The sequence below is a fragment of the Conexibacter sp. DBS9H8 genome (assembly GCF_023330685.1).
GTDB lineage: Bacteria > Actinomycetota > Thermoleophilia > Solirubrobacterales > Solirubrobacteraceae > Palsa-465.
Genome location: NZ_CP097128.1, coordinates 2599494 through 3498491, shown reverse-complemented (window position 1 = coordinate 3498491; position 898998 = coordinate 2599494). Strand labels below are relative to the sequence as shown.

The following is an 898998-nucleotide window of genomic DNA, read 5'->3' as shown; positions in this document are numbered from 1 at the left end:
ATTGTCAGGTGCTGCGGGCGGGCCGGACCGGACGGCTGCTCGGCGGGTGGATGCCGGCGCCCTCGACGCTGGGCACGTTCCTGCGCGCGTTCACCTTCGGGCATGTTCGCCAGCTCGACAAGCTGCTCGGCGACACGCTGGCGCGTGCGTGGCGGGCCGGCGCGGGCCCCGGCCACGCCCGGCTGGTGATCGACATCGACAGCTTCGTCGGGGAGGTGTGCGGCCCACTGAAACAGGGAGCGGGATACGGGTACACCAAGCTGTTTGGATATCACCCGCTGCTGGCGACCCGGGCCGATACCCGCGAGGCGCTGCACATCCGACTGCGCAAGGGATCAGCGAACACGCAAAAGGGTGTCAAACGGTTCTGTGAGGAACTGATCGCCCGCGTCGAACGCGCCGGTGCGACCGGGCAAAAGCTCGTGCGCGCAGACTCGGGGTTCTGGAACATGAAGGTGTTCGAGCTGCTGGAGGCCAAGGGCTGGCAGTACTCCATCGGGGTGCGCAACATCAAGGCTGTGACCACAGCGATCCATGGGATCGCAGATGGTGACTGGCAGTCGATTGAGTACCCCGACGGCGGTGAAGCCCAGATCGCCGAGACTCTCTACAACAACCGGCGTCTCATCGTGCGCCGCACCCGCCTGACTGACCCTGAGCAGCTCATGCTCTGGCCGGACTGGCGACACTTCTGCTTCATCACCAACCGCACCGACGCGCTCGCCCTGGTCGAGGCCGAACACCGTGACCACGCCGTCGTGGAGCAGGTCATCGCCGACCTCAAAGACCAGGCTCTTCAGCACTTTCCCTCCGGTCACTTCTACGCGAACGCCGCCTGGACCGTGCTCGCCGCACTCGCGCACAACCTGCTCAGATGGACCCAGATCATCGGGCTGCCCAACAGCACCATCCGCGCCGCCCGCACCCTGCGGCGCCGACTGATCCAGATCACCGGACGGCTGACCCGACACGCACGCGGCTGGACCCTGCACCTCCCCGCCCGCTGGCCCTGGCACGGCGACTACCTCGCCGCACTCGCACGGATACGCGCACTCCCAGCCGCCTGACCGGCCGACCGGCCGGTCCCGGCCTCACTGAACTCCCGCCGACCTTCCGCTCACCCCGGGCGCGATCACCGCCGCCCCAAACCGACCCCGAAAACCGCTTTGGACCCGATAGCCGAGAGACCTGGCACCCCGTTCAACCCCGCCAGCACCTCCCATCAAGCAAGAACCGGCCCAGCGACCGCAAAAAAGAACTCTGACCCAGCCCATCGGTGGATCAGGGCTAAATCAGCGCATCCGCACTTGACCGCCCAGCAGTTGTACTGTATGGTGGTACGATCGTACCGGATCGTGGTTCGGAGAGAGGGTCGAGGACGTGAGAATCCACAGGGTCGTCCATCCATGACGCTGGCCATTGGAGTCGATGTCGGTGGCACGTTTACGGACATCATCTCGATCAACGACGCGGGCGAGGTCAGGACGAGCAAGGTCCCGACGAGCGTGGCCGATCAATCAGCCGCATTCATGGCAGGCCTCTCGTCACTCGGATATGACGACCTGTCGACCGTCGACCTCATTTCACACGGCACCACGGTCGGGACAAACGCGGTTCTCGAGCGCAAAGGCGCCGTTTGCGGTTTGATCACCACACGGGGCTTTCGGGATACCATGGAGATCGGACCCCGAACTCGGCCCCACAACTACGGCCTGACCGGGGAGTACGTTCCGCTCATCCCGCGCCATCTCCGCGTTGAGGTTGATGAACGTGTGAATGCGGCGGGGGAAGTCGTGATCCCGCTTGATGAGGACGGCGTACGCGACGCGGCGAGACATCTGCTGAGGCTCGGAGCCGAATCCGTCCTGGTCATGTTTTTGCACTGCTACGCGAACCCGGTGCACGAACGCCGCGCGGCTGCGGTGATACGTGAGCTCTGGCCGACCGACTATGTGACCGCCTCTCACGAGATCCTCGCGGAACATCGAGAGTTCGAGCGGCTCAGCACGGCGGCGGTGAGCTCATACGTGCAGCCCGCGATCGACAAATACTTCTCCCACCTGGTCGCGCGGTTGGCTGCCGCCGGATATCAGAAAGAGCTTCTGATCATGAGATCAAACGGTGGAGTGACCACCGAGCGGATCGCGTCACGAGCTCCGGTTCAGACCGTCCTGAGCGGACCAGCCGCTGGGGTGACGGCCGCTGCGCGGATCTGCTCGGAGACCGGGCACATGCGATGTGTCACCGCCGACGTCGGTGGCACGAGCTTCGACGTCGCCCTGATCGTCGATGGTGAGGCGATCACGACATCGCGTCACGAGCTGGCCTACAACGTGCCGGTCCAGCTTCCGATGATCGATATTCACACGATCGGCGCCGGTGGAGGCAGCATCGCCCGGATCTCCAGCCAGGGCCTCCTGCAGGTCGGCCCCGAGAGTGCCGGTGCGACGCCCGGGCCAGTCTGTTACGGCCGTGGCGGAGACCGGGCGACGCTCACCGACGCAAATCTCCTGTTGGGCCGACTGAATCCGGAACACCTCATCGGCATGTCCGGAGCCGTTGACGTGGAGTTGGTGGAGGCCGCCATGCAACGCGACGTCGGACAGCATCTGGGTCTCGACGCCGTTCAGTCGGCGCAAGCCATCATTCGCGTGGCCAACGACCTGATGGCGGGCGCTGTGCGCTCTGTGCTTCTGTCCCGCGGACACGATCCGCGAGATTTCGGGTACTTCGCCTTTGGCGGCGGGGGAGCGCTCAACGCAGTTGAGATCGCCCGCGAACTGGCGATTCCGACCGTCATCGTTCCCTACCGGCTGGGCATCACCTCTGCGCTCGGGACGCTGGTGGCCCAGTCGCGCTACGACTACGTGCAGACCGTCAACCGTCTTACAGCCGCGGTTGAGGTGCAAGAGGTCACGGCGATCGCCGAACGGCTATCGGTCGAAGGACTGGCTCTGCTCCACGACCAGGGAATCGAGCCGGAGAAGATCCGTGTTCGGCGCGTGCTGGACATGCAGTACGACGGCCAGACCCACGTCGTCGAGGTGCCATTCCTCGACGGAGATGATTGGGAGGCCCTGGAGACTCGATTTGAGGAGTTGCACGAGGCCTCCTTCGCCTTCGCGGCTCCGGGCGCGATCGCCAGAAAGCTCGTGAACGTGAGGTGTGCCGTCATCGGCGAAGGACAGCCGGTGGACTTGGAATTGATCCCCCGTGCCGGCCGCCCCGCGGCAGATCTTCAGGGCGCTGTCACAGGAACCCGGCAGGTGGCCTTCGGTGAGAGCTGGCTCGACGCGACGATCCTGAGGCGAGAGCTGATCCCGATCGGGGCGCGGTTCGGCGGACCCGCGGTGGTGGAGCAGGATGACGGGACAACGGTGATCGACGCTGGCTGTGCCATCGAGGTAGACCGGCTCGGCAACTTGGTGATCGATGTGACCGGAGGTGGGGCGTGATCGACACGACGACACTGACGGTGATTACCAACGGCTTGCAGCAGGTCTGCAATGAGATGGACATCACGATTGAGCGGACATCGCTCTGCCCGATCGTCTCGGAGTCTCGTGACCGGTCCAGTGGGATCTATGATGTCGACGGCGAGCTGATCTCCCAGGGAGAGACCGGGTTGCCGCTGTTCGTCGGCTCGATGCAGTTCGCCGTTGAGGCAGCGCTGGCCGACATCGACGAATGGCACGAGGGTGACGTCGTGATGATCAACGACCCCTACACCTCGGGCACCCACCTCATGGACATGAAGCTCGTGAAGCCGATCTTCGTCGATGGTCGCCTGTTCTGCTTCCTGGCCGACACCGCGCACTGGACCGACATCGGCGGAATGGTTCCAGGCGGGTTCGCCCCCACCGCCACCGAGGTATTCCAGGAAGGCATCAGGGTACCTCCGATCAAGCTGTATGAGCGGGGAGTTCTGCAGCCTGGCGTGCGCCGGCTGTTGATGGCGAACATCCGCATTCCGCACGAGCGTGAGGCCGACCTACGTGCGCAGTTGAGCGCCATGGCGGTGGGGGAGACACGCCTGCGAGCGATCCTTGCCCGTTACGGCGCCGGCACGGTGCGTGAAGCCATTAATCAGCTTGCTGATCGCTCAGAGGCGCAGATGCGGGCGATGATCGCGACGGTCCCCGATGGCACCTATAGCCATGTCGAACATCTCGACAGTGACGGTGTGAACCAGGAGCCCTTGACGTGTGCGATCACGATCACCGTGGCCGGCGAACTCATGACGTTCGACTTCGCGGGGAGCTCTCCCCCGGTGCGCGGCCCGTTGAATACCTCTTACGCTGCCGCGGCATCGGCGGTCTACCTCTACATGAAGCACATCTTCCCCGAGGTGCCCAACAACGGAGGTTGCTTCCGGCCGCTGGAAGTCAAGCGTGCCCTGGGCACTTTCCTCGACGCCGCGTATCCCCGGGCGGTGAGCGGCTGCGCTTCTGAGGTAACTGTCCGGATCGGCGATGCGGTGTTTGGGGCATTGCAACCAATCCTGCCGGGGCGGATCGGAGCCGGGGCGTACGGCACGATTTGCAACTTTACGATCTCCGGTTACGACGAACGCCGTGACCGGCCGTTCATCATGTTCTGCTTTACGGGCGGCGGCTACGGAGGCCACGAGCACGGTGACGGGCTGACGAATGCTCCGCCCCCCATCAGCATTGCCCGCTCCTCACCTGTCGAGGTGCTGGAGAGCCAGAACCCGGTGCTGTTCGAGCGTTATGCACTTCGCGAGGACTCGGCCGGCCTGGGCCGGCACCGGGGCGGATTTGGCGTGGATCTCAGTGTCCGGATGCTCGCCGATGAAGCGACGTCCACCGTTCTGGCTGATCGCGGCCGCTTCGCTCCCCGGGGCGTGATGGGTGGCCACGATGCGGCAATGACCGAGATCGAGTGGGAGCTCGAGGGCCAAGCTTTTATTCCGCCACACACCACCAAATGCACTGGAGTAGTGATGAAGAGAGGCGATCGCCTAGAGGTTCGTTCACCCGGCGGCGGCGGCTACGGCGACCCGTGCGACCGTGATCCCGAGGCTGTAGATCGCGACAGGGTCGAGGGCTACTTCCCTGGGCGAAGCCCTGGCGGACCGGATCTGGCGAAGTTGAGCGAGGTCACACGATGATCGTGCTGGTCTCCGGTGGTGCCGGATTTATCGGGCGCAGCACCTGCAAGGCCCTGGCCGAGCTGGGACATGAGCCGGTCGCCTTCGATCGCTTCATTCCGGACAGCTTCGCCGGAGCGGCGATCCAAGGCGACATCAGCAACAAGCAGGCGGTACGGAAAGCGATCGATGAGGTCAAGCCAGACGCGGTGATCCATCTGGCGGCTCTGCTCGCCTCCGACACCCTCGCCGACCTGAACGCCGGCCTCGAGATCAACGTGGTCGGGATGCAGAACGTCCTAGACGCGGCAGCGCAGGCGGGGGTCCGGCGGTTTGTCTATGCGAGCTCGATAGCGGTGTACGGAGACCAGCCTCAATGGGGCGAACACGCCGTCACCGAGGAGGACCACGGCCAGCCGTTCTTCCTCTACGGCTACCACAAGCAATTAAACGAGGCCACGGCTGCCGCCTACCAGGCGACACTGGGGATCCGCTGCGTGGGCCTGCGGATTTCAACCGTGTGGGGGCCCGGTCGCAAGACAGGGTTCTCCGCACCGGTCAACGCGATGCTCGAGACGGCGTTGACCGGGCACGCCACATGCCCGTTCGGACCCAACGCCGACTCGTGCATGATCAACGTCGACGACGTCGGCGTGGAGTTTGCCACCCTGGCGACCGCGCCAGCGCCTCAGTACGACGTGTACAACGCCGGCGGCGAGTTCTCCACCATCGGGCAGTTGGCGGACGTCATTCGGTCAGTCCACCCCGACGTCGAAATCGAGCTGGGTCCAGAGGACCAACGTATCCCTCACGTTTCGCTCATCGATTTCTCGCGCATCCGGGACGAGTTCGGCATCGAGCCTCGCAGCTTTCTTGGCTGGGCAAGGGACGCACTCGTGTCCCAGCAGCAGGTCGCGAGATGAGCACCGCGGTTCTCGACAGTCGAGAGCGCGCGGTTCTGATTGAGAGCGCGCGCGACTTTGCCCGCAAGGAAGTCGCGCCACAGGTGGGCACGTATGATCGCGAGGAGCGGCTCCCGGCCGACCTGATCAGAGCGACGGCGGGTCCCGGATGGCTCGGGGCGGCGGTCCCGGAGCAATATGGGGGTTCGGGTCTGGACTGGGTCTCCTTCGCGAGCCTGATCGAGGAGTTGTCGCGCGTCTGTCACATCATCGGGCTCGCGGTGTCGATGCCGAGCGGGCTCGTGGGAGGCGGGATTCTCCGGTATGGCAGCGAGGCGCAGAAGCAGACCTACATCCGGCCGCTCGTCGCCGGTGAGACATTCGCCGGGGCTGGCGTCACCGAACCTGGCAGCGGCACTGCGGTGGCTGATATGACCACAACCTGCCGCCATATCGACGGGGGATACGTGATTAGGGGGGCCAAGGCATGGATCAGCATGCTCGAACACGCCGCCTGGTTCCTCACGTTCGCGCGGCTCGAAGGGACCACTGGACGCCAGGGGGTCTGCGCGTTTGTTGTGGAGGCCGATAGTGATGGCCTGGGCCGGGTGCCCTACAAGAACAAGCTCGGCTTCCGCCCTCTGTCAACCGGCGACCTGGTGCTCGATGACGTGTTCGTTCCGGCGGCCAACCGCGTCGGGGAGGAGGGGCAGGGCTACGCGGTGGCGATGGCCGCCGTGGAGACTGGCCGGCTGTCGGTCGCGGCCCGCGCACTCGGACTCGCCCAGGCGAGCCTCGATGCGTCAGTCAAATACGCCACCGAACGCACGGTGATGGGTCAGCAGATCGGCCGCTACCAACTGGTTCAGGGCAAGATCACCGAGATGGTCACGGGAGTGGAGTCCGCACGCCACCTGATCGCGGATCTCGCGGCTGATAAGGATGCCGGCATTGAGCGTCCGCGACGCAGGGCCAGCCTTGCCAAGATGCATGCCTCCAACGTCGCCATGGCCGCTGCGACCAGCGCCGTGCAGATCCACGGAGCCTATGGAATCTCTGAGGATTATCCGGTCGCCCGGTACTTTCGCGACGCGAAGGTCTTCCAGATCGTTGAAGGGAACAACGAATTGCATACCGCCATGATCGCCGAGTACGCGCTCGGATATCGGGAGCAAGACCGGTGAGCACCACCAGCAGCACAAGCAGCACGTCCGACTTGTGCGTCCGCGTGGAGCGGTGGCGCACAGACACCCTGGAGCCGTCCGTCAAGCGCATGGGAGTACAGCCGCACGAGGTGACCGCGGAGCCAAATTCCCCTCTCGGCCTCGAGGATTTCGATTTTCTCCGTGACGTCGGCCTGCCGGGGGAGTACCCGTTCACCAGTTGGCTGTACCCCACACCGGCACAGGTGCTCGGCGGAGAGACAATGCACCGCCACCGGGCCGGCCGGTACTCGGGATTCGGCGCCTCCGTGGACTGCCGTGACTACTACCGCAGCATGCGCGACCAGGGGATGCGGATTGGCGGGGCGAACATCGCCTCCGATCTGCCGTCCCAACTCGGGTGGGACTCTGACGACCCGCGTGCCGCAGGTGAGGTCGGCCAGGTTGGGGTCGCGATCGATTCGCTACGTGATTTCGAGATCATTTACGAGTCGTTCACGGGCGACCACGGTTTGGATAAGGTCGCGTCCAACTGGACGATCAACGCGCCGGCGAGCGTCTACATCGCGTTCTACTGCGCGCTTGCGGCAAAGCGGGGAGTGAGCACCCAGGCGCTCCGCTGCACGCCCCAGAACGACATTCTCAAAGAATTTGTCGCCCGCGGGCTCTACATCTTTCCGGTGCGTGAGTCACTGCGATTGGTCCGGGACACCATCGTGTTCATGGACGAGTACATGCCGCGGGCCAACAGCATCAGCATCTGCGCCGAGCACATGCGTTACGCCGGAGCGAGCACCGAACAGTCCCTCGCCTTCGGCTTCTGCAACGCGCGTGAGTACGTTCAGCTCGGGATCGAGGCCGGGCTGGATGTCGATCGCTTCGTCCAGCGCTTCACGTTTCGCGGCTTCGGCGACTCGTCGCTCGCCTTCCTCCCGGGAGTTGCTGCCCCCCGTGCGGCGCGACGCATCTGGGCACGCATCATGCGGGAGGAGTTCGGTGCGAAGCTGGATCGGACCTGTCTGCTGCGGGGAGGCGAGCACGCCTGGGGAAACGCATATACGAAGATGACCGCCCACCGGTACATCAACAACATCGTGCGAGCCACGATTGAAGCGATGATCCAGGCAACGGCTTCAGGTGAGGTGACCGGGGGTCTGTCGCCGTTCGACGAGCCGCTCGGTCTCGGCCACAGCATCGAGGCCCAGCAGGTCAGCCGCGATATCAAGCGGATCATCTTTCACGAGGCCAAGCTGGGACGGACGCTCGACCCGCTGGGTGGTTCCTACGCGGTTGAGAAGCTGACGCGCGAGATCGAAGAACGGACCCTGGCCGAGATGGAGACGGTTGCCAAAGGCGGCGGTGCTATCTGGGGCGTCGAGAGCGGACACTATCGCGCCGCCATCGCGCAATCCGCGTGGGAGCATCAGAGCGAGTTGGAAAATGGACAAGAAGTCTGGGTTGGTGTCAACGGCTACACGTCTGACCAGGAGATCGACGTGGAAGTCAATCGCACGCCCGAGTACGACCCGGCGCTCTTGGCCACAGCCGAGGAACGCCAGAAAGCCGAGTTGATGGCGCTCCGGCGCGAGCGCGACGACCGTCTGGTGGCCGCAACTCTGACCGCTCTGAAACAGGCGGCCCGGGATCCGGGCGCGAACCTGATCCCGCCGATGATCGAGTGTGCCTTGGCCTACGCGACCATCGGCCAGATCTGTCACGTCCTGCGGGAGCAGTTCGGTGAGGCCATGTACTCATGAGCACCCAGACTGCGGACATGCTGTTCACACGTCGTGCGCGTGAGGTGCTGACCGTCACCCTGAATCGGCCGGCGGTGCACAACGCGCTGCATCCTGAGCAGCTCGGACAGCTGCTTGAGATTGTCCGTGCCGCCTCGGCCGACCCCACGCTCAGGCTCCTGGCCGTCACGGGGGCTGGAACGAAGGCCTTCAGCGCAGGGTTCGACATCCGGGCGCTTCAGATCGCAAAGTCCGAGACGCCGCCTCCGTCCCAGATCCTCTTTGCCGTCACAGCTGCGCTTATCGCATGCCCGGTTCCCACGCTTGCCTTGGTGCGCGGATACTGCGCCGGGGCCGGACTCGACCTTGCCATGTCCTGCGATCACCGCATCGCCACCGCCGATGCGACGTTCTGGCTGCCCGCAGCGAACTTGGGCACCGTCTACGAGCCACGCTCGCTGGAGCGGTTTCAGGCGATCCTCGGCCCGTCGGTGGCGAAGCGACTCTTCATGTGCGGCCACCGTCTTGAGGCATCTGAGGCGCTGCGAGTCGGCCTGATCGATCAGCTGGTCGAGGCGGCCTCGGTGGACGATCGAGTTGACAACTGGGTTGCCGCCAGCCCAGCGCTCGCGCGCTCGCACAAGCACATCCTCGATGAGTTCGCCAAGCCAGCTGACCGGTCGGAGCAGTTCTGGGCGCCCTTGGATCGGCTGCGCCTGGAATCGACGCGGTCTGCGGAGCGGGCACGAGCGCTCACAGATTTCGTCACCACGAGCGACAAGGAGCATGGCGATGCATGACGGCCTCAGCGGCCCTCGCGGCCGGGTGATCCTCGCCAAGGCAGGACTCGACGCCCACGAGCGCGGGGTTCACGTGGTCGCGCACGGACTCCGCAATGCCGGATTCGAAGTCATCTACCTCGGTCTGCGCAGGACGCCTGAGCAGGTGGTTGCCGCCGCACTGCAGGAGGACGCTGACGTCATCGGTCTGAGCAGCCTGGCCGGTGGGCACCGTCATTTCTCCAAGGCGATCCTTGACCTGCTCGAGCCGGTTGACACGCCGCCGCTCGTTGTCGTGGGCGGGCTCATACCGCCCGATGACGAACAGGAGATGCTCCAGGCGGGTGTTGCCCTGGTGTTCAACGTCGAGTCCCCGGTCAGCGGAATCGTTGTGGCCCTCAAGGAGGCCGTATCCGAGCGGAGGAGGCTGTTGCATGCTTGACGAAAGCACAGACGCAAGGAGGGAGACGGGCGAGAGTCCAGGCTCCGGTAGGTCTCGCGGAGGGCCGTTGGCGGGCGTGACCGTGCTCGACCTGTCATGGCACTTGGCCGGCCCCTACTGCACGATGTTGCTGGCCGACCTGGGCGCCGACGTCATCAAGATCGAAGCTCCTGGCTCCAACGCCGGGTACGACCCGGGCGGAATGGTCCGCCACTACTACAAGGGTCAGGACGCCCATTACCTGGCGCTGAATCGCAACAAGCGGAGCATGACCCTGAACCTGAAGTCCGATGTCGGGCGAGAGCTGTTCCTGGGGCTGGTGGCCAAGGCTGACGTCTGCTTCAACAACTTCCGTCCCGGTGTCATGGATCGTCTCGGTCTGGACTACGAGGCTCTGAAGGCGGTCAATCCGAACCTGATCTACGCCCAGCTCAGTGCGTTCGGGCAGACCGGCCCGTACCGCGATCGGCCGGGGGTCGACCTCATCGCCCAGGCGCTGTCGGGCGGCATGAGCATGACCGGGCATCCGGGGCAGCCGCCCGCCCGCATGGGTCTTCCGGTGGCCGATCTCGCGGGTGGGATGTGGATGGTCATTGCGATCATGGCGGCGCTGCGAGACCGAGAGCAGGACGGGCCACCGTCTGCGGCCATCGATATCGGCCTCCTCGATGGACAGATCGCGATGGTCCCGTACTTCTCGGCGTACTACTTCCTCGACGGCGCCATACCCGGGCCGCAGGGGTCGGGCGGACACAGTCCGTCCTATGCCGCGTACAAGTGCGCTGATGACGCCTACATCGTGATCGCGGTGTACGACCAGAAGAGCTGGGGTCGCCTGGTCGAGGTGATGAACCAGCCTAAGTGGCTGACCGACGAGCGCTTCAGTGAGCCCAGGTTGAGGGCCGCCCACCAGTCCGAGCTGATGGAGCTGATCGCCGCCGTCTTCCTGGAGCGCACCAGTGGGGAGTGGTTGACCGATCTGATGGCGTCTGACCTACTCTGTGCCCCGGTCAACCGGCTTGACGAAGCGCTGGCCGACCCCCAGGTTCAGGCGCGCGGGATGACCGTCGAGATCGAAAACAAGCTGGGCGGAACGCTGAAGTTCGTCGGTAACCCAATCCGCATGACCAGCCACGAGTGGGAGTACCGCAGCGCCCCGATCATCGGCGGCGATGCGGGCGAGGTCCTCGGCGAGCTACTCAACGTCAGCCCCGAGAAACTCGACGAGCTGAAGAAGGATGGTGTGGTGTGAAGCGCTTCTCGCTGTACATCGGCGGCGAATTCGTCGACGGAAACGGACCCACGATCGCCAGCGAGAATCCGTACTCGCGCCGGACCTGGGCGGAGTTCAACTCCGCCGACACCGGCCAGGTCGACGCCGCAGTGAACGCGGCGCAGGCTGCGTCATCGCAATGGCGCAGATCCAGCGGGGTCACTCGCGCCGCACTCATGTTTCGGCTGGCCGAGCTGCTTGAGCGGGATGCCGACGAACTCGCGGAGATCGAAACCCTCGACAACGGAAAGATCATCCGGGAGACGCGGAATCAGATCCGCTTCGCCGCACGCAACTACCGCTACTACGCCGGGCTCGCGGACAAGATGTACGGGGAGACCAAACAGCTCGACAACGTCGACATGCTCAATTACACGGTGCGTGAGCCGCACGGCGCGGTCGCTCTCCTCACCGCATGGAACTCTCCCATCTCGTTGCTGTCGAACAAGCTGCCGCCGGCGCTGGCGTGTGGCAACACAGCCGTCATCAAACCTTCGGAGTTCGCCTCGGTGAGCACCTTGGCGATGGCACAGCTCGTTGCTGAGGCGGGCTTTCCGGCTGGCGTGATCAACGTATTGGCGGGGACTGCCGACGTCGGCAGGGCACTGGTCAGCCATCCGAAGATCAACATGGTCAGCTTCACGGGGAGCGTGGGCGTCGGGCGGGCGATCGCCCATGCTGCGGCCGAGTCGCTGATCCCGGTCGCCCTCGAGCTCGGCGGGAAATCGGCGAACGTCATCTTCGCCGATGCGGTGATTGAGAACGCCGTGTCCGGCGCCGTTGCGGGCATCTTCGCAGCTGCCGGGCAGACGTGTGTCGCGGGCTCTCGGCTGCTCGTCGACGAGCGCGTCTACGACGAGGTCACAGAGGGTGTGTTGAACCGGGCGTCTGTGATCAAGCTCGGTGACCCGCTGGACGAAGCCACGGAGATGGGGCCGATTGCCACCGTGCCGCAATACGAGCGCATTCGCCAAGCCATCAGTGATGCTGTGTCAGAAGGAGCGACCCTGGCATTGGGTGGAGCTGAGGCCAACGTCGACGGCGAGCCTCTGTTCGTCCCGCCGACCGTGCTCACGGGCGTGAGCTCGGAGATGCGGGTTGCCCAGGAGGAGATCTTCGGACCGGTCCTCAGTATTCAGAGCTTCACGACTGAGGCGGAGGCGGTCGAGATCGCCAACGCAACCCCGTTTGGTTTGGCCGGAGGGGTCTGGACCTCCGACCTGAGCCGCGCACATCGCGTCTCACGTGAGCTCGCCTGCGGAATGGTCTGGGTGAACACCTACCGGGCAACTGCAACGCAGGCGCCGTTCGGTGGGTTCGGACATAGCGGTTATGGGCGCGAACGCGGCACCGAGGCCATCGAGAGCTACACCCGGATCAAGAACACCATGATCGACACCTCGGGGGCGGCTCGTGACCCGTTCCTGCTGAAGACGTGAGGTCGCCAGTATGAGCATCGCTCCGCCCCATACCCACACTCCGACCGAGATCCTCGCCCAACATGTGTTGAGCGGGATTCACGCCGACCAGCTCTCCGACGAGACGGTTCAGCGAGCCGGCTCTGTGCTGCTTGACGCGATCGCCAACGGCCTGTTCGGTGCCACTCAGGACGCCGTGCAGATGATCGACTCCGAGGTGAGAGCCCGGTATCGGCGCGGGTCTGCGATCAGCTGGGCGTCGGGCGCGGATGTGCATCCGGCCGGGGCCGCGAACATCAATGCGGCGGGTGCGCACGGTTTTGAATTCGACGACTACCTCCCCGCGGGCAAAACCCATGTGGGGGCGGTGATCGCGCCCGTCATCTTGGCCCTCGCCGATGACAAGATGACCGGTCACGAGCTCCTTGAGACCTTGGTCGCAGCCTACGACGTCATGGGGAGGGTGAGCATCGCCGCCGGCGGTAGCTCGGTACGGTCGCGGGGCTGGCATATCACGGGTCTCGTCGGTCCGTTTGGAGCGACAGCGGCCGCCGGCCGGTTACTTCGGTTGGACGCCGAGCAACTTGCCCGTGCCTTCGGGGTGGCCGCGTCGACGGCCGCGGGCACGTTCTCCTTCAGCGCTGAGGGGGCGATGACAAAATGCTTCCACGCTGGCCGGGCCGCTGAGGCCGGGATTCTCGCGGCTAGCCTGGGCAAGCGCGGCTTCAAAGGCCCGCTGCTCTCGCTTGACGCCGCAGACGGCGGTCTGCTTAGCGCGATCTCTGACGCTCCGCGGTTTGGCGAGCTAACCCGGGATCTTGGCCACCGGTTTGATCTTGACTCGGTCGCGATCAAGCCATACCCATGCTGTGGGAGCGCCCATTCGTCGATCGACGCGCTCCTTGCGCTGCGTGAGAGGCACGGTCTCGAACCTCATGCGGTGACCCAGATCAACGTGGCGAACGCCGAAAGCGTGCTACTTCAGTGCGGTTATGAATACAGCGGCAACGGCGGCCGGGTTGAGGCGCAGATGAGCCTTCAGTTCTGCCTTGCCGCGGCGCTTGCCGACGGAGATGTCACCGTGCAGCATTTCCTCGGCAAGCGGCCGGCCGATCCAGATTTGCTGAGCATTGCCGGTCTGGTCACCTTTGAGCATGACGCTGTGATGGATCGGATCTATCCCGCCCACTTCCCCACCCGAGTCACGGTGAGCACTGAAGGCGGGGAGACGTTCCAAGCGGAGGTGGAGGACCCGAAGGGCAGCCGAGCCTGTCCGATGACTCGGGCGGACGTCGAACGCAAAGCCGCGACGTTGCTCGAACATCTCGTCGATCCCGAGCTCTCCACGCAGCTGACCACCTTGACCCGGGATCTGCGCGATCTGCCGAACGTCGGGCAGCTCAAGCGTGTGATTGAGCACGCCGTCACTGCCCGCTGACACTGTGGAGACAGCCTCAGCGTCCACGCGAGCCAGCGGTCTGGCTCGACGTCTCCTTGAGGGCGACCGCTCTGCGCTGGCCCGTGCGATCACCCTCGTGGAGGCCGGCACGCCCGAGGGCTGTGAAATCGTACGGATTGTCTATCCGCATACCGGGAACGCGGCGATCGTGGGATTCACCGGGCCCCCCGGGGTTGGCAAGTCGACGCTGGTGGGCGCGGTCACCAAGCTCGAACGCGAGCGCGACCGCACAATCGCGGTATTGAGTGTCGATCCGTCGAGCCCTTTCACGAACGGGGCGCTGCTCGGGGACAGGATCCGGCTGACGGAGCACTTCCTCGACCCCGGAGTGTTCATCCGCAGCATGGCCAACCGCGGGGCACTCGGGGGATTGGCGGAGGCGGCACTGCAGGCTGTACTCCTGATGGATGCGTCGGGCTGTGACTCGGTGCTCGTTGAAACGGTAGGGGTCGGTCAGGCGGAGGTCGACATCGTTCACCATGCTGACACGGTAGTCCTAGTGCTGGTGCCAGGCTCTGGAGATTCGGTCCAGGCGCTGAAGGCGGGAGTGATGGAGATCCCCGACGTCATCGTGGTCAACAAGGCGGACCACCCGCTGACCCAAACGATGGTGAGAGAGATCAAGGGCGTCCTCGCTCTCCGATCCAGGCAGGGCTGGCAGGTCCCGGTCCTCCTCACCCAAGCCGCCAGCGGCGTCGGCGTTGCGATGCTGCTCGACACGATCGCGGAGCACCGGGCCCACCTTGACGCAGCGGGCACTTTGCGGGACCGGAGGCGGCACAATCTGACCACTGCCGTGGTTGCGATCGCGGTTCGCCGGCTCCGCAATGACCTTGAGACGATAGCCGCGAACGACCCGGTCGCTCGACAGGTTTTGGACCGGGTCGCCGCCCGCACATTGGATCCCGCCTCTGCCGCTGCCATCGTCCAACGGCAGCTCACGTCCGCGCCGAACCCGTGATGCCGTCCCCCGATATCGCGCCACCGATTCAACGGGCGCCTTGGATGAGTGAGGATCGCCCCAGCGCCAAGATCCGGGCAACGTTTGCCACGGCACGATGCGGTGACGCGCTCGTTGAGCGGGCGCTGCGAGGAGAGGCGAATCTCAGCGTGGAGGTGAGGGTGTGCGGTCGCCTCCCGTTCCGGTTCCACATTTCATTCCGACGGCCGAGTGGCGGCCTACGAGCACGTGTCGACCTGCAGAGCCACCGCGTTGGATCAGGCAGGGAGCAGGAGCTCGGCTGTCCCGTCGATGGCCCGAGCTCTATTGGCTACGTCGAGCCAGACCCGACAGCTGAGCCACGACCGACCTCCCTCACGTCGCTCAGTGAGAACCTCTCCGCCGGCGATGACCCGATCCCCCTCTCGCACGTTTGCCAGCAGACGCACCGACAGCTGTTCGACGGTTGCGTCCGGAAGTGTGTACCGGAGCATGTTGTAGATGTACGCGATGTTTGCGGGACCTTGGTTGATCAGGGCATCCCCCATCCCGAGCGCACCTACCGCTGCGCGGTCCAGATGGATTGGGTTGGGGTCCTCGAAGACCTCTGCCAGCGTCCGCATGTCGGCGGCGCCGACGTGATCAAGGGCCCAGGGTCCCAGTGTGGCACCAGGACCGATCATGCCGCCACGGGTGTTTTGACGGTCTCCATGTCGACTGCATTTAGCCCTGATCCACCGATGGGCTGGGTCAGAGTTCTTTTTTGCGGTCGCTGGGCCGGTTCTTGCTTGATGGGAGGTGCTGGCGGGGTTGAACGGGGTGCCAGGTCTCTCGGCTATCGGGTCCAAAGCGGTTTTCGGGGTCGGTTTGGGGCGGCGGTGATCGCGCCCGGGGTGAGCGGAAGGTCGGCGGGAGTTCAGTGAGGCCGGGACCGGCCGGTCGGCCGGTCAGGCGGCTGGGAGTGCGCGTATCCGTGCGAGTGCGGCGAGGTAGTCGCCGTGCCAGGGCCAGCGGGCGGGGAGGTGCAGGGTCCAGCCGCGTGCGTGTCGGGTCAGCCGTCCGGTGATCTGGATCAGTCGGCGCCGCAGGGTGCGGGCGGCGCGGATGGTGCTGTTGGGCAGCCCGATGATCTGGGTCCATCTGAGCAGGTTGTGCGCGAGTGCGGCGAGCACGGTCCAGGCGGCGTTCGCGTAGAAGTGACCGGAGGGAAAGTGCTGAAGAGCCTGGTCTTTGAGGTCGGCGATGACCTGCTCCACGACGGCGTGGTCACGGTGTTCGGCCTCGACCAGGGCGAGCGCGTCGGTGCGGTTGGTGATGAAGCAGAAGTGTCGCCAGTCCGGCCAGAGCATGAGCTGCTCAGGGTCAGTCAGGCGGGTGCGGCGCACGATGAGACGCCGGTTGTTGTAGAGAGTCTCGGCGATCTGGGCTTCACCGCCGTCGGGGTACTCAATCGACTGCCAGTCACCATCTGCGATCCCATGGATCGCTGTGGTCACAGCCTTGATGTTGCGCACCCCGATGGAGTACTGCCAGCCCTTGGCCTCCAGCAGCTCGAACACCTTCATGTTCCAGAACCCCGAGTCTGCGCGCACGAGCTTTTGCCCGGTCGCACCGGCGCGTTCGACGCGGGCGATCAGTTCCTCACAGAACCGTTTGACACCCTTTTGCGTGTTCGCTGATCCCTTGCGCAGTCGGATGTGCAGCGCCTCGCGGGTATCGGCCCGGGTCGCCAGCAGCGGGTGATATCCAAACAGCTTGGTGTACCCGTATCCCGCTCCCTGTTTCAGTGGGCCGCACACCTCCCCGACGAAGCTGTCGATGTCGATCACCAGCCGGGCGTGGCCGGGGCCCGCGCCGGCCCGCCACGCACGCGCCAGCGTGTCGCCGAGCAGCTTGTCGAGCTGGCGAACATGCCCGAAGGTGAACGCGCGCAGGAACGTGCCCAGCGTCGAGGGCGCCGGCATCCACCCGCCGAGCAGCCGTCCGGTCCGGCCCGCCCGCAGCACCTGACAATCATCGATGCAGTCCGCGCCGAGGACCATCGCGAACAGGACCGCCATGACCTTGCGGCCCGCGTTCGCCGCCCCCGGACGGTCAGACCGCAGAGAGATCAGCCGGCCGGCGAGTGACTCGACCCCAAGGCGCCGCGTGAGCGTGCTGACCAGCGCGATCCCGGCGTCAGACACCGCCCGCTCATCATCAAAAACGACCTGGACGCCGTCCAGTCCGACCGTCGTGGCATCGTTCACCATGAAGGTGACCTCCTGATCGCAGGCCGCGACCGCCGGAATCGGTCGCTTTTAACCTGCTCAGGAGGTCATTCTTCACACGACCCCGGACAGAACCACCCCACAGAATCAGTGGATCAGGGCTTAGACCCGCCATCAGTGGGCTATCAGAGCTGGGGGATTTCCGTGATCGGCTCATCCGCCGGTGACCGGCCGCCGGGCCAGGCCAATTGAGCCCGATCTTCGCTCCCAACCCCGACCCAACGGTGGATCCAGGCTTAGCATCGTCGTGGGAGTACGTATACGTTGGTGATCTCCGCTGTCGGAGTGCCGTCCGGCGCGGTGAGCTGCTCTTGGACGGTCATCAGATCAAAGGGCCCGGTGCTGGCGCCGACCTTGTGCTCAAGGCCGACGACCTTCCCGCTCACGTGGTAGATGATCTCGACCCGCAACGGTTGTGAGATTGTGATCGTGCAGGCGCCAAGCATGGGCCCTTCCTCCATCGTGAAGCCGATCTGGGCGAAGATGCCGCCCAGGCTAATGCCGATACCTCGCTGCGTTGCCGCGTAGACGTACACCGGATGCGCGAAGCCGTCGGGCAGTGGGTCAGCGTGGACCGCCGCGACGAAGCGATCGTTCTCCTCTGTCCTGATGCGAAATTCCCCGCTGGGAAGCTCGGTGCCAACGAGCTGATCGGTGGGCGGGATATTCATCAGAAGGAGCGGGGCAGTCCAAGTTGCTCAGCGATGATGTTGCGTCCCATCTCGTTGGTGACCGGCCCGATCTGCCAGAGGCGTGCGTCGCGCCAGTACCGCTGCATGTCGGTCTCGGCCGAGTAGCCCATGCCGCCGAGGATCGAGATGCCCATGTCAGCGGACTTCACCGCCGCGTCGGAGGCGATGACCTTAGCCATAGTCGTCTCGCGGAAGCACTTCTCGCCCTGACTCAACCGCGTGGATACGTCGTTGAGGACGAGATCTATTTGGTACTGCATCATCGCGATTTCGGCGACGTAGTGCTGGAGGGCCTGGAAAGATCCGATGGGGCGACCGAAGGCCTCGCGTTGCTGCATGTACGCGAGCGCGTCCTCGAGGACCCCGTCGATGATCCCTAGACAGAACGCCGCTAGGAGAATGCGCTCGTTGTTGAGCGTCGGCAGCAGCATGTGCCACGCCTGGCCGGGCTCGCCGAGGACGAGGTCGTCCGGCACGAACGCGTCCTTGAGGCTGATCTGGCACGAGCTCAGGCAGCGGAGCCCAAGCTTGGGCAGCGGGGTAACCTTGACGCCCTCGCTCTTGCGCGGAAGCAGGAACAGCGTCACACCAAGGTGGCGTTTGCTGGCGCTGCGGTCCGTTCGAGCGAGGAGCAGGATGTAATCCGACGTCGACGCGCCTGTCGACCACGTCTTGTCGCCGTTGATCACCCACCCGCCGTCGATTTGGGTTGCGAACGTGTTCATGGCGCCGAGCAGGTCGGTGCCGCCCGTCGGTTCGGTGAAGCCTATCGAGAAGCGCAGTTCCCCTGCGGCGATCTTCGGTAAGAACCGCTCTTTCTGCTCTGGGGTGCCGTAGATGCCCACGGACTTTGAGCCAGCGAAGGAGGTCAGGCCCCAGACCCACGAAAGGCCGGCGAGGGTTCGTGATAGCTCGCGAGCGAGGATCGTCTGGTCGCGGACGTCACCGCCCTGACCGCCGTATTGCTCATCGATCCCCACGCCGTGCCACCCCGCGGCAGACATCCTGTCCCACAGGCCCTCGGGAAACTCGTGTTCCTTGCCCTCGAGTTCACGCGCATAGTCCTTCGGCGCTTCTCGGGTAACCCACTTACGAGCGGTGCTCTTAAACCGACGGAGTTCGTCGTCACGCTCGGCATCCATCGGGTTCCTCTTCCCTCTTGTTGCGATCGATCATTTATTAGCCTACCGAAAGGAAGGTGAAAGAAACGCCCGCGGCGCTCTCCGCTGCCGAAACCCCGTCTTCCCTCAGGCAGCTCGCCGCGCGAGCCGGTGGTCATTCGGGCTCGCGGGGTTTGCGCCGCGGAGGCTCGAACTCCATAACCTCGGACCGGTCAACGCCGCGGGCGGCCAGTTTGTACTTTTCCACGCGGGCGCTGGGAGTTTTAGGCATTGCCTCAAGCGCCTCGAGGTACCGTGGGATCATGTACCGGGGTAGTCTCTCGGCCAGCCAGGCGTGGAACTCCGCGAGGTCCAGGTCGCCGCTAATGGTCACGTCGATCTTGACTTCGTGACCGGCCAACTCCGAGGGCACGGCATAGGCGGCCGCTTCGACGACAGCCGGGTGGCTGGCGGCAACAGTCTCAAGCTCGACAGCTGAGATGTTCTCGCCGCCTCGGCGGATCGTGTCTGTCATGCGACGGAGGTAGTGGACAGCGCCCTCTTCGTCGTAAAAGCCAATGTCGCCTGTGTGGAACATGAAATTCCGGAGCGCGGCGTTCGTGGCGGCTTCGTCCTTGTAGTACCCACTGAACATCGCGTGGGGGAGTCGCGGTCGGTACACAAGCTCGCCTGGCTCTCCCGGACCCACGAGTCGATCGTTCTGGTCAACGACGCCGTAATCGAACCACTCCGGTGCGAAGCCGCAACAGGTGGGGGCCTTGTTCTCGATGCGTCGCTTGGAGGGCAGATGTGGGAACGTCTCAGTCAGCCCGTAGCCCTGCCAAACTATCGTCGTCTTGAAGCGTTGTTCGAACTCGAGGCCCGGGTAGGGCACGGAGTACATGTGAGCGAGCCGGTGAGTTGGCACGCTCTCCACGGTCTTGAGCAGGATCGCCGGCATCTGTCCCATGAGCATGCAGAAGGTCGCGCCGTCCCGGGCGACGTCGTCCCAGAACCGTGACGGGGAGAAGAACGACTTCATGTGCGCGGTGCAGCCGACCTGCAGCGCTGAGTTCGCGATCACCTGTAGCCCAGCGACGTGGCAGGCCTGCAATGGGGTGGTCAATACGTCCTCGGGGGCGTGCGCGAACGAATCCGAGACCGCGGCCGAAAAGAGGTAGAGGTAGTGGTTTGAGGACACCGCTGCCTTTGACCCGCCTGTTGTGCCCGAGGTGAATATGATCGCGCCGGGATCCACTGGCGATGGCATGCGTTCCGGGGGGGTTGCCGGCTGATCCTCGATGAAGCGATCGAAGGAGGTCACCCGGACGCCGTGCATGGTGTCGGGGATCTCCCCCGAACCACAGGCGACGACCAAGCGGATCGTGGCGAGCGAACGGAGGCCTGAGAGGAGCGGGAGGAGATCTGTGCGAACGAGAAGGATGTGGGCTTCGCTCTTAGCCCTGATCCACCGATGGGCTGGGTCAGAGTTCTTTTTTGCGGTCGCTGGGCCGGTTCTTGCTTGATGGGAGGTGCTGGCGGGGTTGAACGGGGTGCCAGGTCTCTCGGCTATCGGGTCCAAAGCGGTTTTCGGGGTCGGTTTGGGGCGGCGGTGATCGCGCCCGGGGTGAGCGGAAGGTCGGCGGGAGTTCAGTGAGGCCGGGACCGGCCGGTCGGCCGGTCAGGCGGCTGGGAGTGCGCGTATCCGTGCGAGTGCGGCGAGGTAGTCGCCGTGCCAGGGCCAGCGGGCGGGGAGGTGCAGGGTCCAGCCGCGTGCGTGTCGGGTCAGCCGTCCGGTGATCTGGATCAGTCGGCGCCGCAGGGTGCGGGCGGCGCGGATGGTGCTGTTGGGCAGCCCGATGATCTGGGTCCATCTGAGCAGGTTGTGCGCGAGTGCGGCGAGCACGGTCCAGGCGGCGTTCGCGTAGAAGTGACCGGAGGGAAAGTGCTGAAGAGCCTGGTCTTTGAGGTCGGCGATGACCTGCTCCACGACGGCGTGGTCACGGTGTTCGGCCTCGACCAGGGCGAGCGCGTCGGTGCGGTTGGTGATGAAGCAGAAGTGTCGCCAGTCCGGCCAGAGCATGAGCTGCTCAGGGTCAGTCAGGCGGGTGCGGCGCACGATGAGACGCCGGTTGTTGTAGAGAGTCTCGGCGATCTGGGCTTCACCGCCGTCGGGGTACTCAATCGACTGCCAGTCACCATCTGCGATCCCATGGATCGCTGTGGTCACAGCCTTGATGTTGCGCACCCCGATGGAGTACTGCCAGCCCTTGGCCTCCAGCAGCTCGAACACCTTCATGTTCCAGAACCCCGAGTCTGCGCGCACGAGCTTTTGCCCGGTCGCACCGGCGCGTTCGACGCGGGCGATCAGTTCCTCACAGAACCGTTTGACACCCTTTTGCGTGTTCGCTGATCCCTTGCGCAGTCGGATGTGCAGCGCCTCGCGGGTATCGGCCCGGGTCGCCAGCAGCGGGTGATATCCAAACAGCTTGGTGTACCCGTATCCCGCTCCCTGTTTCAGTGGGCCGCACACCTCCCCGACGAAGCTGTCGATGTCGATCACCAGCCGGGCGTGGCCGGGGCCCGCGCCGGCCCGCCACGCACGCGCCAGCGTGTCGCCGAGCAGCTTGTCGAGCTGGCGAACATGCCCGAAGGTGAACGCGCGCAGGAACGTGCCCAGCGTCGAGGGCGCCGGCATCCACCCGCCGAGCAGCCGTCCGGTCCGGCCCGCCCGCAGCACCTGACAATCATCGATGCAGTCCGCGCCGAGGACCATCGCGAACAGGACCGCCATGACCTTGCGGCCCGCGTTCGCCGCCCCCGGACGGTCAGACCGCAGAGAGATCAGCCGGCCGGCGAGTGACTCGACCCCAAGGCGCCGCGTGAGCGTGCTGACCAGCGCGATCCCGGCGTCAGACACCGCCCGCTCATCATCAAAAACGACCTGGACGCCGTCCAGTCCGACCGTCGTGGCATCGTTCACCATGAAGGTGACCTCCTGATCGCAGGCCGCGACCGCCGGAATCGGTCGCTTTTAACCTGCTCAGGAGGTCATTCTTCACACGACCCCGGACAGAACCACCCCACAGAATCAGTGGATCAGGGCTTAGTCAGTCCCCGCTCGAGGATCTCCCCACGCAGTTCAGGATTGAGCGGTGCGGCAGCGCTACCGTGGGCGATAGCGCCGATGAAGGCGGGGAAGAACTCCACCTGGTTGCGCAGCAACAGCGCGACTCGATTCGGTTCGTCGACGACGGTACGCATGGCGTGGGCGAACTGGCAGGCACGCGCATATCCCTCCTGGAAGGTCAGAACGTCGGTGTCGTCGAAGATGAGCCACGGCTTATCGGGAATCTGCTCCGCTTGGTGGCGAAGCACGTGAAAGAGTGTCCGCTGCTCAAAAGGGAACTTTCTGAACAGGGGGCCGAATCCTCCGCCTGTCCCTCGTAACAGTCCCTCATCGGCCACGGCGTCGTTGCCCTCAGCAGTCGCCTTGGGCTCGATTGAATTGGTGTGTCTCATCTTTGGGCTCCCCTCACGCGAAGAGGATGTCCCGGTCGTCGTTGTGCGGTGACGGCCTCTCCGGGATGGTGTGTCAGGGGGTGACCATAGCGGTCTTGGTGGAGGGACGGGGTTGGGTTGGGGATGGTTGAGGTGGCGCTCCACAGTCAGGGCGAGTGCGACGAGCTCGGCGCGACCTTTGACGCGTCGGAACCACTTTTCGGCGCCGAGCATCCCGGCGGCGGCCCAGGGCATCGCCACGTCGCCAGATTGTGAGTCCTTCACGTTCGGAGCGGAGCGACGCACGCACCGGCACGACGCCGGCTCTAGAGTCTCCGTGAGACCCAGCCTGCCTCATTTCCGGGCGGTTGCTAAACGATCGGTTTGGGATGTAGAGTCTGGGTACCGAGGACTTGCGCGCACTCCGATGAATCGGATCAGCACTACCACCGCTCAGCGGCGCACCTGTCGCCGTCGAGGGAAAGAGAGATACCATGGAGAGACGCTTCGCCCACGTTTGTCTGCTTGTTCATGACATCAAGCAGGCCATCGAGGACTACCGCGCGATCTTGGGCGTGGTCGACCCCCAACAACTTGAGGACGAACTCGTCTACTACGAGGACTTCGGCATGGGAAACGAGCGTCTTGCGTTTGCGACGTTCCCCTCAGACGGTTGCGAGATCCAGTTCATGCAGCCAAAGACTCCGGGGACGCCGCTCTGGGAGCGCCTGCAGTCTCGGGGTGAACACGTTCACCATATCTGCTTCACCTCGCCAAATGTCGACAATATCGTCGAGCAGCTAAAACAGGCGGAGGTCGACATCGTGCCCCAGGGCATTAGCCACGACCCAGACATGCCTTTCCAGAGATGGACGTTCGTGCATCCCGAGCGCTCTCACGGCGTGCTGGTCGAGCTTGCTAATGACTATGCATCGGTCGACGGGAGGTGGGCAGCGGCCGAGTCCGCTGAACAGCTCGGGTCTTGAATCCCTCCTCACCGACGGAAAGGCGGAAAGGCGGCAACGGATCGCGATATGGACGCCCATTGGTGGCCGTCCCCGGCACAGTGGAGTTCCCGCAGTTTTGTAGCCATTTGAGCGCTTAACTATGTGAACGCAGTGAAGAACTCGCCGGCTGGCGGTCCTGCGTCGCGGGATTGAGTGCCGGGTCGGTCAACGGCGCCCTGCGACCGTTCTCCTTGCCGTTGCTCATCGCTCAACTTCGTTCCGGTGCGCCCCCCCACCAGCGGGCCGACGCCGCGCTGCGCACCCGGACGATCAGCGACTCCGGCAGCCGAACCGTGAACACCACGGCACGCTCGGGCACCTGCATACCCGCCGGGCAGCGGCGCGCCGCCTGCACATACCGGCGCGCCTGAGGCTTCGACAACCCGTGCTCGACCGCCGAGCGCTCGAACCGCGACCGCCGGCCGGCGCACCCCGAGCAACGCCACCGGCCGCTTGAACCGCACCGCATACTGGTCCGCGGAAGCTCGACGCTCCGCCATCGGAGATGACCATTCTCCGCCTCACTGGCGATCCCTCTCCGCAGGAGCGGGCACTAGGCACCGGCAAACTCGTCCGCCTCCTCACCCTCGACCCCCACGAGCCTGGCCGCGCTCAACCGGCCTCCCCGGAGGGGACCTGAGTACGCGCATCAGGGGATCACGCGCCGGCAACGGCCGGTGGCCGGCGGCCCAGCAACGAGGTGATGATCGATGCAGCCACGGCGACCGAGCTTCCGATCCAGAGCGCCACAATGTAACCGTGGCGCGTCGGCAGATGACCCGGTGAGGCGATGTAACCCGCGAGAATTGACGCCGTCAGGGCGCTGCCGACCGAGAACCCGATTGACCGGATGACCTGATAGAGCCCCATTGCGCTGCCGGTGTCGCGTTCTGGGACCGCCTGGGTGACGATCCCGGGAATCGCAGCAAAGCTGAACCCGTAGGCGACACCGAGGATCGCCGTCGCAACGAAGGCCTCCCAGAGCGCACCGTGAGCGAGGGCGAAGAACGCCCCTGAAGCGGCCGTCAGTATCGCCCCGACGAACAAGACCCAGCTCGCGCCGAAACGTACGGTCACCCGGCTAGTGAACCGGCTGGCCAGGAGGCTGATGATCGAGAACGGAACGAGGACGAGCCCCGCAACCAGCGTTGATGCGCCAAAGCCGTAGCCGGCACTCGCGGGCGCCTGGATGAACTCGGTGATGATGGTGAAGTACATGTAGAGCGTCACCCCTAGGGTGAGCGCGGCGGCGTTGGCGCTGAGCACAGCGTGGTGACGGAACTGCCTGAGGTCCACGAGCGGCTGGTCGCGATGGAGCTGGGTGAAGACCCATATTCCGAGCACCACGACAGCGACAGCCAGAGCGCTCAGCGTGCGCGTGGACGACCAGCCCCAGCTCTGCCCTTGGGCGATGCCAATCAGCAACGCGGTCAACCCGGTCGCGACCGTGATGACCCCGCGCACATCAAGCGGGATCGGCTCGCTGTGGCGGTTCGATGGCACCGTCAAGATCGCTGCAATGGCCACGGCACCGCTCAGGACGCCACCGAAGAAGAACGCGGCGTGCAGGCTGACGTCGTCCGCGATCAGGCCGCTGATCGGATACCCGGCCCCGACGCCGGCAGCTGCCATCACGGACAAGGTCGCAATGACGTCGCGTGAGCGTGCAGCGGGCAGATGGGCCCGGGCGGCAGCCATTGCGACCGGGGCGAGCCCAAGGCCGGTGCCCTGCAGGGTCCGCCCGACGATGAGAACGGGCAGTGATGTGGCAAAGCCCGCGATGACGCTGCCGACACACACGATCAGCAGCTCGCCGACGATCGCCTCACGGCGGTAGCGACCATCGCCAAGACGGCCGAGGGTGGGTGCCGACACGGCGCCCGCCAGGAGCGCGACGGTCAGGGACCACTGCGCACTGTCGAGCGATATCGCCATCGTCCGAGCGATTTGGGGCAGCAGCGGAGCACCCAGGCTGCTGACGATTCCCACGACCATGGTCACCGCCATCAGTACGAACACGAGCGATTTGGTCGCCGGAGCGCCTACCGGCGGCGACCTGCTTGTGGAGGGGGCACGCGAGCAGCCGCTGGGCTGAGTCCCGGCGTCATCTTTCCTTCCGACAGCCGTCGGCTCGGATGAATCAATCACCGGCTCGATGGGCCGTCAACTGTGTGCGGGAAGGTGGACATTGATCTCGTGCTCAGCCAGTGAGGAGTGCTCGGAAAGGCAGCTGCGCGCCACGGCGGCGATCACTCCAGCGGGGGCCAGGCACGCCGCGCAGGCATCGGGGGTAGCGGTGACCTCAAGCAGGATTGTGTGTCCGTCCGCTGAGAGGTCTGCGACGAGCGCGTAGCCGTCTGCTGCCAGCATCGCGCGCAGCGGTTCCAGCTCCGAGGTCAGGTTCGGCGACGTACTCACGCGGTCACCGCCCGCGTGACCGCCTGGGAGTTCGAGAAACCGGGCAGCATCGTCGCGTGCAGACTTCCAAGGCCCCCGCACACGAAGATGTGGATGTCCTCGGGCGATTCCACGAGGTAGGCCTGCCCGTCGGCGTCGATCCGCCCACGACGTTCCAGCCCCGGACGACAGGGCTCGGGGAAGTCGCTGAGCGGCCGCCGGGCAAAGCGCCAGAGCAGCTCGCTCACGTCCTCGAAGTTCGGTATGTCCCGGGCGATGATCTCGTTGGCCCATACGGGGTTGATCGCGACCATCTGGTCGGCGAACACCGTGCCTCCGACAAAGCCGTTATTGCCCATGTAGGCGAGTGAGCGCCCGATCACCTCGAGCAGCTCGACGCCGGTGGCGCCCTCGGAGTCCACGATGTTGCAGGTGCCAACCGTCCCGTAGACGGTGACGGCGTCGCCGGCGACTCCTCGTCGCTCGGCCAGCGGCGCCCAAGGTGAGCGTTCTTCCCATTCGCCGGCCACGATGCCTATCACCCGTGCGGGTTGTCCAAAGACGGACTCGCTCGTGCGCCCGGCCACCTGGCCGGCAACGTTGCGCATCACCAACCGCATCGCACGGCCGATGGCGGGCGCGGGGGACGCCATGCCGCCGAGGGCCGAGTACGCGTACGGGATCTGCAGGCGATCGCGGATGGGTCCGTTGACGATGACCGCGGGGATCACCGCGGCGGTGGTCGCGTTGATCCCGTCGAGCCAGAGCGGGGAATCGATCATCGCCGCCAAGGATGAGCAGATCAACGCCATCGACTCCACGGGCGCTCCGGCCATCACCGCGTTGATCGCGACCTTCTCTACCGTGCACTGAGCGCGGGAAGGTGGAATCCGTCCGAGGCTGGCGTCGGCGCGGCGGCCGCTGTGGGCGATGAACTCCGCGACGAGATCCTCGGTTGGGGGAATGAGCGGCAGGCCGTCCCCCCAACCCTCCGCCAGCGCGTCGGCGCTCATCTGCCGAGGGTCGGCGTCGACCTCGAGTCGCCGGCTCGCCAGCGCGCTCACCGTATCGCTCCGAGGCTGCTGAGCAGGGAGGGATAGGCCTGGCGCGCGATCTGGCGGATGCGTGCTTCGGGCAGCCCCTCGAGCGGGTAGGGCAGGACCGCCATGCGGATGTCTGTCCAGCCCGCTTCCGCTGTGAGGACGCGCGCGAGGCGTTCGAAATGCTCGGTGGCGACAAAGACGGTGGGGAATTCACGCTCGAGCGCGGCCATCCCGGCACGGACCGCGACGAACGTACACGACCCGCAGTTGGCCAGGCCGGTCACAATCGCGTCGACGGCCGTCGCGAACTGATCGAAGTCGGCGACTGAGAGTGGCGTCGCGACCCCCTGGGGCATCGGTTCTCGCCAGATGACCGTCTTGGCGCCATCAGCCTCGAGCAGTGCTGCCCACTCCTCCGCGACGTAGTCCCACGCGAACCAGAACTCGTCGGTCTTCAGTCCCACGGTCTTGCCGGCGAGCAGACCCAGATCTGGGCCGTTCCCGCGGGACTCCTCGAGGTCCTCGGCACGGGGGTCCAGCACCGTCACAACATCGGCGAGCATCTCCACGACCTCCTCCTCGACCTTGCTTCTGCAAACAGTTGGGTGCATCATACACCTAATGTTCGAGTCGGCGGGCACCACAGGTGAACCGAGATATGGCAGCGCTGCCGGTGCGAGAATCCCGTTGATGAGCCCGCCCGGGCAAGGCGAGACCGCATTGCTCGAGGAGATGCTCGCCCTCGTCCGCGGAATCGACCGGGTGCATAGCAGCGGCACGCTCATTGATCGTTCCGGGATCCGACTGGAGCGTGGCCTGCACCCGGTCGTCATGACGATCGCGAAGCTCGAACCGGTGCGGACCGGTGAACTCGCACAGGCCCTCGCACTGAAGAGCTCGACGGTGAGCCGTCACCTGGCGCGGCTGGAGGCGCTTGATCTCGTGCGCCGGATCGCTGATCCGGACGACAAGCGCGCGTCGTTGTTGACGTTGTCACCAGGCGGCCGCCGGACCCACGCTCGGCTGAACAACGCCTGGGCGGAGATCCTCTCTGAGCAACTCAACACCGCGGGCAGTGAGGACGCCGACGCGATTGCGACGCACCTTCATCAGCTGGTGGCAGCGCTCGAGCTCATCCCCCTGGACGCTGAGTCGTGACCGCCGTCGCAATGGCCATCATCGGGTCCTCCGGCCACGCCTCGCGGATCGTCGCGCCGGTCATTGCCGAGGCTGCCGGCGCGCGGCTCGCCGGCGTTCTGGGCAGCACGCCAGAGCGGGGTTCCGCGCTGGCTCAGCGATACCCCGGAGCGCGCAGCTACGAAAGCCTGGAGGCTCTGTGCGAGGACTCGATGGTCGACGCGGTGTGGGTGGCGGGACCCAACGATCGTCACGCCGAGCATGCTCATGTGTGCCTGAGTGCCGGCAAGCACGTCCTGCTCGAAAAGCCGATGGCGACGACCGCCGAGGCGGCACAGCGATTGGCCGAGGTCTCCGTCGACACCGGGACGTGCCTGCTCGTCGGCTTCCAGCATCGCTTTCGTCCGGGGCATGCGTGGCTGCGTGACGCGGTGCAATCCGCGCGCTTCGGCGAGATCGGCCTGCTGCGCATCCACCGGTTCTGGCCATTTCCCTACTTCCCGGAGATGTCAGGCGACCCGGCGGCCTCGTGGCGGTCATCGCCGGCTCGTAGCGGAGGCTGGGTGCTCAACGACATCGGCGCTCATCTGCTCGACCTCGCGCGTTGGGTGCTTGACGTACCGCTGGAACTAGTTTGCGCTCGGACAACCAACGTGCGCTTCACCGACGTAGATGCCGAGGACACCGCGGTGCTTGTCCTACAGGCGCCTCCGCGCGTGACCGTGGTGATCGAGACAAGCAACGCGATGTCGAGCTTTCCCGGCGCAGTCGAGTTGCACGGCACCGCCGGATGGGCCCGTGCCGGCGGAACATTCGACGGCGGGGGTTGGATTGACACCGATGCCGGTGAGCGGCTGGACTTCGCAGCGATCACGGCATCGGAGGTCTACGGCCGCGCGCTCGCCGACTTCCTCGGCGCGCTGTCCGGCGCTCCCCCGCACGGGGCAAGCGCGACGGAGGCTGCGGAGACGGTCGCGATCGTCGAGGCGGCCGTCGCGGATCGAATGACCGCGCCGGTTGAACAGGTGCCGGTGGACTGATGCTGGTCAACAGCGATGACTTTCGCGCTGCCGCGCGTCGCCGCCTACCTCGTGTCGCCTTCGATGCCATTGATGGGGGTGCCGGGGATGAGGTGACGCTGCGGCACAACCGTAGTGCCTTTGATGAGATCGCCCTGCGCCCACGGGTATTGGCGGACGTCCGCGAGCGGAGCATCGCAACGACCGTGCTGGGCTGTCCGGTATCGATGCCGCTGCTCGTCGGACCGGCTGGCTTTGCGCGGATGAGGCACCGCGCTCACAACCGCGAGGGAGGGTTGGCCGTTACGCGCGCGGCAGCTGACGCGGGCACCGTCTATGCGTTGAGCACGGTGGCAAGTGTCCCGCTGCAGGACGTCGCGCGGGCAGCTGACGGGGCCAAGTGGTTTCAGCTCTACCCGCCGAGTGACCCGGGTGAGTGCCGGAACCTACTGGGATAGGCCTGCGCCTCCGGCTACCGGGCAGTGATCGTCACCGTCAATACGGCCGTGGAGGGGCTGCGTGAGCGCGATCGGCGCCACCGCCTGACCGTCCCGATGCGGATCACCGCAAGGCTGGTCGTCCTGGCGGCCACTCGCCCGCGCTGGGCATGCGACTATCTGCGCGGTGGAGCCGGCCGCGGACGCCAGGGCATGGACGCTGCGTTCCTGATCGAACGCGGCCCGCGTGCGACGCCTCGCTCGCTCAAGGACATGGGGCGCGCGATCGCGGGAACCGCACGCTCGATCACAGAAGACGAGCTGCGTTCTTCAGGGAGGTCTGGGCCGCGCCACTGCTGGTCAAGGGAGTGACGCGAGCCGATGAGTGCTGGCGGCTGATCGAGCTCCGAGTTGACGGGATCGTGGTCTCCAACCACGGGGCGCGCCATCTCGACGGGGTGCTGGCGGCAATCGAGGCCCTCCCCGAGGTAGTTGACGCGGTGGCTGGAGATGCGGAGGTCTTGTCGACGGAGGCTTTCGCCGCGGCACAGACGTCGTCAAGGCGCTCGCCCTGGGCGCCCGCGCCGTGCTGGCCGGCCGGCCGGCCATGGCTGTGCGCGCTGGCGGCCGGGGGTCAGGACGGGGTCGGTCAGTGGCTGGAGATCATACGGAGAGAGATCGACCAGGCCATGGCGCTGCTGGGTTGCGCCTCAGTCGCGGAGATCGACGCTGCGACGGTTCACCTCCGCCCAGGCTTCGCAGGCCGTCGTCCGCAGATGCTGATGCGCGGCTGAGATGGGAGATGACGAGCCGATCATCGACGCCCACGTCCACGTCTGGCGGCGACCACATCTGGACGCAGCGTCACTCTGGCAGCGCCCGTATCTCGTGGAGTCGCTGCTGCAGACGCTCGACGACGCCGGCGTCACAGCCGCCATCCAGGTGACCCCGAGTCCCGAGGGGTATGACAACACGTACGGCACTGAGGTCGCCGGCGCCCACCCTGACCGGGTGCGGATCTTTGGCCGCTTTGATCCGACCGCGGACGATCCTAACGGACGGCTCCAAGCGTGGATGGGATCGCCGGGGGCTGCCGGCATCCGGCTGACCGCGTTTGGCCGGTCCGCAGCACTCGCCGGGCGCCTTGACGCGCTCGATCCGTTCTGGGAGGCGTGCGAGCGACTGGCGGTGCCGGTCGCCGTCTTCGCTCCGGACGAACTCACCGCCCTGCTCGCGGTGATCGAGCGGCGTCCGCAGTTGTGTCTGATCGTCGATCATTTGGGCCTCGGTGTCTACCCGGGCTGTCGGGACCCGCTCGCCGGCTTGAAGGTGCTGCCCGAATTCGCCGCCTTCCCGCAGGTGCGCGTCAAGATCTCCGGGCTGCCCGAGGTCAGCCACGAGGGCTTCCCCTTCCCCGACGTTCACGAGCATCTCGCCGGTGCACTTGAGCTGTTCGGGGCTGACCGGCTGATCTGGGGCTCCAACCATCCAGTGGTCCTTCAATGGTGCACCTACGCAGAGTCGCTGACGTACCTTGAGGCGTGCGAATTCCTGAGCGCGAGTGACCGTCACTGGCTGTTGTCGGGGACCGTCGAGCAACTGCTGAACATGCCCCGGGAAGGGGTCAGACAGCAAGCGCCTGACTGACGCTGATGAAGTCGAGAATCTGGGGGTAGATCTCAGCGTCAAAGCGCTGTCCGTTGAACACGCCGTAGTGACCCACGTCCGGTTGGAGATGGCGGCGCTTGTACTCGGCGGGAATCCCGGGGCACAGATCGTGGGCCGCGGAGGTCTGACCAGGTGGGCACATCTCGTCGCGCCCGCCCTCGATCGTCAGGAGCGCGCTCTTAATGTACGAGGGCTCTACGAGGCGCCCTTTCCATGTAAAGCACCCGCGGGCAAGTTCGTGGTCGCGGAACACCCGCTGAGCTGTCTCCAGGTAATACTCCTCGGTAACGTCGAGCACCGCGAAATATGAGCCCCTGAAAATGAGCGATGAGGACTGGTACAAGGTTCTGGCCGTCAATCTCTCCGGGGCGTTCTTTATGGCTCAGGCCGTGCTGCCGCACATGCTCCAACGAGGCTCGGGACGCATCATCAATATCTCCTCCCTGGGAGGCTGTCGCACAAAGCGGCCGTTCCGTCCGACCGGTTTAAGACAGTTCGGGGATGGCGCAGAACTTCTTGTCGTGTGATCGTGACCAGTCGTATTTGATGCCGCCATCGCTGCGGGACTGGCTGGCTGAGGGCGAGCTGGCGTGGTGTGTGCTGGACGTGGTGGCCGAGATGGACCTGAGGGCCATCTTTGGGGACTATCGGGCTGATGGTCATGGTCGGGCGGCGCATGACCCGGCGATGATGACCGCCTTGTTGTTGTATGCCTATGCGGTCGGGGAGCGTTCCTCGCGTGGGATTGAGCGGCGCTGTGGGGTCGATGTCGCCTTTCGGGTGATCTGTGCGAACCAGCAGCCTGATCACGCGACGATCGCTCGGTTCCGGGTGCGGCATGAGGAGGCGCTGGCGGGCTTGTTCTCTCAGGTGCTGGGGCTGTGTGCCCGGGCGGGGCTGGTGTCGTTGGGGGTGATCGCCTTGGACGGGACCAAGCTTGCCGCCAACGCCGCAGGGATGGCGACGCGCAGCTATGAACAGATCGTCAAGGAGATCCTGGCTGAGGCCGACGCGATCGATCAGGCTGAGAACGGGCGCTTTGGTGAGCTGCGTGGGGACGAGCTGCCCCCCGAGCTGAGCGATCCGCGGTCACGGAGGGCGCGATTGGCTGAGGCCAAGCGCCAGCTCGAAGACGAGCATCAGGCCGAGTTAGATGCCCATCGTGAGCATCTGGAGGCTCGGGCTCGCCGCGAGGCCGAAGAGGGCAAGAAGTTGAGAGGCCGCAAGCCCACAGCACCGTCGCGACAGCCAGTCGGGAAGGTGAATATCACCGATCCGGACTCCCGGCCGGTCAAGACCCGGCAAGGCTTCATTCAGGGCTACAACGCCCAAGCGGTCACAACCGCCGATCAGATCATCGTTGCCGCCGAGGTGCTGGTCGGCGGCCAGGACCAAGGTCAGCTCGAGCCGATGATCCGCCACACCATCACAGAGCTTCAGGGCGCCGGGATCGCCGCCAAGCTCGAAGTGGCGCTCGCTGACGCCGGCTACTGGAAGGGCGAGCAGATCCAGCGGTTGTGGGCTGAGGGGATCCAGGCGCTGGTGCCACCTGATAGCCGAGACGACGGCAAGACCGCAGATCATCAACGGCGCGGAGGGATCTATGAGCACATGCGTCGCGTCCTTGCCAGCGACCGTGGGAAAGAGCTCTACCGACAACGTGGTCAGACGATCGAGCCGATCTTCGGCCAGACCAAGCACAACCGCCGCGCGGACCGCTTCCAGCGACGAGGCCTGAACGCCTGTCGCTCAGAATGGCGGCTGATCACCGCCACGCACAACCTACTGAAGTACTGGAAGGCCACCACGGCAGCCGTCGCCTGACTGACGGCCGCTGGGCCTCGCAGGCATCAATCTCCTCAGCAGCCCAACCACGCCAGCCGGCTCACCCGCCGGCCCGGTGACCTCAAAACCAACGCCTCGCCGGTCGCCCCGGTCCATCCGGCAGGACCTGACCTTTCTGCGACGGCCTCCTGGCGGGCGAGATTGGCAACATCGGTCAGGCGAACTATTCCGCCTCCAAGTCCGGTCTGTTCGGCTTGACCAAAACGCTCGCGCGCGAGGCCGCGATGCAACTGGACCGAGGCGGCAAGCTGACCGAGGACTCGATCGGGAGCGCCGTCAACACCGTGGCGCCCGGCTACATCGCCACCGAGATGGTCGAGGCAATCCCCGAGAGGGTGATAGAGGGAATCAAGCTGCAGATCCCGGTGCGACGGCTCCGCCGCCCGGATGAGATCGCTCGGGTGGTGCACTTCCTCGCCTCCGATTACTCCTCCTTCATCACCGGTCAGGTGTGGGGGATTAACGGTGGACAGATCATGTGAAGGCCAAGAAGGTCTGCCTCCTCCGGCTACAGCACAATCGACTCCGCCGTAGCGGCCCGGAACTCCGCCGGGCTCAGGTCACCGGCCCCGGATGGAATCGCCCCGAGCAACGGCACACCGCAGCGTGAGAAATAATCCCGGTTGGAGAGCTCAGTCTCACTCGGTCGGGCGGGCCACGTGCCGATGATTAAGCCCGCCACGACACAGCCCCGGTTCCTAAGGGCCTCGAGGGTCAGCTCGGTGTGGTTGAGCGTCCCGAGCGTGGCGCGGCAGACGACGATGTAGGCGCTGTCGGGTACCGCGAGGTCGGCGAGGGTACCGCCGTTGTCGTCGAGGTGGACGAGCAGCCCGCCGGCACCCTCGACGAGGGTGATGTCGTGGTGGGTGGCCAATGCGGCGACCGTGGCGCGGTGCACACTCAACGGCACCAGGGCGACCCCCTCGCGCGCCGCGGCGGCCACCGGCGCCATCGGATACTGGAGGCGGATCCCCTCATGGACGGACTCGATGCCGCCGAGCCGGCGCACGACGTCGATGTCGCCGTCGCCATCCTCCAGACCCGCCTGGGTCGGCTTGTAGACGGCGACCGTGCGGCCCACGGCCGACAGCGCTGCGGCGAGCGCGGCGGTGGCGATCGTCTTGCCGACGCCGGTATCGGTGCCGGTGATGCACAGAACCGGCGGCAGGTTCACGCCGGGACTCATGCCGGAACCACGACCGCTGCGGCGAGGGCGGCGGCATCGGCGGCGAGACCGGGGTCGACGGTCGCTCGGGCGGTCAACCGCAGCCGTGAGATGCCGTCGGGGACGCTGGGGGGCCGGAAGCAGCCGACGATGATCCCGCTCTCCTGGAGACACCGGGCCGCGTTGAAGGCGACCTCGGGCTCGCCGACGCAGATCGACTGCACGGCACCGGCGGCCACCTCGATCCCGGCCGCCCGGGCGATCGCGGCCGCGACCTGATGGAGCGCGACGACCCGCTCGGGCTCGGCGGCGATGACCCGGCAGGCCTCCGCGGCCGCCGCCGCGGCCGCCGGGGCGAGGCCGGTGTCGAAGATGAAGCTGCGGGCCGTGTTGATGAGATGCTCCCGCAGCGCCGCGGACCCGAGAATCGCGCCGCCCTGGGAGCCGAGGGCCTTGGACAGAGTCGCGGTGACGATGACGTGATCGGCCCCGGCGAGGCCGGCCGCCCAGACCGCACCCCGGCCGGCGCCGGCCACCCCGATGCCGTGGGCCTCATCCACGACGAGCCAGGCGCCGTGCTGCGCACACAGCGCCGCCGTCGCGGCGAGGTCGCAGGCATCCCCAAGGACTGAGTAGATCGACTCGACGACGACGATCGCCCGGCTCTCCCGGCGACCGGCGAGCGCCTCGGCCAGCGCGGACAGATCGCCGTGCGGACAGATTGCCACCGGCGAGCGCGACAGCCGCGCCGCGTCGATCAGCGACGCGTGGATGTGGGCGTCGGTGATGAGCAGGGTGTCGGGATCCCCGAGGGCGGTGAGGACCGCCAGGTTCGCGGTGTAGCCGCTGGAGAAGACGAGGGCGGTCGGCGCGCCGGTGAGCGCACAGAGCTCGCCCTCGAGTTCCTCGTGGACGGCCATCGTCCCGGTGACGACCCGGGAGGCCCGAGCGGAGGTGCCGAAGCGGTCAAGGGCGCGGGCGGCGGCGGCGCGCAGTCGCGGGTCTCCGGCGAGTCCGAGGTAGTCGTTGGAGGCGAGGTCGATCAGGCCACCGTGGGTCTCGGGGTTGCGCGCAGAGTCGGTGCTTCGGACCCGCCCGAGCCGCTCACGCTCGGCCGCGGCGTCCGCGAGCCACTGTGCGAGGCGGTCCATCAGACGCCCGCCCGATCACTCTCAGACCCGTCGCCGTGCACGTCGGTGACGGCGGCGACCATCGCCGCGCCGATCGTCGCGATCTCCGCCCCCGAGCAGAGGTACGGGGGCATCGTGTAGACGAGGTCACGGAAGGGCCGCAGCCACACCCCGTGCTCGAGGGCGCGGCGGGTGACCGCGGCGACGTCAACGGGACCGTCGAGCTGGATCACCCCGGTCGCCCCGAGGACACGGACGTCCCTCACCGACCCGAGCTGGCGGGCGGGTGCGAGCGCCGCCGCGAGCTCACCCTCGATCGCCGTGACGCGGTCGAGACAGCCCTCGTCGAGCAGTGCGAGGGAGGCGAGGGCGACCGCGCAGGCGAGCGGGTTGGCCATGAAGGTCGGGCCGTGCAGGAGCGCCCGCTGCTCGGACGCGGTGATCGCCGCGGCGACTCCAGGACGACACAGCAGCGCGGCGAGGGTGAGATAGCCGCCGGTGAGCGCCTTGCCAACGCACATCACATCCGGCACCACCCCGGCCCAGTCGGCGCCCCAGAAGCGGCCCGTGCGCCCAAAGCCGGTGGCGATCTCATCGGCGATCAGCAGCAGACCGTGAACGTCCGCGATGCGTCGCAGCGCGAGCAGACACTCGGGCGCGTACATGAACATGCCCCCCGCCCCCTGGAGGACCGGCTCGACGATGATCGCGGCGACCTCATCGGCGTGCGCGCCGACGAGCGCCTCGGCCGCGGCGATCCAGCGCGCCACCGCTGCGTCATCGCGCGCGCCCAACCCGCCGGCAGCACCGGCGCTCCCGCCCGAGCCGCCGGCCCCACAGGCCGGCGGCCGCTCGAGGAACAGCTGCTCGGCCACCAGGCCCGGGAACAGCGCGTGCATCCCGTCGACGGGATCACAGACGCTCATCGCGCCGGTCGTGTCGCCGTGGTAGCCGCCGCGCAGCGCGACGAACCGTCGCCGCTGCGGTCGTCCGACCGCCGCCTGGTACTGGACGGCGAGCTTGAGGGCGACCTCGACCGAGACGGACCCGGAATCGGCGAAGAAGACGTGGGCGAGATCCCCGTGGGTGCGCTGGACGAGCGCCTCGGCGAGGGCGACCGCCGGCTGATGGGTGAGGCCGCCGAACATGACATGACTGAAGTGCGCCGTTTGGTTGTGGACGGCGGCATCGAGGACCGGGTGGCGGTAGCCGTGGATCGCACACCACCACGAGCTCATCCCGTCGATCGCCTCAAAGCGCGCGCCGTCCTCGGCGGTGAGGGAGAGACGGACCCCGGAGGCGCCCCCGACCGCATACGGGGCCGGACCGTCGAGGGGACCGTAAGGGTGCCAGACCAGTCCACGGTCGCGGGCCAGCAGCGCGGCGGCCCCGGCACCGGCCAGCGCGGTCATGCGTTCGGTGCGACCTCGGTGCCCGCGCCGCGGCGGCGCAGCGCCACCTTCGGCTGGCGCTCGGCTGGTCCGGTGAGCTCGCTCTCGGTGTGTCCGTGCTCCGTCTCGTGCCGCTCGGACAGCACTCGGAAGCCACCGTCGGCGATCATCGCGAGGTCGGCTTCGGCGGCCTGGCCCTCACTGGTGAGGTAGTCGCCGAGGAACAGCGAGTTGGCCAGATGCAGGGCGGGCGCCTGCAGCGAGCGCAGATGCAGCTCACGGCCGCCGGCCATGCGGATCTCCGTCGCGGGGCAGGTGAAGCGCGCGAGGGCGAGGATCCGCAGGCACTTCAGCGGGTTGAGCAGTCGGGTGCCCGCCAGTGGCGTGCCGTCAAAGGGCATCAGGAAGTTGACCGGAATCGAGTCCGAGCCGAGGGTCCGCAACGCGAAGATCGCGTCGATCAGCTCATCGTCGGACTCGCCCATGCCGACGATCACGCCCGAGCACGGGGAGAGGCCGGCGGACTTGGCCTTCTCCACCGTCCCAACCCGATCCGCGTAGGTGTGGGTTGAGCAGATCTCGCCGTAGCGTTCCTCGCTCGTGTTGAGGTTGTGGTTGTAGGCGTCGACCCCGGCCGCCTTGAGCTTCTCGGCCTGGCCCTCACGGAGGATGCCGAGACAGGCGCACACCTCGACGTGAGGGTTCTCGGCCTTGAGCTCATCCACCATCGTCGCGACACGCTCGACGTCATGGGCGCTCGGACCGCGGCCGGAGGCGACCATGCAGATCCGCGAGGCGCCGCCGCGGATCCCCGCCCGGGCCTGGTCGAGGGCCTCGTCTTGGGGCAGCCAGCGGTACGTGAGGACGTCGGCCTCCGAGCCGAGGCGCTGGGAGCAGTAGCTGCAGTCCTCAGGGCAGAGGCCCGACTTCAAGTTGACCAGATAGTTGACCTTGACCCAGTTGCCGAAGTACGCGCGGCGGAGCCGTCCGCCGGCGGCCACCAGCTCCATTACTTCGCGGTCGGGGGCGCTGAGGATCGCGCGCGCGTCATCGCGGCTCAAAGTGCCGCCGGTGAGCTGTTGCTCGGCTAGGTCAAACCAGTCTTTGAACACCGTTCAAAGACTACCGTTAGGGTGCCGGCCGTGTCGCTGGACCGCGCCCGTATCATCGCCGCCGCGTCCACTGCGCTGCGTGACCGCGGGCTCGCGGGCCTGTCGATGCGTACCCTGGCCCAGGACCTCGGGGTCCAACCCGGCGCGCTCTATCACTACGTCGCCTCCAAACAGGAGCTGCTGGTGGCGGTCGGGGAGCAGATCCTGGCCGACAGCGCCGCGGCGATCTCGACGGCCGATCCCGCCCAGGCCGCTCTGGACATCCGCGCCGCGCTGCTGCCGATCCGGGATGGAGCCGAGGTGCTCTCGTTCGTCCACGCATACAAGCCCGACGCCGTCGGCCCATTCCGAGACCTCCACCGCACGCTCGCACCGCCCCTGGACGAGCCCGCTGCCCGTCTCGTCGCCGAGGCGCTGATCCGCTACGTGCTCGGCTGGGTTGCGGTCGAGCAGAACCGTGCCGAGCTCGTCCGCGCTCGGATTCTCGACCCGGAAGCGGCCCGGCCAGCCTCGGCGGACACTGCGGCATTCCGCTTCGGCGTCGACGCGTTGCTTGGAGGCCTCAGCTCCCGAACCCGATGACGCCGGGGCCACGTACAGGGGCGCCGCGGTCGGGCTGGCCGGCCCCGGCGCCGGGGATCGCCTGCTCATGGAGCAAGCTACAAACGGGAGCGGGCGATCGGGGCAAGCTCCGGGTGGGGGCAATGCATACTTGGCCGGGTGAGCCCCGAAACACCTCGGCGGACGCTGACGCTGTTCCCTTTACGCCGCGCGGCAAAGTTCTCGTCTGTCGCGCTCGTCCGCAGAGTCGCCACCCCACGTCCACCGCTGGAGACACCATGAAAATCGTCGTACCGCTGAAGGTGGCCGCCTCACCGGATGAGTCCGCCAAGATCGAGGGCAACGCCCTGGATGAGTCCTCGCTGGAGTGGAACTTGAACGAATGGGACACTTTCAGCGTCGAAGCCGCGCTCCAGCTGTCCGAGGCCCATGGCGGTGAGGTGGTCGTCGTCAGCCTCGGTGGTGATGAGGTCGAGGATGGCCTGCTGACTGCTCTGGCCATGGGGGCGGACCGGGCCATTCAGATCAACGTCGAGGACGAGACTCACAAGCTCGACGCGATCTCTACCGCCCGGGTTCTCGCCAAGGCGGTGGAGTCTGAGTCGGCGGACCTCATCCTCTGCGGGGTGATGAGCTCCGACGGAGTCTCCGCCGGGGTCGGCACTGCACTGGCCGCGCTGCTTGACCTGCCCCGTGTCGCGGTGGTCAACCACATCGACTACTCCGACGGGCAGTTGAGCGTGCGGCGTGAACTCGAGGGCGGGCTGCTCGAGGAGATCTCCCTTGTCACACCAGCGCTGCTGACGATTCAGACGGGCATCAACGAGCCGCGTTATGCGAACCTCCGGGGCATCCGCGCCGCCAGTTCCAAGCCCCGCGAGGAGCTGACGATCGAGCGCCTGGGCCTGGATGAGGATGCCCTCGCTGACGGTTCGGCGACCGTCCAGGCTCTCGCTTTGCCGCCGGTGAGTGAGGGGGCAGAGATCCTTGAAGGAGACGCCCAAGACGTGGCGGCACGGATTGCACAGATCATCAAGTCAAAGGTGGGGTCATGAGTGGCGTCCTGGTCATTGCTGAGGCCCGTCAGGGAGCTCTGCGCGACATCAGCTTCGAGCTGATCACGGCAGCCCGAGAGATCTCGGCCGCCGGCTCGATCACGGTTGCGCTGATCGGCTCTGATCCCGGGCTCGCCGCACAGCTGAACGCGACCGGGGTCTCGGAGGTCATCACGATCGCCTCGCCGGTGGACCACTTCGAGCCTCATGTGAGTGCGGCGGCGGTCGGTCGGCTGGTGGACGAGCTTTCGCCCGCTGTGGTGCTCGCCGGGCACACGATCGATTCGCTCGGCTTCGGCGCGGCGGTCGCGGCGGTCAAGGACGCGGGCTTCGCTTCGGATGTGACCTCGCTGGCCTGGGATGGCGCCCTGACGGTTCAGCGCGGCCTCTACGGTGACAAGTTTCTTCAGACACTCACCTTTCCGGGCAAGGAGACCGTTGTCATCCTTGTGCGGCCGGGCACCTTCGGGGCGACTTCCCCCGGGAACGGGTCGGCGAACGTCCGTCCGGGTGCGGATGTCGACGCTTCTGCCGTCAGGTCCCGGCACACCGGCTACCGGGAGCCGGAGGTCGGTGATGTCGACATCACCAAGGCCGACTTCCTGCTGGCGATCGGCCGGGGGGCCGGCGCCGAGGACGAGTCAGATCTCGAGCCCTACTACGAGTTGGCTGAGAGGATCGGGGCGACGCTCGTCTCCTCCCGCCCCCTGGTCGACGCCGGCCTGGTTCCGTCCGCCCGTCAGGTCGGACAGTCCGGCAAGACGGTCGCCCCGAAGGTGTATCTCGCCCTCGGGGTCTCTGGCGCCGTTCAGCATCTGATCGGTATGCGCAAGGCCGACACGATCATCGCCGTGAACACGGACCCGTCCGCACCGATCTTCGGTGCCGCTCACTACGGCAGCCATGCGGACCTCAGCGACGTCGCCGATGCGCTCAAGGACGCCTTCTCCTAGCTCCGGTGCCCCTCACCTTGGCAGCGCTCTCCCCGGCGACCCAGAAGCTGATCGCCGCGGGTGAGACCCGGCAGGTGTTTGCCGGCTTTCCCCTCTGGCTTCACATCTTCTGGCTCGTGCTGGCCGCCCTCTCGGTGGTCGTCTTCTGCTACGGGGCGTCGCGGCCCCTGCTGCGATACCGGCGCGCGGCCCGCACGGGCCTGCCGTCGCGCGGAGAGTTCGCCGTAATGGCCGGACGGGGACTACGGTCGCTGCTGACACATCGGACGATCGGTAGCCGAGCGCGGGCTGCCGGGATCGCGCACGCCGCCGTCTTCTACGGGTGGCTGACCCTGTTTGCCGCCACCGTTGTGCTTGCCGTCGACACGGACTTCATGTCGCCGATCTTCGGCGTCGACTTCTTCACTGGCGGGTTTTACGAGTGGTATTCGCTGATCGTCGATCTGATGGCGACGGTCCTCACCGCCGGTCTCCTCTACCTGATGGTGCGGCGCGCGCTCGTCAAGCCCGCCCGCCTCGACTACCGGCGGCCCGACCGGGAGCCCGAGGATCCCGCCCAGCGTGACCGGCGTGTCTACCAGTGGGGAGACTGGTTCTTCGTCGGCGGGTTGCTCTACCTCATGGTCACGGGCTTCCTGCTCGCAGCCCTGCGGGTCGCGGCCACTCACCCGGCCCGCCAAGGCTTTGACCCGGTCACGTGGCTGATCGCCCAGATCTTCTGGAGCTGGAACCGTGGCCTGCTCGACACGCTGCACATGATCGTATGGTGGGCCCACGGCCTGGTGGCGATCTGGCTCGTCGCGGCGATCCCGTGGTCCAAGGCGGCCCACATGTTGACATCGTTCGCGTCCCTGATGCTCAGGGATCCGCTGGCCGGCAAACGTCTGCGCCCGATCGCGGATGAGTTGGCGGAGGCGCCGGCCGGCTACGGGATGTTGGGGGACATCTCGGCCCTCCATCTGCTTCAGCTCGACGCCTGCACCAAGTGCGGTCGCTGTCATGAGGCCTGTCCGGCGAATGCGACCGGCAAGCCGCTCTCACCGCGTGACGTCATCCTCGAACTGCGTGAGGATGCCCATGCGGTCGCCCCGGCCGGGTCCAGGGAGATCGATGCGATCAGCGGTGTACTCGGCGCGCTGCTGGCCACTGGCCGGCCAATTCATGGTGAGGGTGGGCTTGATCTGACCGCCACCGGGGCCGAGGACGTCGCCGAGCCCGAGACGCCGCTGGTCTGCGCTGACCGGATCCGTCAGGACACGGTCTGGGCGTGCATGCAGTGCAACGCCTGTGTGGAGGCATGCCCCGTCGGGATCGAGCAGGCGCCGATCATCAACCAGTTGCGCCGGCGCCTGGTGGAGGAGGGCGAGATGCCCGCCGAGCTGGCCAAGACGTTGCGGACGATCACCAAGAGCGGCAACTCCTTCGGGGAGAACAAGAAGCGGCGCGGCCGCTGGACCGATGCTCTGGAGTTTGAGATCACGGACGCGCGTCAGAAGCCAGTCGACGTGCTCTGGTTCGTGGGTGACTACGCGTCCTTTGACCCTCGATCCCAAACGGTGTCCCAGACGATCGCCCGCATCTACCGCGCCGCAGGCGTGGACTTCGGGATTCTCTACGACTCAGAGAAGAACGCCGGCAATGACGTCCGCCGGATCGGTGAAGAGGGGCTCTGGGAAGTTCTGGCCGAATCGAACATCGAGCAGATCAAAGAGACCCAGCATCGGCGGATCGTCACCTCCGACCCGCACTCACTCAACACGATCCGCAACGAATATCCGCTCAAGGGCGGCCAGTTCGATGTCTCCCATCACACGACATTTCTGCTCGAACTGTTCCAGACCGGCAAGCTTCAAGTCCAACGGCCGCTCGGATACAAAGTCACCTACCACGATCCCTGCTACCTGGGGCGCCACAATGGTGAGTACGACGCGCCGCGGGAACTGCTGGAGTACTTGGGCTGTGAACTGATCGAGATGCCACGCAACCGCTCCAACAGCTTCTGCTGCGGTGCCGGTGGCGGACGGATCTGGATCGCCGACGAACCCGGTGCCGCGCGGCCGTCGCACAACCGTATCCAGGAGGCCGTCGAGCTTGGACCGATCGATTATTTCGTCGTCGCCTGCCCCAAAGACGCCGCGATGTTCAGCGACGCAGTCAAATCCACCGGCAACGAAGACAAGTTCGCGGTCAAAGAGATCACCGAACTGATGGCAGAAGCGCTGTTCCCCGAACCAGGGGTGGCGGGAGCCCAGGTCGGCCCCGAGACCGGCCGCACCACCCCGGACATCGGTGAGGCAAACCCGCGGGCTCGAGATGGCTCTGACTGAAGGGCGGTGCCCGGCGCGTAGCTCCCGCTCACCGGAGTCAGCCATCGCAGGCGGCCGGAAGCGCTATGACACGACTTCGGCCGGAGTTGCCGCTCGGCCGAACCGCAGCGCCGGATCGGTCACCGGCGTGTCGATCAACCGCCTGCGGTCCGCCGCGTAGCTCATCGCGATCGTCCACGGCTCCTCGCTGCCCTGCTTGGGGAACTGGGCGACGCCGCGCTGGACGTAGCCGGCCTGGAAGTCGAGCAGGGGGCGCAACTGCAGGGGGCGATCCGGGACCGGGGTGAAGGTGTCGGTGCCGGTCGCGTCGAGGTGGTGGAGGAGGCGGCAGAGGTGCTCACAGACGAGGTCGACCTTGAGGGTCCAGGACGCGTTCGTGTACCCGATCGAGAAGGCGAAATTCGGGATGTTGCTCAGCAGCATCGCCCTGTAGGCGACCGTGTCGGCGGGGTCGACGGGGGTGCCGTCGACGCTGAGGCTGACGCCGCCGAACAGGAACACGTTGAGGCCGGTGGCGGCGACGACGATGTCAGCAGGCAGCAGCGAGCCGGACCTGAGGCGGATTCCGTCCGGGGTGAAGGTGTCGATCTGGTCGGTGACGATCGATGCGTCGCCGTGGCGCAGCGCCCGGAACAGGTCGCCGTCGGGGACGACGCAGAGCCGCTCATCCCACGGGTTGTACCGCGGCTTGAAGTGGACGTCGACGGGATAGTGCTTGGGCAGCTGGGCCTTCGTCTGGGCGCGGATGATCGTGCGCATCAGCGCGGGCTGGCGCTGGCAGAGGGTGTAGAAGATCGCCTGGCGTTTGATGTTGAGCGCCCGGGCGATCCGGAAGGCGCGCTGCTCGGACATCACCCGTTTGAGCCCGGCGATGATCGGGTCCTCACTCGGCAGGCTGATCACATACGTCGGCGAGCGCTGGAGCATCGTCACGTGCGCGGCGGTCTTGGCCATCGCCGGGACGAGGGTGACCGCGGTCGCCCCCGAGCCGATCACGACGACGCGCTTGCCCGCATAATCGAGGTCCTCGGGCCAGTGCTGGGGGTGCACGAGCGTGCCGGCGAACTCCTCGACGCCGGGGAACGGCGGGAGGTAGCCCTGCTCGTAGTTGTAGTAGCCGGTGGCGGCGAAGAGAACCGAGCAGGTGAGCTCGAGCTCCTCCCCGTCGCGGTGGCGGACCTGGACGGTCCAGCGGGCCCGGTCGCTGTCGAAGTTCGCGCCCAGCACCTGGTAGCCGAAGTGCATCTCCTCGCTGAGGTTGTACTCGGCGACCGTCTCGCGCAGGTAGTCGAGGATCTCATCGGCGGGGGCGATCACCCGCTCCCGGGTCCACGGCTTGAACTGATAGCCGAAGGTCTGCAGGTCCGAGTCCGAGCGGATGCCCGGGTAGCGAAACAGGTCCCAGGTGCCGCCGATGCCGTCCCGGGACTCGAGGATGGCAAACGTCTTCTCCGGCGCCTCCCGGCGCAGGTGACAGCCACAGCCGATGCCGGAGATCCCGGCACCGACGATCAGCACGTCGACGTGGGCGGGTGGGGTCACATCACGCATGCCTTGAGCTCCTCACCGGCGCCGACATCGGCGCCCTCTCTCGATTATCTCCGTTCGGGGCGACCGGGACGCCGGTGCTGCCCCCCGGCTGCCGTCCGCCGAGCCGGCCGGCGTTGTGGTCCTCGATCAGCGAGCGGACCGTCTCCTGGGCGTCGGAGCGGTTCGTTCCGAGGAACCCGCTCGGTCCGCGCTTGATCCAACCGGTGACGTAGGTGCCGGGCAGCGGCGCGCCGGTCGTCGGGTCGATCACCCGCCCGGCGGCGTGGGGGACCGTGTGGGATTCGGGGTCAAAGGGCAGCCCGGGCACCGGCACGGCGCGGTAGCCGATCGACGTGAGCGCAAGCCGGGCCGGGACCGTCTCGGTCACCCCGTCCGGGGTCGAGAAGACGACAGCACCGAGGTGAGGGCCACCCTCGGGCCCGGCGAGGAACCGCTCGGGCGTGAGCCCGAAGCGCAGGCGCACCCGGCGGCGCCCGGCCCGGACCGCCGCGGGCAGGCGCTCGAGCCACTCGAGCTTCGTCCCCGCCACGTCAACGTCCGGATCGAGGCACAGCTCGACGCCCGGGGCGCTGGCGAGCCCGAGCAGCTCGGGCAGAGTGAAGGCCGCCGCCTCCGGACCGCGCCGGCTCGTGACGATCACCTCCTCCAACTCACTCGCGGCCAGCGCCGCGAGCGCCGCCGGGGCGATGTCGGTCTCGGCGAGCCGGTCCGGCTCGGTCGTGAGGATCCGGGCGACGTCGAGGCCGACGTTCCCGTTGCCGATCACCACCGCGCGCGGGCCCGAGAGATCGAAGGTGGCGTCGCCGGCGTCGGGGTGACCGTTGTAGAAGGCGACCAACCGCGTCGCCGAGCTCACCCCGAGGAGGTCGGCGCCCGGAAGGGTGAGCGGGCGATCCGCCGCCGCCCCGACCGCGTAGATGACCGCGTCAAAGCGCCCGAGCAGCTCATCCCGGGTGACGTCGGTGCCGACGTCAACTCCGAGCTCGAAGGAGAGCCCGCGGGAGCGGCGGATCTGGGCGAACTGGGTGGAGATCCGCCGGGTACGCCGGTGGTCGGGGGCGACCCCGAAGCGGGCGAGCCCATAGGGTTCCGAGAGCCGCTCGAACACGGTCACCCGGGCCCCCGGGACGGTGAGGATCTCATCCGCCGCATACAGCCCGGCCGGCCCCGAGCCGACGACCGCGACGCTCGGCGGCGGGGCGCTGGCGCGCACCTGCAGGCGGGCGGGCGGGCGGGCGAGCAGCGGCCGGTCGACGACCCCGGCTTGGGCCCGGCGGACGTGGTAGAGCCGGTTGATCTCCAGGAACGGGATCTCCGCTTCCGTGAGGGCCCGTTCAGGTTTGATCGCCTCCACCGGACAGGCGCTGACGCAGGCGCCGCAGTCAACGCAGGTCGTCGGGTCGACACAGAGCATCTCCGCGGTGAGGAAGTCCGGGTCATCCGGGGTCGGCTGGATGCAGTTGACCGGACAGGCATACGTGCAGGAGGCGTCACTGCAGCAGGACTGGGTGATGACGTGGGGCATCGTCGGGCGTCGGGCGTCGGGCGTCTGGGGGAGAGGGGTGCGCCCCGCGCCGCTCAGGCGACGAGCTCGGCGGTGCGGTCGGGCTCGCCGCGGAACCGGGAGGGCTCCCCGGAGATCCCCAGGCGCCGCCACATCGCCCGGCCGGTGCGGGTCATCAGGCCCGTCTCCTCACACAGCCGGCGCATGTCTGCGAAGTAGGAGGCGAGGATCGCGTCGTGGACGGCTCCGCGGCGCAGCGCCTCCCGGTAGACCCGGCGGGGCATCCCGGTCCCGGCGAACAGGGAGAAGCTCGGACGCATGATCTCGTCGGCGAGGACGGCCATGGTGACCGGGAACAGCACCGTCAACACCCCGCGGGTCAGCCGCGAGCGGCGCGGCAGGTGGAAGCGCAGGAACGCGTCGGCGAAGGAGATGTGGCGCGCCTCCTCGGCGATGTGGATCTGCATCGCCCGGGCGAGCGTCGGCTGCAGCGACCGTCCGGTGCGCATCAGCGACTTCTGGTAATGGTCGATCGGCTCCTCCCCGCCGAGGATCCCGATCATCAGCAGCAGCGGCAGATAGCCGGCGAGGAATCCGATGACGGGCATCAGCGTCCGGAACCGGCGCCGCGCGCCGGGCACGTCGTCCCCGATCCGGTTGACAAGCTCCTGGAACATCTGGATGTGGTTGCACTCCTCGGTCATCTCGTGCATGCAGTAGCGGAACTCGGGTGACCCGTTGGGGAGGGTCATCGCGTAGTGCATGAGACCGCGGATGAGCACGCTCTCAAAGGCGGCCCCGACCTTCACCGCGTTGGCGACCCGGCGCCGGCCGATCTCGATCTGCACCTCCAGCGGCTGGGCCTGGTACCACGGGTGGGCGCCGAGCGGGTCGACCTCGGGGTCGAGCACCCAGCGCGGGTCGGTCCGGTCGACGGCAAGCTCCGGCCCGTCCCAGTCGATGTCCTCGTAGGGGTCGAAGTGGGTGTGCACCGACCCGGCCGAGAGCACCTCCAGCATCTCGCGGTAGTCCTCGGCCAGGTGGCCGGCCCGCTGCTCCATCAGTGCGCTCACCGTCGGTTCCTCCTTTGACGAACTTCAACAACTCGGTGTCGGTACACCGCTGCCTACGCAAATGTTACAACTTATCTACGGAGCTGTGACAACTTGGGCGACGCCGGACTCGGTCCGGGCTGGGTGGCGGAGCCCGGACCGAGTCCGGGTTCAGTCGCGCAGCACGGCCCGGCGGTCGGGCTCGCCGCGGTAGCGCGAGGGTTCGCCCCAGATCCCCAGTCGCTGCCACAGCCGCTGGGAGACGGGGTTGATCAGCCCCGTCTCGCTGACGAGGCGGCGCATGTCATTGAAGTACCCGGCCATCAGCCGGCGGCCGGTCCGGCCGGTGAGGAACGCCTCGATGTAGACGTCCTTGGGCACCCCGACCCGGGCCATCTCGCGGTAGGGCGGAACGATGATCTCGAGCGCGCCCATCCGCATCACGATTGGGAACCACAGCGACACGCCGAAGCGCTTGAGCGCGTTCTGGCGCGGCAGGGTGTGGCGCAGCCACGCGTCGGCGAAGGAGATGTGGCGGGCCTCCTCGGCGATGTGGATCTGCACCGCTCGTCGGACGAGGTCGGGGGCATCTCCGTCCGCGCGGATCACCGCCTTCTGGTAATGATCGATCGGCTCCTCTCCGGCGAGAACGGTGATCATGAACAGCGTCGGCATGTAGCCGAAGAGCAGCGAGATGATCGGAAGGGCGCGACGGAGGTGCCGGTGGGGCCCCTGCACGTCGTCACCGACGGAGTTGACGAGCTCCTGGAACATCTGGATGTGGTTGCACTCCTCCGTCATCTCATGGAGGCAGTAGCGGAACTGCGGGTCGAAGTTCTCGAGCGTCGTCACGTAATGCATCATCGACCGCACGAGCAGGGTCTCGAACACCGCCCCGGTGCGGATGACGTTCATGAACCGGACGCGGCCGATCTCGACCCGCCGGTCCAAAGGCTGGGCCTGATACCAGGGGTGGGCCCCGAGCGGGTCGTTCTCGGGGTCGAGCACCCAGCGCGGGTCGGCCGGATCGGTCGCCACCGTCCAGTCGATGTCCTCGTAGGGGTCGAAGTGGATGTGCACCGATCCCTCTGAGAGCACCTCGAGCATCTGGCGGAACTCCTCAGAGAGCTCGCTCCGGGGTGCGGTCACTGTGCCCATCACGAGCACCTCCTCCTCAACACGGTTGACGTGGACGCCGGCGGCGCCGGTGCCTACGACAACGCTACAACAGACTACGTGCCTGTGACAAGGGGGGCCGACCCGGGAGCGCGCGGGGGTCGGCGGCCCGAGGGCACCAGGCCGCCGGCGCGGTCAGTGCGAAGACCCGTGTCCGGGAGCGGCTTCGGCGGGGGCCCGGCCCGGCAGCCGGGCCCCCGGCCGGCGACGTCCTACAGGCCCATCGTGCGGCCGATCAGCTCCTTCATGATCTCGTTCGTCCCCGCGTAGATGCGGTTCACGCGCGCGTCCACCCAGGCGCGGGAGATCGGGTACTCCTCCGTGTAGCCGTAGCCCCCGTGCAGCTGGAGGCACTTGTCGGTCACCTCGCCGAGGAGGTCGGTCGTCCACCACTTGGCCATCGCCGCCTCGGGGACGGTCACCTCGCCGCGGGTGTGGCGGTCGATCAGGGAGTCGACGAAGGTGCGGGTGATGGTCAGCTTCGTCTGCAGTTCGGCGAGCACGAAGCGGGAGTTCTGGAAGCTCCCGATCGCCCGCCCGAACGCCTTGCGCTCCTTGACGTAGTCGAGGGTGATCTCGAGTGCCCGCTCGGCGCCCGCAAGCGAGCTGATCGCGAGGGTGAGCCGCTCGGGCACGAGCTTGTCGACCATCTGGAAGAACCCGGTTCCCTCATCCCCGAGCAGGTTCTCGGCCGGGACGATGCAGTCGTCGAAGAACAGTTCGGCCGTGTCGGAGGCGTGCTGGCCGATCTTGGCGATCTTCTTGCCGCGGCTGAAGCCGGGGGAGTCCGAGTCGATCACGATCAGGGAGATCCCGCCGTGGCCGGCGTCGGGGTCGGTGAGGACCGCGGTGATCACCTGGTCGGAGTTGATCCCGTTGGTGATGAACGTCTTCGCGCCGTTGACGACGTAGTGGTCCCCGTCGCGCCGCGCCCGGGTCTTGATCCCGGCGAGGTCCGAGCCGGTGCCGGGCTCGGTCATCGCGATCGCGAGGATCTTCTCGCCCTTGGCGATCGCCGGCAGCCAGCGGGCCTTCTGCTCGTCGTTGGCGCCCTTGAGGATGTAGGGGAGGCAGAGATCGGTGTGGACCTGGGGTCCGGCGAAGGCGTTGGCGACCATCGCGCGGGCCGCCTCCTCGCCGAGGACCGCGTTGAAGCGCATGTCATCGACGCCCTCGCCGCCGTACTCGGTCGGCACCGCCATCGCGAGGAAGCCGTGCTCGGCGAGCTTGGTGAACAGCTCACGGGGGACGATGCCGGCCGCCTCATACTCCTCGTAGTGGGGGACGACCTCGCGCTGGAGGAAGGTGGCGAAGCTCTCACGGTAGGCGTGGTGCTCGTCCTCGAAGATCGCGCGCTTAGTCGCGGGCGGCGGTGTGGTGGTCGACATCGGGGTCGGATCCTCCCGGGTTGGTCCTAGGTTTGGCGGAACCTGCGACAGAGTACCGGAGCGTGTAAAGCTGGCACACGCGGGGCGGTGGCGCTGCTAGGTTCGCAGGCAGCGATGACCGCCCCGACCGCTCCGCGTCAGACCTCGCCGCTGCTGACCAAGCTGCTGAGCGGCACGGTGACCAAGACCGAGGAGGCGCGCGATCGGATCCTCGCCACGGCGATCGATCAGATCTCCGACTTCGGGGTGCGGCGGTTCACCGTGGATGAGCTCGCCCGCCGGGTCGGCCTCTCGCGGGTCACCATCTACCGCCACTTCCCCAGCCGCGAGGGCGTGCTCGAGGCGGCGCTGCTGCGCGAGCTGCGCGGGTTCATGGCCGAGATCGACGCGGCCGTCCGCCCCTGCGACGGACTCGAGCAGCGCGTCGTGGAGGGGTTCGTCTTCACGATCCTCCGCCTGCGCGAGCACGCGGTGCTCCAGCGGCTGCTGCGGACCGAGCCGGAGCTGATCCTTCCGCTGTTGACGACCGGCGGCGGTCCGGTGATCGAGACCGGGCGGGAGTTCATCGCCGCCTTCGCCCGGGGCGGGACGGCGGCTCCGGGAGCCATGGCCGCCCTTCCCGAGCCCGAGCTGCAGGTGCTCTCCGAAATCCTCGCGCGGATGATCCTCTCGCTCGTGCTCACCCCCGACTCGGTCGTCCCGCTCGCCTCCGAGGCCGAGCTACGCGCCTACGCGCAGCGCTACATCGGCCCGATCATCCGGGCCTTCACCGGGCCGGACCGGGATCCCGCACCGGCCGGCCGCGAGCCCGCGGGGCGTCGGCTCGACGCGGACTGACACAACTGACCGTCGCCATCGCCCCCCGCCGCGTGTCACATTCCCGGGGTGAACTTCGAACTGACCCCCCGCGCCGCCGAGCTCCGCGCCCGCCTCGAGGCGTTCATGGACGAGCGCGTCTACCCCGCCGAGCCGATCTGGGCCGAGCAGGTCCGGGCCGCCGCCACCCCTCACGTCCACGCCCCGATCATCGAGGAGCTCAAGGCCGAGGCCCGCGAGCGCGGGCTCTGGAACCTGTTCCTCCCCGACGCCGAGCACGGCGCCGGGCTGAGCAACTGCGAGTACGCGCCGCTTGCGGAGGTGATGGGCCGCACGAAGATCGCCGCCGAGATCTGCAACTGCAACGCGCCCGACACCGGCAACATGGAGGTGCTCCAGCAGTTCGGCACCGAGGAGCAGAAGCAGCGCTGGCTGATCCCGCTGCTCGACGGGGAGATCCGCAGCGCCTTCGCGATGACCGAGCCGGACGTCGCCAGCTCGGATGCGACCCAGATCGCCACCTCGATCGTCCGCGACGGCGACGAGTACGTGATCAACGGGAGGAAGTGGTGGACGACCAACGCGTTGCACCCGAACCTCGCGATCCTGATCGTGATGGGCAAGACCGACCCTGAGGCGGCCACCTACGCCCAGCAGTCGATGGTGCTCGTGCCGATCGACACGCCCGGGGTGACCGTCAAACGCAGCCTGCCCGTGTTCGGCTACCACGACACCGAGGGCCACGGCGAGCTCGAGTTCGCCGACGTCCGTGTCCCGGTGTCGAACATCCTCGCCGGGGAGGGGATGGGGTTCATGATCGCCCAGGCCCGGCTCGGGCCGGGGCGGATCCACCACTGCATGCGCGCGATCGGCCTCGCCGAACGGGCGCTCGAGCTGATGTGCGCGCGGGCGGACGCTCGCTTCACCTTCGGCAAGCCGATCTCGGCGAACGCGAACATTCGCGACTGGATCGCCGAGTCCCGGATCGAGCTGGAGATGGCCCGCCTGCTCGTGTGGAAGACCGCGTGGCTGATGGACACCGTCGGCAACCAGCACGCCCGGATCGAGATCTCGGGGATCAAGTTCGCGGTGCCCGAGATCTGTCTGCGGATCCTCGACCGGGCGATCCAGGTGCACGGCGGCGGCGGAGTTTCGGACGACTTCCCGCTCGCGATGGGCTGGGCGATGCTGCGCACCCTCCGTCTCGCCGACGGGCCCGATGAGGTGCACAAGCTCTCCCTCGCCCGTCAGGAGCTGCGCCGGCAGCGGGAGCGCCGGGGCGATGTCAGCGCCTGAGGGCGGTCGCGGGCCGGTGGCGGCGGGCGCCGATCCCGACCCCCGCCTGCGTGAGGTGCGCAGCGAGGATGCGCTCGATGCCGCGGCGCTGGGCAGCTGGCTGACGGCTCAGCTGCCCGACCTCAACGCCGAGATTCCCGAGATCCGCCAGTTCTCCGGCGGCGCCTCCAACCTCACCTACCTGCTCAGCTTCCCCACCTCCGGACGGGAGCTCGTGCTGCGCCGACCGCCGCGCGGAGCGCGATCGGGGGCGGCACACAACATGGCCCGCGAGTACCGGGTCCAGCATCGCCTCGGACCGGTCTTCCCCTACGTCCCGACCGTCGTCGCCCTGTGTGAGGACGAGTCGGTGCTCGGCGCGCCCTTCTATGTGATGGAACGAGTGCCCGGTGTCGTCTGCGGGCTGCCGGTTCCGCCCGAGATCGGCACCACCCCGGAAGCGCTCGACGCGCTCGGCGAGGCGTTCATCTCCGTCCTCGCTCAACTCCACTCCGTCGACGTGGACGCCGCCGGGCTCGCCGACCTCGGTCGCGGCCCCGGCTACGTCGCCCGCCAGGTCGCCCAGTGGAGCGACCGGTTCGTCAAGGCGCGGACCTGGAACGTGCCGAGCTTCAAGGGGGTGATGCGCTGGCTGGAGGAGAACCAGCCCGATGACGTCGGCACCTGCCTGATCCACAACGACTTTCGCCTCGACAACATGGTCTTTGACCGCTCGGCGCCGCTCAGCGTCAACGCCGTCCTCGACTGGGAGATGGCGACCGTCGGTGACCCGCTGATGGACCTCGGTGGCGCGCTCGCCTACTGGATCCAGGACAACGATCCGTTCCTCCTGCGGCGCTTTGCCCGCCAGCCGACGCACCTGCCCGGCGCCCCTCGCCGTGAGGACATCATCGCCCGCTACGGCGACCTCACCGGCCGGCCGATGGACGGCATCGCCTTCTATGAGGTGTTCGGGATCTTCCGGCTCGCGGCGATCATCCAGCAGATCTACCACCGCTACTCGACGGGGGCGACGACGAACCCGGCGTTCAAGCACTTCTGGCTGATGGTGCGCGCCTGTCACGCGGAGGCGCGCAAGCGGATCTCCTGGGCGGGGTAGGGTCCGGGGGGCGACTGCCCCGGATGGTTGGGCAACGCCCACTCCGCGTCAGCAGCCAGGGGGCGCAACTTTCGCTCCGGCGGCGTGTTTCGGGCCGCAGATCCTCCCGGCTGCGAGCAGGGCCGGCGGCAGCGGGGGGGCACGCTCTTCCCGCAGGGGATCCGGCGAACTGACCACGGATTGGAAGCCATGAACATGACCTCACGTCGTTTTATCCTGAGCGCATTCCTGGCGCTCCTCGCCTCCGCGGGTGCGGTGTTCGTGACGACGCGGCCGGCGCAGGCCGGGTCGGCGCAGCGCCCGGCTCCTGCGTTCGTCGCCGCCGTGCAACGGGCCGCCGACCAAACGGCGCTGCGCGCCCAGGCCGCCGCGGTCCGTCCGCGGCTGATCAGTGCGGGGCGTGGCTTTGACCGCACCGGCATGGCTCCGAAGGTGCCGGCGGGTGCCCTCCGCCTCTCCGGCGTGGCGGCAGACACGCCGATGCAGGTCGATCTCGCGCTTGTACCGCGAGACCCGCAGGCGCTCGCCCGGTTCGCCACCGACGTGTCCACACCCGGGAACGCCGACTTCCGTCACTTCCTCAGCGGTCCGCGCTTCGCCGCCACCTACGGCGCCACCCCGGCCACTGTCGCCGCCGTCCGGTCGGCGATGGCCCGCGCCGGCCTGCACGCGGACCCGGCGAGTGCCAACCGGCTGGAGATCAAGCTGACCGGTACGGCCGGGCAGTTCGAGCACGCCTTCGACACCCGCCTGGTTCAGTTCCGCCTGGCGAGCGGTCGGATCGTGTTTCTCAACACGGCCGCCCCGCGTGTGGCCGTCTCGGTCGCGCGGGACATCAGCGCGGTGATCGGGCTCGACAGCCTCTGGCATCTCACCCCCCAGCTCGGTGCCACCGCCACCAATCCGCTTCTGCCCGCGCCACTCGGGGCCGGCAGCCTGCCTGTGAGCGCCTCGTCGGCCGCGACGGCCACCTCGACGACCCCGACCGCGACGCCCGGTCCGACCCCGACGACGACCAGCCCGGCGACCCCGACCTCCTACGCCAACGGCCCGACCCCGTGCGCCCAGGCGGTCAGCACCGCTGCGGCGGGGACGACGAATCTGCTGCCGATCGGGGGGACGCCCGTCTCAGAAGATCCCCCCTTCCAGTCCATCCTCTACAACTACAACTCGTTCTCGAAGGCCTACAACTTCAACCCGCTCTACCGCGAGGGGTACCTCGGCTCGAACCCGACGACCGGTGCCTCGGTGCCGGTGGGAATCTTCGAGCTGGAGGCGAACTTCCCGACCGACCCGCAGGGTTTTGACAACTGCTACGGGATCGGGACGAAGGTCGGCTACGTCGAGGTCGACGGCGGCAACGGGGCGGCCAGCAACACGCCGACGAACCAGTCGGGCTTTGAGACGGCGCTCGACATCGAGACGATCTCAGCGCTCGCTCCCAACGTCAACATCACCGTCTATCAGGGCAACGCCAACGCGAACACCGGCTGGCTCGACACGTTCAACACGATCGTCTCCGCCGATCATGACAAGGTCGTGTCCGTCTCCTACGGTGCCTGCGAGCAGCTCGCGGGTGAGCTGGTCGGCAGCGCACCCCAGGCCGAGCTGCCGCTGTTCGAGGAGGCCGCCGCCCAGGGGCAGACCTTCGTCGTCTCCGCCGGCGACTCCGGGGCGGAGGGCTGTCGACTCGCCACCGACACGCAACTTCCCGCCGTCGACGACCCCGCAGCGGACCCGTACGTGACCGGGGTCGGCGGGACGGCGCTGGAGTCGGTCGGCAACCCGGCGGCGAGCACCCCGACCGCGCCGACTGAGACGGTTTGGAACGACGGTGCCGCGCTCGACGCCACCGACCAGGGCGGCGCCGGCGGCGGGGGCCTGTCGACGCTGTGGCTGATGCCCTCGTACCAGACCAACGCCCCCACCTCCCTCGGCGTGATCAACTCCGAGTCTCAAGGCTTCGAGATGAACGCCGGCGCGGTCTGCTCGGGGGCCGCCGACAACTACGTCGGCAGCCTTCCCAGCTACGCCTACTACTGCCGTGAGGTGCCCGACGTCTCCGCGAACGCGAGCCCGTACACCGGGTACAACGTCTACTACGACGGGGCGTGGGCCGGGGTCGGCGGGACCTCGGGGTCCGCGCCGCTGTGGGCGGCGATGTTCGCGCTCGCGGACTCGGTGCCCGGATGTCAGGTCGGCTTTGCCAACCCGGTGCTGTACCAGATCGCGGGTACCAAGCGCTATGGGACCGACTTCAACGACATCACCGTCGGCTCCAACGACATGGGCGTCTCCAACGGCGGCTACTTCAACGCGCTGACCGGCTATGACATGGCCAGTGGCCTGGGCACGCCCAACGCCGCCAACCTCGTGCCCGACCTGTGCGCGAATGAGACCTACACGCGGACCGGTTCCGCCGGGAGCACGACGGTCACCCAGACGACTCCGGGGACGACGACGACGGTGCAGAACGGCACCACAACGACGGTGACCCAGCCGGGGACGACGACGACGGTGCAGAACGGCACCACGACGACGGTCACCCAGACGACCCCGGGGACGACCACGACCGTGCCCCAGGGCGCCGTGCCGCCGGCCAAGCACAGCTGTCGCCGCGATGCAGCTCTTCGCTTCCCCCAGCCCTCACGGGGGGGGATCCGAGAGGTGCGCGCCGAGGTCCTCATCGACGGACGGGTCGTGCGGCGCCTCTCAGGTCATCAGATCAGGCTCATCACGGTCAGGGCGCCGACCATGACGAGCTTCACCGTTGAGGTCATCTCGACCTTCTCTGACGGCGAGGTGATCGACCACCAGCTCACCTACCACGGCTGCAAGGCGCCGGCGTCCCGGTACCGGACCCTGCACCCAGCCCGGCGCGGTCACCGCAACGCCCGCTCCCAGCATCGCGGTAGGTCCCGACGTTGACGGCCCGGCGTGCTCCGGTTCGGTGCTGAGCGCCGGAGCACGCCCCGCTTCGTTCAGAGAAAAAGCGCCGCTGGTCGACGCAGCGCAGCTGATCGAGATCACTGGGTCAGTGACCGTCAAAGGACGGCAGGCGCCAGATCTGCTCGGCGAGGTCTCGCTGGACCTGGTGGACGTAGGCGCGGCCGATCGGCGTGTCCCAGCGGCCCGAATCCCAGAAACCGAGGCTGAACCAGAGCTCGTGGGGGCCGTAGCGGGCGCCGTTTCCGGAGACGGTGTTCAGCCAACTCTGCGTGCCGTCGTAGTAGGAGCGGATGATCGCGCCGTAGTAGTCGGCGTCGAAGGCGGTGTCTCCGGCGGCGAGGTCAGCGCAGCAGTGGTAGCGCGCATCGAGCTGAAACAGGCCAAAGGCGTGACCACCGTCGCCGCGGGTGGACATCTCCCACCAGGACTCGACCGCGGCGACGGCCCGCAGCAGATTCGGATCCAGGCCCCACTTGATCGCCGCCCACGCGATGATCTGGCTTGTGCTGCCGCGATAGTCGCCGGTGATGCGGTCCAGGTACCAGCGCGGCATCGAGTGGTCGTGGGCACGGAAGGCGCGAAGCTGCGCCTGGGACGGAACCCGCCGGTTATCGGCCCGGTTCCCGGCACGAATCTCTGCGATCGGGCCGACCAGGCGGGCGGCCTCGGCGCCGGACATGATCGCCACCACCTGAGTGGGGGAGGTTGAGATCGGCGCCGGCCCGCGCACGCTGCGTGCCTGTGCGAGCGGGATGCCGAGCAGGCCGCAGGCGAGGGTCACGGCGAGGGCGGAGACCCCAACGCGGACCATCTGGGCGGCCGGGTACCCCCGGCGGCGAGGTGGCCGCGGGGCGTCTCGCCCGCGAGCGCGACGGGTCGGCAACGACGGTGCCTGCGCAGAGGAGCTGAGCGCGGTCACCCTGTCCTATCGGCCGGTCCGGCGGTAAAGCTGAGCGCCGGCTCGGCCGACGGGGCTCAGGGACGGTTGCGCCCGTGCGCGTCGTGGGCGGTGACCCACTCCTCCGCGACGACGGCTGCCCCGAGCGACAGCTCGCCACAGAGTACGGTGGCGGCGATGATCTCGGTCAGCTTGAGCACCCCACCGGCGCCGTAGCAGCCGAGCATCTCCAGGCACTCGCGCTGGGTGGCCAGGCCGGTTCCCCCGCCGTAGGTGGCGACGATCAGGGACGGGATCGTGATCGAGAAGTAATAGTCGCCGTTGGCACGATGCTCGGCGTACACGTAGGCGGTCGAGGACTCGGCGACGTTGGCGACGTCCTGGCCGGTGGCGATGAACAACGCGGTGATCCCGTTGGCCGAGTGGGAGCCGTTGTTGTTCACTCCCGCCATGAACCCGCCGAGCTGGGAGATCTGCCGGGCGTCGAAGAGCTGGCGGGAGGAGGCGCGCATCAGACCCCTGAGCAGGGCGTCGGGGATCGTCGCCTCGGCGATCACCCGCTTGCCACGGGTGCGCAGCATGTTGATCTGTGAGGCCTTCTTGTCCGTCGCCATGCTTCCCTCCAGCTGGAAGCGCTCGATCGTCCCCGGGTAGTTGGCGACGATCCAGTTCGCGGCGTGGGAGGTCGCCTTGCCGGTCATGTTCTGTCCGGCGGCGTCCCCGGTGGCGTAGTTGAACCGGGTGTAGAGCAGCCGTGCGGCCGGATACTGCTCGATCTCGAGCAGGCGGCCGCTCGAGGTCGTCTCGGCGGCGACGGCGGCGACCTCGCTGAAGTGCTCGCCCAGCCAGAGCCCGAAGTCGCGGGCCTCCCGGGCGCTGGCGAAGACGAACGCGGGCGCGCGCTGCATGTGGTCCTTGACGACCGTCGTGGTCACACCGCCGGCCTCATGGAGCAGTCGCATCCCACGGTTGTAGGAGGCCACGAGCGTGCCTTCGGTCGTCGCCATCGGCACCCAGAACTCGCCTTGGGCGTGCTCGCCGTTGACGAGCAGCGGGCCGGCCAGTCCGATCGGCACCTGGGCGGCCCCGAGGAAATGCTCGACGTTCCCGCGCGTGATCGCCGGGTCAAACGAGTAGGCGCCCACATGCGCGAGCGCGACCCCGGTACGCTCGGCGACGAAGTGCGTGCGCGTTGTCGCTGCCGCACGGGTGAAGTCGTCGTCGGGGTCGCGGGGGACCGGGGTGCGGGTCGTGGACGGGGTCGGGTCGAGGCTCACGCGCCGAGGCTATCGCGACCACGCCGGCGGATGCGTCGCATCACCTTCGTTGGACCTTGACGTCGGACATTCTCAGGCCGTCGCCGGCCCGGACAGGAGCGCGCCATCCAGGTGGCCGCGGCGGTCGTGCCCGCAACGGTCAGGCAGCGAGGGCGAGCCGATCGATCTGGGCGTACACGCTGTCGCCGTGCACAGACACGGGGAAGGTGGCGACACACAGGCTGCCGCCGGCCTCACGGCCGTCGCGGAGCGAGAACCGCCGCTCATGCAGCGGGCAGATGACGCTGGCGTCGGCGACGATCCCGTCCGCCAGCGGTCCGCCGCGGTGGGGGCAGACACCGTCGGTCACATACCAGCCCGAGGCAGCATGGAAGACGGCCAGGTTGCGGCCGTCGACCTCAATCGCGCGTCCCTCTCCGGCGGGAACGTCGTCGACGGCACAGACTCGGATCATCGGGTACCTCCGGTCGGCGGTCCGACCAGTTCGATTCGTGGGGTGGACAGTCCGCCGGGTTGCGGTTCGGCTGTGATTGGGTCGAGGTCGTCGAACTGGCGGTCGTGGTAGGGGTGCTCCCGTTCCAGCCACGGGTCGAGCACCGCCGCCTTGGCAATCCGGAACCGTTCAAGCAGGGTCGCCACCCGGTTCGGATCCATGAGCAGGGTTTGGATGCGCTCGAGGCCGACGCGTGGCACATAGTCGTAGGTGCGCTCGCGGTAGTCGGCCTCCTCGCGGTAGAGCTGCAGGAACGCGGTGGCCAGCCGAATCGCCTCCGGCCGGGTCGTCACGGTCGCCAGGATGTCCCCCTCGCGGACGGTCGCGCCCGCCGCCCCGCCGACCCGCACCTGCCAGCCGCCTTCCACCGCAACGAGCCCGACGTCCTTGACGGTCGCCTCCGCGCAGTTGCGGGGGCACCCAGAAACACCGGACTTCACCTTCGCCGGGGTGTGCAGCCCCTCCCACGCGTGTTCCAGCTCGATCCCGAGGCCGACTGAGTCGCCGATCCCGAACCGGCAGAAGTCCGCCCCGACACAGGTCTTGACCGTGCGAACCGCCTTGGCGTACGCGTGTCCGGAGGGCATGTCAAGCTCGCGCCAGATCTTCGGCAGGTCGGCTTTGGCGACGCCGAGCAGGTCGATCCGCTGGCCCCCGGTGACCTTGACCATCCGCACCCCGTAGCGCTCGGCGACGTCAGCGATCCGTCGTAACTCGTCCGGGGTGGTCACCCCTCCGTACATCCGCGGCACGACGCTGAAGCTTCCGTCGTTCTGGATGTTCGCGTGGACCCGATCGTTGATGAACCGGGCGTGGCGCTCCTCTCGGTGTCGGTTGTCGTTGAGCTCGGAGACGAGGTAGGCAAGCGCCGGCTTGCAGGCCCCGCACTCGCGCCCGGTGCCGAGGCGCGCCGCGACCTCGGAGACCGAGCCCAGCCGCTCCTGGCGGATCGCCGCCGCGACCGACTCGCGGGTCTGGCGGGCACAGGCACAGAGAAAGTGCGGTTCGACAGACGCCCCGCCCGCAGCCGTCACGATCTCGACCACCGCCGCCCGGCAGGAGCCACAGCCCGTGCCGGCCCGCGTCCGCGCCATCACCTCCCGCGGCGTTCCACAGCCGTCGATCTGCACCGCCGCGAGGAGCGTCCCCTTGCAAACACCGTTGCAGTTGCAGATCTGGGCGTCATCGGGCAGCTCGGCGACCGTCAGTGCGGCCGCGGCCGCGAGCCGCTCGAGTGGATCAGAGACCTCGGTCGCCGCGCCGATCTCAGCGAGCAGCGCCTCATGGCCGCGGATGTCCCCGAGCAGGACCGCGCCGGCGGCCCGCCCGTCGGCGACCACGAGCTTGCGGTACACCCCCGCCCCGGTGTCGGCGCTGATCGCTTCCGCGTCCCCCTCGGCGGCGCCGATTGCGACAAGGTCGATGCCAGCGACCTTCAGCTTCGCCCACGGCAGCGAGCCGCGGTAGGGGCCGGGGCGCGGTCCCGTCCCGCCGAGCGCGTGATTGACTGCCGCGCCGAGCACCCGCGCCTGATCGTGAATCGGTGCGACGAGCCCGTGGACGGTGCCTGCGTGCTCGGCACACTCCCCCAGCGCCCACACCCCCGCCGCGGAGGTGGCCAGCCAGTCGTCGACGACGATCCCGCGGGCGACCTGCAGGCCTGCACCGCGCGCGAGCGCGACCTGTGGCCGGATCCCGATCGAGACGACGACGAGGTCGGCCCCGAGGCGGCTGCCGTCCCCAAAACAGAGAGCATCTGGAGTGATTTCGACCGTGTCGCGCTCGAGCGCGACGGTGACGCCGAGCGCTTCGAGCTTGGGGAGAAGCATCTCCGCAGCGCCGGCGTCGAGCTGGCGTTCCATCAGCCGGTTGAGGAGGTGCACGACGGTGACCGCCGCGCCCCGCGCGACGAGCCCGCGAGCAGCCTCAAGCCCGAGCAGGCCACCGCCGATCACTGCCGCCCGCACCCCGGGGCGGGCCGCCGCGCCGATCGCCGCGCAGTCGGCGGGCACCCGAAAGGCGTGGACGTGAGGGAGGTCGATTCCCGGCAAGCGCGGCAGCAGCGGCACCGACCCCGTCGCAAGGACGAGCGCGTCGTAGGCGAGGACCGTCGCGTCGCTGAGTCTCACCGTTCGCTCGGCCGTGTTCACGGCCGTCGCCGCGACGCCGGTGCGCAGCTTGACATCGTGATCGGCGTACCATTCGGCGGGGCGGAGGGCAAGGTCCCCGGCGCCGAGGCTGTCGGTCAGCAGCTCGGAGAGGCGCACGCGATCGTAGGGGGCGGTCGCCTCCGCGGCGACGATCGTCACCGACACGGCACCGTGGGCGCATCCGGCGAGGACCGACTCGGCCGCCGCCTGTCCGGCGATCCCGCCGCCGATGATCACCACGTGCGCAGAACTCATGATCGCATCGTCCCGGTCAGCGGTTTCCCCAACGGGTCAGAGATGTTGCGGGCAGATGAAATGAGCGCGGCCAGCTCGGGCCGGCAGGAGCCACACCCGCTGCCCGCTCCGGTCTCACGACCGAGCGCCGCGATCGACCCGGCTCCCGCACCGATCGCCGCGTTCAGCGCGCTTCGCCGGACCGCGTTGCAGGTGCACACGAGCGGATCCGGGTCAGGGTCGATTGCTTCCGGATGCGCGCCATCTGCGCGGGCGTTCCCGTCGAGCAGGTGTGCGGGCACCGGGTCGCCGGAGCTGAGCAGGTCCGACAGCGCACGGGCGTCGGGCACTGACCCGAGGACGATCGCGCCGATCAGTCGGTCACGCTCGAGCAGAAGGCGGCGGTAGCGGCCGGTGCGGGTGTTCGCGTCGACCACCTGGTCATGGTCCCGGCCGGCCTCCACCTCGCCGCCTGCGAACAGATCGATCCCGGCGACCTTCAGTGTCGTGGCTGTGCGCGCTCCCGTCCAGGCATGCGGGTCGCCGACGATGACCGCGGCTGCCGTCCGTGCCTGGGCGGCCAGCGGTGCCCACAGGCCGTAGACCTGTCCGGCGTGTTCGGCGCACTCCCCGACCGCCCAGACCGACGGGGCACTCGTCCGCAGCTCGTCATCCACCTGCACGCCGCGGGCGCAGGCGATTCCGGAGGTCCGCGCGAGTTCGGTCTCCGCGACGACGCCGGCCGCCACCACGACCACGTCCGCAGGCAGATCCGTGCCGTCGTCCAGGCGTACCTGCGAGCGGTCGATTCCGGTGACCGCACAGTCGATCCGGACATCGATCCCGAGGGCGCTGAGGCGGCGAGCAAGCAGCTCCGCGGCTCCGGCGTCGAGCTGCTGGGGCATCAGCCGATGTCCCCGTTCAACGACCGTCACTGCCGCGCCGTGGCCAAGCAGGCCGGCGGCCGCCTCGAGGCCAAGCAGTCCCCCGCCGATCACCACGGCGGTGCGCGCACCCGCGCGCACCGCCGCTTGCAGCGCCGTGGCGTCGGCAATCGTCCGGAACGGGTGCACGTGGCGGTGCTCGATGCCGGGCACCGGCGGCAGGAACGGCCGCGAGCCGGTGGCGAGCACGAGCGCGTCATAGCGGTGGCGGCCCCCGGAGTCGTCCTCAACGATCCGCCCCGCGAGATCGAGACCGACGCAGCGAACCCCGGCGCGAAGGTTCACGTGGTGGGCTGCGAACCAGTCGGCCGGCAGGAGCGACATCGACGCCTCCGTCACCGTCCCCTCCAGCAGACGTGACACCTGCACACGGTTGTAGGGGAGGCCCGCTTCCGCCGCCAGCACGGTGACCCGCCATTCGGTGTTCGAGCGCCGCCGCGTGACCTCGGCCGCGACCGCCATGCCGGCCATCCCACCGCCGACGATCACGAGCTCGCGGGTGAGCCGGGCGACGGTATGGGTATCGGTGGAGCGGACCGGCCGGTCTGCGGACGTCGGGGCGACCGACACCGGACAGAGCTTCAGCTCCGGCTGTTGGGACACCGGATCAACACGATCGCCGGTGAGCCCGTTGAGCGCTCCGGCACCCGCCGGCGCGTGCAACGCGCCCCAGTGAAACGGGGCGAACACGACCCCCGGGCCGATCGTGTCGCAGACCCGGGCACGCAGGCGCACCTCGCCGTGGACGGAACGCACGAGCACGAGGGCCCCGTCGTTGATGCCGTGGGCGCTCGCATCGGTCGGATGGATCTCCAGGACAGGCTCACCGGCGGCGGCCCTCAGCCGCGCCGACTTGCCTGTCCGGGTCATCGTGTGCCACTGATCGGCGATCCGGCCGGTACTGAGCAGCAGGGGAAACCGCTGGCTCGGGCCCTCGCCGGCCGAGTGCGGCGTCGCCACGGCGAGGCTGCGCCCATCCGCCGTTGCGACGGTCCCACCTCCGTAGAGTCGCGCGGTGCCGGGATGGCCGGGTGCCGGGCAGGGCCACTGGATGCCCTGTCCGCTGCGGGCGAGCCGCGCGTGCGTGATTCCGCTCACGTCGCAGGGACGCCCGCGGGTGAGTTGGGCGAACTCGTCGTAGACCTCGGCGGCGTCCCGCCACCCGAACGCGGATCCGTGGCCGAGATGGGCGGCGAGCGCGGCGATGATCTCCCAGTCGGCCCGTGCCTCCCCGGGGGGCGCGAGCAGGCGGCGCACGAGGTCGACCCGCCGCTCTGAGTTCGTCATCGTCCCCTCCTTCTCCGGCCAGGCGGCCGCCGGGAGCACGAAGTCGGCCAGCGCTGAGGTTTCCGTCGGATGGTGGGCGTCCTGGACGACCACCAGCTCACAGCGCCGCAGCGCCTCCCGGACGACCGCGGTGTGGGGCATCGAGACGACCGGGTTGGTCCCGATGATCCAGAGCGCCTTCACCCGCCCGGCTGCGGCGGCGCCAAACAGCTCGACGGCGGGCAGTCCGGGGGCCGGATTGAGTTCAGCGACGCCCCAGGCGGCAGCGACCTCGGCCCGGTGGGTGGCGTCGTCGACGCGGCGGTAGCCGGGCAGCAGGTGGGCGAGGCCGCCGACCTCCCGGCCGCCCATCGCGTTGGGCTGTCCGGTCAGGCTGAAAGGGCCGCTGCCGGGACGGCCGAGGTTGCCGGTGGCCAGACACAGGTTGATCAGGGCGCGGTTCTTGAGGGTGCCGACGGTCGACTGATTCGCCCCCATCGACCACAGCGCCATCGCCGCACCCGCCGACCCGAAGCGGGCCGCCGCCTCGCGAATGAGCGCAGCCGGCACGCCGGTCACCTTGGCCGCGCACTCCGGGGGGCACTCCCGGGCCGTCGCCAGGACCGCCTCAAAGTCCCTGACGTGGGCGCTGAGGAACCCCTCGTCAAGCAGGCCCTCGGCCTCGAGGGCGGCAAGCATGCCGTTGAGCAGAGCGAGATCCGTACCCGGTCGCAGCTGCAGGTGCAGGTCGGCGGCGTCCGCCGTCGCGGTGCGCCGCGGATCGATGCAGATCACCGTCGCCCCCTCCCGTTGGCGGGCGAGGATGCGCGAGAACAGGATCGGATGGCAGGCCGCGGCGTTGGAGCCGAGCAGGAGGAGACAGTCGGCCAGCTCGATGTCCGCGTAGGCGCCCGGCGGGCCGTCGGCGCCGAACGCACCCGTGTAGCCCGCCACGGCCGAGGACATGCACAGGCGCGAGTTCGCGTCGACGTGGTTGGTCCCGAGAAACCCCTTGGCGAGCTTGTTGACCGCGTAGTAATCCTCGGTGAGCAGCTGTCCGGAGATGTAGAAGCCGATCGCGTCCGGGCCGTGGCGCTCCCGGATCGCGCGGAGGCGTCCGGCGATCTCCGCCAACGCGGCATCCCAGCCGGTGGCCACCAAGCCACCGGCTGGGCCCGAGCGCGCGAGCACCGTCCCGAGGCGGTCGGTGGCGTGAACGGCGCTGGCGAGCTCACGCGGCTTGGCGCAGGCACGGCCGCGGTTGACCGGATGGTCGGGGTCACCGCTGACGGCGCCGATCCGGCCGGCGTTCACGGTCACGCGCAGGCCGCAGCCAACGCCGCAGTAGGGGCAGAGAGTTGTCGTTTCGGGCACGCTGGAGATCGTCAAGGGGTCGCGTTTCCCGGCCGCGACGCTGAGATGAACGGTGTGTGAACAGGTCGCCCGTTTCGCCACATGGCCAATGACAGGGGCCCTGGGGTGCTGTCAGCCTCGACGCGGAATGGACATGGAAACCGAGATCACCACGCGAGGTCGGGCGGACGCGAACCGTCAGTACGTGCTCGCGACCGTGCGTGAACGGGGGGTGCGATTCATCCGGCTGTGGTTCGTGGACGTGCTCGGGATGCTCAAGAGCTTCGCCGTGCCCGTCACCGAGCTCGAGTCCGCCTTTGACGAGGGGGTGAGCCTCGACGGTTCGGCTCTGGAAGGCTTCGCGCGGCTGGCCGAGCGCGACGTCAACGCCCACCCGGACGCGAGCACGTTTCAGGTCCTTCCGTGGCGCCCGGGGGCAGCGGTCGCCCGGATGATGTGCGACATCCGGCTACCCGACGGTCAGCCGTTCGCCGGGGATTCCCGGCACGCGTTGCGCCGAACCCTCTGCCAGGCGGCCGAACTCGGGCTCACGCTCGCCGTCGGCACCGAAATCGAGTTCTTTCTCTTCGCCGATGAGGACGACCTGAGCCGGCCGCCGCAGCCGCTGGACCGCGGGGCCTACTTCGACCTCACCCCGCTCGACGACGGGTCTGACTTCCGGCGAGCGACGATTGAGTACCTCGAGCAGATGGGCATCCCGGTCAAGGCCTCCCACCATGAGGTCGCACCCTCACAACATGAGATCCGCCTCGCCCACACCGACGCCCTCGCCATGGCGGACGCGGTCACGACCTTCCGCCTCGCCGTCAAGGAGGTCGCCCGCGAGCAGGGGGTATACGCGACCTTCATGCCCAAGCCCCTCGAACATGAGTCCGGCTCGGGCATGCACGTCCACCTCAGCCTCTTTGAGGGGGAGCGCAACGTGTTCTTTGACCCGCAGGGGCAGGCACCCCTGTCGGGAACCGGTCAGGCGTTTCTCGCCGGGGTGCTCGCCCACGCCCCGGAGCTGAGCGCGGTCACCAACCAGTGGGTCAACTCCTACAAGCGGCTCGCGGACGGCTTTGAGGCGCCGGGCCGGGTGGACTGGACCCGCACCGGTGCGGCCGGACTCGTGCGGATCCCTTCGGCCCGTCCGGAGCGGCCGAGCGCCGCGCGGATCGAGCTGCGTTCCCCCGACTCGGCAGCCAACCCGTACCTGTGCTTCGCGCTCGTGCTCGCCGCGGGCCTACGGGGGATCGAACGGGGCTACCAGCTTGGTGCCGAGACCGTCGGCGACCTGACCGCACCGACTGCGCCGCGGCTGCCCGAGGATCTCCGTGAGGCCGTCAACGTCTTCCAGGATTCCGAGCTCGTGCGCGACACCCTTGGCGACCGCCTCGTCGAGTGGTACGTCCGAAACAAACGGGCTGAGTGGGACGACTACCGCCGCACCGTGACGGCGTTTGAGTGGCGCCGCTACCTGCGCAGCCTGTGAGGACGGTCATCGGCATGGGAGACGCCTGGATCTACAGCCCGCAGATCGACGCCGCCGATCCGCTCGCACGGATGCTCGCCGAACTCGGCTTCAGCCCGCGTCGGGTCGCCTCCGGGGAGCCTGCCCTGCGTCCCGACGATCCCGGCGGAGTCGGACCCGCCCTCCCCGAGGTGGCGATTGTCCTCGACGACACGAGCGTGTGTGACCGGCTCCGGGAGGACGAGGACCTCGCCGAGGTGCCGATCCTCGTCAGCGTCGCCGACTGCGACCTGCTGCCCGCCAACGGGGTCCTCGACGCGACCGAGCTGATCGTCGCCCCCTTCAGTGCCGCCGAGCTGGAGACCCGCATCGCCCGCGCCCGACGGGCGGTGCACGGCGTCGAGGACGGCGACATCGTCCGGGCCGGCGGGCTCGAGCTCAACCTCGCGACCTACCAGGCCACCGTCGACGGCGACCCGGTCGACTTCACCTACCTCGAATATGCGCTGTTGAAGTTCCTCATCACCCACCCGCGGCGGGCCTTCAGCCGTGAGGCGCTGTTGAGCCGCGTGTGGGGATACGACTTCTACGGCGGGGCGCGAACCGTCGACGTGCACGTGCGGCGGGTGCGGGCCAAGCTCGGTGCTGAGCATGCCGAGAAGCTGCAGACGGTCCGGCGCGTCGGCTACCGGTTCGACCCATGAGACCGGACGCTGACCGCCACTCGGAGACCGACGCCGACGGAGGCCCGGTGGGAGATGAGCTCACCCGCACCCTCGCCGACGCCGAAGGCCGCCACCACTACGACGGCTTCCGCCAGACGATCAAGATCGTCGGAACGGGTCGGCGGGGCAGCCGCGCCCTCACCTTCGCGGAGGCCCGCCAGGCGATGTCCGACCTCCTGACCGGCTCGGTGTCCGATGCACAGGCCGCCGCCTTCCTGATCGCGATGCGGATCAAGGGTGAGGAGGCCGACGAGCTCGCCGGACTCGCTCAGGGGCTGCGGGACGTCATCCCGGCTCCCCCGTCCGGCGGTCGGGACCGTCCGCTCGTTGCCTGCGTCGGCGCCTACGACGGCGTGGCTGACGCGCCGGTCCTGTCCCTCGCGGTCGCCGCCGCCGCGGCCGCCTGTGGGGCGGGGATCGTCCTGCACTGCGGGGACCGGCTGGGCCCCAAGTACGGGGCGACGGTCGCCGAGGTCCTGGCCGCTCTCGGCGGACCGGGCGCGCCGACGCTTGAGGAGTCCGCGGCGATGCTCAAGCGATCGGGTCTCTGTGTCGTCCACGCGGGGGTCGCGCTTCCCGGCTGGCGTCGCCTTGCGGCCATCCGCGACGAGATCGGATTGCGTGGCCCGGTGCACTCGGCCGAGAAGCTCGTCGACTGGTTCGGCGCCGACCGGTTCGTCGTTGGCCACACCCACGGCCCCTACGCCGAGCGGTTGACAGCGGCGCTGACCCGGCTCGGGGCGGTGCGCGCGGTCGCCGTGCGTGGCATCGAAGGCTCGGACGTGCTTCGGCCCGGGCGGCCTGTGGCGGTGGCGGCGATGGCCGCCGGCGCGGAGGCGACGCCGCTTGAGCTGCCCGAGATGCTCGGTGCGCGGGTCAGCGGCGGCGGCGGGGCGGACGCCTCAGCGTGGATCACCCGCGTGCTGATGCAGGGGGAGGCAGATGATCTGCTCTCCCACACGGTCGCGCTGTCGGCCGGGCTTCGTCTCTGGGTGGCCGGCCTCGCCGCCGATCCGCTCCGGGGTGCTCGGGCGGCCCGGGCGGCGCTTGCGGATGGCACCGCCGGGCAGGCCCTTGCGCGTGCGCTCGGTGCCTGAGGCTCACAAACGAATCTACCTGAGGCTCAGAAACGCCCTCGAAACACGGGGATCATCGGACCGTCACGGCGGCGTCATCGTCCGATGACCGGCCGGCCCTAGCGTCCCCGCCAATGACGACAACCACTGATGCACTCCCTTCTCAACCGACTGCCGCGCCGGCCCTCGACACGGTTCGCCGGGGCCGGCGCTGGATCACCGACTGGACCCCGGATGACCCGACGTTCTGGGCGGCGACCGGTCGGCGGATCGCCGCACGCAACCTCGCCCTCTCGGTGTTCTCCGAGCATCTGGGGTTCTGTCTGTGGGTGCTGTGGACGGTGATCGCCGTCAACCTCGTCAATGTCGGTATCCGGCTGAGCGTGCCCGAGCTGTTCTGGCTCACGGCGGTGCCGAACCTGATCGGCTCGATGCTGCGCATCCCCTACACGTTCGCGATCGCCCGTTTCGGTGGCCGGCGCTGGACGATCATCAGCGTCCTTGCCCTGCTCGTCCCGGCGACGCTCGTCGCGGTCGTTGTCCCGAGTGGCTGGCTCGCCCACCAGTCCCATTCGGTGCAGCTGTGGGTGCTGCTCGCCTGTGCGGCGGCCGCCGGGGTGGGGGGCGGGAACTTCTCCTCCTCAATGGCCAACATCTCCTTCTTCTATCCCGAGGGACGCAAGGGGCTCGCGCTCGGCATCAACGCCGCCGGTGGCAACCTCGGCGTCGCGGTCACCCAGCTGCTCGTGCCTCTGCTGATCGTGGTCGGAGTACCGGCCGCCGCGGTCGCTCTCCCCGTCCACCCGGTGCATCTCGCTGTCGCCGGACTCATCTGGATGCCGTTCATCATCCTCGCCGCCGCACTGGCCTGGTGGCGGATGGACTCCCTCGCCACCGCCCACACGGACACGCGGGCCTACCGCCAGGCGCTCACCAACCCTCACACCTGGATCGTCTCGGCGCTCTACGTCGGCACGTTCGGCTCGTTCATCGGGTTCAGCTTCGCTCTGCCGCTCGTCATCAAGACGAGCTTTCCGGGCTGGCTGGCGCACCATCCGGTGATCGCCACCGACCTCGGGGCGCTCGCCTTCGTCGGCGCGTTCGTCGGCTCGCTCACCCGCCCACTCGGCGGCTGGCTCGCCGACCGGATCGGTGGTGGCGCCATCACCATCGCCGCCTTCCTCGGAATGGCCGTCGCCGTGCTGCCCGCCATCGTGGCGGTCAGCCGGGGAGACTTCAGCCTCTTCCTCGCCGCGTTCATCGTCACCTTCGCCCTGTCGGGAATCGGGAACGGGTCGGTGTACCGGATGATCCCGTCGATCTTCAGCGCCCAGGCCCGCACCCGGGCGCGGCGGGAGCAGCGCGACGTCGGTGCGCTGCTGGCCGCCCACCGCCGCCAGGCCGCGGCGGTGATCGGCATCGCGGGGGCCGTCGGCGCCTTCGGCGGGTTCATCGTCCAGGTCATCTTCCGCCAGGCCTCCCTGGCGACGACGACGCTGCTCACCCGAGCCCAGCGGACCGCCGCCGCTGACCCGCACCAGCTCGCGCTGGTCAAGGCCCACATCGCGGCGGCCCACCGCGACTGGTCGCTGCCGGCACTGTGGGTGTTTCTCGCCCTCTACGTGGTCCTCGCCGGGCTCACCTGGACCGTCTACCGACGGCCGGTCGGCGTCGGGGCGGATGCGACCACCGTGTAAGGAGAATCCCGGGCGCGGACGGGCCGCCGCCGGCCCGTCCGCGTTCAGCTCACCCGGAAGTGCCGGGCGGTGTCGCGGAACGCGTTGGCGAAGATGAGCCCGTTGAGCGGCGCCCCGGGCTTGCCGAGCGCGGACGGTTCGATCCCGATCCGCCAGGTGAAGCGGCAGCGGTCCTCGGCGAGCGGCTCAACCACGTAATCCTCAACGAGGGCGTTGAACAGCGGAAGGTTCATCGACGCGCCGTAGAAGGTGTGGCGGCGGTTCTCCTCCCAGATGAAGAAGTGCTCCTGCACTTTGACGAGGCCGAGCACGGTCGCCTGACGGGTGCTGCCGACCCCGAGCGGCGCCGGTGAGGTCCAGGCGATGTTGAGGCCCCGGCACCAGTAGAGGGGGCGGTCACCGACGAGTTGGGTCCAGACCTGGTCGGCGGGCTGGGTGATCTCCCAGCTGTGGGAGAACCGCTGCGGGGCGGTCTCCAGGAAGCTCTCATCAACGGCTTTCAAGGTGGTCATCGCCGCCATTGTGCCGCCTGACACAGGATCAGTGCGCGTCGCCCACCATCGGCTCGACCCCGGCGGCCACGGCAAGCGCGGTGAGGGACTCCCCCGTGGCGACCGCGAGTCGCTGGAGGTGGGGGATCGTGTCCCGGCAGCCGACAAAGCCGAGGCCAACCGTTCCGGCGTAGCTCTGCATCGTGATGTTGAGGGCCATGCTGTGGATCGGGATGCTCACCGGATAGGAGGCCTCGAGGCGGCTGCCGCGCAGGTACAGCGGGTCGGCCGGTCCGGGCACGTTGGAGAGACAGAGGTTGAAGTTCGTCGGCATGCCCGCGCCGATCCCCGCGAGCGCTCCGAGCGCCTGGAAACCGGTGGGCGCCATCAGGTAGGCGCTGTAGGCGAGGATCGCCTGGCGGCTCATGCCTTCGAGCTGGTGCTTGGCCGCCGCCGTCGACGCGCTCACGGCGGCGAGGCGCTCGACCGGGTCGGCGATGTCGGAGCCGACCTTGGCGAGGATCGCCCCGATCGCGTTGCCCCCGCCGCCGTCATCCTTGGCCCGCACGTTGACGGGGAGGAAGGCGACGAGTGATTTGCGCGGCAGCTCGTCCAGTTCGGTGAGGAAGCTGCGCAGTCCGCCGCCGACGATGCTGATGAAGACGTCGTTGAGGGTCGCGTCCTGCGTCTTGCCGATCCGCTTGAGCACGTCAAGGGAGTACTGCTGGGTGGCGAAGCGCCGGTTGCGTCCGATCCGTCCGTTGAGGATGCAGTAGGGCGCGCGGATCCCGGAGGCGAGCTCGGGCCGGACCTTGGTGAAGGGGAGGAGAGGGCCGGCGATGCGCCGGCCGAGGGTGGCCGCCGAGCCGGTGTGGCTGGCGATCTCCCCGGCGAGCTGGCCCACTCCTGCGAGCAGGCCCGCACCGGCGTCGGTCGGCGTGCGTCGACGCCGCGGCGGCAGGCCGATACTGAAGAACAGCGGCTTGTCCATCTCCTCCGCAGTGATCGACAGGCTGGCGACGAGCAGTTTCATCGCGCTGTACCCGTCCACGAGCGAGTGGTGGATCTTCACGTAGATGGCAAAGCGGCCGCCCTCGAGTCCCTCGATGAAGTGCATCTCCCACGGCGGACGGGACATGTCGAGGGCGTTGGAGTGCAGCCGCGAGACGAGGACGCCCAGTTCGCGCTCCCCGCCGGGACTCGGCAGGGCGGAACGGCGGACGTGATAGTCGAGGTCGAGCTCGTCATCTGTGACCCAGGATCGGAACGGGGTCGGGACGAGTCCGGTGCTCTGGAGCTTACGGTTCCACGGAACCTTGACGTCGCGGTTGGCGAGCGCCTCGTCGACGAGGTCGCGCAGGTAGGTGATGTCAGCCCCCTCCGGGGGGGCGAAGATGAGCAGCCCGGCGACGTGCATCATCGTGTTCGGTCGCTCGCCCCAGAGGAACAGCGAGTCGAGCGCGGACAGCGGTTTGAGCTCGGGCACGACGACCTCCTTCACACGCGCCCGGGCGGGTGCGGGCGCGGCGGGTTGTGGAACCGTGGCGACATCTGCTCACACTACGGGGTCGGGTTGGTGGGGGCGCCGATCCGCGCGGGCGCTCGGTCCGGCCCGCGTTCGGCCGCCGCGGCAGTCGCCGCCTCAGCGCCCCTGGAACGACGCCTTGCCCGGACCGTCGGTGAGGAACGAGTGGACCGCCCCGCGCAGGTCTTCGCTGTCGAACAGGGCGCCGGAGACCTCGGGGACGATCGCGTCCGCGGCCCGGGCTGACCCTCGCACCGCGGCGGTGACGATTCGCTTGGTCGCGGCGTGGGCGAGCGTCGGGCCCTCGGCGATCCCGAGAGCGAAGGCACGGGCCGCGTCGGTGAAGTGGTCGTCGGCGAGCACGCGGTTGACGACGTTCCAGCGCTCGAGCGTCGCGGCCCCGAACAGCTCGCCGGTGAACACGAGCTCCTTGGCTCGGGCCGGGCCGGCGCGCTCGACGAGCCGCTGGGTGCCGCCCATCGACGGGGTGAGCCCGACGACGCGCTCGACGAGCCCGAAGCGGGCCGACTCCGCGGCGAGCAGCAGGTCGCAGGCGAGGCTGATCTCGAACGCGGCGGTGAGGGTGAGGCCGTGGGCGGCGAAGATCGTCGGCATCGGCAGGTCCTCGACCCGGTGGGTGAGGGCGAGCAGGCGCTCCCACAACTGAGCCCCCCGGGCGCCGTCGATCCCGTCGAAGACCTTGCCGACGTCGACGCCGCCGCTGACGACCTTGCCCTCGGCGCGCACCAGCAGCGCCCGCGGGGCAGCTCGCTCGGCCTCAGCGAGCGCGGCGTCGAGCGCGGTGCTCAGCTCATCATCGAACAGGTTGAGCGGCGGGTGGGCGATGGTGATGATGCCGAGCGGGCCGGCGCTCTCAAAGCGGGTCATGTCCGGGATCCTAGGCGGCGGGCCTGGGCTGGGCGCGGGTGGCGGCTCAGGGGCGCACCCCGTCCTGCCTGTGCGTGCCGCCCACCGGTTCTGTGAGACTGCTCTCGTGCCGCTCCCGAGGGCGGGTGGCCCTCGGGCCCCGGCCTATCCTTAGCCCATGGCGGTTGCGACAGGGTCGCCGGCGGCGACAGAACACGAGTTTGACCCCGAGGCCCTCCAGCGGATCCTCGATGGGCCTCACCGCGACCTGCGCGAGCAGATTCGCGGAATCCTGTCCCGGCCGGAGTTCACTCCGAACCCCGGACTCGACATGGACGGCTACCGCGAGCAGGTGATGGCGTGGATGCGCACGATCGCCGACTCCGGGGTCGGCGTCCCCGGCTACCCGTCCGCCTACGGCGGCTCCGACGACCCGGCGGCCAACGTTGTCGCCTTTGAGACGATCGGCTACGGCGACCTCAGCCTGCTCGTCAAGTTCGGCGTCCAGTTCGGTCTGTGGGGCGGCGCCGTCCACCAGCTCGGCACCCGGATCCACCACGACCGTTACCTCGCCCAGACGGCACGGGCGGAGATGCTCGGCTGCTTTGCCATGACTGAGGCCGGGCACGGCTCCAACGTCCAGGCGCTGGAGACGACCGCCACCTACGACCCCTCGACGCAGCAGTTCATCGTCCACACGCCCAGCGATGATGCGCGCAAGGAGTACATCGGCGGCGCCGGGCGGTCGGCGCGGATGGCCGCCGTCTTCGCCCAGCTGATCGTCGCCGGGGAGAAGCACGGTGTCCACTGTCTCGTCGTACCGATCCGCGACCAGTACGGCCGTGATCTCCCCGGGGTGCGGACCGCCGATGACGGGCTCAAGGCAGGCCTCAACGGGGTCGACAACGGGATGCTGTGGTTCGACAACGTCCACGTTCCCCGTGAAGCGCTGCTCAACCGCTACGCCGACATCTCCCCCGACGGTGTGTACTCGAGTTCGATCGAGAACCCGAACAAGCGCTTCTTCACGATGCTCGGCACCCTTGTCCAGGGGCGCGTCTGCGTCGGCGCCGCCTCGCTGTCGGCGGCCAAGACGGCGCTGACGATTGCGATCCGCCACAGCCTGCGCCGCGTCCAGTTCGGACCCTCTGAGGACGTTCCGGAGGTGCCGCTGCTCACCTACCGCACCCACCAGCGGCGGCTGTTGCCGCTGCTCGCGCGCACCTACGCGCTGCACTTCGCCCAGCAGGAGCTGACCGAACGCTTCGCCGCCGTCATGGCTCAGGGGGATGCGGCTTCCGACGATGACCGGAGGGCCCTGGAGACGTTGGCTGCCGGGCTCAAGGCGGCCAACTCCTGGCATGCGATGGAGACGATCCAGGCCTGCCGTGAGGCCTGCGGCGGGGCGGGGTACATGGCCGAGAACCGTCTCGGCGGGCTCCGGGACGACATCGACATCTTCACCACCTTCGAGGGTGACAACACCGTGCTGACGATGCTGTGCGCCCGTGGCCTGCTCAGCGACTACGCCCATGACTTCGGTGGCCTCAACCCGGTCGAGCTCGTCGGCTTCGTCGCCGGGCAGGCGGTGGAGACGGTCGTTGAGCGGCTGTTTGCCCGCCAGGTCGGCCAGATCATCTCCGACTGGATCCCGACCCGGGGTGGTGGCCAGCACGGTGACGGCGACGAGCGCTCCCTGAGTGACCCCGCCTATCTGCTCGACCTGTTCGAGTGGCGCCAGGGCCACATCACCGCGGCGGTGGCCAACCGCTTCCGGCGTGGCCTCGCCGAGAACGCCGAGCCCTTCGAGGTCCTCCGACGCGTGCAGGATCACCTACTGCTCGTCGGCAGCACCTACATCGACACGTTCGCCTTCCGGGCCTTCCGCCGGGCGGTCGACGGCTGTGAGGATCCGGCCGTCAAGGACGCCCTGGCGGCGCTGCTCTCCCTCTACGGGCTCGCAAGCGTCGAGGCGGACAAGGGGTTCTTCCTCGAACACGGCCGGCTCATCTCGACCCGGACCAAGCAGGTGACCCGCGAGGTCAACCAGCTCTGTGGCACGATCGCCGCCCAGGCCGGCCCGTTCGTCGACGCGTTCGGGATCCCGGACGCGATCCTGGCCGCACCGATCGGGCTCAGACACGCCGCCTGAGCCCGATCGCGGCGAGCGGAGAGGACTACTTCTTCAGCACCTTGAGGGCGACCTTCGCCGGCTTGGCCCCTGCGGCGGAGACGGTCAGGCGGTAGAGCCCCGCCCGGGTCCGCGTCGTCGTCTTCAGCTTGAAGACCAGCGTGTGGTGGGACTTGGCCGCCGGCGCCTTGACGAGCTTGCAGCTGTGCATCGGGGCAAGCCCCTTGCGAGCGCTGAGGCAGACCTTGACCGCCTTGGTGGCGGCCGCTCCGCTGTTGGTGAGCGTCACCTTCACCGTCGCGGTCTGTCCGGCGCGGACCGGGTGCGAACGGGCGGCGTGGAGGGCGAGCTTGGGTGTGACACTCGCGATCGCCTGGGCGGGCGTGATCCCGCGCGACACCCAGATCCCGCCGGGCCCGGCGACGAAGCTGTCGATCTCCGCACAGCCGGGACCGGTGCCGGGCGGCAGCGTCGACCAGGCGGCTCCGAAGGCACCGTCGCCGGTCGCCACACCGGTCGGGCCCGCCGGGAACCGGATCCCGGGGAGCGGCTTGGTCGCCGAGGTCGTCAGGGTGAGCGTGCCCGTGTTGAGCGTGCAGCTGCCGGTGAGGGCCGTGTTGATCGTCGTCAGGAAGTCCGCGGTCATCGTCACCGCGCCGGTCGCGAAGTCGACCGTCCCGGATGCCTGGCTCGCGAGGCTGAGGGTCGCCGTGCCGGGGGTCGGGCTCGTGAACGAGTAGGTCGGGACCGAGAAGGTCGACGGGTCGATCGTGAAGGCTCCGGTGGTCGGGTCGACCTGGGCGGTCGCTCTGACCGGCGCGGTCTTCGGGGTGACGACCTGAGCGTCACCGGTCACCGGCGTGTCGAGAACCAGGTGGTTGAAGGACAGGTTGACCGGGACGGTCTGGGCAAGCGCCGGCGCGGCGGCGAGAGCCATGGACGCGGCGACAGTGACCGCGCCGACGGCGAACTTACTGGGCACAACAACTCCTCTCATGGGGTACGCATGAGGGCGAGCCCCGCCTCACGACCGGTCATCCCGGACGCCTCCTCCCTCGCGTTGACGCTAGCGCACCTGGGAAGACGGAGCGGCAGCCGCCCGCCGCGCCCGGGTCTGGCAACCTTGCCGCACCGATGCTGACCGCAGAGGAGATCCTCACCATCCCCGCCCTGCTGCCCGACGGGCTGACCGACGCGGTGATCGCCGGCCTGCCCGCCGGCACGCCGCCCGCTCCATGGCGGTCCCGGATCGAGACTGCCGCCTGGGGGTTCCCCGCGACCCGGGCGAGCCTGGACGCGCTACCCGCCCCGCTCACGCCCGGGCCGCCGATCGGCGTCGCCGCCTTCATCTCCTACCTCGACGGCGCGGTCGGCCCCTACCACGAGATCCTTGCCAGCCCACGGGCCGTCCACGGCCCCGGCCTACCGCGCCTCTGCGGCCACGTGCCGTTCATCGCCGTCGACTCGCTTCCCAGCATCCACGGCGGCCGCACCAACTGGGCGCTGCCGAAACTGCCGGCCCGCTTCAGCGGCGAGCCGACGCGGGACCGGCGCCTCGTCGGGCACGGTGAGGCCTGGAGCGTCGCCGCCACCGTCCGGTCGGTCGGCCCGTGGCTCCCCTTCCGGGCCGCCGGTGCCAGCGCCCAGCCGTGGCCTGACGGCGGCGTGCGCAGCTTCTGTTCCCACTTCACCGGACGGATGCGCGCCGCGCTTCTCTTCGTCGATGTCGGCGGTCCACTCGAGCTCACCTCCGTCCTGCCCTCCGGGCGCCACCTCGGGCTCGTCATCCGCGGCGAGGTGACCGTCGGCGCGCCGCGCTGACGCCGGTCTGCCGCGGCATTTGACGGCGCCGGTTCCCGCGCCTAGGGTTCGGGTCCGCCCCCTCGCCGTCTCACACGACCGGGCGTGAGACGCCGCACCGACCGCCGCCCAGGAGCCCCATGACCGCCACCACCGGACCGCTGCCGCTGCAGTCGACGCTCATCTCCCGCCGGGATCTGCGCTTCCTCCTGTACGAGTGGCTCGACGTCGGTGCACTCAGCACCCGTCCCGCGTTCGCCGACCAGTCCGCGGACATCTATGACGAGGTGATCGCCCTCGCCGAACGGATCGCCGCTGACCGGTTCGCTCCCGCCAACCGGGACGGGGACGAGCACGAACCGCACCTCGCCCCTGACGGCACCGTCGTCCTCGCCCCCGGGCTCGCGCCCGCCCTCGACGCCTTTCACGCCGCCGGCCTCGGCGGGGCGAGCGCGCCGCCTGAGGTCGGGGGGATGGGCCTGCCCCAGGTCGTCGCCACCGCGGCGATGAGCCTCTTCCATGCCGCCAACACCGCCGCGACCGCCTACGCTCTCCTCAGCACCGGCGCGGCGAACCTGCTGCTCGCCAACGGGTCGCCCGAGCAGGTCCGCCGCTACGTCCCGGCGATGCTCGAGGGGCGCTACAGCGGCACGATGTGCCTGTCCGAGACCCAGGCGGGCTCCTCCCTCGCCGACGTCACCACGCGCGCAGTCCCCCAGTCCGACGGGAGTTTTCGCCTGTTCGGCTCGAAGATGTGGATCTCCGCCGGCGACCACGAGCTGACCGAGAACATCATCCACCTCGTCCTCGCCAAACTGCCGGACGCCCCCGCGGGGGTCAAGGGGATCTCCCTGTTCGTCGTCCCGCGCTTCCTCGTGCGCGCCGACGGGACGCGCGGGGAGCGCAATGATGTCGTCCTCGCCGGGCTCAACCACAAGATGGGGTTCCGGGCGACCGTCAACACCGTCCTTGGGTTCGGGGAGGGCGTGCACCGCCCCGGCGGGGCGGCCGGGGCGGTCGGGGAGCTCGTCGGCGAACCCCACCGCGGGCTCGCCTACATGTTCCACATGATGAACGAGGCCCGGATCGGGGTCGGTCTCGGGGCGACCGCGGTCGGCTACACGGGCTTTCTCAAAGCGCTCGCCTACGCCCGGGAGCGACCTCAGGGCCGTCCGGTGCAGGCCAAGGATCCCGCCGCCGCCCAGATTCCGATCATCGGCCATCCGGACGTGCGGCGGATGCTGCTGGCCCAGAAGAGCTTCGTCGAGGGCGCGCTCGCGCTGATCCTCTACTGCGCCCGGCTCGCCGACGACGAGCAGACCCTCCCCGAGGCGGCCGACCGTGAGCGCGCCCACCTGCTGCTGGAGGTGCTCACGCCGATCGCCAAGGCGTGGCCCGCGCAGTTCTGTCTCGAGGCCAACTCGCTCGCGATCCAGGTGCTCGGCGGCTACGGGTATGCCCGCGACTATGAGGTCGAGCAGCACTACCGCGACAACCGTCTCAACGCGATCCACGAGGGCACGAACGGGATCCAGGGCCTTGACCTGCTCGGTCGGAAGGTGACGATGGCCGGCGGGGCCGGCCTGCGGGCACTCGCCGAGCTGATCGGCGTCACGGTCACGCGCGGCCGTGCCCTCGGTGGGGAGCCCGCCGAACTCGCAGCGGCGCTCGAGACCCAGCTCGCCCGGCTCGGGGAGGTGACCGCGGCGATCTGGGCCGAGGGGCCCGAGGTCGCCCTCGCCAACGCGTCCCTCTACCTGGAGGCGGCCGGTCACACCGTCATCGCCTGGATCTGGCTCGAGCAGGTGATCGCCGCCGCCGGGCGGGACGGTGACTTCTATGCGGGCAAGCGGGCGGCCGCCCGCTACTTCTACCGTTACGAGCTGCCGGGCACCGGGCCGCTGCTCGATCTCCTCGCCGCCCGGGACCGGACGACCCTGGAGATGGAGGACGCTCACTTCAGCGTCTGAGGCGACCGTGTGGCACAGCGCCCCCGGGGTTGGGGGCGCCTCCACACGCCAGGAGGTGACCTCAGCTCGTGAGCAGCGCCCGGGTCTGGGGCGCGGCGAAGAACGGCGCGAGCCGGCGGCGCAGGAACGCTTCGAGCATCCCGTTCTCGGCGAGCAGGGTGAGGATCGGCGGGGCGAACCGGTGCGCCTCCTCGATCAGATCGGCGCGGCTGACCCCGAACTCCTCGAGCAGGCCCAGCAGCGTCATCTCGCCGTAGCGGTCAAACACGAACGCGACGCCCTCGGCGAGCAGCGCATGCAGGTAGGCGGTCTCCCGGAAGGCGAGCCAGAAGTCATAGCCGAGGACGATCAGGTCCTCTAAGTCCTCCTGGGTGACGGCGTTGCGCAGCGCGCTGACGGGGCGGTCGGCCTGCTGCTCCCAGACGCTCAGGACCGTCTCCTCGATCCACCGGTCCTCGGGGTTCTGCACTCCGCCCTTGGCGCGTCGCAGGAGCATCCGCGCCGCCTGGGTGGCCAGCTCCTGGAGGCGGACGTCGAGCTCCCGTCCGGCTTCGGGCGCGACGCTGCCGAGCAGCTGGCCGCCGGCCCCCAGCAGGGTGGAGAGACCCGGGATGCGCCCGGCGAGCTCCCGGTTCTGGGCGGCCGCCTCACTGGCGGCGCGGTAGAGCAGCTCGGCGAGGACCTCCACGACGAGCGGGCTCTCCAGCAGCCGCTCCTGCACGAGCGGCAGGGCGAGCAGCTTGGCCGTGAACGCCCGCACGTGCCGGCCGGCGATCACCTCCTCAAGCCGGTGGGCCTCCTGGGCGGGGTGCTCATAGAGCCGCGCGGCGATCTCGGAGGCGAGCTCAGGGATGGACCCGGGGATCTGCATCGCCACGACGTACTTGGTCGCGACGGCGGTGATCTGCTCGGCGCTGACGACACTCCCAAGGGTGAGCGTGCTCGCGGCCTCGAGTCCCGCGTCGATCTCCGCCTCAAGCAGCTGCGCAAGCCCGGCAGGCCCGAGCTGGGCGGCGAGGAAGGCGACCTGGGCGTCAAGGAGCGCGTCGGCGAGCGCGTCAGCGGAGTCGGCCATGCCCTCAGGCTAGACCGAGTTCCCCTGGGGGACCTTCGGTCGAGCGCGTGACCGGCCCCGGCCCGCGCCGCTGCGCCTGGCGCTCATCCCCGCGCCGGGCGAAGCGAGTGCGATTTTTCGTCGTATCGACGAATCCGTGAACCCGCTCGGCGCGCGTCCCCACGGTTGACGCGTCGGGATCAGGGGCGGAAGTGCCCCGGCCAGTCTGCGAACCCGATCCGGTCGATCACCTCGACCGTCCCGACGTGGCCCCACTCGTTCGCGCCGAGCCGGGCGATCGGGTCGAGCAGGTCGATCGCGGGCCGTCCGTCCCGCAGCGCCGCTTCTGCGACAGCGGCGTGCACGATCCTCCCCATCACCACCGTGCTCGCCCCGAAGCTGACGGTGTGGTGGAGCACGCACTCGAGCGCGACCGGGGAGGCGGCGACCCGCGGCGGCGCGACCCGCAGGCTCGGCTCGCGCTCGATCCCGACCGCGTCGAACTCACTCATCTCGGCGGGAAAGTCGGTGCCCGTCGCGTTCACCTCGGCGATCAGCGCCGCCGGGGTCAGACAGACGACGAACTCCCCGGTCGCCTCGATGTTGACCAGCGAGTCCTTGCGTCCGACGGAGGTGAACTGGATCACCGGCGGGGCGACCGAGCTGACGGTGAAGAACGAGTGCGGGGCGAGGTTGTCGACCCCGTCGGCCGAGCGCGAGGACACCCACGCGATCGGCCGCGGCACGACGACCGAGTTCATCAGGAAGTAGAACGCGATCGGATCGAGGCTGGCGGGATCGAAGTCACGGCGGGCCATCATCGAAGTGTGACAACGGTACGCTCCCACAGCATGGACGCTGCGGACAGCCCATCGGACCTGAGCCTCGCCGCGCTCTGTGACTGGGTTGCCGCCGGCGCGCACTGGCGTCTGCTTGACCACCACGGCGACCGGGTCAGCCTGCAGCTCTGCAGTTGCCTCGGCGAGCCGGTCGAGGCGGTCATCAGTACGGACCCGGCGCTGATCGCCTACCTCGGCGCGGCCCGCAGCGACGAGGATCTCGCGGAGTGACGGTGGGGCGGGCCTGTGAGCCCGCCCCACCGCCGGGCGTCGCCGGCCGCCGGGGACAGCAGCCACCGCCACAGGACGGCCAGCCACGTGGCGCCCAGCAGCCAGCCGCCGAGCACGTCACTGGGGTAGTGGACGCCGAGGACGACCCGGGAGACGCCGATCAGGACGAGAACGCCGAGCAGGGCGAGGATGAGCAGGCGGCGGATCGCCGGTCGCGGACGGGTGCTCAGGCCACACAGCACCAGCCCGCCGTAGAGGCCGGTCGTTTCGGTCGCGTGGCCCGAGGGCCAGCTGCCGCCGGTCCCGGTGGTGAGGTGGTGGCCGAGCGGGCGGGGGCGGTCGACCCAGCCCTGGATGAGGTGGTGCATCAGCACGACCCCCGGGCTGGCGAGGAGCAGGAAGACCGCCCAGCGCCAGCGGCGGGTGAGCAGCAGCGTGATGAAGGCGACGGTGAAGACGGTGTCGAGCCAGACCGGGGAGCCGAAGAAGGTGATCTGGCGCATCACCGCGGTGAAGGCGCCGTGAGCGGAGGCGTGCAGGTCGGCGACGATCGGGCCGTCAAAGCGGGGGCCGGCCGCCATGATGATCCGCCCGACCCCCCAGCCGGCGGTGAGCAGGACGAGCCAGACGGCGAGCAGCGTGCCCGCGGGGCTGTGCAGGAGCTCTGCAGGGCGAGGGCGGCGGGCCGGCATCGGCCGGCAGCTTAGTGCGGATCGTCGCCGATCGCCTGGGGATGTGAAGGAGTCAGAACCGATGTTCAGCGAGCGAACATCGTCGCCGTCAAGGTCCTCACGCGCGGCCCGCAGAGCCGCCCCACCGGTCCTGACGAGAGCCGGGACGGTGGGACGGGTTCTCGGTGCGGCCGCAGGTCAGGTCGTTACGGCCCGCGGGTGAGAGGCGCTGGGCTCCCGCCTCATCAACAGCGGCCAGCCTGCCAGGAGCACCAGCAGTACGCCGGGCACGAGGAAGAACCACGTGAAGAGCCGGAAGTTGACCAGACTGTCGATCGCCGCGTAGTTGGCCACATTTGCGGTCATCGTGGCGACCAGCGGCTTGTAATGGTCCAGCCCCGGCGGGACTTTGGTGAAGATCGGCACCAGTTTGGGCAGGCTCGACAGCAGGCCGCCCATCGCCGGAAAGCTGGTGGCGAGGAACTGCTCGACGCCAGCAGGGGTCATGTGCAGTGGCTTGGCGAGCGCGCTCACCATTTTCGGAACCTCGGCAGCCGCCTGCGTGCCTCCGATCGCGACCGCCCGCAGTGGCACGAATGTCTGTGAGTAGTAGGCGGCAGTCTGACGGACGCTGGCCGGCTGCATGATTGGGTGAAAGTTGTTCATCATTCGTTGCCCGGCCGCCGCTTTGCTCGGCAGGGACATGGCAAAAGGCGCGATTACCATCGCGACGCCGATCAGCAGGATCGGCCACAGGAACGCCCTCGGCTGTTTCATCCTCACTCCCTCACTTCGGTTGGTACTGCCGTGACTAGGGGCAGGCCCGCCCTCCACGGGATCCGCTCCGGGATGGGAGATGCATGACACAGTCGCGCTGGCGACGGGGTCCTCTCCCGACCTTGTTTTACCCTACAGAAAGTTACGCAGATGGGAAAATTACTTTCCCATCTGCCGGGCGGCGCGTACGCGACCGCTTTGGCCGCTCAGGCTCCGTGAGGATGATCTCCTGAGCACCTGGACCCGGCATCGGGTGAACGAACCCCTGCGAACGGTCCGGTGTCACCGGGCCCATGCCTCTGATCTGCGTGAGGTGGAGGGGTGGGTTCACCCGTCCGGACCCGAGCTCGGTTCAACGTTCGGGGCCGCGCCGGCCGGCGCGACGGATCGGGATCAGGAGGCCGAGGATGATCCCGGCGATCACGATCCCGACGATGATCTGGGCGAGGACGACGTTCACGACCGACCGGAGTGTAGGGAGGGCCGATCGCGTCGTGGGCGCGATCGGTAGCGTGGAGAGCGACATGCTGACGTTGTTGAGAGGCCGCCCGCAGAGGGGACGGGCGTGACGATCTCCGACCGTGAGAGTCGGATCGGCGCAGCGGAGCGGCTCGCGGGCGCGTGGGGACCCGGGCGGGTCGGGCCGGCGGATTTCGCCCATGCACGCGCCGGGCACTGTGCCTCGGGCAGTCTGCGGGACGTACTCGCCTTCTGCGGCCTCGACTACGGGGCCGGGCCGCTGTCGGAGGGGATGTGCTTCGGACTCGGCAGTGGCCTCGGTTTCCTCTACGCCGACGTGCCGGGCGTCCGACCCCCCGTCTACGTCGTCGGGCGGACCGAGGCGCTCGAGGAGAGCTTCGCCGCCAACCTCGGCGTGGGGTTGGAGATCGAGGAGACCGACGATCCGGCCCGGGGGCTTGCCAGGGTCGTTGACGAACTCGCCGCCGGGCGGCCCCCGATCGTCTGGGCGGACATCGCCGAGCTCGAATATCTCCGGGTGCGGATGTCGAACACCCGCCACGCGATCGTCGTCGTCGGCGTCGACCCGGGTGAGGGCGTGGCCTGGCTCGCCGACAACGATCGAGACGGCCTGCAGCCCTGCTCGCTCGCCTCTCTCGCCCGTGCCCGCGATTCCCAGGGCTTTCCCGGCCCGAACCGTCACCGTACGTTCCTGTACCGGTGGCCGGACCGGCTCGGAGATCCGGCCGTCGCGGTCGCCCGGGCGGTGAACGGGGCAATCACGAACATGCGCGACGGCGGGTCGCGCCTCGGTGGGATCGACGCGCCCGGCGGCCTCGCCGGGGTGGCGGCGTTCGCCGCCGCCTACCGGGACTGGCCGGCCCGGTTTGGCGAGCACTGCGGCGAGCTGCTCGGCGCCCTGTCGATCTTCATCGTCAAGGCGGGGACGGGCGGGGCGATGTTCCGCTCTCTCTACGCCGAGTTTCTCGCCGACGCCGCCGCGTTGCTCGATGACCGCCGGCTCGAGGAGACGGCGGAGGTCGCCGCGGCACTGGCCGGCGACTGGCGGGCGTTGGCCGCGACCGCGCGGGCGGGTGAGCATGGCGCCGGGCTGGCGCCGCTGGCGGCGATCGTCGCGGGCGAGCACCGGCTCGTCGAGGCGCTCGAAGGGTGGATCGGCGCGTGAGTCGACCGGGCAGGGAGAGTGACGCGGTGGGTCGGACGGACGGGCCTGGCCGGGTCGACGGGCCACCCACGCCCGACGATCTCGCGCCGACGTACTTCCTCGACTTCGAGGCACCCGAGCTCGCGTCACTGATCGAGGCGTCCGTGGCGGAGGCGGGCTCACCGACTGAGCGTCTCGCCCGCTGGTTCGAGACGGTCCGGGACGGGGTCCGCTATGACCCCTACAGCCTCGCGACCGATCCCCGGTCCTACCGGGCGAGTGCCGTCGCGGCCCGCGCTCGCGGCTACTGTGTGCCCAAGGCGATCCTGTTCGTCGCCGGCTGCCGGTCGCTCGGTCTGCCGGCCCGGCTCGGCTTCTCGGACGTCCGCAACCACCTGCAGACCGAGCGGCTCGCGCAGCAGATGGGCACCGACCTCTTCCTCTACCACGGCTACGGCGTGGTGTGGGTCGACGGCCGCTGGGTGAAGGCGAGCCCGGCCTTCAACCGGGAGCTGTGTGAACGCTTCGGGGTGGCGCCGCTGGCCTTTGACGGCCACACCGACGCTCTGCTGCATCCGTTCTCGGCCGACGGCAGCCGGTACATGGAGTACATCGCCGACCGCGGCTTCTATGCCGACCTGCCGTTGGCGGAGATCCTCGACACCTACCGCACCCACTACGGGCTGCTGCTCGACGCCCCCGTCTGAGCCGGGCGTGCCAGGCGGGCGCCTCCTCACGGGGGTGACGGGCGGGCGTCAGGTCGGCAGGCGGGTGCGGAGGACGTTCGGTCCGTGGTGGCCGGGGTGGAGTCCGTCGGGCTCGAGGGTGATGCCGAGCATCCGGTAGCCGCCCCGGTGGGCGGCGGCCGCGAGGGTCACCTGCACGTGGCCGCTCGCTCCGACGGTGAACGTGCCGGCGCTCATCCGTCCGTGGGGGGAGACGAACCACGCCTCATAGATCTCCTTCCCGCGCGTCGGTGCGAGATGCTCGACGCTGAGATCGACCTGAGTTCCCCACGGCCGGTAGCGGACGAGCGCAACCGCGCTCGCGTGCGGCTGGAGCCCGGAGCTGGCGAGCCTCAGCCGGAATCCGGCCGGGGTGGGGCTCCCGGGCCCAGGGACGGTGACGGCGAGGATCGCGATCAGGACGGCGGCGGCGAGGACGGGAACGAGTCGGCGTCGCGGTGACCGGCGGCTCGTCGCATGCGGGTGCTCTCCGCGGTTGCGGCGGCGCGGACGGAACGTGCCGGTGTGTGGGATCGCCGCGAGCACGGAGGCCTCGAGCATCGCCGGCGGCTCCGGGGTGGCGGCCTCGACCCCGCCGGCGAGATCGAGCAGCGGACGCAGGCGCTGTACCTCCGTGACCGCTTCCCGGCAGCGGGGACAGCCGGGCAGGTGGGCCTCGAACCGGGCTCGCTCCGCCGCCTCGAGGGCATCGAAGCCGTACCCGGCGACGAGGTCTCCGTAGCGGTCACAGCCGGTCATGGCAGCACCTCGAGCTCCTGCAGGGCCAACCGGAGGTTCGCGCTCGCGTAGTGCAGGCGGCTCTTGACCGTCCCGACCGGAAGGTGGGTGAGCTCGGCGACCTCGACGAGGGAGAGGCCGCGGAAGTGGACGAGCTGGATGACCTGCCGGTGGTCGGCGGTCAGCCGGGAGACGGCGAGGTGGATCTGGTGGCGCAGCAGGGCCGTCTCGATCGGCTCATCCGGATCGGCGGGGTCGCCCGGATGTTCGCCGGGTTGGACGGGCGGCCGCCGGCCCCTCCGGCGCTCGGCGTCGATCAGCGCGTTGCGGGCGATCGCGTACAGCCAGGTCCGCACCGACGCCCGCGCGGGTTCGTACCGGTCACTGTGATGCCAGGCGCGGGTGAAGACGTCCTGCACGAGCTCCTCGGCCAGCCCCGCATCCCCGAGTCGGCGCACGGCGAAGCCGTACAGCTCCGCGCCATAGGTGCGGTACAGGGCGCGGGTGGCCTCCTGGGAGTTTCGTCCCCGGAGGCCGGCCACCGTCTCCGCTTCTGTCTTCACCTTCAGGGATACGGCGGAGCGCCACGATTCGTTCATCGTCGCTGATCAGGATCACAGGTCGGCGCTCTCAGCTGACCACTGGCGCCTTGGCTGCACGCACCGGCCCGTCGGCCGTGGGGGCGAGGAAGAGATCGCCCGCCACGCTGCCCCACACCGTCTGTATGGCCACCGTGAGCCACGCGGCGAGCAGTGCCACGAACGCGATCAGCGCCGCCCAGCGGAAGGCGGGCAGGCCGGTGTGGATCGCGAGCCCCGTGACTCCCGTGACGCACGTGCCGACGGGGAAGGTGAAGCTCCACCAGGTGAGCGCAAAGGACATACCGCCGCGGATCGCGCGGACGGTCAGAGCTGCGGCGAGGACGCTCCAAAGTAACGCGAAGCCGAACACCGGAACCCCGTAGAGAACGGCAAAGGTGCTGAGGGCCGAACTGAGCGCCGGACCGACCGCGAGATGGGCCTCCGTTCCGAGGAGCCCGACGGCGGTGATCGACTGACCGAGGGGACCCAGGACGATCCACAGTGTCGGTACTCGACTTGATCCCGAGGTGCCGTAGTGGGCGAGTCGGCTCCAGATGAGCGTGATCACGATGAAGGCGGTCACCAAGCTCATTCCGAACATCGCGTAGCAGCCATACAGCATGGTCGCCTGAGCGTGGGCGCCATGGAGGTGCGGGATCAGGAGGGCACCGTTGGCGGCCGACACCATTGGCGGCACGATCGGCATCAACCAGCCGCCGAAGGCACCGTCCGGTTGCACCTCATGCTGCGTGAAGAGGAGATAGGGAATCGCTGCTGTGCACAGGAGCCCGGTGACCGTTCCGAGGCTCCAGAGCACCCAGTCGACGTCCAGTGCGGCGGCGCCGCCGATGACGACGCGGCCAAGCAGCAGGGTGCCGGTTCCGACGGTCATCAACGCCATCGGAGGCGCGCCGTAGAACGGGGCCATCGTCGGGTTACGGGCATGGCTGCGCGCGGTGGCAGGGAACCGGACCCAATGCAGCACCACGGCGATCGTGACGAGAATCAGCAGAAGCGCGGCGATCACCCAGACGGCGACCGCGAACGGGTGGAAGGTGCTCTTGCCGATCGGCAGACGGGCCGCCGCGGTGGCGACGATTCCCGTGCCCATCACCGACGCGTACCAGTTCGGTCCGATGAACCCGAGTGCGTCACCCGGGGAGGCGAGCGCACGGAGCAGTCCGGGGCGGGCTGGGTGACCCGGCCGTGGCGACCGGCCGGAGTGTTGGGCGCTGTCGGCGCGGGCGCGGGCGCGGGCGCGGGCGCGGGCGCGGATCGGGGCGCGGCGGGGTCGGGCTGAGCGACTGGCTGATGGCATTGGGCTCCCTGGTGAGATGACGGAACTCCGTCAGCGTCAGCGACGCGAGCCGATTGCGCCAGTCGACTTGCCCCTCCGAATATTCCGTTCGGGAATACCCGGAGGGGCGGGCTTGGGTTGGGCCCCAGGTTCGGGGGATCGGCGCCGGGCGGGGTGGGCCGGGGGTCCAGTCCACCCCGCCCGGCGCTCAGCGGCGTCAGCCGGTGATGTTGAACGGGACCTTGACGACGTTGGAGATCGGGGTGACCGATCCCGGGGTGACGACCGCGGGGGCGGTCCCCTTGACGACGAACACCGTCAAGGTGCTCGGGCCGGCGCCGAACATCGCCTTGCCGACCTGCCAGGTGCTCCACTCCTCGTTACGGCCGCCGCTGACGAGCGCGTTGCCGTTGATCTGGAACAGGCCGGCGAGGTTCGTGTTCGGGCCCTGGAAGGGGGTGCCCGGCTTGTCCGGCGTGCCCGACAGCTCGACGACGAGTCCCGGCGCGCCCGGGTCGGCACCCGGGTGGAAGCTGCTGCCGCCCGGCGTGTTGTAGTACGGGCCGTACCCGGCGGCGTGGGAGATGAGTGGGTTGTCCTTGGCCGTGGTCGCGTCGATGGCGAGATCGACGACGAAGTTCGCCCCCAGCGAGCCTGAGTGGTCGCCCGCACCGGGGGAGAAGACGGTTACGGTGACCGGTTCGGAGGTGTTCTGCGAGCTGCGGTGGGCGATCGCGGGAGCGGCGCCGAGCAGCGCGAGGGTGCCACCGCCGAGGCTTGCGGCGACGCCGGCAGCCGCCGCTCCACGCAGGAGGCGCCGGCGCGGCGGGCGGGCGGGCGAGGGGCCAGAGTGGCGGGCGACGCGGGAAGGTTCGGTCATCAGGGAACTCCTTGAGGTCAGGGTGGCGGGGGCTCTGTCTGTCTCCCCGTCCTGACCGGGTCTACGCCCGACCGGGACCGAAGGTTCAGATCCGGTCGGCGGTCAGCACCGACAGCGCCTCAGCCGGAAGCCGGGCTGCAGCCATCAGCACCCGTCCGTCGCGCATCGGCGTCCCCTCCGCGGCGAGCCGGCGACGCTGCTCCTCCCCCCGGGCGAGGCTCCCGTCGGCGCGCACCACCCGCCACCACGGCAGGCCCGGCGGAGCCGCGGCGAGCATCCGTCCCGCGTGCCGAGGCGCGCCCGGGCAGAGGTCGCCGTAGCTGACCACCCGACCCGGTGGGACCGCCCGGACTCGGTCATAGATCGTGGCCGGAGTGCGGTTATGGCCGGCCGTACGGTCAGCTGCTGCCGGCGCTCTGGCCATCCTGCTCAAAGGTGGTGTCGAACTGGTCGGCGGACCAGCGGGCGACGAAGAAGAAGCGGTCGCCGCGCACGAGGCTGTGACGCCACTCGATCGGCCGTCCGTCCTCGAGGCCAAAGCGCTCGATCTCAAACGCGGGCTGGCCTGCGTCGATCCCGAGCGCGTCGCGGGCGGGGCGGTCCGGCACGGCGGGACGGATCCGCTCCCAGCCGCTTGTCAACCGCACCCGGCAGCGGCGTCGCAGCTCCTCATAGAGCGCGGTGTGGCGAAAGTCGACCGCCAGCAGCGGCTCGGCGACCGCAGCGGGCAGCCAGGCGGACTCGAGGGCGATCGGCTCGCCGTCGGCGAGCCGGAGCCGCTCGAGGTAGACAAGCGGCTCACCGACGCAGCCGAGCATCGCCGCCGCCTTGTCATCGTGGCGGCGCTCGAGCACCCGGACGATGCTCTCCTGGGTGGCGCCGGTCGCCTCGACGGACCGGAACAGGCTGTACATCGTCCCGAGCGGCTGTTCGATCGCCGGGCCGACGAGGAACGACCCCTGTCCGCGGCGGCGTTCGAGCAGGCCCTCGTCCTGCAGGTGGCGCACCGCCTCCCGCACCGTGTGGCGGCTGACGCCGTAGTGGCTGACGAGCTCGGCGTCCCCGGGAAAGCGCTCCCCGAACTCACCGTCGGCCATCCGCCCACGCAGATCGGCCAGCACGCGCGCCCAGAGCGGAAGGTGGGGGTCAGCCGTGGACGCCACGGCCGGAGTATGGACGCAACCGCGGTCGGGTCACCCGCGATCCACACAGGTTGCGGGCAGCCCCGCTCGGGCATCTGGGCCCCCGAGCATGCGCGGCCGGGGCGCGCTCCGGGTCCTGAGTCATTGATGCGTTCCGTGAGCGAGCGCACTCAAATGTCCGGACATATGCGGTAGTATGCAACAAATGTCCACGGAAGAGGTGTGTGCGTCGTGCCCCATCTGATCCTCGCGTCGATCAGCGGAACGCGCATCCTGCTCGGCTCGCCGCTCGGCTTCCTCATCGGGCTCTCCCTCGGCGCCCTCGGCGGAGGGGGATCGATTCTCGCCGTTCCGGTCCTCGTGTACGTGGTCGGGCAGGGCGCGAAGGCCGCCACGACGACGTCCCTCATCGTCGTCGGGGCCGCCTCACTGATCGGGATGATCGGCCACTACCGCGGGGGTCGCGTCCGGCTCAAGGCCGGACTTGCGTTCGGATTGGCTGGTCTTGGCGGCTCGTTCGTCGGGTCGGAGCTCAACAAGCTCGTCCCCGGGAACGTGCTCCTGCTCGCCTTCGCCGGGCTGATGTGCGTTGTCGGCTGGCGGATGTGGTCCAAGGGGCGCGCCGACGACGCACAGGTGAGTTCTGTGGCGTCGGTCCCCAATGCGGCACGGGTCGCTGCCGGGGCGGTCCCGGCGGTCGCCGGCCTCGGTGTCAGCCCCGCCGCGGCGGTGGCCGGCGCGAGCGTGACTGCTCCCCTCGCGACCCGGGTCAGCTCGCGCGGCCATGCGGTCGGCCTCGACCCCACCGTGGAGTCGGAGTTCACCTACGGCGACAGCGTCGGGGATGACGTGGGGTCCGCCTTCCCGAACGTGCCCGACTTCGCGCCGGTCCCGGAGCCTCGGAGGCGTGGCGGCGCGAACCTCCGCGTCCTGCTCGTCGGCACCGTCGTCGGTTTCCTCACCGGCTTCTTCGGGGTCGGGGGCGGCTTTGTCATCGTCCCCGGACTCGTGCTCGCCCTCGGATATGACATGCCGGTGGCGGTCGGCACCTCACTGCTCGTGATCGTCGTCAGCTCGATTGAGGGGCTCGCCTTCCGGCTCAGCACCGCGTCGATCGACTGGGGCGTCGCGCTCCCGTTCGCGGCCGTCAGCATCGTCGGCGTCATCGTCGGCAACCTCGTCGCCGGCCGCGTGCCCGCGGCCAAGCTCAACCGGTGGTTCGTGTGGCTGCTTGCCGGACTGGCGATCTACACGGCCACCGAGTCCCTGATCAAGCTGCTCTGAACCGCAGTCTCGCTCGTTGATCGAGTGACTCCTCACGTGCTCTTCAGGAGTACTCGTAGCCTGGATCAGCGTGAGTGACCTCCCCGATCACACGCGGTCTGAAGCCCGGCGGATCCCCTCCGGCCGGATCGCCCGTACCGCCCGTGTCGGCGGTCTCGCCGCCGGGCAGGGGGTGCGCTGGGCGGGGATGCGGGCGGCGAACCGCGTCCGCTCACCCGAGCGCGCAGAGGCCGCCGAGCGCGTGCGGACCGTGGCGCTCGTCAACGAACTCGTCGACCAGCTCAGCCGCATGCGCGGCGCCGCGATGAAGGTCGGACAGATGCTCTCGATGGTCGAGTTCGATGGCCTCGAGCCCGACCAGCGGGAGGAGCTCTCCCGGCGGCTGGCGACCCTGCGCGACGACGTGGCGCCCGTCCCGTTCGCCCGGCTTGAGCGGCTGATGGTGTCCGAGTTCGGCGCGCCGCTGGCCCAGGTCTTCTCGGAGTTCGACGAGCGGGCCTTCGCCGCCGCTTCGATCGGCCAGGTCCATCGCGCCCGCACCCGGGCGGGGGTCGACGTCGTCGTCAAGGTCCAGTACCCCGGGGTGGCCGAGGCGGTCGACACCGACCTGCGCAACGCGAAGCTGCTCGTGCCGCTGCTGTCCCGCCTCGCCCCCGGACTCGACGCGCGTGCCCTCGCCGATGAGCTCGCCGAACGGATCGCGGAGGAACTCGACTACGAGTTGGAGGCCCAACACCAGCGACGGATCGGACGGCTCTTCCGGGGGCATCCGTTCATCGTGGTGCCGGCGGTCGACACGGCGCTCTCAACCCGGCGCGTCCTCGTCTCCGACTACCTCGACGGTGAGCGCTTCAGCGCCGTCCAGGCCCGCGGGCAGGCCGACCGCGACCGCTACGCGGAGATCGTCTTCCGCTTCTTCTTCGGCCTGCTCTACCGGGACCGGATCGCCCTCGGGGACCCGCACCCCGGCAACTACCTGCGCCTTCCCGACGGCCGGGTCGGGTTTCTCGACTTCGGGCTGCTGCGGGAGGTCACGCCTGACCGCGTCCGCGCGGAGGCGGCGATCGCCGCCGCGGTGGCTGCCGCGGATGCGGACGCGCTCACCGAGGCCCTCATCGGGGCCGGCTATCTCCCCCGTGAGCGGGCCGGCTCCGTCGACGGGGCGTTGCTGCTGGGTCTGCTGCGCCGAGCGACCGGCTGGTACGCGGTCCCCGGGATGGCCGCCCGGACCGGTGCGCCCGACCCGGATGAGGTGCCCGGGGATCGGGATCTGGTGGATCCTCTCGAGACCGGCGGGCGGATACCGGCCACCGCTGCCCGCCGTGAGGCGATCCGCCATCAGATCCGTCAGCTCACCCTGCCACCGGAGGTGGCTCTCATCCGCCGGATGCATCGGCTCGTCGCGCTCGTGCTCGAGAACCTCGACGCGCACGGCGACTGGGGGGCGATCGCCGCCGAGTACCTGCATGGCGCGGCGCCGGCCACCCCGCTCGGTGATGAGGAGGCTCCCGTCGTTCTCCGTCGTCGTGGTGCGGGCTTTCCCCCACATCCCTGTGGTCCTCCCGCGGCCGATCTGCCGCCGGGTACGGGCGACCTTCGAGCCTGACACGCCGAGACTTGGAACTGCAGTTCAGGCGGGGCACAACGACCCCCACGATGTCTGAGATGACGACCACCTCCACGACGCCCACCACGTCCGACCGCGCCCGTTCACCGGGACGCCCGGGCGTCTCGGTGAGCGTCGTGGTAACGACCCTGAATGAGGAGGAGTCGGTCGGCTGGGTGCTGGCGAACCTCCCCGCCTGGGTTGATGAGGTCGTGCTCGTCGACGGGCTGTCGGTCGACGGGACCGAGTTGGTCGCCGCCGACGTGCGGCCGGACGTGGTCGTCGTGCATCAACGCGCCCGCGGTCGGGCCGCCGCGCTCCGGGCCGGGTACCTCGCCGCCACCACGGACCTCGTGGTCGCCGTGAACCCCAACGGCTCCACCGACCCGCGTGAGCTCGCCAACGTCGTCGATCGTTTCCTCGGCGGGGGCGGACCTCCCACTCGGTCGAGGTGGCCGGCTGGCGGCGGCCTCCTCAAGGGACGCGTTCGTGCCGGAGCGGAGATCCTCGCCACCTGTGGACGTCATCCGTCGAGCCTGTGGGGGCGATCAAGCTCCGGCCCGTCACAGGCGGCTGGGTTCGGTCCGGCGACCTCAGACACCCTGCGGCTCATCCCGATGCTCCTGCCCGCCTATGACTCGGGGCGTTGGCTGCCGGCCGGGTCCGACACCCGCAGCTGGTCAGAGCTCCGCGATGGTGACGATCTGATGCAGGTCCTCGTCGCCGTCGACGGGGCCGATCCGCGCCTGCGTCGGGCGATCGCCCTCGGCGACCTCGACACGCTGCAGGCGCTCGCCCGCTGACGGCGCGGCAGGCCCAGAGTGATCTGACCGGCGCCTCCGCGACGTAGGGCGAGCGGTGCCCCCTCCTCCCTCCGCCCCCGCCGGTCCTCGGCTCCTCGGCACTCACATTCCCGACCGCCCCGAGGGCGTCGTGCTCGTCCTGCACGGTGGGGCGGCCCGGGGGCCCCGCACGCCCGTCCGGCCCCAGCAGCTCGCGGTCCTGCGGATGATCGCGGTCGCCTCCGCGATCACGCGGGCCGGCGGCGGCCGGCTCGCCGTGCTGCGCCTGCTCAACACCTGGCGGGGGTGGGAGCCAAGCCACAGCCCCGTTGACGACCTCGACTGGGCCCTGCGGGAACTCGCCGGGCGGTTCGGATCGAGCTGCCCGGTCGCGCTCGTCGGCCACTCCCTCGGGGGGCGGGCGGCGCTCGTCGGCGCCGGCCGGTCCGGCGTGGCCGGGGTCGTCGCGCTCAACCCGTGGCTCGACCTCGACGAGCAGATCGACCTTCGCGGCGCGAGGCGCGTGGTCATCCTCCACGGGGACCGCGACGCCGTCGCCCGCCCCAGCCGTTCCCTCCGCCTTGCCGAGTCCGCCGCCGCGTCAACCAAGGTGACGTACGTGACCGTCACCGGCGGCCGGCACGCGATGCTCGGCCGCCGTGACGGGTTTGACGGTCTCGCCGGCGCGTGTGTCGCCTCGATGCTGCTCGGGGTCGCTGCGGACCCGCGGCTGGCCGCGATCGCCGCCGGCGGCAGCGGCCTGCGGATCTGAGGCCATTGACCGGCGCCCGGCCGGGTGGAAGACTGCGATCAAGAGACCAACGTGGCCGCCCGGCCTGGGGGCCGACGACAAGGAGCGCCAGGGTGTCGTTTCTCCCGGGACCGCACGTACCGCCGCCCGACCGGGCACACCATGAGACCACCCCCCACGAGCGGGTGATCAGCGCCCGGCCGGCCCCGCCGCTTCCCGTCCACCGCCAAGCGCCCGGCGCCACGCCGGGACAGACGCCGGCGGGCGCCCCGACTCCGGCCGGCGCCGGCGCCACGTCGCGCGCGACCGCCGGGCCGATCCCGGGCCCTGCCGGCCCGCCCCGGCCGCGCCGGCATCCCGGTTCGACGCTGCCGGGGATCGCCGTCGCCTACGTCATTCCCGAGCGGGAGACGTGGGTGCGCCAGCGCCGTCTCGGGGATCCGCTCGGCTGGGACTGAGCCGGTAGTCGCGCCAGCCGCCGAAATCGGTGATGTCCTCGGCGCCCTCCAGTCCGGCCGGTTCGCAGAGAAAGCCGGTGACGAGGCGACCGTCGGCCAGGCGAACCGGGCCGAGCGCCATCGGCGGCGGCAGCGCGGCGAGCAGGCTGCCGAGCCCGCCCGGGTCGATCGCCCACAGCTCCCCGCGGATCGCCGCGCCACCGCCGGCGGCACCGACCCGGACGAGTCCCGGCTTGGGCGGATCGGTGTCGAGGGCGTAGAACCGGTATGCGGCGGCGGTGCTCACCTCCCCGAGCAGGCGGGCGCCGCGGTCGGTGAGCTGATGGTTGAGCGCCATCCCGGACAGGTGGGCGCCGACGACGAGCAGGGCGACCGTGTCCGGCCCTTCAGAGAGAGTGTCGGCGTGGCGCGGGGCGACGGTTCCGATGGCCGCGGGCCCGGCCGCCTCGGACCCCCCCGGGAGGTGCGCGAGCGCCCACTGCGCGATGCCACTCAACGAGCCGTCGGTCTCCCCGGGTGCGAGCAGGCTGACCCCGAAGCAGCCGCCGTCGGCGGTCCCGGCCGGGATCGCGTAGGCGGCCAGGCCGAGCAGGTTCGCGAACGTCGTGAAGGCGCCAAGGCGCCGGTTGACCGCGACCGGCTCCGCCGTCACGGCCGCGAGCGTCGGCTGAAACGGGACGGTCGGAACGAGCAGGGCCTCACAGCCGGCCAGCGCCTCCCGGGCGACGCGGACGAGCTCGTCGAGCGCCGCCCGGTCTGCCACATAGTCGGCGCCCGAGACGGACGCTCCGGCGAGGATGATCGCCGTCACCGTCGGATCACACGCCTCCGTGTGGGCGGCGATGAAATCCCCCACCGCTGCGTAGCGCTCGGCGATGAAGGCGCCCTCATAGAGCAGGCGGCCGGCGGCGAGGAACGGCTCGGCGTCGACCTCCGTCAGCGCCGCACCTGCCTCCGCCAGCGCCGCGCAGGTCCGGTCAAAGGCGGCCCGATACCCGGCTGACAGCGCCTCCAGGCCGGCGGGTGCGAACACGGCGAGCCGCGGCGGCCCGTCCGCGGGCGCGGAGGCGACCGGGTGGCCCTGGCCCGCCATTACCGCGACGGCGAGCTCGGCAAGGGCGACGCTACGGGCAAACACACTCACGCAGTCAAAGGACCGGCAGGCCGGCACCACCCCGGCGCTCGACAGTCGCCCCGGGGCCGGCTTGGCGCCGACGATCCCGGCAAAGGCGGCCGGCACCCGGCCCGAGCCGGCCGTGTCGGTCCCGAGCGCGAGGTCGACCTCCCCGGCGGCGACGGCGACCGCCGATCCGGAGGAGGACCCGCCCGACACGTACGCGGGCCGGCGCGCGTCGAGCACCGGGCCGTAGGGGGAGCGGGTGCCGACCAGCCCGGTGGCGAACTGGTCCATGTTCGTCTTGCCGACGATCACCGCCCCGGCCGCCCGCAGCCGGGCGACGACGTCTGCGTCCCGGTCCGGCACGTACGCATACGCCGGGCAGGCGCACGTCGTCGCGATCCCGGCGACGTCGATGTTGTCCTTGACCGCGACCCGCAGCCCCGACAGCGGTCCGTCGCCGGCGCGCCGGGCGGCGGCGACCTCGGCGGCCACCTCGGACTCGGGGCGACGGTGAATCCACACGGTCATGGCTGGGGGGCGAACTCTCCGGCCCGCTCCCAGGCGGCCCGTTCGGCCGTGAAGGCGTCGGCCTGGCGGGTGCGGAAGGCGGCGATCGGCTCCGCCTCCGCGGCGAGCATCGCCCGGTACTCGGCAAGGGCGAACACCCCCTCGGTTACCCGCGGCATGAACGGCCGGGCACGCAGTTCGGTCAGTTCCTCCGCCGACACCTCATACCAGTGGATCCGGTCAAAGAAGCGCAGCAGCCACGGCGTCTGCTCCGAGTCACGGTTCCACACCGGGACGGTCCGGCCGACGAACTGATACCCGCCGGGACCCTCCATTCCGTACACGCACAGGTACGCGCCGCCGATCCCGACCGCGTTCTCCGGGGTCCAGGTCCGCGCCGGGTTGTACTTGGTCGTCACGAGCCGGTGGCGGGGATCGAGCGGGGTGGCGACCGGTGCGCCGAGGTACACGTCCCCGAGGCCGAGCACGAGGTAGGCGGCGGCGAAGACGATCTGATGGACCTGATCGACCGAATCGAGGCCGTTGATCCGGCGGATGAACTCGATGTTCCAGGGACACCACGGCGCGTCCGCGCGGACGCCGGTCATGTACCGCTCGATCGCCCGGCGGGTGCTCGGGTCATCCCAGCTGAGCGGCAGGTCGACGCGCCGGCTCGGCACGACGAGCGCATCCGGGCTCGGCAGTTCCCCTTCCACGGCGCGGGCGAGGTCGAGCACGGTCGCCCCCGACAGAACCACCGGGTCGAAGTGCACCTGCAGCGACCGGATCCCGGGGGTGAGGTCGAGCACCCCGGCAAGCCCCTCGGCGGCGAGCCGCTCGGCGAGCACGTGGACCCGCATCCGCAGGCCGAGGTCGAGCTCCATCGCGCCGTACTCGATCAGCAGGTTGTCGTCTCCGCTGCGCCGGTAGGTGACCGCCGGAGTTTCCCCGTCCCCCTCGGTGCGGGCGAGCACGCCGTCGTCACGTAGCCCGCCGCGGGGCCGGAAGCGGATCCGGTCGCCGGGACGCAGCTGCCCGAGCTTCCAGCGCTCGTCGGTCGGCAGCGTCGCCGGGCAGACGAAGCCGCCGAGGCTCGGCCCGTCGGGCCCGAGCAGGATCGGGGTGTCCCCGGTGAAGTCGACCGCCCCGACCGAGTACGGGGTGTCGTGGATGTTGGAGGGGTGCAGGCCCGCCTCACCGCCGTCATCGCGCGCCCACTGCGGCCGCGGACCGATCAGCCGCACACCCGTCCGGGCCGAGTTGAAGTGCACCTCCCAGTCGGTGCCGTAGAACATCTCGATGTCCTCGCGGGTGAAGAACTCGGGTGCCGCGTGGGGGCCCTCGAGCACCTCCACCTCCCAGCGCGCCCCGAACACCGGACGGGCCGCCGGCGACGGTGGTGCCGGCACCGGCTCACGGGCCGGTGCCGGCCCGGGCGCGCAGCTGAGGATGTCGCGCCGCTGCAGGGGCCGGCCGGCGCGGCCGCCGAAGCGGCCGAGCGTGAACGTCGCGGCGCTGCCGAGGTAGGTCGGGAAGGCGAGCCCGTGCTCAAAGAGGATGTAGGCGCGCATCCCCGGTCCGGTGATCGCGCCGACCTGGAGGGTCCCGCCCGCGGGTACCTCGATCGGCTCCCACATCGCGACTGGCGCGCCGTCGACGGTGACCGGCACGGGCGCCCCGCTCACGCACACACGGGTCGGGGCGCTGAAGAGAAGCGTCGGGCCCGCCAGCAGGCACTCGAGTCCCGGGACGCCCTCCGGGTTGGCGAGCGCGCGGTTGCCGAGGCGGAAGCTGAGGTCGTCCATCGGGCCGGACGGCGGCACCCCGACATGCCAGTAGCCGCGCCGGCCCGGCCAGTCCTGCACCGTCGTCATCGTCCCCGGGGTGAGGACCTTGATCGTGCTCATGGCGCGGTGATCGTCAGGCGGACCGGGCTCGGGGCGAACCCGTTGCACGGGTTGTTGATCTGCGGGCAGTTGGAGATGAGGACGAGCACGTCCCGTTCGGCGGCGACGGTGACCGCCAGGCCGGGGGCGGAGATGCCGTCGACGATGCCGAGGGTGCCGTCGGCCTCGACCGGCACGTTCATGAACCAGTTGACGTTGGAGACGAGGTCGGCCTTTCCCAGCCCGTGGGCGGCCCCGGCGAGCAGGAAGTTCTCGACACAGGCGTGCTGGTGGCGGGTGTGCTGGCCGTAGCGCAACGTGTTGGACTCCTTCGAGCAGGCCCCGCCGAGGGTGTCGTGGCGGCCGCAGTCGTCGGCGATCACTGACATCAACGGCTCGCCGTCAGCGCTGTAGAGCACCGAGCCGATGGTGAGGAAGATGTTCTGCTGGGCGGCGATCGTCTCGGCGGCGCTGTAGCGCACCGTCGTGTCCGGGTCTCCGAAGACGAGGAAGTCGACGGCCTGGTTGCCCTCGAGGTCGACGATCGCCAGCTCCTGGCCGGCTTTCAGCCGGGCGCTGAAGGGCGCCCGGGCGGGGAGGACGACGTCAAGCAGCGGAGTCGGGGTGGTGATCATGCGATGCCTCGCGCGTGGAGGTAGTCGGCGGTGTTCTCCAGCGCCCGGGTCACCTCGGGGGTCGACCGCCACAGCGGGTCCTCGGGCCGGGTCGGGTTGCCGTGCCAGGCGAAGATCTGCAGCGGCGAGCAGGTGTAGGTGGGGCGCTCGTCGAGGCGGTGGGGCGCGTTGGCGAGCAACACGATCAGAGCCATCTCGGCCCGGATCTGCACGCTCGCCCCGGGGGGCGCGGTGGCGGAGAAGCGCAGGGCGCCGTCGGACTCGACCCGGACGGATTTGAAGAAGCTCAGCGACGGCGCGAGGTCACGGACGCCGAGGTCGTGCTTGGCGGCCGCGAGTCCGAGCAGCTCACGGGCGGCCGGCGTCGGTCCCCAGGCGCTCCCGTCCCCGTAGCGGCGGGCGTGCACGGCGGCCGGTGCGGCGCCGCAGAGCGCGTCATGGTGGCCCTCGGCGGTGTCGGTGAGGATCGTCGCGAGCGCCCGGCCCCGGTCGGAGAGGAGCGGATGGCCGGCGGTGAGGTAGACCTGCCAGGGGACCTTGACGGTGTCGGCGACGTTGAGCCGCTCGCCCGGCTGGTCGGCGTTGTAGAGGAGCAGGTGGGCGCACGCCTCCCCCTCGAGGTCGGTGAGGAGGAGGGTGCTTCCCCGGGCGAGCACCTTCGTGCTGTAGCTGCCCGGCGCGACCGTCTCGGCCCAGCTGAGGTCGGTCGGGGTGATCCCGGCGGGCGGGTTCGGGTGGGTGTGCGCGGGCACGGTCGCCATCGTCGTGACGGCATGGTCCGCCTGGGCGCGCGCGTGCTCACGCGCACCCAGGGGCGTGTCGGTCGCGGGCATCGGGCTCATACCGACACCGTCGCGAGATTGGTCTCGGGCGCGTGGGCGACACTGACGAGCCGGTCCCCACGGCGCAGGTAGAGGAACGCGATCGTGCCGAGCACCGCGGTGCCGCCGAGCAGCAGCACCGAGAAGTACTGCAGGTACCAGACGGGGGTGCCGGGCGAGTAGACCGACGGCCGCGGCCAGGCCATGTTCACCGTCATCGCCGCGCCGTAGAGGACCGCGGCGACGTTGACGGGGACACCCCAGCGGCCAAGGCTGAAGGTCTTGCCGTCGGCGGACTCGCCGCCGAGATTCCCCTGGCGGAGGCGGCGGAGAAGGGCGGGGATCGTGACGAACAGGTAGGCGGCATACAGCATCACGATGCACGCGCTCGTCAGGTCGGTGAACACGGTCGGCTTGCCGAGGTTGACGAACAGGAGGCCGAGGGAGAGCACACCGGTGAGCAGGGCCGGGGCGATCGGGGTGCCGGTGAGGCGGTTGACCGTCGACAGCGTCCGGGAGAACGGGAGGGCCCGGTCACGGGCCATCGAGAACATCATCCGCGTCGAGGCGGTCTGGATCGCGAGGGTGCAGACGGAGATCGCGATCGTCACGTCACACAGGAACAGCTTCCCGACCGTCGTCCCGAGCCGGCTCGTCAGCACGTAGGGGAGGCCCTGGCTGGCGAGGTCGCCGTTGGTGAGGCTCGGCGCGGCCATGATCGCGGCGAGCAGCAGCAGGCCGCCGCCGAGTCCGGAGGCACACAGCGCCTTGATGATCGCGCGGGGGGCAGTGCGGCGCGGGTCGCGGGTTTCCTCTGAGAGCTCACCGGCGGAGTCGAAGCCGACCATCACGTAGGCGGCCATCAGCGCGGAGATGATGAACAGGCCGAAGTAGGAGCCCTTCGGGGCACCGGTTGCGTGCAGGACCGCCCCCGGGCCGCGCTTGGCATGCACGAACAGCAACGTCACGAGCAGGGCGACGCCGATCAGCTCGCAGGTGACCCCGATCGAGTTGATCCGCGCCATCACCTTCACCCCGACCGCGTTGATCGCCGTCGTCAGGGTGATCAGGATCGCGCCGAGGATGCAGGCGTTCGTCGCGCCGCTCGTCGTGCTGAGGGACGGGTTGTGGCCGACGAGCTGGAAGCCGGACCAGATCGTCGGCATCACGACCTGCAGGGCGATCGCCGCCGCGGCGATCGTGACGATCTGGGCGACGAGCATCGTCCAGCCGGCGAACCAGCCGATCGTCGCGTTCGACAGTCGGCGCGACCACTGGTAGATGCAGCCGGAGATCGGGTACCGGGAGGCGAGCTCGGCGAACACGAAGGCGACGAGCAGCTGGCCGCCGAACACGAGCGGCCAGGTCCAGAAGAACGCCGCTCCGCCGAAGGAGAAGCCGAGCCCGAACAGCTCGAACACCGTCGTGAGGATGGAGACGAACGAGAATCCGGCGGCGAAGGAGGCGTAGGAGCCGAGCTTGCGGTGGAGCTGCTGGGCGTATCCGAAGGCCGCCAGATCGGCGGCGTCGGTGGTGTCAGACGGCGGCTGAAAAGTCATAGGTACAACCTTTCAGATGGCGGGCGGCCTGTCTTTGGCCCCGGGGACAGAGTCAACTGGCCCGGTGGTGAAGGCGCTGCTCAGTCCGGTGGGGGTCGCCTTGGGCTCAGTGGCCGCGCCGGAGCGGGGAGAGACGGGCCCGGGCGACGGCGGCGACGGATCGGCCGGGTCAATGTCCGCGCCGGAGCAGGGAGAGACGGACGAGACGGTCGACGACGCAGACGACCGACAGGGCGATCCGCTCGTGCTCGGCGTTGAAGACGACCTCGCGCAGCTGGATGTAGGGGGTGCCGGGAGCCATCTCGAGCTCGGCCGGGGTGGTTGCGGTCGCGACGAGCGGGATGATCTCGGTCGTTGCGTAGTCGGCGGTCGTGTCGGTGTTGGCCTCGAGGAACTCGAAGGTGGTGCTGGCGGCCCGCAGCCGGCTCGGTGCGACGGTGAGGCGGTCGGCGCAGATCACGTCGGTGATCGTGATCACCGGTGCGTTGTCTGCGCGCAGGAGCCGGAAGACGGTGAGCACCTCCGTGTCGGGGGCGATGTCGAGCGCGACGGCCTCATCCGGGCTGGCGGGTCCGGTCTGCTGTCGGCGCGGATCGACGCTGGCGACATACCCGCTCTGCTCGACGAGGGAGACGAATGAGACGAGCCGGTTGAGCTGCATCGAGGAGCGCAGCACGTGGGCGTTGACGTAGGTTCCGTGCCGGCGCCGGCGGCTGACGATCCCGTCGGCCTCCAGCGACTGCAGCGCCGCTCGCAGGGTGCCGCGGCTCACCCCGAGCTGGTCGGCGAGGGCCGCCTCGGGGGGCAGGCGGCCGTCCGGGAACCGCTCCTCGCGGATCGCGGTGAGCAGCGCGTCCCGGGCCCGGTCGACGAGCGGGCGAGCCCGCAGAGTCGGGACCGGGTGGCGGGCCGAGGTCATCGCCCCATCAATGTAAGGGGCGGGGCGACTGAAACGGGGGGCGGAGTTCGGCGGCTGGGTGCAGGGAGCCGGGGTTTGGGGGCTGGGGTTTGGGGGCTGGGGTTTGGGGGCTGGGTGCAGGGAGCCGGGGTTTGGGGGCTGGGGGCTGGGGGCGGTGTCCGGCGGTGTCCAGCGGTGTCCAGCGCACCAAATCGTGCACGCACTCTCGATCGCGGCGGTCCGTTCACGATCGGGGTCGCTGGGCGCACCAAATCGTGGTCGCACGCCGGAGGACGGTGCTCATTTCATGATTCGGGTCGTCGGGAGCGAATCGAGTGGCGCCGTGAGGGTGTCCGGGGGCCTTCGCCACACCGGGGCGGCGCCGCCGTAGCGGGCGGGCGGTCCGGGCCACGCCAGGGCAACGCCGTTAAGGGCGCCCGGCGGGCGGACCGCGGTGACGTGTGGCCCGAGCCGGACGAGGTAGGGCGACGGGTCAAGCGGCAGATCGCTCGCCGGCGGGCCCGCAAGGACCGCCTCGGCGGTGGCGGCCAGGGACAGATGGGAGACGTGACCGCCGCCCTCCCGGCGCTGGCGCAGCACGCCCTCGAGTGCGGCCGCGGCGATCATGTAGCCGGTGACGTGGTCGAGCAGCTGGCAGGGCAGACCGGTCGGGGGTCCGGCCGTGTCGGTGAGGCCGGTGGCCGCCTGGACGAGGGAGTCAAAGCCGCGCCGGTCCGCGAACCCCGGGGTCGAGCCCCACGCTGAGAGGGTGATGACGACCGCGCCGGGATGGCGGGCACAGATCGCCTCCGGGGTGAGGCGGAACCGGTCCAGCGCGCCCGGCCGGTAGCCGAGGACGATGACGTCCGCCGCAGAGAGCAGTGCCTCCAGTCGTGGGTCATTGAGGTGCAGGCGCACGCTGCGCTTGGCGAGCAGTCCGTCGACGCGGTGGAGGGGCAGCTCGGGCCGGCCGGGCGGGTCGATTCGCAGCACGTCCGCGCCGAGGGTGCCGAGCATCCGGGTCGCCACCGGCCCGGCGATCACCCGCGTGAGATCGAGGACGCGGAGCCTGCCCGTGGCTCGCGGCGGGGCGCCCGGGATCGCTGCGCTCTCCAGGAGCGGGACCGGCGGTCCCGCAAGCGCGCGCCACTGCGCCCGCGTGCGGACCGCGACCGCGAGCCCGCCGGCGGCGCTGACCCGGTCCTCCACTGCGCGGGCGGGCAGCGCCGCGATCGTCCGCTCGAGCCGCTCCGGGGTGGTGTCGAGTGCCGTGAGCAGCGCCGCCCGGTGCCACGGATAGTTCGCGTGCGTGCGGACCCACCCGTCGGCGGTCGGCCAGAACCGGGAGAGCGGGTGAAAGCCCGGTAGTGGGCGACCATTGACGCGGAGCAGCCGTTCGCTGCGGATCGCCGCGCGGACGTGGACGGGATCGACGCTGAACTCGCTCGCCCCGGTCCAAGCGGCCGCGGCGCTCAGCAGCCGTTCCAGCGCGACCGTCGCGAGGTCCTCCGCGTCCGGTTGGGCCTCAGTGCGGCTCGACGGGCGGCCGGGCACGTGCGTCCCCGCTATCCGACCGGGGAGACCCACCAGGTGACACTTGAGATGGTGACCCCGTTGTCGCAGGTGAGGACCACTTGGGTGCCCGCGGCTACCTGGGTGATGCCGCTGAAGGAGTATCCGGCGGCCGAGCTGAGAGCGGGAATGTCAAAGGCACCCTGGAGGAACGTTCCGGGGCTGCCGGCGTTGTCGATGGCACAGCTCCCCGTCTGCTCCAGTGCGTTCGGATTGGCGAGGGTGGCGACGGCGTCGATCAGGTACGTCCCCGCCGTGGTGAGGGTCGGCCCGGGGTTGCTCGTCGTCTGCGTGAACTGGTACCCGGCGCCAGCCGGTCCCTGAGGGCCGGTCGGGCCGGTCGCGCCGGTTGCGCCGGTCGCGCCGGTTGCGCCGGTCGCGCCGGTTGCGCCGGTCGCGCCGGTCGCTCCCTGTGGACCGGTCGCGCCGGTCGCTCCCTGTGGACCGGTCGCGCCGGTCGCTCCCTGTGGACCGGTCGGGCCCTGCGGGCCCGTGGCGCCGGTCGCGCCCTGTGGACCGGTCAGGCCCTGTGGGCCTTGTGGGCCGGTCGCGCCGGTCGGACCCTGTGGACCCGTGGCGCCGGTCAGGCCCTGTGGACCAGTCAGGCCCAGTGGGCCTTGTGGGCCAGCGGCGCCGGTCGGTCCGGCCGAGCCCTGGGGGCCGGCGGGGCCGGTCAGGCCCTGAGGGCCGAGCGGGCCCTGTGGACCGGTCGGGCCTGCGGGGCCCGACGGCCCCTGGTGTCCGGCGGGCCCGTCAGCGCCACGGGGCCCCTGCGGGCCGACGGGCCCCTCAGCACCCGCTGAACCCGGCCGCCCCGCGGGGCCCGCTTCCCCCTGAGGTCCGGGAGCACCGGCGGGGCCCTGGGCGCCCTGCGGCAGCTGGTGGGCTCGAAAATCGGAGGCGAGCAGGGAGTGGGCGATCAACTGCGCGGCCCCGACGCTGTGGCGGGCGAGCTTGGCCCCGGTCACGGCCCCGTCCTTGAGCTGTGGCGTCCCCACGCTGTTGCGCGGGAGAGTTACGGCGGCGTAGGCGCCGCCGGCCATCGCGACGAACAGTGCGACCCCGGCGAGGACAACGGCTGGAGATGGTGCCTTGGGGAGGTGTGGCCGGCGCATGGTTCTCTCCGTGAACTAGGTGATCCGAGCGCCACACAGCCTGACAGAACCGCTGACGATGTGCACCTCTTTTCAGGCGCGTCATGGAGGTTCCGGGCCGGGGGGCTCGCGTGTCCCCGCGGTCGTGGCACTGCTAGCGTCGCTTGGCGGTCCCCCCACCCTCGGCCCGACGGCGTGGTCGCCTGCCATGCCCCACCGATCCTCGAAGGAGCAGCAGATGAGCGACACGAAGCCCGCGATCGTCAACACCCAGCAGGAGCAGTTCTGGAATGACGTCGCCGGGCCGCTCTGGGTGGCCGCCGAGGACCAGACCGAACGCCAGACCGCACCCTTCGGTGAGGCAGCGCTCGCGCGGGCCGCGCCGGCTCCGGGCGAGGCGGTGCTCGACGTCGGCTGCGGGTGCGGCGCGACCACGGCGGCGCTCGCGGTGGCCGCCGGTGTGGCCGGACGCGTCGTCGGGGTCGACCTCAGCGCGCCAATGCTTGCTCGTGCGGCCCAGCGGGTCGCTGACCAGCCGGGGGTCGCCCAGGTCGAGTTCCGCCGGGTCGACGCCCAGGTCGCCGACCTCGGACCTGACGCCTTCGATCTCGTCTTCAGTCGCTTCGGGGTGATGTTCTTCGCTGACCCGGTCGCGGGCTTCGGCAACCTCCGGCGTGCCCTGGCGCCCGGGGGCCGGCTGGTGTTCGTGTGCTGGCAGACGCCGACGGCCAACCCGTGGATGGCCGTCGTCAACCGTGGCGCGGCGGAGATCTACGGGTTGGAGGCGCCGCCCCATGACGCGCCGGGCCCGTTCTCCCTCGCCGACCGCTCACGGTTGGAGCGGATCCTGAAGGCGGCCGGGTTCGTGGAGGTGGAGGTCGCCCCCCACGAGTTGGTGCTGCACCTGGGTGCCGGGCAACCCGTCGGGGACTGGGTGCACGAGCGTCTCATGATGGGGCCGGCTCGCACCATGTACCTCGAGGAGAGCCCCGACCGCCAGCGTGAGGTGCGAGATCTGTTGTCGGTCCGCGTCGATCCGTTTCGGATCGACGCGGCTGACTTGACCGCCGGCCTCGAACTCCCGGCGGCGGCGTGGATCGTTGAGGCCCGGGCACGGTAGTTGGCAAGACCCCTGCTGTGAGCCCCCGCCTCCGGCTGGGGCCGAGCTGGCCCGGTGCGGTGCCCCCCGCCGTGCACGGGACGGCGCCACGGGTGGACTGCGCTGCGGAGCGGAGGGGGTTCGGCCGCGGGGGTCCGTATCCATGGCCGGCCGCGCCGGCCGGCAGAACCCGCGGCTGCCCGCCGCGGCGCCCGCGCCGGCGTCGTCCGCCCTGTCGCCACGGTCCCGACCGCCACATCGGGAACGGACTCGGTGGCCGCCCCACCTGAGCGCGCGACGGTCTGCAAACGGACGGAGGCTCGTCAACCCCCACCGCCTCGTTTACCATGCCTTGAGGACCGGGACGTTCACCGCGGGAAATTCTTCAAGCTGCATCAGCGGCTGCCCGTTCAGTAGTTGCCCTCGGGGCGCTTCGGTCGTCCGGCCGCCCGCCCGATCGCGGGGACGAATGCCCCCACGTCGATGACCGTTCGCGCACCCCGCTCCCGCACAGACAGAGTGATTCCGGCTCCCTCGAAAATGGCGTACGGTCGACGGCGGGCTGCCGCACCGCGGCGCCCGGTCGTGAACGGATCGTCTTGCTAGACGCGGGACCCATCCCCTCGGGCTCGACGGGAGACGGACCGGACGACCACGCGCTCGTGGCAGCGGCCCGTCGGATCGGCGTTGACGTCGCCGCTGTCCATGCCGACGACGTCGACCATCACGGCCGGTTTCCCGTGGAGGCGATCGCCGCGGTGCGCGCCGCCGGCCTCTTGGGAGCGCTGCTTCCCGTTCAGCACGGTGGCGCCGAGGCGACGCTCGCTGAGGTCGCCCAGGCGGTCACCGCGCTTGCCGAGCACTGTGCGGCGACCGCCCTGACCGTGGCCATGCACAGCATCCAGGTGGCCTGCATCGCCCGCCACGGACACCCCGTCCTGCTTGAACGCGTCGCTCCCGGGCTTGTCGCCGGTGAACTGCTGCTGGCGAACGCGAACAGTGAGGTCGGTCTCAACGGGGAGCGCCGGACGAGCATCTGCGCGCTGGAACCGACGGCGGACGGCTTTCGGCTCACCAAGCAGGCGTCGACGGTCTCCTACGGTGAGCACGCCGACGGGGTTCTGGCTACTGCCCGGCGCCACCCGGACAGCCCCGCCGCTGACCAGGTGATGGCAGTCTGCCTTCCACCGACGATGTCTCTGGAACCCTGCGGGGAATGGGACACGCTGGGCCTGCGCGGGACCTGCAGCCGCCCGGCGCTCCTGTCCGCCACGATCGAGCCGGAGTTCGTCATCGACAACTACGCGGACGTGTTCGTGCAGACGTCCCTGCCTGTCAGCGCGATTCTGCTCAGCTCCGTCTGGTTGGGTCTAGCCGAGGGCGCCGCCAGCAGGGCCCACGCCGCCGTCCGCGACCAGGCGCGCGCCGCGCGCCGCGCCGACCCTGACGCTCCCGCTCCGACCAGCGCGTTGAGGCTCGCGGAGGCGACGGTCTGCCTGCATCAGATCCGCTCGATGGTTGCTCATGGTGCGGCCGAGTACGAGCGTTGCAAGGACGGACCGGAGGTTGCCACGCTCCGGTTCGCGTCGATGATGGACAGCGTCAAGATCGCCACCTCGACGCTGGCTCCCGACGTCGTGCGCCGCGCGATGGCGATCTGTGGCCTGGCCGGCTACGGGAACGCGTCGCCGCGCAGCCTCGCGCGGATCTCCAGGGATATCGCGGCGGCACCGCTGATGGTCGGCAACGACCGCGCCCTGCTCGCATCCGCCCAGGCCCTGCTCATCCGCAAGGAGTTGTGATGGCGCGCCGGATCGCCGTCGTTCACGATCCGCGATCGTTCTTTCCGCTCGATCTCAGGGCCGGGTTCGGTGATGCCGCTGAGATCCTCTGGGTTCTGCCCGACGGTCGCTTTGACTCCATCGCCGAGCGCGTTGTCGCCCGGTTCGGCCCTACCGTCAGGATCGCGCCGGAGGACCCGGGTGCGGCGGCGGCCGCCGTCGCCGCTCACGCGCCGCAGGGGATCGTCACCTTCGTTGATGACCACCTGGTGTTGACGGCGGAGATCGCCGCACGGCTGGGACTTCCCTTCCATACCGTCGAGGTCGCTCGGACGCTTCAGGACAAGCGGTTACAGCGTCAGGCGCTGCGTCAAGCCGGGGTGCCGGGGCCGGACTTCATCACGTTGGACCCGGGTCTCGACCCTCGGGCGGTGGCCGACCTCACCGATGGATTGAGCTATCCGGCCGTCTACAAGCCGGCGCGGGGAAGCGGCAGCCGAGGGCTGCTCGCCCTGAGCGGCCCGTCCGACTTGATCGCCGCCTACGAGCCTGCTTCGGGAGCGGTGGTCGAGGCGTTCCTGCCCGACGATTCCTGCGGCGATCCCCGGTTCGCCAGCTACCTGTCCGTCGAATCGGCCGTCAGCGCCGGCCAGGTCAGCCACCTTGCGCTCACCGGCCGCTTTCCGCTGGCCGAACCGTTCCGGGAGACCGGGAACTTCACGCCGGTACCGATCGGCGACGATCTGCGGCGGGAGCTCGTGGCGTTGACCGATGCGGCGATCGCCGCCCTGGGGATCCGGACCGCGATGCTCCACACTGAGATCAAGCTGACCCCGGCGGGGCCGATGCTGATCGAGGTCAACGGGCGGCTGGGTGGCCGTCCCCCGTACGTGCTGCAACGCGCGGCCAACGTCAACCTGTTTCGGATGGCCTGCGCAGTCGCGTTCGGTGAGCGCTGTGCGACCGCTGAGTTCGTTCCCTGCCATGGCGTCGCCTACTACCGGATGCTGCAGGCCCCCTGCTGGGCGGGCCGCGTCAGCGCCGTGCATGGGGTGGGGGCGCTCACGGGGCCCCATGTCGACTCGGTGGCGCTCAACCGGGCGCCGGGGGCCGCTGTCGACTGGCGCGAGGGCACCGACGGGAAGGTCCTGACGATCAGCGGCTGGGTGCCCGATCACGTCACGCTCGCGCAGGTGATCGATTGGATCGACCGAACCGTGGAGTTCGAGTTCGACCCGTGCCCGGACGGTGACGGGGCCCCCGAGCCGGCTCGCGTGTCGGTTTCCGACGCGATCCGCCAAGGCACGTGATCAGATTGATCTGAAGAGATTCGGGCTGTGACGCGGTTGATCGCCACTGGCGCCGCGCCGCGCTTCTCTGACGTGCTGCACAGGGGCTCCGGCGGAGAGAAGATCGAGACCTCGCGCAGCGGCGTCTCGGGGGCACCGTGATCTCGCCCGCCCCAAGGGAAGCTGATATCTGCAGCCCGCTTCCGTGAGCTGATTGCCGCCGCACCGATGCCGGACGCTGAGTTCGACTGCGACGCTGAGTTCGACTGCGACGGTGAGTTCGACTGCGACGGTGAGGCCATCCGGGGCCGTCGTGGGCCCCGAGGAGCCGTGCCCAGCTTGATCGATACGCGGTACCACTTCCCGCGCGTTGCCGGGCACAAGGGTGTCCCGCTTGAGATGCTCGTTGCTTGGCGAGAGCAGGTCTGGGTTACGAGGCCCAGGGCTCCGAGCCTGCCTGGAGCACCGCGGCGATGTCTGCGACGTCCTCGCGCGCGCCGGTCGCGACACTGATGACCAAGTCGTAGGCCTCATCGTTGCTGAACGTGAGGCGGATGCCGTTCATGCCGAGAAATGCGATGGTCGCCGTCAGCGCGATCCGCTTGTTGCCGTCGACCAGCGCATGGTTACGGGCGAGTGAGTGCAGCAGCGCGGCTGCCTTCTGATGAATGTCGGTGTAGGCGTCCTCGCCGAACGCGGATGCCTGTGGACGTGCAAGCGCCGATTCGAGCAATCCGTAGTCGCGGACCGCTGGCTCGCCGTCGAGCGTTCGGCCGGCCACGTAGAGGAGCGACTCGAGGTCGAGGAAGATCACTCGCCGAGGCGCCGCAGCGCCTCGGCGTAGCGAGGCAGCTCCTGATCCAGGATCCCGTCCAACAACTCACGCCGGCTCGTGCGGTCGATGTACTCGCGCACGGCGGTCCTGGCGACGTCTTGCATCGAGCGTCCCTCGCGGCTAGCGCGGAGCCTCAACGCGTCAGTCTCATCGTCGGTCAGTCGCAGAGTCATCGCCATCCGCCGATGGTATCACTACTGATACCGAAATTGCTCTGGTTGGTGGCGCGCCAGGATCGTCTCGAGCGAAGCGAGAACGCAGCTGAGACCCGGGAGGCACCCGAGCTCCAGCCAGCCTGAGACACCAACGACAACACGCACGCGACAGCGTCGCTGGCGGTGAACGGATCCGCTCTGGCCAGTGCGTCGACGGGGTCGTTCACGGCACGGGCAACCCGGCGTCGGGACATGGTCGCGCCTACCCGGTGCCGTGTCCGCGATGACCGATCAGCTGCCTGACGTCCTCGCGGGGACAACCATGCTGATATGAGGGGCGTGGCCGGTATGGGTTACGAACGTCCTGGTGGCACTTGGTGAGCCGACCGTAACCTCAAGTGTGTAGCGGCCGGGAAAGCCCGTCGCGGCCGTGAAGCGGACAACGGAAGCCCGACGGGGCATCGTGAGTGCTCCAGACTGATCAACAACATGGTGGCTGCCGAAGAACGTCCAGCGCACGATGTAGCGGCCACCTTCATGGTACCGGGTCGAACCGCAACGCAGGGTGACGAGGACTCCACTGCACAGGGCGTCACCACAGCCCCCGCCGGGGGCTTGAGCACCACACCCGGTAAGGCCAAAGGCGCCAGCAACGAGTGCCAACCAGGTCGGCAGCACACGAGCGAGTCTCATCAGAACCCATCAAGATAGGTGTTGACCGAGCCTGTCGTGACAACACCCTTGCCACGCCTGCAATGCGGCCATCAGGCGGGTCCACGATTGCATTCACTTCAGCCCGGGTCAGGCGCTGCGCCACTCCGATGGCGAGGATGTGATGCGGGGATCGAGTGTCGGAGGGTTGGTGCTTTCGCGGTTTGGTGTGACGGCGGATGGTCAGCCGGTTTGGCGGACGGTGTGTCCGGCGGTGTGGATGGTGGTTTTGGGGGTGCCGGCGATGGTGGCGTGTACGGGGTGGGGTTGGGCTGGGCGTTGGAGTGGAAGCCAGCCGCGTCCAGTGGCGGTGATGATCAGGGTGCCGGTCGGTGCGCCGAGGAACGTCAGGTCTGTTCCGGCGCCGCTGAAGACGTTCAGCTCGAGCGGGGCGAGGTCTGTGGTGATCGTGTGGACGTCGCCGACGAGTCCGATCTCTGAGATGCCGAGGAACTCGCTGGGGTTGAACGGGTCATGGCGGCCGTTTTCGCCGTGGCCGTGGTGGGCGATCAGTTCGACGATGTTGTCGACGGGGTCGTGGAAGTAGATCGCGTCGGCGTTCCAGGCGTCGAAGTGGACCGGGTCGGTGAGGGTGTGGACGCGCTGGCGCGCCCAGTTGGTGGCGGCGGTGAACCGGTCGCCGGGGAGTTGGATGGCGAAGTGGTAGAAGGGCGTGCCGGTGTGGGGTTCAAAGGCGAGGGTGCTGTGGCCGATCTCGTGGGCCGCCTCGGCGGTTGAGCTGAGGCCGAGTGTGCTGGCGTAGAAGTGCGTGACCGCCCGCCGGCTGGATGCCGGCACCTGCAGTTGCACACGGAGAAGGTCCATCCTCTGTTCATCCTATGCGGGTGCGCGCAGAAGGGAGGAGGCCTCCGGGGCGGCTCTTGACCGGCAGGCGGCCGGTCCGTGGTGTGTGCTCGGCGCCGGGGTGCGCACGGGCGGTCGCGTTCGCGCCAGACGAGCGCACCGCAGCCAGGGCGCGTGCCACGAGCCGCTCGGCTGATCCCGCGGTCCGAACGCGAACGTTCGATCGATGCCAACGCCCACCGCAACCTCGGCGACCTCTGACGGGCACGGCGATGAGCACAGCGAGAACACGTGCGGCCAGCGGCATCGAGGTCCGCCATCGTCGGAACTGTCCTGCTCGGGACGGTGGGCTCTGTAGCTGCTCCCCGGGCTACCGGGCGACCATCTGGAGCGCGCGGGACGGAAAGCTCATCCGCCGCTCCTTCCGCACAGAGGCGGAAGCGAAGCTCTGGCGTGAGGATGCCCGGGTGGATCTGCGCCGTGGCGCGCTGGTCGCGCCCAAGCCCATCACCGTCGAGCAGATCCGCCCTCGAGCGGTGGTGAGCGGTCCCGAGCGACGAACCGCCCGACCGCCACGCCCACCCCCGGCCGGCGCATCATCCCTGCGCAGGGGAGCATTCGGTTGGGCAACAGCGGAGAGGGGGGGATTCGAACCCCCGATGGACTGAAAGCCCATACCGGTTTTCGAGACCGGGATGTTCGGCCAGAAACCCCTATGAACACTGGATCTTTAGGTCCGAGGGAATGAAAAAGGGAATGAAACCTCATCGAGCTGCACGCTCCGCCTGGTGCGCGGTCAGGTACGCCGCGAACGTATCGCGCGCCTTGAGGATGTCCTCCGGCAGCGCGTGGGTGTACCGCGCGAGGGTGATCTGCGCCGCGCCGGCTTGGCGTTCAGGTGTCGCGTGGCCCATCAAAACCGACGCGATCTTAGGCGGCACCCCGGCAGCATCCAGCCATGTGGCGGCGGAGTGGCGGGCCTCCTGTAGTGAGATCGGCTCGAGCTTGCTGGCCGCCCAGATCAGCTTGACGCGCTTGGTCAACCAGCCGGTGTTGAGCATCCCGGTGCTCGCCCACTCGGCATGGGGAGGACAGACGAGACCCTCCTTCGGTCGCCCCTGTTCGAGGTATGCGCGCTTCAGCAAGGTATGCAGCTGCGGGACGAGCGGCACGACGCGGCGTGAGGCGTCGTACTTGCGGGCCTCCCATTCGACGCCCCACTCGAGCGCGCCGGTCTTCAGGTCGACCTCGGTCCAACGCAAGCGAATGATCTGCGCGCGGCGACCCATCCCGTAGCCGGCCAGCGCGTAGGGGAGGGCATCCTTGGTGTCGAGGGCCGCGAGGAGCCGCTCAAACTCATGCGGGGTCGCGATCCGCTCAACCGGGTTGGCGTTCATCGCCGGCAGTCGGACCAGCGCGGCCGGATCGTGCATCGCAAGATCGCGGTCCTGCGCCCAGCGGTACAACGAGCGCAGCCCATTGACGATCGAACGGATGCGGCTGCCGGACATGTGTGGCGTCAGTTCATCGACGATCTTCTGCACGTCACCGCGGCTGATCGTGGAGAGCCGTTTCGTCCCGAGCGTCGGCTCTATGTGGACCCGCAAGACCTCTTCGACGTTGTCGATCGCCCGCGGCTTGTACCGCAGCCCGCGCTTGTTCAGTGCGCGGCCCTCGCGCGCGGACTTCACGAACCGCTCGCGCGCCTCAGCCAGGCGGATGCCGCCGCTCTCGGGCAGTTGCCCGGTCTGGAGCGCGCGGATGAGGTCGTCGCGAGCGCTGCGGGCGGCGGCGATCGACTGCTGCCGCCGCGTCTTGACGTATCGCTTGCGATCGCGGTCGTAGACGGACGCGAAGTAGCTGGGGCTGCAACTGCACCTGCCGCCGCTCTCCGTCCTGCAGCCGACCTTGTGACGCGCGTAGACGCCGGGATAGCGAGTTCTGATGTCGCGGTCGGGCATCTCCACATCGTCTACCACTTGTCGAGTGCGCTTGAGATGTTCGCGTCCGTCCAGCGTTCGAGCTCGGCCACCGGGTAGAGGCGCAGCTGGCCGGAATGGATGCAGCGGAGCTGCGGCTGGACGTGGCGCTGGAAGTGCCGCAGCGACATGCCGAGCGCCGCGGCGGCGTCTTTGCGACTGAGCGCCAGCGTTGGCGTGGAGCTCGCGGCGGGCCGTCCGCGATGGTCCGTGCTGGATTGGGGTCGCTCGGCGCCGCCCATCAAGGGACCAGTTGACCATGGACGGCCTGAGCGTAGGTGTCGACATGGCGGCGATGCATCCCGTATGCATGACTTGCATACGGGATGGCGGCCCGTCGGGGCGGGGGTTAGCCTTCAATAGCGATCGTCGAGATGGTCGAGGCGTGGTGTCAATCACCGGCAGTCCTCGAGGCTGTCCAGCAGGGCGACACCGGAACGGTGATCCGGCTGGCTCGGCGCGCCAAAGGGGAGACTCAACGCCAGACCGGGGACGCCTGTGGATACAGCCAGTCGGAGATCTCACGCATCGAGAATGGCCGTGCTCGCCTCTACGACATACGCACGCTGGGTCGCCTGGCCGAGCACCTCGACATCCCACCAAACCTGCTCGGCTTGGCGGACGACGACGTGAGGCGCCGGGACTTCCTCAGGGAGGCGGCCGCCGGAGCAGCGGGAGCGATGCTTTCGGTTGACCTGGCTGGTTGGGGAGGCCTGCGCCTTCGCGGAGCTACCCCGACCGAGCCACCAACGCTCGCTGGGCTTGACGAGCGCATCGCTCGCGCACACGCGAGCTACCAACGCGGCGAATACCAGCGCGTCGCCGACGTACTGCCATCCCTGATCGGCCCGACGACGGACGGGATGGTTCTGGCAGAGGATGAACGGAGCCGGCGGCGGGCCCTCGCCGCCCAGGGCTGGACGTTCGTCCTCGCCGCCAAGGTCGCGACGAAGCTCCGCCAGACACCGACCGCTCGACTGGCGGCGGATCGCGCCGTCACGGCCGCGGCGTTCAGCGGCTCCTCTGCGCTGCGCGGTGCGGCGACATATCAGCTCGCATGCGCACTCGAGGCGGCCGGCGAACCCGCGCACGCGGAACAGGTGGCGGCCATCGGCGCCGAGCATCTGGCCGATGCCAGCCGCCGCGACCCTACCGTGCTGTCGGTGCGAGGTGCGCTCTTACTGATCGCGGCGATCACTGCGTCGGCACAGGGCGACGCTGCCTCGTCCAGCCGCTACCTCGCCGAGGCCCAGCACCTCGCCGATGACCTCGGCACGGACCGCAATCACGCCTGGACGGGGTTCGGCCCCACGAACGTGCGCACTCATGCGCTCGCCGCGGCCGTGCGTCTGGACCAGCCGGACCGGGCGGTTGAGATCGCCGACCAGATCGAAACCGATCGCTTCCCGCCCGGGCTCGTCGGCCGGCGGTGTCAGGTCCACCTCGACGCCGCGCTCGCCCACGCTCGCCAGGGACGCGACGCAGAGGCCGTCGACCGACTTCTGCGCGCCGAACGCATCGGACCCCAGGTTCTGCGCGTCAACCTTCCGGCGCAGCGACTGATCGGTGACCTGCTGCAGCGCGGCCAGCGATCCGCGGTGCCCGGTCTGCGCCTTCTGGCTCCCTACGCTACGTCGGTCGCCTGATGACGGCCGGACCCGCGCGACCGGCGGTCCTCTACTGGATCTTGTGCGCTGCGCCGCCGGCGCTGGCGTGGGAGGAGCCGCTGCGACAGCTCCAGGAGGACGGGTGGGACGTCTATGCGGTCCCCACCGAGACGACGGCTTCGTGGCTTGACATGGACCATTTGGCGCAGGCCACCGGCCACCAGGTGCGAGTTCGGCCTCGGAGGCCCGATGAGGCCGACGAACTGCCGACAGCCGATGCGCTGCTTGTCGCGCCGGCGACGTTCAACACGCTGAACAAGTGGGCGGCTGGGATCAACGATTCCCTCGCCTTGGGGCTGCTCAACGAGATGCTGGGGCTCGGGGTGCCGATCGTGGTGGCGACGTATTGCAAGGCGGCGCTTGCAGCCCACCCGGCTCACCCGACGAATCTGGCTTTGCTGCGACGGGCTGGCGCGGTGGTGCTCGAAGGGGAGGAGTCGATCACCGTCACGGATGGCGGCTTCTCCTGGAGGCCTGTCCGCGCGGCGCTCGGGCAAGTCCAACCATCTGGCGACTCCTGAACACTCGCGCAGAAGATGCCAGGTCCCTCCTTCGGCGCCCGACGCTGGAGGACGCCTTCGTCTGGCACATCGGGTGGGGCGAACCGGATCGTCGGGCAGTGGCTCAGCCACCTGTGAAGGTTAGGTCGCTGGTCGCTGGCTGGTCGGAAGGCGAACGATGAATGTGGCGCCGTGGCCGATGCCGTCGCTGTGGGCGGTGACCGTGCGGAAGCTGTGAACCGAGTCGTCTAGGTCGGCTATGTCCCGGCTTCGAGCTGCATTCCGAGCTGCTCGAGCGATGCGGCGTCCAGCGACTGCTCGATGTACGGGAACAGCTCGCGCTCCTCGAGCTGCACATGCGCACGCAGGCGGGCACCGAGCGACGCCGTCAGCTCGACTGTCGGCTGCAGGCGCCCCTGCCTGAGCGCTCCGGCCGTTTCACGCAGGTGCTCGTGGTCGGCACGCATGCGCTCCGCCAGGAGGCGCGCCCGTTCGCCCGGTGGAAGCGTCGGGAGCAGGAGCGATTCCTCGAGCGCGAAGTGCCTGGCCTCGTGGTCGGCGATGAAGTCCGCGAACAGCATCGCTGATGAGTAACAGGTTCCCTCGCCGGCGCGGGTGAGCGCGCTCGCGACGACGAGTGCGTGGTGGTGGTCGCGTGACAGAGGCGCGAGCGCGGCGCTTCGCTTCATCAGGCCCGTACGGTCACATGGCCACGCATGTACCCGTCATGCACCATCGCCCAGGAGTCGCATGGCAGCGCACACCACCAGGCATAGCTCCCGGTGGTCGCGGGTGCCGTGAACGCGAAGGTCGTCTTGCTGGGTGAGCTCTCCGAGCCGGCGGGGATCGTCGCGTCCACGCCGAGCGCGGATGAGGTGAACGAGTGCGGCATATCGTCGTAGTTGTAGACGGTGACCGTAACCCTGCGGCGCGCCTGCACGGTGAAGTCGGCCGGCAGGAAGGCGTCGTGCCAGTTGCCGTCGGACCCGCGAAGAGCGTGCTCGGCATCCGAGCGCACGACCAGCGTCAGCGCCTGCGATCCGCGCGCCTTCGCCGCGCCGGAGCCCGAACGACTCCCAATCGACGCTCCCGTACCGCCCATCATGCCGTAGCCGCCCCCGGGTCCCATCCCGGAGCCCCCGGACCCCATCATCCCGTAGCCGTATCCCGCGGGTCCGCCCGCGGCCGCGCCGTAGGGGGTCTGACGAGCGTTGCCGAAGACCGCTGAGACCGCGACTCCGGCGAGCGCGAGGATCAGGATCGTGGCGCCCGCAGCGCCAATGACAACCCTACGTGAACGTTGCATTGGTCGATCGTGACGAGGCTGCGGACTGCCTGCCTCCGTGCTCGCCTGCGACGAAATAGCGGGAACGCCGCAGCACGCAGCGAGGCAGATCACGGTGTGAGCGGCGACCCCCCGGGCGATACTGCCCTAGGGTATGCGCTATACCCTGTTGGGGTACCTTTGAAAGGAGAAACCATGGCCGAGACGATCACCTACAGCGTCCCCGGGATGACCTGCAACCACTGCAAGGCGGCGGTGACGGAAGAGCTTTCCGGCGTCTCCGGGGTGGAGTTGGTCGCCGTCGACCTCGACACCAAGCTCGTGGAGGTCAGCGGTCAGAAGCTCGACGAAGGCGCCTTGCGCGCAGCGATCGTCGAGGCGGGCTACGAGGCGGCGTGATGTCGGTCTCGACCGAGCCGGCCCCCGTCGAGGCCCGGGACCGGCCGTCCGGGCAGGTGGAGCTGGCGATCGAGGGTATGACCTGCGCGTCGTGCGCGACGCGGATCGAGAAGCGCCTGAACAGGCTGGATGGCGTGAGCGCATCAGTGAACTTCGCCTCAGAGCACGCTGCCGTCAGCTTCGACGCCAGCAATCTGTCCGTTGCCGATCTGATCGGCGCCGTCGAGGCGGCCGGCTACCACGCCTCACTTCCCCAGGAAGCCACGCAGCAGGATGACCCTGCCCGCATCTGGCTGATCAGGCTGCTCATCGCCGCCGCGCTCTCGGTGCCGCTGGCGTTGCTCGCATGGGCGACGCCGCTGCAGTTCTCGGGTTGGCGGTGGGTGTCGCTGGCACTCGCAACCCCGGTCGTTGCATACGGCGGCTGGCCGTTTCACCGTGCCGCCGCGTTGAATGCCAGGCATCTGGTGGCGACGATGGACACGTTGATATCGGTCGGCACGCTCGCGGCCTGGATCTGGTCGGTGGTGGTGCTGGTGACGGGCCTGCACGAGGGCATCTACTTCGATGCGGCCGCCCTGATCACCGCCCTGATCCTGCTGGGCCGCTACTTCGAGGCGCGTGCTAAGCGCCGCTCGGGGGAGGCGATCCGCAAGCTGCTCGAGCTCGGCGCCAAGGAGGCGCGTGTCCTGCGCGACGGGCAGGAGGTGCTCGTGCCGGTCGAGCAGCTGCAGGTCGGTGAGCTGTTCGTCGTGCGCCCGGGTGAAAAGGTAGCCACCGACGGGATCGTCGAGAGTGGCTCCTCCGCCGTCGACGCATCGATGCTGACCGGTGAGTCTGTCCCGGTCGAGGTGGCCGCCGGCGATCAGGTCGCCGGCGCGACGATCAACACCTCCGGCAGGCTCGTCGTGCGCGCGACCAGAGTCGGGGCGCAGACCGCACTCGCGCAGATCGCACGGCTTGTGAGTGACGCGCAGGCCGGCAAGGCGCCGGTGCAGCGACTCGCGGACCGGGTCTCAGCGGTCTTCGTCCCGGTCGTGATCGCGGTCTCGCTGCTGACGCTCGCCGGCTGGCTGGCGTTCGCGGCCAGCGCCGCCGCCGCTTTCACAGCGGCTGTGGCGGTGATCGTGATCGCCTGTCCCTGCGCCCTCGGCCTGGCCACGCCGACGGCTCTGATGGTCGGCACCGGACGGGGCGCGCAGCTCGGGATCGTGATCAAGGGCCCGGAGATCCTCGAGCGCACGCGCCAGGTCACCACGATCGTGCTCGACAAGACAGGCACAGTGACCGAGGGCAGGATGGCCGTCAGCGCAGCACTGGCCGCTCCCGGCACCGAGCAGACCGAGCTGATCCGCCTCGCAGCGGGTGCCGAGGACGCCAGCGAGCACCCGATCGCCCGCGCGATCGCGGAATACGGCCGCGCGCAGCTGGGCGCGCTCCCCGAGGCGGAGGGCTTCGCCAACCAAGCCGGGCTCGGTGTCCAGGCGGTGGTCGACGGCCACGCCGTCTTGGTCGGCCGCCCAGCCTTCCTCGCCGAGTGGAGCGTCAAGCTGCCCGACGACCTCAATGCACAGGCCCAGCGGCTCGAGGAGCAAGGCAACACGGTCGTCGTGGTCGCCTGGGACGGCGCCGCCCGCGGGGTGGTCGCCGTCGCCGATCAGGTCAAGGCCAGCAGCGCGCAGGCGATCGCTGAATTCAAGGCACTGGGTCTGCAGCCCGTGCTGCTGACCGGTGACAACGAGCGTGCCGCCCGCGCGGTGGCCGATCAGGTCGGCATCGAGCGTGTGCTCGCCGGTGTGCTGCCCGACCAGAAGGCGGCCGAGGTCACACGGCTGCAGCAGCAGGGAGAGGTCGTGGCGATGATCGGCGACGGTGTCAACGACGCGCCCGCGCTCGCCCAGGCCGACCTCGGCCTGGCGATCGGAACCGGTACCGACGTTGCGATCGAGGCCTCGGATCTCACGCTCGTCTCGGGCGACCTGCGCGCCGCCGCGGACGCGATCCGGCTGGCGCGCCGCACCCTGACGACGATCAAGCGCAATCTGTTCTGGGCATTCGGCTACAACGTCGCCGCCGTCCCGTTGGCGGTCGCTGGCCTGCTGGACCCGATCATCGCCGCCGGTGCGATGTCCTTCTCGAGCGTGTTCGTGGTCAGCAACTCGCTGCGGCTACGCCGTTTCCAATCCCGAAGGGAGACCCTGTGACGGACATAGCCACGACGCCAACCTACGGCTACACGGCTGAGAAGGAGGCGCTCGCCAAGCGGCTGCACCGCATCGAGGGGCAGGTCCGCGGAATCGAGAAGATGGTCAACGACGACCGCTACTGCATCGACATCATCACCCAGATCTCGGCGATCACCACCGCGCTGGAGTCCGTCGCTTTCAAGATTCTCGACCAGCACGTCAACCACTGCGTGGCCGGAGCACTGGCATCTGGCGACGAAGAGGTCGCCGCTGAGAAGAGCCGCGAGCTGCTCGACGCCGTCCACCGCTTCACCCGCAGCCGCTAGCGGTCACACCAAGTGAGCAACAGGGCGCCCGAACGATGAGCACGCCGCGGTTCGCAACGACACTGATCTCGCACGTCGGGGACGCGCTGTCGTTCTCGTTCGGGATGTTCTGGGAGATCCTCTGGGCGCTGATCCTCGGCTTCGCGCTCTCCGCTGCCGTGCAGGCGGTCGTCAGCAAACGCCAGATGCGAGAGCTGCTGCCCGACGACTCGCCGAGGACGCTCGCGATCGCCTCTGGCCTGGGGGCAGCTTCATCCTCCTGCTCCTACGCCTCGGTCGCGCTCGCGCGATCTCTCTTCCGCCGCGGCGCCGACTTCACCTCCGCGATGGCGTTCCAGTTCGCCTCGACCAACCTCGTAGTCGAGCTCGGGATCATCCTCGCGGTCCTGATCGGCTGGCAGTTCACCGCCGGCGAGTTCCTCGGCGGACCGATCATGATCGCGCTGATGGCGCTGCTCTTCCGGCGCTTCCTGAAGCCCTCGATCGTGCAGGCGGCACGCTCAGAGGCCAACCGCGGCGTCCTCGGCCGCATGGAGGGCCATGCCGAGATGGACATGAGCGTCGGCGACAGCGGCACGATCTGGCAGCGGCTGCGCTCGGCGGACGGCTTCACGGCGACCAGCAACTACTTCGTCATGGACTGGGGAGCCGTGTGGATGGACATCTTCGGCGGCCTGCTGATCGCCGGCGCGCTCGCCGCATGGGTCCCCGACTCGTTCTGGCGCGGCCTGTTCCTCCAGCACCACGGCGTCCTCTCCACGATCTGGGGCCCGCTGATCGGACCGCTGGTCGCGATCATCTCGTTCGTCTGCTCGGTCGGCAATGTGCCGCTCGCCGCCGTGCTCTGGAACGGTGGCATCAGCTTCGGGGGCGTGCTGGCGTTCATCTTCGCCGACCTGATCATCCTCCCGATCCTCAACATCTACCGCAAGTACTACGGCCGCCACGTAGCCGCCTTCCTGCTCATCACCTTCTACGCCACGATGGCCGCCGCCGGCCTGATCGTCGACCTGATCTTCAACGCCGCCGGCCTGGTCCCCACCGGCGCACGCCATGCCAAGGTGATCCAGGCGAGCGTGACGCTCGACTACACCACGGTGCTAAACGTCCTCTTCCTGACGCTCGCAGCGATCCTGGTCGCCCGCTACTTCCGCATAGGCGGCGGGCTCCCAATGCTGAGGATGATGAACAAGCCGATGGGCAAGCACGCTCACGGCTCACCCCACGCGGCCTGACTCCGACGCCACCGGCCCACTGGCCGTGGCCCCACCGCGCCCGTGGGCGCTGGTCGACCCGTGCAGCGCAACCGCTACACGCACGTTCGCACGGACGTTAGAATGAGCGTGTGGATAAGGACACGTGCGAGCTGCTGTGCATGGACCTCCCGCGCGCGGAAGCGCTGCGCCGTTCCCGCCGGCCGATCGCCGAGCTTGAGCTGGCCGCTCGGGTCGCGAAGGCGCTGGCCGACCCGACCCGGCTGGCGGTCGCGCTGGCCTTACGTGATGGCGGCGAGTTGTGCGTCTGCGATCTGGCGTGGGTGTGTGAGCGCTCGGACAAGCTCGTCTCCCACCACGCCCGTCTGCTGCGCGCCGCCGGGCTCCTCGTCTCCCGCCGGGAAGGCAAGATGGTCTTCTATTCGCTGACCTCGCGCGGCGAGCGGCTGCTTGACGCGATCACCGTCGCGGACGCGAAGGCCGCGCGGTGAGTCCGCCGACGGCGCCGGCCGCGCTCCCGGCGGTACCCGTAGAACCCGGGCCGGGACGCGATCACGGATGGGTGCGCTCCGCGCGGCAGGCGAAGCTGCTGGCATGGGCGAGCCTCTTCTGGATGACGCTCGAGGGCGCGCTCGGCCTGCTCGCAGGAATCGACGCCAACTCGATCAGCGTGCTGACCTGGGCAGCGTCATCGGCGGTCGAAGGGCTCGCCTCAGCGATCGTGATCTGGCGCTTCACCGGCCGCCGCAAGCTCTCAGAGCACGCCGAGAGCCGCGCGCAACGGTTGGTCGCCGCGAGCTTCTTCCTGCTCACTCCGTACTTCCTCTACGAGGCGGTCGACCGGCTGATCAACGGCACCCGCGCCAACGCCGCGCCGTTCGCGATCGCGCTGACCGCCTCAAGCATCCTGCTGATGCCGTTGCTGGGGTCCGCAAAGCTGCGACTCGGGCGGCGGCTTGACTCGGGCGCGACCGCAGGAGAAGGGATCCAGAACCTGCTGTGCGCCGCGCAGGCGCTTGCCGCGTTGGTCGCCGTGATCGCCGCCGGTGCCGGTGTCGCCTGGATTGACCCGCTCGCGGCCCTAGCGATCGCCGCCGTCGCGGCTAGAGAGGGCCTGGAGTTGTGGCGCGGCGAGGAGTGCGACTGCCACGCGGTCCCGGGGCTGGACGCTCGGGCTGACGGCTGCAATGACGACTGCTGCGCCGGTTCGTAGAGACCTCGCTGTTCACGATCCGACCTCACAGGTACGCACAGCCGCCGCTCCCACAGGCCTCCGCGAACGCGGACACCACATGGCTGGCGGCCGCACTCGCCGAACGCTCTGATGCGCGTCGAGATCATCGCGAGCGCGCTCGTGCGCTCCCTCGCGCCGCTCTCAGACGCAGCGCGCATGCTCACCGACACTACCGCCATCGGCCCAGCCCTGATCGCCGGGCAGCTGGTCGGCTGGCTGGCGGCCCACGGCGCGACCGCGCGACCAGGTGCGAGTTCGGCCTCGGAGGCCCGATGAGGCCGACGAACTGCCGACAGCCGATGCGCTGCTTGTCGCGCCGGCGACGTTCAACACGCTGAACAAGTGGGCGGCTGGGATCAACGATTCCCTCGCCTTGGGGCTGCTCAACGAGATGCTGGGGCTCGGGGTGCCGATCGTGGTGGCGACGTATTGCAAGGCGGCGCTTGCAGCCCACCCGGCTCACCCGACGAATCTGGCTTTGCTGCGACGGGCTGGCGCGGTGGTGCTCGAAGGGGAGGAGTCGATCACCGTCACGGATGGCGGCTTCTCCTGGAGGCCTGTCCGCGCGGCGCTCGGGCAAGTCCAACCATCTGGCGGCTCCTGAACACTCGTGCGCAGGATTCCAGGCGCTTCCGGGAGATGTGCCAGGCGGATTCCATTTCCGACGATCGACCGCGCACCTCGGCGGATGCACAGTGTGCTTCGAGGCGCCAGGCAGGGACGGATCTCTGCGTTGGCGAGGTCGTAGACTCGGTGGATGGAGAGCGAGCCGCTCGGATGGGTGCAGTTCTCGGTGATCGAGGCGGTCCATCGTGGCGCGCTTCGCTCCCGGCAGACGGCGCGGCAGGTCGTCGCTCTGAGGCCGGAGCCGGCGGGTGACGCGTTGCTGCACGAGGCTCTGCGCCGTTGTGAGCACGCCGGCCTGGTTCGTAGCGCGCGTGACCGTTCAGGGCGCGGGTACGAGGTGACGCCAGCGGGTCGCGCGCGGCTGCGCGCCGAGCGACGGTTTCGCGCCGCGCTGCTCGGCGTGCTGCTGCGGAGTTGAGGCGGCCCGGAACGGTCGGGGAGCGACCGGCCAGACGCGCACGCTTGCGATATCGCGTCCCGGCAGGGGTCGCGTAGCCTGAGAGCACGATGCTGACGCTGTTCGGTGCGTGTGCGGTGACGTTCATGATGGCGATGTACGCGCTCGAGCGCCGCGGACGGCGGTTCGTGCTGGCGTTCGCGGGTGGCTGCGTGCTGTCGAGCAGCTACGGATTTCTCGCAGGGACTTGGCCGTTCGGGATCATCGAGGCGATCTGGGCTGCCGTCGCGGTCAAGCGCTTCCTGGAGCTCCGTCCACCGGCCGCTGACAGCGAGCCGCCGTTCAGCGCGACGATGGCGTCGAAGGCCTCGACCCGACCGCGTTCGGCCGGCGCGGCCGATAGCCCTTGACTCGGTACCCAGGTACAGGGTTAGGCTGCGTTGATGCGCAGCTCCGAGCTCGCCGAACGGGCCGGCGTCAACGTCCAAACTCTCCGCTATTACGAGCGCCGGGGTCTGCTGCCGGAGCCCGAGCGACTCGACTCGGGCTACCGTGCCTACGGCCCTGACGCCGTTCAGATCGTGCGGTTTGTACGCCGTGCGCAGAAGCTCGGGTTCAGCCTCGAGGAGATCGACACGTTGCTGGAGCTCTCAGCGGGAGGGCCGGCGAGCTGCGAGGCCGCGCGCGAGCTTGCGGGCGCCAAGGTCGCCGAGCTTGATCAGAAGCTCGCGAGCATCACCACTATGCGCGACTCGCTGCTGCGATTGATCGACACCTGCGCCCTGCCCCGCGACCGCCGCGAATGCCCGCTGCTGCACGCAATCGAAACCGAAGACCAGCCTGGAGGTACTAACGATGACTGTTGAGACGCACCACGACGAGGTCGCCAGCTTCGGATCCGAGCTGCCCGGGTTTGACGTTGTTCCCCACCTGGTTCGTGCGATCGCCAAGGGCGCGCCTGTCTCGATCCAGGAGCTTGCCGACACCGCGTCACTGCCGGTCGGCGACGTCGAGCGGATGCTGCGGGATCAGCCGGGGACCGATTGGGACGAGCACGGGCGGCTCGTGGGGTTCGGCCTGACGCTGCGGCCGACCGCCCATCGGTACAGCGTCGCGGGCCGTGTCCTGTACACGTTTTGCGCTACCGACACGCTGCTGTTCACACATATTCTGGGAGAGCCAGCGGTCGCGGAGTCGAACTGCCCGACGACCTCGATCCCGATTCGGATCGAGCTGACCCCGAGCGCAGTGGCGTCCATCGACCCGCCGGCGGCTGTCGTCTCGCAACTGTTCAACCCCTCCCTGATCACGGACCTCAGGCGCAACGTCTGCGATCACGGGCATTTCTTCGCCTCTGACGGGGCCGCTAGTGACTGGGTCAGCGAGCACCCGGACGGACGTGTTCTCGCGGTCGCTGATGCGTTCGAGCAATCCCGCCGCGACATCGAGCAGCTGGGCTGGCTGCCACAACCGGCGAGGGCAAGATGAGCGGCGCGCCCCCAGCGCTCCTCGAGAGCGACGATCCGGGCCAGACCGCGCCTCCCGTTCAAATCCGGCTGCTTCACGTGCCGGACTGCCCGCTCGTGGAACGGGTCAGAGCCACACTCAGACACAGTCTCTCTAACACGGATGTCCGAGTGACGATCGAAGAGGTCGAAGGGCCATACCCCTCGCCGACGCTTCTGGTCGGCGGCATCGACGTCACCGGCCGAACCCCTGCAGCAGGACCGTCCTGCCGTCTGGACCTACCCACCGAGGAGCAGATCGTCGCCGCGCTCGCAGCCGCCTCGATCCCTGAGCAAGCACGATGACCAGGCCAGCCACACAGCCTGCGGGCCGCGCCAGCGGACGGTCGCGAGGAGTCTTCTGTTCACCGCCGCGCCTGAGCGCGGACACCGGCGTGAAGCGCTTGATTGACCGGGTGCTGCCGACCGGCGCTTGGCGCTGCGCGTTCTTCATCGTGATCGCCGTCGGCATTAGCGCCGCCGGCCAGCTGCCGACCACACCCGGCCTCGTCCTCGGCGCCGCGACCACCCTCGTCGCGAGCGGCTATTGCCTGCTGAACTTCTGGCGCTGCCGAGAGGCGCACTGCATCATCAGCGGCACCGGGTGGGCCGCGCTCGGTCTCTTCGAGACCGCAGAGCTCGCCGTCGGCCACAGCCTCATCCACCGAAACGAAGGGGCCGTGTTCATCGCGATACTCGTCATCGCAGCCGCTTTCGAGGCGTACTGGCGAACACGACACGGCACCAACGCCGTCAGAGCCACCGGCAGCTACCAGAGCTGACAGACACCAGCCGAGTCGGGGTCTGGTGTCGCGATTGGGAACGGCGCTGACGGCCCTGGCGGGGTGGCGCGTATCGTCAGAAGCGTGCTCCCGCCGCTACCTGACCGGCTGCGAACCCAGTTCCTTGGCCTCATCGGTGAAGGGATCGGTCCGTGGATTGACGGCCTGCCGGACCTGGTCGCCCGACTGTGTCGCGATTGGGACGTTGAGCTGCAAGCGACGCTCGACGACGGATGGAGCGCCTATGTCGCATCCGGGGTACGCCACGGTCAGCCGGTTGTGTTCAAGGTCGTCCCACAGGCCGCCGAGGGTCGCGCTGAGATCGCCGGGCTGCTCGCGCGCGACGGTCGCGCCGTACCGACCCTGCTCTGCCACGACCTCACGGCGCCGGCACTGCTCCTGCGCCACGTGCCAGGACGCGCCCCCACGCAGGGCGAGCTCAGCGCTCGCGGGGTCGCCGGGCTGCTGAGCCGCCTTCACCTGCACGTCGAGCGACCGCCCGCGCACGCGCCGCAACTCATCGACCGCCTGGCGGCGCACTGGCAGTCACGTCTCACTGCTAACCGTCCCCTCCCGAGCCCGCTGCCGGACCGCCTGGTCGCGGACGCCGCGGCCAGCGTCGAGCGGCTGTGCGGGTCGTGGCCTCGACCAGTGCTCGTGCACGGCGACTTCGAGGCGCGCAACATCCTGCGCTCAGATGACGACCTGATCGCGATCGACAGCCCGGCGGCGGTCGGTGACCCGGGCTACGACGCCGCCTGTTGGATCCTCTCCGAGCATGACGGCAATCCCGACGCGCTCCGTCACCGGACAACGGAACTCGCCGACGCCCTCGACTATCCGACGCAGCGCATCTGGCAGTGGGCGTGGCCGCTGGCCGTGGACGAGCTCCTGGACAAGCTCGACCAGCCGGGATGGTCGCAGCAGAGCATCCACGACGCGCTCACACTCGCGCGGACTGTCGCACCCACCACCGTGCTGGACTGCCATAGCGCCCCGCCCGCGGAGCTGCTCGTCTCGCGCACCTAACCTGCGATCCGAATCGCCTGCCCGCCCGTGGCCGAAAACGGCGGCCCTGCCGCTGCGATGGCGCTCGCGATAGCGTTCTTGGCAACCCGATAGCGAGCCGTCGCGCGCCGAGAACACGACTGCGATTGCGCGGGATGCCACGCTCGGACGCTCGGACTTGGGCGGATGCGTAAGCGCCACCAACGGGGACGCTACGGCCATTTACCTAGGCAGCGCAGCGGCACGTCGCGCCTAGCGTCTCGGCCCTGCTGGCCGCGCTGAGCAGGTGCGACCGGAACCGCAGCCTCAGACCTGCTCCCAGAATTTGCGGGTCTCCGGGTCTGTCCGGCAACTGCCTGTGACGCACGCCCTGGTTTCGTGAAAACGCGCGACTCCAAGTCGACGGTCGCGACGACGACCTGCCCGATGACGGCGCCGGTTGCGCTGCTGAGGAGGAGGGAACTGGCCGGCGGTCGTGAGGCTCTTGCTTTCGTGCGGCGGCGAGACTCGTCGCCGGCGGTTTGTTCCAGAGCGCCAGCGCGGCTGGCGTGGCGCGGATCTTCTGCTGCGGCTCGCTCGTGACCTGCTGGGATGTTGCAGGTACCGGCCCCATGCGTGCCCGACTTCCGCGCGCAAACGAGGGACGTTCAACGATCGCGACAGGATTGCGCGTCGCGTCGCGAATGTAGCTACGGCTGCAGGGTCGGCGCGCGCGGCGTGAATCCTCGGGCGCCTGTGGCCTGTCATAGGGGTACAGCGCCGACTTGTCGGGTGGCGCGTAGCAACTTCGATAGAGGACGGCGGGATGGAACGTGAATTCGATGTGGTGGTGATCGGCGCCGGGCCGGCGGGGGAGGTGCTCGCTGGCCGCTTGGCGGAGCGCGGAGGTAAGCGGGTTGCGATTGTGGAGCGGGAGCTGGTCGGCGGCGAGTGCTCGTTCTACGCGTGCATGCCGTCGAAGGCGCTGTTGCGACCGGGCGAGTTGCTGCGCGAGGTCGCTCGCGTTCCGGGTGCGGCTGAGGCGGTTACGGGATCGCTTGACGCAGGGGCTGTTCTCGCCCGACGTGATCAGATCGTCAACAATCTAAGCGACTCCGAGCAGGTGCCGTGGCTCACGGCTCGCGGCATCGAGCTGGTGCGAGGCAACGCCCGGCTCGACGGCGAGCGCCGCGTCCGTGTCGGCGAGGACGTGTTGATCGCGCGTGACGCGGTGGTCATTGCGGTCGGCACCGCCGCTCTGATCCCGCCGATCCCCGGGCTGGCAGACGTGGACGCGTGGTCGAACCGTGAGATCACGACCGCCAAGGAGGTCCCGGGGCGGTTGATCGTGCTCGGTGGCGGTGTGGTCGGTGTCGAGATGGCGCAGGCGTGGGCGTCGCTCGGGTCGCAGGTCACGGTGATCGAGGCGCTTGATCGGTTGGTGGGGCGCGAGGAGCCGTTCGCCGGCGAGCTGTTGCGCGACTCCCTGGAGAGCCTGGGGGTTCGGGTCCTGACGGGCGTACGAGTGAGTGCTGCGAGCCGTAGCGGCGAGGAGGTAACTGTTGCGCTCGAGAATGGCGGGGCCGTGAGTGGTGACCAGCTTGTGGTCGCGATCGGCCGCCGGCCGCTGACTGAGGATCTTGGGCTTGAAACGGTTGGCCTCGCTCCGCGTGGGTACGTCGATGTTGATGATCACCTTTGCGTGATTGGCGTGCCGGGCCTGTACGCGGTTGGTGATGTCAACGGCCGCTCGCTGTTGACGCACTCGGGCAAGTACCAGGCGCGGATCGCCGCCGACCACATCCTGGGCATGCCCGCAGCGGCGAGGACTGATGGGCCGGGTGCGCCGCGGGTCGTGTTCACCGATCCGCAGATCGCGGCGGTGGGACTCACGCTCGAGGCCGCGGAGCAGGCGGGCATCGCTGCGCAGGCGTTCGACCTACCGACCGGTGGGACCGCCGGCGCCAGTTTCTATGGCCGCGATGCGGCCGGGACGACCCGGTTCGTCGTCGATCGCGACCGCGAGGTGCTTGTGGGCGCGACCTTCGTCGGTGCCGAGGTAGCCGATTTCCTTCAGGCCGCTACGATCGCGATCGTCGCTGCGGTGCCGCTGTCGATGCTGGCGCATGCGATCGCCCCGTTCCCGACCCGTAGTGAGCTGTGGCTCAAGTTTCTCGAGGCCTATGAGGCCGAGCGGGAAATCTCACTGCATGCGACGCGGGCGCTGGTTGCAGTCGGGCGCTGAGCGGATCGGGGTGCCCACGCGCGAGAATCTTTGGATCCTTTCCTCGCAATCGAGCGTCGAACAGTCATGACGATCAACCCCATGGCGCGCCACCGCGCCCGCTGCCGGGAGACCCGGGCACAGATGTCCGACTATCTCGACGGCGATCTTGCCCCGGAGGCCGTTAGGCGCCTGGAGCGCCACACGTCTTGGTGCCCGAACTGCGGCAGGATGCTTAGGAACCTTCGTAGGACCGTCGGCGGCCTGCAGGCGTTGCGGGATGTCGAGCCAACGGACATGCCGCCGGTCAGCTGACGTAGCCGCTGGCGAACCAGTCGTCGAGCGCGGCCCGTAGCGCCTGTCGCCCGCGGTGAACGCGGCTCTTGAGCGCGCGCTCTCCTATCCCAAGGGTCTCGGCTGCCTCGGCGGTTGAGAGGCCTTCGACATCCCGCAGCACGACCGCGGTGCGGTAGTCGACCGGGAGCGCTGCCAGCGCCGCGTCGACGGCGGCGAGAAACTCGCGGGACTCGAACACCTGATCAGGGCGGTTTCCCCACGCTGGGATCCGCTCGCCGATCTGGTCGTCGAGCTCGAGTGTCTGGGGTCGCGACGGTCGCACCGCGTTGTATGCCTCGTTGATCCCGATCCGGGTCAGCCAGGTGCAGAACCGCGAGCGCCCCTCGAACCTCGCGAGGTTCAGCCAGCCGCGGGTCATCGCCTCCTGGAGCGCGTCGTCGGTCTTGTCGGCGTCACGGGTGATCCGCCACAGGACGCCGCGCAGGCGTGCAAGGCAGGGCTCGGTCAGCCGAGCGAAGGCGCGCTGGTCGCCCTGCCGTGCCTGCGCGACAAGCTGTGGCTCATCCACGGGCGTCATTCTTGCGCCGAATCCTTCGCCGCGGTTTCGTGGTCCAATGAGGCATGAAGATCGAGCTTCTCTACTTCGAAGGCTGCCCGAGCTACCAGGCGTTCCTGCCCCGGCTGAGGGAGCTTCTCACTAGCGCCGGGGTCGCTGACGCGGTGCAGCTGCACAGGATCGAATCTGACGCGGACGCGACCGCCGCGCGGTTCCTTGGGTCGCCGACCGTGCGGGTGGACGGCGTCGACGTTGAGCCGGGCGCCGACCAGCGTGATGATTTCGGGATGAAGTGCCGGCTCTACCGGACACCCGACGGACTCAGCGGCACCCCCGCCGAGCAGTGGGTGATCGACGCGCTGGCGACCGGTCCCGATGACGCTGCGGCCTAACGCCGACCATCGTCTCGGCGGCCGCGGGGTAGCTGTGTGGGACGCCATCGTGTTCTGCGCGCGATCGGGCAATCTGCGGCGGACGGTGCGGATTGCGTTGGTGGTCGGTGTCGTGCTGACCGTGATCAACCAGAGCGGCGCGTTCACGTCAGGGCACATCACAGTCGCGACCTGGATCCGTTCGGGCCTCAACTTCGTTGTACCGTTCCTCGTCTCAAACGCTGGCCTGCTGAGTGGCCGCCGATGAAGGACGCCTCACCGGGTGCTGAGAACGCACAAGCTTGGGTAGCCGGACACATTCCACCGCACGGTCCTCGCGCTGAACCCGGCCGCCGCCAGCGCGGCATGTGGATCGAGCGCATGCAGCCCGCCGAGGTGCACCGGGCTCGCCCACGCAGCCCGCTCTAGCACGGCAGCGACCCTGCGCGCGAGGCCGCTGGGAGGTACGGCAGGCGTCACGGTGACAAGCCTGCCGCCCGGCCGCAGGACCCGCCGCAGCTCGCTGAGAGCGACTGGCAGGTCACGCGATGGCAGCAGGTGTAGAACGTAGGAGGCGATTGCGGCGTCGAAGCTCGCGTCGGGGCGCGGGATCTCTCGGAGATCCGCGAGCTCAGACGTCCAGCCGATTGGCAGACCAGGGAGCCGGGCGAGCATTCGCGGCGAGAAGTCGACGGCTGTCACCGCACGCGGCCGATCCCGCGCGCGGGCGAGCTGGCGCAGCGCCTCGCCGGTGCCGGCGCCGGCGTCCAACAGGCGTTCGTTCGGTTGTGGCGCAAGCAGCTCGAGTGCGGCGCGGACGGCGTGACGTTCGAGCCGCAACTGCCGGTGGTAGGAGGCGGCACGTCGGTCCCAGACCTCGGGACCGCCAGCTCCGCGCCACTCCCGGGTGCGGCTCACGATTGCGCCAGGTGACTGGTGATCGCTTCGAGGCTCATGCCGCGGGCCTCGAACCCGCGCAGCCACCAGACGCCTGCGGCAACCGCACCGATCGCCCACAGCCCGGCGAGCGTCGCGAACGCGCTGAACAGCCCGAAGCTCGAGGCGACCTGGGCGAGCACGACCGCGCCAAGGATCGCGCCGATCCGGCCGACCGCGACGCTCGCGCCGACGCCGGTCGCCCGCAGGTGCGTCGGGAACAGCTCGGTGAACGTCGGGTACGCGGACACCCAGGCTGTCGTGGCGAAGAATACGGCGACGGTGAACGCGGCCAGTGTCAGCCCCGGGGAGCCGCTGACGGCGGCGGCGGCGACCAGGATCGACGAGGCAGACGCCGCCGTATACCCGAAGAGCACCGTCGGGCGTCGCCCGACCCGGTCAAGCGCCCAGCTGACCAGCAGCCCGCCCGCCAGCGCGCCAACGTTGGCTACGACGTAGTAGTACGGGACGGTGCCCGCAGGAACGTCGACCACGCCCTTGGTGAGCACGAACACGGAGACGAACGTGAACAGCCCGTAGTAGGCGGATGCCTCCGAGAAGTCGAGGATCATGCCGAACAGGAGACGGCTGCGATGCTCGCCCCACAGCTCAGCAAGTTGTGATCGCATCGACGTGTTGAGCTCGGCCGGCAGGTATTCCGCCCGGTCGCGTGCGATGCCGGTGACCTGTTCGATCACGGCGTTGGCCTCCTCGAGTCTGCCCTGGGAGGCGAGCCACCGCGGCGATTCGGGCACGAGCCGACGCACGTACAGGCCGTAGGCGGCGCTGAGTGCTCCGAACAGCAGCGCGACCCGCCAGCCGCTGGTTCCCAGCAGCGTCGAGACGAACAGGATCCCGACGAGCCCGGCCGCGATCCCGCCGAGTGACCAGAAGTTCATGACCAGCGCGTTGGTCCGCCCGCGACCGCGGGCAGGCATGAACTCCGAGATCGCCGAGGCGACCGCGGAGTATTCGCCGCCGACCCCAAGGGCGGTCAGGAACCGGAAGACCATGAAGAGGCCGTAGCTTGGCGACGCCGCGGTCGCCAGCGCTGAGACCGAGTAGAGCAACAGCGTGGCGACGAACAGCCGGCGGCGGCCGATCCGGTCTGCGAGGTAGCCGAACAGCGCGGCACCTATCCCCAGGCCGACGAACCAGACCACGAACACGGCGATCTGCTGGCCTTTGGTCAACGCGAACGTCGCGGCGATCGCCGGGATCACACTGCCGATGATCTGTACCTCGAAGGCGTCCAGTCCCCAGCCGATGCCGAGCGCTCCAGCGATCCGACGGTGAGCGGGGCGCCACGCGGCGCGGTCGAGGCGGTCAGACAAGGTCACTTCCTCCTAGCGGATGACGGGATAAAGACGGGCAAGCCATCTCGCCGGTACGCCGGCGAGGTACAGCCAGCGGATCGCCACCCAGGCGGCGATCGTGCGCACGAGGCCGTGGTGGCGCCAGCGGCGGGCCGAGGTCACCGCGGGCCCGGGCAGGCAGACGGTCTGTCCGGCGCGTTCGAGCCGACGGACGAAGTCGTAGTCGTCCATGATCGGCAGCTCCCGGAAGCCGCCGAGCGCCTCGAACACCTCACGCCGGCACCACACCCCCGAGTCGCCGTAGTAGACCCCGGTGCGGCGCTGCAGCGCGTACCAGCGGCCGAGCAGTGCGCTGAAGGCGTCGCCACCGTCGAAGCGCAGTGCGAAGTTGCCGCCGACGACCCGGGGGTCCCGCAGGGCGCGCTCGATCGACCCGGCTGCCCCGCTGGGCAGCCGGGTGTCGGCGTGCAGGAAGATCAGGACGTCCCCGCGGGCCGCGCGGGCGCCGGCGTTGAGCTGCCTGGCGCGGCCGCGTGCCACGCAGAGCAGCCGCGGAGCCTGTGGGTGGGCGCTCGCCAGCTGGCAGGTGCCGTCGGCGGAGCCGCCATCGACGATCACCACGTCATGGAAACCGTCGAGGTGATCAAGCAGCGCCGGTAGTTGCGCCGCCTCGTCGAGGGTCGCTACGACCACCGAGACCGTCATGCCAGCACTGCCTGCAGAGCGGGCGGACAGCCCGGATGCTGTCGCAGCGCCAGCGCGTCGGCCGGTGTGTCCAGGTCCGGCAACGCCGGCAGCACCGCTGCCCGTAACCCGGCGCGGGTGAGCGCTGCGAGCGTCAGCGCGAACACGTCTGACCCGCCCCACGCGTCGACCGGGATGTCGAACGCGGCCGGGTGCGGGATCGCCAGCGCGATCAGCACGTAGCCGCCGTCGTGCGCTGGGATAAGGCATGCGTCGGCACCATTCTCGAGCTCGGCAAAGGCGGCCCGGACGTGGCTCGGTCCGAGCAGAGGCGCGTCGGTGCCGACCACCGCCACCGGACCGACATCGCGCCCGGCCACATCCGCGCAGGCCGCGCGCAGCCGTGCGCCCAGGTCGACGCCACGCTGAGGAAACAACGCCACCGCCGGCGGCACAAGCGCGGCGAGCGCCTCGCCCGCATCAGCAGGCGCGTAGGCGAGCGACGTGACGTCCGCGGCCTTCACAGCCCAGTCGACCGTGTGGCGGATCAGCCGGCCCTGGAGCTCGGCGCAGCGAGCGTCGCCCAGCAGCGGTGCGAGCCGCGTCTTCACCGCACCAGCGATCGGGGCCTTGGCCATGATCAGGAGCGCGGATCTCATACCGCGCACCGGAAGGCCGCAGGCAGGCTCCCGTCGGCTTGGCGAAGCCTCAGGAACCGTTCGGTGACCAGGCGCTTCGCGTCAGCAAGCGAGACCTGCCCGGGTGCGACCAGCATGTCGGGGCTGGAGTCGAGATCGCCGCCGAGCGGGTGCCAGTGGATCCCGTCGGCGGTCACCGTCAGCTCCGGCGCGACGACTGAGTCATCGAACTCGCTCGCGTCCTCGAGCTCGGCCGCGAACCCGCGGCGGACCAGCGGTCTGACTGCGAACGCGTCGCCGGTGACACCGTAGTGTTCGAGCATCCGGCGTAGCTCCGGGATCTCGTGACGGTTGTCCGGGGTTTCGGTCATCGCGACCCGCACCGGCAGCCCGAGCCGGTTGGCATACGCGATGCCGGATAGCGCCCTGGTGAACGAGCCGCTGCCGCGCCAGGCGTCATGGGTGCCTGCGGTGGCGCCGTCGAGCGAGGTCTGGATCACGAGCTGGTCGTGACCGGCGAGTCGGGCGAGCTCATGCCGGCGCCGGCCGGTGAACACGGTCGCATTGGTCAGCACGACCGTCGGCAGCCGCTCGGAGCAGTACTCGAGCATCGCCACGATGTCGGGCTCCAGGAACGGCTCACCGCCGGTCAGGTAGATCTCGGAGAAGCCCTCGGCGGTCGCCTCGTCGACCAGCTCGCGGACCCGCCCGGGCCCGAGCGATCGCCGCCGCGCGCGCGGCGAGGACGCTACGACGCAGTAGTCGCAGGCGAGGTTGCAGTGAAAGTTCGTGTAGAGCCACAGGCGGGCCGGGAACGCAGCGGTCCCGAACAGCTCGACGACCGGCCGCTCGCCGGGCGCCAGCTCGGGGCCGTCGGCCCAGCCGAGCTCGCCTGCGGGGATCAGTGCTGCGATCGCCGCCCGGTACAGATGAAACCGTCCCCGCGCGCGTTCAAACGGCGGCACGATCTCCAGGCAGGTTGTCCACCAGCCGGTCTCGATCGTCTCCACGAACGGCTCCGGCAATCCGGCGGCGCGCATCGATGCGGCCTGAGCGCGCCAGTCGTACTCGACCCCGATCAGTTCAGCGGCGGCACTGCCGGCGTCGAGGTCGAGCACCGCGTACCAGGCATCGGTACGGCCGTCGTTGGCGGGACGGCCGACGACACCGACGTTGACGACCAAGGTGCCGTCGATCCGGCGCTGCCACGGGATCCCTGTGTGTGTGCACAGCAGTACGTCGGCGCCGCTGGCGGCGAGGCGCTCCCGCAGCTCGTCGTCGTGCAGCGATTCCCACATGAAGTCGTTGATCTGAAGCGGGGAGCCGTGGACCATGTGCACGTCGACGCCGCCGATCGTTTCGCGGTGGTCGGTTTCGAGCGTCCGCATCCATGCGGCGAACTCGGCGCTCGTGTGCTCGAGCGTGTAGTCGTAGAGCAGCTGCGCGTAGTGGTTGTCGCGCTCGTCGGCGTAGCCGCAGCCGCAGTCCGGGTCGCCGCGGCCGATCGCAACGTCGTAGTTGCCGGCGATGCATTCGATGTCGTTGTCGAGCAAGAGCGGCCAGACGGCGTCGCACTCGGCCCCGAAGCCGCCGAGGTCTCCGAGGCAGAAGATCCGCTCGCAGCTGCGCCGCTGGGCGTCGGCCAGCGTCGCCTGGAGAGCGTAGGGGTTGGCGTAGGGTCCACCGAGTACGGCGATCCGAGTCATCGACGGTTGGACGCCAGCTCGGGAGCAAAGGATTCAGACGTTGCGCGACCATCGCGTGGCGCTCGGCGCCGGGGTGCATGCCGGCTGAATCCTTTGACACCGCCCGCGCCTCCAACGCCATCGAAACATCAACTCGCAACGAGAGGACTTCAGATGGCACAGAACGCAGACCGGAGTATGACTCCCGGTGGGATGGCTGCGATGGCGAGGCGGGTCGGGATCGGTGGGATGGCCGCCGGGATTGTCGGAGGCTTGGCGATGATCGGCCTGATGATCGTCGTGATGGGTGCCCAGGGGAGCGGCTACGCGAGCCCGCTGAACCTTGGAATCCCGGCCTTTGTCAAGACGATCACGCCGCCGGTCCCGATGCTCCCGACGCTGATGGGGATGATGGGAATCCATCTCCCGGCGTCAGCGATGGCGAAGGTCGGACCGGCGTTCGCCAGCGGCCACATCTCCCCGGCGACGATGAAGATGCTGTCCGCGACGCTGATGTCGATGCACATTCCGACCGCCAAGCTCAGCGTGATGAACGCGCTGATGACCGGGCATGCGAGCAACACGATGATGGCTAACCTCCTATCCGGCATGACACCGGCGGCGCGCAGCGCCGTGATGCATGCAATGCCGGTCACTGTCGCGCACGTGGCGATCGGCGCGATCACGCACTTCGCGCTGGCTGCGGCGTTGGGGATGGGGTTCGCGATGATGATCATCGGGGTCGGAATCGGACAGCTGGACCTAGCGGTCCTGCGCACACCGGCGGGCATCCTCGCCGCGACCACGCTCGGCGCAGTGGCCGTGTATGTCGTCAACCGCTGGGTGATCCTGCCGGCGATCGACCCGATGATGCGACTCGTTCCCGAGGGCTGGTTCCTGGTCAGCCACCTTCTGTTCGGGGTGGTCGCCGGCCTCGGAATCACGATGGTCGCCTCGCGCGAGGGAGCGCTCGCCGGTCACGACCGCCCGGCCCTCGCAATCGCGTAGCCGCCGACGCACCAACCAATGCGCGGGCTACCCGGCTGTGCCGCCCACCCGCGGCACAGCCGGGACCCGTCCACAGCCGCCTTCCGTGCCGTCACCAAGACCTTTGGGCGCCGGTGAATCCTTAGGGCAGCACCGAGCGTCTGAACTCTCAAAACGGCAGCGAACGGAGACGAGATGATGAGCATGATCAGTCAACGACTGCGGCGAGCGTTTGCCGGCCCAACCGCACAGACCGGGCCAGTCGAAGCCGTCTGGAACGGCGTCGTGATCGCTCGCAGCGACAGCACCGTCGTGGTCGAGGGCAACCACTACTTCCCGCCCGAGGCGATCAACCGCGACTTCTTCGAGCAGAACGGCAAGCACACCGTCTGTCCCTGGAAGGGGCGGGCGAGCTACTACGACGTTGTCGTCGGTGCAGACCGCAACGCGGCGGCCGCCTGGTACTACCCGCATCCAAGCCCGACCGCCGCGAGGATCAAGAACCACGTCGCGTTCTGGGGCGGGGTGGACGTGCGGTCGGTACCCGGCGCATGATCGGCCAGCGGCTGCGCGCGCTGTGGAGCGCTTCGCGGCCTGTCCACCCGGACACGGCGGCGGCGCTCGAAGCACGCTGGAGCGAGCTCCCCGTCACGGCGCGCACCGCAGCGCAGTTGCTCGGCCGGCACAGCACCGGATGCGAGGGCACGCACGGCGTGTTCCCGCGGTGCAACCTGACCTGCACGCCGTGCTACCACGCCCGAGAGGCGAACTCGATCCGCACCGACGCCGACCACACCGTCGCGGCGGTCGACGCGCAGATGGCGCTGCTGCGGCAGCAGCGCGGGACCGGTCAGCACGCCCAGCTGATCGGCGGCGAGGTGACGCTGCTCGGCCCCGACGGTCACGCCAGGGCGCTGGAGGCGATGGAGCGCCACGGTCGCAAGCCGATGAGCATGACCCACGGCGACTTCGACTACGACTACCTGCAGCGGCTCGCGATCGGCCCCGACGGCCGCCGACGGTTCGCTCTGCTGCGGTTCGCTGGACACTTCGACTCGCTGATGCTCGGCCGCCGCGGTGTCGCACGACCGCGCTGTGAGGCTGACCTGAACCAGGCCCGCCGCGCGTTCGTGGCGAGCTTTGAGCGGCTGCGCCGCGAGCACGGCGTGCGCTTCGACCTCGCGCACAACATGACCGTCACTCCACGCAACCTCGGCCAGGTCGCGGACGTGGCGCGGACCGCGATGGAGATGGGGTACGGGATGGCATCCTTCCAGCCCGCGGCCTACGTCGGCAATCCAAAGCGCTGGCGCGAACGCTACGAGCCGATCACGATCGACCGGGTATGGACGGAGATCGAGCGTGGTGTCGGCTGCCGGCTGCCGTACTCGCACCTACAGATGGGCGACCCGCGCTGCAATCGCAGCGCCTACGGGATCATTGCCGCGGGCCGGTGGGCACCATTGCTCGACGACCAAGATCCACGAGACCTGCGGGTACGTGACCTGTTCCTCGACGCGGCTGGTGGCACTGACATAGCCAAGCCGGCACTTGTGCTCGCGCTGATGATCCTGCGCATTGTCGCCGACAGGCCCGCCGTGGCTCCAACGGCGGTCGGCTGGGGCTGGCGGCTCGCCCGACGGCTTGGACTGCGGCGCCTGCTGTGCGGCCGCCCGCGAGGGATGACGTTCGTCGTGCACGCGTTCATGGATGCGGCGGTCGTACGACCAGCTTGGGAAGCCATGGAGCGCGGTGAGGTGGCCGACGCCCCCGAGCTCCAAGCCGCGCAGGAGCGCCTGCGGTCATGCTCCTACGCGATGGCGCACCCCGACACCGGCCGGCTCGTGCCCGCCTGCGTCCAGCATTCGGTGCTCGACCCGGAGGAGAACCTCATGTTGCGAGAGCTTCTGCCGATCGGGCCCGGGCAATGACGCGCCGCTACGACCTCGTGGTGGTCGGAGGCGGCGCCGGCGGGCTCGTGTCCGCGCTGATCGCCGCCCGCGTTGGCGCGCGGGTGGCGCTGATCGAACGCGGCAGGCTCGGCGGCGACTGCCTGTGGACCGGGTGCATGCCGTCCAAGAGCCTGCTCGCCGCCGCCGACCTCGCGCACCGAACCCGCCATGCCGATGACGTCGGGCTCCCGCCCGCAGAGCCCGCGCTCGACTTCACGACCGTGATGGGCCACGTGAAACGTGTGATCGCAACGATCGAGCCGCACGACTCGGCCGAGCGTCTGGAGCGCGAAGGCGTCGAGGTGATCGCGGGCGACGCGAGGTTCGCCCGGCCGGGTCGGCTGCTGGTCGGCGAGCGGGCTCTCGGCTTCCGCGCCGCGATCATCGCGACCGGCTCCGCGCCGGTGCTGCCGCCCGTCCGTGGCCTCACCGACGCTGCGGTGCTGACCACCGACACGCTCTGGGAACTCGAGGCGCTGCCGGCCCGGCTGGCAGTGCTCGGCGGCGGACCGATCGGCTGCGAGCTCGGCCAGGCGTTCGCGCGGCTCGGCTCCGAGGTGACGATCGTTGAAATGGCAGAGCGGCTGCTGCCGCATGAGGAACAGGCCGCCGGAGAGCTGCTCGCCGCCCGACTGGCGAGCGAGGGAGTACGGGTGCGGGTCGGGACACGCGTCGACGCGGTAGAGCCGGCTGCCGCAGCCAGCACGCTCGTACTCAGCACGGGCGGGCGGCTCGCCGCCGACGCGATCCTGGTCGCCACCGGCCGCGCGCCACGCACCGAAGGGCTCGGCCTCGACGCGGCGGGCGCGACCGTCGACAGGCGCGGCGCGATCGTCGTCGACAGGCGGCTGCGCACAGCCGCACGCGGGATCTACGCTGTCGGCGACGTCACCGGGCTGCTCCCGTTCACCCACGTCGCCGCCCACCACGCTCGCGTCGCCGTCCCCAACGCTCTGTTTCACGCGCGCGCCAAAGTGTCGCCGACGATCCCGTGGGTGACGTTCACGGACCCCGAAGTCGCCAGGGTAGGGCTGACCGAAGCCGAGGCGCAAGCACGCTGGGGGCAGCGCGTCCGTGTAGCGAGCCACGAGTACGCCGAGCTCGATCGAGCGATCGCCAGCGGCCAGCCCTACGGCTTCGCGAAGCTGATCGCCGACCCCCGCGGGCGCCTGGTCGGCGCGACCCTCGCCGCCCCCGCAGCCGGGGAGGCGATCGGCGAGCTCACCGCGCTGATCGCCAACCGCGGCCGACTCGCGGACCTGTCACGCACGGTCCACGCCTACCCGACCCTCACCGAGGGACCAGTCCGCGCCGCCGACTCCGACCTCGCCGCCCGCTACGCAACGCCCGCGGTCCGCCGAGCCGCCCGCGCCGCCCTCATCGCCCAGCGGCTCCTGCGACTGTGAACCGACACACCGAAGGTGAGGAATGGGCGGCCGCCGAGCTCAGGCAGCTGCGCAACCGGCGCTTCGCGCCACACGCCTGGGCTCGCTTCATCGCCAACTCGTTTCACCGTGCCGCACGGACGAGGGCCGCACGCCCCGCGCTCGCGCGTCAGGCTCGACGTTGGTCCTTGGTTGGTGGCGCCACGAGCGTTGCGCTCTGCGCGGTCAACCCGCGCCTGCGGCGGCACGCGCTCGGATCCGCTGGCTGGTGGGTGGCACTCGCGGCGATGCTCGATTGGCACCTCGGCATGGTCCAAGGCCCGGCCGGTGAATGCCGTGACCGGCTTTCGCCGGCCGACGCCGTCACACTGACTCGGCTGTGGGGCGTCCCATTTCTCGAGGGCGCCGACGAGCCAAACAGTTTCACGGTGCTGATCCTGGGTGCGGCGCTCACCGACACGCTCGACGGGCCGCTCGCCCGACAGCTCGGCCCAACCCGCCTGGGCCGCGATCTCGACCGCACCGCCGACCTCATGGTCATGCTGGCCGCGGCCTCGAGCGCGCGGCGCCTCGGCTGGCTCAACCGTCCGGTCGCAACGCTGCTGCTCCTCCGCGCCACGCTGCCGATCGCCGTCGTCGCCGGCTCCTACTTCCTGCGCGACGCTGCGCCGAACGCCGATGAGTTCGGCAGCTACCGGCTGCTCGCACCCATGCTGACCGCCGGTCTGGCCATCGCCCCGACCGCGCCGCGCGTCGGCAACACACTCGTGGCCATCGCTGCCGCCAGCCCGCTGACCACGGCGACGGCGAAGATCAGTCGCCGGCTGCTCGTGTTTGCGAACGACCGTCCCGGAAGCTCACCGGCCCAGAAAGCCTCACGTGCGCACGCCCTGGAACCGGGCGGTTGGATTGCCTGCGCCAACAGAACTGCAAGACGCAACCAGCAGACGACCGAGACACACGACGTTTGCCATTTCCGTGCGTCTCGATGACGAACGGCGACGGCCGCGTTTCGTGGCCGCTTGAGTCGGGCACGAGGCGCCTCGCTGCGATACGCATCGCGGCTGCTGCCGGCAGGAAGGATCGATCCGAGATAGCCGACCTGCCGCCCGCTCGCCTGTGCTCCCGATCGCGGAGCGAGCGTCTCCGTCGCCCAACCCGACGTTGGCCGCTTGTGGGGACCAACGGCAGTCACATCGGATCGATCGCGAGTTTCGCTTTCATCGTCGCACGCGCATCCTGGCGCGATCGTGAAGTCCCCTCGTATCCGCGGGTTCCGTGCCCGAGCGGCCGGGATCCGGCGCTGCGGCATGCTCCGGAGCCGTGAGCGCCCCGCTGGCCCGCGCGAACCAGGTCGCGCAGCCCTGTTCCCTGGTATGCCGGCGAGCCAGAGCTCTCGCCGCGCCGAAGCACACGTGAGCGCCGCCACTCAAGTTGAGTGAGGGAGGGGCGCGATCGCGTCGGACACCATGTCGGCCCCGGCGGATATGCGTGCGTGAATTTCGCATAGCCCTCGCCGCTCATGACGGGCTCCCCGGCTCGCGCTGCTCTCCCAGCAACGGGTCCGGCAGTGTGCTGCAGTGGAGCGCGTCGAGCGCCTCGGGCTCGGTCGCGAAGCCTTGCATTTGGGTGATGTGGCCGTCGTGAACCTCGGCGAGCACGAACCGCTCGGCCCGCGGCGGCGCGTCCTCATTGGTGTCCTCGTGCTCGTCCTCGTCGATGTGGTGGACGTGCGCGAGCACTCGATCCCCGTCCTCGACGAACGCGCTGACCGAGACCCGCCCACCGGCGAGCAGCCCGACCCGCATCCGCTCGATCGCCTCCGCGCGCCCCACGCAGCGCGGCACCCCGCCGTCCGGCTCGGGGATCCCGCGCCAATCGATCTCCGGGGAGACCATCTCGGCAAGGTCCTCGAATCGCTGCTCTGAAACGGCGGTGAACGCAGCAGCGACCGTCCGCATCGCCGTGCCCGGCACCACCGGCCGCTCCGGCCGGTCATCAGCCGTATCAACCTCGCTGCCGGAAGCCGTGACAGCGTCAGCCTCCTGCTCGGTTCGCTCCAGCGCGCGCAGCAGCGCGAGCGCCTCGGGCTGCTCGTGATGCTCGGCCCACCCGGCCGGGGTCGCGTCATACCCCGTGTCGTGGAGACTGGGGTCGGCGCCGTGCTCGAGCAGCAGCCGGATCACCGCCAGGTTGCCGCGCATCGCGGCTTCGTGCAGCGGCGCGGTCCGCGACCGTGCGTTGACATCGAACCCCAACTCGATCAGCAGCGCGACCGCTTCATAGCTGTCCTGCTCAGCGGCGCGAACCAGCTGATCGGGGCTGCGTTCGATCGCGCGCTCACGCAGCCCGGGATCGGCCACGAGCAACCGCTCCACGCCGCCGCGGTCGCCGGACATAGCGGTCGCGACCAGCTCGTCGACCCCGTCATGCTCCCAGACCGCGCCCGCGTCGACCAGCATCGCCACGATGTCCATGTGGCCGTTCAACGCCGCCTCCTGAACCGGTGAGCGCCCGCGATAGATCGGGTGCTGGATGAGCTCGCCCCGAGGATCGACACCGCGGTCGAGCAGCCGGCGGACCCGGTCGGTGAAACCGTGCTTTGCCGCGGCGATCAGCAGATCCTCGAGCATCTTCCGGGGCGAGTCCTGCCGCTCCCCGAACCGGCGGCGCCACGGCCCGCCGTCACCGGCGCCGAGCCCGAACTCGAACAGCAGCTCCAACCACTCCTCACCGGCGCTCTCGCCCCAGCCCTGGTTGTAGAGCGCCTGCCCATCGTTCGCGTCAGCACCAGCCTCGAGCAGCAGCCGCGCGAGCGCAAGCTCCTGCGGATGCTTCGGGATCGAGCCACCACCGCCGAGCGCGCCCGTCAACGCGGTGAACGGCGGGATCAGCCCCTCCCACAGGTAACCGGCGTTCGGATCAGCGCCATGCTCCAACAACAGCCGCGCGACCGCCAGAGGCGACCGGCCCGGGCCCAGGGGCAGTCGTGCATAGGTGAGATACAGCAGCGGCTCCCAGGCGAACGGGCCGCCGACCCGCGCCGCAGCAGCGGGATCATCGGCCAGCAGCTGGCGCGCGGCGTCGACCTCGCCGGTCGCCGCAATCGTGTACACGTCCGCGGTCGCCAACCACTCATGCTCATCCAGCATGCCCGCGGCACGCCGCAGCCGATCGGGATCATCGTCGCCGTAGTTCAGACATGCGAGCCGAAGGAACTCGCTGGCGATCGCTGCCCGATCGGGCAGCGGGCCGCCGACCGGCTCGTGGTGCGGCGAGCGGGCCAGGTCAGCGATTTGCTCCAGGTGTGCCTTCAGCTTCGGCCAGCTCTCAAACCCGAACTGGCGGGCGACGACCAGCAGCGCGTCCGCACGCGTGAACGCGCTCAGCTCCGGAGAGCCTGGCTGCGCCGAACCAAAGCGCGGATGGAACTCGCTGACAACCTCGGCGGCGCCAAGGTCACCGGCACGGACGGCGCGCTGAAACGACTTCGCTCCGTTCCGGAGCTGCTCGAGGTTGGCATTGCCGGGAAGACCGCGTGGTGGCACAAAGGCCTCCTTTCACCAGGCCCGGAGTCCGCAATCACAGGCCGAAAGGAGACACCGACCACAAGCACAACCCAACCATCCGTGCAGGTGGGCTTAGCCCTTTCCGCGGACCGGCAGCGCCCTGTGCGCACAACGATCATAACCCGCCCTGTCAACCAGTACACCCAGCGCGCTCAGCCCGCGAGAGATCGTGCCTGGTCCCCCTCCCACGCGAGATCAGGCGACGCGGCGTGAGACGCGGTTTGCGCTCATCTGAGGTCCGCCGGCGACGTTCGTCAGGCGGCGGGGGTCCCTGGTTTTCGCCATCCGCGAGACCGCCGGCATCATCGACGAGTTGGTCGTCGTTGCGACGCTCCGAAGCACCCGCTTTCGTTCGGCGGCGTGTACGAGCGGCCGCGCGCGTCGCGACCGATCCACATGCCCGCTTTCATGCGGCGAGACGATTCCCGGCTGAGATCGGAGCGGCCCTCCTCCTCGCCAGATCCGGAACCGCCACCCGCATCTGCGCGACCGCGGTGGGCGCGGTAGTGGCCTAGGCACTGCGCGATTCAGGTCGCTGCTTAGTGGCTGCTGGATTCGCCCAAGTCCGAGCGTCCGTCCGCGCCCCTCCGCACGACCGCTGCCCCAGTCTGGGCGCTCCACGGCTTGCTATCGCAACGCTGCGAGAGCGTTCGCCAGCAGGCCTGGGTCGTTGCGGTTCGCGGGCATGCGAACGGACTCGCTGGCTGGCTTGTCTCCCGGAGCGCGCAGCGCTAGGTTGCCGATGTGCGCATCGCTGGAGGTTTGAAGCTTGTACTCGAAGGTGTTGGGCGTGACGATCGCCGCGTTCGGTTCGCGGACGTCTCGATTTCTGGGGGCGATGGCTCTGAGGACGTGTCTCTCGTGACCGACGCCGAGGGTCGGATGCGCTATCGGCTTGCTGGCGGCGAGTATCTCGTCCGCCTGGATGGGCGTACGTCGCATTTCACGGTCCGGGACGGGCGCTGGACGACTGTCCGCCTCAGCCTGCGCTAGCCGTGACCCCCCGTTGGCTGCGGGTCATGACCGGCGCGGCGAGGGACGCGACTGCGGTCGGGTGCACGACGATTGGGTCGACCGGGGCGGCGAGGCGCCCGGCCCGGCCGCGACTCGTCGTGATCTGAGTGATCGCGTGCGGCGCGACGCGGGTGAGCGCGTTCGTGGGCGCGGGAGCGAGGCCCCGGGGTTTCAGTGGCGTTCGAGCATCTCGCGCGCGGCGTCTTGTCCGAAGTGTTGGGCCCAGCCGGCTGGTGTTGAGTCGAACCGGTCGTCTCGTACGGTCGGGTCCGCGCCGGCCTCGAGCAGCATTCGGAGCGCATCGGTTCGACCGTGGCACGCGGCCTCGTGCAGCGGCGTCGCGCCGATGTTGTGGATCGTCTCGCGGCGGTTCGGGCCGGCGCCGTGCTCCAGCAGCAGGGAGATGATCGCGATGTCACCGCGGCCGGCAGCAGCGAACAGCGCGCTGGACGGGTAGCTCTGCGCGTCGATCCGCGCGCCGCGCGAGATCAGCGCGTTGAGAGCGTCGGCGCGTCCGTTGATCACGGCCCAGAGGAGCCCTTCGTCGAGAGTCTCCTGCGGGTCGTCGGAGGGTCGCCATGCCGGGAAGCCGCTGTGCGGCCGGTAGAAGGCGCGGTGCTCGCGTGCCTCGGGCGCGAGCTGCCCGTCGGGTGCGATGAGCCGCTCGATCAGGTCGAGGCGGCCCAGCCCGGCGGCCGTGCGGAGGTTGAGCGGGACCAGCTGCTCGTCTGCGAGCAGCTCGGCGGTGTCGCGGTGGCCCCAGAACAGCGCGATGACCAGCGGCGTCCCGCCATCCCCGCGGGCCGAGACCTCGACCGGGGCACCGGCGTGGAGGAGCACGCGTGCGAGCAGCGGCAGCCCACGGTAGGCAGCTTGATGCAGCGCCGTCCAGCCGTGCGCGTTCGCGTGTGCCGGGTCCGCGCCGCGCTTGAGCAGCAACGCGACCAGGCGCTCGTCGCAGGTGGCCGTGGCCATCCCCAACAGGTCGTTGCCGTTGGTGCCGCGAGCATCGACGAGATGGGGGAAGCGATCGAGCGTGTCGCGCAGGCCATCGACGTCGTGGCGCTCGACCTGTTGGTAGGCTCGCGCGAACGGCTCTCCGCTGTCGCGCAGCAACCGGACGTGATCACGCAATGCACGCCAGCCCGGGAACCCATGCTGGCGTGCGATCACAGCGCGCGCACCCGCCTCGCTCAGGCTCATTCCCCAGCGCTCGAACGCCGCGATCGCAGTGTCGGTCCCGTCCGCAGCCGAGGCGAGCAGCCCGTTCGCGCGCCCTTCGTAGTAGCCGAGGTCGTCGTGATAGGCATGCTCCGTCGCCGGCCCGTTACGTTCGACCCGCGCGACGTAGGCGCGCAGCAGGGGCCAGCTCGCGAACCCGTACTCGCGTGCGATCACCAGCTGGGCATCGGACAGCTTCAACGGATCCTGCGGGCCTGGGTGGTGCGCGTCGATCCGCGCACGCGCAGCCTGCGCGCCCGCGCGAGCGGCGCGCAACAGATCCTTGGCCTGCTTTCGCAACTGCTCCAGACTGGGAGCGGCGGGCAGCGATGCGTTCACGGCAGCCTCCTTTCCGGGGTGCCCGCGGTCCGCTGACGCTGGGCGGAAAGAAGGATGCGAACTCACGGCAACTGCACCAGGGTGGGCTCGGCCCTTCCTGCGGACGGGACGCGGCCCGGGCCGCGCGCCACGGATGCTATCGCTATCGCCATGCCAGACAAGTGAGCCGGGAAGTCCGCGCGCCCGTCTGGCCGGTCCGGTCGCCGGCGACGCACAGGTGGCATGCTCAGACCGATGGCCGTTGTGCTGGTTGTGACGGGCCCGGTTGGGGTCGGCAAGAGCGCGGTACTGAACGAGGCCGAGGTGATGCTTGGCGACGCTGGCGTGCGGCACGCCACCGTTGTGCTGCAGGAGATCGCCCGGTGCACTGATGCGGGGCTGGGTGATCCTTTCAACGAGCAGATCATGTGGCGCAACCTGGCGTCGCTGTGGTCCAACTACTCGGCCCTGGGGATCGACCGGCTGATTGTGGAGAAGCTCGTCGAGCAGCGCGAGCAACTGCGGCCGCTGAGCCAGGCGGTCCCGGGCGCGAGACTCACGATCGTGCGTCTCCGGGCTCCGCTCGAGCTGATCGAAGCTCGCATCGCCCGTCGAGAGCCCTACCCGGACGGGGAATTGAGCGCCGCGCGCTGGCTGGCGCCCCGCATGGATCGATGGCGCTGCGAGGATTTCCTCGTCGACGCGTCGGGGACCTCGGTCCGTGAGATCGCGGCCGAGGTCCTTCGGGTCGCCGGCTGGCTGCCGGCGGGTGAGCGAACGTGAGCGCGCCCCGAGCAGACGGTTCTGGGCGTCGCATCTGACCGCTGCTGTCCAACCGATTCCCGCGTCCACCCGCGCCTACACTCGCTGGGTGTGGTGGCTCTCGATCAGGTCGTACGGGACAACCTTGTGCGCTCCGAAGCCGGGGCAGCGTGGATCGCAGACCTAGAGAGCGTCGTTGCCAGAGTCCGCGAGGAGTGGAAGCTCGACCGTCTCGGTCCGCCATATCCGGGCGGCTCTCACGCGCTCGCGGCCCCCGTGAGGCTGCCCGACCGCTCCGCGGCAGTGCTCAAGGTCCCGTTCCTCGACGAGGAGAACCGCCACGAAGCCGAGGCGCTGAGGCGCTACGACGGCGACGGGGCCGTCCGTCTGCTCGCGTTCGACGATCGGTCAGGCGCGATGCTGCTCGAGCAAGCACAGCCCGGAACGCCGCTCGAAGATCATCCCGATCGCCGGGATGCGATCGTGATCGGCTGCGCGGTGCTGCGGCGTCTGCGCCGTCCCGTGCCCGCACCCCACCCGTTCACGCTGGTCACCGACAAAGCACGAGCATGGGCCCGCGAGTTCGACGCGCAGCTCGAGCAGACAACCGACCCGGCCACACGGGCGCTGCTCACCAACGCCGCAGCCGCGGCACGCGAGCTGTCATCCGGCTCGGGGCCGGCCTATCTGGTCAACAGCGACGCGCACCTCGGCAACGTGCTCGCATCCCAGCGCGAGCCGTGGCTGCTGATCGACCCCAAGCCGCTGGTCGGCGACCCCGCATTCGACGCCGGCTACCTCGTCGACTGGCTGATCGGCGACGACCCGTCGGCGCGCAACGCCGAACGGATGGTCACCGCCGTCGCGAGCGAGCTCGACGTCCCACGAGACCGAGTCCGCTCTTGGGCGATCGTGCGCGCGATCGACAACTACCTCTGGTCCCTGCGCGAGCACGACGAGGATCCAACGCCATACCTCGCCGAGGCCACCGCCCTCACCACCAGCGGTTAGAACGTCGCTTCCGCTGGGTGATCGGGCGAGGCAGCGCGAGGCGGGTAGCGCGGCTCAGCACCCGGTTCCGACGACTGGCTTGCCCTCTGCGAGCCCGGCGGGTCCGCCGGCTTGCTGGAGGAGGTTGCTCATCGCCTGTCCGCAGTAGGTGCGGTTGCTGCCGGCGTCGCCGGTGCCTTGGGCTTCCTGGTTGAGTTGTGCGGCGCGGGTCGTGACTGGGTTGCCGGGTGCGGCGGCCCAGCCGGTTTCGATCCCGCCGCCGGGGATGAAGGTGGCGATGGTCTGGCCAGCCTGCACCGTCTGGCCGGTGGTGACACTCGGCTTCATGCCCTCGCAGACGTAGACGTAGCGCTCCGTAGGGGTGGGTGGCGCGTCGAGCGTGTAGTTGACGCAGTTGGGTTGCCAGCCGCCGCCTTGCGGGCCGGCGTAGGTGACGGTGCCGGAGCCGATAGCGGTGATCGGCTCTGCGGCTGAATCGGCGTAGTCGACGCCCATGTCGATCCGTTCGGCGACGACGTGGGTGTCGCCAGCCAGCGGATTGGCGAAGCTTCCGCTCACCGCTTGGCAGCCGGCAGCGATGGCTGTGGTGCCGTTGCCCTGGTAGCTCTCGGCATCGGCGATGACCCGTTGCCCGTACGCGGCCGCGCTCACCCCGGTGCCGTTGTAGGCGGTGACGTACGGAAGGTATGCCGGGATCTGCGCGTCCTGGGGTGCGCCCTTCAGCTTGAGCAGCGTCAGCGCCGCGAGCTGCACGGCGGTGGTCGGGTCGTGCGGCCCGAGCTGCGGGTTGGCGAGATAGGGCTGGAGGCGCTGGTAGGTGTCGCCTGAGGCACCGCCGATGCCGATCTGCATCAAACCGGACGCGCCAGCGGAGTTGGCGTCTCCCGGTCCGGTCGCGCCGGGCTGAAGAGTGCAGGACGGATCCGAACTTCGGCCGAGGTCGCATTCATTGGCGGCGATTCCGGCGAGCACTTCCCACGGGATGTGGTACCTGGCACCGACCTGCTGGAAGATTGGAAGCAGCTGCCGTGGAATCTGCGCGCGAGCGGCCTGTGACGGCGTGTCAGCGATCCCGGTGCCGCCCAGACAGGACGCGGCGCCGCCGGTGACCGCGCCGACCAGCAGGATCCCCCCGATCGGCGTGCCAAAGATCAGCGTCACCCAGCGCAACGACCGCCGGCGTCGAGTGCCCATTCAGGACCCCTGGTAGAGGCTGTAGACGAGCCAGTGGCCGGCCGTCAGTCGTTCCTCGACGGTGAAGCGGACCAGCGCTCCGTTGCTGCGTGTGGTGGTGTAGATCCACGCCTCGTGCGGGTGCGCCGCGGTTGGCGGCATCCCGGCGGGGATGAGGCTCACGATCGCAGCGACTTGTCGTCTGGCGCCGGGCGGCACGTTGTTGACCGTCGCTCGTAGCGTGGCGGCGTAGCGCCGTGTGACGTGAGGCGCCTGCCGCGCTGTCGACTCGCCGGCGAGCCAGCGATCGAACCACGTCACGAACGGCCGGGCGGCGGAGACCGCCGCGGCCTTCCACGGCGCGGCGCGGGGTGGTTGAAGCGGCGGCCGGCGACTCTGTGGCGACGTGTGCGACGGGGCAAGGCTCGATGCCGCAGAAGCCGGAGCCGGCGAGCGTGTGGCAGCGGAGGTACGGCTCGCCGCCGCGGTTGGCGCCTGTGTGCCCTTTCCCCCGCCGCCCCTACCGTGGGGCGCGAGAGCAACGATCACAGCCACGACCAGCACCGCGGCGAGCCCGTACAGCACCAGTTTTCGGCGCGCAGAGTTCATCGCCAACAGAAGCTAGGACGCTGGTCGGCGGAAACCCCCCTGCGTGTGTGGCCCCTCGGCGGTCCTCCGGGTCGACGCGCCACCGGGGCGACCGCACACATCGCGGCTGGCGCCGCCGAGAAGCTGCCCGCTCGGCCGTTCGCTGAAACCCCAGCTGGCTGCCTGGCAAGTCGGCTGACGGGAAGGCGGAGCGCTAAGTGCCTCGGCTGGCAGGTCCGTCATCCCACCCACCCGCAGGCTTACCAGTTGGCTTACATGTTGGCTGACAAGCCCACCGACGCTGCCCGCCGGGGCGCCAGGCAGGTCCCGGTCGGGCGCCGGGCGACAGCCGGCGCGCTTACGGGAGCGAGGCGGCGTAGCGCTGCGCGAGCTCGAGCGCCGGCTGCAGGGCAGTGTCGGGGTCCGCGAGGCGGTGGGCGGCCAGTCCGACCGTGATCGAACTCCAGAGCAGGGCCAGCGCGTATGGGTCGTGATCGGCGCGCACGATGCCCCGCCCCTGTAGTTCTCGGATCATCTCGGTGAGCTTGGCAAGCCAATCTACCCATCCGCTGGCCTGGTCTGCCTTGAGCTCCGGCATCTGGCGCGCCTCCGTGAGTAGCCCGAGGCTGACCTGGAAGTGGTCGTGATCTTCGGCCAGCTTGGCCAGGGTTGCGGGAAGCTCGTCTGCGGCTTTCACCGCGAGTAGTGCCCGGCGCACGCGGTCCAACAGGTCGCGCTGCTCGTAGCGGGCGACGTAGATCAGGAGGCGCTCGCGGCCGCCGAAGTAGTAGCGGATCGTGCCGAGCGGGAAGCCCTTGCGACCCCCCGGGCGGGTGGCGGTGTCGTGGATGCGCTTGTCGGTCGCCCATTCGGGCCCGCCCTCGGCGAGCAGCCGGCGGGTCGCTTTGATCAGCGCCTGTGCCGCAGGGGCCTGTGCGCGGCGCTCGGCGAGCTCGGGGGTGTCGGGCGCCGCCGGGCGCGTTTGCCCCCGGCTGGTGGGGGTTTCTTTGTTCCGTCCAGGCTTCGAGCTACGGTCCCGTGAGTTCATCTGTCGCTGAAATAGGTTAGGAGGGTTGGTGAGCACCAAAGACCCAGAGAACCTAGACGACCCGGCTGCATCGGGGGAAGCGGTGATCACCGCTGACTCCATCTATGCGGCGGAGGATGAGGAGTGGGTCGAGCTGACGCCGCTCGGCGTTCCATCGGCGGGCGACTACGGCGGCACGGACACCGGTTCGCCGGATGCGCAGGTGCGGGACGACGCCAACGGCCCGGGCCGGCTGCTGTCAGCTCGGCCTCAAAGTGCGCCTGCGGCTTTGGCTGTGCCTCCTCCGCAGGACTCCCCACCGACCAGAACGCCGTCCGGCAACCGGCCGGCGCTTCGGCACCGGGCGCGGGCGCTGCTGACCGACAAGCTGGTGGCGGAGGAACGGGACTGCGACGCACAGCTTGCGAGGCTGCGCGTGCGGGGGATGTCACGCAGCGTGGTGCTGGCGGTCTCCTCGATCAAGGGCGGGATCGGCAAGACGACGATCGCCCGCTCGCTCGCAGACGCCTTCCAGGGTGGGCTGCGCCAGAACACGCTGCTCGTGGATCTCGACCTCGAGTGGGGGACGGCGGTCGCCACGGCGCCCGCGGAGGCGCAGCGCGAGTCTTCGATCCTCGACGTGTACCGCCGGCGTGACGAGATCCACGATGTCGGCGATCTGCTGCCTCACCTGATGTCGTTCGGCTCCGGGGCGCTGCTTCTCAGAGCGCCGCGGGAGCCGCGTGAGATCGACGCGGTCACGCCCGAGGTGCTCGACGGCGCGCTGGCGACCGTCCGACGGTTCTTCCAAGTCGTGCTGCTCGATCTGCCGCCCGGCGCCGGGATCAAACACGAAACGTGCCGCTGGGCCTACGCGGCAGTGGACGAGGCGCTGGTCGTGACCACCCCGACGATGGCGACCGTCGACTACCAGCTGCGGCACATCCTTCAGTTCCTGCGGGAGAGCTACCCGGCTCTACCGCTTCAGGTCGCGCTGAACGTCGTCCCCAACCGACCGTCACGGAACGTTCGGGAGGCGCTTGCGATGGCCGACGGGATCCTCGACTCACGCCGGGTGCTGCGCGTGCATCGTGACGACGCGCTCGCCAGCCAGATCGACCAGGCGGCGCTCGACATCAACCAGCTCGGCGTGCGCACGCGGGTGGACATCAAACGCCTCGCGGCGAGCCTGGCCGAGGGGTGGTGCCGATGATCGCCCGCTGGCTGTCCGAGCATCGCCGCCTGCTCGGAGCCACAAGCGTGCTGCTGGCCGTCGCAGCACTAGCACTGGCAGCTGTAGCCGGCTCTTCGGCCGCGCCGCCGCGGCGCCATCGCGCCCCGTCTGCACTGGTAGCTACGCGTCGCCAACTGGTCGTCGTACAGGGAGAGCTCCAGCGACTGCAGGGATTGAGTAACCGGCAGGAAGCGGAGATCACGCGCTTGCGGAGACTGAGTTCCCGGCGAGCAGCGGAGCTCTCGCGCTTGCACGCGGAGCTTCGCGGGCGCCGCACCCATCACCGAACCCGCCACCACAGGAGGTAGGAGATGCATCACATTCTCGCGTTCGCGTTCAGCGTCAACGCCACCCCGAAGATCGGGCCGATCGACAAGCCTCTCCAGGATCTGCTCGACACGCTCGTCGCCACAGGGCTGATACTCGCCGCGATCGGCTTCGTGTTCGGCGGCGCGATGAGTGCCGTCGGTGGTCACGGCGGCAACTACGGAGTCGCCACCCGCGGCCGGAGCATGATGGGCTGGGCCGCAGCGGGAGCGGCGTTGATCGCCGGCGCCACGGCAATCATCAACTGGTTCTGGGGCCTCGGGCTGTTGATCTGATGTCTGGCCGCGGCCCGATCCCGAACCGCCCTGCGCACAGTGGCGTGTCGCGCCGCGGCGGCCTGGCCGCGGGTGCGCTCGTGATCGCGGTGGTCGCCGGGCTGATCGGGTGGCTGGTTCACACGCCTGGCACTAGGACGGTGACCAGGACCGTCGAGCAGCCGCCGGCGAGCATCCATCAGGACACGCGGGCGGGGGCGCTGGCCGCGGTCGCCTTGGCGCTGAATGGGGCGGCCAGCGGGCCGCCCCACAGCGGGCACGGCGAGCTGAACTACAGCGGCGATCTGCTGTATCGGATCAAGCAGTACTCAGCGAACGCGGCGCTGATCGAGACCTGGCACTTCGCGATCGCGGCAGGGAACCCGCTGGGAGTGATCAGCGACTGGTCGCTCACTGATGTGCGCGCCAAGTGGGATGGAACGGAGTGGCGCGCGAACGGGCGGATGCAGACGGCCGTCGCTGACGCCACACCTCCGGCAAACGGCACGACCGGTCAGGCGAGCCGGTCGTTTGGCGCGCTGCTGAGCGACTTCAGGAGATTCCCCGGTGCCCCATAGCGTGCAGCGGCTCGGCGTGGCAGCCATGCTCACGGCCGCCGTCTTCTGCGTGACGCTGATCCCGCGCCCGGCGTCCGCTCAGGCAGATCTCTGCGGCATCCCGGTGATCGGCGTCGCCTGCTCGATCGGGAACGGCATCGGCTGGTTCGTCTCCAATGGCTCAACGGTTGCCGTCAATCTCGGAAAGGGAACAGTCAGCGTCGCCGGCACCGTCGTGGGCAAGGTGGTGAGCGTCGGCGGCTCGTTCGCATGTAAGACGTTCACCGACGGCTGGGTCGCGAAGCCGTGCAGCTGGCTGGCGAACAAGATCGGGAGCGGGGCGGGCAGCGCCCTTTCGAGCAGCGGCAGCTCGGGGTCGGGCTCGGGGTCGGGGCCGCCCGGTTCGACGACGGGGCAAGCTGCGGTGCCGGCCGACTCGCCGCAGTCGTACTTGCGCACATCAGCCATCGCCGCCGGTGCGGCGTTCTTCTCCGAAACGATCGCCCACACCATCTCGAAGGGAACGAGCGCGGACCTGAGCGCGCCGTGGTACCACGACCTCTACCAGCGGGTCGCGATCTTCGCCGCGGGGGTGGCGGCGTTCGCGTTGTTGATAGCGCTGCTGGAAGGGGCGGTGGCCGGCGATGGGGCGCTGGTTGCAGGCGCGCTGCGCGCGGTGCCCTTCGCGGCGGTGATGACGTTCGCGGCAACGGCGCTGGTGATGGCGGCGTTGAAGATCGTCGATGCGGCCAGTGGCGACATCGCCGGTCCGAACTTGCAGGAAGCGACGCACGTGTTGCATATCGCGGCTGCGCTGTTCCTCGCGTTGGGCGCAGTCGCGAAGGCTTCGGCGATGGCGGCAGCGCACGGTGGTGTGCTGGTGAAGCTCGGGATGATCGCAAAGCTGGCGGCGTTCCCGGCCGCAATGTTCGCCATCTTCGGGGTGATCGCCGCGGTGGCGGTGGCGGCGGAACTGCTGCTGCGGGAGATGGCGATCTACGCGGCGGTCCTGTTCCTGCCGCTGATCCTGGCGGCTCGGATCTGGCCGCGGCTGCGCCACGCGGGCGAGCGACTGGGCCGATTGCTGGCGGCCGTGATCCTGTCGAAGTTCGTGCTGGTGCTGACGTTGGCGGTGATCGCCGGTGAGATCCTGCACGGCGGGCTGACGGGCTTGGCGGTGGGGATCGGCGGACTCTTCGTGGTGGCGCTGGCGCCGGGGTTGTTCTATGGGCTCTTCGTGCTGGCCGAGCACGGGTTCACGCGCTCGGCGACGCCGCTGCCCGCACCTTTGGGTGCCGCAGATCGGATGGCGCAGGTCGTCGGCTGGCACACGGCGCAGGTCAACGAGGTGCGCCAGGTGGCGCCGGTCGTGCCGCCAGCTCAGTCCCCGCCGCCCGCGTCGGCCCCGCCGCCGGCGCAGCCACCTGCTGCTGCGGCGGCGTCCCGGATCAGTCCCGATGCAGAGGAGGTGGGCAGTGGCGACGAGTGAGCAGCAGCGACAGACCTATCGGCTCGGTCCGCGCTCAACACGCGGGCTGTTCGGGTACATCACCGCCATCCAAGCGGGAACGGTCGGGGCTGGCGCGATCGCGGCGATCGGGCTGCTGGCCAGCAGCCATTCTGTGCTGGCGCTGATCCTGGCAGGGGCGATCGCGGTGGCCGGCGTCGTCGCGGGGTTCTGGCCGGTCGCGAACCGCACGATGGCGCAGTGGGCCCCGGTACACCTCACCTACCTCACCCGTGCGGTCCTTGGCGGGACGCGCTGGAGCTCACCGGCGGTTGGCACCGGTGTGAGAGTCGGACGCGCTGGCGAGCTGCAATACCCGCTCGCGCTGCCGGCGCCGCTTCAGGGCGTCGAGGTGATCTCAGCGCGGCGGCCTGGCGGTGAGGTGGGACTGGTGTTCGACCGCCGGCAGCGGACGCTGTGCGCGGTGCTGCGCGTGCGGTTGCGGTCGTTCGGGCTGCTCTCAGACGCCGACCAGGAGCGGCGGCTGGCGTCGTTCGGCGCGCTGCAGAACGAGCTGGCCGGCGACGGCTCACCGGTGCAGCGGCTGATGCTGATCAAGCGCACGGTGCCGCGCAGCAGCAACGAGCTGGCCGCGTACCTGAAGGAGCAGTCCGGCGGGCGGATGGACAGTGCCTCGGTCCGCGCGATGTTCGAGGTGATCGACAACGGCCAGGAGCTTGCGCGTGAGCACGAGGTGTTCGTCGCCATGCAGCTGCCGGCAGCAGGGCTGTCGCGGTCGGCGCGGCGGCGGCTGAGCGAGGTCGAGCAGCGCGAGTACGCGGGCGCGCAGGCGGTCGACCAGCTGGACCAGGTCGCCCGGCACCTGGAGGCCGCGGAGATCACGATCAAGTCGGTTGACGGGGCGCTGACCCCCAGGGCGCTTGCGCGGATGATCAAGGACAGCTTCGACCCGTTCGGGCGGCTGCTCAGAGACCGGCGCGATCTGCTCGCCCCCGCCCAGGCGGGCCTCGAGCCGGCGCATGCATGGCCGGGGTCGACCGTCGACTTCCGCGACCGCTACCGGGCCGACTCCGCCGACCACGTCGTCTGGCACATCCAGGAGTGGCCGAAGGTGCCGGTGACCGCCGGGTTCATGCAGCCGCTGACGCTGCGGCCGGATCTGCCGGTGCACACGATCGCGATCGTGCTGGAGCCGATCCCGACCGGGCGGGCGATGCGCGAGGCGGAGCGGCGCCGCGTCTCAGACGAGGCGGCGGCGCAGACCCGGGCGAAGATGCGCCAGATCGAAACCTCCGAGCATCGTGCCCGGGCGGAGCAGGGCGACCGGGAGGAGCGCGAGATCGCCGCCGGCCTGAGCTCGTGGCGGTGGGAGGCCTACATCTGCGCGTCGGTACCCGCTGGCGACGAGGACCAGCTCGAGCATGCGGTCCGGCAGATCGAGTCGGCCTGCACCCGGTCCTTCATGCTCCCCACCCGCCTCTACGGCGAGCAGGAGCGCGCATTCACCTGGTGCCTTCCGCTGTGCCGGGGGCTGCGATGAGAAGCCTGCTCTCAACGCCGGTTCAAGGCGAGCCCACGCCCGCCGGCCCCGCTGGGCCGGCGGGACTGCTGCAGCGCGTGCTTGCGCCGGACGGCTATCCCGGGATGCGTGCGACGACCGCGCACACCTGCGCGCTCGGGCTGTTCGACTCGACCTCGCCACTGTTGACCCGGGGCGTGCCGATCGGCGATGTGCTCTCCGGCGGCGGCCTGTTCGTGTACGACCCGTTCGAGCTCTACGCGCAACAGGACTTGACCGGCGTAAGCGATCCGAACATGACCGTGCTCGGACTGCTCGGCAAGCGCAAGAGCACGCTGATCAAGTGCTATGTGAACCGTCAGCTCGGGCTCGGGCGCAGCGTGTGCGTCGTCGACGTCAAGCCGCTGCGGGGCGAGCATCCGCCGGGCGGCGAGTACTCACGGCTCGCCCGGCAGGTCGGCGGCAGTGTGATCCGCCTGGCACCGGGGTCAGGAGTCAGGCTCAACCCGCTGGTCGACCCGGAGGATCGCCACCGGCTGCTGCGGGCGGTCGCCCGCGCGGTGCTGCCCCGCCCCTTGTCCGAGCGCGAGCCCGGGCTGCTCGGCGTCGCGCTCGACTACGTCGCACGTGACGGGCAGGAGCCGACGATCCCGCAGGTCGTCGGCGCCCTGTTCAGCCCCAGTGAGGAGATGGCCGACGCCGTGGTCACGACACCGGAGGCGTTCGCGGCCGAGGCCAGGGACGTCGCGATGGCACTGCGGCAGTTGTGCGAGGGCGATCTCGCCGGCATGTTCGACGGACCGACCAGCCCTGGGATCGACTTCGACGCGCAGCTGGTCGTGCTCGACCTTTCGGCGACCTATCACTCGGAGAGCGTCGGGATCCTGATGAGCTGCGGCACCGCACTGATGCAGGCCGCGCGCGCCCGCCGGCTGCGGGCCGCCGAGCAGGCCGGGGATCCGCCGCCGAAGACGATCCTCGTCCTCGACGAGGCGTGGCGCGTGTTCTCCGTGCCCGGGATCGGCGAGTGGCTGACCAGCCAATACAAGATCTCCCGGGCCGAGGGGCAGCAGAACATCATGGTGATGCACCGCTTCAGCGACCTCAGCGCCGCCGGGGACGACGGTTCGCGGGTCGAGAAGCTCGCCAAGGGCCTGGTTCAGGACTGCCAGACCTTCGTGATCTTCCGGCTCGACGGCGACGAGCTGGAGGAGGCGGCGCGGATCCTGTCGCTGTCGGACACTGAACGCGACCGGATCGGGCACCTCCAGGCCGGGCAGGCGCTGTGGAAGGTCGGGGCACACCGGCAGATCGTGCAAACAGCGGTGTCGTCGATCGAGATGCCGCTGGTCAACACCGACGCCGCGATGGCGGTAAGGCGATGACCCTGACGGCCAAGCTCAGAGTCGAGGCGGGTTGGGTGACGGGCAGACGCACGGGATCTGTGGTCGAGCTGGGCTCGCCGCCCACCTGGCCGGCGAGCGAGTTTTCGCGAGTCCGCCGCGAGGCCCGTCGCCTCGCGAAGGCGCGGGCGCAGCGGCGGCTTCCTGGCGTGGTCGGGCTCGTAGCGGTCGTGGGGGTTGCGCTCGCAGTGCTGGGCGTAAGCGTGCTCGAAGCGGCGGCCGCCGCGGCTCTCGGGCCCGTCGCGTGGTGGCTGCACGACTCTTTGACCGAGCAGCCAGTGGTGGCGCGCTGGCGCACCTGGGCGCACGGCCGTCACGTGGTGGAGCGCGAGTTGCGACTGCTCGGACCTGACTGGCGGCTGCTGTGGGACCGGCGCGTGCGGGGGCTGCCAGCCCCGGTGATCGTCGCGGTCGGGCCGTCCGGGGCGTGGGCGCTGTGGTGGCCGGAGCCGGGTATCGACAGCCACGCGGACGTTGAGGCCGCGGCGACTGCGGTCTCCGAGCTCGTGGGGCTGCCGGCCGGCGCGTACGTGTTGCAGGGAACGCCGCAGCAGACCCAGACGTTCGTTCAGGAGATGGCGTGCGCTCCGCGGGTCGCTTCGCGCAGCGACGTTGACCGCGCCGCGGGCCGGCTGCACTCGATGCTGCTCCAAGAGCCGGTCGGGGTGGACCTCTGATGGCGGGCGGCGACGTGCGCGGGTTCTACGCGGCGCTCGGGATCGAGCTGCCCGGCTGGGCACAGACCGAGGCGCCGGTCCGGTGCTTCGTCGACCCCGACGCCCACAGCCGTCAGGACCACAACCCGTCCTGCTCGGTGAGCCTGGACTCGGGGGCGTTCAACTGCCACAGCTGCGGCGCCGGCGGGGGTGCGTACGACGCGGCGGTCGCACGGCATCGGACACCACGCGCGGCGATGGACCTGCTGGTCGCCTTCGGGTTGGCGGACCGACGGCCTCCCGGGCTCTCGGCGCGGCCGGCCCGACGGGCGCCGTCGCGCCCGCTGGCGCGACATCCGGCACCGACTCCCGCGCTCGCGATCGCAGCCGACCACGTACAGGCGTGGGCCGAGCGGCTGCAGCGGTCCTCGGCGCTGATCCGACGGCTCGAGCGCGAGCGGGGGTGGAGTCGCCGCGCCCTGGTCGACCTCGAGGTCGGGTTCGACGGAGAGCGGATCACCGTGCCGATCTGGTGTGCCGGGGAGGCCGGCCGGTCTGGACATCGGCGTGCGGAACTACAGGGGCTCCTGCGACTGCGGGTCGACGGCTCGCAGCAGCCGAAGGTCATCGCTGCCCGCGCAAGCCGTCTGGGGCTGATGCCGCTGCCTGCCTGGACGCGCGAACGCCGCGTGCTGCTTGTCGAGGGTCCCAGCGACCTGCTCGCCGCCTGCTCGGCCGGGCTGCCGGCGATCGCCGTGCCCGGCGCCAACGCGTGGCGGCCCGAGTGGGCGTGCCAGCTGGACGGCCGCACCGTGGTGGTCGCGATGGATTGCGACCGGGCAGGCAGGCAGGCGGCCGCCAGGATCATCGGGGATCTCGAGCGTCGCGGCATCGCCGCCGCGATCCATGACCTGGCGCCAGCCCGCGATGACGGCTACGACCTCTCCGATTGGCTCAGAGAAGGCAACCCGGCCACCCGGCTGCTGGGCTCGCCGCAGGCCCCGCCGGCGAGCGTGCATCGGCGACTGCCCGCACAGGGTCGGACCGCTCATCCCACGCGCTCATCTGCACTCGAGCATCCCACCGCGACCACGGCCAAGAAGCAGGCATGCAGACCGTTCTGATCATCGAGGCCGAGGAGTGGCTGCTGCGGGAGCGCGCATACCAGCTGACGCTCGACGGCTACGACGTGCACACCGCACAGGCCGACCGGCAAGCCCGGATGAAGCTCGCCGACAAGCCGGACGCGGTGGTGCTGTGCGACGTCGGCGGCGTCGCGGAGACGCTTCGGCTGCTGCGTGAGTTGCGCGTCGGAGAGATCGCCGGCGCCGATCCTCGTGTGCCGGTGCTCGCCGTCAGCGCCGTCGACGAGACCGCGGCGATCCGCCTGTATCGCGCCGGCGCTGACGTCGCGATCCCGACTCGGAGCTCGCCACTGCTCGTGTCCGCTGGGCTCGAGGCCCTCGCCGGACGCCTCGACGCCGAGCAGCAGCGCCGCTCCGTGCGGCGGATCGGGAACCTCACGATCGACTACAAGGCGCGCACCGTGGAGGCGAACAACCGTCCGATCAAACTCGCCCGCCGCGAGTTCGACCTGCTGAGAGCGGCCAGCGCCAAGCCGGCGGAGGTACTCACCCGCGCCGAGCTCACGCGCGAGGTGTGGGGATTCGATCCCGACTGCGCCACACCTCGGCTCGTCGACAGCGCCGCACATCGGCTCAACCGCAAGCTCCAGGAGGCGGGCGCCGAGCCACGCCTCGAGGTCGTTCGTGGAATCGGCTACCGCCTGATGCGATGACACACGCGTGCGACAAGACGGTGACCGTTCTGCACCAAACCCGGGATCCGCGCCTGATCCTGCCGTCGGCGGGGGAACGATGAGCAGCATGACCGAGTTCCAGCAGATCGAATACAACGACCAGGTCGTCGCGGTCGTCGTCGGCGACCAGGCGATCATCCCGAACGGGATGCCCACCGCAGACCACCAGACGGTGAAGGCGATGTGCCTCTACGCCTTGGAGGTGATGGCAGGCACCCAGCCGGGCCCGTACACGACCGAGCGCGCGCTGGAATACGCCGAGCAGGCCGCGGCCGAGCGATCACCGTGAACCAGCGCAGCCGTGGAACGGGGGAGCTTGGCGGCTTCGAGCGAGCCGTCCTGGTCGTTGCCGCGGTCACCATGCTGGTCGGCGCGGCCGTGTGGGCATGGGCCGGGGTCGCCGGCGTCCTGTTCGGTGGCGGCTGGCCACACCTGACCGCCAGCGCGCTACAGCACGCGATCGTTCGTCTGCCCGCGCATCTCGGCGATCCGCGGCTCGCCTTCCCACGTGCCGCCCGCTCGCAGCTTCCGGGCGCCGTCGGCTTCTACACCGCGCTCCTGCCGGTACTGATAGCCATGGGGTTTGGAGTGTGGCTTGCGGCGCGGCTCTGGCGCCGGCACGGCGGCTGGGGCGGTGACGGCAAGAGCACCGGTGCGCGCTGGGCCAGCGGCGGGGACCTCGATCGGCTCCGTCGCAGGCAGCTCGCGAGGTCCGAGCACGTGCCAGGCGCAGCCGCGCGCGGACTGTCGCTGGGTTATCAGGGTGGCGGCGGCCGCCTGTTGCGGGCCGAGGATCGGCACGCGCTTGTCGTGTTCGGACCGACGCAGTCAGGCAAGTCGGCCGGCATCGCGATCCCCAACATCCTCGAGTGGCCCGGCCCGGCGATCGTCGTCTCGATCAAGCCCGACCTGCTCGACGCGACGCTCGCCGCCCGCGCCGGCCGCGGCCAGGTGCTCGTCTACGACCCGTTCGACCTATGGCACGGACGCTCCCACACCTGGTCCCCGCTCGCCAGCTCGGCAACCTGGAACGGAGCACTCGAAACCGCCCAACGGATGGCGGCGGCAGGCGACATGGACATGAGCAGCGTGAAGGGCGGCAGCTTCTGGTCAAAGGCCGCGGAGCAGCGGATGGCGCCGCTGCTCTATGTCGCCCGCCGCTCGGGACGGACGATGGAGGACGTGGTCAGCTGGGTGTACGGCGCCGGCGGCGGCGACCTTGACCGCCTCATGCACGAGCTGGTCGACCACGCTCGCGATGCGGCGGAGCGCGCCGATGCGCACCACGCACTCGACGCGCACCTCGCGTTCGCCGCGCTGGCCGGCGAGACGCGCGGCGCGATCGAAGGCGCCGCCCAGGTCCTGATGTCCGCGTACCGCTCGCCGACCGTCGTCCGCTCAGCGAGCGGCTCGGAGATCACCGGCGAGCAGCTGCTCGCCGGTGACAACAGCGTCTACCTGATCTCCGACGCGCGCCGGTCCAAGCTGCTCCGACCGTTGCTGATCGCGCTGCTCACCGACCTGCTGGACCACGCCTACGAGACCGCGAACAACTCTCCGGGGCGGCGGCTCGCGAGTCCTCTCCTGGTCTGCCTGGACGAGCTCGGGAACGCGGTGCCGATCCCGAACCTCGCGGAGATCGCCTCGACAGCCGCCAGCCACAACATCCAGCTGATCTCGATCTTCCACGACATCGCCCAGGCCCGCGAGCGCTACGGCCAGCAGGCGCTGACCGTGATCAACAACCACCGCGCGCGCATGCTGATGTCCGGCGTCGCCGACATCGAAACGCTCCGCTACTTCTCCGACCTGGTAGGCGATGAGGAGGTCAAGGACCGCTCCGAGCGCGACGCGCCGATCCGCCGCCGCCCGCTCGCGCCGGCCGACGAGCTGCGCCTGATCAAGCCCGAGCACGGCCTGCTCGTCTACGGCGCCCTGCGACCCACGATCCTCAAGCTGCGGCTGTACTTCAATGACCGCCGGCTACGCGACCTCGCGGCCGGTCAGCAGTCGGAGGCAGCGTGACCTCGATCAGCGAGCGCGGCATCGCAGCGGAGCACCTCGACCTGCTCCCAGGTCCCGACGTGGCGATCGCCGGCTGGCGAGGCCTCGACCCGGCACAACGCTGGGACTGGTTCCAGCAGCTCTACGCAGCCGCCGGCCACCTCGACACTCGCTACCGCCTCGGCATCCGCAGCGGCTGGTGGGAAGACGACGTCCAGGTGGAGCTGCTCGCCGCGCTCGCCTCCTGGGTCAGCATGTTCGACTATGCCAACTGGACCGACCCCGAGGGCAAGGCCCGCCTCCTGCTACAGCTGCCGTCCTTCAGGGAGGTGTTCCGCGGTGGCGCCAGCACCTTCAACCCAGAAGAGGATCGGGCGCGATTCGAGGAGCACCTGGGTGCGCATCGAGGGTGCGAGCAGCCCCGGGCGAGACAGCTCCCGTAGAACGCGGCCATCGGTCGAGATCTCGCAGGTAGAGAACGGCTTCGGTCGCCGCAGCAAGGGGCTAACAAACAGGCTCGGCACGTGGTCGCCGAAACGAAGGCCGCCGGGTGGCCGCGCTGATGGCGAGAATGCTCGTGGGCTGCTCGGCGGCGGATCGGCGCCAGATCGGCCTGGTAGCACGGGCGGTTGCGCGAGTTTCTCATCGGGTGCGGTGGCCGGTCGACGGATAGCATGCGCCCGGTGACCAGCGTTGTCCAACGCGTCAAGGAGGTCAAGCAGCCCCGGGGTGGATACATCAATCCGAAGATGCTGGAGGCTCTGTTCCTGGGCGGCGATGGCCCGATGCCGCTCGACCACACGACTGAGAACGTATCTCCCGGCCTGGTGGGTATGGCGGTTGATTACCTCGCACGCTTAGCGAACGGAACCGAACCACAGGACGCGTTCAGCATCTCGCTGATGGGCGCTACAGCCCTCGGCCCTCCGGAGTTCTACCGCGCAGAACAAGCCCTAGAAAACCTCACACCCGGGCGCGTGGATGAGGAAACGATCCGCCTCGCGTGTTGGCTGGTCAACTTCGACGTCGTCTGCCGTGCGGGGCAGCAGTTCTACAACCCGAACGCCGCGACCGCACCCGATCAAACCACGATCGATCACATATCCGCGATGGTGACCCGGTCCCTTGCGTTCTTCGACGAATATGGGCCGATCGTGCTCGATGGGTTCACGTTCGAGGGTGGCTACACCGCGACTGTCCAAACAGGTGATGGCGACTTCCTTACCGCGGACACGCTCTGGGACTTCAAGGTCTCAGCGGCTCCGCCGAAGTCCGACCACACGCTGCAGGTATTGATGTACTACCTCATGGGCAAGCACTCGATTCATCCCGAGCTTCGGGCGCCGACTCATCTCGGGATCTTCAACCCCCGATTCAACACCGCCTACCGAATCGCGGAAGCTCTGATTCCCGAGGACACGATCGCTGACGTCGAGCGGCACGTCATTGGCTACAGCTAGCGGCGAGAACTACTGAATCGCAGCCGACGAGCTGGCCGCCGCGCGGTCATCCGCTCGGGACCGCGAGCGAGTTGAAAGCGGTTGCGGGCTGCCGATTCGACTACCTGGATCGGCGCCGAAGCAGCTGCCGCTTCAGATAGGCCTGATGCGTCCACCACGGACTCGTCGTTGTCTGCGCCCGCGCATGGACGTCGAGCGCGAGCTGGCACGCATCGTGCTCTGAGCGCTTGATGCTCTCAATCATCGCTGTCGTCACATCGGCGGCGCACTCACGACCGAAGCCGTCACGCATTGCCTTCGGATCAGTGAGCGGTCGCTGGCATTTCACGCACGCTATCCATTCCCAATCGGCGCCACCCCACCAGCGAATGTAGTCGCCTTGCCAACGCGGCCGATTGGGACGGTTACCGATCACCGCCCGATCGTAAACAAGCTGCCGATCGTCACCACGATCCCGGTCGCCGAAGGTCGCCAACGTCGCGGGATCCGGTGCCCAGGACAAAGCAATAGAGCAGCCACGCGAGCTGCTATGCTTTCACGAATGCTCGTTACATCGTGGAAACCGACGGCGACCTATCTCACTGAGAACATCATGACGAGCGAGGCGGACGTTCCCTGGAGCCGACCATGAGCGGCACTCCTCGTCCGATCCGAGCCGTTGAGGTGTCCAGCACCGACGCCGAAGGCGTGTTGGAAGTGCGCGCACTCCCCGACACTGGCCTGCGGTCGGAGTGGGACTCGATTCGAGTCCCGGAGCAGCAAAAGAACCGGCTTCTCTCGATGGCTGTGCTTGCCACGACGGTGCGCCCGCGAGTGCAGCGCTCGAGAGTGCCGTTGCACGGGTTCATCCTGCTGGTCGGGGCGCCGGGGACCGGGAAGACGACGCTCGGTCGCGGTCTCGCGACGCGGGTTGCTGAGAGTGTTCCGAGCGCCGGCAATTGGCGGTTTCTCCAGGTTGAGCCGCACGCGCTGGTGAGCGCTGGCTTGGGTGGTAGCCAGAAGAAGGTACGGCGGCTCCTCGGCGAGACCGTCGCGGAGTACGCAGCCGCCGGACCGTTGGTGGTATTGCTCGACGAGGTGGAGACGCTCGCGGCCGATCGCTATCAGATCAGCCTCGAGGCAAACCCCCTGGATGTGCTTCGGGCGACCGACGCCGTGCTCGCGGGCCTTGATGAGCTCGCCGAGCGGTTTCCCGGCTTACTGGTCGTGGCCACGAGCAACTTCGTCGGGTCGGTTGATGCGGCACTGCTGTCGCGCGCGGATCTGGTGGAGACGATCGCGGTCCCTGACCGAGACGGCGTGAAATGGATCGTGTGCGACACGCTCGCGGAGCTGTCACGGACGTGGTCCGCGATCGGCAAGCTCCCGAGCGCGCCCGGATTCGCGAAGGTGGTCGATACGGCGGTTGGCTTGGACGGCAGGCAGCTGCGCAAGGCCGTGGTCGCCGCCTGTGCCGGAGATCCGCAGAGCGCGCTGGATCCCGGGAAGGTGTCGGTCGAGGCGCTTGAGCACGCGATGCGACAGGCACGAGCCGACACGGAGCCACGAAAGTGACGGTGACGCGGGTTCGACGCACATTCGCCGCCACGCCCGTCCGCTCGGCGGCGGCAACCTGGGGCGCGATCGTCGACACGATCGCACCGCTCGGCGCCAACGAACGCGCGACGCTGACCAGCGCCACCGGCGTTGCCGCCTCGTTGATCGCCGCCGAGGCCTGGGGCGCGACGCCGGTGATCGTCTCGGGCGTGGGGCCGCAACTGCGGATCTACTGCAGTTACGGCGAGGACGCGATCCTGGGCGAGGACACCAACGAGGAGTCGCTCTCGTGGGCGCCTACCGAGGGCGACTGGCGCATCGAGATGCCCTGCCCACCCGAGGACCTTGAGTGGGTCAAGGCGGCACTCGCGGACTGCTCCGCCCGCTTGGAGGCCGTCGACATGACCACCAAGCGGGGAAGCGCCACCTTGGAGGCAGCCGCCTCCCCAGTCCCGACGATCGACGTGGAGGCGTTCCTGCGCGGATGAACACGATCGCGATCGTCAACACCTATGCCTACAGTGTCAATTACCTCGCGGACAACATGCTGCGTGGGTTGCAGGAGCTGATCCGCGAGCTTGGTCTCAACCCCCGCAAGTTCACCGACGACTGGCCCTCCAGCGACCGTGCAATCTCGACCTGGCTGTCGAGCCGCCACCTGTACAAGATCGAGCTCGAGATTTACGCCCCGAAGAAGCCCGCCGAGGCGCTGCTGGTGCTGGAGTTCGAGGTTGAGTACGGCACCAGTGGCGATGATGATGGTTCGTTTTGGGTCGACAGCGAGGCGATGCGCTACGAGATCCTGAAGACCGGGACGCTGCCAAAGGACTGTGCCTACAGCCTGATCTGCTTCAACCATCCCGGCCGTCCCGATGTGCACGGCTGGGGGCCGGCGGACAGCCGGCCGCGCGATGGAATGCACAGATACGTCGGGGGCAAGACGATCGCGGCGCCTGGGTTGTCGGCCAACTCGGCGATGTGGGCACGAGCATGATCTCGCTCGAGGAGGCTTTCAAGAAGTTCCTGGGCCGGCTCGAGCTCACCGACCGCGAGCAGAAGGACGTCTCCGCTCGACACACCGCGATCCGCGAGATCGTACGCGCCGGTATCGGCGTCGATCGCGACATCCTCTCCGGCTCATACAAGCGCTTCACCAAGACCAAGCCGCTTAAGGACGTCGACATCTTCTTCGTTCTCAAGGCGAGCGAGTCGGCGTGGCTGCAGCGCCCGCCCGAGGAGCTGCTTGTCCACACCCGCGGACTTCTGGTGCCCAGCTATGGCGAGCATGCGGTGGCGCTCGGCAGGCGCTCGGTCAGGGTCGATTTCGGCGTTCGCCCGCTCCTCGACGAGACCGACGAGAAGGTCATCAGCAACGACGTCGTCGTCGCCTTTGCCGATTGCGATAACTACCTGATCCCGGACCGCACGATCGGGGACTGGGTGCGCACCAACCCGGAGATCCACGCCCAGCTCGCGACCGACGCCCACGCTGCCTATAACCAGCGCTGGAAGCCGCTGGTGCGGATGATCAAGAAGTGGAACGACTACCACGACCGTCCCGTGAAGCCGTCGTTCCTGCTCGAGGTGATGGCACTCGACATCCTCAACCGCGGCTTCGGCGGCCACTACTCGCTCGAGCTGCAGACGTTCTTCGCCACGGCCGCCGCGCGCATCACCGAGACGTGGGAGGACCCTGCCGGGCTCGGCCCGCCAGTCAGCGACCGGCTCGCAAGCGACCCCATTCAGCAGCTCAAGGCCAGGCAGGCGCTGGAAGCGGCGGCGGAGAATGTGTCGACGGCAAGGCGGCTCGCTCGGGAGGGCCGGAACGGCGATGCCCTGAAGTACTGGCGCGAGGAAATCTTCGGGCCGCTGTTCCCGCTCTCCTGAACAGATGGCACGCCCGGTATTCCTCTCCTACGCCTGGGACGATGCCGCAGAGGTCGACGAGCTCGACACGCTGCTGCGACTGCGCGGCGTGCCGGTGTGGCGCGACCGCCGCGAGATGCAGTTCGGCGGCTACAACGAGAACCTGGCGTGCCGAACGATTCTCGAGGACGCAGCCGGCTTCGCTCTGTACCTGACGCCGGCGGCGATCGAGAACTCGTGGTTCATTCCGAAGGTCGAGTTGCGCGCGATGGACCGCCGCCGTAACCGCGGCGACAGCTTCTTTGCCGGCGCGGTATTTCGCGGCTACGGCGTCGAGGCGGGCAAGAAGGCGGTGTTCGACGCGACCGGCATCGACCTCGGCGCGACGCTCGGGGCACCGGTCGAGGAGGCCAAGTTGCTCGACGGGCTGCGCGACGCAGCCAACTCGATTCTGCGCGCGCATCTGAACACCGAGTGGAGCTCGGGTCCGGCATCGCTATGCGTCGAGACGCGCGATCCGATCCCCGCCGCCGAGGGCTCGCTGGTGCAGCTCTCGTTCTCGCCGCCGCTCACCCACGACCCGGACCACTACGACGTTGCAGTCTGGGACTCCCAGATACAACCGGCGCTGGCCGACCTCCAGCAGGCGCTGCACACCGTCCAAGGCGCCGATGGCGCCCGCGAGCGGACCCTCGATGTTCACGGGGCGGCGCACCTGTCGGCGGCACTCGCGCTCGGCTATCACTTCCGGGAACCGACCCGCTGGCGACTGCGGATCCACCACTTCGACCAGGTTTGGGAGACAGGCCGCGAAGCTCCGGACCTCGACGACTGGGAGGCTCCAGAGGCGCGCTCAGGCTCAGAGCCCCACGGCGATCTGGTGGTGATGGTCCACGTGAGCGCCGACGTGACCGACGCAGCCCGCGCCTCCGCCGGCGGCCCCGCGCGCGCCGAGCTGCACTTCCGCCCGCCCGGAGGCCCCGACCGGCTGGCGCTCGACCCGACGAAGGCGAACTCGGCCGCGGCTGGGATCGCGAAGACGATCCGCGACGCTCGCGCCACATACGCCCCCGCCCAGACGCGCCTATACCTGGCGGCGCCGTGGCCGTTCGCTGCGCTGTTGGGCTGGCACCTCGGCTCGGTCGGCGCAGTGGTCATGCACGAGGCGACGGTGGAGCGGGACTCCTACCGGGTCTCGTGCGTGTTGCGCTGAACCTCCACGCTCGCAGGCGGGCGCGCAAGCTCCGCATCCTCCAGAGACGCGACCACATCCAGCACTCGACGTAGCGGCTTGACCAACGGGTGCTCGCGCACCAGTCGGTAGCCGTCCTGATCGCGCGTCAGTAGTCCGAGCTGCGCCAGCGCCGCCAAGTGCACGTCCACGCTGCCCTTGGCGTGCAGCCCTGCGACTCGGGCGAGTTCGGCCTCGGACCACGCCCGTCCCTTTCCGGACAGCAGCGCCTCCAGTAGACGGCGCTTCCCGCCGGCTCCGAACAGCCAGTCGCGGCAACGCAGCTTCGGCTTTGGCATCGCCATCCGAAGGGTAGGACATAATCCTACTCATGGAGATCACGACAAGCCGTGAAAACGCTGATAGCCTCCTTGGTGTGAAGATCAACATGGCGCAGTTCGGCACCGGCGCGGTGCTCACAGGCGCCGATGCGGGCACCGGCGCCCAAGCGGAGATCGAACGACTGGTCGCCACGCTCGTCGACGACCAACCGGTCTTCCTGGACTTCAGCGACGTGCTGGCGGTCTCGGTGCCGTTCGTCGACGCCTCGCTCGGACGGCTGCTTAGCGGAAGAGTCGCCGGCTACTACGAAACACACCCGATCGCCGTCTTCGGCGCAAGTAACGATGTGCGCCAGACAATCGACGCCGCCCTGCGGCTGCATCACCTCTACGCGCTCGCCCTGGGCTCACCAGGGCCCGAGCTACTCGGCGCCGACGAGGTTCTCGCGACGACGATGCAGGAGGCCGTGAGGCTCGTCAACTTCAACGTGCATCAGCTCGCCGAAAGCCTCGACCTCTCGCCCCAGGCCGCCAACAACCGTTTGAGGCTGCTGTTGCGCAGCGGCGCGCTGCAACGCGATCGGGCCAAACCCGAACGCGGTCGCGGAGGCCGGGAGTTTCGCTACCGAGTTCCAGCTGCCGCGTAAATCATCTATGCGGGCACCCGCGGCGACCCGGCCCTGGCCGATGGCGCCGATCAGACAGCTCACAGGAATGTCGCGAGGCTTCGCTTGCGGCGCGAGCGCCGACACGACCGAAAGGCCGCTCTGCCGCGAACGCACCTAGCTGCTCCTCGAGACCTCAAACGCGACGACGGCTGAAGGACGTGGTCCCCGTCAGGCGGGGTCACGGTCGCATCGTGCGGCTGGCGATCCGGCGCGAGGCCGGTGGCGGGTCGGTCGGGGCCTGCGGGCTGGCTGCCCGCTTGGGCGAGGCCGGAGGAGCGGGCTGCAGTCCTCCGGGGCGCGTTGGCAGTGACTCGAGGCGTTGCGCTTCTCGCTGCCAGCGTTCGCGTGCCACGCGGTCCTCAGGCGGTGGGCCGAGTGCGCGGAGCAGATAATCGGGCGGCTCGGCGGGTGTACGGTCGAGGTGGTCCTCCGGCCGAGCGCGTCGTTCGTGCACGGCGTCGTCCACGGCTTGCGTCGGAGGTGCTGCGTCATCGCAGGCCGGCACGGTGACGGTCGTTGGGGTCGTGGCCTGCGGTCGCGCTACGTCCGCGCGCGGAGTTGTCGGATCGGTTGGGAGCGGCTGCGGTTCGGGCAGGTGAACAGAAAGCAGCACGGTCGGGTCAAGAGCGGACCGGATGCTCGCCTGCCGCTGGCGGTTGTCGGAGATTCGCTGTGCGTAGCGGCCCATGCGGTCTTCGTCGGTCCCGTCGGTGCCGAGGTCCTCGCGGGCGACGTGGACGGTGTGGCGGTAGATCGCGCGGGTGTCGCCGACGTAGGTCTCCTGCTTGGCTTGGGACCAGTGGCCGGCGAGAGTCGCGGTGCCGCTGACGGTCGCGCCTTGGGCAGGGAAGCTATGTAGCGCGTAGTTGAGCCGGATCGCGGCGGCGCGTTTGCCGGCGGCGTGCTCTACCCGTAGGCGTGACTGATCGACCTCGACGAGCCGCGGTTCCGCGCCAGGCTCGCGGAGCAGGAGCGTGAGTGTGTCGCGGTTGGGATCGACAGAGTCGATGATGGCAATTTGGCCATTCTCGACCCGTTTCGGCCGCGGTTGGCCCGGCTGGGCTGGAAAGGCGTACGCGGCGTTGCGGACCGCGACCACGTCGCCTGGGCGCAGCAGGTAGTCGCGGTCGACGGCGCGGATCGCCTGCTCGCCGAGCTCGCCTGCCTGGAGTCGTTTGCGCTGGGCAAGCTCGTTGACGAGATCGACATCGGAGTTGGGGCCGTGGATGATCAGCGCCGTTTCGGTTGGCGGGTAGCCTCGCCGCCACTCATCCCATTCTTCGACCATGCCGCCCATCGCCTTGGCGCGGGTGTCGTAGAGCCTGAGCGCCTGGTGTTTCTGGAGGATCGCGACAGCGTCAATACCGCGGCCCTCGTCGACGGCGATCTGGTAGTCGCGCAGCCACGGGTGCCCCTGCTCGGGGTTTTCAGGGTTGCGGTGCCGCCGGATCTCACATAGCTCTGCGGTAGGGATCCGCGGGTCGCGGAGCATCTCGGCGAACAGGCCCGGGAGCCGGATCGCGTCGTGCTGCCCGTCGTGCCCGACCGCGCGCATGGAGCCGCCGCGGTGCTCGACGCAGGTGGCAAGCTCTGCCCAGTGGCCGACATCGAGCTTGGTTGCCTCGTCGACGAACAGCACCGTCCGCTCGTCGACCTCGATCGCGCCGGCCCGAAGGCGGACCCTGAGCTGCTCAATGGTCAGCGCCGGTGCGGTGCCGCCGAGTTGCGCGGCCATCCGTCGGGCGGTAGTCCCGTCCATCGCGCACGCGAGCACCCGCCACCCGGCGGCCCGGTACGCCTCGGCCGCGGCGTGCAGCGTCGGACCCTTCCCAGTCCCTGCCCTGCCGGTCAAGCACACCCAGCCGCTACCGCTGGTGAGCAGCTCGAACGCGTCGCGCTGGTCGCGATCGAGGTGCTTGTCCTCGCCGAGCGCTGCCTCGGCAGCCGCCACCCCGGCCTCCAGCTCCGAGGCGTCAGCGCTCCCGACGGGATCTTCTCTCCCCGCCGCTCGCACCGCGACGTCGAGAACGTGTTGCTCGAGCTGGCGGATCTCGCGCGAGGTGATCCGCCCGCCGGCGAGCGTCAGCAGCTCGCCCTGTGGGCATTCCATCTGCGCCAGCAGTCGGGTGGCGTGCTCAGCGGACAGGCGGCCGGCGGCGGCCTCGAACACAAGCGCGCGGGCGCGAGCGAGGCTGACCGTCGGTCCCTGCTCGCGCAGTTGCGCGAGCACCACGCTTCGAGTCGCAGCCACGGTTCCCGCCTCCCTGGTGTCGGTCTGAGGCTCGTATCGGCGCAGTTGGCTGCCGGAGCCGGGGCCGAAGTCGTGCTCCTGCCCGAGCGCGTCCCACACGTCGCGCAGCCGCTCGGGCTTGAGGTCGTGGTCCTTGGCCTGCCGCGTTTCCTTCGCCAGGACCGCGAGCGCGCCGCCCTGCAGCCTGACGCCGAGTTCTTTCTCGACCTTGGCGCGCGCCTGAGCGACCTCTCGCGAACGCGGCGACATCACCTCGCACAGGCTCTCTGGCACGCCGTTCACCTCGAAGTAGCGGCCGCGATCGCCTGTGCCCGAGCGCACCGCCCACCCGGCGCTTACGAGCGCGTCGGCTACCTGGGCGCGAAACAAGGCGCCGCCCTCCAAGGCGGCGTCGTGGCGAAACCACTCCCACGAGTCCGCCGCCACCAGCCGCCCGTCCGTGCGGGTAACGCCGATCACGAGGTTGTGGACATGCAGCTGCGGCGCCGGCGCCCGATCACCCCGCGCTCGCCGGGCAGTCACATGAAGCGAAGAGGCGACCGCCGCCCCAGCGGCGGCCTCGCGGATCCGCATGCCGTCCTTGCCGCGGCGGTGAACGACCGCCTTGTTGCGGGCCATGTACTGGACCGTGCGCTCCGCCGCCATGAGCAGCGCGTCTTCGATCACTCGTCGGTCTGAGCCGTCGGCCATCGCCCACAGCACCGACACCGACTTCGGGACCGACAGCGTCATCTCCACGTGCGCGACGCCGGTCACCCGCTCGACCACCGGCCGTCCCTCGTCATCAAGCACGGGCTGGCCGTGCTCGTCGCGCGCCTGGCGCTTAAGCGCTCCGGGGCGACGGAGCTGCTCGCCGCTCTGAACGTGCTGACCCTGGAGCACAGCGATCAACTGCTCACGCTCGATCGCATCCCCGCGTCTGACCCCGAACTGGCCCAGCGCGCCATCGGCGCCCAGCCACAGCGAGGAGCTCCGTCCAGTCCGGCGCTCGAGCGCCTCGCTCTCGAGCTGGTAGTCGGTGCGCGCGAACGCTTCCGGCGCCGCCTCGGCCTCGAGGCGGTAGTCGCCTGCGCGTGCGGCGTCGGCGTGGTTGCCGACCTCGACGACTACTTTTGAGAGCGTCAGCACAGGCCTCAGCCAGCCAGTTCAGTGCACGATGAACTCACGGTGGCCAGGGTGGCACGACACCCGGACGGGACGGAGGACGCAGTCCGTTTAGTCTGGTGCGACGAGCGAAGCGAGGAGCGACGCCTTGTTGATGATGCTCGGAGTGTCGCCTCGTCGAACGGACTCGTAGGGGAAGGCTCGGAGGTGTCAAGGGTCTCGGCAGCCTCTTCGACGTGAACGTGAGGCGCCGGAGATTGGCTGGCTCGACTTCGGGCTCCTCGGCACCGGACTGGCGGCGCTCAACCTCGACGGCAGCGTTTCAGCCAGCGGCGACGCGGATGACCTCGTCGAACTCGTCACTGTCCCACCACCGCTGGGGCCAGGCGAGGGATACGGAGCCGAGCCCGAACGGGTCATCGGACACGGCCTTCAGCTTGCCAGTGGGACCGTGAGGTGGCCGTGGCAGGACCGATGTGCGTACCTGGATAATATGCCTAACCGGTAGCTCGGCGCGTATAATCGAGGCGTGGAGGATTCTCCAACTTTTCGAGCCGTGATGCGCCTGGCGAGCGAGCGGCCCGAGTGGGTGCCCGTACTCCAGGCCGCATGCGTGTGTGCGGAGCGGGCCGAGCAGTTCGACGGTGAGTTCGCCGGGGCGTGGGTCCTTTCCGAGTTGAAGCAGGCGACGGGTGAGGGGTGGCGCCCGGGTCTGCGGACGCTTGCCACCTACGGGCTCCTAGAGAAATCCGGGGAGTCGGTCCGTGGCGGTCGCCGTGCGTACTACCGCATGACGGATCGGCTGGGGGTTGAGTCGGTGCTCGCCGAGCTGCAGCGCAGGAAGATCATCGGTCAGCCGACCGCTCGACAAGGAGCCTCCGGATGAACGCGCGCATCCCACTCCTCAAGGCAGCGGACATCGGAAGCAGGCAGGTAGTCCGGATCGGGCTGTGGTGGTCACGGGGACAGTTAGCTCCCGGGTTCGAGGCGTACAACGCAGGATTTGAAGAGGCGAGAGAGCTTCTGACGGCGGCAGCGGGACGCCACCCGGCGACGGTCACGGTGTACGACGCAGTCACCGAGGACGAAGGACTAGACCTGTACGAGCAAAGCGTGAAGCCGAGTGCCTCGCCGGGCGAATCGAGCTGGTGGGACTACCGGATCAGTGGCGTGTTCGGTTCGAGGCAGCATCCCGGATGTTGGACGGGGCGTGCTGTGCCTCTTCTGCTGATGCACTTCGACGGCGCTCCCGCGCCATACGCAGTACCACATGAGGAGCGCCGAGAGCACGACGGCTCCCACGAGCGCCAAGTCCGCACGATCCTCGACGTGCTCCGGATGCTCAACCCTGCCGAGCAGGAGCGGCTCTTCGGGACGCAGCTCCTTCCTGGCGGTGGGGGAGGGTAAGGATTGCACCTGCTCGTCGCTGGCATCCCAGGGGCCGGCAAGTCCACGTTTGCTCGATGGCTCGTATCTGAGCACGGGTACGTGCGGTGTCCTTCCGGCGAGGAACCCGGAACGAATTTCTTTCGGGACATCGATGAGGCCAGGCAGACGAGTGAGAAGGTCGTCATCGACTGGGGGTTTCCAGTTGGCATGCTCGACACGGTACGTTTGTTGATCGCAAGCGGCGTGGAGCCGTGGTGGTTCGACGGGGATCGTGATGCTGCACTGGAAGCCTTCCTCGCCCGGACAGGCCATCCTGCAACGAGGGCTGCGTGGGACGTGCAGCTCGGGAGCATCGAGGAGCACTGGGACGACCTGGCTAGCACCTTCGAGGGACGAATACTCGACGTCATTTCGACCGGGCCCGTGCACGTCTCGAACGTGGAACGGTGGCAGCGGATCCAAAGCCACCGCGATGCCTCGCTTTCACGGGATGCTGAGGTGTGATGACGGACAACGGCACGGTGGCTGAACAGAGTGCAGTGAGCATCGCGATCGACCTTGGCTGGCGGTTCGCTGAGCTGTACGACGCTGAAAGGCTGCCCGGACCGAGTGGGAAGCGGCCGCACCTCCCTGAGTACCTTCCGGGCCTTGGCGAGATGACGGCGCACGAGAAGGCACGTGCTCTGAGTGCGCGTGTGGGGGCAGACCTGGCAGTCCTCGGGAAGGCAACGGGCGGAAAGCTTCCGGACGCGTCCACGATCGACCGTGCTCTAGCGATCCCGGGGCACAAGCGAGATTCGGTTCGCTCCGCTGTCCACGACCTCTACCTCGAGGTTCGGGATGGTCTTGCTGGTGGCGATCCCGCTGTCGCTCTAGCTTTCGGGCTCGGACGAATGCTGGCGGACACGACGCTCCTCCCGTCATCGAAGTCCCCGGCCGTGCTAGTGAGAGAGTTCGACAAAGGGCGGATTAGCAACGCGTTCGAGTGGCTCGATGACCTTGACTCTGCGCTCCCGCCTCGTGCAGCAGCAGCCGTGGAGATGTCGCTGGGAGCCTGGGAGGACTGGGTCGCCAAGGCGATGAAGGGCGACGCGATACCTCCAGGAAAGGTCGATGGACTTGCCATCCGGGCGCTACGCCGACAGGGGAAGATGTGGCGCAGGCTCCTCACCGGGGAGCAGCTCGCAGAGCATCTCCTCGATTCCAAGGCGTACATCGGTGCAGCAGCGAGCTTGCTCGCCAAGTTGCGCAAGCTGACGTTCCACTACGCCTGGAAGTGGTTGTGGGCGATCGTCCTGGCCCTGGGAGCGATCGCAGCGGCGGTGTGGGCCTCGGTGACCTACGCCCCTGCCGGGAGTGCTCGGGTCGCAGCCGTCATCGCCTCGGCAGCCGGGTTCCTTGGAGTGTCATGGACGGGTATCCGGGCCACCCTGGGTCGTGCCCTTCGCCAAGCGGAGTCAGCCATGTGGGACGCTGAGGTGGTAGCCGCGATCGGGAAGGCTGCGACCATCCTGCCGAAGTCGAAGCTGGACCGGCCCGAACCACCGAAGGTCGAGGAGCCGGAGGACGAGGACGAGGATGCCGGTCCGGCGGGAGCGGCATAGGCCTCACGGTGCTCACGGGGCAGATTTGGGCGGACTGGCAAGCCTGCAGTCGATCGCTTCGCCGCTGCCGGATTCCGCGGAGCCTCTGGCGATAATCGGGGACCGAGATGGCTGAGCTGAACAACCACGCGAACCTGATTTGGGGGATAGCGGAGCTGCTGCGCGGCGACTACAAGCAGTCCCAGTACGGTGACGTGATCCTGCCGCTTGTGGTGATGCGGCGGCTAGACCAGGTGATGGAGCCAAAGCGCGACAAGGTAATCGCTCGCGCGGAGCAGCTTGCGGGGATCGGTGTGGAGCATCCAGAGGCGGCGCTGTCGCAGGTCGCCGGCGTGCCGTTCTACAACACGAGCAAGCTCCGCTTCCACGAGCTGCTAAACGACCCCGGGCATGTCGCCGGGCACCTCGAGCACTACATCGATGGGTACTCGCCGATCGCGCGGCAGGTCATCGAGAAGTTCGACTTCGACAAACAGATCGAGAGGCTCCGGTCCGCGAACCTGCTGTACAAGGTGATCGCCCGGGTGTGTGAGGTCGACCTGCACCCCGACCGGGTCTCAAACGCGGAGATGGGCGCGATCTTCGAGGAGTTGATCCGGCGGTTCGCGGAGGCGTCGAACGAGACGGCGGGCGAGCACTTCACCCCGCGTGAGGTCGTGCGGCTGATGGTCAACCTGCTGCTCGACGGCGACGAGGCGGCGCTATCCGGGCCGGGTGTGCGGCGCAGCGTGTTCGATTGCGCGTGCGGGACCGGCGGGATGCTGTCGGAGGCGGACGCGCAGATCCACCGCTACAACGCGGCGACCGAGGTGCTGCTGTACGGGCAGGAGCTGAACCCGCAGTCGTACGCAATCTGCCTGGCGGACATGCTCGTCAAGGGGCAGGATGCGAATCGGATCGTGTTCGGCAACTCGCTGTCGGACGACGGTCACAAGGGCGAGCGCTTCCACTACTGCATCGCGAATCCGCCCTTCGGGGTCGACTGGTCGAAGGTCGAGACCGAGGTCCGCGACGAGTACGAGCGGCTCGGGCTGGACGGCCGGTTCGGGCCGGGGCTACCGCGCAAGTCTGACGGGCAGCTGCTGTTTCTGCTCCACCTGATCTCGAAGATGCGCGCGCCCGAGAACGGCGGTGGGCGCGTCGCGATCGTTCACAATGGCTCGCCGCTCTTCACCGGCGGTGCCGGCTCCGGCGAATCGAACATCCGGCGGTTCATCCTCGAGAACGATCTGCTCGAGGCGATCGTTGCGCTGCCCGAGCAGATCTTCTACAACACCGGGATCGCCAGCTACGTCTGGCTGCTGTCGAACCGCAAGGGCCCGAAGCGCCGTAGCTTCGTGCAGCTGATCGACGCCCGCGAGATGTGGGCGAAGATGCGCAAGAGCCTCGGGGAGAAGCGCCGCTTCCTGACCGACGAGCAGATCGCCGAGATCACGCGGATCCACGGCACTCTCGAGCAGAGCCATCGGTCGAAGCTGATCCCGACCGTCGAGTTCGGTTACCGGACGATCACCGTCGAGCGGCCATTACGTGCGCACTGGGAGGTCGGGGCCGACACGTTCGCCAGAGTTGAGTCCGAGAAGTGGTTTGCGAAGGTGCCGGTGGGCGTGCGTGCCGCGGTCGCCGCTGCGCTGCGGTCGATGCCGGATACGCGGTTCGGCAACGAGGACGCGTGCAAGACCGAGCTTCGCCGGGTCCTCGCCGCGGCCGGCCTATCAGGGCCGGCAGCGGCGCTGCTGCGGAGCCTGGGTTCGGTCTGCCTCGTCCGCGATGCGGCCGACGCGATTGTCACCGACGGGAAGGGCGCCCCGCTCCCCGATCCGGAGCTACGCGACGCCGAGAACGTCCCGTTGACCGAGAACCTTGACGACTACCTCGCGCGCGAGGTCCTGCCCCACATCCCCGACGCCTGGGTCCCCGAGCCGGAAGGCAAGATTGGCTACGAGATTCCGTTCACGCGCGTGTTCTACACGTACACGCCGCCCCGGCCGAGCGCCGAGATCAAGGCCGAACTGCGGGAGCGTGGGGCGAGGATCCGGGAATTGCTGGAGCAGGCGCTCACGTGAGGTTGAAGTACGTCGTTTCGGAGGTCGACGACCGCAGGCGGCTCGATGGCTCACTCCCGCTCCTTACGGTTTCGATCCACCGTGGGGTTCAGCCTGCGCCGTCCGAGCAGGCGGGCGGCGACTCTGAATACAAGGTCTGCCGGGCCGGGCAGCTTGTGCTGAACCGCATGCGAGCTTTTCAGGGCGCGCTCGGTGTGGCGCCCGTGGATGGCCTCGCGAGTCCCGACTACGCGGTGCTTGAAGTGTCGGCGGAGCACTCCCCCGATTTTGTCGCGTACCTCCTGAGGTCACCCTGGGGCGTGGCCGCGATGGCCGCGCGCATTCGCGGGATCGGAGGAGTCGAGAACGGGAACGTCCGGACTCCGCGGATCAACGTCCAGGACCTTGGCGAGATCGAGTGCAGCATGCCGAATGCCCACGACCAGCAGAAGATCGCGGACTTCCTCGACTGTGAGTGCGCGCGGATCGATGAGCTGCAGGCGGAACTGCGGAGCGTTGCCGTCGCCGCGGAGGAGGGTGCGCGCGAAGCGCTGCGAGGACTGATCTTTGACGGGCAAGTTCCGCTCGCCCCGATCAAGTTCTATGCCAGGACCGGAACGGGGCACACGCCATCACGGACGCACCCTGAGTTCTGGATAGAGAAAGACCGGGTCGTTCCCTGGTTCACCCTCGCGGATGTGAACCAGATCCGAGATGGCAGGCGGGTCGTCGTTACGGACACTGCCGAACGAATCACGCATGTGGGGATCGCAAACAGCTCAGCTGTGCTGCATCCTGCTGGGACCGTCGTTCTGTCTCGTACTGCGTCCGTCGGGTTCTCGGCGATTATGGGTGTCGACATGGCTGTTTCCCAGGACTTCATGACCTGGACCTGCGGGCCGCACTTGGAGCCCCGGTATCTGCTCTGGACGCTCCGCGCGATGCAGCCGGAGCTCCGGGGACTGATGTACGGGTCGACGCATAAGACGATCTATATGCCGGACTTGGAGGCGATCCGGATCCCTCTTCCCGGACTTGGCCGCCAGCATGAGATCGTCCTCGAGGCAGAACGCAATGCCGCTTCAACGGTGCCTCTCATCGATGAGATCGCCGCCGCAGACGCGGGCCTCGCCGAATACCGCGCCGCTCGGATCACCGAGGCCGTGACCGGCAAGGTTCAGGTCTCCGCATGACAGCCAAGATCGCGCATACGGAGGAGACATTTGAAGCGCTGATCGTGTCCGAGATGACCGTCGACGGGAGCTGGATCACTGGCGATCCGCACGGCTACGACCCGACCCTCGGCTTGTACCCGGAGGACGTGCTCGCGTTCGTGAAGCAGACGCAGCCGAAGAAGTGGGCTCGGCTGGTCGGGCTGGCGGGTGGCGAGAAACCGGCCGAGACGAGCCTGACAAAGCGACTTGCGTCGCAGCTCGACAAGATCGGCGCGGTCACCGTCTTGCGTGATGGGATCTCGGAGCGCGGCGTGAACTTGAGTCTGTGTCAGCTCAAACCGGCGCACTCGATTGACCCGGAGACGTCCGAGCGGTACGCGCAGAACCGCCTGCGGGTGGTGAGGCAGGTTCGCTATGACCCGGACTCGGGGAATGCGCTGGATCTGGTTCTGTTCGTGAACGGGACCCCGACGGCGACGGCCGAGTTGAAGAACCGCTGGACGGGGCAGACGTATCGGGAGGCGCTGCACCAGTACCGGCACGACCGGGATCCGACGAACGTGCTGTTCGCGCGGCGGGCGTTTGTGCACTTCGCGCTTGACGCGGAGGAGGCGTACATGACCACTCGCCTGAGCGGTGAGAGCACCCGATTCCTGCCGTTCAACCAGGGCAGTCACGGAGCCGGCCAACCTGGCGGAGCTGGCAACCCGGGCGACCCGGACGGTCATCCGACGTCGTACGTATGGCGCCAGTTGTGGGATCGCGACCGATGGCTTGAGCTGATCCAGGGTTTCGTGCACGTCGAGGCCGGGCCCAAAGGAGGCCGTGCCTCGATCGTATTCCCGCGTTTCCATCAGTGGGATGTCGTGCTGGAGTGTCACGCCCATGCGCGGGTTCACGGTCCGGGGCAGAGCTATTTGATCCAGCATTCGGCGGGGTCGGGGAAGACCAAGGAGATCGCGTGGCTCGCGCACGACCTCTCGACACTGCACACCGACGAGGATGAGAAGGTGTTCTCGAAGGTCATCGTGATCACCGACCGGCGGGTACTGGATCGCCAGATGCGCGATCAGATCCGCCAGTTTGAGCAGACGGCCGGCGTGTTCCGCTCGGTGACCGACAGCTCAAGCGAGTTGCTGGAGGCGTTGCGGTCACACGAGGCGCAGATCGTCTCGACGACGATCCAGAAATTTCCGTTCGTGCTGGAGAAGCTCGATGAGGACGACGACCTGAAGGCGAAGACCTATGCGTTGATCGTCGATGAGGCGCACTCCTCCCAGAGCGGCGAGGCGGCGACCGACCTGAAGGAACTGCTCGGGTCCAGAACCGTCGACGACCTGGATCTTGACGAGGACGACGGCACTCCCGCGGCGCTGCTCGCGCGGCTGGCAGCGAGGGGTCGTCAGCCGAACCTGAGCTTCTTCGCGTTCACCGCAACCCCGAAGGGCAAGACGCTCGAGCTGTTCGGGACCAAGCGGCCGGACGGCCGGCCCGCGGCGTTTCACACCTACTCGATGCGGCAGGCGATCGAGGAGGGGTTCATCGTCGACGTGCTCAAGAACTACACCACGTACGAGCAGCTCTACCGGCTCGAGAGCGCGGCCGGCGAGCAGCTCGAGGTGCCCTCCAGCGAAGCCGCGAGGCGGCTGGCGCAGTTCGCGCAGCTGCACCCGTACGTGAAGGCCCAGAAGGCGAAGGTCGTGATCGACCATTACAAGCGAGTCGTGCGGCCGCTGCTCGGCGGGCACGCGAAGGCGATGGTGGTCTGCGAGAGCCGCGAGGAGGCCGTCCAGTGGAAGCGGGCGCTTGACCAGGAGATCGAACGCCACGGCCACAGCGACGTCAAGGCGCTGGTGGCGTTCTCCGGCGAGGTGACCGTCCGTAACTCTCAGGCCGACAACGTCGGCATGACGTATACCGAGCCGGCGATGAACGCGATCGACGGCAAGCCGCTGCCTGAGACCAAGCTACCAGACGAGTTCAAAAAGCCCGCTTACGGGATCCTGATCGTCGCCGAGAAGTACCAGACCGGGTTCGACCAGCCGCTATTGAGCGGGATGTATGTCGACAAGACGCTCACCGGCGTCAACGCCGTGCAGACTCTGTCGCGACTGAACCGCGCCCACCCAGGTAAGGAGAACGTCTACGTCCTCGACTTTCGCAACACAGCCGAGCACATCCGCGACGCGTTCCTCCCGTTCTACGAGCGCACCGAAGCGACGCCGACCGACCCGAACGTGCTCTTCGACGCCGCCGATCAGGTCCGCGGCTTCGCCGTGATCTCCGACGATGACCTCGCCGCGTTCGCGGATGCCTACACGACTCTGGCCGGGCTAGCGCCGGAGAAGCAGCACGCTCTGCTGTCGAAGCTCACCCAGGCGGCGTTTGATCGCGCGGGCGAGTTAGACGCGGACGGCCGCCGGGAGTTGCGGGACGCGCTCGACCGCTTCATCCGCTTCTACGGGTTCCTAGCCCAGGCGCTCGCATGGGTCCCGCCAGACACCGAGTTGCTGTACCAGTTCAGTCATGCGCTCCTGCCGCGCTTACGGGACAGCGGCGCCGGAGGCGGGCAGGTCGATCTCACCGGAGCGATTGTGCTCACCCACCACCGACTCGAGCAGCTCGCCACCGAGCACATTGAACTCGACGCCGATGAAGCTAAGCCGCTGACCGCTACCGCCGGGGACGGCACCGGCAAGACCTCAGGACAGGGCGAGATCCCGATGGGCATGCTGGGCGAACTGGTCGAGTTGTTCAACGAGCGATACGGCAAGGAACTGTCCGACGCCGACGCCCTCCGGGTCCTAACTGACGTTCGAGACAACGTCGCCGCCGCCAACCCGCAACTCGTCGACCAAGCCGGCGCGAACACACGCGAGGATTTCATCGCCAACCGCGACGCGATGCTGATCGACGCTGCTATGGACACCGGCAGCGACCGCGACCGCCAGGGCGAAGTGCTGAAGGCGTTCCTCGATGACGACGACTTCCGGAAGCGAGCCGGATCGCTGATCTTCGGGTCGATCTACGACAAGATGGCCAACACTTCGTTCTGAGTACGTCGGAGACCGCTACTCAGCGGAGAGCGGCAGATAGAGGACTTCGAGACCTGGATCTGTGATCCGGGCTTGATCCTGATCGCACGTCAGCAGCGCATGCCGTCGCGATCCCGCCGTTGCCGCGATCCAGAGGTCGTTATCCCCGACGTTCCAGCCATTCTGCTTGCTCAGCGTCTTGAGCCGTGCCCACTCGTCAACGACGGACATGTCCAGTGGCAGCTGAAGGAACCCAGCTATGCGTTGCTCTTCGCGGGCGATCTTGGCTGGCCCCCAGTTAGCGCTCGCGAACCCGAATCGAGACTCGGCGAGCGTGATCACGCTGATCGCCAGGATCGCGGACTCGATCCGAGCGATGGTCTGCTGTGGCCAGTGCGCGAACTGATCCGGATGGGTTGCCCGCTTCGCTGTGGCACCGACGAAGCTCGAGTCGCACACGACGACCTCGGGCACCGCGGAAGGCGCGCTCATTTCTCCAGCAGGGCGGCCAGGTACAGGTCGTCGCTTGCGTCATTCCAGTCGGTCACGCCCAGCGATGAAAGGCCCTGTGGCGCTGAGATCCCTTGGCGCGACGCGAGCACCTGCTCGTCGATCTGCTCGGTCGTGAACAGCGATGACTGCTCAAGATCAACCGGCTCAATGCGCTCGATCGTCATCGTTCCGCGAAGCGGACTGGTCAGCGTCCCGCTGCCTGTGACCCAGACGATTCGGTCGAGCATCGTCTTGACGCGCTCCTCGAGCGGTTCGGGGTACTTGCAGGACCATTCGACGCCGGCCGCCGTCCGAATCCCGAGCCGATCGGGTTCTAAGTCGAGCAGGTGGAGGCGACCCGAGATCGTCGTCACTTCGCTGGGCTCTGGTTCGGTCGTGGCGTTTGCCACGCGATCGAGGAGCTCCTTGTCGACGAGCAGCGGGCGTGAGGCCGAGCCTGGCAGCGCGATGGATAGTGAGCCATCGCCGCCGGCTGCCCGGCAAGCCTTCCCGAGGGACTCGATCACGGACGGAGGAACGGCTCGCACCGCTGAGAGGTCCGCCGTAAGCGCCTTGAGGGTCGTGAGCGAGATGGGCTCCTCGTCGAACAGTGCTTCCTCATCGTCGTCTTCGCTGATGAGCTCGGGTTCGAGCGTGGCGATCCCGCTGCCGGTCCTAAACCCAACCAGACGGAAGGCGGTGACGGCCTCGGCACGCCGATCGGGGTGGCCCGACTTCTTCGTCTGTTGGCCCCGGCCGGCTCGATCGTAGTCGCGGAGGGCGGCGAGGAAGTTGTCGACGAAGGACTCGAAATCGGCCAGGCTGACGCCGCGCTCGGCCCGAGCGCCCTTCATTGTCAGCGTGATCTGATTGTCGCCGGTGTCCGTCATCGCCTCGCAATCTTCGCTGTGACGCGTGCAAGTCCTATCGTCGCACGCTCGGGGGCAGATGCAGGGCGACGGCATGCGCGGTGCAGCCGATCGTCGGTCCTCGCAGGTAGGTCGTGGGTGGGGCAGGGTTGATCGCATGGCCACAGGAGTCGAAGGCCTCGAGCGGTGCGCACCACGACCAACCGCCCGCGCAACTGGCAGGTGCAGCTGTAGTCGTCCACGACGGGTATTCCGGCGGCAAGACAGGCGCGGACGGCGCGGTCACGCTGAGCTGAGCGCGTCATCTGCGCACCTCCCACGGGATCCCGGTGCCGTAGCGCCGCAGCGGCTTGTAGCCGTCGGGCAGCTGCGTGTGGCCGTGCTTGGTCAGGCGGAAGTGGATGGCGCTCTCGATGAGCCCCTCCTGCTCGAGTTGGTCGAGCAGCTGGAGCAGCGATCCGTTCGTCCGGTCGTCCCACTTCAACGTGTCGCGGAGTTCGGCCTCGCAGATGTGAAGGCCGCCGCTGTCGATGCGGGCGAGGATCTCCCGTTCCACTTCGACGGGGATCTGGCGTCGTCGGGTGTTGAGGGCGACGGTGGTCATCGGCCGGCCTCCTTCGGGCGGACCAGGAACGAACCCCCGGCGCCGTCGGCGCACTCGGGGCAGCTGACCTGCCGGCCGCGGCCGTGAGTGTGCTCGTGGCCGCAGACCACGCACACCTCTGTGGCGTGTCGGGTTCGGATCGTCGTGTCGGCCGGCGACGGGTCGACGGCTGTTGGGTTGAGTCGAGTGTGCATCTGGTTGGACTCCTCTGGGGTCGGCGCTGGCGTGGCGGCGCGGCTGGGGTTGTGTGGGGACGCGCTTCGGATTGGGATCACCCCTTCGCTTGCTTGGTCAGCGGGTGGCGGCTGCTGCGGCGTCCGTGGATGCGGGCGTCGTCGGCCCGGTCGACGAGCGCGGCGATGTGGTCGGCCGGCTGGTCGAGTAGCTGCGTAATGGCTGCCGTCGCCATCAGGCCGACCGGCAGCCGGAGCTCTCGGGCGGTGTCGCTGAGTTCGGCGAGGAGCTCGTGCGGGAGTCGGAAGCTGCCGACGCCGGTCGGCCCGCTCCATTCACGCCACACGCCGTCGCGCGGTTCTGTCTGGGCCTGGTCGCCAGCCCGCTTCTGGCCTCCGGCAGCGCGTGGCGTCGAAGGCGGAGCCGGCTTGCGGCGAGTGGTCTTTCCGGGCGCAGCGCTCGGTGCCTCGGGTGCTGGCGTGGCGCTCGGCCCGAGTGGGTCGTCGAGCTGGAGCCCTCGTTGCCTGATCGAGGTCATGCGATCACCCGCCGTGCGTCGAGCTGCTCGGCGAGCTGGCGGTATGCGAGCGTCACTGCGCTGTCTGGCGCCGAGAGCGCGATCGGCGTCCGGGCGACGTCGGCGTGCTCGACCGCAACCCGATCGGGAACGCGCGCGACGGGCTCCAGCCCAAGCGCTGCGAGTGCGCCGTCGATCACATCGCTCATCACCCGCCTCGGCTTCGCCTTGGTGACGATCACCGACAGGTCAGGCAGCGGCTGTCGGAGGCGGCCGAGCTTCGCGATCGTGCCGCGGAGCTCGGCGACGCCCTGGGCGGCTCCTTCGTCGTCGGCTGCGACCGGCGCGACGACGACGTCGGCTGCGACAAGGGCGTTGACCGTAAGGAGCCCGAGGTTCGACGGCGTATCGATGACGATCGCGTCGTAGTCGAGGACCTCGAGCGCGGCACGCAGCACGATCTCGCGCCCGACCTCGCCGGCCAGCGCGAGCTCGACGCCGGCGAGCTCTCGTGTCGCCGGCATCACATCGATCCCATGGACGTCTGACACGATCGGCTCGTCAGGGTCGACCCAGCCAGCGAGGACGTCGACGACGGTGGCCTTGAGCGCGCCCAACTCGATCCCGAGTCGCCGGGTCAGAGCGAACTGCGGGTCGACGTCGACCGCCAGCACGCTGCGGCCCGCCTGGGCGAGTAGCATGGCCACGTTGATTGCTGACGTCGTCTTGCCGACGCCGCCCTTCTGCTGCGCGCAAACGCAGATCATCACGACACCTCTCTTTGTTGGTTGTGGGCTTGCGTGTAAGCGGACGGGTCAGCCATCGCGCCGATCATCAGGTCGGGCAACGACCGATCCGGGGTGATCTGCCGGTTCTGGTGGCGAACCGTTGACGAGCCGTCACAGAGCCGTGGTGTCCCGTCACAAAGCTGTGCGGCGACCGCGCGCTCGACCTCGTCGGCGATCCGCAGCGATCGCCCGATGCGCTGGGCGGCCGCGTCGAGCAGCCGGCCGAACCGTGATCGGACCCAGCTAGCCGTAGCGGCCGGTGCGGCGATGACCAGCGTCCCGCCGTCGACGGCGATCAGCTCCAGTGGAGCTAGCCAGATCTCGAACTGGCTCTCACCAGCCGCGTCGAGCAAGAACGCGCGAATCTCCGACCAGACGGCGCGGTCTGCTCCGTTCTCCGCCGCCAGTCGTTCACGGATCGCAGCGAGGTCGACGACGACCTGGCGTCGGCGCTTGCGACCGCGGTCGGTGACGTAGGTCTCCTCGACGAGGATCGAGTCGGGGTGAAGCCCCCCTGCAAGGGGGGTTGGGGGGCGAGCAGTTGTTCTGGGGTTCTGGGGTTGCCTTCCCGCGCGCACGTGGGGCGCCGGGGTTTGCGCCGGGGTTTCTGCCTGCGATTGCGGCCAAAGGGTCTGCGCCTGGCAGGGGTTCCGGGTCGAATCCCCTGACAACGGTGGACGCTTCTCCGCCGGAACCGTCTGGTCCTGACAGGTGTTTCCGCTCTCAACCCCCGACAACGCTGGACGGTTCTGCGGCGCGGCGGGTGCAACCAGCGGCCGCGCGCCGGTCGGCGGCGCCACCCGGCGCGGGGTGACCGCCACGGCGCCCGCCAAGCCACGCGCTCGAGGATCCGTGACCACCCAGCGGTTCAGCCGGCCGCGACCGCCACAGGAGCTGTCAACCGCGACCTCGCCCGAGGCGACAAGCGCTCGACAGACCCGACGGTAGGTCCGGTCGCTGATCCCGGCGGCCGCGCACAGCTGCTCAGTCGTCAGACCGTCGACGCTGCCCTCGACGTCTGCCAGGGCGGACAGGGCTGCAACCAGTAGCCGCGCCGAGCCCCGAGCCCTGCTGTACCCGAGCGCGGACTCGAACAGCTTCGCGTTGATCTCCCCGTCCCACCACGGTCCCTCAACAGCGAATGGCAGCGCCAGCACGGAAGCGCGGCCGCGCCCGGTCGCCGCCGTCTCCACGACCACAAGCCCGCGCTGCGCCAAACGATCGCGAGCCTGCAAAACCGCGCTCCGTGCCAGGCCGGCCCGCGCCGCGGCCGCCGGCGTTCCAGGCCAACAGCGGCCCTCCCGATTGGCGAACGAGGCCAGCGAGAACGCCGCCAGCCGCTCGCCGGAGGACAGGTCACAAGGCAGCGCCAGCGCGGCGGCGATCGCAGTGTGGCTCATCGACCCGCTCCGGCGACCGAGGCGGCCGAGGGGACCAACGTGGGGGTGTGGCTAAATGCCATCGCCAGTCCCGGCGCAACGAGACGCAGGAGCTCGCGGAGGCCTCAGCTCACCGCCAGAAGAAGGCGCAGCAGTCCCCGGCCACCCTCGAGATCCGTCCGAGACCCGGGTAGACTGCGCAGCAGATCACTTGTTCGGCGCGGAAGCGCCTATGAAGGACCAAAAGACCTGGGCGGCAACCCGGGTCTTTCTCGTTTATGCCAACGGAGCGGAGGGCCGCGCGCCCGTTCCCGCCGCCTCAAACGCGCGCCCAGACGGCGCTCGTCGAGGCTCGAAAAAGGGAATGAAAAGGGAATGAACTGCGTGAAACGGGGGCCTACGCTGGCCCGCGTTGACCCACGCGACCCACCCTCTGCAGCGGTCTCCCGACCGCCCCGATCTCCGGCCGATGCAGGGGAAACCCCGGAACTAAACGGAGAGGGGGGGATTCGAACCCCCGATGGACTGAAAGCCCATACCGGTTTTCGAGACCGGCGCATTCAACCGCTCTGCCACCTCTCCGGAAGCCATACGGCGCGCCCCGGGGTCGGGGCGGGCCGGCGAGCGACCTGCGAGGTTAGAACACGGCGGCCCGTCCCGTCCCGGACGGACCCAGCTGGGCTGGAGACCTCAGTCCGCCGTCGTGTCCGCCAGCTCCGCCAGGCGGGTCGCGGCGGCGTCGAGCACCCCGGCGCGGTTGCGATGGGCGCGCTCGAACAGCTCGACGACGGCGAGTTGGGCGGCGTCGGCCTCGCTGAGGCGGGCGATGATCGCCTCAGCGCCGGCGGAGCCATACCCATGCCACGGCTCGGGCAGGTGCACCTCGGCTCCCGCCCCATCCTCCGCGCCGGGCTCCGCGACCTCCGCGACGAGCTCGTCCTCGTCATCGATGGTCTTGACCGCCGCCTGCTGGGGCGTCAACGGAGAACGGGCACCGCCCGCCTCGAAGCTGTCGGGGGCACCCCTCCCGCCGTCGTCGGCGCCACCTCTGCCGTCGCCGGCGGCCCCCACGCCCTCGCCCGTCTGTTCGACCGCACCCGCACTCGCGTCCGGCCTCGTGCGAGTCGCCGCCGGATCGTCGCCGCCGGCGCTTCCTGTCTTCCGGGAACCTGGCGCTGGCCCCGCGGCCCCACCGTCGGGCGGCGTCCACACGACGCCGGCCACTCCGCCGGCGATCCGCCCGGCGATCTTCAACGACACGCCGAGCCCGATGCGCGTCACGCGCAGCCCGATTCGAACCGGAACCCACAGCACATTCGTGTTCATGAGATCCGTGTACCCCGCAGGCGGACCGCCCACGCCTTCAGGGTCGGTGACCGGGAGCCCACTGTGGGGTGGGCATCCCGGCCGGGGCGCCCCGGGGGGTTCGACTGAGCGGTGCCCGCCGTCTGTCAGTGGGTGACCGTCTCCCGCGGGGCGGCGGTGGCCACGTCGGCATCCCCATCGGCGGCGGGCGTGGCCGCAACCGGCGCGTCCTCAGCGGACTTGGACCTGGTCGCGACGCGCTCCTCATAGGCGCGGCGTTTGCTCGCGTCGATCTCATCGAGGATCGAGTCGGCTTTCAGCGCGTGGGTGAACTTCTCCCGCCAGCTGCGGGGCAGCAGGGTCATCACCGTCTGAATCGGGCCGATCGACTTGGGGACATAGACGTCGAAGTGCGGGCGCTGGAGCGCCTCGACGATCGCCGCCGCGACATCCTCGGGCTGGGCGTTCTTGACTCCGCGGGCCTCCCCGAGCCCGGCCGACAGCTCGGTGTTGACGACTCCCGGCATCACGCAGGAGACGTGGACGCCGACCTCCCGTGCCTCGAGCAGCAGCGCCTCGGAGAAGACGACGACGAACGCCTTGGTACCACAGTAGGTCGCGCCCCCGACAAAGCCGCCCTTACCGGCGGTGGAGGCAATGTTGACGATGTGGCCCCGGCGGCGGGCACCCATCCGCGCCAGCGCCTCCTTGCTGCCGTGCATCACCCCGCGCACGTTGACGTCGAGCAGCAGGTCCGCTGTGCGGTCGCTCTCGGAGACGACGCGGCTGAGCGGCATGATCCCGGCGTTGTTGACGAGCACGTCGACGGGGCCGAGTTGGGCCTCGGCGGCATCGAGGAACGCGGCGAAGGACTCCCGGGAGGTGACGTCGAGGGGGAGGGCGATCGCCCCGTGGCCGATCTCGGCGGCGGTCGTCTCGGCGGCGGCGAGGTCGAGCTCGCCGATGGCGACCTTCATCCCGCACCCGGCGAGGGCTCGAGCGGTGGCGGCGCCGATGCCGCGTCCGGCGCCGGTGATGGCGACGACGCGGCCGTGGAGGGGGAGGGCAGCTGGAGTCATGACCGTACCCTACCGTATGGTCGACCGGCGGCGGGTCGGATCAGGGGCGGGTGAGCAGGTCGAGCAGGGCGACGCGCATCGCGGCGTTCTCGGGTTCGCCGAGGACGCCGGTGTGGACCCGCCCGACGCCGGCGTAGTAGAGCGATTTGGCTCGCAGCTCCGCCTCATCGGCGCTGAAGCCGAGCTCGATGAAGGCGCCCTTGACGACCCCGTGGGCCCAGTGGTCGACCTCCCAGACGTGGCGGGCAAGCCGCGCGTGTCCGTAGGCCCAGCCGCGGAAGGTGCGCTCCAGGCGGGCGGTCTCGGGGGCGGAGGTGTGGTGCATCAGCGCGAGCAGGCGCGCCCGGGGGGGCATCGGCGCGGCCGGGTCGAAGGCGGCGAGCTCCACCCGCTGGCGGGCGATGAAGCCGTCCACGAGCGCCTCCCGGAACACCGCGAGGCTCTTGAAGTGCCAGTAGAAGCTTCCCTTCGTCACCCCGAGGCGGTCGGCGACGGTGTCGATCTTGAGCGCGTCGAGCCCCGCCTCGCCGAGCAGCTCCAGGCCGGCCTCCACCCAGTCGGCGACCGACAGGCGGCTGCGTGGGACCTCGGTGGGTGCGGGTGCGGAGGCGGTCGGCATCGTTGGAATGGTGACAGAGGCGGCGCCCGCGTCCGCCGACCATACTCGGTGGTATGGTCGGCGGGGAGTTCCTCTCCGAGCCGGACCCGTCGATGCCCGAGACCCTTCCCGTCCACGTTCCCGCGACCACCGTGGCCCGGCTGCGCGCCGAGGCTCGAACCGAGCGCGCGCTGTCGGCGCCCCTGCCCCCGGGGGAGTTGTCCTTCAGCCTCCGTCGGGGGCGGCGGATGCTCGAGGATCCGCTCGGACTGCTGCTGCACTGCCACCGTCGTTACGGGCCGGTCTTCTCACTCCGTCTCCTGACGCTGCCGACCGTCTGGATGATCGGCGCCGAGGCCAACCACTTCCTCACCGTCAGCGGCCGCGACCACGTGAGCTGGCGCGACGGCCTGATGGGGGAGATGATCCCGCTGATCGGGGACGGTCTGTTGACGACCGACGGAGAGGCCCACGACCGGGCCCGGCGCCTGATCCAGCCGGTCTTCAGCCGCCGGGCGCTCGAGGGGCAGATCACGCTGATGGTGCAGGAGGTGGACGCGGCGCTGGCGGCGCTCGGGCCCACCCCAGGCACCGTCGACATCTACGCCTGGACCCGCCGGCTCGCACTCGGGATCGCGCTGCGCGGACTGTTCGGGCTCCCCGCCGACGCGGCCCGGCGCGAGCGGCTCGGCGACAGCTTCGAGGCCGGACTCGGGTTCTTCTACCACCAGCAGTGGACCCAGATGCTGCGCGGCCCGGGGTCCCCGTGGGCGCGGATGGTCGCCCAGCGCCGCCGTCTCGTGGCCCTGATCGACGAGGAGATCGCTCGGCGCCGGCGCGAGGGGGCGGCCGGGGAGGACGTGCTCTCGCGCCTGATCGCCGCCGGTGAGGCGGGCGCCGATCGCCTCAGTGACACCGAGATCTGCGACCAGGTCCTCACCCTCCTGTTTGCCGGCCACGACACGACGACCTCCACCGTCAGCTTCCTGCTCTACGAGCTCGCCCGTCACCCCCGCGAGCTCGAGCATCTCCTCGCCGAGATCGACGGGGCGCCCTGTGGACCGGAGGCCCTCTTTGACGGTCTTCCCCACCTCGAGGCGGTCCTCGCGGAGACTCTGCGCCTCTATCCGGCGGCCTGGTGGGGGCCCCGGCGCGTGCGAACCAGCTTCGACTTCGCCGGCCACACCGTGCCGGCCGGGGCGATGGTCCAGTACAGCTCCTGGGTCACCCACCGCCTGCCCGAGCTCTTCCCCGACCCGGAGGCGTTTCTCCCCGACCGGTTCCTCAGCGGTGCGGTCGCCGCGCTGCCGGTCGGTGCCTATGCGCCCTTCGGCGCAGGGCCGCGGATCTGCGTCGGCAAGCGGTTCGGCGAGCTGGAGATCAAGGTGATCCTCCTGCGCCTCCTCGCGCGCTACCGGCCCGAGCTGGCGGCCGGCTACCGGCTGGGAATCCGCCAGGCGCCGACGTTGAGCCCGCGGGAGGGGATGCCGGTCCGCCTCCTGCCCCGGGACTGAGGCGCCGCGCTCGCCCCGGCGTGTGGAGGGCGCGGCGGCCGGGGTCCCCGACGGGCATCGCGCGCGGCCGGGGTCCCCGACGGGCATCGCGCGCGGCCGGGGTCCCCGACGGGCATCGCGCGCGGCGCCGCTCAGCGCCCCCGCCGGCTGGCGAAGAACGCCCGCAGCAGCGCGGCCGACTCATCCGCGAGGAGGCCCCCGGCGACCGCCGGACGGTGGTTGAGGGCCGGCAGGTCGAGCACGTCGATCACCGACCCGGCCGCCCCCGCCTTGGGATCGTTTGCGCCGTACACGACACGGGGTATCCGTGACAGGACGATGGCGCCCGCGCACATCGCACAGGGCTCTAATGTCACATACATCACCGAGTCGAGAATCCGCCAGCTGCCCAGACGGGCGGCGGCCTCCCGCAGAGCGAGGATCTCTGCGTGGGCGGTCGGATCCTTTCGCAGCTCCCGCTCGTTATGGCCGGCAGCGATGACCTCTCCGTCACAGACGACGAGCGCCCCGACCGGGACGTCCCCGTGCGCCTCCGCGCGCTCGGCCTCACGGAGGGCCAACGCCATGAAGTACTCGTCGCGCGGGAAGAAATGGGTGGCCACGGCGGTGATGGTGGCAGCCGGCGCCCTCGTCCTCGGTGCCGGGGCGGCAGCCGGGACCGCCCGTGCCTCTGCGACGGTTGGCGGGGGGCCCACCTGGATCCCCAACGACCCGGGCACCTCGTCGGTGGCGGGCGGCTGGCAGGCCCTGCAGTGGAACTTCGCCGACACCGCCGACGGCGTTCATGCCCCCCAGGCGTGGGCGAACCTCATCCGCGCCGGTCGCCCGGGCGCCGTCGGGGTGCGGATCGCCGTCCTCGACACCGGGGTCGCCTACCGCAACTGGGGGGATTTCCGCAAGTCCCCCGACTTCACGGGCACCCACTTCATCGACCCGTGCGACCTCGTCGACGGGACGATCCGGCACGGCCGCTGCACCGACCCCTTCGCGCTCGATCGCGAGGGGCATGGGACGTTCGTCACCGGGACGATCGCTGAGGCGACGAACAACCGGATCGGGGTGACCGGGCTCGCCTACGGGGCGACGATCATGCCGGTGCGGGTGCTCAACGCCGAGGGCTGGGGCTACCCCGACACCGTCGCCGAGGGGATCCGCTACGCGGTCGCCCACGGCGCCCAGGTGATCAATCTCAGCCTCTCCTTCTATCCGGGGCTGGCGGCCGCCCAGATCCCGACGCTCATCTCCGCGCTCGCCTACGCCCATGCCCGCGGGGTCGTCGTCGTTGCCGCCGCAGGCAACGACGGGGCCGACCGGCTCGCCTACCCCGCCGCCGACCCGTTCGTCATCTCCGTCGGGGCGAGCACCCGCGACGGCTGTCTCGCCTCCTACTCCAACTACGGCCCCCACCTGGACCTGCTCGCCCCCGGCGGCGGAGATGACGCGCCGCTGGCAGAGCCCTTCTGCCACGACAACCGCAACCTGCCCGGGATCGCCCAGATGGGGTTCACGACCCCGAACAATCCCGACCGGTTCTCGGTCACCGACCGCTCCTACGGCACATCGATGGCCGCGCCCGAGGTCTCGGCGGCCGCGGCGATGGTGATCGCCTCCGGCGTCCTCGGTCCCCACCCGTCGCCGGCGGCGATCCTCACTCGGCTCGAACAGACCGCCACCCAGCCGCTCCCCGGCCCCGTCGACCACCGCAACGACCTCTACGGCTACGGAATCCTCAACGCCGGGGCGGCGACGAGCCCGCTCGCCGATGCGGTGACCCGCCGGCGCTGAGGCGAACGGAGCCCGCCGCCCGCCCTCCGGGCCCGACGCCCGCACTCCGAGCCCGCCGGGCCCCCTGCCCGTCAGCTCGTGCGAACGATCAGGACCGAGCAGGGTGCGTGGTGGGAGACCTTGTTGGGCACCGATCCGAGCAGGAACCGGCGAGCGCCGGCCATCCCCCGGTTGCCGACGACGATCAGGTCACAGCCCTGCTCCTCAGCGACGTCGATGATCGCGTCCGCCGCATCCCCCTGACGGGCGAAGGTCGCCACCTCCGTCACTCCGGCGGCCGTGGCACGCTCGGCGGCGGACTCGAGCAGCGCGAGGACGTCCTCGCGGGCGCCGATCATCCACTGCACGTCAGTGGGGGCCTCGAGCGCCTCGGCTCGCAGTCGCTCGCGGGCGACCGGCTCAAAGGCGGAGACGATCACCAGGCGGGCGCCGAGTTCGTGGGCGAGAGTGACCGCATGGCCGACCGCCGCCGACGCGGTCTCGGAGCCGTCCGTGCCGACGAGGATTGCGCTGAAGGACGCCACCGCCGGACCTCAGGCGAGCCGGATCGCCGCGATCACGATCCCGGCGAGCACGAACACCACGATCAGCGCCTGTGTGTAGAGCCAGAACTTGGGCATGTCGGGCGAACGCTAGCGGACCCGGGCGCAGCCATCGGTGCGCCGGGCGGCACGGACCCGGCTGGCGCCTTCAGAAGAGACGGTCCGCGCGGGGGATCCCGTCGTCACCGATCCGCACGACCCCGCCCGGCCAGTAGGCATGTCGGCGTCCGCCGCGCCCGACGAGCAGCTCGTCGAGCACCCAGGATCCCGTGTTGAGAAACCGGGTCGGCAGCGTTCCGGGGGCGAGCTGGCGCTGCCAGTGCCGGGGCGCGTCCGGCGCCGTCGGGCCGAGGCGGTGCAGGTGGCCGAAGATGACGTGCTCGGCCGATACGCCGAGCGCCTCGAGGGCCCGCGCGAGCGCCGGCACGCCGCGCCGGCGCAGTTGCAGTTCGAGCACGCGCGTGGTGAGCGGAGCGAGGCCGGGGGAGAGGACCCGGGCCTGGATCCGGTGCAGCGGCGAGTCGACCCCGCCACGCTCACGCGTCCGCTCGTAGGCGGCGGGACGGTCGGGGGCAGGCCGGGGACGCAGGCCGTGGGGACCCTCGGGGGCGAGCACGACGTCGAGGTAGTGGCCGTGGGTTGCCCACGCCCGCGGGCTGAGGCGCACTCCCGGATAACGAACGCTCACGCGCGCCCCACCCGCGCCGAGCGCGTCGACGACGGCGCCGAGCAGCGGAGTCGCCGCCGCCGGCACCTCCTCCTCGAGCTCGAGTGCGTCCCCCCGCGCGCGGATCCACGGGGTGATCAGCGGGCGGTCGTGGTTGCCGGGGACGAGGACGATCTCACCGACGGCCCCCGCCAGGGCCCCGAGTGCCGGGGTGGCGACGGCGAGCACCTCAGCGGCGGGCCGCCGTTCGCGCAGCTCGAGCAGGTCCCCGAGGATCACGAGGCGGTCCACCTCGCCGAGGGCGCGACAGAGCGCCTCGACCGCGGCCGGCCGCTCCAGCAGGCTTGGGGCCGTCCGCGAGCCGATGTGGGCGTCGGAGAAGATGAGCGTGCCCGGCACGCGGCGTCACATTAGGCGACCGGGGCGGGGAATCGCGGTCCCCGGTGGCGCTCCTCCGGCCCACGGGGGCCGGAGGAGCGAGCCGACGCGGCGGGGGCGCGTCAGCCCTGGCCGTCGACGGCGATGTAGGCCGCCGCGTTGCCGTTCGGGTGCACGAGCACGATCGGGGCGAGGCAGCCGCCGCTCGGCAGGGTCAACTGCGTGTCGGTGATCGTCGCATTCCCGGTGCTCGACAGCGGCACCTGGGCGGTCGTCGCGACCGGGGTGCTGCTTGAGTCGGCGCCGCAGTACAGGGACGCGTCGACGGTCTTCACCGCGCCGGTGCCCGTTCCCGGGATGAGCAGTCCGTGGACGCGGAGGTGGAGGTGCGTCGTCGTGACGACGACGTGTCCGTTGCTCAGCACCCACGGGTTCGTGCCCGGGGCGACCCCGTGGAGGGTCGGGTCGGTGGGGGTCGACGGGGCGAGCGTCGAGTTGAGGATGAGGTTGTGGCGGTACATCATCCACGGACCGCCGGGGTGGTGGCGTCCGTCCTTCATCCACTGCTTGTTGTGCTTCATCCCCATCGCACCGGGGTGGTGATGCTTGTGGGGATGGGGCTTGGCCTGGGCGGCGGCGCCGCCGAAGGCGAGGAGGGCGCCGCCGGCGGTGAGCGAGCCGGCGGTGAGGACGGTGGCGATGGTCTTGGTGGCGGGCATGGGGTCCTTTCCCTGCGGTGAGGATTCGCGCCGGGATCTCAGTGGCTGACAGCCCGGCTTCTCCATTCTTACCCGCACACCGCCGCTCTCCGAACCCGATCGGGCCGACCTAACCGGACCGCTACCGAGTTGAGGCAAACCTTCACGTTCGCCGGGTCGAGGCCGAACGAGCTGAGATGAACCTTCACGTTCGCCGGGGCATTGGCGTGGCGGGGGCGCCGTCCGAGGCGACGCCCCCGCCACGCTCAGGCGAGGTAGAGAGGGTCAGGCGACGTAGAGGGGTGAGCGGAAGTCGAGGGCGACGCCGGAGGCGACGACGAGGACGGGGGCTCCCGCCTCCTCCTCAATCGTGATCTCGCTACGGGCGGGTAGAAGGACACGGCCCTCACCGGCCTGGGCGCGGGAGCCGAAGATGAGCAGGTCGACCCCGTGCACCTTGTCGGTCACCGTCGCCCCGTGCGCGCTGGCGATCGCGTGAGCCGTGTCGATCGCGGCGTGATCGTTCAGCTCGGCGGTGAGGCCGATGTTCCTGAGCGGACGCGGGGTGTAGCCGGCCGGGGCGATCGCGACCGCGGTCGGTCCCCCGTCGAGCAGCTGCTGGGCGCTCTGCTGGAAGCCGACGCGGCCCGCCGGGGTCCGGTAGGCGGAGCCGAAGATGATCAGTGAGGCGCCCTCGGCGGCGGCGAGCCGGCGCAGCCCGTCACTGGTGGAGGGGTTGACGACGATCCGCGTCTCGGCGTGATCGATCGTCTCGGCGCCGGCCGCCAGCATCGTCTCCGCGGCCGCGCGGTCGCCATCGTGGTGGCTGACGTAGGCGAGGACGGTGCGGGCGCCGAGGTCAGCGAAGACGCGGGCGAGCCCGAGGGCGTCCTTGTCGCCGGCGGTGCCGTCATAGGAAACGATCGTGGTGAGGGACATGGTTGGCTCCGGATTCTCAGAGGGGAGGGACGGGACGAAAGCTGATGACGGAACCATCCCACCCGCGTAGAATCACAGCAAGTGAACCTGATCATCCTGATGATTAGAATTACTTATGTCAAGTCGGGGAAGGACCGATGATCAGTCTCACCCGGCTCCGTGTCCTGCAGGAGGTCGTCCGCCGCGGGTCCTTCAGCGGCGCCGCCGACGCCCTCCAATACACCCAGTCGGCCGTCTCCCAGGCGGTCGCCCGGCTCGAGGCCGAGCTCGGCACCGCGCTCGTCGTGCGCGACCGCCGCGGGGCCCGGGCGACCCCCGCCGGGGAGACCCTGCTCGCCCACGCCGAGGCGATCTTCGCCCAGGTTGAGGCCGCCGAGGCCGACCTCCACGCGATGCTCGGTCTCCGCGGCGGGCGCCTGCGCATCGCCGTCTTCCCCTCCGCCGGGTCGACGCTGATGCCCGAGGCGATCGCCGCGTTCCGGCGCCGCCACCCGGAGGTCCAGCTGTTCCTCGTCGAAGGGGAGCCTGAGACCGTCGTTCCGCGCCTGCGGGCCGGTGAGGTCGACCTCGCGCTGCTGTTCGCCTTCCCCGGCGCCGACGATCCCGTCGCCGGGGCGCTCGCCCACGGGGGTGGGCTCGAGGTCACCCCCCTCCTCGAGGACGTCATGCACGTCACGCTCCCGTCCGAGCATCCGCTCGCCGGCGCCGCTGAGGTCACCCTCTGGGATCTTCGTGATGAGGACTGGGTCCAGACGGCCGAGCCGAGTCCGTGCGCCCGTCACGTCGTCCGGCTGTGCCGGACAGCCGGCTTCGAGCCCCGGGTCACCTTCGAGTCCGACGATTACGAGACGATCCAGGGGCTCGTCGCCGCCGGGGTCGGGGTCGCCCTCATCCCCCACCTCGCCCTCACCCGGGTCCACCATGGGGTGAGCGTCCGTTCGCTCGCCCCCACACGGCCCTCCCGCAGCGTCGTCGCCGCGACGGCGGGGGGGGCGGGGGTGGCCCCGAGCGCCGCGGCGATGCTCGAGATCCTCACCGTGATCGCGCCCGACTACGCCGACGTGCGCGGCTGGGGCTGAGCCCGGCTCGCCGCGGCCCGCGCGGGGTGTGGGTGGCCGGCAGGCCACCTCCGACCCTCCGCCCTTCACGTGGGGGCGTATCGGCGGTCGGTCGGGAGGGCGTTCGGGCGGGCGGGGTGGACAGGGCAGACGGCGCGGATGGGAGGTCGGACGGAAGGGGCGGGACGGAGCGCGAACAGCCGTGTGATGGAGCGCGCCCGGCGGAGCGGGCGTCTCTCACGGCCCAAACCGTGAAATGTCTTCCCGTCGGGAACACTCGTGCACGATTTGGGTCGCTGGGCGCACGCAATCGTGCACCGGTGCCCCGCTGGGGCCATGAATGCACGATTTGGGTCGCTGGATGGCCGGCCCTCCCGGGACGACCACCCGCGCCCCGTCCCCGGGACGACCACCCGCGCCCTGTGCCACGACTGCACGGGATTCCGTGCGCGTGATCGCGGGCGCTCGTCGCATACGGCCGCTCAACGGTGACGGCGGGAGGGTCGCTCTCTCGCGCGACGATGCGCGAGGACGGGATCGTCGACTTCGACCCGCGCGGGCGACGACCGAGATCTCACCCGGAGGCAGACAGAGACGGCACGCACAGAGGGGAATCACTCGCGCCGGAGTTCGGCGCCCGTCGGGGTACGGGAGCGCCGGCAGTTCGATGCCCGATTCGGCCCCCGTCGTCGCCCCGCTCGCGGACGTCCCGTCGGTCGAGCAGTGGGACTCCTGGACCGAGTACGACCCGGCCGCGTGGCCGAAGAAGGTCAAGCGGGCGGACATGCTCGGCCCGACCGTCTGCGTCAACTGCGAGTCGGCGTGCGGCCTCACCGCCTACGTCGAGAAGGAGACCGTCGAGATCAAGACGCTCGAGGGCAACCCGCATAACTCCGGCTCGCGGAGGCGCAACTGCGCCAAGGGCACGGCGAGGATCAACCAGAGCCACGACCGCGAGTGGATCCTCCACTGGCGCCCGCCCCGCGGGGGGATCGCGGGGACCGGCGCCCGCGCGTCCACGCCGCCGGCGGAGGCCGGAGGTGGTGAGATGGGCGCGCTCGCCGGTTCAGCCGGCTCACGGGCCGGCTGAACCGCCACCAGCTGCTTCACTGCCAGCGGTATGGAACCGGACCGGCAGGGCGCGAGCGCCGAGCCTGACGAGGAGGCGGAGGGGGAGGCGACGCTCGCGCGGGATGTGCGCTGGTACTCCCATCAGCCGAACCTCAGCGGCCAGGGGATCATCGCCGCCTACAGCGGCCGCTTCTGGGTGCTGACGGTCCTGCTCGGCGTCGTCTGCGGGGTCGGCGCGTCGGTGATGATCGGCCTGCTCAACCTCGTGGAGAGGCTCGCCTACGGCAGCGGCGGTTCCGGGTTCCTCGGCGCGGTCGCGCGCACGCCGGCGCTCGGGCACATCGCCGCGCTGATGATCGCGGCGGTGATCGTGATCGTCGGCCTGCGGGTGCTCAAGCGGCTGCCGACCTCGGGTGGCACCGAGGTGTCTGATGCGCTCTGGCTCCAGGGCGGTCACATGGCCTGGCGGGGCAGCGTCGCCCGTGGCGTGCTGTCGATCGTCACCGTCGGGCTCGGCGTCTCCCTCGGCCGTGAGGCCGCCCCCCAGCTCGTCGGCGCGGCGACTGCGAGCAAGCTCGCGACCTGGGCGGACCTGCCGACCTGGCAGCGGCGCCTGCTCGTCGCCAGCGGTGCGGGGGCGGGCTTTGCCGCCGTCTACAACGTCCCCCTCGGCGGGACGCTGCTGGCGATGGAGGTGATGCTCGGAACCCTCGCTCTGCCACTCGTCCTGCCCGCGCTGATCACCTCGGTCACCGCGACCGCGGTCGCCTGGATCACCCTCGGCACCCACCCCAGCTACGCGGTCCCGACATATGCCTTCCATCCGACCCTGCTGCTGTGGGCGGTGCTGATGGGGCCGGTGATCGGGATCGTCGCCGTCGTCTGGGTCCGGCTCATCTCCGGGGCGGCCGCCCGGCGCCCCCGGGGCCGGCTGCGCTGGGTCGCCCCGCCGTTCGTCTTCCTCGCCCTCGCGCTGCTGTCGGTCCAGTACCCGACGCTGCTGGGCAACGGCAAGGACATCGTTCAGCTCGCCGTCGTCGGCAAGCTCTCCCTCGGCCTGCTCGCGGTGCTGTTTCTGCTCAAGCCGCTCGTCACCGCCGCCTGCATCACCTCAGGCTCGCCGGGCGGGCTGTTCACCCCGACCTTCTCGGTCGGCGTGCTGTTCACGAGCGCGACGGGGATCCTCTGGTCCCACATCTGGGGCGGGGCGCTGCCGGGCAGCTTCGCCCTCATCGGCGGCGGGGCGTTCCTCGCCGCGTGCATGCAGGGCCCGCTGTCGGGGGCGGTGCTCGTGCTCGAGCTGACCCGCCACTTCGACGCGCTGATGGTGCCGACCCTGATCGCCGTCGCGGAGGCGACGATCGTCGCCCGGCGGTTCGGGTCGGCCTCGATCTACTCGGCCCGTCTGCGCCTCAACCCGGAGGCGAGCGCGTCCGCGAGCGCCGCGGCCCTCGCCACCCTGCACGCCCTCGATGAGACCCTCCCCGCGGACTTCCTCCAGGCGCCGGTGAGCGGCAGCTCGGTCTGAGGCGAGCCCCGCCGCTGCTGGCGTGCGGGGTCAGAGGGCGTGCGTAGGATGAGCTGATGGCCCCCAACCCCGCCGACACGCTCCAGGCCGACCCGGCCCAGACGCTCGCCTCGGTGCGGGCGGAGCTCGCCAAGGTCCGCGCGAGCGTCGCCCGGATCGAGCGCGACCTCGGGCTGTTGGAGGCGACCCAGCGGGGGGCGGGAGGTACCGGCCGGGAGCGGCCCGACCGGTATCTGCAGGTACTCGTCGACGTCTATGACCGCGGCGGACGCCACGGCCTCGACCCGGACGGCTTCGCCGCCGTCGGGGAGCGCCACGGCTATGACCGCCGTGGGCTCGGCGGGTTCTTCACCGGCGGCCGGGCGCCGTTGCGCCGTGACCATGAGCGGATCCTGCTCACCCCCTACGGTGAGCAGCTCGTCGACCTCTACCTCCAGCGGCTCGCCCCGTGAGCGTCGGCGGCCCCCTGATCGACGGCGACTGGCTGCAGGCCCGCCTCGGCGATCCTGACCTCGTCATCCTCGAGATCGACGAGCGTCCGCTCATCTACCGGGTCGGGCACATCCCCGGGGCTCACTGCCTCGACTGGCGCACCGAGCTGCAGGACCCCGTCACCCGCGACCTTCCCGACGCCGACGCGATGGCCGGGCTGTGTGCCCGGGTTGGGATCACCGCCGCGAGCACGGTCGTCCTCTACGGGGACAAGAGCAACTGGTATGCGTGCTTCGGCTTCTGGCTGCTGCGCCACTACGGGATCGCGGATCTGCGCCTGCTCGACGGCGGTCGCCAGGCCTGGCTGGCGGAAGGGCGGCCGCTGTCGGTGGATGAGCCGGAGGTCCCGGCCGGGCGCGAGACGGTGCTCCCGCGGGCCGGGACCGGTGTGCGGGCGATGCTCGCCGACGTCCAGGCGGCGATCGGCGGCGCCGTGCAGCTGCTGGACGTCCGCACCGCCGCCGAGTATCGCGGGGAGGTGCTCACCGAGCCCGGCTACCCCCAGGAGGGCGCCCAGCGACCCGGGCACATCCCGACGGCGATCAACGTCCCCTGGGATGTCGCGGTCGACCAGGACGGCCGGGTGCTTCCGGAGGCGCGCCTGCGTGAGCGTCTGCGTGAGCACGGGGTCGACCTGAATCGCCCGGCGATCACGTACTGCCGGATCGGTGAGCGCAGCGCCCACACCTGGTTCGTCCTCTCCGAGCTGCTCGGCTTGAGAGCGCGCAACTACGACGGCTCATGGACGGAGTGGGGCAGCATGGTCGGGATGCCCGTCGCGGTGGGCAACGGGGAGCGGCCCGCCGCCGCCGCGGACCCTGCGGATGCGGGCGTCGGGACCGGCGGGGCCGGGGCGGTGGATCCGCCGTCGAACTGAAGAACTCGCCCGTACTTGGGCAAAAGCATCTTGCTATCCCAATAGCTTTGTGTTACTCCTTCGGTTGAGGATGCCGCTCGAGGGAAGCGGCGTCACCAGACACGAGGGAGAACATCGTGAGCATCAAAGATGCGCAGTCACCGCTCTCGGCCGCCCCAGCGGCCAGGACACGCCACCATCAGGTCGTCATCGTCGGCGGCGGTAGCGCCGGTGCGACCGTCGCCGCTCGGCTCTGCCGCGCGCTGAAGGAGCCTGACGTCGCGGTCATCGAACCGTCCGACGTCCACTACTACCAGCCGCTGTGGACGCTCGTCGGCGGTGGTGTGACCAACAAGGAGACGACCCGCCGGCGTGAGGCTGACGTGCTCCCGTCCAAGGCGACGCTCGTCCGTAACGCCGCCAAGGAGTTCATCCCGAGCGAGAACACGGTCGTCCTCGACGACGGCTCGAAGGTGACCTACGACTACCTCGTCGTCGCGATGGGCATCAAGCTCAACTGGACGGCGATCAAGGGGATGAGCCCGGACCTGATCGGCCAGCACGGGATCTGCTCCAACTACCTCTACGAGGGGTGCGAGCAGACCTGGAAGACGCTGCAGGCCTTCAAGGGCGGCAACGCGGTCTTCACCATGCCGGTCCCGCCGATCAAGTGCGCGGGTGCCCCGCAGAAGATCATGTACCTCGCCGACGACCACTTCCGCCGCAGCGGGGTGCGGGAGAAGGCGACGGTCAGCTTCTTCTGCGGTGCGCCGAGCATCTTCTCGGTGAAGGAGTACGCGGAGACGCTCGCCGGCATCGTCCAGCGCAAGGGGATCCAGACGCACTTCAAGTACCAGCTCGCGGAGATCCAGCCCGACTCTCAGACGGCGATCTTCCACAGCACCGGTGAGGAGGATCCGATCGAGATCCACTTCGACATGATCCACATCACCCCGCCCCAATGCGCCCCCGACGTGCTCAAGGGCAGCCCGATCTCCGATGCGGGCGGCTGGGTCAGCGCCGACAAGTTCACCCTCCAGCACCCCGAGTTCCCGAACATCTTCTCCCTCGGTGACTGCTCGAGTCTGCCGACGTCCAAGACGGGCGCGGCGATCCGCAAGCAGGCTCCCGTCGTCGCCGAGAACCTGATGAAGACGATGCGGGGCGAGCCGACCGCCTCCTTCAAGCGCTACGACGGCTACACCTCCTGCCCGCTGGTCACCGGCTACGGCAAGCTCATCCTCGCCGAGTTCGACTACGACCTCAAGCCCAAGGAGACCTTTCCCTTCAATCAGAACAAGGAGCGCTGGTCCATGTATCAGCTCAAGCGGCACGGGCTCCCGGCGCTGTACTGGAACGGCATGTTGAAAGGACGCGCATGATCTTTCGCCAAATCATCCATGACGACCTCGGCTGTGCCTCGTACCTGATCGGTGATGAGAAAGCGGGGGTGGCCGCCGTCGTCGACCCGCGCTTTGAGATCGACGAGTATCTCGACCTCGCCCGCTACATGGGGGTGTCGATCGACCACGTCTTCGAGACCCACAACCACGCTGACCACGTCTCCGGCCACGGCCGGCTCGCGGCCGCGACCGGAGCGACGATTCACGTCCACAAGCTCAACGGGGCCGACTACCCCCACGAGGCCTTCGAGGACGGCGACGAGTTCATGCTCGGGACCCTCAAGCTCACCGTCATGCACACGCCCGGGCACCGGCCCGAGCACTGCTGCTTCCTGCTCGCCGACACCCGTCGCGGGGAGGAGCCGTGGGCGCTGCTGAGCGGCGACACGCTGTTTGTCGGGGATACGGCACGGACCGATCTGGCGATCGAGAAATCAGAGGGGGCGCAGGGGATCTTCGACTCCCTGCACAACAAGATCCTCACCCTGCCGGACAAGGTGGAGGTCTGGCCCGCCCACCTCGGCGGCTCGATGTGCGGTGGCCCCGGCATGGACATGAAGGTCAGCTCGACGATCGGGTTTGAGAAGGAGCACAACCCGGCGCTGTCGATCGAGGATCCGGAGGAGTTCGTCTCCCTCGCGATCGCCAAGCTCGGCGCCCAGCCGCCGAACTTCCACGCGATCGTCGACATCAACCACGGTCCCCTCGTCACCGAGGGCGTCGAGTTGATGCCGCTCTCCCCGCGCCAGGTCGAGGAGCACCGCCGCCACGGCGCCCTGCTCGTGGATGTTCGCACCGACCTCCAGTACGACGACGCCCACATCGAAGGGTCCGTCTCGATCCCGATGATGAAGGCCGGCTTCGGCTCCAAGCTCGCCTGGGTCGCCGACCGGGAGCGCCCGATCGTGTTCGTCGGCCGCGATGACGAGGACGGTCGCCGGGCGGGCAAGCTCGCCCTCGCGATCGGCCTGCGCAACTTCGCCGGCTACCTGCACGGTGGGATGACGAGCTGGCGCCAGGAGGGCCGTCCGGCCCGCCGGACCGAGCGCATCCCCGCCGCCGAGTTCCCCGCCCGCGTCGCCGCGACCGCTGAGGAGGATCTTCAGATCCTCGACATCCGCGAGACGAACGAGTTCGCGGACTTCCACATCCCCAACTCGGTCGGGATTCCCTGGCATGACATCACCGAGTTCCCGGACAGTCTCGACGCGTCACGCCCGATCGCCGTCGTTTGTGCTTCCGGGAACCGCGCCGGCACCGCCGCGAGCCTGCTCGAGCGGTTCGGCGCCAGTGAGGTCATTCACGTCGTCAGCGGTGGAGTGGGAACCTGGCGGGATCTCGGAAACCCGGTGGTTTCCGATTCCGCCCCGGTGACGGCCAACGTCTGACGGCTCTCCCTCACCCGCGGTGTGGACGGCTGGGGCTGCTCCGCACCGCACAACCGAAGGGGGGATCGGCGCGGTGTGCCGGTCCCCCCTTCACCTTTGGCGACTGACCGCCCGGCCTGGGGGCCCACGTTGTACGGTGAGGGCGGTGTCCGAAATCGATGAAGCCCGCCGCACGAGCTTCGGCTCGGTCGCCGAAGCCTACGATCGCGTCCGCCCCTCCTACCCGGCGGCGATGGTCGCCGAGATCCTCGACTATGCGCACGTCCGGCCCGGAGGGTGCGCGGTGGAGGTCGGTGCCGGCACCGGCAAGGCGACCGCGCTGTTTGCCGCCGCCGGACTCAGCATCGACGCGATCGAACCGAGTTCGGAGATGGCGGCGGTCGCCCGTGAGAACCTGTCGGGGCCGGCCGTACGCTTCCTGACGACGAAGTTCGAGGATGCCGACCTCCCCTCCGATCACTACCGGCTGCTGTTCAGTGGTCAGGCCTGGCACTGGGTCGAGCCGATCACCGCCGAGCGGATCGCCGCCCGGATCCTCGTTCCCGGCGGTGCGCTCGCCTGCTTCTGGAACCGCATCGACTGGAGCCACTGCGCGCTGCGCGCCCGCCTCGATGACGCCTACGCGGCGATCGGCTGGGCGCCGGTCGGGCTGATGACGCCCCGCCAGGCGCGGCTTGAGTTCGCCGAGCAGTGGCGGGAGCGGATCGCCGCCGCGCCCGGCCTCAGCGCCGCCGAGGACCGCACCTACGAGTGGTCACAGACCTACAGCACCGCGCAGTACATCGCCCTGCTCGGCACCCACTCCGACCACGTCCTCCTCCCCGAGTCCCAGCGGATCGAGCTGTTCGGGGCGGTCGCGACGGTCATTGACGAGGCCGGCGGCAGCCTCGAGCTCGTCTACTCGACCCAGCTCTGCCTCGCCCGGGCGGCGGGGTGAGCGCTGCCCGGCGGGCCCCCTCGCACTCAGGATTCGATGAAGTAGGCCTCGGACCCCTGCCCGTCACTGTAATAGCGGCTCGTGATCGTCTTCTTGCGCGTGTAGAACTCGACCCCGTCACGCCCGTGGGCGTGGAGGTCCCCGAGGAAGCTGTCCTTCCATCCGGAGAACGGGAAGAACGCGACCGGGGCGGCGACACCGATGTTGACGCCGATCATGCCGGCTTCAACCTCGTGCTGATAACGGCGCACGCTCGCGCCGGACTCGGTGAAGATCGACGTGCCGTTGCCGAACCGGCTCGCGTTGACGATCGCGATCGCCTCATCCAGGGACGCGACGTGGATGACGGCGAGCACCGGGCCGAACACCTCCTCCCGGGCGATCTCCATCTCCGGGGTGACGGCCTCGACGATCGTCGGCCCGATGAAGGCGCCCTCAGGCGACAGTCCGGAGGCTGGCCCGGGCAGTGAGCGGCCGTCGACGGGGAGGCGCGCGCCCTCAGCGAGCGCCCGTTCGAGATACCCCTCGATTCGGTCGCGCGCCGCGCAGGAGATGACCGGCCCGACGTCCGTCGCCTCCTCGAGCCCGTTCCCGACTGACAGCCCCTCCGTGGCACGGACGAGCGCCGGAAGCAGCCGCTCGTGGGCGGCGCCGACGGTGACGAGGACCGAGCCGGCCATGCACCGCTGTCCGGCGGCCCCGAAGGCCGATCCGATGATCCCCTCGACGGTCTTGTCGATCACCGCGTCCGGCATCACGACCATGTGGTTCTTGGCGCCGCCGAGGGCCTGCACACGCTTGCCCGCCCGGGCGGCACGCTCGTAGACGATCCGGGCCACGGGCGCCGAGCCGACAAAGGAGATCGCGTGAATGTCGGGATGCTCGAGCATCGACTCGACGACCTCCCGGCCCCCGTTGACGAGGTTGACCACCCCGGGGGGCAGGTTGAGGGCGTGCAGCTCCTCGAAGGCGATCTGCTGGGTGAGCGGAACCTGCTCGGACGGTTTGAGGACGAACGTGTTGCCACACGCGATCGCGAAGGGCAGGAACCAGAAGGGCACCATCGCCGGGAAGTTGAACGGGACGATCGCCGCACACACGCCGACCGGCTGACGGATCGTCATCGCGTCGATCCCCCGGCTGACGTCCTCGAGCACGTATCCCTGCATCGTCGTCGGGATCGCGGTCGCCGCCTCCACCATCTCGATCATCCGCGCGACCTCCGCGCGTGCGTCCGCGATCGTCTTGCCCATCTCAGTGCTGACGCTGCGGGCGAGGTCCTCCCGGCGGGCGTCGAGTCGGGCGCGGAGGGCGAACAGCGTCTGGGCCCGGGCGATGGTCGAGACGGCGCGCCAGCTGGGAAGGGCGGCGGTGGCGGCGCTGACCGCCGCGTTGAGATCCTCAGAACCCGACAGGGGCACGCGGGCGAGCGGAGCGCCGGTCGCCGGGTTGATCACGTCGAGGGTGCCGGAGGCGTGGGCGGCCGGACGCCACGCGCCGGCGACGTAGTTCTCCAGCAGCCGGGGGGCCGCGGCCGTGTCGGTCATCTCACCACGATAGGCGCCGGCGCGGGGTCTGTCGCCCGTCAGCGCGGCCAACCCGTCGGCCCGGTGTTGTGTGGGGTGGCACAGGCTGCCCGCGGCCTTCTGCCGGGGGCCGCGCGGGAGCGCTCAGCCGGGAAGGGCGGCGGAGAGCTTGGTCAGCACCTCCGCGTAGATGCGCTTGAGTCCGAGCGGCGCGAACAGTCCCTCGAAGATGCCGGGGATCCCGCCGGCCCCGTCCCAGGAGCCGGTGAGGGTGACCGTCGACCCGCCGGCGGCCGGGGTCACCTCCCACACGTTCGTGAAGGAGGAGAGCTCATCCTTCTCGGTGAGGCGGTGGCCCGTCAGCTCAGAGACGAGGCGGTAGTCGCGCTCCCGGCCTCCCGCGGCGAAATGGAAGCTGAGCACGTCCCCCGGCTCGACCCGGAAGGCGCTGTAGTTGTCGGTGAGGATGCGCGGGCGGGCCCCGTAGTCGCGCAGCAGTCCGATGACCGTGTCCGGGTCGGCGTGGACGGTGGTGCTTGCGCGTGCGGTGACTTTACCCATGGTCGGTCATGTTATGAGGTGGTGGAGTTTCCGCGCGAAGTGGCCGAACCCGTTGTGGGCGTGGGAGGCGACGCCGGTGGCGCCGAGGATGATCACGAACAGTCCGGCGAGGGTCAGGACGAGCGCGAAGATCGGCGCCCAGTTACGTTGCACGATCTCCCGCGCCCGGTTGAGCACCGCCCGGGCGTGGTGGGGGGAGAGCCACAGAACGAGCACGATGGCGATCAGCGGCAGGATGAAGCAGACGTTGTAGAGAACGAGCAGCAGGACCGCGTGCGTGACCGAACGGGCCGAGCCGACGACCGTGGCGATCGCCGCGAAGTACGGGAACGCGGTGGGCATCTCGACGAACATGATCCCCGCCCCGAACAGCACGGTCGAGCGCCGGCGGGTGGTGCTGAGTGTCGGCAGCTCCCGCGCGGAGAGGACTTTGCGATAGCGCCACAGGAGCATGCCGCCGACGAGCAGGACAGCCCCGGCGAGAAGCTCCAGCCAGTAGCCGAGGATCGGGCGGGGGTGGGGGACGAGGTGGATCAACAGCTCTCCCGGCCCGAGGGCGACGATGAGGCCGCCGAGCAGCGAGGCGCCAAACACGCCGAGCGTGAACTCGAGCACCCGGACCTTCGCGTGTTCCCCCGCAGCGAGATAGAGCGCGGGCGCGAGCGTGGACGGGTTGACGGAGTCCGCCAACCCGATCGACATCACGATCCCGATCAGCCGGAGCACCGCGCCACCGTATCGTGCCGCCGCGCCGCCGACCAGCGCCGGCCCGAATCTCGCTCCGGGACCGGTGGAGGTCGACCGCCCGGGGAAACGGCAACCGGTAGGTTGAGTCCGTGCGGATCGCCGTGCTCGACGACTACCAGGGACTCGCCCGCGCGATGGCCGACTGGGATCGGCTCGCCGCCACCGTCGACTTCTTCGGCGACCCGATCCCCGCCGAGTCGCTGGCGGCGACACTCGCGCCCTATGAGGTGATCGTGCTGATGCGGGAGCGGACCGCGCTTTCGGCCGACACGCTCGCGCAGTTGCCGCGCCTTACCCTCGTCGTCAGCACGGGGATGCGCAACGCCTCCCTCGACGTCGCCCACCTGCAGCGCCGCGGCATCCCGGTGTCGGGGACCGGGGTGGCCGGACCTGGGAGAACCGGTCCCGGGGGGCCCGGCGCCGGACCCGGGGAGGGGCCCGGATCCGAAGCCGGGGGAGGGGTCTCCTCGACCGTCGAGCTCGCCTGGGCGCTCATCCTCGCGCTCACCAAGCACGTGACCTCGGAGGACCGGGCTCTCCGCGCGGGCCACTGGCAGACCGCCCTCGCCGGCGGACTGGGCGGCAGGACCCTCGGCCTGCTCGGCCTCGGCCGGCTCGGGGCGGAGATGGTCGCCCCGGCCCGGGCCTTCGGGATGGAGGTGATCGCCTGGTCGGCCCACCTCGATCCCGCGCGAGCGCACCGCCTCGGCGCCACCCCGGTCAGCGCGGATGAGCTCTATTCCCGCGCCGACGTCCTCTCGATCCACCTCGTCCTCTCCCAGCGCACCCGTCACCTCATCGGGGCGCCTGAGCTCGCGCGGATGCGCCCGAGCGCCGTGCTGATCAACACCTCCCGGGCCGGGATCGTCGACACCGACGCCCTCGTGGCGGCGCTGGAGGCCGGGGAGATCGCCGGGGCGGGCCTCGACGTCTATGACCAGGAGCCCCTGGGCGCCGACGACCCGATCCTCACTGCCCCGAACACCGTCCTCACGCCCCACCTCGGTTACGCGACCGAGGCGACACTGCGCGAGATGTACGAGCAGGTCGTCGAGGACATCGCCGCGTATCTGTCCGGGGCGCCGATTCGCCTGATCGAGGCGTGAGGGGCGCGGTGCCGCTTCCTCCCGCCGACGCGTGACCGGCAGGGCACCGACCCGATCACGCTATCCTCTACCAAGCGCCGCGGGCGTGCGTAAGCACGTCCTCACCTCCGGCCCCGCGAACTTCAAAAGGACTGACGAATGGCCCGTGGAGACGTGCGGATCGCTGCGACCCTCGCCTGCGAGGAGTGCAAGCGCCGCAACTACCAGACCAACAAGAGCAAGCGCAACAACCCCGAGCGCCTGCAGCTGCGCAAATACTGCCGGTGGTGCAAGGCCCACACGCCGCACCGCGAGACGCGATAGGCCCGTCCGGTCGGTCGTGGCCCAGCGCAACCGCAGACGTGCCCGGAACGCCGGGGCCGGAAAGGCCTCCGGGTCCGGCCCGGACAAGGCCCGCCCTGACGGCACCGGCCACGTTCCCGGACCGCTGGAGTCCGGTGACGAGCTGATCTCGGAGGCGCAGCTCGCCTTTGGGCGTCCGTCCGCGGAGGAAACCCCGAGCCCTGAGGAGCTCGTCGCCTTTGAGCAGCAGGAAGCGGCTCGGGATGCCGCCCCCGCGTTCGGTGCGCCTGCCGGGGCGCTCGCGACCACCGCCTCCGCCACCCGGACCGACGCGCCCGCCCGCCGCGAGGAGCGGGTCAGCCTGCCCGGTCAGCTCGTCGGCTTCCTCAAGGGCAGCTGGCGGGAGCTCCAGCGAGTACAGTGGCCGGACCGCCAGCAGGTGTTCCAGGCCACCGGAGTGGTCCTTGGGTTTGTCATCGTGGCGGGAGCCTTCCTCGGCGTGGCGAGCTTCGCCGCCCAGAAAATCGTCAACTTGATCCTCTACGGACACGGGTAAGTCATGTTCCGCTGGTACGTCGTCAACACATATTCCGGACACGAAAACAAGGTCAAGAGCAACCTGGAGCACCGGGTCGTCTCGCTCAACCAGCAGCGCGCTGTCCGCCAGATCGTCGTCCCGACCGAGACCGTCTCGGAGATGAAGGACAACCAGAAGATCTCCGTCGAGCGCCGCACGATGCCCGGCTACGTGCTCGTCAACATGGACCTCAACGAGGACTCCTGGCAGCTCGTCAAGGGCACGCCGGGTGTGACCGGCTTCGTCGGGGCGGCCCAGGAGCCGGTGCCGCTCACCCAGTCCGAGGTCGACCGGCTCCTGCACCGCGGTGAGCCGGCCGCCGCCTCCGGCGACGGAAGCGTCTCCCGGCGCCCGCGCGCCCAGTTCTCCATCGGTGAGTCGGTCAAGGTCGTCTCCGGTCCGCTGTCGGACTTCTCCGGAGAGATCTCCGAGGTCAATGAGGACGGGCAGCGCCTCAAGGTGCTCGTGTCGATCTTCGGCCGGGAGACCCCGGTGGAGGTCGGCTTCGACCAAGTCAAGAAGCTTTAGGACCCCCGACCCTGACCGTCCCGCTCCTCCGTCGCGTCCGCGACGGTCGCGGCCCGAGGGGACTCAGTCGGTGTCGTCGCCGTCGTCCGGCAGCGCGCCCTGGCTGCGTAGCCAGTGTTCGAGCATCGGGTCGGTCAGCCGCAGGCGGCCCTGGGCGTCCACCACGTCAGCCTTGGCGCGCAGGCTGTCCACGGCGCTGCGGATGCTCGTGCGCTTGATGCCGACGAGAGCGGCCGTCTCATCGCTGTAGAGCGGGGCGGAAGAGGTCGCCAGGGCCCGGGCGACTCGCCGTTCGTTGAGTGTCAGGGCCCGCCAGATCGCCTGCATCAGCAGGCCGGTGTCAGCGCTTGCCTGGTCCAGGGCGGCCAGCCAGGTCGACTCATCAGCCGTCTCACCGGCGGGCGTTCGCTCCCACAGGTAGTGGGCCAGCATCATCGAGCGCTGCGGGTGTCCCCGGGCGAACGCCAACAACGGGTCCATCGCGCGGCCGGGGTCGCGCCGGCTCGCCTGAAAGCGCGTGATCACGTAATCGGCGACCTCATTGAGGGGCAGTGGCTCGAGGTGGCGCGGTACCGCCTGCTCGAGCAGCGGCCGGCTCGGATCGGAGAACAGCCGGTTCATCATGCCGGGCGCCGAACCGGCGAACGCATACGTCGCGGCACGGCCCTGATGCTGGATGACGCTGCGGATCTTGCCGTCGGCCCCGGGCACGTTGAGCACGTCCTGGATCTCGTCAAAGACGATCAGGCTCGGCGTGCCGTTGCGTTCGAACAGCGCCTCGGGGATCTCCAGGACCCGCAGCAGCACCGCCTCGGGGTTGGTGTTGGGGTTCTCGCGCAGGGAGGCGGTGAATCCGGCGGCTCCGAGTGAGACCCCGAGGTTCCAGGTCCGCAGCAGGTCCTCCACATGCCGGCGGACCGGCCCCTTCAGCCGTTTGTAGGCGCTCTCCAGTCTCACGACGATCTCGGAGATGGAAAGGACATCCTGGAGATCGACCAGGACGGTGGCGGTCCCGTTCGCCTCAGCGGCCGCGAGGACCCGGCGCAGCAGCGTCGTCTTGCCATAGCGGCGGGGCCCGATCAGGCGGAAGGAGTGCGAGCCCATGGTCAGGCGCAGGAGGTCGTCCGCCTCGGCGTCCCGGTCGATCATGTCCTCGGGTTCCAGCGGGCCCGAGAAGCGAAAGGGGTTGATGTCGAGCCTGGGCAATGTTGGATGCAAGCCTACAGATAGGTAGGTTCAAAGTCGACGAGATTGTTGACTTATCACCAACATTCCAGCAGGCTTGAGCGAGAGACGGTGTGCGGAGGGTGATCGCCGACCGCCCGAGGCGTGGGACCGCGGCGACCGCCCGAGTAACCTGTAGCGCTGATGGCCGGTCCCAAGACCGGCCACATTCATCCACTAGGAGGCAGCCGGTCGGGCTGTCGCTCGTACTAGGAAAGGCACATGGCCAAGAAAGTCCTCACCAATATCAAGCTGCAGGCCGTCGGCGGCCAAGCCAGCCCCGCCCCACCGGTCGGTCCCGCGCTCGGTCAGCACGGCGTCAACATCATGGAGTTCGTCAAGGCGTTCAACGCCCAGACCCAGGCGGACACCGGCACCGTGATCCCGGTCGTCATCACCGTCTATGAGGACCGCTCCTTCACCTTCGTCCTCAAGAGCCCGCCGGCCGCGGTCCTGATCAAGCAGGAGCTGGGGCTCAAGAGCGCCTCGGCGGAGCCCCACCGCATCAAGGTCGGCAAGCTCACCGACGCGCAGCTCACCTCGATCGCGGAGAAGAAGATGAAGGACCTGAACGCGAACGACATCGACGCGGCGAAGAAGATCATCGCCGGGACCGCCCGTTCCATGGGCATCGAGGTGGCATAGGCATGGCTTCCCACGGCAAGGCATACATCGACGCCAAGCAGCGTTATGAGCGGACGCGTGAGTACACCCCGGCGGAGGCCGTCGAGCTCGTCAAGCAGCTGTCGACGGCCAAGTTCAACGAGTCCGTCGAGGTTCACGTCAAGACCGGCCTCAACGTCCGGCACGCCGACGAGCAGCTGCGCGGCACCGTCGCGCTGCCCAACGGCCTCGGCAAGGAGGTCAAGATCGCCGTGTTCGCCCAGGGTGACAAGGTCCGGGAGGCGGAGGAGGCCGGCGCGGACGTCGTCGGCGGCGAGGACCTCGCCAAGCGGATCCAGGAGGGCTTTGACGACTTCGACGTCGCCATCGCGACCCCGGACATGATGCCGATCGTCGGCCGCCTCGGCCGGATCCTCGGTCCGTCGGGCAAGATGCCCAACCCGAAGGTCGGCACCGTGACGATGGACGTCGCCAAGGCGATCGAGGAGTCCAAGGCCGGCAAGGTCGAGTACCGGACCGACCGCAACGCGATCGTCCACCTCGTCATCGGCAAGCGCGACTTCGAGGAGCTCGCGCTGCTGGAGAACTACCAGGCGGTGATCGAGGAGCTGATCCGCGCCAAGCCGTCGGCCGCCAAGGGCCGCTACATCCGCAGCGTCACCTTCGCCTCGACGATGGGGCCGGGTGTCAAGGTCGACCCGACCCTCACCCGCGACCTGGTCGGCGAGCCCGCCGCCGCCTGACCCGAGCCGGGTCGGCGCTTCGGCGCCCACGTCTGTCCGGTGCGGCCCGGGCCCTCGATCCGATCGGAGGGCCCGGGCCGCCCGCCGTTTCGGGGTGGCAGGGGGGCCACCCCGGTCCGTCACGGGTGCGTTCGCTCCTCTGCCGGCGCTGAAGAGCTCGAGAAGTTTGCAGGTCAGCTGCGGTTCGACTCCGCGAAAACGGGCAGTTCTTCCTGTGCAACCCGTCCACAAGGAGGACTCCCATGACTGCTGCAACGCGCGACGATGCCCGAAGCCGCACCACCGAGGTCCGGTCGGTCGAGGTCGACGAGCCGAGGCTCTCCCCCGAGCTCAATGCCGAGCTCACCGACGAGCTGCGTGAGGTGGTCGGCGAGGATTCCGTCTGGGTTCCGCGCGATCGCGTCCACCCCAGCCAGGGCGACGCCGTCGAACATCCCGGAGTCAGGGGGATGCGAGTGCCGCGCAACTGGATCGTCTCCCAGGTCGCCGCCACGTGGGTGATCGTCGGCCTCATCGCGCTGATCACCGTCGTGTCGGGCGCCGGCGCCTGGTGGGTGATGGGCGCCGCCGTGCTCGGTCTGCTCGTCACCATGGGTCTCCTGATCAGAACGGCGTTCCGGATGATGGCCAACCCGGAGCGGCCGGCGGCGACGACGGTCGCGCGGATGGAGGCCGAGGGCGTGCGCGATCCCGAGCGCCACTTCTCCGACCTCGTGAGCGAATTCACGGCGGGCGCGAAGCCCCGCTGACCCCCTAGAGTGGTCGCCAGATGGCGGCCACTCTCACCGACTCGGGCCGCGCGCGGCTGCGCGATCGGTTCATCGCCGAACCCGACCGCCGGGTCAACGCGCACCCGGCCGCGGTCCGCACCGCGATCATCACCGGCGTCATCTTCATCCCGGCCGGACTCGTCAAGTTCGTCTTCCACCACTGGGAGCTCAACGCGTTCATCAGCTTCGGGTTGCCCTGGCCGGCCGGCATGGAGATCCTCGCCGGGGTGCTCGAAACCGTCGGGGGCGTGCTGCTGATCCTCCGGCGCGCCATCGTTCCGACCTGTCTGCTGCTCGCCGCGACGATGATCGTCGCGATCGCCGTCTCCGGGGTCGCCCTCGGTGAGGTGATCCCGAGCCTCACCCTCGCTCCGGCCCTCCTCGTCGCGGTCCTCTCCCTGCTCTGGTTCGCCCGGGCCTGATCCGGCTCCGGCCTGCCGGGCCGGACCCGGACCGAAGCGCGCAGGCGCTCCGGCGGTGGTCCGGGCCGGCCTCGCGCGGCCGAGACACTTGCCGCGCGCGACGAGCCGCGCGCGACGAGCGCTCAATGAGGGGGGACTTTTGTGTCGCCACGACGCAAAAGTCCCCCCTCGTCCTCGAGACGGGCGCCGGCCGGGCCTGCCGGGCCGGGTTGGGACCTCCGCCGCCCCGCTACACTGCCCCGCAGTCTTTCGCCCGAGACCCCCGGCCGAGCATGCGTAAGTCCAGGGTAGGTGGAGCGTCCCGTCGGCTCGTCTGAGCGTGGCTGGTCGGCTCGCCGTGGCGGGCCCAACCAGAAAGCGACGAGATGAACAGAGACGAGAAGGCGGCGGTGATCGATCAGATCGCCGAGGACATCGGCGGGGCCGAGGCGATCTTCGCCGTCGACTACCGCGGGATCACCGTGGCTCAGATCAAGGAGCTGCGGACCAAGCTCGGTGACGCGGACGCGTCGCTACGGGTGGCCAAGAACTCGCTCGCCGAGCGCGCGGCCGACCAGGCCGGGACGCCCGAGCTCAAGCCGCTTCTCGTCGGTCCGACCGCCCTGGCGTTCGTCCGCGGTGACGCCGCCGCCGCCGCGAAGGTGCTTGCAGACACCGCTCGCGTGCTGCGCGGGCCGCTTGCGAGCAAGGGCGGCCTGCTCGGCGGCGAGCTGCTGACGGCCGCTCAGGTTGACGCGATCGCCAAGCTGCCGAGCCGCGAGGTCCTCTACGGCCAGCTCGTCGGGATGGTCGCCGCTCCGCTCACCGGGGTCGCCCGCGGCCTCAACGCGCTCATCCAGGGTCTCGCCATCCAGCTCGGCGCGATCCAGGAACAGGGTCTCGTCGGTTCCGGCGCGCCCGACGCCGCAGCGCCCGAGACCACCGAGGACGCTCCCGCCGCCGAGGCGGACGCGTCCGCGCAAGCTTCCGCCGCCGAGCCTGACGTTGAGGCGACGGCCCCTGAAACCGACGCGTCGGATGACGCGACCACCCCCGACGCGTAAGCAAGGAGAACCACATGGCAACCACTGAAGAATGGATCGAGGAGCTCAAGGGCATCTCCGTCCTCGAGCTGTCCGAGCGGATCAAGGCCCTCGAGGAGACCTTCGGGGTCTCCGCCACCGCGGTCGCGGCTGCGGCGCCCGCCGCCGCTGCCGGTGGCGCCGCTGAGGAGGCCGAGGAGGAGTCGAGCACCGTTGACGTCATCCTCGCCGCCGCCGGCGACAAGAAGATCCAGGTGATCAAGGTCGTCCGCGCCGCGACCGGCCTTGGCCTCAAGGAGGCCAAGGCGCTCGTCGATGAGGCCCCCAAGCCGGTCAAGGAAGGCATTGACAAGGAAGAGGCGAGCAAGCTCAAGGCTGAGCTGGAAGAGGCCGGCGCCACCGTCGAGTTCAAGTAGTTCCGCGTCTCCCAACCTGTGTTGGGTCACGGCCGTCCCCGGACTCGGGGGCGGCCGTCGCGCGTTTCGGGGCGGGTGCCGCGCGGACCGGATGGGCCGGGCCGGCCGGTGCGCCCCAGGGCCTGGTCGCTGCTCGGCCGCTACCGGCCCCACCCGGATGACCGGCGGATCCTCTTCCTCGCCCTTCCCGCCCTCGGGGCGCTGGCCGCCGAGCCGCTCTATGTGCTCGTGGACACGGGGATCGTCGGGCATCTCGGGGTCGCGCCGCTCGCGGCCCTCGCGCTGGCCGGAACGGTGATCGCCACCGTCACGACGCTGTGCAACTTCCTCGAGTACGGGTCGACCCCGACCGTCGGTGCTCGCTACGCGCGGGGCGACATCACCGGAGCGCGTGCGCTGGGCAACCAGGCGCTGTTGCTGGCCGGCGCCCTCGGGGTTCTGCTTGCGGCACTGCTCGCGCTCCTCGCCGGCCCGGTGATCGCGGGACTCGGCGGGACACACCGGACCGGCGAGCTGGCAGTCCGCTACCTGCGGATCTCCAGCGTCGGGCTGCCCTTCAACCTGATGGCGGTTGCGGCCAGCGGCTACTTCCGGGGGATCGCCCGACTCCGCTCCCCGCTGGTGATCCTCGTCCTCGCCAACCTCCTCAACGCGCTGCTCGAGTTCGCCCTCGTCGACGGGCTCGGGTGGGGGATCACCGGATCGGCGGCCGGGACGGTGCTCACCCAGATCCTCACGGCCGCCTGGTATGCGCGGGCGGCCGGATTCTCGCTCGTCGCCCCGCGCCGGCACGTGCTCGCCGGCCTCGCCGGGATCGGGGCGGAGATCTTCGTCCGCAGCGCCGCCCTGTATGCGTCCTTTCTGCTCGCCGGGGCGCTGCTCGCGCGGATCGGCAGCGCCGCCCTCGCCGCCCATCAGATCGTCTTCGGCATCTGGAACGCGCTCGCGCTCATCCTCGACGCGCTCGCGATCGCCGCCCAGGTGCTCATCAGTCACGCGCTCACGGCGGGCGCCACCGCGGAGGCGACGGGCCTCGCGCGACGGGTGATCGTCTGGTCGGTGGCGGCCAGGGGTGTCCTCGGTGCGGGGTTGCTCGCGCTCGAGCCGGTGCTCATCCCGCTGTTCTCGAGCGCGCCGCGGGTCGTCGCCGACGCCCGCGCGGTCTGGCCGATCTGCGCGCTGATGCAACCACTCAACGGGGCCGCCTTCGCGCTCGACGGCATCTTGATCGGGGCGCGCGACACCCGCTACCTGATGTGGGCGATGCTTCCCTGCACCCTGGTCGTGTTCCTGCCGCTCGCGCTGCTCGCGTTCCTCGACGGTGGCGGGATCACAGGGATCTGGCTGGCGATCCTCGCCTTCATCGGCGCTCGCACCCTGCTCACCGGCTGGCGGCTCACCCGGCCGGGGTGGACGCGGGCCGCGGCGGCGCGATGACCCCGCCCGCACCGGGGCGCAGATGAGAATGTCCGTTGGACTCAACGGATGACCCATGAGCTGCCGATACCCCGGGCATGGCGGTCACAGCAGCCCCCCATCCTGGTCCCCGGCGCGCGTTCGCACGCCCCGGCTCGGGTGCGACGCGGCGAGCGGATCTGTCGGGAGCTCACGGACGGAGACGGGCGCCCGACGCGGCCGCGAACGATCCGCGCCCACCCGGCCGGCTGTGCATCGTGTGCGGCCGTGACCAGAAACGGCAAACCCCTCGTGAGAGGGGGGCGCACAACGAGGGGCCTCGTGTCGAGGCGGCCCAGTTGCCAAAGGAGCGTTCATGATCAGCACGAAGCTGGCTGCCGGTGGACCGGCACTTGTCACCGGTGTGGTGGCCCTCAGCGGGGCGTTGCCCGGCGTTGCACAGGCCCACACCACCCGCCGCTCGGCGGTGAGCAAGGCCGCCGTCATCCACGAGGTGGCGGTCGCCAAGGCCGAGCTGAAGCTCGTCCGGCGGGACGCCCGGGCGCGGGCCGCCGCAGCCCGCCAGGCGATGGTGCGCGTGTCCACCGACACCCATCGGGCCGCCGTGACCGCCCTCGATCTGTCCAAGCGCACGAACCTCGTCGCTGCCTCTGCGCTCACCTCGGTCGCCGGCCTGCTGGGGACGGAGGCAAGCACCTACACCTCGCTGATCGGCCACACCTCAGGGGCGACTCAGCTCGCCCTCGCCCAGGCGATCAAGCCGGCGATCACCGGACAGAGCTTTCTCACGACCCTCCTGGAGGACCTCACCGCCACGACCAGCTCAACGGGCGGTTCGACCACCACGTCCGGTTCGACCTCGACGGCGACCAGCACCGGCTCGACCTCAACGACCGCCACGGCAACCGGCACCGACACGCTCGGGAGCATCGCGACCCTGCTCAACCAGGCCGCCGGTGATCTCTCCCAGATCTCCGGGCTGCTCACCAGCGGCGGGCTCACCACCCAGCTCGAGTCGGTGCTCGGCGGGGCTCTCAGCACGACGAGCGGCGCCGTCGACCAGCAGATCACCCAGCTCGAGGCGCTCATCCCCGACCTGCCTGGCGCCGACCAGGCGTCCGCCACCCAGCTGTTGGGCCAGCTGCAGTCTGAGTACACCTCGACGAGCTCGACGCTGCAGAGCGTCACCAACACGGTCGCCGGCCAGCTCGGCGCCCCGATCACCCAGCAGCTCACCGAGCTGACCAACTGGCTGTCGGGCCTGCTCGGCGGGATCTCCAACACCCTCAGCGGAATCGGCAGCGGGATCAGCCCCACCGGCTCGTCGAGCACGACGGGCACGACCGCCACGACGGGCACAAGCACCGCAACCTCCCCGGTCACCTCGCTGACGGGCCTCGGCAGTGGCAGCGGCAGCCCGGCCGGCGGCGGGGGTCTCTCTGGTGTCCTCGGGAGCCTGTTCGGTGGCGGCAGCAGCACCGGGGGCTTGGGCGGGCTGCTTTAACGCTGGGCCCATCGCTTCGCACCGCGGCGCGTGAACACGGTCTGAGCGGGCCCGGTCGCCCGCTCAGACCGCCGTGCGCTCAGGCCGCGTTGGGCCAGAGCGCCGGAGCGGGTAGGTTCTCGACCATGAGCTCTCACCTCGCCGACTACACCGTCGTCTCACCCGACGCCGCCGCCGACCACTACGCCGACAGTGACGTTCCCGGCGAGTTCCGTCCCCTCACCGAGCTGCTCGGCGCCGAGCAGCTCGCGCTCACCTGCATCCGGGTTCCCGCCCACTCCGACTTCGAGCAGGGCACCGGCCACTACCACGAGGAGATCGAGGAGCTCTACCTGGTCACCCGCGGGACCCTGACGATGCGCTTCGGTGAGGAGATCCGCCACGTCAGCGCGCCCGCAGCGGTTCGCGTCGGCGCCCACACCCCGCGCTCGCACCGCAACGAGGGAGACGAGCCGGTGGAGATGTGGGCGGTCTCGCGCAAGCGCGGGAACCCGGATGCGGTCAAGCTCGACGCGTTCTGGGAGGCTTCGCCCTCAGCCGCCCAGCATCGCTGACGGCGAGCCCGGGGGGAGCCCCCCGGGCGGAGCTGACCGAGGGTTGGCGGGTCAGCTCGCCGCGGCCGAGAACGCGGCGAGCGCCGCGATCGCGATTCTCTCGCCGTGCTCCTGGGTGAAGTGGCCGGCCTGTTCGAGCACCAGCGGCTCCGGGCAGCCGTTGATGAGGGCGGCGAGCCGGTGCATCACCGGGGCGCCGAGCACCGGGTCGCGCAGGCCGATCGCCATGAACGTCGGCCCATGCCATTCCTTGTTCCAGAAGCGGGCGGCCGCGCGGCTCACGTCGACCCCGTCCATGTCCGGGCGGGTCATCACCAGCTCGGGAAAGCGACGCACCCCTGCCTTGTAGGAGCGGTCGGGGAACGGCGCGTCGTAGGCGGCCGCCTCGGCGGCAGACAGAGAGGGCTCTGAGCGGGCGAGCAGGGTCCCGACGGCGAGATCGTCCTGGCCGGCGTTGTAGGCCCGCCAGGCCTCGAAGCCCTCGCTGATGGGGACGCCGACGGCGAGGCCGGTGTTCATCACGAGCAGGCGGCTGATCCGCGGGGCGATGTCGGGCTCGACCGGGAGGGTGAGGCCGAGGACCCCGCCCCAGTCCTGTACGACGAGTGTGACGTCCCGGAGGTCGAGGTGGCGGATGAGCGCGAGCAGGCTGTCACGGTGGAAGCTGAAGGTGTAGGCCGGCTCCTCGAGGGGTTTGTCGGAGCGGCCGAACCCGAACAGGTCGGGGGCGACGACCCGGGCGCCGGCGGCGGCGAAGACCGGAATCATCTTGCGGTAGAGGTAGCTCCAGGTTGGCTGGCCGTGCAGGCACAGGAAGGTTGGCGCGCCCGTGGAGGGCCCCTCGTCGACACGGGCCATCCGCAGGCCCTCGTACCCCGGCAGATCCTCGACATAGTGGGGGGCGTAGGGGAAGTCGGGCAGGTTGGCAAAGCGCGCCTCGGGGGTGCGCAGGGCCGTGGGCGTCATGAGTGGCCTCTTGGGGCGGGAATGGGCGGGGAGCCGAGAACCCTATCCCGCGGTTGCCTTCGACAGGCCCAGCGCATACACTGCGTGACGTCAGCCGATAGTCGTAGCCGCCCTTCAGCGGGGACCGCGCCACATACGCGGTCACCCCGGGCGGGGTCCGTGAGAGCTGGACGTACCCTTCACGGGGCATGCCGCTGGTCCGTGCCAGCCGACAGGTGCCCTGTGCTATCGTCGTGTGTCCGCGCCTCGTGTCACGCTCGGCGGGATCCTCAAACCGATCCCACTCCCCCGAGCACGACGCCCTGCGCGGAGACCCTGTCTCCCCTCAGCCTGAGGAGTCGCCGCCTTGGCAACCGCTGAAGCCCCCCGCACGCGTCGTAGCTTTGCGCGTCTGCAGAACGCGCTGGACGTTCCGAACCTGATCGACATTCAGCGTCGATCCTTCGCCTGGCTCACCGACCCCGAGCGCGGAGGGCTCCGCGAGACCATCGATGACGTCTCACCGATTGAGGACTACACGGGCAACCTCGCCGTTCAGTTCGGCGAGTTCTTCTTTGACGAGCCGATCGCAACCCTCGAGCAGTGCCGGGAGAAGGACCTCACCTACGCTCGCCCGCTCACGGTCACCGTCGCCTTCATCAACCGGGAGACCGGGGAGATCCGCGAGCAGTCCGTGTTCATGGGCGATTTCCCGTGGATGACCGACCGCGGCACGTTCGTCATCAACGGGACCGAGCGGGTCGTCGTCACCCAGCTCGTGCGCTCCCCCGGCGCCTACGTGATGGAGCCCAAGGACCGGGACAAGCAGGTCTTCGTCGCCAACCTGATGCCCGCGCGCGGTAGCTGGCTCGAGCTGGAGATCGACAAGAAGGGCCGGGTGTACGTCCGCATCGACCGCAAGCGCAAGCTGCCGGTCACCGTGCTCCTCCGGGCGATGGGGTACTCGACGGATGAGGAGATCCTCGCGATGTTCGAGAACTCCCTCTACATCCGCCTCACCCTCGACGCCGACGCCGAGGTGACCAGGACCGAGGAGGGCGCCCTCATCGAGCTGTTCAAGAAGCAGCGCCCGGGCGAGCCGCCGTCCGTCGACGCCGCTCGCTCCCTGCTCAACCAGCTCTTCTTCGACCCCAAGCGCTACGACCTCACCCGGGTCGGTCGCTACAAGCTCAACAGCCGGCTCCACCTCGACACCGATCTGGACACCCGCACCCTCACCCACGACGACATCATCGCCCTGATCAAGGAGCTCGTCTCCCTGCCGCGGATGCTCGGCATGGAGGAGAACCCGGAGATCGAGGTCAAGGACTACGCCGCCGAGGCGGCCGGGATGCCGCGGGACCCGATCGTCGATCACCTCGACGAGTACGAACACTTCGGCAACCGCCGCCTGCGCACCGTCGGCGAGCTGATCCAGGAGGCGTTCCGGATCGGTCTCTACCGGATGGAGCGGGTCGTCCGCGAGCGCCTCACCACCGAGGACTCCGACACGATCACCCCCCAGACGATCGTCAACATCCGGCCCGTCGTGGCGGCGCTGAAGGAGTTCTTCGGCTCCTCCCAGCTGAGCCAGTTCATGGATCAGAACAACTCCCTGTCGGGCCTCACCCACCGCCGGCGCCTGTCCGCGCTCGGGGCCGGCGGCCTGACCCGGGAGCGTGCTCCGATCGAGGTGCGTGACGTCCACCCGACCCACTACGGCCGGATGTGCCCGATCGAGACGCCGGAAGGTCCGAACATCGGCCTGATCGGCTCGCTCGCCACCTACGCGGAGATCTCCGAGCACGGGTTCGTCACGAGCCCGTACCGGGTCGTCAAGGACGGCGTCATCACCGACGAGATCGTCCACCTCGACGCGACCCAGGAAGAGCCGCTGAAGATCGCCCAGGCGAACGCGCCGCGGGATGAGAACAACCGGCTGACGGAGACGGAGATCCTCTGCCGGACCCTTGCGGGCCAGTACATCACCGTGCCGCCGTCAGAGGTCGACCTCATCGACGTCGCCCCCCAGCAGGTGTGGTCGGTCGCGACGGCGATGATCCCGTTCCTCGAGCACGACGACGCGAACCGCGCCCTGATGGGTTCGAACATGCAGCGCCAGGCTGTGCCGCTGCTCGTCACCGACGCGCCCGTGGTCGGCACCGGCATGGAGTACCGCGCCGCCGTCGACACCGGGGACGTCGTCGTCGCCCGCAGTGAGGGGACCGTCTCCTACGTCGACGCCGAGCGGATCGTCGTCGACACCGCCGAGGGCCCCGAGGAGTACCTGCTGCAGAAGTTCATGCGCTCCAACCAGGGCACCCTGATCCATCAGAAGCCGATCATCAGCGTCGACACGAAGGTTCTCCCGGGGACCGTCCTCGCGGACGGCTCCTCCTCCGATCAGGGGGAGATGGCCCTCGGCAAGAACCTGATGGTCGCATTCATGTCCTGGGAGGGCTACAACTTCGAGGACTCGATCATCCTCAACCGTCGCCTCGTCTCCGATGACGAGCTGACCTCGATCCACATCGAGGAGTACGAGATCGATGCGCGGACGACGAAGCTCGGCGACGAGGAGATCACGCGCGACATCCCGAACCGCTCGGAGGAGTCGCTGCGCAACCTCGACGACCGCGGGATCGTGCGGATCGGCGCGGAGGTCACCTCGGGCGAGCTGCTCGTCGGCAAGGTCACGCCCAAGGGTGAGACCGAGCTGACCGCCGAGGAGAAGCTGATCCGGGCGATCTTCAAGGAGAAGGCGCGTGAGGTGCGCGACACGAGCCTCAAGGTGCCCCACGGCGAGGGCGGCGTCGTCATCGACGTGAAGACCTTCAGTCGGGATGACGGGGACGATCTGCCGCCCGGGGTCAACGACCTCGTGCGCGTGTTCGTCGCCAAGAAGCGCAAGATCTCCGAGGGTGACAAGCTCGCCGGCCGCCACGGCAACAAGGGCGTCATCTCCAAGATCGTCGACCCCGAGGACATGCCGTTTCTCGAGGACGGCACCCCGATCGACGTGATCCTCAACCCGCTCGGCGTGCCGAGCCGGATGAACCTCGGCCAGATCCTCGAGACCCACCTCGGGTGGGCCGCCGTCAACGGCTGGTATGAGGACGGGTCCCGCGCCAAGGCAGAAGCGGTCAAGGTCGCCCGCAACGCCGTCGACGGCGCCGGCGCGAAGGTGTACACCGCGACACCGGTGTTCGACGGCGCGAAGGTCGCCGACGTCGACCACGCGCTCGTGCAGTGGCAGAAGGAGCACACCGCGGCCGGCGGCAAGATCCGCATGGACGTGGACGAGAGCCGTCGCCCCGGCGAGCAGGCCTCGGGCAAGGTGCGCCTCTACAACGGCCGGACCGGGCAGCCGTTCGCCCAGAACGTCACCGTCGGGTACATGTACGTGCTCAAGCTCCACCACCTCGTCGACGACAAGATCCACGCGCGTTCGACGGGCCCCTACAGCCTCGTCACCCAGCAGCCGCTGGGCGGCAAGGCCCAGTTCGGCGGTCAGCGGTTCGGGGAGATGGAGGTGTGGGCGCTGGAGGCCTACGGTGCCGCCTACACGCTGCAGGAGATGCTGACGATCAAGTCCGACGACACGGTCGGGCGGGTCAAGGCCTATGAGGCGATCGTCAAGGGCGAGAACATCGCCGAACCGTCCATCCCGGAGTCCTTCAAGGTGCTCCTCAAGGAGATGCAGTCCCTCGCCCTCGACGTCAACGTCGTCTCCGAGGAGGGCGAGCGCGCCGAGATGCGTGAGGACGACGACGACCTGCTCCGTGCCGCGGAGGAGCTCGGCATCGACCTCTCCGGGGTGCGGGCCGACACCGGTGGTGCGGATGAGGCCATCGAACATGAAGGGGAGACCGTCGAGGCCTCCGCGGAGGAGATCGAGAACTCCGCCGGTGAGGAGGACCTGGACGCGGGCGAGGAGCTCGAGGCCGAGGACTTCGCCACCGTCACCGATCCGATGCTCGAAGTGGACATCGACGAGGCCTGAGTCGAAGGAGAACACGAAAACCATGATCGACATCAACAACTTCGACGCCATCGAGATCGGTCTCGCGTCCAGCAAGCAGATCCGCAGCTGGTCCTCAGGGGAGGTCACCAAGCCCGAGACGATCAACTACCGGACCCTGCGGCCGGAGAAGGACGGGCTCTTCTGCGAGCGCATCTTCGGTCCGACCAAGGACTGGGAGTGCTACTGCGGCAAGTACAAGCGGGTCCGCTACAAGGGCATCGTCTGTGAGCGCTGCGGCGTGGAGGTGACCCGGTCCAAGGTCCGGCGCGAGCGGATGGGCCACATCGACCTCGCCGCCCCCGTCTCGCACATCTGGTTCTTCAAGGGCGTGCCGAGCCGGATCGGCTACCTCCTCGACATGGCGCCCAAGGAGCTCGAGAAGGTCCTCTACTTCGCCGCCTCCATCGTCACCTGGGTCGACGACGAGGCCCGTGAGCGGGACCTCGACACCCTCCAGACGCAGGTGAACGAGATGCTCGACAGCATCGCCGCCGAGCGTGAGGAACGGGTGCTGGAGCTGCGCGAGAGCCTCGAGCGCCGGGTCGAGTTCATCCAGAGCGCGAAGACGAGCCGCGACTTCTCTGACGACGATCACCTGTGGGCCGACAGCCTCGACGTGAACGTCGCGAAGATGTCCGAGGAGGAGCGCGAGAAGCTGCTCAAGGACACGCGCAAGAGCCTCACCGCCGACATCGACGACACCGAGGCCTACATGGAGGACGCCGCCGAGCGTCTGCGCCAGGTCTGGGACCTGTTCAAGTCGATGAAGAGCAAGGACGTCGTCAACGACGAGACGCTGTTCCGTGAGCTCAAGGACCGGTTCGGGTCGCCGTTCGGGTTCGGTGAGTACTTCCGTGGCGGAATGGGGGCCGAGGCGGTGCGTGACCTGCTCGAGCAGGTCGACCTCGAGGCCGAGGCCGCCGACCTGCAGGACCAGGTCAAGACCGCCAAGGGGCAGAAGCAGGCCCGTGCGGTCAAGCGCCTGAAGGTCGTCACCGCGTTCCTCAACTCGGGCAACCGCCCGGAGATGATGGTGCTGGAGGCCGTGCCGGTGATCCCGCCGGAGCTGCGCCCGATGGTCCAGCTCGACGGCGGCCGCTTTGCCACCTCTGACCTCAACGACCTCTACCGGCGGGTGATCAACCGCAACAACCGGCTCAAGCGCCTGCTCGACCTCGGGGCCCCGGAGATCATCGTCAACAACGAGAAGCGGATGCTTCAGGAGGCCGTCGACGCCCTGTTTGACAACGGCCGCCGTGGCCGGCCGGTCACCGGCCCGGGCAACCGTCCGCTGAAGTCCCTCAGCGACATGCTCAAGGGCAAGCAGGGCCGATTCCGCCAGAACCTGCTCGGCAAGCGCGTCGACTACTCGGGCCGTTCGGTGATCGTGTCGGGCCCGAGCCTGAAGCTGCACCAGTGCGGTCTGCCGAAGCTGATGGCCCTCGAGCTGTTCAAGCCGTTCATCATGGCCCGGCTCGTGGAGCGCAAGTCCGCCCAGAACATCAAGGCGGCCAAGAAGATGGTCGACTCGATGATCCCGGAGGTCTGGGACGTGCTCGAGGAGGTCATCCACGAGCACCCGGTGCTGCTCAACCGTGCACCCACCCTGCACCGCCTCGGGATCCAGGCCTTTGAGCCCAAGCTCGTGGAGGGCAAGGCGATCCAGGTCCACCCGCTCGTCTGCACCGCCTTCAACGCGGACTTCGACGGCGACCAGATGGCCGTCCACCTGCCCCTGTCGGCTGAGGCCCAGGCGGAGGCGCGGATCCTGATGCTGTCGGCGAACAACATCCTCTCCCCGGCCCACGGCAGCCCGCTGGCGGTGCCGTCCCAGGACATGGTGCTCGGTGCCTACTACCTCACCTACGGTCCCGATGAGGCGGCGCTCGCCAAGGTCGACCCGGCCACCCACGAGCCGCGGCCGCACATGTTCCGCACCGCCCAGGAGGCGGAGTGGTCCTATGACCACGGCGCGGTCGGCCTGCACGACCTCGCCGAGTTCCGGCCGATCGGCCGCGAGGGTGGTCACATCCTCACGACGGTCGGACGGATCATCTACAACGACCGGATCGAACGGGCGGTCGAGGAGGCGATGGGCGATGACTTCGATCCCGCGCTGTATGAGTTCGTCAACCGGTCGATGCGCAAGAAGGACACGACGCGCCTCGTCGACGACCTCGTCCAGAAGTACGGGGCGGCCTCGATCAGCCAGGTGCTCGACGCGTTCAAGGAGCTCGGTTTCCAGTTCGCCACCCAGTCAGGGGTGACGGTGTCCAAGAACGACGTCCAGACCCCGGCGGCGAAGGAGGAGATCCTCGCCCGCTACGACGCCCAGCTCGCCGACATCGACGAGCAGTACGAGAACGGTGAGATGGACGTGGAGGAGCGCCATGAGGCGGTCGTCGCGCTGTGGAACGAGGCGACCGAGACGGTCGCCCAGGCGATGGTCGACAACCTGGACGAGCTCAACCCCATCTTCATGATGGCCAACTCCGGGGCGCGTGGCTCCTTCCAGCAGATCCGCCAGCTCGCCGGGATGCGCGGGCTGATGGCGAACCCGAAGGGTGAGATCATCGAGCGGCCGATCAAGTCCAACTTCATGGAGGGACTTGACGTGCTCGAATACTTCATCTCCACCCACGGGGCCCGCAAGGGCCTTGCCGACACGGCTCTGCGGACCGCGGACTCCGGGTACCTCACCCGGCGCCTCGTCGACGTCTCCCAGGACGTGATCATCCGTCAGGAGGACTGCGGCACGAAGGAGTTCATCCTCTCCTCCGTCTACAAGACCGACGTCGACCGGGAGTCGCGGGAGCTCAAGCCGACCGACGAGCCGAACGACAACCTGATCGGCCGGATCGCCGCGGAGGAGCTGTGTGCGCCGGACGGGACGGTGATCGTCGCCAAGGGCGTCGAGATCGACCGCGCCCAGTTCGCCCAGCTCGCCGACGCCTACCGGGCGGAGGCGGAGGCCGGGACCGTCACCTGGCTTCCCGTCCGCTCGGTGCTCAAGTGTGAGGCCCCGACCGGGGTCTGCCAGGCCTGTTATGGCCGGAGCATGGCGACGGGCAAGGTCGCCCAGATCGGGGACGCGGTCGGGATCATCGCGGCGCAGTCGATCGGTGAGCCGGGGACGCAGCTGACGATGCGGACCTTCCACACCGGCGGTGTCGCCGGCGCGGACATCACCCACGGCCTGCCGCGCGTCGTCGAGCTGTTCGAGGCGCGCAAGCCCAAGGGCCTCGCCCAGATCAGCCCGGTCGCGGGTACCGTCACCCTCGAGGAGGCTGACAAGGGTGTGACCGTCGTGATCACGGACGCGGGCGGTGAGGAGCACCGCTACAGCTTCCCGCGGCGGACGCTGCTCTATGTCCGCAACGGTCAGCACATCGAGATCGGCCACCCGCTCAACGAGGGGTCGCTCTACCCCCATGACATCCTCGCCCACGCCGGCCAGACGCCGGAGGAGCGCCGGACCGCGACGGAGCTGTACCTCGTCCGCGAGGTGCAGGAGGTCTACAAGTCCCAGGGCGTGGACATCAACGACAAGCACATCGAGCTGATCGTGCGCCAGATGATGAAGAAGGTGCGGGTCGACCAGAAGGGCGACACCGACCTGCTGCCCGGCCAGTTCGTCGACCGTCACGACTACGCCCGCATCAACGCGGCCGTGGAGGAGAACGGTGGCGAGACCGCCCAGGCCGAGGAGATCATCCTCGGGATCACCAAGGCGTCACTCAACACCGACAGCTTCCTGTCGGCCGCCTCCTTCCAGGAGACGACCAAGGTGCTGACCGACGCGGCGCTCGAGGGCAAGATCGACCGGCTCAACGGGCTCAAGGAGAACGTCATCATCGGCAAGCTGATCCCGGCGGCGACCGGCCTCAAGCGCTACCGCCGGATCGAGATCGAGCCCGCCGAGCCGCTGCCCCGCGGCATCGATGAGGTCGGCCTGCTCGACCACGACGACCTCACCGCCGAGCTGTTCGCGGACGGCGAGGGCCTCGGCGGCTTTGCCAGCGTGGAGGCCGACATCGCCCACCTGGAGGGTCTCACCGCCTCCGGTGGCGGGTCGAGCTTCGGCTTCGGCGACGAGTTCGGCGACCTCGACCTTCCCGTCGACGGGGGTTCAGAGCGCGCCTAGCGTGTCTGCCGGGGTGGTGGCCCGCTGGCCACCACCCCGGACCCCGCGGCCCGTCAGATGGCCGGCCGGGGGCTGCGCGACGGGATCGCCGGCGCGGTCAGCTTCTGGCGGACCATGGACAGCGGGGCGGCGATGTCCTCGAGGGACCGCCCTTCGGCGTCGACGGCGAGCACCGCGGCGATGACTCCGCCGAGGATCATCAGGCCCGCGCCGAGGATGTAGCCCCAGAACAGGTGGTTGGGGTTGTAGTGCGGGCCGTTGCCGATCAGCGACCCGTACAGGTGGGTGCCGAAGGACCCGAACAGCTGGGCGATCGCGAAGAACACGGCGATCGCCTGGGAGCGCACCTCGAGCGGGAAGATCTCCGAGGCGGTGAGGTAGGCGGCGCTGGCGCCGGCGGAGGCGAAGAAGAAGATCACCGTCCAGGCGATCGTCTGCGTGGTGGCGGTGAGGTCGTGGTCCTTGAACAGGATCGCGGAGATGACAAGCAGGGCGCCGGAGAGCAGGTAGGTGCCGGAGATCATCTTGCGACGGCCGAGGGTGTCAAAGAGCCGTCCGATCGTCAGCGGCCCGACGAGGTTCCCGACCGCGAAGGCGAAGAAGTAGTAGGCCGTGTCGGATGACTTGACGCCGAAGAAGTCCGATAGGACGAGCGCGTCAGTGAAGAAGATCGCGTTGTAGAGGAACGACTGGGTGGCCATCAGGACGGCGACGAGGGTCGAGCGTCCCGGATAGTTCTGAAACAGCACGCGGACGAGCGCGAGGTAGCCGAGGCGGTCCATCGGGCGGATCTCAATCTCGGCGCCCTCCGGCAGCGGCGCGAGCGGACCGTTGGAGGCCTCGACCTCCGCCTCGATCGCGGCGATGTTCGCCTCCGCCTCCGCGGCGCGGCCGTGCATGATCAGCCACCGCGGACTCTCGGGCAGGTTCTTGCGCACGTAGATGATCACCAGGCTGAGCACCGGGCCGACGAGGAACGCGATCCGCCAGCCGAGGTCGGGGGAGAGCTTGTTGAGCAGGAACAGCGTCGCGGCGGTCCCGAGCAGCGCCCCGCCCCAGTAGGTGCCGTTGATCGCGATGTCCATCCGTCCCCGGTAGCGGGCGGGCATCATCTCGTCGATGGCGGAGTTGATCGCCGCGTACTCACCGCCGATGCCGGTGCCCGCGAGCACCCGGGTCGCGTAGAGGAAGACCACCCAGGCACCGCCGGCCTGGGTGGCGGCGGTGAGGCCCGAGCCGATCAGGTAGACGCCGAGGGTGATCGTGAAGAGCCGTTTGCGTCCGAGGGTGTCGGCGAGACGGCCGAAGAAGAGCGCGCCGATCACCTCACCGATGAGATACCAGGTGGCGATGTTCGCCGCCTGGCTTGTGCTCAGGTGCAGAGTGTCGTGCTGGGTGAAGACCGCGGCGAGGTTCGAGGCGATCGTGATCTCGAGGCCGTCGAGGATCCAGGCGACGCCGAGGGCCATCACCATCCGCGTGTGGAAGCTCGACCATCCCAGCCGGTCCAGCCGGGCCGGGATCGAGCTGCGGATCGTCTGAGGGTTCTTCTCCGCCTCGACCGCCGTCATCACGCTCACCTCACTCACGTCGTTCCGATGATTCACCGCTCCTACCCCGCTGTGACAGGACTTAATCCCCACCGGAGCCGGGCCCTTGCCGGAGGGGGGACAATGGGCGACGGTGGCTGTCATCTGCGTTCGAGGGCCGATCCGTCGCCTGGCCGGCGATCAGGCCGAGCACGCGCTCGCGGCCGGGACCGTGCGTGAGGGGCTGTCCGCGCTCGAGCGCACCCACCCGCCGCTGCGCGGGTGGATCCTTGACGAGCAGGGGCGGGTTCGCCGCCACATCAACATCTACGTCAACGGCGAGCGGGCGGAGGCGGCGACCGCGCTGGCGCCGAGTGACCGCGTTGACGTCGTCCCAGCGATCACGGGAGGCTGAGTGCGATGACCGAATTGGCCGTCGGAACGAAGAAGGGCCTGTTCCTGCTCGACGACGGCGATCCCGGGGGGAGCTTCCGCATCGGTGCCCGCGCGTTCCCGGGTGAGCCGGTCGACTTCACCGTGCGTGACCGGCGCAGCGGCCGTCTCTTCGCCACCGTCACCTCCCCCTTCTACGGCCCGAAGATCTTCTTCTGCGACGGTGACCCGGGCGGCGAGTGGACCCAGGCGGCCGGGGTGAGCCTGCCGGAGGGGTGCGGGCAGGCGCTCGAGCGGATCTGGGTGATCGCCCCGGGTGAGGCGGAGGGGACGCTGTATGCGGGCGGGGACCCGGGGGTTCTGTTCGAGAGCGCCGACGACGGTGCGAGCTGGACGGTCAACGAGGGCCTGTGGTCTCAGCCCTCGCGCCCGGACTGGCAGCCGGGCGGCGGCGGTCTCTGTCTCCATTCGATCTGCCCGTGGCCGGGGGACCCCGACCGGCTCGCGGTCGCCATCTCCGCCGCCGGGATCTGGCTCAGTGACGACCGCGGCCGCACCTGGCGGCGGGGCAACCGGGGCCTCTCCCCCGAGTACGTGCCGGAGGAGGCGCGCGAGGACGAGGACACTCCGCGCTGTGTCCACCACGTCGAACGCGCGCCCGGGCGGCCCGAGCGGCTGTTCATGCAGTTCCACGGCGGGGTGTACCGCTCCGATGACGCGGGGGAGAGCTGGAGTGACGTCGGTGCCGGTGGGTTGCCCTCGCGGTTCGGCTTCCCCCTCGCCGTCGATCCGGCCGATTCCGACAGCGCCTACCTGATCCCGCTCGTCGCCGACTCGGACCGGACGATGCCGGAGGGGCGCGTGCGCGTGTGGGTGACCCGGGATGCGGGGGTGAGCTGGTCCCCGCTCGGGGACGGGCTGCCCGCCGAGCACGCCTACCTCACGGTGCTGCGCCAGGCGTTCTGCCGGGCCGGGGCGGGAGATGAACTCGGGCTGTTCTTCGGCGCCACCTCCGGGGAGCTGTTCGGCAGCGCCGACGCCGGTGCGAGTTGGCGCTCCCTCGCCCACCGGCTGCCCCCGATCTACTCGGTCACCGCGGCATGAGCGGCCGCTGAGGATGTGCCGCCTGTTCGGAATGGCCGCGGGGCCGCGGCCGGTGACGGCGACCTTCTGGCTGCTGGACGCGCCCGACAGCCTCGCCCACCAGAGCCACGAGAATCCCGATGGCACCGGCGTCGGGTTCTTTGACCCGGGCGGGCATCCCCACGTCGAGAAGCAGCCGATCGCCGCCTTCAGTGACCGCCGGTTCGCCGCTGAGGCCCGGGAGATCCGCTCGCGCACCTTCGTCGCCCACATCCGCCATGCAACCACCGGGGGTCTCAGCGTCGCCAACACCCACCCGTTCATCCTTGACGGGCGGATCTTCGCTCACAACGGTGTCATCGACGACGTCGCCGCGCTCGAGCGCCGGCTCGGGCCCGAGGGGATGGCCCTCGTGCACGGTGAAACCGACTCGGAGCGCTACGGGGCGCTGATCACCGTCGAGATCGCCCGCGCCGGCGGGGACGTCGGGGCGGGCCTGCGACGGGCGGCGGAGTGGGTCGGCGCACACCTGTCGCCACGGTCGATCAACTGCCTGCTCGCGGACGCCGACGGGTTGTGGGCGCTGCGCTACCCGGAGACGCACTCCCTGTATGTCCTCGAGCGGTCCGCGGGCGGCGCCGGCCCGGCCCCGGCGGCCTTGGAGGCCCACAGCCGGCACGGGACGCGGGTCCGCAGCGATCACGGGTGCGCGCATCCGCTCGTCATCGTCGCCTCCGAGCGGCTCGACGACGACCCCGGCTGGCGCGAGCTCGCCGTCGGCGAGCTGATCCGGGTCGGCCCGGACCTGAGCGTCCACAGCGAGTCGCTCGCGCTCGGGGGCGGCTGAGCTCAGGCGGCCGGGTCGAGGGTCACCTGACGGGGATCGAAGGCGACATAGCCGCTGTAGTCGGAGCCGACCCGGGCAAAGGACGCCGGGTAGGGCTCCGGGTAGCTCCAGGCGGCGTCGGCGTGGCGCTGTCCCGTGACGGTGACGTCGTGGTACTGGCAGACGCCCTTCCACGGGCACGTGTAGGGGGTGGGGCTGTCTGAGAGCACACCGTCACTCAGGGACGACGGCGGAAAGTACGGGTTACCCTCAATCATGATCAGCTCGGACTCGGCCGCAGTGGCGATCACGGCACCGTCGATCTTCGCCTGCATTCGTCAACCTCCTCTGGGGGATGGGGATCGTCATTGTCCACGAGTGGGGCGCTCAAACCGGTGGAAGCTGCGCAACCCGCGGCGCGGCTGCGCGTTTGAGTGCGCACAGCCCGGGTACAGAAGGTTCGTCACCCTCACCGTCGGCCGCCCGCGAGCGCACGCGTTCTCGGTCAGTCGGCGTGGGCAACTTCCCCCAGGCCGGACAACTCTCAAGCAGCCCTGGGGGGGAAAGGCGGCCGCGCCGAGGTGAGCGATCATCTCGGGGCGGCTGTCAGTACGCCGCCGGGCCGGTTCAGGAGCGCCAGCCGCCTGCTCCGCTGAGCAACGTCGCGGGATCGGACCATTGGCGTTGGTGGCCGGGCCCGTGGGGGCTGATCGCGTCGAGGCCGAGCCGTCGGCGCCGTGGACCCCGGGGGCGGGTGCCGCCCCAACGGCCCGGCCAGTGGACCCACGCCCCGGGCCCGGCCACGTCGGAGGCCACGTCGGAGGCCGCGTCGGAGGCCGCGTCGGAGGCCGCGTCGGAGGCCGCGTCGGAGGCCGCGTCTGACGGTGTGTCGCTGAGCAGCTCAAGCGCGGAGTCGGGCGTGGCGCCAGCTCCGTCGGCCCGGTCCCACCAGGTCCCGGTCCAGTGACGGCCCGGGCGGGTGTGGCAGCCGTGGGAGCCACGGGCGACAAACAGGATCGGCTGTTCGCCGGCGCGCCACACTCGCCCCCAGGGCCACGCCTCGACGCGGGCGTGGACGGCGCAGAGGAGCAGCTCGGGCGCGCCGTCCGCGTCGAGACGGACCTGCACCATCTCCCAATCCCCCTCGTGACGTCCGACGGGCAGCCGCTGGCCGAGCAACGGATAGTCGTTGTAGGGGTAGAAGAACCAGTAGGCGAGCCACAGCCGGCCGTCGCCGCCAACGGCCGCACGTCCGTGGATCGGAGTCGCACCGACCGGTCGCTCGCGCCGCCACGCGTCGGCCGCCGCCGCCGGGTCCCGCGCGACCAGCCGATCCTCCCGGCTGGCCTGAACCCCGTCCGCGTAACGCTTCGCGCCCAGAAAACTCAGGCTCAACTCGAGGTTGAGGTCTGGGCCGGATGCGTCGAGGCCAGGGCCATCGTGGCGCTCGAGCCTGACGGCGAAGTCGGCGATCCACGCAGCCGGTCCCACCGCGAAGTAGCGCTCGCCCGAGTCGTAGATGAGCCGGGGCAGATGGCGGGTCAGGATCTCTGCCCCGTCCGCGTCGGCGATGTCCCTGGCGGTGCTCATCGAACTGTCCGCGGGGTAGGGACCTCACCTAGGCAAAACGCGGACCAGCGCATAGGATTGACGGTGGTCGCCACGGTGGTCAGGAGGAGCAGGCTGGGCGTGGCCGCAGGGAAGCTGATCGACCCACGGTACAAAAGGTAGGGCTCGCAGACGGTGCCTTCAGACGTCTGGCCCGGTGAACGCACTGAGACCTCACCGGTCCCGCAGATCCACACTCCGGTGCTTCGCACCTACGCGCAGCTGCTTCGTGACGTCCTCGACGAGATCTCGGAGGCGGTTGTCGTCTTCGAACGCAGCGGTGAGGTCATCCTCTCCAACCGGGCGATGGAGCGGCTGCTCGGGGACGCTCCCCACCAGCGCGAGAGCCACCACACCGTCGGGGAGCTGTTTTCCGCGCTCGGAGCCCGGGTCGACGCTTCCACACTGGCGATGCTGATGGGACGGTCGATCTCGCAGGCGACGATTCAGCTCGAGGGCGGCGGGGCGCTCGAGTGCCGGGTGAGTCCGCTTGCGGTGCACCCGGGCGAGCAGCGAGGGCTGATGACCTTCCAGGAGCCTGTCCCCCCCAGCGACGAGCTCAGTGACCTGCGCCGCCGGGCCTTCCACGACCGCCTCACCGGCCTGCCCAACCGTGAGCTGCTGCTCGACCGGCTCAACCAGGCACTCACCCGGCGGGCGCGGGATGGCGGGGCGGTCGGCGTGATCTTCCTCGACCTCGACGGCTTCAAGCAGATCAACGACCGCTACGGGCACGCGACGGGGGACCGGGTCCTCGTGGAGGTCGCCGCCCGGCTCAACAACGCGATGCGCCAGGCCGACACGGTCGGCCGCCTCGGCGGGGACGAGTTCGTCGTCGTCTGTGACGGGCTCAGCCGCGACCACTCGATGGAGGAGATCTGCGAGCGGCTGCAGAGCGTGCTCGCGACCCCCTTCACCGTCGACGGTGCGTCTCTCAGCCTTGGCGGAGTCAGCGTCGGCGCGGTGCTCGAATCGGCCGCGAGAGCCAACGCCCCTGAGCTGCTTGCCCGCGCGGACGAGCTGATGTACCTCGCCAAGCGCAGCGGCAGCCAGGTCGCCATCGAAACCGAACCCGAGCGCGTCCCGCAGCGCCCTTCGGCCGGGCTGTTGCACGGCTTCACCCAGGCTCTGGAGTCGGGCGAGCTCCAGCTCGTCTACCTGCCGCTCGTGTCGCTTGACCCCCGCCGCGTCGTCGCCGTCGAGGCGCTGCTGCGCAGCACGCGGCCCGAACTGGGCGGGCAGGGGCCCCTCGAGCTGCTCGCGCTCGCTCGGGAGGCCGACCGTGTCCATGCCCTCAGCCGGCTCGTGCTCCATCGGGCGGCCGCCGCCGTCGCCGAGCTCAGCCTCGGGGCCCGGGAGGACCCGTTGAGCGTCATCGTCAACCTGTCCGGTGACCAGCTCGCCGACCCGGCTCTCAGTCAGCTCGTCACCTACGCGGCGACGGCCGCCGGGATCGACCAGCGGCTGCTTGGCTTCGACATTCCCGAGGGCGTGCTGATGCGCGACCACGCCAACCTGACGCCTCAGCTCGAGGCCCTCCTCGCCCTTGGCTGTCAGCTGTTCGTTGACGACGTCAGCGGGCCGGGCCTCAACCTCGACACGCTCCGTGAAATCGGTTTCAGCGGCATCAAGCTCGACGTGAGCGTCGTCGCGACGCTCACCGCCGGAGTTGAGGTGCCAGACTCGATCACCGACCTGATCAGCCGCGCGCACGGCGCCCGGCTGTCGGTCGTCGCGGAGGGCATCGCCAATGAGAACGGTCTTGAGGCCGCCCGCCGCCTCGGCGTCCTCGGTGGCCAGGGCTACGGATTCTTCGGGTTCCCCCGTCCGCTGCCCGAACTCAAGCGGCTGATCGCCTGAGCGGCCGGTCAGACGGCGCGCCCACGTTCCGGCGAAGCCGCTGCACGCCCGCGATGAGTTCCGAACGGGAATGCACCTCGAGCTTGCGCATGATGTTCTTGACGTGCGTGCGGACCGTCTCGGCGCTGAGCACGAGCTCATCGGCGAGCTGCTCGGTGCTGTGGCCGAGGCAGAGGAGGTCGGCGACCTCCCACTCGCGCGGGGTGAGCGGGCTCTGGACCGGTCGCATCCCGATCCCCGGTTCGGGCAGCTCCCGGAGTCGATGGACGAGGTGGGTCGTGAGGCCGCGCGGAATCGCAGCGATCCCGGCGCTGACGTCGGCGACGATCCGGGGGAGGGCACGAAGGTCATCGAGATGGACGATCCCGAGCGCCCCGTGGCGCAGCGCGAGCACCCCGAGCTCGGGGTCGCGGCGAGCGGTGAGCAGGACGGTCCGGCTCGAGACGAGCGGATCACCGCGGAGCTGGTCGAGCGTGCCCATCCCGGCGAGATTGGGCAGTCCCGGCTCAGGCAGGCCGAGGTCGACGATCACGATGTCAGGCCGATGGTGCCGGGCGAGCCGCACGACGTCGGTGGTCGACGTGGTGGCGCCGACCACCTCGATCCCCGCCTGGCCGAGGATCGTGATCGACTCCGTGCGAGCGCGCCGGTCGGCGACGGCCACGAGCACACGAAGGCGTTCCCGGGTGTCGATCAGGTGAGCCGGTGGTCGCATGCGCTGTCTGTCGATTCCCCGTGAGCCAATACTCAGACGTTCGTATTCTGACCTTCAGCTTATCGAGATGTCCTGTCTTTGCGGGAACTTTCAGGGAATCGCCCGGAACATCCGATGTACCCACGAGTAAGAAATCAAACATGCACGTAAGTGGGCTCTCATTACACATAATGACCGTCTAGCTGGGGGCGGGGATGACGCGGGCGCCGAGACGGACGTGGCGTCGACGGCCGAGTCCGCCGCGCGGGCGGCTCTGCTCGCGTCGCTGCGCGCGGCGATCGACGCCCTGCTCGTGTGTGCCGACCATCTCGAGGCGATGATCGAGCAGACCGATCGGCTGCTCGGCGCCCACCGGCCCTCCGCACCGGTGCCCCCGCTCAGTGAGATCAGCCACGGTGGGGGGCCGAGCCCGCTGCTCGCCGACGGCCCGGGCCCCGAGCGGGTCGACCAACCGGCGCCCGATCTCGGCGTGAGGATCCCCGGCAGGCCGCCGCTCTCCCCGACCGGTGCTGCGTCTCCGCCTGCCATCCCGGCCGCGCCGGCGACGGCGACGGCGACTGGGCCGGCCGTCGACCCGACCGGGTTGCCGGCGGAGGTCTCGGCGAGTTCGGCGCTGCTCGTCGCCGTCGACCTCGCCCACCGGGGCTACAGCCGGGAGGAGATCAGCGAGCGGCTCAACGAACGCTGGGGATCTCGGGCCGCTGAGCTGCTCCGGCGGGTGATGGACTGATCGCGACCACGTGGTACCGTCACGGCGCTTCGGGGGTGTCGTCGCGACCACCGAGTTCCGCCGCGGCGGCGCTCGCGAGCGCGAGGATCTGATCCCGAACCCGCTCGCGCAGGCTGCGGACGTCAGCCTGGGCCTCGGCGACGGTGTCGTCCCGCAGTTTGGCGGCGTCGGCCCGGGCCGCATCGAGCAGCGTCTCGGCTGCCTGGCGGGCCTCCTCCCGGATCGTCGCCGCGGACTGTCGGGCCCGGGTCTGCAGCGCCTCCGCCTCCGTGATCACCTGCTCCATCCGGGCGGCCATCGCATCGACACGCCGGGAAACCTCATCCTGGATCGCGGCGACCTCAGTCTCAAAGCGGCGCCACATCTCCTCGCGCTCCTGCTCGGCCGCGGCCCGTTCCTCGATCACCCGCTCCCGTTCCGCCGCCGACTCCCGCTGGGCGCGCTCCTGCTCGGCCCCCGCCTCCCGGCGAGCGGTCTCGAGCGTCACGTCGGCCTCGCGGTGGGCGCTCGCCAAGATCATCTCGGCCTCGCGGCCGGCGGTTGCCAGGATCGCCTCGGCCTCCCGGCGGGCGTCCGCCACGATCGTCCCGGCGCGGGCCCGTGCCTCTGAGGCTGCGATGGCCATCAGGTCCTCCGGCTCGCTGCTGCCGTTGCGGCGCTCCCCCTCGGGTGCGCGGAGGGCAGGCTCGGTCATCTGAGCCGACGTCAGAGCGGACTCTGGGGTCGGGCCAGGCGCCGCGGGAGGGATCGGGGCTCGGTCGGGGACGCGCGCCGAGGTCGGCGGCGCCGGAACGACTCCGCGCGCCGTCTCGGTGCCGGCGCTGGCCGGGCGGATCCGCCCCGGCAGCTCAGCGGCCTCGAGCTCGGCGAGCTTGGCCTGAAAGGCACGGATTCGAGCCTCGAGCCGTTCGAGGTGGTCGCCGGCGGCCGCGCGGGCGGGACTGCGGACCGGGGTGCCGCCCTCGGAAGACCGGTCGGAGGCTTCATGCGGGCTGGGCATCATCGCGGTGTGAAGATCGGTGTGAGGTGATCGAGCGCGAAGTCGGCGCCTGCGCGCACCGCGGACTATTCCACGTGAGGCGCCAAAGTCCAGCCGAGTGGGCCGGGTGAGAGAAAACATCCAGACCGCCGGTGCGGCATCAGCGGCTGCTGGCGGGGCCCGCGCCGGCTCCCGGATGGCTCGGCGGTGTTGGCGCATCGGCCCGCTCGACGCGCTGGGCGACGGTCGCCTGCACGGCGGCGATTCCGGCGCGGAGGGCAGCGAGGGTGTCACAGCCGGCCCCCCGCACGGAGGGGGTCAGCCGGTCCGCCAGCGTACTGAGCGCGTCGACGGCGGCGAGCAGCTCACGATCCTCCACCGATGCGTGGCGTCTCCGCCTGGCCTCGAGGCTCGGCGGTCGCCCCTGCTCCGCCGCCGCGTCCTGCTCTGCCGCCGCACCCTGCTCCCCCCGGACGGCACGCCGGAGGGCACGGAGATGGCCGGTCTGGTCGGCGGCGAGCCCGAACAGGACGTGGACCCGGCCCTCCCGGCTGCGCCAGAGCAGGTCACTCGCATCGTGTGCCTCGTCGTAGATGGCGGCGATCAGCTCGTGGCCGTCCGGGGTCACGTCCGCGAGGTGCTCGATCGCCGCCAACAGCGGCCGGAGGTGCTCCGGGCCCGCCGCCTGATCGGCAGCGGGGACAGGCGCCGGCTCGGATCGTCGTCCCCCCAGCGTGAGATCGAGTCCGCTCAACTGCCGGGCGATCGGACCCGGAAACGCGCCCGCATCCGGACCCCCCGCCTCACCCGCGCTGTCGCTCCCCCGATCGCCCACGATGGTGGATTACCGCAGTCACGCCTCCCCCTAACCTAAAGCCTCACTAATGGTTGGTAAGTCGGTGGGCCGGGTGCTCAAGGCCGCCTTCAGACACGCCGATGAGATCTGTGCGGAGGCCTCCACCTCCGTTCGTTCTCAGCAGGCTCGCCGCCTCACCCACGGACCTCTCTCGCGGACGCTCGCACGCGCCCGTGCTCTCTCCGCCCGCGCGTGGGCGGAGCGGGACGATCCGAGCCTGGGTGAGGCGGTGGAGTCCCGGGCACCGTTCACTCACCCGGTCGCCGCGCCGGCGGCCACCCGATGGGACCGCTGTGGTGCCGGCGCGAGCCGGGGCTAGGCCTTCACCGGAGCCTGGGTCCAGAGCGAGCGGGCCGGGATCTTCTCCATGTCACAGCGGGCCCGGTACTTCTCCGCGATCTCGGTGACCTCCTGCATCAGGCCCTCGGCGAGGGTGATCGGCTGCAGGCCGAGGTGGAGGAACTGGTCGTTGGCGACGTGAAGGTCGTTCTCGGCCGCCTCATTGCGCGGGTTCTCGACGTAGGCGATCTCCGCGCCGGTGAGCTTGGAGACGAGCGCGGCAAGGTCAGACAGCCGGTGGGTCTCGGTCATCTGGTTGAGGATCCGCACCCGATCGCCCCGCGCGGGTGGGTCCGAGATCGCCAGCTCGATACAGCGCACCGTGTCCTGGATGTGGATGAACGCCCGGGTCTGGCCACCGGTGCCGTGCACCGTCAGCGGATGGCCGACGGCGGCCTGCATCAGGAACCGGTTGAGCACGGTGCCGTAGTCCCCGTCGTAGTCGAACCGGTTGATCAGGCGCTCGTCCCGCTCGGTCTGGGCGGTCTGGGTGCCCCAGACGATCCCCTGGTGCAGGTCGGTGACCCGGAGCCGGTCGTTCTTGACGTAGTAGGCGAACAGGAGCTGGTCCTGGGTCTTGGTGAGGTGATAGATCGAGCCCGGGTTGGGCGGATAGAGGATCTCCTGCTCGACCTCACCGTCGGGGGTGTCGACCTTGACCCGCAGGTAGCCCTCGGGGATCTTCATGCCGGCCGTCCCGTAGCCGTACACGCCCATCGTCCCCAGGTGGACGACGTGAGCGTCGATCTCGGACTCGACGACGGCGGCGAGCAGGTTGTTGGTCGCGTTGAGGTTGTTGTTGACCGTGTAGCGCTTGTGCCAGCTGCTCTTCATCGAATAGGGCGCGGCGCGCTGCTCGGCGAAGTGGACGACGACGTCGGGCTCCCACTCGCGCAGCAGCGACAGCAGCCGGTGGTACTGCTCGGCGACGTTGAAGCGGTGGAAGGCGATCGTCTTGCCCGACAGCTCGCTCCAGGCCCGCAGCCGCACACCCATCGGCGCGATCGGCGTGAGCGAGGAGACCTCCAGCTCATTGTCGATGTTGCGGCGGGACAGGTTGTCGACGATCTGCACGTCATGGCCGATGTCGGACAGATGCAGCGCCGTCGGCCAACCGCAAAAGCCGTCACCGCCAAGAACAAGAATCTTCACGTTTGCCTCTGGAGCTCGGGGTCGGGGAGGGTCGTTGGCGCCACCTTAGAAGACGGTCGGTCAGGTCGCGGTCAGTGCGCGGTCCCGACGAGGGGACGTCCCAGGGGGCGGCGGTCAAAGCGCAAATAGTAACCGCATCGGTGGAGATTGCCGGTGGGGCGCACCGACAAGGGCTACAGCAGTCCGGCCCGGCGCAGCTCGGCGACCCGCACGTTCGCCTCGAGCAGCTCGTCGTGTGAGGTGCCGGCGTCGATCCACCAGCCCTCGAGGATCTCGCAGCGCAGTGACCGCTCGGCGACGTAGAGGTTGTTGAGGTCGGTGATCTCCAGCTCGCCGCGGGCTGAGGGGGCGAGCCGGTCCATGAACGAGAAGACCCGCTCGTCATAGAGGTAGATCCCCGTCTGGGCGAGATTGCTGCGGGGCGCCGCGGGTTTCTCCTCGATCCCGAGCACATGCTCGCCGTCGAGTTCGACGACCCCGTAGTGCTGGGGTTCGGCGACCTCCTTGGCGAAGATCACCGCGCCCCGCTCCTGCGCGCCGAAGCGCTGCACGGGGGGGCGAAGGTCGTGGGTGAAGATGTTGTCTCCCAGCAGCACGAGGATCTTCGACCCGCGGGCGAACGGCTCGGCGAGTCCGACCGCCTGAGCGAGCCCGCCGGGCTCCTCCTGCAGCTCGTAGGTGACGCGCAGACCGAACTCGCGTCCGCTGCGGATCAGGTTGAGGAAGTGGCCCGAATACTCCGGATTGGTGATCAACAGCACCTCTTCCACCCCGGCGCGCGCCATCGCCTCGAGTGGATAGAAGATGAGTGGCTTGTCATAGATCGGCAGCAGGTGCTTGTTCGTGACCTGCGTGAGGGGGCGCAGACGCGTCGCCTTGCCGCCGGCGAGGATGACCCCCTTCATGTCCTGAGGTGGTGGTCGCACGCACTCATGGCCGGGAGGGTAAGGCCTGAGGCCGCGGCGGGAGGCCCTCGGCTCGGGGACCACGCCCCGCGTGGATCTGACGCGCTGGCGTCCGTATCGCGGCCACGTCCGCCCGGGCAGTGCACGTTGGCCGTGAACCTGGGATCATCGGGGCGATGTCCGCCAGCGAGTTCGAGCTGCCCCGCCGCGTGGAGAAGCCCTGGGGTTATGAGATCTGGTATGGGGTCACCGAGAACTACGTCGGCAAGATCCTCCACGTCAACGCGGGCCACCGGCTCTCCCTCCAGTATCACGAGCACAAGGATGAGAGCAACTACCTCCTCAACGGCCGGCTCAAGCTGATCAAGGGCGACCGGGCCGACGCCCTCACCGAGGTTCTGCTCGAGCCCGGGGCGGTCTGGCGAAACCGGCCCGGCGACATCCACACGATCGAGGCGGTCGCCGACGCCGACGTGCTCGAGGTGTCGACCAACCACCTCGATGACGTCGTCCGGCTCCGGGACGACTACGGCCGCGAGGGCACGAGCGCGCCCTGAGTGCTGCCTACGGGTAGGCTGGTGACAGGTACGACTGAGGGAGTGAGCTGATGGCGACGACGGAGATCCACGACCCGGCCCGTGAGGTGCTCAACCAGGCGCCGTCCCTGCAGCCGGTCAACTACTTCGACGTCGACGTCGCCCTGCAGGAGGGGCTCGCCCGGGAGGGCGGCGGCTGGGGGGCCGACCGGGCCCGTGAGGCCGGGGCGGTCGCCGGCAGCCTTGAGGCGTTCGCCCACGCCGTCCGGGCTGAGCAGAACACCCCGGTGCTGCGCACCCACGACCGCTGGGGGAACCGGATTGACGCGGTTGAGCTCGACCCCTCCTGGCACTGGCTGCTGGCGGGGGCGATCGAGCGGGGGATCTCCGGACTCCCGTGGCGGGAGGAGATCCCCGGCGCCCACGTTCTCCGGGCGGCCCTGTTCACGCTGTGGGGGAACGCCGACGACGGGGTGATGTGCCCGGTGTCGATGACCTACGCGGCGATCCCCGCGCTCCGGGACGGCAACCCCGAGCTCGCCGCCGAGTGGGAGCCGCGCCTCAGCGCACCCGACTACGCGCACGGGGCCCTGGCCGGGATGGCGATGACCGAGCGCCAGGGTGGCTCGGACGTCCGTGCGAACATCACCCGCGCCGACGACGCCGGGGACGGCTGGTGGGAGCTGCAGGGCCACAAGTGGTTCTGCTCCTACCCGCCCTGTGACGTCTTCCTCGTCCTCGCCCAGGCGCCGGCCGGGCTCTCCTGCTTCCTCGTCGAACGGGGGCCGGGGATGGAGTTCCAGCGACTCAAGAACAAGCTCGGCACCCGCTCCCTGCCCTCCTCCGAGGTCGAGTTCCGCGGCGCTCGGGCCCGCTTGGTCGGAGAGGAGGGACGCGGGGTCCAGGCGATCATCCGGATGGTCAACCACACCCGGCTGGACTGCATGCTCGGCGCAACCACCGGCTACCGGCGGGGCACCCTCGAGGCGATCCACCACGCCCGTCACCGCCACAGCTTCGGCGCGCGGCTCGTCGACCAGCCGCTGATGGCCAACGTCCTCGCCGACCTCGCCCTCGACTCGGAGGCGGCGACCGCGGTCTCCCTTCGGATCGCCCGCGCCTATGATGAGGGGGCCTTCAACCCTGAGGCCGCCCCGTTCCGGCGCTTCGGGACGGCGGTGATGAAGTACTGGCTGTGCAAGCGCGCCCCCGGCCACGCCGCCGAGGCGCTCGAGTGCCTCGGCGGGAACGGCTACGTCGAGGACTCGCGGCTGCCGAACCTCTACCGTGGCGCCCCGCTCGGATCGATCTGGGAGGGGTCGGGCAACGTCGCCGCCCTCGACGTCCTGCGAGCGCTCGTCAAGGAACCCGACGGGCTGCCCGCCTTCCTCGCGGAGGTCGAGCTCGCCTCCGGGGCCAACGCCACCTTCGACACGCACCTCGAGCGGGTCAAAGGGTCCTTCGCAACTCTCGACCAGTTCGCCGCCCGCCGTCTGGTGGAGGACCTCGCCCTCACCCTGCAGGCCTCACTGCTCATCCGCCACGCCCCCGCGTACGTCTCGGACGCGTTCTGTGCAACGAGGCTCGGCGGGCAGGGCGGCCGGGCCTACGGGACCCTGCCGGCCGGCGTCGACACCCGGGCGATCATCGACCGTGCCCTCCCCGCCTGAGGCGGTCACCGTCGACCGGGACGGGGCGGTCTGGACGGTGAGCCTGCACCGGCCGGCGCGGCGCAACGCCGTCGACGGACCGACCGCCGCGGCGCTCGCCGACGCCTTCCGCGCCTTTGACGCCGACCCGGAGGCGGCGGTCGCCGTCCTCTGGGGGGCCGGCGGCACCTTCTGTGCCGGCGCGGATCTGCAGGAGGTCGGCGGCGCCCGCTCCAACGCGGTCCATGACGTCGGCGCCGGCGACGGCCCGATGGGTCCGACCCGGATGGCACTCACCAAGCCGGTGATCGCCGCGATCGAGGGGTACGCGGTCGCGGGCGGCCTCGAGCTCGCCCTCTGGTGTGACCTGCGGGTCGCCGCCACCGACACGTCCCTCGGGGTGTTCTGCCGGCGGTGGGGGGTGCCGCTGATTGACGGGGGGACCGTCCGGCTGCCCGCGATCGTCGGCTACGGCCGTGCGCTGGAGCTGATCCTCAGCGGCCGTGAGGTGACCGCCGCGGAGGCGGAGGCGATCGGGCTCGTCAACCGGCTCGTTCCGCCCGGGGAGACGCTCGGTGCCGCCCAGGCGTGGGCGGCCCAGCTGGCCGCCCTCCCCCAGACCTGCCTGCGCTCAGACCGGGCGGCGATGCGCGCCGCGTGGGGGGCGGCCGATGAGGCGGAGGCGCTCGCGCTCGAGCTCACCCACGGCCGGGCGGCGCTTGCGGCGATGGCCGCCGGCGTCCAGCGCTTCCGGGACGGGGCGGGCCGTCACGGTGGGGAGGCGCCGGCCTCCGGGTGACCGTCGCCGCCCGGGCCCGGCGCCGGCCGCGTGCCCGCAAGCCGGTTGACCGCCTCAGCGAGGTGGAACGGATCAACCGCGGGGAAGCGCTCCAGCTCAGGGCGGATCGCGCCGAACAGCTCGGCAAGCCGGCCGGGGAGGACTCCGCCCCCGGCGATGTTGACGCCGAGGCGCTCCTTCACCGCGGTGATGTGCCCGAAGAAGACGCCGTCCGGCTCGGCTCGCAGGTCGAGGTCGACCGTGGAGGCACGCCAGCCCTCGATGACGGCGGTCGCCCCGCCGACGAGGTAGATCCGGGCCGGGCCGGGAACGAGGCGCCCCAGCTCGGCTGCGACGGCACGGACCGTCTCAGCGTTGACTGGCGAACGCACGTGCGCGGGCGTAGCTGAGTACGCGCCGCAGGAGCGCGTGGTGGCGGCTGTGGGCTGCGTCGCCGAGTTCGGTCGCGAGCTGGCGGTACAGCGCGAGGGAGGCGCCGGGCTCATCGAACCCGGTGGGCACCTCGACGCCGGACAGCCGCAGGCGCGGAGCTGCGGCGAGGACGGTGAGGGCCGCCACCGTGAGCTCACCGCGGCGCAGAGCCTCCAGGCCGGGTTCGACGATCTCCGCTCCGGGCAGACACTCCTGCGAACTCACGCCTACTAGCGTACGGGCTCATGAGCGAGCCACCCCCCGCCGAGCCGGGCTCGCACCGGCACATCGTCGAGACGCTCCTGGCCGATGCGGCGGCTGCCCACGCGACGCTGCTCGCGGGCCTGCCCGAGGACCTCGCCCGCGTGCTCCCCGTCGACGCCCAGGGGATCCAGGCGGCGATCGACCATCTCGCCCGGGCGGCGGACCTGGACGCGGAGGAGCAGCGGGCGCTGATCCGGCCCCACGCGGTGAATCCGGCGGTGCTCCACGCCCGCGTGTTCGGGGCACAGCGGCTGACCGACGCGACCGTTCACGCCGCCTTCAGTGAGGGGGTCCGCGTGCGCGCCCTCGCGCTCGGAGCGCTCGCGGACCGGATCGGGGGGGGAGGCGCTCGGCGTCTCGGTCCGGCGGCTGCTCAACGAGCATCCCCCGCCGTCCGCTGAGATGGCCGATCATGACGCGACTCTGCGGGCCGCGCACGCCGCCCAGGAGCGCGCGGCCGTGGTGATCGCCGCCGCCGCGGACCTCCTCCGCTGAGCTCGAGCTTGAGGAGCCGCCACCGACCGGGTAGGCTGATCGGCTCCGTCGATCAGGGCGGGGCGAGAACGCGAACAGGGGATTGGCGGATGACGCGGCGGTGGGCAGGGATGCGGCGACGGATCGGGGTTGGGATCATCGGCGCGGCGGTGGGGCTCGCGATCGTCGCGGCCCTGTTGGCCGATCGGACGGTTCAGGGGGTCCGTGTCCGGCCGGTCAGTGAACGGATCAGCGCGACCGCGACCGCGCCGGCCGTCGGCTTCTCCCACGGAGTGATCGTCGACGAGCAGTGGCCCGGCTTTGAACCCGACGTCAACGTCAGTCCGAACGGGACGATCTACACCTCGACCCCTCAGGGGTTCGTCGGCACGATCAGCCCGGTGTGGTCCTCACGGGACGGCGGGAACTCCTACCAGATGGTTCCCGGCAACGTCTTCTCAGGCAAGCAGCAGACCTGTGTGGGCGGCGGAGACACGGATCTCTTCACCGACGCCGGGAACGAGCTGTACTTCTCTGACCTGCAGGGCCTGACCAACATCTCCATCAGTGACAGCGCCGACGGTGGTGCGACCTGGTCGACCAACTGCACCGGAGCACCGAACACCCCGGATGATCGGATGTGGTTCGCCGGGATCGGCAGCCTCGCCGCCGGCAACCTCGTGCTCTTCAACGACTATGACTCGGTGGCCACCGGGGTGAACCCGGCAAGTCCCGTCAGCAACCAGCTGGTGGAGACCGTGTCCACCAACGGCACGACGTTCCTGCCGGTGATGAACAACAACATCACCACCACGGGCACCGGCGACTGTGCCGGCGGGGCACTGCAGGACTGCGTCACCGACAATGAGGGGATCTCGGGCAACCAGATCGTCGATGCCCTGCATTCGAACGCCAGCCAGGCGAACGTCTACATCGCCCACACGACGAGCACGAATGAGACGGGCGTGCGCGTCGCGGAGGGGCAGGTCACCCTCACCGGCTCGGTTCCGACCGCCAACTGGACGGAGAGCCCGAACCTCGCCGGACCGCTCTGTCCGACGAGCGTCAAGACGAGTGACGGGAGTCTCAGCTGCTACAGCTCCGCCGGCTCGCCGATGGCGACGATCGGCGAGAACTTCGCTTCCATCGCCGAGGATCAGGCCGGCTACATCTACGTCGTCTTCACCTACGCTCCGCTCAACTCCGCCGGGACCCAGACCGGGCCGGAGGAGATCTACCTCGTTCACTCGCTCGAGCCCGCCCCGGCGGACCCGTCCAAGATCACCTGGTCAGCCCCCCAGCTGCTCACCGGATCCGGCATCGCCCAGGGCACGAACGTGTTCCCGTGGATCGCCGCGGGCAGCCAGGGTCGGATCGACGTCGCCTACTACCACTCCGACGAGACCAACGACGCGGGCAAGTACGGGGCGAGCAACCTCAACAACGCCGACTGGACCGTGCAGATGGCCCAGAGCATCGACGCCCTTGATCCGACACCGAGCTACACGACCACGCAGGTGAGTGAGGGGCCGATCAAGTACGGCCAGATCTGCACCAACGGTGTCGGATGCACCACGGGCGGGGACCGCAGCCTCGGCGACTTCCTGCAGGTCAAGGTCGACGCAACCGGGGCGGCGCTCGTCAGCTACGTCTTTGACACCTCCGCCGCGTCCACCTCCTCGGCCGCGATCGGCCCGGAGGCGATCAGCCGCCAGATCAGCGGGCCGAGCCTGTACGCGTCGGTCGGGGACGTCAGCCAGGGCAGCGGCCCGGGCGTGCCGATGGGATCGGTCACCGACCCCAACGGCACAGCCGATTACTCCAACCTCGGGACGCGCACGCCGGCCACCGACAACCTCAACCTGACCGGCGCGTCCCTGCAGAACGGGACGACCTCATCCGGGGCGCCGGCGCTGATCGCGACGATCAACGTCAAGAGCCTCGCCTCCCTCGCCACCCCCAGCAGCGAAGGCGGTCCCGACGGCAGCTGGATGATGCGCTGGACGGTGATCCAGCCCGGTCAGACCGGCAACGGCCACATCTACTACGCGGGTATGGACAATGACGCGGGAGCGGGCACCCAGACGGCCGGGCCGACCTTCTTCGTCGGCGACCAGACGACGGTCAACCAGCAGCCGGCCCTGTTGACCTACCCGCAGACGACCCTGCTGAGCTCGAGCCAGGCCTCCTACAACGCCACCACCGGGACGATCACGATGACGATCCCGCTCAGTGACGTCGGCAGCCTGGCAGCGGGGACGGTGCTCTACAGCATCACGGCGTTCACGGCGACCTCGACCCAGCAGCAGTCCGCCAACACCGAGTTCAACCAGATCGACGCGACCACGCCGTTCGATCTTGTGGTCGGGACCCCCGGAACCGTCGGCAGCCCGCCGGTCGCGCCGTCATCGGTGATGACCGTGACCACCCCGGGGAGCACCGGGACGACCACGACGACGGCGAGCACGACGACCCCGGTCAGCACCACCACCCCGACGACCACACACCCGCGCCCGCGGCCCCGTCCGCGCCCGCGTCCCCGGCCGCGCTGCGCGGTGGCCGGCGGTGGGATGACCCCGTCCCGGCTCGGTCCGCTCGCGCTGGGCATGACGAGGCGGGCCGCGCGCGGCCGCGACCACCGCTACGGCACCCACGGGCGCCGGGAGATGGACTTCTTCTGCTTCCGTCCGACCGGCATCCGGGCCGCCTACGGATACCCGCGGGAGCTCCGGGTGCTCGGTCGCTCCGGTGCCCGCCTGCGTGGACGGGTCGTGCTTCTGCTCACCTCCGATCGACGCTACGGGGTGGCCGGACTCCACGTCGGGGACCGGCTTGCGGCGGCGGCCAAGCGGCATCCCCTCGGTCCGATCACCGTCGGGCGCAACCGCTGGTACGTGATCCGCTTCGGCGCCAACGCCGCGATCCTCAAGGTGCGCGGGGGCCGGATTGAGGAGATCGGGATCGCCGTGCGCGGGCTCGTCGCCAACCGGGCCCGGGCGCACGCCTTCTTCCGCGAACTCATCTGAGCACCGTGGCGGACCGGGCGCGGACATCCCGCACGGAGCCGCACACGCCGATTCGTACAAGGCGGTTCGCGGTGAACGTGCCGAGCGGCCATGGGATGGTCCCCAAACTGTCGACTACGCTTGTACGGAACGTCGAAGGAACGCGGGACCTCTGAGGGCGATCTGAGTCGCCCACGGTCCCGCCCAGCGCGGCCCGAGGTCTGGAGAACACACAATGTCAGCGACAGTCGAGAACCCCACGTCTGCCGGGCAGACGATGAGCCTGCAGGAGCAGGCCCGCCGGCACCTGTGGATGCATTTCACCCGGATGGGCGGCTACGACGACGCCCACGAGATCCCGATCATCGTCAAGGGCGACGGCTGCTACGTCTATGACGAGCACGGCAAGCGCTACCTCGACGCCCTCTCCAGCCTGTTCTGCGTCAACATCGGTCACGGCCGCGCCGACATCGCCCAGGCGGGCGCCGACCAGGCGCGCGACCTCGGTTTCTTCACCAACTGGTCCTACGCCCACCCGCGCTCGATCGAACTGGCGACGAAGATCGCCTCCCTCGCCCCCGGCGACCTCAACCGGGTCTTCTTCACCAGCGGCGGATCAGAAGCGGTGGAGTCGGCGCTCAAGCTCGCCCGCCAGTACCACAAGCTCACCGGCAACCCGCTGAAGACGAAGTTCATCGCCCGGGAGGTCGCCTACCACGGTACGAGCCTCGGGGCGCTCGCCGCGACCGGCGTGACCGGCCTGCGGACCCCGTTCGAACCGCTCGCCCCGGGCGGCTGCCATGTCCCCAACACGAACCTGTACCGCCTGCCGGAGGGCCACCACCCCTCCGAACTGGCCGAGGCCGTCGCTGCGCGGATCGAGTTCGAGGGCCCGGAGACGGTCGCCGCGGTGATCATGGAGCCGGTTCAGAACGCGGGCGGATGCTTCACCCCGCCGGAGGGGTACTGGCAGCGGGTCCGCGAGATCTGTGACTTCTACAACGTGCTGCTCATTTCTGACGAGGTGATCTGCGCGTGGGGTCGCCTCGGCGAGTGGTTCGGCGCCCAGCGCTACGACTATGCCCCGGACATGATCACCACCGCCAAGGGGATCACCTCCTCCTACGCGCCGATGGGCGCCCTGATCTGCTCCGACCGGGTCGCCGAGCCGTTCCTGTCCGGGACGAACTCCTTCGCCCACGGGATCACCTTCGGCGGGCACCCGATCGCCTCCGCCGTCGCCCTCGCGAACATCGCCGCGTTCGAGAACGAGCAGATCCTCGAGAACGTGCGCGCGAACGAGCCGGTGTTCGGCGCGATGCTCGGCCGCCTCAAGGCGCTGCCGATCGTCGGCGACGTCCGCGGCGCCGGTTACTTCCACGCGATCGAGCTCGTCAAGGACAAGGACACCAAGGCGTCCTTCGATGACGCCGAGTCCGAGACGCTGCTGCGTGGCTTCCTCTCCGGGGAGCTCTACCGTCACGGTCTCATCTGCCGCGCCGACGACCGCGGTGACCCGGTGATCCAGCTCTCGCCGCCGCTCATCGCCGGGCCCGAGCAGTTCGAGGAGATCGAGGCGATCCTCACACCGATCCTGATCGAGGCGGGCGAGCGGATGAAAGTCCTCGGCCACTAGCGCCCGCGGGTGCGGTGGGGGAGCCCGGCGGGAGGAGTGGGCCGATGCTGACCGTCCGGGAGCTGCTCTCGGACCTCAACGTGAGTGTGCTGGCCGGTCACGCCGGACTCGACCGGCCGATCCGCTGGGTCCACATCTCCGAGCTCGCCGACCCGACCCCGTGGTTGGCGGGAGGTGAGGTGCTGCTCGTCAACGGGCTCATCCCGCTCACCACGGCCGCGCAGCAGACCGCCTACATCAACCTGCTCGCCGACCATCAGATCGCCGCGCTCGGGTTCGCGACCGGGTTCGGTTACGCCGAGGTGCCTGAGGCGATGGTCGCCGCCGCCGCCGACCGCGACCTGCCGCTGTTTGAGGTCGCCTACGACGTCCCCTTCATCGCGATCACCGAGGCCGCCTTCTCCCGGCTCGTCAACGAGCAGTACGCCCTCCTGCGCCGGGCGTTGGCCGCCCAGGAGCGGCTTGAGCGGATCGTCCTGTCCCAGCGTGGTCTCGGCGCGGTCGCGGCGGCGCTCGCGACGCTGCTGGAGGCCCGGATCCTCGTCTTTGACCGCCGCGGCGAGGCTCTCGCCGAGCACGGGTATCGGGCGCCCGCGGACGCGGACGTGATCGCCACGGTCACCGCCGAGCTGCGGGCGCGGATCCGCCGGCGTGACGGTGGTCCGTTCCGGCCGGGGTTGGAAGATCCGAGCCGGGCGCTCGCGCTGGCGGTCGCCGGGGACGGCGCCGGGCAGGCCCCACCGGAGGCGTGGCTGGTGGCGATCAAGGACGCCGCCGCGCTCAGCGACTTTGACCGGCTCGTGCTGCGCCAGGCGATGACGATCGTCGGGCTTGAGCTGCTGCGCAGCCGGGTGGCCGACGACACCGAACGGCGCCTTGCCGGGGACGTCCTCAGCGCCGTCCTCGCCGCCGAGCTGCCGACGGCGGAGCTTGCCCGCCGCCTCGCTCCATTCGGGCTCGCCAGCTCGCTCGCGGTGCTTGTCAGCACAGCCGACCTCGGCGGCGCCCTCCGTGCGGAGGGGGAGCGGGGACTGGTCGCCCGGCACGACAACCTCGTCTGCGCGCTCGTGCCCGGGCGGGAGGATGACGACCTGATCCGGCTCGCCGAACAGGTCGCCGCCCGGGTCGACGGCGTCGTCGGGGTGGGCCGCACGGTGGAGGTCGAGCGGACCCGCCGGGCGTTCCATGAGGCGCGCTGTGCGCTTGAGAGCGTCACCCTCGGACTCGACCCCAACGGCCACCCGACCACCGCCCGCTCCGGCACCGGCCCGTCCGGGACGACGGCGACCCTGACCGCCCCGCGTGTGGCGACCTACCGGGATCTCGGCTCCTACCAGCTGCTCCTGTCGCTGCAGGAGGACGCCGCTCTCGCCCTGTTCTGTGACTCGGTGCTCGGGGCGATCGAGCGCTCCGACGGTCACTACGGCGGCGAGCTGATCCGCTCCCTGGAGGCGTTCATCGAAGAGAACGGCCAGTGGGAGCGGGCGGCCAAGCGGCTCTACTGCCACCGTCACACGCTCCGCTACCGGATCAAACGGGTGGAGGAGCTGACCGGCCGCGACCTCAGTCTCGCCCGTGACCGGATCGAGTTCTGGCTCGCCCTGCGCGGGCGCGAGCTGGTCAACTGAACGAGCCGGCGGGAACCGTCCTGGCCAACCGGGCACGCCCACGCCTGCCGCGATGTCTGAAAACCTCGCCACCGACACGCCAAAGCGCCCGTCGGGCCTTGGCGGACGCCCGCTCGGCTTCTAGGGTGGGACGGGACCGGCAAGCCCGTGGCCACCTCAGGAGGGTGAACCAGCAATGACTGACACGAAGTTCTGGCACCCCTTCGCCGCGATGGGGTCGGTCCGCTCCAGTGAGCTCGTCATCGACCACGGAGAGGACGTCTGGGTCTGGGACGAGCAGGGCAACCGCTACCTCGACGGCACCGCCGCGCTGTGGTACGCGATGGTCGGGCACGGACGCCGGGAGATCGCCGAGGCGATCGCCGCCCAGGCGGCCAAGCTCGAGTCCTACTCGACCTTCGGCGACTTCTCCAACCGTCCGGCGATCACCCTGTGCGAACGTCTCGTCGACCTCGCCCCCGGCGATGACTGGCGGGTCTTCCTCACCAGCGGCGGCGGTGACAGCGTCGACACCGCGCTCAAGCTCGCCCGCCGCTTCTTCGCCGCCCGCGGGGAGGCCGACCGCCTCCATGTGATCAGTCGCAGCGCCGGCTACCACGGCACCCACGGCTGGGGGACCGCCGCGTCGGGAATCCCCGCCAACCGCGAGGGCTTCGGTCCGCCGGTGGCGGAGACGACCCAGGTGCCCCGGGACTCGCTGGAGGCGCTCGAGGCCGCCTTCCAGGAGATCGGCCCCGAGCGGGTCGCGGCGGTCATCTCCGAACCGGTGATCGGCGCCGGGGGCCTGTACCCGCCGCTGCCCGGATACCTGCAGGGCGTTCAGGAGCTCTGTCACCGCTACGGCGCCCTGTTCATCGTGGACGCGGTCATCTGCGGATTTGGCCGTCTCGGCAGCTGGTACGGGTTCGAGCGGCTCGGATTGGATCCGGACATGGTCACCTTCGCCAAGGGCGTGACGAGCGGCTATCTGCCCCTCGGCGGCGTGCTCATCTCCGAGGCGGTCGCCGAACCGTTCTTCGCCTCCGACGGCCCGATCTTCCGGCACGGGGCGACCTATGCCGGCCATCCCACCTGTGCCGCCGCCGCGCTCGCCAACCTCGAGATCCTCGGTCGCGAGCACCTGCTCGACCGCGCCCGAGAGCTCGAGGGGCCGCTGTTTGCGGCGATGAGCTCCCTCACCGAGCATCCGCTCGTCAGCGAGGCCCGTGGCGGCCTCGGTTTCCTCGCGGCGATCGACCTCCGTGAGGAGGCACGCACCGAGCGGCCCACCGTCGTCGCAGAGGTGTTCCACGCCGCCCGCGAGCGCGGCCTGATCGTCCGGCCGCTCGCCACCGGGCTGGCGGTGTCCCCGCCACTGACGGCGAGCACCGCCCACATCGACCTGATCGTCGAGACGCTCGCCACCTCCCTCGACGCCGTCGCCGAGGCCGCCCAGCTCAGCCTCGATCCCTCCTGACGGGCCGCGGAGGACCTTCCGGCCGGCCGTGGTGGAGACTCTCCTGGATCATGAACCGTGACTCGTCCAGCTCGTCGGAGCGCTCGGTGCGCTCCAGCGCGTGCGCGAGGTCCAGCAGCTCATCGGCGGGGATGGCCGCTTCGATGACCGCAAACAGCTGGCGCTCCTCCAGACGCACGTGCTCTGACAGGGTCGCGCCGAGGTCGTGCAGTCGATCGGGGTTCGGATCTGGCGCCCGGGCGAGCTGGTCGGCCTGTGCGCGGATCGCGACGTGGTCGCCGAGCACCTGCAGGACCAGCGGATGGTGAGCATCGCCGTGGACGGCGTAGGCGGGCAGCAGCAACTCCTCCTCGAGCCGGAAATGGCGGCGTCCGTCGCGGAGCCAGAAGTCGAGAAAACGTCGGCGCTCCTCGCGGACCGTTTCCGCGGTGGCGCGCCGTAGCCTGTGTGCGACAAACAGCGCCTGATGATGATCGCGTGAGAGGATCGCCAGAGCCTCGGTGCGCTTCACGGCGTCTCCTCGACTGCGGGCGCCTGCCGGGCGAGCGGGCCGCGCACCCGGATCAGGCAGCCGGCCGAGCCGGGATCCTGAGGCTCAAAGCCGACGAGGCGCGTATCCGGATCGAGGGTCTCCAGCAGCCCGCTGGTCAATCCGCGGTGGAGCCCGCACACGAGCGGCTGGCGTTCGTAGACGGCTTCTCGGTACGGGCAGTTGCGGAGCCGGTAGACGAGCCGGTCCTGGCCCAGCGGTTCACGTTCGGGAGCGAATCCCAGCGCGGCCAGGATGTCGAACAGCTGCTGTTCGACGGTGCCTGCACTGTCGTGCTCGCCCGCCAGCCCCCGCCCGATCCGGCGCCCGACCGCCTCCATGTCGTCCACCTGCGCGCCGGTTGCGACCAGCGAGCCCACGAGCCACCGCGACAGCTCCGCATACCCGGTCGGTGGATCACCGGCGGGCTGGGCGTCCGGGCTGATCGCCCAGGTGTCACGGGGACGTCCGCGCGCGATCCGCTCCCGGCGACGGTCGACGAGGCCCGCGGCGTGCAGGCGCTCGAGGTGCAGGCGGACGCCGTTGGGATGCAGTCCGAGCTCCTCGGCCAGCTCCTCGGTGCTGGCGGGGCGTCTCAGCGTGCCGAGGAGCGCGAACGCGCGCGCCCGCGTCGGCTGGGCCAGCGCGTCCCCGGGGCGGATTGGAATGTCCATCGTCATCGAGGCTTGCACACTGAGACGAGGAAAACCATGTCCGGGGGACGGGCGCCGGCACCGGCCCGATGGTCGGCGTTGATCTGGGCGTAGTGACGCCACTGCGGCGGCAGCTGGTCCTCCGCGAAGATGGCGTCGACCGGACACGCCTCCACGCACGCGTCACAGTCGATGCACTCCTCCGGGTCGATGAACAGCTGTTCTGCCTCCCCGTAGCCCGGCTCGCCGGGTGTGGGGTGGATGCAGTCGACCGGGCAGACCTCGACGCACGAGGTGTCCTTGACGCCGATGCACGGCTCTGCGATCACGTAGGTCATCGATGGCTCCTTGAGGCAGCGGGTGCGCAGAGTTTACACATGAGTCATGTGTAAATGGAGCGGCCGGCGTTCCGACCTCGTGGAGGCGGCCCGTCAGGTCCCCGTCCGGCTGAGCGGGAGCGGCTGGGCGCTGACGGTCGCCCGCATCACGATGCGGGTCTCCGTCGCCGCCGCGCCGCCCTCACGGCGGATCGCCCGGACGGTGGCGTCGAGGTCCTCGGGGCCCCGGCAGGCGACGCGCAGCTCGAAGTCGTAGCGTCCGGTGACGAAGGCGACCTCGCGCACCGCCGCCAGGGCGAGGGCGAAGCTCTCGAACGCCTCCGATGACGTGCTCGGTGCGAGCCGCACGTCGATGAAGGCATCGAGGGTTCGGCCGACGTTGGCGAGTTCGACCCGGGCGCTGAAGCCGGTGATCACCCCGTTGCGCTGCAGTCGTCGGACCCGGTCGGCCGCGCCGTGGGGGCTGAGGCCCACCGCCTTGCCGAGATCGGAGAAGGACGCCCGGCCGTCCTCCATCAGCCGGTTGATCAGGGCGAGGTCGACGTCATCGAGGGTGGGGGACTCGGGGCTCACCGGGGCCGACCCGGGGTGACTTCCGAATCGGTGAGCGTGGTCGCAGATTCAGTTGTCTGCGGGGCCATAAAGTGCATAAACGTGATTATTCCACGCCTTTGCTTGCGAATTCACCGACCGAAGCCCACCATCACTGTGACATTCACGTACCACGGCGGAGAGGTTTGCGATGACGAGGGTCGGCGTTCCCAGTGAGATCAAGACGGACGAGTACCGGGTCGCGCTCACCCCGGCCGGCGTGCGTGAGCTCGTCGACGCCGGGCATGAGGTGCTCGTGCAGGCCGGCGCGGGCCTCGGCTCGTCCCTGTCGGATGAGGCCTACACCGCCCAGGGCGCCCGGATCCTGCCGGATGCCGCGGCGGTGTTCGCGGAGGCGGAGATGATCGTCAAGGTCAAGGAGCCCCAGCCGGGTGAGGTGGCGATGCTCGAGCCCCACCACCTCCTGTTCACCTACCTTCACCTCGCCGCCGACGTCGAGCTGACCCACGGCCTCGCCGCCAGCGGCGCGACCTGCATCGCCTATGAGACCGTTGAGGACAGTCGCGGACGGCTGCCGCTGCTCGCCCCCATGAGCGAGGTGGCCGGTAAGCTCGCCGCCCAGGCGGGCGCATTCATCCTCGAAAAGCCGTTCGGTGGCCGCGGGATCCTGATCGGGGGCGTCCCCGGGGTTCCGGCCGCGCGGGTGCTCGTGATCGGTGGCGGCGTCGTCGGCATGAACGCCGCCTTCATCGCGATCGGGATGGAGGCGACCGTGACCGTCTTTGACCGCAACATCGACCGCCTGCGGGAGCTTGACATCGCCTTCGGCGGGCGCGCCGACACCGTGTTCGCCTCCACCCTGGCGATCGAGGAGGCGCTCCCGGAGGCCGACCTGGTGATCGGCGCGGTCCTCGTCAAGGGGGCCAAGGCCCCGCATGTGATCACGCGGGCCCAGCTCGGCCTGATGAAGCCCTCGGCGGTGCTCGTCGACGTCTCCGTCGACCAGGGCGGCTGCTTTGAGACGACGCACCCGACGACCCACACCCACCCGACCTACGACGTGGACGGGATCACCCACTACTGCGTGGCGAACATGCCCGGGGCGGTGCCGATCACCTCCACCTACGCGCTCACGAACGCGACGCTGCCCTACGTGCTCGACCTCGCCGACCACGGTGCGGTCGCGGCGGTGCAGAGATCCCCCGGCCTGCGGGCGGGCGTCAACGTCGCCCACGGCCAGGTCACCTATGAGCCGGTCGCCTCCGTCGCCGGCGTTCCCTACGTGCCGGTGGAGGAGGCGCTCGGGCTCACCAGCACCGTCTGAGCGCGGTCGCTCGAGGAGAAGGTTGCCCGCGCCGGCGGGTCGACACCGGCGGGAGCCGCCGGGCACGCCGGGACTGTGTCAGCCTGTGTGCACCCGAGCTCTTTCCGTCGGGACCTGCCCGCATGCCTCGAATCCCCCGCCGCCCACCGCACCCGCACGTCCGCGCTCGCCTCTGGCTCGTGCCCCTGCTCGCGCTTGTCTGTGCCGGGTGCGGTGCGAGCACCCAGCTGGGCGCCACGGGCCGCCGGGCCCTGCTCACCGACATCGGCGCGGCCCAGGCGGGGCTGGGCCGGCGCGACGCCGCGGCGGTCCGCGGCGCCGTCCGCCAGTTTGAGGGGGAGGTCAGCCACCTCCGCGCCGCCGGTGAGCTGACCACCGCGCGGGCTGCCGAGCTCACCACCCAGGCCCAGACGGTCCTCGCCGAAGCACGCTCCCTGAGCGCTGGCGCGGTGAGCGCGACGACCCGCCGGCAGACGACGACGACCGCCACCCAGACGAACACGACGCCGACGGCCTCCACGGCTGAAGCGGTGAGCGCCACCCCGGTGCCGGCGACCCCGGCCCAGCCGTCGCAGCCGCCCCACGGCCACGGCCACGGCCACGGCCCCGGCGGGAACGGGCCGCCAGGGCAGCACCAACCCGGGGGCCCGGGCGGCCCCCCCGGCCACGACAAGGGCCAGGGGAAGGACAATCAGGGTCCGGGCAATCAGAACCAGGGCTCGGACAACTAGCGGGACCAGATGAGCGACCTCACCCAGGAGCCCTTCACGCGCGGAACGCGGCTGGCCGACCGCTACCGGCTCGAGCAGATCGTCGGCAGCGGCGGGATGGCGGTCGTCTGGCGTGCGGCGGACGAGACCCTCGGGCGCACCGTCGCGCTGAAGGTGATGTCGGATGCGCTTGCCGCCGACCCTGCCTACGTCGCTCGCTTCGCCCGGGAGGCGCGCCTGGCGGCGAGCATCAGCCACCCGAACCTGGTCGAGATCTACGACTACAGCGCGACCGCCGCCCGGCCCTACCTGGTGATGGAGTTCGTCCCCGGCGGCACGCTCGCCGACCGCCTCCGCGACGGCCCGCTCAGCGTGCCCGTCCTGCTCACCGTCTGCGCCGATCTTCTCTCCGCCCTCGGGGCCGTCCACGCGCAGGGGGTCCTGCACCGTGACGTCAAGCCCGCCAACGTGCTGATCGGCCCGGACGGACGCGCCCGGCTCACCGACTTCGGCGTCGCGCTGCTGCAGGAGGGCACCCAGCTCACCCAGCCCGGCCAGGTCGTCGGCACGCTGCGCTTCATCGCCCCGGAGCTGCTCGGCGGGGCCCCCCCGAGCTGCCAGAGTGACCTCTACTCGCTCGGGAAGGTGATCGAGGCGGCGGCCGGCACCCATCCGCCGGACGAGATCGCCGCCTTCAGCGCCTGGCTGTGTGCCACCGACCCGGCCGACCGTCCCACCGACGCCGCCGCCGCGCTCGTCCGGCTCAGCGATGTCAGCCCGACCGTGCCGCTCACCGAGCCGACCCGGATCGCCCCGGCGCCGGTTGAGCCCCTCACGGAGGCGCCGACCGTCGTCGCGCCGGAGCGCGGAACCCGGGGGCCGCGTGGTCTCGCCCGCGGCCCGGTGGCCGCGGGCGAGCGGAGGCTGATGTGGTTCGTCGGTTCGCTCACGGGCGCGGTCGTGCTCGTCGTCCTCATCATCGTCCTCGGGGCGTCCGGGGGCGGCTCACCGGCCCCGAACCGCTCCCGCACCGTCTCCGGGGCGACTCTCTCGACGGCGGCGCACCCGGGAACCGCCGGGCGGATGCGGGCCCAGCTCCGTCAGCTGAGCCGGGAGATCCCCGCCGCCGGCGGGTCCTGATCCGCCCGCTCGTCGGTGCCCGGCGCGCCGGCGGGGACCGGGGGGGCGTCCGCGCTTCGGCCCGGCATCCCGGCCGCGGAGTAGGCGTCGCTCTCATCGAGGGTCTCGTCCTGCAGCAGCGCGCGGGCGAGGGACTCGAGTTGGACCCGGTGCGCGCCGATCAGCGCGCTCACCTCACGGTGGGCGCTGTCGATCAGCAGACGGACCTGCTCGTCGACGACCTGCTGGGTCGCCTCGGAGGTCTCACCCTGCCCGCTGATGAACGGGCCGCGTGCCTCGGCGGAGATGACGCTGACAAAGCCGATCGCCTCACTCATCCCCCACCGACCGACCATCTGGCGGGCGATCGCGGTCACCCGCTCGATGTCGGATTCCGCTCCGGTGGTGATCGTCCCGTAGACGGTCTCTTCGGCGACGCGGCCGCCGAGGGCGACCTTGATCTTGCCGATCAGGTCCTCACGCGTGTAGGAGACCTGGTCGTCGTCGGGGGCGGCGAGGGTGACGCCGAGCGCGAGCCCGCGCGGAATGATCGACACCTTCCGCACCGGGTCCGCGCCGGGCGTGAGCATGCCGACGAGCGCGTGCCCGGCCTCATGGAAGGCGGTCCGTTCCCGGTCCGCGGTCGACAGCACGATCCCCCGCGGTGCGCCGAGCAGGATCTTCTCGAGGGAGTCGGTGAAGTCGGCGGTCTGGACGGTGTGATGGTTCCGGCGGGCGGCGAGCAGCGCCGCCTCATTGGCCAGTTGGGCGAGGTCGGCGCCGACCATGCCGGGTGTGCTGGCGGCGAGCGCCTCCAGATCGATGCCCGCCGCAAGCGGGATCGACTTGGTGTGCACCTCGAGGATCTGCTTGCGGCCCTGACGGTCGGGCGGCTGCACCGCGACGCGACGGTCAAAGCGCCCCGGGCGCATCAGGGCCGAGTCGAGGATCTCCGGGCGGTTGGTGGCGGCGAGCACGATCACCGCCTCAGCGGGCTCGAACCCGTCAAGTTCGGTGAGGATCTGGTTGAGAGTCTGCTCACGCTCGTCGTTGGCGCCCGCGAGGGACACCGAGCCCTGGCGGGAGCGCCCGATCGCGTCGAGCTCGTCGATGAAGATGATCGCCGGGGCCGCCTCCTTGGCCTTGGTGAACAGGTCGCGGACCCGCGAGGCGCCGACGCCGACGATCGCCTCGATGAACTCGGAGGCCGAGATCGAGAAGAACGCCGCGTGAGCTTCGCCCGCGACGGCGCGCGCCAGCAACGTCTTACCGGTTCCGGGAGCGCCCGAGAGCAGGACGCCGTGGGGCATCCGTCCGCCGAGGCGCCCATAGCGGGTCGGGTCGCGGAGGAAGTCGACGATCTCGGTCAGCTCCGACTTCGCCTCATCGATCCCCGCGACGTCCGCGAACGTCGCCCGGATCGTCGCCGGGTCGACGCGCCGGGCTTTGGAGCGGCCGAAGCTGCTGAGTGCTCCCATGCTGCCTCCGGCCTTGGCTGCGCGGCGCATGAACACGATCACGACACCGACGATCAGCAGCGTCGGACCGAAGCCGAGCAGCAGGGAGATGAGCAGGGAGGTGCTCTGGGTCGTCGACTGGGCGTTGATCTGGGTGCCGTGGGCCTGCAGCAGCGCGGACAGCTGATCGTTGTTCCAGAAGCTCGGGACCTCCGTGCTGAAGAGCGTCGTCGACGCGGACGTCGCGGTCGTGCCTGGGATGTGCTCGGGCGATTTCAGCGTGCCGTCGATCGCGTCACCGGTGGAGGTGATCGAGGCGACCCGGCCGGCCGTGACCTGGGTGATGAAGTACGGGCTGAAGGGCACCTTCACCCGAGGTGGGGCTGCGGGGGAGAACAGCAGCACGGAACCGAAGTTGATCACCAACAGCGCGAGGGCGAAGACGAGGAAACCGCGGGAGCGGTGCGGTGCGCGCGGGGCCGGTGAGTCGGGCCGTCCCCGTCCGTCGGGGGCGGGCGCCACCCGCCACCCCCGGACGTCCCGGTGCATCGGCTCGTGCGGGTGTGGCCTGGAAGCCGCCCGCCGAGACCCTTCCTCCGCGGGCGCCATCAGGCTCCCGCCGTCACGGTCAGGCCATCGGGGCCGGCCGCCGCGGCGCGCAGCCGACCGCCGTCACTCTCCCAGCGCTCGAGTTCCGGTGTCGCCCGTGGGGCGCCACACTTCCAGCAGCTGTCCTCCACCGGGTCCATCGGCGCGCCGCAAGCGCCGCAGAGCCGCGGGATGTGTCGGTTCTGACGCGCGCGTGGCGCGCCGCCGCCGGGGTGGCTGGGGACGGGCGTCTGCAGGTCGGGCATGGCTGACTCCTCGGGCGTGAGAGTGGTGCGGGCCACGGGTGGCGCGCACCGACGCCGGCCGAAGGTCAGGGCCGGGGACGACGGCAGCTTGCCGAGGGCTGGGGCAAGCGCCCCATCTACGTTACTCCCGCAGTCGGTGATCACCCGGTCCTCACAACCGGTCGGTCATACAATCGCCGCGTGGGCCCTTCCGGTGAGGGTGGCGAACGCGACCACCTGCGTGTGTTGATCGCCAACGAGCGACGGGACCGACTCGCTCTCGTCGCCCCGCTCGTCGTCGCCCTCGGCCATGAGGTGATCGCCCGGGAGATCGCCGTCGAGGACGTCGGAGCGGTGACCGCGCGTGAACGTCCGGATGTCGCCCTCGTCGGCCTCGGGGACAGCTCCGCGCACGCGCTCGCCCTGATCGACACGATCGTCCGCGAGGCCGCCTGTCCGGTGATCGCGCTCCTGCACGCTCCCGACCCCGCCTTCATCAGGGAGGCGTCCAAGCGCGGGGTGTTCGCGCACATCAGTGACGATGACGTCGAGGACTGGCAGAGTTCGATCGACATCGTCCTGCGCCGGTTCACCGAGTACCACGATCTCCAGGGCGCGTTCGGACGCCGGGCGACGATCGAGCGGGCCAAGGGGATCCTGATGGAACGCCACGCGGTCGACCATGAGGCGGCTTTCGCGATGCTGCGCGAGCACTCGCGCAGCGCCAACCGCAAGCTGATCGACGTCGCGACCGCGGTCGTGGACGGGCATCGCCTGCTGCCGCGGGACCCCGGCGCGACCCGGCATCGCCCTGCGGGATGAGGTGCGCTGGGGCCGCGCCAGGGACGGGTGCTAGTGTCGAAGCTGGAGAGCATCGAGGCCGGTCGGCCAGTGCCGCTGTCGCAGTCCCGGTTGAGGTCGGTCCGGTGCCGTCGCAGCGGAAGTCAATCCCGTCAACCGGCTCCCCCCGGGAGTCAGATCGGATGCGCCCATGAGTGCTCATGCCCGCCCGCACGTCGTTGTGCTCGGAAGCAGCTTCGCCGGCCTGACGACGGCGCGCTACATCCACCAGAAGGCCGGTGACCACGTCCGGCTCACCGTCGTCGACCCGAACCCGTACCTGATCTTCGTGCCGAACCTGCCGATGGAGGTCTTCGCCGACCACGATCCGCTCGTGACGATGCACATGGAGACGGTCCGCTTCCACGACTCCGACGGGACGACGTTCATCAACGCAGCCGCGACCGAGATCGACCTGGACAACCGGCGCGTCACGATCGTCCCAACCGATCGGGCGGGGTCGGCGCCGGAGAGCCTCGCCTATGACATGTTGGTGATCGCCACCGGCAACCGCCTCGCCTACGACCAGATCGAGGGCTTCGCCGAGCACGGGGACACCGTCTCCAGCGGCCACTACGGCAACAAGCTGCGCCGCAAGCTCTTCCACGACTACAAGGGTGGCCCGGTCGCGATCGGCTCCGCACGCTTCCATCAGGGCCTCACCGGGAAGCCGGACTGGCTGCCTGAGGCGGTGGCGGCCTGTGAGGGGCCACCGCTGGAGATCGGCCTGACGATGGCCCACTGGCTCGGGCAGCGCGGCCTCGGGGATGCCCACAAGATCACGCTGTTCACCCCGGGAGAGAAGATCGCCGAGGACGCCGGTGACGCGATCGTCGACCAGTTCCTGCAGATCGCGACGGAGATGGGCTTCGGGTATGCCAACAACACCCAGGACATCAAGGCGATCACCGCCGACGGGATCGAGTTCGCCAACGGCACCAGCCTGGAGGCCGAACTCAAGATCGTTCTGCCTGACTGGGTTCCCCACGCGTTCCTCGCCGGCCTGCCGATCAGTGACGAGCGCGGATTCGTCCTCACGGATCTGCGGATGCGCAATCCCCTTCATCCTGAGGTCTTCGCCGTGGGTGATGCGGCGGCGCTGACGGTTCCCAAGCTCGGTTCCCTCGGACATCAGCAGGCGGAGATCGTCGCCGACCAGATCGCCCTGCAGTCCGGTGCGATCCCCGAGTCGAAGGTCGGTGAGGCCTTCCATCCCGCCATCCTGTGTTTCGGCGACATGGGTGGCCACAAGGGTTTCTACATCCACTCCGACACCTGGTATGGCGGCACCACGAGCGTGTTCAACATGGGCTATGCGGCCTATGCGATGAAGATGGCGTTCAAGGAGATGTACTTCCGGACCGGCGGCAAGCCCGTCTCGTGGGGGATGCCCTTCACCGAGTTCACGATGGATCACGGCCTCTCACGGATCTGAGCCTCAGATCGCCCTCCACTGTGGGACCGCCACGACTCGTAGGCGAGCCGGGGCGGGGGGAGAGGGGGGGGGTGTCCACCGTGGCCGGGACGAGAGGCGATCTTCACAGCTGGAGCCCGGTTCGATGTCAGACATCCGGGTATATAACTCGGTCATGCCCTCACAACCGATCTCGGCCAGACGTCGTCTCCGCCCCGGCTGCTCGGCGATCCTGCGGTTCTCAGGGGGGCGGTGGCGATGACCGCCCGCGACCTGAGCGAGGACCTCGAACCGAGCCTTCCCGAGTTTCCCGTCGTGCTGCGCGGATATGACCGCCCATCCGTCGAGCAGTACATCAGCGACCTGCACGAGCGCCTCGCCGAGACGGACGAGCGCCGGCGCCGGGCGGAGAGCGAGCCGTCCACCCAGGCCTACCGGGAGGTTGGTCCGCGGGTGGCGGAGATCTTCGCCCTCGCCGAGGCGGAGGCGGCCGACATCGTCTCGGGGGCCAAGGCGGAGGTGCAGGACGCCTTGGACGGTGCTCGCTCCGAGGCGGAGGCGATCGTCACCGCGGCCCGCACGGAGGCCCGGGCCCAGACCGCCCGTCAGCAGCGCGACTGGGAGGCCCTGCTCGCCGCCTATGAGGCCGACCGCGACCGCATCCGCGCGGAGGTCGACGCGCTCAACACGCAGAAGGCGACCGTGCTCGGTGAACTGCGGCGCCTCCGTGACGCCCTCGGTCAGGCCCCCGGGCTCGTTGAGGCGCTCGCCATCCCCGCAACGGCCCCGACTCCGATGCTCGGTGACGACCCTGACGTCGTGACGCGCCGGCACGAGCTGCCCGCCCCTGAGGCGGAGGCGGTCACGCGCATCGTGAACCGGATCACCCCCGACGATGATGAGGAGGCGACGCGTGTGCTCCCCGCAGGCCGGCGGCCCGACGCCCCGCCCACTCCCCGGCCTGAGGTTGCCGCGAGCCGTGAGGACGATGAGGACGATGAGGACGACGAGGACGACGGCGATGACGAATTCCTCGACGTCCCCGAGTTCATGGCAGCGCCGAACCTCGAGGATGAGCCGGAGTTCGATGAGGACCCCGCGTTCCGTCCTCAACCTCGCGTCGAGGACGAGTCCGAGTTCGACGACACCGTTCCGGTCGATCCCGAGCCGACACGCGCCTACACGATCGCCGAGCAGGCCGAGCTCACCGACGAGCCGTGAACGCACCCCCGGAGAGCGCCCCGACCGAACCCGGGTTGGCGACGAAGGTGCTCCGGAGGCGATCGCGGGGATCTTTGCGAGCATCACCGCCGACCCCCGCCACCACAACCTGCGTCTGCTCGCCCGGCGGCCGATCGCGCGGCGCCGGTTTTCACGCTGGAGCATGGGCTTTGAGCATCCCCAGGCCGATCGGCTCGCTGACCGTCTCCCCGGTTACCGGCCGACGATCGACTATCCGCTCGCCTCCGGCGAGCTCGTTCCCAACGCCGAGATCGCCGAGGCGCTGTTGGTGATGAGCGCCGGCGCCTGAGGATCAGGCGGCGCGCTTTCAGAGGGCTGCGTCCGGCTCACGGTCAGAGGTCGCCTTCGGCTCCCCGGCGGGAACCGGTTCTGGCGCTGGCGGGGCGGGCTCGGCCGGGGGCAGCACCTCCAGCAGCTCCGCGACCCCAGCCAGGGCGAACAGGCGATTCGGCTGGGCGTGGCGGGAGCGACGCAGGGTCAGGCGCGCGCGCTCCTCCGCGGACCCGGCGGCGATGAGAATCGCGCCGAGGCCCATGCTGTCGATGAACGTGACCGCGGAGAGATCGAGGATCTGGCGCCGGCCGGCGCGGAAGTTGGCGATCAGCGCCGCCCGGACCCGGTCGGCGACGGCGAGGTCGACCTCGCCCCGCAACGCCACGCACACCCCGTCCGGGCCCTCGCTCTCGGTGAGTGAGAAGTCCGAGGCCGGCGGCACCCTCACCGACCTCCGGCGGGGCGAACCGCCGGCCACACGACGCTCAAATGCCCTCGCCTTCGCCGTGGGGTCGCAGCGTGAAGCGCAGCTGCACGCTCGAGCCTCCGTGCTCGCGCTCCCGGAACAGGGCCTGGGTGGCGGTTTCGCGCATCACCGTCAGGCCAGCGCCGAGCCCGGGGGTGCGGGCCGGTGAACTGAGCCCGCGCCCGTCATCCTCGACGATGACGACGAGCTGGTCGCCGCCGATCACCGCGAGGACCCTGAAGGACCCAGTGGTGTGCTCCTCATAGGCGTGGACGACGACGTTGGTCGCCGCCTCCGACACGGCGAGGCGGACATCATCGACGCACTGAGGCGAAGCGCCGTGCGCCTCGGCGATCGCCGCGACCGCGTTGCGAGCGGCGCGCACGGAGGCGGCCACCGCTGGGTAGACCGCCATCACGAGCGGACGGTCGAGCGCGGGATGGGCTCTGTCGTCATTGTCACCGACCACCATCACAGCTCACTTACCCGCGGTCAGTCCTCTCACACATACTCTCAACAGATTGTCGGGCCCACGCGCGCTCAGGCGGCCTCTTCGTCCACGGCGGGGGCGAGCCCGCGTCGGGCGAGTAGCGGCTCGATCGGGGCCGGACGGCCCCGCCAGGCCCGATAGACGCCGAGCGGCTCACGGGTCCCTCCGATGCTGAGGACGTGGCGGCGATACAGCTCGCCGTTGGCGCGCGTCCGTCCGCCCTGTTCGATGAACCACTGCTCGATGTCTGCGTCATAGACCTCCGCCCAAATGTAGGAGTAATAGCCGGCCCCGTAGCCACCGGCGAAGATGTGGGCGAACGTACTCGTTCCGTAGCGGGGCGGGATCGCCGGATTGTCGAGGCCGACGGCGCCGAGCGCCGCCGCCTCAAAGCCCGCGATCGCCTCCACGTCGGCGGGCACCTGCTCGGGGGTGAGCTGATGCCAGGCCATGTCGAGCACCGCGGCCGCGAGATATTCGCTCGTGGCAAAGCCCTCGTTGAAGGTCTGGGCGGCCGCCAAGCCGGCGACGAGCTCAGCCGGGATCGGTTCGCCCGTCTGATGGTGGACGGCGAATTCGGCGAGCGTGTCGGGCCACAGCAGCCACATCTCATTGGCCTGAGAGGGGAACTCGACCCAGTCGCTGGGGACGCTCGTCCCCGACAGCTCCGGGTAGCGGGAGCGGCCGAGCAGACCGTGGAGGGCGTGGCCGAACTCGTGAAAGAGGGTCCGGGCCTGCTCGAAGGTGAGCAGCGTCGGCTCGCCCGGCGCCGGCTTGGGGACGTTGAGGTTGTTGACGACGACGGCAGTGACGGTCCCCGTGAGGCTCGCCGCGTCGACGAGCGAGTTCATCCACGCGCCGCCGCGCTTGGTCTCGCGCGCATACAGGTCGAGCAGGTAGAGGCCGACCGGGGCGCCGTCCTCCTCGGTGACCTCGAAGGTGCGGACGTCCGGGTGGTAGCCGGCGAGGTCGTGGCGCTCTTGGAACCGGAGCCCGTAGAGCCGGGACGCGCTGGCGAACACCCCGTGTTCGAGGACCCGCTCGGCCTCAAAGTAGGGGCGCAGCGCCGTGAGGTCGAGCGCATAGTCGGCGGCCCGGACCTGTTCGGCCCAGTACGGCCAGTCGGCGGCACGGACGGGAGCGCCGGCCCGCTGCTCGAGCCGGGCCTGCTCGGCTTTGGCGTTCGCGGCGGCGGGGGCGGCGAGGCGGGTGAGCATCTCCATCACCGCCTCCGGGGTCCGGGCGATCCGGTCCGAGGTGACGACCGCTGCGTGGTTGACAAACCCCAGCAGCTGGGCCCGCTGCGCCCGGAGGGCGACGATCTCCAGGGCGATCGCCCGCGTGTCATGGTCGTTGCCGCGGCGTCCGCGGGCCTGCTGGGCGGCCGCGAGCCGGGCGCGGGCATCCGCGCTGGTCAGCGTGCTGAGGTATGGGTGGGCGGTCGGCAGGACGAGTGAGATGAGGTAGCGGCCGGGGTGGCCGCGGTCCTCGGCCGCCTGCCGGGCGGCTGAGAGCTCACCGGCGCTGAGCCCGTCGAGGTCCTCGGCGGCGTCGAACAGCACCGCGAGGTCATTGCTGTCGGCCTGGAGGTTGACCTTGAAGGCGGTCGACAGCTCTGAGAGGCGGCCGTTGATCGCCTTGAGCCGCGCCTTGTCGGCGTCCTTGAGACCGGCCCCGGCGAGCCGGAAGGCACAGAGGATGCGCTCGAGCAGGTAGGCCGCCTCGGGATCGAGCTCCTCCCCGGCGGCGGCGACCGCCTCGATCCGCCCGAACAGGACCGGGTCGAGCAGGATCGCGTCGGAGTGGGCGGCAATCTCGGGGGAGAGCTCCGCGTCGATGGCATCGATCTCCGCGGTCGCGTCGGCGGAGGCGACGTTTTCAAAGATGGCGAGGGCACGCCGCAGGGCGACGCCGCTGCGCTCGAACGGCTCGAGCGTGTTGGCAAAGCTCGCCGGAGCGGGGTCGGCGCAGATCGCGTCGATCGCCTCTCGCTGGCGAGCCATCGCAATCCGGATCGCCGGGGCGTAATCGCTGACGGCGATGCTGGCGAACCGCGGGAGCTGATAGGGAAGGTCGCTGGGGTCAAGCAGCGGGTGGAGGGAGTTCTCGGACGCCATCGCCCGAAGATAGTCGACCGCTCAGGCGCGATCAGCAGCGACCGTTCCGGCGCCCGAGGGTTGGTTCGGCGGCGGTCGCCGGGCCGGGCAGCGCGATCACGGCGGTCGCCAGCGCGGCTGCCGGACCGAGCGCTGCCCGGCCGAGACGGTGCGATCTGCGGTCCATCCTTCTCTCCTCGCTCACAGTCAGGCCATGATCGCGGCTGATGGCCGGAGGTCGCGGTGTGCGCCCACGCCGTCCCCGTGCTCAGGCAGGGTACAGGGAACCTGACCGTTTGCCCAGGGAGGGAGCCGCCCGCGTCCCCGGACATCGCGGACCGGGGTCCGCCCTGGGGTCCGCCCCGGGGTCGCCGGAGAGGTCGCCCGGGGGGCGGGAGTGCTCGGTGGGGCCCCTGCTACTCTCGGCGTTCGCATGCCGACCACCAACCAGCTTGTCAACAAGGGCCGTCAGAAGCCCGCCAAGAAGCTTGCGACTCCGGGCCTGAAGTCCGGCAAGGGCCGCAAGAAGAAGGTCGCCGCACCCCAGCGCCGCGGCGTCTGCACTCGCGTGTACACGACGACGCCCAAGAAGCCGAACTCGGCTCTGCGCAAGGTCGCCCGTGTCCGGCTCACCAACGGTATGGAGGTCGGCGCCTACATCCCCGGAGAGGGTCACAACCTGCAGGAGCACTCCGTCGTGCTCGTGCGTGGTGGCCGCGTCAAGGACCTCCCGGGGTTCCGTTACAAGGTGATCCGCGGAACTCTCGACGCCGCCGGCGTCGCGGACCGCAAGAAGGCCCGCAGCCAGTACGGCGTCAAGGCCAAGTAGCCACTCTGGAGATCTTTCGATGCCCCGTCGCGCAGCCGCACAGATCCGGCCGGTCGAGCCGGACCCCGTCCACCGCAACCGGATGGTCACCCAGATCATCAACAAGGTGATGCTGGACGGCAAGAAGTCGACCGCCGAGCGGATCGTCTATGACGCCCTCGCGATCCTCGCCGAGCGAACCGGACAGGACCCGCTTGAGGTGCTTGAGGCTGGCGTCAAGGCACTCACCCCCGTGCTCGAGGTCAAGTCCCGGCGCGTCGGTGGCGCGACCTATCAGGTTCCCGTTGAGGTTCCGCCCCGGCGGGCGCGCACGCTCGCGGTGCGCTGGCTCGTCACCTTCGCCCGTCAGCGGCGTGAGAAGACGATGGCCCAGCGGCTCGCCCATGAGCTGCTCGACGCCCAGCAGCAGCAGGGCAGCGCCTACAAGCGCAAGGACGACGTCTACCGCATGGCCAAGGCCAACCAGGCCTTCGCTCACTACCGCTGGTAACCGTCCCGCGGTCACGGATCTCCGTCACCGTACACCGCGCAGTTCCCCAGGCCCGGCTCGTCCGGGCCTGACGCGTTTTCGGGGTTCTGAGCCTGAGGAGGCGACCGGAAGGTCGGCCGGGAGGCGACCGGAAGGTCGGCTCCGCGGTCATCGCGGGAAGGTGAACGCGAGGGCCGCCCGCTACACGGGACCGGGGGCTGTAGCAGACAACCCTCGCGGCCACTGAGACTAACAGCCCGCCTGCCCAACCGTGCCCGCTCGCCCGCGCGCCCGCTCCGAGTGTCAGGCTTCAGACAGAACCTGAACGGGGTCCGGCCCGCCGGGACGAACCCGCGCGCGCACCCCGTGTCGAGCGCCGGAGCGGGCCGGGAGAGCGCGGCCCCGCCGGGGCGAGCGCGTCTCCACCGAGCAGGAAACCCAGCCCGCTCGCGCCGAGCAGGGCGAGGGCGCCGGCGAGTTCGACGTACAGCCCGACGCCGACGACGTTGATCGCTGTCTGGTAGTGCCCGGCGACCAGGCCGAACCCGTGGCTGCGGGCGGCGGGAAGGTCGTGGCCGAGGCAGACGGCGAGCGCCGCGACGGCCACGACCCCGATCAGCAGGAGCGCGGCGCGGCTGCCGCTGATCAGCACGCCGGCGGCGAGCAGCAGTCCGAGCACGGCGAGCACGAGCACCCCGTAGGCGTGCGCGGCACCGACCGTCTCTGACCCAACGGGGAGCCCGCGGGCGCTGGTGAAGGTGTGAAAGAGCGGGAGCGCCTGGGACAGCGCGAGGACGAGCGCGCCGGTGCCCGCGAGCCCGGAGATGGCCTTTCTCACGTTGCTATATTCGCTTGCTGGCTCCGGTGATGCGCCGATCCTCGGCGTGCGGACACTTTCCTCCCGGTAGCCCGTCAGATTCCCTCCCATGGAGAAGCCGAACTCAAACTAACTGCCTGTGGCGACAGCCGTGTCGTGACACAGGGCCCCGAGGGGCCCTTTTTCGCGCCCGCAGCCACACTGAGCGAGAGTTCGCACGACCGCAACCGTCAGAGAAAGATGCCCCGCAAGTTCAGTCTCAAGAACACCCGCAACATCGGGATCATGGCTCACATCGACGCCGGTAAGACGACGACGACTGAGCGCATCCTCTTCTACACCGGCCGCACCTACAAGATCGGCGAGGTGCACGAGGGCGCGGCGACCATGGACTGGATGGAGCAGGAGCAGGAGCGCGGGATCACGATCACGTCCGCGGCGACGACCTGTGAGTGGAACGGGACGCGGATCAACATCATCGACACGCCCGGCCACGTCGACTTCACCGTCGAGGTCGAACGTTCGCTGCGGGTCCTCGACGGCGCCGTCGCCCTGTTTGACTCCGTCGCCGGGGTCCAGCCGCAGTCAGAGACCGTCTGGCGCCAGGCCGACAAGTACCACGTTCCGCGGATCGCGTTCGTCAACAAGATGGACCGCATCGGCGCCGACTTCGAACACGCCGTCCAGACGATGGTCGATCGTCTCGGCGCCCACCCGGTCCCGATCCAGCTGCCGATCGGCGCCGAGGCCGAGCTGAAGGGCATCGTCGACCTCGTTGAGAACCACGCGATCATCTACAAGGACGACCTCGGCAAGGAACATGAGGTCGCTGAGATCCCCGCCGACCTGGTTGATGCCGCCGCCGCCGCCCGCGAGCACCTGCTCGACGAGGTCGCCAACTACGACGACGAGCTGATGGAGCTGATCCTCGAGGAGGGTGAGATCCCCGTCCCGATGCTCAAGGCGGCGATCCGCAAGGCGACGCTCTCCTCTGAGTTGACCCCGGTCCTGTGCGGCTCGGCGTTCAAGAACAAGGGCGTCCAGCCGCTGCTCGACGCCGTCCTCGATTACCTTCCCTCGCCCCTTGACGTCCCGGCGATCACCGGCGTCGTCCCCGGCAAGACCGACGCGGAGGGCAACGAGGTCCCCGCCGAGCGCCACGCCGACGACTCCGAGCCCTTCAGCGCCCTCGCGTTCAAGATCATGGCCGACCCGTTCGTCGGCAAGCTCACCTTCTTCCGGGTCTACTCCGGTCACCTCGAGGCGGGTGGTCGCGTGCTCAACGTCTCCACCGGCAAGACCGAGCGGATCGGGCGGCTGCTGATGATGCACGCCAACGACCGCGAGGAGCTCACGGAGGTGTGGGCCGGTGACATCGCCGCCGGGGTGGGGATCAAGCAGGTCGTCACGGGGGACACGCTGTGTGACCCGGCCCAGGCGATCAAGCTCGAGTCGATCATCTTCCCCGAGCCGGTGATCAAGGTCGCGATCGAGCCGAAGACGAAGGTCGACCAGGAGAAGATGGGCGTCGCCCTCCAGCGGCTCGCCGAGGAGGACCCGACCTTCCAGGTGCAGACCAACGAGGAGACCGGCCAGACCGAGATCTCCGGGATGGGCGAGCTCCACCTGGAGATCCTCGTCGACCGGATGATGCGCGAGTTCAAGGTCGAGGCGAACGTCGGTCGGCCCCAGGTGTCCTACCGTGAGACGATCCGCGGCACCGCCGAGAAGGTGGAGGGCCGCTTCGTCCGCCAGACCGGCGGCTCGGGCCAGTACGGGATCGTCTACATCGACATCGAACCCAACCCCGGCAAGGGTTATGAGTTCGTCAACAAGATCAAGGGTGGGTCGATCCCGACCGAGTACATCCCGGCGGTCCAGAAGGGCCTTGAGGAGGCGCTCGACAACGGCCCCCGGGCGGGCTACCCGCTCGTTGACGTCAAGGTCACCCTCCAGGACGGCAAGTACCACGACACCGACTCCTCCGAGATCGCCTTCAAGGTCGCGGGCTCGCTCGCGATGAAGGAGGCGGCCAAGCGCGCCAAGCCGGTGCTGCTCGAGCCCGTCTTCGCGATCGAGGTCGTCACCCCGGAGGAGTACATGGGTGACGTCATCGGTGACCTCAACCGACGCCGCGGGCAGGTGCAGGGCATGGAGCAGCGCGGCAACGCCCAGATCGTCTCCGCGTTCGTGCCGCTCGCGGAGATGTTCGGCTACGTCACCGACCTGCGCTCCAACACGCAGGGCCGGGCGACCTCCACGATGCAGTTCGAGCGGTACGAGGAAGTGCCTCCCAACATCGCCGAGAAGGTCATCGGCGATCTCGGGCAGGCCGCCTAGCAGACCAGTCGGACGGCAGTTAGTACCCTCTCTGAGTTCGCCCGTCGCCGGGCGACAAACCCACGGAAAACCAGAAGGAGCACCCCAAAGTGGCGAAGGCCAAGTTTGAGCGCGGTAAACCCCATGTGAACGTCGGCACCATCGGTCACATCGACCATGGCAAGACGACGTTGACGGCGGCCATCTCCAAGGTGCTCCACGACAACTTCGGTGGCACCAACGAGGTCAAGGCATTTGACCAGATCGACAACGCCCCGGAGGAGAAGGCGCGTGGTATCACCATCGCCGCCTCTCACGTGGAGTACGAGACGGCCAACCGTCACTACGCCCACGTCGACTGCCCCGGGCACGCCGACTACGTCAAGAACATGATCACCGGCGCCGCCCAGATGGACGGAGCGATCCTCGTCGTCTCCGCCGCCGACGGCGCGATGCCCCAGACGCGCGAGCACATCCTGCTTGCCCGCCAGGTCGGTGTCCCCTACATCGTCGTGTTCCTCAACAAGGCCGACATGGTCGATGATGAGGAGCTGCTCGAGCTCGTCGAGGTCGAGATCCGCGAACTGCTGTCCGAGTACGACTTCCCGGGCGACGACATCCCCTTCGTCGTCGGTTCGGCGCTCAAGGCGCTCGAGGGCGACGAGACGTACACGAAGAAGATCCTCGACCTCGCCGAGGCGCTCGACTCCTACATCCCCGAGCCCGAGCGTGACCTCGACAAGCCGTTCCTGATGCCCGTTGAGGACGTCTTCTCGATCACCGGCCGCGGCACCGTGGCGACCGGCCGTGTCGAGCAGGGCATCGTCAAGACCGGCGACACCGTCGAGATCGTCGGGATCCGTCCGACCACGTCGACCGTCGTCACCGGCGTTGAGATGTTCAAGAAGATCCTCGACCAGGGTCAGGCCGGCGACAACGTCGGTTGCCTCCTGCGCGGCACCAAGCGTGAGGACATCGAGCGCGGCCAGGTGCTCTGCAAGCCCGGCTCGATCACCCCGCACACGCAGTTCAAGGCCGAGGTGTACGTCCTCAAGAAGGAGGAGGGTGGCCGTCACACGCCGTTCTTCACCGGATACCGCCCCCAGTTCTACTTCCGCACCACCGACGTGACCGGTGTGGCCAACCTGCCCGAGGGCACGGAGATGGTCATGCCCGGTGACAACGTCCAGATGGAGATCGAGCTGATCCAGCCGATCGCCATGGACACCGGCCTGCGCTTCGCCATCCGCGAGGGTGGCCGCACCGTCGGCTCCGGCGTCGTGACCGAGGTCATCAAGTAGTTGACGACCGGGGGGCGGCCTGTGAGCCGCCCCCCGGACCATCCGCAGTGCCCGTTGTACCCTGTAGGTCCCCCGGGCTCCCGGGGCGCAGTATCCTGATAGCCCGCTGAGCCACGCAGTTCGTCGGCGCTCAGCAGCCCGCAGGACCGTCGTCCGAGCCGGCCAGCCCTGACCGGCCAGCCGTACCGAATTTTGAGAACCGCGCCGTCGTGCGCGCACACAGAAAGAACGCGCAGAGGCGCCCAGCCCCACCAGCCATGGCCACCATCGCCCAAAACAAGATTCGCATCCGCCTGAAGTCCTATGACCACACGGCGATCGAGACGGCGGCAAAGGAGATCGTCGAGACCGCGACGCGCACCGGCGCGACGGTTTCGGGCCCGGTCCCGCTGCCGACCGAGAAGAACGTGTACTGCGTGATCCGCTCCCCGTTCAAGGACAAGGACTCGCGCGAGCACTTCGAGATCCGCACGCACAAGCGGCTCATCGACATCCACCAGCCCACCCCCAAGACCGTGGACTCGCTCCAGCGCCTGGATCACCTTCCTGCCGGCGTGGACATCGAGATCCGCCTCGCCTCCTAGCGATGCCTGCGATTCTCGCCAAGAAGATCGGGATGACCCAGCTGTTCCTGGAGGACGGCAAGGTCGAGCGCGTCACCGTGCTCGAGGCCGGCCCGTGTCCGGTGACGGCCATCCGCACCTTTGAGAAGGACGGCTATGAGGCCGTGCAGCTTGCCTTTGACGCGTGCAAGGAGAAGGCGCTGACCCGGCCGGAGCTCGGCCATCTCAAGAAGGCCGACGCGGGTCCGCACCGGGTCCTGCGCGAGTTCCGGGATGAGGCCGCCGAGCTGCTCGTCGGTGAGACGGTCACCGCGGAGGCGTTCGCCAGCGGGGACAAGGTGAAGATCTCCGGGACCTCGAAGGGCAAGGGCTTCCAGGGGACGATCAAGCGCCACAACTTCAAGCGCGGACCCAAGACCCACGGCTCCCACAACTATCGGGCCCCTGGTTCGATCGGCGCCTCGGCCTGGCCGGCGCGGGTCATGAAGGGCATCCGCGGCCCCGGTCACATGGGGGACGAGCGCGTCACCCAGAAGGGCCTCACCGTCGTCGACGTGATCGCCAAGGAGAACCTGCTGCTCGTCCGGGGCTCGGTCCCCGGAGCCAAGGGCGGGATCGTGGAGGTACGGACTGATGCCTAGCGCCCCCCATCTCCACGGAGCGACCGTCGAGCTCGATCCGGTCGCCTTCGGCGCCGAGTTCAATATGGCCCTCGTGCACGAGACCGTGCGGGCCGAGCTCAACGCCCGCCGTCAGGGAACGAGCTCGACCAAGACCCGGGGGAAGGTGTCCGGCGGTTCGGCCAAGCCGTGGCGTCAGAAGGGCACTGGCCGGGCTCGCGCCGGTTCCTCGCGCTCGCCCATCTGGGTCGGCGGCGGCACCGTCTTCGGTCCCCAGCCCCGTCATTACACCTTCAAGGTCAACCGCAAGGCCCGCCGGGCCGCGCTGCGCTGCGTCCTGTCGGTCCACGCGACCCGCGGCAGTGTCGCGCTGCTCGACGGTGCCCTGCTCACCGAGCCCTCGACCAAGGCCGCGCTTGCGCTGCTCACCGGCTGGGAGCACAAGGGGTCGGTCCTCGTCGTGCTCGCCCGCACGGAGGAGGCCGCTTACCTGTCCTTCCGCAACCTCGAGCGGGTCACCGTGCTCGAGGCCGAGGATGCCGGCGTCGCCGACATCGTCGGGGCGGCCAACCTGCTCGTCTCGGATGCGGCGCTCGGCCTGCTCGTCGCCCGCGCCACCGGGACCGGCGCGGAGAGCACTGAGGAGGTCGAGGCGTAATGGACGCTTCACAGATCATCATCCGTCCGGTCGTCTCGGAGAAGACCTATGTCCTCGCTGAGGCCGGCCGCTACACCTTCCGGGTCCACGACAAGGCGCACAAGACCCAGATCCGCCAGGCGGTGGAGGAGCTCTTCGACGTCAAGGTCGTCGAGGTTCGCACCGCCTCGGTTAAGTCCAAGCCCAAGCGCCGGGGCGTCTACAACGGCCGGACGCGTACCTGGAAGAAGGCCTACGTCCAGGTCGCCGACGGCCAGAGCATCCCGATCTTCGGCCAGGGACTGGGGGAGTAAACAGTGGCCATCCGTAAACCCAAGCCGACGTCCCCGGGTCTCCGGTTCGTCTCCTATCCGGACTTCGCCGAGCTGACGCGCTCGACCCCGGAGAAGTCGCTGACCGTCGGGCTGCACAAGTCCGGCGGGCGCAACAACAACGGGCGCAAGACCTCGCGGCACCGCGGTGGCGGCGCCAAGCGCCAGTACCGGATCATCGACTTCAAGCGGACCAAGGACGGGGTCCCCGCCAAGGTCGCCCACATCGAGTACGACCCGAACCGGTCCGCCTACATCGCGCTGCTGCACTACGCCGACGGGGAGAAGCGCTACATCCTCGCCCCGGCGCGACTCAGTGTCGGCCAGACGGTCGAGTCGGGTCCCCAAGCCGACATCCGCGTCGGTAACTGCCTCCCGCTCGCCGCGATCCCCGCCGGTACGGTGCTCCACAACGTCGAGCTCACCCCGGGCCGGGGCGGGCAGCTCGGTCGCGCCGCCGGGACGAGCATCCAACTGCTCGCCAAGGACGGGGATTACGTGACGCTGCGGCTCCCCTCCGGTGAGATGCGGCTCGTCCGCGCGGAGTGCCGTGCGACGATCGGCACGATCGGCAACTCCGATCATCAGAACGTCAAGATCGGCAAGGCCGGTCGCAAACGTCATCTCGGCGTCCGCCCCCAGACGCGCGGTACCGCGATGAACCCGGTCGACCACCCGCACGGTGGTGGTGAGGGCTCGACGACCGCCGGTCGTCACCCGGTCACTCCGTGGGGCAAGCCGACGTTGGGCTACCGCACACGCAAGAAGGGCAAGACGTCGGACAAGTACATCGTCCGCGGGCGTAAACGAGGTAAGAAGCGATGAGCCGTTCATCCAAGAAGGGCCCGTTCGTCGAGGAGCGCCTGATGGCGCGGATCGAGGCGATGAACAAGTCGGGCGAGAAGAAGATGCTGAAGACCTGGAGCCGCACCTCCACGATCTTCCCGGACATGGTCGGCCACACGATCGCCGTCCACGACGGGCGCAAGCACGTCCCCGTGTTCGTGTCCGAGTCGATGGTCGGGCACAAGCTCGGTGAGTTCGCCCCGACGCGGCTCTACCGCGGCCACGTCGCCTCAGGAAAGAAGCGATGACCGACGAGACCAACGACACCCCGGTCGAGCCGGAGGTCGAGAGCCCGGACAGCGAGACGGAGACCGCGGCGGAGCCCGGGGTGACCGCGCCGACGGCGGCGGCCGACGCTGAAGCGACTGACGCTGAAGCGACTGACGCTGAGGCCCCGGAGCCCGAGCTGGCGACCGACGCCGTTGACGCAGACGCTGAGATCGCAGCGCCGGAGACGGACGACGACGACGATGATGACGACGACGACGATGAAGAGTCGGTGGCGGCGCCCGCCCCGCCGAGCTTCGCACGGACGAGCGCGCCGGCCCCGGTCCGCAAGCGTGACCGTAAGCGTGACCCCAACGCGCCCAAGCCGATCGTCCGCGCCCAGGCCAAGTACGTGCGCTCCTCCGCCCGCAAGGCGCGGCTCGTCTGCGACAACTTCCGCGGCAAGAGCGTACCGGAGGCCCGCGCTATCCTCGCCGTCACGCCTCGCGCCGTGGCGCGGGACTGGAGCAAACTGCTTGAGTCGGCTGTTGCCAACGCCGAGCACAACCACGATCTCGTGGGCGAGGATCTCGTCATCAAGTCCGTTCAGGCGGATGAGGGACCCACCATCAAGCGCTTCCGCCCGCGCGCCCAGGGGCGCGCGACGCGCATCCGCAAGCGCACTTCACACCTGACGATCCTGCTCACGCCGAAAGACTGATTAGACAGACCATGGGTCAGAAAGTTCACCCCGAATCCCTCCGTGTCGGGTACATCCACGACTGGAAGTCCAACTGGTTCAACGAGAAGAACTTCGCGGACTACCTGCACGAGGACACCCAGATCCGCGAGCACATCCTTGGCCGCCTGAGCCACGCCGGTCTGTCGGACATCACGATCCGCAAGAACGCGACGGAGGTGGAGGTCAACATCCACACCGCCCGTCCGGGCATCGTGATCGGCAAGTCCGGCTCTGAGGTCGACCAGCTGCGCCGTGATCTGCACCGGATCACCAACAAACAGGTGAAGGTCAACATCCTCGAGATCAAGCGACCCGAGCTGGACGCTCGGCTTGTCGCCCAGTCGATCGCCGAGCAGCTTCAGAACCGCGTCGCCTTCCGCCGTGCGATGAAACGCGCGCTCACGAGCGCGATGCGCTCGGGAGCCAAGGGCGTCAAGGTCCAGGTGTCCGGCCGGCTCGGCGGCGCCGAGATGGCGCGGACCGAGGGCTACTCCGACGGCCGGGTGCCTCTGCACACGCTGCGGGCGGACATCGACTACGGCTTCCATGAGGCGAAGACCACCTTCGGCCGCATCGGCGTCAAGTGCTGGATCAACAAGGGCGAGATCATGCCCGAGGGCTACACCGGCGCCGATCTCACGATCATGGACGAGCCGTCCCCGCAGGCCCCCGACCGCGGCGGCCGTGACGGCCGCGACGGTGGGCGCGGCCGCGGTGGACGTGGACGCCGTGACGGCGACGGTCCCGGAGCCGGTGGCCCCGGCGGACCCGGTCGTGGACGCGGCGGCGCGGCCCCTGGCCGTGGCCGTGGCGGCCAGGGCGGCGGGTACCGTGGCGGCACCGGTGGTGGCGCCGGCGGCGGCGGTGGATACCGCGGCGGCCAGGGCGGCGGGACCGGCGGACCCGGCGGCGGCGGTGGATACCGCGGCGGCCAGGGCGGCGGGACCGGCGGACCCGGCGGCGGCGGTGGATACCGCGGCGGCCAGGGCGGCGGCACCGGCGGACCCGGCGGCGGCGGTGGATACCGCGGCGGCCAGGGCGGCGGCACCGGCGGACCCGGCGGCGGCGGTGGATACCGCGGCGGCCAGGGCGGCGGGACCGGCGGACCCGGCGGCGGCGGCGGATACCGCGGCGGCCAGGGCGGCGGGACCGGCGGACCCGGCGGCGGCGGCGGATACCGCGGCGGCCAGGGCGGCGGCACCGGCGGACCCGGCGGCGGCGGAAACCGTGGCGGCCAGGGCGGCGGCGGTGGCTACCGCGGCGGCCAGGGTGGGACCGGCGGGCCGCGTGGACCCCGTCCCGAAGGTACCGGCGGCCCGCGTGGGCCGCGTCCCCAGGGTGGTCCGGGTGGTCCTCGCGGCCCACGGCCCGAAGGCGCTCCCCGCGGCCCTCGTCCCGAGGGCGGCGCGGGTGGTTCCGCACAAGGTTCCGACGGGGGCGCTGCGCCCCAGGGTGGTCAGTCCTAAATGCTTGCTCCTAAGCGTGTCAAGCACCGGAAGGTGCACCGTGGCCGCCGTGCGGGTCTCTCGCGCGGCCAGGTCAAGGTTCAGTTCGGCGAGTACGGGCTCAAGGCCCTGGACGCCGGCTGGATCACGAACCGCCAGATTGAGGCGGCCCGTATCGCGATGACCCGCAAGATCCGCCGTGGCGGAAAGGTGTGGATCAACGTCTACCCCGACAAGTCCTTCACCAAGAAGCCCGCCGAGACCCGGATGGGCTCGGGGAAGGGCTCGCCCGAGGGGTGGGTGGCCGTCGTCAAGCCGGGCCGGGTCATGTTCGAACTGGCCGGCGTGCCGGAGCCCCTCGCCCGTGAGGCGATGCGTCTGGCCGGCCACAAGCTGCCGGTTCGCACCAAGTTCGTACTGCGAGAGGACGGCTGAGGAAGATGGCAAAGCCTATCGAGCTGAGAGAGCTGCCTGAGGCTGAGCTGCGCGCGCACATCGCCACCGCGCGGCGGGAGTTGTTCGGGCTGCGGTTTCAGCACGCCACCGGCGAGCTCGAGAACACCGCCGGGCTCAAGGCGGCCAAGAAGGAGATCGCGCGCGCACTGACCGTCGCGCAGGAACGTGGAATCGAGATTGTGAATGGCTGAGGAAGACAACATCCAGACAGCGCCCGAGGCGCCCGCCGACACCGACACGGTGTCGGTCACGGCTGACGCGGCGCCCGCGCCGATCACCGCGGTCACCACCCCGAGCGAGCGCAAGGCCGCCCGTGAGCAGGCCAGGCTGGCCGCCTCCGGGGCACGCGACAGTCGCAGCGCGGAGGAACGCCAGGCCGAGCGGGACGCAGTGCGTCGCGACAAGGCGGCCGCCCGCCGCCGTGGACGTGAGCAGAGCCGCGCCAAGTACCGCGCCTCCGAGCACGAGCGCGTCCCGACGCCTGCGCGTGAGCACGTCGTCGGTCTCAAGAAGACCCGTCAGGGGATCGTCGTCTCTGACAAGGCGGCCAAGACGATCACCGTCCGGATTGACGTCGCCCGCCCGCACCGCAAGTACAAGAAGATCGTCCGTACGTCGATGACCCTGCACGCCCATGACGAGCGCAATGACGCCCGCATCGGTGACACGGTCGTCGTGCAGGAGAGCCGTCCGCTGTCGGCGACCAAGCGCTGGCGCCTGGTCGAAGTCGTCGAGCGGGCCAAGTAGCCCCAAGCGAGGACTTTTCCCATGGTTCAGAACGAAACCCGACTTAAGGTGGCCGACAACACGGGCGCCCGTGAGATCCTTGTGATCCGCGTGATGGGCGGCCACCGCCGCCGTTACGCCTTCGTCGGCGACACGATCAAGGCGACGGTCAAGCAGGCCAGCCCCCAGGGCTCGGTCAAGAAGGGTGACGTCGTCACCGCCGTCGTCGTGCGCACCAAGAAGGGGTATGGACGCGAGGACGGCACCTACATTGCCTTTGATGAGAACGCCGCCGTGATCATCGACAAGGACAACAACCCGCGCGGCACGCGCATCTTCGGCCCGGTCGCCCGGGAACTGCGCGAGCGCAACTTCATGAAGATCGTCAGCCTCGCCCCGGAGGTCCTCTGACATGCCGGCACGGATCAGAACCGGTGATCAGGTGATCGTCATCTCCGGCAAGGACAAGGGCAAGCAGGGTGAGGTGCTGCGCATCGACCCGGCCAAGGCCAAGGTCTACGTGCAGGGGCTCAACATGGTCAAGCGTCACCAGAAGCCTCAGCAGACGATGCAGGGGATGCAGGGCGGCGGCGTGATCGAGAAGGAGGGCCCGATCCACATCTCCAACGTGGCGCACGTCGACCCCAAGGACGGGAAGCCCACGCGCGTGGGGATCGAGTTCATCGACGGCAAGCGCCACCGCATCGCGCGGCGCAGCGGAGCAAGGATCGACTGATGTCACAAGCACGCCTGAAGACCCGGTACAACGAGCAGATCCGGCCTGCGCTGATCGATCGGTTCGGCTACAGCTCCCCGATGCAGGCCCCCCGCATCACCAAGGTCACCGTCAACATGGGCGTCGGCGACGCCAAGCAGGACTCCAAGGTCCTTGAGGCCGCCTCCGAGCAGCTGTCGGCGATCACCGGCCAGAAGCCGAACGTCCGCCGCGCCCGCAAGTCGATCGCCCAGTTCAAGCTCCGTGAGGGCATGCCAGTCGGACTGTCGGTGACCCTCCGGGGGGACCGCCAGTATGAGTTCCTCGACCGCCTCTTCTCGGTCGCGATGCCCCGGATCCGAGACTTCCGCGGCGTCAAGCCCGGCGGCTTTGACGGGCGCGGGAACTACAACCTCGGTGTCCGCGAGCAGACGATCTTCCCGGAGATCAACTACGACGAGATCGACGCGACCCGTGGTCTGGACATCGCCATCACCACGACGGCCGCCCACGACTATGAGGCCTACGCCCTCCTGGAACTGCTGGGGATGCCCTTTGCCAAAGACGGCAAGCGGCCTCTGCCTCCAGAGCCGGTCGGGACCGCCCAGGCCCGCGAGAACTAGGAATCAGAGAGAACCATGGCCAAGACCTCACAACGGGTCCGTCAAGCACGGCCCGCGAAGTTCAAGACCCGGGAGTACAGCCGCTGTCGCCGGTGTGGCCGCAGCCGCGCCGTCTATCGCAAGTTCGGCGTCTGCCGGATCTGCCTGCGCGAGCTCGCGCACAACGGGTACATCCCCGGCATGACCAAGAGCAGCTGGTAGGAAGCGGGATATCGATATGTCTATGACTGATCCCGTCGCGGATTTCCTCACCCGGCTGCGTAACGCCGCCAACGCCCAGCACCACGACGTGACGATCCCGTCCTCGAAGCTCAAGCGTGAGCTTGCTCGGATTCTCAAGGAGCAGGGCTACATCGAGTCGTTCGTCATCGTCCCGGCGGGTGCCGGCTTCCCGGGTGAGCGGATCACGATCACCCTGAAGTACACCAACGACCGTCGCCCCGTCATCTCCGGGATCCAGCGCGTGTCGCGTCCCGGTCAGCGCTACTACGTCCCCCACACCGCCATCCCGAAGATCCAGGGTGGTATGGGCACGGCGATCATCTCCACCTCCCAGGGTGTGATGACCGGCCATGAGGCGCGGGCGGCCGGCGTCGGCGGAGAGGTGGTCGCAAAGGTCTGGTAGCCGCCGCTGATCCCCGCGGTGCCACACCGCGGGGGCGGAACCCACGATCGAGCGTCCACTCACAACACAGACAAGAGAAACCGTACATGTCCCGAATTGGCAAACAACCGATCCCAGTGCCCGCAGGGGTGACTGTCCTGATCGAGCCTGAGCTCATCACCGTCAACGGCCCCAAGGGCGAGCTGCGCGAGCGCATCAAGCGCGACATCACCGTCACCCAGGACGGCGACCAGCTCGTCGTCACCCGGCCCACGGACCGCGGCGAGCACCGTGCCCTGCACGGGCTCACGCGGACGCTCGTGGCCAACATGGTCACCGGCGTCACCCAGGGATTTGAGAAGCGCCTGGAGATCCAGGGCGTCGGCTACCGAGCCGCGCTGAGGGGTCGTGACCTCGAGCTGCTGCTCGGCTACAGCCACCCCGTCAGCGTCCCCGCTCCCGACGGGATCGAGTTCGAAGTTCCCCAGCCGACCCGCATCACCGTTCGCGGTGCGTCCAAGCAGCAGGTCGGTGAGATCGCCGCCTTCATCCGCAAGCAGCGCAAGCCCGAGCCCTACAAGGGCAAGGGCATCCGCTATGAGGGTGAGTTCGTGGCCCGGAAGGTGGGTAAGCGCGCATGAGTGTCAAGACCAGTCAGGCGGCCCGGCTCAAGCGTCGGCGTCGCGTCCGGGCGAAGGTGTCCGGTACGGCCGAGCGGCCCCGGATCTCCGTGTTCCGATCCAACCGCGGCGTCTCCGCCCAGCTCATTGACGACGTCAGCGGCGCCACGCTCGCCGCGGTCAACTGGACGGAGCCCGAGTTCAAGGGCCTCAGCGGCGTCGAGCAGGCGGCCCGGGTCGGCGCGGTGCTCGCCCAGCGCGCCCAGGCCACCGGGATCAGCAGCGCCGTCTTTGACCGCGGCGGATACCAGTACCACGGGCGCGTCAAGGCGCTCGCCGACGGGGCCCGTGAGGGCGGGCTGAGCTTCTAGGTCCTCTAGGGGCCCATCCACCCACGCTACCCTGGACAGGCACATTCAATGGCATCACGTGAACGCACAGTTTCAGCAGCCGGATATGACTTGCAAGAGCGGGTCGTCGAGATCAACCGGGTCGCGAAGGTCGTCAAGGGCGGCCGTCGCTTCTCCTTCACCGCGCTCGTCGTGGTCGGAGATGAACGGGAGGTCGTCGGCGTCGGCTACGGCAAGGCCAACGAAGTTCCGGTCGCGATCCAGAAGGGCGTCGAGCAGGCGAAGAAGAACCTCTACCGGGTTCCCAAGCACGGCGCGACGATCACCCACCAGACGACCGGCATCTTCGGGGCCGGCCGCGTCTTCCTCAAGCCTGCGGCCCCCGGTACCGGGGTCATCGCCGGCGGTGGGGTGCGCGCGGTCCTCGAACTGGCCGGCATCTCCGACATCCTTTCCAAGAGCCTCGGCTCCCAGAACCCGATCAACCTCGTCAAGGCGACGATGGCCGGGCTGGAGTCGCTGCGCACCCCGGATGAGGTCGCACAGCTCCGCGGCCTCTCCGTCAACGCGGTGCTGGGCCTGAACCACAACCCCGAGGAGTCAGCGGGGGAGAGCCTGGAGGCGGATTCCGTCTCTGAGGAGAACCCCGCGGAAGCTCCCGTCGAGGAGACCGTTGAGGCATGAGTACGTCATCGACTTTGAAGGTCACCCAGTTCAAATCAAAGAACGGATCTGACCAGAGCCAGCTCGACACGCTGCGTTCCCTCGGCCTGCGCCGCATCGGCCAGACCGTGGAGGTTCAGGACAACGCCGCGACCCGCGGCATGTTGCACAAGGTCCGCCACCTCGTGGAGGTCCACGACTCATGAGCACCCCGGAAGAGATCAAGGCCGAGGACATCGGCCTGCACAGCCTCAGGCCCGCCCCCAACAGCCGGCGTCCGCGCAAGCGGGTCGGCCGGGGGGAGGGGTCGGGCACCGGCAAGACCTCCGGTCGTGGGCAGAAGGGCTACGGGAGCCGCTCAGGCTCGAAGGACCGGGCCCGGTTCGAGGGCGGTCAGATGCCCATTCACATGCGGATGCGCAAGCTGCGCGGCCCGCACATGAAGAAGTCGATGCCCTTTGAGCCGTTCCGGACAGAGACCCAGCCCGTCAACCTCGATGACATCGAGGCGCGCTTTGAGGCCGGCGCGGATGTCACCGTCGCGGCTCTGCAGGCGGCCGGTCTTGGCACCCGCAAGGGCGTCCCGATCAAGGTGCTCGGCCGCGGTGAGCTGACCAAGGCGCTGACCGTCCACGCCCACGGCGTCTCCAAGTCCGCTCAGGCGGCGATCGAGGCGGCCGGCGGCACCGTCGTCCTGGAAGCCATCAAGGCGCCTGCGGGCGTCTCCGGCGCCAGCGCCGGAGACGACGCCGGCGCCTGAGCCGAGGCTGCACCGCCGCCATGATCACGACCATCCTCGGTGCCTTCCGCACCCGGGAGATCCGCAACAAGGTCCTGTTCACGGCGGCGCTGCTCGCCCTCTACCGGCTCGGCTCCTACATCCCAGCCCCCGGCATCAACGCCGGCGCGGTCAACCAGATCCAGAAGGAGCTCGGCGGCCAGTCGATCCTCGGGCTGCTCAACACCTTCTCCGGCGGCGGTCTTGGCCGGATCGCGATCTTCGCGCTCGGGATCATGCCGTTCATCACGAGCTCGATCATCTTCCAGCTCCTGCAGGTCGTCGTCCCGTCGCTGGAGCAGCTGCGCAAGGAGCCAACCGGCCAGGAGCGGCTCGTCCAGTACCAGCGCTACCTGACGGTCGGGCTCGCCTTCGCCCAGTCGATCGGCTACGTCTTCCTGTTCCGCAGCTTCGAGACCCAGGCGGGCGTGACGCTGATCGCCAACTTCAACGTCGCGAAGGTGTTCCTGATCGCGATCACGCTGACGGCCGGGACGATCCTGCTGATGTGGTTCGGCGAGCTGATCACCCAGCGCGGGATCGGCAACGGGATCAGCCTGCTCATCTTCGCCTCCATCGTCTCCCGGATCCCGTCCGGGATCGCCTCCTGGTGGAACTCCAACGACTCGACGTTCAAGGTGATGATGCCCTTCATCGTCATCGCCGTCGTCGCTGCGATCGTGTTCGTCCAGGAGGGCCAGCGCAAGATCCCGATCCAGTACGCCCGGCGCCAGATCGGCCAGCGGATGGTGTCGGGGCAGCAGACCTTCATGCCGTTGCGGATCAACATGGCCGGTGTGATCCCGGTGATCTTCGCCGCGACCGTGATGACGATCCCCCCGACCGTCGGTCAGCTCATCGGACAGAACCGCCGGGGGTTCGGGACGTCGCTGTATGACTTCTTCGCACCCGGAGGCTGGCACTACGTCGTCGGGGAGTGCCTGCTGATCATCGTCTTCACCTACTTCTACACGGCCGTGACCTTCAACCCGGTGGAGCAGGCCGACGAGCTGCGCAAGGCCGGCGGGTTCATCCCCGGCGTCCGCCCGGGCCGTCCAACGGCGGAGTTCCTCGACCGCGTCCTCGCGCGCCTCACCCTGCCCGGCGCGATCTTCCTCGCCCTCGTCGCCGCGCTTCCGACGATCCTGATCGACCAGACCGGCGCAAACTTCGCCTTCGGCGGCACGGCGCTGCTGATCGTGATCGGGGTCGCCCTCGACACGATGAAGCAGCTCGAGGCCCAGCTGATGATGCGGAACTACGAGGGCTTCCTCAAATAGCCCTCGCCCGGCCCCCGGACCGGCCGCGATGGGTTGCGGGACACCGGCGCGGGGTTGAGCAAACCCTTCAGTTCACCGAACACTAACCTGATGCACATGTGGGTACCTCTGAGAGGGTGTCCCGTCCGGCAATGCCTCCCCGGCGACTGGGCCGCCGGCCCGTCCTCGACGGTGTCCGCGGCGTCGCGGTCCTCCTCGTCGTCGGTGAACACACCGGCCTGCTTGGGCATGGTTTCATCGGTGTTGACGTCTTCTTCGTCCTCTCCGGGTTCCTGATCACCACCCTTCTGTTGGAGGAGGCGGAGCGCGCGGGGCGGATCTCCCTGCGCAGCTTCTATCTGCGCCGGGCCCGGCGACTGCTGCCGCCCCTCGCCCTGCTCGGTGTTCTCGCCCTCAGCGTGGATGTCCTCGCCTACCGGCTCACCGGCTGGGGGATCGGTCTCAAGCTGCTCAGCACCGCCGGCTTTGCCAACAACTGGGTGGCGGCGCTCAACCTCGACCACGGCGGAGCGCTCGGCGCGCTCAACCCGACCTGGTCCCTGGCCCAGGAGGAGCAGTTCTACCTGCTCTGGCCCCTCGCGCTGATGCTCGCCCTCCGCCTCAGCTGGGGTCCGCGGCGCCTGCTCGGCCTGCTGCTCGTGGCGATCGCCGCCCTCCTCCTGCTCGGCCCCGTCCTCATCGGCGGACTGCCGCGCTTCAACGCGTACTTCTCGCCGCTGGACCGCGGCGCCGAACTGCTGCTCGGCTGTCTGGGCTCGCTGGTCTGGCGGTTCCGGATGCTCGACCTCCACGCCGGCCGTCGCCTCACCGAGCTGACGATGCTCGCCCTGCTCGGCGCGTTCCTGTGGCTGCTGCTCGGAGCCAACCCGGGGAGCCCCCGCGGCATCTATCTCGGCGCCGCGGCGCTCGCCCTCCCGGCGCTGATCCTGCTCGTGGAGGTGCCCGACACGCTCGTCGGACGGCTCATCAGCGCGGCGCCGCTGCGTGCGATCGGGCGGGTCTCCTACTGCCTCTACCTCATCCACCTGCTGCTGCGCAACCTGCTCGTCCAGGAGCTCGGGCCCCTCCCGCCGGTGGCGGTGTTCGCACTCACCCTCGCCACCGCCCTCCCGCTCGCGGCGCTCTCGGACCGGTTCATCGAAACCCCGATCCGGACGGGCAGGCGACCCGGCTGGTTCGCCGGTGAGGATCGCCGTTCCGGTCGGCCAGAGCCGGCCCGGGAGGGCCTCCGGCGCCTACCGGCGCATCGGCCCCGTACGAGCCCGATAAGATCGTCCGCCTGATGTCGGAGCTGAATCTCATTCTGATCGGTCCACCCGGGGCCGGCAAAGGCACTCAGGCCGACAAGTTGCGCGACGATTTCAAGTTGCCCTACGTCGCGACCGGGGAGATCTTCCGGGCCCACGTCCAGAACGAGACCGAGCTCGGGCGTGAGGTCAAGGCGATCATGGCCGACGGCGGCCTCGTCCCGGACGAGCTCGTGTTGGAGCTCGTCGCCAGCCGCCTCGACGAGGACGACGTCCAGGACGGCTTCATCCTCGACGGCTTCCCTCGCACGATCCCCCAGGCCGAGGCGCTGTCGGAGCGGCTCGAGTCCGAGGGCCGTCATCTCACCGCCGCCCTCCTCATCGACGTCCCTGATGAGGAGGTGATCAAGCGCATCTCCGGACGCCGGGTCTGTGTGAAGGCCGAACACCTCTACCACGTCGACTACGACCCGCCCAAGAACGACGGTGTCTGTGACCAGGACGGCAGCCGCCTGATCCAGCGCGACGACGACCGTCCCGAGGTCGTCCGCAACCGCCTGGCCGAATATCACGACAACACCGAGCCGCTGATCGCCTACTACGACGAGCAGGGCATCCTCCGCCGTGTCGACGGCACCCGTCCCCCGGTGGCCGTGCACGACCACATCCGCGCCGTCATCGCCACCCTGAAGCTCGAAGACAACGTCTAACCCGTCCGGCGGCGGTTGCCCGTGGCGATCATCACAAAGTCAGCGGCGGAGATCGACGCGATGGCCGCCGCCGGGGCGGTCCTCGTCCAGACGATGGACCTCCTCGCCGCGAAGATCCGGCCCGGGGTGAGCACGAGCGCCCTGGATGAGGCCGCCGAGAGATTCATCCGCTCCCAGGGCTGCGTCCCCGCGTTCAAGGGCTACCGTGGCTTTCCCGGATCGATCTGCGCGAGCCCCAACCACATGGTCGTCCACGGCATCCCCGGCCGCTACAAGCTCAAGCGCGGTGACATCCTCTCCGTCGACATCGGGGTCGTCAAGGACGGCTGGGTCGCCGACGCCGCCCGCACCTTCCCGGTCGGACCGATCTCCGCCGAGGCCCAGGCGCTGCTGGAGGTGACCGAGCAGTCGCTGCTGCTTGCCGTGCAGGAGTGCCGGCCCGGCCGTCACCTCGGTGACATCGGCCACGCCGTCCAGCGCCACGTCGAGGCCCACGGCTTCAGCGTCATCCGCACCCTCGTCGGGCACGGGGTCGGCCGGGCGATGCACGAGGACCCCCAGGTCCCCAACTACGGCCGACCGGGGGCGGGCATCCGGCTCGAGCCGGGGATGGTGCTCGCGGTCGAGCCGATGGTCAACGTCGGCACCCACACCGTCCGGGTCGACCGGGACGGCTGGTCGATCTTCAGCACGGACGGCTCGCTCGCGGCCCACTTCGAGTTCACGATCGCCGTCACGGAGACGGGGCCGCGGATCCTCACCCCCTGGCATGAGAGCGCCGGGAGCCGGGCCGCCTGAGGAGGCGGCCCGGCGTGGGCGTCTGGGGCCGGGCGTTAGGACTCGGCCTTGACGGCGTTGACCACCTGGGTGTAGGTGGGGATACCGGCGGTGACGAAGGAGAGGCCCTTCTTGCCGGACACGAGGACGCTCGGGGTCGAGGCGCCACCCGCGCCGGCCTGGACGTCGAGCTTCGTCCCCCGCGTGACGTCGGCCTGAACCTGGGCCTTGAGCGAGGACAGGGTGAGGTCGTGCTTCCACAGGCTGTAGTTGAGCCCGGGGATCTGCTTGGCGATCCCGTCCAGGTAGCTCTGGTTGACGTAGTTGGTCCCCTCCTGCCCCTGCTCGTTGTAGAACAGCTCGATGTAGTTCCACGCCTTGTTCTGCAGGCCGGCCGCGTAGGCCGCGACCTGCTGGGGCACGAACTCGTTCGGGGTGACGCCGTTGGAGGTCGCCGTGTCCAGGGCGTCATAGACGAACTTCGCCTTGCCGGTGCGGACGAGTGAGTTGATGATCTGGTCCTCCACCCCGCTGCCCGGCGTGCCGTTGGACGTGTTGACGTTGGTCGGGAGCGCGAAGGCGTCACAGACCGAACACTCGAGGTCGCCGTACTCGATGATCGTCACCGGTGCGTTGGGCTTCCCGAGCACGTTGTCTGACTCCTGGGGGATGCCGGCGAGCAGCGCGTTGACCCGCTGGTCGGTCGCGAGCGTCGTCTTGGAGGTGAGTTTGGTCGCCGCACCCGCGCTCGTGCTCTTGCTGGAGGAGCTGATCGCGATCGCGACGACCGCGACGACGACCGCGACGACGATGACGCCGCCGATCATCGCCAGGCGCTTGCGCCGGGCCTCCGCGGCGGCCTGGGCCTGCTCTTGGGCGAGGCGTTCGGCACGGAGTTGCGCCTTCTGTTCGGATCTGCTGGCCATGGTCGGTTAATCGTCTCCCGTGTATCTAAGAGTTGCGACAGAGCCCATCGGCCCCGCGTTGCGGTCCCGCTCCGCCTCCTGAACGTCTAGCATGAAGGGTTCGCTGGGGCGGCGCAGACGGCGACAAGCCTGCTGCTACTATCCCCGGATGCGTCGGCTGCGCGGTTTTTGCGCTGTCACCACATCCCAGCGCCGGTAGCGGCAGCCGCAACGGTTGCCAGAGCCGGGCCGGGATCCATTGTCACAAATCCTCACGACGAGAGAGACGACGTGAAAGTAAGACCGTCGGTCAAGCCGATGTGTGAAAAATGCAAGATCGTTCGCCGGCACGGTCGCGTGCTGGTGATCTGCTCCAACCCGCGACACAAGCAGCGGCAGGGCTAGCTCGATGGCGCGTATTTCAGGAGTGAACATCCCGCTCAACAAGCGGGTGGAGATCGGCCTCACCTACATCTTCGGCATCGGCCGGCCGACGTCGGGCAAGCTGCTCTCCGAACTCGGGATCGAGCCGGACCGCAAGGTTCGTGACCTCACCGAGGACGAGGTCGTCCGCCTCCGCGATCTGATCGACAATTCCCTGGTGGTGGAGGGCGACCTCCGCCGTGAGCGCAGCCAGAACATCAAGCGCCTCCAGGAGATCGGCTGCTATCGCGGCCTGCGCCACCGGCGTGGCCTGCCCGTCCGCGGCCAGAACACCAAGACGAACGCGCGTACGCGCAAGGGGCCCAAGCGCATGCAGGTTGCCGGTAAGAAGAAGGCGGGCAAGAAGTAATGCCCGCCGCCAAACGTCCCCGTGCGGGTCGGCGTCGAGTTCGCAAGAACATCCCCGTCGGGCAGGCGCACATCAAGACGAGCTTCAACAACACGATCGTCTCCCTCACCGACCGGGACGGCAACGTGATCGCCTGGGAATCCGCCGGCGGTGCCGGGTTCAAGGGTTCACGCAAGTCGACCCCGTTCGCCGCTCAGGTGACCGCGGATGCGGCTGCCCGCAAGGGGATCGAGCACGGCCTGCAGAAGGTCGAGGTCTTTGTCAAGGGTCCCGGGTCCGGGCGGGAGACGGCGATCCGTTCCCTGCAGGCGGCCGGGCTCGAGGTGACGGGCGTCAAGGATGTCACGCCCCAGGCTCACAACGGTTGTCGTCCGCGCAAGCGCCGGAGGGTGTAGAGAATGGCTCGAGATACGGGAGCTCAGTGCAAGCAGTGCCGGCGTGAGGGCCAGAAGCTGTTCCTCAAGGGCGAGCGCTGCCTCACCGACAAGTGCGGTGTCGAGCGGCGCGGCTACCCGCCCGGAGAGCACGGGCGCGGGCGCCAGAAGCAGTCCGAGTACCGGGTGCAGCTGCGCGAGAAGCAGAAGGCCAAGCGCTACTACGGCGTGTTGGAGAAGCAGTTCCGCATCTACTACGACAAGGCGTCGCGCCAGCCCGGGATCACCGGTGAGAACCTGCTGCGCGCCCTTGAGCTGCGCTTCGACAACGTCCTCGTCCGCCTCGGCTTTGCCGTCTCGCGCCGCCAGGCGCGCCAGTTCATCCTGCACGGGCACTGGACCGTCAACGGTCGCCGCGTCAACATCCCCAGCTACCAGCTCCGGGATGAGGACGTGATCGCGATCCACCAGGCCTCCGTCGACAGCAGCATCATTCAGGTGATCCGGGACGCGACCGAACTGACCGGTCAGATCCCCGCCTGGCTCCAAGCTGATCACGACGGCTTGACGGCCAAGGTGCTGCGTAAGCCCGAGCGTCGTGAGATCGCCGCTCCGGTTCAGGAGCAGCTGATCGTCGAGCTCTACTCGAAGTAATCCGATTTGAGGCGCGTGCGGGGCGTTCGTTGGCCGTCCCGCCGGCGCCGACTCTGCCGTCCGCCGGGCAGCGCGGCGGCGCCTTAACCACCACAGCTAGGAACACGCGCGAATGCTTGACTTCCAGGTCCCCAGAATCTCCACCGAGTCCGTCGAAGAGAACCGTGGTTCGTTCACGATCGAGCCGCTGGATCGGGGCTTTGGCTACACCTTCGGCAACTCCCTGCGTCGCGTCCTGCTCTCCTCGCTCGCCGGCGCCGCCGTCACGAGCGTCCGGATTGAGGGTGTCCAGCACGAGTTCTCGACGATCTCCGGGGTCAAGGAGGATGTCACTGACATCGTTCTCAACCTCAAGGGGATCGTCTGCCGCATGCACTCGGACGCGACCGAGGTTGAGGCCCCGCTCGTCGTGAGTGGTCCCGGTGAGATCACCGCCAAGGACATCGACCTTCCCTCCGGCGTGGAGATCCTCAACCCGGAGGCGCACATCGCGACCCTGGAGAAGGGGACCAAGCTTGAGGTGTACCTGACGATCGGACGGGGTCGCGGGTACCGGCCGGCGGAGGAGAACAAGTCTGCGGACCAGCCGATCGGCGTCATCCCGATCGACTCGATCTTCTCCCCGGTTCGCCGCGTCGCCTACAACGTCGAGCAGGCCCGGGTCGGCCAGAAGACCGACTTTGACAAGCTCACCCTCGACATCGAGACCGACGGCTCGATCGACCCGCACGCCGCGCTGCGCGAGGCGGCGGAGATCCTCATCCAGCAGCTGGCGATCTTCACGGATGAGGACGCGGTCCTGCGGATCCGGGAGGGGGCGACCGGAGCGGGCGCGCTCGACACCGGCATGCTCGGCGGGGTCCCCGGGGCCGGGGTCGCCAACGGCGCGCCCGGTGGCCGGACGCCCAACGCGATGGATGACATCCTGATCGAGGAGCTCGAGCTCGGGGTGCGTTCGTATAACTGCCTCAAGCGGGCGGGGATCCAGACCGTCGGTGACCTCGTCAACAAGACCGAGGGCGAACTCAACGCGATCCCGAACTTCGGCAAGAAGTCGATTGACGAGGTGATCGAGACCCTTCACTCGCGCGGCCTTGGCCTGCGTGAGGGCTGACCTCAGACCCCTGTTTCCACGGAGCGACCGACATGCGTCACCAGAAGAACCGCTATCAGCTGAGCCGCAGCGCCAGCCACCGCAAGTCGCTGCTGATGAACCTCTCCAAGGAGGTCATCGAGCACGAACGCATCGAGACGACTGAGGCCAAGGCCAAGGCCGTCAAGCCCGAGCTGGAGAAGCTCATCACGCTCGCCAAGCGCGGTGACCTGCACTCGCGCCGCCTCGCCCTGTCCGCCCTCGGCCAGGACAAGTTCACCGTGTACAAGCTCTTTGAAGAGGTCGCTCCGCGCTACAGCGAGCGGCCCGGCGGCTACACCCGGATCCTCAAGCTCGGCCCGCGCCGCTCCGACAGCACTGAGATGGTGCTGCTCGAGCTCGTCTGAGATCCAACCCGGCGCCCCGCGGAGTGCCTGGTCTGCGTCCGCCACGACGGGCGGACGCAGTCGGCGAGCCCTGACGGGCTCTTCTGCGCTGATGGCCACGACGCGCCTGATCATCGAGTATGACGGCGGCGGCTTCTCCGGATGGGCCGCCCAGCCGGGCGTGCGCACCGTCCAGGCCGAAGTCGAGGCGGCCCTGTCCGTCCTCCTCCCCGAGCCGGTCACCCTCACCGTCGCCGGCCGCACCGACCGGGGCGTCCACGCCCTCGCCCAGGTCGCCTCCTATGTCGGTCCGCCCGTCGCGGCCGACGGGCTCAACGCCCTGCTGCCCGCCGATGTCGCCGTGCTCGCCGTGGAGGCGGCCCCGGACGGGTTCAACGCCCGTTTTGACGCGACCTCGCGGGCCTACACCTACCGGGTGCTCGCCCGCCGGGGCCGTAGCGCCCTGCTCACCGGCCGTGTTCTGCACTGGAGCTTCCCGGTCGATCTCGACGCTCTGCACGCCTGCGCCGCCGCGCTGGTGGGTACCCATGACTTCCGCGCCTTCACCCCGAGCGACACCTACCACGTCCGCTTTGACCGTGACGTCTACGCGGCCGGCTGGGAGGTCCGCCCCGGCGGCGAGCTCGTCTTCTCGATCGAGGCCGACACGTTCATGCGCCACATGAACCGGATCCTCGTCGGCACGATGCTCCAGGTCGCCCGCCAGCACCGCAGCGTCGAGGACTTTCGCGCCCTCCTCACCGGCCGCCCCCGGGCCGAGGCCGGCCCGACCGCCCCCGCGCACGGCCTCTACCTCGCCGCGGTCGGGTACGGCGGGGCCCGGGTGCTCGGCGGCAGGGTTGACACCTGACGGTAGCCTGCAATACTCACATTTCGTGGTATCGGGACCGAGCGGGCAGTGGGGCGGTCACACGAGGTACCATCAATGACGATCAACGACGTCCGTGGCCAGAACGCCTTGGCTCGCGGAGGGAGGAAGTTCCTTGCGCCTTTTGACTGCACGTAGGCTCCGCCTGCTGGGCCCCTCAGCGGCGGCGATCGCCCTTGCCACCGCCGGTCCTGCCATGGCGGCCGGGTCCGGGTACGGGGGGACCGGCACTTCGAGCGGCACTCCGACCGGGTTCTCGGCGGTGCTCACCGTCAAGACCTTCGGGCCCAAGGGCGGGAGGTTCAAGGTCAGGCACGGCGGTGGCACCCTCGTCATCTCCGAGCCCAAGGGGGCGGCCAAGCACCTCCAGATCGCGATCACCGGCGGCAAGATCCCCGTCATCCGGCGGGACCTTCCCAAGTACCTGCAGCGCGACAAGATCATCACCGCCTTCGGGATCCAGCTGCGCCAGGGCGCCCGGTACACGTCGGTGAAGAAGCCCGTCACCGTCAGCTTCTCGAGCCGCGCGATCAAGAAGGGTGAGAAAGTTCTCGTCTTTGATACGAAGACCGGTCACTTCCGTGTCCTCGGGACCCCGCAGCGTAACGGCCACTTCGTGATCCGCCTCAAGGCCGGGGAGACGGTCGCGGTCGTCCAGACGCCGGCTCCCAAGAAGCACAAGAAGTAGTCGTCTCGTTCGGCGCCTCTGAGCGGTTGTCCTCGATGCGCGCTCGGGCGGTCACGCTTGCCGCTGCGGTGATGGCTCTCGCCATCACCGCCTGCGGCGGCGGTTCCGCCACCCCCACGGCGACCACCCGCGCCGCCGGGGTCAAGCCGATCCGGATCATCCCCGGTCCGGCGGGCCTGCGCTCGGCCGGCCCCCCTCAGCCGAACGGGACGATCTGGACGCTGAGCGGCAGTGGCCGAGTGCGGACCCTGCAGGCGCTCAGTCTCGCCACCGGGGACGCCCAGAAGGCGGTCGGGGCGCCTGCCAGCGCGACGGCGGTGGGCCAGTCGACGACTGGTCTGCTCGCCCTCGGGCTCGGCACCGCCTCCACCGGCGCGGTCGACATCCTCAACGGGGCCAACGGCACCGTCCAGGCGACCGTTCCGGTTGGCGCACCGGTCCGGGCCCTCGCGTTCGGCAACAACGGGGTCACCGTCTACGCCCTGGACGCCAACGCCAAGAGCGCGAGCGTGACGGTGATCGACGCCGCCACCCACAAGGTCACCAAGACCGTCCCCGTTCCGCTGGATGCGACCGCGCTCGTCCCCTCGACCAACCAGACGGCGGTGTGGACGGTCCAGCGCTCAGGCACGGTGCAGGAGACGTCCCTCGCCAACGGGCGCGCGATGGTTGCCTTCCCGGTCGGCGATCCCGGCATCGGGGTCGCGATCACGCCGTCGGGCAGCACGCTCTATGTCCTCAAGGGGACAGCCGCCTCGGCGAACATCGCCGTCGTCAACCTCGCCACCGAGTCCATCCAGAAGGTCCTTCCCGCCGCCGCGCACAGCGTCGGTCTCCAGCTCGCCCTCAACGGCAGCGAGCTCTATGACGTCGTCGGCGCGGGCAGTTTCGGGAACATCCAACTCCTGGCACCTTGACGGTGCTCTCCCTCTCCCGCCGGCCCGGCCGCGCCCCGTCCGGCGCGCCCGCGGGAGCCGGGAGCGCCGCTGACCCGGTCTGGTGGCAGCGGCTGCTGTGGCTGCTCGTCGCCTGTGCGTTGATCAACTGGTCAATCCAGATTCTCGGGGCGGCGACGAGCTTCACCTGGGTCGGTGTCCTCGTCGTCCTCGGCGGGGCCTGGGGCCTGGGAACCGCCGTGGTGGCGACTCTTCCCGCCCCGCGGCTCGCCCGGCTCGGCGCGCTCGGCGGAGTGGCCGGCTGGCTCACCGCCGGCGTGCTGATCGTCCTGTTCGTCGCCTGGACCTACGTCCAGGTCCGCAACGGCCCCGGGTACGGGACGGATGAGCTCGCCTTTGACCAGTACGCCGCCCAGCTCGCCGAGCACGGGCTCAACCCCTACGTCCACTCGATGGCGCCCGCCTTTGCCCTCTTTCAGGTCTCCCCGGACGGCTACTCCTACAACCTCGCCGGCCAGGCGGTCACCCAGCTCTCGTACCCGGCCCTCGCCTTCCTCGTCTACCTGCCCTTCCTCGCCCTCCACATCACCGGGCAGCTCGCGGTCGCCGTCAACGTCGGCGCCTGGGCGCTGACCGTCGTCCTCCTGTTCGCGCTCCTGCCCCGGCCGCTGCGGCCGGTCGCCCTGATCGTCGCGAGCGTCGCCGTCTACGGGTCCTATGCGGTCGGCGGCGTCACCGACGTTCTCTACCTGCCGTTCCTCGTCATCGCCGCCTACCGCTGGGACCGGTTCGGGGAGACCCGCCTCAGCCTGCTCGGCCCGGTCGCCCTCGGGTTGGCGATGGCGGTCAAGCAGACCCCGTGGCCGCTGCTGGCCTTCCTCGTCTGTGGGCTGGCCGCCGACACCTACGCCCGCGCGGGCGCGCGGGCGGCCCTGCGCCGCGCCGGCGCCTACCTGCTCATCAGCCTCGGCGCCTTCCTTCTGCCGAACCTCCCCTACCTGCTCAGCACGCCGGGGGCGTGGCTGCGCGGGATCGTCGTGCCGATCACGAGCCAGCTCGTCCCCGCCGGGCAGGGGGCGGTCGGCCTTACCCTGTTCGCCGGTGTCGGCGGCGGCTCCCTCAGCGCGTTCACCATTGCCACCGGGCTGCTCGGGGTCGTGCTGCTGCTCGTGTTCCTCGGCACCCGGCCGCTGCTGTGGCCGGCCACCTTCGTGCTGCCGTCGATCATCCTCTTCTTCGCCTCCCGCTCCTACGGCAGCTACCTCGTCTCCCTCCTGCCCGTCCTTGTCATCTCCGCCGCCACCGTCCGCCACGCTCCGGCATCGCGGGTCGCCTCGGAGTCCCCGGGCGAGCCGGCGGACGGGGGAGGGGTCCAGCCGCACTCGAATGTGGACGGAGCCCCGGAGGTGTCCACACCATCGCGCCGCCCCCGAGGACGACGGATCTGGGCGGCAGCGCTGCTCGCCGCGACGCTCGCCTTCGCCGCCGCCCTCACTGACGCGCTCGCGGCCGGGGCGCCGCTGGGCCTGCGGATCACCAGCATCCGCACGACCGGCCAGCTCGCCACGATCCAGCAGCTCACCCTCGCGGTGTCCAACCACACCGGCCGGCCGTTGCGGCCCGACTTCACCCTCGATGAGGGAGGCCAGGTGACGACCTTCTGGCTCCGCTCCGCGGGGCCGGCGGTGATCGCCCCCCACCACACCGCGAGCGTGAGCATCATCGCCCCGAACTTCCCAGCTCAGCCGCCGATCACCGGCGGCTTCTCCGTGATGGCGTTCACCCAGGGCCCGAACACGGTCAGCGTCACGGGTCCCTACATCCCCGCCAGCCTCCACCTTGCCCTGCTGCCGGCCGCCGTGAACGCTGAGATTCCCGTCGGGCGCGAGATCACCGTCCGCGCCCAGTTGTTCAACCACCTCGACGCACCGGTCGCCCGCGCCAACGAGCCCGTCTACCTCGGCCAGATCATCTACGACCAGGGAGGCCTGATCCTCTCTGAGGCCCAGATCAACAACGCCAACCCCGGCCAGACCCCGGTACGGGCCTACACGAACGCCCACGGCGTCGCGACCTTCCACATCCGCGACAGCCAGCCCGATCTCGAGCCCGTCTACTTTGAGGCCAACCTCGTGAACGCCACGAACTTCTACCCCTACGGCTACTCGAACATCCTCCCGATCCGTTTCATCGGCCGATGAGCACCCTCACCGGAGATCCAAACCTCGGCACCCAGGCCGCCACCGACCGCCCCGGCTGGTGGCGCCGGCGCCTGCACGCCTGGCAGACCGCCGAACCGCTCTCCCCGCCGCCGCGGTCTGAGTGGCCCGCCTCGGTGCACTGGGCCCTTGGGCTCGGCCTTGCGGTGATCGTCGCTCAGCTTATCGCGCTGTGTGCTTGGAGCGCGTTTGAGGTGCACCGCTTTTCTCTCACGCCAGATTTCACTACGTTTGCTCAGCCTCTCGCCCTGATCTTGCGGGGCGACCTCTCGCCGTATCTGTCGTACTTCGGCCATTCCTTCATCCGCGACCATGGCGTGTTCTTGGAGTACCTCCTGGCGCCCGTCGTCTGGCTTGGGCCCCATGCTGTGCTGATCAAGTGGGCTCAGGCTGCCGCACTCACCGGCGCTGAAGCGCTCGCACTTCTCTGGTTGACGGAAATCGTCGTCTCAGTTTCCCCAGGTTCGGATAGCAGCAGAATGAGCGCTCTCATCATCGGCGCTGCGGCGGTTGTTCTTGTCGCGAACCCGTGGACGTTCTGGGCGGAGGCGTTCGACGCACATGCAGGCACCTTCGCAACCCTCTGGGCGGTGGGCGCACTCCGCGCCGTCGCGCTCAATCGGAGATCGAGGTGGCTGTGGTTCGCTGCAGGCCTGCTGACCGGAGATGTGAGTACGAGCTACCAGCTTGCCGTAGGCATCGGCGCCTTGCTGAGCAGTCGCCGTACAGCGCAGACTGGTCTGGTGATGAGCATGGTCGCCGCCACTTGGTATGAGGGGCTGCACGTAGCGGGACTGACGTTGAGCAGTGGCGTTGGCATTTACGGGGATCTGCTGCCCGTGAAGGTTGGGCCGAGCAGCGCCCGTGGGGTCGATGTGGTTTCAGTGCTCACCGCGATGCTTGCCCACCCAGCTCGTGTGCTGCGCGTTCTCCAGGGCAATGCGGGGCGGCTGTGGGCCAACGTTTCTCCTGGCGGTGCGATCGGGGTCTTCTACCCGCCCGTTTTGCCGCTGGTTGTCCTGGCACTGGCAGAGAGTCAGCTCGCCAGTCCGTCGACTGGCTTCGCTCTTGCCGGCTTTCAGAGTTCGGTCCTATATCCGGTCATCACGGTCGGAACCTTCGCGCTGGCGATTCGGCTGCTCCGCGTCCACCATCGGGGCCTGGTTTACGTTCTCATCGCCGCGGTGTGTGTCAATGCTCTCGCATGGTCAGCTCTCTGGCTGCCGCAGTTGAGCGCAACCTGGGTTCGGGTTCCGGCGCCAGCGGCGCGGACTCTGGCTTCCGTACGGCGACGCATCGGGCCACAAGCCGAGGTCGTTGTTTCTGGAGGTGAGATTGGCGCGTTTGCGGATCGTCGGTGGGTGTTTCGCATCGCCCCCGGAGTCGGGGTTGTGCCCCGCAGGGCGCAGACGGTTTGGTTCATCGTCACGCCCTTGATTGGGATTGAGACCGCTCCGGTCAGCGCCTCAGACGGCCTGATCAGCCGCCTTGTCTCCACCCCCGGCGTCCACGAGGTCGCCGACGCGAATGGCGTCTGGGCCTTTCGCTGGACGCCACCTCCTTCCGTCCACACGATCCGCCTGACCGCCCCCGCGCGGGTTCCGGCGTGGACGGTGAGTGGCAGCGCGGGCACCGTCGTCCACCAGGGCCCCCCGGCTGACTGGTTCGTCGCGAGCAACGGCAAGCCGGGATATGTCGTTGCCCACGACTACTTCCGGGAGCTGCCGGGCACCTATACGGCCACCGCTCGCCTCGCCGCGTCCGGCCCGGTGCGGCTCGAACTGTGGAACGCCGACACCTCGACGCTGCTGGCCCGGACCGATTTCCCGGGGGCGAACACGCCGGTGACGGTCTCGGTGACCGGGGTGCTGCGCCACATCGCCCGACCGCACCAGTTCAGCGGCTTCGGACCCTGGTCCGAGCAACAGCCCCTTCCGGCCGGAGGGGACCAACTCGAGCTCCGGGTCTGGTCCCCGGGCGGCAATGATGCCGTCTCGGTCTACAGCCTGCTGCTGCACCGTGATGGCGGCCCCTGACCGCCTCGGTCCTCTCCCGGGCGGACCGCAACCACCCGTGATGAACGGCCCCGACCTCACAACCGCCGGGAATGACGCGGGCCCAGCAGGGACGGTGCCGCTGTGGGTCGTGATCCCCACCTACGACGAGGCGGAGAACATCGGCCCGCTGCTCACCGCGGTCGCCGAGGTGCTCGCGGTGGCGAGGCCAGCGGGGTTTCGGATCCTCGTCGTTGACGACGGCTCTCCGGACGGGACCGCCGAGCAGGCGCGGGCGGCGGCGAGAACGCTCGGGTGCGTCGAGGTGCTTGAACGCCCCGCCAAGGACGGGCTTGCCCGGGCCTACGTCGCGGGTTTCCGTCACGCGCTGGCCGCCGGGGCGGAGGTGATCGTGGAGATGGATGCCGACTTCTCCCACAACCCGGCGTACCTGCCCGATCTCCTTGCGGCGCTGGAGGGCGCCGATCTCGTGCTCGGGTCCCGGTACATCAGCGGCGGTGGGGTGACTGACTGGGGGCTCGGGCGCCGGCTCCTGTCGCGGGCCGGCAGCGCCTATGCGCAGCGAAGGCTCGGCCTCCCGGTGTGCGACCTCACCGGCGGCTACAAGTGCATCCGCCGGGAGGTGCTCGAGCGGATCGGGCTCGACGCGATCGCGGCGGACGGGTTCGGCTTCCAGATCGAGGTGACGGCGCTTGCCTGCCGGGCGGGCTTCCGGGTGCTGGAGGTGCCGATCGTATTCGGCGAGCGCCGGGCCGGGGCGAGCAAGATGTCCTGGCGCATCCCGCTGGAGGCGCTCGTGCTCGTCACCCGGCTGCGCCGGCGGCTCGCGCGCCTGGATGGCCCGCCGGAACTGAGCGAGCAGGTCACCGCGGCGGTGTAGCCGGGCGGCCGGTGGGCGGCGCGGCCCGGCAGGCCGCGCCGGCCATCACGGCCAGTGGGCCGGGTCGACCGACACTGTGGCTGCCGGGGGCTGTCGTATGATGACGACAGATGTCCGCCACTGGCTGTGATCTGCGCCAGCCCGCCGTGGTCGAGCGTGAGCTCGCCGGCGCGAACGCGCGGCTGGCCGGGAGCGCGGAGACCCCGGCGGCGGTGATCGGGCTCGTGGAGGACCTCGCCGACGCGATCGGTGCGGGGGACCGTTCGAGCGTCGCGACGGTCAACCCGTGGCTGTGGATCCAGGTGCAGGGGGCCGCCCTGCGCGCCCAGGCGGCGCTGCGGGAGGAGGATCCCGTCCGGCGGCGCGCGCTCCGTCTCGCCCTCGAGCAGCTCCGGTTCCTGTTCGCCCGGATCGCCGAGCGGGCCCCCGTCGGGGAGGCCGAGCCCGCTGGGGCGATCGCCCGCTGGCTGGAGGCGACGCTCGCGGCGGTGCCCCAGGCCCAGAAGGCGGCGCTTGTCGGGGTCAGCCCGCGCACCTACCAGCGCTGGATCGCCGCGGGTGAGGCCGTGCACCTCGGCGCCGAGGAGGAGCGGCGCCTGCGGGTGCTCGCCCGGCTCGTCAACCAGCTGCGCCACAGCCTCACCGCCCCCGGGGTCATCGACTGGTTCGACACCCCTCGACAGGACCTCGACGGTGCCGCTCCGGGCGAGCTGCTCGGCGACCCCGCCCGCCTCGAGGCCCTGCTCGGGGCCGCCGCGGCCTCCCGCGGCCACGTCGCCGCCTGAGCCCCAGCGGCGGTGCTTGAGCTGACGACCTTCCGCATCGCCAACTACGAGACGCCGCTGTGGGCGGTGGAGAACTTCGCGTCCGGCCGCTACAACGTCGCCGACCGTGGCCACACCCAGTACCTGTGCCTGCACCCGCTCACCCCGTGGGCGGAGATGCTGCGCAACGAGGACCGCCGCACACCGGAGCGCGCGGCGCTGATGCGCGCGCGGATATGGGTGATCCGGGCGACCCTGCGCGAGCCGCCGCTGCAGCTCAGCTTCGCCGGCGCCGCCGCCCACGGGCTCGCCCCCGCCGACCTGGTCGGCGATGACCACCAGCCCTGCCAGGCCCTCGCCGACCGGCTCCGCGCCGCCGGGGTGGAGGCCTTCCTCGCCCCGTCCGCCGCGCTCGCGGGCACGACCAACCTTGTCGTGCTCGCCCCCCGGGTGCTCTGCGGGTGGCAGCAGACGCCGATCGATGCGCTCGACTGGCCCGGCAGCGTCCTTGCCGACTCCGCCCACTGCCCGTCCGGGGTGCCCGCGCTCGTCCACCACCGCGGCGCCGGCGTGCCCCACCGGGCCCTGGCGGCGTGGGAGGCGGGCGCTGAGAACCGGTTGGAAGAGCGAATGGACCCATCTCACGTTTGGTCGACGGCGCCCGCGTCAGCGGCGCCGCCACCATACGAGAGGTAGGGTAAAGTCCGGGAGGTGATCAAGACAACGGTGTATCTCCCCGACGAGCTGCACCGTGAGCTCAAGCTCGCGGCGAGGGATCGCGGTACGAGTGAGGCGGAACTGATCCGCACAGCCGTCCGCCATGAGCTGCTCGGCGCGCCCGCGGGACAGGCTGAGCGGGCCACCCGTCGTGCCCGGCTGCTGCAGGCGATCGGGTCCTCGGATCCCGCCGTCTTCCCCCCGGGCTACCTCGATGACGTCCGCTCGGGTTGGCGCGGCTGATCGTCCTGGATGCGAGCGTCGCGATCGCGGCGCTCACAGCCGGCGATCCACACCATCGAGCGGCAGCTGGCGCGCTCGCGCGGGCGACCCATGATGAGCTGGTGATCGCGGCGACCACGCGCGCGGAGATCCTGGTCGGCCCGTCGGCTGCGGGGGCCGCCCAGTTATCGGTCGCCCGTGACTTCGTCGATGGGTGCGAGACCGTTCCGGTGACGTCCGAGATCGCGGACGCCGCCGCGCGATGGCGGGCCGCTCATCGGGCGCTCAGTCTTCCCGATGCCATCGCTCTCGTGGTGGCTGACCTGATCGACGCGGATGAGATCTGGACCTTTGACGCCCGGTGGTGCACGGCACATCCGCGAGTGGTCGTCCCAGCCGCACATCTGTGACGAGCCGCGTGTCCGCCCGCCGCTGTCGGCCGGACGGCCGCCCCGGGCGCGCTCGTGGTCGCCGGCGTGCTCGAAGTCGCGCAGCAGCGCCTCCAGGTAGGGTCGCTCGCGGTCAGAGGCGGCGGCCTGGCGGGGGGTGAGTCCGCCGAGGGCGGGGACCGGCTCGTCCGGCCAGCTGGCCAGCCAGGCGGCGGCGACCTCCGGCGGTGGGCTGCCGGCCCCGATCGCGCCCGCGCGGATCGGCGCCATGTCAAGGCTCGGGTCGATCACATCCCGGCGCGCGATCTCAAACGGGATGCCGAGCCCATCCAGCAGGGCGCAGAACCGCTCGAGGCGCTCCTCGGAGTTGACCGACAGGCGCAGCGCCCCGTCCGCAGGCGCGACGGTCCCGCGGATCCAGCGGCGCGGCCCGTCCGGCTCGGTCACCTCAGTGCTCTCACCACGCCGGCGCAACTCGGCCTCCAGCGCCACCGTCATCATCATCCACCCCGTCGGCGGGCTCAAAGTCCGGGTGGCCCGACAGCGCGGCCAGCGCCCCGGCCGGATCGGGGGTGGCGAGCGTCGCCTCAATGAGCACGAGGGGATCCCCGTCGGTGTTGGCCAGTCGCGGGGAGGCGCTCCGCATCTCCGCGACCAGGTCGATCAGCGTCGGCAGGCCGGCGCCGATCACCTTGGACTGAAAGTCGCTCACCTCCGGTGCGGCCAGTTCGTAGTCGTCGATGAGCACGCCGACCGGTTCGGGACGCTCGGGCCGCTCGGGCCGGCCCACCCGTTTGCCGCTCCTGAAACTGGCTTTCCGGGATCGCGGCGTAGTGCTCGATTCCGGTGCAGAGATCGACGAGCCACACCCCGGGGGAGGGCGCCGTCGTGCGGACCCTGCCAGAGGCCGTAGGTGAGCGTGTCCAGCCAGCGGTGGGCGAGCTCGGCGTCCTCCGGGGAGGTCGACTCCGCGTGGGCGAAGCGCTCGAGCGGTCCGGGGGCCTCCTCGGCCTCCTCACCCTCCTCATCCTCGCCCCCGACGATCCAGGCGTGCTCGACGGCCAGGCCGCGCAGGTCTCCGATCAGGAGCGACCTCTACGCTACAGAAAGTGACATCACGGCGCTACAGAAAGTGCAGCACGGCGCCGCTTGCTCGGAGCGTTCTCTAGGGTCTGGGGGTATGGCACTCTCCACCGCACCCATCACCGCCGGCTCCCTGATCGGGGGCTACCTCGTCGCCCGCACGACCCAGCAGCGCCAACTCGGCGGCGCCGTCCTCGCCCTCGGTGGCGCGCTGTCGGCCCGCCAGTGGCAACGCCACGGCACCCCGACGACGGCGGTGCTGCTCGGCACCTACCTCGGCGGCTTCGGGATCTCGCACCCGCTCGCCAAGAAGATCGGCGCCTGGCCGGCCGTGCTCAGCGTCGCCGCGGTCTCCGCCGGGGCCAGCCACCTGCTCGCCGACCGTCGCGCCGACGTCCACACCGCCTGAGGCGCCGATCACAGGACGGTCGCGGGAGCGGCCGCCGCCACGGTTAGCATCGAGATCGTGCGCGTACTCCTCACCAATGACGACGGCATTGAGGCCGAGGGCCTCCAGACCCAGCGCCGGGCGCTGCTCGAACACGTCCCCGGGATCGACCTCGTCGTCGTCGCCCCGGACGGGAACCGGTCGGCGATGGCGCGGTCGATCACCACCCGGCGGCCGCTGTGGGTCAAGGAGGTCACCTTTCCGGACGGGACGGTCGGCTTTGCCACCGACGGCACACCGGTTGACTGCGTGCGGCTCTCGAGCCTCGGGATCGTCGCCGGCTGGACGCCGCAGCTCGTCGTCTCCGGGATCAACCACGGCTCGAACATCGGAGATGACATCACCTACTCCGGGACCGTCGCCGCCGCCCTGGAGGGGATCATCCTCGGCATCCCGGGCGTCGCCGCCTCCCAGCAGTCGACCGCCCTGGAGCTCGACTTCTCAGACGCCGGCGCCTTTGACTTCGCGCCGGCCGCCCGGTTCATCGCCCGGCTCGTTCGTGACCTCGAGGACGTCCCGCTCCCACCGGCGACGCTGCTCAACGTCAACTTCCCCGGCCGTCCGGCGACCGGGGTGAGGGTCGCGCGCCTGGGCAAACGGGTGTACCGGGACGAGCTGTCCCTCGTCCGCCAGGACGAGCGGGAGGGCCGTCACTACCGGATCTATGGGGACGCCGGGGCGGACCCGGAGGAGACGGGGACCGACATCGCCGCGGTGTCGGCGGGGGAGATCGCGATCACCCCGCTGCACTTCGATCTCACCCACCACGAGGCGATCGACGTGCTCAGCGCCCACGGGCTCGAGCGGCTCCTGCATGAGTGAGGCGGCGGCCGATCCGGCCGCCCGGGCGGCGCAGCTGCGGGCTGAGCTGAACCACCACGCCCGCCGCTACTACGAGCTCGACGATCCGGAGATCGCCGATGACGCCTATGACGCGCTGCTGGACGAGCTGCGGGGCATCGAGGCCGAGCATCCGGAGCTGGTCAGTGAGGATTCGCCGACCTGCCGGGTCGGCGCCGCACCGGTGTCCGACCTCGTCAAGGTCGCCCACCTCCAGCGGATGCTGTCGCTCGCCAACGCCCACAACGGCGAGGACCTGCGCGCCTGGGTGACACGGATGCGCAACCACCTTGCCCGGGAGGGGATCGCCGACCCGTCCTTCCGCTTCGTCGCCGAGCCGAAGATCGACGGGCTGGCGATGTCGCTGATCTACCGGGACGGAGTGCTCGAGCGGGGCGCGACCCGCGGGGACGGGGAGATCGGGGAGGACGTCACCCACAACGTCCGCACGATCGCGGTGATCCCGCCCCGGCTCGTCCTCGCCCCCGGGGAGACGCCGCCCGCCCTGGTGGAGGTCCGCGGAGAGGTGTACATGTCCCTGTCGGACTTCACCGCCCTCAACGAACGCCGGGCCGAGGCGGGCCTGTCGACGTTCATGAACCCGCGCAACTCGGCGGCCGGAACGATCCGCCAGCTCGACCCGCGCCTCACCGCCCAGCGGCCCCTCTCCTTCTGGGCCTACCAGGTCGGGGTCACCGACGGGCTCGAGCTGCACTCCCACACCGACGCGCTCGCCTGGCTGGCCGCCCACGGGTTCCCGGTCAACCCGGACATCACCACCCTCGACTCCGCGGAGGCGGTGATCGCCCAGTGTGAGGCGTGGGCGGCCCGCCGGGGCGCCCTCGACTTCGAGATCGACGGGGTCGTGATCAAGGTCGATGACTACGAGCTCCAGCGCCGGCTCGGGGTTGTCGGCCGCGACCCGCGCTGGGCGATCGCCTGGAAGTTCCCGCCGACGACCGCCAAGACACGGCTGCTGGCGGTCCGCTGGAACCCCGGCAAGTTCGGGGATCTCCACCCCTACGCCGAGCTCGAGCCCGTCCGGGTGGCGGGGGTGACGATCAAGCTCGCCACCCTCCACAACGAGGAGGACCTCGCCCGCAAGGACATCCGCCCGGGGGAGGACGTGATCGTCCTGCGCGCCGGGGACGTCATCCCCCAGGTGCTCTCCCCGGCCCCCCACGTCGTCGAGGCGGCCGACCGGCCGCCGCGGCCCCAGGTTCCCGCCCGCTGTCCGGTCTGTGAGACGCCGACGGTCAAACCGGAAGGGTCGGTGTTCACCCGCTGCCCGAACCGGGACTGTGCCGGGCGGCGCTGGCAGCTGCTGACGACCTTCGCCGGGGTGATGGACATCGTCGGGCTGGGGGAGAAGCTCGTCAGCCGCCTGATGGAGCTCGGCTGGGTGCGCAGCGCCGCGGACTTCTACCGCCTCGACGCGGCCCGGCTCGCGCAGCTCGACGGGTTCGGGGCCCGTTCGGCGGAGAAGCTCATGACCGCGATCGAGGCGTCCAAGGCCCAGCCGTTCGGGCGGGTGCTGTTCGCGATCGGGATTGAGGAGGTCGGTGCGGTCACCGGGGAGAACCTCGCCCGCCAGTTCCGCAGCATCGACGCGCTGCTCGCCGCCGGGGAGGAGGAGATCAGCCAGACCCCGGGGGTCGGACCGAAGATGGCCGCCGCCATCTGCGCCCAGCTCGCGGACCCGAAGATGGTCGCCCTGATCGAGGACCTGCGCGAGCTCGGGCTGCGCTTTGTCGAGGACGGACCCCCACCGGGGGAGGGGGCCCTGTCGGGGCTCACGTTCGTCCTCACCGGCACCCTGCCCGAGCTCACCCGTGAGGAGGCGACCGCCCTCATCCAGAACGCGGGCGGCAAGGTGACCGGCTCGGTGTCGAAGAAGACGAGCTACCTGATCGCCGGTGAGGCGGCCGGCTCCAAGCTCGCCAAGGCCGAGAGCCTCGGGGTGCCCGTCCTTGATGAGGCGGGGCTGGTGGAACTGCTCGCGACAGGGCCTGCCGCGGACAAGGAGAGCTGAACAGCCCGGTCACCGCCGCGGCGGCTGCGAAAACCCTCACGTTCAACGTGAGGGTGTTCCGCGGAACGCGGTTCAGGTCGCGCGGACCTCGGGTCCCTCGGCGAAGCTGAGCGGCTCGCCCGCGTGCTCGAGAGTCGCCTTGAACAGCGTCTTGTCGATCTTCCCGTGGAAGATCGGGACGCCCAGTGCCACGCACTTGCTGATCACATCCTGGCGGTCGATGCCGGCCTCACGTGCGAGCTCGGTGGGCGTCAGGTGGTTGGTCATAGGACTGTCCTCCTTTGTCGAGGTCCCTACCCGGATGATCATCTGAGTCTCCCACCAGAGACGGACGCGATCAACCCCGGGCGCTGAAGTCTCCGAACGGCTAAACGGTGTAAACTTGATCGAGTTACGACAGTTTTCTACGCCCGGATTGAGGAGGACGCATGCCCCTGACGATCGGTGACGACGCCCCTGACTTCACCGCCACGACCACAGCCGGTGAGATCCGGTTCCATGACTGGATCGGAGACAGCTGGGCCGTGCTGTTCAGTCATCCGCGCGCCTTCACCCCGATCTGCACGACCGAGCTGGGCTACATGGCCTCCATCAAGCCTGAGTTCGACCGTCGCGGGGTCAAGATCATTGCGATCTCGACCGATCCGGTCGACGGGAGCGCCAGGTGGTCTCAGGACATCGAGAAGATCCAGGGAACCGCGGTCAACTACCCGATCATCGCCGACACCGATCATGCCATCAGCAAGGCCTACGGCATGCTCCCCCCCGACGTGTCCGGCGATCCCACCGCGCGCACCGCGGCCCAGAACGCGACGCTGCGCAACGTCTTCGTCATCAACCCGGGCAAGAAGATCGCACTCGTATTGATCTACCCGATGACGACCGGGCGCAACTTTGACGAGATCCTGCGCGTGATCGACTCACTCCAACTCACCGCCGCACATCAGGTCGGCACGCCGGCGCAGTGGCAGCCCGGTGAGGACGTGGTGCTCGCCGGTTCGGTCAGTGACGAGCAGGCCCGCGACCGGTATCCGGAGGGCTGGCGCCAGCCGCTTCCCTACATGCGGATCGTCCCGGCGCCCTGAGCGTTCGGCTGCTCCCCGTTCCCGACCCCGGTGCGAGCACCGCCCCGCGTACCCTCAACCTCGCCTTGAGTGTGTTCCGCGGAACGCGCATTCGCGGCGAGCGTCCTACACTGGGCCCGACTCGGGGCGTGGCGCAGCCTGGTAGCGCGCACCGTTCGGGTCGGTGAGGTCCCCGGTTCGAATCCGGGCGCCCCGATTGGCTCAACCACTGCCGACCCAATATGAGCCAGATGACGTCCAGCGATGGCAAAGTGAATCCGTTAGGTACGACGGGCGCTTGCCCTCACTGCGTTTCGGGATGCGATAACGGACTCTGCATGTGCGAGTCGCGTGAACCCGCATTTGTCCGCACCGCAATTCCCGGCCTCGGCAGGGTCGCGATTCCTTGTCTCGCCGATACCGAACCCAGGGCATGGCGACCCGCTGTTTACCGGGCCGGTGGAAGCGGTATCGATAGCTGGCGGCAGATCCCACGAGCGGTGGGAGCCTTGATTTCACGGTGACGCGGAACAACCGAGCGGTCACCAGTAGTGGGGTTCTCCCACATCTCGTGGTTGGCGCCCTCTCGTAGGAGCCGACAGCCGTGTTCCTGAAGATATCGCTCGAGGTCGCGCTTCTTCACGCAGCAATCTCAACGGATTCGACCAGCGCCCATCCCGGCTCCGGGATGCTCTCGCCGCGAGCGCGACGCTCGTCAAGAACCATCGAGATCGCATCAAGCACCATCGACCGTGCCTGCTCGAGGTCTTCGCCCTGCGTCTGAACCTCGGGCAGTTCGGGCACGTGCGCATAGACCCAGCCCTCGCCCGCGTCCTCGTAGACCACGTTGAACTTGAGCGCGCTCATCTGCGGAACGGTACCGCAGCACCTACCGGCGTCTGAGGCTTACCTCGACCAGGGCTGGGGGGCACGACGATCGCGTCCACCTGCGACCGTCTCAACCCCTCGCCATTGGTTTGGCGACCGAGCAGGCCGCGGCTACGTGAACGCTCCGTTTGTCGCATGGCGACGGTGATCCCTCAGCGCGAGCTGCGCAACAACGACGCCGAGATCCTCAATCGCGTCGAGGCGGGTGAGAGCTTCACCGTGACCCGCCATGGGGTGGCCGTCGCTGACGTGGTCCCCCATACGGGGACTCCCAAGCCGCCACGGTTCCCCAAGACCGCAGATCTCGTGTGTGCGCGGCGGCAGCTGCCGGCGCTGGAGTGGCAGACCTGGGTCCACGACATTCGTGCGAGCGACGGTTTCCTCGACGGCGATCTGACCTGATGCTCACGTCGGTGGCCCGCGCAGCGTGCCCCCGGCTCCCGCCGTCAGGGCTTCGGGGCGGAGGCCGCCGAACTCAGGTCCCACAGGGAGAGGCGCTCGATCTCCTGCACGTGGAGGGCCGACAGCTCCTCCAGCCGCTTGGCTCCCTCGGCGGTGAGGGAGAGGCGGACCGCCCGGTGGTCTGCGTCGTCGCGGGTGCGGGTGACGAGGCCGGCGGCGTCGGCGCGATCGACGAGCCCAACGACCGAGTTCTGGCGCAACAGCAGGTAGTCGGCGACCTCACCGATCGTCGGCCCGCGCGGATCGGCGTGGCCACGGATGGCGAGCAGGAGCTGATGCTGAGCGGCGGTGAGCCCGGCCGCAGCAGCCTGGACCTCGCTCCAGCGGAGGAAGTGGCGCAGGCCGGTGCGGAGGGCGAGCAGGCGCGTATAGGTCGCATCGTCGAGCGGCTGATCTCCCACGATATGATCGTAACACGATATATTTGCGGAGCGGTGGATTTCCCGGGCCGCCCGCCGCCCCGGCTCTCACCCGCCGAGGAAGCGGCGGATCAGCGCCTCGGTCTCCGGGGTGCCGGCGGCGGCGCTGATCGCCGCCGCCTCCGCGTCGAGGTGCTCGGCCAGCGGCCGGCTCCAGCTCTCACGGATCAGGCGGCGGGCGCTGGAGAGGGCGTGGCCGGGCCGGGCGGTGAGGGCGGCCGCGGCCGCCCGGGCATGGGTGAGGGACTCCCCGTCCGGGCAGACCGTCGAGACGATCCCGAGCGCCTGGGCGGCCTCAGCACCCAGCGGGGCGGCGGTGAGGATCAGCTCGGTCGCCCGGCGCTGACCGACCGCGCGGGGCAGCAGCCACGACATGCCGCCGTCGGGGGTGAGCCCGACGCTCGTGTAGGCGGTGACGAACCGCGCCGAGGTCTCGGCGATGACGAGGTCGGCGGACAGCAGCAGCGACAGGCCGATCCCGGCGGCCGCCCCCTGCACGGCGGCGAGCACCGGCTTATCGGCGCGATCGAGGGCGAGGACGGCCCGGTGGGCGGTGTCGGCGAGCTCGCGGATGAACGCGGGCCGGTCCGGCGCGGCCGCCATCGCGCTCAGGTCACCGCCGCCACAGAACCGCGCCCCCGCACCGGCGAGCAGCAGCACGTCCGCGGCCGGGTCGCCGAGCGCCCGGAGGATCGCCTGCTCGAGGGACCGGGCGACGTCGAGGTCGACCGCGTTGGCCTGGGCGGGCCGGTTGAGGGTGATCGTCGCCACCTGCTCAGAGGCCGCATAGAGCACAGGCGAACCGGCAGACATTGGCTGGGCCTCCTCGGTTGGGGGTTCGGATCAGGGGAATACGGGCCGGTTGCCGGCGGGCCTCATGCGGGGACGAGCCCGGCGAGGCGGGTGTGGATGATCTCCTCCGCCTCGGTCATGATCCGCTCGACGAGCTCCTGGCAGGTCGGGACGTCGTGGATGAGCGCCTGGGAGAGCCCGGCGCTCCAGATCCCCGCGTCCGTGTCCCCGGTCTCATAGACGAGGCGGCCGCGCTGGCCCGAGACGAGGTCGCGGACGTCCTCGAAGCTGCCGCCCGCCTTCTCGATCTCGACGACCTGCTCGGAGATCTTGTTGCGGGCGACCCGGGCGGTATTGCGGAAGGAACGGAAGATGTGCTGGGTCATCCGCTCGTCCGCGTGGACGAGGTGGGCCTTGACCTGCTCGTGGATCGGCGATTCGGCCGTGCACATGAACCGCGTGCCCATGTTGACCGCGTCGGCCCCGAGGGCGAGGGCGGCGACGAGACCGCGGGCGTCGGCGATCCCGCCGGAGGCGATCAGCACACAGTCGAGCTTGTCGGCGGCAGCGGGGATCAGCACGAGGCCGGGGACGTCGTCCTCACCGGGATGGCCGGCGCAGTCGAACCCGTCGATCGAGACGGCGTCGACCCCGAGCGACTGGGCCTTGAGCGCGTGGCGGACCGTCGTCGCCTTGTGGATCACCTTGATCCCCGCCGGCTTGAAGATCTCGAGGAACGTCGTCGGGTCGTTCCCGGCCGTCTCCACGAACGGCACGCCGGCCTCAACGATCGCCTGGGCGTACTCCATGTACGGCGGCGGGGTGATCGACGGGAGGATCGTCAAGTTGACGCCGAAGGGCCTGTCGGTCAGCTCGCGGCAGCGGGCGATCTCCCGGGTCAGGTCCTCCGGGGTCGGCTGGGTAAGCGCCGTGATGTGCCCGAGGGCGCCGGCGTTGGCGACGGCGGCGACGAGCTCGGCCCGTCCGACCCACTGCATCCCGCCCTGGATGAGCGGATGCTCGATCCCGAACAGCTCCGTGAAACGCGTTCTCATCTGCCCATTCTCCTCAAGGTCGGTCGGTGGGGTCAGCGCGGCGCCATCCGCAGCGCGCCGTCGAGTCGGATCACCTCGCCGTTGAGCATCCCGTTGGTGACGATGTGCTCGACGAGGTCGGCGTACTCCTCGGGACGGCCGAGGCGCGGCGGGTAGGGCACGGTCCCCGACAGGGACGCACGGGCGCTGTCGGGCAGTCCGGCGAGCATCGGCGTGTCGAACAGGCCCGGCGCGATCGTCATCACCCGGACGCCGCGGCCGGCGAGCTCGCGGGCGACCGGGAGGGTGAGCCCGACGACGCCGCCCTTGGAGGCGGCGTAGGCGACCTGGCCGATCTGACCGTCGTAGGCGGCGATCGAGGCGGTGTTGACACAGACGCCGCGTTCGCCGCTCTCGCCCTCGGGCGGGTTCTCGACCATCGCCCCGGCGGCACAGCGCAGCGCGTTGATCGTGCCGAGCAGGTTGACGGCGATCACCTTCGCGAAGCTCTCCAGCGGCGTCGGTCCCTCCCGGCCGATCAGCTTCGCCGGGGTGCCGAGCCCGGCGCAGCAGACGGCGATCCGCAGCCCGCGCGGCGTCGCCGTGGCGGCGTGGGCGACCGCGGCGGCGGTGCTGTCGGGGTCGGTGACGTCACAGCCCACGGCGCTGGCGCCGATCTCATCGGCGAGGGCGCGGGCGCGGTCCTCGGTGAGGTCGGCGACGGTCACCGCCGCGCCCTCGGCGGCGAGCCGGCGGGCGGTCGCCTCACCGAGGCCGGAGGCGCCGCCGAAGACGATCGCCCCGGCATCCTTGATCTCCATCGTGGGCTGCTCCTGTCGGGTGGGGTCGGGGTCGGGGTCGGGGTCGGGGTCGGGGTCGGGTCGGGCGTGTCGGGGCGCGGGCGGGCGGGGACCGACGGCGGTCAGTCGCGCGCGAGATGGCGGGCGATCACGAGCCGCTGAATCTGGTTGGTCCCCTCAAAGATCTGCATCACCTTCGCCTCGCGCATCATCCGCTCGACCGGGAAGTCGAGGGTGTAGCCGGCGCCGCCGAGGACCTGGACGGCGTCGGTGGAGACGCGCATCGCCGTGTCGGTCGCCACGAGCTTGGCGATCGAGGCCTGGCGGCTGAAGGGCAGTCCGGCGTCACGGCGGCGGGCGGCCTCGAGCATCGTCGCTCGCGCGCTCTCCACCCCGGCGGCCATATCGGCGAGGAGGAAGCCGAGCCCCTGATGGTTGATGATCGCCGTCCCGAAGGTCTCGCGCTCCTTCGCGTAGGCGACCGCGTGGTCGAGGCAGGCCTGGGCGAGCCCGACGGCGACCGCGGCGATCCCGAGCCGGCCGGAGTCGAGCGCGGCGAGGGCGATCCCGAGGCCGTCCCCCTCGGCCCCGATCAGCCGGTCAGCCTCCAGGGTGACGTCGTCGTAGGTGAGCGTCGCCGTCGTCGAGCCGGTGAGCCCCATCTTGCGCTCGGGCGGATCGACGCTGAGCCCGGGCGCGTGGCCGGGGGAGAGGAAGCAGGAGATCCCCCGGCGCGGATCGTCGGAGGTACGGGCAAACAGCGTGTAGAAGTCCGCCTCACCGCCGTGGGTGACCCACGCCTTCGCGCCGGTCACCCGGTAGCCCCCACCGTCGGGGTCGCGGCGGGCGCGGGCACGCATCGCGCCCGGGTCTGAGCCGGCATCGGCCTCAGACAGGCAGTAGCCGCCGAGCAGCCGGCCGCCGAGCATCTCCTCCAGCCAGCGTTCCTTCTGGGCCTCGGTGCCGTAGGTCGCCAGCGCCCAGCAGGACATCACGTGGACGCTGAGGCCGACGCCGACGCTCGCCCATGCCCCGCCGATCTCCTCGAGCGCCTGCAGATAGATCTCATAGGGCAGCGCCGAGCCGCCCCACGCCTCCGGGTAGGGCATCGCGAGCAGGCCGAGCTCCCCGAGCCGGCGAAAGACCTCGCGAGGGAAGTCGTGGCGCTCCTCATGGTCGGCGGCGATCGGGGCGAGCTCACGCTGGGCGAAGTCGCGGGCAAGCTCGACGACCGCCCTCGCCTCCGGGGACTGAATCAATCGCGTCGCTCCCATACGAGGGACGGTACCACAGTACGTACTGTGGTACTACCGTACACTCGCTCGCGTGTCTCCGGCCGCCTCGGAACGTCCGTCCCGGCAGTCCGACCTGCTCGGGCACCTGCTCGACCTCTTTCTCGCCGAGGGGTTCGCCGGCTTCACCCTCGCCGATCTCGCCGACCGGCTCCACTGCTCCAAGAGCACCCTCTACGGGCTCGGGCACTCCAAGGAGAGCCTCACCGTCAACGTCGTGGTCGCGTTCTTCCGTCAGGCGACGGAGGCGGTGGAGGCGGCGACGGCCGCACAGTCGACCCCGCCGGACCGGCTCGTCGCCTACCTGCGGGCCGTCGCCAAGGCCCTCCGTCCCGCCTCGGCGGTCTTCATGGCCGACCTCGCCGCCCATCCGGGCACCGCCGCGGTGTATCAGCAGAACACCGAACTGGCCGCGCGGCGGGTCGGGGAGCTGATCGAGGAGGGGATCACCGGTGGCGCCTTCCGGCCCGTGCACGGCGCCCTCGTCGCCGACGTCGCCGCGGCGACCATGCGCCGGATCCAGACCGGCGCGCTCGGGAGCGCCACCGGGATGGGGGACGCCGACGCCTACGATGCGCTCGCGGACCTCATTCTCCACGGGGTCAGCGCCTGACCGGCGCCGGCGGCCCCGCTCGCTCTTACCAAGTCCTGCAGTTGACGGCATAGCATTCAGCTCCTGATGGCTGGCCCGAAGCATCTGTGGTCTGGAGACTGGGAGCGGGAGTCCGGGGCGCGGGCGCCCGGAGAGTCCTCCACGGCGACGCCGCCGCCCACCTGGCCGGCCGCCCCGCCGCCGCCCGAACCACCCGGAACCTCGCGGCGCCGCCGTCAGCTCAGCGCCGCCGCGCTCGTCACCCTCGGCGTGATCGTCGCCGTCGTGATCGCCGGCCTCGCGGTCGCGCTCACCTCCGGGTCGGGTGGCTCCGCCGCGCGGACCTCCGCCCAGGTGCCCGCCCCGACGGTCGGCCCGAACGGCTCCGGGGGCGCGACGATCCTCCCCTCAACCCCCCAGACGACCCCGCCGCAGACGACGCCGGCGCCGACGACCCCGGCCGCCGCCGCGCGCGTCAACGTCGGCCCGACCTACACCTGGCTGGGGATGGCGCTGACCGACAGCTCCTCCGGGGTCACCGTCGACACGGTCGCCGGCCGATCACCGGCCGCGAGCGCGGGCGTCGACCCCGGTGACGTGCTCCAGACCGTCGGCAACCGGCCGGTCAACACGGTCGGTCAGCTGCGGTCGGTGACGGCGGCGCTCAAGCTCGGCCAGCGCGTCGCGCTCACCGTCAACCGGGGCACGACCCTGGTGACGGTGACGGTCACGCTCACGGGCCGCCCCGTCCGCCAGTCGTGAGCTTTGGCGCACCGCTCGTCCTGCTCGGTCTGCTCGCGCTCCCGGCGCTCGCGCTCCTTTACCTCGGCGAACAGCGCCGCCTCGCCCGCGCCCGGGCCGCCTTCCTGCGCCCGGCCCTCACCGCCTCGGTGCTGCCGCGCCGCCCCGGCGCGCGCCGCCACGCCGCCCCGATCGTCCTCGCGGCCGGCCTTGCGCTCGTCATCGCCGCCGCCGCCCGCCCACGCCATCACGTCCGGGTGCCGGTGAAGGCGGCGACGGTGATGCTCGCCAACGACGTCAGCGACTCGATGGCCGCCCGGGACGTGTCACCGAGCCGTCTCGGGGCGGCCCAAAAGGCCGCCATCGCCTTCACGCACAGGGTGCCTGCGACGATCGCCATCGGCTCGCTCGACTTCGCCCGCCGCCCGGCGCTGCTGCAGGCCCCGAGCCGGGACCATGCGCTCGCCCGGGCCGCCGTCGCGAGCCTGAAGATCGGCGGTGGCGGGACGGCGATCGGGGAGGGGATCCTCACCGGCCTCAGCGCGATCGCGACCGCCCCGCGAATCGATCACCATGAGCCGCCGGGGGCGATCATCCTCCTCTCGGACGGGACCTTGAACGTCGGCGTGAGCCCGCAGAGCGCCGCGGCGACCGCACGGCGCCGGCACGTGCGGATCTTCACGATCGCCGTCGGGACGGCGGCGGGGACGATCCGCGGCCGCGTGCACGGGAAGGAGGCGACGATCCCGGTGCCCGTCGACCCGAGCGAACTCGCCCAGATCGCCGCGATCTCCGGGGGCCGCTTCTACCGGGCGCCCGACGCGGCGCGGGCCGGGGCGATCTACGCGCTGCTCGCCCGCCGGCTCGGGTTCCGCACGGTGACACGCGGGCTCGCGTGGCTGTTCGCCGCGGCCGGGCTCGCCCTCGTCCTGATCGCCGGCGGCCTGTCCCTGACCTGGTTTGGAGAGCTCGGATGAGTGAGAACGGAGGACACATGGACGCGGTTGAGGCCGGTGCGGAGCGGGAGCGGGCGCGGGCGGCGATGGCGGCTGCGCTCGCGGAGATCAAGGGGGTCATCGTCGGCCAGGACGCGATGCTGGAGCGGCTGCTCGTCAGCCTCCTCGCCGGCGGCCACGTGCTCCTGGAGGGTGTGCCCGGCCTCGCCAAGACGCTGACGGTGAAGACGCTCGCGGCCGTGCTCGGCGGCAGCTACGGTCGGATCCAGTTCACCCCCGACCTCGTCCCCGCCGACCTCGTCGGAACCCGGATCTGGCGGCCCGACAGCGCGAGCTTCGCCACCGAGCTCGGGCCGGTGTTCGCGAACTTCGTCCTCGCCGATGAGATCAACCGCGCCCCCGCGAAGGTGCAGTCGGCCCTGCTCGAGGTGATGCAGGAGCAGCAGGTGACGATCGGCGGCCAGACCCACCGGGTGCCGATGCCGTTCATCGTGATGGCAACCCAGAACCCGATCGAGTCCGAAGGCACCTACCCGCTCCCCGAGGCCCAGGTCGACCGGTTCCTGATGAAGATCGTCGTCGGCTACCCGAGCGTGGAGGAGGAGAGCACGGTGGTGACGCGCAGCCTCGGCACCTCGCCGACCCTGCGCACCTGCCTCTCCCTCACCGACCTCGAGGCGCACGCCCGCGCGGTCGGAACCGTCACCGCGGACACGACGGTCGTGCGCTATGCGGTTGCGCTCGCCGACGCGACCCGCCACCCCGATCGCTACGGCCTGGGCGAGCTGGCTGGGCTGATCGCCTTCGGGGCGAGCCCGCGGGGGCCGATCGGCCTCGTCCAGGCGGGACGGGCGCTCGCGCTGCTGCGAGGGCGCGAGCGTGTCCTCACCGAGGACATCACCGACCTCGCCGCTGACGTTCTCCGCCACCGACTCGTGCTCTCCTATGACGCGCTCAGTGAGGGGATCACCGCCGATGAGCTGCTCGAGCGGATCCTCACCGCCGTGCCCGCCTCCGGGGCCGCCGCCCCGGGCGCCGTCGGCCGTTCGGGTACCGGGGACGGACCGGATGAGGTCCGGATGGCTCGCGGGTGAGCACGCTCGCTGACCGGCGGCGTCTCGTGCCCGATCCGGGGCCGCTCGCAGAAGGTGACCGGCGGGGCGGGCGGCTCGCCTACGGGCCGACCGCGGGGCTCCGGGTCCCCGCTGCGCGCCAGGGACCGGGGCCGATCTCGGCCGCGGCGGTCAACGCGCTCGACCCGGTGATCAACCGGCTCGTCTCCCGCTCCCTGCCCGGCGGGCGCCTCGCCGCCGGGGTCGGGCCGGGGACCGAGCTGGCTCAGCTGCGGCCCTATGAACCGGGGGATGACGTCCGCTACCTCGACCCGGCCGCAAGCGCCCGGACCGGGACGATGCACGTCCGCCTCCACGTGCCCGAGCGGGCGATGACGAGCTGGATCGTCCTCGACCTGTCCGCGTCGATGGCGTTCGGGACCGCCGGGCGGCTCAAGGCGGACGTCGCGGAGGGGGTCGCCGCCGTCATCGGCCGGCTCGGGGTCCGCCGGGCCGGGAGCGTCGGGGTCGTCGCCTGGGGCGGCGGGCGGCTGCGGACCCTGCCGCCGCGCGGGGCCAAGCCGGCGCTCGTCGCCCTCGGTGCCCTGCTCGCCGCCGGGGTCGCTCCGGACGCGCCCGAGCCGGCCCCGCGCCGCTCGGTGCCACCGCAGACCCACGCGGTCGGGCTCGCGGAGGCGCTCAGCCGCACCCTCACCCTCGCCGACCGTGCCGGCCTGATCGCCGTCATCTCCGACTTCCGCGACGAGGCCGGTTGGGAGCGGCCGCTCGGGGCGCTCAGGCTCCGTCACGCGGTGATCGCCGTCGAGGTCGAGGACCCGCGGGAGCGGGAGCTTCCCAACGTCGGCCGCCTCGCCGTGATCGATCCCGAGACCGGCGAGCTCGTGCGCGCCAACACGGCCAGTGAGCGGCTGCGGCGCCGGTTCGCCGCGCTGGAGGCGGCCCGCCGGGAGCGGATCGCCGGCGAGCTGCGTCGCCTCCAGGTCCGCCACGTCCGCCTCAGCACCGACGCGGACTGGCTCGCCGCGCTCGGAGGCGGCCTGCGATGAGAGGCGGCGCGGTGCTCAGGATCGCCCGCGGGAGCCGGCGGCGATGAGCTTCGCCGCCGCCGACTGGCTCGCCGCTCTCCTCCTGGTGCCCCTCGCGTTGGCGCTCGGGCGCCTCCGCCGCCGGCAGGCCCGCCGCTACGCGCTGCGCTTCAGCGCCGCCGGAACGCTCGCCCGGGCCGCCGGTGAGGATCGTCCCGGCCGCTGGCGTGCGTGGGTTCCGGCGGCGGTGATGCTGCTCGGCGCCACCGTGCTCGTCCTCGCCCTCGCCCGGCCGCAGATCACCGTGCGGGTGCCGGTGCCCAACGCGGCGGTCGTGCTCGTCCTCGACCACTCCGGCTCGATGGCCTCCACCGACGTCGCCCCGGACCGGATCGGCGCGGCGATCGACGCCGGCAACACGCTGATCGGCGAGCTGCCCGCCGAGGTGCGGCTCGGCTTTGTCGGCTTTGGCACCACGCCCGACGTGATCCAGGCCCCGGTGAGCGACCACGCGGTCACCCGCCGGATCCTCGACGCCCAGCTCCCGGGCGGTGGCACCGACACCGGCCCCGCCCTTCAGGACGCCCTCACCCTCCTGCACGGTGGCGATCCCCACCACCCTCCGGGGGCGATCGTCCTCCTCTCCGACGGGGCGGCGAACCTCGGGGTCAGCCCGGTCACCGTCGCCGCCCAGGCCCGCCGGGAGCGGATCCCGATCGACACCGTCGCCCTCGGCACCCCGAACGGCGTGCTCGACGTCGGCCCGTTCAGCCAGCCGATCCCGGTCCCCCCGGATCCGGCCCTGATGGCGGCGATCGCCCGCACCTCCGGAGGCCGCTCGTTCACCGCCCGCACCGCCGGGGCGCTCAGCTCGATCTACTCGGGGCTCGGCTCCCAGCTCGGCAGCGTCCCGGTGCGACGCAGCATCGCCCCGGAGGTGCTGCTCCTCGCCGGGCTGCTGCTCCTCACCGGCCTGCTCAGCAGCGTCCGGACCCGCACCCGGGTCGCCTGAGGTCGCCTGGCCTGTGGCGGGGTGGCCGGCCAGTGAGCCGGCCACCCCGGTGGGGCGCGTTCCTCCGACGGATCAGCTCTGACGGGCCCCACCGGGCGATGGTCTCGGCTGGGAGCGCCGGCGGCGTGCGGTTCTCAGACGGCTACCGGATGCCGCTGACGGGCGTGCTGAATCCGGTTCCGCTGCCTGCCGTGCTACCGGTCCCGCTGCCTGCCGTGCTGCCGGTCCCGCTGCCCGACGTGCTGCCTGCCGTGCCACCGGTCCCGCTGCCCGAGGTGCTACCGGCCCCGCTGCCTGCTGGGGCGGAGCCCGTCCCGGCGCCGGATGGGCGGGAGCCGCCGCCAGCGGAGCTACCGGCGCCGGCCGCAGCAGGCGGCGTGGGGCGATTGCTCTGCATGGCGCTGGCATCGCCACGAGCCTGGGTGATGATCGAGGTGACGAAGGCGCGGACCGATGCGGGCATCCGAGCCGACAGGTGGCTGAGGATGTTGGCGATCGACCCCTGTTGAGATGTCACCTGCCCGTACGCGGTCTCGAGGCCTGACGCCGCCGCGGCTGGCATCGAGCCCGATGCGATGAGGGCAGCAAGCTCAACTGCGGCGGTCGCCTGGGTTTTGACCCCGGTCGCAACCGCGGAGAGGAGCTCGGTCGCGCTCGTCGTGCTCTCACTCGGGCTACTTGCTGCTGTGGCTTCGGCGCTCACCTCGCTCTGGGTGGCGGTGGAGATGGCCGAGATCGCGTGAGCGAGTCCGACCTGAGCTTGCGCCGGCGCCTGAAGCTCGAGGGCGGAGAGCACGGCCAGCGCTCGTGCCTGACCTGTCGTGTCGTTGAGGGCGGCGTCGGCGATGGCATTCTGGACGCGGCTGGTGGTGTCGGGGGCCGTCGCGGCGAGCGCCTTGATCGAGACCTCGTCCTGGTGAGCCACGGCGATCTCAGCCTTGGCTGCCTCCGTCTTCGCCGCCGCGGTGTGGGCCTGGGCCTGGAGCCGTCCGGCGGTGGCCTGGGCGAGGCCAAGTTGCTTCTGGCTGATCGTGAACTGCGTGGTGCCGCGGGCCTCGTTGCCGTGCTTGAACGCCGCCACCGCCCGCTTGAGCGCGGCGTCGGCGTGCGTCGTGTGGGTTTGAACGGCGCTGACGCCGGTCTGGATGTCGGATGCGGACGCCGGCACCGGTGCGGCGAGGACGGCGATCGCAGCCAGGGCGGTGATCGAGAGGGACCGAACGTGTGCGGTCCCGGGCAGCTGGGTCATGGTGTCTCCTGAGAGCAACTGGGCGGCCTACGGGGTGTAGGTCCCTGGTTTTGCGTGCCCGTCTCGCGGCGGGGTTGCCTTTGTCGCTGAGATGACGCCCCAGCGCCGCCAATGTCAGGTCCGGTTCGAGGGACCGGACGAATGGTGGAGAGACCGATCGGTGCGGTCGCGCCGCGCCGCGCTCAGGGCCGCTCCGGAACACCGGAGCCGGGGCAGGGTGGGGCCGCGTCAGTGAGGTGGGTGCGGATGAGAGCCGCCACCTCGTCAGGGTGGTCATGGGCGACGTCATGGGTGCCGCCTGCGATGACGTGCAGATGAGCGTCCGGGAGCATGTCGGCGAGGCGTTCACCCACCGCCGGCGGGCTGATCGGGTCCGCATCCCCCCAGATCAGCAGTACCGGCACGGTGATCTGAGAGAGGTGCGCGCGGAAGTCGGGGCGCTCCTGAGTGACCCACGCGGCCGCATCCGGAAAGGTCCGGCGATACTCCCCGCGCCAGTCGGTCACAGCGGGCAGGTCGAACGGCAACCCGCCGGAGGTGGCCACGAGCACGATGCGCCGGACCTTCTCCGGGAACGCGACGGCGACGCCGATGGCGATCACGCCGCCCATCGACTGGGCAACGAGATCTGCGCCGGGGGTGAGGCCCACCCCAACCTGGGCGATGAGATCGCCGTACCCGGAGATCCCCGGATCAGCGGGCTCGTTCCCGGCGCCGGGCCAACGCAACCGCGAACAGGTCCAATCGGCGGGCAGTCGGTTCGCGACGGGCTGCCAGAACTCATCCGATCCCGAAGCGCCGGGGAGGAAGGACAGATGTGGGGGTGACATCATCGTGCGGGCTCCTGCGCTGGTGAGAACGTGGGGGCCGATGGTGCCAGGCGCCCGGCACCCCCCCGCGCGGCCGCCCCCGGCGACCTGGCCTGTGCCCGCTGACGATCGTGCACGGTCCGCGTCAGAGGTCGAGCACGAAGCGGAGGGCTTGGTCGACGGCGTGTTGCTGGTCAGGCCCGATCCTCCCGCGGCGGGAGATGAGCCGCGCGGTTGAGATCACCCTCAGCTGATCGCAGCGTGCGTATGAGGTGTGGTCCAAACCACTTGCCTCGGGTTCAACCGTGATATGGCTGCGCAGTCCATAAGCGGTGGTCGTCAACGGGACGACCACGACGAGGCCGCCAGGACCGTTGTTGAGGATGTCCGCCGAGACCACGACCGCCGGCCGCGTGAATCCCGGTTCGTGGCCGACGGGCTGACCGAGGTCGACGTCGTGAACGTCGCCCCGCCAGATCACGCCAGGGGATCCCACTCGCGTCGCTCGGCAAGATGCTCCTGCCACAGCGCGGGATCCTCGCGCAGACGCTGATAGTCCCCGCTGAGGCCGCGCAGGAACTCCTGGCGCTCGAGCGCATCGATCGCGGAGTGCAGCACCTCGACGACCGTCGTATGACGAGCCTTGGCGAGAGACTGGAGACGTTCGGAGTCTGGCCGGCGGACGCGGACGGTTGTGGTGTCTCCGGACGCCATCCCGTCACTGTAGACGAAATGTAGACACTGCGTCCCGCTCGACGACCCGCCTGCGGGCAGGCTCGCCCACGATCCCGGCGCGACCTACCCTGTGCCCTGCCGATGTTCACCTTCAACCCGGCCGACCTCACCGCCGAGCAGCTCGCGATCCGGACCCTCGGGGAGGCGCGGCACCGTTCTCCGCTCAGCACCGCCCACGTCCGGCGGCCGAGCTCGCTGCACTGGGTGGACACCGAGGACCGGGTGCTCTTCGACGACTCGCAGATGATGGCGGGCGCCCGCGGGGCGACGGTGTCCGAACTCCCGTCGCTCGAGCCGGGTGGGCCGCGCAGCCACCTGTTCTTCAACCCGGCGGAGACGAACGTGGCGATCGTCACCTGCGGTGGGCTCTGTCCCGGGATCAACGACGTCATCCGCGGCCTCGTGATCGCCCTCACCGAGCAGTACGGGGTCCGCAGCGTGCTCGGCTTTCGCAACGGATTCCGCGGGCTCGTACCGCCGGACTGTGAGAACCCGATTCCCCTCAGCGCAGACGGCGTGCGCGGGATCGACCGCCGCGGCGGCTCGCTGCTGGGCACCTCCCGCGGGGCCCAGGATCCCGGCGCGATCGTCGACACCCTCGGCACCGAGGAGATCGACGTCCTGTTCGTCGTCGGCGGTGACGGCAGTCTCCGCGGGGCGTCGGCGATCGCCGCGGTCGCGCGCGAGCGCGGGCTCGACATCGCCGTCGTCGGGGTGCCCAAGACGATCGACAACGACATCCCGTTCATCGACTACAGCTTCGGCTTTCAAACCGCCTTCAGCCACGCCGCCGAGGCGATCCGCGCCGCCCACGTGGAGGCGGAATCCCACCACAACGGGGTCGGGGTGGTCAAGCTGATGGGCCGCCACTCGGGGTTCATCGCCTGCTATGCGGCGCTCGCCTGCCACGAGGCGGACGTCGTCCTGATCCCGGAGGTGCCCGTCGGCCTCGAGGGACCCAACGGCCTGCTCGAATACGTGCACCGCCGCGTCGATCATCAGGGCCACTGCGTCGTCGTCGTCGCCGAGGGGGCCGGTCAGGATCTGCTGCCCCGCGGACAGGGGACCGACGCGTCCGGGAACGCCCGGCTCGCGGACGTCGGCGCCCTCATCCGGGAGCGGCTGATCGCGAGCTTCGCCGCCTACCGCCGGGAGCTCAATCTCCGCTACGTCGACCCTGGGTACGCGATCCGCAGCGTCCCCGCCGCCGGATATGACGCCGTCTACTGCACCCGGCTCGCCCACGCCGCGGTGCATGCCGCGCTGTCGGGCCGGACCGACATGATCGTCGCCGGCTGGCACGGCCGCTTCGTCCACCTGCCGATCGGGCTCGTCACCTCCGGACGTAACGTCGTCGACCCGGGTGGTGACCTGTGGCTCGCGGTGATCGAGACGACCGGGCAGCCACCCGTGTTCCGGGCGGCGGTGAACCTCAACTTCTGACCGGGAGCCCGCCTCGAGGGGAGGGACCGGTCAGTGGGCGGAGGAGCCGATCAGTGCACGAGCGCGAGCAGCAACGCGACCGGGAGGGCGAAGTAGGCCACCGCGAGCAGCGCCATCAGCGGCCGTGACCGCGGTCGGCGCCGTTCGAGCTCCCGCCCGTACACGGTGTAGGAGGGGCGCTCGGCCCGGTCGGGGCGCTCCGCGCGGGCGGGACGTTCAGCGCGGGCGGGACGCTCAGCCCGGGCGGGACGTTCAGCCCGGGCGGGACGCTCAGCGCGGGCGGGACGTTCAGCGCGGGCGGGACGCTCAGCCAGGGCGGCCCGGGCGGGACGCTCGGCGCGCCCGGCCGGCGCGGCCGCGGCCGGCACCTTCACCGGCGCGGCGGGCGTCGCCGGACGCCGTCTCCGGCGCGGCGCCGGCGCGCCCACCCCATCCCCGCGAGCCCGCAGGGCGGCGCCCGCCTCGGCCGCGAACTGCGCCGGGCTGGCCTGGCGCTCGGCGGGGTCTTTGGCGAGCGCGCGCTGGACGACCGCGTCGAGGGCGGCCGGAACGCTTGGGACGACCGCCTGGGGGGAGGCGATCTCACCGGACAGGTGGGCGTACATCTTCGCGGCCGAGCTCGGCCGCGGGTAGGGGACCTCACCGGTCAGGGCGAGGTAGAGGATGCAGCCGAGCCCGTAGATGTCGGCCGGGGTGTCCGTCTCCGCGCCGCTGATGTACTCCGGCGGGATGAAGTCGTAGTTCTCGAGCAGGCGGTCATGGAGCGTGATGCCGGTCATGTCCGTGTGCCGGCGGGCGAGACCGAAGTTCGTCAGGTAGGTGGTGCCGCCGGCGCTGACGAGCACACTGGAGGGGCGCACCGCCCGGTGGATCACCCCGAGCTGGTGGGCGGCGTCGAGGGCGGCGGCGACCTGTTCAATGATCGCGACGGCCTCTGCGGCGGGAAGCGGCCCGCGGGCGGCGACGAGGTCGCCGAGCGACTCTCCGTCCACCCAGCGGCTCGCGATGAACAGTCGCCCGTCACTCTCGCCGGTCTCATAGATCGGGAGCACGTTCGGGTGCTCGCAGGCGGCGAGCAGCGTCGCCTCTCGGTTGAGGCGCGCGCGGGTCACCGGGTCGCGGGCGAGGTCGCCGCCGACGACGCGCAGGGCGACGGTCCGCGGCAGACGGGTATCCCGCGCGCGGTAGACCGCGCCGAGCTCGTCCTCGCCGACGAGCGTGTCAATTTCGTAGTTGGCAAAGCGGTTCGTTGTCGCAGTCATCTCGGAGATGCATTTCCTCCGCCGCTGCCTGGTCAAACCCCCTCACCGCGATCGTCCGGTGAGCGGACGCTCATGCATAACCGCGGGGCCCAGGGGGCACAACCTCCTGCGGCAGAACGCGGCTCGCTGCGCGCCGCTCGCGTACCTGCCATCTCCTCGGATCTGTCCTCTCTCTTCTCTCATCCTCGGACCTCTCTTCCCTTCTCTCATCTGATGGCGAACTCTCCACTCCTTCCTCCGCCGGTACGCCCGGCATCTGAGCACAGTCCCGCACCGACGGTCGTCGCCGAGCCTTTCCGGCTCAGCCGGCGCGCCCGCGCGCGCCTTCCGTTCGCGCGGGAGACGTCGCGTGGCCTCGTCATCGCGACCGTCCTCCTCGCCACGCTGATCGGCGCGGCGATCCGCCTCACCCTCACCCGCGGGCTGTCGCTCGATGAGATCCGCAACCTCGACGCCGCCGGCCTCTCCGTCTCCTTCACCAGCCTCATCCACCACCTCGCCCACGGTGGCGTCACCCCGCCGCTCGCGCCGATCCTGCTGTGGCTGTCGGTCCGGCTGCTCGGTACCGGCGTGCTCGCCGTGCGGATCGTCTCGATCATCGCCGGCGTCGCGCTCGTGCCGGTGACCGGGTGGTTCGCCGGTGAGCTCTACGGCCGGCGCACAGCGCTCATCACCGTGCTCGTCAGCGCCTGCGCGCCCGTCCTCGTCTGGTACAGCCAGGAGGCGAGCCCCTACATCCTCGCCGCCCTGTTCAGCACGCTCGCGCTGATCGGCGCGCTCCGCGCGGCCCGGACCGGCCGGCCGATCGACTGGGCCCTGCATACCGTCGCCGCGACGCTCGCCCTGTGGTCGGATTGGACTGCGCTGCCGGTGCTGCTCGTGAGCGAGCTGATCCTCCTCTCCGGGGCGCGCGAGCGCCACGCCGCTCGCGCGGAGCTGATCCGCTATCGCCGTGCCTGGGGGCTCGCGAGCGCCGCCCTGCTCTGGCAGCTGATCCCCCTCGGCGTGTTGTTCGCCACCCAGTTGCAGTACAGCGGCGGCTTGGCCGGCGTGTTCGGGGTCTCCGCCTCCGGCGTGTCGTTCTACACGGTCGCTTCGAACGCCTCCTGGCTGCTGTTCGGCTTCCATCCCGCGGTCGTCACGAGCACCCTGTCGGCCGTCTGGCCCCTGGCGATGCTCGCCTCCCTCGCCGCGCTCGGCCGTGGCATCGCTCCCCGCAGCTGGCTCGCCCTCGGCGGCCTGCTCGCCGCCGCGGTCGCGCTCCTCGTCCTCGGCCTTCTCGTTCCCGGCGCCTTTGACGTGCGCTACATCGTCGTCGCCGCGCCCGTGCTGATCGTGCTCGTCGCCCGGCTCACGGTCGCCTGGCCCAAGAGCGCCCGCGGCCGCGCCCTCGCCGGGGCCGTGCTCGTCCTCGTGCTCGCAGGCGCCCTCGTCGACCAGCAGATCGACCCGAACAACCCCCGCCGGGACGCCTACGGTCCAGCGCTGGCGGTCGTGCGCGCCGACGCGGTCCGGCGGGCGACGGTTCTCTATGAGCCGCACGCCTTCAACGTCGTCATGGCTCGCTTTGCGCCCGGGCTCCGTGCGCTGCCACTGTCGCGCCGGCTTCCCGCGCCTCGGACGACGCCGGCGATCTTCGTCGTCACCTCCTTCCAGAACGATCCGGCCGCCCTCGCCCTGCGCAACCGTGAGATCGGCGCGCTGAAGGCGACCCGCCACCTCGTCCGGCACTGGACTTTCACCGGCGTTCAGGTGTGGTGGTTCCGATGAGCGTCGACCCGATCGATATCCGTCTGCGCGCCCCGACGTGGAACCCGCTCCCGGCGGGGATGCCGGTGCGCACCCGCGTGCGGATCGCCGCGGTGATCGGCGCTCCGCTGATCGCCTTCTACCTCTACTGGCTGCTTGACCCGGTGCGGATCGGCAACCCGGTCCTCTACGTCCTGCTCGTCATCGCCGAGCTGCTCAACGTCATTCAGGCGCTCGGGTTCTGGTGGACCTGCGCGCACGAGCGCATCCGCGAGCCGATCGCTCCGACGCAAGCCGTCGCCGTCGACGTCCTCATCCCCCGCTATGACGAACCCGCTGAGATCGTCGAGCTCACGGTCGCCGCCGCCGCCGGGCTGCGCGGCCACGACGTCCGCGTCTGGCTGCTCGACGACGGCGACGATCAGGAGATGGCCGACCTGGCCGCTCGGCACGGTGTCGGGTATCTCACCCGCCCCAGTCACGAGCACGCGAAGGCGGGCAACATCAACCACGCCCTCGGGTGCGTCGACGCCCCGTACGTGGCGATCATCGACTGTGACCACGTCGTCTTTCCCGAGTTCCTTGAGGCGACGCTCGGCCACTTCGAGCAGGACCCCCGGCTCGCCTTTGTCCAGACCCCCCAGTACTACGCCAACGGCAGCCAGCCGGGGGTGCCCGGGGCGGCCTGGCATCAGCAGACCCTGTTCTTCGGGGCGATCGCCCGCGGCAAGGACGGCCTCGGGGCGACCTTCTGCTGCGGCACCAACGTGATCTTCCGCCGCGCCGCCCTCGATGAGACCGGCGGCTTCCCGACGCACTCGATCACCGAGGACTTCGCCCTCTCGATCAACCTGCACGAACGCGGCTGGCACACCGCCTACCTCCCCAAGGTCCTCGCTTCCGGGCTCGGCCCCGAGGACATGGCCGCCTACAGCACCCAGCAGCTGCGCTGGGCTCGAGGCTGCCTCGCCGCGATCCCGCAGATCCTCACCGCCCGCCTGCCCTGGCGGCTGCGGGCCCAGTACCTGCTCTCGGGCCTCTACTGGCTGTCGGGCTGGACGGTGCTCTTCTACATGGCCTTCCCGGCGCTGCGGCTGCTGTTCGGCATCCAGCCCCTGAGCCACCTCACCGCGCCCGCCTTCCTGCTGCACTTCTCCCCCTACTTCCTCGTCGCCCTGTCGACCGCCGCCCTTGCCGGCGCGGGGTCCTACACCTTCACCGCCCTCGCGCTCGCGGAGACGTCCTTCTGGATCTTCATCGTCGCCTCCGTCCTCACCCTCGCCCGCCGTCGTGGCTCCTTCAAGGTGACCCCGAAGACCGGCGCGGGTGCCCGCCAGCCCCGGGCGGTCGCGCCCGCCCTCGCGGCGATCGTCTTCCTCGCCGCGGTGTCGGTGTGGGGGCTCGCGCACAATCAGGGTTCGGCCACCTTCAACAACGTCGCCTTCGCGTGCTTCCACATCACGATCCTGTCGACCGGCTGCTGGCCGGCCCTGCGCCGGCCGCGGCCTGTCGCGTCCGAGCCACCGCGCACCCCCGCGCTCAGCGTCGACCCGTCCGCGCTGTGAGACGCTGGGTTCTGGTGATGCTCGGTGTCGCGATGCTGATCGCCGGCTGCGGTGCCGCCTCCGGTCAGAGCGCGGTGACCGGTGGCGGCCGGGGTGGCCACCGGGCCACCCCGGCCGAAGCAGCGCTCGCGGCGGTCCGCTTCTTCTTCGACCACTACGTCAGGCCGGACGGGCGGGTCGTGCGGGTCGACCAGGGGGGCGACACCGTCAGCGAGGGGCAGGCCTACGGGATGCTGATGGCCGCCGCGGTCGGGGACTCACAGCGCTTCCACACGATCTGGCGCTGGACGCGGATTCACCTCCAGCAGCCGGACGGGCTGTTCGCCTACCACTGGGCGGACGGGCATGTCGTGGACGCGACCCCGGCGACCGACGCGGACCTCGAGACCGCCCGGGCGCTGTTGCTCGCCGGCCGGCGCTTCCATGACCAGTACTACATCGCCACAGCGCGTCGGGTCGCGGAGGCCATCCTCACCCATGAGACCGCCCGGGCGGGCTCGCTCAGCGTGCTGATCGCCGGACCGTGGGCGAACAAGGGGTCCTACCTCGTCATCGATCCCAGCTACATCGATCCGGTCGCGTTGCGTCAGCTCGGTCAGCTCACCGGCAACCCGAGCTTCGGGGCGCTCGCCAGCAGTGGGGAGACGCTCGTCAACGAACTCACCACTCCGCTGCCGCCGGACTGGGCGACCGTCAACACTCAGACGGGGGTGGCGACCCCCGTCTCGGGGCCGTCGGCGACGAGCGGACCGGGGGCGTTCACCTTCGACGCGCCCCGCGCGCTCGTGTGGTTCGGCGTCTCCCCCCGCGCATCGGACCGGGCGGCCGTCGCGCGAGCCTGGAGCGTGTTCTCGGCGACCGATCCGATTGACATCGTCACCGAGCACAGCCTGAGCGGGGCGGTGATCGGCTCAGACCACAACCCGGTGACGGTGATCGCCGCCGCGGCGGCTGCGGTGGCGGCCGGGGACCGCTCCGCGGTTCCGGGGCTGCTCAGCGCCGCCAGCCGCCTCAACGCCGAGCATCCCACCTACTACGGCTCGGCCTGGGTCGCGCTCGGGCGCCTGCTGTTGAGCACGAACCGGCTCGGACCGCCCGCCGCCGCCTGAGTCGGCTCAGCTCAGGGCCGCTGACCGGTGGCGCGGGCGATCTCCGCGAGCGCGGTCTCGCCGTCGATGCCGAGCGCCTCCAGGGTCTGGCTGGCCCCACCGTGGCGGTTGGTGAGCAGCGCGCGCAGCAGATCGATCGCCGCGAGCGGCTCGCCGCCGCCGGCACGCTCGCTGAGGGCCCGGTTGAGGACGGCGGCGGCCAGCTCGGAGAGCCCGACCCGGGCTGCCGCCTCCGGGGCGGCCGCCTTCGCCCGCGCGGCGGCGACGTCGGCGGGCATCTCCACCGTCGCCTCGAGCCGGTCCCGTGTCGCCTCGAGCCCGACGCCGAGCCGGGTGAGGACACCGGCAGTCAGCGGCTCCTGGCACTGCAGCAGCCCAAGCAGAAGGTGGCCGGAACCGACCGTCGCCGCGCCGAGCAGTGCCGCCTCCCGCCGGGCGATCCGCACGGCGCTGCGGACCTCCGGGGAGATGATCACCGCCCGTCCGCCCTGCTCACTTGAGGCGGCCCGATCGAGTTCGCGCACGTTGCGGCTGTGGCGGTGGTGAGCCGCCTGCTTCGAGGTGCCGAGCGCCTCCCCGATCTCCCGCCAGCTCATCCCGGCCGCCAGTCCGTCCGCGACGGCCGCCGTCTCGAGCTCGTCGAGCTCCCGGCGCAGGGCCGGGATCGCCCGCAGACGATCCGTCGGTTTCGGCCCGGTGAGGATCGTGTGAAGGAGGCCAGCCAGGCGGGAGCGGCGGTTCACGCGCCGAGCCTAGAGGATCGCTCCGGCGGGCCCGGCTCGCGCCGGACGGGACGGCGAGGACGGTGACGTGGGCGGCTGCGCAGGCCCGGCGGAGGCGGTGGGCGTGGCGGAGCATCCGCTCGTCGGCGACGAGCGCGTCGAAGCTGCCGCCGGCGATGAGCCGCCGCAGGTCGCCACAGCCGTCACGCCCGAGCACGATCGTCGTCAGCGGCAGCGCCTGGGGCACCGCCTCGGCGTCCGCGCTCAGTTCCCGTCTGGCGCTGAGCTGAGGGTCCTCCTCAGCCGGCAGGTAGATCCCGCCGGCCCCCAACGGGGTGCACCAGACACACCACTGGGCGAACGAGACGACCTGGACGAGGGTGAGGCGCGAGTGCTCGCGCTCGGCCAGCTCGACGGCGGCACTGAGAATCCCTTCGCGGCGATCGGATGCGCCGCCGAGTACGCCAAGCACGTCACGCATGCTCATGGCCGATCCACGCCGGCTTCGAGGTGGTGGACGAGCTTGTCGATGATCTCGACCGCGCGGGCGAGCGTCTGCACCTCCTCATCCGCGAGGGAGGCCATCTCCTCGTGAAAGAACGCGCGGTACTCGGCACGGACGGCGTGGAAGGCGGCCCGGCCGGCCGCGGTCGCCTCCACCCGGACGGCGCGCCGATCGCTCGGGTCGGGTCGCCGCAGCAGCCATCCGCGTGCCTGGAGACGGTTGACGAGCAGCGTGATCGCCGGTTGGGTGACTCCCTCGGCGGCGGCGAGGTCGGTGATCCGTTCGGCTCGCTGCGAGGTCGCGCTCAGCACGCCGATCTCGGTGCGGGTGAGCGTGTGCGCGCTGCGGGCGAGAAACAGCCGGGTGAGCTGGCCGGCGCGCGCCGGCAGCGCCTCGGCGACGTCGTCGAGCTGGCGCTGGCGGATCGGAAGGGGGAGCGAATCCATCACTCACTTATATTAGTTACTGAAGAATTCTTGTCGCTGCGAGGGTGCGCTGTCAGGATGATCCCCAGACGTGGCCGATGACGTCATCACCGTTGAGAACCTGCGCGTCCGCTACGGGGAGAAGGTGGCCGTGGATGGGGTCTCCTTCACCGTCGCCGAGGGCGAGATCTTCGGCATCCTCGGCCCCAACGGCGCGGGCAAGACGACGACGGTCGAGTGCATCGGCGGGCTGCGCATCCCGGACGGCGGCACGATCACGGTCCACGGGCTCGATCCCCGCCGGGATCGCCGTGCGCTCGCGGAGCTCGTCGGCATCCAGCTCCAGCACGCCGAGCTTCCGGACAAGCTGCGGGTGGGGGAGGCCATCGCCCTGTTCGCCTCCTTCTACCGGACGCCGGCGGACCCGGAGGCGCTGCTCGCTCAGCTTGGGCTCGAGGACCGGCGCGAGACCCCGTTCGCGAAGCTGTCGGGCGGCCAGAAGCAGCGGCTGTCGATCGCCCTCGCGCTGATCGGCAATCCGCGGATCGCGATCCTCGACGAGCTGACCACCGGCCTTGACCCCCAGGCGCGGCGGGATACGTGGGGGCTGATCGAGGGGGTCCGTGAGCGCGGGGTGACGATCATCCTCGTCACCCATTTCATGGAGGAGGCCGAGCGGCTCTGTGACCGCGTCGCCCTGATCAACCGGGGGCGCGTGGTCGCCACCGACAGTCCGTCCGGGATGGCCGGGCGCGTCCACGGGGAGTTGCACTTCCACTTCCAGCCCTCCGCGCCGATTGACGCGGTCGGCCTAGAGCGATTCGAGGAGGTGAGCGCCGTGCATGTCCGCGGCTCCGACGTCGAGGTCGTCGGGCACGGCAACCTGCTCGGGGTGGTGGTCGGCGAGCTCAACGCGCTCGGGGTCGTCGCGCAGCGGCCCCGGATCGACCAGGCGAACCTGGAGGACGCCTTCGTCGAGCTCACGCGGGAGGATGCCCTCAACACCCCGATGGTGGCCGAAGCGGTGGCGCGGTGAGTCACATCTCCGGCATCCGGGGCCGGCGGCCCGGTCCGCGCCGCGCCGCCGGGCGCGGGCTCGGGTCCGGATCTCCCGGGTTTGGCACGCTCGCACGGACCGAGCTGCGGATGTTCCTGCGGGAGCCGCTCGCCCTGTTCTGGGGGGTCGTCTTCCCGCTCGTCCTGTTGATCGTGATCGGGACCGCGACGGGGAACAAGCACCGGGCGATCTACGGCGGGCTGCGCTTCATCGACGTCTACACGCCGGTCCTGATCGTGTTCGTGTTCGGGATCGTCGGGCTCCAGGCGATGCCCGCGACACTCGTCAGCTATCGCGAGAAGGGGTATCTGCGGCGGCTCTCGACGACGCCGATCGGGGCCGCCCGGCTGCTGCAGGCCCAGTGGCTGATCTACACGACCCTGTGTCTCGCGGCGGCCGTCGTCACCGTCCTCGTCGCGGCGATCGCCTTCAGCGTCCATCTGCCCACCCAGTTCCTCGGGTTCGTCGTCATCCTCCTGCTCACCGCCGGGGCGATGCTCGCGATCGGCACGCTGATCGCCTCGATCGCGCCGCAGCCGCGGGCGAGTCAGCTGATCGGCGCGCTGCTGTTCTATCCGATGATGTTCTTCGCCGGTCTCTGGGTGCCGCAGGCGTCGATGGGGGAGACCCTGCGGACGATCGGGCACGCGACCCCGCTCGGGGCCGCCGTCGATGGGCTCTCCTCGACGCTGGCGGGACAGTGGCCGCCGGGGTGGTGCTTCCTCTGCCTGATCGCCTGGACGGTGATCGGCGGGCGGGTCGCCGTGCGGGTCTTCCGCTGGGAGTAGCACGAGTCGGGCACCACGCCCGCCGCCGGCGAGCCGCTGCGCCCGACCAGCGGCGAGCCGCCGCGCCCGACCAGGTAGCGTGCCTGAGGTGACCTACTCAATCGTTGCCCGCGACCCCGACACCGGTGAGTTCGGGGTCGCCGTCCAGTCCCACTACTTCAGCGTCGGCCCGGTCGTGCCGTGGGCCCGGCCAGGGGTCGGGGCCGTTGCCACCCAGGCGATGGCCGAGCTCAGCTTCGGGCCGCGCGGGCTCGATCTGATGGCGACCGGCGTCGGTGCGCCGACCGCGCTCGCCGCGCTGCTCGTCTCTGATGAGGGGAGCGCCTCACGTCAGGTCGCCCTCGTCGACGCGACCGGAGAGGTCGCCGCCCACACCGGGGAGAACTGCATCGTCCACGCCGGACACGCGATCGGGGCGGGGGTGAGCTGTCAGGCCAACATCATGGTCAGCGATGCGATCTGGGGGGCGATGCTCGAGGCCTACGAGCACGCGCGGTCCGAACAGGCGAGCATGGCCCGCCGGCTCCTCGCCGCCCTCAACGCCGCGGAGGCGCTCGGGGGGGACGCCCGCGGCCGCCAGTCGGCCGCGCTCCTGGTCGTCCCGGCCAGCGGGGAGCCGTGGGAACGTGAGGTCGACCTGCGCGTCGAGGACGACCCCGAGCCGCTCCAGGAACTCGAGCGGCTGCTCGTGATCTCAGAGGCCTACCGGTTCGCGTCCCGTGCCGACGATCAGCTCGTCGGCGGTGACACGGAGGCGGCCGGAGCGCTGTTCGAGGCCGCCCTCGAGCGCCTGCCCGACAGCCACGAGCTGAAGTTCTGGGCGGGCCTCAGCCTCGCGCACGCCGGTGACGTCAGCGCCGGCGCCGCGCTCGTCAAGGAGGCGATCGCGGTTCAGTCCGGATGGTCCTGGCTCCTGCCCCGGCTCACCGAGCAGCAGGCACCCGGTGCCACCGCGGTGAGCGCCCATCTCGGTCTCTGAGCGCGCTCCGGCCGCGGAGGCCGTCAACCCCGCCGCGCGCGGATAGTGGCCGCTTAGCGGCGGGGGCGATGCTGTTTCTCACCGGCCCGCCGGCCGGTTCCAGCTCACCATGGAGGTTCACCAATGTCTTTGATCACCAGACCCGCCGTTCTCGCCGCCTGCGCGGCGCTCGCGGCCGGTGGCGGCACGGCCGCCGTGCTTGTCACCAGTGCCGGCGCGGCGACCGTCAGCACCGCCACGACCGCGCCTGGCACCGGCCACGGCACCGGCACCGTCACGTTCACCGGCCCGGGCGGCAAGAGCCATACGCGCACCGGGGCCGTCAGCTGCCGGGTCGCCAACGGCCACTACATGCTCACCAGCGTGCGCAAGCTCGCCCACGGACGCCGGATTCTGCGCGTGATCGTGCCGGGCTACACCGGCGCGGGCAGCTACCACGGGACCGTCGTGATGATGCGCCGCCACGCCAACGCGTTCCGGGGCCGCGACCTGCGGCACGTCCCGGTGACGCTCACCACCACCGGCGGTAGCTTCAGCTACTCCAAGACGCTGAATGGCACGCACCACCACGCGCTCAAGGGCAAGACGGTCAGTGCCCGCGCAAGCTGGACCTGCTCGGCCTAACGGGGCCCGAGCAGGCCGGCAACGGCCGTCGCGGGGAGCCTCGGCTGATGAGCGACGGCCCGGCGCCGAAGCCTCCGGCGGGCCGTCACAGGCCCGCCGGAGGACGGCGTCCCGGGACGGACCCAGGATCCGGACCCACGATCCACACCTCAGATCCGCACCCGAGATCCCCGCCTAAGATCCGCACCCGAGATCCCCGCCTAAGATCCGCACATGGGACCGCGGGTGCTCATTGCCGAAGACGACCAACGTCTGCGCGCGATGGTACGGCGGGGCCTGCACTACGCCGGCTTTGAGGTGATCGAGGCCGGCGACGGTGAGACGGCGCTGGCGCTGGCGCTCGAGCAGCGGCCCGACCTCGTGATCCTTGACATCGCGATGCCGAAACTGGACGGGCTGGCGGTCTGCCGGGCGCTCCGGCGCTCCAGCCGGGTGCCGATCCTGATGCTCACCGCCCGCGGGGAGGTCGCCGACCGGGTGTCGGGGCTGCGGGAGGGGGCCGACGACTACCTCGTCAAGCCGTTCGCCTTCCAGGAGCTCGTCGCCCGGCTCGAGGCGCTCGCCCGCCGCAGCGGGCTCGAGCTGGCGGAGGTGCTCACCTGGGGGGACCTGCGGCTCGTTCCGGAGGACGGCGAGGTGACCCGCGGTGAGCGGCCGGTCGAGCTCACGCCACGCGAGCGTGAGCTGCTCGAGCTGCTGATGCGCCACCCCGGCCAGGTGCTCAGCACCGGGCTGATCTGGGAGCGGGTCTGGGGTGAGGATCGCAGCGGCAGCTCCAACGCGCTCAACGTCGCCCTCAGCGGCCTGCGGCGCAAGCTCGGGGATCCCGCTCCGGTCGAGACCGTCCGCGGTGTCGGCTACCGGCTCGGGGGCTCGCGGCCGTGACCCGCCGGGTCGCCCTCACCGGAGTGCTCGCCGTCTGTGTCACCGCGCTGCTCGTCGGCGGGCTCGCCTACGTCCTCGTCTCCCGGGACTCCCGCAGCTATCAGGACCGGCTCCTGATCAGCCTCGCCTTCCATCCCCGCGGGCTGCTCAGCCCGAAGGCGACCTACGTCGACTTCGGCCAGCTGACGACCCCCCGCGACACCGTCCGCTACCAGACCGCCGCGCTGGCGAGCCTCGGCCGGCTGCCGCTCCTCCCGCCGGGCTTTCGCACCCTCACCGTCGGAGGACGGACCCTGCGCACCTTCACCCGCGTGCTGCCGCGCGGGTCGGTGCTCAGCGTCGGCGTGTCCGACGCGGCGGTGCGGGCGAGCCTCGCCCGGCTGCGGCGAGGCGTGCTGATCGCGATGGGGGCCGGCGCTCTGCTCGCCTCCCTGCTGCTCGTGTGGATCACGCGTCGTGCGCTCGCGCCCGTGCGGGAGACGGCGACCCTCGCAGACCGGATCGTCTCCACGGGGGATCTCAGCGGCCGGGTCCCCGAGCGGGCCGGGGACGATGAGATCGCCAGCCTCACCCGTTCGCTCAACCGGATGCTCGGTCACCTCGAGTCCTCGGACGCGGCTCTGCGGCGGCTCGTCGCCGACGCCTCCCATGAGCTGCGCTCACCGGTGACGACGCTCGTCGGCAACCTCGAGCTGCTCGCGGAGGCGCCGATGAGCGACTCCGACCGGAGCGAGGCGCTCGCCGACACGCGCGCGGAGGCGGGCCGGCTGGCCCGGCTCGTTGAGGCGCTGCTCAGCCTCGCCCGGGCCGACACGGTCACCGCCCGGACACCGGTGCACCTCCCGACCCTGCTCGAGGATGCGGTGCGAGGCACTTCCGCGCGGCTGGCGCCCGTCCCCCCCGAGTGCACGCAGGCGAGGGTCGAGGGGGATGAGATCGCCCTCGCGGCGCTCGTGCGCAACCTCGTCGAGAACGCCGAGCGCTACGGCGGAGGCGGGGCCGAGGTGACCCTCGACGCCGACCGTGAGGGGTGGCAGATCACCGTGGCCGACCACGGCCCCGGCATCCCGGTGGCGGAGCGGGAGGCGATCTTCGATCGGTTCCGCCGCGGCAGCCGGGCGGCCGGAACCCCGGGCAGTGGGCTCGGCCTCGCGATCGCCGCCGCGAGCGCTCGCGCTCACGGCGGGCACGTGCGCATCGTCGACACCCCCGGTGGAGGGGCGACCTTCCGCGTCACGCTCCCGCGCGGGTGATCGGGGGGAGCGTCTGCGGGGCCGGGCGTCTGGGGGCGCGAGCGTGTCAGCGCCGCGCGGCGCGCCGTGCAGCGATCCGCTCGGCGCGGGGTGGACGCAGCGACAACGGCTGCCCGTGGTGGCGGCGCAGCAGGAGGAAGGCGACCGTTCCCCACATCGCCGGCACCCACAGGGAGATGCCGTGGTAGACGACGGTTGCCGCCGTCGCCCGGGTCGCCTTGACCCCGAACAGCACGAACATCCCGACAAAGCTGCCGTCGAGGATGCCGACCCCGCCGGGGATCGGGACGAAGTTGGAGAGGTAGCCGATCTGGTACGCGAGGACGATCGTCGTCAGCGGCGGGTGCACGCCGACTCCCCAGAAGCAGATGACGAGGACGAAGATGTCGGCCCACAGGTAGATCCAGGCGCCGAGGATCCGCCAGTCCCAGCGAAACAGGATGCGCTCGGTCGCCCGCACGGTCTCCCCGGTCGCACGCAGTGCGACCGCGATCCGGCCGGCCCGGTCGCCGATGAACCGGTCGACGATGCGGGGCAGGGCCATGAATGCGCACCAGACGATGACGCCAACGGCACCGGGGAGCAGGCTCAGCAGCGGGTCTCGGTCCCCGGGAAGCAGACCGATCCACAGCCCGAGCCCGATCCCGGCGAGCGTGATGATGTTGATCGCGGAGGTGAGCAGGAACAGCACGGCGGAGCGTTCGGCCGCGTGGCTCGGGCTCGCGCCGCGTTCGACGAGCAACAGCGCCCCGACGGCGATGCTGCCGGCGCCGCCGAGGGAGACGGCCGCGCCGAAGGCGAGCTCGCTCATCGCCACCCGTGCGCCGAAGCGGACCGGCGCCCGGTCGAAGACCTGGAGGAAGGCGACGATGTAGCCGACGCAGGAGAGCAGCTCGAGCCCGACGGCGATGACGATCCAGCCCCCGTCGATCTTCGCGACGTCATGCCCGACCCGGTGCAGGCCGGGCACGGCGAGCAGGAGGCCGACGACGAGGGCCACGAGCACCCCAAGGGAGATCAGTCCGTGCAGGAGGTTGCGGGTCGCCCGCGCCTCCTCGGCGACGAACCCACCGTCGGCCCCGGCGGTCCCGTCCGGGTCGGTCGCTGCCGGCGACGTCACGCCGCGTGCGTCGGCCGGTTGCCCTGCTGCGTGAAGACCGGACACAATGGTTCATTCAAGCAACCCGGCCCGCCGCGCCGGTCGGGCGGGCACGGCGTGGGCCGGCCGAGGTGGAACGAGAGGTGTGACCAATGAGCGTGATCGCGGTGGCGGGGGTGGACGTGGTCGGCATCCGCGCCGACAACCCGGGTCCGCTCACCCTCACCGGCACCAACAGCTGGGTGATCGGGCGTGACCCCGCCTGGCTGATCGACCCGGGACCGTCCCTGCCCGCCCACGTCGCCGCCCTCACAGCGGAGCTGACCGCCCGCGGCGGGCTCGGGGGCATCACCCTCACCCACGCTCACCCCGATCACGCTGAAGCGGTCCCGGAGCTGCGCGAGCGTTTCCCCGACGCCGTCACGGGCGACGGTCAGCTTGAGGCGATGGCCCTGCCGGGCCACAGTCTCGACCATCGCGTCCTGATCCACGGGGACGTCGCCTTCAGCGGAGACGCGGTGCTGGGGGAGGGGAGCGTCTTCATCGCCGCCGACCCCGGGGCGCTGAGGGCCTACCTCGCGGGACTCGAGGCGCTCGCGCGCCTCCCCCTGCGGATCATCGCGCCCGGGCACGGCCCGCTCGTCCATGACCCGGCGGCAAAGCTCGCCGAGTACCTCAGCCACCGCCGCGCCCGAGAGGCCCGACTGCTGGCCGCGCTCGCGGACGGCGCCCGCAGCGTCGATGAGCTGCTCGACGCGGCCTGGAGTGAGGTGGCGGCCGAGCTGCGCTTCGCCGCCGCGATCACCCTCGCCGCCCACCTCGACAAGCTCGCGGAGGAGGGTCGCCTGCCTGACGGCGTCGAGCGTCCCGCCTGGCCTCCGGAGGGGTTCCCGGGCTGAGCCCCGCCTGGCGGCGCTCGCGGGCCGGGCCCCGCCCAGGCGGGTCAGGCGGGGACGGTGGCGGGATCGAGCGCGGCGCGAGCGAGGGTCATCGCCGCCGCGAGCGTCGTCGTGTCGTCCGCCTCGGCGGTGTCGCAGATCCGGTGGATCGTGTCGGCGATCCCGGCGACGGCCCGGTGGGCGGCGGCGGCGTCATAGACGCCGCCGCGCTCCTGGGCGATGTTGATGATCCCGCCGGCATTGGCGACGAAATCCGGCGCCCAGAGGATCCCGCGGATCTTCAGCAGCTCGGCGATGTGGTCGCCGGCGAGCTGGTTGTTCGCCGCCCCGGCGATCACCCGGCACTGCAGCCGTGCGACGGTCTCCTCGGTCAGTATCCCGCCGAGGGCGCACGGCGAGACAACGTCGACCTTGGCGACGAGCGCCTTGGCGGGGGTCATCCAGCGGGCTCCCAGTTCGACGGCGAGCTCACGTTTGGACGCGTCGACGTCAGCGAGGATGAGCTTGGCGCCCTCCTTCGCGCACAGCTTCGCGATCCGACCGCCGACGTGGCCGGCGCCGATGATCGCGATTCGCCGGCCCTCGAGAGACGAGCTGCCGAAGCTGCGCGCGAGCGCCGCTCGGATCGCGTTGACGACTCCGGCCGCCGTGAACGGGCTCGGGTCCCCCGAACCGCCCTTCTGGCGGGACAGGCCGGCGACGTGGCGCGTCCGCGTGGCGATGACGCTCATGTCACGAGAGGACGTGCCGACGTCCTCAGCGGTGATGTAGCGGCCCCGGAGCACGTCGATCGTGTCGCCGATGTCGAGCAGGGCGTCCCGGCGCCGCTTGGGGGAGATCTCCTCCCCCTCCGGCAGGACGATCACGCTCTTGCCGCCGCCGAGGGGAAGCCCGGCCACCGCGGACTTGAAGGTCATCGCCCGGGACAGCCGGAGCGCGTCATCGAGGGCACGGGCGGTGTCGGGGTAGTGCCACATCCGGCAGCCCCCCAGCGACGGACCCCGGCGGGTCGAGTGGACGGCGACGATGGTGTCGAGGCCGGAGCGGGTGCCCCTGCGGATGATCGCCTCTTCGTGCTCGATTGGCTCCATAGAGCCGGTCAGTCTGTCACTGGGTTGAGCCGGAGGCGCCGCCGCCGGTGCTGTCGGTGGTGGCAGTGGGGGAGGTCGTCGTCCCCGCTGTGGTGCTCGCCCCCGACGGCGACGACGTACCGCTGGGCGTCGTCGAGGTGCTGGTGGTGCTCGTCCGGTCCGGCGTCGTGGCGCTCGCAGTGTCGGTCCGGGCCGTCGTCGTCGATCCGGTGCCCGTCCCGCCGGTGGTCGTGCCGCTCGAGTCCGTGCCGCTGCCCGTGATCGGAGCCGTCGTCGTCGCGCCGCTCGTCGATCGGTCAGGGCTCGAACCGCCGCTCGCCGTCGTGGCCGTGCCCGCGTTTCCAGTCGTCGTCCGCGCGCCGGTCGTCGTCAGCCGTGTCGTCGCGGTCGCTGTGGTGAGTGACGCGGTCGCGGTCCGCACCGTCGTCGTGCCCGCGGCCGTTCGCGCCGGCATCGTCCGGCGGGCGTTGGGGCGCCGCGCCCCAGACGCCGTGCCGCGGCGGACGGTGTGGGCGGGGACGCTCAGCGGGGTGCCGGCGGGAACGCTCACCGGGGCGACTCCGGCAGCGGCCGCCGAACTGCCCGCGCTGATCCCCTGACTGACGGCGTGGGCGACGATCGCGGCGGCGGGAAGGTGGGCGGCGCCCGCGCTGCGGGGGTGGGCGCCCTGGACGGAGACGGCGACGGCCCCGCCGGCGGTGGCGGCTGCGGCGGCGGCGATGAGGGCGGCGAGGTGGGTGGCGGTCATCCCGCCGGTGATCGCACCGCCGGTGATCGCACCCCCAGCGAGGGCGGTCCCGGCCGCGGCCCCACCCGCGGCGGCCCCACCCGCGGCGGCCCCACCCGCGGCGACGGCGCCGGTACCGGCCGCGCCGACGCTCCCCGCGAGCGCGCCGCCGGCCGTCGTGCCGCCGGAGGCGGCGGTCGCGCTCGTTCCCGCCGCGCCGCCGGCGGTCGACACGGCGCCGGCGCCGGCTCCGATGAACTTGCTCGCGAGCAGAACCGGGCCGGGGATGAGCGCGGCGAGGCTGCGTGAGATGCCGCGCACCGACTCCCGGTACGCCCGGCAGGCGGCGCAGTCACCGAGGTGGCGGCGGACGAGCGCGTTCGGGCGAACCCCCCGCTCGTGCGACTCGATGATCTCGACCCGGATCTGCTCACAGTCGGTGTCCCGTGCCTCCGCCGCCGCCGCGAGCCCGCCGCGAGCCCGGACGAGCAGCGACTTGATCGCCGGAATCGTCAGGTCGAGCGAGTCGGCGAGCTCCTGGTAGCTCATTCCCGACAGCTCGCGCAGCAGCAGCGCCGAGCGCTGCTGCTCGGGCAGGCGCTGTACGTCGGTGACGAGCTTGGCGAGCGCCTCGCGCTGTTCGGTCGCCGCGATCGGGTCCGTCGCGACATCCCGGCTCGTTGCCTCGAGCTCGTCGGTCGGGATCGGCGTGTTCTTGCGCAGGTGATCGACGCAGCGGTTGTGGGCGATCCGGTACAGCCACGCGCGGAGCGCGACGTGGCGGTCACTCGCGCGCAGCCCGGCGTAGGCACGGATGAACACGTCCTGCAACGCGTCCTCGGCGTCCTGGCGGCTCTGGGGCAGCATCTGGCGCGTGTAGGCGAACAGCCGCGTCCGGTAGCGGTCGTGGATCGCACGGAACGCCTCATCGTGCCCGGCGCGGAACAGCTCCACGAGCTGCTCGTCCGAGCGCAGGCGCAGAAACGTCGCGCCGGCGGAGCCGCGCAGCCGACTGACGCCGGGTGGTGCGTGGAGGGCGGACGCTTCCATCAGGTCTCAGCCAACGATAACGGGTGCCCTCCGCGTGAGTTGCGGCCCGCCGCCGGAGGCGCGGGCCCCGCAATCTTTCACCCGCCGACGCGGATCAGCTTCTTGTTGACGAACTCGTCGGCGCCCCAGCGGCCGAGTTCGCGCCCGAAGCCCGACCGCTTGGTGCCGCCGAAGGGCAGCTCAGGCGCGTCGGCGCCGACGATGTTGACATACACCATTCCGGCGTCGATCCGGTTGGCGACCCGCTCGGCCTGGGCGGGATCGGTCGTGTAGAGATAGGAGCCGAGGCCGAAGCTCGTCGCGTTCGCGAGCGCGACCGCCTCCTCCTCAGACCTGACGCGGTAGATCTGGGCGACCGGTCCGAAGAACTCCTCAGAGAAGGCGCTGTTGTCGGGGGAGACGTCGGTGAGCACGGTGACCGGGAAGAAGTTGCCCTCCGGCTCGCCTCCGCCGGCGACGATCCGCGCGCCCCCGGCGACGGCCCGCTGGAGCTGGTCGCGCAGGCGTTCGGTCGCCGTGTCGGAGGAGAGCGGACCGATCTGGGCCGATTCGGCCATCGGGTCGCCCGGCGTGACCGCGGTCGCGCCGGCGCAGAACCGCTCGAGAAACCCGTCGTAGAGCTCGTCGATGACGATGAACCGCTTGGCGGCGTTGCAGGACTGACCGGTATTGTCGAGCCGCGCGGACACGGCGTCCCGGACGGTCTTGTCGAGGTCGTCGGTGGAGAGGAGGATGAACGGGTCCGAGCCGCCGAGCTCGAGCACGACCTTCTTGAGGTGCCGGCCGGCGAGCTCGGCGACGGCGGCGCCCGCCCGCTCGGAGCCCGTCAGCGACACCCCCCGCACGCGCGGATCGGCGATCACCGACTCGATCTGCTCGTTGGCGGCGAAGATGTTGACGTAGGCGCCCTCCGGGAAGCCGGCGTCTCTGAAGATCGCCGCGAGCTGCTCGGCCGACTGCGGGCACTGGGGCGCGTGCTTGAGCAGGATCGTGTTGCCGATCAGCAGGTTCGGCCCGGCAAAGCGCGCGACCTGGTAGACGGGGAAGTTCCAGGGCATGATCCCGAGCAGGACGCCGAGTGAGCTGCGCCGGACGACGGCGCTGCCCTGCCCCTCGGCGATCTCGATCGGCTCATCCGCGAGCAGCACCTCGGCCCGCTCGGCATAGAAGCAGTAGATGTCGGCGCTGAAGTCGACCTCCGACAGGGCCTGCTCCAGCGGCTTGCCCATCTCCGTGACGATCGTCGCGGCGAGCTCCTCCCGCCGCTCCCGGTGCAGCTCGGCGACCCGGGTGATCAGCGCCGCCCGCTCGGCCGGGGTCGAGGCGATCCCCCAGGCCCTGTGGGCCGCGTCGGCGGCGGCGATCGCGCCCGCCAGGGCGTCGTCGCTGATCGTCGGGTACTCCCTGAGCACCGCTCCGGTCGCTGGGTTCACAACAGCGTAGATGCTCATCTCACCCTCCAGTGGACGTCGGTGCAGGCCGGTTTCCCGGCCAGCCTAGCGACGCGGAGGCGGCGCGGCGGGCGCCTGCGCCGGGACGACCAACCCGCCGCGCCGGGACGCGCCGAACTGGCGGGTCCGGTGACCCCGAGCGCACGCGGTGCGCGCGTTCAGGTGTCGGAGTTGAGGTTCGGCAGATGCAGGGTCTGCAGCCAGCCGTCGACGGTCTGGTTCAGCGTCGTGAACTCCCCGCTGAAGATGAGCACCCCCATCCCGATCAGGATCACCCCACCCGCTCCGATCACGATCGGGTAGTGGCGGCGGACGACGGCGAGCAGCGCGGTCATCTTGCCGAACGCGAGTGCGGTCAGCAGGAACGGGACGGCCAGGCCGCAGCAGTAGATCGCGAGCAGAAACGCCCCGTGGTACGCGCTCGCCGACGTGCCGGCGGCGGTGATGATCGCCCCGAGGGTCGGGCCGGTGCAGGGCGTCCAGGCGAGCGCGAAGGCGGCCCCGGTGAGGACCGGCCCGCTCTTGCCCGCCCGCTGCATCAACGGGGCGACGTGGTAGGCGCGGGCGAGCCGCGGGATGATCGGGCTGAGCACGAACAGCAGCCCCATGGCGATGATGATCGCCCCCGAGATCTGCTGGGCGGTGTGGCCGGTCAGGGTGGCCCGGAGCGCCTGCTGGCCGAGCAGTCCGAGCGCGATGAAGATCGCCGAGAACGTGCCGACGAAGGCGAGGGCGGGCCCGATCACCCGGCGGGTGCGGATCTCCTCCGGGTTTCCGCCGGCGATCGCCGAGACGTACCCGGGGACGAGCGGGAGGACGCACGGAGAGAGGAAGGAGACGAGCCCGGCGCCGAAGGCGACCGGAATCCCGATACCGGCAGCGGCATTCATCGGCTCAGAGAGCGTACCGGTCCGGGCCGGGCGGCCGGGTGGCGGCGGCACAGTGCCGCCACCCGGATGAGACCGCGAGGCCATCCCGAAAGGCGGTCGGGACTGGGGGGTGGGCTGGGATGCGCATGCGTTGACGGGGGTTGCGGTGGTCAGCGCGAACGCTCCCTCGGGAGAGGGATCTGGGGGGTCCGGTAGGCTGGCGCGAGCATGAGCCCGTCGATCACGCTTCCACCCCACGACGTGCCGCTGATCGGGGAGTCCCCCTTCCCGCTGATCCAGGATTACGCGTTCCTGTCGGACTGCCACACCGGGGCGCTCGTCGCGCCGGACGGCTCGATCGAGTGGATGAGCGTTCCTCGTTTTGACTCCCCGTCGATCTTCGGCGCCCTGCTCGACCGCCGCGCCGGTTCCTTCCGGGTCGGCCCCTACGGCATCCAGGTACCCCTGTCGGTCCGCTACCTGCCCGGCACGATGATCCTCGAGACCTCATGGATGTGCCCGTCCGGTTGGCTCGTCGTCCGCGACTGTCTCACGATCGGGCCCTGGCACGACGGTCACGCCGACGAGTCCTCCCACACCCGGCCGCCGACCGACCATGACGCCGATCACATGCTCGTCCGCGTCGTCGAGTGCGTGCAGGGAGAGGTGGAGGTCGAGGTCGTCTGCGAGCCGATCTTCAACTACGGGGCCGAACCGGCCCAATGGGAGGCGCTCGGCAACGCCTGGTCCTGCGCCGAGGCGTCCGCCGGGGAGGAGAAGCTGCGGCTGATGACCGACCTGCGGGTCGGCATCGAGGGGTCCCGCGCCCGGGCGCGGCACACGCTCGTGGAAGGGGAGCGGCGGTTTGCCGCGCTCGCCTGGTCCCACGGCCTCGCAGGTCCCGACGACCTCGAGGACGCCGTCGCGCGGATCGCGGCGACCGAGCACTACTGGCGCGGTTGGCTCGCGGGCGGGCGCTTCCCCGATCATCGCTGGCGCTCCTTCCTGCACCGCAGCGCGCTCACCCTCAAGGGTCTCACCTACGGTCCGACCGGGGCGACCGTCGCGGCGGCGACGACGTCCCTGCCCGAGACGCCGGGCGGTGAGCGCAACTGGGACTACCGCTACTGCTGGATGCGGGACGCGACCTTCACCCTCTGGGGGCTGCACGCGCTCGGCTTCGACTGGGAGGCCGACGACTTCATGCAGTTCCTCGCCGATCTCGAGCGGGTCGAGGACGGTGGCCTGCAGATCATGTACGGCATCGGCGGGGAGCGGGATCTCACCGAGCGGACCCTCGATCACCTCAGCGGCTACAACGGTGCGACGCCCGTGCGGACCGGTAACGGCGCCTACAACCAGCGCCAGAACGACGTCTACGGCGCCGTCCTGGATTCGGTGTACCTCCACACCAAGGCGGGCGGGCACATTCCGGGCCGGCTGTGGCCGGTCCTGCGGGCCCAGGTCGAGTGTGCGATCAGCTGCTGGAAGCAGCCCGACCAGGGGATCTGGGAGGCGCGGGGCAAGCCCCAGCACTACGTCTCCTCCAAGCTGATGTGCTGGGTCGCCCTCGATCGCGGCGCCCGGATCGCCGAACGCCAGGGTGAGGCCCAGCTCGCTGAGAAGTGGCAGGCGATCGCCGATGAGATCCGCGAGGACATCCTCACCAAGGGCGTCTCCGAGCGCGGCGTCTTCCGCCAGCACTACGACACCGACGCGCTTGACGCCTCGACGCTGCTGCTGGTCATCAACCGCTTCCTCGAGCCGACGGACGAGCGGATCCGCAACACCGTCGAGGCGATCCGCACCGAGCTGACCGAGCACGGTTTCGTGCTCCGCTACCGCACCGAGGAGACCGACGACGGCTTGGAGGGCGCCGAGGGCACGTTCCTCATCTGCTCCTTCTGGCTCGTCTCGGCCCTGTCGGAGATCGGTGACCGCGACCACGCCCGCAACCTGTGTGAGCGGCTGCTCTCCCACGCCTCCCCGCTCGGCCTCTACGCCGAGGAGCTCGACGCCGCCACCGGGCGCCACCTCGGCAACTATCCCCAGGCGTTCACCCACCTCGCGCTGATCAACGCGGTGCTGCACGTGATCGCCGACGAACAGCAGCTCAACTGACGTCGGGGCGCCGGGCGCTCCCGCGTCGGTCTCTCCCCGGTCTCCGCGGTCACTCCGGCGCCGGCGCCCCCGGGACGACGATCCGTGGCGAGCCGCCGTCCCGGACGATCTCCGGCTCGACGGTGACGACCGGTGTCTCACGGGCCGTCGCGAGCGCGGCGGTCGCACTCGGCTGCCGGGCGAGCAGCTGCAGCTGCGTCCGGGTCGGGAAGGCGAGGGACCCCGGGTCGGCGAGCGCCTCGGCGGGGGAGAGCCAGCGCGCGGCGACGATCTCGGAACCGTCGACGACCGCGGTGCTCGCCGCGAGCGCCCCCTCGGCGTGGACGAGGAAGAACCAGGTGTCAAAGCGCTTGGGCAGTCCGAGCGGGGTGATCCAGCGAGCGAAGGGAACGAGCTCGCTCGCCTCCGGCAGGACGATCCCCGTCTCCTCGGCGAGCTCCCGCCGCGCCGCCGCCTCCGCGGAGCCGTCCTCAGCGTCCACCCTGCCGCCGGGGAACACCCAGAAGCCGCCCATGAAGGCGAGGTCCTGGTGCCGCTTGACCATCAGCACCTCAAGCGGGTCGCGGAGCAGGATCACGGTGGCGGCCGGGTGGGGAAGCATCCGGCGACCATAGTCCTCTACTCTCAAGCCCAATGAAGTACCTGTGTGAAAGCTGCGGCTACATCTACGACCCTGCCGAAGGTGACCCCGACGGGGGTATTCCCCCGGGCACCGCATTCGAGGACATTCCCGAGACGTGGTTCTGTCCCGTCTGCGGCGCCCGCAAGGGCGACTTTGTCCCCTATGAGGACTGAACCGAGTCAGCGCCGCGGCGGGCGGCGAGCGCGCCGCGGCGCGCTCACGCTTGCGAGCGTCGCCGCCGTCGGCTCGCTCTGTGCGGGCTGTGGCGGCACCTCAACCGCCGCGATCACCACGGCCGTGCACGCATCCCGGGCGGCCTCACTCAGCCCGACGACGCTCACCGGACCGACGACGAGCACCCCGGCGACGGCCCGTGCGGACGTGCAGGTCGGCACCCCCGCGCCGGTCGCCCCGACCTCGGCCGCCCAGGGGTTCGTCGGGATCGCCACCGAACTGAGCACGATCACCCACCTGTCCGGATCGGCCACCCATCAGAACGGCGCCTTCGTCCAGCTGCTGCGCAACCTCTCCCCGGGCTCGCCGCTGCTGCTGCGCCTCGGCGGGGACTCCTCCGACTGGAGCTGGTGGGCGGTGCCCGGGATGGCCAAACCCCGGGCGATCCGCTACACGATCACGCCGCAGTGGGCGGCCGCGGTCAAATCGCTGCTCCAGGCGGTCGGAGGCAAGGCGATCCTCGGGGTCAACCTCGAGCTCGACTCCCCGCGCGTCGCCGCCTATGAGGCGCGCGAGTACGAGCGAACGCTCGGACCCCAGCTGATCGACGCGCTCGAACTCGGCAACGAGCCCGAGCTGTACGCCGCCTTCAACTACTACCGGCTGCCGGACGGCCGCGGCGTCAAGGGCCGCGTGTTCGGCCACTACACGATCGCCGACTACGGCCGCGACTTCAGCCACATCGCCGCCGGTCTCGGCTCGGACCCGATCGCCGGGCCGAGCTCGGGCTCGCCGACCTGGCTGCCCCAGCTCGGTTCGCTGCTCAACGGGCTTCCGTCGCGGCTCAAGCTCGTCACCGTCCACGCCTACCCGCTCAAGCGCTGCTCGGCGAGCACCCACCTCAACGTCTCGGACTTCTTCACCGGCGCATCGATCGGCGGGCTCGCCGGCTCGGTCGCCCACATGGCCGCCGCCGCGCGCGCCCACCACAAGCCGCTGCGCGTCGATGAGATCAACGGGATCAGCTGCGGGGGAGAGGCGGGCGTGTCGAACACCTTCGCCGAGGCGCTGTGGGCGCTCAACGTCCTTCCCGCGCTGTGGCGGGCCGGGGCCGAGGGCGTCAACTTCCAGACCGTCAACGGCAACCTCAACGAGATGATCAGCGCGACCGACACTCGCGCGGGGTGGCGGATCGGCGTCCAGCCTGAGTACTTCGGCCTGCTGACCTTCGCGGACGTCGCCCCCGCCGGCTCCCGGCTGCTGCAGGTTCGCGCGCCCGCCGTGTCCGGTCAGTATGCCTACGCGGTCCGGGACACCAGCCACGTCGACCGGGTCGTGATCACGAACATCACCCGCGGCGCGCGGACGGTCACGGTGTCCGCCGCCGGGGCGACCGGGACCGGGGCCGTGTCACTTCTCACCGCCCCGTCATTGACGGCCACCGGCGACACGACCCTCGGCGGCCAGAAGCTGTCGGCGGCGACCGGCCAGCTCATCGGCCACCCCCACGACACGCTCGTCAAGCCCAACGCCGCCGGCGTGTACGCGGTGCGCGTCCCCGCGCACTCGGCGGTGATTCTCACCGTCAACTCCTGAGTTCGCCGCCGGGCGCTCCGTGGGACGGTCTCTCCCCATCCCGAGCCTCAGCTGGCGGCGCGGGCTGCTCAGCACCGTCGCGGCCCTCGCGCTCGTCGTCTCCGCCGTGCTCCTGCTCAGCGAGCAGCCGGCCGCCCACGGCCGCCGGCTCGCCTCGATCTTCGAGGATGACGCGCTGCTCGTCGATCAGCCGCTCACTCCGGGCGGGAACGCCGTTGTCGCCCACACGCTGGCGACGCTGAAATCGCTCGGAGCGACCCGGGTCCGCGTGCTCGTCATCTGGCGCGGCGTCGCGCCGGACCCGACGGCCCGCGCGAGCCCGCACGGGTTCAACCCGGCCGATCCGGCCGACTACGGGACCGGCTGGTCGGTCTATGACCGGATCGATGTGGCCGCCGTCGCCGCCGGCCTGAAGGTCTACTTCGACCTCACCGGACCCGCCCCACGCTGGGCGACGACCGCCCAGCCGCCGGGGACCAACGCCCTCGCGGCCAAGGACGCCGGCGGGTTCCTCCCCTCCGCCGCCGCGTTCCGGGCGTTCGTGACCGCCGCCGGACGCCGCTACGACGGCCACGACAGCCCGCCGGGCGCGGCCGGTCACCCCCTCCCGCGGGTGAGCTTCTGGTCGGTGTGGAACGAGCCGAACCAGCCCGGCTGGCTCGCCCCCCAGCAGAACCCGGTCACCGGCCACCCGCTCGCGCCAGCCGTCTACCGCTCCCTCGTCGACGCCTTCTGGGCCGGCATGGCCGCGAGCGGGCACACGCCGGCGAGCGACACGCTGCTTGTCGGCGAGCTTGCCCCGGAGGGGTGCGTGACGGGGGTACCCTGCGCGTTTGCCCCACTCGGGCCCGGATATGCGGCGACACCGCCGCTGCCCTTCCTCGATGACCTGTACTGCGCGACCCCGGTCGGCGCCGGCCAGTACCAGCCCCTCAGCGGCGCCGCCGCCCGGGCCGCCGGCTGCCCGGCCAACCCGGTCGCCTCCCGCTTCGTCGCCGCCCACCCGGGCCTGTTCGCCGCGACGGGGTTTGCCGAGCACCCGTACTCCTTCAGCCTGCCCCCCAACGTCCCCTTCGCCGCGCCGGCCGACAGCGGCTTCGTGCCGCTCGCGAGCCTCCCCAAGCTCACCTCCGCGCTCGACGGGATCTTCAACGCCTACGGGGTCAACCGGCGACCGCCGCTCTACCTCACCGAGTACGGCTACGTCACCAACCCGCCGAACCCCGACTACCACGTCACCCCCGCCCAGCAGGCGCTCTACCTCGATGAGGCGACCTACATGGCGGCACAGAACCCGCGGGTCGCCGCCCTCGCCCAGTTCGAGCTCGAGGACTCGAACCCGGCGGTCGTCTGTGGCTGCCGGCCCGGCAGTCGCGGGTACTGGCAGAACTTCGAGTCCGGACTCGAGTTCCTCGGCGGACGGCCCAAGCCGGCGTTTGCCGCCTACCGGCTGCCGATCTTCCTCCCCCAGCTCGAGGCGCCGACCCGGCCCGCCCCGCCGGGCGGGCTGACGACGGTGTGGGGGATGCTGCGCCCCGCACCCACCCGACGGACCGAGACCGCCCAGATCCAGTTCGCCACCGCTCCGCACGGGCCGTTCCGAACGATCGCCACCGCCGAGACCCGCGATGACAGCGGCATCGTCACCGCCTCGGTTCGCCTCCCCGGCAGCGGTGCGGTGCGGATCGCCTGGACGCCCCCGGGTGGTCCGCCGATCGACAGCCGGGCTGTCGCGGTGACCGTGCGCTGACCCGCCCGTTGGCGTCGTCAGGGCACCGCGGAGGGTCGCGTCAGCGGGGATCCTCCGCGGCGCGAGAGCTCAGCGTCGCAGTCGGTCGCTGAGGTCGCTCCAGCCGGCCCCGATCCGGTACTCGGCCTCCCGCAGGGAGTGGGCGAGGGCCCGCAGCAGACGCGGGTCATAGCCGAGCAGGCGCACGGCGAGGGAGACGAGGACCACCACCACCGTGACGGCGGCGAGGAGGAACAGGGCGACGAGGACGGCCGGCAGCGGCGCGGACGGCGCGGCGCTCACCGAACCGGGCAGGTGGCCGCTGGCCCCCCGCACCGTCGCACCGGCCCCGACACCGCCTCGGTGCCCCCCCGGGGTGTGGGCCCGGCAGGCGCCGTTGGCCTGGGCGGCAAGGGCGGCGGCGATCGCGTTGCTCACATCCGACTGGTACTGGTAGTCATACCCGGGCGCCTGCCTCAGCGCGGTGGTGAGGATCGTGCTGGAGAACTCACACGGCGGGAGTGCCCCGGTCCCCGCCGCGCTGAAGGCGGCCGACACCTCGCCGTAGTCGTTGGCGAGCGCGCTCGCGGGCAGCGCGAGGGCGACCGCGAGCGCGGCCGCGAGCAGCCCGGTGCGCCGCCGTCGGGTCATCCGCGTCACGGTCGTTCACCGCCCCCGCCACACCGGGGCGCGCTTCTGCGTGAAGGCGGCGACGCCCTCACGGAAGTCGTCGGAGGAGAAGCAGGCATGGCGGAGGGAGACGAGCGCGGCCTCCGCGGTCGGGTCCATCGCCGCCGCCGCGTCAAGCAGTGCGTTGATGACCTGCTTGTTGCCGCGCTGGGAGAGCGGGGCAAGCTCGGCGATCTCCGTCGCGAGGGTGAGGGCCGCATCCGCGAGCGCGTCGGCGGGGACGACCTCGTTGACGAGCCCCCACGCCGCGGCGGTGGCGGCGTCGATCCGGCGGGCGGTGAGAAACAGCTGTCGGGTCCGGGCGGCGCCGATCGTGTCGATGAACGCGCGGATGCCCGTATGGGAGTAGACGAGCCCGAGCTGGGCGGGGGGCATCCCCAGCCGGATGCCGGCCGCGGCGATCCGCAGGTCACAGGCGACCGCGAGCTCGAGGCCGCCGCCGATCGCGGGCCCGTTGAGGGCGGCGACGGTCGGCATCGGGCAGGCCGCGATCGCCTCGATCGCCGCGGTGAACGGGTGGGCGATCAGCGCCTCGGCCTGCCCGGCGAACGCCGCCTCACTGACCCCGATCAGGTTCGCTCCGGCGCTGACGAGGTCATAGCCGGCGGAGAAGATCCGCTCCTCCCCGGTGATGATCAGGCAGCGGTGGTCGAGGTCGGGCAGAAGCGCGACGAACCGGTCGAGGATCGCGTGGTCAAGCGCGCCGCGCTTGGCCGGGTTGGAGATCGTCAGGCGGGCCACCCCGGGGGCCGGCTCGTCGAGCACCAGCCGCCCCGTCTCCGGGGTGCCCGAGTCAGTGCAGGACAACGAGGATCTCACCCTCGGACACGGACTGGCCCTCCACACAGCGGATCTCGCTCACCGTCCCCGCATCCTCGGCCTCCACGGGCATCTCCATCTTCATCGACTCGAGGACGACGACGGTGTCACCCTCGGCGACCGCGTCGCCGACGGCGACCTCGATCTTCCAGACGGTGCCCGTGATGTGCGCTTCGACGTTGGCCATGGCCGGTTCCTCCTCACGTTGGGCGCCCGAGGATATTGGGCCACCGCCCCGCTCGCTCGCCCGGCCACCGCGCGGCGCCCCGGGCGCGGTGGCCGGGGTCCCGTTCTCGGTGAACGGGACCCCGGAGGGGCGCTTCCTAGCTGTGGCCGAAGGTCACGTTCGGGAGCACCCGGCGCGCCCAGCGCGGGAGATACCAGGCGTGGCGGCCCATCAGGCGCAGCAGCACCGGCAGCAGCAGCAGCCGGATCAGCGCGGCGTCGAGAAGCACCGCGACCCCGAGGATCGTCCCCATCTCCTTGGGCGGCAGCGGGCCCGACAGGGCGAAGGTGAAGAACACCGCCACCATCACCCCGCCGGCGGCGAAGATCACCCGGCCGGAGTGGGCGAGCCCGCCGACCATCGCCGCCTTCGCGTCATGGGTGTGATCCCAGTGCTCCTTGGCCGCCGACAGCAGGAACACGGTGTAGTCCATGGAGATCGCGAAGATCATCGCGAAGAAGAACACCGGTCCCCAGGCGTCGAGGAAGCCCTGGGGGGAGAACCCGAGCAGCGAGTGGAGATCGCCGTTCTGGAAGACCCACTTGGAGACGCCGAAGGCGGCCCCGGTGGCCAGCAGGTTCGTCAGCACCCCGGCGGCGGCGAGCAGCGGCGCCTGCAGGGCGAGCAGCAGCAGCAGGAACCCGAGCCCCATCACGACGCCGATCACCAGCCACGTCTTGGTTTTCAGCGCCTGCTGGAGGTCGTAGTCCTCCGCGACGGCGCCGCCGATCAGCGACCCGTGGGGCAGGTGGGTCCGCAGCCGGGCGATCGTCGCGTCGACCGCCGGGTTCGACGGATCCTGCTTGGGGATCGCCGTGATCAGCGCGTAGCCGTGGCTCACCTGGGTCGGCATCAGCGCGGCGACCCCGCGGTCGGCCCGGGCCACGGCGGTCGCCGCGGCGAGGTTCGCCGCCGGGGTGACGATCTGCAGCGGCCCGGTCGCACCGGGACCGAACGCCGACGTGACCTCCTGATAGCCGATGTAGGAGCTGTCGTTGGTCGGCACGACCTTGATCGACGGCATCGCCGTCTTCAGCGAGAACACCGGGATCGCGAGACCGGCGAGGATGAGGACGGCGGGGATGCCGTGCCGGATCGGCTTGGTCCACAGCCGCTCACCCCAGCGGGCGAACCGCTCGGAGCGGTGCTCACCCGAGTGGGCCCACGGCAGCGCGAGCTTATCCACCCGCGGTCCGATCCGGCCGAGCACGGCCGGGAGCAGGGTGAGCGTCGCGGCGAGGACGAAGACGACCGCGAGCATGATGCCGATGCTCATCGACCGGAACGCGGGGGAGGGGACGAGCATCACCGCGCTGAGGGAGATGAGCACGGTGAGGCCTGAGAAGGCGACGGCCTTGCCGGCCGTGTCCATCGTCACCGCGACCGCCTCCACCGGGGTGAGGTTGTGCCCGAACAGGGCGCCGCGGAAGCGGTGGACGACAAACAGCGCGTAATCGATCCCGAGGGCGAGGGCGAACATCAGCGCGAAGTTCATCGCCCAGATCGAGATCGGCAGCAGATGGGTGCCGAGCTCGAGCAGACCGGCGGCCGACAGCAGACCGACCATCGTCAGCATCAGCGGCAGGCCGGCGGCGACGAGCGAGCCGAAGGCGATCAGCAGGATGCCGAGGGTGATCGGCCAGGAGATCACCTCGGACTTCAACATCGCGCTGCGGTTCGCCGCATTGAAGTCCGACCACATCCCGGCCGCGCCGGTGAGGTCGACCCTGACCCCGTGACCCGACAGCTTCGCGAGGGTCACCTTCAGCGTGTTGGCTGCCTTCACCATCGCGTTGGGGCCGAAGGCGGCGCCGGCCTGCACCACCGCGGTGCGTCCATCCCGGGAGATGGAGATCCCCGGCCGGGGGGCGACGACGGTCTTGACCGCCCGCGAGCCGCGGAGGATCGCCTCGGTGTGGTGGATCGCCGCGGCGAAGGCGGGCGTCGACGTCGTCGCCGAGCCCGAGTGGATGACGACCATCAGGCCGTAGCTGGAGAGCCCGCTGAAGTCGCGGTTGATCAGGCCGCGGGCCTGCACCGATTGGGAGCCGGTGACGTCCCAGCCCGCGCCGGACAGGGCCGTCTCGACCTTCGGCGCGAAGATGCCCAGTCCGACGGCGACGATCAGCCAGGCGATCAGGGTCCCGCGGAAATGGCCGGCGACAAACCGGCCGAGACGGCCGACCGGGCCGACGTTCGCCGCGTGCGGGTAGGTTTCCGCGGTGAGGACGTCCTCGGTCAGCGGGGGTTGGATGGCGGTCATCGCGCCGGTACCTCCTGAGCCGGGGTGGGCTCGTTCTCGTTGGCGGGTGGGTCGAAGATCGGTGACTTCAGGGCGCAGGTGCGCTTGAGCAGAATCGACGCGGGGCAACGGCCAGTCACCGCGAACAGGAGCTGGTTGGCGCCGACGAGGCCGGTGAGGATGAGGAAGCGGCGGGAGACGGTCGCGGCGAGGACCGCCGTCGCCGTCGTCACCGTGCCCGCGATCACGAACAGCACCCGCTCGAGGGGCCAGCCGGGGCGATCAGACCGCATGGGCCACCGGTGGGGTCGTCGTGGTTCGGGCGACGACGCGGTCGACGGCGGAGACGAGCTGCTCGGCGGACATGGTTCCGGCCTGGGCGGCAACGGGCTCGCCGTCGGCAAACACCATCAGCGTCGGGATCGACCGAACCTGGAAGCGCGCAGCGAGCTCGGGCTCGGCGTCCACGTCGACCTTCGCGAACCGGTACTGGGGTGCGAGGGTCGCGGCCTTCTCGAACTGGGGGGCCATCGCTCGGCAGGGACCGCACCAGGCGGCCCAGAAGTCGACGACGGTGATGCCGTCGCGGACGGCGTCCGCGAACGCCGCCGTGTTGAGGTGTTGTATCGGTGCTTGCATCGTCTCTTTCCTGTCTGGGAGTCGTCGTGGGCGCGTGGCGGAGGCGTCCGGCTTCCTCGGTGTCTCGGAATGGCGGTAAGGGCACCACCCCCGAGAACAAACCAATGGCCCCGTTCACAACTGTAGAGATGTGCAGCGTAGCAAGTTGTCGAGTTTGGGTGACGTGACGGCCCTGGAACGGGCGTGGCAGCGCGGCCGGCGCGCGCGACGCGGGGTGCGCGGGTCAGGCGGTGCGCGGGTCAGGCGGTGCGCGGGTCCGGCTCGGTGAGCGCGGCGAGCCGGACGCGCTGGTCGGCGTCGATCCGTTCGATCCGTGCCTGCCCGAGCGCGCCGATCACGCCGATCGCAGCCTGGAGCGTCGCCGGACAGCGCGGGCAGTGGGCGAGGTGGGCGGCGAGGTCGGGTGAGTCGGTGTGAAAGTCCAGACCGGCATCGGCGACCGCTCGCCGGGCGAGCCGGCAGGACGGGTCGGCCGGGGTGATCGGGCCGGCGTTCGCGAGGGCTACGAGCAGGTGCGCGCGGCCGCGCTGGATCCGCTTATGGACGGCGCCGGTGCTCGAGTCGAGCAGGGCGGCGATCTCGGCGGCAGGCCAGCCCTCGGCGTCGTGGAGGACGAGCGCGAGCCGCTCCGCCTCGGGGATGCGCCGCAGGGCGGCCCGGAGTTGAAGCTCGTCCTCGGCCGCGATGATCAGGCTGAGGGGGTCGGCCACGTCAGGCAGGAGCGCCTCGAGGGCCTCCTCCGGGAGCGGCTGAGCGGGCGGGCGCCCACGGGCACGGTCGACGACGGTTCGGGCGAGGATGCGTCGCAGCCAGGCACCGGTCGCCTCCGGGGCGCGCAGCTGGTCTCGGCGCGTCCAGGCTCGCTCCAGCGTGTCCTGCAGGGCCTCCTCGGCCTCCTGCCCGTCGCGGGTGAGGCGGACGGCGAGGGCGAGCAGCCCGGGGCGTGCCCGCTCGATCGCCCCGGTGAAGCCTGGGTCGCGGTCGGGATCTGTCCACTTTGACGCTCCGGCCCCGTCTTGGGAGAGAGAACCATTCAACCGGAGGTCGACTATGTCGTTCGTCTCTTTCATGTCCAGCACCGCGGGCCGGATCGCTCGCGTCGTCGTTGGCGTCGTGCTGATCATCGCAGGAATCGCCGTCGGCGGAACGGGCGGGATCGTGCTGATCATCGTCGGCCTGCTGCCGATCGGCACCGGCGTCGCCAACGTCTGCCTCCTCGGCCCGCTCGTCGGCGCCGGCCTCAAGGGGGACGGCAGGGCGCACGCCTGAGCCCCTCGGGGAATCCGGTCGCCCCGCTGCGCGCGCTCGCCGCCCACGGAGGGTGGCGGGCGCACCTCGCCACGGCGGCGGGCGCACCTCACCACGGTAGCGAGCCGCACAGTTGTATCGTTGTGCAATGGAACACGGCTCAGCGTCGGATGGGATGTCGGGTCCGCGGCGCTGGTCGGCCGCCGAGGACGCCCGGTTGGCCGACCGCTATGCCGCGGGGGTGTCTGTCGTGGACATCGCCGCCGAGCTCGGGCGCACTCCCGACTCCGTGACGGCACGACGCCGGGCCCTCGCGATCCCGGTTCGGCGGGACGGTTGGACGGCGGCGGAGGACCGCCTCCTCGCGGCCGGAACGGCAGCAGGCCATTCGGTCGCTGGGCTCGCCGCGCGGCTCGGTCGCAGCCCGGAGGCGGTGCGGTACCGCCGCCGGCGCCTGGGGCTCGGCGAGCCGCGTACGCCGGGACGCTTCGCCGCGCACGAGGATGCCCGGCTTCGGGCGGCGTGGGTCGGCGTGGTCGACCTACCGGCTCTGGCGGCCGAACTGGGGCGGAGCCCGGAGTCGATCCGCCGGCGCGCGACCCGGCTCGGGCTGCGCAGCCCGGGAGAGCATCGCCGCTGGACCGAGGCCGAGGACGACCTGCTGCGTGACGGCTACTCCTCCGGCCGCTCGCTGGAGGATATCCTCCTGGACCTCCCCGGCCGGACGCGGGGCTCGGCCGAGGCGCGTGCCGCAAAGCTCGCGATCATCGAGGCCGGTCGCGTCTGGTCGGCGGCGGAGGATCGGGCGCTCACCCGGATGGTGCGCGAGCAGATGACGATGGACGCGGTCGCCCATGGCCTGCGCCGCTCCCCGGAGGCGGTGCGGGCCCGCTGCCGGCGCCTCGGGGTGCGCCGGCCCGCGCGCGGCGCCCCTTCATCCCCGGGGCCCTGGTCACCGGCGGAGGATGCCGTGCTCCGAGCCTGGGCGGACGCCCCCGTCGCACGGCTCGCGCTCATGCTCGGGCGCTCGGAGGCGGCGGTCCGACGCCGTCTCGCGCGGATCGGCGTTCCGGCTGGGTCGCCCATGGCAGGGGTCGGCGGCCGGTCGGAGCGGGGCGCCCATCGGGCGATCGCAGACGAGACAGCCGCCCGCTATTGACTTTACAACTGCGTAGCCGTATAGTGGTGATATATCCGCCTTTCCCTTCTGAAGGAGTCAGCGATGACGACAACGAGCACGATGACGAAGTCCGAGCAGTCCGAGGATTCTGAGGCGCGCGGGATGATCCTGCTGCCGGTGATGATGATCGCCGCGGGTCTCGTGCTCGCCGTCGTCTTCGGACTCACCTATCACCCGGAGGCGTGGCTCACGGCCTTCGGCGCGGTCCTGCTGACGGCCGTCATCATCGGCGGGGTTCGCTGGATCATGCCGATCCTCGCCGACGGGGAAGGCGACGCCCTCCCCCATCCCGCCCACTGAGGGCACACGGCGCGTCGCGCTCTTTGGCGCGCTAGGCACGATGGCGGTGTCTGACGGGCCAAGGTTCGCCGGGCACTTGTTCTCCCGGGGTGCCCGGAGCCCGCCGACACATTCGCCCGCCCCTCTGGGCGCCTCGCCGGCGCCCCCGGCGACCTACGAGGGTGACGCGACGCTGAGGGGGAAGCCGAGCGTCACCCAGTCGTGGATGCCGCCGCGGTAGTAGAGGATCGTCGCCGGTCGGCGTCCTGCCGCGAGCAGGATCCGGACCGCGTCCGGGGTCGCGGGACACTGGGGTCCGTTGCAGAAGAGCACCGTCGGGCGGTCGGGGTCGATCTCATCGAGTCGGGTCGCGAGCTCGGTGTGCGGGATCGCCCGCGCGCCGGGGATCGTGCCGGCGATGACGTGCTCGGCGAGTCGCGTGTCGATCAGCGGTCCACCCGCACGGAGGTGAGCGATCAGCTCGAGCTCGCCGACGGTCTCGACCCCTTCGGCGAGGCGCATCGGTTGCACGATGCCCCAGGTGGCGTCGACCTCAACCCGCCCGTCACCGAGGGCCCGGGGGAGGCGCTGAGGGTGAGCGCGCCGGCTGGCGCGTTCGAGTGCCGGAGTCGTGGGCGCCCGAGTGTCCGCGTCGGTCGAGGGTGTCGGCGCAGTCTCCATGGCCGGTCAGCCTCACACCCGCTCCGCCGAGGCCGGGTCAGGCCTGGAGGAGCGCATCGAGGTCCGCCACGCGCTGTCGCACCCCGCCGCAGACCTGGTCGCAGAGCTCGAACACGGTCGGGTCATCGATCGCGTAGACGACGCTCGTCCCCCGTTTGGTTCGGCTCACCAGCCCCGCGCCGTGCAGGATCCCGAGATGCTTGGAGACGTTCTGCTGGGAGGCGTGGAGGGCGGTCTGGAGTTCGCCGACCGTCGCCTCACCGTCGCGCAGGTGATCGAGGAGGCGGATGCGCATCGGCTCGCCGAGTACCCGGAAACGCTGGGCGACCAGGTCGATCAGCGGCTCCGGGAGGGGGTGGGGAGCCGGGGGGGTGGCCATGGTCCGACATTAGCACAAGTACCCGGTTGTAGAGTAGGTTTGGTCCCATCGACAACTCACAAGTGGAACGTTGTACAATGGGAGATCGTAGAAAACCCGCCGATGTCGTGGAGGTCTCGGATGTGTCGTCAGGTCAAGTGCAAGCAGTGTGGAAAGATCACGTGGGCGGGGTGCGGAATGCACGTTGACCAGGTGATGGCGTCGGTCCCGACGGCACAGCGGTGCCCCGGCCACGCCCAGGGGCGCGCGGCCAAGCCCGCCTCGACCGGTGGGACGGGACTGCTGAGCCGCATCTTCGGTCGCTGACCCGGGGGGCCCGCAATTTGCGGGTTCCGTCCGCGGCGCCTGGTTGACTCTCAGTCGGTAAAGCGGTCTGATCGATCGAGGGTGTCCATGACCGAGAGCAAGCTGTTCGTCAGTTCGTGCAGTCGCCGGGAGTTGGCGCTCAGACGCCGCCACTCTCGACTCGTCAGCCTGGCGGTGAGCGTCGAGCATCCGCGGCTCACCGCATGCCTGTTCGCCTTCGTCTGCGTCGGCGCGTTTCTGGCCGGCCGCGGGGGTTTCTGAACAAACACGCGCTGCGGGCGCCTAACGACGCGGCACCGCGCCGGGTTGCTTAGGATCGCCCGGCATGATCCTCGCCATCGACCAGGGCACGACCGGGACGACCTCTCTCGTCTTCGACCTCGAGGGAGAGCTGATCGGTCGGGCCCAGCGCGAGTTCGCCCAGCATTTCCCCCAGCCCGGCTGGGTCGAGCACGACCTTGGGGAGATCGCCGCGGTCACGGACGCGGTCGTCGGCGCCGCGCTGGCGGACGCGGGGGCTCGCCCGGGGGATCTCATCGCCCTCGGCATCACCAACCAGCGGGAGACCGTCTGTGTCTGGGACCCGACCACCGGCGAACCGCTGCACCGGGCGATCGTCTGGCAGGACCGCCGCACCGCGGCACGCTGTGACGCGCTGCGGGCAGCCGGCCACGAGGCTCAGGTCCGAGCCATCACCGGTCTCACCCTCGACCCGTACTTCTCGGCGAGCAAGATCGAGTGGCTGCTCACCCACGTCGACGGGCTGCGGGCGCGCGCGGAGCGGGGACGGGCGGTGTTCGGGACCGTCGACGCCTGGCTGATCCACCGGCTCAGCGGGGAGTTCATCACCGACCCCACGAACGCGTCGCGCACGCTCCTCTACGACATCCATCGCGGGGCCTGGTCGGAGGAGCTGCTCACCCTGTTCGGGGCGATCGACCCGGCGTGGCTGCCCGCGGTCGGCCCGAGCGCCGGGCTGCTCGCCCACACCCGCCCGGCGTGCTGTCACGGCCACGCCGTCCCGATCGCCGGTGTCGCCGGCGATCAGCAGGCGGCGCTGTTCGGCCAGGCCTGTCTCGATCCGGGGATGGCCAAGAACACATACGGGACCGGCTCGTTCCTGCTCCTCAACGCGGGCACGCGCGCTCCCGGGTCCACCCCGGGGCTGCTCACCACCGTCGCCTCCGGCATCGGCCAGCGCGTCACCTACGCCCTCGAGGCCTCGATCTTCGTCACGGGGGCGGCCGTCCAGTGGCTGCGGGACGGCCTCGGGATCATCGCCGCAGCGGCGGAGACCGAGGCGCTCTCCGCCGGCCTGTCCGGCAATGACGGCGTCTACTTCGTCCCCGCCCTCACCGGGCTCGGCTCCCCTCACTGGGACCCCTACGCCCGCGGGACGATCGTCGGGCTCACTCGCGGCACCGGCCGGGCTCACCTCGCCCGCGCCACGCTCGAGGCGATCGCCTATGAGAGCGCGGACGCGGTGTCGGCGATGGCCGCCGCGGGCGGCGCGCCCCTCGAGCAACTCCGGGCGGACGGCGGCGCGACGGCCAACGCGTGGCTGATGCAGTTCCAGGCCGACATTCTCGGCGTTCCCGTCCTCCTTCCGGCGATCACCGAGACGACGGCACTCGGCGCGGCCTCTCTCGCCGGCGTCGGCGTCGGCCTGTGGACCCTCAGCGGCGTCGCCGAGCGTTGGCAGGAGCGCCGGCGCTTCGAGCCAACGATGGGGGAGGATGAGCGCGCGAGCCTGCTCGCGGGCTGGGGACGCGCGGTCGCCCGGGCACGCGACTGGGTGGAGAGGTAGTCTGCGGGCCAGCTATGGACCCTGAGGAGGACGTTCCCGACTTCGATCTCGTCGCTGCAGCCCTGCGCGCCGACGCCGGCGACGTCGTCACCTTCATGGAGACCCTCGCGACCAAGCTTGAGGACACCCTCCCCGGACTCGTCACCGTCACCCGCGTCAAGAGCGGGTTCCGCGGCCCCAAGCGCGTACAGGCGATCGCCCTCGACTCCGGGACCGACCGGCTCGAGCTCGCGCGCAGCGGGGCCGGACTGGAGGCGGTTCGCTCGCGCATCTCCGGTGGGATCGTGCTGCGCCGCGAGCGACTCGACACGGACGCGTGGCTGGGGGCCCTCGCTGAGGTCCTCTCCGACCAGGCCCAGCGCAGCCAGCTGACCCGGCAGGCGCTCGCGCGCATGCTCGACGTCTGACCCGGCCGCCCGCACAGCCCGCCGCCCGGACCGCCCCGCACAGCCCGACGGCGTCCGGTCAGGAAACGGACGTCGGATCGGCAGGCTGCCGCACCACCTGCCGGGCGCGGTGACAATGCCGCGATGCCATGGCGCGGTCGCTTCCGGATCCTCGCGCGACGCGACCTGCGGCGCGTCTTCGGGGCGACCGTCGTCTCCAACCTCGGGAGCGGAATCGTCAGCGTCGCCTTCGCCTTTGCCGTCCTCGACCTCACGCACTCGGCGACCGACCTCGGGATCGTCCTCGCCTGCCGCACCGTCGCTCAGGTGAGCGGGCTGCTGCTCGGCGGGGTCGTCGCGGACCGCACGAGCCGACGCCGGGTGATGATGGGTGCCGACCTCACCCGTCTCGCCGGGCAGGCCTTGATCGGGATCCTCCTCGTCCGCCATCAGGCGACGCTCGTCGAACTCGCCGCCTCCCAGGTCATCCTCGGCGCCGCCGGAGCGTTCTTCCAGCCTGCCGCTGCCGGGCTGCTGCCCGCCGTCGCGGGTGACCAGCTCCAGGAGGCCAACGCGCTGCGCGGGATCGCGAGCGCCGCCTCGAGCGTGATCGGCCCCCTGCTCGGTGCGCTCGTCGTCGTCGCCGTCGGACCCGCCTGGGGGCTGCTCGCGGACTCCCTCAGTTACGGGCTCAGCGCGCTGTGGTTGCGCCGTCTCACCCGCGGGGTCGGCGACGCGCCGATGCCGGCCGAGGGCCGCCAGACGATGCTGTCGGATCTGCGGGGCGGTTTCCGGGAGGTGACGAGCCGCACGTGGGTGTGGTCCCTCATTCTCGCCTTCGCCGTCGGCAACGCGCTCGGCGGGACCTGGGACCTGTTCGGTCCCCTCGCGACCCGGCACTGGTACGGGGGCGCGCCGACCTTCGCGCTCCTGTCGGTGCTGTGGTCGGCTGGCTCGCTGCTCGGCGGCATCGCCCTCCTGCGCTTCAAGCCGCGGCGCCCGCTGCTGGTCGGAACGCTCCTGTGTGCACCGTTCGTCGTCCCGAGCCTGATGGTCGCCCTGCGCCTGCCCGTCCTCGTCATCGCCCCCTTCGAGCTGCTTGCGGGGATCGGGCCGATCGCCTTCAACACCCTGTGGTGGACCGCCCTGCAGCAGAACGTCTCTCCGGAGGTGATCTCCCGGGTCATCTCCTACGACTTTGCCGGCTCCTACCTGTTCATCCCGCTCGGCATGGCGCTCGCGGGGCCGCTCATCTCGGCGATCGGGCTCGCCCCGGCGATGCTCGCCTACAACCTCGCCGGCTTTGTCGTGATGATGTCCGTCCTCGCCGTCCGGGACGTGCGCGGACTGCGCGCCCAGCCGGCAGGTGCCGATATCGTCTCGGCGTGAGCTCCCGCCCACCCGGTCCATCCGGTCCATCCGGTCCATCCGGTCCGCCCGCTCCACCCGGTCCACCGACGCCGCCGGACCCGCCACGCCCATCCGGCCCGTCCGCGCCGCGGGACCTGCCGATCAGCGCTCAGGTCTACGCCGACCCCCGCGACGCGGCCCTGTTCGCCCCCTACCACGAGCGCAGCCGCGACCACGAGCCCGAATGGGTCTATGAGGCGGTCCGCCTGCTGCTCGTGCCGGTCGTGCTCGGGCTCTTCCGCACGCGTGCCTCCGGGTCAGAGAACGTGCCGAACGGTCCGGTGATCATCGCTCCCAACCACGGGTCCTTCATGGACCACTTCCTCGCCGGGGCCTTTCTTCGCCGCCACATCCAGTTCATGGCCAAGTCCCAGATGTTCTCCCCCCGCCGGCCCGCCACGTGGGTCCTCACCCACGGAGGCATCTTTCCCGTCCGGCGTGGCCACCGGGATGAGGATGCCTTCGCGACGGCTGCGGCGATCCTCGCCCGCGGCGGCTGTCTCGGGACGTACGTGGAGGGCGGACGCAGCCGAACCGGCACGGTCGGAACCCAGGCGCGGCCCGGAATCGGGCGGATCGCCCTGGAGTCCGGGGCGCCGGTCGTCCCGGTCGCGATCGTCGGTTCCCACCGGATCCGCAACTGGCGGCGACTGCAGTTCCCGCGCGTCCGCGTCTACTACGGCGAGCCGGTCGCCTTCAAGCCGATCCCTTCCCCGAGCCGGCCCGAACAGCAGGCCGTCGCCGACGAGATCCTCCGCCGCATCCGACTCCTGCACGCCCGCCACGAGGCCGGAGCGACCGGCGGCTGAGCGCATCGCCGGTGCGGCCGGCGTCAGCCGGCCCGCTCAGGACCGAACCGCCTCGAGAAACAGCGACCACTGCCGGTGCTCGAGCCGGTCCAGATCGGGACAGCGGCCCTCCCGGAACGCGCACTCGGCGACCTCGACGAAGCCGGCGGCCCACAGCCGCCGGCTCAACGACCCGGCGTTGTAGTGCCACCAGTGGCGGGCGTGGCGGTTGTCCCGTGCGCCGCGACCCTGGAAGACCCCGTCGAGGAACGCGTCCGGGTCGGCGGGGTCATAGTGGCTGACGATGTCGTCGAGGTTCGGCACGACGATCCGCAGCACCCCGCCGGGCGCGAGGACCCGGTGGCACTCCGTCAGAGCCCGTTCGGCTGCGTCGACGTGGAGGTGCTCGAAGGTGTGGGAGGTGTAGATCGCCCCGACACTCCCGTCGGGGAACGGAAAGCGCCGGCGCAGATCGAGGTAGCGCAGGCGGGCAAAACGGCCGTCGCAGTAGGCGGCCCAGCGCTCGTCACTGAGCCGGCCGGCGCCGTGCAGCAGGCGGGGAAGCCCGGGGATCCGGGCGAGCAGGAGGTGCGGGGTGACGTCGGTGTTGATCCACCCCTCAACGGCCTGATCGAAGGCGCCGAGGTGCAGCTTGGGGCGCGCGCTCATTCAGAGGCGATCCGCAAGCCAGGCGACGACCATGTCGAGGACGAGGTCGCCCTCGGGTTCGAGGAAGATCTCGTGGTAGAGGCCGTCGAAGCGCTCGCAGGTGAGGTCCTCGGCGCCGAGGGTGGCCGCGAGCGCTTCGGATCCCGCCGGCGGGCAGAGGCCGTCGGCGCCGCCCCACAGCAGCATCGTCGGGACGCGGATCCTCGGCGCGTCGGTGAGGATCGTCGCCGCGTGAGTGAGGAACTCACGCCCGGTCAGGGCCGGGATCGGCAGGTGACGGACGAGCGGGTCCGCCCGGTAGGCCTCGACAACCCGTGCGTCCCGGCTGATCAGACTCGGGTCGAGCCGGACGACCGGCGCCCAGGGCAGCAGGTGGGCCAGCACCGTGCCGACGAGCTTGACCATCCCCGGAGCGTCGGCGCGGACGAGCGGGCCCGACAGCACGAGCCCGCGCAGGCGCTCCTGGTGGGCGAGGGCGTAGCGCAGGGCGATCGCGCCGCCCATGCTGTGTCCGAGCAGGAAAACGGGAAGGTCCGGGTGGATGGCGACCTGGGAGTCGATCACCGCGTTGAGGTCGGCGACCGCGTCCGCGAACCGGATCTGGCCTCGGGGGCCGCCCGAGCGGCCGTGGCCGTGATGGTCGGGGCCGACGACGAGGAAACCGGCGCCGGTGAGGCGGGCGGCGACGTGGCTGTAACGGCCGACGTGCTCACCCCAGCCGTGGGCGAGGATGACGATCGCCCGCGGGGAGTCGGGCGTCTCCCAGACGGTCACCGCCAGCGGCGGCCCCGCCGCGGAGGTGAGGGTGAACTCAGGCATGCGGGGAGACCTCGATCTGGAGTGGAGCCGGGGCGTGTTCGACCTGCAGGGTCGTGTGGATGATCCCGAACTGTTCGGCGAGCAGCGCCGAGAGTTCGGCGCGCAGCTGATGGCAGTCCTGTCGGGCGTCGACGACGATGTGGGCCGACAGGGCCGGAAAGCCGGAGGTCACCTCCCACACGTGCAGGTCGTGGACTTCGCTGACGCCGGGCCGGGCGGCGAGCCGGAGCCCGATCTCGCTCGGGTCCAGGCCGGCGGGGGCGGCCTCCATCATCACCCGGACCGACTGTTTCAGCAGCGGCCAGCCGCCGGCGATCATCACGCCGCTGATGAGCAGCGCGACGATCGCGTCGGCCCGCCGGAACCCGGTGGTGAGGATGACGACCCCGGCGATGGCCGTCGCGATGAACCCGATCAGGTCGGTGGTGATGTGGGCGAGTGAGCCGGCGACGTTGAGGCTGTGGTCGGGGTGGTGCTCATGAGCGCGCCCTTCGCCATGTTCCTGCGCGTGCCGATGCCCGCCGCCATGCCCGCCGCCGTGCCCGTGCCCGTGCCCGCCGAGCAGCCTGACGATCGCCAGGTTGACGACGATCCCGGCGACCGCGACGATCACGACGGGCCACCCCTGCACCGGCAGGGGGTGGATGAGGTGGACGATCGCCCCGTACAGGATGAGGCCGGCGAGGACGAGCATCGTCACCGCGTTCGCCTGGGCCGACAGGATCTCCGCGCGGCCGAGCCCGAAGGTCATCGTCGCCCCCGCCGGCCGCATCACCAGGTGGGCGGCGAGCAGCGCGACGGCGAGCGCGAGCGCGTCGGTGAGCATGTGCGCGGCGTCCGACAGCAGCGCGAGCGAGTGCGCGCTCACCCCGACGAAGATCTCGACGGCGAGGAAGCCGAGCAGCAGGGCGAGTCCACGCCACAGGCCGCGGATCTCCTCGCGGCGGTCGGGACGGATCGGGTGCGCCGGCTCAGCTTCCACGCCAGGGATCCTAGAGCCCGCCTCCGGATCTCCGCCCTCCCCCGACCAGCCCCGGGACGGCGGACCCTTGCGGGGTGGCGTCAGTTGTTCGACGGGTCGGGCGGCATCCGCGCGACGAGCGCGTAGCTGCCCCCCTTGCGCACGAGCACCTCGGACCACAGCTCACTCGGGTCGGGTCGGAACGGATCCTCGCTCCGGGCCGGCTCGAGGATCCAGTCACCGCGGCTCAGTTCGCTGTCGAGCTGTCCGGGACCCCAACCGGCGTGCCCGGCGAACGCCCGGGCGCGCCGGACCGCACCGACGAGCTCGCCCGGCTCGGAGTCGGCGCCCATCACCCCGATCGCGTCAAAGGAGATGAGGGCCGCGTCCGCGGGCTCGAGGAAGTCGGCGAGGACGATCACCGAACCCGGCGCGACCGGCCCGCCGACGAGCACCTCCTCGGCGGGATCGACGAGGGCCGTGAGCTGCGGGAGCACCTCCCCGACGGTGCTCTCGGACGGACGGTTGAGCACGAGCCCGAGCGCCCCCTCGGCGCTGTGTTCGACGACGAGCACGACGGCCCGCCAGAAGTTGGGGTCCTGGATCGCCGGTCCGGCGATGAGCAGCTGGCCGCGGGTCGAATCCACCAGGAACACATCATTCCACGCGGCGGCTGAGGTCCGGGCCCACCGGGGCCCGGACTCAGGCGAGCAGTCGCTGGAGCTGCGGGTCACCGTCGCGCAGCAGCATGTCGACGTACAGGACGACGGACACGGCCGCGGTGAACGGGGTGAAGAGGACCGACACGACGGCGTTGAGCGCGCCGGAGATCGCCAGGTCGGCCCCGACCGACCGCGGGTCGACCGCGCTGACGACCGATCCGGCGAGGGAGGAGAACAGCAGCTCCCCGGCGATGAGGACCGCGCCGGCGATCACGGTCGCGCCGAAGACATGCCAGAAGCGGCCGCGCACGAGCTCCCGGGAGCGGGCGAGGGCGGCGAGGCCGCGGCGGTCCTCGGCCATCAGCACGGGAACGGCGATCGCCAGGGTGATGGCCAGGTAGATGCCCGGGAGGATGAAGCAGAACAGTCCGATGAGGACGACGACGCCGGTGAGGATCGACACCCACAGCAGTCCGAAGGTGCGGTCGAGGGCGAAGTTGATTGACGTGAAGATGTCAGCCGGGTGGTGGAGGTGGCGGCCGAGCAGGATCCGGTAGGCGGCGCCGATGGACACGAGGAAGATGAGCGCACCGATCACCGACCCGAGGAAGCTCGTGATCAGAAACCCGTTGCCGCCGACCGCCGGCACGTCGATCGTGCCCTGGGCGAGCACGGACCCGGGCGGCAGGGTGATCGCCCGCAGCGCGAACACGAGCGCCTGCAGGGGAACGGTGACGAGGGCCATCACCTGCCACAGCCGCCCGAGGTCTGCCCCGTAGAGGCCGGCTGCGGTGCGGACGGTGGCGAGCACCCCGAGCGGTCCGGGCACACCGGGCGGGCCGGCCGGAGACGGCGAGAAGGCGGAGGTCCCCATTGACGGCCGGACCTTAGCGGTTGGCTTCGCGGCCGGGACTCAGACGCCGAGGCTGCGACCGAGGATCTCCTTCATGATCTCGTCGGTGCCGCCGCCGATCGGCCCGAGACGGGCGTCACGCAGCACCCGCTCGACCGTGTACTCGGTCATGTACCCGGCCCCACCGTGGATCTGCAGGCAGGCGTCGGCGACATCGACGGCGGCCCGCTGGGTGAACAGCTTCGCTGCGGTCACCTGCGCCACCGCGTCGACCCCGCGGACGTAGGACCCGAGCGCCTGGTAGGTGAGCGCTCGGGCGGTCTCGAGTGTCGTCGCCATCTCCGCCAGCTTGTGGGCGATCACCTGAAAACCGCTGAGCGGTCGACCGAAGGCGACCCGTTCACGCGCGTAGGCGAGGGCGCGGTCAAGGCACCACTGCATCGACCCGACCGCCCCGAGGGCGAGCAGCAGCCGCTCCCACTGGAAGTTGGCCATGATCAGGTAGAACCCCTCGTTCTCGGCGCCGAGCAGGTTCTCCGCCGGGACGAACACGTCGTCGAAGCTGATCAGGGCCGTGTCTGAGGCGTGCCAGCCGAGCTTCTCGATCGGGGCGGTGCTGATCCCGGTCTCCGCCGCGGGTCGGCTCGGGTCGTTCTCGATGATCAGGAAGGAAAGGCCGTTGTGGCCGCCGTCGCTCGTCGTCTTGACCGCCGTGACGAGCGTCCGGGCCCGGCAGCCGCCGGTGATGAACTGCTTGGCGCCCGAGACCATCCAGCCGTCGTCGACGGGGCGAGCGGTCGTGCGGATGCCCGCGACGTCAGACCCCGCGCCCGGTTCGGTGATCGCCAGTGCGGCGATCCGTTGGCCGGTGATCCCGGGCGTCAGATAGCGGCGCTTCTGCTCGGCCGTCCCGAACGTCGCGATCGGCGGCAGGGCGATGCCCGCGTGGGCGCCGATGCCCGCCGCGACACCACCGGACTCACAGCGGGCGAGCTCCTCGACGAAGACGGCGTCGGCGACGGGGTCTCCGTCCCCGCCGTCGGCGGGATCGAACTTCAGACCGAGGTAGCCGAGCTCCCCACAGCGGGTGAGGACCGAGTCGGGGAACCAGTGGGCGGCCTCCCATTCGCTGGCGTGGGGGGCGAGCTCGGTGGCGACGAAGCGGCGCACCGCCGCCCGGAACTCCTCATGCTCGGGGGTGAAGGGCGGCAGCGGCGAGCGGGGCGAGCTCACGCTCGCCCCCGCCTTGGCCGCCAGATCGCTGGCGCTCACGCGTGTTCTCTGGGTATCTCGGACGGCGCCGCCGGCCTAGATCCCGAAGGATTTGCCGATCACCTCGAGCATCACCTCGTCGGTTCCCGCGCCGATCCGGTTCAGGCGCATGTCCCGCCACACCCGCTCGACGCCGTACTCGCGCATGTAGCCGGCGCCGCCGTGGATCTGGATGCACTCATCCGCGACCTCGACGGCGATCCGCGACACGTACAGCTTGGCCATCGAGATCTCCCGGACCGGGTACTCCTTGTTCTGGAACCGCCACGCGGTCGTGTAGGTGAGCGCGCGGGCCGCCTCGATCTTGGTCGCCATCTCCGCGAACTTGTGCCGGGTGACCTGGAAGTTGGCGATCGGACGGCCGAACGCCTTGCGGTCCTTCGCGTACTGGAGGGTCTTCTCCATCACCAGCTGGGCTCCGGCGACCGCGCCCGCGCACATGATCAGCCGCTCCCCCTGGAGCTCCCACATGATGTGGTAGAAGCCCTTGCCGACCTCACCGAGGACAGCGCTGGCGGGGACGCGGACGTCCTGGAAGGCGAGCAGGGCGGTGTCGGAGGAGCGCATCCCGAGCTTGTCGAGCTTCTTCTCCTTGATCACCCCGGGGCTGTCCATCGGGACGAGGAACAGGGTGACTCCGTCATAGCCGGCGTCCGGGTCGGTCTTGGTCACGAGCAGGATCACGTCGGCGCGGTGGCCGTTGGTGATGTAGGTCTTGGAGCCGTTGATCACGTACTCGTCGTTGGCGGCGTCATAGACCGCCCGGGTCTTGATCCCGGCGACGTCGGAGCCCGCGTCCGGCTCGGTGATCCCGAGGCAGAGGATCTTCTCGCCCTTGATCGCGGGCACGACCCACTCCTGCTTCTGCTCGGGCGTGCCGAAGGCGATGATCGGCGGCATCGCCATGTCGGTGTGGACGGCCACCCCCATCGCCATCCCGCCCGACTCCGAGCGGGCGAGCTCCTCCGACAGGACCAGGGACGTGTAGTAGTCGCCGCCCTGCCCGCCGAGCTCCTCGGGCTTGTCGAGGCCGAGGAAGCCGAGCTCGCCCATCCGGTGAAAGACCCAGTCGGGGAAGGTCGTCTCCTCCCACTCCTCGGCGTGGGGGCGCAACTCCTTCTCGACAAAGCGCCGGATCGAGTCACGCAGCTGGTCGTGCTCGTCGGTGAAGATGAAGTGCTTGCGGGAAGCGGTGAAGTCGGGCTTCACCACGGTGTCGGTGGCCATCGGCGGCTCTCCTCGGTCGGCTGATCGGACGCGTCAAAGTGAATAGTAGGACTTTCTACTTGCCACGGGTGGCCGAGGTCGTCCGCCGGGAACCCGCCGGGGCGTGGGGGTGGGCCGCGCACCGCGGACGGGCGTTAGGATCCCCGCCGATGCAGGTCGATCTCGGCGGCTACTACGACACGGTCCTGGCGGCCGCGGCGGGGGCGGCCCGGGCCGAGGCCGACGGCTATGACGGCTGGTGGGCGCCCGAGACCCAGATCGACGCGCTGATCGGCGCGGCCGCGGCGGCGACGGCGACGCAGCGGATCGCCGTCGGGACGGGCATCACCGTCGCCTTTGCCCGCAACCCGATGACCGTCGCCATGGCCGCCAATGACCTCCAGGTCCTCTCGGCCGGACGCTTCCACCTCGGCCTCGGCTCCCAGGTCAAGGCCCACGTCGTCCGCCGCTTCTCGATGCCCTGGTCGCACCCGGCTCCGCGGATGGCCGAGTTCATCGCCGCGCTACGGGCGATCTGGGCGGCCTGGGAGACCGGGGAGAAGCTCGACTTCCGCGGCGACTTCTACGCCCACACGCTGATGACCCCGGCCTTTGCCCCGCCGCCGCACCCGCACGGGCCGCCGCCGATCCTGCTCGCCGGGGTGGGGGAGAAGATGACCGCGACGGCGGCCGAGGCCGCCGACGGGTTCATCTCCCACGGCTTCCAGACCGAGCGCTACCTGCGGGAGGTGACCCTGCCCGCCCTTCGCGCCGGCCGCGCCCGGGCCGGCAAGAGCCTCGAGGGCTTTGACATCGTCCTGCCCGTCTTCGCCTTCGCGTCCGACTCGGAGACCGAACGGGAGCGGGGGGCGACGCTGATCCGCAGCCAGATCGGCTTCTACGGCTCGACCCCCGCCTACCGGCCGGTGCTCGATTGCCACGGCTGGGGCGACTTACAGGATGAGCTCAACGCGCTCACCCGGGAGGACCGCTGGCTTGCCCTCCAGGAGCTGATCGGCCCGGAGGTGCTCGACGCCTTTGCCGTCATCGGCACCCCTGAGGAGGTCGTCGCCGAGCTCGTCCGCCGCTACGGGGACATCGTCACCCGCCTGCAGCTGAGCCTGCCCGCCGACCTCGACCCCGACCGCCGGGACGCCCTGATGGCGGCGCTGCGCGCCTCCGCTCCCGCCTAATCTGGCGGCCATGTCCGCCTTCTCCACCCTCCGCTACGACGTCGCCGACGGGGTCGCCACCGTCGCCCTGGACCAGCCCGACACCCGCAACGCTCTCTCGGTCGAGTTGCTCGGTGAGCTGGAGGCGGCGCTGCTTGCCGCGCGGGCGGACCCGGAGGTGCGTGTCGTCGTGCTCGCCTCCACCCATCCGACCGTGTTCTCCTCCGGGGCGAACCTCGGTGCCTTCGGGGCGGAGGCATCGGTGCTGGAGAAGCACGCCGGGACTGAGCTGCTGCCGCGGATCTTCGTCCTCCTCGGGGAGCTTGGCAAACCGTCGATCTGTGCCGCCTCCGGGCATGTGCTCGCCGGCGCGCTCGGGCTCGCGCTCTCCTGTGACCTCGTCATCGCCCGCGAGGGGGCCCGCTTCGGGGCGCCGGAGATCGGGGTCGGCACCTTTCCGTTCATGGTCTCGGCTCTGCTCATCCGCAACGTCGGGCGCAAGCGGGCGACTGAGCTGCTGCTCCTTGGCGAGCAGATCTCCGCAGAGGAGGCGGTGACCCTCGGGCTCGCCAACCGTGTCCTCAGTCCCGACGCCTTCGATGCGGGCGTGGCCGAGTGGGCGGCCAAGCTGGCGGGCCGCTCCCCGGCGATCATCAAGCTCGGCAAGGACGCGCTGTGGCGCTCGGCCGACCTCGATCTCGAGGACGCCCTCGACTACCTGCGCAGCCAGCTCGCCCTCGCCCTCTCGACCGAGGACATCGTCGAGGGGGTGCGGGCGTTCTTTGAGAAGCGCCCGCCGGTCTGGACGGGCCGCTAGGCATGCGGCGGCGCGGGCGGGCCCGTGTGCACGGCCAGGTGATGAGCGGAAAGTAGTACTCTCCACTTTCCACATGGGGAGCACCGTGACAGAACCGACCACCACCCGCCTGCGCGGACTCGTTGACGACCTGACCGCCCGCCGGGAGCGGGCCCGGCTCGGCGGCGGCGCCGAGAAGATCGAGCGCCAGCACGCCCAGGACAAGCTCACCGCGCGCGAACGGCTCGACCTGCTGATCGACTCCGGCACCTGGGTCGAGATCGGCCTTCACGCCGGGCCGAACTTCGCCTTCGTCGCCAACGCGGGCAAGGAGGCCGCCGCGGACGGGGTGATCTGTGGCTATGGCCGCGTCGACGGGCGGATGGTCGCCGTCGCCGCCTATGACTTCACCGTGATGGCCGGCGCGATGGGCGCCTCCGGGGAGCACAAGGTCACGCGGCTGCGCCGGCTCGCGCTGGAGCGGCGGATGCCGTTCATCTGGCTGCTCGACTCCGCCGGAGCGCGGATCCAGGAGGCGGTCGGATCGCTGTTTGCCGAGACCGGCTTCCTCTTCCGGGACGAGGTGATCGCCTCCGGGGTGATCCCGCAGATCGCCGCGGTGATGGGCCCCTGTGCAGCCGGGACCGCCTACATCCCCGGTCTCGCCGACTTCGTCCCGATGGTCCGTGGCCGCGGGTCGATGGCCCTGGCGGGCCCCCACCTCGTCCGCGCCGCCGTCGGGGAGAACGTCAGCGCCGAGGAGCTCGGCGGCTCGGCCGTTCACGCCCGCCGCTCCGGGGTCGCCGACCTCGAGGTCGACTCAGACGAGGAGTGCATCAACGCGATCCGCGTCTACCTCTCCTTCATGCCCTCCAGCTGCGACCAGCCGCCGCCCCGCCAGCACTGCACCGACCCGATCGACCGGGCCGAGGAGTCGCTGCTGGAGGTCCTGCCGCCGTCCAACCGCCAGCCCTATGACATGTACCGGGTGATCGAGGCGATCGTCGACGACGGTGCCTACTTCGACCTCAAGCCCGACTTCGCAACCACGGTGATCACCTGCCTCGCCCGCTTCGGCGGCCGCCCGGCGATGATCATCGCCAACCAGCCCAAGGTGCTCGGCGGGATCCTCGACAACGACTCGGCCGACAAGGCCGCCCGGGCGATCAACCTCGCCAACGCGTTCGGGATCGCCCTCATCTACCTGATGGACGTCCCCGGGTTCATGGTCGGCACCCAGGTGGAGGCGGGCGGAATCATCCGCCACGGGGCCAAGATGCTGTACGCGACGGCGAACGCGACCGTCCCCAAGGTCACCGTCATCACCCGCAAGGCCTACGGGGCCGGCTACTACGTGATGTGCGGCAAGGGCTATGACCCGGACACGATCGTCGCCTGGCCGACGGCGGAGATCAGCGTGATGGGGGCCGAGGGCGCGGTCGAGATCATCTTCCGCAAGATCGTCGAGGAGGCGGAGGACCCCGCCGCCAAGAAGGCCGAGCTGATCGCCGCGATCAACGAGACGATCGACGTCTACATCGCCGCCAAGAACGGGATGATCGACGACGTGATCGACCCGCGTGAGACCCGCCAGACGATCGCCCGCGCGCTGGAGATCGCCGAGACGAAGCGGATCGAGCGCCCATGGAAGCGCAACGGGGTCGTCCCGGTATGACCGAGTGCGATTTTTCGTCGTATCGACGAAAAAGTGAACACGCTCCCCGGGGCCGGCCCGCCAGCGCGGCCACTCCCGCGAGCGCGGCCACTCCCGCGAGCGCCGCCACCCCGGACCGCGCCCCCGCCACCACCCCGACCCCGGAGCCCGCTGATGGCCCTCGATGACCCCGTCGTCCTCACCTGCGCCATCTCCGGCGCCCTCGCCAACCGCGCCCAGTGCGTGGCGATCCCCTACACCCCTGCCGAGTACGCCGCCGAGGCCCGCCGTGCCGTCGACGCCGGCGCCGTCCACATCCACATCCACGCCCGCACCCCCGACGGCACCCCCTCCACCGCCGTCGAGGACTTCCTCGCGATCAAGACCGCGATCGTCGACGAGATCGCCGATCAGGCGATCATCAACTTCTCTACCGGCACCATCGGCGTCGACGTCGCCACCCGCGTGCGCTACCTCGAGGCTGGCCGGCCGGAGGTCGCCGCCCTCAACATGGGCTCGATGAACTACGCCAAGTACAGCGCCAGCCGCAAGGCGTTCGTGTTCAACTTCGTCTTCTCCAACCCGTGGGAGGAGATCCTCGAGCTGCTCGAGGCGATGCGCCGTCTCGAGATCAAGCCCGAGCACGAGTGCTTCGACGTCGGCCACGTCGCCAGCCTCGCCCCGCTCGTCGACATGGGCCTGCTGTCGGCCCCCCTGCACGCCGACTTCATCATGGGCGTCCTTGGTGGCATTCCGCCGACAGCGGCCAACCTCAAGACGATGGCCGACAACTACGCCGCCATCGACGGCGCCGCCCACTGGGGGGTGATCGGGATCGGCCGGATCCAGTGGCAGATGATCGCCGCCGCGCTCGTCCTCGGCGGCTCGATCCGGGCCGGGGTGGAGGACAACTTCTACCTGCCCGATGGCAGCGTCGCCCGTTCCAACGGCGACCTCATCGCCAAGGCGGCCCAGATGGCGACCGACTGTGGCCGCCGCCTCGCCACCGTCACCGAGGCCCGCCGGATGCTCGGGGTGCGGGCCCAGCCCGCGCCCGCCGGGTGAGCGCCACGCAGACATCCGGGCTGTTGAAGATGGCCGAGCTCGCCGAACGCTCGGGCGTCCCCGCGGCGACGATCAAGTACTACCTGCGTGAGGGGGTGCTCGGCCCCGTCGACGGGGTGATCCGCACGAGCCGCAACATGGCCTGGTATCCGCCCGAGTTCGTGGAGCGCATCCAGCTCGTCAAGCGCCTCCAGGAGGAGCGCTACTGGCCCCTGCGGCTGATCCGCGACCTGATGCGCTCCTCACCCGAGGAGGTGGCCCGGGTGATCGAGGTGGAGGACCGCATCCTCACCCGCGCGGTCGAGGCCAACGACTCCACCCGCATGTCCCGCACGCGCGCCCGCGAGACCTATGACCTGCCACGCGACGTGCTCGACCGGCTCGAGGCGATCGGCGTGCTCACCCCGACGAGTCGCGGCTATGACCGCGACGACGTCGCGATCATCGAGGCGATCTCCCGCTTCCGCGCCGGGGGCTATGAGCAGTCCCTCGGCTTCACCGTCTATGACACCCTCCGTTACCGCGACGCGATGGCCGCCCTCGTCGTCGAGGAGGTGACGACGCTCGTCACCCGCGTCGCCACCCAGGTCGACGCCGACCGCGCCCTCGAGATCATCCAGTCCGCCGACGGCCCCCTGCGCGACCTGATCGGGGCGATGCACTCGAAGATGCTGCTCGCCGAGATCGCCCGTCGGCGCGCCGGATAGCGGTGGTCCGGGGGTGGTCTCACAGGACCACCCCCGGAACGGACACGCCTGCTCAGGCCGGCGTCACGGCGGCCCGCGTCACCCGGACGGGAACGCCGCACAGCACGGCGGTGCCGGTGAGCGGCTCGAGCTCGAGGTCGTCGGAGAGGACGTTGAGGTTGACCCCGGGATGGGCGTTGGCGACCCGCTGGCGGGTGTCGTCACGGCCGTGGCCCCAGCCGTGGGGGAGGCTGAGCACGCCCGGCATGATCGCGTCGGTCACCTGGGCGGGGGCGGTGATCGCACCGACCCGCGACCGGACGGTGACCGGGTCACCGTCGGCGATCCCCGCCCGGGCCGCGTCGGCCGGGTGGATCTGCAGCCGGCAGCGGAGCGGGCCGTCGACGAGCTTGTCGAGGTTGTGCATCCACGAGTTGTTCGAGCGCAGGTCCCGGCGGCCGATCATCAGCAGCTCCCCGTCCGGTCCGGGGGCCGGACCGGTGAGGCGCGCGCGGAGCCGAGGGAGGTCGGCGAGGATCGGGGCGGGGGCGAGCTCGATCCGGCCTGACGGGGTGCGCAGGATCTCGGGGAGGTGGGGGCGCAGGGGGCCGTAGTCGACGCCGTGGGGGTGGGCCTCGAGGTGGGCGAGGCAGGTCTCCCCGGGGCCGGGGGCGTCCAGTTCGGGAAAGCCGAGGCCGTAGGGACCGGTGCGCAGCATCAGGTCGAGCATCCGCTCAGCTCCGGTTCGCGGGGCGAGCGCGGCGAGGATCGCCTCCGGGTCGAGCCCGTGGGCGGGGGAGCCGGAGGTTGCGCTCTCCCGCTCGGTGAGGCCGAGGGCGATCGCGGCGTCGACGGCGCCGGGGTCGGCATCGGCGCCGAGCCCGGCGGCGATCGCGCTCAGGCGCAGCAGTGTCTCGTCCTCCTCGGGCATCCCGTCGGGGCGGGGAAGGGTCGCCGGGGAGTAGTGGGCGACATCACGGATGCTGAAGCCGGCGATGATCAGCTCGTAGTGGGCCTTCTCCAGCGGCGAGGGGACCGGGAGGATCACGTCGGCGTGCCGGGTCGTCTCGTTGAGGTAGAAGTCGACGCTGACCATGAACTCGAGGTCACCGAGGGCGGCGTCGAGGCGGTCACCGTTGGGGAGGGAGAGGACCGGGTTGCCCGCGAGGGTGATGAGCGCCCGGACCCGGCCTTCGCCGGGGGTGTCGATCTCCTCGGCGAGACAGGCGGCCGGCAGCTCGCCGAGGATCTCCGCCTGGCCACGGACCCGGGAGTGGAACCGCGGGGGCCGGGCGCCTCGGCCGCTTCCGGCCGGCCCCTTGCTGCCGGCGTGGCCGACCGCCGGCCACGGGAACATCGCCCCGCCGGGGGTGTCGAGGTTGCCGGTGAGGATGTTGAGCACGTCGATCAGCCATGAGGCGACCGTGCCGAAGCTCTGGGTGCTCGTGCCAAAGCGGCCGTAGACGGCTGCGCTCGGGGCGTCAGCCAACTCCCGCGCGAGCGCGCGCAGATCCGCGGCGGGAATCCCCGTATGCGGGGCGACCGCCTCGGGCGTGAACGGGGCGGCGAGCTCGTCGAGGGCCTCGAGTCCGTTCACCATCGGCGCGAGCCGGCCGAGGTCGCTGCGGCCCTCGGCGAGGATCACCTGCACGAGCGCGAACAGCGCGAGCGCGTCCGTGCCGGGGCGGATGAAGTGGTGGCGGTCCGCCGCCGTCGCCGTCTGGGTCCGGCGCGGGTCGATCACGATCAGACGGCCACCCCGGCGTCGCAGCGCGCGCAGGCGCCCCCGGGTGTCGGGGGCGGTCATCAGCGACCCGTTGGACGCCCACGGGTTCGCGCCGATCAGGAGGAGGAAGTCGGTGCGGTCCAGGTCGGGCACGGCGACGCTCAGTGGAGCGCCGAACATCAGGGCGCTCGCGTACATCTTCGGGAACTGATCCACCGTTGAGGCGGTGTAGAGGTTGCGGGTGCCGAGCGCCTTGGCGAGGACACGGCCATATAGCGCGAGGGCGAGCGCGTGCGCGCCCGGGTTGCCGGTGTACATCGCCACGGCGTCCCGGCCGTGGGCGGCCTGGACGCGCCCGAGGCCGTCGGCGACCGCAGCGAACGCCTCCTCCCAGCCGCACTCGGCCAGACTCCCGTCCGGACCTCGTCGCAGCGGCATCCGGAGGCGGTCGGGGTCGTGGTGGAGGCTGCCGATCGAGGCGCCCTTGGGACAGATGAACCCGTGGCTGAAGACATCCGCCGCGTCCCCACGGACCTTCAGCACCCGATCTCCGTCGAGGGTGAGCTCGAGCCCGCAGCTCGCCTCACACAGGGCACAGCTGCGATAGCTGACCCGGGTTGATCCGTCGCTCATCGCCACACTCCGTTTCCCTCGCCTCTGGGTTCTGACGGGTCGAGACCCGAGACGGAGCTTACGCGCGTGCGCAGCGGTGTGGGGTCCGGAATGTCCGGCGGGCCGCTGCGCGGCGGCGGGCGCTGAGCGACACGCCGCGTGCACCCGGGGGGCAGCCCGGGCGGCAGTGGTGGTGCTGAGCCCTCGGGTGCTGCGAGGCGTCACCCGAGGAGCACGCGTCCCGGTCAAGAGTCAAGCTAAGGTCGAGGCTGAGTGTGTTCTGCGGAACGCCTGGAATCTCGGGAGCTGGACGCTCGCCCCAGGCGCGTTGAGCGGTGGCGGGTGGGAAGACACCAAGCCGACCGATATGCTCCCTTGACTGACCAGTCAATCAATGAGTCCACGTGCGGGCCGCCCCCCGCTTCGGTACCGGGTGAGCGGACCGCTGGCCGCGGACGGTCTGCCCACCGCGGGATCGACAACGACGACGACGTGACCGACGCGAAGACTATCCGAGCCGCTGCGGTGCAGATGAACAGCACCGGGAACGTGGCGGCCAACCTCGAGACCGCCGACCGGCTCGTCCGTGCCGCGGCCCGGGACGGCGCCGAACTTGTCGTTCTCCCGGAGAAGTGGCACGTCCTCGCCGGGGCCGAGGTGATGGCCGCCCACGCCCAGCCCCTCGACGGTCCCGCGGGAGGGTGGGGCGCTGCGATCGCGGGCGAGCTGGGGATCGATCTGATCGCCGGTTCGATCCTCGAGCGGCGTCCGGGACAGAACCGGTATGCGAACACGTCGGTCCACTACGGCCCCGACGGGGGGGTGCGGGCGGCCTACTCCAAACTGCACCTGTTCGACGTCGAGGTCGACGGGGTCCGCTATGCCGAGTCTGACATGGAGGAGGCGGGGGACCGGGTCGTCTCCTCGGTCCTCGCCACCGGCGCCCGGATCGGTCTCAGTGTCTGCTACGACCTGCGCTTTCCCGAGCTCTACCGCGCCTTGGCCGGGGTCGAGGTGATCGCCGTTCCGTCCGCCTTCACGCTCGCCACGACCCGGGACCACTGGGACGTGCTGCTTCGCGCCCGGGCGATCGAGAATCAGGCGTTCGTCGTCGCGGCGAACCAGATCGGCGCGTTCCTGCCGGGCCACCGGTCCGGCGGCCGCTCGGCGATCGTCGACCCGTGGGGCGTCGTGCTGGCCCGTGCTCCCGACCGCGAGACCCACGTGATCGCCGACCTCGATCTCACCCAGCTCGAGCGGGTGCGGCGGGAGCTGCCGGCGCTCGCCCACCGGCGCCTGGCACCCTCGATGCGGCTGGAGCCCTGATGGCGACCGCGACGGACCGGCGCCGCCAGATCCTCGACGCCGCGATCCGGGTGTTTGCCGATCAGGGCTTTCACACCTGCCGGGTCTCCGACATCGCCGACGCTGCCGGGGTCGCCTACGGGCTCGTCTACCACTACTTCACCTCCAAGGAGCAGATCCTCGACACGCTGTTCCTCGAGCGTTGGGACGTGATGCTCGACGCGATCGCGGAGGCCGACGCCTCCGACCTCCGCGCCCGGACCAAGCTCGCGACGGTCGCCGCCTTCATCCTCGAGTCCTACGGGCACGACCCGGCGCTGATGAAGGTGATCATCGTCGAGGTGACCCGGGCGGCGAACAGTTTCGGACGGACCCATCGCGAGAAGATCGAGCAGGCGTTCGCCGGGGTCGCCTCGATCGTCGATGCCGGCCGGCGTGCGGGGGAGTTCCGCTCGGGGATCGATCCGACCTTGGCCGCACAGGCCTTCTTCGGCCTCGTCGAGCAGGTCCTGACCACCTGGATCTTCGCCGGGGAGCCGCGTCCGGCGGCGGAGATCAACCGGGCCAAGCGGGAGATCGTCGAGATCATCTGCGGCGGTCTGGAGGCGTGAAGCGGTGCTGCGGAGTCGCTGCCCCGGCCCCTTCCGCTCCCCGGTTTGCTTGAATCGGACCGGTGAAGGAGAGCCCGTTGGTCAAAAAGCTGCTCTGGTCCGCGCTGTTGGCTGGCCTCGGAGCGGGTGCCAGTATCGCGACGACCAAGCTCGCGGAGCTGATCTGGAAGCGCGCGTTCGGTGAGGATCCGCCCGAATGAGTGATTCAGCCCCCGTCAGCCGATCCGTCACTGCCGAGCATCCCGAATACCTCGTCGGGGCGGCTCTCGTCGCCGGAGTCCTCGTCGCCAAGGTTGTGAAGCGCCTTGCCGCGTAACCGACCCGGTGCTGGCCAGCGCGGGACCAACGGCAACGAGAACTTCGCCGCCGCGCTCGCCGAGGTCTCCGATCGCCTCACACGGCTCGTGCAGGATGAGATCGAGCTCGCCAAGACCGAGGTCATCCAGAAGGCCACGAGTCTCGCCCGCGGCGCGGCCGCCGTTGCCGTCGGGGCGGTCTTCGGCATCTTCGCCGTCGTCTTCTTCCTGCTCACGCTCGCCTGGGTGTTCGACGGCATCTTCGTCAGTGGCGCCGGGTCACTGTGGCTCGGGTTCCTGATCGTCCTGATCATCCTCCTCGTCCTGACCGTCGGGTCGTTCCTGTTCGCATGGCGCAAGCTCAAGGTCGGCGCTCCGACCCCGAAGATGGCGATCTCGGAGGGAAAGAAGATCAAGGACACGGTCGCCGCCTTTGGCGGTCCGGGGACGGCCGCCCACCTGCGGGAGGGCGTGGCCAACGCCATGTCGGCCACCGTCACCGCGCCTTCTGCCTCTGAGTCGACCTCTGCCACACCGTCCGCGTCGGCGGCGGCTGTGGCGCCAGAGCCGGTCGCGCCGACCCCGACGACGCCCGCGCCGACTCCGACGACGCCCGCGCCAACCTCGCCGAGGGCATCGGAGGGCCCGGCCACCGCCGCCGAGCCGACCTCGACCGTCGAGCCCGAGCCCGAGCCCGAGCCGTCCGCGCCCGAGCCCGAGCCCGAGGCGGCTCCGACACACCCGGCGGCCGACACCCTGCCGCCGTCACCCTGGGCAGCGACGCCGTCACCCTGGGCACCCGCCCAGAGCACCGGCTCGAGCGAGCCGGCCGCCACTGAACCGCCGGCTGGCGCCGAACCGCCGGCTGGCGCCGAACCGCCGGCTGGCGCCGAACCGTCGGCTGGGGCCGGGCTCCCTCTCGGACCGCCGGCTCCGTGGGTCCCGCCGACCCCCCCGTCCCAGTGGCTCGTCGACTCCCCCCCGGCCAATGGCGCTGGTGAGTCCGAGGTCGAGCCGGCCCCGCAGTTCGTGTCCGAGCCGATTGCTCGTCCCCACCTCGAGGAGGGGGAGGCGACCACCTCCAACGAGGTCGATCCCGTCCGGGACCAGCCCCGCCTGCTCGCCGACGAACCTGCCCCCGCGGACGAACAGCCCACCTTCCAGTTCGAGCGGATTGATCCGGCGAGCGTTGATGCCTCGTCCCCGAACCCCGACGTGGAGAGGTAGATGCCCTCAAGCACGAAGCGGACGCCCGAGGAGATTCGGGCCTCGATTGAGGAGAACCGGGTCGCGCTGGGCGAGTCGCTCGGCAAGCTGCGTGAGGAGGTGAGCGACTTGACGGACTGGCGCTCCCAGGTGCGCGCGAACCAGGAGACCCTGATGGTGGCCGCCGCGGCCGGCGGCTTCGTGCTCGCCGGCGGGATCGGGGGCGTCTTCGGCCTGCTGTTCGGCCGCCGCCGCCGCAAGGCTCGTCGCGGTCAGGCGCGGGCGGAGAAGATCCTCGCGGAGGCCCGCAAGGCCGAGCGCAAGGCGGCCAAGCTCGCCGCCAAGGTCAAGACCAAGTCCCGCTGACCAAGCCCCGCTGAGACGGCCAGATCCGCTGAGTCGGACCGCCCTCCGGGGCTCACTCCCGGGGGCGGTCAGGTGACGAGCGCGGTCGGGATCGCGCCCGCGCCGATCAGCCCGGGGCCGACGTGGGTGCCGATGACCGGACCGATCTCGGACACGAAGAGCGGTTCCCGGCCAAAGATCGCCCGGCCGCGCTCGACGAGCGCGTCGGCGTACTCGGGGGCTTGGATGTGCTGGACCGCCCAGCCGTCCGCGCCATCGGCTCGCGTCTGCTCGAGGAGGGCGACGAGCCGGTCAAAGGCGCGCTTGGTCGTCCGCACCCGCTCGACCGGCGTGATCTCCTCCGCCACGGACAGGATCGGCTTGATCTTCAGTGCCGTCCCCAGCCACGCCTGGGCGCCGCCGATCCGCCCCCCGCGGCGCAGGTACTCGAGCGTGTCGACGACGAACCAGAAGCGCATCGCCGCGTGGACTTCCCGCACCCGGCTGACGACGGCGTCGAGATCGCCGCCGCGCTCGATCGTCTTGGCGGCGGTCTGCACCATCAGACCCTGGGCGCCCCCCGCGACGTGGGTGTCGATCACACGGACGCGGTCCGCGGCCCCACCGAGCTGTTGGCGGGCCTGCTCGGCCGTGTGGACGGTGCCCGACATGCCGCCGGCGAGGTGGAGGGAGACGATCTCATGGCCGGCGTCGATCAGCGGCTCATAGACGGCGAGGAAGTCCCCGATCGAGGGCTGGGAGGTCGTCGGCAGCTCGCTGGCGGAGCCCAGCCGACGGAAGTAGTCCCCGTAGTCGGTGATGTCCGCCTCTCGGATCGCCTCCCCGCCGATGTGCACGTAGAGGCTGACCACGGCGATGTTGAACTGCTCGATCACCTCGGGCGGCAGGTAGGCGCAGGTATCGGTGACGACCGTGATGGGCACGAGCGCGTGACCCTAGCAGCGGGTGCCGCCATCACCTACAGTCTCGCAGAGGACCGGACCCCCCCCAATCCGCCTGAGTCGCTGACCGTCCATGGCCGTTCTCTATCGTTGCAGCACCCCGACTGACCGCCTGTGTCCCTGCGGAAGGGTCGCGCGCCGGCTCCGTCGCGCCGGCGTCGCCTTCACCGAGGTGACGGTCCCGCTGCGCCGGCGCGAGCGGCCGGAGGTGGTCGCCCTCAGCGGGCAGAATCGGGTCCCGCTGCTGGTGATCGACGCCGAGGTCATCTGCGATTCCCGCCGAATCCTCGAACACCTGGAGTATCTGTGCCACGCCTCCGAGCTCGACTCACCCTGATCGCCGCCGGCCTCTGTGCCGCACTGGGCATCGCCGTCACTGCGGTCGCCGCACCGGCCCCGACCCGTACCCAGAGCGCCCAGGCGCCCCTCGCCCACGGCGGGACGGTCCGCGCCCAGCTCACCTACCGGGCGACCAGTCCGGTCGTGAACCCGCACATCACCCTGTCGATCACGCGGGCGGGGCGGCGCCTCTATGACGCGCCGGTGACCGCTCGGGCCTGCGGCGCCTACTGCGACGTCGCCTACGGTCACGCCGTGCAGGTCCTCGACCTGCTTCCCAACAGGGAGCCGAACGTGCTCGTCAACCTCTACACGGGCGGCGCCCACTGCTGCAGCGTCTCTGAGATCTTCACCTACGACCCGGCCACTCGGCACTACCGGATCCTCACGCACAACTTCGGCGATCCCGGCTTCCGGCTGGCGCACTTCGGTCCGACGACGGTGTTCCAGACCGCCGACGATCGCTTCGCCTACGCCTTCACCGACTACGCCGCCTCCGGGCTGCCCCTGCAGCTGCTGCACTTCAACGGCAGCGCCCTGATCAACGTGACCCGCCACTACCCGAGGTTGATCGCCCGGGATGCCGCCACCTACCTCGCCGCCTACCGCGCCCAAGCGCGGCAGCACTGGTCCGACACGGTCGGCATCATCGCCGCGTGGGCCGCGGATGAGGACGAGCTCGGAAACAGCGCTCAGGTCGCGCACTTCCTGCACACCCAGGCACTCGCCGGTCACCTCAACTCGGGAATCCCGGGGCTCGCTCACGGACTGAAGTTCGTCCGCAAACTCACCACCTTCCTGAAGGAGACCGGCTACCTCGGCGGGCCGGTCGCCAAGCGGGCCAGCTGAGCGGCGGGCCCGGCAGGCCCGCCGCTCAGCGGCTGTCAGTTGAGCCGGTTCTCGATCGACAACGGAGCCGACCCGCCGGGGGTCGGCTCCGGGACCGCTCCGGCGGCCGGGTCGACCCCGAGCAGGGAGGCGAGCTCCCCGGACTCGTACATCTCGGCGACGATGTCGGCGCCGCCGACGAGCTCGCCGTCAACGAACAGCTGGGGGATCGTCGGCCAGCCGGAGATCTGGGTCAGCTCCTGACGGATGCGCGGGTCGGGGAGGACGTCCACGGCGGCAAAGGGGGTGTCGAGCTGGCGCAGAACCGAGATCGTCCGCGCGGAGAAGCCACACGCCGGCGCCTCCGGACTCCCCTTCATGAACAGGATCACCGGGTTGTCGGAGATCGCGGACGCGATCGCGTCGCGCATCTCGTTGGTTGCGGGCTCGGTCATCTCAAAGCCTCCGTGGTTGGCGTCGTCGTCTTGATCGACAGGGCGTGGATACGGTCACCGATCTCATCACCGAACACGGCGTAGACGAGCTGGTGCTGGGCGATCCGGCCAAGGCCGGCGAAGACGGGGGAGGTGACCTCGGCGCGGAAGTGGTGGCCGTCTCCGGTCACCTCGGCGACGGCATGCGGGATCGCCGCTTCAATCCGCTGTCTCAGCTCCTCCGGGGTGACGGACATGGCACAAGCGTAGCGCCATGCTTTACCGAATGAAGCGGTCTCGGGGATGCTTTACAATCAGCTGGACCATGATCACTCTCACCGACAGAGGTGCCGAAAAGGTCCGCGAGTTCCTCGCCAGCCAGGAGGCCGTGGTCGAAACGGCCGGCCTGCGGGTCGGGGTGCGCGGGGGCGGATGCTCGGGCTTTCAGTACGCGCTCGCCTTTGACGAGCAGCGGGACGGGGACGAGGTCTTCGAAGATCGCGGCATCCGTCTGCTCGTTGACCGCCCGAGCCTTCCCTACGTCCGCGGATCGGTCATCGACTTCGTCGACGGCTTACAGGGCGCGGGGTTCAAGGTCGAGAACCCGAACGTCGTCGCCGCCTGTGGTTGTGGCTCCTCCTTCCGTGTCGCGGAAGAGGAGCCGGTGTCAGCGGTCTAGAGGAGAGCCACCATGCACCTGCCCAGTACGCTCACGCGCCGCACCGGTGCGATTGGTCTCCTCGGCGCCGCCGCCCTGGCGATCGCCGGATGCGGCTCGGCCGCCCACCACAGCACGAGCGCGTCGGCCGGCTCCTCCGGGGTCGGCGGAGCCGTGATCGCCAAGGCCGCTGACATCTCCGGCGCCGCCAAGGGTGAGCGCGTCGCCTACACGCTGACGGAGTCACTCCCCTCGGTCGGCACTGTGCAGGTGGCCGGGACCGGGGCGTTCAATGCCAAGCCGGCTGAGGGGCAACTCAACCTCACCGTCGCCGCCCCGAACGCCTCCGGGCTCGGACTCGCGGGCACCCTGCTCGCCCACCTTCCGCTCTCCCTCGTGCTCGCGAACAAGACGGTGTACCTGAAGATCCCGAGCTCGGTGCAGAGCCTTGTCGGGTCCTTCACCCACAACAAGTCGTGGATCTCGATCAACCTCGCCGACCTGGCGGGCGCCTCGAAGATCCCCGGCCTCTCGAGCGTCCTCAACGGCCAGACCAACCCGACGGATCCGGCGGCCGAGCTCAAGCAGTTCGAGGCGGCGGCGACCAACGGTGTGACGAAGGTTGGCAGCGCGACCGTCAACGGGGTTGCGACGACCGAGTACAGCGGGACGCTCGACCTCGCCAAGCTGAGCCAGCGCCTGCCGGCCGCCCTCCGCAGCGCGATGTCGCACCAGCTCGCCAGGGCCGCCAAGGCGATCGGCTCGACCAAGCTGCCCTTCACCGTCTACATCGACTCGGCGAACCTCATTCGCCGGCTCGACCTCAGCTTCAGCGGTAGCCACGCTGGGTCCGCGGTCAAGGCGACGATGCAGATGGACTTCCTCGCCTACGGGCCCCAGCCCGCGCCGACGATCCCGCCGGCGGCGGACACGTTCGGGATCAACGGTCTGCTCGGCTCGCTGAAGTCGCTCGCCGCGAGCGCCGGCGCCGGCCTCGGCGGCTGAACCCGACCCTGGGGCGGGGGTCGCGATCCCCCGCCTCAGCCTCCGCCCCGCCTCAGCCTCCGGGACCACCACGTCCCCGCGCTCAGGCGAGCGCGGGGAGGGCGACCCCGTCGAGGGCGGCGAGCGCCTTCTCAACGCTCGCCGACAGGCACGTGAACGTCGGGGTGTCCCGCAGCGTGTAGGCGGAGGACTCGGTCGGGCGCAGCCGCTGGACGAGATCGAGGAAGTCCGCCGGGTTGTCGGTGTTGAAGGCGATCACGAACTCCTGATCGTCGAGCCCGAAGCTGTAGGACGTGTTGATGTCGACGGTCGGGAACTCCTTGCCGACCCGGATGTGCTCGGCCATGATCCGTCCGCGCTCGGCGGCTTCGAGCCCGTACCAGGCCCGCGTCTTGATGAACGGGTAGACGAACAGATAACGGTTCTCGTGCCGGCGAAGCGACAGTCGCGCCTCATCGGAATACTCCGACGGCTTGGTCATCGCCAGGTAGCTGTAGGGCAGCGTCACCCAGGCGGCGAGCCCCGCCTGGTTGAGGATCACGTGGAACTCGTGCAGCCGTTCGAGGTTCTCCGCCTGGGTCTGGAGCATCAGGTCGGTGTCGCCGCGCGTACCGACGGTGCTGTAGGCCGCGAGGTAGTGGTCTTCTGCGAAGTTCTCACACGCCGCGGCGAATTCGCGCTTGTGCAGCTCGCGCTCGGCCGGCGGCAGCCGCCGCCACGCCGGGTCGACCTTGAAGAACGTGTACTTGACGAAGACGCGATCGGGCATACCCGGAGATGATGACAGTCCGGACTCTCCCGCGGGTGTTGCGCAGGAACCTAACGATTCACGCGGTAACATGGCGGCGATGAGGATCGCCCTCGTGTCGCCGTACTCCTGGACCTATCCGGGCGGCGTGACGCGGCACATCGCGGCCCTCGCCGACGAGTTCGTCGCGGCTGGACATGAGGTCCGCGTCCTCGCCCCCTATGACCCGGCCGACCGGTTCGCGACGCTCACTCACCGCGGCGCCGTTCCCGAGGCGCTCCCTGCCCCCGCGTACCTGACGCCGATCGGACGGACCGTCGGCTTCGCCGCCAACGGCTCGGTGTCGAACCTGTCGATCGGGCCGCGGGCTCAGGCGCGCCTCGCGCGGGAGCTGCGCAGCGGCGACTTCGACGTCATCCACATCCACGAGCCGGTCGCCCCGCTCGTCGGCTGGATCGCCTCTCTCGTCCCCGATGTCCCGCTGGTCGGGACCTACCACTCCTACTCGGTCAAGGCGCTGCCCAACCACATCGCCACCGCCTTTGGCGCGCGGGCGATGATGAACCATCTGCACGCGCGGATCGCCGTGTCGGAGGCGGCCGCCTGGACGGGACGACGGTGGTTCGGCGGCCGTTACCGGGTGATCCCCAACGGCGTTCACGTCAACCCGACGGCCCTCAGCGCCCGGGTCGAGGCGCTTCCGGTCGAGGACTGCACCGCCGCCGGCTGTCCCGCCGGCAGCGGGGAGGGTCCGATCTTCGAGGCGGCCCGGCCGCTCAATCTCCTGTTCATCGGGCAGGCGGTGGCCCGCAAGGGCCTGCCGATGCTGCTGCGCGCGTTCGAGGCGGTCCGTGAGCACGTCCCCGCCGAGTTGACCGTGCTCGGTCCGAGCCCCGACGAGCTCGAGCCGCTGATGCTCGACGGTACCGGCGTCCGCATCCTCGGCAAGGTGTCCGATGCGGTCAAGCAGTCCGAGCTGGCCGCCGCTGACGTCCTCGTCGCCCCGTCTCTGGGCGGCGAGTCCTTCGGCATGGTCCTCACGGAGGCGATGGCGGCCGGCACGACGATCGTCGCCTCCGACATCGCCGGGTACCGGGACGTCGTGACCGACGGTGTCGACGGGCTGCTCGTTCCCGCCGGGGACGCCCACGCCCTTGCCGAGACCCTGCGCGAGCTCTACTACGACCCGGCGCGGCGGGGCCGGCTCGCGCGGGCGGCCGCGGACACCGTGGCTCGGTTCGCGTGGGAGCGGGTTGCCGCCGAGGTGCTCGACGTCTACGCACAGGCCCGCGCGGTCGCCGCCCCCGACTCGGCGCTCGGCCAGTTCGCCGTCCGGATCGGCGCGCTCCCCGCCGACGGCCTTGCGTCCGTCCGCCCCCGGCGGCTCGCCTCCCTCGACCCGCCCGCTCCCGGGGTGCGCACGGGCCGGCGCTGGGTGGCGCCGCTGCGCCGCGGGGTGGTCGCGCTCGCCGCCCTCGCGGCCGTCTGGCTGGCGTACCTCGCCGTCCAGCAGATCGGCATCTCCCACATCACCTCGTCGCTGATCAACTCGAGTCCGATCGACGTCGTGCTCGGGCTCGTCGTGATGTGCACGGCGATGATGATGCGGGCCGTGTCCTGGCAGGCGATCCTCACGGCCGCCCTACCGGACGTGAAGGTGCGGCTTGCCGATTCGACCCAGGGGACGATGATCGGCGTGCTGATGTCCTCGACGCTGCCGGCCCGGCTTGGTGAGCCCGCTCGTGCTCTCGTCGTCGCCCGCCGCACCGGCCGGCCGCGCGAGCACCTGCCGATCGTCCTCGGCACGATCGTCTCCCAGACCCTGATGAACCTGCTCGCCCTGCTCATCCTCGCGGCGATCATGTTCAGCTCGGTCAATTTCTTCAGCGGGCACGAGTCCGCGCTGTTGTTCGTGGCGGTCGCCCCCGCCCTGCTGCTGCTCGCCGTCATCGCCGCGCCCGCGCTGCTGCGCTACGCCCGCCAGACCGGCCGCTTTGCCCGTCTCCGCCGGGCCCTCGAGTCCGGCTACGGGGCGATGGCCCGGGTGCGCGTCGGTCTCGCCGTCTACCGCCACCCGCGGCTCGGCATCCAGGCAACCTTCTTCCAGCTCCTCGCCTGGGCGCTGCAGGCACTCTCCTGCTACCTGCTGCTCGCCGCCCTCGGCCTTGACACGCGCACCGGCTTCGCCGGCGCCGCCGCGGTCCTGTTTGCCGTCAACGTCACCGCGGTCCTGCCCGCCACGCCGGCCAACCTCGGGGTGTTCCAGGCCGCGTGCGCGACCGTGCTGCACACCGGCTGGCACATCGGCTTTGGCACCGGCGTCGCCTACGGGGTGATCCTGCAGGCCGTGGAGGTGGTGACCGCCATCCTCCTCGGCACCCCGGCCCTGCTCAAGGAGGGGATGTCCTGGCGGGAGGTGCGCCTGCGGGCGATGCACACAAGCCCGGTGACGCTCGCCCCGCGGGTCGTCGGCTCCCCGTACGCCGCCGCCCCGCGCGCCGTCGAACGGATCTAGCGTCTTGCAGCGGTCCGGGTGAACGCGGGCCGACGAACCCGGGCGCCCGCGCGCCCTGGGGCGGTCCGGTCAGACCTCGGCGCCGACCCGCGGCCGGCGCGGGGGAGCCGGATCGAGCTCGTCGGGGTGGAGCAGGATCGCGCCCTCCCCGGTGCTGTAGGCCTCCTCGCCGTGCTGGAGCACGTCCATTCCGAGCGCCTCGCCGGCCGGCTCGACGCGGAGGGGCATCACCCTGCCGACGAGCTTGAGCAGCGCGAACGTGGCGAGGAAGGCGTAGGCCGGGCCGGCGGTGGCGGCGATCGCCTGCCAGAGGAGCTGGCCGAGGTGCCCGAACAGGGCGCCGTTGGCGACCCCGTTCCAGGAGCGTTGGGCGAACAGGCCGATGAAGATCATCCCGCAGAACCCGGCGACCCCGTGTGCGCCGAGCACGTCGAGGGACTCATCCAGGCGGGTGCGGGGTCGCCACAGGATCACCGCGTAGCTCGGCAGCGCGGCGAGGGCCCCGAGCAGGAGGGCGGCGACCGGGCTGATGTAGCCGGCCGCCGGGGTGATGCCGACGCAGCCGACGACGACGGCGGTCGCGGCGCCGATCGCGGTCGGGCGCCCGTTGGCGCGGAACTCGAGCGCCAGCCACACCGTCAGGGTCGCCGCCGGGGCGAGCAGCGTGTTGACGAAGGCGAGCACGGAGGCGTGGCCGGTCGAGAACCCCGAGCCGCCGTTGAAGCCGAACCAGCCGAACCAGAGCAGGCCGGCGCCCATCAGCACGTACATCCCGTTGTGGGGAAGCAGTGCCTTGCGGCCGTAGTCGTGGCGGGCGCCGACGGCGATCGCCGCCGCGGCGGCGGCGAATCCGGAGCCCATCTCCACCGGGACGCCGCCGGCGAAGTCGAGGACGCCGTGCTGGGCGAGCCAGCCGCCGCCCCACACCCAGTGGGCGAGCACCGGGTAGACGAGCAGCGACCACAGGGTCATGAAGACGAGGAAGGCGGGGAAGCGAACCCGTTCGACGACCGCGCCGGAGACGAGCGCCGCGGTGATGATCGCAAACGTCGCCTCAAAGGCGAAGTAGACGAGCTGGGGGATGTGGGTCCCCGGCTGGGCGCCGAAGCCGACGTGGGCGAGCAGGGCGAAGTGGAACCCGCCGATGAACCCGTTGGCGGTGTGGGAGAAGGCAAGCGAATACCCCAGCAGCGTCCAGGTGATCGTGACGATCCCGAGCGCCACGAGGCTCATCATGAACGTGTTGAGCGTGCTCTTGGCCCGGACGAGGCCGCTGTAGAAGAGGCCGAGCGCCGGAGTCATCATCATCACGAGCGCCGTCGCGATGAGCATCCACGCGGTGTCCCCGGCGCTGACGGAACCGTGTCCGGTTCCGGCGGCGGCGATGAGCAGACCGCCGGTCACAACGTCCCCTCCGCGTCGATCCGCAGCTGGGCACCGGGGCTGCGCGCCGTCACCGGCGTCACCGCCTCCACGTCTGTCTCCCCGGTGCGGATCCGCACGGCCCGTTCGAGGTCGACGACGAAGATCTTGCCGTCCCCGACATCCCCGGTGCGCGCCCCGACGGCGAGGGCGTCGACGGCGACATCGACAAAGCCGTCCGAGACGGCGATCTCAAAGCGCACCTTCTCTGATAGACCCATCTTCACCGTCGTCCCCCGGTAGGTCTCGACCCGCTCGAGCTCGCCCCCGTGTCCCTGTACCCGGCTGAGGGTGATCCCCTTCACCTCCGCGCGGTAGAGCGCCTCGAGCACGTCATTGGCCTTCTCCGGCCGCACGATTCCGATCACGAGCTTCATTCGGCGCCTGAGGCTAGACCGCCTTTAGCCAGATGGCCTTATCCAGTTGGATAGATATGGCCAGCCATGTCGGTCATTACTTGGCCAGAGGGCCAAGTCAGTCCGCGCGCGGCTGAACGGTCCGCGCGCTCAGGCCGGGTCCGCGCGCTCAGGCCGGGTCCGCGTCCGTCAGCCGCGTGAGCTGAGTCGGATCCTTCTCAGACCCGGCGATCACCTCATCCGCAGCCTGGCGGGCGTTTCGGGGCAGGGTTCCGTGTCGCATCGTGAAGTAGTCGGCCTGGGGGTGGTGGGCGACGAGCGCGAGCGTCGACTGCTCGGGCTCGAGGGCGAAGCCGCCGCTGAGGCGCAGCCCGATCTGCGGGGCGTCGAGGAGCCGGAACACCTTCTCATGCTCGGACTGGTCCGGGCAGGCGGGGTAGCCCCAGCTGTAGCGCCGCCCCTGGGTCGGTCCGATCCCGAGTTCGGCGCGGGCACGGGCGTGCAGCCACTCGGCCATTCCCTCCGCACACTGGGTGCCGAGGCCGTGGACGAACAGCTGCTCGGCGAACTCGCCGTCGGCCTCCAGGGCGGCCATCCGCTCGGTCACCTCGTCCCCGGCGGTGACCGCCTGGATCGCCGCGACGTCGACGCCGGCTCCGAGCGGCCGGTAGAAGTCGGCGAGACAGATCCGCTCGCCGCCGGGCTGGCGCGGGAAACAGAGGCGCTCGAGCTCACGGGGGGCGTCGGGATCGAACCCGTCTGGATCCCAGACGATCAGTTCGTTGCCGTCCGCGTTGACGGGGAAGTAGCCGAGCAGGGCCCGCGGATGCAGGTAGTCCTGGGTCGCCCACATCCGCTCCAGCCGCGGCTTGAAGTCCTCGGCGACGAGCGTGTCCCACGCCTCGCCCTTGACCCCGCGACCGCCCCAGTGGAGCTTGAACAGCACGTGGGTGTCGAGGTGGCGGTACACCTCGGCGAGGTCGACGGGAACCTCACGCACCCCCCAGTAGGGCGGAGTCGGCACGGGCACGTCGGTCGCCGCCGGGCTGCGCACCGACGCGTCGGTCGTCGGGGGCAGGTTCGAGGGCGCTTCGGGGGGACGCTCGCGCAGGGCGGTGGCGGCGGCCCTGGTCTGTTGGACCAGGGCCGTCCGTGCCTCGTCGTCGACGAGCCGGTCCATCACCGCGAGGCCCTCGAAGGCGTCCTTGCAGTAGAAGACGCCCGGGGCGTAGATCTCGTCGGAGTCGCGGCCGTGGGGGTAGAGGATCCGCAGGCCGAAGTTGCGGTTGATCGCCGCGCCGCCGATCAGGACCGGGAACTCGAGGCCCGCGGCGTGCAGCTCCTGGACGGCGAGCGGCATCTGCTTTGAGGTGCTCACCAGCAGCGCCGACAGTCCGATCGCGGTCGCCCGATGCTCCTGGGCGGCTTCGAGGATGCGGGAGATCGGCACCTGCTTGCCGAGGTCGACGACGGTGTAGCCGTTGTTGGAGAGGATCGTGTTGACGAGCGACTTGCCGATGTCATGCACGTCCCCGAAGACGGTGGCGATCACCACCGTCCCCTTGCTGTAACCCTCGATCCGGTCGAGGTAGCGCTCCAGCTGGGCGACCGCGCGCTTCATCACCTCTGCGGACTGGAGGACGAAGGGGAGGATCAGTTCGCCGGCTCCGAACTTGTCGCCGACCTCCTTCATCGCCGGCAACAGCACATCGTTGAGGGTTGGGACGGCGCCGATCTTCTCCACGCACGCGTCGATCCACGCCTCGACGCCCTCCTTGCGCCGGCGGAGGATGTGGAAGTGCAGCGCCGCCTCGGGCTCCATCCCCTCGGTCGGGTCCGCGCGGGTGGTCGCCTCCTCCGTCGTCCCCTTCGACTCGAAGTGGCCGATCAGGCGCTCGAGCGCGTCCTCACGGCGGTTGAACACGAGGTCGTCGGCGAGCTCGCGCTCGAGCGGCGGGATCTCGCCGTAGGGGATGATGTGGTTCGGGTTGACCATCGCGAGGTCAAGGCCGGCCTCGACGCAGTGGTGGAGGAACACGCTGTTGATCGCCTGGCGGGCGGGGAGGCCGACGCCGAAGGAGACGTTGGAGACCCCGAGGCTCGTCTGTACCCCGGGGATGTGCGCCTTGATCAGCCGGATCCCCTCGATCGTCTCGACCGCGGAGGGACGCCACTCCTCATCCCCGGTCGTCAGGGTGAACGTGAGGCAGTCGAAGATGAGGTCCTCGGGGGCGAGACCGTGGTGGCCGACGAGTTCGACGATCCGCTCGGCGACCTCGAGCTTGCGCTCGCGCGTCTTGGCCATCCCGACCTCATCGATCGTCAGGGCGATCAGCGCCGCCCCGTGCGCCTTGGCGAGCGGAGCGACGACGTTGAGCTTGTCCGGGCCGGCCTCGAGGTTGACCGAGTTGACGATCGCCCGCCCGGGGATCTGCTCGAGCGCCGCCTCAATCACCTCCGGCTCGGTCGAGTCGATCTGGATCGGGGCCGGCTGGGTGAGGCAGATCCGCTTGACGAGCTCGCGCATCTGGGCGGCCTCGTCCTGGCGTTCGGTGAGCGCGACGCAGAGGTCGAGGACGTGGGCGCCGCCGGCGACCTGATCCTCGGCGATCTGGACGAGGCCGTCGTAGTCGTCGGCGAGCAGCAGCTCCTTGGCGGCGCGACTGCCCTGGGCGTTGACCCGCTCGCCGACGAGGGTCGGGCGCGGATCCTGGACGAGCGGGGTGGCGGCGATCATGCTCGACAGCTGGTGGGCCGCCCACCGCTCACGCCGGGGCGGGGTGGGGGTGAGGGAGCCGACCCGCTCGCGGATCGCGGCGATGTGGGCGGGGGTCGTCCCACAGCAGCCGCCGACGATCCCGACCCCGTAGCGCTCCACGTACTCGCCGAGCACCTCCGCGAGCGGCCCGGGCTGCTCGGGGAAGATCGTCTCCCCGTCCGGACCCTGCAGCGGCAGGCCGGCGTTCGGGATGCAGTGGACGGGCAGGTGCGAGTGCTCGCCGAGGAAGCGGATCGCGTCCCGCATGTCCTCGGGGCCGGTCGAGCAGTTGAGCCCGATCACGTCGACCTCGAGCGCGCTCAGGGTGCTCAGCACACTCGCGATGTCGGTGCCCAGCAGCATCTTCCCGCCGTTGGGGAGCAGCGACACCGACGTCTGGATCGGCAGGCGCCGACCGGTCTGCGTGAACGCCTCCCGTGCGCCGAAGATCGCCGCCTTGACCTCCAGCAGATCCTGGGCGGTCTCGATGATGATCAGGTCGGCCCCGCCCTCGATCAGTCCGCGGGCCTGTTCGGTGAAGACGTCGACGAGGGTGGCGAAGGAGATGTCGCCGAGGGTCGGGTCATCGGAGGCGGGGAGAAAGCCGGTCGGGCCGATCGAGCCGGCGACGAAGCGGTGCTCGCCGACCGCTCGGCGGGCGATCTCCGCGGCGCGCCGGTTGATCTCGGTCGTGTGCGCCTCGAGGCCCCATTCGGCGAGCCTGAGCCGCGAAGCCTGGAAGGTGCAGGTTTCGACGACCTCGGCGCCGGCGTCGACCATGCTCGCGTGCACGCCCTCGATCACGTCGGGCCGGTTGAGCACGAGTGCCTCATGGGCCCGGCCGGGGAGCCGGTAGTCGTTCTCGAGGCTGAGGTCGCACATCTCGAGGGTGGCGCCCATCCCGCCGTCGAAGACGATCACGCGGTCACGGATGGCGGCGAGGAAATCACGCATGTCAGTCAGGGTACTGAAACCTTGACGCTCTCCTGTCAAGGTTGGGTGCGGTGGGGAACGTCAGCCCAGCCCGTTTCACTCCCGCGGCAGCAGCCGGGAGAGGACGACCTGGGTGCGGGTGCGCTCGAGCACCCCGTCGCGCTGGAGGTCGCGGATGAGCCGCTCGAGGTCGCGGTTGTCGGCGGTGCGGACCCGAGCGATCGCGTCCGCCTCCCCGGTCACCGACCACGCCTCGAGCACCTCCGGAAAGTGGGCGAGGCGGGCAGAGACGGCGTCGAGCTGGGTGCCCGGGGCGAAGAACAGCTCGACGAGCGCCTCCGTCGTCGCGCCGAGCGCGGCGTGGTCGACGATCGCCGTGAACCCGCGGATCGCCCCCTGCTCGCGGAGCCGGTCGACCCGCCGTTTGACCGCCGGAGCCGACAGGTTGACCTGCGCGGCGATCGCGTCGTAGGTGCTGCGGCCGTCCGCGAGCAGGAGCGCAAGAATCTGCCGGTCAACCCCGTCCATTGCAATAGATTCTTGCACAGACTCGCAGATAATCGGCGTCGAAATCCGTACTGGCTCCGCTTAGGCTTGTTCTCATGCGCGTGATCTTCGATGAGGCCCATTCGGAGGCCTGGACCATCCGGCCGGACCTGGCCATGACAATGCAGCCGTCCCACCCCGCCGACGCCTCCTACGCGACGGCGGCCCGCGTGCTGGCCGACCGCGGGGCGGTCGTCTCCGCGCACGCGGACGGGCTCCTCGACGCGGACAGGCTCGCCGACGCCGACCTGCTCGTCATCGCCCACCCGTCCGCACCGGAGTGGGAGGCGACGACCGGCGTCGGCTCACCGCAGCTCAGCGCGGGGGAGCTCGACGCGATCGAGGCCCACGTCCGGGCCGGCGGTGGCCTGATCGTCCTCGGGGAGACCGAGCAGGCCAAGTACGCCAACAACCTCAACGAGCTGCTGCACCGCTTCGGGGTCAGCCTCGCCAACCACACCGTCCAGGACTACGAGCACCACGCCGGTGCCACCCCGAGCTGGGTCCGCGCGCGCCTTGGCGACGGTGGCCGCGGGTCCGGTGGCGACCTCCTCGCCCGGGTCGACGAGGTCGTCTTCTACCGGGCGACGACGATCGAGGCACCGTCCGGCGCCCGGGTGCTCGCCCGCACGTACCCGACCGCGTCGGTCCCGAGCGCCGCGCTTGCGGTGAGCGTTGAGGCCGGGCGGGGACGCGTGGTTGTCCTCGCCGACTCGGACCTGTTCGGCGACGACTGCATCGGGGCCGGTTCGCACCGCCAGCTGTGGGAGAACCTCTGCCTCTGGGCGGCGCGGGTCGCCGGCGTCGACGGGGCGGCGGATGCCGCGTCGGGGGTACTCGCCCCGGGGGTTGCCGCCCCGGAGGTCGCCCTCCCCGAAAACTGGGGGGTGCTGCGGGATGCGACCAATGCCCTTGGGCTTCTCCAGGCCCCGGACGGCTCGCTCGCCGAGGGGGCTGACGTGGCTGAGGCCGCCGCGCACGTCGAGGTGATCGCCCGTGAACTGCGCGCCGCCGCGCAGCGCATCCCCGACCAGGCCGAGTACCTGACCCTCGCCGCCGCCGACCTCGAGCGCTGGCGCACCGAAGGGTTCGCCCGGCCCGACTTCAGCGCCTCACTCGAGGCGTTCCGTCCCGACACCGACCGGGCCAACGGACGCCTCCACCTCGTCTTCTTCCCGATGTACAAGCAGAACGGGTCACGCGACACGTGCTTTGAGACCCTCGTCGTCCGGGTGCCGTGGCCGGACTGGATCGCCGAGCTGGAGGCGACGCGGTTTGACAACCCGAAGTTCGTGCCCGTCGAGCTGATCGACGCGACCCGCGGCTATGACTCCGACTGCGCGGTGCTGTTCCCGGAGATGGTCGCCACCTCCGACCGGCCGCCCAACCACTTCGGGGCGATCTTCTGTGACCGCGAGTCCGCCCGTCTGCGCCGGGTGGCGACGGCGGCGGCGGACCTGCTGGCGCTCAACCTGCCCCCGGATGCCGCCCGGATGCTCGCCTCCCCCGGAATCGCCCAGGAGGCCTACATCCTCTGGGACCTCATCCACGACCGCGCGCACTCCCACGGCGAGCTGCCCTTCGACCCGTTCATGATCCGGCAGCGCTCGCCCTACTGGATGTACTCACTCGAGGAGCTGCGCTGTGACCTCACCGCCTTTGCCCAGTCGCTCGAGCTGGAGGCCGACGGGGTCAGCTTCGCCCGCTACGTTCAGTACGCGATCCTGCTGGACCGGTTGCTGCGCTTCCCGATCACCGGCTCCCGGGTCCGTAACTACGACGGGCTCGGCGGCCAGCTCCTGTTCGCCTGGCTGCACCGCCGCGGCGATCTCAGCTGGGCCGACAACCGGCTCACGGTCGCCTGGGAGCGCGTCGGCGCCGGGGTGCTCGCCCTGCGCGAGCAGATCGAGGCGCTCTACCGGGCGGGGATCGACCGGACGAAGCTTCAGCACTGGTCCGCCGCCCACGATCTGATCGCCGCCGTCGTGGCACCGGCGACCGGATCGCGCTGGGTCGCCGGGGTGCGCGACTTCACCGAACTGGAGGATCCGCGGCCATACTGTGACCTCGTGCTCCCCGACGAGTTCCCCCTCTCGATCTTCTACGCGACGCTGAAGGCCAAGCTCGACGTGTCGGTCGCGGCCGGCGCGCCCACCGTGTCCGCGCAGGCGACCGGCGGGACCGCCGCCGCGACCGCTCCGTCCGACGCGCCGGCCGCGCCGCCGGCGCCGGCTCCCGTGACGACCCCGGCGCTCGCGTGAGCGGGGCACCCGCCGAGGCCGGCGGCGAGCCCCGTCGCGGCTTCGCCTCCGACAACACGGCGACGATCCACCCGGCGGTGCTCGAGCGGATCGCCGCCGTCAACGCCGGGCATGCCTTCGGGTACGGGCATGACCCGTACTCGACCGCGGTCGCCGCGCGGGTCGCCGCCGAGCTCGGCGGGACCGAGGCGTTCTTCGTCTTCAACGGATCGGGGGCCAACGTCGTCTCCCTGCGCGCCTGCTGCCGGCCCTGGCAGGCGGTCGTCTGCTCCGAGCACGCCCACATCCACACCGACGAGTCCGGCGCGCCCGAGGCGGTCGGCGGACTCAAGCTGCTCACCGTCACCGCCCCGGACGGGCGCCTGTCCCCGGATGCGGTCGCCGACCTGCTCGCCTTCCGCGAGGCGGACGAGCACGCGGTGCTTCCGCGTGTCCTCTCGATCACCCAGTCGACTGAGCTGGGGACCGTCCATTCCCGGTCTGCGTTCGCCGCGCTCACCGACCTCGCCCACGAGCACGGGATGCTCGTCCACGTTGACGGCGCCCGCCTCGCCAACGCCGCCGTCACCCGCGGCGTGTCACTCGCCGAGCTCGTCGAGGGGGCCGACATCGTCTCCTTCGGCGGCACGAAGAACGGACTGATGGGGGCGGAGGCGATCGTCGTGCTCAACCCCGCCCTCACCGAGGGCATGCTGTGGCTGCGCAAGCAGAGCCTGCAGCTCGCCTCCAAGATGCGCTTCCTCGCCGCCCAGTTCGACGCGCTGCTCGACGACGGGCTGTGGCAGGCCAACGCCGCCCACGCGAACGGGATGGCCCAGCGGCTCGCCGCCGCCGTTGGCGACCTCCCCGGCGTGCAGATCACCCGCCCCGTGGAGGCGAACGCCGTGTTCGCCGTGATCGCCCGCAACGCCCGGGAGCGGCTGCTGGGCGCCTTTGACTTCTACCCGTGGGATGAGCGCACCGGCGAGGTGCGCTGGATGTGCTCCTGGGACACGACCGCTGCGGACGTCGACGCCTTCGCCGCTGCGGTCGCCGACGCCACCGCGGTCGCGCGCGTCTGAACGCCGCCGGAGCGCCGGGAGGCCGGGCCGCCGGGCCGCCGGGAGGCCGGGCCGCCGGGCCGCCGGGCCGCTGAACCGCCGGGCCGCCGGGAGGCCGGGCCGCCGGACCGCCGGGAGGCCGGGCCGCCGGGAGGCCGGGAGGCCGGGCCGCCGGGCCACTGAACCGCCGGGCCCCCCGGCCGTCAGGCCGCCCCGTCAGGCGGCCTGACGGAGGAACGCTCTCAGGTCGTCGTGCACGCCGCCGCGGTCGAGCTCGAAGCGCGTGTCGGTGACCCGCAGGATGCGCATCCCGCGCCGCTGGACGTAGGCGTCCTTGGCCCGGTCCCGCTCGATGTCCGCGCGCGCCTGGTGGTAGGCGCGGCCGTCGAGCTCGAGCACGAGCGCCTGGGCGTACCAGACGCCGTCGAACTCATACGGGCCGACCCGGAGGTTGGTCACGTCCGGGGGTGGCAGGTCGGCCTGGGTGGCGAACCACGTCCAGAAGGCCCGCTCGAAGCCGGAGTTGTAGAGCTCGGTGCGGAGGTGACCGGCGAGCAGCCCGCGCAGACGGCCGCTCCCACGGCGGCGGGGGTGTCGGGCGAGGATCTCCGCCACCGCCTCTAGGCTGCCGCGCCGCTCCCCGGCGGTGATCAGCTCGGCGAGTTCCGCCTCTGGGCCGGTGGCGGCGAGGTCGAGCAGGATCCGGGGGAGGGTGGCGACCCGGACGCCGCGGTCGATGCTCACCTCGCCGGGGCCCGGAGGGGCGCTGCGGTGCACGGTGATCCCGGCGATCTGCGGGGTCGAGGTGGCCACGACCGTCACGTGGATGTCACGGGGGTTGATCGGGCGGTAGCGGCGGGCGGCGGCGGCGCTGGCGTGGCTGAGGAAGGCGTCCGGCCCGGCGGCGAGCAGGCCGGCCTTGAGCCGGCACCACGGGGTGGGTGCGCTGCGCCCGTCGACGTAGACGCCGCGGTGGAGGCGGAGGAGGTCGCCGTGGGTGACGAGCCCGCGAATCTCGGTGGGGGAGAACCCGTACGACGTGAGCTCGGCGGTGCTGATGACGAGTTCGCGCCTGAGCCGCACGGTGAGGACCCGGTCCCGGTCATGACGGGGGACTAATGCGTCGCTACGACGCATTTCTCCCCCCTCGTTCGTCTCGGCTCGTCCCATACCCGCCGATCGTGCCAGCCAGCCCCCGGAACGGGCCGATCCGTGACCGAACCGTGAGGGTGTCGTGACGGTTCTGTGAGGGTTGGGCGGTCGGGTGGGCGAGGTGGTCGACCGCGGGGCGCCGTCCGCCTGGCCCGGGAAGGCGGCGGGACCCCGGGGGGCGACGCCTCCCGGCGGGCGGCCCAGCGTGGCCCGGCGGACGGCCCAGGCGGAGCGGCGCCGTCGCGCGGACCGCCCGAGCGCGGGCCACCTAGGTCAGGTGGGCGGCCCGGTGGGCGGCGACCTCGGGGGAGGGGATGACGAGAACCGGCCGGTCGGCGTGGTGCAGCAGGGCGCCGGAGACGCTGCCGAGCAGGAACGCCTTGACCGAGCCGAGCCCGCGTGAGCCGACGACGATCACGCGCGCGTGGCGGCGCCGCGCCTCAGCGAGGATCGTGTCCGCCAGGGTGGTCGTCACGCCGAGGGCCGCCGCGGTCGTCTCCCCGAGGCCCGCCTGGCGGGCGAGGTCGGCGCCCTCCTCGGCGCGGGCGGTGGCCTGCTGCTCGGTTTCGTGGTCGATCGTGTCGTAGTCGACGACCATGCCGATCCCGGCCCCGGCCCGCGCCATCGTGTCGAGGAAATGCTGCCAGGCACAGACGACGGTCGCCGCGTCTCCGGGGAACAGGCGCCCCGCCTCGACGATGGCCGCCTTCGCGTCATCGGATCCGTCGTAGGCGATGAGAATCACGGTCGTCTCCTTCTGGGGCTGGTCTTGCCGATCATAGGCAGGCCCGCGCCCGCCCGCCGCACGGACGCTCCCAGCCGTTGGCCGGCCCGACCCCGGCAGCCATAATCGCCCGACGATGGCTGCCCCCAGCAACCCCCGACCCGCCCCGGCGGACGACTCGATCTACCGCCACGGCTTCATCCGGCTCGCCGCCGCCGTCCCCCGCGTCCGGCTCGGGGACCCGCTCGCGAACGCTGCCGCAACCGTCGCCCTCGCCCGCGAGGCCGACGCCGCCGGCGCGGCGCTTGTCGCCTTCCCCGAGCTCGGCCTCACCGGCTACAGCAGCGAGGACCTCTTTCACCAGCAGGCGCTGCTGCAGGCGACCCTCGCGGCGCTCGCGCAGGTACGGGCGGCAACGGAGACGCTCAACGGGATCGTCATCGTCGGCGCACCGCTGATGGCCGAACACGGTCTCTACAACACCGCGGTCGTCCTCCACGCCGGTGAGATCCTCGGGGTCGTGCCCAAGAGCTTTCTCCCCGAGTACCGCGAGTTCTACGAGAAGCGCCAGTTCCGGGCCGCCCGGGACGCGATTGCGCCGACGGTCGAGATCGACGGGCGGCGCGTTCCGTTCGGCAGCGACCTCCTCTTCCGCGCCACCGGTCCGGTCGCGTTCGCCTTTGCGGTCGAGATCTGTGAGGACGTGTGGGTGCCGATCCCGCCGAGCACCTACGCCGCCCTCGCGGGTGCGACGGTGCTCGTCAACCTGTCGGCCTCCAACATCACCATCGGCAAGTCCGACTACCGCCACAGGCTCGCTGCCGCGCATTCCGCGCGGACCCTGTCGGCCTACCTCTATACGGCCGCGGGCGCGGGCGAGTCGACGACCGACCTCGCCTGGGACGGTCAGGCGATGATCTATGAGAACGGTGACCTGCTCGCCGAGTCCGAGCGGTTCGCCGACGCGGCGACGCTCACCTACGCGGACGTCGACCTCGACCGCCTCAGCGCGGACCGGGCGAGCACGAGCAGTTGGGGCGACAGCGTCCACGACCACCGTGACCGGCTGATCGCCCTCCGTGAGGTCGGCGTCCCCGTCAACCCGCCCCCGGGCCCGGTCCCCCTCCGGCGCGCGCTCGAGCGGTTCCCCTACGTCCCCGCCCGTCCGGAGCGTCGCAACGAGCGCTGTGAGGAGGTCTACCGGATCCAGGTGAGCGGCCTGCAGACCCGGATGGAGGCGACCGGGATCGAGCGGATCGTGATCGGGGTCTCCGGCGGACTGGACTCGACCCACGCGCTGATCGTCGCCGCCCGCGCCTGTGACCGGATCGGCCTGCCCCGCACCCACATCCTCGCCTACACGATGCCGGGGTTCGCGACCTCGGCGACGACGCTGGCGAGTGCCCGTGAGCTGATGGCCGCCCTCGGGGTGAGCGCCCATGAGCTCGACATCCGCCCGGCGGCGACGGCGATGCTCGCGTCGATCGGTCACCCCGCTGCGGACGGTACCGCCGCCTATGACCTCACCTATGAGAACGTCCAGGCGGGCGAGCGCACCTCCCATCTGTTCCGGCTCGCCAACCACCACGGGGCGCTCGTGCTCGGTACCGGCGACCTCTCCGAGCTCGCGCTCGGCTGGTGCACCTATGGCGTCGGGGATCAGATGTCCCATTACAACGTCAACGCCTCGGTGCCCAAGACGCTGATCCAGTTCCTCCTGCGTTGGGCGATCGACACCGACCAGTTCGGCCCGGCGGCCGGTGCGGTGCTCGAGCGGGTGCTCGCGACCGAGATCTCCCCCGAGCTCGTACCCGCGACCCCCGCCACATCCACCGACCCCGCCACATCCACCGACCCCGCCACGTCCACCGACCCCGCCAGGTCCACCGACCCCGCGAACCCCACCGGCCGCACGGACCCCGCCCCCGACGGCCCCGGGCAGCGTTCGGAGGCCACGGTCGGCCCGTATGAGCTCCAGGACTTCTTCCTCTATCACGTGCTCCGGTTCGGGTACGCACCGTCCAAGGTCGCCTGGCTCGCCGAGCAGGCCTGGGGGGACCGTGAGCGGGGCCCCTGGCCTGACCTGATCCCGCCTGACCGGCGCAACGCCTACACCCCCGAGGAGATCCACCGCTGGCTCGGGGTGTTCCTCGAGCGCTTCTTCGCCACGAGCCAGTTCAAACGCTCGGCGATCCCGAACGCACCGAAGGTCGGCTCGGGCGGATCGCTCTCCCCGCGCGGCGACTGGCGGGCCCCGAGCGACGGTGGTGCTGCCGCCTGGCACTGGGAGCTGCGCCACAATGGCCCCTTGCATGACTGACCTCTCCGTGACGGACACGATCGCCCTCGCCGCCGAGAAGATGCGCGCGGCCGGGCAGAGTGAGGAGGCGCTGAGCGCCTTCAGCTCCGCCCTCACCCGGCTGGAGAACGGGGCCCAGACGCTGCTGCCGACCCGGGAGCTCGAACCGGTCCCCGACGTCCCCGGCCTCCACGATCTGCCGGCGGCCGACGCCGCCGACGCGCTCGCCGCCGTCGCGGTGATCAAGCTCAACGGCGGACTGGCCACCTCGATGGGCCTGCGCGAGCCCAAGTCGCTGATCGAGGCCCGGCAGGGGATCACCTTCCTCGACATCATCGTCGGCCGGATCCTCGCCCAGCGGGCCGCCGCCGAGGTCCGGCTCCCGCTGGTGCTGATGAACTCCACCGCGACCCGTGAGGCGACGCTCGCCGCTCTCGCCCGCCACCCCGAGCTTCCCACCGACGGGCTCGAGCTCGACTTTCTCCAGAGCATGGTCCCCAAGCTCGAGGCCGACAGCCACCGGCCGGTGAGCTGGCCACCTGACCCGCACCTGGAGTGGTGCCCGCCGGGGCACGGTGACGTCTACGCGGCCCTGCGCGGCAGCGGCATGCTCGCCGCGCTCCGGGCCGCCGGGTTCCGCTACGCGATGATCTCCAACGCCGACAACCTTGGGGCGACCGCCGACCCGCGGATCGCCGCTCACCTCGCCCGGGAGCAGATCCCGTTCCTGATGGAGGTCGTCCGCGGAACCGCCGCGGACCGCAAGGGCGGTCACCTCGCCCGCCGCGCCGACGGCCGGCTCGTGCTCCGCGAGACCGCCCAGACCCCGCCCGAGGACGAGGCGTCCTTCCGGGACTACGAGCACTGGCGCTACTACAACACGAACTCGATCTGGGTCGACCTCGATCGGCTCGAGGAGGTGCTCGACTCCCCCGGCGGCCTCGAGCTGCCGGTGATCGTCAACCACAAGACCGTCGATCCGCGGGACAAGGGCTCGACGCCGGTCCTTCAGCTCGAGGCGGCGATGGGTGCGGCGATCGGCTCCTTCCCCGGCGCCCGCCTGATCGAGGTGCCCCGCACCCGCTTCGCGCCGGTCAAGACGACCGACGACCTGCTTGTGCTCCGCTCCGACGCCTACCGGCTCACCGACGCCTTCGAGGTGCTGCCGGCGGACCCGGAACGGCTCGCCCTCGTCGAGCTCGATTCGCGCTTCTACAAGCTGATCGACCAGTTCGAGGCGCGCTTCCCCGGCGGCGCGCCCTCTCTCGCTGAGGCCGAGCGCCTCACCGTCCACGGCGACTACACCTTCGCGGCCGAGGTCGCTGTGCGTGGAGCGGTCGAGCTCGCCGATCGCGGCGCCCCGATCGTCGTTCCGGCCGGCACGATCCTCACCCCAGACGGTGAGGTCGGCGATGGCGGTTGAGATCGAACGTAAATGGCTCGTTCCGGGCCCGCTCCCCGGCATCGTCGCCGCCGTGGCGGCCGAACCGATCGAGCAGGGGTACCTCGTGATCGCCGAGGACGGATCGGAGGCGCGGCTGCGGCGCAAGTCCGGCCGTCCGGTGCTGACGGTCAAGTCCGCCGGCACCCTCACCCGCCAGGAGACAGAGATCGATCTCAGTGAGGACCAGTACGCGGCGCTGTGGCCGGCGACGGCGGGCCGCCGGCTGACCAAGGACCGCCACCGGCTGCCCGACGGGATCGACGTCGACGTCTACACCGGCGCGCTCGCCGGCCTGATCGTCGCCGAGGTCGAGTTCGCCAGCGAGTCCGACGCCGACGCGTTCACGGCCCCCGACTGGTTCGGGACCGACGTCACCGCCGACCTCGCCTACAAGAACCACCGGCTCGCGACCCGCGGCCGCCCGGACGGTGCCTGAGTTCGCCAACGAGCCCCTGCTCGAGCTCCGCCGCGCTGACGAGCGGGCCCGTTGCCGCGAGGCCCTCGCGGCCCTCACCCCACGCCTGCCGTTGTCGGTCCCGGTGATCGTCGCCGGGGACCGTCGCCATGGCGCCGACCTCGTCAGCCCCGACCCGTCACACCCGGCTCGGAAGGTGGCGCTGGCCTGCCGGGCCAGCGCCTCTGACGTCGACTCGGCCGTCTCCGCCGCCACCGCCGCCCAACGCGCCTGGGGGGCCATCCCGGTCGGCGCCCGGGCGGCGATCCTGCGCGCCGCCGCCGCTGAGCTCGCGGCCCGCCGCTACGAGCTCGCTGCCCTCGAGGTCGCCGAGTGCGCCAAGCCGTGGCCGGAGGCGGCCGCCGACGTCGCTGAGGCGATCGACTTCTGTCGCTACTACGCCCACCGCGCCGAGGTGGAGGCGGCCGGACCCGAGTTGCTCTCCCCGCCGGGGGAGCGCAACCGCCAGTTCCGCCGCCCGCGCGGGGTGTGTGCGGTGATCGCCCCGTGGAACTTCCCGATCGCGATCGCCTGCGGGATGACCGCCGCCGCGCTGGTGACCGGCAACGCCGTCTGTCTCAAGCCGGCCGAGCAGTCGCCCGGCTGCGCGCTCGCGATCTTCGACGCGTTCGCCGCCGCCGGGCTCCCGCCCGGCGTGCTCAACCTGCTGCCCGGGGAGGGGGAGACGGGAGCGGCGCTCGTCGTCCACCCGGGCGTGTCGACGGTCGCCTTCACCGGGTCCGCGGCGGTCGGCCTCGAGATCATGGCCGCCGCCGCCCGGCCGGCCCCGGGGCAACGCCACCTCACCCGGGTCGTCGCCGAGCTCGGGGGCAAGAACGCCATGATCGTCGACGCGGACGCTGACCTCGACGACGTCGTCCCGGCCGCGCTCACCTCCGCCTTCGGGTTCGCCGGGCAGAAGTGCTCGGCGACGGCGCGGCTGCTCGTCCACGAGCGCGTCGCCGCCACCCTGAAGGTGCGTCTGATCGGCGCTCTGGCCACCCTGGCCGTCGGCCCCGCTGAGGCGTTCGGCACCGACGTTCCGGCGGTGATCGAGGCCGACGCCCAGGCCCGGATCGCCGCGGTGGTCGCGGCGGCTGCCGGGGAGGCGCACTCCGGCGGCCCGCTCCCGGACGACGACGGCTACTACGTGCCCCCGACGCTCGTCTTCGACCCGCCCGCCGGCAGCCACGTCACCTGCGAGGAGATCTTCGGGCCCGTGCTGAGCGTCGAGACGGTCCCGAGCCTCGCGGCGGCCTGTGACCGGGTCGACGAGCAACCCCAGGCGCTGACCGGGGCGGTGTTCACCCGCAGCCCGGACACGGTCGCCTACGTGAGCGCCCGCACCCCGGTCGGGAACCTCTACGTCAACCGCCCGAGCACCGGGGCGATCGTCGGTCGCCAACCCTTTGGCGGCAACCGCCTGTCGGGCACCGGGTCCAAGGCCGGCGGCCCCGACTATCTCGCCCACTTCAGCGACCCGGTCGTCGTCTGTGAGGACCTCACCCGGCACGGGATCCCGGCGTGAGTGGCCCCGCCCTCGAGCCGGAGATCCGTCGCGTCGGCCGCCGGCTCGCCCGCGCCGCCGGCGGCGGCGGGCTCCGCGCCCGCGGTGAGGATCGGCTGATGAGCTGGCTGAGTGGCCGCCCGGAGCTGCGGGCCGCGCTGTTTCGCACCGTGGACGTCGCCCCCGCCTGTGTGAGCCCGGACGAGCTTGCCGCCCACCTGATCGCGTTCCTGCCGCCCGGCCGGCTGCGGAGCGGGCTGTCGCGCCCGCTCGGCCGCCGCGCCGCGGGGTGGCTCGGGGGCCGGGCGGTCGCGGAGATGGCCGGCCGGTTCATCATCGGCGAGTCGGTCAGCGCCGCCGCGCCCGAGCTGGGCGCCCTGTGGGAGCAGGGGATCGCCGTGACCGTCGACCTGCTCGGGGAGCGGACGGTCACCCCGGCGGAGGCGGCGGCCTACGCTCGGCGCTGTCATGACACCCTGGATGCGCTCGCGGTCGCCGCTGAGGCTTGGGCCCCGCGTGCGGACGCCGAGTGCGACGGGGCCGGCGCGCTCCCGCGGGTCAACCTGAGCGTCAAGGTGACCGCGCTCACCCCGCTCGTGCGGCCCCACGCCCCCGAGCGAGGCGCCGAGGACGCCCGCCCGCTCCTGCGCGAGCTGCTGGCCCACGCGGACCGGATCGGCGCCCACCTGCACATCGACATGGAGTCACTCGACTCCCGTGCGCTCGTGCTCGAGCTCGTCCTCGACCTGCTCGCCGAGCCGGAGTTCACCGACGGCCCGTCGGCCGGGATCGTCCTCCAGGCCTATCTGCGCGACAGCGGGGAGGTGCTCGACCGGGTGATCGCCTGGGCGGCCGACCCCGCCGCCGGGGGGCGCCGGACGGTGCCGCTCACCGTCCGCCTCGTCAAGGGCGCCTACTGGGATCATGAGACGATCCTCGCCGCCCAACACGGCTGGCCGGTCCCCGTGTGGAGCGCCCAGGCCGACTCCGACCGCGCCTTCGAGACCCTCAGCGCCCGGTTGATCGGCGCCTTTCCGACCCTGCGCACCGCGATCGCGAGCCACAACCTCCGCTCGGTCGCCCACGCGATCGCCTGCGCGGAGGCGGCCGGGCTCGCCCCCGGGGACGTCGAGTACCAGGTGCTGCGCGGGCTCGGCGACGACCTTGGGCGGGCGCTCGCCGCCGAGGGGCTGCGCTGCCGCGTGTACGCGCCCGTCGGGGACGTCGTCGCCGGGATGGCCTACCTCGTCCGGCGCCTGCTCGAGAACACCGCCAACGATAGTTTCCTCAGCCGCCGGGCGGGCGGGACCGCGCTCGGCGCCCTGCTCGCCCCGCCATGACCGCGGCGGTTCGGGCCGGGAGCCGCGGGCCGGGACGTGCAGGCGAGCGAGGGGGGACTTTTGCGTCCTGGGGACACAAAAGTCCCCCCTCGTGCGACCGAGACCGGATCAGCCGCGCACCTCAGCGACGACCGCACCGTGACGCACCACCCAGGTGATCTGGGGGAGGGGCACCTTGAGCAGATCAAGCCAGGTCTGCGGGGTGACGATCCCGCTCACGGGAAGGCCCGCCTGGGCCTGGAAGGCCGCCACCGCCTGCTCGGTCTCCGGTCCGAAGCCGCCGTCGATGGTCACCCGCTCCGGCGTGTTCCAGAGGTGTTCCTGGGCGAGCACGACGAGGTCCCCGATCGCGCCGCGGCCGAGGCTGGCCACCGTCCGGTCCGCGTGGAAGTCGCGGATCGGTCCGGTCCGGGTGGAGATCGCGTCGAACTGGCGCAGACCGGCGGACTGCCAGTCCCACCAGCTCAACCCGGTGACCCGGTAGGCGAACCCGACCGAGCGGAAGCGTCGCACGGCGGCGGTCGGGGGCGCGCTGAAGAGCTGGCCGAGCGGGTAGATCGGCCGCTGGTAGAGCTCGTTGAAGGTGAAGGTGTGGGCGTAGACGGCGTCGACGGATGTGCCGATGTCCTGCCAGTACATCTGAGGCAGGTTGTACTGCGCGCCGCCGGGGCCGAGGAAGACCGAGTAGGGGAAGGTCGGGTGGTAGTCGACGTAGGCGAGCCCGGCGAGGGCGACCGGGAATCGCGCGCCGATCCGCGCCCGCAATGCGCGGACGTATTTCTGGGCCTGCACGTACTTGCCCTGATACTCGCTCTCGGCATCGATGACGAGGCAGTCCGCGCCGTCCCGGACCGCGGCGGCACCGACCTCGGCCTCGAGGACGGGTTCGTTGCCGTACACGTACTGCCAGGCACAGACGTGGAGGTGGGCGGCGTGGAGGGCGTTGACGAGGTTCGGATTGAACTGGGACCAGACCGCCGTCCCGTCGCCGCTCTTGAGGTAGATCGTCCCGATCCCGTAGCGGTGGGCCTGGGCGATCACCGCGGACAGGCTGCCGCCGTCGGTGGCGGGCAGCTCCCAGATCCACATGCCTCGCCGGGTGAACGGGTTGCCCGGCGGGGCGGGGATCGGGGCGGGTGGCGGGACCGTGCAGTCGCCGCTGGTCGTCGAGCCGGGGGGCGAGCTGCCCGCACCGCCCGTCGTCGAGCCGGGGGGCGAGCTGCCCGCACCGCCCGTCGTCGAGCCGGCACCGCTCTGTCCCGATCCCGACCCCGCCGTGGTGACCGTCCCGACCGCAGGCTCGTTGCAGGTCGTCGTGGTGGTGCCCGCCGCAGACGTCGTCGTGGTGGAGGCGATCAGCGTCGTCGTCCCGATCGTCAGGCTTCCGCCCGTCGTGGAGGTCGTGATCAGGCCTCCGCCGCCAGAGGGCGGCCCACCCTGGGCATCGCCCGCGGCGGCGATCGCCGCGAGTGGCCCGAGCCCGAGCGCGAGCAGGCAGAGCAGAAGCGGCGTGAGCCGTCCTCGCCGGGGCGGTCGCTGACCGCCGTCGTCATGCCTCGGTGCCGCCGCCATCACGTAAACCTAACCGAGAACGGAGGCCACAACGACAAGTTGCGCTGCAGAAACCGCCGTGCCGGGGCGGCGCCGACGGGGGATCTGACCCGGTGGTCAGATCCCCCGACACCGAGCGTCTACTTGATGAACAGGATCTCCGAGTACTTCGGCAGCGGCCAGAGATCGTCGGCGACGAGCTTCTCCAGTTCGTCGCCGACCGTGCGGACGTCGGTCATCGCCGGGATCACCGTGTCGCGGAAGTACACGGCGTGGTCGAGCACGTCCTCGGACTTGGGGTGGTTCTCCTCGAGGTTCGCCTCCTCGAGCTTGGTGATCGCGAACACGAACTCGTCGATCTTGGCGCGCAGTTCGGCGGCGAGGGTGCCCATCTCCGCCGCGCTCAGCTCGGTGAGGTAGCGAACGGCGGCGGGGAGGATCTGGGTGCGGGCGATGCCCGCCGTCGTCTCCGACTCGATGTTGAGCTTCGTCACGTACTGCTCGGCGAACACCTCATAGCGTGACTCCAGCTCGCGCTGGTTGAGCACGCCGTACCTGGTGAACAGGGCGATGCTGACGTCGCTGATCAGCTCCGGCAGCGCCTCCGGGGTGCTGGGCAGGTTTTTGAGACCGCGCTTGGCCGCCTCCTTGTGCCACTTCTCCGAGTACCCGTCACCGTTGAAGATGACCGCCTTGTTCTCCGAGTAGGCCTGCTGGAGGATCGACGCCAGCGCCGTCTCGAGCTTCGCCCCGCGCTTGGCGAGAGCCGCCTCGAGCTCATCGGAGAGCTCGTCGACCGCCTCGGCGACGATCGTGTTGAGCACCGTGTTGGGCAGGCCGAGGGACTGGTTGGCCCCGAGCGCGCGGAACTCGAACTTGTTGCCGGTGAACGCGAACGGGCTCGTCCGGTTGCGATCGCCGCCGTGCATCGGCAGGGCCGGCAGCACCGGGGTGCCAAGGCCGAGGAAGCTCTGGGGAGTCGACTTGGCCGCCCGCCCCTTCTCGAGGGCGTCGAAGACCTTCTGCAGCTCGGCCCCGAGGAAGATCGAGATGATCGCCGGCGGCGCCTCGTTCGCGCCGAGGCGGTGGTCCTGGCCGGCGGAGGCGACGCTCGCCCGCAGCAGGCCGGCGTGCCGGGCCACCGCCTTGATCACCGCGGTGCAGAAGAACAGGAACTGCCAGTTCTCCCCGGGGGTCTCCCCGGGCTCCATCAGGTTCTCACCCTCGTCGGTGCCCATCGACCAGTTGTTGTGCTTGCCCGAGCCGTTGAGGCCGGCGAACGGCTTCTCGTGCAGGAGGGCGACGAGCCCGTAGCGGCGAGCGACGTTCTGGATCAGCTGCATCGTCAGCTGCTGGTGGTCGGCTCCGACGTTGGAGTTCTCGAAGATCGGGGCGATCTCGTACTGGGACGGGGCGACCTCATTGTGCCGGGTCTTGATCGGGATCCCGAGCTTGGCGCACTCCTCCTCGAGCTCGAGCATGAAGGCGAGGACCCGCTCGGGGATCGAGCCGAAGTAGTGGTCGTCGAGCTCCTGGCCCTTGGGCGGCTTGGCCCCGAACAGGGTGCGCCCGGTGATGATCAGGTCGGGCCGCTCGAAGTAGTACTGCTCGTCGATGAGGAAGTACTCCTGCTCCGGTCCGACGGTCGTGAAGATCCGCGCGACGCTGTCGTTGCCGAACAGCCGCAGGGCGCGGATCGCCGCCTTGGAGAGCGCGTCCATCGAGCGCAGCAGCGGGATCTTGGAGTCGAGCGCCTCACCGGTCCAGGAGACGAACGCGGTCGGGATGCAGAGCAGTGCGCCGTTCGGGTTCTCGAGGATGAAGGCGGGGCTCGTCGGGTCCCACGCCGTGTAGCCGCGCGCCTCGAACGTGGCGCGGATCCCGCCGTTGGGGAAGGAGGAGGCGTCCGGCTCGGCCTGGATCAGCTCCTTACCCGAGAAGGAGGCGAGCGCGGTGCCCTCCCCGGTCGGCCCGTAGAAGGAGTCGTGCTTCTCGGCGGTGAGGCCGGTGAGCGGCTGGAAGACGTGGGAGTAGTGGGTGGCGCCCTTCTCCAGGGCCCACTCCTTCATCGCCAGCGCGACGGCGTCGGCCAGGGTCGTGTCGAGCGGCTCGCCCTTGGCGAGGGTCTGGGAGAGCCGCTTGTAGACGTCCTTGGGGAGGCGCTGACGCTGGACCGCCGGCGAGAACACGTTCTCACCGAAGATCTGGTTGTCGGAGTTCGTCAGGTCGCGGAGGCCGATGCTGGCACCGGGGCTCCACTGGGCAGCCATGACGTTCTGCTGGCGAATCGGGGACATGTGTGTGGTTGTTCCTTCCTGTCGCATCCAGGGCGCGGGGCGATCACCGGCCGCACGGAGACGTGTGAGGGCGTGAGCGGGCGGAGACTATGGAATCTCCCGGGTTCGTTCATTGTCCCTATGGACAAACCGGAACGGTCTGCGGTGGCCTGATGGCCGCCGGGCGCGGCCGGGGCCGATCGGGGGTGGCCTCAGCCGCCGCCGCTTTCGACGACCTGCCCGGCCGCGTTGACGAAGGCTTGGCGCGGGGTGCTGGCGATCGCCACGTGCAGCGCCCCGGCGGTGGTCGCGCCGACCGCCGGCGCCTTGCCCGACAGCCCGGCGGCGACGCGGTAGGCGACCGTGTAGGCGCCCGGGGCGAGTGCGGTGAGATGCCACTCGAAGGTTGCGGTGTGGCCCGGTCTGAGTCTGCCGAGCGCCCACGTGTTCGTGTAGGAGGTGACGGCCGCCCCGGGGCCGCCCTGGTGGCAGCTGTAGCCGCACGGTCCCGGCCCGCGGTCGATCACCCACACCGCGCGGGAGCGGCCGGCGAGGATCGGCTGACCGGGCGCGGGGGCCGCGATCAGCGTCCCGAACGCCTGGGCGCCGGGGGCGGCCGGGTTGGAGATCGTCACGGCGACGTTCGGCATCACTCGCGCCCCGGTGTTCGTGACGGCGATGACGAGCTGGGAGGGTTGGGCGAGATGCTGGCGGACGGGGAAGCGGACCTGCACCCGGGCGGGGAAATCGCCGGTCGCCTGGGCGGCCTGGTCCTCGTTGGCCGTGTTCGCGCCACAGGCGGCGAGCGCCAGCGCGGCGGTCGCGGCGGCGATGCTCGGCGCGAATCCTCTCCTCACGCGGGCGAACATACACAACGCGCCCGCGTCCGTGTGCCGCCTCCGTCACTGCCGCCTCCGTCCCGCGGGGGCCTGCAGTGGCGCACTGACCCCCGGGCCGGATACGCTTGGCGTCCATGGAGCTCGGAGCGGCCGCTTCGAGGAGGGTGAGGAGAGCATGAGGCTTGCAGTTGAGAGGGCGTTGGCGCCGACCCGCGGCGTGTTCGAGGAGGCGGGGGAGATGGTCGTGCTCACCGGGCGCACGATCGTTTCGGCGCTGTCCCCGCCCTACCCGTACGGCCCCGAGTTCGTCGGCCAGTTCATGTTCGCGATGCGGCTGTGCTGGTTCCCGCTGCTCGTCTCGACGATCGCCTTCGGGTACGAGGCGCCCGGGTTGCAGGGAGCGAACTTCCTCGTCCTGTTCGGTGCGCTCGACCGGCTCGGAGGCTTCTTCGTCCTCGCCTCGATCCGCGAGTTCGCGCCCTTCGTCGACGCGATCGTGCTCGCGGGCGTCGCGGGCACGGCGATCACCGCCGACCTCGGTGCTCGCCGGATCCGCGAGGAACTGGACGCGCTCGAGGTGCTCGGGGTCGACCCGATCAAGAACCTCGTCGTCCCGCGGTTCCTTGCGCTGATGCTCGTGACCGGTCTGTTCGACATCTACGCGCTGCTGTTCGGGATCTTCGGCGGCGTGCTCGCGACGCTCGTCAACCACGCGCCGCTCGGGCCGTTCTGGGCGACGTTCTTCAACAACGCCTCGACGACCGATCTGTGGGGGTCGGTGATCAAGACGACGCTGTTCGGGGCGATCATCGCCGTCGTCTGCTGTTACAAGGGAATGACCGCCGAGGGCGGGGCGGAAGGGGTCGGTCGCGCGGTCAACCAGGCGGTCGTCATCGCCTTCCTGGCGATCTTCGCGTTCAACTACGTGTTCACGCAGGTGCTGTTGGCCACCCATCCGGCGCTGACGACGATCGTGCGGTGATCAGTGAACGTCACCGGCTCGCTTGAGACCTTCGGCGACATCGTCGTCTTCGTCCTGTCGATCCTCGGACGGCTCGCGAACCTCCGGGTGTTCCGCCACTTCGGGGAGGTGCTGCGCCAGGCGGGGATCCTGATCCTCTCCTCGACCCTCGTCATCTGGGGGCTCGTGTTCATCATCGGCCTGCAGTGCGGGATCGAGGGCGCCTACTTCAATCGCAGCGTCGGCGCGCCCGCCTACGCCGGCGTGTTCGCCGCCTGGTGTGACCTCCGTGAGCTCGTCCCGCTCTGCTTCGGCTACATGATGGCCGCCAAGGTCGGGACCGGGATCGTCGCCGAGCTCGGCTCGATGCGGATCTCCGACGAGATCGACGCGCTCGAGGTGATGGGGATCAGCGGAGTCACCTTCCTCTGTGCGACCCGCCTGCTCGCGGCGCTGATCGTGCTGCCGTTCGTCTACCTGTGCGCGATCGGGGCGGGGTTCTTCGCCTCCTACCTGGCGGTCGTGCAACAGATCGGAGACGTGTCCTCCGGCGGCTTCTTCCTCATCTTCTGGGAGTTCCAGAATCCCCCGGATCTCCTCTACAGCTTGATAAAGGCGATGGCGATGGCCATCATTATCGTTCTTGTAGGCTGTTACTACGGTTACAACGCGAGTGGAGGGCCGGTGGGAGTGGGCACCGCCACCGCGAAATCGATGGTGTTCAACATCGTGGCCGTGCATATTGTCGGAATGCTCGGGACCCAGCTGTTCTGGGGAACCAACCCCCGGGCGCCAATCGGAGGGTGAGAGGAAGAGATGCGGTTCACACGAGGCAAGCGCGGGGGCGACTCGCAGCCGGCACGGGGGCTGAGCACCGGGAACGGGTCCGACACGGGAGCGCCCGCCCCCGGGACGGGCGCGTGGAACCCGGGGGCCGCAGCGGACGCGGCAACCGCTCCCTGGAACCCGGCACCCGCCGCGGACGCCGCCTCGCCGAGCACCACACCGGGCCCAAGCCAGAGCGGGTTCGATTTCGACCGGCCCGCGCCGCTGACCGAGAACGGCCATGGCGGCGATCGCCGCCAGCCCGAGGCGGCCCCCGTCCCGGGGGCGACGCCCGTGCCGACGCCGCGACCGGCTCCCCCCGAGGACGACTTCACCTTCGAGCACCCGATCGCCGAGCACCGGCCCGCCCGGGCGCATGCCGGCGACGGGGACGGCGGCGTCGGGCCCGCGTCGAGCTCCCGCGTGTCGGTCGTCGACGAGCAGGGCCCGCGGCCCGAGCCCCCCGCCGGCGCGACCGAGGAGGAGTACAAGTGGCACACCTACCGGGTCTACCCCTCAGGGCGTCCGGACGCGGTCGAGTTCATCGACACCTACCGTGCCTTCGGCAAGAACCGGATCCTGCGCGGGCTCAACATGGGTCTGCCCGAGGGCATGGTCTCGATGATCCTCGGCCCCTCCGGCACCGGTAAATCGGTCTGCATCAAACATATGGTCGGTCTGCTCTATCCCGATCAGGGTGACGTCCTCGTCCACGGCCACTCGGTGCCGAACATGGTCGACGACGAGCTGTTCGAGATGCGCAAGAAGTTCGGCCTGCTCTTCCAGGACGGCGCCCTGTTCGGCTCGATGAACCTGTATGACAACGTCGCCTTCCCACTGCGCCAGCACACTGAGAAGGGTGAGGACGAGATCGAGGACATCGTCATGCGCCGGCTCAACGAGGTCGGCCTCGGACACAGTCGCGACAAGTACCCGAACGAGCTCTCCGGCGGCATGCGTAAGCGCGCCGGCTTTGCCCGCGCGCTCGTGCTCGAGCCGGACATCGTCCTCTTCGACGAGCCCGACTCCGGCCTCGACCCGGTCCGCACGTCACTGCTCGGCGAGCTCATTCTCGAGGTTCACCGCGACATGATGGACGAAGCCAAGGCCGCCCAGAAGACCCACCTCCCGACCTTCTGCGTGATCACCCACAACGTGATGATGGCCCGGCGCACCGCCGACTACATCAACGTCCTGTGGAAGGGCCGGATCGTCGAAGCCGGACCGACCGAGGACATGCTCAACTCACCGAACCCGTTCATCCGCCAATTCCTGGCCGGTGAGTCGATGGGCCCGCTGACGATGGACTGAGACCGGGCGCGCCGCCGTCGCTCCCGCCCGCCGGGTGGGGCGACGGCTCCAGCACCCTCCTCGCACCGTACCTGCAGATGACCGAGCGGCTGGATGCGCTGATCGGGCTGGCCCGGCGCCGGCCGCGGTCGGTCCTGGTGATCGTCGGCATCGTCGCGTTCGCATGCGCGATCGCGGCGCTCGGGCTGACGCCGTCCTCGAACATCGACACGCTCGTCTCGAGCTCGTCGGCGGACTATCGGGCCACCCAGCAGGACGCCGCCGCGTTCGGGGCGGCACCGGTCGTCGTCCTCGTGCGAGCGCCGCTCAGCACCCTGCTCGGCGCCCACGACATCGGTGTCCTCTCCCAGCTCGAGGCCTGTCTCGCCGGTCAGCAGGTCAGCTACTCGAGCAGCCTCTCGGCGTTCGTCCCCGTCCCGGCTGTCCGGGCGACGCCCTACGGCGGCCGCCACAGCCCCTGCGGGGCGCTGATGGCGAGCCGGGTCGTCAAGGTCGTCTACGGGCCCGCGACCTTCCTCAACCAGGCGGTGCGGGCGATCAGCCGCGAGCTCACGACGCTGCTCGGATCGGTCAAGTCCGCCGTCACCGCCAAGGAGCAGGAGGCCGCCGCCCTCGCCCGGCGTCAGAGGCTGTCGGCCGCCGATACCCGCGCACTGATCCAGGCGGCCGGCGCGGAGGAGCAGAACATCCAGGAGCAGCAGCTCGTCAAGCTCGCCGCCTCCGCCGGCCTGTCGCTCGCTGACCTGCCGTCGATCACCAACAGCGCGCTGATCGACAAGATCGTCTTCGCCGGCGCCGGGTCGAGCACGCCCAAGGCCCGCTTCTCCTACCTGTTCCCGAGCGCGGACGCGGCGCTCATCCAGGTGCGGCTGCGCGGCGACCTCGACAGCGCCCAGACCGCCGCGGCAATCCGAGCGATCCGTGCCGTCACGCGGATGCCCCGGTTCAGGCTGAGTGGCGCCAGCTACCTCGTCAGCGGGGAACCGGTCGTCCTCAACGACCTTGCCGCCTCCCTCTCCGGGCAGGTCGCCGCGCTCCTCGTCGGCGCGAACCTCGTGATGGCCGTCATGCTCGCGGGCATCTTCCGCCGCCGCCTCGCGCTGCTGCCCCTCGCCCTCGCCCTGATCGCCGCGGCGATCACCTTCGGGCTCAGCGCGCTCGCCGGCGGCACCCTGACGATGGGTTCGATCGCCGTGCTCCCGGTCCTGATCGGGCTCGCCGTCGACTACGGGATCCAGTTCCAGTCCCGCGCGAGCGGCGCGGCGACGATCGCCGCGGCCGCCCTCGCCACGGCGACCGGGTTCCTCGTGCTGCTGCTCTCCCCGGTCCCGCTCGTGCGGGGGTTCGGCCTGCTGCTCGTGCTCGGCGTCGCGGTCGCCTTCCTCGTCGTCCTCACCGCCGGGGCGGCCGTGCTCGGACTCGGGGCGAGCCCGGGTGGGGGACGGCGCTCGGGCCCGCTCTCGCTCCCCGGGTGGCTTCGAGGGGCCGCGGACCAGCTCGGCGCCTCCGTGCGCGGGGCGGGGGAGATCCTCGCCGGCGCCCGTCCGCGACGGCGAACCCCGACCGCCGAGCGACAGCTCGGGCGACTCGGTCACTCGCTTGGGCGGCGCGGGTGGTCCCTGGCGGGGCTTTCGGGTCCGAACCTCGACCCCGTCCGCCTCACCCGCCGGCCGCGGACGGTGCTCGCCGTCGGTCTCGCCCTTGCCCTTCTCGGCTGGGTCGCCGACACACAGACCGCCGTGCAGTCCGACATCACCAAGCTCGTGCCGGCCAACCTCCCGGCGCTGCATGACCTCAACGTCCTCGAGCGGACGACGGGCACCTCCGGGGAGCTCGACGTGCTCGTCCACGCCGCCGACGTCGCGACGCCGGCGACCCTGTCGTGGATGGTCGCCTACGAGCAGGCGATCGTCCGTCACTTCGGCTACCGCTCCGCGACCGGCTGCTTCATCGCGAGCGTGTCGGTGTGCCCGGCCCTGTCCCTGCCCGACCTGTTCGCCGGCACCGGCTCGAGCGTCAACGTGGCCACGATCACGTCGGCGCAGGTGTCGACGCTGCTGGCGACGATCCCGCCCTACTTCTCCCAGGCGGTGATCACCCCCAACCGGACCTTCGCAGCGCTCTCCTTCGGGATCCGGCTGATGCCCCTCGCCAAGCAACGTCGCGTGATCGCCTACATGCGCGCGCACCTGCACCCGCCACGGGGGGTGACCGCCCGGCTCGCCGGCCTGCCGGTCCTCGCCGCCGACGCCGAGGGCGCGCTCGCCTCCCCGAGCCGCCGGCTGCTGACGCTGGTGGCCGGCTTGGCCGCGGTCGCGGTGATGCTCACGGTGATCTTCCGCCGGCCCCGTCGGGCGCTTGTCCCGCTCGTCCCGATCGTCCTCGCCACCGGCTGGTCGGCGCTCATCGTGTGGCTGATCGGGATTCCGCTCAACCCGATGTCGGCCACCCTCGGGGCGCTCGTGATCGCGATCTCGACCGAGTTCAGCGTCCTGCTGTCGGAACGGTTCCGCCGTCAGCGGATCGACGGGGACGCGCCGGCCGCCGCGCTCACCAACGCCTACCGCTCGACCGGCCGGGCCGTGCTCGCCTCCGGCGTGACCGCGATCGCCGGCTTCGCCGTGCTGATCGTCTCGAACGTGACGATGCTGCGCGACTTCGGGCTCGTCACGCTGATCGACATGAGCGTGTCCCTGCTCGGAGTCCTCGCTGTGCTGCCCGCGGTGCTCACCCTCAGCGACCCGGACCGGTCCGCCGTCGCGGCGCTGGGCCGGGGGTGGTGGCGCCGGCCGGGCCGACCGAGGCCCGGCCGGCCCGGGGACGGCTCCGGCGGGCCGGGCCGGCGGCATGGTCGCGCCGGCGCGCATGAGGTACCGGCGTGAGTGGCCCCGGATGGGAGGGGTTCGGTGCCTCGGATCCGGACGCGCGTGACCCCGAGCCGGCGCCGGAGGCGACCCCGCCGCGTACGGCCCCGGTGATGATCGACACGCGCCGCTACCAACGGATGATCGCCGCGTTCGGGATCCTGCTCGTCGTCGCCTTCAGTGTCTATCTGTGGGCGCAGGGGGGTGGCGCGAGCACGACGCCCGGCATCCCGGCCGGCCACCGGCTGCCCCGGTTCGTCGCACCGCTCGCCACCGCGAACCTCGCGAGCGTCGCCGCCAACCCGCACCCGGTCTGCAACCCCGCCCGGCCAGCCCGGCGTGGCCTCAACGTCTGTGACCGCCGACCGCTCGTGCTCGCCTTCATCGCCCTGTCCGCCCCGCCGTGCATCCGCCAGGTCGACGCGCTCCAGCGCCTGTCGGCCCGGTTCCCGCACGTGCAGTTCGCCGCGGTCGCGATCAGCGCATCGAAGGCGGCGACCGCCCGGCTCGTGCACCGGGAGCATTGGACGAGGGTCGAGGTCGCCTACGACCTCACCGGCGTCGTCGGCCAGCTCTACGGGGTGGAGGTGTGCCCGCTGCTCGAGGTCGCCCGCGCCGGCGGCACGGTCACCCGGGAGCTGATCGGGGAGCACTGGCTCACCGCCGCGGCGCTCACGCCCGTCGTCTCTGCGCTCGCGCGCTGAGCGTCGGTAGCGGGGCTCCGGCGGCGTCGGGGGTGGTCTTCGCCGCGGCGCAGACCACCCCCTCAGCGTCGGTCAGGCGAGGACGAGCTCGCGGTCGCGAGCCGAGTCGGCGGAGCCGACGCAGGCGACCTGGAGCTGGGCGGCGAGCATCCGCCGCTGACGGTCGGTGAGTTGCCCGATCGGCTTGATCTCGGACACCCCGTTGCGTTCGAGGAACTTCCGGCAGCGGGTTGCCCCCCACCGCCGTTGGGCCATCAGCAGCTCCGCCACCGTCCAGCGCTGGGCGGCGTCGGGGCAGGTGAGGATCACCTCCGCTGCGGAGACGTCCCCCTCCGTCACTCGCCGCTTCAGTTCCGCCCGCGCGAGCCTGATCTGGTTGGCCTGCTCCAGCGCCCTCAATCGCTGGGGCGCTGCGGGGGTCTGAGCGTATTCCGGCATCAATCATCCTCTCCGTGATGAGCGTCAATCGGCCCCGGTCGGGGCGTCGTCTGTCACCGCGCCACCGGCGCGGTGAGTTTAATCCTGTTCCCACAGGCGTCCGACCGTCACGATGGCCCCTGAGTCGCCGCGGCGCCTCACAGCAGGAACCTGTGAGGCGTCGCCACACCCCCAACCATCTCGGACGAACATGACCGTAGCGTGGCGCTCCCCGGCCGGGCAACCCACCCGCCGGTGAACCGTGTGCTCCTAGCGTGATTTTTCTGTGATCGGCCCGTGACCGTCCGGTGAACCCCGGACGGCTCCGAACATCCGTCCACGGTGAGGAGCCGCGAGCGCGGTCAGGCGGCGGAGGGCAGCGGGCCGTGCTCGGCCTCGAAGGAGCGCTTGGCCGACGCGAAGATCTCCAGCGCCCGGTCGAGGGTCGGCCGGTCATGGGTCGCCATCACGCTCGTGCGCAGCAGTGCTCCGCCGGGCGGCACGGCCGGGTGGATCGCGACGTTGACGAACACCCCGGCGTCATACAGCGCCTTCCACAGGAACACGGCCTTCCAGTCCTCCCCGACGGTCACCGGGACGACCGGCGTGACGATCGGCGTCCCGTCGGGCAGGTGCGACTGGCCGGTCGCCTGAAACCCGAGCGCGATCAGGCCGGCCCGCAGGTAGGCGGCGTTCTCCAGGACCCGGGCGAACAGCTCACGCCCCTCGGGGCTGCGGGCGATCCGCACCGCCGCGAGCGTCGCGCCGACTGCCGCCGGCACCGCCGAGGCGGTGAAGATGAACGGCCGTGAGGCGATCCGCAGGTACTCGATCACCTCGGCAGAGCCGGCGATCACCCCGCCGCAGGAGGCGAGGGACTTTGAGAAGGTCCCCATCCGCAGGTCGACGCGGTCCTCGACCCCGAACAGCTCGCTCGCCCCTGCCCCCCGCGGACCGAGCACCCCGAGGGCGTGGGCCTCATCGACCATCACCCGGGCGCCGTGCCGGGCGGCGATCTCGATGATCTCCGGCAGCGGTGCGACGTCCCCCTCCATCGAGTAGACGCCGTCGACGACGACGAGGATCCCGCCGCCGTCCCGCTCGGCCGCTGCGAGCCGCTTTTCGAACAGGTCGAGCCGGTTGTGGCGGAAGGCGCGCAGCTTCGCCTGGGAGAGGAGGATCCCGTCGAGGATGCTCGCGTGGTCGCCCGAGTCGGCGACGACGGTGTCCCCCGGACCGAGGATCGTCCCGAGCGCCCCGAGGTTCGCCTGATGGCCGGTCGTGAAGACGAGCGCGTCCTCGGTCCCCATCCAGTCTGCGAGTTCACGCTCGAGCTCGACGTGCAGCCCGATCGTGCCGTTGAGGAAGCGGCTGCCGGTGAGACCCGTGCCGTAGCGCTCGAGCGCGTCCCGGGCGCCCTGCTTGACCCGCTCGTCCCCGGTCAGCCCGAGGTAGTTGTTGGAGCCGAGCATGATCCGGTCGGCTCCCTCCATGTGGACGACCGGGAGGGTCGGGCCCTCGAGGACCCGGAAGTAGGGGAGCGCGCCCGCAGCGCGGGCCGCGTTGAGCTGGGGGATGCGCTCGAAGTCCCGCGCTTTCTGGAAGACGTCTGACACGCGGGTCATGCTGTCACCATTGCCCGATGGACGCCGATTTGGAGATCGTCGATGCGGAGGTGGTGGAGGAGCTCGAGCCGGCCGGCGGGCCCGGCGGCCTTCTGAGGCGGACCCGCGCCGTCGCGGCGAACCCGCGTGTGCAGGGGGCGCTCGCGGCGACCGCGGGGATGCTCGCCGGGGCGACCGCGCTCGCGCTGGTGCGCCGTGTCGGAGCGGTCAGCCCGGTCGGGCCGCAGCCCGGTTCGGGGGATCTCGGCCGCCCCTCAGATCCCGGCCGTCCCGGCCCGGGCCGGCCGCTGATGACGCCGGGTACCTACATCGTGCACGTGCGGGCGGTGCGGGTCGTCCCGCCCCCCGGGTGAGGACGCGTTCGACGGACGGCCGCGAGGCGCGGGTCGAGGTCCTGCCCCCGTGGCCGTTCCGGCTCCGCACCGCCGGATCGATGGACGGTCTCACCCGGGTCACCAACGGCGTCGTCCACCGTCTGCTCCACGTTGACGGGCGCCCGGTGCTCGTCCGGGTCGCGCAGCTCAGCTCCGGGGCGGTCCTGTTCGGCGCACGGGAGCCGGCTGCGATCGCTCGGATGCGTCGCGCCCTCGGGGTCGACCTCGAGCTCGCCGCCTTTCACCGGCGCTTTCGCGCCGACCCGTGGCTCGGTCCCGCCCTCCGGGCTGACCCGACCCTACGCCCGCCGGGCCGCCCCGGCGGGTTCGAGGCGCTGCTCGCCGCCGTCACCGAGCAGCTGATCGAATACGAGCGGGCGGTGGCGATCCAGCGGTGCATCCACGCCCGTCACGGACGCCCCGACGGGGACCTGCGGGACGCGCCGGCCGCGGCGAGCATCGCCGCGCTCGCGCCCGCCCAGCTGTGTGCCTGTGACCTCAGCCCGGGACGGGCCGCCAGCCTCATCCGCGCCGCCCGGGAGGTCGCCGCCGGCCGGATCGACCTCGACAGCCCCGACCCGGCGCTGCAGGAGGCCGGCTGGCGGCGGCTGCGCGCGATCCCCGGGATCGGCGCGTGGACGGTTGAGATGGTTGCGCTCACCGGACAGGGCCGGCTCGACCAGCTCCCCGCCGGCGACCTCGGCTTCCTCAAGCTCGTCGGCCGCCTCCGCGCCGGCGGGGACCCTCACGCGCGGGCCGACGAGGCGGCCGTCCGCGCCCACTTCGCCCGCTACGCGCCCTGGCAGGGGCTCGCCGGCGCGTACGCGATGAGCGCGTCCGGACCGGTTCGCAGCGCCCTCTCGGCCCGGCCGGAGCGGGCGCCGGCGCGATGACAGGAACGATCCTCTACCGGCCGCCCGCCGGCCGCTGGGATGAGATGCTCGAGCCCGACGGCCGGCCCCGGCCGCACGTCGGGCCGATCCTCGACGCCATCACCGGGCCGGGGCCCGGGGGGCTCGAGCGCCGCCGTGGGGAGGTCAGCCGCCTGCTCGCCCAGGACGGCGTCGTCTACGCCGGCGGCCGCTGGCGGCTCGATCCCGTCCCCGCGGTCCTCCCCGCCCGCGAGTGGCGCCGGATCGAGACGGGGTTGAGGGAGCGCGCCGAGCTGCTCTCCCTCGTGCTCGACGATCTCTACGGGCAGCGGCGCCTGCTGACCCGCCGGTTGCTGCCCGCCGAGCTGATCCTCGCCGATCCGCGCTTTCTCCGGCCCGGTGACGGGATCGGCCTGACCGGCGCCGGCCGGCCCAGTGCCGGCCTGCTCAGCTACGCCGCCGACCTCGGGCGTGACGCGGCCGGCGAGATGATCGTGCTCGAGGACCGCGCCGAGACGCCCGCCGGGGTCGCCTACGCGCTCGCGAACCGCCGCGTGCTCTCCCAGGTGCTGCCCGCCCTCCACCGCGACAGCCAGGTTCAGCGGCTCGCGCCGTTCCTGCGGACCGTGCGCGCCGCGCTGCAGGAGGCCGCCCCAGCCGGGGTCGAGGACCCGCGGATCGTCGTCCTCACCCCCGGCCCGCTCAGCGCGACCGCCTACGAGCACGCCGCGCTTGCCGCCACCCTCGGCTTTCCGCTCGTGCAGGGGCGCGATCTCACCGTCCGCGGCGAGCGCGTGTGGATGCGCTCGGTCGGACGCTTCGAGCCCGTCGACGTGATCCTGCGCCGGGTGCACGGTGACTTCTGTGACCCGCTCGAGCTGCGTGGGGACTCTCAGCTCGGGGTGCCGGGGCTGCTCGAGGCCGCCCGCGCCGGGCGGGTCAGCCTCGTCAACCACGTCGGCGCCGCGATCCTCGAGAACCCGGGCCTGATGGCCGCCCTGCCGCGCGTCGCGGAAGCCCTGCTCGGCCGGCCGCTGACCCTCGCCGGCCTCCCCACGTGGTGGTGTGGGGAACCGGCGGCCTGCGCCTACGTGCTCGAGCATCTCGACACGTTGGGCCTGCTCGGCCTGCGCGGCCCGCGGACGGCGGACCCGATCATCCCGGCGCAGCTGAGCGTCGCCGCCCGGGGCGAGCTGATCGCCCGGATCCGCCACGATCCCGCGGGCTGGGTGGCCCGGGAGGAGCTCTCACCGGCGTGTGCCCCCGTCCTCGGCCCGACCGGCTGGGCTCCGCGAGAGAGCGTGCTGCGGGCCTTCGCGGTCGCCCGTGGGGGCGAGTTCACCGTGCTGCCGGGCGGGCTCACCCGGCTCAGCGGCCCCGGTCCGGGCGAGGGCGTCAGTGCCGAAGGCAGCGCCGGGCTCGGCGCGGAGACGGTCACCCGCGACACCTGGGTGCTGTCGGCCGCCCCCGAGCCGGTCTCGGCCCTGTGGCTGGCCGCTGGGCGCACCGGCAGCGGTGTCGGCCCGATGGCCTCGATCCCCGCCGCCGCCGCCGAGTCGCTGTGGTGGCTGGGCCGCTACGCCGAGCGGGCCGAAGCGCTCACCCGCCTCACGCGCACGGTGAACGACCGCTACAACGACTTCGCCAACGCTGACAACCCGGCCGGCCGGGCCTGCCTGTCGGTGCTCGAGGGCGCGCTCGAGCAGATCGCCGAAGCCGGCGGGCGGCCGCTCCGGGAGGCCGCCGGACCGGCGATCGCCGGGGCGCTGCGGGCGATGCTGGAGAACGCCGAGGCGGTCCGCGACCAGTTGAGCCGCGACACGTGGCTGGTGATCGGTCCGCTGGAGAGCGCGATCGCCCAACTCGAGCCGACCGGGGGTATCGACGACCCGGCCCAGGCGGCGCTCGCCCAGGTGATCGCCTCCCTGCTGGCCCTCAGCGGCCTCGGTGTCGAGTCGATGGTGCGTGACCTCGGCTGGCGGTTCATGGACGCGGGGCGGCGCCTCGAGCGATCCCTGCAGCTGCTCGTCCTGCTCGAGGCGACCCTCACCCGCCGCCACGGCCGCGCCGCCGACAGCCTCCTGCTCGAGTCGGTCCTGTCCGCGAGCGAGTCGATCATCACCTACCGCTTCCGCTACCGCTCCCAGGCCCAGGTCGAGACGGTGCTCGACCTGCTCCTCTGTGACCACGACAACCCGCGCTCCCTCGCCCACGCGCTGGGCCGCCTCAGCGCCGACCTCGACGCTCTGCCCGAACCGCCCGGCGGCCGGCTCGCCACCGAGCAGGGCCTCGTCCTCGAGGCGACGACCGCGCTCGCCCTCGCCGAGCCGGCGACGCTGCTGAGCGCCGGAGCGGAGGCGGACCATCCGGCCCTTGCCGCGCTCCTGGGGCGCCTCCGCGCCACCCTCACCGCGGTCGGGGCGGCACTTGAGGCGACCCACTTCACGCACGTGACGCCGAGCTTCACCCGGCTCGACGCCTCCGGGGTCACCGTTGACGCCACCGCCACGTCCGCCACGTCGGTCCCCGCCACCGCCCCGCCCGCCACGACCGCCCCGTCCCGATGAGCCCGCGCTACCGCGTCTCCCACACCACCGAGTACCGCTACAGCGCCCCGGTCAACCCGTCCTACGGCCTCCTGCACCTGCTGCCCCGCGACCTGCCCGGACAGCGCTGTGAACGATCGGAGGTGAGCATCAGCCCGACCCCCGAGCTCACCCGCGAGCGCCGCGACTTCTTCGGGAACCGGGTGATCAGCTTCGTCCTCTCCGCGCCCCACACCCGGCTCCGGGTCGCCGCCGAGTCCTGCGTCGTCGTCGAGGACGCGACCGCCGCGCCGCCGCTCGGCGCCGACGCCCCCTGGGAGACGGCCGCCGAGCCACACGAGCTCCCGCTCGACGTCCTCCAGTTCCGGCTCGCCTCTCCGCTCATTCCCGCCCCCGGGATGGCGGGCGCGCAGCTCGCGCTCAGCTACGCGCGGGAGTGCGTCACCCCGGGCATGAGTGTGATCGAGGCGGTCTGCGCGCTCACCCACCGGATCCATGCCGATTTCCGCTACGCGCCGGGGGCGACGACCGTCGCCACCCCCCTCAGCGCCGTGTTCGCCGGCCGCGCCGGGGTCTGCCAGGACTTCGCCCACGTCGGGATCGCCTGCCTCCGGGCCCTCGGTATTCCCGCCCGCTACGTCTCGGGCTACCTGGAGACCGATCCGCCCCCGGGCCGGCCGAAGCTCACCGGAGTCGACGGATCCCACGCCTGGTTCGCCGCCCACGTCCCGGGTGCCGGGTGGGTTGGCGCGGACCCGACGAACGACCAGACCGTCAACGCCCGCTACGTCACCACCGCGATCGGACGGGACTACAGTGACGTCCCTCCGATGCAAGGGGTTCTCTACAGCGCCGGGACGACCGAGGCGCTCAGCGTCGCCGTCGACGTCAGCGCGTTCCCGCCGGCGCCGGCCGGCGCGCCAGCCGACCCGCGCTCGCCGGGTGGGCGCTGAGCCGCGTGCGTGCCTTCACCTGCCACCGCTGTGCCCAGCGGCTGTTCTTCGAGAACAGCGTCTGCCTGCGCTGCGGCGCCGAGGTCGGGTTCGCCCCGAGCCGCGGTGAGCTTGTCGTCCGCGCCGACTCCCCGGGCCTGCGTCCGTGCGCGAATGCCCGGATCGCCGGCTGCAACTGGCTCGTCGACGCGGGGGCGAGGGCCGCGAGGGAGGACGACCCGGGGGAGGGGGCCCTGTGTGCGAGCTGCCGGCTCACCCGCACCCGCCCGGGGGACGGTGACTCCGCCGGCCTCGCCGCCTTCGCGGTTGCCGAGGCGGCCAAGCGCCGGCTGCTCTTCCAGCTCCGCGACCTCAACCTCCCGATCGAGTCCGATCTCGGCTTTGACCTGCTCTCCTCCGCCCACGGTCCGGTCAGCACCGGCCACGCCGACGGCCTGATCACGATTGACCTCGCCGAGTCCGATGACGCCCGCCGGGAGGCGCGCCGTCAGCAGCTCGCCGAGCCCTACCGGACGCTGCTGGGCCACTTCCGGCACGAGATCGGCCACTACTACGAGCCGATCCTCGTCGACCGCGGCGGGCACAGCGAGGCCGCGCGGGCCCGCTTCGGGGACGAGCGGGCCGACTACGGGGCCGCGCTCGAGGCCCACTACGCCGCAGGGCCGCCCGCCGACTGGGCGCAGCGCCACGTCTCCGCCTACGCGACGATGCACCCCTACGAGGACTGGGCCGAGACCTTCGCTCACTACCTCCACATCCGCGACACGCTGCAGACCGCGGCCGCCTTCGAGCTGCACGTCGGCGGCCCGACCCCGTCGCTGCGCGCCGACCCGACCGACGCGCTCGCGCCCGACCTGCCCTTCAGCGCCCTGCTCGCAGACTGGCTGCCGCTCACCTACGCCCTCAACCAGGTCAACCGCAGCATGGGTCACGACGACCTCTACCCGTTCACGCTCGCCCCGGCGGTGATCGACAAGCTCACCTTCGTTCACGCGTGTGTCACGGGCGCTGGGGCGGCCAGTGGTCCACCGGGACCACTGGCCGCGTGAACGGCCCGGCGGCCCGGTCAGCCCGCTCGGAGGCGACGGTCCCTACACGCCCTGGCCGGCGAGCAGCTCGTTGGTGACCGCGTCCGGGGTCGCGTTGATGTTCGAGATGAGGTGGTGGTCGAGCATCCAGGACCCGAAGGCGTTCCAGTCCGCGACGGTCTGGAAGCCCCACGGGCGCGTCGTCGTGGCCGCGGTGGGGAAGAAGTCGGCCAGTGAGGCGCGGATGCCGGTGAGCTGGGCGGTGACGTTGAGGGTCGGGTCGGCGTCGACGAGGGCCGCCGCCGCGGCGGCCGGGTCCGCACGGACCGCCTCATAGCCGCGGGCGAGCGCCTGCACGAACCGGCGCAGAACCGGGGCGTGGTTGACGATCTCGTTCTCGGTGACGACGAGGTTGAGCCGGTTATAGGTCGGCGCCTGGCGGTAGGCAGGGTCGGGGTGGGCGTCGCTGACGGCTCGGCAGCGGAGTGGGCGCAGCGGCGGGTGCGCGCGCGGCGCGGTGGTCAGCGCCGTCGTGGTCACCGTCGCGGTGGCCGTGTGGGTGCCCGTCCGGCGCGGGCCCGTCCGCGTCCGGTTCGCAGCGGGGTGAGCGGCGGCGCCGCAGCGGACGCTCAGCTGCTCGGGGCCCTGCAGGAGCGCGGCGACGGCGGCGACGGCGATGTGGCGGTTACGGGTCAGCAGCACCGCCGGTTCGCTCGCGACCGCGATCTCCGCCCGCCCGTCCTCGATCGCCTTGAGTGGGTCGGCGACCATGAGCAGGCGGACGTGGAGGTCGGTCTGGGCGAAGTCTCCGCGCACGCGCGCTTCGTAGATCCCGGCCTGGGTGAAGTTCGGTGGCCCCGCGAGGGCCACCGTGAAGGGGGTGGCGGTCCCGGGGGGCGGGGTGAGGGTGTTGGTGATCTCCCCGCAGCCGGTGAGCAGGCCGGCGGCGAGCAGCGCAGCGGCCGCCGTTCTCAGTCGCGTCATCGTCAGGGGATGGTAGGGGGCCGGCGCGATCCCCGCCCGCGTCCGCTCACACAGGTGCCTCAGCGACGGGCCGGTGTCGACCGGGGACGCAGGCGCCGCTGCAGCGCGCCGGGGAGGAGGGCGACGATCGCGAAGGCTGCCAGGAGGGTGACGGAGGCCCGGGCGGCGAGCCGGGCGCCGGTGAACCGGCCCGGGAGGGCGGCGCGCGGCGCGGGGGGGGCGGACCTCACGGGTCGAACGCGCATCCCCGCTATCAGGCTGAGACCCGCCCGCAGGCGCGCGGTGACAGCGCGGAGATCGCCCCGGGGCGGGCACGGGTTCACGAGCTCAGCGAAAACGGGCGGAGAGGCAGGTCGCTCCCGAGCCTGTGGTAGCCCGCGAGGGCCCGGGTGAGCCGGGGGGCGTGGATCTTGTCGGCGGGGTCCCAGAGCGGGACCTCGGAGACCTCCGAGCTCACCGGCCAGGCTCCGATCAGCCGCGCACGGAGATAGAGCGGCCGCACCGGACCGAGCAGGATGCCGTGGACGACGGGTTCGAACGGTGCCTCGGGCACCTCGACGCCGGCGAGGGCGGCAATCGCTCGGGCGGCCGCCTCGGCCTGAGCTGCGGCGATGCCCCCCTGCTTGACCGGGAAGCTCGTGATGTCCCCGGCGGCGAAGACGCCCGGGAGATGGCGCACCCGGCCGCTCGCGTCCGTCGCCATGAATCCGCGCAGGCCGGTCGCGGGAACGCCGGCGACGCCCGGGCCCCGAAGTTCCGGGAGCGTGATCACGTAGTCGGCGATGAGGTCCCGGGCCCGGTCCTCGATGTGGACCTGCCCGGGCGCGCGAACGTGGGCGACCGCGGCGGAGACCAGGGTGATCTCCGCGTCAGCGAGCGCGGCCGCCACCGCCGCGCTCGCGGCCTCCCCGAAGACCGCGAGCGGGACCGGCTCGGGGGTGACGAGGGTGATCTGCGGTGCCATCCCCATCTCGTGGGCGCGGGCGGCGGTCATCAGGGCGAGCTCGTAGGCCGGGAGGGGCCACGTGCGCCCGGGCGGGATGACGAAGACGAGGCGGGTGATCGAACCGGCCTCCACGTCGGCGACGATGCCGCGTAGTTGCGCGTCGATCCGGCGTGGATCGATCGTCAGCGCCCGCGGGAAGCGGTGGTAGGGCCGGGCTCCGAGGGCGAGCAGGATCGCGTCATAGCCGAGCGTCACGCCGTCTGTGGTGTGGGCCTGGCGGGCTCGGTGGTCGAGCCAGCGCAGTGCGCCGCGCGCGTGTGCGATCCCCGCGTCGGTGAGGAGGTCGGTGACCGGGAAACGCGATGCGCGGGCCCGGCCGAACGGTTCACGGACGCTCATCGGCCGGTCCACGTAGGCGTCGTCGGGGGCGAGGACGGTCGTCGCCACCGCGGTCGGCGCGACCTCACGCAGACACAGTGCCGCCTCGAGGCCGGCCACGCCCGCCCCGACGATCAACGCGGAGTAGGGTCGCTGTGGTGTCGTGTCCATCGTGATCGAGTCCTCTCAGGAGTCGGTGCTCCGGCGGCGGCCCGTCCCGTGATCGGGCGGGCACAGATGACCCTAGATCGACGGTGGCCCCGTGCCCACCGCAGAGCCCCGCCGTCCCTGTGCGGCAATGTGCGCGGTGTCCGGCGCGGTTTCTCCGCGGATGGGGGATCCCACCGAGTCCGGATCGGGGTTTTCCCGCGGCGCCGGCGCGGGGCAGATGAACGATCCCAGCGGGGCCCTACCGATCCGGCGGCGCACGCGTCGACCTATCCTACGAACGTGGACAAGGAGCTGTAGCAGAGCCGGTCGGGGGCGACTGACGGTCGCCCCCGACGGCCGGTCCGCTCCGCCCTCGGCGGCGTCCGGGGCCGTCCCATGGGATGATCTGATGAGACCGTGACGCGCTCTCTTCGTTCTCCGGCCCCCCGGCACCTCGAGGCCGACACGTTGGCGCGGTTGATCGACGTCGGGGGCCGCCTGCTCGACGACCTCGACCCGGACACGGTGCTCGAGCGGATTCTTGACGCCGGGCGCGCGATCACCGGGGCCCGCTACGCGGCCCTCGGCGTGCTCGACCCCGAACGCCGTGAGCTGACCCGCTTCCTCACCTCCGGGATCTCTCCTGAGCTCCGGCAGGAGATCGGGGAGCTCCCCAGAGGCCGTGGCGTCCTCGGGGTGGTCATCGAGGACCGCCGGCCGCTGACGCTCACTGACGTCGCCAGCCACCCCCGGAGCTTCGGGTTTCCCGCCGGTCACCCCCCGATGCGCACGTTCCTCGGCGTGCCGATCATCATTCGTGGCGAGAGCTGGGGCAACCTCTATCTCACGGAGAAGGCGGACGGGGCGCCGTTCAGTCCCGCGGATGAGGACGCGGTCGTCGTGCTCGCCGGCTTTGCCGCCACGGCGATCGAGACCGCCCGGCTCTACGACACCGCCGAGCGCAGCCGGCTCCAGCTCGCCCGTGCGGTCGAGGGACTTGAAGCGGCGCGCACGGTGACCGACGCGATCGGCGCCGGAACCGATCTGCCGGCGGTGCTCACCCTCGTCGTCGAGCGCGCCCAGACCCTCGTCAGCGCCCGGTCGGTGTTGATCCTGCTGCGAGACGGTGCCGAGCTCGAGGTCGCCGCCAGCGCCGGCGTCACGTCCGGAGCGGCGGGGCGGCGCATCCCGATCGGCGCGTCAACAGCCGGAGGTGTGCTCCTCAGGGGTGTGCCGGTCCGGGTGACTGACGTCCGCCACCAGCTCCAGCTCCCCCCGGAGCGGCTCGGTGTGCCCGGGGCGGAGAACGCCCTCTTCGTGCCGATGGCCCACCGGGGGGAGGGACTCGGGGTGCTCGTCGCCTTCGACCGCAGGCCCGACCAGGCGCCCTTCACCGCCGCGGACGAAGAGCTCCTGCGTGCGTTTGCCTCCTCGGCCGCCAACGCCGTGGCGATCTCGCGCACGGTCGCGGCCGACCGGCTGGCGACGGCGATCTCCGCAGCCGAGGACGAACGCCGGCGCTGGGCGCGGGAGCTCCATGACCAGACGCTGCAGTCCCTCGGCGGGGTCCGCGTGCTGCTCGACCGCGCGCGCCAGCATCCGAACCTGACGGACCTGCCCGAGGTCGTCTCGCGCGCGGTCGACGACCTCGATTCCGAGATCGCAAACCTGCGCGGGATCATCGCGGACCTGCGCCCGTCGATCCTCGATGACCTCGGCCTGCGAGCCGCCCTGGAGGCGCTCATCGAGCGGCGCCGAGAGGATGGGCTGCAGATCCGCGCGGACCTGCGGGTTCCCGGGCCCGACCGGGCCGGCGAGCTGCTGTCCCCGCAGCTGGAGATGACGCTCTACCGGTTCGTCCAGGAGGCCCTCACCAACGTCGTCAAGCACGCGCACGCCGACCGGGCCTGGGTGTCGGTCACCCTCGCCGGCGAGGTCGCCTCCGTCGATGTCCGGGATGACGGGGTCGGCTTTGATCCGGCGGCCCCGCTGAGCGGGTTCGGTCTCAGCGGCCTGCGTGAGCGCGTCTATCTCGCGGGCGGTGAGGTGAGCGTCAGCTCCGACGCCGGCGGAACACGGGTGCGGGCGACGATCCCGGCGGGGGTCGGGACGCCGTTGGGGCCGCCGGGCCCGGCGGCTCGATCGCGGCGGTGAGCCTCACCGGGCTCGGCGAGGGTCGCCCTCACGCGGTCGGGTCGACGAGGCCGTTCTGGAAGGCGTAGGCGACGAGCCCGCGCCGGTCGGTCACCCCGAGCTTCTGCTGCAGGTGGGCGCGATGGGTCTCGACCGTGCGGACCGAGATGTAGAGCTGCTCGGCGATCTGGGCGTTCGTGTACCCGAGGGCGAGCATGCTCATCACCTGCAGCTCCCGGTCCGACAGTCCTCCGGGGGCGCCGTCGGTGCTTTCGGAGGCGAGCTTGGCTCCGAGTCGGGGGTTGAGGAAGCTCTCTCCCCGGACGGCAGCCCGGACCGCCGTGACGAGCTCTTGGGCTGCGGCGTCCTTGAGTACGTAGCCGAGGGCGCCGTCCTGGAGGGCCCGGCGGGCGTAGGCGGGCTCGTTCTGCATCGTCAGGACGACGATCTCGGTGTCAGAGAACTCGCTGCGCAGGTCCGGCAGGACGTCCAACACCGCTTCACCCGGCATGTTGAGGTCGATCACGAGCACGTCCGGATGGTGGCCGCGCACGTACCGTCGGGCCGAGTCGGCGTCCTCGGCCTCGGCGACGACCTCGAAGTCGGGCTCGTTCTCCAGCAGTTCCCGCAGGCCCCGGCGGAAGATCGGATGGTCGTCGGCGATGACGATACGGATCATGGCTCTCTCCTCAGGCACACCGTCCACGCTAGGGGACCGCGCCATTGGCGCCATCGGGGCCTCCTCCGTGCCGGCGCTGCGGATTTCTACGCGGTCGGTCGGGTGGCGGTGGGTGAGCGTCCCATCAGCTCGGCGAGTGGAGCGGCTCAGCGGACTCCGGGTCGGGTGAGTGCCTTGACGAACTCCTCGAGGTGGCCGGTCGTCCAGCACTCGAACGCCTCGCAATACTGGGCGTAGGCGGAGATCACCGAGTCGCCGTAGTTCCAGTACAGGTGGGGTTCGGGGTTGAGCCAGAACGTGCGGCCGGCCTTGGCGGCGATCTCGGCGAACAGATCCTCGCGGGGTGGGCGACCGTTCGTGCGCGCATCCCCGAGCACGATGACGGTCGCCCGCGGGTGCAGCTCGTCCTCGATCAGCTGCTTGAACTCGCTCCATACCCGGCCGTAGTCGGTGTAACCGGAGATGTCGGCGACGCCGGCGTCGGCGGCGATCGCCGCCGCCGCGGCACGGAAGTCCCGCTCGCGCGCGAGCACGTCCGTGACCTCGGAGATCCGTTCGATGAACACGAACGACCGCATCTTCGCGAACGCGTCATGGAGGGCGTGGAGTACCGAGAGAAAGAACGTCGAGGCGGAGGTGACGGAGGTGGACACGTCACAGAGGACGAAGATCTCTGGCCGTCGCGGGCGGACCGGACGGAACTTCAGCTCGACCGGAACCCCTCCGGTCTGCAGGGAGGCGCGCATCGTCGCGCGCACGTCCACGTGGGCGTGGCGGGCGTGTCCGCGCAGCTCATGGCCCTGGGTGGCCAGGCGGCGCTTGAGCTGGGCGACGACCTTGTGCACCTGGGCGAGGTCCTGGACCGGTCCGCCGGGCAGGTTGCGATCGAGGTCGCTGAGCGGGCGTTTGGCCGGCAGCTCGCTCGTCCGCTCGATTTCGGAGCGCTCGAGCTCGCGCCGCAGTTGCTGTTCGAACTTGCGCAGCTGGTCACGGGGCAGGCCATGACGCCGGGGGTCATCGGCGGGCAGGTCGGCCTGGGGTTCAGAGCGCAGGCCGAGCGCCCGGCGGATGCGCTGGACGTCGACGCCGAGCACCCCCGAGCCCTGGCCGGTCCCGAACGCGGCGATCGCGAGCCGGGCGAGGTCCCGGATCTCGGAGTCACCGGCCTCCTGCAGCGCTTGGGCGATCTGACGGCGCAGCTCCTCGAGGTCGTTGGCCTCCCCGTCGAGCCGGGAGCCGGGCTCGTTGATCTCCAGGCGGACCGCCTGGGCCTCGGCGGCGCGGAAGAAGAACCGGTCGAACACGAGATCGAACACCCGCCGGTCCTCCGGGGACTTGGCGATCGTCGCGGCGAGCGCCTCCCGGAACTCCTGCGGGTCGGTCCAGTCGATGTGAGCGAGGGCGCGGAAGGCGTCGAGCAGCTCGGAGGTGCCGACCGCCATCCCCTCGCTGCGCAGCTCCTCGCCGAAGCCGATCAGCTCGCCGTCGATGCCGCGCTGCTCGCCGGCGGGGCCGATCCGGCGCGGCGGGGTCGGCCGGTGCCGGTCCTCGAGGCTCACGAGGCCGGGCAGCCCGAGCCCGTAGTGGTTGGGAGGTACGTAGGGACGGTCCTCACCGTCGGCCATCAGGCCGGACTGGGTGCGGGGGATGCGAGCTTGACCCCGACCCGGTCCGCGACGATGTCGAGGTCGGTGCGGTGTTTGATGATGACCGACATCGTGTCCCGGAACACGGCCTGGTCGATGTCGGCGGCGCCGAGCAGGAGCAGGGCCCGGGCCCAGTCGATCGACTCGGCGATGCTCGGGGGCTTCTTGATGTCGAGGCTCCGCACCATCCCGATCACCTCGACGAGCTTGCGGGCGACCGTCTCGGGTAGGTCCGGGGTGTGCATCCGCACGATCGCGAGCTCGTGTTCGGCCTCGGGGTAGTCGAGCCACAGGTAGAGGCAGCGGCGCTTGAGCGCCTCGGTCAGCTCCCGGCTGTTGTTGGAGGTGAGCAGCACCACCGGGTGCGTCGTCGCGTCGATCCGCCCCAGCTCGGGAATCGAGATCTGGAAGTCCGAGAGGAGCTCGAGCAGCATCGCCTCGAACTCCTGGTCGGTCTTGTCGATCTCATCGATCAACAGCACGACCGGCTCGGGGGAGGCGATCGCCTCGAGCAGCGGCCGGGAGAGGAGAAACTCCTCACCGAAGATGTCGTCCTGCAGATCGCTCCAGCCGTCCTGGCCGCCCGCTCCCGCCTGGATGCGCAGGAGCTGCTTGCGGTAGTTCCACTCATACAGCGCCTTGGCCTCATCCAGGCCCTCGTAGCACTGCAGGCGTACGAGCCGACGTTCGAGCAGCTTGGCGAGGGCCTTGGCCAGTTCGGTCTTGCCGACTCCTGCGGGCCCTTCGACGAGGACGGGCTTGCCGAGCTTGGCGGCGAGGAAACTCACCAGGGCGGTCGACTCGCCGGGCAGGTAGCCCACCTCGCGCAGGCCCTCGAGGACCTCAGCGACGGATGCGGGCTCGGTCGGCATGTCCCGCAACTATGACAGAGGCCTTGTCGGTTCCGGCGGCCGGCCGGTGGGCGGGGGGAGGCCGGCATCGTTCGCGGCCACTAGGGTTCGCACGCGGTGCCCCTTCTCCTTGCCGCCGTCTCCGATCACGTGCTCACCCTCGCCGCCGCTGCGGTCGCGCTGGCCTTCCTCGCCGGTAGCTACGGCCACGTGATCGGGTCGCGGACGCTCGTCCTCGCGGCGATCCTGACGATCGCCGCGATCTGCCTGTTCTTCGTCGCCAGCGGGGAGATCCAGACCTTCGGCTGAGCGGGCGGCGTCTGCGCTCGCTTCGGCGCGCTCAGCGCTTGCGGACCCGCAGCGGATGTTGGCGGTACCACTCGATCGTCGTCGCCAGCCCCTCCTCGAGGCTGAACGTCGGTCGCCACCCGGTGAGGTCGGTCAGTTTCGTCGGGTCGACCCACTGGCGATCGATCTCGCCCGACGGTGTTCCGGATCCCTGCACGTCGGGCTCGAGCCCGCTGCCGGTCAGGCGGCAGACCGTCCGGACGACGTCGAGGACTCGGTGGGGGCGTCCGCCCCCGGCGTTGAACGCCTCCCCGGACGCCCCTCCGGACCCGAGCGCCTGCCAGATCGCGAGGTAGGCTGCGACCGCGTCCTCGACGTAGAGGAAGTCCCGTTCGGGGGATCCGTCGGAGCGGATGACCGGGCGGCGGCCGGCGAGGCTGGCGGTGATCGCCTCGGGAATGAGCCGCGAGCCGTTGAGGTCACCGCCCCCGTAGAGGTTGGCGAACCGGGTGACCGCGACCGGGAGCTGCCAGGTGTGCCAGTAGGCGCGCGAGATCAGGTCCGCCGCGGCCTTGGAGGCATCGTAGGGATAGCGTGGCGTGAGGGCGTGATCCTCCCGGTAGGGGAGGTCGGTGTGAGGGCCGTAGGCCTTGTCGGAGGAGGCCACGACGACCCGTTCGGCGCCGTGACGGCGGCAGGCCTCCAACAGGATCCAGGTGCCCCGGATGTTCGCATCGAAGGTGGACGCCGGCGCGTGGTTGGCCGTCGGCACGAGGGTTTGGGCGGCAAGGTGAAAGACGCTGTCGACCTCATATTCGGCGAGCGCGCGCTCGACGAGTCCGTCCGTGCAGATGTCTCCGTGTACGACGTTGACGGCGTCGGCGAGTCCGAGGGAATGCAGCGCGGAGTGGGCGGCGCTGTCACGTCGGATGACCACCACCTCAGCCCCGCCACTGAGCAGCGCGCGAACGAGCCAGCCGCCGAGCAGTCCGTAGGCGCCGGTGACGAGGACCGACCTGCCGTTCAGTTCCACAGCTTCCACGGAGCCTCCCCGGCCATCCACAGATCGTTGAGCATCAATTCGTCCTTGAACGTGTCCATGCAGTCCCAGAACCCCTCATGCCGGTAGGCGCGCAGGCGTCCGCCGGCGGCGAGCTGTTCGAGCGGCTCGCGTTCGAGGATCGCCTCGTCGTGGAGCAGGTCGAGGAGGGTGGGTTCGAAGCAGAAGAACCCGCCGTTGATCCAGTGCTCACTCCGCGGCTTCTCGACGAACCCCTGCACGAGTCCGTCGCTGTTCAGCTCCGCGACGCCGAAGGGCAGTTCCGGCCGGACGACTGTGACCGTCGCACTCGCGCCCGTGCGGACGTGCTGAGACAGGAGAGCATCGAGGTCGATGTCGGCGACGCCGTCCGCGTAGGTGACACAGAACCGCTCGTCCGCAAGCTCCGTCCCGGCGAGCTTCAGGCGCCCGCCCGTCGGCGTGTCGACACCGGTGAACAGGCAGCGCACGCGTGTCGGGGCCGGCCACCGCTCCTCCGCGGCGAACCGCTCGATCTGCTCGGCCATGTAGCCGGTCAGAAGCAGGAAATCGGAGAACCCCTGGGCGAGATAGATCTGGATGACGTGCCAGAGGATCGGTCGTCCGCCGATCTCCACGAGCGGTTTGGGCACCGACTGCGTACGTTCACGCAATCGGGTGCCCCGGCCCCCGCAGAGGATCACGACCTTGGGCTTCTCGGCAGGCATCGGCGGGCAGGTTACCCGGGTACGTCGGATCAGAGCGAACGCCGGAGCGCATTCGCCGCCCCGTCCCTGACGAGCCGGCCGACGAGATCGGGCTTCGGACCCTTACTGATCGCGATGGCGGTCCCGTCCCCGCGCCGTGCCCGGGGCGCGCGTCGTGTCGTCCGGGCCCGCCGGGAGAGGGGAAGCCCGGACGACAGCGAGCGGGTGTGAGCTGATCGGGGCTCGCTAAGCCAGGCTCGCCTCTGCCCCGGCGAGCGCTGAACCGAGTTTCAGTTGGGCCGCCTCCCCGGAGACCTGCTCGAGGGTCTGGCCCGCCGGTTCGGGCAGCAGGGTCGTGAGGAGCAGCCCGATCAGGGCCATGCCGGCGGAGAACTCCATTGCCCCGCTCACCCCGAAGGACTTGGTGAGGTGTGGGAACAGGTAGACGCCGATGAACGCGCCGAGTTTGGCGATTCCCGCGGAAATGCCATGACAGGTCGTCCGCGCCGAGGTCGGGTAGACCTCTCCGGCGAGCACGAACGTCGTCGTGTTCGGTCCGAACTCGGCGAAGAAGTAGCTCGCCCCGAACAGGATCAGGAACGGCGCGATCGCGGTGGTCACGCCGGGAATGACCCCGATGAGCAGAAACATCACTCCCATCAGGACAAACCCGACCATCTGCAGCCTTCGGTGGCCGATGCGGTCCATGTAGTTCGCCGCGAGGTAGTACCCGGGCACGGCCGCCACCGAGAAGATGAGCAGGTTGAGCGCGAGGGACTGCTGGGTCGTCGCCCCGGCCCCGAGCACGGTCTTGACGATCAGCGGCGCCGACACCGAGTTGCCGTAGTAGGCGTAGTCAAAGACAAACCACGAGCCTGCGGTGCCGAGCAGCAGCAGCAGCGTCCGACGGTCACCGAGCACCTCGGAGAGACGCAGTTTCAACGGCTTGATGCGACCGACGACCGGCGGTGCGAACTGACCGTCGGAGAAGGCGGCAAGGCTCGTGGCCGCGCCGCTCTCGTCACCCTCGACGAACAGCTGGTAGCGCGGGGATTCGGGCATCCGGCGGCGCGAGTAGAGGACCATCGCCGCCGGGATCGCCCCAAAGCCGAGCAGGAGGCGCCAGACCCAGTCGGGGCTGATCACGCCGGAGCTGAGCAGGGCAAGGCCGGCCGCGTACCCGGTGAGCGTGCCCAGGGCCTGCATCGCGAACACGAGGCCGACCATCTTGCCGCGGTTGGCCCGGTTGGCGTACTCGGTCATCAGGACGGCGGAGACGGGGTAGTCGCCTCCGACGCCAAGCCCGAGAATGAAGCGGAAGACGACGAGGAAGATGAAGCTGGGTGAGAGCGCGCAGGCGATCGCGGCGACCATCATGATCAGCGCTTCCAGGCCGTAGATCCGTTTGCGCCCGACGAGGTCGGCGAGTCGCCCGTACCCGATCGCGCCGACGAACGCCCCAAGCAGGGTCATCGAGTTGATCAGGCTGACCTGGCTCGTGTTCAGGTTCCACTGCTTGGCGATGAGCGCCGAGGCGGTGCCGATGATGAACAGGTCGTAGGCGTCGGTGAAGAAGCCCATTCCCGAGACGAAGATCGCCTTTGAATGAAACCGGGACGCCGGGGCTTCGTTGAGCGAGTCGACCAGGTCTGTCGCCGTGGCGGACACAGTGCCTCCTTTGCAGGTAGTGGTGGCGCCTGGGGGGGCACCGCGGGAGTCCGTTGGCCGCGAGGGGATGCGACCACGCGGCCAGTATGGTCTGCAGATCACCTGCGCTTGTGAAAGGGCTGTAACCCCGGCGGCTGGGCCCTCGCCGCCGCTGATCGGTCGGCTGCTGGTGCTTGCCGCCCCCGTGAAGGTCAGCCGAGAGAAGCGCCGCCGCTGGATGGTGCCCCGGAGCCGGACCCTGAGTCACCTGCCGACCCCGAACCCCCCGCCGAGCCCGAACCCCCGTGATGGGTGGCCGGGGTGACGATGGCGAGGGTGCCCCGCACGCTCGCGTAGTTACCGGCGAGATCGGTCGCCGACAGTTGCACGCGGTATGTGCCCGCGGCGAGCTTGCCCACCGTCCAGTAGTCGGTGCCCGGCTCGCAGTTCGCACTCGTGTAGAGGACGTCGCGCCCGCGGGCGTTGGTGACGATCACGCCGACGTGGGCGGGCTTGTCGAGGGTGAAGAGGAGGTCGAAGCGACGGTGGGGACGAGCCGCCAGGGTGAGCTGGTGGATCACCGGTGGCGTGTGCAGGTCGGCGTTGAAGGCCTGCCCGGTGCTGCAGTAGACCGGCGTCCCGGTGAGACCGCACAGCGTCTGGAGGAACCCGGTGACGAGCTCGTGGTAGCCGAGGTCGTCAGGCACGCCGGGCTGATAGAGGGACCAGCCGCCGAGGTTGAAGGACGGCAGCACCGCCTCGGCCTGGGCGTTGCCGGCGGAGAACAGGGCGGTGGCCTGGGGATCCTTGGCGACCCGGGCGTAGTCGTCGAGCCCGATCAGCGTCTGCAGGAACGCGTTGATGATGTCGGTCTGGGGCGCGAAGCTGTACTGCAGGAACGTCTCGCCCAGCGGCGTCCTGACCCCGACGCCGGTCGGCGGCGGGGTCGAGAACAGACCAAGGGCCTGGTGGGCGACCGCGAGGTAGCGGGAGTCGTGGCTGGCCCGGTAGGCGTTGGTGAGCGCCTCCAGACCGGTCGCCTGGGCCATCGCTGACACCCACGGCGGGCTGCCGCCCTCCCAGTCGAAGTAGTACTCCCAGGCGATTCCGCCGCCCCGTTGCACCGCGAGCGGGATCATCTCGTTGACGAGGCTGATCAGCTTCGGCCAGTCGGCCCGTCCGGCCTCATAGAAGCCGTCGGCCTCCCCGAAGCTGCCGAGGACCTGGAGCTGGATCCCCTCGTTGGTGTAGTACTCCCACTCGAGCTCCGAACCGCGGAACTGCACGCGCTGTCCGTAGCCGAGCAGCGGACCACTGCGCCACCACTGCGCGTTGCGTTCGAGGGTGAGAAAGAGCACCGGCAGACGGCTCGCGGTCATCGCACCCGACACCGCCAGCGCATGCAGCAACTCGGTGACGTCGGCAAGCTGTCCGGCCCGCGCCGGGCTGAGCCGCCGTTCCTCCGCCAGCGCCGCCCGCCACTGCGCGAGATAGCCGCGGGCGCGGATGGGGGAGAGCGCGTGCCCGCTGACGAGCCGGTGCAGAACCTCCGGCACCGTGATCTGCGCTCGGGGGTGACGGACCGGCCGGTGCGCCGGCGGCGTCCGCACGAGCGCCCCCCGATCGCTCCCGCGGGACGGGCCGCTGAGGACCGCGCCCGCACCCGCGCCCGACGGCGTCGACCCTGCGCCCGTCAGCGCCATCCCCGGGCTCGAGGGTGCTGACCCCGGGCCCACGGTGGCCGGCAGAAACCGGGAGTCGACCCGGTGCACGCGCCCGTGGGGGCCCATCACGAGCACGGGGGTGGCCTGCGCACCCGCACACAGAACGGTGGCGGCCGTCAGCCACACGGTGACCACGGCCGCGAGGAGGCGGCGCCCGTCCATCCCGAGCCATCCTAGGTGCGGCCTCTGCGCGGACTGCAACGGGCGTTGCGGGGAGGCGGGTGCGAGACGGTGCGCGGGGGATCCGAGACTGTGCGCATGCATCGGTTCTGAAACTCACGCGCCAACCCGAAGGTTGCGCGGCTGACGCCGGGCTGACAGGCCGCCCCGGCGGCCGGAAGTCAGTCCTCCCGGCCGGGATCCTGCTCGTCGTCGTCGAACTCGTCCTCTTCCTCGTCGTCGCCGTTGTCCTCGGCGTTGCCGGCGTGGTAGTGGATCTGGAACTTCTCCAGCAGCTCGTCGCGCTGGTGCTCGTCGACGGGGACCTCTTCCGAGATGAGCACCCAGTCGGCGCCCTCGAGATCCTCGAAGTTGAAGATCTCGGCATCCAGTTCCGGCGAGTCGTCGACAACGATCAACACTTCGGTCTGGGGGTTGAAGTACGTGCCCGGGCGGTTGACCAGGTCTTCCAGCTCGACACGGCGTGGGTCTGCCATGCCGGTGAGCCTAGCTTGTGGCGCTGACGCCGTGTCCCCAGCACCACGACAGGCCGGCGGTATGCGCCTGAGCGGGCCCGGGCGCCCCGGCGCCCCGGACGTCGCAGCAGCCCCTGTACGTCATCGACACTTCCCGATACCGTATGGCGCCACCGCAGTTGACTGACCAGTCAATCGGCCACATTGATCCCCCCAAGGAGCCCCACCGACCGTGTCTGTTGTGTCTGTTGACCACACCGCGCTCACCGATGAGCAGAAGGCCATCCGCGAGATGGCCCACGACTTTGCCGAGAAGGAGATTCGTCCGATCGCCTGGGAGTGCGACCGTGACGGCACCTTCCCCACCCAGGTGTTCGAGAAGGCCTGGGAACTCGGCCTGATGAACAGCCACGTTCCGGCCGAGTACGGCGGACCCGGGATGGGCAACCTCGACGGCGCGATCATCGAGGAGGAGATGGGCTGGGGCTGCTCGGGCATCGCCACCTCGCTCTCCTGCAACGGTCTCGCCGTCGCCCCGATCACGATCGGAGCGAACGAGGAGCAGAAGAAGAAGTGGCTGGGCCGGCTCACCGAGGCCCCGCTGTTCGCCTCCTTCGCCCTCACCGAGCCGAACGCCGGCTCGGACGTCTCGGGCATGAAGACGACCGCGACGCGGGTCGGTGACAAATACGTCATCAACGGCTCCAAGTGCTTCATCACCAACGGCGAGTACGCCGACTTCTACACCGTCTTCGCCAAGACCGACAAGGACGCCGGCCACCGCGGCATCTCCTGCTTCGTCGTCCCCCGGGACGCGGGCGTGATCATCGACAAGCACGAGGACAAGATGGGCCAGCGGGCCTCCAACACGGCGACGATCACCTTCAACGACCTGGAGATCCCCGCTGAGAACCTGATCGGTGAGGAGAACAAGGGCTTCAAGCTCGCGATGGCGACACTCGACTCGACCCGCCCCGGCGTCGCGGCGATGGCGACCGGCGTCTCCCGCGCGGCGATGGAGTTCGCGATCGAGTACTCCCGTGAGCGCGTCCAGTTCGGTGTGCCGATCGCCATGCACCAGGCGATCTCCTTCATGATCGCCGACATGGCGACGAAGGTGCACCTCTCCCGCCTGGCCACCCACCACGCGGCTCGGCTGATGGACGCGGGGATCCGCTCGACGCTCGAGTCCAGCCACGCCAAGCGGTACGCGGCCGATTCAGCGATGGAGGTCACCACCGACGCCGTCCAGGTCTTCGGCGGCTACGGCTTCATCAAGGAGTACAAGGTCGAGAAGCTGATGCGCGACGCGAAGATCCTCCAGCTGTATGAGGGCACCGCCCAGATCCAGCGCCTCGTGATCGCCCGCGAGACGCTGCTGCCCCGCCAGTAGCGCAGCGGCGGTGGGGCCGACCACCGGGTCGGCCCCACCGGGACGCGCCCGCTCCGCACGTCTCGCGCAGGGCTGGCCCGTTCCGGCACGTCTCGCGCCGCACCCGCCGGTACGGTCAGTCGCGCTGGAACGCCCCTCCGGCGTAGATCACCCGCTCGGAGCCGTCGGCGAGGGTGGCGGTGACGGTCCGGTCACTCGTCGAGATGATGTCGACGTGGATGGCCGAGTCGTTGTAGCCGAGCACCTCGCGGGTCGGTCCGTCGAGGTGCTCGACGGGGCCGGTGTAGGTCTCCGTGTAGGAGCGGCCGACGGCGATGTGGGTGTTGCCGGTCGGGCCGCCGCGGTTCTCGTCATAGAGGGTGTCGGCCATGAACCGGGTGAGGCGGGAGATCCGTCCGTCGGTGAGGGAGAACTCACCGACGCGGCCGGCGCCCGCGTCGACGCCGACCAGCGCGAGCAGCTCCGCCTCACCCCGGGTGGCTGTCGCGGCAGTGACGCTCCCGTCGCAGAAGGTGAGGACGATCCCCTCGATCACCGTGCCGTTCCAGTACAGGGGCTCGGAGAAGGCGATCGTCCCCTCGGTGCCCCGCCAGTCCGGGCTCGTGTAGATCTCGAAGCTCGGGATGTTGACGGACCCGCCGCCGAGCCAGCGGCGCTCGGCGCCGAGAACCAACCACAGATCGGTTCCCGGCGCCTGGACGTGGAGGCGGTCGATCGCCAGGGCGTTGAGCCAGTCGACGGTCGCAGCGATCGTCGCGTTGGACTCCCGCAGGCGTGCGACCGGGTCGGGGTCATCGAGGAAGCAGGCGGCGATCACCTCCTCCCAGTACTCGGCCAGGGTCATCTGCGCCTCGGCGGCGACCGCCGCGGTCGGGTAGCCGGCCAGGCACCAGGTCAGCTTGCCCGCCCGGACGCGGTCGAAGCGGTGGCTGAGCTTGGGCCCCTGGGCCCGCTCGTGGCGGTAGATGCGCTCGGGGTCGACCCCGGCGAGGCTGTGGGGGTCCCGGTTGGCGCCGACCATCAGGTAGTGGTCGAGGCTGGCGAAGTAGCTGCGCCACCACGCATCGGGAAAGAAGTCGAGCTGCGCGTCGGAGGCGAGCTCGAAGAAGGCGCGCTGGAGGTTCCAGTCCGCGTCGTCGGCCGGGAACAGGGTCGGGATGAGGTGGCCTCCGGCCCGCCACACCGCCTTGGCGACCTCGAGCAGCAGCGGCTTGGCGTCCTCGCTCACCTCGACCCCGACGACGTCCCCGGCGGCGATCCCCGCCCCGTCCCCGAGCCCGAAGTGGACGAGGACGTTCGCGTAGGCGGCGAGGATCTCCCCCGGCGGGGTGAAGGCGCTCACTCGCCGTCCCCGAGGGTGAAGCGGCCGCCGGCGTAGATCACCCGCTCCGTACCGTCGGCGAGGGTGGCGGTGACCGTCCGGTCGCTCGTCGCGACGATGTCACAGTGGATCGCCGCGGTGTGGTTGAAGCCGAGCGCCTCCCACTCGGCGTCGCTGACGCTCGCCTCATCGCCGGTGAAGCACTCGGTGAGGCTGAGCCCGATCGCGAGGTGGGTGTTCCCATAGGGGCCGCCGACGTTCTCGTCATAGAGGGTGTCGGCCATGAACCGGGTGATGTTCGACAGCCGGGCGTCGGTGAGTGAGTACTCCCCGACGCGGTTGCCGCCGGGCATCGCGACCATCGCCGCCAGCTGCTCGGCGCCCTCCTCCGCGTGGGCGGCGCTGACGAGGCCGTCGGTGAACTCCAGCCGGACGCCCTTGATCAGCGCGCCCTGATAGTAGAGCGGCTCGGTGAAGGTGATCTTCCCTTGAGTGCCGCGCCAGTCGGGGCTCGTGAAGATCTCGAAGCTCGGGATGTTCGCCCCGCCGCCCCCGAGCCACTTGCGCTGGCGCCCGAGGGTGAGCCACAGGTCGGTGCCGGGCGCCTCGACGTGGAGGCGGTCGATGTTGAGGCCGTTGAGCCAGTCGCGGTAGCGCTCGATCTTCGCGGTCGTCTCCTTCCAACGGGCGACCGGGTCGGGGTCATCGAGGTGGCAGGCCGCCCGGATCTGGGCCCAGTACTCCTCGAGGCTGATCCCCGCCTCCGCGGCGAGCGCCTCGGTGCCCCACAGCACGATCGTCCAGTGCAGCTTGCCCGCTCGCTCCTTGGGGTTACGGATCGCCCAGTACTTCTCGGCCGTCGGCGCCTCGGTCGCCTTCTTGGCCGGGTCAACGTCCTTGGCCGCCGTCGGATGGCGGTCACCGAGCAGGAAGATGATGTGGTCGGCCTGGTCGATCAGGCCCCGTGTGTAGGCCTCGGGGAAGTGGGTGAGCTGCGCGTCGGAGGCGAGGCGGTAGTAGGTGGCCGAGAAGTTGTAGGGCTCCTCATCCTCGGGCCGGAAGTTGTGGATGACGTTGCCGCCGCGGCGCCAGATCTCCGCACAGACCTCGTAGTAGAGCGGCTTGGTGTCCTCCTGCCCGTAGACGATCACCGTCTCCCCGGGCTCGATTCCCTTCCCGTCCCGCAGCCCGCACTCGACGGTCAGGCGCGCGTAACGCTCGAGGATCGTCTTCTCCGGGACATAACCCATCTCTGCACCTCCACAACTCGGTCGGCCCGGCCGATTCCGAGCGCCATGCGCCCGCGTGCGGGCATCCGACTGGAGGGTAGTGACGGCGCCGCCACTTCAGGAGGACGTCCGACAGAGTAGGGTGCCCGGCATGGAGACCTCGGCCATCGCCGCGGTCGCCGCGGGTGTCTTCGGTGGCTGGTGACCTCCTTGCCACCGCCCTCGCTGACGTGACCCCGGTGGCCTGAGCGCCCCGCGCCGGTCACGCCTCCCACGGCGGCCGGTGGCCGAGCATCCCCAACTCGTCGAGCTCCCGCCGGACCTCGGTCTCCTCATCGAGCGGGTCCAGACCCTTGCGGGCCCGCCGCTGGTTGCGCAGCGCCACGAGCGCGCGGACCTCCTCCTCGACCTCCGGGTCCGGGCGGCCGGTTCCCGGGTCCGGTCCCGTCGGCGCCGTCCCGCTGAGCCGCGCGACCTCCGCCTCCACCTCCCGGGCCGGCTCTCCGCGGCGCAGGCGGCGGGCGTTGGCGGCCTCGACCATCTGGCGGATCTCCGCGTCCCGCTCAGCCGCCGCCCGGGCCGCGTCCGCCGCCGGCTCGCCGGGCCGCCGCCGGCTCTCCATCACCAGGCCGCGGGTGCGGTAGCGCTCCCATTCGCCGTTGGTCCCCGCGAGCGCCCAGATGGAGGCGAGCACCCCGAACACGAGGACGATCCACAGCACATCCCGGAACAGCGCGTGCATCGATCCCCTGCACCGCCTCCGTGCAGAGCCTCACTCGGTGGCCGAGAACTCGGCGACGGCGATCGCGAGCATCACCGCGCCGAGGACGGCGATCACCGCCACCTCCAGAATCGCCGGCATCCGCCAGCCCCACCAGGACAGGCCCGGGTCGAGCACGCGGCGGGCGGCTGCGGAGATCTGCAGGTGGCTGAAGACGAGCCGGCGCATCGGGTCGACCGCGTAGGCGAGCGGATCGATCCGGTTGAGAACGGTCAGCCACGTCGGCAGTCCCCGGGCGGGGAAGAGGGCGCCGGAGATGAAGTACATCGGCATCACGACCATCTGCATGACGCCCATGAACGACTGCATCTGCTTGATCCGGATCGCCACCATGATCCCGAAGGAGGTGATCGCGAAGGCGAGCAGCACCTGGATCCCGACCACCCCGAAGATGAGCCCGAGGCTGTAGGGGATGTGGACCGCCCAGGCGAGGCAGAGGACGATCAGTCCCTGCACGGTCGCGACCGTCGCCCCGCCGAGCGCCTTGCCGATGACGATGCTCGACCGGCGCACCGGGGCGACCATCATCTCGCGCAGGAAACCGAACTCGCGGTCCCAGACGATGCTCGCGGCGCTGAACATCGCCGTGAACATCACGGTCATGCAGAGGATGCCCGGATAGATGAACGTCTTCAGGTCGACGCCGTGGGTGCCCGCGGCCGACAGCTGCTGGAGGCCGCTGCCGAGGACGAACAGGAACAGGAACGGCTGCACGAGCGAGGTGACGATCCGCATCCGGTCGTTGACGAAGCGGACGAGTTCGCGCCGCCAGACGATCTTGACCGCCCGGTACTCCGAGCGGGCCGAGCGCTGCGGAACGTGGACGCGGACGACCTCGATCGGCTCGGCGGGCGGGGTCGGGGCGGGGCCGCCCCCCGCCAGCGATGTCGTGGTCGACGGGCCGCCGGCGGGCGCGACGCTCGCGCTCGCGGTGATGACCATCGGCTCGGGTCCGCTCAACCGGTGCTCGCGGCTCATCGTCGGGCGCCTCCCATCATGCGCATCATCGTCCGGTTTCGGGCCTTGGCGGGGTCCTCCTCGGCGTCGCGGATCGTCGAGCCGGTGTAGGACATGAACACGTCGTCAAGGGTCGGCCGGCTCACGCTCACGCCCGTGACGGGCACGCTGAACTCGCTGAACAGCCGCGGCACGAACGTCTCGCCGCCGGCCACCCCGAAGGTGACGTGACCCTCGACGATCCGCGCCTCGACGCCGAAGTCGGCGGCGAGGGCGGCGATCGCCGCCTCGTTGTCATCGGTCTGGATCGTCACCCGGTCGGTGCCGACACCGGCCTTGAGCGTCTCGGGCGCGTCGAGGGCGACGATCTGACCCGCGTCCATGATCGCGATCCGGTCACACCACTCAGCCTCATCCATGTAGTGGGTCGTCATGAAGATCGTGATCTGCTCGCGCTCCTGCAGCTCGCGGATGTAGGTCCAGATGCTGCGCCGGGTCTGGGGGTCCAGCCCGATCGTCGGCTCGTCGAGGAACAGCACCCGCGGGGAGTGCATCAGCCCCCGGGCGATCTCCAGGCGCCGGCGCATCCCGCCGGAGAAGGTCTGGACGACCCCGTCGCGGCGGTCCCACAGTCCGACCATCTGGAGCACCTGCTTGGCGCGGGGGAGGACGAGCGCGGACTCCACGCCGTAGAGCTCGGCGTGGAGCCGGAGGTTCTGCAGCGCGGTGAGGTAGCCGTCGAGGGTCGGGTCCTGGAAGACGAGGCCGATGTTGCGGCGAACATCGTCACGCGCGCTCACCACGTCATGCCCGGCCACCTCGGCCCGTCCCGAGGTGGGCCGGGTGAGCGTGCAGAGCATGTTGATCGTCGTCGACTTGCCCGCGCCGTTGGGTCCGAGAAAGCCGAACACCTCCCCCTGGCCGACCTCGAAGCTGACCCCCTTGACCGCCTCGAAGTCGCCGTAGCGCTTGAGGAGATTGTCGACGGTGATCGCTCGGGTGCCCGTCACGTCCATACGCTCAGTCTATGGTGGCGCGGGGTGTCAGCTCGGCTCAGTCCTCGTCCTCGGCGAGCAGCCGGTACAGGTCCTTGCGGGTCTGGTTGAGGATCTCCAGCGCGCGGGCGAGCTTGGCCGAGTCGTTCTCCTGGGCGACCTGCGCGGCCGCCTTCACCGTCCCGCCGATCGCGCGGCGGAAGCTGAGGTGTGACTCGGCGCCCTCAGGCTGCTCCCAGGGGGCGGTGACCTCGCCGAGTTCGGTGATGTAGGTCTGACCGGCCTCGGTCAGGGTGAACGTCGTCCCGGTCGCGCCCTCCTGGGGCACGCCGGCGATCAGGCCCTCGTCCTGGAGTTGGGAGAGGGTCGGGTAGACCGACCCGGGGCTCGGTGTCCACATGCCGTCGGTCCGCGCCGACAAACCCTGGATGAGCTGGTAGCCGTTGGCGGGCCCGTCCTCCCTGAGCAGGAGCAGCACGCCGAGGCGGACATCGCCGCGCCGGCGGCGGCCGCCGGGGCCGCCGAAGCCGCGCCCACGCGGGCCGAAGCCGCCGGGGCCGCCAAAGCCGCCCGGACCGGGGCCGAAGCCGAAGTCAGGGGCAAAGCCGCCGCGTCGGTGTGGGCCGTGCCCGTCCGCGTCGGGGCCGTGCGGATGGTGGTGGTGATGATGGTCATGTCGATCGTGTGTGCAAAACATCAAAGGAGATCCTTTCGTGCTGTTGTGATGCATCAAAGATATATCATTACGTATCGCGTTGTCATCGTCGGGGAGCGGCATGGCCCCCCCTGGCTCAGGCGCGCCGCCCCGCCGGTATCGTCGGGCCCGTGTTCGTCTTCAAAGCAGCCGTCGTCGGCGCCGGCACGATGGGCGGAGAGATCGCCCAGGCCATCGCCGCCGCCAACATCCCCGTCCTGCTCACCGACGTCAGCCCGGACGCCGTTGAGACCGGTCTCGCCCGCGCTCGCGCGCTGTGGGCCCGCCACGTCGACAAGGGCCGGCTCAGTGCGTCCGACGCCGACGGGCTGCTCCGCCTGATCACGCCGACGACCGGCTATGACGGGTTCGGTGACGTCGACTTCGTGATCGAGGCGGTGCCCGAACGGCTCGAGCTCAAGCAGGAGGTGTTCAGTGAGCTCGACGCCGCCACCCCCGGGCACGCGATCCTCGCCTCCAACACCTCCGCCCTGTCGATCTCGGAGATCGCCGACGTCACCCTGCGGCCCGAGAAGGTCGTCGGCTTCCACTTCTTCTACCCCGCGTCGGTGATGCGGCTGCTCGAGGTCGTCGAGGGGGAGTTCACCTCCGCCGAGACGGTCACCGCCGCGGTCAGCTTCGCCCAGCGGATCCGCAAGACGCCGATCCGGGCGGGGGAGCTGCCCGGGTTCGTCGTCAACCGCGTGCTGTCGGCCGCCTTCTCGGAGATCTGGCGCTACCAGCACGAGACCGGCGCCAGCCTCGAGGAGCTCGACGCCGCCCTCCCGGCGGCCAAGCTGATGCCCGCCGGACCGTTCGCGCTGATGGACACCCTCGGGCTCGACACGGTCCTGCACGTCGCCGAGTTCATGGAAGAGAGCTACGGCGAGCGCTTCTTCGTCCACCCTCAGCTCCGCGCCCACGTCGCCAACGGGGACCTGGGCACCAAGACCGGGAAGGGGTACTACCCGCATGCCTGACCATCACGAGCTGATCGACCGCTTCTCCCTGCGGACCTTCCATGAGGCCTGCCTCGTGCTCGAGGACGGCGTCGGCACGGTCCGCGAGATCGACCTCGGGATGCAACTCGGGGCCGGGATCGGCGGGCCCTTCGCCGCGGCGGACCGGACCGGTCTCGACGTCCTCCTCGAGGCGCTCGAGCGGCGCGTCGCCGACGGGGAGGACTCCTTCACCCCGCCGGTCCTCCTGCGCCGGCTCGTCGCTCAGGGACGGCTCGGGGTCAAGAGCGGGCAGGGCTTCTACCCCTACCCCCAGCCCGACGCCGGCTATGAGGACGCGCCGGTCAAGCTCGAGAGCCGCGGTCCGGTGGCGATCGCCTGGCTCGACCGGCCGCCGGCGAACTCGCTCGCCCCGGAGATGGTCGCTGCGCTCACCCGGGTCTGGAGTGACGTCGAGGCCGGGGGTGCGCGGGCGGTCGTGATCGCCTCCGCGAACCCGAACCTGTTCTGCGCCGGGGCCGACATCAAGGCGTTTGCGGCGATGGACGCCGCCGCCGGACGACAGCTGCTCGACGACACCCACGGGCTCTTCCGTGCCTTCGAGCGCTCACCGGTCGTCACCCTCGCCGCGGTCAACGGTCTCGCCCTCGGCGGCGGCAACGAGCTCGCGATGGCGACCGACTTCCGGATCGCCGCCGCGTCGGCGAGCTTCGGCCAGCCGGAGGTCAACCTCGGCCTCATTCCCGGCTTCGGCGGCACCCAGCGGCTGCCCCGCCTCGTCGGGACCGCCAAGGCGCTCGAGATGAACCTCACCGCCGAGTCGATCCTCGCCGAGGAGGCCTACGAGCTCGGGCTCGTCCATCGTCTCGTACCCGACCACGAGCTGCTCGACACGGCGCTCGGGTGGGCGCGGATGCTCGCCGAGAAGGCGCCGCTGGCGATCGCGGAGATGAAGGCGGTCTCGGCGCACAGCGACCTCGACGCGGGGATCGCGGCGGAGAAGCGCGCCTTCAGTGAGATCTTCGCCACCGAGGATGCGCGCGAGGGGATCAGCGCCTTCGTGCAGAAGCGCCCCGCCCGCTTCCAGGGACGCTGACCGACGACGGGGTCGGCGGGCCGGTCCGGCCCACCGGGGCCGGACCGCCGGTGGGCCGCTCAGCGCCGCCGGTAGACGGCGAGCTCGACCGGGTTGGCCGCCAGCGCCGAGAACTGCTGGGTGACCCGGACGATCGTGAAGTTCGGGTCGTTGCCGAGGAACTTCAACCACTTCTGTGAGTACTCGTTGATCACCTTCAGGTACGGGGTCGCCGTGGAGAGCCGCAGCGGGACGACGAGCCCGACGGTCTCACCGGGCCGGACACCGGCGAGCAGGCGATGCAGCTCGGTGTGGGCGTAGTGGCTCTCGAGGCGGGGGAGGAGGTTGATCCAGTCGACCCCGTAGCTGTAGCGCGGCACGCCGGCGGGCGTCCCGAAGTGGGTGATCTCCGGGAAGTAGTAGTGCAGCGTCGGGACCTGCTCGGGCTGGGTCGACAGCATCAGCGAGTCGGCGTTGAGGTAGCGGCCGGCGACCTGGCTGACCGAGTACACGTTCGACTTGGTCGCCAGTGAGGTCGGCTCGGGGTTCGTCACCCACCACAGGCAGCAGACCGCGACGGCGATCACCGCGACCCGGCGGCTGCGGGCGAGCGCGAGCGCGACGATCAGCACGAGCGGGCCGATCATCGCCGCCGCATAGCGGGCGGAGAAGGAGTAGGTGACCTTGCCGAGTAGCCAGCCCTCCCCGAAGGTGACCCAGGTGAGCAGGACGAGCACCCACACCTCACGGCGGAAGATGCCCTCGCGCGGCGCGGCCCGGTAGGCGGCGACGAGACCACCGATCCCGGCGACGAACAGCACCCCGGCGACGTCACGGCCGCCGGCGATGAAGTAGAGCGACTGCGTCCAGGTCCACAGCACCGTGTGGGCCGCCCACGGCGCGCCGGTGTGGGCGGCCTGGAACAGCAGGGTGGGCAGCCACGGCAGGTACAGGACGAGGCACGCGCCGAGGGCGAGCACCCCGTCGCGCAGCAGCGGCCGCCGCTCGGCGGCCGGGGCGAGCAGAGCCGCGGCGAGCACCCCCGTCGCGCAGGCGACGGCGAGGAACAGACCCCAGTTGTGGGTGTACATCGCCGCGGTGAGACTGAGGATGAACGGCCCGATCCAGCGCCGGCGCCCGAGGACGAAGGCGCGCAGGAAGGTGCCCGCGACGAGGACCGACAGCAGCACCATCAGCGAGTACATCCGGGTCTCTTCGCTGTAGGCGGTGAGGTAGGGAACGCCGGCCATGAGGATCGCGGCATAGGTCGCGCCCGCCCGGCCGAGCGGCCGCGCCGCCCACCACACCGCCGGAATCGCCAGCTGGGCGAAGATCAGCGACAGGATGTGGGTGGCTGCCGGAGTGGTCCCGAAGATCGACATCCAGATGTGCAGCAGCGCGTACCACAAAGGCGGCGCGCCGTCCTCGCGCAGCAGCGTGTGGAGCATCCCGAGCGGATGGGAGGCGATCCCGACGGAGATCCCCTCGTCGATCCAGTAGTGGAAGTGGATGCCGCGCAGGCGCAGCAGGGTGGAGATGACGAGGAGGCCGACGATCAGCGCCGGGTCGCCGAAGCGCCAGTCGGTGAGGCGGCGGAGACGCACGGAGAGACCGTTCAGACGGCTCGGGGAGGTGCCCGGGGCAGGGGGAGCGGACGCGTCCGGAGCCAGGACCGCGTCAAGGAGAGACGATTCCACGCCAGCGCATGCTATTGGGCCGGGGCCACCGACGGACGTTCGGTGCGTTAGCGGATCGTGAGCGTCGACTCTGACGCGCACACCCGGGCGCGTCAGGCGTGGGCGACCGCGCGGGCCCGCAGGGCCGCCTCGGTCCGGGCGAGCGCGTGGCTCACCGCCGCGCGCTCAGCCTCGCTCAACGGCCCCTCGAGGGCCGTCTGGGCGGCGGCGGTGACCCCGCCGATCAGGTCGCGCAGCTCGCCGATGCGCCCGCCGATCGCAGCCGCCTGCGGGTCTCGGGCGAGTTCGCTGACTGCCGCGTTGAGGGCGATCATCGCCCCGAGGGCCGCCTCTCGGAGACGACCCTCCTCGAGGTCGTGGGTTGCCCGCAGGGCGAGGTCGGCACACACGAGGGTCGGCTCACGGCCCGACAGGGCGGCCGCAAGCTTGGCCTGGGGCTCGAGCACCTTGGCGCGGCGCTGGAAGCGCGGGCCGCGCGGCGGGGGGAGCTCACGGCTCATCCCAAAACGCCCCTCGGCAAGGCCCTCGCCGTCCCCGTAGCCGACCTTCGCGCTCAGCAGCTGGCGCCGGCCCGGTCCGCTCACGTGCGGGTCCGCGACGATCAGCCGGAAGGCGTGCATCACGACGCCGAGGACGCCGAGGCCGTCGGCGACCTCGGTCTCCCCGGCCTCGCGCAGCCAGCGTGCGGCGGCTGCCGCGTCGGTGAACGGGGTCGCGACGTTGACGACCGTCGTCGTCGCGCCCGAGAAGACGAGCACGTGGGTCGGCGCCTCGCCGGCCGCCGGCCGACGGAGGTAGCGTCCGTCCGGCGGTCCGAGCGGTTGGGCGGTTTCGACCTGGATCGCGCTGAACAGCGCCACCTCAGCGCACCGGGGCTATTGCGTGTTCGTCTTGATCGCGTAGGCCGAGCGGGTCGTCGGCACCGCCGGCTCGGGGATCTCGCTGATGTGGGAGATCAACTGGATCCACTGGCTCGGTTTGAGGATCGACCGCACCTCCGCCGCGAGCTTGCGGTTGGACCCGAACCGCGGCGTGAAGGTCACCTGGATGCGGTTGGTGTGGTCGGGGAGGGCGAGGGTGTTGGCCTGGCCCTTGTAGCTCATCGCCGAGACGATCTCGGCCGGGGCCATCGCACCCTGCAGGGTGAGCAGGCGGCGAATCGTGATGTCGGTGATCGACCCGGGCCCCTGGTTGCCGGCGATCGGGATGTTGTTGATCGCCGAGATGTCCATCGACGCCCCGGTCCGGCCGGCCGCGTCGATCCCGTTGCTCCCCGCCCCGCAGACGAGGCCGGAGACCGTCGGATCGAGGCCGGAGGCGGCGAGGAACTCCATCGTCGCCAGCACCCGGCGGTCGACGAGCCCGGCGGCGATGTCCCGCCGTCCGCAGCTGTAGATCGCGATCCGCGGGTCCTTGAGCACCTGCTCCTGCAGCTGGCTCTTGGACTCGAGCAGGATCTGCCCGATCGTCGCCTGACGGCCGGAGCTGAGGAACGGGTTGAGCCCGGAGGCGCGGTAGATCGCCGTCGCCTGCAGCAGCTTCCAGCCATCGAGCACCGGCTTGGGGTCGATGTAGGGCGCGTTCGCGCCGGCCGGCTGGATCTGGAAGTAGACGTGCGGGGACTCGCCGTTGCTGCCCGGACCGATCCGGCCGAGGATCGTGCCGGCAACGACGACGGCGCCCCTGGTCAGCGGCGCGAGCGTGTACTGGTCGCGGGCGAGGTGCAGGACGCTGGAGAAGTAGTCGGAGAAGTTCGCGATCGCCGCGCCCTCGGACAGCAGCTGCAGCTTGCCACCGGCGGCGTAGGACGCCGGGCGGGCCGGGTTGGCGAACAGCCGCTCCTTGGCGACGGCCTGGGTCGCGTCCGGCGCACTGTGACGTGAGCCGGTGCGCTTGGCGCGGGCCGCCGTCTGGGCTGAGCTGCGCCGGAGCGTGGGGGACCGCAGCGAGCGCAGCGTCTGGCGGGACGCGTGGCCGGCGCCGGCGGCGACCGGCACCGTCGTGGTGGCGACCGTCAGGGTCGCGTCCGGCTGCAGGCCGGCGGTGGCCGGCGCGCTCGCGGCGGCGTGGCCGCTGCTCGTCGTCCGGATCGTCGCCAGCTCCTGGGCGAGCTGGGCGCGTGAGGTGGACACCGGCTTGGGGACCGGGTAGAGGGCCGGGATCGAGCCGAGGTGCGAGTAGGTGTAGGTGTTGCCCTCATCGTCCTGGAGGACGATGTAGCGGCCGCGGGCGGCGTCGTCTCCGATCGCGACGATCCTGCCGTCGTTGACGGCGATCACCGGGGACCCGACCTTCGCGTAGATGTTCGTGCCCTTCGCGGCGCCGGAGTCGACCGGGATCGCCGCGTTCGCGCCGTGGATCCGCTGTCCGGCCCGCTTGACGACGCTGTCGTCTGCATACGTCGCCGCCGCCGCGACCGGGAAGTGGCCCTGGACGAGCCCGGTCAGCGCGGACACGAGGTTGCTCGGCATGCCGCCGATCAGCTGGGCGCGCAGCAGCACCGACTGGACGTACCAGTTCGCGTGGTTGTAGGCGAAGATCGCCTTGGCGAGGTCCGTCGAGGCGCCCGCCGCCGACAGGTAGCGGGCGGCGGCGAAGATCGCATCGGTCGGGTTGTAGGGGTCGGCGTACCCGGTGCCGGTCGCGTCGACCCCCCACCGCGCCCACGTGGAGGGAAGGAACTGCATCCACCCGACCGCTCCGGCGGAGGAGACCGACAGGTCGCGGCCATAGTCGGTCTCGATCCAGTTGATCGCCGCCAGGACCTGCCACGGTACGTTGTACTCGATGCCCGCGGCCTGGTAGATCGGCAGCAGGAACGGGGGGATCTGGAAGCTGTCGATGAAGAAGTTCGGGACGCCGATCGGCGCCGCGCCGGGAAGGGCGAAGCTGTAGGTCGGGTTCGACGGCGACGGCACGCCGCCGGCCGCCGTCAGCGTCGTCACCGGCGTCGTGTTGACCTTGCTCGTCTTGGTGACCGTCGGGGCGGGGGTCGTCGACTCCGGCTGCAGGGTGACCGTGAGCGGCCGTGCGGTCGCCTTGTGCCGCTTGCGACCCGGCGTCGTCGCCGTGCCGGTGGTCGCGCTCTGGGTCGTGGCGGTGCCCGACGTTGCCGTGCCCGTCGTGCTCGTCTCGGTCGTCGTCGTCGCGGGGGTCAGGGCGATCGCCGGTCCGGTGGTCGTCCCCGCCGGAGCGGAGGCGCAGGACTCGGAAACGGCGACGACCGTGCCGGTCACCGGCAGGTTGATCGCCGACAGCGGCGTTCCCGACGGGACGTTGACCTGGAAGGAGAGGGTGTGCCCGCCCGCGAGCGTCACCGACACGGTGCAGGTGTCCGCCTCCGCGAGGCCGGGCAGGGCGAGCAGGCCGGTCGCCACCGTCGCGGCCGCCGTCAGCCTCATCCCTCGCTTTCGGGTGCTTCGCATACGTGTTCTCTCTCCCCGCGGTCCGCCCCAGCCGGGGCCTGTGCATCATGCGCAGGGGCGGACCCTAGCGTTCGATCCGGACCTTTGCAATCCCTACCCCCTCCCGCGAGGGACGTTTCACCACCTGAGGTGGGTCGCTAGCGTGTTGATCCAGCGCGTGTCCTTGCCACCCGAGCAGAAGGGGTTCCCCATGTCCGATCACGACGACGATCCGGCCCGCGACGGAGCTCGGCCCCTGCGCCGCCAGGGTGAGGAGGTGATCGGCCGGATCGCTCAGGAGCTGCTCCAGAGCCCGGTCGTCACCGGGGCCCTCAGCACGGTGTTCGAGACCCGGGAGCGCGCGACGCGCGCCCAGGAACTCGCGATGAGCGCCCTCAACCTGCCCTCGGCGGCCGACATCGAGCGACTCACCCGGCGGGTACGGTCGGTCGCCCAGCGGATCGAGGGTCTCGAGGACGGCCTCGACCGGATCGCCGATCGGCTTGAGAAGGTCGCCTCGACCTCGGCCCTCGACACGCGCCTGACCGCGATCGAGGCGAGCCTCGAGCGGATCGAGGCGGCCCTCGCCGCGTCGAGCTCGTCGCTCGGCGCAACGTCGGCGGACGGTGATCAGAGCGGGGATGCCTGACCGGTCCCGTGACGCCATTACCTTATGCCCACTTGACGTAACGGGCAGCTAACGGGCTGAACACCCATCGCTGTCGATCTCTCGCTTAGATAGTTGTCGGTCGGGGTCGCGGGGATTCCGACCGGCGCTACGAACACTGGAGATCTGACGTGCTCACAGAGCCCCACCCGGGGATCATCACAGCCCCTGCGCCTGACGCGGGGGAGGCGGCCGGTATCCCGGCTCGGCGAACCCTGTGCGACATCTTTGCCGCGACCGCTGCCGCCCATCCGGAGGCGATCGCCCTCGACGCGCCGGACGCCACCTTCACCTACCGCGAGCTCGACGCCCGCGCTCGCGAGCTCGCGAGCGAGCTCGCCGGGCTCGGTGTCGGCCGGGGTGATCGGGTTGCCGTCTCGGTCCCCAGCGGCACCGCCGCGCTGTATCTGGCGATCCTCGGCGTGCTCCGCGCCGGGGCGGCCTACGTCCCCGTCGACACCGACGACCCGCCCGCACGGGTCGCCGACATCCTCGCGCGCTCCGGCGTCGTCGCGGTCATCCGCGACGGCCTGGCGATCGAGCCCTGCGGCCCGTCCCGTGCGGGGGCGGCTCTGAGTGGACCCGCCCCCGAGCCACCGACCCCAGCCGATGATGCGTGGATCATCTTCACCTCCGGCTCGACCGGCACGCCCAAGGGCGTCGCGGTCACCCACCGGTCGGCCGCCGCCTTCGTCGACGCCGAGGCGCGGCTGTGGGAGCTCACCCCGAGCGACCGGGTCCTCGCCGGTCTGTCGGTCGGCTTCGACGCCTCCTGTGAGGAGATCTGGCTCGCCTGGCGTCATGGCGCCGCCCTTGTCCCCGCGCCGCGTGACCTCGTGCGCGCGGGCGTGGAACTGGGTGACTGGCTGCTGGCTCGGGGGATCACCGTCGTCTCCACCGTGCCGACCCTCGCCGCCCTGTGGGACGAGTCCTGCCTCCACCAGGTCCGGCTGCTCATCCTCGGCGGGGAGGCCTGCCCCGAGCCGCTCGGCTGGCGACTCGCCGCCGGCCGGCAGGTGTGGAACACCTACGGGCCGACCGAGGCGACCGTCGTCTCGACCGCCGCCCCGATCATCCCCGGCGAGCCGATCCGGATCGGCCACCCGCTCGCGGGTTGGGAGGTCGCGGTGCTCGAGGATGGCGAGCCGGTGCCTCCGGGCCTGCCCGGCGAGCTCGTGATCGGCGGGGTCGGCCTCGGCCGCTACCTCGATCCCGAGCTCGACGCCGAGCGCTACGCCCCGGTGCCGGCGCTCGGCTGGACCCGCGCCTACCGGACCGGGGACATCGTCGTCGACGGGCCCGGCGGCCTGCAGTTCGTCGGTCGCCGCGACGATCAGGTCAAGGTCGGCGGCCGCCGGATCGAGCTCGGGGAGATCGAGGCGGCCCTGTGCGCGGTCTCGGGCGTCCGGGCTGCGGCCGCCGCGGTCCGCCAGAGCGCGGCCAAGAACACGCTGCTCGTCGGCTACGTCGTCGGGGACGTCGATCCGGTCAGCGTCCGGGCGACCGTCGCCCGCCGGCTCCCGTCGGGGATCGTCCCGCTCGTCGTCGTCCTCGACGAGCTGCCGCTCGCCCCGTCGGGCAAGGTCGACCGCAAGGCGCTGCCGTGGCCGGCCGGGGGGGACGCCGCCGGGTTGGCGATGGGGATCGCCGCCGACGGTGAGCCGCTCGACGACCACCAGGCGTGGCTCGCGGAGCGCTGGATCGAGCAGCTCGGGCCGGTCCGGATCACGCTTGACTCGGACTTCTTCGCCCTCGGCGGGGCGAGCCTCGCCGCCGCCAAGCTGATCTCGGTGCTGCGCCGCGAGTACCCGGGGATCGCCGTCGCCGACGTCTATCACCACCCGACGCTGCGCCAGCTCGCCGACCGGCTCAGCGAGCTCGGCCGTGCCGACGCCGGGGCGGGCGCGGGCGCCTGCACCGCACCGGCGCGCTGGTTCGGCGCCGCCCAGATCGCCGGAGTCGTGGCCCTCAGCACCCTGACGGCCGTCCCGTTCGTCCTCTTCGCCTTCGCCTACTCGAACCTGTTCGGGGCCGGGCTGCCGCACGTCAGCTGGGTCGCCCTCGGGGTCGCCTACCTGCTGTTGGCGACCGCCCCGGCGAAGATCGGCCTGCAGATCATCGCCTCCCGTGTCCTGCTCGCCGACCTCGCGCCGGGGCGCTACCGGCGTGACTCGTGGCTCGCCTGGCGGCTGTGGTTCGTCCACCGCCTCGGAGAGGCGACCCGCTCGGACCGGCTTGGGGGGACACCGTGGGCGGCCAGCTACGCCCGGCTCGTCGGCGCCGACGTCGGCCCGGGGGCGCGCCTGGCGACCGTCCCGGAGGCCGGCTCGCTGCTCCACATCGGGGCGGGGGCGACGATCGAGGCGGCCGTCGACACCCGCGGCTGGTGGATCGACTCCGAATCGCTCGTCGTCGGCTCCATCCACGTCGGCGCCGGCGCCCGGGTCGGCACCCGGACGCTGCTCGAGCCGGGCGCGGTCATCGGCGCCGACGCGGAGATCGAGCCCGGCAGCGTCGTCCGCGGGGAGATCCCCGCCGGCGAGCGCTGGGGCGGCGTCCCGGCGGTCCGGCTCGGCCGGGCCGGTGAGTTCTGGCCCGCCGCGCCGCCGGATCTGCTCACCGACCCGCACGGGTCGCGCCGCTGGTTGTTCGCGCTGTCGGTCCTGCTCACCGACGCCCTGCTCGCCACCGCTGCCCTCCCCGGACTCGCCCTGCTGTGGTTGATCGGCGGGGTTCTGCCCGGCCTCGGCACCTCGCCGCTGCTCACCGCCGGCGAGGTGCTCCTTGACGTCGCCCTGTGGATCCCGTGCTCGGCGATCCTGCTCGCCGTCGCCCTCCGGCTCGTGTGGAAGCTCGTCACCCCCGGCTACCACCCCGAGTACGGGCTGATCGGCTGGGCGCTGTGGTTCGGCGGGGTGCTGCTCGACACCGGCTCGACGTTCCTGTTCGCGATGTGGGCCTCCCTGCTCACGCGCCCGTGGCTGGCCCTGATGGGGATCGAGGTCGGCAGCCGCAGCGAGATCTCGACCGCGACCGGGCTCAACCCGCTCGTCCGCTTCGGCGCCTACTGCCAGAGCACCGACGACATCGGCTTCTGCGGCGTCCGGGCCCGGCACGGCTGGATCCATGTTGACGGCGTCAGCGTCGGGGACCGCAGCTTCCTCGGCCCCGGGGCGATCCTCCGCGGCGGCACACGGATCGGCAACGACTCACTCGTCGGCGTGCTCACCCTCGCTCCGCTCACCCCGCCGGACGGCACCTCGTGGCTCGGCGTCCCGGCGCTCGAGCTGCCCCGCGCCGCCGACTGTGCTGACCCGACCCGGACCCACCATCCGCCCCGCCACCTCGTCGCCGGGCGCCTCGCGATGGACATCGCCCGGCTGTTCCTGCCGAACCTGACCGTCGCGGCGATCGGGGTCGGCGAGCTGCTCGCCATCGGGTTCCTCGCCCGCGGCGCCGGAGTGTGGCTCGCCTGCCTCGGCGCGCCGTTCGTGCTCGTCGCCGGCGGTGTCGTCGCCTGCGCGGTGACGGTCGCCTGCAAGTGGCTGCTGATCGGCCGCTACCGGCCGGGGGAGCATCCGCTGTGGTCGTTCTTCGTCTGGCGGGACGAGTTCCTCAACGCCACCCAGGAGCAGCTCGCGGTGTCGGGCCTGCTCGGCCTCGGCCTCGGGACCCCGCTGATGTCGATCTACCTGCGCGCGATGGGCGCGAAGGTCGGGCGCGGGGCGTGGATCGAGACGGCCGCGGTGACCGAGTACGAGATGATCGACCTCGCCGACGGGGCGGTCGCCAACCGCGGCTCCTGCCTGATGACCCACCTCTTCCACGACCGGCTGCTGCGGATCGGCCCGACGCGCCTCGGCGCCGGGGCGACGCTCGGGCCGACCGCGGCGGTCCTCCCCGACACCGTCCTCGGGGCCCGCACCGTCGTCGGGGGCCACTCCGTCGTTCTCCGGGGCGAGGAGCTGCCCGAGGCGACCCGCTGGGTCGGTACCCCGGTCGTCGCCGACGTCGCCGGCTGAAACCGACGCTCGGGCGTGTGCGCGGCGGCCGAACCCGTCGTCACCCTGCTGCGCGGCGGGCGCGCGGAGGCCCGCCGCGCCTCCCCGCCCGGGCGCCGGGTGAGCCGCTCCTACAGCGCCCCCTACGCGCTCGTCGCCGTCCACGACGGCCCCGTCGGGGTTGACATCGAGGCGGTCGGGCCGCTGGAGCCGGGGTTCTGGGCCTCGATCTGCACTCCGAGCGAGCGGGCGGCGCTGAGTGGCGCGGACGCGCGCGCGATCACGTCGCTGTGGTCCTCGAAGGAGGCGCTCGCCAAGGCGCTCGGGGACGCGGTCGCCTATGACCCGCGCCGGCTCGAGTCACCGCGCTTCTGGCCCGGCGGAGCAAGCGGCCGCTGGCGCGCGCGTCCCCTCGATCTCCCCGACGGGTTCGTCGGCTGGGTCTGCTGGGCGCTACCCGGTGAGGGCGGCGACGGCGACCGCGCCGAGCCGGGACTCCGCAGCCTCGAGGGCGTCCTCGCCGATGCGGACATGCCCGGCCGGGGCCCCGAGCCGGTCTGAGATCACCAGCAGCGCACCGGTCTGGACCCGGTGGCGCGCGCCGAGGGCGAACAGCGTCGCCGCCTCCATCTCAACCGCCCGCGCGCCGGCGGCCCGCCAGTCGGCGTGCCGGTCCTCGGCGTCGTAGAAGAGGTCGGTCGAGACGACCGGCCCGACGGCCGCGTCCGCATCGGAGCGGGTGGCGTCGGGGCCGACGGCCGGGTCGGCCCCGACGGCCGGCGCCGCCGCGCCGCGCAGGGCCGCGAGCAGCTCCGGGGACGGGTCGATCCGGGCGCGGCCGCCGGTGAGCGCGGCGCTCGTCCCGTCGTCGGCGATCGCCTCGGTCGCGATCAGCAGCGCCCCGAGCCCGAGGTCGGGATCAAGCCCGCCGCAGGTTCCAACCCGCAGCAGCCGCCGGGCTCCGAGGCCGATCAGCTCGCTGATGACGATCGCCGCGCTCGGACCGCCCATGCCGGTGCTCTGGATCGTCAGCGGAGCGCCGTCGAGGCGGGCCGGGCCGGTGTAGCCCCACAGGCCGCGGTGGTGGTTGAACATCAGCGGGCCGTCGATCAGCTCCTGGGCGAGGCGGAGGGCCCGGCCGGGATCCCCGGGCAGCAGCACCCGTTCGGCGAGCCCGGCGGTAGGGTGGAGGTGGATGCTCACCGCGGCGAGGTTAGACTCACCCGTCGTGAGCGCCACCTTCTCCTCCTCCGCGGAGTTTCGCGAGGTCATGGACCGCACCTTCCAGATCATGAGCGAGGATCCGGAGATCGGCCCGCGCCTGCGTGACGCCGATACCCCCCAGCGCTTTGAGTTCTCCGACGTCGACCTCGTCGTCAACATCCGTTCGGGCATGCCCGACAGCGGAGAGGGAAACCTCGTCTGGGACTGGAGTGACGAGGTCGCCTGGAACCCGAAGGTGATGATGGTGATGGCCTCCGACACGGCCAACCGCTACTTCCAGGGCCGCGAGGACGTCGCGCTGGCGATCGCCCGCCGCCGGATCCGGGCGAGCGGTGACGTCAAGGCGGCACTGGCGATCCAGCCGATGCTGCGGCCGCTGTTCGCACGCTACCGGGACCTGATCACCCGCGATTACGCCCACCTCGAGCTCTGAGGGGCCCGGGAGAGGGCACCCCGGCGGCGTGGGGACGGGCGACGCCAAGGCGGTGCTGACTCGGGACGCCGACGCGGTGACCGCGCTCGTCGCCGCCGGTGGGCTGCTCGCCGCCGGCCGCCGGGTGCTCGTCCTCCTCTCCGGTGGCCAGGACTCGACCTGCCTGCTCCACCTCGCCGTCGCCCTGTGTGGCCCCGACGCGGTCCGCGCTCTGCACGTCAACTACGGCCTGCGGCCGGGCGCGGAGGCCGATCAGGCCCAGGTCGAGGCGACCTGTTCGGCCCTCGGGGTGGCCCTCGAGGTCGTGCGTCCGCCCGCCCGGACGCGGCCGGGCAACCTCCAGGCCTGGGCCCGGGAGGTCCGCTACCGGGCCGCCCACGAACGGGCCGGCGGCGGCGACATCGCCGCCGGGCACACGGCGACCGACCAGCTCGAGACCGTCCTCTATCGGCTCATCTCCTCACCCTCGCCGCGGGCGCTCGCCGGGATGGCCCGGCGCTCGGGCCCGCTGATCCGGCCGCTGCTGGCGGTCACCCGCGCCGAGACCGCCCGCTACTGCGTCGAGCGGGGCCTCGCCGTGTGTGAGGATCCGAGCAACGCCGAGGGGGTCTTCGTCCGCAACCGGATTCGCCACGAGCTCGTGCCGCTGCTCACCGAACTGCACCCGGGGGCGGCGGCGAACGTGCTCGCCCTCGCCCGGCGGGTCGCCGAGGAGCACGCGGTCGTCGAGGCGCTGGTCAGCGAGCGACTCGACGGCCGTGAGGAGGTCGGTCTCACCGAGCTCGCCGCCTGGCCGCCCGGGCTCGCCGCCGTCGCGGTGCAGCGGCTCGCCGACGCCGCCGCCGGCGGCCCTGCCGCCGGGGTCGCCCGGCGGCTCGGGGAGATCGTCGCGATGGGGCCCGACGCCGCGCTCGACCTGCCCGGCGGAGTGCGGGCGCGCACCCGGGCGAGCCGGCTGGCGTTCGAGCGGACACCGCGAGTGGACGCCCCGATCACATCGCTGACACAATCCGACGGTGCCCACCCCCAGTGACGACCCGGTCGGGGAGATCCTCGTCTCTGAGGTGGCGCTTGCCGCCCGGGTGCGCGAGCTCGCCGCCGAGGTCTCCGCCGATTACGCCGACCGCGAGCTCGTCCTGATCGGCGTGCTCAAGGGGGCGATCTTCTTCCTCGCCGACCTGATGCGGGCGCTGACGGTTCCCTGCGAGGTCGACTTCATGGCGATCTCCAGCTACGGCTCGGCGACCAAGAGTTCGGGCGTCGTGCGGATCCTCAAGGACCTCGACATGCCGCTCGAGGGTCGCGACGTACTGATCGTCGAGGACATCGTCGACTCGGGCCTCACCCTGCAGTACCTGCTGCGCAACCTCGCCGCCCGCAACCCGGCGAGCCTCGAGGTGTGCGCGCTGCTGATCAAGCCGGGCGCCCGCCAGGTGCGGTCCTCACCCCGCTACGTCGGGTTCGAGCTGCCGGACCGTTTCGTCGTCGGCTACGGGCTCGATCACGCCGAGCGCTACCGCAACCTCCCGTTCGTCGCCGCTCTGCGCCAGCCATGAGGTTGCTAGGCTTGGCGTTTCCCGCTCACCGCGGGACCGCCCAATCAGGGTGGACCGCGGCGCGAGACGCACCGCGATGACCCGATTCTTCAAGAGCGCGCTGTTCCCGATCCTGATCGTGGTCGTGCTCGCGTTCTTCGCCCAGAAGCTGATCGGCGGCTCCCACTCGGGCACCTCCTACACCTTCGGCCAGTTCGTCACCCAGGTCCAGAAGGGCCAGGTGCAGTCGGCCAACTTCGATCAGAAGGACAACAGCGTCGCCGTCGTGCTGCGCAACGGCGGGGGCAAGTACTCGGTCGGCTATCCCGACAACATGACCCAGGTCCTCACCCAGGAGCTGATCAAGCACGACGGCCCCCAGGCCGCGCAGTTCCAGGACAAATCCTCGAGCGCGTGGATCTCGATCCTCACCTACATGCTCCCGTTCGTGCTGATGTTCGGCCTCTGGTTCCTGTTGATGAACCAGGTCCAGGGCGGCGGCTCGAAGGTGATGAGCTTCGGCAAGTCGCGGGCCAAGCGGATGGCGGTCGACTCACCGAAGATCACCTTCCGGGACGTCGCCGGCGTCGATGAGGCGGTTGAGGAGCTCCATGAGATCAAGGAGTTCCTCGAGAACCCGAAGAAGTTCCAGGCCCTCGGCGCCCGCATCCCCAAGGGCGTGCTGCTCTACGGTCCGCCCGGTACGGGCAAGACCCTGCTCGCCCGCGCGGTCGCCGGGGAGGCCGGGGTGCCGTTCTTCTCGATCTCGGGCTCGGATTTCGTCGAGATGTTCGTCGGGGTCGGCGCGAGCCGCGTCCGTGACCTGTTCGAGCAGGCGAAGCAGAACAGTCCGTGCATCATCTTCATGGATGAGATCGACGCCGTCGGCCGCCACCGCGGTGCCGGCCTCGGCGGCGGGCACGACGAGCGCGAGCAGACCCTCAACCAGCTCCTCGTGGAGATGGACGGCTTTGAGATGAAGGACAACATCATCCTCATCGCCGCGACGAACCGGCCCGACATCCTCGACCCGGCGCTGCTGCGCCCCGGCCGCTTTGACCGCCAGATCGTCGTCGACCGGCCCGACCGGGCGGGCCGCAAGAAGATCCTCGAGGTGCATACCCGCGGCAAGCCGCTCGCCCGGGAGATCGACGTGGAGGCGCTCGCCGGGCAGACCCCCGGCTTCACCGGGGCCGACCTCGCCAACCTCGTCAACGAGGCCGCACTCCTCGCCGCCCGCAACGGCAAGCGGGAGATCACCCAGATCGAACTCGAGGAGGGGATCATGCGCGTGATCGCCGGCCCCGAGAAGAAGACGCGGGTGATGTCCGAGGGCGAGCGCCGGATCACCGCCTACCACGAGATGGGGCACGCGATCGTCGGCCACTACCTGCCCCACTCGGACCCGATCCACAAGATCTCGGTGATCAGCCGCGGCCAGGCGCTCGGGTACACGATCTCAATGCCCGGGGAGGACAAGTTCCTCACCACCCGCGCCGAACTGCTTGACACGATGGCGATGACCCTCGGCGGCCGGGCGGCCGAGGAGATCGTCTTCGGTGAGATCACCACCGGCGCCTCCAACGACCTGGAGAAGGTGACCGCGACGGCAAAGCAGATGGTGATGCGCTACGGCATGTCCGAGCGGCTCGGTCCGCGCGTGTTCGGTCACGACCACGGCCAGCCGTTCCTCGGCCGCGACATGGGGACCGAACCGGACTACTCCGATGAGATCGCCCGGGAGATCGACACCGAGATCCGCCGGATCGTCGAGGGCGCCCACCAGCAGGCCCTCGGCCTGCTGGCCAACCACCGTGAAGCGCTCAACCGCATCTCCGAGATCCTCATCAAGCGTGAGACGATTGAGGCCGACCAGTTCGAGGCTCTGCTCGCCGGCTCCTCGGAGGAGGCGGTGTTCGGATCGGAGGCGCCGCCGCCCCCGCAGCTGCCCGCCTCCCCCGAGCGGGTGCCTCAGACCGCACCGCGGCCCCTGCCGCGGCCCGGCCTCGCCTCCGAGTAGAGGTTCTCCGCCAAGGTCGATGACCTTCACTGACGCGGATCCCCTGCCTGGGAGTGAACTGGCCGCGTTCGTCGCGGCGATCGAGAGCGGCACCGTGCAGGGGGCCGCGGACGCGCTCGCCCTCACCCAGTCGGCGGCGACGAAACGGATCCAGCGCCTCGAGAGCCGCGGAGGCGGTCCGCTGCTCACGCGCGGGCACAGCGGCGTCGAACCGACCGACCTCGGCAAGCGGCTCTACCCGCTCGCCAAGCAGGCGCTCGCCGCGCTGTCGGAGGCCGGGGCGGCTCTCACCGCCGCCGGGGAGACCCGGGAGCTGCGGCTCAGCTCGAGCTTCACCGTCGGCGAGTTCCTGCTCCCCGGCTGGATGGCGAGCTTCCGTACCCAGCTGCCCGGGGTGCACGGCGAGCTGGAGGTGGTCAACTCCGCCCTCGTCGTCCACGCCGTCCGGGAGGGGGAGAGTGAGATCGGCTTCGTGGAGGGGCTCGACCCGCTCGAGGGGCTTGAGGTACTCACCCTCGCCCACGACCGGCTCGTCGTCGTGATCGCCGCCGACCACCGCTGGGCCCGGCGCCGGGCGATCGCTCCGGCCGAGCTCGTCGGCGAGCCGTACCTGACTCGGGAGAAGCTGTCGGGCACCCGGGCGGTCGCCGAGAGCGCGCTCGCCGCCGCCGGCATCTCCCTCGCCCCGGCCCTGTCGGTCGCGAGCCTGCAGAGCCTCAAGCGGGCGATCGCGGCGGGCGGCTTTGCGATCATCTCCGAGCTGTCGGTCGAGGCCGAGCAGCGTGCGGGCACCCTCGCGGCGGTGCCGATCCAGGGCCTCGATCTCAGCCGGGCGCTGCAGGCGGTTCGTCGCGCGCGCGGTCCCCACGCCGCCCCGGCGGCCGCGTTCTGGCGCTGGCTCGAGCGCCTGGCCATCCTCCCGTCACCGCTCTGAGGCGCCGGTGGCTCCGGCGACGACGCTCAGACGCCCGTCTCCCCGCTCACGCCTCTCGGGCGCCCGTGGCTTCGGCGCTCCGGACCCGTCAGTGCCCGAGGTGGGCCGCGTATCCGGCCGGGTAGAGGCCGGTGTGGCTCCACACGTTGACGTCGGGCAGGAAGATGAGGGCGAGGATGAGGCCGGCGACCATCGCGACGATGAGCGCGATCACCCGCCCGCGCGTGCCTGGTAGGTCGTCGCGGCGGCGCTGTTCGTGGCTGACCGCCCTGACCGCGTCGGGGAGCTCAGCGAGGTGGCCGAGGACGTGAAGGCCCATTGCGCCGAGCCAGAGGATGAACGTCGCCTTGTGGAAGAGGCGCAGTAGGTTCGAGGAAGTCGGTCCGACGAGCAGCAGCAGCAGGCCGGAGAAGAGCACCCCAAGCGTCGTCAAGATGACGAACGGCCCGAGGATCCGCAGCATCGGGTGGGGCGGCCCCTTGCGCCGGTAGACGGCGCTCCCGGTGTAGTAGCGGGTGAACCGGTAGCCGGTGGTGGCGAGCTTGAGCCCGACCGGCCCGACGAGCAGCACCCCGACGAACAGGTGCAGCCACAGCATCTGGCCGATCCGCAGGATCGTGATCCCGATGAACGCGAACAGGACGAGGAGGATCACGCCGGTGACCGCGGTCAGCTGCTCGTTACCAGCCGGTCCCCCGCCGAACAGGCTGCGGCGTCGAGCCCGCACGCGGGAGCGGGAGCGGTAGTCAGCCCGCGGTCGGGAGCGCTGGCGGGACGGATAGGTGTCAGAGGTCGCCATGTCCTCACTGTCGGTCGTGGCGGTAAAGCGGCGCTTGGAGGCGGATGAGAACCCTCTTGGCTCTTCGCCGCCGCAGCGGCGCGGTACCGTCAGGAGGATGGATTCCCCGTCCCGGCCCCCCCGTGCCCGCTGGTTCGTGCTCACCGTCCGCTGGGGGGTGCCCCTCGCGATCGCCGTCGTCGGGATCGTTCTGATCGTGCGGGGACAGGGCCACATCGCCAACGTCAGCGACACGACGTCGGGCGCGAGCGTGTTCAGCACCTACCCGACCGGGCAGCGCTCGATCGACAGCATCCTCGGGGTGACCGCCCTCGTCGTCGCCCTGATGATCTGGATGGTCGGCTGGCTGATGCGGATGACGACCCGGGACGGCAAGGACCGCCAGCGGGAGGAGGAGGCGCGCGAATACTTCGCCCGCACCGGTCGCTGGCCCGGGGAACAGGGCCCGGCCGGCCCATCCCGGTGAGCGAGCCCGAGGCCCGCGTGGGCGCCCCGTTCACGGTGATGGGGATCGTCAACGTCACCCCCGACTCGTTCTCCGACGGGGGCAGCTACCTCGACCCGGAAGCGGCGATCGCCCACGGACTCGCACTCGTCGGGGAGGGGGCGGCGATCCTCGACGTTGGCGGCGAGTCGACCCGGCCGGGCGCCGACCCCGTCCCCGAGGCTGAGGAGACCACCCGGGTGATCCCGGTGATCGAGGGTCTCGCCGCCGCCCTCACCGCCGTGCCGGCCCCGGTCCGGATCAGCGTCGACACGTCCAAGTTCGGGGTCGCGGCGGCCGCGTTCGCCGCCGGGGCGACCCTGCTCAACGACGTCACCGCCCTCCGCCACGCCCCCGAGCTCGCCGGTCTCGCCGCCCAGGCCGGGGCTCAGGTCTGTCTCGTGCACATGCGCGGGGAGCCCCGCACGATGCAGGCCAGCCCGGTGTACGGCGACGTCGTCTCAGAGGTCAAGGCCTTCCTTGAGGCCCGCCTCGCCTTCACGGTCGCCGAGGGGGTGCCGGAGGAGCGGGTGATCCTCGACCCCGGGATCGGCTTTGGCAAGACGGTCGCCCACAACCTCACCCTGCTGCGCCGCTGTGACGAACTGCTCAGTCTCGGTCGCCCGATCCTGATCGGCACGAGCCGCAAGTCCTTCCTCGGGGCGCTCACCGGCGGGCGCCCGCCCGCCGACCGGCTCGCCGCCACGATCGCCACCAACGTGATCGCCTATGAGCGCGGGGCGCGGATCTTCCGCGTCCATGACGTCGCCCCCGTCCATGACGCGCTCACCGTCACCGCCGCGACGTTCGCGCCCGACTGAGCCCCGGTGTCCCCGCCCGCACGGGCGAGCCCCGTCGATAAGCCCCACTGTCTAAGCTGGCCCGCTCACCCGTGCGCGGCTCTTGGAAGGAAGGGATCCCGATGGCAGATGACGAGCTGGACGACGAGTACGCCGAGTCCGATGAGGATGAGGATGAGGATGAGGGCCATCCCGAACCGGAGGTGACGATCGAGATCAGCGGGCTCTCCCTCTACACGCACATGGGGGTCACCGCCGCCGAGCGCGAGATCGGCCAGCGCCTGTTAATCGACGTGCGCATGGACATCGGTGAGTCCGACGCGACGATCACCGACCGGATCGAGGACACCGTCGACTACGGCGAGGTCTGCAACGTCGTCGCGCTGGTCGCCCAGCAGCGCTCCTACCGCACCCTCGAACGGCTGTGCGGGGCGATCGCCGACCGGCTGTTGGAGGAGTATGAGGTTCACGCGATCTGGATCAAGGCGGCCAAGCCCGAGCCGCCGATCGCCCTCCCAGTCAGTGAGGTCTCCGTTGAGGTGTGGCGGGAGGCGTGAGCGCCGGCGCCGCCCCGGTCGTCGGCTACCTCGGGCTCGGCTCCAACGTCGGGGACCGGCGCGCGAACCTGCGCGCCGCCCTCGACGGGCTCGTGGCCGCCGGGGTCGAGGTGCGCGCCGCCTCCTCGGTCTATGAGACCGAGCCGGTGGGGCTGGTCCTCGACCAGCCCGCGTTTCTCAACGCCTGCCTGCGGGTGGCCACCACCCTCGCGCCACTCGACCTGCTTGATGCCGTCAAGGCGCTCGAGCGCGCGCTTGGGCGCGACCCCACCGTCGTCCGTCACGGGCCCCGGGTGATCGACGTCGACATCCTCCTGTTGGGTGATCTCGCGTTCGAGACCCCGCGGCTCACCCTCCCGCATCCGGCCCTGACCGAGCGGCGCTTCGTCCTCGTGCCGCTGCTCGAACTCGACCCCGACCTGGGGGTCCCCGGCGGCGTCCGGTTCGCCGACGCGCTCGCCACCCTCGAGGGGCAGGCCGTCCGGGTCGCCGGGCCCCCGCTGCTCTGAGCCGCCGCCCCGGGCCGCCCGCTCACAGGCGGGCGGCACCGGCCACGCGCGCGCCCGTCCGGGCGCCGGAGACGCTGTCGGACGGGAGGGCACGAGCGTGCCGGGCGGGCGCCGCCTAGGCGAGCGCGCCGGCGGGGAGGGACCCGCCGACCGGCCCATGGAACAGGGCGAGCGCGAGGTCGAGGGCGGGGCTGGCGGCGAGCAGCGGCGCAACGTCCCCGATGCTTGCGAGCAGGCGGACGGTCGAGAGGATCTGCAGGTCGGCTGCGTTGGGGTGGGCGAGGTCCCCGATCGTCCCGTCCTCGATCCACGCGTTGATCTTCTCGATCTGGCCGGGCAGTTCGGCGAGGCGCCGGCGGCCGGTCGCGTCGTCGGTGCGCTGCAGCCGCCGTTCGGCGGCGACGATCAGCGGCGCGTTGAGCTTGACGAGCGCCGGTGGGAGCGGCAGGCGCGAGCCCTGCGTATAGGAGACGAGCGCGGCGGGATGGTGGCCGGCGGCGGCCCAGATGAGGTCGCGGGCGACCTGCTGGAACTCCTCGTTGCCCCACCGCTCGGCCACCTCGACCGCCGGGCGTTGCGCCGGGAACAGGGCGGGCTCGGGCACGAGCGCGTCGAGTCGATGGAAGATCCGTGTCGTGCCCTGGATCTTCTCCTCGTCGAGGCGCAGCGCCGGCACGGTGCGGGAGCCGAAGATGACCGTCTGGGCGACCGTGTGCAGCAGCGGGGGCCACTCGACGGTCCGGTAGGGGAGGCCCTTGAGCTCGAGCGCGCGGGCGACCGCGTCGCAGGGGTGAGAGTTATGGATGACGTAGAGACGGATGTTCACCGGCGAGAGCCTATATTCACGCGGTGCCTCACAGCGCTGGCTACCTGCTCGTCGTCGACGTCGGCAACACCCAGACCCACTTCGGCGTGTTCGGGGCGGGGGAGACGACCGTGTTCGAGGAGTGGCGCTTTGCCACCGTGCGCGAGTCGACCCGGGATGAGCTCGGGGCTGCGCTGTCGAACCTGCTCGCCCTCCGCGGGCTCGGGTTCGCCGACATTGACGCCTCGATCGTCTCCTCGACCGTGCCCCAGCTCAACGACCAGTGGACGCTGATGGCCGCCTCATACCTCGACCATGAGATGCTCGTCGTCGGCCCGGCGATCAAGACCGGCATGCCGATCCGGATCGACAACCCGCGCGAAGTCGGCGCTGACCGGCTCGTCAACTCGATCGCCGCCTATGACCGGCTCGGGCGCTGCGCGATCGTCGTCGACTTCGGTACGGCGATCACCTACGACATCATCTCCGACGCGGGTGAGTACCTCGGCGGGATCATCACCCCGGGTGCCGAGATCTCCCTCGATGCGCTGTATGAGCGCGCCGCCAAGCTCCCCAAGGTCGACATCGTCGCGCCGAAGGCGGTGATCGGCAAGTCGACGGTCGAGGCGATCCGCGCCGGCGTCGCCTACGGCTACGCCGGCCAGCTCGAGGGGATCGTCGCCCGCCTCCGCGACGAGCTGGGCGCCGACACTCCCGTACTCGCCACCGGTGGGCTCGCGGGAGCGGTCGTACCCTTCGTTCGCGGCATCGAGGTGGCGCTCGACCCGTTCCTCACGCTCACCGGGCTGCGGCTGATCTGGGAGCGTAACCGGGAGTAGGTGGGCGGGTGTGCGGGCTGTCGCGCGGGCGCCCGTCATGCCGCCGGGCGATCGTCGTGGCAAGCGCGGCGATGATCTCCAGCCCGCGGCGCGCGACGTCGTCCTCACTCCAGCGCACCACGGCGATGCCGTGTCGCCCCAGCGTCCGATCCTTGAGCCGGTCCCGGTTGAAGTTCTCCCGCATCAGGCCGTGGAAGCCAAAGCTGTCGATCTCCAGCACGAGGGCCGCCTCGGGCCAGTAGGCGTCGGCCCGGTAGCCGAAGAGCTCGACCTCCGTGTGTGGGGCCGGCAGCTGGGCGGCGGCGATGAGGGCCAGGGCACGCTCGGCCAGCCGAGACTCGGTGAGCCCGCTCGGGCGGCCGGGGTCGGCGAGCTGGGCAAGAAGGCGGACGGCCGGGCACGGGGAAACTCGGTCCAGCAGCTCCCGGAGCTTCGTTCGGCTCGTCCACCGGGCGGCCACGGCTTCATCCAGAGCCCGGGCGAGCGTCCGGGCGGGAAGGGCGCCGGCTGCGTCGAGCAGCGCCCGCTCCACCGTGGTCATCGGCAGACGCTCGAGGGTCCGCAGGTCGGTGGGAAGGAGGTCCTGGAAGCGGTGGAAGATGACGTCGGGGCGGCCGCTGACCCGCCGGAGCGGTGCACCCCGCGCCGGATCCGGATCAGCCGTCCGGTCCCGGTTGCGCTCCGGGTCGCGCTCGCTGTCCATCCGGCGGCCAGCAGTTGGGCGGTGCTGACGAGGCCGCGCTGGTGCTCGGCGATCGCGAGCGCGTTGCGGACACGCTCACGGGCCCCGGGAACGACCCAAACCGTGCAATTGCCGAGGGTGACGACGGCCCGGGCAGGGTTTGGTGCGCTGTACGCCCCTGATCGTGAACCGGCGGGTGGCCGGGGTGAAGATTGCACGACAGTTGGAACACAGTTGTGACAGCGCTGAGACCGTGATGTCACGTCGGTTGGCAGTGTGCGCGCTGCTCAGCCGCTCGTCCGGGTGACGGCACCCTCGCTCACCCCGGCGCGACCCCCTCACCCACCGGCGACCCCCTCACCCCGGCGCGACCACCCTCACCCGGCGCGACCCCCTCACCCCGGCAGCGGAACCGCAGGCGTCCGCGCGACCGCCCCCGCGAGCATCAACACGCTGAGGTGGCGGCGGTCCTCGGGATCGGCTCCGTGCATCGCCGTGTGCGCGTCGAGCAGGTCGAGCAGCGCGGCGAACAGCGGCGCGTCGTCGTGCTCCTCGGGGACCTGGCAGGCCTGGCGGGCGAGCGCGAGGGACTCCGCTCCGTCGCCGCCGCGGATCCACAGCATCGTCGCCATCTGGATGAACTCGGCGACCCGGTTGAGGAGGACGTGGGGTGCGGATTCGCGCTCGCCGACCGCCGGGCCGGCGCAGATCAACGGCGCGCCCGCGGCGACCGCGCGGGACTGGCCGGCGAAGATGAGCCGGATCTGGTCGGCGCTCAGCCCGGCCTGCTGGGCGATCCGCGCCTGGCAGATCGCCGTCACAAGCGGATCGCCGTACGGGGCGTCGGAGGCGAACAGGATCTGCCCGGGCGGGATCAGGCAGAAAAGCGCGGTGAGGTCGGCGGGCATCCACCACGCCGAGTCGAACAGCAGGTTCGGCACCGCCGGAGCGGCCCGCCACAACCAGGAGAGGTCGGTCGCGCCGGCGTGGGCGAGAATCACCCGCGCGCCCGGGTAGCGCTCCGCCAGCCGGACGATGTGGGCCCCGGGCGCCTCGATCCCGCGCCCGGAGTGGACGAGGATCGGCACGGTCCGCTCGGCCGCGAGGGCGAACAGGTCCGCGACGGCCGGGTGGTCGAGGGTGAACGCCTCCGCGCGCGGGTGCAGTTTGATCCCGCGGGCGCCGAGGTCGAGGGAGCGTTGTGCCTCGGCGACGGCCCCCTCCCGCGGGTTGACCCGGCAGAACGGGACGATCGCCGGACCGTCCGGGTGCTCACAGCGGTGGGCCTCCGCCTCGGCGCGGACCGTGTCGTTGGGGTGCGGGTAGCCGTCGGGTTCGTGGAAGGGAAAGACGAAGCAGCCGCACGCCTCCGCGCTCGCGAGCCGGTCGACGAGCTCGCGGAAGGACTGGGTGAAGCCGTCCGGGTCATGGCAGCCCACGTGCGTGTGGGCGTCGAAGATCTCCAGCCCGGGAACCTGCTCGCGGATGCTCGCTCGCCAGCGCGCGAGCAGTTCGGTCAGCGCCATCGCTCATTCCTACCATGAAGCCATGTCCGCCGGCGCGCTCACCGACCCGTGGCAGCTCGGGCCGCTCACCGTCCCCAACCGCGTGCTGCTCGCGCCGCTCGCGGGGATCGGCAACTGGTTCGTGCGCTGGCAGGCCAAGCGCTACGGGGCCGGGCTCGCGTTCTCGGAGATGGTCTCCTCCTTCGCGGTGCACCATCAGAACGAGCGCACCTGCCGCGAGCTGCTGCGCATCCATCCGGAGGAGGGGCCCGTCGCCGTGCAGCTGTTCGGCCACGACCCCGACGTGATGGCCTCCGCGGCGGAGACGGTCGCCGGCCGTGGCGCGCAGCTGATCGACATCAACATGGGCTGCCCGGTACCGAAGGTGTGCAAGACCGGGGCGGGCGCGGCGCTGCTCGACGACCCCGACCGTGCCGTCGCGCTTGCCCGGGCTGCCGCCGAGGGGAGCGGCCTGCCGGTGACCGTCAAGCTTCGTACCGGCCTGCGCCCCGGGGACGGCAAGGGGGTCCGCCTGGCCCGGGCGCTCGCAGACTCCGGGTACGTCGCCGCCCTGTCAATTCACCCCCGTCACGCCTCCCAGCGCCACTCGGGATCACCCGACTACTCGCTGTTTGCCCAGCTCGTCGAGGAACTCCCGGTCCCGGTGCTCCTGTCGGGCGGGCTGTGGAGTGCCCGCGGCGCCCGCCGCGCCTTTGAGCAGACCGGCGCCGCCGCCGTCCTCATCGCCCGTGGCGGGCTCGGCAACCCGTGGATCTTCGCGGAGCTCACCGGCGCCCGCCCGGCCGGTCTCGAGCCCGACCGCGCTGAGGTGGTCGCCGAGCTCGACTGGGTGATCGACCGGGCCGTCGAGCACCTCGGGGAGTCACGCGCGAACGCCTATCTGCGCAAGTTCTACCCGTGGTATGTCGAGCGGCTCGGCGGCACCCGAGCGCAGCAGAAGACCCTCCAGTCCGCGCTGCAGCAGGCCCCGGACCTCGCGGCCGTCCGGTCAGTGCTCGTCCCCGTTCCGGCCTGAACCGGCGCCGACACCCGCGGCTATACTCCCCCGCTCGATATGGCCAAAGACGTCATTCTCACCCCAGAAGGTCTGGCCTCGCTCAAGGCGGAGCTCGAGCACATGTCGACGGTTCGCCGTCGTGAGGTGGCGGCGCGGATCAAGGAGGCGCGCGACTTCGGCGACATCTCCGAGAACGCCGAGTACGACGACGCCAAGAACGAGCAGGCGATGCTCGAGGCGCGCATCGCCCAGCTGGAGGAGCGGCTGCGTTCCGCCACCGTCGTCGACGCCTCCGAACTCGACAACGACATCGTGCGCGTCGGGTCGACGGTGCATGTGCAGGACGCCGACGGCGCCAAGCACGTCTACCACATCGTCGGCTCCGCGGAGGCGAAGCCCGCCGAGCACAAGCTCTCCAACGAGTCACCCGTCGGCAAGGCACTGATGGGAGCCAAGAAGGGTGACGTCGCGACCGTCTCGACCCCCAAGGGCGAGCGGAAGCTGACGATCCAGAAGATCGAAGTCGCCTAGGCTCCCCGCCGTGACCCCGGAGCCTCCGAACCGCGGCGGCGCCGAGTCCGAGCCCGACGGCGCCCTCTCAGACGTCCTCGCCGACCGGCGGGCCAAGCTCGAGCGCCTTCGGGCTGCCGGGATCGAGCCGTTCCCGCCCACCTTCGCGGACGCCGAGACGGTCGCGGCGGTGCGCGCCGCCCACGCCGACCTCAGCCCGGGGGAGGAGACGACCGCCGTGCACCGGGTCGCAGGGCGGATCAGCGCCCGCCGGGGCCAGGGCAAGATGGCCTTCTTCGACCTCGCCGACCGCTCCGGCAAGCTGCAGCTTCAGGCGCGCGTCAACGAGCTGGGAGCCGAGCGGATGGCCGTTCTCACCGGCCTTGACCTCGGCGACCTGATCGGTGTCGAGGGGACGGCGTTCTGCTCCCGCAGCGGCGAGCTGTCGCTGCGGGTCAGCGACTTCCAGCTCAACGCCAAGTCGTTACGGCCACCGCCGGACAAGCACCACGGCCTCACCGACGTGGAGACCCGCTACCGCCGGCGCGAGCTCGACCTGATCGCCAACGAGCGGGCCCGGGAGATCTTCATCACCCGCGCGCGGATGATCGCCGCGATCCGGCGCTACCTCGACGAGCACGGGTTCATCGAGGTGGAGACGCCGATCCTTCAGCCCCTCTACGGCGGCGGGATGGGGCGGCCGTTCATCACCCATCACAACGCCCTCGGGCGCGACCTGTACCTGCGGATCGCCACCGAGCTGTACCTCAAGCGGCTGATCGTCGGCGGCCTCGAGCGGGTCTATGAGATCGGCAAGCAGTTCCGCAACGAGGGGGTCGACACCACCCACAACCCGGAGTTCACGACGATCGAGTACTACGAGGCGAACGCCGACTATCTCGCTGTCGCGGCACGGTTCGAGGCGCTCGTCGCTCACGTCGCCGCCGCCGTGGGCTACACCGGACCGCACGATTTCTCGGCCCCCTGGCGTCGGGAGACGTTCGCCGGCGCGATCGCCGCCCGGACCGGGATCGTCCTCACCGACCACCCTGACCGAGCGTCACTCGCCGCGGCGATGCGGGGCATCGGGATCGAACCCAAGCCGACCGACAGCTGGCCCCAGCTCGCCGACGAGCTGCTCTCCAAGCGGGTCGAGCCGACCCTGATCGAGCCGACGCTGCTGCTCGACTACCCGCTCGAGCTCTCCCCGCTCGCCAAGCGCCACCGCAGCGAGCCCGGGCTCGTCGAGCGGTTCGAGGCCTACGTCGACGGGATGGAGATCGCCAACGCCTTCAGCGAGCTCAACGATCCCGACGACCAGCGCGCGCGGTTCCTCGAGCAGGAGCGCTACAAGGCCGAGGGGGATGAGGAGGCCCAGCCCCACGATGAGGCCTTCGTCGTCGCACTCGAGCACGGCATGCCGCCGACCGGTGGAATCGGGATCGGGATCGACCGGCTCGCGATGGTCTTCTCCGGGGCCGACTCGATCCGTGAGGTCGTGCTGTTCCCGGCGATGCGCGACTGACCCTCCAGGCGCCGCGACCGTCCACGGGCGCGAGCCTCCGCCGCCGCACCCTCCATGCGACGGTACCGGCCTGCCGCGGTCCGGGGACCGTCCCGTTCGCGTCGGGGAGATTGTTAGACTGGCCTATGGCCTCCTCTCACGGACCGCTGACTTATCAGATCACGCGTCGCGGCCGACAAGTAGGGGAGAGGCACCGCACTAAACTAGGGGCCGGCAGGTACCTGCCGACCCATCCGGACAAGCAATCGACCGACCTGCCCTAGTCCCCGGCGAACAGAGAGATCCACAGTCATGTTCGAGCGATTCACAGAGCGCGCCCGTCAGGTGGTCGTCCTGGCACAGGAAGAGGCGCGCACCCTCAAGCACAATTACATCGGCACCGAGCACATCCTGCTCGGCCTGCTCCGCGAGGAGGAGGGCCTGGCAGCCCGCGTGCTCGAATCGCTCGAGATCACCGTCGAGCGCGTCCGGGCTCAGGTCGTACGGATCGTCGGCTCCGGTGAGGAAGTCACCTCCGGCCAGATCCCGTTCACCCCACGGGCCAAGAAGGTGCTCGAGCTCGCGCTGCGTGAAGCGCTCAGCCTCGGTCACAACTACATCGGCACCGAGCACATCCTCCTCGGTCTCGTTCGTGAGAACGAGGGCGTCGCCGCCCGGATCCTGCTCGACTTCGATGCGGACTCCGAGAAGATTCGCAATGAGGTCATCCGGATGCTGTCGGGCCCCGGCAGCCGCCAGCGCGGGACCGCCGCCGGCGCGGCCGGCACCGCCGCGGGCGCCGCCGCCCCCGGTGACGGCAAGAAGTCCTCCAAGCTGCTTGACCAGTTCGGGCGCAACCTCACCCGGCTGGCCTCCGACGGCAAGCTCGACCCCGTCGTCGGGCGGGAAACCGAGATCGAGCGGATCATGCAGATCCTCAGCCGCCGGACGAAGAACAACCCGGTGCTCGTCGGTGAGCCCGGGGTCGGCAAGACCGCCGTCGTCGAGGGCCTCGCTCAGCGGATCGTCTCCGCCGACGTGCCCGAGCTGCTCAAGGGCAAGCAGATCTACACGCTGGATCTGGCCGCCCTCGTCGCCGGGTCCAAGTACCGCGGAGAGTTTGAGGAGCGCCTCAAGAAGGTGATGAAGGAGATCACCCAGCGCGGTGACATCATCCTGTTCATCGACGAGCTGCACAACCTCGTCGGCGCCGGTGCCGCCGAGGGCGCGATTGACGCCGCCTCGATCCTCAAGCCGGCCCTCGCCCGCGGGGAGCTGCAGACGATCGGCGCGACGACGCTCGAGGAGTTCCGCAAATACCTGGAGCGTGACTCGGCGCTCGAACGGCGCTTCCAGAAGATCATCGTCGACCAGCCGAGCGTCGAGGAGGCGGTGCAGATCCTCAAGGGCCTGCGTGACCGCTACGAGCAGCACCACAAGGTCAACATCACCGACGAGGCGCTGTCGGCGGCCGCCGACCTCGCCGACCGCTACATCTCCGACCGGTTCCTGCCCGACAAGGCGATCGACCTCATCGATGAGGCCGCCTCCCGGATGCGGATCAAGTCGATGACCTCTCCGCCGGTCTACCGCGAGCTCGAGGACGAGATCGAGGAGACCCGCCGGGCCAAGGAGGCCGCGATCGAGGCTCAGGAGTTCGAGAAGGCGGCCAACCTGCGTGACCAGGAGCGGCGCCTCACCCAGAAGAAGCGCGATCTGGCCGAGCAGTGGGAGGCCGGTGAGTCGACCGAGCGTCCGAGCATCGGTGAGGAGGAGATCGCCGACATCGTCAGCATGTGGACCGGCATCCCGGTGTTCAAGCTCACCGAGGCGGAGACGGCCAAGCTGATGCGGATGGAGGAGGAGCTTCACAAGCGGGTGATCGGACAGCAGCCCGCCGTCGAGGTGATCTCCAAGGCGATCCGCCGCAGCCGGGCCGGCCTCAAGGACCCGAAGCGGCCGACCGGCAGCTTCATCTTCCTCGGCCCCTCCGGGGTCGGCAAGACCGAGCTCGCCCGGACGCTCGCCGAGTTCCTGTTCGGGGACGAGGACACGATGATCCGGATCGACATGTCCGAGTACATGGAGAAGCACGCGGTCTCCCGGCTCGTGGGCTCCCCTCCCGGCTACATCGGCTACGACGAGGGTGGCCAGCTCACAGAGGCGGTGCGGCGCAAGCCCTACAGCGTGCTCCTGCTCGATGAGATCGAGAAGGCCCACCCGGACGTGTTCAACATCCTCCTGCAGATCCTCGAGGACGGGCGTCTCACCGACGCCCAGGGGCGGACGGTCGACTTCCGCCACACGATCGTGATCATGACGTCGAACATCGGCGCGTCGGAGATCGCCAAGAACTTCCAGATCGGCTTCTCGACGATCGAGGACGAGACGGGCGTCTCCTACGACGAGATGAAGAGCCGGATCATGGGCGAGCTCAAGCGCGTCTTCCGGCCCGAGTTCATCAACCGGATTGACGACGTGATCGTCTTCCACAAGCTCGCCAAGACCGAGATCAAGGAGATCGTCGACCTGCTGCTGATGCGGATCCGCCACTCGATGGCCGAACGCGAGTTGCAGCTCGAACTCTCCGAGGAGGCCAAGGACCTGCTCGTGGAGAAGGGCTGGGATCCGTCGATGGGCGCCCGGCCGTTGCGCCGCGCGATTCAGCGCTACATCGAGGATCCGCTCGCCGACTTCGTGCTCCGCTCCCAGGTCCCGGAGGGGTCGACCGTGCTCGTCGAGCCGGCCCCGGAGGGCGATCCGGAGGAGCGTGAGGTGATCCTCTCAGTGATCAAGACGGCGCCCAAGCCGACCCCGGTCGGGGTCGGCGCCGAGGGTGAGGCGCCCGACGCGCACGAGGCGATCGAGCCTCCGGCGCCACCGGCCGCCGACGACCAGGGCTAGACCCCGGTCCGCACGAGTACTGAGCGCGAGGGCGGCCTTGGGGCCGCCCTCGTCACGTCAGCCCCGCCTCCGCCGGGCGAGACGGCCACCGCCGGTCCGGCGCGTCAGGCCGCGGGGGCCTCGACGACGAGCAGGGTGTGCCCGCTCGGGTCGCGGAACCAGAACATCGGGGAGATCGGGTCGCCCATGCGGGTGACCTCTGCGTCGACGTCGACCCCGCGTGCGAGCAGGGCCGCGTGCGTCGCGTCGACGTCGACGCACTCGAGGGTGAGGCCGCTGTTGACCGGCTCGACCTTCCGGCCCGGGGGCGGCGGGGCGAGAGCGATCGCCGCCCCGTCTCCCGGGAGCGCCATCTCGATCCAGCGCATCCCGCCGCCGAAGGGGGTGTCGGTCCGCTTGTGGAACCCGAGCGCCTCATAGAAGGCGATCGCATCATCCTGTTCGAGGGTCGGCAGGCAGACGAGGCTGATGCGGTTCAGTCCGGCGGCGGAGGCGTGCATGGGGGTGATGATCGCTTTCCCGGGGTCCGTGCGCAACGGCGGGGGGGAAATGTGTCGTGGGGACGCATTTCTCCCCCGCCGTCGGCCGCCGGCGGGCGTGAGGCCCTAGATTGCCGGTGATGGTGCGCCCGAGCTTCGTTCCGTTCCCGGCGCGCCGCCGGGCCCGGTCCGGCTCGGAGGACGGCGGGGCGGCGGGCCGGCGGGGTATGGGTCCGCTCGGTTGGCTGCTGCTCGGGGTCGGGGTCCTCTACGGGATCCTGCTTGTCGTCCACCTGCATGAGATCCTCGCGGTCACCTACGCGAACTCCGATGTCGCCATCGTTCCCGTCGTCGCCCACCGGATCGACGTCGGCGCGCCGCTCGGCAGCGTCGTGATCGGCAACCGCCCGCTGTATGAGGAGATCCTCGGGGCGACCGTCGTCGGCTGGCTCCCCGACCACCGCGAGCTGTGGCGCCTGATCCCGGTCGCCTGGCTCGCGCTCGACCTCGCCCTGCTCGGCTGGGCCGCCGCCGTCGGGTTCGGACGCCGTTCGGCGCTGCTGCTCGTCGTCGCCGTCGCCTGTCTCGGGCAGATGGGCCGCCAGTACTTCTTCAGCTGGGACTTCCACGACCTGCCTCAGCTCCACGCGATCCTGCTGATGGCCGCCCTCGTCTACGCCGCCCGCCGTGACGCCCCCTGGCGGGAACCGAGGCTCGTGCTCGGCGCGATCGGCCTCGGACTGCTCAGCGCCCTCCCCGAGGCCTCTGATCCGCTCTTTCTCATCTCCGGCCTCGCCCCGTTCCTCGGCGCCGCGGTGATCCTCGCGATCGCCCGCCCCGGGCGCGCCTCCGCCGAGCTGCTCGGGCTCGCCGCCGCCGTCTGTGGCCTCGCACTGCTCGGCGCCCACTTCCTCACGGTCGTGATGGCCGCCCACGGGTTCGTCCACAGTCCGTTTCCGCTCACCCTCACGCCCATGAACGAGCTCGGACATGACGCCGGGCTCGTGCTTCAGGGCCTCACCAACATCGCCGGCGGGGACTTCCTCGGGATCGCCCCCGACGGACATGGCCTCCTCACCCTGGTGCGCGGCGGCCTCATCCTCGCCGGCCTCGTCGCCGCGCTGCTCACCGTGCTCGCCCACACGGTCGCGCTGCTGCGCGGCCGCGGGCCCCGTGCGGCGCCCGCGCTCGCCTACCTCGCCTTCTGGGCGCTCGCGCTGCTGCTCGGGCTCGGCGCCTACCTCCTCTCCAACGTCGCCGTCGACTACCTCAGCGGCCGCTACCTCCTCGCCCCCTACCTCGCCATCCCGGCGCTGCTCGTCACCGCCGCGCCCGACCGGGCGGCGCTGCGCCGGCGAGCCCTCAGCGTCGGTGTCGGCGCCTTCGCCGCCGCCGGAGCGCTCGCGCTCCCCGCCACCGCCGGCGCGCTGCCCGGACTGGCGCCCGGCCCGTCCGCCGCCCGCCGGCTCGCCGCCTACGCCGCCCGCGAGCACGTCCAGATCGGGTTCGGGAGCTACTGGACGTCGGTCGCGCTCACCTGGGAGACCCGGTTCCGGCTCAGCCTCGGGGCGGTCGGTCCCTGCCCGGTCGGTACGGCCACCGGACTCTGTCCCTGGGGGATCGCGCTGTCGGCCTGGTACCGGCCCCGATCGCAGGTCCGCAGCCTGCTGATCGTCGATCCGACCGTCCCCAACACGGGCGGGATCAGCCCAGCCGGCACGTCGTGGATGACGAGCCTCACCGCCACCGATCTCGGGCCGCCGCTCACCCACGCCCGCATCGCCGGGATGGAGGTCTACGTCTACGGGTACGACATCGCCAGCCGGTTTCCGCCCGCCCCGACGCCATGAGCCCGAGCCCGTCCCGCCCGGGGTTCGAGGCGGCCATCCTCTACGCTCGGTCCCCTGACGTGAGGACGCAGGCGCTCGATCCCACCCCGGCGGTCCGGGACCGCATCGACCCGCAGCGGCGGGTCAGTTCCCTCGACGGACTGCGCGGCTGGGCCGCCCTGTTCGTCGTCTTCAACCACGTGTTCAACTCGGCGCTCACCTGGTACAACCCACCCGGCATCATCAAGTGGCCGCTGTGGTCGTGGCGGTGGTGGATCGTCCAGACCCCCCTGCACCTGATCTGGGCGGGCCCGGAGATGGTGATCGTGTTCTTCGTCCTCAGCGGGTACGTGCTCACGCTCCCGGGCGTGGTGCGCGGCACCGACTGGTTCCGGCTCTCCTACTACCCGCGGCGGCTCGTCCGCCTCTACCTGCCCGCCTGGGCGGCGATCGCCTTCGCCGCGGTGCTGCACGCCTTCCCCGCCCGGGTGCCTCAGCCGGGCGCGTCGATCTGGCTGAACTCGTTCGCCGTCCCGGCGACCGTTCCCAACGCGGTTCGCACCGCCGTGCTCGTCGGCCCGACCGCCTCCCTCACCGCCTTCACGACCGTGCTGTGGTCGATGCGCTGGGAGGTGATCTTCTCGCTCCTGCTCCCCGTGTTCATCGGGGCGGCGCTCGCGACCCGCCGCCAGCCGCTGCTCGCCGTGCTCGCCGGAGCGCTGTGTCTCTACCTCACCTGCCAGTCGATCGACACCGGGGACTTCGGCGCCAACTGCGTCCGCTTCCTCCCGATCTTCCTGCTCGGCTCGCTGATGGCCGTCCACCTCTCCCCGCGCCGCTCGGCGGCCGACCCTGGCCCGGTCCGGACCGGGGCACCGCCCGCGCGACGACGGGCGGTCTCCCTCCTCAGCACCCTCGTCCCGATCGCGCTCTGTGTCGGCCTGCTCACGATCGGCTACTGGACCGTCAACGAGGACCTCGGCTCGACGACGGGCTGGCTGGAGGCGGGCACGATCGCCGGCGCGTGCCTCGCCGTCTGGTTGAGTCTCGAGAACCGGTTGATGGTCGCCCTGCTGCAGACCCGGGTCAGCCAGTGGCTGGGACGGCGCTCCTACAGCCTGTATCTCATCCATCAGCCGATCGTCATCTCGCTCGCCTTCGCCTTTCACGGACAGATCAACGTGTTCGCCCTCGCCGCCCTCAGCCTGCCCCCGGCCCTGATCGCCGCCGACCTGCTCTACCGCTGGGTCGAGGCGCCGACGATCACCCTCTCCCGGCGGGTCGCCGTGCTCTGTGACCGTCGCCTCGACGCGCTCAACGTCCGTCTTCTCGCCCGCCATGTCAGCTGAGTCGCCCGACCCCCAGCGCCGCGTCGGCGCCCTCGACGGACTCCGCGGCTGGGCGGCGCTGATCGTCGTCTTCAGCCACGTCTTCAACGCCTCGCTGATCTGGTACAACCCGCCCGGGATCGAGAAGTGGCCGGAATGGTCGGGGCGGTGGTGGATCGTCCAGACCCCGCTGCACCTGATCTGGGCGGGGCCGGAGATGGTCCTCATCTTCTTCGTTCTCAGCGGCTACGTGCTCACCCTCCCCTACGTGATCCGGGGGGTCGCCGCGCTGAAGCTGTCCTACTACCCGCGTCGGCTCGTCCGCCTCTACCTGCCCGCGCTCGCCGCGCTCCTGTTCGCCGCCGTCCTCCACCACATCCCGGGCCGGGCCCCTCAGCCCGGCGCCGGCGTCTGGCTCAACGAGTTCGCCGTCCCGGAGACGTTCAGCAACGGTCTGCGCTCCGCCTCCCTGCTCAGTGGCACCAACGCGCTCAACGCCTACACGACGGTCCTGTGGTCGATGCGCTGGGAGGTGATCTTCTCGATGCTGCTGCCGCTCATCGCCCTCGCGACGCTGCTCACCCGCCGGGTCTGGCCCCTCGCGCTGATCATCGCGTGCGCGTGCGCGTGGTCGACCTCGCACTTTGCGCCGTCGGGGACCTTCTTCGCCCTGGCCGGCCGCTACCTGCCGATCTTCGTGATCGGCTCGCTGATGGCCGTCCACCTCCCGCCCGAGCGGGTCGCGCCGCGCGGGCACCGCACCAGCCCCGGCCAGTGGCTGAGCACGGCACTCATCCCCGTCTGTCTGCTCGCGCTCACCGCCGGCTACTGGACCGTCAACGAGGACGGCGGCTCGGCGGTCGGCTGGCCCGAGCGTCTGATCGTGCTCGGCGCCGTGCTCGCGGTCTGGCTCGCCCTCTCCAACCGGATCGTGATCGCGTTCATGTCCTCGCGGGTGAGCCGCTGGCTCGGCCACCGCTCCTACAGCCTCTATCTCATCCATCAGCCGATCGTCATCTCGATCGCCTTCGCGTTCGGCGGCAAGGTCAACACGGTCCTCCTCGCCGCGCTCAGCGTGCCGCTCGCACTGCTGGCGGCCGACCTGCTCTGGCGCCTGGTCGAGCATCCGACGATCAACCTCTCCCGGCGCGTCGGCACCGGCACCGACGCGCTGCTCGCCCGGCTTGCCGTGCTGTCGGGATGACGTCGGGGCCGGGGCGTAGCCTCCGGCGTGCATGCCCCGTCCCGCCACCGTCCACGTCTGCTCGGCCTGTGGCCATGAGACCCCGCGCTGGACCGGGCGCTGTAGCGGCTGTGGGGAGTGGAACACGCTCGTCGAGGAGGTGCGGCCGACCGCAGTGCGGGGCGGTCGCTCCGGGCCGGCGAGCCGGTCAGCCGCCGGCCCGGCCGCCACGCCGGTCCGCTTGGCCGAGGTCGCCGCCGAGGATCACCGCCGGCTGGTGACCGGGATCGGAGAGCTCGACAACGTCCTCGGCGGCGGGCTGGTCCCCGGTTCGCTCGTACTGATCGGTGGGGCTCCGGGGATCGGCAAGTCGACGTTGACGACGATGGCGCTTGCCCGTCTCGGCAGCCACGGGCTCACGACCCTGTATGTGTCCGCGGAGGAGTCGGCCGCCCAGATCCGCCTGCGCGCCCAACGGCTCGGACCGAGCGCGCTCGAGCTTCCCGTGATCGCCGAGACGGACCTCACGACGGTGCTCGCGACGCTCGAGGCCGAGCGGCCGCAGGTGTGCGTGATCGACTCGGTGCAGACGATCGTCTCCGATCAGCTCTCCAGCGCGGCCGGCAGCGTCGCCCAGGTCCGGGAGGTCGCCGACGCGATCATGCGCGTCGCCAAGACCCACCGGATCGCCGTGCTGCTCGTCGGGCACGTCACCAAGGAGGGGGCGCTCGCGGGCCCGCGAGTGCTCGAACATCTCGTCGACTGCGTCCTCCAGTTCGAAGGGGAGCGCGAGCGGACCTACCGGACCCTGCGGGCGACCAAGAACCGGTTTGGCTCGACCAACCAGGCGGGCGTGTTCGAGATGCGTGACAGCGGTCTCGTCGAGGTGCTCGACGCGAGCGCACGGTTCGTCGCCGAGGCGACCCGCGCCCCCGGCAGCGTCGTGCTCGCGGCGATGGAAGGTACTCGCCCGCTGCTCGTCGAGGTGCAGGCGCTCGTCTCCGCGAGCGAGCTCGAGCAGCCCCGGCGGGTTGTCGCCGGCTTTGACCGCAACCGGCTCGCGGTCGTGCTCGCCGTGCTCGGACGACACGCCCGGATCGGTTGTGGTCACGCCGACGTGTTCGTCAACGTCGTTGGCGGGGTGCGGATCGACGAGCCGGGCGCGGACCTTGCCGTCGCCCTCGCGGTCGCCTCCGCCGTCCGCGGGGTTGCGCTCACCGGGCCGGGTGGTCGCCCGCTCGCCTGCTTCGGCGAGCTTGGGCTGACCGGTGAGTTGCGCAGCGTCGCCCACGCGGACCGGCGGATCGCGGAGGCCCGCCGCTACGGTCTGTCGGCGGTGATCGAACCGTCCGGACAGCCAACGGTGCGCGGCGCGGTCGCGGCCGCGCTTGGGCGCGGAGATCGCGCCGACCCGATCGCCGCCTGAGGATCCCGCCGGTCTGCCCGTCCACCCTACCGGATCGGCGGGGACAGCGTAAAGTCTCAGTGATGGCGCCACGGACCGGGGATGAGCTGAGCTCGGAGTTGGAGGCGCGCCAGGAGTCGCGGATGGTCCGCGCGCTCGAGATGGTCGCGCCCGGCACCTCCCTGCGGGAGGGGATCGACAACATCCTCCACGCCCACACCGGCGGCCTGATCGTGATCGGCGATCCGGATGAGCTTGCGTTCATGTTCTCGGGCGGGTTCAAGCTCGACCTCGACTACTCGCCGGCCCAGATGTATGAGCTGGCGAAGATGGACGGAGCGATCGTCCTCTCGACCAACGCGACGCGGATCGCCCAGGCGAACGTCCAGCTCACCCCCGACCCGACGATCCACACCTCTGAGACGGGCACCCGCCACCGCACCGCCGAACGGGTCTCCAAGCAGACCGACGCGATCGTCGTCGCCGTCTCCGAGCGTCGCCACGTCGTCTCCCTGTACGTGGACGGGGTCAAGTACATCCTCGAGGACATTCCGGTCGTCCTCGCCAAGGCGAACCAGGCGCTCGCCACCCTCGACAAGTACCGTTCCCGGCTCGATCAGGTCTCGACCCGTCTCACCGCGCTCGAGTTCGAGGGCGGTGCGACGCTCCATGACGTGCTCACCGTCCTCCAGCGCGCCGAGCTCGTCACCCGGATGGCCGGGGAGATCGAGCGCTACATCGTCGAGCTCGGCACGGAGGGCCGGCTCATTGAAATGCAGCTCGATGAGACGATGGTCGGCGTCTCCGCGGAGAAGACCGCGCTCGTGCACGACTACATCCTCGAGGACAGCGACGAGACCTTCGCCGGCGCGTTCGAGATGCTCGTGCGCCTGCCCCACCAGGACCTGCTCGACTTCGGTCGCCTCGCCGAACTGCTTGGCTTCGACCGCAAGCTCAACAGCCTCGACTATCCGATCTCCCCGCGCGGCATCCGCATCCTCGGGCGGATCCCGCGCCTGCCCAAGATGGTGATCAAGCGGATCATCGACGCCTTCGGCGGGCTCGAGGAGTTGCTCGCCGCCACGGACGGGGAGTTGGAGACCGTCGACGGGGTCGGTGAGATCCGTGCCAAGGACATTCGCGAGGGGCTGCGCCGCCAGCAGGAGATCAACCTCGTCGACCGTTACCTGCAGACCTGACGGGCCGGGCCAGGCCTCGCCACCACTTTCGATGAAGGAGGACACCATTTCCATTCCCCCCGCCGCGCCGGACGCCGATCCGGCTGAGTTCGATGACGAGCTCGACCCCGAACTGGACCCGGAGGCCGCGCTGGCGGTGCTGGAGTCCGTCGTCGTGCTCGAACCGCTCGTCTTCGAGGTCGGCGACAGCGTCGTCTACCCCCACCACGGCGCCGGGCAGGTGATCAAGAAGGAGGACAAGAACATCCTCGGGGAGATTCGCGAGTACCTGACGATCAAGATCCTCCACAACGACATGACCGTGATGGTGCCGACCGCCAACGCGGCGGTCGCCGGCCTGCGCCGGGTCGTCGACGCGGAGACCTGCCAGAAGGTGATCGCCGTGCTGCAGGATCCGTGCACGACGATGCCGGGCAACTGGAACCGCCGGTTCAAGTTCAACCGCGACAAGCTCAAGACCGGCGACATCTATGACCTCGCCGAGGTCGTCCGCAACCTCGGGGTCCGGGACGCGCACAAGGGCCTCTCGACCGGGGAGAAGCAGCTCTACAGCCGGGCGAAGAAGATCCTCGGGTCGGAGATGATGTACGCCTTGGAGATGGATGAGGAGGAGATCGACGCCCACCTCGCGGCGATCATCCGAGACGGTGCCGCCGCCAACGACGGCATCGCCGTCGCGGCCGACTGACCCCGCCACGCAGGCCTGGACGCATGGCGGTCGCGCTCGTCGTCGCCGCCGGCAGCGGCGAGCGCCTCGGGGCCGGTGGGCCCAAGGCGCTCGTGCCCGTCGCCGGCCGGCCGATGTGGGAGTGGTCGGTGGCGGCGCTGAGCGCCTGCCCGGAGGTGTCGGCGATCGTGCTCGCCCTCCCCGCCGACCACGTCGAGGCCTGTCGGCTGCCGCCGGGGGTGACCGCCGTTCCCGGCGGGGTGGCCCGGTCGGCGTCGGTCGCCGCCGCGCTCGCCGCCGCTCCTCCCGGTGATCCGGTGATCGTCCACGACGCCGCTCGGCCGCTGCTCACCCCCGCCCTCATCACCTCCGTCCTCGTCGCCTGGGCCCAGACGGGCGCAGACGCCGTCATCGCCGCCCTCCCGGTCACCGACACGATCAAGCGCGTGCCGGTGGGCGAGACCCGGGTCACCGCGACCCTGCCGCGCGTCGAGCTGTGGGCGGTCCAGACCCCGCAGGTGTTCGGGCGGGCGGCGCTCGCGGCGGCGCTCGCCGCCGCCGGCCCGGAGGGGCTCGCCGCGGCGACCGACGACGCCGGGCTGATCGAGGCGGCCGGTGGCACCGTCCACGTCGTGAAGGGGGATCCGGAGAACATCAAGATCACCGTCCCGGCTGACCTGATGCTCGCGGAGGCACGGCTCGCTGCCCGGGCCGGCGCCGCGGCGGACGTGGGGAGGACAGGCGCGGACGCGGGGGGGCGGGGGAACGCGGTGGCCGGGACGGCTGATGCGCGGACGTCGGTGGCGGGGACGTCGGTGGCGGGACGGACGGGCCGATGAGCGTCCGCACCGGTATCGGTTATGACTGCCACCGCTTCTGCGACGGGCGGCCGCTCGTGATCGGCGGGGTGGTGATCCCCTCCGACCGTGGTTTGCTCGGCCACTCCGACGCCGACGTCCTCATCCACGCGGTGATCGACGCGCTGCTCGGAGCGGCCGGGCTCGGGGACATCGGCGAGCACTTTCCCGACACCGACCCTGCCTATGCGGGGGCTGATTCGATGGACCTCCTCACCGCCACCCGGACGCTGCTCGAACGCGAGGGGGTGCGCATCCTCCACGTGGACTCGACTGTCGTCCTTGAGGCGCCGAAGCTGGCTGCGTACAAGGCGGCGATGCGCGAGCGGATCGCGGACGGCCTCGGCGTCGGCGTCGGCGACGTCAACGTCAAGGCGACCCGCGGGGAGGGGATGGGGTTCATCGGGCGCGGGGAGGGGGCGGCGACGCTCGCGATCGCCACCGTCGAGCGCCCGGGGTAAGGCGGACGCTACCGTTCTCGCGGTGCCTGAGCTTGCCCTGCATGACACCCGTCTCGGTGCCAAGACGCCGCTTGTGCCCCGCGATCCGTCGCGGGTCGGAATCTACACCTGCGGTCCCACCGTCTACGGCCGCGCACACGTCGGCAACGCCCGCCACTACGTCGTCTTCTCCCTGCTCAAGCGGTTCCTCTCCCATCAGGGCTATACGGTGACGCTCGTCTCGAACCTCACCGACATCAACGACAAGATCTACGCGGCGGCACGCGCGGCGAACATCCCGTCCGCGCGCCTCGCCGAGGAGATGAGCGCCGCCTATGTCGCCGACACCGACGCGCTCGGGCTCGGCCGCCCCGACCACGAGCCGACGGCGACCGGCGCGATGGGGGAGATCATCGAACTCATCACCACCCTGATCGACGGCGGCCACGCCTACGTCGCGGACGGGGACGTGTACTTCTCGGTCGGCTCCTACCCCCGCTACGGTGAACTGTCGCACCGCCGGCTCGAGGACATGGATCAGGGCGAGGGGGGTGAAGGTGTCGCCCGCAAGCGGGAGCCCGCCGACTTTGCCCTGTGGAAGGCGACCAAGGTGGGGGAGGACACCGCCTGGGACGCGCCGTGGGGACGCGGCCGTCCGGGCTGGCACATCGAGTGCTCGGCGATGGCCGAGTCGCTGCTCGGGATGGGCTTTGAGATCCACGGGGGCGGCTCTGACCTCATCTTCCCCCACCACGAGAATGAGGCAGCCCAGAGCGGCGCCGCCCACGGCGGCGACCTCGCCCGGCTGTGGGTCCACGTCGGCATGGTCCGCACCGCGGCGGAGAAGATGTCCAAGTCGCTGGCGAACACGTTCCTGCTGCACGAGGCGGTCGCCGCCCACGGCCGGGATGCGCTCATCCTCTACTTCGTCGCCCGCCACTACCGCCAGCCGGTCGAGTGGAGCGATGCGCTGATGGCGGAGGCGCGGGAGAACGTCCGCCGGCTCCGGGAGGCCGGCCGGCGCCTGCACTCCGGTCCCTCACCGGACTGGTCTGGCCCGCTGCGCGACCGCTTCCTCGCCGCCCTCGCCGATGACTTCAACACCCCCGGTGCGCTCGCGATGATCTGGGAGTGGGTGCGGGAAGCCAACCGATCCGACGGGCCGGTCGGAAGTGACGATCTCACTGAGATGCTCGGGCTCCTCGGCCTCGAGAACCTGCTCGTCACCGAGCCGGCCGTCCTCCCTTCGGCGGTGGACGAGATCGTCGCCGCCCGTGAGCAGGCACGGACGCAGCGGGACTGGGCAGAGGCGGACCGGCTCCGGGCCGCGGCGCGCGCCCTCGGCTGGGAGATCCGTGACGGTGCCGACGGTCCCCATGTGGCTCCGCTGACATGATCGTCTACGGCCGCAACGCGGTGCATGAGGCGTTGCGCGGCCCGCGCCAGGTCAGCGCCGTGTGGGTGACCCGGGGGGCAGCCCGGGAGTCCTGGCTGGCCGACCCCGGCGTTCCGCTGGCGGAGGCGAGCGCCGAGCAGATCCTCGCTCGCTGTGGCTCAGAGGGCCACCAGGGGATCTGCGCGGAGGTTGAGCCCTTCACCTACGCCGATGCCACAGCGCTGCTCACCGGCTCCCCCGAGCCTCTGCTGATCGCCCTCGACGAGGTTCAGGACCCTCAGAACCTCGGCTCGATCATCCGCAGTGCCGAGTGCGCCGGGGCGGCCGGTCTGATCATCTGCGAACGGCGCGCGGCCGAGGTCACTCCGGCGGTCTGCAAGGCCTCCGCCGGCGCCGTCGAGCACCTCCCAGTCGCCCGCGTGCGCAACCTCGCCGATTTCCTCGGAGAAGCCAAACGGGCGGGCCTGTGGTGCTACGGCGCCGATGGTGACGCCGCGCTGGATTACCGCCAGGTCGATTTCAGCGGCGGGGTGGTGCTTGTGCTTGGGTCGGAGGGGCGTGGGCTGCGCCCGCGCGTCGCCGCGGGCTGTGACGCGCTCGTCTCCCTGCCGCTGCGGGGGAAGATTGAATCGCTCAGCGTCGGAGCCGCCGCCGCGGTGCTCCTCTACGCGGCGGCGCGCTGACCCAGGGCAGGAGCCGACAACCCTCGATCTCAGGTCGAGTCCGGAGCTCTTACGAACCCTCAGTCTCAGCAACAGCAACGGTTCTCCTCGTCCTGGGAAAGATCCTGCAGTTTGCGGTTGACATAGGTCTGCGCCTGTGTCAGGCTGGCGCCCGTCATAAGGTTGAACTCAAGCTTGAGGGCGGAGTTCGTGAGGTGGTGAGCCTGGGAGGGCCAGCCTCGCTTGTGATGTCAATTCAATAGGTGCGGCGCCAGGGGAGGTGACGCGCCACGCAATCGATTCCGGACCGCGCGGCAGGTTGTCGTGCGGATCAAAGGGGAACGTCGTGGCTCGATTTTCAACCAACCCTCACTCTCAACTTCAGGTCGATGATGGGTATCTCATCGCCCTGGCCAAGCGGGGCAACGCCGACGCCTATGACCGTCTTGTGCGTCGCTACTACGGCTTCGTCCGACTCAAGGCCTCCTCCTACTTCCTCGCCGGCGGCGACTCCGACGATCTCATCCAGGAGGGGCTCGTCGGCCTCTACAAGGCGATCCGGGACTACCGGACCGACCGTGAATCGAGCTTCCGGAACTTCGCCGAGCTCTGCATCACCCGCCAGATCATCACCGCGGTGAAGACCGCGACGCGCAACAAGCACACGCCGCTGAACCAATACGTGTCGTTCTCCTCGACCCCGGCCGGCTCGGCCTCCGACGCCGACCCCACCCTCGATGAGATGCTGCCCGGGTCACCGGTGCACGATCCGATCAACCAGGTGATCTCCTCCGAGGAACTGCGTGCGCTCGTTGCCTGTATCTCCACGTCCCTGTCGGCTCTGGAGTCGCGGGTGCTCACCCTCTACCTCGACGGGCACTCCTATGAGGAGGTCGGCCGTCGGCTCGGCTGTGACTGCAAGACCGTGGACAACGCCCTCCAGCGGGTCAAGCGCAAGATCGGCCTGCACATCGCCTCGCGGGCGATTGCCGCCTGACCGGTCGCGGTGGCCTGAACGGCCGCGATCAGCTCAGTGGCTCGGCGATCGGACCGAGGTTGACTGGGAGCCCGTGGGTGGAGAAGGCGCGGAAGCGGTGAAAGAGGCGGTGACCGGGACCGTGGAAGTCCGCCGAGCCGGTCGTCAGCAGGCCCAGCCCGGCGGCCTGGGAAACGAGCAGCGCCGTCTGCTCGGCGGTGTGGGTGATGTAGAAGGCCTCGACCCCGTCGAGGCCTTCGGCGCAGAAGCGCTCCAGGGTGGCGCAGACGTCGGGGTCGGCACTGAGGTCCCAGAACGGATGCGCCCAGACGGCGAGCCCCCCGGCCCCGTGGATCAGCGCGATCGCCTCCGCGACCGTCGGCGCCTCCCGCGGGAGGAACGCCGGACGGCCCTCGATCAGATAGGCGACGAGGAATGCCGTCGCGTCGGGGAGCCCTTCGGCGGCGAGACGGGGTGCGTTGGCGGGCGCCCGTAGCACCGCCTCGGCGAGGTGGGGGCGCCCGACGGTCGTTCCGGCGTCGACGTGGGCGGCCAGAAAGGTTCGGTCGACGTGCCAGCCGAGCTCCTCGAGACGGCCGACGATCAGCTCGGCCCGTTGCTCGCGTGCCTCGCGTGAGCGCGCCAGGGCGGCGGTGAGGGCCGGGTCACTGACGTCGACCCGGTAGCCGAGCAGGTGCAGGTCGCTTCCGCTCGCGTCTAGCACCGAGATCTCGGCCGCGGAAACGAGGGTGACGCCGTACGCGGCGGCAGCCGTCTGCGCCTCGGCGACGCCATCGACGCTGTCATGATCGGTGAGGGCTAACAGCACCACGCCCGCGCGGGCAGCCGCGGCCACAACCTCCGCGGGCGCGAGGGTGCCGTCCGAGTGGAGTGAGTGGCTCTGGAGATCGAAGGTCGGCGCGGTCGCATGGTCGGGGCTGGCGGCCATCCAGGCAGGCTAGAACGTCGGGCGGGGGACCCCGGTCAGCGGCACTTAGGGCACCCTAACCTTCGATCTGATAGCGTCCGCCTTCTAATCCCGACCTCCGCGATTGGACTTCGGAACCGCACCGGACGCCACGATGACTCCCACGACCACCACAGGCACACCGCAACGGGCCTCGAGTGACGGGCGGACCGGCACCCGCTGGAGCTTCTATGTCTGGATCGCGCTTGCGCTCGCGGTCGCCTCCGCGGCGGTGATCCTCGGCTGGCACTCCTCGGGCGGAACCGTTGACCCCTCGGTCAAGGCCAACGCGTTGCACATGAGCCGCACGACGGCAGTGATCAACAGCGCCATCCTCGTCTTCCGAGAGGGGCTCGAGACGATCCTCGTGCTCGCGGCGATCACCGCGAGCTTCCGCGGCTCGAACTCCGAGTACCGCCGGCCGGTCGCCGGCGGCGCCGGGCTCGGCCTGCTCGCGACCGTCGGCACCTGGTTCGCGGCGGTCGGGCTGCTGGGCATCTTCGGCCATGAGGGCCTCACCCTCCAGGCGGCGACCGGGATCCCGGCGATCATCGTCCTGCTGCTGGTGATGAACTGGTTCTTCCACAAGGTCTACTGGACAGGCTGGATCTCCCACCACAACAAGCGCCGACGCAGCATCATGTCCTCGGACCCGGCGGTCAACCGGCGCCGTGCCCTGCTCGGCTTCGTTCTGCTCGGATTCACCTCGATCTACCGAGAGGGCTTCGAGGTGGTCCTGTTTCTGCAGAACCTTCGCCTCACCTTCGGCTCGAGCGTCGTGCTCGAGGGCGTCACGCTCGGCGCGCTGTTCACCGCCGCGGTCGGAGTGCTCACCTTCACCCTGCACGCGAAGCTGCCGTACAAGAAGCTGCTGATCATCACCGGCGTGATGCTGCTCGTCGTGCTGCTCGTGATGGTCGGGGAGGAGGTCAACGAGATGCAGCTCGCCGGCTGGATCTCGACCACCCCGATCGGCGTCTCCCTCCCCGGCTGGCTCGGACAGTGGTTGTCGATCTTCCCCAACTGGGAGACGGTGATCGCCCAGTTCATCGCCGTGGCGATCGTCGTCGGCTCCTACGTCGGCGCCCAGTACGTCAAGGTCTGGCGGCCGCGTCGGCGCGGGCTCGCGGCGGCCAAGGTCGCCGACGAGCCGCCCGCCGTCGCCCTGCCCCAGGCGCCCCTCAGCGTCTGAACCGCGGCGCGGAGCGGCCCCGGTGCCCGAGCCTGGTCAGCGGGGCTCCACGGTCCTGCGCACCTGCCAGACTAAGGCGGCAGAACGCCCGCCTGAGCGGGCCCCGCCCGCTTGGCGCAATTGGTAGCGCACCTGATTTGTAATCAGGCGGTTGTCGGTTCGAGTCCGACAGCGGGCTTGGAACCGGGTCGCGCCACTCTCGAACGACTCCCGGGGCCACCCGTCGGCCTGCCGCGCGGATGTCGCCCGTGGGGCTCCTGATGGGGTGGAAGGATGGATGGTAGTCTTCCTCTGTGGCGCTCAACATCAAGGATCCTGAGACCGACCGTCTCGCCCGTGAACTCGCCGACCTCTCCGGCCAGTCGATCACGACGGCGGTGCGGGAGGCCCTCGAGGAACGGATTGCCGTCCTCACCGCTCGCGCCCGTGCGTCTGGCCCCGGGCTCGATGGGATCATCAGCCGGGGTCGGGCACGGAGCATCCTCGACGACCGTTCCCCTGAGGAGATCCTCGGCTACGGTGCCGATGGTCTGCCGCGATGATCGCGGTGGACTCCTCGGCCCTCATCGCCGTTGTGCTCGGCGAGGCTGATGCGGAGCGTTTTCTTGCCGCCATGGGAGCGGACGCCGCCTCACTGTCCGCGGTGTCGTTGACCGAAGCCACCATCGTGGCCGAGGCCCGCCAGGGTGCGGACGCGGTGCGCGACCTCGAACTGCTGGTGGCGGGCGTGATCGATCGGGTCGTTGCCGTCGACGCAACACACGCGCGAGCCGCCGCCGCGGCCTGGCGGCGCTTTGGCAAGGGCCGCCATCCGGCGGGACTGAACCTGGGTGACTGCTTTGCCTACGCGACGGCATCGCTGGCCGGCGCACCGCTGCTCTTCAAGGGCAACGACTTTGCGCAGACCGATCTACCTGCTGCGTGAGCGCCGTGCTGAGGACTGTGAAGCGGTTTCGGGCACAACGCCCGCACGACCAGACGTCCGCGTTCAGCTCTCCCCGTCCCAGTAGCCGGTTTCGGCGCCGGTGAGCAGCGCGCCCAAGAGGGTGCCCTGCGGCTCGGAGTTGCGAAGAAAGCCACTTGCCCGAGTCGGGGTAATGCACCGTCGACGGGATCGTCTTGGTCGAGAAGAGCACGACCCTGACCGGGTCGCCGCCATCGTTGCTCAGCCGATGGGCACCCCCGGTCCCTCGGTACAGAAGGCAAGGTCCCCCGGAGCGAGGATGGTCTGGCCGGCGGGGCGGCGTAGGGTGACGCTGCCTGACAGCGCGAGAACCCACTCTCCCCGCCAGTAGCCGACGACGCGGTCGAGCGGGATCATCCCTTCAGCGCAGTTCATCTTGTTCGAGTCCGGATAGACCGAAGTGCGGGCTTCCGTCCGGGCGTCCGCGGAGAACATGACAAACCGTCCGGGACCTCCGACGGTGTGCACGCCCGCTGGTCCGGAGGGGAAGGCGACGGCATCTCCGGGCGTGAGAACGCGCCGGCCACCCCGTCCCGCAACGTCGGCTGCCCGGACAGAACGACGAGCCACTCCTCAACCCCTCGGTATGGTGAAAGCGCCAGATCGGGATGCCCGCGGCGGCCTCATACAGGCACGCCCCGATCTGCTGGGCACCGAGATGCTCCGTCAGTCGCGCTGCTCGATGGGAGAAGCCGGCTTCATCGAGCCGGTCCTGACACGCCACGGTCTCGAGGTTCATGCGGTGCATCCCGCGATCATCTCACCGGCCACGGGGGACGGTGCCCTCAGGCGTGGTCTCCTCAAAGAGGACGAGCAGCGCGAGGGCGGAGGCGGCCATCAGTCCGGCCGCGGTCCAGCAGGCGGTGGTGAGGCTGGTGAGGGTGGCGACGGCCCCGAGGACGAGCGGGCCGAGCGCATAGCCGCCGTCACGGCAGAGGCGGTAGATGCCGAGCACCCCACCGCGCTGGGCCGGGGCCGCGACGTCACTGACGGCGGTGATCAGGTTGGGGTAGACGAGGGCCATCCCGACGCCCATCACGGCGGCGCCACCGTACCAGAGGTCACGCCCCCCGCCGGCGGTGATCGCCGCGATGCCGGCGGCGATGAGCAGCGTCCCGAGGGTGATCGGCGGTTTGCGGCCGATCCGGTCGGCGAGGCCCCCGGCGGGAACCTGGCCAAGTCCCCACACCCACGCGTAGACGCCGACGAGCACCGCGACGCCAGACACGGACAGCCCTCGGTGCAGGAAGAGGATCGGGAAGAAGCCGATCACGAGGCTGTCGGCGAACTTGTTGAGAAAGCCGGCTTGGCAGACGACGGCCAGCGTCGGGTTCTGAGCCATCGAGCGGGCGAGCACACGGAGGGTGGCGTTCTCCGCGGGCGACTCGGCGGCTCCGCTGCGGTAGGACACGCGTCCGCCGCCGGTCGGGCTGTGCTCGCCCTGTGCCCAGGGCAGCGTCTCCCGGGCAAGGGTGAGCGTGAGCAGTGCCCCGACGCCGACGACGCCGAGGGCGAGGAGATAAGGGGCGGGGCGCAGCCCGTCAGCGGACACGAGCAGCCCGGCGGCGAGGCCGCCGAGGCCGGTGCCGACATAGCCGGCGGATTCGTCGATGCCGACGGCCAGGCCGCGGTTGACCGGGCCGACGAGGTCGATCTTCGCCGTCACCGCCATCGTCCAGGTGAGCCCCTGGTTGATGCCGAGGAAGAGATTGGCGAGAAGCACCCACCACCACGCCTGCGCGAGGATGATCAAAACCGCGTAGGGGACCGCAAAGGCCCAGCCGATGAGCAGCAGGCGCTTGCGGCCCTGCCGGTCCGAGAGGCGCCCGGACACGAGATTCATCACCGCCTTGACCGCCCCGAACGCGGTGATGAACGTCACCGTGGCGAAGATCGAGGTGATGTGGAAGGCGTGCTGGGCCAGGGGCGGCAGCGCGACGCGCTCGACACCGATCGTCATCCCGATCAGCAGCGTGATGACGGTGAACAGGGAGAATTGACGCCAGTTCTCCCGCAGACCAAGCCGCGGGTGGTGGACAGGTCCCACCTACCCAAGCTATCAACTAATCTATTGAATATGACCTGTGAGGGCGAAAGCAGAACGGCCCTGTTTGAGGCGATCGCGTTGATGGGCCGGGCGTTCTCCAGCCCCGTCCGGCTCGAGCTGCTCGACCTGCTCGCCCAGGCGCCCCGCACGGTTGAGCAGCTCGCCCGTGCGACGGCACAGTCGACGGCGAACACCTCCCAGCACCTGCAGGCCCTGCACTCCGCCGGGTTGCTGTCCCGCCAGCGTGAGGGGGCGCGGGTGCGCTACGCGCTGGCGGACGAGCAGGTCCTCGCGCTGTGGCTGGCGCTGCGCGACACGTCGGTGGCGCGGCTGGCGGAGGTCGAGCGCGCCGCTCGGGACCATCTCGGTGACGGGGTCGACGCGATCGATCGTGACGAGCTCATCGGTCGCCTCGATCGCGGTGAGGTCGTCCTGATCGACGTTCGCCCGGCCGAGGAGTACGCCGCCGGGCACATCGAGGGAGCCCGCTCGATCCCGCTCGAAGAGCTCAAGCAGCGGATCGCCGAGCTTCCGGCCGACACTGAGATCGTCGCCTACTGCCGCGGGCCGTTGTGCGCCTATGCCCATGAAGCCGTTCGCACACTTCAGGGCGCCGGCCGTGTCGCGCGTCGTCTGGGTGACGGCTGGCCTGAATGGCGGATGCGCCAAGGCGCGACGGAGCCGCAGCGGCATGAGCTCGGTGCCGGCAATGGATGAAGGTCAGAACCGACGTCGCTCCGGTTCGCGGCCCGGGCACGTCGGCACGTTGCTGCGATGACCGAACAGGACCCAGACCTCGCAAGCCGGGCTCGCGGTGCGCTTGAGGTGGTCTGTGCCGGACGCCTCGATCAGCTCGCCGTTTTCTATGACGAGAGCTTCGTCGATCACGTCAACGCGATGGTCTTTCACGGACACTCGGGGGCGCGTCAGTCCGTCGGCTTCTACACCTCATTGTTCGACCCGATGCGGATCGAGGTGGAGGATCAGGTCGCAGGCCACGATCAGGTCGCCAGCCGTTGGGCGCTCTACGGCACCTATCGCGGGCGCGAGGTGATCTTGCGCGGGATCGTCATCAGCCGCTTCCAGAACGGGCGGATCATCGAGGATCACAGCTACACCGATTCACTGGCGCTGCCTCGAGCCCTCGGCGTGCTTCGTACCGGGATGCTTGTGGCCGATGTGCTTTGTGGGCGGGTCAAGCTCCCCCGGGGCGCACTGAGCCACCGATAGACCTCCCCGGTTGATGTCGGTCCGGCATCACAGAAGGAGCGCCGGCGAGCAGGCCGGCGCTCCAATCGCCTCACGGCAGAGATCGCCTCATCGCAGAGTGCCGACAGGCTCCTCACGCGTGACGTCAAGTCCTGCTGCCGTCCAGGCCCGGTAGGAGCCGGGGACCGCGGCGGCCTGTCCCAGGCCCGCCCGGTGCAGGAGGCTGGCGGCGACGGTGGCGCGGTACCCCGTTCCGCAGTAGGTGATCACGGGCCGGTCGGGGTCGAGCTCGCCGGCCCGTGCGACGATCTGATTGGCCGGGATGTGCACCGAGCCCGGGATGTGTCCCTTGGTGTGTTCGGCGGCGGTGCGCACATCGAGGACGGTCAGATCCTCGTTGCCGATGCGCTCGGAGAGTTGGTGGACGCTCACCAGGTCGCCGTGGGCGACCGCACGACCCGCCTGCTCCCAGGCGGCCATGCCGCCGTGGAGGTATCCGATCAGATGGTCATAGCCGATGCGGTGGGCGTGGCCCACCGCGACGGCGAGGGCGTTGGGGTCCTCGGCGATCAGGAGGAGCCGCGCCTCCGGTTCGACGACGGAGCCCAGCCACATCGGGAAGTGGTCGTCGGCGGGGAGGTTGATCGCTCCCTCGACGTGCCCGGCGGCCCACGCCTCCATGCTGCGCGCGTCGATGATCACTGTGCTGGGCTCCTGCGCCCGGGTGGCGAACTCATCCACGCTGAGGGCGGCCGGCACCGGGGTCCCGCCCCGCAGGGGCGCCCCGATGGCGTTGACCTGCTTCAGGTGCGCGTAGTAGCGCGGCGGATCACCGAGCGAACCGAGCAGCCAGTCGGTGAACGCCTCGGGGCTGCGGTCCTGCAGGGCCGGGCTGAACAGCCGCTCGTTGCCGAGCGTGCTCTGTAGACGGTCGCCGATGCTGCCGCCACAGGCCGAACCGGCGCCGTGCCCCGGATAGACCTCGATGCGGTCCGGGAGTGCGGCGAGCGTGACAAACAGAGACTCGTACAGCTGGGCGGCGAGGGCCCGCTTGCTCTCCTCACCGAGGAGATCCGGCCGGCCCACCTCGAGGTTGAAGAGCAGGTCCCCGCTGAACAGGCCGAAGGGCTCCTGGCCCTGCTGATCGTCAAACAGCAGCAGGGCGATGTGCTCGGGGGTATGGCCGGGGGTATGCAGCGCCTGTAGGCGCACGCCGCCGAGGGCGATCTCGGAGCCGTCGTCCAGGGGGTGGACGTCGAACCGGTAGTCCGCCGAGCGTCCGCCGTAGATCGGGGCGCCCGTCCGCGCAGCCAGCTCGTGGGAGCCCGAGACGAAGTCCGCGTGGATGTGGGTCTCGATGATCGCCGCGATGCGGACGTCCGCCGCGCGGGCCCGTTCGAGGTAGACCTCGACGTCGCGCCTCGGGTCGATCACCGCCACGAGACCCTGGTCACGGTCGCCGACGAGGTAGGACAGGGCGGCCAGGCCCGGGGTGTTGATCTGTTCGAAGTGCAGCGCCATCTCGACTCCTTCAATTAGTCAACAAACTACTTGAATAGTAGCAATGACGCTTGACCTCGATCGCGGGCGGAAATAGCCTGGTCAGGTGCCCGGTCCGACGCCCTACCTCCACCTCGACGGCACCGCGCGTGAGGCGCTGTCGTTCTACGCCGAGGTGTTCGGAGGGCGCCCTCAGTGGCACACCTACGCTGAGTTTGGGCGCGCCGACGGGCCGACCGACGCGATCGCCCACGGGGGACTCGCCGACGGTCCCGTGGCCCTCTTCGCAGCCGATGTCACGAGCGCCGAGAACGCTCTCGAAACCCGGGGCCTGATGTTTTCGTTGCTCGGTGTCGCGGACCCGGACACCCTCCGCGGATGGTTTGCGGCCCTGTCGGAGGGCGGAACGGTCGTCGATGCTCTGCAGCGGCGGCCCTGGGGGGCGTTCGACGGTCAGGTGATCGACCGGTTCGGCCTGCACTGGCTGATCGGCTACGAGGAGGCGGAGGCCGGTGAGTGACGAGCGACTCCTCCTCGGGCGCCTCTTCGTCCGCGACGGTGAGGGCGTCGTGCGGATGGAATGCTCCCTCGATGCCGGGATCGACGATGTCTGGGCAGCCCTCACCGAGCCCGGGAGGCTCGCGGGCTGGTTCGGGGAGGTTGAGGGTGACCTCGCCGAGAACGGCGCATTCCGGGTCCGTATCCTCCTCTCCGGTGATCGAGTGGGCCGCGTCGAGGTCTGTCGGCCTCCCGAGCGCCTGCTCGTGACCCTCGGTGACCCCGACCCCCGGCCCGGGCAACCGGCGCAGACCCGGCTCGAGATTCAGCTGCACCCTGAGCAGACGCGGGCGAGCCTGGTCTGGGAGCAACGGGGGATGCCCGTGGAGCTCCTCCCCGCCTACGGCACCGGCATCCAGATCCACGTCGAACATCTTGTCGACCACCTGAATGGTCGTGAGCTCCGTGACGTGGAAGCCCGCTGGCAGGAGCTGCTCTCAGCCTATGAGGCAGCGGAGGTCGGCTGAGCGTCCGCGCGAGCGAGTCGGCCGCGGCGGTCGGCCCCGTCCTGTCTCAGGCCGTCGGCCCGGGCAGGGTGCCCGCCTTGAGCTTGGCGATCATGTCGTCGGTCTCCTCGCGGTAGACGGTGCCGTCGGCGAGTTCGAGCACCGGCACGTACTTCTGGCCGCTCATCTTGATGATCTCCGCACGTGACTTGTCGCTCTTGCCGAACCCGTGGGTGACGACCTCATAGTCGACGCCCTCGGCGTCAAGGGCCTTCTGCAGCCGCCAGCACGCGTCGGCGTTGACGTGCAGGAACGTGTAGGAGCAGCGGTGCAGTTTGACCTTGGGCATGGTGCTGACGGTACCGGGGCCGGGCACTCGATGCACCGCGGCCAGGCTCGGCCGTCGGGGTCTCGGGACGACCGGCTGCGCGCCCGCTCAGCCGCAGGCGATGTAGCGACGGCGAAGCACGACGCGCCGGCCGTCACTGGCCCGGGTGCGGATGACGATCTCATAGCTGCCCCGGGCGGGAAGGTGCGACAGGGTGACCCGGCGCAGATCATGCCCGTGGCGCCGCAGCCACAGGCGGCGGCCGACGTAGACCGAGACGGCGACCGTCCGCGCACCTGGAGGAGCCGGGAGGTCGATGCGCAGGGAACGGATCCGCGTGCAACCGGCGGGGTGGCGCACCCGGGCCCGCGCGGGGCTGCCACACCCGCGGGCGAACACGTAGCAGGGCAGCGGCGGCTCCCGGTAGACCGTCTGGGCCGGCGAGGTCTCCGTCTGAAACGCCGCTTGGGCGGCGACCGGCGCGAAGGTGAGCGGATCGACGCCGGGCATCAGCTTCTCGTTACAGACGCTCTTGGGGATCTCTGCGGGCACCGCCGGTCCGGGGTGTGAGAGCGCGTTGATCGCCAGCGCGTAGGCGACCGGGTCATAGGTCCCCAACCCGAGGTGCTCGACCACGTCGGCGGGACAGATGTCCTGCACGGAGACGTTGGTGATCTCCCCGCCACCGCCGAACAGGTCCGTCGCGCTGTCACCGTTCTCCTGGTTGGGGTGGACCTCCTCATCGTCGCGGGAGAACACCTCCGTGTAGGAGATTCCCGGGAAGGTCTCGGCACCGCTGTTGAGCGCGCGGATGAACATCGACCCGGCCGCCTGCTGGGTGGTCGAGGGTTGGCAGCCGCGCGGACAGTTCGGGCTCGCCACCGTCGTCCCCTGGTTCGGGGGGGCAAAGCCGATCTGGTCGTCGACCATGTGCCGTGTGTCCGGCCAGAACCGCAACGCCCAGCGGGGGATCATGCCCCCCTGGCTGTGCCCGATGATGGAGATCCGCCGCCCCGCCCACGCGTACATGCTGCGGATCGCGTAGACCATGTACTCGCCGTCGACGGTGATGTTTTCGTTGCCGTCGGCGGGGAAGGTGATCGCACACCAGGGGATGCCGAGGTTCGTCAGCGCCGGCTCGTAGTTCCAGCCGAAGTTGCTCGCCGCCGTCGCCCCGGTTCCTGGGACGAGCAGGACCGGGGTGACGGGTGCGGCCACGACCTGTCCGCTGCACTGCAGCGCGTCGGCCATCGCCGCCACGGGGGGCGACAGGGGCGGACCGGGGCGGTTGAGCGGGGCGAAGGGGCCGAGCGGCTCGGGAGCGTAGGACCCCGCCCAGGCCGGCGGCGCGCACCCAAGAGTCAACCCCGACACGAGCAGCGCCCAGCCGGCAAGCCATCTCCGTCCCCGCCTCACCATGCGACCATGTCAGAACTTGCACCGGACGGCAACGGTGTGACACGTTCCGAAGATGAGATGGCGTGCGTTCCCGTGGGTGGTGGTCCTCGCCTGTGTGCTGGTGATGGCCGGGCGATCGTCGGCGCGGGCGGCGGGCTTTCCGATCTACTCCGGATTCCACTCGGTCCTCGCCTTCGGTGAGGGGGTGGGAACGACCCCCGCGGCGCTCGCCGCCTTTGAGGCCAACGGCACCGCGCCTGCGGCGGACCTCAACGAGGTCGGCCTCTATGAGGGGATCGAGCAAGCCTGGCCGGGCTTCACCGCCGCCGACCTCAACACGTACTACCGCAACTCCGACTTCGTCCCCGAGCCGAGCCAGAGCGTGCTCAGCGGCGGCCTGGGCGGCCTGAGCGGCGACCTCTCCGGTAACCCACCGGCGGTCGAGTCGCCTGAGCCGGGGGCGACCGTCGTCCGCCAGGCGCCGTATGGGGTGCCGGTCATCTACGGCCAGACACGGGCCGAGGCGATGTACGCGGCCGGGTACGTCACCGCGCAGGACCGGCTCTTCCTCATGGACGTGCTGCGTCACACCGCGGAGGGAACGACCGCGGAGCTGCTCGGCGCCGGGGCGGTGCCCAACGACAGCGCCGCGCTCGGGGTCCAGGACGCCACCAGCCAGCAGCTCACCGCCGAGATGGAGTCCCTCCCCCGCACCGAGGGTGCCCAGGGGGCCCAGGCCCTCGACGATATCGAGCAGTACGTCGCCGGGATCAACGCCTACATCAACGAAACGAAGCTCGATCCGGCCCTGCTGCCGGCCGAGTACGCCGCCCTCGGGATCACTCCGCAGCCGTGGACGCTGGCGGACTCCGCGGCAGTCGGCATCTACCTGATCGGCCAGGACCTCGTCCTCAGCGACAACCAGGCCCAACAGTCGGAGGCGCTCACCCTGGCCCGACGGCGCTTCGGGGTGCGGGCCGGGGACCGCGTCTATCACGATCTCCGCCAGGCGGCCAACCCGGGGGGAGTCGTCACCCTCGCCCGGAGCTTTGACGGTCAGCGCCTGGGGAGGACCAACCCCGCCTCCGAGGCGATGATCGACCCGGGCTCTCTGGCCCTGCGCGACGCCCAGACCGGCCTGCCCGTCCGTTCGGCCAACTCGATGACCGCCCTGGCCCGGGAACGCCGGGCGCTCGCCCGTCTGCCCGGGTGGGCCCAGGCGCTGATCGAACATCCGCTGCACATCGCTCAGGGAGAGTCCAACGCGGTGCTCGTGGACGCGAAGGCGAGCCGCACCGGTCAGGCGATGATGGTCGGCGGCCCCCAGGTCGACTACTACACCCCCGAGGTCTTCCTCGAGTACGAGATGCACGCCCCGGGGATCGACGTGAGCGGCATCGCCTTTCCCGGCGCGGCCCCCTATCCGCTGATCGGACACGGGATCGACTATGCCTGGACGGGCACCTCGGCGTACTCGAGCAACCAGGACATGTTCGCCGAGCGGCTGTGCAACCCCGACGGGTCGGCGCCTTCGTACGCCTCCACCCACTACGTGTACAAGGGACGGTGCGTCCCCTTCACGCTCGGGACGGTGACCGAGACGACCCCGGTCGCTCCGACGAGCCCCGCGGCGCCCCAGACGATCGTGCTCCACACCGAGAACTCGGTGCACGGGCCGATCACCTACTTCGCCACCGTGCACGGCCGCCCGGTCGCCCTGGCGACCGCCAACGCGACGCGCGGACATGAGGTGCAGAGCTACATCGCCTTCATGCGCCTGGCCGAGAACGTCGTCACCTCCCCCCAGAGCTTCGCCGCGACGATGCGGTACGTGACCGGCGGGGAGAACTGGTGGTACGTCGATGACAAGAACATCGCGCTGCTGCAGTCCGGCTGGTATCCCGTGCGGGCCGCCCACACCAACCCCGACTTCCCGATCTGGGGCACCGGCCGTTGGGACTGGAAGGGCTTCCGGCCGGCGACCAACGGATATGACCGCCTGCCCGCCCGGGACAATCCGACCGCCATCGACCCCCGGGACGGCTACCTGGTCAACTGGAACAACCAGATCGCGCACGGCTGGCCGATCGCCGCCGGCTACTGGACCCAGGGTCCCGTCGTGCGCGACACGATCCTGCTCGACGACCTCAAGGCGACCCTGCGCAGCGGCCCGACCGACCTCGCCAAGCTCACCGGCATGGTCACCGCCCCGGCGGCCACCGCCGACCTCCGGGGAGTCGGGGACTGGCCGCTGCTCGCCCGGGTGATCGGACGGCCGAAGAACCCGACGCTGCGAGAGCTGGTCGGGTTGCTCGCCGCCTGGTCGCGCGCCGGGTCCCAGCGACGCAGCCTCACCTACCGAGGGAACGTCCAGTACGGACCCGCGGTGCTGTTGATGGACACCTGGTGGCCGCTGCTTGTCCGCGGCGAGTTCGGGCCGGTGCTCGGAACCCCGCTGCTGAACTTCATCAACGCCAACCTCGAGCAGATCGCCCCCAACGGCCTGTACGACGGGACGAGCGACGCGTTCGGGCAGGGGTGGGAGAACGACGTCGCAGAGGACCTCGCCGGGGTGCTCAGGCTCCACCGCCCCGACCGCTTCTCCCGCCGCTACTGCGGGCGGGGCTCCCTCGCCCGCTGCCGCGGGATGCTCGACGCGACGCTGCTGCGCGCCTACCGTCAACTGGCCGCCAAGGACGGCCCGGACCCCGCCAACTGGGTGATGCCGACGGTCTGTCCGATCACCCATCCGGCCACCTGCACACAGGTCGTCCCGACGAGCGTCGGCGCGGTGTCGATCCCGCCCCAGCCCTTCGATAACCGGGGAACCTTCTACCAGGCGGTGGCGATCGTCGGCCACCGCCCCTGAGCGGGTCGGCTCCGGCCGGGCGCGTTCCGCGGAACACCCTCGACCTGGGCTTGAGGGTCCCGTGCGCTCAGGCGCTGCGGACCGGCGCCGGGGAGGCCGGGTTCGGCGCCGGGGAAGGCTGCGCGGCGGTTGCGGCCGCCGCGATACGCGCCCGCTGGAGATCGACGGTCCAGTGCGGATCCTCCGCCGAGGCCATCCCGGCGGCGAAGATGCCAAAGCGGGTCAGGGCCGAGGCGGACATGAGGGCACCGCCGGCGAGCGCGGCGGCGACCCGACTGCGGCGTCCGAGCAGGGCGGCCCCGATCACGCCGGCGACCGACAGTCGCTCGGCGGCGCGCAGGCGCCGGCCCGCCGGGCCGGTGTCCAGCGTCTCGGCCAGCGGGCCGAGACGCTGCCGGAGCGTGCGCATCGCCGCGAGCTCGCCGACGGCCCCGAGGACGGCCATCGTCCGCGCCGGTCCGTTCTCGGCACGGGCGGCGGCGAGCAGCCCGAACCCGCCGGCGGCCGACGCGGCGGAACCGGCGAACAGGAAGGGAAGCTCCCGGTGGGCCTCATGCCAGGTGGGGACCGCCGTGTCGGCGACGAGGACGGCGGTGTAGGTGGCGACCGCCGACCCGAGGAGTCCCGCCCCGGCTCCGGCGACGGCGCCCGCCCGGGGGGCCCGGCCCGTCAGCGTGCTCGCCGACGCGGCGAAGTTGAGCGGCGCATAGGCGGAGAGGATCCAGGTGCCGACGCTCATCGGTGACGTCGGTTTGAACACGCGCAGCATGTTGAGGAACCGCTCGGGGCGCCCGAGGTCCTTGATCAGCGCGACGAACGACACGGAGATCGCCGCGCTCGCACACAGCCGGGCCGGCCGCACGAGGCCCGCGGCACCGCCGGCGTCCGCGGCGGCAGCGAGGATCGACGAGGCCCCGGCGAGCCCGCCGGTGAACAGGTAGCCGGCGATCTCCCGCTCCTCCCACACCGGGGGGTTGAGCACCGGCCGACCGTAGTAGGACCGGTCACCCTGGCCCTGGTCCTGACGACCGGTCTGGCCGACGCCGTGGGATCCCTGAGGCTCGCTCACCGGCGCGCTCCCGCGGCGGAGAGCAGGCCGATCAGCAGCAGCCCGGCCGCCGCGAGCGCACTGTGGCGCCACATCGCGGGCAGGTCGGCGGTCGTGACGACCGGAGCGGGCGGAAGCCCGTAGACCTCGGGTTCGTCCAGCAGCAGGAAGAACGCCCCGTCCCCGCCGACGCCGTCGGACGGGTCGTGACCGTAGAGACGGGCCTCGGTCACCCCGTCGGCGTGCAGGCGCTCGACCCGCAGGGTCGCGCGCTCACGGAGGTCGTCGAGGACCCCGAACTGGATCGAGTCCGTCGGGCACGCCTTCGCGCACGCCGGCTCCTGCCCGACCTGCAGGCGGTCATAGCAGAGGGTGCACTTGAACACGCGGCCGTCATCGGGCCGCTTGTCGATGACGCCGTAGGGGCAGGCGGGAACGCAGTAGCCACAGCCGTTGCAGACGTCGGCCTGCACGACGACGGTGCCGAACTCGCTGCGGAAGATCGCCCCGGTCGGACAGACGTCGAGGCAGGCGGCGTGCGTGCAGTGCTTGCAGACATCAGAGGCCATCAGCCAGCGGAACGCCTGATCGGTGTCGCCGTCGGAAGCTCCCGTGCGCTGGAGGTTCGGCTGATGGTGACCGACGGTGGCGCGCTGCTCGATGAAGGCGACGTGGCGCCAGGTATCGGCGCTCAGGCCCTGGGAGTTGTCGTGTGAGTGACCGGTCCAGACGAGACCGTCCTCAGGCACCCCGTTCCACTCCTTGCAGGCGACCTCACAGGCCTTGCAGCCGATGCACACGGACGTGTCGGTGAAGAACCCCATCCGGGGAATCTCCGTGGCGTCGGGAACGCTCACCGGGCCATCCCCGTCGTTTCCGTGATTCCGGCGCGGGTGCGGTACTCCTGCACAAGCGCGAGGCGGGCGGGGCCCCGGGGCCGGCGCCCGGGCTGGATGTCGACGGTCAGGGCCTTGACCTCCTGGATGTGGGAACTCGGATCCAGCGCCATCGAGGACAGTTCGTTCATCGAGTCCCCGCGGGCATACCCGTTCGGCCCCCAGTGGTAGGGAAGGCCGATGGTGTGCACGATCCGGTCACCCAACCGCAGCGGGGTCATCCGGTCAGTCACCATCACCCGTGCCTCGATCACCCCGCGGGCGGAGACGAGCGTCGCCCAGCCGCCGTGCTCGAGGCCCCGCTCGCCAGCGAGTTCGGGGGACACCTCACAGAAGAACTCGGGCTGCAGTTCGGCGAGATAGGGGGTCCACCGACTCATCCCACCGGCGGTGAAGTGCTCGGTCAGCCGGTAGGTGGTGACCGCGAAGGGGAACACCTCACTGCCCGGGGTGCCCGGATCGGGGTGATAACGGTTGTTCGGGTGGGGGTACAGCTGGCGGGCAGGATTGCGCTGGCGGCGGTGCAACCGGTTGGGCAGCGGCGAATCCTGGGGCTCGTAGTGCACCGGAAGCGGGCCGTCGCCGACGCCGGCGGGGGCGTACAGCCAGCCGCGACCGTCGGCCTGCATGATGAACGGGTCAGTTCCCGCGATCGCCGCCGGACCCGTCGCCCCCTCCGGCGGCCGGTAGCTCGGGGGTTTGTCGGCCTCGAAGTCCGGCGTGTCGTGCCCGACCCAGCGGCCCTCCGCGGCGTCCCACCACACGAGCGCCTTGCGCTCTGACCACGGACGTCCCTCCGGGTCGGCGGACGCGCGGTTGTAGAGGATCCGGCGGTTCGCCGGCCACGCCCACGCCCACTGGGAACCCGTCCAGTTCTGCTCCGAGCCGGGGGTCCGGCGAGCCGTCTGGTTGACCCCGTCGGCGTAGGCGCCGCAGTAGATCCAGCACCCGCTCGCCGTCGATCCGTCCGCGGCCAGTTCCGTGTAGGAGGACAGCATCTCCCCGTCGGCGTTCCAGCCGTTGATCTCCGCGAGCACCGCCTCGGCGCTCGGCTCATTTGTCCCGCTCGCCAGCGGGTAGTCCCAGGTGAGATCGAGCAGCGGACGGTCAGCCGCATCGGCGGAGCCGGCGAGCCGCTCACGCAGGCGGCGCCCGAGGTGGTAGATGAACCACAGGTCGCTGCGCCGGTCGGCGGCGGGGTCGATCGCCTTCTCATGCCACTGGACCATCCGTTGGGTGTTGGTGAAGGTCCCCTCCTTCTCGGTGTGCGCGGCCGCGGGAAAGAAGAACACCTCGGTCTCGATGTCCTCGGTGCGCATCTCCCCGCTGGCGATCTCGGGGCCATCCTTCCACCAGGTCGCCGACTCGATCAGGGAGAAGTCCCGGACGACGAGCCACTTGCAGTTGGCCATCCCGAACCGCTGCATCCGCGAGTTCGCCGACCCGACCGCCGGGTTCTGGCCCAACAGCAGGTACCCCTCGATGCGGCCCGCGAGCTGCTCCATCACCGTGTCGTAGGTACTGTGGCTGCCGGTGAGGCGGGGGAGATAGTCAAAGCAGAAGTCGTTCTCCGCCGTCGCGGTCGCCCCGTACCACGCCTTCAGCAGGCTCACCATGTATGCCCGCATGTTCCCCCAAAATCCACGCTTGGCCGCGTCACCGGAAACGAACGCGTCGAGGTCCCCGTGGGCGTGGGCGTGGGGCATCGGGATGTACCCCGGCAGGGTGTCGAACAGGGTCGGGATGTCACTCGAACCCTGGATCGACGCGTGGCCGCGCATCGCCATCACCCCGCCGCCGGGGCGGCCCATGTTGCCGAGCAGCAGCTGCAGGATCGAGGCGGCTCGGATGTACTGGGAGCCGATCGTATGCTGGGTCCAGCCGACCCCGTGCACGAACGCGGCGGTGCGCTCCCGGCCCGAGTTCTCGACGAACAGTCGGCACACCGTAAGGAACAGGTCCTGGGGGATTCCGCAGGTCCGCTCGACCATCTCGGGCGTGTACTCGGCGTAGTGGCGCTTGAGGATCTGCCAGACACAGCGCGGGTGGGTGAGGGTGAGGTCGAGTGTCGGATCGCCCCGGCCGCCCTCCGAGGCGTTGGCTGACCGTTCGCTGTCCAGCGGGGCGAGGTTGCCCTCCTGATCGCGTTGGCCGGAGGCCGCCGCGACGAACGCGCCCTCGTACTGCCAGCTCGAGGGGTCATAGGCGCCCGTTTCGGGGTCGAAGCCGGAGAACACGCCGTCGGCCCCCACGTCCTGGAACTCCTCCCCGACGATCGTCGGCGCGTTCGTGTACGCGAGGACGTACTCGCGAAAGTCGAGCTCGTTCGCGATGACGTAGTTGATGATCCCGCCGAGGAAGGCGATGTCGGAACCGGCGCGGATCGGCACGAACACGTCCGCGAGGGCGCTCGTGCGACTGTAGTGCGGGTCGACGTGGACGACCGTCGCCCCCCGGGCCTTGGCCTCCATCACCCACTGGAAGGCGACCGGATGGGCTTCGGCCATGTTCGAGCCTTCGAGCACGATCAGATCCGAGTGCTGGAGGTCCGCCGGGAGCGTGCTGGAGGCGCCACGCCCGAAGGACGTGCCGAGACCGACGACCGTCGAGCTGTGACAGACCCGGGCCTGGTTCTCGACCTGGATCACCCCGAGGGCGGTCAGCAGCTTCTTGATCAGGTAGTTCTCCTCATTGTCGAGGGTCGCCCCGCCGAGCGCGGCGATGCTCATGCACCGCCGCGTGCGGACCGAGTCGACCTCCCACTCCCAGCCCCGACGCCGGGAGTCGACGATCCGGTCGGCGACCATGTCCATCGCGGTCTCGAGGTCGAGGCGCTCCCAGTCCGAGCCGTAGGGCCGGCGGTAGAGGACATACTGCTCACGCGCGGAGCCGGTCGTCAGCTGGAGGGTCGCCGACCCCTTGGGACAGAGCCGGCCCCGGCTGTGCGGGGCGTCCGGATCCCCCTCGACCTGGACGACACGACCGTCCTTGACGAACACGTTCTGGGCACAGCCGACCGCACAGTAGGGGCAGACGGATTTGACGACCCGGTCCGCCTCGACCGTCCGGGCCCGAATCGCGTCCGTACCCGCTGAGCGGACGGCGGCTCCGCGCCCGCTCGGGTCCTCACCGCGGAGTTGGCGCAGCAGCGGCCAGCTCGTGATCAGGCGACGCTCAGGCATGCGGCGAGGTGAGCTCCCGGGCGGCCCGGGCGGCGACCCACTCGAGGATCTCGGAGTGCCGCTCAGGCACTGAGGCCCCGGCACCGATCAGCTCCTGCGGACTGAGCTCCCGCGGGCTGGCTGACGGGGTGGGCGATCTGCACAGGCCCTCCGTCGTTCCGGAGGTGCCGTCATCGACGGGGCGGCCCGTGGCGAGCAGGAAGGCGAGTCCCGGGGAGATCCCGAGCCGGTCAGCGACCGACGGATAGGACAGGCCCTCCTCAAGCAGAACGCGGATACGGTCGGGCAGGGACATCTCCAGACGCCATCTTGCCCGGGCGGTCCGGTCCCCACACCGCGAGTGTTCGCATGCGAACCTTCACGTCCATGGTCAGCCACACGAGCATGAGGGTGCGACCGATGTGCACGTGAGCGGACCGACCGATTCGCAGGTGAGCGATCGGGGTACTGGAAGAAGCGCATGGACGGGGTCGCCCTCACCTTCGACGACGGCCCCGACGCCCACTGGACGCGGGCGCTTCTGGACGTGCTCGCCGCTCTGAAGGTCACCGGGACGTTCTTTGTGATCGCGCCTCGGGCCGCCGCCCATCCTGGGCTGCTCGCGCGGATGGCCGCCGACGGGCATACGGTCGGACTGCACTGTGACGAGCATGTCCGCCACCGCGAGCGTGACGCGGACTGGCTGCGGCGCGACACCGCGACGGCACTCGGACGGCTCAAGGCGATCGGAGTCCGACCGAAACTCTGGCGAACTCCCTGGGGAGAGACGGCACCGTGGACGGAGCCGGTCGCCGTCGAACACGGGCTCGAGATCGTTGGCTGGACCGTCGATTCCCACGACTGGCGGGGCGACAGCGCCGAGAGGATGTTCGCGGCGACCCGTGACGAGATCACCGCCGGGGCGGTCGTGCTCGCCCACGACGGGATCGGGCCGGGGGCGCGGCGGGAGGGCGCGGGGGAGACGCTTCGGTACGTCGCCTCGGTGGCGACCCACGCCAGGGCCCGCGGGCTCACCCTCGAGGCGCTCACGTGAGCATGGTGGCCCCGTCCACCGTTCTCGACGAGGGGAAGCTCGGTGCCGCACTCGAGGCGATCGCCGCCTCAGCGGCGGAGCGCGACCGCGCGTGTGACCCGCCGTTTCCGGAAGCTGCGATCGCGCATCTGCGGGACGCCGGTGCCCTTGAGGTGAACGCGACGCCGGGACCCGAGCGGCCGCCGGCGTCTGGGGAACTCGCACTCGTGCGTGCCGTCGCGGCGGCGGACGGCTCGGTCGGCCGGATCTTCGACGGCCATCTCAACGCAGTCGAGCGCCTGGCCGTTCAGGCCCCCGCGGATGTGCGCGAGCGAGAACTTGCGGCCGTTCACCGCGGGGACCTCCTCGCCGGGGTCTGGGGCGGAAACCCCCGTCCCGGGGAGGGCCCTCCCGCGACCGTCGGTCCGGACGGGACGCTGTCGGGCGTCAAGACATTCTGCTCGGGGGCTGGCGGTCTGCAGCGCGCGCTCGTACTCGCGCGCGACCCCGCCTGCACGGAGCCGGTCGCCGTCTGGATCGACGTCACCGACGCGCACGCAGTGAGGGTTGATCGGCGCTGGTACCGGTCCGCGGGACTGCGGGCGTCGGCCTCGCACCGAGTCGTCTTCGACGATGCGCCGATCATCGCCCGCTTTGGCGGGCCGGGATCGCTGGCGCAGTTTCCGTGGCTGAGTCGAGATGCGCTCCGCACCGCCGCGAGTTGGGCGGGAATGGCCGATCGCGCCTGTCGCAGCGCCCTCGGCGAACTGGCCGCCCGCCCGGTCAGCGGCCCGCTCGAGGACCTTGCGGCGGGGCGGATGGCCACCGCATCGCAGACCATCACCGCCTGGCTCGAGCGCGCCGCGGCGGCGATGGACGCGGTCGCTCTCGACCTGCCCCACCTTGCCGTGCACGCGCGCGTGGCGATCGCCGACGGCTGCCGAACGATCCTGTCCGAGGCCGCTCGCGCGTGCGGGTCACATCCGTTTGCGACGGGAACCGATCTTGACCGCGCCCGTCGGGACCTCGATCTGTTCCTGCTCCAACATCGACTCGACGCGAGTGTCGCCGAGGTGGGCGCCGAGCTGCTCAGCGACTTGCGGAGGCCCGCGTGACCGCCGATGACTTCGAGCGCCGCTACCGCTCAAACCCCGATCCGTGGGCCTATGCGGACAGTGACTATGAGCGGACCAAGTACGACGCGACGCTGAGCGCCTGCGGACGTGGTCCGTTCACCGCCGCACTCGAACTCGGCGGGTCGGTGGGCGTGTTCAGCGCCCGGTTGGCCGAACGCTGCCAGGCCCTCACCACGGTCGACTTCGCGCCGACGGCGGTTCGCAACGCGCGCCGGCGCCTGCGCGCCCATCCGCAGGTCGACGTGCGCCTTGGCGCGATACCCGACGCGATTCCGGACGGACCGTACGAGCTCGTCGTCGCCTCCGAAGTCCTGTACTACCTCGATTCGCGCGCGCTCGAGGAGACGCTGCGGAGGATCGACGAGGTGATGATCGCGCGCCTGGTCCTCGTGCACTGGCGGCCGCCAGGGACCGAGCGGCCACTCACCGCCGCGTACGTCCATGCGCGGGCGCGGGCTCTCCCCGGGCTGGCGACCACCGCGGACCGGTCCACCGCCGACTATCTGTTGCACGTGCTGGAGCGCCGATGACTCGCGCCCCGGACGCGCCGCTCAGCGTGGTTGTCATCCCGGCCCGTGATGAGGAGGCCACGATCGGTGACTGCCTCGCGGCCCTGGCGGTCCAGACGATCGCGCCGACTCAGTTCGAGGTGATCCTCGTGGCCGACGGCTGCGTCGATCGCACCGTCGAGTTCGCGACCGCAGGCGCGGCGCGGCTCGGACTGCGCCTCACCGTGCTGCAAGGACCGGGCGCGGGCACGGGACCGGCCCGCCGCCTCGGGATGGAGGCCGCCGCGGAGCGGCTGGAGGCCGCGGGAGCGCACCGCGGCCTGATCGCCACCACCGACGCGGACTCGGTGCCGTCCCGTGAGTGGCTCGCACACCAACTCGCGCACCTCGCCAACGGCGCCGAGGTGATCGCCGGACGGATCGAACTCGACCACGAAAGCTCCGCGGGGCTGCCGGCCGGCGTCCTGCGACGGCGGGAGCACGATGCGCGGCGTCGGATGCGGGAGGTCGCCCGGATCGATCCTGACGCTGGGCACCACCACTTCGCCGGGGCGTCCCTCGGGGTCAGCGTCGAGGCCTACCGGCGGGTCGGCGGCCTCGCGATGACGCCCGCGCTCGAGGATGAGGCGTTCGCCGAGCAGGTGCGCGCCAACGGAATCCCGATCCTCCGTGCGGCCGATGTACGTGTGCAGACGGCCGCACGCACCGACGGCCGCGCCAGGCGCGGCCTCTCGGTCGACCTCGCGGTCTCCGCCTGGCGTGAACGCCGCCGGTTCGTCGCGGCGGACTTTGACCTTCGGTCGCTCACGGCGAGGTGGGCGGCCGCCGGCAGTCCCGCCATCACCGTGATCGTTCCGGCCAAGGAGTGCGCTGCCACCGTCGGCTCCGTCCTTGAGACGACGGTCCGACCTGTCCGGGAGGCCGGCCTCATCGACGACGTCGTCGTCGTCGACGCCGCCTCGGGGGACGGCACCGCCGCCATCGCGGAGGCGAGCGGTGCCCGGGTGCTCCAGCAGGACGAACTGTGTCCGGACCTCGGTCCCGCACACGGCAAGGGCGATGCGATGTGGCGCGCCCTCCAGGTCACGGCCGGGGAGATCGTCTGCTTCCTGGACGCGGACACCTCTGACCCGGACCCCGGTCATCTGCTCGGGTTGATCGGCCCGTTGCTCCAGGCGCCGGAGCTCATGCTCGTCAAAGGTGCCTTCGACCGACCCTTCCGCACGGGGACGGTCACCCTGGCTGGGGAGGGAGGGCGGGTGACCGAGCTGATGGCCCGCCCGCTGCTCAACCTGCATTTCCCGCTGCTCGCCGGGTTCGTGCAGCCGCTCGCCGGGGAGTTCGCGGGGCGGCGCCACCTGCTGGAGGAGCTTCCGTTCCCCGTCGGCTACGGGGTTGAGATCGCGCTTCTGATCGACAGTCTTGAGCGGTGCGGGCTCGACGCGCTCGCCGAAAGCCATCTGGGCACCCGACAGAACCGCCATCAACCGCTGCGATCCCTGGGAGAGATGGCGTTTGCCGTTCTCGCGGCTGTCGAGCAGCGGCTCGACGGCCCGCGCAGTGTGACGGGCGGACAGTTTCTTCGCCCCTGGGAGGACGGGGCGGTGGTTCGGGTGTCCGTGCTCGAACGTCCGCCTGCGCGGACCCGCGCGAGCGGCCGGGTCGCACAGGGCATCAGTGCGTGATGACTTCGGGGTGGCGTCGGCTGCGGCACCGCTGAAGCAGACGGTGAGGATCACGCCGCCGTCAAGCGTGTTCGTGGCTGCCGCCCAACCGCCGTGGGCCTCGGTGGCCGTGGTCTGTGACGCCGCCACCCTCGCGCTCAGCCACCCAGCGGGCGGCGGTCAGGTGGGCGGCCACGATCAGCGGGGTCAGAGCTGCTCGCGGGTCCCCGCCTCGTGGGCGACGTCGGCGTTCTGGACGGCAAGGCCGGCCTCCATTGCCTCTAATCCGCGGTTGCGGCGCAGCAGCGGCAGCACGGTGTGGCGGCGCGCGTTCTCGAGCTCGAGAGCGAGGGCGGCGTAGGCGGCCGACAGGGCAACGGCGAGGCCGACGATCGCCCCGGCGTCCTCGACCCCGACACCGAGACCGAGCTCGTAGAGCCCGGTGAGCAGGAAGCGCACCGCGACGGCGAACAGGACGAGCGCGGGAACGAGCTTGGCGCCCGCGGCACCGCCGGCGGCGAGGGCGACCCACACGGCGGCGGCGAGCAGCAGCACGCCGAGCGGCGGACTGAGCCGGCCGGGCGGGGAGAGCAGCAGCGATACGCCGATCACGAGCCAGGCCCCCGCCTGGATCCCGAAGCTCGTCGCCGCCGCCGTGTCCCGACCAAGGAAGCCGAAGATCGAGGCGAGGAACTGCAGGGGAAAGCAGAACGCGATCAGCGCGACCGCGACGGTGGGCGTGTCCCGGTTGGCGAACCAGCCCAGCTCGAGGCCCGAGGCGAGCAGGCTTGCGGTCGCGAGGGCACCGAGGCCGACCGGGAACGGCGTCGCGATCGGCCGCAGCATCACCCGAGTTTGGGCACCCGCCTCCGTCGCGGACGGGGGCGCGGGTGCTGAGGCGGTGTCTGCCGCGCCGGCCACCGATTCAGGCGACCGCACGGTCGTCGAGGCGGCGCAGCTCCCCGCCCCGGATCCGGGTGCCGGGGCCGGCGGGGGCCTCGCCGCAGAGGACGAGACGGCCGTCACTGAGCCGCTCCACGATCCCGAGGCGGCGCAGTCGGCTGAGCGCGAGGGTGACCGACGGCCGCTGGGCGCCGACGACCTCGCCGAGGACCTCGTGGGTGAGCCGGAAGGGGAGCAGCACCCCGTCTGGGGTGACGTTGCCCCAGCGGCTGGCGAGGTGCCACAGGCTGACGAGAACCCGTTCGTCGACCCGGGTGAGGTTGCTCACCGCACGCAGATAGGTGCCGGTCCGGACGCGGTGCAGCAGGCGGCCCGAGAAGGCGAGCAGCAGCTCGTGACGGCGGCCGATGATCCGCGTCACCGACTGATCGAGGATGGCGACCCGGACCGGGGTCAGGCTCCGCCAGTCGACTTCGGGAGGCACGCTCTGGAGCGAATCGAACGGGTCCCAGGGACGGAGGATGTCGCCCGGTCCGAGCAGCTCGGTCGCGTGGGCCTGGCAGACGCGGAGGCGCCGCCCGAGCAGACCGCTGAGGACGAGCAGACCGAAGGCGCTGTCGGAGTCACACTCGGGCAGCGTCCGTGCGCCGCGGCCGACCTCGAACACCGGGGCGCGGAGCAGCTCCCGCGCCCGCGCGAACATCGCCGCGTCCAAGCCGGCGCCGAGGTCGGGGTCGATGTCGAGCAGGCGAACGGTGGCGCTCTGGCGCGGCTCCGGCGGGATCTCCGGACCCGGCTCGGGTGGGGCGATCGGCTCGGCCGGCTCGGCGGGCCCGGGCACCGTGCTCGGGACCGCAGGATCGGCGGGCGTACCGGGGTCGGGGACCAGCGGCGTGGACGGGCTGTCGGGAACCACCGGGGTCGGCGCCTCCGCGGGAGCGGGAACTTCGGCCGTCGCCGACGCCGGGCCGGGGGAGACAGACAGGGCGGACATGGCTCTCCCTTGCCCCCGGCGGGCCCTGGCCAAACCCCCCGGGCGGGCTCGGCGTCGCCCTCGGACCCGACCGTTCGCGTGCGAACACGTCGGGTTCGCCCGGCCAGAACGACGGGATATACACCGCCCAGCGATGCCCGTCCCGACCGCCATTGTCGACACTCGGCACGTCTATGACTGGGTGTTCGGCATCTACGTGCCGATCGGGATCGGCGTGTTCGGGTTCTTCACCGTCACGATCATCGTCGTGACGGTGCGCTTCCGGCGCCGGGACGGGCGCCGGCACCGGCTCGCGGGCCACAACGAAGCCAACCGGCTCGAGCTCGCCTACGCCGTCGTGCTGCTCTGCATCGCCGCGGTCCTGCTCGACGTGACCTTCCGCGCCGAGCATCTCGTCGACACCGCGTCGGCGCGGGAGCGCCCGGCCCTCACCGTCGACGTGATCGCGAGCCGGTGGGAGTGGACCTTCCGTTACGCCGGTCACGGGATCACCCACGTCAGCGGTGCCGTCGGTGATGCGCCACTCGTCGTTCCCGTCGACGAGCCCGTCCGCTTCAACCTCACCTCTCGAGACGTCATCCACGGATTCTGGATTCCCCAGCTCGCCTTCAAGCGGGACGCGATGCCCGGCACCGTGGAGCGGGTCACGCTCGACTTCGACCGCACCGGCAGCTTCAGCGGGGCCTGCAGCGAGTACTGCGGGATCTTCCACTCCGAGATGGTCTTCGGCGTGCGGGTGCTGCCCGACCGCCGCTTTGATCGTTGGCTCGCCCGACACGGGGCGGGGCCGGTATGAGGCTGATCAGCACCGACCACAAGACGATCGGGATCAACCTCGGCGTCCTCTCGCTGTTCTACTTCCTCCTCGGTGGCCTGTTCGCGCTGCTGATGCGCTCCCAGCTCGCCGAGCCGAACAACCAGCTGCTCAGCAACGGCACCTACGACGAGCTGTTCACGATGCACGGCTCGACGATGATCTTCCTGTTCGTGACGCCGATGGCGCTCGCGCTCGCGCTGTATCTGATCCCGTTGCAGATCGGGGCCCGCACGCTCAGTGCGCCGCGGGCGGCCCTGTGCGGGTTCTGGCTGTGGGTGTGTGGCGGCCTCGTGATGCAGTCGGGGTGGTTCACCGCGTCCGGGCCCGGGCAGGACGGCTGGACCTCCTACACGCCGCTGTCGACGGGCTCATACACCCCGGGGGTCGGCCAGGACCTGTGGGTGCTCGGGGTCCTCCTCGCGATCCTCGGGATGATCCTGATCGCGATCTGCATCGCGGTGACCGTCGCCCGCCGGCGGGCACCCGGGATGACGATGATGCGCCTACCCGTGTTCTCCTGGACGGCGCTCGTCTCCGTCCTGATGGTGATCGGCGCCTTCCCGATGATGGTGCTCGTGATGGCCCTGCTCTACGTCGACCGGCTCGGAGCCCACATCTTCACCGGCTTCGCCGGAGCGGTCGACTACGAGGACCTGTTCTGGTTCTTCGGCCACCCGGTCGTCTACGTGATGTTCTTCCCCTACCTCGGGGCGGCGGCGGAGGCGATCGCCGTCGGGGCGCACAAGCGGTGGTTCGGCTACACGGCGTTCGTCGCCTCGATGCTCGCCTTCTCCGTCTTGTCGATGAGCGTCTGGGGGCACCACATGTTCGTCACCGGCGGGGTCACCAACCAGTACTTCGCGTTCACCTCGACGCTGCTGCTCGTCCCGGCCGGAATCGAGTACTTCGACCTCGTCGGCACCCTCGTCGGCGGGTCGATCGTCCCGCGCTGCGCGTTCCTGTTCGGGATCACCTTCTTCATCCAGTTCCTCATCGGCGGGCTGTCGGGCATCTTCCTCGCCTCCCCGGTGCTCGACTACAACGCCTACGGCAGCTACATCGTCGTCGCCCACTTCCACTACACGCTGTTCGCCGGCAGCATCTTCGGCTTCTTCGCCGGGGTGTACCACTGGTTCCCGAAGCTGACCGGACGCCTGCTGCGTGAGGGGCTCGGCCGGGTCCACCTCGGCCTCCTGATCGTCGGTACCAACCTCACGTTCCTGCCGATGTTCTTCCTCGGCTCCGACGGGATGGCCCGGCGGATCGCCCGCTACCCGACCCACCCCGGGTGGGCGGGGCTCAACCAGCTCGAGACGGCCGGGGCCGGGCTGATCGCGCTCGCCGTCGCCGTGTTCCTCCTCAACGTCGTCGTCTCGCTGCGTCGTCCGCGGCTCGCCGGTCCGGATCCGTGGCTCGGGCACACGCTCGAGTGGGCGACGAGCTCGCCACCGCCGGCGCTCAACTTCACCGAGCCGCTGCCGCCGATCCGCAGTTACGCGCCGCTGCTCGACCTGCGGGAGGCCGCGGACGCCGCGGCGGCCGCTGACCCCTCCGACCCGGTGCCTGTGCCATGACCGGTGCGGTGCGACCGCTCCTGATCTGGCTGGCGATCCTGACGACGACGGGGACGCTCAACGCGATCTGGACGGGGGATCTGATCCAGACGGCGACGTTCGCCGCGGCGGTCCTCGCCGTCGGAACCCTTGTGCTCTTCCAGGTGCTCGCCAACCCGGACGCACTGCGGCGGGGTGCCCCGGGGGCTCGGGGGGCCGAGACGATCGTCCGCGCGAGCGCCGCCGCAGCGCTCGCCGCGATCGGCCTGAGCACCCTCGTCGTCGGGGTCGTCTTCGGACACTTCCTGATCGACTTCGGCGCCGCTGTGCTGATCGTCGGCCTCACCCGGCTCGTCCTCGAACGCCGCGCCCAGCATGCGGCCGAGCGCGCCGCCGCCCAGCGGCGGGCCGGCGCCGAGGCTTCGCCGCGTGTCGCAGGCCGGGCCGGTGGCGCCCCGACGGGAGAGGTGCCGTGAGCCTCGTCGGTCTCCTTGTTCATGACTGGCAGTTCGCCGCCGTGCCGAGCGCCCTGTGTGCGCTCACGGCGGCGGTCTACCTCGGCGCCGTCCGCCGGACCCCACGACCGTGGCCGGCGGCTCACACGCTCGCCTTTCTCGCCGGGCTCGCCACGATCGTCGTCGCGCTCGATTCGGGGATCGGGGCCCAAGACGGACAGCGCCTGTCCGCGCACATGCTCCAGCACGTCCTCCTCCTCGACCTCGCGCCGCCGCTGCTGCTCGAGGGGATGCCGGGCCGACTGCTTCTCGCGGTCCTCGGGCGCCCGTACCGCCGGCGCGTCGGCCGGGCGCTGATGGTGGTCGGTCACCAGCTCGGGCCGATCCGCTGTCTGGTCATCTACACCGTCGTCCTGCTCGGCACCCACGTGCCGGTGATCTTCGACGCGGCGCTCGTGCACCCGCTTCTCCACGACGCTCAGCACGTCGCCTACCTGCTCGCCGGAACGATCCTCTGGTGGCCGTTGCTGGGATCGCCGAACCCGCGGCGGGTCGGCCCGGTGCCTCGCCTGCTCTACCTGACGGCCGCGATGGTGCCGATGACGCTGTTCGGCGCCTGGCTCAACCGCGACCCGACGCTGCTCTATCCGCTGTATGCGGCGCCCGCCCGGTCACTGGGGATTTCCGCCCTCGCCGACCAGCAGCAGGCCGGCGCGATCATGTGGGTGCTCGGCACCGCCGTGATGGGGCTCCTTGGGCTCGTCACCGTCGTCCGCTCCCTGCTCGCCGCCGAGCGCCGCCAGCAGGCCCGTGAGCGCCACGAGCTCGCTGGGGAGGTGGCGGGATGAGAAGCCGACGCCACCACCGTCGCCGATTCTCCGCCGTCGCTCGGGTGCTCGCGCTCGTTCCGCTCGCCGGGTTGCTGCTGTGCGGGCTCGCGAGCGGTGCGCACGCGGGGGCGCTTCCCCAGGGCGAGTCGCTCTTTGACGCCCACTGTGCCTCCTGCCACGGCTATGACCTGCGCGGGCGACGCGGCGTCGCGCCGTCGCTGATCGGCGTCGGCGCCGGCCCGGTGAAGTTCTACCTGTCGACGGGACGCATGCCGCTCGCCAACCCGCAGGACGAGCCGGTCCGCGAGACGCCGATCTTCGACCCGAGCCAGATCCGGTCGGTTGCCGCGTACGTCCGCGCGATCGGCGGTGGTCCAATCGCGCCGACGGCGGATCCGGCCGCCGGCAGCCTCTCCCTCGGCTTCAAGCTGTTTGACGAGAACTGCGCCGGATGCCACTCGATCGTCGGCCGCGGCGGAATCGCCATCAACGCCCAGGTGCCCGACCTCGGACAGGCGACCGCGGATGAGGTCGCCGAGGCGATCCGGATGGGCCCGTACGTGATGCCGCACTTCAGCACTGCCCAGCTCGATCAGCATGACCTCAACTCGATCGCCCGGTACGTGCTGTGGACCCGCCACCCCGACAACGCCGGCGGTGTGGGGATCTACAACATCGGCCCGATCCCGGAGGGAATCGTCGCATGGTTCGTCGGCCTGTTCGCGCTCGTCATCGTCGCCCGCCTGATCGGGGAGCGGCTCGCGTGATCGCCCGCCTGCTCGCCCGGATCGTCGCGTTCGCCGTCGCGGCCCGGATGGCGATGCGTCGCCGCGACTCCGATCTCGCCGGAGGCGAGGCGCCCGGGGCGAAGGCCGAGGTGTCCGGGGCGGCGTCCGAGGCGTCCGGGGCGGAGGCCGGTTCCGGGCCAGCGGACGCAGAGGACCCTCGCCGCCGTGAGGTTCCCGCCAACCCCCGGGCTGAGACCCTCGTCGCCGGGTTGTTGCTCGCAGCCGCGCTGCTCGCGGTCGCGTTCATCGCCGTCTTCGTGGTCACCGGCCTCGACACGCAACTGCTCGGAGCTGCGCTGGGCGGCAGCCTCGCGCTCATCGCCGCGGCGGCGATCGTCGCCGGCAAGTCCGTCGTCGTGCAGGAGACGGCGATCGAGGAGCGCGGCACGCTGCTCGAACCGGAGGCGCCCGCGCGGATCGTCGATGCGCTCTCTGAAGCCGGCGAGGGCGTCTCGCGGCGGGGGTTGATCACCTGCGCGGCGTGCGTGGCCGGGGCGGCGGTGACGACGGCGGCGGTCGCGCCGATCGCCTCGATCGGTCCGCGGCTCACCGCCATCCACAAGACCCCGTGGCATCGCGGCGTGCGGTTCACCGACATCGACGGTCGCCTCTACCGCGCCGAGGACATCACCGTCGGCTCGCTGTTCACCGCCCTGCCCGAGGGAGCCGACCCCGAGCTGATCGGCTCGCCGCTCATCGTCCTGCGCCTCCCCGAGGCGATGCTGCACCTCCCGTCGAGCCGGCGCGGCTGGGCGCCCCACGGGATCCTCGCCTTCTCGAAGATCTGCCCGCACGCCGCCTGTGCGGTCTCGCTGTATCGCTACCCCGAGTTTCCGTCCGGCGGCAACGACCAGCCGGCCCTCACCTGCCCCTGCCACTACTCGACCTTCCTGCCCGCCGAGGGCGGGAAGCTGCTGTTCGGTCCCGCCGGACGGCCGCTTCCCCAGCTGCCGGTGCTGATCGACCCCAACGGCTACCTGCGCGCGGCGGGGGGCTTTGACGAGGACGTCGGACCCTCCTGGCTCGACGTGCGCCGGCCCTCCCAGACATGAGCGTCCGTGACCTCAACCCGCGGCGCCAGGCCGAGCGGGTGGTCCGCTGGAATGAGGAGCGGATCGGGGCCTATCAGGGGATCCGTGGGGCGATGCGCTACGTCTTCCCCGACCACTGGTCCTTCCTCGTCGGGGAGATCGCCCTCTACTCATTCATCGTGCTGATCATCACCGGGGTCTACCTCGCCCTGTTCTACGTGCCGAGCACGCAGCAGTCGGTCTACCACGGCAGCTACGTGCTCCTCCAGGGCGAGCAGATGTCAGGCGCCTACCGGTCCGTGCTCGACCTCAGCCTCGACGTCCCCGCCGGTCTGCTCGTCCGCCAGACCCACCACTGGGCGGCCGACGTGTTCCTCGCCGCGATCGTCCTGCACATGATGCGCGTGTTCTTCACCGGCGCCTACCGCAAGCCGCGGGATCTCAACTGGTACATCGGCCTGACGATGCTCGGGCTCGCGATCATCGAGGGGTTCCTCGGCTACTCGCTCGTCGACGACCTCCTCTCCGGGATGGGGCTCGCGATCGCGTATTCAACGGCGATGTCGGTGCCGTTCATCGGGGGGCAGTTCGCCAACCTCGTCTGGGACGGCCCGTTCCCCGGGTCCTCGCGGCTGTTCGCACGCTTCGAGATCATCCACGTCTTCATCATCCCGGCGATCCTCACGCTGCTGATCACCGTTCACCTTGCGATGATCGTCCGCCAGCACCACTCCCAGTTTCCGGGTCCGGGGCGGCGGGAGCAGAACGTCGTCGGCACGCCGATGTGGCCCGCCTACGCGCTGCGTTCGCTCGGCCTCCTGTTCGCCGTCGCCGCGGTGCTCGTCCTGCTCGGCGGGTTGATCCAGATCAACCCGATCTGGCAGTGGGGCCCCTACCACACGTACCTGTCCGAGAACGGGGCCCAGCCGGACTGGTACATCGGATGGCTGATCGGCGCGCTACGGCTGATGCCCAACTGGGAGGTGCACATCGGCGGGGCGACGATCATCCCGAGCCCGTTCTGGGGTGGGGTCCTGTTCCCCACCGTCGTCTTCGGTGTCCTCTACGCCTGGCCGTGGCTCGAGCGGCGGATCACCGGCGACCGGGCGATCCACCACCTCGACGAACGCCCGCGGGACCGTCCGATCCGGACCGCGATCGGCACCGGCTTCCTCAGCTGGGTCGTGCTCATCTTCATCATCGGCGCGTCCGACCGGCTGTTCTTCCGGCTCGACATCCCCTACACCTCCCAGATCCGCTTCTGGCGCATCGGCGTGTGGATCGTCCCGCTGCTCATCGGCGGCGTCACCCTGATGGTCTGCCGTCACCTTCAGCGCACCGACACGCACCCGCTCCGGGGCTGGGAGGGGACGATCGTCGAAGCGCCCGAGACGATCGACGGCGCCTGGTCGGGCCAGCATGTGCCCAGCCGGGTCGATGCCGCCACGCCGGGGCGGGGCAGATCGGAAGAGGACCCGCCCCCCGGCCCGGCGGACGAACGCGGCCGGACCCCCTGACCGCTCAGCCGGGGAAGCCCCCGGCTCTCACCCCGCTGCGCTGTGCGCGGAAGGCGGCGATCGTGTCCGCGACCGTTCGCGCGAGCGGGATCTGCGGTGTCCATCCGGTCGCGGCCGTCAGGGCCGCGGCCGAGCCGCGATGGTCGATCACCTCGTGGGCCCGGACCCGGGCGGGGTCGATTTCGTGGTGGACGGCCACGGGGGCGATCAGCTCGCCGACGAGACGGACCAGTTCCCGCGCCGACACCGACACGCCCGAGCAGACGTTGTAGACCCCGGTGGGCGCGGAGTGGACAAGCGCCCGGTAGGCGGCGCAGACGTCACGGACGTCGGTGTAATCGCGGCGGGTGTCCGGGTTGCCGGTGAGGATCGTCAGGGCGTCCGCCCGCTCATCAAGGGCCCGGGCCGCCTGCTCGGCGAGGGAGGCGACAAGGAAGATCGGGCGCTGGCCAGGCCCGACGTGGTTGAACGGCCGGGCTCGGACGACGTCGAGGCCGTGGGCGGCGGCGTAGACGCCCGCGAGCATGTCCGCGGCGGCCTTGGACACCGCGTACGGGTTGACCGGCGCGAGCGGGGCCGCCTCGGTCACCGGCAGATCCGGGGCGCTGCCGTACACCTCACACGTGGACGCCCACAGCACCCGCGCCCGTGGGGTGACGCGGCGGACCGCCTCCAACAGTGCGACCGCCCCCCCGACGTTCGCCGCGAGCGTCTCAGCCGGCTGCTCCCAGGAGCGTCCGACGTGGCTGAGTGCCCCAAGGTGGTAGATCGCCTCCGGGTCGGTGTCGGCGAGCAACGCCGCGACCGCGGCCGCGTCTCTGAGATCGACGGCGCGCCCCTGCCCCGCGGTGACGGTGCCGCTGCGGGAGATGCCGATGACCTCATCCCCGGCCTCAACGCACGTCCGCGCGAGCCAGCCGCCGACGAAGCCGGACGCGCCGGTGATGAGGACGCGCATCAGTCCGGCGAGTCGCCCGGGCGCACGTCCATCGACAGCAACCCGAGCGTGGTGTCCCCGAGCGTCCCGTGCCCGTTGGAGGAGTAGACGGTCTCGATCACCGCGGCGGGCGCCTCCTCGGCGGGGGGGCGCAGGCGCCGCTCGAGCTCGCCGAGGACGGCCCCGAAGAGCACGTGGCGCCACGTCGCCTGGGTGAACGCGCGCCGGTTGCCCGCGAGCGGCTCAAGTCGCTCCCGCGCCGGGTGGAAGCGGTCGATCAGGGTGACGAGCGGCCACAGGAGCGTGTTCTCGGCCACGGCGGCGAGTGGGCCCTTGAGCGTGTCGGGGCCGGGCAGGGAGGGCGCGACGAGCGCGTAGGCGCCGCCGAACAGCGCCCCGTTGAGCAGGTGGATCGCCAGCCCGGGACCGTAGTAGTCCTCCTCCCGGGTGACCGCTCGGCCGAGCATCTCGACGTCGTCGAAGCGACACCCGAAGATGCGCTTGTCGACGGGCTGTTGGACCGCCCAGACGGCGGCGGCGAGAACGCCACTTGCGGCGCCACGAAGGATCCGGGCTTGGCTCAAGGGTCACACTGTAACGGCCCTCACACCAGCGGGTACACACAGGCATGGACGATTTCGACCTCGAGGACCGGGGCCACGCGGCCCTTCATGCCCGCGCCCGGGAGCAGGGCGTCAACCGGCTCGTCTATCGGATCGTCCGGCTCGTGCTCGTCCCGTTCTTCGCGGTGTACTTCCGGCTCGACCGGGTCGGACGCGACCACATTCCGCGGACGGGGGCGGCGATCATCGCCTCCAACCACCGCAGCTTCCTCGACCCGTTCGTGATCGGCGCGTGCGCTCGGCGCCCGCTCTACTTCGTCGCCAAGAAGGAACTGTTCCGGCGCCGGTGGCAGGCGTGGATCCTCAACTCCCTCGGCGCCTTTCCGGTTGACCGCGGCCGCGGGGATGAGGAGACGATCGCGACCGCCAAGGCGATCCTCGCCCGCGGGGAGATCGTCCTCATCTTCCCCGAGGGCACCCGGATCCGGCCGGGGACCCTCGGCAAGCCCAAGCGGGGGGTCGGCCGGCTCGCGCTTGAGACCGGCGTCCCGGTGATCCCGATCGCGGTGACCGGGACCGAGGCGATCCGCCGTGGCTGGCGGATCCGGCCACACAAGGTGCGCGTGCGGGCCGGACGACCGCTGCACTTCCCGACCGTTGCGCACGCCTCACCGCAGCTTGCCGCCGCGGTCACCAACCGGATCTGGCCCTGCGTCGCGCTGCAGTGGGAGTGGCTCGGGGGCCTCGCACCGATCCGCCGCGCCTGCGTGATCGGCGCCGGACGGGCCGGCACCGCGCTCGCGATCGCCCTCGCCGAGGCCGGTTATGACGTGGACCTCGGCTGCCGCACCGCCGAGCAGGCCAAGCGCCTCGCGGACAGTCGCGTCAACGCCGAGCGGTTGGCGGGCGCTGTGCTCCCCGACCGGGTCAACGTCGTCGCCGCCCAGAAGGTCGACCTCTACGGCCACGACCTCATCTGTCTTGCCGTGCCCGCTGCCGCCCTGCCCGCCGTGATGGACGCCCACGGCGACCAGATTCCGCGTAGCGCCGGCGTGCTCGTGCTCTCCACGGGCACCGTACCGCCGCTCGGGACACGCCCGAGCGCCTACGTCGGCGAGCGCTGCCGCGCCCGTGCTCTCGCCGTCGTCGCCCTGGAGGAACCGTGGCCGCAGACCGGGGCGGCCGCGACGGTCGCCGCGAGCGAGAAGGGGTTCGCGCGTCAGATGTCCGACGTCCTCCGCGACCTCGGTCTCAGCGTCAGCGTCGAACGGGACGTGCGGACGCTCGAGGACCGGCTCGCCGGGGAGACGCCGAGCGTCCAAGCGGCGTAGCGGGCGCCGGGGGGCGCCTATTCTCTGAGATGCCGTGGCGACCGAGACAACGACGAGTAAGGCCGAGCTGGATGCGGCCTTCAGCGATCTCTACCGCGCTCACGTCCGTGACGTGTACTCCTACAGCTACTACCGCGTCGGCAACCACCACGACGCCGAGGACCTCACCGAGCAGACCTTCCTGCAGGCCTACCGGCACCTTGACCGCGCGATGCGCGAGTCTGACGGCCGTCCGCTGCGTCCCTGGCTCATCCGGATCGCCCACAACCTCGCGGCCAACTTCTACCGGGACCGGGCGCGCAAGCCGGAGTCGGCGATCGAGGACGCCGGCATGATCGCGGCGACGCACACGACTGAGTCGCTCGTCGAGGGCCGGGAGGAGCTCAAGGCGATCCTCGACGGGGTCCGCCAGCTCCCCGACGATCGCCGGGAGGCGCTGATCATGCGCTTCGCCCTCGGCATGGACAACCGGGAGATCGCCCGCGCGCTCGGTCGTAGCGACGGGGCGACGAAGGTGCTGCTGCACCGGGCGATCCGCCAACTCGAGGGCATCGTGGCAGCCCAGGGGGCGGCCCGATGAACCTCGAGGCGCTGCTGCGAGAGGCGCTCTCACCGGTCGAGCCCTCCGCCCCCGACGACCTCCTCGACGAGCTGCAGGTGCGGCTCGTCGACTGGACCGACGCCGCCTATGAGGAGCTCGAGGGCTGGGAGCTGTCGGCGATGCGTGACCCGCGCCACTGGATCGCCCCGGCCGCCGCCGCGCTCGTCACCGTCACCGCCGGCTCCGCCCTCGTCGCACTCCGTCTGCGCCAGGGTCACGGTGACCGGGTCAGCGAGTCCGCGAGCCTCCGTGAGCTCGCGGAGCGTACCCTCGCCGACGCCGTGCACGAGACCCGCCGGATCCGCCGCTGAAGCCTGCTCAGGCGTTTGGCGCCGCTCGCGGGTGCCGCGGTGTTCGGCGCCCGGCCGCCGGCGTAGCGATCTTCTTCACCGGCGCTGCTAGCTTGGGCCCGCCGTGGCGTTCTGTTACAAGCATCCCAGCCGGGAGACCGGTGTCTCCTGCTCGAGCTGTGGGCGGCCGATCTGTCCGGACTGCATGACGCCGACGAGCGTCGGGATGCGCTGCCCCGAGTGCGCGCGCCAGCGCACGCAGGTGCGGCGGGTAGCGGGCCCGAGCTTCGGAGTGTCGGGGCGCTGGAGTGCGACCAACGTGCTCATCACGATCAACGTCGTCGTGTTCTTCGCGGAGCTGGCGACCGGCGTCACCCTCGGCGGCCGCGACTCCGGCTGGGTCTTCGACCACGGCGCCCTGTTCGGGCTCGCCCTCACCGGACACAACCCGTACCCGGCTCCCTTCAACGGCGACCACCAGTACTGGCGGTTGCTGACCTCCGGCTTCCTCCACGCCGGGCTGCTCCACATCGGCCTGAACATGATCTCGCTGTGGTTCGTCGGCCGCGTGCTCGAGCCGGCCATCGGCCGCGCCAACTACCTGGCGATCTACTTCTCCTCCCTGCTCGCCGGCTCCTTCGGGGCGCTCCTGTTCGAGCCGAACGTACCGACGATCGGCGCGTCGACGGCGATCTTCGGGATCTTCGGCGCGCTGATCGTCGTCGCTTACAAGCGCGGTATCCCGATCTGGCAGAGCGGGCTCGGGCCGATGCTCGCGATCAACCTCATCTTCGACCTCACCATTGCGAACGTCTCCATCGGCGGCCACCTCGGCGGGCTGCTCGCGGGGATCCTCGGCGGCCTCGCCGTCACCGAATGGGGGCAGCACCGCAGCCGGCGCGCCTGGGTGTTCGGCGCCTGCCTGGTGATCGCGATCGTCTCGGTGATCGGCGCGGTCGCCGTCGCCGGCGGGACCGGTCTCACCCCCAACGGCTTCACCCTGTAGGGCTGCCGCTCGCCCGTCGGTACCGGCGGGCGTCGGTCCACCGACCCGGTGCGTCGACCACGGTTCGGGCATGGGCAGCCCGAGCCCCGTCACTCCGGTTCAGGTCAGCTCGCCATACAGCGCGGCGACCGCGGCGTGCATGCGCGCCGGGGCAAAGCGCCGGCGCACGTCCCGGGAGGCGGCGGCGCCGAGGGTGGCCCGACGGCGCGGTTCGTCGATCAGGCCGGCGACGGCGTGGGCGAGGGCGTCGGGGTCGCCGGGCGGCACGAGCCGGCCGGTGACGGCGTCCGTGATGATCTCGGGCAGGCCGCCGTGGGCGGCGGCGACGACGGCCGCACCGGCGGCCGCGGCCTCCACGGCCGCACCCGGGAGCGGGTCCGGCGCGGTCGACGGGACGGCGATCACGTCGGCGGCACCGTAGACGTCGGCGACCGGCTCCACGAAGCCACGGAAGTGCACCCGGTCGCTGACGCCGAGGTCGGCGGCGAGCCGGTGGACGGAGGCGAGCCGCTCCTCGGCGCCGGGCCACGCGTCACCGGCGATGAGCCCGTGCACGCCGCGCTCGGTCAATTCGGCGGTCGCGAGGGCCAGGATCAGCTGATCCTGGCCCTTCCAATCACTGACCCGGCCGACGACAGCGGCGAGCGGCCGGTCCTGGGGGAGGGCGAGCCGGGCCCGGGCGATCCCGCGCTGAGTCCGCCGGGGGGCGACCGCGAGCCCGTCATGGATGACCGTCACCCGCTCACTGCCCCCAAAGGGCACCGAAGCGGCCACCGACACGCACGGCAGTGCCGCGGCGGAGGCGAGCAGGCGTCGGTAGTACGGCCACAACCGGTCCCAACGCGCGTAGATCTCGCGGATGTGCCAGACGTGGGGAACCCCGGTGAGGGCCGCCGCGGCGGCGCCGCCGAGCAGCACCGAGGTGTTGGAGTGCACGAGCGCGACCCGCCGGGAGCGGATGAGCCGCGCAAGGGCCGCGGCGTCGGCCGCGGCGCGAACGCTGAGCCGGGCGAGCCCGGTCGGGGTCGTGGCGCCGCGGCGCACGACGGCGAGCGGCATCACGATCACCTCGACTCCCGCGCGGGTGAGGTCGCCGACCAGCGGTCCCGTCGCGTCGGGCAGGACGACGATGGGGCGGTAGTGGTCGCGATCGAGTCCCGCGAGGATGAGTGCGAGTTGGCGGTCGGCGCCGTAGCGGCCGGTGGAGGAGTGGAGGTAGAGGACGGTGGTGGGTCCGACCGCGGCCCCGCGGGGCCGCGGGCCACGGCCGCGGGTCGGGTCAGCCACGGCCGGGCCCGGCGTCGGGCCAGTGCACCACAAGAGCGCGGGCATCCGGATCGGCGGGAGCCTCGATCCGGTCCGGGTGGAGGATGTGGGCGAGCAGTTCGAGGCCGTCGACGAGACGCGGCCCGGGACGGGAGAAGTAGGCGTCGGCGTCGACGGCGACGATCTGACCGACACCGAGCGCGCTGAGCTCGTTCCGGTGCATCTCCGCCTCTCGGTGGGCGATCTCCGCGCTGTAGCCACACGGCATCACGATCACCCGGTCCGGGGTGATCGCGCCGATGTGTGCCCAGGTCGTCTCCTCTGAGGCCTCCCCCGCGAACCCGAGGACGTCCTCACCGCCGGCGAGCTCGATCAGCTGGGGCACCCAGTGCCCGGCGCCGTAGGGCGGGTCGAGCCATTCGAGGGCGACGACCCGCGGCCGCTCGGCCCCTCGGACGGCCAGACGCACCCGGTCGATCCGGGCGGAGATCTCGCGGATCAGGTCGACCGCCTCGTCCCGGGTGTCGGTCGCCTGCGCGAGGGTGCGCAGGTCGGCGAGCACCTCCCCGAACGTGTGGGGATCGAGCGCGATCACGAGTGGCTGGGAGTCGATCTCCTCCGCGAGGGCCCGCACGTCCTCGACGCTCACCGCACAGACGCTGCAGAGCGACTGGGTGACGATGAGGTCCGGCTGGAGGTCGTGCAGCGCCTCGGTGTCGAGCGTCGAGGTCGGCGCCCCCGTTCGCGCCCCCGCTTTGACGGCGGCGTCGATCTCGGCGCTGGTCAGCCCCGCCGCGAGCGCCGGACGGGTCACACGGGGCAGTTCCCGGGCCTCGGCCGGGTGGTCACACTCGTGGGTGACGCCGACGACGTCATCATTGAGTCCAAGAGCGAACAGCATCTCGGTGGCTGAGGGAACCAGGCTGACGATCCGCATGGAGGGAACACCATATGACAGACACGCGCCTCACCGACGAGCAGATCGCCAGTGGTCTCACCGGGACCGCCTGGCACCGAGAGGGGGAGACGATCGTCCGTGACCTCCAACGGGAGAACTTCCTGGCCGTCATCGCCGCGGTCAACCAGGTCGCCGAGCTCGCCGAGGCGGCCAACCACCATCCCGACCTGCTTGTGCACGGCTGGAACCGACTGAGGATCACTCTCAGCACCCATTCGGCGGGCGGGCTGACCGCCGCGGACCTCGCCCTCGCCGAGCGGATCGACGGGGTCCTCGGCGGCGGCTGAGCTGGGCGCCGGCCGCGGCCCGGGCGGTGGGCGTTGCGGGCACGGGGGGGCGGGCTGATACCTTAGCCTCGCAGTCGCATTCACATGGACGACGACCCATCGCGAAGTAACGGGCGCCCGTGAAGGCGCTCCTCATAATCCTCACGGGGGTACTGGTCCTCGTCAACGCGTTCTTCGTGATCGCGGAATACGCCATGGTCCGGTCGCGCCGGGCGCGACTGGAGGCGCTCGCAGAGGAGGGCTCGCGCGGCGCGCGGACCGCCCTCGGCCAGCTCGATCACCTCGGCGACTACATCTCCGCGTGTCAGGTGGGGATCACGATGGTGTCGATCGGGATCGGCGCGCTCGGGGAGCCGGCGATCGCCCACGCGCTCGAGCTCGCCTTCGGCGCCCCCGTCCCCGGAGCGGTGGTCGTCGTCGCGGTGATCGTCGCCTATCTGCTGATCACCTTCGTCCAAAGCACGCTCGGAGAGATCGTCCCCAAGCTCTACACGATCCAGCACGCGGAGGGGATGGTCGTCTGGATCGCGCCGGTGATGGCCGCCTTCATCTGGAGCTTCAAGCCGTTCATCGTCACCCTGAACGTCTCCTCTGAGTGGATGCTGCGCCGCCTCGGCACCGACCCGCGGGCCGAGCCGGAGGCGGGCACCCCCGAGGAACTGCGGCGGATCATCGCCCAGTCACAGACCGGCGGGCAGCTCGACGCCGGCGCGGCCCAGATGCTCTCTGGCGTCTTTGACCTGCACGAGCAGGAGGCGCGCCAGGTGATGACCCCGATCCCCGCCGTCGTCACCGTCGACGTCGCCGCGACCGTCGCCGAGGCGCTCGAGACGTGCATCTCAACCGGCCACTCACGGCTCGTGGTGACCGAGAACGGGGACGAGGACCAGGTCCGGGGGATCGTGCACGTCAACCAGCTCGTCAAGGTGCTGCTCGAGCGCGGCTCGGCGGCCTCCTTCGCCGAACGGGTTCGGCAGGCGCCGATCGTCCCCGAGACCAAGCCGCTCGACGACCTTCTCGCCGATCTCCAGCGCGAGCGGACCGAGCTGGCGATCGTCGTCGACGAGTACGGCCGCACCGCCGGGATCGTCACGACTGAGGACATCATCGAGGAGATCGTCGGGGAGGTCTTTGATGAGACCGATCCGGCCGGCGGGGCGGTGCGACGGCTCGCGAACGGCGACTGGTTCGTGCGTGGTCACGTCCCCGTCGCCGACCTCGAGGACTACGGGCTCGCGCTTCCGGCGGACACCGACGCGTACAACTCGGTCGGCGGGTTCGTCTTCGCCGAGCTCGGCCGCCTCCCCAAGCGGGGCGATCAGATCGACGCCAACGGCCTCAACGTGCGGGTTGAGGCGGTCCGCCAGAACCGGGTCGAGGCGGTGCGGATCCGTCAGGTTCTTCCCGATCCAGCCGGCAGCGACTCCGCGGTCTGAGCGGCTGCGGCGTTCGGAGGGGCATTCGGGATGCCGTTCGCACACAGATCGGGTCAGGTTGCGTGAGATGCGTCTCAGTTGTTAGTATGGCGAGAAAGCGCCGGCGAACGTCGCAGGTCTCCTGCGATTCAGCCCAAGTAGTTCCCGGTGGTTGAGAGGAGAGATGAAGCCGGCCTTCGGGCCGGCTTCACGACGTTAAGGGCCGGCGGGCTCGGTCCGGGCGGCAACCGGCGCGCTTAAACGGAAACCGGCCTGCTGGGGACAGGCCGGTTTCGTGCTTCTGGGGGAGGAGGTGCTGCTTTGAGGTACGTCGCACTCAGGAGAATGCGCCTCCCGCCTCAACCTTTGCTAAAGGTTTGTTAGGGATCAGCCAAAGGGAGGAGGAATCCGTGACGGCCCGTCTCAGTGGCGTGTGCGGATCCTCCCCCGCGTCTGGATCAGGAGTAGTCGTAGAAGCCCCTCCCGGCCTTCTTGCCGAGGGCTCCCTCCGCGATCAGCGCCGCCATCGGCGCGGGGGTCTCGAGCGAGAGTGAATCCCCGATCGCCTTGGACACGTCGAGGCCGACGTAGTCGAGGAGGGCGAGCGGTCCCATCGGGACTCCCGCCCCGAGCTTCATCGCCTCGTCGATGGCGGCCGCCTCCAGCCCCGACTCGGCCATGAAGTTGGCGGCGTCGAACAGGTACGGGAAGAGCAGTCGGTTGACGACGAACCCCGGGGTGTCAGGGGTGATGACCGCGACCTTGGCGAGCTGCTCACAGAGGGCGAGTGTCCGCGCACGTGTCTCCTCGCTCGTCGCCGGGGCGAACACGACCTCCACGAGCTTCATCACGGGGACCGGGTTGAACACGTGCAGTCCGACGAACCGCTCGGGGTGGCCGCTCGCCTCGGCCAGTTCGCTCACCGACAGGGAGGAGGTGGTGGTCGACAGGATCGCCGTCTCGTTCTGGTGCATGGTCAGTTCGGCGAGGTCGGCAAGCAGTGCGGCCTTGGAGGCGTGATCCTCGACGATCGCCTCGACGAGGAAGCTGCAGGCGTCGAGGTCCGCCAGTTCCGTCGTGACGGTGATCCGGCCCGGGTCGGCCCCCTCGTGGCGGCTCGCTCCCTTGGCGATCGCCGCGCGGACACGCTCCTGTGACTCCTCCGAGCGGGCCCAGAGGACGACATCCGTGCCTGCGGAGGCGACGACCGCCAATCCGGAGGCGATCGTCCCGCTGCCGGCGATTCCCAGCGTCTCAGTCAATGTGGCTCCCAACCTGTGGTCAGACGACAAACGGCGGCTGACCCCAGCCACCGTGGCGGCGGAGAATAGAGAAAACCCCCCGGACAGGGGTCCGCGCGGTGATCGGCTCAGCTGTCGTGGCCTCAGATCGCGGCGAACTCCGCCCCAGGGATGACGACGTCAGGCCGAGCCCAGGCAGGGGCGCATCGAGGTCGTGGGCCGGGGCGCCGGCTCAGCTCTGCTCGGCGAGCCAGGCGGCGGTCGCCGCGAGTCCGTCGCGGAGCGGGATCCGGGCCTGCCAGCCCAGCCGGGTGCGGGCCTTCTCCACCGACGGCCAACGGCGGACCACGTCCACCGTGAAGCTGGGCAGATGCTCGAAGCTGAGCTCGGCGGGGTCGCGCCCGCACACCTCCCAGATGAGGGCGCAGATCTCCGCGACGGTGCGCTCCTCGGAGGCGGAGATGTTGAAGTCCTCGTTGAGGCCGGCTGGAGAGCGCATCGCGGCGACGATCCCGTCGGCGATGTCGTCGACGTGGGTGAGCGTACGCGTCTGGGCGCCCGAGCCGAAGATCGGCAGCGGGGAGGCGCCGGCCTGAACCTTGGCGATGATGTCCGGGACCATATGGGCGATCCCCGGCTCGTCACGGTCGGGGAGCTCTCCCGGGCCGTAGGCATTGAAGGGGCGGCAGATCGTGAAGGGCAGCCCGTGCTGGTCGTGGGCGGCCCGCGTGTACACCTCGCCCGACAGTTTGGAGAACCCGTACGCCGAGGTCGGGGTTGGGCAGCGCGGCAGCGACGCCTCCGTCGTCGGGAACTCGGTCGCGTTCTCGAACACCATGCTCGAGGAGACGTAGACGAAACGCTGCACACCTTCGTCGATGCTCGCGTGCGCGACCGTGCCCGTCACCTGGTTGTTGAGTTCGGTGAGCGTGAAGGGGAGCTTGTGAAAGTTGGCGATACCGCCGACGATCGCGGCGAGGTGGATGACGTGGGTGCAGCCCTTGGTCGCCCGCCGGACGACGGCAAGATCCCGCAGGTCTCCGGCGAACACCTCACAGGAGCGGGCCATCCACTCAGCCGGGGCTCGGCTGTCGGCGACGCGGACCGTCACCTCCGGCTCGCGCAGCAGCCGCCGGACGACCGCGCTGCCGATCGTTCCCGCCCCGCCGGTCACGAGCACACGGGTCAGCGGCCGCGTCCGCACGGGCGCGCCCGTGCCCGGTGCCTCCCGGTCCATCATGACGCGCTGAGCACGCTCGCCTCGGCGGCGTAGGCGAACACCTGTCCGGTGCCGCTCGCGTTCCAGGGATCGACGACGAGGCAGTCCCGGCGGGCGCCGGAGACGATCGCCCGCACGATCTGGGGCCCGGAGAAGGCGTGATGGTTGGTGGCGATGATCACCACGTCCGCGTCCTCGAGCGCTTCCTGGAGCGGCTGGGTCGGCGACGGGGCGTGCGGATCGGAGATCGCGACGTCCGCGAGCTCGCGCTCGAGCAGCCGGATCAGCTTGAAGGAGAGCGAGTCCCGTTCATCGTCGGTGTCGGCTTTGAAGGTGAGACCGAGGACGGCGATCTTGAGATCGGCGATCGATCCGAGCCGGCGCTTGATCCCCTCGACGAGAAACAGTGGCACCGACTCGTTGACCCGGGAGACGGCCATCAGCATTCCGGGGGCGTTGGAGCGTTCCTCCGAGAAGGCGAAGTCCTTGCGCAGGCACGTGCCGGCGGTGAGCCCGGGGAGGGCCATGCCTCCGCGAGGATAGTCGCGGTTGATCAGCTCGATCACCTCGAACACGTTCGCGTCGTAGCGCTCGCAGTCCATCATCAGCAGGTTCGGGAGCGCGAACGTCGCGTAGCGGAGGATGTTCGTCCAGATCTTCGCGAGCTCGGCCTGGACCGGGCTCGTGCGGACGATCGGGGCGCCGAGGGCGGAGAACACCTCTGCCGCCCGGTCTCCGGACGCCTCACCGACCCCGCCGATGATGCAGGGCAGCGTCCCGATCTCGGCGAGGAACTTGCCGGCCGCGATTCGCTCCGGGGCGTGGGCGACGAACACGTCGGCACCGACCTCGAGGTTGCGGCGTTTGGCGATGTAGCCGGCGACGTACTCGGTCGTGCCCGGAGCGATCGTTGAGCGCAGGTGGATGCCGTGTCCGGGCACGAGCAGCGGCAACAGGTCGTCGACGACCGCGCGCACCTGGCTGAGGTCCGACTCGATGTGGGAGAGCGACGGCGTACCGATGGTGAGGATGATGTCCCGGGCCCGGGCGGCCTCGGCCGCCCGGTCGGCGAGCTCGAAGCGCCCCTCCGCCCAGACCCGGTCGAGCAGCTCCTGGGTTCCGGACTCGGTGAACGGCATCCGGCCGGCCCGGAGCGCCTCGGTGATCGCCGGATCCTTGTCAATCCCCAGCGTCCGCACCCCGCGGGCGGCGAAGCTGAGGGCGAGCGGAAGGCCGACGCGGCCGAGGCCGATCACCGCGACCTGCGGCGGCCCGGGTGCGGCGGCGGGGAGCGGTGGGTCGGGTGGGGCGGGGCTCATTTGGCTGGGACGACCTCGAGGATCGAGTCGATCTGGGCCTGGACGGACGCCGAGACGGCGCCGAGGTTGCCGATCAACCAGGCATGGTTATAGACGGCCGCGGTCGGTCCCTCACTGCTGTAGCCGGGCGTCGCGAAGTCGAGCAGGTAGTTGAGCACCGGGCTCGGCAGGGTGCGCGCGTTGCTGAGCAGCAGTTGGGGACCGAAGCTGCCGCTCGCCGACAGCGCCGCCGCCGCGGCGGCGCTGAGCGGGTTGTGCGCGTTGAGGAACACGTAACCGTGGCCCGGGCTGCGGATCGCCCAGCCGAAGCTGCGCGGGACGTGTGCGCAGGGCTGTCCGTAGACACAGGCGGGATCGCGATACTCGGCGAAGGCGACCGACTCGGCCGGCGCGGTCGCCCCGCTGATCCGTCGCACCGTGCCGTAGTGGGCGAGCGTGCTGAGGACCGCATCCGGGATCGCGCTCGCCGGGCCGAGCACGTAGATGTGCGGGTGGCGGTGTCGGCGCAGTGCCGCGGCGGTGACCGCCGGGACGCCGGCGGCGTTGACGTAGAGGAGCGGTTCGCCTGATTCGGCGGCCCACCCGGCCGCCGGCATCGCGTCTGCCGGTGTCTGGGCGGAGGCGACGACGACGTCGATCGACTCGCGCCCGCGGCGGGCCGCCTCGTAGGCGTCGATGTTCGCTGCGATCGCATACGGGCTCCCGCCGCTGATTCTCACTGAGCGCAGGTGCGGGGGAGCGGGGACGTCACCGACCAAGACGGCCTGGGTCCCGCCGAGCGAGGGGGCGCCGGCGGGGGCGAGCAGGCCGAGCGCGTTGGCGGTCGCGACCGGCAGTCCGCTCGCGGGGGAGAGCAGCATCGGCGCACGGAAGGGCGCCCCCATCAGGGACGCGGCCGCAAGCGCGGCCTGCCAGTCATCGGTGGGGGCGAGCGTCACCGCCTGGGGGTGGGTCCCCGGCGCGGTTGAGGGATCGACCGCGAGCGCGACTGCGGCCGCATCGGAGACGGCGTCAGCGCCGGGGACCCGGGTCGTGTTCTTGGTCGCCAGGTCAGGAAAGCCGAGCTGGGCGGCCGTCTGGCGACCGACGTCGCCGCCGCCGGCGGCGACGCTGTGACCGACGGTGGCGACGGTGGTCGCCGTCGCTGAGCTCCTGCGGTGGGCACCGTGTCCGAGCAGGTCCGTGGAGCCGCATCCGCCGAGCGCCACGGCGAGCAGGAGCGCCGCGGCGGAGGCCGTGGCGCGAGCGCGGGGACGTCTCATCGGCGCAGACCTTACCGGCGGGGGCGGAGACCGCCGTCACGGCCGCGCTCGATCTCGTCGCGTTCGGCGAGCCGGTTGGCTCGGCGCAGCTCGGCCTCCCGGTTGCGCCGGATCTCCGCCTCGGTCTGGGGGATGAGGGCGGGGACCTCATGCGGGGTGCCGCGCTCGTCGACACAGACCATCGTCAGGTACGCGGATGTCGTGTGCCGCAGCTCCCCGCTCCGCGGGTTCTCGGCCTCGACCCGGACGCCCACCTCCATCGACGTGTGCCAGGCGGCGTTGACCTTCGCCTTGAAGGTGACGAGCTCGCCGACGGCAACCGGGGTCATGAAGGTGAGCCGGTCCACGCCGACGGTGACGATGCGCTGGGAGCAGTGCCGGATCGCCGCGAGGCCAGCCGCCTCATCACACAGCTTCATGATCACCCCGCCGTGGACGTTGAGCGCATTGTTGGCGTCGAGGATGCCCATCCAGTGGGCAAGGACGGTCTCCGATTCGACAGGGTGCTTGGGCGCCATGCAGGCGCGGTACGCTACCTGAAGACTCCCCGTCTGCTCCCACACGCCTAGGAGGATGCGATGCCGGGCCTCACCGGTCGCACATCGACCGTCATCAAAGCCAAGATCTCCAAGCTCCTCGATCGCGCCGAGGATCCTGCCGAGACGCTCGAGTACACCTACCAGAAGCAGCTCGAGCAGCTGCAGAACGTCAAGAAGGGGATTGCCGACGTCGTCACGGCCAAGAAGCGGTTGCAGCTGCAGGAGGAGAAGATCCAGCAGCAGGTCGTCAAGCTCGACACGCAGGCCCGCCAGGCCCTCGCCGCCGGGCAGGAGGAGCTCGCCCGGACCGCCCTCGAGCGCAAGAACGGCGTTCAGTCCGAGCTGCAGTCCCTCGATCAGCAGATCGCCGAACTCCAGGGCCAGCAGGATCAGATGACCGCTGCGGAGCAGAAGCTGCGGACCCAGATCGAGCAGTTCCGTTCCAAGAAGGAGATCATCAAGGCCCAGTACTCGGCCGCTGAGGCACAGGTGAAGATCGGTGAGGCGGCGACGGGGGTCGGGGACTCGATGGCGGACGTCGGCCTGGCGATGCAGCGCGCGATCGACAAGACCGAGCAGATGAAGGCGCGCGCCTCCGCGGTCCAGGAACTCGAGGCGGCCGGGACCTTCCAGGACTTCACCCAGCTTGGCTCGGGAGAGGATGACATCGACCGTCAGCTGCGCGAGCTGTCGAGCTCGAGCGAGGTCGACGCCGAGCTCGCCCGGATGAAGGCCGAGCTCGGCCCGGGGACCGCGTCCGCTGCACCGGAGCTGGCGGCCGGTGAGCCGGCGGACGCCGAGACGGTTGCCGGGGAGGATCCGGCCGCCGGCCCCGCTACTGGGGCGTAGTGCCTGTCAGTCCGCCGATTCCCTGCTGAGGCGCTGAGTCGGCGGGCAGGGAGCCGCCTGATGTTGATCCGGTGGACGCGGGGGCGCTCGTCGAGCCCGCGCCAGACCCCGCCGTCGTACGCGCCGGCGGGGTCCGTCTGGCGGGAGTACCCGTTGACGCTGCTGCCGGCGCGCTGGCGCCCGGGACGCCCGATCCGGTTCCCGCCGTCGCCGACGGCGTGCTCGCTGACCCAGCAGGGGTGCTCGCCGACGTCGCCACCGGGGGGCTGCTCACCGCCGTGCCGGCCCGGGCGGGGTGGTGGTCGACTCGATGGTGAGCGGCCGGATGGCGGGCACCGTGGTGGTGGGCGGTGGGCGTCGCCGTGGTTGCGGTCGTCGTCGCGAGGGCGAAGCTGCTCGGGCTCTGGGTCTGGACCGGCGTGAGCGCCGGACGGGCGGGGTGGATGCTCGGGGGGCGGGACCCGGTGGTGAGGGCGATGGCGGCGACGGCGGCCCCGACGAGCACGGTGGCGGCGGCGAACGTCGCCCGGGGCACGGCGCCGATTCCCGACCCGCCTGCCGGCGGTGTCAGCGCCGCGGTGAAGGCGGCGTCGGCGGCGGCAGCGTCGGCGGCGAGCCGGCGACAGGCCTCACACCCCGCGAGGTGGTCGTCGAGGGCGGCGCTCTCCCGCGGCTGGATGTTCTCGTTCGCTCGGGTGGCCAGCAGCGCGGCGGACTCCCGGCAGGTGCAGTGCGACGCCGCTCCGATCGACGCCCACACCGCCTGGCGGCGGTCCTCGGGGGCGCTGCGGTCCGGGACCGTCACCGCAGCCATCAGCCGGGTCAGGGCGAGCAGCGTCTCGTTGGCGAGCTCACTCTGGGGGGCCGTCCCGAGATCGCTGCGTTGGGCGGCGATCCGGGTGAAGGCGAAGATCGCGTCCTCGGCCGCCGGGCCGGCGAGCTCGGGGCCGAGCAGCCGCTCGGTGTAGGCGGTGACGGCGTCGCGTTGCCGGGGAGAGATCAGGTCGGCCGGGTCTGCGCTGGGCGCACCGGCTTCCGGTTCGCTGCTCATGGCCCCCAAGAGTACGCAGCTACATTTCGCGGCGATGCAGGATCTCTCGGCACAGGTGGCCGCTACCGGCTGGTACCACACCCTCGAGCTTGCGCCCGGGCTCGTCACCGACGGAATGTTCGACCTCCGTCCGTGGGTCGGGCGCTACGGGTTGCCGGACCGCCTCGACGGCCTGCGGGTGCTCGACGTCGGCAGCTGGGACGGGTTCTGGGCCTTTGAGGCCGAGCGCCGCGGGGCGGCGGAGGTCGTCGCCCTCGACCTGGATGATGAACGGGAGCTCGATTGGCCGCCGAGGCGCCGGCCGGCCGAGGACGCGTTCCCGCCCGGGCCACGGGGGGCTGGCTTTGCGCTTGCGCACGCGGCGCTCGGCTCGCGGGTCGCCCGGGTCGTCTGCAACCTCTATGACGCCGACCCGGCGGATCTCGGGACCTTCGACCTCGTGTTCTGCGGCATGGTGCTCATCCATCTGCGCGATCAGCTGCTCGCGCTCGAGCGCATCGCCCGGTTGTGCCGCGGGACGTTCATCAGCGCCGAGGAGCCCTCCCGGCTGCTTGATCGGCTCCCGTTCCCGGCGAGCCGCTACCTCGCCGACCGGGACGCGGCCGTCGTCTACTGGATGCCCAACCGTCGTGGCTGGCGGGCGATGCTGAGAAGCGCCGGCTTTGATCGAGTCCGCGAACACGCGACGTTCACCGTGCCCTCTCGGCGCGGGTTCGCGGTCCGCCACGTCGTCCATCACGCGAGTGGGAGCGTCCTCGCCGGTCAGCCGGTGCCGCGTCCGCGCCGGGTCACCGAGACCCGTCCGGTCCCCGTCCTCGGTGATCGAGGTGATCGAGGATCGCCGCCGTCGCCTCCGCCGGACTGACCTGGCTCGTGTCGATCCGTACGTCCGGGGTGACGGGCGGCTCATAGGGCGAGTCGATCCCGGTGAACTGGCGCAGCTCGCCGCGCCGGGCGCGGGCGTACAGGCCCTTGGGGTCGCGGGCCTCGGCGATCGCGAGCGGCGCGTGGACGTGCACCTCGACGAACGCCTCCGCTCCGATGATCGCCCGGGCGCGCGCCCGCTCGTCTCGGAACGGTGAGATCAGCGCGACGAGGACGGTGAGGCCAGCGTCACGCATCAGCCGGGCCGTCTCAGCGACCCGGCGGATGTTCTCCCGGCGGTCCCCGTCCGAGAAGCCGAGATCGGCACACAGCCCGGTGCGGATCCGGTCGCCGTCGAGGATGACCGTCGGCTCCCCGCGGGCCTCGAGCGCCCGCCCGAGGGACGCCGACAGCGTCGATTTGCCGGCGCCGGACAGGCCGGTGAACCAGACGACCGGCCGATCCGGTCCGCCCAGGGGCCCCGTGGGCCACCGTCCGCTCACCGGTGCGCCTCCAGGCGGGCGCGGGGGGAGAGCAGCCCCTCGAGATGCATGCGGGTCTGACGGCGCAGCTGCCAGGCGGCGAGCCCACCCGTCGGGGGGTGTGATCGGCCCCGCAGTGTGGCGCTCGTCGCACGGACGCCCGCCCCGATGGCGTTGAGCAGCGCCGTGCTGCGCATCGCTGCGCTGCCGCGTCGACGCAGCAGCCACGCATAGGCGCTGCGTTGGGCCTGCAGGTCGCGGTCGGCGCCGTAGAGCTGAGCGATCGCGGCGCCGTGGCGGTGGCGGACGAGCGCGGCCGGCACGTAGCGCGTGTACGCCCCCGTCTGGGCGAGGCGCCAGGCGAGATCGATGTCCTCGGCGTAGAGGAACTGATGGGGGTCAAAGCCGCCGACGGCGTCAAAGGCGCTGCGGCGGAACAGGACGAAGGCTCCGTGGGCCCAGTCGACACGGCGGGAACGGGACGGATCCCAGTGCCCGTCCAGGGTGAGCCGGTCCGCGAGCCGGGGGGAGAGCGTGGTGAGGCCGGCGTTGAAGGCGAGCGCGGCCCACACCCCGGGGAAGGGGTGGATCGAATGCTGAGTGCTGCCATCCGGCAGCAGCAGGCGCGGCGCGAGTGCCCCAGCCCGCGGGTCGTGCCGGCCGGCGTCGATCAACGCCCTCAGCGCGCCGGGGGTGAGGGCGGTGTCGGCGTTCGCGGCGGCGAGCCACTCGGGGCGGCCCCGGCGGCGGGTCCGGGTGGCGACCGCGTTGACGGCCGCCCCGAACCCGACGTTGTCGGGAGCGGCGATCAGCCGCACCCACGGATAGTCGGCGGCGACGAGCTCGGCCGAGCCGTCTGTGGAGGCGTTGTCGTGCACCCATACCTCCGCGACGCCGGCGGCGGCGTCGGGGGCGAGCGAGTCGAGGCAGTCGCGGAGGAGCTCCCGGGTGTTCCAGGAGACGACGGCGACAGTGACCTGCATCCCACTAGTATCCCGGCCCGCCGTGCCGATGGATGAGACCCAACGCCTGCTGATCGTCGGCGCCGGCCCGTGTGGCCTCGCCTGCGCCCGCGAACTGGACCGCCTCGGGCACCGCAACTGGCGACTGCTCGAGGCCGCCGGCGAGGTCGGCGGCCTCGCTCGCTCGATCCGTGATCCGGCCGGCTTCACCTGGGATCTCGGTGGACACGTCGTCTTCAGCCACTACCGGGCCTTCGACGCGCTGCTGGAGGAGGTGATGGGCGAGGACGTCCTCCGCCACGAACGCTCCTCCTATGTGCGCTCCGGCGACGTGTGGGTTCCCTACCCGTTCCAGAACAACCTGCGTCACCTCCCCGAGCCGGTCCTGCGCGAATGCCTCGACGGCCTCGCGAACGCCCCCGGCGGCGATCTCGACGGCGACTTCGCGAGCTGGCTGACGGCCACCTTCGGCCCGGGCATCACCCGCCACTTCCAGGCCCCCTACAACACGAAGGTCTGGGCGACCGAGCCGGCGCGGATGCAGTCCCGCTGGATCGGTGAACGGGTTGCGGTGATCGACTATGCCCGTGCTGCGGCCGCGGTCCGCGCGGGCGAGGACGACCTCGGATGGGGACCCAACCACACCTTCACCTTCCCCCGCCAGGGGGGGACCGGGGAGATCTACCGACGGATGGCCGCCCCGCTCGCTGACCGGATCCTCCTCAATGCGGAGGTCGTCGGGATCGATCCGTCGGCGCGGGCACTGGGGCTGGGAGACGGGGCCCGCCTGTCCTATGACGCGCTTGTCTCCACAGCCCCCCTCAACCGGCTCGTCGCCAGCATCGCGGGTGTGCCGCCGGAGATCGCCGACGCCGCTGCCGGGCTCGTGCACAACACCGTCTACATGGTTGGCGTCGGGTACCGCCGGCCGCTGTGGGATGACCGGTCCTGGCTGTACTTCCCCGACCCTGACGTGCCCTTCTACCGCGTCACCAACTTCGCCAAATACGCGGCCGCCAACGTGCCCGGTGGGGCGACGGACCGTTACAGCTCCTACATGACCGAGACGGCGAGCTCGACTGCCCGGCCGGTCAGCCGGCGCGGGCTGGAGGAGCGGGTCCTCGCCGGGCTCGTCCGGGTCGGCCTCGCCGAACCGGACACCGCGGTCGCCTCCGTCCACGTTGAGGAGATCCCCTACGCCTATCCGGTTCCGACCCTGGGCCGGGATGCCGCGCTGAACCGGATCCAGCCGTGGCTGGAAGCCCAGGGCATCCTCTCCCGCGGCCGTTTCGGCACGTGGCGCTATGAGATCGGGAACATGGACCACGCCGTGCAGATGGGGATCGAAGCGGCTCGCCGTCTCATCCGGGGGGAACCTGAGACCGTGCTGTCCGGACCAGCTCCGCTACCGCAGCCTGGTTGAACGCGGCCGCCGAGTGTGTCTCGGCGGTCTCGCGGCCGCCGCGGACGAGCCTCTCGCGCAACGCCGGGTCCGCTGCGAGCGCGGTGACCGCAGCCGCCAGCCCGTCCGCGTCGCCGGGCCGGTGAGAGAGACAGTTGACGCCCGTCCGGAGAAACTCCCCGGAGCCGCCGCGCCGAGTGGCGATGACCGGCCGGCCGACCGCCATCGCCTCGAGCGGGACGAGCCCCCACGGCTCCTCCCAGAGCACCGGGAACAGCACCGCGTCCGCTGCGGCGTAGGCGGCCACCGTCTCGGCGCGGGAACAGGCGGGCCGGAAGTGCACCCGGTCGGTCACCCCGAGTCCGTCGGCCCGGGACTCCAGCGTCGCGCGGTAGACGGGATCGGCGCTGCCGATCACGGTCAGCGTCGTCTCCGCCGGGAGGCGGGCGAGCGCATCGATCGCGGTCCCCACCCCCTTCTGCTCGACGACCCGCCCGAGGTAAAGCAGGCGTCCGGACCAGGGCCCGGCCGGTTTTGCACCGGCGCTCAGGTAGCGCTGCTCGACCCCGGGCCGGAGCACGACGCCGGAGCGGTCGTCGGTGGCCGCGGGGAGTCCGGCGTGGGCGGCCATCCACTCCGAACCGAACACCCAGCGACCCCGGAGATCGAGCTCGGTGCACAGCCCCGTGGCGCGCTCGGTGAGTGCTGCGGCGGCCGCGCGGACGCGGTCGGCGGGACCGCCTCGCGGTCGCCACGGGGCGAGCCACTGGTCGTGGACGGGTCCGTAGATGGGCCAGGGATCGAGCAGGAAGAACACGGCCGGGAGCCGCGCCCGTCGCACTCGGGTGATCAGCGTGAGGGACATGCCGCCCATCGGCCAGAAGGCGACGACGTCCGGCGCGAAGGCCTGAAGGTGCGCGGCGAGCACCGCCGCGTTGTGGCGCTCGATCGCCACCCGTTCGGCCAGGCGGTGTCGGGGCCAGCGATGGTCGTGCCAGTACCAGCGCAGCTCCCGGTGGACGGAGCCGCCCGGGGGATCGACCTCGACGACGGCCGGGTTGGCGTAGTCGCTGACGAGGACCCGTCCGGTGTGACCGGCCGCAGCGAGCGCATCGCTCACTCCCTGCCAGATCACCTCATAGCCGCCGAGCAGGTGGGGGGGATAGACGCTGCCGATCGCGAGGACACGCACGCCTCCTATCCTGCCAGCGTGTGAGTGCGCCAGGGGACCACGTGCCACGGCTGCCGCGGCCGCTCCCGCCGCCGGGGGCGCGCAACCTCGTGCTGGTCATCCTCGACAGCCTCCGCTACGACAGCTGGCAGGCGGCGCCGCCGCGCAGCCTCGCCGGGATCGGGCCGTTGCAGCGGCGGTTCAGCTACGCCACCTGGACGGCCCCGTCACACCTCAACCTGCTGATGGGTCTGCTCCCGCACACGAGCCCGCCGCGGGTGTACGCCTCCGACTACTACCGCCAGGACTTCCTCCGCTACCGAGAGCGGCTCGGCGTCCCCGAGCTGGAGTACCGGCGGATGCTCCCCTCGCTGTTTCTGCCGACGCTGCTGCGGGGCCTCGGCTACCTCACCCACGCCCGCGTGTCGATGCCGGTACTCAACCCGCTGACGGTGCTCAACACCGACTTTGACTCCTACCGGCTGATGGGCGCCCACAATGACATGGCGGCGATCGTGGACGAACTGCACTTCAGCTCGGAGCGGCCGTCCTTCTGGTTGCTCAACGTCGGAGAGACCCACTACCCCTACGCCCACCCGGGTTCGGCCGACAGCGTCGAGCTTCCCCACATCTCCGGGGTGCACGGGGTGATCAAGGGTCTCGACGGGCTCCGTGCGGGGTCAGACGCGGCGGCGGAGTTCTTCACTCCGGCCAGCCTCGCGGACCTCCACGCCCGCCAGATCGCCGCCCTCGAGTACCTCGACGGCGTGTTTCTGGCGCTGCTGGAGCGGCTCCCCGCCGAGACCTGGCTGATCGTCACCTCCGACCACGGCGAGCTGTTCGGGGAGGACGGCTACTTCGGGCACGGGCCGATCATGCACGAGAAGGTGCTCGAGGTGCCCTTTCTGGAAGGCCGGGTCGGCTGAGTTCACAGCACCGGCGTGCGGGTCGCCAAGCTTGCGCGGGCGAGCGCGACCGCCCCGACCGCGTCGGCGAGGACCTCAGCCGGGCGCGGGGCCATCAGCAGGTAGGGCAGTGCGGCGCCGAGCGGGTGCGGGCGCCGGCTCAGCCACGCGAGGGCGCCGCCGAGCAGCGCGAGGTCGAAGGCGGCGGTCCGGCGGGAGAGGAACCAGTGTCGGTAGAGGAAGTGCCGGCGCAGTTCGGGGACCGCCCGGACAAGTGCGGGGAAGTGCCCGCGCCGACGCTGCTCGCTGATGTAACCGCGAGGGCCGCGCGGGAAGATCGCGTGGTGCACGACCGTCTCGGCGCTGAAGCTCGTGCGCGCCCCCGCCCGGCGGGCCCGCCAGGCAAACCACGTGTCCTCCCCGAAGGGCCGGTTCTCGGCAAAGCCCGGGAGCGGGGAGAAGCCGCCGGCGAGGGTGAACACGTGCGGGTGCATCAGCAGGTTCGCCGTCTCATACAGCCCGCTCTCATGTCCGACCGACAGGGTCCGGTCATACCGGCCCGGCCGCCCGGCGGGGAGGACCCGCCCCTGGATCAGATCGGCTCGCTCGAGGGCGTCGAGCCCGGTCTCGAGCCAGTTCCGGTCGGGGACGCAGTCTGCGTCGGTGAAGGCGATCAGGGTTCCGCGCGCAGCCGCGACGCCGAGGTTGCGCGAGCTCGCCGGCTCGCCGGCGGGGTTGTGGAGCACCCGGATCCGCGGATCGGCGCTCGCGAGGTCGCGGGCGATCTGCAGGGTTCGGTCTGAGGAGGCTGAATCAACCACGATCACCTCGAAGCTGGCGGAGACCTCCTGGGTACGGAGGGCCGCGAGGGTCGCCGCCAGGGTCCCCTCGGCGTTGTGGGCGGGGACGATCACCGAGAGCTGCGGGTTGGCCATACTCACCCCATTCTGTCTGAGCCCGGCCGTCATCATCCCGGCCCGCACGTGAGCGTCCACCCATCCGGCCGGCCGGCGCCGTCCGCCGCCGGGCGGGTCGCCCTGCTGAGCCCGTGCTTCTGGCCTGAGGTCCGGCGCGGCGGTGAGCGGTTCGTCGCCGAGCTCGCCGAGGGGCTTCGCCGGCGCGGGGTCGGTACGCGACTGATCACCAGTCACCCGGGCCGGCCGACGCTCACCACCGAGTCCGGGCTGGCGATCCTGCGCCTCCCGCGCCCCCCCCAGGGGCCGCTGGTGCGCCGCGGTTACGAGCAGTACCTCACCCACGTGCCGCTCAGTTACGCCGCGCTCCGCGCGGGCGACTACGCCGTCGCCCACGCTGTCTACCCGACCGACGCGCTCGCCGCCGCGCGCTGGCGGGCCCGCAGCGGCCGTCCGGCCCTGCTCAGCTACCTTGGCATCCCGGACGAGGCCGGTCTCGCCCAGCGGCGCTGGCATCGGGAGTTCGTCGCCCGCGCGCTCGAGCACACCGATCGGGTGGTTGCCCTCAGTCAGCACGCCGCGGCCGCCTTTGCCGCGTCCTTCGGCTACCGCGCCCCGGTCATCCCGCCCGGCGTGGACCTCCGTGCCTTCACCGTCGGAGGCGAGCGCAGCCCGGTGCCGACGATCATCTGCAGTGCCGTCGCGACCGAGCCGCGCAAGCACGTTCGGCTCCTGCTCCGCGCCTTCACGCTCGTGCGCGCCGAGCTGCCGGACGCCGAGCTGTGGCTGTCGGCCCCCCAGGCGCTCCCGGACGCCCCCGGGGTGCGCTGGCTCGATCTCGACGACCGGGGTGCGCTCGCCCGGGCCTACCGGCACGCCTGGGTCGCCGCCCTCCCCGCCGAGTCAGAGGCGTTCGGTCTCGTGCTCGCGGAGGCGCTCGCCTGCGGGACCCCGGTCGTCGGCTACGCCGACGCGGCGATCCCAGAGCTCATCGACTCCGCGCGGATCGGTCGGCTCTTTGCGGCGCTCGAGCCTGCCGCGCTCGCCGGCGCACTGCTGGAGTCCCTCGCCCTCAGCCAACGGCCCGAGACGCCCGGGCACTGTCGCGTCCGGGCCGAGGCGTTCTCCCACGATCGCTGCGCCGAGGCCTACCTCACGCTCTATCGGTCCCTTGGCGCCACGGTCTGAGGACAGCGGTCTCGCTCACGGGGGTGACCTGCCGGGCGATGGGTGCTGGATCGACGCGGTCGCCGGCCTGCATCAGTCGGGATCCCCCGCCCAGGCGACTGCGGCCTGGAAGCCCGGTGCCGGGGGGGTGAGGTCATGCAGCAGCCACCGGCGTCCGCCCCAGACGGCGACGGGTGAGAGCACCTCGAGGCCGCTGAGGGCGGTGGCGATGCCACCGCCCTCAGCCTTGGCGACCGCCTCCTTGCGGACCCACAGGGCGAGCAGGGCCGTCTCCCGGTCGGGCTGATCGGCCCACCACTCCAGCTCGCGAGGCGTACAGATCCGGCGGGCGAGACCGTCCGGATTCCGCAACCGCCGGGGGGCCTCGAGGTCGACGCCGACGGGTACGTCGGCCCGCGCGATGAGCGCCAGCGGGCCGGAGTGAGCGAGGTTGACGTGCGGGCCACCGACGATCTGGGGCTTGCCCCGCTCATCCCGGACGATCGGAGCGCCGGCGGCGATCGAGGTCAGGGCCGCCCGCACCGCCCCGGCGGCGAGGATACGCACCTCGAGCACCGCCGGCACAGGCCCCCGGTGCTCGCCGGGCGCCCACGCGGCGCGCGCCGGCCCCCTCCGGTCGGGTGGGCTCACAGATATCCGAGCAGCCGCATCTGACGCTCGAGTGCGGCGACCGTCGCCTCCGTCTCCTCGCCGGCCGGGCCCGGCGGCTGCGCCGGGGTGGGAGCCGCCGCCCCGCCCTCACGCGCCTGCGTGAGGGCGGTGAGGAGACGCGCGTCGGTCGCGTCAGTCGGAGGGCTGAGCGGGTGACCGTCGGTCAGCTCGAGTCGACGCTGCCCGTCCGTGGCCAGCCAGCGGTCGGCAGTGAGCCGGGCCACCTGGGCGGCCGACAGCGACCAGCGCTCGGTGAAGTCGAGCATCCGGGCATCGTCGGCCCGGCACAGCGGAGCTGAATGAGCGACGGCGACACCGGCGGCCACCGCTCCGGTCCGAGCCGACGGCTCCTCGAGCCCGGCGACGGCCCACAGCAGCGGTGCGAGCGCCTGGAGGGAGACTGCATCGTCGCCCTGGGGGAAGCGCTCGGCGCCTGGGCCGGCGGCGACGAGCGGGACGCGGACGAGACAGTCGAGGAGGTGGAACCCGTGCGCGATGAGCCCCTCCTCCCCGAAGCACTCACCATGGTCAGACGTGACGATGACGAGCGTGTCGGCGAGCCGACCGGTGCGTGCGAGCGTCGCGAGCACGCCGGCGAGCCACGCGTCGGTGTAGGCGACGGCACGGCGGTGGAGATGAGCGAGACGACCGAGCACCGGTCGGGGCGGCGTGCCCGCGCCGGCGGCGGCCAGGGCGATCGCCTCGAAGCTGAGCCGCCGGTGGCAGTCGAGCGCCGCGGCGACCCGTCCGGGGGTCGCGAGGTCGTTGAACGGGCGCGGGGGAAGGTAGGGGGAGTGCGCCTCGACAAGGTTGACGAACCAGAACTGCGGGCGGCCGGGGTGGGCGTCGGTGATCGCCCGCTCGAGCGCCGCGCCGATCCGGGCGGCGCCGCTATCGGCAGCGCTGAGGAAGCCCTCCCGGGCCCAGGCGAGCGTGCTGCGCCACGTGCCGGGTCGGCGGGAGAAGGCCCGGTCGAACCGGGCGGAGGGGAGGTAGTCGAAGCGGTCAAAGCCGCTGTCGAGACCGCTGTGGGGGGAGACCCACAGGTTTGCGCTGAGCCCGTGGGTGTCGTATCCGGCCTCGCCGAGGCGGTGGGCGAGCAGGCGTTCGCGGCAGTCGACGAGGGTGTCGGCGACGCCGCGTGGGTCACCGCCGGGGGCCTGGTCGAGCCCGAACTCGCAGGCGAGCGCGCCGGTGAACATCGCGACGTGAGAGGGAAGCGTCCACGGGGCTGTCGCGAACGCGTTCTCGACCGCGACCCCGCGGCGGGCGAGGCCGGCGACCGTCGGGGTGCACGCGCCCGGGTCATAGGGGCTGAAGGCGTCCCGGCGTGCGGCGTCGATCACGACGAGGAGGATGTTCGGAGGCCGGGGCATCGGCTCAGGGGCGGGCGGGTGCGCGGGCGCTGAAGGCGCAGTACCAGCAGCGCATGCTCGGCACGGCCGGGGGGCGTAGAGGACGGCTGATCCGTTCGATCTCGACGAACCCGGCCGCCCACAGGTAGTCGTGGAGTGCAGCGACGTTCGGCAGCCACCAGTTGAACGCGTTCGCGGCGGTGTCAAAGCGCGCAAGCGGGGTCCGCGGGGCGCGGACCGTTTCGGTGAGGGAGATCGCCTCGAGCATGATCAGCCGCCCGCCGGGCACGAGCACGGAGCGGATGTTCTCGAGGGCGCGGATCGGATCGCGCAGATGCAGCAGCAGCGCACCGAGGAAGGCGAGGTCGAACCGCCGTCCGCCGACCGCGTCGGGGGTGAGCGCGAGTACGTCACAGACGACGCGCTGCACGCGGGAGCCGAGTCGCCGGTGGGCGATCCGGAAGCCCCGGCCGAGTTCGAGCCCGAACGCGTCCGCGTCCGCGGTGAGGCGGGCCCGGTGGACCGGCGGCCAGGCGGCCGCGTCGAGGCGATCGAGGTCGATCGCGACCACCTCTGCCCCGCGGCGCTCCAACTCGAAGGCCCAGAAGCCGTCGTAGGTGCCGACGTCGAGAGCGTGCAGGCCGTGCAGGTCACGGTCGAGCAGGCGGGCGCTGTGGCCGCGCCAGTCGACATGTCCGGGGGTCGGATCCCCGCCCCCGGGCAGGTCGATGGTGTGATACCAGGCCGGATTGGCGTCGATCGTTGCGTTCGGCGTCGTCACGCGGCGCTCCGGGGCGGCCGCGCGGCCTGTCTGTGCATGATGTCGCTGCTCTCCCTCCGGCCAAAGGTTAGGCGCCCTGATGCGGAAGTGGTGCCGTCCATGGCTGCTCTGGCCCGCGGGCGCGGCTCAACCGGCAATGCTAGGGAGACGGGCGGGCGCGCGCGTCGTCACACTCCCGGAGGAGCCATGGAGTCCGCAACGGGAGTCACGTCCGGCCGTCGTCTCGACACCGGTGGGCGCAGTCTGCGCCAATTCGCCGCTCGGGGTGTGATCATCAACAGCCTGTTCGACCTCGGGCTCGGCGGGGTCAACCTGATCCGCGGGCTCGTGCTTGCCGCGCTACTGAGCCGGGCGGACTTCGGGCTGTGGGGGATCCTTCTCGTCTCCCTCGGCGTCGTCGCCCAGCTCAAGCTGATCGGCATCTCGGATAAGTTCATCCAGCAGGACGAGGCCGACCAAGCCACCGCGTTCGCGCGGGCGTTCACCCTCGAGCTGATCACCTCGGCTGTGACGACGGTGCTGCTGATGCTTCTGCTGCCGCTCATCTGCCTGTTGTACGGGCAGTGGCGCCTGCTCGCCCCCGGCCTCGTGCTGTGCACGATGCTGCTCGCCTACGCCTTCCAGAGCCCGCAGTGGATCTTCTACCGGCGGATGGACTTCGTCGCCCAGCGGCTGCAGACCGCCGTCGAGCCGGTCGTTGGGCTGCTCGTCGCTGTCGGGCTCGCCCTCGCCGGCTTCGGCTACTGGGCGCTGGTGATCGGTGCAGCTGCGGGCGCCTGGGCGGGGGCCGGCGTCGCCGTCCGTGCCTCCCCATACCCGTTGGCCTGGCGTCTCGATCGGGATGCCGTGTCGGTCTACTGGCGGTTTTCGGGCCCGATCCTCGTCGCGACGATCTGCACCGTCGTGCTCGCCAACGGGACCGTGCTGGCGACGAACCTCCACCTTGGCCTGCGAGCCGTTGGCGCGGTCGCCCTCGCCACCACCGTCATCTCCTTCACGACCCGGGTCGACGACATCATCGCGACGACCGTCTACCCGGGTATCTGCGCGGTGGCCGACCGGATCGACCTGCTCGCGGAGAGCTTCGCCAAGACGAACCGGCTCGCGATGTTGTGGGCGATCCCCTTCGGCGTCGGCCTCACCCTGTTCGCTCCCGATCTGATCCGCTTCATCCTCGGCGCCAAGTGGGAGGCCGCAACCTCCCTGATCCAGATCACCGGGCTCGTCGCAGCGCTCAACCACGTCGGGTTCAACTGGGACGACTACTACCGCGCTCGGGGAGAGACCCGCCCGATCGCCGTCGTCGCGGTCGTGTCGGTGATCGTCACCCTCGGGGCGGGGATCCCGTTGCTGCTCGACGACGGTCTCACCGGGCTCGCCTGGGGGATCGGGGCGGGGGCGGGGGCCGCCCTCGTCGTCCGCGCCGGGTACATCGCAGCGCTGTTTGACGGCTTTGACCTGCTCTGGCACGCATGGCGGGCGATCGCCCCGGTGCTGCCCGGGGTGGTGATCGTGCTCGGCCTCCGCGCGCTCACCGGGCCAGGGTTCGGACCTGCGGTGGTCCGGTTCACCGCGTACGTGATCGTTGTCGTCGCCGCCAGCGGGGTGAGTGAGCGGGCGCTCCTGGCCGAGGCGGTCGGCTACCTGCGCCGCCGTGCCGCACCGGAGGGACCGGCCGCGCCGCCCAGGCATTAGCATCGCCGCCTGATGAGCAGCCCAGCAGATCCCGGCGAATCGACGCCGGCGGTGGCCGACCGGCCGGGCGGCGTCCCGCTCGCCGACCAGGTGGCGGCGATCAGCTGGTACCACACGCTCGAGCTGCCCGGCGGCGTGGTCACCCCGGGCTTCTTCGACCACCGATCGATCCTGCCCCGGGTGCCGCTGCCCGCCGACCTGCAGGGGCGGCGCTGTCTCGACGTCGGCACCTTCAACGGCTTCTGGGCCTTCGAGCTCGAGCGGCGTGGAGCCGCCGAGGTCGTCGCCGTCGACGTGCTCGACCCGCGGCGCTGGGATTGGCCGGTCGGCGCAGAGGCTGCGACGCGGGCGGCCGTCGGCGAGCGCCACGCCGGAGGTGACGGCTTCCGGATCGCCGCGCAGACGCTCGGCTCGACGGTGACCCGTGAGGACGTGTCCGTCTACGACCTCGACCCCGCCCGGGTCGGGCGCTTCGATCTCATCTTCCTCGGCAGCCTGCTCGTGCATCTGCGCGAGCCCGTCCGTGCCCTCGAGGCCGTCGCCTCCGTCCTCCACCCGGGCGGGACCCTCGTGCTCGTCGACGGGATCGATCTTCCCCTCACGCTCTCCCATCCGCGGACCCCGGTCGCGCGTCTCGATGGTCGCGGCCGGCCCTGGTGGTGGACGGCCAACGCGGCCGGGCTCGCCCGGATGCTCGAGGTCGCCGGCTTCACCGTCGAGCGCGGGCCTGAGCGTCTGTTCGTGCCCCCCGGCGCAGGCTGGCGACTGAACCGGTGGGACTGGCGTCTGGCCCGCAGCCGCGAGGGGCGCTACCACCTCATCGTCGCCTGGCGTGGGGACCCGCACGCTGCGATCGTCGCCCGGCGCTGATGCGGGCCAGCGACCTCACCGTCGTCATCCCGACCTCCGGCCGCTGGGAGGTGCTCGGCCGCACCCTCGACGCACTCGCCGCCCAGACGGCGCCCCCCGCCGAGACGGTCGTCGTCGTCAACGGACTCGACCGGCCCGTCCCCGCCGCGGTCCAGCAGCGCCCGCGGGTCCGGGTCATCGCCAAGGCCGACGAGGGGCCCGGGCCCGCACGCAACCTCGCCGTGGCCACCGTCGGCACGCCGCTCATCCTCTTCCTGGGCGACGACACGATCCCGACCTCTGACCTGGTCGCACGCCACCTCGAACGCCACCGGGCCGAACCGGCCCCGGAGGTTGCGGTCCTCGGTACCGTCCGCTGGCACCCCGAGGTGGCCGACAACCGGCTCAACCGCTGGCTCGACTGGAGCGGGACCCAGTTCGACTATGCCGCCCTCGACGCCGCAGAAGCGACGGCCCGGTCCGGTGCGAGCCCCGGGCCCCGTGGCGGCGCTGGGGCACCGGCGGACGCTCTCGACGCCGGTTTCGGCCGTTTCTACACGGCGAACCTGTCACTGAAGCGCAGCTTCTGGGAGCCGTTTGACCCCGCCTTTCGGTTCGGCTATGAGGACATCGATCTCGGCTACCGGCTCGCTCAGCGGGGGCTCGTGCTCCGTTACGAACCGCTGGCCCGTGCCCAGCATCTGCACGCCAACACGATCGCCGGCCTGCACCGGCGCTTCGAGCTCGTCGGCACCGGGGAGCGAGTGATGGCCGCCAAGCATCCGTGGTTCGTCCCGTTCTTTCACGAACGCTTCACCCGGCTCGGTGCCGGTCCGCGGATCTCCCCGCTGTGGGCGGGCATCCACGACCGGGTGCCGCGGCGGATCGAGCGGCTGTGGTGGCCCGTCCACGCCCGCGCCGAGCGCTGGTACTACCAGGAGTTCGCCGACAGCTTCTTCACCGGCTGGGACCGCGCCCTCGACGAGGAGGAGCTCGCCGCCTACCTCGGGGATGCCTTCGAGCGCGAGTCCCTGTGGCGCCACAGCGAGCTCGTGGAGGCTGAGGCGGCGGCCAGCCCCGACCTCGACCGGTTCTACCGCACCTCCCGGGCCTATCTGTACGACCTCACCGCCTTCGCCATGTCCGGGACCAAGCTCCCCTATCACGCGGTGCTCCGCTCACTCGTGCCGTCCGGGGCCCGCGTCCTCGACTTTGGCTGTGGGATCGGCGCGGACGGGCTGCGGCTGCTGAGTCGGGGGTATGTCGTCGAGTTCGCCGACTTCGACAACCCGTCCGTCGCGTTCCTGCGCTGGCGCCTCGCTCGCCGTGGCCTCGACGCGCCCGTGCACGACCTCGACGGGGCCCTGCCGGACGGCTTTGCCCTCGCCTACGCCTTCGACGTACTCGAGCACGTCAGCGATCCGTGGGCGCTGCTCGCGCGGCTTGAGCAGAGCGCCGCGCTCGTCCTCGTCAATGTGCTCGAACCGCGGCCGGGGGACGTCTCCCTCCACCACGAGCTGCCGGTCCGCGCGATCCTCCGCTACGCCCGCGAGCGGGGCATCGTCCACCACGAGCGCCTCCACGGCCGCTCGCACCTGATCGCCTACCGCGGTGTCGGGGCGCGCAGCTCCTCGGGCTCCTGACCGGGCGGCCCGAAGTAGTCGAGCACCCGGGCGGGTGCGCCGGCGGCGACACAGTAGGCCGGCAGCGGGCGGCTGACGACCGAGTTGGCTCCGACGAAGGTGCGGGTGCCGATGTCGGCGATGATCGTGCACTTCGTCGTCGTCGTCACGTGGTCGGCGAGGGTCACCGGGGACAGGCTGTAGCCCTGCTGGAGCATCGGCCGGGCGAGGTCCTTGAAGTTGTGGTTGCCGTCGACGATCAGGCTCGCCTGCCCGAACATGCAGTGGGCGCCGATACTCACCCGCGAGCTGCACTGGATGATCGCGTCGTAGGTGAACACGGTCATCGTCCCGATCTCGATGCGGGCGTCGGGGCCCCCGAGCTCGGCGCGAAAGCCCCGCCGAAACTCACAGCCCGGCCCGGCGAGGAACGTCCCGCCTCGCGGCGCGTCGATGCTGAAGCCCGGTCCGAGGTAGACCGGCCCGCCGAACTCGATCCGGCAGTGGGGGTGGCGCCAGAGCACCCAGCGCTTGCGCAGCCACGACATCAGCATCGGTCCCGGCCCCGGGAGGTAGAGGACGAACACGCGCAGCGAACCGCTCTGGGCCCACCACCGGCGCCACAGGGCGAGGCGTGCGCGGACCGCGCCGCGGCGGCCGGCGGGGGCGTCGCCACGGTGTCGGACACTCATGCGCGCAATACTAGGTGTCATGGCGACCGCGAGCCCACGCAGCACCCGCCGCTCGGGACGGCGCTCGCGGCGCCGCCGCGGTGAGGGCCTCGAGCCGCTCCCGCGGGAGGCGTGGACGCGTCTGGCGGCCTGTACGGCAGCCGCCGCCCTGTTGCAGCTCGACGGGACGGTGATCACCGTCGCACTGCCGAACGTGTCGACGAGTCTGCGGGTCTCCAACTCGGCGACCGCGGTCCTCCTGAGCGCCTATTTCGCCGCCTACGCGCTGCTGCTGTTTCCCGGCGGACGCCTCGTCGACCGGCTCGGCGCGCGGCGCCTCGCCCTCGTCGGGCTGCTCCTGTTCGCCGTCGGCGCCGCCCTCGGGGCGGTCGTCTCGGACCTCGGTCTGCTCATTGTCACGCGGATCATCCAGGGGGTCGGGGCGGGGCTCGTCTCTCCGGCCGCGCTCGCGGGCGCGGTATCGGGCTTCCCGCCGGAGCGGCGCGGCACCGCCCTCGGGATCTGGGGCGCGTCGGCGGGGATGGCCAACCTCGCCGGGCCGCTGCTCGGCGGGATCCTCACGGTCGCCTTCGGCTGGCGCGCGGCCTGGTGGGTGCTCGTCCCGCTCGCGCTCGCCGCCGCCTGGGGCATCCTCAAAAACGTTCCGACGCTCGTGCACGACAACCCGGAGGGCGGCGGCGGTCGCGTGCTCAACCGGACCGTCTCCGCCGCCGCGGCGGTCGCCGGGATCACCTTCGCGGTGATGATCGGCACGTTCTACCTCGCCGAGCAGTACCTGCAGCGCAGCGCGGGCTACTCGGCCCTCGGCGCGTCGGCGATCCTCGTCATCGTCGCCCTGCTCGTCGGCGCTGCCGCTCCGATCGCCGGTGGGCTCGTCGACACGCACGGCTCCCGCCTCCCGGCGCTGCTCGGCTTTACGGCCGCCGGCGTCGGCCTGGCCGTCCTCGCGATCCCGGGCGTCTCCCTCGACGGAATCGTGACCCTCATCTGCCTGATCCCGATCGGCCTCGGCCTCGGGATGCTGTTCGTCCCGGTGTCGCGGGCCGCGCTCAACTCAGTCGATGAGAGCGCCCACGGTCGGGCCTCGGCGATCCTCTCCTTCATGCGTCTGCTCGGCGCCGGCCTTGGGGCCGGCGCCGCGGGCGTGGCGCTCGCCGGGGGAGCGACCGCCTCAGGGGTGCACACCGCGGTCGCTGTCGCCGCCGGCCTCTGTCTCCTCGTCGGCCTTCCGCTCGCCGCCCAGCTCGCGGACCGCCGCTCCGGTCAGGCGGCGCCGGCGCGTGCGACGTAGCCGCCCCCGGTCCCGCAGTCCCGCAGCCCCGCCGCCGTGAAGGTCGTCGCCACCGCACCGTCGGCCCGGCCGAAGGTGTGGAAGACCCCGCTCAGCTCGAGGTGTCCGAGCAGTGCGGCCACCGCGGACCGGATCGTCAGTGACACCACGAACCGGCTCGGCGCCCGCAGCGGGGTGACCGCGGGCTGATGTGAGATCGTCCCGGCGATCGTCCCCGGACAGCGCGTGGGAAGTCCGGCGGGGAAGCGGATCGCGCCGACCCGACGGCCGTCGGCGCTGATGGAGAAGCTGAGCGGCAGGCGTCGGCGGACCTGGCCGGAGCGGGTGACGAGCACGACCGTGCCCGTGTAGGTCGCCCCGGCGGACGGTCGCGGACCGTGGCCCCGGCTGATCGCCGTTCCGAGGACGATCAGTCCGATCAGCAGGGCGATCGTCAGAGGCAGGCGCCGCTTGGCGGAGACCCACAGCACCGGGTCACCGGCGGGGCCGTGCGAGCAGGGCGGAGTGGGGAACCCCGACCCCACCGAGCGTCGCCCGGCACAGACCGCGGAAGGCCCGGTCGCGCAGGCCACCGCGGGCGCCCGAGGCTGGGTGGGCGCTCCCGAACGGCTCCGCGAACGGACGGCTCGCCGAGATCACCTCAAAGCCGGCGGCCTCGAGCAGGCGGCGGTGGCCGGCCGCGTTGACTGTCCACCACTGACAGACGCTGTCGTCGCGTGCCAGCTCGGCGACCGGACGCCGACGGGCGAGCAGGGTGAGCGGGAGCGAGATCGCCTCCACGGACATGAACCATCCGGCGGTGACGGAGCGGACGGCCTCAAGCGCGCGGACCGGGTCGCGCAGGTGCAGGAGGAGGCTGCCGAGCACGACGACGTCAAAGCGTCCCAGCTGTCCGGGGTCGAGGTCATAGACGTTGACCTCGATCTTCTCGACGCGGGAGCCGAGCGCCGCGTGGGCGGCGGCGAACCCCGAGCCCTTGTCCCCTGCGATCAGTCCGAGCTGGTCGCCGGCCGCCTCCCGGATCGGGGCCGGCCAGTCCCACTGGTGATGGTCGGAGATGTCGGTGGCGACGACCTCGGCGGCGCCGCGCCGCTCGAGCTCGAAGGCGAAGAACCCGTCGTAGGTGGCGACGTCGAGACAGCGTCGGCCACGCACCTCCGGCCACGGAAGGCGGCCGAGCACGGGCCGCAGGTCGAACCAGCCCGGAGTCGGCGCGCGGCCCGGGAGATCGAGGGTGTGATACCAGAGCGCGACCTCGTCGGTGCTCGGCGCGGTGCTGGGGGCGGCCATCCCGGCCGACGGTAGCGGCTTTTTCACTAGCATCGTGTTGATGCTCGAGGCCTCGGCTGCCGCCCTATCGGCACGGTTGACGGCCGACGCGCTCGTCCTCGACGTGGGCGGCGGGGCCAGCCCGTTGCCCCGCGCCGACTGGGTGCTCGACCTCATCGCCCACGCGGACCGCGGCCTCTACGGTGCCGTCCCCGACCGTGCGCGGGAACGCTTCAGCGCCGATACCTGGGTGCAGCGCGACATCTGTGACCGTGCCCCGTGGCCGTTTGTCGACGATCAGTTCGACTTTGTCGTCTGCTCGCACACGCTCGAGGACGTCCGCGACCCGATCTGGGTCTGCTCTGAGCTTGTGCGCGTCGCCCGGGCCGGCTACATCGAGGTCCCCTCCCGGCTCGAGGAGCAAGCCTACGGCGTTCAGGGACCGTGGGCGGGATGGGGCCACCACCGCTGGCTGATCGACCTTGACGGGAACGAGCTCACCTTCGTCGCCAAGCACCACGTCCTCCACAACCGGCCCGCCCAGCACTTCCCCGCCGGCTTCCACGAGCGGCTCACGCCGGAGGAGCGCGTGCTGACGCTGTGGTGGACCGGCGCCTTCGGGTTCCGGGAACGGATCTTCACGGACGCGGCCGCCCTCGACGCCTACCTCGAGGGATTCGTCGCCGCCCACCGGACCGAACCCGAACAGAAAGATTTGCTCACGAGGCTCAAGCTCGCCTGGACTGGTGCCGATAAATGACCCGGGTGCGGACGACGCGCGCATATCTCGCCGGATTCGGCACGGCTGGCTCCCTGCTCGCCGGCGCGGCCGTGCTGTTCCTCGTCGCGAGCGCCTTCGTCTCCTTCCACGGGCTGTCGGAGATCGTCTCCGGTGCCCAGTCGGCCCGTGTCACGCTCCCCGGATCCGACGCCGCCGGCACCCCCGACGCCCGGGTCACACCGTCCCCGCGCGTGCTCGCTGCCTTCATCCCGTCTCCGGCGGCCTTGGTCACCGGCACGCGCGCGCCGTCACGACCCGCGAGCAGCCCACCGGTCGTCGCGACGCCGCGCGGACCGGGCGCGCCGCCGACCGGCTCGAGCTCGGCTCCGGCGCCGACGGCGGGAAGTCACCCCTCACCGGTCGCCGCCCCCACCCCGACGACGACCGAGGCGGTCGGTGTGCTGGGAAACACGGTCGAGGGGGCCGGGGTCGGCGGCGCGAAGGTGCTCAACGGCACCGGGGCGGCCCTGAGCGGCGCGGTCGACCATCTCGGGTCGGGTCTCGACCGCACGCTCGCTCCCGTCTCCCCAGGACTCGCCGCCGGCGCGGGGAGCCTCACCCGCTCGGTCGGCACGCTGCTGACCAACGCGACCGGGGCCCTCGCGACCCTGCTCTCCCGCGTCACCGGCGGGCTCGGCGAGACCCTCGGCGGCGCCGGCAACCAGGGCTGACCCGGCGCGCGGCGGCGGACCGGTCCCCTCAGGACCGGTCCTACCTGGCATCATCGCGGCGCAGATGCACCCCACCGTCTCCCTCCCCGACCCCTACCCAGCGACGGCGACGATCAACGCGGCCGGCCACCTCGAGGTCGGCGGCTGCGACCTCGTCGCGCTCGCCAGCGAGTTCGGAACCCCCGCCTACATCGTTGACGAGGCGGACCTTCGCGCCCGCGCTCGCGCCTTCCGGGCCGGGCTCGCGGACCGCCACCCGGACTCGGATGTCCTGTTCGCCTCCAAGGCGTTTCCCTGCAGCGCCGTGTACCGCGTCCTCGCCGAGGAAGGGCTTGCCTGTGACGTCGCCAGCGGCGGCGAGCTTGCCCTTGCCCTCGGGGCCGGGTTCGATCCCGCCCGGATCTACCTCCACGGCAACGCCAAGTCGCTCCCCGAGCTTGCTGAGGCGATGCGCGCCGGGGTCGGCCAGATCGTCATCGACTCCCTCGACGACCTCGATCGGACCGAACGGGTCGCCGGCGAGCTCGGGCGACGCCAGGCGGTGCTGCTGCGGGTGACCCCGGACGTGCGCGGGGAGACCCATGACGCGATCTCCACCGGTCAGGCCGACTCGAAGTTCGGCTTCGGCCTCGCGGAGGCCCCGGGCGCGATCGACCGGGCCCAGCGTTCCCCTCACCTGCACGTGCTCGGCCTGCACTGCCACATCGGCTCGCAACTGCTCGACCTCGCGCCGTTCGAGCGCGCCGTCGCCGCGCTCGCTGAGCTTGGCCGCTTCCCGGTCTACAACCTCGGCGGTGGGCTTGGCGTCGCCTACCTCGCCGACCAGCGACCGCCGGCGATCGCGGCGTACCTGGATGTGCTGATCGCCGCCGCGCACGCCCGGCTCGGGCCCGAGGCCCGGTTGCTGATCGAGCCCGGCCGGGCGTTGGTCGCCAACACGACGCTCACCCTGTATGAGATCCAGACGGTGAAGCGCAACGTCTCCACCTGGGTCGCCGTCGACGGCGGCATGTCCGACAATCTCCGTCCGATGCTGTACGGCTCACGCTATGAGGTCGCGCTCGCCGGGCGGATGCACAGCGCCGGCTCCGGTGAGCCGTGTGTGCTCGCGGGCAAGCACTGTGAGTCCGGAGACGTGATCGCCAGGGACATCCGGCTCGCGGACCCCCGGCCCGGTGAGATCGTCGTCACTCCGGCGACCGGGGCCTACGGCCACGCGATGGCCAACAACTACAACGGCGTTCCGCGTCCGCCGGTGATCTTCGTCGCCGGGGGGAAGGCGCGCGTCGTCGTCCGCCGGGAGACCTATGCCGACCTGGCCGCTCGAGATGTCTGACTCCGGTGACGGGGGCCCGGCGTCGGATCCGGCCGCGCTGCCGAGCTTCCGGATCGGCGTGCTCGGACGGGGGACCGTCGGTGGCGCCTTCACCACGCTGCTCGCCGAGCACGCCCCCCGGGTGCAGGCGATCACCGGGTTGGCGCCGGTGATCTCCGGGGTGATCAGTCGCCGCAGCGGACCGCCGTTTGCGGAGCTGTTGGCCGACTCGGACCTGATCGTCGAGCTGATCGGCGGGATCGAGCCGGCCCGCACCTGGGTTCTGGAGGCGCTCGCGGCCGGCCGGCATGTCGTCACCGCCAACAAGCAACTGCTCTCCCGGCACGGTGAGGAGCTCTACGCCGCCGCTCGCCAGGCAGGGGTCCAGCTCCGTTTCGAAGGGGCCGTCGCCGGCGTCGTCCCGGTCGTCCGGGTGCTGATGGAGTCCCTCGCCGGCGCCCGGATCACCCGGATCCACGGGATCGTCAACGGAACGACGAACTTCGTCCTGTCGGAGATGGCCCGGCTCGGCTGGTCCTATGAGCAGGCACTCGCCGAAGCCCAACGGCTCGGGTACGCCGAGGCCGATCCGACCGAGGACATCGACGGGACCGACGCGGCGGCGAAGATGGCGATCCTCGCCCGGCTCGCCTTCGACGCGCCCGTCCACCTCGACCAGGTCCGCTACGAGGGGATCGCCCACATCACCGCAGACGACATGGCCTACGCGCGTGAGTTTGGGCTTGGGCTCAAGCTCGTCGGGACCGCCGAGCGGCTGCCCGGCGGGATCTCGGTCCGCGTCCATCCCCTGTTCCTCTCGCCGGGGCACCCGCTCGCGTCCGTCGGCGGACCCTTCAACGCGGTCACCCTCGAGGGTGAGGAGTTCACGGAGATCACTCTGTCGGGCCCGGGGGCCGGCGGGCCACAGACGGCGACCGCCGTGCTCGGGGATGTCGTCTCGGCGATGATCCCGCCGGCGTCCGCGCCGATGGCCACGGTCGCGCTCGCGATGGTCGACGACGTCGAGTCGGCCTTCTACATCCATCTCGCGGTCGCGGACGAGCCCGGCGTGCTCGCGGAGGTCGCCCGGCTGCTCGCCGTCCACGATGTCTCGGTCCGCTCGGTACTGCAGCGGGGTCTCGGAGAGGAGGCGGCCCTCGCGATGGTCACCCACAAGGTGCTCGAGTCGCGGTGCGCTGCCGCAGTGGCGGCAATCGCCGAGCTGGAGGTGATCCGTCGACCGCCCCGGGTCATCCGGGTGCTGGAGGAGGAGTTTCTCTAAAGGACGGCCCGGTCCGGGGCCGGCCGGGACCCGGGGGGTCGCCGACCCTGCACTCAGCTGCGGCTGAGGTGGCGCAGCTCACGCAGGGCGATCGGCAACGTCGTCGTGTCAAACCGCTTGGAGTCCTCGATGTCGCCGAGGACGCGCCGGTAGCGCTCAAGCGCCTCTCGTCGGATCTCGCACCAGTCCGCGACGAGACGATCCGCGCCGGTGAGGGCGAGTGCGGCGACGGCGCCTTGCGCCGCCTCGCTGTGGTGGGTCGACCAGCCGTCGGGCCGCTGGTCGAGCAGGAGCGCGACGCTGAGTTCTCGGTGGAGGGTGCCGAGGTCGTCGCGAAGGGCATCCCGCGCCAGGGCCTCCCAGCGGTCACGGCGTGGCAGTCCGGTGATCTGCGCCTCGAGCCATGGGAGGGAGAGCGCCCCCGCGAGCCGGCGGTGGGTGGCGAGCGCGACCGCGCCCGGAGCTCCGGTGTCCAGCGCGACTTCGGTGACGTCGAGGGCGCTGGGCAGCTGGTCGGCGCCGGCGATGCGGTCGGCGAGCATTCCCGGCACCCCCACCTCCGCAAGGGCGCGGGCGGCTGTCTGGACGCGCGCCTGAACCTCGGCATCGAGGTGGCTGCTCCCCGCCCCGTTGAGCAGGGTGACCGCCGGCGCGTACCTGGTGACGAGCGCCTCGATCGCGATCGTGTCGGGGAACCGCCGGACGAGCCAGCGCACCGCCCGCTCGATCACCCGCCGGGTGACAAGCAGCATCGACATCTGCACCTCGGCAGCGACGAGGTTGTCGAGCGCCTCGATCGCCTCCCACAGGGCTCGTATCCCGAACACGTCGCGCGCCACGGTGTAGGCGCGGGCGAGGTGCGCCGCGTCCGCCCCCGTCTCCTCGCTGAGGCGGAGGATGAACGTCGTCCCCTGCCGGTCGACGACCTCGTTGGCGACCGTGGTGGCGATGATCTCCCGCCGAAGCCGGTGCCCGGCGATCGGCCCGGCGAACCGGTCAGGCAGCGGGGCGGGGAAGTAGCGGAGCAGATCCCCGGCGAGGAACGGGTCCTCGGGGAGGTCGGAGGCGAGCAGGGTCGCATCGAGATCGATCTTCACGTGGGCCATCAGTACGGCCAGCTCCGGTCCGAGCAGCCCGAGGCCGGCCGCCTGGCGGTCATGTCCCTCCTGCTCGGAAGGGAGGTGCTCGAGCTCACGGTCGAGTCCGGCCTCCTGCTCAAGGTGCCGGATCAACCGCATGTGGGCGTTGACGAGCGAGCTCGCCTGCGTGAGCGAGAGACTGAGCGCCTGGGTCTGGCGGTAGCTGGCCGCCAGTACCCGGTCGGCGACGGCGTCGGTCATCTCCGCCAGCAACCGGTCGCGTTCGGTTCGGGTGAGCTCCCCGTCCCGCACGACCGCATCGAGGAGGATCTTGATGTTCACCTCATGGTCGGAGCAGTTGACGCCGGCGACGTTGTCGATCGCGTCCGTGTTGACCCGTCCGCCGCCGCGAGCGTATTCGATCCGCCCCCGCTGGGTGAGGCCGAGGTTGCCGCCCTCGGCGACGACGCGAGCGCGCAGCTGGCGCCCGTCGATGCGAACGACGTCGTTGGCCCGGTCGCCGACGATGGCGTCGGACTCGTCACTCGCCTTGACGTAGGTCCCGATCCCGCCGTTGAAGAGCAGATCGACGGGGGCACGGAGGATCGCGCTCACCAGCTCGGCCGGACTCAGGCTCTCGGCGCTGATCCCGAGCCGGGCTCGAGCTCGGGCCGAAATCGGGATCTGCTTGGCGCTGCGCGGAAACACGCCGCCGCCCGGGCTGATCGCCGCGGGATCATAGTCGGCCCACGAGGAGCCCGGCAGGGTGAACAGGCGCCGGCGCTCGGCGTGAGCACGTACCGGATCGGGATCAGGGTCGAGGAAGATGTGCTGGTGGTTGAACGCGGCCACGAGGCACAGGCGCTCGGAGAGGAGCATTCCGTTGCCGAATACGTCACCGGCCATGTCTCCGATCCCGACGACGGTGATCGGCTCGGTCGTGACGTCGACCCCGAGCTCGCGGAAGTGGCGTTTGACCGACTCCCATGCCCCCCGGGCGGTGATTCCCATCCGCTTGTGGTCATAGCCGACGGACCCGCCGGAGGCGAACGCGTCTCCGAGCCAGAACCCGTACTGCTCAGAGATCGCGTTGGCGATGTCAGAGAACGTCGCCGTCCCCTTATCGGCGGCGACGACGAGGTAGGGGTCCGGCCCATCGAGCCGACGCAGCTGGGGAGGGGTGACGGTGCGGGAGCCGACGATGTTGTCGGTGAGGTCGAGCAGACCGGCGAGAAACGTGCGGTAGCAGGCGATGCCCTCGCCGAGCAGTGCCTCCCGCGACGCGTCCGGCGGGGGCTGCTTGAGCACGAAGCCGCCCTTGGAGCCGACCGGAACGATCACGGCGTTCTTGACCATCTGCGCCTTCATCAGCCCGAGGATCTCGGTGCGGAAGTCCTCGCGCCGGTCCGACCAGCGCAGACCCCCGCGGGCGACCGCTCCGCCGCGGAGGTGCACCCCCTCGACCCGGGCCGAGTAGACGAAGATCTCCGCCCGTGGCCGCGGCTGGGGAAGCAGGTCGATCCGAGGCGAATCGAGCTTGAGGCTGAGGTACGTTTTGGGCCAGCCCTCGGCGGTCCGCTGGTAGTGGTTGGTACGCAGGACCGCGTCGATGACGGTGCGGAAGGCGCGCAGGATCCGGTCCTCGTCGAGGCTGGCGACCGCGTCGATGGCCGCGTCGAGGCGCTCCCCGGTCCGCTCCAGTGCGGCGGCCGCGTCGGCGTCGGCACGGTCGGGATCGTGGGCGGCCTCGAACCGCTCGACGAGCAGCCGGGTGATCTCCGGGTTGGCGACGAGCGTCCGCTCGATGTAACGGTCCGAAAAGGCGATCCCGGCCTGGCGCAGGTACTTGGCGACCGCCCTCAGAACGGTGATCTGGGCGCTGTCGAGGTCGGCGGCGATCACGAGCTCGCCGAGGCCGTCATTCTCCAGGTCACCGCGCCAGACCCCGTGGAACACCTCGGCGAAGCGGGGTGCGGTGGCCGCCGGGTCAGGCACGTCGCAGTGGATCCCGAAGTCGTAGATCCACACGGGCGTCCTGCCCCGGGGGCGGACCTCATAGGGCTCCTCGTCACTGACCCGCGCACCCATGTGGGCGAAGATGTCGAGCGCCGTGGAGAGGGAGATCGGCTCGGTGCTGAGCAGCTTGGCCCGCACCGACCCCGCCCCGGCGGTCGGTGATCCGCGGTAGAGCATCAGCCGCGGATCGGGGGTGTCCGTGGTCGTGAGCGCTTCGAGGGCGTCGATGTCCTCGAGCGCGTCGGTGACCGAGAAGGCCTCCTGGTAGGCGGCAGAGAACGCCTGCTCGTAGCGTTCGCTGAGTTCGCGGGCGCGCAGGTCCGGGAACGCGTCCCCGAGCAGCTCGCAGAGATCCTGGGTCCAGGCCCGGATGGCGACCGAGATCTGCTGGGCGAGCCCCGCGGGGTCAAGCGGTGGCGACACCCCCGCCGGGGTGTACACGAGGATGTAGAGGGTCGCCACCCGAGAGTCGCCGAGGGCGAGCATCCAGTCGAAGTGGCTGCCGCCGAAGCGGTCGAGCAGCAGCTGCCCGATCTTCGCCCGGGTGTCTCGGTTGTAGCGGTCCCGGGGCAGGCAGACCGTGCAGTCGATGAACCGGTCGAGTGGGTCGGGACGCAGGAACACGCGCACCTGCTGGCGCTCTCCGAGCCCGAGGATCCCGACCGCCGTCTCCAGGAGCTCATCGACGGTGATCTGGAAGAGGGCGTCGCGCGGGTGGGCCTCGCAGATCTCCGCGAGCACCTTGGCATCGTGGCTGTCAGGCGGGAATCCCGCCCGACCCAGGACGGCGGCGACCTTGCCGCGGATGAGCGGAATCTCCGCGGCGTTCTCCCGATAGGCGGTCGTCGTATACAGGCCGAGGAACCGCCGTTCGCCGACGACGGCGCCGGTGGCGTCGTGGGCCTTGACCCCGACGTAGTCGAGATGGGCGGGCCGGTGCACGGTCGCGCGCGCGTTCGCCTTGGTCAGGACGAGCGGTTCCGGGGTGATTGCGATCATCGCCGCCCGGGGACCGAGTTCGGTCACCGGGCGTTCGGGGGGACGCGCGAGGATGCCCAGCCCCGTGCCGTCGCGGACGCTCAGGCGGGCGGGACTGTCACCGGTGGCGGGGGAGAAGTCGTATTCCCGATAGCCGAGGAAGGTGAAGTGGTCCTCGGTGAGCCAGCGCAGGAAGTCGGCCGACTCCGGGTCCGAGTCGCTCAGCTCGCCGGCGATCGCCAGCGCCCGCTGACGCATCGGCTGCCAGTCCGCGACGGCGGCGGCGACGTCATCGAGCACCCGTCCGACGGCGGTCGCGACCGCCTCCCGCCGCGCCGGATCCTCCTCGCGATCGAACTCGACGTGGATGAAGGACTCGCGCGTCCCCGCGTCGCTGCTCGGCTCATGGATCGCGCTCAGCGTCCCGTCCGCCTCGCGGGACAGGCGGATCATCGGGTGGATGACGAGGTGCGGGTCATAGCCGAGCCGGGAGAGCTCCATGTCGATCGAGTCGACGAGGAACGGCGTGTCGTCGGTGACGATCTCCAGCACCGAGTGCGGGGATGCCCAGCCGTCGGCGTCCGGGTCGGGATTGCTGACCCGCAGCCGTCGCTCGCCGGGGCGGCGCCGCTGGGCGAGGCGCCAGTGGGCGAGCGCGGCGCCGAACAGGTCGGTGCTCGTCCGGGCGCTGAGATCGTCGGCGGGAACCCAGCGGTAATACTGGCCGATGAAGCGGCTCAGCCGGTCGGCCTCTGGCGTGTGCTCTGAGGCAGCGAGGCCGAAGTGGGCACGGACCCGGCCGCGCAACGTCTCGAGCAGCTCCGGCTCCTCCGTGACCGAGGGGTCGCCCATCATCGTTGTCTCCTCTTCCATCTCGCCGGCGATCGTCCTCCCCGGCGAGACCCTAACGCTCGCGCCGTCGGCGCGTGCAGATCCCGGTGTCTGCTCCGCTGTGCCATGCTCATCCGCCGATGCCCGGCCTGATTGAGCGCTACCGTGACCGGCTCCCCTTCTCCGCGGGAGACCCCGTCATCTCCCTCGAGGAGGGGTCGACCCCGCTCCTCTTCGCCCCCCGCCTATCCGAGCGGGTTGGAGCCGAGGTCCATCTCAAGCTCGAGGGGCTCAACCCGACCGGCTCCTTCAAGGACCGCGGGATGACCTGCGCGGTGTCCGCGGCGGTCAGGGACGGCGCCGAGGCGGTCATCTGCGCGTCCACCGGCAACACGGCCGCCTCGCTCGCCGCCTACGCTGCCCGGGCGGGGATTCGCGGTGTCGTGATCGTTCCGGAGGGCAAGATCGCCGTCGGCAAGCTCGCCCAGGCGCTGATGTACGGGGCGCGGGTGATCTCCCTCGCCGGAAACTTCGACGCCGCCCTCACCCTCGTCCGCCAGGTCGCCTCGGTTCATCCGATCGCCCTGGTGAACTCGGTCAACGATTTCCGGATCGAGGGTCAGAAGACGGCGTCCTTCGAGATCGCCGAAGCGCTCGGCGACCTCGACGCCCTCTGCATCCCGGTCGGGAACGCGGGCAACATCACCGCCTACTGGAAGGGGTTCCGCGAGGTCGGGCTCGCCCCGCGGATGTTCGGCTTCCAGGCAGCCGGAGCGGCGCCGCTCGTGCACGGCGCCCCCGTCGCCCACCCGGAGACGGTCGCCTCGGCGATCCGGATCGGGAACCCGGCCCGCTGGGAGCAGGCGATGGACGCGATGACCTCCTCCGCCGGTGGCGTCGCCGCCGTGACGGACGCGCAGATCCTCGACGCCTACCGGTTCCTCGCCCGCCAGGAGGGTGTCTTCTGTGAGCCCGCCTCTGCCGCCTCGGTCGCCGGCCTGATCGCCCACGGGGCCGGCGGCGCCGAACGGGTCGTCTGTGTGCTCACCGGCAACGGGCTCAAGGATCCGGACACCGCCCTCAGCCAGGTCAGCGGCGTCGTTGCCTGCGCTGCGGAGATCTCGGCGATCGAGGCGGCGGTTCTGTGACCGGTTTCGGCTCGGCGCGTGGGCGATGACCCTCGCGCGACGGCGGCTCGTTCGGGTGCCGGCCTCCTCGGCCAACCTTGGGCCGGGCTTTGACGTGATGGCGGCGGCGCTCGGCCTCGGCCTCGAGGTCGAGGTCGCCGAAACGGGACGGTTCGGCGTTCACACCGACCTACCGGTGCGGACCGACCGGGACAACCTCACCGTCCGCGGCTTCGAGGCGCTCCATCCCGCCGACGACTTCTCCTTCACCGTCCGCTCGGCGATACCGCTCAGCGGGGGCCTGGGCTCCTCGGCTGCCGCGGTGCTTGCGGGGGCGATGGCTGCAGATCACATCTTCGAGCTCGACGCCGACCTGCTCGCGGTCGCCGCCGCGATCGAAGGGCACGTCGACAACGCCGCCGCCGCCCTGCACGGCGGTGTGGTGATCGCCTCCGCCGGGCGGGTCGACCGCCTCGATGCGCCGCTCGGGCTCGAGGCGGTGCTCGTCATCCCGCACCGCGCCGTCGCGACCGCCGCTGCGCGGGCGGCGCTGACGCCGGACGTGCCCCGCGCCGACGCCGTGCACAACCTCGCCGCGCTCGCCCGGCTCACGCTCGGGCTCGCTCGGGCGGACTTCGAGCTGATCGCCGCCGGGCTCGCGGATCGTATCCACCAGCCTGCCCGGGCGTCGCTGTATCCGCAGTCGACCGAGCTCGTCGCCCGGGCGACCGATCTGGGTGCCCTCGGGGCGACGATCTCGGGGGCGGGTCCGACCGTGCTCGTCTGGACGACGGTGGAGACGACCGGGTTCGTCTACGACGCGCTGCGTCGCGACGTGTCGGACTGGGCTCGGGTGCTGCGGGCCCCGTTCGAGTCCCAGGGGGCCTACGTCACTGCGTTGTGAACGCCACCGCAGCGTTCACAGCGGGCCGGCCTGCCACAGCTGCCGGGGCCCCGGTCAGGAAGCGATCTCGGCGGCGAGGTCGGCGAGTCGGGCCCGGGCGCCGGGCAGGGTGAGGCGCCGTAGCAGCTCGTCGGCGATGTTGAGGTAGTCGACGCCGAGATCGGGCCGGTAGTCGATGATCGACTGGGCCCGCTCCGCCGACTCGGCGTAGGCAATCGAGGCGCGAACGGTCGTGTCGAGCAGCTTCTCCCCGAAGTGCGTTCGCAGGGAGGCGAACGCCTCACGTGAGTGGCGCGTTCGCATGTCGGCGATGTTGAGGATCACGCCGAGCAGGGCGAGGTCGGGGTTGAGCGCCTCCCGGGCGAGCTCGATCACCCCGGTTGCCTGCTCGACTCCCTGCATCGCGAAGTATTGGGCCTCGGCGGACAAGAGCGCCCAGTCCGCGGCGACGAGCGCATTGACGGTCAGCAGCCCGAGCGAGGGGGGACAGTCGATGAGCACGAGATCGTAGCGATCTCGGACGCTGCGAAGGGCGCGCTTGAGGGTGAGCTCGCGCCCGATCTTCCCGCCGAGGGCGAGCTCGGCCTCGGCGAGGTTGAGGCTCGCGGGGACGACGTCTGCGTGGATCGCCTCGCTGAGGGTCGCCCGGTCCGCGAGGACGTCACCGATCGTCGGGGTCGCCTCCGGGTCGACGTCGAGATAGTCCGAGAGGTTGCCCTGAGGGTCGAGATCGACGGCGAGAACCGACAGCCCGACGCGACGAAACACGTCGGTGAGGGTCCGTACGGTCGTCGTCTTCCCGGTGCCTCCCTTCTGGGAGAGGACAGCGATCGTCGCCATGTCGGCGCCATCCTAGAGCGTGGTGGCGCCCCCCTGCCGGGGGCGGGGTCAGGCCCAGTCGCGCGCCGGCGTGCCCTCGCGCATGCCCGACACGGCCGGGACGTCGAGGAAGTGCAGGTGGTGGCGGCCGATGACGACCTCGTCACCGTCGGCGAGCGTGCTCCACTCGACACGCTCCCCGTTGACGAACACGCCGTTGAGGGAGCGGTCGTCGAGGACGCGCAGCCCGTCGGGTTGGCGAACGATCAGGGCGTGACGACGGGACACCGTTGGGTCGTCGAAGCGAATGTCCGCGGCGAGCGAACGTCCGATCCGTGTCCACTCCCGCCGCAGGGCGAAGCTGACGATCTCACCGTCACCGGAGCGGTAGCCGAGATACTGGCCGGGCGTCGCGATGCTGTCACGCAGCTCGCTGAGCCAGGCGTCGTCGAGTGGCGCCGACCCTCCGAGCTGGACCATCGGCGTCTGAGCGGTGGTGAACAGCGACGCACGAACGAACTCGCTGCCGCCGCAGTTGGGGCAGGTCGGGAGTCCGTCGACGGACTCCAGGGACAGCTCATGGTCACATTCGGTACAGCGAAAGGTTCCGGTCCCGGCGACATCGCCTGACATCCAAGCTTTCATGGCACGACTCTCCTTAGGGCGATCAGGGGCCGCGCACCGGGTGGGGCGCTGCGATCCAGTGTACCCCCGGTCGGCGCGTGGGAAACCCGGTTGGACGGGAGGGGAATCGCCGCCGGGGCCGAACTGGCCTGCATGGCCATCGAACCCTCCGGCGTGCTGTCGCTCGCCCCGTCACCCCCGCGGCGCCACCACCACCGCGGTGGCGCCGATCAGTCCGAGCCGCGCGACGCAAACGCGCTCGAACTCGCCCTGCTGCGGCGTGGACTCGCCGGCGTCTCCCACACAACGGAACGCTGCGGCCGCTGCCACCGCACCCTGCTGCTCGGCGAGCGGGTCTACGCCTACGCCTCCGGGGCGTTGCGCTGTGAGCTCTGCCGGGACCTCGCCGGCGGCGATCTCACCGACAGCCACACCGTGCACGGGCCCGAGTTCGGGCACACGATCCGCGTCCTGGACCGTCGCGGCGGCCGCTGAGATGGGCCCCGCCGCCTCGCCTCGCGGCCGCAGCGCACGCGCGGGCGATGGTGGTTAGACTTGCGGCCGCTTTGGAAGTCAAGACCGCGCATAGAACCCTCCGCCTCGCCGCCCTCGTCGCCGTCGTCGCCGTCGCCCTGCTGCTGAGCGGTTGCTCGCTCTCCCAGCGCAAGGTGCTCACCGGGATCACCGAGGATCAGTTCAGCAACGGCATCGAGCCGTACTTCAACGTCGGCGGGATCACCTACCAGATCCAGGAGAGCCGCGCGCTCAACGCGTTCGGCAGTGACGTGGAGTATTTCGCCGGCATCAAGGATGCGCAGAACATCCCGCCCGGGGACTTCTGGTACGGGGTGTTCCTGTGGGCCAAGAACCAGAGCAATCAGACGCTGACGACCGCTGACCACTTCATCCTGACCGACTCGGCCGGCAACTCTTACAAGCCGATCACGCTCAACCCGAACGTCAACCAGTTCGCCTGGACGGCCACCCCACTCCAGAAGGGCGACATCGAGCCGAACGCCGACTCGGTGATGGCGACCGACTCACCCGGCGGCGGTGTGGTGCTCTTTGAGCTCCCCAACTCGGTCTATCAGAACCGTCCGCTCACGCTGCACATCTATGCGCAGGGCGCGACGAAGGCCGCGTCGGTCTCCCTCGACCTCTGAGACGCTGCCCCGGCGTCCGGGCCGGATGCCGTCCCGGCTCCGGCACTTGGTGAGAGGCCCGGCCGGGCTTGTGCGGGCTGTCGTTTCCGGGTTCGTCATCCTTGCGGCGGTCGTCCTGCTGTGCGCCTCCGGGCTGCTCGCGTCCGCGCGGCCGGCCCGGGCCGGGACGGGCGCGCGGACGCCGCGCACCGACGGCGCCGGTGTCCGCCGCCCCGGGCGCGTCGGTGCCGGACCTGTGGCCGATCACCTGGCGGCGCCGGTCCCGCCGCCGCCGGGAACCTGGACGGCGCCCCGCATCGCTCTCGGACCGGTCACGGCTGCGCTGATCGCCCCGCAGATCAGCGTCGACGCCGCGGGAGATTGGGTCGATGCGAGCGGGACGACGGCCGCGAACGCCCCGGCGGCCGCCCGGGCGGCGATCGCCGAGGGTGGTCCGGACCCCCGGACCCCGATCCACTCGGTTTCTCTCGTCGCCCAGCAGGTCCTCTCCGCCGGCCTGGAGGGCAGGAGGCTTGTGCTGCTCGCCGGCACGAGCCCGGCGGGAGCCGGCACCGGTTGCTGCTCGAGTGCGGAGCTCGGCGCCGGGACGGTCACCGCGCCTGGGGCGCTGCGGCCGGTCCTGTCCGGACTTGAGGGGCCCACCACGGCCGCGCTCGTCCCAGTCCGCGGAGGATGGCTGATCGGGGTCGACAATCAGGCGGGCATCACTGCGCTTGTCTCCCGGACCGGGGCCGGCGTCACCGCCTCGAAGTTGCTCGCCGGCTCGAACCCGACCCCGGGCCTGATGGCCGCCGGTCCGTGGCCGGGCGGGGGGGCGGTGATCGTCTGGACGGCGCCCGACACGGCGGCGGCGACGGTGACTGGAACGACGACGACCCCGAGCCCGGGCGGTGCGGCCGCCGGGACGAGCACCGCAGCCTCCGGCTATGACCAGCCCGCCGACGGACGGATCGAGTTCGCCCTCGCGGGTGTTGGCCGGCTGCCCGGGGCGCCGCGCCTCGCCGTGTCGGTGCCGCCGGGACGGGAGATTGACGCGCTCACGGTCACCCCGTCCGCGACCGGGGCGCTGATCGCGTGGACGGAGAGCTGGTTCGCCGGTGCCCGCTACCGCTCGGCCGTGTTCTGGGCCTCACTCGCCCGCGGCGCCCGCGCTCACCTGCTCTCCTCCCCCGCCACCGCGGCCGTGGGGGTCTCCCTCGCCGGTCAACCTCGCCGGCCCGAGCTCGTCGCCTGGCAGGCCTGCCGGGTCGGGCCGGGCACGTGCACGACGGACGCGGCGCTCTGGCGCCGTGGCGGGGGCTGGGGGCACGTGCGCGTCCTCGGCCCGGATGACCCGACCGGATTTCCGGTCGCATCGGCAGCCACCGACGGGAACGCGCTCGTCGGCTGGATCGCCGGTGGGCGGGTCCGTGTCGCCGTCCACCGTGCCACGAGCTCGGGTTTCTCGACGGCCGCGACGATCTCCCGCGGGTCAGGGGCCAGTGCGCTGGCCCTCAGGTTCGGGGCCGGACCGGAAGCGGTGGCCGCGTGGGTCCAGGGCACAGACCGCGAGCGGCTGATGTCGGCTCTGTGGGAGCCCTGATCAACCAGCGCTGAGCGCGGCGACGAGGAGCGAGCGGACGGCCGGGGCGGCCGAGGTCGCCCCGTACCCGTTGGCCGGGAACAGCGCGCAGGCGACGACGTCGGCGGACGAGTCGGGCACGAAGCCGACGAACCAGGCGTCCGTCTCCTTCGTGTTGTTCGCCTGCCCGGCCGTGTTCGCGAGCTCGGCCGTCCCGGTCTTGCCGGCGGGCCGGTAGCCGGGGATCTGGGCCGATACCCCGGTGCCGAAGCTGACGACGGCCTGCATCATCGTCTGCACCTCCCCGGCGACCTGCGGGGTCGTCGCCGTCACGAAGCGTGGGGGGGCGGTCGCGAGCAGGGTCGGCAGCGGGCGGCGTCCGCCGTTGGCGATCGTCGCGCCGGCGTCGGCCATCTCGAGTGTCGTCGTCTCCAGCTGGCCCTGTCCGATCGCGGTCGCTCCGACCGCGGTCGCGTCACCGATCGTCGCCGCCGACGGGATCGTCGACTCGAGCGCGCCGGGAATCCCCGTCGGATGGTTGAAGCCGAACCGCTCGGCCTCGGCGACGAGCCGGGGACCGCCGATCTGGATCCCGAGGGGTGCATAGGTCGTGTCGCAGGAGACGGCGAAGGCGACGAGCAGCGTGCCGCCGCACACCTCACCGGCGGCGTTCTGCATGATGAAACCGCCAACGTCGGCCTTGGATTCCATCGGATAGGTGCTGTTGAGAGTGGCGACACCGTCCTGCAGGGCGGCGGAGGCGGTGATGATCTTGAACGTCGACCCGGGCGGCTGGAGGTCGTTGAAGGCGAGCCCGGCGGCCGCCTCGATCGCCCCGGTCCGGTAGTTGATCACCGTCATTCCGGCGTAGGCGCCGTTGAGTGCCTGGATCGCCGCCGCCTCGAGTTGCGGGTTGATCGTCGTCCGCACCGTCGCCCCGGGCTGCGGAGTGACGGAGGCGAGCACCCGCCGGCCGGCCCGCAGCGTGCCGCCCGGCCGCCCGGCGAGCCGGCGCTGGAAGATCATTTCGAGCCCGTCCTGTCCGACCTGGGCGTCGGCGGGATAGCCGAGGTTGTCGTAGTAGCTGCGCTGGGCCGCGGGGATCGGCCCGAGCGTGCCGACGATCTCCCCGGCCACCTGCGGGATCGGCGAGGTCCGGCCCGGCCCCTCCGCCAACGGGGTCCCGTCCGCCGCCTCGATTGTCCCGCGCGCGCCGAGGGTGGAGCTGCGGGACAACGTCTCACCCGGGCGCAGCCCGGGGAACACCATCATCGGGGCGAAGTCGAGGTGCGTGCGGTCCTGGGGATCGAGGGCGATCTGCAGGCGTTCGTGGAGGGTGCCGAAGGCGTGGGTGCGGACGGTCGCGCGGACCGACGCCGTGTTGCCGGACAGGGACACCGTGTGGGAAAACCGCAGCGACACCGCGGTCGCGGTCGCCGCCGCGGTCCGGTAGGCGGCGACGAACTGCGGCTTGCCGATGCGCCGTCGTGCCGCCGGGGACAGCAGCGCGTACATCCGCGTGAACTCGTCGTGGGTCCATGCGTTGAGGTACCGGCGGACGAGGACCCGCTGTGAGTGTCCGGTTGCACCCGCCGCGTAGGCGCCGAGCAGGAAGGCGCCGACAGCGAGCACGGCGAGGCCGCCGGCGAGCGGCACCGCACGGGAGCGCAGCCGCTGGCGCCGTCGCGTCGGGCGGCGAGCCGGGGGCTGAGGTCGCCGTCCGGGGGACGGTGGGGTGCGCGGGGTCACGGGGTGGGCTGCGGGGTCGCTCCAAGCGAGTAACCCACAGAGCGGCAAAGGTTAGGCCCACCGGCTCCGCTTCATCGCTCACTAACCTCTGGGGCCGTGTCCGTGGCCGACTGGGTAATCGTCGCCTTTGCGCTGCTCCTCGCGCTGCGGGGATATTCCCGCGGGTTCATCGTCAGCGCGCTCGCGCTGATCGGGTTCGGCGCCGGGGCGCTGATCGGCACCCACGTCGGCCCGCTCATCCTCAGCCGCGGTGCGAAGTCGCCGTACGCGCCGATCTTCAGCCTCGGCGGAGCCCTGCTGCTCGGCGGGCTCGTCGGCACGGTTTCTGAGGGGATCGGCCTCCGCGCTCGCCGGCTCCTGTTCATTCCGGGGCTGAAGTTCCTCGACGGTCTCGCCGGGGCGGCGCTCAGCGCCTGCCTCGCGCTCGCGACCGTGTGGATCCTCGGTGCGATCCTCCTCCAGGTTGACAACTCCCCGGGGCTCCGCCATCAGCTTGCCGCTTCCCGGATCCTCCGCACCCTCAACGAGATCCTGCCGCCATCCGGGCCGATTCTCAACACCCTCGCGCGGATCGATCCGCTCCCGGCGGTCAACGGCCCGGCGGCGAGCGTCAGCGCCCCCGCCGCCGCGATCGTCAACGCCCCCGGGGTGATCCGGGCCTCACCGAGTGTCGTCAAGATCACCGGCAGCGCCTGTGGGCTCGGGGTCGAAGGGAGCGGCTGGGTGGCCGGACCGGGGCTCGTCGTCACGAACGCCCACGTCGTGGCCGGAGAGAACGACACCCAGGTCCTCGTCGCCTCGGGCACGACACTGCCGGCCCGGGCGATCCTGTTCGACCCCCACAACGACATCGCCATCCTGCGCGTCCCGGACCTGAAGGAGCCGGCCCTCCGCCTCGATTCCCACCCGACCGTCGGGCTGTCGGCCGCGATCCTCGGCTTCCCGGAGGACGGACCGTTCAACCGCCAGCCCGCCCGGCTCGGGGACACCGAGTTCACCGAGACCCAGAACGCCTACGGCAACGGCCCGGTACTACGCGACATCACTGCGCTGCGGGGGCTTGTCCGCCCCGGTAACTCGGGCGGGCCGATAGTCGACGCGGCCGGTCAGGTCGTCGCGACCGTGTTCGCCCAGATCACCAACAACCCGGTCGGACGGCCGGGGGGCTTCGCCGTTCCCAACCGGGTCGTCGCCGTCGAGCTCGCCCGGGCCCGGCGGGCCCGGCACGCGGTCAGCACCCAGGCCTGCGCGGACTGATGCCCGGCAGGGGGCGTGCCGGGTAGCGTGCCCGGGCCCGGGGAGCGATCCCGCTACGCTCCGCCGTCCATGGCCAAGACGCTCGTCATCGCAGAGAAGCCGTCCGTCGGCAAGGATCTCGTCAAGGTCCTCCCCGGCGCCTTCTCCGTAACCGAGGACAAGAACGCGCTCGAGGGTCCCGACTACGTCGTCACCTGGGCGGTCGGGCACCTCGTGCAGCTCGCCGATCCGGACGAGTACGACGAGAAGTACGCCAAGTGGCGGATGGCCGACCTGCCGATCCTCCCGAAGAAGTTCAAACTCGTCGTCCGGGACGAGCGCTCCAAGAAGCAGATGGCTGTCGTCTCCCGCGCGCTGCGTCGCGATGACATCGATCACGTCATCAACGCCTGTGACGCCGGACGGGAGGGGGAGCTGATCTTCGCCTACCTGTACGAGAAGAGCGGCTCAAAGCTGCCCGTCAAGCGGCTCTGGCTCAACTCGATGACCCGTCAGGCGATCGCCGAGGCGTTCGCCGCGCTCCGCCCGGGGGAGGAGTTCGCCGCCCTCGAGGAGGCCGCGCGCTCACGCTCGGAGGCTGACTGGATCGTCGGGATGAACGCCACCCGCGCGGCGACGATCCGGCTGCGCTCCTCCTTCGACGGCGCCGTCTCCCTCGGCCGTGTGCAGACCCCGACGCTGGCGATCCTCGCCCGCCGCGAGGAGGAGATCAAGGCGTTCGTCCCCGAGCCCTACTGGGTCGTGGACGCGCGCTTCCTCGCCGACCCCGACGGCGGGGCCGACGGTGCGCCGGGGGGACGCCGCGCCTACGACGGTCGCTGCCACGTCGGCGCCAACCCGCGGCTGCCCAATGCGGCGGCGGCGGCCGCCGTCGTCAGCGCCTGCGAGGGGCAGACCGGCACCATCACCAAGGTCACCACGACCGAGCGCCGGGACCGGGCGCCGCTGCTGTATGACCTCACCGCCCTGCAACGGGACGCTTCCTCCCGCTACGGCTTCAACGCGGCGCGCACGCTGCGGGCCGCCCAATCGCTCTATGAGGGCCACAAGGCGCTCACCTACCCGCGGACGAACTCCCGCTACATCACCTCCGACATGATCTCCGAGATCAAGCCGATCGCCCGTCTGCTCGGCGAGCAGCGTGAGTACGCCACGGCCGCCGCCTACGTGACCGGGCTGGAGATGCTGCCGCTGCAGCGGGTCGTCAACAACGAGAAGGTGACCGACCATCACGCGATCATTCCCACCCTCGCGGAGAAGCACCCGGTCGAGAAGATGTCCGATGACGAGCGCCGCATCTACGACATGGTCGTCCGCCGTTTCCTCGCCGTCTTCCATCCGGAGGCGGTGTTCGAGAACACCCGGGTCGAGACGACCGTCGGCGAGCACGTCTTCCGGACCCGCGGCAAGGTGCTGCTCGTGCCAGGGTGGCGTGGCGTGTACGGCGAGGGCGTCGAACCCGACGGCGGCGGCGAGGGGGATGAGGAGGACGAGGGCGCCGAGCAGCAGCTCCCCAAGCTCGCCCAGGGCGAGCCGGCGACCGTCCATCGGATCCGCTCGGAGGCGAAGGAGACCAAGCCGCCGCGGCGCTACTCGGACGGCTCCCTGCTCGCGGTGATGGCGACGGCGGGCAAGCTCGTCGATGACGAGGAGCTTGCCGAGGCGATGAAGGAGTCGGGGATCGGCACCCCGGCGACCCGGGCGGCGATCATCGAACGGCTGCTCACCGTCGGCTATCTCGAGCGCGACGGACGGTCGCTCGTGGTGACCGAGAAGGGGCTCAACGTCATCCGGCTGCTCGGTCAGCACGCGCTCACCTCTCCGTCGCTCACGGGCGAATGGGAGGCCCGGCTCGCGAAGATTGAGACGGGCACCGACACCCGCACCGCGTTCATGGCCGACATCGCCCGGTTCGCCGAGGAGACCGTCCACACCCTCGACACGACGCTCAAGGACATTCGGATCCCGCGGGCGAACCTCGGGCCCTGCCCGGTGTGCGGCCAGGACATCATCGAGAACCGTAAGGGCTACTCCTGCTGGTCGCGGGCCGACCCGGGCTGTGGGTTTGTCATCTGGAAGGCGAAGGCGGGCAAGACGCTCACCCCGGCGATCGTCAAGGAGCTGATCCGCACCGGCCGCAGCGAACGTCCGGTGACCGGGTTCAAGGGCCGCTCGGGCAAGTCCTTCCGCGCCCGCCTTGCTCTGATGCAGACCGAGGAGGGGCGCTGGCGGGTCGAGTTCGACGAGCCGTGGGCGCGCGAGGGCGCCAAGCCACCGGAGGCCGACGAGTCCGCCGAGAGAGCCGGCACCGAGGTGCCGACCGCCGCCGCGGACGCGGCGCCCGCCCGGGCGGCCTGAGCGCGACGGACCGGGCCGACGCGGGCGGCCCGCGCCCGCCCGCGTACTAGCCTCAGCGTTCATGCCCGACACCTTCGCTGAGCTCGCAACCTTCCTGGAGATCCCCTCCGTCTCCGCCGACCCCGCCCATCGCGAGGACGTGCTCGCGGCCGGTCGCTGGGTTGTCGACTTCCTCGTCGGGGCCGGCGGGGAGGCCGAGCTGATCGACTGGCACGGCCAGCCGATCGTTCACGGCACGATCGCCGCCTCCAGCGACCCGGAGAACGCACCGACGGTCCTCTGCTACGGCCACTTCGACGTCCAGCCTCCCGACCCGCTGGAGCTGTGGAAATCGGCTCCCTTCGCCCTCACCGAGCGGGACGGTCACCTGTACGCCCGCGGCATCGCCGACGACAAGGGACAGCTGTACCTGCTGCTCGCTGCCGCCCGCCAGCTCGCTCAGGCGGGCACGCTGCCGGTCAACGTCCGCTTCGCCTGTGACGGGGAGGAGGAGACCGGGGGGCACAGCATCGTCGAGTTCATCGCCGCCGACACCGGGCCCGCGGACGCGGCGGTGATCTTTGACAGCGGCATGATCGCCGCCGGCCTGCCTGCCTTCAACGTCGCGATGCGCGGCTTGATCTACTTCCATCTCAGCCTCCGCACCGGTACGAGCGACCTGCACAGCGGCGTGTACGGCGGCGCGGCGATGAACGCGGCGGCCGCCCTCGTCGCGACCCTCGGCGCGCTGCTCGCCGTCGACGGGCGGATCGCCGAGCCGCTGCGGGAGGGGATCATCGCCCCGACCGCGGAGGAGCTCACCGGCTGGGCACAGCTCCCGTCCGGGGGCGGGGAACTCGCCCAGCAGGGCGCGACCCCGGCCGACCGGACCGCGGCGGAGGAGTTCTATCTGCGTACCTTCGCCGAGCCGACCTTCGAGATCAACGGGATCCACTCGGGCTCGCCGGAGCTGGAGAAGACGGTCCTCCCGGTCGAGGCGATCGCCAACGTCTCCCTCCGCCTCGCCCCCGGACAGGATCCGGCGCGGATCGCCGCCGCGTTCGAGGCGCTCCTGACCGCCGCGGTCCCTGATGGTGCGACGCTGACGGTCACCCAGTTGTCGGCCGCCCCTCCCGGCATGGTCGCCCCGGACGCCCGTGCGATCCAGCTCGGACTCGACGCGTTCACGGAGACCCTCGGCGTTCGTCCGGCGCTGATCCGCTCCGGCGGGACCCTGCCGATCGTCGCGGCGCTCGCCGACCGTGGCATCCCGACGATCATCTCCGGCTTCAGCCTGCCGGACGCGAACATCCATGCGCCGAACGAGCGGCTGCCCGCCGCCGCGATCGGAACCGGCATCGCGACCGCCGCCGCCGTGTTCTCCCGTCTCGCGGAGCTGTAGCTCCCCGAGACGGGAACCGGCCGTGTCTCCCTTGCGGATGGCGCCGTCCCCCCATCGATAGGTTGTCCGGTCACTGGTGGAGTGGGAGGTTGCCGCCATGGCCACCATCACTCCCCCCGCCACCCTCGTTCCGGCAGCCGGTGCCACCGCACCGGCCCCTGAGGCCGATCATGAGTCGCTGCCCCGGCGGATGTCGCTTCAGCACGAGCTGTTCGGCGCGTGGTGTGCGCTGATCTTCACCGTGCTGACCATCGTCGGGTTCCTCGGCCTCTCACGCTTCTACCATCCCGTCGCCGGGAACGTCCCCGACCGTGTCCTCGCCGGCTTCTACGCCAGTCACCGCTTCGGCGTCGAGCTCGGCATGTCGATCTTCGCCCTCGCGACCGTGTTCCTCGCCATCTACACGATCGAGCTGTCGATCGCCCTCTGGCGCCGTGAGGGCACCACCCCGCTGTTCGCGATCGGTCAGCTGCTCGGCGGCTTCGCCGTCGTGATGCTCATCTTCATCTCCTGCTGCCTGTGGATCGGGGCCGCCTACCGCGCCGGCCAGGCCGGCAGTGACGTCACGGCCGCGCTCAACGACACGTCGTGGTTCGGCTTCCTCGTCGGCTGGGTGATGCTTTCCCTGCAGATGGCCTGTGCGGGCGTGATCGTCATCCGCAGCCACGCCCACTCCCGTCACCCGCTCGCCCCCCGCTGGGTCGGTTGGGCGACGATCCTCGGCGCGATCGTCCTCGCCACCGCCAACGGCTGCGCCTTCACCAAAGGCGGCACCTTCGGCTGGAACGGCGTGCTCGGCTACTACCTGCCGATGGCGATCTGGGGCGTCTGGCTCGACGGGATGGCGTTCCTGCTGCGCGCTGACGTGAAGCGACGGATCGCCGCCGCCGAGACCCAATACCGCGCCTAGACCTCACCCCGACCGTCCCCGCCCCGTCATGGGGGCGGGCACCCGGTCCGGGGGCCGCCGCCGGGACGCCCGCCAACATGGAGGGTGATGTCGCTTCGCCTCGTCCTCGGCCCCGCCAACTCCGCCAAAGCGGGCGAGCTGCTCGGCGCCTACGCCGCCGCGGCCCGCCGGGACGCGCTGCTCGTCGTCCCCACCGAGCTCGACGCCGTCCACTACGACCGCGAGCTCGCGGGGGAGGGGGTCAGCTTCGGCGCGACCCTCACCTTCGCCGGGCTGATCGACGAGATCGCCGCCCGCGCCCGCTGTGAGCGGCCGCGACTGAGCGGCCTCGCCCGAGAGCTGCTGCTCGGCCGGGTGATCGCGGCCGCCGGGCTCACCCATCTTGCCTCCGCCGCCGCCGGGCCCGGTTTCCGTGCCGGGGTGGGCGCGACGATCGCCGGCCTGCGCGCCCAGCGGGTGACGCCGGCCCGGCTCGGTGCCGCCGTCACCGCCGCCGGTGGGGACCCGCCGCTCCGGGAACTGGCGATGCTCTATCGCGACTACGTGGATGCCCTCACGGACGCCGGCGCCGAAGATCGCCCCTCCCATGCCTGGGCGGCCCTCGACGCCCTCCGCGCGCGTCCAGACTGGTGGCGGGGCACGCCGGTGTTCATCTACGGCTTCGACGACCTCACCCGCACCGAGCAGGATGCCCTTGAGACGCTCGCCGGTCCCGTCGGCGCCCCGGTCACCGTCTCGGTTCCCTTCGAGCCGGGCCGGATCGCCTTCGCCGCCCGGGCCGGCCTCGTCGCGCAACTGAGCGAGCGGGCCGACCGGGTCCAGGTCCTGCCCGCCCTCGACACCTACTACGGCGCCCCGGCACTGCACCACCTCGAACGCCACCTGTTCGAGCCCGACCCGCCCGCCGGGCCGCCCGGCGGCGCCGTCGGGCTGCTCGAGGCCGGCGGTGCGATCGCCGAGGCCGAGCTCGTCGCCACCGAGGTCGCCGCCGCGCTCGCCGAGGGCGTCGACCCGGAGGAGATCGTCGTCGTCTGCCGCTCGCTCGCCCGCTCCGGGGCGCTGCTGGAGGCGACGCTGCTCCGCTACGGCGTCCCGGTCACGAGCGCGCGCGAAGTTCCGCTCACCCACACGGCCCTTGGGCGCGGGGTCGCGGCCGTTCTCGCCGGGGACGCCCGCGTCTACCGCCGGCTCACCGACGACCCGGCAACGGTCGACGCCTGGGAGGCTGCCGCACGCCGAGCCGGCGTGGTGGGAACCGCGCCGCTGCCCGATCTCGACACCGCGATCGCCGCGCTGATGCCGTCCGCCGCGCTGGCGCCGCTCACCCCGGCCGCCGAGCTCGACGTCCGTGCTGCCGCGCTGATCGGCGAGGTTCGGGCGGCGCTTGAGCCGGTCAGCCCCGACGAGCTCGCCGCGCTGATCCCGTCCCTGCGCCTGCGGCCGGGTACCCCCGGTGGGGTGCTGCTCGCCGAGCCGCTCAGCATCCGCGCCCGCCGGTTTGACCGGGTGCTCGTCACCGGCCTCTGTGACGGGGAGTTCCCCGCCGCCGACCGCCCCGACCCGTTCATCCCCGAGGATCGCCGCCGCGCGCTCGCGGAGGCGGGCGGGCTCGTCCTCGACCCACCCCCGGACCTGCTCGCCCGCGAGCGCTACCTCCTGTACGCGATCCTGTCGCGCGCCCGGGAACGGGTCAGTGTCAGCTACCGCACCTGCGATGAGGAGGGCAACGAGGTCGCGCCCTCCCCGTTCCTCGAGTCGATCCGCGCCCTGTTCAGCGAGCTTCCCGTCCGGCGTCGCGGGCTCGCCGACGTCGTCTGGACCCCCGCCGAGGCGCCGACGCCGCGTGAGCGAGCGCTCGCGCGGGCGGCCGCCACCGCCCCGCGGCGGGCCCCCGGGGAGCCGGAGCTCACGCGCCGGCTCGGGCCGTCCGCCCGTGTCCGGCTGCGTCACCGCGACCGGATCTCGGCCGCGGCGATCGAGCGCTTCCACACCTGTCCGGTCGCCTGGCTGATCGAACGCCAGCTCGCTCCCGAGGCGCTCGAACCCGACGCCGAACCGCTCGTGCGCGGCACCCTGCTCCACGACCTGCTCGCCCGGCAGGTCGCCGGTGAGCCCGACGTACTCGAGCGCGTGAAGGTCCCGGGGGCGCTCGCCCCGGGCGCCTCGGCCCCGGTGCGGGAGGCGATCCTCGCCGGCATCGTCGCTCAGGCGCGGCGCTTCCTCGCCTGGGCCGACGCCCATCCGGCGCCCGGGTTCACCCCCTCCGAGCTCGAGTACGACTTCCGCGTCGACCTCGGCGGCGGGCTCGTGGTCAGCGGACGGATCGACCGGATCGACACCGACCGGCACGGACGGGCGATCGTCTGGGACTACAAGAGCGGCCGGGACAAGCCCGAACGCTCGGGCCGGAGGTGGCCGGAGGGGGCCTTCCAGGTCGCCCTCTACATGCTTGCGGTGGCCCGCTCCCTCACGCTCACCCCGGTCGCCGGGATCTACCAGCCCCTGTCCGGCCCGGATCTGCGACCCCGCGGGATCGCGCTGGCGGACACCGGACTGGCGCTGCGCGACGGTGACGTCACCGACCCGGATGCGCTCGCGGCGCTGCTGGCGGCCGTGGAGGCGCGGGTGCGGGAGCTGGCGGCCACCCTCGCGGCGGGCGAGCTCACCCCCTGTCCGGCGACCTGCTCACCCGCGGGCTGTGCCCACCCGGGGATCTGCTGGGCGGTCTGAGTGAACGCGTTCACCGACGAGCAGGCCGCGGCGATCGAGCGCCGCCACGGCCGGGTCCTGCTCGACGCCGGGGCGGGCAGCGGGAAGACCTCGGTGCTCGTCGAGCGCTACGCCCGAGCGGTCCTCGAGGACGGCGTCGACCCTCAGGCGATCCTCGCGATCACCTTCACCGAGAAGGCGGCCGCCGAGATGCGCGAGCGGATCCGGCGCCGTCTCTCGCTGGCGGACAACCCCGCCTGGATCCTCACCATCCACGGGTTCTGTGCCCGGGTGCTGCGCACCCACGCGCTCGCCGCCGGTCTCGACCCCCGCTTCAGCGTGCTCGAGGAGGACACCGCCGCCGAACTGTCCGAGGCGGCCTTCACCCACGCGCTCGACACGGTCGCGAGCACCCCGGAGGGACGGGATCTGATCGCCGCCTACGGGGTCGGCCCGCTCACCGACGCCGTCCGTACCGCCCACCGCGCCCTGCGCAGCCGCGGGCAGCGTCACCCGCGCCTCCCGGTGGTCCTGGCCCGGCCGGCCACCACCACCGCCACCGAACTCGCGGCACTCGCCCGCGCCGTCGCCGGCGAACTCGGCGTTATCCCCGACCCGGGCGTGACGGTCCGACGGGCGCTTGACCAGCTCGCCCGGACCGACTTCGAGACCGACTGGCCGCTCGCGCTCGCGGATCTCCCGAGTGGCGCGCGGGCGCTCAACAGCGACGCCTGCGCGGCCTATCGGGCGGCGGTCGCCGAGCGCCGCCGGGCGCTCGCGGACGCACTCGCGCCCGCGCTGCGCGACGGCCTCAACGCGCTGCTGATCGCCTACGACGCCGCGTATGAGCGGGCCAAGCAGGAACGCGGCGTGGTCGACTTCGATGACCTCGAGCTGCTCGCCCGGGAGCGGCTCGAGGCCGGGCACGACTACCGGTTCGCCCACGTCCTCGTCGACGAGCTCCAGGACACCAACCCGGTCCAGCTCGCCCTCGTCGACCTCATCTCCCCCGGGGCGGCCGTGTTCATGGTCGGGGACGCCCAACAGTCGATCTACGGGTTCCGGCACGCCGACGTGTCGCTGTTTCAGGAGCGGGGCCGGGAGATCGCCGCGGAAGGGGGACGCCTCGCCCTCCGCGCGAACTTCCGCACCCGCGCGGAGATCCTCACCGTGCTCAACGCGCTGTTCGCCGACCAGATCGACGACTACCAGCCGCTCCGAGCCGGTCGGCGCGATCCGCCCGCCCCCGGGCCGTGCGTCGAACTGCTCGTTGCCGACAAGAAGGCGGAGTGGGCGGAGGAGGACGGTCTCGGCGCCCCGTGGCGGGTCGCGGAGGCACGGGCGCTCGCCGCCCGGGTCGCGGCGCTCGTCGGCACCGGGGAGGCGCGGGCGGGGGATATCGCCCTGCTCGCCCGCGCGAGCACCGACCTCGGGGTGTATGAGCGCGCCCTCGAGGCGGCGGGAGTCCCGACGTTCCTCGTCGGTGGCCGCGGCTACTGGGGCCACCCCCAGGTCGTCGTCCTCGTCGCCTACCTGCGGGTGCTCGCCAACGCCGAGGACCGGGAGGCCTATTGGACGGTGCTGCTCTCCGGTCTGTGCGGGCTCTCCCTCGACGGGCTCGTCCTGCTCGCTGCCGGGGACGGGGACGCGCTCGAGCTCGAGGACGCCGGCCGGCTCGCGCGCTTTGAGGCGTTCTTCGCCAGCCAGCGGACGCACGCCCGGTCGGCCCCCGCGGCCGGGCTGATCGAAGCGGTCCTGGAGTGGAGCGGCTATGACCTGGCGGTCGCGGCGATGCCCGGCGGGACCCGTCGGCTCGCGAACGTCCGCAAGCTGCTCGCGCTCAGCCGCGCGTGGGAGACGACGCACGGGTACGACCTCGGTGGCCTCGTCGCGGCGCTCGCCCGCCGGGCCGCCGGGCCCGGGGGCGGCGAGCCGGAGGCGCCACTGGAGGCCGAGAGCGTGGACGCGGTCGCGCTGATGACTATCCACCGCTCCAAAGGGCTCGAGTTCCCGGTCGTCTGCGTCGCCGACCTCGGCCGCGGCCCGGCCCATGACGCCGGCCTGATCCGGATCGGCGCCGACGGCCGGCTCGGTCTGCGGGTGACCCGGCCGGGCGCGGGCACGCGGGTCGAGGCCCTCGACCACGCCGCGCTGCGGGAGGCGGCACTCGTCGCCGATCGGGCCGAGCAGCGCCGGCTCTTCTACGTCGCGATGACCCGAGCGCGGGAGCGTCTGATCCTGTCGGGGGCCGTCCGGGCGGGCGCGCCCGGACGGCCCGAGTCGATGGTCCCGATCGACTGGATCGCCCCGCCGTTGCGGGGGCTCGCCGGTGTGGCCGTGACCGATTTGAGCGACCCGGCCGCACTGGCCACCAGCGTTCCCGGGATGACCGCCGCAGGCGGGCCGGGCGTGGACGCGTCGTCCCCGGGGGCCGGCGTCCCGGGAACGCCTGCGCCCGTCGCGGTGCCGTCCGTGCCGCCCGCGCGCCCCGTACCGCCGGCCGCCCCGGTCCGCCGGAGTCCGGCGGTGACGGCGGTGAGCTACTCGGGTCTCAGCCTCTATGAGCGCTGCGGCCACCGCTTCTACACGGAGCGGATTCTCGGGATGCCCCCGAGGTCGATGCCCGCCAGCGGGGCGCGGGCGCGGGGGATCGACCTGCACGCCCGCCTCGCCGCCGGTGAGCTGGACGCGATCACGCCCAATGCGACCGTCGCCCGTCTCCTCGCCGCCACCGGGCTGCGGCGCGAGCAGCCCTTCACGTTCTCCAGCGGGGGACTGCTGATCCGCGGGGTCTTCGACGCGATCGCCGCTGAGCCGGACCGGCTGCTCGTCGTCGACTACAAGACCGACGCGCTCGGCGACCGCACACCGGAGGCGATCGCCGCGGACCACTATGGCCTCCAGCGCCTCATCTACGCGCTCGCCGCGCTGCGGACCGGCGCGGCGGAGGTGGAGGTCGTCCACCTGTTCACCGCCGCGGTCCACGAGCCGGCCACGCGCCTCTACGTCGCCGCCGACCGGGACGCGCTCGAGTCCGACCTCAGCGCCCGGCTCGCCGGCCTCGCCGCGGGCAGCTTTCCGGTCAGCTCCGCCCCGGGGCCGACGGTGTGTGCGGGATGCCCGGCGGCGGCTGGGCTGTGTCCGGTCCTCTGAGCAGGCCGGGTTCCAGTTGCCGGCGGCCGTCGCCGGCCGGGGTCCCGAGGCGGCCGGCGCGACGGCCGCCGGACCGGCGCAGCGGTTCGCCGTGCGGGCTAAGGTTCGCCGGGTGCTGCACAGCTTCATGACCGCGGTCGTGTGGGGGTGCCGGTGCGATGTCTGATCGCGCTGAGGGTCAGGCCCGGCGAGCGTCGCTCCGGCGTTGGCCGCCGGTGGCGCTCGTGGCGCTGGCCGTTGGTGTGGCGGTGTCAGCGGCCCTCGCCGCTCCCGTGGCGGGCGGGACGAGGCAGGCGGTCATCAGCGGCACCTTTCTGATGAGCGCCCGCGTGACCGTCGCGGTCAACGTACGCGGCGAGCACGCCGGTGAGCGGATCCGTCGGGTGTGGGTGATCACGGGAACGGGCTGCGGGTCACTGGGCTGCGCGCGGCTGCGCGTGCGGCGGGCACTGGGAGCGGGCCGTGAGGCGACGGTGTGGCTGGCGGCGCGTCGGTCCGGGGTCTATGAGGGGCGCGGCAGCTTCTTTGTCGCGCTGCGCTGTCTCGGCCGGGTGGACCGGCACGGCAGCCGGGTGCCCTACACGCTCAGCCTGTGGGTGACCAGAAGCGTGTTCGTCGGGTCGATCCGGTACGCGACGGCGATCGGCGCCCGCTACCTGAACCGCTCCCGCACTGACATGACGCGCTGTCCGCTCGGGCCCAGCCACGACGCCGGTGTCTATACGGGCACACTGCGCTCAGCGCTTCCCGCCCCGCCGCCGTCATCCGGGACAACGACGACGACGGTGACGCTGACAAGCCCGACCGGAACCTCCCCGGCGACGACGACGACAGCGCCGCCGGCAACCAACACCACGCCGGGGCCGGCGCCGACAACGCCGAACGCTGACGCTCCCCCCGGGGCCTGACCGCGGAGCCAACAGGTTCAGGAGATGACGAGCGCGGCGAGCACCCGGTTGAGGACGGCCACGAGCTGAGCGGCCGGGACGGGCCCCGGTTGGAGGACGGCGTACAGGCAGCAGGTACGCCCTGACTCGGTGAAGAACCGCTGCCAGCCGAGCTGGCCGCGCCGGGTGACCTGAAGTTGCATGGCGCCGAACTCCCGGACGGCCACCCCTCTCGGCCGGGACGCAGCGAACAGGCCGCGCCCGGGGCGGATCTGGTCAGGGTCGACGTACTCAACGAGGGTGAGGAAGCTGTCCCCGTCAGCCATCCGTCCGGTCGCCGCCGATCCGAAGTCACCGTCACTGGACAGCAGGGGAAAGGTGGCCGCATGCAGGACCGGACCCGACCCGCGGCGGCTGATCCGGCCCTCCCAACCGGCCGGCAGGGTGATCGCGAGCCCATGGCCTCTCAGTTCCATCGCCGCGGCAGGAGCGCTCAGGTGAGGGCGGAAGCGAGGATCAGCACCGCAAGCAGCTCGCCGGCGACGACCGCGGAAACACTGAGGGATTCGAGCGCGAGCAGGCGGCGATGCAGGCGGATGAGGGTGCGGGAGTCCGTCGCACGGCCGGCGGGCAGCAGTGACGCAGCCTTCGTTGCGCCGAAGGCCGCCCCGATGACGAGTCCGGTGAGCGGGCGGCCGGCGAGCAGCTCGATACCGAAGCTGGCATAAATCGCCGCGCATGCGACCAGGGTGATCAAACCGCAGCCCAGCTGGGCTCCGAATCCGATCCCGTACACCCACCCCCGGTAGGTGACCATCCAGTCCTCATTGACCTGCCGGCGCACGAGCGGCAGGCGCCGGCGCAGCGGGGTCGCGTCGATCACAAGCGCGAGCAGGAGCACGACTCCGGCAGCGACGAGCCGCCACTGCCCGGGTGGGAGCAGCCCACCGATGAGGCCCCATCCCGCTCCCGTGCCCGCGCCGGCGAGCACCGCGCCGAGTGAGAAGGCGGCAGCGGTGACCGCCCACCGTGAGCCGCGTGCGGCCTCAGCGTACGGGGTCAGGCTCGCGAGCATCGACTGCCCGCACGGGGAGAAGGCGGCCCGCAGTGCGCCGAGAACCGCGACCGCAACCCCGACGGCGATCCACAGGGTCTGGCTCACGACGGATCACCCTCCTGAGTCCGCGTGTCCGGGGCCGCCCCGGGCGTCACCTTCCGAGAGGGGTAGAGGCTGGGATGGTCGGCGCCGATCCCGGCCCGCGCGAGCGCGTGCTCGGCCCGGGCCGCGCGCTGTGAGGTGTTGCGGGCTTGGCTGACGCGGTGATCCTCGCCGGCATCCGCGAGCAGCGAAGCGATCTGCTCCCAGCTCGTCGCGGCCCCGCGGCCGGCGATCTCACCGCCATCGACGAGGACGAAGTGCGGACTGGAGGGCACCGCAAAGTCCCGCCACGCGGCGGTTGACATGATCACCTCCGAGTTGGCGGGGGCGAGCTCCGCCAACCGCGCCGGGCTTTCGCGGTCCGTTCCCTTGGTGATGAGGACGACCCGGGTAGCCGCCGTCCGCGCGCGGCCGTCGGGGAGCTCACTCCAGAGCGGCCGGCAGGCCTGACACCCGCTGCTGAGGAAGGCCAGCAGGGTCCGGCCGTGTCGCGCATCGAGGGACAGCTTCACCGCGTCACCGGCGAGGGTCTCACCGAAGATGTCCGGCGCCGATCCGCCGGTCGGCCGATGAGAGGGCGATGGTTCTCCGAACCGGGGGGACGCCGCCGAGGTCCGCTCCGGGACCGGGTCGCCGAGCGCCGCTTCGAGGCTCATCAGCCGCCGCAGGATCTCGGCATGGGACCGCAGCAGGGCGACGATGAACAGGAGCGCGACCGCGAGTCCGGCCGTGAGGAGAACGGTCGCGACAGTCATACGCCACCGGCCCCGGTCACTGCGACCGCCGGAGGCTCGAGGCACGGTGCCTCCTGATCACAGGTTGCGTCATCCACCGCGAGCGCGGCGCTGCAGTGCAGCCCGTCGATGGTCGCCGGGTTCTCACACACGACCATCCGGCAGACCACGGCCGTCACCCCCGGAACCTCCGTGTTGCACTGTCCGTAGCGAAAGATGTTGCAGTTGATCCGGTACTGATCACAGTTGTCATCACCACAGTGACAGCCGCCGGGAAACGGCCGTCCCAGCAGCGCGTTGCAGTCGACGTAGTAACGGACCCCGGCGTCCGCGCACAGCTGGCGGCCGCTGTAATCGGTGCACATCCACCAGCCGCCGGGAAAGGTGTCCTCCGGGCAGGTGTTGACGTGGCCGGGTGTGATCTCACAACAGAAGCCCGTGTACCCGTTGGCGCAGAGGCCGCCCGGACAGTCCGGCGGCGCGAGGATCGCCAGCGCCGGGCCGGGATAGAGCAGGTACCGCAACGGCGCGACCGCAAGGGCCGACCCGACCACCGCCAGGCGGAGCAGAAAGTCACGCCGGGAGGAGTGACGCTCAACCCACCGCGCCGACAGATCAACCAGGTCCCGTGCGCGCGGGCCCGCAGAACTCCGGCTCGGTCCCGCAGTCCCCGGCTGCGCGCTGAAGGCCCACCGCCACACGGCCGACAGCAGGCCGGCCACCGCCACCACCGCCACCACGTCGAGGCCTCCCGCCCGGGACAGGGTGGGGAGGCCGGGATAACCCAGCCATGCGGACAGACCACACAGCCCCGCGAACCCGCCACAGAGGGTCATGCCCCGCGCCGGGGAGGCGGCTCCACGCGCGCCGAAGCAGGCACACGGAGGGTCGCCGGCGCGCAGATCTCCCGCGTGGACGGCGGCGAAGGTGAGAAACAGGAACGCCGCCAGCGCCGCGCCAAAGGGCGGAGGGGAAAGGAGGACGACCAGTCCAGCGATCAGCTCGGCCGTCGCCCACCAGGGGCTCGCCTCAAGCGCATGCCGCCCACCGGAGAACGCCGACGCGGTGTCCGGCGCCGCGCCCCGGGAGCCACGGTGGAGGCGCAGCTTCGATACGCCCGCGCTGAGGAGCAACAGCGCCGCTGCGATCACACATGCCGTCCCTACCAGGTCGCGGCCCCCCCGGCATGTGGTGCCCGCTGTCTTCCGCGGCACCGCCACCCCCACACACCCACAGCACACACCTCTCTGTCTGAGCGAACCCCGTCAGTGAACCACCCGTACCAGTCGCACGCTCCAGTCAACCGGGCCGGGGGAGGGCATCATGACGCCCGTCCGGGTTCGGCCCCGGCGGCTCAGAGCGGTCCGGTGTGGGCGCGGGAGCGGGATCTGCGGGCGCGGGCGTGGGATTCGTGGGCACCCGAGCGGGATCCGGCCCGCTGAAGGAGACGGCGACGTGCTCGATCGGGTTGCGCTCCTCCGTCCGGGCGATCGCGGCGAGCGTCTCCTGGTCGGCGGGGCCGGCCGGGGGGCCGAACAGGCTGCGCGGGTAGAGACGGCGCTCAAGCACGGTGTTGAGCTCGGCCGCATAGAGGGTGAGCTGGGCGCCGAGGTGGAGCCAGACGATCAGGGCGATGACGACCGCGAACGAGGCGTAGGTGCCGCTGAGGCTGCGCAGGACGTGCCCGACGTAGAGTCCGCCGAGGACCTGCAGCACCGTCCAGAACAGTGCGGCGAGGACGATTCCGCTGCGCAGGTCCCGGGTCGGCACGCTCGGCGCGGTCATGAACCGGAACGCGGCGAGGAACAGCACCAGGTTGGCGATCAGGGAGATGAGGATCCCCGCCACCTTCGTGAGAACGGAGCCGAAGCCGCCGGTGACGATGCCCGACAGCAGCGTCGCGACGATGAACAGCAGCCCGAGGCTGAGCAGCAGGAACAGGCCCCTCAGCTTGGACTGGAGGAAGTTCGGTCGGTCCTTGCGCGGGACCGCCCAGACGGTGTCGAGGGCGGTCTGGGCCGCGCCGGTCACCCTGAGCCCCGACCACAGGGAGGTCACGAGGCCGGCGATCAGGGCGACCAGGCTCCCCTTGATCGAGCGCAGCTTGATCAAGGTCGAGAAGGCCGGGAAGTTCGCGAGCACCGAATGCTCGACCCGAGCGATCTCGTGCGGGTGGCCCTGGAGGACGAAACCGAGCACCGTGACGAACACGAGCAGCAGCGGAAACAGGGAGAAGAAGGCGTAGTAGGCGACAAGCGCGGCCAGATTGCCCGCCGAGTCGTCGGCGAACTTCTTCACCACCGCGAGCGGGATCGCCAGCCCCCGACGGCGCTGCTGGTAGGTGTCAAAGTGCTTGAGCGGGCCGAGCGGGTCCATGACCTCAGCTGATACCCCGTTCGGCGGGGCTGTCATCACAGACCCTCACGTTCTCAGCGTATCTCCGCTCGTGGGCGAGGAGAAGCGCCTTCGTGTCGCTGCCGCCCGCGTACCCCCCGACGCCGCCGTGCGCGGGGACGATTCGGTGGCAGGGGATGACGATGACGAGCGGGTTGGCGCCAAGGGCGCTGCCGACCGCCCGCTGAGCCCGTGGGCGACCGGCAGCCGTCGCCACGGCGGAGTAGGTCGCCGTCGCGCCGTAGGGCACCGCGGCGGTGCGCATGAGGACCGCGGCGGCGAACGCGGTCCGGATCAGCCGCAGGTCGAGACGGAGGCCAAAGCGCTGACGCCGGCCGGTGAAATACTCATCGAGTTCCCGGCGGGCGCTGTCAAGTCGGGCGGGAGCCCGCAGAACCCGTGGGGAGACGGCGGCGGCGAGCCCGCTCAGCCAGCGTGCCTCCTCCATCCCGTCCGCTGTGTAGGCGACGCTCAACAGACCCGTCGGCCCTGCCGCGAGCAGGAGGTCGCCCAGCGGCGAGGGCTCCCGCGTGTAGGCGACGTCGATCAGTCCGGCCGCATGGAAGGCGGCGGTGAGGTCGGGCAGCCGGCCGGGCTCAGCGGCCATCGTCGACCACCCGGCCAAGCCGCCTCAGCCCGGCGTGGACGTTGGCCCGGGCGGCGTCGGTGGAGGTCCCCATCAGCACGGCGATCCGGGAGTAGTCGGCGTCGAGAACGAAGCGCAGCGCGACGGCGGTGCGCTGCTTGGGCGGCAGGGCCGCGACCGCGCCCCACAGCTCCGGTTCCGCCGTGAGATCGGGTACGCCGCCGGAGCTCCGCGCGGGGCCGGACGGGTCCCCCGCGCCGGCGGTCTCCGCGTGGTCGGGCGGTTCGGCGCCGACGGCGAGCGGGGCGCGCGCCCGGGCCCGAAGCGTGTCGATGGCCTTGTGGTGGGCGATCGTGAACAGCCACCCGCGCAGGTTCGCGTCGCTGCGCAGGCGCGGATAGGCACCGAGGGCGGCCACCCACGTCTCCTGATAGCAGTCGTCGGCGTCGAGCGCCCCGACTCGGCTGACGAGGAAGCGATGGATGTCATGCGCGTGTGAGTCGATCAGGGTCTGGAAGGGCGGGAGTACCACGGGCGTGTCCGACAGGCAACGGCTCAGGGCGCCGGTGTGTGAGACGCCGGCGCCGGTCCCAAGCCGAACACGCGCACCGGGTCGTCCTTGCCTTTGAGGACGACCCCGGGCCGCTGCACCAGCTCGGCCGGCACGCGGAGGTGGGCACGGGTGTGCTCGGAGACGAGCAGCGTGTCCCCGGTCTGACGGGTCGCCGCCTCGACCCGGGCGGCGACGTTGACGGTGTCGCCGATGACGCTGAACTCATACCGGCCGCCACCACCGACGTTGCCGGCGACGACCGGGCCCGAGTTGAGCCCGAGTCCGACCGACAGGCCGAGCCGGCCGTCCTCGGCGACGGCCGCGGCGATCTCCCGGGCGGCGAGGAGACCGCGATCGGCGTGATCGGGCAGCCGGCGAGGGGCACCGAAGACCGCGAGCAGCCCGTCCCCGATGAATGTGTCGATCCGGCCGCCGTGGCGGTGGATGATCGGGACGGCGAGGTCGAACAGGGCGTTGAGCGTCGCCACCACCGTCTCCGCCGCGGTGCGCTCGGCAAATCCGGTGAACCCGCGGATGTCCAGGAACAGGCAGGTGACCTCGACGGTCTCGCCGGACAGGCGCGTGCCCGCGCTGAGGATCCGGGCGGCGACGTCCGGGTCGACGTAGGTGCCAAACAGCGCCCGGATCCGCTCGCGCTCGGCGAGCCCGGCCGCCATCGTGTTGAAGCCAACCTGGAGCTGGCCGATCTCGGAGGCGTCATAGACGGGTACCCGCGCGCTGAAGTCGCCGCGGCGGACCCGGGCGAGGGCGCGGGAGACCGAGCTGATCGGCTCGGCCGTCGTACGGGCGGCGAGCAGCACGGCGATCAGGCCGACGACGATGCCGGTGCCCGAGAGGACGATGATCGAGACGCCGAGGCTGACCCGGTTCGTCGTCCCGTCGTTGCTGAGGGCGAGGATGCCGATCGACGTGAGCCCGCCGACTGGGACGACGCTGCCGAGGCCCCAGGCGAGCAGGGTCCGGGTCACCGAGCCGGGGGTGTGCAGGCCGTCCGGGATCCCGTGGGCGAGGGCACGGGCGGTGAGGCTGCGTAGCAGCCGCTCGGTCGCGAGATATGCGCAGGCGGCGGTGACGAAGCCGGTGAGGGAGACGACGATCGCGACCCGGACCTCGAGCCGACCGGAGAAGTGGGCGTTGAACAGGCTGAACAGGGCTGCGGCGATCAGCCAGAGGAGGATCTGGATCCCGAACAGGCGCCGGGGAGCCGACAGCAGCGCCCGCGTCTGCGCCGGCGTCGGAGGCCGCTCGGCGAGGAGCCAGTCCGCGGCCGACCACACGGTCCGGTGCCCGAGCGTCCAGCCGGCCGGGAGGGCGACGAGCACGTAGGCGGCGGCGAGCACGCCGTTGTCGAGCCGGACGCGGCCGAGATGGGCGAGGGTGGGGAGCGGGATCAGCCGGAGGGCGAGGAGGGCGAGGACGATCACCGAGCCGATCAGGTTGGTGCCGATCAGCACCGCCGACAACCCCGCCGTCGTCAGCGTGCGCAGGCGTCGGGGGGAGAGGTCGCTCTCTCCGGGGCGGGAGAGCTCAGCGACCGCGCCGCGCAGCGCTGCGACGGCCGGCCCCCACCGCGCCCTGCCGGTGGCGGGTGCGGTTCCGTGCCCCCGGGACGGCTTGCCCGCCGCGCTCACAGACTCAGACTGCCGTGGGTTCCGGGGCAGATGCTGCCGTCGTCGGCGAAGGTGAACACGATCCTCAGCGCGACCCTACCATCTCCGCCCGCGGATCCGGGTGCGCGCACAGGCGCCGACGTCTGAGATCACGGGGGGCAGCACGGAGGCGGCCGAGGCGGCCGAGACGGCCGAGACGGCCGAGACGGCCGAGACGGCCGAGCGTAAAGTCCTGGCCGCAGACCGCGCAAGGAACCATCTCGAGTCCGAGGGACGTCGGTCCAGTAGGAGACCACATGACCAGCACAACCCTCACCGCCATTCCCACCGGCACCTGGCACGTGGACGCGGGCGCCTCCCAAGCCAACTTCAACGCCCGCGGAATGTTCGGCCTGGTCGGTGTGAACGGGACGTTTGCGACCCTTGAGGGTGAACTCACCGTCAGCGCTGCCGGCACACATGGAGAGCTGCGCATCCACGCCGCGAGTCTCGACACCAAGAACAGGAAACGTGACGAGCACCTGCGCTCCGCTGACTTCTTCGACGCCGTCAACTCACCGGTCGTGCGCTTTACCCCGGCAGACATCTCCCCGGGCCCCGATGGCACCCTGACCTTCAACGGTACGCTACAGATCCGCGACAACGAACTGCCGCTCAAGGCGCCGGTCATCGCGACGGACCCCAGTGCCGACCGCCTGCGGCTTCACACGAAGGTCAGCGTCGACCGCACCCAGGCCGGCGTCGGTTGGAGCAAGATCGCGATGATCCAAGGCGAGGCCCACCTCGACGTCACGATCGAACTCGTCCGGGACGTCGCCTGAAACGATCCGAACCAGCGCGACATGACTGTCAATCGTGCCTGGGGTGTGTGGGGAGACGTGAGCTCTGTGGTTTTGGCGGGCACTCGTGTCAAGCGGCGATCAGCGTCGAGGGCAGCTGCGCCAGCCCAGGTCGAACAAGGTCGCATCGGTCGCAGCTCGCCAGCGTCACGCCGAGCTTACGGGCAGCGGCCACGTAGCCCGCGTTGTACGCGCTGAGCGCGTGTTCGGTGGCGAGCCGCGCAACATCATCACCCAGCCCGGCATCAACCGGCACCAGAGTGCCCAGTTCCGCGATCATCCATAGGCGCTTCGCCAGCCGCGCCGCTGCATCGGAATCCTTCCAGCGCATGATGGCGACATTCGTCGTCTCGTACAGCGCGAGTTCGAGCGTCGCGACAGCGCCGGATCGCAGCAGCGCCAGGGAGGCGTGGTGCTCGTGATCATCGACATCCTCGGCAGTGAGCAGCACGCTTGCGTCGAGAAAGATCACTGTGGTCGGCCAGTTCGCGGATCGTCGCGCTCCGGGTGCTCCCACGTGCGCTCGCTTGCGCGTCGACGCGGGCGAGGAGGTCATCGGGGAGGGAGATCATCACCTTCGCCATCACACGAGTATCCCCGGTGTTACCGCTGGAATCATCCAAGATCGTCGCGTCGTCGACCGCTGAGGCCCTGAGGCGCGGGCAGAAACCCGTGCGCGGGTTGCGCGGACCCCCTCGGCGGGGTAGAAGAAGGGCATGCCCCGAGCGATCTGGAGCGGCGCGATCTCCTTCGGCCTCGTCAACGTGCCGGTGAAGCTGTATGCGGCCACGAGTCCCAAGACGGTTCGCTTCAACCAGCTCAACGCCCGCACCGGAGCCCGGATCAAACAGAAGCGCGTCGACGCCTCGACCGGGGAGGAGGTCGCCTACGAGGACATCGTCAAGGGGTATGAGATCGGCCCGGACCGGTGGGTGACGATCGAGCCCGAGGAGCTCGACGCGCTCGACCCGAAGGCGACTCACACGATCGACGTGGAGGCGTTCGTCGACCTCGCCGAGATCGACCCGATCTACTACGACGCCAGCTATTACCTCGCCCCCGCCCCCGGCGGGGCGCGGCCCTACCACCTGCTGACCGAGGCGCTCGCAGCCGAGGGGAAGGTCGCCGTCGGCCGGGTCGTCCTGCGTTCCCGCCAGCAGCTGTGCGCCCTGCGGCCGGTCGGGGAGGTGCTCACCCTCACGACGATGCTGTGGGGGGATGAGGTCAATGCGCCCGACGGCCTCGACGGGTTCGACGCCGCCGGGGAGCCGGCGAGCCCGAAGGAGCTCGAGATGGCCCGCGCGCTGATCGAGATGCAGAGCGGGCCCTTTGACCCCGGCGACTACCACGACGAGTACCGCCAGCGGGTCCTCGCCCTGATCGAGCAGAAGGCCAACGGGGAGACGGTCGCCCCCGCCCCCGCCCCCGCGCCGGCCGCCGCCGTCCCGGACCTGATGGCCGCGCTCGAGGCCTCACTCGCCGCAGTCCGCGACGGCGCCGATGCCGTTCCCGGCCCCGGCAGGCCGGGAACGGGCCGCCCACGCCCGGCGAAGCCGAAGCCGAGGGCGAAGAAGTCGACGCCGGCCGCCCCGACGCCCGCGGTCCGGGCCCCGGCGCGCAAGCGCGGTTCCTGAGCGCCCCGTCTCGGCGCTCCGGCATAAACGACCGTGGCGCGAACCGATATTCTCAGGCGTTCACTCTCTAGAGAGGGCACCTGATCGCATGACGCAGAGGCAGGGGGCCAGCGGCCTCTACGACCCCAACCAAGAACACGATGCCTGCGGTGTCGCGCTCGTCGCGAAGCTGTGGGGCGAGGCGACCCACGCGGTCGTCGAGAAGGCGCTTGACGCCCTGCGCAACCTCGAGCACCGCGGGGCGACCGGCGCGGACCCGAACACCGGGGACGGGGCCGGCGTGCTCATGCAGATCCCCGACGCCTTCTTCCGTGGGGTCGCCTTCGGTGTCGAGCTGCCCGAACCGGGCCGCTACGGGGTCGCGATGCTGTTCCTGCCCGTTGACCCGGAGCGTCGGCTCGCCGCCGAGTCGCTGATCGAGCAGGTCGTCGTCCAGGAGGGACAGCAGCTCCTGTTCTGGCGGGACGTGCCCGTCAACGACCAGCACGTCGGGGAGATCGCCCGCGCTTCGGCCCCCCGCATCCGCCAGCTGCTGATCGGCGCGGCCGCCGGCGTCGATGACCAGAACGCCTTCGAACGGGTCCTGTACGTGATTCGGCGGCGGATCGAGAAGGAGAGCGTCGGGGAGATCCAGATCCCCTCTCTGTCCTCGCGAACGATCGTCTACAAGGGCATGCTGATGGCCCCGCAGCTGCCCAAGTACTACCCGGACCTGCGGGACCCGCGGGTAACGAGCCGGCTCGCGCTCGTGCACTCGCGCTTCTCGACCAACACCTTCCCCTCCTGGGAGCTCGCCCACCCGTTCCGGATGCTGGCCCACAACGGCGAGATCAACACGCTGCGGGGCAACGTCAACTGGATGCGCGCCCGGGAGTCCCAGCTCGCCTCCGAGCTGTTCGGGGCCGATCTGGCCAAGGCGCTCCCGGTCGTCCAGGCCCAGGGGTCGGACTCGGCGGTGTTCGACAACGTGCTCGAGCTGCTCGTCCTCGCCGGCCGGCCGATCGAGCAGGCGATGATGATGATGGTCCCCGAGGCCTACCGCACCCGCCGGGACATCGACCCCGACGTCAAGGGGTTCTATGACTACCACTCCTGCCTGATGGAGCCCTGGGACGGGCCGGCGGCCCTCTGCTTCACCGACGGCACGACGATCGGGGCGCTGCTGGACCGCAACGGCCTGCGCCCGGGCCGCTGGGTGCAGGACACCGAGGGGTACGTCGTCCTCGCCTCCGAGGCCGGCGTGCTGACGATCGCCCCCGAGCACATCCAGCGCAAGGGCCGTCTCGCCCCCGGCCGGATGTTCCTGCTCGACCTCGAGGCCGGCGAGATCGTCGACGACGAAACGGTCAAGCGCCGCGTCGCCTCCCGCCGGCCCTACGGGCGCTGGTACGCCGAGTCGTCGATTCACATCAACGACCTTCCCGACCGCGATCCGCGGGCGCCGCGGATCGAGCCGCTGCGCTCCAAGCAGCTCGCCTTCGGCTACTCCCAGGAGGACCTCAAGCTCGTCGTCGCGGCGATGGCCGCGCGCGGGGAGGAGCCGGTCGTGTCGATGGGCAACGACGCCGCCCTGCCGGTGATGTCGGACCGTCAGCCGCCGCTGTTCGCCTACTTCAAGCAGCTGTTCGCGCAGGTGACGAACCCGCCGATCGACCCGATCCGGGAGAACGTCGTGATGTCACTCGAGGTCGCCGTCGGCCCCGAGCTGAACATCCTCGAGGAGACCCCCGCCCACGCCCATCAGCTCGTCCTCGACCAGCCGATCCTCCGTAACCACGAGCTTGAGAAGCTGCGCCAGTGCAGCCACGAGGTGTTCGTCCCGGCGACCCTCGACATCACCTGGCCGATCGAGCAGGGCCCCGACGGGATGGCCAGCCGGCTGGAGGCGCTCTGTGAGGAGGCCGGCCGCTACGTCGAGAACGGCGCGACGATCCTCATCCTGTCGGACCGCAACCTCGGCCCCGAGCGGGTGGCGATGCCCTCCCTGCTCGCCGTCGGCGCGGTTCACCAGCACCTCGTCCGGGCCGGGACGCGGCTGCGCTGCGGCCTCGTGATCGAGTCGGGCGAGCCCCGCCAGATCCACGACATGGCGACCCTGATCGGCTTCGGCGCCTCGGCGATCAACCCGTACGTGATGTTCGAGTCACTCGACGAGCTCGCCGACCGCAGCCTGCTTCCCGCCGACCTCGACCGCGAGACGGCCGAACGCGGGATCGTCAAGGCGATCGGCAAGGGGCTGCTCAAGACGATGGCGAAGATGGGGATCTCGACGATCCAGTCCTACTGCGGCGCCCAGATCTTCGAGGCGGTCGGGCTCGACGCCGAGCTGATTCACCGCCACTTCACCGGCACGGCGAGTCGGATCGGCGGGATCGGCCTCAGCGAGCTGTCGACTGAGGCGATGGAGCGCCACTTCCGCGCCTACCCGCGGACCGAACGGGACCTGCTGCCCGTCGGCGGGGTGCTGCAGTGGCGCCGGGACGGGGAGCGTCACATCTGGAACCCGGAGACGATCGCCAAGCTCCAGCACGCCGTCCGCGGCCACGGCGGCCACCATTGGGACTCCTACGCCGACTACGCCCGGGAGGTGAACGAGCGGGCGGCGCGCAGCTCGTCCCTGCGCGGGCTGATGCGCCTGCGCTTCGCCCCCGAGCCGCTCGACCTCGATGAGGTCGAGCCGGCGACGGAGATCGTCAAGCGCTTCACGACCGGGGCGATGTCCTTGGGCGCCCTCTCCCGCGAGGCCCACGAGACGCTTGCGGTCGCGATGAACCGGCTCGGGGGGCGCTCGAACACGGGCGAGGGTGGGGAGGACCCGGTCCGCTTCTCTGACGAGCGCCGTTCCGCGATCAAGCAGATCGCCTCCGGCCGCTTCGGTGTCACCGTCCACTACCTCGTCAACGCCGACCAGCTGCAGATCAAGATGGCCCAGGGCGCCAAGCCGGGGGAGGGCGGGCAGCTGCCGGGTCAGAAGGTCGACGACTACATCGCCACCCTGCGCCACTCCACGCGCGGGGTCGGGCTGATCAGCCCGCCGCCCCACCACGACATCTACTCGATCGAAGATCTCAAGCAGCTCATCTACGACCTGCGGGCGGCGAACCCGACCGCCAGCGTGTCGGTCAAGCTCGTCTCCGAGGTCGGGGTCGGCACCGTCGCCGCCGGGGTCGTCAAGGCCAACGCCGATCATCTGACGATCTCCGGGGGAGACGGCGGCACCGGCGCCTCCCCCCAGTCCTCGATCCACGGCGCCGGTGTGCCATGGGAGATCGGGCTCGCCGAGACCCAGCAGACGCTGCTGCTCAACGATCTCCGCAGCCGGGTCACCGTCGAGGTGGACGGGCAGATGAAAACCGGCCGCGACGTGATCGTCGGGGCGCTGCTCGGCGCCGACGCCTTCGGGTTCTCGACCGCGCCGCTGATCGCGATGGGGTGCATCATGATGCGCGTCTGTCACCTCAACACCTGCCCGGTCGGGGTCGCCACCCAGGACCCGCTGCTGCGCGCCCGCTTCGCCGGCACCCCCGATCACGTCGTCACGTTCCTGATGAACGTCGCCGAGGAGACGAGGACGCTGATGGCTCGGCTCGGCGTGCGCCGGATCGAGGAGCTGATCGGCCGGGCCCACCGCTACCTCGAGATGGACGCTGCGGTCGATCACTGGAAGGCGGAGAAGGTCGACCTGTCGCTCGTCCTCGCTGCCGCCGAGGTGCCCGCCGGGACCGCCCTGCACCGTACCCGCGGGGCCGAGCCGATCCTCGAGGGCGCCCTCGACTGGGACCTGATCGCCGCCGCTGCGCCGGCGCTCGAGCGCGCCGAGCCGGTGCGGCTCGGGCCGCTGCCGATCCGCAACGTCAACCGAGCCGTCGGGGGGATCCTGTCGGGGGAGATCGCCCGCCGCCACGGCGCCGCCGGCTTGCCCGAGGGAACGATCGACATCACCCTCACCGGCTCAGCCGGCCAGTCCTTCGGGGCGTGGCTCGCGCCCGGAGTGTCGCTCACCCTGCACGGGGAGACCAACGACTACGCCGGCAAGGGCCTGTCCGGCGGGATCGTCGTCGTCCGCCCGCCCGACGGCGCCCGCTTCCACGCGGAGGAGAACCAGATCGTCGGCAACACCGTGCTGTACGGCGCGACGGCCGGCCGGGCGTTCTTCCGCGGCCTCGCCGGCGAGCGCTTCGGGGTGCGCAACTCCGGGGCCCACGCGGTCGTCGAGGGGGTCGGCGACCACGGCTGCGAGTACATGACCGGGGGGCGGGTCGTCATCCTCGGCCCGACCGGGCGCAACTTCGCCGCCGGGATGAGCGGCGGAATCGCCTACGTCTATGACATCGACCGCCGCTTCAGCGGCCGCGCGAACCTCGAGCTCGTCGAACTGGAGGCCGTCGCCGCCGAGGATCCCGACGCCGAGGCGCTGCGGGCGCTCATCACCGAGCACGCCCAGCGGACCGGCTCGCTCGTGGCCCGCAACGTGCTCGCCCAGTGGGACCGGGCGCGGGAGCGCTTCGTACGGGTGATGCCCCGGGACTACAAGGCGGCGCTCGCGGCCGTCGCGGACCGGGACGTGACCGAGGCGGCGGCGTGAGGCCGTCAGAGAGGACGACAGACCATGGGTGAACTCGGCGCCTTCCTGAAGATCGAACGGGTCGGCTTTGCCAAGCGCGACCCGGCCGAGCGGGTCAAGGACTACCACCAGTACTTCAGCCTGCCGGCCACCGAGGACCTGCGCAGGCAGGGTGCGCGGTGCATGGACTGCGGGGTCCCGTTCTGCCACGAGGGCTGCCCGCTGGGCAACCTCATCCCCGACTTCAACGACCTCGTCTACCGCGACAAGTGGCGGACAGCCCTCGACGTCCTCCACACGACGAACAACTTCCCTGAGTTCACCGGCCGGATCTGCCCGGCACCGTGTGAGTCCGCCTGCGTGCTGGCGATCAACTCCGACGCGGTGACGATCGAGCAGATCGAGTTGGCGATCGCCGAGCGCGGCTTCACGGAGGGGTGGGTGACCGCCGAACCGCCAGACCGGCGCAGTGGCCGCCGGGTGGCGGTGATCGGCTCCGGCCCCGCCGGTCTCGCCGCGGCCGCCGAGCTGAACAAGTCCGGGCACAGCGTCGTCGTGTTCGAGCGGGACGAGGCGCCCGGCGGGCTGATGCGGTTCGGCGTCCCCGACGCGAAGCTGGAGAAGGCGATCATCGATCGCCGCGTCGCCCTGCTCGAGGCGGAGGGGATCGAGTTCGCCACCAACGTCGACGTCGGCCGTGATCTCGCGATCGCCGATCTCGCCGCCGACTACGACGCCGTCGTGATCGCAATCGGCTCCCGCGTCTCCCGCGACATGGCCGTCCCCGGCCGCGAGCACGCCGGCATTCACGTCGCGATGGACTACCTCTACCAACGCAACCGCTGGGTCGCCGCCTCCCAGGGCCGTCCCGCGCGTGCGACCCCCGAAGCCGAGCAGATCACCGCCGCGGGCAAGCACGTGATCGTCATCGGTGGCGGTGACACCGGCATGGACTGCGTCTCGAACTCCCACCGCGAGGGCGCCGCCTCGGTGTCGATTCTCGACGTCTACCAGACCCTGTCGGAGGACGACCCCCGCCACCCGTGGCCGCTGCCGCCGAAGCGGACCGCGACGACCTACGCCCTCGAGGAGGGCGGGCGCCGGCGTTGGGGGACCGAGGTGACCGGGTTTGGCGGCAAGGACGGGCGGGTCACCCACGTCTACGCCCGTCAGGTCACCGGCACCTCCTCCCGTGACCTCACCCCCGTCCCCGGTTCGGAGTTCGTGCTCGAGGCCGACCTCGTGCTGATCGCGATCGGGTTCGAGCATCCCGAGCACGACGGGCTCGTCGCCGACCTCTCCCTCCAGCTCGACAAGTTCGGCAACATCGCGACCGGCCAGACCCTCAAGACGAGCGCGTCGGGCGTGTTCGCCTGCGGGGACGCCCGGATCGGTCAGTCGCTCGTGGTCACCGCGATCTCGGAGGGGCGCAAGTGCGCGCGGGTGGTCAACGAGTACCTCGGTGGCTCGCCGATGGACCAGGACCGGGAGGGCCTCGCCCTCGGTGCCTGGAGCGGCGAGGCGGACGGCACGCTGATGCATGAGGCGGAGGCGGCCGGCAACGTCCGGCCCGGTGAGGAGTTTTTCGCTGGCCCTGGCGAGCGCCGCTGAGACGGCCGCGCGAGGCCGCGCGGCAGCGCGGGAGCACGCCTGTCAGGATTGTCGTGATGCCCGCCTTCTGCCGTCACAATCGCCTGCTGGCGAACTGCCCGATCTGCACCCGCGAGCAGGGAGCCGTGATGAACCCGGTGGTGAGCTCGAGCGCCCCCCGTTCCACCGTCCCGCGGGAGCGCGCAGCCGCCGCCTCACCGGCAGGCGATCGGCTCGGGGGCACCGCCCGGTCGGCCGCCAAGGGGCGCACTGGCCGGGCGGCGGAACGGACCCGGGCGGCCGCGAACGCGGTCAAGGTGCGCCGGCTCGAACGCGGCGTCGACGACGGATACGTGTCGACCCTCATCCAGGGGGTGCGCTCCTCCGCCGACGCCGCCCGGCTCGCGGACGAGCTCGCCTTTGCCGCCACCCGCCTGGACCGGCTCGCCCAGGACCCCCCGGACCGGTTCGCGACGATCGTCGACCCCGCGGGCGACATCGAGGAGCGGACCTGGGCGGCGGTGCAGTGGGCGGTCGATCCGGACGGCACGCCGGTGCCGTGGAGTTCGGGGGAGGGGCTTGAGCCCTACCGCGCCTGGGCGGGGCGGGCCGGCTCCCAGGCGGCGGCGATCGCCGGGGAGGGGCACTGGACGGCGACCCGGCGGTTCGAGCGGATCTTCGAGCGGATCGGCGCCCTCGGGGTGCTCGATCGCGATCAGCGCTACGAGCTGCTCGTCCTCCTCGGCTGCCTCGGACTGTACGAGCTGGAGGCCGGTCGCCTGTTCCCGAGCGGGGAGAATGAGACGACATGGGCGGCCAAGCGGGCCTTCGGGATCGGCGATCCGCTGCTGCTCGAACGCCGCGCCGCCGATCTCGCCGAGGCCTGTCACGTGCCGCTCGCCGCGCTCGATCTCGGGCTCGCCAACTGGGGGGCCGGAAGTACCGCCCGGACCGGCCGCGGCGTCGAGGACGACATGGTCCCCGACCCTGACCGGGTCACCGCCGCCCGTGCCGCGCTCGCGGTCTGAGCGCGGCTTTTCTTCGCAGTTTGGGGGACGACGGTGCGAGGAGGGCGCCGTCCGGGGCGACTGGAGCCGATTCTGTCCGGGAGGCGGCCTACCGTTGCCCGACATCAGCCCCGTTTCGCAGCCGGAGACCACATGCCCCTCTGCTTCATCGAACCGCAGAACGCCATCCGCGTGATCGCCGACTCCGTTGGGCGTGAGACCCGGCGCCAGATCCTCGGGGAGGTCGTCCGCGCCTGGGTCGATGAGATCCCCGAGCCCGACCTTCAGTCCCACTACGCCAAGGCGGTCGCGGACCTGGACGAGCACGACCTCTCCCTGCTCGCGGCCTGGCACGCCTCGCTCGAGGTCGGCGGCCACCCGATCCCCTCCGCCGAGTTCCTCGTCAACGTGTTCCCAAGCCTTGGGGAGAACCGGCGTGAGGCGCTGAAGATCGCCGCCGGGTTCCGCGGGGAGGAGGCCTTCGAGGCCGGGGTCGGCGAGGAGGAGGCGCTCGACACCGTGCTGCCGTGGCTTTCGGACGGGCGTTGTGTCGAGCTCGCCGCCGAGTGCCTCGAGCTCTACTGCTGGGACCGGCTCGGGTCCGAGAACTGATCGTCGGGGTCCGCCCGGCGCGCGTCGGGGTCCGCCCGGCCCACCCGCGCGAGGAGCGCCTCGATCTCGGGAATCGCCTGGGCGTTGTCGTCAAAGCGGACCGCCGACCAGCCGGCCGCCCGGGCCGCCTCGACGTTCGCCTCGACGTCGTCGACGAACAGGATCTCGGCGCCGGGTACCCCGAGCCGCTGCTCGGTGAGCGTGTAGATCGCCGGGTCGGGTTTGCGCATCCCGACGAACCCGGAGTCGACGATCACGCTGAAGATCGCGTCGATCCCGAGCCGGGGCCGCCACAGCGGCTCCCATTCACGGACGTTGTTGGTCAGCAGGCCCATCCGGTATCCGCGCTGGGCGAGCGAGCGCATCAGCCTGAGCATCGGCTCGTTCGCGTGGAGGTGGGCGAACCAGCGAGCGCTGAAGTCGCCCACCGCGACGGCCCGGCCGAGCTGTCCGCTCAACTGGGCCGACAGCGCCTCGGTGAACTCGCGCTCGGTGAGCCGCGCGGTCTCGAGCTCGAACATCGGGTTGGCTCCCGTCCGTTCGGCGATCGCCCCGAGCGCGGTCCAGAACTCCGACAGGGGGACGCCGGCGTCCCGCTCGTAGGCGGCAAAGGCGTCCGCCAGCGGCGTCGTGAGCACGCCGCCGAGATCAGAGACGACGGTGCTGATCACGCGGGGCACACGAGCAGGTAGACGGCGAGCCCCGTCCGTCCGGCGATCCGGGCGGACATCTCCACGGCGCTGATCCGGTACCCGTCTCGGGTGACCGCGAGCGCCTCTCCGTCCGGACGCGCCTCGCCGGCGATCCGCAGCGGATACTCCTCGCCCTCCGGTTCGGCGGCGAGCCACAGCTCGACCCCGAACCGGCGCGGCTCCCCGGCGGCGTCGTACTCGGTCGACAGGTAGGCGTCGCCGCAGTGGAGGTGGGCGCGGGAGGCCGGCAGCGTCACCGTGTGGGTGTCTCGATCCTGGCCCCGGGCGCCGCGGGGGCGCACGGCGGTGAGGACGAAGGTCTCCTCCGTCTCCTCGAGCCACACCGCGACCGCGCGGGTGGAGTCGGCCGGATCGGCGCCGAGGTTGGCGAGGGTCAGCGGTGGCTGCGCGGCCGTCGCGGCCGGTTCGGGGCCCAGGGGCGAGCCGTCCGCCCACATCGTCCACGTACTCTGGGCGGGATCGGCGACGGCGGTCAGCTGCACACAGAGATCATGCCAGCGCGGGCCACGGACCGTCGATCCGAATGCCCGGGAGCCGGTGCAGACCCGTCTTCTCGATCACGGCGATGATCTGCGGCTGGGCACCGCGCAGCAGCAGCGCCCGTCCACAGCGGCGCAGCCGCTGGGAGACCATCGCGAGATCGGCCATCAGCGATCCGTCTGCGAACACGAGCTCACTGAGGTCGACGATGACGTCCCGCTCGGCCCGGATCGCCCGGATCAGCGCCCGTCGCCGGAGGCTCTGGGTGTTGAGATCCTCATCACCGACGCAGCGGAGAACCGGAGGGCTGTCAGCGAACTCGATGATGGCGCCACCCTACCTGAGACGGACCCGCCGGGGGGGACCTGCGGCCATAAACTCTTGCTAAGTTCCCGCTCGCTCTACACTTCCGCCCATGGTCACCGTCGACGAGGTCAACGACGCACTGCGCGAGGTCATCGATCCCGAGCTCGGGCTCGACTTCGTCGAGCTCGGCCTGATCTACGGCGTCGAGATCGACGGTGCCGGCGCGGTCAAGGTGACCTACACCCTGACGAGCCCCGGTTGCCCGATCGGCCCCCAGGTCGAGGAGCAGATCTCTGAGTTCGTCTCCGAGATCGACGGGGTCAGCGCCGTCGAATCCGAGCTCACCTTCATGCCGCCGTGGTCGGTGGACAAGATGAGCGACGACGCCAAGTTCGCGCTCGGGTTCTGAGTTCCGGCGCCCGTCGCGGGCGTCCGTCGGCTCCGCCCGGTGGTCTCCCGTGAGGTCACGGTTGCGGGCGTTCCCGGTGGCGGGCGCGCATGTCCGAGCCGGGTCCGCTACGCCGCTTCACCGTCGAGGCCATCAGCGGGGTGGCGGTGATGTCGGCGACCGGCTCGACATCACCGGCGGGCGCCGCGGCTGCCTCGGCGTCGATCCGCCGCCGCCGGGAGCCGCGCACGGCGCTTGCGGCGGCGCCGGCCGCGAGCAGCTCCTCGAGGGTCGCCTCGATCCCCGCACTGATCCGGTCGAGGTCGCCGAGTGTGTCGTAGTCGCCGAGCAGGCCGTAGTGGAGCCCGCCGTCGGTGCGGCTGATCCCGATCGCGAGGCCGTGCCCGTCCGCGAGGAACGGGAGCGGGTGAATCGCCTCGACGCGCCGCCCGAGCGCGGAGAACGGCTCCGCCGGCCCGGGCACGTGGGTGATGAGAAGGTTGATCATCCGTGGGGAGAACCCGATGCGGGCCGCCCGGGCGAACTGGGCCGTCGGGGCGGGCGGGGCGGTGTTCGGACGGGTGCGTGTCGGCGGCTGCGGCACAGGGTGGGCCGGCGCTGTCGCGTCAGCGGTGAGGCTGGACGCCCTCCGCGCGGCGATCGTCTCCACGAGCACGGTGAGGCACGCGCTCGGGTCGCTGATCGCGACCGGCAGCGACACCCGCATCGCGGAAAGGCGCCCGGCGGGGTCGGCGGGCTGCTGCGGGCCGGACGTGAGGACCGGCAGGAGCGCCCGCAGTTCGAGACCGTCGACATCGATGCTCCGGCTGCGCAGCCAGTTCCGCAGCGCGCCGGTGAGGACGGTGAGGAGGACCTCATCGACGCCGGCCCCGAAGCTGTCGCTGACTGCCGTGTAGTCAGCGAGCCGGTGTGACAGGACCGCGTAGCGGCGGTTGGGTCCGGACGGGACGTTGAGCGGGGACGGAGGGGGCGGATTGAGGGCCGACCAGGCGAGCTCACCGATCCCGTGGGCGACCTCGGCGACCTCCCGCAGGGCGCGGTCGGGCCGTACCGCCGCGCTGATGGCCCGCCCGGCGAGCCCAAGGCCACTCCCGAGCGCCTCCCGGGTCTCGGCGGCGATCACCTCACGGGGGGCAGGAAGCGGGCGGGGACGCCAGGCCGGCCGGCGCTCGGAGCCGGCTTCGGCCCCCGGCCGCGGGTCCGCCCGGGTGGGCTCCCGGTCGAGCAGCGCGGTCGCCAGGTCGACGCCGGTGATCCCGTCGACGAGGGCGAGGTGGTGCTTGCAGACGACGGCGAACCGGCCCGGCTCAGCGCCCATCTCGACGAGCCAGGCCTCCCACAGGGGACGCTGACGGTCGAGCCGCTGGCCGGCAAGATGACCGACGAAGCTGCCGAGCTCCGCCGCTCCGGCCGGCGCGGGCAGCGCCGCGCCGCGGACGTGGTATGTGAGGTCGAAGTTCGGGTCATCCACCCACCGGGCGCCGAGACGGCTGAGTAGCAACCGCTGGCGGTAGCGAGGCAGACCGTCGAGGCGGCGGCCGACGTGCTCACGGAAGCCGGTCAGCCCCGGGCTCGGACCCTCACACACGATCACGGTGCCGATATGGCGCTGCGCGGCCCCCCGCTCCTGGTCCAGGAACGCCACGTCCACTGCGGACAGTCGGTCGAGTTGTCCCATCGCGGCCAAGGGTACGCGCGCCGTACACTCAACGGCAGTGTCGTCCACTCCAGAGAAGATCCTCCTCGCCGCTCCCCGCGGCTACTGTGCGGGCGTCGATCGGGCCGTCCAGACCGTCGCACGGGCCCTCGAGATCCATGGCGCGCCCGTGTACGTGCGCAAGGAGATCGTGCACAACAAGCACGTCGTCGAGAAGCTGCGGGAGCGTGGCGCCGTGTTCGTCGAGTCCGAGAATGAGGTGCCGGAGGGCGCCACCGCCGTGTTCTCCGCTCACGGCGTCAGCCCCGAGGTGCACGCCAACGCGAGCGCCCGCGGACTCAACACGATCGACGCGACCTGTCCGCTCGTCACCAAGGTGCACCGTGAGGCGATCAAGTTCGCCGCGGAGGGGTACACGATCGTGCTGATCGGCCACCAGGGCCATGAGGAGGTCGAGGGTACGATGGGGGAGGCCCCCGACAGCATCGTCCTCGTCGAGAGCGTCGCCGACGTCGACGCCCTGACGGTGCCCGACGACACGCGGATCGCCTACATCTCCCAGACGACGCTGTCTGTCGATGAGACCGCTGAGGTGATCGTCCGCCTGCGGGAACGGTTCCCGCACATCACCGGTCCCCGCACCGACGACATCTGTTATGCGACGACCAACCGTCAGGCCGCGGTCAAGGAGCTCGCCCGCGCCTGTGACCTCGTGCTCGTGATCGGCTCGCGCAACTCCTCCAACTCCAACCGGCTCGTCGAGGTCGCGCGGGAGCACGGCGCCGACGCGCACCTGATCGACAACGAGTCACAGGTGCAGGAGGAGTGGCTTGACGGCGTCGGCGTGCTCGGGATCACCTCCGGCGCCTCCGCCCCGGAGACCCTCGTGCAGAACCTCGTCGCCCACTTCCGTGCCCGCGGCACCGAGGACGTGAGTGAGCTTGAGGTGATCCAGGAGGACGTCCGTTTCATGCTGCCCAAGCCGATTCGCCAGGCCCTCGCCGAACGTGGCGAGCCTGCCATCTCCTCCGCGGCCGCCCGGCCTGCCTGAGTGCGGCGTCCGGGACGTCCGTGAACACCCTCGTCATCTCCGATCTCCACCTCGGGGCCCGTGGCGGGCGGGCGCTCCTGCACGAGCCCGCGACACGGGCGGCCCTCTCCGCCGCCCTCCGCGACACGGATCGGCTCGTGCTGCTCGGAGACGTCGTCGAGCTGCGTGAGGAGCCGGTCTGGACCTCCCTCGCCCACGCGACCGCTGTCCTCGGTACGCTCACCGAGTCGCTCGGCCCGCGCGCGGAGGTGGTGATCCTCGCCGGCAACCACGATCGCGAGCTGCTCGCCCCATGGCTGCTGCGACGTTCCGCCCACGGGACCCCCGAGCCGCTCGGCCTCGAGTCTGAGGTGCGCTGGCGCCCAGAGGATCCGCTCGCCCGGCTCGTTGACGCCTGGGGGGCGGGCGGCGCCCACGTCCGCGTCGTCTATCCGGGAATCTGGCTGCGCGAGGATGTCTACGCGATGCACGGCCACTACCTCGACCGCCATTCGACCCTGCCGGCCTTCGAGCGGCTCGCTGCCGGGGCGATGGCCCGCTACCTGCGCGCGCCGGTCAAGCGGGCCGCCCAGCCCGAGGACTATGAGGCGGTCCTCGCGCCGATCTACGCCTGGATGTTCCAGATCGCCCAGAGCGGGCTGCGCAGCGACCCCGACGGTGGGGAGCCCGGCTCCTCCCACACGAACGCCTCGGCCCGGATCTGGCGCCTGCTCAACGACGGGGAGGGAATCACCCGGCTCGCCCTCAGCGGCGGTCTCAGCGCCGCCACGGGGCTGCTCAGCGCCGCCGGACTCGGGCCGTTGAAGTCCGACATCTCCGGGGAGGAGCTCTACCGCAACGGCGTCAGCGGGTACGCTGCGGTGCTCGAGACCCTCGGCGTGTATGCCGACTGGGCCCTCTACGGCCACACCCATCGGGCCGGGCCGTTGCCCGGCGACGACGCCGAGCTGTGGCGAACGACGGCCGGCACGCGGATGATCAACACCGGCTGCTGGGTCTCGGAGGAGGCCTTCCTCGGCCCCGACCTCGCACAGAGCGCCTACCGCCCCGGGTTCGCCGTGCGGATCGGCGACAGCGGCCCGCCCGAGCTCGTCAACCTGCTCGACGCCGCTCGGCGCTGACCGGCCCCCGCGGGGGCCGCTGCCCTCACACCGTCGGCGTCGACCCGTCGGGCGCGAGGCCGGGGAGGAAGCAGGTCGCGAGCACCTCGACCCCGGGCCCAGGGCAGATCTCGAGGGTGGCGGCGGTCGAGCGCGAATGGCTGATCAGCTGGTGGGCGCCCGGGTGGTCGATGCGGCGGGTCTCGCCGTTCACCTCGAGCGTGCCCGTGCCCGCGATCACCGCCCACACCGACCCCGCCTCATACGGGCCGGAGGTGGCGCCCTCAGCGTCGGGGGTGGGGATGACGAGCAGGGCGGCGGGGTCGTCTTCGGCCCGCAGGTAGCCGACCGGCTCGGGGGCGCCGTCATGGTCGGGCACGCCGGTGTGGCGGCCGTCGGGGCCGTGGTCGAATCCGAGCAGCTCCCGGATCGCCGCCTCGGTCTCCCCGTAGCCTCCCTCGCCGTAGTGGTAGTCAAACAGCCGCCCGTGCGCGTCGAACAGGTAACGGGCGGGCCAGCCGAGGTTGCCGTACTCCTGCCACAGGGTGAAGTCGACGTCGACGAGCACCGGGTAGGCGATCCCGAGCCGGGCGACCGCGGCGGCGACCGCCTCGACATCCGCAGAGGGCGGAAAGCCGGAGGCGTGGACGCCGACGGTGCGCAGTCCCGCCTCCCCATAGCGGTCCTGCCAAGCGGTGAGGTAGGGGAGGGTGCGCAGCGAGCTGGGACGGCAGAAGTCCCAGAACTCCAAGAGGAACGGGTGTCCGCGCAGCTGGGCCAGCCACAGCCGCTTTCCGCCGATCCAGGGCGCCTGTGCGGGAAACTCGGGAGCGAAGATGTCGACATCGGGGGCGCGCATCCCTGCGAGGATGTCAAGTGCCCACCTCCCGAGGCGTTCCGGGCTGCGGTGACGCGGGCTATACTCCAAACACGTAAACCCGAGTGCCTTTGAGGAGTTTTCGCTGATGAGTCCGTCCGGAGCTGAAGTTCTCCGCCAGATCAAGAGCCGGATCGAGGAGGTTGACCCCTCTGAGGTGCGCGATCGCCTCAGCGGCGGTGCGGTCGTCATCGACGTCCGTGAGGCTGAGGAGTGGGCGGCCGGCCACCTGCCCGGTGCCGTCCACGTCCCCCGCTCTTCGCTCGAGACGCGGATCGAGGGAGCCGTCGGCGACCGCAGCGTCCCGATCGTCCTCTACTGCGCCTCCGGGAACCGCTCGGCCTGGGCGACACGCAGCCTCAGCGAGGATCTCGGGTATGAGCACGTCAGCTCGATGACCGGCGGGATCACGCTGTGGAAGGACCGCGGGTATCCGGTTGAGGTGCCGAAGTTCATGTCGGCCGAGCAGCGCGACCGCTACTCGCGCCACATCCTGCTGCCCGAGGTCGGCCTCGAGGGGCAGCAGAAGCTGCTCGACGCGCGCGTCCTCCTCCTCGGCGCGGGCGGCCTCGGTTCCCCGACCGCCCTCTATCTCGCCGCCGCCGGGGTCGGTACGCTCGGAATCGTCGACGATGACGTCGTCGACGTCTCCAACCTCCAGCGTCAGGTGATCCACAACACCGAGCGGGTCGGGGTCCCCAAGGTCGAGTCTGCCGCCGCGACGATCGCCGCGCTCAACCCCGACGTCAACGTCGTCCAGCATCGGCTCCGGCTCGGGCCCGACAACATCATGGACATCCTGCCCGACTACGACATCGTCGTTGATGGGCTCGACAACTTCCCGACCCGCTACCTGCTCAACGACGCGACGGTCCGGCTGCGGATCCCCGTCGTCTCCGCCGCGATCCTCGGTTTTGACGGGCAGCTGTCGGTGTTCAAGCCCTACGAGGGACCGTGCTACCGATGCCTGTTCCCGGTCCCGCCGCCAGCCGAGCTCGCCCCCAGTTGTGGGGCCAACGGCGTGATCGGCGTCCTCCCGGGCACGATGGGCCTGCTCCAGGCGACCGAGGTGATCAAGCTGATCCTTGACATCGGCAACCCGCTGATCGGCCGGCTGCTGATGTACGACGCTCTGGCCGCCTCCGTCACCGAGGTCAAGGTCCGCCGCGACCCGGCCTGCCCGATCTGCTCGCGGGCCCCTGAGGAGATCACCGATGACGAGCTCGGGGTGTTCCCCGACTACGAGGCCTTCTGCGCCGGGGCGCACTGACCCCGCTACGATCCTCCAGCGCTATGGCCACCATCCGCATTCCCCCCGTTCTGCGCGCCGCGGTCGGCGGTGAGCGTGAGCTCACCGCCGACGGAGCCTCCGTCGGCGAGATCCTCGAGGCGATCACCGCCGCCCATCCGGACACCCGAACCCAACTGTTCGGTGCCGACGGGCAACTCAACCGCTACGTCAACGTTTACCTCAACGATGAGGACGTCCGCGTACTCGAAGGCCTGCAGACGCCCGTGTCGGGCGCCGACACGCTCGTCATCCTCCCCGCCATGGCCGGCGGGGGCCTGTAATCCGGGCCGCACTCTGACACGGGCATTATCCGGAGGACGCTAGAAAGCCCTCCGGTGACCGTCGCCATCGCCCGCGATCCCCTCGATCCCGCCCACCGCCACGGCGTCCGCCCGGTGGTGCGGCGGTCTGGGCTCGGGTGGGCGCTGTTCGTCGTGGTCGTGCTCGGCCTCGGGGCGCTGTTGGCCGTGTTCGCCCAGGCCCGGCCGGCCTATGACGCAAACGGCTGGATGGTGTGGGCCAATGAGGTTCTGCACGGCACGCTCAACCTCAACGCGGCCCCCTCCTGGAAGCCGCTCGCCTTCCTGTTCCTGCTTCCCTACGCCCTCACCGGTCACCAGGGCGAGCTGTGGCTGTGGACGATCACCGCCTGCGCGGGCGGGGTGGCCGGGCCGCTGCTCGCCGGCCGGCTCGCCTGGCGGCTCGCTCCGCGCGGGAGCGGGATCATCCCCGAGTGGGTACCGCCGATGCTCGCGGCCCTCGTCGCCGCGACGATCCTCGCCACGATGACCGTCGCCTCCAAGCTTGTCCCGCTGCCGATGGGCCTGCTCCGCCAGGTCCTGATCACGAGTTCGGACCCGCTCGTCCTCGCCCTCCTGCTCGGCGCCGCCGAGGCGCACTTCGCGCGACGGTATGGTTGGGCGCTCGCGCTGCTGTGGCTCGCCGGACTCGGTCGCCCCGAGGTGTGGGTGCTGCTCGGCGGATACGGGCTGTGGTTGTGGCGGGCGGTGCCAGGCCTGCGCGGCTGGTGGCTGGCGGCGGTGCTGAGCACGCCGGTCGCCTGGTTTCTCCCGCCGACGCTCGCCTCGAACAGTCCGCTCAGCCCGGGCCGGTTTGACACCGGGTTGGCGACCGCGGTGGTCGGCAACAAGTTCCTCGGGGTCCTCGACCGCGTCCGCACTCTGTCGGGCACGGTCGTGCAGATCGAGGTTGGCGTGTCGCTCCTGCTCAGCCTCCTCTGGCGCGACCGGCGGGTCCTCGTCCTGCTCGGCCTCGCTGCGCTGTGGACGGCGGTGGAGATCGGCTTCGCCCTCCACGGGTTCTCCGCCGTCCAGCGTTACCTGATCGAGGTCGGTGGCGTGCTCGCGGTGATCGGCGGGGTCGGCAGCGCCCAGCTGCTGCTCCTTCCCTGGCGGCTGCTGGCCCGGCAGGGTCGCGTCGGCGCGCGACTCGGTGCGGCGCTCGGGCTCCTCGTCGTCCTCATCTTTCTCGCGGGTATCGTCCCGTTCGCGCGCACGAGCGTCGACGGGGGCCGGGGGATCGTGGAGAACCAGCAGCTGGACGCGCGTGAGCTTGCCGGGCTCACGCGTCTCGTCCGCCGTGCGGGAGTGCATCAGATCCTCAACTGCGGTGCCCCCGTCGCCGCGCTGGGCTGGCAGAGCGGGGTGGCCTGGGAGCTCGGGGTCAACGTCGGGGTCGTCGGCTTTCGCCCGCTGCGCAGCTACCGCACGTTCCCCGTTGTCGCCTTCTCCCACACCGGTCCGCACTGGCGCCTGACCCTGCTCAACGAGCCGACGGTCGCCTCCGTCGCCTGTGCGCCGCTGCAGGGCCTCAGCAGCTGATCGGGCCGCGGATCCGGGCGATCGGAACCGCCCCGCGCCCGGGGTGCGCCGGCCCACTACACTTTCTGAAGCATGGCCTCCTTCATCCGGAACGCACCGCGCCGCTACGGTGATGTCGTCGAGTCGATCGGCCACACCCCGCTGGTCGAGCTCGCCAACCTCAGCCCCAAGCCGGGCGTGCGGATCTGGGCCAAGCTCGAGTCCCACAACCCGACCGGCTCGGTCAAGGACCGCGTCGCGCGGGGGCTGATCGAGGACGCGGAGGAGAAGGGCCTGATCCGTCCCGGTCAGACGATCCTCGAGCCAACGTCGGGGAACACCGGGATCGCCCTGGCGATGATCGCCCGCCGCCGCGGCTACCGCCTCCGCGTGGTGATGCCCGACAACGTCACGCCTGAGCGGACCCAGCTGCTGAGAATGTACGGTGCCGAGATCGTCTACAGCGACGGTTCCCTCGGCTCCAACGGCGCGGTCGCCATGGCGCGCGAACTGGCGGACGCCGATCCGAGCCTGTACATGCCCTATCAGTACGGGAACCCGGCCAATCCGGCCGCCCACTACAACGGCACGGCGCTGGAGATCCTCGAGGATCTCGACGGTCAGGTCGCCGCCTTCGTCGCCGGCCTCGGGACGGGCGGGACCCTGATGGGCAACGGCCGGCGGTTCAAGGAGGAACTCGGGGACGCGGTGAAGATCGTCGCCGCCGAGCCGATGCAGGGCGAGCCCGTTCAGGGGCTGCGCTCCCTCGACGACGGCTTCATCCCGCCGATCATCGACATCGATCTGCTTGACCGCAAGATCTTCGTCACCAACCGCGACGCGATCATCTGGACCCGGCGGCTGCTTGACGAGGAGCAGATCTTCGCCGGGGTGTCCTCTGGCGCGATCGCCCGCGTTGCCGTCCGGATCGCCAGCGAGCTTGACGAGGGGAACGTCGTCTTCATCGTCTGCGACGACGGCTGGAAGTACCTCTCCAGCGGCATCTACACCCTCCCCGTCGATGAGGTCGAGAACCTCGATTCGACGGTCTGGTGGTGAGCTGAGACTCAGCGGTCGGGCTTGTGCAGGCGCTCACGCCGCTCGAGCCGGAAGCTGCGCGCGTGATTGTCGCGCCGGAAGGAGCGGACCACCGGAGGTCGCAGGTCGCTTGCGAACGACGCCCGCGCGACGAGCGCGTGCACGGCCGCCCGGGCGACGATCGCCTCGGCCACGAGCGGCTCGTCGACGACGTACATCTCCTCCTCGATCAACCGCCGGAGATTGCGAAGGTGGCTTTCCATGCCGGTTCTATCGACGCCGGTACGGCTCGCCTTGAGTGACGTTGGCCACTCGCGCGCCACGGTGTCCGGGGCGGGCTCGGCGCCGGCTGTGGGGCCACTCGCCCATCTGCTGATATCGCGCTCGGAATGTCATGGGGTCAGCCCGAGGCTGAATCTCTCGTCAGGGGAATCCCCGCAGGGAGCGTCCAGCCGGCCAACCCCGGCGGCAACCGGGCAACGGGCGGCTCACGCCACATCGTCTAGGCTCACTGGCTCAGATCATGAGGATCAGCGCCGCCATCCACCAGCAGATGATCGACCACGCGCTTGCCGACGCCCCCGACGAGTGCTGCGGGATGGTTGCCGCCCGCGATGGGGAGGCGGTTGCCGCCTATCCGATCAGCAACGCCGCCCACAGCCCGCTGCGCTACGAGATGGACCCGCGCGAGCAGCTCGCCGTCGAGTTCGGCGAGATCTACGACCGTGACCTCGAGGTCGGGATCATCTACCACTCCCACACGCGCAGCGCTCCCTATCCCTCCCAGACCGACATCAACCTCGCGACCCACCCGGAGGCGATCTACGTGATCGTCGGGGTCAAGGACCGCGAGCACCCGGAGGTCCGCGGCTACCGGATCCGGGACGGTGAGGTGACCGAGGTCGCCCTCGAGATCATCGACGCCGCCGTCTGAGACGCGCTCGCGGGGCTCGCCTGCCCGTCGGACCGGCTCGCCCGCCTGCCCGGCTCGCCCGCCCGGCGATGAGCCGCCCTCAGTCGCCTTCGTCGAGCGCCTGGGCGGCGTTGACGCCGCGAGCCACCCAGGCGCGCAGATCGTCGTTCTCGACGAGCCCGTCGGGGAGCACCCTCAGCCACCCGCGGGCCGGGCGCCCGGCCATCACGAACGCGGTCGTGTGCGGCTCGCGGGCGAGCAGATCCTGCTCAGCAGGGTCGACCCGCAGCAGCAACCCACCCTGACCGGAGACGGCGACCGCCATCCGCCCCTCAAGCAGGAAGGCGAGCCCGCCGAACATCCGCTGCTCGCTGAGGCCCGGCTCGGAGTCCACGAGCGCCCGGACCCGGTCGGCGAGCTCCCGGTCATAGGCCACCATGAGGAGTGTAGGTGGGCCGGGGCGCTCCGGCGCGGTGCTCCCGACGCGAACGGGCACGACGGAGCACGAGGGGGGAGTTTTGCGTCGCCAGGACGCAAAAGTCCCCCCTCGCCGTCGTTCGCCACCCCGGCTGCCGGCGCCCGGCGCCCGGCGCCCGGCGCCCGGCCGCCGCGGCCGCCCGGCCGCCCGGCCACCCCGGCGCGCCCCGCCTCAGTTCGAGGACGCGAGCCGGGACAGGTACGACCGCCACGCCCCCTCCGTGTGGACGAGCGGCCGCCCACCGAAGGCCTTGGTCAGCGCCGCCCGCGCCCCGCCGGGGTGGAGCCGGCCGGCGAGCTCGATCGCCGCCGACTCGCCCTCCTCGCGGACGAGCAGGTCGATCACCGTCCCCGCGAGCAGCGGCGCATCCCGGACCGCGGGGGGGAACTCCGGCTGGGCGCCGGACCGCAGGCGGGCGACGATCGACGGGCGGGCTGACGCCGTCTCCCCGCTGAACCAGCGCGAGGCGCCCTCCAGCAGCCAGGCCCAGCGGAGCGAGACGACGGTGCGGGCGGGGGCGAGGGCTCGGTGCAGGTCGTGGTTGGCCTCCACGATCACACGGCGGGTGTACAGGGTCGAGGCGGCGTGGGCGAGCACGGCCGCGAGTGCGGGGTTGCCCTCCGCGCGCTCGAGCAGGGCGGGCGGAGAGAGGAGGTGGATCTCCCGGCTGCCCACCCAGCCGGTGAGGAGGGGACGGCTGGCGACGTCGGTCCGCCGCCACAGGGCGGCGAGCAGCGGGTTGGCGGCCGCGAGCGACCGTGGCCCGTCATGGAGGATGAAGGTGAGCCCGTCCACGGGACGGGGGAAGGGCCCGGCGAGGCGCAGGCGCAGGTCCTCGATCCCGGCCAGCAGGCGGGCGACATCCTCCGTGCACTCCTCCGAGTGGCGGCAGGAAAAGGACGGCGAGTGTGACTCGACCCAGGCCATCGACACAGAGACGGGGCGGCCGGCGTTGGCCGCCCCGTGTCGAGGCGTCAGACCAGAGCGGGCTGACGGTCGCCGGCGATCGCCGCGATCTCCTCGGCGGCGCGGAAGAACTCCTCGTCGGAGAGGACCGGGGTGCCCTCAAAGGGCAGGTCCCGGGTGATCTGCAGCCACGAGCGGCAGCCGCCGTACTCGTCTCGGACCTTGACCGTCACCGGTCGCGGGATCCGGTAGGTCCGCAGCAGGATGACGTGGAGGGGGTGGCGGCGCTTCCAATCGAGCCGCTTCTCCGCGTAATCGGTGCTCCAGACGTAGAAGGGAGACAGCGCATCGACCGCTCGGCGATCGCTGATCGTGTAGTGCGCCGCGACCTCAGCCCAGGCCCGGATACGTACACGGTCAGGTTGGCTGATCTCCGCCCCGCGGAGAACCGCGGTCGGGGATGGCTCGTCCTCGGACCAGACACCCTCCTCGAGCGCGCGAGCGAGCTCGGGACGGTGGGATTCGCGCACCAGATCGGTGCTCTGATGGTCGAAGGTGGGGTAGAGGAAGAACCGCTCATGTTCAAGTGAGAAGTGCTTCCCGGGCTCGCGGATGCCGCCCTTGCGTAGCGTCAAGAGCTGCTCGCCCTCTGCCAGCGCACGGACGGTAACCGCCCATTCTTTAAAAGCAATCGGCATGTGATCCAGTGGGAGAGATGGAGTTGTGACTGCCCGGGCAATCGTGGGTGAGACGACCATCCGGAACCCGACTAATCCTACGTGAGTTTCCTCAAATCCCCAAACATTCCCGCAAAGAAGCACATTTTTCGACTATAAACGAAGGTCTGCCCGTGACTCCAAAGCCTCGATGACCGCGGCGAAGTCGGCGTCCCCGAACCCCATCGCCGAGGCCTCCGCGAGCAGCTCGGCGACCTCGGATCCGAACGGAAAGGCGATCCCGGCGCCGGCCGCCTCCTCGAGGCAGAGCCGGACGTCCTTGAGCATGTGGTCGAGCTTGAACAGCGGCCGGTAGTCGTGTGTCCGCATCGGCTGGGCCTTGAGGTCGAGCATCACCGAGCCGCCGCTGCCCGCCCCGGCGACCGCCACGAGCGCATCGAGGTCCGCTCCCGCCGCGGTCCCGACGAGGAGGGCCTGGCCGAGCGCGGCCGCGTTGATCGCCGCGAGCGCGTTGTTGATCACCTTCACCACCTGACCCTGGCCGACCGGGCCGGCGTGGACGATCAGCGACCCCATCCGCTCGAGCACCGGCCGCACCGTCGCGACGTCGTCGGCGGACCCGCCGACCATGAACGTGAGCGTGCCGTCCTGCGCCCGCGGGCTCGACCCGGTGACCGGCGCGTCGAGGAAGCGGTGGCCGTGCCGGGCCAGGTCGGCGGCGATCGCCACCGCCGCCGCCGGCCCGATCGTCGAGCAGTCGACGAACGTCCGCGCCCCCGGTGCGTGGGCGGCCCCGTCGAGGCCGAGCAGCAGCTCGCGGACCTGGTCGCCGTCGACGACCATCGTGATCACGAGGTCGGCGGCGGTGGCAGCGGCCACCGGGCTCGCTGCCACCGAGGCACCGTGCGTCTGCGCGAAGGCCTCGGCGGTCGCCGCGGTGCGGTTCCAGACCGTCAGCTGATGGCCGTGGCCGACGAGGTTGGCGGCCATGCGAGAGCCCATGATCCCGAGCCCGAGGAAGGCGATCTTCATGGCCGCGCACCATAGCCGCCGCCGCCGGGCGTCTCGATACGCAGCCGCTGGCCGGGCGCGAGGGAGCCGACGCACTTGCCCGGAAGTTCGACACCGTCGAGTGTGTTGCGCCCGCGGGCGCCGGGGCCGCCGCCGGCTGCGCCGGCCGGGGCCAGCTGCCGGCGTTCTGTGATCAGCGAGTAGGTGAGCGGGGCGAGTGCCTCCAGTTCGCGGATCACGCCATCACCGCCGCGGTGGGTCCCCGCGCCGCCCGAACCCCGGCGCAGCGCATAGCGGACCATCCGCAGCGGGTATTCCAGCTCCAGTGCCTCCACCGGGGTGTTGAGCGTGTTGGACATCGCCACGTGGACCCCGGAGGGTCCGTCGGCGGTGGCGCTCGCCGCCTGGCCGCCGCCGATCGTCTCGTAGTAGACCCGGTCGGCGTCCCCGAGGGTGAGGTTGTTCATCGTCCCCTGCCCGAGGGCGAGACCGAAGGCGCCCAAGACGAGGTCGGCGACCCGGGAGGAGGTTTCGACGTTGCCGGCGGCGACGGCGGCGGGGGGGCGGGCGTTGAGCAGGCAGCCGGACGGGGCGATCACCCGCACGGGACGGTACGCCCCCGCGTTGGCGGGGATGTCCGGGTCGGTGAGTACCTTGGCGGCGAAATAGCAGGCCGAGGTGGTGACCGCGAGCGGGCAGTTGAGGTTCCCCGCATACTCGGGGGCGCTGCCGCTGAAGTCGAGGGTGAGGGTGTCACCGGCGATGGTGGCGCGCAGCTGCAGGGTGAGCAGGCCGGTGGCGGTCTCGAGGTGGTCGCTCGCGGTGCGCACCCCGTCACCGAGCGCGGTGATCCCCGCCCGGGTGCGCCGTTCCGCGTAGTCGAGCACCTCGGCGAGCGCGTCGGTGAGGCCGCTGACCCCGTGACGGTCGCTGAGCGCGCGCAGGTGCGCCGCACCGGTCCGGCAGGCGGCGAGCTGGGCGCGGAGGTCCGCGCGGCGCTGAGCGGGGGCCCGCATCTGCGTGACGAGCGCCTCAACGGTCGCGTCGTCAAGGCGCCGGGGAGAGATGACGACGCCCTCATCCGCGAGGGTGACGCTGTCGGCGGGCATCGACCCGGGGGTCGGGGAGCCGACGTCCGCGTGGTGGGCCCGCGCGGCGGCGAAGCCGATCAGATGCGCCCCGGCCCGGACGGGCACGACGACGGTGATGTCGGGGAGGTGGGTCCCGCCGGCGTAGGGGTCGTTGAGCAGGAAGGCCGGCTCCTCCCCGGCGGGCCAGCGGGCGGGCGGGCCGAGAGCGTCGAGCAGCGGCCGGACCGCCGCGACGGCGGCGGGCATCGCGCCGAGATGGACGGGGATGTGCTCAGCCTGCATCACCATCTCCCCGTCCGCGTTGAACAGGGCGGTGGAGGCGTCGCGGCGCTCCTTGATGTTCGGTGAGTGCGCTGAGTGGATGAGCACGCGCCCCATCTCCTCACAGGCGTGGGCGAGCGAGCCGGTGAGCAGCGCGAGCTCGATCGCGTCGATCACGGCCGGCCCCCGCTGGCGTGGGCGAGCGCCACCGTCCCGCTCGCGTCCTCGCTCGCGGTCCACCCGGCCGGGACGACGACCGTCGTCTCGGGCCGGCGGATCACTGTCGGACCGTGGTGGTGGCGGACCCGGGCGGCAAGCCCGCGGCCCGGCAGTTCCGGCGCGGGCCCGTGGGCGCTGACGCGGACGGTGACGAGCTCGACCTCCCCGTCGGGCTCGGAGAAGCCGTAGCGCCGCACGTGGGCGGCGACGAAGGCGGCGGTCAGGGCCGCGGCGGTGACCGCCGCCGGATCGGCGCGGACGGGAAGCTCGAAGCTCTGGCCGACGTAGCGCAGCTCGGCGGCGAGGGTGAACCGGTCCGCAACGCCGCCGAGGCCGGCCGCCGCCTGCGCCGCGAGCTCGTCGACGACGCCCCGCAGCGCCGCGTCGGTGAACCCCGCCCCGGACAGGAGCACGCTCTGGGCCCGGTCGCGGCGGGCCGGGGCGACGACGAGCCCGAGCGCGGCGAGCACCCCGGCCTCTCCGGGGACGAGCACCGACCCGATCCCGAGCGCCTCGGCGACCTCGGCGGCATGCAGGCCGCCCGCGCCGCCGAAGGCGATCAGCGTGAGCGCGCGCGGGTCGACCCCCCGCTCGAGGGTGACCGCACTGAGCGCACCGGCGATCTCGCTGGTGACGACGGTACGGATGCCACGGGCACAGCCCCGGGTCGACAGCCCGAGCTCGCCGGCGAGCCCGGCGATCGCCCGCTGTGCGGCGTCGGCGTCGAGGCGGATGCCCCCGGCGAGCGGGACGGCCGGATCGAGCAGCCCGAGCAGGACGTTCGCGTCGGTCACCGTCGGGTGCACGCCTCCGCGCCCGTAGGCGGCGGGGCCGGGGTCGGCCCCGGCCGAGCGGGGGCCGACGCGGAGGGCGCCGCCCGCATCGGCCCAGGCGATCGAGCCGCCGCCCGCTCCGACGGTGTGGATGGCGAGCGTCGGGAGGGCGACGGGCCGGCCGGCGACGCGTCCCTCGGCGTGCTCGGCGACCACCCCGTCCGCGATCAGGCAGACGTCGGTCGAGGTGCCGCCCATGTCGAGACAGAGCGCATCGGTGAGCCCGTGGCCCCGGGCGACGTGGGCGGCCCCGGCGGCACCGCCGGCCGGACCGGAGAGGACGGTGAGCGCGGCGTGCGCGGCGGCGGTCTCGAGGTCGATCAGCCCGCCCTGGGATGCGAGGATCCCCGGTGCGGGCAGGCCCCGGCGGTCGCAGGCGTCGGCGAGCCGCCGCAGGTATCCGGCCAGCAGCGGGGAGAGGGCGGCGTCGAGCTCGGTCGTCGCGGCGCGCTCGTACTCGCGGAAGGTGCCGACGAGTTCGCTGGAGAGGTGAACCGAGACGCCGGGGGCGAGGCGCGTGAAGGCGTCGGCGATCGCCCGCTCGTGCTCGGGGTGACGGTAGGCGTGCAGGAGGACGACGGCCACGGCGTCGACGCGGCTGGCGGTCCCACAGACCGCCAGCCGCTCTGCCTCCTCACGGGAGAGCGTGAGCAGCGGTCCGGCCGGGGTCATCCGCTCCCGCACGCCCCAGCGCAGCTCCGGGCCGATCAGGGGGGCGGGTCCGCGCTCCTGGAGGCGGTAGAGGGCGGGGCGGTTCTGACGGGCGAGCTCGACCACGTCGGTGAAGCCGTCGGTCGCGAGCAGCGCCGCCCGTGCGCTGTTGCCCTCCAGCAGCGCATTCGTGGCGACCGTCATCCCGTGGGCGAGGGTGCCGACCGCGGACGGGGCGAGGCCGGCGGCGGCGAGGACGGCGTCGATCGCGGCGAGCACCCCCGCGGACGGGTCGGCCGGGGTGCTCGGTACCTTGGCGGTATGCAGCTGCCCCTCGGCGAGGAGGACGGCGTCGGTGAAGGTGCCGCCGACGTCGACGCCGATCAGGGCGCCGGGGCTCAGGCGGCCGCCGCCGCGGTCCGCTGGAGCTCTTCGGTCTCGGCGAGGTGCTGGTGGGAGGGGCAGTAGCCGTTGTGGGGGAGGGGCATCCGCTGACAGGGCGTGCCCTTGCGAGTCGAGGCGCGGCACTGGAGCGGGTTCCCGTACACGTCGAAGCCGTTGTTGGGCTGGTTGGCGAGGAACTCGTCCGCGAAGGCGAGGTAGCGCTCGACGACCGCGTACACGCGCCGCTGTGAGGCCATCGGGAAGAAGCAGCGGATGTCATTGAAGAGGGTGCGCGTCGGTCGCGCAAAGTAGTGGCGATCGGTCGCCAGCCGTTCGACCGCCGACTCGCACGCCCGTAACACCTTTTCGTGGTTGGTGTATCGGTTTCCCGTCGGGCTCTCGATGATCTCGTCGGCGAGCTCTCGGTAGATCGCCCTGCTGAAGCGGTACATGTCCCTCTCCTTTCCGGCTGCCTGCCGGGCCTCTTGTTCCGCGGTGGCGATTGTCCCCGCCGAATGTGAATTGCACTCGACCGCAACTATTAACCGCGGGTTAATCCGTGATCCCGCTCACTGAGCGGATCGTACCGCCGCCGGGGCGGGCGTGCCGGCTGAGGGTCAGGCCCAGTGCTCGCGGGCGGGGGCGCTCCCCGGGGTGAGGACGACGTGCTCGTGATCCCAGGCCGGATCACGCTCGGGAAAGTCGTCGCGCTTGTGGGCGCCGCGGCTCTCGGTCCGCGTGATCGCGGCGGTCGCGATCAGGCGCACGAGCGGGTGCGCGTCCTCCCGCAGGCGGGCGAGACCCTCGCCGGTTCGCTGCAGCCCCGCGTCACGCCACAACGCCTCCCGGCTCGCCTGGGTGAGCGGGGGCGGCGGGCCTGTCGAGGTGGAGACGGAAGCGGCGGCCGCTGCCGCGGCGAGCGCGGGCTCCGCCAACGCGGCGTGGGCGGCCTGGCGGCCGAAGACGAAGCACTCGGTGAGCGAGTTGGAGGCGAGGCGGTTGGCGCCGTGCAGGCCGGTGCAGGCGCACTCGCCGACCGCGTACAGCCCGGCCACGCTGCTCGCCGCGGTGAGGTCGGTGGCGATCCCGCCCATCATGTAGTGGGCGGCCGGGGCGACCGGGATCAGCTCCCGCTCGGGGTCGATCCCGACCGAGCGGAGGTGGCTGACGACGTTCGGGAACAGCCCGGGGTCGACACCGCGCATGTCGAGGGCGACCGAGGTGGCGCGGGAGCGCAGCAGCTCGTCGTGGATCGCCCGGGCGACCTCGTCGCGGGGGGCGAGCTCGTCGACGAACCGCTCGCCGGCCCGGTTGCAGAGGATCGCGCCCTCCCCGCGGATCGCCTCGGTGACGAGGAACCCGTCGGCCTGGGAGGTTCCGTTGGTGCCGACGACCGCGGTCGGATGGAACTGCATCAGCTCGATATCGGCGAGGGCGGCCCCGGCGCGGAAAGCGAGCAGCATCCCGTTGCCGACGGCCGGGCGCGGGTTCGTCGTCCGGGCCCACAGGGCGGCCGCCCCTCCGGTGGCGAGCACCGTCGCGGTCCCGAGGCGGCGCTCACCACCGCGCAGCTCCACCCCGCTGGCCCGGCCGTCGTGGGTGAGGATCGCCGTCACCGGCGTCCCCTCGAGGACGTCGATGAGCGGATGTTCGGCGGCGAGAGCCGACAGCTGGCGGACGATCCGCCGTCCGGTCGCGGCTCCGCCGGCGTGGACGACCCGGCGGATCCGGTGGCCGCCTTCGAGCCCGAGGGCGAGGCGCCCCTCGCGGTCGGCGTCGAAGGTGACCCCGAGCCGGGTGAGGTCGGCGACGATCTCCGGAGCCCCCTCGGTGAGCACGCGCGCGGCGCTCAGCTTGACGGCGTCACGCCCCGCCGCGACCGTGTCGGCGAGGTGGGCGGCCGGGCTGTCCTCGTCGGCCACCGCGGCGGCGAGCCCGCCCTGGGCCCAGTAGCTGTTCGCCTCCGCGAGCGGCCGCGAGGAGATGAGCGTGACCCGAGCCCCGTCGCGCGCAGCGCACAGGGCGGTGTAGAGCCCCGCGCCCCCGGCGCCGACGACGATCAGGTCCCGCACACCGTGGGTGGGCAGGCCGGACATGGTGGCCAGTACGGTACTGCCCGGTGAGTCTGTACCTCTCCCACCCCGCCTCCCTCGATCATGACACCGGCGCCCACCCCGAGTGCGCCGACCGGATCGTGGCGATCGAGGCTCACCTCGCGGCTCGGAACTGGCTCGGCTGGGAGCGGGCCCTCGCCCCGGCGGCCTCTGACGACCAGCTCGCCCTCGTGCACCCGCTCGAGCACATCGCCGCGATCGCCGCCGCGGCGGCGGCGGCGGGGGAGGGGCGGGTCGCCCTTGACGCCGACACCGTGCTCAGCGCCGGTTCGGAGCGGGCGGCGCGGCATGCCGCCGGCGGCGCGATCGCGCTCGTCGACGGGCTGCTCGGCGGCGGCCACCGCGTCGGGGTGAGCGCCCACCGGCCCCCCGGCCATCACGCCTGCGCCGACCGTGCGATGGGCTTCTGCCTGTTCAACAACGTCGCGATCGCCGCTCGTCACGCGCTCTCGACCCACGGCCTGTCCCGTGTCGCGATCGTCGACTGGGACGTTCACCACGGCAACGGCACCCAGGAGATCTTCTGGACCTCGGCGGAGGTGCTGTTCTGCTCGATCCACCAGATGCCCCTGTATCCGGGCAGCGGTCGCCGGGAGGAGATCGGGGTGGGGCCGGGCGCCGGGCTGACGGTCAACCTGCCGGTGCCCCCGGGCGCCGGGGATGAGATTTTCCTGTCCCGGTTGGTCGGGGAGGTGAGCGAGCGGGTCGTCGCTTTTGCCCCCGAGCTGCTGCTCGTCTCGGCCGGCTTTGACGCCCACGCCGATGATCCGCTCGCCGCCTGTGAGGTGACCGACGACGGCTTTCACGGCCTCGGCGCCCGCGTCGGCGCGCTCGCGGACGGACTCGGGATCCCGCTCGGGGTCTGTCTCGAGGGAGGCTACGACACCGGCGCGCTCGCCCGGTCGCTCGTCGCGGTGATGGAGGCGCTCACCGCGGCCTGAGCGGGTGCGCGGACGGGGGAGCGGGCGCGGGGAGCGGGCGCGGGTCCGTCAGGGCTCGGTGCGGGCGCGCGCGACGACCGCGTACACGTGATCGGTGATCTCGACCGTCTCGAGGCCGAGGCCGCCGAGGTCGGCGTGGATCGCGCAGCGGAGCGCCTCGCGCACCTCGGGCGGCTCGGCGGCGGTGCTCGCGTAGGAGACGGTGAGGTTGGCGTACTCGTCGAGGCTGAGCCGCCGCGTGAGGGTGCGCCAGTCCCACCAGGTGGGGGTGAAGCGTCCGCTCGCGGCGATCAGCGCGCGGCCGCTGGCCATCACCTCGGAGAAGGCGTCGATCCCGAGGCCAGGGTCGTGCATGAGCTCGTCGTGGCTGGCGAACGCCGAGGCGTTGAGCCGGCCCTGCGCATCGGGTTGGAGGAAGGAGAAGTTCCAGACGAGCCCGAGTGCGCCGCCGGGCTCGAGGATCCGGTGGGCCTTCTCGAAGGCGATCGCCGGATCGATCCAGTGGAAGCTGTTGGCGGCGAAGACGGCGCTGAAGGTCCCGTCGGGGATCGCGGCGGTCTCGAACGTGTCGGGGTCGATGCGGACCCGATCGGCGAGGCGGGCACGGAGCCGGCCGCGCATGCCGGGAGCGGGCTCGTTCGCGGTCACCTCGAGGCCGAAGGCGAGCAGGGAGTCGGTGAGCTGACCGCTCCCGGCCCCGACCTCATAGACCCGATCTCCGGGAAACAGGTCGGCGGCGTCGGCCATCGCCTCGACGAGGGAGAGGTCGAAGCGGAGGCGCGCGTCGGTGTAGGCCTCGACGGTGTGGTCAAAGGCGAACTGGTGGGTGAGGGATTGGTTGAACCACATCTCGGATCTCCTGACACGGCGTGCGCGAGGGTTCGCACGGAACCCAGCCGGGTGATCGGCCGGAGCCGGGCGGGCTTGAACGGCGTGGGGCAGAGACGGAGTGCTGTGGTGCCGCTGTGGGCAGGGGTGGTGGTCGCTCAGCCCTGCCCGGGCCGCTGGACGAGAGCCGGGTGGGCCCCGGGGTGCCCGTGGGCGTCGATCGTCCTCGCGGCGGCCTGAGCGGCCGCGTACGTCGGATAGCGCCCGCTGAACACCTCCCAGGTGACGGGGTGGGGCATCTCCGGGTGTTCGGCGGTGTCGATCACCCCGACGTCTGGGAGAGCGGCGCCGAGCAGATGGTCGGCGGTCGCGGTCGCACTCGTTCGGGAGGGGGCGCGCGCGAGGATCACCGTGTACCCGTCGAGCCCCGGCGGCCAGTTCGCCGGGGTCGGAGCCGATCCCGGGCCGCCGGACGGCCGGGCGGCGATGGTCGTGATCACGGTGAGGGTGCCCGCGTGGCGGTTGAGGGCGCCGAGCAGCAGCGCCGCACCTCCGAGCACGATCGCGAGGACGACCGCGACGATGAGCACGGGCAGACGCCAGTCGGGCGCACCGGCGATCACCGTGCGCCCGGAGCCGCATTCGAGGCACCACTCCTGATCGGGCGCGAGTGGGCGGCCACAGACGGTGCAGACCGCGGCAGGCCGGCTCGGCGGGTCGGCGAGGGGGGAGGCGAGGTCGGTCATCGAGACGGCCCGTCGTCGTGGCGGACAGGGGTGCCGGGCAGGGGCTCGCCGCAGTTGGAGCAGAAGCGATCCTCACTGCCGTACACGGCTCCGCAGCTGGCGCACGCCCCGCCGATCCCCGGCTCCCGGACCTCCGCCAACCGGACCCGGCCGGTGAGGACGAGCTCGAGTTGGCGCAGCTCGCGGTCGGTCTCGGCGGCCGAGGCGAGCTTGGCCTCGACGAGCTCGGGCCGGTCGCGGCCGAACCGGTGCAACTCCAGCGTGAAACCGCCGAGGTCACGCAGTTGGAGCTCCCGGAGATGTCGGAGGTACCGGATCCGCCGGCGCAGCTGGGCCCGGGCGAGGAAGCCCGGGAGGGCGAGGGCGCGATGGATCGCCGTCTCCGGGGTGGTCGGGGTCGTCTCCGGCCGGCTGACGGGGACGAGGCCGGTCGACGTCGGCGGGTCGGCGGTGAGCGCGAGCAGGTCGGGGCGGGGCAGCCAGGCCTGGTAGCGCGCCGGGGCGGGCCCGTCGACGAGCAGCGGACGCTCCGCGGTGGGTGGCGGCACCCGGGCGGGGGCCGGTGCAGGCGGCGGTTCGGGGGCCGACTCCGGCTCCGGTTCCGGTTCCGGCTCCGGTTCCGGCTCGGGCTCGGGCTCGGGTTCGGGCTCGGGCTCGGGTTCGGGCTCCGGTTCCGGCGCGGGCTCGGGTTCCGGTTCGGGTTCGGGTTCCGGTTCGGGTTCCGGTTCGGGCTCCGGTTCGGGCTGGGGAGCGTGAGGCGGAGCCGGTGCGGGAATGACGGCGAGCAGCGGAGCGGTGGCCGCTGGGAGCGGTGCGGGGGTCACTGACTCGGGTGGGCTGACCGGTTCAGACGCAGGCGGGCGGACCGGTTCAGACGCAGGCGCGGGCCGGGGCGGCGCGCCTGGGGTGCGGGGGCGGGCACCGGGGAAGTGTGCGGGCATCGCGCCCGGCGGCGGGGCGAGCCGGCGCAGCGCGGAGGCACGCCGACGGCGAGCGATCTCGTCGAGGATGCTCATGGTCCAGTCACGCTCCGGGGCATGGGTGGGGAGGTTCGATGCACCCTGGCCAAAGCCTACTTGTGACCATCCTGGAGGGGTGCGCCGGAGGTGGCCAGGGGCTCAACGGGCCGCGCCCACGAGCAGACCCCGCCAACTTGTGAGGACCCGCTCGGCCATCGCCTCGGCGGAGAAGGCCCGCGCGCGCTCCCGGCCGGGCACGCGGGGATCCTCCTCGCCGAGATGGGCCGCGATCGCCGCCGCCCACTCGGCGGCGTCAAACTCGCCGCAGTGGCAGCCGTCCAGCCCTTGGAGCGCGGCCGGGGCGACACCGTGGGGTGTCGACAGCACCGGCACGTCGCAGGCGAGCGCCTCCAGGCAGGCGAGGCCGAACCCCTCTCGGTCAGAGGGAATGACGACGACGTTGGCCGCATTGACGTACAGCGGCACCCGCTCGGGCGCGACGTCGCCGAGGCTCAACAGGCGGACGGAGGCGGCGCGCTCGGCCGGCAGGCGCGCTCGAGCCCCGGCAAGGGCCGCCTCGGCAAGGTCAAAGCGCTTCTCGGGGCGTGCCGGGGCGGCGGGAAACAGGACACACGGCACCTCGGGCGCAAGCCCGAGTGCATGCCGGGCCTCGGCCCGCGCCAGCGGCCCAAACCGTGTGAGGTCGACGCCGCAGGGGAGAACCTGGACGCCGCCGCGGGCCGCCCACGGCGGCACCTGACCTCCCAGCTCGGCCGACACGACCCCGACGAGATCGAGCCACGGCAGCGCCGCCCGGGTGATCGCCGCCGAGCGGGGGTGGGCGAGGTCGCTGCCGTGCAGCGTCACCGCCCGAACCCGGGCGGGCACCGCGAGCGCCGGCCACGCCGACAGGCCGAAGTGGGCGTGGACGACGTCAAACCGGCGCGCGTGGAAGCGGCGGCGGGCAACGGCGGCGGCCCGCAGGTAGCGGCTCGGGGAGCCGCCCGGAAAGGCGAACACCTCGACGTCGACATCATCGAGACGGGCGAGCGCATCGACCTGGTCGGCGACGAAGCGCCCGAACGCGGGCCGGGCGGGGCTCGGAAACATGTTCGTCACCACGAGGGCGTTGAGCGGGGACGGCGGGGACACCTGACACCATCAAACCAGCATGGTCAGTCCCACCAGTCCCATCGGCGTGTTCGACTCCGGCGTCGGTGGCCTCACCGTCCTCCATGAGCTGCTCGTCAGTCTGCCGAGTGAGGACTACGTCTACCTCGGAGACACCGCCCGTTTCCCCTACGGAGAGCGGACTCAGGCCGAGCTGAAGGTGTTCGCGGCGCAGATCGCCGACCATCTGCTCGCCGCGGGCGCGAAGCTGCTCGTGATCGCCTGCAACGCCGCGAGCTCGGCGGCGCTGCACTCGCTCCAGAACCACCTGCAGAGCATCGGCAGCGACGTCGACGTGATCGGGGTGATCGCCCCGGCCACACAGCTCGCCGTCGCCGGCTCCCGGAGCGGCCGGATCGGCGTGCTCGCCACGCGGGCGACCGTCCTCTCCGGCGCGTATGCGACCGCGGTCGCCGCCGCGGACCCTCACGTCCACCTTGAGAGCGTCGCCTGCCCCGACCTCGCCCCGGCGATCCAGAGCGGCTTTCCCTTCGATGAGGCGCTCGTCGAGATGATCCGCGGCTACTGCGCCCCGCTGACCGAGGCGGAGGTCGACACCGTGATCCTCGGCTGCACCCACTACCCGCTCGTCGCCCCGATGCTTCAGCGCGCGCTCGGCCGGGGTGTCAGCCTCGTCAGCTCCGGAGCCGGGGTCGCGCGGTCGGTCGAACGCGCCCTCGCCGCCCGTCAGCGACTCAATCCGCGCCCCGGAGAGGGCAGCTACCGCTTCCAGTGCACCGCCGCGCCCGACCGCTTCCGGGAGGTTGGGGTCCGCTTCCTCCAGCTCCCCTTCGGTGCGGTCGAGCTCGTCAACGTGGCACCGGTGGATATGGTGGCGCCATGACCGCTCGCCGTGACGGCCGCGCCGCCGACCAACCCCGTCCGATCAGCATCGAACCGGGCTTTGTGCGCACGGCCACCGGCTCGGCCCTGATCAGCGTCGGGGAGACGCGGGTGATCTGCACCGCCTCGGTGCAGGAGAGCGTGCCCGGCTGGATGCGCGGGCGTGGCCGCGGCTGGGTCACCGCGGAATACGGGATGCTGCCCGCGTCGACGGGCGAGCGCAAACCGCGTGAGATCACCCGCGGACGGGCGGACGGGCGCGGGGTGGAGATCCAGCGCCTGATCGGACGTTCCCTGCGGGGTGTCGTCGACTTCGGCCGGCTCGGGGAACGCACGATCTACATCGACTGTGATGTCCTCCAGGCCGACGGCGGTACGCGCTGTGCCGCGATCACCGGCGGTATGGTCGCCCTCCGTCTCGCGGTCGCCGACCTGCTCGGCCGGGGCCTGCTCGAGCACAGCCCGCTCATCGGCTCGGTGGCGGCGATCTCCGCCGGCGTCGTCGACGGGGTGCCGCTGCTCGACCTCGACTACAGCGAGGACTCCCGGGCCGAGGTCGACGCCAACGTCGTGATGACCGCAGACGGTGGGCTCGTCGAGGTGCAGGCGACCGCCGAAGGGACCCCGCTGTCGCGGACCCACCTCGACGACCTGCTCGCCCTCGCCGAGGTCGGTGTCGCCCGGCTGCGTGTGGCCCAGGACGGGGCGGCCCCGGCGGCGGCCTGACGGCGATGTCCGCTCCGGTTGTCCTCGCGACGCGGAACGCCCACAAGCTCGCGGAGGTCGGGCGGATCCTCGCGCCCTACGGCCTTGCGGTGACGGCACTCCCGGCAGAGGTCGTCCTCGGCCCCGAGGACGGCGATACCTATGCGGCGAACGCGCTCGGGAAGGCGAGGGTGGCCGCCGTCGCCCTCGGGGTGGCTGTGATCGCCGACGACTCCGGGATCGAGGCGGCCGCGCTCGCTGGCCGCCCGGGGGTGCACTCGGCCCGCTTTGCCGGTGAGACGGCCACGGACGCGGACAATCTCGCGCTCCTGATCGGGTCGGTCCCCGCCGGCAGTCCGCTTCGCTACGTCTGCTGGGTCGCCTGGGTCGCCCCGGACGGGGAGGAGGCCCTCTTCTCCGGCGTCTGCGACGGAACGCTGCTCGTGCCCCCACGGGGGGAGGGCGGGTTCGGCTATGACCCCGCGTTCCTGCCTGACCGGGACGGGGTGCACGCGGACGCCACGGGGCGCTCGATGGCCGAACTGAGCGAGGCTGAGAAGGACCGGATCAGCCACCGGGGTGAGGCGGTCCGCGCCTTCGCTCGCTGGCAGGTCGCCCGCAGCGTGGACCCGCCGCGATGAAGCAGCGGACGGCGGTCCTCTCGGTCGTCTCCAACGCGACGCTGATCCTGCTCAAGGTCGTGGCTGGGACCCTCACCGGCTCGGTCGCGATTCTCACCGAGGCGATCCATTCAAGCGTCGATCTCGTCGCATCGATCGTCGCCGTCCTGTCGATCCGCGTCGCCGAGGAGCCGGCTGACCGGGAGCACGCCTACGGGCACGACAAGGTCGAGAACCTCGCCGCGGCGATTGAGGCGGTGCTGATCCTGCTCGGTTCGGCGCTGATCGCCTTCGCCGCGCTGCGACGGTTGATCCGGGGCGGCTCCGACCACGACTACGGCGTCGGGATCGCGGTGCTCGTCATCTCCGCCGTCGTCAACCTCGTCGTCTCCACCCTCGTCGCTCGTGGTGGACGGGTGACCGGATCTCCCGCCCTCGAGGGTGACGCCGCCCACCTGCGCACCGATGCGCTCAGCACGCTCGGTGTCCTCGCCGCCCTCGTCCTCGTCGATCTCACCGGCGCCCAGTGGATCGATCCGGTCGCCGCGCTGATCGTCGCGGCGGTCATCGTCATCACCGGCCTGCGGCTGCTCGCCCGGGCGGGTCAGGTCCTCGTCGACCAGTCCCTGCCAGCCGATGCGGTCACCCGCGTGGAGGCGGAGATCGCGGGCTTCGCCGAGCGCGGCGTCGTCGGGTTTCACGCCCTGCGAACCCGGTCGGCCGGTTCCCGCCGCTACGTGGACGTGCACATCCAATTCCGGTCCGGCACCTCCCTCGAGGACGCCCACCGGGTCGCCCACGAGCTGCAGGATCAGGTCACCACCGCCCTCGGCGGCGCCGACGTGCTCATCCACATCGAGCCGGCCGACCGGGTCCGACCCGGCCAGCAGCTCAAAACGCGTTGATCGCCGCCGCGAGCGCGATCACGAGCGTGACGATCGCGTACCCGAGGTAGGCTTCAGCGAGCAGGATGAGCCCGGCGGCGAAGAACAGGGCGGCACAGACGGACCAGGAGATGCGCGCGAGGTTCACGCCGACCATTGTTCTCCCCAGCCCGGTCGCTGCGCCGTCACGTCGCGCCCGGGCCGGGTCGGGGCCGCTCCCTCGGAGCCTCGTCCCGCGTTCCGGGGGGTGTCGGGGAGGCCCGTCACGGGCACAAAAGCACTCAGACCATCCGGAAACCGTGTTAGCTTCGGCCATTCCTACGATCCCAGAGGAGCAGAACAAGTGACGAAAGCGGAGTTCATCGACCAGGTTGCGGACCGCGCAGGGTTGACGAAGAAGGACGCGGCGGACGCGGTCGATGCGGTCCTGGAGACGATCGAGGAGGCGCTCAAGCGCGGCAGCGAAGTGAGCTTCTCGGGCTTTGGCAAGTTCAGCGTCTCCAAGCGCGACGCGCGGGAGGGCCGCAACCCGGCGACTGGAGAGAAGATTCAGATCGCCGCCTCGAACGTGCCGAAGTTCACCGCGGGAGCGGCCCTCAAGAAGGCCGTCAACTAGGCACCGCATGTGACCAGGGTCGCGGAGGTGACGACAACGACCTTCGGCGACCGTTTGACCGAGCACGTCCGGCGGCGTCAGTCTCAGATCGTGCTCGGCCTGGATCCCGATCCGGCGCGGCTGTGGCCGCGTGCGGTGGCGCTGACCGGCGGGCCCGGACGTCCGGGCCCGCCGGCTCAGCAGGCGGCGGATGCGGTCGCCCGTCACTGTCGGCTCGTGATCGCCGCCGTCGCCGATCACTGCGTCGCGGTCAAGCCCCAGGTCGCCTGCTTCGAACGACTCGGAGCGCCGGGCTGGGAGGCGCTCGCGGCGACCGTCGAGGCGGCTCGGGAGGCGGGTCTGCTCGTGATCGCGGACGCCAAGCGCGGCGACATCGACGTCAGCGCCGCCGCGTATGCCCAGGCCTACTTCGGGGCGACTCCGACGCCATACGGGCCGGTGCCGGGCCTCGGGGTGGACGCGCTGACGGTCAACCCGTACCTCGGCGTCGACGCGCTCGAACCGTTCCTGAGCACCGCCCGGGCCGCCTCCGCCGGCCTGTTCGTCCTCGCACGGACCTCAAACCCGGGGGCGGCCGACCTCCAGGAGCTGCCGCTCATCGCCGGGGGCACCGTCGCCGAGCGGGTCGCCCGCTTACTCGACGGCTTCGGAGCCGGCGGAGTGGGCGCCAGTGGCCTCTCCGACGTCGGCGCAGTCGTCGGAGCCACCGCACCGCACCGGATCGCCGCGCTGCGGGCGCTGATGCCGCGGACGCCTTTCCTGCTGCCGGGTATCGGGCGCCAGGGCGGCCGCATCGAGGATCTCGCCCCGGTGTTCGCCCCCGGGCCGGCCGGCGGCCTCGCGTCGCTCTCGCGCTCACTCGTTGACGCGTCCGCCGAGCGCGGTGGGGACCCGGCCGACGCGGCGGCCCGTGAGGCCGAACGCGTCCGCGCGCTCGCCTGGTCGCTCGCCGTCGACCATGCCTGAGCGGCCCTGCCCCACCGTCGGCCCGGGAAGTGGTGAGGGCTCGCCAGGCGGATGAGGACCGTCTACGCTGGGTCGCGCTCGCCGTCCCTTCCGGCGGACGCGAGCGGAAACTGGAGGCGAGATGATCATCACCGTCACTCTCAACCTGGCCCTGGACCGGACGCTCGAGGTACCCACCTTCACCCCCGGGCGGCGTCACCGCACCGTCGGCCAGGTGACGATGCCCGGCGGCAAGGGCGTCAACGTCGCGCGCGCGCTCAAAGCCCTCGGCCAGCCGGTGATCGCCTGCGGGCTCTGTGGCGGGGCGACCGGTACCCGGATCGTTGAAGCGCTCAACGACGAGTCGATCCTCACCTCGTTCCTGCGCATCCGCGAGGAGTCCCGCACCAACACGGCCGTGCTCGACCCCACCACCGGTCTGCATACCGAGATCAACGAGCGTGGGCCGTCGGTGTCGGCGCACGAGTTCGAGCTGTTCCGGGAGAAGCTCATCTACCTCGCCGCGGGCGCCTCGATCGTCGTCTTCGCCGGCAGCCTGCCGCGCGGGCTCGATGCGGACGCGTACGCGACCCTCGTCCGGGACGTCAAGAAGCTCGGGGTGACGACGATCATCGACACCGACGGGGAGCAGCTCCGTCACGCCGCCAAAGCTGAGCCGACCGTCGTCTCCCCGAACGAGTTGGAGGCCGAGGAGCTCGTCGGTCGGGAGTTCAACGACGCCGACGATCGCGCCCACGCGGTCGCTGAGATCGTCAGCCTCGGGCCGGCGGAGGCGATCATGACCGTGCCGGACGGCTGCTATGCCCAGGTGCGCGAGGAGAACGAGCTGGCGATCTACCGCGCGATGATCCCTCCGCTCGAGGCGGTCTCCCCGATCGGCTCGGGCGATGCCTTCCTGGGCGGCTACGTCGCCGCCCGTTACCTCGGACGCGAGCCCGCCGACTGCCTCCGTCACGGGGTCGCCTGTGGGGCTGAATCGACCCAGCACGTCGGCGCAGGAGTGCTCGACCCGGCCCGGGTGGAGCGGCTCGCGGATGCCGTTGAGGTGACCCGCCTCGCCCTCGGCGACCGGGTCTTCTAGGCGGCTCCGGAGCCCGGGCTCCGGCCGCTCCCGCTGCTAAATTGAGCCATCAATCGCTGGTTGCCGCCACGCGCCGCATCGCCGCTCCCGCCGCTGAAAGAGGGGTTCCTCCATGCCGTCCACCCACTGCCCTACCCTCCGCTGATGGAAGTCGAGATCGGACGCGGGAAGAAGGCCCGCCGGGCCTACGGATTCGATGACATCGCGATCGTTCCGTCGCGACGGACCCGGGACCCCGACGACGTCGACATCAGCTGGACCCTTGGTCCCTACCGGTTCGAACTGCCGCTGCTCGGGGCTGCCCTCGACGGCGTGGTCAACCCGACGACCGCCGGGGTGATCGGCAAGCTCGGCGGGCTCGCGGTGATGAACCTCGAGGGGATCCAGACCCGCTATGAGGACGCCGACGCGATTCTCGAGCGGATCTCGACCTACTCCAAGGACATCGCCACCCGTGAGCTGCAGGACATCTACCAGGAGCCGATCCAGCCGGAGTTGATCGCCCAGCGGATCAAGGAGATCAAGGCCCAGGGGGTCGTCGCCGCCGCCTCCCTCACCCCGCAGAAGGTCAAGCGCTACTACGAGGTGGCGCTCGAGGCCGGTCTCGACATCCTCGTCATCCAGGGGACGGTCGTCTCAGCTGAGCACGTCTCCAAGGACGAGAGCCGACCGCCGCTCAACCTCAAGGAGTTCATTCGCGAGCTCGACGTTCCCGTCGTCGTCGGCGGCTGTGCGACCTACCCGGCCGGCCTCCATTTGATGCGGACGGGCGCGGCCGGGGTGCTCGTCGGCGTCGGCCCCGGTGCGATCTGCACGACCCGCGGGGTGCTCGGACTCGGCGTGCCTCAGGCGACCGCGATCGCCGACGTCGCCGCCGCCCGCTCCCAGCACATGCTCGAGACCGGCGACTATGTGCGCGTGATCGCCGACGGCGGGATGCGCAACGGCGGTGACATCGCCAAGGCGATCGCCTGCGGGGCGGACGCGGTGATGCTCGGCTCCGCGCTCGCCCGGGCCTACGAGGCGCCGGGCCGTGGTTTCAACTGGGGGATGGCGACCTTCCACCCGACGCTACCCCGGGGGACGCGGGTCTCGACCCGGCAGAACGGAAGCCTCGAGGAGATCCTCACCGGGCCCGCCCACGAAAACGACGGCACGTTCAACCTGATGGGTGCGCTGCGCACGTCGATGGCGACCTGCGGTTACCGGGACATCGCCGAGTTCAACCGCGCCGAGCTGCTCGTCGCGCCCGCGCTGCAGACCGAAGGCAAGCATCTGCAACGGGACCAGGGGGTCGGCATGGGTGCGCGGGGTGGAGCTCAGACGGTTGGCGTCACTGACTGATCGCTCCGCGGCCTCGGCCGCGGAGCCGGCCGAGGCCAACAGCGTCGTCGTCCTCGACTACGGAGGCCAGTACTCGCAGCTGATCGCCCGCCGGGTGCGGGAGTGCGGGGTCTTCTCGACCCTGCTGCCCCACCACGTCGACGTCGCGGAGGTCGCCGCCCTCCACCCGCGTGGGCTGATCCTCTCCGGTGGTCCCGCCTCCGTCTACGCGGACGGGGCGCCGGTGCTCGACCCCGCCCTGCTCGAGCTCGGGGTTCCCGTGCTCGGCATCTGCTACGGCATGCAGCTGCTCGCGCTCGAGCTGGGCGGGCGCGTCGAGGGCGCCGAGGTCGGCGAGTTCGGGCGCTCACAGCTGAGCGTCGGGGTCTCCGGTCGGCTGCTCGCTCACACCCCCGAGCAGCAGACCTGCTGGATGTCGCACCGAGACACCGTCTTCGCCGCTCCGCCCGGGTTCACCGCGCTCGCCTCCTCGACCGCCTCTCCGGTTGCTGCCTTCGAATCCCTCGAGCGCCAGATCTACGGCATCCAGTTCCACCCCGAGGTCGTCCACACGCCCTACGGTCAGCAGGTCCTGGAGAACTTCCTCACCGACATCTGCCGCTGTGACGGGTCGTGGAGTGCGGCGAGCGTGATCGAGGAGCAGGTCGCCCGGATTCGCGCGCAGATCGGCGAGAACGGACGCGCGATCTGCGGGCTGTCGGGCGGCGTCGACTCGACGGTCGCGGCACTGCTCGTCCACCGGGCGATCGGCGACCGGCTCACCTGCGTGTTCGTTGACGGCGGCCTGATGCGCAAGAATGAGGGCGAGCAGGTCGTCAGCGCCTTCCGCGATCACTTCCATGTCCCGCTGATCGCCGTCGACGCCCAGGAGCGCTTCCTCGGCCGGCTCGTCGGGATCAGCGACCCAGAGGCCAAGCGCAAAGTGATCGGCAACGAGTTCATCCGTGTCTTTGAGGAGGAGGCGGCCAAGCTCGAGAACGCCCGCTTTCTCGTTCAGGGCACGCTCTACTCGGACGTGATCGAATCCGGAGGCGGGCACGGGACCGCGGTGATCAAGTCCCATCACAACGTCGGGGGTCTGCCCGCCGACCTCGACTTCGAGCTCGTCGAGCCGCTGCGAACCCTGTTCAAGGATGAGGTACGGGCGGTCGGCGCCGAGCTCGGCCTGCCCGAGCGGTTCGTCTGGCGCCAGCCGTTTCCCGGGCCGGGCCTGGCGATCCGCATCGTCGGCGGCGAGGTCACCCGGGAACGGCTCAACATCCTGCGTGAGGCGGACGCCATCCTCCAGGAGGAGATCCGCGGCGCCGGCCTCTACCGGGACCTGTGGCAGTCCTTCTGCGTCCTGCCGGATATCCGCACCGTCGGTGTCCAGGGGGATGAGCGGACCTACGGCAACGTGATCGTTGTCCGGGCCGTCACCTCCGATGACGCGATGACCGCCGACTGGGCGCGCCTGCCCTATGACCTGCTCGAACAGATCTCACGGCGGCTGATCAACGAGATCCGGCCGGTCGGCCGCGTCGTGCTTGACATCACCTCCAAACCGCCCGGAACGATCGAGTGGGAATGACCCCGCGGATGCACCCGCGGGCCCGCTATCATCGTGCTCCTGCCGCGCCGGTTCGCGCGGCCTTTTTCACGCCATGAAGACTTACGTAGCCAAACCCACCGACCGCGAGCGCAACTGGCTCCTGGTTGACGCGACGGGCCTCACGCTCGGTCGCCTGTCGACGCAGATCGCTGACGCCCTCCGTGGCAAGCGCAAGCCGACCTACACCCCGCACATCGACACCGGCGACTTCGTCATCGTCGTCAACGCCGAGAAGATCGCGGTGACCGGAAACAAGCTCGAGGACAAGCTGTATTACCGCCACTCGGGCTACCCGGGCGGGCTGAAGTCGCGCACGCTCGCCGAGCAGCTCGACCGCCAGCCCGAAGAGGTCATCCGCAAAGCGGTCAAGGGGATGCTGCCGCGTAACCGGCTCGCCCGCAAGCAGCTGACCAAACTGAAGATCTACGCCGGGCCCGAGCACCCGCACGCCGCCCAGCAGCCCGTTCCGATGGAGATTCATTCGTGACCGACGAGAACCTGACCCCGGACGAGGAGACCCCGTCCCCCGCGCCCGACGCCCCGGCTGAGGCCGCCGCGGAGACGCCCGCCGCCGACGCCCCCGCGCCCGCCGCCGAGGAGACGCCCGCCGCCCCCGAGGAGACGCCCGCGCCCGCCGCCCCCGCGCCCGCCGCCGAGGTCGAGTACATCGACGAGGACGAGACCCCCCGGGTGAAACCGGCGATCCCGGGCATGGATCTCATCCCGGACCTCGTCACCGACGGTGACCAGTACCTTGACGCCGAGGCCCGCGCCGCCGCGGAGGCGGAGGCCGAAGAGGCCGCCGCCCGCGCCGCCGCCGCCGCCGAGATCGACGCTGAGGCCACGCCGATCACCGACGCCGCGATCGACCTCGCCGCCGGCGCTCGCTACACCGCCACCGGTAAGCGCAAGACGGCCGTCGCCCGCGTCATCCTCAAGCCGGGAACGGGCGAATATCTGATCAACGGCAAGCCGCTCGACGTGTTCTTTCCGCGTGCGACCTTGGGCCGGATCATCCGCCAGCCGCTTGAGACGGTCGGGTACGAGAACCGGATGGACGTTATCGCCCGCATGCACGGCGGCGGGGTGGCCGCCCAGGCGGGCGCACTGCGGCACGGCATCGCCCGGGCGCTGCTCGAGGCCGATCCGAACCTGCGCGGTGAGCTCAAGCGCCGCGGTTTCCTCACCCGTGACCCGCGCGTGAAGGAACGCAAGAAGGCCGGTCTCAAGAAGGCCCGTAAGCGGCCGCAGTTCTCCAAGCGCTGACCGGTCCCGGAACGACGGCGCCGCAGCGCGGCAGCACAGCGATGGTCCGCCAACTGTTCGGTACCGACGGAGTCCGGGGTGTCGCGGGCGAGTTCCTCACCGCGGAGCTCGCTCTCTCGCTCGCCCGGGCGGCGGTGCGACTCTCCCCCGAACCGCGCCCGCGGGTACTCATCGTCCGCGACACCCGGGAGTCGGGGGAGATGCTCGAGGCGGCGCTCGCCGCCGGGGTGACCGCCGCCGGGGGGGACGCCTACCTCGCCGGGGTGCTGCCGACCCCGGCCGCCCCGCTGCTTCTGCGCCGTCACGACTTCCATCTCGCGGCGGTCATCTCCGCCTCCCACAACCCGTATGAGGACAACGGGATCAAGCTGTTCGGTCCCGACGGCTTCAAGCTCGACGATGACACCGAGGTCGCGATTGAGGCGGTGATGATGGCCCCGCACCCCGACGGGGGCCGCCGCCCTGCCCGGATCGGCCGCGTGCGGACCTTTCACGGTGCCCTCGAGGACTACCTGCGCGAACTGCACACCCGGTTCGGTGCGCTCGACCTCGGCGGGCAGCGGATCCTGCTCGACTGTGCGCACGGGGCGACCTACCGGGCGGCCCCGGAGATCTTCCGCCGCCTCGGGGCCGAGGTGACTGTGCTCTGTGACCGTCCGGACGGGCAGAACATCAACGCCGGTTGTGGATCGACCCATCTCGGCCGGCTCACCGAGGCGCTCGGGACCGGCGATTCGACGCTCGGCTTCGCCTTCGACGGGGACGGCGACCGGGTCCTCGCCGTCGACGGAGCGGGGATCACCGTCGACGGCGACGAGCTGATCGCCCTCGCCGCCCGGCACCTGAAGGCGGCGGGAGCGCTGTGGGGGGACGGCGTCGCCGTGACGGTGATGACCAACTACGGCTTCCAGGCGGCGATGGCCGACGCCGGGATCGAGGTCGCCCAGACGGCGGTCGGCGACCGCTACGTCCTCGACGAGCTGCGCCGGCGGGGCTGGCGCCTCGGCGGCGAGCAGTCCGGGCACATCATCGACCTCGCGTTCGCCCCCGGGGGCGACGGGATCGCCAGCGCCCTGCTCATCCTCGAGGCCCTCGGCGGGGCCGACCTCCGCGACCGCGATGCGATGGAGAAGCTACCCCAGCGGCTCGTCAACCTCCGCGCCGGCGATCGCTCTGCGCTCACCGCGGCGCTCGGTGCCCCCGCGGTGATCGCCGCGATCGCCGCGGCCGACTCCGAGCTCGCCGGTCGTGGCCGGGTGCTCGTCCGGGCGAGCGGCACCGAACCGCTCGTGCGGGTGATGGTCGAGGCCCCGACGGTCAGTGAGACCGACGCCCACTGCGCCGAGATCGCGGCCGCCGTCGAGGCTGCGCTCACCGGCCCGCCCGGCTGACGGATACCGAGTCGCGGCCGAGGCGGGAAAGCCGGGCCCGGCCGCGCAGATAACATCAGCAGCCCTCCCGCTCAGAGATCAAGGAGTTGCCCGCAGATGTGCGGAATCGTCGGATACGTCGGACCCCAGGAGGCCCGGGCCCTGCTGATGGCCGGCCTCGAGAAGCTCGAGTACCGCGGCTATGACTCGGCCGGGATCTCGGTCATCGACGGGGACCGGATCGACGCCGTTCGCGCCGTCGGCAACCTCAGCGCCCTCCGGACCGCCCTGGCGGAGCGCGGCACCGTCACTCGGGAGACCGCGAGCTCGGAGACGGGCTCCTTCACCGCGATCTCCCTCACCGATCTGGACGCAGACCCCGTATCCGGCGCTGGGGAGCCGCCCGCACCTCCGCACGGCACCGGCATCGGGCATACCCGCTGGGCCACCCACGGCGGGGTGACCGAGGCCAACGCGCACCCCCACTACGACAGCGCCGACCGGATCCATATCGTCCTCAACGGAATCGTCGAGAACTACGTCGCGCTGAAGGCCCGGCTGATCGCCGATCCGATCCGCCCAGCCCGGTTCACCTCCGAGACCGATGCGGAGGTGATCGCCCACCTGATCGCGCTCCACTACAGGCCCGGCGGTCTCCTCGACGCCGTTCGCGCGACCTACCGTGAACTGGAGGGCCACTTCAGCTTCGTCGCGATGAGCGTCGATGAGCCCGGCCGGCTCGTCGGCGTCCGCAAGGAGTGCCCGCTGATCGTCGGCCGCGGTGACGGGGAGACCTTCATCGGCTCCGCGGTCCCCGCGTTCATGGCCCACACCCGCCACGTCCAGTACATGAACGACGATGAGATCGTCGTCATCACTGCCGAGGGCGCCGCCTTTTCGACCGTCGCCGGGGAGCCGCTCACGCGGGAGATCTCGGTGATCGACTGGGACCCCGAGACGGCGGAGAAGCAGGGGTATGAGACGTTCATGCTCAAGGAGATCCACGAGCAGGCCGACGCGGTCGCCGACACGATCGGTGAGCGGGCAACCCGGACGGACGGGATCGACCTCGACTTCGAGGGGGAGATGAGCACCGCGCTGATCGCCCGCGCCCGGCGGATCGTCATCGTCGGGTGTGGCACCTCCTACCACGCCGGCCTGATCGGCCGCTACGCGATCGAGCAGTGGGCGCGGGTGCCCGTCGAGGTGGACGTCGCCTCTGAATACCGCTATCGCACCCCGATCGTCGGCCCCGACGATCTCGTCATCGGCATCTCCCAGTCGGGGGAGACGCTCGACACGCTTGCGGCGATGCGCACCGCTCGGGGCGAGGGGGCCCGTGTGCTCGCCCTCACAAACATCATGGGCAGTCAGATGACCCGGGAGGCGGACGGTGTCCTCTACACCCGGGCCGGGCTCGAGATCGGCGTCGCCGCGACGAAGACGTTCGTCGCCCAGGTCACCGCGCTGTACCTGCTCGCCCTCTCCCTCGCCGAGCAGCGTGGCACGCTCGACCGGGCCGAGCTGACCCGCCTCGTCGCCGAGATCCGGCGCCTGCCCCATCTCATCAGCCACCTGCTCGAGGCGGAGGAGGCGCACATCCGAGCGATCGCCGATCAGCTCGCCCCGGCGAACTTCTTCCTCTACATCGGCCGTCACGCCGGCGTCCCCGCGGCACTCGAGGGGGCGCTCAAGCTGAAGGAGATCTCCTACATCGCCACCGACGCCTACGCCGCCGGGGAGATGAAGCACGGGCCGATCGCCCTGCTCGATGAGTCGACCCCCGTCGTCGCCGTCGCCACCGACTCGCCGGTCCTCGCCAAGCTCATCTCCAACGTACAGGAGGTCCGGGCTCGAGGTGCGCGGGTGATCGCGGTCGCGAGCGAGGGCAACCTCACCATCGGCGGACATGCCCATGAGGTCATCCGGGTGCCCCAGACCGATCCGCTGCTCGCGCCGCTGCTCGCGGTGGTCCCCCTCCAGGTCCTCGCCTACGGGATCGCGAGGCGCCGTGGGCTCAACGTCGACCAACCCCGCAACCTCGCCAAGACGGTCACCGTCGAGTGAGCCGCCCGGACGGACCCTAGACTCGAGCGGGTGTCGCTCCCGGCCTGGCTCGAGCCCCTGCCCGACGCGCCCGCCCAGCGCGCGATCGACCGCTGGGCGATCGACACGCTCGGGATCGCCGCCGACACGCTGATGGAGCGGGCCGGCACCGCCCTCGCCCGGCTGACGGGCGCGATCGTCCCGAACGGGCGCATCGCCGTGCTCGCGGGCAAGGGCAACAACGGGGGTGACGGCCGGGTCGCTGCGCGGGCGCTGGCTGCCCACGGTCGCGAGGTGACGCTGATCGAGGTGACTGACGCTGATCCGGTCGACCTGGACCGGATCACCGGTGCCGCCGCGGTGATCGACGCCCTGCTCGGCACCGGCGCCTCCGGACCCCCGCGGCCGGCGGCCGCCGCGGCGATCGCCGCAATCAACGCGGCTGCCGACGGCGGTGCGGTGATCATCGCCGCCGACGTCCCTTCGGGCGTGGACGCAAGCAGCGGTGAGGTCGCCGCCGAGGCGGTCCGGGCCGCCCACACCGTCACCTTTCACGCCGCCGCCCCCGGCCTCTGGCTCGCGCCCGGCAAGGCCCACGCCGGGGAGGTGACGATCGTCGACATCGGCATTCCGGCGGTCGGCGCGCCGGTCCGGCTCGACACCGGACTGCTCACTGAAGCGGTCCTCGGGGAGGTCCCACGCCGGCGGGCGGACTCGACGAAGTTCACCAGTGGCCACCTCCTCGCCGTCGCCGGATCTGCCCGCTACACCGGCGCGCCTGCGCTCGTCGCCCGCGCCGCCGCCCGCGCCGGGGCCGGGTATGTCACCGTGTCGGTCCCCGCTGCGGTGCTGCCCGTGCTCGCGGCCAAGCTGCTGGAGGAGATGGTCGCCGACCGCACCGACCTCGACGACCGGTTCGACCGGGCCGACGTCGTCGTGCTCGGCCCCGGACTCGGCCGCGAGGATGACATCCCCGCGCTCGTGCGGAGGGTGAGCGCAGGCGCCGCCGGTCCGCTCGTCCTCGATGCCGACGGCCTCAACGCGCTTGGGACCGACCTCGAGGCGCTCAGCTTCCGTTCCGGCGCGACCGTGATCACCCCGCACGCCGGAGAGCTCGGGCGGCTGCTCGGCCGCCCCTCGAGTGAGATCGCCGCCCGGCGGCTCGCCTGCGCTCGGGAGGCGGCGACCCGCTCGGGTGCCGTCGTCGTGCTCAAGGGGGACGACACGATCATCACCGACGGCGTCCAGACGGCGATCAGCCCCGGCGGCGTCCCGGCGCTGGCGACCGCCGGGACGGGGGACGTGCTCGCCGGGGTGATCGGAGCCTACCTCGCCCGCGGCATGGAGCCCTTCTGCGCCGCCGCCGCCGGCGTCTACGCCCACCTTCGGGCCGGTGCGCTCGCCGCGGCCGCGGTCGGGGCTGAGGGGCTGATCGCCTCGGACGTGATCGAGCGTCTCGGGCTTGTGTTCGTCGACGGCTTCGAGCCGGAGGGTCGCTCGTGACCCTGCGTGCCGTCGCGGAGATCAACCTCGCCGCGCTCGAACGGAACGTCGCCACCCTGGCGGGCCGGATCGGGCCGTCCGTGCTGTGTGCGGTCGTCAAGGCCGACGGCTACGGCCACGGCGCCGTCGAGGTCGCCCGCGCGGCGTTGGGGGCCGGAGCGGGCGCGCTCGCGGTGGCAACCGCCGGGGAGGCACTCGCCCTCCGCGAGGCCGGGGTGGCGGGCGGCCGCCTGATCGTCCTCGGGGCACTGTCGGCACAGGAGGTCCCCGTCGCACTGGCCGCCGGCGCCGAGCTCGTTGCCTGGGATGAGCGGTTCGTTCGCGCGCTCGCCGGCCACCGCGTCGGCCTGCACGTCAAGTTCGACTCGGGGATGGGCCGCCTCGGGACCCGGGACCCGGCCGCCGTCGCCGCCGTCGCGGCGGTGATCGAGACGACCCCCGGCCCGGAGCTCGTCGGTGTCTGCACGCACTTCGCCACCAGTGACGGTGACCTCGACTTCACCCGCGCGCAGCTCGCCGCCTTCACCCCGGTCGCCGCGGGGCTCGCCCGGCCGGGAGTGACCGTCCACGCCGCCAACAGCGCGGCCGTCCTGCGCCTCCCCGCCAGCCACCTCGACATGGTCCGTACCGGGATCGCCCTCTACGGCGCCGACCCGCTGAATGAGGATCCGTCCCGGCACGGACTCGAGCCGGTGCTCAGCCTTCGCTCCTACGTCGCGGCGGTCAAGCCGGTGCGCGCCGGGGAGAGCGCCGGGTATGGCCGCCGGTTCATCGCCAGCGCCGACGGGTGGCTGGCGACCGTCCCGATCGGGTACGCCGACGGGGTCAGCCGCCGGCTCACCAACAACTGTGACGTGCTCATCAACGGGCGGCGCCACCCGCTCGTCGGCACCGTCAGCATGGACAACATCACCGTCGATCTCGGTGCGACGACGACGGTGGCCGTCGGCGACCCGGTCACCCTGATCGGTGCCGACGGCAGCGAGCGCCAGACCGTCGAGGCGCTCGCCCACCGTCTCGACACGATCAACTACGAGGTGCTTTGCGCGATCGGCGCTCGCGTGCCGCGCCATTACCATCGTGACGGGGCGGGGCTGTGAGCGGAGCGTTCCCATCCGCACCGCCACCCGGTCCCACCGGGCCGCCCGAGGCCGTGCTACGTGGGCTCGCCGGCCTCACCGACCGCGCCTGGCTCGTCGGCGGGGCGCTCCGGGACGAGCTGCTCGGCCGGGCCAGCCACGACGTCGACCTCACCGTCGACGGGGACGCCCGCTCGCTCGCGCGGGCACTCGCCCGCCGGACCGGCGCGAGCGCGTTCGGCCTCTCGGACGCCTTCGGCGCCTGGCGGGTGACCGCCCCAGACCGCGCCTGGCAGGTCGACGTCACCCCGCTGAGCGCGTCGACGCTCGAGGCGGATCTCGCCAACCGTGATCTCACCGTCAACGCGATCGCCCGACCGCTCGCCGGCGGGCCGCTCATCGACCCCTTCGGCGGGGCGGCCGACCTTGCGGCGCGGCGGCTCGTGATGGTCAGTCCGTCGGCGTTTCACGCCGACCCGCTGCGCGTCCTGCGGCTTGCCCGGATCGGCGCCGACCTCGGTTTCGAGGTCGACCCAGACACCGTCCGCGCCGCCCGTGCGGCCGCGCCCGGGCTCGCCGGCACCGCCGCCGAGCGGATCTTCGCCGAGCTCAGGCAGGTGCTCGCCGGCCGGGACCCCCACACGGGCCTCGACTACGCCGAGGGGCTCGGGGCGAGCGCGGTCGTGCTCCCAGAGCTTGTCAACCTTCACGGTGTCGAGCAGAACATCTACCACCACCGGGATGTGCACGGGCACACGCTCGAGGCGCTCGCCTACGCGGTGACGCTCACCCGCGACCCAGCCGCTGTGTTCGATGTGCCCGCCACTTCGGTCGCCGCGCTGCTCGCCGAACCGGTCGCCGAGGGGATGACCCGCGGCGAACTGCTGCGCTGGGGGGCACTGCTCCACGACATCGCCAAGCCCCAGACGCGGGCGGTGAGCCCGGAGGGCCGGGTCACCTTCTTTGGCCACGACCTCGCCGGCGCGGACCTGTCCCGGGCGATCCTCGAGCGTCTGCGGGCCTCCGAACGGGTGCGCGCCCACGTCGCCGATCTCACCCGCCACCACCTCCGCCTCGGGTTCCTCGTCCATCACCGTCCCCTCTCCGCCCGGGCTCGCTACGACTATCTCAACGCGTGTGACTCAGTCAGCGCCGACGTGACGCTGTTGTCGATCGCCGACCGGCTCGCCACCCGGGGACGCAACGCCGAGGCGGCGATCGCCGCCCACCTCGACCTCGCCCGGGAGCTGTGGCCCGCCGTGCTCGCCTACCGCGCGCAGCCACCGCGGCCCCCGATCCGAGGTGACGCGCTCGCCGCTGAGCTCGGCCGGCCCCCCGGCCCGTGGCTGGCCGAGACGCTCGCCGAGCTCACCGCCGCCCGCTACGCCGGCGAACTTGCCGACGGCAGAGCAGCGGCTGTCGCCCACGCCCGGCGCTGGCTCGCCGCGCCCGCGGCGACGTCTGCCGCGACCCCCGCGCCACCCGGCGTGGGGGGGTGAGCTCAGGCGGTGGCGCAGGCGGATCGCTCCTGTATTAGCCTCGCAGCGTGAGCGATCCCGACTGCATCTTCTGCCAGATCGTCGCGGGGGCGCTGCCGGCCCACCGTGTCCACGAGGATGAGCGCACGCTCGCGTTCATGGACATCGCCCCGGGCACCCCCGGCCACCTCCTCGTCATCCCCAAGGCACACGCCCGTGATGTCCTTGAGATCGGTGAGGGCGATCTCGGCGCGGTCGTGCTCAGCGCCCAGCGGATGGCCCGGCGGGTGAGCGAGCGGCTCGGCGCCGATGGCGTCAACCTGATCAACTCCTGCGGCGCCGCGGGCTGGCAGACGGTCTTTCACCTCCACTTCCACGTCATTCCCCGCTACGCCGGTGATCCGCTACGCCTCCCGTGGGTCCCCGAGCCGGGCGAACCGACGGAGATCGCCGCTCTCGCCGAGCGGCTCCGCTGACCCGGTTCGTGACGGCGGGCTGATACGGTAGGCGCGATTCCGCGGGGCCGGCAACCGGGGCGGGACGAGGCGAGAGAGCAGCAAAGGGGTCAGGCAACAACATGGCAACGGGAACCGTCAAATGGTTCAGCGACGACAAGGGGTTCGGTTTCATCACCCCCGACGACGGGGGACGTGACCTGTTCGTCCACTTCAGCGGCATCACCGGGGACGGCTACCGGTCACTGCCGGAGGGCGCGAAGGTCAGCTATGAGGAGGAGGCGGGGCCCAAGGGTCCCAAGGCGGTCAACGTCGCCAAGCTGTGAGCGGTGCAGGCCCGGGTCGGTGCTTCCCGCGCCGCCCGGGCCCTGCAAGCAAACGCGCAACATCGACGCGGAGCGTCGGTTTAATGAGCTGATGAGACGCTTCCCGTTGGCCGCTGTGGCCACCTCCCTGCTCGCCCTCGGCGTCCCTGCGGCGGCTGCCGCCGGAGAGGTGCAGCTCGGGCAGACGACGACGCCACTGGCTGCTCCGACCTGCCCGGCGGGCACGACCGCGGCGAACTGCACGATCCTGCTCACCCAGATGACCGGGTTGGAGACCGTCAGCGACGGAATCTTCATGCCGACCCGGGTCAAGCAGGACGGGGTCCTCACCGCCATGACCGTCGGTGTCTCCTCAGCCGCCAAGAGCTACGTGTCGGGGCTGGACAAGAGCTACGGCGGGCCGCCTCAGGCGCAGCTGACGGTGCTGCGCAGCACCGGCGCTCCGGGGCGCAACCGGTGGGAGGTGGTCGCCCAGAGCGCCCCCCAGGAGCTCGCCTCCTACCAGGGCGGGCTGTTTGAGTTTCCGCTCGGCCAGGCCCTTCCCGTCGTGCCGGGAGAGGTGATCGCCCTCAGCACCGCGACGTGGGCGCCCGTGCTGTCGATCGACCTCGCCAAGTCGAGCTTCGCCTACCGCCAGCCGCGGGTTCCCACCGCCCCGGCGGCCGGTGGCGCGGCGACCTGCACGGGGGCGGCGCCGACGCTCGCGACGCCGCTCACTATCGGCGATCAGTCAACCTATGGCTGCAGCTACACCGGCACCCGCATCGAGTACAGCGCGACGGAGATCACGACGCCGACACCGATCGCCGCCGCCGACCTCGCCCGCCGGCTGAGCGGACGTCACGCCCGGCCCCACCGGGTGAACCCGGCCTCCACTCGGGTTCGCGCGCACCGCCGGTTCCGTCGGCGCTGACGTCGCCCGGGGGTGTCGGTGGTCTCAGAAGCCGGCGCCGCCGGTCGTGGAGGTCACCGCGCCTGACCCTCCGGTTCCGGCGCTGGTGGTGGCGGCGCCCGCACCGGCCCCCGCGGTCCCGCCCCCGCTCGTCGCGCCACTGGTGGCCGAACCGCCGCCGGTGGCGGCACCGGCGGTCGATCCGGATGGCCCCGCCGAACCGCCCGAACTGACGGCGGCTCCGCCGCTGCTCGCCGCCGACCCGCCACCGGTGGACGAGGCCCCGCTCGTTGCCGGGGTCGACGTTGAACCGGTCGTGGACGTCGTCGCCGTCGTCTGCGGGGCGACCGGCTGTGAGCTTGCCGGCACCGTCAGCGGCGGCGCCCCGGAGGTGTCCGCCGCGTTACCACCGCCTCCGCCGCAGGCGCTGAGAGTGACCACGGTGAGGACCGCGGCGACCGGCAGCAGGACGCCGGCGGGGCGCATCAGAGCATCGGTTCGAGCTGCCCGCTGCAGGTCGGGCAGATCGTCAGGTCCTTCTGGCAGAGCTGGTCGCAGTGGTTGCAGAAGCGCAGGTTGTCCACCGCCCAGGGCAGCTCTGAACCCGTCGGTGCGACCGGGGTGAGCCGGGAGACGGGGACGAGCAGCTCGCCGGACTCGTGGTCGACGTAGCGCACATCGGGCTCGGCCTCGATGATCACCTCACGGCCCGACGGGGCGCGGAAGCGGTACTTGTCCTTGATCCTCATGCCGTCTCCGGTCTAGTGGTGGGCGGGGGTGCCGTGTTCATCCGGGAGATGGGCGATCTCATTGCGGGTGTCCCGGATCCAGATGACGAGGGAGACGACAAAGAGGACGGCGCCGATGCCGATCCACCACAGGCCCTCGGTGAGGCCGACGAGGACGAGGGTGATGCCGATCGCGAGGATGAGCGGGAGCGGCGTCCCCGGAGGGAGGTGAATCTCCTCACCGGCCGCCGGGACGAACTGATCGTCGGAGATCACCGATGACGTCGTGGTCCCGGTCGCGCCCGAGCGTGAGCCTGTCTGCGCGTCGCTCACGAGTGCAGGTAGATCGCGGCGACGATGAAGGTCGCGCCGAACATGAAGAAGCAGATCGCGCCGGCGATCAGGCCGGTGCGGAGGTTCTTCTGGGCCAGCTTCTTATCCATGGGGGAAATGTACCTCTTTCAGTCAGAGCTTGACGTCGACGACCATCGCGCAGAACAGCAGCGCCAGGTAGGCAAGCGAGTACAGATATAGGCGCAGTGCGGAGCGGCGGTCCGCACGCCGGTACAGGATCACGGCGCCGATCACGAAGACGAGGCCGAGAACGATCGAGCATGCCTCATAGATGATGCCGAACATCCCCGTGCACGCGGGCAGCTGGGTGAGCGCGTACAGGAGCAGGGAGTACAGGAGGATCTGACGGCGCGTCTCGGCTTCGCCGCGGACGACCGGAAGCATCGGGATCTTCACCTTCGCGTACTCGTCCTTCATCAGCAGGCTGAGCGCCCAGAAGTGGGGGGGCGTCCAGTAGAAGACGATCGCGAACAGGTAGACCGCCGTCCACGACAGCGAGTTGTGCACGGCCGCCCAGCCGACGAGCGGTGGAATCGCCCCCGCGGCGCCGCCGATGACGATGTTCTGGGGGCTGCGCCGCTTCAGCCAGATCGTGTAGACCCCGACGTAGCCGACGAACCCGGCGAGGGCGAGTGAGGCGGCGAGCACGTTGAGGGTGAGGCTCATCAGCAGGAAGCTGAGCGCCGCGAGGCTGAGCCCGAAGGTGAGGGCCGCCCGTGGGGAGACCCGGCCGCTGGGGACCGGGCGTGACGCGGTCCGGGCCATCTGCGCGTCGATGTCGCGGTCCCAGTAGTGGTTGACCGCGCCCGCGCCGCCGGCGGACAGGTAGCCACCGAGGCAGGCGAGGGCGATCTTGCTCGCCGGGGGGTTGCCGGCGACCTCCATCGTCGTGATCGTCGTCAGCAGCAGCAGCGACTGGACCTTCGGCTTGGTCAGCTCCAGGTAGTCCGACAGCAGCTGGCGCAGGCGTGACTGAGGCGCGACGGCAAGCGCCGCGGAGGAACTCTGAGCGCTCACGTCGATCAGCTTACCTGCAGTCAGGGGAGGCGGGACACCCGGGCGCTACTGCGCCCGGGTGAACTGCTCGGCCCCACCGGTCTTCTGGATGACCCCGGTGTCGATCTCGATCTGACGGCGGATGTCCTTCATCGGCTCGACCGAGCGAACGTAGGGGATCACGTCGAAGTTGTTGACCGGCGGCGGGGACTGGGTGAACCACTCCAGCGTGTTGCCCTTCCACGGGTCGGGTCCGGCGATCTTCCCGGTCTTGTAGGAGCGCAGGAAGTTCCAGAAGGTGAGGAGCATCCCGATCCCGAGGATGTAGGCGCCGATCGAGGAGACCAGGTTGAACGTCGACCACCCCAATCCCGGCTGGTAGGTGTAGATCCGTCGCGGCATCCCCGAGAGCCCGAGGGCGTGCTGGGGGAAGAACGTCAGGTTGAACCCGATGAAGGAGATCCAGAAGGAGATCTTGCCGAGCCGCTCGTTGCAGAGCCGCCCGGTCATCTTCGGATACCAGTAGTAGGTGCCGGAGAGGATCGTGAACACGGCGCCGCCCATCAGCACGTAGTGGAAGTGGGCGACGACGAAGTACGTGTCGTTCAGCTGCCAGTCGACGGGGAACACGGCGAGGAAGATGCCGGTGATGCCGCCGATCAGGAACGTGAAGATGAACCCGAGCGCCCAGTACATCGAGGCGGTCATCACGAGCGACCCGCGCCACAGCGTGCCGATCCAGTTGAAGATCTTCACCCCGGTCGGGATTCCGATCAGGAACGAGCTGAGCATGAAGAACGCGAGCACCGCGAGCGGCATCGGCGCGGTGAACAGGTGGTGGGCCCACACGAGCGTGGCGAGGAATGCGATCACGATCGTCGAGGCGGCGATCGCCTTGTACCCGAAGATCGGCTTGCGGGCGAACACCGGCAGCACCTCGGAGATGATCCCGAACCCGGGGAGGATCATGATGTACACCTCGGGGTGGCCGAAGAACCAGAACAGGTTCTCCCACAGGACCGGCGACCCGTGGAAGGTCGGGTCGAACCAGTGGGTGCCGAAGTGGCGGTCGGTCAGCAGCATCGTCACCGCGGCGGCGATCACCGGCAGGGCGATGATCAGCAGGATCGCGTAGATGAGGATCGACCACACGAACAGGGGCAGCCGGCCCCAGCTCATGCCCGGCGCGCGCATGTTGACGATCGTCACGTAGAAGTTGACCGCCCCGACGAGTGAGGAGAGGCCGGTGAGGTGGATGAGGAAGATCCACGCGTCCTGTCCGCCCGAGGGGGAGTACTGGATCGAGGAGAGCGGCGGGTAGGACCACCAGCCGGCGTCGGGCGGGTGCCAGAACAGGGTCGCGTAGAAGACGATCCCGCCGGCGGCGAGCAGCCAGAAGGAGAGCGCGTTGAGGCGAGGGAACGCCATGTCCCGGGCGCCGATCATCAACGGCACGAAGTAGTTGCCGAAGCCGGCCATGATCGGCACGACGAACAGGAAGATCATCGTCGTCCCGTGCAGGGTGATCAGCTCGTTGTAGGTCTGGCTGCTGATCAGCGTGTTGTTCGGCACGGCAAGCTGGCTGCGGATGAGCAGCGCCTCGGTGCCGCCGAGAGCGAAGAACACGAAGGTGAGGACGATGTACATGATCCCGATCTTCTTGTGATCGGTCGTCAGCACCCAGTCGACCCACTTGCGCGAACTCGGGCGCTGCACCTCATGGACGAGGATCTCGGGGACGGGGCGGATGGTGGCCTGGGACGTGGTGGACATGGGCTTGTTCTTTCCGCTCCTTAGAAGACGCCGTTGGAGGTGAGGCCGCCGGACTTGATCAGATCCTGGCGCAGTTGGCCGACCTGGATGCCCTGGTCGGTGATGAGCCGGTTCTGCTGGGCGAGCCACGCCACGTACTGGCTCGGGGTGACGATCTTGACGAGCGCGGTCATGAAGGCGTGGCCGCGGCCACACAGCTGGGCGCACTGGCCGTAGTAGGTGACGCCGGCGTGCAGCGCCTTGAACCACGTGTGGGTCGTGTAGCCGGGGACGGCGTCGACCTTGCCGCCGAGCTTGGGCACCCACCAGGAGTGGATGACGTCGCTGGACTGGATGACGAGGTCGATCGTGACGCCGGCGGGGGCCTCCATCTCCTGGTAGGAGTATGGGAGGTGCTTGGTGAAGTAGTCCTTGTTGCAGCCGTTCCCGTACACGTACTTCCAGATGAAGCGCCGTCCGAGCACGCAGATCGTGAGCTCCTTGCCGTTCGGCGGGCGCGGCGTGTTGAGGCTCGCCGACAGCACCTGCCCGGCCGAGGCGTCCGAGTTCGGCGGGTTGATGATGCTCGGAAGCGTGACGAAGGTCGCGACGGCAAGGACGACGAGGATTCCGGCGGCCCCGGCGGTCAGGCCGAGCTCGACCTTGGTGTTGCCGTGGAACTGCTCGGCGACCGGGTGCTTCTTGGCCCGGAACTTCCAGATCGCGTACACGAGCGCCCCCTCGACGGCGAGGAAGACGAACAGCGCGACCCACGAGACGATCAGGTAGAGCGTCTCCTCGCTGTTGGCGTTCGGGGAGCCGCCGGACTTGGGGACATCCCAGTTCGCCAGGGCGCTGGAGGCGAACAGAAGCGACCCGAGGATCACGGAGCCCGCAACGGCGAGCAACCGGCGAGGACGGGAGGCGAGCAGTTGGAGTGGGGGGCGTGATCTCTTCAAAGCGCCTGCATCTTACCTCCCGAGGCCCCTGCGAGGTCGGCTGCCCGCGTCCCCGGAGTGTGTCCGCCGGCCGCTCCGTCTCAGGGCGGAGCCGAACTCCTCCTCAGGGCGGAGGCGCTCTCGGGGTGGGGCATATACTGAGCCCCCGCTTTGCGCGCGCGAGGAGCCATCACTGTGACGGCGGGGGCTGTTCTCGCGTCCGCTGCCGCGCTGCCCCTGCTCCGTCGCCGCTACGCGGTTCCGCGCCGGCTCGTGCTCGCCGCCGCCGCCGCGGGTCCCCTCGCCACCGGCGTGCTCGTTCCGCGCGGCCGGAGGCGCGCCGTCGCGGTCTGCATGGCGCAGATGTGGGCGTATTTCGCGGCCTATGAGATGCCCTACGACGATCCGGCCGGCCTCGCCGAACGGGTGCACGTGCAGTACCCGATCGACGTCGATCGGGTGATCGGGCTCGGCACCGTCCCCTCCGAGCGTCTCCAGCGCCGCTTCGCTCGCGAAGGTCAGATCAACCGGTTCGAGCGGATCCTCGTGTGGTGCCACTGGGTCTGGTTTCCCGTCCCGCACCTGGCCGTGCTCTATGTTCTCGCTCGGCGGCCGGACCGTTTCGCCCCTGCCGCCGCACGCCTCTATGCGACCTTCGACTGTGGTGCCATCGTCTACTGGCTCGTGCCGACCGCTCCGCCCTGGTGGGCGGCCGTCAAGGGCTACCTCGGTCATGAGGACCCGCTCCCGGTGCGCCGGATGATGCGCGAGTACGGCGAGCTGTTCTGGGGGAACCGCTGGGGCGGGCTGTACTCCGCCCTCGGCGGTAACCCGCTTGCGGCGATGCCGTCGATGCACTTCGCCACCTCGGTGATGGCCGCCCGGGCCCTCGAGGAGGTCGGCCCGGTCCCCGCGGCCGTCGGCTGGACCTACACGGCGACGCTCGGGCTCGCGCTCATCTACCTCGGGGAGCACTACGCCGTCGACCTGCTGGCCGGCGGACTGCTCGCGGAGTCGGTGCGACGGGCCGCCGGCCGCCTGACCGCACCGGCGCGGTCGCTCGTGTGGGCCGTCGACACGCTCCAAGGGCTCGCGCGCGGCCGCTGATGCCGGTGGACGAGGCGCGCGAACCGGTCACGGAGGAGGCCCCGCGGATCGTCCTCACCCGCCGGCGGCTGCTCGGGACGGGCGTCTTTGTCCTCGTCGTCCTCGCCTTCCTCTACTTCGCCCTCCCCAAGCTCGTCGGGCTCGGTGCGACGTTCAAGCGCCTCGGCCAGGGCAACGTCTGGTGGCTCGTCGTCGCCGTCATCCTCGAGGTGTTCTCCTACGTCGGCTACACCGCCCTGTTCCGGGCCGTGTTCGTGCACCGGGCGGCCCGGATCAACTGGCGGGCGAGCTATCAGATCTCCCTCGCCTCCGGCGTCGCCACCCGGCTGTTCTCCAGCGGCGGCGCCGGCGGCGTCGCCCTCACCGTGTGGGCGCTGCGCCGGGCCGGCGTTGAGGCCCGCACCCTCGCGGCCCGGATGATCGCCTTCCTCGTGATCCTCTACGGCGTCTACATGGGAACGCTCCTGATCGACGGGCTCGGCCTCTACTTCCATGTCTGGCCCGGGGCGGGCCCGTTCGCGATCACGGTCATTCCCGCCCTGTTCGGCGCCTTCGCGATCGTCGTCTTCCTCGCCGTCGCCCTCATCCCCACCGACCTTGAACGGTTCGTCGCCCGCCGCGCCGGTGGGACCGGGCGGATCGGCTCGATCGCCCGGCGCCTGGCGACCGTGCCCGCCTCCGCCGCGGCGGGGGTTCGTACGGCGATCGGGCTCGTCCGCCGCCGCGACCCGTCCCTGCTCGGGGCGCTCGCCAACTGGGGGTTCGATATCGCCTGCCTGTGGGCGTCCTTCCACGCCTTCGGGTACCACCCGCACACCGCCGTCGTGATCATGGCCTACTTCGTCGGCTGGCTCGCGAACCTGCTGCCGATCCCGGGCGGGGTCGGCGGGGTCGAGGGCGGGCTGATCGGTTCCTTCAGTGCCTTCGGCGTGAGCGTGCAGGGCGCCGTCGTCGCCGTCCTCGCCTACCGGGCGATCAGCTTCTGGATGCCGACCATCCCCGGGCTCATCGCCTACCTGCAACTGCGCCGCACCGTGCGGGATTGGGACGACGCTACCCTTTCTGAAGTATGAGCTCGAGCGCCTATGAGAACGTCGTCATCGTCGGAAGCGGACCCGCCGGCTACACCGCGGCTCTCTACACGGCGCGCGCGAACCTCAACCCGCTCGTGATCGAGGGGTGGGCGTGGGGCGGCCTGCTCCAGCAGACGACCGAGGTCGAGAACTTCCCGGGCTTCCCCGCCGGAATCATGGGTCCCGAGCTGATGACCCAGATGCGCGAACAGGCTCAGCGGTTCGGCGCCCGGCTCGAGACCGACGAGGTCACCGGCCTCACGCTCGCTCGCGACGGCGGCCTGCACACCGTTGACGTCGGCGGCGAGCTCCACCGCGCCCGCACGGTCATCCTCGCGATGGGCGCCCAGCACAAGAAGCTCGGGGTCGAGGGGGAGGAGCTCCTCTCCGGTCGCGGGGTCAGCTACTGCGCGACCTGCGATGCCGCGTTCTTCCGGGACGTCCCGACGATCGTCGTCGGCGGCGGCGATTCGGCGATGGAGGAGGCGATCTTCCTCGCCAAGTTCGCCTCCGAGGTGATCGTCGTCCACCGCCGTGACAGCTTCCGGGCGTCGAAGATCATGATCGAGCGTGCCCGCGAGGTTCCGAACATCCGCTTCCTCACCCCCTACACGGTCGACGCCTTCCTCGCCGGAGAGGCGGGTCCACTCGCCCGCGTCCGTCTCCGTCACACCGGTGACGACAGCCTCCAGGAGCTCGAGATCGCCGGTGCGTTCATCGCCGTCGGTCACGTTCCCCAGTCCCAGATCGTCGCCGGGCAGGTGAGCCTCGATGAGAACGGCTACGTCGTCTGCGAGGGCCGGTCGACCCGTACGGGCGTTCCGGGCGTGTTCGCCGCCGGAGACCTCGTCGATCACACCTACCGCCAGGCGATCACCGCCGCCGGATCCGGCTGCCAGGCCGCCCTCGACGCCGAGTGGTACCTGCGTGACAGCCCTGCCCCGAGCGACGCCGACGAGGCGCTCGCCGAGGCGTAGGACCGGACGGCCCGGTCCGCGGGTGGTCTGAGTAGACCACCCGCGGAAGGATCGCTACGGCGGTCAGCCGGCGGTCGGCAGGCTGGCGGCGGGAGCCGTCCCGGCCACGGTGATGGTGATCGGGACCGACCCCGCGCCGACGTTGGCCGAACCGCCGAAGATCCGAGCTCGGACCACGTGGGTGCCGTCCCGGCCGAAGCGGTAGACGAAGCCGAAGCGCGAGCCGCGGTTGACGCTGTGGACGGCGATGTTCTGCCAGCCGCCCTGAGCGGTCTGCATCTGCAGGTAGATCGGGTGACCGGCGTGATCGGGGCTGACGTTGCCGCTGAAGTGCACGGCGGACCCAGCCGTCGTGGTCGTCGCGCTCGCGGCCATCGTGACCGCGTCAGCGACCCCGACGGACAGGCTCGCGCTGTGGGCGGCGGGGGAGGCGACCGTTTCGACCACGTAGGCGGTGTTGTGCAACGGGGTGACGGTGAAGCGGTAGCTGCCGTTGGGCTGCGTCGTCGTCGTCGCAATCTCCTGCAGACGCCCGCCCGCCGTGCGTCCGTAGAGCGCGACCGCCGTGCCGGCGGTGGGCAGGGTCGTTCCCGCGACCGGGCTGAGGCTGCCCGACAGGGTGAGCGGGTCACCGACGGTGATCTGTGGCGCGGAGGCCGCGATCGTGAAGGCCGGGTTCTGGGCCTGCTGGACGGCGAGGGTCACCGGGTCCGAGGTGCCGGCGACGTTGACCGCGTCGCCGGGAACGAGCACCCGCAGGGTGTCCTCGCCGGTGCGGGCAAGCGCCCTGGTGATCGTGAACGCCGAGGACCCGTTCGTCCTGGTCGCGGCGATCGTCCGCCAGGCACGGCCGTTCGGGCCGACCTGGAGCTGGAGCAGCACCCGCCGGTTCGAAGCGCCCGGGGTGACCGTTCCCGTGAACGTGACTCGCTGCCCGGTCTCGGTGCTCGACGTCGACTCCATGAGCGTCGCCGTCGCGGCGACCCGCTCGTGGAGCGTGTGGGAGAAGCTGCCGCGCGGGCCGCGGACGAACCATGACCGGTTGGTGAGCACGACCCCCTCGGCACGGGGAAACTCGTAGAAGCCGTCCTGGTTCGTCCGGGTCACCGAGATGACCGTGAACCGGGGGGCTCGGGCGAGGCGGTGCAGCAGCACGATCCGCCGGTCGGCGACGGCCCGGCCGCGCAGCTGGCCGTAGATGAGGACGCCGTCACCGGCGACGATCGGGTTTGGACGCTGATGTTGGCCTTGAACGGGCCACCGGCGGCAAAGTTGCTCACGGCCGGTAGCCTTGCGGACATGGGGTTCCTCAACCGGACAAAAACGGGTGCGCAGCGCCGGGATCGCGGCGCCTGGATGCCCAAGGCGCCGAGCCAGGGGCTGTCGGCCGAGGAGGAGCGGCTGCTGGAGGCCGACGACCTCAGTGAGCTGCTCGCGGCGACGAACGCCAAGCGGGCGGCGCGGGGCAAACCCGCCCTCAGCGAAGATGAGATCGAACTCGGTCTGTGGTCTGAGCGCCAGGAGATGCGCCGGCGCCCCGAGGCCTGACCGGCCCGTCGCCGCGTCGCCTCAGTCGAGCTCGATCCGCTCGAACAGGTCGGCGAGGATGCGGGCCGTCGCCCCCCAGATGAGGGTGTCACCGACGACATAGGTGTCGGTGCGGATCGGCAGCCCGCGCCGGGTGAGGCGCCGGCGTCCGTAGCCGGCCCGCAGGGCCCGCAGCGGCAGTTCGATCAGCTCGGCCACCTCGGAGGGATCCGCACTCCACTCGGTGTCCGGCGCGACCGCCCCAACGAACGGGTAGATGGCAAACCCGGTGGCGATCGTCGGGGTCGGGGCGAGGGCGCCGAGGACGTGCACCTCCGTCGCGGGCAGCCCGACCTCCTCCTCGGCCTCCCGCAGCGCCGTGGCGAGCAGGTTGGCGTCCCCGGGCTCGATCCGGCCGCCGGGGAGGGAGATCTCACCGGGGTGACGGCGCAGATCGTCTCGGCGGCGGGTGAACAGGACCGAGAAGTCGCCGTGCCGTTCGGCGAGGGTGAGCAGAACGGCGGAGCGAAGGGTCGCGGCGACCTCCAGGGTGCTGGCCGTCTCGACGTCGAGCAGGCGATCGCCGAACCGCGCGGCGGCGCCGCACGGGCCGGTTCCGAGGGTGCTCGTCACGCGGTCGGCGATCAGGTGCGGGCGAGCAGCCCGCGTCGCTTGCGCGGTTCGTCCCGGGGAGCGCCGTCGGGGTCGAGCACGGTGACTCTGTCCTCGAACATCACCTCACCTTCGAGGGTGCGGTGGACCGGGCACTTGGCGGCGATCACCTGCAGGCGTTCACGCTGTTCGGGCGTCGTCTGGGGCGGGAGGCGCAGCTCGAGGACGAACTTGGTCGGACAGCCACGCTCGGCCGGCGTGTACTCGACCGCCACCTCCAGGGCACCGAGATCCCAGCCCTTGTGCTTGGCGTACATCTCCACCGTGATCGCCGTGCAGGAGGCGAGGCTGGCCGCCAGCAGCTCCTGGGGGCTGGGACCCTCGTCGTCCCCGCCGAGCTCGGTCGGCTCATCCACTCGCACGTGGTGCTGGCGCACATCCACGGTGTGGGTGAAGGTCGTTCCGGTCTGACGGTGGGCTGTCGCTCTCATTGCTGCCTTCCTACGAAGGGCCGACACAGGTAGATCAATTCGATGCTAGCGCCACCAGGGGGACGGGCGGACCGTTCCGGCCCGCCACGGGGGCGCCGACTAGACTGGCTTCCCGCACGGGGTGTAGCGAAGCCTGGTAACGCGCGGCCTTTGGGTGGCCGAGATCCCCGGTTCAAATCCGGGCACCCCGACTGAACCGATGGTGGAGATGTCGCACTCAACGTGCGGCGAGCACCTGGGCGGGGGACACCCGCGCCGCCCGCCACGCCGGGTAGAGCCCGCCGAGCACCCCGAGCAGCACGCCGACGAGCAGCGCGTCACCGAGATCCCAGGCGGTGACGTCGGGGGTGACGAACTCGCCGGCGCCGAGCACGTGGACGAGCAGGCCTGCGCCGATCACGCCGAGCAGCAGACCGAGGGCGGTGCCGAGGATCGTCGTCAGGACGCCCTCGATCAGCACGCGGATCGCGATCTGGCGTCCGCTCCAGCCGACCGCGGAGAGGAGGGCGAACTCCGAACGGCGCTCGATCACCGACATCAGCATCGTGTTCATCACGCCGATGCCGCCGATGATGATCGCGAGCACAGCGATCACCGTCGCCGCCTTGGCCAGTAGGGCGGCGTTCGCGCCGGCGCGGGGGGCCTCCTCACCGTCGGCGATCACGATCAGCCCGGGGAAGCGTCGCTTGAGCCGGGCACGTTCGACCTGGGGGCGCGTGCCGATTCCGAGTCTGACCGCGAAGGTCGTCGTCTCCCCGGGCTTGTCGGTGATCGCCTGCGCGGTGGCGAGCGGGATGAATGCGCCCGTGTCCTGGATGCTCACCCCGATGTGGAAGATGCCCGACACGGTGAAGCGGTGGTGGGCGATCACGAGCGCCGACCCGACGCGGAGATGCATCGTCTGGGCGAGCAGGTTCCCGACGGCGACCTGGTTGCGGCCGGCGAACATGTGTCCGGAGAGGAACACCATCCGATCGGTGAGGAACGTGTGCGGCTCGACGCCGTAGACGACCGCCCCGAGCTGGGAGGGGATGTCCTCGATCATCAGGAGGATCGGAGAGATGCCGGTGATCCCGGGGGTCGCCAGCAGCGTGTGGCCGAGGCTGAGGGGCAGGACCGACGTCGTCGGGTCGGCCGCGTCGGCCTGGAACAGGCCGAGATCGGAGGCGCCGAGATGGAAGAACTCACCGGCGCTGCGCTTGGCGCCGTCGGCGACCGCGAGCAGGGCGACGATCGTCGCGATCCCGAGTGCCGTCCCGAGCGCGGTGAGGAAGGTTCGCAGCGGACGGCGCTGCAGAGCGACGACGGTCTGGGTGACGGCGCTCACGTCAGCTCGCTGACCGGGGTCGGGGAGCTGGAGGGAAGCAGGCGCCCGTCGACGAGGCGCAGCTCACGGTCGGCGTGCTCGAGCAGGGTCAGGTCGTGGGAGGCGACGAGCAGCGTCGTGTTGTGGCGGGCGCGGAGGTCCAGCAGCAGCTCCCAGATCCGCGCTGACGTGCCCGTGTCGAGCGCACCGGTCGGTTCATCGGCGAGGACGAGCCTCGGGCGCCCGGCGAGCGCACGGGCGATCGCGACCCGCTGGCGCTCGCCGCCGGAGAGCTGTTTGGGGAAGTCGTCGGCCCGGTCGGCCAGCCCGACCTCCTCAAGCAGGTCGAGCACCCGCTCGTGCCGCTCGCGCCGGGGGATCCCGGCCGCGACGAGACTCAGCTCGGCGTTCTGCTCGACGGTGAGGTGGGGGAGGAGGTGGTGGAGCTGAAACACGAAGCCGACCGTGTCACGGCGGAAGTCGGCGGGGTGGGTGAGGCACTCCACGGCGGTGTCATCGACGCGGATCGTTCCGCTGCTCGGTCGGTCGAGGCTGCCGATCAGCTGCAGCAGGGTCGTCTTGCCAGACCCGGACGGCCCGGTGAGCGCAACCAGTTCGCCCGGGCCGATCGTGAAGGAGACGTCAAAGAGCACGGTCGCGGGCCCGTAGGCCCGCGACACGTGCTCGAGCACGATCCGGGCGCCCGCCGCCGGGTGGTTCCCGTCCTCGGGGGCTGTCGTGGGCGCCATCGTCCCGGTCGGCTTGGAGATCAGTGTCCGTTGACCTTGCACTGACGGTGCGGGTTCGCCTTCGGGCGTACCGCGAAGCTGCCCGCCACCCGCTGGCCGAACCGGGTGTTGACCCAGACCTGCAGGGTGAGCGGCTCGTTCTGGGCGGCGGTGGGAAAGACCAGCACGTCCCGGAAGATGCCGTCGCGGAAGTCTCCGTAGTGGTTGGCCCGGTCGCCGGCCCGTTGGCTGCCGCTGACGTTCTGGCCGTCAAAGAGGAAGTCGTAATGGGTCACCCGCCCGGCGAGCCGCTCCCGGCCGCGCGTGACGTGGACGGTGATGTCCCAGTTCGTGCAGGTGAGGGGCGTGTGCGTGGGGGCGGACACGGCGACGTGGAACGGCGGGGCGGCTGCGAGGGCCACGGCCGGCAGGGCGAGAACGAGCGTCAACACGGTCGCCAGCCACGGCAGGCGGCGCCGAGCCGGGCGTGGGATTGGCTCGCTTCCCGATCGGAACGGATTCATCGTGACCTCCTGGTCGTGGCGGATTCGCAATGCACGCGGTCCCGAGCGCCGATGCTTGTGGGGAGGTCAAACATGGCGCCTGCCAGAATCGTATAAGAAGCCTCAAGCCTTTTCATTGGAGGATTTAGACTGCTCCCTTCGATGTCCGCTCCGCCCGCCGAGAGCGCCGGTCCCGTTCCGGCGCACGCGACGATGTTGATCGCCCGGATCGCCCGGGTCGTCCGCCAGCGCTTCGAGCTCGCCCTCGAGCCGCTCGGCCTCCGCCAGCGCCACGTCGTCGCCCTCAGCTACCTCCGCGGGCATGGCCCGACCGCCCAGCAGGTACTCGCCGAACGGCTGTGCATGGACCCTTCCAGCACGGTGGGTCTGCTCAACGACCTCGAGGATCACCAGCTCGTCCTGCGCCGCCGCGACCGCTCCGACCGCCGGCGCGCGCTGATCGAGCTCACGAGCGAAGGGGAGCGCGCCCTCGCAGACGTCGACCGCGCCCTCCAGTGCGTCGAGGATCATCTGCTTGCCGGGCTCGACGGCGGCGAGCGCAGTCAACTGCGGGACCTGCTCGCCAAGCTCGGCCACAATGAGGTGGACTGGGAGGCGGCCGCCGAGGGCTAGTCTTGGCCCCCCACCCTCGAATCAAAGGAGCACCGAGATGCCAGCACGGGCCATGGCGGAATGGCAAGGCGACCTGAGGACCGGCACCGGCAGCTTCAGTGCCGGAGAGTCGATCAGCGGCGCGTTCTCGTTCAAGACCCGCTTCGAGGACGCTCCCGGGGCCAATCCCGAGCAGCTCATCGCCGCCGCGCACGCCGCGTGCTTCTCGATGGCCCTGTCGGCCGGACTCGCCGACGCCGGCACCCCGGTCACGTCGGTGAAGACGGACGCAACCGTCAGCCTGCGCATGGTCGACGGCGCCCCGATGATCACGAGCATCGCCCTCAGCACCGTCGGCGAGGTCCCCGGCCTTGATGAGGCGGGCTTCATCGCCGCCGCGGAGGGGGCCAAGGCCAACTGTCCGGTCTCCAAGGCGCTCGCCGGGGTGCCCGAGATCACCCTGCAGGCGTCGCTAGCCTGACGCTGGCCCCGGTCCCGGTCCACGCGACCGGGACCGGACCGCTCGCGCTCGTAGCTCAGCTGGATAGAGCAGGGGACTTCTAATCCTCAGGTCGCAGGTTCGAGTCCTGCCGGGCGCATCGAGAAATGCCTGCCGGGACCGGGCAGGCAGACTGTGACGCAGTTGCTCTGGCGGGTGCCGTCAGGGCCGTCTGGGTCACGGGAGTTCCTTGGTTTGTAGCCATCGGATGACTGCCCCAAGCGGAGAAACTCCCGACCCCGAACAGGTCCTCGCCAAGGTCATCAGAGAACACGACACGTCAGAAACGCTGCACCACGGCATCACCTGCGCCGGCGGTTCCTGCGACGCTGACCCCATGACCACGCTTGCCGACCTCGCACCGGAGGAGTTCGTCTCCCTGACCACCTACCGGCGCTCGGGCGTGCCCGTCTCGGTGCCGGTCTGGATCGCGCCGGCCACCGACGGGAGCGGTGTCCTGCTGGTGACCACGACCGCGCGGTCGGGCAAGGTCAAGCGACTGCGTCACGATCCGCGGGTCCAGTTGCGTCCCTGTGATCGCCGCGGTGTCCTCAGCGAGGACGCCGCCACCGTGACGGCTGTGGCGGAGATCGTCACCGATGGGGACGAGGTGCGCCGCCTGCGGGAGGCGATCCGATCCAAATACGGCGAGCGGATGAAGGTCATCGCCGCCGACCGGGGTGGTGAGGATCCGGATGAGCCCACCCGGGTGATCCTGAAGATCACCGAGCCCGCGAGGCGGTAGCGTTATCCCGATGGCGCGCGCGACCCGGATCGTCTACTCGACGGAGGGGGGAGACCTGCGCTCCCAGCCCGCGTCGATACCGTCCGTGCCGCCCCGGACCTCTGAACGGGTTCGGGTCCGCCGTGAGACCGCCGGACGGCGGGGCAAGACGGTCACCTCCGTTCTCGGTCTCCCCCTCGACGAGTCCGACCTCAGGCAGCTCGCCGGCACCCTGAAGCGCCGCTGCGGTGTCGGTGGTGCGGTCAAGGACGGCGTGATCGAACTGCAGGGCGACCATCGTGACGTGGTCATCGCCGTGCTCGAGGCTGAGGGGTACCGGCCCGTCCGTGCCGGTGGCTGATGCGCATCGACAAGTGGCTGTGGACCGCGCGACTGTTCAAGACGCGCACTCAGGCCGCCGAGGCCGTCAAGGGTGGCCGCGTCCACGTCAACGGCCAGGCGGTCAAGCCCGGCCGTGAGGTGGAGCCCGGTGACGAGGTGGAGATCAGCCTCGGTCCGGCGAGCCGGACGGTGGTCGTCCGCGGGGCGGCTCCGCGGCGGGTCTCGCCCCCTGAGGTCGCCCGGCTCTATGAGGAGACGGAGGCGAGTACGCGCGAGCGCGAACGCCAAGCCGAGCTGCGCCGCCTCGGGGCGCCGGTGAACCTCGGGCCGCGGCCGACAAAACGAGAGCGCCGGCGTTTCGACGCCACCCGCCCCCACTGAGCCGGTACGCCGCCGGAGGGCCGGGGCTCTCCGCCCCTGTATGCGATCACGAACAAACGTTATGTCGCCGCGTTCCGCGGAACGCACCACCGCCGCCGGGGCAACCGGCGTGTAGGTGATCACAGACCATCGTTACCTGTGGGCGTTCCGCGGAACGGCCACAGGACCCCGGCTCTAGTCTTTCTGTCCATGGCCCACGCTCGGAGGACAGCCGTTGTCGTCGCGTTCGTCACCACCATCCTCCTCGCAGGCTGCGGCAGCGCAGCGCGTGCACCGGTGACCCGTGCCCAGGCCGCCGTTCCCGGGACGCGGGCGGGCTCCCCGCCCACCCGCTCACCCCAAGTGCGCGAGGGCGGCCACTCCCACGGATCCGGAGGGCCGGTCGACTTGGCGGCGACCCGGACGGTCACGACCCCGCGGCCGGCCCTTGCATCCCTCCCGGTCCCAGCCCGCCTGGAACCCTTCAGTCCTGGGCCGGGGCAGGGAATCTGGCATCCCGCCGGCCGCCGAGTCGGCGGCACACCGGCGGTCTATGAGACGACCCTGCTGCCACCCGGCGGATCGACCCCGGCCGGTCTCGCGTGGATGGACACGCGGCTGTTGTCCGCGCGGCTGTACTCGGGATCAGAGAGCCCGGGCGGTGGTCCCTACCGCTACACGGCACCTGTCGAGCCCGCCGCCGCCCGGAGCCTCGTCGCCGCCTTCAACGGCGGCTTCATGATGCCCGCGGCCGAGGGCGGCTACTACACCGAGCACCGGGTCATCGTGCCGCTGCGTGCCGGGGCGGCCTCGCTCGTCATCGACAGCAGGGGACGGGTCACGATCGGTGCGTGGGGGGTCGACGTGAGGATGACCCCGCAGGTCGTTGCCGTGCGCCAGAACCTCGTTCCGCTCGTGGCCGGCGGGCGTCCGACCGCCGCCGCCGAGAGCCCCGACTGGGAGGCGTGGGGGGCCACCTGTGGGACCGACTCGTGTGCCAGCACCGTTCCGGGTGTCGAGTACCAGTGGCGATCGGGACTGGGGCTCACCGCCGACGGAGCCCTGGTCTACGTGCAGGGACCCTCACTGAGCCCGCTGCAGGTCGCCGACCTGCTCGTCCGCGCCGGTGCGGTTCGCGGCATGCAGCTCGACATCAACCCGGACTGGCCGATCTTCGCCACCTACGCCCCGTCGACGCCCGACGGTCTTGCTGCGCCCGCGAACGGACAGACCCTGATGGCCACCGTCCGCGGGGCCGACACGTTCTTTGACGCCTGGTGGGCGCGGGACTTCATCACCATGTCGGCCCGCTGATTCGTTCAGCCTGAGACGTTGGCGATGTGTTCGCGGACGGACGCCACGAGGTCGGGCGTGATCTCGTCGATCCCATGGTCATCGCGCGCGTGGGCGGCGATCTCCCGCAGCAGCTCGTCCTCCTCCTCGGCCAGGAACACCGCTTGGCAGCCAGGAATGACCGAACCGCAGGCAAATTGTTTCATCAGAGCCTCTCTCTCGTTCGCATCGACGATGCCGGTCCCGCCGACACTTGAGATCGACAGATTACCCGCCGATGAACCTGGATCCTCGACCCGGTTGACACCAGTTGGCCCAAACTGCTCGCCCGAGCCTGTGAGGGGTCGCTCGCGACCGTCGCGTTCGCCCCGATCGCCGACCTCTCACGGTCCGTCGCCTGCGGGTATGAGGCGAGGATGCGCCTGCCGCTCAGCGGGGCGGACGCGAGCTCGTGGTGGGCGGCCGCCGCCCACCACGGCTTCGGCGGCCGGCTCGCTGCCGCGATGCTCTCGGCCGCCCTGGCCCGGCGTGAGGAGCTGCCGGCCAACTGCCTGGTGTCGGTAACGGTCACGGCGTCTGCGATCACCTCCCGCGAGGTGGTCCGGACGCTCGGACAGGCGGGAGATCTCTCGACGCTGCTGATCCACCTGGCTGACGCCGATGCGGCGATCGACCCGGTGAGCCTGCAGACCGCGCTGAAGCGGCTGCGCGCTCGGGGGGCGCTGGTCGCGCTCCCGGCCACCGGGCCGGGGCGCGCCGGAATCGAGCTGGTTGCCGAGCTGAGTCCCCAGTTCGTCACCGTCGGGCCGGAGCTCGTCTCCGGGATCGACCGGGACCCGCGCCGCAGTACCGCCCTTGCCGGCGTCGGCGCGCTCGCGAGTGACCTCGATGCGTGGCTGCTCGTCCGCGGGGTGAGCACGGTCGGTGAGCTCGGGCGGCTGCGTGAGCTGTGCGTGCCCCTGGCCCAGGGACCGATCATCGGCGCCGAGCAGGAGCTGATGCGCGGGCTCGCTCCGGCACCCCGCCGGCTTCTGCGCGACTGGTCAGACCGCCGGCCCGACGACCTCGCCGAGCTCACCGAGCCGGTTCGCGCTCTCACGGCGCGTCCACAGTTGGTCAGTGAGCGGTGTGTGGTGACCGACGGCGGCGGACGACCGTGTGAGGTGGTCGTGCCTCAGCCAGGCGGGCGCCCGACCGTCCACCCGGCCCTCTGCGTGCTGCGGGTCGACCGTCCGCGCGAGGTCGCCCTGCGTGCGGCGGCCCGGCCGGTCGCCGACCAGCTCGCTCCCGTCTGCATCGTCGACGAGCTCGGTCGGGTCGAGGGAATCGTGCGCGTTGAGGTGCTCCTCGGCGTGCTGGCTCGGCACACCTGAACCGCGAGCGATCGAGGGTTCCGCTAGCGTCCGAGCCGATGAGCTCGGCCGACCGCGTCACGTTGGAGAGGGTCGGTGCGGTCGCGGTCGTGAGCCTCAACCGCCCGGAAAAGCTCAACGGCCTTGACCTGGCGCTGCTCGACGGTCTGCTCGAGGTGGCGCGGAGCCTGCGGGGTGACCGCACGGTGCGGGCGGTGATCCTCCGCGGGGAAGGGGCGGCCTTCAGCAGCGGGCTCGACTTCGGCTCCGTCGGTCGTCAGCCGATCCGGATGCTGCTGTCGTTCGTTCCGATGCCGGTTCGCGGTACCAACCGCTTCCAGGAGGTGGGCTGGGCCTGGCGTCGGCTGCCGGTGCCGGTGATCGCGGTGCTCCATGGCCGCTGCTACGGCGGCGGCATCCAGATCGCCCTCGGCGCTGACTTCCGGATCGCCACCCCGGACTGCGAGCTGTCGGTGATGGAGGCCAAGTGGGGGCTCGTTCCCGACATGACCGGGTCGGTCACCCTTTCCGAACTCGTCGGGCTCGACGTCGCCAAACGGCTCGTGATGACCGGCGAGGTCCTCAGCGGTGAGGCCGCCCACCGGATCGGGCTCGTGACCGAGGTGAGTGAGGACCCGCTCGCTCGCGCCTTCGAGCTCGCCGAGTTGCTCGCCGCCCGCTCACCGGATGCGGTGGCGGCGACCAAGCGTCTCCTCAACCGCAGTTGGCACGCCCGACCGCAGGCGGCCTTCGCGTTGGAGCGACGCTTGCAGGCGCGCCTGCTGCGGGGCGTCAACCACCGGATCGCCCGGACGGCGGCGATGGCCCGGGAGGCTCCCCGCTATGTCGACCGCGCCCGGCGTGGTTGAGTCATCTCCACCTGAGCACCGAGGCCGCTGCGGCGGGAGGGAGACGGGCAGACGACGCCGAGGACACATGTCGGAGGGGCGGTGACGGTCACGGTGACGGTTTGGGGGGAGGTGGCCGAACAGGTCAGGCTCGTCGCGACCGTCTCGGGCGCGCCGGAGGTGTATTGAAGCGTGGCCGTGTAGGACCACTCGCCCGTGGACGGACAGCCGGTCGCGATGAAGGGTGACGCCGTGACGCGGGAGCGCCGCTTCGCGGGGGACGTCGACCGCTTGGGGGCGCCGTGCCCTCCCGCTCGGCGTCTGCCCCGCGTTCGGGCACCTGAACGCTCGTGGTGCTGACGGTGGCGGCGGCGATGCCCGTCTCCATGGCGGCGTCGGTTTCTCGCACCATGTCGAACGATCACGGTCCGGCGCGCGGTCCAATCGGTGATGAAGGAGGTGATGTCCGCCTTGACCCCGAAGTTGACCGCTGCGGAGAGGTTCCAGCTCACCGCGGGAGCGGCTTGGTGGGCGCCTGTCGTGAGGGTTGCCGGTAATGCGACTGAGAACTGCACCGGCTTGGTCACATGCACCCAGGCGTCGGCCCGGGAGTCTGAGAGCTTGTAGATGAAACCGGCGGCGCTGACGTGGAGGTTGAGGGTCGGTACGTAGGCGGTGAAGGTCGTGGTCCCCAGTTGGGAGCCAGCAGGACAGGGAGGCGGGGTGTTCGAGAGGTGGCTGAAATCACTGGCCGGGCAGCTCGGGAACGGTCCCAGGTCCGCTCGGAAACTCGTGGGCAGCTGCTCGCGTGTGGACACCAGGGTCCGTGAGGGGGCGCCGTTTACGTAGCCGATGTCGCTCTCGGCAAGTTCGACGGACTGGACGGCCGGCCGCCTCACGCTGCCGGGTGTCCTCGAGTTTGCGCTCACCACCAGCGTGGAGGCGGCCGCGCCGGCCGCGAGGACGAGGAAGGTCAGGAGGCCGAGCGTCAAGGTTGAGAACCGGCGACCGAACACGAGCGGATCATGACAGGCGGACTGTCGATGGGGTGCACGTGACTCAGGACTCAGGGTCAGTGCGGGCCTCGATCACGTGGACGAGTTCTGCACCGGGCGCCGGGTCGGGAATGCTCCGGTCCCCGCGCCGGACCGAAGCGCTGATGAAGCCACAGGACTGCAGGTGCTGCTCGACCTCGGCCGTGGAAGTGAAGTGCAGTTCGACGCGGCCGCGGACGAAGCCTGCGAGGGCGAGCCGGAACAGGTCGACCGGCCGGGAGGAGCGGTCGTCCAGATGCAGGTCGGAGTAGTAGCGCCCGTGCGGGAAGCCCGCGAGCGCTCCGGCGAACCGGGTCCACGTCCCAAGCAGCTGTCCGCGGGGAAGGTAGTTGAGCAGACCTTCGGTGATGATCGCCGTCCCTCGTTTCGGGTCGAGCCCAGAGACAAGCTCAGTGAGGCTTCCGGGGCCCGTCGGGCGCGTCGCATCGAGGGCCGTGACGCGGTGGTGATCGTCGAGGTCCCCGGCGCGAGTCAGGGCGGCACGCTTACGAGCCGCCATCTCCGGAAGGTCGGTCTCGATGTAGTCAATCCGCGCGCCGTAGCGCTGGTGAAAGCGCCAGCCACGGGGTGACAGACCCGCTGCGAGCTCGACCACCTGGCCGATCTCTCCGGCGTCGATGGCCGAGCTCAGGAGTGCGTCGATCCCGCGGTGCCGAGCGAGCAGGAAGGGCTCGATCGAGAGCCCGAACCGACGCTGGCCGGCGGCGTTGATCGGAGCGAGGGCCAGGTGGAGCAACCGGCCCTGGAGGGTCCTCAATTCGGCTGGCGCGAGGCCGTTGCGAGCCCAGACTTCGGCCGTGTAGTGCGCCGTTGGACTGATCCGCTGAGTGCCTCCGGCCACTGCAGCGATGCTAACGGGTCGTTCCTGACATTCGGATCGTCCGCCGCGTACTCAACACAGAAGACCGGACCACGTATTTGAGGAGACACGACACATGAAGACCCACTCCAAACTCGCTGTGCTCGCTGCCGCAGGCGCGCTCGGAGTCGCGCCCGCGCTTGCGCTCGCGGCCGGCCCCGTGTCGCACCCCGGTTCCGGGAACCATGGGGCGGGGAACTCCGGGCACGTTGGCAGCGGCCACGGTCATCAGGGTGGAAGCGGCTACGGCGCCCCGATGACGGCGACGAGCACCACCTCCACGTCGACCACGTCCACCGGTTCCCACCCGACCGGTCGTCCCCAGAACCCGGGCGCCGGGCACCGTCCGACCAATCCGGGCCCGGGGGCAAGCCTGCCTGCCAAGGCTCACGCCTATGGCCGCTACTGTCAAGGGGAGAGCAAGGTCCACGTGGCCGGTACTCCGGGTACGCCCTTCAGCGCCTGTGTGACCGCGATGGCCAAAATGTCGACCGGATCAGTGAAGAACCCGACGGTGGCCTGCCGGACTGAAAGCAAGCGCCACGTGCGCGGTATGGCCGGAACTCCGTTCAGCCGCTGCGTCTCCGCAGCCGCGAAGCTGCACCACGCCGGGACAAGCGGAACCGGGACCGGCACGACCACGACCGGCACGACGACGACCGGCACGACGACGACCGGCACGACCACGACCGGCACGACCACGACCGGCACGACGACGACCGGCACGACGACGACCGGCACGACCACGACCGGCACGACCACGACCGGCACGACCACGACCGGCTGATCGGGGCTGCTCGGCTCAGGCGGGCGCTCCCGGGGGACGGGGCGTCCGCACGAGCCGGCGTTCGTGGACCGTTGAGGTCCAGGGTGGGGCGGCGACCCCGTCGCCGCGCATTACCGAAATCCTGACCGGAACTGGTGGCTTCACCGTCGCCGGCATGCCCGATACTGGGGTCGATGAAGGCCGTCCTGACCCTCCCGAGCTTTCGGCGGCTGGTCTTGGCCTACGCCCTGAACGAGTTCGCGTGGTCGGTCGGGAATTTCGCCCTTTCTCTGCTGGTCTACCGCCGTACCGGAAACGCCCTGGCGTCAACGGGGTTCTTCCTCACATCACAGTTTCTCCCCGCCTTCATCACGCCGAGCGTCGTCGCGTGGGCCGATCGCTTCGATCCGCGCCGAGTCCTCGCCGTCCTGTATGCGCTGCAGGCGTGCCTCTTCCTGACTCTCGCCGCCGCCCCCTCACACTTCTACCTCGCCCCGATCCTCGCCCTCGTCTTGGTGGGTGGAAGCCTCGGTCTCGCGGCCCGGCCAATCCTGCGGGCGACCACGGCGCGGCTGGTCACCCCGGGGGGATTTCTGAGGGACAGCAACGCCGTCATCAACGTGGCCTTTGGGTTCAGCATCCTGCTCGGCCCAATCATCGGCAGCGCGTTGGTGCTCGCGAGTGGCACGACGTTGGCGGTACTGGTGGACGCGGCCATCTTCGGCACCATCTCCCTCGCGCTGGCGGCCGCGCACGGCCTCTCCGCCACGCTGCCGGAACGTCGAGGACCGCGGCTGCGGGTCCGCGCGGCCCTCGAGCAGGCCAACCGGCATGTCGCCGTACGCCGCATCCTCACCTTTCAGGCGGTGGCGTGGACGATCTTCTCGATGACGCTCCCGCTGGAGGTGGTGCTCGCCCAGCACGTCCTCCATGCCGGAGCTGCCGGGTACGGGGCGTTGCTCTCCGCCTGGGGATCCGGCGCGATCGTGGGAAGCGCGCTGTATGCCCGCTGGCGGGCGCTGCCGGGATGGCTGCTGATCGCGTTCGGGTCCAGCGCCATCGGCGTCGGGTTCCTCCTCATGGCCGTCGCGCCGTCGATCGTGCTCGCGGTGGTCGGCGCGGTGATCGGCGGAGTCGGCAACGGGATTGAGCCCGTCGCCGAGCGGACGGCGTTACAGGAGCAGGTCGAAGACGGTTGGATGACGCTCACGCTCAGCCTCAACGAGTCCATCTTCCAGGCGTTTCCCGGACCGGGCTTCCTGCTGGGCGGCCTGCTCGCCACGCTGACCGGCGCCCGTCTGGCCTTCCTCGTCGCGGGCGTCGGCGCAGTCAGCGTGGCGTTGCTCGCTCCTCTCCTGCTCCGCACGCCCAGCGTCGTCTCAGGGACCGATGAGGCTGGGGACGACCGTTCGGCTCAGCGTCGAGAGGTGATCTCGTAGGCACTCGCGTTGCCGCGGGCTCGCGGCAACGCGGTGAGGGGTGTCTCGCCGCCCGGGACGGCCCCGGGGGTGGGCATCCAGGCCTGGAAGACGGGCGCCGGCATTGGCTTGCTGATGTAGTACCCCTGGATGAGGTCACAGCCAAGGGCGGAGAGCTTGAGGAGCGTCGGAGCATCCTCGACGCCCTCAGCCACGACCTTGAGCCCGAGGTCGTGGCCGAGGTTGATGGTCGACCGCACGATGATCAGGTCACTCTCGTCTGAGAGCATCTGCGAGACGAATGAACGGTCGATCTTCAGTTCGCCGATCGGGAGGTTCTTGAGGTAGCCGAGAGACGAGAATCCGGTGCCGAAGTCGTCGACGGAGAGGCAGACGCCGATCGCATGGAGCTTCGCGATGGTCGCCATGATGAGGTCCGGGTCGGCCATGATCATGCTCTCGGTGATCTCCAGCTTGAGCGCCGAGGGCGGGAGGCGGTGGGCGCTCAACAAGCCGGCGATCACGTCGGGAAGTTTCGGGTTGTGCAGGTTGCGGACTGAGAGGTTGACCGAGACGACCAGGTCTCGGCCCGATCTGCGCCACTCCGCACACTGCTCGATCGCCTGCTCGAGCACCGTCAGCATCAACGGGTGGATCATGGGCGTCTGCTCCGCCGATTCGATGAATGCGCCAGGAGGGAGCAGGCCATGCTCGGGGTGTTGCCAGCGTACGAGGGCCTCCGCGCCCCGGAGGGTGAAGTCGTCGGCGGCCATGATCGGCTGGTAGTGGACGATCAACTCACGGGCCTCGAGGGCGCGTGTGAGGTCGCCCAGCAGGCTCAGACGCCGCAGTGAGTGATGGTCCAGACCACTCGCGTACAGCCGGCTGCCGCACTGCGCATCCTTTGCCGCGTACATCGCCACGTCAGCCCGGCGCATCAACTCGTTCATCTCTTGGCCGTCGGCCGGAAAGCGGGCGATGCCGATGCTGGCGCCGACGCTCATGACGATCTCGTCCACCTCCATCGGTTGGCGGACACAGTCGAGGAGCTGCTCCGCAAAGCGCAGGGCACCCTCGGGGTCACCGGAGTCATCGTGGGTCAGGATGACGAACTCGTCACCGCCGAGGCGGGCGACGACACCGTCGGGGCCGGCACAGTCCTCCAGGCGCTGGGCGATCTCCCGCAGGAGCTGATCCCCGTAATGGTGCCCGAGGGTGTCGTTGATCTCCTTGAAGCGGTCAAGATCGATGAGGCTCAGGGCGAGTCCCGCACCGGGTGGGTTGGCGGCGATGGCTTCTGTCACCTGCGCGGCGAAGGCCTCCCGGTTTGCGAGCCCGGTGAGCCCGTCGGTGGTGGCCAGCCGCTGCAGTTCGGTTGCCCGAGCCTTCGACTTCAGCAGCTCGCCGACGAGGCTCTGGAAGATCAGGAACATCAGGCCGATCAGTCCGATCCCGAGCAGGCCCGTCTGGGTCGTGACCCACACCGCGGCCATCGCCAGCAGGCTCGCGAACAGCTCGGCGGGCATCACCGGCAGGAACGACTCGCGCAGCGCGTCCAGCAGTGACGAGCGTTCGAGCCAGGCCTGATATCCGACCACACCGAGGAAGTTGACGGTGATGGCACACACGAACGCCGGGATCACGATCACGTAGAAGGCGAACGCGGTCCGGCCGACGCCGAACTCGCCGGCGAGGCCGTGGAAGATCACCCCCCCGATCAGCGGAAACCAGGTGAAGGTGATCAGGTTGTTGCGCAGGTAGTGCCTGGCCGACCGCAGACGCAACTGCATGACGCAGATGCTCAGGGCGCCGAGACAGGCCGCCGGTGCCGCGCCGTAGACAACGGCGGCCAGCATCAGCCCCACCGGGGTGCCCTGCACGTAGATCCGGCGGCTGCTGGTGCCGGAGTAGGCGAGGCCGCTCAGGGTCGTGAAGGCCGCGATGACGAGAAGCCCGGGAAGGTTCCAGGTCGCCTCCCGCGCTGTCGCCGCGACCGCGATGAGCGCCAGTGCCGCCAGCGCCCCGTGTACCGTGACAACGCCGCGGCCTGGAACGCGAGGCGGCGCGGTGATCACGGACATGGATCCGCTATCGGCGATCGCACACGAATCCTTGAGCCACCCGCTCTCTTTGGCCTGAAAAACGGTGTATCTTGTAAAATCGGGCCTTGGCCCTCAAGATAGTCGGCTCCGGTGCCGATAGGGGGACTGAGGGGATCCCTCGCAGGATCCCCTCAGCAGAGGTCAACCGCCGACGACGCCCATTTGGGTCTCCTTCCGCTCCAGCCAGGGGTTTTGGGGGTCAGCGCATCCTGCGCTGACACGACGGTTGCTCGTCCCGTGCCCTGTCCACCTCGTACGTGGGCAGGGCACGCCCCGATCGGGCAACACATACGCTCCTTCATGAAACCACCCGCGTCAAGGCCCGGAGTGAAGTACTGTCCGTGCGTGGCGCGCGACACGGGGCGGGCCCGTGCTGACGTCGAACAGCTGCTCGGCGACGGAGGCTGGCCGAACCCGGATCAAGCGGGCTGAACGAGAAGGTCCGCTTGCAGGACCGTCAGTGAGGGTGAGCGAGGGGACTCGAACCCCCGACCGCCTGGACCACAACCAGGAGCTCTACCAACTGAGCTACGCCCACCACGGGCCCCTCAATCTAGCAACGGAACCGGGGAATCTCCGGTGTCCTCGGCGGGATGGGGTTCGGCGGGGTCGGGGAGGTGTCGCCCGAGGAGAATCCAGACCTCACCGTCCCGGCGCCAGCGCAGGGGGTCGCTTGTGGTCTGCCACGGCCGGGCGAGCAGGGAGCGCTCGGCGGCGAGGCCATCGCCGGAGGGTCGGCGGGAGATCCGCGGGGGCTGTCGTGTCCGCGGAGCGGCCGCGACGGCGATCGCGGCGATCACGGCGAGCGCGCCGATGATCGGCCCCACCCCGACTGGGTTGGAGAAGGCCACCCAGCCGATTGCAGCGCCGACGACCGGCTCGAGGTTGATGAAGGCGCCTGCGAGCTGGGGGCGGACGCGCGCCTGACCGTAGGCGAACAGCCAGAACGGAAGCACGGTGCCACCGATCGACAGCACGAGGAAGGCGGCGAGCGAGGCGCCTGACGGCATGGAGCTGGGCGGCGGTCCGCCCCCGAGAGCGAAGGGCAGCGCGAAGCCGGCGGCAGCGGCGAACTGGACGGCGGTGACCGCCGCCGGATCGCGCCCGGCGAGGATCCTCGGCTGGGAGGCGATGAGCCCGGCGGAGAAGAGCACCGAGGCGAGGACGAGCAGATCCCCGGACACGCTCGCCCCGCCGCCACCGCCACCGGCGATCAGGCCGATCCCGGTGAGTGAGAGTGCGTATGCGGCCCATTCGCGCCGGTGGGCGTTGCCGTGGCCGGCGACGGCGGAGGTGATCGCGACGAGCACCGGCGCGACGCCGAGCAGGACAGAGGCGTGGCTCACGGACGTGCGCGCGATCCCCGCATTCTGCAGCGCGACGCTCGCCCCGAAGCCGAGCGCCCCGACGACGGCGACCTGCCAGGACACTGCGCTCCGAAGTCGTCGGCGCGTGATGATGCCGAGCACGACGGCGGCGATGAGGAACCGGCCGACGGTGAGCCAGGCGGGATCGAGCCACTGCAGCGCGAGCTTGGACAGGGGCACGGTGGCGCCCCACAGCGCGCCTGCGAGGACGAGGGCAAGCAGTGCCGAGCGACGGGACGAGGACATGTCAATCACTATGGCCAGATCCCAAGACGAAACCCTCACAATTCGCCGATAATCGGATATCAGCAACAGAAAGTTTGGTCATATGTCGATATCGCTTGATTTAATTGATTTGCAGCTGCTCGAGGAGTTGCAAATCGACGCGGACCGCCCGAACGTCGAGCTTGCCCGCATCGTCGGGCTCTCGCCCGCGGCCACCCTGCATCGCGTCCGCCGGCTGAAGGAGTCCGGGTTGATCTCGCGGATCGTCGCCCGGCTCGACTGGACGACCGCTGGGTTCCCGATCCAGGTCTATGTCGCGGTCACGCTGCGCCAACACGACGATCGCACCCACCGGCAGTTCGCCGACGCCGTCGCCGGGATGCCGGAGGTGATCGCCGCTGACTGGGTCACGGGGGAGACGGACGCGCTGCTGATGGTCGTGGCGCGGGAGATCGCCGAGCTGCAGCGGGTGCTCGTCCGCCTGTCGACCCGAGGCGGTGCCGCTCGCGTCGTCACCTACCTGCGGCTGGAGGAGCTCAAGGCCAACGCGCCGCTGCCGCTCGAGCGGACGCGCTGAAGGTCACCGGCGCGGTCGCCGGGTGCGATCCGGGCCCGAGGTGATCGGAACCGTGCGGCTGAAGTAGATCGCCCGGGTGGCCGGGTCTGCCCAGGCCAGTCGCAGCGAACCGCGGCCTGGAATGTTCACGTGCGTGAGGATGAAGCCCTCCGGACTCGACGTCGTCACCCGGGCGATCGACCTCCACCGTGATGTGCCGGCCGGCAGGAACTCGAGCACGCCGGTCCGGTTGCCCGCCACCTGGGCAGGGCGGATCTGCATCCACACCAGCACGCGCCGCCCCGGACGCTGGGAGGGGAGCCAGATCGGGAGGCGGAAGGCGGCGTAGGCCGGTTTGGGATGGCCGTTGAGGTACTCCAGGCCGGACTCGAAGTTCGACCAGTACTTGACGCTCCCGGGGCGCGCACCGACCACCGGCGGTGAGTCATACAGCTCGAACTGAGCCATCGCCTTGACCCGGGGCATCTCGTAGCTCATGTAGTACCCCTCATCGAGCCAGGTTTCCTGCTCGCCGAGGGTCGTGTGCACGTACGGGTTGGGGGGGTTGGTCATGTAGCCCCACTCGGTCAGATACAGCGGCAGGCCAGTCGGCTCCCGGTAGGCGGAGTCGATCCGGTCGAGGTTGCGCTCGAGGACCCCAAGGTTGGCCATGGTGATCACCCAGGGGGCGTTCCGGAAGGGCAAGGCGGGCGTCTGGCTGAAGCTGTAGGGGTGATGGGCCCAGCCCGAGATCGCAAACAGGCCCGGGTTGTCGATCACGAAGGACCGGCGGTTCCCGCTCGTCGGGCAGTCGATGAGGGCGGCGGCTTGGCCGGTGAGCGGTTGATCGCGCGGGCCGACGCAGTAGAGCTCACGCAGAAACGGGATCACCCGCGTGTCCCCGCCCGATGCGGTCTCCCCGATCAGGATCGTGTCACTCGCGTGGCCGGTGGCGGCGAGGGCCCGGTAACCGGCGTTGTACAGGGCGCGGACCATTTCGGCCGCGCGCGGCTCGTTGTGGCCGTGGACCCGGAGCACCTGCGGGCTCAACCAGCCCCGCTCGTTCGGCTCGTTCCAGATGCCCCACATGGTGACCGCCGGAAGAGGTGCACCTGAGTTCGCCGGCGGGGTCGACGTCGGACTCGTGATCGTGCCGGTGATCGGTCCCAGCACCCCGCCACCGGTGCCGGAGGCGCCCGTCGACGACCCAGCGCCCGCGGAGCTGGCCGCTCCCGGCACGTAGCTGCCGGAGTAGCGCTTCGCGACGGCGGTGACGAACTGGCCAAACAGCCTCGGGTTCGGCTCGTGAGACCAGTTGTGGTCGTAGCCGGGCACGTTGTGGGGGTTGATCGCCCACAACGGCGCAGGGGCGGTGAGCTGGAAATAGACCCGCAGTCCGAGCGCCTTGGCGTCGTTGACGACGCGGTCATAGCGGGCCCACGCGCCGGCCGGGTAGGCGGAGGGGTCACTTGCGTCGAACTGTGGTTCGGTCGTCGCGTTCGGGTCCGGGGCCACGAGCGACCACACGACCGACACCTTGACGACGTTGACGCCGAGATGTGCCACCTGCGCGAGGTTGGCCTCCACCTGGGCGGGGGAGGCGTAGATGAACGCCTGGTCATCCATCAGGATCATCGGTTCGGTCGTGTCGGCGTGCGCACTCGCTGCGGGGAACCCGCCGAGGAAGGCGGTGCCCACGAGGGCGACGAGTGCGAGCTGGAGACGCCGTCCGCCGCGGCGGGGAACGCGGGAGTCCCACAAGTAGGCAAGAAGAACCGCGAGGTCGATGACCCCGGAGAGAAGGAACGCGACCGGTCCCGTGACCGCTCGCCCCGCCAATCGACCCAGCACGACACTCAAGCTATCGTCTCGGGCCACATGAGCGTCGTTTCACCCACCGTCACCACCAACGTCACTGAGCTTCCCGAGTCGCGGGTTCGCGTCGACGCCGAGGTCGCCGCCCCCGAGGTCGAGCGCCGCGTCCAGCAGGCCGCTCGCGAACTCGGCAAGAACCTCCGCATCCCGGGCTTCCGCAAGGGCAAGGTGCCTCCGCCGGTGGTCATCCGCCGCCTCGGCCGTGAGGCCGTGCTGGATGAGGCGATGCGCAGCGCGCTCGGGCAGTGGTACGCCGAGGCGGTCGAGGTGGCTGGAATCGCCCCGGTCGGCGAGCCCGACATCAACTTCGGTGACCTGCCCGAGGCCGGCCAGCCGCTCACCCTGACGATCGAGATCGGCGTGCGGCCGACGGCCAAGCTCGGGGAGTACAAGGGCCTCGAGGTTCCCAAGCGGGAACCGGTGGCCTCGGAGGCGGCGATCGATGCCGAGCTCGAACGGCTTCGCGACCGCAACGCGACGCTCGAGGCGGTCGACCGGCCGGCCCAGAACGGCGATCACGTCGTGATGGACTACCTCGGAAGCGTCGACGGGGTGGCCTTCGAGGGAGGTGAGGGTCGCGACCAGCTCTTCGAGCTCGGCTCCGGGCAGCTCATCCCCGGGTTCGAGGAGCAGCTCGTCGGCGTCCGTGCCGGCGAGGAGGTCACCGTCGCCGTCACCTTCCCCGAGGACTACGGCGCCGAGGAACTCGCCGGCCAGCCGGCGAGCTTCGCCGTCACCGTCACCGAGGTGAAGGAGAAGGTCGCGCCCGTCCTCGACGACGAGTTCGCCTCCGAGGCCGCCGGCTTTGACACCCTTGCCGAACTGCGTGAGGACATCGCCGCGCGCCTCTCCGAGCAGGAGACCCAGACGATCGCCAACGAGTTTGAACGGGCGGTCCTCGACGCGGTCGCCGCGAACGCCGAGATCGAGGTTCCGCCCGCCCTCGTGCACGCTCGGGCGCACGAGATGGTGCATGAAACGCTCAACTCCCTCTCCCAGCAGGGCATCTCCCCGGAGATGTATCTGCAGATCACCGGCAAGAGCGAACACGAACTCTCCGAGGACGCCGAGCCGGAGGCCGAGCGGACACTCAAGCGCGAGGCGGTGCTCGCCGCCGTCGCCCTCGCCGAGCCGATCGTCCCCACCGACGAGGAGATCCTCGAGGCGCTCGAACCGACGGCCGCGCGGGCCAATGCGACCGCGCAGGAGCTGTTTGACCAGCTCGTCTCGCGCGGGCGTCTGGACCGGATGCGCGAGGAGCTCTCTCACCGCAAGGCGCTCGAGCTGCTCGTTGCCGAGGCGGTCCCGGTTCCGGCCCCGCCGGTTGTGGCTGAGACCGAGCCGGCGCCGGCCGATCCGGCCGAGACCGAGCCGGCCGAGACCGAGCCGGCCAGCTGAACACCCCGCCGGGGAGGCGGGTTGGCCGCCGACCGGCGATTGCTAGAGTCGCCCGGCAGGCATTCTCCGAGCCGGAAAGAAACAAGCGAGGACCATGAGCCCACTCGTACCGATGGTTGTCGAGCAAACCTCCCGTGGGGAGCGTGCCTTCGACATCTACAGCCGCCTTCTCAACGAGCGGATCGTCTTCCTCGGCACCCCCGTCGACGACCAGATCGCCAACCTGATCGTCGCGCAGTTGCTGCACCTGGAGTCCGAGGACCCGGACAAGGACATCAGCCTCTACATCAACTCGCCGGGCGGGTCGGTGTACGCCGGACTGGCGATCTACGACACGATGCAGTTCATCAAGCCGGACGTGCAGACGATCTGCGTCGGCATCGCCATGAGCATGGGGGCGCTGCTGCTCTCCGGCGGGGCTGCGGGCAAGCGGATGGCCCTCCCGAACGCGAAGATCCTCATCCACCAGGTGTCTGCGGGCTTTCAGGGCCAGGCGACCGACATCGAGATCCACGCGAACGAGATCATCGACCTGCGTCGTACCCTCGACGACATCATCGCCCACCACACCGGCAAGCCGATGGAGGAGGTCCGCAAGGACACCGAGCGCGACCACTTCCTCACCGCCGAGGAGGCCAAGGCGTACGGGATCATCGATCGGGTGATCACCCAACACTGAGCGCGGGACGGGGGAGCGAGATGGCACGGCCGACCGACACCAACGAGCAACTGCTCTGCTCCTTCTGTGGCAAATCCCAGCGCCAGGTCAAGAAGCTGATCGCCGGGCCGGGCGTCTACATCTGTGACGAGTGCATCGATCTCTGCAACGAGATCATCGACGAGGAGCTCACCACTCCAGCGAACTTCGACCTTCAGCACCTCCCCAAGCCGCGGGAGATCTACGCGGTGCTCAACGACTACGTCGTCGGGCAGGAGCAGGCGAAGCGGACGCTGTCGGTCGCCGTCTACAACCACTACAAGCGCGTCCAGATGATGCAGTCCGATGATCAGGACATCGAGCTGCAGAAGTCGAACATCCTGCTGCTCGGCCCGACTGGGTGTGGCAAGACACTGCTCGCCCAGACGCTCGCCAAGATCCTCAACGTCCCGTTCGCGATCGCCGACGCGACCGCCCTGACGGAGGCCGGCTACGTCGGCGAGGACGTCGAGAACATCCTGCTCAAGCTGATCCAGGCGGCCGACTACGACGTCAAGAAGGCCGAGACGGGGATCATCTACATCGACGAGGTCGACAAGATCGCCCGCAAGGCGGACAACCCGTCGATCACCCGCGACGTCTCCGGGGAGGGAGTCCAGCAGGCGCTGCTCAAGATCCTCGAGGGGACGACCGCGAGCGTGCCGCCCCAGGGGGGTCGCAAGCACCCCCATCAGGAGTTCCTCTCGATCGACACGACGAACATCCTGTTCATCTGCGGCGGTGCCTTCGCCAACCTCGACAAGGTGATCGAGCGCCGCGTCGGCCATCAGGGCGTCGGCTTCGGCGCCTCGATCCAGACCAAGGAGCAGCGCGACCTGGGACAGATCTTCGAGGCCTGCCTGCCCGAGGACCTCGTCCAGTACGGGCTCATCCCCGAGTTCATCGGCCGTCTCCCGGTCACCTCGGCCGTCCATCAGCTCAGCCGCGACGAGTTGATGCAGATCCTCACCGAGCCGCGCAACGCCCTGATCAAGCAGTTCCAGCGGTTCTTCTCCTTCGACGGCATCGAGCTCGTGTTCGCCGATGAGGCGCTCGCCAGCATCGCCGACCGCGCGCTCGAGCGCGAAACCGGCGCCCGCGGTCTGCGTTCGATCATCGAGGAGGTCCTCCTCGAGGTCCAGTTCGAGCTGCCGAGTCGCCGTGATGTCACCAAATGCGTCGTCACCCGAGAGACGATCACCGCCGGCGTGCCGCCGACCCTCGTCACCGTCTCGGTCCCCGAGGAGGACCCCGGCGAGGCGGCCGCCTGAGCGGGTGCTCGCGGGGGCGGTCCACCGGGACCACCCCCGCGCCGGGCCGTCCGGTGGGCGCGCCCCTACACTGACCGGTCCGATGACCGACGCCGCGACGCCGATCGCCGACCTGGCCGACAGGACCCGGTATGAGCCCTCCGAGGTGGAGCCGCGGATCGCCGCCCGCTGGCTGGAGGCGGGGATCTCCCATCCCGAGGTAGCGGGGACAGCGGCGGAGAACTACAGCATCGCGATCCCGCCACCGAACGTCACCGGCGTCCTCCACATGGGCCATGCGCTCAACCTGACGATTCAGGACACGCTTGCTCGTACCGCCCGGCAGCGGGGGCAGCGGGTCAAGTGGATCCACGGTACCGACCACGCCGGGATCGCCACCCAGACGGTCGTCGAGAAGGAACTCGTCGCCCTCGGTGGCGGGCGGGAGGAGCTCGGCCGGGACGCGTTCATCGCCCGCGTGTGGGCGTGGCGGGAGCGCTACGGTTTCCAGATCGTCGAGCAGCAGAAGCGGCTTGGCGCCTCGGCCGACTTCACCGACGAGCATTTCACGATGGATCCCGCCTATGCGGAGGCGGTCGCGACCGTCTTCTGCGCCCTTTATGAGGAAGGTCTCATCTACCGGGATCATTACATGGTCAACTGGGATCCTGGCAGCCGATCGGCGATCTCCGACCTCGAGGTGGAGGAGCGCGAGGTCGACGACAGGCTGTACCACATCACGTACCCGCTCGAGTCGGGGGAGGGGTCGATCACGGTCGCCACGGTGCGGCCCGAGACGCTGTTCGCGGACGTCGCCGTCGCGGTCAACCCGGCCGACGAGCGCTACGCCCACCTCGTCGGCCAACACGCGATCCTGCCGATCGTCGGGACCCGGCTGGAGATCATCGCCGACGCCTACGTGAAACGCGAGTTCGGCACCGGCGCCCTGAAGATCACCCCTGGCCACGACGTCAACGACTTCGAGATCGGCCAGCGCCATGGCCTCCCCGCCCCGTCGGCGATCGGGGAGGACGGCCGGCTCGCCGGTGAGGTGGTGCCCGAGCGCTACCGCGGGCTACGGGCCGGAGAGGCCCAGGCTGCGGTCGTTGCCGAACTGCGGGAGCTGGGGCTGCTCGTGCGGGAGGAGCCCTACCGCCACACGGTCCCCCACAGCCATCGTTCGGGAGAGCGGATTGAGCCGCTCATCTCACTGCAGTGGTTCATGGCGATGGACCAGCTCGCGCGGCCGGCGATCGCCGCCGTCCGCGACGGGCGGGTGCGCTTCCACCCCGAGAATCAGCGTGGGGTCTACCTCAACTGGATGGAGAACATCCGGCCGTGGTGCATCTCCCGCCAGTTGTGGTGGGGTCACCAGATCCCCGTCTGGTACCGGGGCGACGAGGTCCACTGTGCGCTCGCCCCGCCGGAGGGAGAGGGGTGGGAGCGCGACCCCGACGTGCTCGACACCTGGTTCTCCTCCGCACTGTGGCCGTTCGTCACCCTCGGCTGGCCGGCGGTGTCTGCCGCGCTGCGCGCCTTCTACCCGACCGACGCGCTCGTCACGAGCCGCGACATCATCTTCCTGTGGGTGGCGCGGATGATCATGATGGGCATCCGCTTCGCCGGGGACATCCCCTTCTCCGACGTCTACATCCACTCGATCATCCAGGCCCCGGACGGCCGGCGGATGTCCAAGTCGTTGGGGACGGGGATCGACCCGCTCGCCCTCATCGACGGGGGAGAGCGGCCGCCGGTGTACGCCGATGGGGGCGCCTTCCCCGCCTACGGCGCGGACGCTCTGCGCTGGGGCCTGCTCGCGATGTCCTCGGCCCAGGACGTGCGGTTCAACGAGGAGAAGATCGCCCAGGGGCGCCAGTTGACCAACAAGCTGTGGAACGCCGCTCGTCTCATCCTGTCCGGCGGCGGGGCCGAACTCAGGGCGGAACTGTCGCCCGCCGGGGCCCAGGCGGTCGAGGACCGCTGGATCCTGTCGCGCCTCGTTCGGGCGCGCGCGTCGGTCACCGAGCGGGTTGCCGCCTTCGACTTCGCCAAGGCTGCCCAGGAGCTGTACGACTTCATCTTCTCCGAGCTCTGTGACTGGTACCTCGAGCTCGTCAAACCCCGCCTCGCCGAGCCGGAGGCGGGAGCGGTCGCCCGCCACGTGCTCACCGAGACCCTCGCCCTCGCCCACCCGGTGATCCCGTTCGTCACCGAGGAGATCTGGAGCCACCTGCCCGGTGCCGATGACCTCCTCGCAGCCCGGGTGAGCCCCGCAGTCGTCGGGGCGGTCGATGAGGCGGCCGAGGCCACGCTCGCGGACCTCATCGCCGCGGTCACCGCGGTGCGAGGCTGGCGCAACGCGGCAGGGGTGAAGGCATCCGCGACCCTCCGGGTCCGGCTGGAGGCCGGCGGGTACGCCGACACGGCCGGCTCGCTCGCCCGTCTGGGCAAGCTCGAACTCTGCGACGCCCCGGAGGAGCCGGTCGCCGTCCTGCCGGTACCCGGAGGTCAGATCGCGATCCTCGCGTCCGACGCCGTCGACCTCGGTGCCGCGGAGGCCAAACGCCAGGCTGAACGCGAACGCCTGGGCGCCGAGATCACGCGAGCGCAGTCCAAGCTCGCCAACCCCGGGTTCGTCGCCAAGGCCAACCCGGCCGTCGTGGCGGCCGAGCGGGCCAAGCTCGCGCGCCTGGAGGCCGACCTCAAGGCTCTCGATGACGCCTGAGGAGGCAGAGGCGCGGCTGCTGTCCCTCGAGCTGTTCGGGATGCGCTTCGGCCTTGACCGGATGCGCCGGCTGATGACCGCCCTCGGTCACCCGGAGCGGACGTTCGCGTCGATCCACGTCGTCGGCACGAACGGCAAGTCGTCGACGACCCGGATGATCGCCGCGATCCTCGGCCGGCACGGCTACCGGACCGGCACCTACCTCAGCCCGCACCTCGTCAGCTTCTGCGAACGGATCCGGGTCGGCGACGCCGACATCACCCCGGACCGGTTCGCCGCCGCGCTCGCGCGCAGCCTCGCCGCCGCCGAACTCGTCAACCGGGGGGGTGAGGACCGGGTCACCCAGTTCGAGGCGCTCACGGCCGCCGCCTACAGCGAACTCTCCGCCGCCGGGGTGGACGTGGCCGTGATCGAGGCGGGGCTCGGCGGCCGCTGGGACGCCACCAACGTGATTCCCTCGACGGTGACCGTCCTCACCGGAGTCGGGCTCGAACACACGCGCTGGCTCGGACCGACGATCACCGCGATCGCGACCGAGAAGCTCGACGTTCTCCAGCCGGGGAGCGTCCTCGTGCTCGGCCCGGGCATGCACCCGGAGGCGGTCGCCGTGGCGGAGGCGACCGCGTCCGCGCGGGACGCTGAGATCGTCCGCGCCGATGGGGACCCTCACGCCGCGGTCGGGGCCCTCGGCGCCTTCCAGCGACGCAACTTCAGTGTCGCCCGAACCGCCGTGGCCGCCTTCCTCGCCGTGACCGGAGCCGGCGAGATCGACGCGGACGCGGCCGCTGCGGCGGCGGCGGACATCCGCGTCCCCGGTCGGCTCCAGCGGGTCGGGGAGTCACCGCTCACCCTGCTCGACGGGGCCCACAACCCGGACGGGATCGCCGCGCTCGCCGAGTCGCTCCCCGACCTCCAGGGTCGCCGGGCCCGTCGGGTCGCGGTCATCTCGATCCTCGACGACAAGGACGCGGCCGGGATGCTCGCCCGACTCTCCCCGCACTTCGACGAGGTGATCCTCACCGCCAGCCACAACCCGCGGGTGCTGCCCCCGCCGACGCTGGCCTCCCTGCTGGCCCAAGTGGACGGACCGCCGAGTGAGATCGTCGCCGACCCTCGGGCGGCTCTCGCCCGGGCGCGCGAACTCGCCGGACCGGCTGGTTTCGTACTGGCGACCGGGTCGATCTACCTGATCGCCGACCTGCTGAGCCCCGGCCGAGCCGCCGCCGGGCGGCGGCGCTCGAACCTGTGAAGGTGGACGTGAGCCCCCACACAGACCACGATCCTGACGGGCAACCGAGCTTCGGCGCGATGATCCGGCTCGTCGCGGTCGTCGTCGCCGTCGTCATCCTCGTCTTCTTCATCATCGGCTACGGCTTCGGTCGGCTGTTCCTTTAAGGCCTTTCCGAGCAGGCATTTGTCCCTCCAGGCAGAATCTCTCCCCACGATGCAGCCGCTCTTTGCGATCTTCGGGATCCACAACTCCACGGTGACGCTCGTTGTCGACCTCGCGGTCCTCTTCCTCGTCGTCATCTGGCTCGCGCTCGTGTACTGGACCTACGCGGATGCGCGGCGGCGGATCCGCGACCCGATGCTCGTCGGCGCGGCGACCGCCGCCAGCCTGTTTCCGTTCATCGGTTCGCTCGTCTACACGATCGTCCGGCCGCCCGAGTACCTCGAGGACGCCGAGGATCGCGAGCTGTCGATCCGGGCGTCGGAGGCCCAGCTCGCCGCCCTCGGGCACGAGGCCTGTCCGCACTGTGACCGGCCGGTGGAGAAGACCTTTCTGCGCTGCCCGCACTGTCTGCGCAAGCTCAAGAATCCGTGCGTCAACTGTGCTCGGCCGCTGGAGAACGATTGGCGCATATGCCCCTACTGCGAAGCGGACGTGCCGGGGGTGACCCCGCCGCGGCGCCAGCGTCGCCGTCGGGAGGCCGATTCGGGCACCGTGCCCAGCGGGCCGCCGACGGACCTGATCTGATCGCCGAGTCTGCTTTCCTCAGCGCGTCTGTTCCCCCGCTCTCCTGAAAGGACACGCCCCATGGCGCGCACCCTCATCCTCGTCAAGCCCGACGCCTTCGCCAAGAACCTCACGGGCCAGATCCTCGCCCGGTTCGAGGCCAAGGGCCTGTCGATCGTCGCCCTCGAGCTCCAGCACCTGAGTCGCGAGACGGCCGAGGCCCACTACGCCGAGCACCGCGAACGTCCGTTCTTCGGGGAACTCGTTGACTTCATCACCTCCGGTCCGCTCGTCGCCGCCGTCCTCGAAGGGGACGAGCATGCGGTCAAGGCGGCCCGCCAGGTGATCGGTGCGACCAACCCGCTCGAGGCGACGATGGGCACCATCCGCGGTGATTTCGCGACGAGCATCGGGGAGAACATGGTCCACGGCTCGGACTCGGACGAGTCCGCCGTCCGTGAGGCCGCGATCTTCTTTCCGAACCTCTGAGTCGCCCCCGCCTCATCCTCGCCTCCGGATCGCCGCAGCGCCGGGCGATCCTCGAGCAGCTCGGCGTCCCCTTCCAGGTCGCGGTGTCCGGCGTCAGCGAGCTCGACGCCGGACCGCCGGAGGAGGTGGTGCTCGAGAACGCCTACCGCAAGGCGCGAGCGGTCGCCGGGCCTGGGGGAGCGGAGCTGCCGGTGCTTGGCGTCGACACGGAGGTCGCCCTGGGCGGGACCGTCCTCGGGCAGCCGGCGGGCGCGGCTGGCGCCCGGGAGATGCTCGGTCGGCTCAGCGGGCGTGCGCACCGCGTCCTCTCGGGCGTCTGTGTGATCGAGGGCGAGCGGGTCCGCACTGCCGCTGCGGCGACGACCGTCCGCTTCCGTAGCTGTCCACCGGAGCTGCTCGACTGGTATGTCGCCACGGGTGAGTGGGCGGGCCGGGCGGGCGGATATGCGATCCAGTGCCGGGGGGTCGCCTTGATCGAGGGGATCGAGGGCGACTACAGCAACGTCGTCGGCCTGCCGGTGCCGACCCTGCTCGACCTGCTGGGCGACCTCTTGCAGTGAGCGCTTCGGCACACGAGTGGGACGGGATTTGCGGATAGACTCCCGGCACGGGCGCGAGTCGGCTGACACGGTGTGAGCTTCCCTCCTGCGCCGCCCCACGACCGACCTCGACGGTAGAGCACCCATGGGCATCTTTGGATATATGACGGGCTTCGGCGGCCGTGACATGGCCGTCGACCTTGGAACCGCCAACACTCTCGTCTACGTACGCGGGCGCGGAATCGTGCTGTCGGAGCCGAGCGTCGTCGCCGTCGACTCGCGGACCGGTGAGGTCCACGCGGTGGGGATCGAGGCCAAGCGGATGCTCGGTCGCACCCCGGGCACGATCAGCGCGATCCGGCCGCTCAAGGACGGCGTCATCGCCGACTTCGAGGTGACCGAGGAGATGCTGCGCCATTTCATCCAGAAGGTCCACCAGAATCGCTGGGCCCACCCGCGCGTGGTCGTCTGCGTTCCCTCGGGCGTCACCGGGGTGGAGAAGCGGGCGGTGGAGGAGGCGTGTCTCTCCGCCGGAGCCCGGCAGGCCTACCTGATCGAGGAGCCGATGGCCGCGGCCATCGGCGCCGGGCTACCCGTCGGCGAGCCGACCGGGTCGATGGTCGTCGACATCGGCGGGGGCACCTCGGAGGTCGCGGTGATCAGCCTCGGCGGGATCGTCGTCTCCCAGTCCATCCGGGTCGGCGGCGACGAGCTGGATGAGGCGATCATCAACTACGTCAAACGCGAGTACAAGCTGCTGATCGGCCAGCAGACGGCCGAGGAGCTGAAGCTGGAGATCGGCTCGGCGTTTCCGATGGCCGAGGAGGTCCAGGCGGAGATCCGCGGGCGGGACATGGTCAGTGGCCTGCCCAAGACCGTCGTGCTCACCTCCGAGGAGATTCGGGGGGCGCTGGAGGAGCCGGTCTCCCAGATCATCGACGCGGTCAAGGAGACCCTCGACCGGACCCCACCTGAACTCGCCTCCGACATCATGGACCGGGGGATCATGCTCGCGGGCGGAGGGTCGCTGCTGCAAGGGATCGACGAGCGTCTGCGTCACGAGACCCAGATGCCCGCGCACCTCGCCGAGTCGCCGCTCACCTGCGTGGCGGTCGGGTCGGGGCGCTCGCTTGAGGAGTTCGAGGCGATTCACCGCTCCTCCCGGAATGGCCGCAACCGCCGTCGGCGCTATTAGCGGTCCACTTATGCTGGTGTGCTACGAAGTATCGGCCGCCGTGCAGGAAACGACTTCGGAGATCGACCCCGCATGCAAGACAAGTATGTGCGGCGCCGACGTGCGGTTCTCGCCGTCCTCGTCGCCGTTTCGCTGATACTCCTCACCGCCTACTTCGGGGAGGCCGAGAACAGCCCGCTGCACTCGCTGCAGCAGGGCATCGTCGCCGTCTTCACGCCGATCCAGGACGGGGCCTCCAAGGTCCTCTCCCCGGTCCGTGACCTCGCCGGGTGGGTGTCCTCGACGCTGCACGCCAAGTCCCAGAACGCTCAACTGCGGGCGCTGAACGCTCGGCTCGACACCGAGCTCGCCCAGGACGGCACGGCACTGGCCGCCTACACGCAGCTCAGCGGAGAGGTCAAGCTCACCAACCGGCTCAACCTGCGCCAGGACGGGCCGGTGTACGCGAACGTCACCACCTACAACCCGGAGGTGTGGTACGAGACGATCAAGCTCGACAAGGGCTCGGGAGCGGGGATCGCCGCCGGTGACCCGGTCCTCAGCGCCCAGGGGCTCGTCGGTGATGTCTCCGACGTCGGCTCGAACTTCGCGATCGTCTCCGAGCTCAGCTCGCCGAAGTTCGCCGTCGAGGCGCGGATCCTCTCCAGCGCGAACAACAACGCCGTCGGCACCCTCCAGCCGGCTGTCGGCAACCCGACGACGCTGCAGGTCAACTACCTCTCCCCGAGCGCGAACGTCGCGACCGGTGATGAGGTCGTCACCGCCGGGCTGAGTGACCCCTCCAATCCGGCCGTGCGCTCCCAGTATCCGCCCGGCATTCCGATCGGGACGATCTCGAGCTTCAACTACAACACGCTCGTCGACAACGGGACCGTCAACGTCAGCCCGAACGTCGACCTGCGCAACATCACGCAGGTCGAGGTCCTCACGCGGGTGGGCGGATGACGCGCGACCGCGACCATCCCTGGCGCCTGCCCGCACGGATCGCCCTCGTCGGCTTCGTCGCCGTCCTGCTGCAGGAGGCGATCGTGTCCCAGATCTCGATCTTCGGGGTGTCCGCTGACGTCACGCCGCTCGCGGTCGCGGCGATCGGCCTGCTCTGTGGTTCGCTGCCCGGCGCGATCGCCGGCTTCGGGATCGGCCTGTTCGTCGACCTCGCGCTCGTCCAGGAGCTCGGCATCACCAGCCTGCTCTACATCCCGATCGGCTATTGGGCGGGGCGGCTGCGCGAGTTGCGTGACCCCAGCCACGACCTCGTCCCGCTCGGAGTCGGAGCGCTCGCGACGCTGTGGGCAGGTCTCGGGATGACGGTGATCCAGTTCGTGCTGGGGGTCGACAGTCCTGTCAGTGGCCTGCTCTTTCAACAGATCTTCATGTCCGTGCTGATCAACACGCTGATCGCCCTGCCCGTCCATCACGGCGTCCGCCGGCTGCTCTCCGGAGCGGTCCCGTCCGGGTCCGGGGGAGCGCGGCGCCGGTACACGAGTGGAGCGCTTAGCCCGCTCCAGCAGCCGTCCGAGCGCCTCCGTGGCGGCCGTATGAGGCCGGCGCGATGATCGGCCCGGCCGGTGGCGGGCCGACCCGCGTCGACGATCGCGTCGGGCCGATGAATCCGCAGCTGGCGGTCCGGGTCGCGATCGTCGGGTCGATCGCCCTCGTGATGTTCGCGGTGATCTTCCTGCGCCTGTGGTTCCTACAGGTCCTCAGCGGCAGCCAGTACGTCGCCCAGGCGAAGACGAACATCGTCCGCCGCGTCCCCGTCCCGGCCCCGCGCGGCTCGATCCTCGCCGCCAATGGCGCCGTCCTCGTCAACTCGGTGAAGGTGCCGGCGATCCTCGTCGCGCCCCAGACCCTTCCCGTCCCGCTGACCGCGACGCTCGCCGGGGTCAACGACCCTCCCGCCGACCAGCGCGTGTACCGGCGCCTCGCCGTCGCGCTCGGGATGTCGACGCGCCCGAGCACCTGCCGCTACACGCTGTCGGTCGACAACGCCGCCGGGACGTTGGTGGCCGCCCACTTCGCACCCAAGCTCGCGGCGATCCCCTGCATCGTCGCCCAGCACGCCGCCGACATCACCCTCGGTACGATCACGGTGGCGACCGACGTGCCCGTCGCCGAGCAGGCCTACATCTCCGAGCACGAGACCGAGTTCCCCGGGGTGGAGGTGAGTCAGGTGTCGCTCAGTGAGTACCCCCAGGGGGCGCTCGCCGCCCAGATCCTCGGCACCGTCGGCGCGAACGCGAACTCGGCGACCGGCGGCCCGCTGTTCGGCAACGTACCCGCGTACGATGAGGTCGGCCAGACCGGGCTGGAGTTTCAGTACAACCGCTACCTCCAGGGCCACGACGGGTACGCACGGGTCGAAGTCAACGCCCAGGGCCAGTATCAGGGGGAGACGACCCCGGTCCCGCCGACGCCGGGCGACAACCTGAGGACGTCGATCAACCTCGGACTCGAGCAGGTTGGAACCCGTGAGCTGCAGGCGGCGATCAACAACGTCGGCGGTAACTACGGCGGCGCGTTCGTCGCGATGAACCCGGTCAACGGCCAGATCGACGCGATGGGATCGCTACCGAGCTACAACCCGTCGATCTTCAACCACCCGCTTACCCAGCAGCAGTACGACCAGCAGTTCGGCGCCAACTCCGGGGACCCGCTGCTGGACCGCGCGATCCAGTCGGTCGGTCCCGTCGGCTCGACCTACAAGGTGATCACCGCGACCGCCGCACTGCAGTCCGGGCAGTGGCAGCCCAACGAGACCTTCGACGACGCGACCGGGCAGTTCTGCGTGTCGGGCCAGTGCCTCAGCAACGCCCCCGGCGACGGCGCGCTGGGCAACATCAACATCGAGCAGGCGATCGAGGTCTCCGACGACGTCTTCTTCTACCACCTCGGCGCTCTGATGAACGTCCAGAACCCGTTCACCCAGCCCCAGGGCGGCGCGCTGCAGGCGTGGTCGAAGAGATTCCAGATCAACCGCGCGCCGGGGATCGATCTCCCCTACGCGGCGGCGGGCACGATCCCGACTCCCGCCTTCGTCGAAGACCGGATCAAGGCCGAGGAGCAGTGTGACGCCGGGACGGGGCCCTACCGGTACTACGAGGTGGTCGGCGGCCAGTACCAGTTCTCGGCGACCCCGGCCAAGGGCTACGTCAAGACGCCCGTCCGTCCTCAGGGCTACTGCGGCATCGCCCTGCTGCCCAACCCCGGCTGGACCGTCGGGGACAACATGCACATGGCGATCGGTCAGGGGGACGTGCAGGTGAGCCCGCTCCAGCTGACGATGGTGTACGCAGCGATGGCCAACGGCGGCTACCTCGTCACCCCGCACGTCGGCGAGCAGATCGAGACTCCCAGCGGTCAGGTCGTCGAGAAGATCAGCCCGGGACCGCGGACGAACCTGCACATCAGCCCGGTCAACCTCCAGACGATCGACACCGGCCTGCGGCTGGCGGCCAGCGGCCCGATCGGCACCTCCACGAACGTGATGGGCAGCTTTCCGCTGCCGGTGTACGCCAAGACGGGCACCGCCGACTACATCCCGACCTCGGGCCCGAACAAGGGCGTCGACACGGCGTACGCATGGTATGCCGCCTACGTGCCGCCGTCGGCGACCTCCAAGCCGATCGTGATCGTCGTCTGGGTCGAGGACGGCGGCTACGGTGACGCGACCGCGGCGCCGGTCGCGCGGGAGATGCTCTCACAGTGGTTCTACGGCCACACGAGCTCGTTCACGATCGGAACGTCGGCGTTCCATTGAGCTCGATCAGCCCTCTCCGCCTGACCGAGCCGGTCACCCGCCAGCGCGCGCGGCGGGCGATCATCTTCGACCCGCTGCTGCTGATCGCCGCCGTCGGGCTCGTCGGCTGCAGCCTGATGGTGCTGCGAGACATGCGCGTCAGCTACCCCGGCTACGTCTCCAAGCAGGCGCTGTACGCCGGCGTCGGGATCGTCGCCTGCATGCTCGTGAGCCGCTTTGACTACTCCCGCCTGCGTGAGTACCGCTACGCCGCCTACGGGCTGCTCGTGCTCCTCAACCTGATCGTCTACGCGATGCCGGCGATCCAGAACGCCCACCGTTGGATCCCGTTCCCGCTGTTCAACTTCCAGTCCTCGGAGTTCGGCAAGCTGCTGCTCATCCTGTCGCTCGCGGCCGTGATGGTCGAGCGCTCCCGCCGGCCCCAGTCCGGTTGGCGGACGACCTTCCGGATGCTCGCGATGGCGCTGGTGCCGGCACTGCTGGTGATCGGCCAGCCCGACCTCGGAACCGGTCTCGTCTACGTCACCGTCGGGGTGGGGATCCTGTTCTTCGGCGGGATCGGCTGGAAGCAGCTCGCCGGCATCGGCGGGCTCGCCGTGTTCGCGGCCGTGATGGTCATCGCCGTCGGACCGGCGGTCGGGGTCAACGTCCTCCATGGCTATCAGAAGCAGCGGCTGACGACGTTCATCAACCCGCCGAAGGTGTGCGGCCAGAACGACTCGACCTGCTACCAGCTGCAGCAGGGCCTGATCGCGATCGGCGCTGGCCAGAAGACCGGGCAGGGGATCAAAGGGGCCTCCCAGATCCAGGGCCTGTTCGTTCCCGTCGCCGACGCTGACTTCGTCTTCGCCGCCCTCGGCGACTTCTACGGTTTCGCTGGCGCTGCGCTCGTGCTGTCGCTGTATGCCCTCCTGATCTGGCGGGCGATACGGATCATGACGATGGCCAAGAACCTCTACGGAACCCTGCTCGCCGGCGGGATTCTCTCGATGCTGATGTTCCAGGTGTTCGTCAACGTCGGGATGACGATTGGGATTATGCCGGTGACCGGCGTACCGTTGCCGTTGATGTCCTACGGCGGCTCATCGGTGCTCGTGACCTTTCTCGCCATCGGTCTGCTGCAATCGGTCTACATCCAGGCCCGGCTCGCCAGTGGAGCCAAGGCCAGAGTTCTTCTCGTGTGAACCGCGTCGCGCGGCCTCTGCGCCGCGGGTCACACAGCAGTCGCAGTGACTTTTGCCGTCTTTTCCTAAGGAAGTAAGAAATTGAAGAAGCAGGTTCTGGTCAGCGTCGACCGCGGGGAGACCCGGGTGGCGTTGCTCGAAGCAACCGGTCCGGTCCCCGACCGCAAGGCCGCCGCGTCCTCACGCCGCCGCCGCCGGCCCGCGAACCCGGCCGCGGGCTACACCGTCGCCGAGCTGTACCTCGAGCGCCGCGGGGCCCGCTCGATCGTCGGCAACATCTACAAGGGCCGGGTCGACAACGTCCTGCCGGGCCTCGAGGCGGCCTTCGTCGACATCGGGCTCGATAAGAACGGGTTCCTCCACGTCGACGAGATCGTGCTCCCCGGCGTCGAGGTCGCCCGCCGGGGGCGCGGCACCGGTAAGGACGCCAAGCCGATCACCGAGCTGCTCAAGCCAGGTCAGGAGATCGTTGTCCAAGTCGTCAAGGATCCGCTCAAGACCAAGGGGGCGCGGCTGTCGATGGACCTGACGATCGCCGGCCGCTACATGGTCTACGCGCCATTCGGTGAAGGGATCGGCGTCTCTCGCCGGCTCGAGGACAAGGAGCGCGAACGCCTGCGCAAAGAGGCCAAGGCCCTCGATCTCCGCGGGGGCGGGGCGATCATCCGCACCGCCGCCCATGGCGCGGTGCGCACCGACCTGGAACGGGAGATGCAGTACCTGTTCAAGCTCAACGAGGTGCTCCAGAAGCGGGTCGAGGCGACCGCCGGCCCGACGCTCGTCTTCCAGGAGGCCGACCTGTCGGTGCGGGTCGTGCGCGACATCTACTCCGAGGAGTTCGAACGGGCGATCGTCGACGACGAGAAGCAGCACCATCGGCTCGTCAGCTTCTTCAGCCGGACCGCACCCGAGCTGGTTGAGCACGTTGAGCTGTGGAACGAGGACCGGCCGATGTTCGAGGCCTACGGCGTCGAGAAGGCACTCACCTCGACGCTCAACCGCCGTGTCGACCTGCCCTCCGGCGGCTACCTGATCATCGACTACGGCGAGGCGCTGACGGTGATCGACGTCAACTCCGGATCGTTCACCGGCTCGGGGAAGGGTGCCCGGCTCGAGGACACGATCACCCGGACGAACCTCGAGGCGGCCGAAGAGGCCGTCCGCCAGCTACGGCTGCGCGACATCGGCGGGATCATCGTCATCGACTTCATCGACATGGCCCGGGCCCGCAACCGTGACGCGGTGCTCAAGACGCTGCGTAAGGCCCTCGATGAGGACCGCACGAAGACCTTCGTCGTCGAGATCTCGCCGCTCGGCCTGGTGGAGATGACCCGGCAGAACGTCACCGAGGGGGTGCGCGAGATCATGACGCGCCCCTGTCCGACCTGTGCCGGGGAGGGCGTGATCAAGTCCGAGGAGACGATCGCGATCGAGTTCGAGCGGCGGATGCGCGAGCTCGCCACCCACACCGAAGCCGAGGCCCTCCTCCTGCAGATGAACCCCCGTGTCTCCGCCGAGTTCACCGGCCACGACGCGAAGGTGCTCGTCCAGATCGAGTCCGAGACGGGCAAGTGGTTCCACTTCGAGGGCTCGGAAGGGCTGCCGCTCGAGCACTTCGCGGTGCTGATGGAGGCCGACCGTGAGGAGGTGCTCGAGCGGGCCCTGCCCTTCCGGGAAGGGGAGGAGGTGTACGTCAACATCGTCGAGCCGCACATGTACAGCCCCGGTGACGCGGTCGCCAAGGTGGACGGGTACATCATCCAGGTCAAGGGGGCTGAGGACTCCGTCGGGCACAAGCGCCTTGTCCGGATCGAGGAGGTCGGTCGCACCTTCGCCGTCGCGCTCCCCCTTGATGAGCCGCCGCTCGACGATGAGCCGATCGGGGAGATCGAGCCGGAGCCCGCCGAGACGGTGGATGACGATGAAGTAGAATCAGCTGGACGCCGTCGTGGACGGCGCGGTGGTCGGCGTGCTGCGCCCAAGGCGGAAGCCGCGATCGCCCCCGACTCTCCCCCCGAGTGAACATGTCTTACGCAATCGTCAAAACCGGCGGCAAGCAGTACCGCGTCCATGAGGGACTCACCTTCCTCGTCGAGCGTCTCACCGCCGCTGAGGGCGAGAACGTCACCCTCGCGCCGCTCCTCTACGTCGACGGCGAGCAGCTGCTCGACGGCGACGGCCTCAGCAGCGTCGAGGTGTCAGCCACGGTTCTCGCCCACGAGCGCGGCCCCAAGCTGCGGGTCGTCAAGTTCAAGCCCAAACGCGGCTACAAGCGACGCAACGGGCACCGTCAGAACCTCACCCGTCTGAAGATCACCTCGATCACCGCCAAGTAGAAGGAGAACCGACGGACATGGCACATAAGAAGGGCCTCGGCTCCTCCCGCAACGGTCGTGACTCCAACGCCCAGCGACTCGGCGTGAAGGTGTTCGCCGGCCAGAGCGTCACCGGCGGTGAGATCATCGTTCGCCAGCGCGGCACGAAGTTCAAGCCCGGCGTCGGCGTCGGCATCGGCAAGGACGACACGATCTTCGCCAAGTCGGCGGGAACGGTGCAGTTCACCACCGGCTGGCGCGGACGCGTGATCTCGGTGGCTCCCGCCGCCGCCGACGTCAGCTGACTCAAGCCGACCGCTCGGTCCCGTTCAGACGCCGGCCGCTGTCACCGCGGCGGTGCAGAACGGGCACCGGGTCGCCTTGGCCGAGATCGAGGACGTGCACTCGGGGCAGGACCGAACCGACGTGTCGTCCTTCTGGAACAGCTCATACGGCTTGACGACGAAGAAGAAGATCGCCACCGCGGTGAAGAAGAACGTCAGGGCGACGTTGACGAGGTCACCGTAGAGGAAATGACTGTGGTTGATGGTGAACGTGAGGCTGGCGAAGTTCGCCTTCCCGAAGATGAGGGCGATGATCGGGGTGAGGATGTCGGCGACGAGCGCCTTGATCAGCGCCGCCGTCACCGTGCCCATGACGACCGCGACCGCCAGCGTGATCAGGCTGGCCTGGAAGAGAAACGACTTGAACTCCGCGATGAGACCCTTCATGTGCGTGTCTCCTTGGCTGAGAGGGACTGATGCCGCCATCATTCTCCACGCGCGGCGATTGCCCTTCGGGGACGGGAAGCCGCTGAGATGAAGGACCGGGCACGGATCCATGTCACCGCCGGCGGCGGGGGCGACGGCTGTCTCTCCTTCCGCCGAGAGGCGCACGTTCCCAAGGGCGGCCCGGACGGGGGGGACGGTGGCCGCGGAGGGGACGTGATCCTGCTCTGTGACGACTCCCTCCGCGACCTCGAACACTTCCGCCGCGCCTCCCACTTCAAGGCCAAACGCGGTGGCCGCGGCCAGGGGGCGGGCCGGCACGGGGCGGACGGGGACACGCTCACCCTCAAGGTCCCGCCGGGGACCGAGGTGGTCGTCGAAGCCGACGGCACCCGGCATGACCTCGTCACGGCCGGGCAGCGGGCGACCGTCGCCGCCGGCGGCTCCGGCGGGCGTGGCAACGCCCGCTTCGCCGGCCCGACCCACCAGACCCCGCGGTTTGCCGAACGTGGCCTGCCCGGAGAGGAAGGGTGGGTCACCCTCGCCCTGAAGCTGCTCGCCGACGTCGGGCTCGTCGGGTTGCCCAACGCCGGCAAGTCCTCGCTGCTCTCCCGGATCACGCGGGCGACGCCGAAGGTCGCCGCCTACCCGTTCACGACCCTGTCCCCGGTCCTCGGGACGATCCACTCCGACGACCGGCAGTTGATCATCGCCGACATCCCGGGCCTGATCGAGGGAGCGGCCGACGGAGCCGGGCTCGGACACGACTTCCTCGCCCACGTCGAGCGGACGCGCCTGCTCGTCCACGTCCTCGACCTCGCCCCCCTCGACGGATCCGACCCGGTCGAGAACCACGCGACCGTGGAGGCGGAACTGGCCCGCCACGAGCCGCGGCTCGCCACCCTGCCGCGGATCCTCGCCCTCTCCAAGGCCGACCTTGTCACCCCGGAGGTCGCCGCGGCCACCGTGGCGGAGTGGACGGCGCGCCTCAACCCCGGCCACCGCGAGTCGCGGGACCCGTGGGAGAGCCCGGAGGACGCCGGCGAGGTCCCGGTGCTCGTCACCTCGGCGGCCACCCGCCAGGGCCTTGACGAGCTTGTCGCGCTGCTGCTGCGCCGGGTGCCGCTCGTGCCCCCCGCGGATGCCGGCGCGGCGCTCGCCGGTGCCGGGCCCACAGCCGGCACCGGCGCCACCGACCTCGGACAGCTCGCCGCTCACCGGACCTTCCGGCCCGGACCCCGGCGGGGGTTCACCGTCCGCCCCGACGCGGACGGCGGGTTCATCGTCGACGGACCCGCGGTGCAGCGGCTCGTCGCCCGCTATGACCTCGACAACGAGGACGCGCTCGCCCACCTCGAGAAGCGTCTGCGCGGCATCGGCGTGATCGCCGCCCTGGAGGACGCCGGCTTCGAGCCGGGCGACGACGTCGTCCTCGCGGGCATCGCCTTCGAGCTCGACCCCTGACGCTGCCGTGGCCCCGATCGTCGTCAAACTCGGCTCCTCCGTGGTCGCCGACGCCTCCGGTAGGGTCCGGGAGGAGGTGCTCGCCGGCGTCTGCGATGAGATCGCCGCCCTCCACCAAGCCGGTGCCGAGCCGGTGATCGTCACGAGCGGCGCGATCGCTCGGGGCCTGGCGGTGCTCGGCGGGGGACCGGGGCCGATCGAGCGCCCGCGGGGCCTCGGTGAGCTGCAGGCTGCCTCGGCCGTCGGGCAGGGAAAGCTCTACCGCGTCTATGACGAGTTGCTGTCCGCCCGGGCGGTCCCGACCGCGCAGGTGCTCCTCACCTTCTTCGACATCAGCGCCCGCACCCACTACCTCAACGCGCGCCAGACCCTGCGCCAGCTGCTCGCGTGGAGGGTCGTGCCGGTCATCAACGAGAACGACACGACGACGACGGATGAGATCTCCTTCGGGGACAACGACTTCCTCGCCGCCCAGGTGGCGATCCTGCTCGGCGCCGAGCTGCTCGTGCTGCTCACCGTCGCCGGCGGCGTCTACACCGCCGATCCGCGCGTCGATCCGACCGCGACCCTCGTCGAGGTCGTCGAGGACTTCGACGCCCTCGACGGCCTCGACATCGGCCACCAGACCTCGGCGCTCGGGTCCGGGGGGATGCGCTCGAAGGTCGTCGCGGCCGAGATGGCGACCGCGGCGGGGATCGACACGGTGATCGCCGGCGGGTTCGTCCCCGGGGTGATCGGCCGGGCGGTCACGGGGGAGACGGTCGGCACCCGCTGTGTCGCCCAAGCCGAGCGGGTCTCCTCCTTCAAGTTGTGGCTGCGCTACGCCAAACCGACCCGCGGCCAGATCCACGTCGACGCGGGCGCCGCAGCCGCGCTGTCGGTCGGCGGAACGAGCCTGCTGCCGGTCGGGATCACCGCGGTGACCGGTGGCTTTGACGCCGGGGATGCCGTTGAGGTCGTCGCCAGGGACGGCAGTGTCATCGGGAAGGGGATCTGCGGTTATTCGTCGGTGGAGCTGGCGCGGGTGCAGGGCCTGAAATCGGCCGCGGTCCGGGAGGTCGCGCCCGACTCCCCGGATGAGGCGATCCACCGCGACTACTTCGTGCTGGTTTAATCGGGCTTTCCCATGGCGATTGTCCGTCCATCCATCCCTGAGCAGTGCGTGGACGCCAAGGCGGCTGCGCGCGTCCTCGCGACCCTCTCATCCGCAGTCAAGGACCGGGCCCTGCGCGCGATCGCTGACGCGCTCGTCGCGGCCACCCCGGCAATCCTCGAGGCCAACGCCGCCGACCTCGAGGCCGGGCGGGCCGACGGGCTGGCGCCGGCCCTGCTGGACCGGCTCACCCTCGACGTGGGCCGGATCGCCGCGATGGCTGACGGGGCCCGGGCGATCGCCGCGCTGCCCGACCCGGTCGGAGAGGTGATCGACGGCCGCCGGCTCCCCAACGGCCTCGATGTCCGCAAGGTCCGGGTCCCCCTCGGGGTGGTCGCCGTCGTCTACGAGGCCCGTCCGAACGTCACCATCGACGCCGCCGCGCTGTGTGTGAAGTCCGGCAACGCGGTGCTCCTGCGCGGTTCGCGCTCGGCCGCCCACTCCAACGCGATCCTCGGCAGCATTGCGGCGGAGGCGGGTCAGGAGGCGGGCCTGCCCGATCACTGGCTTACCACCGTTGGGGGCGGCGACCGGGCCGAACTGGCCGAACTGGCGACCCAGGCCGGGCTCGTCGACCTGATCATCCCCCGTGGCGGTGAGGGGCTCAAGGCCGCCCTCAAGGGGGTGGCGACCGTGCCGGTGATCTTCGCCGCCTCCGGGAACTGTCACGTCTACGTCGATGCGAGCGCCGACCTCGCCGCCGCGGAGGCGATCATCCTCAACGCGAAGGTGCAGCGCCCGGGGGTGTGCAACGCGGCCGAGACCCTGCTCGTCCACGCCGACGTCGCCGACCGGTTCCTCCCCACGGCACTGCCCGCGCTCGCGGCGGCCGGGGTGATCCTGCACGCCGACGGTCGGGCCCGGGCGGCCGTTCCCGGATTGCCGATGCTTCCGGCGACCTCTGAGGACTGGGAGACCGAGTACCTCGCCCTCGACCTCTCCGTCGGGGTCGTCGACTCGCTTGCGGCGGCGGTCGCCCACATCAACCGCTACGGCAGCGGCCACTCCGAGGCGATCGTCACCGCTTCGGCCACGGCGGCACGGACCTTCCAGAGCGAGGTCGACGCCGCCTGTGTCTACGTCAACGCGTCCACCCGGTTCACCGACGGGGGCGAGTTCGGGATGGGGGCGGAGATCGGCAACTCGACCCAGAAGCTGCACGCCCGCGGTCCGATCGGGCTGCGTGAGCTGTGCAGCACCAAGTACCTCGTCGAGGGCTCCGGTCACGTCCGCGCCTGAGCTCCCGGCGCTGGCGCGGATCGGCGTCCTCGGCGGCACGTTCAACCCGCCCCACCTCGGCCACCTCCTCTGCGGCCAGGAGGCGCTCGTCGGGCTCGGACTTGACCGGATCCTGATGGTGCCCGCCGGCGCGCCTCCGCACAAGCCGGTGGAGGCCGATCCGGGGCCCGCCCAGCGTCTCGCCCTGTGCCGGGCGGCGGTTCGCGGAGATCCTCGCTTTCAGGTGTCCGACATCGAGATGGGGCGCGACGGTCCGTCTTACACGGTCGATACCCTCAATGCACTGCACGAGAGCACCCCGGAGAGCGAGCTGTACCTCATCGTCGGCGGAGATGCCGCCGCCGGCTTTCGCAGCTGGCATCAGCCCGAGCGGGTGCTCGATCTCGCGACCCTCGCGGTCGCCAATCGGCGCGGCACCCCGCGCGCGGCGATCGAGGCGGCCCTGACGGGCCTCCCCGGTGCCGACCGGACCCGCTTCTTTGCGATGCCGCGGATCGGCATCTCCTCCACCGACATCCGCGCCCGGATCCGCGACCGTCGACCGATCCGCTACCTCGTCCCCGACGCGGTGGCGAGCCACATCGCCGAGAACGGCCTCTACCAGAAGGTGAACCCCTCAAGATGACCCCTGAAGCCATCGTCGCCGCCGCGAACGAGTACGCCTCCGACGTCAAGGCGGTCGACCTCGTCACGCTCGACCTGCGCGAATACATCTCCTACACCGACTACTTCCTCATCTGCACCGGCCGGTCAGACCGGCAGGTCAAGGCGATTCACGACCGGATCGCCGAGGGGCTCAAGCATGAGCATCAGTTGCTGCCCGTCCACGTTGACGGTGCCGCGTCCTCCCAGTGGATCCTGATGGATTACGGGGACGTCGTGATCCACATCTTCACCCAGGAGATGCGCGAGTACTACCAGCTCGAGCGCCTGTGGGGTGAGGCGCCGACGCTCGCCGATCTCAGCGCCTCCGAGGCTTGAGCTCAGCGGCGCCTACAGCGCCGCAAGCAGCTTCGGTGCGACCTGCTTCTTACGGCTCATCACGCCGGGAAGCTCGATCACCCGGCCGTTGGCGGGCACCCCGAAGGCCCGGCTCACCGCGGACGCGTCCCCGGCGACGAGCAGGTTTGTGCCCTTCTCGAGGATGTCGGTGACCATCAGCGCGTACACCTGAACCCCTTTGGCCTCACGAGCGGAGGCGAGCGCCTCCAGCAGCTCGTCGGTCCGCTCGAGCAGTCCGTCTCCGACCACCTCGACCTGGGCGACGGTGAACGGGGCGCCGCTGCCGCCCTGGAAGTCCTTCGCGTCCCGGCAGACGAGGTCGGCGGCGGGAACGTCGGAGACATCGGCGGTCGCCTCGAACATCTCCCGGCCGTAGGAGACCGGGTCGAGGCCGAGCAGCTCACCGAGGTACTCGACGGCGCCCGCGTCTCGCTCGGTCGTCGTTGGCGAGTTGAGGATCACCGTGTCCGACAGCACCGCGGAGAGGAGCACCGCCGCCGCCTCCGGCGACGGCTCCAGCTCGCAGTCGCGGAACCGTTCGACGACAAGCGTCGCCGTCGAACCGACCGGGTCGAAGGTGGCACGCACCGGCACCTTCGTCTCGATCGAGCCGATGTGATGGTGGTCGAGGATCTCGACGATCTCCGCCTGCTCGATCCCCAGCACCGACTGGGCCTGTTCGGCGTGGTCGACGAGGATCACCCGGCGCCTCTCCGGTGAGACGAGGTCGGCGCGGGTGACGAGGCCAACCGGGCGGCGGTGATCGTCGACGACGACGGCTGTCCCGTGATGGCTCTCCTTGATCTGCTCGGAGACGTCGGAGACGAGGTCGTCGCACTCGGCGATGAGTGGATCGCGCTCCATCACCCCGCGGCACGGAGCGGCGAGGGTGATCATCCGGGCGGAGACGTAGCTGTCCAGGGGCGACACGATCACCGCCGCCCCGTGCTCCCGTGCCAGGGCGACGATCTCGCTCCGTGGGCGCGACCCGTTGGAGAGGACGAGCAGGGCGATCCCCCGTTCGATGATCATCCGCTGGGCGTCCGGGCGGTTGCCGATCACGACGACGTCGCCCTCGGTGATCCCGGTCGGGCTGTCGAGGTCCATCGCATAGGCCCACACCCGGCCTGACAGCGGACGGTCCTCTCCGCAGATCAGCTCGCCCTCCAGCACCCCGGCGACCGCGTGAACGTAGGTCGCCTCGCGCAGCTTGGAGGCCTCGCGGGACTCGCGGATGTAGCGTCGGGCGAGGGCCCGGCTCGTCACCACGCCGCTGAGGAGCCCGTCGGCGTTGACCACCGGGATCAGCTCGACGTCGGCCCGGGCCATCGCCAGGCCGGCTTCACGGACCGGATCGTCCTCGCCGATACACGGGAAGTCGGTGCTCATCACGTCGGAGGCGCGCAGCATCACGTGGGTGAGCAGTTCGGGGACCGCGACGCCGGCGCGCTGGAGCACCCAGGTCGTCTGCGGGTTGAGTTGGCCAAGCCGGACCGGTCGGTACTCGTTGTCGGGGTCGACGCGGCGCTTGAGCTCGGCGAGGCCGATCGCCGCGCCGATCGAGTCGGTGTCGGGATTGCGATGGCCGGATACGTAGACGGGTCTCACATCGAGATTATCTCCGAACCGGAGAAGAAAAAGGTGTGCTCCCACCGCGCGGACCCGGTAGGTTTGCGCTGCTCCCGTTCCGCCGCCCGAGAAAGGCTGGTCATGCCGTCGGCTCCGAAGATCCTCCCGACCCAGATTCCCGAGGGGGCCGCGCCCGGCGTGCGCTACCGCCTCGAGGGCGAGCTCGTTCCGGTCCTCCACATGGCCCTCGACGGCAGCGTGCCGGTGTTCTTCGAGCATCACGTGCTGCTGTGGAAATATCCGACGATGCAGCTGGGCCTGCATCCGCTGCGCAAGGGCCTCGCCCGCCGCGCCTTCGCCGGAATGCCGCTGCTCCTGCTCGAGGCCCAGTCGGCGGGGGAGCTCGCCTTCAGCCGCGACGCTCCCGGGCACATCGCGGCGCTGCACCTCCAGCCGGGCGAGGGGGTGATCGTTCGCGAGCACCAGTTCCTCGCCGCGAGCGGACACATCCAGTACGACTACAGCCGGGTCAAGGGGTTCGCGAACATGATGTACGGCGGCGGGTTTTTCGTCGACCAGTTCCTCGCCGGTGGCGGTGAGGGGGTCGTCTGGGTCCACGGGTACGGGAACGTGTTCGAGAAGGTGCTCGAGCCGGGAGAGGCGATCGACGTCGAGCCGGGCGGCTGGCTCTACCGCGACCACTCGGTCGCGATGACCCAGGAGGTCTACGGGTTCAAGACCGGCTTTCTCTCCGGAGCCGGCCAGCTCGTCTTCAACCGCTTCGTCGGCCCGGGCCGGGTCGGGATCCAGTCGGCCTACTACCACCCACCCGGAGCTGAGACCGGGGCGGGCGGGGGACAGGGGGCGGCTGTCGGCGCCGGTGGTGGTGGGCTGATGGGCGGACTCATCGACGGCCTCCTCAACAACTAGGACGGGGACGGCGCTGATGGGGTTCGCCCCTGGCCACCTTGGCGCCCACCCGCTGCCGAGTGGGATCTGTGGCGCCCTCTCGCTCACCGGCTACCAGCTCCTCGCCGAGGTCGGCGGGACGGGCGCCGGCCGGCTCGGCAGCCAGGCGTTCCTGATCGTCGCGCCCGATCCGGCCCCCGGTACGGTTGACCTCGGAACCCAGATCGTCCTCCATCAGGCGCGTCTGCGGGATGAGGCGGAGGCGAGCGCCTACGTGGCGCTCGCCGCCCAACTCGGCCTGCTGCGTCTGTCCGGATACCGGGTCAGCCTGGAGCGGGCCGGGCTGCGCTCCACGCTCGCGCTCGTCAACCCCGCAACCGGGGCGGTGGCGGTGACTGTTCCCGAGCGCATCAAGGGACGGTTGCTCGGCGGCGGCGTGACCGCGGGAGCGCTGCTGGAGACACTGCGCGGGCTGCCCCCGGCCGGTCCGCCACCGGACCTCCGCCAGCCCGAGGTCCTCCGTGAGACACTGCTCGCGCTCGCGCTTGGTGATGACTCACTCGGCGGAGTGGAGGCGGCGGAGACGGCTGACCGCGCCCTCACGTTGATGCGCTCTGACGGCCGCCTCGATCCACAGCGGGCTCTGGAGGCGGCCAAGGACCCCTCCCGGTAGATCGGTGCGGCGGGGCGGGCGTCGTGGCCTCCGGCGTCGAGGCCGATGAGGGCGGCGCCCCGGCGCGGGCGTACGGCGTGGCAGTACCGTCGCTGGAACAACCATCCGAAGGAGAGGTTCCATGGACGACCCACACACCCAACCTACGGCCTCTGAACCCCGGGACAGTCAGGTCGTCGGCGCCCAGGTGGCGCCCGACAGCCGCCTCGATCGCATTCTCGCCGTCGTGCCCCAGGCGCTGTCGAGCCACACCCACATCATCTTCCTCGGGGTGCTCGGAGTCTATCTCGTGATCCTGCCGCTGCTTGGGGTGAACGTGAGCGCACGAGCGGAGTTGATCGGCGGCAACTACACGAACGTCACCTCCGATCTGGGGGCATGCATCGCCGCGGGCCTGACCGTCCACCTGGTGCGCCGGGAACGGACCCGCACGCAGGAGATGCGTGACCTGTTCTCTCACATGCACCGGCGCCATGACGAGATGAGCGCGCAACTGGCGGCGCTCACCGTGGCGGCCGGACGGAACGCGGGGGCGGATCCGGGTGCTCCGGGGGGCGGAGTGGCCCCGGGCGCCTGACCGCTGCCCCGCTCACCCCATGGCGGAGGAACTCCATCTCCGGGCCCCGCTGCCGGCGGTGCCTGTCGGATGAACCAACGCCGTTGTCCCGCCCGCCAGGTTAAGCTGGTCCCGTGAGGAGGCTCTGGCTCGCATTACTCGGCTCGGTGCTCGTCGCGCTGTTAGCCGTGCCGCTGGCAGGTGGACATCCCCGCCGCGTTGAGTACCCCCGCCGCGGGCATCCCGCCCGGCACCATGAGCATCATCGCCACCGCGGGCACCCGGTCCACGGCTTCCCCCCCCGCCACCGGCGCGCGGTGCCGCCGACCGGCCCGACGCTGCCCCTCGGCCACTCTGGCCGTTGGATCACCGACGCGGCCGGCAGGGTCGTGATCGTGCACGGCTTCAACATGGTCTACAAGCTCGCGCCGTACTACCCGGCAGCAGCGGGCTTCGACAGCGCGGATGCGGCGTTCCTCAAGGCCAACGGCTTCAACGCCGTGCGAGTGGGCGTGATCTGGAAGGGGCTCGAACCGCAGCCCGGAGTGTTTGACACCGCCTACCTGAGCCAGATCTCCGACACCGTTGACATGCTGGCCCGAGACGGGATCGTCTCCCTGCTCGACTTCCACCAAGATCAGCTGAACGAGCAGTTCGCGGGTGAGGGGTTCCCCGACTGGGCGATCCAGACAGGGGGGCTGCCGAACACGCACACCGCTTTCAGTGCCGGTTACCTGCTCAACCCGGCGCTGCAACATGCGCTCGATCAGTTCTGGAGCAACGCCCCGGGGCCGGACGGCATCGGCTTGCAGAGCTGGTTTGCCGGCGCTTGGCAAGCGGCCGCCGCGCGCTTCGCTGCCAACCCGGCGGTGCTCGGATACGAGCTGTTCAACGAGCCCTTCCCGGGGACGCTGTGGCAGCAATGCCTGCTGGTCACCGGCTGCCCGCTGTTCGACGCCCAGCTCGAGTCGTTCTACCGGCTCGTTGACCGCGCGATCCGCTCGGTCGATCCTCGCACGCTGGTGTTCTACGAGCCGAACGTGCTGTTCAACAACGGGGTGAACACGACCCTGCCGGCGCTGGGTGACCCACAGGCCGGATTCGCCTTCCACGATTACTGCCTCACCGCACCCAGCTCGGGGACCTCTAGCTTCTGCACCACCTCCAACAACCTGGTGTTCAGCCACGCGCTCGCACACGTCGCCCGGACCGGCGAGGCGCTGCTCGAGACCGAGTTCGGGGCCACCAACAACGTCACGCTGCTGAAGGACGCCGTCGCCCGCGCCGACCGCAACATGGTCCCGTGGATGGAGTGGGCGTTCTGTGGCTGCCACGACCCGACGACGGTGGGGCCCGGTGATGTTGAGGCGGTCGTCCGCAACCCGTCGCTGCCGCCGCGCGGCACCAACGTGATCTGGAGCACTCTGCGAGCGTTGACCGAGCCCTACCCGCAGGTGATCGCGGGCATCCCGCTTTCCTTTGGCTTCGATCGCGCCACGGGCGAGTTCGACCTGCGCTACAGCACCGCCAGGGCCGGCGGCGGCAGCCTCCCGGCGGGTGCGGTCACTGACATCGCGGTGCCCGCGCTCGACTATCCGCACGGCTACTCGGTGATCGCCGACGGCGCTCGAATCCTTTCCAAGCGAGGGGCGCCGGTGCTGCAGCTCGTCGCCTGCCCGTCTGCACGGGCGATCACCGTCGCCGTCACCCGCAGCGGGATCACCCAGGCGGGCTGCCGGCGCTGAGATGGGTTTAGGGCAAACGTGAACCCCTGAAAGTGGAGCTAAGGGGATTCGAACCCCTGACCTTCGCGCTGCCAGCGCGACGCTCTAGCCAGCTGAGCTATAGCCCCGAAGGGTGGGCCACACGGACCCCGGGCGAGAAATATAGAACGTGCCCGCCCGTCGGCCAACTGTGAGCCGGTCGCCGCCCTCAGCCGCGGGGCATGAACTCGGGCACATCGAGGCCGTCGCCAAAGTCAGGCCCGCCGCGCGCCGGCGAGCCGCGGCGGCCGCTCCGCCCCTGAACCGAGTCGCTCGGATCAGGGGCGCGGAGACGCCCGTCCGGGTCGACGCGCTCGATCTGCAGGAGCATCGTCGAGTGCAGCGCCTGCACGTCCCGCATCAGGCGGCCCGCGTTGGAGCGCATCGCCTCCCCGAGCTCACGCAGGTCGGTGACGATCTCCTGGCCGTCGGCGCTCACGAGCCCCGCCGCCTCCCGGGCCCCCCGGATCAGCTCGCGAGCGCGCTGGGCGGCCTCCTCCTCGATGCGCTTCGCCTCCGCGGCCGCCTCGGCGAGCACGGTGTCGGCGTTCTCCTGGGCGCGAGAGATCGTCGCAAGGGCCTCAGATGTCGCCTGCTCGCGGTGGGCGTCGGCGGTCATCCGGATCCGGTCAGCCTCCGACTGGGCCCGCGCGACGATGTCGCGCCCCTCGGAGGTGGCGCGTTCGACGGTCTGGCGTCCGTCCTGTCCGGCCGCCTCGCGGATCCGGGCCGCCTCCTCCCGCGCGTTGGAGACGATCTCCGACGCCTCCGCCTCGGCGGCCCGGATGCGATGGTCCGCCGCCCGGTCGGCCTCGGCGATACGGTCCCGCATCCGCCGCTCCGCCTCCAGCCGGATCTCCTCGCCGGCCGCCTCGGCGGCAAGGATGATCGCGGCGACACGCTCGTCCGGGGGGGCAGGTGTGACCATCCCCGGGATGCTAGGCAGTCCCGGGGAAAGCACCCGCAACAAACCTGGCAGGGACGCCCAAGTAAGCTCTCGCCCCAGCATGTCGGAGACCGTCCCGCCGCCCCATCCGATCGCCGAACGTCACTTCGATCACAGTGCGATCGAGGCGAAGTGGCAGGGGGTGTGGGCGGCCGAGCGCACCTGGGAGGTGCCGCGGGAGGCCGACCCCGCCGATGCCCGCCCGCGCGCGTACGTGCTGGAGATGCTCCCGTACCCGAGCGGCGAGCCCCACATCGGTCACCTCAAGAACTACGCGATCGGGGATGCCATCGCGCACTTCAAGCGTCGCAACGGGTTTCAGGTCCTGCACCCGATGGGCTATGACGCCTTCGGGCTGCCGGCCGAGAACAACGCGATCAAGACCGGGACCCCGCCGCGGGTCGCCACCGACGCGTCGATCGCCTCCTTCCAGCGGGCGTTCCGCTCCTGGGGCATCAGTATCGACTGGTCCCGCGAGTTCGGCACCCACACCCCCGAGTACTACCGCTGGACCCAGTGGATCTTCCTTCAGTTCTACGAGCGCGGGCTGGCCTACCGCAAGGAGTCTGCGGTCAACTGGTGCCCCCAGGATCAGACTGTCCTCGCCAACGAGCAGGTCGTCAACGGCCACTGCGAGCGCTGCGGCGCCGCCGTCGAGCTGCGCCAGCTCGAGCAGTGGCAGTTCAAGATCACCGACTACGCCGACCGCCTCCTCGACGACCTCGACACGATCGACTGGCCCGAGCACGTCAAGACCCAGCAGCGCAACTGGATCGGTCGCAGCCAAGGCGCGGAGGTGCAGTTCCGCTGCACCGCCAACGGGCGTGACTACACGGTCTTCACCACCCGCCCCGACACCCTGTTCGGAGCGACGTTCTTCGTCATGGCCCCCGAGCACCCCGACGTGCTCCGGCTCGCCGCCGGCGGACCGCACGAGTCGGCGGTGCGCGACTACGTCAACCACGCGCTGAGCGAGTCGAGCGAGGAGCGCGGCTCGGCGGAGAAGACCAAGACCGGGGTTCCGCTCGGAACGACGGTGACCAATCCGGTCACCGGTGAGGAGATCCCGATGTGGGTCGCCGACTACGTGCTGATGGAGTACGGCACCGGCGCGGTGATGGGCGTCCCCGCCCATGACGAGCGCGATCACGCCTTCGCACGCGCCTACGATGTGCCGATCCGCCGGGTCGTCGCCTCCGAGGTGGACGAGCTTCCCTATACCGGTGACGGTCCGCTCGTCAACTCGGGCCGCTTCGACGGCCTGCACAACCGTGACGCCTACGGTGAGATCGTCGGCTGGCTCGCCCGGCAGGGGATCGGCCGCGCGTCGACGAACTACCGGCTGCGGGACTGGCTGCTGTCGCGCCAGCGCTACTGGGGCTGTCCGATCCCGATCATCCACTGTCCCGACTGTGGCCTCGTTCCCGTTCCCGAGGCCGAGCTTCCCGTCCGCCTGCCCGACATCGACGAGTACCAGCCCAAGGGGCAGTCACCGTTAGCGGCCGCGACCGACTGGGTGAACACGACCTGCCCACGCTGTCAGGGTCCGGCCCGGCGGGAGACCGACACGATGGACACGTTCGTCGACTCGTCCTGGTACTTCATCCGCTACTGCGATGCGCGCAACGACACCGCCGCGTGGGAGCGCCGGCTCGTCGACGCGTGGATGCCCGTCGACCAGTACATCGGTGGCGTCGAGCATGCGATCCTCCACCTCCTCTACGCCCGTTTCTTCGTCAAGGCGCTCGCCGACATCGGTCTGCTCGGCTTCCAGGAGCCGTTCCGGGCGCTGTTCACCCAGGGGATGATCCTCGGCCCGGACGGGTCGAAGATGTCCAAGTCCCGGGGCAACGTGATCAGCCCCGCGCCGCTGGTGGCCCGCTACGGCGCCGACGCAGCGCGCACCTACATCCTGTTCATCGGCCCCCCCGATCAGGACGCCCCCTGGAACGAGTCGAGCCTCGAGGGCGTCCACCGGTTCCTCACTCGCCTCTGGCGCCAGTCCGAGGAGCTCGTCGCCCTCGGAGCCCGCGTCGAGGCGGGTGGCGCCGGTGTCGGCTGGGGGCTCGACACCGGCGGCGCGGCGCGCCCGACCGACGATCTCACTCTGCTGCGCAAGACCCACTGGGCGGTGGACAAGGTCACCCACGACCTCGACGGCCGCTTTGCCTTCAACACGGCGGTCGCCGCGCTGATGGAGCTCGTCAACGAGCTCTACCGCCACCCGGACGCCACCCCGGCGGTGCGCGCATTTGCGACCGCGACGGCGGCGAGCCTGCTCTTTCCCTTTGCCCCCCACGTTGCCTGCGAGGTGTATGAGCGCCTCACCGGGGAGCGGGTGTGGGAGCAGCCCTGGCCGGTGGCCGACCCGGACTTTCTCACCGCCGAGCAGTTCGAGCTCGTCTGTCAGGTCAACGGCAAGGTCCGCGCGCGGGTGCCCGCCCCGACCGGCGCGGACCGGGAGCGGCTGGAGGAACTCGCCTTCGCCGCGCCGGGGGTGGCGAGCCACACGGACGGACACGAGATCATCAAGGTGATCGTCGTGCCCGACAAGCTCGTCAACATCGTCGTCCGCCAGGGCGCACCGTGACCGCCCCCGCCCACCATCGGCCCCAGCTCCGCGGGCTGTGGTCGCGGCACTTCGCAGACCCCCGCCGGGAGCGGGCGTTCCTCAGCGCCGTCTCCTTCAACCTCACCTTCCTCGGCTGCCGGGTGGTGACTCATGCGATCCGGGCGCAGCGCGGCCCCTTCCACAATCTCAGCGCCCCCGGGGGACGGCACCTCCATCACTGCACGTTCGGGATCTTCGGGCTGATGGGGGTCGGCTACCTGTGGACCTACCGCTGGGGCCTGGGCGAGCCTGGTGGGGCGCTGCCGTCCCGTGCCGGCTCGCGGGCGACCGCCACCGTCTACGGGATGGCCTCAGCGCTGACCCTCGACGAGTTCGCGCTGTGGTTCGACCTACAGGACGACTACTGGACCGCCGCCGGCCGCAAGAGCGTGGATGCGGTCGCCCTGTTCTCGAGCGTGCTCACCGCCGGGGTGGCTGGACGCGGGGCCCTGCGCGAGCTCGGACAGCTCGCCACGCGGGCGCGCCGGCGGCGGCGGTCCGGCCGCGTCGGACCGGGCGCCTAGACTCACGGCGTGGCCGCGACGTTCAAGCCCGCCTACCTCATCCACGGCGACGACCACGGCCGAATCGCCGAGCGTCGCGCCCGGTTGCGGGCCCTTGCCGAGGCGCAGTCGGGGGTCCAGGGCCTCGAGCTGTTCGAGGGGGAGCGCTCGACGCCGGAGGCGGTCGCCGCGGCACTCAACGCGCTCACCTTCGCGCTCGGCCGGCGCTTCCTCATCGTCGACGGGGTCGAACGCTGGAAGGAGCGGGAGCTCGAACCGCTGCTGGCTGCGCTCGCGGACCCACCGCCCGACACGACCGTCAGTTTCTTCGCCCGGGAGGACGGCCGTTTCAAGGCGCCCAAGGGACTGCACACGGCGGTGAGCCGGGCGGGGGGTGACATCGCCAGTGAGGGGGCGGTCAAACCCTGGGAGCTGCCCAACTGGGTGGTCGCCCGGGCCCGTGAGCTGGGGCTCGAGCTGTCCGGGGATGCCGCCCGCGCCTTGGTCGCCGCGAGCGGGGACCGTCAGCAGCGGCTGCTGCGCGAGCTCGAAACGCTCGAGCTCGCCCTGCGCGGCTCGGCCGGTAGCGCGGACGCGTCGATCGACGTGGACGTCGAGACGGTGACCGAGCAGGCGGCCGCGTCGAGCGAACGCCGGGTGTGGGCGCTCGCCGACGAGCTGCTGAGCGGCGACCCCGCCCGCGCGGCCCGGATGTTCTTCACGCTGCGCAGCCAGGGCGAGAGGGTGGGGGGGATGCTGTTCTCCCTCAGCGCCCGGCTCCGGGACGCCCACCGGGTCGCCGCCGCGCTCGAGCGAGGTGCCGCCCCCGCCGAGGCCAAGGCTGGCCTGCGGATGCCCCCGCGCGCACAGGACCAGCTGCTCAACCAGGCCCGCCGGATCGGAACCGAGCGGCTGCGTCGCGCGGTGGAGACGGTCGCCGAACTCGAGGCGGCCAGTCACGGCGGCGGATCCGGCGGTGCGACGGAGGAGACGCGGACGCTGCGCCTGATCGCCGACTTTGGCGGCTAAGCCAAACTACTGCGCGGCGGTCGCGGAGAGGATCCGCGCGGCACGCGACTTCTTGCGAGCGCCGTTGTTCTTGTGCAGCGCGCCGCGCTTGACCGCCTTGTCGATCGTCGCGACGAGGATCCGGTGCTCACTCTCGGCGACGGCGGAGTCCCCGGAGGCGACGGCGGCTTCGAGACGGCGGAAGTAGGTCTTGACCTTGGAGGTGTAGCGTCGGTTCTCGTCGCGCTCACGCAGCGCGCGGTCGATCCGCTTCTTCTGGGAGGCGATGTTGGCCATGCGGCGGCGTACTATAGCGGCCTCGTGGCGCCCCCTCAGGACACTCGTTGACGGCACGCAGGGTCCCGCGCCCCGTCCCCCGCCGACGGTTGGCGGTGAGTACCGCGATCTTCGGGCTCTTCACCGCAGTGTCGCGCGTCATCGGGCTGATCCGGGAGATCGTCGTCGACGCGCTGTTCGGGCAGGGGCGGGCGATGTCCGCCTTCACGATCGCCTCCCAGGTCCCGAACCTGCTGACGAACCTGTTCGCCCAGGCGGCCCTTTCGGCCGCCTTCGTGCCCGTCTTCACCGACCTGCTTGAACGGGGGCGCAAACGGGAGGCGACCGCGCTCGCCTCGACGCTGCTGTGGATCATCCTCATCGCCCTCGGCGCGCTGACAGTCGTGGGGATCGTCCTCGCAGGCGTCGTGCTGCCGCTGTTCAGCGGCCCCACCTTCGACGGTCAGCTCGCCGGACTGCTCACCCAGATCCTCTTCCCGGTCGTCCTCGCCCTCGGCGTGACGGGCCTGCTCGTGGGGATCCTCCAGTCCTATGACCGGTTCAGCCTCGCCGCGTTCGTCCCCGTCGTCTGGAACGGGGTGATCATCCTCCTCACTGTCGTGCTCCACAGCGACTTCCGTCACGGGGTCGAGGCCTACGCGATCGCCTGGCTCGTGGCGACCCTCGTGCAGCTGCTGATGGTCGCGTGGGGGCTGCGCCAGATCGACTTCCGGCTGCAGTTCTCCGTCGACTGGCGCAACCCGCTCGTCCGCCAGGTGTTCGCGCTGATGCTGCCGGTCACGATCGGGCTCGGGATCGCCAACCTCGATGCGCTGATCAACTCGAGCTTCGGTGCGCTCGTCAACGCCGGCGGCCCGCGGGCGATCCAGAACGCGTTCCTCATCTACATGCTTCCCCAGGGCATCTTCAGCGTCGCGATCACGACCGTGCGCTTCCCCACCCTCGCCCGGCAGGCCTCCCGCCGGGACGCGCGGGGGATGCGCCACAGCCTCGCCGGGGGGATCCGGCAGATCAACCTCCTGCTGATTCCGTCCGCCGTCGGGATCCTCCTGCTCGCCGCACCGATCGTGCAGCTCCTCTTCCAGCACGGCGTGTTCACCCACGCCGACACCCTCGAGTGCGCCCTCGCGCTGCGCTGGTTCGCAGTCGCCCTCCCCTTCAGTGGGGTGAACCTGCTGCTCACCCGCACGTTCTTCGCCCTCCAGCGACCGTGGCTGCCGGCTCGCTACGCGGCGATCAACATGACCGTCGACATCATCGTCAGCGTCGCCCTGTACCGCCCCTTCGGCGTCGCCGGGCTCGTGGTCGGCACCCTGTCGGCGAATCTCGTGATGGTCATCCTCCAGCTCCGGCGGCTGCAGATCGGGTTCAACGGCCGGCTCGACCTCGCCCAGACCCGAATGATCACCGCCCGGATCCTGCTCGCCGCCCTGCTCTGCGGCCTGGTCGCCCGGGTCGTGTGGAGCGCGGTCGCCTCCGTGCTCGGCGACTCGATCCCCGCTCAGCTGATCGCGGTCGGGCTGGCGATCGTCCTCGCCGGCGCCTTCTACGCGTGGGCGGTAACGAGGATGCGCATCCCCGAGGCGCGTCAGCTACAAACCCTTCTCAGTCGCCGACTCGCCCGCTCACCGTCTGTCGAGGTTCACCCATGATCGCCCGCCGGCCCTCGCGCCGCATCTCCCGCCGGTTTCGCCTCGCGCTGCTGTCGGCGCTGCTCGCGACCGGGTGCCTGTCGACGCCCGCCCTCGGCGCCCCCTCAGCCGGCCCCGCTCCGGTCATCCTCGGGTTGGCGCTTCCCCACCGCGCAGAGCTCACCCGCGTTCTCTCCGGGCTCTACCGCCCCGGCAGTCCGAGCTTTCACCATTTCCTCACCCCAGGCGCGTTTCGGGCGCGGTTTGCCCCGGCTCCCGGGGAGGTCGCGGCGGTCCTGGCGCGCCTCCGGGCCCTCGGTCTCGACGGGCGGGTCGGGGCGAGCGGCCTCTTCGTCAGCGTCGCCCCACCACAGCGCGAGGCCCATCTCGTCAGCCTCCTCTCCCATGGGCTCGGCGGTCTCGTCGACGCGGTGATCACTCCCGCTCAGCAGCCGACGCCCACCCCACAGATCCGCGTCCCCGCGGACCAGCGCGCAGGCCTGGCACCTCACGCGGCCGAGCCCGGGGTCGCCGGCGGGGCGTCCGCCTGCGCGGCGGCCGCGAGCGCCGGCGGTGACACGGCCCCCCAGCTCGCGACCGGGTATGACTTCAACGGTCTGTATGCACAGGGTTTCCTCGGCGCCGGGCAGTCCGCCGCGGTCCTCGAGTACGGCGGCTTCCACAACGTCAACCTGACGGGTTTCACCGCCTGCTACCACCTGCACACCCCGGTGAGCCGGGTGTCGGTCGACGGCGGCGCCGGCGCACCGGCGGGCTCCTCCGAGGATGAGGTCGCCCTCGACATCCAGGTGCTGCTCGAGATGGCTCCCCAGCTTGCCCACCTCTACGTGTATGAGGCGCCGAACACCGGCACCGGTGAGCTTGCCGCCTACGGGGCGTTCGTCAGTGAGGACCGGGCGCCGGTGCTGTCGGTTTCCTGGGGCGAGTGTGAGGAGGGCGCGAGCCAGAGTTACGAACGCCTGCTCGGGGCGATCACCGAGGAGGCCGCCGCCCAGGGCCAGCAGATCTTCGTCGCCGCCGGGGACTCGGGATCAAAGGGGTGTGCCGGGGAGGCGCTGCCGACCGGCGCGAGCCTCAGTGTCGACTCTGAGGCGGCGCTGCCGTGGGTGACCGGGGTGGGGGGGACCGACCTCTCCCAGGCGAGCGTCGCGCCCGGGGCGACCGTCCACCGGGAGGCCGTCTGGAACGACGGGCTCGGAGCGGGCGGAGGCGGGGAGAGCGTCGTCTGGAGCATGCCGAGCTGGCAGCGCAGCTACCTGGCCGCCAGCGGCGCCCACCCCCAGGGGATGAGCAACGACTGCGGTGCGCCGGCCGGTGAGTTCTGTCGGATGGAGCCCGACATCTCCTTCGATGCCGACGCGGAGGAGGGCGGCGGTGACCCGCTCTACTGGAACGTGCCCAGTGGTCCGACCCCCGCCCAGTTCTCCGCGTTCGGGGACCGCGGCTCGCCGGGGTACACGATGTACTGCGTCACTCCGAACTGCAGCGCCGGGGGTAACGGCTGGATGCGGGTCGGGGGGACGAGCGCGGCAACCCCGCTCGCGGCGGCCGCGGCGGTCCTGTGGGATCAGGCGGCGGCTGCCGCCGGGCTGAGGATCGGCTTCCTGAACCCGTCTCTGTACGCGGTGGCCGCCAACCCGGCCGCCTATGCCCGCGACTTCTACGACGTCCAGAGCGGCAGCAATGACGACATGTACGCCTCCGCCAAATGCCCGCTCGGGTGCGGCTCGACCTCCTACCGAGCCGGCCCCGGCTATGACATGGCGACCGGGCTCGGCGCCGTCAACGTCGCCCACATCACTCCCGATCTGCTCGCGGCCGCCGGAGCCCTGACCGTCACTCCGGACCACGTTCAGGTCTATGGCGACACGCACGGCGGCCCGAGCACGACCGCTCCGGTCTCTCTCAGCGCCGGCACCCTCCCGACCGCCGGGATCGCCGCCCAGGCGGTGAGCAGCGCACCCTGGCTGCACGTCGTCGCCGACGCTCACATTCCCGGATCGCTGCGGTGGCGAGCCGATCCGGCCGGGCTCGCCCCCGGCACCCATCACGCGACGATCACCGTCACCGCCGCGAACGGCGCCACCGCGACCCTGACGGTCACCGACACGGTCACTCCGCCCGCCCGGATCGGCTTGATCACCCGGACACTGCGCTTCCAGGAACGCCAGGTCACCCCCTTCCAGGGTCGCCGTGAGGTGTGTGGCGCCCCGCTGTGGGGGGACGAACTGGAGGCCCACGGTGTGCTGCCCGGAAGCGTCGGCATCTCAACCGTCGGTGACCAGGCGCCCGGAACCCGCCGGACGCTCGCGTTCGTCAACGACGGGGCGCCCGGGAGCGTCCTCCACTACGCCGTCGATCAGGACAGCGTCGGCTGGATCAGCAACGACCTCGACCCCCACAACCGCCCGCAGGCGATCCAGCTGCGGGCCGGGCAGCCGCTCGTGCCCAGTGAGGGCGCCGTCCGCCACGGTGGCCGGGCGGCGATCGCCCTCGCCTCCGTCGCGAACGCCAACGCGGACGGGGGCTACCCCGCCCTCCAGCAGGGCACGTACCACGGAACGATCACCGTCATCGACCTCGCCGACCCGGCCGACCGCGTCCGGGTCCCGGTCACCCTCGTTCTCGGCGACGGTCGCGGAACCCCACGCGTCGGCGTGCGCGAGCGTCGGCTCAGTGCCCGGGCTCGGCCCGGACAGACGGTGACGCTCGCCCTCACCCTCGACGATCCGGGCGGAGCCTGTGGGTACGGCTACTCGATCGGAAGCGACCGGTCGTGGCTGTCGCCATCCGCGTCCCGCCACACCGGGGTGGTCGTCGCCGGCCACGTACGGCGCGTGCCGATCCGGGTGACGATCCCGTCCGGGACGGCGCCGGGGCGCCTGCGGGCGATCGTGACGATCGTGTCGCTGAACGCCGCCGCGAGCCCGGTGCGGGTTCCGGTGACCGTCAACGTCGGCTGAGCATCGGTCCGGCGCCCCGCCCCGGAACTACCCTTCTCTGCGCATGCCCGATCAGGCACACATCCGCAACTTCTCGATCATCGCCCACATCGACCACGGCAAGTCGACCCTCGCGGACCGCATCCTCGAGCTCACCAACACCGTCGATCCGCGGCTGATGAAGGCCCAGCTGCTCGACTCGATGGACCTCGAGCGCGAACGCGGCATCACGATCAAGGCCCAGGCCGTGCGGGTGTTCTACACCTCGGGACGGGACGGCGAGACCTACCAGCTGCATCTCATCGACACCCCGGGCCACGTCGACTTCACCTATGAGGTGTCCCGGTCGCTCGCGGCCTGTGAGGGGGCGCTGCTCGTCGTCGACGCCTCCCAGGGGGTGGAGGCCCAGACGGTCGCCAACACCTATCTGGCCATCGACGCCGGACTCGAGCTGATCCCGTGCCTGAACAAGCTCGACCTCCCCGGGGCCGAGCCGGAGCGGGTCGCGGCGGAGATCGCCGAGCTGATCGGCGAGCCGCCCGACCAGATCAAGCGGATCTCCGCCAAGACGGGGGAGGGGGTGACCGAGGTGCTCGACGAGCTGATCGCCCGCACCCCCGCCCCGTCCGGGAACCCCGACGGGCCGGCGCGCGCGCTCATCTTCGACTCCGAGTTCGATCAGTATCGCGGGGTGATCGCCTATATCCGCGTCGTCGACGGTACTTTCACCAAGGGCGAGACGATCACCGCGATGGTGGCCGGGACCCAGGCCGAGATCGACGACATCGGCTTCTTCACCCCGCAGATGACCCCGGCGGGCGCGCTCGGCCCCGGAGAGGTCGGATACGTCATCACCGGGCTCAAGGATGTCACCAAGCTGCGGGTCGGCGACACCCTCACGAGCGCCCGCCATGGCGCCCACAGCCCGCTGCCGGGCTACCGAGACGTCAAGCCGATGGTGTTCTGCGGTCTCTATCCCCTCGACACCGACCAGTACCCCGATCTCCGCGACGCCTTGGAGAAGCTGTCGCTCAACGACGCCGCTCTCACCTGGGAGCCCGAGACCTCCGACGCGATCGGGTTCGGCTTCCGGATCGGGTTCCTCGGCCTGCTGCACATGGACATCGTCCGCGAGCGGCTCGAGCGCGAATACAACCTCGACCTGCTGACGACGATGCCGTCGGTCGAGTATGAGGTGACACTCACCAACGGTGAGGTGCTCGAGGTCCACTCTCCGGCCGACATGCCCGAGGTCCAACGCGTGCGTGAGGTCCGGGAGCCCTACATCCGCGCGTCGATCCTCACCCCGAAGGCCTACGTCGGCACGATCATGGAGCTCTGCCAAGACCGACGTGGCGAGCACGCCGGAATGAGCTACCTCTCCTCCGACCGCGTCCAGCTCAGCTACGACCTGCCGCTCGCGGAGATCGTGCTCGACTTCTTCGATCAGCTGAAGTCCCGAACGAAGGGGTACGCCTCCCTCGACTACGAGCTCACCGGGCTGCGTGAGTCGGACCTCGTCAAGCTCGACATCCTCCTCGCCGGCGAGCCCGTCGATGCGCTGGCGATGCTCGTGCACCGCTCCAAGGCCGAGGCATTCGGGCGCAACGTCGCCGAGAAGTTGAAGGAGAAGATCCCCCGCCAGCAGTACGACGTGCCGATCCAGGCGGCGATCGGCAGCCGGATCGTCGCCCGGGAGACGATCAAGGCATACCGCAAGGACGTTGTCGCCAAATGCTACGGAGGCGACATCAGCCGCAAGCGCAAGCTGCTGGAGGCCCAGAAGAAGGGCAAGAAGCGGATGAAGCAGGTCGGGCGCGTCGAGGTCCCCCAGGAGGCCTTCCTCGCCGTCCTCGAACTCGGCGACTCCAAGTAGCCCCGTCCGGTCGGTCGCGGCCCGCTACCAGCGGTGGACGTGCACGTGGACGCCCGGACCGCCCGGGCCGCCAGGCCCACCGAGCCGGCGCGCGCGGCGACGGCGCAGCCCGCGGCTGCGAAAGGTGAGGAAGAGGACGACGGGGAGCAGCCACGCCCCGGAGAGCGCAAACAGCACGGCGGCGGCGACCATCGCGGTGACGGTCACGGCGATCACGAGAGCGATCATCGCCGCGGGAACCGGGTAGCGTCGCATCAGGGCAAAGCCTCCGCGCCGGGGGCGCGGCTCAACCGGGCCGGGAAGGTCGGCGACGACGTCATCGAGCTCCCCGTAGGTGACCGCACGGAACGCTCGACCAAGCCGCTCCTCCAGCTCGTGGGCGAGGATCCGGCCCTCCGTGGCGGCCTCACGGAGGCGCTCGGCGACCCGTTCGCGGTCGGCGTCGGAGGCCCGCAGGGAGGAGCGTCTGGCCATAGGACCACAGGGTACAGGCCGCGACGGCAGGCACCAAGACAGCGTCGGCGCGACTTGTCACAATCGCCGCTGATGTCGCCCTCGGATCTGATCGGCCGCACCTATCCGGCCGTCCGCTACGGCGTGACCCGGTCGGCGATCGACGCCTACGTCGCCGCTGTCTCCGAGGATGCCGACGTCTACGGGGAGATCGCCCCGCCGATGTTCGCCGTCCTCTACGCGGGAGCGGCTCTGCCCGCGGCGCTGTTCGATCCCGAGCTGGGCATCGACTTCAGTCACCTCGTCCATGGCGCCCAGGCGTTCCGCTGGCCCGGCCCGGTCGTGCGGGCCGGTGACGTGATCGACACGGTGCTGAGCGTCGCCGAGATCCGCCAGACCGCAGGGCTCACCTTCTACGGGCTGGCGACCGTCTCCGAGAACGCAGACGGCGAGGTCGTCGCTGAGGGGTTGTGGACCAACATCGTGCGGGAGGCCCCATGAGCACGCCGATCACGCTCACCGTCCCCGTTCCCGAGGACGTCACCGAACGGTACGCGCAAGCGTCCGGGGACCGCAACCCGATCCACCTCGACGAGGCGTTCGCGCGCTCGGTCGGGCTTCCCGGGCGGATCCTCCACGGCCTCTGGACCGCCGCTCACGTCGCCCGGGCCGCCGGCCAGGCCGGTGAGACGGGGCCGCTGCTCGGCGAGGGTGCCGCGGCGCGCTACGCACTCGCCTCCCTCGAGCTCCAATTCCGGGGGATGGGCCGGATCGGGCCCGACCTCGAGATCTCCGGCCAGGCCGACACCGACGCCGACACCGACGGCACGGTGGCGGTCACCCTCAGCGTCACCCAGGACGGCACCCGGCTCGTGCGCAACGCCCGCGCGCGTGTCCGCACCCGCTGAACCCGTCGGGGGAATCGCACCCGCTGAGCCCTCCATAGAATCGAGGGCATGCTCACCGACCGCCAGGAACGGGTGCTCCAGCGCCTCGTCGAGGCCTACCTCGACGCCGGGGTTCCCGTCGGCTCCAAGGCGCTCGCGGAATCGTTCACCTGGGGACCGTCGACGATCCGGGGCGAGCTCGCCTCGCTCGAGGAGCTCGGCTACCTCCAGCATCCGCACACCTCCGCCGGCCGGGTTCCGACGGAGGCGGGATACCGTTACTTCGTCGACCGTCTGCTCCCGGCGGAGGCGGCGGCGCCGGTCCGGCGGCCAGCGGTCGCCCTCAGTGTCGTCCGGCATGAGGTCGACGAGGCGATGCGCACGACGACGGAGACCCTCAGCCAGATCACCAACCTGCTCGCGCTCGTCACCGCCCCGCCGATCGACACGGCGACGATCCGTCACATCGAGGTGATCGCACTTCAGCCCCAGGTGTTGATGGTCGTTGTGATCACCTCCACCGGCGGGGTGACGAAGCGGATGTTCACCTTCGACGGCCCGGTCGACACGGGGCTGGTGGACTGGGCGGGCGCCTACCTCAACGAGCGCCTCGTCGGCACGGGCCTGGGGGCCCGGACGCTCGGGATGCGCCTGCGCGACCCCGGACTGAACGCGACCGAGGTCGCGTTCCTCAGCGAGCTCCTCCCCGTCTTCACCGACCTGGCGACGGGCGCCCAGGACCGCCTCTACTTCGACGGCACCGCCCGCCTGCTGTCGGCGGACCGGTCCGGTGACGTCACCGAGCTCAACGCCCTGATGGAGATGCTCGAGCGCCGCGTGACCGTGCTCGGCGTCCTCCGCAGCGTCCTGGCCGAGCCGGAGGTGCTCGTGCGAATCGGCACTGAGAACGAACTTCCGGGCCTCGCCTCACTGTCCCTCGTCGCCGCCGGGTACGGGCCGCCGCAGCGGCCGCTCGGTTCGGTGTCGGTGATCGGGCCGCTGCGGATGGACTACCGTGGCGCGATCCGCGCGGTCCGTGACGCCGCCGCCGCGCTGTCGGACTTCTGGGGAGACGTCTACCAGACATGAGCACCGGTTCCACCAAACGCGACTACTACGAGGTGCTCGGGGTATCCCGCGGCGCCGACGACGCCGAGATCAAGAAGGCGTTCCGCCGGCTGGCCCGCGAGCTCCATCCCGACGTCAACGGCCACCCGGAGGCCGAGGCCCAGTTCAAGGAGGCGGCGGAGGCCTATGAGGTGCTCTCCGACGCCGACCGACGCGCAACCTATGACCGCTACGGGCATGAGGGCCTGCGCTCGGCCGGCGGTGCCCCGAACTTCGATCAGTTCGGGTCGATCAACGACCTGTTCGAGGCGTTCTTCGGCGGTGGTGGTGGCGGTGGCCTTGGCGGGTTCGGCTCGATGTTCGGCGGCGGCCGGGCGGGCGGTCCCGCCCAGGGCGGCGACATCTCGGCCACCGCCCAGATCACCCTGGCGGAGGCGGCCCGGGGCACCCAGGCGACTGTCAGCTACGACGCCGTCGCTGTCTGTGAACACTGTCGCGGCAACGGTGCGGAACCGGGGACGCCGATCGAGACCTGTCAGCGCTGCAGCGGGGCCGGCCAGGTCCGCACGGTCGCCCGGACACCCTTCGGTCAGGTCGTTCGCGCCGCCGTCTGTGACAGCTGCCACGGCGAGGGCAAGGTTCCTCGCCAGCCCTGTCAGCCCTGCCGGGGACGCGGGCGGCGGGTGAGCCGGGAGACGGTCACCGTCGACGTGCCGGCCGGCATCGCCGGAGGGCAGCGGATCCGGGTCAGCGGCCGCGGGCACGCCGGCGAGCACGGGGGCTCCCCCGGCGACCTCTACGTGCTCGTCGACGTCGCCGAGGATCCACGCTTCCTCCGCGACGGCGACGACCTTGTCACCGCCGTCGACGTCTCCGCCCCGATCGCCGCGCTTGGCGTCACCGTCACCGTGGCGACGATCGACGGGGAGACCGAGCTGGAGATCCCGCCGGGCACCCAGCCGCACGAGACCCTGACCCTGCGCGGCGCCGGGATGCCGTCGCTGCGCAGCCGCCGCCACGGCGATCTGCGGGTCGTCGTCAACGTCGTCGTCCCCCGCCGGCTCAACCGGGAGCAGCGCGCCCTGATGGAGCAGCTCGCCGCCTCCCTCGGCCCCGAGAACCTCAACAGCGATGAGGGCGTCCTGCGCAAGCTGCGCCGCGCGTTCGGCGGTTCGGCCGGGTGATCCGCCTCGCTGTGCGCGTCCACCGCGCCAACGCGGAGGTCGCGCTCGCGGAACTGCTCGAGCTCGCTCCCGCCGGGGTGGAGGAGGTCGACCTCGACGATGGGGTCGTCGAGTACGCCGTCTACGGCCAGCCCGGAGAGCTGCCGAGCCTGCCGTCGCTGGAGGCCGCCGTCGGCGGCGCGCTCGTGGCGGTTTCCACCACTGAGGTCGCCGACGACTGGGCGGAGCGCTGGCGGGCCTTTCACCGGCCGCTGCATCTCGGCGGGCGTCTCACGGTACGCCCACCGTGGGAGCCGGCCGACTCCGCCGAACACGACATCGTCATCGACCCCGGACAGGCGTTCGGCACCGGTGCCCACGCGACGACGGCCCTGTGTCTGGAACTGCTGCTCGAACTTCCCCTCCCGGCGCCCGGAGCCCGCGGCGCGCTCGATCTCGGCTGTGGCTCGGGGGTACTTGCGATCCTCGCCGCGCGCCTCGGCTGGGAGCCGGTACGGGCGGTCGACTTCGACCCACTCGCCGTCGCGGCCACCGAGGAGAATGCGGCGCGCAACGGCGTGTCGCTCGCGGAGGTCCGGCGCCTCGATCTGCGTCGGGAGCCGGTCCCCCCGGCGACGCTCGTGCTCGCCAATCTGCTCGCTCCCCTGCTCCTGCGTTGGTGTGAGGGGGCGGTGTCCGCCACGACGGTGATCGCCAGCGGCCTGCTCGTCGAGGAGGCCGACCGGGTCGCGGCGGCCTTCGCGGCCCATGGTCTGCGTGAGGTCGCCCGGCGCGGGCAGGGGGAGTGGGCGGCGTTGCGGCTCGACGCGGTGAGTTGGCTAGGCTAGAGCCATGGCGAGCAAGGTCCTCATACTCGGTGGTGGGTTTGGCGGCTTCTACACCGCCAGGAAGCTGGAGAAGCACGCTCCGGCGGACACGACGATCACCCTCGTCAACAACACGAACTACCTCACCTACGCGCCGCTGATGCCCGGCGTCGCCGCCGGGACACTCGATCCGCGTCACATCGTGATGCCCCTGCGCGAACACTTCCGGCGCACCCAACTGCGGGTCGGCTGGGTGACATCGGCGGACCCGGCCGCCCAGCAGGTGACCGTCGAGATGGTCTCCGGTCATGAGCACACCTTCGACTACGACCATCTCGTCATCGCCCTCGGCTCGGTGTCACGGACCTTTCCCGTGCCCGGCCTCGCCGAGCACGGGGTCGGCTTCAAGACGATCGAGGAAGCGACCGCGCTGCGCAACCGGATCATCCACAGCATGGAACTCGCCGAGGGGCTCGACGACCCGTTCGAGCGGCGCTCCTACCTCAGCTTCGTCTTCGTCGGCGGTGGCTACGCCGGGCTCGAGGGGATCGCCGAGCTGCTCGACTTCGCTGACGACGTGCTCAAGCTCTATCCGCGCTGCAAGCAGACGGGGGTGAAGTTCACCCTCGTCGACATCATGCCGCGGGTGATGCCCGAAATCCAGGCGCCGCTGTCGGAGTGGGCGATGAACCTGCTGCGCAAACGCGGCATGGAGTTCAAGCTCGAGACCTCGGTCAAGGAGGTGCACGAGGACCACGTGATCCTCTCCACCGACGAGGTTCTGCCGACCCGGACGCTTGTCTGGACCGCCGGGGTCAAGGCCTCACCGGTCGCGGCCAGCCTCGGTGTCCCGCTGGACCGCGGCCGGATCATCACCAATCCGGCGCTGCAGGTCGACGGCTTCACCAACGTGTGGGCGGTCGGCGACGTCGCCGCGGTCCCGAACCCCGCGATGCCGGGGATGCCCTGCCCGCCCACCGCCCAGCACGCGATCCGCCAGGGCAACCTGCTCGGCAGGAACATCGCCTCGGCGCTCAAGGGGGGAGAGGTCCGCCCGTTCACCTTCAAGACCCTCGGCTCCTTCGCTGACCTGGGCCGTCACAAGGCGGTCGCGAACCTGATGGGGATCAAGGTCAAGGGATTCCTCGCCTGGGTGATCGCCCGCACCTACCACCTCGCCTGGATGCCCGGCTGGGACCGCCGGATCCGGCTTCTCACCGACTGGACGGTCGGGGCGCTGTTCCCGCGGGACATCGCGGAGATGACCCGGATCGGGCACATCCCGCCGCTCGATCAGCCGATTCTGCCGCCGGCGCCGGCCAAACGGGAACTCCCTGCGGTCACCGAGGTCCCGGGAGCCCCGGAGTCGCGCAGCGGGACGACCGTCGCCTGAGGCGCTGCTCGCGGACGGCCGCGCTGAGCAGTGCCGCGACGCCGATCAGCACGTAGGGGTCGGCGGTCAGGGAGACGAGCCCGGTGACGCTTTCATGCCGGACCATGAACCGCTCGGGAATGTAGGCGAACCCGATCGCGGCGGCGGCGAGGGCCGCGGCTCCCAGCGCCGCCGAGCGTCCTCGCAGCGCCGCCACGGTGAGCCACACGAGCCCGGGCACCGCCAGCGTCCAGTGGTGGGTCCAGGAGACCGGGGAAGCGAGCAGCGTCGTGACGATCGCCAGCCCCGTCCCGAGGGTCGTCTCCCTGCGGCGGGCGGCGGACACCGCAAGCCAGAGGCCACCGCAGGCGACGATCACGACGATCGCCTCGGGCTCGAGACCGGGGTGGGGGACGCCCAGCAGCCGGGCGAGCGCGCCGCGGAGGGACTGGTTGGCGGCATCCTGGGCACCACCGACCCGGGCGCTGTCGAGGACGAGTCCGCCCCAGTAGTGGATCGCGGCAGAGCCGGTGGCGGCGAGGCTGAGCGCGATCGTGGCGAGGAAGGCGACGAGCGCGGTGAGCGCGTTGGCGCGCCGGCCCTGCAGGAACAGGTAGACGATCAGCAGCAGCGGCGTGAGCTTCAGTCCGGCGGCCACGCCGATCGCCACCCCGCGCAGGGGCGCGTCGGCCGGTCGGCTGAGGTCGAGGAGGACGAGTCCGGCGATGAGCAGATCGATCTGCCCGTAGCCGAGGGTCACGGTGATCGGCTCCAGCCACAGCGCCCCGGCGGCGATGAGCGCCGCGAACGGCCAGCGTCCGACCGCGCGCACCGGCGTCCCGGCCAGCGCGAGGGCGCTGTGGATCACCCACACGAGCGCGAGCAGGTTGAGCCCGAGCACGACGGCCTCGTCGACGACGAGCGGAGCGAAGGCGAGTGGGGCCAGCAGGATCGCCGCGGCCGGCGGGTAGGTGAAGCCGAGATGGTGGATGATCGGATGGCTGTAGAGGCCGGCGCTGTCGAGCACTCGCACCGCCGCCCCGCGGTAGACGCGAAGGTCAAAGAACGCAAGGGCGCGCGGTCCGACGTGGAAGGGCCCGCGGGTCGACAGACGGAGGTAGATGAAGGTCGAGAGGCCGAGCAGCCCCCACCCGGCTCCGGCGCCGGCGAGCCGGGCCGCAGCCGACCGGGACGGCAGGACGCGCGCGATGACGGTCGGGGGAGAGGAGAGCGACACCTGCCCCTACGGTTCCACATCCGCCCGCCTGGACAAGGAGGCTTAACCGAATCCTGTCCAGAGGGCCGATGTTCGTCCACCCCAGGAGCGCGATCCTCAATCATCCTCACGCACTCCCAACCGGCCCGGTCCGGCCAGCAAAGCTTCGCAGTGGCAGCACGCGCGGTTCTCTCTCCTCTCCAGCGCGCCACTGCGAGGACTCAAACCGGCCGGGGTCCGCGTCGCGGTCTCCGGTTGGAAGTGGAGGTGAGCGTGCACGGTTCCCGGCCGACGGTGGGCGGCCGGGAACCCGTGCCCGTTCCGCCGGGGCGGGGTCCTATCCTGTAGGGCACGGTGAGTGTGCTCGATCAGGTCCGCGCGGACACGGTTCGCGCGATGAAGGCGGGTGACAAGGCCACCGTGACGGCCTTGCGTCTGCTCACATCCGAGCTGCAGCGCGAGCACAAGGAGGGGCGCGGTGATGAAGCGGGCGTCCTGCGACGCGAACGCAAGCGCCGGCTCGAGGCGGCCGACCAGTTCGCCGGGGCCGGGCGGCCGGAGCTGGCCGCCCAGGAGCGCGCCGAGGCGGAGCTGATCGCCGCGTACCTGCCGCCCGAGCTCGATGACACCACGCTCGCGACGATCGTTGCGGCGGCGGTCGCCGAGACCGGTGCGACGACGGTGCGGGATCTCGGTGGCGTGATGAAGCTCGTGATGGCGAGAACGGACGGTCAGGTGGACGGAAAACGGGCCCAAGCGGCGGTCAGGGAGGCACTCAGTTGAGAACGCGGATCGAACTGGACAACCCGACGGCCGCCGAGCTGGCGGGGAGTGGAGACTGCGTCCTGCGGTCCCTCGACGCCCACCTGCGCTGCGCCGTGTTCCTTCGCGGCAACGTCCTCACCCTCGACGGGGACGAGGCGGCCGTCGCCGCCGGTGAACGGGTGATCCGCGAACTGACGGCGCTCGTCGCCAAGGGCCACGAGCTCGACGCCTCCTCGGTCGAATCGGTGTCCGGAGCGATCAGCGAACAGGTCGACCCCGCTCAGGTCCTCGACGACGTCGTCTGGCGCCACCGGTCGAGCAAGGTGGCGCCCAAGACCGTCCATCAGAAGCGTTACGTCGACGCGATCCGCAGCCAGACGGTGACCTTCGGGATCGGTCCCGCCGGCACCGGCAAGACGTTCCTCGCCGTGGCCGCCGCCGCCGCCGCGCTCCAGTCCCGGGAGGTCAACCGGATCATCCTCACCCGCCCGGCGGTCGAGGCCGGCGAGCGGCTCGGCTTCCTGCCGGGGGACCTGATGGCCAAGGTCGACCCGTACCTGCGTCCGCTCTTTGACGCTCTCCACACGATGCTCGAGCCCGAGAAGGTCGCCCAGCACCTCGAGCGCGGCGTGATTGAGGTCGCCCCTCTCGCCTACATGCGCGGGCGGACCCTCAACGACAGCTTCATCATCCTCGACGAGGCGCAGAACACGACGCCCGAGCAGATGAAGATGTTCCTCACCCGCCTCGGCTTCGGATCGAAGATGGTCGTCACCGGGGACATCAGCCAGGTCGATCTCCCGCGTGACCAGCAGTCCGGCCTGATCGCCGTCAGTGAGGTGCTCGACGGAGTCGAGGGGATCACCTTCGTCCGCTTCGGGGAGGAGGACGTCATCCGGCACAAGATGGTGCGCCGGATCGTCGCCGCCTACGACGAGCACGCCCAGCGTCGAGCCGCTCCGATCCGCCCGGCCAAGTCGGCCTGAGGCAGCCGCGGCCGTGAACGTCCACGCGCTCGACATCGAGGTTCTCAACGCGGGGGCGCTCGCCCCGGGCGATCCGCTCCCGCTCGAGGTGCGTGAGCTGTGCGTGCTCGCGCTCGCCTCCGCCGGGATTCGCGAGGGCCACCTCGCGGTCACGTTCGTGACCGCCGAGCGGATCCGCGAGCTCAACCGCGATCACCGCGGTCGCGACACCCCGACGGACGTGCTCTCCTTCGGCGTCGACGAGGACGGCGAGAGCGCCGGCCCCCGGGAGCTCGGGGACATCATCATCTGCCCCGACCACACCGAGGACCTCCGCGAGGCGATCATCCATGGCGCCCTCCATCTCGCCGGGATGGATCACGAGACCGACGAGGGGGAGATGCTCGCACTCCAGTCCGAACTCGTCCGCTGGATCAGCACGTGAGCGTGATGCGGTCCGGCTTCATCGCGCTCGCGGGCCGGCCAAACGTCGGCAAGTCGACGCTCACCAACGCGATCGTCGGATCGAAGGTGGCGATCGTCTCCGAGAAGCCGCAGACGACCCGGCGGGCGATCCGGGCCGTCGCGTCGGGCCCGGACTTCCAGCTCGTGATCGTCGATCTCCCCGGGGTTCAGCGGCCGCGGGACGCCCTCACCGAGCGGATGCAGCGCCGTGTCGAACACGAGCTCGCCGACGCGGACGCCTGCCTGATGGTCGTCAACGCCGTCCAAGGCATCGGTCCGGGCGACCGGTTCATCGCCGGCCTTCTCACCAAGGCCGCCGGTGCCACGCCCGTCGTCGTGGCGGTCAACAAGCTCGATGCGGTCGACCGGGCACGAACGGTTGAGGTGCTCTCTGCCGTCGCCGAGCTTGGCGTCGCCGATGACATCTTCCCCGTCTCCGCCCGCACCGGAAGCGGTGTGGGCCCGCTCGTCAGCCACCTCGCCGGGCTGCTGCCGCCCGGGCCGAGCTACTTCGCCCCCGACCAGCGCTCCGACCAGTCCGAGGCGGTCCTGCTCGCTGAGCTGGTGCGTGAGCAGGTGCTGATGCGGACCCGGGACGAGGTTCCCCATGCCGTTGAGGTGGAGATCCTCGCGATCGACGAGCCCCCCGGCGGACCGGTACGGATCGAGGCGGTCGTGCTGGTGGAGACCGAGTCCCAGAAGGGCATTCTCATCGGGGCCGGCGGGCGCATGATCAAGGCGATCGGGACGGGGGCGCGACGGGCGATCGAGCGCGAACGCGCCGCGCACGTGCACCTCGACCTGTCCGTCCGCGTCCGCCGCCACTGGCGCGCCGATGACCGCGTGCTCGACCGTCTCGGCATCGAGTGAAACCCCCGCGCCCCCCGGCGACGGCGCGAACCCTAGACTCCGGCGCCAGCCATGGACAGCAGCGCAATCACCTTTGATGACCGGGGGCTCGTCCCCTGCATCGTTCAGGACGCGGTCAGCGGAGAGGTGCTCACCCTCGCGTACATGAACGCGGAGGCGCTCGCCCGCACCCAGGAGACGGGCGAGGTGCACTTCTTCAGTCGCAGCCGACAACAGCTCTGGCATAAGGGAGCAACCTCCGGAAACCGCCTCGACCTGGTCGCCCTGCGCCACGACTGTGACGCCGACGCGATCCTCGCCCTCGTCTCCCCGCGCGGTCCGGCCTGCCACACCGGGGCGCGTACATGCTTCTTCGCCGGCGACCACGCGCCCGCGGTCGCCCATGAGGTGCTCCCCGCGCTGGAACGGACGATCGCTCAGCGGCGTGACGCCAACGAGCCCGAGAGCAGCTACACAGCGCGCCTGCTCGCGGACCCGGCGCTGATCGGTGAGAAGGTCCAGGAGGAGGCCGAGGAGGTCGCGCGGGCCGCCCGGGAGGAGTCCGATGACCGGGTCGCCAACGAGGCCGCCGACCTCCTCTACCACCTCACCGTGCTGCTCGCCAGCCGGAAGCTCAGCCTCGCGGACGCGGAGCGCATCCTGGATGAGCGCAGCCGCTGAGGCACCCCAGGCTCGCGTCGAGTACGCCTCCTGGATCGATGACACCGAGACCCCGGTCTCGGCGTTCCTGAAGCTGTCGGCGGCCGCGCCCGGGGAACCGGCGTTCCTGCTCGAATCCGCCGAGCACGGCCGGGTCGGCCGCTACTCCTTCCTCGGCCACCGCCCGCGGGCGACGCTGCGCTGGCGCCTCGGCGATCCCGGCGACCCCTACGCGCTCGCGGCGGCAGCGGTCGCCGCCCACGCCCCCGCCGCCCCCGCCGAGGACCCGACGCTGCCACCGTTCCTCGGCGGCGCCGTCGGCATGTTCGCCTATGACCTCGTGCGGACCGTCGAGCCGAGCCTCGGCGCCCCGAACCCCGATCCGCTCGGCACCCCCGACCTCGCGCTGATGCTGACCGACACGCTGGTGGTCTTCGACCACCTCCAGCATCGGATCACCGTGATCGCCCACACCTACCCGGACGAGCCTGACGGCGCCGGGGCCGTGAAGATCGAGGCGGTCGCCACCGCGCTGTCCGGGGCGCTCCCCCGGGGGAGCCGAGCCGGTGAGCCGGCTCCCCCGCCACCCGACTTCCGCTCCAACCTCACCCGTGAGCAGTTTGAGGCCAACGTCGCCAGGATCATCGACTACATCCGTGCGGGCGACGCCTACCAGGTCGTGCCGAGTCAGCGCTGGAGCGCTCCGACGGAGCTGAGCGCCTTCTCCATCTACCGCGGGCTCCGAGCGGTCAACCCGAGCCCGTACATGTACTACCTCGACTTCGGTGACTTCCAGATCGCCGGGGCGAGCCCGGAGCCGCTCGTCACCGTCACCGGGCGCCGGGTCGCGACGACGCCGATCGCCGGGACCCGCCCGCGCGGTACGACGGCCGAAGAGGACGCGCGCCTGGCCGCCGAACTGCTCGCCGATCCCAAGGAACGGGCCGAGCACGTGATGCTCGTCGACATGGGGCGCAACGACATCGGCCGGGTGTCGCAGTACGGGACGGTGCGGGTCGACGAGCTGATGGCGATCGAGCACTACAGCCACGTGATGCACATCGTCTCGAACGTGTCGGGGACCCTCGCCCCCGGGGTGACCGCGCTCGACGCGCTCGCGGCGGTCAACCCGGTCGGCACCCTGTCCGGGGCGCCGAAGGTGCGGGCGATCGAGATCATCGATGAACTCGAGCCGGTCAAGCGGGGCGGGTACGGCGGTGCGATCGGTTATGTCAGCTACGGAGGCGATCTCGACACCTGCGTGCACATCCGCACCGCGGTGATCAAGGACGGTTGGGTGCACATTCAGGCCGGGGGCGGCACCGTCGCCGACGCGAACCCGGCCAGCGAATATGAGGAGTCGGTCAACAAGTCAGCGGCACTGCGTGCCGCGATCGAACTCGCCCGCACCCAGGAGGGGTGGCAGTGAGGATCCTCGTGCTCGATAACTACGACTCCTTCACCTACAACCTCGTCCAGTACCTCGGTGAGCTCGCCGCGCCCGCGCACGCGATCGAGGTCGTCCGCAACGACCGCCTCGACATCGACGCGCTGCTGCTCCGGGGCTATGACCGGGCGATCATCTCCCCGGGCCCGTGCACCCCGGATGAGGCCGGGGTGAGTCTCGAGGTCGCCCGCCGGTTCCCGGAGGCGGGCATCCCGCTGCTCGGGGTGTGTCTCGGCCATCAGGCCCTCGTTCAGGCCTTCGGGGGACGGATCGTCCGCCACGCTCCGGTGCACGGAAAGACGACCGAGATCGAACATGACGGGGCGACGATCTTCGCCGGTCTGCCCTCACCGCTGCAGGTTGGCCGCTACCACTCGCTCGTCGCCGATCCGGATACGCTGCCGGACTGCCTCGAGGTGTCGGCCCGCGGCGGCGGGGTGATCCAGGCGGTCCGGCACCGCAGCCTGCCCGCTGAGGGCGTCCAGTTCCACCCCGAATCGGTGCTGACGCCGCACGGCAAGACGATGCTGGCTACCTTCATCGGCGCATGAGCGACCTTCTCACCACGAGCATCGACCGGCTCGCCGACGGGCACGACCTGACCGAGGAGGAAGCCGCGGTCGCCCTCGCCGAGATCATGGGTGGCGAGGTCTCCGACATCCAGATCGCCGCGTTCCTTGTCGCGCTGCGCATCAAGGGGGAGACCGTCGCCGAACTGGCGGGCCTCGCTCGGACGATGCGTGCGCTCGCGGCGGTCGTCAGTACCCACCACTCCGACCTTCTCGACACGGCCGGCACCGGCGGGGGCCGGCGGACCTTCAACGTCTCGACGACGGCCGCGCTGATCGCCGCCGCCGCCGGGATGCGGGTCGCCAAGCACGGCAGCCGCTCCTCCACCGGCCTGTCGGGCTCCGCTGACGTGCTCGAGGCGCTCGGGGCCCGGATCGACCTCACTCCGGACGCGATCGCCCACTGCATCGACACCGTCGGCTTCGGATTCATGTTCGCCCCCTACCACCATCCGGCGACCCGGCACGTCGTCGAGGTGCGCAAGCAACTGCGCGTCCGGACGACGTTCAACTTCCTCGGGCCGCTCACGAACCCGGCCGGCGCCTCCCGGCAGCTGCTCGGCTGCTCCCAGGCACCCCAGCTGCCGCGCCTCGCCGGGGCGCTCGCGCTGCTCGGGACCCGGCACGCGATGGTCGTCAACTCCGATGACGGGCTCGACGAGCTGTCGATCAGCGCGACGACGCACGTGATCGAGGTCGTCGACGGGACCGAGCACGCCTACTCGGTGACCCCGGAGATGGTCGGCCTCGACCGCCACCTGCCCGACGCCGTGCCCGGTGGCGACCCCGCCGAGAATGCCGCGATCTGCCGGCGGATCTTCGCCGGCGAGCGCGGAGCGGCCCGTGACCTCGCCCTGCTCAACGCCGGCGCGGCGATCTACACCGCCGGGGGGGCCGACAGCCTCACCGACGGGGTCACCCTCGCCGCGGGCGCCGTCGACTCCGGAGCCGCCGCCGACACGCTCGAGCGGTTCGTCGCCGCGACCCGCGAGCTGGCGCCGACATGAGCGACGAACGGGCCGCCGCTGTCGCCGTGCCGGACGTCCTCGCCGACCTCGTCGGCGCCGCCCGGCTCCGGGTCGCCGAGCAGACGGCCCCCCGCCGGCGGTTCTCCGCGGCGCTCGCGGCCGGGTCCGCCGAGGGGCGCGTGAGCCTGATTGCCGAGCACAAGCGGGCGTCCCCGTCAGCCGGCGTGATCCGCGACGACCTCAGCCTCGCCGACGTCGTCTGCGCCTACGAGCGCGGCGGCGCCGCGGCCCTGTCGATCCTCACCGAGCCGACCCGGTTTGGCGGACGGCTCGCCGACATCGGCTCCGCCCGGGAGGCGAGCGGCCTCCCGATCCTTCGCAAGGAGTTCATCGTCGAGCCGTATCAGGTGTACGAGTCTGCCGTCGCCGGTGCGGACGCGATCCTGCTGATCGTCGCCGCCTTCGGCGACCCAGAGCCGCTCGGGGAGCTCCTCGCGCTCGCCGGGTCCCTCGGGCTCGAGGTACTGATGGAGGTCCACGACCGCCGCGAGCTGACGGTCGCCCGCGACCTCCGAGCGCCGATCATCGGGATCAACAACCGCAACCTCCGCACCCTCGAGGTCGACCTGAGCACGAGCCTCGCGCTCGCCGCCGAGCTCGCGGCCGACCCGGGCGTGATCGTCGTCGCCGAGTCCGGTTTCAGCGCCCCGGCCGAGATCCGTGCGCTCGCGCAGGCCGGTGTCGACGCCGTCCTGATGGGGGAGGCGCTGATGCGCGCGCCCGACCTCGAGGCCGCCGCCCGGTCGATCGCGGCGGCGTAGGCCGGTTTAGGCCCGGTTCAGCGCGTGCACGATACTCCGCCGGAGTCGATGCGCGGCGTGCTGTGGTCCCACCTGCTGGCCTCCGTCCTCGGTGGCCTCATTGTCGCCGGAGCCCTCCTTGCCTTCGGGGTCGTCGGCGCCCGCCACACCGAGACCGTCCCGATCAATTACGCGACGGCGCCACCGGTCAACCCCGCCGGACCGACTGCCGGCAGCGCGGTCGCGTCGACCTACCTCGACGAGTCGCCCGGGGTCGTCCAGGTCCGCGCGATCGTCGGCCGGCGTGTGACGAGTCCGTTCGTCGCCGGGACCGAGCGTCCCGGGACGGTCGCGACCGGGTCCGGGGTGCTTATCTCCCGGCAGGGGTACATCATCACCGCCTTCCACGTGATCGAGGGTGCGCTCGCGAGCGACCGGATCACCGTCAGCTTCAACACGGACACGGCCCGCCGCGCCGAGGTCGTCGAGTACAGCCAGCCCAACGACGTCGCCCTGCTGCGCGTGTCGATGCGCGGGGTCAGCCGGCGGATCCGGCCCCTGCCGGTCGGGAACTCACGTTCGGTCGGGGTCGGGGACGCGATCATCGCCCTGGCTAACCCCTACGGGGTCGAGCGAACGGTTGCCAGCGGGATCGTCGCCTCCCTCCAGCCCGAGCTCGCCGGGGCCGACGGCGGCTCCATCGCCGACGTGATCGAGACGGACCTCAGTCCCGCACCGGGAGCTTCGGGGGGTCCGCTGCTCGACGGCAACGGAGACGTGATCGGAATCGAGTCCGCCCTCGAGGTCTCCGACGGTTCCGGCCGCTTCCCGGTCAGCTTCGCCGTGCCGATCAACACGGTGCGCACGATCATCCCCCGCGGCGTGCTGCCATGATCTGGGCCCATGCGCATGATCTCCCCGCCCCGCATCAAGTTCTGCGGCATCACCCGCCTCGAGGACGCCGAGTACGCGGTGGGCCTCGGTGCCTGGGCCGTCGGCATGATCCTGTGGGCGGGCTCACCCCGGGTCGTGCTGCCTCAGGAGGCGGCTGACATCGCCGACGCGCTGCGCCGGCGCGCCGAGATCGTCGGCGTGTTCGTCAACGAGGAGCTTGACGCGCTCGTCACCCTCGCCGACGAGATCGGCCTGACGATGGTCCAGCTGCACGGGGATGAGGGCCCCGCCTACGCCCAGACGGTCGCTCGCCGCACCGGTGCGAAGGTGATCAAGGCGACCCGAGTGCGAGACGGCGGCGACATCACCGCGCTGCGGCCGTTCAGCACCGACTTTCATCTGCTCGACTCCTACGTGCCCGGCACGCCCGGGGGGACGGGGGAGAGCTTCGCCTGGGAGCTCGCCGGCCGCCGCCGCGGCGGTCCGCCGGTGATCCTCTCCGGCGGATTGACCCCGGACAACGTCGCGGAGGCGGCGCAGATCGTCGCGCCCTTTGGGGTCGACGTCTGCTCCGGCGTCGAGTCTGCCCCCGGCATCAAGGATCACGATCGCATGGACGCCTTCGTCGCGGCTCTCGCCCCCGCCGAGGTGAGCCCGTGAGCGGCGTGCCGCACCGCTTCGGCCCCTACGGCGGGCAGTACGTCCCTGAGACGCTGATGCCCGCGCTGGCCGAACTCGAGCAGGCGTGGGTGGAGGCGGCGGCGGATGCGCAGTACCGCCACCGCCTCGACACGCTGCTGAACACCTACGTCGGCCGCCCGAGTCCGCTCTATCGGGCCGAGCGGCTGTCGGCTCGGGTCGGGCACGACGTCTATCTCAAGCGCGAGGATCTCAACCACACCGGCGCGCACAAGATCAACAACGCGCTCGGGCAGGCCCTCCTCGCCCAGCGGATGGGGAAGACACGGATCATCGCCGAGACGGGTGCGGGCCAGCACGGGGTGGCCACGGCGACCGCGTGTGCGCTGCTTGCCCTCGAGTGCGTCGTCTACATGGGCACCGAGGACATGCGCCGCCAGCGCCCGAACGTGCAGCGGATGGAGCTGCTCGGGGCCCGTGTCGTCGGGGTCGACGCGGGCGCGCGGACGCTCAAGGAAGCGGTGTCGGCGGCGATCCGCGATTGGGTGACCAACGTCCGTGACAGCCACTACATCATCGGCTCCTGCGTCGGCCCCGCCCCCTATCCGGCGTTGGTCCGCGACCTGCAGCGGGTGATCGGCGACGAGGCCCGCGCCCAGGTGCTCGCGGCGGCCGGGCGGCTGCCTGATCGGGTGATCGCCTGCGTCGGCGGCGGCTCGAACGCGATCGGTACGTTCACCCCCTTCACCGATGACGCCGGGGTCGCCCTGGTCGGGGTCGAGGCCGCCGGAGAGGGGATCGAGACCGGCCATCACGGCGCACCGCTCACCGCTGGTGGCGTCGGCGGCCCCGCCGGGGTCCTGCACGGCTCGCTGTCGGCGATCATGCAGTCCGAGGACGGCCAGATCCTCGAAGCCCACTCGATCTCGGCCGGCCTCGACTATCCGGGGGCCGGGCCCGAGCACGCGTGGCTGCGCGACAGTGGCCGCGCCGAGTATGTCGCCGTCTCCGACGTCGACGCGCTCGCCGCCTTCGCGGAGGTGACGCGACTGGAGGGGATCATCCCCGCCCTCGAGTCCGCCCACGCACTCGCCTGGACGCTCGCACATCCCGAGGGGTCCGGGCTCGACCTCATCTGCCTGTCGGGCCGGGGCGACAAGGACCTCGCCGAGGCGTTGGAGAAGCTCGGCCGATGACTGCCGCCCACGTCACCGCACCCGGCACCGAGCGGATCGCCGAGGCGTTCGCCCGCGCCCACGCCGACGGGCGCCGGGCGGCGCTGATGCCCTACATGATGGCCGGCTATCCCGACGTCGAACGCTCCCGGGAGATCGCCGCCGCCTACGTCGACGGCGGTGCGGATCTGATTGAGCTGGGGATCCCCTTTTCGGACCCGCTCGCGGACGGGCCGGTGATCCACGCGGCCGCGGTCGCCGCCCTGGAGGCGGGGGCGACGTTGCATGAGTGTCTCACCGTTGCCGCCGCGGTGGCCGAGCGCGTCCCGGTCATCCTCATGTCCTACATCAATCCGATCCTCGCCCGTGGCGTCGAGCGGTTCTGTGACGAGCTCGTCGCGACGGGGGTGTGTGGGCTGATCGTCCCGGACCTTCCCCGGGAGGAGTCAGGGCTGGTCACGGCCGCCTGTGCCGCGCGTGGGCTCGCCCTCGTCCCGCTCGTGGCGCCGACCACACCACCGGACCGCATGACCGAGATCGTCGCCGCCGCCACCGGGTTCATCTACACCGTGGCCGTCACCGGGACGACCGGTGAACGGACGGGATCCGACGGTGACGTTCCCGCGTTACTGGCCCGTGTCCGAGGGGATGCGCGCGTCCCGGTCGCGCTCGGCTTCGGGATCTCGACGCCCGAGCAGGCGTCGGCGGCCGCGGCGGCCGGAGCGGAGGGGGTGATCGTCGGCTCCCGGTTCGTACGGGCCGCGGGGGAGGCGGACGCCGTCGCGATCGGTGAGCTCGTCAGGGCATTCGCCACCGCTCTCAGATAGGATCTCGCCCAATGGAAGTTATTGCCACCGCCACCGCAGGGCTGATGCTCTGGATCGTCATCTGGGCGCTCGGCGTTTCGGGACTCGACGCTCTCATCATCGGGATCGTCGCGTTCCTGATCGCCCTGTCGGCCCAGACCCTCGCGCCGCGCCTTGCTCCGTTCAAGAGTCGGTAGCACACGCCCGCGCGCGCTGGTCGCGCTCCCGTTGCTCGCCGTCGTGCTCGCCGGCTGCAGCGGGACCGGCGCGAACACGACGACCGACGTCACGGCAACAGGAACGTCCCTGACCGTCTTCCTCTCCGATCCGCCCGCGGTGCGGGCCGACCAGGCCCTCCAGGACGTCGTCGAGGCCGAGCAGCTCGCCTTCGTCGAACACGCCGGCGCGCTCAAGAACGTGTCGCTGCGACCACGCACCCTCACCAAGGGATCCCAGGTGTCCGATCTCGCGAGGACGGCGATCGAGAACAACAGCGCGATCGCCTACGTCGGTGAGGTGCAGTCCGGGCTGTCCCGGCAGACCGTCGGCATCACCAACGCCGAGGATCTGCTCGAGCTGAGCCCGACCGACCCGGTCAAGCCCAGCCAGGCGAACTTCGAGAGCTACAGCAGTTACGGCCGGACCTTCGCGAGCCTGCCACTCGACCTCGGAACCTCTCCCGCCGCGCTCAACCGGGCCGATCCGGCCTTCGCCCGCGACTTCCGGCGGGACTTCGGTCACGCGCCGAGCGCGGACGCGATCGAGGGCTATGACGCCGTCTGGGTACTGCTGCGGGTACTGTCGGCCGAGGGCGGGCACGCCAACGACCGAGCTAAGGTCGCCGCCTCCGTGATCGCGACGCTCAAGGAGAACGCGGGCCGGGCTTCGGTGCCCGCCTTCACCATCAAGCTGAAGTGAGCGGCCGCCTGCGCGCTGCGGCGGTGAGGGTCGTCGGCACGATCGCGGTCGCCACCGCGGCGGTCGCCATGCTCGCCGGCTGCGGGGCGACCCAGCACAGCGCTCGGACGCCTCCGATCTCGACGCTCTGCGTGGACGTCGATCTGCCCCTCGCCGGCGGCGACGGCGCCTCCCCGGCGGCCGGGCGCGCCGCTCGCGGTTTTCTCACCGGGGTGGAGATGCAGATCCCCAGTGCTGGGCTGCGGATCGGCGCCTACCGGGTTCGCCTCTGTGCGGTCCACGATGACGCGCCCGTCGGTGATCTCGCGAGCGCCGAGGTGATCACCCTCGCGGCTCGCCACGCCGCCGCAAACGTCCACACGATCGCGGTCATCGGCGAGCTCAACGCGACCGACGCGGAGATCGCCGACGTCCCGCTGGCCGCCGCCGGAATCCCGTTGATCACGCCGAGCGGACCGCTGGCGAGCGCATCGGCGGCCGGAGCTGCCCCCGCTCCCAGCGGGGCGGGCGGGATCGCCGCGGCCGTCCCGCTGTCCCCGCACCCGACGACCTTCTATCTGATGCCGTCGGTGGCCACACAGGCGGCAGCGGTTCGGGAGGTCGCGCTCCTGCACGACTGCCGGTCAACGCGCCGGGTGCACGCCGGCTGCACCGTGTCGGGCGTGGAGAACCCGCCGCTCTGCACGGGGCTGGGCTCTGCCTCTCCCCGGCTCGTGCGCTACTGCGTGCTCGCCGGCACCGGGCAGCTCGCCAACTGGTCCACCCCGGCCCTCGCCTATGGAGAGAGCGCCGGCCGGCTCCTCGTCGCCACGCTCGAGACGGCCGCGGGCGCGGGAGCGAACATCGCCGACCGCTCGGTGCTCGTGCGCCGCCTGCTCACAAGCCGGCTCGTGCAGAGTCCGATCGGTCCGGTCCGCTTTGACGCGCGCGGCGGGATCGTCGCCGACGAGTTCGCCGTCTTCAGCGTCGACGACCGCGGGCGGAGCACCCTGCTGCAGACGTTTCGGACACACTGAGCCGGATGAGCCCAAAGCCGCAGACGCGCGCGCCGGACGAGCTGCTGCTCATCGACGGCAACAGCCTGGCCTACCGGGCGTTCTTCGCCCTCCCGGAGTCGATCGCCACCTCCACGGGCGTGCCGACGAACGCGATCTTCGGCCTCGCCTCGATGCTCGTCAAGCTGCTCACCGAGATCGGTCACCGGCCGACGATCGTCGTTTGGGACGGCGGTGACAGCGGCCGCAAGACGCTCTATCCCGACTACAAGGCCCAACGGAGCTCGCGGCCGGACCTGCTGCGGGAGCAGTGGCCCCATTTCGAGCCGCTCGTCGAGGCGTTCGGCTACACGAACCTCCGCGTGGAGGGATTCGAGGCCGATGACGTGATCGCCTCGATCGCCGCCGTCGCACCCTGCCCCGTGCTCGTCCTCACCGGTGACCGGGACGCCTTTCAGCTCGTGAACGACCGTACCCGGATTCTCGCGCCCGGTCGCGGGATCACCGACACCAAGCTCTACGACGTCCAGGCGGTGATCGACCGCTACGGCATCACCCCGGCCCAGGTGCCCGACTTCATCGGGCTCAAGGGCGACAGCTCCGACAACATCCCCGGCGTCCCGGGAATCGGGGACAAGACCGCAGCCGAGCTCTTGCGGCGGTTCGAGAACGTGGAGGGCGTGCTGAGGAACATCGACCAGATCTCGGGCGCCAAGCGCAAGCAGAACCTCACCGAACACGCCGACATCGCGCGGCTGTCCAAGCAGCTGGCCACCGCCCAGCGAGACATCCCCGTTGAGCTCGACCTGGCGGCGATCACGCACGCCGGTCCGGACCGCTCGGCGCTGCGCGACACGTTCCGGCGGTTTGAGCTGCGCGAACCGCTGCGACGGCTCGAGGAGGCCCTCGGATCGCCCGAGGCGGCGGCCCCCTCGCCGGCTCCGGCCGGTGGGGCGCCGGGGGCGCTGGGCGCCCGGGTGCGGACGGTCGAGCTCGCGGAGCTCAGCACCGGCCTGCCGGCGGCAGACATCGCCGTCGCCCTTGCCGCTCCGGAGGCCCCCGAGGGCGCGCTGTTCGGTGAGGTGTCGGAGTGGACCTTCGCGGTGGCCGCGCCCCCGGGAGCGGAGATCCTCACCGGGGGATGCTCGGGCCCGGCGGAGCTGCTCTCCGCGCTCGGTGCACGCACCGTCATCACCCACGACGCCAAGTCCCTCGGGCTCGTGCCGGCGCTCGCCCACGACACGGAGATCGCCGCGTACCTGCTCGAGCCCGCTCGTCGCGCCTACCCGTTCCGGGAGCTTGTGGAGGAGCGAGGGCTCAGCTCCGACCTGGAGGGCGTCCCCGCCACCGCCCTGCTGCTGCACCATCTCGCCAGCTGGCAACGGGAGCAGATCCACGCCCGCGGCCTGGATGAGCTCTTCCGTACGGTCGAGTTGCCGCTTGTCCGGATCCTGCGCAAGATGGAGCTCGCCGGTCTCAAGCTCGACACCGGCGCGCTGGCGGAGATCTCCGCTCGAGTCAAGGCGGAGGCGGACACTCTGGAGGGGGAGATCCACGCCCTCGCTGACGAGGAGTTCACCCTCGGCTCGCCCCGACAGCTCGAGGAGATCCTCTTCTCCAAGCTCGGACTCACGCGTAAACGCCGGGGCAAGACCGGGTACTCGACCGACGCCCGGGTACTGCAGGCGATCCGTGACGAACATCCGATCGTTCCCAAGATCGAACGCTGGCGGGAGCTGACCAAGCTCGCCCAGACCTACCTCGACGCGCTCCCACTGCTCATCTCGCCAGCCGACGGACGGATCCACACGACGCTCAATCAGACCGCCGCCGCGACCGGGCGCCTCTCCTCGAACAACCCGAACCTGCAGAACATCCCGATTCGCACACCCCTGGGACGGGAGATCCGGGCCTGCTTCATCGCCGAACCCGGTCACCTGCTCGTCTCCGCCGACTACTCCCAGGTTGAGCTGCGCCTGCTCGCGCACATCGCCGGGGAGGAGGTCCTCAAGGACATCTTCCGTGCCGGTGAGGACGTGCACACCGCGACGGCGATGCGGGTCTTCGGCGTGAGCGCCGGGGCGATCGACCCGGGGATGCGGTCCAAGGCGAAGATGATCAACTACGGGATCGTCTACGGCCTGTCCGCCTACGGGATGGCCGACCGCCTCGACATCCCCCAGGCGGAGGCGGACGAGTTCATCACCCGGTACATGGCGGGCTTTCCGGCCGTGTCGGCCTTCATCGAGGCGACGATCGAACACGGGACCGAGCTCGGCTACGTCTCGACGCTGCTGGGCCGCCGCCGTCAGGTCCCTGAGTTGCGGGCGCGCCGGTGGGAGTTGCGCAAACAGGGGGAGCGCTTCGCCGTCAACATGGTCATCCAGGGCACGGCCGCCGACATCATGAAGATCGCCATGGTCCGGGCGGACGCGGCGCTCGCCGCCTCCGGTCTGGCGGCCCGCCTCGTCCTCCAGATCCACGACGAACTGCTCTTCGAGGCACCGGCCGAGGAGGCCGAGACGGTGCGCGCGCTCGCCATCGACGCGATGGCCGGCGCGTTCACGATGGATCCCCCGCTCGAGGTCGAGGCGGGAATCGGGCCCGACTGGCTCAGCGCGAAGTGATGAACTCCGGCGAGGCGATCGCCAGGTAGTGGTTGAACGACCACGCGGTGAAGCGTCGGCTCGCCATCACGCTGAGTGCCGGGGCCAACGCCCGAGGCGGGACCCTCGGAACCCAGTTCTGTACGCGCAGCAGCCACTCGAACTGCCACCGGTGGGCCGCTGAGAACGCTCCGTAGCGGGCAAGCGCCGACGTCCTGGTCTGGCGGCCGCCGAGGACGTCGGCGATCTCCCGGCCCGCCGCGATCCCGAAGTACAGCGCGGTGCGGATGCCCTCGGCGGTGAGCGGCAGGCAGTGCCCGGCGCTGTCGCCGCAGAAGAACACGCCGTCTTCGGTTGCCTCCCGGATGCGATGGGGAATCCAGTTGCCTTGGAACCGTTCGGCCGGTCGGTGGAGATCCTCGGCAAGGGCGACGGTCGGGGCCTTGACGTGGTCGTGGGGGATGAACGAGCCGACGCCGACGCGCACCTCCTCGCCGGCCGGGAAGCTCCAGCCATACCCTGCCGGGATGATGTCGCGGTCGATCCAGATCTCCAGCTCATCACCGCGGCCGTTCGGGTGCACCTCAAGGCCCCGGGACAGGTAGGCGTCCGGGGGCTGGATCGGAGCGCCGTCGGAGAGGACGCGTCGCCAGCCGAGCGCGTCGACGACGATCGGGGCGCGGATCTCGCCCCGGTCGGTGCGCACGCCCGCCTCGGTCCGGGAAACGACCGTCGCGGTCTCGAACTGGAAATCCCCACCCTGCTCGGCGAGCAGCGCGCACAGCGTCCGGTAGTCGAAGGTGGAGAAGGTCCAGGGGAGTGGAAACCGGGCGGTGCCGTGGGGCGAGTGGATGACGAGCTCGGGGAAGGTCTGCTGCATCGCGCCCGTGAGCCCGAGGGCCTCCAGCCAGCCGGTCGGAATCCCGCAGGCGGACGTCTGGCGCTCACCGATCTCGTAGCGATCGACGACGATCACCTTCGCGCCGGACATCCTCAGCTCACGCGCGACAGCGAGTCCGGCGAAGCTCGCGCCACAGATGAGGACGTCGGCGTCGAGGTCGAACCGGGTTCGCTCGGTTCCCCGCTTGGTGGCTCGGACGGGCACGGCGGGCGATGATAGGAGTTCTGACCCACGCGGCTACCATTGGACGACCAATGTCAACGCTCACTGTCCCTACCCCAACCGAACTGCCCGAAGCCAAGGTCGTCCCCGGTTCTGATGGCCTGCTGCTGGAGATCGACGGTCGCATCGTCCCCAACTACGACGCGACGATCCGCCCGTTCTCCGAGGGTGATGTCGTCACCGGCCACGTTGTCCGCATCGACCAGGACGAGGTCCTCGTCGACATCGGATACAAGTCTGAGGGCGTCATCCCCGCCTCCGAACTGTCGATCCGCAAGTCCGTCGATCCGTCCGAGGAGGTGTCCCTCGGAGAAGAGGTCGACGCCCTCGTCCTCACCAAGGAGGATCAGGACGGTCGCCTCATCCTCTCCAAGAAGCGGGCGCGGTTCGAGAAGGCCTGGCGCCGGATCGAGGCGGCGGCGCAGTCGGGTGAGCCGGTTGAGGGGTCGGTGATCGAGGTCGTCAAGGGCGGTCTGATCATCGACCTTGGTGTGCGTGGTTTCCTTCCCGCCTCCCTCGTTGACATCCGTCGGGTCCCGAACCTCGACGAGTACATGGGGCAGACGATCGAGTGCAAGGTGATCGAGCTCAACCGCTCGCGCAACAACGTCGTGCTCTCTCGCCGCGCGGTGCTCGAGGAGCAGCGCAAGGAGGATCGGGAGCGGATCCTCGACCGGCTCCAGCCCGGCCAGGTCGTGGAGGGCGTCATCTCCAACATCGTCGACTTCGGCGCCTTCGTCGATCTCGACGGCATCGATGGGCTCATCCACATCTCCGAGCTCTCCTGGAGCCACGTCAACCATCCGTCAGAGATCCTCACGATCGGCTCCACGGTGTCGGTCAAGGTGCTCGACATCGATCGCAACCGCCAGCGCATTTCCCTCGGTCTCAAGCAGACCCAGGAGGACCCGTGGCAGCGGGTGATCGACACCTACAACATTGGCGATGAGCTCGAGGGTACGGTCACCAAGGTCGTCACCTTCGGGGCGTTCGTCGAGATCCTTGACGGCGTCGAGGGGCTCGTCCACATCTCCGAGCTCGCCCAGCACCACGTCGAGAACCCGCGCGAGATCATCCAGCCGGGTGATCCGGTTCGGGTCAAGATTCTCGAGATCGACTCCGAGCGTCGCCGGCTCTCACTCTCGATCAAGCGGGTCGAGGGACAGGTCCTGCCGGTCCGTCCGATCATGCCTCCCGGTGAGGGGGAGTTCGTCGACGAGGAGATCCCCGACGAGTCCGAGCTGATCGGCAGCGCTCCCGACACGGTCGATGAGATGACCGCTGGCGAGTTCCCCAGCGCCGGCGGCCCTGTCGAGGACACGGACGTCGCGCCGGCGGGTGACTCGACCGACCTCGGCTGAGCCGCCCCGAGAGCCATGATCCCGTTTGTCGGCCTGACCGGCGGGATCGGCTCCGGGAAATCGGCCGCGCTGGCCGCCTTCGAGCGTCTCGGGGCGGCCACGCTGTCGACTGATGCCGTCGTTCACGATCTCTATCGGTCCGCCGCCGTCCGCGCCGCGGTTGTCGGCCGGCTCGGTACCGACGTCGCCCCGGACGGTCGGGTGGACCGTGACCGTCTTGCCGCTGCGGTGTTCGCCGACGACGATCTGAGGCGGTGGCTTGAGTCGCTGCTGTGGCCGTTGGTCGCTGAGCGGATCGCCGGTTGGCGGGCCGGCCTGGCGGCACGTGTGCCGCTCCCGCGGGCGGCGGTCGTCGAAGTTCCCCTCCTCTTTGAGGCCGGGATGGAGTCCACTTTCGACGTCACGCTGACGGTCGTCGCCAACGAGGGGGTCCGCGCGGCTCGAGCGGCCGCGCGCGGCCACGCGTCCGTCGCCGAGCGGACCGCACGCCAACTCTCTCAGCAGGAAAAGGCAGCACGTTCCACGTATGTGGTCGAAAACGACGGCTCTGAATCCGAACTCGAGGCCACGTTGTCTGACGTTCTTGACATCCTGCATACATGAGTACCACCGCGGCTCGCCATCGCGCGTCTGTCGTGCGCCGACGCCCGTCGCGTCGCCGCCGCCTTCTGCGGCTGGTGGGCGTTCTCATGACCGCCGCTGCGCTGACCGTCTTCGCCGTCCGCATCGCTCCGCCGCTCGTCCAGAAGGCCCTTCGCGATCTCACCCTGCCCCTCAGCTACAGCTCGATCATCGTCCACCAGGCGGACGCCAAGCGCCTCGATCCTGCCCTCGTCGCGGCTGTCATCTACGCCGAGACCGGCTACGACGCGAGAACCTCCTCGGCCGGCGCCGTCGGTCTCATGCAGCTTGAGCCGGCGACCGCCCTCGCCCTCGCGCGCCAGTCCGGTGCCACCAGCTTCCACGTGTCCGATCTCGGCTCCCCCGCGGTGAACATCGCCTACGGGAGCTACTACCTGAGTGAGCTGCTGAGAAGCTTCGGTGGTGACGAGACCGCGGCTCTCGCTGCCTATAACGGAGGGGAGACCAACGTCGATCACTGGATCCTGCGCGCCCACAGCAAGGGGCACCGCTTCGGCCTCGGTGACATCCCCTTTCCGGCGACCCGGGCCTACGTCGAGGAGGTCCTGCAAGCCCAGCGGGCCTATCGTCACAAGTACGCCTCTCAACTCGGCTACACCTGACCCCAGTCCGGCGGCGGCAGCCACTTACGCGCAAGCCCCTCGACCGCGATGCCGTAGTCGAGCCCGTCGCCAGCCGAGAGCGGACGTGGGCTCTCGGCGTCGGTCACGACGCCTCGCTCGCCGTTGAGCGTGTGCAGCGAGCGGCCCGATGGTCGTCCCAGCTCCGAACCATCGACGATCGGGCGTCCGCCTGGCGCCCAGAATCGGGGATGGCCTCGACGGTCGCGATCGACCGCGTAACCGCCCTCGTGAACGAGTCGATGGTGCTCGCTGCAGAGATGGATGAGGTTGGACATCGCCGTCTCTCCACCTTGGGCCCAGTGGCGTATGTGATGGGCGTGGAGGAAGTGCGTGTGGGTGCAGCCCGGAAATCGGCAGACGGGATCGCGGCTGCGCAGGGCCCGGCGCAGGGCCGGCGGAATCGCCCGGGTGCGGCGGCCCACCGAGAGCGGTTCGCCATCACGCTCGAGGATCGTCACCACCGCCCCGTCACAGCCCAATCGGCGCGCGAGTTCTGGTGCGATCGAAGGACCGCCCTCGACCTCACACCGCTCGACAATGCTCTCAGCCGGCAGAGAGCCGACATCCACGTGAACGACGAGCTCCGCACCCCGGACGCGCTCGGCGTCGACAAGGCGCCCGAGCGCCCGCGCCCGCCGCGCCGACGCCGGCAGCAGACGATCGTCGGGCGCATTTGCCTCCAACACCCCGAGCAGCGCCGCTCCGTCCTCGGCGGTGAGCCGCCCGGAGATCCGCAGCATCCCATCCTCGTCCCAGTCGCAGTTGAGGCACTGCCGCTCCGCGTTCTCGAGCGCCTGGGCTCGGGTGGCTCGGATCACCCCCGCGTAGCCTCGCACGAGCCGCTCGATCTGCGCCCCCGTGGCGTGCTCAGCGATCATCAGCAGATCCTCTTCGGTTTCCGGCTGAGCCACCCGCGTGAGCGCCCGTACCTTCGAGTAGCTCAGCCGACCGGCAGCAAACGCCGCGCTGAGGCGCGGCAGGGCGCCGAGGGCGCGGGCGACGCGGACGTGCTCCTGTCCGGCGCGCAGACCGATCCCGAGCCGCCAGGAGAGCCAATGAGCACACGAATGCACACCCCATTCCGCCCAGCCCCCGCGGGCGTCGAACTCAGCGATCAGGGAAAGCCAGCGACACGTCGCCGCTGCGATATCGGCGGCGAGTTCACAGATCTCGCGCTCAAGGTCCTCCAGCGCCCGCGCGACGCCAGTGTTGGAGCTCTCTGGTCCCGGGGCTGCAGCAGAAGGAGAACACATGTTCGTATTGTGCGTGGGGGCCCGGACGGAACCGGCACTCCAGGATCCCTATTTGCACCGCTCGGGTTCGGCGGGAAACTCTCAAGCCGTACTTGATGGTGTTCCGCGGAACGCGGCCCTCCTTAACGAAGTACACGCGTCTTCACAGGTCGTTCACAGAATCGGCCGTCGGCGGCTTCATAGTTCCGGTCGCAACACCCGAAACAAAGGCATGATCAGCGCCGCGCCCTCCCGGACGCGGCGGAAAGGAGCAGTAATGGCCGAGCAGGCAGCGGTGGAGGACCTCTTTCGACCTCTTGACGAGGCCGAAATCAGCCAGAAGCACTGGCTGACGGTGCTCACCGCAGGGATGGGCTTCTTCACGGATGCCTACGACCTCTTCATCATCGGCACCGTCACGGTCCTGCTCACGCCGATCTTCCACCTGAGCACGAACCAGATCTCGCTGCTCAACTCGATCTCGCTGCTCGCTTCGGTCTTCGGCGCGTTGATCTTCGGGCGGTTGATGGACCGGCTCGGCCGCAAGCGCGTCTATGGACTGGAGATCGCGCTCCTTTCACTCGGCGCCGTGCTCTCAGCACTCTCCTGGAATTTCACCTCCCTCCTCATCTTCCGGATCATCGTGGGCATCGGCGTCGGTGGCGACTACGCCACGTCGTCGGTCATCACCGCCGAATATGCGAACCGGCGGTCGCGCGGCCGACTCGTCGGCACCGTCTTCGCCATGCAGGCCTTCGGTCTCATCGCCGGCCCGGCGATCGCCTCGGTCTTCCTCGGAGCCGGCGTCTCGACCCACGTCGCCTGGCGCGTGATGCTCGGCCTCGGCGCGATCCCCGCGCTCTCGGTTGTCTACCTCCGTCGCAAGATCAAGGAGACCCCACGCTTCCGGCTCGTCGTTGAAGGGGATGTCGCCGGTGCCGCTGAAGCGGTGAGCTGGACGCTTGGGGATGGCGCTCAGCCAAGTACCAACGGCCACCGCCAAGCTCACGGTGCCGCCCGTTCGAGCCTGCCGAACGTTCGTGCCAGGCTCACCAGCCGCCCGTTCCTGCTCCGGCTGATCGGAACGGCCGGATCGTGGTTCCTGCTCGACATCGCCTTCTATGGCAATTCGGTGTCCAGCCCGCTCATCCTCAAGCAACTCGAGCCCCACGGCACTCTGCTCGCCCACACGCTCACGTCGCTCGCGATCTTCGTGGTCGCGGCCTTCCCGGGATATTGGATGGCTGTCTGGCTGATGGACCGGATCGGCCGCAAGCGGATCCAGTGGCAGGGATTCACGATGATGGCGATCGCGTTCGGTGCGATCGGCCTGATTCCAGGTGCCGCCACGGATACGGCGCCGTTCCTCATCCTGTTCGGCATTAGCTACTTCTTCACCGAGTTCGGTCCCAACGTCACCACGTTCGTCTACCCGTCAGAGGTCTTTCCCACGTCGGTTCGTGGGCTCGGTGAAGGCATCTCGGCCGGATCCGGGAAGTTCGGGGCGTTCCTCGGCGCGCTCATCGTCCCGCACCTGCTGAAGTCCATCGGCATCTCCGGCGTGATGGAGATCATGGCCGTCGTCTCCCTCGTCGGGATCGGCCTCACTCTCGTCGCTCTCCCCGAGCCGATGGGCAAGACCCTGGAGGAGTCCTCGGAGGAGACAATCGTCCTCCCCCTGTCAGGGACCACGCCGGTCCCGGCTGCGTCCGTCGCCTGAGATCGACGGAGGCGCTAGCCCGCGATCCCGACCACCGACCCTCCCGTGAGGGTCGGATTCGGGTAGCGGGCGGCGTCTCCGTAGGCGTACACCACTCCGGTTCGAGAGATCAGCCAGTAGCCGCGGCCGTCCGGAGTCGCGATCATCCCGACGATGCCCGCCACCTTGGGTGAGCCGTAGAACGGAACCCGCTCGCTGTTGTAGACGTTGCCCTCGGCGGTGTAGAGCCAGTAGCCATGGTTCGGTCCGGCGACGATGCCGATGACCGGATGCAGCGGCCGGATCGCCGGGAGTTGCGGGGCGTGACCAAAGGCGAGCACCCTTCCCATCCGGGTGACGAGCCAGTAGCCCGGGCCGTTCGGGAGCGAGGCCATCCCGGTGACGTCGTAGAGATGGCTGTGTGCGGCGGACCCGTAGAAGGGGGTGCCGCTGCTTGGATAGACGTTCCCCTCGGCGGTGTAGAGCCAGTAGCCGCCCGCGGGAGACCGCACGATCCCGTCGACCGGATGCGCGACGAAGATGCGCGGCAGGCGGGTGGCGTCTCCAAAGGCATCGACCACGGCGTATCGAGTAACGAGCCAATAGCCCCGCCCGCCGCCCGTCGCGGCCATTCCGGTGAAGTCGTTCTGTCCGGCTGAAGCGGGCGAGCCCCACAGCGGCTCGTACTCGCTGTTATAGACCGCTCCCGCCGCGCTGAAGGACCAGTAACCGGACGGTTTCGCTGCGATCGGGACGGTCGGAGCCGATGCGGTGGCGGCGCTCGTGCCCAGAGCGTTGGCGGCTACCTCGGTCGCGAGGACGGTGTGACCGGCATCGGCGGGCGTGAGCGTGTACGTCTGGCCGCTTGCTCCGCTGATCGGGGCACACCCAGTCGCGGCGCTCGTGCACCGGAACCACTGCACGCCGTAGGTGCTCGGAGACTGACTCCATCCGCCATGGCTCTCGACCAGGGTTTGACCGACGACGGGTACCCCCTCGACGATCGGTGGGGAGGTCGCTGACGGCACTGCGGTGATCGTCGGGGGTGCGGAAGAACTCGCGCCGTAGGCGGCGGTGGCCCCGTCGACGTAGTCGTTGTCGATATTGATCGTCGTGCCGCCATAGGTGGCGTTTGTTGCCCCCTGATACTGGTGCAGCCGCTGGTTGGATGCCCAGTCGCCGCTCGGAACGTTCGGATCGGACGTGCTCGCCTGGCCGTTCCAGTTGGCGATCCAGATGTCATCGGGCTCGACGTACCCAGTTCCGACCTGTGAGACGAGATCGGCGATCCCCGAGTTGTCGCTGCTGTAGATCCCTGACAGGTAGCCGTCGGCATGGAGCTGTTCGGTCCAGCCCTGGAGGAAGGCGAGCACCGCCGGGCTATTTGCGCTTTCTCGCGGGTACCCCTCCATGTCGTCGTAGATCGGATTGCCTGGACCGAGCCCGATGCTCTGGGCGTCATAGACAGCATCGGTGGCCGCCGCGGTACCTTCTGAGGTCGCCTGCGCGGGCGTGATCCCCGCGCAGCCGCACGTGTTCTGCGGGGCCTGCAGGCCAACGTAGATCGGCACGATGTGCCAGCCGGCCGCCGACTCGGTGTCGACCCAAGCTGCGGAGAGGTTGGGTTGCGAGCAGGCCATGTTCTCGCCGCCGATGTACACCCCGACGGCGCCGTAGGGGGAGGATGCGCGCCACTGGGACATCGTCTGCTCCGACGGGGTCGAGCAGGCGTCGAATCCCTCGCCGGCGAACACGGAGCCGGGCGCGGCGGCCTCCTCGCCTGAGACGCGCCGAGCTCGACGAAGATCAGTCTGGACGGGCGCACGAGAGCCAGACAGGGTTCGCAGATCGAGTGCCCGCCGAATGAGGTTGGGATCGTTGCGCCAGGTTGCCGTGATCGTCACCCGCCCCCGCCGGTGAATCGTGACGTCTGGCCCATACAGTCCCGCGCCCGTTCCGGACGACCCTGTCGGCTCGACGAGGATCGCTTCAGTTCGGCCGGCGCTGTGCACCGGACAGGCCTCGGATTGCCCCGGTCGCCCGAGGTACAGTGCGTGGCGGTTGAACCGGACGCAGGTCCGGGACGTCGGCGAGAGGTCGAAGACCGGCCATCCGGAGGGGACGTGGATGACCACGCCGTCGTAGTGGACCGCGCGCAGCGATCGCGTCTGGGCCGCCGCCGACCCGAGTTGGAGGCCGAGCATCACGACGCATGTGCCGAGCATCGCGAGCAGCCGGTGCCGACGGCGGAGCTTGAGGGGGGTGGGGAAGGACGCGCGCATGGGTCTCGAACGACCGGCCGGCGGCGAAGTTGCGTACCCCCTCATTGCGGTCAAAGGCTGACCTACCGGCGCGGTTTAATGCGATTGTGCCGAAATTCGAGCTCGATGCCAGCTACGCGCCGACCGCCGATCAGCCGCGGGCGATCACCAGCCTTGCCGAAGGGATCACCGCCGGGGAGCGCGCGATGACCCTGCTTGGCGCGACCGGGACCGGTAAGACGATGACGATGGCGGCCACGATCGAGGCGGTCCAGAAACCGGCCCTTGTGCTCGCGCACAACAAGACCTTGGCGGCGCAGTTGTGCAATGAGTTCCGCTCCTATTTTCCGCGCAACGCCGTCGAATACTTCGTCTCGTACTACGACTACTACCAGCCCGAAGCCTACGTCCCGTCCAAAGACCTGTACATCGAGAAGGACTCTGCGATCAACCAGGAGATCGACCGTCTCCGACACGCCGCGACCGCCGCGCTGTTCGCCCGCCGCGACGTGATCATCGTCGCGTCGGTGTCGAGCATCTACGGTCTCGGTTCTCCTGAGGTCTATGACGAGAACCTCCAGGTGATCCGTCAGGGCGAGATGATCGATCGCGACCGACTGCTGCGCAAGCTCGTCTCGATCCAGTACACCCGCAACGACACCGCGCTCGCCCGCGGCACCTTCCGGGTTCGCGGCGAGACACTGGAGATCTGGCCCGCCTATGCGGAGACCGCCTACCGAGTCGTGCTCTTCGGTGACGAAGTCGAGCACCTCCAGCACTTCGACAGCGTGACGGGTGAGGTGCTCGAGGACGGGCTCGAGCACGTCGCGATCTGGCCGGCCAGCCACTACAACGTCCGCGAGGGACACATCGATGATGCGGTGGCCGAGATCGGGCGTCAGCTCGAGGCCCGGTGCGCGGAGTTCGAGCAGCAGGGAAAGCTGCTGGAATCCCACCGCCTCCGCCAGCGCACCCAGTACGACATGGAAATGCTGCGTGAGATGGGGTTCTGCAGTGGGATCGAGAACTACTCGGAGATCCTCGACGGGCGCAAGCCGGGTGAGCGGCCCTACTGCCTGATCGATTACTTCCCTGACGATTTTGTCTGCTTTATCGACGAGTCCCATCAGACGGTTCCCCAGATCGGCGGCCAGTACGAGGGTGACCGCTCACGCAAGAACACCCTCGTCGAATACGGCTTCCGCTTGCCCAGCGCGATGGGGAACCGTCCCCAGACCTTCCAGGAGTTCCTCTCGATCACGCCACAGATCGTGTTCGTCTCTGCCACCCCCGGGGAGTACGAGCGCACCCATGCGGACCGGATCGTCGAGCAGATCGTCCGTCCGACCGGGATCGTCGACCCGGAGATTGAGGTGCGTGAGACGCGCAACCAGATCGATGACCTGATGAACGAGATCCGAACTCGGGTTGAGCGTGACGAGCGCGTGCTCGTCACGACCCTCACCAAGAAGATGTCCGAGGACCTCAGCGACTACCTCCTCGAGATGGGGTTCAAGGTTCGCTATCTGCATTCGGAGATCGACACGCTCGAACGCATCCAGATCATCCGCGAACTCCGCCTCGGCCAGTACGACGTCCTCGTCGGGGTCAACCTGCTGCGCGAGGGGCTCGACCTCCCCGAGGTGAGTCTCGTGGCGATTCTCGACGCGGACAAGGAGGGCTTCCTACGCGGCGCGACCTCGCTCATCCAGACGATCGGGCGGGCGGCGCGTCATGTCGACGGTCGCGTGCTGATGTACGCGGACAAGGAGTCGGCGGCAATGCGTGCGGCGATCGAGGAGACCGATCGACGTCGGGCGATTCAGGTCGCCTACAACGAGTCCCACGGCATCACCCCCGAGTCGATCACCAAGGGCATCTCTGATATCGCTGAGTTTCTGCAGTCCGAATCCAAGGTCCCCAAGTCCAGGCGTCGGCGGCGCCAGATTGCGGAAGGGGTGCCGGCCGCTGAGCTTGAGAAGTCGATCGTCGAACTGGAGGAGGAGATGCTCGCAGCCGCGGAGGACCTCCGTTTTGAATATGCGGCCCGGCTCCGAGACGAGATCCGCGATCTGCGGCGCCAACTCGACCTCACCGTCGGGTAGTCTCTCGCACGTGGCTCTTGAACGACAGGTAATAGAGAAGAAGGATTTTCCGATCGGCCGGCGCGGATACGACCCCGACGCCGTCGACGCCCACCTCGCCGCGGTCGCGGACGAGGTTGACCGGATCAAGTCGACCTCGCGGCGGCGGACCGAGACGCTCGCGTCGGCCGCCTCGGCCCAGGTCAAGGCGATCGTCGAGGCCGCCGAATCGAGCGCGGCAGCGATCACCGCCCAGGCCGAGGAGGATGCGGCCGATATCCGCGCCGAGGCCTCACAGGAGGCGGCAACGGTCCGTCAGCAGGCGAGTGCCCAGGCGCGGGACTACGTCGGGCAGGTATCGGAGTCGACCTCAGTGATGCTCCAGCGCTTGGACGCGATGGAATCGGAGCTGTCCGCACTACTCGAAGCGCTGCGTACGGGCTCGAACCGGCTCAATGCCGACTTGCAACTGCTCGAGGGCAACCTGGATGAGGTGAAGACGGCCGTCGCGCCGCGTCCGAGGTTCGAGGCCGAACCGTCGAGTTTTGGGACTCGCCACCCACGAGCCGGGGCTGGTGCACTCGGTTCATCCTCGACGCGCGCGACCGCTCCGATCCTCGATGATGATGATGATGAGGAGGAGGAGGAGACGGCAACCGCCGCGTTTGCAGAGGTGCCGGTGCGCGCCAGGAGCGCCCGGACGCCGAGCGCGGAGGCGTCGTCCGAGAAGACCATGGGCTCGTTCGCCGTGGACGGCGACGACGATATCGAGGGGGCTCGACTTGTCGCCCTCAATATGGCGCTCAACGGGACGCCGCGGGAGGAGACCGACCGTTACCTGGCCGAGAACTTCCAGCTCGGGGACCGCGCACGCCTGCTTGACGAGGTCTACGCCTCCGTGGAGGGATAAGGTCAGCGGCTGACCGCATCGCTGGTCGATAGGGAGACGAACGTCCGTTCGTGCCCCTATCCTCTCTCGGTGTGGATCAGCTGATCGTCTCCGGGGCTCGGGAGCACAACCTCAAGGACATCACGGTGGCGATTCCACGCGGGTCGCTGACCGTCATCACCGGTCTGTCGGGGTCGGGCAAATCGTCGCTCGCCTTTGACACGATCTACGCTGAGGGCCAACGTCGGTACGTCGAGTCCCTGTCCGCTTATGCCCGGCAGTTTCTCGGCCAGATGGACAAGCCCGACGTTGACTCGATCGAGGGGCTGTCCCCGGCGATCTCCATCGACCAGAAGACGACCTCACGCAATCCGCGCTCGACGGTCGGAACGGTCACCGAGATCTACGACTACCTGAGGCTGCTGTGGGCCCGCATCGGACAACCCCACTGTCACCTCTGCGGGCGCCCGATCACCGGGCAATCGGCCGAGCAGATCATCGATCAGGTGATGGACCTCGCTGAGGGCACCCGGTTCATGGTGCTCGCTCCGATCGTGCGGGGCCGCAAGGGCGAGTACACCAAGCCGCTCGAGGAATTGCGCAACGAGGGGTTCGGACGCGTGAAGATCGATGGGGCGATCATCCGTCTCGACGAGCCGATTGTGCTTGACAAGAAGCTCAAGCACGACATCGCCGTCGTCGTCGATCGGCTCGTGATGAAGCACGACCTGCGCAAGCGGCTCGCCGACTCGATTGAGACGGCCGTGACGCTCGCGGACGGACTGGTGGAGATCGAGCTCGTCGACGCGCCCGCGGATGCCCCTGAGCGGATCCAGACCTACAGCGAGCGGTTCGCCTGCCCCGAGCACGGTCCCAGTCTCATCGAACTCGAGCCACGGGTTTTCTCCTTCAACGCGCCCCACGGTGCCTGTCCGCGCTGCACGGGACTCGGGGCCCAGATGGAGATCGACCCCGATCTTGTGATCCCCGATCCGGGCCTGTCGATCGCCCAGGGGGCGATCGCACCGTGGGTCGGTGGTGCCAGCGACTATTACGAGAAGCTCACGGAGGCGATCGCCGCGCGTTACGGGATCGACATCAACGTCCCCTGGGAAGAGCTTCCGGCGGCCGAGCGGGCCTTCTTCCTCGACGGGACCGGCGACGAGCGGCTGCAGGTCTCCTATCGGAACTCGTTCGGGCGCCGCCGCTCATACCAAACACGGTTCGAGGGCATCGTGCCCGCGCTTGAGCGCCGCTATCGCGAAACGGAGTCGGACTTCGCCAAGGAGAAGATCGAGGAGTACATGACTCTGCGGCCGTGCCCGGACTGCCGGGGTGCGCGGTTGCGACCCGAATCGCGTGCCGTTCTCGTCCAGAACACGGCGATCCATCAGTTCTGCGCCCTGTCGGTGACGCGGGCTCGCGCCTGGCTCGCCGATCTCGACCTGACCGAGCACGACCGGCGGATCGCCCGACTGATTCTGCGGGAGATCAACGAGCGGCTCACTTTCCTCGACAACGTCGGCGTCGGGTACCTGTCGATGGAGCGAGCCGCTGCGACGCTGTCGGGCGGGGAGGCCCAGCGCATCCGTTTGGCGACCCAGATCGGGTCGTCCCTCGTTGGCGTGCTCTACATCCTTGACGAGCCGTCGATCGGGCTCCACCAGCGAGACAACGAGCGGCTGATCGGCACGCTCCGGGCCCTTCGTGACGTCGGCAACACGGTGCTGGTGGTCGAGCACGATCAGGATACCATCCGTGCCGCCGACCATCTCATCGACATCGGTCCGGGCGCGGGCGAGCACGGCGGACACGTCGTCGCCGCCGGGACTCCCGCCCAGGTGGCCAAAAACAAGCGGTCGCTCACCGGGCAGTACCTCTCGGGCCGGTTGGCGATCGAGTTGCCCGCCCAGCGGCGCTCTCCCTCAGGGTGGGTGCGAATCACCGGGGCCGCCGAGAACAACCTCAAGAGCATCGACGTCGAGATTCCCCTCGGTGTGCTGTGTACGGTCACGGGCGTGTCCGGGTCCGGAAAGTCGACCCTCGTCAACGAGATCCTCTACAAGGCGGCCGCGAGCCGCCTCAACAGGGCGAAGCTCCGCCCGGGACGACATGGGACGATCGAGGGGCTCGATCAGCTCGACAAGATCATCGCCGTCGACCAATCCCCGATCGGCCGGACGCCGCGGTCAAATCCTGCGACCTACATCGGTCTGTTCGACCAGATCCGGGACCTGTTCAGCCGCACGCCGGAGGCTCGCGCACGGGGGTACAAGCCGGGTCGGTTCTCCTTCAACGTCAAGGGCGGGCGCTGTGAGGTCTGCGCCGGTGACGGGCAGATCAAGATCGAGATGCACTTCCTGCCCGATGTGTACGTCCCCTGCGAGCAGTGTCAGGGCAAGCGCTACAACCGGGAGACGCTCGAGGTCCGGTTCAAGGGCAAGAACATCGCTGAGGTGCTCGAGATGCCCATTGAAGAGGCCTTGGCGTTCTTCGCCCACATTCCGAAGATCAACCGGCGGGTTCAGACGCTCTTTGACGTCGGCCTCGGCTACATGCGCCTCGGTCAGCCGGCGACGACGCTGTCTGGCGGGGAGGCCCAGCGTGTGAAGCTCGCCGCGGAGTTGGCGAAGGTCGCGACAGGACGGACGATCTATATCCTCGACGAGCCCACGACCGGCCTGCACTTCGCCGACATCCAGCGACTGTTGGAGGTGCTGCAACGTCTCGTCGATGCGGGCAACTCGATCGTCGTGATCGAGCACAATCTCGACGTCATCAAGGTGTCAGACCATCTCATCGACCTGGGGCCCGAGGGAGGGGAGGGGGGAGGGATGATCCTCGCAACCGGGTCACCGGAGGTGATCGCCGCGAACTGGCAGACGACAGGTTCGGAAACCGGGCGCTTCCTCGTGCCGCTCCTGCCCGAGGTGCCGTCGGTGAGGCAGATGGCCGCGTGATCAGCCCGTCGGACGCCCGCCTGTGGCTGGTGAAATGGCGCTGGTACGGGAGAGCCCGGCGCCCGTGGCGCCGGGCCGCACTTCACTATGAGCTGGCGCGTCGGCGCGCCTACGCCAAGGGGCCCATCCACGGTGAGGCGCTCGAGATGCTCCGCGATGGCCGGCTCGAGATCGGCGAGCACGCGCTGCTTGAACCCGGGGTGTGGATCACCGGTGGACCGGATGCGCACATCCGCATCGGCGCCGGATCGTTCCTCAACCTCGGGGTGATGATCGCCGCCCAGCAGCGCGTCGAGATCGGCGCCTATTGCATGCTCGCCAACGGCTGCCTTGTCACCGACGCCGACCACCGCTTTGACGATCCGAACGTCCCCGTGCCCTGGCAGGGATTCACGACCACGGGGCCGACCCGGCTTGGAGACAACGTCTGGCTTGGTGCCCACGTCGTGGTGACCGGCGGGGTCAGCATCGGTGAGCGCGCGGTGATCGGTGCGAACTCGGTCGTCACTCGCGACATCCCGGCGCGTACGGTCGCCGCCGGTGTCCCGGCCCGGGTGCTGCGTCCGATTGACGCTAACCGTTCTTGATCACGATGCCCTCCATGATGTTCGCGGCGTGCTCCGCGGCATCGATGGCGGCCTCGAGGCGCTCGAACAGATCCTTCCAGCGGATCACGACCATCGGGTCGATGCCGCCGTCAAACAGCGAGGCGACCGCCTCCCGAGTGATCCGGTCACCCTCATTCTCGAGGCGGTTCACCTCAACCGTGTAGTGGGAGAGGTCACGGAAGCCACGGAGGCGGGGAAGCGCTTCGGAGATGTGCCGGGCGGCCTCCTTGAGCACCCGAGCGAGACGGATCGACTGGTCCATCGGCGCCTCGATCTTGTACAGATCAAGGTAGTCGGAGACCTCTTCTGTGAAGTCGACGATGTCATCGAGGGCGGAGGCGAGCGCGAGCACGTCCTGACGATCGATCGGCGTCACCGTGCTGTGGTTGAGCCGATCGATGATGTCGTGGGTGATCCGGTCCCCCTCATGCTCGCACAGGCGAATCTGCTCTCCCAGCGGCTTGGAGTCGGGAAAGTTCGTGAGCATCTCCTCGAGCAGGGTCGCCGCCTTGAACACGTTGACGCCCGCCTCCTCGAAGAGCTCGAAGTAGGCGCGGTCACGCGGACCGAACACCTGAGGCAGACGCGGCATGGGGGGGATGTTATGGGGTGTGACGCCGGGGCGGGTCGTGGGACCCGCCCCGACGCCGAGCCGCGCTCACAGCTCGCTGAGGGCGGCCCGGAAACTCGTCAGCACGGCCTCATCGATCCCGTAGCTGTTCTCTGGACCGGGGAAGCGGCGGCTGCGCACATCCTCGGCGTAGGCGGCCACCCCGGCGACCATCTCCTCCTGCAGGTCCGCGTAGCGGCGCACGAACTTCGCGCCGGCACCGTCGCGGATGCCGAGGAGGTCGTGGAAGACGAGGACCTGACCGTCGGTTGCCGGTCCAGCGCCGATCCCGATCGTCGGTACCTCGAGCATCGGGACGAGCTCGGCCGAGACGGCGGCCGGGATCGCCTCGAGAACGATCGCGAAGCAGCCGGCCTCCTGCAGCGCGAGCGCCTCGCGCACGATCTTCAGGGCGGCGGCGGTGCTCTTGCCCTGGGCCCGGAGCCCCCCGAGCGCCGCGCTTGTCTGCGGGGTGAGGCCGACGTGCCCCATCACCGGGACGCCGGCGTCGACGATCGCTCGCGCCCGAGCGACGGACGTCGCGTTGCCGCGCTCGAGCTTGACCGCGTCGGCGCCCGCCTCCTTGACGAACCGCATCGCGGTCGCGATCGCCTGGGCGTCGGACTCCTCATAGGAGCCGAAGGGCAGGTCACAGACGAGCAGGGGCGTGACGAGACCCCGGCGCACGGCGCGGGAGAGGACGAGCATCTCCTCGACGCTGACCGCGACCGTTGACGGGTGCCCGAGCACGACCTGGGCCCCCGAGTCGCCGACGAGCACGAGATCGACGCCGGCGGCGTCAGCGGCCCGCGCGGACGGGAAGTCATACGCGGTGACCATCACAATCGGCTCCCCGCGAGCGTGAAACCCGGCGAGCGTGGTGAGGGTCACCGGGGCGGGCGTGGCCCCGACGGGCGGGGCGGTGGGGGCGGCGGACATGGTGGGGGGTCCTTTCAGACGGCCGGCTGGGTGAGGAGCGTGGCGGGTTCGCGGTCGACCGCGAGAATCGAGTTGTCGGCGTTCACGTGCACGACGGTCGGGGTGTAGAACTCCAGGTCCTCGGGGTCATATACCCCGTAGGAGATGACGATGATCGTGTCCTGTCGATGGACAAGCCGGGCGGCGGCGCCGTTGACCTTCATCTCCCCGGACCCGCGGGTGCCCGCGATCGTGTAGGTCTCAAACCGTGCGCCGTTGTTGACGTCGACGACGGCGACCTGTTCGAACTCACGGATGTCGGCCGCCTCCAGCAGCTCCGGGTCGACGGTGATCGAGCCGACGTAATGGAGGTCGCAGTCGGTCACCGTCGCACGGTGGATCTTGGACTTGAGCATCGTTCTCAGCATGGGGCGGTCACCTGGCGGTTTGGTCTGGGGGCGGGGGTGATGAGACGGTTGTCGATCAGCCGGGTCTGTCCGACCCGTGCGGCGACGAGGGCGAGGACGGGGCCGTCGATCCGCGTGACGGGCACGAGGTCGTCGGGCCGCGTGAGGACGAGGTATTCGGGTTCCAATCCCGCCCGGCCGAGCACGGCGCGGGCGGCGTCGAGCACGATCTCCGGGCGGTGCTCGCCCGCGCTGATCAGCTCGTCGGCGACGTGAAGGGCACGCTGGAGGGCGAGTGCCCGTTCGCGGTCGGTGGGGGAGAGGTGAACGTTTCGGCTCGAGAGGGCGAGGCCGTCAGCCTCGCGGACGGTCGGACAGGTTTCGATTGTCGTGGGGATGTTGAGGTCGCGTACGAGGGCAGCGACGACGAGGGCCTGCTGAGCGTCCTTCTGCCCGAAGAACGCGACGTCCGGACCGACCATGTTCAGCAGCTTCGTGACGACGGTGCTGACGCCGTCAAAGTGTCCCCGGCCCCGTTGGGCACCCTCGAGGACCTCAGTGAGTCCAGACAGGGACACCGTGGTGCGAAATCCGGCGGGGTAGACCTCCGCCACCGTCGGCGCGAACAGGATGTCGGCGCCCGCACCGCGCGCGAGTTCGGCGTCGCGGTCGATGCTCCGCGGGTAGGCGGCGAGGTCGGCTCCGTCGTTGAACTGCGTCGGATTCACGAACAGGGAGACGACGACGACGTCGCAGCTCGCTCGGGCTCGCGCGATCAGGGAGAGGTGCCCGGCGTGGAGAGCCCCCATCGTCGGCACGAGCCCGATCCGGTCCCCGCCGCGGCGGCTCGGTTCGAGCGTCCGGCGGAGGTCGGCGACGGTGGTGACCGACCTCATGCGGTCACCGCTCGCGCCGCACGGGCGAGATCCTCGGTCGCCTGGACGAGGGCGTCAAACAGCGCGACGAGCTCGGGGGTTCGCTCGGTGAGCGCCTCGCGCTGACGAGCCACGGTCCCAACGTCGCCCCGGGCGATCGGTCCCGTGAGGGCTCGCTCCGGTCCAAGCGTCGCCCAGTTCTCGACGGCAGCACGGACGAGCGGGACCAGTAGATCCCGGGACACGCCCGCGGTCGCGGCGATCCGTTCGGCTGCCGCCTCGACGGTGACAAGGAAGTTCGCCGCGCAGCTCGCCGCCGCGTGGTAGGCGGCGCGGTCCTCCGAGGCGATCCGGAAGGGGCGCATTCCGAGACTCCGCGCGAGGCTCTGGGCCACCGTGAGCGCCTCGGTATCGGTCGCGTCGAGGGCGGCCCCGACGCCGGCGAGGGACGCTTCGGCACCGGTGAGGGAGGTGAGCGGATGGAGGCTGAGGCCCGATCGCCTGCCGAGTACGTCGAGTCCGAGGGCACCTGAACAGTGCCCAAGCCGCTGTTCGGGCGGAAACTTCGCGGCGACCGTCGCGATCGAGGCATCGGGGACGCAGAGCATCACGACGGTGAGGCGCTCGGCCATCAGGCGACCGATCTCCCCGCGGCCTACCGGACCGATGGCGTCCAAGCCCGCAGCGACAAGCGACGCCGCGAGAGCGGTTCCGAGACGGCCGGCTCCGAGCACGGCCACGCGCATGGGCTGAAGGTTGGGCGGTGAGGGTGGCAAATCCAGTTCTCCGCGGAGATACCGGTGAGCTTGCGATGATTGTACGTCACGGTGCCAGGCGACCTCGTCCATCTCAGCCCGAGCGAGCGTCGGGAGCGGCTCAAGGCGGTCTATGAGCAGGCCCGTGTCTGTCGTGACTGTGGACTGGCGGAGACCCGCACGACCGTCGTGTTCGGCTCGGGTAACGCCGACGCTGCATTGATGTTCGTCGGTGAGGCGCCCGGTCGGACCGAGGACGAGCGCGGGGTGCCCTTCGTCGGCCAGGCCGGGCAGCTGCTCGAGCAACTCCTTGAGGAGATCGGCCTGACCCGCGCGGACGTGTTCATCGCGAACACGCTCAAGTGTCGACCGCCTGGGAACCGAGACCCTCACCCGCACGAGCTGCAGGCCTGCCAGCACTACCTGTTTGCCCAGATCGAGCTGATCGAGCCGACTGTCGTGGCGACGCTCGGCAACTTCGCCACCAAGCTGTTGCGTGGTGACCCGACCGGCATCACCCGCATACACGGGCAGGCGGAGGAGCGGCTGATCGGTCCGCGACGCGTGCGGCTCTATCCGCTTCTGCACCCGGCCGCCGCGCTTTACACCCGATCGATGGTCGACGTCCTACGAGAGGACTTTGCACGCCTGCCCGCGCTGCTCGCGCTCGGCCCGCCGGTCCAGCCCGGTCCGCCGGCACAGCGCGACCCGCCGGCTGCGGATCTCGCAGCGGACGTGGAGGGTCAACTCGATCTGTTCTGAAACGCGGGCGGCCGCCGCGGGCCGGGGAGGAGAGCGAGGGTGAAGGCGAGCACCGCTCCGAGCGTCTGAACGGCGAGAACGACGGCGGCGAACGCCGCCGGACGGTGCGAGGCGTCCAACAACAACACCGGCTCGAGAGCGGCGACGATTGCGAGGGCGAGAAGAAACCACACGCGCCGCAGGGCGAGCATGTACTGAACGGCGAGATAGGTTCCCGCGAGCACGGTGAAGGCGGCGCCGAGGGGTAGCAGGGAGGAGGAGGCGATCGCTCGCCGTGCGCCGAACACGAGGGACAGCAGCGGGTGGGCGCCGACGGCGAAGATCGCCAGACACGGCAGCGCGCAGACGGCGATGATCGCGACTGATCGGCCGAGCACGGCCCGCGTGCCCTGCCCCGCCTGGGCCCGTCGGGAGGTCTCGGGGACGAGGTGGAAGCTCGCCCCCATCGCGACCCAGATGAGGACCTTCGCGGCGACGGCGGCGACCGCATAGGAGCTGTCGACCCGGTTGCTCATCCGGTGCTTGGCGATGATCAGATCGACGTTCTGGAGCAGCTGGATGACGGCGAGCCCGAGGATCGGGATCGCGGCGTGGCGCACGTGGCGGCCAAAGCCGAGTGCGGCACGGCCGGCGTCGCCCGGGCCCCAGCGGCGGTGGTCTGCGCCGGCGACGCGCCGGTAGACCCGCACGGCGCAGTAGCCGGACATTCCGACGTAGGCGGCGAGGGAGCCGAGGTAGGCGCCGGCGACCCCGAGTCCGATCGCTGCGAGCGTCACCCCGACGAGCAGTCGGACTGCCTGCTCGCCGATCAGGCTGAGGCCGACTCCGGCGAAGTCGCCGACGGACTGCAACGCGCCGCGGAGGACGGAGAGCTCGAGGTAGAGGCATCCGGCCGGGATGCCGGCGGCGGCGGCCCAGCTCCCGCCCGGGTCGTGGGCCACCCCGACGACGGAGGCGATGAGGTGTCGGGCGAGAATCGAGGCGACGGTTGCCGCGGCTGTGAACCAGGCGAGGGTGCGCCACCACCGTTCAAGGGTGTGCAGGAGGTCATCACCGGTCCCGAGACGGCCGAGAACCCCCTCACGGGCCGTCGCCACCTGGAGAGCCTGGCCAGCCACCGTGAGGATGATCAGGTAGCTGATGAGCGCAGCGAGGGCGCCGTAGTCGCTGAGCAGCCGGGCGAAGGCGACCGACGCGCCGAGGGCGATGAGATTGTTGGCGATCATCGCGGCCGCCAGCCACGCGGCCGTTCCCGTTTCCGAGCCACGCAGACGGTGCAGGACGAGGGCGATGCGTGACCGCATACATCTACAGTGTCGCCGACGATGCGTCTGCTGGCCCTTGTCCTCCTGATCATCGCGGCGACCGCCACCGTCGCGTCCGCGGCGACGACCACCTCGGCCTCGCTCCCCGCCGGGATTCCACCGGCGGTGCCGACGACGCGGCTCGTCACGAGCGTCCCCTGGCTCCCGGCGACGACAACGCCGACGGCCACCACCACGACGACCACGACGACTCCCGCGGGGAACCTGCCCTTCACCGGCCTCGACCTGTGGCCTGAGACGGTTGCCAGCGTGCTCCTGATCGGCGCGGGTGTCACGATCCGGCTACGAATCTCCCCCCGGCGGCGGTGACGGTCGAGACGACCGACAGCGCCGGGACCGAGCGCTTCGGTGCCCAACTGGCGGCGTCCCTTCAGCCGGGAGACGTCGTGCTGCTGAGCGGGGAGCTCGGGACCGGCAAGACGACGCTGGTTCGGGGCGCCGCTCGGGCCCTTGGTGTACGTGTGCCGGTCACGAGTCCGACATTCGCGATCGGGAGCCGCTACCCGGTCGAGGGGCCGGCTCCGACCGGCCTGAGTGTCGTCGCCCACCTCGATCTCTACCGGCTCGCTGATCTCGGCGCCGAGGATCCAGATCTGCTCGCCGACTATCTCACCGCGGACGCGGTCGCCTTCATCGAATGGCCGGGCGCCGGGCTCGAGACGATCGCGCGGTTCGGCCAGATCCGTCACCACCTTCGGCTCGAGCACATCGACCTCGAGCGTCGCCGGATCACGGTGGACGCTCCGTGACCGTGGGATCTGCGACCGGGGTGCTCGCGCTCGATACATCAACGGCGCTCACCGTCGCCGCGCTCTGGGATGCCGCGCGTGGGGTTGACGCTGAGGTCGCCGTCGACCCGCCCGCCGGCGGGCGTCCCCTCCATGCCCAGGCGCTGCTCGAGGCGGCGGTGGCCACCCTCGCCGAGGGCGGCGGCAGCTGGGAACAGGTCGGGCGCATCGCCGTCGGGATCGGCCCGGGCACCTTCACCGGCCTGCGGATCGGAATCGCCGCCGCCCAGGGGCTCGCCCGTGCGCTCGGGCGGCCGCTCGTTCCGGTCTCCTCGCTCGCGTCTCTCGCCGCCTCCGCCACGGCGGCGGAGGCGGGCGCAGGCCGCTTCGTGCTCGCCGTGATCGATGCTCGGCGCGGGGAGATCTTCGTCGGCGGGGACGGTCTCGTGCCGAGCGTGCTCGCACCGGAGGACCTGGCCGAGCGTGCCCGCGACCGGCTTGCCGTCGGTGATGGCGCCGTCCGCTTCCGCGCGGCGCTGGAGGCTGCGGGCGCGGTCGTGCCCGCTGACGACAGCGTGCTCCATCGCGTCAGTGCGCGCATGCACTGCCGCCTCGCGCTCAACGCCCCACCGGTCGCCCCAGAGCGGGTGCTTCCCTGCTATGTGCGCCTCCCCGACGCGGAGGTGGCCCGATGATCCGGACCATGGTCGGCCGAGACGACCTGCTCATCCGCCCGCTCACCTACGGGGACCTGCCGGCCGTCATCGCGGTCGAACGGCGTTCGTTCCCGACGCCATGGAGCCTGTCGATGTTCGTCCTCGAGGTCGCCAAGGCGGACGGGATCTGCCTCGGCGCCTGGCGCGAGGGCGACCTGTGCGGTTACCTCATCTGCGCCTGTTACCCGGAGGCCTACCACCTGATGAACCTCGCCACCGACCCGGCTCAGCGTCGGTCTGGCGTTGGTCGCTCGCTCATCGACGGGCTGCTTGCCCGGATCGGAGCCGACGCAAACGTCACGCTGGAGGTGCGGGTCTCCAACGCGCCGGCGATCGCGCTGTATGAGCAGTACGGGTTCCGTAGCGTCGGCATCCGCCGGCGCTACTACGTCGACACCGGTGAGGACGCGATCATCATGTGGCGGGCCCTCGGCACCCCGTGGGAGGTCGAGTGATCCTCGCGGTCGAGACGAGCTGTGACGACACCTGCGCCGCCGTCGTCGGGCTCGACGGGGTGATTCACGCGAACGTGATCTCCTCCCAGACGGTGCACGACCGCTTCGGTGGGGTCGTGCCCGAGATCGCCTCCCGCCAGCACCTCGAGCAGATCACCCCGGTGATCGACGCGGCCCTCACCCAGGCCGAGGTCGGCCTCGACAAGATCACCCGGGTCGCCGCGACCCGTGGCCCCGGCCTCGTCGCCGCGCTCCTCGTCGGCTTCTCGGCGGCCAAGGGCCTTGCCGCCGGACGGGAGCTGCCCTTCACCGGCGTCGATCACCTCCACGGACACCTCGCCGCGTCGTTCCTCAACGGCTTTGACCCGCCGTTTCTCTGCCTCATCGCCTCGGGGGGACATACCCTGCTCGCCCGGGTCACGCGGCCTGAGGGCCCGGCGGAGATTCTCGGCCAAACCCTCGATGACGCGGCCGGAGAGGCCTTTGACAAGGGGGCCCGTCTGCTCGGCCTCGGCTACCCGGGCGGAGCGGCCCTCTCCCGCCTCGCCGCCGACGGGGATCCGGCTGCCTTCCGGTTTCCCGTCGGCGCGCGGATGGGCGGACTCGACTTCTCCTTCGCCGGTCTCAAGACCGCGCTGCTGTACAAGACGCGCGAGCTGGGGGCGGAGGAGACTGCGCGACGCCGGGCCGACCTCGCCGCCGCGTACGAGGCGGCGATCGTGGAGGCACTGATGATCCGCCTGCGCCGGGCCGTCCAGACGACGGGAGCGACTCGGATCGCGCTCGGAGGCGGGGTCGCCGCCAACGGTCCGCTGCGTGCGGCCGTCGCCGCCTTGGGCCTCGAACACGACGTCCCGGTGCCGGCGCTGTGCACCGACAACGCCGCGATGATCGCCGCCGCTGCCCTGCACCTGCCCGCTCAGCCGTATCCGACCTACCTCGGCCTCGACGTCTACGCCACCGGGGAACGGCCGCTGGCGGCCCCGGCGTGAGCCGGCTGACCTTCTACGGCCGTCCCGGATGTCACCTCTGTGAGACCGCGCTCGAGACGGTCCTGCGCGTCCAGGCTCGCTATCCCTTCGAGCTGGAGATCGTCGATATCGAGTCCGATGATCGTCTCCTCACGCGCTACCTCGAACGGATCCCCGTACTCGTGCTCGACGGGCAGGAGCGCTTTGCGTTCTTCGTGCCGGAGGCCGACTTGATCGACGCCATCGCTAACCTGACCCCGCCAGCAGGCTGAACCTCCGACCCAGATGACGAGCATCGATCTCACCGCCGGCCGTGCGCTGTTCGAGGAGGGAACCGACTTCACGGTTGGCCTCGAGGAGGAGTTCGCGCTGTTGGACCCGGCCACCCTCGACCTCAGCCCGCGCTATGAGGAGCTGTCGGCGGCCGCGCGGCAGGGGGAGCTGGCCGACTCGGTCGCCGGTGAGCTGATCTCCTCGGAGATCGAGATCCGTTCCGGGCGGGGAACCGACATCGACGACGCGATCGGCCGCCAGAACGGCTACCGGCGCGCCCTCTTCGCGCTCGCGGACCGGCACGGGCTCGCCCTCGGGGCGACGGGCACGCACCCGTGGGCCGATTACCGCGACCAACCGATCATCGACACCGAGCACTACCACCGGGTCGAGGACGGACTCCGCTGGGTCGCCTGGCGCAACAACACCTTCTCGATGCACGTCCACGTCGGCATCCGCGGCGCGGACCGTGCCGTTCGGGTATGTGACCGTCTGCGGCCGGTCCTTCCCCTGCTGCTGGCGATCTCGGCCAACAGCCCCTTCCTCGACGGGCGCGACAGCGGCTTGGCGAGCATGCGGTCCCAGACCTTCACCAAGAGCTTTCCGCGCTGCGGGATCCCGGACGCCTTCGGCGACTGGGCCCGGTACGCCGAGTACATCGACTTTCTCGTCCGAACTCGTTCGATCGTCGAGTACACCCAGGTCTGGTGGTCGGTCCGGCCGCACCTCAGCTTCGGCACGGTCGAGGTTCGGATCTGCGACGTACAGGGAACCGCTGAAGAGTCGGACGCGCTCGCGCGGCTGATCGTCGCGGCGGTCGCCCAGGCCGCCCACGACGTCGACGAGGGGCGGGGCGGCTCCGAGAGCGCGCTACCGGGACGGTTGTTGGAGGAGAACATGTGGCGGGCGATCCGCTACGGGCTCGACGGCGACCTGCTTGAGCTCGGGACCGGCGAGGAGTACCCCGCGAGCACAGCCGTCCAGCGGCTGTTGAGCTGGACGGAGCCGGCTCGACAGGCGCTCGGGATCGACGTTCGCCTGCCCGACCGCAACGGAACCCAGCGCCAGCGCTTCCGGCTCGAGCAGGGCGCACGACTCGAGGAGGTCTACGCGGCGGAGGTCACCGCGACGCGAGACTCGTATGCTCAGGCGGGTATGAGCCAGGAGGTGACGCGATGACCGAGGATGACCGCCAGCCGACGGAGGCCGAGCTACGGGCCGCCTATGAGGCGGAGATCAAGCAGATCCGGATCGAACAGATTCTGCTCGAGAACATCGTCACCCTCGTGAACATGGGGATGCGCAAGACCGGCCTCATTCCCGGGACCGAGGACGAACGGGACCCGATCCAGGTCCGGCTCGCCATTGAGGGCGTCCGTGCACACCTCGGCCTTGTCGATGAGGTCGCCCCCGATCAGGCCAAGTCGATTCGGGACGCGCTCTCACAGCTGCAGATGGCCTTCGTCCAGATCGGCGGCGCGGGCGGCTCTGCGGTCGGGTCTGCGGCCAGCGGCCCGGGGGTCGCTGGTTCAGGACCGGCCAGCGCGCCGGAGCCGACCCGGCCCGAACCGACCGAGCCGATCCGACCCGGAGAGCCGGGCCCCGCGCAGAAGAGCGGGCGGCTGTGGATTCCCGGCCAGTAGCTTCGCTCGGCTACATTCCCGCGATATGTTGATCTTGATCGTCGGGTGCGGTCGCGTCGGCTCTGCCGTCGCCAAGCGTGCTCTCGACGCCGGCCATCAGGTGTCCGTCCTCGACGCCGATCCCCTCTCCCACGAGCGGCTCGACCGCGATCAGACCTCCACCTGGGAGGACGCGGGCGGCCGCTTCACCGTGGGTGCGGCTCTGGAGATCGACGGGTTGATGGAGGCCGGGATCGAGCAGGCGGACGTGTTTCTCGCCGCCACCCGGGGAGACAACACGAACCTCGTGATCGCCCAGATCGCCCAGCGCCGGTTCCACGTGCCCCGCGTCGTCGTCCGGGTCGCCGACCCAGCTCGGGCCGCCTGGTACGCCCAGCAGGGCCTGCACACGATCTGCCCGACCCAGATCGCGATCGACCAGGCATCCGCGATGGCCCTCAACGCCCCGGAGGTCTGACACCGTGTACGTGATCATCGTCGGCGCCGGCAAGGTCGGCTGGAACCTCGCCCGCGAGCTGATCGCGCGGGATCGCGAGGTGACCCTGATCGAGTTCGACCACGACAAGTACCGGACCGTCGAGCAGGAACTCGAGCATGCGGTCCAATACGGGGACGCGACGGAGCTGTGGGTGCTCGAACGCGCCGGGATCCAGCGCGCGGACCTCGTCATCGCCGTCACCGGCGATGACGAGGACAACATCCTCATCTGCCAGGTGGCCAAGGAGAAGTACGGTGTCCAGCGGATCGTCGCGCGCGTCAACAACCCGCGCAACCTCCAGCATTTCAAGCTGCTCGGGATCCAGCCGGCCGTGTCGGCGACCGATCTGATCCTCCGGCTGATCGAGCACGAGGTGCCTGAATACGGGCTCATCCAGCTCCTCGCGCTCGAGGAGGAGCACCTCGAGATCATCGAACTCGAGGTGGGGGCTGGATCCGAGGCCGACGGAAAGCCGGTGTCGGCGATCTCGCTGCCCGAGGGGTCATTGATCATCTCCGTGCTCCGGGGCGGCACTGGCTTCGTGCCCAAGGGCGACTCGGTCGTCAACGCCGGAGATCAGGTGATGTTGATCCTCGATCCCGGGCTCGAGGCGGAGATCACCCTCCAGTTCGCCTCCACCGGCGGCTGACCCGCCGCGGTTGCTAACCTGCCAAGCCTCCGATTGCCCGGTCGTCTAGCGGCAGGACGCCTGGTTCTGGCCCAGGTAGCGGTGGTTCGAATCCATCCCGGGCAGTTCCCATTTGTCACGCTCCCGTATCTCTGGGTAGGATGGCGCTCGCTGGGAGGGCAGGGTTGTCCCTGACGGGAGGAGTGACGGACCGATGGTCGGTGTGCTGAGGATCTACGAGCCGTTTCGGGCGTTCATCGAGACGATCGGGGCGATGGTCCTGCTGTTTCGGCGGGCGATCGTCGCCGCACTGACCCCGCCCTACAACTACGGCCCCGAACTCGTCGACCAGTTCCTCTTCGCGCTGCGGCTCGGGTGGTTTCCGATGATTCTCGCCTCCCTCGCCTTCACCTACGGTCCGGCCGGAATCGAGATCGGCGACTTCCTCAACCTCGTGGGCGCGCTCGATCGGCTCGGTGGGCTGTTCGTCCTCATCGTGATGCGAGAGTTCGCTCCGCTCGTGTGCGCGATCGTGATGGCGGGCGTCGCTGGGACCGCGATGACCGCCGACCTCGGCGCCCGCAAGATCCGCGAGGAGCTCGACGCGCTGATGGTGCTCGGCGTCGACCCGATCAAGAGCCTTGTCGTGCCGCGCTTTCTCTCGCTGATGCTCCTCACCCCGCTCTTCAGCATCTACGCGCTTCTGTTCGGCACCCTCGGGGGCGTCTTCGTCACGCTCACCAACGGTGCGCAGGTCGGCCCGTTCTTTGCCAACTTCTTCTCCCAGGCGACGACGATCGAGTTTCTCGCGATGCTCGTCAAATCGACGCTGTTCGGGGCGATGATCGCCATCGTCTGCTGTTACAAGGGCCTCACCGCGTCCGGGGGCGCGGAGGGAGTCGGCCGGGCCGTCAACCAGGCGGTGGTGATCGCGTTCCTCGGGATCGGCTCGATCGACTATGTGTTCACCCAGACGCTGCTGGCGACCAACCCGATCCTCAACACTCCGCGGTGAGTGCCCTCAGCCGACCGATTGAAGCGCTCGAGTCCTTCGGGGAAGCGTCCCGGTTCTGCGGGCGGATCGTCAGCAAGGTTGTCTCCGGCCGGGTTCTCCGCTTCATCGGCGAGACGATCCGCCAAGCCGGCATCCTCATCACGGGGTCGGCCGTGATCGTGCTCGGGCTCGTGTTCATCCTCGGCCTCCAGTGTGGGATCGAGGGGGCCTACGCGGCCAAATCGGTCGGTGCGTCATCCTCGACGGGGGCGATCACCGCGCTGTGTGACCTCCGCGAGGTCGTGCCGTACGCGTTCGGATACATGATGGCCGCCAAGGTGGGGACCGGGTTCGTCGCCGAGATCGGGTCGATGCGTATCTCCGACGAGATCGACGCCCTCGAGGTGATGGGCTTCGACGCGCTGCTCTACCTCGGATCGACCCGCCTGCTCGCCACCTGGATCGTCCTGCCGTTCCTCTATTCGGCCGCGATCGCGGCTGGCTACTTCGCCTCCTACTTCGCGACCGTCGTCCAGCTCGGCGAGGTCTCGCGGGGCGGGTACCTGCAGCTTTTCTGGGAGTTCCAGAGCCCGAGCGACATGGCCTTCAGCTTCATCAAGGCGATCGCCATGGCGACGTTCATCGTCCTCGTCTGCATCTACTACGGCTACAACGTCTCGGGCGGGCCCGTCGGGGTCGGCAAGGCGACCGCGCAATCGATGGTCGCCAACATCATCGGCATCCACCTGATCGGGCTCGTCGGCACGCAGCTGTTCTGGGGTGGCAAGCCCAACTCGCCGATCGGCGGCTGAGGCGAACCCGACCTGATGGCCCGGGAACAGATCATCCGGCTGCTCAGCCTCGGCTCCGGTGTCGTCGTGGTTGTCGTGATCGCCCTCGTCCTTCTCACCGGCGGGTCGACCTACGTCGTGAACGCCCAGTTCCAGGACGCCGGCCAGCTCGTCGGTGGCGACCTCGTTACCGTCGCCGGCCACACCGTCGGCAGCGTCGGGGCGATCACCGTGACCCAGAACGGCCTGGCGAACATCCAGCTCGACATCACCGATCCCAACCTCAACCCGCTCGCGTCGACGACGACGGCGACGATCGGTCAGCTCAGCCTCACCGGCATCACCAACCGCTTTGTCAGTCTCGCCCCGGGAGTCGGCGGCCACCCGATCGCCAACGGCGGCGTCCTCCCTTCGAGCCAAACCAAGGGGATCGTCGACTTCGACAGTGTCCTGGACTCCTTCACCCCCAAGGTCCGCCACGCGCTGACGACCTTCATCAAGACGGGCGCCTCCTTCGTCGCCCAGCCGACGGCCGACCAGCTCAACCGGCTTGCTCTCTACCTCAATCCGGCCCTCAGCCAGATCGCCAACCTCGGCGCGGAGATCGTCTCGGACAAGTACGCCCTCGCTCGGCTCGTCGGTTCGACTGCCCGGTTCACCGCGCCGCTCGCCGCCGAAGCGGGTCAGCTCGGTGGCTCGGTGACGAATACCGCCGACCTTCTGCAGGAAGTCGCGGCCGAGCGGGCGGCGCTCAGTGACGGCATCGCCCGGGCTCCCGCCGTGCTCGATCAGGCCACGCGGGTCCTCGGGCACGTCGAGACGACCCTCACCAAAGTCGATCCGGCCTTCGCCGCCCTCGCCCCGGTTGCCCCGCGCCTGGCGACCCTGCTCCGGGTCACCGTGCCGTTCGCCAACAACCTCAGGCCGACGGTCGCTGCCCTCCAGGCGCTGCTGCCTCAAGCCGACCGGGCGTTGAAACGGTTCGTTCCCGTGTCCGCCCGGGCGGACTCCGCGCTGGCGACGCTCGTCCACGGCCTCGGCGGGATCACCCCGATCCTCACCGGGCTGCGTCCCTACGTGCCGGATTTCGTCGCTGGCTTCTTCAACGGGGTTGGCGGATCGACCGGCGCCGCCTACGACGCCAACGGCCATTACCTCCAGGCCCGCCTGCTTATGACGCCGAGCGCCGGGGGGTTGAGCGGCCTGCTCAGTCTTCTCGGCAACACTGTCAAGTCACTCGGGGCCCTCAACGGCGCCCGCTTCACCAACGTGCGGCCGTGCCCTGGCGGCGGCACGATCCCCTCCGCGGACGGGACGGCCCCGTGGACGAATCCGGACAGCGCGAGCAGCCTCGGCGCGCTCTGCAGCCCCGCTGACGATCAGCAGGCGCCATGAGACGGATCGCCGCCCTCGGTCTCGCCCTCACCGTCGCCGCCGCGCTCGCCCTGCTCGCGGGCGGGATCGCCCAGGGTTCAGACAGCTACCGCTTCGACGTCATCTTCGACGACGCGCATGGGCTCGTCTCCGGCCAGGAGGTCAAGATCGCCGGTGCCGAGGCGGGGCTCATCTCCAACGTCGTCGTCACCCCGAACGACAAGGCGCGCGTGGAGGCGACGATCTCCGGCCCGTTCGCCTTCCACACCAACGCGACCTGCATCATCCGGCCCGACGGACTGATCGCCGAGAACTATCTCGACTGTGATCCGGGAACCGCCAGCGCTCCCCTCCTGCGCGGGGTTGGCGGGTACCCGCCGACAGTGCCGGTCACCCACACCTCCGAGCCGGTCACCCTCCAGGACCTCTTCAACATCTTCAACCTGCCGACCCGGGAACGGCTGCAGGTGTTCATCGATGAACTCGGCATCTCCACGGCCGGAAACGGCAATGAGATCAACGCGATCCTGCAGCGCGCAAACCCAGCGCTCGGCGCCGCCCAACGGGTGATCGGGATCCTCGACCACCAGACGGCGTCGATCGCCACCGCGATCGACGCGACCGACCAACTCGCCCGGGAGGGGGCCACGCACACGGCGGCCGTCCAGGCGTTCCTGCGTCAGACCGCAGGCCTCACGCGGCTCACCGCCGACCACCAGAGTCAGCTCAACCAGGCGATCAACCGGCTTCCCGCGTTCCTGTCCGCCTCCACGCCCGCGCTCGCTCAGCTCAACACGGTCGCCACCGACGGCACTCCGCTGTTGAGCGAACTGCACGCCGCCGTGCCTGCGCTGAACCGGCTCGACAGCCATATCGTCCCGTTCACCGCGCTGGCCCGGCCGGCACTCTCGAGCCTCGCGACCGCGCTGCTGAAGACGATCCCGACCGCACGCCGGGTCACCCCGCTGCTCGGAGCGATCAGCCACTATCTCAAGGTCTCGGCGGGCACGACCGCCTCCTTCGCCAAGCTCACCGTCAACCTCATCCAGCACGGCTTCTCAGAGAGCTTCCTGTCGGTTCTCTACTACGTCGCCGGCTCGTTGTCGAAGTACGACAGCGACTCCCACCTGCTCTCGACCCTGCTCATCTACCCTGGGAGTGGCGCCTGCTCGAACTACGCGACGACGCCGTCGACGAACCCGGCCTGTGACGCGCACTACGCCAACCAGGCGGCCGTCACCCCGGCTCGCGTCGGTCATCACGCGCCGACGAGCACCCCCACCCGGGCGCAGACCAACGGTGCGGTGGCCAGCCATGTCGGTGTCAGCGGCGCCGCCGCCTCCCTGCTCTCCGGGGTCGAGGCAACGGTTGGCCGTCTCGACTCCGGAATCAGCCACAGTCTCGGGCTCGGGACGGCCACCGGCACGAGCGCGACGCCATCACACACCCCGACGACGGGCTCCCTGAAGGGGCTTCTCGGCTACCTGCTCAAGTGATGCGATCTCCCCGCGCCGCCTTCTCCTCGATCTTCGACAACCCCGTGCTCGTCGGCACGGTGACGATCCTCGTCGTGATCGTCGCCGTGTACATCAGCTACGTCGCCGAGAACGGGATCCCGTTCATCCCCACCTACAACCTCAACGTGCAGGTTGCCGACGGCGGCGAGCTCAACAAGAACGTGGACGTCCGGATCGGCGGTGCGCGCGTCGGGCAGGTCCTGAAGATCACGCCCGAGCCGGCCGACGCCCAGTACGGCCACCCGTTCGCCCAGGTCGAGCTGGCGATCAGCCGGAACCTCGAGCCGCTCCCCGCCGACACCACCTACCAGGTGCGGCTCTCCTCGGTGCTCGGCGGCCAGTACATCGAACTGTTCCCCGGCCACCGTCGGCCCGGTGTTGGGTCGATCCCCGACGGGGGCACATTGAGGATCGCCACCAACCCGGCGCTCAACCACAACATCCCCTACGTCGACATCTCCCAGGCCTTCGACGTGTTCGGGCCCAAGACGCGGGCCGGGCTTCGCGCCGTCACCCAGGCCTTCGGGGACGCCTTCGCCGGCCGGGGCGCTCAGCTCAACGACGCGACGGTCGCCACCGCCCAACTGCTGCCCCCGCTGCAGCGCGTCCTCGACACCCTGGCGGCGCCCGAGACCCGGCTCGGGACGTTCCTGCAGGGGCTCGCGGCGACGACGGGGGCGCTCGCTCCGGAGGCGGCAACGCTCACCGACCTGCTCGCCAAGGGGGCGACGACCGCCCGGGCACTCGACACACCCGCGCTCGGGCAGACGCTCGCCCAGCTGCCGCCCACCGAGACGGTCGGCGCCGCGGTCCTCAGCCGCGCGACGCCGATCCTCGCCCAGCTCGCTGCGATCACCCGCGCGCTCCGGCCGGCTGCCCGCGACCTGCCGATCGCCGCCAGCCGACTCAACGAGTTCCTCTCCGCGGCACCGCCGACCCTGCGCCTGCTCGCCCCGGTCTCCCACCGGCTCGAGGCGACCCTGGCGGCGGCACGGACCCTCGCTGGCGACCCGGCCACCACCGAGGCGTTCCAGGTGCTCGGCGTCAACGACCTGGGGACCGCGGGCGCCTCCGCCTTCATCGGGCTCGGCGCGATCCTCAACACCGTCTCGAGCGCGCAGTTCTCCTGCAACGTCGTCGGGTTGTGGCTGAGAAACTTCGCCTCCGCGCTCAGTGAGGGCAATACCGCAAGCAACTGGCTGCGTGCCGACACCATCATCGACCCGGCGGAGCTCATCCAGTCCGCCAGCGGGACGCCGTCGGCGGACCTGCACATCAATCCCAGCCCGATCGAGGGCGGCGGTCAGTGCCAGGCCGGAAACGAGGTCTACAGCGGCACGCAGTCCTTCAGCTACAGCGGGCGAACGTCCGCGACCGTCGACAACACGGCACCGCCGGCCGGCGTCTACCAACTCGGGGTCAAGGCCGGTCTCGTCCCGTGAGCCCGTCGATCCGCATACGCCACAGGACAGGCGGACGTCGCCGCGGCGTGTCGCCGTTCGCGATCGCCGTCGTGATGATCATCGTCCCCGTGCTCGTCACCTACTACGCCTTCACGCACAAGCTGCCGTTCGTCGGATCCAGCTACACCGATTACGCGATCGTCTCCAACAGCGTCAACGTTCGCTCCGGCTCACCGGTGCGAATCGCGGGCATCAACGTCGGCCAGGTGACCGGCGTCAGCGCCGACGGCAACGCCACGCGGATCGCCTTCACGCTCGAGCCGAGCGCGCTGCCGCTGCACCGGGACGCGACCGTGACGATCCGGGACCGCCTGTTCCTCGAAGGTAGCTACTACCTGCTGCTGGAGCCGGGGAGCCCGTCGGCACCGGTCGCCCCGGAGGGGTTCACGATCTCAGAAACCCATACGGCCACCCCCGTCCAATTCTTCCAGCTGCTGTCGACCTTCGACGCAGCCGCGCGGTCGAGCTTGCAGAACCTGCTCGACACGGCCAACATCGCCTTCTCCCCCCGTCCCGGGCAACCCGAGTCCACCGGCGGGGCGGCGGCGCTCAAGCGGGCGATCCCGGCGCTCACCCCGGACCTCAAAGACGCCGCCCTCGTCAGCGAGTCCCTCACGGGCACCCACGCCGGGGACGTCCAGACCCTGCTCAGCTCCACGGCCGACGTCACCGGAACGCTCGCCGCGCATCGCGCTCAGCTCGCGTCTCTCGTCAGCCGTCTCGACACGGTCGCCGGCACCCTTGCCGGCGAGGACGACGCCATCGGCCGCAGCATCAGCGGCGTCGACGGTGTACTCGCGACCGCCCCTGCGTCACTGAGCGCCCTCAACCGCTCCCTTGACCCGCTCGCCAGGCTCAGCGTCGCCCTCACCCCGTCCCTGCGGGAGAGCCCGCCGATCATCGCCACGCTCTCCCGGCAGGTCGCCGCCGTCAACGCGGTGATCAGCCCGCAACGTCGAGGACGGCTGCTCGCGACCCTGCGAACCCTCCTCACCCGCTTCCCGTCCGCGACGACGGAGCTCGCCGGCCTCTTCCCGCCGGCCCAGGCCGCCGCCGCGTGCCTCGCCGATCGGGTCACCCCGCTGCTTGAAGAGCAGGTGCAGGACGGTGCCCTCTCCACCCACGACCCGGTGTGGAAGGATCTTGTCCATATGCTTCCGAACCTTGCCGGAGCGAGCGGCAACTTTGACGCCAACGGCCCGTACCTGCGTGTGCTCGGCGGACTCGGGACGGGCACCCTGCCTCCGACGGCGCTCGGCTCCCTCCCCGGAGTCGGGCAGCTGTTTGGGGCGCTCTCGGGAACGAGCAGCGCCAACAGCTCGCTCCAGGGGATCGCGCCTCAGTGGGTCGGTGACCTGACCGCCGCCGACTTCCGGCCCGACGTTCGCTGCACCAGCCAGCCGCTGCCGACCAACCTCGTGGCCAACCCCGCGGAGGCGTTCAAGTGAAGGGACGGACCGCACTTCAGATCAAGCGGTACGGACGGTCGTTCCTGATCCTGATCGTGTTGATCGTCGTCGGACTCGTGACCGGCTCCTACATCCTCATTCAGCAGCGGCTCCCGAACCCGTTCAAGACCTTCTACAGGGTCAACGGCGCCTTTCCGTCCGCGGCGGCGGTCGCGCCCGGCCTCGGCGAGCCGGTGGACGTCGCAGGTGTGCATGTCGGCGAGATCCTCGGCGTCCAACTCCACGCAGGGCAGGGGATCATCCAGATGGAGATCGATCCGAGCAAGGGGGTGCCCCACCTCTACCGCAACGCCTCCGCGGTGCTCACCCCGCAGACCCCGCTCGACGACATGTACGTCGACATCAACCCCGGAACGCGCTCAGCGGGGGTGCTGCCGGCGGGCGGAACCATTCCCGTACAGAACACGACCTCGCCGATCGGCTCGGACGAGCTTCTCGATGTGCTCGACGTGAATACCCGGGACTGGTTCACGAGCCTCATCACCGCTCTCGACACCGGCGTGCGGGGTCAGGGTCCCAATATCCGTCAACTGCTCACCACTCTGGGACCGACGGCCGAGCAGACCCAGACGATCGCCGACCTGCTCGCCCGTCGGCGAACCGAGTTGGCCGACCTCGTCCACAACGTCGGACAGCTGTCCAAGGGGATCAGCGTCGACGACGCTCAGCTCGGATCGGTGATCGCCGGTGCCAACACGACGGTCGGTGCGCTCGCCGCCCAGGACACTCAGCTCGCCTCTGCGTTGACTCAGCTTCCCGACAACCTTGCCCAGACCCGGCAGACGCTCACGAGTCTCACCGGCTTTGCCGATCAGCTGACGCCGACCGCGACCGCGCTGATCCCGCTCGCCACCCACCTTCCGCGCACCCTCCGCGACGCCCAGACGCTCGTCAAGGCCGCCGCACTCGTCCCGGCCAACCGGGTCGGGGCGCTCGAAACGGCCGTCGCCCCGCTGGCGACCGGCCTCGGGCGCGTCGAATCGGGCCTGCTCGCCGACACGCCGAACCTCACCCAATCGTTCAAGTCGCTCGAGTACATCACCAACGAACTCGCCTACGTGCCCGGCAACGGCAACCCCGGCTTCCTCTACTGGCTCGCCTGGTTCGCCCACAACGTCGACAGCTTCGTCGGCAACTCCGACGCCAACGGACCCGCGTGGCGTCTGTTGCTGGAGACCACCTGCTCGAGCCTCACCGACGCCTCGGGCGTCACCCAGCAGATCCTCGGCGGTCTCCTCAAGGGACTCGGATGCACGTGAGACGCCTGTGGTAACGCGCGCCCCCTCTCTCAAGGCGATCTCCATCTCCATCGGCTTCGCCCTGTCGTGTGTGGGGTTGATCATTTTTGTGTGGGTGGCGTTCGGTGGGTCCGTGCCGTTGGCGCCGCAGGGGTATCGGGTGTCGGCGGTGTTCAATGAGACGGGCCTGTTGGTGCCGAATGCGGATGTTCGGTTGGCGGGGGTGAATGTGGGGAAGGTTGTGTCCGTTCGTCCGGAGGGCACCAAGAGTTTGGTACTGATGGATCTGGAGCAGCGGTTTGTGCCGATCCCGGCGGATACGCGGGCGATTCTGCGTGAGAAGACATTGTTGGGTGAAGCGTATGTGGAGTTGTCGTCGGGGAATCGGTCGGGGCCGAAGTTGGCCGACGGGGGGACGATTCCGAACGCGCAGGTGGGGTCGACTCAGCAGTTGGATCAGGTGTTGAACGCCTTTACGCCGCGCGTGCAGCGGGAGTTTCAGGCGTTTTTGGGGGGGACGGGTGCGGCCCTGGCGGGGCGGGGGCAGGATCTCAACGATGCGTTCGGGAATCTCGGTCCGGCGGCCTCGGAGTTGGATGCGTTGGCGGGTGTGCTGAATGGGCAGGGCCCGGCGTTGTCGGCGATGGTGCGGGATTCGGGGACGGTGTTGTCGGTGTTGGGGCAACGGGGGTCGCAGTTGGGGTCGTTGGTGTCCTCGGGCGATGCGGTGGTGTCGGCAACGTCGGCGGAGGGGCGGTCCTTGACGGCGGCGGTCCGGGCGTTTCCGGCGTTCCTGGTGCGGGTGCGGTCGGGGTTGGTGGCGGTGAACCGGACGTTGGGGGTTCTGCGGCCGTCGTTGGATGCGTTGTCGCCGGTGGTGGGGTTGGTGCGGCCGGCGTTGGTGGATCTGACGGGGTTGTCGGGATCGTTGGTGTCGCTGCTGGCGCGGACCCCGGCGGTGTTCGGTGAGGCTGAGCGGGTGTTGCCGGATGTGACGCGGTTCCTGTCGGGGCTCAAGCCGGCGGTGGACACGGTGTTGCCGTTCGCCGAGCAGGTGGTGCCGGTGATCAACGTGGTGTCCGATTACCGGTCTCAGCTGGTGTTGGGGATGGCTGATCTCGCCGCGATTCTGCAGGCGCGGTCGGCGGCGAACACGACCTCAGACGCTCTCGGGGAGCCGGTTGGGGTGGCGAACTACGTCCGGCAGGTGTTGACGTTCGGGCCGGACTCGGCGTTCGGGCAGAGCACCCGCAATCCGGCGGTTCGGTCCAACACCTACTTTGCCCCGGGGGCGTTGGCGGCGATCGGGAACGGGGGTGAGGCATCGGCCAGTTGTGCGGGGACGGGGACGGGCAACGTTCCCTGCCGCCTCCAGCCCGGGTTCGCCTGGGGCCACGGCATCCCCACCGGCTACTACCCCCACGTCAAGGCGGTCAAGCCGTGAGCCTCGACCCGCCGCCCGCCCCGGGCGCCGGTTTGTGTGATCGCTGCGTCCACCAGCGCCGTGTCCCGACGAGCCGCGGCTCGGTGTTCTCGCTCTGTCGGCGCTCCGTCGCGGAACCGGAGCGCTTCCCCCGCTACCCCCGGCTTCCCGTGCTGGCCTGCGCGGGCTTCACTGCGCGGGCAGCGGATTGAGGACGAGCAGGTTGCTGCCGGTCTGCTCGGTCTCGACCCGCTCGGCGAACAGATTGCGGCTTGTGATCGTGTCGACGAGTCCGGCCTCAGTGGTCTGTTTCCATGCCTTCAGCTGCGCGAGGGTGGGCGGGTACTCCTGCAGTGTCGCGTCGGCCGGCTGGGCGAGGAGGGGGGCGATCTCGGACCGGACGAACAGGACGGCGACGGTGACCGGATGACCGTGCGTTGAAGCGCTCGACCGCCCGGGAGGGAGTACGGCGACCACGTTCTCGCTCTTGGGCAGGTACTCAAAGGTGTACATCGCCAGCTCCAGCGCTTCCCGGCGCAGCAGCAGCAGCCGCAGCGTCGAGGGTGTCCCGCCGAGCGCACAGTTGGGGCCGCCCTGGCCGCACAGGTCGTAGGCGACCGTCTCACCGCTGAGCGGCCGCAGGGTCGGTGCCGACCCTGCGCTCGCCGTGTTGAGGGCGACCGTCAGGCCATTGCCGGTGAAGCTCCCGGACGCCGTGAGCTGGGTGACGTTCACCGGGGTGACCACCGCCAGCTGCTGTGAGTTCGTGAGGCGGTAGAACGGCGCGATGTAGTCGGCAATCTGGGTCGCTCCCTCATTGCCGCCCGCGCTCGGGTGCCAGCTCGACCACTCAAGGGTTCTCGGCGTTCGGGCGTTCGCGTTCTGAGAACTCACGCGACCGTGCGCGATCACCACGGCGGCGGCGATCGCGATCGCCCCGACCCCGATGCCCAGCAGAGCGGCGAGTAAGACGCGGAAGCGGTCGGCGTGCGGACTCGGGGGGCTCATATCGTCGGCCAGGTCCGGTCGTCGGCGAGATCGATCTCCGGACGCCTCAGCCCGACGTCGTTGAGCAGGGCCGTGACGTCATCACCGTGGATCTCCCGCTCGGCAGACAGCCGCTCGGCGATCATCTCGACCTGGGCCCGGTTGCTCACCATCAGGCTGTAGGCGCTGACGTAGGCCTGTCCGAGGAGGATCGCCGCAGCACGCTGCTTGCCGGGGCTGGAGAGGACGGCCGCGAGCGGATCGGGCGCGAAGGCCGAATCGCCGGAGGCTCGATTCATGATCTGGCTGCCGATTTGCTCGAGGCGCCGGTTGACGAGTTCCTCTCGGTCGAGCGCCGCCCGCAACCGGTCATGGCCTGACCCGTCCGGCCGATCCTCCTCCCGGGCGACGATGTCGATCGCCACCGGCTCGGGACCCATCCCCCACAGGCCGACCATCGCGGCGGCGGTCCGCGTCGCGCTCTGCAGGTCTCCGGAGACGCCCTGGGAGTTCTCTCCGTAGAAGACGTGCTCGGCGGCCATCGCCCCGAGCGTCATGACGAGGCTGCCCATCACTCGGCTGCGGAAGTGCGAGAAGCGCTCGTCCTTGTCCATCCCCTGGTAGTGGCCGAGGGACGCACCGCGCATGCGGATCGACAGGCGGGTCGAAAGGATCTCATCGCCGAGGTAGACGTGGCCCGCAGCGGCGTGCCCGGCCTCGTGGATCGCCACCGCGCGGGTTTCCGCGGGAATGTATTCGATGTTCGTCGCCGTTCCGGCTTCGACGGTCGTCATCGCGTCGAGGATGTCGCGGCGGGAGAACACGGGCCGGCCCTCGGAGTGGGCGATCGTGAGCGCCATGGAGCAGGACTGCTCGATCATCGCCGGCGAGTAGCCGCTCGTAATCCGGGCCAGTTCGTCTCGGCCCGCGTCGGTGTCGAGGTCGGGTTCGTGGGCGACCCGGGAGATGTAGAGGTCGAAGATGTCCTTGCGATCCTCCTTCGTCGGGGTACGGAACCAGATGTGGCGGCCCATCCGGCCCGGGCGGGTGAGGGCCGGGTCGAGGACGTCAATGGGGACGTTGCAGGCGCCGATGAAGTAGATCTCCTCCTGGCGAGGGCGCGCCGCCGGGAGACGCAGGGGGATGCGACCCAGGCGCTGGGGGATGACGAACATCGCGTCGAGGAACGTGTTGAACCGGTTGGTGAACCACTTGCGCACCGCCGGCGGTTCGCCCATCCCGTCCATCACGACGAGGAGGGCGTTGAGCGCGTTGCCCTGGCCGCCGAACATGCCGGGGATCGCCGCGTTGGCGCGCGCCCGCAGGCGTGCCCCGAACCCGTCCGGCGTGCTGGCTCCGGCCGCCCGCATCGCAAACAGCTGATCGCGCCACTGACGGGTCTCGATGATCAGGTCGCCGGTTGGGGTAAGGGAGCCGTGCGGACCGTAGAAGTTGAGGTCGGTGACCGAGGACGGTGCCGCCGGGTACCCGCCCCGGGGGTCGTTGGCGCCAAGCGCCTGACGGCGCATCCCGACTGCGTCGATCTCGTCGATGAAGACGATGCACTGGCCGCCCCACTTGCGGGCGAGCTTGCGGGCGCGCCGGGCGAGGATCTGCACGGTGAGCGCGTCCAGCCCGATGAACATCTGCGCGAAGCCTGACCCGGGGATCGTCACGAACGGCGAGTTGAACGAGGTCGCGATCGCCTTGGAGATCATCGTCTTACCGGTACCGGGAGCGCCGAGGAACAGCAGACCTCGCTCGCGCTTGCCGCCGGCCTGCTCGAACTCCTCGCCCGACTGCCACAGGCTGATCACGCGGGAGATCTCCTGCTTGGCCTCGGCTTGGCCACGCACGTCCTCGAGCTTGACCCCCCAACTCGCATCACCCGGCTCGTAGCTCTTGATGCTGCGGGCGGAGATCCACAGCATCGGCCCGAGGAAGATCCCGAGGTTCAGCAGGATGAACAGCGGAAACTGGATGAACAGGGTGAGGAACTGAAGGACGATCTGGGGAAGGTCGGCGGCGGGCAGCACCTTCGACAGCTCGCGGCCGGGATGCCAGAAGTCCCCGTGCACGCCGCCGCTGGAGGCCATCACCGAGATGAGCACCAGGTACAGGAGATAGAGGCCGAATAGACCCACCGCGAGGGTGGGGATGCGCCGCCACCACGTGCGCCAGAACCAGTAGCGTCGCCGTGCGACGATGTCATCGGCCTTGAGCGCCTGGTTGGACCCGAGCAGGCTGGGGGAGGGGATCAGTCGGCGGGCGATGACCTCGACGAGGCCGCGGAACAGCACGACGGCGACGATCGTGAGCAGGACCGACGCCGGTAGGCTGACGCGGTGGGAGTCGTGGAGGACGACGAAGAAGGCGGGCGAGGTGAGGAGCGCCACGGACGTCGCGACGCGCGTCAGGGTGCGCCACTCACGAGCGAGTGCGGTGGCGTGCTGGGGGGCCCGGAAGCTGGTCGTCTCCTCGGCGTAGGACATGCCCGACCCGGAGCTTACCGTCCCATGCCGCAATCCCAAGCGGGCCGGGCGATCCTGCGCCGATTCTTCAGTTCCGGCCGACCCTGAAGAACTGTTCGACGGCGGTGGCGATCCCGGAGGCGATCACCCGTTGACCCCGGGTCGAGTTGGCGATCGAGCCCTCGAACGGATCGGTGATGAACAGCGGCTCGATCACCGCTCCGGGCATCTCTGAGGGGGTCGAGAAGTAGCCGGCCTTGGCGGGGCCGAGTTCGAGCAGGTGGCCGTAGGTCTCGGCGGCCGAGCTGATCGCCGAGCCGAGCCCACTGTCGAGCTGAACCCCCTCGGACGGGATCTGCCAGCCCTGGGCGTTCATCGCCGCGAGGGTGTCGTCCTGGACGAGGGTGGCGAGGCGCAGGTTGGCGGAGGCGAACCGCCGCGCCGCATCCCATCCGGTCACCGACCCCGCGTTGTTCGGGGCTCCGGCGTCGAAGTAGATACCGATCAGCGCCTGGGCGTGGGCGTCATTGGCGCAGATGGCCCGGGCGGCGACGTCGGCATGCACGCCCGCCGCGGTGAGCAGACGGCCGGACACGTCGGCAGGCCCGAGCCGGGCGACGGCGCCGCTGCCGCTGTCGGTGCGGGAGACGACGACGCGAAAGCCGGCGGAACGCAGAAGCGCCGCGGCGTCGAGTTCGACCGGGAGCGTCTCATCCGCCTCATAGATGGTGTGGCCGCTCTCGGTCACTCCGACCGAGCCGGGGTCGAGTCCGCCGTGGCCCGCATCGAGAAACACCGTGTGGTGGTTGTCGCCCCGCGTCGGCGGATAGGCGACGCACGCCCCGACCGCGAACGCCGATGGGTTCACCGGCGTCCCGCCCGCCGGTTCGATCCCCGCGGCTGCACTGCCCGCCCCGGCGGGCCTCGGGCCGGCGGGGCGCCCGGCGGCCATCACCGCGACCGCGATGAGCGTGAGGGCGAGGACCGTCAGCGCGCCGAGCAGCGGTGCGCGCTTCTGCGCGACGCGGAAGCGTCGCCACGGTGAACGTGCGGGTGGCCGGCGGGTCCGCGGCCGACGGCGCGACGGAGAGGACGGGGACGGCACGACTTCCCGAGTATCGGCCCGCGGGGTAAAAGCGGTGTGTGCGGCAGATTAGGTTGTGTGAGGACGGATCGGGCTACCCTCACCGCCATGGGCGTCATCACCACCCGCTACCGGTCGCTGTGGACTCTCGCGCTCGCGCTCCCGCTCCTCGCCGGGATCGTCGCCTTCTTCGTTGAGGCGTCCGTGGCCACCGGCCGGCCCTGTACGAAGACGGACGCGAGCGGGCTGCTCTTCGACGTCGTCTTCATCGCCATCGCGCTTGTGCCGGCGTTGCTCGTCGCGGGGGTCGGATGGCGCAGCCGCCGGGAGGGCGCCGAGACCGTCGGCCCGTTCATCCTCAGCACCTGCCTGTCGGTGTTCCTCGTCTTCATCGGTCTCGCGGCCGCCTGGGGCGGCAGTGGCTGCATGACCTGAGAGCACCTGACCGGACGGCGGTGTGCGCTATCCCCCGGCGGAGAGGGGTAGAACTGACAGACCATGACTGACGAATCCCTCTCCGCCTCCGACGCCGATCGACCCCCGGCCGGTGAGCCCCCCGCCCCCGCCCCCGCCCCTGCCCCTGCCCCTGCCCCCGGCCCCGGACCGGGCCCCCCGCCGGGCCGGGGGCCGCGCCAGACGCTCGCCGGGCGGGTCTGGGTGGCGATCGGCGCCGCGGCGATCCTGCTCGTGCTGGTGATCATCTTCATCGCCGAGAACTCGCAAGCGGTCACCGTCTCGTTCCTCGGAGCCCGCGGGCACATCTCCGAGGCGCTCGCGCTGCTGATCGCGGTCGTCCTCGGAATCGTCATCACCCTGCTCGTCGGCAGCGCCCGGATCGTCCAGCTCAGCCTCGAGGTCCGCCGTCACCGGCGCCGTCTGCGTGAGTTGAGCTGAGCCTCCTAATACTCTTGAGCGGAGAATTGATTAGCCCCCACTAAGGACGGGAGAACGATGAGCGCTACGCACGTATCGGAGAAGGAAGCCCGTGAGGTCGCCGAGGCGGCCCGTGAAGCGGACTGGAAGCTGCCGAGCTTCGGCAAGGAGATGTATCTCGGCAACTTCCGCTTTGACCTCATTCACCCCCAGCCCCGGCTCGACCCGGCCGCCGTCGAGAAGGGCGAGCGGTTCCTTGCGACCCTCCGCGAGTTCCTCGCCTCGTCGGTGGACCCGCTCGAGATCGAGCGCGATGCGAAGATCCCCGACCACGTCATCGACGGCCTCAAGAAGATCGGTGCGCTCGGCATGAAGGTCGCCGAGGAGTACGGCGGGCTTGGGCTCAGCCAGGTCTACTACAACAAGGCGCTTGCGCTCGTCGGGGTCTGGCATTCGGCGCTGGCGACCCTCCTGTCGGCCCATCAGTCGATCGGTCTCGCCGAGCCGCTGCGGATGTTCGGGAACGAGGCCCAGAAGCGTGAGTGGCTGCCCAAGGTCGCCACCGACCACATCTCCGCGTTCCTGCTGACCGAGCCCGACGTCGGATCGGACCCGGCCCGGCTCGGGACGATCGCGACCCCGGTCGAGGGCGGCTACCGGCTCAACGGCAAGAAGCTGTGGGCGACCAACGGCGTGATCGCCGACGTTGTCGTCGTGATGGCGAAGGTGCCCAAGGGCATCGAAGGCCACAAGGGCGGCATCTCGGCCTTCATCCTGCCGACCGACACCGACGGGGTCAAGGTGCTGACCCGCAACGCGTTCATGGGGCTGCGCGGGATCGAGAACTCGGTGACCGAGCTCACCGATGTGTTCGTCCCCGCCGACGCCCTCGTCGGACGTGAGGGAGACGGGCTCAAGATCGCCCTCTCCACCCTCAACACCGGTCGGCTCGCGCTGCCCGCGATCTGTGTCGGCGTCTCCAAGTGGGCGACGAAGATCGGTCGGGAATGGGGCAACGAGCGGAACCAGTGGGGGCGCCCGGTCGGCCAGCATGACGCGGTCGCTCAGAAGCTCGCCTTCATCGCCGGGTCGGCCTTCGGTCTCGAGGCGATGCTCGACGTCGCCTCTCGGCTCGCGGACAACAAGTCCAACGACATCCGCATCGAGGCGGCGATCGCCAAGCTGTACGGATCCGAGCTCGGCTGGAAGGTGATCGACGAGCTCGTCCAGATTCGCGGTGGTCGTGGCTATGAGACGGCGGCTTCGCTCAAGGCCCGCGGGGAGAAGCCGGTCCCGGTCGAGCAGGTGTTCCGGGACATGCGGATAAACCGCACCTTCGAGGGGTCGACGGAGATCATGCACCTGCTGATCGCCCGTGAGGCCGTCGACCAGCACCTCGCCGTCGCCGGTGACATCCTCGACCCGGAGACCGGGCTGTCGGAGAAGGCCAAGTCCGCGAAGGCCGCCGCGGCCTTCTACGCCAAGTGGCTGCCCAAGCTCGCCTCGGGAGAGGGGTACAACCCGTCCTCCTTCAGCGAGTTCGGTCCTCTCGCCAAGCATCTGCGCTACGTCGAGCGTGGTTCGCGGCGCCTCGCCCGCCAGACCTTCTACGGGATGGGGCGCTATCAGGCGGCGCTCGAGTACCGCCAGGCCTACCTCGGACGGATCGTCGACATCGGCGCGGAGCTGTTCGCGATCGCCGCGGCAGTCGCCTACGCGGACACGATCGGGCGCGAGCACCCAGAGCGCAAGCAGGAGGCCATCGAGCTCGCCGACCTGTTCGCCCACCAGGCACGCCACCGGGCCGACACGCTCTTCCACGAGCTGTGGACGAACACCGATGACGGGAACAAGGCCGGCGCCAAGGGCGTCCTCTCAGGTCGCTACCTGTGGCTCGAGGACGGCATCATGGACCCGTCGGGTGAGGGGCCGCTGCTCGGATCCGAGGCCGTCTGAGCTCAGTGTCGTGCGCTGTGGCGGTGGGCCGGCCCTGTGAGGCCGGCCCACCGTCTGGCGTCACCGGCGGGCTGCCGGGTCCGCGGGCGACTGGTGGACGTGGTCGGAGATGAGCTCGATCAGTCGGGGGCGGGCGCGACGGGGCAGCTCGTGTCCCATGCCGGGAATCGTCACCAGCCGGGCGCCAGGGATCGCGCGCGCCGTCGCCCGGCCGCCGCTGGGGTGGACCATGCGGTCGCGGTCGCCGTGGATGACAAGCGTCGGGGCCGCGATTTCGGCGAGCTCCGCGGTGCGGTCGCCGCTTTTGTAGATCGCACCGATCTGACGGGCCGTGCCGTGGTGCGCGTTGGCGCCGTCGCCGCGGTCATAGGCGTCGAGGGCGAGCGCGCGCAGCTCCTCCCGATCGAGCGGGAAGCCCGCCGAGCCGATGATCGCCATCATTGCCACGAAGGCGCTCGCGTTCGCCTCACGCTCACGAGCGGGAGGCGAGGCGACGGCGAGCAGGGCGCGCGGATGCACCCACCCGTTGTGCAGGTGGCCGGTGTTGGAGAAGATCGAGGTGAGCGTCGCCGTTCGGTCCGGATAGCGGGCGGCGATGGTCTGGGCGATCATGCCGCCCATCGACATCCCGACGACGTGGGCGCGCGGCACCTCGAGCGCGTCGAGGACGGCGACGCTGTCGGCGGCCATGTCGGCGAGCGTGTACTGGGCGGCCGGGAAGCGGCGGAGGATCTGGCGCCAGAGGACGGGGGGGCGGAGGCGCACTCGGTCGGAGCGGCCGATGTCCCGGTTGTCGTGTCGGATGACGAAGAAGTCGGCGTCGACGAGCCCGTCGACGAAATCGGCGGGCCAGGAGATGAGCTGTTGGCCGAGGCCGGCGATCAGGAGAATCGGCTCGTTCCCGGGGTCGCCGTCGGTGCGGAAGCAGATCCTCAGGCCGTCGGGAGTCGCGGAGAAGCGGTCAACGTCTGCGGTGTCGGTGGACATCAGGCTCCTCGGTTCGCCAAAGTGAGCGGGGGCCCCGCGCCTGTGTCGCGGAGCCCCCGGTGCTCATCCAGTGCGCGCGAGAGGACTCGAACCTCCACGGATTATGCATCCACAAGGCCCTCAACCTTGCGCGTCTACCAATTCCGCCACGCGCGCTGGAGGCGGCGAGTATAGCCGCGTGCGTGGTTCCGTCCGCGGTGCGAGTATCGTTCGAACACATGTTCGGATCACAGCGATCGCGGCGGCTCGAAAGGGGGCGCTGAGGTGGACCTCACCAAACGCCAGCAGGAGATCTTCTCGTTCATCCGCCGTTACACGGAGGACAACGGCTATCCGCCGACGGTCCGCGACATCGGCCGTGCGGTCGGGCTTGCGTCGTCCTCGACGGTGCACGCTCACCTCGCCAACCTCGAGAAGCTCGGGTTGCTGCGCCGTGACCCGACGAAGCCGCGGGCGCTTGAGTTGCTCGACCGGGCGGTCGAGGGAGCGCGTGGCCTGGTCGGCGGGGCGGGGGCCGGCCTGCCGCTGCTGGGACAGGTGGCGGCGGGAGCGCCGCTGCTTGCGGAGGAGAACATCGAGGAGTACGTGCCGACGCCGCAGGTCGCGGGGGGCGGGGAGGGCGAGTACCTGCTGCGGATCCGCGGCGAGTCGATGCGGGACGCCGGCATTCTCGACGGGGATCTCGTCGTCGTCCGCCGTCAGGAGAGCGCCCGGGACGGTGAGATCGTCGTCGCCCTCGTCGGCGGCGAGTCGGAGGCGACGGTGAAGCGGTTCTTCCAGGAGGCCGACCACATCCGCCTGCAACCCGAGAACGCGACGATGGCGCCGATCCGCTCGCGGGAGGTCCAGGTGATCGGCCGGGTCGTCGGGTTGATGCGGAGTCTCTGATGGGGGCACTTGCCGTGGACCGACAGCTTGACCTCTGGTCAGAGGCGCGGGCGCGAACGGCGGTGGGTGGTGAGCGTACGCTTGAGGATCTCGTCCTCGAGCGATGGGAGGCGCTCGCCGCCCACCGCCCGGTGCCCTGTCCGGTCTGCGGGTCGGCGATGACGGTCCGCGGCGGGGTGAGGCCGATGACGGCGCGTTGTGCGGGGTGTGGGTCCGAGCTATGCTGAGCAGCGCAGGCTGAGCAGTCGCGGGGACGCTGCGCGTCCTCGAGGAAAGTCCGGACATCACAGGGCGAGGTGGTCGGTAACGCCGACCCGGGGAAACCCGCGGGAAAGTGCCACAGAAATAACACCGCCTAAGCCCGGGGCCGCTGCAGCGTCCTGGGCCGGTAAGGGTGAAATGGTGCGGTAAGAGCGCACCGGCGTCGCGGTGACGCGGCGGCCAGGTAAACCCCACCTGATGCAAGGCCGAGCAGGACCGTTTGTAGGTTGCCCGCCAAGGTCCGGGTAGGCCGCTTGAGATGGATGATTGCTCACGACAGGATCCGGCTTACAGGCCTGCTAAGGAGAGGCCCCGCTCTGCGGGGCCTCTCTATTTCCCAGGCCGGTGCGGTTCGGCGGCGGCATCGAGCGCGGCGCCGCTGAGGCGGTGCAGCGGCCACTGCCCGTAGCGGCGGGCGCCGAAGCGCTCGTAGAAGTCGAGCGCGGGTGTGTTCCAGTCGAGGGCGACCCACTCCAGTCGTGCGCCTTCGCGGGCGATCACGAGTCGGGCGAGATGGGAGAACAGCGCGGCGCCGAGCCCGGTGCCCCGGTAGGCGGGGCGGACGTAGAGATCCTCGAGCCAGATGCCGGGCCGTCCCTCCCAGGTGGAGAAGGTCTCGTAGAACACGGCGTGGCCGGCGATCGCAGGGGCACCGGCGGGCCGGTGAGACGGTGCCGGCTCGGCGATGATCGCCTCGGCGACGGGGCGCGGGCCGAACAGCGCCGCGTGGAGGTCGGCGGGCGTCGCGCGAACGGCGTCGGGGTCGCGCTCGTACTCGGCGAGTTCGACGACCATCGCGTGGATCTCAGCGACGTCCGCAGGCGTGGCGGACCGGACCGGGCTCATTCGCCGCGGAAGCGGGCGGGGCGGCGCTCCAGGAACGCGCTCACGCCCTCGACGAAGTCGGCTGACTCCCCGCGCTCCTGTTGGAGGACCGCCTCGCGCTCGAGCTGGCGCTCGAGCCCCGGGAAGCAGGCGTCGTCAAGCAGCGTCTTGATCGCCGCGTAGGCGCCGGGCGGACCGGCGGACAGGCGGCGAGCGAGCGCCGTCGCAGTGTCGGTGAGCTCCGTGTCGGGGACGACGCGGTTGACGAGTCCCCAGCCGAGCGCCTCAGCGGCGGACAGGCGGTCCGCGAGCATCGCCAGCTCGACCGCCCGCGTGTAGCCGACCCGGCCCGCGAGCAGGGTCGAGGCTCCGCCGTCGACGCTGAGCCCGATGTTGGCGAAGGCGAGCAGGAAGTAGGCGGACTGGCCGCAGACGATCAGGTCACAGGCGAGTGCGAGTGAGGCCCCGACCCCGACGGCGGCGCCGTTGATCGCCGCGATCACCGGGATGCCGAGGCGCCGGACAGCGAGGATCACCGGGTTGTAGAGGTCGTGCAGCCGTCCGTACAGGTCGGGCTTCCCGTCCGCGGTGAGCGGCATCTCGCTGCGCAGGTCGGCCCCGGAGGAGAACGCCCGCCCGGCCCCGCAGATGAGCAGCGCCCGCGCCTCCGGGTCGGCCGCAACCCCGGCGAGCGCGGCGGCGAGGTCGTGACCGAGCTGGGCGTCCCATGCGTTGAGGGCCTCGGGGCGGTTGAGGGTGAGCGTCACCACTCCGTCGCGGCTCTCCAGCGTCACCGTCTCAAAGTCAGCTCCCATGCCCGAGAATGTAGTGCGAACCATGCGACTGCTTCCCCAGACTCTCACGCGGCCGGTGGGGCGCCTCGGCGCCGCGGCACAGAATGCCCTCGAGGTCGCCCGTTTTGGCGGCCTCAGCACGGATGATCGCCCGTCCCCCTATGAGGTCGTCTCCGAGCATCGCGTGTTTCGGTTGCGCCGCTACTACCCGGACGCCGAGAAGGCCGGCGTGCCGCCGGTGCTGCTCGTCCCGCCGCTGATGCTCGCTTCTGAGATCTACGACGTCTCCACCCAGACGAGCGCGGTCACACTGCTCGCCGAGCACGGCGTCGACCCGTGGCTCGTCGACTTCGGGGCTCCCGAGCGAGAGGAGGGCGGGCTCGAACGGACCCTCACTGACCACGTTCTCGCGATCGACGCCGCGGTGAGTGAGGTGCGGGCCGCGACCGGACACGACGTTCATCTCGCCGGATATTCCCAGGGTGGGATGTTCTGCTATCAGGTGGCCGCCTACCGCCGGAACGCCGGGATCGCCTCGCTGATCACGTTCGGCTCGCCGGTCGACACCCAGCTCGGTATGCCCTTCGGGCTTCCCGAGCAGCTCGCGACGATCGGAGCGGGGGTCCTCACCAACCGGGTCGTCGGGGAACTGCTTCCCGCGGTGCCGGCGTGGGTGAGCCGGACCGGCTTCCGGCTGCTCGACCCGGTCAAGTCGATCCGCAACCGGATCGAATTCATCATGCGTCTCCACGACCGCGAGGCGCTCCTGCCCCGGGAGGGGCAGCGCCGGTTCCTTGAGGCGGATGGGTGGGTGGCCTGGCCCGGTCCGGCCCTCGCCGACTTCCTCGAGCAGTTCATCAGCCACAACCGCATGCTCCAGGGTGGCTTCGTGATCGAGGACCGCCTCCTCAGCCTCGCCGACATCCGTTGTCCGATCCTGTCGGTCGTCGGCACCGTCGACGAGATCGCTCCGGCGGCCGGGGTGCGTGCGATCCGCCGGGCGGCCCCGCGGGCGGAGGTCTACGAACTCGCGCTCAAGGCCGGTCACTTCGGCCTCGTCGTCGGTCAGACTGCCAACACCGAAAGCTGGCCGGTCGTGAGCCAGTGGGCCCGCTGGCGGGCCGGTGATGCCGACCGGCCGGCGGCGATCGTCCCGGTCACCGACGGCGACGATCCGCCCGCGACGGTCACCGATCGCCTCAGCGGAGGCGCTGGGCGAGTCGGCTACGGCCTTGAGCTCGCCGGTGGTGTCTCCGGGGGAATCGTCCGCCAGGCGCTGCGCACGACCCAGCGCACGGTCGGCGCGGTGAGCGAGATCACCCGGGAGGCGGCCGGGCAGCTCCCGCGCCTCACTCGACTTGCCCAGATCGAGCCGAATACGCGCATCTCGATCGGGTCTCTCGTCGAGGAGCGCCGCCAGAAGTCCCCCAACGACATCTTCTTCCTGTTCGGTGATCGCGCCTACACGGCGCGTGACATCAACGAGCGCATCGACAACGTCGTACGCGGGCTGATCGCGATCGGGATCCGGCACGGCGAGCGGGTCGGGGTGCTGATGTCCTCCCGCCCGAGCGCGCTCGCGCTGGCGATCGCGATCAACCGCCTCGGGGCGGTCGCGGTGCTGCTGCGCCCCGACGGGGACGTCGCGGCGGAGGCCGCCCTCGCCGACCTGCGTCTGATCATCGCCGATCCGGAGCGAGCGCCGCTCGCCGCCGGGGTGGCGACGGTTCACAGCTTCGTCCTCGGCGGCGGAGGCGGTCCGCGTGACCTTGGTGTTCCCCTCAGCGCGGACATGGAGCAGATCGACCCGGAGGCGGTCGCGCTGCCCGGGTGGTATCAGCCTGACCCCGGTCGGGCCAAGGATCTCGCCTTCATCGTCTTCACCGGTGCGGGCCCTCACATCCGGATGCACCGGATCACCAACAGCCGGTGGGCGATGAGCGCATTCGGGACCGCCTCCTCAGCGGCGCTCGGCTCTTCCGACACCGTCTACAGCGTCACCCCGCTCTACCACCCCTCCGGCGTGATGACCGCCATCGGCGGCGCGGTCGCCGGCGGCGCTCGGCTCGCCCTCGCCACCCAGTTCGACCCGGCGACCTTCTGGGAGGAGGTCCGCCGCTACGGGGTGACCGTCGCCTCCTACACGTGGACGATGGTGCGCGAACTCGTCAACGCGCCCGAGAACCCGGGCGAGCGCCACCACTCCCTGCGCCTGTTCATCGGCTCCGGGATGCCGACCGGCCTCTGGCAGCGAACCCAGAGTCGCTTCCGGCCTGCCCGGGTGCTCGAGTTCTACGCGGCGACCGAGGCGGGCGCGATCCTCGTCAACCTGTCCGGCGCCAAGCCGGGGGCGATGGGGCGTCCGCTGCCGGGTTCCGCCGAGGTCCGGATCGGCGCCTATGACCCCAGCACGGGCGATTATGCGCTCGATATCCGCGGGTTCGTCCGGCCCGCCGCCCCGCATGAGACCGGGATGCTGCTCGCCCGGGCCGCGCCCGGGCAGGCTCACGACAGCGGCGTCCTGCGCGGCGTGTTCGAGCGTGGTGACGCCTGGATCGAGACCGGCGACCTGTTCCAGCGGGATGCCGACGGCGACTACTGGCGGATGGACGGAATCAACGACGTGATCGCCACCGACCGTGGTCCGGTGTTCCGTTCCCCGATCGTGCGGGCCCTCAACGCCCTCCCGCCCGTCGATCTCGCCGTCGCGGTCGGTATCGGGGCGCGCGGATCCGGAGATGGCTCCGAGATCGCCGTTGCCGCGGTCACCCTTCAGGACGGGCGGGAGCTGCAGCAGCGCGACCTCACCGCTGCGCTCGCGCCGGTCCCGCCCGCCCAGCGTCCCGACGTCGTCTGTGTCGTCGCCGAGATCCCCGTCACCACCTGGTACCGCCCGGACACCGGACCCCTGCGCCAGAAGGGGGTGCCCGTGCCGGCCGAGGGGACGCGCCCGGCGTGGTATCTCGATCGGCTCGCGAGCGTCTACCGCCCGCTCACCCCGGCCGCCCACGCGCGCCTGTTCGGGCGAGTCGGGTCAGAAGCCGGGCCGGCCGCGTCCGCCGCCTCGGCGCCGGAGTCCCCGGCGCCGCTGCCGGCCGGCGAATAAGGGCGCCCTGAATTACATCTCGGCAACACGGCCCCATCCGAGGGCCCCGACACTGAGCGGCGTCCAGGTTGGGGCGGAGCGCGTTCCGTCCGTCCCGTCCGTCATCTCAGAGAAGGAGCCCCTCCGCCGTGCACCTCCACCCCCGGACGGCCCTTGGTGCCGCCGCCGCCCTCCTCGCTGCGACCGCGATCAGCGCCTGTGGGTCAAGCTCGACCACCACCCACGCCGCCGCGCCGGCCGCCACGAGCGCGTCGCCCGCCACGACCGGCACGGCGAGCACTGCCGCTACGGCGAGCGCTGCCAGCTCGGCGACGAACGTCCCCGGAGCGGACCTGCACGCCAACCACGGCGCCGGCAAGGGCCCGACGCTGCTGGTGTACTCCGCTCAGGGCTATGACATCAACACGGTGAAGGCGTTCTCGGCGGCGACCGGTGTGCCGACTGAGCTTGTCGACGACTCGACCGGGCCGCTGCTCGCGCGCATCCAGGCCGAGAAGGCCGACCCGCAGTGGGGACTGCTGTGGGTGGACGGAGCGACCGCCTTTGCCTCGCTCGATCAGCAGGGCCTGCTCAGGAAGGGACTCCAGGTGCCCCCGCTCAACGCCGCCGGGGAGAAGGTCGTGCCTTCGGACCACAGCTTCGTGCCGACGGGGATCACCATGGGCTGCACGGCGATCTACAACGCCAAGCTGCTGCCGAACCCGCCCAAGACGTGGGCGGGCCTGCTGTCGGCGAGCCTGAAGGGGAAGGTCGGCATGAACGACCCGGCCGTCTCGGGCCCCACCTATCCGTGCGTCGCCGGGATCATGCAGATGATGGGCGGCGTCTCCGCCGGCGAGAGCTACCTCAAGAAGCTCAAAGCCAACGGCCTCCACGTGTCCCAGACCAACGGGGACACCCTCCACCTGCTCACCACCGGTCAGATCGCGCTCGGGCTGATCCAAAGCTCGGCGGCGATCGGCGCCGCGGCGACGACGCCGGGGCTGAAGGTCGACTTCCTCCCCGACCTCACCGTCCTCCCCTCCGCGATCGGGGTCGACGCCAAGGCGCCGGCGGCCGTCCAGGCGGAGGCGCAGAAGTTCATCAGCTACGTGCTCAGCCCGGCCGGGCAGCACCAGATGCAGACCGGCGACCCGACCGGCGACTCCCTCTACTGGCCGGTGGCCCCCAACACCGCGCCCAAGAGCGAGCTGCCGGCCTTCTCGTCCCTGTCGAGCCAGACGATCAACCCCTACACGTGGGGGGCGCGGGAAGCGGCGATCAACGGCTGGTTCACGAACAACATCGCCCAGTAGTGGGGTGGACGGGTCGGTGCCGATGACGTCGAGCAGGGCGGTGAGGCGCCCATGAGCGTCCTCACCCCGGCCCGCCGGCGCGTGGGATCCCTGCGGATCCCACGCGTCCGGCCCCGTCTCGGGCTGAGCACGGTGATGTTCACCGTGCTCGCCGTGCTGGTGATCGTCCCGATCGGCGCGTTCCTGCTCGTCTCGGTGAGTCCGCGCTTGTTCGTCCAGGGACATCAGTGGTTCACCCTCGAGTACTTCGGTCAGGCCTTCAGCGGCGCCTCCCTTGCCTCCCTCAGCCGGACGGCGCTCGTCGGCGTCGGCTCGGCGCTGCTGGCCGTCACCTGCGGGCTCCCGCTCGCCCTGCTCGTCCACCGCACCAACGTGATCGGCCGGCGGCTGTGGAGCGTCGGGATCTGGGCGCTGCTGCTCAGTCCGAGCTACCTCGTCGCGATCGGCTGGGAGCGGTTGTTCGAGCCCGCGGGCGTGCTCGACCACGCCGGACCACTCCTCACCAGCGTCGCGACCTTCGGCCGGGGTCCGCTGTACGGGCCGGTCGGGATCATCCTCGTCGACGGGCTCAAGGGCGTGCCGTTTGCCTACCTCGCCGTCTCCGCGGCGCTTCCCGGGCTCGGGTCGAGCTTCGAGCATGCCGCTCGCGCCCACGGGGCCGGCCGGCTCGGCGCGCTGCGGGTCGTGCTGCCGATCATCGCCCCGGCGATCTGGACGGCCCTGGCGATCGTGTTCGCCGAGACGATCAGCGACTACGGCGTCGCCACCACCCTCGGGTACGACTCCCAGTACTTCCTTGCCACCTACGCCCTCTACAACGCCGTCTACAGCATTCCGCTCAGCTTCCCCCTCGCCGCGTCGATCGGCTGCACGCTCGTCGGGCTCGCCGGGATCGCCCTCTTCGCCCAGCGCCGCGCCCTCAACGGCCGCGCCTATCGCGTCCTGTCAGGCCGCACCCGCCCCTGCAGCCGCCACCAGTTCCGTCCCCTCGGCCAGGTGGTTGCCGTCGGGGTGGTCGTCGTCTTCTTTCTGATCGCCCTCGGTGTGCCGATCGTCGGCGCGGTGAGCGCATCGCTGCTCACGAACGACGGCAGCATCTTCGGCGGCTCCGGGCTCACTCTGCACTATTACGCAGAGGTGCTGCGCGACGGCGCATTGACTGCCCCGCTCCTGTACTCGCTGAAGCTGTCGCTCATCTGCGCAGCGGTCGTGATGGTCCTCTCCGTTCCGGTCGCGCGCCTGCTCACCCGTCAGAACACCGGCCCGGTCGGGCGCGTACTCGACCTCGTCCTGCTCGGCGCCGTCGCGCTCCCCTCCCTCGTGATGGCGGCCGGCTACATCCTCATCTACAACCTGCCCCTGATGCACTCGCTCGGCCTCGCCCTCTACGGCACGACGTTCCTGCTCACCCTCGCCTACATCGCCGGGGCGTTGCCGAACAACTCGCGGATCCTCGTCGGTCCGCTCGCCCAACTCGACGACGGCCTCCTCACCTCCGCGCGAACGCACGGGGCGAGCGGCCCGGTCGCGTGGGCCCGGGTGGCCCTGCCGGTCCTCTCCCGCTACGTCGTCTGGGTGTGGCTCTACTGCTTCGCCGGCACGTTCTTCGAGCTGCCGATCTCCGAGTTCCTCTACCCGCCCGGAAAGTTTCCGCTGTCGGTGATGATCAACAAGGAGCTGTCCAACTATCACTACTCGGAGGGATCTGCCATGGAGGTGCTGTCGGTGCTCGGCGCGCTCGTCATCGTCGGAGTCGTCCTGGCCCTCTACCGCCTGCTCGCCCCGCGCGGCTGGCGCCAAGTCGGGGCCGCCCAGTCATGAGCGCCGCCAATGTCGAGCTGCGTTCGGTCAGCAAACGCTACGGGCAGATCGCCGCGCTGAAGGAGGCGAGCCTCACCCTCGCGCCGGGGCGCTTCCTCGTTCTGCTCGGCCCATCCGGCAGCGGCAAGACGACGCTGATCCGCTGCCTTGCGGGGATCGAGCGCCCGACCGCCGGGGAGATCGAGATCGGCGGGCGCCTCGTCGCCTCCGACCGCGTCCACGTCGCCCCGGACAAGCGTGATCTCGGCATGGTCTTCCAGGACTTCGCCCTGTGGCCGCACCTCACCGTCAGCCAGAACGTCGCCTTCCCGTTGCGCCGGCGGTCACTCTCCCGGGTCGAGGGCCTGGCGCGGGCCGCCGCGATGCTCGACAAGGTCGGCCTCGCCGCCTACGGCGAGCGGTACCCGCACGAGCTCTCGGGCGGCCAGCAGCAGCGGGTCGCGCTCGCGCGGGCGCTCGTGGCGAGGCCGGGGGTGCTGCTCTTCGACGAGCCGTTGTCGGCGCTGGATGCGAACCTGCGCGAACGGCTGCGAGTGGAGATCGGCACGCTGTCGCGCGACCACGGCGCCACCGCCGTCTACATCACCCACGATCAGGCCGAGGCGTTCGCCCTCGGGGATGAGATCGGTGTCCTCGAGAACGGGGAGCTCGTCCAGATCGGCGCGCCGGAGACGATCTACCGGACCCCCGCGAGCCCGTTCATCGCGCGTTTCACCGGGGTCAGCGGCACCCTGCACGGTCGGCTGCTCACCGGCCCGCGGAGCTGTCCCGGCCGCGGGCGGGTGCTCATCCCCAGCGACGATCCGCGCCGCCAGCTCGAGCTGGCGGCGACCGTCCTCGCCCCGTTGCCGGCCGGGGCGGCCGTGCAGGTGCTGTTGCGCCCGACGGCCGCCCGGATCGTCCGGCGCGGCGCCCGGGCCGCCTCGCTGCGCGCAGTTGTCCGCGACGGCGCCTACCAGGGACGCGGGTACGTGTACGTGCTCGAGGCCGGCGCCGGAGTCTCCTTCACCGGCATCTTCGACCGCCGCTCCTTTCCACGCGGGACGGAGGTTGACGTCTACATCGACCCCGGCACCGCGCTCGTCTTTGGCGAGGATCCCCACACGCCGAGCCCGCCGCTCGCCGGGGCGGCGGTGCTCGCCGGCACCGGAGCCGGCGTTCCGGCTCGGCGCGACGAGGACGCCGGCCGGCCGATCATCCACAATGATGGTGACCAGGTTCCCGCCTGGACGGTGAACGGACCGTTCCCGGACGCCTGAGAAGGGACCCGAGCCCATGCACCAAGGACCACACCGATGAGCGCGACCCAAGCCGGGCTGGCCGTCTCCGTCTTCCTCGCTTGCGCGGTTGAGGCGGTGGAGGCGCTGACGATCGTCCTCGCCGTCGGCAGTTCCCGCAGCTGGCGGTCGGCCTACTACGGGGTTGGGGCCGCCCTCCTCGCGCTCGCCGTGATCACCGCTGCGCTCGGACCGGCGCTCACGGCGATTCCGCTCAACACGCTCCGGGTCCTCGTCGGTGGGCTGCTGCTCATCTTCGGCCTGCAGTGGCTGCGCAAGGCGATCCTGCGCGCGAGCGGGCTCAAGGCCCTCCATGATGAGGATGCGGCCTACCGGCAGGAGACCGCCGCCGCCCGAGCCGCCGGTGAGGTGCCGCCGGATCGGCTCGACGGCTACTCGTTCCTGATCGCCTTCAAGGGCTCGTTTCTGGAGGGGCTCGAGGTCGTGTTCATCGCCCTCACCTTCGGGGCCAACCAGCACGACGTTCCCCTCGCCGCGGTCGCGGCGGTGATCGCCGTGCTTGCCGTCACCGCCGCTGGCGCCGCGCTCAAGGCACCCCTCGCCCGGGTGCCGGAGAACACGATGAAGTTCATCGTCGGGGTGATGTTGACGAGCTTCGGCACCTTCTGGGGTGGTGAGGGCGCCGGCGCCCACTGGCCCGGGGCGGACGCCTCGCTGCTGTGGGTGATCCCGGTGGTCGCCCTGGTCGCGCTCGGGCTCGTCTCGGCGCTGCGCCGCCAGGTTCGGGTCGGGGTGGCGGCATGACCCGGATACAGGCCTTCCTGCGCTTTCTCTACGACTTTGTCGTCGGTGACGACTGGCGAGTCGCCGTCGCGGTGATCGTCGCCCTCGCGCTCACCGCGTTGATCGGCCATGCCGGCTGGTTCGTGCTTCCGCTCGTCGTCGCGGCGGTGCTCAGCTTCAGCGTGTTCGAGGTTGCCCGCGCCCGGCGGTGAGTGAGGTCGTCGTCCCGCGCGCGTCGCTCTAGCTGGCGGCGGTGAGCGACGAGAGGAACCGCAGCGCGCGCTGGCGCGCGAACGGTCCGACGAACCGCGCAAGCTCGCGACCGTCGGTGAGCGTGACCGCCCACCCGTGGGGCACCGGCGTCAACATCAGGGCCATCCCGGTCATCGACGCTTAACGGTACCCGCTCAACCCAAGAGAATCACGAGAAAACCCGCGGCCGAGCGTCGGCTGCGCCGGCTGGGTTGAGCTGGGGGTGGGCGGCGATGTGATCAGCCGGCGAGCGTGAGGATCCGCCGGGCCGTTTCGACATGCAGATTCTCGATCATCGCCCCGTCCACGGTGACGACGCCGGCCCCGGCCGCCTCGGCCTCCTCAAAGGCGGCGATCACCTTCTCGGCGTGGGCGATCTCCTCGGCGGAGGGGGAGAAGACGGTGTTGGTCGGCTCGATCTGCCCCGGGTGGATCAGGGTCTTCCCGTCAAAGCCGAACTGCTTGCCCTGCAGCGCCTCCGCGGTGAAGCCCTCGAGGTTCTTGACGTCGTTGTAGACGCCGTCGAGGATCATCTTGTTCGCCGCCCGCGCGGACAGGACGGCCCACTTCAGGCTCGTCAGCAGTGCCTCACGGCCGGGCGTCGCGGTCGCGTACAGCTCCTTGAGCAGGTCGTTGGTGCCCATCACGAGCACGGTGAGCCGCTCGGTCGCAGCCGCGATCGCCTCGGCGTGGAGGATCGCCGCGGGGGACTCGATCATCGCCCAGATCGCCGTGCGCTCCGGGGCGCCCGCGGCCTCGAGGGCGTCGGCGACGCCGAGCACGTCGGCGACCGAGCCGACCTTCGGCACGACGATCGCATCCGGGCCGGCCTGTCCGGCGACCTCGACGTCGCGCGCATGCCAGCGGGTGCCGATCGCGTTGACGCGGATCGTCACCGTCTTGGACGGGTAGGCGCCGACGGCGGCGGCGACCCGCTCACGGGCCTCCTCCTTGGCGGCCGGGGCGACGGCATCCTCGAGGTCGAGGATGAGCGCGTCCGCTGCGAGGCCCTTGGCCTTTTCGAGCGCGCGCTCGTTGGCGCCGGGCATGTAGAGCACCGAGCGCAGACGGATGGGGGAGGTCTCTGACATTCGGGGCGGGAGACTACAGTTCTGCCCCGAATGACCCAGGTCACGCTGCCCAGCGGAATCGCCCTCGAGTACGAGACCCACGGGTCCCCGGCGGATCAGCCGATCCTGATGGTGATGGGTTTCGGCACGCAGCTGATCGGCTGGCCACGCGCTTTCTGTGCCCACCTCGCTGCTCCCGGCCGGTACGTGATCAGCTTCGACAATCGCGACACCGGCCTCTCACAGAAGTTCGCGGACGCGCCCGCACCGATCGAGGCGATCATGTCTCGGGTCCTCGCCGGCGACCTCGACGGAGCCCGTGCGCTCGCGCCGTACACGTTGAGCGACATGGCTGCCGATGCGGTCGGCCTGCTCGACGCGCTCGGGCTCGAGCGTGCGCACGTGCTCGGCGCTTCGATGGGCGGGTTCATCGCCCAGACGATGGCGATCGAGCATCCGGGGCGTCTGCTCAGCCTCACGTCGATGATGTCCTCCACCGGCGAGCCCGAGTACGGTCAGGCCGCGCCTGCCTCACTCGATGCGCTGCTCGCCCCGAGCCCGACCGAGCGTGAGGCCTACATCGACTCCTCGTCCCGGTGGCTGGCCTGGCACTCGCACCGATACCCGGAGGCCGAGGAGACACGTCGGCTCGCCGCCGAGGCCTTTGACCGCGGGCTCTGCCCGGAGGGAACCCAGCGCCAGCTCGCGGCGATGCTCGCCGGCGGGTCGCGCGCGGCCGCGCTCGCCGCGCTGGCGCTGCCGACGCTCGTCCTGCACGGTCTCGACGACACGCTGATCGCCCCCTCCGGTGGGGAGCGGACCGCCGAGTTGATCCCCGGGGCCCGGCTCGTGTTGATCGCGGACATGGGCCACGATCGCCCGCGGCCCCTGTGGGACGCGATCTGTCAGCCGATCTGGGAGATCACGGCCTGTGCCTGACAGGGGGTGGCGCGGGGGGCCGTGCCCGAGGCGCAAGGTCACGCTCAGCGGGTGACCCAGGCCTCCGGGTCGCGGGCGAGGGCCTCCACCGCGTCAGGTAGGGCGCCGCTCGCGATGTCGGCGATCGTCACGACCTCGACGACCCGGCGCAGGTTCGCGCGGACCGCAATCCACACGCGGGGAAGGGCGGCGGAGGCGCCCGGGTAGGAGGAGTCCTCCGGCGGAGCGCCGCGGACGCTCGCGAGTGGACCTTCGACGGCACGGATGACCTCGGCGACCTGGATCTCCTCGGCCGGCCGGGCGAGGCGGAAGCCGCCCTCGGCGCCGCGGTGGGACCGGACGATGCCGGCGTGGCGCAGCTCGCCGAGGATGTTCTCGAGGAAGTTGAGCGGGATCTCCTGGGCGGTGGCGATCCGCTCGGCCTTGACCGGCTTGTCCTCCGTGCTCGCAGCGAGTTCGACGACGGCGCGCACGGCGTAGTCGGCTTTGGCGGAGATCCTCATCGACGGGTCAGTATGGCGGGGCGGGCCTGCGGACGCGCTTGTCGGCGCCCGCGTGCCCGCCCCTGTGCGCCCCGGGGTTAGAGCCCGTAGGCGGTCTTGAGCTCCGGGTCCTTCTCGGCCAGGAGGGTCGCAAGGTCGACGAGCACCTTGGACTGCTTCCAGGTCGCGTCGTCCTGCATCTTCCCGTCGATCATGTGGACGCCCCGTCCGTCGGGGATCGCCTCAATCACCTTCTTGGCGAAGCGGACCTCGTCAGGGTCGGGCGAGAACACCTTCTTGGCGATCCCGATCTGCACCGGATGGAGGCTCCAGGTGCCGACGCAGCCGAGCAGGAACGCGGCCCGGAACTGCGCTTCACAGGCCTCGGTGTCCTTGATGTCGCCGAAGGGACCGTAGAAGGGTAGGATGCCGTTGGCGGTGCAGGCGTCGACCATCCGCGCGATCGTGTAGTGCCACGGATCCTGCTGGGCCGTCCGGCGCTCGGCACCGTCCTCGGTGGGGTCGGCGATCGAGACGTACCCGGGGTGGCCGCCGCCGACACGGGTCGTCTTCATCCGGCGGCTCGCAGCGAGGTCGGCCGGGCCGAGGGAGATGCCCTGCATCCGGGGGGACGCCGAGGCGATCGCCTCGACGTTGACCATGCCCGAGGCCGTTTCGAGGATCGCGTGCAGGAGAATCGGACGGGTCACCCCGGCCTTGGCCTCAAGCTGGGCGACGAGCCGATCGACGTAGTGGATGTCCTGGGCGCCCTCCACCTTCGGGATCATGATCACGTCGAGCTTGTTCCCGATCCGCGTGACGAGCTCGGTGAGGTCGTCGAGCACCCACGGCGACTCGAGGCTGTTGATCCGGGTCCACAGCTGCGTGTCGCCAAGATCGACCTCCGAGCCAACCTTGATCAGTCCCTCCCGGGCGGCGACCTTGTCATCGACGGACACGGCGTCCTCGAGGTTGCCCAGGAGGATGTCGACCGTCGGCGCGATCTCGGGCACCTTGGCGACCATTTTCTCGTTCGCGAAGTTGAGAAAGTGGATCATCCGGGAGGGCCGGAAGGGAATCTCGCGCACCGGATCGGGGGCCCCGATCGCGAGCGGCTGGAAGAAGTCACGGGGGTTGCGCACTGCGGATCTCCTCAAATCGTCTGAGACGGAAACGGCCTCGGGGAGGCGGTTCTCGGGATAGGGCCGGGACGGTAGCGGCCACGGGGCGTTGGCGGGCGCCACCTCATCGTCGCCGACGGTCGGGTAGCATCCGCCCAGGCGCGGAGAGGAGGCGTCAGGAGACCCCCCGTTCGCCTCCGCTTGCGGAGGGGTATTTAACGGCTCGGGTACCTGGTGTTCCCGAGCTTGCCCCTTTGGCGATACCACCCAGGAGACGTGAATGAGTTCAGTTGAGACGGACCAGGTCGCGCGCGAGGCGACCGGTGCTCATCCTTACGGACGGTACCTCGAGGAGTTCGAGGTCGGGGCCGTCTACAAGCACTGGCCGGCCAAGACGGTCACGGAGGCGGACGACCACCTGTTCTGCCTGATCACGATGAACCATCATCCGCTGCACATCAACGATGTGTATGCGTCCGGCGCCCAGCAGGGCCGCAACGTCGTCGTCGGTCCGTACGTGTACTCGCTCGCGCTCGGCATGAGCGTCTCGGACATCAGCGGCAAGGCGATCGCCAACCTTGCGACCGAGGGGTTGTCGCACCCCAACCCCGTCTTCCACGGGGACACACTGTATGCCGAGACCGAGGTGCTGGAGGTTCGCCCGTCCAACTCCAAGCCCGATCGGGGAATCGTCAAGGTGCACACCCGCGTCCTCAACCAGGACGGTGTGCTCGTTGCCGAGTTCAAGCGGCTCGTGCTCGTCCCCAAGAAGCCGACCGCTTAGGAGAAGGTCCGCCATGTCCCATACCACCGAGCCGGCTCAGGCCACCACCGCGAACGTCAAGTTGCGGGCCTGGGTGGAGGAGATCGCCGCGCTCACCCAAGCCGACTCCGTCCACTGGTGTGATGGTTCAGAGGCGGAGAACGAGCGGCTCCTCGCGCTGATGGTGGAGGCGGGAACGATCCAGCGGCTCTCTGAGGAGCGGCGGCCGAACTCCTATCTCGCGCTGTCGGATCCGGCGGACGTCGCCCGGGTCGAGGACCGCACGTTCATCTGCTCGGAAGCGGAGATCGACGCTGGGCCGACCAACCACTGGGTCGACCCGGCGGAGATGCGCCGCACGCTCAACGGCCTCTTCACCGGCTCGATGCGCGGGCGCACGATGTACGTCGTGCCCTTCAGCATGGGCCCGCTCGGATCGCCGATCTCCTATGTCGGCGTCGAGCTCACCGACTCGCCCTACGTCGTCACCTCGATGCGGATCATGGCCCGGATGGGCCAGGCGGCCCTCGACGTGCTCGGACCCGACGGCGACTTCGTCCCCTGCGTCCACTCCGTCGGAGCGCCCCTGGCCCCAGGGGTGCCCGACGTTCCCTGGCCGTGTAACGCCGAGAACAAGTACATCGTCCACTTCCCCGAGACACGGGAGATCTGGTCTTACGGGTCGGGCTATGGCGGCAATGCCCTGCTCGGCAAGAAGTGCTTCGCCCTGCGCATCGCCTCGGTGATGGCCCACGACGAGGGCTGGCTGGCCGAGCACATGCTCATCCTCAAGCTGACCAACCCGTCCGGCGAGTCGAAGTTCCTCGCTGCCGCGTTCCCGTCCGCGTGTGGCAAGACGAACCTCGCGATGATGGTCCCGACGCTGCCGGGGTGGAAGGTGGAGACGATCGGGGATGACATCGCCTGGATGAAGTTCGGCGCCGACGGCCGCCTGTACGCGGTCAACCCGGAGGCGGGGTTCTTCGGGGTCGCTCCCGGTACGAGCCCGGACACGAACCCGAACGCGCTGCACACCGTCGATTCGGACACGATCTTCACGAACTGTGCGCTCACCGACGACGGCGACGTCTGGTGGGAGGGGCTGACCGAGGACGCTCCGGCCCACCTCACCGACTGGGAGGGGGCTGACTGGACCCCGGCCGCGGACCGGCCGGCGGCCCACCCGAACGCGCGCTTCACCGCTCCGGCGGCTCGCTGCCCGTCGATCGCTCCCGAGTGGGAGGACCCTGCCGGGGTTCCGATCGACGCGTTCCTGTTCGGCGGTCGCCGGCGGACGGTCGTCCCGCTCGTGCACGAGTGCCGGGACTGGCGCCACGGCACGTTCGTCGGCTCGATCATGAGTTCGGAGACGACGGCCGCCCAGGCCGGCGCGGTCGGCGCCCTCCGGTTCGATTCGATGGCGATGCTGCCGTTCTGCGGCTACCACATGGGCGACTACTTCGACCACTGGCTCCGGATCGGCGAGACCCCCGGCGCGAAGCTGCCGAAGATCTTCTACGTCAACTGGTTCCGGCGGGATGCCGAGGGCCGGTTCCTGTGGCCCGGGTTCGGGGAGAACAGTCGGGTGCTCGCCTGGATCTTCGGACGGGTTGCGGGTACCGCGGCCGCTCTGCAGAGCCCCATCGGCCTGCTGCCCCCGCTCGGTGAGGGCGGGATCGACACGACCGGACTTGAGGTCTCAGACGCCGACATGGCCACCCTGCTCGCCGTCGACACGGACGGCTGGCGCGACGCGATCGGCCAGATCCGCGACTACTACGCGACGTTCGGTGAGAAGCTCCCGGCCGAGCTGACCGCCGAGCTTGACGCGCTCGAACGGCGTCTGTCCTGAGCGGTTCGCGGGGCTCTCGCCTCGCTCTCATCTTGGACGTCTAGGCTCGCGGTATGGCCCTGGGTCTGATCCCCTCCGACGCCGCGCTGCTGTGTGTCCAGGCCGGTGTCGTCGCCGCCCCGCGAGCCCTGCCGCCGCGGGTCCAGACGGGCTTGCGGCGCTTCCGGGGTCGCGGCTGGGCGGCGATTCCGGTCGCCTCGATCGTCGGGGTGATCTTCGCGATCCGCTACGCCTCCGCGACGGCGGACTGGCTCACCTGGCTCGCCCTCATCGCCGTGCCGCTGCTGGCGATCGCGGCCCTCGGATGGCTGATGCACGGCGCTCGGCCGTGGCTTGCCCTGCTTGTGCCGATCCTGTTCCTGCTCGCCTGGCGTACCCCGAGCACGCTCTGGGGGGAGGGGGCGGCCGCGCTGCTCTCGGCCCTCTCCTGCGTCACGCTCGGGGTCCTGCTCGGTGCGGTCACCCCGGCGGGCTGGCTCAAGCTCGGCGTGATCGCGATGGCTGCCGCCGACGTCTGGCTCGTCGGGACGAACCTGCTGCAGGCCCCGAACGGCGTCCTCGCCGCCGCCGCCCCCGGCGGCGGGCTGCCCCAGCTCCAGTCCGAGCAGTTCGGGACGATCTCCCTCGGCTACGGGGACCTGTTCGTCGCCGGCCTGCTCGGCGCCGTGTGGTCGGCCCGGCCGGTCCTGCAGAGGCGGGCGGCGCTGCTCACCGTGCTCATCGCCGCGGTCTTCGACCTGCTCTTCCTCGTGGTCAACGAGCTGCCCGCGACCGTTCCCGTTGCGCTCGCGCTGGTCGGGATCGAGTGGTGGAGCCACCGGCGGGCCGCCCCGGAGCGCCGCGCGGGGCGGCCCAGCCGGGTCAGTGGGCGTCGCGGCCGGTGGACGCCGGCGGCCGAGACTCCTCCGCCAGGCTCGTGACGACGAGCTGGCCGCGGGCAGCCTCCTCGAGCACCTCCGTCGCCTCCTCCTGAGAGCGGGCGTACAGTTCGACGAGGAGGTGGACGACGATCTGCTCCTCCTCGTGCTTGTGGAAGCGGACGTGGGTGAAGAACTCACGGGTGCCGTGATCACCGAAGGCGGCGTAGGAGAGGGAGTCCCCGGCCCCTTCCCCGGAACACTGCTCGACGTCGTCGGCGTCGACGGTGACCGTGCAGGAGGCGACCCACGGGGTGCCGACGATCATCCGCTCCCAGCGGTCCTCGATCGGCTCGACCCGGCCGTGGTGGAAACCGAGGTGAGGCTGGTCGTGCATGCACTCGAGGCACTGGACGACCGCCTCCTGCATCTCATCGACGACCTCGGCGCGCTCGCCGGTGACGGGGTCAATCCGGTGGATCCCCTCGTAGTGCACCTGCACCTCGAGGTTCTGGGACCAGCAGCGGTAGCAGCGAAGCCAACTGCGCACCTCGGTTGAGCCCTCCATCGCCTGCAGTTTAGTGCGCGCCGGCACGGTTCACGGCGACAGGCGCCTATCCGAAGGTGAAGTCGTAGGCGTGCACGCCGCCGGGGAGCTGCACGGTGATCGTGAACAGGCCGTCCCGGGGGAGCCGGACAAGGTTGTAGAGGGTCTCCTGGCGGACGGTGAAGTACCCGCCGGGACCGACGGCGCTGCCCGCCTCCGCCGCCCGCACGGGCGCACCGTTGACGAGCACCCGGCCGCGGCGGGGGACGTTGTTGTTCGAGGTCATCACGAGGTAGACGTTGGCTGCCTGGACCCGTCCGCTGATGCTCGCCCCCGGCGCAGCCGGCGTGATCGACCCTTCGCTGTTGGAGTGGGCGGGCTGCTCGGCGCTCCAGCGACCGTTGAGGGCCCACTGGTCGAGTGACAGGCTTCCGGTCGGGGTCCGGTAGGTGTGGGTGCCCGACTCGATCGGTTGGAGGAAGCCCTGGTCGCGGATCGGGTTGAGGTAGGTCTCCGGGGTTGCCAGGGCGCGGGAGGGGATGATCGCGCGGGCGGTCGTCGGAGGCGGAAGGTGATGGACGCCGGCCTCATAGAGGAGGGTCCGGACCGCCGCCTCCTCCTGGAGGTAGTTGCCCTCCCCGAACTGGGTGTGGCGCACCTCTCCGTGGGCGTCGATGAGATAGTCGGCCGGCCAGTACTCGTTCCCGTACGCGTCCCAGGTGCCGTAACGGTTGTCCTGGACGACCGGGTAGGTGATCCCGTCGCTGCGGATCGCCGTCGCGACGTTGGCGGCGTTCTGCTCGAAGGTGAACTCCGGCGTCTCGACGCCGACGATGTCGAGCCCGTACCGGTGGTAGGTGCGGTAGAGACCCTCGATGAACGGCAGCGTGCGGATGCAGTTGATGCACGTGTAGGTCCAGAAGTCGACGAGCACCACGTGTCCACGTAGCCCGGTGATCGACTCGGGGCGGTTCCCCGGAGTGTTGAACCACCGTTGGGTGTCGACGAAGTTCGGTGCCCGCCCGAGCTCCCTCAGGGCCGGGGTGTGGACACCGGGAAGGCCGACGGAGGGGGGGATGTGGGCGTCGATGGCGGGGGCGTGCGCGTGCGCGGCGGCAGTGATGAACGGGGAGGTCGGACGCAGACTCGCGAGCTGATGCTGGACGGTGTGGGAGTTCTCGAGACTCTGGGTGGGGTCGAACAGGATCGCCGGCAAGGAACGCTCGTGCCGGGCGATGAACTCATCGAGCTTCGCGTCGAGGTTGAAGGCCATCGCCACTCCGGTGAGCAGGAGCACGACCCCGAGGCTGCGCTCGACGACGTGGCCGCGCGCGCGGCGGCGGATCCGGGTCAGCACCGCCCGGCCACCGAAGCCGTAGAGGAGCATCACCCCGGCGAGTCCGGTCGAGTACGCGAGCGCAACGATCACGACCTCGACCGTTGGCCCGCTCGAGGCGCTGACGGAGGTGACCGCGGCGAGGATCGGGCCGGCGCAGGGGGCGCAGACGAACCCGAGCGCGGCGCCGACGCCGAGGCCGGAGACGAACCCGGTTCCGCGGGTGCGCGGACCGAACCGGGCGAGCCGTGACAGCGGGGCCTGGATCCGCTGGGCGAGCTCGGGGATGAGCATCACGATCCCGAACAGGACGAGGATCACGACGGAGAGGTCGCGGGCGGCGCCGGAGGCGAGCCCGACGCCCTTGACGAGCTGGGCGAGCGCGACGATCGCCACCGTGAAGGCCCCGGCCAGCCCGGTGACGATGCCGAGCGGCCGTCGCCGTCCCCCCGTCGCCGACGCCGACAGCAGCGCGGGGACGACCGGCAGCACACACGGGGTGATCGCGGTGCCCGCACCGGCGATGAGGGCGAAGAGAAGGAGGATGAGCACAGTGAGCGGGGCGGACGGGGGCCTGGCCGGATCCTGAGCCGGTACTGCTCTATACGTGCCCGCCACGCTTCCGGTTCACCCTTTAGCCTTCTCAGGCGATGTCACCTCGAGCCGTTCGCTCCCGCCTCCGCACCGGCCTTGTCGTGCCCCTCCTCACCGTCCTGATCGCCGGCTGCGGGACGAGCCAGACGAGCCTCGTGCGGGCGAAGGTGGCCCAGTTCGCCGGCGCTGTGCACGACCACGACTACACGACGATCTGCCGCCAGGTCCTCGCTCCCCAGCTGCTCGTCGACATCGCCGCCGGCGGGGTCGCCTGCCCGGCGGCGATGCGGATCGGCCTCGGGCGCGTCCACGGCGCCCGGCTCGTGATCGGCCGCATCACCGTCACCGGCGCCCGGGCTCGGGTGCTCACCCTCACCCAGGCCAGAGCGGAGGCCTCGGCGATCACCACGCTCGTGCTCACGCGCACCCGGGCGGGCTGGCGGATCGCCTCCCTCGGCACCGTCGCCGGCTGAGTTGCGGGTCACGGGCGGCGGGCACGGGCGCCTGCTGCGGCCCGCTCGAGCTCGGCGGTGAGACTGGCGACGTCCCGTCCCGCGTCGGCGTCGGCGAGCTGTGCCTCGGCGGCCCGGCGGCCGCCGAGGGCGCGCAGACCGGCGGCGCCGTGCTCCTCGATGAAGTCCGCGAGCGCATGGGCGCGGCGGGCACGGAGACGGCGTGCGGCAAGGTCAAGGCTGTCGCGGTGGGCGTCGAGGGCCCCGATCAGCTTGTCGATTCCGGTGGCAGGCGGGATCGAGGAGACGGCGATCACCTGGGTGCCGGTCGCGCCGACCGACCGGAGGGCGGCGTGGAGGTCGGCCATCGCCCGCTGGGCGACCCGGCCCAGGTCGGCCTTGGTGACGACGAGGACGTCCGGGGTCTCCATGATCCCGGCCTTGAGGAACTGCAGGACGTCCCCGGAGCCGGGCTGGACGACGACGGCGACCGTGTCGGCGACCTCGGCGACCTCCGTCTCGGACTGGCCGACTCCGACCGTCTCGATCACGACGACATCAAAGGCGACCGCGAGCACGCTCGCCGCCGCCCGGGTCGCGGGGGCGAGGCCGCCGAGGCGCTCACCCGCCGCGGTTGAACGGATGAACACCTGCCGGTCCGCCGGGTCATGGCGGATCCGCGCCCGATCCCCGAGCAGGCTGCCGCCGCTGCGTTTGGAGCTGGGGTCGACGGCGAGGATCGCCACGCTCTGGCCGCGGGCCCGGTAGCCCGCGGCCAGCTCAGAGAGCAGGGTCGACTTACCGACCCCGGGCGGTCCGGTGACGCCGATCACCTGCCCGGGGGCCTCGCGGCCGAGGCGGGTGGGGGAGAGGGCGCCGAGTAGCTCAGCGGCCGCGGCGCGGGCGGCCGGCGTCGTCGTCTCGAGCAGGTTGAGGACCGCCGGGGCGGCCGTCAGGTCGCCGTCGAGCAGTCGCCGGGCGAGCGCGGCGGCCGGACCGGGTCCGCTCACACCGGGCTGGCGTGACGCTCGGCGACGAGGCCGATCAGGTCGCGCATCATCTGGTTGAGATCCCAGTCCTTGGGGGTGTAGACCGCCGCGACGCCGGCGGCGCGGAGAGCCGCCGCGTCCGCCTCCGGGATGATCCCGCCACAGACGACCGGGACGTCACCGGCGCCCGCCTGGGCCAGGGCGTCGAGGACGGAGGGGATCAGCTCGGCGTGGGACCCCGACAGGATCGACAGGCCGATCACGTGGACCCCCTCCTGGACTGCGGAGGCGGCGATCTGAGCGGGGGTGAGCCGGATCCCCTCATAGACGACGTCCATGCCGACGTCGCGGGCCCGGACGGCGATCTGCTCGGCACCGTTGGAGTGGCCGTCGAGGCCGGGTTTGCCGACGAGGAACTTGATCCGGCGGCCGAGCTGCTCAGAGACACGCTCCACCTCCTCACGGAGGGCGGACAGGTCCTCGCCGGGGACGGCGACGGCCTCCCCAACGCCGGTCGGGGCTCGGTACTCACCGAACACGTCACGGAGGGTCTCAGACCACTCGCCGGTCGTCACCCCGGCGCGGGCGGCGGCGATCGAGGCGTCCATGATGTTCGCGTTCGGATCGTTGGCCGCCGCGGCGAGCGCGTCGAGAGCCCTGGTGACCGCGGCGGCGTCCCGGCCGGCCTTCCATTCGTCGAGCGCGGCACGGCGTTCGGCCTCCACAGCCGGGTCGACGGTCATGATCCCGCCGTCGTTGCCGGCCGTCAGGGGGCTCGGCTCGGTGCTCTCGTAACGGTTCATCCCGACGACGGTCAGCTCCCCGGACTCGATCCGCCGCCAGCGGGCCCGGTGACTCTCGACGAGTGCAGCCTTCATGTAATCGACCGCCTCGACGGCTCCGCCGAGCTCGGCGACCCGGGCCATCTCCGCCTCCGCGCCGGCTTTCAGTTCGGCGACGAGGCCGTCCATCACGACCGACCCTTCGAAGATGTCCGGGTACTCGAGCAGGTCGGTCTCGAAGGCGAGGATCTGTTGGAGGCGCAGCGACCACTGCTGGTCCCACGGCCGGGGGAGGCCGAGCGCCTCATTCCAGGCCGGCAGCTGCAGCGCCCTGGCGCGGGCATTACGGCCGAGGGTGACCGCCAGCGCCTCGAGGGTGATCCGGTAGACGTTGTTCTCCGGTTGGGCTTCGGTGAGCCCGAGGGAGTTGACCTGGACGCCGTAGCGGAAGCGCAGCTGCTTGGCATCGCTCACCCCGTAGCGGTCGCGACCGATCTGCTCCCAGATCGCGCTCATCGCCCGCAGCTTCGCGTGCTCCTCGACGAACCGCACGCCGGCGTTGACGAAGAAGGAGATGCGGCCGAAGACGTCGCCCATCAGGTCCGCGGCCCGGTCGCCGAGGCGCTCGCGGACGGCGTCGAGGACCGCGATCGCGTTGGACATGCTGTAGGCGATCTCCTGGACCGGGGTCGCGCCCGCCTCCTGCAGGTGGTAGGAGCAGATGTTGATCGGGTTCCACTTGGGAACCTCGACGACCGTGTAGGCGATCATGTCGGCGATCAGACGCAGCGACGGGCCGGGCGGGAAGGCGTAGGTACCGCGGCTGAGGTACTCCTTGAGGATGTCGTTCTGGGTCGTGCCCGACAGGAGGGCGGGGGCGACACCCTGCTCCTCCGCGGCGACGATGTAGAGCGACAGCAGCCACGCCGCCGTCGCGTTGATCGTCATTGACGTGTTCATCTGATCGAGCGGGATCTGCTCGACGAGGGTCTCCATGTCCCCGCGGTGGGCGACCGAGACGCCAACCTTGCCGACCTCGCCGCGGGCGAGCTCGTGATCGGGGTCATAGCCGGTCTGGGTCGGCAGGTCGAAAGCGATCGAGAGGCCCGTCTGGCCCTTGGCGAGGTTGCGGCGGTACAGCTCGTTGGAGCGGCGCGCGTCCGAGTGACCGGCGTAGGTCCGCATCACCCACGGGCGCTCGCGCTCGGGCAGGCGGTGGTCGGAGGAGTCCGTCATCGGGCAAATGTATCTGACCGTCCCGGCCCGACGGGCGGTGCGTGGGGGAGGTGGCGTCCGGCCGGGGCGCTGCGGTAGCCTCCAGCGCCGATGTCTGCCACCGCCCGTGCGATCGACGTCCTCCAGCTCGGGGCGCAGCGGGCGATCTGCTGCTGGCAGGCCGGTGAGTTGCTGATCGACCCAGGCCCTGCCTCGACGCTGCCGAACGTCCTCGCCGCCCTCGACGGGATGGTGCCCCGAGCGGTGCTGCTCACCCACATCCACCTCGACCACGCCGCCGCGACCGGCACGCTCGCGCGGATGTACCCGGAGCTCGAGGTCTACGTTCACGAGCGTGGGGCCCGTCACATGATCGACCCGAGCCGGCTGCTGGCTTCGGCCACTCGCATCTACGGGGACCGGATGGAGATGCTGTGGGGCACCTTCGAGCCGGTCCCCGCCGACCGCGTGCACACCCTCGCCGGCGGCGAGCGCCTCGACTTCGGCGACAGCGGCGCGTTCGAGGTTCTCTATACGCCGGGGCATGCCGTCCACCACGTCAGCTTCCTCAGCGAGGACGGCGGCGCCTACGTCGGGGACGTCGCGGGCACGCGTGCCCCCGGCTCGGCGGTCGTCCTCCCGCCGACCCCGCCACCGGACATCCATCCGCCCGATTGGCAGGCCTCGATCAGCGCCCTCCTCGCCTGCGCCCCGGAGCGGTTGCATTACACCCACTACGGAGTGGCCAACGACCCCGAGGCCCACCTGCGTCAGCTGTCCGAGCGGCTCGAGCGCTGGTCGGCCGCGGCCGCCGCCCACGACATCGATGGCTGGGCGGCGATCGCCCGGGCCGACATGATCAGCGCGGGCGCGGCTCCCGGCGAGCTCGAATACCAGCTCGGAGAGGGCGGCCGGGAGGCCAACTACGGCGGTCTGCGCCGCTACTGGGACACTCGCCCGTCTGCCGGGTAAGCTGAGAGACGCAGATGCCGCTGATGATCGAGGAACTCCCCGTCCTGGGGCGTCCCGGCAGTGGTCTCGGGGGGTCCTGGAACGTCGTCGTCCTCAACGACGATCACAACAGCTTCGACCATGTCGCCGAGACGCTCGCCCGGACGATCCCCGGGATGACACTCGCCGACGGGTACCGGACGGCCGACCGGATTCACCGCCGCGGCCTGGCGATCGTCTTCAGCGGCGCGCGAGATGACGCGGAGGGCCACTGGGAGGCCCTGGCTGACGCAGGCCTCACCCTCGGGCCGCTCGAGTCCGCCTGAGCGGTCCGTGCCGCTCCAGTCGTCTTGCCGGCGGCCGTTCGGACATTCGCGTGACCTTTTACGCGGAGGACTCTCTTATCCGTTGAATCCCGCCGATAGTCACGGCAGCATCCGAATCAGAGGACTTCCACCATGACGCATCACAAGCTCATCCAGCGCACAGGTGCCTCGGCCGCCGGCATGGTCGCGGTCGCCCTGCTGAGCGTCGGACCGGCGAGCGCCGCGAGCACCCACCAGCTTCGCGGGACCGTCGTGCATCACAACATCCGCGCGCACTCGTTCGTGGTCGCCGCCCCCAACGGAACGCTGTACGCCGTTCATGCCGGCCGCCTGCCCGCACTCGGCTCGCGTGTGTCGGTTGCCGTCACACGGCTCGCCAACGGCACCTTCGCGGCTCGGCGGACCGAGGTCACCGGCCATCTGCGCCGCGGCCAGGCCGTTCGTGCCCACGGGGTGGTCAGCTACGTTGATGCCGCCACGCACACCTACACCGTCTCCGCTCGTGGCGTCTCGTTGCTCGTGCATGCCGCCGGTCGCGCTCACATGACCACGACGATGCCCACGGTCGGCTCGGTCGTGACCAGCACGGGCACGCTCGCCGCCGGCGGCATGGACGCCCAGTCCACCGACGACCAGGGCCAGAGCTCCCCGTACTTCCAGCTCGAGGGAGTCGTCCTCTCCGTCGATACGACGAACGGGACGATCACCGTGTCAGCCGACGACAACAACCTCTCCGGGACCGGGATCACCGTCAGCGTCCCGGCGCCGCTCAGCGTCGCCGTCTACCAGCCCGGCCAGGAGGTGGAGCTCCAGGTACAGGATGTCAACGGCACGTACTCCCTGCTGGGCTCCTCCAGTGACCAGGGATACCAGGGTGCCAACGATCAGGCTGACCAGCAGGACAACCAGGGCGACCAGAACAACCAGGGCGACCAGAACAACCAGGGCGACAGCAGCTCAAGCTCCAGCTCGAGCGACAGCAGCTCCAGCTCCAGCTCCAGCTCCAGCGACTCCAGCTCCGGCTCGGGTTCCAGCTCCAGCTCCGGCTCCAGCGACAGCTGACGGCCACGCTCGTTTCATCCTCAGGCATGTGAGCCCCGCACCGCGCCCCATCACCGATGTGCTGCTTCGCAGCCAGAGTGACGAGCGCCTGTGGGCTCTGGCCGGCGCCGGTCACCCACGTGCGTTCACCGTCCTCCTGCAGCGCCATATCGGCCTGCTGACGGTGATCGCGCGGTCGGTGGCCGGCCCGGGAGAGGCAGAAGACGTGATCCAAGAGGGGGCCGCGCGGGCGTGGCGAGCGCTGCAGGCGGGCGCGGAGGTCACCAACCCACGGGCGTGGCTGGCGGCGATCGTCCGTCACGCCGCGACCGAGTCAGCCTCCCGGGCGGTGCCCGGGTCCACCGATCCCGAATCCGAGGTGATCGACCCGCGCTGGGTCGAGGGCTCCGTCCACGACCGGGTCGAGGTGCGGGACCTGCTGCGGGCCATCGGTGAGCTCCCGGACAACCAGCGGCGGGTACTCGTCGCGGCCGAGTTCGATGGTGCCTCGCGGACAGAGATCGCCGCCGCGCTGCAGGTGAGCGAAGGCGCCGTCCGCCAGCTCACCCACCGCGCCCGCCTCACCCTGCGGGCGGCGATGACCGCGCTCATTCCCTTCCCCCTGCTGTCGCGAGTACTTGCCGGAGGGTCGGCATCATTGAGCTCGTCCGTCTCCCTGGAGGCGGTGAGCTCGTTCGCGGGGGGCACGGCCGTCCTCAAAGGAGGGGCGGTGCTGCTCGCGGTCGGAGCGCTCGGCGGAGGCGCGGCATTGCACGCCGTCCTCGGCGGCCCGTCCGGTCAGAAGACGGCGGCGGTTCACGCTGGCCACGGGCGTTCCGGGCATGCCCGCGGGCGGGTCGTGACTGAGGCCAGCGCCCGTGGGGGTGCGATTCCGAACGCCATCGACAATGCCGCGCGGCTCGGGCGGCGCCCCGCCGGTCCGTTCGGCCGGGCGGGTGCCGGAGGTGGATCGGGCGGGAGCCGGCCTGGGCGCGCCGCCGGGTTGGGCGCCGCCACCACGATGCCGCGGAGGATCGGTGATGGGAGCACCGCAGAGAGGTCAAACGGGGCCGCCGACGGCTCTGGAACGGATCAGAGCGCCGGCACCACCACGACGCCCAGTCATGCCGGCCCTGAGAACGGGGGAGTCTCGGGCACCGACAGCAGCTCTCAATCGACGGGCCAGGACGCGGGCGGCCAGAGCACGAGCGCCTCTGACGGCGCTCAGACACCGGTCTCGGAGGCGAGCAGCGGCGGCTCCCAGGACGGGGCGAGCACGACGACGACCCCCACAGCGACCTCCGGTTCGGACACCACGCCGACCGGCACGACAACCAGTGCGACAGTCAGCTCCACGGACACATCCACCAGCCCCGCGCCGTCGAGCACCGACGCCTCAGGCACCGCCTCCGCGCCCGGGGACGTCACCTCCAGCGCCGACAGCGGGTCCACCGGGTCAGCCGACGGTTGATCCGACGGGCCCGAGGCGCACCACCGGCGGTGTTTCTACCGGCGGTGCTCTGTTGGTATCTGGTGAAGGGGTACCCCGCTCAGGATCAAACCGACTGACTTCTGCTCTCCGTGGACGTCTGCACAAGTGAGACGGGCCGAATTTCCGCGGCCTGCATCGAAACCAAAGAGGAGTCACATATGTCCCATTCACGTCTGAGCGCCGGCGCGGCGGCCCTGGTCGCCGCCGGAGCGATCGGGGCGGCCACCGCGGCCCCGGCGATCGCCCACACACCGGTCCGCACCCACACGCTCACCCTGACGGGAACGGTTGCCAGCACCGACCCGGCGACCCACGACTTCGTGCTCGACGCGACCGGCGGCACGATGTACACGATCCACATCGGCCGGCTGCCGGTGGTCGGGGAAACCATCACGGTCACCGTCCACAAGGCCCACAAGGGGCTCTACGAGACCAACAGCTTCAAGGTTGACAAGAAGGCCGGCAAGCACCTCGGCAAGGGGCACGCCAAGCCGAAGCACGGCAAGGCGAAGGGGCACGGCAAGGCGAAGAGGCACGGCAAGTCCGCCTGAGTAGCGGACCGCCTCGGCGTCGCGTTGCGGGCGCCGGGGCGGTCTACTGCTGTACGGCGGGCACCGGGTATCGCTCAGGCGCCGACGGGGTCGGCCCCGCCGCTGGCGACGGAGTCGATCGCTGCCTGACCGGCATGGGCGGCAGCATGCTTAGCGTTCGCCGCGGCCTCTGAGGCGGCGAAACGGGCGCTCGAGGCCGCACCGGTGGCAGCGTGGCGCGCGTTCGCGGCGGCGAGCTTCGCCGACGTCGCCGCGTCCGTGGCGACGGTTCGCACCGTCGAAGCGGCGCCGGCGAGCTTGGCGGCCTGGCGCTCGGGTGAGACCCGGACGACATTCCAGATGAGGCCGAGCCGCTCGAGCAGCAGGATCATCAGGCCGGTCGGGTCGGTGAGCCGCTCCCCGAGCCGGAGACCGTGGAAGGCCGAAGTCGGGAAGGCGTGATGGTTGTGATGCCAGGACTCCCCGAGGGAGAAGGGCGCAAGCCAGAACACGTTGCGAGACTCATCTTCGACGTCGAAGCGGCGGTTGCCGAAGAAGTGGCAGACCGAGTTGATCGACCATGTGATGTGGTGGACGAGGAAGACGCGGACGAGGCCGCCCCAGACGACGCCCATCAGCGCCGCCCACCAGGTACCGGCAATGGCAAAGGCAATCAGACCGGGGAGGCCGAGGGAGAGGACGATCCAGAGCGGGAACAGGCGGTCGATCCGGCGGATCGTCGGGTCCTTGAGCAGGTCGGGCGCGTAGCGCTCCTGTTCGGCCTGGCCGACGGACTCAAACAGCCAGCCCATGTGCGCGTGCCAGAGGCCCTTGATCGCGCCGCCGAACCCGGGCCCAGCCAAGTGCGGGGAGTGCGGATCACCCTCCTGGTCGGTGAAGGTGTGGTGCTTGCGGTGGTCGGCAACCCAGGTGATCACCGAGCCCTCGAGCGCCATTGACCCGATGATCGCGAGCACGGCCCGCATCGGCGCCGAAGTCTGGAAGGACCGGTGGGTGAAGAGGCGGTGGTAGCCGAGTGTGATCCCACCCGCGGTGAGCACGTAGGAGACGAGTAGGATCGCGAGCACGAGCGGTCCGATCGCCCGGTGCCAGAGGAGCACGATGCCGAGAACGAGGGCGGCCGGGGGGAGGGCGACGCCGAGGAGGTTGGTGAACTTGTGGACGCGGGTCACGCTCTGAGTGTACAGGGGTTCACTCAGAGGTTAGGCGACCCGAAGGCCAGATTCCCCCCGGACAGCGGGGTGCCAGGAGCCCGACACCCCGCCGGCGAGACTAGGAGACGAGCTCGGTGTCGGCGCTCACGTGGGACACGGCGGGGACGTCGGCGTCAGATCCGATCTCGTCGTGCCAGACGTAGGTGATCGGGACCATGTACTTGCCGGAGTAGCGCGCGCGGAACTCGATCGCCTCCTCACCCTCCCAGTAGCGGTACCAGTCGTCCTTGGAGTTGAACCAGACCATCAGCTTCAGGTTGAAGCGGTCGTCGCGGCTGCGCTGGACCGTGTACTTGGTCGCCCCGTAGTGGAGGGAAGCGGGACCGAGCATGTCGACGATCCCGTCGGCCAGCATGTCGCCGCGGCCGAGGGTCGCGTAGAGGGGGATATGAACGACACCTGAGGCCATGCTCACGCTCCTACTTCAGCTCGAATTGCGCCGGGGCCCTGCGCGGTCTTGCCCTGGCCCTCCTCGGTCGCTCCGACGAGAATCGCGATCTTACCGAGGTGCTTGTTCTCGCGCAGGAGCTGGTGGGCCTCCGCGACCTTGTCAAAGCCGAGCACGCGCCACAGCACGGGACGGATCTTGGACTCCTCGATGAGCGCGTTCGCCTTGGTCGCCTCCCAGGCGTTGGCGAAGTGGCTGCCGATGATCTCCTTCTGGCGCATCCACAGGTAGCGCACGTCGAAGTCGAGCTGATACCCGGAGGTCGCGCCGCAGATGACGACCTTGCCGAACGGCTTGACGGTGAGCACGGAGGTCGGGAACGTCGCCTGACCGACGTGCTCGAAGACGATGTCGGGCGCCCCGCCGAGCACCTCCTCCACCGCCTGGCTGAAGCGCCGTGACTCCTTGAAGCGGGTCTTCTCCTCCTCCGGGCTCTCGCCGCCGCGGCGCATCATGCCGGAGAAGTCGTTGCGGTTGATGTAGCCGGTCGCGCCGAGCGTCTTGATCAGCTCGCCCTTCTCGTCGGAGGAGACGACGCCGACGCAGTCGGCCCCCGAGATGTGACAGAGCTGGGTGGCGAACACTCCGAGGCCGCCGGCGGCCCCCCAGATGAGGACCTTGTGCCCGGCCTGGAGCTGGACGCGGTCCATCAGCATCCGGTAGGCGGTGAAGTACGTGAGCCCGTAGGAGGCGGCGTCCTCCCAGGAGAGGTGCTTGGGCTTGGGCAACAGCTGCTGGGCCTGGACCTTGCAGAACTGGGCAAAGGACCCCCATGTCGTCTCATAGGCCCAGATCCGCTGGCTCGGCGCTGCGAGCGGGTCCAGGCCGTGCACCTCCGGATCCTCATAAGACGCCTGGTTGCAGTGGACGACGACCTCGTCCCCGACCTTCCAGCGGGTCACGCCCTCCCCGACCTTCCACACGATCCCGGACGCGTCCGAGCCGCCGATGTGGTGCTTGTAGATGGGGTGGTCCCCATAGCGGAAGACGCTGATCGGCTCCCCGAGCGCAGCCCAGACGTTGTTGAAGTTGACCCCGGCCGCCATCACGCGAACGATCACCTCGAACGCCGCCGGCTCGGGCACCTCGACCTCCTCTAGCTGGATCGCGTCGATCGGCTCGCCGAAGCGATCCTCACGGATCACCCAGGCGGCCATCGTCCGGGGAAGTTCTCCCGGTTCGGTGCTCACCGTTGCGACTGCGCTCACGTCAATGGCCACTGCGGCCCTCCTTTGCCCTTAGAGTGGCGCCGGATGGTACCGGCTGGCTGCCGAGCCGGTCCGCTCAGGCTCAGGGTTGGAGCAGGGCGTTGTCGGCGTTCGGTCGCAGGCGCCCGACGGTGAGCTCGGTGGCGGGGATCCCAGGTCCCGCGCGGAGCGTGTAGACGCCCGCGCGGGTCGGGTCGGCGGTGACCTGCGCGGCCTGGCCGGCGTCGATCCCCCCGCTCGTGGCGAGCTGTTCCCCGCCGGGGGCGGTGAGCGACAGCGCCCGCGTCCGGGCGGCCTGGTTGGTCACGAACAGGATCACCGGTCCGGCGCCGATCCGGTCGGGCGAGACCGAGACGTGCGTCCCGTCGATGTAGACGCTGAGGTCGACCGGGAGCGGAGGCCGGGGAATGTCGGCGAAGTGGCGGGCGGCGCCGCAGGCAGCGATCGTCGCCGCCGCGAGGAGGGCGGCGACAGCTGCCGGCGCCCGGCGGGGAAGGCGGGCACAGACGGAGGGGACCTGATCAGCCTGCATCAGAGCGCCACCCTAACGGGTGTGCGCGGGCGCTGCGCCGGATCGCCCCCGGGGCCTGGTCGGGGGTTCTGCACGGCGGTCTGCAGCCCGTCCGGGCCGGCGGATATCACCTGGCGATGCTCTCCCTCGACCGCCCGCTCGCCACGCTCGAGTTCGTCGCCCTCGATACCGAGACCAACGGTCTCGGCGGCGCGTCCTGTGAGCTGACGGAGGTCGGTGCGGTGATCGTCGGCGGCGGCGAGACCCATCAGAGCTGGTCCTCGCTTGTGGCGACCAACCTCCCGCTCGGCCGCGGGGTCCAGCGCTTCACGGGGATCACCCAGGCCGACATCGACGGCGCACCCAGACCCGAGATGGTGCTGCCCCAGCTCGCGGATCTGCTCACGGGGCGAGTGCTCGTCGCCCACAACGCGGCGTTTGACCGCCGCGTGCTCGCCGCCGCCTTCGGCGCGGCCGGGCTCGCCTGGCCGGACCCGCCCGCGCTGTGTACCGTCGCGCTCGCGCGGGCGCTGATGCCGCCGACCGTCACCGCCCCCTCGCGACGGCTCGCGGTGCTTGCCGACGCGTTCGGGATCGAGGTCGCCACCACCCACCGTGCCCTCGCGGACGCGGAAACCTGCGCGGCGATCTTCTGCGCGCTCTTTCGCACGCTCTGTGCCGCCGCCCCGACCCTCGCGGATGCCGTCGCGCTGATCGGACCCGGGGCGAGCCGGCGGGCTCGCCAGCCCAGTCGCCCTCACCCTCGGCCCCGGCGCCAGGCGGCGGTTGGGGCGCGGGAGATCCCGGCGCTCGACTTCACGGAGCTGCCGAGCGACCCCGGGGTGTACGTCTTCGCAAGCGAGCGGGGTGTCCCGCTGTACGTCGGCAAGTCGGTGGCGATCGCCAGTCGGGCCCGGGCCCACTTCGCGCCCTCGACGCCGCGAGCGGCGTGGACCCAGCAGGCCCGGCTGGTCGACTACCGGGCGACGGCCTCCGAACTCGGCGCTCTCATCCTCGAGAACCGTCTGATCAAGGAGCTGGCGCCCGCCGGCAACGTCGCCCGGGCCCCCCGCTCCGGGCGCGAGGGGACGCCGGTGTATCTCACCTGTCGCCTCGACATCCCCTTTCCGGTGCTCGAAGTGGCCGCCCGTCCGGCGGGCGGCCACGCGATCAACATCGGCCCGGTACGGGGTGCGGAAGCGGTCGCGGAGCTCGCGGGAGAACTCACCTCCCTGCACCAGCTGCGCCACTGTGGCCGGAGGCTGTCGCGCCGCGCCGCCCCGTCCGTCTACGGGCAGATGGGACGCTGTCTCTCACCGTGTCTCGGAGACCTCGACCCGAACCTCTATCGGCGTCGGCTCGATCAGGCCCTCGCACCGTTCCTCTGCGTCGAGGATGCCCGTCGGGGTCTGCTGGAGCTGATCGACGCCCGCATCGCCGAGGCGTCGGCGGCCAGACAGTACGAGCGTGCCGCCGCGCTCGTCCGGCGCCGGGCGCGGTGCGTGACCATCCTCGCCCGTCTCGACGGGCGGCTGGGGGCGACGCACGCGCGGCCTCTGCTGATCCTCGCCCGGCATCCCCGGGCAGTGCGGTTTGACGCGTTCTGGCTCGCCGCCGGTCGCCTCCTCGATTGGGGTGAGCTCCCCGATGAGGTGGGGGAGGTGGTCCGGCGGACCGAGCGGGTCCTCGCCCGGGCGGGCCGGCCCGGGACCGGCGCCCACGTCCCGCCGGAGGAGGTGGACGAGCTGGCGATCCTCAGTACCTACCTGAGCGCCCATCCCGAGCTTGAGCAGCTCGCGCTCGCGCCTCCCCCTGATCCGGCGGTGCTGGCGGCCTTCCTCGCCGGAGCGCGCCAACGGGCGTCCGTGGCGGCGCCTCAGCGGAAGGGCAGTTCGACCACCTCGGCGATGATGTCGCCGTCGGCCTCCAGTCGCGCTCCGACCGGCGCCTCGCGGCGGACGAAACCGAGCCCGATCGGGCCGAAGCGCGGGGAGTCGGCGGCGCTCGTGACCGTCGCGACCACCCGCCCGGCGGCACGCAGCTCCAGGCCCGGGGTGAGCGGCGCCGACGCTTTCAGCCCGCGCAGCTCCCGGTTGGGCTTGCCACGGTAGAAGAGCCGGGCGACCGTTTCCTGCCCGACGTAGCAGCCCTTGGTGAAGGAGACCGCGCGGTCATTGAGCCCGGCCTCCTGGGGGATGACGGTGTCGTCGAGGTCGGTGCCGTAACGCGGGCGGCCCGATTCGATGCGCAGGCATTCGGCGGCCGTCTCCGACACCGGTGTTGCTCCCCCGGCGCCGAGGGCGGCGGTGAGGTCGGGGACCGCCGCGGCCTCGGCGAGGAGGTCGACGCCGGCGTCGGTCCGGATGATCCGGACCTCGACGCCGGCCAGCGTGCCGAGGTGATGATCGTGCTCGGCCGGGCCCGGGGGGGTGGCACCGAGGTCGGCGAGCACCGCATCGGCCCGGGGTCCGATCAGGGACAGGAGCCCGCGCTCGAGGGTGCGACGGTGCAGCTCGACGTCGTGTCCGAGCCGGAAGCGCCACAGGGTGTTGAAGAGTTCCTGCAGGCCCGGCCGTTCGGTGTCGATGAGCAGTTCCGCGTCCGCGTCGAGGATCCGCAGATCCGCGAGCATCTTGCCCTTGTTGGTCAGCAGCGCCGCGTAGCTCCCGTGCCCGGGCACGAGGGCGGTGACGTCCTGGCTGACCTGGCCGTGCAGGAACGCCTTCGCATCCGGCCCGCTGAGGGCGAGCTTGCCGCGCTCGGAGCGATCGAGCATCCCGCAGGCCTCACGGAGGTGGCGGTCTTCGGCGGGATCGGGACGGTCGGGGGTGGGCACTTCAGAAACGATAGTGCCCGATGCCGCCCGGTCAGAGCGGCGCGGTCAGCGAAGAGCGGTGCCGCGAGCGGCCTCTAGCATTGACGGCCATGTCCCGCCGCGTGACGTTCAGCCGGAACCTGACCCTGTCCCTGTCGCGGACCTGTCGCTGCTACTGCAAGTACTGCGCCTTTGCCACCCACCAGGCGCACCTGCACGAGCCGGAGGAGGTGCTCGCCCTCCTCGACCAGGCGGTCTCCCGCCACCGGGTCAAGGAGCTGCTCGTGCTCACGGGGGAGCGGCCGGAGGTCAACTCGGGCGTCCGGGCGCGCCTGACCGAGCTCGGCTTTGACGACTTCGTCGGCTACGTCGTGTGGGTGTGTGAACAGGCGCTCTCGCGGGGACTGCTGCCGCACACGAACCTCGGAGTGCTCGCCGAGGCCGACCTGGCCCGAGTGCGCGAGGTGACCGCATCTCAGGGGCTGATGCTCGAGTCGATCAACCCGTCACTGACCGCCCACCAGGGGTCACCGACCAAGCATCCCGACGCCCGGCTGGCGACGATCCGCGCCGCCGGAGCCCTGAAGATCCCCTTCACGAGCGGGATCCTCGTCGGAATCGGTGAGTCGCGCGAGGATCGTTTCGGCGCGCTGGAGGCCCTCGCCGCCGTCCACGCCGAGTACGGGCACCTGCAGGAGATCATCATCCAGAACTTCCTGCCCCACCCCTCCTACTACGGTCAGGAACCGGCGCAGATCGCCACCGATGCGGCCGCCCGGTACTGGCGCACCGGGATCGGGGAGGGTCCGCGTGAGGCAGTTCCCGCGTGGGCGACACCGGTCGAGCTCGGCGATCTCACCGAGCTCGTGTGCTTCTGCGCGCAGACGCTGCCGGGCGTCGGGATCCAGGTTCCGCCGAACCTCAGTGACTTCTGGCCCGAGCTCGTCGCCGCCGGGGCGACCGACCTCGGTGGCCTGTCGGCCAACGGCGACCACATCAGCCCCGAGCATCCCTTCCCGAGTCCCACCCAGGTCCGCCGTCGCCTCGGCGCCGACGGGTACGCGCTGTCGGAGCGGCTGTGTGTCTACCCCGAGTACATCGACCCGGAGTGGATCGCCCCCGGCGTGCTCGACCTCATCCGCACCGACTACTGGTCCTTCATCCCCCGCCACGGCTCCGGCCGCCGGCGCACGCTCACCGTCGCCCCCGGCGTCGCCCACCGCGCGATCGCCGCCGCGGTCGCCGACCGGCCCCTGGACCGTGACGAGCTCACCGCCCTGTTCGCCGAGCGCCGGCCCGAGGTGATCGAGGACATCCGTCAAGCCGCCGACGGGCTGCGCCGCGAGTACGCCGGGGACACCGTCACCTTCGTCGTCAACCGCAACATCAACGTCTCGAACATCTGTACGGTCGGCTGCGCCTTCTGCGGCTTTGGCCAGTCGCGACGCTCCCCCGACGCCTACGAGCACAGTGAGGCGGACTTCGCCGAGCGGATCGCGGACGCCGTCGCCTTCGGCGCGACCGAGCTGTGCATCCAGTCGGGCATCCACCCCGACTGGCAGCTCGAGGACTACGCCCGCTGGCTCACCTTCGCCAAGACGACGGGACGGGCGCACGGCGTCGAGCTGCACCTCCACGCCTACAGCCCGATGGAGGTCGCCCACATGGTCGACGTCAGCGGACTGACGCCCGCCGAGGTGTTCACCCGCCTCCGCGCCGCCGGGCTCGGCTCGACCCCGGGAACCGCCGCAGAGGTGCTCGACGACGGGGTGCGCGAGCGGATCTCCCCGAACAAGCTGCCGGCGGACCGCTGGGTGGAGATCATCGAGGCGTCCCACCGCGCCGGACTGCGCTCGACCGCGACGGTGATGTTCGGCCACATCGAGGAACCCTGGGAGCTGGCCCGCCACATGGAGGTGATCCGCGGCCTCCAAAACCGCACGGGCGGCTTCACCGAGTTCGTGCCGCTGTCCTTCATCCCCTTCCAGACACTGCTGGGCCGCCGGCACGGGATCGAGGAGATCTCGATGGAGGAGAACCTCAAGCACACCGCCGTGTTCCGCCTTGCGCTCGGCTCGAGCGTGCCCAACCTGCAGGCGAGCTGGGTGAAGATGGGGCTCGCCGGCGCGACCGAGGCGCTGGGGTGGGGGGTCAACGACCTCGGCGGCACGCTGATGGAGGAGTCGATCAGTCGGATGGCCGGAGCCGACCACGGGGTCCGGCTCGATCCCGCCGACCTCATCGCCGCCGCGCACGGCGCCGGCCGCCCGGCGGCGGAGCGGACGACCCTCTATGAGATCCGCCGCCACCACCCCCTCCCGGTCGACGCATGAGCGGCTCCACCGTCGCCTGATGAACCGCACGCCGACGCTCTTTGCCGGAGTCGAGCCGCTCGAGGTGTTCGTCGAGCTGCTCGCCGAACTGGACGTGGAGACGACTTCGACGGAGTTCTATGACCGGATCTGTGAGGCGATCTGCCGGCTGACGACGATGCAGCGGGCGGCGATCTTCATGTCCCACGGACGCGGCCACGCCGTCCGAGCGGTGGGCGCGCACGGAACCTCCTTCGCCGAGCTGGCGGCGATGCGCCCGACCCTGTGGGGCGCACCGCTCGCCCGCCGGGCCCTGCAGGCGGATGAAGTGGTGATTGTCCGCACCGGCATCAAGGCGGAGATCCCGGCCGAGTACGCCGACCAGCTCGGCATCTCGACGCTGACCTGCACGCCGCTGTCGGCCGCCGGTCGCGCCTACGGCGTGATCCTCGCCGACCGCGGCGGCGGCGAGTTCGATCTCTCCGACGGGGAACGCCACCTCCTTTGGACACTCGGCAAGACGGCCGCTCTCGTGGCCACCGCTCGGATCACCACGCGCGAGGAGGAGCAGGCTCGGCGGCTCACCGAACGGCTTGACCTCGCCCGCGAGATCCACGAGCGGGTGATCCAGCGTCTGTTCGGGGTGTCGCTCGCGCTGACGGCCCCCCACCTCGACGACGCCCAGCGGGAACGCTCACGGACCGAGTTGCAGGAGGCGATGGGCGAGCTGCGCGCCGCCCTCGAACGGCCCCTGGCGATCCGTGACCCGGACGAGCACGGCTCCCTCGCCGCCGAGCTCGAACGGCTTGCGGGGGTGCAGACGATCGCCGGGGCGGAGATCACCGTGCACTGGCCCGCCGGGGTCGCCGTCCCGGCCAGCCATGAGGTGGCTGCGCAGTCGTTTCTCACCGAGGCGCTGCGCAACGCCAAGAAACACGCCTCCCCGACCCAGATCGAGGTGACGGTCACCAACGATGGTGAGACGTTTGCCCTGCAGGTCCGCAATGACGGGGTCGCCGCTCGGCCGCGTGGGGCGGGGATGGGGCTGCGGCTCGCGGCCTTCGAGGCGCTGTCGCTCGGCGGGGTCGTCGAGTTCGGAGAGTGTGAGGACCGCTCATGGCGGGCTCGGCTGGTCCTGCCCGTCTGAGGGTTCTCGTCGTGGACGACCATGACGTCGTCCACTGGGGATTGCGCCTGCTGCTCGGCTCCCAGCCGTGGGTCGAGCGGTGCCTGGCGGCCCGTAGCGGAGCGGAGGCGCTCGCGCTCACGCGCCGCTTTGAACCGAGCGTCGCCCTGGTTGACCTGTTCCTCGCCGGCGAGTCGGGGGCGGATGTCTGCGCGGCGATCCGCGCGCAGTCCCCCCACACCCGGGTGCTGCTCATCTCCGGGGCCGGCCGCATGTCACCGGCGGCGGCGAAGGCGGCCGGCGCCTCAGGCTTCGTCTCCAAGGACCTCGAGGCCTCCGAGCTCGCCCGCGCGGTGCAGCTCGTCGGCTCGGGGCAGACGCTCTTTCCGACCAAGTCCGCCCAGCCCGAGCCGCTGCTCACCGAGCGCGAGCGCGAGGTGCTCGAGCTGATCGCTGCCGGGGAGACGAACGCGGAGATCGCCCGGCGCCTGTTTCTCAGTCCGCACACGATCAAGGAGCACACGAGCGCGCTCTATCGCAAGCTCGGGGCCCGCAACCGGGCTGAGGCCGTCCAGCTCGCCCAGCGGATCGGCCTGCTCGCCTGACCCTCGTCAGCCCGGCTCGGGGCGGCATCGCCGGCGGCGTACCATCTGAGCTGTGGCGATGGTGATCGGTGTGGTGGTGGTATTGGCCGGGGTGGTGATCGGCTGGTGGACGGTGGCCGGCAGCGGCATCCACAACCGGCCCTACAGCGGGGCGGACGCGCCCGGTGCCGACCACCAGTTCGGCGAGAGCCCGCTCGACTCGCCGTGGCAGATGAACGAGTGGAGCCGCGGCACCCAGTCCCGGGCCCGCCGCCGGCGCGTCAATCGAGGCTGAGCACGAGCTTGACGGCCCCGAGGTGGCCGGCCTCTGACCGCGCCTGTGCGGTTGCGACCTCGGCGAGCGGGTGGACCTCGACCGCCGGTGGTCGGTAGGCCCTGCGGTCGAGCAGTTCGGCGACGGCGGTGAGCCCGTAGAAGGCGCTGTTCTGACCGCTCGCGGTCACCCCGTGGTCCCCGGCCCCGTCGAAGTCGGCGATCGTCACGACCCGCGCCGGGTCGCCGGTGAGCGCCACGAGGTCACCGAGGACTCCGCCGCCGGCCGCGTCGACGGCCGCGTCAACTCCGCGCCCGTCGGTCATCTCGCGCACCCGGCCGAGAAGGCCCTCCCCGTAGGCGACCGGCTCGGCTCCCAACGCCTCCAGCCGCCCATGGTTGGCCACCGACCCGGTTCCGATCACGCGGGCGCCCCGGGCGCGGGCGATCTGCACCGCACTCTGGCCGACCGCCCCGCTCGCGCCGTGGATGAGCAGGGTCTGCCCCGCGGAGCCCTCAGCGCCGATGCCGACGAGATCAAGGACGCGGAACGCTGTCTCCAGGGCGACCGGCAGCCCAGCCGCAGTGATGAGGTCAAGTCCCGCGGGGATCCGGGCATAGTGGGCCGACAGGGTGTAGTCGGCCGCCCCCCCGCCGATCGCGAACCCGTACACGGTGTCCCCGACCCGAACGTCGGTCACCCCCTCACCGAGCGCGTCGACGTGTCCGGCGACCTCGAGCCCGACCCGCCTGGGCGGCTCTCCGCCCATCAGGCCTCGGCGCAGCTTCCAGTCATAGGGGTTGACACCGGCGGCGGCGACAGCGATCCGGATCCGGCCCGGCCCGGGCTCGGGCACGGGGGCGTCGATGATCTCGAGCACCTCGGGGCCGCCGAAGGCGGAGAAGGAGACGGCGCGCACCTAGGCCGCCCAGCCCCGGGTGAGCGCGTCACGCGCAAGCTCGAGCCAGCTTCCGGTCGCCCCGAGGTAGGCGAGCTGGGCACACAGCTGCCCGATCGCACGGGCCGGGTAGAGGTCACCGGGAGGCAGCCGGGCGGCGAGCGCGAGTCCGAGCACCGCTTCCTCCTGGTCCTCGAGTCGGCTCAGGACGCCGTTCACCGCGGCGATGTCGAGGCGGGAGGGTGCGGGCTCGCCGAGCGGCCCGAGCACCGCCCGGGTGACGGTGAGGGCCGACTCGCCGGAACCGGGGGCGAGTACCCCGAGCGCGACGACGGCGTCATCGAGGGCGTCCGCGTCGCCACGGAGGAATGCGTCGAGAACGGCGAGCGCGTGATCGGCCCGGGATCGGTCGACGGTGGCGACCGCCCCATAGTCGAGCACGCCGACGCTTCCGTCGGCCAGCAGCCGCAGGTCGGCACGATCGAGGTCACAGTGGACCAGCCCCTCCCGAAGCCCGCCGACAACGAACGTCAGCAGCGCGGCGGCGACGGTGTCGGCCCGTGAGCCGACACCGTCGAAGAGCGGCTGGCCCTCGAGCCACTCGCTCACGAGCACCGTCTCGTGACAGAGCTCGCTCACGGGGGCGGGCGCCCGGACCGGGCCACTGCGGAGGGCGCGGTGGAAGCGGCGCATCATCGTCGCCTCGTGTTCGAGATCGAGCTCATCCATCACTCGCTCGCGGACCTCGCGGACGAGCCCGGCCGGATCGAGGGCGGGGAACGCGCCGGCGAGCGGGGTGAGGAGCCCGTCGAGCAGGGCGAGGTCCTGGCGAACCGCCGAGGCGAGCCCGGGACGGAGCACCTTGATCGCGACCGAGCGGCCGTCGTGGACGCCCCGGTGCACCTGAGCGATCGCGGTGACGGCGACCGGATCGATCTCAAGGGAGTCGAGGGTCGCCTCGACCCGGCGGACCCCCCAGGCGTCGCGGAGAATCGCCTCGACCTCACGGATCCGGAGGGGGGCGGCGGCCGCGACGGTGGCCGCCTCGATGGCGCTGCCGACCGGGCCCGCGAGCGGTTCGCGGATCCAGCTCGGGTGAAGGTTGGCCCCGAGGCGGGTGAGGACGAGCCGGCCGGCCGTCGTCGTCCGCGCCAGCCCGAGCGCGACGCCGATCAGCGCCTCGATCTGGGCGGCGGCGTCGGCAGCGGCGGAACTCGGCATCACCAGTCATGCTAGGGATGAGTGCGGCGGAGGCTGTCGTGCGTGCGTCGGCGAACGCTGGCGATCACCGCTTGGTGACAACTGGTCACGTTCTCCTCGTACGCTTAGACCGTCAGGGATGTCGACCGGCACGGGGAGAACGTCAATGAGCAGATCGAGGCACAGCATCACCGCATGGGCCGTGCTGGCCGCGGCGGTCCTCGCTGGCGTCGTCTTCACACCGGGTGGCGCGGCGACTGCCGCCGTCCACCGTCAGATGGCCAGCGCCGCACCCGACGCCAGCGCCGCACCCGGCTTGCCGCCGATCCGCCACGTCTTCGTGATCGTGCTGGAGAACGAGTCGGCCTCCACGACGTTCCCGGCGAGCGGACCGTCGCCGGTGCCCTATCTCGGTGACACGATGCGAGCCGAGGGGGCGTTTCTGCCGAACTACTACGGCACCGGGCACGAGTCCAACGACAACTACATCTCGATGGTGAGCGGTCAGGCGCCGAACGTCGATAACTCGACCGACTGCCAGAACTATGTGAACTTTCCGACGACCGCCACGACCGGGCCGCCCTATCACCAACAGGAGGGCGAGGGCTGCGTCTACCCGGCCGACATCCCGACGATCGGCGCCCAGCTGGATGCGGCCGGGCTGAGTTGGCGCGACTACAACGAGGACATGGGGAACATCCCCTCACGGGAGTCCTCGACCTGCGGCCACCCGCCCGTCGGCGCGCGCGACAACACCCAGAGCCAGGTCGCCGGGGACGCCTACGCGACCCGGCATGACCCGTTCGTCTACTTCCACAGCGTCATCGACAACACCGCCTACTGCGACAGCCACGTGGTCAACCTCAACGTGTTGAACCAGGACCTCAAGAGCGCGGCGAGCACCCCCAACTACGTCTACATCACCCCCAACCTGTGTCACGACGGTCACGACGCGACCTGCAAAACGCCTGGAGAGGATGGTGGGCTCGCCGGAATCGACCAGTTCCTCTCCACCTGGATCCCGAAGATCACGCACTCACCGGCCTACCAGGATCAAAACGGGCTGATCATCACGACCTTCGACGAAGCCTCCGGCTCCGATGGCTCCTCCTGCTGCGGGGAGATCGCCGGACCGGGCGAGCCGCTGCCCGGGCTGTTTGGCCATGGTGGCGGTCGGGTCGGCGCGGTCCTGTTGTCGCCCTGCATCGCACCCGGGACCGTGTCGAAGACTCCCTACAACCACTACGCGATGCTCGGTTCGATCGAGAACCTGTTCGGCCTGTCCCATCTCGGCTACGCCGGGCTGCCGGGCGAGAACTACTTCGGCTCCGACGTCTTCACCCGGCCATCGTGTGCTGATCCCCCGACCGTCGGGTTGACCCTCAGGCCGCCGGGGCGGCGCTCTCGCTCTGACCGGCTCACGGTGAACGTGCACGTCGGCGGCGGCGACCGGGGGGTCGAGGACATCCTTCAGGAACGGGCTCGGTACGGCCGGCGCTGGACGGGTTGGCGGACCATCGCCCGCGGCGGTGGCGGTCTCCGTGACCGGGTCGTCGTACGCCGAGGCGTGACCTACGGGTTCCGGGCCCAGGCGACGAACGCGCTCGGGCTGGTGAGCCCGTGGGAGACGCGTACCGTCCGGCTCCCGAGGCGCCGTCCGGCGCGTCGCCGGGCACGTCGCCGCTGAGAGCTAGACCGGCGTCGCGTCGTAGCGCTCGCGACGCTTGAGGTCGCGCTCGGACTCATTCAGCGCGCGGACGAAGAAATAGCCGACCCCGATCCCCATCACGATCGACTGCTCGAGGGTCATCACGAGCCCGGCGATGTTCTGGTCGACGACGGCGCTCAGGCCGAAATAGTGGATGTGGTGCTGGTAGTAGGGGTAGAAGGAATAGGGGGCGAAGGCGAGGGCGATCCCGAGCCCGCCGACGGTCAGCTTGGTGATCACCATGTAGCTCACCGGGCCGAGTCCACCAAGGTGGTTTCGGGCCTTGATCGGGGAGAGCAGGTGCCACCAGTACATGACGCCCGCTGTGGCGAAGCAGGCGTGCTCGAGCACGTGGATGAGCGGCTGGCGCAGCGCGAGGTCGTACATCGCCGGGATGTGCCACACCAGCATGAACCCGATGTAGGCGAGGAGGGCGAAGACCGGGTAGCCGAGCACGCCGATCCGCTGCTCGATCACGGTCACCCGACGGGTCACCGGCCGCAGGATGCCCTTGGTGAGGCTGAGCACGAGGGTGATCGGCATGATGTCGAGCAGCAGCAGGTGCTGGATCATGTGGACGAACAGCAGGTCCGTTGACCAGGTGTCGACGGGTGAGATGAGCGCCACGAGGATGCTCAGCATGCTGATGACGAACAGCGTCAGGCGCCCGTAGCCGGGCGGGTGGGGCTGGCCGGGCTGGCGGGCCCGCCGCCAGCCCGTTCCGTAGGCGAGGCTGAGCGCGGCAACGCCGACGATCACGCTCGGCTCGAAAGTCCAGGTCAACGGCGGGGTCACGGTCCGATTGTTTCACTCTGGCGCCCCGGCCGCCCCGCGACGCTTATCGAACCCATGTCCAGCGCGCTCGACATCCGGCGCGCCAGGGTGTATTAACTGGAGATTGCACCTAGCGTGGCCGCGCCGCCACAGTGGGGCGGCCACCAGACCCTAGGAGGTCATCGATGCGAATCGATGTCAAAGGCCGCAACATGCCGGTGACCGACGAGCTCAAGGAGCACGTGTCCCGCAGGTTCAGGGTGGTCGACCGTCAGGTTTCCTCCCTCGCGCAACTCGAGGTCGAGGTCTTCCACGAGCCGAACCCGGCGATCGCCGACTCCGAGGTCGCCCACGTCACCCTCCATCTCAAGGGCGTGACCCTCCGCGCGTGCGCGGCCAGTCGTGAGGTGCACCACTCGATCAACCTCGCCTCCGAGGAGCTTGCCGTGCAGGTCAAGCGCCACCGGGAGAAGCGCCGGCACCGGCGCCAAGCGCGCGCCATGGGCCGCTCCGCGACCGCTCTCTGGAGTGGTTCGGGCTTCGGTCCCAAGACCGCCTGAGCGCTCTCCCGGTCCGCGGGTCGCCCCGCGGAAGGGCCACCGGTTGGTGCGGTGCCTGCGCATCGCACCAACCGCCCCGGCCCGCGTGCCGCCGCCGCCCTCGGACTGGCCTCGCCACCGGGGCGGACCCGCGGGTGAGACCGCTACGCTAGACCCATGTCCCTGCTCGACCGCGCCCTCCGCATCGGCGAGGGCAAGAAGTTCAAGAGCTATGAGCAGCGTGTCGCCCGGATCGGTGCCTATGAGCCTGAGATGGAGGCCTCCTCGGATGGGGAACTCCGGGGGATCGCTGACGAGCTGCGTGAGCGCGCCCGCAACGGCGAGAGCCTCGACGCGCTGCTGCCGGAGACGTTCGCGCTCGTCCGCGAAGCGTCGCGGCGCACCATGGGGATGCGCCACTTTGACGTGCAGCTGATCGGCGGCATGGTCCTCCACGACGGGTCGATCGCCGAGATGCGGACCGGGGAGGGCAAGACGCTCACCGCGACGCTCGCGGTCGTGCTGAACACCCTCGGTGGGCGCGGGGTTCACGTCGTCACGGTCAACGATTACCTCGCCCGGCGTGACGCGCTGTGGATGAAGCCGATCTACGACTTCCTCGGCGTGTCGGTCGGGATCCTGCAGAACATGCAGCCCTATGAGGAGAAGCAGGCGGCCTATGCCGCCGACGTCACCTACGGGACGAACTCCGAGTACGGCTTCGACTATCTGCGCGACAACATGGCCGTCAGCCTCGAGCAGAAGGTCCAGCACGGTGGACGGGCCCGGCCGGCCGGCGGCGGATCGGCCGCACACGCCTACGCGATCGTTGATGAGGTCGACAACATCCTCATCGACGAGGCACGGACTCCGCTGATCATCTCCGGCGCCCCCGAGCAGGCGGCCGACATCTACGTGCAGTTCGCCAAGCTCGCGAAGGTGATGGAGCCGGGAAAGACTCCCGAGGGGCTGCTCCCGCCCGAGCGCAAGGCGTTCGTCGCCGACTTCGACTACGAGTTCGACGAGAAGTACAAGACGGTGTCGGTGACCGAGCGCGGCGTCGCCAAGGCGGAGCGCTTCCTGCGTATCGAGCACCTCTACCGGGCCGAGAACGGCCACCTCGTCAACCACCTTCAGCAGGCGCTCAAGGCCGAGTCGCTGTTCAAGAACGGTGAGGACTACCTCGTCATCGACGGCGAGGTGAAGATCGTGGACGAGCACACCGGACGGATCCTCGAGGGCCGCCGCTGGTCAGAGGGGCTTCACCAGGCGATTGAGGCCAAGGAGGGCGTGCGGATCCAGGAGGAGAACCAGACGCTCGCCTCGATCACCTACCAGAACTTCTTCCGGATGTACGACAAGCTCGCGGGCATGACCGGAACGGCGATCACCGAGGCGACCGAGTTCATGAAGATCTACGACCTCCCGGTCGTCCAGATCCCGACCAACCGCCCGATGCAGCGTGACGATCGCAACGATCAGGTCTACAAGACCAAGGAGGGCAAGTGGACCGCCGTCCTCCGCGAGATCGAGGCCCGTCACGCCAAGGGGCAGCCGGTGCTTGTCGGAACGATCGCGGTTGACGTCTCTGAACTGCTCTCGGCTCGGCTCAGGGCGCGGGGGATTCCGCACACGGTGCTCAACGCCAAGCCCGAATACGTCGAGCGGGAGTCCGAGATCGTCGCCGAGGCCGGTCAGCCCGGAGCCGTGACGATCGCGACGAACATGGCCGGCCGCGGTGTCGACATCAAGCTTGGTGGGAACCCCGAGCACATGGCGACGCTGGCGGCGCGGTCGCTCGGGCTCAGTGACGGAACTCCCGAGTTCGAGGCCCAGGTCGCCGAACTGCTGTCCCGCTTCGAGGCCCAGGTGGAGGACGACCGTGCCCGCGTCGAGGCCGCCGGCGGCCTGTGCATCATCGGCACCGAGCGCCACGAGTCGCGCCGGATCGACAACCAGTTGCGCGGCCGGGCGGGCCGCCAGGGTGATCCCGGCGAGTCACGTTTCTTCCTCTCGGCCGAGGACGACCTCGTACGTCTGTTCGCCGGGGACCGCATCTACCGGATCCTCGATCGGCTCGGGACGACCGACGCGGAGGGCAACGAGGAGCCGATTGAAGCCGGCATGCTCTCCAAACAGATCGAGAAGGCGCAGAAGAAGGTGGAGGAGAACGCCTTCCTCGCCCGCAAGCACACCCTCGAGTACGACGACGTCCTCAACGAGCAGCGCCGCGTCATCTACACCTACCGCGACGAGATCCTCGAGGGTCGCGATATGCGTGAGGCCGCCCGGGATGAGATCGCCAACCACGTCCGCAGGCTCGTCGCCGAATACGCCGGCGGCGACTTCGTCGACGACTGGGACATCCCCGGGCTGCTGACCCAGGTCCAGGAGATCTTCGTCCCCTCCGACGCCCTGATGGAGTCCCTCGTTCCCGGTCAGCTTGACCGCGACGATCTCGAACAGCGGCTCGTCGGTGAGGCGATGTCTCAGTATGAGGCGCGCGAACAGGTCTTCGGTGAGGAATGGATGCGTGTCGTGGAGCGGTTCCTCCTGCTCCAGACGATCGATCAGCGCTGGAAGGAACACCTTCACGACATGGACTACCTGCGCGAGGGTATCCACCTGCGCAGCCTCGGCGGCATGTCGGTCACCGATCCGCTCGTCAACTACAAGAATGAGGCATTCAGCCTGTTCGGGGACCTGATGAACCTCATCTGGAGCGACTTCTCCCGGCTCATCTTCCACGTCGCCCCCGCCGACCCGGTTCAGGACCCCGCGACCGCGCCGGCGCCCGCCCCCCGGCGGGCGCCGTCCTCGAGTTCGGCGACCGGCCGGGCGCGGGTGAGCTACTCCGGCGGGGCGGGGCTCCGCGGCTCCCAGGCGATCGCCGCCGCGGCCGCCGCCTCCGGCCCCGTCAGTGACGCCGAGCTCGGGCCCGAGCCGGCCGGGAACGGCGGGGCGCCGGTTGCCGTTCAGCAGCGGACCGTCGATGCCGAGCATGAGCTCGGCCGCAACGACCCGTGCTGGTGTGGGTCGGGGAAGAAGTTCAAGAAGTGCCACGGGGCCTGAGGCCCCGGCCGGCCGGCTGAGCCGCGGCGAGTTCGGCCAGCGCCGCGAGAATGCCGGCACCGTCGCCGGGGACCGTTCGTTGTTCCGCGGTCATCCCGACCGGGCCGTTGACGGCCGCCCAGTCCTCGAGCAGGCGCTCGGCGGCGATCACGCCGTTCTCGGTCACCGAACGCAGCGCCAGCCGGGTGCGCAGTCCGGGCCGCCGACGGCCCGGCCGCGGAGGGTCAGAGAGAATCAGTGGGACCGCTTGTGCCGGGACCGGCGTGAGCCGCCGGCTCGCCTCACGGGCGGTACCGCCGAGCAGCAGCAATCCTGAGAGCGGCTGGACGCCCTCCCGGGCGACCCGCTCGGCGAAGGCCGCCCCGTTCTCGCCGTGCCCGACGAGGTAGGGCGGGTCGGCACGGCACTCGCCGCGCCGGCGCAGGTGCGCGATCAGCTCGGTGAGGAAGGCATCATCGTCGGCGCCGTCGCGCCGCCCGGTGCCATGGTCGTCCCAGACTCGCTCGAGCGCGTCCGGAAAAGCGATGTTGAACCCCGCCGCAGTCGCTGAGGCGGCGAGGCCGCTGGCGTGGGCGAATCGCCGCCCCGTCTCACCACGGTCGTGCAGCGCGATGATCAGCGGCGCCTCGCCGCGCGGACGGACGTCCGGCAGCCAGAAGCTCCGTTCACTGCCGACGACGTCGATCGAGCGCATCTGCAGATGGTCGTCAAAGGCCGGCACGGCTTCGATCCTAGTGTGACGCCGTGGTTGGGACCGGCCCGGGGGCGGTGGTCGATGACGCTGCTAGGCTCGGCTCCCGGCATGAGTTCCGCGCCATCCACAGAGCCTCTCGGGGAGAGACTCGCTGCCATCCGCGCGCAGTTGAAGCTGCTCGCGGACTATCTTTGACCCGGCTGGGCTGAGCGAGCGCGTCAGTGCGCTGGAGGCGGAGATGGCCGAGCCCGGGTTCTGGGACACCCAGGAGCGGGCGGCCCAGGTCAGCTCCGAGCACGCCCGGGCGTCTCGCAAAATCGACACCTTCTCCCGGCTCGAGCGCGACGCCGAGGATCTTGACGCGCTCGCGGAGATGGCCGAGGAGGACCCGAGCCTGTCCTCGGAGCTGCTCGAGCAGGTCGCCTCGGTCGAGGCGCGTCTCGCCGCGCTGGAGGAGGAGCGTCTCTTCTCCGGTCGCTACGACGCCGGCGACGCGATGGTGAGCGTCAACGCCGGCGCGGGAGGCACCGACGCCCAGGACTGGGCCGAGATGGTCCTGAGGATGGAGATGCGCTGGGCGGAGAAGCGCGGCTTCAGCGTCGAACTGCTCGAGGCCTCCCCCGGGGAGGAGGCCGGAATCAAGTCGGCGACCTTCGCCGTGCACGGGGAGAACGCCTACGGGCTCTACGGCGCCGAGAAGGGCGTTCACCGGCTCGTCCGCCTGTCGCCGTTTGACTCGGCCAACCGGCGCCAGACCTCCTTCGCCGGCGTGGAGGTCTCCCCGGTCGTTGAGGACGTCGGTGAGATCGCCATCGACGAGGACGACCTCCAGGTCGACACCTACCGCGCGTCGGGGGCGGGTGGCCAGCACGTCAACAAGACCGACTCGGCGATCCGCATCACCCACCGTCCGACCGGGATCGTCGTCCAGTGCCAGAACGAGCGCTCCCAGACCCAGAACAAGGCCCAGGCGATGGCGATGCTCCGCTCCAAGCTCGCTGAGCGCGCCGAACGGGAACGCCGCGAGGAGATCGCCCGTGAGAAGGGCCAGGCCCAGGACGTCAACTTCGGCTCCCAGATCCGCTCCTACGTGCTGCACCCCTACACGATGGTCAAAGACCACCGCACCGACTTTGAGATGGGGGACGCGAACCGGGTGCTCGACGGTGACCTCGACGGGTTCGTCCGCGCTTACCTGCTCGCCGCCGCAAACGCCACACCCGCGTCGTGAGCGCCTTTCCGGCCGGCCAGCCGACCGCCCCCTACCTTGACGCGGTCATCAGCTACGGCTTCCGTGGCCCGGCGCGCTTTCATGTGCCCGGGCACAAGGTGAGCGGGGCGGATCCCGGTCTGATCCACGCCTTCGGGGCCGACGCGCTCGCCCTCGACATTCCGCAGGACATCGAGGGGATCGACATCGGGCCGCGCCCGACCCCCTATGAGCGAGCCGAGGCGCTCGCCGCCGCCGCCTACGGGGCGGACCGCTGCTGGTTCCTCACCAACGGCGCGAGCCAGGGCAACCACGCCCTCGCCCTCGCCCTCGCCCCGCTCGGAGCACGAGCGGTGGTGCAGCGCAACTCCCACGCGAGCCTCGTCGACGGTCTCGTCCTCTCCGGCGGGCTACCGGTGTTCGTCGCGCCCGAGTACGACGCCGAGCTCGGGATGGCCCACGGCATCACGCCCACCGCGCTCGCGGCCGCCCTCGACGCCGCCACGCAGGCGACCGCCGCCTTCATGGTCTCGCCGACCTACTACGGGATGGCCGCCGACATCGCCGGCTGTGTCGAGGTCGCCCACGCCCACGGGGTCCCGCTGATCGTCGACGCCGCCTGGGGAGCGCACTTCGGCTTCCACGCCGGGCTGCCCGCCTCACCGCTCGCCCTCGGCGCCGACGCGATGCTCGCCTCGACGCACAAGATCGTCGGGTCGCTCACCCAGTCGGCGATGCTGCTCGTCTCCGGCTCGGGACGGGTTGACGTCGGGGCGGTCGCCCGCGCTGTGCGGCTCGTCCGCTCGACCTCACCCTCGGCGCTGTTGCTCGCCTCCCTCGACGGGGCGCGCCGCCAGCTCGCCGTGCACGGGGAGATGCTGATCGACGCCACCATCGCTGCCGCCGCTCGGGTGCGTGGCCTGATCGAGGCGATTCCCGGCTGCCGTGTCGTCGGGGCCGAGCAGGTCGGCCGCCCGGGCGTCGCCGGCTGGGACCCGCTCCGCCTCGTCATCGACGTCCGCGGTACCGGTCACACTGGCTATGAGATCGCCGAGGCATTGCGCAGCGGCTATGACATCCACCTCGAGCTGTCCACCCATCAGGCGATGGTGCTCGTGCTCGGGCTCGCCCAACCGCTGGAGCCGCTGATGCGCTTCGCCCACGACCTCGCTGAGGCGGTGCGGCTTCTCGCCCCGGCCGACCCGGCTGCGCGAGTGAGCGTGCCACCGCCGCCGTCCGGAGCCGCCCCCGCCGTCGTGGCGCCGCGTGAGGCGTTTCTCGGAGCCAGTGAGGCGGTGCCGGTCGATGCCGCCGTCGGACGGATCTCGACCGAGTCGATCGCCGGCTACCCGCCGGGTATCCCGACCCTCCTGCCGGGCGAGCGGATCACCGCCGAGGTGGTCGGCTACCTCCGTGCCCTCACCGCCGCGGGCGCGCGCCTGCACGGCGCCGCCGACCCGAGCTTTGCGACCGTGCGCGTCCTTGCGGGCTCCCTTTCCGCCTGAGCCCGGATATCCTGCCCGCGTGCCCGCCAAGATCGATCCCGCCGTGCTTGACGCGCTCGTCGCCCGGGCGCTGGCTGAGGACATCGGCAGCGGTGACGTCACCTCTGAGGCGACCGTCCCGGTGGAGCAGCGAGCCCGGGCCCGGATCACCCAGAAGGCGCCCGGCGTCATCTACGGCCTCCAGCTCGCCGAGCGCTGCTTCCTCGCCCTCGACCCGGCGGCCTCGCTGACCCGGCTCAGTCCCGAAGGGATCTGGCGCGAGCGCGGCCCGGTGCTCGAGATCGAAGGCCGCGCCCGGGCGCTGCTGGCCGCCGAGCGGACCGCGCTCAACTTCCTCCAACGCCTGTCGGGGGTCGCGACACTGACCCATCGCTGCGTCACCTCCGTCGCGGGGACACCCGCTCGCATCCTCGACACGCGCAAGACGACCCCCGGACTGCGGCTCGTTGAGAAGGCGGCCGTCGTGGCGGGGGGCGGCACCAACCACCGGGTCGGGCTCTTTGACGCGATCCTGATCAAGGAGAACCACGTCACCCTCGCCGGGGGCGTTGCGGCGGCGCTCGCGCGTGCCGCCGCTGACCACCCTGGGATGCTCGTTGAGATCGAGGCCGAGACCCTCGCGGAGGTGGGAGAAGCGCTTGAGGCGTGGGCGACGCTCGCCCCTGAGGACGGCTCGGGCTCCGGCTTTCGCATCCTCCTCGACAACATGGATCCCGACGAGCTGAGGGCGGCCGTCACGCTCGTCGCCGGTCGTGCCGAGCTTGAGGCCTCCGGTGGCTTCAGCCTCGAGACGATTCGGACCGTCGCGGACACGGGCGTAGACTTCATCTCGGTGGGCGCTCTCACCCACAGCGCCCCCGCTCTCGACCTCTCACTTCTGCTGGAGCCGATCTGATGAACGCCCTCCCGATGCTCGGCGACCGACCCACCGCGGCCACCGGGCCGTTGCTGCTCGAGAACATCCCCGGCCTGCAGCGTGAGGTGCGGCAGCTCGCCGCCGCCCGCGGTGCCGTCATTCTCGCCCACAACTACCAGCTTCCCGAGATCCAGCAAGTCGCCGACTACGTTGGTGATTCGCTCGGCCTCAGCCGCTGGGCCGCCGCGACGGACGCCCCCGAGATCATCTTCTGCGGTGTGCACTTCATGGCTGAGACTGCCTCGGTGCTGAGCCCTGACAAGCGGGTGGTGATCCCCGACGCCGATGCGGGCTGTTCGCTTGCCGACTCGATCACCCCCGAGCAGCTGCGCGAGTGGAAGGCCGCCCACCCGGGCGCGGTCGTCGTCATGTACGTCAACACGACGGCGGCGGTCAAGGCCGAGACCGACTACTGCGTCACGTCCGCCAATGCGGTCCAGGTCGTCTCCCACATCCTCGCCACCCACGGTCCCGACACGGAGATCCTCTTCGGTCCCGACATGTTCCTCGGCGCCTACGTCGAACGGACCCTCGGGGTGAGCCTGCACGTCTGGGACGGCGAGTGCCATGTCCACGCCGGGATTCGGCCCGACGACATCAACGCCGCCCGGGCCGCCCACCCGGACGCCGACTTCCTCATCCACCCCGAGTGTGGCTGCTCGACCCCGGTGCTCGAGTACGTCGCCGCAGGTGACGTCGCCGCAGACGGCGTCCACCTCCTCTCCACCGGCGGCATGCTCGCCTACGCAGCCGACCAGGCCGGCCAGGTGACCGTCGATGGCGTCCCGCGGCGGACCGCGATCGTCGCCACCGAGACCGGCATGCTGCACGGTCTCCGGGAGGCGGCCCCGAACGTCGACTTCATCGCCGCCAACGAGGCGGCGTCGTGTCGCTACATGAAGATGATCACCCTTCCCAAGCTCCGGGACGCTCTCACCGGCAACGGTGGGGCGGAGGTGAAGGTCGACGCCGATCTGGCCGCCCGCGCCCGCGTGCCGATCGAGCGGATGGTCGCGATCGGCTGATTCGCGGGTCAGTTGCCGATCCGGCCCAGCACCGTCCGCGAGGTGAGGACGAGGACGACGAGCCCGATGCCGACCATCAGCAGGATCGGGGCCGACGGGCTCGCCGAGAACGAGTTGGGGGTGAGCCCGGTGACGCTGGCCAGGCTCGCGCCGAGGCGCTGCCCGAGGCCGATTCCGCTGCCGAGAGCGTCAAAGGACCAGCGTCCGACGAGCAGATCGGAGATCGCCCGGAACGGGGCGGGCATCGCGCTGATCGGGATCAGCGCGCCGGCGAGCAGCAGCTGGGGGATCATGATCAGCGGCGTCGCGCCGATCGCGATGTCCGAGTTGCGCGCCCACGCCGACAGCCACAACCCGAAGCAGGCGGACGCGAGCCCGGTGACCATGCACCCGACGACGACCCATCCGGTGCCCTGGGGCATCGGCTGGATCGCCACCACGACGATCGCCAGCAGGCCGGTCTGGATGAGGATGACGGGGAACAGGGTGAGGCATTTGGCGACGATGTACACGTCGATCCGCAGCCCGACCGCGGTCTCTCGCCGTACGGTGTCGAGCTCGGCGACGATGTCGCGGCAGGCGCTGATCGTGCCGAGCCAGATGCTTGCGGTGAGCAGGAGAAAGCTGATCAGCACCCCGTAGTAGGGGCCGAGATTCGGGTCGACGACGGCGCCGTGAGGGAGGACGAGGGCGATCGCCAGCCCGATGATCGGCGCCTGTCCGATCAGCACGGCGAGATTGCGCGACTCACGGAGCCGGCACAGCGCGGACCGCTCGGTCATGATCGACAGCTGGCGGATGAACCCCGGCGGGGGACCGAGGGGGGAGGGACGGTGCAGCTCGCCGAGAGAGGGCGTGCCCGTCGGCGCGAGGTCCGGCCGGCCGGCGAGCTCCTCGAGCCGGTCATAGATCCCGTCGACGCCGTCAACGGCGAAGTAGCGCAGCAGCTCGTCCAGGGTCCCGACGCACTGGAGCCGCCCACCGGGGGCCATCACGGCGATCCGGTCACAGAGCCGCAGGGAGGCCGTTTGGTGGGTGGCGGCGAGGATCGCCCGTCCCTGGTCGGCGAGTCCGCGCAGCAGCCGCATCAGGCGGCGTTCAAGGGCGGCGTCGAGGCCGCTGCCGGGCTCGTCGAGGAGGAGCACGTCGGGTTGGCCGACCAGTTCGACGGCGAGGGCGACCCGACGGCGCTCCCCTTTGGAGAGGCTGTGGATCCGCTGCTCGGACTGGGCGGTGAGCTGGAGATCGTCGAGCACCCGGGTGACCGTCTCCTCGAGCGTGTCGGTGCTCGCGTCCGCCGGTCCGCGGAGCGCGGCGGCGAACAGCAGCTCCTCGACGACGGTGAGCTCGTCATGGAGTGGGTCCTCGCTGGGGACATAGCCGATCCCGTAGCGCTGCTGGGTGCTCGATTCGGCGAGGGTGATCACCCCAGAATCAAGGGGTCCGCTGCCCGACAGGGCCTGCAGCAGCGTCGTCTTGCCCGCCCCGCTCGGCCCGATCAGTGCGACGAGCTCGCCGGCACGGAGATCGAGGGAGACCTCGCGCAGCAGCACCCGCTCCCCGTTGAGGACGGTGAGGCCGCCCGCTTGGAGCACGGCGACGCCCCGAGGCCGGAGGGGACCGGAGATGAGCGCGCCCGCTTCCACTGACTGGGGTGTATAGCGTCCAACGCACCGGGCCGGGTCACTCGAACGAGGGAGGCGCATCGGCCGTGGGTGGCAGCCGGGTTCCGCTCAAGCGGCCCCTGGAAGGGCGACGAGAAGCCGTTCTTCGCCGCTCCTTAGGGCAAAATGATTCTCTGGTCCGTCCGATGGCCGGATCACCGGACTCCGTCGGACGGATGTCGAGCAACGGTTGGAGGGGTCAGTTGGAGGGGTCTGAGTGTTAGCTGGAGTTGCCCGCTGGAAGTGGGGCGCGCTGCTCGTCGCAGCGATCCTGCTCATCCTCGCGATCGTCGCCACGGGGAGCTCGAGCGTGGCGATCGCGAACGTCAACGGCACACCGATCACGCTCGCCGCCTACCGCGCCTGGTTGTCGACGGAGGTCGCCTCCCTGCACGCGAGCGACACCGCGATCCCGCCGTTCGTACCGGATCCGCCCAGCTACGCGCGCTGTATCGCCTACGTGGACGGGCACCGCTCCAGCGGCGCCAAGGCGCTCACGCACAACCAGGCGAAACTCACCTGCTCGACCCTGCGCGCCGTCCTCGCCGAGGACGTGATCACGATGCTCGTGAGCTCGCAGTGGTATCTCCAGCAGGCTGCCCGGGAGCACATCACGATTTCTGCGGCGGCCGTCGACAAGGCCGTCCACGGCTCCTTCCCCAAGGCGAGCGCCCTCCTGCACTACCTCGACACCGAGAAGATGACCCAGGCCCAGCTGCGTTACGAGGCCCGGGCAGGCTTGGCGGCGGACAAGCTGGCGGCTCGGCACAGCGGTCCGACGCCGACGATCAGCGCCGCCCAGATCGCCGCCTACTACTCGGCGAACAGGACGTCGTTCCCCAAGGAGTCACTCACCCAGGCGACCCCGGTGATCCGGGCGACGTTGATCCAGTCCGCGCAGGCCCCGGCCCTCGACAAATACCTCGGGACCGTGCAGAAATACTTCCTCGTCCGGACGACGTGTGCGCACGGCTATCGCATCGCCGGGTACTGCCATGCCTGACCGTTACCGGGAGTTGACCCCCGACCAACAGGCCGTCTTGTCGCTGTTGATCCGGCAGGGCCGCCGCTACGACCAGGTCGGGTCGATGCTCGGAATCCCGCCGGAGGCGGTGCGCGGTCGGGCCCACGCCGCGCTCGCCAATCTGGCGGTCCCACCGGCGGCGGTCTCATCCGACGAGATTGCTCGGGTCGGGGACTATCTGCTCGGCCAGGTCGATGAAGCGGCACGGATCGAGACGTTGTCGGCGCTGATGGACGACGACTCCTCGCGGGTGTGGGCGCAGGGGGTCTCCGATGAGCTCCGCGCCCACGCGACGGTGCCGCTGCCGGCCGTCCCCGACGCCGGTTCCCCGCCGACGCCCGATCGGTCCCGGGCCCCGCGCGAGAGCCCGTCCGAACCGGCCGTCGTGCCGCGCCGGTCCGATTCGACGCTGGCGGCTGGTCGGCGACACGCCGGGGCGTCGCGCCGTCCGGCACGTGAGGGAGGCGACGTGCGCCGTCGCGACGCCGGCAACGGACGCCGACCCGATCGAGGCGTCGCCGTGCTCGCCGCGGCGGCGGTGCTCTTCGTCGCCGCCGCCGTCCTCTACGTGACCGGCTCGGGCAGTGCCACTCCACCGGTCGGCCCCGTCCCCGCCAACGCGGCGACCGCGACGAGTACCACCGCGGCCGGCACCACCGTCACGTCGGGAGCGAACAGCCCCCAGATTCTCGACACGCTGGCGCTCGCGCCGGCCTCCTCCGGTTCGCACGCGACGGGCTCCGTGGAGGTCGTCAAGACGAGCAGCGGCAACGTCCTCGTGTTCACCGGCTCGGGCCTCCCCGCTCCGGGCAGCAGCCACTACGTGCTCTGGCTGTACAAGTCCGCCTCCGACTACAAGGCCCTCGGGCTCGTTCCGAGCATCACGAACGGGAAGGTCGGGCCGGTCCAGATCACCCTCCCGGCCGACGCGTCCAACTACACGGGCGTCCTGCTCACCCTCGTCTCAGGGGCCAAGGCGTCCTCGGCCGGTTCGGTCGTGCTGATCGGCAACGGGTCCTCGGCCCTGTGACGGCGCCGCACGGATCTGGTCCAAGCTGACGCCGGCAACGAACGCGGAGCACAGGCGCGGTCATCGCCGAGGCCGGCCGTCACTCAGCTGACGAGGTCCGCCGCCGTGCTCCGGGCGAGGCGCGCGTCCGTCGTCACGAGCACGGCGCCGAGTACGGTGCTCAACTCGACATAGAGAGCGTCGACGAGCCGCAGCCGGTCACGGGCGGCCCATGCTCCAATCAGGAGTCCGGCAAGGGGATGTCGGACGATCGGCGCGACAGCAAGCTCGTTCAGTGATGTCGAAACGATCGTCGCGTCGAGCTCGCCTGCGCGATGCAACCGGCCCACCGCGGAGAGAACCTCAGCGTCGAAGTGCGCCGGTGCATGCAGCTCACACCCGCGAAGACGGGCGCGCGTCGCTCTTCCCAGCTGTGTGCCCATCAACGCCTCGACCATCGCCGACGAATCGAGTACAACGCTTTCAGGCACCGAAGTCCTCACGCGCCTCATCGAGGGCGCAGATCACGCGCTCGTGAGCGACGTCGCGGGCCGGCAGCCGCTCGAGCCGATCAAGCCAACGGTCGGTGTCGACGCTGGCGAGCGCGCCACGGAGTGCATCCTGGGTGACGCCCGAGATATTCACCCCCGCCGCTCGTGCGCGCTCTGCGAGCTCGTCCGGAAGATAGACGTTGACCCGAGCCATGCGCACACAATACACACATGGTGCCCGGGGTATGCCGGAGGAGGGACTCGAACCCCCGACACGCGGATTATGATTCCGCTGCTCTAACCGACTGAGCTACTCCGGCAGGGGCCCGGAGAGTGTAGTGAGCCCGTGGGGGAGGGCCCACGGACCGCGGGGCCCCACCGTGCAGCGAACTCGTCCCGCCCGGTCCGCCGGCATCAGCGCGTACGCTGGCGCTTGTGACGCTGCTCGCGGTGCCGAACGTCTCTGAGGGCCGAGATGAGGCGCTCATCCACGCGATCGCCACGGTGATGGGGCGGCGGGCGACGCTGCTCGACGTCCACACCGACGCCGACCACAATCGGAGTGTGTTCACGCTCGCCGGATCGGCGGGTGAGGTCAGTGATGCGCTCCTGGAGGGCGCGAAGGTTGCGGTGGGCCACGTTGATATGACTGCCCACTCCGGGCTCCACCCATGCGTCGGCGCCCTCGACGTTGCCCCGATCGTCTACCTCTCAGAGGCCGACCGTGGCCTCGCCGGAGCGGCTGCGCTGCTGACCGCCGACCGCATCGCCGAGGCCTGCGCCGTCCCGGTGTTCCTCTACGGCGAGCTGACCGATGGGGAAGTTACCCGGGCGACCCTGCGCCGCGGCGGGATCGCTGAACTGGGCCGCCGGATCGACGCCGGGGAGTTGTGGCCAGACTTCGGCCCGCCCCGGCCGCACCCGACCGCCGGGGCGACGCTCGTCGCCGCCCGACCGCCGCTGGTGGCTTTCAACTACGAGCTGGCCGCGCCGGCGACTCTCGCGGACGCTCGAGCGATCGCTGCCGAGATCCGCCGGTTGCCGGGGGTGCGGGCACTCGGACTCGCGCTCTCCACCGGGGTCGTGCAGGTGTCGACGAACCTCGAGTCCCCGGCGGTCAGCTCACCCGCCCGGGTGCTCATGGCGATCGAGGCGTTCACCCCGGTCGCCGCCGCCGAGCTTGTCGGCCTCGCCCCGGCCCGGTTCCTTGAGGACCTTCCGTCGCGGCTGACGGTCAAGCACCGCTGCAGCCTCGAAGAACGACTACCCTCCTAGGTGCCGTGGCCCAGACGAAGAAGAAGCGCCAGACCAAGCATCGCGGCAACGCCGCCGGGATGATCGAGGCGCGTGGCCGCACGACCCGGCCGTTGCCCGCCGACGTGCGCAAACGCCAGGCCAAGGCGGAGGCGCGTGAGCAGCGGCTCAGCCGCCCGCCGTCGTGGAAGGTTGCGCTGCGTAACTCGGCGATCATGGCCGCCTTCATCTTCATCTTCCTGCTGCTGACCAACCACCCCAAGCACGGGAGCGCCGTTCCCGCAGCCCTCGTGGTCGCGATCCTCGCCTTTGCCATCTACGTGCCGGGCAGCTTCTACATGGAGAAGTTCATGTGGAAGCGCCGACTCAAGGGCGCGCCCGCGGCGGGAACCAAGCGCGGCAGATGAGCGTCGAGGTCACCACCCTCACCGTCGGGGCGCTGCAGGAGAACTGCTACATCGTCCGGCGCCCTGGCGCCGAGACGGCGCTGATCTTCGACCCGGGGGATGAGGCCGAGCGTATCCTCGCCGCCCTGGAGGAACGGGGGATCAGCACGGTCGCCGCGATCCTGCTCACCCACACGCACTTCGACCACGTCGGCGCGGTCACGCCGGTCCAGGCGGCGACCAGCGCCCCCGTCTACTGCCCCGTGCGGGAAGCCGAGATCCTCGCCAACATCAACGACTACGTCCGCTTCCCTGGCTTCGGTCCGTTCGATTCCTATGTCGCGGACGAAACCGTCGCCGGTGGCGAGTCCCTTGAGCTCGCGGGCCTCACCGTCGACGTCCACTTCACCCCCGGCCACAGCCCCGGCCACGTCACCTACGCGCTTCGGGAGGAGAACACCCTGCTCTCGGGCGATGTCCTGTTCATGGGCAGCGTCGGCCGCGTCGACCTTCCCGGCGGGGACTGGCCGACCCTGCTCGCCTCCATCGACGGTCTGCTCGGCGCCTATCCGGATGATGCGACCGTCTACCCGGGCCACGGGCCGATCACCACGCTCGGGCACGAACGGGCGAGCAATCCCTTTCTCACCGAGCTCGCCCACCGGTGAGGTCGATCCGAGGCAACCCCCTCCGGTGACCGCGAGATGATCGAGGCGCCGAAGGGGACACACGACGTCCTGCCGGAGGAGAGCGCCCGCCGTGAGGCGCTCGAGGGGCAGCTGCGCCGCGTGCTCGGGTCCGCCGGCTACCGGCGGATCGACACCCCGATCTTCGAGGCGACCGAACTGTTCGCGCGCGGGGTGGGGGAGTCCTCCGACATCGTCCAGAAGGAGATGTACACCTTCTCCGACGCGGGTGGGCGCAGCCTCACCCTCCGCCCGGAGGGCACCGCGTCGGTCTGTCGTGCCTACATCGAACACGGCATGCACAAGCTCGCCGGACCGCAGAAGTTCTTCTACCTCGGGCCGTTCTTCCGGGCCGAGACGCCCCAGCGGGGCCGCCAGCGCCAGTTCTCCCAGATCGGGGCGGAGGTGATCGGTGCCGACTCCCCCGAGACCGACGCCGAGCTGATTCTCCTCCTCGCCGAGCTGCTCGAGGCCGTCGGGGTCCATGGCACCCGCCTGCGGATCGGCTCGCTCGGCACGCCCGAGCTGCGCGCCGTCTACCGTGCCGAGCTGCGCGAGTACCTCCGCGTCCACGAGGCGGAGCTGCCCGCGGAGGTCCGCGCCCGGATCGACCTCAACCCGATGCGTGCCTTCGACTCGGCCGCCGCCGCCGCGGTGATGGCGGGCGCGCCGCGGCTGCTGGACCGGCTCGGTCCCGAGGACGCCGAGCACTTCCACACCGTCTGCGGGCTCCTCGACGGTGCCGGCCTCACCTATGAGATCGACCCGACGCTCGTGCGCGGCCTCGACTACTACACCCGCACGCTGTTCGAGTTCACCTCCGACGCCCTCGGTGCCCAGTCCGGCGTCGGCGGCGGCGGCCGCTACGACGGCCTGATTGAGGCGCTCGGCGGCCAGCCGACCCCCGGGGCGGGCTGGGCGGCCGGAGTCGAACGGATCCTCCTCGCCGCCGAGGCGCCGGCCCCCACCGCTCCGGCCCCGGATCTGTTCGTGGTGCCGGTGCCTGTGGGTGCACCGGCACCAGCGCCCCCCGCCCCGGCGGCCTCGCCCCGGGCGGTCGCCTTCTCCCTCACCGGGGCGGCCCGCCACGCCGGACTGTCGGCTCAGCTCGAGCTCTCCGGGCGGTCGGTGAAGGCGGCCCTCAAGCACGCCGACCGTCTCGGCGCTCGTTACGTTGCCCTGATCGGTGAGGAGGTCGCGCTCAAGGAGATGGAGTCCGGGCAGCAGCGCACCCTCGCTGGGGCTGAAGATGTCATCCCCACGATCTTGAGAGGACACCGGCTGTGAGGTTTCCCTTGACCGCCAACGCCTACCGGGACGCGTGGGCGGCCCAGCTCACCGCCGCTCGGGCGGGCTCCCGCGCCCGCGTCGCCGGCTGGGTGCACCGCCGCCGCGATCACGGCGGGCTCATCTTCATCGACCTGCGTGACCGCTCGGGAATCGTTCAGCTCGTTTTCCACCCCGACGGCGCCGGCTTTCAGTCGGCCCACCGGCTCCGCTCTGAGGACGTCATCTCCGCCGCCGGAGAGGTCGTGCTTCGTGACGCCGGAAACGTCAATCCGAACCTGGTGACCGGCGAGGTCGAGCTTGCCGTCAGCGACCTCGTGCTGCTCGCCGACGCCGACACGCCGCCGTTCCCGGTGGATGAGGACGGCCACGTGGACGAGAACCTGCGGCTGCGCCACCGCTCCCTCGACCTGCGCCGCACTCCGATGCGGGAGGCCCTCGAGCTGCGCTCCCGGGTGATCTCGGTCATTCGCGCGACGCTCGAGGAGCGGGACTTCCTTGAGGTCGAGACCCCCTTCCTCACGCGCTCGACCCCTGAGGGCGCCCGTGACTTCCTCGTGCCCGCCCGCAACAGCCCCGGCTCGTTCTTCGCTCTGCCTCAATCCCCGCAGCTGTTCAAACAGTTGCTGATGGTCGGCGGGCTCGAGCGCTACTACCAGATCGTCCGCTGCTTCCGGGACGAGGACAGCCGGGCCGACCGGCTGCCCGAGTTCACCCAGCTCGACCTGGAGATGGCCTTCGTCGAACGTGACGACGTGATCGCGGTTCTCGAGGCCGTGTTCAGCGCGGTCTTCACCGCCACCGGCTTTGGCCTGCCCGCGCCGCCGTGGGAGCGGATCACCTGGGCGGAGGCGATGTCCCGCTACGGCTCGGACCGTCCCGATCGCCGCTTCGGCCTCGAGCTGTGTGACCTCAGCACCGTTGTCGCCGGATCGGGGTTTCAGGTGTTCGCGTCCGCCCCGGCGGTGCTGGGTCTCAACGCCGGCGCGCGGGAGCTCGCCCGCTCGGAACTGGACGGACTCACCGAGTTCGCCAAGGCGAACGGCGCCAAGGGGCTCGTGTGGATGTTCGTCCAGGCGGACGGCACGCTGCGCTCCCCGGTCGCGAAGTTCCTCTCAGAGACCGAGACGGCCGGGATCTGTCGGACCCTCGACGCAGCCCCGGGGGATGTGCTGTTTCTCGTCGCGGACGAGCGGCCCGTCGCCACCGGCGTGCTCGGCGCGCTCCGGCTCGAGCTCGCCCGGCGCTTCGAGCTCGTCTCGCCCGGCAGCCACGACATCCACTGGGTGACGGACTTCCCGATGTTCAGCTCCGACGGCGCGGGGGGCTGGACGGCCGAGCATCACCCCTTCACCGCCCCGGCGGGTGATGACCTGTCGGACCCGGGGGCCCTGCTGTCGAACTCCTATGACCTGATCATCGACGGGTACGAGGTCGGCGGCGGCTCGATTCGCATCCACGACGGCGCCGTCCAGCGACGCGTGTTCGAGATCATCGGGCTCGACGCCGAGGCGGCCCAGGAGCGGTTCGGGTTCCTGCTCGACGCGCTGCGCTTCGGCGCGCCGCCGCACGGCGGGATCGCGATGGGGATCGACCGGCTGATCATGCTGCTGGTCGGCGCCGACAACATCCGTGACGTGATCGCCTTTCCCAAGGCGGTGTCGGGCGCGGACCCGCTGACCGACGCCCCCGCCGCCGTCGACGAGCACCAGCTGCGCGAGCTCGGTCTCGCGCTGGCGCCCCGGCCGGGACGCTGAGCCGGCGTCCAGACGACTTGGGCGCGCGACACCGGGTGCCGATAGACATGGTGTGCGCCTCTCCGGCCTCTCCCTGATCGGTCTGCTGCTCGCCCTCGCCGCCGTCGCTCTGCTGATGGCCGGCCAGCTCTCCGGGCACGGCACGGGGTCCCATGCGGCCGGTCTCGGCGGGTACGCCAACGCGATCACCCATGCCCGCCAGTCGGTGCTCGCCCAGGATCGGGCTGCGGCGACGACGCCCTGACCCGGTCGCCGGCGCCCGGCGTGACCCGTCGCCCGTGCCCGGCGGGACACGATCAGGCTGACATCCGCCGTCGAACGTGGTACACAACCTACCTGACGATCTCTGGCCCGCGCGGGAGGGAACCGGGTCGCGGCACACAAGAGATGAATTGGAGGATGGAGTGAGCCTTTTCCTGGCTGAGAAGCCCCGGCACGCCGGTGCGTGCCCGATCGCGCGGGGTCCGCGCCTCAGACGGATCGCCCGGCGGGCGATCGGGATCGCGGGGGCGACGGTCGCCTTCAGCGCCGCACCTGCGCTCGCCCAGACCGGGCCGAGTGTGAGCGTCAGCGGCCCGTCGTCGATCACGACGACCGGTGCGCTCGTCAACGTCACCGTCAACCCGAACGGGGTTGACACCTACTACCAGCTCAACTACGGGCCGAGTTGCAGTCAGCTCACCCAGTCGACCGGCTATCAGGACGCCGGGTCGGGCACCTCTCCGGTGGTCGAAACGATCGCCCTCAGCCAGCTCGCCCCGAGCCAGACCTACTGCTATGACGCGGAGATCTTCCAGAACAGCACGCAGGTCGACATGACGTCGTCCACCGAGATGGTGACGACGACGCCGAACCCGACCGGGCCGGGGACCCCGATCGTCACGCCCCAGGACCCGAGCGGCACAAACTATGGAAACGGCATCTTCTCCGGGGACTGCAACACCGATATCCGCTGTCTCAACGACATGAACGGTGTCCGTGCCGCCCAGGAGGGTCTGCCGCCGCTCGGCCTGCCGAGCAACTGGACGAGCCTTACCGAGCCCGAGCAGATGTTCGTGGCCGTCAACATGGAGCGTGTGAGCCGCAACCTCACAGCGATCCCGGTGCTCGTGAACACCTACGACGCCGACGTCTACGCTGGTATGAAGAGCGACAACGACCCCGACCTGTCGAACTTCAACGCGTCCTGGAACTGGGAGTCGATCTGGGCCGGTGGCAACGCGACCGTCCTCGGGGCCATCTACGGCTGGCTCTATGACGACGGCTACAACAGCGGCAACCTCGACTGCACGAGCCCGAATGCCGCCGGCTGCTGGGGGCACCGCAACGCGATCCTCGACAACCCGGCGGGCAACCTCAACCCGACGGAGATGGACGCGGTCGTCGGAACCGACAACAACGGCCAGCCCTCCTACGCGGCGGCGTTCACGAACAACACCCAGACGGCGTCGAGCAACGTCGTGTTCACCTGGGCCGCAGAGCAGCCCTACCTCGCCGGAACCGGCGTGAGCGGGAACGGCGGTACGGGCGGTACGGGCGGTACGGGCGGTACGGGCGGTACGGGCGGCACGGGCGGCACGGGCGGCACGGGCGGCACGGGCGGCACGGGCGGCGGCGGAGCCGGCCACGCAGCCCCGACCGACAGTGCCCTTCACCTCGCCCAGGGCGGATTCCGCGCCCTGCCGGGCCGGGGTGGCCCCTCGATCGTGCCCGTCGGCCGCGACCGGCGGATCGGCACGGTCGTCTCCTATCGTGACTCGCAGGCGACGACGAGCATCTTCGTCGTCTTCCGCGGCGTCGCCGGAACGATGTCGCGCGGCCGGTGCGTGCGTGACCACGGTCGCGGCCGTCACCGCGGCAAGCGCTGCGTCGCCTACATCGTCGTCGGCACCTTCAGCCACCGCGACCAGGCCGGCCTCAACCGGTTCCGGTTCACCGGGCGGGTGCGCGGCCGGATGCTGCCCAAGGGCCAATACGTGCTGACCGCCTCGGCGGGCACGAGCGGTGCGATCCTCGTGTCGCGCTTCCGGATCATCCGCTGACCCGACACGGCGGGGTGGGGCCCGAGTGGCCCCACCCCGCCCCAGGGCCGGTCCTATCCTCGCTGAGGATGGACACCGAGGCCCTCGAGCATCACCTCACATCCCCCCAGGGGCAGGGCCACACCCCTGTCGGCGCTCACACGGTGACCGCCGAGGGGGGCAGCTGCGGCGACCGGGTCCGGATGTCGCTGGCCACCGACGGTGAGCGGGTCACCGACGCGGGGTTCCTGGCCGACGGGTGCGGCACCCTGACGGCTGCCGCGAGTGTCGCGGTCAGTCTCGTGCGTGGCGTCGGGCTGCTCGCCGCCGCCCGAATCGGGGCGCGGGAGATCGCCGCTGAGCTCGGCGGCCTGTCGGCGGGCAAGTTCCATGCCGCCGAGGTCGCCGCGGACGCGCTCGCACGAGCCCTCGGGGCCTGTGTCACCCGGGCCGGCGCCCTTCCCGCCCCCGCGGAGGGAGCGCGCACCCTCGTCGCGATGTCCGGCGGGGTCGACTCGGCGGTCGCCGCCACCCTCTGTCAGGACGTGGGGGAGACGGTGGCGGTCACCCTCGAGCTGTGGGCCGATCGCGACCATGACGCCGAGCGCTCCTGCTGTTCAGCGAGCGCGGTCGCCGTGGCCCGTCGCCTCGCCCACGACCTCGGACTGCCGCACGTCACCGTCGACCTGCGCGACGCCTTCCGGGCCGGGGTCGTCACCCCGTTCATCGCCGCCTACCAGGCGGGCGAGACACCGAACCCGTGCGTGCGCTGCAACGGGGAGGTTCGCATCGATGCGATGGTCGACCTCGCCGACCGGATCGGCGCTCACCGGCTCGCGACCGGCCACTACGCGCGGCTCAGCGAGGACGGGCTGCTGCGCCGCGCCGCCGACCCGGCCAAGGACCAGACCTACATGCTCGCCGGGGTCAGCCCCGCCACCCTGGCGCGGCTGCACTTTCCCCTCGGGGAGCTGACCAAGCCCGAGGTGCGGGCGATCGCCGCCGCCCGCGGCCTGTCGGTCGCCCAGAAGCCCGACTCCCAGGACCTGTGCTTCCTCGCGGGTACCGATCGCGCGAGCTTCCTCGCCCGCCATGGCGGGCGCCGCCCCCGCCCCGGGGAGATCGTCGCCGTCGACGGCCGGGTCCTCGGCTCCCACGCCGGCCAGGAGCTGTTCACCGTCGGCCAGCGCCGCGGGTTCGGGGACGTGCGCGGGGTCGACGGCGAGCCGTTGTACGTGCTCGCCCGCGACGCGGCGAGCAACCGGCTCACCGTCGGGGCCCGCCGGGACCTGATGGTCTCGGGGGTGCGCCTCCGCGACACCCGCCTGCACGCCCCCAGCGACCGGGTCAACCAGGTCAAGCTGCGCTACCGCTCCACCCCGATTCCCGCTCGCCTCGAGGCGGCTGGGCCGGGCCGCCACGCCTCACTCACCCTCGAGCTCGACGAGCCGGTCGCCGGGGTCGCTCCGGGCCAGCTCGCCGCCCTGCTCGATGGCGAGGTGATCATCGGGTGGGGCGCAATCGCCCCGCCGCCCCGGGCGCCCGCCGCGCCGGCCGCCGCTCGCGGCACCCGAGCCGGCTGACCGGGCGCCCAGACCCGACGGTCGTGACCGGGCGCCCAGACCCGGCGGTCGTGACCGGGCGCCCAGACCCGGCGGTCGTGACCGGGCGCCCGCGAAACGAGGGGGGACTTTTGTGTCCCCAGAACGCAAAAGTCCCCCGTCGTCGGCTGCGGGCGCCCGATCGCACCCCCGGTGCTCGCCGTCACCGCGGAAGCGTCGCCTGCCCGTCGTCCCGGCGCGCCCGGACCGTCCGGCCGGTGCGCTGTCATGGTGACCCCGTGCCGTCGCTGATCACCGTTGAGGAGTTCCGTTCCCGCGCCACCGTGCTGCTCGGTCGCGCCGACGAGCTCACGCCGGCGCGGGTCGACACCGACCTCGCCGAACTGCGCGCCTGCTGGCGGGATCTCGACGCCGGCGTGCGTCCGGAGATCGCAGACGTCGTCGCCGCGCTCGCCGCGCTCGCCGACTCCCGTCGCAGCGACACGGAGGCCCGGCGGGCCCTGCAGGGCCTCGATGGGCTCCAAGCGCCACGCGTTCCGGTCCGCCGCTTCGAGGGGCCCGCCACGCCGGAGGCGCTGCTCGCCCACTTCGGTCTCGACGCCTTCCGTCCCGGCCAGCGTGACGCCGTCGCGGCGGCCCTCGCGGGCCGGGACGCACTCGTGGTGATGCCGACCGGCGGCGGCAAGAGCCTCTGCTATCAGCTGCCAGGCGTCGCCTCACCGCGGTTGACCGTCGTCGTCTCGCCGCTGATCGCGCTGATCGCCGACCAGTACCGCCGGCTCGTCCGCGACGGGCATCCGGCGGTGATGTTCGCGTCCGGGATGGGGGAGGCGGCGCTCGCCTCCGCCCGCGCGCAGATCGCCGACGGTTCCGCCCGGATCGTGTTCTGCTCCCCTGAGCGGTTCGCCTCGCCGTCCTTCACCGCCGCGCTCGAGCACCGCGGCGTCGACCTGTTCGTCGTGGATGAGGCCCACTGCCTCAGCGAATGGGGCCACGACTTCCGGCCCGACTATCTGCGGCTCGAACGGGTCATCGCCCGGCTCGGGCGCCCCGCCGTGATGGCGGCGACGGCGACGGCGACCGAGCAGGTGTCGGAGGAGATCGTGCGCCGGCTCGGTCTTCGGGACCCGGTGATGATCCGGTCGGGGTTTGACCGGCCGAACCTCTCCTTCGACGTGATCGGCGTGGACGGGGAAGGCTCGCGGGAGCGGCGGATGGCGCTGCTCGCCCACGGTCTCGCCGACCCGGCGCAACGTCCGGCGATCGTCTATGCGGGCACCCGCCGGGAGGTGGAGGAGGTCGTCGACCGCCTCAGCGCCGAAGGACTCACCGTCGTCGGCTACCACGCCGGCATGCCCGCGGAGCAGCGAGCGGCCGCCCAACACCGGTTCATGAGCTCCGACGCCGAGGTCGTCGTCGCCACGAACGCGTTCGGAATGGGGGTCGACAAGGCGGATGTGCGCAGCGTCTGGCACGTGACGATCCCGACGAGCGTGGAGGCCTACTACCAGGAGGCCGGCCGCGGGGGGCGCGACGGCCGCCCGGCCCGGGCGGTGCTGCTGGCCGGCCGCGCCGACCTCGGGCGGCTGATCACGTTCATCCGCCGGGACGGCCTCGGCCCGGAGGCCGTCGAGGGCTTCCTGGACCGCCTCGCCCGGGACGCGGTCGCGGCGGGCGGCGGCCCGTTCGTGATCGACGCGCCGCGGGCCGATCGTGACCGGGTCTGTCTCGGAATCGCCGAGCGTGCCGGAGCGCTCGCGATGGACTTCACCGGCGGCGGACGGCTCTCGCTCACCCTGCGTGAGCGCACGCCCCAGCGGCGCCGCGCGATCGTCGAGATCTGCCAGACGGCGACCGAGCGCAACTGGCGCGCCTATGCGGCGGTGAAGGAGTACGCCTCCGCCGAGGGGCGCTGTCGGCGGAGGATCCTGCTCGACCACTTCTCGGACGCGTCGATCGCGACCCCGGATGGTCGCTGCTGTGACGTCTGTGACCCCGACACGATCGGGCTGCCCGACCCGGCGAGCCTGCCGGCCCGGAAGGCCCGACGGGCGGGTTCGGGTTCTGGCCGAGGTGTCGGGGGAGGTCGCTCCGGCAGCCCGGAGGCCGTCCTGTCAGACGCCGACCGGGAGCTGCTCGCCCGCCTGCGGGGCTGGCGGATGGAGGCGGCGGAGGGAAAGCCCGCCTACACGGTCGCCCACAACGCGGTGCTCGAGGCGATCGCCGCCGCCCGTCCGGCCTCGGCGACTGAACTGGGCGCCCTCTCCGGGATCGGGCCCGCGTTCCTGGAGCGCCACGCCGCCGCGGTGCTCGAGCTCGTCGCGGCGGCGGACTGACCGAGCGCGGTCGGGCCGCCTGCCGCTCAGGCGGCCAGTTCGGAGACGGCGAGCTCGGCCACGGCCGCCCGGGCGGGGCGCACCGGAACCGGTGCGGTGCTCTCCGCAGCCGTCGCGACGAGCACGGTCATCAGCGCCTCGGCCTCACGGTGCTCCTCCCAACCGCGGGTGTCCGAGCCGGCCGGCAGCCACTGCCCGGAGCCGTGGGCGGGCACGAGCGTCGGCACGAGGCGGATCTCCGTCCCGGTGCTCTCACCGACCCGGCCGGGCCGCCGGCGGCCGAGGCGGAAACGCTGGTGCAGCAGGGTGCCCAGCACACGCCACCCATCCCGCCACGCATGCAGATTCGACACCCCCGAACGACGACACAACTCCCAGGACGGCACCTCCACCACCGACAACCCCGCCCGCACCGCCGAACAGACCAACTCCATCTCAATCTCAAACCCATCCGCAACCAACCCCAACCGCCCCACATCCCGCCGCCAAAACGCACAAAACCCATAACACAAATCCGTGAACGCCACCCCGAACAGCCGATTCGCCAACCACACAAACCCCCGATTCCCGACATCCCGCAACCACGTGAAATCAGACGACCCACCCCCCGGCAAATACCGCGACCCCTTCACAAACTGAGCCCCCCCCACCAACGCATCGACGAACACCCCCACCTCACGCGGATCCGTCGACCCATCCGCATCCAACATCACCACCACATCACCTGAGGCCGCCGCAAACCCCGCCCGCAACGCCGCCCCCTTACCCCGCGCCCGCTGATGCACCACCACCACATCCGGACGCACATCCGCAACCACCAACTCCGTCCCATCCACCGACAACCCATCCACCAACACCACCTCATCCACCCACCCAGGCACATTCTCCATCACCCACCCCACCGACTCCTCCTCATTCAACGCCGGCACCACCACACTCACCGACGGACGGACGGCGTGACGGGCAAACGGATCGGTGCGTTCCATGGTGCTCCCCTGTTCGTGTGGCGCTGTTGGTCCCGCGGTCCGGAACGCTCCCGGCCCCGGACGGCCTCACCGCACCAAACGCTCCCGTACGGCCGAGGTTGGGGGGATGGACATCGGAGATCTTCCGGGAGCTCCGAGCCGGAGCCGGCGGCCCGCCCCCGCCTACACTCGCGACGACCATGGCGATGAGCTCGGATGAGATCCGCACCACCTTCCTGGACTTCTTCGTCCAGCACGACCACCGCGCCCAGGACGGCGCCTCCCTGATCCCGCCCGCCAGCGACACTTCAGCGCTGTTCATCGTCGCGGGGATGCATCCGCTGAAGGCGTACTTCGCCGGAACCGAGGCGCCGCCGGCCCCGAGGCTGACGACCTGTCAGCCGTCGTTCCGGACCGGGGACATCGAGAACGTCGGCGTCACCGCCCGCCACCTCACCCTGTTCGAGATGCTCGGCAACTTCAGCTTCGGTGACTACTTCAAGCGCGAGGCGATCCGCTTTGCCTGGGACCTCAGCCGGGAGGGGTTCGGCCTCAACGGCGACGACATCTGGGTGACCGTGTTCGGGGGGGACGAGCGCCTCGGACTCGGTCCGGATGAGGAGGCGATCGGGTACTGGCTTGAGGTCGGGATGCCGCGCGAGCGGATCATCGAGTTGCCGCGCGAGGAGAACTTCTGGGAGTCGGGTACGACGGGGCCCTGCGGCCCAGACTCGGAGCTCTACCTCGACCGGGGCGTCGCCTTCGGCAGCGCCGATGATCTCCCCGGCGGTGAGAACGCCCGCTTCCTCGAGTTCTGGAACCTCGTCTTCATGCAGTTCAACCAGGACCCGCCGAACGCGGTCACCCCGCTCCCGGCCCAGAACATCGACACCGGCATGGGCCTGAACCGGATGGCGGCGATCCTCCAGGGCAAGGAGACGGTGTTTGAGACCGACCAGTTCCGGCCGCTCATCGACCTGGGTGAGGAGCTGTCGGGCCGCCGCTATGAGAGCGGCGATCCCGCGGTCGACCGCGCGCTGCGCCTGCTCGCCGACCACTCGCGGGCAATGACGTTCCTGATCGCCGAGGGTGTCGTCCCCTCCAACGAGGAGCGCGGGTACGTCCTGCGCCGCATCATGCGCCGTGCGATTCTCCAGGGTCGCCAGACCCTCGGTCTCGGGCCGGGCTTCCTCACCGCCTACCAGGACCGGGTGACCGAGCTGATGGGCTCCCACTACCGCCAGCTTGCCGAGCATCGTGACACGGTCGCCAAGTGGCTCGCGTCGGAGGAGGAGAACTTCGGGCGCACCCTCGAGCAGGGATCGCGACTGCTCGATGAGCTGATCGGCCGCGCCCGGGAGATCGGCGCGGAGGGGATCGCCGCCGAGGACGCCTTCCTGCTGCACGACACCCACGGCTTCCCGATCGATCTGACGCTCGAGATCGCCGCCGAGGCTGGTCTCGGCGTCGATGAGGAGGGTTTTGAGGGACTGATGTCCCAGCAGCGACGCAAGGCGCGGGAGACCGCCAAGTTCGCCGGAGTCGGGGCGGCGCGCCAGCAGGCTGAGACCTTCGCTCGGGGAACGGGTTTTGTCAGTGACTTCTGCGGGTACGCCCAGACCGCCGTCGAGACGACGGTCGGCGCCGTGACCGAGACGTCCGAGGGTGCGGTGCTGCTGAAGCTCACCGAGTCGCCCTTCTACGCGACCGGGGGCGGACAGATCGCCGACACGGGGACGATCGTCTGTGCCGAGGGGGACTGCCGGGCCGAGGTCGCCGACGTGCTGCGCCTCGGTGACGATCAGGTGATCGCCGTCCGCGTCGCCGAGGGCGCGGCGCCAGACGCCGGGACCCGGGTCCGCGCGATCGTCGACCCGCGTGCCCGGCACGCGACCGAGGCCAACCACACCGCGACGCACCTGTTGCACGCCGCGCTCCGAGCCCGGCTGGGCGAGCACGTCCACCAGGCCGGCTCCTACGTCGGTCCTGACAAGCTGCGCTTTGACTTCAACCATCCGGCCGCGCTGAGCGCCGCCGAACTCGCCGACGTCGAGGATCAGGTCAACGAGTGGATCCTCGGCGCCTTCCCCGTGCGCGCGCTCAGCACGACCCTGACGGAAGCCCGCGCGCTCGGAGCGATGGCCCTGTTCGGGGAAAAGTACGGGGAGATCGTGCGGATGGTCGAAGTCGGGGACGGCAGCTTCTCGCGTGAGCTGTGCGGCGGCACCCACGTCCGCAACAGCGCCGAGATCGGCGTCCTCCGGATCGTCTCTGAGACCTCGTCGGCCGCGAACGTTCGCCGGATCGAGGCACTCACCGGCCCCGCGGCGGTCGCCCTGCTGCGTGCCCACGATCGCGTCGCCGTCGCCGCCGCTCGGGAACTGCGGGTCCAGCCAGACCGGCTCGCTGAGGAGGCCGTCACCCTCCGCCAGAAGGTCAAGACCCTTGAGAAGGCGGCCGAGAAGACCGCCGTCGGCGCCGCGGGCCATCAAGCGGACCTCGAGGGCCTGCTCGACGGCGCTGAACGGATCGGTGAGTACGCCATCCTCGTGCGCGCCGTCACCGGTGTCGGGGCCGCGCTCCCCTCGCTCGCGGAGGCACTGAAGGCCAAGCTCGGGGCGGCCGTCGTCGTCCTCGCCGAGCCGGGGGAGGGCAAGGTCGACCTCGTCGCCGCCGTCGCGCCGGCCCTGATCGACCGGGGGATCAGCGCCGCCGACCTCGTCAAGTCCGCCGCCGCCATCGTCGGCGGGGGCGGCGGGGGACGCGCTCACGCCGCCCGCGCCGGCGGCCGGGATGTCGCCAAGCTCGATGAGGCCCTGCGGGTCGCCCGGGACCAGATCACCGCGCAGCTCACCTGAGCGGATGGGGCGGACCCTTGCGCTCGACTACGGCAGCGCCCGCTGCGGGGTCGCCGTCTCAGACCCCACCGGAGTACTCGCCCGTCCTCTCGATCCGGTGCTCGCCCCCGCCGCCACCCCCGGCTTCCGCGCCCTGCTGCGCCTCATCGACGAACTGGAAGTGGATCGGGTCGTCATCGGTCTGCCGCTGTCGCTGCGCGGTGGTGACTCCGACCAGACCCGTGAGGTGCGGGCCTTTGCCGCCCGTCTGTCCAAGGCGCTTGAGCACCGGCGCTCCGGCCCTCCGGTCGAGCTCTACGACGAGCGGTTCACCACTCGGCTCGCGGCCCGCGACGGCCCCGGGGCGCGGGCGGCCGAGGACTCCCGGGCCGCTGCGCACCTGCTCAGCTCCTGGCTGGCCGCCCAACCCTGAGTGAAGGAAAGTCTCACTGAGCAAGGGAAGTCTCAGCGGGGCTGAAGCTTACCGTTACGCAACGCCGCTGAGATGGTGTGATGTCCTCACGAACCTTCGTTCCCTGGCTGGCGCTCGGCGCCGCCGCCATTGTGCTTGCCGGCTGCGGCCAGTCCTCCGGCTCAACGGCCGGCGCCGCGGCCCCGACGGGAGTGCCGACAGTCAACGGCGCCCCGGTCGTCATCGACAAGTCGGTCCTCAGCGGCACCACCGAGCCGACCGGCGGGGCCCAAGGCGGGGTCGGAGACGCGATCGTCGCCCTCCACCTCGGCTCGATGATCTGTTACCGGTTCGCCCACCTGCACGGCTTCCAGACCGCGACGGGAGCGACCCTCGGCCTCGGGCCGACCGGCAAGCCGGGCAAGATGGTGCTCGTGCTGTCCCCGGGCCCGCGGCTCCACCACCAGGGGTGCGTCCACGCCCCGGCGGCCGTCTGGAACGGACTGAAGGCGGCCCCGGGCCACTACTTCGTCAACATCACAAGCGCACACAATCCGTCCGGCGCCGTCCGCGCCCAGCTCTGAGTCGACCCCGCCGACCGCGGAGGGCCTAAGCTAAGGGCCGGCCGAGCCCTCCGGGGGTGAGCAGGCGCGCGGCCGCCCGGTGACATGAGCGATTCCCACGAGCGCAGCGAGATGGAGCGAGAGGCAGCCCGTCGCGCCCGCGAGGCGCGACGCAGCGAGCGTGCCAGCACCCCACCGGTGCTACGGATGGAGGCGCCACCGGCCTCCACCGAGCGCCCGGCCCGACCGGCCGGCCGGCGCCCGGCGACGCCGCGGACCCCGCTGAGCTCACGGTTACCGTCACCTCCGCGGGCGCGACGCCCCCGTGGTGTGCGGCGGGTCCGGCTCCTCTTCCTCGGCCTGTGTGTCGTTCTCGTCGTCATCGTCGGGTGGTTCCTCAACGCGCTGCTCCAGCCGTTGGGCGGCAGCGGCTCAGGGCAGGTGCGGGTGAACGTTCCGGAGGCCTCGAGCACCGCTGCGGTTGGCGACCTGCTCGCCCGAGACGGCGTCGTCGCCTCCGGATTCTTCTTCAAGATCCGTGCTGAGCTCGCCGGCGACCATTTCCGTGCGGGCACCTATCGGCTCGCCCACGGAATGTCCTACTCGGCGGCGCTGACGGCGCTGCTGAAGGGGCCGGCGCTCCCGCCGAGCGTTGAGGTGACGATCATCCCCGGAAAGTCCCGCTACCAGCTCGACCGCCTGCTCCACGCCGAGGCGGTGCCCGGCAGCTACCTGGCCGCCACCGTCCACTCACCGCTGCTGAATCCGCGCCGCTACGGGGCGCCCGCCCACCCCCCGTCGCTGGAGGGCTTCCTCTACCCGGACACGTACCAGCTACCCAAGCCGCTGTCCATCTCCGCCCTCGTCGCCGACCAGCTGACCCGCTTCAAGGTCGAGATGGCCAAGGTCAACCTCGCGTACGCGGCCGCCCACAACCTCACCGCCTACGACGTGCTGAAGATCGCCTCCCTCGAGGATGCCGAGGCGGCGCTGCCCGGGGACCTTGCCAAGGTCGCCTCGGTCATCTACAACCGGCTTGCGCTCGGGATGGACCTCGGCCTCGACACGACCGCCGCGTACGCGGCCAACAACTACAGCGGCAACCTCACCGCCGCCCAGCTCGCCTCCCGGTCCCCGTGGAACACGCTCAACCACCCCGGGCTGCCGCCGACGCCGATCGACAGCCCGGACCTGGCCGCGATCGAGGCGGCCGCCCACCCCGCCCACACCCACGACCTCTACTTCATCGTCCGGGTGTGCGGCAACGGCGCGCTCAACTTCACCTCCAGCTACCCGCAGTTCCTGCTCTGGTCCCGCCAGTACGACGCGGCGCTCGCCGCCCGTGGGGCGCGCCGCACCGAGTTCTGCGGCCATGGCTGAGCCGGGCCGGGCCCCGGCGCGCCTCGGCGTGCTCGGCTGGCCGGTCCGGCACAGCCGCTCCCCGGCGATGCAGAACGCGGCGCTCGCCGCCGTCGGGCTGACCGATTGGCGCTACCAGCTGCTGCCGGTCCCGCCGGCCCGCTTCCGTGACGTCGTGGGCGCCCTTGCCGCCGTCGGGTTTGCCGGCGCGAACGTGACGATTCCGCACAAGCCGGCCGCACTCGCGCTCGCTGACGTCGCCACCTCGCGCGCGGCGGCGATCGGGGCGGCCAACACACTCCAGTTCGGCCCCGACGGCCGCATCAGCGCCGATAACACCGACGGCCCGGGGCTGATCGCGGCGCTCCGGGCTCGTGGCTGGGACCCGCGGGGCCGGACCGTTCAGATCCTCGGGGCGGGCGGGACCGCCCGCGCGGCCCTGTGGGCGCTCGCGGAGTCTGGGGCGATCCCGCTGGTCTGGAACCGCACCCCCGAGCGCGCGGAGGCGCTCTGTGCCGAGCTCGGCGGCCATCCCGTCCCCGAGCCCGAACCGGCCGAACTACTCATCCAGACGACCGCCGCCGGCCTCGGTGGGTCCGATCTGCTGCCAAACTTCAAGTGTTTGGCTCCGACAGCCGATGGGCTCGGCAGATATCGGATTGTGGTCGACTTCATGTACAGCAGCGCTGACCGTTACCTGCTTGACCGCGCCGCCCGTCAGGGCGCCTCCGTGATCGACGGCCTTGAACTGCTCGTCCGCCAGGGTGCGCTCAGCTTCGAGCAGTTCACCGGGCGGCCGGCTCCCGTCGGCGTGATGGAAGCCGCGGCCCGATCATGAGCGCGCTCGGCCGGTCACACAGCGACCCCGGGACAGCGTCGGCGCCCGGAACGGGCCCGGACCCGCCGCCGACCACCGGGTCGGCGGCGGTCACCCCGCTGCCGGTCCCCGGACTCACCCGGGCGCGCAGCGGCGGCCCGAGGCGCTCGGTGATCGAGGCACTGATCACGCTCGGCCTGATCACCCCCGAGTTCGCCGAGCGCGCGCGCGCCGCCGCTCGGGAGCAGGGCGTCACCGTCGAGCGGCTTCTGCTCGAGGACCGGACCCTCACCGCCGAGCAGATCGCGCGGGCTGTCGCGGACGCCCACCGGCTCGACCACATCGACCTGGCGACCTTCGCGGTTGACATGGCGGCCGCCAACCTCGTGCCGGCCGTCGCCGCCCGGCGCTGGGGGGCGGTGCCGGTCGCCTTCGTTGACGAGGGCACCCTGCTCGTGGCGATCTCCGACCCGGCGAACCTGCTCGCCATCGACGACATCCGGCTCACCACCGGCCTGCGGATCCATCGGGCCGTCGCGTCCAGCGAGGACATCGAGGCGCTCGTCAGCCGCCTCAACCGCTATGAGTTCGACGTCGCCGAGGCGGTCGAGGAGGATGAGGAGACCGCCTCCCTGGAGATCACCGGCCTGCGCGAAAGCGCCGATGACGCGCCGATCATCAAGCTCGTGCACTCGATCCTCGCCGACGCGGCCGAGCGGGGCGCCTCCGACGTGCACTTCGAGCCTCAGCCGACCCGGACCGGAACCCCGGGGGAGATGCGCGTGCGTCTCCGTGTCGACGGCGTGATGGTCGAGACCGCGACGGTACCCCGGCGGATGGCCGCCGGGGTGATCAGCCGCGTCAAGATCATGGCCGACCTCGACATCGCCGAGCGGCGCCTGCCCCAGGACGGCCGGGTCGGGTTGAGCGTCGACGGTCGCCACATCGATCTCCGGGTCGTGACGATCCCGAGCGTGCACGGGGAGTCGGCCGTGATCCGGATCCTCGACCAGCGCGCGATCCGGCTCGATCTCGACCAGCTCGGCCTCCAGCACCACGAGCTGACGCACTTTCGGCGGGCCTTTCAGAAAGCCCACGGGGCGATCCTCGTCACCGGACCGACCGGATCGGGCAAGTCGACGACCCTGTACGGCGCGCTGCGGGAGCTCAACACGGCGGAGAAGAACATCATCACGATCGAGGATCCCGTCGAGTACCAGCTCCCCGGGATCACCCAGATGCAGGTGAACGTCCGCGCCGGCCTCACCTTCGACTCGGGGCTGCGGTCGATGATGCGGGCTGACCCCGACATCCTGATGGTCGGGGAGATCCGCGACCGTCAGACCGCCCAGATCGCCGTTGAGGGCGCCCTCACCGGTCACCTCGTCCTGTCGACGCTGCACACCAATGACGCGCCGTCGGCGATCTCCCGGCTCGTCGAGATGGGGATCGAGCCGTTCCTGATCGCCTCGGCGATCGAGTGCGTCGTCGGCCAGCGCCTCACCCGTACCCTGTGTGCGCACTGCAAGGAGCCGGTGGTCGTGCCCGCCGCTGTGCTCGCCGACAACGGTTTCTCGGTGCGCTTTGACATCGAGGCCCACCAGCCGGTTGGCTGCGTCCGTTGCGGCGGGATGGGGTACCGCGGCCGCACCGGGATCTATGAGGTGATGATGATGACCGAGGAGCTGCGCGAGCTCACCCTCGCCCGTGCCTCCGCCGACCAGATCGCCGCGATCGCCGTCTCCCAGGGGATGCGCCGGATGCGTGAGGATGGCCTCGAGAAGGTCAAGGCGGGGATCACCTCGCTCGCTGAGGTCACCCGGGTCACCGGGTCGATCTGACCCTTCAGATCTCGTCGGGCTCTGCCGATAAAGGCAACGCCCCTGTTTTCTGCTGTCTGAAAGCGAGCTGTGCATGTCGATCGACTTCGCCGATGTCCTCCTCCAGGTGGTCGACCGGCGGGCGTCAGACCTTCACCTCACTGCCGGCGCCCCGCCGATGCTGCGCATGCGCGGACGGCTCACCCCGCTTGAGGGGTATCCGATCCTCGCGCCGTCCGACACACGGGAGATCATCTACTCGATCCTCACGAGTGCCCAGCGCCAGCGGCTGGAGACCAACTGGCAGCTCGACTTCGCCTACGCGGTGCCCGGCAGCGCCCGCTTCCGGGTCAACGCCTACTTCCAGCGCGGCGCCCTGGGTGCCGCGTTCCGCCTGATCCCGTTTGAGATCGCCCCGCTCGACAGCCTCGGCCTGCCGCCGGTGCTGCGCGAGTTCGCCAACAAGCCGCGCGGGCTTGTGCTCGTCACCGGTCCGACCGGGTCGGGGAAGTCCACGACGCTCGCGTCGATCATTGACGTGATCAACCAGACGCGGGAAGAGCACATCATGACGATCGAGGACCCGATCGAGTTCCTCCACCAGCACAAGCGCTGCATCGTCAACCAGCGCGAGCTCGGGGCTGACGCGGCGACCTTCGCCCTCGCGCTGAAGGCGGCATTGCGCCAGGACCCGGACGTGATCCTCGTCGGGGAGATGCGCGACGTCGAGACGATCGGAACGGCGATCACCGCGGCGGAGACCGGCCACCTCGTCTTCGCCACCCTCCACACCCAGGACGCCCCCCAGACGATCGACCGGATCGTCGACTCCTTTCCGGCCGAGCAGCAGGGCCAGATCCGCGCGCAGCTGTCGATCGCCCTTCAGGGGATCGTCACCCAGACCCTCGTCCCGACCGCGGACGGCTCCGGCCGGGCGGTCGCCGCAGAGGTGATGGTCCCGACTCCGGCGGTGCGCAACCTCGTGCGGGAGGCCAAGACCCACCAGCTCTACTCGGTGATCCAGACCGGCTCCCAGCACGGGATGCAGACGATGGACGCCTCCCTCGCCGGCCTCGTACGCACCGGAAAGATCACCAAGGCGGTCGCCGAGCAGCGCGCCCACTCGGTTGAGGAGCTCAACCGGCTGCTCAACGCGCCGTCCCTGTCGGTTGCCGCCCCCGTGGCGATGTAGGCCCGTGGGCGTGAGGAAACGGAGGAGCGATGCCGACCTATAAGTTCAAGGCGATGGATCTGGCCGGGGTGACCGCGGCCGGTGAAGTGGAGGCGATCTCCCCCCAGGACGTCGCCGAGCAGCTCAAGCAGCGTGGCCTCGTCGTCATCGACGTCGCCAGCAAGTACCGCTCGCGAGAGCTCAACCTCGAGTTCTTCCCGCACGTCAAGGCTGATGATCTCTCGGTCGCCAGCCGGCAGCTGTCGACGATGGTCAACGCGGGGATGCCGATCCTGCGCGCGCTCAGCGTGCTCGAGAGCCAGAGCTCGAACAAGCTTCTGAAGTCAACCCTCGCCGCCGTCCGGGGTGACGTGGAGGCCGGCTCGAACCTGTCGGACGCGATGGCCAAGCACCCGAAGGTGTTCGATGACCTGTACGTGTCGATGGTCCGGGCGGGGGAGACCGGCGGTCTGCTCGAGGAGGTGCTGCTGCGCGTCGCCGATCAGCTCGAGAAGGACGCCGCCCTGCGCCGCCAGGTTCGCGCGGCGATGGTCTATCCGTCCCTCGTCGTTACCTTCGCGATCGGGATCATGCTCGCGCTGGTCGCCTTCCTGATCCCCGTTTTCATCAACGTGTTCAAGCAGTTCCCGGGCAAACTGCCGGCTCTCAGCCAGTTCATGGTCAACTTCAGCCACGCCCTCACCGGACAGTGGTACATCTTCCTGCTCGTCGTCGTCGCGCTCGTCGGCGGGTTCATCGCCTTCCGCCGCTCGGACTGGGGGCGCCCGCGCTGGGATCAGATCAAGCTCCGCTTTCCGTTGCGGATCGGGGAGGTCGTTCAGAAGGTCGCGATCGCGCGCTGGTCGCGGACGCTCTCCTCGCTCGTCTCCGCCGGTGTGCCGATGATCCAGTCGCTGGAGATCACCGGCCGGACGGCGGGCAACATCGTCATCGACCAGGCGATGGCGAAGGTGATCACGAGCGTCAAGCAGGGCGGCACGATCTCCGGTCCCCTCAAGGACGCGCCGGTGTTCCCACCGATGGTGCCCCAGATGATCGCGGTGGGGGAGGAGACCGGAGCGCTCGATCACATGCTCGCCAAGGTCGCCGACTTCTACGACGACCAGGTTGAGGCGGCGGTCAAGGCGCTCACCTCGATCCTCGAGCCGGTGATGATTATCGTTGTCGGCACGATCGTCGGGGTGATCGTGATCTCGATGTACCTGCCGCTCTTCAGCGTCTACAACGCGATCCCGTAGCGAGGGTCGCTCCCGAGCGAGCCGGGCGGCCGCGGGCGGAGCGACCCGGCTATCGTCCGGTGCCGATGAGCACCTCTGCCTCCAGTGATGACCGGTCCGTCTGCACCCCCTGCCGGGGGACGGGCAGCCTCGTCTCCAACCACGGGGGCGAGCGCCATTCCGTGACCTGCCCCTGGTGTGGCGGCAGTGGCCGCTTTGAGGCCGGCCGGGACGCGCAGGCAGCCGCGCCGCCCCGCGCCGCGGCGGGCTGAGCCGGTCGTTCCCCGGCTCGTTCTGAGGCGGGAGCGGATGCTCCGATTCGGTCAAGTTTCCGGTCGATTCTGCCGATTGATACAGCGCCATGAGCGCCTCGGTCGCCACGATCGCACCCGTCGCACCGCTCGCCCCGGTGGGTCCCGGTGAGGACACCATCACGCCCGCCACGGAGGTCTGCCTGTCGATCGTGATGCCCTGTCTCGATGAGGCCGGTTCGATCGCCGAGTGCGTCCGGCGCGCCTGGGCGACGCTGGCCAGGAACGGGATCGACGGTGAGGTCCTCGTCGTCGACAACGGATCGGAGGACGGCAGTCCGGAGATCGCCCGGGGCGCCGGGGCGCGGGTGATCAGCGAGCGCCGCCGCGGCTACGGCAACGCCTACCGGGCCGGGCTCGCCGCCGCCCGCGGACGCTACATCCTGATGGTCGACGCCGACCTCACCTACGACCTTGAGGACGCGCCCCGGTTCCTCACGGAACTGGAGGCGGGCGCGGACATGGTCATCGGCGACCGGATGTCCCAGATCGACGCCGGGGCGATGAGCTGGTCACACCGCTACATCGGCAACCCGCTGCTGTCGGGCTTTCTCAACCTGCTCTACCGGACGCCGGTCTCGGACGCGCACTGCGGAATGCGGGCGCTGCGCCGCGACATCGTCCCCCGGCTCGACCTGCGCACCTCCGGGATGGAGTTCGCCTCCGAGATGGTGATCCGGGCCGCCAAGGAGCAGCTCGACGTGCGCGAGTTCCCGATCCGCTACCACGCCCGCTGTGGCGAGTCGAAGCTCTCGACCGTCCGAGACGGCTGGCGTCACCTGCGCTTCCTGCTGCTGCACTCCCCCAACCACTTGTTCATCTTCCCCGGGCTGGTGATGGGGCTGTGCGGGCTGGGCATCGAGATGATCGGGGTCGCCCACCTCGGCCTGTTCGGCCGCCACTGGCAGATCCACGCGACGCTCGTTGGGGCGCTGCTGGCGATCGTCGGGACCCAGGTCCTCGCCCTCGGGGCGTGTGCGCGCACCTACGCCGCCTACTTCATGGGTGAGCGTGACCGGCTGTTCTCCTGGGCGCGGTCCCGGTTCACGCTCGAGCACGGGCTCGCCGCCGGTGGGCTGGTGACGGCGCTCGGGCTCGCCCTCGGGGTGTCGATCGCCATCGGCTGGGCGAGCCACGGCTTCGGTGCCCTTGGCGACGGCGACCTCGCGGTTCTCGCGGCCACCCTGATCGTGATCGGCGTCGAGACGTTCTTCACCGCCTTCCTCCTGTCGATCCTCGGTCTGCGGCGCTCCTGAGACCGGCCCGCCTTCCGTGCGCATCTGCCTCGTCTATGACTGTCTCTTCCCCTACACGGTCGGGGGGGCTGAGCGCTGGTACCGCAACCTCGCCCTCCGGCTTGTCGCCGACGGCCATCAGGTCACCTACCTCACGTTGTGCCAATGGGCGCCGGGCACCGTCGTCGACCTTCCCGGCGTGGACGTCCGCTGCGTCGGCCCCCGCTGCCGGCTCTACACCCGCGGGGGGCGCCGGCGCATGCTGCCACCGCTCCTCTTCGGTCTCGGCGTGCTCTCGCACCTGCTCAGGCACGGACGGCGCTACGACGCCGTCCACACCGCCTCCTTCCCGTACTTCTCGCTGATCGCCGCTGGTCTGCTGCGCCCGTGGAAGGGGTACCGGCTCGTTGTCGACTGGTTTGAGGTGTGGTCCCTCGCCTACTGGCGCTCCTACATCGGGGCTCTGGCGGGGACGGTCGGCTGGCTCATCCAGGGCGCCTGTGCCCGCTTTTCCCAGCGGGCCTTCTGCTTCTCGCGACTGCACGCGAGCCGGCTCGGGCGGCTGGCCACTCGCGGCGCCACGACCGTCCTCCGTGGAGCCTACGACGGTCCCACCGACCCCGCCCGCGCCCTCGGGGTTGACCCGGTCGTCGTCTTCGCCGGGCGCCTGATCCCGGAGAAGCAGGCCGCCGCGGTGGTCTCCGCGGTCGCCGCTGCGCGTGGGCGGGTGCCGGGCCTGCGGGCCGAGATCTACGGGGACGGTCCCGATCGTGAGGCGGTCGTGCAGGCGGTTCGGGCGCTCGGGCTTGGCGATGTCATCAGCGTCTGCGGGTTCGTGCCTGACGCGGCGGTGGAGGCGGCGCTGACCCGGGCGATGTGCCTGCTGCTGCCCTCCCGTCGGGAGGGGTACGGGCTCGTCGTCGTTGAGGCGGCCGCGCGCGGCACCCCGAGCCTTGTCGTCGCCGGGGCTGACAACGCGGCGGTGGAGCTGATCAGCGACGGGGAGAACGGGCTGGTGGCCGACTCGATCGACCCGGACGAACTCGCCGAGCGTCTCGAGCGCATCTGGATACTCGGGGACGGCCTGCGGGACCGCACGCGGGCCTGGTTTGACGCCCACGCGGACGAGCTTGCCCTCACCGGTTCGCTCGAGCGGGTCGTCGGCTCCTATGCCGGGGCCGACAGCGCACGAGTGTATGAGGCGAGCGTCCCGGCGGCCGTCGCCGCCCAGCTGAACTGATCGGCCCGGGCCCGCCCGCGTGCGACGCGCCGGGTCACCTCCTCACGGTCGCTGAGGAGCCGTTCGACGGTGAGGCTGATCTGGCGGACCGATGTCGCCTCAAAGAGGAAGGCGGCGTCCCCGGCGACCTCGGCGAGCGCGCCGCCGACCGAGCAGCCGACCGGGCGGCCGCGGGCCATCGCCTCGAGCACGGGCAGGCCGAACCCCTCATGCAGGGACGGGCAGAGCACGGCGGACGCGGTCAGGTACAGCCCTTCCAGGTACGCGTCGTTCACCCAGCCGAGCAGGCGCACGTCGGCGTTGAGGTCGCAGCCGCGGATGTGCTCCTCCAGGCGGGTCTGGTGGGCGGTCGGGTAGCCGCAGATGACGAGCAGCGGGCGCCGCTCGACGGGGATGAGAGCGACGGCCGAGATGAGGCGCTCGAGGTTCTTGTGCGGGCGCAGGGCCGACACGGACAGGACCACCGGCCGCGTCCCCGCATCGAGGGTTCGGCGGACCTCGTCCTCCGGGGTCGGCTCGGCCCGACGGACCCGCCCGCCCCCGAGCGGGACGACGTCAACCCGGTCCGGGTGGACCCCGAGGTGGTACTGGAGATCGGTGGCGGTCACCGTTGCGTCGGTGAGGATGCGGTCACACCGTCGGGCGGCAGTGGGGACGAGCACCCGCATTCCGATCCGGTTGAGGCCGAGGTGGGCTTCGGGGACACGCAGGAAGTGCAGGTCGTGGATCGTCACGACGCTCCGAAACGGGCCCCACAGGGGCGCGGTGTTGGCGAGGCTGTGGACCAGCTCGACCCGGGTCTTGCGGGCCGCCGGCGGGAGCAGCGTCTGTTCGGCGCGCACCCAGTTCCAGCGGTGGGTGACGTCGACGGGGATCACCGTCGCGCTCACCCGCTCACCCCACGCCTCCACGATCCCACGGGCGGTCGGGTTGATGAACGCGGTGAACCGCAGGTCGGGAGCCGCGGCGAGCAGGGCGGGCACGAGCTCCCGCGCGTAGGTCTCGGTTCCGCCGGTCGCGCCCGGCACGAGGTAGAGCAGGTTGAGCCCGACGTACACGACCGCCGAGGCTAACGGGCCCTGAGTTGGCACACTCCCCGACGGTGCCCACCCCCGCTGAGGAGATTGATGTCGTCATCCCCGTTCACGGGCACTACGCGCTGACCGCCCGCTGCCTCGCGAGCCTCGCCGCCCAGACCGAACCTCACCGCGTGATCGTCGTCGACGACGCCTCCCCCGACGACACCCGAGAGAGGCTCGCCCGTGAGTGGCCGCAGGTGACCGTCGTGGCCTTGGAGGTCAACCGCGGCTTTGCCAATGCAGTCAATGCCGGTGTGCACGCAGGGCGAGGCGAGTTCATCGTTCTGCTCAACAACGACGTTGAGCTTGAACGAGACGCGGTGGGGGAGATGGTGGCGCCCCTCCGTGCAGACGCGGCCGTTGGATCGGTTGCGCCCCTGATCGTCAAGCCGGCCCGCGAAGTGATCGACAGCTTCGGTTTGGTCATCGACCCGACGCTCGCCGGGTTCTCGCGCCTCCACGGCGAGCCTCTCTCGTCGGCTGTCGCCACACGGCTTCGGCTCGCCGGGCCTGAGGGCACTGCAGGTGCGTTTCGGCGTGCCGCGTGGGAGGCGGTCAATGGTTTCGATCCCCACCTCATCGCCTACCACGAGGACGTTGACCTTGCTCTGCGGCTTGCCGTGGCCGGATGGCAGACCGCCGGCGCTGTCCGCGCGATCGGTGTCCACATCGGCTCGGCGACGTACGGGCGACGGTCAGCGACCGTCCGTCGTCTCGCCGGTCACAGTCGGGGTTACATGCTGCGGCGCTGGCCGTCGGCCGGGATGAGGCTGATCGTCCGGGTGGTCCTCACGGAGACGATCGTGGTGCTCGGCGATTGTCTTCTCCAGCGCGATCTTGAGGCGATCAGAGGTCGTCTGCAGGGATGGAGCGCGGCTCGAGGGCTCCCTCGCCGCGGCCGTCCGCCGCTCGAAACGCTTGAATTCACACTCACCCTGCGCGCTGGACTCGCCTTGCGGTGCCGCGCTGTCGACCCGAGAGGGCGCGCCACCCCGGGGGAACAAAGCCGACGACCGCCGGAAGGTCGAGAGGACGCACAGGGAGGGGATCCTGACGACGCATCCGGCGACGCTGAGGAACTCCTCTGAGCCCGTCGCGCCACGCTCGGAGCAGTGTGCTGAGGAGGCCCCGACGCACGGCGATGCCAAGGTTGAGAACCTGACCGAATAGGAGGAGGTGAGAATGCGTGACGATCTCACGGGTCGACCAGTGCCGCGCAACAAGCCAGATCTGATTTCGCCAGACGTGATAGCTGGAAAACGGATTCGCCCCGGCACCGGCCGTTGCGCTGTTCATGTGAAAGACCACTGCCGCGGGCTCGTATAGGCACGTGCAACCTCTCAACTGGGCGCGCAGGGCCCAGTCGACATCCTCGAAATAAGCTGAGAGGTCCCCGTCAAAGATCCCGACCGTGCGGAGGTCGCGCGTGCGGTACACGGCGGCTCCGCCACAAACGCCGAAGATCGGTTCGCTCCGATCGTACTGACCGACGTCGCGGGCTCCCTGGCCCCGGCGGGCTGCCGTGCCAGCCCAGGAGTACTCGTCGCCCGCGCCGTCGATGAGCGTCCGGTCGTAGTAGTTGAGCATCTTGGGCCCGACCGCCGCAACGGATGGGTTCCGCTCCAACGCGGCGCAGAGGATCGTCAGGGCCTTGGGGGCGAGTTCGACATCATTGTTGAACAGGCCAACGTAGTCAGAGCTGAGCCCGGCTTGCAGGCATGTGTTGAGTGCCGCCGTGATGCCACGGTTGTGCTCATGGACGATGACCTCGACCTGGGGCCAGTTGGCGTTGAGCCATGTGACGGTTCCGTCCGTCGACCCATCGTCGACGACGATGAGGCGGTCCGGTGGGAGGACCTGGGCCGCATACGACGGGAGCGTCGCCTCGAGGAGATGGCGCCCGTTGAAGCTCGCGATCGCGACGGTCAGCGTCATCAGCTGACGCGTGACCTGGACTGGGTTAGTGGGGGGGTGGGCGGTATGGAACGGAGGGCTCTGCGGTAGCCCCGTGCATAGGCACCCAGATGGGACACCCCGTAGATCCTGCGTCGCACGCCGTCGGGAGCCGAGGCCCAATCGCGGCCGGAGGCCTGAAGCAGTGAATCGGCGGCCGCCAACGCGAGCCATAGAGGTCCAGTGGCTAGTGGTGACAGCCGCGGTTCAGATGGCCGGTTGCAATGCATCGCGGCCGCGGCAGCTCCCACCCGTTCGCTCCGCTGACGCCAGGTCGTCATCGAGTAGGGATGATGGTGGATCAGCATGAGTTCGGGTCGGTAGACGAGCCGGACGCCTTGCTGACGCAGCCGACGGCCAAACTCGGCGTCCTCGTAGCCGAAGGTCAAGGTTTCGTCCATGCCTCCTGCAGCGATGTAAGCGTCGCGAGCATAGGAGATGCCTGTGCCGTACCAGTGGTTCTCGGTGAGACCAGCACCGGCGTCCAGAGCCTTGAAGTCATTTTGGGGGCCATCCTCCAACCAGGCCATGAACGGATCGTCCCGGATGAGCGCCTCGGAAAACGTGTGCTCCCGAGAACCGCAAGTTTCTCAGGAACGGCTGCATGCAGCGCGACGTGACCCTGGATCAGGCGATCATCGGCGGGAGTCGTGTCGTCGTTTGCCCAGAGCACGATGCTCCCGCTCGCCCGCCGGACCCCTGCGTTTCGTGCGGCCGCTATTCCTGAGCCGTCCGACCGAACAACTCGCAAGGGGATCGGAAAATCTGGGGCGAGCGCTCGGCACGATGCGACTGAATCGTCGCTTGAGCCATCGTCAACAACGACCACCTCGGCTCGCATCCCTTCCAGTTTCTGGATGGCGAACGCCGCTAGCGTCGTTCGTAACCGCTCCGCCCGGTTGCGACTCGGAATGATCACGCTGATATCGATGTCCATCAGTCGGCGCAGCCCAGGTGCACACACGTGACCCTGATACGGGACACTCTCTGGACCGATGGGAGAACGTTAGCCTGCGCCGATGGGGAACCGCCAGCTCCACCGGCGCCGAGGCCTGATCTTCGCCCTGATGAGCCGATACCTTGTGGTCCTCGTTCAGGTCCTCGGCACGCTCGTGAGCACGCCGGTGATCCTCGCGGCGTATGGCCCGGCGATGCTGGGACGATGGGCTCTGGCGCTGGCGATCATGGGCTACATCCAGGGGATTGACCTTGGCCTTGGGATTGAGTTGGCGCGTTCGGTGGCCGCGAGCCGGAGTCCGGAGGAGCGATCGCGAACGGTCGGAGCAGCGCTCAACGTCCTCGTGGTTCCCGGGCTGGCGGCCGTAGCCGCGGGTCTGGGACTCGGGATCGCGCTCGGCTCGACGAGCGGGCGGGGACCATGGCTCGGGATCGCGATCGGCTGCGGTGGCCTTCTGCTCCCCCTCAGTGTCGGGGGAGGTGTGCTCTACGGAACTGACCGTCAGGTGAGCCGCAACGCGTTCACGGTTGGAGCGACCTTGATCGGCCTGGCGGCAACCATCGCCGTTGCCGTTGCGCATGGCAATCTCGCGCTGCTCACGCTGGCCGGTGCACTTGGACCCTTGCTTGCCGGGGTCGGGACGACCGTGCAGGCGTTCCTCAAAACCCCGGGTGTGCGCGGGCATCTGCGACAGGACGATCTCACCGAAGTACGGCAGCTCCTTGGTGCGTCAATTGGCGTGTTTGCTCTGACAGCGTCAGGGCAGGTGATCGCCTACTCCGACACGTTTGTCGTCGACGCCCTCTTCGGTCCCGCCGTGCTGGGAGTCTACGTCGTCGCGATGCGCGTTATCGGAGGCTTGACGTCCCTCACTAACCAGTTGTCCGATGTTCTCTTGCCCAGGTTCGCGGATCCAGGCGCTGGCCCGCTGGAACAGCAGGAGCGAATCCGACTTGCCATCACGATCGCTGCCTGTATCGGCTTCGCGCTCATCTCCATCCTCATCGTGTTCGGGCATCAACTGCTGAATTTGTGGGTCGGCCCCCACTACCAAGCAGCCTGGGGCGTAGCTCTGCTGCTCAGCGGCGCCGTGCTCCTCAACGGTCCTGCGCGGGTGGCGGTCGTGTGGGCCATCGCCGCCTCGAGGCGGGAGGGGCTCACCATGCTCGCTCTGTTCGAGTCCTTCGCGAACGTCGCCCTTTCCGTCCTGCTCGGTGTGGCGTTCGGCTTCCGGGGGGTTGCCGCCGCATCGATGGTGACTTTGGTGGTTACGAACGGCTGGATCCTTCCGACGCGCTTGCTCCCGAGAGGTGGGCTCTCCTGGAAGCGCGACTTCGTGCGGCCGGTTGGCCAGAGTGCGCTGCTGGTCTTGCCGATCAGTTTCGCCGCTGCTGCGCTCCTCGGACGCGCCTCCGTCGGGGGCTGGTGGGTGCTTCCCGCTGGCGCTGGGCTCGGCTTGGGTGTCGGAGTTGGGCTGCTGAAGTGGAACCTTCGCTCATCTCGGCGTTTGTTCGCGCCCACCTGACTGAGCAGGGAGAGGTGAGGGTAATGCGGCGACCGGGCTGACGAGCGTCTGGCCAGGTTGCAGCTGCCGATGGTCAGCGGACGACACCGCACGCGGTCGCCCGCTCTCTGGTGCGGGCCGCGCCAGGAGGGCACGGATGACCGTTGCCAGAATCGGAAGCGTGACGATCGCGTAGGCCGTCGCTCTGACATCGAACCCGTAGACTGGGAGTGGGACGGTCACCGCGACCAGCAGCAGGGTCGATACGACGCTGAGCCGGGGGGGACGGCCGATCTCGATCGCGTAGACGGCCATCAGGAACGGGAGCTGGTAGTAGATGTTGTCCCACGGATCCATCGCTGCACGGAGGAGAAAGACGAGCGACAGCAGCGTCAGGGCATCCCGGATCGCGTTGGCTCCCTGACGCGGGACCGGATGGCGTTGGCGCCACAGCAGCGCACAGGCGGCCGCCGTGAGAACGATCAGCTCATGGGCGTGGACGGAGACCCAGGAGGTCGGGCCGAACCACGCCCACAGCTGGGAGAAGTGAAAGATCTGACCGGTGCCCGCACCGAGGGACTGCACGCCCCCGCTGCGCAGAAGGATGAGTGGCCCGTCCACGGCGGCGATCAGCATGCTGACCGTCACCGTCGCCCGGAGCCGGCGCTGGGGCAGCACGCAGATGGCGACGGGCACGGCCACCAGAGCCCAGGACTTGCTCACCGCCGCGAGCCCGACGAGCAGCATCGCCGGGAGCCAGCGGTCACGCGCCGCCTGGACGACCCCGGCGATGGCGAGGGCGGCGACGAATACGTCCTCAGGGTGGCCGAGGACGATGCAGTAGATGAACGTCGGGTTGATCACGAGCAGGAGCCCGAGCGGGCTCACACGGCCCCAGAAAGCTTCGGTGGGGAGCTCGAGGACGCGTACCAGCCACGTCGCGAGCAGTGGCGCGGCCGCCACGCACGGCAGGGCGGTCGCCAGGTAGGTCACCTGCCAGTCCGCGTGGAAGGCGAGGGCGATCAGGGCGAACGGCGCCCGGAGGATGAGGGAGCCCACATAGCCGGGGCTCGCGGTCAGGAACGCGCCGACGTGCGCGAGGGCGAGCTGGTGGAGGGCCGGGTAGGCCTCAACGACGAAATCGTTGGCGCGGCCGAAGAGCAACCCGGGGCTGGTCAGATAGAAGAGGCAGATGCCGGCGGTGAGGGCCCACAGCGCGAGGATGGCGCAGGCGGTGAACGCCGTTGACGTGGTCCGCGGCCGCGTCATCAGAGCGTGGGGGAGGGGGGCAGCAGGTTTCCGAGACGGCCGCGGACACGGATCCAGTGGTGGCGGGATCCGAAGACGCGGAGGGCGAGCAGCCCGACCATCGGCACTGTCAGGAGCTGATAGGCGACCGCGTAGAGATCGGCACCGGTAGGCCCGCCCCAATCGGGCCGAAACCCGCTCTCGGGGGGGACCGTGAGCAGAAACATCAAGGCGGTGACGACGAGGAGATGTACCGGCGGCCGACGCGCATAGAGTGCGTAGAGGACGATCAGGAACGGCAGCTCGTAGTACAGGTTGTTCCACGGGTCCATCACCGTTCGCAGCAGCAGCACGAGTGCGAGGAGCAGCAGCCCTTCACGGAGGCGCCCGTCCGGCGTCAGCCGATCAGCCCGGTGCAGCGACCACCACGCGGCGGCGCAGACACCCCCGGCGAGGACGATCAGTTCGTGGGCGTGAATCGACACCCAGGCGTGGGGTCCGAACCACCACCAGAGCTGCTGGGGGTAGAAGATCTGCCCGACGCCACCGCCGAGGGACCCGACCGCGCCTGACCCACCGGTGCGCAGCAGGGTCGTCGGCACGAACAGGATTCCGAGGGTGAGGGCGACGGTGATGAGCGCGCGCCCGCGGCGGTCGGGCAGCACGACCACCGCGACGGGGACCGCGGCAAGCGCCCACGGCTGGTTGAAGGCGGCGATCGCGATGAGCACCATCGCCACCAGCCACCGACCTCGGGCGGCGGTGATCACCGCGACGACGGCGAGCACAGCGGAGAGGATCTGCTCGGGATGGCCGAGCGCGACGCAGTAGAGAAACACGGGGTTGACAGCCAGCAGGAGACCGAGCGGGCCGCACCAGCGCCAGCGTAAACTCGCCCCGGCGCTGGGACCCCGCTCCGACGTGAGCCACGCACCGAGGAGCGGAGCGGCGGCAAGGCAGGGCGCGGCGGAGAGGATGTAGCTCAGCTGCCAATGCGGTGATACGGCGGCCCCGAGAAGGCCGAAGGGGGCCCGCAGGATGAGCGAGCCGTAGTAGGCGGGCGCGACCTGGAGCGCGTGCAGCAGCCGCCCATGGGACAGAGTCTGAAAGACAGGCCAGGCTTCACTGATGAAGTCGTTGGTCTGTGTAAGGGAACGCAGTGGGACGACGGTGAGCCACAGGCTGAGCAGGAGGCCGCCGACCCCAGCGAGGGCGATCACCGGTGTCCCATGGAGCCGGAGCCGTTCAGGAGAGCGCCTGGGGGCCGTGAGCGTCGCCATCGGTGTTCTATCGGCCCGGGCTGCGCACTCACTGAGCCTTCGTCCGCGGGAAGCTGTGAAGCTGCTGACCGATCGCGGGGAGAGAGCTCGGAGACAGACGAAATGCCAATTTCTTGCTCTGGGTCTAAACCCGGCTTGAGAACTCGCCGATAACGGCCTTGCCAGCGTAACTCGGTGCCAAGGGCAAACCATCTGAAAGGATGGGACGCAAAGCCGCGAGCCTCAGATTGAGGTAGTCGGGTTGCCGCCGTCGGTTCGGGACCCAGGAGCCTGGCGTGTTCACGCGCAACCCAGATTCCTTTCAGGAGGACCCTATTCCCATGCTGACCAAAGTACGTCGCAGACTGGAGCAGGAAGAGGGCTTCACCCTCATCGAACTCCTGGTTGTGGTCCTGATCATCGGCATCCTCGCCGCGGTCGCGATCCCGACCTTCCTGTCTCAAAAGAACAAAGCGACCGACTCCAACGCGCAGTCCAACCTCAAGAACGCGCAGACGGTCGTTGAGTCCTACGCGAACGGTAACGGAGGCGCGTACCCGGCAGGTACCGGCAACGTCATCAACCAGGTGACGGGCCTCAGTACCGACAGCGACGCAACCGCGCTTGGATCGGGCAACCAGCAGGTCTACTACTCGAGCCCCGGTGGCTCGGGTGACACCTACTTGCTCTGCGCTCAGGGGTCGACGAACTCAACCCCTCACCTGTGGTTCATCGAGGAGAACAACGGCCAGACCACATACGCCGAAGCCACCGGGTCAGGGACGTCCCTCACTCAGTGTGCGAGCGTCACGGCCGTCCCGAGCGGCGCCACGACCTCCCAATCGGGGTTCCCAGCGATCACGAACTGATGAACTGACGGGGACGGGTTAGGGCGGGCCTTCGGGCCCGCCCCCACGCCTTTAATCGCCGCGAGACCGACTAGGTTTCCACCCATGGGCATCCTCCTCGCCGCCGTCGCCGGTCTGCTCCTCGGCTCGTTCTTCAACGTCGTCATCTGGCGCCTGCCCCGGCACGAGTCGCTGGTCACGCCCGGATCGCACTGCCCCCACTGTTCAGAGCCCGTCGCTCCCTATGACAACGTCCCGGTGCTCAGCTGGATCGTGCTACGCGGACGCTGCCGGCACTGCGGAGGGGGGATCTCGGTCCGCTACCCGGCGGTCGAGCTGGGCACCGCCGCCCTCACCACCGCGGTCGCGCTGTTTCTTCACTCCAGCCAGCGGATCGCGCTCGGGGAGATCCTCGTCCTCACGCTTGTGCCGGTCGCGCTGATCGACCTCGAGCACCGGATCATCCCGAACGTGATCCTCGCCCCCGCGGCGGTGGCGGCGCTGATCGCCGGCGCGCTCACCCGGCCGGCGGGCCTGCCCGAGCAGGCGCTCGCCGGCGTGGGCGCCGCCCTGTTCCTGCTCCTGTTCGCGCTCGCCTACCCGCGCGGGATGGGGATGGGAGACGTGAAGCTCGTCGGCCTGCTCGGCCTCTGTCTCGGGCGGTCCGTCGCCGTGGCCATCCTCGCCGCTCTCATCCTCGGGGTCGGGGTCGGCGTCGGTGTGATGGCACGCGTCGGGGTGACCGAGGGACGCAAGACCGCGGTCCCGTTCGGTCCGTTCCTCGCCGCCGGCGCGGTGATCGCGCTGTTTGCCGGGCCGCCCGTCGTGCACTGGTACCTGCACAGCGTCCTGTGATTCCCGCCACGGGAACGGTGCCCTCGGACGCCAGACCCAGGTTTCCGGCCAATCGCCGACAAACCTGATGAAAGGCTCAAGTCTGCCCCCCGGGAGGCCGACAGTTCAGTGAGCGCTGATGTCCCTCCTGCAGACAGAAATCCCGTCCCCCCGCCAGGCGCTGTCCGGGCTCCGGGAGCGCCGCAGCACCGCATCGCCTAGGCGAACGGCGCGCAGCGGCACACGCGCGGGCGGCCATTCCCGGCGGTCCGTTGTCGGCCTTGACATCCAGTCGAGCTTCGTGGCGGCCGCGGAGTGCGACCCCGGAACGGTCGCGGTCCGCCAGGCTGCGGATGCGGAGCTTCCCGCCGACCTGCTCCGGGACGGTGAGGTGATCGACCCGGAGGGGCTCGGCGAGTTTCTCAAGACCTTCTTCACGGACCACGCCCTCAGCCCGCGCGTACGGATCGGACTTGCCAACCAGCAGACGGTGATGCGGATCGTCGATCTGCCGCCGATCACCGATGAGAAGCAGCTCGCCTCAGTGGTCCGGTTCCAGGCCCAGGAGCACATCGCGATGCCGCTCGAGCAGGCTGTCCTCGACTTCCAGTCTGAGGGGCTCGTCGGCACGGCGGACGGCCCGCGGACCCGTGTTGTGCTCGTCGCCGCGCGCCGAGACATGGTGGAGCGACTGCTCGCCGCCACGACCGTCGCCGGGCTGCGGGTGGAGGGCATCGACCTGTCCGCGTTTGCGCTCATTCGCGCGCTCCACCGGCCCGCCGACGGAGCCGCTCTCTGTGCCTACGTCAACGTCGGCTCGCTCACGGAGGTGGCGCTCGCCACCGAAGCTCAGTGCCGCTTCCGGCGAGTCATTCCCTACGGACATGACCAGATGGTCGCCGACCTTGCGGCCCGCCGAGCCCTCACCACCGAGCATGCGCGCGGCTGGATCGATCATGTCGGGCTTGCGGAGCCGGTCGACGCGATCGAGGGACAGGCCGAGATTATCGCCCACACCCGGGACAGCCTGGAGGAATCCGTTGCCCGCGTCGCCACTGAGATCGGGGCCACGATCGACTTCCACGCCGGCCAGGACGGTGGGGTGCCGACCGAACGGGTGATCCTCAGCGGGGTCGCGAGCGCGATTCCCGGCTTCGGGGAGCGGCTCGCCGGTGAACTCGGCCTGCCGGTCGAGGTGAGGACGGTGCCGGAGGCACGCCCGGGTGTCCTCAGCGAATGTGAGCCGTCCCGGCTGACTATCGCCGCAGGGCTGACGACGACCCGGGTGCCCGCATGAGAGCGGTAAACCTCATTCCGGAGGGGGCCCGTGGCGGTCGGGGGAACCGTTCCCGGCAGCCCGGGGGCGGCCTGGGGGCCGCAGAGAACTTCGGGCCCGCGCAGGTCGCCGTCATCGTCCTCGTCGTGGTCGTCGCCCTCGTCACCCTGCGCGTCTTGGCCGACAACCGCGTCAACGACAAGCAGGCGACCCTGGCGGCGGTGCGGACCCAGGTGAGCACCGAACAGGCCCAGGCGACCAAGCTGAGCGTCTACACGAGCTTCATCGCGAACGTCACGCAACGGGAAGCACAGATCCGGACGATCGCCGAGCAGCGGTTCCCGTGGAAGGGCACTTTCGATCAGATCAGTGAGGTGATGCCCGCCAGCACGTCACTGACGTCCCTCGGCGCCACGACGAGCGCACCCGCACCCGCAGCCTCGACAGCGGCATCCGGGCCGACGTTCACGCTCGCCGGGTGCGCCCACACGGCGAATCAGAACGGGGTGGCGACACTGCTGCGGCGCCTCCAGCTGATCAGCGGCGTCACCAACGTCGGTTTCCAGAGCAGCACCCGGTCGAGCAGCTGCGGGGACAGCTTCAACGTCACGCTCGGTTTCGCCGCTCCGGGCACGACTCCGACAGGCCCGGGCACCAGCACCGCGGTGCCCACCTCCACCTCCGGGGCCACAGGGTCGGCGGCAGGCGCGACGGGCACGACGACCGGAGCGACGGTGGCCCCGATCACCACTACGACCCCGGCGCCGTCGGGGACCACTGCGACCACGGGGAGCACGCATCCATGAGCTCGCGCGACCGGTCGTTCGTCACGGCGATCGTCGTCCTCCTTGTCGCCGTCGGCGGTTACTTCCTGTTCGTCGCGCCGGAGGACCACAAGGCCAACCAGTTGCAGGCGTCGATCAGCTCGACGCAGGCGGCCCTGCAGAGCGCCGAGGCTCAGGTGCAAGCCGGGCTGCGGTCCGAAGTGCAATACAACGCCTACACCCGTCAGATCAAGGCGCTGCAGACCGCCGTCCCGAGCGATCAGCAGATCCCTGCGCTCATCAACGAGCTTCAGGCGGCGTCCGATCGCACCCACGTCGGCTTCCAGGCGGTCTCGGTGAGCGGCAGCCCGAGCACCTCCGCCGCTGCGACCAGCACCGCCCCCTCCACCGCTGCCGCTGGCGCCACATCGACGTCAGCCGCCGCGTCCTTCCCGAGCCAGAGCTTCAGCCTCTCCTTCACCGGCAACTACTTCGCGGTCGCCAATCTCCTCGGCACTCTCGCCAGCTTCGTCCATGCTGATGACCGCAGCTTCCACGTCAGCGGGCGTCTCATCAGCATCTCTTCGGTTTCCCTCAGCCCCGGCGGCTCCGGTACCGGAGGTGCCCAGGGTGGCCCTGGTGGCGTCACCGCCGCAGTCACTGCGGTCGACTACGACCTCCCGGGCGATCCGTTTGCAACCACGGCAGCCTCGACCACCAGCGCGACTCCCGCCGCCCTGGTCACCCCACCACGATGAACCTCGACTCGCCCCGTCGCCACCTCGCATCCTTCACGACCGATCCCCGGGGACGTCAGCTTCTCCCGGTGATGGCGTTGTTGATCCTTGCGCTTGTCGCAATCCCGGCACTGCTCTCCCGTTCCGGAACCGCCTCCCACCTCAGCCCGCTGCCCCCGGTGCCGGTGATGAGCCCACCGGCCGGCGTGGCGATCACCAGACCGGCTCCGACCCGCCCGGTCGCCCAGCCGCGGATCTCAGGGCCACTTCACAACCCATTCATCAAGCCGAGCAGCCCAACCAGCGCCGCGGTGCCCCGTGGAGCCGTCACGGCAGCCGTCAGCGCGCCGATCACCCCAACGGTGGCGACGGTTGCGCCGGTCCGGCCCGTAACCCCGACAACGGTGGCTCCCAAGACCCGTACCGTCACGGTCACCGTCACGGTGCCAACGAAGGCCCCCCCGACCGCCCGACCGAAACGGCCACTGTCCCCTGCTCCCTACAGCCTGATGGAAGTGCAGGCGTCGCTTCGCCAACAGGGCGCCACGGCGACCGTATTCAGGAACCTCAGCCGCGATGAGATGCTTCCCGAGGCACAAGGGGCGTTCATCACCTTTCTCGGGGTCAAAGCCGGAACGCAGCGGGCCGTCTTCGTCCTTGCCGAGAACACGACCGTGACGGGAACGGGCCGCTGCGCCCCGGTCGCCGGACACTGCCGATTCCTCGTGCTCGCCCCCCGTCAGAGCGTGACCCTCGAAGTGACCCCAGTGACAGGCGCCGTCGAAACGTTCCACTTCCGCTACCGGGCGGTGCACAAGGTGACCACGAGCGCGAACATCGTCACGGTGGACCCAACCGGCCGCCTTTACGTGAGGGGGCTCGCCAGCGACCTGCGCCCGCTCAGGACCATCAGCTACACCCCGCGCAGCGGTCTCCTCCACATCCGCCTCGGGCGAACTCACTCGGTGGGCGGATCGTGAGGAGCCGGACTCATGGCTGGCCACGACCGTACCATCTGCACCTGTCGGCAACGGTCGGCGTACGCTCGAGAGCGCCTCACCCCAGAGGCGGGGTTCACCCTCATTGAGCTGCTGGTGACGATGGTCGTGTCGATCATCGTGCTGGGAGCCGGCACATACGGGCTCGCCCAGGCCTTCAAACAGAACACGGAGGTGATCGCCCATGCGTACTCCGGCAGCCAGGGCGAGGTTGGGCTCGAACGGCTCGTCCTCGACCTGCGCCAGGCTGTGAACGGAAGCTGCGCCGGCGTGAGCGGTATCGAGGTGGCCCAAGAAGCCTACGGCAACGGGGCCGTGACGACGGTCAGCCTGTGTGATCCCTCGGGCGTCCCGACGAGCTACACGACCACGAGCGCGAGCCAGACAACCACGGTGGCGGGCCTGAGCAGCGCCGCCGAGCCGGTGATCTGGACATGCAACACGGCCAACAGCACGTATGCGAGTGGTTCGCTCACCGTCGGTCCGGAAAGCTGTTTGCGGACCGCAGCGGGGGTTACGGGGATGGAGGTGCACGGCCTGATCTCCCTGGACCTCACCGGTCTCGTCGACGGATCGACCACGCCCAGCCCGATCACGGCAAGTGGGGCGACAAATCTCTACACGCTCAATCTCACGGCCGCCGCTGGTGAGGCCGGAAGTCTCAGCTGGGTTGGTCTGAGTGCGCAGCTCGCCGACCTCCAGGACCCGAATAACCCGACTGACCTCAGCACCGTCACCGCCTCAGCGCCGTTTGCCGTCCATACCGGCGCCAGCCTTCTCAACTACGGCACATGAGCGGTCGAACCGACACTTCCGAAGCCGGTTTCACCCTGATTGAGGTGCTCGTCGCTGCGCTCGTCATCGTGATCGTCCTCACCGCTCTGGCCGTGATCTTCATCACCGGCCAGAACCAGGCATCGGCCCAGGTGGAACAGACACAGATCATCAACCTCGCCGACCAGCAGCTCGAGCAGATCAGGTCCTTGGTGCGCTCAAGCGCCAGCGGCTTTGATGCGCTTGCGCTCAGCGCCACGCCGACGCTCCAGAGCAGCGCGATGATCGATGGGACCTTTCAGGATCCCACCAACTTCGTCTTCAACACCAGTCCCGCCTGCTTTGAGATCGACAACAACTACGACAATCTCGTCGAAACATCGACGCGCCCCTACGCTAGTCAGCCCGAGGGCTTCACGGAGTGGTCAGACTGCGGCAGTTATGGAGAGCCGCTGGAGGAGATCCCCAGCGGCGCGCTGGTGACAGAGCTCAGCACGCCATCGGCGGCCTGTGCGCTGGGGGCGGGGACGGAGCCGAGCACGGTCAACAGCCCTTGTCTGGCGACGCTGGGCGCCAGCGAGTTCATGATCTACACCTTCGTCACCGACACCTACGTGGGCTGTGGCAACGGCTCCATGTTGTCAAGCAACACCATCACGACCGCCGCGACCAGTCCCGCCTACAGCTGTCCGAGTGTCGCCAACGGTGTGCTGAGTGCGAGTTCCTGCGTCAACGGAAGCGGGACTGGGACCTTCGGGACGGATGCACAAACGAGCTCGCCCTGCGCCGACGCCCGGCGGGTCACGGTGGTCGTGGTCCCCGTCAGTGGGCACGTCCACACCCAACTCGCACGCTTGACGCCCGTTTACCTGAGCTCGATCTTCACAAACCCATCGCCCACCAGCGCCTCGGACAGTGGCGCGGTGGGAATCATCCTCGGAGGTGGATCGTGAGCAATCATCCGGCGTTGAGGCGATCGTGCTCTGCCGAGGACGGTCAGGCGCTCGTTCTCGCCCTCGTCATTCTCGTTGTCGGCCTTGTGCTCGGTCTAGGCGCCGTCGCCTTTGCCCTGAACACCAGTCAGCAGACCGCCCACGACCAGCGCACGCGCGCAGCCCAGCAGGCGGCCGACGCCGGCACCCAAACCCAACTCTATGACAACGTGAACAGCCTCAGCAGCGGCTTCAACCTCAACGGCGGCCCGCTCGGGCTGAGCGATCTACTCGACTGTGCGGTCCCCGAGCTGAATCCTGGGGTGGTTGCGGGGACCGTGCGGCTGTCCGCTCGACCCGCCGGTCTCTGCCCCACCGTGTGTGTGCTCGCCAGCGGGAGCTGCAGCTTGCCCTCAGCGAGCACCGGTAGTTGGCAGCCGGTTGATAGCGAGACCTACCAGGAGTCTGAGTTCTTGCCCAATGCGGTTCCCCAGCAAAGCCAGAGTGCATCCACCAGCAACGGGGACGACGTCCTCTTTCCAGAGATCGTCGCCATCGGCTGTCACACAACGGCGAGCTCCAATGAGGACGCGTCCTGCAATGACGGAGGTCCCGGCAACAGCTACGCGCGCCAACTCACCCTGTTGAAGCCAACCGGACCTCTGCAGGCGGTGGAAGCCCGCAACGACGTCACGATCAACTCGTCGCTGACGGCGCTCACAGATGTGCTCGACGGGGACGTGCAGTGCGTGGCACTGCTCTGCTCGCTGACCAACACGACCCCGAACGTGTTGAGCGGCCTGACCAATCTGACGAGCCTGCTGAGCCTCGGCACCGTCAGTGCCGTGGTCTCAGGGGTGATCGGCAACACCGCTGCTCTTGGCGTGGTGGACGCCAATATCGCCGCGGGCCATGACCTCTGGCTCCCCAATCCCACCGTGGACCTCAATTCGAGTACCGGGACGCTCAGCCCTCTCAACAACACCAACCTCGCTCAATCCCTCGTAAACCTCGGGAATTCGCAGCCGAATCCGACGAGCCTGATCCCGACCTTCGAGTTCGGCAACGCGGTCTGTGCCGATGGGGCCCCCGCGAGCTGCACTGCCGATCCCACTGACGGATCGAGCGGCACCCCGGTCGCCGCCATCCAGCCGGATTACGTCAACACCGGCGGGAATGCGTGTACGCCGGGGGACCCAAACGCTCAATGCTCACTGCGACGCCCGGCGTTTCGGCTGACCACGGGGCCGACCGGCCTCACCGGCATCAGCTACAGCGGCGGCGGTTCACTCAGTGACAACTCTGGAATGCTGTCGGTCAGCGGCGACAGCGCTTCTGACCCGGGAACCATCACGTTCGCCGGTGGGGGCGCCTACACGCTCTGTGGCCTCATGGCCGACGCCAACGTGACCCTGGCGGTGGGCGGCTCCGGAGGGGTGCAGATCTACGTGGAGGCTCCGGGTGCCAACGGCTGTCCGAGCAGTGCCACCAACAGTGCTGCCGGAAGCGTGGTCGTCTGTGGCGGGGTCGACAACTCGGCGACGACCGGGGGACTCAACCTTGTCAGCGGTGCGGTCAATCCATCCGCGATGCAGATCTACGTGCAGGGCACGTCAACCACGTTCGGCGGCGGCAGTCTCACGGTCGGCTCCAGTGACGCCGCCGTCACCGGCTGCCCTTGGAACGGGTCTACCGGCACCTACAGCCCAGGACTGGGCAACCCCGACCCCGCGACCCAGGTGTACATCGGCGGTCCGTCCGCCGCGACGCAGGCGCTCGTCGTATACGCCCCCCAGTCGGAGGTGAGCGTGCAGAGCTCGGCCGCGTTCGAGGGTTCCGCCATCGGCTGGAACGTCGACATGACCGCCGTTTCGGTGCTGCAAGACCTTGACCTCGGCAACTATCCGCTGTCACCGGTGATCAGCGCATATCAGCCCGCCCAGAGCCTCGCCTGCGACAACTCGATTGAAGCGCTGAGCTTCACCGAGAGCGGCAACCCGCCCCAGAACTTCGGCGCTGGCGCCCCGTTGAGCTCGGGTAACGCTGGGGATCTGAACGGCTGCTGAGCGCGGCCCGCCTGAGCGCGGCCCGCGCTGCCGCCTGTCCCAGGAGGGGACCTGCGGTTCCGCAGGGCAGCTTCCCCTCAGCGCTCTCAGCCGCACCCGCCCATCGGCGATCCCGACGGTGGCTGGACGCTGCAGCGCCCCCACGCCGAGCGGTAGTAGACGCCCTGGGTGCTGACCTGCAGGCTGGCGACCTGAGGGTTCCAGGTGTAGGTGGACGAGCCGTTCACCGTGATGTCGTTGGCCGACAGTCCGCCGGTGAAGGAGGCGCTGCCGTTGAAGGTGACGTTGGAGGTCGGGGCATACAGGGTGCCGTTGAAGGTGCTCGACCCGTTGAAGGTGATCGTGTTCGGCGCGTAGACGTAGAGCTGAAGTGCGGTCGGGTTCTGAGACGGATTGCTCCAGATCGGCTCCTTCCCCGACGCGCCGCCGAGGCCGAAGCTTCCCGACCCCTGGGGACAGCCGGAGCCCGGGTCACTGGGTGAGTCGATGTAGATCGCGACGCTCGCGCTCGGGGCGACGTTGAGGACGACGTTGCCGCTGACGTTGAAGGAGCAGTAGTTGTAGATGCCGCCGGTGAAGGTCACCGTCGCCGGCCCGGTGGCCGAGAACGCCCGGCCGGTGGCGGTGTAGCTGACGCTGCCGTTGCCGTTGGTGGTGGCCACGAACGCGCTGTTGTCGTTCGTCGTCGCCGAAGAACCGGGGTTGACCGGCGAGAGCACGATCGGACCGTTCAGACGCGTCGGCGTCGCAGGTCCGTTGTAGCTGCCGCTCGGACCGAGGTAGACCTGGTAGCCCGGCAACGGCACAAACGAGCCGTTGACGAGGATCGTGCCGTTTGAGGCCTCGGTGTAGTTGGAGGTGTAGGAGCCGTTGTGGACGATGCTCTGCAGGCCGATGAGGCCCGGGTAGGGAAACAGCGGCGTCCCGGCGAACGCGGCGACGCGCATCTCCGAACGGACGCTCACCCCGTGGCTCATGCCGGTCGCCGACAGGCACACGTTCGAGACGCCGACGACGTTGGTCACCATCGAGCCGACGCACGTGCCGCTGCTGGCCAGCTGCGGTGTCGTCTCGTACTGGTAGGAGGCGCCGTCCCCCAGCGTCGCCACCGAGCTCGTGCAGACCCCGGCGGACGACGGGGCGCTCACCCCATCCCCGACGCAGTCACCGGCGGACGGCGCGAGCATGTTGTAGCGGTAAAGGGCGACCTGGAGGCCCGCCTGGGCGGCCTCAAAGGCCTGGCGCTGATCCATGTTGCGCCGCGTTCCCTGGGTGGTGTTGACCGCGAGGGTGACCGAGGCGGCGGCGAGCAGGGAGATGATCATCAGCGCGGCGAGGGCGACGATCAGGGCGACCCCGGACTCATCAGCCAGCCGGGAGGGCGAAGGGGAGGGCTGGGACATCGACTCGGCTTTCATGGGCTGGTGAAAGAGATCGCGGAGGAGCTGTTGAGCTGCAGCTCGGTCGGGTACTGGGCGCTGTCGTAGAGGAGGGCGATCGCATCGTTGACGTTGGCGGCCATCCACACCCGCAGCCCGATGCGGTCCCCGGCCGGGACGGTCACCCCACCGGAGGCGTAGTTGAAGCTGTACTCGACGTTGGAGGGGGAGGTCGGCCAGTTCGCCCCCGTCGATGGGTCCGTCGCCGCGACATACCCGTCGCCGCCGAGGGCGGTCGGCGGCCAGGAGAACAGGTCCGCCAGTGACCCGGCGATCCCTCCTGACGGCGGGATCGCATACACCTCGACACACAGGGTGATCACCGCGCTTGCACCGCCCTGGGTCTGGGTGAACAGGTTGAGCGCCCCCGTCCCGGTGAGCGTCGTCTGGGTCGCCAGCGGGGCGGTCACCCACATCTCGTTCTGGGCGTTGAGCAGGCTCGTGCTCCAGCTCGCCCCGCTGCTGCAGTCAGACGTGCTGCCGGTCCCACAGCCGCTCGTGTTCCCACACAGCGGCTGCAGCAGCCGGCCACCCTGATATCCGGTCGTCCCGAGGTCGGTCGAGTACTGCAGCGTCGAGTTCGTCCCGGTCGGGATGTTCGTGTCCATCAGGTCCGGCGTCGGACAGCCGCTCGTCAGCAGCGACGTGATCTCGGAGGCGAGGGTCAGCGTGCTCGAGCAGGTCAGTCCGCTGATCAGACCGACGGTCGGATCGGTTGGGTGCGAGGTTGTCGGGGCGCCACAGCTCGTGTTCGTCGCCGCGCAGTCGTGCACGTAGAACGTGTTCGGCACCCCGGAGGTGATCGGCGCCTCACACGGCCCGGTCGTCGTCGTCGTGCCCGTCTGGGTCGAGCAGGTCGTCCCCCCGCTCGTGACCGGGTTGCCGGAGGTGCCGTTGGCTGTCCCCTGATTGGGTGCGGCGTTCGGGTCGGTCACCACGGCGGAGACGTACACCGGCGAAGGCGCTCCCGGCCCGGTCATCGTCACCGCAACGGTCACCCGCTTGTAGTCCGCGGAGGCGGGACAGCCCGGACTGCACCCGGTGTCGGTGACCCAGGTGACGAAGTCGTCGACCGTGCCGCTGTAGCCGCCCTCGCTCCAGCTCGACGACGGTACGACCGTCCCGTTCGTCGTGTCGACGTCAAGGGCCTCCGCGGGACTTGACCCCTGGTTCCACGCGAACGTCGCGGGGGGGCCCGCGGTCACCCAGTAGTCGGGGTTCCCGGGGTCCGTGGACGGTGACGGCGCGGCGGTCAGTCCGACGGACGCGTACGGAAGTCCCTGCACCCGCTCCAGTTCGCGCTGGGCGACCTGGGACATCGACGCCTGGCGTTCGCTGCTGGAGGACAGCTTCTGGGAGGCGACGAAGCCGGTCAGCAGCCCCATGACCCCGACGGTGAGGATCAGCACTGCGGCGAGGGCCTCCACGAGCATGAAGCCCGCCTCACCGCGCGGGCCGGGGCTGCGCTCAGTTGTTCTGCACGATGACATTGCGGATCAGCGCCCCGTCGGAGAAGGCGATCGTGTGGTTGAGGGTGAGCGCGGGGCTCGCCACCCCGTCCGCGGCCGGCACGTCGATCGTCGCCGTCACGTAGTCGGGGGTGACCGGCACCGGGGTCGTCGTCGTGCCCGTCCCGTAGGTCGGGGCGGGCGCCTCGGAGGTCCAGCTGAACACCGGTGCGGCGGTGGTGCCGTTGGTGATGTCGGGAATCACCGTGGTTGCGGTGCTGAGGGGCGGGAGCGGGTCGGTCACCCCGGTCTGGAGCCGGACGCAGGAGCGGTCGCCGTTGGCGATCGGGATGTCACACTCGTAGTAGACCTGGACGTCGGTCCCGCCGATGCTGACGTCCATGTCGACCGAGTTCGGGCTCGCGGCGATGATGTTGTTGGCCGCGCCGATCTGGGTGACCATCGCGTCGAGCTCGGTCTGGGCGCTCCCCTGGGCGGCGTCATAGCTCGCGTTCTTCTGCTGATCGCGCTGGGAGGCGATGAGCAGCGCCCCGATCGAGCCGAGGACGATCACGGTGACGAGGGCGGCGATCAGTACCTCAAAGAGGGATTGGCCGCGCTCCTCCCACAAGGCCGCGCGGACACGCAGGCAGAAGGTTGGGGTACGGGTCGACATCACGACGGGTCTGACGGTGGCCGTTGGCACCGTCCCTTTCTCCAGGACTGCTGGTGTGTCGGCGGTTACCGTGCGGGCCTTGAATCAAGCGTCCGGAAGCGGACACCCCGTTGGTCTGCCGACCCGGTCCGGCCGGGCGCCCGCACCGGCGCGGGGGCGCCCACGCGCCCCGGCGCCGCCGCCGCCGCGTAACCTAGGGCCCCCATGCCGCTGAAGCTGATCACCGCCGGGGAGTCCCACGGCCCCGGTCTCACCTGCGTCCTCGAGGGCCTCCCCGCCGGCCTGACCCTCGACCGGGAGCGGATCGACGCCGACCTCGCCCGCCGCCAGCTCGGCCACGGCCGCGGCGGCCGGATGAAGATCGAGACCGACCGCGCCCAGGTCACCTCCGGGGTCCGTCACGGCCGTACGCTCGGGGGCCCGATCACGATCACGGTGCCCAACCGCGACTACGCGAACTGGGAGGAGCGGATGAACCCGTGGCCGGTCGCCGCGGAGGTGCCCGAGGTGCACCTGCCGCGCCCCGGTCACGCCGACCTTGTCGGCACCCAGAAGTTCGGGCTCAGCGACGTCCGCGACATCCTCGAACGGGCGTCCGCCCGGGAGACCGCCGCACGCGTCGCCGGCGGTGCGCTCGCCAAGGAGTTCCTGCGTGCCCTCGGGGTCGAGGTGTACTCCCACGTCATCCAGATCACCTCGGTGAGCGCCCCCGCCTACGTGCGCCTGTCGCCCGGCGACTTCGCCGACGTCGACGCCTCCCCGGTCCGCTGCCTCGACCCGGAGACGAGCGCGCAGATGGTCGCCGAGATCAACACGCTGCGGAAGGCGAACGAATCGCTCGGCGGGGTGTTCGAGGTCCAGGCCTTCGGGGTGCTTCCCGGGCTCGGCTCCCACATCAGCTGGGAGGAGCGCCTCGACGGCCGCCTCGCCCAGGCGATCCTCAGCATCCAGGCGATGAAGGCGGTCGCGATCGGCGACGGCGTCGAGGTCGCCGGCCTGCCGGGCTCTAAGGCCCACGATGAGATCTTCTATGACCCCGAACGCGGCTACCACCGGGAGACCAACCACTCCGGCGGTGTCGAGGGCGGGATGACCAACGGCGACCCGGTGATCGTGCGCGGCTGGATGAAACCGCTGCCGACGCTCACCAAGCCGCTGCGCTCGGTCGACATCGCCACCCACGAGCCGGCCCAGGCGCTGCGCGAGCGAACCGACTCCTGCACCGTCCCGGCCGCCGGTGTCGTCGGGGAGGCGATGGTCGCCTACGTGCTCGCGGACGCCTACCGAGCCAAGTTCGGCGGCGACCACATCGATGACGTCCGGGCCGCGGTGGAGGCGTACCGGCGGCGGATCGGCTGGCCGGAGCCCGACCGCTCCCAGCCGTGACGCGCAAGTTCGTCCTGATCGGCTTCATGGGGGCCGGCAAGAGCACGGCCGCGCGTGCGCTCGGGCCGGGCGGCGCCGACGTCGACCATGTGATCGAGGAGCGGGCCGGCGAGTCGGTTCGTGACATCTTCGCCCGCGCCGGGGAAGCGCACTTCCGTGCCCTCGAGGAGCAGACGACCCTCGAGCTGCTCGCCGACCCGTCCGTGCGCGCCGTCGCACTCGGCGGAGGGGCGCTCGGGTCCCCGGCGATCCGTGCGGCGATCGCCGCCCACACGGTCGTCTGGATCGACATCGACGTCGACAGCGCCTGGCACCGGGTCACCCACAGCCACCACCCCCACCGGCGTCCGCTCGCCAGCGACCCTGAGCGGTTCCGGGCCCTCTACGCCGAACGCCACGACGGCTACTGGGAGCTGGCGGACGTCATCGTGCCGGCCAACCGGGCCCGGGAGATCGCGCAGGTGCTCACCTGCCTGGACGGGCTGCCGGATCGGCCGGGGCTGCGGACGCTGTGGGCGGCGAGCGCGTCGGGTGACTACCCGGTCCACATCGGGCCGGGTCTGCTCTGTGAGGCGGGGTTCTGGCCGGCCGCGGTGACCGGCCGGCGGGTGATCGTCTCGGACTACAACGCCTTCCGCCACCACGGCGCTCACCTCAGCCCTGCCTTCGCGGACGTCCGGATCATGCCGGGGGAGCAGTCCAAGACGATCGCCCACGCGGAGATCGTCTGGACCGAGATGGCCCGCCACGGCGTCACCCGCTCTGACGTCGTCGCCGCCCTTGGGGGCGGCGTCGTCGGTGATCTCGCCGGGTTCTGCGCGGCGACCTATCAGCGGGGTGTCCCGGTCGTCCAGGTCCCGACGACCCTCGTCGCCCAGGTCGACTCCGCCTACGGCGGCAAGACCGGCGTCGATCTGCCGGAGGCCAAGAACTACGTCGGCGCCTACCACCAGCCCGCCGCGGTGATCGTCGACCCGCTCACCCTGACGACCCTTCCGGAGGCCGAGGTCGCAGCCGGCTACGCCGAGGTGGTCAAGACGGCGCTGATCGCCGGCGGGGGGCTGTGGGAGCGCGTCGCCGCCGGGGCTGAGCCGACCGACCCGGCGGTGATCGCCGGCTGTGCGCTGACGAAGCTGCGGATCGTCGCCTCCGACGAACGCGACGGCGGCCCCCGCCAGCTGCTCAACCTCGGCCACACCGTCGGCCACGCCCTGGAGACCGTCACCGGGTACGCGCGCTACCGCCACGGGGAGGCGGTCGGGCTCGGGCTGCTCGCTGCCCTGCGGCTCTCGGGCCAGGACGCGCTGCGCGAGCAGGTCGCCGACCTGCTCGCCGCCCGCGGGCTGCCGACCCACGCCGGGCCGGGGCTCGAGCTCGAGCCGATCATCTTCGCCACCGCCAAGGACAAGAAGCGCACGGGGGAGGGGCCGGTGCCCTTCGTCCTCCTGCGCACCCCCGGCGAGGCCATCTATGGCCAGCACGTCACCCCCGCCGCCCTGAGGGCGGCCGTCAAGGAGTTGATCGCATGAGCGTCACCGGACCGCGCATCGAGGTGATGCACGGCGTCAACCTCGACCAGCTCGGTCGGCGCGACCCCGCCCACTACGGCGGGCTCGGGCTCGCGGAACTGGAGATGGAGATCGCCACCGCCGCCGCCGATCTCGGGCTCGTCACGAGCTTCTTCCAGACCAACCACGAGGGCGCCTTCGTCGAGCACCTGCACGACCTCACCGTCGACGGCGTGCTTCTCAACCCGGGGGCGTGGACGCACTACTCCTACGCGATCCGCGACGCGCTCGAGCTCACCGGACTGCCGGCGGTCGAGGTGCACCTGTCCGCCGTGAGCGAGCGCGAGGCCTTCCGACAGGTGTCGGTGATCGCCGAGCTGTGCTGCGGAACGGTGTCGGGCAAGGGGCCCGACGGCTACCGTGAGGCGCTGTCGCTGCTCAAGGAGGCGTTGCCTGCATGAACCTGCCCTCGTCTCCTCACCCCGCTCGCGTCGACGCGCTGGTCGCGGCGCTGGAGGACGCCGGGATCGACTCACTGCTCGTCAGCGACCTGACCAACGTCCGCTACCTCACCGGCTACACCGGCTCGAACGGGCTCGCCATGGTCGGTCCCGACACGCGCGTCTTCGTCACGGACTTCCGCTACGTCGAACAGGCCGCCCAGGAGGTCGATCCGAGCTTCCGCCAGCTTCACACAGCAACCGCGATCGACCTCGTCGAGGCCGTCGCGGACCTGCTCGCCGGCCCGCCGCTGCGGCTCGGCTATGACGACGAGCACACCTCGGTCGCCGCGTTCGCCCGCCTCCGCGCGGGCCTGCCCGACACGGTCACCCCCGTCATGGCCGGCGGGCTCGTGGAGGGGCTGCGCCGGGTCAAGGACGCCCGGGAGATCGCGGCGATCGCCGCCGCCCAGGCGCTCGCCGACGCGGCGCTGCAGGCCCTGCTCGCCGGTCCGATCATCGGCCGGACCGAACGGGAACTCGCCCTCGAGCTCGAACACGACATGCGCCGGCGCGGGGCGAGCGGGCCGTCGTTCGCCTCGATCATCGCCGCCGGCCCGCACGGCGCCCTCCCGCACGCCCAGCCCAGGGACGTGGCGATCGCCGACGGGCAGCTCGTCGTCATCGACTGGGGCGCGATCGTTGACGGATACTGCTGTGACTGCACGCGCACCGTCGCCGCCGGGCAGGTTTCTGACCGGGCGGCGGATGTGTACGGAACGGTGCTCGAGGCGCAGCTCGCCGCGCTCGCCGCCGTCCGCGCCGGGGCGGACTGCCATGCCGTCGACGCGGTCGCGCGGGACCGGCTGACCGCGGCGGGTTTCGGTGAGCACTTCGGGCACGGTCTCGGTCACGGCGTCGGGCTGGAGATCCACGAGGCGCCGACCCTGTCGGCCCGGATTCCCGCCGGCTCTGATCGCCTCCTCGCCGGGGAGATCGTCACCGTGGAACCGGGGGTCTACCTGCCCGGCGAGTTCGGGGTGCGGATCGAGGACCTGTGTGTCGTCACCGACGGCGCACCACGGGTCCTGACGGCGATCCCCAAGGAGCTGCGGGTCGTCGCCTGAGAGCGCCGGACGGGCACGGGACTACACTCAGGCGGCGCATGATCAGCACAAACCAGTTCAAGAACGGCAACCACATCGACGTCGAGGGCACGATCTTCAAGATCCTCGAGTTCCAGCACGTCAAGCCGGGCAAGGGCGGTGCCTTTGTCCGCACGAAGCTGAAGCGCGCCTCCGACGGCAACGTGATCGACCGCACCTTCCGGGCGGGGGAGAAGTTTCGCCCCGTGCGCACCGAGGTTCGCAAGATGCAGTTCCTCTACAAGGACGGGGTCGACGCCCACTTCATGGACACCGAGTCCTACGAGCAGGTCCAGATCCCGGAGGCGACCCTCGCCGAGCCGCTCCAGTGGATGCGCGAATCGGAGGAGGTCGAGGTGCTCTACATCGACGACGTCGCCTCCGACGTGCAGCTCCCCAGCGCACTGGACTTCGAGGTGACCGAGACCGAGCCCGGGTTGCGGGGGGACACCGCCTCCGGAGGCGGGACCAAGCCGGCGACGATCGAGACGGGAGCGCGCGTGATGGTGCCGCTGTTCGTCAACATCGGTGATCGCGTGCGCGTCGACACGCGCAGCGGCGAATACGTCTCGCGCGCCTGAGCTTTGGCGACCCGCACCGAGCAGCGCCGGGCCGCGGTGTGGGCGCTCTATCAATCCGATCTGCTCGACCGTCCCCTCGACTTCCCCGAGGACACCCACCGCTTCACCCAGCAGCTCGCTGAGGCGGTTCGCGCCCACCAGGACGAGCTTGACCTGCTGATCCGCCGCCACTCCAAGGGGTGGACGCTCAACCGAATCGCCCCGCTGGAGCGGTCGATCCTGCGCGTCGCGCTGTTGGAGATCACCGCGCCGGAGGCCGAGCCCGGCAACCGCCCGATCCCGCCCGAGGGGGCGATTGATGAGGCGGTCGAGACGGCGAAGGAGTTCTGCGGCGCCGACGCACCGAAGTTCATCAACGGTGTTCTGGCCGCCGCCTTGCGCGAACTGCAATCCGACGCCGGCTGAGCGACACTAGAGCGGTGAGCTACACCACCGAATCCGGACGGCGCCAGATCCTTGATGACGCCGCGGCCTGCGCCCACGACCTGGGGGACGCGATCGCCGCCCTCAGCGAGGCATACGAGTTGCTGGACGACCACATGGCCGATCGGATGGAGGCCGCGGTGTTCAAGCCGACCCAGGCGGCCTTCGGCCAGCTCAAACGGACCCTCAGCGAGTTCGCCGCCCGCTACGGCCTGTCCGCCCCGGTGATCGCCGACTCCCAGCAGCCCGCCCCGACCGACCCGCACACCACCCTCGACCGGGTCGCCGACCTCGTCCAGGCCGCCGATGACGGGCTCGCCGAGCTGCAGGACACGCTGCTGCCCGTCGAGGTCGGCGACGCCGAACTGCGCGCCGGGCTGTCGCGCACCCGCACCCTGATCGGCCGCGTGCCCGCCGACGCGGAGGAGCTCATCCGTACCCTCGGCCGATGAGCGAGCCGGGCGCGGAAACCTTCGACCAACGGCTGTTCGACTGGCTCGGCCACGAGCCCCCGGAGCGCCGCCGGGCGGACGCGCGCCTGATCGAACGGATCGCCGCCGAGTTCGCCACCGGCTTTGACGCACTGAGCCGCCTCGGTCCCGCGGTGACCATGTTCGGGTCCGCCCGCACCCCCGAGCACCATCCCGCCTACGACCTCACCCGCCGGACGGCGGCCGCGCTCGGCGCCGCCGGACTGGCGATCATCACCGGCGGCGGGGGCGGGCTGATGGAGGCCGCCAACCGCGGCGCCCGCGACGTCGGGGCGACGTCGGTCGGCGCGAACATCGTGCTGCCCCACGAGCAGGCACCGAACCGGTACCTCGATATCTCGCTGTGCTTCGGCCACTTCTTCGCCCGCAAGGTGATGTTCGTCCGTTACGCCCAGGCGTTCGTCGTCGCCCCCGGCGGCTACGGCACCCTGGATGAGCTGTTTGAGGCCCTCACCCTCATCCAGACCGCGACCGTCGCCGATTTCCCGGTCGTCCTGCTCGGCGGCGAGCCCGAGTGGGGGGGACTCATCCGTTGGCTGGCTGAGCGTGCCCTTCCCGACGCACGGATCGGCGCCGGCGACCTCAACCTGTTCACCCTCGCCTCCGAGCCCGACGAGGTCGTCGCCACCGTCACCGCCGCAATCGACCGGCGGCGGCACGACCGGGAGACCGGCGAGGGGGGCTGAACCGGAGACCGGAGAGCTACGCTCCGGGGATGCTCGCCGTCCGCGACCTGCGCGTCTCCTTCGCAGGCGCCCCCGCCGCCCTCGACGGAGTCGATCTCGACGTCAGCGCCGGTGAGATCGTCGCCCTCAGCGGAGAGCCGGGGTCGGGCAAGTCGGCCCTCGTCAGCTGCGTAGCCGGGGAGTTGACTCCGGTGACCGGGACGATCACCCTCGACGGCCGGCGCCTCGACCCCCGCCGGCGCGCCCCCGCCGCCGGCGTCGCCGTCGTCTGGCAGGACCTCGCTCTCTGCGACAGCCTCGACGTGGCGGCGAACCTGCTGCTGGGACGGGAGACCCACGTCCGCTCCGAGGCTCGCTTCCATGCTGTCGCCGCCCGGGAACTGCGTGAGCTCGGAATCCCGATCCGGGACACCGCGGTGGCGGTGTCGGACCTCAACCTCGGCGAGCGCTGGCTGCTCGCGCTCGCGATGGCGCTCGGTCGGCGGCCACGCCTGCTCGTTGTGGACGAACTCACCGCGTCCCTCGGGGTGCTCGGCACCGCGACCGTGGAACGGCTGCTCGCCGCCGCCCGCGAGGCCGGCACGGCGATCCTGCTCGTGACCCGTGACGTCGATCAGATGTTCCGGATCGCCGACCGGATCGTCGTGCTCGCCCGCGGCCGGATCGCCGCCGCCCTCGACCCGAAGACGAGCTACCGTGATGACGTCGCCGCCCTGCTCGGGGAGGAGGCGGCGATCGCCCACCGCGAGGCCGCCGCGCTGCGCCGCTCACGCGAGCTTCAACGCGAGTTCCTCTCCCGGCTCAGCCACGAGCTGCGGACCCCGCTGACGGCGATCCGCGGCTACGCGACAAGTCTCGCCGCCCCCGACGTCACCTGGGACGGCGATTCCCAGCAGCGCTTCCTCGAGCGGATCGCGACCGAGTCGGCACGGCTCGGCCGTCTCGTCGACGACCTGCTCGACTTCTCGGCGATCGAGTCGGGGGTGATGCGCCTGCAGCCGGACTGGTGTGACCTGCGGCTGGTGATCGAGGCTGCCGTCGCGCTGCTCCCCGACCTCTGGGCCGCCGCGGTGCGGATCTGCTGTGACGTCGACGTGCCCGTGATCTGGGCCGATCACGACCGGCTCGAGCAGGTCTTCGTCAACCTGCTCACCAACGCGTTCAAACACAACGGCGCCGCGATTCACGTCACCATCGAGGGCCGGCTCAGCCACGAGAACGAGGTGGAGATCAGCGTCGCCGACGACGGATCAGGGTTCCCGGAGTCGCTCGCGAACAACCCGTTCGACGCCAACCACCGGCCGCAGTCCCGCACCGCCGGTGCCGGGCTCGGGCTGTCGATCACCCGCGGCATCGTCGAGGCCCACGGCGGCAGCATCGCCCTCGCCCCCGCGGCGGTGGGCACCCGATTCTCGATCCGCCTTCCCGTCGAGGTCGCCGGGGCGACGGAGGAGCCAGAGACCGCGCGGCTGGAGGGGTCCGCCCATGCCTGAGCCGACGCGCGCCCTCCTCGTCGAGGACGATCTCAACATCGTCGACCTGATCCGCTCCAACCTTGCCGTCCGGGGCTTTGACACGGTCGTCTCCCACGACGGGACCGACGCGCTCGTGCTGCTGGAGACCGAGAGCCCGGACATCATCCTGCTTGACCTGATGCTCCCGGACGCCGACGGCTTCGACCTCTGTCGCAAGATCCGGGAGCGGTCCAACGCGGCGGTGATCGTCGTCTCCGCTCGCGGCGGGGAGCGAGACAAGGTGACCGCGCTCAACATGGGTGCCGACGACTACATGACCAAGCCCTTCAGCGTGGAGGAGCTGCTCGCTCGGATCACCGCGACGTTGCGACGGACCCGACCGCCGGCCCGCTCGGGCGCCGAGGACGGCCAGGGCACGCGGATCAGCATCGGTGAGCTGGAGATCGACCTCGCCTCCCAGCGGGTCAGTCGCGCCGGGGAGACGATCCATCTCACCCCGACGGAGTTCAGCCTCCTGCGCGAGTTGGCGACCAACCGCGGCAAGCTGCTCAGCCACGCCCATCTCCTGCGCCGCGTCTGGGGCCCGGCCTACCAGACCGAAACCGAGTACGTCCGCGTCTACGTCGGCCGTCTGCGGGCCAAGCTCGAAACCCCGGACGGTCCGCCGCTGATCATCACCGCACCCCGCGCCGGGTATCGGTTCGCCCCGGAGTAGCCGCCTGGTAACGGCCAGAACCCTCGTGACTCCAGGGCGTTTATGGATTGTTAATGGATGTCACCCGGTTGTTAATGCATCGTTTATGGACCTCCCCGTACGGTCGCCTGAGAGAGAGAATCGCGCCGTGGACCCACCGGGGGCCGTGGCGCCCGAGGAGGTACAACCAGGAGGTAGCTGTGCACTTGCCCATCAGCAAGGCGGGCTTGACGACGTCGGTGCTCACCGTCGCCGCAGCCCTGACGATCGCCGCATGCGGCTCGTCGAATTCCACTCCGGCGACAACGTCGAGTTCCGCCCCGGCGACGACGAGCGCAAGCTCGTCGAGTTCGGGATCGGGGAGCTCGAGCACCGCCGCGGTGACCGCATCGTCCTTTGACAACACCTTCAGCGCGATGGCCGGACTCGCGTCGCTCGCCAAGGAGGGCAAGGGGAAGATCGCGGTGATCCTGCCGGACACGACGAGCTCGACCCGGTACGTCGAGTTCGACGCGCCGTACCTGAAGGAGGCCGCGGCCAAGGCCGGCCTGCCCGCCAGCGACATGATCGTCCAGAACGCCGGCGGATCGGATCAGACGTTCACCACCGACGCGCAGTCGGACATCACCAACGGGGCGAGCGTTCTGCTGATCGACCCCGAGGACTCCGGCACCGGCGTCGCGGTTGAGAAGTACGCCGCCGCGCACGGCGTCGCGGTGATCGACTATGACCGCCTCGACCTCGGCGGCCCCGCCGACCCGTACGTGTCCTTCAACAACATCCGGGTCGGTCAGCTGATCGGCCAGGGCTTCGTCGCCTGCACCGCCGCGTGGGGGGTCAAGCACCCGAACGTCATCATGATGCGCGGGGCCCCGACCGACAACAACGCGACGCTGTTCTACGACGGCTACTACAACGACGTGCTCGCTCCGTACTTCAAGTCGGGCAAGTACACGCTCGTGGCCCAGACCGCCGGCACCTGGACGCCCTCGGACGCCCAGACCGAGTTCGAGCAGGCCTTCACCGCCCACCCGAACGCCAACTCCGCGGTCATCCCCAATGATGAGAACGGCGCGCCGATCATCACGTACCTGAAGTCCCACGGCGTCAAGCCGATGACGTTCCCGACGACGGGCCAGGACGCCACCCTGACCGGCCTGCAGAACATCATCTCCGGGTACCAGTGCGGCACCGTCTACAAGCCGATCTACAAGGAGGCTCAGGCCGCCGTCGCGCTCGCGCTGTACCTGCGGGCCGGTAAGACCGCGCCCTCGGGTCTGCTCAACGGCACGACCAAGGACCCGATGAACGGCAAGGAGGTCCCGTCGGTGCTCCTCACCCCCGAGTGGGTGACCGGGAAGAACATGCAGGCGACCGTGATCGCCGACAAGTTCGTGCCCGCCAGCCAGCTGTGCGCGGGTAGCTACGCGACCGACTGCAAGAAGTACGGCATCTCCTAGAACCGGCGTGCTCGCCGCCCCGCTGACCGACAATGTCAGCGGGGCGGTCGGGACCGCTCCCCACCGCCATGACTGACACACATTCGCTTCTGTCCCTCCGCGGGGTGTACAAGCGCTTCGGACCTGTCCAAGCCCTGCGTGACGTGACCCTCGACATCCCGGCCGGCAAGGTCACCGCCCTGATCGGTGACAACGGCGCGGGGAAATCGTCGCTGATCAAGACCGTGTCGGGGCTGTGGCCCCAGGACGACGGTCAGATCCTCTGGGAGGGGCGGGAGGTCCACCTCTCCAGCCCGCGTGACTCCGAGCATCTGGGGATCACCACCATCTACCAGGACCTCGCCCTCTGCGACAACCTCGACATCGTCCAGAACATGTTCCTCGGCCACGAACCGGTCCGCCACGGCATCCTTGATGAGGTCGCGATGGAGCGCTCCGCCGCCCAGACCCTCAAGGAACTGTCGGTCAAGACGGTCAAGTCGATCCGCCAGCCCGTCGCCTCCCTGTCGGGCGGTCAACGCCAGTCCGTCGCCGTCGCCAAGGCGGTGATGTCCAACGCCCAGCTCGTGATCATGGACGAGCCGACCGCGGCGCTCGGGGTCGCCCAGACCCGGATGGTGCTCGACCTCATCACCACCCTCGCCGGGCGCGGCGTCGCCGTCATGGTCGTCTCCCACAACATGGTCGACGTGTTCGAGGTCGCCGACCGGATCGCCGTGATGTACCTCGGCAACTGCGTCACCCAGGGCCCGGCTTCAGAGTTCACCCGCCAGTCCGCGGTGGAGTGGATGACCACAGGAACGATCACCAAGGCGGTTGCGTCATGAGCACCACGGACAAACCGACGGTCGACACTCCCGAGTCGGCCCTGTCGGAGGAGGAGCTGGCGACCGTCGCCCCGGAGGTCATGGCCAGCACCTTCGGCGAGTACGTCCACGCGCGCATCGCCCGGATCAAGCACGGCGAGTCCGGCGCGCTCCCGGTGATCGTCGGCCTGATCGCCATCTGCGTCTTCTTCGAGATCGAGCGCTCGTCCTTTCTGCACGCGAGCAACCTCGTCAACCTGTTCGTGCAGGCGTCGATCTACATCCTGTTCGGCGCAGCCGAGACGTTCGTCCTGCTGCTGTCGGAGATCGACCTCTCCGCCGGGTTCGGGGCTGCGGTCGGCGCGTTCGTCATGCTCGAGCTCAACGCGACACCGGTCAACTTCCCGTGGTGGCTGGCGATCCTTGGTGGGCTCGTCGTGATGGCGGGGATCGGGGCGCTCCAGGGTTCGCTGATCGCCCGGCTCGGGCTCCCGTCCTTCATCGTCACCCTCGGCGGCTACCTCGGTCTCACCGGCGTGATGCTCGAGGTCGCCAACGTCGACAAGACCGCGGTCGGTGGTGTGATCACCGCCAACGGGACGATCGCCAAGCTCTACAGCAGCCACATCTCCCCGACCGCCGGGTGGGTGATCATGATCGTCTGCGTCGCCGTCTACGGGGCGATCGCCCTGTTGCGCCAGCGGTCGCTCGCCAACCAGGGGCTCAGCGCCGCCCCGCTCGGGGTGACCGTCCTGCGGATCGCCGGGGTCGCCGTCGTCGGGATCGTGCTCACCCTCATCTTCAACTCCAACCAGGGGACGAGCGCGATCGCGATCCGCGGCATGCCCTACCTCGTGCCGCTCGTGCTCGTGATCATCCTCGTCGCGACCCTGTTCATGTCCAAGACCCGCACCGGCCGGTACATGTACGCGGTCGGGAACAGTCCGGAGGCCGCCCGCCGGGCCGGGATCAACGTGAAGTGGATCATCACGCTCGGGTTCATCCTCTCGAGCGTCGTCGCCGGCTTCGCCGGGCTCGTCTACGCCTCCACCGAGGGGAGCATGTCCACCGACTTCAACGGCGGCCAGGACGTGCTGTTCGCCGTTGCCGCCGCGGTCATCGGCGGGACGAGCCTGTTCGGTGGCCGTGGGCGGATCGTCAACGCTCTGCTGGGCGGCCTCGTCGTCGCCGTCGTGTTCAACGGACTCGGGCTGATGGGCGTCAGCGCCGCCGTCCAGGACATGGTGACGGCCGTGGTGCTGATCGCCGCGGTGGTGATGGACGCACTCGTCCGCCGCCGCGCGACCACCCGGTAGACCCCCGCGGGCGGGAGCGGGCCGGCACCTCCCAGCCGGCCCGCCCGCCCCGGGGAGGCGTGCGGTCACGTCGGCCTCCCTTCCCGGAGATGAGGGGGGACTTTTGCGTCCTGTCGACACAAAAGTCCCCCCTCATTCCGAGCACGCACCGGTCCGGGGGCCCGTCAGGCCCCGAACGCCCCAAGCGGCTCAGACGTTGCCGAGCGCGACCGCGGTCCGCTCGGCCGAACCCTGCGCGGCTGCGGTACTGCTCCAGAGGCCCAGGGCGAGGACGATCAGGCCCATCCCGGACAGCACCGCCCACCCCGGATGGGTGGCGGTCGCGAAGGACCGCCCGATCTGTCCGGTCGCCCCGAGGCCGGTGACCGCGCCCGCGACCGCGACCCCGAGCGCGAAGCCGACCTGCCGGCCGGTCGAGGCGACCGCGGCGGCGACCCCCGACTGGGCCGGCGGCATCCCCGACACCGCCGTGTTGGTGATCGGCGGGTTGACGATCCCGAAGCCGACGCCAATCAGCAGATAGGCGATGAACAGGGTCACCGTCGAGGTGTGGGTGCTCAACCCGAGGAACAGGAGGGGGGCGACGGTGATCAGCACGCCGGCGCCGACGAGCGGCACGCGTGCGCCGCGGCTGCCGACGATCCGCCCGCTGAGGGGGGCGAAGAACAGCATCATCAGCGCGGTCGGGAGGCTGTAGAGGCCGGCGTGAAGGGCCGAGAACCCGCGCGCGTCCTGGAGGTAGAGGGTGTTGAGGAAGAGGAAGCCGCCGAGGGCGGCAAACGCGGCGACCGCGGTTCCGGTCGCGCCGGTGAACGGCCGCGACCTGAAGAAGCGGACCTCCAGGAGCGGGTCGCGGCGGCGCAGCTCCCAGGGGACGAGCGCCCCGAAGCAGGCGAGCGCGAGCAGGAAGGCGCCGACGATCGTCGGCGAACCCCAGCCGTCGCGGGCGCCCTCGATGATCCCGAACACGAGCGCCCCGAGGCCGACGAGGATCAGCCCCTGGCCGACCGGGTCAGGCCGGCGGGCCCGCTGGGCGCGTGAGTTGGGGACGAACAGGACGGTGAGGATGAGCGCGGTGATGCCGACCGGGACGTTGACGAGGAAGACGAACCGCCACCCGGGCCCGTCGACGAGCGCGCCGCCGAGCACCGGGCCGAGCGCGGTGGCGATCCCGACGACCGCTCCCCACACGCCGATCGCCTGGGCGCGCTCACGCGGGTCGGTGAACACGTCACGGATGATCGACAGCGCGACCGGGTTGAGCATCGATCCGCCGACCGCCTGCAGGACCCGTGCGGCGATGAGGAAGCCGAGACTCGGCGCGAGGGCGCACAGCGCCGAGCCGGTGGTGAAGATGACGACGCCGGTGAGGAACACCGGCTTGCGCCCGAGGCGATCC

At 70.5% G+C, this 898998-nt stretch carries 869 protein-coding genes, 11 tRNA genes, 1 other RNA gene, 10 pseudogenes and 3 riboswitches (2 of these 894 running past the window's edge); of the genes and pseudogenes, 559 read left to right on the top strand and 332 right to left on the bottom strand.

Features of this window, described 5'->3' with window-relative positions; genetic code table 11:
- The 12 genes from M3M55_RS16780 to meaB form a co-directional block, all read left to right on the top strand.
- Nucleotides 1-1067, top strand: partial view of an IS1380 family transposase gene (locus M3M55_RS16780; RefSeq protein WP_249010637.1) — the 3' portion only. Its footprint begins 238 nt before the window's first position; 1067 of the gene's 1305 nt are visible here — the last part of the coding sequence; the start codon falls outside the window, past its left edge; its stop codon occupies nt 1065-1067.
- A gap of 339 nt (nt 1068-1406) precedes the next feature.
- Nucleotides 1407-3455 (top strand): hydantoinase/oxoprolinase family protein, encoded by a 2049-nt coding sequence (locus tag M3M55_RS16775; RefSeq protein WP_249010652.1) that lies wholly within the window; start codon nt 1407-1409, stop codon nt 3453-3455.
- Nucleotides 3452-5131, top strand: coding sequence for a hydantoinase B/oxoprolinase family protein (locus M3M55_RS16770; protein ID WP_249010651.1), 1680 nt, complete (start codon nt 3452-3454; stop codon nt 5129-5131). Before M3M55_RS16775 ends, M3M55_RS16770 begins: the two co-directional genes overlap by 4 nt.
- Entirely contained in the window at nt 5128-6033 is a 906-nt protein-coding gene (locus M3M55_RS16765) for an NAD(P)-dependent oxidoreductase (protein ID WP_249010650.1), read from the top strand. The genes M3M55_RS16770 and M3M55_RS16765 overlap by 4 nt, the downstream gene beginning before the upstream one ends.
- Nucleotides 6030-7196, top strand: a complete 1167-nt coding sequence (locus M3M55_RS16760) for an acyl-CoA dehydrogenase family protein (RefSeq protein WP_249010649.1) — start codon at nt 6030-6032, stop codon at nt 7194-7196. Before M3M55_RS16765 ends, M3M55_RS16760 begins: the two co-directional genes overlap by 4 nt.
- A complete protein-coding gene (locus tag M3M55_RS16755) occupies nt 7193-8932 on the top strand; it encodes a methylmalonyl-CoA mutase family protein (protein ID WP_249010648.1) in 1740 nt (579 codons plus the stop codon). Before M3M55_RS16760 ends, M3M55_RS16755 begins: the two co-directional genes overlap by 4 nt.
- 44 nt (nt 8933-8976) lie before the next feature.
- Complete coding sequence (locus M3M55_RS16750; RefSeq protein ID WP_249010647.1) at nt 8977-9711, top strand: enoyl-CoA hydratase/isomerase family protein; 735 nt, start codon at nt 8977-8979, stop codon at nt 9709-9711.
- On the top strand, nt 9704-10132 hold the full coding sequence (locus M3M55_RS16745; RefSeq protein ID WP_249010646.1) for a cobalamin B12-binding domain-containing protein: 429 nt from the start codon (nt 9704-9706) through the stop codon (nt 10130-10132). The genes M3M55_RS16750 and M3M55_RS16745 overlap by 8 nt, the downstream gene beginning before the upstream one ends.
- 76 nt (nt 10133-10208) lie before the next feature.
- Entirely contained in the window at nt 10209-11384 is a 1176-nt protein-coding gene (locus M3M55_RS16740) for a CaiB/BaiF CoA-transferase family protein (RefSeq protein ID WP_249010645.1), read from the top strand.
- Nucleotides 11381-12844: an aldehyde dehydrogenase gene (locus tag M3M55_RS16735; protein ID WP_249010644.1), complete on the top strand. Its 1464-nt coding sequence runs from the start codon at nt 11381-11383 to the stop codon at nt 12842-12844. Before M3M55_RS16740 ends, M3M55_RS16735 begins: the two co-directional genes overlap by 4 nt.
- 10 nt (nt 12845-12854) lie before the next feature.
- Complete coding sequence (locus M3M55_RS16730) at nt 12855-14261, top strand: MmgE/PrpD family protein (protein ID WP_256469022.1); 1407 nt, start codon at nt 12855-12857, stop codon at nt 14259-14261.
- Nucleotides 14262-14265: 4 nt separating this feature from the next.
- A complete protein-coding gene (gene meaB, locus M3M55_RS16725) occupies nt 14266-15243 on the top strand; it encodes a methylmalonyl Co-A mutase-associated GTPase MeaB (protein WP_256469021.1) in 978 nt (325 codons plus the stop codon).
- A 257-nt stretch (nt 15244-15500) separates the two neighbouring features.
- On the opposite strand, the gene M3M55_RS16720 is transcribed toward meaB, so the two are convergent.
- From M3M55_RS16720 to M3M55_RS16690, 7 genes are all read right to left on the bottom strand, one after another.
- Complete coding sequence (locus tag M3M55_RS16720; protein WP_249010641.1) at nt 15501-15845, bottom strand: MaoC family dehydratase; 345 nt, start codon at nt 15843-15845, stop codon at nt 15501-15503.
- A 324-nt stretch (nt 15846-16169) separates the two neighbouring features.
- A complete protein-coding gene (locus M3M55_RS16715) occupies nt 16170-17474 on the bottom strand; it encodes an IS1380 family transposase (protein ID WP_249010637.1) in 1305 nt (434 codons plus the stop codon).
- 254 nt (nt 17475-17728) lie between these two features.
- Entirely contained in the window at nt 17729-18163 is a 435-nt protein-coding gene (locus M3M55_RS16710; RefSeq protein WP_249010640.1) for a hypothetical protein, read from the bottom strand.
- Complete coding sequence (locus M3M55_RS16705; protein ID WP_249010639.1) at nt 18163-19326, bottom strand: acyl-CoA dehydrogenase family protein; 1164 nt, start codon at nt 19324-19326, stop codon at nt 18163-18165. Before M3M55_RS16705 ends, M3M55_RS16710 begins: the two co-directional genes overlap by 1 nt.
- A gap of 133 nt (nt 19327-19459) precedes the next feature.
- On the bottom strand, nt 19460-20866 hold the full coding sequence (locus M3M55_RS16700; RefSeq protein WP_249010638.1) for an AMP-binding protein: 1407 nt from the start codon (nt 20864-20866) through the stop codon (nt 19460-19462).
- Between the two features lie 99 nt (nt 20867-20965).
- Entirely contained in the window at nt 20966-22270 is a 1305-nt protein-coding gene (locus tag M3M55_RS16695) for an IS1380 family transposase (protein WP_249010637.1), read from the bottom strand.
- 113 nt (nt 22271-22383) lie between these two features.
- A complete protein-coding gene (locus M3M55_RS16690; protein ID WP_249010636.1) occupies nt 22384-22806 on the bottom strand; it encodes an AMP-binding protein in 423 nt (140 codons plus the stop codon).
- A 473-nt stretch (nt 22807-23279) separates the two neighbouring features.
- On the opposite strand from M3M55_RS16690, the gene M3M55_RS16685 reads away from it, so the two are divergent.
- Nucleotides 23280-23771: a VOC family protein gene (locus M3M55_RS16685; protein ID WP_249010635.1), complete on the top strand. Its 492-nt coding sequence runs from the start codon at nt 23280-23282 to the stop codon at nt 23769-23771.
- A gap of 678 nt (nt 23772-24449) precedes the next feature.
- On the opposite strand, the gene M3M55_RS16680 is transcribed toward M3M55_RS16685, so the two are convergent.
- The 4 genes from M3M55_RS16680 to M3M55_RS16665 all read right to left on the bottom strand — a co-directional run bounded on the left by M3M55_RS16680 (nt 24450) and on the right by M3M55_RS16665 (nt 27795).
- Nucleotides 24450-25811, bottom strand: a complete 1362-nt coding sequence (locus tag M3M55_RS16680) for an MFS transporter (RefSeq protein WP_249010634.1) — start codon at nt 25809-25811, stop codon at nt 24450-24452.
- A 144-nt stretch (nt 25812-25955) separates the two neighbouring features.
- Nucleotides 25956-26210 (bottom strand): hypothetical protein, encoded by a 255-nt coding sequence (locus M3M55_RS16675; RefSeq protein WP_249010633.1) that lies wholly within the window; start codon nt 26208-26210, stop codon nt 25956-25958.
- Nucleotides 26207-27253 carry a hypothetical protein gene (locus tag M3M55_RS16670; protein WP_249010632.1) on the bottom strand — a complete coding sequence of 349 codons (1047 nt, stop codon included), beginning with the start codon at nt 27251-27253 and terminating at the stop codon, nt 26207-26209. Before M3M55_RS16670 ends, M3M55_RS16675 begins: the two co-directional genes overlap by 4 nt.
- The gene (locus tag M3M55_RS16665) at nt 27250-27795 is read right to left on the bottom strand and encodes a hypothetical protein (protein WP_249010631.1); all 546 of its coding nucleotides are present in this window, start codon (nt 27793-27795) and stop codon (nt 27250-27252) included. The genes M3M55_RS16670 and M3M55_RS16665 overlap by 4 nt, the downstream gene beginning before the upstream one ends.
- A 127-nt stretch (nt 27796-27922) precedes the next feature.
- Here M3M55_RS16665 and M3M55_RS16660 point away from each other — a divergent pair, with 127 nt between their 5' ends.
- The 6 genes and pseudogenes from M3M55_RS16660 to M3M55_RS16640 all read left to right on the top strand — a co-directional run bounded on the left by M3M55_RS16660 (nt 27923) and on the right by M3M55_RS16640 (nt 31472).
- Nucleotides 27923-28390 (top strand): MarR family winged helix-turn-helix transcriptional regulator, encoded by a 468-nt coding sequence (locus M3M55_RS16660; protein WP_249010630.1) that lies wholly within the window; start codon nt 27923-27925, stop codon nt 28388-28390.
- Nucleotides 28387-29409, top strand: coding sequence for a Gfo/Idh/MocA family protein (locus M3M55_RS16655; RefSeq protein ID WP_249010629.1), 1023 nt, complete (start codon nt 28387-28389; stop codon nt 29407-29409). The genes M3M55_RS16660 and M3M55_RS16655 overlap by 4 nt, the downstream gene beginning before the upstream one ends.
- Nucleotides 29409-29969: pseudogene (locus M3M55_RS16650) on the top strand (alpha-hydroxy acid oxidase); the annotation flags it as partial. The gene M3M55_RS16655 and the pseudogene M3M55_RS16650, both read left to right, overlap by 1 nt.
- Before the next feature lie 26 nt (nt 29970-29995).
- A pseudogene (locus M3M55_RS17710) lies at nt 29996-30393 on the top strand (alpha-hydroxy-acid oxidizing protein); the annotation flags it as partial.
- Nucleotides 30394-30436: 43 nt separating this feature from the next.
- The gene (locus M3M55_RS17705) at nt 30437-30619 is read left to right on the top strand and encodes an alpha-hydroxy-acid oxidizing protein (RefSeq protein ID WP_371878778.1); all 183 of its coding nucleotides are present in this window, start codon (nt 30437-30439) and stop codon (nt 30617-30619) included.
- A 1-nt stretch (nt 30620) separates the two neighbouring features.
- Complete coding sequence (locus tag M3M55_RS16640) at nt 30621-31472, top strand: amidohydrolase (RefSeq protein WP_249010627.1); 852 nt, start codon at nt 30621-30623, stop codon at nt 31470-31472.
- Here the strand turns inward: M3M55_RS16640 and M3M55_RS16635 are convergent.
- Nucleotides 31450-31791, bottom strand: a complete 342-nt coding sequence (locus tag M3M55_RS16635) for a hypothetical protein (RefSeq protein ID WP_249010626.1) — start codon at nt 31789-31791, stop codon at nt 31450-31452. The two genes, M3M55_RS16640 and M3M55_RS16635, sit on opposite strands and share 23 nt — an antisense overlap.
- Before the next feature lie 16 nt (nt 31792-31807).
- Between M3M55_RS16635 and M3M55_RS17700 the strand changes: the two are divergent.
- The 3 genes and pseudogenes from M3M55_RS17700 to M3M55_RS16620 form a co-directional block, all read left to right on the top strand.
- Nucleotides 31808-31945, top strand: a pseudogene (locus tag M3M55_RS17700) (SDR family NAD(P)-dependent oxidoreductase); the annotation flags it as partial.
- A 49-nt stretch (nt 31946-31994) separates the two neighbouring features.
- A complete protein-coding gene (locus M3M55_RS16625; protein WP_249010624.1) occupies nt 31995-33317 on the top strand; it encodes a transposase in 1323 nt (440 codons plus the stop codon).
- Nucleotides 33318-33472: 155 nt separating this feature from the next.
- Nucleotides 33473-33820 (top strand): annotated as a pseudogene (locus tag M3M55_RS16620) (SDR family oxidoreductase); the annotation flags it as partial.
- A 26-nt stretch (nt 33821-33846) separates the two neighbouring features.
- On the opposite strand, the gene bioD reads toward M3M55_RS16620, so the two are convergent.
- The 4 genes from bioD to bioB are packed head-to-tail and all read right to left on the bottom strand — an operon-like array spanning nt 33847 to nt 38136.
- Nucleotides 33847-34524 carry a dethiobiotin synthase gene (bioD, locus tag M3M55_RS16615; RefSeq protein ID WP_249010623.1) on the bottom strand — a complete coding sequence of 226 codons (678 nt, stop codon included), beginning with the start codon at nt 34522-34524 and terminating at the stop codon, nt 33847-33849.
- Complete coding sequence (locus tag M3M55_RS16610; RefSeq protein ID WP_249010622.1) at nt 34521-35654, bottom strand: 8-amino-7-oxononanoate synthase; 1134 nt, start codon at nt 35652-35654, stop codon at nt 34521-34523. The genes bioD and M3M55_RS16610 overlap by 4 nt, the downstream gene beginning before the upstream one ends.
- Nucleotides 35654-37045 carry an adenosylmethionine--8-amino-7-oxononanoate transaminase gene (gene bioA, locus M3M55_RS16605; RefSeq protein WP_249010621.1) on the bottom strand — a complete coding sequence of 464 codons (1392 nt, stop codon included), beginning with the start codon at nt 37043-37045 and terminating at the stop codon, nt 35654-35656. Before bioA ends, M3M55_RS16610 begins: the two co-directional genes overlap by 1 nt.
- Complete coding sequence (gene bioB, locus M3M55_RS16600; RefSeq protein ID WP_249010620.1) at nt 37042-38136, bottom strand: biotin synthase BioB; 1095 nt, start codon at nt 38134-38136, stop codon at nt 37042-37044. Before bioB ends, bioA begins: the two co-directional genes overlap by 4 nt.
- 30 nt (nt 38137-38166) lie before the next feature.
- On the opposite strand from bioB, the gene M3M55_RS16595 reads away from it, so the two are divergent.
- The 4 genes from M3M55_RS16595 to M3M55_RS16580 all read left to right on the top strand — a co-directional run bounded on the left by M3M55_RS16595 (nt 38167) and on the right by M3M55_RS16580 (nt 43032).
- Complete coding sequence (locus M3M55_RS16595) at nt 38167-38718, top strand: TetR/AcrR family transcriptional regulator (protein WP_249010619.1); 552 nt, start codon at nt 38167-38169, stop codon at nt 38716-38718.
- Nucleotides 38719-38975: 257 nt separating this feature from the next.
- Nucleotides 38976-39752 (top strand): electron transfer flavoprotein subunit beta/FixA family protein, encoded by a 777-nt coding sequence (locus tag M3M55_RS16590; RefSeq protein ID WP_249010618.1) that lies wholly within the window; start codon nt 38976-38978, stop codon nt 39750-39752.
- On the top strand, nt 39749-40705 hold the full coding sequence (locus tag M3M55_RS16585) for an electron transfer flavoprotein subunit alpha/FixB family protein (protein WP_249010617.1): 957 nt from the start codon (nt 39749-39751) through the stop codon (nt 40703-40705). Before M3M55_RS16590 ends, M3M55_RS16585 begins: the two co-directional genes overlap by 4 nt.
- A 5-nt stretch (nt 40706-40710) precedes the next feature.
- A complete protein-coding gene (locus M3M55_RS16580; RefSeq protein WP_249010616.1) occupies nt 40711-43032 on the top strand; it encodes a (Fe-S)-binding protein in 2322 nt (773 codons plus the stop codon).
- A gap of 63 nt (nt 43033-43095) precedes the next feature.
- Here the strand turns inward: M3M55_RS16580 and M3M55_RS16575 are convergent, their stop codons facing one another.
- The 5 genes from M3M55_RS16575 to M3M55_RS16555 form a co-directional block, all read right to left on the bottom strand.
- A complete protein-coding gene (locus M3M55_RS16575) occupies nt 43096-44583 on the bottom strand; it encodes an NAD(P)/FAD-dependent oxidoreductase (protein WP_249010615.1) in 1488 nt (495 codons plus the stop codon).
- Complete coding sequence (locus M3M55_RS16570; RefSeq protein WP_249010614.1) at nt 44576-46108, bottom strand: FAD-dependent oxidoreductase; 1533 nt, start codon at nt 46106-46108, stop codon at nt 44576-44578. Before M3M55_RS16570 ends, M3M55_RS16575 begins: the two co-directional genes overlap by 8 nt.
- 53 nt (nt 46109-46161) lie before the next feature.
- Nucleotides 46162-47148 carry a diiron oxygenase gene (locus M3M55_RS16565; RefSeq protein ID WP_371878777.1) on the bottom strand — a complete coding sequence of 329 codons (987 nt, stop codon included), beginning with the start codon at nt 47146-47148 and terminating at the stop codon, nt 46162-46164.
- Between the two features lie 162 nt (nt 47149-47310).
- The gene (locus tag M3M55_RS16560) at nt 47311-48297 is read right to left on the bottom strand and encodes a diiron oxygenase (protein ID WP_249010612.1); all 987 of its coding nucleotides are present in this window, start codon (nt 48295-48297) and stop codon (nt 47311-47313) included.
- Nucleotides 48298-48527: 230 nt separating this feature from the next.
- Nucleotides 48528-49703: an acyl-CoA dehydrogenase family protein gene (locus M3M55_RS16555; RefSeq protein ID WP_249010611.1), complete on the bottom strand. Its 1176-nt coding sequence runs from the start codon at nt 49701-49703 to the stop codon at nt 48528-48530.
- 114 nt (nt 49704-49817) lie between these two features.
- On the opposite strand from M3M55_RS16555, the gene M3M55_RS16550 reads away from it, so the two are divergent.
- The 4 genes from M3M55_RS16550 (at nt 49818) to M3M55_RS16535 (ending at nt 55842) form a co-directional block, all read left to right on the top strand.
- Nucleotides 49818-50540, top strand: a complete 723-nt coding sequence (locus M3M55_RS16550; RefSeq protein WP_249010610.1) for a TetR/AcrR family transcriptional regulator — start codon at nt 49818-49820, stop codon at nt 50538-50540.
- 48 nt (nt 50541-50588) lie between these two features.
- Nucleotides 50589-51815 carry an acyl-CoA dehydrogenase family protein gene (locus M3M55_RS16545; RefSeq protein WP_249010609.1) on the top strand — a complete coding sequence of 409 codons (1227 nt, stop codon included), beginning with the start codon at nt 50589-50591 and terminating at the stop codon, nt 51813-51815.
- Nucleotides 51802-52914 (top strand): phosphotransferase family protein, encoded by a 1113-nt coding sequence (locus M3M55_RS16540; protein ID WP_249010608.1) that lies wholly within the window; start codon nt 51802-51804, stop codon nt 52912-52914. The genes M3M55_RS16545 and M3M55_RS16540 overlap by 14 nt, the downstream gene beginning before the upstream one ends.
- 195 nt (nt 52915-53109) lie before the next feature.
- A complete protein-coding gene (locus M3M55_RS16535; protein WP_249010607.1) occupies nt 53110-55842 on the top strand; it encodes a protease pro-enzyme activation domain-containing protein in 2733 nt (910 codons plus the stop codon).
- Nucleotides 55843-55948: 106 nt separating this feature from the next.
- On the opposite strand, the gene M3M55_RS16530 is transcribed toward M3M55_RS16535, so the two are convergent.
- The 5 genes from M3M55_RS16530 to M3M55_RS16510 form a co-directional block, all read right to left on the bottom strand.
- Nucleotides 55949-56674, bottom strand: coding sequence for a hypothetical protein (locus tag M3M55_RS16530; RefSeq protein ID WP_249010606.1), 726 nt, complete (start codon nt 56672-56674; stop codon nt 55949-55951).
- Between the two features lie 164 nt (nt 56675-56838).
- Nucleotides 56839-58038, bottom strand: a complete 1200-nt coding sequence (locus M3M55_RS16525) for a hydroxymethylglutaryl-CoA reductase (protein WP_249010605.1) — start codon at nt 58036-58038, stop codon at nt 56839-56841.
- 139 nt (nt 58039-58177) lie between these two features.
- Nucleotides 58178-58492 carry a nitrite reductase small subunit NirD gene (nirD, locus tag M3M55_RS16520; RefSeq protein ID WP_249010604.1) on the bottom strand — a complete coding sequence of 105 codons (315 nt, stop codon included), beginning with the start codon at nt 58490-58492 and terminating at the stop codon, nt 58178-58180.
- Entirely contained in the window at nt 58489-60936 is a 2448-nt protein-coding gene (gene nirB, locus M3M55_RS16515; RefSeq protein ID WP_249010603.1) for a nitrite reductase large subunit NirB, read from the bottom strand. Before nirB ends, nirD begins: the two co-directional genes overlap by 4 nt.
- Nucleotides 60933-64499 (bottom strand): nitrate reductase, encoded by a 3567-nt coding sequence (locus tag M3M55_RS16510; RefSeq protein WP_249010602.1) that lies wholly within the window; start codon nt 64497-64499, stop codon nt 60933-60935. Before M3M55_RS16510 ends, nirB begins: the two co-directional genes overlap by 4 nt.
- Nucleotides 64500-64632: 133 nt before the next feature.
- On the opposite strand from M3M55_RS16510, the gene M3M55_RS16505 reads away from it, so the two are divergent.
- The 4 genes from M3M55_RS16505 (at nt 64633) to M3M55_RS16490 (ending at nt 69450) form a co-directional block, all read left to right on the top strand.
- Nucleotides 64633-65973: a glutamine synthetase family protein gene (locus M3M55_RS16505; protein ID WP_249010601.1), complete on the top strand. Its 1341-nt coding sequence runs from the start codon at nt 64633-64635 to the stop codon at nt 65971-65973.
- On the top strand, nt 65970-66656 hold the full coding sequence (locus M3M55_RS16500; protein WP_249010600.1) for a winged helix-turn-helix domain-containing protein: 687 nt from the start codon (nt 65970-65972) through the stop codon (nt 66654-66656). Before M3M55_RS16505 ends, M3M55_RS16500 begins: the two co-directional genes overlap by 4 nt.
- The gene (locus M3M55_RS16495) at nt 66653-67774 is read left to right on the top strand and encodes an anthranilate phosphoribosyltransferase (protein WP_249010599.1); all 1122 of its coding nucleotides are present in this window, start codon (nt 66653-66655) and stop codon (nt 67772-67774) included. The genes M3M55_RS16500 and M3M55_RS16495 overlap by 4 nt, the downstream gene beginning before the upstream one ends.
- Nucleotides 67775-67887: 113 nt before the next feature.
- Nucleotides 67888-69450 carry an MFS transporter gene (locus M3M55_RS16490; protein ID WP_249010598.1) on the top strand — a complete coding sequence of 521 codons (1563 nt, stop codon included), beginning with the start codon at nt 67888-67890 and terminating at the stop codon, nt 69448-69450.
- A gap of 44 nt (nt 69451-69494) precedes the next feature.
- On the opposite strand, the gene M3M55_RS16485 is transcribed toward M3M55_RS16490, so the two are convergent.
- The 3 genes from M3M55_RS16485 to M3M55_RS16475 all read right to left on the bottom strand — a co-directional run bounded on the left by M3M55_RS16485 (nt 69495) and on the right by M3M55_RS16475 (nt 72354).
- Nucleotides 69495-69962 (bottom strand): SRPBCC family protein, encoded by a 468-nt coding sequence (locus M3M55_RS16485; RefSeq protein WP_249010597.1) that lies wholly within the window; start codon nt 69960-69962, stop codon nt 69495-69497.
- Between the two features lie 28 nt (nt 69963-69990).
- On the bottom strand, nt 69991-71427 hold the full coding sequence (locus M3M55_RS16480; protein ID WP_249010596.1) for a wax ester/triacylglycerol synthase family O-acyltransferase: 1437 nt from the start codon (nt 71425-71427) through the stop codon (nt 69991-69993).
- Between the two features lie 156 nt (nt 71428-71583).
- Nucleotides 71584-72354 (bottom strand): enoyl-CoA hydratase/isomerase family protein, encoded by a 771-nt coding sequence (locus M3M55_RS16475; RefSeq protein WP_249010595.1) that lies wholly within the window; start codon nt 72352-72354, stop codon nt 71584-71586.
- A gap of 157 nt (nt 72355-72511) precedes the next feature.
- On the opposite strand from M3M55_RS16475, the gene M3M55_RS16470 reads away from it, so the two are divergent.
- The gene (locus tag M3M55_RS16470) at nt 72512-74485 is read left to right on the top strand and encodes an acyl-CoA dehydrogenase (RefSeq protein WP_249010594.1); all 1974 of its coding nucleotides are present in this window, start codon (nt 72512-72514) and stop codon (nt 74483-74485) included.
- Nucleotides 74486-74510: 25 nt separating this feature from the next.
- Here the strand turns inward: M3M55_RS16470 and M3M55_RS16465 are convergent, their stop codons facing one another.
- The gene (locus tag M3M55_RS16465; RefSeq protein ID WP_249010593.1) at nt 74511-75446 is read right to left on the bottom strand and encodes a hypothetical protein; all 936 of its coding nucleotides are present in this window, start codon (nt 75444-75446) and stop codon (nt 74511-74513) included.
- A 152-nt stretch (nt 75447-75598) separates the two neighbouring features.
- Between M3M55_RS16465 and M3M55_RS16460 the strand changes: the two genes are divergently transcribed.
- Nucleotides 75599-76285, top strand: coding sequence for an acetoacetate decarboxylase family protein (locus M3M55_RS16460; RefSeq protein WP_249010592.1), 687 nt, complete (start codon nt 75599-75601; stop codon nt 76283-76285).
- A gap of 146 nt (nt 76286-76431) precedes the next feature.
- Complete coding sequence (locus M3M55_RS16455; RefSeq protein WP_371878776.1) at nt 76432-78234, top strand: acyl-CoA dehydrogenase; 1803 nt, start codon at nt 76432-76434, stop codon at nt 78232-78234.
- 61 nt (nt 78235-78295) lie between these two features.
- On the opposite strand, the gene M3M55_RS16450 is transcribed toward M3M55_RS16455, so the two are convergent.
- Nucleotides 78296-79309 (bottom strand): hypothetical protein, encoded by a 1014-nt coding sequence (locus M3M55_RS16450; protein ID WP_249010590.1) that lies wholly within the window; start codon nt 79307-79309, stop codon nt 78296-78298.
- A 179-nt stretch (nt 79310-79488) separates the two neighbouring features.
- A complete protein-coding gene (locus M3M55_RS16445; RefSeq protein ID WP_371878713.1) occupies nt 79489-80109 on the bottom strand; it encodes a flavin reductase family protein in 621 nt (206 codons plus the stop codon).
- Nucleotides 80110-80139: 30 nt separating this feature from the next.
- Between M3M55_RS16445 and M3M55_RS16440 the strand changes: the two genes are divergently transcribed.
- Nucleotides 80140-80358 (top strand): hypothetical protein, encoded by a 219-nt coding sequence (locus M3M55_RS16440; RefSeq protein WP_249010588.1) that lies wholly within the window; start codon nt 80140-80142, stop codon nt 80356-80358.
- Here the strand turns inward: M3M55_RS16440 and M3M55_RS17460 are convergent.
- Complete coding sequence (locus M3M55_RS17460; protein ID WP_305883309.1) at nt 80316-81050, bottom strand: phosphatase PAP2 family protein; 735 nt, start codon at nt 81048-81050, stop codon at nt 80316-80318. The genes M3M55_RS16440 and M3M55_RS17460 overlap by 43 nt on opposite strands.
- Before the next feature lie 177 nt (nt 81051-81227).
- Nucleotides 81228-81806 carry a hypothetical protein gene (locus tag M3M55_RS16430; protein WP_249010586.1) on the bottom strand — a complete coding sequence of 193 codons (579 nt, stop codon included), beginning with the start codon at nt 81804-81806 and terminating at the stop codon, nt 81228-81230.
- A 565-nt stretch (nt 81807-82371) separates the two neighbouring features.
- Between M3M55_RS16430 and M3M55_RS16425 the strand changes: the two genes are divergently transcribed.
- Nucleotides 82372-83451: a BtrH N-terminal domain-containing protein gene (locus tag M3M55_RS16425; RefSeq protein WP_249010585.1), complete on the top strand. Its 1080-nt coding sequence runs from the start codon at nt 82372-82374 to the stop codon at nt 83449-83451.
- Nucleotides 83452-83477: 26 nt separating this feature from the next.
- Entirely contained in the window at nt 83478-84137 is a 660-nt protein-coding gene (locus M3M55_RS16420) for a transglutaminase family protein (protein ID WP_249010584.1), read from the top strand.
- A gap of 48 nt (nt 84138-84185) precedes the next feature.
- Here the strand turns inward: M3M55_RS16420 and M3M55_RS16415 are convergent, their stop codons facing one another.
- The 6 genes from M3M55_RS16415 to M3M55_RS16390 all read right to left on the bottom strand — a co-directional run bounded on the left by M3M55_RS16415 (nt 84186) and on the right by M3M55_RS16390 (nt 88814).
- A complete protein-coding gene (locus M3M55_RS16415) occupies nt 84186-84914 on the bottom strand; it encodes an anti-sigma factor (protein WP_249010583.1) in 729 nt (242 codons plus the stop codon).
- Nucleotides 84911-85492 (bottom strand): RNA polymerase sigma factor, encoded by a 582-nt coding sequence (locus M3M55_RS16410; RefSeq protein WP_249010582.1) that lies wholly within the window; start codon nt 85490-85492, stop codon nt 84911-84913. Before M3M55_RS16410 ends, M3M55_RS16415 begins: the two co-directional genes overlap by 4 nt.
- A 31-nt stretch (nt 85493-85523) precedes the next feature.
- Nucleotides 85524-86585, bottom strand: coding sequence for a TDT family transporter (locus M3M55_RS16405; protein WP_371878775.1), 1062 nt, complete (start codon nt 86583-86585; stop codon nt 85524-85526).
- A gap of 403 nt (nt 86586-86988) precedes the next feature.
- Nucleotides 86989-87651 (bottom strand): hypothetical protein, encoded by a 663-nt coding sequence (locus M3M55_RS16400; RefSeq protein ID WP_249010580.1) that lies wholly within the window; start codon nt 87649-87651, stop codon nt 86989-86991.
- 85 nt (nt 87652-87736) lie between these two features.
- Nucleotides 87737-88075, bottom strand: a complete 339-nt coding sequence (locus M3M55_RS16395; RefSeq protein WP_249010579.1) for an MGMT family protein — start codon at nt 88073-88075, stop codon at nt 87737-87739.
- Entirely contained in the window at nt 88050-88814 is a 765-nt protein-coding gene (locus M3M55_RS16390) for a GntR family transcriptional regulator (protein ID WP_249010578.1), read from the bottom strand. Before M3M55_RS16390 ends, M3M55_RS16395 begins: the two co-directional genes overlap by 26 nt.
- Nucleotides 88815-89024: 210 nt before the next feature.
- On the opposite strand from M3M55_RS16390, the gene M3M55_RS16385 reads away from it, so the two are divergent.
- The 5 genes from M3M55_RS16385 (at nt 89025) to M3M55_RS16365 (ending at nt 93674) form a co-directional block, all read left to right on the top strand.
- Nucleotides 89025-90077 (top strand): sulfite exporter TauE/SafE family protein, encoded by a 1053-nt coding sequence (locus tag M3M55_RS16385; RefSeq protein WP_249010577.1) that lies wholly within the window; start codon nt 89025-89027, stop codon nt 90075-90077.
- 70 nt (nt 90078-90147) lie between these two features.
- Nucleotides 90148-91683 carry an AarF/ABC1/UbiB kinase family protein gene (locus tag M3M55_RS16380; protein WP_249010576.1) on the top strand — a complete coding sequence of 512 codons (1536 nt, stop codon included), beginning with the start codon at nt 90148-90150 and terminating at the stop codon, nt 91681-91683.
- A gap of 59 nt (nt 91684-91742) precedes the next feature.
- Entirely contained in the window at nt 91743-92486 is a 744-nt protein-coding gene (locus M3M55_RS16375) for a glycosyltransferase (RefSeq protein WP_249010575.1), read from the top strand.
- Nucleotides 92487-92541: 55 nt separating this feature from the next.
- The gene (locus tag M3M55_RS16370; protein ID WP_249010574.1) at nt 92542-93237 is read left to right on the top strand and encodes an alpha/beta hydrolase; all 696 of its coding nucleotides are present in this window, start codon (nt 92542-92544) and stop codon (nt 93235-93237) included.
- Between the two features lie 92 nt (nt 93238-93329).
- Nucleotides 93330-93674 (top strand): hypothetical protein, encoded by a 345-nt coding sequence (locus M3M55_RS16365; RefSeq protein WP_249010573.1) that lies wholly within the window; start codon nt 93330-93332, stop codon nt 93672-93674.
- On the opposite strand, the gene atzF is transcribed toward M3M55_RS16365, so the two are convergent.
- The 8 genes and pseudogenes from atzF to M3M55_RS17695 form a co-directional block, all read right to left on the bottom strand.
- Entirely contained in the window at nt 93610-95322 is a 1713-nt protein-coding gene (gene atzF, locus M3M55_RS16360) for an allophanate hydrolase (protein ID WP_249010572.1), read from the bottom strand. The two genes, M3M55_RS16365 and atzF, sit on opposite strands and share 65 nt — an antisense overlap.
- Nucleotides 95322-97199 (bottom strand): annotated as a pseudogene (locus M3M55_RS16355) (5-oxoprolinase/urea amidolyase family protein); the annotation flags it as partial. The gene atzF and the pseudogene M3M55_RS16355, both read right to left, overlap by 1 nt.
- A 5-nt stretch (nt 97200-97204) precedes the next feature.
- Entirely contained in the window at nt 97205-97822 is a 618-nt protein-coding gene (locus M3M55_RS16350; protein ID WP_249010570.1) for an urea amidolyase associated protein UAAP2, read from the bottom strand.
- Nucleotides 97819-98655, bottom strand: coding sequence for an urea amidolyase associated protein UAAP1 (locus M3M55_RS16345; protein ID WP_371878774.1), 837 nt, complete (start codon nt 98653-98655; stop codon nt 97819-97821). Before M3M55_RS16345 ends, M3M55_RS16350 begins: the two co-directional genes overlap by 4 nt.
- Before the next feature lie 5 nt (nt 98656-98660).
- Entirely contained in the window at nt 98661-100202 is a 1542-nt protein-coding gene (locus tag M3M55_RS16340) for an amino acid permease (protein ID WP_249010568.1), read from the bottom strand.
- A gap of 169 nt (nt 100203-100371) precedes the next feature.
- Nucleotides 100372-101121 carry a GntR family transcriptional regulator gene (locus M3M55_RS16335; protein WP_249010567.1) on the bottom strand — a complete coding sequence of 250 codons (750 nt, stop codon included), beginning with the start codon at nt 101119-101121 and terminating at the stop codon, nt 100372-100374.
- Nucleotides 101122-101400: 279 nt separating this feature from the next.
- On the bottom strand, nt 101401-102654 hold the full coding sequence (locus M3M55_RS16330) for a CoA transferase (protein ID WP_249010566.1): 1254 nt from the start codon (nt 102652-102654) through the stop codon (nt 101401-101403).
- 224 nt (nt 102655-102878) lie between these two features.
- Nucleotides 102879-103547 (bottom strand): annotated as a pseudogene (locus M3M55_RS17695) (collagen-like protein); the annotation flags it as partial.
- Nucleotides 103548-104004: 457 nt separating this feature from the next.
- Between M3M55_RS17695 and M3M55_RS16320 the strand changes: the two are divergent.
- The 3 genes from M3M55_RS16320 to M3M55_RS16310 all read left to right on the top strand — a co-directional run bounded on the left by M3M55_RS16320 (nt 104005) and on the right by M3M55_RS16310 (nt 107956).
- Complete coding sequence (locus tag M3M55_RS16320) at nt 104005-104886, top strand: class I SAM-dependent methyltransferase (protein ID WP_249010565.1); 882 nt, start codon at nt 104005-104007, stop codon at nt 104884-104886.
- Nucleotides 104887-105464: 578 nt separating this feature from the next.
- On the top strand, nt 105465-106667 hold the full coding sequence (locus M3M55_RS16315) for an acyl-CoA dehydrogenase family protein (protein WP_256469020.1): 1203 nt from the start codon (nt 105465-105467) through the stop codon (nt 106665-106667).
- Nucleotides 106667-107956 carry an acetyl-CoA carboxylase biotin carboxylase subunit family protein gene (locus M3M55_RS16310; RefSeq protein WP_249010563.1) on the top strand — a complete coding sequence of 430 codons (1290 nt, stop codon included), beginning with the start codon at nt 106667-106669 and terminating at the stop codon, nt 107954-107956. Before M3M55_RS16315 ends, M3M55_RS16310 begins: the two co-directional genes overlap by 1 nt.
- A 409-nt stretch (nt 107957-108365) precedes the next feature.
- On the opposite strand, the gene M3M55_RS16305 is transcribed toward M3M55_RS16310, so the two are convergent.
- The 6 genes from M3M55_RS16305 to M3M55_RS16280 form a co-directional block, all read right to left on the bottom strand.
- On the bottom strand, nt 108366-108749 hold the full coding sequence (locus M3M55_RS16305; RefSeq protein ID WP_249010562.1) for a type II toxin-antitoxin system death-on-curing family toxin: 384 nt from the start codon (nt 108747-108749) through the stop codon (nt 108366-108368).
- On the bottom strand, nt 108746-108949 hold the full coding sequence (locus M3M55_RS16300; protein ID WP_249010561.1) for a hypothetical protein: 204 nt from the start codon (nt 108947-108949) through the stop codon (nt 108746-108748). The genes M3M55_RS16305 and M3M55_RS16300 overlap by 4 nt, the downstream gene beginning before the upstream one ends.
- Nucleotides 108950-109819: 870 nt before the next feature.
- Nucleotides 109820-110461 (bottom strand): hypothetical protein, encoded by a 642-nt coding sequence (locus M3M55_RS16295; RefSeq protein WP_249010560.1) that lies wholly within the window; start codon nt 110459-110461, stop codon nt 109820-109822.
- A 615-nt stretch (nt 110462-111076) separates the two neighbouring features.
- Nucleotides 111077-111169 (bottom strand) — tRNA-Ser (locus M3M55_RS16290).
- Between the two features lie 35 nt (nt 111170-111204).
- Complete coding sequence (locus M3M55_RS16285) at nt 111205-112401, bottom strand: tyrosine-type recombinase/integrase (RefSeq protein ID WP_249010559.1); 1197 nt, start codon at nt 112399-112401, stop codon at nt 111205-111207.
- Between the two features lie 11 nt (nt 112402-112412).
- Complete coding sequence (locus tag M3M55_RS16280) at nt 112413-112550, bottom strand: hypothetical protein (protein WP_249010558.1); 138 nt, start codon at nt 112548-112550, stop codon at nt 112413-112415.
- Between the two features lie 243 nt (nt 112551-112793).
- Here M3M55_RS16280 and M3M55_RS16275 point away from each other — a divergent pair, with 243 nt between their 5' ends.
- Both M3M55_RS16275 and M3M55_RS16270 read left to right on the top strand, forming a co-directional pair.
- Nucleotides 112794-114065: a helix-turn-helix domain-containing protein gene (locus M3M55_RS16275; protein WP_249010557.1), complete on the top strand. Its 1272-nt coding sequence runs from the start codon at nt 112794-112796 to the stop codon at nt 114063-114065.
- Nucleotides 114065-114607: a flavoprotein gene (locus tag M3M55_RS16270; RefSeq protein ID WP_249010556.1), complete on the top strand. Its 543-nt coding sequence runs from the start codon at nt 114065-114067 to the stop codon at nt 114605-114607. The genes M3M55_RS16275 and M3M55_RS16270 overlap by 1 nt, the downstream gene beginning before the upstream one ends.
- A gap of 236 nt (nt 114608-114843) precedes the next feature.
- Here M3M55_RS16270 and M3M55_RS16265 read toward each other — a convergent pair whose 3' ends face one another.
- Together M3M55_RS16265 and M3M55_RS16260 are read right to left on the bottom strand one after the other, a co-directional pair.
- A complete protein-coding gene (locus M3M55_RS16265) occupies nt 114844-115275 on the bottom strand; it encodes a hemerythrin domain-containing protein (RefSeq protein WP_249010555.1) in 432 nt (143 codons plus the stop codon).
- A complete protein-coding gene (locus tag M3M55_RS16260) occupies nt 115275-115892 on the bottom strand; it encodes a cupredoxin domain-containing protein (protein ID WP_249010554.1) in 618 nt (205 codons plus the stop codon). The genes M3M55_RS16265 and M3M55_RS16260 overlap by 1 nt, the downstream gene beginning before the upstream one ends.
- Nucleotides 115893-116066: 174 nt before the next feature.
- Here M3M55_RS16260 and M3M55_RS16255 point away from each other — a divergent pair, with 174 nt between their 5' ends.
- The 17 genes from M3M55_RS16255 to M3M55_RS17690 all read left to right on the top strand — a co-directional run bounded on the left by M3M55_RS16255 (nt 116067) and on the right by M3M55_RS17690 (nt 128067).
- On the top strand, nt 116067-116270 hold the full coding sequence (locus tag M3M55_RS16255; RefSeq protein WP_249010553.1) for a heavy-metal-associated domain-containing protein: 204 nt from the start codon (nt 116067-116069) through the stop codon (nt 116268-116270).
- Nucleotides 116270-118474, top strand: coding sequence for a heavy metal translocating P-type ATPase (locus M3M55_RS16250; RefSeq protein ID WP_371878712.1), 2205 nt, complete (start codon nt 116270-116272; stop codon nt 118472-118474). The genes M3M55_RS16255 and M3M55_RS16250 overlap by 1 nt, the downstream gene beginning before the upstream one ends.
- Entirely contained in the window at nt 118471-118782 is a 312-nt protein-coding gene (locus M3M55_RS16245) for a metal-sensitive transcriptional regulator (RefSeq protein ID WP_249010551.1), read from the top strand. The genes M3M55_RS16250 and M3M55_RS16245 overlap by 4 nt, the downstream gene beginning before the upstream one ends.
- Before the next feature lie 35 nt (nt 118783-118817).
- On the top strand, nt 118818-120017 hold the full coding sequence (locus M3M55_RS16240; RefSeq protein ID WP_249010550.1) for a permease: 1200 nt from the start codon (nt 118818-118820) through the stop codon (nt 120015-120017).
- 110 nt (nt 120018-120127) lie between these two features.
- Nucleotides 120128-120487 (top strand): metalloregulator ArsR/SmtB family transcription factor, encoded by a 360-nt coding sequence (locus M3M55_RS16235; RefSeq protein WP_249010549.1) that lies wholly within the window; start codon nt 120128-120130, stop codon nt 120485-120487.
- A 122-nt stretch (nt 120488-120609) separates the two neighbouring features.
- Nucleotides 120610-121209, top strand: a complete 600-nt coding sequence (locus M3M55_RS16230) for a cation transporter (protein ID WP_249010548.1) — start codon at nt 120610-120612, stop codon at nt 121207-121209.
- Between the two features lie 111 nt (nt 121210-121320).
- Complete coding sequence (locus M3M55_RS16225; RefSeq protein WP_249010547.1) at nt 121321-121506, top strand: hypothetical protein; 186 nt, start codon at nt 121321-121323, stop codon at nt 121504-121506.
- Nucleotides 121478-121834: a flavoprotein gene (locus M3M55_RS16220; protein ID WP_249010546.1), complete on the top strand. Its 357-nt coding sequence runs from the start codon at nt 121478-121480 to the stop codon at nt 121832-121834. Before M3M55_RS16225 ends, M3M55_RS16220 begins: the two co-directional genes overlap by 29 nt.
- 153 nt (nt 121835-121987) lie before the next feature.
- Complete coding sequence (locus M3M55_RS16215) at nt 121988-122275, top strand: hypothetical protein (protein WP_249010545.1); 288 nt, start codon at nt 121988-121990, stop codon at nt 122273-122275.
- An 89-nt stretch (nt 122276-122364) separates the two neighbouring features.
- Nucleotides 122365-122664: a hypothetical protein gene (locus M3M55_RS16210; protein ID WP_249010544.1), complete on the top strand. Its 300-nt coding sequence runs from the start codon at nt 122365-122367 to the stop codon at nt 122662-122664.
- Between the two features lie 33 nt (nt 122665-122697).
- A complete protein-coding gene (locus M3M55_RS16205) occupies nt 122698-123120 on the top strand; it encodes a MerR family transcriptional regulator (protein ID WP_249010543.1) in 423 nt (140 codons plus the stop codon).
- Entirely contained in the window at nt 123110-123742 is a 633-nt protein-coding gene (merB, locus tag M3M55_RS16200) for an organomercurial lyase MerB (RefSeq protein WP_249010542.1), read from the top strand. The genes M3M55_RS16205 and merB overlap by 11 nt, the downstream gene beginning before the upstream one ends.
- Before the next feature lie 149 nt (nt 123743-123891).
- Nucleotides 123892-124065 (top strand): hypothetical protein, encoded by a 174-nt coding sequence (locus M3M55_RS16195; protein WP_249010541.1) that lies wholly within the window; start codon nt 123892-123894, stop codon nt 124063-124065.
- A gap of 89 nt (nt 124066-124154) precedes the next feature.
- On the top strand, nt 124155-124541 hold the full coding sequence (locus tag M3M55_RS16190) for a hypothetical protein (protein ID WP_249010540.1): 387 nt from the start codon (nt 124155-124157) through the stop codon (nt 124539-124541).
- A gap of 84 nt (nt 124542-124625) precedes the next feature.
- Nucleotides 124626-125570 (top strand): aminoglycoside phosphotransferase family protein, encoded by a 945-nt coding sequence (locus tag M3M55_RS16185; protein WP_249010539.1) that lies wholly within the window; start codon nt 124626-124628, stop codon nt 125568-125570.
- A 784-nt stretch (nt 125571-126354) separates the two neighbouring features.
- On the top strand, nt 126355-127773 hold the full coding sequence (locus M3M55_RS16180; RefSeq protein ID WP_249010538.1) for an NAD(P)/FAD-dependent oxidoreductase: 1419 nt from the start codon (nt 126355-126357) through the stop codon (nt 127771-127773).
- A 66-nt stretch (nt 127774-127839) separates the two neighbouring features.
- Nucleotides 127840-128067: an anti-sigma factor gene (locus tag M3M55_RS17690; protein WP_371878711.1), complete on the top strand. Its 228-nt coding sequence runs from the start codon at nt 127840-127842 to the stop codon at nt 128065-128067.
- Here the strand turns inward: M3M55_RS17690 and M3M55_RS16175 are convergent.
- Nucleotides 128060-128617, bottom strand: coding sequence for an RNA polymerase sigma factor (locus M3M55_RS16175; RefSeq protein WP_249010537.1), 558 nt, complete (start codon nt 128615-128617; stop codon nt 128060-128062). The two genes, M3M55_RS17690 and M3M55_RS16175, sit on opposite strands and share 8 nt — an antisense overlap.
- Nucleotides 128618-128670: 53 nt before the next feature.
- Here M3M55_RS16175 and M3M55_RS16170 point away from each other — a divergent pair, with 53 nt between their 5' ends.
- On the top strand, nt 128671-128997 hold the full coding sequence (locus M3M55_RS16170; protein WP_249010536.1) for a hypothetical protein: 327 nt from the start codon (nt 128671-128673) through the stop codon (nt 128995-128997).
- Nucleotides 128981-129244 carry a nitrate/nitrite transporter NrtS gene (gene nrtS, locus M3M55_RS16165; protein ID WP_249010535.1) on the top strand — a complete coding sequence of 88 codons (264 nt, stop codon included), beginning with the start codon at nt 128981-128983 and terminating at the stop codon, nt 129242-129244. The genes M3M55_RS16170 and nrtS overlap by 17 nt, the downstream gene beginning before the upstream one ends.
- A gap of 8 nt (nt 129245-129252) precedes the next feature.
- Here the strand turns inward: nrtS and M3M55_RS16160 are convergent, their stop codons facing one another.
- Genes M3M55_RS16160 through M3M55_RS16140 form a run of 5 tightly spaced genes read right to left on the bottom strand, consistent with a single transcriptional unit; the run spans nt 129253 to nt 134256 of the window.
- Nucleotides 129253-129894 carry a class I SAM-dependent methyltransferase gene (locus M3M55_RS16160; protein ID WP_249010534.1) on the bottom strand — a complete coding sequence of 214 codons (642 nt, stop codon included), beginning with the start codon at nt 129892-129894 and terminating at the stop codon, nt 129253-129255.
- Nucleotides 129891-131246, bottom strand: a complete 1356-nt coding sequence (locus M3M55_RS16155) for an MFS transporter (RefSeq protein WP_249010533.1) — start codon at nt 131244-131246, stop codon at nt 129891-129893. Before M3M55_RS16155 ends, M3M55_RS16160 begins: the two co-directional genes overlap by 4 nt.
- Nucleotides 131247-131258: 12 nt before the next feature.
- Nucleotides 131259-131933 (bottom strand): TIGR04283 family arsenosugar biosynthesis glycosyltransferase, encoded by a 675-nt coding sequence (locus M3M55_RS16150; RefSeq protein WP_249010532.1) that lies wholly within the window; start codon nt 131931-131933, stop codon nt 131259-131261.
- A complete protein-coding gene (locus M3M55_RS16145) occupies nt 131930-132571 on the bottom strand; it encodes a TIGR04282 family arsenosugar biosynthesis glycosyltransferase (protein ID WP_249010531.1) in 642 nt (213 codons plus the stop codon). Before M3M55_RS16145 ends, M3M55_RS16150 begins: the two co-directional genes overlap by 4 nt.
- Nucleotides 132568-134256, bottom strand: coding sequence for a radical SAM protein (locus M3M55_RS16140; protein ID WP_249010530.1), 1689 nt, complete (start codon nt 134254-134256; stop codon nt 132568-132570). Before M3M55_RS16140 ends, M3M55_RS16145 begins: the two co-directional genes overlap by 4 nt.
- Nucleotides 134257-134457: 201 nt before the next feature.
- On the opposite strand from M3M55_RS16140, the gene M3M55_RS16135 reads away from it, so the two are divergent.
- The 5 genes from M3M55_RS16135 (at nt 134458) to M3M55_RS16115 (ending at nt 139551) form a co-directional block, all read left to right on the top strand.
- Nucleotides 134458-135243: a hypothetical protein gene (locus M3M55_RS16135; protein WP_249010529.1), complete on the top strand. Its 786-nt coding sequence runs from the start codon at nt 134458-134460 to the stop codon at nt 135241-135243.
- 183 nt (nt 135244-135426) lie between these two features.
- Entirely contained in the window at nt 135427-135777 is a 351-nt protein-coding gene (locus tag M3M55_RS16130) for a DUF427 domain-containing protein (RefSeq protein ID WP_249010528.1), read from the top strand.
- On the top strand, nt 135774-137153 hold the full coding sequence (locus tag M3M55_RS16125; protein WP_249010527.1) for a hypothetical protein: 1380 nt from the start codon (nt 135774-135776) through the stop codon (nt 137151-137153). The genes M3M55_RS16130 and M3M55_RS16125 overlap by 4 nt, the downstream gene beginning before the upstream one ends.
- Nucleotides 137150-138580, top strand: a complete 1431-nt coding sequence (locus tag M3M55_RS16120) for an NAD(P)/FAD-dependent oxidoreductase (protein WP_249010526.1) — start codon at nt 137150-137152, stop codon at nt 138578-138580. Before M3M55_RS16125 ends, M3M55_RS16120 begins: the two co-directional genes overlap by 4 nt.
- Nucleotides 138577-139551, top strand: coding sequence for a CDP-alcohol phosphatidyltransferase family protein (locus M3M55_RS16115; RefSeq protein ID WP_249010525.1), 975 nt, complete (start codon nt 138577-138579; stop codon nt 139549-139551). Before M3M55_RS16120 ends, M3M55_RS16115 begins: the two co-directional genes overlap by 4 nt.
- Before the next feature lie 528 nt (nt 139552-140079).
- Here M3M55_RS16115 and M3M55_RS16110 read toward each other — a convergent pair.
- Complete coding sequence (locus M3M55_RS16110) at nt 140080-142107, bottom strand: ankyrin repeat domain-containing protein (protein ID WP_249010524.1); 2028 nt, start codon at nt 142105-142107, stop codon at nt 140080-140082.
- A gap of 873 nt (nt 142108-142980) precedes the next feature.
- Between M3M55_RS16110 and M3M55_RS16105 the strand changes: the two genes are divergently transcribed.
- Entirely contained in the window at nt 142981-143121 is a 141-nt protein-coding gene (locus M3M55_RS16105) for a hypothetical protein (RefSeq protein ID WP_249010523.1), read from the top strand.
- Nucleotides 143122-143313: 192 nt separating this feature from the next.
- Here the strand turns inward: M3M55_RS16105 and M3M55_RS16100 are convergent, their stop codons facing one another.
- On the bottom strand, nt 143314-144702 hold the full coding sequence (locus tag M3M55_RS16100) for an ankyrin repeat domain-containing protein (RefSeq protein WP_249010522.1): 1389 nt from the start codon (nt 144700-144702) through the stop codon (nt 143314-143316).
- A gap of 234 nt (nt 144703-144936) precedes the next feature.
- Between M3M55_RS16100 and M3M55_RS16095 the strand changes: the two genes are divergently transcribed.
- Together M3M55_RS16095 and M3M55_RS16090 are read left to right on the top strand one after the other, a co-directional pair.
- Nucleotides 144937-145464, top strand: coding sequence for a hypothetical protein (locus M3M55_RS16095; protein ID WP_249010521.1), 528 nt, complete (start codon nt 144937-144939; stop codon nt 145462-145464).
- Nucleotides 145465-145554: 90 nt separating this feature from the next.
- Nucleotides 145555-146454 carry an aminoglycoside phosphotransferase family protein gene (locus tag M3M55_RS16090; RefSeq protein ID WP_371878710.1) on the top strand — a complete coding sequence of 300 codons (900 nt, stop codon included), beginning with the start codon at nt 145555-145557 and terminating at the stop codon, nt 146452-146454.
- Nucleotides 146455-146508: 54 nt separating this feature from the next.
- On the opposite strand, the gene M3M55_RS16085 is transcribed toward M3M55_RS16090, so the two are convergent.
- The 3 genes from M3M55_RS16085 to M3M55_RS16075 form a co-directional block, all read right to left on the bottom strand.
- Nucleotides 146509-147615: a M23 family metallopeptidase gene (locus tag M3M55_RS16085; protein WP_249010519.1), complete on the bottom strand. Its 1107-nt coding sequence runs from the start codon at nt 147613-147615 to the stop codon at nt 146509-146511.
- A gap of 33 nt (nt 147616-147648) precedes the next feature.
- The gene (locus tag M3M55_RS16080) at nt 147649-147810 is read right to left on the bottom strand and encodes a hypothetical protein (protein WP_249010518.1); all 162 of its coding nucleotides are present in this window, start codon (nt 147808-147810) and stop codon (nt 147649-147651) included.
- A gap of 763 nt (nt 147811-148573) precedes the next feature.
- Complete coding sequence (locus M3M55_RS16075; RefSeq protein ID WP_249010517.1) at nt 148574-149263, bottom strand: TetR/AcrR family transcriptional regulator; 690 nt, start codon at nt 149261-149263, stop codon at nt 148574-148576.
- Nucleotides 149264-149291: 28 nt separating this feature from the next.
- On the opposite strand from M3M55_RS16075, the gene M3M55_RS16070 reads away from it, so the two are divergent.
- The 13 genes from M3M55_RS16070 to M3M55_RS16010 all read left to right on the top strand — a co-directional run bounded on the left by M3M55_RS16070 (nt 149292) and on the right by M3M55_RS16010 (nt 161943).
- Nucleotides 149292-150455, top strand: a complete 1164-nt coding sequence (locus M3M55_RS16070) for an AAA family ATPase (RefSeq protein WP_249010516.1) — start codon at nt 149292-149294, stop codon at nt 150453-150455.
- A gap of 332 nt (nt 150456-150787) precedes the next feature.
- Complete coding sequence (locus M3M55_RS16065) at nt 150788-151078, top strand: hypothetical protein (RefSeq protein WP_249010515.1); 291 nt, start codon at nt 150788-150790, stop codon at nt 151076-151078.
- Nucleotides 151078-151635: a hypothetical protein gene (locus tag M3M55_RS16060; RefSeq protein ID WP_249010514.1), complete on the top strand. Its 558-nt coding sequence runs from the start codon at nt 151078-151080 to the stop codon at nt 151633-151635. The genes M3M55_RS16065 and M3M55_RS16060 overlap by 1 nt, the downstream gene beginning before the upstream one ends.
- Nucleotides 151625-153103 (top strand): hypothetical protein, encoded by a 1479-nt coding sequence (locus M3M55_RS16055; protein WP_249010513.1) that lies wholly within the window; start codon nt 151625-151627, stop codon nt 153101-153103. Before M3M55_RS16060 ends, M3M55_RS16055 begins: the two co-directional genes overlap by 11 nt.
- Nucleotides 153090-154622, top strand: coding sequence for an SCO6880 family protein (locus M3M55_RS16050; RefSeq protein ID WP_249010512.1), 1533 nt, complete (start codon nt 153090-153092; stop codon nt 154620-154622). Before M3M55_RS16055 ends, M3M55_RS16050 begins: the two co-directional genes overlap by 14 nt.
- Nucleotides 154619-155986, top strand: coding sequence for a hypothetical protein (locus M3M55_RS16045; RefSeq protein WP_249010511.1), 1368 nt, complete (start codon nt 154619-154621; stop codon nt 155984-155986). Before M3M55_RS16050 ends, M3M55_RS16045 begins: the two co-directional genes overlap by 4 nt.
- Nucleotides 155983-156681: a hypothetical protein gene (locus M3M55_RS16040; protein ID WP_249010510.1), complete on the top strand. Its 699-nt coding sequence runs from the start codon at nt 155983-155985 to the stop codon at nt 156679-156681. The genes M3M55_RS16045 and M3M55_RS16040 overlap by 4 nt, the downstream gene beginning before the upstream one ends.
- Entirely contained in the window at nt 156681-157784 is a 1104-nt protein-coding gene (locus tag M3M55_RS16035) for a toprim domain-containing protein (protein ID WP_249010509.1), read from the top strand. Before M3M55_RS16040 ends, M3M55_RS16035 begins: the two co-directional genes overlap by 1 nt.
- Complete coding sequence (locus tag M3M55_RS16030; protein ID WP_249010508.1) at nt 157769-158458, top strand: response regulator transcription factor; 690 nt, start codon at nt 157769-157771, stop codon at nt 158456-158458. Before M3M55_RS16035 ends, M3M55_RS16030 begins: the two co-directional genes overlap by 16 nt.
- 88 nt (nt 158459-158546) lie before the next feature.
- Entirely contained in the window at nt 158547-158768 is a 222-nt protein-coding gene (locus M3M55_RS16025; protein WP_249010507.1) for a hypothetical protein, read from the top strand.
- Complete coding sequence (locus M3M55_RS16020; RefSeq protein ID WP_249010506.1) at nt 158765-160504, top strand: type IV secretory system conjugative DNA transfer family protein; 1740 nt, start codon at nt 158765-158767, stop codon at nt 160502-160504. The genes M3M55_RS16025 and M3M55_RS16020 overlap by 4 nt, the downstream gene beginning before the upstream one ends.
- Nucleotides 160501-160926, top strand: coding sequence for a hypothetical protein (locus M3M55_RS16015; RefSeq protein ID WP_249010505.1), 426 nt, complete (start codon nt 160501-160503; stop codon nt 160924-160926). The genes M3M55_RS16020 and M3M55_RS16015 overlap by 4 nt, the downstream gene beginning before the upstream one ends.
- Before the next feature lie 240 nt (nt 160927-161166).
- On the top strand, nt 161167-161943 hold the full coding sequence (locus M3M55_RS16010; RefSeq protein ID WP_249010504.1) for a hypothetical protein: 777 nt from the start codon (nt 161167-161169) through the stop codon (nt 161941-161943).
- A 100-nt stretch (nt 161944-162043) separates the two neighbouring features.
- Here M3M55_RS16010 and M3M55_RS16005 read toward each other — a convergent pair whose 3' ends face one another.
- Nucleotides 162044-162418, bottom strand: coding sequence for a DUF6011 domain-containing protein (locus M3M55_RS16005; protein ID WP_249010503.1), 375 nt, complete (start codon nt 162416-162418; stop codon nt 162044-162046).
- Between the two features lie 188 nt (nt 162419-162606).
- On the opposite strand from M3M55_RS16005, the gene M3M55_RS16000 reads away from it, so the two are divergent.
- Genes M3M55_RS16000 through M3M55_RS15980 form a run of 5 tightly spaced genes read left to right on the top strand, consistent with a single transcriptional unit; the run spans nt 162607 to nt 166558 of the window.
- Nucleotides 162607-163497 carry an AAA family ATPase gene (locus tag M3M55_RS16000; RefSeq protein WP_249010502.1) on the top strand — a complete coding sequence of 297 codons (891 nt, stop codon included), beginning with the start codon at nt 162607-162609 and terminating at the stop codon, nt 163495-163497.
- A 2-nt stretch (nt 163498-163499) separates the two neighbouring features.
- Nucleotides 163500-163967: a hypothetical protein gene (locus M3M55_RS15995; protein ID WP_249010501.1), complete on the top strand. Its 468-nt coding sequence runs from the start codon at nt 163500-163502 to the stop codon at nt 163965-163967.
- Nucleotides 163964-164473 (top strand): hypothetical protein, encoded by a 510-nt coding sequence (locus M3M55_RS15990; RefSeq protein ID WP_249010500.1) that lies wholly within the window; start codon nt 163964-163966, stop codon nt 164471-164473. The genes M3M55_RS15995 and M3M55_RS15990 overlap by 4 nt, the downstream gene beginning before the upstream one ends.
- Entirely contained in the window at nt 164470-165366 is an 897-nt protein-coding gene (locus M3M55_RS15985; protein ID WP_249010499.1) for a CBASS oligonucleotide cyclase, read from the top strand. Before M3M55_RS15990 ends, M3M55_RS15985 begins: the two co-directional genes overlap by 4 nt.
- Before the next feature lie 4 nt (nt 165367-165370).
- Complete coding sequence (locus M3M55_RS15980; protein ID WP_249010498.1) at nt 165371-166558, top strand: SAVED domain-containing protein; 1188 nt, start codon at nt 165371-165373, stop codon at nt 166556-166558.
- Here the strand turns inward: M3M55_RS15980 and M3M55_RS15975 are convergent.
- Nucleotides 166531-166875: a hypothetical protein gene (locus tag M3M55_RS15975; RefSeq protein WP_249010497.1), complete on the bottom strand. Its 345-nt coding sequence runs from the start codon at nt 166873-166875 to the stop codon at nt 166531-166533. The two genes, M3M55_RS15980 and M3M55_RS15975, sit on opposite strands and share 28 nt — an antisense overlap.
- A 32-nt stretch (nt 166876-166907) precedes the next feature.
- Between M3M55_RS15975 and M3M55_RS15970 the strand changes: the two genes are divergently transcribed.
- A complete protein-coding gene (locus tag M3M55_RS15970; RefSeq protein ID WP_249010496.1) occupies nt 166908-167504 on the top strand; it encodes a hypothetical protein in 597 nt (198 codons plus the stop codon).
- Between the two features lie 199 nt (nt 167505-167703).
- Here M3M55_RS15970 and mobF read toward each other — a convergent pair whose 3' ends face one another.
- Entirely contained in the window at nt 167704-170904 is a 3201-nt protein-coding gene (mobF, locus tag M3M55_RS15965; protein WP_249010495.1) for a MobF family relaxase, read from the bottom strand.
- Nucleotides 170905-171409: 505 nt separating this feature from the next.
- On the opposite strand from mobF, the gene M3M55_RS15960 reads away from it, so the two are divergent.
- The 7 genes from M3M55_RS15960 (at nt 171410) to M3M55_RS15930 (ending at nt 180149) form a co-directional block, all read left to right on the top strand.
- Nucleotides 171410-171766, top strand: coding sequence for a PadR family transcriptional regulator (locus tag M3M55_RS15960; protein ID WP_249010494.1), 357 nt, complete (start codon nt 171410-171412; stop codon nt 171764-171766).
- A complete protein-coding gene (locus M3M55_RS15955) occupies nt 171763-172287 on the top strand; it encodes a hypothetical protein (RefSeq protein WP_249010493.1) in 525 nt (174 codons plus the stop codon). Before M3M55_RS15960 ends, M3M55_RS15955 begins: the two co-directional genes overlap by 4 nt.
- A gap of 3 nt (nt 172288-172290) precedes the next feature.
- Entirely contained in the window at nt 172291-172773 is a 483-nt protein-coding gene (locus tag M3M55_RS15950) for an ATP-binding protein (protein ID WP_249010492.1), read from the top strand.
- On the top strand, nt 172773-173873 hold the full coding sequence (locus tag M3M55_RS15945; protein ID WP_249010491.1) for a hypothetical protein: 1101 nt from the start codon (nt 172773-172775) through the stop codon (nt 173871-173873). The genes M3M55_RS15950 and M3M55_RS15945 overlap by 1 nt, the downstream gene beginning before the upstream one ends.
- 107 nt (nt 173874-173980) lie before the next feature.
- A complete protein-coding gene (locus M3M55_RS15940) occupies nt 173981-175939 on the top strand; it encodes a class I SAM-dependent DNA methyltransferase (protein ID WP_249010490.1) in 1959 nt (652 codons plus the stop codon).
- Nucleotides 175936-177111, top strand: a complete 1176-nt coding sequence (locus M3M55_RS15935) for a restriction endonuclease subunit S (protein WP_249010489.1) — start codon at nt 175936-175938, stop codon at nt 177109-177111. Before M3M55_RS15940 ends, M3M55_RS15935 begins: the two co-directional genes overlap by 4 nt.
- The gene (locus M3M55_RS15930; protein ID WP_249010488.1) at nt 177108-180149 is read left to right on the top strand and encodes a type I restriction endonuclease subunit R; all 3042 of its coding nucleotides are present in this window, start codon (nt 177108-177110) and stop codon (nt 180147-180149) included. The genes M3M55_RS15935 and M3M55_RS15930 overlap by 4 nt, the downstream gene beginning before the upstream one ends.
- 15 nt (nt 180150-180164) lie before the next feature.
- On the opposite strand, the gene M3M55_RS15925 is transcribed toward M3M55_RS15930, so the two are convergent.
- The 10 genes from M3M55_RS15925 to M3M55_RS15880 form a co-directional block, all read right to left on the bottom strand.
- Entirely contained in the window at nt 180165-180620 is a 456-nt protein-coding gene (locus M3M55_RS15925) for a type II toxin-antitoxin system VapC family toxin (protein ID WP_249010487.1), read from the bottom strand.
- Nucleotides 180617-181510: a hypothetical protein gene (locus M3M55_RS15920; protein WP_249010486.1), complete on the bottom strand. Its 894-nt coding sequence runs from the start codon at nt 181508-181510 to the stop codon at nt 180617-180619. Before M3M55_RS15920 ends, M3M55_RS15925 begins: the two co-directional genes overlap by 4 nt.
- A 280-nt stretch (nt 181511-181790) precedes the next feature.
- Complete coding sequence (locus M3M55_RS15915; protein ID WP_249010485.1) at nt 181791-182093, bottom strand: hypothetical protein; 303 nt, start codon at nt 182091-182093, stop codon at nt 181791-181793.
- 271 nt (nt 182094-182364) lie between these two features.
- Complete coding sequence (locus M3M55_RS15910; protein WP_249010484.1) at nt 182365-182613, bottom strand: hypothetical protein; 249 nt, start codon at nt 182611-182613, stop codon at nt 182365-182367.
- A 188-nt stretch (nt 182614-182801) separates the two neighbouring features.
- The gene (locus M3M55_RS15905) at nt 182802-183551 is read right to left on the bottom strand and encodes a ParA family protein (RefSeq protein WP_249012430.1); all 750 of its coding nucleotides are present in this window, start codon (nt 183549-183551) and stop codon (nt 182802-182804) included.
- Complete coding sequence (locus tag M3M55_RS15900; protein ID WP_249010483.1) at nt 183551-184972, bottom strand: DnaA N-terminal domain-containing protein; 1422 nt, start codon at nt 184970-184972, stop codon at nt 183551-183553. The genes M3M55_RS15905 and M3M55_RS15900 overlap by 1 nt, the downstream gene beginning before the upstream one ends.
- A gap of 473 nt (nt 184973-185445) precedes the next feature.
- Nucleotides 185446-185533: transfer RNA gene (locus M3M55_RS15895), tRNA-Ser, on the bottom strand.
- Nucleotides 185534-185641: 108 nt separating this feature from the next.
- Nucleotides 185642-186277: a hypothetical protein gene (locus M3M55_RS15890; protein ID WP_249010482.1), complete on the bottom strand. Its 636-nt coding sequence runs from the start codon at nt 186275-186277 to the stop codon at nt 185642-185644.
- 125 nt (nt 186278-186402) lie between these two features.
- Nucleotides 186403-187335: an SDR family oxidoreductase gene (locus M3M55_RS15885; RefSeq protein WP_249010481.1), complete on the bottom strand. Its 933-nt coding sequence runs from the start codon at nt 187333-187335 to the stop codon at nt 186403-186405.
- Nucleotides 187336-187375: 40 nt separating this feature from the next.
- Complete coding sequence (locus tag M3M55_RS15880) at nt 187376-187954, bottom strand: TetR/AcrR family transcriptional regulator (RefSeq protein ID WP_249010480.1); 579 nt, start codon at nt 187952-187954, stop codon at nt 187376-187378.
- 53 nt (nt 187955-188007) lie between these two features.
- Between M3M55_RS15880 and M3M55_RS15875 the strand changes: the two genes are divergently transcribed.
- Nucleotides 188008-189447 carry a cytochrome P450 gene (locus M3M55_RS15875; RefSeq protein WP_249010479.1) on the top strand — a complete coding sequence of 480 codons (1440 nt, stop codon included), beginning with the start codon at nt 188008-188010 and terminating at the stop codon, nt 189445-189447.
- A gap of 131 nt (nt 189448-189578) precedes the next feature.
- Here the strand turns inward: M3M55_RS15875 and tadA are convergent, their stop codons facing one another.
- On the bottom strand, nt 189579-190049 hold the full coding sequence (gene tadA, locus M3M55_RS15870) for a tRNA adenosine(34) deaminase TadA (protein ID WP_249010478.1): 471 nt from the start codon (nt 190047-190049) through the stop codon (nt 189579-189581).
- On the opposite strand from tadA, the gene M3M55_RS15865 reads away from it, so the two are divergent.
- Complete coding sequence (locus M3M55_RS15865; protein WP_249010477.1) at nt 190042-191232, top strand: S8 family serine peptidase; 1191 nt, start codon at nt 190042-190044, stop codon at nt 191230-191232. The two genes, tadA and M3M55_RS15865, sit on opposite strands and share 8 nt — an antisense overlap.
- Nucleotides 191233-191303: 71 nt before the next feature.
- Here the strand turns inward: M3M55_RS15865 and M3M55_RS15860 are convergent, their stop codons facing one another.
- From M3M55_RS15860 to M3M55_RS15845, 4 genes are all read right to left on the bottom strand, one after another.
- Complete coding sequence (locus tag M3M55_RS15860; RefSeq protein WP_249010476.1) at nt 191304-191756, bottom strand: universal stress protein; 453 nt, start codon at nt 191754-191756, stop codon at nt 191304-191306.
- A gap of 166 nt (nt 191757-191922) precedes the next feature.
- Nucleotides 191923-192840 (bottom strand): hypothetical protein, encoded by a 918-nt coding sequence (locus M3M55_RS15855; RefSeq protein WP_249010475.1) that lies wholly within the window; start codon nt 192838-192840, stop codon nt 191923-191925.
- Between the two features lie 101 nt (nt 192841-192941).
- A complete protein-coding gene (locus M3M55_RS15850; RefSeq protein ID WP_249010474.1) occupies nt 192942-193538 on the bottom strand; it encodes a hypothetical protein in 597 nt (198 codons plus the stop codon).
- A gap of 264 nt (nt 193539-193802) precedes the next feature.
- The gene (locus M3M55_RS15845; protein WP_249010473.1) at nt 193803-194456 is read right to left on the bottom strand and encodes a hypothetical protein; all 654 of its coding nucleotides are present in this window, start codon (nt 194454-194456) and stop codon (nt 193803-193805) included.
- 137 nt (nt 194457-194593) lie between these two features.
- On the opposite strand from M3M55_RS15845, the gene M3M55_RS15840 reads away from it, so the two are divergent.
- The 8 genes from M3M55_RS15840 (at nt 194594) to M3M55_RS15805 (ending at nt 203189) form a co-directional block, all read left to right on the top strand.
- Nucleotides 194594-195535, top strand: coding sequence for a LysR family transcriptional regulator (locus M3M55_RS15840; protein ID WP_249010472.1), 942 nt, complete (start codon nt 194594-194596; stop codon nt 195533-195535).
- A gap of 646 nt (nt 195536-196181) precedes the next feature.
- Nucleotides 196182-196604, top strand: a complete 423-nt coding sequence (locus M3M55_RS15835) for a hypothetical protein (RefSeq protein ID WP_249010471.1) — start codon at nt 196182-196184, stop codon at nt 196602-196604.
- 30 nt (nt 196605-196634) lie between these two features.
- The gene (locus tag M3M55_RS15830) at nt 196635-198113 is read left to right on the top strand and encodes a chloride channel protein (protein ID WP_249010470.1); all 1479 of its coding nucleotides are present in this window, start codon (nt 196635-196637) and stop codon (nt 198111-198113) included.
- A gap of 56 nt (nt 198114-198169) precedes the next feature.
- Entirely contained in the window at nt 198170-198565 is a 396-nt protein-coding gene (locus tag M3M55_RS15825) for a hypothetical protein (RefSeq protein ID WP_249010469.1), read from the top strand.
- The gene (locus M3M55_RS15820; protein WP_249010468.1) at nt 198562-199482 is read left to right on the top strand and encodes a sulfurtransferase; all 921 of its coding nucleotides are present in this window, start codon (nt 198562-198564) and stop codon (nt 199480-199482) included. Before M3M55_RS15825 ends, M3M55_RS15820 begins: the two co-directional genes overlap by 4 nt.
- A 116-nt stretch (nt 199483-199598) precedes the next feature.
- Complete coding sequence (locus M3M55_RS15815; protein ID WP_249010467.1) at nt 199599-200843, top strand: FAD/NAD(P)-binding oxidoreductase; 1245 nt, start codon at nt 199599-199601, stop codon at nt 200841-200843.
- On the top strand, nt 200840-202252 hold the full coding sequence (locus tag M3M55_RS15810) for a rhodanese-like domain-containing protein (RefSeq protein ID WP_249010466.1): 1413 nt from the start codon (nt 200840-200842) through the stop codon (nt 202250-202252). The genes M3M55_RS15815 and M3M55_RS15810 overlap by 4 nt, the downstream gene beginning before the upstream one ends.
- A 145-nt stretch (nt 202253-202397) precedes the next feature.
- Nucleotides 202398-203189, top strand: a complete 792-nt coding sequence (locus M3M55_RS15805; RefSeq protein WP_249010465.1) for a class I SAM-dependent methyltransferase — start codon at nt 202398-202400, stop codon at nt 203187-203189.
- Nucleotides 203190-203215: 26 nt separating this feature from the next.
- Here the strand turns inward: M3M55_RS15805 and M3M55_RS15800 are convergent, their stop codons facing one another.
- The 3 genes from M3M55_RS15800 to M3M55_RS15790 all read right to left on the bottom strand — a co-directional run bounded on the left by M3M55_RS15800 (nt 203216) and on the right by M3M55_RS15790 (nt 206002).
- Entirely contained in the window at nt 203216-204736 is a 1521-nt protein-coding gene (locus tag M3M55_RS15800) for a CoA-acylating methylmalonate-semialdehyde dehydrogenase (RefSeq protein WP_249010464.1), read from the bottom strand.
- Nucleotides 204737-204859: 123 nt separating this feature from the next.
- Nucleotides 204860-205276 (bottom strand): SRPBCC family protein, encoded by a 417-nt coding sequence (locus M3M55_RS15795; protein ID WP_249010463.1) that lies wholly within the window; start codon nt 205274-205276, stop codon nt 204860-204862.
- Nucleotides 205277-205282: 6 nt separating this feature from the next.
- Nucleotides 205283-206002, bottom strand: a complete 720-nt coding sequence (locus M3M55_RS15790; RefSeq protein ID WP_249010462.1) for a GAP family protein — start codon at nt 206000-206002, stop codon at nt 205283-205285.
- A 110-nt stretch (nt 206003-206112) separates the two neighbouring features.
- On the opposite strand from M3M55_RS15790, the gene M3M55_RS15785 reads away from it, so the two are divergent.
- The 4 genes from M3M55_RS15785 (at nt 206113) to nusG (ending at nt 208516) form a co-directional block, all read left to right on the top strand.
- Nucleotides 206113-207129, top strand: a complete 1017-nt coding sequence (locus tag M3M55_RS15785; protein ID WP_249010461.1) for a D-2-hydroxyacid dehydrogenase family protein — start codon at nt 206113-206115, stop codon at nt 207127-207129.
- A gap of 138 nt (nt 207130-207267) precedes the next feature.
- Nucleotides 207268-207432, top strand: coding sequence for a 50S ribosomal protein L33 (rpmG, locus tag M3M55_RS15780; protein WP_256469018.1), 165 nt, complete (start codon nt 207268-207270; stop codon nt 207430-207432).
- 16 nt (nt 207433-207448) lie between these two features.
- Nucleotides 207449-207967, top strand: a complete 519-nt coding sequence (gene secE, locus M3M55_RS15775; RefSeq protein ID WP_249010460.1) for a preprotein translocase subunit SecE — start codon at nt 207449-207451, stop codon at nt 207965-207967.
- A 3-nt stretch (nt 207968-207970) separates the two neighbouring features.
- Complete coding sequence (gene nusG / locus M3M55_RS15770; RefSeq protein WP_249010459.1) at nt 207971-208516, top strand: transcription termination/antitermination protein NusG; 546 nt, start codon at nt 207971-207973, stop codon at nt 208514-208516.
- 63 nt (nt 208517-208579) lie between these two features.
- Here nusG and M3M55_RS15765 read toward each other — a convergent pair whose 3' ends face one another.
- Nucleotides 208580-209722: an ATP-binding protein gene (locus tag M3M55_RS15765; protein WP_249010458.1), complete on the bottom strand. Its 1143-nt coding sequence runs from the start codon at nt 209720-209722 to the stop codon at nt 208580-208582.
- Between the two features lie 240 nt (nt 209723-209962).
- On the opposite strand from M3M55_RS15765, the gene rplK reads away from it, so the two are divergent.
- From rplK to M3M55_RS15720, 9 genes are all read left to right on the top strand, one after another.
- A complete protein-coding gene (gene rplK / locus M3M55_RS15760) occupies nt 209963-210385 on the top strand; it encodes a 50S ribosomal protein L11 (RefSeq protein ID WP_249010457.1) in 423 nt (140 codons plus the stop codon).
- A 2-nt stretch (nt 210386-210387) separates the two neighbouring features.
- On the top strand, nt 210388-211107 hold the full coding sequence (rplA, locus tag M3M55_RS15755; RefSeq protein ID WP_249010456.1) for a 50S ribosomal protein L1: 720 nt from the start codon (nt 210388-210390) through the stop codon (nt 211105-211107).
- 242 nt (nt 211108-211349) lie between these two features.
- Complete coding sequence (locus tag M3M55_RS15750) at nt 211350-211856, top strand: hypothetical protein (RefSeq protein ID WP_249010455.1); 507 nt, start codon at nt 211350-211352, stop codon at nt 211854-211856.
- Between the two features lie 20 nt (nt 211857-211876).
- Complete coding sequence (locus M3M55_RS15745; RefSeq protein ID WP_249010454.1) at nt 211877-212299, top strand: DoxX family protein; 423 nt, start codon at nt 211877-211879, stop codon at nt 212297-212299.
- Nucleotides 212300-212664: 365 nt separating this feature from the next.
- Entirely contained in the window at nt 212665-213342 is a 678-nt protein-coding gene (rplJ, locus tag M3M55_RS15740) for a 50S ribosomal protein L10 (protein WP_249010453.1), read from the top strand.
- A 14-nt stretch (nt 213343-213356) separates the two neighbouring features.
- Nucleotides 213357-213737 (top strand): 50S ribosomal protein L7/L12, encoded by a 381-nt coding sequence (gene rplL / locus M3M55_RS15735; protein WP_249010452.1) that lies wholly within the window; start codon nt 213357-213359, stop codon nt 213735-213737.
- 108 nt (nt 213738-213845) lie between these two features.
- On the top strand, nt 213846-215174 hold the full coding sequence (locus tag M3M55_RS15730; protein WP_249010451.1) for an MATE family efflux transporter: 1329 nt from the start codon (nt 213846-213848) through the stop codon (nt 215172-215174).
- 248 nt (nt 215175-215422) lie between these two features.
- Nucleotides 215423-215499, top strand: a riboswitch (cyclic di-GMP riboswitch).
- 9 nt (nt 215500-215508) lie between these two features.
- Nucleotides 215509-216657, top strand: coding sequence for a hypothetical protein (locus M3M55_RS15725; protein ID WP_249010450.1), 1149 nt, complete (start codon nt 215509-215511; stop codon nt 216655-216657).
- A 125-nt stretch (nt 216658-216782) separates the two neighbouring features.
- The gene (locus M3M55_RS15720; RefSeq protein WP_249010449.1) at nt 216783-217211 is read left to right on the top strand and encodes a cupin domain-containing protein; all 429 of its coding nucleotides are present in this window, start codon (nt 216783-216785) and stop codon (nt 217209-217211) included.
- 51 nt (nt 217212-217262) lie between these two features.
- On the opposite strand, the gene M3M55_RS15715 is transcribed toward M3M55_RS15720, so the two are convergent.
- A complete protein-coding gene (locus tag M3M55_RS15715) occupies nt 217263-218177 on the bottom strand; it encodes a haloalkane dehalogenase (RefSeq protein ID WP_249010448.1) in 915 nt (304 codons plus the stop codon).
- A 346-nt stretch (nt 218178-218523) separates the two neighbouring features.
- Here M3M55_RS15715 and M3M55_RS15710 point away from each other — a divergent pair, with 346 nt between their 5' ends.
- Nucleotides 218524-222159: a DNA-directed RNA polymerase subunit beta gene (locus M3M55_RS15710; protein ID WP_249010447.1), complete on the top strand. Its 3636-nt coding sequence runs from the start codon at nt 218524-218526 to the stop codon at nt 222157-222159.
- A 22-nt stretch (nt 222160-222181) separates the two neighbouring features.
- A complete protein-coding gene (locus M3M55_RS15705; protein WP_249010446.1) occupies nt 222182-226324 on the top strand; it encodes a DNA-directed RNA polymerase subunit beta' in 4143 nt (1380 codons plus the stop codon).
- A gap of 53 nt (nt 226325-226377) precedes the next feature.
- On the opposite strand, the gene M3M55_RS15700 is transcribed toward M3M55_RS15705, so the two are convergent.
- Nucleotides 226378-227895 (bottom strand): MFS transporter, encoded by a 1518-nt coding sequence (locus M3M55_RS15700; protein WP_371878773.1) that lies wholly within the window; start codon nt 227893-227895, stop codon nt 226378-226380.
- Nucleotides 227896-228007: 112 nt separating this feature from the next.
- Here M3M55_RS15700 and M3M55_RS15695 point away from each other — a divergent pair, with 112 nt between their 5' ends.
- The 3 genes from M3M55_RS15695 to M3M55_RS15685 are packed head-to-tail and all read left to right on the top strand — an operon-like array spanning nt 228008 to nt 230176.
- Nucleotides 228008-228268, top strand: a complete 261-nt coding sequence (locus tag M3M55_RS15695; protein WP_249010444.1) for a MoaD/ThiS family protein — start codon at nt 228008-228010, stop codon at nt 228266-228268.
- Nucleotides 228269-228273: 5 nt separating this feature from the next.
- Nucleotides 228274-229350 (top strand): sialidase family protein, encoded by a 1077-nt coding sequence (locus tag M3M55_RS15690; protein WP_249010443.1) that lies wholly within the window; start codon nt 228274-228276, stop codon nt 229348-229350.
- A 13-nt stretch (nt 229351-229363) separates the two neighbouring features.
- Nucleotides 229364-230176: a class II glutamine amidotransferase gene (locus tag M3M55_RS15685; protein WP_249010442.1), complete on the top strand. Its 813-nt coding sequence runs from the start codon at nt 229364-229366 to the stop codon at nt 230174-230176.
- A gap of 2 nt (nt 230177-230178) precedes the next feature.
- Here M3M55_RS15685 and M3M55_RS15680 read toward each other — a convergent pair whose 3' ends face one another.
- Entirely contained in the window at nt 230179-230490 is a 312-nt protein-coding gene (locus M3M55_RS15680) for a DUF427 domain-containing protein (protein ID WP_249010441.1), read from the bottom strand.
- Nucleotides 230491-230782: 292 nt separating this feature from the next.
- Nucleotides 230783-231745: a hypothetical protein gene (locus M3M55_RS15675; RefSeq protein ID WP_249010440.1), complete on the bottom strand. Its 963-nt coding sequence runs from the start codon at nt 231743-231745 to the stop codon at nt 230783-230785.
- 153 nt (nt 231746-231898) lie between these two features.
- Here M3M55_RS15675 and M3M55_RS15670 point away from each other — a divergent pair, with 153 nt between their 5' ends.
- Nucleotides 231899-233623, top strand: coding sequence for a bifunctional diguanylate cyclase/phosphodiesterase (locus tag M3M55_RS15670; protein ID WP_249010439.1), 1725 nt, complete (start codon nt 231899-231901; stop codon nt 233621-233623).
- Here the strand turns inward: M3M55_RS15670 and M3M55_RS15665 are convergent.
- The gene (locus M3M55_RS15665; RefSeq protein WP_249010438.1) at nt 233604-234338 is read right to left on the bottom strand and encodes a response regulator transcription factor; all 735 of its coding nucleotides are present in this window, start codon (nt 234336-234338) and stop codon (nt 233604-233606) included. The two genes, M3M55_RS15670 and M3M55_RS15665, sit on opposite strands and share 20 nt — an antisense overlap.
- Before the next feature lie 217 nt (nt 234339-234555).
- Between M3M55_RS15665 and M3M55_RS15660 the strand changes: the two genes are divergently transcribed.
- Nucleotides 234556-235068, top strand: coding sequence for a hypothetical protein (locus M3M55_RS15660; RefSeq protein WP_249010437.1), 513 nt, complete (start codon nt 234556-234558; stop codon nt 235066-235068).
- Between the two features lie 19 nt (nt 235069-235087).
- On the opposite strand, the gene M3M55_RS15655 is transcribed toward M3M55_RS15660, so the two are convergent.
- The 4 genes from M3M55_RS15655 to M3M55_RS15640 all read right to left on the bottom strand — a co-directional run bounded on the left by M3M55_RS15655 (nt 235088) and on the right by M3M55_RS15640 (nt 239299).
- Nucleotides 235088-236068, bottom strand: coding sequence for a hypothetical protein (locus M3M55_RS15655; RefSeq protein WP_249010436.1), 981 nt, complete (start codon nt 236066-236068; stop codon nt 235088-235090).
- A gap of 139 nt (nt 236069-236207) precedes the next feature.
- On the bottom strand, nt 236208-236882 hold the full coding sequence (locus M3M55_RS15650) for a hypothetical protein (protein WP_249010435.1): 675 nt from the start codon (nt 236880-236882) through the stop codon (nt 236208-236210).
- A gap of 336 nt (nt 236883-237218) precedes the next feature.
- Nucleotides 237219-238394, bottom strand: a complete 1176-nt coding sequence (locus M3M55_RS15645) for an NAD-dependent epimerase/dehydratase family protein (RefSeq protein WP_249010434.1) — start codon at nt 238392-238394, stop codon at nt 237219-237221.
- Nucleotides 238395-238567: 173 nt separating this feature from the next.
- Nucleotides 238568-239299, bottom strand: coding sequence for a sugar phosphate nucleotidyltransferase (locus M3M55_RS15640; RefSeq protein ID WP_249010433.1), 732 nt, complete (start codon nt 239297-239299; stop codon nt 238568-238570).
- Nucleotides 239300-239475: 176 nt separating this feature from the next.
- Between M3M55_RS15640 and M3M55_RS15635 the strand changes: the two genes are divergently transcribed.
- From M3M55_RS15635 to M3M55_RS15625, 3 genes are read left to right on the top strand one after another with little or no spacing between them, the layout of a single operon-like run.
- On the top strand, nt 239476-239856 hold the full coding sequence (locus tag M3M55_RS15635) for a cupin (RefSeq protein ID WP_249010432.1): 381 nt from the start codon (nt 239476-239478) through the stop codon (nt 239854-239856).
- 50 nt (nt 239857-239906) lie between these two features.
- Nucleotides 239907-241505, top strand: coding sequence for an acyl-CoA dehydrogenase family protein (locus tag M3M55_RS15630; protein WP_249010431.1), 1599 nt, complete (start codon nt 239907-239909; stop codon nt 241503-241505).
- On the top strand, nt 241489-242283 hold the full coding sequence (locus tag M3M55_RS15625; RefSeq protein ID WP_249010430.1) for a crotonase/enoyl-CoA hydratase family protein: 795 nt from the start codon (nt 241489-241491) through the stop codon (nt 242281-242283). Before M3M55_RS15630 ends, M3M55_RS15625 begins: the two co-directional genes overlap by 17 nt.
- Here the strand turns inward: M3M55_RS15625 and M3M55_RS15620 are convergent.
- Nucleotides 242253-242654 (bottom strand): hypothetical protein, encoded by a 402-nt coding sequence (locus M3M55_RS15620; protein WP_249010429.1) that lies wholly within the window; start codon nt 242652-242654, stop codon nt 242253-242255. The two genes, M3M55_RS15625 and M3M55_RS15620, sit on opposite strands and share 31 nt — an antisense overlap.
- On the bottom strand, nt 242632-242919 hold the full coding sequence (locus M3M55_RS15615; protein WP_249010428.1) for a hypothetical protein: 288 nt from the start codon (nt 242917-242919) through the stop codon (nt 242632-242634). The genes M3M55_RS15620 and M3M55_RS15615 overlap by 23 nt, the downstream gene beginning before the upstream one ends.
- A gap of 20 nt (nt 242920-242939) precedes the next feature.
- Here M3M55_RS15615 and M3M55_RS15610 point away from each other — a divergent pair, with 20 nt between their 5' ends.
- The 5 genes from M3M55_RS15610 to M3M55_RS15590 all read left to right on the top strand — a co-directional run bounded on the left by M3M55_RS15610 (nt 242940) and on the right by M3M55_RS15590 (nt 251157).
- A complete protein-coding gene (locus tag M3M55_RS15610) occupies nt 242940-243359 on the top strand; it encodes a hypothetical protein (RefSeq protein ID WP_249010427.1) in 420 nt (139 codons plus the stop codon).
- Between the two features lie 183 nt (nt 243360-243542).
- Nucleotides 243543-246458: a hypothetical protein gene (locus tag M3M55_RS15605; RefSeq protein WP_249010426.1), complete on the top strand. Its 2916-nt coding sequence runs from the start codon at nt 243543-243545 to the stop codon at nt 246456-246458.
- Nucleotides 246459-246672: 214 nt separating this feature from the next.
- Entirely contained in the window at nt 246673-248073 is a 1401-nt protein-coding gene (locus M3M55_RS15600) for an aspartate aminotransferase family protein (RefSeq protein ID WP_249010425.1), read from the top strand.
- 44 nt (nt 248074-248117) lie between these two features.
- Nucleotides 248118-249701: a PucR family transcriptional regulator ligand-binding domain-containing protein gene (locus M3M55_RS15595; RefSeq protein WP_249010424.1), complete on the top strand. Its 1584-nt coding sequence runs from the start codon at nt 248118-248120 to the stop codon at nt 249699-249701.
- Nucleotides 249702-249876: 175 nt separating this feature from the next.
- Nucleotides 249877-251157, top strand: coding sequence for an aspartate aminotransferase family protein (locus M3M55_RS15590; protein ID WP_249010423.1), 1281 nt, complete (start codon nt 249877-249879; stop codon nt 251155-251157).
- Here the strand turns inward: M3M55_RS15590 and M3M55_RS15585 are convergent.
- The 4 genes from M3M55_RS15585 to M3M55_RS15570 form a co-directional block, all read right to left on the bottom strand.
- Complete coding sequence (locus M3M55_RS15585; RefSeq protein WP_249010422.1) at nt 251138-251668, bottom strand: hemerythrin domain-containing protein; 531 nt, start codon at nt 251666-251668, stop codon at nt 251138-251140. The genes M3M55_RS15590 and M3M55_RS15585 overlap by 20 nt on opposite strands.
- The gene (locus M3M55_RS15580) at nt 251665-252360 is read right to left on the bottom strand and encodes a metalloregulator ArsR/SmtB family transcription factor (RefSeq protein WP_249010421.1); all 696 of its coding nucleotides are present in this window, start codon (nt 252358-252360) and stop codon (nt 251665-251667) included. Before M3M55_RS15580 ends, M3M55_RS15585 begins: the two co-directional genes overlap by 4 nt.
- A 2-nt stretch (nt 252361-252362) precedes the next feature.
- The gene (locus tag M3M55_RS15575) at nt 252363-252677 is read right to left on the bottom strand and encodes a ferredoxin family protein (protein ID WP_249010420.1); all 315 of its coding nucleotides are present in this window, start codon (nt 252675-252677) and stop codon (nt 252363-252365) included.
- Between the two features lie 93 nt (nt 252678-252770).
- A complete protein-coding gene (locus M3M55_RS15570) occupies nt 252771-253250 on the bottom strand; it encodes an Lrp/AsnC family transcriptional regulator (protein WP_249010419.1) in 480 nt (159 codons plus the stop codon).
- Between the two features lie 169 nt (nt 253251-253419).
- Here M3M55_RS15570 and ald point away from each other — a divergent pair, with 169 nt between their 5' ends.
- The 3 genes from ald (at nt 253420) to M3M55_RS15555 (ending at nt 256403) form a co-directional block, all read left to right on the top strand.
- Nucleotides 253420-254553 carry an alanine dehydrogenase gene (gene ald / locus M3M55_RS15565; RefSeq protein ID WP_249010418.1) on the top strand — a complete coding sequence of 378 codons (1134 nt, stop codon included), beginning with the start codon at nt 253420-253422 and terminating at the stop codon, nt 254551-254553.
- Between the two features lie 122 nt (nt 254554-254675).
- The gene (locus tag M3M55_RS15560) at nt 254676-255284 is read left to right on the top strand and encodes a hypothetical protein (RefSeq protein WP_249010417.1); all 609 of its coding nucleotides are present in this window, start codon (nt 254676-254678) and stop codon (nt 255282-255284) included.
- Nucleotides 255285-255293: 9 nt separating this feature from the next.
- On the top strand, nt 255294-256403 hold the full coding sequence (locus M3M55_RS15555; protein ID WP_249010416.1) for a serine/threonine-protein kinase: 1110 nt from the start codon (nt 255294-255296) through the stop codon (nt 256401-256403).
- Here M3M55_RS15555 and ftsH (M3M55_RS15550) read toward each other — a convergent pair.
- Nucleotides 256364-258388 carry an ATP-dependent zinc metalloprotease FtsH gene (ftsH, locus tag M3M55_RS15550; protein ID WP_249010415.1) on the bottom strand — a complete coding sequence of 675 codons (2025 nt, stop codon included), beginning with the start codon at nt 258386-258388 and terminating at the stop codon, nt 256364-256366. The two genes, M3M55_RS15555 and ftsH (M3M55_RS15550), sit on opposite strands and share 40 nt — an antisense overlap.
- A gap of 485 nt (nt 258389-258873) precedes the next feature.
- On the opposite strand from ftsH (M3M55_RS15550), the gene M3M55_RS15545 reads away from it, so the two are divergent.
- From M3M55_RS15545 to M3M55_RS15530, 5 genes and pseudogenes are all read left to right on the top strand, one after another.
- Complete coding sequence (locus tag M3M55_RS15545; RefSeq protein WP_249010414.1) at nt 258874-259494, top strand: ANTAR domain-containing response regulator; 621 nt, start codon at nt 258874-258876, stop codon at nt 259492-259494.
- A 169-nt stretch (nt 259495-259663) separates the two neighbouring features.
- Entirely contained in the window at nt 259664-260947 is a 1284-nt protein-coding gene (locus M3M55_RS15540; protein ID WP_249010413.1) for an NAD(P)/FAD-dependent oxidoreductase, read from the top strand.
- A gap of 237 nt (nt 260948-261184) precedes the next feature.
- Nucleotides 261185-262147: a DivIVA domain-containing protein gene (locus tag M3M55_RS15535; protein ID WP_249010412.1), complete on the top strand. Its 963-nt coding sequence runs from the start codon at nt 261185-261187 to the stop codon at nt 262145-262147.
- Nucleotides 262086-262304: pseudogene (locus M3M55_RS17685) on the top strand (BLUF domain-containing protein); the annotation flags it as partial. The gene M3M55_RS15535 and the pseudogene M3M55_RS17685, both read left to right, overlap by 62 nt.
- Before the next feature lie 6 nt (nt 262305-262310).
- Nucleotides 262311-262457 (top strand): hypothetical protein, encoded by a 147-nt coding sequence (locus tag M3M55_RS15530; protein ID WP_249010411.1) that lies wholly within the window; start codon nt 262311-262313, stop codon nt 262455-262457.
- Nucleotides 262458-262475: 18 nt separating this feature from the next.
- Here the strand turns inward: M3M55_RS15530 and M3M55_RS15525 are convergent, their stop codons facing one another.
- From M3M55_RS15525 to M3M55_RS17430, 4 genes are all read right to left on the bottom strand, one after another.
- Complete coding sequence (locus M3M55_RS15525) at nt 262476-262883, bottom strand: STAS domain-containing protein (RefSeq protein WP_249010410.1); 408 nt, start codon at nt 262881-262883, stop codon at nt 262476-262478.
- Nucleotides 262884-262926: 43 nt separating this feature from the next.
- A complete protein-coding gene (locus M3M55_RS15520) occupies nt 262927-263379 on the bottom strand; it encodes an ATP-binding protein (protein ID WP_249010409.1) in 453 nt (150 codons plus the stop codon).
- A gap of 68 nt (nt 263380-263447) precedes the next feature.
- Nucleotides 263448-265514 (bottom strand): M3 family metallopeptidase, encoded by a 2067-nt coding sequence (locus tag M3M55_RS15515; protein WP_249010408.1) that lies wholly within the window; start codon nt 265512-265514, stop codon nt 263448-263450.
- A 31-nt stretch (nt 265515-265545) separates the two neighbouring features.
- Nucleotides 265546-265680, bottom strand: a complete 135-nt coding sequence (locus tag M3M55_RS17430; RefSeq protein WP_256469017.1) for a hypothetical protein — start codon at nt 265678-265680, stop codon at nt 265546-265548.
- A gap of 246 nt (nt 265681-265926) precedes the next feature.
- On the opposite strand from M3M55_RS17430, the gene rpsL reads away from it, so the two are divergent.
- Nucleotides 265927-266322, top strand: coding sequence for a 30S ribosomal protein S12 (gene rpsL / locus M3M55_RS15510; protein WP_249010407.1), 396 nt, complete (start codon nt 265927-265929; stop codon nt 266320-266322).
- Nucleotides 266323-266341: 19 nt separating this feature from the next.
- Nucleotides 266342-266812, top strand: a complete 471-nt coding sequence (gene rpsG / locus M3M55_RS15505; RefSeq protein ID WP_249010406.1) for a 30S ribosomal protein S7 — start codon at nt 266342-266344, stop codon at nt 266810-266812.
- Nucleotides 266813-267101: 289 nt separating this feature from the next.
- On the opposite strand, the gene M3M55_RS15500 is transcribed toward rpsG, so the two are convergent.
- A complete protein-coding gene (locus M3M55_RS15500; RefSeq protein ID WP_249010405.1) occupies nt 267102-267629 on the bottom strand; it encodes a hypothetical protein in 528 nt (175 codons plus the stop codon).
- Nucleotides 267630-267848: 219 nt separating this feature from the next.
- On the opposite strand from M3M55_RS15500, the gene fusA reads away from it, so the two are divergent.
- The 27 genes from fusA to map all read left to right on the top strand — a co-directional run bounded on the left by fusA (nt 267849) and on the right by map (nt 286190).
- Complete coding sequence (gene fusA, locus M3M55_RS15495) at nt 267849-269948, top strand: elongation factor G (protein ID WP_249010404.1); 2100 nt, start codon at nt 267849-267851, stop codon at nt 269946-269948.
- An 89-nt stretch (nt 269949-270037) separates the two neighbouring features.
- The gene (tuf, locus tag M3M55_RS15490; protein WP_249010403.1) at nt 270038-271228 is read left to right on the top strand and encodes an elongation factor Tu; all 1191 of its coding nucleotides are present in this window, start codon (nt 270038-270040) and stop codon (nt 271226-271228) included.
- Nucleotides 271229-271494: 266 nt separating this feature from the next.
- Nucleotides 271495-271812 carry a 30S ribosomal protein S10 gene (gene rpsJ / locus M3M55_RS15485; RefSeq protein WP_249012428.1) on the top strand — a complete coding sequence of 106 codons (318 nt, stop codon included), beginning with the start codon at nt 271495-271497 and terminating at the stop codon, nt 271810-271812.
- Between the two features lie 2 nt (nt 271813-271814).
- Nucleotides 271815-272432 (top strand): 50S ribosomal protein L3, encoded by a 618-nt coding sequence (gene rplC, locus M3M55_RS15480; RefSeq protein WP_249010402.1) that lies wholly within the window; start codon nt 271815-271817, stop codon nt 272430-272432.
- Entirely contained in the window at nt 272425-273069 is a 645-nt protein-coding gene (rplD, locus tag M3M55_RS15475) for a 50S ribosomal protein L4 (RefSeq protein WP_249010401.1), read from the top strand. The genes rplC and rplD overlap by 8 nt, the downstream gene beginning before the upstream one ends.
- A complete protein-coding gene (rplW, locus tag M3M55_RS15470; protein ID WP_249010400.1) occupies nt 273069-273362 on the top strand; it encodes a 50S ribosomal protein L23 in 294 nt (97 codons plus the stop codon). Before rplD ends, rplW begins: the two co-directional genes overlap by 1 nt.
- A 3-nt stretch (nt 273363-273365) precedes the next feature.
- Nucleotides 273366-274205, top strand: coding sequence for a 50S ribosomal protein L2 (gene rplB, locus M3M55_RS15465; protein WP_249010399.1), 840 nt, complete (start codon nt 273366-273368; stop codon nt 274203-274205).
- Nucleotides 274202-274474, top strand: a complete 273-nt coding sequence (rpsS, locus tag M3M55_RS15460; protein WP_249010398.1) for a 30S ribosomal protein S19 — start codon at nt 274202-274204, stop codon at nt 274472-274474. The genes rplB and rpsS overlap by 4 nt, the downstream gene beginning before the upstream one ends.
- A gap of 347 nt (nt 274475-274821) precedes the next feature.
- The gene (gene rplV / locus M3M55_RS15455; protein ID WP_249012427.1) at nt 274822-275154 is read left to right on the top strand and encodes a 50S ribosomal protein L22; all 333 of its coding nucleotides are present in this window, start codon (nt 274822-274824) and stop codon (nt 275152-275154) included.
- Nucleotides 275155-275165: 11 nt separating this feature from the next.
- The gene (rpsC, locus tag M3M55_RS17680; protein WP_371878709.1) at nt 275166-276641 is read left to right on the top strand and encodes a 30S ribosomal protein S3; all 1476 of its coding nucleotides are present in this window, start codon (nt 275166-275168) and stop codon (nt 276639-276641) included.
- Nucleotides 276642-277055, top strand: a complete 414-nt coding sequence (gene rplP / locus M3M55_RS15445) for a 50S ribosomal protein L16 (protein WP_249010397.1) — start codon at nt 276642-276644, stop codon at nt 277053-277055.
- Between the two features lie 5 nt (nt 277056-277060).
- A complete protein-coding gene (gene rpmC / locus M3M55_RS15440; protein WP_249010396.1) occupies nt 277061-277267 on the top strand; it encodes a 50S ribosomal protein L29 in 207 nt (68 codons plus the stop codon).
- Nucleotides 277260-277823: a 30S ribosomal protein S17 gene (gene rpsQ, locus M3M55_RS17675; RefSeq protein ID WP_371878708.1), complete on the top strand. Its 564-nt coding sequence runs from the start codon at nt 277260-277262 to the stop codon at nt 277821-277823. Before rpmC ends, rpsQ begins: the two co-directional genes overlap by 8 nt.
- Before the next feature lie 21 nt (nt 277824-277844).
- On the top strand, nt 277845-278213 hold the full coding sequence (rplN, locus tag M3M55_RS15430) for a 50S ribosomal protein L14 (RefSeq protein WP_249010395.1): 369 nt from the start codon (nt 277845-277847) through the stop codon (nt 278211-278213).
- Nucleotide 278214: 1 nt separating this feature from the next.
- Entirely contained in the window at nt 278215-278538 is a 324-nt protein-coding gene (gene rplX / locus M3M55_RS15425; RefSeq protein WP_249010394.1) for a 50S ribosomal protein L24, read from the top strand.
- Nucleotides 278538-279140 carry a 50S ribosomal protein L5 gene (gene rplE / locus M3M55_RS15420; RefSeq protein WP_249010393.1) on the top strand — a complete coding sequence of 201 codons (603 nt, stop codon included), beginning with the start codon at nt 278538-278540 and terminating at the stop codon, nt 279138-279140. Before rplX ends, rplE begins: the two co-directional genes overlap by 1 nt.
- A 15-nt stretch (nt 279141-279155) precedes the next feature.
- A complete protein-coding gene (locus M3M55_RS15415; protein WP_249010392.1) occupies nt 279156-279341 on the top strand; it encodes a type Z 30S ribosomal protein S14 in 186 nt (61 codons plus the stop codon).
- Between the two features lie 16 nt (nt 279342-279357).
- Nucleotides 279358-279765 (top strand): 30S ribosomal protein S8, encoded by a 408-nt coding sequence (gene rpsH, locus M3M55_RS15410; RefSeq protein ID WP_249010391.1) that lies wholly within the window; start codon nt 279358-279360, stop codon nt 279763-279765.
- 86 nt (nt 279766-279851) lie between these two features.
- Nucleotides 279852-280385, top strand: coding sequence for a 50S ribosomal protein L6 (rplF, locus tag M3M55_RS15405; protein WP_249010390.1), 534 nt, complete (start codon nt 279852-279854; stop codon nt 280383-280385).
- A complete protein-coding gene (gene rplR / locus M3M55_RS15400; protein ID WP_249010389.1) occupies nt 280382-280735 on the top strand; it encodes a 50S ribosomal protein L18 in 354 nt (117 codons plus the stop codon). The genes rplF and rplR overlap by 4 nt, the downstream gene beginning before the upstream one ends.
- A 48-nt stretch (nt 280736-280783) precedes the next feature.
- Nucleotides 280784-281398 (top strand): 30S ribosomal protein S5, encoded by a 615-nt coding sequence (rpsE, locus tag M3M55_RS15395; RefSeq protein WP_371878707.1) that lies wholly within the window; start codon nt 280784-280786, stop codon nt 281396-281398.
- Nucleotides 281395-281583: a 50S ribosomal protein L30 gene (gene rpmD, locus M3M55_RS15390; RefSeq protein WP_249010388.1), complete on the top strand. Its 189-nt coding sequence runs from the start codon at nt 281395-281397 to the stop codon at nt 281581-281583. The genes rpsE and rpmD overlap by 4 nt, the downstream gene beginning before the upstream one ends.
- On the top strand, nt 281580-282137 hold the full coding sequence (gene rplO, locus M3M55_RS15385) for a 50S ribosomal protein L15 (RefSeq protein WP_249010387.1): 558 nt from the start codon (nt 281580-281582) through the stop codon (nt 282135-282137). The genes rpmD and rplO overlap by 4 nt, the downstream gene beginning before the upstream one ends.
- A gap of 20 nt (nt 282138-282157) precedes the next feature.
- Nucleotides 282158-283435, top strand: coding sequence for a preprotein translocase subunit SecY (gene secY, locus M3M55_RS15380; RefSeq protein ID WP_249010386.1), 1278 nt, complete (start codon nt 282158-282160; stop codon nt 283433-283435).
- Nucleotides 283436-283551: 116 nt separating this feature from the next.
- Nucleotides 283552-284718: an acyltransferase gene (locus tag M3M55_RS15375; protein WP_249010385.1), complete on the top strand. Its 1167-nt coding sequence runs from the start codon at nt 283552-283554 to the stop codon at nt 284716-284718.
- An 8-nt stretch (nt 284719-284726) separates the two neighbouring features.
- The gene (locus M3M55_RS15370; protein ID WP_371878772.1) at nt 284727-285392 is read left to right on the top strand and encodes an adenylate kinase; all 666 of its coding nucleotides are present in this window, start codon (nt 284727-284729) and stop codon (nt 285390-285392) included.
- Nucleotides 285393-285413: 21 nt separating this feature from the next.
- A complete protein-coding gene (gene map, locus M3M55_RS15365; protein WP_249010383.1) occupies nt 285414-286190 on the top strand; it encodes a type I methionyl aminopeptidase in 777 nt (258 codons plus the stop codon).
- 35 nt (nt 286191-286225) lie between these two features.
- On the opposite strand, the gene M3M55_RS15360 is transcribed toward map, so the two are convergent.
- Nucleotides 286226-287095, bottom strand: a complete 870-nt coding sequence (locus M3M55_RS15360) for a thioredoxin domain-containing protein (RefSeq protein ID WP_249010382.1) — start codon at nt 287093-287095, stop codon at nt 286226-286228.
- A 270-nt stretch (nt 287096-287365) separates the two neighbouring features.
- On the opposite strand from M3M55_RS15360, the gene rpmJ reads away from it, so the two are divergent.
- The 16 genes from rpmJ (at nt 287366) to M3M55_RS17670 (ending at nt 300074) form a co-directional block, all read left to right on the top strand.
- On the top strand, nt 287366-287479 hold the full coding sequence (gene rpmJ, locus M3M55_RS15355) for a 50S ribosomal protein L36 (protein ID WP_249010381.1): 114 nt from the start codon (nt 287366-287368) through the stop codon (nt 287477-287479).
- Nucleotides 287480-287483: 4 nt separating this feature from the next.
- Nucleotides 287484-287867 (top strand): 30S ribosomal protein S13, encoded by a 384-nt coding sequence (gene rpsM, locus M3M55_RS15350; RefSeq protein ID WP_249010380.1) that lies wholly within the window; start codon nt 287484-287486, stop codon nt 287865-287867.
- The gene (gene rpsK, locus M3M55_RS15345; protein WP_249010379.1) at nt 287867-288262 is read left to right on the top strand and encodes a 30S ribosomal protein S11; all 396 of its coding nucleotides are present in this window, start codon (nt 287867-287869) and stop codon (nt 288260-288262) included. The genes rpsM and rpsK overlap by 1 nt, the downstream gene beginning before the upstream one ends.
- Before the next feature lie 3 nt (nt 288263-288265).
- Nucleotides 288266-288895, top strand: a complete 630-nt coding sequence (gene rpsD / locus M3M55_RS15340; RefSeq protein WP_249010378.1) for a 30S ribosomal protein S4 — start codon at nt 288266-288268, stop codon at nt 288893-288895.
- Between the two features lie 112 nt (nt 288896-289007).
- Entirely contained in the window at nt 289008-290009 is a 1002-nt protein-coding gene (locus M3M55_RS15335; RefSeq protein WP_249010377.1) for a DNA-directed RNA polymerase subunit alpha, read from the top strand.
- A gap of 32 nt (nt 290010-290041) precedes the next feature.
- Nucleotides 290042-290395, top strand: a complete 354-nt coding sequence (gene rplQ / locus M3M55_RS15330; protein WP_249010376.1) for a 50S ribosomal protein L17 — start codon at nt 290042-290044, stop codon at nt 290393-290395.
- A gap of 91 nt (nt 290396-290486) precedes the next feature.
- On the top strand, nt 290487-291245 hold the full coding sequence (gene truA, locus M3M55_RS15325) for a tRNA pseudouridine(38-40) synthase TruA (RefSeq protein ID WP_249010375.1): 759 nt from the start codon (nt 290487-290489) through the stop codon (nt 291243-291245).
- 214 nt (nt 291246-291459) lie between these two features.
- Nucleotides 291460-291951, top strand: coding sequence for a hypothetical protein (locus tag M3M55_RS15320; RefSeq protein ID WP_249010374.1), 492 nt, complete (start codon nt 291460-291462; stop codon nt 291949-291951).
- Nucleotides 291952-291986: 35 nt separating this feature from the next.
- Nucleotides 291987-292868, top strand: a complete 882-nt coding sequence (locus M3M55_RS15315) for a YncE family protein (protein WP_249010373.1) — start codon at nt 291987-291989, stop codon at nt 292866-292868.
- Nucleotides 292865-295048 (top strand): hypothetical protein, encoded by a 2184-nt coding sequence (locus M3M55_RS15310; RefSeq protein ID WP_249010372.1) that lies wholly within the window; start codon nt 292865-292867, stop codon nt 295046-295048. The genes M3M55_RS15315 and M3M55_RS15310 overlap by 4 nt, the downstream gene beginning before the upstream one ends.
- Nucleotides 295045-297102 carry a DUF2079 domain-containing protein gene (locus M3M55_RS15305; RefSeq protein ID WP_249010371.1) on the top strand — a complete coding sequence of 686 codons (2058 nt, stop codon included), beginning with the start codon at nt 295045-295047 and terminating at the stop codon, nt 297100-297102. Before M3M55_RS15310 ends, M3M55_RS15305 begins: the two co-directional genes overlap by 4 nt.
- A 40-nt stretch (nt 297103-297142) precedes the next feature.
- The gene (locus tag M3M55_RS15300) at nt 297143-297961 is read left to right on the top strand and encodes a polyprenol monophosphomannose synthase (protein WP_249010370.1); all 819 of its coding nucleotides are present in this window, start codon (nt 297143-297145) and stop codon (nt 297959-297961) included.
- Nucleotides 297962-298071: 110 nt separating this feature from the next.
- Nucleotides 298072-298746: a hypothetical protein gene (locus M3M55_RS15295; RefSeq protein ID WP_249010369.1), complete on the top strand. Its 675-nt coding sequence runs from the start codon at nt 298072-298074 to the stop codon at nt 298744-298746.
- A 12-nt stretch (nt 298747-298758) separates the two neighbouring features.
- Nucleotides 298759-299421 carry an RES family NAD+ phosphorylase gene (locus M3M55_RS15290; RefSeq protein WP_249010368.1) on the top strand — a complete coding sequence of 221 codons (663 nt, stop codon included), beginning with the start codon at nt 298759-298761 and terminating at the stop codon, nt 299419-299421.
- 15 nt (nt 299422-299436) lie between these two features.
- On the top strand, nt 299437-299685 hold the full coding sequence (locus M3M55_RS15285) for a CopG family transcriptional regulator (RefSeq protein ID WP_249010367.1): 249 nt from the start codon (nt 299437-299439) through the stop codon (nt 299683-299685).
- Nucleotides 299673-300074 (top strand): type II toxin-antitoxin system VapC family toxin, encoded by a 402-nt coding sequence (locus M3M55_RS17670; RefSeq protein ID WP_371878706.1) that lies wholly within the window; start codon nt 299673-299675, stop codon nt 300072-300074. Before M3M55_RS15285 ends, M3M55_RS17670 begins: the two co-directional genes overlap by 13 nt.
- Nucleotides 300075-300510: 436 nt before the next feature.
- On the opposite strand, the gene M3M55_RS15275 is transcribed toward M3M55_RS17670, so the two are convergent.
- The gene (locus tag M3M55_RS15275; protein ID WP_249010365.1) at nt 300511-300843 is read right to left on the bottom strand and encodes a hypothetical protein; all 333 of its coding nucleotides are present in this window, start codon (nt 300841-300843) and stop codon (nt 300511-300513) included.
- A gap of 182 nt (nt 300844-301025) precedes the next feature.
- On the opposite strand from M3M55_RS15275, the gene M3M55_RS15270 reads away from it, so the two are divergent.
- From M3M55_RS15270 to ligA, 4 genes are all read left to right on the top strand, one after another.
- Complete coding sequence (locus tag M3M55_RS15270; RefSeq protein ID WP_249010364.1) at nt 301026-301166, top strand: hypothetical protein; 141 nt, start codon at nt 301026-301028, stop codon at nt 301164-301166.
- A 67-nt stretch (nt 301167-301233) separates the two neighbouring features.
- The gene (locus M3M55_RS15265) at nt 301234-301545 is read left to right on the top strand and encodes a hypothetical protein (RefSeq protein WP_249010363.1); all 312 of its coding nucleotides are present in this window, start codon (nt 301234-301236) and stop codon (nt 301543-301545) included.
- Nucleotides 301546-301602: 57 nt separating this feature from the next.
- Nucleotides 301603-302406 carry a 5'/3'-nucleotidase SurE gene (gene surE / locus M3M55_RS15260; RefSeq protein WP_249010362.1) on the top strand — a complete coding sequence of 268 codons (804 nt, stop codon included), beginning with the start codon at nt 301603-301605 and terminating at the stop codon, nt 302404-302406.
- The gene (gene ligA, locus M3M55_RS15255; protein WP_249010361.1) at nt 302399-304456 is read left to right on the top strand and encodes an NAD-dependent DNA ligase LigA; all 2058 of its coding nucleotides are present in this window, start codon (nt 302399-302401) and stop codon (nt 304454-304456) included. The genes surE and ligA overlap by 8 nt, the downstream gene beginning before the upstream one ends.
- Before the next feature lie 72 nt (nt 304457-304528).
- Here ligA and M3M55_RS15250 read toward each other — a convergent pair whose 3' ends face one another.
- The gene (locus M3M55_RS15250) at nt 304529-304723 is read right to left on the bottom strand and encodes a hypothetical protein (protein ID WP_249010360.1); all 195 of its coding nucleotides are present in this window, start codon (nt 304721-304723) and stop codon (nt 304529-304531) included.
- A gap of 161 nt (nt 304724-304884) precedes the next feature.
- Here M3M55_RS15250 and M3M55_RS15245 point away from each other — a divergent pair, with 161 nt between their 5' ends.
- Both M3M55_RS15245 and M3M55_RS15240 read left to right on the top strand, forming a co-directional pair.
- Nucleotides 304885-305541 (top strand): peroxiredoxin, encoded by a 657-nt coding sequence (locus M3M55_RS15245; RefSeq protein ID WP_249010359.1) that lies wholly within the window; start codon nt 304885-304887, stop codon nt 305539-305541.
- A gap of 122 nt (nt 305542-305663) precedes the next feature.
- Nucleotides 305664-305737 (top strand) — tRNA-Pro (locus tag M3M55_RS15240).
- 231 nt (nt 305738-305968) lie between these two features.
- On the opposite strand, the gene M3M55_RS17665 is transcribed toward M3M55_RS15240, so the two are convergent.
- Together M3M55_RS17665 and M3M55_RS15235 are read right to left on the bottom strand one after the other, a co-directional pair.
- A complete protein-coding gene (locus M3M55_RS17665) occupies nt 305969-306163 on the bottom strand; it encodes a type II toxin-antitoxin system HicA family toxin (protein WP_371878705.1) in 195 nt (64 codons plus the stop codon).
- A complete protein-coding gene (locus M3M55_RS15235) occupies nt 306160-306387 on the bottom strand; it encodes a type II toxin-antitoxin system HicB family antitoxin (RefSeq protein WP_249010358.1) in 228 nt (75 codons plus the stop codon). The genes M3M55_RS17665 and M3M55_RS15235 overlap by 4 nt, the downstream gene beginning before the upstream one ends.
- A gap of 156 nt (nt 306388-306543) precedes the next feature.
- On the opposite strand from M3M55_RS15235, the gene M3M55_RS15230 reads away from it, so the two are divergent.
- Entirely contained in the window at nt 306544-306810 is a 267-nt protein-coding gene (locus tag M3M55_RS15230; protein ID WP_249010357.1) for a type II toxin-antitoxin system Phd/YefM family antitoxin, read from the top strand.
- Nucleotides 306811-306854: 44 nt separating this feature from the next.
- On the opposite strand, the gene M3M55_RS15225 is transcribed toward M3M55_RS15230, so the two are convergent.
- The 5 genes from M3M55_RS15225 to M3M55_RS15205 form a co-directional block, all read right to left on the bottom strand.
- Nucleotides 306855-307271: a MarR family winged helix-turn-helix transcriptional regulator gene (locus tag M3M55_RS15225; protein ID WP_249010356.1), complete on the bottom strand. Its 417-nt coding sequence runs from the start codon at nt 307269-307271 to the stop codon at nt 306855-306857.
- Between the two features lie 66 nt (nt 307272-307337).
- On the bottom strand, nt 307338-308102 hold the full coding sequence (locus tag M3M55_RS15220) for an enoyl-CoA hydratase/isomerase family protein (protein WP_249010355.1): 765 nt from the start codon (nt 308100-308102) through the stop codon (nt 307338-307340).
- 62 nt (nt 308103-308164) lie between these two features.
- Entirely contained in the window at nt 308165-309136 is a 972-nt protein-coding gene (locus tag M3M55_RS15215; protein ID WP_249010354.1) for a nitronate monooxygenase family protein, read from the bottom strand.
- A 32-nt stretch (nt 309137-309168) separates the two neighbouring features.
- Entirely contained in the window at nt 309169-309936 is a 768-nt protein-coding gene (locus M3M55_RS15210) for an SDR family NAD(P)-dependent oxidoreductase (RefSeq protein WP_249010353.1), read from the bottom strand.
- A 101-nt stretch (nt 309937-310037) separates the two neighbouring features.
- Nucleotides 310038-311189: an acyl-CoA dehydrogenase family protein gene (locus tag M3M55_RS15205; protein WP_249010352.1), complete on the bottom strand. Its 1152-nt coding sequence runs from the start codon at nt 311187-311189 to the stop codon at nt 310038-310040.
- Between the two features lie 52 nt (nt 311190-311241).
- On the opposite strand from M3M55_RS15205, the gene M3M55_RS15200 reads away from it, so the two are divergent.
- The 6 genes from M3M55_RS15200 (at nt 311242) to M3M55_RS15175 (ending at nt 316606) form a co-directional block, all read left to right on the top strand.
- Complete coding sequence (locus tag M3M55_RS15200; RefSeq protein WP_249010351.1) at nt 311242-311820, top strand: TetR/AcrR family transcriptional regulator; 579 nt, start codon at nt 311242-311244, stop codon at nt 311818-311820.
- Between the two features lie 66 nt (nt 311821-311886).
- The gene (locus tag M3M55_RS15195; protein WP_249010350.1) at nt 311887-312561 is read left to right on the top strand and encodes a PDZ domain-containing protein; all 675 of its coding nucleotides are present in this window, start codon (nt 311887-311889) and stop codon (nt 312559-312561) included.
- Nucleotides 312558-313517: a VWA domain-containing protein gene (locus M3M55_RS15190; protein ID WP_249010349.1), complete on the top strand. Its 960-nt coding sequence runs from the start codon at nt 312558-312560 to the stop codon at nt 313515-313517. Before M3M55_RS15195 ends, M3M55_RS15190 begins: the two co-directional genes overlap by 4 nt.
- 17 nt (nt 313518-313534) lie before the next feature.
- Complete coding sequence (locus M3M55_RS15185) at nt 313535-314590, top strand: AAA family ATPase (protein WP_371878771.1); 1056 nt, start codon at nt 313535-313537, stop codon at nt 314588-314590.
- The gene (locus M3M55_RS15180) at nt 314587-315615 is read left to right on the top strand and encodes a DUF58 domain-containing protein (protein WP_249010347.1); all 1029 of its coding nucleotides are present in this window, start codon (nt 314587-314589) and stop codon (nt 315613-315615) included. Before M3M55_RS15185 ends, M3M55_RS15180 begins: the two co-directional genes overlap by 4 nt.
- Before the next feature lie 43 nt (nt 315616-315658).
- Nucleotides 315659-316606, top strand: coding sequence for a VWA domain-containing protein (locus M3M55_RS15175; RefSeq protein ID WP_249010346.1), 948 nt, complete (start codon nt 315659-315661; stop codon nt 316604-316606).
- A 142-nt stretch (nt 316607-316748) separates the two neighbouring features.
- Here the strand turns inward: M3M55_RS15175 and M3M55_RS15170 are convergent, their stop codons facing one another.
- The 4 genes from M3M55_RS15170 to M3M55_RS15155 all read right to left on the bottom strand — a co-directional run bounded on the left by M3M55_RS15170 (nt 316749) and on the right by M3M55_RS15155 (nt 319378).
- Nucleotides 316749-317855: a hypothetical protein gene (locus tag M3M55_RS15170; RefSeq protein ID WP_249010345.1), complete on the bottom strand. Its 1107-nt coding sequence runs from the start codon at nt 317853-317855 to the stop codon at nt 316749-316751.
- Nucleotides 317856-317865: 10 nt separating this feature from the next.
- Nucleotides 317866-317944, bottom strand: a riboswitch (cyclic di-GMP riboswitch).
- 93 nt (nt 317945-318037) lie between these two features.
- Nucleotides 318038-318688: an alpha/beta fold hydrolase gene (locus tag M3M55_RS15165; RefSeq protein ID WP_249010344.1), complete on the bottom strand. Its 651-nt coding sequence runs from the start codon at nt 318686-318688 to the stop codon at nt 318038-318040.
- A gap of 121 nt (nt 318689-318809) precedes the next feature.
- Complete coding sequence (locus M3M55_RS15160) at nt 318810-319145, bottom strand: type II toxin-antitoxin system PemK/MazF family toxin (RefSeq protein ID WP_249010343.1); 336 nt, start codon at nt 319143-319145, stop codon at nt 318810-318812.
- Nucleotides 319142-319378, bottom strand: a complete 237-nt coding sequence (locus tag M3M55_RS15155) for a hypothetical protein (protein WP_249010342.1) — start codon at nt 319376-319378, stop codon at nt 319142-319144. The genes M3M55_RS15160 and M3M55_RS15155 overlap by 4 nt, the downstream gene beginning before the upstream one ends.
- Nucleotides 319379-319480: 102 nt before the next feature.
- On the opposite strand from M3M55_RS15155, the gene M3M55_RS15150 reads away from it, so the two are divergent.
- A complete protein-coding gene (locus tag M3M55_RS15150; RefSeq protein ID WP_249010341.1) occupies nt 319481-320842 on the top strand; it encodes an ATP-dependent 6-phosphofructokinase in 1362 nt (453 codons plus the stop codon).
- Nucleotides 320843-320892: 50 nt separating this feature from the next.
- Here M3M55_RS15150 and M3M55_RS15145 read toward each other — a convergent pair whose 3' ends face one another.
- Nucleotides 320893-322104 (bottom strand): serine/threonine-protein kinase, encoded by a 1212-nt coding sequence (locus M3M55_RS15145; protein WP_249010340.1) that lies wholly within the window; start codon nt 322102-322104, stop codon nt 320893-320895.
- A 213-nt stretch (nt 322105-322317) separates the two neighbouring features.
- Between M3M55_RS15145 and M3M55_RS15140 the strand changes: the two genes are divergently transcribed.
- From M3M55_RS15140 to M3M55_RS15130, 3 genes are read left to right on the top strand one after another with little or no spacing between them, the layout of a single operon-like run.
- Complete coding sequence (locus M3M55_RS15140) at nt 322318-323874, top strand: glycosyltransferase family 39 protein (protein ID WP_249010339.1); 1557 nt, start codon at nt 322318-322320, stop codon at nt 323872-323874.
- Nucleotides 323871-325418 carry a glycosyltransferase family 2 protein gene (locus tag M3M55_RS15135; RefSeq protein ID WP_249010338.1) on the top strand — a complete coding sequence of 516 codons (1548 nt, stop codon included), beginning with the start codon at nt 323871-323873 and terminating at the stop codon, nt 325416-325418. Before M3M55_RS15140 ends, M3M55_RS15135 begins: the two co-directional genes overlap by 4 nt.
- Nucleotides 325415-326527 carry a glycosyl hydrolase family 8 gene (locus M3M55_RS15130; protein WP_249010337.1) on the top strand — a complete coding sequence of 371 codons (1113 nt, stop codon included), beginning with the start codon at nt 325415-325417 and terminating at the stop codon, nt 326525-326527. The genes M3M55_RS15135 and M3M55_RS15130 overlap by 4 nt, the downstream gene beginning before the upstream one ends.
- Nucleotides 326528-326538: 11 nt before the next feature.
- On the opposite strand, the gene M3M55_RS15125 is transcribed toward M3M55_RS15130, so the two are convergent.
- Both M3M55_RS15125 and M3M55_RS15120 read right to left on the bottom strand, forming a co-directional pair.
- Nucleotides 326539-327270, bottom strand: a complete 732-nt coding sequence (locus M3M55_RS15125; protein ID WP_249010336.1) for a Clp protease N-terminal domain-containing protein — start codon at nt 327268-327270, stop codon at nt 326539-326541.
- A gap of 462 nt (nt 327271-327732) precedes the next feature.
- The gene (locus M3M55_RS15120) at nt 327733-328200 is read right to left on the bottom strand and encodes a MarR family winged helix-turn-helix transcriptional regulator (protein ID WP_249010335.1); all 468 of its coding nucleotides are present in this window, start codon (nt 328198-328200) and stop codon (nt 327733-327735) included.
- Between the two features lie 70 nt (nt 328201-328270).
- On the opposite strand from M3M55_RS15120, the gene M3M55_RS15115 reads away from it, so the two are divergent.
- The 6 genes from M3M55_RS15115 to M3M55_RS15090 all read left to right on the top strand — a co-directional run bounded on the left by M3M55_RS15115 (nt 328271) and on the right by M3M55_RS15090 (nt 333765).
- A complete protein-coding gene (locus M3M55_RS15115) occupies nt 328271-329215 on the top strand; it encodes an ABC transporter ATP-binding protein (protein ID WP_249010334.1) in 945 nt (314 codons plus the stop codon).
- Nucleotides 329212-330024, top strand: coding sequence for an ABC transporter permease (locus M3M55_RS15110; RefSeq protein WP_249010333.1), 813 nt, complete (start codon nt 329212-329214; stop codon nt 330022-330024). The genes M3M55_RS15115 and M3M55_RS15110 overlap by 4 nt, the downstream gene beginning before the upstream one ends.
- Before the next feature lie 88 nt (nt 330025-330112).
- Nucleotides 330113-331003, top strand: a complete 891-nt coding sequence (locus tag M3M55_RS15105) for a DUF1028 domain-containing protein (RefSeq protein WP_249010332.1) — start codon at nt 330113-330115, stop codon at nt 331001-331003.
- A gap of 123 nt (nt 331004-331126) precedes the next feature.
- Complete coding sequence (locus M3M55_RS15100) at nt 331127-331627, top strand: hypothetical protein (RefSeq protein ID WP_249010331.1); 501 nt, start codon at nt 331127-331129, stop codon at nt 331625-331627.
- Nucleotides 331628-331840: 213 nt separating this feature from the next.
- Nucleotides 331841-332512, top strand: a complete 672-nt coding sequence (locus M3M55_RS15095) for a response regulator transcription factor (RefSeq protein WP_249010330.1) — start codon at nt 331841-331843, stop codon at nt 332510-332512.
- The gene (locus tag M3M55_RS15090; RefSeq protein WP_249010329.1) at nt 332509-333765 is read left to right on the top strand and encodes a HAMP domain-containing sensor histidine kinase; all 1257 of its coding nucleotides are present in this window, start codon (nt 332509-332511) and stop codon (nt 333763-333765) included. The genes M3M55_RS15095 and M3M55_RS15090 overlap by 4 nt, the downstream gene beginning before the upstream one ends.
- A 46-nt stretch (nt 333766-333811) precedes the next feature.
- Here the strand turns inward: M3M55_RS15090 and M3M55_RS15085 are convergent, their stop codons facing one another.
- Nucleotides 333812-334885: a lysylphosphatidylglycerol synthase transmembrane domain-containing protein gene (locus M3M55_RS15085; protein ID WP_249010328.1), complete on the bottom strand. Its 1074-nt coding sequence runs from the start codon at nt 334883-334885 to the stop codon at nt 333812-333814.
- 131 nt (nt 334886-335016) lie between these two features.
- Between M3M55_RS15085 and M3M55_RS15080 the strand changes: the two genes are divergently transcribed.
- Nucleotides 335017-335763 (top strand): MBL fold metallo-hydrolase, encoded by a 747-nt coding sequence (locus M3M55_RS15080; RefSeq protein WP_249010327.1) that lies wholly within the window; start codon nt 335017-335019, stop codon nt 335761-335763.
- A 44-nt stretch (nt 335764-335807) separates the two neighbouring features.
- On the opposite strand, the gene M3M55_RS15075 is transcribed toward M3M55_RS15080, so the two are convergent.
- The 4 genes from M3M55_RS15075 to M3M55_RS15060 form a co-directional block, all read right to left on the bottom strand.
- Nucleotides 335808-336854: a Glu/Leu/Phe/Val dehydrogenase gene (locus M3M55_RS15075; protein ID WP_249010326.1), complete on the bottom strand. Its 1047-nt coding sequence runs from the start codon at nt 336852-336854 to the stop codon at nt 335808-335810.
- A gap of 16 nt (nt 336855-336870) precedes the next feature.
- A complete protein-coding gene (locus M3M55_RS15070) occupies nt 336871-338631 on the bottom strand; it encodes an RNA polymerase sigma factor (RefSeq protein ID WP_249010325.1) in 1761 nt (586 codons plus the stop codon).
- 77 nt (nt 338632-338708) lie between these two features.
- Nucleotides 338709-340082: an NAD-dependent succinate-semialdehyde dehydrogenase gene (locus M3M55_RS15065; RefSeq protein WP_249010324.1), complete on the bottom strand. Its 1374-nt coding sequence runs from the start codon at nt 340080-340082 to the stop codon at nt 338709-338711.
- A 158-nt stretch (nt 340083-340240) separates the two neighbouring features.
- A complete protein-coding gene (locus tag M3M55_RS15060; protein ID WP_249010323.1) occupies nt 340241-340972 on the bottom strand; it encodes a cytochrome c biogenesis CcdA family protein in 732 nt (243 codons plus the stop codon).
- A gap of 207 nt (nt 340973-341179) precedes the next feature.
- On the opposite strand from M3M55_RS15060, the gene M3M55_RS15055 reads away from it, so the two are divergent.
- Nucleotides 341180-343072, top strand: a complete 1893-nt coding sequence (locus M3M55_RS15055) for a glycoside hydrolase family 15 protein (RefSeq protein ID WP_249010322.1) — start codon at nt 341180-341182, stop codon at nt 343070-343072.
- A 49-nt stretch (nt 343073-343121) separates the two neighbouring features.
- Here M3M55_RS15055 and M3M55_RS15050 read toward each other — a convergent pair whose 3' ends face one another.
- Nucleotides 343122-343673, bottom strand: a complete 552-nt coding sequence (locus M3M55_RS15050; RefSeq protein ID WP_249010321.1) for an NUDIX hydrolase — start codon at nt 343671-343673, stop codon at nt 343122-343124.
- A gap of 32 nt (nt 343674-343705) precedes the next feature.
- Here M3M55_RS15050 and rd point away from each other — a divergent pair, with 32 nt between their 5' ends.
- The 3 genes from rd to M3M55_RS15035 are packed head-to-tail and all read left to right on the top strand — an operon-like array spanning nt 343706 to nt 347214.
- The gene (rd, locus tag M3M55_RS15045; protein WP_249010320.1) at nt 343706-343867 is read left to right on the top strand and encodes a rubredoxin; all 162 of its coding nucleotides are present in this window, start codon (nt 343706-343708) and stop codon (nt 343865-343867) included.
- Nucleotides 343857-345464 (top strand): glycosyl hydrolase family 79 C-terminal domain-containing protein, encoded by a 1608-nt coding sequence (locus tag M3M55_RS15040; protein ID WP_249010319.1) that lies wholly within the window; start codon nt 343857-343859, stop codon nt 345462-345464. The genes rd and M3M55_RS15040 overlap by 11 nt, the downstream gene beginning before the upstream one ends.
- Nucleotides 345465-345483: 19 nt before the next feature.
- Nucleotides 345484-347214: a hypothetical protein gene (locus M3M55_RS15035; protein WP_249010318.1), complete on the top strand. Its 1731-nt coding sequence runs from the start codon at nt 345484-345486 to the stop codon at nt 347212-347214.
- Between the two features lie 69 nt (nt 347215-347283).
- Here M3M55_RS15035 and M3M55_RS15030 read toward each other — a convergent pair whose 3' ends face one another.
- The 7 genes from M3M55_RS15030 to M3M55_RS15000 all read right to left on the bottom strand — a co-directional run bounded on the left by M3M55_RS15030 (nt 347284) and on the right by M3M55_RS15000 (nt 352879).
- The gene (locus M3M55_RS15030; RefSeq protein WP_249010317.1) at nt 347284-347844 is read right to left on the bottom strand and encodes a hypothetical protein; all 561 of its coding nucleotides are present in this window, start codon (nt 347842-347844) and stop codon (nt 347284-347286) included.
- A gap of 15 nt (nt 347845-347859) precedes the next feature.
- Complete coding sequence (locus tag M3M55_RS15025) at nt 347860-348690, bottom strand: enoyl-CoA hydratase/isomerase family protein (protein WP_249010316.1); 831 nt, start codon at nt 348688-348690, stop codon at nt 347860-347862.
- The gene (locus M3M55_RS15020) at nt 348677-348889 is read right to left on the bottom strand and encodes a biotin/lipoyl-binding carrier protein (protein ID WP_249010315.1); all 213 of its coding nucleotides are present in this window, start codon (nt 348887-348889) and stop codon (nt 348677-348679) included. The genes M3M55_RS15025 and M3M55_RS15020 overlap by 14 nt, the downstream gene beginning before the upstream one ends.
- A 136-nt stretch (nt 348890-349025) precedes the next feature.
- On the bottom strand, nt 349026-351191 hold the full coding sequence (locus M3M55_RS15015; RefSeq protein WP_249010314.1) for an MMPL family transporter: 2166 nt from the start codon (nt 351189-351191) through the stop codon (nt 349026-349028).
- Nucleotides 351188-351463, bottom strand: coding sequence for a DUF2892 domain-containing protein (locus tag M3M55_RS15010; RefSeq protein WP_249010313.1), 276 nt, complete (start codon nt 351461-351463; stop codon nt 351188-351190). Before M3M55_RS15010 ends, M3M55_RS15015 begins: the two co-directional genes overlap by 4 nt.
- Nucleotides 351453-351809: a thioredoxin gene (gene trxA / locus M3M55_RS15005; RefSeq protein ID WP_249010312.1), complete on the bottom strand. Its 357-nt coding sequence runs from the start codon at nt 351807-351809 to the stop codon at nt 351453-351455. The genes M3M55_RS15010 and trxA overlap by 11 nt, the downstream gene beginning before the upstream one ends.
- Nucleotides 351810-352048: 239 nt before the next feature.
- On the bottom strand, nt 352049-352879 hold the full coding sequence (locus tag M3M55_RS15000; protein ID WP_249010311.1) for an RNA polymerase sigma factor: 831 nt from the start codon (nt 352877-352879) through the stop codon (nt 352049-352051).
- On the opposite strand from M3M55_RS15000, the gene M3M55_RS14995 reads away from it, so the two are divergent.
- The 3 genes from M3M55_RS14995 (at nt 352878) to M3M55_RS14985 (ending at nt 354537) form a co-directional block, all read left to right on the top strand.
- Complete coding sequence (locus tag M3M55_RS14995) at nt 352878-353078, top strand: YgaP-like transmembrane domain (RefSeq protein WP_249010310.1); 201 nt, start codon at nt 352878-352880, stop codon at nt 353076-353078. The genes M3M55_RS15000 and M3M55_RS14995 overlap by 2 nt on opposite strands.
- A gap of 127 nt (nt 353079-353205) precedes the next feature.
- Nucleotides 353206-354216 carry an SANT/Myb-like DNA-binding domain-containing protein gene (locus M3M55_RS14990; protein WP_249010309.1) on the top strand — a complete coding sequence of 337 codons (1011 nt, stop codon included), beginning with the start codon at nt 353206-353208 and terminating at the stop codon, nt 354214-354216.
- A gap of 63 nt (nt 354217-354279) precedes the next feature.
- Entirely contained in the window at nt 354280-354537 is a 258-nt protein-coding gene (locus tag M3M55_RS14985) for a hypothetical protein (RefSeq protein ID WP_249010308.1), read from the top strand.
- Between the two features lie 153 nt (nt 354538-354690).
- Here the strand turns inward: M3M55_RS14985 and M3M55_RS14980 are convergent, their stop codons facing one another.
- Nucleotides 354691-355197: a rhodanese-like domain-containing protein gene (locus M3M55_RS14980; RefSeq protein WP_249010307.1), complete on the bottom strand. Its 507-nt coding sequence runs from the start codon at nt 355195-355197 to the stop codon at nt 354691-354693.
- Nucleotides 355198-355234: 37 nt separating this feature from the next.
- On the bottom strand, nt 355235-355576 hold the full coding sequence (locus M3M55_RS14975; RefSeq protein WP_249010306.1) for a helix-turn-helix transcriptional regulator: 342 nt from the start codon (nt 355574-355576) through the stop codon (nt 355235-355237).
- Nucleotides 355577-355969: 393 nt separating this feature from the next.
- Between M3M55_RS14975 and M3M55_RS14970 the strand changes: the two genes are divergently transcribed.
- From M3M55_RS14970 to M3M55_RS14950, 5 genes are all read left to right on the top strand, one after another.
- Nucleotides 355970-356143, top strand: a complete 174-nt coding sequence (locus M3M55_RS14970) for a hypothetical protein (protein ID WP_249010305.1) — start codon at nt 355970-355972, stop codon at nt 356141-356143.
- Nucleotides 356144-356207: 64 nt separating this feature from the next.
- Complete coding sequence (gene glpK / locus M3M55_RS14965) at nt 356208-357689, top strand: glycerol kinase GlpK (RefSeq protein WP_249010304.1); 1482 nt, start codon at nt 356208-356210, stop codon at nt 357687-357689.
- A 14-nt stretch (nt 357690-357703) separates the two neighbouring features.
- Entirely contained in the window at nt 357704-358096 is a 393-nt protein-coding gene (locus M3M55_RS14960; protein ID WP_249010303.1) for a hypothetical protein, read from the top strand.
- Nucleotides 358097-358219: 123 nt separating this feature from the next.
- Entirely contained in the window at nt 358220-359464 is a 1245-nt protein-coding gene (locus tag M3M55_RS14955) for an MFS transporter (RefSeq protein ID WP_249010302.1), read from the top strand.
- Nucleotides 359461-360294, top strand: a complete 834-nt coding sequence (locus M3M55_RS14950; RefSeq protein WP_249010301.1) for a 1-acyl-sn-glycerol-3-phosphate acyltransferase — start codon at nt 359461-359463, stop codon at nt 360292-360294. Before M3M55_RS14955 ends, M3M55_RS14950 begins: the two co-directional genes overlap by 4 nt.
- Nucleotides 360295-360330: 36 nt before the next feature.
- Here M3M55_RS14950 and M3M55_RS14945 read toward each other — a convergent pair whose 3' ends face one another.
- The 7 genes from M3M55_RS14945 to M3M55_RS14915 form a co-directional block, all read right to left on the bottom strand.
- A complete protein-coding gene (locus tag M3M55_RS14945) occupies nt 360331-360942 on the bottom strand; it encodes a methyltransferase domain-containing protein (protein ID WP_249010300.1) in 612 nt (203 codons plus the stop codon).
- A complete protein-coding gene (locus M3M55_RS14940; RefSeq protein ID WP_249010299.1) occupies nt 360943-361761 on the bottom strand; it encodes an alpha/beta hydrolase in 819 nt (272 codons plus the stop codon).
- Entirely contained in the window at nt 361754-362743 is a 990-nt protein-coding gene (locus M3M55_RS14935) for a cation diffusion facilitator family transporter (RefSeq protein ID WP_249010298.1), read from the bottom strand. The genes M3M55_RS14940 and M3M55_RS14935 overlap by 8 nt, the downstream gene beginning before the upstream one ends.
- Nucleotides 362744-362823: 80 nt before the next feature.
- On the bottom strand, nt 362824-363369 hold the full coding sequence (locus M3M55_RS14930) for a YqgE/AlgH family protein (RefSeq protein WP_249010297.1): 546 nt from the start codon (nt 363367-363369) through the stop codon (nt 362824-362826).
- A 55-nt stretch (nt 363370-363424) separates the two neighbouring features.
- Nucleotides 363425-364258 (bottom strand): hypothetical protein, encoded by an 834-nt coding sequence (locus M3M55_RS14925; protein WP_249010296.1) that lies wholly within the window; start codon nt 364256-364258, stop codon nt 363425-363427.
- 39 nt (nt 364259-364297) lie between these two features.
- Nucleotides 364298-365509, bottom strand: a complete 1212-nt coding sequence (locus M3M55_RS14920; protein WP_249010295.1) for an acyl-CoA dehydrogenase family protein — start codon at nt 365507-365509, stop codon at nt 364298-364300.
- Nucleotides 365510-365545: 36 nt separating this feature from the next.
- The gene (locus M3M55_RS14915) at nt 365546-366736 is read right to left on the bottom strand and encodes an acyl-CoA dehydrogenase family protein (RefSeq protein WP_249010294.1); all 1191 of its coding nucleotides are present in this window, start codon (nt 366734-366736) and stop codon (nt 365546-365548) included.
- Between the two features lie 149 nt (nt 366737-366885).
- On the opposite strand from M3M55_RS14915, the gene M3M55_RS14910 reads away from it, so the two are divergent.
- The 5 genes from M3M55_RS14910 (at nt 366886) to M3M55_RS14890 (ending at nt 372109) form a co-directional block, all read left to right on the top strand.
- Nucleotides 366886-367908 (top strand): TIGR03617 family F420-dependent LLM class oxidoreductase, encoded by a 1023-nt coding sequence (locus M3M55_RS14910; protein ID WP_249010293.1) that lies wholly within the window; start codon nt 366886-366888, stop codon nt 367906-367908.
- Between the two features lie 10 nt (nt 367909-367918).
- On the top strand, nt 367919-368704 hold the full coding sequence (locus M3M55_RS14905) for an enoyl-CoA hydratase/isomerase family protein (RefSeq protein ID WP_249010292.1): 786 nt from the start codon (nt 367919-367921) through the stop codon (nt 368702-368704).
- A 73-nt stretch (nt 368705-368777) separates the two neighbouring features.
- Complete coding sequence (locus M3M55_RS14900; protein WP_249010291.1) at nt 368778-370358, top strand: acyl-CoA carboxylase subunit beta; 1581 nt, start codon at nt 368778-368780, stop codon at nt 370356-370358.
- Nucleotides 370359-370511: 153 nt separating this feature from the next.
- Nucleotides 370512-371402, top strand: a complete 891-nt coding sequence (locus M3M55_RS14895; RefSeq protein WP_249010290.1) for a 3-keto-5-aminohexanoate cleavage protein — start codon at nt 370512-370514, stop codon at nt 371400-371402.
- Nucleotides 371399-372109: a MerR family transcriptional regulator gene (locus M3M55_RS14890; protein WP_249010289.1), complete on the top strand. Its 711-nt coding sequence runs from the start codon at nt 371399-371401 to the stop codon at nt 372107-372109. The genes M3M55_RS14895 and M3M55_RS14890 overlap by 4 nt, the downstream gene beginning before the upstream one ends.
- A 52-nt stretch (nt 372110-372161) precedes the next feature.
- Here M3M55_RS14890 and M3M55_RS14885 read toward each other — a convergent pair whose 3' ends face one another.
- Nucleotides 372162-374447, bottom strand: a complete 2286-nt coding sequence (locus M3M55_RS14885) for a molybdopterin-dependent oxidoreductase (RefSeq protein WP_249010288.1) — start codon at nt 374445-374447, stop codon at nt 372162-372164.
- A gap of 471 nt (nt 374448-374918) precedes the next feature.
- Between M3M55_RS14885 and M3M55_RS14880 the strand changes: the two genes are divergently transcribed.
- The 5 genes from M3M55_RS14880 to M3M55_RS14860 all read left to right on the top strand — a co-directional run bounded on the left by M3M55_RS14880 (nt 374919) and on the right by M3M55_RS14860 (nt 378210).
- Nucleotides 374919-375752, top strand: a complete 834-nt coding sequence (locus tag M3M55_RS14880) for a carbon-nitrogen hydrolase family protein (protein ID WP_256469016.1) — start codon at nt 374919-374921, stop codon at nt 375750-375752.
- Complete coding sequence (locus M3M55_RS14875; RefSeq protein ID WP_249010286.1) at nt 375752-376342, top strand: TetR/AcrR family transcriptional regulator; 591 nt, start codon at nt 375752-375754, stop codon at nt 376340-376342. The genes M3M55_RS14880 and M3M55_RS14875 overlap by 1 nt, the downstream gene beginning before the upstream one ends.
- 62 nt (nt 376343-376404) lie before the next feature.
- Nucleotides 376405-376542: a hypothetical protein gene (locus M3M55_RS14870; protein WP_249010285.1), complete on the top strand. Its 138-nt coding sequence runs from the start codon at nt 376405-376407 to the stop codon at nt 376540-376542.
- Between the two features lie 105 nt (nt 376543-376647).
- Entirely contained in the window at nt 376648-377865 is a 1218-nt protein-coding gene (locus M3M55_RS14865) for a phage holin family protein (RefSeq protein ID WP_249010284.1), read from the top strand.
- Nucleotides 377866-378210, top strand: a complete 345-nt coding sequence (locus M3M55_RS14860; RefSeq protein ID WP_249010283.1) for a hypothetical protein — start codon at nt 377866-377868, stop codon at nt 378208-378210.
- Between the two features lie 68 nt (nt 378211-378278).
- On the opposite strand, the gene M3M55_RS14855 is transcribed toward M3M55_RS14860, so the two are convergent.
- The gene (locus tag M3M55_RS14855) at nt 378279-379133 is read right to left on the bottom strand and encodes a DegV family protein (protein WP_249010282.1); all 855 of its coding nucleotides are present in this window, start codon (nt 379131-379133) and stop codon (nt 378279-378281) included.
- 91 nt (nt 379134-379224) lie between these two features.
- Here M3M55_RS14855 and M3M55_RS14850 point away from each other — a divergent pair, with 91 nt between their 5' ends.
- The gene (locus M3M55_RS14850) at nt 379225-379488 is read left to right on the top strand and encodes a glutathione S-transferase N-terminal domain-containing protein (protein WP_249010281.1); all 264 of its coding nucleotides are present in this window, start codon (nt 379225-379227) and stop codon (nt 379486-379488) included.
- A complete protein-coding gene (locus M3M55_RS14845) occupies nt 379458-380339 on the top strand; it encodes a hypothetical protein (RefSeq protein ID WP_249010280.1) in 882 nt (293 codons plus the stop codon). The genes M3M55_RS14850 and M3M55_RS14845 overlap by 31 nt, the downstream gene beginning before the upstream one ends.
- A gap of 35 nt (nt 380340-380374) precedes the next feature.
- Here the strand turns inward: M3M55_RS14845 and grxD are convergent, their stop codons facing one another.
- Both grxD and M3M55_RS14835 read right to left on the bottom strand, forming a co-directional pair.
- Complete coding sequence (gene grxD / locus M3M55_RS14840; protein WP_249010279.1) at nt 380375-380773, bottom strand: Grx4 family monothiol glutaredoxin; 399 nt, start codon at nt 380771-380773, stop codon at nt 380375-380377.
- On the bottom strand, nt 380770-381009 hold the full coding sequence (locus M3M55_RS14835) for a BolA family protein (protein ID WP_249010278.1): 240 nt from the start codon (nt 381007-381009) through the stop codon (nt 380770-380772). Before M3M55_RS14835 ends, grxD begins: the two co-directional genes overlap by 4 nt.
- 68 nt (nt 381010-381077) lie before the next feature.
- On the opposite strand from M3M55_RS14835, the gene M3M55_RS14830 reads away from it, so the two are divergent.
- Nucleotides 381078-381431 carry an iron-sulfur cluster assembly accessory protein gene (locus M3M55_RS14830; protein WP_249010277.1) on the top strand — a complete coding sequence of 118 codons (354 nt, stop codon included), beginning with the start codon at nt 381078-381080 and terminating at the stop codon, nt 381429-381431.
- 12 nt (nt 381432-381443) lie between these two features.
- Nucleotides 381444-382415 (top strand): hypothetical protein, encoded by a 972-nt coding sequence (locus M3M55_RS14825; RefSeq protein WP_249010276.1) that lies wholly within the window; start codon nt 381444-381446, stop codon nt 382413-382415.
- A gap of 82 nt (nt 382416-382497) precedes the next feature.
- Here the strand turns inward: M3M55_RS14825 and M3M55_RS14820 are convergent, their stop codons facing one another.
- Nucleotides 382498-383184: a chlorite dismutase family protein gene (locus tag M3M55_RS14820; protein ID WP_249010275.1), complete on the bottom strand. Its 687-nt coding sequence runs from the start codon at nt 383182-383184 to the stop codon at nt 382498-382500.
- Between the two features lie 79 nt (nt 383185-383263).
- On the opposite strand from M3M55_RS14820, the gene M3M55_RS14815 reads away from it, so the two are divergent.
- Nucleotides 383264-385678, top strand: coding sequence for a lysylphosphatidylglycerol synthase domain-containing protein (locus tag M3M55_RS14815; RefSeq protein WP_249010274.1), 2415 nt, complete (start codon nt 383264-383266; stop codon nt 385676-385678).
- Between the two features lie 69 nt (nt 385679-385747).
- Here the strand turns inward: M3M55_RS14815 and M3M55_RS14810 are convergent, their stop codons facing one another.
- From M3M55_RS14810 to M3M55_RS14795, 4 genes are all read right to left on the bottom strand, one after another.
- Nucleotides 385748-387082 carry an ammonium transporter gene (locus M3M55_RS14810; protein ID WP_249010273.1) on the bottom strand — a complete coding sequence of 445 codons (1335 nt, stop codon included), beginning with the start codon at nt 387080-387082 and terminating at the stop codon, nt 385748-385750.
- The gene (locus M3M55_RS14805; RefSeq protein WP_249010272.1) at nt 387079-387477 is read right to left on the bottom strand and encodes a P-II family nitrogen regulator; all 399 of its coding nucleotides are present in this window, start codon (nt 387475-387477) and stop codon (nt 387079-387081) included. The genes M3M55_RS14810 and M3M55_RS14805 overlap by 4 nt, the downstream gene beginning before the upstream one ends.
- 148 nt (nt 387478-387625) lie before the next feature.
- Nucleotides 387626-391168 (bottom strand): homocysteine S-methyltransferase family protein, encoded by a 3543-nt coding sequence (locus M3M55_RS14800; RefSeq protein WP_249010271.1) that lies wholly within the window; start codon nt 391166-391168, stop codon nt 387626-387628.
- Nucleotides 391169-391243: 75 nt separating this feature from the next.
- Nucleotides 391244-391681, bottom strand: coding sequence for an Lrp/AsnC family transcriptional regulator (locus tag M3M55_RS14795; protein WP_371878770.1), 438 nt, complete (start codon nt 391679-391681; stop codon nt 391244-391246).
- Nucleotides 391682-391749: 68 nt separating this feature from the next.
- Between M3M55_RS14795 and M3M55_RS14790 the strand changes: the two genes are divergently transcribed.
- Both M3M55_RS14790 and M3M55_RS14785 read left to right on the top strand, forming a co-directional pair.
- Nucleotides 391750-393954 carry a DUF6421 family protein gene (locus M3M55_RS14790; protein WP_249010269.1) on the top strand — a complete coding sequence of 735 codons (2205 nt, stop codon included), beginning with the start codon at nt 391750-391752 and terminating at the stop codon, nt 393952-393954.
- Complete coding sequence (locus M3M55_RS14785) at nt 393951-395015, top strand: low specificity L-threonine aldolase (RefSeq protein WP_249010268.1); 1065 nt, start codon at nt 393951-393953, stop codon at nt 395013-395015. Before M3M55_RS14790 ends, M3M55_RS14785 begins: the two co-directional genes overlap by 4 nt.
- A 195-nt stretch (nt 395016-395210) precedes the next feature.
- Here M3M55_RS14785 and M3M55_RS14780 read toward each other — a convergent pair whose 3' ends face one another.
- Nucleotides 395211-396131 carry a type IV toxin-antitoxin system AbiEi family antitoxin domain-containing protein gene (locus M3M55_RS14780; protein ID WP_249010267.1) on the bottom strand — a complete coding sequence of 307 codons (921 nt, stop codon included), beginning with the start codon at nt 396129-396131 and terminating at the stop codon, nt 395211-395213.
- Nucleotides 396132-396414: 283 nt separating this feature from the next.
- A complete protein-coding gene (locus tag M3M55_RS14775) occupies nt 396415-396891 on the bottom strand; it encodes a universal stress protein (RefSeq protein ID WP_249010266.1) in 477 nt (158 codons plus the stop codon).
- Between the two features lie 115 nt (nt 396892-397006).
- Here M3M55_RS14775 and M3M55_RS14770 point away from each other — a divergent pair, with 115 nt between their 5' ends.
- Genes M3M55_RS14770 through M3M55_RS14750 form a run of 5 tightly spaced genes read left to right on the top strand, consistent with a single transcriptional unit; the run spans nt 397007 to nt 403914 of the window.
- Nucleotides 397007-399190, top strand: a complete 2184-nt coding sequence (locus tag M3M55_RS14770; RefSeq protein ID WP_249010265.1) for an NAD(+) synthase — start codon at nt 397007-397009, stop codon at nt 399188-399190.
- Nucleotides 399183-400592 (top strand): UTP--glucose-1-phosphate uridylyltransferase, encoded by a 1410-nt coding sequence (locus M3M55_RS14765; protein ID WP_249010264.1) that lies wholly within the window; start codon nt 399183-399185, stop codon nt 400590-400592. Before M3M55_RS14770 ends, M3M55_RS14765 begins: the two co-directional genes overlap by 8 nt.
- Nucleotides 400582-401049 carry a CYTH domain-containing protein gene (locus M3M55_RS14760; RefSeq protein WP_249010263.1) on the top strand — a complete coding sequence of 156 codons (468 nt, stop codon included), beginning with the start codon at nt 400582-400584 and terminating at the stop codon, nt 401047-401049. Before M3M55_RS14765 ends, M3M55_RS14760 begins: the two co-directional genes overlap by 11 nt.
- Nucleotides 401042-402595, top strand: a complete 1554-nt coding sequence (locus tag M3M55_RS14755; protein ID WP_249010262.1) for an aldehyde dehydrogenase family protein — start codon at nt 401042-401044, stop codon at nt 402593-402595. The genes M3M55_RS14760 and M3M55_RS14755 overlap by 8 nt, the downstream gene beginning before the upstream one ends.
- A complete protein-coding gene (locus M3M55_RS14750) occupies nt 402592-403914 on the top strand; it encodes a proline dehydrogenase family protein (protein WP_249010261.1) in 1323 nt (440 codons plus the stop codon). The genes M3M55_RS14755 and M3M55_RS14750 overlap by 4 nt, the downstream gene beginning before the upstream one ends.
- Nucleotides 403915-404022: 108 nt before the next feature.
- Here M3M55_RS14750 and M3M55_RS14745 read toward each other — a convergent pair whose 3' ends face one another.
- The 3 genes from M3M55_RS14745 to M3M55_RS14735 all read right to left on the bottom strand — a co-directional run bounded on the left by M3M55_RS14745 (nt 404023) and on the right by M3M55_RS14735 (nt 408598).
- Nucleotides 404023-405486 carry a peptidoglycan-binding protein gene (locus M3M55_RS14745; RefSeq protein WP_249010260.1) on the bottom strand — a complete coding sequence of 488 codons (1464 nt, stop codon included), beginning with the start codon at nt 405484-405486 and terminating at the stop codon, nt 404023-404025.
- Between the two features lie 119 nt (nt 405487-405605).
- Complete coding sequence (locus tag M3M55_RS14740) at nt 405606-407762, bottom strand: glutamine synthetase III (RefSeq protein WP_249010259.1); 2157 nt, start codon at nt 407760-407762, stop codon at nt 405606-405608.
- 191 nt (nt 407763-407953) lie between these two features.
- Nucleotides 407954-408598, bottom strand: a complete 645-nt coding sequence (locus M3M55_RS14735) for a hypothetical protein (RefSeq protein WP_249010258.1) — start codon at nt 408596-408598, stop codon at nt 407954-407956.
- A 220-nt stretch (nt 408599-408818) separates the two neighbouring features.
- Between M3M55_RS14735 and M3M55_RS14730 the strand changes: the two genes are divergently transcribed.
- From M3M55_RS14730 to M3M55_RS14710, 5 genes are all read left to right on the top strand, one after another.
- Nucleotides 408819-409562, top strand: coding sequence for an ABC transporter permease (locus M3M55_RS14730; protein ID WP_249012425.1), 744 nt, complete (start codon nt 408819-408821; stop codon nt 409560-409562).
- A gap of 3 nt (nt 409563-409565) precedes the next feature.
- Entirely contained in the window at nt 409566-410348 is a 783-nt protein-coding gene (locus tag M3M55_RS14725; RefSeq protein ID WP_249010257.1) for an ABC transporter permease, read from the top strand.
- 9 nt (nt 410349-410357) lie between these two features.
- Nucleotides 410358-411677: an ABC transporter ATP-binding protein gene (locus M3M55_RS14720; RefSeq protein WP_249010256.1), complete on the top strand. Its 1320-nt coding sequence runs from the start codon at nt 410358-410360 to the stop codon at nt 411675-411677.
- 77 nt (nt 411678-411754) lie between these two features.
- Nucleotides 411755-414559, top strand: coding sequence for an MMPL family transporter (locus M3M55_RS14715; protein WP_249010255.1), 2805 nt, complete (start codon nt 411755-411757; stop codon nt 414557-414559).
- Nucleotides 414556-415245 carry a peroxiredoxin gene (locus M3M55_RS14710; RefSeq protein WP_249010254.1) on the top strand — a complete coding sequence of 230 codons (690 nt, stop codon included), beginning with the start codon at nt 414556-414558 and terminating at the stop codon, nt 415243-415245. Before M3M55_RS14715 ends, M3M55_RS14710 begins: the two co-directional genes overlap by 4 nt.
- A gap of 72 nt (nt 415246-415317) precedes the next feature.
- Here M3M55_RS14710 and M3M55_RS14705 read toward each other — a convergent pair whose 3' ends face one another.
- Nucleotides 415318-415683: a hypothetical protein gene (locus tag M3M55_RS14705; protein ID WP_249010253.1), complete on the bottom strand. Its 366-nt coding sequence runs from the start codon at nt 415681-415683 to the stop codon at nt 415318-415320.
- 341 nt (nt 415684-416024) lie between these two features.
- Entirely contained in the window at nt 416025-417287 is a 1263-nt protein-coding gene (locus M3M55_RS14700; RefSeq protein WP_249010252.1) for an aminotransferase class I/II-fold pyridoxal phosphate-dependent enzyme, read from the bottom strand.
- 17 nt (nt 417288-417304) lie between these two features.
- On the opposite strand from M3M55_RS14700, the gene M3M55_RS14695 reads away from it, so the two are divergent.
- The 5 genes from M3M55_RS14695 to M3M55_RS14675 are packed head-to-tail and all read left to right on the top strand — an operon-like array spanning nt 417305 to nt 423081.
- Nucleotides 417305-417640 (top strand): hypothetical protein, encoded by a 336-nt coding sequence (locus tag M3M55_RS14695; protein WP_249010251.1) that lies wholly within the window; start codon nt 417305-417307, stop codon nt 417638-417640.
- Nucleotides 417637-418554 (top strand): DNA-3-methyladenine glycosylase, encoded by a 918-nt coding sequence (locus M3M55_RS14690; protein ID WP_249010250.1) that lies wholly within the window; start codon nt 417637-417639, stop codon nt 418552-418554. Before M3M55_RS14695 ends, M3M55_RS14690 begins: the two co-directional genes overlap by 4 nt.
- A complete protein-coding gene (locus M3M55_RS14685; protein ID WP_249010249.1) occupies nt 418551-421100 on the top strand; it encodes a circularly permuted type 2 ATP-grasp protein in 2550 nt (849 codons plus the stop codon). Before M3M55_RS14690 ends, M3M55_RS14685 begins: the two co-directional genes overlap by 4 nt.
- Nucleotides 421097-422032, top strand: coding sequence for a transglutaminase family protein (locus M3M55_RS14680; protein ID WP_249010248.1), 936 nt, complete (start codon nt 421097-421099; stop codon nt 422030-422032). Before M3M55_RS14685 ends, M3M55_RS14680 begins: the two co-directional genes overlap by 4 nt.
- Nucleotides 422033-422037: 5 nt before the next feature.
- On the top strand, nt 422038-423081 hold the full coding sequence (locus tag M3M55_RS14675) for a putative zinc-binding metallopeptidase (RefSeq protein ID WP_249010247.1): 1044 nt from the start codon (nt 422038-422040) through the stop codon (nt 423079-423081).
- A 42-nt stretch (nt 423082-423123) separates the two neighbouring features.
- Here the strand turns inward: M3M55_RS14675 and M3M55_RS14670 are convergent, their stop codons facing one another.
- The 3 genes from M3M55_RS14670 to M3M55_RS14660 all read right to left on the bottom strand — a co-directional run bounded on the left by M3M55_RS14670 (nt 423124) and on the right by M3M55_RS14660 (nt 425539).
- Nucleotides 423124-424044 carry an ABC transporter substrate-binding protein gene (locus M3M55_RS14670; RefSeq protein WP_249010246.1) on the bottom strand — a complete coding sequence of 307 codons (921 nt, stop codon included), beginning with the start codon at nt 424042-424044 and terminating at the stop codon, nt 423124-423126.
- A gap of 59 nt (nt 424045-424103) precedes the next feature.
- On the bottom strand, nt 424104-424274 hold the full coding sequence (locus M3M55_RS14665) for a hypothetical protein (protein WP_249010245.1): 171 nt from the start codon (nt 424272-424274) through the stop codon (nt 424104-424106).
- Nucleotides 424275-424363: 89 nt separating this feature from the next.
- Nucleotides 424364-425539, bottom strand: a complete 1176-nt coding sequence (locus tag M3M55_RS14660) for an FAD-dependent oxidoreductase (RefSeq protein WP_249010244.1) — start codon at nt 425537-425539, stop codon at nt 424364-424366.
- 396 nt (nt 425540-425935) lie between these two features.
- Between M3M55_RS14660 and M3M55_RS14655 the strand changes: the two genes are divergently transcribed.
- Nucleotides 425936-427672 (top strand): GAF domain-containing sensor histidine kinase, encoded by a 1737-nt coding sequence (locus tag M3M55_RS14655; RefSeq protein WP_249010243.1) that lies wholly within the window; start codon nt 425936-425938, stop codon nt 427670-427672.
- Between the two features lie 28 nt (nt 427673-427700).
- Here M3M55_RS14655 and M3M55_RS14650 read toward each other — a convergent pair whose 3' ends face one another.
- From M3M55_RS14650 to M3M55_RS14640, 3 genes are all read right to left on the bottom strand, one after another.
- Entirely contained in the window at nt 427701-428330 is a 630-nt protein-coding gene (locus tag M3M55_RS14650) for a response regulator transcription factor (RefSeq protein ID WP_249010242.1), read from the bottom strand.
- A 146-nt stretch (nt 428331-428476) separates the two neighbouring features.
- Nucleotides 428477-429955, bottom strand: coding sequence for a VWA domain-containing protein (locus tag M3M55_RS14645; protein ID WP_249010241.1), 1479 nt, complete (start codon nt 429953-429955; stop codon nt 428477-428479).
- Nucleotides 429955-430848 carry a MoxR family ATPase gene (locus M3M55_RS14640; protein WP_249010240.1) on the bottom strand — a complete coding sequence of 298 codons (894 nt, stop codon included), beginning with the start codon at nt 430846-430848 and terminating at the stop codon, nt 429955-429957. Before M3M55_RS14640 ends, M3M55_RS14645 begins: the two co-directional genes overlap by 1 nt.
- Nucleotides 430849-430944: 96 nt before the next feature.
- Between M3M55_RS14640 and M3M55_RS14635 the strand changes: the two genes are divergently transcribed.
- Nucleotides 430945-431136 carry a hypothetical protein gene (locus tag M3M55_RS14635; protein ID WP_249010239.1) on the top strand — a complete coding sequence of 64 codons (192 nt, stop codon included), beginning with the start codon at nt 430945-430947 and terminating at the stop codon, nt 431134-431136.
- A 31-nt stretch (nt 431137-431167) separates the two neighbouring features.
- Here the strand turns inward: M3M55_RS14635 and M3M55_RS14630 are convergent, their stop codons facing one another.
- The 5 genes from M3M55_RS14630 to M3M55_RS14610 form a co-directional block, all read right to left on the bottom strand.
- Nucleotides 431168-432157 carry a dTDP-glucose 4,6-dehydratase gene (locus M3M55_RS14630; protein ID WP_249010238.1) on the bottom strand — a complete coding sequence of 330 codons (990 nt, stop codon included), beginning with the start codon at nt 432155-432157 and terminating at the stop codon, nt 431168-431170.
- Complete coding sequence (locus M3M55_RS14625) at nt 432139-432861, bottom strand: sugar phosphate nucleotidyltransferase (RefSeq protein WP_249010237.1); 723 nt, start codon at nt 432859-432861, stop codon at nt 432139-432141. Before M3M55_RS14625 ends, M3M55_RS14630 begins: the two co-directional genes overlap by 19 nt.
- 225 nt (nt 432862-433086) lie before the next feature.
- Nucleotides 433087-434508, bottom strand: coding sequence for an MFS transporter (locus M3M55_RS14620; RefSeq protein WP_249010236.1), 1422 nt, complete (start codon nt 434506-434508; stop codon nt 433087-433089).
- Nucleotides 434509-434699: 191 nt separating this feature from the next.
- Nucleotides 434700-436373 (bottom strand): D-glucuronyl C5-epimerase family protein, encoded by a 1674-nt coding sequence (locus M3M55_RS14615; protein WP_249010235.1) that lies wholly within the window; start codon nt 436371-436373, stop codon nt 434700-434702.
- Nucleotides 436374-436552: 179 nt separating this feature from the next.
- Nucleotides 436553-436867: a hypothetical protein gene (locus M3M55_RS14610; RefSeq protein WP_249010234.1), complete on the bottom strand. Its 315-nt coding sequence runs from the start codon at nt 436865-436867 to the stop codon at nt 436553-436555.
- Between the two features lie 220 nt (nt 436868-437087).
- On the opposite strand from M3M55_RS14610, the gene M3M55_RS14605 reads away from it, so the two are divergent.
- Nucleotides 437088-438239 (top strand): acyl-CoA dehydrogenase family protein, encoded by a 1152-nt coding sequence (locus tag M3M55_RS14605; protein WP_249010233.1) that lies wholly within the window; start codon nt 437088-437090, stop codon nt 438237-438239.
- A 115-nt stretch (nt 438240-438354) separates the two neighbouring features.
- Here M3M55_RS14605 and M3M55_RS14600 read toward each other — a convergent pair whose 3' ends face one another.
- The 6 genes from M3M55_RS14600 to M3M55_RS14575 all read right to left on the bottom strand — a co-directional run bounded on the left by M3M55_RS14600 (nt 438355) and on the right by M3M55_RS14575 (nt 444219).
- Nucleotides 438355-439581: an aminopeptidase gene (locus tag M3M55_RS14600; RefSeq protein WP_249010232.1), complete on the bottom strand. Its 1227-nt coding sequence runs from the start codon at nt 439579-439581 to the stop codon at nt 438355-438357.
- Complete coding sequence (locus M3M55_RS14595) at nt 439578-440810, bottom strand: aminopeptidase (protein WP_249010231.1); 1233 nt, start codon at nt 440808-440810, stop codon at nt 439578-439580. Before M3M55_RS14595 ends, M3M55_RS14600 begins: the two co-directional genes overlap by 4 nt.
- A 241-nt stretch (nt 440811-441051) precedes the next feature.
- Nucleotides 441052-441531, bottom strand: a complete 480-nt coding sequence (locus tag M3M55_RS14590; RefSeq protein ID WP_249010230.1) for a hypothetical protein — start codon at nt 441529-441531, stop codon at nt 441052-441054.
- 30 nt (nt 441532-441561) lie between these two features.
- Nucleotides 441562-442548 carry an ABC transporter permease gene (locus tag M3M55_RS14585; RefSeq protein WP_249010229.1) on the bottom strand — a complete coding sequence of 329 codons (987 nt, stop codon included), beginning with the start codon at nt 442546-442548 and terminating at the stop codon, nt 441562-441564.
- Nucleotides 442545-443543, bottom strand: coding sequence for an ATP-binding cassette domain-containing protein (locus M3M55_RS14580; protein WP_249010228.1), 999 nt, complete (start codon nt 443541-443543; stop codon nt 442545-442547). Before M3M55_RS14580 ends, M3M55_RS14585 begins: the two co-directional genes overlap by 4 nt.
- A 37-nt stretch (nt 443544-443580) precedes the next feature.
- Nucleotides 443581-444219: a PadR family transcriptional regulator gene (locus M3M55_RS14575; protein WP_249010227.1), complete on the bottom strand. Its 639-nt coding sequence runs from the start codon at nt 444217-444219 to the stop codon at nt 443581-443583.
- Between the two features lie 128 nt (nt 444220-444347).
- Between M3M55_RS14575 and M3M55_RS14570 the strand changes: the two genes are divergently transcribed.
- Complete coding sequence (locus M3M55_RS14570) at nt 444348-445196, top strand: 3-hydroxyacyl-CoA dehydrogenase family protein (protein ID WP_249010226.1); 849 nt, start codon at nt 444348-444350, stop codon at nt 445194-445196.
- Entirely contained in the window at nt 445189-446271 is a 1083-nt protein-coding gene (locus M3M55_RS14565; RefSeq protein ID WP_249010225.1) for an enoyl-CoA hydratase-related protein, read from the top strand. Before M3M55_RS14570 ends, M3M55_RS14565 begins: the two co-directional genes overlap by 8 nt.
- A 59-nt stretch (nt 446272-446330) precedes the next feature.
- On the opposite strand, the gene M3M55_RS14560 is transcribed toward M3M55_RS14565, so the two are convergent.
- The 3 genes from M3M55_RS14560 to M3M55_RS14550 all read right to left on the bottom strand — a co-directional run bounded on the left by M3M55_RS14560 (nt 446331) and on the right by M3M55_RS14550 (nt 451348).
- On the bottom strand, nt 446331-447947 hold the full coding sequence (locus M3M55_RS14560; RefSeq protein ID WP_249010224.1) for a glycosyltransferase family 39 protein: 1617 nt from the start codon (nt 447945-447947) through the stop codon (nt 446331-446333).
- A gap of 92 nt (nt 447948-448039) precedes the next feature.
- The gene (locus M3M55_RS14555) at nt 448040-448807 is read right to left on the bottom strand and encodes a hypothetical protein (RefSeq protein WP_249010223.1); all 768 of its coding nucleotides are present in this window, start codon (nt 448805-448807) and stop codon (nt 448040-448042) included.
- A 15-nt stretch (nt 448808-448822) separates the two neighbouring features.
- A complete protein-coding gene (locus M3M55_RS14550; RefSeq protein WP_249010222.1) occupies nt 448823-451348 on the bottom strand; it encodes a lytic murein transglycosylase in 2526 nt (841 codons plus the stop codon).
- A 214-nt stretch (nt 451349-451562) separates the two neighbouring features.
- Here M3M55_RS14550 and M3M55_RS14545 point away from each other — a divergent pair, with 214 nt between their 5' ends.
- The 3 genes from M3M55_RS14545 to M3M55_RS14530 all read left to right on the top strand — a co-directional run bounded on the left by M3M55_RS14545 (nt 451563) and on the right by M3M55_RS14530 (nt 456580).
- A complete protein-coding gene (locus M3M55_RS14545; RefSeq protein ID WP_249010221.1) occupies nt 451563-452000 on the top strand; it encodes a hypothetical protein in 438 nt (145 codons plus the stop codon).
- Nucleotides 452001-452149: 149 nt separating this feature from the next.
- Nucleotides 452150-456040 carry a Pls/PosA family non-ribosomal peptide synthetase gene (locus M3M55_RS17450; protein WP_305883307.1) on the top strand — a complete coding sequence of 1297 codons (3891 nt, stop codon included), beginning with the start codon at nt 452150-452152 and terminating at the stop codon, nt 456038-456040.
- Nucleotides 456041-456055: 15 nt separating this feature from the next.
- Nucleotides 456056-456580, top strand: a complete 525-nt coding sequence (locus M3M55_RS14530; RefSeq protein ID WP_249010220.1) for a 4'-phosphopantetheinyl transferase superfamily protein — start codon at nt 456056-456058, stop codon at nt 456578-456580.
- Here the strand turns inward: M3M55_RS14530 and M3M55_RS14525 are convergent.
- The gene (locus M3M55_RS14525; protein WP_249010219.1) at nt 456473-457222 is read right to left on the bottom strand and encodes a hypothetical protein; all 750 of its coding nucleotides are present in this window, start codon (nt 457220-457222) and stop codon (nt 456473-456475) included. The genes M3M55_RS14530 and M3M55_RS14525 overlap by 108 nt on opposite strands.
- 25 nt (nt 457223-457247) lie before the next feature.
- Between M3M55_RS14525 and M3M55_RS14520 the strand changes: the two genes are divergently transcribed.
- The 5 genes from M3M55_RS14520 to M3M55_RS14500 all read left to right on the top strand — a co-directional run bounded on the left by M3M55_RS14520 (nt 457248) and on the right by M3M55_RS14500 (nt 462165).
- A complete protein-coding gene (locus M3M55_RS14520; RefSeq protein ID WP_249010218.1) occupies nt 457248-457676 on the top strand; it encodes a hypothetical protein in 429 nt (142 codons plus the stop codon).
- A gap of 28 nt (nt 457677-457704) precedes the next feature.
- Nucleotides 457705-458709, top strand: coding sequence for a tRNA lysidine(34) synthetase TilS (tilS, locus tag M3M55_RS14515; RefSeq protein WP_249010217.1), 1005 nt, complete (start codon nt 457705-457707; stop codon nt 458707-458709).
- A complete protein-coding gene (gene hpt / locus M3M55_RS14510; RefSeq protein ID WP_249010216.1) occupies nt 458693-459232 on the top strand; it encodes a hypoxanthine phosphoribosyltransferase in 540 nt (179 codons plus the stop codon). The genes tilS and hpt overlap by 17 nt, the downstream gene beginning before the upstream one ends.
- Nucleotides 459233-459308: 76 nt before the next feature.
- Nucleotides 459309-461231, top strand: coding sequence for an ATP-dependent zinc metalloprotease FtsH (gene ftsH / locus M3M55_RS14505; protein ID WP_249010215.1), 1923 nt, complete (start codon nt 459309-459311; stop codon nt 461229-461231).
- Nucleotides 461232-461250: 19 nt separating this feature from the next.
- Entirely contained in the window at nt 461251-462165 is a 915-nt protein-coding gene (locus M3M55_RS14500) for a LysR family transcriptional regulator (protein WP_249010214.1), read from the top strand.
- A gap of 88 nt (nt 462166-462253) precedes the next feature.
- Here M3M55_RS14500 and M3M55_RS14495 read toward each other — a convergent pair whose 3' ends face one another.
- Nucleotides 462254-462964: a hypothetical protein gene (locus M3M55_RS14495; protein ID WP_249010213.1), complete on the bottom strand. Its 711-nt coding sequence runs from the start codon at nt 462962-462964 to the stop codon at nt 462254-462256.
- A gap of 97 nt (nt 462965-463061) precedes the next feature.
- Here M3M55_RS14495 and M3M55_RS14490 point away from each other — a divergent pair, with 97 nt between their 5' ends.
- The 4 genes from M3M55_RS14490 (at nt 463062) to folK (ending at nt 465314) form a co-directional block, all read left to right on the top strand.
- Entirely contained in the window at nt 463062-463430 is a 369-nt protein-coding gene (locus M3M55_RS14490; protein ID WP_249010212.1) for a hypothetical protein, read from the top strand.
- Nucleotides 463427-464269 carry a dihydropteroate synthase gene (gene folP / locus M3M55_RS14485; protein WP_249010211.1) on the top strand — a complete coding sequence of 281 codons (843 nt, stop codon included), beginning with the start codon at nt 463427-463429 and terminating at the stop codon, nt 464267-464269. Before M3M55_RS14490 ends, folP begins: the two co-directional genes overlap by 4 nt.
- Nucleotides 464270-464370: 101 nt before the next feature.
- The gene (folB, locus tag M3M55_RS14480) at nt 464371-464805 is read left to right on the top strand and encodes a dihydroneopterin aldolase (RefSeq protein ID WP_249010210.1); all 435 of its coding nucleotides are present in this window, start codon (nt 464371-464373) and stop codon (nt 464803-464805) included.
- Complete coding sequence (folK, locus tag M3M55_RS14475) at nt 464802-465314, top strand: 2-amino-4-hydroxy-6-hydroxymethyldihydropteridine diphosphokinase (RefSeq protein WP_249010209.1); 513 nt, start codon at nt 464802-464804, stop codon at nt 465312-465314. Before folB ends, folK begins: the two co-directional genes overlap by 4 nt.
- A gap of 115 nt (nt 465315-465429) precedes the next feature.
- On the opposite strand, the gene M3M55_RS14470 is transcribed toward folK, so the two are convergent.
- On the bottom strand, nt 465430-466140 hold the full coding sequence (locus M3M55_RS14470; protein WP_249010208.1) for a glutathione S-transferase N-terminal domain-containing protein: 711 nt from the start codon (nt 466138-466140) through the stop codon (nt 465430-465432).
- 23 nt (nt 466141-466163) lie between these two features.
- Here M3M55_RS14470 and M3M55_RS14465 point away from each other — a divergent pair, with 23 nt between their 5' ends.
- Nucleotides 466164-466958, top strand: a complete 795-nt coding sequence (locus tag M3M55_RS14465; protein WP_249010207.1) for a type III pantothenate kinase — start codon at nt 466164-466166, stop codon at nt 466956-466958.
- Here M3M55_RS14465 and M3M55_RS14460 read toward each other — a convergent pair.
- From M3M55_RS14460 to M3M55_RS14455, 3 genes are all read right to left on the bottom strand, one after another.
- Complete coding sequence (locus M3M55_RS14460) at nt 466918-467499, bottom strand: hypothetical protein (RefSeq protein ID WP_371878704.1); 582 nt, start codon at nt 467497-467499, stop codon at nt 466918-466920. The genes M3M55_RS14465 and M3M55_RS14460 overlap by 41 nt on opposite strands.
- A complete protein-coding gene (locus tag M3M55_RS17660) occupies nt 467496-467858 on the bottom strand; it encodes a type IV toxin-antitoxin system AbiEi family antitoxin domain-containing protein (protein ID WP_371878703.1) in 363 nt (120 codons plus the stop codon). The genes M3M55_RS14460 and M3M55_RS17660 overlap by 4 nt, the downstream gene beginning before the upstream one ends.
- Before the next feature lie 177 nt (nt 467859-468035).
- Nucleotides 468036-469166 (bottom strand): amidohydrolase family protein, encoded by a 1131-nt coding sequence (locus M3M55_RS14455; protein ID WP_249010205.1) that lies wholly within the window; start codon nt 469164-469166, stop codon nt 468036-468038.
- Nucleotides 469167-469188: 22 nt separating this feature from the next.
- Between M3M55_RS14455 and M3M55_RS14450 the strand changes: the two genes are divergently transcribed.
- The 4 genes from M3M55_RS14450 (at nt 469189) to M3M55_RS14435 (ending at nt 475081) form a co-directional block, all read left to right on the top strand.
- Complete coding sequence (locus M3M55_RS14450) at nt 469189-470181, top strand: tRNA-dihydrouridine synthase (protein WP_249010204.1); 993 nt, start codon at nt 469189-469191, stop codon at nt 470179-470181.
- Between the two features lie 39 nt (nt 470182-470220).
- Entirely contained in the window at nt 470221-470694 is a 474-nt protein-coding gene (gene greA / locus M3M55_RS14445; RefSeq protein WP_249010203.1) for a transcription elongation factor GreA, read from the top strand.
- A 10-nt stretch (nt 470695-470704) separates the two neighbouring features.
- Nucleotides 470705-472198, top strand: a complete 1494-nt coding sequence (gene lysS / locus M3M55_RS14440; RefSeq protein WP_249010202.1) for a lysine--tRNA ligase — start codon at nt 470705-470707, stop codon at nt 472196-472198.
- A 291-nt stretch (nt 472199-472489) separates the two neighbouring features.
- Nucleotides 472490-475081, top strand: coding sequence for an ATP-dependent Clp protease ATP-binding subunit (locus tag M3M55_RS14435; protein ID WP_249010201.1), 2592 nt, complete (start codon nt 472490-472492; stop codon nt 475079-475081).
- Nucleotides 475082-475185: 104 nt separating this feature from the next.
- On the opposite strand, the gene M3M55_RS14430 is transcribed toward M3M55_RS14435, so the two are convergent.
- The gene (locus tag M3M55_RS14430; RefSeq protein WP_249010200.1) at nt 475186-475581 is read right to left on the bottom strand and encodes a VOC family protein; all 396 of its coding nucleotides are present in this window, start codon (nt 475579-475581) and stop codon (nt 475186-475188) included.
- Nucleotides 475582-475700: 119 nt separating this feature from the next.
- Between M3M55_RS14430 and M3M55_RS14425 the strand changes: the two genes are divergently transcribed.
- From M3M55_RS14425 to sigH, 11 genes are all read left to right on the top strand, one after another.
- Nucleotides 475701-477410: a hypothetical protein gene (locus M3M55_RS14425; protein WP_249010199.1), complete on the top strand. Its 1710-nt coding sequence runs from the start codon at nt 475701-475703 to the stop codon at nt 477408-477410.
- Nucleotides 477411-477469: 59 nt separating this feature from the next.
- Nucleotides 477470-478738, top strand: a complete 1269-nt coding sequence (locus M3M55_RS14420; protein WP_249010198.1) for an acyltransferase — start codon at nt 477470-477472, stop codon at nt 478736-478738.
- Complete coding sequence (locus M3M55_RS14415) at nt 478728-479921, top strand: acyltransferase (protein ID WP_249010197.1); 1194 nt, start codon at nt 478728-478730, stop codon at nt 479919-479921. Before M3M55_RS14420 ends, M3M55_RS14415 begins: the two co-directional genes overlap by 11 nt.
- Nucleotides 479922-479952: 31 nt before the next feature.
- Complete coding sequence (radA, locus tag M3M55_RS14410) at nt 479953-481326, top strand: DNA repair protein RadA (RefSeq protein WP_249010196.1); 1374 nt, start codon at nt 479953-479955, stop codon at nt 481324-481326.
- Between the two features lie 62 nt (nt 481327-481388).
- Nucleotides 481389-482504 carry a DNA integrity scanning diadenylate cyclase DisA gene (gene disA, locus M3M55_RS14405; RefSeq protein WP_249010195.1) on the top strand — a complete coding sequence of 372 codons (1116 nt, stop codon included), beginning with the start codon at nt 481389-481391 and terminating at the stop codon, nt 482502-482504.
- 31 nt (nt 482505-482535) lie between these two features.
- Nucleotides 482536-483192, top strand: a complete 657-nt coding sequence (locus tag M3M55_RS14400) for a CarD family transcriptional regulator (RefSeq protein ID WP_249010194.1) — start codon at nt 482536-482538, stop codon at nt 483190-483192.
- Nucleotides 483193-483215: 23 nt separating this feature from the next.
- Complete coding sequence (gene ispD, locus M3M55_RS14395; RefSeq protein ID WP_249010193.1) at nt 483216-484010, top strand: 2-C-methyl-D-erythritol 4-phosphate cytidylyltransferase; 795 nt, start codon at nt 483216-483218, stop codon at nt 484008-484010.
- Nucleotides 484007-484489: a 2-C-methyl-D-erythritol 2,4-cyclodiphosphate synthase gene (gene ispF / locus M3M55_RS14390; protein ID WP_249010192.1), complete on the top strand. Its 483-nt coding sequence runs from the start codon at nt 484007-484009 to the stop codon at nt 484487-484489. Before ispD ends, ispF begins: the two co-directional genes overlap by 4 nt.
- Nucleotides 484490-484511: 22 nt before the next feature.
- The gene (gene cysS, locus M3M55_RS14385; protein ID WP_249010191.1) at nt 484512-485864 is read left to right on the top strand and encodes a cysteine--tRNA ligase; all 1353 of its coding nucleotides are present in this window, start codon (nt 484512-484514) and stop codon (nt 485862-485864) included.
- Entirely contained in the window at nt 485861-486547 is a 687-nt protein-coding gene (gene rlmB, locus M3M55_RS14380) for a 23S rRNA (guanosine(2251)-2'-O)-methyltransferase RlmB (RefSeq protein WP_249010190.1), read from the top strand. Before cysS ends, rlmB begins: the two co-directional genes overlap by 4 nt.
- Before the next feature lie 325 nt (nt 486548-486872).
- Entirely contained in the window at nt 486873-487523 is a 651-nt protein-coding gene (sigH, locus tag M3M55_RS14375; protein ID WP_249010189.1) for an RNA polymerase sporulation sigma factor SigH, read from the top strand.
- Between the two features lie 28 nt (nt 487524-487551).
- Here the strand turns inward: sigH and M3M55_RS14370 are convergent, their stop codons facing one another.
- Nucleotides 487552-488451 carry a PHP domain-containing protein gene (locus M3M55_RS14370; RefSeq protein ID WP_249010188.1) on the bottom strand — a complete coding sequence of 300 codons (900 nt, stop codon included), beginning with the start codon at nt 488449-488451 and terminating at the stop codon, nt 487552-487554.
- Nucleotides 488452-488584: 133 nt separating this feature from the next.
- Between M3M55_RS14370 and M3M55_RS14365 the strand changes: the two genes are divergently transcribed.
- From M3M55_RS14365 to M3M55_RS14350, 4 genes are all read left to right on the top strand, one after another.
- On the top strand, nt 488585-489661 hold the full coding sequence (locus M3M55_RS14365) for an FTR1 family protein (protein WP_249010187.1): 1077 nt from the start codon (nt 488585-488587) through the stop codon (nt 489659-489661).
- 105 nt (nt 489662-489766) lie between these two features.
- Nucleotides 489767-489839: transfer RNA gene (locus M3M55_RS14360), tRNA-Thr, on the top strand.
- A gap of 115 nt (nt 489840-489954) precedes the next feature.
- Entirely contained in the window at nt 489955-490203 is a 249-nt protein-coding gene (locus tag M3M55_RS14355) for a type II toxin-antitoxin system VapB family antitoxin (protein WP_249010186.1), read from the top strand.
- Nucleotides 490200-490586, top strand: a complete 387-nt coding sequence (locus M3M55_RS14350; protein WP_249010185.1) for a type II toxin-antitoxin system VapC family toxin — start codon at nt 490200-490202, stop codon at nt 490584-490586. Before M3M55_RS14355 ends, M3M55_RS14350 begins: the two co-directional genes overlap by 4 nt.
- Nucleotides 490587-490826: 240 nt before the next feature.
- On the opposite strand, the gene M3M55_RS14345 is transcribed toward M3M55_RS14350, so the two are convergent.
- Together M3M55_RS14345 and M3M55_RS14340 are read right to left on the bottom strand one after the other, a co-directional pair.
- Entirely contained in the window at nt 490827-491060 is a 234-nt protein-coding gene (locus tag M3M55_RS14345; protein WP_249010184.1) for a hypothetical protein, read from the bottom strand.
- Between the two features lie 325 nt (nt 491061-491385).
- Nucleotides 491386-492672, bottom strand: a complete 1287-nt coding sequence (locus M3M55_RS14340) for an MFS transporter (protein WP_249010183.1) — start codon at nt 492670-492672, stop codon at nt 491386-491388.
- Between the two features lie 30 nt (nt 492673-492702).
- Here M3M55_RS14340 and M3M55_RS14335 point away from each other — a divergent pair, with 30 nt between their 5' ends.
- Entirely contained in the window at nt 492703-493389 is a 687-nt protein-coding gene (locus M3M55_RS14335; protein WP_249010182.1) for a metalloregulator ArsR/SmtB family transcription factor, read from the top strand.
- A 57-nt stretch (nt 493390-493446) separates the two neighbouring features.
- The gene (locus M3M55_RS14330; protein WP_249010181.1) at nt 493447-493902 is read left to right on the top strand and encodes an ester cyclase; all 456 of its coding nucleotides are present in this window, start codon (nt 493447-493449) and stop codon (nt 493900-493902) included.
- 87 nt (nt 493903-493989) lie between these two features.
- Here the strand turns inward: M3M55_RS14330 and M3M55_RS14325 are convergent, their stop codons facing one another.
- Nucleotides 493990-495402 carry an MBL fold metallo-hydrolase gene (locus M3M55_RS14325; protein ID WP_249010180.1) on the bottom strand — a complete coding sequence of 471 codons (1413 nt, stop codon included), beginning with the start codon at nt 495400-495402 and terminating at the stop codon, nt 493990-493992.
- Nucleotides 495403-495487: 85 nt separating this feature from the next.
- Here M3M55_RS14325 and M3M55_RS14320 point away from each other — a divergent pair, with 85 nt between their 5' ends.
- Both M3M55_RS14320 and M3M55_RS14315 read left to right on the top strand, forming a co-directional pair.
- Nucleotides 495488-495901, top strand: a complete 414-nt coding sequence (locus tag M3M55_RS14320; RefSeq protein ID WP_249010179.1) for a VOC family protein — start codon at nt 495488-495490, stop codon at nt 495899-495901.
- Nucleotides 495894-496406 (top strand): SRPBCC domain-containing protein, encoded by a 513-nt coding sequence (locus tag M3M55_RS14315; RefSeq protein WP_249010178.1) that lies wholly within the window; start codon nt 495894-495896, stop codon nt 496404-496406. The genes M3M55_RS14320 and M3M55_RS14315 overlap by 8 nt, the downstream gene beginning before the upstream one ends.
- A 46-nt stretch (nt 496407-496452) precedes the next feature.
- On the opposite strand, the gene M3M55_RS14310 is transcribed toward M3M55_RS14315, so the two are convergent.
- Nucleotides 496453-496734, bottom strand: a complete 282-nt coding sequence (locus M3M55_RS14310) for a glutathione S-transferase N-terminal domain-containing protein (protein WP_249010177.1) — start codon at nt 496732-496734, stop codon at nt 496453-496455.
- 87 nt (nt 496735-496821) lie between these two features.
- A complete protein-coding gene (locus tag M3M55_RS14305) occupies nt 496822-498132 on the bottom strand; it encodes a hypothetical protein (RefSeq protein ID WP_249010176.1) in 1311 nt (436 codons plus the stop codon).
- 52 nt (nt 498133-498184) lie between these two features.
- On the opposite strand from M3M55_RS14305, the gene M3M55_RS14300 reads away from it, so the two are divergent.
- Complete coding sequence (locus M3M55_RS14300) at nt 498185-500980, top strand: penicillin acylase family protein (protein WP_249010175.1); 2796 nt, start codon at nt 498185-498187, stop codon at nt 500978-500980.
- 67 nt (nt 500981-501047) lie between these two features.
- On the opposite strand, the gene nrfD is transcribed toward M3M55_RS14300, so the two are convergent.
- From nrfD to M3M55_RS14280, 4 genes are read right to left on the bottom strand one after another with little or no spacing between them, the layout of a single operon-like run.
- Nucleotides 501048-502049 (bottom strand): NrfD/PsrC family molybdoenzyme membrane anchor subunit, encoded by a 1002-nt coding sequence (gene nrfD, locus M3M55_RS14295; protein WP_249010174.1) that lies wholly within the window; start codon nt 502047-502049, stop codon nt 501048-501050.
- The gene (locus tag M3M55_RS14290) at nt 502046-502852 is read right to left on the bottom strand and encodes a 4Fe-4S dicluster domain-containing protein (RefSeq protein WP_371878769.1); all 807 of its coding nucleotides are present in this window, start codon (nt 502850-502852) and stop codon (nt 502046-502048) included. Before M3M55_RS14290 ends, nrfD begins: the two co-directional genes overlap by 4 nt.
- A 29-nt stretch (nt 502853-502881) precedes the next feature.
- Nucleotides 502882-506106 (bottom strand): formate dehydrogenase, encoded by a 3225-nt coding sequence (fdh, locus tag M3M55_RS14285; RefSeq protein ID WP_249010172.1) that lies wholly within the window; start codon nt 506104-506106, stop codon nt 502882-502884.
- Nucleotides 506099-506401, bottom strand: a complete 303-nt coding sequence (locus M3M55_RS14280; protein ID WP_249010171.1) for a hypothetical protein — start codon at nt 506399-506401, stop codon at nt 506099-506101. The genes fdh and M3M55_RS14280 overlap by 8 nt, the downstream gene beginning before the upstream one ends.
- 165 nt (nt 506402-506566) lie before the next feature.
- Between M3M55_RS14280 and M3M55_RS14275 the strand changes: the two genes are divergently transcribed.
- The 4 genes from M3M55_RS14275 to M3M55_RS14260 are packed head-to-tail and all read left to right on the top strand — an operon-like array spanning nt 506567 to nt 510448.
- The gene (locus tag M3M55_RS14275) at nt 506567-507139 is read left to right on the top strand and encodes a polysaccharide deacetylase family protein (RefSeq protein ID WP_249010170.1); all 573 of its coding nucleotides are present in this window, start codon (nt 506567-506569) and stop codon (nt 507137-507139) included.
- A 2-nt stretch (nt 507140-507141) separates the two neighbouring features.
- Nucleotides 507142-508233, top strand: a complete 1092-nt coding sequence (locus M3M55_RS14270; protein WP_249010169.1) for a hypothetical protein — start codon at nt 507142-507144, stop codon at nt 508231-508233.
- Nucleotides 508230-508784 (top strand): SAM-dependent methyltransferase, encoded by a 555-nt coding sequence (locus M3M55_RS14265; RefSeq protein WP_249010168.1) that lies wholly within the window; start codon nt 508230-508232, stop codon nt 508782-508784. Before M3M55_RS14270 ends, M3M55_RS14265 begins: the two co-directional genes overlap by 4 nt.
- A complete protein-coding gene (locus tag M3M55_RS14260; protein ID WP_249010167.1) occupies nt 508781-510448 on the top strand; it encodes a glucosyl-3-phosphoglycerate synthase in 1668 nt (555 codons plus the stop codon). Before M3M55_RS14265 ends, M3M55_RS14260 begins: the two co-directional genes overlap by 4 nt.
- Before the next feature lie 186 nt (nt 510449-510634).
- On the opposite strand, the gene M3M55_RS14255 is transcribed toward M3M55_RS14260, so the two are convergent.
- Both M3M55_RS14255 and M3M55_RS14250 read right to left on the bottom strand, forming a co-directional pair.
- On the bottom strand, nt 510635-511273 hold the full coding sequence (locus M3M55_RS14255) for a GPR1/FUN34/YaaH family transporter (RefSeq protein ID WP_249010166.1): 639 nt from the start codon (nt 511271-511273) through the stop codon (nt 510635-510637).
- Nucleotides 511274-511352: 79 nt separating this feature from the next.
- Nucleotides 511353-512324 carry a Crp/Fnr family transcriptional regulator gene (locus M3M55_RS14250; protein WP_249010165.1) on the bottom strand — a complete coding sequence of 324 codons (972 nt, stop codon included), beginning with the start codon at nt 512322-512324 and terminating at the stop codon, nt 511353-511355.
- A gap of 133 nt (nt 512325-512457) precedes the next feature.
- Between M3M55_RS14250 and coxB (M3M55_RS14245) the strand changes: the two genes are divergently transcribed.
- Genes coxB (M3M55_RS14245) through M3M55_RS14215 form a run of 7 tightly spaced genes read left to right on the top strand, consistent with a single transcriptional unit; the run spans nt 512458 to nt 519315 of the window.
- The gene (coxB, locus tag M3M55_RS14245) at nt 512458-513120 is read left to right on the top strand and encodes a cytochrome c oxidase subunit II (protein WP_249010164.1); all 663 of its coding nucleotides are present in this window, start codon (nt 512458-512460) and stop codon (nt 513118-513120) included.
- Nucleotides 513117-514715 (top strand): cbb3-type cytochrome c oxidase subunit I, encoded by a 1599-nt coding sequence (locus M3M55_RS14240; protein ID WP_249010163.1) that lies wholly within the window; start codon nt 513117-513119, stop codon nt 514713-514715. Before coxB (M3M55_RS14245) ends, M3M55_RS14240 begins: the two co-directional genes overlap by 4 nt.
- A gap of 8 nt (nt 514716-514723) precedes the next feature.
- Nucleotides 514724-515170 carry a hypothetical protein gene (locus M3M55_RS14235; protein ID WP_249010162.1) on the top strand — a complete coding sequence of 149 codons (447 nt, stop codon included), beginning with the start codon at nt 514724-514726 and terminating at the stop codon, nt 515168-515170.
- The gene (locus M3M55_RS14230; protein ID WP_249010161.1) at nt 515167-515997 is read left to right on the top strand and encodes a cytochrome c oxidase assembly protein; all 831 of its coding nucleotides are present in this window, start codon (nt 515167-515169) and stop codon (nt 515995-515997) included. Before M3M55_RS14235 ends, M3M55_RS14230 begins: the two co-directional genes overlap by 4 nt.
- Entirely contained in the window at nt 515994-516746 is a 753-nt protein-coding gene (locus M3M55_RS14225; RefSeq protein ID WP_249010160.1) for a c-type cytochrome, read from the top strand. Before M3M55_RS14230 ends, M3M55_RS14225 begins: the two co-directional genes overlap by 4 nt.
- Nucleotides 516743-517819 carry a Rieske (2Fe-2S) protein gene (locus tag M3M55_RS14220; RefSeq protein WP_249010159.1) on the top strand — a complete coding sequence of 359 codons (1077 nt, stop codon included), beginning with the start codon at nt 516743-516745 and terminating at the stop codon, nt 517817-517819. Before M3M55_RS14225 ends, M3M55_RS14220 begins: the two co-directional genes overlap by 4 nt.
- A complete protein-coding gene (locus M3M55_RS14215; protein ID WP_249010158.1) occupies nt 517816-519315 on the top strand; it encodes a cytochrome bc complex cytochrome b subunit in 1500 nt (499 codons plus the stop codon). The genes M3M55_RS14220 and M3M55_RS14215 overlap by 4 nt, the downstream gene beginning before the upstream one ends.
- 4 nt (nt 519316-519319) lie before the next feature.
- Here the strand turns inward: M3M55_RS14215 and M3M55_RS14210 are convergent, their stop codons facing one another.
- Nucleotides 519320-520273: a GDP-mannose 4,6-dehydratase gene (locus M3M55_RS14210; protein WP_249010157.1), complete on the bottom strand. Its 954-nt coding sequence runs from the start codon at nt 520271-520273 to the stop codon at nt 519320-519322.
- Nucleotides 520273-520836 carry a hypothetical protein gene (locus tag M3M55_RS14205; protein ID WP_249010156.1) on the bottom strand — a complete coding sequence of 188 codons (564 nt, stop codon included), beginning with the start codon at nt 520834-520836 and terminating at the stop codon, nt 520273-520275. Before M3M55_RS14205 ends, M3M55_RS14210 begins: the two co-directional genes overlap by 1 nt.
- Before the next feature lie 44 nt (nt 520837-520880).
- On the opposite strand from M3M55_RS14205, the gene M3M55_RS14200 reads away from it, so the two are divergent.
- The 4 genes from M3M55_RS14200 (at nt 520881) to M3M55_RS14185 (ending at nt 524043) form a co-directional block, all read left to right on the top strand.
- Nucleotides 520881-522146, top strand: coding sequence for a 1-acyl-sn-glycerol-3-phosphate acyltransferase (locus M3M55_RS14200; protein ID WP_249010155.1), 1266 nt, complete (start codon nt 520881-520883; stop codon nt 522144-522146).
- A 34-nt stretch (nt 522147-522180) separates the two neighbouring features.
- Nucleotides 522181-522726, top strand: a complete 546-nt coding sequence (locus tag M3M55_RS14195; RefSeq protein ID WP_249010154.1) for an RNA polymerase sigma factor — start codon at nt 522181-522183, stop codon at nt 522724-522726.
- The gene (locus tag M3M55_RS14190; RefSeq protein WP_249010153.1) at nt 522723-523058 is read left to right on the top strand and encodes a hypothetical protein; all 336 of its coding nucleotides are present in this window, start codon (nt 522723-522725) and stop codon (nt 523056-523058) included. Before M3M55_RS14195 ends, M3M55_RS14190 begins: the two co-directional genes overlap by 4 nt.
- Before the next feature lie 103 nt (nt 523059-523161).
- The gene (locus tag M3M55_RS14185; RefSeq protein ID WP_249010152.1) at nt 523162-524043 is read left to right on the top strand and encodes a rhomboid family intramembrane serine protease; all 882 of its coding nucleotides are present in this window, start codon (nt 523162-523164) and stop codon (nt 524041-524043) included.
- 99 nt (nt 524044-524142) lie between these two features.
- Here M3M55_RS14185 and M3M55_RS14180 read toward each other — a convergent pair whose 3' ends face one another.
- Nucleotides 524143-525330, bottom strand: coding sequence for a glycosyltransferase family 4 protein (locus tag M3M55_RS14180; RefSeq protein ID WP_249010151.1), 1188 nt, complete (start codon nt 525328-525330; stop codon nt 524143-524145).
- Entirely contained in the window at nt 525323-526246 is a 924-nt protein-coding gene (locus M3M55_RS14175; protein ID WP_249010150.1) for a cobalamin-binding protein, read from the bottom strand. The genes M3M55_RS14180 and M3M55_RS14175 overlap by 8 nt, the downstream gene beginning before the upstream one ends.
- Nucleotides 526247-526260: 14 nt before the next feature.
- On the opposite strand from M3M55_RS14175, the gene M3M55_RS14170 reads away from it, so the two are divergent.
- Nucleotides 526261-526554, top strand: a complete 294-nt coding sequence (locus M3M55_RS14170) for a 4a-hydroxytetrahydrobiopterin dehydratase (protein WP_249010149.1) — start codon at nt 526261-526263, stop codon at nt 526552-526554.
- 119 nt (nt 526555-526673) lie between these two features.
- Nucleotides 526674-527990 carry a hemolysin family protein gene (locus tag M3M55_RS14165; protein WP_249010148.1) on the top strand — a complete coding sequence of 439 codons (1317 nt, stop codon included), beginning with the start codon at nt 526674-526676 and terminating at the stop codon, nt 527988-527990.
- A 437-nt stretch (nt 527991-528427) separates the two neighbouring features.
- Here M3M55_RS14165 and M3M55_RS14160 read toward each other — a convergent pair whose 3' ends face one another.
- The 5 genes from M3M55_RS14160 to M3M55_RS14140 form a co-directional block, all read right to left on the bottom strand.
- Nucleotides 528428-529231 (bottom strand): 3-hydroxyacyl-CoA dehydrogenase family protein, encoded by an 804-nt coding sequence (locus tag M3M55_RS14160; protein ID WP_249010147.1) that lies wholly within the window; start codon nt 529229-529231, stop codon nt 528428-528430.
- Between the two features lie 211 nt (nt 529232-529442).
- A complete protein-coding gene (locus M3M55_RS14155) occupies nt 529443-530414 on the bottom strand; it encodes an NAD(P)-dependent oxidoreductase (RefSeq protein ID WP_249010146.1) in 972 nt (323 codons plus the stop codon).
- Nucleotides 530415-530446: 32 nt separating this feature from the next.
- The gene (locus tag M3M55_RS14150; RefSeq protein ID WP_249010145.1) at nt 530447-531748 is read right to left on the bottom strand and encodes a nucleotide sugar dehydrogenase; all 1302 of its coding nucleotides are present in this window, start codon (nt 531746-531748) and stop codon (nt 530447-530449) included.
- The gene (locus tag M3M55_RS14145) at nt 531745-533010 is read right to left on the bottom strand and encodes a cell wall-binding repeat-containing protein (RefSeq protein WP_249010144.1); all 1266 of its coding nucleotides are present in this window, start codon (nt 533008-533010) and stop codon (nt 531745-531747) included. Before M3M55_RS14145 ends, M3M55_RS14150 begins: the two co-directional genes overlap by 4 nt.
- 11 nt (nt 533011-533021) lie before the next feature.
- Nucleotides 533022-533528 carry an acyl-CoA thioesterase gene (locus tag M3M55_RS14140; RefSeq protein WP_249010143.1) on the bottom strand — a complete coding sequence of 169 codons (507 nt, stop codon included), beginning with the start codon at nt 533526-533528 and terminating at the stop codon, nt 533022-533024.
- Between the two features lie 60 nt (nt 533529-533588).
- Here M3M55_RS14140 and M3M55_RS14135 point away from each other — a divergent pair, with 60 nt between their 5' ends.
- Nucleotides 533589-534398: a PspA/IM30 family protein gene (locus M3M55_RS14135; RefSeq protein WP_249010142.1), complete on the top strand. Its 810-nt coding sequence runs from the start codon at nt 533589-533591 to the stop codon at nt 534396-534398.
- Here M3M55_RS14135 and M3M55_RS14130 read toward each other — a convergent pair.
- Nucleotides 534385-535449, bottom strand: a complete 1065-nt coding sequence (locus M3M55_RS14130; RefSeq protein ID WP_249010141.1) for a zf-HC2 domain-containing protein — start codon at nt 535447-535449, stop codon at nt 534385-534387. The genes M3M55_RS14135 and M3M55_RS14130 overlap by 14 nt on opposite strands.
- A gap of 34 nt (nt 535450-535483) precedes the next feature.
- Between M3M55_RS14130 and M3M55_RS14125 the strand changes: the two genes are divergently transcribed.
- Nucleotides 535484-536314 (top strand): bifunctional 2-polyprenyl-6-hydroxyphenol methylase/3-demethylubiquinol 3-O-methyltransferase UbiG, encoded by an 831-nt coding sequence (locus tag M3M55_RS14125; protein WP_249010140.1) that lies wholly within the window; start codon nt 535484-535486, stop codon nt 536312-536314.
- Here the strand turns inward: M3M55_RS14125 and cysC are convergent.
- The gene (gene cysC, locus M3M55_RS14120; RefSeq protein WP_249010139.1) at nt 536238-536816 is read right to left on the bottom strand and encodes an adenylyl-sulfate kinase; all 579 of its coding nucleotides are present in this window, start codon (nt 536814-536816) and stop codon (nt 536238-536240) included. The two genes, M3M55_RS14125 and cysC, sit on opposite strands and share 77 nt — an antisense overlap.
- On the bottom strand, nt 536813-537778 hold the full coding sequence (locus M3M55_RS14115; protein ID WP_249010138.1) for a glycosyltransferase family 2 protein: 966 nt from the start codon (nt 537776-537778) through the stop codon (nt 536813-536815). Before M3M55_RS14115 ends, cysC begins: the two co-directional genes overlap by 4 nt.
- 28 nt (nt 537779-537806) lie before the next feature.
- Here M3M55_RS14115 and M3M55_RS14110 point away from each other — a divergent pair, with 28 nt between their 5' ends.
- Nucleotides 537807-539180 carry an NAD(P)/FAD-dependent oxidoreductase gene (locus M3M55_RS14110; protein ID WP_249010137.1) on the top strand — a complete coding sequence of 458 codons (1374 nt, stop codon included), beginning with the start codon at nt 537807-537809 and terminating at the stop codon, nt 539178-539180.
- On the opposite strand, the gene M3M55_RS14105 is transcribed toward M3M55_RS14110, so the two are convergent.
- On the bottom strand, nt 539119-540351 hold the full coding sequence (locus tag M3M55_RS14105) for a glycosyltransferase family 4 protein (protein WP_249010136.1): 1233 nt from the start codon (nt 540349-540351) through the stop codon (nt 539119-539121). The two genes, M3M55_RS14110 and M3M55_RS14105, sit on opposite strands and share 62 nt — an antisense overlap.
- Before the next feature lie 20 nt (nt 540352-540371).
- Here M3M55_RS14105 and M3M55_RS14100 point away from each other — a divergent pair, with 20 nt between their 5' ends.
- Nucleotides 540372-541256 (top strand): hypothetical protein, encoded by an 885-nt coding sequence (locus tag M3M55_RS14100; protein ID WP_249010135.1) that lies wholly within the window; start codon nt 540372-540374, stop codon nt 541254-541256.
- Nucleotides 541257-541258: 2 nt separating this feature from the next.
- On the opposite strand, the gene M3M55_RS14095 is transcribed toward M3M55_RS14100, so the two are convergent.
- The gene (locus tag M3M55_RS14095) at nt 541259-542170 is read right to left on the bottom strand and encodes a glycosyltransferase family 2 protein (protein WP_249010134.1); all 912 of its coding nucleotides are present in this window, start codon (nt 542168-542170) and stop codon (nt 541259-541261) included.
- A gap of 48 nt (nt 542171-542218) precedes the next feature.
- Between M3M55_RS14095 and M3M55_RS14090 the strand changes: the two genes are divergently transcribed.
- The gene (locus M3M55_RS14090) at nt 542219-543337 is read left to right on the top strand and encodes a glycosyltransferase family 4 protein (RefSeq protein WP_249010133.1); all 1119 of its coding nucleotides are present in this window, start codon (nt 542219-542221) and stop codon (nt 543335-543337) included.
- A 72-nt stretch (nt 543338-543409) separates the two neighbouring features.
- On the opposite strand, the gene M3M55_RS14085 is transcribed toward M3M55_RS14090, so the two are convergent.
- The 3 genes from M3M55_RS14085 to M3M55_RS14075 all read right to left on the bottom strand — a co-directional run bounded on the left by M3M55_RS14085 (nt 543410) and on the right by M3M55_RS14075 (nt 546124).
- Nucleotides 543410-543892 carry a 4'-phosphopantetheinyl transferase superfamily protein gene (locus tag M3M55_RS14085; protein WP_249010132.1) on the bottom strand — a complete coding sequence of 161 codons (483 nt, stop codon included), beginning with the start codon at nt 543890-543892 and terminating at the stop codon, nt 543410-543412.
- 71 nt (nt 543893-543963) lie between these two features.
- Nucleotides 543964-545364, bottom strand: coding sequence for a sulfatase (locus M3M55_RS14080; protein ID WP_249010131.1), 1401 nt, complete (start codon nt 545362-545364; stop codon nt 543964-543966).
- Nucleotides 545365-545368: 4 nt separating this feature from the next.
- Nucleotides 545369-546124, bottom strand: coding sequence for a methyltransferase domain-containing protein (locus M3M55_RS14075; protein WP_249010130.1), 756 nt, complete (start codon nt 546122-546124; stop codon nt 545369-545371).
- A gap of 186 nt (nt 546125-546310) precedes the next feature.
- Between M3M55_RS14075 and M3M55_RS14070 the strand changes: the two genes are divergently transcribed.
- The 3 genes from M3M55_RS14070 to M3M55_RS14060 are packed head-to-tail and all read left to right on the top strand — an operon-like array spanning nt 546311 to nt 550311.
- On the top strand, nt 546311-547819 hold the full coding sequence (locus tag M3M55_RS14070) for an oligosaccharide flippase family protein (RefSeq protein WP_249010129.1): 1509 nt from the start codon (nt 546311-546313) through the stop codon (nt 547817-547819).
- Between the two features lie 12 nt (nt 547820-547831).
- Nucleotides 547832-548689, top strand: a complete 858-nt coding sequence (locus M3M55_RS14065) for a class I SAM-dependent methyltransferase (protein ID WP_249010128.1) — start codon at nt 547832-547834, stop codon at nt 548687-548689.
- Complete coding sequence (locus M3M55_RS14060; protein WP_249010127.1) at nt 548689-550311, top strand: glycosyltransferase; 1623 nt, start codon at nt 548689-548691, stop codon at nt 550309-550311. The genes M3M55_RS14065 and M3M55_RS14060 overlap by 1 nt, the downstream gene beginning before the upstream one ends.
- On the opposite strand, the gene M3M55_RS14055 is transcribed toward M3M55_RS14060, so the two are convergent.
- A complete protein-coding gene (locus M3M55_RS14055) occupies nt 550272-550982 on the bottom strand; it encodes an acyltransferase (protein WP_249010126.1) in 711 nt (236 codons plus the stop codon). The genes M3M55_RS14060 and M3M55_RS14055 overlap by 40 nt on opposite strands.
- Before the next feature lie 19 nt (nt 550983-551001).
- Here M3M55_RS14055 and M3M55_RS14050 point away from each other — a divergent pair, with 19 nt between their 5' ends.
- On the top strand, nt 551002-552273 hold the full coding sequence (locus tag M3M55_RS14050) for an MFS transporter (protein ID WP_249010125.1): 1272 nt from the start codon (nt 551002-551004) through the stop codon (nt 552271-552273).
- Here the strand turns inward: M3M55_RS14050 and M3M55_RS14045 are convergent.
- Both M3M55_RS14045 and M3M55_RS14040 read right to left on the bottom strand, forming a co-directional pair.
- The gene (locus M3M55_RS14045) at nt 552246-552743 is read right to left on the bottom strand and encodes a hypothetical protein (protein ID WP_249010124.1); all 498 of its coding nucleotides are present in this window, start codon (nt 552741-552743) and stop codon (nt 552246-552248) included. The two genes, M3M55_RS14050 and M3M55_RS14045, sit on opposite strands and share 28 nt — an antisense overlap.
- Nucleotides 552744-552747: 4 nt before the next feature.
- Nucleotides 552748-553563, bottom strand: a complete 816-nt coding sequence (locus M3M55_RS14040) for a bifunctional 2-polyprenyl-6-hydroxyphenol methylase/3-demethylubiquinol 3-O-methyltransferase UbiG (RefSeq protein WP_249010123.1) — start codon at nt 553561-553563, stop codon at nt 552748-552750.
- A gap of 40 nt (nt 553564-553603) precedes the next feature.
- On the opposite strand from M3M55_RS14040, the gene M3M55_RS14035 reads away from it, so the two are divergent.
- From M3M55_RS14035 to M3M55_RS14020, 4 genes are all read left to right on the top strand, one after another.
- The gene (locus M3M55_RS14035; protein WP_249010122.1) at nt 553604-554302 is read left to right on the top strand and encodes a bifunctional 2-polyprenyl-6-hydroxyphenol methylase/3-demethylubiquinol 3-O-methyltransferase UbiG; all 699 of its coding nucleotides are present in this window, start codon (nt 553604-553606) and stop codon (nt 554300-554302) included.
- Between the two features lie 5 nt (nt 554303-554307).
- Complete coding sequence (locus M3M55_RS14030; protein ID WP_249010121.1) at nt 554308-554994, top strand: hypothetical protein; 687 nt, start codon at nt 554308-554310, stop codon at nt 554992-554994.
- Nucleotides 554995-555058: 64 nt separating this feature from the next.
- The gene (gene lysA / locus M3M55_RS14025; RefSeq protein ID WP_249010120.1) at nt 555059-556330 is read left to right on the top strand and encodes a diaminopimelate decarboxylase; all 1272 of its coding nucleotides are present in this window, start codon (nt 555059-555061) and stop codon (nt 556328-556330) included.
- A complete protein-coding gene (locus M3M55_RS14020; RefSeq protein WP_249010119.1) occupies nt 556323-557591 on the top strand; it encodes a homoserine dehydrogenase in 1269 nt (422 codons plus the stop codon). The genes lysA and M3M55_RS14020 overlap by 8 nt, the downstream gene beginning before the upstream one ends.
- Before the next feature lie 53 nt (nt 557592-557644).
- Here the strand turns inward: M3M55_RS14020 and M3M55_RS14015 are convergent, their stop codons facing one another.
- Nucleotides 557645-562537 (bottom strand): NAD-glutamate dehydrogenase, encoded by a 4893-nt coding sequence (locus tag M3M55_RS14015; protein ID WP_249010118.1) that lies wholly within the window; start codon nt 562535-562537, stop codon nt 557645-557647.
- Nucleotides 562538-562635: 98 nt separating this feature from the next.
- On the opposite strand from M3M55_RS14015, the gene thrC reads away from it, so the two are divergent.
- Both thrC and thrB read left to right on the top strand, forming a co-directional pair.
- A complete protein-coding gene (gene thrC, locus M3M55_RS14010) occupies nt 562636-563643 on the top strand; it encodes a threonine synthase (protein WP_249010117.1) in 1008 nt (335 codons plus the stop codon).
- A 25-nt stretch (nt 563644-563668) separates the two neighbouring features.
- Nucleotides 563669-564526: a homoserine kinase gene (gene thrB / locus M3M55_RS14005; RefSeq protein ID WP_249010116.1), complete on the top strand. Its 858-nt coding sequence runs from the start codon at nt 563669-563671 to the stop codon at nt 564524-564526.
- Between the two features lie 54 nt (nt 564527-564580).
- Here the strand turns inward: thrB and M3M55_RS14000 are convergent, their stop codons facing one another.
- Both M3M55_RS14000 and M3M55_RS13995 read right to left on the bottom strand, forming a co-directional pair.
- On the bottom strand, nt 564581-565366 hold the full coding sequence (locus M3M55_RS14000; protein ID WP_249010115.1) for a ParA family protein: 786 nt from the start codon (nt 565364-565366) through the stop codon (nt 564581-564583).
- A 48-nt stretch (nt 565367-565414) separates the two neighbouring features.
- On the bottom strand, nt 565415-565990 hold the full coding sequence (locus M3M55_RS13995; protein WP_256469015.1) for an FHA domain-containing protein: 576 nt from the start codon (nt 565988-565990) through the stop codon (nt 565415-565417).
- 132 nt (nt 565991-566122) lie between these two features.
- On the opposite strand from M3M55_RS13995, the gene M3M55_RS13990 reads away from it, so the two are divergent.
- The 3 genes from M3M55_RS13990 to M3M55_RS13980 all read left to right on the top strand — a co-directional run bounded on the left by M3M55_RS13990 (nt 566123) and on the right by M3M55_RS13980 (nt 568714).
- The gene (locus M3M55_RS13990) at nt 566123-566464 is read left to right on the top strand and encodes a hypothetical protein (protein ID WP_249010113.1); all 342 of its coding nucleotides are present in this window, start codon (nt 566123-566125) and stop codon (nt 566462-566464) included.
- Nucleotides 566465-566535: 71 nt separating this feature from the next.
- Nucleotides 566536-567132 carry a hypothetical protein gene (locus M3M55_RS13985; RefSeq protein WP_249010112.1) on the top strand — a complete coding sequence of 199 codons (597 nt, stop codon included), beginning with the start codon at nt 566536-566538 and terminating at the stop codon, nt 567130-567132.
- Nucleotides 567133-567181: 49 nt separating this feature from the next.
- A complete protein-coding gene (locus M3M55_RS13980) occupies nt 567182-568714 on the top strand; it encodes a hypothetical protein (RefSeq protein WP_249010111.1) in 1533 nt (510 codons plus the stop codon).
- Here the strand turns inward: M3M55_RS13980 and M3M55_RS13975 are convergent, their stop codons facing one another.
- Complete coding sequence (locus M3M55_RS13975) at nt 568715-570349, bottom strand: penicillin-binding transpeptidase domain-containing protein (RefSeq protein WP_249010110.1); 1635 nt, start codon at nt 570347-570349, stop codon at nt 568715-568717. It lies immediately after the preceding gene.
- A 189-nt stretch (nt 570350-570538) separates the two neighbouring features.
- Here M3M55_RS13975 and M3M55_RS13970 point away from each other — a divergent pair, with 189 nt between their 5' ends.
- From M3M55_RS13970 to M3M55_RS13940, 7 genes are all read left to right on the top strand, one after another.
- A complete protein-coding gene (locus M3M55_RS13970) occupies nt 570539-571699 on the top strand; it encodes a MarP family serine protease (protein ID WP_249010109.1) in 1161 nt (386 codons plus the stop codon).
- Between the two features lie 69 nt (nt 571700-571768).
- A complete protein-coding gene (locus M3M55_RS13965) occupies nt 571769-574057 on the top strand; it encodes a type IA DNA topoisomerase (RefSeq protein WP_249010108.1) in 2289 nt (762 codons plus the stop codon).
- Between the two features lie 61 nt (nt 574058-574118).
- Complete coding sequence (locus tag M3M55_RS13960; protein ID WP_249010107.1) at nt 574119-575438, top strand: M20/M25/M40 family metallo-hydrolase; 1320 nt, start codon at nt 574119-574121, stop codon at nt 575436-575438.
- A gap of 97 nt (nt 575439-575535) precedes the next feature.
- Nucleotides 575536-576348 carry a hypothetical protein gene (locus M3M55_RS13955; protein WP_249010106.1) on the top strand — a complete coding sequence of 271 codons (813 nt, stop codon included), beginning with the start codon at nt 575536-575538 and terminating at the stop codon, nt 576346-576348.
- A gap of 87 nt (nt 576349-576435) precedes the next feature.
- Entirely contained in the window at nt 576436-579078 is a 2643-nt protein-coding gene (locus M3M55_RS13950) for a PD-(D/E)XK nuclease family protein (protein ID WP_249010105.1), read from the top strand.
- Nucleotides 579079-582210: an exodeoxyribonuclease V subunit beta gene (locus M3M55_RS13945; protein ID WP_249010104.1), complete on the top strand. Its 3132-nt coding sequence runs from the start codon at nt 579079-579081 to the stop codon at nt 582208-582210.
- A 317-nt stretch (nt 582211-582527) separates the two neighbouring features.
- Complete coding sequence (locus M3M55_RS13940; RefSeq protein WP_249010103.1) at nt 582528-583118, top strand: hypothetical protein; 591 nt, start codon at nt 582528-582530, stop codon at nt 583116-583118.
- Between the two features lie 17 nt (nt 583119-583135).
- Here the strand turns inward: M3M55_RS13940 and M3M55_RS13935 are convergent, their stop codons facing one another.
- From M3M55_RS13935 to M3M55_RS13900, 8 genes are all read right to left on the bottom strand, one after another.
- Complete coding sequence (locus M3M55_RS13935) at nt 583136-583573, bottom strand: hypothetical protein (protein ID WP_249010102.1); 438 nt, start codon at nt 583571-583573, stop codon at nt 583136-583138.
- A 17-nt stretch (nt 583574-583590) separates the two neighbouring features.
- Nucleotides 583591-584259, bottom strand: coding sequence for a hypothetical protein (locus tag M3M55_RS13930; protein WP_249010101.1), 669 nt, complete (start codon nt 584257-584259; stop codon nt 583591-583593).
- On the bottom strand, nt 584256-585011 hold the full coding sequence (locus tag M3M55_RS13925) for a hypothetical protein (protein ID WP_249010100.1): 756 nt from the start codon (nt 585009-585011) through the stop codon (nt 584256-584258). Before M3M55_RS13925 ends, M3M55_RS13930 begins: the two co-directional genes overlap by 4 nt.
- Nucleotides 585008-586204 (bottom strand): MauE/DoxX family redox-associated membrane protein, encoded by a 1197-nt coding sequence (locus M3M55_RS13920; protein WP_371878702.1) that lies wholly within the window; start codon nt 586202-586204, stop codon nt 585008-585010. The genes M3M55_RS13925 and M3M55_RS13920 overlap by 4 nt, the downstream gene beginning before the upstream one ends.
- An 85-nt stretch (nt 586205-586289) precedes the next feature.
- Nucleotides 586290-587366 carry a YihY/virulence factor BrkB family protein gene (locus M3M55_RS13915; RefSeq protein WP_249010098.1) on the bottom strand — a complete coding sequence of 359 codons (1077 nt, stop codon included), beginning with the start codon at nt 587364-587366 and terminating at the stop codon, nt 586290-586292.
- A gap of 4 nt (nt 587367-587370) precedes the next feature.
- Nucleotides 587371-587991, bottom strand: coding sequence for a methylated-DNA--[protein]-cysteine S-methyltransferase (locus M3M55_RS13910; RefSeq protein WP_249010097.1), 621 nt, complete (start codon nt 587989-587991; stop codon nt 587371-587373).
- A complete protein-coding gene (locus M3M55_RS13905) occupies nt 587981-588502 on the bottom strand; it encodes an RNA polymerase sigma factor (protein ID WP_249010096.1) in 522 nt (173 codons plus the stop codon). Before M3M55_RS13905 ends, M3M55_RS13910 begins: the two co-directional genes overlap by 11 nt.
- Before the next feature lie 23 nt (nt 588503-588525).
- Complete coding sequence (locus M3M55_RS13900) at nt 588526-590175, bottom strand: adenylate/guanylate cyclase domain-containing protein (protein WP_249010095.1); 1650 nt, start codon at nt 590173-590175, stop codon at nt 588526-588528.
- 275 nt (nt 590176-590450) lie between these two features.
- Between M3M55_RS13900 and M3M55_RS13895 the strand changes: the two genes are divergently transcribed.
- Nucleotides 590451-590975, top strand: a complete 525-nt coding sequence (locus M3M55_RS13895; protein WP_249010094.1) for a YceI family protein — start codon at nt 590451-590453, stop codon at nt 590973-590975.
- An 88-nt stretch (nt 590976-591063) separates the two neighbouring features.
- On the opposite strand, the gene M3M55_RS13890 is transcribed toward M3M55_RS13895, so the two are convergent.
- Both M3M55_RS13890 and M3M55_RS17655 read right to left on the bottom strand, forming a co-directional pair.
- Complete coding sequence (locus M3M55_RS13890) at nt 591064-591465, bottom strand: type II toxin-antitoxin system VapC family toxin (RefSeq protein ID WP_249010093.1); 402 nt, start codon at nt 591463-591465, stop codon at nt 591064-591066.
- A complete protein-coding gene (locus M3M55_RS17655; protein ID WP_371878768.1) occupies nt 591416-591565 on the bottom strand; it encodes a ribbon-helix-helix protein, CopG family in 150 nt (49 codons plus the stop codon). Before M3M55_RS17655 ends, M3M55_RS13890 begins: the two co-directional genes overlap by 50 nt.
- Nucleotides 591566-591709: 144 nt before the next feature.
- Between M3M55_RS17655 and M3M55_RS13885 the strand changes: the two genes are divergently transcribed.
- The 5 genes from M3M55_RS13885 to M3M55_RS13865 all read left to right on the top strand — a co-directional run bounded on the left by M3M55_RS13885 (nt 591710) and on the right by M3M55_RS13865 (nt 600400).
- Nucleotides 591710-592627 (top strand): Ku protein, encoded by a 918-nt coding sequence (locus tag M3M55_RS13885; protein WP_249010092.1) that lies wholly within the window; start codon nt 591710-591712, stop codon nt 592625-592627.
- 88 nt (nt 592628-592715) lie between these two features.
- Entirely contained in the window at nt 592716-597212 is a 4497-nt protein-coding gene (gene gltB, locus M3M55_RS13880) for a glutamate synthase large subunit (protein ID WP_249010091.1), read from the top strand.
- A 24-nt stretch (nt 597213-597236) separates the two neighbouring features.
- Nucleotides 597237-598802 (top strand): glutamate synthase subunit beta, encoded by a 1566-nt coding sequence (locus M3M55_RS13875; protein WP_249010090.1) that lies wholly within the window; start codon nt 597237-597239, stop codon nt 598800-598802.
- 56 nt (nt 598803-598858) lie between these two features.
- On the top strand, nt 598859-599809 hold the full coding sequence (locus M3M55_RS13870; RefSeq protein WP_249010089.1) for a hypothetical protein: 951 nt from the start codon (nt 598859-598861) through the stop codon (nt 599807-599809).
- Nucleotides 599810-599941: 132 nt separating this feature from the next.
- Complete coding sequence (locus tag M3M55_RS13865; protein WP_249010088.1) at nt 599942-600400, top strand: hypothetical protein; 459 nt, start codon at nt 599942-599944, stop codon at nt 600398-600400.
- On the opposite strand, the gene M3M55_RS13860 is transcribed toward M3M55_RS13865, so the two are convergent.
- The 3 genes from M3M55_RS13860 to M3M55_RS13850 are packed head-to-tail and all read right to left on the bottom strand — an operon-like array spanning nt 600367 to nt 601917.
- The gene (locus M3M55_RS13860) at nt 600367-601080 is read right to left on the bottom strand and encodes an HAD family phosphatase (RefSeq protein ID WP_249010087.1); all 714 of its coding nucleotides are present in this window, start codon (nt 601078-601080) and stop codon (nt 600367-600369) included. The genes M3M55_RS13865 and M3M55_RS13860 overlap by 34 nt on opposite strands.
- The gene (locus tag M3M55_RS13855; RefSeq protein WP_249010086.1) at nt 601068-601595 is read right to left on the bottom strand and encodes a hypothetical protein; all 528 of its coding nucleotides are present in this window, start codon (nt 601593-601595) and stop codon (nt 601068-601070) included. Before M3M55_RS13855 ends, M3M55_RS13860 begins: the two co-directional genes overlap by 13 nt.
- 7 nt (nt 601596-601602) lie before the next feature.
- Nucleotides 601603-601917, bottom strand: a complete 315-nt coding sequence (locus tag M3M55_RS13850) for an STAS domain-containing protein (RefSeq protein ID WP_249012423.1) — start codon at nt 601915-601917, stop codon at nt 601603-601605.
- A 91-nt stretch (nt 601918-602008) separates the two neighbouring features.
- On the opposite strand from M3M55_RS13850, the gene M3M55_RS13845 reads away from it, so the two are divergent.
- Nucleotides 602009-602308: a metal-sulfur cluster assembly factor gene (locus M3M55_RS13845; RefSeq protein WP_249010085.1), complete on the top strand. Its 300-nt coding sequence runs from the start codon at nt 602009-602011 to the stop codon at nt 602306-602308.
- A 55-nt stretch (nt 602309-602363) separates the two neighbouring features.
- Here the strand turns inward: M3M55_RS13845 and M3M55_RS13840 are convergent, their stop codons facing one another.
- Nucleotides 602364-603986, bottom strand: coding sequence for a wax ester/triacylglycerol synthase domain-containing protein (locus M3M55_RS13840; protein WP_249010084.1), 1623 nt, complete (start codon nt 603984-603986; stop codon nt 602364-602366).
- Nucleotides 603987-604023: 37 nt separating this feature from the next.
- Between M3M55_RS13840 and M3M55_RS13835 the strand changes: the two genes are divergently transcribed.
- The gene (locus M3M55_RS13835; RefSeq protein WP_249010083.1) at nt 604024-605016 is read left to right on the top strand and encodes a 4-hydroxy-3-methylbut-2-enyl diphosphate reductase; all 993 of its coding nucleotides are present in this window, start codon (nt 604024-604026) and stop codon (nt 605014-605016) included.
- 20 nt (nt 605017-605036) lie between these two features.
- Nucleotides 605037-606137 (top strand): metallophosphoesterase, encoded by a 1101-nt coding sequence (locus M3M55_RS13830; protein ID WP_249010082.1) that lies wholly within the window; start codon nt 605037-605039, stop codon nt 606135-606137.
- Nucleotides 606138-606162: 25 nt separating this feature from the next.
- Here M3M55_RS13830 and M3M55_RS13825 read toward each other — a convergent pair whose 3' ends face one another.
- The gene (locus tag M3M55_RS13825; protein ID WP_249010081.1) at nt 606163-606975 is read right to left on the bottom strand and encodes a redoxin domain-containing protein; all 813 of its coding nucleotides are present in this window, start codon (nt 606973-606975) and stop codon (nt 606163-606165) included.
- Between the two features lie 106 nt (nt 606976-607081).
- Here M3M55_RS13825 and moeB point away from each other — a divergent pair, with 106 nt between their 5' ends.
- From moeB to M3M55_RS13805, 4 genes are all read left to right on the top strand, one after another.
- A complete protein-coding gene (gene moeB / locus M3M55_RS13820; protein WP_249010080.1) occupies nt 607082-608263 on the top strand; it encodes a molybdopterin-synthase adenylyltransferase MoeB in 1182 nt (393 codons plus the stop codon).
- Nucleotides 608264-608286: 23 nt separating this feature from the next.
- Nucleotides 608287-608565, top strand: coding sequence for a MoaD/ThiS family protein (locus M3M55_RS13815; protein WP_249010079.1), 279 nt, complete (start codon nt 608287-608289; stop codon nt 608563-608565).
- A gap of 54 nt (nt 608566-608619) precedes the next feature.
- A complete protein-coding gene (locus tag M3M55_RS13810; protein WP_249010078.1) occupies nt 608620-610125 on the top strand; it encodes a hypothetical protein in 1506 nt (501 codons plus the stop codon).
- A gap of 72 nt (nt 610126-610197) precedes the next feature.
- Nucleotides 610198-611163, top strand: coding sequence for a PLP-dependent cysteine synthase family protein (locus tag M3M55_RS13805; RefSeq protein WP_249010077.1), 966 nt, complete (start codon nt 610198-610200; stop codon nt 611161-611163).
- 8 nt (nt 611164-611171) lie between these two features.
- Here M3M55_RS13805 and M3M55_RS13800 read toward each other — a convergent pair whose 3' ends face one another.
- Nucleotides 611172-611405: a hypothetical protein gene (locus M3M55_RS13800; protein ID WP_249010076.1), complete on the bottom strand. Its 234-nt coding sequence runs from the start codon at nt 611403-611405 to the stop codon at nt 611172-611174.
- A 260-nt stretch (nt 611406-611665) separates the two neighbouring features.
- Between M3M55_RS13800 and M3M55_RS13795 the strand changes: the two genes are divergently transcribed.
- Nucleotides 611666-612076: a Mov34/MPN/PAD-1 family protein gene (locus M3M55_RS13795; protein WP_249010075.1), complete on the top strand. Its 411-nt coding sequence runs from the start codon at nt 611666-611668 to the stop codon at nt 612074-612076.
- 79 nt (nt 612077-612155) lie between these two features.
- Here M3M55_RS13795 and M3M55_RS13790 read toward each other — a convergent pair whose 3' ends face one another.
- The 8 genes from M3M55_RS13790 to M3M55_RS13755 form a co-directional block, all read right to left on the bottom strand.
- Nucleotides 612156-612494 (bottom strand): TfoX/Sxy family protein, encoded by a 339-nt coding sequence (locus tag M3M55_RS13790; RefSeq protein WP_249010074.1) that lies wholly within the window; start codon nt 612492-612494, stop codon nt 612156-612158.
- Between the two features lie 210 nt (nt 612495-612704).
- The gene (locus tag M3M55_RS13785) at nt 612705-613460 is read right to left on the bottom strand and encodes a hypothetical protein (protein ID WP_249010073.1); all 756 of its coding nucleotides are present in this window, start codon (nt 613458-613460) and stop codon (nt 612705-612707) included.
- A 47-nt stretch (nt 613461-613507) separates the two neighbouring features.
- Nucleotides 613508-614137, bottom strand: a complete 630-nt coding sequence (locus tag M3M55_RS13780) for a DUF1802 family protein (protein ID WP_249010072.1) — start codon at nt 614135-614137, stop codon at nt 613508-613510.
- Nucleotides 614138-614269: 132 nt separating this feature from the next.
- Entirely contained in the window at nt 614270-615148 is an 879-nt protein-coding gene (locus tag M3M55_RS13775; protein WP_249010071.1) for an NAD(P)-dependent oxidoreductase, read from the bottom strand.
- Nucleotides 615145-616656, bottom strand: coding sequence for a hydantoinase B/oxoprolinase family protein (locus tag M3M55_RS13770; RefSeq protein ID WP_249010070.1), 1512 nt, complete (start codon nt 616654-616656; stop codon nt 615145-615147). Before M3M55_RS13770 ends, M3M55_RS13775 begins: the two co-directional genes overlap by 4 nt.
- Nucleotides 616653-618566, bottom strand: a complete 1914-nt coding sequence (locus tag M3M55_RS13765) for a hydantoinase/oxoprolinase family protein (RefSeq protein WP_256469059.1) — start codon at nt 618564-618566, stop codon at nt 616653-616655. Before M3M55_RS13765 ends, M3M55_RS13770 begins: the two co-directional genes overlap by 4 nt.
- A 14-nt stretch (nt 618567-618580) precedes the next feature.
- Complete coding sequence (locus M3M55_RS13760; protein WP_249010069.1) at nt 618581-619018, bottom strand: hypothetical protein; 438 nt, start codon at nt 619016-619018, stop codon at nt 618581-618583.
- Nucleotides 619019-619183: 165 nt separating this feature from the next.
- On the bottom strand, nt 619184-620662 hold the full coding sequence (locus M3M55_RS13755; protein WP_249010068.1) for an L-aspartate oxidase: 1479 nt from the start codon (nt 620660-620662) through the stop codon (nt 619184-619186).
- Between the two features lie 23 nt (nt 620663-620685).
- Between M3M55_RS13755 and M3M55_RS13750 the strand changes: the two genes are divergently transcribed.
- Entirely contained in the window at nt 620686-621621 is a 936-nt protein-coding gene (locus M3M55_RS13750) for a histone deacetylase (protein WP_249010067.1), read from the top strand.
- A gap of 48 nt (nt 621622-621669) precedes the next feature.
- On the opposite strand, the gene M3M55_RS13745 is transcribed toward M3M55_RS13750, so the two are convergent.
- The 4 genes from M3M55_RS13745 to M3M55_RS13730 all read right to left on the bottom strand — a co-directional run bounded on the left by M3M55_RS13745 (nt 621670) and on the right by M3M55_RS13730 (nt 625306).
- A complete protein-coding gene (locus M3M55_RS13745) occupies nt 621670-622470 on the bottom strand; it encodes a class I SAM-dependent methyltransferase (protein ID WP_249010066.1) in 801 nt (266 codons plus the stop codon).
- A 137-nt stretch (nt 622471-622607) separates the two neighbouring features.
- Nucleotides 622608-623195: a hypothetical protein gene (locus M3M55_RS13740; protein WP_249010065.1), complete on the bottom strand. Its 588-nt coding sequence runs from the start codon at nt 623193-623195 to the stop codon at nt 622608-622610.
- Nucleotides 623192-623743, bottom strand: coding sequence for a zinc ribbon domain-containing protein (locus M3M55_RS13735; RefSeq protein WP_249010064.1), 552 nt, complete (start codon nt 623741-623743; stop codon nt 623192-623194). The genes M3M55_RS13740 and M3M55_RS13735 overlap by 4 nt, the downstream gene beginning before the upstream one ends.
- 570 nt (nt 623744-624313) lie before the next feature.
- Nucleotides 624314-625306, bottom strand: a complete 993-nt coding sequence (locus M3M55_RS13730; protein ID WP_249010063.1) for a glycosyltransferase — start codon at nt 625304-625306, stop codon at nt 624314-624316.
- 19 nt (nt 625307-625325) lie between these two features.
- On the opposite strand from M3M55_RS13730, the gene murI reads away from it, so the two are divergent.
- From murI to M3M55_RS13710, 4 genes are read left to right on the top strand one after another with little or no spacing between them, the layout of a single operon-like run.
- Nucleotides 625326-626168, top strand: coding sequence for a glutamate racemase (gene murI, locus M3M55_RS13725; RefSeq protein WP_249010062.1), 843 nt, complete (start codon nt 625326-625328; stop codon nt 626166-626168).
- On the top strand, nt 626165-626893 hold the full coding sequence (rph, locus tag M3M55_RS13720) for a ribonuclease PH (protein ID WP_249010061.1): 729 nt from the start codon (nt 626165-626167) through the stop codon (nt 626891-626893). Before murI ends, rph begins: the two co-directional genes overlap by 4 nt.
- A 5-nt stretch (nt 626894-626898) precedes the next feature.
- On the top strand, nt 626899-627513 hold the full coding sequence (locus M3M55_RS13715) for a non-canonical purine NTP pyrophosphatase (protein ID WP_249010060.1): 615 nt from the start codon (nt 626899-626901) through the stop codon (nt 627511-627513).
- On the top strand, nt 627510-628397 hold the full coding sequence (locus M3M55_RS13710) for a cation diffusion facilitator family transporter (protein WP_249010059.1): 888 nt from the start codon (nt 627510-627512) through the stop codon (nt 628395-628397). The genes M3M55_RS13715 and M3M55_RS13710 overlap by 4 nt, the downstream gene beginning before the upstream one ends.
- Here M3M55_RS13710 and M3M55_RS13705 read toward each other — a convergent pair.
- Complete coding sequence (locus M3M55_RS13705) at nt 628384-628524, bottom strand: hypothetical protein (protein ID WP_249010058.1); 141 nt, start codon at nt 628522-628524, stop codon at nt 628384-628386. The genes M3M55_RS13710 and M3M55_RS13705 overlap by 14 nt on opposite strands.
- Nucleotides 628525-628719: 195 nt before the next feature.
- Here M3M55_RS13705 and M3M55_RS13700 point away from each other — a divergent pair, with 195 nt between their 5' ends.
- The 15 genes from M3M55_RS13700 to M3M55_RS13630 all read left to right on the top strand — a co-directional run bounded on the left by M3M55_RS13700 (nt 628720) and on the right by M3M55_RS13630 (nt 644410).
- Nucleotides 628720-628992, top strand: a complete 273-nt coding sequence (locus tag M3M55_RS13700; protein ID WP_249010057.1) for an HU family DNA-binding protein — start codon at nt 628720-628722, stop codon at nt 628990-628992.
- A gap of 9 nt (nt 628993-629001) precedes the next feature.
- Complete coding sequence (gene pyrF, locus M3M55_RS13695) at nt 629002-629958, top strand: orotidine-5'-phosphate decarboxylase (RefSeq protein WP_249010056.1); 957 nt, start codon at nt 629002-629004, stop codon at nt 629956-629958.
- A gap of 121 nt (nt 629959-630079) precedes the next feature.
- Complete coding sequence (locus M3M55_RS13690; RefSeq protein ID WP_249010055.1) at nt 630080-631039, top strand: 1-phosphofructokinase family hexose kinase; 960 nt, start codon at nt 630080-630082, stop codon at nt 631037-631039.
- A 141-nt stretch (nt 631040-631180) separates the two neighbouring features.
- Nucleotides 631181-632383, top strand: a complete 1203-nt coding sequence (locus M3M55_RS13685; protein WP_371878767.1) for a GuaB3 family IMP dehydrogenase-related protein — start codon at nt 631181-631183, stop codon at nt 632381-632383.
- Entirely contained in the window at nt 632367-633953 is a 1587-nt protein-coding gene (gene guaA, locus M3M55_RS13680; RefSeq protein ID WP_249010053.1) for a glutamine-hydrolyzing GMP synthase, read from the top strand. Before M3M55_RS13685 ends, guaA begins: the two co-directional genes overlap by 17 nt.
- Nucleotides 633954-634026: 73 nt before the next feature.
- The gene (gene rplM, locus M3M55_RS13675; RefSeq protein ID WP_249010052.1) at nt 634027-634461 is read left to right on the top strand and encodes a 50S ribosomal protein L13; all 435 of its coding nucleotides are present in this window, start codon (nt 634027-634029) and stop codon (nt 634459-634461) included.
- A 362-nt stretch (nt 634462-634823) separates the two neighbouring features.
- Nucleotides 634824-635240, top strand: coding sequence for a 30S ribosomal protein S9 (gene rpsI, locus M3M55_RS13670; protein WP_371878766.1), 417 nt, complete (start codon nt 634824-634826; stop codon nt 635238-635240).
- Nucleotides 635241-635281: 41 nt separating this feature from the next.
- Nucleotides 635282-636631, top strand: coding sequence for a phosphoglucosamine mutase (glmM, locus tag M3M55_RS13665; protein WP_249010051.1), 1350 nt, complete (start codon nt 635282-635284; stop codon nt 636629-636631).
- A 96-nt stretch (nt 636632-636727) separates the two neighbouring features.
- Entirely contained in the window at nt 636728-638677 is a 1950-nt protein-coding gene (gene glmS, locus M3M55_RS13660) for a glutamine--fructose-6-phosphate transaminase (isomerizing) (protein WP_249010050.1), read from the top strand.
- Nucleotides 638678-638707: 30 nt separating this feature from the next.
- Nucleotides 638708-640159, top strand: a complete 1452-nt coding sequence (locus tag M3M55_RS13655; RefSeq protein WP_249010049.1) for an NAD(P)H-hydrate dehydratase — start codon at nt 638708-638710, stop codon at nt 640157-640159.
- Complete coding sequence (gene alr / locus M3M55_RS13650) at nt 640156-641259, top strand: alanine racemase (protein WP_249010048.1); 1104 nt, start codon at nt 640156-640158, stop codon at nt 641257-641259. The genes M3M55_RS13655 and alr overlap by 4 nt, the downstream gene beginning before the upstream one ends.
- Nucleotides 641256-642737, top strand: a complete 1482-nt coding sequence (locus tag M3M55_RS13645; RefSeq protein WP_249010047.1) for an HDIG domain-containing metalloprotein — start codon at nt 641256-641258, stop codon at nt 642735-642737. Before alr ends, M3M55_RS13645 begins: the two co-directional genes overlap by 4 nt.
- 47 nt (nt 642738-642784) lie before the next feature.
- On the top strand, nt 642785-643192 hold the full coding sequence (locus tag M3M55_RS13640; RefSeq protein ID WP_249010046.1) for an HIT family protein: 408 nt from the start codon (nt 642785-642787) through the stop codon (nt 643190-643192).
- Nucleotides 643193-643293: 101 nt separating this feature from the next.
- A complete protein-coding gene (locus M3M55_RS13635) occupies nt 643294-643497 on the top strand; it encodes a cold-shock protein (RefSeq protein WP_249010045.1) in 204 nt (67 codons plus the stop codon).
- A 91-nt stretch (nt 643498-643588) separates the two neighbouring features.
- On the top strand, nt 643589-644410 hold the full coding sequence (locus M3M55_RS13630; RefSeq protein WP_249010044.1) for a hypothetical protein: 822 nt from the start codon (nt 643589-643591) through the stop codon (nt 644408-644410).
- A gap of 24 nt (nt 644411-644434) precedes the next feature.
- Here the strand turns inward: M3M55_RS13630 and M3M55_RS13625 are convergent, their stop codons facing one another.
- From M3M55_RS13625 to coxB (M3M55_RS13600), 6 genes are all read right to left on the bottom strand, one after another.
- The gene (locus M3M55_RS13625) at nt 644435-644875 is read right to left on the bottom strand and encodes a hypothetical protein (protein ID WP_249010043.1); all 441 of its coding nucleotides are present in this window, start codon (nt 644873-644875) and stop codon (nt 644435-644437) included.
- Complete coding sequence (locus M3M55_RS13620; RefSeq protein ID WP_249010042.1) at nt 644875-645138, bottom strand: hypothetical protein; 264 nt, start codon at nt 645136-645138, stop codon at nt 644875-644877. Before M3M55_RS13620 ends, M3M55_RS13625 begins: the two co-directional genes overlap by 1 nt.
- Nucleotides 645139-645150: 12 nt before the next feature.
- Nucleotides 645151-645450 carry a hypothetical protein gene (locus tag M3M55_RS13615; RefSeq protein ID WP_249010041.1) on the bottom strand — a complete coding sequence of 100 codons (300 nt, stop codon included), beginning with the start codon at nt 645448-645450 and terminating at the stop codon, nt 645151-645153.
- 132 nt (nt 645451-645582) lie between these two features.
- Nucleotides 645583-646488: a heme o synthase gene (locus M3M55_RS13610; protein WP_249010040.1), complete on the bottom strand. Its 906-nt coding sequence runs from the start codon at nt 646486-646488 to the stop codon at nt 645583-645585.
- A gap of 45 nt (nt 646489-646533) precedes the next feature.
- On the bottom strand, nt 646534-648240 hold the full coding sequence (ctaD, locus tag M3M55_RS13605) for a cytochrome c oxidase subunit I (protein ID WP_249010039.1): 1707 nt from the start codon (nt 648238-648240) through the stop codon (nt 646534-646536).
- Between the two features lie 20 nt (nt 648241-648260).
- Nucleotides 648261-649178: a cytochrome c oxidase subunit II gene (coxB, locus tag M3M55_RS13600; protein WP_249010038.1), complete on the bottom strand. Its 918-nt coding sequence runs from the start codon at nt 649176-649178 to the stop codon at nt 648261-648263.
- A 174-nt stretch (nt 649179-649352) separates the two neighbouring features.
- Here coxB (M3M55_RS13600) and M3M55_RS13595 point away from each other — a divergent pair, with 174 nt between their 5' ends.
- The 3 genes from M3M55_RS13595 to trxB are packed head-to-tail and all read left to right on the top strand — an operon-like array spanning nt 649353 to nt 652314.
- A complete protein-coding gene (locus M3M55_RS13595) occupies nt 649353-650264 on the top strand; it encodes a phosphatase PAP2 family protein (RefSeq protein ID WP_249010037.1) in 912 nt (303 codons plus the stop codon).
- Nucleotides 650264-651337 carry a lysylphosphatidylglycerol synthase transmembrane domain-containing protein gene (locus tag M3M55_RS13590; protein WP_249010036.1) on the top strand — a complete coding sequence of 358 codons (1074 nt, stop codon included), beginning with the start codon at nt 650264-650266 and terminating at the stop codon, nt 651335-651337. Before M3M55_RS13595 ends, M3M55_RS13590 begins: the two co-directional genes overlap by 1 nt.
- Entirely contained in the window at nt 651334-652314 is a 981-nt protein-coding gene (trxB, locus tag M3M55_RS13585) for a thioredoxin-disulfide reductase (RefSeq protein WP_249010035.1), read from the top strand. The genes M3M55_RS13590 and trxB overlap by 4 nt, the downstream gene beginning before the upstream one ends.
- 63 nt (nt 652315-652377) lie before the next feature.
- Here the strand turns inward: trxB and M3M55_RS13580 are convergent, their stop codons facing one another.
- Complete coding sequence (locus tag M3M55_RS13580) at nt 652378-653469, bottom strand: hypothetical protein (protein ID WP_249010034.1); 1092 nt, start codon at nt 653467-653469, stop codon at nt 652378-652380.
- Here M3M55_RS13580 and M3M55_RS13575 point away from each other — a divergent pair.
- The gene (locus tag M3M55_RS13575) at nt 653458-653862 is read left to right on the top strand and encodes a hypothetical protein (protein ID WP_249010033.1); all 405 of its coding nucleotides are present in this window, start codon (nt 653458-653460) and stop codon (nt 653860-653862) included. The two genes, M3M55_RS13580 and M3M55_RS13575, sit on opposite strands and share 12 nt — an antisense overlap.
- A gap of 21 nt (nt 653863-653883) precedes the next feature.
- Here M3M55_RS13575 and M3M55_RS13570 read toward each other — a convergent pair whose 3' ends face one another.
- Nucleotides 653884-654474: a CoA pyrophosphatase gene (locus M3M55_RS13570; RefSeq protein ID WP_249010032.1), complete on the bottom strand. Its 591-nt coding sequence runs from the start codon at nt 654472-654474 to the stop codon at nt 653884-653886.
- Between the two features lie 11 nt (nt 654475-654485).
- Nucleotides 654486-654944, bottom strand: a complete 459-nt coding sequence (locus M3M55_RS13565) for an OsmC family protein (protein WP_249010031.1) — start codon at nt 654942-654944, stop codon at nt 654486-654488.
- A 117-nt stretch (nt 654945-655061) separates the two neighbouring features.
- Here M3M55_RS13565 and M3M55_RS13560 point away from each other — a divergent pair.
- Nucleotides 655062-655135 (top strand) — tRNA-Pro (locus M3M55_RS13560).
- Nucleotides 655136-655161: 26 nt separating this feature from the next.
- On the opposite strand, the gene M3M55_RS13555 is transcribed toward M3M55_RS13560, so the two are convergent.
- From M3M55_RS13555 to M3M55_RS13545, 3 genes are read right to left on the bottom strand one after another with little or no spacing between them, the layout of a single operon-like run.
- Nucleotides 655162-656271 carry an ABC transporter permease gene (locus tag M3M55_RS13555; protein WP_249010030.1) on the bottom strand — a complete coding sequence of 370 codons (1110 nt, stop codon included), beginning with the start codon at nt 656269-656271 and terminating at the stop codon, nt 655162-655164.
- Nucleotides 656268-656999, bottom strand: a complete 732-nt coding sequence (locus M3M55_RS13550; RefSeq protein WP_249010029.1) for an ABC transporter ATP-binding protein — start codon at nt 656997-656999, stop codon at nt 656268-656270. The genes M3M55_RS13555 and M3M55_RS13550 overlap by 4 nt, the downstream gene beginning before the upstream one ends.
- Before the next feature lie 20 nt (nt 657000-657019).
- A complete protein-coding gene (locus M3M55_RS13545; RefSeq protein WP_249010028.1) occupies nt 657020-657430 on the bottom strand; it encodes a hypothetical protein in 411 nt (136 codons plus the stop codon).
- Nucleotides 657431-657643: 213 nt separating this feature from the next.
- Between M3M55_RS13545 and M3M55_RS13540 the strand changes: the two genes are divergently transcribed.
- From M3M55_RS13540 to M3M55_RS13510, 7 genes are all read left to right on the top strand, one after another.
- Complete coding sequence (locus tag M3M55_RS13540) at nt 657644-658114, top strand: MarR family winged helix-turn-helix transcriptional regulator (protein WP_249010027.1); 471 nt, start codon at nt 657644-657646, stop codon at nt 658112-658114.
- A 37-nt stretch (nt 658115-658151) separates the two neighbouring features.
- Nucleotides 658152-658574 carry an OsmC family peroxiredoxin gene (locus tag M3M55_RS13535; RefSeq protein WP_249010026.1) on the top strand — a complete coding sequence of 141 codons (423 nt, stop codon included), beginning with the start codon at nt 658152-658154 and terminating at the stop codon, nt 658572-658574.
- A 44-nt stretch (nt 658575-658618) separates the two neighbouring features.
- A tRNA-Arg gene (locus M3M55_RS13530) sits at nt 658619-658692 on the top strand.
- A 237-nt stretch (nt 658693-658929) separates the two neighbouring features.
- Entirely contained in the window at nt 658930-659337 is a 408-nt protein-coding gene (locus M3M55_RS13525) for a PPOX class F420-dependent oxidoreductase (protein WP_249010025.1), read from the top strand.
- 10 nt (nt 659338-659347) lie between these two features.
- Nucleotides 659348-659677 carry a translation initiation factor gene (locus tag M3M55_RS13520; protein ID WP_249010024.1) on the top strand — a complete coding sequence of 110 codons (330 nt, stop codon included), beginning with the start codon at nt 659348-659350 and terminating at the stop codon, nt 659675-659677.
- Nucleotides 659677-660039, top strand: coding sequence for an RNA-binding S4 domain-containing protein (locus M3M55_RS13515; RefSeq protein ID WP_249010023.1), 363 nt, complete (start codon nt 659677-659679; stop codon nt 660037-660039). Before M3M55_RS13520 ends, M3M55_RS13515 begins: the two co-directional genes overlap by 1 nt.
- A 189-nt stretch (nt 660040-660228) precedes the next feature.
- Nucleotides 660229-661332 carry a hypothetical protein gene (locus tag M3M55_RS13510; protein WP_249010022.1) on the top strand — a complete coding sequence of 368 codons (1104 nt, stop codon included), beginning with the start codon at nt 660229-660231 and terminating at the stop codon, nt 661330-661332.
- Nucleotides 661333-661337: 5 nt separating this feature from the next.
- On the opposite strand, the gene M3M55_RS13505 is transcribed toward M3M55_RS13510, so the two are convergent.
- Nucleotides 661338-661517: a DUF1059 domain-containing protein gene (locus tag M3M55_RS13505; protein ID WP_249010021.1), complete on the bottom strand. Its 180-nt coding sequence runs from the start codon at nt 661515-661517 to the stop codon at nt 661338-661340.
- Between the two features lie 81 nt (nt 661518-661598).
- Here M3M55_RS13505 and M3M55_RS13500 point away from each other — a divergent pair, with 81 nt between their 5' ends.
- A complete protein-coding gene (locus tag M3M55_RS13500) occupies nt 661599-662684 on the top strand; it encodes an EAL domain-containing protein (protein WP_371878765.1) in 1086 nt (361 codons plus the stop codon).
- Nucleotides 662685-662722: 38 nt separating this feature from the next.
- The gene (locus M3M55_RS13495; protein WP_249010020.1) at nt 662723-663532 is read left to right on the top strand and encodes a crotonase/enoyl-CoA hydratase family protein; all 810 of its coding nucleotides are present in this window, start codon (nt 662723-662725) and stop codon (nt 663530-663532) included.
- Here M3M55_RS13495 and M3M55_RS13490 read toward each other — a convergent pair.
- The 3 genes from M3M55_RS13490 to M3M55_RS13480 all read right to left on the bottom strand — a co-directional run bounded on the left by M3M55_RS13490 (nt 663505) and on the right by M3M55_RS13480 (nt 666202).
- Nucleotides 663505-664503, bottom strand: coding sequence for a hypothetical protein (locus M3M55_RS13490; RefSeq protein WP_249010019.1), 999 nt, complete (start codon nt 664501-664503; stop codon nt 663505-663507). The genes M3M55_RS13495 and M3M55_RS13490 overlap by 28 nt on opposite strands.
- A 67-nt stretch (nt 664504-664570) precedes the next feature.
- Entirely contained in the window at nt 664571-665302 is a 732-nt protein-coding gene (locus M3M55_RS13485) for a class I SAM-dependent methyltransferase (RefSeq protein ID WP_249010018.1), read from the bottom strand.
- 531 nt (nt 665303-665833) lie between these two features.
- Nucleotides 665834-666202, bottom strand: a complete 369-nt coding sequence (locus tag M3M55_RS13480; protein ID WP_249010017.1) for a hypothetical protein — start codon at nt 666200-666202, stop codon at nt 665834-665836.
- A 183-nt stretch (nt 666203-666385) separates the two neighbouring features.
- Here M3M55_RS13480 and M3M55_RS13475 point away from each other — a divergent pair, with 183 nt between their 5' ends.
- Nucleotides 666386-667630: an MFS transporter gene (locus M3M55_RS13475; RefSeq protein WP_249010016.1), complete on the top strand. Its 1245-nt coding sequence runs from the start codon at nt 666386-666388 to the stop codon at nt 667628-667630.
- Here the strand turns inward: M3M55_RS13475 and M3M55_RS13470 are convergent.
- The 3 genes from M3M55_RS13470 to M3M55_RS13460 form a co-directional block, all read right to left on the bottom strand.
- A complete protein-coding gene (locus M3M55_RS13470) occupies nt 667606-669690 on the bottom strand; it encodes a bifunctional diguanylate cyclase/phosphodiesterase (protein ID WP_249010015.1) in 2085 nt (694 codons plus the stop codon). The genes M3M55_RS13475 and M3M55_RS13470 overlap by 25 nt on opposite strands.
- A 486-nt stretch (nt 669691-670176) precedes the next feature.
- A tRNA-His gene (locus M3M55_RS13465) sits at nt 670177-670249 on the bottom strand.
- 10 nt (nt 670250-670259) lie between these two features.
- Nucleotides 670260-671324 (bottom strand): DMT family transporter, encoded by a 1065-nt coding sequence (locus M3M55_RS13460; protein WP_249010014.1) that lies wholly within the window; start codon nt 671322-671324, stop codon nt 670260-670262.
- A gap of 82 nt (nt 671325-671406) precedes the next feature.
- Between M3M55_RS13460 and M3M55_RS13455 the strand changes: the two genes are divergently transcribed.
- Nucleotides 671407-671880 (top strand): Lrp/AsnC family transcriptional regulator, encoded by a 474-nt coding sequence (locus M3M55_RS13455; protein ID WP_249010013.1) that lies wholly within the window; start codon nt 671407-671409, stop codon nt 671878-671880.
- A 3-nt stretch (nt 671881-671883) separates the two neighbouring features.
- Here M3M55_RS13455 and M3M55_RS13450 read toward each other — a convergent pair whose 3' ends face one another.
- Nucleotides 671884-673710, bottom strand: coding sequence for a hypothetical protein (locus tag M3M55_RS13450; RefSeq protein ID WP_249010012.1), 1827 nt, complete (start codon nt 673708-673710; stop codon nt 671884-671886).
- Nucleotides 673711-673737: 27 nt separating this feature from the next.
- Here M3M55_RS13450 and tig point away from each other — a divergent pair, with 27 nt between their 5' ends.
- The 17 genes from tig (at nt 673738) to rpmA (ending at nt 691548) form a co-directional block, all read left to right on the top strand.
- A complete protein-coding gene (tig, locus tag M3M55_RS13445) occupies nt 673738-675132 on the top strand; it encodes a trigger factor (RefSeq protein WP_249010011.1) in 1395 nt (464 codons plus the stop codon).
- Nucleotides 675133-675226: 94 nt separating this feature from the next.
- Entirely contained in the window at nt 675227-675811 is a 585-nt protein-coding gene (clpP, locus tag M3M55_RS13440) for an ATP-dependent Clp endopeptidase proteolytic subunit ClpP (RefSeq protein WP_249010010.1), read from the top strand.
- Nucleotides 675812-675831: 20 nt separating this feature from the next.
- Complete coding sequence (clpX, locus tag M3M55_RS13435; protein ID WP_249010009.1) at nt 675832-677100, top strand: ATP-dependent Clp protease ATP-binding subunit ClpX; 1269 nt, start codon at nt 675832-675834, stop codon at nt 677098-677100.
- Between the two features lie 82 nt (nt 677101-677182).
- The gene (locus tag M3M55_RS13430) at nt 677183-679804 is read left to right on the top strand and encodes a valine--tRNA ligase (RefSeq protein ID WP_249010008.1); all 2622 of its coding nucleotides are present in this window, start codon (nt 677183-677185) and stop codon (nt 679802-679804) included.
- Nucleotides 679794-681053 (top strand): folylpolyglutamate synthase/dihydrofolate synthase family protein, encoded by a 1260-nt coding sequence (locus tag M3M55_RS13425; RefSeq protein WP_249010007.1) that lies wholly within the window; start codon nt 679794-679796, stop codon nt 681051-681053. Before M3M55_RS13430 ends, M3M55_RS13425 begins: the two co-directional genes overlap by 11 nt.
- An 8-nt stretch (nt 681054-681061) precedes the next feature.
- Nucleotides 681062-681199: a hypothetical protein gene (locus M3M55_RS13420; protein ID WP_249010006.1), complete on the top strand. Its 138-nt coding sequence runs from the start codon at nt 681062-681064 to the stop codon at nt 681197-681199.
- Nucleotides 681200-681248: 49 nt separating this feature from the next.
- The gene (locus tag M3M55_RS13415) at nt 681249-681782 is read left to right on the top strand and encodes a zinc ribbon domain-containing protein (RefSeq protein WP_249010005.1); all 534 of its coding nucleotides are present in this window, start codon (nt 681249-681251) and stop codon (nt 681780-681782) included.
- Between the two features lie 60 nt (nt 681783-681842).
- Nucleotides 681843-682250 carry a nucleoside-diphosphate kinase gene (ndk, locus tag M3M55_RS13410; protein WP_249010004.1) on the top strand — a complete coding sequence of 136 codons (408 nt, stop codon included), beginning with the start codon at nt 681843-681845 and terminating at the stop codon, nt 682248-682250.
- On the top strand, nt 682247-682810 hold the full coding sequence (locus tag M3M55_RS13405; protein WP_371878764.1) for a nucleoside triphosphate pyrophosphatase: 564 nt from the start codon (nt 682247-682249) through the stop codon (nt 682808-682810). The genes ndk and M3M55_RS13405 overlap by 4 nt, the downstream gene beginning before the upstream one ends.
- A gap of 124 nt (nt 682811-682934) precedes the next feature.
- Complete coding sequence (locus M3M55_RS13400) at nt 682935-683984, top strand: rod shape-determining protein (protein WP_305883306.1); 1050 nt, start codon at nt 682935-682937, stop codon at nt 683982-683984.
- Nucleotides 683985-684056: 72 nt separating this feature from the next.
- The gene (gene mreC / locus M3M55_RS13395; RefSeq protein ID WP_249010003.1) at nt 684057-684929 is read left to right on the top strand and encodes a rod shape-determining protein MreC; all 873 of its coding nucleotides are present in this window, start codon (nt 684057-684059) and stop codon (nt 684927-684929) included.
- Nucleotides 684926-685540: a rod shape-determining protein MreD gene (mreD, locus tag M3M55_RS13390; RefSeq protein WP_249010002.1), complete on the top strand. Its 615-nt coding sequence runs from the start codon at nt 684926-684928 to the stop codon at nt 685538-685540. The genes mreC and mreD overlap by 4 nt, the downstream gene beginning before the upstream one ends.
- Complete coding sequence (locus M3M55_RS13385) at nt 685537-687744, top strand: penicillin-binding protein 2 (protein WP_249010001.1); 2208 nt, start codon at nt 685537-685539, stop codon at nt 687742-687744. Before mreD ends, M3M55_RS13385 begins: the two co-directional genes overlap by 4 nt.
- A complete protein-coding gene (locus tag M3M55_RS13380; protein ID WP_249010000.1) occupies nt 687741-688928 on the top strand; it encodes an FtsW/RodA/SpoVE family cell cycle protein in 1188 nt (395 codons plus the stop codon). The genes M3M55_RS13385 and M3M55_RS13380 overlap by 4 nt, the downstream gene beginning before the upstream one ends.
- 81 nt (nt 688929-689009) lie before the next feature.
- Complete coding sequence (locus M3M55_RS13375; RefSeq protein WP_249009999.1) at nt 689010-690950, top strand: Rne/Rng family ribonuclease; 1941 nt, start codon at nt 689010-689012, stop codon at nt 690948-690950.
- 2 nt (nt 690951-690952) lie between these two features.
- On the top strand, nt 690953-691264 hold the full coding sequence (gene rplU, locus M3M55_RS13370; protein WP_249009998.1) for a 50S ribosomal protein L21: 312 nt from the start codon (nt 690953-690955) through the stop codon (nt 691262-691264).
- 17 nt (nt 691265-691281) lie between these two features.
- Nucleotides 691282-691548 carry a 50S ribosomal protein L27 gene (gene rpmA, locus M3M55_RS13365; protein WP_249009997.1) on the top strand — a complete coding sequence of 89 codons (267 nt, stop codon included), beginning with the start codon at nt 691282-691284 and terminating at the stop codon, nt 691546-691548.
- Between the two features lie 24 nt (nt 691549-691572).
- Here the strand turns inward: rpmA and M3M55_RS13360 are convergent, their stop codons facing one another.
- On the bottom strand, nt 691573-691974 hold the full coding sequence (locus M3M55_RS13360; RefSeq protein ID WP_249009996.1) for an MscL family protein: 402 nt from the start codon (nt 691972-691974) through the stop codon (nt 691573-691575).
- 87 nt (nt 691975-692061) lie between these two features.
- Here M3M55_RS13360 and obgE point away from each other — a divergent pair, with 87 nt between their 5' ends.
- Genes obgE through rsfS form a run of 5 tightly spaced genes read left to right on the top strand, consistent with a single transcriptional unit; the run spans nt 692062 to nt 696808 of the window.
- Nucleotides 692062-693435 carry a GTPase ObgE gene (gene obgE, locus M3M55_RS13355; protein ID WP_249009995.1) on the top strand — a complete coding sequence of 458 codons (1374 nt, stop codon included), beginning with the start codon at nt 692062-692064 and terminating at the stop codon, nt 693433-693435.
- Between the two features lie 7 nt (nt 693436-693442).
- Nucleotides 693443-694549 carry a glutamate 5-kinase gene (gene proB / locus M3M55_RS13350; protein WP_249009994.1) on the top strand — a complete coding sequence of 369 codons (1107 nt, stop codon included), beginning with the start codon at nt 693443-693445 and terminating at the stop codon, nt 694547-694549.
- 12 nt (nt 694550-694561) lie between these two features.
- A complete protein-coding gene (locus M3M55_RS13345) occupies nt 694562-695827 on the top strand; it encodes a glutamate-5-semialdehyde dehydrogenase (RefSeq protein ID WP_371878701.1) in 1266 nt (421 codons plus the stop codon).
- Nucleotides 695772-696452: a nicotinate-nucleotide adenylyltransferase gene (gene nadD / locus M3M55_RS13340; RefSeq protein WP_249009992.1), complete on the top strand. Its 681-nt coding sequence runs from the start codon at nt 695772-695774 to the stop codon at nt 696450-696452. Before M3M55_RS13345 ends, nadD begins: the two co-directional genes overlap by 56 nt.
- On the top strand, nt 696449-696808 hold the full coding sequence (gene rsfS / locus M3M55_RS13335; protein ID WP_249009991.1) for a ribosome silencing factor: 360 nt from the start codon (nt 696449-696451) through the stop codon (nt 696806-696808). Before nadD ends, rsfS begins: the two co-directional genes overlap by 4 nt.
- A gap of 12 nt (nt 696809-696820) precedes the next feature.
- Here the strand turns inward: rsfS and M3M55_RS13330 are convergent, their stop codons facing one another.
- Entirely contained in the window at nt 696821-698437 is a 1617-nt protein-coding gene (locus tag M3M55_RS13330; RefSeq protein ID WP_249009990.1) for a putative manganese-dependent inorganic diphosphatase, read from the bottom strand.
- Between the two features lie 102 nt (nt 698438-698539).
- On the opposite strand from M3M55_RS13330, the gene M3M55_RS13325 reads away from it, so the two are divergent.
- The 4 genes from M3M55_RS13325 to M3M55_RS13310 all read left to right on the top strand — a co-directional run bounded on the left by M3M55_RS13325 (nt 698540) and on the right by M3M55_RS13310 (nt 702281).
- A complete protein-coding gene (locus tag M3M55_RS13325; protein ID WP_305883305.1) occupies nt 698540-699328 on the top strand; it encodes an AIM24 family protein in 789 nt (262 codons plus the stop codon).
- Between the two features lie 16 nt (nt 699329-699344).
- On the top strand, nt 699345-699980 hold the full coding sequence (locus M3M55_RS13320) for a hypothetical protein (protein WP_249009989.1): 636 nt from the start codon (nt 699345-699347) through the stop codon (nt 699978-699980).
- 121 nt (nt 699981-700101) lie between these two features.
- Entirely contained in the window at nt 700102-700557 is a 456-nt protein-coding gene (locus M3M55_RS13315) for a hypothetical protein (RefSeq protein ID WP_249009988.1), read from the top strand.
- 113 nt (nt 700558-700670) lie between these two features.
- Nucleotides 700671-702281: a cellulase family glycosylhydrolase gene (locus tag M3M55_RS13310; protein WP_249009987.1), complete on the top strand. Its 1611-nt coding sequence runs from the start codon at nt 700671-700673 to the stop codon at nt 702279-702281.
- Between the two features lie 33 nt (nt 702282-702314).
- On the opposite strand, the gene M3M55_RS13305 is transcribed toward M3M55_RS13310, so the two are convergent.
- Both M3M55_RS13305 and M3M55_RS13300 read right to left on the bottom strand, forming a co-directional pair.
- Nucleotides 702315-702388: transfer RNA gene (locus M3M55_RS13305), tRNA-Ala, on the bottom strand.
- A gap of 80 nt (nt 702389-702468) precedes the next feature.
- A complete protein-coding gene (locus tag M3M55_RS13300) occupies nt 702469-703227 on the bottom strand; it encodes a hypothetical protein (protein ID WP_249009986.1) in 759 nt (252 codons plus the stop codon).
- A gap of 79 nt (nt 703228-703306) precedes the next feature.
- On the opposite strand from M3M55_RS13300, the gene leuS reads away from it, so the two are divergent.
- From leuS to holA, 3 genes are read left to right on the top strand one after another with little or no spacing between them, the layout of a single operon-like run.
- A complete protein-coding gene (leuS, locus tag M3M55_RS13295; RefSeq protein ID WP_249009985.1) occupies nt 703307-705835 on the top strand; it encodes a leucine--tRNA ligase in 2529 nt (842 codons plus the stop codon).
- Nucleotides 705832-706380 carry a hypothetical protein gene (locus tag M3M55_RS13290; RefSeq protein WP_249009984.1) on the top strand — a complete coding sequence of 183 codons (549 nt, stop codon included), beginning with the start codon at nt 705832-705834 and terminating at the stop codon, nt 706378-706380. Before leuS ends, M3M55_RS13290 begins: the two co-directional genes overlap by 4 nt.
- A 9-nt stretch (nt 706381-706389) precedes the next feature.
- Nucleotides 706390-707388, top strand: coding sequence for a DNA polymerase III subunit delta (gene holA / locus M3M55_RS13285; protein WP_249009983.1), 999 nt, complete (start codon nt 706390-706392; stop codon nt 707386-707388).
- Nucleotides 707389-707394: 6 nt separating this feature from the next.
- Here the strand turns inward: holA and rpsT are convergent, their stop codons facing one another.
- On the bottom strand, nt 707395-707664 hold the full coding sequence (rpsT, locus tag M3M55_RS13280; RefSeq protein WP_249009982.1) for a 30S ribosomal protein S20: 270 nt from the start codon (nt 707662-707664) through the stop codon (nt 707395-707397).
- A gap of 95 nt (nt 707665-707759) precedes the next feature.
- Here rpsT and murJ point away from each other — a divergent pair, with 95 nt between their 5' ends.
- Genes murJ through lepA form a run of 3 tightly spaced genes read left to right on the top strand, consistent with a single transcriptional unit; the run spans nt 707760 to nt 714134 of the window.
- The gene (gene murJ / locus M3M55_RS13275; RefSeq protein ID WP_249009981.1) at nt 707760-709316 is read left to right on the top strand and encodes a murein biosynthesis integral membrane protein MurJ; all 1557 of its coding nucleotides are present in this window, start codon (nt 707760-707762) and stop codon (nt 709314-709316) included.
- Nucleotides 709313-712279 (top strand): S8 family serine peptidase, encoded by a 2967-nt coding sequence (locus tag M3M55_RS13270; protein ID WP_249009980.1) that lies wholly within the window; start codon nt 709313-709315, stop codon nt 712277-712279. The genes murJ and M3M55_RS13270 overlap by 4 nt, the downstream gene beginning before the upstream one ends.
- Before the next feature lie 43 nt (nt 712280-712322).
- Nucleotides 712323-714134, top strand: a complete 1812-nt coding sequence (gene lepA, locus M3M55_RS13265) for a translation elongation factor 4 (protein ID WP_249009979.1) — start codon at nt 712323-712325, stop codon at nt 714132-714134.
- A 24-nt stretch (nt 714135-714158) separates the two neighbouring features.
- Here lepA and M3M55_RS13260 read toward each other — a convergent pair whose 3' ends face one another.
- Nucleotides 714159-714608, bottom strand: a complete 450-nt coding sequence (locus M3M55_RS13260) for a DUF1707 domain-containing protein (protein ID WP_249009978.1) — start codon at nt 714606-714608, stop codon at nt 714159-714161.
- A 72-nt stretch (nt 714609-714680) separates the two neighbouring features.
- On the opposite strand from M3M55_RS13260, the gene M3M55_RS13255 reads away from it, so the two are divergent.
- From M3M55_RS13255 to M3M55_RS13230, 6 genes are read left to right on the top strand one after another with little or no spacing between them, the layout of a single operon-like run.
- Nucleotides 714681-715088: a MaoC family dehydratase N-terminal domain-containing protein gene (locus M3M55_RS13255; protein WP_249009977.1), complete on the top strand. Its 408-nt coding sequence runs from the start codon at nt 714681-714683 to the stop codon at nt 715086-715088.
- Nucleotides 715085-715495 carry a MaoC/PaaZ C-terminal domain-containing protein gene (locus M3M55_RS13250; RefSeq protein ID WP_249009976.1) on the top strand — a complete coding sequence of 137 codons (411 nt, stop codon included), beginning with the start codon at nt 715085-715087 and terminating at the stop codon, nt 715493-715495. Before M3M55_RS13255 ends, M3M55_RS13250 begins: the two co-directional genes overlap by 4 nt.
- Nucleotides 715496-715543: 48 nt before the next feature.
- Nucleotides 715544-716563, top strand: coding sequence for a heat-inducible transcriptional repressor HrcA (gene hrcA / locus M3M55_RS13245; RefSeq protein WP_249009975.1), 1020 nt, complete (start codon nt 715544-715546; stop codon nt 716561-716563).
- Entirely contained in the window at nt 716560-717726 is a 1167-nt protein-coding gene (dnaJ, locus tag M3M55_RS13240; protein ID WP_249009974.1) for a molecular chaperone DnaJ, read from the top strand. The genes hrcA and dnaJ overlap by 4 nt, the downstream gene beginning before the upstream one ends.
- Nucleotides 717723-718553 (top strand): 50S ribosomal protein L11 methyltransferase, encoded by an 831-nt coding sequence (locus tag M3M55_RS13235; protein ID WP_249009973.1) that lies wholly within the window; start codon nt 717723-717725, stop codon nt 718551-718553. Before dnaJ ends, M3M55_RS13235 begins: the two co-directional genes overlap by 4 nt.
- A gap of 4 nt (nt 718554-718557) precedes the next feature.
- Entirely contained in the window at nt 718558-719925 is a 1368-nt protein-coding gene (locus tag M3M55_RS13230) for an NAD(P)/FAD-dependent oxidoreductase (protein ID WP_249009972.1), read from the top strand.
- Here the strand turns inward: M3M55_RS13230 and M3M55_RS13225 are convergent.
- Nucleotides 719873-721141, bottom strand: a complete 1269-nt coding sequence (locus M3M55_RS13225) for a glycosyltransferase 87 family protein (RefSeq protein ID WP_249009971.1) — start codon at nt 721139-721141, stop codon at nt 719873-719875. The genes M3M55_RS13230 and M3M55_RS13225 overlap by 53 nt on opposite strands.
- Before the next feature lie 333 nt (nt 721142-721474).
- On the opposite strand from M3M55_RS13225, the gene M3M55_RS13220 reads away from it, so the two are divergent.
- Genes M3M55_RS13220 through M3M55_RS13140 form a run of 17 tightly spaced genes read left to right on the top strand, consistent with a single transcriptional unit; the run spans nt 721475 to nt 736662 of the window.
- The gene (locus M3M55_RS13220; RefSeq protein WP_249009970.1) at nt 721475-721903 is read left to right on the top strand and encodes a GatB/YqeY domain-containing protein; all 429 of its coding nucleotides are present in this window, start codon (nt 721475-721477) and stop codon (nt 721901-721903) included.
- A complete protein-coding gene (locus tag M3M55_RS13215) occupies nt 721900-722871 on the top strand; it encodes a PhoH family protein (RefSeq protein WP_249009969.1) in 972 nt (323 codons plus the stop codon). The genes M3M55_RS13220 and M3M55_RS13215 overlap by 4 nt, the downstream gene beginning before the upstream one ends.
- A gap of 13 nt (nt 722872-722884) precedes the next feature.
- Nucleotides 722885-723295 (top strand): rRNA maturation RNase YbeY, encoded by a 411-nt coding sequence (gene ybeY / locus M3M55_RS13210; RefSeq protein WP_249009968.1) that lies wholly within the window; start codon nt 722885-722887, stop codon nt 723293-723295.
- Nucleotides 723296-723300: 5 nt separating this feature from the next.
- Nucleotides 723301-724185, top strand: coding sequence for a GTPase Era (gene era / locus M3M55_RS13205; protein ID WP_249009967.1), 885 nt, complete (start codon nt 723301-723303; stop codon nt 724183-724185).
- 51 nt (nt 724186-724236) lie between these two features.
- The gene (gene hisIE, locus M3M55_RS13200; protein WP_249009966.1) at nt 724237-724845 is read left to right on the top strand and encodes a bifunctional phosphoribosyl-AMP cyclohydrolase/phosphoribosyl-ATP diphosphatase HisIE; all 609 of its coding nucleotides are present in this window, start codon (nt 724237-724239) and stop codon (nt 724843-724845) included.
- A complete protein-coding gene (gene trpE / locus M3M55_RS13195) occupies nt 724829-726253 on the top strand; it encodes an anthranilate synthase component I (protein ID WP_249009965.1) in 1425 nt (474 codons plus the stop codon). The genes hisIE and trpE overlap by 17 nt, the downstream gene beginning before the upstream one ends.
- Complete coding sequence (locus tag M3M55_RS13190) at nt 726250-726822, top strand: aminodeoxychorismate/anthranilate synthase component II (protein WP_249009964.1); 573 nt, start codon at nt 726250-726252, stop codon at nt 726820-726822. Before trpE ends, M3M55_RS13190 begins: the two co-directional genes overlap by 4 nt.
- Nucleotides 726819-727847, top strand: a complete 1029-nt coding sequence (gene trpD / locus M3M55_RS13185) for an anthranilate phosphoribosyltransferase (protein ID WP_249009963.1) — start codon at nt 726819-726821, stop codon at nt 727845-727847. Before M3M55_RS13190 ends, trpD begins: the two co-directional genes overlap by 4 nt.
- Entirely contained in the window at nt 727844-728629 is a 786-nt protein-coding gene (locus tag M3M55_RS13180; protein WP_249009962.1) for an indole-3-glycerol-phosphate synthase, read from the top strand. Before trpD ends, M3M55_RS13180 begins: the two co-directional genes overlap by 4 nt.
- Before the next feature lie 24 nt (nt 728630-728653).
- Nucleotides 728654-729502 carry a S1C family serine protease gene (locus M3M55_RS13175; RefSeq protein ID WP_249009961.1) on the top strand — a complete coding sequence of 283 codons (849 nt, stop codon included), beginning with the start codon at nt 728654-728656 and terminating at the stop codon, nt 729500-729502.
- A gap of 9 nt (nt 729503-729511) precedes the next feature.
- Nucleotides 729512-730162, top strand: coding sequence for a phosphoribosylanthranilate isomerase (locus M3M55_RS13170; RefSeq protein ID WP_249009960.1), 651 nt, complete (start codon nt 729512-729514; stop codon nt 730160-730162).
- A complete protein-coding gene (gene trpB / locus M3M55_RS13165) occupies nt 730159-731337 on the top strand; it encodes a tryptophan synthase subunit beta (protein WP_249009959.1) in 1179 nt (392 codons plus the stop codon). The genes M3M55_RS13170 and trpB overlap by 4 nt, the downstream gene beginning before the upstream one ends.
- Complete coding sequence (trpA, locus tag M3M55_RS13160; RefSeq protein ID WP_249009958.1) at nt 731334-732143, top strand: tryptophan synthase subunit alpha; 810 nt, start codon at nt 731334-731336, stop codon at nt 732141-732143. Before trpB ends, trpA begins: the two co-directional genes overlap by 4 nt.
- Nucleotides 732144-732154: 11 nt before the next feature.
- Nucleotides 732155-732319 carry a hypothetical protein gene (locus M3M55_RS13155; RefSeq protein WP_249009957.1) on the top strand — a complete coding sequence of 55 codons (165 nt, stop codon included), beginning with the start codon at nt 732155-732157 and terminating at the stop codon, nt 732317-732319.
- Nucleotides 732320-732350: 31 nt separating this feature from the next.
- Nucleotides 732351-733040 (top strand): hypothetical protein, encoded by a 690-nt coding sequence (locus M3M55_RS13150; RefSeq protein ID WP_249009956.1) that lies wholly within the window; start codon nt 732351-732353, stop codon nt 733038-733040.
- The gene (locus M3M55_RS13145) at nt 733037-734056 is read left to right on the top strand and encodes a hypothetical protein (RefSeq protein WP_249009955.1); all 1020 of its coding nucleotides are present in this window, start codon (nt 733037-733039) and stop codon (nt 734054-734056) included. The genes M3M55_RS13150 and M3M55_RS13145 overlap by 4 nt, the downstream gene beginning before the upstream one ends.
- Nucleotides 734057-734061: 5 nt before the next feature.
- Nucleotides 734062-736662 (top strand): DNA polymerase I, encoded by a 2601-nt coding sequence (locus tag M3M55_RS13140; RefSeq protein ID WP_249009954.1) that lies wholly within the window; start codon nt 734062-734064, stop codon nt 736660-736662.
- Here M3M55_RS13140 and M3M55_RS13135 read toward each other — a convergent pair.
- Entirely contained in the window at nt 736649-737746 is a 1098-nt protein-coding gene (locus M3M55_RS13135) for an NAD(P)/FAD-dependent oxidoreductase (protein ID WP_249009953.1), read from the bottom strand. The two genes, M3M55_RS13140 and M3M55_RS13135, sit on opposite strands and share 14 nt — an antisense overlap.
- A 50-nt stretch (nt 737747-737796) precedes the next feature.
- On the opposite strand from M3M55_RS13135, the gene rpsA reads away from it, so the two are divergent.
- From rpsA to M3M55_RS13120, 3 genes are all read left to right on the top strand, one after another.
- On the top strand, nt 737797-739125 hold the full coding sequence (gene rpsA, locus M3M55_RS13130; protein ID WP_249009952.1) for a 30S ribosomal protein S1: 1329 nt from the start codon (nt 737797-737799) through the stop codon (nt 739123-739125).
- Nucleotides 739126-739140: 15 nt separating this feature from the next.
- Complete coding sequence (coaE, locus tag M3M55_RS13125; RefSeq protein ID WP_249009951.1) at nt 739141-739728, top strand: dephospho-CoA kinase; 588 nt, start codon at nt 739141-739143, stop codon at nt 739726-739728.
- Nucleotides 739729-739802: 74 nt separating this feature from the next.
- Complete coding sequence (locus tag M3M55_RS13120) at nt 739803-740369, top strand: lytic transglycosylase domain-containing protein (protein WP_249009950.1); 567 nt, start codon at nt 739803-739805, stop codon at nt 740367-740369.
- Here M3M55_RS13120 and M3M55_RS13115 read toward each other — a convergent pair.
- The gene (locus tag M3M55_RS13115; RefSeq protein WP_249009949.1) at nt 740360-741643 is read right to left on the bottom strand and encodes an HNH endonuclease signature motif containing protein; all 1284 of its coding nucleotides are present in this window, start codon (nt 741641-741643) and stop codon (nt 740360-740362) included. The two genes, M3M55_RS13120 and M3M55_RS13115, sit on opposite strands and share 10 nt — an antisense overlap.
- Before the next feature lie 256 nt (nt 741644-741899).
- On the opposite strand from M3M55_RS13115, the gene M3M55_RS13110 reads away from it, so the two are divergent.
- Entirely contained in the window at nt 741900-743342 is a 1443-nt protein-coding gene (locus M3M55_RS13110) for an MFS transporter (RefSeq protein WP_249009948.1), read from the top strand.
- Between the two features lie 14 nt (nt 743343-743356).
- Here the strand turns inward: M3M55_RS13110 and M3M55_RS13105 are convergent, their stop codons facing one another.
- The gene (locus M3M55_RS13105) at nt 743357-745603 is read right to left on the bottom strand and encodes a DUF1906 domain-containing protein (protein WP_249009947.1); all 2247 of its coding nucleotides are present in this window, start codon (nt 745601-745603) and stop codon (nt 743357-743359) included.
- A gap of 86 nt (nt 745604-745689) precedes the next feature.
- On the opposite strand from M3M55_RS13105, the gene uvrB reads away from it, so the two are divergent.
- The 4 genes from uvrB to M3M55_RS13085 all read left to right on the top strand — a co-directional run bounded on the left by uvrB (nt 745690) and on the right by M3M55_RS13085 (nt 752102).
- Nucleotides 745690-747687: an excinuclease ABC subunit UvrB gene (gene uvrB / locus M3M55_RS13100; protein WP_305883304.1), complete on the top strand. Its 1998-nt coding sequence runs from the start codon at nt 745690-745692 to the stop codon at nt 747685-747687.
- A gap of 10 nt (nt 747688-747697) precedes the next feature.
- Nucleotides 747698-748576 (top strand): DivIVA domain-containing protein, encoded by an 879-nt coding sequence (locus M3M55_RS13095; RefSeq protein WP_249009946.1) that lies wholly within the window; start codon nt 747698-747700, stop codon nt 748574-748576.
- A 71-nt stretch (nt 748577-748647) separates the two neighbouring features.
- Complete coding sequence (gene uvrA / locus M3M55_RS13090; protein WP_249009945.1) at nt 748648-751515, top strand: excinuclease ABC subunit UvrA; 2868 nt, start codon at nt 748648-748650, stop codon at nt 751513-751515.
- Nucleotides 751512-752102 (top strand): DapH/DapD/GlmU-related protein, encoded by a 591-nt coding sequence (locus M3M55_RS13085; protein ID WP_249009944.1) that lies wholly within the window; start codon nt 751512-751514, stop codon nt 752100-752102. The genes uvrA and M3M55_RS13085 overlap by 4 nt, the downstream gene beginning before the upstream one ends.
- Here the strand turns inward: M3M55_RS13085 and M3M55_RS13080 are convergent.
- From M3M55_RS13080 to M3M55_RS13060, 5 genes are all read right to left on the bottom strand, one after another.
- A complete protein-coding gene (locus M3M55_RS13080) occupies nt 752089-752715 on the bottom strand; it encodes a DUF47 domain-containing protein (RefSeq protein ID WP_249009943.1) in 627 nt (208 codons plus the stop codon). The genes M3M55_RS13085 and M3M55_RS13080 overlap by 14 nt on opposite strands.
- A 66-nt stretch (nt 752716-752781) precedes the next feature.
- The gene (panB, locus tag M3M55_RS13075; RefSeq protein WP_249009942.1) at nt 752782-753672 is read right to left on the bottom strand and encodes a 3-methyl-2-oxobutanoate hydroxymethyltransferase; all 891 of its coding nucleotides are present in this window, start codon (nt 753670-753672) and stop codon (nt 752782-752784) included.
- A gap of 14 nt (nt 753673-753686) precedes the next feature.
- On the bottom strand, nt 753687-754079 hold the full coding sequence (gene panD, locus M3M55_RS13070) for an aspartate 1-decarboxylase (protein ID WP_371878700.1): 393 nt from the start codon (nt 754077-754079) through the stop codon (nt 753687-753689).
- Nucleotides 754073-754954: a pantoate--beta-alanine ligase gene (panC, locus tag M3M55_RS13065; RefSeq protein WP_249009940.1), complete on the bottom strand. Its 882-nt coding sequence runs from the start codon at nt 754952-754954 to the stop codon at nt 754073-754075. Before panC ends, panD begins: the two co-directional genes overlap by 7 nt.
- A complete protein-coding gene (locus tag M3M55_RS13060) occupies nt 754951-755679 on the bottom strand; it encodes a DUF2520 domain-containing protein (protein WP_249009939.1) in 729 nt (242 codons plus the stop codon). Before M3M55_RS13060 ends, panC begins: the two co-directional genes overlap by 4 nt.
- Nucleotides 755680-755760: 81 nt before the next feature.
- Between M3M55_RS13060 and M3M55_RS13055 the strand changes: the two genes are divergently transcribed.
- Nucleotides 755761-756450, top strand: a complete 690-nt coding sequence (locus tag M3M55_RS13055; protein WP_249009938.1) for a uracil-DNA glycosylase — start codon at nt 755761-755763, stop codon at nt 756448-756450.
- Here the strand turns inward: M3M55_RS13055 and M3M55_RS13050 are convergent.
- Nucleotides 756432-757754 carry a hypothetical protein gene (locus M3M55_RS13050; protein ID WP_249009937.1) on the bottom strand — a complete coding sequence of 441 codons (1323 nt, stop codon included), beginning with the start codon at nt 757752-757754 and terminating at the stop codon, nt 756432-756434. The genes M3M55_RS13055 and M3M55_RS13050 overlap by 19 nt on opposite strands.
- Before the next feature lie 21 nt (nt 757755-757775).
- Here M3M55_RS13050 and M3M55_RS13045 point away from each other — a divergent pair, with 21 nt between their 5' ends.
- The 19 genes from M3M55_RS13045 to M3M55_RS12955 all read left to right on the top strand — a co-directional run bounded on the left by M3M55_RS13045 (nt 757776) and on the right by M3M55_RS12955 (nt 773957).
- Nucleotides 757776-758084, top strand: a complete 309-nt coding sequence (locus M3M55_RS13045) for a hypothetical protein (protein WP_249009936.1) — start codon at nt 757776-757778, stop codon at nt 758082-758084.
- A complete protein-coding gene (gene tsaE / locus M3M55_RS13040) occupies nt 758081-758524 on the top strand; it encodes a tRNA (adenosine(37)-N6)-threonylcarbamoyltransferase complex ATPase subunit type 1 TsaE (RefSeq protein WP_249009935.1) in 444 nt (147 codons plus the stop codon). The genes M3M55_RS13045 and tsaE overlap by 4 nt, the downstream gene beginning before the upstream one ends.
- Before the next feature lie 2 nt (nt 758525-758526).
- A complete protein-coding gene (gene tsaB, locus M3M55_RS13035; RefSeq protein WP_249009934.1) occupies nt 758527-759198 on the top strand; it encodes a tRNA (adenosine(37)-N6)-threonylcarbamoyltransferase complex dimerization subunit type 1 TsaB in 672 nt (223 codons plus the stop codon).
- Nucleotides 759195-759674, top strand: a complete 480-nt coding sequence (gene rimI / locus M3M55_RS13030) for a ribosomal protein S18-alanine N-acetyltransferase (RefSeq protein WP_249009933.1) — start codon at nt 759195-759197, stop codon at nt 759672-759674. Before tsaB ends, rimI begins: the two co-directional genes overlap by 4 nt.
- A complete protein-coding gene (tsaD, locus tag M3M55_RS13025) occupies nt 759659-760666 on the top strand; it encodes a tRNA (adenosine(37)-N6)-threonylcarbamoyltransferase complex transferase subunit TsaD (RefSeq protein ID WP_249009932.1) in 1008 nt (335 codons plus the stop codon). Before rimI ends, tsaD begins: the two co-directional genes overlap by 16 nt.
- Nucleotides 760663-760917, top strand: a complete 255-nt coding sequence (locus M3M55_RS13020) for a glutaredoxin family protein (protein WP_249009931.1) — start codon at nt 760663-760665, stop codon at nt 760915-760917. Before tsaD ends, M3M55_RS13020 begins: the two co-directional genes overlap by 4 nt.
- Before the next feature lie 13 nt (nt 760918-760930).
- A complete protein-coding gene (locus tag M3M55_RS13015; protein ID WP_249009930.1) occupies nt 760931-762097 on the top strand; it encodes a YbdK family carboxylate-amine ligase in 1167 nt (388 codons plus the stop codon).
- Nucleotides 762094-762561: a hypothetical protein gene (locus M3M55_RS13010; RefSeq protein ID WP_249009929.1), complete on the top strand. Its 468-nt coding sequence runs from the start codon at nt 762094-762096 to the stop codon at nt 762559-762561. Before M3M55_RS13015 ends, M3M55_RS13010 begins: the two co-directional genes overlap by 4 nt.
- A gap of 25 nt (nt 762562-762586) precedes the next feature.
- Nucleotides 762587-763018, top strand: coding sequence for a TrkA family potassium uptake protein (locus M3M55_RS13005; protein ID WP_249009928.1), 432 nt, complete (start codon nt 762587-762589; stop codon nt 763016-763018).
- Between the two features lie 4 nt (nt 763019-763022).
- On the top strand, nt 763023-763688 hold the full coding sequence (locus M3M55_RS13000) for a TrkA family potassium uptake protein (protein WP_249009927.1): 666 nt from the start codon (nt 763023-763025) through the stop codon (nt 763686-763688).
- Between the two features lie 34 nt (nt 763689-763722).
- Nucleotides 763723-763793, top strand: a tRNA-Gln gene (locus M3M55_RS12995).
- A gap of 97 nt (nt 763794-763890) precedes the next feature.
- Complete coding sequence (locus M3M55_RS12990; protein WP_371878699.1) at nt 763891-764682, top strand: MlaE family ABC transporter permease; 792 nt, start codon at nt 763891-763893, stop codon at nt 764680-764682.
- Complete coding sequence (locus tag M3M55_RS12985; protein ID WP_249009926.1) at nt 764679-765473, top strand: ABC transporter permease; 795 nt, start codon at nt 764679-764681, stop codon at nt 765471-765473. The genes M3M55_RS12990 and M3M55_RS12985 overlap by 4 nt, the downstream gene beginning before the upstream one ends.
- Before the next feature lie 15 nt (nt 765474-765488).
- A complete protein-coding gene (locus M3M55_RS12980) occupies nt 765489-766847 on the top strand; it encodes an MlaD family protein (RefSeq protein ID WP_249009925.1) in 1359 nt (452 codons plus the stop codon).
- Nucleotides 766844-768322, top strand: coding sequence for an MlaD family protein (locus M3M55_RS12975; RefSeq protein WP_249009924.1), 1479 nt, complete (start codon nt 766844-766846; stop codon nt 768320-768322). The genes M3M55_RS12980 and M3M55_RS12975 overlap by 4 nt, the downstream gene beginning before the upstream one ends.
- Nucleotides 768322-769785, top strand: a complete 1464-nt coding sequence (locus M3M55_RS12970) for an MlaD family protein (protein ID WP_249009923.1) — start codon at nt 768322-768324, stop codon at nt 769783-769785. The genes M3M55_RS12975 and M3M55_RS12970 overlap by 1 nt, the downstream gene beginning before the upstream one ends.
- Entirely contained in the window at nt 769782-771254 is a 1473-nt protein-coding gene (locus M3M55_RS12965; protein WP_249009922.1) for an MlaD family protein, read from the top strand. Before M3M55_RS12970 ends, M3M55_RS12965 begins: the two co-directional genes overlap by 4 nt.
- Nucleotides 771251-772534: an MlaD family protein gene (locus tag M3M55_RS12960; RefSeq protein WP_249009921.1), complete on the top strand. Its 1284-nt coding sequence runs from the start codon at nt 771251-771253 to the stop codon at nt 772532-772534. The genes M3M55_RS12965 and M3M55_RS12960 overlap by 4 nt, the downstream gene beginning before the upstream one ends.
- Nucleotides 772535-772541: 7 nt before the next feature.
- Nucleotides 772542-773957: an MlaD family protein gene (locus M3M55_RS12955; RefSeq protein ID WP_249009920.1), complete on the top strand. Its 1416-nt coding sequence runs from the start codon at nt 772542-772544 to the stop codon at nt 773955-773957.
- 168 nt (nt 773958-774125) lie between these two features.
- Here the strand turns inward: M3M55_RS12955 and M3M55_RS12950 are convergent, their stop codons facing one another.
- The 3 genes from M3M55_RS12950 to M3M55_RS12940 form a co-directional block, all read right to left on the bottom strand.
- Entirely contained in the window at nt 774126-774944 is an 819-nt protein-coding gene (locus tag M3M55_RS12950; protein WP_249009919.1) for a hypothetical protein, read from the bottom strand.
- Nucleotides 774941-777415 carry an AAA family ATPase gene (locus M3M55_RS12945; protein ID WP_249009918.1) on the bottom strand — a complete coding sequence of 825 codons (2475 nt, stop codon included), beginning with the start codon at nt 777413-777415 and terminating at the stop codon, nt 774941-774943. The genes M3M55_RS12950 and M3M55_RS12945 overlap by 4 nt, the downstream gene beginning before the upstream one ends.
- Before the next feature lie 67 nt (nt 777416-777482).
- The gene (locus tag M3M55_RS12940) at nt 777483-778499 is read right to left on the bottom strand and encodes an N-acetylmuramoyl-L-alanine amidase (protein WP_249009917.1); all 1017 of its coding nucleotides are present in this window, start codon (nt 778497-778499) and stop codon (nt 777483-777485) included.
- Nucleotides 778500-778586: 87 nt separating this feature from the next.
- Between M3M55_RS12940 and M3M55_RS12935 the strand changes: the two genes are divergently transcribed.
- The 3 genes from M3M55_RS12935 to M3M55_RS12925 all read left to right on the top strand — a co-directional run bounded on the left by M3M55_RS12935 (nt 778587) and on the right by M3M55_RS12925 (nt 781307).
- Nucleotides 778587-778913: a hypothetical protein gene (locus M3M55_RS12935; protein ID WP_249009916.1), complete on the top strand. Its 327-nt coding sequence runs from the start codon at nt 778587-778589 to the stop codon at nt 778911-778913.
- 63 nt (nt 778914-778976) lie between these two features.
- Nucleotides 778977-779372: a lipopolysaccharide assembly protein LapA domain-containing protein gene (locus tag M3M55_RS12930; protein WP_249009915.1), complete on the top strand. Its 396-nt coding sequence runs from the start codon at nt 778977-778979 to the stop codon at nt 779370-779372.
- A 57-nt stretch (nt 779373-779429) separates the two neighbouring features.
- Nucleotides 779430-781307, top strand: coding sequence for an acyl-CoA dehydrogenase family protein (locus M3M55_RS12925; protein ID WP_249009914.1), 1878 nt, complete (start codon nt 779430-779432; stop codon nt 781305-781307).
- 60 nt (nt 781308-781367) lie between these two features.
- Here M3M55_RS12925 and M3M55_RS12920 read toward each other — a convergent pair whose 3' ends face one another.
- Entirely contained in the window at nt 781368-782294 is a 927-nt protein-coding gene (locus tag M3M55_RS12920; protein ID WP_249009913.1) for an alpha/beta fold hydrolase, read from the bottom strand.
- Between the two features lie 71 nt (nt 782295-782365).
- A tRNA-Leu gene (locus M3M55_RS12915) sits at nt 782366-782450 on the bottom strand.
- A 108-nt stretch (nt 782451-782558) separates the two neighbouring features.
- On the opposite strand from M3M55_RS12915, the gene lexA reads away from it, so the two are divergent.
- Nucleotides 782559-783182: a transcriptional repressor LexA gene (gene lexA, locus M3M55_RS12910; RefSeq protein ID WP_249009912.1), complete on the top strand. Its 624-nt coding sequence runs from the start codon at nt 782559-782561 to the stop codon at nt 783180-783182.
- A gap of 232 nt (nt 783183-783414) precedes the next feature.
- Nucleotides 783415-783747, top strand: an RNA gene (gene rnpB / locus M3M55_RS12905) — RNase P RNA component class A.
- Between the two features lie 26 nt (nt 783748-783773).
- Here rnpB and M3M55_RS12900 read toward each other — a convergent pair.
- The gene (locus M3M55_RS12900; RefSeq protein WP_249009911.1) at nt 783774-784289 is read right to left on the bottom strand and encodes a GNAT family N-acetyltransferase; all 516 of its coding nucleotides are present in this window, start codon (nt 784287-784289) and stop codon (nt 783774-783776) included.
- On the bottom strand, nt 784286-785083 hold the full coding sequence (locus M3M55_RS12895) for an enoyl-CoA hydratase-related protein (protein ID WP_249009910.1): 798 nt from the start codon (nt 785081-785083) through the stop codon (nt 784286-784288). The genes M3M55_RS12900 and M3M55_RS12895 overlap by 4 nt, the downstream gene beginning before the upstream one ends.
- A gap of 22 nt (nt 785084-785105) precedes the next feature.
- Between M3M55_RS12895 and M3M55_RS12890 the strand changes: the two genes are divergently transcribed.
- The 6 genes from M3M55_RS12890 (at nt 785106) to M3M55_RS12865 (ending at nt 793517) form a co-directional block, all read left to right on the top strand.
- Nucleotides 785106-788168 (top strand): AMP-binding protein, encoded by a 3063-nt coding sequence (locus tag M3M55_RS12890; RefSeq protein ID WP_249009909.1) that lies wholly within the window; start codon nt 785106-785108, stop codon nt 788166-788168.
- Nucleotides 788169-788296: 128 nt separating this feature from the next.
- Nucleotides 788297-789463 (top strand): ABC transporter substrate-binding protein, encoded by a 1167-nt coding sequence (locus M3M55_RS12885; protein ID WP_249009908.1) that lies wholly within the window; start codon nt 788297-788299, stop codon nt 789461-789463.
- 51 nt (nt 789464-789514) lie between these two features.
- A complete protein-coding gene (locus M3M55_RS12880) occupies nt 789515-791284 on the top strand; it encodes an iron ABC transporter permease (protein WP_249009907.1) in 1770 nt (589 codons plus the stop codon).
- Complete coding sequence (locus tag M3M55_RS12875) at nt 791281-792543, top strand: ABC transporter ATP-binding protein (RefSeq protein WP_249009906.1); 1263 nt, start codon at nt 791281-791283, stop codon at nt 792541-792543. The genes M3M55_RS12880 and M3M55_RS12875 overlap by 4 nt, the downstream gene beginning before the upstream one ends.
- 36 nt (nt 792544-792579) lie before the next feature.
- Complete coding sequence (locus M3M55_RS12870; protein ID WP_249009905.1) at nt 792580-793326, top strand: COG4280 domain-containing protein; 747 nt, start codon at nt 792580-792582, stop codon at nt 793324-793326.
- Nucleotides 793323-793517: a hypothetical protein gene (locus M3M55_RS12865; protein WP_249009904.1), complete on the top strand. Its 195-nt coding sequence runs from the start codon at nt 793323-793325 to the stop codon at nt 793515-793517. The genes M3M55_RS12870 and M3M55_RS12865 overlap by 4 nt, the downstream gene beginning before the upstream one ends.
- A 28-nt stretch (nt 793518-793545) precedes the next feature.
- Here the strand turns inward: M3M55_RS12865 and M3M55_RS12860 are convergent, their stop codons facing one another.
- Entirely contained in the window at nt 793546-793692 is a 147-nt protein-coding gene (locus M3M55_RS12860) for a hypothetical protein (RefSeq protein WP_249009903.1), read from the bottom strand.
- Between the two features lie 104 nt (nt 793693-793796).
- Entirely contained in the window at nt 793797-794648 is an 852-nt protein-coding gene (locus M3M55_RS12855) for a CoA ester lyase (RefSeq protein WP_249009902.1), read from the bottom strand.
- A 30-nt stretch (nt 794649-794678) separates the two neighbouring features.
- Here M3M55_RS12855 and M3M55_RS12850 point away from each other — a divergent pair, with 30 nt between their 5' ends.
- Nucleotides 794679-795566, top strand: a complete 888-nt coding sequence (locus M3M55_RS12850) for an alpha/beta fold hydrolase (protein ID WP_249009901.1) — start codon at nt 794679-794681, stop codon at nt 795564-795566.
- Nucleotides 795567-795610: 44 nt separating this feature from the next.
- Here M3M55_RS12850 and M3M55_RS12845 read toward each other — a convergent pair whose 3' ends face one another.
- The gene (locus M3M55_RS12845) at nt 795611-796069 is read right to left on the bottom strand and encodes an Rrf2 family transcriptional regulator (RefSeq protein ID WP_249009900.1); all 459 of its coding nucleotides are present in this window, start codon (nt 796067-796069) and stop codon (nt 795611-795613) included.
- Nucleotides 796070-796146: 77 nt separating this feature from the next.
- Nucleotides 796147-797190, bottom strand: a complete 1044-nt coding sequence (locus tag M3M55_RS12840; RefSeq protein ID WP_249009899.1) for a CoA ester lyase — start codon at nt 797188-797190, stop codon at nt 796147-796149.
- A gap of 259 nt (nt 797191-797449) precedes the next feature.
- Between M3M55_RS12840 and M3M55_RS12835 the strand changes: the two genes are divergently transcribed.
- Genes M3M55_RS12835 through M3M55_RS12825 form a run of 3 tightly spaced genes read left to right on the top strand, consistent with a single transcriptional unit; the run spans nt 797450 to nt 800704 of the window.
- The gene (locus M3M55_RS12835) at nt 797450-797953 is read left to right on the top strand and encodes a MaoC family dehydratase (RefSeq protein ID WP_249009898.1); all 504 of its coding nucleotides are present in this window, start codon (nt 797450-797452) and stop codon (nt 797951-797953) included.
- Between the two features lie 13 nt (nt 797954-797966).
- Nucleotides 797967-799784, top strand: coding sequence for a phosphoenolpyruvate carboxykinase (GTP) (locus M3M55_RS12830; protein WP_249009897.1), 1818 nt, complete (start codon nt 797967-797969; stop codon nt 799782-799784).
- A 53-nt stretch (nt 799785-799837) separates the two neighbouring features.
- Entirely contained in the window at nt 799838-800704 is an 867-nt protein-coding gene (locus tag M3M55_RS12825) for a hypothetical protein (RefSeq protein WP_249009896.1), read from the top strand.
- Here M3M55_RS12825 and M3M55_RS12820 read toward each other — a convergent pair.
- Nucleotides 800646-801209: a hypothetical protein gene (locus M3M55_RS12820; RefSeq protein WP_249009895.1), complete on the bottom strand. Its 564-nt coding sequence runs from the start codon at nt 801207-801209 to the stop codon at nt 800646-800648. The genes M3M55_RS12825 and M3M55_RS12820 overlap by 59 nt on opposite strands.
- A gap of 46 nt (nt 801210-801255) precedes the next feature.
- A complete protein-coding gene (locus M3M55_RS12815; protein WP_249009894.1) occupies nt 801256-803076 on the bottom strand; it encodes a cytochrome c biogenesis protein CcdA in 1821 nt (606 codons plus the stop codon).
- Between the two features lie 98 nt (nt 803077-803174).
- On the opposite strand from M3M55_RS12815, the gene M3M55_RS12810 reads away from it, so the two are divergent.
- The gene (locus M3M55_RS12810) at nt 803175-803591 is read left to right on the top strand and encodes a hypothetical protein (RefSeq protein ID WP_249009893.1); all 417 of its coding nucleotides are present in this window, start codon (nt 803175-803177) and stop codon (nt 803589-803591) included.
- A gap of 8 nt (nt 803592-803599) precedes the next feature.
- On the opposite strand, the gene M3M55_RS12805 is transcribed toward M3M55_RS12810, so the two are convergent.
- Entirely contained in the window at nt 803600-804580 is a 981-nt protein-coding gene (locus tag M3M55_RS12805) for an ArgK/MeaB family GTPase (protein ID WP_249009892.1), read from the bottom strand.
- The gene (locus M3M55_RS12800; RefSeq protein WP_249009891.1) at nt 804577-806577 is read right to left on the bottom strand and encodes a protein meaA; all 2001 of its coding nucleotides are present in this window, start codon (nt 806575-806577) and stop codon (nt 804577-804579) included. The genes M3M55_RS12805 and M3M55_RS12800 overlap by 4 nt, the downstream gene beginning before the upstream one ends.
- 90 nt (nt 806578-806667) lie before the next feature.
- Between M3M55_RS12800 and M3M55_RS12795 the strand changes: the two genes are divergently transcribed.
- The 5 genes from M3M55_RS12795 (at nt 806668) to M3M55_RS12775 (ending at nt 810917) form a co-directional block, all read left to right on the top strand.
- Complete coding sequence (locus M3M55_RS12795; protein WP_249009890.1) at nt 806668-807528, top strand: MBL fold metallo-hydrolase; 861 nt, start codon at nt 806668-806670, stop codon at nt 807526-807528.
- Between the two features lie 14 nt (nt 807529-807542).
- Complete coding sequence (locus tag M3M55_RS12790) at nt 807543-807833, top strand: ATP-dependent Clp protease adaptor ClpS (RefSeq protein WP_249009889.1); 291 nt, start codon at nt 807543-807545, stop codon at nt 807831-807833.
- Nucleotides 807834-807965: 132 nt separating this feature from the next.
- Nucleotides 807966-808895, top strand: coding sequence for a hypothetical protein (locus M3M55_RS12785; RefSeq protein ID WP_249009888.1), 930 nt, complete (start codon nt 807966-807968; stop codon nt 808893-808895).
- 28 nt (nt 808896-808923) lie between these two features.
- Complete coding sequence (locus tag M3M55_RS12780; RefSeq protein ID WP_249009887.1) at nt 808924-810345, top strand: RNA polymerase sigma factor; 1422 nt, start codon at nt 808924-808926, stop codon at nt 810343-810345.
- A gap of 179 nt (nt 810346-810524) precedes the next feature.
- Entirely contained in the window at nt 810525-810917 is a 393-nt protein-coding gene (locus tag M3M55_RS12775) for a hypothetical protein (protein WP_249009886.1), read from the top strand.
- Between the two features lie 74 nt (nt 810918-810991).
- On the opposite strand, the gene M3M55_RS12770 is transcribed toward M3M55_RS12775, so the two are convergent.
- The 4 genes from M3M55_RS12770 to M3M55_RS12755 all read right to left on the bottom strand — a co-directional run bounded on the left by M3M55_RS12770 (nt 810992) and on the right by M3M55_RS12755 (nt 814319).
- Nucleotides 810992-812089, bottom strand: coding sequence for an acyl-CoA desaturase (locus M3M55_RS12770; RefSeq protein ID WP_249009885.1), 1098 nt, complete (start codon nt 812087-812089; stop codon nt 810992-810994).
- A 100-nt stretch (nt 812090-812189) separates the two neighbouring features.
- Nucleotides 812190-812540 carry a hypothetical protein gene (locus tag M3M55_RS12765; protein ID WP_249009884.1) on the bottom strand — a complete coding sequence of 117 codons (351 nt, stop codon included), beginning with the start codon at nt 812538-812540 and terminating at the stop codon, nt 812190-812192.
- A gap of 2 nt (nt 812541-812542) precedes the next feature.
- Complete coding sequence (ccrA, locus tag M3M55_RS12760; RefSeq protein ID WP_249009883.1) at nt 812543-813787, bottom strand: crotonyl-CoA carboxylase/reductase; 1245 nt, start codon at nt 813785-813787, stop codon at nt 812543-812545.
- An 82-nt stretch (nt 813788-813869) separates the two neighbouring features.
- A complete protein-coding gene (locus tag M3M55_RS12755) occupies nt 813870-814319 on the bottom strand; it encodes a hypothetical protein (RefSeq protein ID WP_249009882.1) in 450 nt (149 codons plus the stop codon).
- Between the two features lie 116 nt (nt 814320-814435).
- Here M3M55_RS12755 and M3M55_RS12750 point away from each other — a divergent pair.
- Nucleotides 814436-814939: pseudogene (locus M3M55_RS12750) on the top strand (PolC-type DNA polymerase III); the annotation flags it as partial.
- Nucleotides 814940-816174: 1235 nt separating this feature from the next.
- On the opposite strand, the gene M3M55_RS12745 reads toward M3M55_RS12750, so the two are convergent.
- Nucleotides 816175-817134 (bottom strand): folate-binding protein YgfZ, encoded by a 960-nt coding sequence (locus M3M55_RS12745; RefSeq protein WP_249009881.1) that lies wholly within the window; start codon nt 817132-817134, stop codon nt 816175-816177.
- Nucleotides 817135-817223: 89 nt separating this feature from the next.
- Between M3M55_RS12745 and cofH the strand changes: the two genes are divergently transcribed.
- The 4 genes from cofH to M3M55_RS12725 are packed head-to-tail and all read left to right on the top strand — an operon-like array spanning nt 817224 to nt 821430.
- Nucleotides 817224-819446 carry a 5-amino-6-(D-ribitylamino)uracil--L-tyrosine 4-hydroxyphenyl transferase CofH gene (cofH, locus tag M3M55_RS12740; protein WP_249009880.1) on the top strand — a complete coding sequence of 741 codons (2223 nt, stop codon included), beginning with the start codon at nt 817224-817226 and terminating at the stop codon, nt 819444-819446.
- Nucleotides 819447-819465: 19 nt separating this feature from the next.
- A complete protein-coding gene (locus M3M55_RS12735; protein WP_249009879.1) occupies nt 819466-820572 on the top strand; it encodes a GAF domain-containing sensor histidine kinase in 1107 nt (368 codons plus the stop codon).
- An 11-nt stretch (nt 820573-820583) separates the two neighbouring features.
- Entirely contained in the window at nt 820584-821156 is a 573-nt protein-coding gene (locus M3M55_RS12730) for a response regulator transcription factor (protein ID WP_249009878.1), read from the top strand.
- Between the two features lie 52 nt (nt 821157-821208).
- Nucleotides 821209-821430 carry a hypothetical protein gene (locus M3M55_RS12725; RefSeq protein WP_249009877.1) on the top strand — a complete coding sequence of 74 codons (222 nt, stop codon included), beginning with the start codon at nt 821209-821211 and terminating at the stop codon, nt 821428-821430.
- On the opposite strand, the gene M3M55_RS12720 is transcribed toward M3M55_RS12725, so the two are convergent.
- Nucleotides 821417-822328, bottom strand: a complete 912-nt coding sequence (locus M3M55_RS12720) for an NADP-dependent oxidoreductase (protein WP_249009876.1) — start codon at nt 822326-822328, stop codon at nt 821417-821419. The genes M3M55_RS12725 and M3M55_RS12720 overlap by 14 nt on opposite strands.
- Nucleotides 822329-823528, bottom strand: coding sequence for an AarF/UbiB family protein (locus M3M55_RS12715; RefSeq protein ID WP_249009875.1), 1200 nt, complete (start codon nt 823526-823528; stop codon nt 822329-822331).
- A gap of 145 nt (nt 823529-823673) precedes the next feature.
- Between M3M55_RS12715 and M3M55_RS12710 the strand changes: the two genes are divergently transcribed.
- Nucleotides 823674-825194 (top strand): alkaline phosphatase family protein, encoded by a 1521-nt coding sequence (locus tag M3M55_RS12710; RefSeq protein ID WP_249009874.1) that lies wholly within the window; start codon nt 823674-823676, stop codon nt 825192-825194.
- A 3-nt stretch (nt 825195-825197) separates the two neighbouring features.
- On the opposite strand, the gene M3M55_RS12705 is transcribed toward M3M55_RS12710, so the two are convergent.
- On the bottom strand, nt 825198-826010 hold the full coding sequence (locus tag M3M55_RS12705) for a cytochrome c oxidase assembly protein (RefSeq protein WP_249009873.1): 813 nt from the start codon (nt 826008-826010) through the stop codon (nt 825198-825200).
- 164 nt (nt 826011-826174) lie between these two features.
- Here M3M55_RS12705 and hpf point away from each other — a divergent pair, with 164 nt between their 5' ends.
- Together hpf and secA are read left to right on the top strand one after the other, a co-directional pair.
- Complete coding sequence (gene hpf / locus M3M55_RS12700; RefSeq protein WP_249009872.1) at nt 826175-826549, top strand: ribosome hibernation-promoting factor, HPF/YfiA family; 375 nt, start codon at nt 826175-826177, stop codon at nt 826547-826549.
- 156 nt (nt 826550-826705) lie between these two features.
- A complete protein-coding gene (gene secA / locus M3M55_RS12695; RefSeq protein WP_305883302.1) occupies nt 826706-829600 on the top strand; it encodes a preprotein translocase subunit SecA in 2895 nt (964 codons plus the stop codon).
- Here secA and M3M55_RS12685 read toward each other — a convergent pair.
- Entirely contained in the window at nt 829578-830321 is a 744-nt protein-coding gene (locus M3M55_RS12685) for a hypothetical protein (protein WP_249009871.1), read from the bottom strand. The genes secA and M3M55_RS12685 overlap by 23 nt on opposite strands.
- An 81-nt stretch (nt 830322-830402) precedes the next feature.
- On the opposite strand from M3M55_RS12685, the gene prfB reads away from it, so the two are divergent.
- The 4 genes from prfB to nadA all read left to right on the top strand — a co-directional run bounded on the left by prfB (nt 830403) and on the right by nadA (nt 834950).
- Nucleotides 830403-831525, top strand: a protein-coding gene (prfB, locus tag M3M55_RS12680) for a peptide chain release factor 2 (RefSeq protein WP_249009870.1) whose coding sequence is annotated in 2 segments (ribosomal slippage) — nt 830403-830486 and nt 830488-831525 — 1122 coding nt in all. Because the reading frame shifts where the segments join, the coding sequence is not laid out codon by codon here.
- Entirely contained in the window at nt 831522-833009 is a 1488-nt protein-coding gene (locus M3M55_RS12675; RefSeq protein WP_249009869.1) for an aminotransferase class I/II-fold pyridoxal phosphate-dependent enzyme, read from the top strand. The genes prfB and M3M55_RS12675 overlap by 4 nt, the downstream gene beginning before the upstream one ends.
- 19 nt (nt 833010-833028) lie before the next feature.
- The gene (nadC, locus tag M3M55_RS12670) at nt 833029-833904 is read left to right on the top strand and encodes a carboxylating nicotinate-nucleotide diphosphorylase (RefSeq protein WP_249009868.1); all 876 of its coding nucleotides are present in this window, start codon (nt 833029-833031) and stop codon (nt 833902-833904) included.
- Nucleotides 833904-834950 (top strand): quinolinate synthase NadA, encoded by a 1047-nt coding sequence (nadA, locus tag M3M55_RS12665; protein WP_249009867.1) that lies wholly within the window; start codon nt 833904-833906, stop codon nt 834948-834950. Before nadC ends, nadA begins: the two co-directional genes overlap by 1 nt.
- An 8-nt stretch (nt 834951-834958) precedes the next feature.
- On the opposite strand, the gene M3M55_RS12660 is transcribed toward nadA, so the two are convergent.
- A complete protein-coding gene (locus tag M3M55_RS12660; protein ID WP_249009866.1) occupies nt 834959-836596 on the bottom strand; it encodes an ATP-binding cassette domain-containing protein in 1638 nt (545 codons plus the stop codon).
- A 235-nt stretch (nt 836597-836831) separates the two neighbouring features.
- On the opposite strand from M3M55_RS12660, the gene M3M55_RS12655 reads away from it, so the two are divergent.
- Nucleotides 836832-837617: a hypothetical protein gene (locus M3M55_RS12655; protein WP_249009865.1), complete on the top strand. Its 786-nt coding sequence runs from the start codon at nt 836832-836834 to the stop codon at nt 837615-837617.
- Entirely contained in the window at nt 837610-838668 is a 1059-nt protein-coding gene (locus M3M55_RS12650; protein WP_249009864.1) for an RNA polymerase sigma factor, read from the top strand. Before M3M55_RS12655 ends, M3M55_RS12650 begins: the two co-directional genes overlap by 8 nt.
- A gap of 83 nt (nt 838669-838751) precedes the next feature.
- On the opposite strand, the gene M3M55_RS12645 is transcribed toward M3M55_RS12650, so the two are convergent.
- The 3 genes from M3M55_RS12645 to M3M55_RS12635 form a co-directional block, all read right to left on the bottom strand.
- Nucleotides 838752-839159, bottom strand: coding sequence for a type II toxin-antitoxin system VapC family toxin (locus M3M55_RS12645; RefSeq protein WP_371878698.1), 408 nt, complete (start codon nt 839157-839159; stop codon nt 838752-838754).
- Nucleotides 839131-839352, bottom strand: a complete 222-nt coding sequence (locus M3M55_RS12640; protein WP_249009862.1) for a type II toxin-antitoxin system CcdA family antitoxin — start codon at nt 839350-839352, stop codon at nt 839131-839133. Before M3M55_RS12640 ends, M3M55_RS12645 begins: the two co-directional genes overlap by 29 nt.
- 32 nt (nt 839353-839384) lie before the next feature.
- A tRNA-Met gene (locus M3M55_RS12635) sits at nt 839385-839458 on the bottom strand.
- Nucleotides 839459-839573: 115 nt separating this feature from the next.
- Here M3M55_RS12635 and M3M55_RS12630 point away from each other — a divergent pair.
- From M3M55_RS12630 to M3M55_RS12590, 9 genes are all read left to right on the top strand, one after another.
- Complete coding sequence (locus tag M3M55_RS12630) at nt 839574-840413, top strand: hypothetical protein (protein WP_249009861.1); 840 nt, start codon at nt 839574-839576, stop codon at nt 840411-840413.
- A 5-nt stretch (nt 840414-840418) separates the two neighbouring features.
- Nucleotides 840419-840799: a hypothetical protein gene (locus M3M55_RS12625; RefSeq protein WP_249009860.1), complete on the top strand. Its 381-nt coding sequence runs from the start codon at nt 840419-840421 to the stop codon at nt 840797-840799.
- The gene (locus M3M55_RS12620; protein ID WP_249009859.1) at nt 840796-841446 is read left to right on the top strand and encodes an MBL fold metallo-hydrolase; all 651 of its coding nucleotides are present in this window, start codon (nt 840796-840798) and stop codon (nt 841444-841446) included. The genes M3M55_RS12625 and M3M55_RS12620 overlap by 4 nt, the downstream gene beginning before the upstream one ends.
- Before the next feature lie 36 nt (nt 841447-841482).
- Nucleotides 841483-842751, top strand: a complete 1269-nt coding sequence (gene hisS, locus M3M55_RS12615) for a histidine--tRNA ligase (protein WP_249009858.1) — start codon at nt 841483-841485, stop codon at nt 842749-842751.
- Nucleotides 842748-844508, top strand: coding sequence for an aspartate--tRNA ligase (gene aspS / locus M3M55_RS12610; protein ID WP_249009857.1), 1761 nt, complete (start codon nt 842748-842750; stop codon nt 844506-844508). Before hisS ends, aspS begins: the two co-directional genes overlap by 4 nt.
- Nucleotides 844509-844560: 52 nt before the next feature.
- The gene (locus tag M3M55_RS12605; protein WP_249009856.1) at nt 844561-844752 is read left to right on the top strand and encodes a hypothetical protein; all 192 of its coding nucleotides are present in this window, start codon (nt 844561-844563) and stop codon (nt 844750-844752) included.
- Nucleotides 844753-844912: 160 nt separating this feature from the next.
- On the top strand, nt 844913-846550 hold the full coding sequence (locus tag M3M55_RS12600; RefSeq protein ID WP_249009855.1) for a hypothetical protein: 1638 nt from the start codon (nt 844913-844915) through the stop codon (nt 846548-846550).
- Between the two features lie 68 nt (nt 846551-846618).
- Nucleotides 846619-848112, top strand: a complete 1494-nt coding sequence (mnmA, locus tag M3M55_RS12595) for a tRNA 2-thiouridine(34) synthase MnmA (RefSeq protein WP_249009854.1) — start codon at nt 846619-846621, stop codon at nt 848110-848112.
- Between the two features lie 257 nt (nt 848113-848369).
- The gene (locus tag M3M55_RS12590) at nt 848370-850427 is read left to right on the top strand and encodes a RecQ family ATP-dependent DNA helicase (RefSeq protein ID WP_249009853.1); all 2058 of its coding nucleotides are present in this window, start codon (nt 848370-848372) and stop codon (nt 850425-850427) included.
- Between the two features lie 26 nt (nt 850428-850453).
- Here M3M55_RS12590 and M3M55_RS12585 read toward each other — a convergent pair whose 3' ends face one another.
- The gene (locus M3M55_RS12585; RefSeq protein WP_249009852.1) at nt 850454-851413 is read right to left on the bottom strand and encodes a glycosyltransferase family 2 protein; all 960 of its coding nucleotides are present in this window, start codon (nt 851411-851413) and stop codon (nt 850454-850456) included.
- Between the two features lie 179 nt (nt 851414-851592).
- Here M3M55_RS12585 and alaS point away from each other — a divergent pair, with 179 nt between their 5' ends.
- From alaS to M3M55_RS12530, 11 genes are all read left to right on the top strand, one after another.
- The gene (gene alaS / locus M3M55_RS12580) at nt 851593-854250 is read left to right on the top strand and encodes an alanine--tRNA ligase (protein ID WP_249009851.1); all 2658 of its coding nucleotides are present in this window, start codon (nt 851593-851595) and stop codon (nt 854248-854250) included.
- Between the two features lie 4 nt (nt 854251-854254).
- Nucleotides 854255-854662, top strand: a complete 408-nt coding sequence (gene ruvX / locus M3M55_RS12575; protein ID WP_249009850.1) for a Holliday junction resolvase RuvX — start codon at nt 854255-854257, stop codon at nt 854660-854662.
- Between the two features lie 80 nt (nt 854663-854742).
- Nucleotides 854743-855225, top strand: a complete 483-nt coding sequence (locus tag M3M55_RS12570; RefSeq protein WP_249009849.1) for a CHRD domain-containing protein — start codon at nt 854743-854745, stop codon at nt 855223-855225.
- Nucleotides 855226-855309: 84 nt separating this feature from the next.
- The gene (gene mltG / locus M3M55_RS12565) at nt 855310-856584 is read left to right on the top strand and encodes an endolytic transglycosylase MltG (RefSeq protein ID WP_249009848.1); all 1275 of its coding nucleotides are present in this window, start codon (nt 855310-855312) and stop codon (nt 856582-856584) included.
- Nucleotides 856577-857401, top strand: a complete 825-nt coding sequence (locus M3M55_RS12560; protein ID WP_249009847.1) for a shikimate dehydrogenase — start codon at nt 856577-856579, stop codon at nt 857399-857401. The genes mltG and M3M55_RS12560 overlap by 8 nt, the downstream gene beginning before the upstream one ends.
- Nucleotides 857398-859221 (top strand): GspE/PulE family protein, encoded by a 1824-nt coding sequence (locus M3M55_RS12555; RefSeq protein WP_249009846.1) that lies wholly within the window; start codon nt 857398-857400, stop codon nt 859219-859221. Before M3M55_RS12560 ends, M3M55_RS12555 begins: the two co-directional genes overlap by 4 nt.
- 73 nt (nt 859222-859294) lie before the next feature.
- Complete coding sequence (locus M3M55_RS12550) at nt 859295-860392, top strand: type IV pilus twitching motility protein PilT (RefSeq protein ID WP_249009845.1); 1098 nt, start codon at nt 859295-859297, stop codon at nt 860390-860392.
- A 29-nt stretch (nt 860393-860421) separates the two neighbouring features.
- Complete coding sequence (locus tag M3M55_RS12545; protein WP_249009844.1) at nt 860422-861630, top strand: type II secretion system F family protein; 1209 nt, start codon at nt 860422-860424, stop codon at nt 861628-861630.
- A 65-nt stretch (nt 861631-861695) separates the two neighbouring features.
- Nucleotides 861696-861881 (top strand): hypothetical protein, encoded by a 186-nt coding sequence (locus tag M3M55_RS12540; RefSeq protein WP_249009843.1) that lies wholly within the window; start codon nt 861696-861698, stop codon nt 861879-861881.
- A gap of 89 nt (nt 861882-861970) precedes the next feature.
- Complete coding sequence (locus M3M55_RS12535) at nt 861971-863176, top strand: glycosyltransferase family 2 protein (protein ID WP_249009842.1); 1206 nt, start codon at nt 861971-861973, stop codon at nt 863174-863176.
- A gap of 16 nt (nt 863177-863192) precedes the next feature.
- Nucleotides 863193-864395, top strand: coding sequence for a glycosyltransferase (locus tag M3M55_RS12530; RefSeq protein ID WP_249009841.1), 1203 nt, complete (start codon nt 863193-863195; stop codon nt 864393-864395).
- Here M3M55_RS12530 and M3M55_RS12525 read toward each other — a convergent pair.
- Complete coding sequence (locus tag M3M55_RS12525) at nt 864323-865453, bottom strand: glycosyltransferase family 1 protein (RefSeq protein ID WP_249009840.1); 1131 nt, start codon at nt 865451-865453, stop codon at nt 864323-864325. The two genes, M3M55_RS12530 and M3M55_RS12525, sit on opposite strands and share 73 nt — an antisense overlap.
- 44 nt (nt 865454-865497) lie before the next feature.
- Here M3M55_RS12525 and M3M55_RS17650 point away from each other — a divergent pair.
- Nucleotides 865498-866091: pseudogene (locus tag M3M55_RS17650) on the top strand (glycosyltransferase family 2 protein); the annotation flags it as partial.
- A 313-nt stretch (nt 866092-866404) separates the two neighbouring features.
- On the opposite strand, the gene M3M55_RS12515 reads toward M3M55_RS17650, so the two are convergent.
- From M3M55_RS12515 to M3M55_RS17645, 3 genes and pseudogenes are all read right to left on the bottom strand, one after another.
- Nucleotides 866405-867409, bottom strand: a complete 1005-nt coding sequence (locus M3M55_RS12515; protein WP_249009838.1) for a glycosyltransferase family 2 protein — start codon at nt 867407-867409, stop codon at nt 866405-866407.
- Nucleotides 867409-867957, bottom strand: a complete 549-nt coding sequence (locus tag M3M55_RS12510) for a glycosyltransferase family 2 protein (RefSeq protein WP_249009837.1) — start codon at nt 867955-867957, stop codon at nt 867409-867411. Before M3M55_RS12510 ends, M3M55_RS12515 begins: the two co-directional genes overlap by 1 nt.
- A 56-nt stretch (nt 867958-868013) precedes the next feature.
- Nucleotides 868014-868364: pseudogene (locus M3M55_RS17645) on the bottom strand (glycosyltransferase family 2 protein); the annotation flags it as partial.
- An 82-nt stretch (nt 868365-868446) separates the two neighbouring features.
- On the opposite strand from M3M55_RS17645, the gene M3M55_RS12505 reads away from it, so the two are divergent.
- Nucleotides 868447-869910, top strand: coding sequence for an oligosaccharide flippase family protein (locus tag M3M55_RS12505; RefSeq protein WP_249009836.1), 1464 nt, complete (start codon nt 868447-868449; stop codon nt 869908-869910).
- Here the strand turns inward: M3M55_RS12505 and M3M55_RS12500 are convergent.
- Both M3M55_RS12500 and M3M55_RS12495 read right to left on the bottom strand, forming a co-directional pair.
- Complete coding sequence (locus tag M3M55_RS12500) at nt 869881-871158, bottom strand: hypothetical protein (protein WP_249009835.1); 1278 nt, start codon at nt 871156-871158, stop codon at nt 869881-869883. The two genes, M3M55_RS12505 and M3M55_RS12500, sit on opposite strands and share 30 nt — an antisense overlap.
- Nucleotides 871158-872417 (bottom strand): hypothetical protein, encoded by a 1260-nt coding sequence (locus tag M3M55_RS12495; protein WP_249009834.1) that lies wholly within the window; start codon nt 872415-872417, stop codon nt 871158-871160. The genes M3M55_RS12500 and M3M55_RS12495 overlap by 1 nt, the downstream gene beginning before the upstream one ends.
- A gap of 172 nt (nt 872418-872589) precedes the next feature.
- A riboswitch (cyclic di-GMP riboswitch) is annotated at nt 872590-872666 on the top strand.
- 71 nt (nt 872667-872737) lie between these two features.
- On the opposite strand from M3M55_RS12495, the gene M3M55_RS12490 reads away from it, so the two are divergent.
- From M3M55_RS12490 to M3M55_RS12450, 9 genes are all read left to right on the top strand, one after another.
- On the top strand, nt 872738-873265 hold the full coding sequence (locus M3M55_RS12490; protein ID WP_249009833.1) for a type II secretion system protein: 528 nt from the start codon (nt 872738-872740) through the stop codon (nt 873263-873265).
- Between the two features lie 84 nt (nt 873266-873349).
- Nucleotides 873350-874099: an A24 family peptidase gene (locus M3M55_RS12485; protein ID WP_249009832.1), complete on the top strand. Its 750-nt coding sequence runs from the start codon at nt 873350-873352 to the stop codon at nt 874097-874099.
- Nucleotides 874100-874217: 118 nt separating this feature from the next.
- On the top strand, nt 874218-875375 hold the full coding sequence (pilM, locus tag M3M55_RS12480; RefSeq protein WP_249009831.1) for a pilus assembly protein PilM: 1158 nt from the start codon (nt 874218-874220) through the stop codon (nt 875373-875375).
- Nucleotides 875372-876160, top strand: coding sequence for a PilN domain-containing protein (locus tag M3M55_RS12475; RefSeq protein WP_249009830.1), 789 nt, complete (start codon nt 875372-875374; stop codon nt 876158-876160). Before pilM ends, M3M55_RS12475 begins: the two co-directional genes overlap by 4 nt.
- A complete protein-coding gene (gene gspM / locus M3M55_RS12470; protein ID WP_249009829.1) occupies nt 876157-876876 on the top strand; it encodes a type II secretion system protein GspM in 720 nt (239 codons plus the stop codon). The genes M3M55_RS12475 and gspM overlap by 4 nt, the downstream gene beginning before the upstream one ends.
- Complete coding sequence (locus tag M3M55_RS12465; RefSeq protein ID WP_249009828.1) at nt 876873-877835, top strand: hypothetical protein; 963 nt, start codon at nt 876873-876875, stop codon at nt 877833-877835. The genes gspM and M3M55_RS12465 overlap by 4 nt, the downstream gene beginning before the upstream one ends.
- A 12-nt stretch (nt 877836-877847) precedes the next feature.
- Nucleotides 877848-878648 (top strand): prepilin-type N-terminal cleavage/methylation domain-containing protein, encoded by an 801-nt coding sequence (locus M3M55_RS12460; protein WP_249009827.1) that lies wholly within the window; start codon nt 877848-877850, stop codon nt 878646-878648.
- The gene (locus M3M55_RS12455) at nt 878645-879580 is read left to right on the top strand and encodes a type II secretion system protein (RefSeq protein WP_256469014.1); all 936 of its coding nucleotides are present in this window, start codon (nt 878645-878647) and stop codon (nt 879578-879580) included. The genes M3M55_RS12460 and M3M55_RS12455 overlap by 4 nt, the downstream gene beginning before the upstream one ends.
- A 14-nt stretch (nt 879581-879594) precedes the next feature.
- Nucleotides 879595-881625 (top strand): hypothetical protein, encoded by a 2031-nt coding sequence (locus M3M55_RS12450; RefSeq protein WP_249009825.1) that lies wholly within the window; start codon nt 879595-879597, stop codon nt 881623-881625.
- An 86-nt stretch (nt 881626-881711) separates the two neighbouring features.
- Here the strand turns inward: M3M55_RS12450 and M3M55_RS12445 are convergent, their stop codons facing one another.
- Genes M3M55_RS12445 through M3M55_RS12435 form a run of 3 tightly spaced genes read right to left on the bottom strand, consistent with a single transcriptional unit; the run spans nt 881712 to nt 885188 of the window.
- Nucleotides 881712-883043, bottom strand: coding sequence for a pilus assembly PilX N-terminal domain-containing protein (locus M3M55_RS12445; protein WP_249009824.1), 1332 nt, complete (start codon nt 883041-883043; stop codon nt 881712-881714).
- Nucleotides 883040-884497, bottom strand: a complete 1458-nt coding sequence (locus M3M55_RS12440; protein WP_249009823.1) for a hypothetical protein — start codon at nt 884495-884497, stop codon at nt 883040-883042. Before M3M55_RS12440 ends, M3M55_RS12445 begins: the two co-directional genes overlap by 4 nt.
- Before the next feature lie 34 nt (nt 884498-884531).
- Nucleotides 884532-885188 (bottom strand): hypothetical protein, encoded by a 657-nt coding sequence (locus M3M55_RS12435; RefSeq protein WP_249009822.1) that lies wholly within the window; start codon nt 885186-885188, stop codon nt 884532-884534.
- A gap of 204 nt (nt 885189-885392) precedes the next feature.
- Here M3M55_RS12435 and aroC point away from each other — a divergent pair, with 204 nt between their 5' ends.
- The 14 genes from aroC (at nt 885393) to M3M55_RS12370 (ending at nt 897599) form a co-directional block, all read left to right on the top strand.
- Nucleotides 885393-886574 carry a chorismate synthase gene (gene aroC / locus M3M55_RS12430; RefSeq protein WP_249009821.1) on the top strand — a complete coding sequence of 394 codons (1182 nt, stop codon included), beginning with the start codon at nt 885393-885395 and terminating at the stop codon, nt 886572-886574.
- On the top strand, nt 886571-888103 hold the full coding sequence (locus M3M55_RS12425) for a bifunctional shikimate kinase/3-dehydroquinate synthase (RefSeq protein WP_249009820.1): 1533 nt from the start codon (nt 886571-886573) through the stop codon (nt 888101-888103). The genes aroC and M3M55_RS12425 overlap by 4 nt, the downstream gene beginning before the upstream one ends.
- On the top strand, nt 888100-888543 hold the full coding sequence (locus M3M55_RS12420; protein WP_249009819.1) for a type II 3-dehydroquinate dehydratase: 444 nt from the start codon (nt 888100-888102) through the stop codon (nt 888541-888543). The genes M3M55_RS12425 and M3M55_RS12420 overlap by 4 nt, the downstream gene beginning before the upstream one ends.
- On the top strand, nt 888540-889649 hold the full coding sequence (locus M3M55_RS12415) for a Xaa-Pro peptidase family protein (RefSeq protein ID WP_249009818.1): 1110 nt from the start codon (nt 888540-888542) through the stop codon (nt 889647-889649). Before M3M55_RS12420 ends, M3M55_RS12415 begins: the two co-directional genes overlap by 4 nt.
- Before the next feature lie 38 nt (nt 889650-889687).
- Nucleotides 889688-890248 carry an elongation factor P gene (gene efp, locus M3M55_RS12410; protein WP_249009817.1) on the top strand — a complete coding sequence of 187 codons (561 nt, stop codon included), beginning with the start codon at nt 889688-889690 and terminating at the stop codon, nt 890246-890248.
- Between the two features lie 3 nt (nt 890249-890251).
- Nucleotides 890252-890653: a transcription antitermination factor NusB gene (nusB, locus tag M3M55_RS12405; RefSeq protein ID WP_249009816.1), complete on the top strand. Its 402-nt coding sequence runs from the start codon at nt 890252-890254 to the stop codon at nt 890651-890653.
- 14 nt (nt 890654-890667) lie between these two features.
- Nucleotides 890668-891123, top strand: a complete 456-nt coding sequence (locus tag M3M55_RS12400) for a hypothetical protein (protein ID WP_249009815.1) — start codon at nt 890668-890670, stop codon at nt 891121-891123.
- Nucleotides 891120-891848, top strand: coding sequence for a TIGR00730 family Rossman fold protein (locus M3M55_RS12395; RefSeq protein WP_249009814.1), 729 nt, complete (start codon nt 891120-891122; stop codon nt 891846-891848). The genes M3M55_RS12400 and M3M55_RS12395 overlap by 4 nt, the downstream gene beginning before the upstream one ends.
- Before the next feature lie 29 nt (nt 891849-891877).
- Nucleotides 891878-893341: an ATP-binding protein gene (locus M3M55_RS12390; protein WP_249009813.1), complete on the top strand. Its 1464-nt coding sequence runs from the start codon at nt 891878-891880 to the stop codon at nt 893339-893341.
- Complete coding sequence (locus M3M55_RS12385; RefSeq protein WP_249009812.1) at nt 893334-894038, top strand: response regulator transcription factor; 705 nt, start codon at nt 893334-893336, stop codon at nt 894036-894038. Before M3M55_RS12390 ends, M3M55_RS12385 begins: the two co-directional genes overlap by 8 nt.
- Nucleotides 894039-894291: 253 nt before the next feature.
- On the top strand, nt 894292-894417 hold the full coding sequence (locus M3M55_RS17425) for a hypothetical protein (RefSeq protein WP_256469013.1): 126 nt from the start codon (nt 894292-894294) through the stop codon (nt 894415-894417).
- Entirely contained in the window at nt 894398-895477 is a 1080-nt protein-coding gene (locus tag M3M55_RS12380) for a sugar ABC transporter substrate-binding protein (RefSeq protein ID WP_249009811.1), read from the top strand. Before M3M55_RS17425 ends, M3M55_RS12380 begins: the two co-directional genes overlap by 20 nt.
- 68 nt (nt 895478-895545) lie before the next feature.
- The gene (locus M3M55_RS12375; protein WP_249009810.1) at nt 895546-896304 is read left to right on the top strand and encodes an ATP-binding cassette domain-containing protein; all 759 of its coding nucleotides are present in this window, start codon (nt 895546-895548) and stop codon (nt 896302-896304) included.
- Nucleotides 896301-897599: a sugar ABC transporter permease gene (locus M3M55_RS12370; protein ID WP_249009809.1), complete on the top strand. Its 1299-nt coding sequence runs from the start codon at nt 896301-896303 to the stop codon at nt 897597-897599. The genes M3M55_RS12375 and M3M55_RS12370 overlap by 4 nt, the downstream gene beginning before the upstream one ends.
- 189 nt (nt 897600-897788) lie before the next feature.
- On the opposite strand, the gene M3M55_RS12365 is transcribed toward M3M55_RS12370, so the two are convergent.
- Nucleotides 897789-898998, bottom strand: the 3' portion of a protein-coding gene (locus tag M3M55_RS12365) for an MFS transporter (protein ID WP_249009808.1). 242 nt of this gene lie beyond the right edge of the window; only the last 1210 of its 1452 coding nucleotides appear in the window; its start codon lies beyond the right edge, outside the window; its stop codon occupies nt 897789-897791.

Excerpts from the sequence above, each read along its gene's own strand:
- hisIE (WP_249009966.1), top strand. The coding sequence starts at position 724,237 with ATGGACAGCAGCGCAATCACCTTTGATGACCGGGGGCTCGTCCCCTGC.
- M3M55_RS15315 (WP_249010373.1), top strand. The coding sequence starts at position 291,987 with ATGCGCGCTCGGGCGGTCACGCTTGCCGCTGCGGTGATGGCTCTCGCC.
- M3M55_RS14740 (WP_249010259.1), bottom strand. The coding sequence starts at position 407,762 with ATGTCCCCGATTCGCCAGCAGAACGTCATGGCTGCCCAGTGGAGCCCC.
- M3M55_RS13760 (WP_249010069.1), bottom strand. The coding sequence starts at position 619,018 with ATGTACCGCTTCAGCAGGGCGATCTACCGAGAGCTCGCCGACGAGATC.
- M3M55_RS15050 (WP_249010321.1), bottom strand. The coding sequence starts at position 343,673 with ATGCTTCCCCACCCGGCCGCCACCGTGATCCTGCTCCGCGACCCGCTT.
- M3M55_RS13540 (WP_249010027.1), top strand. The coding sequence starts at position 657,644 with ATGTCCGCTCCGCCCGCCGAGAGCGCCGGTCCCGTTCCGGCGCACGCG.
- M3M55_RS13520 (WP_249010024.1), top strand. The coding sequence starts at position 659,348 with ATGGCGCGCGCGACCCGGATCGTCTACTCGACGGAGGGGGGAGACCTG.
- M3M55_RS13950 (WP_249010105.1), top strand. The coding sequence starts at position 576,436 with ATGTCGCTTCGCCTCGTCCTCGGCCCCGCCAACTCCGCCAAAGCGGGC.
- M3M55_RS12440 (WP_249009823.1), bottom strand. The coding sequence starts at position 884,497 with ATGCTCGTGGAGGCCCTCGCCGCAGTGCTGATCCTCACCGTCGGGGTC.
- M3M55_RS14595 (WP_249010231.1), bottom strand. The coding sequence starts at position 440,810 with ATGGGTTATGTCCCGGAGAAGACGATCCTCGAGCGTTACGCGCGCCTG.
- M3M55_RS12415 (WP_249009818.1), top strand. The coding sequence starts at position 888,540 with ATGAACCTGCCCTCGTCTCCTCACCCCGCTCGCGTCGACGCGCTGGTC.
- M3M55_RS14695 (WP_249010251.1), top strand. The coding sequence starts at position 417,305 with ATGGACGCCGATTTGGAGATCGTCGATGCGGAGGTGGTGGAGGAGCTC.
- M3M55_RS16490 (WP_249010598.1), top strand. The coding sequence starts at position 67,888 with ATGACGACAACCACTGATGCACTCCCTTCTCAACCGACTGCCGCGCCG.
- fdh (WP_249010172.1), bottom strand. The coding sequence starts at position 506,106 with ATGCCTGAGCGTCGCCTGATCACGAGCTGGCCGCTGCTGCGCCAACTC.
- M3M55_RS17430 (WP_256469017.1), bottom strand. The coding sequence starts at position 265,680 with ATGGACCGCAGATCGCACCGTCTCGGCCGGGCAGCGCTCGGTCCGGCA.
- M3M55_RS16180 (WP_249010538.1), top strand. The coding sequence starts at position 126,355 with ATGGAACGTGAATTCGATGTGGTGGTGATCGGCGCCGGGCCGGCGGGG.
- ispF (WP_249010192.1), top strand. The coding sequence starts at position 484,007 with ATGAGCGTCCGCACCGGTATCGGTTATGACTGCCACCGCTTCTGCGAC.
- ftsH (WP_249010215.1), top strand. The coding sequence starts at position 459,309 with ATGACCCGATTCTTCAAGAGCGCGCTGTTCCCGATCCTGATCGTGGTC.
- alaS (WP_249009851.1), top strand. The coding sequence starts at position 851,593 with ATGGCGATGAGCTCGGATGAGATCCGCACCACCTTCCTGGACTTCTTC.
- M3M55_RS16275 (WP_249010557.1), top strand. The coding sequence starts at position 112,794 with ATGGTCGAGGCGTGGTGTCAATCACCGGCAGTCCTCGAGGCTGTCCAG.
- M3M55_RS14335 (WP_249010182.1), top strand. The coding sequence starts at position 492,703 with ATGACCTGTGAGGGCGAAAGCAGAACGGCCCTGTTTGAGGCGATCGCG.
- M3M55_RS14415 (WP_249010197.1), top strand. The coding sequence starts at position 478,728 with ATGTCAGCTGAGTCGCCCGACCCCCAGCGCCGCGTCGGCGCCCTCGAC.
- nirB (WP_249010603.1), bottom strand. The coding sequence starts at position 60,936 with ATGAGTTCTGCGCACGTGGTGATCATCGGCGGCGGGATCGCCGGACAG.
- M3M55_RS15830 (WP_249010470.1), top strand. The coding sequence starts at position 196,635 with ATGGAACCGGACCGGCAGGGCGCGAGCGCCGAGCCTGACGAGGAGGCG.
- hpf (WP_249009872.1), top strand. The coding sequence starts at position 826,175 with ATGCGAATCGATGTCAAAGGCCGCAACATGCCGGTGACCGACGAGCTC.
- rplJ (WP_249010453.1), top strand. The coding sequence starts at position 212,665 with ATGAACAGAGACGAGAAGGCGGCGGTGATCGATCAGATCGCCGAGGAC.
- M3M55_RS13260 (WP_249009978.1), bottom strand. The coding sequence starts at position 714,608 with ATGGCCAGACGCTCCTCCCTGCGGGCCTCCGACGCCGACCGCGAACGG.
- M3M55_RS14460 (WP_371878704.1), bottom strand. The coding sequence starts at position 467,499 with ATGACCACGGTGGAGCGGGCGCTGCTCGACGCAGCCGGCGCCCTTCCC.
- M3M55_RS15905 (WP_249012430.1), bottom strand. The coding sequence starts at position 183,551 with ATGATCTGCGTTTGCGCGCAGCAGAAGGGCGGCGTCGGCAAGACGACG.
- M3M55_RS15690 (WP_249010443.1), top strand. The coding sequence starts at position 228,274 with ATGACCGAATTGGCCGTCGGAACGAAGAAGGGCCTGTTCCTGCTCGAC.
- M3M55_RS15725 (WP_249010450.1), top strand. The coding sequence starts at position 215,509 with ATGATCAGCACGAAGCTGGCTGCCGGTGGACCGGCACTTGTCACCGGT.
- M3M55_RS16560 (WP_249010612.1), bottom strand. The coding sequence starts at position 48,297 with ATGGGCACAGTGACCGCACCCCGGAGCGAGCTCTCTGAGGAGTTCCGC.
- rpsT (WP_249009982.1), bottom strand. The coding sequence starts at position 707,664 with ATGGCCAACATCGCCTCCCAGAAGAAGCGGATCGACCGCGCGCTGCGT.
- M3M55_RS14070 (WP_249010129.1), top strand. The coding sequence starts at position 546,311 with ATGGAGTCCGCAACGGGAGTCACGTCCGGCCGTCGTCTCGACACCGGT.
- M3M55_RS12980 (WP_249009925.1), top strand. The coding sequence starts at position 765,489 with ATGGCCCGGGAACAGATCATCCGGCTGCTCAGCCTCGGCTCCGGTGTC.
- M3M55_RS12855 (WP_249009902.1), bottom strand. The coding sequence starts at position 794,648 with ATGTCAGAGACCTCCCCCATCCGTCTGCGCTCGGTGCTCTACATGCCC.
- M3M55_RS13510 (WP_249010022.1), top strand. The coding sequence starts at position 660,229 with ATGGCCCACGCTCGGAGGACAGCCGTTGTCGTCGCGTTCGTCACCACC.
- M3M55_RS12650 (WP_249009864.1), top strand. The coding sequence starts at position 837,610 with ATGCCTGACCGTTACCGGGAGTTGACCCCCGACCAACAGGCCGTCTTG.
- M3M55_RS16265 (WP_249010555.1), bottom strand. The coding sequence starts at position 115,275 with ATGAAGCGAAGCGCCGCGCTCGCGCCTCTGTCACGCGACCACCACCAC.
- M3M55_RS16240 (WP_249010550.1), top strand. The coding sequence starts at position 118,818 with ATGAGCACGCCGCGGTTCGCAACGACACTGATCTCGCACGTCGGGGAC.
- M3M55_RS12790 (WP_249009889.1), top strand. The coding sequence starts at position 807,543 with ATGCCGCTGATGATCGAGGAACTCCCCGTCCTGGGGCGTCCCGGCAGT.
- M3M55_RS15155 (WP_249010342.1), bottom strand. The coding sequence starts at position 319,378 with ATGGCGTCCGGAGACACCACAACCGTCCGCGTCCGCCGGCCAGACTCC.
- M3M55_RS12535 (WP_249009842.1), top strand. The coding sequence starts at position 861,971 with ATGAGCGCCTCGGTCGCCACGATCGCACCCGTCGCACCGCTCGCCCCG.
- M3M55_RS14765 (WP_249010264.1), top strand. The coding sequence starts at position 399,183 with ATGACTGACCTCTCCGTGACGGACACGATCGCCCTCGCCGCCGAGAAG.
- M3M55_RS13415 (WP_249010005.1), top strand. The coding sequence starts at position 681,249 with ATGCAGCCGCTCTTTGCGATCTTCGGGATCCACAACTCCACGGTGACG.
- M3M55_RS12800 (WP_249009891.1), bottom strand. The coding sequence starts at position 806,577 with ATGACGGACTCCTCCGACCACCGCCTGCCCGAGCGCGAGCGCCCGTGG.
- M3M55_RS14190 (WP_249010153.1), top strand. The coding sequence starts at position 522,723 with ATGAACCTCGAGGCGCTGCTGCGAGAGGCGCTCTCACCGGTCGAGCCC.
- M3M55_RS15750 (WP_249010455.1), top strand. The coding sequence starts at position 211,350 with ATGACTGCTGCAACGCGCGACGATGCCCGAAGCCGCACCACCGAGGTC.
- M3M55_RS15665 (WP_249010438.1), bottom strand. The coding sequence starts at position 234,338 with ATGCGACCACCGGCTCACCTGATCGACACCCGGGAACGCCTTCGTGTG.
- M3M55_RS16610 (WP_249010622.1), bottom strand. The coding sequence starts at position 35,654 with ATGGACCGCCTCGCACAGTGGCTCGCGGACGCCGCGGCCGAGCGTGAG.
- M3M55_RS14425 (WP_249010199.1), top strand. The coding sequence starts at position 475,701 with ATGGTGCGCCCGAGCTTCGTTCCGTTCCCGGCGCGCCGCCGGGCCCGG.
- atzF (WP_249010572.1), bottom strand. The coding sequence starts at position 95,322 with ATGACCGTGTGGATTCACCGTCGCCCCGAGTCCGAGGTGGCCGCCGAG.
- M3M55_RS14065 (WP_249010128.1), top strand. The coding sequence starts at position 547,832 with ATGAGCAGCCCAGCAGATCCCGGCGAATCGACGCCGGCGGTGGCCGAC.
- rplC (WP_249010402.1), top strand. The coding sequence starts at position 271,815 with ATGCCTGCGATTCTCGCCAAGAAGATCGGGATGACCCAGCTGTTCCTG.
- M3M55_RS13180 (WP_249009962.1), top strand. The coding sequence starts at position 727,844 with ATGAGCGACGAACGGGCCGCCGCTGTCGCCGTGCCGGACGTCCTCGCC.
- trpA (WP_249009958.1), top strand. The coding sequence starts at position 731,334 with ATGACTGCCGCCCACGTCACCGCACCCGGCACCGAGCGGATCGCCGAG.
- M3M55_RS12385 (WP_249009812.1), top strand. The coding sequence starts at position 893,334 with ATGCCTGAGCCGACGCGCGCCCTCCTCGTCGAGGACGATCTCAACATC.
- M3M55_RS14140 (WP_249010143.1), bottom strand. The coding sequence starts at position 533,528 with ATGGCGCCCAAGCACCCTGTCGAATCGGAGACCGTCCTTGCCCACTGG.
- fusA (WP_249010404.1), top strand. The coding sequence starts at position 267,849 with ATGCCCCGCAAGTTCAGTCTCAAGAACACCCGCAACATCGGGATCATG.
- M3M55_RS15215 (WP_249010354.1), bottom strand. The coding sequence starts at position 309,136 with ATGAGAACGCGTTTCACGGAGCTGTTCGGGATCGAGCATCCGCTCATC.
- M3M55_RS16230 (WP_249010548.1), top strand. The coding sequence starts at position 120,610 with ATGACGCTCGAGGGCGCGCTCGGCCTGCTCGCAGGAATCGACGCCAAC.
- M3M55_RS12795 (WP_249009890.1), top strand. The coding sequence starts at position 806,668 with ATGTCTGCCACCGCCCGTGCGATCGACGTCCTCCAGCTCGGGGCGCAG.
- M3M55_RS15295 (WP_249010369.1), top strand. The coding sequence starts at position 298,072 with ATGTCCGCCACTGGCTGTGATCTGCGCCAGCCCGCCGTGGTCGAGCGT.
- M3M55_RS16450 (WP_249010590.1), bottom strand. The coding sequence starts at position 79,309 with ATGGCCGACTCCGCTGACGCGCTCGCCGACGCGCTCCTTGACGCCCAG.
- M3M55_RS12545 (WP_249009844.1), top strand. The coding sequence starts at position 860,422 with ATGCCGACCTATAAGTTCAAGGCGATGGATCTGGCCGGGGTGACCGCG.
- M3M55_RS15715 (WP_249010448.1), bottom strand. The coding sequence starts at position 218,177 with ATGACGCCCACGGCCCTGCGCACCCCCGAGGCGCGCTTTGCCAACCTG.
- M3M55_RS12825 (WP_249009896.1), top strand. The coding sequence starts at position 799,838 with ATGGCCCTGGGTCTGATCCCCTCCGACGCCGCGCTGCTGTGTGTCCAG.
- M3M55_RS15135 (WP_249010338.1), top strand. The coding sequence starts at position 323,871 with ATGAGCGTCGACCCGATCGATATCCGTCTGCGCGCCCCGACGTGGAAC.
- M3M55_RS16300 (WP_249010561.1), bottom strand. The coding sequence starts at position 108,949 with ATGGCGATGACTCTGCGACTGACCGACGATGAGACTGACGCGTTGAGG.
- M3M55_RS14080 (WP_249010131.1), bottom strand. The coding sequence starts at position 545,364 with ATGCCCCGGCCTCCGAACATCCTCCTCGTCGTGATCGACGCCGCACGC.
- rplP (WP_249010397.1), top strand. The coding sequence starts at position 276,642 with ATGCTTGCTCCTAAGCGTGTCAAGCACCGGAAGGTGCACCGTGGCCGC.
- M3M55_RS15120 (WP_249010335.1), bottom strand. The coding sequence starts at position 328,200 with ATGGATTCGCTCCCCCTTCCGATCCGCCAGCGCCAGCTCGACGACGTC.
- M3M55_RS15915 (WP_249010485.1), bottom strand. The coding sequence starts at position 182,093 with ATGACCACCGTCGCCCTCAACACCCGACGACGCCAGATCCCCGTCGAA.
- M3M55_RS15605 (WP_249010426.1), top strand. The coding sequence starts at position 243,543 with ATGACGCGGCGGTGGGCAGGGATGCGGCGACGGATCGGGGTTGGGATC.
- M3M55_RS16475 (WP_249010595.1), bottom strand. The coding sequence starts at position 72,354 with ATGACCCGCTTTGAGAGCGCCGGCCCGCTCGGCATCATCACCATCGCC.
- M3M55_RS14915 (WP_249010294.1), bottom strand. The coding sequence starts at position 366,736 with ATGGCCACCGACACCGTGGTGAAGCCCGACTTCACCGCTTCCCGCAAG.
- rplQ (WP_249010376.1), top strand. The coding sequence starts at position 290,042 with ATGCGTCACCAGAAGAACCGCTATCAGCTGAGCCGCAGCGCCAGCCAC.
- M3M55_RS13745 (WP_249010066.1), bottom strand. The coding sequence starts at position 622,470 with ATGTGGTTCAACCAATCCCTCACCCACCAGTTCGCCTTTGACCACACC.
- rpsQ (WP_371878708.1), top strand. The coding sequence starts at position 277,260 with ATGGCTGAGGAAGACAACATCCAGACAGCGCCCGAGGCGCCCGCCGAC.
- M3M55_RS15975 (WP_249010497.1), bottom strand. The coding sequence starts at position 166,875 with ATGCCAAAGCCGAAGCTGCGTTGCCGCGACTGGCTGTTCGGAGCCGGC.
- M3M55_RS16025 (WP_249010507.1), top strand. The coding sequence starts at position 158,547 with ATGACCGAGTTCCAGCAGATCGAATACAACGACCAGGTCGTCGCGGTC.
- M3M55_RS13005 (WP_249009928.1), top strand. The coding sequence starts at position 762,587 with ATGTTGATCTTGATCGTCGGGTGCGGTCGCGTCGGCTCTGCCGTCGCC.
- M3M55_RS16430 (WP_249010586.1), bottom strand. The coding sequence starts at position 81,806 with ATGAAACAGCCGAGGGCGTTCCTGTGGCCGATCCTGCTGATCGGCGTC.
- bioD (WP_249010623.1), bottom strand. The coding sequence starts at position 34,524 with ATGAGTCCCGGCGTGAACCTGCCGCCGGTTCTGTGCATCACCGGCACC.
- era (WP_249009967.1), top strand. The coding sequence starts at position 723,301 with ATGCGGTCCGGCTTCATCGCGCTCGCGGGCCGGCCAAACGTCGGCAAG.
- M3M55_RS16535 (WP_249010607.1), top strand. The coding sequence starts at position 53,110 with ATGACCTCACGTCGTTTTATCCTGAGCGCATTCCTGGCGCTCCTCGCC.
- M3M55_RS15825 (WP_249010469.1), top strand. The coding sequence starts at position 198,170 with ATGGCCCCCAACCCCGCCGACACGCTCCAGGCCGACCCGGCCCAGACG.
- M3M55_RS14830 (WP_249010277.1), top strand. The coding sequence starts at position 381,078 with ATGATCACTCTCACCGACAGAGGTGCCGAAAAGGTCCGCGAGTTCCTC.
- M3M55_RS14850 (WP_249010281.1), top strand. The coding sequence starts at position 379,225 with ATGGCCGTTCTCTATCGTTGCAGCACCCCGACTGACCGCCTGTGTCCC.
- M3M55_RS14745 (WP_249010260.1), bottom strand. The coding sequence starts at position 405,486 with ATGGCGGCGGCACCGAGGCATGACGACGGCGGTCAGCGACCGCCCCGG.
- M3M55_RS13790 (WP_249010074.1), bottom strand. The coding sequence starts at position 612,494 with ATGGTGGCCTATGACCGGGAGCTCGCCGACCGGGTCCGGGCGCTCGTG.
- M3M55_RS16060 (WP_249010514.1), top strand. The coding sequence starts at position 151,078 with ATGTCTGGCCGCGGCCCGATCCCGAACCGCCCTGCGCACAGTGGCGTG.
- M3M55_RS15590 (WP_249010423.1), top strand. The coding sequence starts at position 249,877 with ATGACTGACACGAAGTTCTGGCACCCCTTCGCCGCGATGGGGTCGGTC.
- M3M55_RS13495 (WP_249010020.1), top strand. The coding sequence starts at position 662,723 with ATGAGCTCGGCCGACCGCGTCACGTTGGAGAGGGTCGGTGCGGTCGCG.
- M3M55_RS15530 (WP_249010411.1), top strand. The coding sequence starts at position 262,311 with ATGGGCTTTGAGCATCCCCAGGCCGATCGGCTCGCTGACCGTCTCCCC.
- aroC (WP_249009821.1), top strand. The coding sequence starts at position 885,393 with ATGCCGCTGAAGCTGATCACCGCCGGGGAGTCCCACGGCCCCGGTCTC.
- M3M55_RS15885 (WP_249010481.1), bottom strand. The coding sequence starts at position 187,335 with ATGACTCCAGCTGCCCTCCCCCTCCACGGCCGCGTCGTCGCCATCACC.
- rpsD (WP_249010378.1), top strand. The coding sequence starts at position 288,266 with ATGGCTCGAGATACGGGAGCTCAGTGCAAGCAGTGCCGGCGTGAGGGC.
- mreC (WP_249010003.1), top strand. The coding sequence starts at position 684,057 with ATGCAAGACAAGTATGTGCGGCGCCGACGTGCGGTTCTCGCCGTCCTC.
- M3M55_RS14770 (WP_249010265.1), top strand. The coding sequence starts at position 397,007 with ATGGCTGCCCCCAGCAACCCCCGACCCGCCCCGGCGGACGACTCGATC.
- M3M55_RS16550 (WP_249010610.1), top strand. The coding sequence starts at position 49,818 with ATGACCGCCCCGACCGCTCCGCGTCAGACCTCGCCGCTGCTGACCAAG.
- M3M55_RS13960 (WP_249010107.1), top strand. The coding sequence starts at position 574,119 with ATGCCCGACACCTTCGCTGAGCTCGCAACCTTCCTGGAGATCCCCTCC.
- M3M55_RS12395 (WP_249009814.1), top strand. The coding sequence starts at position 891,120 with ATGAGCGAGCCGGGCGCGGAAACCTTCGACCAACGGCTGTTCGACTGG.
- M3M55_RS12570 (WP_249009849.1), top strand. The coding sequence starts at position 854,743 with ATGTCCTCACGAACCTTCGTTCCCTGGCTGGCGCTCGGCGCCGCCGCC.
- M3M55_RS12500 (WP_249009835.1), bottom strand. The coding sequence starts at position 871,158 with ATGACGCGGCCGCGGACCACGTCAACGGCGTTCACCGCCTGCGCCATC.
- M3M55_RS15065 (WP_249010324.1), bottom strand. The coding sequence starts at position 340,082 with ATGAGCATCTACGCTGTTGTGAACCCAGCGACCGGAGCGGTGCTCAGG.
- M3M55_RS15840 (WP_249010472.1), top strand. The coding sequence starts at position 194,594 with ATGATCAGTCTCACCCGGCTCCGTGTCCTGCAGGAGGTCGTCCGCCGC.
- M3M55_RS13525 (WP_249010025.1), top strand. The coding sequence starts at position 658,930 with ATGACCACGCTTGCCGACCTCGCACCGGAGGAGTTCGTCTCCCTGACC.
- M3M55_RS14955 (WP_249010302.1), top strand. The coding sequence starts at position 358,220 with ATGCCATGGCGCGGTCGCTTCCGGATCCTCGCGCGACGCGACCTGCGG.
- M3M55_RS13620 (WP_249010042.1), bottom strand. The coding sequence starts at position 645,138 with ATGAGGATCAAGGACAAGTACCGCTTCCGCGCCCCGTCGGGCCGTGAG.
- rpsA (WP_249009952.1), top strand. The coding sequence starts at position 737,797 with ATGTCAACGCTCACTGTCCCTACCCCAACCGAACTGCCCGAAGCCAAG.
- M3M55_RS13995 (WP_256469015.1), bottom strand. The coding sequence starts at position 565,990 with ATGAAAGCTTGGATGTCAGGCGATGTCGCCGGGACCGGAACCTTTCGC.
- M3M55_RS16745 (WP_249010646.1), top strand. The coding sequence starts at position 9,704 with ATGCATGACGGCCTCAGCGGCCCTCGCGGCCGGGTGATCCTCGCCAAG.
- M3M55_RS13060 (WP_249009939.1), bottom strand. The coding sequence starts at position 755,679 with ATGCGCGTGGCCGTGCTCGGAGCCGGCCGTCTCGGAACCGCTCTCGCG.
- M3M55_RS12445 (WP_249009824.1), bottom strand. The coding sequence starts at position 883,043 with ATGAAAGCCGAGTCGATGTCCCAGCCCTCCCCTTCGCCCTCCCGGCTG.
- M3M55_RS15195 (WP_249010350.1), top strand. The coding sequence starts at position 311,887 with ATGGCTGGCCCGAAGCATCTGTGGTCTGGAGACTGGGAGCGGGAGTCC.
- M3M55_RS17460 (WP_305883309.1), bottom strand. The coding sequence starts at position 81,050 with ATGCCGGCCCGCCGCCCTCGCCCTGCAGAGCTCCTGCACAGCCCCGCG.
- M3M55_RS15165 (WP_249010344.1), bottom strand. The coding sequence starts at position 318,688 with ATGATGTCACCCCCACATCTGTCCTTCCTCCCCGGCGCTTCGGGATCG.
- M3M55_RS12465 (WP_249009828.1), top strand. The coding sequence starts at position 876,873 with ATGAACCTCGACTCGCCCCGTCGCCACCTCGCATCCTTCACGACCGAT.
- ligA (WP_249010361.1), top strand. The coding sequence starts at position 302,399 with ATGAGTGAGGCGGCGGCCGATCCGGCCGCCCGGGCGGCGCAGCTGCGG.
- moeB (WP_249010080.1), top strand. The coding sequence starts at position 607,082 with ATGAGTCCGTCCGGAGCTGAAGTTCTCCGCCAGATCAAGAGCCGGATC.
- M3M55_RS15845 (WP_249010473.1), bottom strand. The coding sequence starts at position 194,456 with ATGTCCCTCACCACGATCGTTTCCTATGACGGCACCGCCGGCGACAAG.
- M3M55_RS16445 (WP_371878713.1), bottom strand. The coding sequence starts at position 80,109 with ATGATGGCCCGCCGTGACTTCGATCCCGCCAGCCTCGATCCGATCGCG.
- rpsS (WP_249010398.1), top strand. The coding sequence starts at position 274,202 with ATGAGCCGTTCATCCAAGAAGGGCCCGTTCGTCGAGGAGCGCCTGATG.
- M3M55_RS12475 (WP_249009830.1), top strand. The coding sequence starts at position 875,372 with ATGAGAGCGGTAAACCTCATTCCGGAGGGGGCCCGTGGCGGTCGGGGG.
- M3M55_RS14615 (WP_249010235.1), bottom strand. The coding sequence starts at position 436,373 with ATGGACGGGCGCCGCCTCCTCGCGGCCGTGGTCACCGTGTGGCTGACG.
- M3M55_RS14780 (WP_249010267.1), bottom strand. The coding sequence starts at position 396,131 with ATGCGTCGTAGCGACGCATTAGTCCCCCGTCATGACCGGGACCGGGTC.
- M3M55_RS13625 (WP_249010043.1), bottom strand. The coding sequence starts at position 644,875 with ATGCGCCCCGCCGGCGTCCTGCTGCCGGTCGCCGCGGTCCTCACCGTG.
- M3M55_RS13105 (WP_249009947.1), bottom strand. The coding sequence starts at position 745,603 with ATGCGCGCGTCCTTCCCCACCCCCCTCAAGCTCCGCCGTCGGCACCGG.
- M3M55_RS14210 (WP_249010157.1), bottom strand. The coding sequence starts at position 520,273 with ATGCGCGTCCTCATCACCGGCGCGTCCGGCTTCGTCGGCGGCTGGCTC.
- M3M55_RS14430 (WP_249010200.1), bottom strand. The coding sequence starts at position 475,581 with ATGCACGCCTCCGCCGCCGGACTGAACCGCATCAGCCTCGTCTGCCTG.
- M3M55_RS13430 (WP_249010008.1), top strand. The coding sequence starts at position 677,183 with ATGACCGACGCCGCGACGCCGATCGCCGACCTGGCCGACAGGACCCGG.
- M3M55_RS14110 (WP_249010137.1), top strand. The coding sequence starts at position 537,807 with ATGGATGAGACCCAACGCCTGCTGATCGTCGGCGCCGGCCCGTGTGGC.
- M3M55_RS14650 (WP_249010242.1), bottom strand. The coding sequence starts at position 428,330 with ATGATCCGTATCGTCATCGCCGACGACCATCCGATCTTCCGCCGGGGC.
- M3M55_RS14575 (WP_249010227.1), bottom strand. The coding sequence starts at position 444,219 with ATGTTTTGCACACACGATCGACATGACCATCATCACCACCACCATCCG.
- M3M55_RS14625 (WP_249010237.1), bottom strand. The coding sequence starts at position 432,861 with ATGCCTGCCGAGAAGCCCAAGGTCGTGATCCTCTGCGGGGGCCGGGGC.
- M3M55_RS13535 (WP_249010026.1), top strand. The coding sequence starts at position 658,152 with ATGCCAGCACGGGCCATGGCGGAATGGCAAGGCGACCTGAGGACCGGC.
- M3M55_RS15010 (WP_249010313.1), bottom strand. The coding sequence starts at position 351,463 with ATGCGGTCTGATCGCCCCGGCTGGCCCCTCGAGCGGGTGCTGTTCGTG.
- M3M55_RS16530 (WP_249010606.1), bottom strand. The coding sequence starts at position 56,674 with ATGGTCCGCGTTGGGGTCTCCGCCCTCGCCGTGACCCTCGCCTGCGGC.
- M3M55_RS13785 (WP_249010073.1), bottom strand. The coding sequence starts at position 613,460 with ATGGCCTGGGTCGAGTCACACTCGCCGTCCTTTTCCTGCCGCCACTCG.
- M3M55_RS15705 (WP_249010446.1), top strand. The coding sequence starts at position 222,182 with ATGATCGACATCAACAACTTCGACGCCATCGAGATCGGTCTCGCGTCC.
- M3M55_RS12925 (WP_249009914.1), top strand. The coding sequence starts at position 779,430 with ATGAGCGCTACGCACGTATCGGAGAAGGAAGCCCGTGAGGTCGCCGAG.
- M3M55_RS13110 (WP_249009948.1), top strand. The coding sequence starts at position 741,900 with ATGGCCGAGCAGGCAGCGGTGGAGGACCTCTTTCGACCTCTTGACGAG.
- M3M55_RS16470 (WP_249010594.1), top strand. The coding sequence starts at position 72,512 with ATGGCGGTTGCGACAGGGTCGCCGGCGGCGACAGAACACGAGTTTGAC.
- M3M55_RS16665 (WP_249010631.1), bottom strand. The coding sequence starts at position 27,795 with ATGCTCGCCGATGTTGTGACGGTGCTGGACCCCCGTGCCGAGGACCTC.
- M3M55_RS14790 (WP_249010269.1), top strand. The coding sequence starts at position 391,750 with ATGCGCGTGATCTTCGATGAGGCCCATTCGGAGGCCTGGACCATCCGG.
- M3M55_RS13455 (WP_249010013.1), top strand. The coding sequence starts at position 671,407 with ATGTCGATATCGCTTGATTTAATTGATTTGCAGCTGCTCGAGGAGTTG.
- M3M55_RS15940 (WP_249010490.1), top strand. The coding sequence starts at position 173,981 with ATGGCTGAGCTGAACAACCACGCGAACCTGATTTGGGGGATAGCGGAG.
- M3M55_RS14545 (WP_249010221.1), top strand. The coding sequence starts at position 451,563 with ATGTCCGATCACGACGACGATCCGGCCCGCGACGGAGCTCGGCCCCTG.
- M3M55_RS15175 (WP_249010346.1), top strand. The coding sequence starts at position 315,659 with ATGAGCTTCGCCGCCGCCGACTGGCTCGCCGCTCTCCTCCTGGTGCCC.
- M3M55_RS16570 (WP_249010614.1), bottom strand. The coding sequence starts at position 46,108 with ATGCCCCACGTCATCACCCAGTCCTGCTGCAGTGACGCCTCCTGCACG.
- M3M55_RS12455 (WP_256469014.1), top strand. The coding sequence starts at position 878,645 with ATGAGCGGTCGAACCGACACTTCCGAAGCCGGTTTCACCCTGATTGAG.
- merB (WP_249010542.1), top strand. The coding sequence starts at position 123,110 with ATGACTGTTGAGACGCACCACGACGAGGTCGCCAGCTTCGGATCCGAG.
- M3M55_RS15220 (WP_249010355.1), bottom strand. The coding sequence starts at position 308,102 with ATGTCTGCCGGTTCGCCTGTGCTCTATGCGGCCTCTGAGCAGGTGGCG.
- M3M55_RS12950 (WP_249009919.1), bottom strand. The coding sequence starts at position 774,944 with ATGAGCCCCCCGAGTCCGCACGCCGACCGCTTCCGCGTCTTACTCGCC.
- M3M55_RS12865 (WP_249009904.1), top strand. The coding sequence starts at position 793,323 with ATGACCCGGATACAGGCCTTCCTGCGCTTTCTCTACGACTTTGTCGTC.
- mreD (WP_249010002.1), top strand. The coding sequence starts at position 684,926 with ATGACGCGCGACCGCGACCATCCCTGGCGCCTGCCCGCACGGATCGCC.
- M3M55_RS13845 (WP_249010085.1), top strand. The coding sequence starts at position 602,009 with ATGGTCACCGTCGACGAGGTCAACGACGCACTGCGCGAGGTCATCGAT.
- M3M55_RS13775 (WP_249010071.1), bottom strand. The coding sequence starts at position 615,148 with ATGAAGATCGCCTTCCTCGGGCTCGGGATCATGGGCTCTCGCATGGCC.
- M3M55_RS14815 (WP_249010274.1), top strand. The coding sequence starts at position 383,264 with ATGAGGATCGCCCTCGTGTCGCCGTACTCCTGGACCTATCCGGGCGGC.
- rplA (WP_249010456.1), top strand. The coding sequence starts at position 210,388 with ATGGCTTCCCACGGCAAGGCATACATCGACGCCAAGCAGCGTTATGAG.
- M3M55_RS15810 (WP_249010466.1), top strand. The coding sequence starts at position 200,840 with ATGATCTTTCGCCAAATCATCCATGACGACCTCGGCTGTGCCTCGTAC.
- M3M55_RS13050 (WP_249009937.1), bottom strand. The coding sequence starts at position 757,754 with ATGCGGTCACGCATCGCCCTCGTCCTGCACCGTCTGCGTGGCTCGGAA.
- M3M55_RS16295 (WP_249010560.1), bottom strand. The coding sequence starts at position 110,461 with ATGGACCTTCTCCGTGTGCAACTGCAGGTGCCGGCATCCAGCCGGCGG.
- M3M55_RS13250 (WP_249009976.1), top strand. The coding sequence starts at position 715,085 with ATGAGCACGCCGATCACGCTCACCGTCCCCGTTCCCGAGGACGTCACC.
- M3M55_RS15745 (WP_249010454.1), top strand. The coding sequence starts at position 211,877 with ATGGCGGCCACTCTCACCGACTCGGGCCGCGCGCGGCTGCGCGATCGG.
- glpK (WP_249010304.1), top strand. The coding sequence starts at position 356,208 with ATGATCCTCGCCATCGACCAGGGCACGACCGGGACGACCTCTCTCGTC.
- M3M55_RS16320 (WP_249010565.1), top strand. The coding sequence starts at position 104,005 with ATGAGCGACACGAAGCCCGCGATCGTCAACACCCAGCAGGAGCAGTTC.
- M3M55_RS15980 (WP_249010498.1), top strand. The coding sequence starts at position 165,371 with ATGGCACGCCCGGTATTCCTCTCCTACGCCTGGGACGATGCCGCAGAG.
- ruvX (WP_249009850.1), top strand. The coding sequence starts at position 854,255 with ATGGGGCGGACCCTTGCGCTCGACTACGGCAGCGCCCGCTGCGGGGTC.
- M3M55_RS14990 (WP_249010309.1), top strand. The coding sequence starts at position 353,206 with ATGGAACACGGCTCAGCGTCGGATGGGATGTCGGGTCCGCGGCGCTGG.
- M3M55_RS13505 (WP_249010021.1), bottom strand. The coding sequence starts at position 661,517 with ATGAAACAATTTGCCTGCGGTTCGGTCATTCCTGGCTGCCAAGCGGTG.
- M3M55_RS14345 (WP_249010184.1), bottom strand. The coding sequence starts at position 491,060 with ATGTTCTCCGCGGACGCCCGGACGGAAGCCCGCACTTCGGTCTATCCG.
- M3M55_RS15800 (WP_249010464.1), bottom strand. The coding sequence starts at position 204,736 with ATGACCGACACGGCCGCGGCCCCCCGGCTGCTGGAGAACTACGTCGCC.
- M3M55_RS14250 (WP_249010165.1), bottom strand. The coding sequence starts at position 512,324 with ATGTCCGCCCTGTCTGTCTCCCCCGGCCCGGCGTCGGCGACGGCCGAA.
- M3M55_RS13990 (WP_249010113.1), top strand. The coding sequence starts at position 566,123 with ATGGCCATCGAACCCTCCGGCGTGCTGTCGCTCGCCCCGTCACCCCCG.
- M3M55_RS15610 (WP_249010427.1), top strand. The coding sequence starts at position 242,940 with ATGAGCGAGCCACCCCCCGCCGAGCCGGGCTCGCACCGGCACATCGTC.
- M3M55_RS13315 (WP_249009988.1), top strand. The coding sequence starts at position 700,102 with ATGGACGACCCACACACCCAACCTACGGCCTCTGAACCCCGGGACAGT.
- M3M55_RS15095 (WP_249010330.1), top strand. The coding sequence starts at position 331,841 with ATGGGACCGCGGGTGCTCATTGCCGAAGACGACCAACGTCTGCGCGCG.
- M3M55_RS16150 (WP_249010532.1), bottom strand. The coding sequence starts at position 131,933 with ATGACGGTCTCGGTGGTCGTAGCGACCCTCGACGAGGCGGCGCAACTA.
- M3M55_RS16540 (WP_249010608.1), top strand. The coding sequence starts at position 51,802 with ATGTCAGCGCCTGAGGGCGGTCGCGGGCCGGTGGCGGCGGGCGCCGAT.
- nusG (WP_249010459.1), top strand. The coding sequence starts at position 207,971 with ATGTTCCGCTGGTACGTCGTCAACACATATTCCGGACACGAAAACAAG.
- M3M55_RS14035 (WP_249010122.1), top strand. The coding sequence starts at position 553,604 with ATGCTCGAGGCCTCGGCTGCCGCCCTATCGGCACGGTTGACGGCCGAC.
- M3M55_RS14125 (WP_249010140.1), top strand. The coding sequence starts at position 535,484 with ATGCAGGATCTCTCGGCACAGGTGGCCGCTACCGGCTGGTACCACACC.
- M3M55_RS16410 (WP_249010582.1), bottom strand. The coding sequence starts at position 85,492 with ATGAACGAATCGTGGCGCTCCGCCGTATCCCTGAAGGTGAAGACAGAA.
- trpD (WP_249009963.1), top strand. The coding sequence starts at position 726,819 with ATGAGCGACCTTCTCACCACGAGCATCGACCGGCTCGCCGACGGGCAC.
- rplR (WP_249010389.1), top strand. The coding sequence starts at position 280,382 with ATGAGTGTCAAGACCAGTCAGGCGGCCCGGCTCAAGCGTCGGCGTCGC.
- M3M55_RS15515 (WP_249010408.1), bottom strand. The coding sequence starts at position 265,514 with ATGGCGTCCGAGAACTCCCTCCACCCGCTGCTTGACCCCAGCGACCTT.
- rph (WP_249010061.1), top strand. The coding sequence starts at position 626,165 with ATGACCGCTCGCCGTGACGGCCGCGCCGCCGACCAACCCCGTCCGATC.
- M3M55_RS16775 (WP_249010652.1), top strand. The coding sequence starts at position 1,407 with ATGACGCTGGCCATTGGAGTCGATGTCGGTGGCACGTTTACGGACATC.
- gspM (WP_249009829.1), top strand. The coding sequence starts at position 876,157 with ATGAGCTCGCGCGACCGGTCGTTCGTCACGGCGATCGTCGTCCTCCTT.
- M3M55_RS16705 (WP_249010639.1), bottom strand. The coding sequence starts at position 19,326 with ATGGATGCCGAGCGTGACGACGAACTCCGTCGGTTTAAGAGCACCGCT.
- M3M55_RS14325 (WP_249010180.1), bottom strand. The coding sequence starts at position 495,402 with ATGGCGCTGCACTTCGAACAGATCAACACCCCGGGCCTGGCCGCCCTG.
- M3M55_RS14200 (WP_249010155.1), top strand. The coding sequence starts at position 520,881 with ATGGACGATTTCGACCTCGAGGACCGGGGCCACGCGGCCCTTCATGCC.
- M3M55_RS14040 (WP_249010123.1), bottom strand. The coding sequence starts at position 553,563 with ATGGCCGCCCCCAGCACCGCGCCGAGCACCGACGAGGTCGCGCTCTGG.
- M3M55_RS14400 (WP_249010194.1), top strand. The coding sequence starts at position 482,536 with ATGAAGGAGGACACCATTTCCATTCCCCCCGCCGCGCCGGACGCCGAT.
- M3M55_RS13840 (WP_249010084.1), bottom strand. The coding sequence starts at position 603,986 with ATGGGACAACTCGACCGACTGTCCGCAGTGGACGTGGCGTTCCTGGAC.
- M3M55_RS12715 (WP_249009875.1), bottom strand. The coding sequence starts at position 823,528 with ATGCCGAGTTCCGCCGCTGCCGACGCCGCCGCCCAGATCGAGGCGCTG.
- M3M55_RS15015 (WP_249010314.1), bottom strand. The coding sequence starts at position 351,191 with ATGACCGCCATCCAACCCCCGCTGACCGAGGACGTCCTCACCGCGGAA.
- M3M55_RS14590 (WP_249010230.1), bottom strand. The coding sequence starts at position 441,531 with ATGCACGCGCTGTTCCGGGATGTGCTGTGGATCGTCCTCGTGTTCGGG.
- rplX (WP_249010394.1), top strand. The coding sequence starts at position 278,215 with ATGCCGGCACGGATCAGAACCGGTGATCAGGTGATCGTCATCTCCGGC.
- M3M55_RS13910 (WP_249010097.1), bottom strand. The coding sequence starts at position 587,991 with ATGGCCGCTGAGCCCGGCCGGCTGCCCGACCTCACCGCCGCCTTCCAT.
- nrtS (WP_249010535.1), top strand. The coding sequence starts at position 128,981 with ATGACGCTGCGGCCTAACGCCGACCATCGTCTCGGCGGCCGCGGGGTA.
- M3M55_RS12490 (WP_249009833.1), top strand. The coding sequence starts at position 872,738 with ATGCTGACCAAAGTACGTCGCAGACTGGAGCAGGAAGAGGGCTTCACC.
- M3M55_RS13940 (WP_249010103.1), top strand. The coding sequence starts at position 582,528 with ATGAGCGCCCGCGTGACCGTCGCGGTCAACGTACGCGGCGAGCACGCC.
- M3M55_RS12775 (WP_249009886.1), top strand. The coding sequence starts at position 810,525 with ATGTCCCATTCACGTCTGAGCGCCGGCGCGGCGGCCCTGGTCGCCGCC.
- M3M55_RS14300 (WP_249010175.1), top strand. The coding sequence starts at position 498,185 with ATGAGATGGCGTGCGTTCCCGTGGGTGGTGGTCCTCGCCTGTGTGCTG.
- M3M55_RS12460 (WP_249009827.1), top strand. The coding sequence starts at position 877,848 with ATGGCTGGCCACGACCGTACCATCTGCACCTGTCGGCAACGGTCGGCG.
- M3M55_RS13630 (WP_249010044.1), top strand. The coding sequence starts at position 643,589 with ATGAGACGCTTCCCGTTGGCCGCTGTGGCCACCTCCCTGCTCGCCCTC.
- M3M55_RS15305 (WP_249010371.1), top strand. The coding sequence starts at position 295,045 with ATGAGCACCCTCACCGGAGATCCAAACCTCGGCACCCAGGCCGCCACC.
- M3M55_RS13780 (WP_249010072.1), bottom strand. The coding sequence starts at position 614,137 with ATGCCGATTGCTTTTAAAGAATGGGCGGTTACCGTCCGTGCGCTGGCA.
- M3M55_RS15930 (WP_249010488.1), top strand. The coding sequence starts at position 177,108 with ATGACAGCCAAGATCGCGCATACGGAGGAGACATTTGAAGCGCTGATC.
- M3M55_RS13895 (WP_249010094.1), top strand. The coding sequence starts at position 590,451 with ATGACCAGCACAACCCTCACCGCCATTCCCACCGGCACCTGGCACGTG.
- M3M55_RS15030 (WP_249010317.1), bottom strand. The coding sequence starts at position 347,844 with ATGACCCGACGGCGGCGCACCGGGCTGCTCGCGGCCGCGCTCGCGGTC.
- M3M55_RS16335 (WP_249010567.1), bottom strand. The coding sequence starts at position 101,121 with ATGACCTCGGCCCGCCACCCGGTCCCGACTCTGCGGGCTCGCCCGCTC.
- M3M55_RS15685 (WP_249010442.1), top strand. The coding sequence starts at position 229,364 with ATGTGCCGCCTGTTCGGAATGGCCGCGGGGCCGCGGCCGGTGACGGCG.
- M3M55_RS17425 (WP_256469013.1), top strand. The coding sequence starts at position 894,292 with ATGCGGCTCGTCGAATTCCACTCCGGCGACAACGTCGAGTTCCGCCCC.
- M3M55_RS14490 (WP_249010212.1), top strand. The coding sequence starts at position 463,062 with ATGGATTCCCCGTCCCGGCCCCCCCGTGCCCGCTGGTTCGTGCTCACC.
- M3M55_RS14310 (WP_249010177.1), bottom strand. The coding sequence starts at position 496,734 with ATGCCCAAGGTCAAACTGCACCGCTGCTCCTACACGTTCCTGCACGTC.
- folB (WP_249010210.1), top strand. The coding sequence starts at position 464,371 with ATGGCAGATGACGAGCTGGACGACGAGTACGCCGAGTCCGATGAGGAT.
- M3M55_RS14940 (WP_249010299.1), bottom strand. The coding sequence starts at position 361,761 with ATGCCTGAGTTCACCCTCACCTCCGCGGCGGGGCCGCCGCTGGCGGTG.
- panC (WP_249009940.1), bottom strand. The coding sequence starts at position 754,954 with ATGAGGTCGGTCACCACCGTCGCCGACCTCCGCCGGACGCTCGAACCG.
- hrcA (WP_249009975.1), top strand. The coding sequence starts at position 715,544 with ATGCTCACCGACCGCCAGGAACGGGTGCTCCAGCGCCTCGTCGAGGCC.
- M3M55_RS15070 (WP_249010325.1), bottom strand. The coding sequence starts at position 338,631 with ATGGAAGCGTCCGCCCTCCACGCACCACCCGGCGTCAGTCGGCTGCGC.
- M3M55_RS16130 (WP_249010528.1), top strand. The coding sequence starts at position 135,427 with ATGATCAGTCAACGACTGCGGCGAGCGTTTGCCGGCCCAACCGCACAG.
- M3M55_RS12485 (WP_249009832.1), top strand. The coding sequence starts at position 873,350 with ATGGGCATCCTCCTCGCCGCCGTCGCCGGTCTGCTCCTCGGCTCGTTC.
- M3M55_RS13515 (WP_249010023.1), top strand. The coding sequence starts at position 659,677 with ATGCGCATCGACAAGTGGCTGTGGACCGCGCGACTGTTCAAGACGCGC.
- M3M55_RS16270 (WP_249010556.1), top strand. The coding sequence starts at position 114,065 with ATGACGGCCGGACCCGCGCGACCGGCGGTCCTCTACTGGATCTTGTGC.
- M3M55_RS15880 (WP_249010480.1), bottom strand. The coding sequence starts at position 187,954 with ATGCCGACCGCCTCCGCACCCGCACCCACCGAGGTCCCACGCAGCCGC.
- M3M55_RS15850 (WP_249010474.1), bottom strand. The coding sequence starts at position 193,538 with ATGCCCGCCACCAAGACCATCGCCACCGTCCTCACCGCCGGCTCGCTC.
- gltB (WP_249010091.1), top strand. The coding sequence starts at position 592,716 with ATGACGCAGAGGCAGGGGGCCAGCGGCCTCTACGACCCCAACCAAGAA.
- rpmA (WP_249009997.1), top strand. The coding sequence starts at position 691,282 with ATGGCACATAAGAAGGGCCTCGGCTCCTCCCGCAACGGTCGTGACTCC.
- M3M55_RS16280 (WP_249010558.1), bottom strand. The coding sequence starts at position 112,550 with ATGTCGCTGCGGCACTTCCAGCGCCACGTCCAGCCGCAGCTCCGCTGC.
- M3M55_RS16345 (WP_371878774.1), bottom strand. The coding sequence starts at position 98,655 with ATGCCCGCGACCGACACGCCCCTGGGTGCGCGTGAGCACGCGCGCGCC.
- M3M55_RS13460 (WP_249010014.1), bottom strand. The coding sequence starts at position 671,324 with ATGTCCTCGTCCCGTCGCTCGGCACTGCTTGCCCTCGTCCTCGCAGGC.
- M3M55_RS12375 (WP_249009810.1), top strand. The coding sequence starts at position 895,546 with ATGACTGACACACATTCGCTTCTGTCCCTCCGCGGGGTGTACAAGCGC.
- M3M55_RS15300 (WP_249010370.1), top strand. The coding sequence starts at position 297,143 with ATGAACGGCCCCGACCTCACAACCGCCGGGAATGACGCGGGCCCAGCA.
- M3M55_RS12390 (WP_249009813.1), top strand. The coding sequence starts at position 891,878 with ATGCTCGCCGTCCGCGACCTGCGCGTCTCCTTCGCAGGCGCCCCCGCC.
- rplN (WP_249010395.1), top strand. The coding sequence starts at position 277,845 with ATGGTTCAGAACGAAACCCGACTTAAGGTGGCCGACAACACGGGCGCC.
- M3M55_RS14455 (WP_249010205.1), bottom strand. The coding sequence starts at position 469,166 with ATGGCGCTGACCGAACTGCTCGCGCGCTGGCGAGCGAGCATCCGCGAG.
- M3M55_RS14730 (WP_249012425.1), top strand. The coding sequence starts at position 408,819 with ATGGTCGTGCTCACCGGGCGCACGATCGTTTCGGCGCTGTCCCCGCCC.
- M3M55_RS15415 (WP_249010392.1), top strand. The coding sequence starts at position 279,156 with ATGGCCAAGACCTCACAACGGGTCCGTCAAGCACGGCCCGCGAAGTTC.
- M3M55_RS15640 (WP_249010433.1), bottom strand. The coding sequence starts at position 239,299 with ATGAAGGGGGTCATCCTCGCCGGCGGCAAGGCGACGCGTCTGCGCCCC.
- M3M55_RS13870 (WP_249010089.1), top strand. The coding sequence starts at position 598,859 with ATGCCCGCCTTCTGCCGTCACAATCGCCTGCTGGCGAACTGCCCGATC.
- M3M55_RS16120 (WP_249010526.1), top strand. The coding sequence starts at position 137,150 with ATGACGCGCCGCTACGACCTCGTGGTGGTCGGAGGCGGCGCCGGCGGG.
- M3M55_RS13795 (WP_249010075.1), top strand. The coding sequence starts at position 611,666 with ATGAGGATCAGCGCCGCCATCCACCAGCAGATGATCGACCACGCGCTT.
- M3M55_RS12550 (WP_249009845.1), top strand. The coding sequence starts at position 859,295 with ATGTCGATCGACTTCGCCGATGTCCTCCTCCAGGTGGTCGACCGGCGG.
- M3M55_RS13080 (WP_249009943.1), bottom strand. The coding sequence starts at position 752,715 with ATGCCGCGTCTGCCTCAGGTGTTCGGTCCGCGTGACCGCGCCTACTTC.
- M3M55_RS13635 (WP_249010045.1), top strand. The coding sequence starts at position 643,294 with ATGGCAACGGGAACCGTCAAATGGTTCAGCGACGACAAGGGGTTCGGT.
- M3M55_RS16260 (WP_249010554.1), bottom strand. The coding sequence starts at position 115,892 with ATGCAACGTTCACGTAGGGTTGTCATTGGCGCTGCGGGCGCCACGATC.
- M3M55_RS15210 (WP_249010353.1), bottom strand. The coding sequence starts at position 309,936 with ATGGAGATCAAGGATGCCGGGGCGATCGTCTTCGGCGGCGCCTCCGGC.
- M3M55_RS14350 (WP_249010185.1), top strand. The coding sequence starts at position 490,200 with ATGATCGCGGTGGACTCCTCGGCCCTCATCGCCGTTGTGCTCGGCGAG.
- M3M55_RS12820 (WP_249009895.1), bottom strand. The coding sequence starts at position 801,209 with ATGGAGGGCTCAACCGAGGTGCGCAGTTGGCTTCGCTGCTACCGCTGC.
- M3M55_RS16640 (WP_249010627.1), top strand. The coding sequence starts at position 30,621 with ATGGGAGATGACGAGCCGATCATCGACGCCCACGTCCACGTCTGGCGG.
- M3M55_RS15320 (WP_249010374.1), top strand. The coding sequence starts at position 291,460 with ATGGCGGCCGGGTCCGGGTACGGGGGGACCGGCACTTCGAGCGGCACT.
- M3M55_RS15265 (WP_249010363.1), top strand. The coding sequence starts at position 301,234 with ATGGCACTCTCCACCGCACCCATCACCGCCGGCTCCCTGATCGGGGGC.
- M3M55_RS12970 (WP_249009923.1), top strand. The coding sequence starts at position 768,322 with ATGCGATCTCCCCGCGCCGCCTTCTCCTCGATCTTCGACAACCCCGTG.
- pilM (WP_249009831.1), top strand. The coding sequence starts at position 874,218 with ATGTCCCTCCTGCAGACAGAAATCCCGTCCCCCCGCCAGGCGCTGTCC.
- secY (WP_249010386.1), top strand. The coding sequence starts at position 282,158 with ATGATCACGACCATCCTCGGTGCCTTCCGCACCCGGGAGATCCGCAAC.
- M3M55_RS16685 (WP_249010635.1), top strand. The coding sequence starts at position 23,280 with ATGGAGAGACGCTTCGCCCACGTTTGTCTGCTTGTTCATGACATCAAG.
- M3M55_RS15170 (WP_249010345.1), bottom strand. The coding sequence starts at position 317,855 with ATGACCCAGCTGCCCGGGACCGCACACGTTCGGTCCCTCTCGATCACC.
- rsfS (WP_249009991.1), top strand. The coding sequence starts at position 696,449 with ATGACCCCTGAAGCCATCGTCGCCGCCGCGAACGAGTACGCCTCCGAC.
- M3M55_RS12810 (WP_249009893.1), top strand. The coding sequence starts at position 803,175 with ATGTCACCTCGAGCCGTTCGCTCCCGCCTCCGCACCGGCCTTGTCGTG.
- M3M55_RS15140 (WP_249010339.1), top strand. The coding sequence starts at position 322,318 with ATGGCGAACTCTCCACTCCTTCCTCCGCCGGTACGCCCGGCATCTGAG.
- rpsL (WP_249010407.1), top strand. The coding sequence starts at position 265,927 with ATGCCGACCACCAACCAGCTTGTCAACAAGGGCCGTCAGAAGCCCGCC.
- M3M55_RS14170 (WP_249010149.1), top strand. The coding sequence starts at position 526,261 with ATGACAGACACGCGCCTCACCGACGAGCAGATCGCCAGTGGTCTCACC.
- M3M55_RS13300 (WP_249009986.1), bottom strand. The coding sequence starts at position 703,227 with ATGGTCACACCTGCCCCCCCGGACGAGCGTGTCGCCGCGATCATCCTT.
- M3M55_RS14980 (WP_249010307.1), bottom strand. The coding sequence starts at position 355,197 with ATGGAGACTGCGCCGACACCCTCGACCGACGCGGACACTCGGGCGCCC.
- M3M55_RS14260 (WP_249010167.1), top strand. The coding sequence starts at position 508,781 with ATGACTCGCGCCCCGGACGCGCCGCTCAGCGTGGTTGTCATCCCGGCC.
- M3M55_RS14900 (WP_249010291.1), top strand. The coding sequence starts at position 368,778 with ATGGGGAGCACCGTGACAGAACCGACCACCACCCGCCTGCGCGGACTC.
- M3M55_RS14000 (WP_249010115.1), bottom strand. The coding sequence starts at position 565,366 with ATGGCGACGATCGCTGTCCTCTCCCAGAAGGGAGGCACCGGGAAGACG.
- M3M55_RS13755 (WP_249010068.1), bottom strand. The coding sequence starts at position 620,662 with ATGTCCGGCCTGCCCACCCACGGTGTGCGGGACCTGATCGTCGTCGGC.
- coaE (WP_249009951.1), top strand. The coding sequence starts at position 739,141 with ATGATCCCGTTTGTCGGCCTGACCGGCGGGATCGGCTCCGGGAAATCG.
- M3M55_RS14645 (WP_249010241.1), bottom strand. The coding sequence starts at position 429,955 with ATGGCCGACGGTGAGGACCGTCCCTACGTACCTCCCAACCACTACGGG.
- rplM (WP_249010052.1), top strand. The coding sequence starts at position 634,027 with ATGAAGACTTACGTAGCCAAACCCACCGACCGCGAGCGCAACTGGCTC.
- M3M55_RS14640 (WP_249010240.1), bottom strand. The coding sequence starts at position 430,848 with ATGCCGACCGAGCCCGCATCCGTCGCTGAGGTCCTCGAGGGCCTGCGC.
- rpsC (WP_371878709.1), top strand. The coding sequence starts at position 275,166 with ATGGGTCAGAAAGTTCACCCCGAATCCCTCCGTGTCGGGTACATCCAC.
- M3M55_RS15835 (WP_249010471.1), top strand. The coding sequence starts at position 196,182 with ATGCCCGATTCGGCCCCCGTCGTCGCCCCGCTCGCGGACGTCCCGTCG.
- M3M55_RS15235 (WP_249010358.1), bottom strand. The coding sequence starts at position 306,387 with ATGAGCGCGCTCAAGTTCAACGTGGTCTACGAGGACGCGGGCGAGGGC.
- mltG (WP_249009848.1), top strand. The coding sequence starts at position 855,310 with ATGAGCGATTCCCACGAGCGCAGCGAGATGGAGCGAGAGGCAGCCCGT.
- M3M55_RS15875 (WP_249010479.1), top strand. The coding sequence starts at position 188,008 with ATGGTCGGCGGGGAGTTCCTCTCCGAGCCGGACCCGTCGATGCCCGAG.
- M3M55_RS16205 (WP_249010543.1), top strand. The coding sequence starts at position 122,698 with ATGCGCAGCTCCGAGCTCGCCGAACGGGCCGGCGTCAACGTCCAAACT.
- M3M55_RS12505 (WP_249009836.1), top strand. The coding sequence starts at position 868,447 with ATGGGGAACCGCCAGCTCCACCGGCGCCGAGGCCTGATCTTCGCCCTG.
- M3M55_RS15900 (WP_249010483.1), bottom strand. The coding sequence starts at position 184,972 with ATGAGCCACACTGCGATCGCCGCCGCGCTGGCGCTGCCTTGTGACCTG.
- M3M55_RS12515 (WP_249009838.1), bottom strand. The coding sequence starts at position 867,409 with ATGACGCTGACCGTCGCGATCGCGAGCTTCAACGGGCGCCATCTCCTC.
- M3M55_RS13815 (WP_249010079.1), top strand. The coding sequence starts at position 608,287 with ATGGCCACCATCCGCATTCCCCCCGTTCTGCGCGCCGCGGTCGGCGGT.
- M3M55_RS16310 (WP_249010563.1), top strand. The coding sequence starts at position 106,667 with ATGGCGCGCCGGATCGCCGTCGTTCACGATCCGCGATCGTTCTTTCCG.
- M3M55_RS12420 (WP_249009819.1), top strand. The coding sequence starts at position 888,100 with ATGAGCGTCACCGGACCGCGCATCGAGGTGATGCACGGCGTCAACCTC.
- M3M55_RS13270 (WP_249009980.1), top strand. The coding sequence starts at position 709,313 with ATGATCGCCCGCCGGCCCTCGCGCCGCATCTCCCGCCGGTTTCGCCTC.
- M3M55_RS12755 (WP_249009882.1), bottom strand. The coding sequence starts at position 814,319 with ATGCAGGCTGATCAGGTCCCCTCCGTCTGTGCCCGCCTTCCCCGCCGG.
- M3M55_RS12710 (WP_249009874.1), top strand. The coding sequence starts at position 823,674 with ATGAGCAGATCGAGGCACAGCATCACCGCATGGGCCGTGCTGGCCGCG.
- M3M55_RS13255 (WP_249009977.1), top strand. The coding sequence starts at position 714,681 with ATGTCGCCCTCGGATCTGATCGGCCGCACCTATCCGGCCGTCCGCTAC.
- rplU (WP_249009998.1), top strand. The coding sequence starts at position 690,953 with ATGTCTTACGCAATCGTCAAAACCGGCGGCAAGCAGTACCGCGTCCAT.
- M3M55_RS16035 (WP_249010509.1), top strand. The coding sequence starts at position 156,681 with ATGGCGGGCGGCGACGTGCGCGGGTTCTACGCGGCGCTCGGGATCGAG.
- M3M55_RS12495 (WP_249009834.1), bottom strand. The coding sequence starts at position 872,417 with ATGGCGACGCTCACGGCCCCCAGGCGCTCTCCTGAACGGCTCCGGCTC.
- bioA (WP_249010621.1), bottom strand. The coding sequence starts at position 37,045 with ATGACCGCGCTGGCCGGTGCCGGGGCCGCCGCGCTGCTGGCCCGCGAC.
- M3M55_RS13715 (WP_249010060.1), top strand. The coding sequence starts at position 626,899 with ATGTCCGCTCCGGTTGTCCTCGCGACGCGGAACGCCCACAAGCTCGCG.
- M3M55_RS14145 (WP_249010144.1), bottom strand. The coding sequence starts at position 533,010 with ATGAGACGTCCCCGCGCTCGCGCCACGGCCTCCGCCGCGGCGCTCCTG.
- M3M55_RS15635 (WP_249010432.1), top strand. The coding sequence starts at position 239,476 with ATGTCCGCCAGCGAGTTCGAGCTGCCCCGCCGCGTGGAGAAGCCCTGG.
- M3M55_RS14095 (WP_249010134.1), bottom strand. The coding sequence starts at position 542,170 with ATGGCCAACCCGCAGCTCTCGGTGATCGTCCCCGCCCACAACGCCGAG.
- M3M55_RS16575 (WP_249010615.1), bottom strand. The coding sequence starts at position 44,583 with ATGCGTGATGTGACCCCACCCGCCCACGTCGACGTGCTGATCGTCGGT.
- glmS (WP_249010050.1), top strand. The coding sequence starts at position 636,728 with ATGTGCGGAATCGTCGGATACGTCGGACCCCAGGAGGCCCGGGCCCTG.
- M3M55_RS14495 (WP_249010213.1), bottom strand. The coding sequence starts at position 462,964 with ATGGCGACCTCTGACACCTATCCGTCCCGCCAGCGCTCCCGACCGCGG.
- thrB (WP_249010116.1), top strand. The coding sequence starts at position 563,669 with ATGACCCTCGCGCGACGGCGGCTCGTTCGGGTGCCGGCCTCCTCGGCC.
- M3M55_RS14700 (WP_249010252.1), bottom strand. The coding sequence starts at position 417,287 with ATGACCCGCGTGTCAGACGTCTTCCAGAAAGCGCGGGACTTCGAGCGC.
- rpsK (WP_249010379.1), top strand. The coding sequence starts at position 287,867 with ATGCCCGCCGCCAAACGTCCCCGTGCGGGTCGGCGTCGAGTTCGCAAG.
- M3M55_RS13170 (WP_249009960.1), top strand. The coding sequence starts at position 729,512 with ATGCGCATGATCTCCCCGCCCCGCATCAAGTTCTGCGGCATCACCCGC.
- M3M55_RS12640 (WP_249009862.1), bottom strand. The coding sequence starts at position 839,352 with ATGGCTCGGGTCAACGTCTATCTTCCGGACGAGCTCGCAGAGCGCGCA.
- M3M55_RS15535 (WP_249010412.1), top strand. The coding sequence starts at position 261,185 with ATGACCGCCCGCGACCTGAGCGAGGACCTCGAACCGAGCCTTCCCGAG.
- M3M55_RS12975 (WP_249009924.1), top strand. The coding sequence starts at position 766,844 with ATGAGACGGATCGCCGCCCTCGGTCTCGCCCTCACCGTCGCCGCCGCG.
- M3M55_RS14270 (WP_249010169.1), top strand. The coding sequence starts at position 507,142 with ATGGTGGCCCCGTCCACCGTTCTCGACGAGGGGAAGCTCGGTGCCGCA.
- M3M55_RS13140 (WP_249009954.1), top strand. The coding sequence starts at position 734,062 with ATGAGCCCAAAGCCGCAGACGCGCGCGCCGGACGAGCTGCTGCTCATC.
- disA (WP_249010195.1), top strand. The coding sequence starts at position 481,389 with ATGGCGCCACGGACCGGGGATGAGCTGAGCTCGGAGTTGGAGGCGCGC.
- M3M55_RS15680 (WP_249010441.1), bottom strand. The coding sequence starts at position 230,490 with ATGCAGGCGAAGATCGACGGTGCCGTGATCGCCACTGCGGCCGAGTCC.
- M3M55_RS14500 (WP_249010214.1), top strand. The coding sequence starts at position 461,251 with ATGACCTTCACTGACGCGGATCCCCTGCCTGGGAGTGAACTGGCCGCG.
- hisS (WP_249009858.1), top strand. The coding sequence starts at position 841,483 with ATGATCGAGGCGCCGAAGGGGACACACGACGTCCTGCCGGAGGAGAGC.
- M3M55_RS16285 (WP_249010559.1), bottom strand. The coding sequence starts at position 112,401 with ATGCCCGACCGCGACATCAGAACTCGCTATCCCGGCGTCTACGCGCGT.
- M3M55_RS12785 (WP_249009888.1), top strand. The coding sequence starts at position 807,966 with ATGACGCATCACAAGCTCATCCAGCGCACAGGTGCCTCGGCCGCCGGC.
- M3M55_RS14825 (WP_249010276.1), top strand. The coding sequence starts at position 381,444 with ATGCACCTGCCCAGTACGCTCACGCGCCGCACCGGTGCGATTGGTCTC.
- trxB (WP_249010035.1), top strand. The coding sequence starts at position 651,334 with ATGAGCTCGAGCGCCTATGAGAACGTCGTCATCGTCGGAAGCGGACCC.
- M3M55_RS16460 (WP_249010592.1), top strand. The coding sequence starts at position 75,599 with ATGCTGACCGCAGAGGAGATCCTCACCATCCCCGCCCTGCTGCCCGAC.
- M3M55_RS13590 (WP_249010036.1), top strand. The coding sequence starts at position 650,264 with ATGCCGGTGGACGAGGCGCGCGAACCGGTCACGGAGGAGGCCCCGCGG.
- M3M55_RS14280 (WP_249010171.1), bottom strand. The coding sequence starts at position 506,401 with ATGTCCCTGCCCGACCGTATCCGCGTTCTGCTTGAGGAGGGCCTGTCC.
- efp (WP_249009817.1), top strand. The coding sequence starts at position 889,688 with ATGATCAGCACAAACCAGTTCAAGAACGGCAACCACATCGACGTCGAG.
- M3M55_RS15970 (WP_249010496.1), top strand. The coding sequence starts at position 166,908 with ATGGAGATCACGACAAGCCGTGAAAACGCTGATAGCCTCCTTGGTGTG.
- M3M55_RS12870 (WP_249009905.1), top strand. The coding sequence starts at position 792,580 with ATGAGCGCGACCCAAGCCGGGCTGGCCGTCTCCGTCTTCCTCGCTTGC.
- M3M55_RS14685 (WP_249010249.1), top strand. The coding sequence starts at position 418,551 with ATGACAGGAACGATCCTCTACCGGCCGCCCGCCGGCCGCTGGGATGAG.
- M3M55_RS14055 (WP_249010126.1), bottom strand. The coding sequence starts at position 550,982 with ATGAGTGTCCGACACCGTGGCGACGCCCCCGCCGGCCGCCGCGGCGCG.
- rd (WP_249010320.1), top strand. The coding sequence starts at position 343,706 with ATGAAGTACCTGTGTGAAAGCTGCGGCTACATCTACGACCCTGCCGAA.
- M3M55_RS13875 (WP_249010090.1), top strand. The coding sequence starts at position 597,237 with ATGGGTGAACTCGGCGCCTTCCTGAAGATCGAACGGGTCGGCTTTGCC.
- M3M55_RS15335 (WP_249010377.1), top strand. The coding sequence starts at position 289,008 with ATGCTTGACTTCCAGGTCCCCAGAATCTCCACCGAGTCCGTCGAAGAG.
- trpE (WP_249009965.1), top strand. The coding sequence starts at position 724,829 with ATGAGCGCAGCCGCTGAGGCACCCCAGGCTCGCGTCGAGTACGCCTCC.
- ctaD (WP_249010039.1), bottom strand. The coding sequence starts at position 648,240 with ATGTCCACCACGTCCCAGGCCACCATCCGCCCCGTCCCCGAGATCCTC.
- M3M55_RS14835 (WP_249010278.1), bottom strand. The coding sequence starts at position 381,009 with ATGTCCGTCACCCCGGAGGAGCTGAGACAGCGGATTGAAGCGGCGATC.
- M3M55_RS16125 (WP_249010527.1), top strand. The coding sequence starts at position 135,774 with ATGATCGGCCAGCGGCTGCGCGCGCTGTGGAGCGCTTCGCGGCCTGTC.
- M3M55_RS16415 (WP_249010583.1), bottom strand. The coding sequence starts at position 84,914 with ATGACCGGCTGTGACCGCTACGGAGACCTCGTCGCCGGGTACGGCTTC.
- M3M55_RS12585 (WP_249009852.1), bottom strand. The coding sequence starts at position 851,413 with ATGGAACGCACCGATCCGTTTGCCCGTCACGCCGTCCGTCCGTCGGTG.
- M3M55_RS12900 (WP_249009911.1), bottom strand. The coding sequence starts at position 784,289 with ATGAGCCCGGTCCGGTCCGCCACGCCTGCGGACGTCGCTGAGATCCAC.
- M3M55_RS13690 (WP_249010055.1), top strand. The coding sequence starts at position 630,080 with ATGATCATCACCGTCACTCTCAACCTGGCCCTGGACCGGACGCTCGAG.
- rimI (WP_249009933.1), top strand. The coding sequence starts at position 759,195 with ATGATCCGGACCATGGTCGGCCGAGACGACCTGCTCATCCGCCCGCTC.
- M3M55_RS16730 (WP_256469022.1), top strand. The coding sequence starts at position 12,855 with ATGAGCATCGCTCCGCCCCATACCCACACTCCGACCGAGATCCTCGCC.
- M3M55_RS12895 (WP_249009910.1), bottom strand. The coding sequence starts at position 785,083 with ATGGGAGCTGACTTTGAGACGGTGACGCTGGAGAGCCGCGACGGAGTG.
- M3M55_RS13805 (WP_249010077.1), top strand. The coding sequence starts at position 610,198 with ATGGCCTCCTTCATCCGGAACGCACCGCGCCGCTACGGTGATGTCGTC.
- M3M55_RS16590 (WP_249010618.1), top strand. The coding sequence starts at position 38,976 with ATGAAAATCGTCGTACCGCTGAAGGTGGCCGCCTCACCGGATGAGTCC.
- M3M55_RS14135 (WP_249010142.1), top strand. The coding sequence starts at position 533,589 with ATGCCGGGCCTCACCGGTCGCACATCGACCGTCATCAAAGCCAAGATC.
- M3M55_RS14365 (WP_249010187.1), top strand. The coding sequence starts at position 488,585 with ATGACTCCCACGACCACCACAGGCACACCGCAACGGGCCTCGAGTGAC.
- panB (WP_249009942.1), bottom strand. The coding sequence starts at position 753,672 with ATGTCCGCCGCCCCCACCGCCCCGCCCGTCGGGGCCACGCCCGCCCCG.
- radA (WP_249010196.1), top strand. The coding sequence starts at position 479,953 with ATGCCCCGTCCCGCCACCGTCCACGTCTGCTCGGCCTGTGGCCATGAG.
- M3M55_RS16340 (WP_249010568.1), bottom strand. The coding sequence starts at position 100,202 with ATGACTTTTCAGCCGCCGTCTGACACCACCGACGCCGCCGATCTGGCG.
- M3M55_RS13825 (WP_249010081.1), bottom strand. The coding sequence starts at position 606,975 with ATGCGCGCCCCCGATGTCGACATCTTCGCTCCCGAGTTTCCCGCACAG.
- M3M55_RS14330 (WP_249010181.1), top strand. The coding sequence starts at position 493,447 with ATGACCGAACAGGACCCAGACCTCGCAAGCCGGGCTCGCGGTGCGCTT.
- M3M55_RS13425 (WP_249010007.1), top strand. The coding sequence starts at position 679,794 with ATGACGCCTGAGGAGGCAGAGGCGCGGCTGCTGTCCCTCGAGCTGTTC.
- M3M55_RS12560 (WP_249009847.1), top strand. The coding sequence starts at position 856,577 with ATGGCTGAGCCGGGCCGGGCCCCGGCGCGCCTCGGCGTGCTCGGCTGG.
- M3M55_RS14115 (WP_249010138.1), bottom strand. The coding sequence starts at position 537,778 with ATGCAGGTCACTGTCGCCGTCGTCTCCTGGAACACCCGGGAGCTCCTC.
- grxD (WP_249010279.1), bottom strand. The coding sequence starts at position 380,773 with ATGACCGAGCCCGCAACCAACGAGATGCGCGACGCGATCGCGTCCGCG.
- rpmC (WP_249010396.1), top strand. The coding sequence starts at position 277,061 with ATGGCAAAGCCTATCGAGCTGAGAGAGCTGCCTGAGGCTGAGCTGCGC.
- M3M55_RS16095 (WP_249010521.1), top strand. The coding sequence starts at position 144,937 with ATGGCCGTTGTGCTGGTTGTGACGGGCCCGGTTGGGGTCGGCAAGAGC.
- M3M55_RS16045 (WP_249010511.1), top strand. The coding sequence starts at position 154,619 with ATGAGAAGCCTGCTCTCAACGCCGGTTCAAGGCGAGCCCACGCCCGCC.
- M3M55_RS13320 (WP_249009989.1), top strand. The coding sequence starts at position 699,345 with ATGGGGTTCGCCCCTGGCCACCTTGGCGCCCACCCGCTGCCGAGTGGG.
- M3M55_RS15595 (WP_249010424.1), top strand. The coding sequence starts at position 248,118 with ATGCTGACCGTCCGGGAGCTGCTCTCGGACCTCAACGTGAGTGTGCTG.
- M3M55_RS14680 (WP_249010248.1), top strand. The coding sequence starts at position 421,097 with ATGAGCCCGCGCTACCGCGTCTCCCACACCACCGAGTACCGCTACAGC.
- M3M55_RS15580 (WP_249010421.1), bottom strand. The coding sequence starts at position 252,360 with ATGGACATTCCAATCCGCCCCGGGGACGCGCTGGCCCAGCCGACGCGG.
- mnmA (WP_249009854.1), top strand. The coding sequence starts at position 846,619 with ATGGACACCGAGGCCCTCGAGCATCACCTCACATCCCCCCAGGGGCAG.
- M3M55_RS14800 (WP_249010271.1), bottom strand. The coding sequence starts at position 391,168 with ATGCGTGATTTCCTCGCCGCCATCCGTGACCGCGTGATCGTCTTCGAC.
- M3M55_RS16140 (WP_249010530.1), bottom strand. The coding sequence starts at position 134,256 with ATGACTCGGATCGCCGTACTCGGTGGACCCTACGCCAACCCCTACGCT.
- M3M55_RS14875 (WP_249010286.1), top strand. The coding sequence starts at position 375,752 with ATGGCGACCGCGACGGACCGGCGCCGCCAGATCCTCGACGCCGCGATC.
- M3M55_RS13935 (WP_249010102.1), bottom strand. The coding sequence starts at position 583,573 with ATGGAACTGAGAGGCCATGGGCTCGCGATCACCCTGCCGGCCGGTTGG.
- M3M55_RS14760 (WP_249010263.1), top strand. The coding sequence starts at position 400,582 with ATGGCGGTTGAGATCGAACGTAAATGGCTCGTTCCGGGCCCGCTCCCC.
- M3M55_RS15675 (WP_249010440.1), bottom strand. The coding sequence starts at position 231,745 with ATGAGCACCGCCAGGGACATCGCCGACGCGGACGGGGCAGAGATCCTG.
- M3M55_RS13955 (WP_249010106.1), top strand. The coding sequence starts at position 575,536 with ATGGCCACCATCACTCCCCCCGCCACCCTCGTTCCGGCAGCCGGTGCC.
- M3M55_RS15575 (WP_249010420.1), bottom strand. The coding sequence starts at position 252,677 with ATGACCTACGTGATCGCAGAGCCGTGCATCGGCGTCAAGGACACCTCG.
- M3M55_RS12860 (WP_249009903.1), bottom strand. The coding sequence starts at position 793,692 with ATGACCGGGATGGCCCTGATGTTGACGCCGGTGCCCCACGGGTGGGCG.
- M3M55_RS12370 (WP_249009809.1), top strand. The coding sequence starts at position 896,301 with ATGAGCACCACGGACAAACCGACGGTCGACACTCCCGAGTCGGCCCTG.
- M3M55_RS14565 (WP_249010225.1), top strand. The coding sequence starts at position 445,189 with ATGCCTGACCATCACGAGCTGATCGACCGCTTCTCCCTGCGGACCTTC.
- M3M55_RS12735 (WP_249009879.1), top strand. The coding sequence starts at position 819,466 with ATGAACCGCACGCCGACGCTCTTTGCCGGAGTCGAGCCGCTCGAGGTG.
- M3M55_RS15230 (WP_249010357.1), top strand. The coding sequence starts at position 306,544 with ATGGCGACGGTGATCCCTCAGCGCGAGCTGCGCAACAACGACGCCGAG.
- dnaJ (WP_249009974.1), top strand. The coding sequence starts at position 716,560 with ATGAGCACCGGTTCCACCAAACGCGACTACTACGAGGTGCTCGGGGTA.
- M3M55_RS13115 (WP_249009949.1), bottom strand. The coding sequence starts at position 741,643 with ATGTGTTCTCCTTCTGCTGCAGCCCCGGGACCAGAGAGCTCCAACACT.
- M3M55_RS13015 (WP_249009930.1), top strand. The coding sequence starts at position 760,931 with ATGACGAGCATCGATCTCACCGCCGGCCGTGCGCTGTTCGAGGAGGGA.
- M3M55_RS13470 (WP_249010015.1), bottom strand. The coding sequence starts at position 669,690 with ATGTCCGTGATCACCGCGCCGCCTCGCGTTCCAGGCCGCGGCGTTGTC.
- M3M55_RS15720 (WP_249010449.1), top strand. The coding sequence starts at position 216,783 with ATGAGCTCTCACCTCGCCGACTACACCGTCGTCTCACCCGACGCCGCC.
- M3M55_RS15985 (WP_249010499.1), top strand. The coding sequence starts at position 164,470 with ATGATCTCGCTCGAGGAGGCTTTCAAGAAGTTCCTGGGCCGGCTCGAG.
- coxB (WP_249010164.1), top strand. The coding sequence starts at position 512,458 with ATGCCCGTCCCGACCGCCATTGTCGACACTCGGCACGTCTATGACTGG.
- M3M55_RS14715 (WP_249010255.1), top strand. The coding sequence starts at position 411,755 with ATGACCGAGCGGCTGGATGCGCTGATCGGGCTGGCCCGGCGCCGGCCG.
- M3M55_RS12845 (WP_249009900.1), bottom strand. The coding sequence starts at position 796,069 with ATGAGGATCTCCGCCAAAGCCGACTACGCCGTGCGCGCCGTCGTCGAA.
- M3M55_RS13360 (WP_249009996.1), bottom strand. The coding sequence starts at position 691,974 with ATGAAGGGTCTCATCGCGGAGTTCAAGTCGTTTCTCTTCCAGGCCAGC.
- M3M55_RS15520 (WP_249010409.1), bottom strand. The coding sequence starts at position 263,379 with ATGGTGGTCGGTGACAATGACGACAGAGCCCATCCCGCGCTCGACCGT.
- M3M55_RS14945 (WP_249010300.1), bottom strand. The coding sequence starts at position 360,942 with ATGAGCGCGCGCCCCAAGCTGCACCTCGGCGCCTTCGATCAGGCCGTT.
- M3M55_RS14975 (WP_249010306.1), bottom strand. The coding sequence starts at position 355,576 with ATGGCCACCCCCCCGGCTCCCCACCCCCTCCCGGAGCCGCTGATCGAC.
- M3M55_RS16255 (WP_249010553.1), top strand. The coding sequence starts at position 116,067 with ATGGCCGAGACGATCACCTACAGCGTCCCCGGGATGACCTGCAACCAC.
- M3M55_RS13710 (WP_249010059.1), top strand. The coding sequence starts at position 627,510 with ATGAAGCAGCGGACGGCGGTCCTCTCGGTCGTCTCCAACGCGACGCTG.
- M3M55_RS12830 (WP_249009897.1), top strand. The coding sequence starts at position 797,967 with ATGTCCCATACCACCGAGCCGGCTCAGGCCACCACCGCGAACGTCAAG.
- M3M55_RS16720 (WP_249010641.1), bottom strand. The coding sequence starts at position 15,845 with ATGCGGACGCTGGCAGAGGTCTTCGAGGACCCCAACCCAATCCATCTG.
- rlmB (WP_249010190.1), top strand. The coding sequence starts at position 485,861 with ATGATCGTCTACGGCCGCAACGCGGTGCATGAGGCGTTGCGCGGCCCG.
- M3M55_RS15150 (WP_249010341.1), top strand. The coding sequence starts at position 319,481 with ATGTTCACCTTCAACCCGGCCGACCTCACCGCCGAGCAGCTCGCGATC.
- M3M55_RS16505 (WP_249010601.1), top strand. The coding sequence starts at position 64,633 with ATGGAAACCGAGATCACCACGCGAGGTCGGGCGGACGCGAACCGTCAG.
- M3M55_RS16555 (WP_249010611.1), bottom strand. The coding sequence starts at position 49,703 with ATGTCGACCACCACACCGCCGCCCGCGACTAAGCGCGCGATCTTCGAG.
- M3M55_RS12645 (WP_371878698.1), bottom strand. The coding sequence starts at position 839,159 with ATGAGGCGCGTGAGGACTTCGGTGCCTGAAAGCGTTGTACTCGATTCG.
- M3M55_RS15630 (WP_249010431.1), top strand. The coding sequence starts at position 239,907 with ATGGCGACGACGGAGATCCACGACCCGGCCCGTGAGGTGCTCAACCAG.
- M3M55_RS16400 (WP_249010580.1), bottom strand. The coding sequence starts at position 87,651 with ATGACCGAACCTTCCCGCGTCGCCCGCCACTCTGGCCCCTCGCCCGCC.
- M3M55_RS16440 (WP_249010588.1), top strand. The coding sequence starts at position 80,140 with ATGGACGCTGCGGACAGCCCATCGGACCTGAGCCTCGCCGCGCTCTGT.
- M3M55_RS16145 (WP_249010531.1), bottom strand. The coding sequence starts at position 132,571 with ATGAGATCCGCGCTCCTGATCATGGCCAAGGCCCCGATCGCTGGTGCG.
- M3M55_RS16405 (WP_371878775.1), bottom strand. The coding sequence starts at position 86,585 with ATGGGCACGGGAATCGTCGCCACCGCGGCGGCCCGTCTGCCGATCGGC.
- M3M55_RS13345 (WP_371878701.1), top strand. The coding sequence starts at position 694,562 with ATGGCGATTGTCCGTCCATCCATCCCTGAGCAGTGCGTGGACGCCAAG.
- M3M55_RS15890 (WP_249010482.1), bottom strand. The coding sequence starts at position 186,277 with ATGAACACGAATGTGCTGTGGGTTCCGGTTCGAATCGGGCTGCGCGTG.
- M3M55_RS13010 (WP_249009929.1), top strand. The coding sequence starts at position 762,094 with ATGACCGAGGATGACCGCCAGCCGACGGAGGCCGAGCTACGGGCCGCC.
- thrC (WP_249010117.1), top strand. The coding sequence starts at position 562,636 with ATGCCCGGCCTGATTGAGCGCTACCGTGACCGGCTCCCCTTCTCCGCG.
- M3M55_RS16710 (WP_249010640.1), bottom strand. The coding sequence starts at position 18,163 with ATGAATATCCCGCCCACCGATCAGCTCGTTGGCACCGAGCTTCCCAGC.
- M3M55_RS13800 (WP_249010076.1), bottom strand. The coding sequence starts at position 611,405 with ATGGAAAGCCACCTTCGCAATCTCCGGCGGTTGATCGAGGAGGAGATG.
- M3M55_RS16065 (WP_249010515.1), top strand. The coding sequence starts at position 150,788 with ATGCATCACATTCTCGCGTTCGCGTTCAGCGTCAACGCCACCCCGAAG.
- M3M55_RS14895 (WP_249010290.1), top strand. The coding sequence starts at position 370,512 with ATGGCCCTCGATGACCCCGTCGTCCTCACCTGCGCCATCTCCGGCGCC.
- M3M55_RS12555 (WP_249009846.1), top strand. The coding sequence starts at position 857,398 with ATGAGCGCGCTCGGCCGGTCACACAGCGACCCCGGGACAGCGTCGGCG.
- secA (WP_305883302.1), top strand. The coding sequence starts at position 826,706 with ATGTCCCTGCTCGACCGCGCCCTCCGCATCGGCGAGGGCAAGAAGTTC.
- M3M55_RS13865 (WP_249010088.1), top strand. The coding sequence starts at position 599,942 with ATGCCCCTCTGCTTCATCGAACCGCAGAACGCCATCCGCGTGATCGCC.
- rplW (WP_249010400.1), top strand. The coding sequence starts at position 273,069 with ATGGACGCTTCACAGATCATCATCCGTCCGGTCGTCTCGGAGAAGACC.
- M3M55_RS14960 (WP_249010303.1), top strand. The coding sequence starts at position 357,704 with ATGGACCCTGAGGAGGACGTTCCCGACTTCGATCTCGTCGCTGCAGCC.
- M3M55_RS15080 (WP_249010327.1), top strand. The coding sequence starts at position 335,017 with ATGAGCGTGATCGCGGTGGCGGGGGTGGACGTGGTCGGCATCCGCGCC.
- rplD (WP_249010401.1), top strand. The coding sequence starts at position 272,425 with ATGCCTAGCGCCCCCCATCTCCACGGAGCGACCGTCGAGCTCGATCCG.
- rplF (WP_249010390.1), top strand. The coding sequence starts at position 279,852 with ATGTCCCGAATTGGCAAACAACCGATCCCAGTGCCCGCAGGGGTGACT.
- M3M55_RS12435 (WP_249009822.1), bottom strand. The coding sequence starts at position 885,188 with ATGTCGACCCGTACCCCAACCTTCTGCCTGCGTGTCCGCGCGGCCTTG.
- trxA (WP_249010312.1), bottom strand. The coding sequence starts at position 351,809 with ATGCAAGCACCGATACAACACCTCAACACGGCGGCGTTCGCGGACGCC.
- M3M55_RS16715 (WP_249010637.1), bottom strand. The coding sequence starts at position 17,474 with ATGGTGAACGATGCCACGACGGTCGGACTGGACGGCGTCCAGGTCGTT.
- M3M55_RS14885 (WP_249010288.1), bottom strand. The coding sequence starts at position 374,447 with ATGAGCGACGGATCAACCCGGGTCAGCTATCGCAGCTGTGCCCTGTGT.
- M3M55_RS15060 (WP_249010323.1), bottom strand. The coding sequence starts at position 340,972 with ATGAATGCCGCTGCCGGTATCGGGATTCCGGTCGCCTTCGGCGCCGGG.
- M3M55_RS12935 (WP_249009916.1), top strand. The coding sequence starts at position 778,587 with ATGGGCGTCATCACCACCCGCTACCGGTCGCTGTGGACTCTCGCGCTC.
- M3M55_RS16565 (WP_371878777.1), bottom strand. The coding sequence starts at position 47,148 with ATGGAGCAGCGGGCCGGCCACCTGGCCGAGGACTACCGCGAGATGCTG.
- M3M55_RS16485 (WP_249010597.1), bottom strand. The coding sequence starts at position 69,962 with ATGACCACCTTGAAAGCCGTTGATGAGAGCTTCCTGGAGACCGCCCCG.
- M3M55_RS16250 (WP_371878712.1), top strand. The coding sequence starts at position 116,270 with ATGTCGGTCTCGACCGAGCCGGCCCCCGTCGAGGCCCGGGACCGGCCG.
- M3M55_RS13740 (WP_249010065.1), bottom strand. The coding sequence starts at position 623,195 with ATGACCGACCTCGCCTCCCCCCTCGCCGACCCGCCGAGCCGGCCTGCC.
- M3M55_RS15360 (WP_249010382.1), bottom strand. The coding sequence starts at position 287,095 with ATGGCCAGCAGATCCGAACAGAAGGCGCAACTCCGTGCCGAACGCCTC.
- M3M55_RS16135 (WP_249010529.1), top strand. The coding sequence starts at position 134,458 with ATGGCGAGGCGGGTCGGGATCGGTGGGATGGCCGCCGGGATTGTCGGA.
- M3M55_RS12930 (WP_249009915.1), top strand. The coding sequence starts at position 778,977 with ATGACTGACGAATCCCTCTCCGCCTCCGACGCCGATCGACCCCCGGCC.
- M3M55_RS12620 (WP_249009859.1), top strand. The coding sequence starts at position 840,796 with ATGAGCGTCGAGGTCACCACCCTCACCGTCGGGGCGCTGCAGGAGAAC.
- panD (WP_371878700.1), bottom strand. The coding sequence starts at position 754,079 with ATGCTGAGAACGATGCTCAAGTCCAAGATCCACCGTGCGACGGTGACC.
- M3M55_RS13230 (WP_249009972.1), top strand. The coding sequence starts at position 718,558 with ATGGCGAGCAAGGTCCTCATACTCGGTGGTGGGTTTGGCGGCTTCTAC.
- ftsH (WP_249010415.1), bottom strand. The coding sequence starts at position 258,388 with ATGCACCGGGACGTCCGGGGGTGGCGGGTGGCGCCCGCCCCCGACGGA.
- M3M55_RS12890 (WP_249009909.1), top strand. The coding sequence starts at position 785,106 with ATGCGACTGCTTCCCCAGACTCTCACGCGGCCGGTGGGGCGCCTCGGC.
- M3M55_RS15945 (WP_249010491.1), top strand. The coding sequence starts at position 172,773 with ATGACGGACAACGGCACGGTGGCTGAACAGAGTGCAGTGAGCATCGCG.
- M3M55_RS15990 (WP_249010500.1), top strand. The coding sequence starts at position 163,964 with ATGAACACGATCGCGATCGTCAACACCTATGCCTACAGTGTCAATTAC.
- M3M55_RS13550 (WP_249010029.1), bottom strand. The coding sequence starts at position 656,999 with ATGGCGCCCACGACAGCCCCCGAGGACGGGAACCACCCGGCGGCGGGC.
- M3M55_RS16030 (WP_249010508.1), top strand. The coding sequence starts at position 157,769 with ATGCAGACCGTTCTGATCATCGAGGCCGAGGAGTGGCTGCTGCGGGAG.
- M3M55_RS12875 (WP_249009906.1), top strand. The coding sequence starts at position 791,281 with ATGAGCGCCGCCAATGTCGAGCTGCGTTCGGTCAGCAAACGCTACGGG.
- M3M55_RS13475 (WP_249010016.1), top strand. The coding sequence starts at position 666,386 with ATGAAGGCCGTCCTGACCCTCCCGAGCTTTCGGCGGCTGGTCTTGGCC.
- M3M55_RS15655 (WP_249010436.1), bottom strand. The coding sequence starts at position 236,068 with ATGCCCAGCCCGCATGAAGCCTCCGACCGGTCTTCCGAGGGCGGCACC.
- clpP (WP_249010010.1), top strand. The coding sequence starts at position 675,227 with ATGAGCCCACTCGTACCGATGGTTGTCGAGCAAACCTCCCGTGGGGAG.
- M3M55_RS14305 (WP_249010176.1), bottom strand. The coding sequence starts at position 498,132 with ATGGTGAGGCGGGGACGGAGATGGCTTGCCGGCTGGGCGCTGCTCGTG.
- rplO (WP_249010387.1), top strand. The coding sequence starts at position 281,580 with ATGAGCACCCCGGAAGAGATCAAGGCCGAGGACATCGGCCTGCACAGC.
- M3M55_RS15700 (WP_371878773.1), bottom strand. The coding sequence starts at position 227,895 with ATGACGGCGGTCGAGGCGGAGAAGAACCCTCAGACGATCCGCAGCTCG.
- M3M55_RS12850 (WP_249009901.1), top strand. The coding sequence starts at position 794,679 with ATGACCCAGGTCACGCTGCCCAGCGGAATCGCCCTCGAGTACGAGACC.
- M3M55_RS13155 (WP_249009957.1), top strand. The coding sequence starts at position 732,155 with ATGGAAGTTATTGCCACCGCCACCGCAGGGCTGATGCTCTGGATCGTC.
- rpsH (WP_249010391.1), top strand. The coding sequence starts at position 279,358 with ATGTCTATGACTGATCCCGTCGCGGATTTCCTCACCCGGCTGCGTAAC.
- M3M55_RS17690 (WP_371878711.1), top strand. The coding sequence starts at position 127,840 with ATGACGATCAACCCCATGGCGCGCCACCGCGCCCGCTGCCGGGAGACC.
- nirD (WP_249010604.1), bottom strand. The coding sequence starts at position 58,492 with ATGATCCGAGTCTGTGCCGTCGACGACGTTCCCGCCGGAGAGGGACGC.
- M3M55_RS14050 (WP_249010125.1), top strand. The coding sequence starts at position 551,002 with ATGGCGACCGCGAGCCCACGCAGCACCCGCCGCTCGGGACGGCGCTCG.
- leuS (WP_249009985.1), top strand. The coding sequence starts at position 703,307 with ATGTCGGAGACCGTCCCGCCGCCCCATCCGATCGCCGAACGTCACTTC.
- obgE (WP_249009995.1), top strand. The coding sequence starts at position 692,062 with ATGAAGGACCGGGCACGGATCCATGTCACCGCCGGCGGCGGGGGCGAC.
- M3M55_RS15245 (WP_249010359.1), top strand. The coding sequence starts at position 304,885 with ATGCCCCTGACGATCGGTGACGACGCCCCTGACTTCACCGCCACGACC.
- M3M55_RS16495 (WP_249010599.1), top strand. The coding sequence starts at position 66,653 with ATGAGACCGGACGCTGACCGCCACTCGGAGACCGACGCCGACGGAGGC.
- M3M55_RS14275 (WP_249010170.1), top strand. The coding sequence starts at position 506,567 with ATGGACGGGGTCGCCCTCACCTTCGACGACGGCCCCGACGCCCACTGG.
- M3M55_RS14225 (WP_249010160.1), top strand. The coding sequence starts at position 515,994 with ATGAGAAGCCGACGCCACCACCGTCGCCGATTCTCCGCCGTCGCTCGG.
- M3M55_RS15540 (WP_249010413.1), top strand. The coding sequence starts at position 259,664 with ATGAGTGCTCATGCCCGCCCGCACGTCGTTGTGCTCGGAAGCAGCTTC.
- clpX (WP_249010009.1), top strand. The coding sequence starts at position 675,832 with ATGGCACGGCCGACCGACACCAACGAGCAACTGCTCTGCTCCTTCTGT.
- M3M55_RS14370 (WP_249010188.1), bottom strand. The coding sequence starts at position 488,451 with ATGGCCGCCAGCCCCGACCATGCGACCGCGCCGACCTTCGATCTCCAG.
- M3M55_RS14705 (WP_249010253.1), bottom strand. The coding sequence starts at position 415,683 with ATGCCGGAATACGCTCAGACCCCCGCAGCGCCCCAGCGATTGAGGGCG.
- M3M55_RS15205 (WP_249010352.1), bottom strand. The coding sequence starts at position 311,189 with ATGGGAGCGACGCGATTGATTCAGTCCCCGGAGGCGAGGGCGGTCGTC.
- M3M55_RS15920 (WP_249010486.1), bottom strand. The coding sequence starts at position 181,510 with ATGACGGACACCGGCGACAATCAGATCACGCTGACAATGAAGGGCGCT.
- M3M55_RS14450 (WP_249010204.1), top strand. The coding sequence starts at position 469,189 with ATGTCCGCCGGCGCGCTCACCGACCCGTGGCAGCTCGGGCCGCTCACC.
- M3M55_RS15795 (WP_249010463.1), bottom strand. The coding sequence starts at position 205,276 with ATGGGTAAAGTCACCGCACGCGCAAGCACCACCGTCCACGCCGACCCG.
- M3M55_RS16625 (WP_249010624.1), top strand. The coding sequence starts at position 31,995 with ATGGCGCAGAACTTCTTGTCGTGTGATCGTGACCAGTCGTATTTGATG.
- M3M55_RS15555 (WP_249010416.1), top strand. The coding sequence starts at position 255,294 with ATGAGCGACCTCACCCAGGAGCCCTTCACGCGCGGAACGCGGCTGGCC.
- M3M55_RS12880 (WP_249009907.1), top strand. The coding sequence starts at position 789,515 with ATGAGCGTCCTCACCCCGGCCCGCCGGCGCGTGGGATCCCTGCGGATC.
- M3M55_RS14860 (WP_249010283.1), top strand. The coding sequence starts at position 377,866 with ATGCCCTCAAGCACGAAGCGGACGCCCGAGGAGATTCGGGCCTCGATT.
- nadA (WP_249009867.1), top strand. The coding sequence starts at position 833,904 with ATGAACGCCCTCCCGATGCTCGGCGACCGACCCACCGCGGCCACCGGG.
- M3M55_RS16075 (WP_249010517.1), bottom strand. The coding sequence starts at position 149,263 with ATGAACTCACGGGACCGTAGCTCGAAGCCTGGACGGAACAAAGAAACC.
- M3M55_RS16350 (WP_249010570.1), bottom strand. The coding sequence starts at position 97,822 with ATGATCACCACCCCGACTCCGCTGCTTGACGTCGTCCTCCCCGCCCGG.
- M3M55_RS14805 (WP_249010272.1), bottom strand. The coding sequence starts at position 387,477 with ATGAAGCTCGTGATCGGAATCGTGCGGCCGGAGAAGGCCAATGACGTG.
- M3M55_RS12920 (WP_249009913.1), bottom strand. The coding sequence starts at position 782,294 with ATGTCCACCGACACCGCAGACGTTGACCGCTTCTCCGCGACTCCCGAC.
- M3M55_RS14290 (WP_371878769.1), bottom strand. The coding sequence starts at position 502,852 with ATGGGGTTCTTCACCGACACGTCCGTGTGCATCGGCTGCAAGGCCTGT.
- M3M55_RS12510 (WP_249009837.1), bottom strand. The coding sequence starts at position 867,957 with ATGGCCTGGTTGGAGGATGGCCCCCAAAATGACTTCAAGGCTCTGGAC.
- rpsG (WP_249010406.1), top strand. The coding sequence starts at position 266,342 with ATGCCCCGTCGCGCAGCCGCACAGATCCGGCCGGTCGAGCCGGACCCC.
- M3M55_RS15145 (WP_249010340.1), bottom strand. The coding sequence starts at position 322,104 with ATGACTGCGACAACGAACCGCTTTGCCAACTACGAAATTGACACGCTC.
- lysA (WP_249010120.1), top strand. The coding sequence starts at position 555,059 with ATGCACCCCACCGTCTCCCTCCCCGACCCCTACCCAGCGACGGCGACG.
- M3M55_RS15100 (WP_249010331.1), top strand. The coding sequence starts at position 331,127 with ATGTCTTTGATCACCAGACCCGCCGTTCTCGCCGCCTGCGCGGCGCTC.
- M3M55_RS14255 (WP_249010166.1), bottom strand. The coding sequence starts at position 511,273 with ATGCTGCGGCCGATCGCGACGCCGTTCCCGGTCGGCCTCGGTGCCCTC.
- M3M55_RS14660 (WP_249010244.1), bottom strand. The coding sequence starts at position 425,539 with ATGGACACGACACCACAGCGACCCTACTCCGCGTTGATCGTCGGGGCG.
- greA (WP_249010203.1), top strand. The coding sequence starts at position 470,221 with ATGGCCAAAGACGTCATTCTCACCCCAGAAGGTCTGGCCTCGCTCAAG.
- M3M55_RS16040 (WP_249010510.1), top strand. The coding sequence starts at position 155,983 with ATGACCCTGACGGCCAAGCTCAGAGTCGAGGCGGGTTGGGTGACGGGC.
- M3M55_RS13325 (WP_305883305.1), top strand. The coding sequence starts at position 698,540 with ATGCCGTCGGCTCCGAAGATCCTCCCGACCCAGATTCCCGAGGGGGCC.
- M3M55_RS14215 (WP_249010158.1), top strand. The coding sequence starts at position 517,816 with ATGAGCGTCCGTGACCTCAACCCGCGGCGCCAGGCCGAGCGGGTGGTC.
- M3M55_RS16395 (WP_249010579.1), bottom strand. The coding sequence starts at position 88,075 with ATGGCCAGAGCGCCGGCAGCAGCTGACCGTACGGCCGGCCATAACCGC.
- M3M55_RS14060 (WP_249010127.1), top strand. The coding sequence starts at position 548,689 with ATGCGGGCCAGCGACCTCACCGTCGTCATCCCGACCTCCGGCCGCTGG.
- M3M55_RS16765 (WP_249010650.1), top strand. The coding sequence starts at position 5,128 with ATGATCGTGCTGGTCTCCGGTGGTGCCGGATTTATCGGGCGCAGCACC.
- M3M55_RS15055 (WP_249010322.1), top strand. The coding sequence starts at position 341,180 with ATGAGCCCGTCGATCACGCTTCCACCCCACGACGTGCCGCTGATCGGG.
- M3M55_RS14970 (WP_249010305.1), top strand. The coding sequence starts at position 355,970 with ATGACCGAGAGCAAGCTGTTCGTCAGTTCGTGCAGTCGCCGGGAGTTG.
- M3M55_RS15925 (WP_249010487.1), bottom strand. The coding sequence starts at position 180,620 with ATGAGCGCGCCTTCCGCGGTGCCCGAGGTCGTCGTGTGCGACTCGAGC.
- M3M55_RS15000 (WP_249010311.1), bottom strand. The coding sequence starts at position 352,879 with ATGAAAGAGACGAACGACATAGTCGACCTCCGGTTGAATGGTTCTCTC.
- M3M55_RS16170 (WP_249010536.1), top strand. The coding sequence starts at position 128,671 with ATGAAGATCGAGCTTCTCTACTTCGAAGGCTGCCCGAGCTACCAGGCG.
- M3M55_RS12945 (WP_249009918.1), bottom strand. The coding sequence starts at position 777,415 with ATGTCCTACGCCGAGGAGACGACCAGCTTCCGGGCCCCCCAGCACGCC.
- M3M55_RS12540 (WP_249009843.1), top strand. The coding sequence starts at position 861,696 with ATGAGCACCTCTGCCTCCAGTGATGACCGGTCCGTCTGCACCCCCTGC.
- M3M55_RS16210 (WP_249010544.1), top strand. The coding sequence starts at position 122,365 with ATGCTGACGCTGTTCGGTGCGTGTGCGGTGACGTTCATGATGGCGATG.
- M3M55_RS12835 (WP_249009898.1), top strand. The coding sequence starts at position 797,450 with ATGAGTTCAGTTGAGACGGACCAGGTCGCGCGCGAGGCGACCGGTGCT.
- M3M55_RS15075 (WP_249010326.1), bottom strand. The coding sequence starts at position 336,854 with ATGGAGCCAATCGAGCACGAAGAGGCGATCATCCGCAGGGGCACCCGC.
- M3M55_RS14150 (WP_249010145.1), bottom strand. The coding sequence starts at position 531,748 with ATGAGCCCCGCCCCACCCGACCCACCGCTCCCCGCCGCCGCACCCGGG.
- M3M55_RS13885 (WP_249010092.1), top strand. The coding sequence starts at position 591,710 with ATGCCCCGAGCGATCTGGAGCGGCGCGATCTCCTTCGGCCTCGTCAAC.
- M3M55_RS14910 (WP_249010293.1), top strand. The coding sequence starts at position 366,886 with ATGCAGGTCGATCTCGGCGGCTACTACGACACGGTCCTGGCGGCCGCG.
- rpsM (WP_249010380.1), top strand. The coding sequence starts at position 287,484 with ATGGCGCGTATTTCAGGAGTGAACATCCCGCTCAACAAGCGGGTGGAG.
- M3M55_RS14175 (WP_249010150.1), bottom strand. The coding sequence starts at position 526,246 with ATGCGGATCGTCAGCCTGGTTCCCTCAGCCACCGAGATGCTGTTCGCT.
- M3M55_RS14240 (WP_249010163.1), top strand. The coding sequence starts at position 513,117 with ATGAGGCTGATCAGCACCGACCACAAGACGATCGGGATCAACCTCGGC.
- M3M55_RS15040 (WP_249010319.1), top strand. The coding sequence starts at position 343,857 with ATGAGGACTGAACCGAGTCAGCGCCGCGGCGGGCGGCGAGCGCGCCGC.
- tig (WP_249010011.1), top strand. The coding sequence starts at position 673,738 with ATGAGCGTCGTTTCACCCACCGTCACCACCAACGTCACTGAGCTTCCC.
- M3M55_RS16215 (WP_249010545.1), top strand. The coding sequence starts at position 121,988 with ATGGAGAGCGAGCCGCTCGGATGGGTGCAGTTCTCGGTGATCGAGGCG.
- M3M55_RS15185 (WP_371878771.1), top strand. The coding sequence starts at position 313,535 with ATGGACGCGGTTGAGGCCGGTGCGGAGCGGGAGCGGGCGCGGGCGGCG.
- cofH (WP_249009880.1), top strand. The coding sequence starts at position 817,224 with ATGTCCCGCCGCGTGACGTTCAGCCGGAACCTGACCCTGTCCCTGTCG.
- M3M55_RS14550 (WP_249010222.1), bottom strand. The coding sequence starts at position 451,348 with ATGAGGCTGACGGCGGCCGCGACGGTGGCGACCGGCCTGCTCGCCCTG.
- ispD (WP_249010193.1), top strand. The coding sequence starts at position 483,216 with ATGGCGGTCGCGCTCGTCGTCGCCGCCGGCAGCGGCGAGCGCCTCGGG.
- M3M55_RS14820 (WP_249010275.1), bottom strand. The coding sequence starts at position 383,184 with ATGCCCGATCGCGTCTTCGTCAAGTACACGTTCTTCAAGGTCGACCCG.
- M3M55_RS14925 (WP_249010296.1), bottom strand. The coding sequence starts at position 364,258 with ATGGGGACCTCCGCCTTCTCGCCGTCTCCGGCCGGCCCGCCCGGTGTG.
- ndk (WP_249010004.1), top strand. The coding sequence starts at position 681,843 with ATGGCGCGCACCCTCATCCTCGTCAAGCCCGACGCCTTCGCCAAGAAC.
- M3M55_RS13925 (WP_249010100.1), bottom strand. The coding sequence starts at position 585,011 with ATGACTGTCGCGACCGTTCTCCTCACGGCCGGACTCGCGGTCGCGCTC.
- M3M55_RS12765 (WP_249009884.1), bottom strand. The coding sequence starts at position 812,540 with ATGGCCTCAGGTGTCGTTCATATCCCCCTCTACGCGACCCTCGGCCGC.
- rplK (WP_249010457.1), top strand. The coding sequence starts at position 209,963 with ATGGCCAAGAAAGTCCTCACCAATATCAAGCTGCAGGCCGTCGGCGGC.
- M3M55_RS15020 (WP_249010315.1), bottom strand. The coding sequence starts at position 348,889 with ATGGCCAACGTCGAAGCGCACATCACGGGCACCGTCTGGAAGATCGAG.
- M3M55_RS15600 (WP_249010425.1), top strand. The coding sequence starts at position 246,673 with ATGTCAGCGACAGTCGAGAACCCCACGTCTGCCGGGCAGACGATGAGC.
- M3M55_RS16375 (WP_249010575.1), top strand. The coding sequence starts at position 91,743 with ATGACGACCACCTCCACGACGCCCACCACGTCCGACCGCGCCCGTTCA.
- lepA (WP_249009979.1), top strand. The coding sequence starts at position 712,323 with ATGCCCGATCAGGCACACATCCGCAACTTCTCGATCATCGCCCACATC.
- M3M55_RS14995 (WP_249010310.1), top strand. The coding sequence starts at position 352,878 with ATGTCCAGCACCGCGGGCCGGATCGCTCGCGTCGTCGTTGGCGTCGTG.
- rpsE (WP_371878707.1), top strand. The coding sequence starts at position 280,784 with ATGGCATCACGTGAACGCACAGTTTCAGCAGCCGGATATGACTTGCAA.
- M3M55_RS14610 (WP_249010234.1), bottom strand. The coding sequence starts at position 436,867 with ATGGCAGACCCACGCCGTGTCGAGCTGGAAGACCTGGTCAACCGCCCG.
- M3M55_RS14435 (WP_249010201.1), top strand. The coding sequence starts at position 472,490 with ATGTTCGAGCGATTCACAGAGCGCGCCCGTCAGGTGGTCGTCCTGGCA.
- rpmG (WP_256469018.1), top strand. The coding sequence starts at position 207,268 with ATGGCCCGTGGAGACGTGCGGATCGCTGCGACCCTCGCCTGCGAGGAG.
- ald (WP_249010418.1), top strand. The coding sequence starts at position 253,420 with ATGACGAGGGTCGGCGTTCCCAGTGAGATCAAGACGGACGAGTACCGG.
- M3M55_RS14670 (WP_249010246.1), bottom strand. The coding sequence starts at position 424,044 with ATGACGCGACTGAGAACGGCGGCCGCTGCGCTGCTCGCCGCCGGCCTG.
- M3M55_RS14905 (WP_249010292.1), top strand. The coding sequence starts at position 367,919 with ATGTCCGCCTTCTCCACCCTCCGCTACGACGTCGCCGACGGGGTCGCC.
- M3M55_RS14130 (WP_249010141.1), bottom strand. The coding sequence starts at position 535,449 with ATGAGCAGCGAACCGGAAGCCGGTGCGCCCAGCGCAGACCCGGCCGAC.
- M3M55_RS15250 (WP_249010360.1), bottom strand. The coding sequence starts at position 304,723 with ATGACCAACCACCTGACGCCCACCGAGCTCGCACGTGAGGCCGGCATC.
- M3M55_RS14720 (WP_249010256.1), top strand. The coding sequence starts at position 410,358 with ATGCGGTTCACACGAGGCAAGCGCGGGGGCGACTCGCAGCCGGCACGG.
- rplL (WP_249010452.1), top strand. The coding sequence starts at position 213,357 with ATGGCAACCACTGAAGAATGGATCGAGGAGCTCAAGGGCATCTCCGTC.
- M3M55_RS14580 (WP_249010228.1), bottom strand. The coding sequence starts at position 443,543 with ATGGACGTGACGGGCACCCGAGCGATCACCGTCGACAATCTCCTCAAG.
- M3M55_RS13565 (WP_249010031.1), bottom strand. The coding sequence starts at position 654,944 with ATGAGAGCGACAGCCCACCGTCAGACCGGAACGACCTTCACCCACACC.
- M3M55_RS17655 (WP_371878768.1), bottom strand. The coding sequence starts at position 591,565 with ATGATCTCCCTCCCCGATGACCTCCTCGCCCGCGTCGACGCGCAAGCG.
- M3M55_RS16225 (WP_249010547.1), top strand. The coding sequence starts at position 121,321 with ATGCGCGTCGAGATCATCGCGAGCGCGCTCGTGCGCTCCCTCGCGCCG.
- M3M55_RS13400 (WP_305883306.1), top strand. The coding sequence starts at position 682,935 with ATGGGCATCTTTGGATATATGACGGGCTTCGGCGGCCGTGACATGGCC.
- M3M55_RS15560 (WP_249010417.1), top strand. The coding sequence starts at position 254,676 with ATGCCTCGAATCCCCCGCCGCCCACCGCACCCGCACGTCCGCGCTCGC.
- M3M55_RS14585 (WP_249010229.1), bottom strand. The coding sequence starts at position 442,548 with ATGAGCCGCGAGCACCGGTTGAGCGGACCCGAGCCGATGGTCATCACC.
- M3M55_RS13965 (WP_249010108.1), top strand. The coding sequence starts at position 571,769 with ATGGCCAAGACGCTCGTCATCGCAGAGAAGCCGTCCGTCGGCAAGGAT.
- M3M55_RS16695 (WP_249010637.1), bottom strand. The coding sequence starts at position 22,270 with ATGGTGAACGATGCCACGACGGTCGGACTGGACGGCGTCCAGGTCGTT.
- glmM (WP_249010051.1), top strand. The coding sequence starts at position 635,282 with ATGGTCCGCCAACTGTTCGGTACCGACGGAGTCCGGGGTGTCGCGGGC.
- truA (WP_249010375.1), top strand. The coding sequence starts at position 290,487 with ATGGCCACGACGCGCCTGATCATCGAGTATGACGGCGGCGGCTTCTCC.
- M3M55_RS16585 (WP_249010617.1), top strand. The coding sequence starts at position 39,749 with ATGAGTGGCGTCCTGGTCATTGCTGAGGCCCGTCAGGGAGCTCTGCGC.
- M3M55_RS13915 (WP_249010098.1), bottom strand. The coding sequence starts at position 587,366 with ATGGACCCGCTCGGCCCGCTCAAGCACTTTGACACCTACCAGCAGCGC.
- M3M55_RS14020 (WP_249010119.1), top strand. The coding sequence starts at position 556,323 with ATGTCTGACTCCGGTGACGGGGGCCCGGCGTCGGATCCGGCCGCGCTG.
- M3M55_RS16660 (WP_249010630.1), top strand. The coding sequence starts at position 27,923 with ATGAGCCCGCCCGGGCAAGGCGAGACCGCATTGCTCGAGGAGATGCTC.
- rpmD (WP_249010388.1), top strand. The coding sequence starts at position 281,395 with ATGAGTACGTCATCGACTTTGAAGGTCACCCAGTTCAAATCAAAGAAC.
- M3M55_RS16760 (WP_249010649.1), top strand. The coding sequence starts at position 6,030 with ATGAGCACCGCGGTTCTCGACAGTCGAGAGCGCGCGGTTCTGATTGAG.
- rplE (WP_249010393.1), top strand. The coding sequence starts at position 278,538 with ATGTCACAAGCACGCCTGAAGACCCGGTACAACGAGCAGATCCGGCCT.
- M3M55_RS13385 (WP_249010001.1), top strand. The coding sequence starts at position 685,537 with ATGATCGGCCCGGCCGGTGGCGGGCCGACCCGCGTCGACGATCGCGTC.
- M3M55_RS14015 (WP_249010118.1), bottom strand. The coding sequence starts at position 562,537 with ATGGAAGAGGAGACAACGATGATGGGCGACCCCTCGGTCACGGAGGAG.
- M3M55_RS16690 (WP_249010636.1), bottom strand. The coding sequence starts at position 22,806 with ATGAGACACACCAATTCAATCGAGCCCAAGGCGACTGCTGAGGGCAAC.
- murI (WP_249010062.1), top strand. The coding sequence starts at position 625,326 with ATGGTCAGTCCCACCAGTCCCATCGGCGTGTTCGACTCCGGCGTCGGT.
- M3M55_RS15955 (WP_249010493.1), top strand. The coding sequence starts at position 171,763 with ATGAACGCGCGCATCCCACTCCTCAAGGCAGCGGACATCGGAAGCAGG.
- M3M55_RS13045 (WP_249009936.1), top strand. The coding sequence starts at position 757,776 with ATGCGTCTGCTGGCCCTTGTCCTCCTGATCATCGCGGCGACCGCCACC.
- M3M55_RS14985 (WP_249010308.1), top strand. The coding sequence starts at position 354,280 with ATGACGACAACGAGCACGATGACGAAGTCCGAGCAGTCCGAGGATTCT.